Consider the following 922,746-nt stretch of genomic DNA (forward strand, 5'->3'; position numbering starts at 1 on the left):
GCGACCGCATCGGAGCGGGCGGAGCTCACCGAGACTCGGCTGTCCGCCGCCTGGCTGCTGGCAGGGCCGTACTGCGGCAAACTGGATCCCGACGATGTCCCGGGCTCGTTCGACCGGTGGACGGATCCGTTCCGGCTACGGATCACGAGGGTGCTCGCTGTCCGAACACTCGGCGAATCGGGCACCGACGAAATGGACGAGTCGATGTGGAACCCCGATCACGACCGTTCCATGCCCGAACCACAGGCGGCGCTCGAAGAGGCGCTGGCTCTTCTCGACTCGGCTCTGCGCGAGGCACCGCAGGCACTGCGGGGGCGGTGCCAGCTCAAGCGGTTACAGGTGCTGTCCCTGCTGGCACGAGTCGATTCCGAACGCGAGGACGCGTACTGGGAGGCCGCGTCCGAGGCGGTCGGCGAGGTCTGGCACACCGTCAACCGGGCAGGATTGCTGGACGAGTTCTTTCGAGCCGTAGGCTCAGTGGTCCGTCGGCTGGGCGTATCCGAGCCGTTTCGTTTGAAGGCTCTGCTCCCGGTCCCGTTGTCGCGATTGCGCAGGGAGGCCCACGGCACCCGTCTGCTCGGTCTGTTGGCGGACGTCGTCCTGTTCATCGAGGATCGTGGTGATCTCCGGGAGATATGGGCGACGGTTCACGCCGTTGTGGGAGAGAACCAGTATCTGGACGTCGCGCCATGGGTGTGCCGGAACCTCGCACACCATCTGCCCGGAAACCACCTGCGCTGCCCTCGCACCCCTGTCGGCATCGCCGAACTCACCGCCAGGGTCGAAGAGATGTGTCGGCACAAGGGCGCGTCCTCCGGCGATCGAGCCGCGACGCTGGTGCACGCCGCGTTGCACGCCCGTACCGAGGACGTGGGCGAGGTCGTGACACTGCTCGACATGATCTTCAAGGTCGACCGGAAGTTCCGCGACACGTACGCCTGGCTTCTGGACTGCCTCCTGGCGACCTACCGGCAACGCTACGTCGCCTGGCTGCGGGACCAAGGCCGGCATCTCCAGGCACTCGTCGAGTGCGCCCTCGCGGCCGAAGGCGCTCTCCGCCAAGCGGCGCGCCACCTCTCGCCCGGGTACGTCGCCGATGTCGCCAACCAGGCCCTGGCGTCGGCCGACCTGGCGGCACGGGACCATGACCGGCCGGACTTCGACTTGACCTTCGTCGTGATGCTGCTCCTGCGGGCAGTGGAACCGGTCGTCGGGGCCCTCGCGGGCCCCCAGGACGGGCGGAGTGACCTCGTACGTGACCTCGGGCAGGAGGTCGCGCGGCTCGTGACCCGCACCGAGTCGCCCTCGCTGATCGCCGCACAGCACCTGCTGTTCAAGGGCTACGGCTTCCGGCTGCTGGTACAGCAGCCGGGCCCCCGTCCGCTGACTCCGTCGGTTCAGCACCTGCACGAGATGATCGCCGCTCGCGAGGCTCTGGACGGCCCCTATGTGCCGGACCGGCTGGGCCTCTTCGACGACGGGGCGTGGGCGCCTGCGGAGACATCCGGCCTCTTCTACATCAACTCCCGTGACATCGCCCCGGGAACGGATGCCGAGGCTTCCTGCGGGAACCTCCGAAAGGTCGCCGATCGGTTCATCAGCATCCACATGCTGCACGGCCCCCACCGGCCGGCGTTCGAGGAAGCGACCCGACCGGACCTGTTCGAGATCGCCGAGCTCGGGGACAACGGCCTCGACGATGGGACGGTCCTGCTCTCCCTCTTCCTCGCCGACCACCTCGACCTCACCGCCTTCAGGCGTGCCAGAGGCGCTCCGCTCGTCTCCTGCCATGTCACCACAGGGGAGGTGACGGGCAACGTCGTCGAGCTTCCCGTGCATCCTGGTCTGACCAGGGCTCATGACCACGCGCTCAACGTCACCCACGCGTGGAGCTGGATGGTGCTCCCTGTCGCGGAAGTGCGTGAGGAGGTCAACGTCGACCCGGGGGGAAGCCCGGTGACGTTACGAGGTGCCGAAGTACTGGAACGGCACTTCAGACTCAGTGGCACAACCAAGGACGACCTCCGGCGATGGCGGGCGGAAGGCAGGAAGCACCTCTGTTTCTGGCCGCACGGTCCGTTGCACTACCTCCCGTTCCATCTGCTGCACGTGGACGGGCGCCCGCTGGCTGACGACTGGGTCGTCACCACCGTTGCCGCCACACCACACTGCTCGGCACGAGGCACGGATACGGCGGCATCCCGCACGCACCGTCTCCTGATCGCCGGCTCCGCCACGGGGGGCGTCATGTACGGACTGCCCGAGCAACCGCAGATCAGGAGGCACGTACACAACCTGTCCGCGCGAATCCCCGGCGCTCGAGCGCTGGAGGACGGCATGACGACACCGCGCGCCCTCATGGCAGCTCTCCAGGGCATCGACTACCTCCACATCGCGGCCCATGGCTCGCACGACGTGGAGGCTCCCTGGTACCAGTGCCTCTACCTCGATGCGGAGGACGGCGCCGATGGCCGTCTGTTCGCGTGCCAGATTCTCGGCCTGGATCTGCGGGGCGTCGCGCTGGTGACGCTGAGCGCCTGTGAATCGGCCCTGGGCAGGTACGACCTCAACGACAATCTGCGTGGGCTGCCTGCGGCCTTCCTGACGGCAGGCGCGTCAACGGTGATCGGCGTGCTCTGGCCGGTCACCGCGCCGGTCGCGACGCTCTTCTACGAAGAGCTCTACCGCTGTCTGCTGGCCGGCGACGCGAAGAGGGATGCTTTCCGACGTGCTCAACAGGCCACCCGCGCCGCCCACCCGGAATACCGGAACTGGGGTGCGTTCACGCTGATCGGCGACTGGCGGTGATCAGCGGCACGGTATGACGGCCAGATGGTGCGGAAGCTGTGCGTCGTATCCGATGATGCCGAACCGCTTCCGGCGGATGCTCACCGCCGCCGACAACCGGAAGCTGCCCGCCGCACCCACGGGCAGCTCCACAGTGGCGAGCAGTTCGTGGGAACCGTCCAGGTCTTGGTGGGGCGTCTGCCGGAACTCCCATTGGACGCTGGTCGTGTCGATCCCCCGGGCGAGGAGGAAGGGCTCCTCCTGTTCGTACTGGGAGCCCCGCTGGCCCTCCGGCTTCAGCACTCCGAGGCCCGCCTTGACGTTCAACGAGGTGTGGCGAGTGACCGCCTTGGTGAGCCGCAGTGGGGAGGCATCCCGGAACAGCAGCTCCGAGGTGTCACCGGCGTCATCGATCGCAGCGGTCACTGTCACATGGCGGATGGGCTCGCCGGGCTTGGGGCACAACGACAGATGCACCACGAGTCGACGGAACTCCACCCGGCCCTGCCTTTCCGCGGCGGAGAAGCGGATGTGTTCGGGTGCGTTCTGCAGATCGAGTGGATACGTGAGCGGGCGCCCGAAGTAGAACACGCCTCGCTCCGGCTGATCGTCCTGAGCACCGTGCAGCACCGGTCGGGGGACCAGGTCCACGGGGACGAGTTCACGCGAGTTTGCCGAGTCTTCCAAACCGACCCCCCAAGTGCGACGGCACGAAATCCCCCACGCAGTGTAACGAGCCAGGAGCGGAAAGGAGCTGAAAGCCGTCTCCCGGCCTTCGGGCCGGTTTGGCCGAAGTGCCACATGGCGAAGTGCTCTCCGATCTAGCATCGTGGCCGGGGAGGTTCAGTGGGTCACTGGTCGCCCCTGGTGCCTGGCGCGGCTGGGACAGCTGGGTGTGTCGGTGTGACGCGTGACCCGGAGGAGGCGCCGATGCCGGCGAAAGGACGGCGGTGGTGGCGGGCCGGAAGGGCGTCCACCGGGTACGACGCCCACGACCACGGCGAGGCAGTCCGCACGCCGCTTCCGGCGGGGACCACCCATGTCGTCGCGATTGTCAGCCCGAACGGCAACACAGGGAAGACCACGACGACCGCCGCCCTGGGCGCCATCCTCGCTTCCGAGCGGGACGACCCCATCATCGCGGTCGATGCCAATGACGGCATGCTCGGGCGCTATGCCCCCGCCAACGGCACAGGGGCGAGTCTGCGCGCCTTAGCGGCTCGGCTCCCCGAAAGCGGCCTCGACATCGGGCAGTTCACCTCCCGCTCGCCCTCCGGCCTGGACATCCTCGCCGATGGCGCTGCCGCCACCGCACCGAGTGAGCCGCTCGACGCGGTCTCGTACAGCGCCCTTCTGACTGCCCTCACCTCGTACGGAGTCGTCCTCAGCGACTGCGCCACCGGCGTGGAGGGTTTCGCTGCCTTCGTCGCACTGACGGGGGCTGACCAGCAGATATTCGTCAGTAGCCGGTCCGAGTCCAGTATCGCTGCCACCGTCGACGCCCTGGCTGCCTACCGCTACCTCGCCGATCGCAGCCACGTGGTCCTGACCGGCGTACGCGACAGCGCGACCATGCTCGATGCGCGTGACGCTGCCGCGCGGCTGGGTGGATCCTGCCGCAGCGTTGTCATCGTGCCGTTCGACGAGCAGCTCGCGGACGGTTCCGGCAGGGCCCTGGAGGGCATGCGGGACGCGACCTGGGAGGCGTACCGCGAACTGGCCGCGGTCGTCGCGGCGGGATTCCCCCGGACGAAGGGTCGAGGTGCCGGTCAACCGGTCGAGGACGACGATCGGGGCGACGGCCGACGCCCTGTTCCGGGCGGACCGCAGCAGGGGAACGTCACACGATCCGCGGGGGACGGCTTCGACCCGTCCGGGCGGACTGCCGCGGAACTCGGCAGTGACCACGACGACATCTTCCCGCAGCCGTCGCACGAAGAGCAGCAGTACCACGCACCGAACGACGCCGTGCCGCCGACCGGCTCCTTCTCGTCGACCGGCGGGTATCCGGACCCGTCTGCTCCGGAAGCGGCATCTCCGCAGGCCGCAAACCCGGACCACCACAGCCGCACAAGCTTCGATCGTCCGGGCCCGGGCTCTCCTCCCACCACCTACGAGGTCACCGACGCCGGGCTTCCCCGTCGGTCCCCCACCACCGCGAGCGACACGCAGAACGCGACCTGGGGAGTGCCGTCGGCCGCGTCGGAGGGCGCCGCCGACAGCGGCCGACGACCGACGAGGGACGAACGTCGGCAACCGCCGGCCTCACCGTCCCCGCATGCCTCTGCCGCTCAAGAGCAGGTACGCGGACGGCTCACCAACCTGCGACGCGGCATTCAGCAGGGACGCCGGGCCGGAACGGACGCGAATGACCCGAGTGGACCGCAGGGGGAGCCGGACGGGGCCGACCCCCCGGCCGGCAGCGCGGAATCGCGTTCGAGACGCCCCCTGGGACATGGCGGATGGTCCGGGAACAGCACGAGTTCCTCGCGGGGCGGCGAGGCCTCCGTCGGGCCGGCCATGACACCGCCCCCAGCGCGTCCGCAGCCCGGTGCCGGGATGCCGTCCGCTGCCTCCGCACATGGAGGCGATGAGCTGTCCGCACCGCACCACCTCATCGCCGAACTGGCCGAGCAAGCGGCGCCCAACCGCGAGGTCCCGCTCCACGTACGGATAGCCCGAGAGCCCGGCCACGGCGAAGGCAGTGTCCGTATGCGATCGTTCCCACTGCCCGAGGAAGGGGCGCGGCTGACGATCACCGTCACGGCGCAGGGCCTGCGGGCGCTGGGTGACCTCCAACAGGAGCTCACCGTGTACCCGGGCCGGGACTCCGATGTCCTGTATTTCGGTCTGCGTACGGTGGATTCGGGCCTGCACCAGGTGACGGTCCGTGCCTTCCACAAGGGCACGTATCTGGGGGCGGTGCGCTGCCAGATCTCGGTGACCGAGGGAGGAGTGACCAGGGACGGCCCACGCCGACACGCGCTGCTGCCCGGTATCGCCTTCGAACCCGGTGAAGCCACACTCCAGGTACACCGCAACGCCGAGGACGGCTCGTTCAGCTTTCAGCTGCTGAGCGAGACCTGCTATCCCCCGGAGCAGTTCCGCTTCCGCGGTGGTGACCCGCGTCAGGCGGCCGAGCAGATCTACGCCCAGCTGCGCGAGGCAGCCAGACGGGCCGGGCGCGGCACGCCCGCCGACGTGGCCGGGCTCAGAAGCCGGCTGCGGAATCAGGGCGTCCAGCTGTGGTCGGCGGCCGTACCGGAGGCCGTACAGCGCCAGTTCTGGGAGCAGGCCGACCGCATCACTTCCTTCACGGTCCTCGGCGAACACGACTTCGTGCCATGGGAGCTTCTGTACCCGTTGGACGCGCATCACGACAATGGCTTCCTCGCCGAGTGGCTGCCCGTCGTGCGCCGTGTCTTCCGCCAGGACCGCGTCCACCACATCGCCCTCCCCGGTGCCGCCTTCGTCATGCCGCCCGGTTCACCGCAAGAGGCGGGACAGGAGATAGCCGAACTGCGCACATCGCTGGGCCCAGGGGTGGCGGACGCGGGCCTGCTGACCAAATGCGCCGAGCTCACCACCTTGATCGAGCGCGGTCACGCCGGTCTCCTGCACTTCGCGTGCCACAACGCCTTCTCCGGCTCCGGATCCCGGGTGACCATGGCCGACGGCCACTTCGAGCCCATCGACCTCGCGACCGCCGCCCAAACCCACAGCCTGCGCGCCCACCATCCACTGGTGTTCTTCAACGCCTGCCGCAGTGCCGGCGAGATCGACTGGTTCAGCTCCGCTCTCGGCTGGGCCCCGCAATTCCTGCGGGCCGGCGCCGGTGCGTTCATCGGCACGCTGTGGCCGGTGCGTTCCGACTCGGCCAGGCAGTTCGCGAAGGCTTTCTACAGCCGGTTCCTCGACGCCGGCCAGCCCCTGGGCCGGGCTTCACTCGCTGCCCGCCAGGCCATCCGGGACCGGGACGGCGACCCGAGCTGGCTCGCGTACGCGGTGTACGGCAGCCCAGCCGCCACGGCGACGATGAGAGGTCCTTCCTGACCCACGAACGGTGACAGCGAGGCGACACGCGGTTTCACGCCGGGATGCCGTCGAACTGCCGTACCCAGTACGGTGCTTGGCCGACGACTCCGTTCCACTGGGACACGATCAGGGTCAGCGAGTTCGCGCTCGCGCTGCCCGGATGGATGTAGCCGCCGTAGAGGTTGGGCACCGTGAGGGCGGTGATCCGCGGGACGGGGACGCTCCACACGGCGTCGGGCCGCGGCGCGGTGCGGGTGCAGATCGCGCCCATGTCGACGTCGAAGTAGCTCATGCAGTAGGTGTCGCCGATCCGCTTGACGGAGAACTCACCGGTGTTGTGCCCGGTCAGGATCACCGACGGGGGCGCCGCGGTGGTCCACTGCCAGGAGCCGTCGAGGTACGCCCAGTTCTGCTGGGCACCGAAGTTGCCGTCACGGAAGTCGCCCGGCTGGATCCGGAACAGCTGGATGGCTCCTCCGTCGGCGGTGTTCCTGTGGGTGCCGTTCCAGCGCTTGGAGAAGATGTAGAGCCAGCCGTCGGGGTCGATACCGGCGAACGACCACATGCCGTACAGGGACTGGTTCGTGCCCTGGGTGTCGCCGGGCCAGTGGTAGTCGTAGTCGGTCCAGGTCACCCCGTGGTCGTCGGAGTAGGCGACGCCGGACATCAGCGAGCCGTCGTAGCCGGCGGGCGGCTCCCAGGTGGCCACGGAGGTGTACTGGATGTAGGTGCGGCCCCCGAACTCGATGCAGTCGTTGGGGATGCGGCTCACCTCGTAGCCGTGACCGTTGTCCGCTCGCGTCCGGTAGTCGAAGAGTTGGCCGGCATGGCCGCCGGTCGGCATCGCCCAGGTGAACGAGATCGGTGTCGCGCCGGACGCGTCGAAGCGGTCCTGGGCCAGCATCACCGGGGAGCCCATGTAGTCGCCGCCCTGCTGCATCCCCGTCCAGGAGTCGCCGAAGACGTAGCCCCAACTGCCGTCGTGCTCCCGGTAGTACGGGATGCCGAGGTCGCCGGAGCCGAGGCCTTGCCGGCTCGCCGAGTCGCCCGGCTGGTCGCACAGCGCGGTGCCGTTCTGCCCGGCGGCGGCCGCGGGCGTGGCGCCCAGCAGTCCGGCTCCGGCGAGCGTGACGCCCAGGCCCATGCCCGTCTTGAGCAGGGAACGGCGACTCGGGCCGGAGGGGGCGCGGGAGGCGAGAGGGGACGGACATGTGATCGATCCTCCGGATGTGGTCGGTGTTTCCGGATGTGGCCGCAGTTCTCGGATGCGGTCGGTGCGTCCGGGAGCGGTCGGTGTTCCGGTACCGGACGCTAGGAGCGGCCGATGAAATCGTCGTGAAACCCGGCTTCTTGTGTCAGTCGTCCGGCATGTCGGTCCTCGCGCGGCCTGCCAGGTGCTCGGCCAGCGCGTGGAAGACGAAGGGATTCGGGATCCCGGAGGCCAGGGATCCCCAGACCTCCCACCGCCCCCCGACGCGGACGGCGGCGGAACCGTTGCGGATCTCGATCCGCTCGATCTGCGGCCAGCGCAGGGACACCCGTCCGGAGCCGATCCCGTCCTTGGTGATCCAGACCGGGCCGAAGGTGAGCCGCGCGCCCCGGGCCAGCGCCGCCAGCGCGCGCGGTACCTGGGCCTCGGTGACAGCGCGACGGATCTCGGGCACCCACACCTGTGGGTGCCCGAAGGCGCCGCCGCGCAGCACGATCCACTCGCCGTCGATGTCCGTGAGCACGCAGGCACGGGTGATGCCCCGGGTGGACAGAACTCTGCGCCGACGCACCACGGTGGTGTCGTAGCGGATGACGTGGATCCGCCCGTCGAGGGCCACCGTCACCCCGTGCTCGTAGAAGTCCAGCCGTGCCCCCGCGCTCGTGCCCTTCCCGCCGCCGGAACGCCGCCGGCGGCGCACGCCCGGCACCGTGGCCGGGGCTCGGTAGGTGGCGCGTCGTCTGCCCAGCCGTGCCCGCCCCGCGGCTTCGGAGACTCTCGCCAGCAGCAGCTCCTCCTCGCGGTCCTGGGACATTCCCTGGGTCACGCCACATCCGCCCGGCCGAGACCGGGACCCGCGGCGCCGCGCCGCAGGATCTCCCACCGTGCCCGGCGCAGCCGTTCCCCCGGCGCCACCCCCAGGTCGTCGGCGAGCCGCCGGCGGGCCCGGTCGAAGACGGCCAGCGCCTCGGCCCGCCGGTCCCCGCGCTCCAGCGCGCGCATCAGCAGCGCGGCGACCGGTTCGTTCAGCGGCTGCTCCAGAGCCAGGGCGGACAGTTCCGCGATCGTCTCGGCGACGCGGCCGAGCCTCAACTGCCAGGTGGCCTTGCGCTGTACGAGGGTGACTCTGCGTTCGACGAGACGCAGCCGCTCCAACTCGGCCAACGGCCCCGGCAGTCCGGCGAGCGGCTCACCCCGGAAAAGATCCAGCGCCCGGGCACACAGCCGCACCGCCTCGGACAATTCCCCGGCTCGCTCGGCGGCCCCGGCCGCGGTGACGAGGTCCTCCACGCACGCGACGTCCACCTCGACCACACCGCGGACCAGCCGGTAGCCGTACCGGTCGTGCCGGATCACCGAGTCCGGGCAGTCTCCGAGACGCAGGTTCTTGCGCAGCCGGTACACATACACCGGTACGACGTTCCCGCCCGGCGACTCCATTCCCCAGACGCCGTCCAGCAGTTCCTGCCTGCTGACCGACCGGTCCGGGCTGAGCGCCATCGCCGCCAGCACGGCCTGCTGCCGGACCGGGCCGATGTCCACGGGCCGCCCGGCCCGCCAGGCCAGGACCGGTCCCAGCACGGAGATCCGCAGCCAGGGGTCGGGGGCCGGGCCGGTACGTTGCCGGGCGCCGAGCGGCGACGCCGCGCCCGCCGCCGTCCGGCGCGGGCCCTGGCCCGGCACGACCAGACCGCAGTCGAAGGCGTGCACGATGGCGGCGGCCCGGTCGCGCAGCCCCAACTTCGTCAGGACGTGCCCCAGATGTCCGGCCACCACGTGCTCGGGCAGTGTGAGGGCGTCGGCGATCTCGGCGTCCGCGAGGCCGCACCCCAGTGCGTAGAGCACCTCGCGTTCGCGAGCGGTGAGGGCGGCGACGCCCGGATGTCCCTGGTAGGGGGTCGTCGAAAGCATGCTGCGACGGTGGCCCGGGTGGAGGAAACGTGGACAGGCCATTGAACCGGTCATATGTGACCGGTGGCCGCGCTAGAGTCTCCCACCTGCGAAAACTCGATATTTCAGGGGGAAGGTCCGTGACTTGTGGCCAGTGAGTTCGGCGCCGTCCTGCGACGGCTGAGAGACCGGGCGGGGCTGACCCAGGAGGAGCTGGAACGGCGTTCCGGGGTGAGTGTGAGCACCATCCGCGGACTGGAGACCGGCAAGCGCTCCAATCCTCGTATGAGTACGGTGGAGCAGCTCGCCGACGGTCTGGCGCTGCGGCCCGAGCAGCGCGAGGAGTTGCTGATCGCCGCCGGGCTGCTCGATCCATTACGGCCCCGTCCGGCGGTGTCCGATCCGCCGGTATCCGATCCGCCGGTATCCGATCCACCCGCGGCCGATACGGCACGGCCCGTTCCGGAGCAGCCCGAGCCCGCTGACGATCCAGCCGCCGACCCCACGGCCGAGCAACTCGCCAAGCTGGTGGCCGCCCGCTGGCAGCGCGAGGAGGAACAACGACAGGTCCAGGACCCGTTCCCCTTGCCGGTCCGGTGGCAGACCGCCTCCGATGCCCTGACCGACCACTGGTCCAACATTCTCCGGCTCCCCCCGAAGGTCAAGGCCGACCCCCTCGACCTGGACGGCCGGCTGGACGAGATCACCGACGTGTACCGGCGCATCCCGTCCGGGCGTCTGGTGGTCCTGGGCAGATCCGGCTCGGGAAAGACGATCCTGGCCCTGCGCTTCGTCCTGGACCACCTGGCGACACGCAAACAAACGGAACCCGTTCCGGTGATCTTCAGCATCGGCGCGTGGAACCCCACCGCCATCACCCTGCGCGACTGGCTGGCCGCCCAGCTGACGCGTGACCACCCCGGCTACGCCGCACGCGGCCCCGACGGGGAGAGCCTGGCCTCCCAACTGGTCGAGTCCGGCCGCATCCTGCCCGTCCTGGACGGCTTCGACGAGATCGCCGCCGGCCTGCGCCGCCCCGCGCTGGAGGCCATCAACGCCACCACGCTCCCCCTCGTGCTCACCAGCCGCCCCGCCGAATACGCCGCCGCGGTCGCCGAAACCGACGTACTGACCTCGGCCGCCGCGATAGAGCTCACCGACCTCACCCTCGACGACCTCGACGACTATCTGCCTCGTACCACCCGCAAGTCCGGCCGCGCGAACCCCGCCGCGAACGCCTGGGAACCGGTACTCGCCGCACTGCGCGAGCAGTCGCCGCACCGGCAGGCGTCCCCGCTCGCCGCGGTCCTCGCGACCCCGCTGATGGTCGCGCTCGCCCGCACCATCTACAGCGACACCCCCGAGCACGACCCGGCCTCGCTCCTGGACGACGAACGTTTCGCCAGCCCCGAGGAGTTGGAGGACCACCTCCTCGACAACTTCATCCCCACCGTCTACCGCCGCCGGCTGCCGCAGTCCCAGGGTGCCGCGCCACACTCCGCCATCGCCCCCGAACGCGCCCGCCGCTGGCTCGGCCACCTCGCCCACCACCTCAGCCGTCTGGAGACCCCCGACCTGGCCTGGTGGCGGCTGGGCAGCAGCCTGCGCCGCTCCACCCGCACCCTGGTCACCGTACTTGTGACGGGACTGGTCATCGGTCTCGTCGACGGCGCCGTCGGCCTCGCCTTCAACGGCGTGCTCGCGGGCGCGATCCTGGACGCGACGGCCGTCGGACTCCTGTCCGGAGTCCTGTTCGGGCTCGCGCACTGGCTCACGTTCACGGTCAAGAACGTGCCCGTGACGCCGGCCATCGTGCGTCTGCGCATCCGCGGCAGGCCGGGGGCCCTCCAGTGGAGGGCCGGCCCCCGACTGGTGATCGGCACGTCGGGCGGGGCGCTCTTCGGCTTCGGCTACGGATTCGTGGTCGGCATCATCAGTTCGTACGCCTGGCACGCCGGACCGTCGACGGCACTGCACATCGCCCTCATCGACGGGATCTTCTTCGGCCTGGTCTTCGGCGGCGCCGCCGGGCTCACCTTCTGCCTCCTCGGCCTGCTCGAAACCCCGCTCGACATCAGCTCCGTGGTCAACCCGCGCAGCCTCCTGCACACCAACCGCCGAGCCGTCACCACCCAGCTGCTCGTCTGGGCACCCGCTTTCGGGACGATCGTCGGGGGCGGTGCCGGAGCGGCGGCCGGCCTTCTGCAGGGGCTGCTCGGTCCGCTCATCTGGGACAGCACGTCCGGACTCGTTCTCGGCATCATCAGCGGACTCGGCGGTGCTCTCGGCTACACCCTCACCCTGACCGCCTGGGGCCAGTGGGCCGTACTCACCCGGATCTGGCTGCCGTTGACCGGGCGCCTGCCCTGGGCCGTCATGGCCTTCCTGGAGGACGCCTACCAGCGCGGCGTGCTGCGCCAGGCCGGCGCGGTCTACCAGTTCCGCCACGCCCGCCTGCAGCATCACCTCGCCGGTATCCACCGAACCCGGGTGTCACGGCGATTTCATCGCTCCTCCCTAGCGTCCGGAACACGCGTCAGGCCGAAGGCGTGAGCGGATTCCGCCGACGCCCGACGCCGCCCAGTCCGTCACCACCGACCGAACAGGAACCCGGGGGAGCATCCATGCCGATCAGCAACAGGCTCACACGCTGCGCCAGGACCGTCGCCCTGGCAGCGGCGGTCACGGCCGCCACGGCCGTCGCGCCCGCCGTCGCCCACGCCGATCCCGCCCACCACTACTACATCGAGCTCGGCGGCACCGGCTCCAACGCGGACGCGCCCGCCTGCACCACCACGTACTACTACGCGAACCAGCACCTGGACGGCGGCATCGCCGTGCCGGTCTGCTACCCCGCCAGCGCCGGCCCCTGGCTCAACGGCCACAACGCGCCCGACCTGGGCGCGCCCAGCTACGACGGCAGCGTCGGACAGGGCTACCAGAACCTGCTTGCCGCCGCCGAGGACACGTACCACAAGGACCCGGGCGCACGCTTCACGATCGTCGGCTACTCCCAGGGCGCTCAGGCCGCAGACCAGTTGCTCGAAACCATCGCGACCGGCGGCACCGACATCCCGAAGGAACAGGTCGAGGGCAAGCTGTACGCCGACCCGAAGCAGCCCGACACCGGCCTGTGGGCCAAGGTTCCCAAGGGCCTGGGCATCCTCGGCTTCACCTCCGCCGGAGCCGGCCCCAAGGAGTTTTCCGGCATCCCCGTCGCGCGCTACTGCATCCACGGCGACATGGCCTGCGACGCCACGACCCCCGTGTCCGCCTACAAGTTCTTCCTCACCGACACACACCGGCGCTACGCGGAGGACGGAAACGTGATGACCCAGACCATCGCCCGCGACGGCGAGGACGGCGTCTTCTGGTACGACAACTGACCCCGGCCATCTGAGAAGGCCCAGGTCAGAATGGCTCTGACCTGGGCTTTGCCGCGCTAAGGACATGGTGTGCATTCGACAGGCCGCGCCACGCTCGGGCACCGCCGACCGCCCGGCATCGACACCCTGCACCACACGGGGAATCGCGGCCTCGACGCCATCAGCGATCCCCGCCACCGCGCCATGGTCGCGAGTGTGCTGTCCTCCGGTCTCGTCGACGGGATGATCGCCCTCGTCGACTCCTTCGACCCGCCCGTCGATCTCACGCAGGCCCGCGTCGACGCCGACGTGCCGGCGGCCGAGTTGGCGGCCTTCGGCGTCACCGTCCCCGCCGCCACAGTCGACAACATCACGCTGATGCGGGCCCTCATGGTACCCGTCGACGACGACGCGCTCGCCCTCGCCGTCGACCGCGTCTGGGTCTTCACGACCAACACCGACGACGTGTGCCGGCCGCCTACCACCGCATCCTGGACATCGCCACCGACGAGCAGCGCCCCCACCTCGACCGGTACATGACCGCCTTCGCGTACTGGCACTTCCGCCGCAGTCGCTACCGCTGGCACGACGTCTATCCCGGTCCGACGCCGATCGACACGGGCTTCACAGCACAGTCTTCCTGCGCCGGTAGTACACGACCGTCGTAGCCGCCAGCAGGGGCGCCCAGGCCAGCAGCGGGAGGTATCACACCCCCTGCGCGGCCACCGGGAGCCCGGCGACCTGGGCGATCCGCCACAGGCCGGACGGCACGGTGACAAGTGGCACCGTGTGGGCGGCGAGGACAGCCCAACGGGGAACATCGGGCAGCGCGTCGATCTTGAACATGCGTTCCATCGTGCTCACGCGGAGATGCCCGCACTTCGGCGCACAGAATGACGGCCTCCCCATACGGGGGACGAGCTCAGCCGGTGGCCCGCTTCCAGACGGTGAGCAGGCCCTGGTACCCCGGAGGGTCGAAGGAGGTCTCCCCCGAGGAGACGACGGCCGTGAGCCGGAGCATGGCCAGGTTCCCCTGGGAGGTGACCGTGCACAGCACGTCGCCCTTCTTGAGGGCCTTGCCCTGAGCCAGGTCGTTGTTGGGCAGTTCGCTGGGGAGCGGCGCGCTGTCGACGGCCTGTCGGCAGGCCTCCGGGGTGGTTCCGGTGCTCTTGGCGGTGGCGGTGCGGAAGGTCAGGTACTGGTAGATGTACTGGATCTCCGCCGCGTGGTCGCCGATCTCACCGTTCGGGTTCACCTTGGGTGTGTCCAGATCGGCGGTGATCACCTCACCGGTTCCCGGCGAGCCGATCGTCAACGGCCGGTTCTTGAAGAGGGGTTCGTACGTCTTGACCGCCGGGGGTTTCGTGGCGGGCGCCGACGGGGCTTTGCTCTTGGGTGTGCCCTGTGCACCGGCGCCGGTGGTCGGCGCCTTGTGGCCCCCGGCCTCGGATTCGGCGCCGTGGTCGGAGTCTCCGTAGAGCGACCATGCCGTGCCGGCCACGGCGGCCAGTGCCACGGCGGCGATCGCGAGGTACACGCGGCGCTTTGTGCCCGTACCGTCCGGCACCGGCACCGGCATCGCGGCCTCGGCCGGTGGCGGGGCGCCGGGCCGGAACGGGGCGGACCGGGTGGGGGCCTGGTGCAGTGGATTGTCGGCCCGCGTGGGTACGTATGTGGCGGCAGGGCGCTGCCGCGTGGCCGCCGCTTCCTGATCGAGGAGGCGGCGCACGGCCCGGCTCCGCTCGCCGACTTGTGCCGCCAGCGGGGCGGGGAGCCAGCCTGCCCAGTCGCGCGAGGAACGGCCGGAGGCCCGTTCGCACAGCTCGGCGAGTTCGGCGGGCGCCGGACGGGCGGCGGGGGTCGCGGCGAGGCAGCGCTCCAGCAGCGGACGCAGTACGTCCGGATAGCCGGAGAGGTCCGGAGGGCGCTGTGCCGTGTTGGCGATCTGGGTGGCGACGGCGAGTCCGCCGCCGGAGCCATAGGGATGCCGGCCGGTGGCGGCGACCGCGGCGATGAGTCCCAGCGAGAACACGTCGCTCGCCGGGGTCACTTCGCCGCCCGTGCCCTGCTCCGGGGACATGAACTGCGGGGTGCCGATGAAGCCGCCGCTGCGCGTCAGACGGGTGGACTCGGCAGCCCGGGCAATGCCGAAGTCGATGACCCACGGCCCGTCGGAGCCGAGGAGGATGTTGCCCGGCTTGAGGTCACGGTGCACGACTCCCGCCGTGTGCACGGCGTCCAGGGCCCGGGCGACGCAGGCGACGAGCTGGAGCGTGGTGGCCGTGGGCAGCGGACCGTGGACGTCGACGGCCTCGTCGAGGGGAATCCCGGGCACGTACTCCGAGGCCAGCCAGGGCTGTTCGCCCGCCGTGTCGTGGTCGACCACCGGCACGAGATGGTACCCACGGACCTGCTGAGCCGCCTGGACCTCCTGCTGGAACCGGCGCCGGAACTCACCGTCGCCCGCGTACTCTCGGCGGATCATCTTGAGTGCGACGGGCTGGTTTCCCCGAGTGCGGGACAGATAGACGGTCCCCATCCCGCCCTCCCCGATCCGGGCCAACAACCGGTAACCGGCCAGTTCCTGCGGTTCCTGAGCCGTCAGTGGGCGAAAGACGCCCTCGGTTCCCGTGATGGGACCCACCCCCGTCTGCATCGGTCGTCGTGCCGCGCTCCCGCGTTGATGCGGCCATGCTCAAGATCGTCATCGTAGCGGCGGGCACCGCCTTCCCCGGGCCCGCCCGACGGGGCATGCGGGCCCTCACGAGTCCTGACGCGCCCTGGCCGGGGGCGGCGGCCGCTCGGAGGCGGACTGTCACCATGTGCACCTGCTCACGTACAGTCCGTGTGCCAGCGCTTCCTTACGCTCAAGCCCATCGGTCGACCGGGAGAAGAACCATGGACACCGCAGCCGGCCCCGGCTCCCTTCATCAGGTTCCCGGAACGGGGCGGCCGCTCCCCGAAGCCGGGCTCGGGCTCGTGGAGCGGTGGCGTGCGACGGGAGGCGAACTGGTCGAGCTGCTGTCCCAGGTGCGCGAACGGTTCGGCGGGATCGCCGCGTTCCGCCTCGGGCCGGCTCCCACCGTTCTCGTCACCGACCCGCAGGCGGTCCAGCACGTCCTGGCCCGGCAGCCGGAGCTGTACGTCAAGCGCTCCCACCGCGCCCGCCTGCTGATCGGCGACGGCGTCCTGGCCGCCACCGGCACGGCGTGGAAGCGACAACGCCGCTTGCTGCAGTCCCAGTTCACCGGCACCGGGATGCGCCGCTACGAGCAGCGGATCACCGAGGCCGCCCGGACCACCGCCGGCCGCTGGGCCCGATACGCCCGGACCGGACAGACCCTCGACGTCGGACGGGAGATGCGCCGTTTCGCCCTGGACGCCATCTGGCGCTCTCTCACCGGGCACCCCCTCGATGACGGAACCGAGCGCGAACTGGCCGCAGTGGCGGCTGTGACAGCCGCCCTGCCGACTCTGCCCGCCGATGCCACCGAGGCCCAGGGTGCCGTCGCCACCGATCTCGCGCGGATCGATGCGGCCGCCCGGCGCGCCATCGACGCCGCCCGCAGCGGAGCGGCCGGCCCCCACGGCCCCGGCCTGCTGCACATCCTCACCGAGGCCGCCGCCGAGCGCCCCGAGTACACCGACCGGCTGATCCGCGACGAGTTGGTCACGCTGCTCGTGGCCGGGCACGAGACCACCGCCACCACCCTGACCTGGCTCTACCTGCTCCTCGACCGGCACCCCGCCGCCCGCGACGAAGCTCTCGCCGCCGGCGCGGAAGGCTCAGCGCAACGCCGCCAGGCCATCCAGGCCCTGGTCCACGAAACCCTCCGGCTCTACCCCTCCGCCTGGATCCTCCCCCGCCACGCGACCGAGGACGACACCCTCGCCGGGTACGCCATCGAGGCGGGCACCGACGTCCTGGTCTGCCCGTACCTCACACACCGTGACCCCGAACTGTGGCCGGACCCGGAGCACTTCGCCCCCCGGCGCTTCATCACCCCGGACGGCCGGCCCACCCACCCGGGCGCCTACTTCCCCTTCGGCATCGGCCCCCGCGCCTGCCTCGGACTGCAATTCGCGCTCCGCGAATCGACCGTCCTGCTCGAACACCTGCTGCCGGTCCACACCCTGGCCTTCTCCTCCACCCCGACGAAGACTGCGTACGGTTTGACCGTCCGACCCGACGGACCCACCACCGCAACGCTGCTTGCCGCGGGGCCGGATTCGCGTAGGGGCGGGGTCGGCTGAGCTCTCGCGGGTGTACGGCAGGCATCGACTCCGCAAGACGCGAGTGGGAGATCACCGCGCCGATGGCGCCCTCGGGGACTCCGCGTTCCTCGCGCCGACGTTCTCCGTCGCCCCGTCGATCCGCGTCCGCGACGCCGGCCGCTCCCAGACGGGCGCCGCCTTCCTCACCACCTCACCGGTGGCCGGATGGAGGCCCGGTCGCCCTCCGGGAGATTCGTCGTGCCGCCGACTGCGCCGAATGGGGATGAAAAATCCCCACCGACCTGCTGCGATTACTTTCTGTGCGCCTTCGATATGCAGGGTGTGCGGGCCTACGCAACCCTTGGAGGTATTCCTCCCAAGACACCCGTCTTGCCACAGGACCCAGGAAGGACCGTTCGCCATGCGACACATAGCCGCCCTCTTCATCGCCGCGCTCCTCGGAGCGATCGCCGCCCCTGCCGGTTCCGCCGCGGCCGCCCCGTCCCACACGAACGCCCAGGCGGTCGTGGCCCACAGCACCGTCCCCATGCCGTGCGACACCTACGTGACGAGCAAGCTCTGCTGGTGACCCCTTCTTGGCTCGGGACAGGCCGCTGGACCTTGAGGTCGCGGCCTGTTCTCGTGTGCGCGCGGATGCCGCCGGCCCATCCGCAGGCGGCGGCGCGGGCGAGGCCCCATCCGCAGGCGGTCGGCCCCAGCAGCACCGCCAGGCCGAGCATCAGGACCGTTGCGGCTCTTCCCCGGGAGGCTCCGGCCACCGGACTTCGACGCCGATGCCCACAACCAGCGGAACCGTAGCGGGGCAGGAGTATTGACTCGCAAGGCGGCACTGGCGATCCTCATGGCGCACCGATTGTAAAAGACATGACAAGTCGGTGCTGCGCGAGGGGCTGACGGGCCGGGACCTCCTCGTCGGTCCATCGCGTATCCCTTCGACCGAGGGACGTGGGCCGTGGCCATGACCAGACGCCCGTACCGCAGACGCAAAGACGTCACCGTGATGTCGCTGCTCCTCCTCGTACTGGCCATCGTGCTCGGCCCCACCCCGAGTTCGGCGGCCGGACATGACTGGTGGATCCCGAGCGCACGACCGACGCCGGACTCCCAGATCGACGTCACCGGCGAACCGTTCACGGGCACCGACGCCAAGGGCGACGTGCGCGGGTTCGTCGACGCCCACGACCACCTGTTCGCCAACGAGGCCTTCGGCGGGCGGCTCATCTGCGGCAAGGTGTTCTCCGAGGCCGGGATCGCCGACGCCCTGAAGGACTGTCCCGAGCACTACCCCGACGGATCGCTCGCCGTCTTCGACTTCATCACCAAGGGCGGTGACGGCAGGCACGACCCGGTCGGCTGGCCCACGTTCAAGGACTGGCCGGCGCACGACTCGCTGACCCACCAGCAGAACTACTACGCCTGGGTGGAGCGTGCATGGCGCGGCGGCCAGCGGGTGCTCGTCAACGACCTCGTCACCAACGGCGTGATCTGCTCGGTGTACTTCTTCAAGGACCGCAGCTGTGACGAGATGACATCCATCCGGCTGCAGGCGAAGCTGACGTACGATCTGCAGGCCTACATCGACAAGATGTACGGTGGCCCGGGCAAGGGCTGGTTCCGGATCGTCACCGACAGCGCGCAGGCCCGTGAGGTCGTCGAACAGGGCAAGCTGGCGGTCGTCCTCGGCGTGGAGACCTCCGAGCCGTTCGGCTGCAAGATGATCCTGGACGTCCCGCAGTGCGACCGGAAGGACATCGACGCCGGTCTGGACGAGCTGTACGCGCTGGGCGTGCGCAGCATGTTCCTGTGCCACAAATTCGACAACGCGTTGTGCGGCGTCCGCTTCGACTCGGGCAGCCTCGGAACGGCCATCAACGTCGGGCAGTTCCTGTCGACCGGCACCTTCTGGAAGACGGAGAAGTGCGCGGGTCCGCAGCACGACAACCCCATCGGCTCGGCCGCGGCGCCCGGCGCGGAGGCGAAACTCCCGGTCGGCGTGACGGTTCCCTCGTACGCCTCGGACGCGCAGTGCAACGTCCGCGGGCTCACCGACCTGGGCGAGTACGCCGTGCGCGGCATGATGAAGCGCAAGATGATGCTGGAGATCGACCACATGAGCGTCAAGGCGGTCGGCCGGGCGCTCGACATCCTCGAGGCCGAGTCCTATCCCGGTGTGATCTCCTCGCACAGCTGGATGGACCTGAACTGGACCGACCGGGTCTACGGCCTCGGCGGCTTCATCGCCCAGTACATGCACGGCTCGGAGGGATTCGTCGCCGAGGCCGACCGCACCAAGGCACTGCGGGACAAGTACGGCGTCGGATACGGCTACGGCACGGACATGAACGGGGTCGGCGGCTGGCCGGGCCCCAGGGGCGCGGACGCCCCCGACAAGGTCACGTACCCCTTCCGCAGCGTGGACGGCGGCTCCGTCATCGACCGGCAGACCACGGGTGAGCGCACCTGGGACCTGAACACCGACGGAGCCGCGCACTATGGCCTCGTCCCGGACTGGATCGAGGACATCCGGCTCGTCGGCGGCCAAGGCGTGGTGAACGATCTCTTCCGGGGTGCCGAGTCCTACCTCGACACCTGGGGAGCCACCGAGCGGCACCAGGCGGGAGTCAACCTCGCCAAGGGGGCCCCGGCCACGGCCAGTTCGACCGAGTGGAACCCGTTCACCGGCTATGCGCCCGACCGCGCCGTCGACGGCACCCGGGACACCCGCTGGGCCAGCGGCTGGAGCGACGACCAGTGGCTGCGGATCGACCTGGGTTCGACCCACCGGATCGGGCAGGTCACGCTCGACTGGGAGCGCGCGTACGGGAAGTCGTACAGCATCCAGCTCTCGGCGGACGGCACGAACTGGCAGACGGTCTGGTCGACCACCACGGGCGACGGCGGCCTCGACACCGGGCGGTTCACCGGCACACCGGCGCGTTACGTCCGCATCGCCGGCACGGAGCGCGGCACCAAGTGGGGATACTCGCTGTACGAGGTCGAGGTCCACAGCGGCTGACGAAGAGGCCCGGCGGTGCCGCCGTACACGCCGGCGGCACCGCCGGGCTGCGGTGTCTTTCAGACCTACTCGGTCACCTTCAGCAGCTTGTTGGGCGTTCCGCTGCTCGGGTTGGTGATCTTGTCGCTGGTTGCCCCGTCGGTCAGCGCGGAGGCGACCTGAGCGGGCGTGGCGTCCGGGTGTCCGGCCAGGTAGACGGCGGCGGCCCCGGTGACGTGGGGGGTCGCCATGGAGGTGCCGGAGATCGTCTTGGTCCCCTGGTCACTGTCGTTCCAGTCGGAGGTGATGTCCGAACCCGGCGCGTACAGGTCCACGATCTTGCCGAAGTTGGAGAAGTCCGACTGGGCGTCGTCCTTGGTGCTGGAGGCGACCGTGATGGCCTCGGGGACGCGGGCCGGTGAACTCTGCCCCGCGTCCGCCGACTCGTTGCCGGCGGCGACCGCGAACGTGACGCCCGAGGCGATGGCCTTCTTGACCGCCTCGTCGAGAGCCGGGTCGGCGCCGCCGCCGAGGCTCATGTTGGCCACCGAGGGACCCTTGTGGTTCTTGGTCACCCAGTCGATGCCGGCGACGACCTGCTCGGTGGTACCGGAGCCGTTGTTGTCGAGCACACGGACCGCGACGATCTTCGCCTTCTTGGCCACACCATGGGCGGCGCCGGCGATGGTGCCCGCCACGTGGGTGCCGTGGCCGTTGCCGTCGTCGGCGGAGTCGTCGTTGTCGACGGCGTCGAACCCGTAACTGGCGCGGCCCTCGAAGTCCTTGTGGCTGATGCGTACGCCGGTGTCGATGACGTACGCGGTCACCCCGTCTCCGGCCTTGTCCGGGTAGGTGTACTTCCCGTCGCCTGCCGTGTCCTTCTGGTCGATGCGGTCCAGGCCCCAGGACGGCGGATTGTCCTGGGTGGCGTCGATGTGGAACTTCTTGTTCTGGACCACCGTGGCGACCGAGGGGTCGGCGGCCAGGCGCTTGGCCTCCGTCTCGGAGAGGTCGCTGGCCGAGAAGCCGTTGACCGCCGAGCCGTAGCTCCGGCCGAGCTTGCCGCCGTACTCCGCGGCCAGGTCCTTCTTCTCGTCCTGGGAGGCCTTCTGGTCCAGGAGGACGATGTAGCTTCCGGCCACGGCCCCTTGGGCGTTCAGACCGTAGACCGTGCCCTCCGCGGGCTGGCCCGCCTGGGCGAGGGGGGACACGTACAGGGCGGTACCGACGACGGTTGCGACGGCCGCGACGGCGGTGACGGTCCTGGCCTTGCTTATGCGTTTGTGATGCGCCGTCAAGAGGGGTCTCCTCGTGAAGTGGGGGGATTTACGTTCGGGTGGCAGCGCTGCGCGTGCTCTGGAGGGTGCCGAGTTGTTGCGTGCAGATCAATCCCTTGACGTGCCCCTGACACTCCCCACCATGATCGATCTCCACAGGACTTACGCACATTCGAAGCAACCCGCGCGCAAACGTGCAGCCCTTCGCGCTGGTTGAATCACCAAGGAACAGTCAAGAATTATCCGTGCGGATTTCTTCACCACCCGCTCACGTGCGGCGGGGTGAGGCGTCACCTCGCGCTGTTCGCGCGGTGACGCGCGCACGGAACAGAGGGGCACGCGACGAGGCCGGGGCGATGGTGATCAGCCATCGCCCCGGCCTCGTCGAGGGCGCACGGTTTCGCCGTCAGGCGGACCCGCTCTCACTCCCTTCCCGCGGTCAGGCCTGCTCGGGCAGGGCGAAGATCGCGCACGTGGTGGTGGCGTGCGCGTAGAGCTTCCCGTCCGCGGTGCCGACGACCCTGGCCTCGGCGGTCGCGGTGGTGCGGCCCGCGTGGACCACGGTGCCCTCACAGCGCAGGGTCGGGGTGTCCATGAAGACGGGGCGCACCATGTGCACGCCGAGCTGGATCGTGGTGTAGGCACGCCCCACGGGCAGCGTCGACATCACGGCACTTCCGAGGGCCGAGTCGAGGAGCGTGGCGAGGAAGCCGCCGTGCACCGTACCCATGGGGTTGAGCAGGTGCTCGGCGGGCTCACCCTCGAACACGGCCCGGCCGCATTCCGCCGCCACCAGACGGAATCCGAGCGTCCCGCAGATCGGCGCCTGCGGGAAGCGGCCCTCGACACACAGCTGGAGCACCTCCAGACCCGAGAGGCCGGCGCCGTCGGCGTAGCTGGTGGGCGCTGCCCACGTGTGGGTGCGGGTGCGGACGGCGGAGCCCGTGCCGCGCGGGGCCGCAGGGGCCGTCGCCGGGACGGGGGTCATCGATGTCATGGTCGGCGGATCTCCACTGCTTCGGGTTCTCATGGGCGCGAGGTACGGCGTACCGGACGGCTCAGGGCAGCTTGACCGCGAGCACGTCGACCGGCCGGATGTCGGGCGCCGAGGCGAGCATGGTCTCGGCGGCCCCCATCAGCGCGGCGGCGATACGTCCGCGCAGGTGCTCGGTGCGGTCCTCGTCGTTCTCGAAGGTGTCGAAGACACCGAAGGTGGTGGCGTCCTGACGGAAGGCGAACCAGGTGACCGTCCGCTTCTCCTCCTCGGCGAGCTGCACGGCTTCGGTCAGCATCCGGGCGACGTCATCGGCGTGCTCGGGCTTGGCCTCGATGCGGGCCAGCAGACCGACGTTGTTCATGGCGGTGGGCTCCTTCGAATGGATTCGGCACCCCGTGGCCGGGGTGTCCCGGCGCGATCGCGCGGCACGGCGGACCGGCACGGCCGCCGACGCGATCACGCATCCCCTCACCTGGGGACACCATTCACGCTAGGCCGGTGAAGCATCCCGCCCCAGTGTCGGAAACGACACATCTGATACCGTTCCCGACATGGAAGTCTCGGTGATGGCATACGACGGAGTGTTCGACTCGGGGCTCTGTGCGGCGCTGGACGTCCTTGAGGCGGCCAACGCGATGCGCGGCGAACTGCCCCAGCCGCCCCCCGCCTGGAACGTCACCACGATCGGTTTCAGCCGACAGGTGCGCACCGGCGCCGGGCACATCGTCACGGCCGAGCCGGCGAGCGTCGCGGACACCGCGGACCTGCTGCTCGTACCCGCGCTCGCCGAGCGCCGGCCCGATGCCCTCCTGGAGCGGGTCGCGGGTCCCGACCTGGCCGAGGTGCGCACGCTGGTCGCCGAGCGCCGCGGCCTGGGCACACCCGTGGCCTCGGCCTGCACGGGCACCTTCCTGCTCGCCGAGTCGGGCATCCTCGACGGCCGTCGGGCGACCACCACCTGGTGGCTGGCCCCTGTCTTCCGGCGCCGCTACCCCACCGTCGCGCTCGACGAGACCAGCATGGTGATCACGTCACAGGGGGTGACCACGGCAGGGGCCGCCTTCGGGCACGTCGATCTCGCCCTGGCGGTCGTCAGGATGGCCAGCCCGGCCCTGGCCGACCTCGTCGCCCGCTACCTGGTCGTGGACGAACGTCCCTCGCAGTCCGCCTACACGATCCCGAGCGCTCTGGCCCAGAGCGACCCTCTGATCGCCGCGTTCGAGCGATGGGCGCGCCTGCACCTGGACACGCCGAACAGCCTGACCGAGGCGGCCCAGGCCCTGGGAGTCAGTGAGCGCACGCTCCAGCGCACCCTCCGCCGCGTTCTGAACACCACGCCGGTACGGTTCGTCCAGGACTTGCGCGTCGAACAGGCCACGCACCTGCTCCGCACCACGGATCTGTCCCTGGAGACCATCGCCCGCAAGGTCGGCTACGAGCACGCCGCGACGCTACGCACCCTGCTCCGCGATCGCACGGGCGCCACGACGGCGGGTCTGCGCACCCGCTGAGCGACATCCGGCCGCCCCGGATCCGCGTGCCCATCGGGTCTCGTCGAACCGGTGAGTCCGTGGGCGGCCGGCCCCCCGGTCCAAAGAGGCTCTGTGCCGTGCTCCTGCACCTGGGCGACACCCGTGACTCCGTCGTCAGGAAGCCACGGCCGCGGTCTCGTTGTGGATGACGGCGAGCCGGGCAGGCTTCCGCGCATACCGCCGGCTGAAGAGTTCCAGGCCCATGAACAGCGCCACGTACTGAAGCGTGGTCACCAGCACCACCGAATCGATGGGCAACGTGTACGCGAGCACCACCCGCACCACCGAGTCGAGCAGCAGACCCACACCCCAGACCGCCGTCAGCCGCCGCATGACCTGGCGGAAGGTCGGCGACGCCTGCCAGTTGCGCTCCAGCTCCGCACGCTTGTCACCCCTGGCCACCGACGACAGCACCCGGTACATGAACGGCTGACCGCGCAGCGTGGCCAGGAACACCAGTCCGATCACCCCCGTGATCCAGCCGTCCTTGGCGAACATCAACCGCGGACTGCCCGTCACCGCCGACATCGCCGCACCCAGAGCCACCATGCTCAGCACCAGGACACCCAGCATCCCGACACGCCGCTCCCGCACCACCGTCAGCAGCCCCTCCAGCAACGGCGGAACGGCACTCGCCAGCACCGCCCACCACAGACCGACCCCGGCCGCCCGCAGACCGTAGAACACCGCCAGCGGAGCAACGACATTCAGCCCCAGACTCTGCAACAACGGCCCGTTCGACGAACCCGCCCGCTTGTTCACCATGTGCGTCCCGGTCATGTGCCCAGCCCTCGTCCGTGTCCGTTCCCGACGCCATCGAAACTACGGATCCGCACGAACGCGATCCATGCACCCAGCCACCGAGAAGAGTGGGGCCACACCCACCCCCGTGCGGGGCCTGGACACACACCCCCGCCCCGACCGCACCACACGGGTGAACCGGCGCAGGCGACGCACATCGTGCACCACATGTTCGACCCGTCTCGCGACGACTTCGACGAGGTCAACCACCGCTGGTTGTGCCCCCGGGGCGCCGAGCGCCGGCCCAGCGGCCCCGTCGCCATCTACCTGTTGACGTGGCCCTCGACCGTGCTGAAGCCATATGAGCGGGTCAGGCTGGCGGTGGCGGTGGCGAGGTGTTTGAGTGGAGTCGCGGGTGCCGCTCTTGAGGAGAGGTGTATGGACTTCGGCAGACGGCGGTTCGTCGGGACACTGGGCGCGGTGGTGTCACAAGCCGCGGCGCCGGGCACTCGTCCTCGGAGCGCGTTCCCCCGGGACACCGACGGCGGCCACGAGCGTTTCATGCGGCTGGCCATGGAGCAGGCCCGGCAGAACCCCGCCTTCCCCTTCGGCGCGGTGATCGTCGGCACCCGTACCGGCGAGGTCCTGGCCGGCGGGGTCAACGCCACGAAGGACAATCCGGCTCTGCACGGCGAGGTGGTCGCCATGAACGACTACGTGCGTCGGCACGGCAACCACGGATGGGCCGACACCACCCTCTACACCACGGGTGAGCCCTGCTCGATGTGCGTGAGCGCGATGGTCTGGGCGAATCTGCGACGCGTCGTCTGGGGAAGCTCGATCGACGAGATCCGCCGGACGGGGATCCACCAGATCGCACTGTCCGCACGGGAAGTGGCCCGCTCGGCAGGGTCCTTCTACACTCCGGAACTGTTCCTGGGCGGCGTGCTGGCGGACAGCACGGACCGCCTCTTCCAGGAGGCCCGGCGGCTCCGCCGACGTGACGCCTGCGGGGAGCTCGCCTGAAGCGTCGGGCCGGAACCGATCGTTCGGGGCATGGCGATCTCACGAACGACGATGCCGCCTAGCCATCCTGGCCGGCCAGGTCGTCCAGGCCGGCGCGTCGCAGGGCCTCACTGATGTAAGCGGGGTCCGGAGGCGTCAGCACCTCGAAGCGGGCGCCTCCCAGCCGACGGTCGGACGCGCTCGCGATGCGGACCATCTGGCCCTTGCGGCACCCGGTACACGACAGAATGGCCGTTCCTCCCGTCTCCTCGACCACGGTCAGCAGGGCGGACGGGAGCCGCAGCCGCGTTCCGCAGTCGGTGCACCGGCCGATGTGCGGGTCCTCGTCGCGGGCGGAAGCGGAGGAGGTGGCCGGGACGAGGGGTGAATCCACCGCCTCGTCGGCCTGGCCGGGATCAACGAACTCAACGGGCACGTCGGGTTCAGCCGGTTCAACGGGTTCATCGGGCTCCCTGCGGCCGTCCTCGGCTTCGCCGCCCGTCTCGGACAGCGCGTGCTCATACGCCACCGGGTCGAAGGAGAGGATGAACAGGTACAGGTCCTCGGTGACTTCCTCCGGCTCCTCCGGCAGGAAGACGTCGACGTCGCAGCAGTACAGGTGGGTGCCGCCGGCGGACAGGGTCCAGGTGAGGCCGCCCCAGTTCTGCGTGCCCCAGTGCAGGATCCGGCGCCGGAAGGCGAGTTCGGGGCCCCAGTCGGGGTCCCGGTGGTCGATGAGCTGCTGCAGGAACCGCCTGTCGTCCAGGCGGAACCTGAGGAACAGCGATCCGTCCATGCCGCGCACCTGAGGATTGAGGTCGTCGGACCACTCGGCCTCGACGAGCCGCAGCGTGGCCTCGGCGTACGGGTACCTCTGGGAGGCGCCGAAGAGCTGGGAGCTGAACGGCGTGCTGTCCACCCGCAGTTCGAGGTGGTCGCCGACGTGGGCTCGTAGCGCCTCGGCCTTGCTCCGCGTGAGCGCCTCCGGGGCACCTGCCCGGGTGGGCGAGACGGAGTAGTAGAGGCGTGCGGCCGCATATCCTGGGATCTTCTCGGATCGCACGAACATAAGCGTACTTCTCCTGCGAAGTCCGGGTGTAGTGATCGGCACCGTGCCATACTGAGTCACCGGCCGCCGACCGAGCTGACATGGGGGAAAAGTGACCGTCAAGGCCGAACTCTCCTTCCGCGTTCCCGCGTCCCTGCCCTTCGAGGACGCTCTCGACCTGTTGTTCCGCGCCGATTCGGGACTCGTGCACAGCGGGGAAACACCGACCGTCGAAAGCGAATTGAACTTCGAATTCGACACGTTGGTGAGCATCGGTACGGTGGTGGTCAGTGCGGCCCAGGCGGCTCTGGCCCTGGCCCAGCTCGTCGATCGGGTCAGGCAACGACGCGAGCGCACCGAGTCCACAGACGCGCCGAGCACGAACGCGGCCCCCGTGAACGCGACACCCGTCGAGATCAACATCACGGTCGAGGGCACGCGTTACAACATCGCCGAGCTGACTCCCGAACAGATCAGGCGCTTGCTCGAACCATGACGCACACGGGCCGGATCGGCTCCCACGTCATCGGCGTCCCGGTCATCCTCATCCGCTCCGACGTGCTCGCCAGGCACCGTCCGGAGATCTGGACCGCACAGGACGGCCCGCCCGAGGATCCGGAAGGTGAACGCCTGCTGGCTGAGGCCACCATGCTCCACGAAATACGCCATTTCCACGACGCGTTGCTCTGCCCGCCGCTCTACGACCGTTTCATGGTGGAGGCCGAACGCAACTCGGTGGGCGCTGCCGTATTCGCGGACCTGTCGGAGAACGGCGAGCGGGACCCGGCAAAGAGGCTCGGCAAGGAGCAACGGGACCTCATCGACATGCACCGTGCGACGGCCGCCGACTTCAAGCACCGCAACGCCTGCGCGTACGAGCCCGTCGAGGTCCCGGGAATCGGGCCCGCGATCACCCTCGTCGATCTGCTGGAGGCGAACGCCCTCGTCACCGAACTGTTCTTCCTGCACCGGGCTGTCGAGCACCGGACTCCCGGCGACAGCGGATACGACCACTGGCTGTCCCTGCTTTCGACCCTGCCGGCCAAGTACACCAAAATCATCAGCCGTTTCGTCCGCAGCCGGGAATCCTTCGGTGAGGATCTCCAACGGGTGTCCGGTGTACTGATGCGGTGTCTCTACCGGCCCGAGCCGTCGGCCGCCGCCCTCAGGGAAGTGGTCGGGCTTCCCGAGCGGGAGATCGATGCCCTGTGTGGTCCCGAAGTCATCGGAAAACAGCTGGCGGAGACGACGAAGCGGCACAACTACGCCCTGTTCACGATCTTCGAGCCCCATCAGCACGCCAGGCGGGTCTTCACCAACGCCGGCGACATCACCGAACTCCACGCCCGGTGTGCGGCCCGTATGCGGGAATCGGAGTTTCAGGTCGACGCGTATCTCCGGAACATCCGTGACTTCCCCGTGCCCGCCACCGGGTTCTTCGCCGATGCGGCCATGCTCGGTGAGCGGCGGCTTCCCTTCGTCCGCAAGGCGGACATCCGAGCGGCCTACGGTGACGTGTTCTCGCTCTCCAGCACCAAGGACCGGCAGCGGCGCGCGACGCTCGCCTGCGGTTTCTTCCCGACGTTCGGGACAGTGCCCTGCCTGGAACTCAATCGTGTCGACCTCATGCTCGGCATGCGTTTCGGCACACAGGGGCTCTTCGGTGAGAAGGTCTCCTACAACCACGCGATGGACCAGGCGTACGTCATGACGTACCGCCAGTGGATGGAGTGACCCGTCGTACGGATTCCCGGGCCGTCGGCCGAGACCTGCCGGAGGTTCGTCGCGGACGGCGGTGATCACCGGCATCACGTCACGCTTCTTTGTCGCACCGGTGGTTGGGGGATCCAGGCCAGGGCCAGGGCGCTGCCGACCGCGGTCAGCCCGAACCCGACGAGGAGGCCGCCCAGGTTGGCGGCGACCAGACTGACCAGGGACAGCACCGCGGCCAAGGTGCCGGCGAAGTGACGCAGGTCCGGGTTGCGCCAGGTCGTCACCCCTGCCACCACGAGCAGTGCGCCCAGCGTCCACGAGGCCGCGCCCGCGGCGCCGGTGAACCGCAGGAGTCCCAGGCCGCTCCAGCACACACAGATCAATTCGAGACCGCCCAGCACCAGCAGGAGACCGGCCGAGAAGGGGCGGCTGTGGCGCCACCTTCGCCAGGCGGCCCGCCGAGCGGTCTGTGCCATGGCAGTCACCGGCGGTCCTCCCGCCCGCAGCCGCCCGTGCCCTGGTGCAGTTCGATCGTGACACCGCTGGCGCTGATCGTCCCGGCGGTGAAGGCCCGTGGCAGGGTCGTCACATCGCTCCCGCTGACCTTGTCCGCGCCGACGGTGAACGGGCCCGTCGCCTGGGACAGGGACATCCGCGCGGTGTCGAACTTCGCACCGGAGACGGAAACATGTCTGGCGGCGGCCGCTCCGGCCTTCACCGTGAGTCCGGTGGCCGAGGCCCGCTGGATACGGACCACGGCGGTCACCGCACCGGCGACCGGCAGATCGGCGGTGGACGTGACGCAGGCATCCTCCACGCTGGCCTTCTCCAGCCGTGTCGCGAGAGTCGGCGGCGACCCGCCGTGGCCCGCGGCCGGGGAGGCCGACAGACCGGACCCCGACACCCGCGCGGCATGCACGGTGACCGGGATCTGGCCGGCGAACGCCACGGAGACCGCGCCCGCGGCACTCCCGGCCAGCAGAACCGAGGCTCCCCCCAGCAGGGATGTCAGGGCCAGCACGAATCGCAGTTTGCTGGTTCGCCCTGTCGTTGCCGCCTGACCGACATCCTGGTAGTTGATCACGCTTCCCCAACGAAGGCCGAACACAGAGGTAGCGCCCGGCACTGCCTGTCGGACAGTCACACCAGCGCCTCGTCCGGCCAGGACCGCCTGACGGCCTCCGACCAGCGCAGCCGAACCGGAATCGGATCAGGTCGATACAGCCCCGGCAGGGCAGCCGCATCGGCTCGGCGTGATTCGCCGCGGCCAGGCCTCCGGGGATTCCAGCGACCGGGCCGAGAATCGACTGCCCGGCCGCGACAGAAAAGGGGCAGCGCTCAGTTTCCCGACGGCTCGTCGACAGTCTGACGGCGCCGCAGGCGCAGCACTGTCCCGCCGACCGCCAGTGTCGCCACGGCACCTGACACGATACCGACGGCCAATCCGCCGCCGAAGCCCAGCCCCTCGCTCGACGCCGAGGCCGCGTCCTGAGCCGAGACCCTCACTGTTGAGTGCAGGACGATCGCGGGGTAGTCACACACAAGGTCCCGGTCCTCTTCCGTCACACATCCGGCGTCCTTGTGGCGCAGCGTGAACGTCACCGGATATGTCCCGGGCTTCATGGACTTCTTGATCCGGCCCGCGCCCACCCATGCGCTCTTGGTGTCGCCGAGGGCCGTGTCGTCGGTCAGTGCGGGACTGGAGACCTCGACTGCCGTCGGATGCGGATTGCCAGGACGTTCCTTGACCGTGAGGTCCACCACCTCGCCAGGCCGTGCGGGGCCTCCGACGGAGTCGTACCCGCGTCCGGGGAAGGGAAGCTCATCGGCACGAGCCCCTCCGGCCTGCCCAAGCAGGATCAGAGGCACGGCAATTCCAACAAGCCCGCCACGCCTGGACGAGCGTGTGAAGTCGATCATATGCGGTTCCCCCCGCCGGAAGTGGTTTTACGATCTCATGGTTGATCATTACCATCTCATGACCGACCAGGACGCGGCCACGCCAGAAGGCGTGGCGCGCGTCTCATCTGATGTGGGGGAAACCGAACATGAAGCTACGCAGAGCACTGGGTTCCGCGGCGGGGGCCGCGGCACTCATTCTGCTGCCGGGCTTTCCGGCAATCGCTGACCAGGGCGATCCGACTCCCTCAGGGAGCACCACTCCGAGCGCCCCGGCGGAACAGCCGTCCGTTGCGCCGACCCCCGTCCCGGCGGGCGGGGACGACGACGCACGCGGGTTCACGCCCGCTGACGCCGACGACTACTGGACCCCGGAGCGCATGCGGTCCGCGAAGCCCGTCAAGGAGCAGGAGGCCAAGCAGTTTCCGGCTCCGACCAGGATGCCCCGCGCAGCCAGCCGGCCGTTCGAAGGATTGCCCATGGTCGGCACCTTCTTCTGGAACGACGGCACCGACACGGGCCGCTTCTGCGGTGGCACGGTCGTCCAAAGCCCCGGCAAGAACATCGTGATGAGCGCCGGCCACTGCTTCGACGATCAGGACGCGCGCAAGAACCTCGCGTTCGTCCCGCAGTACGACGACGGCAAGAAGCCGCACGGCTCCTTCACCGTCAAGCCCGGGCGCATCTACGTCGACAAGCGATACCTGGCCAAGGGCCCGGACGCCGCGGCCGACCTCGACTTCAACTTCCTGCAGCTCGAGCCGCGCGGCGGCAAGAACGTCGAGGACGTCGTCGGCGGCGCCGAGCTGATGATCAACGCCGGGTACAACCATGACCCCGCTCGCCTCATCGGCTACCCGGCCAACCAGAAGCGCCCGTTGGACTGCACGGACAAGACCGTCCGCTACGACAGCACCGACCCCAAGATCCCGGGCAGCTTCCTGCGCATCGCCTGTGACAAGTACTCCGGCGGTGCCTCCGGCGGCCCGTTCCTCATCAAGCGGGGCAACGGCTGGGGCATCATCGGCGTCATCGGCGGGTGGAAGACAGGCGGCGACAAGGACGACATCTCCTACAGCTCCTACCTCGACGGCGACGCCAAGGCGCTGTACGACGACGCGGTCAACAACCGTCAGCCTGCCGGTCGCGGAGTCCTGGGCAAGGCCGAGACCTGGCAGCATGCCGAGGTCATGGCGGGTGGCTACTTCACGGACGGCAATCCCGGAACGTGGGACTACTCCGACCTGATCGTGCGCTGGTCCGACGGCGAACTGACCCTGTACCGCGGCGCCGGGGAGGAGGCCGACAACTTCGACAAGGAGATACGTCTCACCGGGCCCAACGGCACCTGGAAGCACGCCGCGACCATGGCCGCGGGCGACTTCACCGGCGCCGACCGCGACGATCTCATCGTCCGCTGGACCGACGGCGAGCTGACGCTGTACCCCGACGTCGACGAGAAGGGCTTTCACGGCGAGGTCCAGCTGCAGAAGCCCAACGACCTCTGGAAGCACGCCACTTCCATCACCGGCGGCCGGTACACGACCAGCAACAAGTGGGCCGACGATCTCCTGGTCCGCTGGAGCGACGGTGAAGTCACCCTGTACACGGACGTCAACCGCGACGGCTTCCACGGGGAGAAGAAGCTCGCCTCGCCCAACGGCACCTGGAAGCACGCCTCGACGATCGCGTCGGGCGACTTCACGGGCAACGACCAGCACGATCTCATGGTGCGCTGGACGGACGGCGAACTGACCCTGTACAAGGACGTCGACCAGAACGGTTTCCATGGCGAGACCCAGGTCAAGAAGCCCAACCGGCTCTGGACGCACGCCACCATCCTGGGAGCCGGCGACTACACGGAGAACCGCCACCCGGACGACTTCCTCGTGCGGTGGTCCGACGGTGAGGTCTCCATGTACCCGGATGCCGACGAAACCGGCCTGAACCGCGAGATCACGCTGGTGTACCCGCCCGCGTAAGGCACACTGCCGGCTGGAGAAGGGCTTTCCCTCCGGGGAGAGCCCTTCTCCCACCGGATCGCTCTCCTCACATCCGGGACGGCTTCTCCTTGCCGAAGAGCCAGGTGTCGAAGAGCTCGGTCAGGTCCTTCCCGGACTTGCTCTCGCACAGGGCGACGAACTGCCGGGTGTCGGCGTTGCCGTGCCGGTGCTGTCGCGTCCAGGTACGGAGTATGTCGAAGAAGGTCTCGTCGCCGACGGCCTTGCGCACCCTGTGCACGACCATGGCGCCGCGTCCGTAGACGGGCGGATCGGACACGCGCTCTCCGCTGGGCGGATCGGCGGGCGGGAAGGCCCAGATGCCCTCGCTCTCGGCGTCCGTTCCGTCGTAGAAGTCCTCGAAGATCTCGTCGGTGTCCCTGTCGCCCTGCTTCTCCTCCCAGAGCCACTCCGCGTAGGTGGCGAGCCCCTCGCTGAGCCACATGTCCTGCCACTTGCGCGGGGTCACGGAGTTGCCGAACCACTGGTGAGCCAACTCGTGCACGAGCAGCGCCTCGTCCGGCACTTCGGCGAAGTAGGGCTTGGTCTGGGTCTCCAAGGCGTAGTCGAGCCCGGGCAGGTGGTCGACGATGGCGCCGGTCGAGGAGAAGGGGTAGGGGCCGAAGCGTCCGCCCGCCCAGTCGACGATCTCGGGCACCAGGTCCGCGACAGCGGTGGCGCCCTCGGACTCGTCGGGGTCGACGGCGACGTAGACGGGCAGGTGGTCGCGTGTCCAGCCCTTGTGGATCTCGAAGTAGCCGACGGAGACGTGGGCGAGGTAGCCGGCCATGGGCTCCTCTGTGCGCCAGTGCCGTGTCATCGTCTCACCCTTGTCCTCCTCCGTGATCAGCCTGCCGTTGCTCACCACGTCGTAGAAGTCGCCTTCCGCGTCCTTGGGCACGGTGACCGTGATGTCGTACGTGGCCTTGTCCGACGGGTGATGGTTGCCCGGGAACCAGGCCATGGAGCCGGTCGGCTGGCCCAGGGCGGTCGAGCCGTCATCGGTCTCGATCCAGCCTTCGAGACCTCCGTCGTCGCCCTCGATCGTGCGGGGGGTGCCGTCGTAGGTGACGACCGTCTCGAAGACCTCGTCGTTCCTCACCGTCTTCGCCGGCGTCACGAGCACCTCGTCGCCGGAACGGGCGACTTGGGCCTTCTCGCCTTGTACCGTGGCGCTGCGCACCCGCAGCCCGGACAGGTCGAGGTCGAAGCGGCTCAGGTCCTGGGTGGCCCGTGCCGTGATGACTGCCGTGCCCTTCAGGCGGTTGGTCTCCGGCACGTAGTCCAGCGTCAGTCCGTAATGCGCCACGTCGTAGCCACCGTTGCCGAGCGCCGGGAACAGCCGGTCACCCACGCCGGCCGCGCCGGGCCTCGCGACCGCGGCGGCACCGTCCCCCGCTGCGGAGCCGGAGCAGGCCGTCGTCATGACCAGGAGCAGTGCCGCAGCCGGAGCCCAGCCAGGCAGCGGGCCCGAGACCGCCGGCCGAGGCCGGCGACCCATGGCTGTACGAGGTTTCATCTCATGTCTCCCATCGATCGCAGCACCCGAGACGTCAGAAACCCCGCATCGTCTAATGGTTGCCTCAAGACTGGTAAAAATTTCCTTTGACAGAGCAATGCTCATGACCCATGATCGATGTGAGCACTGGCCGGACTGACCACCGGTCTTCGGCTCTGCACGGGGGGAAGAAATGAGCCAGTACATCGAGGGCAAGGACTCCGGGACCGGCAGGCAAAGGCCGACTCGCCGCCGCGCCGCTCAAACGGAGATCGCTCCGCACTGACGGGAATCGTTCCGTACTGACGGGGACGGTTCCGTACTGACAGGGATCACTCCGCTCTACCGGCGATCACTCCGCTCTGGCGGAGATCAACGCATGGCATCAGTGCCTCGCGGAGCCTGACTCCGGCGTGCCCATAGGTACTCGCGCGCGCCGCATCGGGCCGCTGCCGCCCCCTGCGCGAACACCATGAACCCATGACCAGGAGTTGCAATGCCACCTGGCACGACCACAGACCAGACACGTCCGTTCGCCGCCCAAAGCCGCGACGAGACGGCCGAGCTGCTGACGAAGGCCGTCAATCTGGGACTCGACTTCAAACTCCAGCCCGAGGTGTTCCTCGAACGAATCCCCTCGGTCGAGGCCCGGGACCGGCTGATCTCGTCCTTCCCCGTCAACCCGGGCACAGTCGAAGACGCCCTGGCCGAATTCGCCGAAACCATGCTGCCGCTCTGCAAGAACGAGGCGAGCCCGCAGTTCCTCGGCTTCGGCGACACCGGCGACGACGTGGGCGCGCTCACCGGCGGCGTACTGGCCCTTCTGACGCAGCAGAACCTGATCAACCAGAGCTTCGACTCGCCGAGCGCCACCTTCATCGAGGCCACGGCGCTGCGGTGGCTGCGGGAGCTGATCGGCTACACCAACCCGCAGGTCGAGGACCTCAAGACCGTGCTCGACTTCGGGGGAGTCATCACGCACGGCGGGACGATGAGCAATTCGCTCGCCATGATGCTCGCCCGGGAACACAAGGTGCCGGGCACCATGGAGACCGGGGTGCGGGATCCCGGCCGGTTCTCGATCGTCGTACCGCGCGACATCGGCCACTACAGCGTGAAGAGCGCACTGAAGTGGATCGGCCTCGGCTACCAGGTCATCGAAGTGGACACCGAGGGCTTCCGCTACGACCTCAAGGCCCTGGAGCGGGCGCTGCGGGAGCACGAGGGCCGCATCATGTCCGTGGTGGTATACGCCGGAGACAGCCGCACACAGACCGTGGACGATCTGCGGGGTGTGCGCGACGTCGTGCGCGCGGCCGACGAGCGTATCTGGCTGCACGCCGACGCCTGTTGGGGACTGATGTGCTCCTTCAGCGATCGGCTGTGCGGCAAGATAGCGGGCATCGAGGACTACGACAGCGTGACGGTCGACCCGCACAAGGTGATGGCCGTTCCGCACAGCCTCGGGGCGCTCCTGGTCCGCGACCCGGCAAGCCTCAAGGCCATCTCCAGCCACTCCGGCCTCATCATGGGCGACGACTTCGACTGCGGTCAGGTCACCCCGTTCATCGGGACCAAGGCGTGGCTGTCGCTCAAGCTGTGGATGATGATGCGTACGCACGGCCGGTCGGGACTCGCGAAACTGGCGGAGGACCGCGTCGACAAAGCCCTGCGCTTCGCCGACCTGGTCGATTCCCACGACCGGCTGATTCGCCTGCACACGGTGGACATGATGGCCGTCACGTTCATGTACATACCTGCGGACGTCGACGTCACAGCTCCGGACATCGAGCGGATCAACGAGGCCAACCTGCGTATCCATGAGCGCATGCTGGCCGACGGCACCTGGCACCTGCACCACTTCGGCCTGCCCGATGACGACGGCGTTCTCAAGTACGGCGTGACGCTCTACCCGTTGCGCTTCATGGCCGCCAACCCGCGCATCGAGGAACACCACATGACCGGAGTCCTGGACTACATCCTGGAGCTGGGAGCCACGTTCGACGAGGGCTCGCTGTAGGCCGAGTGCCGATCGAAGTCCCTCATACGGCTCACCGTCAGGAAGACACGATGACGTCCCAACGTGTACACGCAGTACGTACGTTTCCCACGCTGGCGCCCTTCCGGGCCAGTCCGGTCGCCCATGATCCCCACGACATGATGCGGCTCGCCCTGTCCGAGAACGCGGTGGGCGCCTCGCCGAAAGCCCTGGCCGCCGCACGCGCCGAGATCGAGCGCACCCACTGGTATCCGCACTCCGACGGCGAGCCGCTGCGCGGACTGCTCGCCACGCATTACGGGCTCCCCGAGCAGAACGTCATTGTCGGGAACGGCGTGGACGAGATCATCCTGCTCGTCGCACTCGCGATGTCCGGCAATGCCAGGCCCACCGTGGTGACCGCCAACACATTCGCCGGCTACACCGCCTCACTCGAGATCACCGGCCATGCCGTGACCACCGTGCCATTGGCCACGGCGGGCGGAATCGATCTGGACGGTGTGTGCGAAGCCGCGTCCGGGGCCGCCTGTGTGGTGGTGTGCAACCCGCACAACCCGACGGGCACCGCCCTGAACGCCGAGCAGGTGAAGACCTTGGTCGAGGTGTGCCGCGACGCGGGAGCCCTGCTCGTCCTCGACGAGGCATACGCGGAGTTCGCCGATGCGACTCGGTTCGGCAGTGGTCTGCCCCACCTCCACGGCGAGGGAGTCGTGGTGCTGCGGACCTTCTCCAAGGCATATGGCCTCGCAGGCCTGCGCTGCGGCTACGCACTCGGCGACGGGGATCTCATCGCCGCCATGGCCACGATCCGCACGGCCCTGCCGTACAACACCAACCGGGTGGCGTTGGCCGCCGCCGCGGCGGCGCTCGCCGACCAGGACCACCTGAGGACCGTCGTCGACGACTGCGCCGTAGCCCGCCAGGTGCTGAGTTCGGGGCTCGCGGCGATGGGAGTCCGAAGTCTGCCGTCGCAGACGAACTTCCTTCTCGCACACCTCGGCGACGACGCGCCGGGCATCATCGAGCGCCTCGCCGACCAGCACCGGATCCACATCCGGGACATGGCGGGGCTCGGCCTGTCCGGCTGGGCCCGGATCAGTGTTCCGCTCACCCGCGACGTACCGCTCCTCACCTCGGCTCTGAGTTCCGTGACCGCGGCAACGGGCGCCCATGTCTGAACCGGAGCCTGCGTCGCCCAACCCCTACCGGAGAATATTCGCCGCGCCCGGCACGGCGTCCTTCACCGCCGCCGGATTCCTCGGGCGTTTGACGCTCACCATGACGGGCGTCGGCATCATCACTCTGGTATCCCAGCTCACCGGCCGGTACGGCCTGGCCGGCGCCCTGTCGGCGACCTTCGCGCTGTCCGCCGCCGCGATCGGCCCGCAGACCTCGCGCATGGTGGACCGGCACGGTCAGGCGAGGGTCCTGCGCCCCACCGCCCTCGCCGCCGCCGTAGCCGCGGCGGCGTTCGTCGTCTGCTTCGACCAGCGAGCGCCGGAGTGGGTCCTGTTCCCCTGCGCTGCCGGAATCGGCTGCGCGCCCAACGTCGGCTCGATGGTCAAGGCGCGTTGGGCCGAGGTCCACCAGGGGTCGCCACGTGAACTGCACACCGCCTATTCCTGGGAAGCCGTGGTCGACGAGGTGTGCTACATCGTCGGGCCCGTCGCCTCCATCGGATTGTCCATCGCGTGGTTCCCGCAGGCGGGGGTACTGATGGCGGTCGGATTCCTCCTCGTCGGAGTCTTCTGGCTGACGGCCCAGCGCGCCACCGAGCCCCGCAGGCATGCTGCGGCCGGCCACCGGGGAGGGACGGCGATGGGCTCGCGCGGGTTGCGGGTTCTCGTCGCGACCTTTGCGGCCATCGGCGGGATATTCGGCTCCATCGACGTCGTGACGGTAGCCTTCGCCGAGGCGGAAGGCCACAAGGGCGCGGCAAGCCTGGCGCTCGCCGCGTACGCGCTCGGCTCCTGCGGCGCGGGCGTCGTCTTCGGACTGCTGCACCTCAAGGGCACGCCCTTCGGCAACTGGTGCATCGGGCTGTGCGCGATGGCGGTGACTGTGCTTCCGCTGCCGCTCGCCGGCAACCTCTATGCGCTGGCGGCCTTGCTCTTCATCGCCGGGCTGTGCGTCGCACCGACCATGGTGACCACGATGGCCCTGCTGGAACAACACGTTCCGCGCGACAAGTTCACCGAAGGCATGACGTGGACCGGAACCGGGCTCGCCATGGGCCTGGCGCTCGGCTCCACCGGAGCAGGCTGGGTCGTCGACACCTCGGGCGCACGGGCTGGGTACCTGGTGCCCGCCGCCGCGGGCCTACTGGCAGTCTCAGCCGCTCTTCTGGGCAGCCGACACCTCCGCAGGCCATCCGTGACGGAGGAAGGCACGACGGACGGCCGGTCACGGCTGTACGCGGACTGACAGCGGCACGCGGAAATCACTGGTTCAGCAGGCGTTCACACGGCCCATGGTGCATAGTTGACAAGCCGTCATACTACGTGGAGACGTGCCGAATCACCCTCGCCGAGCCCGCCGTCAAGGCCGCTTCAAGACTTCACCCCCAACCACTCTCGGCTGAATAAACGTTCAACCAAAGGGGCCCACGGTCAGGCAAAGGGGTCTACTCGCATAGATACTCCCGGTGCTGTCATGCTCACGATCGCCCGGAATCCTGCCGGGCACCGCACCGGGAGACCCCCACATGTCCCGAATATCGCGCCCCCTGGTGACCACCCTCTCCACCCTGGCTCTCGCCGCCGCGGGCCTCACCGTCACCACCGGCTCCGCCCACGCCGCGAGCTGCAGCCAGGGCTACCTCCCCCTGCCCGACCCGGCTTGTACGCCCGGCGCCCTCAACCCGGACGTCACCCAGGACACCATCGACTCGACCATCTGTGTCTCCGGTTGGACCGCGACCGTGCGGCCCCCCACCTCCTACACCAACGCGCTGAAGAAGAAGCAGATCGCCGAGTACGGCTACTCCGACACCAGCCTCTCGGACTACGAGGAGGACCACTTCGTCCCGCTCGAACTCGGCGGCGCCCCCAGGAGCGAGGAGAACCTCTGGCCCGAGCCGCACTCCGGCGACGGCACCTCCTCGCAGAAGGACTCCGTCGAGAACAAGCTGAAGAAGGCCGTCTGCGCCGGTGACGTCAGCCTCTCCGACGCGCAGAACGCCATCATCACCGACTGGACGACGGCGCTCTCCGACCTCGGCCTGAGCTGAGCCGTCGCCACCCTTAGGGGCCGGCTCCTCCCCCGTGAGGAACCGGCCCCCACCACTCCTGCCGCAGAAGCAGGTCGGATGCCTCCACAGGCACGATGTGCCGGAACGCCGCGCGGAAGACCCTCGTAGAGCACGGGTCACGAGGAGGACATCATGAACCGTCGGACTCGCGTTCACCTCAGCCGCCGGTCCACCTCTCCTCGCGACGACACGATCGACCACAGGACCCCCTCGGGGCGACTGCTGCCGTACCAGGGCGCCTACCGAGTCGTGCTCAACAGGTCGTCCGTTCGGTCAGGACCGGGCCGAGTCGGCAACGAGGGCCTGTGCCGGCTCGGTGGTTCTGTATCTGCGGTGGTGCCTTCGCACCGGCCGCGACTGGCGGGTGGCGGCCACCGACATGGGCTTGTTCATGGTATGGCTGAAGTACGTTCCGGCTGGCGCCGAGGACCAGCAGGTGGTCCGCGGACCGGGCACGCAGCCGGTGCGCGGCGAGCGGCGCATCAACAAGGTGCTCACCGCGGTACGCGGATTCCTGGCCTTCGCGATCGGCAGGGATGAAGCGCCGCCGTGGATCCTCGGGCAGATCTACGATCTGGCGGACTCGCGCGATTTGCCGCTCGAAGCCCAGGCAGAAGATGCCAGGTTGACTACCGGTTGCGGGCTCAGCACAGGCTGCACGAGCCTGAGACGGTGGTCGACCGGGCCACCGACGTCGAGACCGTGGCCATGTTCCGGGCCTGCCGGTCGGCCCGGGACCGCCTGATCGTTCTGCTCATGGCCCGGGTCGGCCCGCGCCGTGGCGAGCTCGCCGGTCTGCGACGCAGCGACGTGCATCTGCTGGTCGACAACGCCAGTCTGGGCTGCTCGGTCGAAGGGGCCCACGTGCATGTCCACCGCCGGGCCAACAGCAACAGCGCCTGGGCGAAGTCCCGTCGAAGCAGAGTAGTTCCGCTGGACTTCGTTTCCGTCCAAACACTCGACCAGTACGTCGCTGAACGCCACCAGACAGGACGCTGGGAACAGTGACTTCCTGCTGGTCAACCTGTTCCGGGCGCCGATCGGGGCACCGATGCGACCGGACGCCGTCAACGACCTGGTGGACGCACTGGTCCGGCGCGCGGGCATTCCGCGGCGGCTCGGCTCGAAGCGGTCACCGTGCCGGCACGGGCAGGTCTCTGCCAGAGCCTGAGAAAGCTGCCGATGCTCAAGTGAGGGCCGATTCCAGCCGCCCGGGTGGAGCCGCCGAACGACCTTGCGGCCAACCCGCAGGTGCGCCGGCGGCGCACGTACGACCGGGTACGGCGGGTACTCGCGGAGTTGGAGTAGGGGTGGCCGGCTAGGCGTGCCGCAGTTCAGCGTCGGACCGGCTTGGCCTCCGTGCGGGGTGTCGGTGTTCAGCGCGGGGCTGCCACGGCTGCCGCGGCCGCGGTAAGGATGCGGTGCAGGACGGGGACCGGGATCGCCGGGTTGGTGACCGCTGCGCATGCCGTGTCGCGGTCGTGCAGCAGTCCGGCCAGGACGCGGGCTGGCAGCCGCGGATTGCGCACCGCTGTGCCGCGGACGTGGGCCTCCGGGTCGTTCAGCAGCCGCACCGCGTCGGCCGGTGACAGCCGGGGGTCCTCAGCCGCGCGGCGGCGCACCTCGGCTTCGGGATCCCGGGCCAGGCGTGCGACGTCGACCGGTGTCGACTCCGGATCGTCCAGGGCTAGGCGGCGCATCCGCCCGCTGGGGTCGGCGGTGTAGCGCAGCAGGCCCGTACGGGGGAAGTTGGGGTGGCTGCGGGGCCGGTCGGGGTGGCTGAAGCTGCCGTCCCACCAGCGCCAGACCTCCAGCAGCATGTCGGCCGGCGCGTCCTCGCACGATTCGGCGAGGAACAGGCGGACCACCCGGTCCTCGTCCCGCGCCAGGCGCGCCACGACATCCGGCGGGAGGTGCCGGGCTCGGGCCACACTGCGGCGGACCAGCGGGTGGGACGACGCGGCGAGACGGCGCATCGCGTCGGCGTCACCGTGCAGGTCTTCGACCCAGGGCAGAGTGTGCGACATCGACGTCGGGTCGAAGTCGTGGCGTACCGCGGCACGTTGCTCCTCGGTGAGGTCGGGGCGCAGCGCCACTGCGGAGCGGATGTCGTCCTGCGAGTCCTCCGCCAGCACGGCGACGCCGTGTGCGCCCAGGCCCGGGTTGGCGGCCAGCGCCCGACGTACTTCCGCGTCCCCGTCCCGGACCAGCTCTGCCTCCAACTCGGGCGCGAGGCGGCACCGTTCGAGCGCCCGCCGCGGGTCGGGCAGGGCGGCGAAAACCTCGCGAGGCATGGGTACGCCGGTGTGGTGGGCGAGCAGCGCAGCCGTTCGCACCGCGTGGTCGGTGTCGGCCAGCAGCCGCTCCCGCAGCGGCGCAGCGAGGTCCTCCCACCGGGCACAGGCCGCCGCCCGCACCCGGGGATCGGCGTCGGCCGCGAGGCCAGGGAGGTGCTGTGCGGGGAGCCCCGGGAGTTCGGCGGCTCGCGCGCGGGACGGGCTGGCGAGGAGGTCGTCGTACAGGTCCTCGGGGAGTTCGGCGCCCCAGACGCAGGCATGCTCCGCCCAGAGCACGCGTCGATTCGGCGACGGCTCGGCGCGGACCAGGTGTACCCACTGATCGGACGTGAGCTTGGGCCGGAAGGTGTCGGCGAGCCTTGACCGCACCCGCGGATCGGGGTGCGCCACGGCGGCGTCGAGGACGGCGGGCCGGTCGCATCCGTGCAGGAAGCCCTCCTCCACATCCAGCAGCCGGATCAGCAGTTCGTCCGTCGCGGCCGGATTGGACCCTATCCCCTCCGCCCAGTGCAGAGGCCACGCACGTCGGCCGGGCACCGCCGCCCACACCTCGGCGCGCTCGACCTCCGTCTCGAGCCCGGCGGCCGCGGCGGCCTCCTCCAGCCGCTCCGGCAGTCGGTCGAGGGCCGTCACCCGAGGCCCGTCCGCGCCGGGCACCTCCGCCAGCAGCACCTGCCCGTCGAGGGAGAGCGCCACGAACCCGGGGTCGCCGGTCAACTCCGGCACGCCGCTCCCGGCGTGCCGGACCCGGGTCCACCAGGAGTCGTTGCCGCCGATCCGGTGCCTGAGGACGGCCACAAGGAACTCACCGTCGACACCGCAAAGACGGCGCCACCACGCGGCATCGAGTGCTTCGCGGGCCACTCCGTCCGGCGCCGCGATCCCCCGCGCGATCCGCCAGCCGGCCTCCGGCGGGAACAAGCTGCCCGGGCGCACGTCCTCGACGACCGTGAGTCCGGCGCATGCGAGTAGTTCGTGGAGTTCCTCTTGGCGCTGCACGCGGTCATGATCCCCGCCGACTCGCGGTGAGACAAGTCCCTCAGCCCACACCCAACCGGCCCTCACCCGCGCACAGGTCATTGACTGTGAGGTCGTTCGGCGGCCCCACCCGGGCGGCTGGAATCGGCCCTCACTTGAGCATCGGCAGCTTTCTCAGGCTCTGGCAGAGACCTGCCCATGCCGGCACGGTGACCGCTTCGAGCCGTCATGGAACCGTCCTCACGTTCTTCGAGCGCAATCTGTCCGGCGCACAGGGACCCGTGCACCACGGCGCCCGATGTGCTGAGCGCTTCACTCCGGCGATCGTCGCCGGAGTGAAGCGCTCAGTCACCCTCGATCACGACTCGATACGCGCCCCAGCACGGAATTGCGGACAGCGCGCTGAACTCGGCCCACGGAAGTCACGCGACATGACGGGTGACCGTTCACTATCGTCGCCGGAAGAAAGGACGTGGGCATGGCATTGGTGAAGAGGGGATCACGCCGCATAAGCGTCGACGACGTCCCCTATCGCTGGAGGCTGCGCGGAAGGCCGACCTATGACCAGGGGTTGGTCCGGTCGCCCCTCACCTATGCGGTCGAACACGCCGAATCTCCCGGCACCACACTGGTGGTCACCACCGACCAGCCACACCCGGGCAATTGGCTCGGTGCACCGGGCACTCCCGTCCTGCCGCGCGACGTCGCTGCCGGAATCCGCACCGCTCTCGCTCATGGATGGGCACCCCGGAGCCCGGGCTCTCCGTTCCGCCTCGACCAGTCGGAAGGCTTCGTCGCTTCCTGACCCACAACGCGCCGTTGGACTCACCGACCACCCGAATCGGTGAGTCCAAGGGTCGGCTGGACCAGCCGACCCTTGGAACCCGCATCGGCCGGCTGCCTCCGTGGATGAGCGTCATCGGCAGCCGACAGACCGGGACGGCCTGGTTCAGCAGTCGGCGGACGTCGGCCCGTCACCGCTCGCGAACCGCTTGAAGGCGGCCTGCTTGAGCCACTGCTGGACGTTCCCGGCTTCCGCGGTGCCGAGGCCCGCAGCGAGTCGCACGATTCCCAGCCCGGCTCCTCGACGAGCAGGCGCAGCACGGAGGGGCACCGAGTCCGGCGGCACCGCGGACATCACCGTCCAGGACCTGTACGGGGCATTCACCGTGCGGTCCCAGGCGAAGCTGCTGGAGGCGGCCGGGACGGGCCTGCCGCCGGTCGTACCGGTCGAGCGCGGGGACGCCTTGCCGCTCTCGTTCGGCCAGGAGCGGCTGTGGTTCCTGGACCGGCTGACGCCGGGCAGCACCGAGTTCACCGTTCCGCTGTTCATACGGCTCGGCGAACGGGCCGACCTCGATGCCGTCCACGCGGCCTTGCGGGCGCTCGCCGGGCGCCACGAGATCCTGCGCACCCGCTACCCCGTGATCGGCGACCAGCCGCGGCAGGTCGTGGGGGAAGCCGGCGTCGAGCTGCGTGAGGCAGCGACCACGGACCTGGCCGCCGAGGCCACGGCGGAACTCGGCCGGGGCTTCGATCTCGCCGACGGCCCGGTCTGGCGCGCGCTCCTGGTCCGCTCGGACGGCGCCGGCGACACCGTGTTGCTGACGCTGCATCACATCGCCTGCGACGGATGGTCGGCCGTCACCCTGGAACGGGACTTCCGGGCGCTGTACGCGGGCGCGGAATCTCCCGTCCCTGCGCTGCAGTACGCGGACCACGCCGTCTGGCAGCGCACCCATCTCGGCGACGACCTGCTGGCCCCGGGCCTGGCTGCCTGGCGTACCGCGCTGGAAGGTGTCGAGCCGCTGCATCTGCCCACCGACCGGCCGCGCCCGGCCCTGCGGGACGGCCGGGGCGCCGTGGTGACCTTCGCCGTGCCCGGCGACGTCGCGCGTCCTTGTTCATGTGAACGGCACGGGACACCACCGGGGCCGGGAACAGGGAGAGGTGCCCGGAGTGGTTGATCGGGGACCAGCGAGCATGCCTCACGGTCGGGCCCCCTGGGGCCCACGCAGGTTCGAATCCTGCCCTCTCCGCCGGTCGGGATCCGCTCCTGGGCGGGCGTCCGGCTGAGCCTGGCCGGTCGTACTTGGCCGCTCATTGGCGCAGCGGCTCGTCGTCCGAGCCAGGGCTTCGCTGCTCGATGCGCGACGAATCCGGAGTCCGGTGAGGGTGCCCCTGCCCGCCCGGGCCCGGCCCCATGATGGCAGGGGCACCATGTCACCTCAGCCGTCGGACCTGGGCGGTTCGGGCCAGGGACGCGCCTGCTGGCCTGCCGGGTCCGGTGCCGGCAGCGGCTGGGCAGCCGGCGGCTCCGACGGCGACTGCGAGGGCGCCGTCGTGGTCAGGGAGTTCCGGTTGGCCACGCTCAGCAGCACGCCGAGTTGCTGAAGGCTGTTGACCTGCTGTCCGTTGATCGTCACCGGATGCCGTACGGACTGACCGTTCTGCAGGTCGGCCAAGGCTGCGGACAGGTCGGCCCAGTTGTTCTCCATGTCCTGCACCGCCGCATTCGCGGGTGCACCCGTGTACCACCTCGTGTGCCCCCTGTCGCGTACCCCGCCGGTGAAGGACTGGGCAGCGCCGTTGAAACGAGCGGCTTCGCTGACCATCTGGACCAGTACGGTCATCGCCCGTGCGCGCTCGGGGACGGACGAGCCGTTGCTCGCGAGGGTCCGGATGGCATTCACCATGGCCTGCTGTCCGAGCGGGATGTCCTGACGTGCGTACTGATGCTCCTCCCCCTCCCTGCCCCGCGTGCGTGTGGCCTGCTGCAGGGCGCTGTAGCTGGCTCCGAAGCGAGCGTCCTCGTAGCTCTGGGGATCGGGTACGTGTTCACCGTCGAGCAGGTAGGTGTGGTCCTGGTTGCGCCAGCCGACGACATAAAGGTCGTTGGGGCGGACCAGCAAGTCGATGGCCGGATCCGTGGCCCCGCTCCCGGAACGGAGCCGAATGTCGATCGGGGTGTCGGAATCCCTGGTCTGGTGGAAACCGTAGGGGCCCTGTATTCCCGGCACAGGCTCGCTCACCGCGTCTCGGACTCGCTGCACGAAGTCCGTGTAACCTTCCGCGTCGTCGACCGTGTACTCGACGGCCGGGTTCTGCGCGAGGTCACGGCGGTTGCGCTCGTCACCGGTGTCATCAGCGGGGGTTGCGTGCTCCCGGGGCTCCTGGACAGCGGCGGGCGCGGACGCACTGTCCGACGGCTCCTCCACCTGCTGCCGGGTGTCCGCCCCAGAGGCTTGAGCGGTACTCTCCGGGTCACCGACCCCCTGCGTCACCTGCTGTGAGGCATCGGGTTCGACTGCCTGCGCGGCCGTGGCGCCGAGCCCGAGGCCCGTGGCCCCCATGGCAGCGGCGGCTATGCCCATGCTCACCCTCCGAGTGACATGCGAAGTTGAGGGCTTGCGGTGCTTTCCCATGGTGCTGTGGTTCTTTCTCGTCGACTGCGAGGAGCCATACGGCTGTTATGGCCTTTTCCAGCAAACGAGGGGATTCGCTTTCTCGGCAACAGTTTTCGCCTGTCACTGTGGTGTGCTCAGGGGCCGCCCGGCCACCCTCCTGCGGAGACCATTTCCCTTTCCTACGGATGCGAGGCCCGGCCTGATTGTGATCCGCTACGAAGCGTCCCGACATGCGGTCCACACCGTGGAGTCAGTAAATCCGGCTGCGTCGGCCGTCAGCATCGACGGTGTCCGGGGTGAGTTCCTTGACGAGGAAGACGCAGGGGTCTTCGACGTGGTGCTCGATGCCGTCCCGATCGATGTAGGACCGGCGGTCCACGTAGCGGACTGTCGGCCGGTATCCCAAGCGGGTGTAGAGCGCTGCGGCCCGAGGATTGCCGTGGTCGTCGACGCCCAGTCCGATGGTGCGCGTGCTCCGTTGTCCTGCGAGTCGTTCGGCACGGCGTATGAGAGCGGTGCCGATCCCGGTGCCGCGCAGCGGTTCGGCGACATGCAGGCCGTTGATCTCCGGGCAGTCCGGGAAGGCGGCCTGGACCTCCGGGGCGGAACAGCCGTTCCACCGGACCTCGCCATTGCCCACCGGACAGCCGTCGTTCCATGCGACCAGATACGTGCTGCTTCCTGCGGTATGGCGAACGAAGCGCCGGGCATGGAACGAGGTTGTGCCGCCCGACGGCAGGTGCTGGTCGAGCAGGACGACATCCTCGGCGCGGCACTCGGAAATGTGCATGCGCCTCACCATGACGCCGCCTTCACCTCCAGCACCAGCGCTTTTCTCGCAGGCGTGGTCAGTCGTCGAGGGCCGGCCCGGTGTCACGCTCCACGTCACGCAGGCACAGGCGGCCGCGTGAACGGCACCAGCGGAATCAGGTGCGGCCTGCTCGGCGGTTCGCGCCGGGCCGGTGGCGATCGGCGATCACCGGGACGACCGGCCTCATTGTCCGCTTCCCGCGCCTTGCCGTCGGTGCATACCGGGCGGCGACCGCGGTACTGGCCCACACTGGAAGGGGCAGCCGTGGACAGAACGGGGGCGCAGTCGATGCGCGCATGGGTGGTGGCCCAGCCGGGGCCCGTCGAGCAGAATCCGCTGCGGCTCGTGGAGCGACCCGTCCCGGTGCCGGGATCCGGCGAGCTGCTGGTGCGGGTGGGGGCGTGCGGTGTGTGCCGTACCGATCTGCACGTCGCCGAGGGGGACCTGCCGGTGCGCCGGGCGGAAGTGACACCCGGGCACGAGGTGGTCGGCGTGGTCGCCGCCATCGGCGCGTACGTGAGCGGGTGGGCCGTCGGCGAGCGCGTGGGAGTGGCGTGGCTGCGCCGCACGGACGGCACCTGCCGGTACTGCCTGCGCGGGGACGAGAACCTCTGCCCCGGCTCCGAGTACACCGGCTGGGACGCGGACGGCGGCTACGCCGAGTACACCACCGTTCCGGCCGCCTTCGCGTACAGGCTGCCGACAGACATGGACGATGTCGCACTGGCACCGTTGCTGTGCGCGGGCATCATCGGCTATCGGGCGCTGCTGCGGACGTCGCTGCCGCCGGGCGGGCGCCTCGGGCTGTACGGATTCGGCGGCAGCGCTCACCTGTGTGCGCAGGTCGCCTTGGCGCAGGGGTCCACCGTGCACGTCCTGACCCGCGACGAGGCCTCCCGACAGCTCGCTCTCGACCTCGGCTGTGCATCGGCCCGTGGAGCCTACGACCTGCCGCCGGAGCCGCTCGACGGGGCGATCCTGTTCGCCCCGGCCGGTGAACTCGTACCGGTGGCACTGCGGGCACTGGACCGGGGCGGCGTACTGGCGATCGCGGGCATCCATCTCAGCGACATCCCCGTCCTGCACTATGAGAGCGAGCTGTTCTACGAAAGAGAGGTGCGCAGCGTCACCTCCAACACCCGGGACAACGGCCGGGACTTCCTGGACCTCGCGGCCCGGCACGGCGTCCGGGCCACCACACATCCCTATCCCCTCTCCGAAGCCCAGCGGGCGCTGAGCGATCTGAAGGCGGGGCGCTTCGACGGGGCGGCCGTACTGCTGAACGACCTGTAGACGCGGCACCCACCTGTAGCTGGAGGTCCATCGCCGCTGGAGTGGATCCGGGGTTCCTTCTGCGTGAGCGCGATCAACCACCCTATGACGTCGGATGGTTGGAGCGGTCCCGCGCGCTCTCGGGTGAGGACCCTGCGAAAGACGGCCTCGGGGTTCTGGACAAACTGAACGAGGACGACGCCTTCCGCGGCCTCGAAGAGACCCTCGATCTCATCGACGAAATCCCTGACGAGGTACTCGCGCAGGGGCAGGAAGCCACCCGGCAGTGGCTGCAGGCACGCCTCGGCGACACGGCCGGTGAGGCGGCGTCCAGCCGAGGAAGTTCAACGCCGGTGGATGCGTCCGGGGCATCCTGCTGGCCGTGGGGTCGAACCTCCTGGCCATCGGGAAGATCTACAAGGTCAACAAGGCCATCGACAGACTCGGCGGCGTCAAGAAGGTCGTCAAGAAGATCCAGGACAAGAAGAAGCGCGGCAAGAAGAGCTTCAAGAAGGCGATCATGGAGGTGTTCGAGGAGTCCGGCACGGGCATCGGCGCCATCGCGGCCGAGATCCTCGGCGTCGACCAGGTCATCAAGAACTGCTGGTAAGGCCGGTCCGAGAACCGGCTTCGAGCAGGCCGTGATGATCGTCTACCCGCTCGCCCTGGTCTCGGCCTTCGCCGTGCGCCGGTTCACCGACAAGTACGGGCACGGAACCGCCGCTCGCACGTCCGGCCTGGTCCTTGCTCCGGCCGTGTTCGGCGCGCCGATGTCGGCTGCCGGATGACACCGATGGGCCGCTCAGGACTTGGCTGACCTCTTCCGCTTCGCACCGAAGCGCGGGTCGTCGGAGGCACATCATGTCGCCTCCGACGGCCCGTTCCGAGGACTCTCCGGGGTCGAGCCGGTTCCGCGTCGCCGCGAACAGCAGGCCGCCGCCGAGCACCGCACCCTCCCCGCCCGGGTCCGCCGGAGCAACGACGGCGGCCACACCGCATCGCATCGCATCGCATGTGACAGCGACGTACGGAACATGTCACAGGGTTCGTACCACCACATGCCGCCGCTTCCCCAGAGCCCCACCAGGTGGGATGTTTACCGGCCGGAGCGGCCCGCAACGGGCCGCGGGGAGGGATCGGGGTGGACACCTTGACACGCCAACAACACCGCACCAGCGACGGCAGAACCACCGGACGAGCTCGAAGAATCGGCAAGGCCGGCGGAGACGGCAGAATCCCGCGCCGCCTGGCCGCGGTAACCGCCACAGCGCTCGCCGTGGCCGTACCACTGACCCTCGGCGCCGCAGGAGACGCGGGGGCGGCGGTGGACCACTCGATCGTCTTCGCCCGCTACACCGCGGCAGCGCCCGTCGAAGATCTCTACACGATCTCCCCCGGTGGCGGCACGCCCGTCGCGCTCACCCACACCTCCACCGTCAGCGACGTGATGCCCACCTGGTCCCCGGACGGCAAGCGGGTGGCCTTCGTCCGTTATGGATCCGGTGGCGCCATCGACGGCATCTGGACGATGAAGACCACGGGCGGCGACCTGAAGGCCGTCCCCGGCACCAAGGGCGCCTCCGACCCGGCGTGGTCCCCGGACGGCAAGCGGATCGCCTACGCCAAGCCGGTCGGCACCCAGCGCGAGATCTATGTGGCCGACATCGACGGCACCCCGGCCACCCGGCTCACCCACACCACGGCGGACGACCTCCATCCGACGTGGTCCCCGGACGGCAAGTACCTCGCGTTCAACCGCGCGGACGCGGGCGGGCACAGCAGGGTGATGCGGATCCGGCTGTCCACCCTGGCCCAGACGGCCGTCACCGGATCCGGCTCCCACGACTGGACGCCCGACTGGTCGCACGGCGGCCGGATCGCCTTCAGCCGCGTGGACTCCTCGGGCTTCGCTCACCTCTACCTCGTCCGCCCCGACGGCACCGGACTGCACCGCATCACCGCCGCCCGCCTCAACGACAAGAACCCCTCGTGGTCGCCGGACGGCAACCGCCTGGTGTTCACCAGAGGCGGTGCCGACGACGGGGACCCCGAACACCTCTACCTGGTACGGGCCGACGGCACCGGACTGACCCAGCTCACCAAGACCGACTCCCATGACCTGGAGGCGGACTGGCGCCCGTAAGGCGCCCGGCAGAGAGAGTCGGCCTGCCCGGGTTCGGCGAACACGTCCTGCGGCCAGGGGTCTGAGCCACCGAGCCCTTCTACGCGCCGCTGCCCACCCGGTCCCCCGACCAGGTGGGCTCAGGCCGCGCCAAAGCGATCATCGGTGACGGAGCTGCTCAACCTCGCCGCCGAGGCAGAGATCCCGTCAGGGCCGCGCCGCCCTGCGGAGCTCGGCCAGCAGTTCAAGCCCCGTACGGCTCCTCCCCGTCCCGGCCTCCGCGCCCTCCGCCTCCCTGACCAGGGCCACCAGGCGGTTGTTCGCCGGCGCCTTCAGGCCGTGCCGTTCGGCCAGCACGACGATCTCGCCCTGCAGCGTGTCGATCTCCGTGGGCCTGCCGCGCTGCAGATCCTCCCACATCGAGGAGCGGGCGTGCGCGTCGATGCGCAGCGTCGAGGCCGCCACCCTGCGGAACAGGGTGTCCGGCAGGCGCAGTACGTACGGGGTGAGCCAGGCCGGCGCCGGGCCGAGCCGCGCGGGGCGGATGCCCGCGGCGCGGTAGGCCGCGAGGGCCTCCTGTTGGCACATCGCGAGGCACAGCCGGTACGAGCGCTGCGCAAGCTGTGCGCGCAGCGGGAGGCCGGAGAGAGCGTTGACGGCGTTGTTGAGATTCATCAGCAGCTTGGCATGCTGCACCTCGGCGATGTCGCCGCGCGCCTCGATGGCCAGGCCCGCCTCCGTACAGGCGCGAATCAACCGGGCCGCCTCCGGGTCGTCTTCCACCATCAGGGTGCCCGGCATCCCCTGATGCACCGTGCCCGGCTCGGACTGGACCACGTTGTAAGGCACCATTCCGGCCAGCACCCGGGCCGCCGGGAGGGCGGCGCGGAGGGTTGCCGGATTGTGGAGCCCGTTCTGGAAGCTCACCACGACCGCGCCGGGCTTGAGGTGAGCGGCCAGCTCCCGAGCGGCGGCCTCGGTGGCCGCGGTCTTCACGGTGACCAGCACGTAGTCCGCCTCGGCGGCGGCGTCGGGCGTGGTGGCGACTGCCAGCCGGTCGGGCGGCAGATATCGGGGCGGGCGGACCGAGTCACTGAGCGTCAGCCCCTTCTCCCGCAGAACGTCCATCGCCGCCGGCCGGCCGATCAGGGTGACGTCGGCGCCGGCTACGGCAAGGCTGCCGCCGAGATGGCAGCCGATGCTGCCCGCGCCGAGGACTGCGAACTTGGGACGTGGCTCGAACATGCGGCTCACTCTCGGAAAGCGTGGCGGAGGCGTCCAGCATGGCCGAGGCGGGCGGCGTTGACCATCGCCCCGACCGAGCGAACGGCCCTCGCCGAACAGCCGGCTCTGTTCACGAGAAGTGGCGGCTCTGGCCCGACTTCTGCGGTGCGTGCACGCCGAGTGGAACGGCGAGGTCCGGGAGCGCTGGGCCCCACGGACGTCAGTGGGTGTCGGTGCGCTTTTCGAGGCGGGTGCCGTGGCGAAGGGTGATCGACATCAGGTCGCTGGGGGCGTCCAGCTCCAGGCGGTGCCAGCGGCCGCGCGGGACGATCACGGCATGGCCTGCCTGCAACCGCACCATGTCCTGGATGCCGCCGGGCGAGGCGGGACGCAAGTAGAGGCGGACGCTGCCGGTCAGACAGCACACCGCCTCCTCGGCCTCCGGGTGCATCTCCCAGTGGTCGGCGTGGACGTCGGCGTCGGTCTCCACGTGGAACGTCGCGATCTGCCAGGCGCCGGAGTCGCCGCTCGTCATCCGCCGTTCGGCGACTCGGATGTTGCCGTTGGGGTGGATGTGCAGCGCCGAGGCGAACAGGTCGATGGATGAGAGAGGTGTCGTCGTCATGACGGCGTTCCTTCCAGTCGGTTGTCCAGGTGGGGGACGGGTCGCGGCTCGGATGTCGCGACCCGGCTGCGGGGCAGCGCACCGATCGCCACGGCCGCCGCGAGTACGAACAGCACGGCGGCAAAGGCCAGGCCCAGGGCGTAGCGGCCGACGCCGGTACGGCCACCGCCGCCAACCACACTCCGGAGTCCCCCTCGTAAGTTTTTATACACGTAAGAAAAATAGCGTCAGGAGATCGCCGCTGTCGACACCCGGGGGATGACGGAAGCACTCAATGGGCTTCCCGGTCGATGAGGGTGCGGACGCCGGGGAGCCGTCGGCCTTCAGCGCGGGGCAGGCGTAACCCCGGGTTCCAGCCGCTTGTGAATCGGTCATAGACGAAGAATTTCCTGTCACGGGCCTTGACTTCGCAGGTGGGCGGCATCGCGCACGCGGAAGCGGAGGGACTGATTCGCCTACGCAAGATCAACAGTCGTCCCACCTAGGGTGAATATGCCAGCTGCTGAATCCCCTTCTTCGGGAAGGCATGCACATGATCAGAAGTGCGATCTTGTTCGATCTGGATGGCACTCTTGTCGACTCCTACGCGGACGCAGAGGACTGCTGGGGCGAGTGGGCCCGATCGGTCGGCGTGGGCGAGGAGTTCGACCTGGCGCGGTTCTACGGGCAAAAGCGCAGCGACATCGTGCGGACGATGCTTCCGCACCTGTCCGAGCAGGAGATCCTGGACCACGCGGAGCGGGTCAGACTCGCAGAGCGGGCCCGCGTCGCGAAAGTGGTGGCGCTGCCCGGCGCGGCAGAGGTGCTCGCCGCACTCCCCCGGCACCGCTGGGGCATCGTCACATCGAACGACACGGAGGTGGCGGAGGCTCGGCTGCGCAGCGCCGGCCTTCCGGTACCCGATGTCCTCGTCAGCGCGGATGACGTCGGGCAACCCAAGCCCCATCCGGAGGGGTTCCTGCTCGCCGCGCAGAAGATCGGCGTCGATCCCGCCACTGCGGTGGGGATCGACGACTCCCCCATGGGCGTCGCCGCGGCCATGGCCGCCGGCATGACGACGATCGCTGTGCGCTTCCGGACGCACGACGACAACGCACTGCGCGAAGCGCATGCCGTGGCCGACGGCGTGGGCTCCCTCACCTTCCAGGTCCTCCCGGACGGCATTTCCCTCAAGATTCCCGGAGCCGAATTATGACCTTACGCATCTCGCCGAGCGTCCTCGCGGCCGACTTCACCCGGCTCGCCGACGAGGCGGACGCGGTGGCCGACGACGCCGACCTGCTGCATGTCGACGTGATGGACAACCACTTCGTTCCCAATCTCACGGTGGGGCTTCCGGTGGTCGAGTCCCTCGTGAAGAACGTGCGGCTGCCTCTCGACATCCACCTCGGTATCGCCGACCCGGACCGCTGGGCCCCGGACTACGCCGAGGCGGGGGCGGGCAGCGTGACGATCCACGCGGAAGCCACCCACGCGCCGGTCCGCACTTTGCGGGCGATCCGGGCGGCGGGCGCCCAGGCCGGACTCGCACTCAGCCCCGCCACTCCCCTCCTGCCCTACGAAGGGCTGCTCGAGGAAGTCGACACGCTCCTGGTGATGACCGTCGAACCCGGCTTCGGCAGCCAGAAGTTCCTGGAGTTCACGCTGGAGAAGGTCCGGCGGGCACGCGAGGCCATCGACTCCCTCCGGCGCGTGAGCGGCCGGGAGATACCTCTGTGGCTACAGGTCGACGGCGGCGTCAACGAGGCCACCATCGAGCGATGCGCGGCCGCGGGAGCGGACTCCTTCGTGGCCGGCTCTGCCGTCTACGCCTCCGACGACCCGGCCGCCGCCGTGCGCGCTCTGCGAGCGAAGGCCGAGAGCACACAGTTGGTCGTCACCGAAGCATCCTGAACATCCTCAACCCCCGCATCCGTTGCATGGAAGGAACGATCACATGGGACGCGTAGAGGGCAAGGTCGCCCTGATCACCGGCGCCGCTCGCGGACAGGGACGCTCGCACGCCGTCCGGCTGGCCCAGGAAGGCGCGCACATCATCGCCTCCGACATCTGCCAGGAGGTCGGCAGCACCCACTACACGCTGGCGACCAGCGACGATCTCAAGGAGACCCGGCGGCTCGTCGAGAACGAGGGCGGGAAGATCCTCACCGTCAGCGCCGATGTACGGGAGCCGGAGCAGTTACGGGCGGCGGTCGACGCCGGCCTGGCGGAGTTCGGCCACATCGACGTGGTGTGCGCCAATGCCGGGATCGGCTCGCTCGGACGGGCCTGGGAGCTCTCCGACAAGCAGTGGGGCGACATGCTCGACGTCAACCTCACCGGTGCGTGGAACACCGTGCGGGCCGTCATCCCGCACATGATCGAGGCAGGCCGCGGCGGTTCCATCATCTTCACCAACTCGGTCGCCGGGACCCTCGGGCGGCCCAACATGGCACACTACGCGGCCTCCAAGCACGGGCTCGTAGGCCTGATGCGCTCGCTCGCCAACGAGCTGGCGCCCTACTACATCAGGGTCAACAGCATCCACCCGGGCAATGTCGACACCGACATGGTGCAGAACATCACCGGGCGCAGGCTGCTGCTGCCCGATGTCGAGGACCCGTCCCGTGAGGAGTTCGCCGAGGCCGCCGCCGCGCTGAGTGTCATCCCCGTCCCCTGGGTGGAGTCCATCGACATCAGCAACGCCGTGCTGTGGCTGGCCTCCGAGGAGGCCCGCTATGTCACGGGCGCGACCCTGCCGGTGGACGCCGGCGCCGCGATCAAGGCCTGAGACCGCACCGGCGAGGAGGCATCATGTCTATGACCAAGCGATCGAGCGAACCATTACGGGACCCCTTGGGGCAGCTGGGCGAATACGGCGTCTCGATATGGCTGGACGACCTCAGCCGCGAGCGTCTGGTCTCCGGCAATCTCGCCGCCGTCGTACGGGACAAGGCGGTCGTCGGGGTCACCACCAACCCGTCCATCTTCCAGCGGGCCATCGCGGGCGACTCGGGATCGGCGTACGAGGCGCAACTGCGGGACCTGGCCCTGCGCGGGGTCACCGCGGAGGAAGCGGTCCGCGTGCTGACCACCGCGGACGTGCGTGCGGCGGCCGACATCCTGCGGCCGGTGTTCGACCGTACGTCAGGGCACGACGGGCGCGTCTCGTTGGAGGTCGATCCCCGGCTGGCCCACCGGACGGAGGCCACGGTCGCCGAGGCCCGGCAGCTGTGGTGGATGGTGGACCGGCCCAACGTGCTCATCAAGATCCCCGCCACCCGGGCGGGGCTCCCGGCGATCACCCAGGCCATCGCGGAGGGCATCAGCGTGAACGTGACGCTGATCTTTTCGATCGACCGGTACCGAGCGGTGGCGGACGCCTATCTCAGTGGTCTGGAAGCGGCGCTCGAAGCGGGCCACGACCTCTCCGGCATCGAGTCGGTGGCCTCCTTCTTCGTCTCCCGGCTCGACACCGAGACCGATCGGCGGCTGGAGGAGATCGGCGGCGAGAAGGCGTTGGCGCTGCGCGGCCGGACCGGATTGGCCAACTCCCGCCTGGCCCACGAGGTGTACGAGGAGATCGCCGACTCCCCGCGGTGGCGGGCGCTGCAGGCGGCCGGGGCCAATCCGCAGCGCCTGCTGTGGACCTCGACCAGCACCAAGAACCCCGACTACCCGGACACCTGCTACGTCACCGGCCTGGTGACCGCGGGCACGGTCAACACCTTGCCGGAGGCGACCCTGGACGCCGTGGCCGACCACGGCGAGATCCACGGCGACACGGTCCGCGGCCAGTACGCGCAGGCCGCGGGGGTCTTCGCGGGGCTGGCCGGAGCCGGCATCGACTACGACGACGTCGTGGAGGTGCTGGAGGCCGAGGGGGTCAAGGCGTTCGAGAAGGCGTGGCAGGACCTCCTCGACAGCGTGGCGAGCTCGCTCGTCCGACTGGGCGAGGAACCGGCCGCGCACCGAGGACGACCGACCGGCAGCGGGACGAGCACGGACGCACGATGACAACTGCCGTTTCGGCGACCGAGACCGGGCCACGGGTGTCACGCGCATTCGTGGTCCGGCTCGGCCTCGGCTACCTCGGCCTGTACAGCGCGGTCCTGTCCGTCGCGCTGGTCACCCTCGCCCTGCGCGTCGAGGATGTCGACCCCCGGCACAAGGAGACCAGCCTCGCGGTGGTGGCCAGCCTCGGGGCCCTGGTCGCCCTGCTGGCCAACCCCCTGGCCGGGCGGCTGTCGGATCGCACGTCCTCGCGCTTCGGGCGACGCAGGCCCTGGCTGATCGGCGGGGTGCTCGGCGGGACCGTGGGCCTGGCCGTCATGGCCATGGTCCCGTCCGTCGTCGCCGTCGCTGTCGGCTGGTGTCTGGCGCAGCTCTGCTTCAACGCGACCATCGCCGCGCTCGCCGCCACCGTGCCGGAGCATGTCCCCGTCTCGCAGCGCGGCATGGTCTCCGGCGTCGTAGGGTTCAGCCAGCGGCTGGCCGTACCGATCGGCATGGGAGCGGCCGCCCAGTTCTCGGCGGGTGCCGCCGGGTTCCTGGTGCCGGCGGCGGTGGCGGTCGTCGTCATCACCCTGTTCGCCGTGCCCTTGCGTGACGGGAGGGCCCCGTCGGGCCAAGTCCCTTTCTCCGCACGGGAGTTCTTCGGCAGCTTCTGGACCGATCCCCGCAGTCATCCGGACTTCGGCTGGGTGTGGCTGACGCGGTTTCTGGTGTTCTTCGCGGCCGTCGCACCCGTTCCCTACCTCGCCTACTACCTGACCTCCCGGCTGCACATCTCCGACGGTGACGTGGCCGGCACCGTCGCGTTGCTGACCACGCTCAACTACGGCCTCAGCGGCGTGACGGCGGTGCTGTGCGGCTGGCTGTCCGATCGGGCCGGCCGCCGCAGGCCCTTCGTGACCGCGGCCGCCGTCCTCCTGGCGGCCGGCCTGGGCCTCCTCGCCATGTCCACCGCACTGCCTTGGGTGTATCTCGCGCAGGCTCTGCTGGGCGTCGGATCCGGCTTCTACTTCGCCGTGGACATGGCCCTGGCGACAGAGGTGCTGCCCAACTCCGCCGACGTCGGCAAGGACCTCGGCGTCATCAACAGCGCCGACGTCCTGCCGCAGTCCATCGGACCCGCCCTCGCGCCGCTGCTGCTGGCGGTCGGCTCGGGGCACAACTACACCGCTCTCTACCTGTTCACGATGGTCGTGGGCCTGGTGGGAACCCTCACCGTCACCCGCATCAAGACCGTCCGCTGACCATCCACCTCACCGGAGGAACCCGTGATCTACGAATACGCCTACCTGTACATCACCCGCGGCCGGGAAGCCGAGTTCGAGCGGGCGCTCGTCGCGGCGAGCCCCATCCTGAGGTCCGCGGAGGGCTGCCGGTCCGTCGACCTCTACCGCGACGTGGAGGCCGAGGGCCCCTACCTGCTGCGCGTGGGCTGGGCGAGCCTTGAGGACCACGTGGAGAAGTTCCCCAAGAGCAAGCAGGCGCCCGAGTTCGCCGCGGCCATCGAGCACTTCTTCGACCGCGAGCCCACCCTGCGCCACTTCGACTCCCAGCCTGTGGGCGCCGGCATCGGCTGAGGCGTTCCGCCCGGATCCACCGGCGGGTCAGAGGAGGTCGCCTGCGATGTGGAGTGCGGCCGGGTACGTGGTCGCGGCCTTCGCGCAAGGGGTGACAACCCCGCGGCCGAAGGCGGGTGGCCCGCCGTCACGGCTGCCGCGACGCGGACGATGGCCCCTCTGATCAGCCGGGACGGGGGGTCGACCCTCGAATGCCGCGCTTGCGCAGGTGCTCGCGGAGCGCGCACGAGGAGTACACCTTGGGCAGAGACCCGGCGGTCGCCGGTCTCTGTCGACCGCGAGCTGAACCTTCGTGGTCAGCCCGCCGCGAGAGCGTTCGACGGCCTGATGTGGCGGCTCGCCGGCCGGGGCCCCTTTCCGTGGGGCCCCGCTGGTGTGCTGGTGGGCGCGAGCGTGGTGGACACCCACTGCCGTCGGCGTCGGACGGGCGTGGTGCCGGAGCCCCTGTGGTCACCGGTTTGTGGCTTGTGCACGGCTGCGGTAGCGGTCGAGCACGTCCTGCCGCAGCAGGTGGCCGAAGCCGGCCGTCTTCAGCCGGAGGCCGAACTGGGCCTCGTCGATACCGAGTTCGGCGGCCGTGTCGGCGAGATGCCAGTCGTGTGCGGCCAGGCGGTTGAGCAGATGGCCGCGGCGCACCTGGTTCTCCGAGAGGCGGAACGTCTTGAGGTAGACAGTGCGGCCGTGTTCGTCGGTGATCGCCTCGCCGATGTGGTTGTCCTGCTTGGGACGGAACGGGGGCAGGAACCGGGAGAGTGTGAAGCGGTCCATCCGGTACACCCGCTGCCAGGTGTTGGCCTGCCCCAGCAGTCCGGCCGCCATGGTCTCGTCGTGGAAGTCCGCCCACTGTGCGGTCTGCTGCCTTGCGGCGGCCCGGAGTTCGTCGAGAGACCGGATGCCGTGGTCGGTGATGCGGGCCCGGAAGTCCGGCACCGGCGGCATCAGGGTCGCGTAGTGGTGGACCAGGTCGCCGTAGAGGTCCTGCACCAAGGTGGGGTGCAGGACGCGGTAGTCCTCCGGGTGTGGCACGACGAAGGCCGCGGCGAGCGCGTCAGCGAGGTAGACGAGGACGCCGCACTGACCCGGATGGATCTCGAAGACGCGCAGTGCGTCGGCCAGCCCCGGCACGTCCGCGCCCAGGTAGGCCGCCTCGGCACGCGGGGAGAGTCCCTGGCTCAGGGCCTGTCGCGACCACTCCTCCCACGCGATGGCGGGCCCGCCGAAGTGCAGCGCGAGATAGCCCTCCAGCGCGAGGTGGAGCGGCAGGAAGCGCAGCCGGTGCCTGGCCTCCCGACGCGCCATCCGGCGATGGAACTGCAGCCGCAGCGTCGCCACCGGCTGCTGGGGCTGTCCGCTGCTGAGCTGTGTGCCGTAGGCGGCGGCCGGTGAGCCGTCCGTGGTCCACTCGGCGACGAAACCGTGCGGGATGTAGGAGAGGTAATGCCGTCTCCCGGGCAGGTCGACCACGCCCGGTCCGCCGTAGATCTGCGGATGCAGACGCAGGTCCTGAACGGGCTCGGCCCGCACCAGCGGCACCAACCGCACGGCGCCCCACACCTGGCCAGGGCGTGTCATGAGCCCATCGAGCAGGCCGGCCCGCGTCACTGACATGTCGGCGTCCAGGCCGTGCGACGTCATCGTGGGCTCCTTTCCGCCGGCCGCTGCGGTATCGGGGGAAGCTGGGCCGCCCGCGCGTCCAGGTAGGTTCTCAGTTCGGCCAGCCCGGTCCGGCCCTCGGCGAATTGCGCGATCTCGACGAGCGCGGGCAGGTCCTCCGCGTCGCGGATGCCCGCGGTCGGCACACTCGACGACAGCCGGCGGACGTCGAAGCCCGTGGCGTCGTAGACCGGGTTGAGGTGGACCACGCTGGTCCGGCGGTCCGGGTCGAGGCGGGTGCGCCAGACGCGGAGCACCTCGCCCGCCAGTCCTGGAGGGGCGTTGTCCCAGCCGTCGGAGACGATCACCAGTCGCTCGGGGGCGGTGCTCAGCGCGTCGAGGATCCGTTCGCCCAGCGGGGTGGGACCGACGGGGTGCGCCAGGAGCGCGTCGCCGCGTCCGGAGGTCCACAGGCCGGTGTAGCGGCCGGCGAGCGCTTCGAGGAGATAGTGGCAGGCCAGGGCCACCACGAGCGGCCGCTGTCGCTTCACTCCCGAACCGTAGGAGGAGAAGCTGTCGTCCAGGACGGCCGTCACCTGGCCCCAACGCCCGCGGTGTCGGCCCGCGACGCGTGCGGCGGCCGTCCGGAGCGCACCGGTCAGCTCCTCGCGGCGGGACACCCGCTCGGCGGCCGGGAGGGAGAGCACATACCCGGCGAGCCGGGTGAGCGGCATTCGGGACAGGTCTGTTCCGATGGCTTCCATGGCCGCGGGACCGTGCTGCCGCGCGGTCTGCTGAAGCCGCAGTCTCTCCACGCGGGTCAGTCGTGGCGCGATGCGCTCCAGGAAGACGCCGCGCGGGATTCCGTGCTTGGCCGCGAAGCCCTCGGCGACGGTGTAGGGGAGTTCGTAGACGGCGGTCTGCTCGTAGTGGGCGCGGCGCCAGGTCTCCAGGATCGGTGTGTCGTAGTGGGCGCTGCTCTGCGGCGCGAACAGGAACGTACCGACTTCCGCGTCGCCGGGTGCCAGATGCGTGTGTCGCAGTGCCTGCTTGAGTCCGCTTCGGTACTTGACGGCGTCGAGGGCCAGATCGGGCCGGGCGGACAGCCAGTCGCGCAGGAGGGCGCGGGTGCGGCGGTTGTTGACCCCGCTGCGGCGCAGGGATCGGAAGAGCCCGTAGACGCGCTGCGGTGGCAGCAGGGCCAGTCGGCCGGCGATCAGGCGGCCTTCACTGCGGCGCTGGTCCGCGATGGCCTCGGCGGCGGTCTCCAGCAGCCGTCGGATGATCAGTGCGGCGTTGTGGTCGTTGATGTCGAGCGCGAGCACGCCCGCGTACAGGTCGCGGTAGTTGCCCAGCATGTAGGCGTGCAGGAAGTCGAGGGACAGCTGCTGAGCACCCTCGTCCGAGTGGAACTCGCGCTGGCCGGTCGCCGTGATCGCGGCGTTGACGAAGAACAGCACATCGTCGGCCGCTATCAGATCCCCGAACGACTCCATGCGCGTGCCCGTTCACTTGTCGGCTCCCCCTGAGGCCGGCCGGGGAATGGAGGCACAAGCTGCGAATCATTGCTTTACAGGCAGGTTCCGGAAGTCGCACCGGAGTCCCGCGGCCGGCACCGGGACGGTAACACAGCGCAGGTCGCGGGCTTCAGCGCTTTTCCAGGCGCCTGTTGCGCAACACCGGCGGCCCGTTCCGGTCCCTGACCGCGCCTGCGCCGCCTCGCCCTCACTGCAGCCGGACACTTGACGGATCCGGCTCGTCAAGTGGACGGCGCCTCGGGCCCCGGCCTCCGCGCACCGGAATCACCGCGCCCGACGGCGCCAGATCGAGGGGCTGACGCCTCGGGTGCGCTTGAAGGCCACGCTGAAAGCGAAGGGATCCTCGTACCCCACCTCGTGGGCCACGGCGGCGACGGTCGCCTCGGTGTCACGGAGCAGGTCCGCTCCCAGGGCCATCCGCCAGCCGGTGAGGTAGGTGAGCGGGGGTTCACCGACGAGTGCGGTGAAGCGAGCGGCGAAAGCGGCGCGGGACATGCCGACCCGGGCGGCCAGCTCGGCGACGGTCCATCGATGGGCGGGATCCTCGTGCAGCAGGCCCAGCGCGTCGCCGATCGCGGGATCGGCCAGCGCCTGGTACCAGACGGGCGCTCGGTCCGGTCCGGCGCACCATGCGCGCAGGGCCAGCACGAGCAGGAGATCCAGCGCCCGGTCGAGGACGGCGTCCTGACCGGGTTCGTCGCGGGCGACCTCGGTGGCGAGGAGATCCAGCGCCGCCCGTGTCCCTGGCCCGGAGGGCACGACTGCCAGCGGTGGGAGCATGCCCAGCAGGCGCTCTCCCACATCGCCGCGGAGTTCGTAGGCGCCCCGCAGCATGATCGTGGCCCCGGGCAGACCGTCACCGTAGGTGCGGGGCGCCAGGCTCCGGCGCATGCCCGGCGCCGCGTCATCCCCTTGGATGACGTGCTTCGTTCGCCCGTGGATCACGACCTGGGGTGGGGTGGAGGGGGCGTCGGCGATCGTGTACCGGCCGGAGCCGGTGATGAGGGCGATGTCTTTCGCCGCGAGATGTACGGGTGCCGTGCCCGGGTCGTCGAACCGGACGCAGGCGTGCCCGGCGAGCGTGGTCACGACCGTGAGCGCCGGGGCCTCGGCGAAGGTCAGCGACCACGGAGGACGCTGGATCAGCTGTCTGACCAACGCGTTCCTGGCACGGGCCCGGTGCAGCAGGTCACTCAGGACATCCACACGCTCACGCTAGACGATCACAAAGGTGATGACGACGACTTCCCATGGATCGTCCACGGGTCCGTGGAGTTGTCTGGACGGCATGAAGAACATCCTTGTCCTCGGCGGCACCGGCAAGACCGGTCGCCGTATCGCCCGGCGCCTGAGGGCTGCCGGCCGGCCGGTCCGCACGGTGTCCCGCACCAGCGGGGACACCCCCCTGGACCTGGACGACCCGACGAGTTGGGGGCCCGCGCTCGACGGGGTCACCGCCGCCTACCTCGTGGAGCCCGACCTGCGGATGAGCACGGACCGTCAGGCACGCATCCCCCGGTTCGTGAACGAGGCGGTGACGATGGGCGTGCGGCGACTGGTGCTGCTGTCCGCCCCGCGCGCCGGTGAGGAGGATCATCCTTTGCACACCGCCGAACAGGCCGTACGTGGTTCCGGCGTCGAGTGGGCCGTCCTTCGCCCGAACTGGTTCTCGCAGAACTTCAGCGAAGGCCCCTGGCTGTCCGGGATCCTCGGCGGAACCCTCACCCTGCCCACCGGCGACGGGCGTACGCCATTCGTCGACGCCGAGGACATCGCAGCGGTCGCCGCATCGGCGCTGACCGAAGACCGTCACAGCGGCCAGACCTACGAGCTGACCGGCCCTCGGGCGATCAGCTTCGGCGAAGCGGCCGGTCTCATCGCCGACGCCACCGGCCGTACGATCCGACACGTCGACGTCGCCCCGGACGCATTCATCGAGCACCAGCTCGCGGCAGGCGCCTCACCCGACGTCGCGCGACTGCTCACCGAGGTCCTCGTGGCCATCGGCAGCGGCTCGCAGGCCACGCTCTCCGACGACGTGGAACGCGCTCTCGGCCGACCACCCAGGTCCTTCGAGGACTTCGTCACCGAGGCTGCCGCTTCCGGCTCCTGGCACTGAAGTTCCCCACCGAGTCATCAGGCCAAGGTCTTCGCACCACACACAACGGGCGCGGCGTCATGCCTGGCAGCGCGTGGCGCCTGCGCCCGGACGTGGTACTCATGGACATCAGGATGCAGGTGGCGCAGCTGGTCAGGAAACGGACCGGCGGCTGACCGGCACCGGCTCAGTGCCGGTCAGCCGGCGGAGTCGAGCCGCCCGGACAGACGGCGGCCTTCGCCGGCGGTCAGGTTCTGTGGCTGTGCGGCACGACCGGAGTCGGCAAGTCGACCGTGGGCTTCGAGATCTACCGACGGGCTGCCTGCGGCAGAGTTCACCATGTGCCGATTGCACGCCGGCCGCGAGCAGCTGGCGCGGGGGATCACGCAACGCGGACAAGGCGGCAGTTGGTCGCAGCCGGGCGACCCTTTGCTCGGGCAGTCCGCCACGCGCCTGCTCCAGATCACCGATGAGGCGGCGGCATCGGCCGCCGCCTCGGAAGATGTCGCGATCGGTCATCGGCATACGGACACCGACGGACACACCGTCGAAAGGTGGCTGACGCGGTCCTCGCCGAGACCGAGTGGCCGAGGCCGCGTCCTTCGTAGTCCTGCCGGGCACCTTCCCCGGCGCGACGACGCCGGAACAGGCCTGCACCGCCGACAAGTTCACACCGGTCCACGATGCCTGGTACGTCGGCCGCCGGGCCACTGCCGTCGACCGGCAATGAGTTCGCCGACTTCGCCGACCGGGCGGCGACGGGGCCGAACGGCCTACCGCGGCTTCCTGGCCGAGCCGCTGATGGTCGGGGGCGACGAACGTCGCCCCCGACCACGGTCGCCCGTCTCGCCGGCCGCGAGTGGATCAAGAAGGGGCAGCCGCCCGACTACGGCCGTGGCGATCTGCTCTGTACCGACGAACCGGCTCTGCACGGCCGTCGCCGACCGAGTTTCGCGCCGCCCCGGGGCCTCCGCGGGGCGGAACCGCACTCGAGGTCCGGCCGATCGGCCCGTCAGGCACGGCAGCGCAGCATCTCCAGCGGCGGGTGCGCGAGGAGGTCCGCCCAGAAGTCCTCGCCGAACTCACGGATGCCGGCTTCGGCCACCTGCAGCGGAACCCACTTCACCTCACTGAACCCGGCCCCTCGCAGACACTCCTCATAGACCTCGCGGCGCGGGACCGCGGAGACGATGCTGATCGGCTGCGGGTCGAGGAGAGCCGTGACCCGCACCCGCGGACCCGTCTCGATCTCCTCGCCGGTCGGCTCGCAGCGGAACCCGTACGTGTCCAGGGACGCACAGTCGAACCGGTAGTCGGGCTTCTGGGCGAATACGAAGAACTCTCCACCCGGCACCAGGCTCCGTTGGATGTTGCGGCACATCCGCTCCATCTCCGTGATGTCCTCGGCGTAGTTGAGGCACTGCACTCCCACCGCGATGTCGAAACGCCGGTCGAGAGGCCGCAGTTCGGACACGTCACCGACCTCGTAGCGCACACCCAGCGGGTCACGTCGCTCGATCTCCAGCGCGGCGGCGATCATCTCGACGGAGATGTCGACACCAAAGACGTCCGTGGCGCCGCGCCGCTTGAACTCCCTGCTGTAGAAACCGGTGCCGCACGCCAGGTCGAGAACCGACTTCCCGCGCACGTCCCCGACCATGCCCAGGAAGCTCGGCACCTCCCCGTATCGCATCAGCGGCAGGGACTTGAACCCCTCGAATGCCTCACCGATCTCGTCGTACTGCTGCACGCTCACGTGCCTCCCCCTCATCTGTTTCGTCCTGTACGTGGCCACGCCGGCCCTCCCGATCCAGAGGCTCGCCGGGTCGCGGTCGTGGCAGAGAGTCTCCACCGGCCTTCTCCGGCCGCCGTACTGGCAGATGACACAAAGAAGTGGACCGGGTGACCCTCCAATCACCCAACGCCGCCTCACCGGGCACCACCACACCCCACCAGCTCCGTCCGGACATAAAAGCGATCGCCCACCCGTCCGCTCCCTCTCGCCCCGAAGATCGTTACGAGTGATGAAGCCCTTATCAGCTCACATCACCAGGCAGGAGACCGACGCATGCCCGACCCCACCACCGAACCCCCCGCCTCCGCGCCACCCTCCACTCCCCTCGCGGCACTGAGCCAGATGGGCCTGCTCGCCCTGGGCCTCGCCGACCTGGCCTGCGACCAGTTGCGCCAGCTCACGGACCGTGGCCGGCAGACCGCGCACTCCTCGGACCTGCCCCACCTCCTCACGGACGGCATGAAGGAGCTGCACGCCCGCGGCGAACTGGCGGCGCGCCGAGTGACGCAGGACTGCGACAACTACCTGGAGCTGGTGGCCCGCAAGGTCGTCGCACAGCGGGGCACGGCCGACCGTGCGTGAGTCCGAGGAGTTCAAACGGCGCGTGGACACCTATCTCCTGCGCCTGGTGGAGGAAGAGTCGGCCCAGTTACTCAGGGTCTCGACCGATCTGGCCCCGCTGTGCGAACAGCTGCGCGGCTCCCTGGCACAGGGGAAGCGGCTGCGCGCCGCGTTCCTCTACTGGGGGTGGCGGGCCGCCGGGCAGCCGGACTGCGACGGCATCATCCGCGCGGCGGCGGCCATGGAGCTGGTGCACGCGGCGGCGTGCACGCACGACGACATCATCGACGACAGTCTCGTACGCCACGGCATGCCCACGGCCCACGCCGCCTTCGCCGACCGGGCCCTGGACCGCGGAGACGGACACGGGCGAGACAGGCCCGTGGCCCTGGCGATGATGCTGGGCGACCTCCTCATGGGCTACGCAGGCCAGGTCTTCGCCACGTGCGGACTGCCCGGAGCGTTCATCGCGCGCACGGTGCCCCTGTGGTCGGCTCTGCTGCGCGAAACCGTGGCGGGCCAGTTCCTGGAGGTGCTGCGCACGGGCGACGGGGTGCCGCAGGTCACGGAATCGCTGGAAGTGGCCCGGTACAAGACCGCCAAGTACACGGTCGAACGTCCGCTGCACCTGGGCGCGACACTGGGCGGCGGCTCGGAGCGGCTGCTTGATGCCTTCACCGCGTACGGACTCCCGCTGGGCGAGGCGTTCCAGCTGAGGGACGACCTGCTGGGCACCTTCGGCGACCCGGCCCTGACCGGCAAACCCAACCTCGACGACCTGCGGGACGGCAAACCCACCGCGCTCATGGCCCTCACCGTCTCCTTGGTCTCCGAGGACGATCGGCAGACTCTGACCAAGACGGTGGGCCGCCCGGATCTCGACGAGGGCGAAGCGGCGCACGTACGGCGGCTCATGGAGACCAGCGGCGCCTGCCGGGAGGTCGAAGACATGATCACCCAACGGCTGGCGCAGGCACACCGGGCACTGGAGACCGTCCCCCTGCCCCGTGCCACGTACACGGCGCTGCGAGAACTGGCGACGACATCGGCCAACCGCCCCCTCTGACCGAAAAGGCGAGCACCCACCATGACCACCCCCACCACCTCCCGCTACACCGAGGCGACGCTTGCCGCTCTGCGCCGGCAGGGCGACCCACTGGCGGACGAGACCGTGGCCGCTATGTTCGAACAAGGAGAAGTCAAGGACTTCAACACCCTCATGCGCTTCTTCAGCACTGCGGGAAGCCGCCTGCCCGAAGGGCTTCCGGCCTCCGCCGCCTCCTTCCTCCAGACCACCGGCATGCCTCCCTCCTGGGCGGACTGGGACGTGATGGAACGCGCCCGGCTGTTCTTCATGGACAACGCCGCGCACATCAACACCGGCCTGTCCTTCGCCGCGATGCCGGCCACGTACGCCATCCCCCGCGTGGCCCGGCTGCTGGCCTCGACGCACTCGATGGACTACCCCTCGCGCCGCATGGCGAACACCGGCCAGTTCGTCACGTACCTCATGCAGACCAATGCCTTCGAGGAGGGCAGCAAGTTCATCCCGGCCGCCCAGAAGGTCCGGCTGCTGCACGCCGCGATCCGCCACCACCTGACCCACTCCGACACCTGGGACGTGGCGCAGGACGGCGTGCCTCTGTGCCAGGAGGACATGATCGGCGGTCAGATCTGCTTCTCCATCCTCGTCCTGGACGCGATGCACCGTCTGGGCATCCACATGAGCGAGGAGGGCGCGGAGGCGTACTTCTACGCCTGGAGGGTCGTCGGCGCGATCCTGGGCTGCGACATGGAGGCGGCCCCCAGGAACCTCACGGAAGCACGCGAGTACGCCGACCTCTACCTGCTGCGCAACCTCGGCCCGTCGGATGACGGCGTACGCCTCAACCAGCAGTTGGTGAAGCTGTACGAGGACGTGGTCCCCGGCACCCTGTTCGACCCGATCGTCTCCGCCACCATCCGCTTCCTGGTCGGCGACACCATCGGCGACTGGCTCCAGTTGCCCCGCACCCCCTGGGACACGGTGGCCAAGGCGGTCCCGCACATTCTGAACGTCCTGGAGACCATCGAGGACAGCAGCCCGCTGGGCGAATGGGCACTCGACAAGGCGGGCAGCCTCCTGACCGCCTTCGAGCTGGCCTCCCTCACCCGCGGCCGGGTCATGCAGTACGCGATCCCGGAGGAGCTGAAGCCGGAGTACGGCGTCCGTTCCCAGCGGTCCCGTACCCACCGCTGGACGCCCCCGGCGTCGACGGTGGTCTGACGGCCGGAGGCGACGGGCGAGGCCGGCCACCGGCCTCGCCCAGAGCCGGCCATGGGCCTCATCCAGCGGTGAGTTTCGAGGCGGAGCGGAGTCGACCAGTACGAGGGAGACCGACGAGAGGAACGGCCATGGACGCCAAGACCCCCCAGAACACCGTCGTCACGCCCGCCGCGTCGTCGGGGGACACGGAACGCCGAACGGCTGGGGGAAAGGTCCTCTGGCACTTCACCATGTCGCTGGACGGGTTCGTGGCAGGGCCGAACCATGCGATGGACTGGATGACGGGCTTCTCGTTCCGGCCCGGCCTCATCGAGGAATACGTCCGGACGACCGGCGCCGTGCTGGGCGGTCGGGACGGCTGGGACGCCCACCCCGATGCCGGCACCATCTATGGCGGTGCGTGGCAGGGCCCGCTGTTCGTCCTCACACACCACCCTGAAGACGCGCGGCCCGCCAGCGGAGTGACGTTCTTGCACTGCGACGTGTCCGAGGCGGTGCGGATCGGGCTGGAGGCGGCCGACGGCAAGAATCTCGAGGTCTTCTCGCCCACGATCGGCCGGCAACTCCTGGAGCGCGGGCTGATCGACGAGATCGATCTGCACATCGTGCCGGTGCTGCTCGGTGAAGGAATCCGGCTGTTCGACAATCCCGGCGGCATCCCCGTCCGGCTTGAGTCACTCGACGACGATCGATCGGCGGCAGTCAACGTGCGGTATCGCCCGCTCACGACGAGCTGACAGAAGCCGAGACATGGGGGCTCCGTGAGCACGGCCGTGGCCAGGTTCGCGCTCAGGTGACACGGGAGCCGCGAAGCGAGGCGGGCCGAAGGCTAGGCTCCTGCCATGCTCAGTCAGCACCGGTCGGCGAGTTCCGCCGACGATCAGTTGTCTGTCATCGACAGCCTGAGTGCCCTGCCGTTTCCCGAGCAGGAATGCGGGCCGGGAGCGGACTGGAGGTGGGGTGGGCCTGGTCATCACCTTGCCGTGCTCCGCGAGAGCCAGGACTTCTGGGACGACCGGAGCGTGGATGTCGTCGAGGCGGCCCATCGGGAAGTGGAAGCCGATCTGGCCGTGCTGGCTGCCACGCTGACCAGTCGCTGGGGAAATGCCGAGACGGTCGACCTGTGGCCGTACCTCGGGTTCGACACCACCGGGACCGACTTCACCGCGTCCCCGCCGCTCGACTTCCTGTCCGGCGTCGCCGACAGCATGCGCATGTGGCGGCTGCCGAACTCCGAACGCTGGCTCGCGCTGGCGATCGGCCAGGCTGATCCGGAGTGGCCGATCCAGCTGCTCGTCGCCGTCGGCGAGGCTCCCTCACTTCGGTACTGACCGTCGGCCGCCTCGGTCACGGACGGGCCGAGACGGCCGTCGGCACCGACACGGCCGACGTCGACGCCGAACCGGCGTCCGCCGGCCGCACGGCGAGGAGCGGATGGCGGATCATCGGCCCCGGCTCCTCGACCTCGGGACGCACCAGTGCGCGCCGAGCTCCGAGGACCTCACACAGCCGTTTCCTGCGGCAGGGGACAGCGGGCGGTGCCCTGGGTACGTCACGGGAGTCAGCTCTGGGCGGTGGGCCGTACGACGATCTCGTTCACGTCGACGGTGGCGGGCTGCGCGATGGCGAACGCGATGGCTTGAGCGATGGCCTCGGGCGGGATCGCGATACGGTCCCTGGCCTCCGTAATCTGCGCTCTGACCTGCTGATTGGTTGATGCCTCGGCGAACTCGGTACCGATCATGCCGGGCGAGACGGTGGTCACCCGCAGGGAGTCCCCGGCTTCCTGGCGCAGTCCTTCGCAGATGGCCCGCACCGCGAACTTCGTACCGGCGTAGACCGCCATCGCCGGCATGATGCGGAACGCGGCGGTGGAGGCAGTGGTGATGAAGTGGCCGGTGCCCTGCGCCCGGAAGACCGGCAGTGCGGCGCCGATCCCGTGCAGTACCCCCTTGATGTTGACGTCGACCATGTGGTCCCACTCGTCGACGCGCAGATCGTCGAGGGGCGAGATCGTTCCCGCCCCGGCGTTGCTGATCAGCACGTCGAGACGACCGAATCGCTCGGCAGCCAGCGTGACCAGGGCGTGCAGGTCGTCCCGCCGGGTCACGTCGGTGCGGGTCTGCACGGCCGTGCCACCCGCCTTCTCGATGCGGGCCACCAGGTCCGCGAGACGCTCGGATCGGCGGGCGCCCAGCACGAGTCGCGCGCCCTGTCCGGCAAGCAGGAGCGCGGTCGCCTCGCCGATACCGCTGCTGGCGCCCGTGATCGCCACGACCTTGCCGTCGATTCCCGACACGATGTCTTCCTCTTCCCTCGCCGGTGCCGGGCTGAGCACCCGACCCGTCCGCACGGCGCCGCACTCGATGCCGGGACGACCATCCATCGGCCCTCGGTACGAGCTTCGGCCGCCGACTCGGACACCAGTGTGCGATCGGAAGAGCCTGGTATACAGAGCGTGTTTATTCTGGAATCAGAGGTGCCATCCACCATGCCGAGAGAGCCCGACCGACGCCATGAACTGGGCGTCTTCCTGCGCAGCCGCAGAGAGCGAATCACTCCTGAGGAGGTCGGTCTGCCACAGACGGGCCGGCGCCGCACGCCGGGCCTGCGCAGGGAGGAACTCGCCCTGCTCACCGGGATCAGCGCCACCTGGTACACGTACCTCGAGCAGGGCCGGGACATCCGCGCCTCGGATCAGGTGCTCGACGCCCTCGCCTCGGTGCTGAAGCTCGACCGGCACGAGCGCGGTCACCTCTTCCGGCTCGCCGGTCACGCGCCCCCGGCCGACGTCGAGGAACCCACACCGCTCTCTGCCGAGGCGGCGGCCGTCCCCCACCTGCTCACGTCACACCCCGCGTACATCATCAGCGGCCACTACGACGTGTTGAGCTGCAACCGGGCGGCCGAGGAGCTGTTCCCCGACCTCACCGCGGCGACGAACCGGCCGGCGAACTTCGCCCGCTGGGTGTTCCTCGAACCCTCGGCCCGGGAAGTACTGGTCGACTGGGAGCCGGAGGCGCGGGGCCTGCTCGCCCGCCTGCGGACACTGGCCGGCCGCCATCTCGGCGACCCGCGGTACACCCGGCTCATCGACGAGCTGAACGCGGGCAGCCCGGAAGTCCGAGCTTGGTGGCCGAGGTACGACATACAGGCCCGACACAGCGGACGCAAGCGGCTACGGCGCCCGGGACGCGGGGTGGTCGACTACGCGTACACCGCATTTCACCTGGCCGAACAGCCCGATCAAACACTGGTGATCTACATCGACGACCACAAGCCGGCAACTGCCTCGCCGCCGCCGACCTGACTCCGAGTTCCGACCGGCGAGTTACTGCGCTTGGCCGCTGCGAGCACCGAACAGCTCCATCGGACCCGGCCGCCGGGAACCAGCGACGCGGCGATCCTAGCCTTCGCACGTCGACGTTCTCCGGCATCCAGACGCATCCCACACCGCGGTGGCGAATACCGCGTCCAATGGGCCGGGGTGACGGCTCGGCGCCAGGGCCGGCAGAGCATCATCGCCCCGATCAACACCGCTGCGGTCGGCTCGACTGCCACGACGGTGTGCCCCGGCTGCCAACGCGGCGGCATCGCGCCCGGTACCCGCACCCACGTCCGGAATCCGTCCCGGCTCCACGGGGAACTGTCGCGGCCTGCCAAGGTGAACTGCCAGGTATGCCCAGGCGGCGGGTGCGTTGGCCGTTCACCTCCCTCCGGGGATCCGGAAGATCATGCAAGAGTGGGCCCATGACTGCACCGGAAACCATGGTCGTGGCGGTCGACGAAGTCGAGGAGCTCGCGCTGGAAGGGCTGCGATGGCTGACCGCGGCGGCGCGGGAAACCGTCGGCGGAGGCCTCGCCTGGACGACCAGGCCCTCGGACGACGAGCTCAACCCGAGGCTCTACAGCGGCACGGCCGGGATCGTCCCCGTGCTCCTGGAGGCATGGCGGCACTTCGGCGACGACGCCTACGCCGACACCGCGCTGCGCGCGGCCCGTGGACTCGCGGACTCGGTCGACAGCGTCGACGACGACTCCCTCTACTTCGGCCGCACCGGAATGGCCCTCGTCCTACGGGCCGTTCACGACGAACTCGGCGACACGGCCAGCGGGGCCGCCGCGGACCGCGCGCTGGAACTCGTGCGGTCCCGCTTCGACGGGACACGCTGGGGCGAGCTGTTCGAGCTGATGGGCGGCAATGCGGGGATCGGCCTCGGCGCGCTCGTGGTGGGCGACCCCGAACTGGCCGTCCTCGCCATGGAGCCGTATCTGCGGACGGCGGAGCAGACGCCGGCGGGCGTCCACTGGGCCCACCGCACGGGCATCGAATCCCGTCTCCACCACATCTCGCACGGCACGCTCGGCATCGTCCTGGCGCTGGCCCGGGTCGGCCGGGCCACCGGCCGGGCGGACCTGGTCGAGCTGGCACTGACCGGTGCCGCGGACATCGTGGCACGTGACGAAGGGGGGCCGGAGGGCTTTCTGGTGCTGCATTCCACCCTGCAGCACCGCCCCGATGTGGTCGAGCCCATCAGCTACGGCTGGTGCCACGGCCCGGCCGGCGATGCCCAGGTCTTCCGGCTGCTGCGGGACATCACGGCCGACCCGGTCTGGTCCGCTCTCGCCGACCGCTGCTGGCACACGGTCACCCGCTCCGGTCTGCCGGAGCGGGTGCGCCCCGGCTTCTGGGACAACAACGGCCGTTGCTGCGGCACCGCAGGCGTCCTCGCGCTGGCCTGCGACCGGATCGCCGAACAGCAGGACCCGTACGACTTCGCCCACGTACTCGTCACGGACCTCGTCGCCCGAGCTATCCGGGACACCGACGGCGCCCGCTGGTCCAACCTCGAGCACCGGTCCACCCCGGGCGACCTTGAACCGTGCACCGGCTGGGCGATGGGCAACGCGGGCATCGTCCGTGAACTCCTGCGCTTCGTCAGGCTGAGCCAGGGGGGCGATCCCCGGTATGCGTTCGCCTGGCCGGACCAGCCTCCGGTGCCCGCTCGGTCCGCGATCCGCCACGCCGGTACCGACACCGGCCCGACCGCACCTGATGCCGACGCTCCCTGACATGCCGCCGCGTACGCTGACGACTCCCGTGCCGGGCTGGGCACGGTTCCTCCACGATCACCTGGTGCTGTGGACCCGACAGTCGTAGCCGAAGTTCGCTTCCGCCTCGGCCGGCTTTCGCTGGTGCGCGATCAGCAGACGGGCGCTGCCCCGGAACCTGCCCGGGCCGCGCACGGTCCAGCGCAGGTGCACGGTGACCCGGCGGTCGCCGCGGCGGGCCATGTGGACCAGTTCGCCTGAGTCGTGGCCGTCGCTGCGCAGCCAGTGGTACGTCACCGGGCCTCCGCGGCCGTCGGTGGTCACCACGCCGACCAGATCGGCGGTCTGACCACAGTGCAGGCGGCCGGTGGGTGCCTGCACCGCGACGGCGGTGACCGTGGGAGCGGGAGCCGGACGCAGCAGCAGCCAGAGCAGGACGGCCACGGCGGTCAGGAAGACGGTCGTGGCGATCCAGGCCCGCCGTCCGCGGCGCCGGGGGCGGCTGTCCGGGGGCGCGGGAGTGCTGCGCCATGGGGCGCGGAGAGTGTCCTGGACGTCGGCGGGGATGCCGGGGCCGAAGCGCAGAAGGATCTCACCGTCGTCCGCGCCGGCCGGGGCTGGAGTCCCGGCCGCCGTGGGTACCGCTGTCGGTTCCGCTGTCGCGGGCCAGGTAGGGGTGCGGTTGCGTCTGCCCAACACGGTGGCCTGGTCGTCCGGGGCGGTGGCGGGGGCCACCGTCTCGTCGGCCTTCTCGTCCGCCCTCTCCTCCGCCGCCTCGCAAGTCCTCTCGTCCGCCGCCTCGTCGGCCCTCACCTCCGCCGTCGGTTCCGCGGTGAACTGCGGGGTCGTGACGGCCACCGCCGCGCGGAGTTCCCTGCGTTGCAGGAAGCCCGCGGGAAGAGCGGCGCGCCCGGCGACCAGTGCGGCTCGGGCCGACGCGAGGCCCTCGGAACCGGCGCCGGCCGAGCACTGTGCGAACAGGGCGGCGGCGGGGCTGCCGGGGGCCGCCCAGGCCTCGCCGAGGGTGCGCGACAGATCGGCCCAGGCCGCGACGTCGGCCTCACGGCGCGCGGGGCCCGGTGCGTCGCCGAGGACCGTGCCCAGCGAGGCCTCGGCGAGCAGGGCGACGCCGTCCGGGGCCAGGACGACGGTGTCCATGCCCAGGCCCCCGTGGGCGAGGCCGGCCTTGTGCAGGGCGAGCAGGGTCTGGGCGGTCTCGTTCAGGACGCTGGCCGCGCTGCCCGCGTCGAGGCCGGCACCGCCGTCCGCCAACAGGTCCGCGAGAGTGGGAGCGGGCGCGCGGGCGGTGATCAGCCACACCTCACCCGCCTCCGCGACGAGGTCGACGGTGCCGAGGACGCCGGGCAGCCGGAGTCCGGTCACGGCGAGCACCGCGGCTGCCAGGCGCTCGCGTGTGCCTTCCGGCGCCATCAGGGCCCGGTCGATGCGGAGCGCGCCGAGCGAGGGCTCGCCCGACCGGCCGGGGAGCAGCGCGTACCAGGTGCCGTGGCGGGCGTCCCGCGACCAGCCCGACAGGGGCCGCCCGGCGACCTTGGTGGCTGTCGTCATGTCGTTCCGTTCTCGTTCTGGCTCGGTACGGCGTTCTGTACGGCGCTCAGCACGGTGGTGCGTCCAGGGACGCCGTCTGCGGTCCGTCCGCGGCCGCCGGGGTGCTGGTGAGGGTGACCATCCAGGTGCCCCGGCACGGGTGGTTGGAGAAGTCGGCCTCGAAGGTCACGGGGTAGTGCGTGCTGCCGGACAGCTGCTTGGCCTGGTTGCCGTAGGGATCGGCGGGCGAGTCGACGTAGTAGTTCGCCGTCACGGTCACGGGCCCGGTTCCGGTGGTGTCGACGGTCACGTCGGCGATCAGCGTGCCGGGAGTCTGTCCCCGCTGCCAGGAGCCGATGGTGATCGTGACCGTGCCGGGTGTGGGCGCGGTCGTGCTCTCGGGCGTCGGCGTGGGCGACTCCGTCGGCGGGGCGGTGGTCACGGAGGGGGTGGGCGAGGCCGATGGGCTCTCCGAAGGGGTGCCGGAGGGCGTGGCGTCGGTAGTCGGGGGGACGGTGGTCGGGGCGGTGGAGGGAGAAGTGGCCGATGGGGTGGCTGATTTGACGGCCGACGGCACCGAACTGACCACCGTCGTCGCCGTGTCGTGCGGACGGGCGGTCACTGCCGTCGCCCCGCTCGCGACGACCGCGAGCGCGGCCGCTCCGGCGGCGGCCTTCCATCCGTTGCGCTTCACCCGGCCGAGCAGCGTCAGAGCGCGCGCGGGCGCGTCGAGGGTCGCCGTCGCGGAGAACGGGAACAACAGCGCGAGCAGTGAGGTGAGTTCGGCGAGTCTGCGGCGGCCGCGCTCCTCCCAGTCGGCGCCGTACCCTTCGGCGGCGGACCGTTCCAGGTCGGCGAGGAAGTCCTCGATGCCCGGCCGGTCCGCCGGGTCCTTGGCCAGTCCCCTGCACAGCAGTCCGCGTACCGGCGCGGGTACGTCGTCCAGGGGGACGGGGGCCCGTAGGTGCTGCAGGCGCAGGGCGGTCACGTCGTCGCCGGTGAACGGGCGACGCCCGGTCAGGCACTCGTGGAACACGGCGGCCGCGGCGTACACGTCGCCCGCCGGTCCGGCCGGTTCGCCCTGCCACTGCTCGGGCGCCATGTAGGCGGGTGTGCCGGCGGCCTCGGTCTCGCGTCCGGCGCGTACGGCGATGCCGAAGTCGGCGAGTGCGCTCGTGCCGTCGGCCCGGACCAGCACGTTCTCCGGCTTGTAGTCGCGGTGGACCACCCCCGCCGCGTGGGCCGCGCCGAGTCCCAGCAGCGACCCCTTGAGCAGGACCAGGGCGGCTTCGGGGCCCGTCGCCCCGTGCCGGCGCAGCAGTTGGCGGAGGCTGACGCCGTCCACCGCCTCCATGACGATGGCGGCGCCGGCGCGCGCCTCGACGTACTCGTACAGCCGCACCACGCACGGGTGGCGCAGTTCGCCCAGCAGCCGGGCCTCGGCGCGGAAGCGGGCCAGGAACTCCCGGTCGCCGCGCAGGCGCCGGCTCAGGTACTTGATCGCGACGGGCACGCCGGTCGCGGTGTGCCGGGCCAGTACGACCCGTCCGCCGGCTCCCTCGCCGAGGGCGCGTACGGGCTCGTAGCCGGAGACGGCCCACTCGTCGGATCTGCCGCTGTCCTCGGTCATGCCGTCCCCTCCATCGCCGCGCCCACCGCCGGGACGGGCGCCGTGCCCTTCGCGTCACGACGACGCCGGAAGCGCCGCGTCAGCCACCGCACCGGGGCGGACCACACGGGGAAGGCCACCAGGGCGACCACGAGGGCCTCGATCACCGTGGTCCACGGCGGGCTCACCCAGCCGTCCAGCAGGTCACCGATCCGGGAGCGCCAGGCCAGCAGGGCGAGGGCCAGGAAGCCGTACGTGCCGACGACGACCGCGAGCCCGTACGCGGCCATGCCCGCCTGCCGTGGGCCGGGCCGGCTGCCCGCGCGCAGGTCGCGCCAGAGGCCCCTGCGGAAGTACGCGCTCGCCTCCTCGCGCAGGCGCGGCACGCGCAGCGCGTCGGTCAGGGCCTGGTAGCCGTCCAGCGGCATCAGGGGGTTGAAGTTGTAGAGCGTGTTCAGGTAGAGCCCGAAAGCCAGCTGGAAGAGGACGGCCGAGGCGGGTCCCACGGGCAGGAAGGCCGCTCCGGCCGCGCACCAGCCGGCCAGCGCCGCCGTCGACAGCGGCCCGGACAGCGCCACCACGACCCGTGACCAGCGCGTGCCGAACCACATGTCGCTGGTGTCCACGAAGGCGAACGGCATGCCCATCATGAACAGGAACCCGCCGCGCCGGACCTTGCGGCCGTACGCCTTCACGGCCAGCGCGTGCGTCAGCTCGTGCACGACCAGGGCGGACACGTATCCGGCGGCGAGGAGCACCGGTCCCCAGACACCCGCTCCGCCGAAGTCCAGCAGGTGCTGATGTCCCTGCGCGGCGAAGAACGCGGCCAGGCCGCCGATCACCGACAGCCAGACCAGCGTCACCCCGGTCCGGGTGAAGAACCGCCAGCCGACGGCCTGGTAGAGGCGGGTGACGGTGCCGTCGAGGCCGGGCACTGATATCTCCAGTTTCAGCAGTGCCCGGTACACGGCGTGTGCGGCGCGCCGCCATCCCTTCCGCTCCGCCTCCTCGGGGCGGCCCGGCAGGTTGCGCAGGAGTCCCGCGTCGGCGAACGCGGCGAGCGCCGACTCGATGCGGGGCAGGGCGAGTTCGCCGAAGCGGTCTGCGTAGGCGAACAGCAGGTCCCGTACGGTGTTCTCGCCGTCGACGGTGTGCCAGAGGAAGACCTCCCGCTCGTCCAGCTCCAGGTAGACGCCGGTGCGGGTGTTGTTCAGTACCCAGCGGGGTTGGCCGCGGTCGGTGGGCACCTGCTTGAGCGCCCAGCCTGAGCGGCGGCGGGGACGCGCGGTGAGCGGGCCGTTCGCCTCCGGTGCCGCCTCCTGTGCGGCGGTGGGGAGCTGGGTGAGCTGGGTGCCGACGACCTGGGTGCGCTGGCCGATGTGCGCCTCGCGGGGCTGTTCGAACAGCAGGCGTACGTCGCCGACGGACAGTTCGGTGCCGTCGGCGAGGTGGGCCGCGCCGCCGTGCAGGTCGACGCCGGCCACGGCCGTGCCGTTGAACGAGTCCAGGTCCTCGATCCGGAACCCCGACTCCGTGCGCACGATCCGGGCATGGTTGCGCGACACGCTCGCGTCGGGCAGGACGACGTCGTTGTCCGCGCCCCGGCCCAGCGTCGTGACCGGGCCGGTGAGCGGGACGAGCAGGGTGGGGTCGTCGAGGCCGCGCAGGTGCGGCGCGGCGTACGACGTCGGTGCCGCGCCGCGGCGAAGGGTGCCGCAGTGCAGGCAGTACGGGAAGTCGCGCCGTACATGGACGCGGCAGGCGTGGCAGAGCATGCGTCGGCTCAGCCCGCGCCGGAGCCGCTGATGAACGTCCCGTCGGAGAAGCCGCCGTCCGTGTCGGCGCCGGGCGCGGAGGGCGAAAGGTGCGTGGCGATGTCACCGATGCCGGGGGCACCGGTGAAGTTCACGCCGCCGCGCACGGTCTCGGAGCCACCGCCGATGGTCGCACGGCCGCGGCCACCGTTCTCACCGCTACCGGGTTCGCCGCCGCCGGAGGGACGGTTGCCGTTCTCACCGCCGCCGGAGGGACGGTTGCCGTTCTCCTCGCTGCCTCCTCCGCCGCCGGAAGGGCGGTCGCCGTTCTCGCCGCTGCCTCCGCCGCCTTCGCCTCCGCCGTGACCGCCGGAGCCACCCTCGTGACCGTGGCCGCCGCCTTCCTCGCCGCCACCGCCTTCGCCGCCTCCGCCGCCGTGGCCGCCGCCCTCGCCACCGCCTTCACCCCCGCCGTGGCCACCGCCTTCACCACCGGAGGAACCACCGTGACCGGAGCCCTCCTCACCGCCACCGCCACCTTCGCCGCCGCCGCCGCCGTGGCCGCCACCCTCGCCACCGGAGGAACCACCGTGACCGGAGCCCTCCTCACCGCCACCGCCGCCTTCGCCACCACCGCCACCACCGCCACCTTCGCCGCCACCGGCTGTGCCACCGCCGCCGTCACCACTACCGTGGCCATCGCCCTCGTCACGGTCGAAAATGCCGCCGTGGCCGAAGTGACCGGCATCGCCGCCGCCCTCACCGCCGAAGCCGCCGCCGTGACCGCCGAGGTCGCCGAATCCGCCGGATCCTGCGAGGTCGCCTCCGGAGCCGAATCCACCGTCGCCGAAATCACCGGCACCGAACCCGCCGGAACCAAGGCCGCCGTCACCGAAGCCGCCCGGGCCCTCGGAGCCGCTTCCCCCGAAGTCGCCGAACCCACCGAAGCCGCCCTCGGCACCTCCGCCGGCATGTCCGCCGAACCCACCGAAAGTCTCACCGAACTCACCGAAGCCACCGGCCGCTTCCGCCGGCGACTCGTGGACGAACCCCCCGCCGAGCAGGCTCTCAGCACCGGTGGCGGACACGTCGAAGGCACCGGCGGCGGTGTCCTGGCCTCCGGCGGGAAGCGACGGGTCCGCCGTGTGGTCGAAGGAGGCGTGGTCGACGGAGGCATGGTCAGTGGAGACGTGGTCGACCGGAACGTCCGGAACGTCGTGGTGCGTCAGCGCATGTGCCGCACTGCCGAAGAACAGGGACGATTTGGACAGCCGCGGGTCGAGTGCGGCTGGTCCGCCATCGGTGCCGGACTCGACGCGGAGGGAGCGGAGTTCGGTGACCTGGTCGGGTGTCAGGCCGAGTCTTCGGGCCACCTCGTCCGTGTCGCCCTCGAGTTCGGCTCTGAAGGCCGGGTCGACGGCAAGGCGGGTCATGGCGTCGCGAAAGGCGTTGTCAGTCATGGTCTGGGTCTCCGTGGGTCCGCGTGTGCTGATGCCGAGCCCGGCGGAGCCGAGGATCCCCCCTGGTCGGCGGCTACTGCCATTTCCGGCCATCCCCACCGATGCCTGCAGGGACGGTTATAAGGGGCATGACATGACCCGCGCAAGGTTAGGAGCAGGTCACACCGGGTGCATACGCCATCGAAATCGCGCCACGGACAGCGAATCCTCAGCCGTACAGAAGAGGAAGCGGCGCCGGCACAGTCGTCAGCGGGACGAGGGCGGATCGCCACCTGATGCCCAGGCGTTTGTAGACGACGATCAGGACGATCACGGTGATCGTGACAATGAGACCGCACGGCCCCACGTCGTGGTGGAAGGCGCTGTACGCGGGAGAAGCGGCCAGCTGTCCCCGGCCGACGACCGTAATCGACTTCGGACGTGATGTGGCGGCGCGGCCGTCCGTTGCCACGCACTTGTGCGTGACGTGCGGTGCCTGCGCACAGAGCGGTCCAGTGCGCCGTGCGCCTCGGATCCCACTGTTTGCCCGTTCGACCATTACGAATTCAACCTTGAATCGCGCTGGCAGCTCCTGTCGGGTGAGCCACCCGGCACATTCAAGATGCAGTTGGGCACTCGGTCCCATAGCGTGGTTAACAAGAGTGCGTACAGGGTGTTCCTCTCCTTTGCCGTGGGGTTCGACGGACGGTCCCGTCATCGCGAGAATCACCACTCTCTCAGGAGACATCATGGCCACGGCCCCTGCCTCCAACCGCCCTGTCTCGGTCTACCTCCTCGCCGGAATCAGGCTCGTCAACGGTGCCGCCGGTCTGCTGGCACCGGACTTGCTCATCCGGCGGTTCGACCCCGACCGCGATCCGCCCAGCCCGGCAGCCATCTACGCGTTTCGCCTCTTCGGCATCCGTACGATCCTGCTCGGCCTCGATCTGCTGACGCACAGCGGGGAACGGCTGCGGGACGACCTGCGCGACGGCATCCTGATCCACGGCAGTGACACCGCGACAGCGGCCACGCTCGGCATGCACGGACATGTCCCGCCGCGCACCGCGGTGATGACCACCCTCATCTCCGCCGTCAATACCGCCCTGTCCGTCAGTGCCACCGCCTCGCTCGCCAACTCCTCCGAGGACGAACGGACGTGAACGCCGAGTCCGGGGCCACTCCCCCCACCGAGACGGGCTTCGACTACGTCGTCGTCGGCGCCGGCGCGGGTGGCGGACCGCTGGCGGCCAACCTCGCCGCCGCGGGCCTGCGCACCCTGCTTCTGGACGCCGGCGGCGCCGAGGACAACGACAGCTACCTGGTGCCCGCATTCCACGCCGACGCCTCCGAGGACCCCGCGCAGTGCTGGAACTACTTCGTACGGCACTACGCCGACGAGACGCAGCAGCAGCGCGACGGCAAGTTCGTACCGGGCAAGGGCATCCTCTATCCGCGCGCCGGCACGATCGGCGGGTGCACCGCACACCATGCGCTGATCACCGTCTATCCGTACAACCGCGACTGGGACGCCATCGCGGCGGAGACCGGCGACGCCACCTGGCACAGCTCCGCCATGCGTACGTACTTCGAGCGGCTGGAGCGCTGTACCTACCGGCCGAAGCCCAAGGAGCCACCCGGCAATCCGCTCCTGGCCACGCTGCTTCGTCACCTGCCCGTCGTGGCGGCCCGGTACCGCAACGACGCCCGGCACGGATTCGACGGCTGGCTGCCCACCTCGCTGGCCGACCCCCGACTCGCCGTGCAGGACGCGGAGTTGCTGAAGGTCATCCTCTCCGCCGCGCAGGACACGCTCGCCGGCTTCCTCGGCCGGCCGCTGTCGCCCCTCGAGGGGCTCGGCTCCTTCGTCGACCCCAACGACTGGCGGGTGCAGACCCAGGCACTGCAAGGGCTTTGGCAGATCCCCGTCTCCACGGACCGCGGCCGCCGCAGCGCCGTGCGAGAGCGCGTCCAGGCCGTGCGGCGCGCTCATCCGGATCATCTGGTGGTCCGTACCCACGCGCTGGCCGCCCGGATCGTACTGGACGAGGGAAACGGGGCGACCGGCGTCGACTACCTGGACGAGGCGCACGCCTACCGGGCCGACCCCGGCGCCCGGCCGGACTCCGGGCCGGCAGCGCTGCACCGGGTTCTCGCCTCCCGTGAGGTGATCCTGGCCGCCGGGGCTTTCAACACGCCCCAGCTGCTGATGCTTTCCGGCATCGGACCACCTGAGGAACTGGGACGGCACGGGATCCCCGTGCGCGTCGGTCTGCACGGGGTGGGCGCGCAGCTCCAGGACCGGTACGAGGTCGGTGTCGTCAGCCAGATGCGGCAGGAGTTCCCGGTCATCACGGAGTGCTCCTTCCATGCTCCGAGGCCCGGAACCGAACCGGACCGCTGTTACCGGGCATGGCAGAACGGCGAGGGCCTCTACACCACCAACGGCGCCGTCCTCGGTATCACCCGCAAGTCCCGCCCGGACCTGGACGCCCCGGACCTGTTCATCTTCGGCGGCCCCTTCGACTTCCGGGGATACCGCCCGGGCTACTCCCTCGACCTGACACACCACAAGGACCGCTTCACCTGGGCCATCCTCAAGAGCCGTACCCACAACACGGGAGGCCGGGTCCGGCTGCGCTCCACCGACCCGCGCGACACCCCACTGGTCGACTTCCACTACTTCACCGAGGGCACGGACAAGGAGGGCCTGGACCTCGAAGCGATGGTCGATGCCGTGGAGTTCGTACGCGGGATGAACCGCAAGGCCGACGCCGCGGTCCTCAAGGAGCTGTGGCCCGGCGAGGAGGTCGACGACCGCGACGCCGTCCGCCGTTTCGTCCAGGACGAGGCCTGGGGCCACCATGCGTCGTGCACCTGCCGGATGGGACGCGCCGATGATCCCTCGACCGTGGTCGACGGCGCGTTCCGGGTCCGCGGGGTGGACCGTCTGCGGATCGTCGACGCCTCGGTCTTCCCCCGCATTCCCGGCTTCTTCGTCGCCGCGCCCATCTACATGATCAGCGAGAAGGCGAGTGACGTGATCCTCGGCGACACCGCCCACATCTGACCCCACGACTCTGAAGGAAAAGACCAGGAGCCACCCAAGGAGTACCGCGATGAGCACGCACCGAACCGCCCCACGGCACCCCCCGGCCGGATACCGCACGTCACTCCCCTGGCGGATCATCACCAGTGCCGCCCAGTACGTCGACCGCCGCATCGGCTGGGACAGACTGCCCGTGCCGGCAGGCCTGCTGACGCTCTTCGGGCTCCGTGTCCGGCTCCGGCAGAAGAACCTGTACGACACCGGTCAGCTGCCCGCGATCGACCAGCCCGAGCCCGCGCCCCCGTCCGCGAGCCACCAGGTCAACCGGAGCGCCGACGGCAGCCACAACGACCTCGGCGACCCACGCATGGGCATGGCCGGCACCCGCTTCGGCCGGAACATTCCACTGGAGGCCATCGCGCCGGCCGCGCCCTCGGACGTACTGGCCACGCCCAGTCCGCGCGAGGTCAGCCGTACCCTGCTCACCCGCGACGGGCTCATCGCGGCCGAATCCGTGAACTCCCTGGTCGCCGCCTGGCTCCAGTTCATGATCCGCGACTGGTTCAGCCACGGCACGAGCCCCACGGACCGGCCCTGGGAGGTTTCCCTGGTGGACGACGACCCCTGGCCGGAACACCCCATGAAGATCATGCGGACCCCGGACGACCCCACGCGTGACCCCCAGGCGCCCCGCGGAACGCCCGACACCCGCGTCAATGTGTCCTCCCACTGGTGGGACGCGTCCCAGATCTACGGGAAGAACGCGGCCGAACAGCACCAGTTGCGCACCGGAGAGCGGGGCAGGCTGCACCTGTGGGACGACGAGCAGGCACCCGTCCCGGCCGACCCCTCCCAGGACCCCATATACGTCCCCGGCTTCTGGTTGGGCCTCGCCATGATGCAGGACCTGTTCACCCGGGAGCACAACGCGATCTGCGAGCATCTGCACGGCGCCTACCCGTCCTGGAGCGACGAGGAGCTGTTCCAGCGTGCCCGGCTCATCAACTCCGCTCTCCTCGCGAAGATCCACACCGTGGAGTGGACACCGGCCGTGATCAGTCACCCCACCACCGTCAAGGCGCTGCGCGCCAACTGGTGGGGCATCGCGGGCGAGCGCGTCCACGACCTGTTCGGGCGCATCAGCGACAGCGAGGTCATCAGCGGCATCCCCGGCGGCGAGACGGATCACTACGGCGTCCCGTACGCGCTCACCGAGGAGTTCGTGGCGGTGTACCGGATGCACCCGCTGGTCCGCGACGAATGGCATCTGCGTGCCGTCGCCGACGACACGACCCTGCGCCACTGCACCCTGCGCGACATCGCCGGGCCGGGAGCGCTGAAGTTCCTGGAGACCACGGAGATGGCCGACCTGCTCTACAGCTTCGGCACGCTGCATCCCGGACTGGTCACCCTGCACAACTTCCCCAAGTTTCTCCAGGAGTTCGAGCGCCCCGACGGGCATCTGCAGGACCTCGCCGCCACCGACATCCTGCGCTCCCGGGAACTGGGGGTGCCCCGCTACAACGAGTTCCGTCGGCTGCTGCGGCTCAAGCCCGCGGAGAGCTTCTCGGAGCTGGCGCACGATCCGGCGACAGCCAAGCAGTTCGAGCGGCTCTACGACGGCGACATCGAGAAGGTCGACCTGATGGTCGGGCTGTACGCGGAGAAGCTGCCGGCCGGTTTCGCCTTCAGCGACACGGCGTTCCGCATCTTCATCCTCATGGCCTCGCGCCGGCTGAACAGCGACCGGTTCTTCACCACCCACTACACCCCCGAGGTCTACTCCAAGGCCGGCATGGCCTGGATCGACGACAACAGCATGGTCACCGTTCTGCTGCGCCACCACCCGGAGTTGCGTACGGCCCTGTCCGGGCTGACCAACGCCTTCGTGCCGTGGCACAGCACCGCACCGCCGGAGACCTGAGATGCGAACGACGGAAAGGACAGGTCAGGAGCGCGCACGCCAGATCGCCGCGGCCGCCGACCGGTACCGCGCGACCAGCGACGAGCGCACGGCCGCCGAGCGGCAGATGGACGCCGGCGTGCCCTTCCCCGACTCCCGGCAGGCGCTCGCCGCGCGCGCCACGCGTCTGCTGGACCGGCATGCGGTACCCGCCGCGATGGCCGTGGAGGCCGTGCGCGCGGAACCGCTGACCGCGCCCGACGCCTACGAACGCATCCTCGGGGTGTCCAAGGAACTGCAGGCGTGGAGCTTCCTGCCGCGTGGTGCCCGGGCGGCGCGTACCGTCGCCCGGATATCGGTGCGGGAGAACGGCCGGGAACTCCCGCTGGGCACCGGGTTCCTGGTGTCGCCGAGCCTGCTGATGACCAACCATCATGTGCTCGCCGACGCGGACGCGGCACGGCAGTGCTTCGTCGAGTTCGACGCCCAGGTCACCGTCGACAACACCCCGCAGCCGGCAACGCGGCTGGAGCTGGCTCCGGACGCGTTCTTCGTGGCCGACGAGCACCTGGACTTCGCCCTGGTACTGGTCGCCCCGGACCCCGGCGGGCGGCCGCCGGGGGAGACGTTCGGCTGGAACCGGCTCAGTGCTCAGCCGGGCAAGCTGGTCATCGGCGAGCCGGTGAACGTCATCGGCCACCCGATGGGGCGTCTGAAGGAGATCGCCGTCCGCGACAACATGCTCCAGGTGCGGCTCGACGACTTCCTCCACTACAAGACGGACACCGAGCCCGGCAATTCGGGCTCCCCGGTCTTCAACGACCAGTGGGAGGTCGTCGCGCTCCACCACAGCGGAGTGCCGAGGACCGACGACCAGGGGCGTGTCCTTCGCGGGGACGGGCAGGTGTGGCAGCCGGGTGACGGCGACGACGCGATCGACTGGGTCTCCAACGAGGGTGTACGCGTCAGCTCCATCCTGCGGCACCTCGCGCAACTGCCGCCCGACGCGCGGTCGGGCCCACTGGCGGACATGGGCACCGAGTCGGGCCTGGGACCGGGACTGACGGAGTCCGCCGCACCCGCTCCGACGCCCGCCACCGCCGTACCACCACCGGCCGCCAGGACGGCGGTCACGCACACGGGCCTGCGCGCCCGGGACGGCGCGTTCGGCGGCGAGCGCCATCTGGTCTTCCTGCACGGGCGCTCCCAGGAGGGCAAGGACCCGGAGAATCTGCGCCGCGAATGGACGGGCGGCCTCAACCAGGGGCTCGTGCGCGCCGGGCTCCCGCCGGTCGACCCGGCCGACGCCTGGTTCCCGTACTACGGCGACCGGCTGGTCCAGGCGCTGCCCGCACACGAGGCCGTACCACGGGTCACCGAGGCCACGATCCTCTCCCCGGCGGAGGCGGTCGCCCCCTCGTCGCCCACGGCCCGGGCGGTGTACGAGGAGATGATCGGCGAGGCGGCCGACAGATGGAACGTGCCGCGGGAGAGGCTGCCGGACGCCGAACGGCTCACCCTGGGCGACATCGTCGGAGGCCTCCACCGGCAGCTGGGCTGGCTGGCCGCGAGAAGCGACCTCGACGCGCGGACCATCGCCCTGATCCTCCATGACGTGGCCGCATATCTCGACGACGGGCACGTCAGGGACGCGGTCCTGGACGCTGTGCTGGAGACGCTCCCGGAGGACGGGGAGGTGGTACTCGTCAGTCACAGCCTCGGCACGGTGGTCGGCATGGACCTCACCACACGGCTGTCGCCCGCGCTGCGCACGATCCACCTCACCACGGCGGGCAGCCCGCTGGGGCTGGACAGCGTGTACAAGAGGCTGCTCATCGGCGGGCCGAAGCGCCCCGACGTGGTGACGGACTGGCTCAACGCGTGGAACCCGTCCGACGCGGTGGCCATCGGCTGTCCGTTGGCCGACGAGTGGGCCGGCACAGTGACCGACGTCGCCGTCATCAACGCCCGCGACCGGGCCCACAACATCGCGGAGTACCTCTCCCACCCCGAAGTCGCCGGGGAGATCGGCACCCGCCTCGGCCTCGGTTGATCGCGTGCGTCGCAGATCCGGAGACGGGCGGCCCGACGAGGTGTCCCGGCAGCAGGCGGTCGAAGCGGAGGCGGCCGAGAACTGACGTGTCTTAGGTGTCGAGTACGGTTCTGGCGTGTCCATGCCTCCGGCGCCGCAGTCGCCGTACCAGACGCCTCTTTACCCCTGGGGCGCCCCACCACAGGCCCCGCCGGAGAAGAGCCGGATCGGCCTCATGGTCGCGATCATCGGCGGGGTCTTCCTCCTGATCGTCGCGCTCCTGGCGACACTGATACTGGTCGGGAAGAAGGTCGACAGCAGCTATCCCCGGGCCGAGTTCGTCCTGGCCGTGCCCGGGACACTGCTCGACGGCGGCTACGAGCTGGCCAAGGACGACTCCCCGGTCCAGGGCCGGAAGCTGGAGAGGAGCTGGCGGCTCGACTGGGACGCCAAGGCCGTCCACGGCGTCGTGGCGGTGTACCGCCCGCACAACGGCGACCGGGGCGATCTGATCGTGACCGGCATGTACGGCCGGTTCAGGAACACCGGGCAGGTGCGCGCCCGCGTGCTGGCGGACAACGGCAGCAGCACCAGCCGGGCGAAGGCGGTCGTGCCGCCGAAGGACGTCACCCCGTCCGGCTCACGCATCAAGGTCGACTGCGAGGTGGTGACCCGGACGTGGGCCGACGGGGCGAGCCTCACCTACCCGGTCTGCGCCTGGGCGGACGGCAACACCTGGGCACGGGTGGCGGACATGACCTTCCACACCGCCATGAACGTCGACCTGAAGTCCGCTGCCAGGACCGCACTCCGGATCCGCTCCGAGATGCTGAAGCCGATGAGGTGATCGTGCCGCCGACCGTGCGCCGAGAAGGACGTGCGGCGGGGAGCCGGGCAGTTCCTGGATGCCGAGGAAGCGGACGCCGACGATGTGGAGGACGTACGCGGTCAGGGACATCGACCCGACCGCGATGACCGGGCGGGGGAAGGGCACGGACCACAACCTGAAATGTTCCTTAAGCAATCCATAAGCCTGGTCACCCGACCATTTCTTACCAAGGGTTACAGCACGCGGCACGGGTAGCATGCCGATGGCTGGAACCCATGGGGATCGCGCCGATACCACTGCGATTGCCCTCCCCCGTCAAGGAGCACTGAACAAATGCGTGGCAACTCCTATTCGCCGAACGGTCGCTCAAAAACTCGCGGCGTAAATTCTCGCGAATCCGGACACTCATGGGAGCTCTAGCGCGAAGCGTCGTGATCCACAGGTCGGAAGAACCGGATCGCACGCCGGCCGCCGTAGTCGTCGCGGACGCCCTGGCCAGCCTGCCCCACGCATATCGCGAGGCCCTCGTCGAGTCCTACGCGGCCGGCCGCACCACCCGGCAGACCGCGAAAGCGCTCGGCCTCCCTCACGACACGGTGAAGTCGCGGGTATATCACGGGCTATGGCAACTCAGGCGAATACTGCAGGAGCAGGGATGGTCCGGCGAGACGCCAGGCCGGTGAACTCGACCCACATAGGGCGATGGGCGTCTGTCCTGGGCGGTACAGGAAAGCAATCTTTGAAATGAATCAATCCAGGCCTGTGTACGGTGTCAGTCCAGAGCCGTATACACGATTCGTGCGGCCAGTACTTCAGGACCAGGTGGCGGACGTACCGCAGGCTCAGCTCTTCGATGAGCGGAAAGCTGCGACCGAGGCCACGACCGGTTCGACACACCTGGAAAGGAAACGCGGGCGCAGGCGCCATCGTCGTCGCCGCGAGGCAGGCTGGAGCAGATCGGCCCTGCTGTACCCGGACGCCGTGGGTGCCGGTCTGCTGGCAGCGGCGGCGTTGACCGCGGCGCTCGGCAGTGACTGTACGGACCGTCCCCCGGTCACTCAGGGAAGGGCGCCGATCGTGGCCCCTGCCGAAAGGGCGGCGCCGTCGGCCTCGTCGGCCGCATCGGGCCCTTCATCCATGCCGAAGACCGGACCTACGGCGGTGTCGTCCCGGCCGAGCGGACGACCGGCGTCGGCATCCACGGCCGCCCGGGAGTCGCGTTCGGCCCACTGCCGTGACTCCCCTTCCCGTTGCACCCACTCACTCGGCCGAGGCGACGTCGGCTCTGATGTCAAACGCCTCCAGCGATTCCTGTTCGGACAGGGCTTCACGTACGTCCCGGTTTCCGGCGTCTTTGACGACGCGACCTTCCGCGGTGTCGCCCAGTACCAGCGCAACCGCGGCATCACCGGCGACCCGCCGGGAGTGTTCGGCCCGGCGACCCGCACATCCTGGGAGGCCGCCGAACGGTCGATGGCACCGGCCCCGGCAACTGGCCCGCCGGGTTCTCGTCGCGTAGCCGGGTGACTGGCACCAGCCCCTGCCGAAGATCACGGTCGTCCGATGACGGGGGCTCGGCCGCTCTCGCGAGTCAGGCCACTTGCGTGTCCCGTTCCACGGCGGTGAGGCGTTCTTGCGCCGGTGGCCGTAGCCGGGGAGCTGAACCCCGACCGGCCGGAGGCCGGGGCCCACGCGGCCCCGCCTCCGGTGCTGCGTACGGGTCGTCTACGGGGCCATCTCGTACGCGCCGGACAGCGCCTCGACCCGCTGCCAGACCCGCTCCGTGCGTGCCTCGTCGACGACCGGCCGCCGGACCGAATCCAGCGCCCACTCCTGCTGCTGCTCGGTCGCCGAATCCTTGCCGTGCAGTTCGACGGCGTGTCCGGAGAAGTCCCGCACGAGGACGGCGAAGAGTTCGTCGAGCACGTCCTCGTCGAGTCCGGTCAGGGCGGCCTGCTCCAGGACGAGCTGCCCGTGCACGACGAGGGCGAAGAGCTGTCCGACCGCGAGGAGGAGGTCGAGATCGCGGCTCTGCTCCGCGTCGGGGGCGACCGTGGCGACGAACGTGCAGAGGGCATCGGCCTGTTCGCGGAAGCGGGTCACGTTGGGCAGGTGCGCGTACGCTCCGAAGGCGGGTCGCCAGTCGTGGAAGCGGACCGAGCCGAGGCCGCGGGCGGGCCCCTGCCGGAACAGGAAGTCGTCGTCCGCCGCGTCGAGGCGGGTCGGCACGCCGGGGTAGTCGGCCGGGTCGAGGAGGTGGTTGCGCATGAACTTCAGGATCAGGGCCAGGTTGACGTGGACCGTGCCCTCCAGCTTCGGCAGGCCGCGGATCTCCACGGCCGCCTGGGCGAAGTAGTTGTCCTTCTCGAAACCCTTGGCGGCGATCACGTCCCACATCAGGTCGATGACCTTCTCGCCCTCCGTGGTCACCTTCATCTTCGTCATCGGGTTGAAGAGCAGGTAACGGCGGTCGTCCGGGCCGGCGGAGCGGAAGTAGTCGACAGCGCGGTCGCTGAACAGCTTCATCCCGACGAGCCTGACGTACGCGTCGGTCAGCTCGCGCCGCACGTGCGGGAAGGCGGTGACGGGGCGGCCGTAGAGGATGCGATTGTGGGCATGGGCGACGGCCTCGTACATCGCGTGCTCGCAGATGCCGATCGAGGCGGTGCACAGGTTGAACTTGCCGACGTTGACGGTGTTGAGGGCGGCATCGAAGGCGGCGCGGCCCGTGTGCAGGATGTCCTCGGCCGCTACGGGATAGTCCGCCAGGCGGAACTCGCTGACGAACTTGGACGAGTCGACGACGTTCTTGACCAGGTGGTAGGCCGGGTGACGGCTGTCGGCGGCGAAGAATACGTAGCCGTCGGGGCCCTCGACGTCGCTGCGGCGGCCGAAGACGGAGACGAGTCCGGCGGCGTTGCCGTTGCCGATGTAGTACTTGGAGCCGGTGGCGCGGAAGCCGCCGTCGCCGTCGGGCTGCAGCAGCATGTCGGTGGAGTAGATGTCGGCGCCGTGGGCCTTCTCGGACAGGCCGAACGCGAACACCTCTCCCTGGGCGAGGAGTTCCGCGGCGCGGGCGCGGGCGGCGGCGTTGTCGCTCTGCCAGACCGGGCCGAGGCCGAGGATCGTGACCTGCCAGGCGTACCAGTAGTCCAGGCCGTAGAAGCCGAGGATCTCGTTGAGCGCGGCGATCCGGGCGGTGTCCCACCGCTTGTCCGGCTCATCCTCCGCCACGGCGGACGACGGCGTCAGGAAGGTGGCGAACAGGTTCTCCTTCGCGGCGAAGGCGAGGAAGTCACCGAGCCATGCGCGGGTCCGGTAGTCCTCGATCAGCCGCCGCTTCCCGCGCTCCTCGAACCAGTCGATGGTGGCGCGCAGCAGGCGGCGCGTCTCGGGGTCGAAGTGCGCGGGGTCGTACGTGCGCGGGTTGAACAGCAGCTGGTCAGCCATGGTGAGGGCGCCTTTCGGCTGGTGGACGGGCGGGAATCGGGAGGTCTGACGGCTGGAGGAGCCGGATCGGGAGGGTCGTCGGCGGGTACGGAGGCGGTCAGCCGCCCGGACCGAACCGGGCCAGCGTGGCGAGCACGTCGTCCAGCCAGTCGATCATCATCCGCTCGTACGCGATGCCGCCGCGCAGGACGACGTGCTGGAGTTCTCGTTCCGCGTCGAGCGGCGCCTCCGGACCGGCCGCGCCTGCCTCTGGTCCCGTGAAGTCCCGTACCTCGCCCGCGAGATAGTGCGCCAGCCGGTCACGGTGTGCCTGCCGGTGCCGCTCCACCTCGCGGATCAGGGCGGCGGGGTCGTCGAAGGCGGCGCCCCGGATCTTCACGGCCAGGTCGTGGCGGACGCTCTCGGGCTCGATCGGATCGTGCAGCCAGGAGGAGAGCGCGGCCCGGCCGAGGTCGGCGACGGAGTACTCCTTCTTGTCCGGCCGGCCCTGCTGGGGGACGTCCCGGACGTCGATCCAACCGTCGTTCTCCATGCGCTTGAGTACGCGATAGATCTGTTGGTGCGTCGCGGTCCAGAAGTAGCCGATGGACCGCTCGAAACGCCGGGCCAGCTCATAGCCGGACCCCGGCTTCTCCAGGAGCGACACCAGGATCGCGTGTTCGAGCGCCATGACAACGATCCTTCTATGCAACTCGTTGCATAGCAACCCTCACCGGCTCCGATGCGACACGGCTCACCATTCCAGGGACGTCCGCGTCTCGGCCCGAGCGATTCCAGCGCCCCCCTGCCCGAGCCGGAGCCGAACGGGGGCGGGCGGAGCAGCCGAGTACAGCGGCGCAGAGGCCTCACCGCGTGGCGCGTGCCGCCTTCTCGATGACCTCCGCGACAAGGCGGGGATGCAGTGAACGGGGTCGAGGGCGGTGGGGAGGATGGAGCTCGGGTACTTGTTCGTCAGAGCCGTTCGCGGTGACGGCGAACGTACCGACCGCGGCACCCGCCATCACCGTCGCGAACCGCCGCCCGCGCACACCCCCGGAACTGCCGGTGGCCGCGCAGGCGCCGGCAGGGCCGTGAGATCCGGCTCGCCCCCTACAGCCCCAGGTCCAGGGCCAGGCACGAGTAGTGGCTCCAGGAGGTCTCAGGGTCGTACGAGGCTGTCACCCCACCGCTCCGGCCGGCTTCCACCTCTTCGGTCATGTCCTCGAAGCGGACGCGCTCGGGAAGCCGCCCGTACCGCCCGTGCCGCACCGCCGCGGCGGGGTCCGTCATCGATTCCTCGTCCATGGCCGAACTCCTCTTCATCGTCTTCTTCATCAGTCGTCGCTCTGGAGGATCGACGGCATGACGCTCCCTCCAGAGCCGCTCCTCCCATTGGTAACCACCCTGACAGGTGACGCACACCGCCACAAGCCTCATCACCATTCGAATCGGTTACTGAAAATACTTCGTAACCTCTTTGACTGGTGACGTACTCTGTGTCAGGGTCGGCCCTGCACGCGAACTCGCGGCACCTGTGCGGCACTTGCCCCGACACACGGGAGGCTTCACGTGATCAACAGGCGTACCTTCAACACGGCGATGGCTCTGGGCGCAGGAGCGGCCGCCGTCCCACCGGCCGGTCCGCAGGGTGCTTCGAGCGCTACCCCGGCCCGCTCGGCCACCGCGGGCACTCACACCCGCTTCACCTCACTGAAACAGGTCAAGGCCGGGGTGCTGAACGTCGGTTACACCGAGCAGGGCCCCGCTCACGGCCCGGTGGTCATCTGCCTGCACGGCTGGCCCTACGACATCCACAGCTACGCCGACGCCGCTCCCCTGCTCGCGGCCGCGGGCTACCGCGTGATCGTCCCCTATCTCCGCGGTCACGGCACGACGCGGTTCCTGTCCTCCCGCACCGTCCGTAACGGGCAGCAGTCGGCGATCGCCCTGGACATCATCGCGCTGATGGACGCTCTCCACATCCACAAGGCGGTGATCGCCGGCTTCGACTGGGGCTCGCGGACCGGCGGCATACTCGCCGCTCTGTGGCCCGAGCGCGTCAAGGCCCTGGTCTCTGTGAGCGGTTACCTCATCACCGACCGCAAGGCCCAGCTGGAGCCGCTCGCGGCGGCCGCGGAGCACACCTGGTGGTACCAGTTCTACTTCGCCACCGAACGCGGCAAGAAAGCCATGGAGGACCACGACCACCGCCTCCAGCTGACCCGGCTCGTCTGGGAACTCGTCTCCCCGACCTGGAACTTCGACGACGCCACCTTCGCGCGCACCGCGGCCGCTTTCGACAACCCCGACTACGCCGCGATCGTCATCCACAACTACCGCTGGCGGCTCAGCGTGGCCGACGGCGAACGCCGCTACGACCGCTACGAGGAGAAGCTGGCCACGGCACCGTCCATCGCGGTGCCGACCATCACCCTCGACCCCGAGAAGGACCCCTTCACACTGCCCGGTGACGGCTCCATGTACCGCGACAAGTTCACCGGCAAGTACGAGCACCGGACCCTGACCGGCATCGGCCACAACCTGCCGCAGGAGGCACCGACGGCATTCGCCCAGGCCGTCGTCGACGCGGACCGCCTCTGACGGAGCCCGGCCGGGACCCGAAACGGCCCGAGGCCGAGCGGTTCCCGCGAAGGCGACCGAGAGGGGCTCCGCCTGCTCGCGGAGGTCAGTTCGTCGCGCGCTCCGCGAGGGTGTACGACACCGAGCGCTCCCGCTTGTGGCGCCGGATCCGTCCCTTCGCGACGAGTGATTCAAGGGTGTTGCGCACGACCTGCGGGGTGGCCGTACGGTCCGGGTGCCGCTCGGTCAGCTCGTCGCGCAGGTCCTTCGCCGACCGTGGCTCGTCGTGGGTGCCGAGCAGCTCGACCAGGACATCTCCGAGCAGAGGCTGCCGGGACTTGCCCATCGCGGTGGCCTTCGCCCGGGCGGTGGCGGGTCGGTGCTGTGACTCCACGGGCACGGGAGAAGGGTGCGCTTCCTCGTACCGTTCGGCGAGCGTCAGGATGTCCATCAGGAGGGCTTCCTCCTGCTCCAACATCTTGATCTTCTCGGCCAGTTCGCGCTGTCGGCGGCGGTTCTCCGCCAGATCCGACACGGCTTGTTCGACGTACCGCGCCCGGAGCGAGGCGGCTGATCGGCTGGTCACAACCGTTCACTCCCCCGTGAGTGCCGGATGACGCCGCGCGTCGTACCTGCGCGACATCAGCTCTGCACGCCGTGTTGGCGTGCCCGGTAGGCGGCGGCCTTGACCCTGTTGCCGCACGTTCGCATGGCGCACCACTCCCGTCGGTGGCCTCGTGAGCGGTCGAGGTAGGCCTGGGTGCACTCGGGTCGGGCACACTCGCGCAACAGCGCCGCCTCGTCACCCCCGACGATCTCGACGGCCTCACGGGCGAGGGCGGCGAGTCCCTGGACAGCCGTGCCCGTACGGGTCGCGCCGTCGGGCCCGAGCCGCACGGTCACGGGGAGTCCCGCAGCCTGCAGGTTCACCTCGGCCACCGCCTCGGCAGGCAGCGGACGCCGCTCGATCCGGGCCGCGACCAGGGAGTAGATCGCCTCACGCAGGTCCAGGGCGATGGCCAGGTCGGCCTCGCTCGCGCCGGGCGGCAGATCGAGCATCCCGGACTCCATGAACCAGTCGTCGAGCAGTGCCGGAGAGGCGAGCTTCTCCATCGGCTCGGCGTTGCGTCGCGCCCGCAGCGTGCCGACGAAGTCCAGGGGAAGCGTGCCGCAGGGAAAAGCATGGTTCACGTAACCATACTGACGAGTGACTCACGCATGTGCAACATCCTGCCCGTGACACTCTTCCGCAGGTCACCTGTTAGACGAGTTACGACACTGCGCGGGTGGTGATCACGCTTGCCCCGCGCCGTGTCGCGCGCGGGTCGGCTCAGCCGAAGATGCCGATGTTCTCGTTCACCCATGTACGCAAGGTCAGCGGCGCCGTGCCGGTGATCTTCTCGACGGAGTCGGAGATCTTCCAGTCCCAAGCGGCGGATTGGCGCTTGAGCTCCAGCAGGGCCTTGAGGCGCGGGCCGCCCCAGCCGAGGCGGTCGAACTCTGCCTGGGTTTGGGCGGCGGTGCGCTCGACGACCTTGATCTCCTGGCCGAGAGCCTCGCCGACGATCTCGCCCTGCCGCTCGGGGCTGAGAGCTTCGCCGCCGGTCAGAGTGTAGGCCCGGCCGTCGTGGCCGGCAGTGGTGAGGACCTTGGCGGCCACGGAGGCGATGTCACGCGGGTGAATCATGGCGGAGACCGGGTCGCCTTCGGTGACGTACATGGTCCGCTGCTTGGCGATGGTGTCGGCGTAGCCGTGGAGGTAGATCATGAAGGTGCCGGGGCGCAGGATGGTCCACGCCAGGCCGGACTCCCGGACGATCTGCTCGCCGGCGCGGTGGCCCGAGGTGAGCGGGTCGGTGGCGCCGAAGCCGACGCCGCTGGTGGAGAGCTTGACCAGGTGTGTGACGCCGGCCTCGCGGGCGGCGGTGACGAGGGTGGTCTCCTGGACCGGGCCGTCGGCGCCGTAGCCCGGCGGGACGACGAAGACGCGCTCGACGCCTGCGAGGGCGGCGGGCAGGGTCTCCGGCTTGTCGAAGTCGCCGGCGACGACCTCGACGCCGGTGGGGAGGCTCGCCTTCTCCGGCGAACGGGTCATGGCCCGCACCGGTACGCCTTCGGCGGCGAGCCGGGTGACGAGTTCGCTGCCGACGTTGCCGGTGGCGCCGGTAACCAGAATCATGCGTGTGTCTCCTTCGGGAGGATGTGGTGCACAGTGGATGCCGTGCGGGGAAGCCGCTCGTCGAGTGGCGGGTCAGGAGTCGCCGCGGGTGACGGAGCCGGCCGGCTCCGCGGCGGAGGACGTCTCCGGCTCGGTCGGCGCGTGCCCGCCGGCGAGCTTGACGTCCTTGAGGAAGAGCGAGACCACAAGTCCGATGAGGACCATGGGGATGACCGCATAGAAGACGACGCGGAGCGAGTCCGCGTAGACGCCGGCGAGTTCCACCCGCAGCGGAGTGGACAGTTCGGCGACGACCTCGGGCGCGAGGGAGCCGTTCTTGTCGATGTGGACACCGGACGTGCCGAGGCGGTCATGGAGTCCGGCCCCGAGCCGACCGCTCATGACGGCGGCGAAGAAGGAGACTCCGAGCGCGGTGCCGAGCTGGCGCATGAGGGCCGCGGTGCCCTGGACGGCACCGATGTCCCGCATGCTCGCGGTGTTGCGGGCGGCGAGGCTGAGAGCCTGTGCGTTGAGGCCGCCGGCGATGCCGAACAGCAGCATGTAGACGACGGCGAGCAGGGTGCCGGTCGAGGGCCCGGCGGTGGAGAACAGCACCGCGGCGATGGCGAAGACGGCCATGCTGAGCGCCGGGAACCAGCGGTAGGAACCGGTGTGACCGATGACCTTGGTGCTGAGGTAGGAGGTCAGTACGACGGCGAGCATCATCGCGGTGAGGGCGAGGCCGGATTCCTCGGCATCGAGGCCGAGTACGGTCTGCAGCCACAGCACCAGGTAGTTGATGAGGCCGAGGCCGACGAATCCCGAGATGAAACCGAGGATGACAACGGTGGTGAAGGTCCGGTTGGTGAACAGTCGCAGCGGGATCACCGGGTCGACCGCGCGGCGCTGCGAGAGGACGAAGAGCACCATGGCGATGGCGGATCCGGCCGCGAGGCCGACGATCACCGGGGAGCTCCAGGCGTAGGTGACGCCGGCCCAGCCGGTGAGCAGGTTGAGGCCGACGACCGTCAGGACGAGGAGGACCACTCCCGCGTGGTCGATGTGCGCCTCGTGGCGGCGGGCGGGCAGGTGCAGCAGCGTGGAGAGGACCAGCAGGACCACCGCGCCGACGGGAAGGTTGACGAAGAACACCCAACGCCAGCCGACGAGTTCGGTCAGGAGACCGCCGAGGGTGGGACCGGCCAGGGAGGCGGCGCCGAAGGTGAGGGAGAACCAGCCGTAATACCGGGCACCTTCGCGCGGGGAGAACATCTCGCCGATGATCGCGAGCACGGAGATGAACAGGCCGCCACTGCCGATGCCCTGGACGACGCGGTAGGCGATGAGCTGGCCCATCGTCTGCGCGAGGCCGCACAAGGCGGATCCCAGGAGGAAGACGACGGTCGAGGCGATGAGGACGCGCTTGCGTCCGAGCAGGTCGCCGAGCTTGCCGTAGACGGGGACGGCGGCGCTGCCGCCGATGAGGTAACCGGTGGTGACCCAGGCGAACTGGTCGAGTCCGCCCAGGTCACTGACCACTCGGGGCAGCGCCGTGGCGACGATCTGGGTGTCCAGCAGGGAGAGGAAGACCGTCACCATCAGGGTGAGCACGACGGCGTGGGTCTTGGCCGGCGCGGCCGGTTGCGCCGCGGTGGCGACGGCAGGCTCGGGTGATCGGGAAACCATGGGGAGTCCTTGTAATCGAGGAACGATGCCGCAGTGCGGAGCATCGCCCGAAGTGGGAGTGCGCGTAACGAACTCGGTGAAGAACGCTGCTTGCTTCAGCAGCGGAGATGGGGTGGTCGGATCCTGTGCCCGACTCCGGCCTGTACCGGCCCTCTCAACCGTCGATCAGTCCTCAACGGACTTGTCGATCGCGGTCCTTCGCAGGTCGTGTAGCTTCTCGCCACTCCCTCTGTATCGATTACATGTGTCGAACACGCTAGCGGAGGGTTCGCGAGTCATGCAACCAAGCTGCCCGCCGGAGTGATCGGTCCGATCCACCCCGCGGCATCCTTCTCGTCCTCACCAGTCGTGCACCGTCCCGTCGTGCAGCCTGCTGATCGGCAAGTACGCCTGCTGATAGGGGAAGCGACGTGCGGCTTCGATGTCGAGGTCGACGCCCAGACCCGGTGTGTCGGACGGATGGAGCAGTCCGTCCTCGAAGCGGTAGGAGGTCCGGAACACCTCCAGGGTCCGCTCCGAGTGCCGCATGTACTCCTGGATGCCGAAGTTGTGCACGGCCAGGTCCAGATGGAGGGCGGCGGCCATGCCCACCGGTGAGATGTCGGTGGGGCCGTGCATCCCGGACCTGACGCCGTAGACGGCCGCGAGGTCGAGCAGCTTCTTCATCGCCGTGACGCCGCCGGTGTGGGTCACCGCGGAGCGCACGTAGTCGATCAGCCTCTCGCGCAGCAATGTGGTGTAGTCGTACACGGAGTTGAAGACCTCGCCGATCGCCAGCGGTGTTGTCGTGTGCTGCCGGATCAGGCGCAGGGCCTCCTGGTCCTCCGCGGGCGTGGCGTCCTCCAGCCAGAACAGGTCGTACGGTTCCAGTGCCTTGCCCAGCCGGGCGGCCTGGATCGGTGTCATCCGGTGGTGACCGTCGTGCAGCAACGGGAGTTCCGGGCCGAACTCCGACCGGACGGACTCGAAGACGCTGGGCAGGTGCCGTAGATACGCGCGGGTGTCCCAGGTCTCCACCGTGGGCCGGGTCCGGTCGCCGTCGGTGCGGCGGGCGGGCTCGTAGTCGTAGCGGTCTCCGCCGCCGGCGCTCGACGATGCGACGCCGTACACCGAGTCGAAGCCGGGGATGCCGGTCTGTACGCGGATGGCGCGGTAGCCCTGCTCCCGGTGCGCGCGTATGGAGTCGAGCAGTTCGGGCACATCGCGGCCGGAGGCGTGTCCGTAGGCGAGGGCGCCGGTGCGGGACGCGCCGCCGAGGAGCTGGTAGAGGGGCATCCCCGCGCACTTGGCCTTGATGTCCCACAGCGCCGTGTCCACGGCCGCGACGGCCGCCATGGTCACGGGGCCGCGCCGCCAGTACGCCCCTCGGTAGAGGTGCTGCCAGGTGTCCTCGATGCGGGAGGCGTCGCTCCCGATGAGCAGGGGCACGACGTGACTGTCCAGGTAGGAACGGACGGCCAGCTCACGGCCGTTGAGCGTGGCGTCGCCGAGGCCGACGACGCCGTCCTCGGTGGTGATGCGCAGTGTGACAAAGTTCCGTCCCGGGCTGGTGACGATCACCTCGGCGGACACGATCTGCATGGTGGATCCCCCTCTTTCGGGCGGTTCGGTCGGTTGGTCGGTGCGCTCTGTCCTCTCGGCGGGCACGGCCGCCCTGTCTGCGGCCGCGCCTGGATGAAACCGGGGTCAGCGGTCCCGGGTGCGCCGGGCCAGCTCGGTCTGGACCTCGGCGACGATGCGTTCGACCGGTAGGGTCGCGTCGATCGTCATCCCAACCTCGTCGTCCTCGAGTGGCTCCAGGTCTTCGAACTGCGAGGACACGAGGGAGGCGGGCATGAAGTGGGACTTCCTGCTCTCCACACGGGACGTCGCCCCGTCCCGGTCGATCGCCAGGTGCACGAAGAACGCATCGGGCCGGGCCACGCGCAGCAACTCGCGGTAGATGCGTTTGAGTGCGGAGCAGGTGATCACCAGCCCCTCTTCCGCGCCCGCCGCCCGCATACGGCCGGCGATGGCGGCCAGCCACGGACTACGGCTGCGGTCGTCGAGAGGGGTGTGGTTCTCCATCGACTGAACATTGCGCCTGGGGTGGAAGCAGTCTCCTTCCTCGAACGGCACCCTGAGCGACTCCGCCAGGTACCGGCCCACGCTGCTCTTGCCGCATCCGCTGACTCCCATGACGACGACGGGTGCCCGCCGGGAGTGGAACAGGCCGGCCATGGCGTCCTGGAAGCCGGCTCGATGAGCGGGTGGCAGGCCGTTGATGTTGAAATGGTCCAGGCCCGCCCGCAGTCGGTCGCGTACACCGGGATCGTGCAGTCGTCCGCTTCGGATCTCGGCGAGGAGAGCCTCCGCGAATGCCTCCGCGGCCGTGGCCACACCCTGGTCGATGGCGTAGGCCAGCCCCATGTGGAGCCACATGGCTACCGGTTCCGGCCGGGTGGGATACCTCTGGACGGTGTCGGTGCCGACGACGACCCGCGTCGGCGTGATCATCGCCTCCTGGAGAGCGCCGGCCCAGTTTCTGTCGATGCGGTGGTTCAGCGCCATGACGACCGGATAGGAGAGGCGCACGAACAGCTCGTTGCGCGAGCCGGCGAGGAGCGTCCGGTGGAAGGCCGCGTCCACGTCCCTGAAGCGCTGCCGGATCGCGGCGCCCTCCCGTGGCTGTGCGAAGTCCGGGTCCTCGCTCAGGGCGAGCAGGGTGCGGGCGTGGCTGGTGAGGTCGTGGCAGATCTCCGCGGACCGGCTCAGGGCGGCCAGTCTGGCCGCGCGGGGCTCGATCACCTCGCGCAACTCGGTCAGTGATCGCATCTGGCTGTCCGGGGCCACCTCCAGACGCCACGCGATCACGTCGGGATCCAGCAGGTCCCACTGTTCCAACGCCTGGACGGTGGCCCCGATCCGCGGCTGCAGATTCACCAGGCCCTTCTGGTGCAGCGTCTGCAGGGCCTCGCGGGCCATGGGCCGGGTGACCTCGAACTCATGCGTGACGGCGTCGACGGTGAGGTGGTGGTCGCGCGGCTTGCCGCCTTCCACGATCTGGCAACCCAGTCGCTCCACCACCCTCGCGGTGGAGCCCCGTAACGCGTCCTCGGATCCTTCGGGCAGGTCGGCTTCGGGACCAGTCATGGCGGAGATGCTAAATCAGAGCGGCGTACTGGTCAGCCATCCGAACGCCGTCAAAAGGAGCACGGAATGCCCTTGGGGCGCGCGCCGGGGCACTTTGGCCCGCACTACCGCCCTCGCATGACCCCGAGGCTGACTGATGAAGCATCAGAGGCCTTCTCTGACCTAGATCACATGAATACCGTGGTCACTCATCCGAATGGTTTCGGTAGTGCCGAGGACCGGCCAGGGCGAGTGGATGCGTGCCGTCACCTGGCCGGTATCGACGCGCGGCAGCTGACGCAGGGCTGCCTCGCCCCCCTTCCGACGCAGCCGCAGGAGAGAGCCGTATGCCCGAACCGACCTCGCCCACGCCTCCGCCGGAGCGGTTGTCACTGCGCTGGGCGCTCATCCTCTTGGCCGCGGTGGTGGCGGGACTGCTGGCCGGCCTGCTGACGTACGCCCAGTCCCGCAACTGGCCGGCCTCGCTCCTGGCGGCGCTCGGAGCGAGCGGAGCGGCCCTGGTGGGTCTTCCACTGCTGCTGTGACGCACCGGCGAAGGGTCCCCGAGACGAACGGCGCGCACCACACGCCACTCACTCGACACGGGCGGCACTGTCCGCTCCTTCTGCCGTGTCAGGCCGCCCCCTTGTGGACATCTGACGCAACCGGCCTTCCTCGACAGCCTTCGCTTGTCATCCCCCGCGTCATCGAGCCGGCACGGCGAGCAGCGCCTCTAAAGCTCCGGGGCGGCCGCCATCAGCGTGTCGATCACCGAGTCGAGATAGCGCCTGCCGTCCTCGCCGGCCGGCAGCGTCTCCGGCACCGCATGGGTCAGCTGCGTGTGCCCGAGGTAGCCGGTGTACGCCAGCAGCGCACGGCGGCCTGCCGCGTCCGGGGGAAAGCCCAATTCGACGAAGAGCTGCGCCAGGTAGCCGACTCGACGCTCCGTCACCCGGCGCAGTACGGCGGCGACCCGCGGATGTCCGGCCGAGGCCGGCAGGGAAACCTCCAGCGGGTCGTGGGCGGCGAGTTCGGACGCCTCGGAGAAGAGCCTGCGCAGCCGCGTCTCCGGATCCGGCTCGGACTCCAGCGCGGCGATGATCGCCTCGGTGGACTTGTGTTCCCAGCGGTCGAGCGCGGCCTCGATCAGTGACTCACGGTTGGCGAAATGCCAGTAGAAGCTGCCTTTGGTGGTGCCCAGACGAGCGGCGAGCGGCTCGACGGCGACCGCCGCGAGACCGCCTTCCCCCATGGCCGACAGGGCCACGTCCGCCCAGTCCTGCGCCGTCAACCGCTTCCGGCCACCCTCGCGAGCGACCCCCTCACCTCGTTGCACCATGACCATACGCTACCGTACGGTCGATAACATACGGCAGCGTATGGAGGCGTGCTATGCGCAGGTTCCGCACGATCCGCAATGTCCACGAACGCATCATCGAGGCCCCGGCCCAGGCCGTCGGGTCACTGCTCGACCGCCTGTCCTCGGCCGACGACCCGATCTGGCCCGCACCGGCCTGGCCCCCGATGCGTTTCGACCGGGCCCTGGGCGTCGGCGCGGACGGCGGCCACGGCTTCGTCCGCTACCGCGTCACCGCGTACAAGCCCGGCCGCCGCGCCCGCTTCGACTTCAACCCGCCCATGAGCGGCCACCATGAGTTCGTCATCGAACCGCTGGGGCAGGAGCGCTGCCGCCTGCGGCACACCCTGGAGCTGCAACGCCGCGGCCCGAGGGCGCTGGGCTGGACTCTGGCGGTGCGCTGGATGCACGACACAGTGGTCGAGGAGGTCTTCGACAACGTCGAACGGGCCACCACCGGGACGGCGACCAACCCCGTTCGCTGGTCGCCTTGGGTCCGGTTGCTCCACCGGCTCATGTGGGACAGGGCCACCGGCGGCGACCTCCCGGCGGGCGCCCGCCTGGCCCGTGCCGCCTTCGAGCGGACCCACTACAGCGACGCGTGGCGGATCCCGCTGCGTCCCGGGATGCCCCAGGACCCCGAGTCGTGGCGGGGAGTCCTGCGCGGAGCCTCCTTCCCGGTGGTGGGGCGCGAGGGCGGCGAGGTGCTGCTGGGCGAGGACGCCGGCCACCTCGACTTCCGCGCCTCGATCCACGTCGACGACCGTCAGGCCACGCTCAGCACGGTCGTGCGGATCCACAACTGGCGCGGCAGGCTGTACTGGGCCGTGGTCAAGCGCTTCCACCCCTTCATGGCCCGCACCATGCTCCGCCGCGTCCACCGGCGACTCGCCCTGGCGGCTCCCAGCGCCGCCGAGCGCGCACAGTCGGCCCCCGTTCCCGCCGCACCGCGAGGAAGGTGAGTCGGGATCGACACGGAACAGCCTGCCGCGCCGCACAGCTCTGCCGGCGTGGAAGCGGCGTGCGCGCGGCTACCGGCTCGCTGTCCTCGGCATCGGCGCCTCCGCGGTGCTGTCACGTACGGCACGCACAGACGGGCGGAACACCTCCGCGCAGCGTCGAACGCCTTCGGGAACCTCTCTCCGCGAGATCCCCTCTGACAGGGCGGCATGCCACCGCCGACGGGTGAGTCCCGCGTCGCTCGGCCCGGTTGAGCGCCTCGGGAGGGTCCGTCGTGGTGGCTCCTCGGAGATTGGAGACACCCCCCATGCGTCTTTCCACCGCCCGCAGAACCTCGACCCGGCAGATCGCCTCCGCCGCGATCGCCGCCGGCGCGGTGCTCGGACTCGTCGCCGCGTCCACCGGGACGGCCGGCGCGGCGACACCGACGCGCCCGGGCCGCCCGGACAGTCCCATCATCGGCGGCACCGAGAAGCCCGTCGGCTCGTATCCGTTCATGGCGGCGCTGCTGAGCAAGGGCCGGGGCAACCCGCACGACCGGCAGTTCTGCGGCGGCAGCCTGCTGGACCCGTCCATCGTCATGACGGCCGCGCACTGCGTCGTCGATGTGCGGCCCAAGCAGCTCGAAACGGTCGTCGGCCGCACCGTGCTGTCCAAGAAGAACCAGGGCCACCTGCGCAACGTCACCGACATCGTCGTCCACCCCCGCTACGCCAGGGGACAGGAGGCGTACGACATCGCGTTCCTGATGCTGGACAAGCCCGTCACCGGTATTGCGCCGGTCAACCTGCCGACCGTGGGCACGGACGCGCTCATCCGCCCGGGCGCCAAGGCCACGGTCATCGGCTGGGGCAACACCGACACGGAAGTGCCGAACTATCCGGACCGGCTGCGAGCGGTGGACGTCCCGATCGTGTCGCACATCGAGTGCAAGGCGTCCTACCCGGGCTACGACAAAAAGGTCAACGTCTGCGCGGGCGTCGAGGGCAAGGACTCGTGCCAGGGTGACAGCGGCGGACCGATGTTCCGGAAGCTGCAGGGCCGCCGCGGGGTCTACCAGACAGGCATCGTGTCGTACGGCGACGGCTGCGCGGCCCAGGGGGCTCCCGGCGTGTACACGTACACCGGTTCGGCCAAGCTGTGGGACACGCTGGACGAGTCCGCCAAGGGCAGGATGGTGAAGCAACTGCTCGGCCGCTGATCCCAAAGGGTGCCCTGTTCCGCCACGGGCAGCTGACGAGCGCGCACTGCCTGGCCTCGGGGTTCTTGTCCGCCCACGTCATCGCCGTGGGCGGACCGCCGGCCGCGCGCACCGACACAGAACTCAGCGCCGCTCTGCGCGCGGCCGACGCCGATGAAGCTCTCGCCAGGCGCCCTTCAGACTGTGCGGAAGGCGAGGACGGTGTTGTGGCCACCGAAGCCGACGGAAGTGCTGAGGGCCAGGGCCATGCGCTGGTGACGAGGTCGATGCCGTGGGTCCCGTCGTCGAAGGCTTCGAAGTCGTCGGTGGGCGGGACGGTCGCGTGGCTGAGGGAGAGCACCGTCAGGGCCGCCTCGACTGCTCCGGCAGTTGCCATGTCCCCGGCGCCGTCGCCCACCACGACCGCCACCCGTTCGCCCGCCCGGCTCTCGGGGCGCAGACCCGCGTCCGCGACGGCTTCGTACGCGGCGGTCAGCGCGAACCGGGTGAAGCGGCCCGGTCGACGCGCCCCCGATCTCCGCAGGTGCCGGCGCTGGGCGTAGCCAGGCACCCGGCAGGAGAAGTCCACCGGCAAGCCGCGCAGCTCCGGTCCACGGCGGCTGCCTTCCCCCGCCAACGTCGCGCCGAGCGTCTGCTGGAACGCGCGCCGACACTCACGCGGGCAGGATCCGGGCCCCTCCGACAACGGAGTACCCCGAGAATGAAGTGAAGGGACGGCACATGTGAGTCAGTCACCGGCCCTCGCCTCTGCCGACGCCGGCATCCGGGCCGCCCGCGCACGCACCACCGCGCAGCCCGCCACATCGGCACCGACACTCGACGGTGAGCTCCCGGCACCACTCCCTCGGGCACACCCGGCCGACGCCGGCCTGGAACCCCCAGCCGGCGCCTTCAGGCAGTGGGCCGCTGAGCACAGCACGTAGAAACGCCGCGAAATGAGGATCGTCCGTACTCCGCGCGACCCCTGACCGTACGACGCAGGCCGCGGCCCAGCCCACGCCATGGGCGACACCGGGCCCACCAGCTCGTCGGCGCCAACGCGGTCAACACCGAACAGCTCGCGCCGTGCCCGACGCAGGGGCGGCCGGAGGCCTTGGGCTACTCGATGCCGCGAGCACGCCCGTCGGCCGGCAGCGGCCGTTCGCCGACTACAGCTTGAAGCCGTAGTCGAGCAGCTTCGCGGCGTCGGGGCACCTGCGGCCGCACCGCGGACTGAGTGCACCACCTGCGGAAACCCCGCCCCCGTGGCGAGCGGTATTCCGCTCGCCGCGAGGGCGGTCGACGATTACTTCTAGCGCTCCGCGCGGTGGCGCTCGATCTCCAGCGCCAGGTCACCACGCTCCCTGCGGGCCGTGTCCGCCTCCTCGCGCACCTTGTCGAGACGGTCCTCCAGCTGGCAGACCCGCTCGCGGTAGCGTTCGAGCTCGGCACGCACGAACTCGACGTCGGCGATCTGCTGCGCGGCTTCCTTGCGGATCTCCTCCGTCTCCTCCTCGAACCTCTGCTTGGCCTCGTCCAGTTCGGCGATGGCCAACTCCGCGGCCTCCTCCGCCAGCGCGGTGCGCTGCTCGGCGGCCAGGGTCCGCTGAGCGGAGGCCCTGGTCACGGTCTCGATACGTTCCTCGGCGGCAGCCGAGTCCGTGATGATGGCCAGCTCTTCGAGATAGACCGGCAGATCCGTGGCCAGCTGAGACATGAGCGCTACGAGATCGTCGCGGCCCACGCCCGCATCCTGTGCGGCTTCCACCGCTCCCTCCATGTGGGGAACGCCCGTTTCAGGCGTCTGCGCTACGGGCTGCGGCGTCGCTACCTGAGCGGAGGCCTGAACATCTGCTGCCGCTTTGGCCGCTTTCTTGGTCTCGGCCGCCTGGCGCTTCTGCTCCTTGCGCTGCTGCCTCTTGGCACGGAACTTGCGGAAGGCCCCGAGCGCGTTGTGCTCGGGATGAGCGCAGTAACGAGGCGCCGGGTCGTCGGGCGTCGGCGCTGCGGGAGCGTTGGTGCAATCCGGGTAAGCGCAGACCGGCAGCGTTTCAACAGTCATCTTTCTGCCTTTCCATAGATGTTCGAGGTTTTCGAAGGCAAACCGGCAACCGGCGCGGCTTGCGCCGGCCGGTCACACACGAGGATTTACCGATCACGGTAGATGCGGTCGGGGCCTCACGGGCACCGCACCCGCTGGTCGTCAGCGATCGGTAAGATCGCGCGGCCGCCCCGGAACTGCGGCACGGCGCCGCACAAGGCGCACGGCCCTCAAGCCGCCCGCGCCTGGTGCGCCGAGGACGCGGTCCGCACTCCCCTGGCCTACGTCACACGGGTCCGCGCACGCCAGGGGCCCACCCACTTCAACGTGGGCGAGGGGATCACTCAGGCCGGTCCGCCGCCCGGAGGCAATGTGACGCGCAACCCCCCGAGCAGCGTGGCCAGGTAGCGTTCGGCGGTGGCGACTCGGTCGGCGCCAGGACCGCTGTGGACCTGCGCGGCGTAGGCGACGCCGCACACCAGCGGGACCAGGTCGGCGGAGACGAAGTCGGCCCGGACCACCCCGGCCTCGCGGGCACGGTCCAGCAGTGCGTCGCCCACCGAGCTCAGCGCCCGTTTCAGTTCCGTGGTGCGCGGCAGGCTGTCCGAGGGCGCGGCGGCCACGGTGGACAGGGACGCATCGCTGACCTGTGCTTCGACGGTGCGCATGAGGAAGCGCTCCAGCGCGCTCCAGGGGTCGGAATCGGCCAGCACCCGCTCGCCGTGGGTGACGAGGGCTTCCAGTGAGTCGGCGGCGACTGTCTCCAGGAGCGCTTCGGGCGTGGGGAAGTGCCGGTAGACGGTGCCGACCCCAAGTCCGACTCGGCGGGCGACGTCGTTGAGCTGCAACGGCGTCCCCTCGTCGACCAGGTCACGGGCGACGTCGACGATCCGCTGCCAGTTGCGGGCAGCATCCTTGCGCAGCGGCGTGGTCGTCATGGCGACAGTCTAAATACCTCGCACGTTCCCTTACGGGGCCCGCCTTTGATCATGCTCAGACATGCCGGGTGACGTGCGTACGGCCGTACGGCGTGGGCGCGCGGACCGCCGAGGCCCGCCGGGCCCTCAGTGCCGGTCCTGCTGTCGGCCGAGGAAGCCCGTGATGAGCCCCAGCCACTCCTTCGGCTGCTCCGCGAACGGCAGATGCCCGGTGGCAAGCTCGGCGGTCTCCGCACCGGGGATGGCCTCGGCCAGCTGGTACTGGAGGGCGGCCGGTATCAGGGAGTCTGCCGCGGTGACGATGACAAGAGTCGGGACGGTGATCGCGGCCAGGTCTTCGCGCACGTCGGCGCGACGGACCAGGTCGACCTGAGCGCCGGTGCCCGGCGGAAGGGCGGAAGCGGTCTGCTCGGCGGCGGCGCGCACCTGAGCGGGAGTGAGGGAGTTCAGCACCGGCGCGCTCAGGGCCAGCTGGGTCAGGTACTGGGCCAGCAGGACGTGCCGGCCGGATTCGTAGAGCTGCTGCCAGATGGCGGCGGCCAGCTCGGTGCGGGTGTCCACATGGGCGAAGGTGGCACTCAGCACGAGGGAGGTGACCCGTTCCGGATGACGGACGGCGGCTCGGATCGCGACCAGCCCGCCCAGCGAGTATCCGCAGACGGCGAACGTGTCGAGCCCTTCGGCGTCCGCCGCCGCGACGAGCTGGTCCGCCAGCATGTCGAGGTCCAAGGGCGTCTGCGTGGCAGGAGTCTCTCCTGAGCCCGGGTAGTCGACCCCGACAACGGTGTGCCGCCCGGCGAGCCCGTCCATGATCGATCCGTAATTGGCCGCTGTGCCGCCGCCGGCACCGTGGGCGAGGAGGAGGCCGGGGCCGGAGCCGTGGACGGTACGGGCGTAGGCGGCAGGGGCTGCCTTGGTCATGATTGGGTCCTTAGGTACGTGATCGTTTGCGTATGCACGGTTCGACCGCCACCGAGGCCGGATCCGAGGTCGAGGGGTCTGTCCAGTCACACGAAAAGGCCAAGCATCCGGATAATCAATCCGCTTTGCGTGCCGCGACCGTAACACACATCCGGATTGTCTATCCACTTAGCCACGATCGGTTGCCGTCAGCGGTCGCAGACCGGGTATGACCTCGGGCTCCGTAAGACTTCTGTCATCCGGATTCCGGACGCGGAGCCGCTGTCCTGCCGTTGAATCGATCACGAGCATCACTCGACGTGACCACGGAGGCGGACATGCGTGTACGACGAAAGCCCAGCAGGCCGGTGATCGTCAGCGCCCTGATTCTCGGCCTGGCCCTGGCCGCAGCGGGGCTGTACTGGTTCCAGCCATGGAAGCTGTGGACCGACGAGACCGTACGCGAGGCACTGCCCGTCGCGGGCGCCGGGACCGGCGAGCCGAAAACGCTCACCAAGGGACGGTTCATCAGCCATGAGCACTCCACCCGAGGCACGGTCCGCGTCCTCGAACTCCCTGACGGCTCACGCACGTTGCGCCTGGAGGGCCTGGACACGAGCAACGGGCCCGCACTGCATGTCTGGGTCACCGATGCCCCGGTGAAGGAGGGCACGGGCGGATGGCGGGTCTTCGACGACGGCCGGTACGTCGACCTCGGCGGCCTCAAGGGCAACAAGGGCGACCAGAACTACGCACTTCCCGCGTCGGTGGACCTCGATGAACTCACCAGCGTCTCCATCTGGTGCGAGCGCTTCGGCGTGTCTTTCGGAGCGGCACAACTGCACGCCGTCGGCTGACAGGGGCGAGGCGCGCGGCCGGACGAGGGCGATCATTCATCGCCGGCGCGGGCTTCGTGCACATCCCGCTGTTCCGCGAGGAGTTGGGGCGTGCGGTTGGCGAGGCGTCCGTGCCCGTGGAACTGGTGCTCACGCACAGAGCCGATGGTGTGCGGCCCGGCGTCACGGCGATGGAGCGGACTTCCGGCGCCGGGCGAGCCTCCGCCAGGCCACCCAGAGGTTGATCAAGAGGATCAGCGATCCTGCGATGGGCCACCCCATCGATCCGCCGTCGCGGTAGGTCTCGATTCCCGTCGCCAGCAGCATCGCGCCGACCACCGGGCCTGCCAGGTCGAAGAACAGGCTCGCCCGGTCCATGATCTTGGAGAGGTTGACCACGGCTTGATCATGACAGGGAACCGGCCGGCGGCCAAGGGGCATGTGCCCACCATGGCGCGCCCGGCCAGTCGCACGAACGACGGTACGAGCACGGCGCGGACGAGCGTCGCGTCCGGCACCACCGCCGGTGCCGGGCCGACACCGGGGAGTTTCAGCAGAGTCACCCCGGAGATGGCGAAGACGAACAGCACCGCGGCGACGAGGACCGCCGCGGGCGTGATGATGCGGCCGGTGTGCCGGAGCCCGAAAGCGACCGACTCCGTGTTGCGGGAATCCATCGGCGGTCGCCCTGCGTGAACGGATGGCGATCGCGCGTGCGGTTGTCGTCCGTCGTGGGGCACGCGATGCTGAGGGAGCACGAAGGGAAGCGGTGCCATGGATCGTTTTCCGAATGCCGCCAATGTCGATTTCCACAGTCCTCTGGACCTCTCCAAGGCCGCCGCCGCGGTACTGGACGCCGAAGGCCGTATTTCCGGGTGGGGATCCTCGGCCCAGCGCCTCCTGGGACATTCACCCGAGGATGTGCTCGGCCAGTCGGCCGCCCGGCTGCTGGCATCGGCCCCCGGGCAGCGGCTGTCCGGCCTCTGCCAGGCGCACAAGCCCCGCAGCACGGTCTTGGACCTCTCCTGTCGGGACGGACATACCCTGCGTGCGGCCGTGACGTTCAGCCCGCTCGCACACCGGGGCGTCGCAGCGACCGTCGTGGTCGCCGCCGGCCTGGAGGCGCTGCGCGGCTGGGAGGCGCAGCTGGCGCTGCTGCAGGGACTGGCGACCGAGTCGACCGTGGGCCTGACGATCTTCGACACCGACATGCGCGTCGTCTGGGGGAACGTCTCCACCGATCTGGAGCTCGCGGGCATCGCCGATTACATCGGCCGACCGGCCGCGGATCTCTTTCCCGAGGGCGAATTCATCTCCCGCCACCACCCCCCGGACGAAGACCAGATCATGGAGCATGTGATGACGACGGGGGAACCGATCATGGGCATGCACTATCGCGGGCGCGCCCCCGTCGACCCGGTGCGCGAGCACGTCTGGTCCTGCTCGTACCACCGGATGGTGGACGCGCGGGGCGAGTTGCTGGGGCTGTTCGAGGAGTCCCTGGACATCACCGACCGCTACCGCGCCCAGGAACGGCTGTCGCTCCTCGTGCGGGCGGGAAAGCGCATCGGCGCCTCGCTGGACGTGCGTCGTACAGCCGCGGAGCTCGCCGACGTGGCGGTGCCGCAGCTGGCCGACGAGGTGCTGGTGGACCTGCCTCCGGCGGTCATCGAGGGACGGCAGCCGCCGACGGGCTCGGCGCCGGGGCACAGTCTGCTGCGGATGCACGGCCGGACCCCGGAAGAGTTCCGGACCAGTCCCGTCTCCTACCCGCCGTCGTCACCGCAAGCTCTGAGTCTGGCCACCAGCCGCCCCATCGTCGACGCCGCCCCGCCCGAGGCGACCGGCGAGACGGGCTCGGCCGCGGCGCGTTCCTGCCTCTTCGTCCCGCTGCTCACCCGCGATGCGGTCCTGGGCCTTGCCACCTTCCGGCGCAGCAGCAACCCCGACCCGTTCGGGCCCGAGGAGCAGACGCTCGCCGTGGAACTGGCCGAGCGGGCCGCCGTCGGCATCGACAACGCCCGCCGTTACACCAGCCAGCACGCGGCGGCCCTGGTACTGCAGCGCAGCCTGCTGCCGCAGCACCTGCCCGAGCAGAGCGCGGTCGAGGTGGCGTACCGCTACCTGCCCGCCGACAGCCGCGTGGGCGTGGGCGGCGACTGGTTCGACCTGATCCCCCTGTCCGGTGCCAGAGTGGGCCTGACCGTCGGCGACGTGGTGGGTCACGGCATGCACGCGGCCGCGACCATGGGCCGGCTGCGCGCCACCGTACGGACCCTGGCCCTGCTGGACCTGGACCCGGCCGAGCTGCTCACCCGGCTGGACGGCCTGGTCGCGCAGGACTCGGAACCCCACGCGGACGACGGGCTGAGCGACAAGGCACTCGGCGTGACCTGCCTGTACGCGATCTACAACCCGGTCACCGGCCGGTTCTCCTGGGCGAGCGCGGGCCACCCCCCGCCGATCGTGGCCGATACGAGCGGCTCGGTGGCCTTGTCCGCGCTGGCACCGGGACCGCCCCTGGGGCTGGGCGGCCTGCCCTACGAGAACGTCGACCTGAACCTGTCCAGAGGCAGCGTGGTGGCGTTCTTCACCGACGGCGTCGTGGAGGACCGGCGCACCGACATCGACAGCGGAATCGACCGCCTCGCCCATGTGCTCACCTGGCAACGATGCCCGCTGGAGGAGCTGTGCGACCGGGCGCTGTCGGCCCTGCCGCCCGGACCGCAGGCGGACGACGCCACGCTGCTGCTCGTACGCACCCGGCGGCTCGACGACGACCGTGTGGCGGACCTGGAACTGCCGCCCGACCCGGCCATGGTCGCTCACGCCCGCACGGTCGCCGAGCGCCAGTTGGAGACCTGGGGCCTTTCCGAACTGTCCTTCACCGCCGAACTCGTGGTGAGCGAGCTGGTCACCAACAGCATCCGGTACGCCACCGGGCCCGTCATGCTGAGGCTGATCAGAGACCGCTCCCTGCTCTGCGAAGTGTCCGACAACGCGCACACCGCACCTCACCTGCGGCGAGCGCGTCGGGACGACGAGGGGGGCCGCGGCCTGTTCCTCGTCGCCCAGATGTCCCAGCGCTGGGGTACCCGGTACACCGCGTCCGGGAAGACCATCTGGGCCGAACTGGCCATCCCCTAGAAGCTCCTGCCCGCCCCGCCACAGGTCGCCGGACCTTCGAGATTGAAAACGGTATCCATTTCCATATAGCCTCTTCCCGGCCAGCGGAGGAGGAGAACCGATGCCGAATCACCGATTGCCCGTCACCGTCCTGTCCGGCTTCCTCGGTGCCGGGAAGACCACGCTGCTCAACCACGTGCTCGGCAACCGTGAGGGGCTTCGCGTCGCCGTCATCGTCAACGACATGAGTGAGATCAACATCGACGCGGCGCTGGTGCGTGGCGGCGAGGCGGCGCTGTCCCGGACCGAGGAGCGGCTGGTCGAGATGACCAACGGGTGCATCTGCTGCACCCTGCGCGACGACCTGCTGGTGGAGGTGGACCGGCTGGCGCGTGAAGGCCGGTTCGACTACCTCCTCATCGAGTCCAGCGGCATCTCCGAACCCATGCCGGTCGCGGCGACCTTCGCCTTCGCCCGCGACGACGGCGCGACGCTCGGCGACCTCGCCCGTCTGGACACCATGGTCACGGTCGTCGACGCCGCCAACTTCCTGCCCGAACTGCAGAGCGGCGACGAACTCGTCGAGCGCGGACTCGACCAGTACGAGGACGACGAACGCACGGTCAGCGACCTGTTGACGGACCAGATCGAGTTCGCCGACGTCATCGTGCTCAACAAGCTCGACCTGGTCGACGACACCGCCGCAGCACGACTTCGGGCCACGCTCACCCGCCTCAACCCGGTGGCCCGGATCGTGCCCGCCGTCCAGGGGCGGGTAGAGGTCGAGGCCGTCCTCGGCACCCGGCTGTTCGACCTGGAGCGAGCCCAGCAGGCCCCGGGCTGGGTCATGGAGCTCAACGGCGACCACGTCCCGGAGACCGAGGAGTACGGCATCTCCTCCCTCGTCTTCCGCTCCGAACTGCCCTTCCACCCAGGGCGCTTGTGGCGGTTCGTCACGGAGGAGATGGACAGCGGCGCCTACGGGCAGGTCCTGCGGTCCAAGGGCTTCTTCACCTTGGCCGGCCGCCGACACATGACGGGACTGTGGTCCCAGGCCGGCTCCGTCGCCCGCTTCGAGCCTTCCGCCTCCCACGCCACCGACAGCCCGCCCGCCCAGGAACTGGTCTTCATCGGCACGCACCTGCACGCCGAGGCGCTGCGCACCGCACTCACCGGCTGCCTGCTGGCGAACGGCGAAGGCCTGCCGCCGGAGGATCCGTTCCCCGCATGGGACACCTACGGTGCCGACGACACCTGCGAGCACGAACACCCCCGACTCGTGGCGCAGTCCTGAGACTCCGGGCCGGGCGGTGGACGCGGCCATGGCACTGCCCGGCCCGGTACCTCCCGAGTCACAGGAGAGCTGCGACGTTCACCTACCGCGGGCCGGGAATGCAGGCAACTCCCCTGCTACGGACATGCGTGCCGGCGTCGCCGCCGTGGCCGGCACCACCTGATCCCGGCGGCCCTTGCGGCGAGCCCGGCTCGTGCACCCGCTTCGAACGCGGCATGGCGCAGGACACGGGCGACGACCACCGGCGCACGCGCACATACACGAAGATCACGCCGGCCTGGTCGTCGCCTGCCGTCATGGACCCCCCTCCGTCTCGACGGCGAGACGGCCCAACCCCCTGTGAGCTACCTCACCCAGCACTCCCCCGTGCACACAAACCGCCTGGCCAGCAAGGCTCTTCCCCGTTCACCGACCACTTGTTGGCCGGATACGTCAATAAACTGTCATTGCAGCCAGTGCGAGAGCCGATACAGGCTGTGACCGTGTTGGAGCGACGAGTTGTTGTGGTGGTGTACGCGGGCGCGATGGCTCTGGACATCACCGGCCCGATCGAAGTGTTCGATACCGTCAACAGGCTGCTCGACCCCTCGGGTGTCCCCTACCGCGTCGAGATCGTCTCCGCCGACGCACCCTTGGTGCGCATGAGTTCAGGAGTGGTCGTGGAAGCCGCGCCCCTGGAGGCGGGGCAGGGGCCGATCGACACGCTCCTCGTACCGGGCGGCTGGAGTCTGCGCAATGCGCTTCGGGACAGGGGCCTGATCTCCTGGATCGGCGGTGCGGCGGCCCGTTCGCGCAGAGTGGCCTCCGTATGCGGCGGATCCTTCCTGCTGGCCGAGGCGGGCCTTCTCGACGGCAGACGCGCCACCACCCACTGGGCGTACAGCGAAGCGATGGCGTGCCGCTATCCGGATGTGACGGTGGACGCCGAGCCGATCTTCGTCTGGGACGGCCCCTTTGTGACCTCCGCGGGCGTGTCGACGGGCATCGACATGGCGCTGGCTCTGGTGGAGGCCGATCACGGTGCGACGCTCGCGCTGGAGACGGCACGGTTTCTGGTGCTGTTCCTCAAACGGCACGGAGGACAGTCCCAGTACAGCGCCGCCCTCGACGCCCAGTTGGCCGACCATCCGCCGATCCGGGCGGCGCAGGAGTGGATCCTGGGCAACCTGCACCATCCGCTGACCGTGGCCGAGATCGCCCGGCAGGCCAACATGAGTCAGCGCAACTTCGCCCGGGTCTTCCGGCGAGAGGTGGGCACGACCCCGGGCCAGTACGTCGAGCGGACGCGTATCGCCCGCGCACGCGAACTGCTGGAAACCACCGATCTGGCGATCGGTCAGGTGGCCGGCCGCTGCGGATTCACCGCCACCGAGACCTTCTTCCGCTCCTTCGGACGACTCCTGGGACTCACCCCCAAGGAATACCGGCACCGCTTTCAGGTCATCTCGCCGTCCGGTGTCATCGACCGGCACCACGAGAGGGACAGGAGCCCCGCATGACCAGCACGACCTCGACCTCGCGCGAGGCGACGACGATCCGCTTGGTCGACCATCTGGCCGCGGAGCTGGCCAAGGCCGGCGTCACTCACGTATTCGGCGTCGGCGGAGCGAACATCGAGGATCTCTATGACGCCGTGCATCGCTGCGGCGCCGTCCGCGGCGTCGTCGCCAAACACGAGTTCTCCGCCGTCACCATGGCCGACGGATACGCGCGCACCACCGGGCGCATCGGCGTCGTCGCGGCCACCTCGGGCGGTGGGGCGATGAATCTCGTACCGGGCCTGGCGGAAGCCCATGCCTCCCGGGTGCCCGTGCTGGCCCTGGTGGGCCAGCCGCCGACCTGCCAGGAAGGCCACGGGGCGTTCCAGGACTCCAGCGGCAGGGCGGGCTCCTTCGACGCTCGGGAGGTTTTCGCACCTGTCTCCCGGTTCTGCGCCCGGGTGGACGACGCGGACTCGCTCACGGAGTTGCTGCCCCGGGCAGTGGCGGCTGCCCAGACCGAGCCACGCGGGCCGGCCGTCCTGTTGCTGCCCAAGGACGTGCAGCAGGCACAGATCCGGGTGCCCGGCCAGGGCGCGGCCCCGACAGCGTGCGCGCCGACGGCACCGGCCGCGCGACTGGACACGGCCGCCCTCACCACCGTGTCGGACACCCTTCGCAGGGCCGGCCGCGTCCTCGTCATCGCCGGTGAAGGCCTCGCCGCCGCCGACGCGCGTACGGAGCTGGCGGAACTGGCCCGACGCCTCGGGGCATGGGTGGCGGTCACCCCGGACGCCAAGGACGTCTTCGACAACCGCGATCCCCGGTTCGCGGGCGTGGCCGGGGTGATGGGCCACGCCAACGTCGAAGAGTGTCTGTGGCGAGCCGACGTGTGCCTGCTGGCCGGTACCCGACTGCCGCTCCTGGCAAGCGGTGGCCTCGAACGGCCCCTGGCCACCACCGATGTCGTCTGCCTCGGCCCCGAACCGCCGTTCGTGGGAGGCATCACGCTGTCCGGGAACCTGCGGGACGCGCTGCGCGCGGTGAACGCCCGTCTGCCTCCCCGCCCGCGTCCCTGTCCGCCGCATGCGGGCCCGCTTCCCACCACCCTGCCGAGCCCGCCCTCTCGGGCCCGTGGGCGAACGGTCCCCTACGTCCAGGCGGTCGCCGCCGTGGAGGCGGCACTCCCCCAGGACGCACACGTCTTCGTGGACGCCGGCAACGCGGGAGCCAGCGCGGTCCACCTGCTCCCGGCACCGCGCCGCGGCCGCTTCGTGGTGGCGGTCGGCATGGGCGGCATGGGCTACACCTTCGGGGCCGGCATCGGCGCCGCGCTCGCCACCGGTCGACGCACCTACGTCCTCGCGGGAGACGGGGCCTTCTTCATGCACGGGATGGAAGTGCACACCGCCGTGCAGTACACCGCGCCCGTGACCTTCGTGATCTTCAACAACAACGCGCACGCCATGTGCGCGCTGCGCGAGGAGTTCTTCCAGGGCGGCGTCCGCGACGACGACCTGTTCGCCCCGGCCGATCTCGCCGCCGCGGCCGCCGCTGCCTTCCCGTCGCTCGAGGCCACACGTGCCGGCGACGCGGCGCAGCTGCGCACGGCGCTGCTGCACGGCAACGCGAGCGGCGGCCCGGCGTTCGTCGCGGTGGACTGCGACCCGCGGGAGATCCCGCCGTTCCTTCCCTTCCGGCGCTTCGCCGACATCACCGAGCAGACCAACGGCACCGAGAACAAGGAGAGTTCAGATGAGCGAGGAGCCTTCCACGTTGGCTGACATCCCCGGTCTCCTGCGGATCGAGAACGCCGGCAAGGAAGAACTGACCGCCCACTGCATGGAGCTCACCCACGCCGTCTACCCCCACCACCAGGTCTACGGGCGGTACTGCACCATCCACGAGTACGTCGACTGCCCTCCGGAGCAGGTCTACGACTACCTGCGCCAGGGGCACCACCTGGAGGAGTGGACCTGCAGCCTGCGGGACTTCGCGCCCTCCGGCACACCGGGACTGTGGGTCGGCCACGACCGGCTGGAGAACGACACCAGGATCTACTGCGAGGTGGTCGCCAACCCCGCGGCCATGACCGTGGACTACCACTGCGCGTGGGACCAGGGCGAGAAGCTGTGGATGATCTACCTGATGCGCGTCGTCCCGGCCCGACTCGTCCTCGGCGAACAGGGTTCGGTGATCACCTGGACCAACTGCCGGCACCCCCACTACGACGCCAACCCGTACCCCGAGAAGGCGCCGCGCCCGGACCGCCCCTGGGTCGGCGACTACTGGGACCTCTTCTACGCGGGACACACCCTGGAGATGAACAACCTCAAGGCGATCCTGGAACACCGCCACCGCAACGGCCTGCCGCTCGGCGTGGCTCCGGCGAGGCCGGTGACGCGGTGACCGCGGTGACCGCGGTCAGCCTCGTCGACGTCGCAAGTTACCTTCCCGGCGAGCCCGTCCCCGCGGAGTTCTACACCGAGTACCCGGCGGCCGAGGACAAGCTCCGCGACCACCCCATGTTCAAGGTCCCGCCGTCACGACACCACGTGGCCGCGGACGAAACCAACGCGGACATGGTCGAACGAGCCGTACAGCCGCTGATCGAACGGCACGGCAGGGAAGAGATCCGAGGCGTCGACGTGCTGTTGGTGCACAGCCAGCTGCCGGACCTGCCGTTCGTGGGCGCCGGCACCGAGGTGGCGCGCCGACTCGGCCTGAACCCGGAGTGGCTCGTCGACGTGGCCAATGCGGGCTGTGCCTCCTTCGTGTACATGCTGAAGCTGGCCCGGCAGATCCTCACCACCACCGACGCGAAGACCGCTCTGATCTGCAATGCCCAGAGCGCCGCGGGCCAGTGGTTCACCCAGTCCCAGGTGCGCAGACTCGCCCAGGCCGCGATCCCGGGCGACGGCTGTGGTGTGGGGTATGTGACGACGTCGTCCGACGCACCGATCCTCGACGTGGAGACCCGGCACATCGGCGAGTACGCCGGGGAGATGACCGTGGCCGCCGACGACGGCCGCAAGTACTGGGAACCGGGGCAGTCCCAGCTGCGGATCGGGTTCAGCGACGCAAGCGTCGCCAAGGTCCTGGCACGCGGGAACCGCCTCGTCCCCGAGGTGGTCACGGACCTGTGCCGACGGCTCGGCGTCGCGACCACCGACATCGACACCCTGATCACGAACCAACCCAACCGCACCTTTCTGCGGAACTGGCGAGAAGCGCTGCGGCTGCCGGGCGAGCGGCATCCGAACACCTTCGACGAGTACGGGAACCTGTTCGGCGCGGCAATCCCGATCACCCTGGACCGCGCGCTCAGCTCCCGGCGGATCGAGGACGGCAACCTGGTGGTACTCGCGGGATTCGCTCACGCGGGCGATTTCGCGGGCGCCGCCGCAGTCCGCTGGCGCGGCACACGGGGCTGAGCGACGGGCATCCCCGCTCCGGCCCGTCCCTTTCGCTTCGCGGTCGACCACCCGGAAACGATAGAAAGGGAATATGGGAGTTTCGGGTCAATCCGGGCATGATGCCTCTGATGCGTCCATGAGGACTCATCGGCCCGGTCGGCCCCGTCAGGGAGAAGAGGAGCGGCGGTCGGGCTCGCTGCTGAGCGTGCACAGTCTCGCCGGTCAGGTCTTCCTTCTGCAGCTGGCGGTCGTGCTGCTGCTCGTCGCCGCCACCCTGCTGGCGCTCGTGGTGCAGGCTCGGCGCGACATCATGGCGGACGCCCGGCACCGGACGCTCACCACGGCGCAGACGTTCGCGAACTCCCCGGGGATCGTGGCGGCGCTGGACAGCGCGAACCCGACCGCGATCCTGCAGCCGCACGCCGAGGCGGCCCGGAAGGCCGCGGGCGTCGACGCCATCATCGTGTACGGGCTGAACGGAGTCGCCCTCACCCACAGCGACCCCCACCAGATCGGAAAGCACACCATCGGGCCCTACGCGGCGGCGGCGAGCGGCAAGCCGTTCACGAGTACCTTCAAGGGGGCACTGGGGCTCTCGGTGATCTCGGCGGTCCCCGTCAGGGGTCCCGACGGCTCGGTCGTCGCCATCGTCTCCGTGCCCGTCACGGTCGAGACGGTGCAGCACAGGCTGGACCGGCAGCTGCCGGTCCTCTTCGGCGGCGCCGCCACGGCCCTTGTCGTCGCCGCGGGCGGGTCGGGCCTGGTGAGCCGGCGGCTGCGGCGGCAGACCCACGGCCTGGGGCCGACCGAGATGACCCGGATGTACGAGCACCACGACGCGGTCCTGCACTCGGTGCGGGAAGGGGTGCTGATCGTCGGCGGTGACGGCCGGCTGCTACTGGTCAACGACGAGGCACGGCGGCTGCTGGACCTGCCGGCGGACACGGAGCGGCGGCACATCACCGATCTGGGCCTGGACGACGACCTCGCCGGGCTGCTGGCCTCCGACCACCCCGCCACCGACGAGGTGCACCTGGCGGCCGACCGGCTGCTCGCGGTCAACAAGCGGCTCACCGCACCTCACGGACCCGCCGGCAGCGTGGTGACGCTCCGGGACACCACCGAGCTGCGGGCCCTCTCCGGCCGGGCGGAGGTGGCGCGCGAACGGTTGAAGCTGCTCTACGACGCCGGGCTGCGGATCGGCACCACGCTGGATGTGAAGAGCACGGCCGAGGAACTGGCCGGCGTGGCGGTGCCCCGGTTCGCCGACATCGTCACCGTCGAACTGCTGGATCCGGTCCTGCGCGGCGAGGAGCCCTCCGCCACGACCGCCGCGATCCCCGAGTTGCGCCGCAGCGCCGTCGTCGGCCTGGACACGGACGATCTGCTCCACCCCGTCGGCGAGCTGATCCGGTTCGTCCCGGCCCACCCCGTCTCCAAGGCGATGGCCGACGGCCGACCCGTCCTGGTCGAGGACCTGAGCGCCTCCGACGGCTGGCTGGCCCAGCACCCCGAACGTGCCCGGAGGATCCTCGAACACGGCATCCACTCCCTGCTCGTGGTTCCGTTGCGCGCCCGCGGCGTGGTGCTCGGAGTGGCGGACTTCTGGCGCACGGAGGACTCCCCGCCGTTCGAGGACGAGGACATGTCCTTCGCCGAGGAGCTGGCCACCCGGGCGGCGCTGTGCATCGACAACGCCCGCCGCTACACCCGCGAACACACCATGGCCGTCGCTCTGCAGCACAGCCTGCTGCCCCGCGGGCTGCCCGAGCAGTCCGCCCTCGATGTGGCCTACCGCTACCTGCCGGCCCAGGCCGGGGTGGGTGGGGACTGGTTCGACGTCATCCCGCTGTCCGGCACCCGGGTGGCACTGGTCGTGGGTGATGTCGTCGGCCACGGTCTGCACGCCGCGGCGACCATGGGCCGGCTGCGCACCGCCGTGCACAACTTCGCCAGCCTGGACATGCCCGTGGAGGAGCTGCTGGGCCGGCTGGACGAGCTGGTGAGCCAGATAGACGCCGAGGAGGCCGACACGGAGGACGGACAGGGGACGATCACCGGGGCGACCTGCCAGTACGCCGTCTACGACCCCACCTCCGGGCTGCTGACCCTCGCCACCGCCGGCCATCCTGGACCGGCGATGGTCCATCCGGACGGGGCCGTCGGCTTCCCCCGGCTGCCCGTCTCCCCGCCACTGGGACTCGGCGCCGGCCTGCCCGTCGAGACCGCCGAACTCACCGTGCCCGAGGGTTCCCGGCTGGTCCTCTACACCGACGGACTGATCGAGGACCGGACCCGGGACCTGGACGCCGGTCTGGAGGCCCTGCGCGATGCCCTGACAGGACCCGATCGCACGCCGGAGGCCACCTGTACGGCAGTGATGGCAGCGATGCTGTCCGACCGGCCCAGGGATGACATCGCGCTGCTGGTGGCCCGCACACGCCGGCTCGGTCCGGCGCAGGTCGCCGAGTGGGACGTACCCCGTGACCCGGCGGCGGTGGCCCCGGTGCGCACCGCCTGCGTCCGCCGGCTGACGGAGTGGGGTCTGGAGCAGGTCGCCTTCACCGCCGAACTCATCCTCAGCGAGCTGATCACCAACGCCGTCCGCTACGGCGCCGAACCCATCACCGTCCGGCTGCTCCGCACGGTGTCGGCCGGCGGCCCCGCCGCGGGCACCCTGATCTTCGAGGTCGCCGACGGCAGCAGCACCTCACCCCGGCTGCGCCGCGCGAAAGTCACCGACGAGGGCGGCCGCGGACTGTTCCTGGTGGCCCGTTTCGCCGAACGCTGGGGGACCCGCTACACGCCCACCGGCAAAGTCATCTGGGCCGAACGGCCACTCCACGACAGCGCCACGCCGGAGCCGGAGGAACTCGGCGAGATCCTGCTCGGCCAATGGGACGACACGGCACTCTGAGGAGGGCGTCTGCGTACCGCCGGGGAAAGACGCTGGTCGCAGGCTCCCCGGGCAGCATTCCGCCGCCGAGGCGGCCGGGTACCCTGGCCTCGATGACCACTTCGTCGGCGTGGTGGACCATCGGCCTGCGAAAGCTCCCGGAACTCCACGACCGGCCATGGCGGCACCGCGCATTCCTCAGGCGGTCCGACGCACCCTGTAACAAGCAGACCTTCCTCGGTGACAGCCGCATCCCCCACACCCCGGAGCAGTCGTGACCAGACCCCGCGCCCGAGCAGCGGCCGTCCTCGGCTGCTTCGCTCTCATGGCACTGGGCCTGAGCGCCTGCGAGAACAGACCGGCCGCCGGGCTCGCCAAGCCGCCGGTGGCCACCTCCGCCGAGAACGCGGGCGGCATGCGCGCGCTGATCGCCGCGGCGAAACGGGAGGGCACGCTCAGAACGATCGCGCTGCCGCGTGACTGGGCCGACTACGGCGGCCTGATCGACGGCTTCGGGAAGAAGTACGGGATCAAGGTCACGGTCGAGGATCCGCTGGGCCACAGCGAGGACGAGATCGACGCCCTGAAGAGGAGGGGAAACCGGCCGACGGCCCCCGACGTGATCGACGTGGGCGACGCGTTCGCGCGGAACGCGGCGGCGCAGAATCTGCTCGCACCGTACAAGGTCGCCGCTTACGACTCGATCCCCGACAATCAGAAGGACCCGAAGGCCCGCTGGTCCAACAACTACGGGGGCTACATCTCCATCGGCTGCGACGCCAACCGGGTCAAGCCCTGTCCGGAGACCTTCGCCGATCTGCTGAAGCCCGCCTACAAGGGCAAGGTCTCCCTCGAAGGCGAACCGCCCCGATCGGCTACCGCCTTCTCCAGCGTCTACGCGGCCGCACTGGCGAACAACGGGTCGTTCGACGACATCCAGCCCGGACTCGACTTCTTCGCCGAGCTCGAGAAGAACGGCAACCTCAACCCGCTCAGTTCCAACCTCCCAACGGTCCAGGACGGCCGGACCCCCATCAGCATCAACTGGGACTACATCAACCTCCACTACGCCGACCAGCTCCGCGACAAGGGCGTGAACTGGCAGGTCGCGATCCCCTTCGACGGCAGCTTCGCCCAGTACTTCGCCCTGGCGATCAACAAGAACGCCCCGCACCCGGCGGCTGCCCGCCTGTGGCAGGAGTACCTCTTCAGCCCGGAGGGCCAGAACCTCCGGCTGCGCGGCTACGCCCGCCCGGTGCTCATGGACGCCATGCAACAGGACGGCACCCTCGACAAGGCCGCCGCCGCACGACTGCCGACGGTCGAGGGAACGCCGCAGTTCCCGACGGACGCGCAACTGGAAAAGGCGAGGGAGACGGTCGCCCGGGGCTGGGCGAAGGCCGTATCCGGTTAGAGACGGTCCGCCCGGACATTCTTGAAAGAGCGCTGACCGGTCCTCACGAGCTCCACCCGCACAGCCGACCGAATGCGATCAGCTGAGGCCGCGTCTCGGACGTGTTCCTCCACCGTTCGAACGCGTTCCGCCACCCTCGGGCCATGAGGGGACAAGTCACTGCCGTCGCATCCTCCATGCGCTGGGATGTCCGCATCATCGGCGAACGAGGTGGCGGGTGGGCATGAACGCTTTCGTGGACGGGCCGACACGCTCCGCGGAGACTCCGGTTCTCGAACAGTGCCGCTGCGGCGCCCACCTGCCGCAAGGCGGGCCCTCGGTGGCCGAGGAACGGTTCCGCGGGCTGCTGGAGGCAGCGCCCGACGCCATGGTCATCGTCGACGACGGCGGCAACATCAGGCTGGTCAACGCCCAGACGGAGGCCTTGTTCGGCTACCGACGCGAAGAACTTCTGGGCCGCTCGGTCGAGTTGCTGGTGCCGCACCGCTTCAGGGCCCACCACACCCGTCACCGCGACGGCTACGCCGCCAACCGCCAGGTGCGCCCCATGGGCGCAGGACTGGAACTGCACGGACTGCGCAAGAACGGCAGCGAGTTCCCCGTCGAGATCAGCCTCAGCCCACTGGAGACGGCGGACGGACTGCTGGTGTCGGCCGCGGTGCGGGACGTCAGCGACCGCAAGGCGGCCGAGGCCCGTATCAACGAACTCGCCGCACTCGTCGAGTCCTCCCAGGACGCGATCCTCGCGAAGACCCTCGACGGATACATCACCTACTGGAACGCCGCCGCGGCACGGTTGTACGGCTACGCCGCCGAGGAGGCGATCGGCCGGCACGTGTCCCTGCTCGCACCGGCCGACCTGGAGGACGACATCCACGCCCTGCTGAAGCGACTGCGGCAGGGCGAGAAGGTCGAGCATTTCGAGACCCTCCGGGTCACCAGAAGCGGGGCGTTGCTGGACGTGGACGTCACGCTGTGGCCGACCCGGGACGCCCGGGGACAGATCGTCGGCGCCTGTGCCATCGTCCGGGACATCAGCGACCGCAAACGCGCGGAGGCCGAACTCACGGCCCTGCTGGAGCAGCAGCGGCACATCGCCCTGACCCTGCAACGCAGTCTCATGGGAACCCCGCCCGCCATCCCCGGCCTGGCCACTGCCAGCCGCTACCGGCCGGCCACGCAGGGCGCCGGCGTCGGCGGCGACTGGTTCGACCTCATACCGCTGGGCGCGGGACGGGTCGGCGTCCTCATCGGGGACGTGATGGGCCGCGGACTGGAGGCGGCGGCCGTGATGGGCCAGCTGCGCTCGGCAGCACACGCGCTCGCCAAGACGGGCATGCAGCCGCGCCAGCTGATGCAAGCCCTCGACACTGTCGTCACCGACCTGGACGTGCCGGACCAGTTGGTCACCTGCTGTTACCTGATCATCGCCCCGGACGCCGGTACCGTGACGGTCTGCTCCGCCGGGCATCTGCCGACCCTCGTCGTCGGCCCCTGGGACGGCGTCCGTATGCTCCCCACCCCGGTCAACGCCCCGCTCGGCGTCGGCGACGTCCTGTACGAGCAGTCCTGTACCGACATGGCTCCCGGCGCCACGCTCGTGCTGTACACGGACGGCCTGATCGAGACGCCCGACAGTGACATCGAGGCGCGGCTCGCCGAACTCACCACCGTGCTGGACACCTTCTTCCCACAGGCGGAAGGGCTGGAGGACGCCGCCGACCAGGTGCTTGCCACGTTGCTGCCGGACTGCGAAGGCCACAACGACGACGTGACGCTCCTGCTGGCCCAGCTCCCGGCCGCCCCCCTGGCCGCCGTCACCACCGAGCTGCCCGCCGCCGCGGCCTCCGTCCCCGAGGGCCGCGCCTTCCTCAGCCGGACCCTGGCTTCGTGGGAGTGCACGTCGTCGTCCGACGACGCCCTGTTGCTGCTGTCCGAGACCCTGACCAACGCCGTCCAGCACGCCGAGGGCCCACTGGGCCTACGTCTGTGCCGCACCCTCACCGATCTCACCGTGGAGGTCAGCGACCACAGCCCGCATCTTCCTCAGCCCCGCCTGGCTGCCCAGGACGAGGAGTCCGGCCGGGGCCTGTTCCTGGTCCGCACGCTCGCCGACAGCTGGGGGGTGCGGCCGACGGACGAGGGCAAGACGACCTGGTTCACACTGAAGCTGTGCCACGAGCCCCACAGCTCGCCGGATGCGGCGAGCTAGTGCCGGAAGGCTGTTCAGCCGTCCCAGGACCAGTCCGCCACCTCGGGCAGGTCCATTCCGTGCTCGCGGATCCAGACATGATGGCGCTGGCGGGTGTCCTCCATGCGCTGGCGTAGAGCCGCCGCGCGCACCGCCAGGCCGGGGACGCGGTCGATGACGTCCATGACCAGGCGGTAGCGGTCCAGATCGTTGCGGACCACCATGTCGAACGGCGTGGTCGTGGTGCCGATCTCCTTGTATCCGCGCACATGCAGGTGGCGATGACCGGTGCGCCGGTAGGCCAGGCGGTGGATCAGCCACGGATAGCCGTGGTACGCGAAGATCACCGGCTTGTCCGTGGTGAACAGTCCGTCGTAGTCGAAGTCGCTCATGCCGTGCGGGTGGTCCTCGCTCGGCAGCAACCGGGCGATGTCGACGACGTTGACCACCCGCACCGCGAGCTCGGGCAGGTGGCGGCGCAGCAACTGGGCCGCGGCCAGTACTTCCTGGGTGGGCACATCACCCGCGCAGGCCAGTACCACGTCGGGTTCACGCGTACCGTCCTCGGTGCCGGCCCACTCCCAGAGACCGGCGCCGCGGGCGCAGTGTGCCTTCGCCTCCTCCATCGACAGCCAGTCGAAGCAGGGCTGTTTGCCGGCGACGACGACGTTGACGTAGTCGCGGCTGCGCAGCACGTGATCGGCCACCGACAGCAGGGTGTTGGCGTCCGGCGGCAGGTAGACCCGTACCACTTCCGGACTCTTGTTCAGTACGTGGTCGACGAAGCCGGGGTCCTGATGGGAGAAGCCGTTGTGGTCCTGGCGCCACACGTGCGAGGTCAGCAGGTAGTTGAGGGAGGCGATGGGGGCGCGCCAGGGCAGACGGCGGGTGGTGCGCAGCCACTTGATGTGCTGGTTGACCATCGAGTCGACGATGTGGACGAAGGCCTCGTAGCAGGAGAACAGCCCGTGCCGACCGGTGAGGAGATAGCCCTCGAGCCAGCCCTGGCAGGTGTGTTCGGAGAGGATCTCCATCACTCGGCCGTGCGGATCGAGGTGTTCGTCGACCGGTAGGGTGCGAGCCTGCCAGGCCTTGCCGCTGGCCTCGTAGACCGCCTGGAGCCGGTTGGAGGCGGTCTCGTCGGGGCCCACGAGCCGGAAGTCGCGCCGGTCGGCGGTGGCCGCCATGACGTCCCGGAGCAGGTATCCGAGTACGCGGGTCGGCTCGTGCAGGGTCGCTCCGCGTTTGTCGACGGCCACGGCATGGCGGTCCAGCGGAGGCAGAGGCAGCTCGCGCAGCAGGAGCCCGCCGTTGGCGTGCGGGGTGGCACCGAGTCGGCGGGCGCCCTGCGGGACGCAGGCCAGCACGGCCGCGCGCGGGGCGCCGTCTTCGTCGAACAGTTCCTCGGGCCGGTAGGAGCGCATCCACCGCTCCAGCTGGCGCAGATGATCGGGGTTGTCCCGCACGGCGGCGAGCGGCACCTGGTGGGCGCGCCAGGTGCCCTCGACCGGCAGGCCGTCGACCTCGGCGGGGCCCGTCCAGCCTTTGGGAGTGCGCAGTACGATCACCGGCCAGCGGGGCCGGTCGGTGACCCCGTCCTGGCGAGCGGCGCACTGCAGGGCGGCGATGCGGGCGACGGCGGTGTCCATCGCCCCGGCCATCGCGCGATGGACGGCGGCCGGGTCGTCGCCGGAGACGTGGATCGGCTCGTGACCGTAGCCCTCGAGGAGTGCGTCCAGTTCGGCCTCGGGCAGACGGGACAGCACCGTCGGGTTGGCGATCTTGTAGCCGTTGAGGTGCAGGATCGGCAGGACGGCTCCGTCGTGGACCGGGTCGAGGAACTTGTCGGAGTGCCAGGAGGCAGCCAGCGGTCCGGTCTCCGCCTCGCCGTCGCCGATCACGCAGGCGACCAGCAGGTCCGGGTTGTCGAGGGCGGCGCCGTAGGCGTGGGACAGGGAGTATCCGAGTTCGCCGCCCTCATGGATCGAGCCGGGCGTCTCCGGGGCAACATGGCTCGGCACCCCGCCCGGGAAGGAGAACTGCTTGAAGAGCCGGGCCATGCCGGCCGCGTCCCGGGTGACGTCCGGATAGGTCTCGGTGTACGAGCCCTCCAACCAGGAGTTCGCGAGGACGGCCGGGCCACCGTGACCGGGCCCCCAGATACACACGGCGTCCAGGCCGCGGGCCTTGATGACCCGATTCAGATGGGTGTGGACCAGGTTGAGGCCCGGAGAGGTGCCCCAGTGGCCGAGCAGACGTGGCTTGACGTGCTCGGGCCGCAGCGGTTCGGTCAGCAAGGGATTGGCCATGAGATAGATCTGGCCCACGGCGAGATAGTTCGCGGCGCGCCAGTGGGCGTCCAGGGTGGTGAGCTCCTCGTCCGTGAGTGCGACGGGCGCCTGCTGCGTGTCGAGGGACATCTGTGGTCCTTCCCGGTTCGGGCGGGGTCGGGGTGTGACGCGTGCCGGGTGCACCGCACCCCACCTTCCGGCGAACCGGCCTGCGTCCGACAGGGCCCGTTCGGCCCGGTTCGCGGGGCCGAACCGCCCGTGACAGAACCGCTGTCACGGCGTGCGGTCCACCCCGTACAGCGTCCGGCCCCCGACCGGCTCACACCCGCTGACCAGTTCCGGATGGATGCGTACGACCACCTTCTCGGGGTACGGCGCCCAGGTGCGCGAGGACAGCTCGGGCTGGGCTCTTCCTCGCCCACGCCGAGGTTGCAAACTTGTAGGTACAGGTTCTAGCTTGTACCTACAAGTTAGAGGAGGTGTGATGACAGACCAGGGTGATGCCCTCTACCTGGATGTGGCTGTCCGGCTGCGCAAGGCGATCGCCGACGGGGTGTTCCCGCCGGGATCGCGGCTGCCCTCGGAGCATGTCCTTGCTCAGGAGTACGGCGTGTCCCGCAACACCGTGCGTCGCGCCATGGAGGTCCTGCGCGAGGACGGCTTGATGGCCTCGCAGCAGGGCGCGCGCCGCACGGTGCTCGCCCTGCCCAGGCTGCAGAGTTTCGGGGAACTACGGTCGTTCTCGCGCTGGGCCCGTTCGATCGGGGAGGTGCCGTCCGGACGTGTCGACGTACTCGAACGCCGGCCCGCCGATCTGGCGCAGGCGCACGCGCTCGGGCTGCGGCCCGGCGATCCGGTGGTCTACCTGGTGCGCGTCAGGCTGCTCACCGGCGTCCCGGTGATGATCGAGCGCACGGCGTATCCGGAGCGGGTCGGCGCGCTGTTGTCCCTCGTGGACCTGGAGCGTGAGTCGATCTGCGAACGGCTGGAGGAGCACGGGATCGCCTTCGCGCACGCGGAACACACCATCGACGCGGCCGGCGCCGACGCCGAGGACGCCCGGCTGCTGGAGATCCCGGCCGGCACCGCGCTGCTGCGCGAACGGCGACGGTCCACCGATCACCAGGGCCGGCCACTCGAATGGTCGCAGGACCGCTACGTCGGCGACGCCGTCGCCTTCACCATCCGCAACTCCGTCGCGGCCTCCCCCCTCGTCCGCGACCGGCCCCCCGTGACAGGAAAGTGACGACCACCGTGCAAACCGAACTGATCCGCCAGGACGGGACGCGTTTTCCTGCCCTGTGGCTACGTGACAACTGCCAGTGCGGCACGTGCCAGATTCCGGGCAGCGGCCAGAAGCTGTTCGACATCACCGACCTGGCGCGCGACGTCCTGATCGCGCAGGCGGACGAGGACGCCGACGGCGTGCAGGTCGTCTTCACTCCGGACGGGCACCGCTCGCGCTTCACCCACACCTGGCTGGAGACCTACCGGCCCGGCACGGCGCCTCCCTACGACGACCGGACCGAGGACGCCAAGGCCCTCTGGACCGCCGCGGACCTTGAGGACGTCGTGCCCACCGGTACCTGGCCGTCCTTCGCGGATGATCCCACCGAACGCGCGCGCTGTCTGGAGGCGCTGCTGACTCAGGGCTTCGTCATCCTCCACGGCGTGCCCGTCGCGGATCGTGCCGTGCTGGGCGTCGCGAGATCGTTCGGCTACGTGCGCGAAACCAATTACGGCGAACTGTTCGAGGTGCGCGTCGAGCAGAAACCGGCAAACCTGGCGTTCAGCTCTCGTCCGATCCTGCCTCACACCGACAATCCGTACCGGGACCCGCTCCCGACCATCCAACTCCTGCACTGCCTCACCAATGCGGCAGCCGGCGGTGACTCCGGCCTCGTGGACGGCTTCCACGCCGCGGCCACGCTGCGCCGCGAGCAGCCGGACGCCTTCGACCTGCTCACCCGCACCCCCGTGACCTTCCGCTACGCCGATGCCGGCGCGGACCTGAGCACGAGCGCCCCACTCATCGGACTCGATGCACTCGGGCGGATCAGGCAGATCCGATTCAACAACCGCTCGATGCGGCCGATCGCGCTGGAGCCGGACCGAATCGCCGCGTTCTACCAGGCCTACCGCGCCTTCGCCGAACTGCTCTACCACCCCGGCGCACAGCTGAGCTTCCGACTCGAACCCGGCGACTGCGTGATCTTCGACAACACCCGGATCCTGCACGCCCGCTCCGGATTCACCGCCGACGGCGCCCGGCACCTGCAAGGCTGCTACGCCGACCTCGACGCCGCCGCCAGCGAACTGGCCGTCCTGCGCCGCGCCCTCGACGTCGTCGCCCAACTCGAACAGCTCTTCAACGACCAGGGCAACAGCGAGTACCTCGGCGAGCCGGTCACCCAAGCCGCGCACATGCTGCAGACCGCCGCGCACGCCGAGGCCGCAGGCGCCCCCGACGCCCTCGTCGCGGCAGCTCTCCTGCACGACATCGGCCACTTCACGGGCCACATCAGCGGCGGCCGACTCATGACCGGCACCGACAACCGGCACAGCCACACCGGCGCCGACTGGCTCGCAGCCTGGTTCCCGCCGGACGTAACCGAACCCATCCGCCTGCACGTCGCGGCGAAACGCTACCTGTGCGCCGTCGAACCCGACTACCTCCAGCGCCTCTCACCAGCCTCCCTCTACACCCTCAACGTGCAAGGCGGCCCCATGTCGGCCGCCGAAGCCGACCAGTTCGCCGCCCTGCCCCACGCCCGACAGGCCACAGCCCTCAGGCGCTGGGACGAGGCGGCCAAGGACCCGAAGGCCGCCGTGCCCTCCTTCGCGCACTACCGCCCACTCCTGACCCGCCTGCTGCACACCTAGCCACAGCCGTACACGAGGCGGCAATTGCGCCAGGTCCCGGCTGATCTTCCGCCGGGGCCCGGGCGCCGGTCGACCAAGGAATGGCCGGAGGACGGGCCCGAGGGCTGATCGCGCCCCCGTGTCAGGCGTGGTCGATGGCCCGCGCACGCCTTGGCCCGGTGGACCAGCCTCTCGTGCACTCTGGAGCAACTACCGGTCCCAGCGCCGCCGTCAGGTCGATCCGGAAGCCGACCGGGACGCTGTTCTTCGGGCGCCGCGCGAACGAATGCACCTGGGTCGTCCCGGCGTAGTGCCACGCTCAGTCGAGCACATGGCGCAGATAGCTGTGCGGATCAGCGAGGTAGCGGCGCCAGTGGTCGACCAGCGCGAGTTCGCTCCAGGTCGTTCGGCGCAACCCGTGTTCGCCGACCTCGATGATGTTCGCACCGGGCAGCGCGGTCAGGAGCGGCGAGTGGGTGGCGCAGATGACCTGGCCGCCGCTCTTCACCAACTGACCGATGTGTCCGAGCAGTTCCAGGCAGGACGCGAAGGAGAGGGCCGCCTCGGGCTCGTCCATCACATACAGCCCGGCGTGGAGGAACTTCCCCCGGAAGGCGGCGAGGAAGCCTTCTCCGTGGCTCACTGAGTCAGGGGCGAACCCCTCGCGGTCCAGCGCGTCCAGAGCGGTCTCGGCACGCAGGAAGAACCCTTTGCGGGCAGCCCAGCTGCCCAACATCCGACGCCCGAGCGGCGCCGCGTCGAAGCGGATCCTCTCGCCCAGCGTCGACTTGGAACGATGACTGGCATAGCGCCAGTCGTGCGAGCCGCCCCAGGAATCCAGGCCGAAACCCTCCGCCAGAGCCTCGACCAGAGTCGACTTGCCCGAGCCGTTCTCGCCGACGAGAAACGTCACCGGCGCGGTGAAGCGCAGCCCGCCCGCGAGGAGATCGCGCACACACGGCACCGACCACGGCCACTCTCGATCGTCGTGGTCGTCCACATGCGCGTATGCACGTTCGACAATCATGCGCCGAGTCTCCCATGGGGGCATCCTGGCCCCGCCTGCCCAACGGTAGGGACGGTCCGTGCGCCGAGGACGCGCGGGCGCCGCTGGTGGCCCTCCCGGCTGAGCCTGATCACGATGGTCCTGTCAGGGGTCGCTGCCGCTGCCCGGTCTGCCGGTGACGGTGCCGCTGGGGCGACACGAGCCCGCCGTCGTAGCCACTGTCCACTTCGCGGTGAAGGCCCTCGTGGCCGGTTTCGCGCGTGGGATGCTGCCCGCGCGGCAGATGAACCCGGCCGACCACGCGCCACCGCGCCCCGCGGGCAAGTGTGTGCGAGACGTGCGCCGGACCGACAGCGGTTCGACCAGGGCCACGGCTTCGGCGTCCGGAACGAGCCCCTTCTTCTCGGCTCGCCGACAGCCCCGCGGAAGGGCGTACGGCGCCGTGACCAGGCGGATACGCACAGCCTGTGCTCGTCAGCTGTCCCCGGATGGTGCACTGTGGGAGCTGTGGACGTCCGGCGAAGCTTTGCCGGTGTGCGGCGGCCGTGGCAGTCGAGCCATGCGCTGCTGCTGATCCCCATCGTGCTCATCCTGGTGATCACGGTGACGGACCAGCTGGTGCCTGCCGACGTCCATCTCGGTCCGCTGCTGGTCATCGCTCCCGCGCTCACCGCCTCCTTCGCCGGCCCCGGGCTGACCGGGTTGATCGGATTCCTGGCCGTGGGGGCACAGATGTACATCGGCTGGCACTTCGGCGTGCTGTTCAGCCGCAACGTACTGGTGCAGATCCTGGCCCTGACCGTCCTGTCGGCGATGACCGTGTTCTACTGCGTGATGCGCGAGCGCCGCCTGCGCCAGCTGGCGCAGGTGCGCATGGTCGCCGAGGCCGCACAGCACGTCCTGCTGTGGCCGCTGCCGGAGCAGATCGGCTCGATGAAGATCGCCTGTCTGTACTTGGCCGCCGAGGCCGAGGCGCAGATCGGCGGTGACCTGTACGCCGCGACCCCCACCGACAGCGGAGTGCGGGTCATGATCGGCGACGTACGCGGCAAGGGCCTGTCCGCCATCGGCGAGGCAGCCCTCCTCATCGGAGCCTTCCGCGAATCCGCCCACCACCACACCACCCTGCCCGCCCTGGCCGCCGCCCTGGAACAGAGCGTCGCCCGCAACCTGCCCAACCTCGGGCCCGAGGAAGAGATGGGCGAGCGGTTCGCGACCGTGATGCTGTTGGAGATCCCTGACGACGGCCACATCAGCCGGATCCTGAGCTGCGGCCACCCCCCGCCCCTGCTGCTCGCTCCGGGGGGCGCTGTCACAGTTCCTGTGCACCCCGCGCCCCCGCTCGGGATCCAGGGGCCGACACCCGGGGCGTACACCGTCGACGTCTTCACCTTCGAGCCCACCGACACCCTCCTGCTCTACACCGACGGCGTCATCGAGGCCCGGGATGCCGACGGCGTCTTCTACCCGCTCATGGAACGTGCGGCCCAGTGGGCCGGGAGCAGCCCCGAAAAGCTTCTGCACCACGTCCGCCGTGATTTGCTCGACCACGTCGGAGGACGTCTCAACGACGACGCGGCACTCATCGCGCTGTGCCACGCGTCGAGCACCCCCCGAGTGCACCGCCACGGTCCGGACCTTCATCTCGGCGGATTCGGCCACGGCGGAAGATCGGTTCCTCACTGAGGCACACCATGCCGCCGGGACGGCGGAGCGACTGGATGTGCGTCTGGCGCCGATGACGGCCCGGGCGCACGGCACGTTGCCGTGGGCGACCACCAACATCACCGTGGTGGTGCATGGTTGACGGCCGTACGGCGGGAGCGGCGTGTGTGACGGACGCGAGGGGGCTCCGGCCGAGACGGCAGCGGTCCCACCCGCACCTCATCGCTTCGGCCCCGCATGCGGGCTGATCGCCCATGGCCCCTGGATCTCCTCCCTCGGACCCTCACCGTCATCGCGGCTTCGAGCGGCCCGCTCCGTTCGTCATCCGACGCTCCGCCGGGGACAATGGGACTCCCGGGCCGGGTGAGGTGGTGGTGATGCCCGCTTGGCATCTGCGCGACTATCACGAAGACGATCTTGACCAGGCCATTCAGATCTGGGACCAGAGCCGCCAGGCCGACGAGGACCGGGTGTTTCCGGTCTCGGAGGTGATGGCCGCGGCCAAGGCCGGTCAGACGGCGGTGGTCGCCGAGATCGGCGACGAGCTGGTGGGCATGGCCGTGGCGCAGGCGAGCGGCAGGCGGGGGTGGATCCTGCTGGTGGCACTGTCCTCCCGGTGGCGCGAGCGCGGGATCGGGAGCGCGCTCCTCGCCGAGCTCGAACGACGTCTGCGGACCTTGGGTGTGCGCCACATCAGTGCGCTGCTGCCCGCTCGTGCCGCCGGGGCGAAGGCTCTGGAGAACTCCGGCTACCAGCTCCGCGACGATCTGACCTACTACGAGAAGCTCGAACCGCCCAGCACCGCCAATGCCGATGTCCTCGCGGCGCTGGGCGGGCGCATGCTGCCCGAGGGGCTCTGGGACGCCATGGCCGGTATGGAGCGGGAGAAGCAGGTCGTCGAACGCCGTGTCGTGCTCCCGTTGACCGAGCCGGCGCTGGCGGACCGCTACGGCGTGGCCCCGCCCAAAGCGGTCATCCTGTTCGGGCCGCCCGGCACCGGAAAGACCAGTTTCGCCAAGGCGGTGGCCTCACGGCTCGGCTGGCCGTTCGTGGAGATCTTCCCGTCCCGGCTGGCGGCCGACACCAGTGAGGGGCTGGCCGTCGCGCTGCGGGGGGTCTTCGCCGATCTGGCGGAACTGGAGGCGGTGGTGCTCTTCATCGACGAGGTCGAGGAGATCGCCGGTGCGCGCTCCGGGAAAGCGGTCGACCCCGGTCATGGAGTGACCAACGAACTCCTCAAACTCATCCCCGTCTTCCGTGAGTACGACGCACGGATTCTGGCCTGTGCCACCAACTCGGTCCGCTCCCTGGACGCGGCGTTCCTGCGACCGGGCCGGTTCGACTACGTCATCCCCATCGGCCCGCCGGATCCGACGGCCCGCGCGGCGATCTGGGCCCGCTATCTCAGGCCCGCCTCCGACTCCGTGGATCTCGACCAACTGGTCAGGGCCAGTGAGCTGTTCACCCCGGCCGACATCGAGTTCGCCGCACGCAAGGGCGCGCAGGCAGCGTTCGAACACGAGGTCACCCACCGCCAGGGAAGGCCGGCCACCACCGAGGACTACATGAACGCCATCGCCGACACCCGGCCGACGCTCACCGCACAGGCGATCGAAGAGTTCACGGAAGACATCGAGACGTTCAGCCGGCTCTGAGACCCGTCCCGTTCCTGGCCAACCCCGACATCACCCGCCTACGCCTCGGCCACGATGCCGCCCAGGTCCTGCCGCAGGTCCCCGTCTGCCCCGCAGTGAGGTCGTTGTGCCGGGTGGCCTTGGGGTAACCGCCCATGACCAGCGGACGGACGTCGGTGACGGCCCCGAGCCCGGTCCGGAGCGCGCGTCGGCGTCCGGCGTGATCGGTCTCGGCCGGTTTGGAGCATGGCTCCTTGACATCAGGGGATGAGGGGGCCAACGTTCCGAAGAGTATGGCCTGTTGACCCGCTGTCGGCCCGCACCCCTGCCATGCGCCCCCGCACCACACCCGTTGACCGCTCGGTCGGAGCACGGACGTCGAGGCAACGTTGTCGACGCCTCGCGAAGCACCCCTCTCCAGGTCGATCAGCCTGCCTGTCGAAGGGACGAGGTCACCATGGCACGACTGACAAGACCGGCCGGACGACTCGCCTCCGGTTGTTCTTTCCGCACCAGGAATCGACCGACGTCGCGACTTCCGTCCGTGCTTGCCGTGGGTGCGCTGATGGTGGCCCTCGGAGCCGCTCCGACCCACGCCCGGTCCGCCGCGCCCGCGCCGGTCGCCGATCCCGCCTCCCTCGTCAACCCGTTCATCGGGACCGCGCACTCCGCCAACGACTTCCCGGGAGCGGACACCCCGTTCGGGATGGTCCAGTGGAGCCCCGACACCCCGCACCGTCCGGACGGCGGTGGCTACTCGTACGGCGACTCGTCCATCACCGGGTTCAGCCTGACCCACATCGCGGGCCCGGGCTGCCGCGCGGCCGGCGACATCCCGGTGCTGCCGACCGTCGGTACGCTCGACACGAACGCCACGGACAGCTTCTCGCACCCGAACGAGACCGCGTCCCCGGGCTCGTACACGGTGTCCCTGGACAACGGGGTCAGGACCGAGCTGACCGCGACCACGCGCAGCGGAATGGCACGGTTCACGTTTCCCGCCACCAGCCAGGCGAACCTGCTCTTCAAACTGACGGGCAGCCAGGGCGGCGACACGGCCACCCGGTTCGACGTGGTGAGCGACAAGGAGGTGAGCGGCCAGGTCACCAGCGGCAACTTCTGCGGGACCCACAACTCCTACGCGGTCTACTTCGACATGGTGTTCGACCGGCCGTTCGGCCACAGCGGCACGGTCACGGCCACCGCCACGCTCCCCTCGCCCACGAAGGAAGCCTCGCCCAACGCACCCGAGGCACCGAACAAGCCGGTGCCGCACGGGACCCTCCCCCGTGCGGGACACGCCTTCAGCCCCCGGGCGACCGGGAACGACGGCTACGTCACCTTCGACACCACCGCCCATCAGGCCGTCCAGGCCAAGGTCGGCCTGTCCTACGTGTCGGTCGCCGACGCGGTGGGCAACCGCGAGGCGGAGAACCGCGCGTGGGACTTCGCCGGTGTGCGGAGCTCGGCGCACAAGAGCTGGAACTCCCTGCTCGGCCGGGTGCGCATCACCGGCGGTACCCGCGGCGAGCAGACCGTCTTCTACACCGCGCTCTACCACGCGCTGCTGCACCCGAATGTGATCAGTGACAGCAACCGCGACTATCCCGGCTTCGACGGGAGGACCCACACCGTCGACCCGGGCCACGGCGCGGCCTACGCCAACTACTCGGGCTGGGACGTCTACCGCTCACAGGCCCAGCTCGAAGCCCTCATCGCCCCGCAGGCCGCCTCCGACACCGCCCAGTCGATGGTCGACGACTACCGCCAGACGGGGCTGTTCCCCAAGTGGTCCGAGAACAACGGCGAGACGTACATCATGGTGGGCGACCCGGCGGACGAGATCATCGCCGACTACTACGCTTTCGGGGCCAGGCACTTCGACACCGCCACCGCGCTGCGCGCCATGGTCGCCGAGGCCACCGGCGCCAACGGCAACCGGCCCGGACTGAACTACCTGGAGCAACTGGGCTGGCTGCCCAGGAACGGCAAGTACGGCTGCTGCAACTACTACGGCCCAGTCTCCACCACGCTGGAGTACGATTCCGCCGACTTCGCCGTCTCCGCCCTCGCCGGAGCCCTCGGTGACCGGGCCGACCAGCGCCGGTTCGTGAACAGGGCGCAGAACTGGCGGAACCTGTTCCACTTCGGGAGCGGATTCCTCCGGCCGCGCGACGCCTCGGGCACCTGGACGGCGGGGTTCTCGCCGACCTCGGGCAAGTACTTCGTCGAGGGCGACTCCTGGCAGTACACCCCGATGGTGCCGTTCAACCTGCGCGGGCTGGCCATCGCCATGGGCGGCCGCTCGGCCATGGCCAAGTTCCTCGACACGGACCTGTCCTCGCTGACCGGTGCCGGCGGCCACACCGATCTGGGCAACGAGCCCAGCCTCAACATCCCCTGGGAGTACGACTACATCGGCCTGCCGCACCGGACCCAGCAGGTCGTACGTCAGGTCCAGGACCAGATCTGGACCGACAGCCCCTCGGGACTCGCGGGCAATGACGACCTGGGCGAGATGAGCTCGTGGTTCGTGTGGTCCGCCCTCGGGATGTACCCGGAGACCCCGGGAACAGCCGACCTGGCGCTGGGCAGCCCGCTCTTCCCCCGTGCCGTGCTCACCCTGCCGTCCGGCCACACCCTCACGATCAACGGCACGGGCGCCGCGGACGTCGCCCCGTACGTGCAGTCGGCCACGTGGCGCGGCGCGGCCTGGAACAAGGCATATGCGCCCGCGGGCGCCGTCACGAGCGGAGGCACGCTCACCTTCAGGCTCGGCACCTCCCCCAACCCGTCCTGGGCGTCGGCCGCCTCCGCCGCCCCGTCCTCCTACCCGGGGGCACCGACGTTCACCGGCGTCGGCGTATCCGGCGACTCCTCGGCCTCCTCGGCAGACTTCGACGGCGCGGGCTACAGCTATTCCGCGGACGCGCTGGCCGCCGATGGCGTCGCCCCCGGCTCGCGGATGACCGTCGACGGCGTCTCGTTCACCTGGCCCGACGTGGCGGCCGGCGCACCGGACAACTACGAGGCGAACGGCCAGACCGTGCGGGTGTCCGGATCGGGCACGCTGTCGTTCCTGGGAGCGGCGAACAACGGCCCGTCCTCGGGCACGGCCGTGGTCACCTACACGGACGGCACGACTCAGCAGGTCACCGTCCACTTCTCCGACTGGACCCTGAACGCCGGCCGCTCCACACCGCTGCCCGACAACACCGTCGCCGCGACCACGCCCTACCGCAACCACTCCGCCGCCCCACGCGACGACACCCGGACGTATCTCTTCACCACGACCCCGGTCGCGCTCGCCCCGGGCAGAACGGTCGGCAGCGTGCGGCTGCCGTCCGACGTCGGCACAGGAGGCCTGCACGTCTTCGCGCTCGGCTTCGGCTCCGGGCATCACCCGACAGAGGGAGCACGATGACCGAATGAGGCGCGGGTGACGCCGGTGTCAGGGCCTCTCTTCCGGCAACGGGGCACGCCGTGCGGCCCTGGCTCTCGCCGCTCGGCCCGGTCCGGCACCTCGCCGATGTGGCCGCAGAGCAATGCCGCCACGCTGAAGCTCATCCACATGAGCGAGGGATACGCCCGCCACGACGGCCACGCCGCCCCGCTCCGCGAGCGCGTCGACCCGCTTTCCGGCCGCCCACGCCGGTGCGCTCGCCACGGTCCTGCACGGTCTCGGCGACGGTCTGGCGCACGCGGGCCGATACGAGGACGCGGCAGAGGTGACGGTCCGAGCCGCGGTCATTCGCGCGAGCCTCGCCGAGACCGACCTGCTGACGTTCGGACCGGGCCTTGCTACGTCGCTGCACGTTCTCGGCGACTACCGCAGGCGGCAGAACCGGTGGCCGGAAGCGTGCGCCTGCTACCAGAAAGCCGTGGACGTCCGGCGGCGACTCACCGAGATCAGTCCTTCCGACCACGAACACCTCCTCCCCTTCTCTCTCCACGTTCTCGGAGCGGCACTTGCCGTCGTCGGCAGCCACGAACAGGGCCGTACGGCCGTCGGAGAGGCCGTGTCGATCCGGCGGCGCCTCGCCCGGTCGGATCCGCGTCAGCACGCACGGGACCTGGCATTTTCGCTGGTCTGCCTCGGGGGCATCCTGGGGGCCCTGGACCGCGTTTTGGAGGCGTGGGCGGTCGCGGACGAAGCTCTGCTGATGCGCGACCGGTTTCCCGGAAGCAGCCCGGACCACTTCGAGCCGGACCTCGCCGGCCTGCTGTCCACGCTGGGTTTCAACCTGGCGCGCACGCACCCGGGGGAACGCGAGCTCGCGGTGAGGATCACCGAGAGGGCCGTGGACATGTACCGGCTCGTGGCAGGCCATGATCCCTCCGCCCATCGGGAGGGGCTTGCCCTGACGCTGCACGATCTCGGCAGACGGCTGTTCGAAGTCGGCCGTCCCCACGACGCCGCCGCCGCTGCCGAGGAGTCCGTCGGCCTGTGGCGCGACCTCGCCGCGGCCGACCTCACCCTACGGAGCCGGCTTGCGGCCGCGTCACATGACCTCATGGCATTCCGGCGCCAGACGGAGCGGCAACGGTGAGCGGGTCGGCGGTCCCACCGTGCGGGGGCCCGTGCTCGCCGCCCATCCGAGCGGGCTGTGGCTGAGTGGCCCGCAATGGCCGCTCGCCATTCGTGTCAGGCGGATGCGCCGATCGTGCGAGAGCGCTTGAGCACGCGACGCGACGCCGAGCGGGCGACGGGTCACGGCCGAGGGGCGACCGTCGGCGTCGTGGACGCCGTTGCGGGCTCGCGGGCGGGCAGCGGGCGGCGGCATGGATCTCCCGGCGGTGCGCGGCAGGCGCGGGGCATCGGGCGGACGCCGTGGACGGAACGCGGATGTCACTGAGTACCTGAAGGAGGTCGGTCAGCGCGCGGGCGCCTGAGCCCGGTCCGACGGACGACCCGTTGCCGCCCTGTTCCCTCTCCTGGCCGTGCGCCATGGCACGCACGCGTGCTTCGTGCAGTGGGGCGCGCGGATCGTGCAGGAATTCACGCGGATGTCATTCGCATACTCGGTGACTCAAGGGACCGACGCGACCGGATGACACGCGGAGGCAGAGTTCAATGCGGACGTTCGTCTACACATCTCACCCCTCACGGGTGGTCTTCGGGGCCGGCACGGTCGGCCGACTCGGCGAGGAGGTCGAGCGGCTCGGCTGCTCGCGGGTGCTGCTGCTGGCCGGCGGGCCCCTGGCGGGAGCCTCCGCACGGGTGCGCCAGGCGCTCGGCGGTCTCCTGGCGGCGGAGTTCGACGGCGCGGCCATGCACACTCCGGTGGAGGTGACCGAACAGGCCCTCGACCTGCTCAGGAAGTCGTCCGTGGACGGCATCGTCGCCGTCGGGGGCGGTTCGACGACGGGTCTGTCGAAGGCACTGGCCCTGCGCACGGGACTGCCGCAGGTGATCCTGCCGACCACGTACGCCGGCTCCGAGGTGACCCCTGTCCTCGGCGAGACCCGGGACGGACGCAAGGTCACCCGGTCCTCTCCGGAGATCCTGCCCGAGACTGTCGTCTACGACGTCGACTTCACCCTCACCCTGCCGCTGTCCCTGACGGTCACGAGCGGCGTCAACGCTCTCGCCCACGCCGTCGAGGCCCTGTACTCCGCCGACGCGAACCCGGTCACCGACCGACAGGCCCTCGACGCGATCTCCCGCATCGCCCGGGCGCTGCCCCGCCTCGCCGCCGACCCGGCCGACCTGGAGGCGCGCGCCGACCTGCTGCGCGCGGCCTGGCTCGCGGGGACCTGCCTCGCCACGGTGGGTATGGGCCTGCACCACAAGCTGTGCCACACCCTGGGCGGCAGCTTCGATCTGCCGCACGCCGAGACGCACACCGTCGTACTGCCGCACGCCATCGCCTACAACGCGCCCGCGGTGCCCGGTGTGATGCGCCGCATCGCCGACGCCCTGGGCGTGCCCGACGCCCCCGGCGGCGTCTACGACCTGATCGCCTCCCTGGGCGGCCCCACCTCGCTGCGCGACCTCGGCATGCCGCAGTCCGGCCTGGCCCGCGCGGCCGAGCTGGCCACGTCGACGCCGTACCCGAACCCGCGCGAGCTGACCACCGAGGGCATCGCGGAGCTGCTGGCCGACGCCTGGCACGGACGCCGCCCCGAGGGTCCGCCCACCACGGAGGCCAAGGCGGCCCGTCTCACCGAACAGGTCGTGGCCAGCTTCGCGCAGGCGCCCGACGCGCGCGTGGGCACCCTGCTCAGCGACCTGGTCCGGCATCTGCACACCTTCGTCGCGGCCAATGACGTCACCGACGCGGAATGGCAGTACGCCATCGACTTCCTCACCCGCACCGGCGAGAGCTGCAGCCAGACCCGCCAGGAGTTCGTGCTGCTGTCGGACACGCTCGGTGTCTCCAGTGCCGTGGATCTGCTCACCAACTCCCGTACGCCCCTCACCACTCCGTCCGCCGTGCTCGGCCCCTTCTACATGGAGGGCCCACCCGACACCCCGCACGGCGGCGACATCTCCGGAGGGCTGCCCGGCACCCCGCTCTGGGTGGACGTACGGGTTACGGACACCGACGGCGAGCCGGTCGAGGACGCGGTCGTGGACGTCTGGCAGTCCAACAGGGACGGCTTCTACGACGTCCAGCTCCCGGATCTGGACGGGCCGGTCCTGCGTGGCCGGCTGCGCACCGACGCCGAGGGGCGGATCACGTTCTGGTCCATCCTGCCCTCGGCGTACCCGATCCCCGAGGACGGGCCGGTCGGGCAGATGCTCGCGGCGGTCGGCCGCCATCCCTTCCGGGCGCCGCACCTTCATTTCATGTTCGACGCGCCCGGCCACCACCGGCTCGTCACCCAGCTGTTCGTGTCAGGCGGCGCCTACCTGGACAGCGACACGGTCTTCGGCGTCAAGGACGAGCTCGTCGTCGACTTCGCGCCGCAGACCGGCCCCACCCCCGACGGCCGCAGGGTCGACGGCGAGTGGCGCCGGCTCACCTACACCTTCCGCCTCGCCCCCCTGGCCGGATGACCGAGGAGCGCCCGCCCATGACCATCACCGATGCGCACGACACGTACGCCACCGACGTCCTCGTCGTCGGCAGCGGCCCCGCCGGGGGCTCGGCCGCGTTGCTGCTGGCCACCTACGGCATCCGGACCCTGCTGGTGACGAAGTACGGCTGGCTGGCCAACACGCCGCGGGCGCACATCACCAACCAGCGCACCATGGAGGTCCTGCGCGACCTCGGAGTGGAATCCGAGGCGTTGGCCGTCGGCAGCCCCTCCCGCCTCATGGGCGACACGGTGCTGTGCACCGCGCTGGCCGGGCAGGAGATAGGCCGTATCCGCAGCTGGGGCACGGGGCCGGCGGCGGCGAGCGAGTACGCGGCGAAGAGCCCGTGCGAGATGATCGACCTACCGCAGACCTACCTGGAACCGATCCTGGTGAACAACGCGGCGGCCCGCGGTGCCAAGGTGCGCTTCGACACCGAGTTCCTCAGCTTCACCCAGGACGAGAACGGCGTCACCGTGCTGCTGCGCGACCGGGTCCGCGGCGACGAGTTCACCGTACGGGCCCGCTACCTGATCGGCGCGGACGGCGGGCGCAGCGCGGTCGCCGAGCAGCTCGGCCTCCCCTTCGACGGCCGCATGGCCAAGGCCGGCAGCATGAACATCGTCTTCAAGGCCGACCTCACGCGGTACTGCGCCCACCGGCCGAGCGTCCTGTACTGGGTGCTGCAGCCCGGGGCGGAGACCGGCGGCATCGGCATGGGCCTGGTCCGCATGGTGCGTCCGTGGAACGAGTGGCTGCTGGTGTGGGGCTACGACATCGAGCAGCCGCCGCCGGAGGTGGACGAGGAGTCGGCGCGGCAGATCGTGCGTGACCTCGTCGGTGACCCCGGCCTGCCGGTGGAGATCACGTCCACCTCACTGTGGACGGTCAACCACAGCCATGCGTCGGCGTATTCGTCCGGGAGGGTCTTCTGCGCGGGGGACGCGGTGCACCGTCATCCGCCGTCCAACGGGCTCGGCTCGAACACCTCCGTACAGGACTCGTACAACCTGGCCTGGAAGCTCGCCATGGTGATCCGCGGCGAGGCCGGCCCCGAGCTGCTCGACAGCTACTCCGCCGAACGGGCCCCCGTAGGGCGGCAGATCGTCGAACGGGCCAACCTCAGCCGCGACCAGTTCGGACCGATCTTCGAGGTGCTCGGCATCGGTGGTGGCGGCGACCACGAGGCCATCGCCGAGGGACTCTCGGCGCTCGGCGCGCCGACGCCCGAGGGCGCCAAGAAGCGACGCCTGCTCGAGGAGGCGATCCAGCGGAAGAACTACGAGTTCAACGCGCACGGCGTCGAGATGAATCAGCGCTACGCCTCTTCCGCGGTACTTGCCGACGGCGGCCCCGACGAAGTCTGGGAGCAGAACCGGGAGTTGGTGCACCAGCCGACCACCCGACCCGGCGCGAAACTGCCGCACGCGTGGCTCGTCGACGAGCGGGGCGAGCGCCTGTCGACGCTGGACGTCGTCGGTGACGGCACCTTCACCGTGCTGACCGGTCTGTCGGGCGGCGTCTGGGACACGGCCGCGACCGCGTGCCGGGCAGACCTCGGCGTGCCGCTGCGCGTGGTGCGTATCGGGGCCGACAACTGCCGTGACGCGTACGGCGAATGGAGCCGGGTCAGCCAGATCGCCGAGGACGGCGTGCTGCTGGTGCGCCCGGACGGCCATGTCGCCTGGCGCCGCGCCACCGCTCCGGCAAGCGCGCGGTCGGCCCAGGACGAGTTGCTCGGCGCGCTGCGCCGGGTGCTGGCCCGGTAGGAGAGAACGAGATGGACAAGGTGATGGCCACGGCCGAGGAGGCCCTGGCGGACGTGACGGACGGACGGTCGTTCGCCGTCGGCGGCTTCGGGCTGAGCGGCGTCCCCGAGGTCCTCATCGGCGCCCTGTACGAGAGCGGGGCGAGCGGCCTCGCGGTCGTATCGAACAACTGCGGCGTCGACGGCCGCGGCCTCGGCATCCTGCTGGCCGCGGGCCGCATCGCCCGGGTGACGGGCTCGTACATCGGCGAGAACAAGGAGTTCGCCCGGCAGTACCTCGCGGGCGAGCTGGAGGTCGAACTGACGCCGCAGGGCACGCTCGCCGAGCGCCTGCGGGCGGGCGGCTCGGGGATCCCGGCCTTCTACACCCCGGCCGGCGTCGGCACACAGGTCGCCGAGGGCGGGCTGCCGTGGCGCTATGCCCCGGACGGTTCGGTCGCGGCGGCCTCGCCGCCCAAGGAGGTGCGGGCCTTCGACGGCGTGGACCACATCCTGGAGCACGCCATCACCACGGACTACGCGCTGGTCAGGGCGGCGCGGGGGGACCGCCACGGCAACCTCGTCTTCCGCCGCGCGGCGCGCAACTTCAACCCGCTGGCCGCCATGGCCGGGCGCATCACCGTCGCCGAGGTGGAGGAGCTGGTCGAGCCGGGCGTCCTCGGCCCCGACGACATCCATCTGCCCGGCGTGTTCGTGCAGCGTGTCGTGGCGCTGACCCCGGAGCAGGCGGCGGACAAGGGAATCGAGAAGAGGACGGTGCGCGAGCGATGAGCTGGAGCAGGGACGAGATGGCGGCGCGCGCCGCGAGCGAGCTGCGGGACGGCGACTACGTCAACCTGGGCATCGGGCTGCCGACCCGCGTGGCCGACTTCCTGCCGCCGGGCGTCGACGTCGTCCTGCACTCGGAGAACGGGCTGCTCGGTGTGGGGCCGTACCCGTCGCCCGACGAGGTCGACGCCGACCTCATCAACGCGGGCAAGGAGACCGTGACCGTACGGCCGGGGGCGTCCTTCTTCGACTCCTCGCTGTCCTTCGGCATGATCCGCGGCGGCCACATCGACACCGCGATTCTGGGCGCACTCCAGGTCTCGGTCCGCGGTGACCTCGCCAACTGGGCGGTCCCAGGAAAGATGATCAAGGGGATGGGCGGTGCGATGGACCTCGTCCACGGCGCCGGCCGGGTCGTCGTACTCATGGAGCACCTGACGAGGGACGGCGACTCGAAGATCGTTCAGGAGTGCACGCTGCCGCTGACGGGCCGCGGGTGCGTGGACCGGATCATCACCGACCTGTGCGTCCTCGACGTCACACCCGATGGACTCGAACTCGTCGAGACCGCACCAGGTGTGACGGCTGATCAGATCGCTGCCCGCACGCCCCTGACCCTCCGTCGTGAGAAGCCTGCCGGGAGCAGCCGATGATCGAGCGACCCCGTGACGTGTACGTCGTCGACGCCGTCCGCACCCCTTTCGGCCGCTACGGCGGCGCCCTGGCCGGCGTACGCCCGGACGACCTGGCCGCCGGCGTGCTGCGTGCCCTGGTCGACCGCAGCCCCGGCCTGGACCCCGCCCGCATCGACGATGTGCTGCTCGGCAACGCCAACGGCGCGGGCGAGGAGAACCGCGACGTGGCCCGTATGGCCGTCCTGCTCGCCGGGCTTCCGGTGTCCGTGCCGGGTGCCACGGTCAACCGACTGTGCGGTTCCGGTATGGAGGCGGTGATCCAGGCGGCCCGAGCCATCGCGCTCGGTGACGCCTCCATCGCCGTGGCGGGCGGTGTCGAGTCCATGAGCCGCGCGCCCTGGGTGCTGCCGAAGCCGGAGCGGGCCTTCCCGGCGAAGGACCAGCGGCTGTACTCGACGACGCTCGGCTGGCGGATGGTGAACCCGCGGATGCCCGCGGAGTGGACGATCCCGCTCGGCGAGAGCGCGGAACTCGTCGGCGCCAAGTACGCCGTCACCCGGGCGGCACAGGACGCGTTCGCCCTGGACAGCCACCGCAACGCCGCTCGCTCCTGGCGCGAGGGCCGGTACGCGGGAGAGGTCGTCCCGGTCGAGGGCGTGGACCTGAGCCGCGACGAGGGCATCCGGGACGACACCTCCCTGGAGGCCCTCGCTCGGCTGCGGCCGGCCTTCACCGCGGACGGCACGATCACGGCCGGCAACGCCTCACCGCTGAACGACGGGGCGGCCGCGCTGCTGCTCGCCGACGAGGACGGACTCGCCGCGATCGGGCGCGAGCCCCTGGCCCGGGTCCGGGCGGCGGCGGTGACCGGCATAGAGCCGCAGTACTTCGGCCTCGGCCCGGTCGACGCCATCCGCAAGGTGCTGGCCAAGGCCGCGGTCGCCCCCGGCGATCTGCACACGATCGAGCTGAACGAGGCCTACGCGGCCCAGGCGCTGGCCTGCCTGGCCGCGCTGCCGGAACTCGACCCCGAGGTGGTCAATCCGCGCGGCGGTGCCATCGCCATCGGTCACCCGCTGGGCGCGTCGGGCGCCCGCATCACCGGAGCGGTCGCGCACCAGCTGGCCGCCGCGGGCACCGGCACGGGCCTGGCGGCGCTGTGCATCGGGGTGGGCCAGGGCCTGGCCCTGGTGCTGGAGCGCTGAGGGGAAGCCGTAAGAGGCCGTGAAGGGCGTCTTCAGCCGGAGCGGCGCAGTGCGGCCGGGGTGGTGCCCAGCCGGGCGCGCATCACCCGGGTGAGGTGCTCCTGGTGGGAGAAGCCGCAGGCGGCGGCCACCTCCGCGATCGGGGTGGAGCCGGTGCGCAGCATCCGGCACGCGGCCTCCAGGCGGTGCCCGAGCAGGAACTGGTGGGGCGAGTGGCCTGTGCTCGCCCGGAACCTCCGCGTGAACTGGCTCGGGCTCAGCGAGGCCGAGGCGGCGAGGTCCGCGATCGGCAGCGGTTCGGCCAGGCGCTGCCGCATCAGCTCCCGGACGGCCGCGAGCTGCCGGTCGGACAGCCCGGCCGGGTCGGGCGGGGGCACGGCCGCACGGACACCGTGGCGGCGTGCCAGCTGGGCGGCGAGCATACCCGTCAGGTGATCGGTGTACGTGCGGGCCGACGGCTCCCAGGAGCGCACCGCGCCCTCCAGCGCGAGCATGAGCTGTTCGGCGAGTGGATCACTGACCCCGAGCTCCTCGGACAGCTCCACGGGCCGTCCGCCGTTCGCGTCGCGCAGGGCATCGTCCGTGAGGTAGGCGTGGATCGTCTGCAGCCGCCCTCCGAGCTCGACGGCGAGAGCTCGGCCGGCCGGCTGCAGAAAGAACCCACCGGCCGGGATCGTCCGTGCCCGCCCGTCCGCGCCCTGCCCCCGCCGTACGGGGACAGGACCACTGAGGTGCAGGATCAACAGGTGGGTGGGGGCCGGATCGAACGCCGCGCGGTAGGGCTGCTCCTCCTGCGCGGAGAGATACAGCCGGTCCCATCCGAGCCCTGAGCTGGTGTGTCGTGTCCGCACGCCGGGCTGTCGCAGCATGCCGACCGTGTCCGCCAGGCCGAGCTCCGTCATGATCAGACCTCCTCACGACACCCATATAGTTGAATAGTAAACCAAGCGTCCGGCCGGCGAGAGGGAACCGGATCGCGCGGATGCGGTCCACGACCACCGGGAGACCCCTGGCCGCCGCCGACGGGTGCCGACCCGACGGCCATGCGGCCGCGATCCGCGCCACTCGGTACGGGCTGCGACGTCAAGGCGGCGAGGCGGCCCACGGCCCGGCCGGACACATGATCACCCCGTGACATACGCCGGTCGCGGCCCAGGCCGACCAGTCACTCGCCCCCCTTCGACTCACCTTCCCGCATGGCCTCCGATCCCACATATCGCCGTGGCGACGGACGGTGACCATGTCTTCGCAGGGGCGACGCGCACCACACGAAGGACGAGCGCGACGGAGAGCATGACACCGGCCGCGAAGGGGCCTCCCTGCCGGACGGCCCCACTCTCCCGACGGGGACCGCACAGCCCGCGGCCTCGCCCCGCATCAGCTCGGCGTCACGGCGTGGACGGCGGGCCGGAGTTCACGGCCGGCGGTGTCGTCGCCGCCGACGTCCGGAAGGCACCCGATCCACCAGGACCGAGGGTCTGCCGGACCTCGACGGCGATCCCGACACGGCGTCAAGCGGGAGCGAGCGGGCGACGGATGAAGGGCAAGGCAACGCGCAGCGCATGAGATTTTCCATGCAAACATTTGATCTGACCGTGAGACCTTCATTAAGGTCTTGCCTCAACCCCCGCTCAGGCGATCACTCAGAAGGAGTGACGGTGGAGGGGCACCGCCCACCGACGTGCCGGCAGGCGGCCGAAGGAACAAGGAGCCCGCCCCTGTGGCGTCCCACCGTCGACTGAAGCAGCCGAGCCGCACGCGCGTGACCGTGCTGACCACCGCGGCAGCCGCCGCCGTCGCGCTCAGCGCGAACGCCGCCAATGCCGCGCCGAGCGAGAAGCTCAACAAGGACGAGGTCAAGGCGAAGGTCGACAAGCTCTACGAGCAGGCGGAGCAGGCCACCGAGAAGTACAACGGGGCCAAGGAGAAGCAGCAGAAGCTGCAGAAAGAGATCTCCACGATCCAGGACAGCGTCGCCCGCGGCCGGCAGGAGCTCAACAAGCTGCGCGACGGCCTCGGTTCGCTGGCGACGGCCCAGTACCGCTCCGGCGGCATGGATTCCTCGGTCCAGCTCTTCCTGTCCTCCGACCCGGACGACTTCCTCGACAAGGCCTCCACGCTCGACCAGTTGAGCAGCCAGCAGGTCGAGGCCCTGAAGAAGATTCAGGACAAACAGCGCGAACTAGCCCAGGAGCGCGCCGAAGCCACCGAGAAGCTCAAGGACCTCGCCGCCACCCGCACGGAACTGGGCAACAAGAAGAAGGAAGTCCAGGGCAAGCTCGCCGAGGCGCAGAAGCTGCTCAACACCCTGACCGCCAAGGAGAAGGCGGCCCTCGCGGCCGAGCAGCAGCGCGCCGATCGCTCCTCCGCGGACCGCGTGGACCTCGGCAACGACACCTCCGCCTCCGGCCGGGCCGGCGCCGCGTTCTCCGCCGCACAGAGCAAGCTCGGCACGCCCTACGTCTACGGCGCCACCGGCCCCTCCTCCTACGACTGCTCGGGCCTGACCTCCTGGGCCTACGCCCAGGCCGGCGTCTCGATACCGCGCACCTCCGAGGCCCAGGCGAACATCGGCACCCGCCTCACACGAAGTCAGCTTCAGGTCGGCGACCTGGTCTTCTTCTTCAACGACCTGCACCACGTGGGCCTGTACGCGGGCAACGGCCAGATCCTGCACGCTCCTCGCACTGGCACAGTCGTACGGTACGAGTCGATGGACACCATCGGCGGACCGTTCATGTTCGGTGTCCGAGTCTGACCCACGCCTCCGTCAGGAACACCGTCCCTCGCTCGCCGCAACCGCCGGCATGTACTGCTCGACGATGGCGCGGTCACGGGCGCGTGCCAGGCGGACTTCGCCGCTGCCGCCGGCCGGGGCCCGTCGAAGGTGAGCTGCCGCTGTCCTTCGCTCGCGCATCATGCACGCCTCCCTCGCGCCGGTCGGCGGGGCGTCGCGGTCCCGTCCGCCGCGGTCCCGTCCACCGCAGTCGCATACCAGGGAACTGCGCGGACCCGCGGGAATGTCAGTGGCTCCGGCTATCGTCGGCTGAATGGATCAAGGTGAACTGATCGCGGAGCTGGAGCGGGCTGGTCGCGACAAGGAGTTGACGGCGCGGGTCGTCCGTCGTCTGGCCGAGCCCGGGGCCGCGGCTGTGCCCGGGCTGATTTCCGCGCTGGGTACGGTGGACCGACAGGCTATGTGGGGACTGCGGGATGCACTGCGTCTGATAGGCCCTGCCGCCTTCGACGCCGCCGTGACGGCCCGCGCCAGGGCCGGGAAAGTACCCGACTGGTGGGAGCTGGGCCATGTGCTGCGCAGCTTCGACGAGCGGTGCATTCCGCAGTACGTGGCCGCACTGTCGCACCCCATGAAGGAGATACGGCAGCAAGCGCTGGGCGGTCTGCAGAAACTCGGTGAGGCCGCCGCGGCTGCGGTGGTTGATGTCATCCCGTTCCTGAACGACCCCGACCGCTATACCCGCTACCACGCAGAGAAGACGATCCGGGCCATCGGCGGGCAGGCAGGCCCCGTGCTGCGGGACATCCGCCGCGAAGGTCCCGCCCACCTGCGCAAACACGCCCTGAGCGCACTGGCCTTCATTGGCGGCGAGGCTGAACTCGACGAGCGGGATCTGCGCGCCCTGGAACGACTCGTCCGGATCAAATCGTCCGAGGACACTCCGGAGAGTCTGCCCGAGCACCGCTGGCTGGCCGTCCCCGGTGCGGCGTACGAAGGCCTCTTCGATGTCATGGGACTGCACGACCGAAGGCCCTGCACAGTCTCGATGGGGCTGTCCGCCATGGAGGACGACGTGGCTCATGTGGCAGACCCCGATGGTACGAAGCACACGGTGTACCGGGTGTTCGTCACGCCGGAGCTGGACGGCTGGCGGCTGGTCTATGCCGACACGCCGCTCTGGGAAATGCACTGGGACGTCGACGACCTCCTGTGCCGGATCAGCGCTGCCTGCGGACAGGCCCAGTTCTTCTTCCAGGACGACCACAGCGACTCGATGGTCTGGGCCGTGGCCATCGACGGCACGATGCGCCGCAGCTACTGGCGCTACGGAGAGCCGCAATGGAAGGGCGAGCCCATGGACTGGGAGGACGCTCTCAGCGAAGACCCGGACTACGACCCCGAAGACGATCACGAGCCGAACGCCACCCAGGAATCCAGCGTCGCCCGTGCGGCCTGCTCGCTCTCACTGGACCCGGCAGGCGTCGGCGAACACACACCCATGCGCGGCCACGGCTGGCTTGCGGTCACGAGGGAGGCAGTGGGCCACGGTCCGTTCACCGGAGCGCTGCGCATCTAGTGCTCCGACCGCATCAGGGTCGCCGGGTCGGTCGGCCCTGGTGGGATCCGCTCCGAGCGGGCGCTCCTGTCGCCACGGAGGAGGGCGTGTCTTCGGGTCTAACCTGGCTCCGTGACGCAGCGATTGAGCACGGTGGTGCTGATGTGCGGTCTTCCGGGAGCGGGCAAGACCACCTACGCGATGGGGCTGGTGCGACGCGGTTATGTTCGGCTCTCGATCGACGAGGTGGTCTGGCAACGACTCGGGCGGCGCGACGCCGGTCTGGTGCTGGAGGCGGAGGCGTTCGACCGGCTCAAGGAAGAGATCCGCCGCGAGCAGCGGCAGGAACTGGTCGAACTGATGCTGGCCGGGCGCGATGTGGTGGTGGACTACAGCTTCTGGAGTCGCGCCGCCCGCGATGATTACAAGGCGCTGATCGAGAGCCACGGTTGCCGCAGGGAACTGGTCCACCTCAAGGCCGATCGGACGACGCTGGAGCGTCGCCTCGAGGTACGGAATGGCGCGGAAGGCGCCAACTCCGTCACCGTGGATGAGACGCTGTTCCACCGCTACCTGGCCGGCTTCGAGGAACCGAACGGAGAGGGTGAGCAGGTCGTCATGCAGTCCTCGACTTGAGAGGCGGGCAGGGCGAGGGCTGTGCGGTGTGGACGCCTCTCCGCCGCTTTCGGCGCGACCCTTCAGAAGGCGGCTTCCCGCGATGCTCAGGCCGGGGGCGAACATCGCCTGCGGCGGTGCTCACGCGCGCTCCGCCGTCGTACGCGTCGCCGCGCGGGCGGTGGAGCCGGCGCGCGGCGGTCGACGGGCCGAGCCCATCGCCACGGGCACGACCGCCAGCGCGAGGATCCCGCCGACCAGTGCCAGCGCCGGGAAGCCGTCCAGCGCGACGATCAGGCCCGAGGACATGCCGCCGGTGGCACCGGCGATGGAGATGCCGATGTCCACCAGACCCTGCACGGGGGCACGACGGGCCGGTGGCAGGGGCGCGGTGACCAGAGTGGTGCCGCTGATCAGGCCGAAGTTCCAGCCGAGGCCCAGCAGTACGAGGGCGATCGCGAGCGCCGGAACGGAGTGCGGCGGTGCCAGGGCGGCCAGCACCCCGGCGGCCAGCAGCAGCGGGCCGGAGGCCGCGGCGATCCATCGCGGGCCGAACCGGTCGACCAGCAGCCCGGTGAGCGGGGACGGCAGGAACATCGCCGCCACATGCAGGGCGATGACCAGGCCGATCGCCTGGGTGTCCTGGCCATGAGCCTGCATGTGAACCGGCGTCATCGTCATGAGGGCGATCATCACGAGCTGGGTGAGCACCATCACGGTCGTGCCGCGGACGATCGCCCGGCGCTGCTCCCGGCCTAGCGGCCGGCGGGCTGCGCCGGGGGTGGTGACGTCGGCCTTGCCGGGCGCCTGGGTGCGTGCCAGCTTTTCGGCCAGCCGCAGCGGATCGGGCCGCAGCAGTGCGGCCAGTACGGCCGAGGCCGCGGCGAATGCCACGGCGGCCAGCAGGAACGGCCCGGCGAGCCGCGGAATGCCCCAGGAGTGGGCGAGTTCTCCGGTGATCGTCACCAGGTTGGGACCGGCCACCGCCCCGAGGGTCGTGGCGAAGAGGACGGTGCTCACCGCCCGCCCGCGGCGCGCGGGGGAGGCCAGATCGGCTCCCGCGTACCGCGCCATCAGGTTCGTGGCGGTGCCGGCCCCGTAGACGAACAGGCCGAAGAAGAGCAGGGGTGCGCTGCCGACGACGGTGGCCATGACCACGCCGAGACTGCCCAGCGCTCCGGCGGCGTATCCGAGCGCGAGTCCGGGGCGCCGGCCCCAGCGGCGGCAGAGTCGGCCGAGCGCGAAGGCGCCCAGCGCCGACCCGGCGGTGAACAGCGCACTGGGCAGGCCGGCCAGCCCGGTGGTGCCGAGCATCTCCTCGGCCAGCAGTGCGCCCACCGTGATTCCGTCGGCCAGCCCCGCGCCGCCCAGAATCTGGGAGAACACCAGCACTCCCAGGATGCGCCGCTGCTGCGGGATTGCGGATGTCCCGCGTGGTGTCGCCGCGCCGTTCCCAGCCGTCATGTTCCCCTTCCGATCAGGTCAGGCCGATGGGTGAGGTGTCACGCCTGCGCCTGGGGCTCCAGCGCCGCGATGTCCGCGAGCGACAGCCCCATCTGCCGGTGGAGGAAACGCACGATCGTCCAGTGCGGCAGTGCCCCCGCGTCGAACGGGCCGAACTCACGGCAGTACAACGGAATCCAGCGCAGGGCCTCTTCGAGAGCCCGCTCACGGCCCGGCTCCTGCTGGTAGTCCTCGTAGCCGATGCTGCGGTGTTCGATGAAGAACCGCCCCGGCAGCCGCTCTTCGCACAGCGCCCGGTACTCCCGGGTCTGCAGGATGAGGTAGTGCCAGATCTCGTCGATCTCCTGCTCGACCGGAAGGAACAGCCCGCCGAGCTGGTCCCGGTACAGGGAGACCAGGTAGAGATAGCGCAGGCACTCGGTCACCTGGCGCGTCGCGAATTCCCCTGACGCATCGGGGCTCTGATCGGCGAAATGGTTCACCACCTCGGTGTGGAGCGCGTCGCCGAGCAGGTCCCTGAGGTCGTCGTCGGATATGCGCGGGCCGGGGTGCATGGTTCTCCAGTGCGGGTGAGGGCGGGTGGGGGCGTCGAGCGGCGCGGTCGGCCGGGATTCCGGAGGTGCGGATCAGCGGATCAGGCGTCGTCGCGGGCGAGCCAGGCGTACTTTCCGGACTGCCCGATGGGGATGTGGGTACGGTGCTCCAACTCGCAGCGCCGCCCGGTTAGTTCACTGATGCGCTGTTGGAGCGCGGAGGCCTGGTCCGCGTCGGCCGGCTCACCGCTGAACGTCGTGTACGCCAACCGTGCCGTGGAGTTTCCGGTCAGCCGCAATTGGTACACGAAGACGTGCGGTGACTCCTCGCTGATACAGCGGTCGAGGTCACCCTGTGCGACGGGGCCGTGCGGGGTGCTCAGCAACTCCTTGTACCGGCCGCAGAACTGGGCGATCTTCTCGGGATCCGGTGTGCCGTCCGTCGTGCGGACGCAGTCTCCCGAGCGGTAGCGGATCAGCGGCATATAGGGATTGCGCACACTGGTGACGATGAGTTCGTAGATCGTGCTCCCGGGCGCGACCGGGTGGAGTTCCACGCTCATTCTGTCCAGGTGCGACCGGTATCTGCCGCGGCGGTCGCTGAAGTAGAGATAGCCGAGTTCGGTGCTGCCGAACAGGTCGATGACCGGGCAGGGGAAGTGCCGCCGCAGATAACGCCGGACGTTGACCGGTGTGTATTCGTAGGCGTGGATGATGCTGGCGGGTGACGGGAACCCGTCCCACAGCCCCTCTTCACCGGCCTTCCGCACCAAGTGCGCGAGGTGGTACCCGGAGCAGTCCAGGTGGTACCAGCCACGCGGATGCGCCTGCCCGGCGTCCTGGATCTCCGTGAGCATCCGTACCACCTCGTCCCGCTCCCACAGTGCCGGGTCGAGCCGAAGATTGAGGTAGCAGGTGCGGTCGTCGAGTCGACGGTCCTCGACGCCGGGCACCGGCGCCGGGGGGACTCCGCTGCGCGCGGCGTTGACCCGAGCCACATGCTCGGTCGCCAGCACGGTCGTCAGCGAAACGCGCCGGCAACCGGACTCCCAGGTCTCCGCGATGTCCGGGTGCTCGCGCCACAACTGGTAGTAGGAGTGCAGCAGGAAGTACGGAGGCCGGATGATCTGCATCCGGGTGTGGTGGGTGCCGGTGGAGAGCACGAACTCCGCCTCACCGGCCGCCAGCGCGGCGGACAGCCGTGGCGTCATCCAGTTCTCTGGGAAACCACGTGCGATCTCTGGCTTGTCGAGCACGGGGAAGTACCCGCGCGCCAGTGACTCGCGGTAGATGGGTATGTCGCGGATCTGCTCGATGACCTCGGCGGTCGGTTGGCCGTCCATGGACTCCTCAAAGCTGCTCGGAGAACAGGGGCCCGGGCGCGGCGCACGACCGCGGTCCCGGACCCTCCGCATCGGCGACGGTCAGGAGATACAGCCGGTCTTGGGCGTGGCGCTGATGCAGCCGGCCTTCGGTGCCGCGCTGATGCAGCCGTTCTTCGCCGCCAGCTGTGCCGAGTTGGCCGCGAGCCAGCTCTGCCAGACGTCGTCCTGAGCCATCTTCTTGATGAGCTGTTCCATGGGAACCTCCGGGCTGATGGGGGGGGAATACCCCGGCATAGGGCGCTGACCTGCGCCGATGCCGCACCACCGAAGGTAAAAGGATGACCAAGCCACTGTCAAGCAAAGGCAATGCGCCTACCGAGGTGAAGCATGACCGGTGCGCCAACTTTGGCGCGATCGCATCGAATTGATCACCGAGGGAACTGTGTGACACACCGTCAATTCCTGGTCCGCACCGGCAATGCGGCCATGCTCCCACCAAGGCGCCCCGTCGGCACTCACCGACCTACGCAAAGCCCGACCAGGCCGCCGAGGCGACTCTGATCGCCCTTAGCTTGGAGCCGCCCGTCAACCGACCACCCGTTGGGCGTCGCCAACGTGGGCATGTCCGCCTTCCGTTGAACGTGCCGGAGGGTCAGGGGCGGACACGTGGGCGACGAGCGTCCGCAGGATCCGCATAGCCTCGCCGCGGTCCGCGGCCGACAGCCCCATGGCGTCACCGATGGCCGCAGGGACGACACCGGCCCGACCACGCAGTTCGTGGCCCAAGTCGGTGAGGCCGACCAGGACCGTGCGCTCGTCGTCCGGACGACGCTCACGGCGGACCAGACCGGCGGTCTCCAAGCGCTTGATCAGCGGGGTGAGGGTGCCGTGGTCGAGCTGGAGGGCGGCGCCGATGCCCTTGATCGGGACGCTGCCGTGCTCCCAGAGTACGAGCAGGACCAGGTACTGGGGGTAGGTCAGACCGAGCTCCTCCAGAAGCGGACGGTAGCGCTGGGTCACCGCGCGGGAGGCCGCGTACAGCGCGAAGCACAGCTGGTCGTCCAGGAGCAGCGAGTACCCCCTTCCACTGTCCCCGCCTTCGACCCCGGCCATCGGCACTCCCTCCAGTGATCCCGCACGTTGACCTTAGGACTCCGCATGGGTGATTTCAACGCACACACTTAGCTTGTGCACAAGATAGTTGTGCACTAGCTTCTTCGTGGCGACTCCACCTGGGGAGCCGCAGATCTGTCATCCCGTCATGCCGTATTCGTCTGTGAGGAGTCAGCCATGTCTGACCACATCCCCGCCGGACCCGTCCTGGAGCAGGCCGCGGCCGAGTTCGCGGCGGCGACGGCCAACCCGCCGTTCCTGTTCGACCTCGGGCCGGCCGAGGGCCGCAAGGCGGTGGACGAGGTCCAGTCCGAAGAGATCGCCAAGCCCGCCGTCGAGGAGGAGTGGGTCAGGGTTCCCGGGGGCCCGACGGGATCGGTCGAGACCCGGATCATCCGTCCCGCCGGAGTGGCCGGCGCCCTCCCGGTGATCCTCTACATCCACGGCGCCGGCTGGGTGTTCGGCAACGCCCGCACCCATGACCGCCTGGTGCGCGAACTCGCCGTCGGCGCTCGGGCCGCGGTGGTGTTCCCCGAGTACGAGCTGTCACCGGAGGCCCGCTACCCTGTCGCCCTCGAGCAGATCTTCACCGTCGCCCGATGGATCGTCACCGAGGGGGCCGGCAAGGGCCTGGACGCTGCCCGGATCGCGGTCGCCGGTGACTCGGTGGGCGGCAACATGGCCATCGCACTGACTCTGCTGGCCAAGGAGCGCGGAGGCGTTCCGCTGGTTCAGCAGGTGCTGTTCTACCCGGTCACCGACGCGCGCTTCGACACCCCGTCGTACCACCAGTTCGCCGAGGGTTACTTCCTGCGTCGCGACGCCATGGAGTGGTTCTGGGACCAGTACACCACCGATCCCGCCGAGCGCGCCGAGATCACCGCCAGCCCGCTGCGCGCCACCGTCGACCAACTCCGGGGCCTGCCCCAGGCGCTGGTCGTCACCGCCGAAGCCGACGTGCTGCGCGACGAAGGCGAGGCCTACGCCGACAAGCTCCGCCAAGCCGGCGTCCCCGTCACCGCCGTCCGCTACCAGGGCATCATCCATGACTTCGTCATGCTCAACGCCCTGCGCGGCACCCGGGCGGCCGAGGCCGCCATCGCCCAGTCCACCGCGGAGCTGCGCAGCGCCTTCGGCCGCGACTGAGTCGACCCGTCGGGTCTTGGTCGTGCGCGCTCACGCACGACCAGGACCCGGTCCCACGCTCGGTCCGGGTGACCGTCTGGGAAGTTGTTCAGCTGCCGGTCGCCGAGAGTCATCAGAATGAATTCGAATCGGTTGTCCGGTCACATCTGCCGCTCCTCAAGGAGGCCGATGGCTGTCTGGATGTGAAGCTGCTCCGAGCCATTGGCAAGGAGGGCGCGCTCCTGTTGTGGGTCCTGTGGCAGTCATTGGAGCACCACACCGAGGTATTCATGAAAACCGAGGCTTTCACCGAGTTCTCCAGTGCCATGATGCCGTTCTTCACCGCGACTCCTGAGGTGCTTCACGCGAGTACGGCCATTGACGGCTTCTGATCCGACCCGTCCGACCTCGCACCGCTTTCCGCGAGCGAGTGGCTCCGGTGAGCCGACGTCTGCCGATGGGGTGAGCCGGCGGCTCCTGCCGGAGGAGGCGGTTCGGCAGGTGAGGGTCTCGGCCGCTCCCGTGGCAGTCTGGCCACCACCAAAGATGCACGTCGCCCACGGCGTCCACACCAAGCGGCCGATGTCTTGTAGCCGTCAGATCTTGACTGTACTGTCCAGTCTAAACTTGTGAGTGAACAACCGCCCTCCGTCCCCCAAGGGGAACAGATGCACCCTCCGCAGCTCGTGTCACTCAGAGCCTCACGGCGCCCCCGGCCAAGCCCCTGTCGCCCCGTAAGCCCGCGCAAGCGGAAGTCTTACAAGATCATGACCACCGGGTGTTACGCGCCGTCGCGGAGGCATTCCATGTAACTCTGTCTCTCGCCTCCACCAAACAGACATGTAGGGAGCGCAGCAGCCCTCGGGCAACTCTCCGAACGACGGAAAACAACCGCCCCCCACATTCTTCCGGTATGCCCCCGGCTCGATGACGCCAACAGCGGTGCTCGGAGCGGCGCTTCGCCGACAACCGACAAGCCCTCAGGCACAGACTCAATCCCAGCCATGCGCAAGGCGACACGACAGAGCAGGTCCAGAACACGTCCTGGACACACGGAGATTGATATGGCAGCAGATATTCGCTATCAGATACTCGGCCACACGCGAGCGTATCTCGGAGAATCTGAGCTCGCCGTCGGACCCCCGCAACAGCAAGCCGTGCTCGTCTGCCTGCTCCTGCGAGCGGGCCGTGCCGTCTCGGTCGACGGGATCGTCGATTCCGTCTGGGGCCCGCAGGCACCGGACACCGCGGTCTCCGCCGTGCGCACCTACGCCTGGCGGCTACGCAAGTCCTTGGGCGAACGAAAGGGGGAGAAAGGCGCCAAGGCCCCTACCGTCGTCTCGGTCGGCACCGGTTACCGGATGACCGTCGGACCCGACCAGCTGGACGCCCTTCGCGTAGAGCAACTGGCCGCCGAAGCGACCCGGGCACGCGATGCCCGGCGAGCCGAGACGGCTCGCACTCTGGTGGTGCAGTCCCTGAGCCTGTGGCAGGGCGAACCGCTGGCGAAGGTCCCCGGGCCGTTCGCGAAGCAGCAGCGCGCCCGGCTGGACGCCCTACGGCTCGCGCTCATGGAGGAACGCTTCGACCTCGATCTGCTCCTGGGCCGGCACGCCCTCGCGATTCCCGACCTCAACGCCTTCGTGACCGAGCACCCCCTGCGCGAGCGCGGGCACGGCCAGTTGATGCGAGCGCTGTACGCCGACGGACAGCAGGCTGCGGCGCTGGACGCCTTCGAGCGGCTTCGGCGGAGGTTGGGAGAGGAGCTGGGCGTCGACCCGAGCCACGAGCTACGCTCCTTGCACCAGCGAATACTGCGGAACGACCCGGCGCTGAACGCCGTACGGCGCACCGAGGCCGCGTCGTCCGCAGCCGCGGCTCCTCCCAGCGCCGCCGATCACGACTGCCGTCCCGCCACCGCCCCGATTCCGGCACAACTGCCGCCCCGCCCAGCGGACTTCACCGGACGCGCCGAGGCCGTCTCGGGGCTTCGGAACGCGATCGGCGGTGGATGCGAGGCAGCGATGCCCGTGGCCAGGATCTCGGGCATGGGCGGCGTCGGCAAGACCGCTCTGGCCCTGCACGTCGCCCACCTGCTCAAGCCACAGTTCACCGACGGTCAGTTGTACGCCGACCTGGGCGGCAGCGGACCCTCCCCGGCCCGCCCGGACGCAGTGCTGGTCAGCTTTCTGGCCTCGCTGGGCGTCCCCGAGGACAAGATCCCGGACAACATGGAGGACCGTGCCAGACTGTACCGGTCACTGTTGGACGGACGGCGCGTCCTGGTCCTGCTGGACGACGCCCGAGACGCCTCGCAGGTCCGGCCGCTCCTGCCCGGATCCCATGGCTGTGCGGTCCTGGTCACCGGCCGGCCGCGGATATTCAGCCTGCCCACGGTGGCACAAGTGGACCTGGATGTACTGATCCCGGACGAGGCTGTCGCCCTGTTGACGCGTGTGTGCGGCCCTGACCGGGTGGCGGCCGAGCCGGAGGCCGCCCGCTCGCTGGTCTCCCGCTGCGGCTTGCTGCCGTTGGCCGTCCGGATCGCCGCGACCAGACTCGCCTCCAGACCTGCCTGGACCCTTCGGGCGATGGCCGAGCGCCTCGCCGACCAGCAGGCTCGGCGAACAGCCATGCAGATCGGTGACCTCGACGTCCATGCGTGCTTCGATCTCAGTTACCGTCAACTGACACAGTGTCAGGTGCGAGCATTCCTCCTCGTCGCCGCCGTCGGCGAGCCGGATATCAGTGTCTCCGCGGCCGCGGCCGCACTGGCGGTGGAGGAGCACGTCGCCGAGGAACTGCTCGAGTCGCTGGTGGACGCGGCCATGCTGAGCGTGGTCGCGCCGAACCGCTACCGGCACCACAGCCTGCTGCGCGACTTCGCCCGAACGCGGATCAGGGCCGCAGGCTTCTCCGGGGCGCAGGAGGCACTCGACCGGCTGCTCGCTTTCCTCGTGTCGACCGCAGGGGCGGCCGCCACATGGGCGAGGCCCACAGATCCACTCGAACACGCATGGGCACTCGATACTGCCGGAGGGCTCAGGTTCACCGACGCGGACGCTGCCCGGGACTGGATCGCCGCCGAAGCCGAGAGTGCGACGGCTGCGGTCATGGCAGCCACGCGGTCCACCGGCCCGGGGCACCGGGCACGCCTGCGCAAGGCAGCCGACCTGCTCATCGCTCTGAACCGCTTCCGATGCCAAGTACGCCACGAGCAGGTCGCCCCGGCCGCCGAAGTGGTGGCCAGAGTCGCGGCTGCGGCGGGCGACTCCCGGTCAGTGGCCCGTGCCCGCTTCGTTCTCGCCTCGGAAACAGCGATGTGCGTGCCCATGCTCGAGGACGCCTGACGGCACAGACCATTCGGCCGGGACGGCCGCAAGGCCCGACCATCCTGATGGCCGAAGCCGTGCCGGTGCGGCCGTCCGCGCTCAACGACCACATCCGCCGGATACGGGATCGGGTCAAGAGCCGTCCGCATCCGCACGGGCTACGACGGCCGCTCCTTGCCGAGCCCCACGGCGCAACGGCGCTGATCACCGCGTAGGTCTGTCGTCCCTTCGGGCGACACGGTGGTCGAGGTGGCGGCCCGGGACGGGACGGGATGCCGACGCCGCAGCCGCCGCAGCCAGAGGCGGAACTCGACGCCCGGAGTGCGGTCCCGGTGCCTGTAGGTGGTCCCCCGGTCCGGCTGGGCCACGGCGGTGAGTACGGCGCCCTCCTCCAGCTCGATCGCCAACTCCGTGAGCAGGACGGCCGCCTGGTGCACCGAGCGGCTGTAGAGCTCTTCGTCGTCATCACCTGGGTGCAGTTCGGGTGCCACCTGGGCAAGCACCGGGCCGGCGTCCAGCGTGGGAGACACCATGTGCACAGTGGCACCGATGCGCGGCCAGTCCCTGTTGAGGTAGGCGAAATAGACGCCGTGGTTGCCCTTGTACTCAGGCAGCCAGCCCCCGTGGATGTTGACCATCAGGCCCGGGGTCCGCTCGATGAGGCGCTTGCCCAGGACTCCGGTGCCGCAGACGACCGTGAGGTCCGGGGCGAGCGTCGTCACCAGGTCCCTTGCGGCAACGCTGTTGATGGAATCCACCCGGTGGATCACCGAGGTGGCGGGTGGCAGTTCCGCGGAGAGCCGGGCGAAGTATGCGCTGCGCCACCGGGCACGCCCCGTGATCCGCTGCCGCCAGCCCTGGTAGATACGGAAGGCGAGGTCGTAGTAACGGCGCTTGGTCCACAGCCGGCGCTTCTGCGCGGCACCGGGTTCGACCACCGTGCCGACCAGGTCGAGTCTGGCGGCCAGCAGGCGGCGTATGTACGCGTGCTGGGGATCGTCGGAGGTCAGCAGCAGGACGCGCAGCCGTCTGTGTGTGGCATCGGGGAAGGTCCAGCGATTCTGGGTGTGCCGCATGGTCGCTCTGTCTCTGTCAGGCGGGCAGGGAGTCGGGCACCGCGCCGAGCGCGCGCCGCATCCGCGAAGGGTGGTAGAGGGTGTGCATCGGGTGGTGCCGGCCGCGCAGGGCGTGCAGCACCGCCTCGGCGATGACCGGCGACTGGGCGAAGCCTCCGGTGTTGTGACCACCTGTGACCACGAAGGCGCCGCTCACTGCTCTCGCGGTCTGGAAGATGCCGAGGTTCGAGGCGGTCCACGGCCGCACGCAGTACTTCTCCGTCCGACGCAGGCCCTCCCGGCCGCCGATGCTCTGGTAGATGTCGGGGAAGAGCAGTTCGACGGTGTCCGCCACGGCCGCGTGGATCGACTCCAGCTTCCGCTCGTCGATGTTGCGCGGATCCGCTCCGGTCCATCCGTAGCCGGAGCCGATCATGAGTGCGGGCCGCCCGCTCTCGTCCTCACCGACGGTCACGTTCGCGTCTGCCGCGATGTGCCCGCGCCGGGCCACCTTCAGGGAGTTCTGCAGCGGCTGCGTCGTATTCGGAATGGTGGTCCAGCAGCCGAGTACACCGTGCACCTGTCCGGCCAGCCCGGTGTCGCCGAGCAGGGTGCCGCCGTCGACTCCGGGTGAGAACACGTAGTGGTCCCGGTGGAACACCCCCGACTCCGTGAGTACGCCGGTGACGTCCGCGCTGTCGCGAAGGATCCGCTCGGCCCGCTGGCCGAAGCGCAGTTCGGCACCGCCGGCCTCCAGCAGGTCGACGAGTTCGGTCATGAAGCGGTGGACGTCCAGGGTGAAGCCGCGCACCATGATGGCGCCCGCGAACGCATCATGTCGGGCCCGCGCGAGAGCGGGGAAGCGTTCCCGTACCGCGTCGGGGCCGAACAGGGCCAGCGTCGCCCCGATCGCGTCCTGACGGTGCCGGGAGGCGGCGAGGTCCGCCTCGTCCTGGTAGAGCCGCAGGATGTCGTGGCGCACGTGCAGTCCGTCGAAGATGTGCGGTTGCTCCTTCATCCACTCCTTCCAGAGGTCTCCGCTGCGCCGGTTCAGGCCGAAGATGTCATGGTTGTAGGCATGGGTGAGCCAGCGCGGCGGGCTCTTGAAGTCCTGGACCCATGCCTGATCGCCCGCCACCGCTGCCGGGTCCCGCCGAATGTCCCAGCCCAGCTGCTCGGGAGAGCGGTCGAACACCAGGTTGGAGTCTGCGTCGTCGGTGTGCCTGGGGTGGTAGTCGTCCATCTCCGTGAGGGTGAACATGCGCGCGTTGCCGCCTCCGCGGGAGCAGCCGTAGTGGTTCCAGGGCCGGTTCTCCCGCGGATCGGGGCCGGCATCCATGAGGGTGACCCTGTAGCCGTTCGTCAGCAGTGTGTGCGCGGTCACCAGGTTCACCACCCCGGCACCGACCACGAGTACGCTCTCCCGCTCCCCGTCGCTCCGGGGCGCGACCGCCGTCGCTCGGTCGCGCTTCGCCCGGTGCTCCTGGACGAAGCGCTCGGCGATGGCGAGCGCCCGGAAGAGGACGGCCTCTTCAGGGTCCGCCGGGGCTCCGGCGCCGCTCGACGGCCCGGACACGCTGAACAGCGGAACATCGAAGGGCAGGCGCGCGTGCTGCGGTTCCGCCTCCATGGAGGGAAGCCCGCGTTTCTCCGGCTGCCGGGACGGACCGATCCGCACCACGGCGATGGGCTCGGCGCCCATGGCATCGCGCCAGGCCCGGAGTACGGCCGACGACGGCGTGGTGGCCGAGATGATCACGTGCGGACGGACCTCGCACAGGGACGCCGCCACGGTGGTGTCATCCGCTGTGTCCAACTCGGGCTGGAACAGGACTCGGTCACCGGGCATGCTCTGTTCCGGGGGGCGGACGGCCTGGCAGGTAACAAGAAAGCGCATGACATCTCCACTGTCAGCCAGAAGTGTGTGCTGCTGGAATGTCCCGGCGCCGACCGGCCGGGACGGTGGCGCCTGTTACCGGACCGGGTCGTCCAGCAATTCGGGGTGCTGCTCGGCGATCACGTCGGGAAAGGCCCGGAGCATGCCGCGCATGACGTTGTTGCCGTAGCTGTCGGACAGTGGGCTGTCCGGGTCCTGCACGACTCCGCCGGCTTCCCGGACCTCGCGCGTGGGCAGCGGCAGCATGGTCGCGTCCAGCCGGGGGTTGTAGAAGAACGGCGCCGAGTAACGGCGAACCCCGGGAGGCGGGCTGACCACACGATGGGTGGTGGCCCGGAGGTATCCGCGGGTCGCGACCTCCAGCAGCTCCCCCAGGTTCACCACGAATGCCCCGGGCACGGGCGGGACATCCAGGAATTCACCCTCGTCCACCGACACCTGCAGGCCGCCGAAGGCGTCCTGGAGCAGCAGGGTGAGCAGGCCGTAGTCCTTGTGCGTGCCGATGCCCTGGTCGTCCTGGGGCCGGCCGTCGGGACGGCCCGGGTAGTGCAGCAGCTTGAAGTGGACCTGGGGATCGGCCTTCACCACCGGGTCGAGGAAGTCCTCCGGCGCGTCGAGCGCGGCGAGGATCAGTCGCAGCAGCCGGTGGGAGACATCGGTGAGCTCGCTCATCCACCGGTTGATCGCCGGCTTCAGCTCCGGCATGCTCGCCGGCCACATGTTGGGGCCGGCCAGCCACAGGTACGGCGGGTCGTCCGGGCCGGGCACCGTGGCCTCGCGTTCGGGTCCGACGTCGAGCTGGCTGCGGCGGTCGGGTGCGCCCTTGGTGAGCTCGCGGCCCACCTCGGAGTAGCCGCGAAAGTGGGGGGACTTGAGAATGCTCAGCTCGTCGAGCTCACTGTCCGGAAGCGAGAAGAAGGACCGGGCCAGGTCCAGGATCTCGTCGGCGCCCTCGACCCCGTGGCCGACGAGCTGGAAGAAGCCGATGTCGTGGACGGCCGCGCGCAGTTCTTTGAGGAAGGCGGCGCGGGCGGCCGGCCCGCGGTCGGCGTCTCGGAGATCGAGCACGGGAAAGGTGATGGACATGCGGTTTCCCAACGGTTGTGACCTGTCGGTCCGAGTGGTGAGTTGATGTGGATCCGCGTGGATGACGCGGGTCTATCGAAGGGCCGCGGTGCCGGATGCGGACGCGCGGGGAAAGACCAGCGCCGCCGTCCCGGCCGCGGGTGCGGCGACGAGCAGGAAGAGCGAACTGTCGTGTCCGGCGGCCAGCGCGGCACTCGACGATGCCCCGACGGCGAACCCGACCTGGGTGATGCTGGTCATCCACCCCTGGGTCTCGTTCTCGCAGCCGGCCGGGGTGAGCGTGCCCACCGTGGTGAAGAGCGCGGTGAACGTGGAGCCGATCGTGGCGCCGGTCAGCGGGCAGACGATCAGCACGAGAGCCGGCGGCGCGTGCATGGCCAGCGCGAGCACGCATCCCCCGACGACGAAGCCGGCCAGCAGGACGGCGGGTTGTGCCCGGCGTCGGATCCCGGGAGTGACGGCCGCCAGGCCCAGGGCTCCCACCATGCTGCCGACCGAGAGTCCCGCCAGGTACAGACCGCTGAACCCGATGGCGTCGTGTTTCTGCGCGTAGACGGGGAGCACCACTTCGGTCGCGGCCAATGCGGCGCAGAACAGGACGTGAGCGGTGAAGACCCGCCGCAGCCTCACCGGGCGCAGCGGCCTCAGCCAGTCCTTCGTCCGGTCCGCGGCCGGGTGGAGGCCAGGGCGGCGCAGGCTGACCAACAGCAGCACCGCGACCGCCATCAGCGGGCCGCTGAGGACCAGCGGCAGCATCGGCGACAGGGTCGTACTGAGCCAGGCGGCGAGGACGGGGCCGGTGATGAGCGTGAGGTCCATCAGCGCGGACTCCAGTGCGTTGGCCGCCCCCTGCTGCCGCTCCTCGACCGCCCCTCGCCAGTACGTCCGCAGCATGATGCTGACCGGGGGGAAGCACATGCCCATGACGGCGGCGGACGCGGCGACCGTCGCAAACGGCAGCCTGGCCGACACGGAGGCCAGCAGCCCCGCCAGACCACCCAGATAGCACACCAAGCAGCTGAGCAGTACCGGCTTGGCCGGGTACCGGTCCGCGATCCTGCCCCGCAGCGGGCTGGTCAGCGCGTTCGCGATCAGCATCGTGCTGATCGTCAGTCCGGCGGCGCCGATGGAGTAGACGGGCGGCACCAGCAGCAGCACGCTGATGGAGAACATGTTGATCGGGAACTTCGACAGCAACGAGGCAGCCGCAAGCCGACGGGCCCCGGGCGCGGTCATGAGCGCCCGGTAGCCTCCCAGCAGACCGGTGGCGACGGGGGTCGGCGGCGGCGCGGCCTCCGTGACACCCCCCGCATCTGCGGGGCCTGCGGTGTCCTGCGGCATGTCAGGGCGTCTCATTCTCACGGGCCGACGTCACCGGCGGCTTCGCGGGAAGGTCAGGGACGATCTCCAGCGAGACGAGCGACCGGATCAGTCCCATGGTGCGGACGACTTCCTCTTCGTCCGCCCCGGACACGGTGGCGCCGAAGGGGATGTCGTCCTGCTGGCGGGTGACGCGGATGTGATCGCCGGGCTGGTAGCCCACCAGGATGTCGCCGATGCCCGGATGCCCCTTCAGGGCCTCGATGCCGTGGATCGCCACCAGCGTGCCGGGCGCCTTTTCGTTGCGGATCGCCATGGCACCGTACCGGGCCCGGAACTCCAGGGGTTCGTCCATGATCGTGGGGCGGTCGCCCAGATAGCAGGTGAGGGCGTCGCGGTAGGCGCGTACCTTGCTGTACTGGGCCCACATGTGCACGGCGGGGCCGCCGGGGAGTCGTGAGCCGATCTCCATCAGGTACACGCCCTCCGGCGTGCACTTCACCTCGGTGTGACTGGGGCCGTGGACGATACCGAAGGCGTCGAGCACCTGCCGGACGTACGACTCGACCCGCCGGTAGTCCGGATGACTGTCGTCGATCTGCACGTTGTCCCAGATCGGGAAGTCGTAGTCCCGTTCGTCCGGCTGCCGGTACTCCCACATGTCGATGATGCGGTGCTCACCGTGGCTGCTGAAGAAGTTGACCGAGAACTCCCGTCCGCGGACGTACTGTTCGACCAACCACTCGGTGATCGGCTGCTGGTACATGTCGTGCGTCTCCAGGACCGTCAGCGCGTCCAGCGCGGCGGCGTCCGAGAGCACGGTGACTCCTTGTGAACAGGATCCCATGGTCGGTTTGCTGATGACCGGAAAGCCGATGTCATGGGCGGCGGCTCTGATCTCCTCGAGCGTGTGCACGAGGCGGAACTCGGGTATGGACAGACCCGCCTCTCGGGCACGCGTCCGCATCGCCGCCTTGTTGCGCCTGGCCCAGGCGAGCGACGGGTCGTTGCCCGGCAGACCGAGCAGACGGGCGATCTGATCGGCCCGATGGATGCCCGCCTCCATCGCGGGGACGACAGCCCTGATGTCGAGCCCCAGTTGGACGACCTGGCGCACCACGTCGTACGGATCCGAGAGGTGGAGCGAGAAGTCGTCGTCCTCGTCGTGGCCCGGGATGTCGGTGCTGAAACCAAGGGTGTAGACGGAGGCGACGGCGAATCCCAGGTCGCGGGCGGCGGCTTTGTACCCGGCGCCGTTGCGCACCGGATCCACCAGCAGGACTGCGGGTAGGTCTTTCCTCATGGCGATGCCTCCTGGAACGGAACACTGTGAGCAGTAGGGGACGGCGGGCCCGGGGACACCGCCGAGGCCGGGGGTCAGGCGGCGCTGCCGTGCCGGCGGAAGAGGTCGTCGAGCAGCAGCTTGTCGTGGCGCTCGCCCTCCTGGAGATGCTTGATCACCAGCAGGCAGGGGGCGCCGAACTCGCCACCGGGAAACCGGCGGGTGTGGGTCGACCCCACACACACCGACCAGTCGGGGGCTCGCCCGCGGGACAGTTCCTGCCCGGTCTCGGCGTCGAAGACCCGGGTGCTGGCCGTCAGCAGCACGCCGGCGCCGAGCTTCGCCCCCTGCCCGACCCGGGCGCCCTCGACGATCACCGAGCGGGACCCGATGAACGCCTCGTCCTCCACCACGACGGGCACGGCACCGGCCGGTTCCAGTACGCCGCCGATGCCGACGCCGCCCGAGAGATGGACGTTGCTCCCGATCTGCGCGCAGGAGCCCACGGTCGCCCAGGTGTCGACCAGCGTTCCCGAGCCGACGTAGGCCCCCACATTGACGAAGCCGGGCATGAGCACGGAGCCCGGGGCGAGGTGGCTGCCGTACCGGGCTATCGCGCCCGGCACGATCCGGACCCCGGGGAAGTCCCGCTTCAGCGGCAGGCGGTCGACGTACCGGAACGGACCCGCCTGCGCCTCCTGCAGGGGCATTACCTGGAACGCGAGCAGTATCGCCCTCCGCGCCCGCTCGTCCACCACGACCTCTCCGGTGGCCTTGCGGACGGCGGCGACCCGGGCGATGCCCCGGTCCAGCTGCTCCATCGCCTCGGAAACGTGACGTCGGGCCTCGTCATCGGCGGGAGAGAGGCCTGCGCGGCGCTCCCAGAGTTCGTCGATCATCGCGGAGATCGGGCTTGGGGTGAGGTCCACGGCGTGCTGCGTCCAATCATCGTGGCTGTACGAGTCCCGTAGGGTTCGCACAGGGCTTGGCTGCTGGTCGGTCCGAGGCGGTCCGCGGACCGAGGAGAAGTCGGTCGAGCAAGGCGAGCCGCGGTGCGAGGACGGCACGGTCGTGAACGGCGGCGATCCTGACATGGCCTCGGCCGGCCGGACCGTACGTCACTCCGGGCGCCAGCACGATTCCGGTGCGGGCGGCGGCGGCACGGGCGAACGCCGTTCCATCGCCGCCTGGTGCGCTCGCCCAGACGAACAGTCCGCCTTCGGGCGCCGTACAGGAAACGCCGTTCGCGTTCAGCTCGTCGACCAGCTCGGTGACCCGCCCCGCGTTGCGTCGGCGCTGCGCGAGCGCGTGGTGATCGTCGGCGAAGAGCCGGGTTCCCGTCGCCTGCGAGACATCCGACGCCATCAGTCCGGCCGCCCGCCGACGAGGGACCAGCTGGGCCACCAGTCGGGGGTCACCGGCGTAGAAGCCCAGTCGCAGGCCAGGTCCGTTGGACCGCTTGGACACGCTGTGCACGGCCAGCACGCCGTCCAGGCCGTCGGACAGCGCCGTGCGCGGCTCGTCGCACCAGGTCGCTTCGGCATAGGCTTCGTCCGATACCACCGGCACGCCATGGGCCCGTCCCCAAGCGACGACAGGTGCCAGCGGCTCCACCACTCCGGTGGGATTGGCCGGAGTGTTGACCCACAGGAACAGCGCTCGGGCCACCACCTTCGGCGGCAGCAGATCCAATCGCATCCGGAACTCCGCGTCGACGGGGACGCGGTGGGGGCGCAGCCCGGCAAGGCGGACGCCCAGCTCGTAGGGCGGATAGCCGAGGGAAGGGATCAGCACCGTGTCCCGGCGAGAGCCCTCGCGGGTCGCATCCGACGCATCGCGCAGGAAGAGCGGCAGGGTCGAGATGAACTCCTTGGAGCCCGCGCAGGCCGCCACGGAGTCGACCGGCACTGTCACCCCGTACCTGCGCTGCAGATAGCCCGCCGCCGCGGCCCGCAGCTCCTCGGTGCCCCTGCTGGGGGGATAGGCCGCGGACGTGGCGGTGCCCGCCCCGGGCTCGGCGGCCGGTGCCGGATCGGCCGGCACACCGAGCGACAGGTCCAACGGCCGGTGGCCGCTCTCCGCCGCGAGGGCCAGCAGGTCCTCGCGGCTCCCTCCGCCCTGGAGCATCACGACGCGCCGGCCGAGATGTCCTCGGGCGCCATGCGCAGCGGAGGAAAGTCGAGCGTGGCGAAATAGTCCCGCTCCTCCTCCGCCCGTCGGATCCGCTCGACACTGCCGTTCGTACGCAGCAACAGCTCCTGCGGGCGCAGCCGCCCGTTGTAGTTGAAGCCCATCGACAGAGCGTGCGCGCCGGTGTCGTGGATCACCACCAGGTCGCCCTCGGCGACCGCGGGCAGCTCCCGTCGTCTGGCGAACTTGTCGTTGTTCTCGCACAACGAGCCGACGACATCCACGACCTCGGTGGGACGGTCGCCTCCCTCGGGCACCGTGATGTGGTGGTACGCGCCGTACATGGCCGGACGCATCAGGGCGCTCATGCCGGCGTCGACGCCGACGTACTCGCGTGCCTTGCTCATCCGGTTCACCACCCGGGTGACCAGGACACCGTGCGGACCGGTGACAAAGCGGCCGCTCTCGAACAGGACGCGGGGGCGTCGCACGCCGTGCTGCCGTTCCCAGCGCTCCAGCCGCTCGGTTATGGAGCTGCCCAGTCCGGCGAGGTCGAAGCGCCGCTGGTCCGGCTCGTAGGGGATGCCCAGCCCGCCGCCGAGGTTGATGAACTCGACGGTGATGCCGAGCTCGGCACGCAGCCGTTCCGCCTGCTCCAACAGCAGGTCCACCGTCCGCAGGAAGGGCTCCGTGGACAGGAAACCCGAGCCGAGCATCATGTGCAGGCCGAAGGAGGTCACGCCGCGGCGCTGCGCTCGGGCGCAGACGTCCACCAGCTGGGTCACCGGAATGCCGAACTTGGCCGACTCCACGTCGCCGAGATACGACTCGCCCGTGTCGACGGCCTTGCTCGGCTGCACCCTGAAGCACAGGGTGTCGGGCACCTGACCGAGGTCCTCCAGCTTGCCGAAGACCGCGACGTCGTCGATGTTGATCAGCGCCCCCAGCTTCAGCGCCGCCAGGAGCTCGTCGCTGCTGGTGTTGTTCGAGGTGAAGCAGATGTCGTGCCCCACGGCCCCCGCCTGAGCGGCGAGAGTGAGCTCGGGCACGGAGCTGCAGTCGAAGCCCAGCCCCCGGCCGGCGAGGATCTTCAGCATCCGTGGATTGGGCAGCCCCTTGACCGCGAAGTACTCCCGGTACGGAGTGCGGGCGAACGCCTCGTCGAAAGCCGTGCAGGTCTCGTGAATGCCCTGCTCGTCGTAGATGTGGAACGGGGTTCCGAAGCACCGCGCGGCCGCATGCAGTACTGGTTGAAGTCGCCGCTCGAAAGCCTGACTTGCCGGCATGGTCGCCTTTCTTCAGTCGGTGGTCAGAACGCGACGTTCGCTGTGATCACGGCGCGGCTGCGCTTGCCGGACAGCGGGCGTTCGTAGTCGAAGACCTGGACCTCGGCATCCGAAAAGCCCGCGGCCAGCGCCTGGTCACGCATGTACTCGCCGGAGAGCCAGGAGAAGCCGGGCACCCCGGGCGCGGCCTGAACCGCTTCGGCGTTCACCGGGCTGTCGTTGGAGACGAGGAAGGTGCCCCGGCCACCGTGATCGGCCAGCCAGGAGTGGATCCGCTCGAACACCGCCGACAGGCCCGCGCTTTCGGTGTAGAGGTGCCCCAGCAGCCCGTCCGCGTAGACGACCGGCCAAGTGCCTTCCGGCGACCATGTCATGACGTCCGCGCAGAGCCCTTCCATACCCTTCGCCACGGCGATGTCGACCGCTTCCTGCACGGCGTCGACGGCCAGGACGCGATACCCGGCCTGCACGATGCCCTGCTCGACCGCGGCGTTGCCGCTGCCGAGGCTCAGCAGACGGTCCGTCTCGGCGTCCTTCATCGCGCGCACCAGCTTGTCGTGCATCCATGCGCGGTACCTGGTCGAGTAGGTCGAAGGAGTGACGGAGTCCCCGCGGGCCTCGCCCCGTTCCCAGGTCTGGAAGAGGGTCTGCCCGCCGGTGCCGCGATCGAGGTAGAACTCGCGCAGCCCGTTTATCTCTGCGTTCACTGATGTCCCTTTCGTGGATATTTCCGCTGTGCCCGCCGCCGGTCGTGAAACCGACGGCCGGCGACACTGTCAGTGCGAGGCGGAGCCACCGGAGTTCTGGGCGAGCATCAGCAGCTGTGTGCGTTCGGGGCCGTCCTGTGCGAAAGCACCCCGGAACGCGGCCGAGGTCATCAGGGCCGGCGTACGAATACCGCGCATCGTCATGCACAGGTGCTCACCGCGTCCGATGACGGCCACGTCCTCGGAACCCGTGATCTGCGAGATCTCGTCGGCCACGTCCGACACCAGACGCTCCTGCACCTGGAGCCGATGCGCGTGCTTGTGCGCGATGCGCGCGAACTTGGACAGCCCGAGCAGGTTCTTGTCACTGCGGTAGGCAATCGTCAGGTTGCAGTTGAACGGGAGGAGATGGTGTTCACAGAGCGACCAGACCAGCATTCCGGAGACATAGACCAGCTGGTTGTCGCTGATGCTGTCGAAGAGGGTCTCCGTCTTTCCCGCCTCGTACCCGATGAACTCCCGCCACCACTTCGCGTAGCGACGCGGGGTGTCGGCCAGTCCTTCACGGTCCGGGTCCTCGCCGATCTCGATGAGCAGCTGACGGGCGAGGCCTTCGAGCGGATCGGGAGTTCCCTCTGGGCGGTCGAGCAGGCGGGGGGCCTGCTCGGGCTCCAACGTCACAGCCATTCTCATACTCCTCGCTGGTCGCCCCAGGCGAGTACGTGCAGCCGGGTGGTCAGATTCCACCCTCGCCGCACCACCTCGTCCGCAAGCGCCTGTAGGTTGTCGGTAACGTCCTGCTGGACTTTTCCTTCTGGCATGATCCAGACCGGCTCGAGGCCGAACCGCTCCTGAAGCCGGCCCACCTCGGTCAGATCGTCAGACGTCTTGCAGACGAACTTGAATGCCACGTCCGGAGTGTTCTGAAGCCTTTTCAGCGCGGTCGGGCTGATACGGCGGTGCTCCGGATCACCGGAGTGGGCCAGCTTGGGTGAAACGTTGAAGCGCACGCCCAGCCCGACCAGTTCGTCGGAAGGGGCGACGGTGCCGTTCGTCTCGATCTCGATCGACACACCCCGGTCCCGCAACCCGCGCACCACCGGAACAAGCCGGTTCTGCTGGTTCAGGGGTTCACCGCCGCTGATGACGATCAACGGCACCGTCATGGCGAGCAATTCATCGAGCACGTCTTCGGCCATGCGCAGCCGCAGTTCCGTACGGGGATCGAAGGCCCGGCCCGTATCGCTGACGCCCTGCCAGTCCCAGGTGTAGGGCGTGTCGCACCACCTGCACGACAAGTTGCAGCCGCCGAGGCGCAGGAAGGCGCACCGCCGTCCGGCCGACGGGCCCTCACCCTGCACGGTGGGCCCGAAGATCTCATTCACCACGAGCCGGGTCGAGGCGATGTCGTCCCGCAACTCGGCGATGTCCGCCGTGACCTTCACGGACGGTACTCCGCCCAGGTCTTCGGGGTCTCGGAAACCCGGACCGCGCTGATCTCACTGAAGCGCTCGGACCACAATTCGTAGATCCACATCGCCAGGTTCTCCGCCGACGGATTCCTGCCGCTGATCACGTCATTGAGATGACGGTGGTCGAGTTCCGAGTCCAACCACTTCTTGAAGTCCGCCAGATCACCGTAGTCGCGCACGAAGCCGGCTCGTGTCAGGTCGTCACGCGACTGCACGGAGAGTTCCAATTGAACGGTGTAGTTGTGACCGTGAAGGCGGGCGCACTGGTGGTCGTCGGGCAGGTGGTCAAGTCGGTGGCTGGCAGAGAACTGGAAGTCCTTGGTGATACGCAGCATTCATTCAGTCCCTTGCATATTCGGTGGGGTCCATCACTTCCGCTTTGGCGAAAGCGGTCCGGCGGTCGTAGCAGGTGGCGCAGGTGCCACACTGCTTATCGCCTCCTCGGAAGCAGCTCCACGTCTCCTGCCAGCGCACTCCGAGGGATTCCCCGAGACGGATGACGTCGGCCTTCTGCATATCGATCAGGGGAGCCACCACGGACAGGCCGGCCGGCGCGAGTTCCGCGGTGGCCACTCGTTCCATGGTGTTGAAGGCCAGGAGAAACTCCCTGGTGCAGTCGCCGGTCTGGGCGTCACCGGCTATGGAGCCGATGGCGACCTGATCCGCCTGCTCGGCGACCGCCACGGCGAAGGCGATGGACAGCAAAATGGCATTTCGGTTGGGAACCACGAACTCCCGTCCGCGGATGGCGGGGTCGTAGTCCGGCACGGCGACCTTGTCGTCGGTCAGCGAATTCCCGGGCAGCAGACCACCCACCTGCCGAATGTCGATCACGCGGAACGATGCCCCGAGTCCCTCCGCGATGATCCGGGCGAACTCGTGCTCGCGCCGGTGCCGCTGCCCGTAGTCGATGGCCAGCAGCCGGAGTTCGTGGCCCTCGCGACTCAATTGGTGGGCCACGACGGTCGACTCCACGCCGCCGGAAAACAGCACAACCGTCTTGGGCATCTCTTGTTCCTGAGGTCGCTTCGTCAACCGGGTGCTCGGCAGACCCGGTCCTTGCCTCCAAGAGACTTCCACCGCTCGATATATGGCGGATCTGTCGATCGAACTACGCCCGTAGATATGCCGTGACCAGCAGAAGGAGTGACGCAGGGGACGGACTCGACCGGACGTGAACGGAAAGGTTCCTACGCTCCGCCTCGGCTCGTGCAACGAGGACTGCGTTGTTCGCGGGCCCGTGGAGTCGGTATCCGAGGCCCCAGGCCTCTCCCGGTCTTTTGTCGTGGGCGGACTGGAAGTCAGCAGCCGCTCGCGGTGCGCACATGCCGCCAGGCCGCGGCGAACTCCGCCGGATGCCCTGTCCCCGGCATGGGGGACCGGACCGGGGGGTCCTTGGAAGTGTGCCGAACGTGGATCCGGGCAGCTTGCCCAAGGCCGCGGGCAGCAAGCTCATGGCCCCCCGCACGGCCTTCTCCCCCGATGCCAGCGGTCTGGGCCTGCGCAGCGGCCCGGCGCTGAAGCGGGCCGCGGCAGCGCCGGCGCATCCCTCCTGGCCCCTGCCGTCGATCACTCTGTCGGAGGCCCTCCTGAGCTCGGAGAGGCCGAAGCCGGTGACGCCGTCGATCACTCGCCCGACGGTCCCCCTGGCCGCACGGCCTCCGTAGTGATCGGGGATGGGGACCCGAGTTTTCTCCGAAGAGGTAGACCGCCGCCCTTCCGGTCGGCCTGAACCGCTGCGTTGACTGTCCGCTGTCCAGAAGACCGGGTGCGTGGTGGCAGGCGCAGAGCCCCGTACAGGCATCCGTTCCCGCAGCACAGGTCCCAGCGGACCGAGCACGCCCACCTTTCTGGCCCCCGTCAGCGGTTCCCCTTCCGGGAGCTCCGCAGGCGCAAAGCCTTACGGAAATGGACTCAGCATGATCAACGGACGTAGAGGACGCCGCGTTCTCGGCGCTCTCTTCTCGCTCGGCCTGGTGTCCGGCCTCGGCCTCACCGCCACGTCGTCGGCCGTCGCCGCAGGCGGCCACCCCGGCTCCGAGTACACCTCGTACAGCTTTCCCAAAGACACCGGCACCATGAAGGAAGTCACCTGGACGACAACCCCGCTGCGCGATCCGGGCTACACCGCCGACGTCTTCTGGGCCCACCAGTTCGGCTTGGACGACAAGACGGGCGGCTACATCGGCATGCAGAGCAACGGTGGTGCCGAGCGGCGACTCGTCTTCTCGCTCTGGAACGCCACCGGGTCCAGGCCGGGAGACCGGGGTGCCACGTGCAGCACCTTCCATGAGACGGGCCAGGGACGACACTGTGTGGCGCCGCTCGGCTGGCGGGCAGGCCATACGTATGTGTCCAAGGTCGCCGCGGTCGGGCACGGCTGGTTCAAGGCGACCGTCACCGATGCGACCGCAGGCACGTCCATCGATCTGGGCAGCCTCAAGACCAGGGCCTCCGGCATCTCCCCGAAGGGCATGTCGGACTGGACCGAGGCATTCGAGTGGAACAACCCCCGCTCCACTTGCTACGACCAGCCGAGCGCCGCCGTCTCTTTCGGCCTGCCCCAAGGCAACGGCGGCACCGTCAACGCCTCCGTCGCCTCGACCAAGATCAGCATGTACTGCAAGTCCCTGTCCAGGGTCGAGGTCACCCGGCAGGGCAGCGTGCAGCTCAACGCCATCGGCAACACCGTGCGCGGCCTCGTCCGGCACGGCGAGCAATGCCTCAGCGCCCCGGGCAGGCGCACCGACGGCATGTCCGCCAGGCTGTCCGACTGCAGGGCCACCATCGACCGGGGCTGGGTGCACGCCGCCGACCGAACCCTGCGTCTCGCGTACGGCGGCTGCCTGACCCAGGACGGTGACGCCGTCCACGTCCGCGACTGCAAGGGCTCCCGTGAGCTCGGGACGTTCGGCAGGGTTTCCGACGATGCCAAGCGCTGGACCTACGACAAGTCCTCGATGGCCCTCACGAACGTCCGGTCCGGACGCTGTCTCACCGCCGCGGCCGACGGCCGGCTGACCGTCGGGGCATGCGGTGGCGGACGGGCGCAGAAATGGACGGTCCCTTCGGCCTGCGGTGCAGGCACGCCGTCGAAGACGCCTGAGTCAGCGCCGACCCCGGCTTCCCGACCCGCCGAAGGAACCACGGGGAACTCCGCGAGCCCGCTGAGGTCGCAACCCCCCGCAGCCGGCGGTTCGGACACCCCCACGGTGGTCAGCCCCGACGCCACCCCCGAGGACAGCGCGCCGAAGAAGGACATTTCTCTCGCCGAGACAGGCGCGGACAACGCCACACTGCCGCTCAGCATCGCCACCGGCGTGCTGCTCGCCGTCGGAGCTCTGTTCGTCTGGGCCGCGAGGAGCCGCCGCTCTCGATCCGGAGAGGAGCGCGCAAACCGACGCGATCACGTCTAGGGCCTGACCGAGGGGCGTGACCCCGCCTCGCCGTACGCTCACCGACCACACCCCCGGGTGTGGCCGGGGCATGCGGCCGTCGATCGCCGGCTCGCCGCGGCCCTGGCCATCCCATGGACGTCCCCGTCGTGCAGCCGGACGAACTCGGCGAGCACTACTGGGCCATGTGCACCCGCCGCCACCGCGTGATCGCCGGTCGCAGCTCGCTTGAAAGGTACGACTCCGGACACCGGGCCCCGGGGATGCCTGCTCCCTGGGGCCCGTGGCATATCGGCCCTGGTCAGACGCTCCCCGGCCGCCATGGGCGATCAGGTGACGGCCGCCTACCGGAGTACAGCGGGCGGACGCCCCCCGGGGGACATCGAGCAGGTCCTTGTCGATGCTCTCCGGAGTGAAGGTTCACGCCCCGGGGAGCCGGTCGAGGAAGCCGAGGACGGAGGTGATCCGGCCGTCCTCGGCCAGGGTGACCACGTCCGAACCGGCGACCGGCGCGGAGCCGTCGGCGGTGGACACGAGCTCCCAGCCGAAGCGGGCGATGTGGTGGTTGCCGTCCACGTCACCGGCCAGCCTGAACTCGAAGCCGGGGAACTGCTCGTGCGCGGCCCGGATCACAGCGGCGATCTGCTCGTGGCCGCCCACGTCGGCCAGCGGGTCGGTGTAGGTGCCCTCTTCGGACCACGCCGCGGCGACCGCCTTGGCGAGCGTGTCGGCGTCGGCGGCGTTCCACGCCTCGAAGTAACGGGCGACAGCAGTGGTGTAGATCGACATGGCGGGACTCCCGTTCCGGTGAAGTAGCTTGACATTCACGTCAGTTGACCCAGGCCCCGTGCCGGAGTGCGCCGGCCCGGAACCCGATGACTTCACCTTGCCGCGCCCCGCCCGGCCGCGCGATTACCGCCCAGGTAATGAGGCCCCGACCCACTGAAGCCGCCGACAGCCGTCGGACTGGAACGAGCGGGGCGCGCCAACCGCAGGCTGTCTTGGACCAACCAGCGCGAATACGCCACTCGGCAGACTCGGCCCGTCCCGGTCACCCTCGGCCATTCCTCTGGAAGCGGCTGCCGTATCGTTGCGGCACATGTGGCCAGGAGAGCAGTCGTCGGGCGGCGGACAGAATCCGCAGCAGCCCCCGGTCGGGCACCAGTCGAACGGGTACCAGCAGCCCGGCCCCGGCCAGCCGAACCCGTACCAGCAGCCTGGTCCCGGCCCGTTTCAGCAGAACCCCTACCAGCAGCCCCAGCACTGGCAGATGCCCGCACAGCCGACCGCCGGCGCACCCGTGCCCCCGCCGGCCGGTGGTGGCCGAAACCGGACCGGACTCGTCGCCGCCATCGCTGCGGCGGCCGTCGTGCTCGCGTCGGGCGTCACCGCGTTCCTTGTGCTCGGCGACCACAAGCACGACGAGCCCGGCCCGAAGCCGACCAACACCGCATCGCCGTCGCGGAGTTCCGCCAACCCCCGGGGAGCCGACACCCAGACCGCCACGATCAAGGGCTGGAAGGTCGTGACGAATCCGACCCAGGGAATCGCGTTCGATGTCCCGCCCCAATGGGAGATCCAGTCTGCCGACTGGGTCTCCTATGTCTCCAAGGACGGGGACCCGGACGACAAACCACTCATCGCCATACGCAATGTCGCGATGCTGCAGAAGAAGTGGTGCTCCTCGGACGAGAACCGGGACGGCACACTCGAGAACGTACCTCTGGCCCAGGTGGGTACGAGGGGCAACCACGGTTACCGAAGCACTCAGGAGATCGCCGGTTCCGACCCGAAGACCTGGGTGTACGGGGGGTACACCCAGCCGGACAAGACGAAGGTGAAGACCAGCACCGTCGAGGCGTTCACCACGAGCTCCGGCCTCAAGGGCACTCTGGGCACGGCCTGGTCCGTGGGCGTGAAGAAAACGAAGAAGTGCACCACGGACGGCAAGGCATGGACCTTCGCCTTCAAGAACACCGCGGGGAACCTGGTCTCTTGGTCGTTCTTCGGCGCCAAGAACGTGTCCGACGAGGTGTCGGACACGACGATACGGAAAGTCGCCGCCACTGTACGGCTCTACAAGGCCCCGCCGGGCTCCTGAGCGCGACCAGTACGTCGCGGAGGAGCTCAAGGGGGCCAGGTTGTGGTCACTGGTCTCCGGCCAGGCGCCGTTGTTCGAGGTAGATGCCCGTGAACACCGCGACTTTGGCGCGCAGGACCCAGGGATCGAAGGGCTTGCCGATGTAGTCGACCGCGCCGGCGGCGTAACCGCGGGCAGAGTGTTCGGGGTCGGTACCCATGGCGGTGAGGAAGATGATGGGCACGTCGTGGGTGCGCGGGCGTCGTTTGATGTGGGCGGCGGTCTCATAGCCATCCATATCGGGCATCTGGACGTCCATGATGATCACTGCGAAGTCGTCGTGGTCGAGGAGGGCCTTGAGGGCTTCGCGGCCCGAGGAGACGGCGACCAGTTCTTGGTCGAGGGTGGACAGGACGGCGGTCATGGCCATCAGATTGTCCGGCTGATCGTCGACGATGAGGACCTTGGGCATGGCCCGTGAGACCGTCGGGGTCACGGCGGCGACGGGGGTCTGCACCTGTTCGACCGCTTCCAGCTGCCGTTCCAGCAGAGTGCAGCGCTGTTCCGCTTCGTCGCGCCGTTTTTGCGCTTCGTGGAGCTGGGCCGACAGACGGGTGACTTCGTCCTGCAGCTGGTCGCGTTCATGGAGCAGTTCGGTGACGTCTTGGCTGGCCGCGGCCAAGCGCTCGGCTCGTGCGCGTTCCGCGCTCCACTCGGCTTCCAGCTGGTTCAGACGCACTTCGAGGTCGGCGATGCGGTGTTTGCGGTCCAGCAGCGCGTCGCTCAGTGCGTCGCCGCGGGCGATGGAGCGGCGTGAGTCGCGGTCCGCTTCGGCGAGTTGCTGCTCCAGTACTTCGACCGCGTGGCGAGGTGAGGCGCTGGTTTCGACGGCTGCGCGGTGGAGGCGGCGGACCAGTTCGATGGCGTCCGGGGTGGCGGCCATGCCGCGGTGCTCCGCGACGTCGGTGAACAGGTCCATCACCACCTCCCACGGCGGGACGCGCGTGCCGCCGAGGTAGCGGGAGAAGGTGCCGGCGTCGCGCACGCGGCGGGCCGCGTAGCGACGGACCGAGACTTCCAGTCCTTCGAACAGTTCCCGCAGCGCCATGGCCAGCGCACGGGATTCCGGTGTCAGGTCCTGGGCGAGAGGACGCAGCTCACCCACGTGCGCCACCGCCCTTCGAGTCCGCCCCGCGGACAGCCGGCCCGCTGTAGGTGGTGTTCGATTCCGCCCCACGGACAGCCGTCCTGCAGTGGCTGGTGTCCGGGGCGATCGCCTGGTTGAACACCGGCACGGCTCCGCCCGCGGCGGTGAGCCCGGCCAGCACGCCGCCCGCGATCCCGTTTCCGGCCAGCACCGACAGCAGGCCGGCGCTCACACCGGCCAGCGCGGCGAGTAACAGCACCAGCGCCGCCCTCACCGACACAAGCGAGCGATCCATCAGACCTTCCCTTCTTCACCCCGCCGGACACCGGCCGGGACAGCGGCGCCCCGGATGGGCCCGCCTAGCGACGAGCCACACAATGGCGACAGATGAATCCGTTGCGCCGGGCAATCGACAAACCGGCAACACCCCGGACCCGTTGCCGCCCCGCCTGACAGCCCGCAACACTCTCGATCCGCAGGCCAGGACCGGTGCGCTGCCGGGTGTTGCGGCAACACCCGTATCCGTAGGCGCAGAGACTGAACCGCAACGGCCTGGCGCGCCCCGTGGACCAGGGTGTGTCGTCCGGTGGTCCGGAGGGACCATGGAAGTCGAAGCGCCTGCAGATGCAGACAGGCGCGGCTCCCAGGCCGGCGGACGGCTCCGTGTGGCGTCGGCCGGCGGAAGGGGTGCCTGCGATGAGCGAAGCCGGATGGTCCTTCGCGGACCACGGCTGGGCGGATACCCGCCGGCCAGGGGACGAGCCGTCACAGCCGAGCGGGCTGATGGACCTCCTCGGTGTCGCGGCGGTGCTGCTGGACGCCGAGGGGCGGATCGTTCTGTGGAGTCCGCAGGCCGAGGAGCTGTACGGCTACTCCTCCGAGGAGGCGCTCGGGCAGTACGCCGCACAGCTGCTCGTTCACGCAGAGCAATGGGACTGGGTGATCAGCAAATTCGCCGAGGTCATGGAGACCGGGCAGAGCTGGGCCGGCACGTTTCCCGTGCGGTGCAAGGACGGCGGCACGCGGCTGGTGGAGCTTCGCAACATGCGGCTGCTGGACGACCACGGCGAGTTCTACGCCCTGGGGCTCGGTACCGACTCGCTCCGACTACGTCAGATGGAGCGCGATGTCGCGTTCTCCACGCGGCTGATCTCCCAGTCGCCCATCGGGATCGCGATTTTCGACACCGCTCTGCGGTACCTGGCCGTCAACCCCGCCCTTGAGCGCATCCACGGCGTTCCCGCCCAAGAGCACCTCGGCCATCACTACCGCGAGGTCATGAAGGACGCGAGATTCGAGGTGCCCGAGGCCGCGATGCGTCATGTCCTGGAGACCGGGATCTCCCTGGTGGACCAGGCCACCGTGCTGAGCTCCACCGCGACTGATCCGGAGTACCCGCATGCCTGGTCGATCTCGGTGTACCGGTTGGAGGACGCCCGGGGGCATGTTCTGGGAGTGGCCGAACTGGTACTGGACGTCACCGACCGTTACCGGTCGGCGATGCAGGCCAGCCAGACGCGGCGGCGTCTGGCGCTGATCGCCGACGGCTCCGCCCGCATCGGCACCACTCTGGAGGTCGACCAGACGGCCCGGGAACTGGCGGAGGTAGCCGTTCCCGCGTTCGCCGACGTGGCCGCCGTCGATGTGCTCGACTCCGTCCTCGACGAACACCGCCCCGCCTCCGGCCGCGGCCCCGCCCTCTTCCGCACCCTCGCGGTGAAAGCCGCCTACCCCACCGAAGCGGTGAAGGCAGCCGAATCGCCCGGCCGGATCGCCGCCTACGACGCCGACCGTCTGGCCACCCGTTGCGTGCGCACCGGCCGGCCCATCCTGATCCCCCACGCCGACGGGAACGACCTGTCACGCATCGCCCGCGACGAGCACGCGGCCCTGTTCCTCGCCCGTGGCGGGGTGCACTCCTACATGGCCGTCCCCCTCACCGCCCGCGGCACCGTCCTCGGTTGCCTGGAGCTGGTCCGCGCCCGGGATCCGGGGCCCTTCGACGAGGACGACCTCGCCATCGCGGCCGAGCTGGCCTCCCGCGCCGCGGTATGCATCGACAACGCCCGCGCGCACCAGAGCGTGCGCAACGCGGCCGAGACCCTGCAACGCAGTCTGCTCCCGACCGCCCCGCCCGACCTGCCCGGTCTGCGCGTCGCGTGCCGGTACCGGCCTGCGCAGGCAGCCTACGAGATCGGCGGCGACTGGTACGACGTACTCCCGCTCGGTGGCGACAGGACGGCGCTCGTCGTGGGCGACGTGATGGGCAGCGGTATAGACGCCGCCGCCGCCATGGGGCGCCTGCGCACCGCCACGGCCGCCTTCGCCGACCTCAACCTCGACCCCGCACGCATCCTCGAACAGCTCGACTCGATCACCTCCGGGCTGGAGCGGTACATCGCCACCTGCGTGTACTCCGTCTACGATCCCCACCGCGGCGTGTGCCGCATTGCCAACGCCGGGCACCTGCCGCCCGTCCTCGTCCGCAGCCGCGAGCACCCTCGGCTCCTCGACCTGCCCAGCGGCGTCCCACTCGGAGTCGGCGGTGTCCCGTTCGAAACGACCACTCTGGTCTTCGGGCGCGGCGACCAGCTGGTTCTCTACACCGACGGACTGGTCGAGACCCGCCACCACTCCATCGAGGCACGCCTCGACACCCTCCTCCATCTCCTCGACACGCCCGACCGCGACCTGGAGGAAACCTGCGACCGGCTCCTCGACGGGCTCCGGCACCCTGACAACCACGACGACGTCGCCCTGCTCATCGCCCGCGCAGAACCCTTCGCACCTCAGCCGTGCACACCTTCACCAACCGTTTCCGAGTGAGGGGTGAGCAGTTCTCCGGCGCGGTCGGCGAGGACGGCCATTTCATAGCCGACCAGGCCGACGTCGCACCCCTCTGCGGCCAGGACGCCGAGGCAGCTGCCGTCGCGGATGCGACCCACCATGAGGAAGCCCCCGAGCATCTCGATCATGACGAGCTTCATGCCGTGGAAGCCGTGTGCCGTCGCCGCGTTCTGGGCGAGGCTGGTGATGCCGGAGACGACGGCGGCGAGATGGTCGGCGCGATCTCGGCCGAGGCTGTCCGAGGCGGCCATGAGCAGGCCGTCGGAGGAGACGGCGACGGCATCGGTGACGCCGTCGGCGGTGCGTACGAACTCCGAGACGAGCCAGCCGAAACTCTGCACTGCGGTGGTCACGATGACGCTCCTTGTGTGCTTCGGGCCTCGGCACGAGCGACACCAGCTCTGAATCCGTTGAGCAGGCAGGAGACAGCGGGCCGGGCGGGCGGGGGTGAGAGGGAGGGGCCCTCCAGGGGGGCGAGCAGGCGCCCGGGGAGGGCAAGGAGTGCGGACAGGCCGCCACCCGTGGTGTCGAAGAGGTGGACTTGGGCGCCTTCGCCGAGGCGGCGGGCGAGTCGGCCGACGACGAGATGGCCGAGGAACCGCGTGGGCGCGGCGAGGAAGGCTTCTTCGCCGGTGCCGGAGAAGCGGGCCTGGGCACGTTCCTTGTCGGCTTCGGACATGCCGATGCCGTGGTCGACGACGGCGAAACAGTACGTGTCGTCCTCGGTGTCGTACCAGCCGTGCACCTCGACCGGTTCGGTCGGCGGCGAGAACGTCAGCCCGTTCTCGATGAGTTCGGCAAGGAGGTGGGCGACGTCGGCGACGGCGTGTCCGCGCACCCGAACCGGTTCCACGGCCGCGATCAGCACCCTCCTGTACTGCTCCACCTCGGCGACGGCGGACTGGACGACTTCCAGGCCGTCGGCTGGTACCGCCAGGGGCTGCGGCGGATTCTGCCCGGCCAGGACCAGAAGGCTCTCGGCGTTGCGCCGCATACGGGTGGCGAGATGGTCGAGCTCGAAGAGTTCGGCGAGGGCGTCCGGGTCGAGTTCCTGTCGTTCCAGGCGGGTGATGAGGCTGAGCTGACGACGCACGAGGTTCTGGTTGCGGCGGCCGAGATTGGCGAGCGATTCGGTGGTGTTGCGGCGCAGGCCGGCCTGCTGGGCAGCCAGGTGGAGGGCGGTTCGTTCCACCTGGTGCAGGGACGCCGCGACCTCGGCGATCTCCGCCGCGCCGCCCAGGGGCCGTGACGTGGGGTCGTCCGGGACGTCCCCCGGCAGGAGGAGTTCCGCAGCGTCCTGCGGGGACTGCTGGATGCGGGCGACCGTTGCGGGCAGTCGGTGCCGCGCCACGTCGTGGGCGGCTTCGGCGAGCGCGCCGAGCGGGCGTGTGAGGGAACGGGAGGCAAAGGCGGCGAGGCCCGCGACGAGGGCGGCCATGAGCAATCCCGCGCCGAGAGAGGTGGCGAGGCCCGCCTCGGCGTCGTGGCTGAGCCGATCGGCCCGGTCCCGTACGTCGTCACCGACCGACTGCTGGACGGCGTACAGATCGTCGACGAGTACGGTCATCGCATCCCACCAGGCGCCGGCATCGGCGTGCAGCGCGGAGCCGTCGGCGGCGGATTCCGCCCGGTTCTCGTAGGCGATGGAGCGTTCGGCGTCCTCGGTGCCGAAGGCGTGCTTCAAGGTCGCGCGCCGGGGTGCGGTGGCGACATGCCGGAATCGGGCGAGGGCGGCGACCCGTGTGGCACGTACCTCGGTGAACGTGAGGTACTCACGGCCGTGAAAGCCGCCTTCGGCGAACACGCCGTTGAGGAGTCCGCGTTCGAGAGCGACCGCCTCCTTCGCCGCGGCCAGTTCCCGCAACGCCTCCAGCCCGTCGCGCAGTTGGCGGTCGGCGCCGGTCGTGGTCTCCGCCACCGGGTCGACGGCGTTGAGGGCATCGACGGCGGTGGTGTAGAACGCCAGGGTCGCGGCCCGGTCCGCGGTGTCCGTGTCCGCGGCGGCCCGGATGTCGCCGAGGTGCCGCAAGTGCCGATGGATGACATCCTCGACGGTGCTTTCGTGGCGCATTCCGCGCAGTGCCGTGTCGACGCGCTCGCGGGTAGCGGCGAGCGAGGGGCGGAAGTCCTTCTCGCCGCCCAACAGGCCGTTGGTCAGGCCGCGTTCGCGTTGCAGCTGGTGTACCAGGGCCTGGATTCGTAAGCTGAGGCCGACCTCGCTACGGGTCGTCCGGGCGTCTGCGAGGGCCTCGGCGCGGCCGTGCACGACGAGACCGGCCACTGCCAGCAGCAGGCAGATCGGGACCGTGATGACCACCGCGACCCGGCCCCTGATGCTGCGCCAGCCAGGCATCGCCCGGCGGCCTGGAGACGCTCGGTCACGGTGGCGGCGCCCCGGACCGCCCGGGCCTGAACCGCCCTTGCCGACTGTGCCGAGCCTGCCGAGCGCCGACTGTAGTGGCGTCCACACCCTCATGGTCAGGAAGCTAGTCCCACGACCGTAGCGTCCGGTTTCCGACCTGTTAGGCGTGTGGGAAGTTCGGTTGCGTCGCCCTCACACCGCGGGCCGGGAGACTGTGACGGCGGGTGGCGGGACGGGGGGTGCGAGACGATCCGCCCGCTCATCATGCGCATCACCACGACGATGGAGGACCTGCCCGGCCCCACCGGCAGGCTGCCAGTCCGAGTCCGCCCCGATGGCCCGCGAGGACAGTGGTGCGGGCGGGGCCCGCCTCCGTCAGGACGCCGGAGTCGCTGCCCGGCAGTCGGGGCACAGGCCCCAGAACGTCACGGCGGCTTCCTGGATGTCGTACTCCGCCGGCAGATGTGCCTCCAGGCAGGGAGCCGCACCCACCGTGCACTCGACGTCACGGATGGCGCCGCAGCGGCGGCACACGAAATGGTGGTGGTTGTCGTGGTGATCGGTCTCGTAGCGTGCCGGGTGACCCGGGATCTGGGTGCACCGCACCAGACCGGCGTCCGTGAGGGCACGGAGCACGTTGTAGGCGGCCTGCAGGGACAGGCTGCCCGTGACCCGCTGAGCTCGCTCGCGCAGGGCGTCGGCGTCGAGGTGGCCGGCCGACTCGGAGATCGCCATCAGCATGGCCATGCGCTGGGCGGTCACCCGCATGCCCGACGTGCGCAGTCGCGCCGCGGCCTGCGCCATCGGTTCCTCGCCGGTCGTCGTAGTGCTCATGCGGCCTCGCTCTTCCAGTCGCCCTTCGATGTACCCAGGCCGTCCGGGACGCCCCCGTCCCGCTCGGGCACGTTCTCCCTGTCCGGGCATTCCCTTGCGCCCGGTACCGGTGTGTCCGCCTCGGCGTGAAGCTCGAACCACACGGTCTTCCCCGCGGGCAGCCCGCGCTCACAGCCCCACCGCGCGGCGAGCATGTCCACGAGTGCCAGTCCGCGGCCACCCTCGTCCTCAGGGCCGGCGGCGGCGGGTCGCGGAGGTTTCGAAGAACCGTCGCTGACCGAACAGCGCAGGTCCGGCACCCGCTCAAGGGTGAGGCGCAGCGGGCTTGCGCCGTGCCGCAGCGCATTGCACACCAGCTCGCTCACCAGCAGTTCGGCGGCCGGGACCAGCTCACCGAGACTCCATCGGGGCAGTGCGTCGCGCACTGCTGTCCTCGCCAGGCGACACGCGGCCGGCGTCCACGGCAGAGCCCAGCGCCGCATCGTGAAAGAGCCGGAGGCAGCCGTGTCGACGGCCGTTCCACCGGAGCGGGGATCTCGGAGGATTGTGTGGTCCATGCGGACAACCCCCTTCGGGAGCGGGTTGCCATCTCTCCCTCGACCGTACGCCTTCTCTGGAGTCAGTCAAGTCTGTGGAGAGAACGCTTTTTCATGAGGGACCCAAGCTGCTGGAGGCCGTTCGAGCCGGTTCGGAACGGCAGCGGGGGTGGGCCCGGTCGTCCTCCGGACCCACCCCGGAAACGTCTCAGACGCCGACGGGTCTGCCCGGGCCGGGAACGCGGCGGAAGCGGAACGGCTCCGCTTCGCGGCCGGCCTGGATGAACCAGCACTCCCCTGTGCCGTCACCCGTGAGGATCCGCAGCACCGTGTCCGCGACGGCCTCGGCCGGGATGACCGGCAGACCCTGCTCGGAGAGCATGCCGCGCAGGTGGTCGATGATCCGCGACTCCGCGAACCCCGGGCAGATCGCGTTGAAGCGCACGTTCTCCGGTGCGAGAGCCGGCCCCAGGGAGCGTGTGAGTCCCACGACCGCGTGCTTGTTGGCCGCGTACAGCGGATCGAGCGGCACCGCAGCCAGCCCGGCCAGGGACGCGGTCGCGACGATCGCCCCTCCGCCACGGGCCCGCAGCGCGGGCAGCACGGCATGGGTGCCGAAGACCACACCGTCGAGGTTGGCTCCCATCGCCCGGCGGTAGCGTGCCGGGGCGAAATCCTCGCCGACGCCGCATCCGGTCGCCACCCCCGCGTTGAGCACCGCGATGTCGACACCGCCGTACGTCTCCTGGGTGAACTCCACCAGTGCGCGATTGGCGTCGAGATCGGAGACGTCACAGGCACGGAAATGGCCGCCGATCAGGTCGGCCACCTCCCGGCCACCCCTCGTGTCAAGATCCGCGACGACCACACGTGCCCCCGCCTTCGCCAGCGCCAGCGCCGTGGCCCGGCCCAACCCGCCGGCAGCGCCGGTGACGATCGCCGCCTTTCCCTGGAGCGAGGCGCCGTCTCCCCGCTCTTCCCGCACGGCGGCGGTCCCGCTCTCGGCGGTGGTCATGCCAGCTCCAGCACGAGCTTGCCGACGTTCTCGCCGCGGAAGAGCATCTGGAACGTCTCGGGGAAGTCGTCCACGGTGCCCCGCACCACATGTTCCTTGACCTTGATGCGGCCGGCGCCGATCCAGGCGGAGATCTCCTGCGCCGCCTGCGCGTAGCGCTTGGCGTAGTCGAAGACGACGAAGCCCTCCATCCGGGCGCGGCGCACCAGCAGCGAGAGGTAGTTCGAGGGGCCCTTGACCGGCGTGGCGTTGTTGTACTGACTGATCGCACCGCACACCACGACGCGCGCGTGCATCGCCAGCCGGGTCAGCGCGGCGTCGAGAATGTCCCCTCCGACGTTGTCGAAGTAGACGTCTATACCGTCGGGGGCGTGCTCGCGCAGCGCCTTCTTGACGTCGTCGGCCCGGTAGTCGATCGCCGCGTCGAATCCGAGTTCGTCGGTGAGCAGCGCGCACTTCTCCGGCCCTCCGGCGATGCCCACGACCCGGCAGCCCTTGGCCTTCGCGATCTGCCCCGCGATGGTGCCGACCGCTCCGGCGGCCCCGGACACCACGACGGTCTCGCCGTCTTTCAGCGCCCCCACGTCCAACAGGCCGAAGTAGGCGGTCATGCCGGGCATGCCCAGCGCTCCCAGATAGGTCGAGGGCGGGGCGAGCGAGGTGTCGATCTTCATCGCGCCCCGGCCGTCGGAGACCACGTACTCCTGGACACCGAACGTGCCGACCACGTGATCACCCGGTTGGAAGCCGGGATGGTCGGATGCGGTGACCTCGATGACCGATCCGGCGCGCATCACCTCCCCGATGCCCACCGGCGGCAGGTAGGAGGGGCGGTCGTCGAGCCAGCCCCGCATGGCCGGATCGAGGGAGATGGCGCGCGTCCGGCCCGCGAACAGGCCCGGGCCCGGTGCCTCGTGGGGTTCGCAACGGTGCTCCCAGTCTTCGGGTTTCACTTCGCCCACGGGGCGGGCTGCCAGACGGATCTGGCGGTTGGTCGCGGACATCGCGCCTCCTGTCGTTCGCGGCTCCCGCGACCATACCGACCAGTAGGTACGCGAGCGAGTGTGACATTCCCCACATGCCGCCCATGCCTTCAGGGGCCTACGGTCCGGGGGGCGTCGATCGTCGAGCGATCACTGTCGACCGGATGCCGCATCGAACTCGAAACGTGACACTCCGCAGGCTGACCGCCATTCCAACCAGTCGGTATCGTGCGCGGCCACATCCGAGCTTCACCGCCCACCTCCCACGCGTCCGAGCCGCACCGGAAGGCCCTGCGATGACACACCCCGACGACAACCGGTACCCGCACCCGCCACCAGCACCGCCGGGTTGGCCGCAGCCGCGGGCCGAGCCCTATGCCCATGCCCCTCGGGGCACGTCACACCAGCGGGATCCCTGGCAGGAGTCGTACGGACACTACGTCCCGCAGGACAGCTCGTACGGATACGACGCCTCTTCGTACGACCCGTACGGGCAGGCACTCCGGCACGAACCGTACGCGCCCGAGACCGATCGGCACGGTGGCGACCTCGCCGCCCTGCGCTCGGCCTACCGCCTGCTCCGCCGGATCTCCACGCTCGCCGCGCTCGGCTCCTTCGTGGTGTATGTCGTGCTGTCCTGCTATGCGCCCGGCCTGATGGGGGCCAAGGTCGCCGGAGAGCTGAGCCTGGGAATGGCCCTGGGGGTCCTCCAGCTCGTCGTCACCTTCGCGGCGGTCTTCTGGTACGGACGCAGCGCACAGCGCTCAGTGGATCCGCTGGCCCGCACCGTCAGAGAACGGGCGGTCGCCACCGGCCGGAACGCGGGGACGGCGCGATGAACGACTTCGGCTCCGGGACGCAGGCCACCGTCCTGATTCTGTTCACCACGCTGGTCACCGTCACCCTGCTGATGTGCGTGATGGCGGGACCGGACCGCGACGACCTGACGAACTTCTACACCGGCTACCGCTCGCTCACCCCGTTCAAGAACGGCCTGGCGATCGCGGGCGACTACATCTCCGCGGCCACGGTGCTGAGCACCACGGGCATCATCGCGCTCGCCGGGTACGACGGCTATGTTCTCGCGGTCAGCACGGCCCTGTCCCTGGTGCTGCTGATGTTCCTGCTGGCCGAACCCCTGCGCAACGCCGGCAGGTTCACCATGGGAGACGTCCTGGCCCGCAACATGCCCGGGCGGGCCGTGCGGGTCGCCGCCTGCGTGGTGACGCTTTCGGCGACCCTGCCCTTCCTGGTCGTCCAGCTCTCCGGGGCCGGGTCGCTGCTCACCTTCATCCTCGACATCCCGCACGTGGCGGGTGCCAGGACGGCGTGCATCGTCATCGTCGGCAGCCTAATGATCATTTACGCGGCACTCGGCGGTATGCGAGGCACCGCGCTCATCCAGATGATCAAGATCGTGCTGCTGCTCGGCACCAGCCTCGTCGTCGCCGCTCTGGTACTGAACCGCTTCGACTGGAGTCCCGGAGACGTCCTCAGGGCGGCCCAGCACGGCAGCGGCACGGGCCCCGCCTTCCTGCAGCAGGGCCTTCAGTTGGGTACCTCGGCCATGGACCGGCTGGACTTCGCCGGTCTCCAGGTCACCGTGGTCCTCGGCGTCGCCTGCCTGCCCCACATCACGATGCGTCTGTACTCCGCGCAGGACGTGCCGGCCGTGCGTCGCTCGATGTCGTGGGCGGTCGGCACGGTCACCACGTTCTGCCTGCTCGTGATCATCATGGGTACGGGCGCGGCCGCGCTGGTGGGATCGCGGTACATCACCGCGGCCGACCCGCACGGCAGGACCTCGGTGCTCATGCTGTCGCAGGTGCTCGGCGGAGCCTCCGACTCCGTGGGCTCGACGATTCTCTACTCGGCCGTGGCGGGCATGGTGTTCATCACCCTGTTGTCGTCGGTCGCGGGAATGACCCTGGCCGCGGCCTCGTCGCTCGCCCACGACCTGTTCGCCCACGCTGCGCGCCGGGGCCAGGCCCGGCCACGCACGGAGATGACGGTGGCGGCGTGGACGAGTGTGGCCGTGGGAACCGTTGCCATCGGGCTCTCCACCCTGGTCCAGAACTGGGACGTCGCCGTGCTCACCACTCTGGCCATCTGCATAGGGGCGTCGGCGGTGGCACCCGCGCTCACCTACTCCCTGTTCTGGCGTGGATTCACGCGCACAGGCCTGCTCGCCACCCTCTACGGCGGCGCGGCCTGCGCGCTCGTGCTCATGGCACTCTCCAAGGCCGTTTCGGGCACGCCGTCCGCGGTCTTCCCGAACGCCGACTTCGACCTGTTCCCCATGCAGTCCACCGGACTGGTCTCCGTCCCGTTCGGCTACCTGGTGGGGTGGCTGGGCAGCCGCTGGGACCACCGGCGCCGCCCCGCCGACAGCCGCGAGAACCGGCGACTGTACGAGGAGAGCGAGGCCCGGCTGCTGGCCGCGGCCGAATGACCACGTCCGCGGAGGCGGGCTACGCAAGCGGCCCCGTGTCGTAGCTGTAGTCCGCCCTGGGACCCGGCGCCTCGACGCGCGGCCCTCGGCATGTGTGCCGGTCAGTGGTTGTGGACGGAAGAACCGAGGACCTGCACCCCGACCGGTCAACCACTGCTGGTGAGGATCGTTTCCACAGCGGCCTCGCCCGGCCCGCGGCTCTTCCCCAAAGCCTGCGCCGGCCTCGGCACCGATCCCCGCGTCACCCTCACGGTCGGCGACAACCCGGTGAACCGACACGGGACGGACCAACCGCGTCGGTTCGCCCGGGTCGACGGGCCGTCTCCTTGGTACGACCGGAATCATCTGTGACGCGGCAGGCGCTTCAGACTTGCCGGACGCAGGTCCGGGTCCGCGGCCAAGGCGTCAGGGCCCGGGGCCGACCTGCCTCGGTCGAAGAGGGCGTCGCCCACCAGGAGGGTGCCGGTGGGTTCGTGGAAGACAGTGCGGCATCCAGTACGTCGAAGCCGGCGTGGTCCGGTGGCTGCTGCCGGTGCGGATCAGGAACTTGCTTCGTTTCGATACCGGTTGCGTTTGCGATGCATGAGGCGTTGCCGACAAGGAAGTCGTGCGTGCGCCGTCGAGAACTCACGAGTCCCACATGTTGCCGACGTGGTGGACCGGCGCTGTGCGCAGCGCCTCAATGGTGGTGTCCGGTCCGCCCGTTGACCGTGCTACCGGGTGAGAGTGGGAAGCCGCTTCCCCGTGCGGCCGGCACCCTACGTCGCCCCGGGCGCGACGGGCGGGACCGGCCGCTCGCCCTCGTCTTCGCTGGTGTTGCACAGCTACGGCGGCGGTGCGGACGGAGTGCTCCGCAGAGGGGTCCGCGACCCGGCCCGACTCCCGGGTGGTCCGGTCGAGCGGAGCGGGGCCTGGTCCTCGACGGCGGGGCCCGCGAGACGTCCGGCCAGGGTTGACCCCGAATCAGCCGAGAGTCCCAGATCCCCGACCGGCCGCGGCGGCGTGGTGGTGCCGAAAGCATCGGTTGCGAACTTCGCGCTCAGAAACTGCTGTTGCGCTCGTTGACATGTCCTGAGCCCACACGTTTCACTCGACACTCGTGCATGGCAACGTTGTCAGACCGTCCGAGGCGATCAGCAGCGTTGCCTGCCACTGACGTCCCCTTCCTTCGGCACGTCAGCACCTGTGCGAAGCACGAACCGCTGCGGAGGCAACCGATGGTCCGACCCCGACGTTCAGCTGAGCCACGTAACCGCAAGAGACTCCGCCAACGCCTGGCCGTGATCTCCGTCCTGGGCATCACGGCACTTCCGCTCCCGGCGATCGGGGACGCCCATGCCGCGAGCGCCGCAGCACCGGCGTTGGTGAAAGACCCCGCGTCCCTCGTGAACCCTCTCATCGGTACCTCCGGAGAGGTGGACACCTTCCCCGGCCCCGACATGCCGGCCGGCATGGTGCAGTGGGGTCCCGACACGACGCCCCACCGCCCCTCCGGCGGCGGCTACGAGTACAAGGACAACCAACTGTCGGGCTTCAGCCTCACCCATGTCTCGGGACCCGGCTGCGGCGTCGCGGGCGACCTGCCCGTCCTGCCGGTGACCGGCGCGCTGTCGGGGAACCTCGGCAACGCGTCCGTCGGCTTCAGCCACGACGACGAGCAGACCGGCGTCGGGTCCTACAAGGTCACCGACGCGGGCGGGGTCACGACCCAGCTGACCGACACCACGCGCGCCGGTCTGGGCACCTTCGCCTTCCCCGCGGGCCGGCAGGCGAACCTGCTGTTCAAGCTCAGCGGCGGCGCCACCCAAGTGGACGGCACCCGCGTCCAAGTGGTGAACAAGAAGGAGATCAGCGGCTCGATCGACAGCGGTCACTTCTGCGGCGCGAAGAACCGGTACACCCTGCACTTCGACATCAAGTTCGACCAGCCGTTCACCACCAGCGGCACCTGGGTGGGCAGCACCATCAACCGCGGCGCGACGTCGCTGAAAGCCGGCAAGGCCCGGCAGAACCTGCAGACGCACCCGTCGAAGCCGCTGAAGGAAAAGCACTTCACCGTTCCCGCGGCCCCGTCCCCGACCGTGCACGCGAGCGCCGACAGATCCTCCGGCACGCCGTCGCCGGCCCCTGGCGCCGGCACAGCGCCCCGGACGTCAACCGCGGGCAAGACCGCCGAGCCCCCCACGACGGGTGCCAACGGCATGTACCTGACGTTCGACACCTCGTCCAACCCGACGGTGAAAGCAAAGGTCGGCATCTCCTACACCAGTGACACCAACGCGGCGGACAACCTCGCCACCGAGATCAAGAACTGGAACTTCGGCGCCGTCGAGCAGGCGAACCACGACGCCTGGAACACGGTGCTGAACAAGATCCAGATCGGTGGCGGCTCTTCGGACCAGCAGGTGCAGTTCTACACCGCGCTCTATCACGCGTTGCTGCACCCGAACGTCTTCTCGGACGACAACGGCCAGTACATGGGCATGGACAACCAGATCCACGAGCTGGCCAAGGGCCAGCAGGCCCAGTACGCCAACTACTCGGGCTGGGACACCTACCGCTCCCAGACCCAGCTGATGGCGATGGCCGAGCCCAAGGTCACCAGCGACGTCGTCACCTCGATGCTCAACGGCTACGACCAGACGGGCCTGCTGCCCAAGTGGGCCTCGAACAACGGCGAGAGCTACGTCATGGTCGGTGACCCGGCCGCCGGCATCATCGCCGACGCGTACGCCTTCGGTGCCCGGAGCTTCGACACGGACAAGGCGCTCGCCGCCCTGCAGCACGAGGCCACCGCCGCGAACAACGACCGCCCCGGTGAGTCGGTGCGGGACACCAAGGGCTATCTCCCGGTGGACGAGAACGACTACAGCTGCTGCAACTTCTACGGCCCCGTCTCCACGCAGCTGGAGTACGACTCCGCCGACTACGCCCTCGCCGCCTTCGCGAAGTCGCTGGGCAGGACGGCCGTCTACGAGAAGTTCGCCACCCGTGCCCAGGACTGGATGAACGTCTTCAACCCGCAGACCGGCTACATGCAGGCGAAGAACAAGGACGGCCAGTTCGCGGGCGGTTTCACCCCGGGTACCTCCAACGGCTTCGTGGAGGGCACGTCGGCCCAGTACACACCGATGGTCCCGTTCAACCTGAAGCAGCTCATCCAAGCGCGTGGCGGTGCCGAGGCGTACTCGTCCTACCTGGACAGCCTGCTCGGCAACATCACGAACCCCGGCAACACCAACGCCGACCTGAGCAACGAGCCCAGCGTGGAGATCCCCTGGGAGTACGACTACACGGGCCGACCGTGGAAGACTCAGCAGGCCGTCCGCGAGGCCCAGCAGAAGCTGTACTTCAACGCTCCGGTCGGCTCGTTCGGCAACGACGACCTCGGCGCGATGAGTTCCTGGTACGTCTGGTCCGAGCTGGGCATGTACCCCGAGACCCCGGGTACGGACACCCTGGCGCTCGGCAGCCCGGCGTTCCCGGTGGCCGCGGTGACCTTCGCAGGCGGCAAGAGGGTGCAGATCAACGCGCCGCAGGCGGCACCTGATGCCCCGTACGTGCAGTCCCTGGACGTCAAGGGCAAGGAGTGGAAGACCTCCTGGCTGACGTACCAGCAGTTCAAGGGCGCGGGCACCATCGACTTCACCCTCGGCACCCGGCCGAACAAGTCCTGGGCCTCCGATCCGTCGGCGGTGCCGCCGTCGGACACCACGGGCGGCGACCGCGTCCTGGCCGCCACCGGCCCCTCGAGCGACGGCCTGGTGCTCCAGCCGGGCGCGTCCGGCGACGGCACGCTCGACCTCACCAACCTCGCCGGCAAGGACGTCACCGTGGACTGGAAGGCGACAGCGCCCCCCGGCGTCACGCTGGACCCCGCGTCCGGCTCGGTGAAGGTGCCCGCCTCGGGCAGCGCCGAGGCGAAGGTCCATGTGACAGCGGGCGCGAACGAAGGAACGTACCCGGTCGCCTTCGCGCTGACCGACCACGGCACCGGGGCAGCACTGAACGGGGCGGCCCTACGCGTGGCCGTGGCCAAGGCCGGCGAGCTGTGGCCGTACGACACCAACGAAGGCATCTACCCCGATGGCACGAAATTCTCGGGCGGCTTCGACGGCGGCGGCTGGGCATTCTCACAGAACGCGCTGTCGGCGGCCGGCGTCACGAGCGGTTCCACCGTCACGGTCGACGGCATCACCTACACCTGGCCCACGGTGACGTCCGGTCACTTGGACAACCTGGAGATGGCCGGCCAGACCCTCCCGATGCCGGCCGGTACGTCGGGTGCGTCGCTGGGCCTGCTGGGCACGGCGGCCAACGCACCGACCGACGGCAGCGGGGTCTCGGGCACGGTGACCGTCACCTACACCGACGGCACAACCTCCAAGGCCACGGTGGGCTTCTCGGACTGGACGCTCAACGCCGGTTCCAGCAAGCCGATCGCGGGTGACACCACGGCCGTCACCACGGGCTACCGAAACACCGGGAGCGGCGGCCGGGACGGCGTGAAGACCTACGTCTTCGCCACCAAGGTCCCGCTCGACGCGTCCAAGCAGGTGGCATCGATCACCCTGCCGGTGACGGGCTCGACAGGCACCGACCACCTGTTCGCCTACGCCTTCGGTCAGTGAGACCAGGCAGGCACTGACGACGGCGGGGCCGGTTCCCGATGGCGCAAGCCACGGGAGCCGGCCCCGCCGCGCGTGCGAGCCCGGCCACGCCGGCTGCCTGGAGCGCCTCGACAACACCGGCACGTCCCACCACGCTCGGCGCCAGTGGTCGCGCGGCCTCGCCGAGCCCGACCGGATCCTCGCGCATCGCGGGCGACGGAGTGCAACGCTGGATCTTGGGCTTACGGCACCCGAATCGCCCGTCCGCCACGACCAGCGCCTTGCCGCGATCATGATCGGTGCTCCAGCCGGGCGACCGGAGTTCGCCGAGTGGTCGACATCGCTGGGCGACGACAGCGTCGCGATCCCGTTCTTGCGCTAAGCCTTCGTCGACCTCCGGGACAGCGGTGGCGAGGACGAACAGTTCCGCCTTGGTGCCGAACCACCGTAGCCTGCGGTCCGATCGACTGCCGATCAGCGTCCGAACCGGCCGCCAAGCCGACGACGGCGACAACTTCCGCTAGTCCTGTGTCTCCGCCTGGTGCTCTTCCCCGGCGAGCGGGCCCACCGGACGGCGGCCCGGCGGCTGCTGCGTCTCGGGGCGCACGGGCACGGGGGGCATCGGCCGGTCGACCGGAGCGTCGGTGGTCACGGTCATCGGTTCCCCGTGATGCAGCACGACCAGCGGTTCACCTTCCACCAGTCGATAGCGCGCATGGGACGGGCCGATGTCCACCTTCAGCCTGCGTCCGCGTACCAGCACCGTGAACGCCACCCTGGACAGCGCTTCCGGCAGGCGCGGTGTGAACGCCGGCAGTTCGGACTTTCCGTCCTCGCTGATGTGCCGGCGCATGCCGCCGAATCCCGTGACCAGGGCGATCCACGTGCCGGCGAGGGAGGCGATGTGCAGCCCGTCACGGGTGTTGTGCTCCAGATCGTCGAGGTCCATCAGCGCGGCCTCGCCGAGGTAGGCGTAGGCCAGCCGTAGGTGTCCGGTCTCGGCGGCGAGCACCGCCTGGCAGCACGCCGACAGGGAGGAGTCGCGGACGGTGAGCGCGTCGTAGTAGGCGAAATTGCGCGCCTTCTGCTCGTCGGAGAAGAGGTGCGGGCACTCCATCATCGCCAGCACCAGATCGGCCTGCTTCACCACCTGCTTGCGATACAGGTCGAAGTAGGGGTAATGCAACAGCAGTGGGTAGTTCTCGGGCGGGGTCGCCTCGAAGTCCCAGCGCTGGAAACTCGTGAACCCTGCGGACTGTTCGTGCACGCCGAGAGACTCGTTGTACGGCACCGCCATGCGAGCCGCAGCGTCCCGCCACGCCGCGGTCTCCTCGTCGTCGACATCGAGTTCGGCGGCCCGGTCCGGATGGCGCGTGGCCACATCCGCCGCGGCCATCAGGTTCTCGCGGGCCAGCAGGTTGGTGTACAGGTTGTCGCGGGCCAGGGCACTGTACTCGTCGGGTCCGGTGACCCCGTCGATGTGGAAGACGCCGTCCGCGTCGTGGTGTCCGAGGGAGCGCCACAGCCGGGCGGTGTCCACGAGGAGGTCGAGCCCCTCACGGCGCTCGAAGTCCTCGTCCCCGGTCATCATGACGTACCGGTCGACGGCCATGGCGATGTCGGCGTTGATGTGGAAGGCGGCCGTGCCCGCCGGCCAGTAGCCGGAACTCTCGGCACCGTCGATCGTCCGCCAGGGGAACGCCGCTCCCGACAGGCCCAGCTGGCTCGCACGTTCCCGGGCCGCCGGCAGCATCCGGTGCCGCCATCTCAGTGCCGACGCGACGGCCTCCGGCGCGGTGAACGTCAGGACCCGCAGCACGTAAGACTCGGTGTCCCAGAAGGAGTGCCCGTCGTACCCGGTTCCGGTCAGGCCTTTCGCGGGAATGGCCCGGTTCTCGCCGCGGGCCGCGGCCTGGAGCACGTGGAAGAGGGCGAACCGCACCGCCTGCTGGATCTGCGCGTCGCCTTCGACCTCGACGTCCGCGCACGCCCAGAAGCGGTCCAGGTAGGCTCGTTGCGCGGCGACCAGCCCGTCCCAGCCCGTGCTGACCGCGGCGGCCACGGCTCCGTCCACCTGATCGTGCACGGCCGGTAGCGAACGCTCCCCCGACCAGCCGTAGGCCACGAACTTGAAGAGCCGCAGCGGCCGCCCGGGCACCAGGTCCGCGGTCACCGTGAGACGGCTGACGTCGGGCTCGCTCTGCGCCGTCCAGCGAGTGCTCTCGGGCCCCTCGACGAGATGGTCGGCCGCTGCTGCCACCCGCAGTGCGCTGCGGGTGGTGCAATGCACGAGCCGCAGGCGGGTGTCCTGTGCGAAGTGCTCCTCGGCACTCAGGGGGGACTCGATGGCCGCGGCAACGCGCGGGTCGCCCCCAAGGCCGGGCAGTTGTTCGTTGGCCACCAGCTCGGACTGCACGGCCACCGTGGTCGGTCCGTCGATCGCCTCGACCTCGTACACGATCGCGGCCACCGCGCGTTGGGCGAAGGACACGAGCCGCTGTGAGGTGATCCGGACCGTGCGGCCGCCGGGTGATGTCCAGCGCACCGTGCGGCTGAGCACACCGGACTGGAAGTCCAGAACCCGCTCGTGCGCCAGCAGCTGGCCGTAGCGCAGATCGCACGGGTGGTCGTCGACCAGCAGCCGGATGACCTTGCCGTCGGTGATATTGATCATCGTCTGGCCGGACTCGGGATATCCGTAGCCCGCTTCCGCATAGGGCAGCGGATGCCGCTCGTGGACGCCGTTGAGGTAGGCGCCGGGCAGTCCGTGGGGTTCGCCCTCGTCGAGGTTGCCGCGCCACCCGATGTGCCCGTTGGACAGCGCGAACACCGATTCGCTCTGGGCGAGCACGTCCAGGTTCAGCTCGGTCTCGCGCAGGCACCACGGCTCGACCGTGAAGCTGGGATGGGTGATCACCGCGACTCCAGAAGTTCGGCCAGGTCGCGGACCACGACGTCCGCCCCGTGCGCCCGCAGCTGGTCCGCCTGGCCCACTCTGTCGACGCCCACGACCACGCCGAACCGTCCCGCCCGCCCGGCCTCGACGCCGGCCAGGGCGTCTTCGAACACCGCGGCCTCGCCCGGATCCGTTCCGAGCCCGCGAGCCGCCTCCAGATAGGTGTCCGGGGCGGGCTTGCCGCGCAGACGGCGCTCGCGCACCACCACTCCGTCGATCCGCTCCTCGAACAGGTCCTCGATGCCGGCCGCTGCCAGGACGTCCCGGCAGTTCGCGCTCGACGACACCACCGCGCAGCGCAGGCCGGCCTCCCGCGCCGCGTGGACGAAGCGGACCGAGCCCTCGTAGGGTTCCACCCCCTCCTCGCGGATCCGCCGCAGCACCAGGTTGTTCTTGCGGTTGCCCAGTCCGTTCACCGTGTCCGCCTGCGGCGGGTCGTCCGGCGTTCCCTCGGGCAGGTGCACTCCACGTGCGGTGAGGAAGGTGCGCACGCCGTCCTCACGGGGCCGCCCGTCCACGTACTCGTCGTAGTCGTCCACCGCGTCGAAGGGCACGAACTCGGTCCCCTCACGTGTTGCGCGCTCGCTGAGATAGCCGTCGAACATCTCCTTCCAGGCGGCCGCGTGCACCTTCGCCGTCTGGGTGAGGACACCGTCGAGGTCGAACAGACAGGCACGGACATGAGCAGGAAGCCCCAGCATGCCGCCGAGGCTAGGAGGCGTCCGCGGCCGCTCGCGGCAGGCCACCGTCCGGCACGCCGGAAGGCACCCGCTCGGTCGAGGACCGCATGGCGGCCGGGCGAACGTCCCGCTCCCGTGTCCGGCGCACAAGGGACGGAAGGAGCCCCTGGCCGGCGGTGACGCCGACCGGGGGCCCTTGAGGTGATCAGCCTGCGTCAGCCGTCGGACTCCGACGACGGGATGTAGGCGCCCGGCACGTCGCCCGGCGCGTAGATCCTGCTCTCGCCGGGGTAGGGCCTGGCCCAGTTGTGCGTCTGGTACCACGTGAGGTGGTTCATCTGCGCGGGGTTCGCGTAGTCGGGCACGGCGTGCGGCCCGGTCAGCCGCTGCTTGGCCTTCCAGTCCTCCCACTTCGCCGCGAGCTGCCGCATGGCCGACGGCACCTTCGACGCCGGCACGGCCGCGGCCTTGGGGTCCTGCGCCGCGGGGGTGTCCACACCGCAGGAAGGCGGGGTCTTCAGACCGTCGGTCAGCGAGGTCCGGTTGGGCAGCGCCGTGAACGGCGTGTCGTCCGGCTTCCCGGTGAACGCCCCGGCCATCGGGCTGGCCGCGCTGTCCTTCTGGTTCATCGGGTGGATCCCGAGGATCTGCTCGATGGTGCGGATCATGGTGATCTGCGAGTAGTAGTGGCTGTCGACGGTGCCGTGCTGGGCCCAGGGGCTGATGATCTGGATCGGGGCGCGGTGTCCGTCGACGTGGTCGAGGCCTGCCTGGGAGTCGTCCTCGACGACGAAGATCGCCGAGTCCTTCCAGTACTTGCTGTGCGAGATCTCGTCGACCATCCTGCCGACCGCGAGGTCGTTGTCCGCGACCTGAGCCGCCGGACTCGCCGGACCACCGGTGTGGTCGTTGGAGAGCCAGAACATGTTCAGGTTCGCCGGACCGTTCTTCTCGAAGTCCTGCTTCCAGATCTCGTACTTGTAGATGTCCGGGACACTGGTGTCGAACATCGGGAAGCCCGGCGCCGACACGTCGTTGAGCGACGGGATCGCCGAGCCCGTCTGTATGGGGTAGGCGGTGTTCTGCCCGGTCGCGGACATGTTCTTGGCGTCGCAGTACAGGTTCTGCCAGGACGCGTCGGACGGCTTGCTCTCGATCGACTGGAACTCGCCGAAGTCCCGCACGGACTTGCCCGCCGCCTGCGCACCGGTCCAGAGGAAGCCGGACTTCTGGTGACCGAGGGCGTCGTCCTCGGTGTCGTAGCTGCGCGCGTACTCTCCGGCCGAGGACTCGGTGTACTCCGGGTCGTCGGCCTGCATCAGCCAGTTGTGGCCCTCGGCGGAGTTCGTGCCGATGTCGTAGGTGTTGTCGTAGAGCCCGAACTGGTCGGCCAGCGCGTGCTGGTTCGGCGTCACGTTCTCGCCGAACTGTGTCACCGAGGAGTCGCCGTTGCCCTTCGCCATGTCGCCGAAGACCTGGTCGTAGGTCCGGTTCTCCTTGACGATCAGGAAGACGTGCTTGATCGTCGAGGGGTCGCCGAGCCGGCGCGGGACCGGGACCGGCCTGGCGTAACTCCCGCCCTTGGCCAGCTTGACCGAGCCCGGGGTCCAGCCGTTCTGCCTGAAGACCTTGGCCGTCTGGGACCTGATGACGCTGTCGTCCGGCAGCGTGAACCGCTGCACGCTCGACGTGGTGTCGTGGGTTCCGTGCCCGGCGCTGCTGGTGGGACGGCGGGCGTCGATGCCGCGGGTGTTGGAGACCAGCACCTGCTTGCCGACGGTGGTGATCTCCGCGGGGAAGTAGTCCGTCGGGAGCAGGCCGACGTAACTGACCGGCTCCTGCGGGCTCTTGTACCGGTAGACGGCGACCGCGTTGGCCCGGCCGAGTGTCACCAGCAGGCGGCCGTCGTCGGTGAGCGTCACCGCGTCGGGCTCGTAGCCCACCGACGCCTCCGGCCACGGCCGGGTGTCGATGGTCTGTACGACCTTGTCCTTGCCGGTGTCGATGACCGACACGTCGTTGGTGGCGGTGTTGGTGACGAACAGCGCCTTGCCCTTGGCGTACAGGGAGGTCGCGTGCAGACCGACGTCGATGCTCGACGGGGCGGCCCCGGGGTTCGCCAGGTCGATGACGCTGACCGTGCCGGTGGTGGTGGCACCGGTCTTCGGGTTGGCCGGAACTTGAGTGCCGTACGAGTTCATGGTGGTGTCGCCGGGCTTCGCCGGACGCCCGCCCTCGTTGCTGACGTAGAGCTTGCCGCCGACCTGGACCATGTCACGCGGAGCGTTGCCCACGGCCCAGCTCTGCTTGACGGCGCCGGTCGCCGCGTCGATGGCGACCACCCGGTTCTGGCCGTTGACGGCGGAGTACACGGTGGAGCCGTCGGACGAGAAAACCGCCTGGCCGACCAGGGCGTGCTTGGTCCCGTCCGCCGTGATCTTGATCGACGTCGGGTCGGTGACGGTGCCGTCCGGGTTCACCGTGAACCTGGTGTAGCCGTCGGTCTGGCCCAGCCACAGCTGTGTGCCGTCGGGCGAGTACGTGGGGCCTTCCTGTCCCACGCTGTTGCTGCTGATGCGCGGGACCGAGGTCGCGGCGGTGCCGACGACCTGCTGCACCTTCCAGTTCTGCACGTCGACGATGGCCAGTGCGCTCCCGCCGTCGGTGACCGAGGCCGCGAGGTGGGTGCCGTCCGGGCTGACGGAGGACGACATGATCTTGCCGTTGTTGATGACGAGGCGGTCGCCGTACGGGGCGATGTACTGGTCGCTGGAGATGACCTGGCCCCGGTCGGTGGTCTGACCCACCTGATCGGTGCCGAACTGACGTGTCTGGGCGTAACCGATGCCGGCTGTGACGGCGAGGACGACCGCGGTGGCGGCTGCCGTGAGGGTGGTCCGGCGGCCGAATCGTCTACCGAGGAAGTCCGTCTCGAGGTTTCTGCGGTTGCGGGTTACCTGCATGGAGTCACTCCTTCGCCGTGCGGAGAAGTTCGACGTTGCCGTCGAACTGCCAAAGTGGGTTCGGTGCGTCGCCGGTCGGCGTCCGGACCAGGAAGTAGCCGTTCACTTCCTTCGGTCCGTCGCCGTCGGCCATGAACCGCCCGTCCGGGGTGACGTCGAGTTGGTAGATGGCCGTGCCCGCGGCCTCGACGCCGGGGAGATGCCAGGAGACGACGCAGCGCCAGTCGTTGCCCGGTCCTTCGGCGGCGACCCTGATGCTGCCCTTGTCGCACGTCGCCGTGGTCTTCAACTGCGCTTCGGTGACGTCGGGGCGGTTGAGCTGCTTCGTCTGCATGCGATAGAGGTGGGCGAACGCCGTGGCGAGCGAGCGCTGCACTTTGTCCTGCTCGATCCCGGAGCCCGTGGCCCCGGTCGTCGCGGCGACGACCGCGACGGTCACCGCGACCACCCCGGCCAGCGGCAGGACTCCGGCGGTGACCGCGCGGCGCCCCGAGCCGTCGTAGGTGGCGTTGGTGAAGTCGCGCCGCATGAAAAGCGCGTAGGCCAGCACCGTCGCGATCACCGCCCACACCAGACTGACCACGACGCCGATGACGAGCGGGCGGAGCTGTGCCGGGCCGGTGAACAGGCCGTTCCAGGCGATGAAGGCGTAGCTGGGCAGGCCGAGTCGTACGGCGGCGGGGAGCGGCAGCATCTGGGCGAGCTGCATTCCGAGGGCGACGACCGCGGGCAGCAGCAGTCCCATCGGGGAACGCCCCAGTGCGACGGAGCCGAGCAGTCCGATCGCGGCGAGGGCCAGGGTCGGGGCGAGGACGCAGACCCAGGCGAGCAGAACCTTGCCCGCCGCGTCCGCCGAGGTCAGCAGATGACCGTCGAGGCCGACCAGTGGCTGGTTTCCGACTGCCAGGAGACCGCCGACCACACTGGAACAGGCCAGCCCGACCACGAGCAGCAGGAGAGCGGTGAGGCTGGCCAGCGCCTTCGCCGCGAAGATCCGCCTGGGCGACCGGACCGCCACGAGCAAGTGGCGCCAGGTGCCGAGCCGGTCCTCGGAGGCGAAGATGTCTCCGGCGACCACCGAGGTCAGCAGCGGGAGTGCCCAGGTGCCCGCGAAACCGAGCATCACCAGCGGTCCGGCCCATCCCGTGGCATGCATCCAGCGCCCGAAGAGGGTGTCGACGGGCAGCGTGCTCTGCCGGCTCACAGCGGCGACGAAGAGGCCCGGCGCGATCCAGCAGGCGAGGACCAGCAGCCGGATCCGCCATTGCGAGACCAGCTTGACCAGCTCGAAGCGGTAGCCGCGCGGAACAGAGACGGGGCGGGCGGTGGCAACGTTGCCGTCCGCTGCGGTCGCGGTCATCGGCCGGCCTCCTTCGGCTCGGTGAGGGCGAGGAACGCGGCTTCGAGCGGCGACACCACGGGGGCGAGCTCACGCAACGCGATGCCCGCGTGGACGAGTTGCACCACGAGTTCGTCCAGGGCGGGCACCAGCGCGCGCACGACGAGCGCCTCGGCGTCGTGCCGTGTCCCGGCGTCGTCGACGATCCGGATGCCGGCCGCGTCGCCTGCCAGCCGCCGGGCGGCCTGCGGGTCGGAGGTGAGCAGCCGGTAGTCGAGTTCACGGTTCTCGGCGGCCAGCTTGCTCAGCGGCCCGGAGAAGACGACCCGTCCGGTGGCGACGATGGTGACTTCGGAGCACAGTGCCTGGAGGTCGTCCATGCGGTGGCTGGAGAGCACGACACCGGTGCCGTCCGCCGCGAGCCGGGTGAGGACGCCGTGTACGTGCTTCTTGCCTGCCGGGTCGAGGCCGTTGGACGGTTCGTCCAGCACGAGCAACCGGGGCTTGGTGAGCAGGGCCGCGGCGAGCCCGAGCCGCTGCCGCATGCCGAGAGAGAACCCGCGGGCCTGGTCGTCGGCGACATCGGTGAGCCCGACCTGCTCGAGCACGTCGTCGACCCCCGCTGTCCGCGCGTCGCGGCCGCGGAGAGCGGCCAGCGCGGCAAGGTTCTGCCTGGCGGTGAGCGAGGGGTAGAGACCGGGCCCGTCCACGAAGCCGGCGACTCCGTCGGGTGCGGCGAGCGCCCGCCGGACCGGCGTACCCAGGATCTCCAGGCGGCCGCTGTCGGCGACGGCCAGGCCCAGCAGGAGGCCGAGCAAGGTCGTCTTGCCGGCGCCGTTCGGTCCGACCAAGCCGTGGATCTGTCCCTGCGCCACATCCAGATCGACGCCGTCGAGCGCGACGACGTCGCCGAAACACTTGGTGATCCCGCGAGCCCGGACTGCGAGGCGTGTGTCCATGAGTCCCTTCTTTCCCAGCCTTCGGGGACCTTAGGGACGGCACACGACACAGGCACGGACGCCTGGTTGAACGGCCATGGAACGGATCGTCAAAGCGTCGGCAAGTCGGGGTGCACGAAACGGACGGCGGCGAGGCGGGCGGGACCAGGCCCCGGCCGCGCGTTCCTGGACGAAAGGCACGGCCGGTGGCCTGAAAGGGAGAGCCGAGGACTCAGACTCGGTCCGCCGCGATCAGCAGGTAGTGGAAGCTGCCCTCCTTGTACGCCGTCAGGAACGGCTCCTCGACGCCCGTGGCCAGCGAGGACTTGGCGCGCAGCTCCCAGTAGGGGATGGTCGCGTCCGTGAGGTCGACGACGTTCATGGGGACGAGGCCATGGGCGGCCATGGCCTTGAAGTAGGCGCTGCGCGGGTGGATGTTGCAGGTGTAGTGCTCGTCGATGCGGCTGACGGCCTTGGAGCGGCCGCCCGTCACGTCGTTGTAGCAGCCCGTGATGACGACGTAGCGGCCGCCGAAGGCCAGCTGGCGGGCGTGCTCGGCGAAGAGGTCGAACAGGTCCACGTACATGGTGGATTCGTTGTTCCAGATGCCCTGGAACGCGCCGGTCGGCAGGCCGGTGTCCAGCATGTTGCGGAAGTGGTAGCGGACCTTGTCGTCCACACTCCGCCTGCGGGCCTCGGCGTCCGCGAAGTCGACCTGGGCCTCGGAGATGGAGACGCCGTCGACCTGGCAGCCGAAGCGGGCGTTGGCCATGATGCTGGTGCCGCCACGGCCGCAGCCGGCGTCGAGCAGACGGTGGCCCGGGGCGACGGGGCCGAGGTGGTCGAGCAGGACGTCGGCCTGGGCCGACTCCAGTCGATGGAGTTCGGCGATGACGCGCTCGTCGCGGGTGTCCTCGGGTCCGTCCAGGACGGAGGGGTCGTAGTCGCCGATCCCGTAGTGGTGGTGGTAGAGGCCGTCGACGTCGCCCAGGCGCAGGTTGACCGGGTCCTTCTCGGCGTTCCAGTAGTCCGCCACGGACTTCTGGTACGCGGTGCGCAGGACGGGGGCGGGGGTGGTGGTCATGAGAGTGGGGCTCCTTGCGGTGTGCGGAAGTCAGGAAGCGGTGGAGGTGGAGGAGGTGTAGCGCCGGCTGCCGCTGTGCCACGCGCGGTTGCCGCCCAGCCAGGCCCACACCCCCGCGAGGAAGCGGCGCAACTGGGGTGAGCCGGTCAGGGCCAGGGCCGCCGCCTCCGTCTCGAAGGTGCGGACCAGCTCGTCGTGGATCGCCGCGCTCCGCTCGATCGCCTCGCGCGGCGTACAGCGCTCCTCTGCGGCGATCACGGTCGGCAGGTTGAACTCCACGCTGTCCGAGTGGTGTTCCTTCGCCATCGAGTACAGGTCGTTCACGAGTGTGGCGGCCGTGGACGCCATGGTCACGGCGCGGCGGACGCCCGGATCGGCGTACTCGGCGGCGGGCAGTACGTAGCCGCCCACCATGTCGGTCATCGCGACGCACGGGACGAAACTGTTGATCTGACGGTGTGCCAGGTACTCCCAGACGGCGGGCATCCGGCCCTGGGAGCGCCAGGACCCCTCCTGCCCGTAGCCCACGAACAGCACCGCGACCTCGTGGCGCAGCCGGGCCAGTTGGGACCGGTCCGCGTACCGGGCCATGTGCGCGAAGGCGGAGCGCAGGGCCGTCCGCACCGGGTCGTCCCGCATGGCCTGCTCGACGGCGGGGACGTAGCGGAGCGGAGGGTGGGCGGGGTCGATGGCGGCGTAGGCGATGCCGAGGTGCGCGCCGAGCAGCGCAGGCGCGGATCCCATCGTCTCGTCGTCGCAGTAGTAGTCGTCCGTGGCCCACTCGGCCAGGGCGCACTTGCCGGCCGCCAGCAGCCGGTCCGGGTCGTCGGTGTCGGGGTGCGCCAGCATCATCAGTCGCCCGAAGTCCGCGGCGCGGACGCGGTCGAGGCGGCCGGCATAGAGGCCGATCTCCTCGGCCCACGCCAGCAGGCGGACGTTGACCTCTTCGGCGAGCGCCGGGTCGTCGCGGAGCGCGGGCGGGCAGTACAGCTCGGGTACCCCGGTGCTCTCGACGTCCTTGCGCCTGGCGGTGATCCGGGCGGCGGACGTGCCCAGCCCCGTCGGCCCGGTCGGCAGGGCGAAACGCTTCGCCGGTCCCTCCGGGCGGACACCCGGGTGCTCGGCGAGCAGCGCGGCAACGATCCGCGCCACGTCGTGGCGGGCCGAGGGCGCGGTGATCCGGGACAGCAGTGACACGGATTCCCCCTTACGACGGAGTGCCGAAGACCTCGACGTTCTCCAGAACGCCGAGCGCGTCGGGCACGAGCACGGCCGCCGAGTAGTAGGTGCTGACCAGGTAGGAGATGATCGCCTGTTCGTTGATGCCCATGAACCGGACGTTCAGGCCCGGCTCGTACTCGTCCGGGATCCCGGTCTGCCGCAGGCCGACGACGCCCTGCTCGCCCTCGCCCAGCCGCATCGCGAGGATCGCGGAGGTGCCCTGCTCGGAGACCGGGATCTTGCCGCAGGGAAGGATGGGCACGCCGCGCCAGGCCGGCACCGGGTGTCCGCCGACCTCGGCGGTGTCGAACGCGAGCCCCCGCTTGTTGCACTCACGGCCGAAGGCGGAGATCGCCCGCGGGTGGGCGAAGAACACCTTCGTCCCGCGGCGCATGCTGAGCAGCTCGTCCATGTCGTCAGGGGTGGGCGGGCCGGAGTGGGTGGAGATGCGCTGGCTGTAGTCGGCGTTGTGCAGCAGCCCGAACTCGGGGTTGTTGACCAGCTCCGACTCCTGGCGCTCGCGCAGGGCCTCGATGGTCAGCCGCAGTTGCTGCTCGACCTGGTCCATCGGGTCGTTGTAGAGGTCCGCGACCCGGCTGTGCACCCGGAGGATCGTCTGCGCGACGCTCAGCTCGTACTCGCGGGGCCGGAGTTCGTAGTCGACGAACGTGCCCGGCAGCACCGGCTCGCCGGTGTGACCGGAGGCCAGGTCGATGGCCGCCTCACCCTTCTTGTTCCGCGGCCGTGCCTGTTCGGCCCGGCACCGCCGGACATGGGCCCGCAGCCCCTCGTTCCGGGCCGCCACCTCCTCGTACGCGACCCTGGGGAGCGCCAGCACCGTGCACGCCGTCAACGCGCGGGCCGTGAACTCCCACGTGCCCGGTTCCTCGGCGACCAGCTGCCCGCCGAAGAACCCGCCGTCGGCCAGCACGCCACGCCGGGTCTCCTCACCGTACTGGCCGGGCACGAGCTTCTCGACCTTGCCGTGCGCGATCAGGAAGACGTGGTCGACGGCCCGGCCCTGCCTGGCCATCACCTGGCCGGGTTCGTACTCCCGCTGCTCGCACCGCTCGGCCAGGGACCGCAGCACCGCCTCGTCGTCGAAGCCGCGCAGCAGCGGCAGTTCGCCCAGTTCGGCGGGGACGACCTTGACCGCGGCCCCCTCTGGACGAACGTCATCCGGCCGTCACCGACCTCGTACACCAGCCGCCGGTTGACCCGGTACGTGCCGCCCTTCGCCTCCACCCAGGGCAGCATCCGCACCAGCCACCGTGAGCTGATGCCCTGCATCTGCGGCACGGTCTTCGTGGTGGTCGCCAGGTTCCGCGCGGCGGCGATCCCGAGACTGAGCTGTGCCCGGGCCGCTGAGTGGTCGGGCTGCTCCGGCTGCGACATCCTGGTCCCTTCCTTAGGGGTGCCTGCATCAAGAAGGAGCCCGTGACGGGCCGACCGGCCCGCGAGGCTCCTGTGACGCAAGTGAATCAACGTCAGATGATGTTGGTCGAGGCAGCCGGACGTAGACCGACGTGTTTGCGCCACCGACGGACAGGGGTCGTATCCGGCTTCGGCGACCGGCCGGACGGCAGCCGAGTCGGCAGTCGTCAGCGCCGTGGCCGCGGGGCAAGCGCGATGACCGCCTCCGCTCCGGGGCCGTACCGGGTGAGCTGGAGGACGCCGAGGTGGAGGCAGCCACCGTCGAGGCGGTCGAAGCCGTGAGCAACCGGCTCCGCTGGTGTCCCCGCGGCGGGGAAGGGCATGGGGGTCCTATGAGTTGGGGGAACCGCTCGGGCTAGGCTTCGCTCGGCACGGACGCGGCGGGGGCGGAGCACATGACGGTCGGGACAACACAGAGGTGGGGGTCGTCCCTCGATTCGGTCGTGGTGTACGCGGAGGGCGCCATCTGCCGCCGCCTGACCCGGGGCAGCGTGCCGTCGGACGGCCGGGTGCGGGTGACGGGACTGCCCCGCTCGCTGGACCCGGGCTCACTGCGGGCCCGCGTCCTGCGCGCCCCCGGGGTACGCGTCACCGGGGCCCGGGTGGAGGTCGAGGCCGAGCCGCTCGGCACCGGCACGCCGGACGAGTTGCGGCGCGAGGTCGAGCGGCTGCGAGACGAGTGCGCGGCGGCGCAAGGGCGCCGGGACCGGCAGGTCAGCCTGATCGAGGAGGTCAGGGCTCTGCGCCCGGTCCCGCCGACCCGCAGGCGCGAGGACCCGCACCGCCGCACCCCGGTCGACGCGTGGCTGAAGCTCGCCGACTTCGTCGACGAGCGGCTGACCGGACTGCACACCCGCCTCGTCGAGCTGGAGGAGGCACTGCGCAACGTCGAGCACGAGTTCACCGTCGCCACGGACAGACTCGCCCGCGCTTCCACCGACGCACCCTCGGCGCATGTGCGGACCACGGTCTGCGCGGTCCTGACCTTCGACGGCACCGGTGACGTCGAGGTGGAGCTGGCGTACGGGGTGCCGGGCACCGTCTGGGTGCCGGCCTACCGCCTCATCCACCGTCAGGGCGACGGCAGTGGGCGTCTGTTGCTGCGCGCCTCGGTCGCCCAGCGCACCGGCGAGGACTGGACCGGCGTACGCATCGGCCTGGCCACCGCCGACCTGCGGCGCGGCACCGACCTGCCGAGACTCCGTTCGCTCCGGATCGGACGGAGTCAGCCCGCCCACACGCCCTCTGGCTGGCGCGAGCCACCGGCGGGGCTCGCCGACCTCTTCGCAGGGTACGACGTGGCAGGCCCTCGCCCTGTCACCACCGCCGCGCCCGTGGCTGTCGCAGGCGCAGGCCCCGTTCCGCCACCGCCACCGCCACCGGCACCGGCACCGCCACCGGCACCGCAGGGCTACGGTGGGCCGCCCGCCGCGTTCCCGGTGCCCGGCAGCGCGGACGGCGCCTCCCCGGAGGTCTTCGGCGGCGGGACGCCCGACTTCGCGCAGCCGGTCCAGGCGCGACCGGGCCGCGGACCGCATCCCGGGGCCAGGGCCTTCGCGGCCCCCGTCGCCATGGCACCTGCGGCTCCTGGCCGTGCTGCGCCGCCACCGGCATCGGCACCGGCGCCGGCGGCCGGTCCACCGAGGCCGAGCGGTGCCGAACTGGATTACGCCTCACTCGTCCTCTGCGGCCCCGACGAGCAGGGAGGTCGCAGAGGCCGGCTGTTTCCCGGCTCTCCCTTCGACCCGGTCGCGGCCGAGTACCGCCGCCGTGCCGAAGCCGTGGCCGCTCTGCCGCTGCCCGGACACGCCGTGCGACCCCGGGAGTCGGCGGGTTCCTTCGACCACCGCTTCGACGCCACCGCCCGCGCCGACATCCCGTCGGACGGCACCTGGCACACCGTCACCGTCGCCGAGATACCGGTCGGTCTGCGCACCGAGTACCTTTGCGTGCCGTCCGTGGAGCAGACCGTGTACGCGACGTTGGTGCTCTCCAACGCCACCGACCAAGCGCTGCTGGCCGGGCCGGTAGAGGTCACCGTCGACGACGACTTCCTCCTGACCGCCGCCCTGCCCACGCTCGCCCCCGGCGGTGTCCGCCGGGTGGGGCTCGGGCCGGCCGAGGGCATCCGGGTCACCCGCCGTACGAATCTGCACGAGTCGACCTCAGGCATGCGCAACAACACCACCGTGCTCGATCACCGCGTCCACGTGGAGCTGGCCAACCGGCTCGCCAGGCCCGTGACCGTCGAGGTCCACGAGCGGGTGCCCGTCACCTCCGATCCGGACGTCCGGATCGAGGAACGGGCCGACTGGACGGCACCCGGGGAGGGAGCGGGGCCGGAGCACCATGCCCCGGGCACCCGGGTCTGGCGGCTCGACCTGCCCGCCGGCGGCACCGCCGCCCTCGATGGTGGCTACGAGATCCGCATCCCGGCCGGCAAGGCCCTGACCGGCGGCAACCGCAGGAGCTGACTCACCCATGTCCAAGGCCCCTGAGCCGATCGCCCTCCCCGTCACCGCCGTCACCTGCCTGGAGGATCGCGCCCACATCGAGCGCGCCACCGTGCTCGACCTTGCCGCCGGGGTCCAGCGGCTGCGTCTCGGGCCGGTCAGCGCCCTGGCCGTCGACCGTACCCTCCATGCCGAGCTGATCGCCGATCACCCGGCGACCGTGCTCGACGTGCGGATCGTCCGCGACTGGACACCGCGCGGGCCGCTGCCGTCCGCGGACCACGACTCCGCCCTGCGCCACCGCGTGCACGCCCTCGAAGAGGAGCGGATCGCCTTGGGACAACGACGCGATCGGCTGCATGCCCGCCTTGACCTGCTCGGCCGCCTCACCACCGATCTGCTGCGGGAGATCGGCGAAGGCGCCGGCCACGGGGAGATCGAAGGGCCGCGCTGGGCCCGCGAACTGGACCGGATGGACCACGAGCGCGACTCGTACGGCGAGCAACTCCGCGCTGTGGAGGCCCGGCTGGCCGCCCTCGCCGTCGAACTCGGGGAAGCCCAGCGGGCCATGGACCTCTCCGAGGAGGAGTCCGCCGAACTGGTCGGTCATATCGAGCTGACCGTGGAGTCCGCAGTCGCCGCGCCGGTCGGGTTGCGTCTGAGCCACCTCACCCCGTGTGCTCTGTGGCGGCCCGCCTACCGGGCCGTGCTCGACGGGGACTCCCTGACGCTGGAGACCGACGCGATGGTCTGGCAGCGCACCGGCGAGGACTGGTCGGACGTACGGCTGACGCTGTCCACGGCGCGGTCGGCGCTGGCCACCGATCCACCGCGGCTGGTCGAGGACCGGCTGACGCTCGAGGACCGCTCCGCCGCGGAGCGCCGCACGGTCGACGTGGAGCTGCGCGAGGAGGAGATCGGGGACCTCGGCCCGTCCCCGGTGCTCGGCCTGCCGGGGGTGGACGACGGTGGCGAGGCGCGGGTGCTGCACTCCCACGCGCCGGTCTCCGTGCCCGCCGACGGTCGCGCCCACCGGGTGCCGCTCTCCGTCTTCACCACGGCCGCCGGCAGCGAGTACGCCTGCTCACCCGAGCTGTCTCCGCTGGTCACCCAGGTGGTGCGGTTCGACAACCTGTCCGGCCACGCGTTGCTCGCCGGGCCCGTGGACCTGGTCCGCGACAGCGGATTCAGCGGCCGCGGCACGCTGGCCTTCACCGCCCCCGGCGCACCCGTGGAGCTGGCCTTCGGCAGCTCGGACGACCACCGGGTGGTCAGGGAGACCGAGGAGTCCCACGGCACTGCCGGAATCACCCAGCGGACCGTGGTCACCCGCACGGTCCGGCTGCACCTGTCCCGGTTCTCTCCCCCCGGTGCGCAGGGCGAACGGGTGGTCGTCCTCCGGGAACGGATCCCGGTCTCGGAGGTCTCGGCGGTGCATGTCCGGCTGCGTGAAGAAGCCTGTTCCCCGGCGCCCGACGTGGTCGACGCCGAAGGCATCGCCCGCTGGGACGTCGCCCTCCCGCCCGGTGGCCGCCGCACGGTCACCCTGGTCTACGAGCTGTCGGCGAGCGCCAAAGTCACCGGGCTCTGAGCTCGGCGGTCCACCGCGCGCCTGCTGCCAGTGACTTGATCCAGCATCCTCGCCCCCTCGCGCGAACCTCTGGTTCCGCGACCGTACCGCCGCCTCGCCGTACGCGTAGCAGCTGGATGAAACCGGCCCGCACGGCTGCGTGACCGCCTGCGCCGACCGAGCCGAGGCCAGGCCGGCCGACTGGGCCCACGGGACCGACCTGGCCCAGAGCGAAGGACAGATCGGACGCCTGCGCAGGGCCGCGATCTCCCGCGTGGCTGCCCGCACCCTGCGGCGGGCTACGGACGCGACGCGGATGTGGTGCTCCTGACCAAATGGGCGGCCGGGCAGCTCTTCGCAGACGGCTCCCCGAAGCTCAGCCGGCGGCAGAACACATGGAGCACCAGGCGGCGGAACTTCTCGGCAGACGGGATGCGGCCCAGCCGGTCGGGATCGGCCCCTCTGCACTTCTCATGCCGTCATGGCACCAGGAGCCCTGACACCTCGTCATCTCGCATGCGTCAGGCCGCGTCGATGTTGACTTTACATACGGCCGACCGCATTCTTTGATAATGACTTCGACATCCTTCACCGAGGAGACCGACCCGTTCTGCCTGGCCACAGTCGATGCTGCGGCAATGCTGTTCGATGCCCCCTGGCAGCGCTACGCCGTGATCGGGGACAGCCTCTCCGCAGGGACGGGAGACAAGAGCGTCGGCTACGGGGACCAGGGCTGGTCCGATCGATTCGCGCACATCCTGCGGCAGGTGAGGCCTGATCTGGCCTACCTGAACACAGCGATCATCGGTGCCACGACGGTTGACACCCTCGACCACCAGATGGACAAGATGCGGGACTTCGCCCCGGACCTGCTGCACATCCCGTGCGGCGCCAACGACCTCCTGCACCGCTCACCGGATTTCGGGGAGATCGAGCAGAACATGCGCAAGATGTACGATCTGGCGGCTGAGACGGGTGCGCAGCTCACGACGTTCACCCTGGGGCGCTCCTACGTCGTGCCGGTCTTCTCCGACTGGACGGAGCGTGTGCTCACCCTGAACGACCTCACACGCGCCCTTGCCGACGAGTATGACGCCGTCGTCGTCGACATGTGGGATCACCCCGTCAACTCCCGGGAGAACCTGCTGAGTGCGGACCACATCCACTTCTCCACGCAGGGCCAGGCCGTCATGGCGAGCGAGATGGTCAAGGCACTGGCCGCCACCCTGGCTCGCCGCACGCTCTGAACGCCGGTGCGGCAGGACGAGGGGGAAGGTTGACGTGATGTGGTGAAGGACCGCACTGGTCGAGCCCCGAGCTCGGCTCCGGACAACTCCACCTCCGAGTCATCCACCTCGATGCGCAACGGTCCAAGCACTCTGATTCTCAGGGCCGACAAGAGGTACGATCGACCGTATGGACACTGGGGCGCGAATGTTGGTCACGCGGGCAGACACGGTGTCGATCACTGACAAGCGCCTGCTCAAAGGGGCACGAGCGCGTGAGACCGCACTGCGGCGCGCCGTCGACATCGCCTCCCTCGACGGGCTGGACGACGTGAGCTTCGGCCGTCTCGCGACCGATACGGGCATGAGCAAGGCGGGCATCCAGACCCTCTTCAGGTCCAAGGAAGTACTCCAGCTCGCGACCATCGATTATGCGCGCGAAATGTTCATCGACGCGGTCGTCCGCCCGGCGAGGGAAGCGGCTCCCGGAGTCGACCGGCTGCGCTCTCTGATCGAGCACTGGATCGAGTACGCCAAAACCCCGCTGTTCGAAGGCGGCTGCTTCCGCGTCGCGAACATCGCCCGTTTCGACAGCAAGCCGGGAACGATCCGCGACGCCCTCCTTCACAACCAGAAGGAATGGCTCGACACCATCGCGAAGGAATTGCGAAACGCTGTCGGATCCCATGAGATCGCGGAACTCGACATCGATCTCGCGGTCTTTCAGATCGATTCCGTGCTCTGCGCGGCCAACACGGCTCTGCGCCTGGGAGACGAAGACGTCGTCGCCAAGGTTCGCCGCACCGTGGAGAATCTCCTGAAAGCGGCCTGAACCTACCCTCCTGGCACTGGGCCGTGCGGCACAAGAGGTGCCGGCGCCTCCCGGGACTCGCTGCCCCAAGGCACCGGCACCTGTTGCACGTAGTCAGGCCTTCGTCTGCGGCGTCTTCGGCAGGAGGAACACCAGCAGGGCCGCGAGCGCCGCGATGGCGAAGGTCGTCAGGGACGTCAGCGCGAAGGCGTGTCCCGCCGCGTGCGCCTTGTCACCCGAGGCCGCGCCTGTCTGAAAGGAGTGGAAGAACACCGCTCCGACGACCGCCACGCCCAGCGCGGCGCCGACCTGCTGGGCGGTGGACAGCGAGCCCGAGGCCATGCCCGCGGACTGCGGATCGATCCGCGCCAGGACCGTATTGAGCAGCGGAGTGATCAGCAACCCGCCCCCCACGCTCTGCAGCATCAGGGTCGGGACGATGAGCAGGGGCGTCAGACGCGGTCCGGACAGCAGGACCACGGCGGTCGTCAGATAGCCGACCGCGAGGACGACCGCACCGACCTCCAGTACACGGCGGCCGTACTTCGGGACGATCCGTCCGGCGATCAGGCTGCAGACGAAGAAGGTCACCGCCGCCGGCGTGTAGACCAGTCCGGAATCAAGGGCCGACATGCCCAGCCCGTCCTGCATCGAGACGGACAGCGACAGGTAGTACGAGGTCAGAAGCGCGTACACGGCGAGGACGAGGACGATGCCGAGCGAGAACGAGCGCTGCGCGAAGAGTGACAGCTTGATCAGCGGCTCACCCCCGCGCCGGTCGACCGCTCGCTCCAGCGCGACGAAGAGCGCGAACGCCACCGCGCTGCCCGCGAAGCACGCCCACGTCCACCAGGGCCAGCCCGCGTCCCGCCCCTGGATGAGGGGATAGGTGAGCAGCAGCAGGGCCGCGCTGAGGGCCAGAACGCCGGGCACGTCGAGCTTGCGGGTCTGCTCGGCCCGCGACTCCGGTACGCACTTGAGGGCCAGCAGGATCGTGGCGATACCGATGGGGACGTTCACCCAGAACACCGAGCGCCAGTCGGAGCCGAAGAGATTCGCGCCGATCAGGAGGCCACCGACCAGCTGACCGCTGACCGATGCCATGCCGAGGACGACCCCGAGCACGCCGAAGACACGATGCCGGTTCCGCTCGGAGACCGTCAGCGTGATGACGGCGAAGACCTGCGGAACCATCAGAGCCGCGCCGAGACCCTGGACGATACGGGCACCGATGAGCACGCTCGGATCGCCTGCCATGGCGCAGGCGATGGACGAGAGCGTGAAGACCGCCGTTCCGATGATGAAGACGCGCTTGCGCCCGTACAGGTCCGCGAGCCGGCCGCCAGTGATCATGAAGACCGCGTAGCTCAACTGATACCCGGCGAGGACCCATTGGAGCTGGCTCGCGGTCGCCTTGAGATCGGTCTGGATGGCTGGGCCGGCCACGACGACGATGTACGAGTCCAGGATCGCCATGAACATACCGATCATGACGGTCGACAGCGCGGCCCAAGGCACCGCTTCTCCTGGACCTGGCTGCGCGCTGGGCGCCGCCTTCAGTGTGCGGCTGGCATTCGACATGTGAGGCATCCCTTTCGCGGCAAGGCGCACTGGCTCAGCGGTCCCGAGCCCCACCAAAGAGTACGGACGACCGTATGTTCACTTCAATCGATTAACCCCTGAGTCAGCAGGAACACCTCCGGACCGGACCGGCGGGTGGCCCGCCGGCAGGCGGTGCCGGCACCCGGACAGGACCGACGGTTGACGCCCTGGCGATCGAAGAACCAGCTGTGACAGCCCCCGAGTTCCACACGGACCGCGACAGCCTGGCGTGCAGCCGGCCGTCGAACCGCTGCCGCACCTCGGAGCGGGCCTCAAGGCGGGAGGGCATGACGCGACGGGCCCGCATGACCTACGGCACCACTCCCCCGCCCCCTCCTCAACAACTGTGTGCAGGGCGCGGGTTACCTCCAGTGGGATGTCGGCACCCGCCGATCGCACGGTGGGCCGGCGACCCGCCCCTCACCCGCCCAGGGCCCTGACCTGCCCCGTGGATTCAGTACGACAGCCCAGGACTGGCGTCCCGCCTCGTCGATGGGATCGGACACCCAAGGTGTGCCCACACCCAACTCGACCGTCCCGCCCGATGTGCCTTCAATTCCCGTAGGCATGGGGCGCTTTGATGTCTGAAGTCGTGGCGTTCCGTGACACTGCCGACCATTGGCTGGAGGCATTCCGCAAGCCCACCCAGCGCGCCATGGCCGCCGTCTTCCAGGGCTTCAGCGAGGACGAACTATTTGAGCAACGACCGGTCAGACCAGCCGGCTTCCCGAACCCACCGAAGGGAGCTTCACATGACGGCCGGCATGTCCGTTCGGGACGTCGTCAGGGCCCACTACGGCACCCGGTTCGGCGGTGACGTCCTCGCCGCCGCCGCACTGATCCCTGGCTGCTTTGTCTTCCGCAGTCCGTTCATCACTTCTCACAGCCCGGACGGCCATCTCGACGGCCTCGAAGGGCTCCTGGGCATCGTCACCGGCGTCGATTTGATCAGCGAACCGTACGGCGAGAACGACGCCGCGTCGGTCTACGACATCCACACCGTCGAAAGCGTCGGCATCACCCGACGCACGGCCGAGCACCTCCGACTCGACGCTGCCCCGGTGGGCCAGGGCAAGCGCGGCGAACGGGGATCGACAGCAGTTACCGAGGGGCGCCGTATCTCACGCGAGTGCGAGCTCCGTCCCGACGACAGGTGCGGCGCGCACCTGCCCAGTCCGCTGCTTCAGTCCTCGCTCGGCCAGTCCCAGCCGAGCTGGAGGAACATGCCGAGACGGTCGCTCACGGCACGGATCTCGGCAACCCGGCCCGCGCGTACCGTGAAGATCCAGATCTGTTCGACGTCACAGCGTCGGCCGGTCGGCTCGGGCATCCGGGGGTGATATCCGGTGTGGGCACCACGCACCCGAAGCCGTACTACGACATCGTCGCCCTCGGCGATGAGCTGCTCCACGTGAAAGCCATCGTCCGGGTGCTCGGTGCTGAACGCGGCGAGCTGTTGCCGGAAGCCCTCGATCACAGCGCCCGGCACTTCCTCCTCACCGAAAATGATCTTGTTGTGGTCGACCACGTCCGGCGCGAGGTATTGCACCCAGTCCTGGCTCGTCCGGTCGTTGAGGGCGGCGATGAAGCCGAGGACGACCTGCTTGTTGTCGAGGGTGGTGGCGGAGAGCATCTCAAGCTCCTCTGATGTCGGGGAGACGGACCCAAATTCTTACAACGTAAGTATCGCTTGCGTCGATTCTTGCCTTACCTTGTAAGAAAGTCAACGCTCGGGAAGGGAGAGGTGGGGCGGCGTATGACGGCCGAGAAGCCGGGCGCACGGCGAGGCCCTGGCGAGCGCGTGGGGCTGAGCCGGCAGCGAATCCTTGACGCGGCACTGGATCTGATCGACCGCAGGGGGCTCAAGGCCCTGACGATGCGTTCGCTCGGCGAGCAGCTGGGCGTCGAGGCGATGACGCTCTACCACTACGTCCCGAACAAGGACGCCTTGCTCGACGGACTGATCGAGCAGGTGTTCAGAGCTGCCGCACCGGCGATGGACGAGTCCGCCGACTGGCGCAAGGCACTGCGTGAGTACGCGAAGGCGCTGCGCGAGGGCCTGCTGCGGCACCCGGCCGTCCTCCCCCTCGCCGCCTCTCGCCCAGCGGTCACCCAGGCGACACTCGACGACATCGAGGCGTGCCTGCGCATGCTGACGGACAACGGCTTTCCCCTCGGCCGTGCGTTGCACGCCCTGAACGCGGTGACGGTGTTCACGATCGGGCACGCCGTCATGGAGGCACAGCTTGCTGTCGACGCGCACGAAGCGGGCGGCACGGACTGGCTGGCCCAGCTGGCGACCGAGCGATATCCGCTCATCACCAAGGCCGCACGCGACCGGGCAGGCGTGGACGACGAGGAGCGCTTCGCCTTGGCCGTCGACGCGATGCTGCTCGGGTTCGACGAGCTGCGCAAGGCGGCGCAACCGCCGGGGCCAGACCTCTGACGTACGGGGTGGACAGGCATGACGCGTGCCTGAGTCCACCGGTGACTTGCGGCACTGCCAGGCCGCCTGCCCGGCCTGCCGCGGGCCGTGCCATGGCGGTCGGCGGGTACCCGCCGACCGCCATGGGTCAGCTCCGCGCCGAGCGCTTGGCCGCGCGGGAGCTGCGGATCGCGCGGGTGAGGACGGGCGGCAGCAGGTCGGCCGCGATGCGGCGGGTGAGACTGCGGCCCGGGGTGGCGGGTGTGGAAGGCCGGACGGCCGTCTGTTCCGCGACGGGCTCGGGCTCTGCGGCGTGCCGGGAGAGCGGGACGGACGGCGCCCGCATGCCCTTGGACTTGAGCCGGATGATGCGGTGTCCGGCCGCCTTCTGGACGCTGAGGTGGCAGTCCTCGCGTCCGCGTGCCATCGCCAGCAGCTCCTCCTGCACCGGGCCGGGGTCGCCCCAGGTGCCGTACAGCTTCTGTGTGCTCAGACAGATCGGGCGCAGGCCTCTGTTGAGCACTGCCTCCCAGACGGCCACGGAGACGCCGGGCGTGTGCTCCGAACGGAAGTCGTCCAAGACGACGACTCCGCCATGCAGCAGCAGGTCGTGCGCCGCGCCTATGTCGGCGTACACGTGCTCGTACAGGTGCGAGGCGTCGATGTGGACGAACCGACAGGAGCGTGACTCGACCTCTTCCGGCACCAGGGAGCTGGGGCCCTGCAAGACACGGGGCAGCTCGCCGTGGAAGGAGAGGTAGTTCTCCTCGAACGCCCGTCGGCTGAGCGCGCTGTACGACTTCGTCGACTCCGCCCGGTTGGCGTCGTCCGGTGCGTCGCCCTCGAAGAGGTCGCACACCGTGTACCGCTCACCGTCCCGGAGGTGGCTGCCGAGGAAGATCGCGCTCTTCCCCATGTACACCCCGACTTCCAGCAGATCGCCCCGTATCCCTGCGGACTCCTGGCCGGCCAGGAGCCAATCGAAGAGCGTCTGGTCCAGTACGGGGAACCACCCGGGAACGTCGTCGAATCGGCGGGGTGGTTGGGGTGCGTTTTGTGCGGCTGTCATGCGAACAGGCACTCCCTTGCGCGGACGAGCTGGTGTGGAATCGCTGCGCGCCTGCCCCAGGACGCCTGTCCAAACGTGGGACAAGATGAACGGCGGGCCAATTTCCGTGTACCGCCTACGGTCGCGGATCGGCCCGCGAGGTCTGGCGCTCATGTAGTGAGTGGCTCCGACGAGCGGCTCAACCCGGCGAGTGTCCAACCGCGTGACATCGTCGACGGACAACGGCGGACGACCGGGAACACCTGCGGTCCGTCAGCACAGATGAGAAGCACGCCACCCGAAGGCGCAGCCGCCACCCAAGTTGCTTCGTGACGAAACGGTCCATGTGGTGGCCCGCAGGCTGCGAATTGGATCGTCTTGGGTTCCGACTCAGGCGGGCAGGATGAGTGCATGGCATCGGAGTGGATCCCCCCTGTGGTCACCGGCGTCTCAGGAGCCCTAGGAGTTGCCTTCACGTGGCTCGCAGGAGCGCAGGGGAGAGCACACGCAGAGCGCATGGTCGCCCAGTCACGAGAAGCCGAGCAGCACACTTACCTACGCAAGGAGCGGCGCGATGCCTACTTCGAAGCACTCCGCGTAGCCGTCCTCGATGTGCGCCGCCTGAGGTACGAACGGGCCGGCAAGACCGAGAAGCTCCGAGAAGTCGAGCAGTACTGGACGAAGACCAAACGCATCGAGATGAGCATGGAGGCCCTCAACGCCCTGCACGCGTTCGGCAGTAATGAGGCTCGCCAGTTCGCTGAGGCGTGGCGGGTGGCCACAGAAGCCGACGACCTGGACACGATGCAGCGGCTTGTCGAGCAGTTCAGGGAACTCATGCGGGCTGAGCTCCAAGCAGGCTAGACAGGGGCGCCTCATGCCAGAACGGGCCCTTCGAGGGCTGCCACCGGCCGGCGGACGCGCCACGGGACCGTCGAGCAAGGTCTCGGCGACCCGCTCGACAATGCGTGGCCTTCGCCACAATTTGCCCATTTCTGGACAGATGCATGCCTATAAGTGATTCCAGAGCTAGTTGCACTCCTCCGGCAATCAGCTCGTAAGCACGCAATGTCCAGTGACACGGGAGAAGCGTTTGATCACGCCACGTAAACGATATACCGGGCTGGTGGCTACGGCCGGCGTACTCGGCGGCGTACTCGCAGTCACGGCCCTCGGCGGTACCAGCAACGCTGTCACCAGCGAAAACGATGCGGGGAACCACCCGAAATCGCAGACGCAGGTAAATCAGGCGGGCGCCCAGGACGCTTCCGACGCCCAAATAAAGATCACGCCCGGGCAAGGTGCCTACAACGTCGCGACCAACGGCCCGGTCAATGTCACCGTCAGCAACGGCAAGCTCACCAAGGTGACCATGACCGCCGTCGCGACCGGTGCCGAGATCCCGGGCACCCTGTCCGCGGACGGCACCTCCTGGAAGCCGAACGGCTGGCTGGAACGGGCCACCAAGTATCAGATCGCCGCAGAGGCCACGGACGCCAAGGACCGCTCCGCCAGCGGGAACGCCACGATCACCACGGTCTCCCCGGCCAACGACTTCATCGGGCACCTCTCCCCCGAGGACGGCTCCACCGTCGGCGTGGGCATGCCGGTGACGGTCAACTTCGCCAAGGCGATCAGCGACAAGGCCGCCGTGGAGTCGCAGATCCGGGTCAGCTCCAGCAGCGGCCAGCAGGTCGTCGGTCACTGGTTCAACGACAACCGCCTGGACTTCCGCCCCGAGAACTACTGGAAGCCCGGCTCCACCGTCACCGTCGAGCTCACCCGTCACGGCATCCGGAAGACGGTCACGTTCAAGATCGGCCGGAGCCAGATCGACACCGTCGATGCCAGGACGAAGCAGATGACCGTCGTACGGGACGGCAAGACGATCAAGACCATCCCGATCTCGTCCGGCAGCCCCGAGCACCCGACGTACAACGGCCAGATGGTCATCTCCGAGAAGTTCAGGCAGATCCATATGAACGGTACGACCGTCGGCCTCTTGGAGAAGGACGGCAAGCCCGCCTACGACATCAAGGCCGTACCGCACGCCATGCGCCTGACCGACTCGGGCACGTTCATCCACGGCAACTACTGGGGTGCCGACTCGGTCTTCGGCAACGTCAACACCAGCCACGGCTGCGTGGGCCTGAAGGACGTCAAGGGCGGCGGCGACGGCACGCAGCCCGCCGCGTGGTTCTTCGACAACTCGATGATCGGGGACGTCGTGATCGTCAAGAACTCCGAGGACAAGACCATGCTGGCCCCGGACAACGGCCTCGGCGACTGGAACATGCCGTGGAGCGAGTGGGTCGCGGGCAGCGCGACCCACTGACACCACGCCACTCTCCACGCAGGCGAAACGGGAATCCCTTCCGCCAGGCGGCGGCCGACACCATGGAGGCCGCCGCCTGCGGCGTCAGGGCTCTCGAACAGTCCTCGGCCCGGGGGACCGAGGCGTACCGTCGGACATCAGCTGGCCCGTCCCCTGCGCCTGCACACAGCTCTGCCCAAGAGCGCGCTTCCGGATCGCATCGCCGAACTCCTCGCCCAGGTCGAACTCCCGGCCGACCACGCCCACCGCTACCCAGGCGAACTGTCCGGCGGACAGCGCCAGCGCGTCTCCATCGCCCGTGCCCTGGCCGCCGACCCCGACATCCTGCTCTGCGACGAAGTCACCTCGGCCCTCGACGCCGACACCGCGACCGGCATCATGGACCTGCTGACCGCCCTGCGCGAGCGGCACCGCACCACCCTCGTCGTGGTCTCCCATGAGCACGACCTCGTCACCCGCTACACCGACACCGTCCATCTCCTCGACTCCGGCCGCGTCACGGACAGTGGTCCGACCGCTCAAGTCCTGTCGAGGGCGTAGAACCAGGACCGCGCCCTCGCGCTCGGTCGCGAACGCACATCGCGTCGCTGGCGGCCCCGCCACTGCGCCGTCGCACCGGGTGGCCGGCGTGAGACGGCCAGGACATCTGGTGACGGGGAACGCGTGTCACCGGGGCATCCCGCGTCACACCGGGAAGTCTCCATCGGTACTCCCGGCATGGAGCCGGGCCAGGCCGTGGTCGTAGGCGAAGATCACGGCCTGGATGCGGTCGCGGGCGCCGATCTCGGCCGGGACCGGGCTGTCTCCCTCGGCGGCCGGCTCTCCCTGACCAGCCACGGCCCGGCCGCCTTCACCTTGCAGCTCCCCGGTCCGTCCAGGTGACCGGGAGAGGCCCGCGCATGCGACCGCGTGAGCGCGGCTCCCGCCACCGGTTACGGCCTGTGCTCCCTGCTCTCCTGACGCTCGTGACCGCCAGAACAGGAGCCGGGTGCGTACCGATGCTTCAACGGCGCGTCGGCAGTGCCCGCGTGCACCGCACACTGTGCCCACTTCGCGCTGTCCACCATGTGATCGCTGTCGGAAGCGGCGTTGGCCAAACTGGCACAGCACACCGCCAGCAGCAGGCCGCCCGCCACAAGGGGGAGGCTCCGGCGTGCGGGAGGCGGGGCCAGCAGAGCCCGCACCCGCTGCGGCACCGCCCCGCCGGTGACGGCCAGGGCGCGGGATCGTGACATCCCGGCCGATGCCAGAGCCGCGCGCCCAACGGCGTGAGCGACCACCTTGCGGTCGCCGACACGCTCGGCGGCCTCCTCGTCGGCCCAGCGTTCGAGGACGAAACCGCCGGCGACGGCCACGGGCCGCAGCAGCGGGTTCAAGGCCGCGGTAAGCCGCCACACGCTCTGGAACAGGTGGTGACGGCCACGCAGATGCGCCCGCTCGTGCGCGAGCAGGGCCTCGCGCTCGCCGTCGCCGAGACAGCGCAGCATTCCCCGGGAGACCACGATGCGTCCCGGCGTGCCGGGCAGGGCAAAGGCCAGCGGTGCCTCGTCGTCCACCACCGCCAGCTCCGTATCCCCGGGAAGGTGGGCACATTCCAGTCGCGCCCGCATGAGATGACGGACCTGCCGTACGGCGGCGACGACCAGCGAGAGGACGCCGACAGCCAACACCAGCGCACTCGCGGCCGCGACAACGCGGTACACGGGATCCTCGGCGCGCAGCGCGGCGACGGACCAGCGGCCCTCGGCGGCGACCTGCGGCACCTGGGCCAGGCCGGTGAAGGCCAGGAGAGCGAGTGCCCCCGCCCAGCCGATCGCCGTCACGAGCGCGGCACAGGCCAGGGCCCAAGCAGCAGGGCGCGGGGGCAGCAGGCGCGCGAGCCGCGGCCCGACGACAGCGAGCACTACCGTGACGGCGAGCGGGACGTAGACGCTGACCAGCATCCGGCTCACCTCTTCCTGCGAGAGCGCTCACCCTCGGCGGGTGTCTCGTTGTGCCCGGACAGCAGCTGGTGCAGCAGGTGCTCGTCCTGCGCCGACAGTTCCGACACGAAACGAGCCAGCACCGCCTCGCGATCGGAGCCGCCTTCGAGCAGGGAGTGCATGCGGTGGGCGGTGTGGGACGCCTCGTCGCGGGCCGGCTCGTAGGCATATCCGCGGCCTTCGCGGTGCCGCACGAGCATGCCCTTCTCATGCAGCCGGGTCAGGATGGTCAACACGGTCGTGTAGGCCAGGTCGCCCGGCACCTGCTTCCGGACCTCACGTGCGGTCAGAGGTCCGTCGGCGGCCCAGAGCGCCGCGAGCACATCGCTCTCCAGCTCGCCGCGCGCCCGCCTGCCGGCTGCCCCTCGGGTCTGCTCGTGTCCTCGGTCCTCCACCGTGCGCCCTTCTTCGTCCGCGTCCGTACAGGCTACCCGGCGACCAACTACTAGTTGTAGGAGGTATGCTCCGGACTTCGAATCTCGGACTACTACATCTCGTAGAATTCCGTCGCTCCCTTCACGTGCGGAGGGGAGGACTGGACCGCGCGCGCCACCCCGGCGTCCGCACACCGCACCGTCACCGCCGACCTGGACGGCGGTGGCACAATCCTCCTCCACGACTCCGACTGCACCTCCGCGCCCGGCGCATGGCGCTCGACCCTCGGCGCACTTCCTCGGATTCTCGAGACGTGCGAAGAGCGCGGCTACTCGGTCGGCCGGCTGCGCGACCACGGATGGCCCCAGCCGGAAGCGGGCCGGCGGGAACACCCCTCACTCATTCATCGTCTACAGTTCCGTAGACGGTCTACATCATTGTAGTCAATCACTCCCGTCCTCTCCCCGATGCCGCATCGTCCCCGCAGAAGGGCTTGGCTCGAATGACCCCACCGCTGCACTTCACGTCCCAGCTCGCCGTGAACGTGCTCGACGCCCAGTCGCTGCTGGCCGCCTTTGGAGTGCTGGGCGTCGGCGTGGTGCTGTTCGCCGAGACGGGACTGCTGATCGGATTCTTCCTGCCCGGCGATTCCCTGTTGTTCACCGCCGGCCTGCTGTGCACAGGAGCGGCAGACCAGCCCGTGAAGTTGTCTCTCGCGCCGCTGCTGGTCGTGGCGGCCATCGGCGCACTGGCCGGGGCGCAGTGCGGGTACATGATCGGCCGCAAGGCGGGCGGTGCTCTGATTTCCGGCAGCCGGTCTCCACGGTTGCACGGGGGGGTCAAACGGGCCGAGGAACTGCTGGAGCGGTACGGGTACGCCAAGGCGGTCGTACTGGCTCGGTTCATCCCGGTGGTGCGCACGGTGCTCAACCCGATCGCGGGCGCGCTGGAGGTCCCGGCGCGGACCTTCACCCTGTGGCAGGTGATCGGCGGCTTGGTCTGGTCCCTGGGAATCATCCTGGCCGGATACGCGCTGGGCTCATCGATCCCGAACGTCGACCAATATCTGCTGCCGCTGGTCGCGCTGATCGTCGTCGTGTCGCTGTCCCCTCTTCTCCTCGAGTTTCTGCGCAGCCGCCGGGCCGCCAAGCCGAAGGAAGGGCGTCGGTGATCCTGCCCTGCGTCGCGTCGGCCATCGCCGGCGCCGACGTGCAGACGGCGGTGTACGAGGACGAGACGACAAACGGGGTCACCAGCCTGGGCAAGCCCTCCGTCACCGCATGAGCCGCCACAACTTCTCTCGTCCCGCCGAAGCCACCGGCTTCGGCGGGTGGCTCCTGTTCGGTGCGCCGACCGTGCTGCTCGCCGACCGTACCGGCCCACTCGGGCCCGACGGCCGATCCCTTCCCTGGCCGATCGGGCACCGCCCCCAGGCGCCCCCGGCCGTGGCCCGCGGGGTGACGACCACCGGGACCGGTGTCGTCCCCTATATCCTGGCCGTGGTGGTCGGTCCGGTCGCGGGTCGCACGGCGCGGCAACGGCTGCGGGCCATGGCCACTCTGCGTCGCCTGCCTGGCCCGGGGACAGGCTCGGCGACACGGCGTCACGGACCTGATTCAGCGTGCACGTCAACCGCAGGTGGACTGGGCCACACACGCCACAGGCTTCGCCCTTCCCAGGGTCACAGCAGCACATCGGTCATGACGGCCGGGCTGGTGATCATCGCGGTGACCCTACGTACCCCGGGCGGGCCGCCCCGTACCGGCGGCCGGCAGTTTGCGGCCGGCCGGCACGGCGCCTCCGGTCGATGGCCCGACGGCTGCCCGAATCGTTCACCGTGGGCATGGCCCGCACGTCCGAGGAGTCGACGGATGACCATGCGCCCGAAGATCCTGGTCGTTGAGGACGATCACGCCCTGCGGGACGTGCTGCGCCGCGGCCTGTCCGAGGAGGGCTTCGACCCCGTCCTCGCCACCGACGGCGCGACGGCTCTACGGCTGACAACCGAGGACTTTGCGGCAGCCATCCTCGACATCGGGCTGCCGGACGCGGACGGACGAGACGTGTGCCAGGCCATGCGTGCCAATGGCTTCCACGCGCCGGTCATCTTCCTCACCGCCCGGCACCAGCTCTCGGACCGGCTGTCCGGATTCTCGGCCGGAGGCGACGACTACCTGCCCAAACCCTTCCATCTCGCCGAACTCGCCGCCCGCCTGAGAGCAGCGCTCCGCCGGACAGTCCCGCAGCCTGCGGCCACGGCCGGCGACCTCGTCCTGGACGCGGTCGAGCACAGCGTGACCGTGGGCGACCTCCACCTCTCTCTGTCCCCCACGGAGTTCCGGCTCCTGGCCGTACTGGCCGCCGCGAACGGAGCCCTCGTGCCCCGCCGCGCCCTCGTCCGGGCAGGTTGGCCCGAGGGGGCGCAGGTCAGCGACAACACCGTGGATCAGTACCTGACCCGGCTGCGCCGCAAGTTGCGCGAGGTGGGCAGCGATCTGACCATCAGCACGACACGCGGAATGGGACACCGGTTGTCATGAAGGACTTCTTCCGCCGCCTGGCGCCACGCACCCTGCGTGGTCGGCTCTCCTTGGTCGCGCTGACCACTGCCGCGCTGCTGATGACCGTGCTGACCGTGGTGTTCAACGTCATGGTGGACCGGCACCTGCGCAACCAGGCAGACGACGAACTTCGCAACCGCGCGGCCGCCGCCGCCTCGACCGTCGACACACGAGGTTCCCGGGTGCGCGTCCTGGAGACCGCCGGCGACCAGTTCCTCGACGCGAACGTGTGGATCTACAGCGGGGCCCGTGTGATCGAGAAGCCACCGTCCGCCACAGCGCAGAGCCCGCTTTCCCGGGCCGCCGGCCGACTCGCCGCCCAGAAGCGGCACGCCTGTATCACGGCCGCCGAAAGCCCCGGCTCCGTCCGCCTGTGCGCCCAGCCCCTGCACGACAAGCACGCCGTCACCGTCGTGACGGCCCTGGCTCTCGGCCCCTATCGCAGTTCAGCCGACGTCCTGCTGCTGGGCTCGCTGGCCCTGGACGCCGCGATGCTCGTGTGCACCTACGCGCTGACACGTCTCGCGGTCGGCCGGGCCCTGCACCCGGTGCGAACCATGACCGATCAGGCCATGCAGCGCAGCGCCGTGGCTTCCGCCGAACGCTTCGGCGCAGCGGAACACCCGGCCGAGCTCGCCCGCCTCGGTACCTCGCTGGACGCCCTACTGGACCGTATACGCACTGTGCTGCGTCATGAACAGCAGCTCACCGGAGAGCTGTCCCACGAGCTGCGCACCCCGCTGACACGGATCATCATCGAACTCGACTGGTGGCGCGCCCGGCCTCGCACGGACGCCGAGACACGGGCCACTCACGAGGTGATCGCCGAGGCCGCCCAGTCCATGCGCACCATCTGCGACACGTTGCTCCATGAGGCCCGTGAAAGCATGCCGAGCCCGTCAAAGGCCCCCGGCACGACCGACGTCGTGCTCGTACTCGGACGCCTGGTCGAACAGCTCGACCCGCGGGTATCGGTGAAGGCCGTAGTGGAGGCCGAAGACCCGGAGCTGGAGGCGGGGGTCACGCCTGCTGTCCTCGAACGCATCGTCAGCCCGCTGCTCTCCAACGCCCTGCGCCACGCGCGCTCCAGCGTGGCCATCCGCGTCCGACGGGCCGTGGGTGCCGTGCGGATCGACATCACCGACGACGGCCCCGGCGTACCCCAGACGTTTCTGAGCGGACTGTTCCAGCCCGGCCGCCGCGCCGACTGCGCCGACGGTCACGACGGGGCGGGCCTGGGGCTGCCGCTCGCGCGACGCCTGGCCCGCTCCGTCGGCGGCGAGGTGTCCTACGACCGCGGGCACACCCCCGGGGCTCGATTCACCGTCACCCTGCCCACCGGGTGACCGGCTCCTGATCCATGCGCCGGCGGACGGCCTTGCGCTCGTGTACCTGGGCGTAGGAGACCGAACAGGACAGCAAGCAGCACCGCCGGCGAACCGATCGTGCCGAGGTTCGAACCACCCTTGACGACCGGCTTGGTCAGAAAGTCACCCACGGTGGCACCCAGCGACCGGGTGAGGACGAAGGCGCTCCAGAACAGCGGTACGTTCGAGACGGCCGGGACCTTCATCAGCGCGACCAGCACAGCAGGCTCTCCGGTCACCGGGAGGGCTCCGCACCCACGCTCAGCGCGATCCATCAGGCCCTCCGCACCGCTCCCGCTGCCCTGTCGGCCGCCGAGGCGACCGGCGTCTCCCGTGCCACGGCCCAGCGGTAGCTGTCCTCCCCGGGAGCCCTCGCCCATGGCGAGCCGGCCCCGGACTAGCTTCGACGACCGACCGGTTGCCGGTTGCGTCGTGGCTGAGCAGTGGGAGCAATCCTGCGGTGGCTCATGGAAGGGTTCCGCGTACGTGCTGTCGTGACGGGTTGCAGCCGCACGACGGCGTCCAGGCCGCCGCCCGGTGCCGCGAGCAACGTGACGTCGCCACCGCCGGCGTCGGTGAGTCGCTGAACCATGGACAGTCCCAGGCCCGTGCCGTCGTGGTGCGTGTCTGCGCCACGCCAGAACCGGTCGAAGGCTCGTTTCCGGTCGGTCTCACTCATGCCCGGGCCTTGGTCAACGACGTGCAGTTCGACCAAGGCCGGCAATCGGTCCCCATCAGCTGGTGCGGCTGCGATCGCCAGAGTGATGATGGTCTCGGGAGGAGAAACATGAAGCGCGTTGGACAGCAGGTTGTCGATGATCTGCTCGAGTGCGCCAGAGACCGCCCACACCTGCCCGCCGCTGGTACCGGTCACGGTGATTCCGACGCTCTGTTCGGCGGCGAAGGCCGTCCACATGGCCGCCCGGTCGGCAACGACCGCATCGAGGTCGACGATCTCGGGGGTGATCGCCGAGTTCTCCAGCCGCGCAAGAGCGAGCAGTCCTTGGACCATGCGGCTGAGTCGCCCCACTTCACCGATCGCTTCGTTCAGGCTGGCCTGGGCGCAGGCAGCGAGGTGGGGCTCAAAGTTCTCCAGACGCAGGTGCAGCGACGTCAGCGGCGTCTTCAGCTGATGCGACGCCTCAGAGGCGAATGCTTCCTGGGCTTGGAGCAGGTGTTGGAGCCGAGTGGCCGTGCGGGTGAAGGTGGCGGCGAGCCGACGCAGCTCCGGCGGGCCGCGATCGGCGTCAGGAGGGTCGGTGAGACGGCCCTCGGCCAACTGCGTCGTGGCCTGTTCCAGAGCCCGCAGGGGACGGGTGGTCCAGCGGGCGAAGACGAATCCGACCAGGGCGACGGCGGTCAGCACGCCGACAGCAACGAGAACGAGTGCCATCCACGTGGCGTGGACCTTCTTGGCGAGGGGCGCCATCGAATAGACCGTCCGCACGACGCACGGGGTGGGGTCGCTGGAAGTGCCGGGCACGGTCGCGAACAGGACCTTGTCGCCTGGGGCGACATCTTCACTGATACCCGTGGCGGGTCGACCCCGTAGGGCCATGGCGATGTCCGGCTCAGAGGAGAGGTTTCTGCCCACCGCGGAGGAGGTGGCCGTATCGGTGAGGACTCTTCCCCAGCGGTCGATGACGATGACACTGCTGCCGGTCCGCTGAGCATAGCCGCGTGCAATCCCGGGAAGGTCCGCGGCCAGACCGTGTTCCAGTTTCTCCTCACACACGGCAGCGAACGTCACGGCGCCCAGTTCCGCCGTGTTGGAGAAGCGAGTCAGCTCGCTGCGTGCGTACACGAAGCCGAACGGCACTTCGAGGGCGACCAGGACCAGCAACATGAGGCTGAGGTAGCTCAACAGGAGGCGACGGCTCATCGGCGTCCCCGCCGCGGCTCTGGCCGTACCGGCGGAGAGACCAGGTGGTCCGCAGGCGGGACCAGGCGGAACCCGATGCCACGGATGTTCTCGATCCATGACGGGTCACCGAGTTTGCGGCGCAGCGCGGCGATGTGCACATCAAGTGTCTTCGTGGGCCCGAAGTAGTCCGGCTCCCAGACAGTGTCGAGGATCTGCTGGCGAGAGCAGACGGCTCCGGGATCCTCAGCGAGGCACACGAGCAGGTCGAACTCCTTGGGAGCCAGGGCGATCGGCACCGCTTGCAGGCACACCTGACGGGTGCGGCGATCGATGCTCAGCGGGCCGACCCACTGGGCGTCGTCGCACGTGCCTGTGATCTCCCAGCCACCGGACACGGCGGCGGGAACTCCGTCGAAGGGACTGGTGCGGGCCCGGCGAGTAACCGCCCGGATGCGTGCGACCAGCTCCCGGACTCCGAACGGCTTCGACACATAGTCGTCCGCGCCCAGTTCGAGGCCGAGCACCCTGTCCACCTCGGAGTCACGGGCGGTGATCATGATGATCGGCACTGAGGAGCGCGCTCGCAGCGCCCGGCAGACGTCGATGCCGTCCATGTCTGGCAGTCCCAGGTCCAGCAACACCATCGCCGGCTCTGCTGCCGCCAGGCCCTCGGCGCCGGTCCGGGCGTGTTCCACGGTGAACCCGAAACGGTGTAGACCCTCCGCCAAGGGCTCGGCCACCCGGTCGTCGTCCTCGATCAGCAAAACGTGCATACCGACAGGCTCACGCACTCAAGGCCCGGCGCGCGTCTCATCGCCGCGCCACTCCCCCGTCCCGGTGATTTCACACTCGGCGCGCAGCCGATACAAGGAGCCTTCTGAAGAGCTCCGTGGGTGAATCCGCCAGACAGTGGACGCATTCACCTAAAAAAGTTCCGGGACATCAAACGAATCGCCAGCACGGAGTTAGCAATTAGCTAAGGACCGGAGCGTCGGATCGCCTCAGACCCACGTCGACAACGCACGACAGTCCAGTAAGTGCTCTACATCTTCGAGAGCTTGGCCTCGGTACGACCCCGTCGACTGCGCACACCCCGCGCACCTCTCCTTTGACGCATCCCCGCCATGTCCCATGCTCGGGCGTCCACGTTTTCATGCATTCGCCGTCTTGTCGGCGTGGCACCCGCCGCATGTGCGCTGGATTCTCCTTTACAGGACGTCGCCTAGTGTCCGAAGTGCGGCACCGCGTACCAGGTACGCCGCGTGGAGAAATACGTTCTCGACTCCTAGGGATGCCCATGCCCAGTCAAGAATCCTGCCGTCTCATTGAATCCTCGTTCGATTGCGGGCAAAGGCGATGAAGATGCCCGAAACGACGATCGACGCGACGATCGGCGAACTGAGCAGGGCGCGCCCGGATCTCGTGCAGCCGTTCATGGTGGCGCTCGCGGGGGCAAGGGCTACTGTGCTTGCCCGTCTGTGGGGCGCCTTCGGACGAGAGCCCCTTCCCGGGCTGGCTGCGCGACGGCAGGACGCGGAGACACTGATCGTCGATCTGCGCAACGGGGGCCGCCTCACCGGACCCGAGTCCTGCGCCCGGCGGTTCGCTCAGGTGCCGGACGACTTCACCGTGGCAGGACCCGAAGGACCGATCCGTGAACCGGCCGCATTGCTCGCGCAGCTGGACCTGCGCACTCGCGCCGCCAGTCGCCTCGCGGAGGAACTCGACAACAGCGTGGTGAACCTCGCGCTGGCCCGCGCAGCGAATGGCCATGTGCCCTCTGCGCTCCACGATTCGGTCGATGCCGAGCAGGCAGTGGTGGACGGCCATCCGCAGCACCCTTGCTGTCGCACCCGTAGTGGCATGAGCGTCGCCGACGTGCTCGCCTACGCGCCCGAGCACCACCCGGTGATCGACCTCGCCCTGGTTCCGGTCCCGGCGGACCGCTGGCTGGGTGCCGGCAGCTGGCCGGACGAGCTGCGGGAAGATGGCACGTTCCTGCTGCCGGTCCACCCCTGGCAGCGGGACCACGTGCTGGTGCGCTACCCCGAACTCGTCCCGACACGACGAACGATCCGGGCCCGCCCCCTGTTGTCGCTGCGCACGCTGGCGCCCGGTACCGGCTTGGCCGGCTGCCACATCAAGACCTCGCTCGACGTACAGGTCACCAACTACCTTCGCACCATCTCACCCGTGGAGGTCGCCGACGGACCGCCCCTGTCGGACCTGGTGTCGGCGGTCCTCGACAAGTCCGGGTTCGGCGAAGATCTGAGGATCCTGCGCGAGCTGGGCGGCGGGGCCGTACGGGTGAACGGGCAGGCATCCGCAAGCCTCGCGGCCATGATCAGAGAGTCCACCGACTCGCACCTGGGGGTCGGAGAGGTCGCCGTACCCCTGACCTCGGTGCACGCGACCGGAGCCGCTGTCGTGGCGGGTGATCCGGTGCGATGGCTGACGGACTTCGCCGAACTCGTGCTGCCTCCCGTGCTCACCCTGCTGTCCATGGGAGTGGCGCTGGAGGCCCACGGTCAGAACACACTCGTCGTGCTGCGGGACGGCCGGCCGGTACGCGTGCTCTACCGGGACCTGGACGGGGTACGGGTCAGTCCGCACCGACTGTCCGACTACGGCTACGCGCTGCCGCCCCTGGCCGGGACCCGCGCCGGCAATGACGTCGACACGCTGCACAGCAAGCTGTTCGGTGCACTGATCAGCGGGGTGTTCAGCGAACTGGTCGACGTCCTGGCACGAACCAGGGCAGCCGATCCCGCGGAGCTGTGGGCAACGGTGGCAGAGGTCGGCCGCAGTGTGTACGCCGGGCTACCGGACAGCGATGATGCCGCAGCCTTCTTCGGCGCGACCGTACCGCTCAAAGCGACCATTGCCATGCGCCTGGCCGACGCTCCGGGCAAGGCACAGTGGACCGCTGCCCCCAATCCACTCGCTCTGCATCGCTGACCTTCGTGTGCCCACCCCGACCCGATGGTCGGCACATGACTCCTTCCCCCCCTGCCGGGAGCGACCGAAGCACCGTCTCCGACACCCTGGAGCCACCCATGACCACGTCCACTACCGTCCCGAACGGCGCCATGCCGACCGATCTGACAGCGGCGACGCCTGCCACGCCTGCTCAGACCGCCGACACCGTCACCACCCACACCCTCCTCAACTGCCTGATCCGCGAGGTGTCCGCACCCGAGCGCCAGGTGACCGTCGACCGCGACCACCTGCTGCTGCGCCTGCCCCGCCGCGACCTGCTGCTGCGAGCACGGCTGCGCCGGGTATCGCTGATCGGCGCACACCGGTTCCAGGGCCCGCTCCAGCGACTCACCGACACCGCATGGGTTCCCGTCGGCTGGCACGAACTGGCCGCCTATGTAATGGAGGAGTTGGAACTGCGCACCGGCCACGCCAACGGTGAGTTCCTGGACCAGGTGGCCGACAGCCGCGAGACCATCCGCGCGGCCCTCGAACACCGGACGCACACGATGCCGCAGCAAGACCCGTATGTGGCCTCGGAACAAGCCCTCGTCTTCGGCCATCGCTTCCACCCCACCCCGAAAGCCCGCACCGGTGGCACAGCGGACTGGCTGGCGTACGGACCGGAAACCGGCGCCCGCTTCCGGCTGCGTCACCTGGCCGTGCGCCGTCATCTGGTGCAGGAGGAAGGCGACGTGACCGAACTCGACGCGCTGTGCCCGGTGACCGACCCGGAGTTCGTGACGCTCCCGGTACACCCCTGGCAGTTCCGGCTGCTGAGCCGGCACAACCGTCTGCGTGCGGCGATGGCCGCGGGGGACGTACTCGACAAGGGCGTGAGCGGACCCGAGTTCGCGCCGACCGCGTCGGTCCGCACGCTGTATCAGCCGGACACCGACACGTTCCTCAAGTTCAGCCTGAACATCCGTCTCACCAACTGCGTCCGCAAGCACGCCAGTTACGAGTTGCCCGGCGCCGTCGCCCTGAACGGCCTGCTCCAGCCCGTCATGGACCGGTTGGCCGAACGCTTTCCCGGGTGCGCACTGCTCGAGGAACCCGGGTACCGCACCTTCGCCGCAGACGGCGACACCGCGCTGGTGGAGGGATTCGGTGTCATCGTCCGCTCTGGACTACTCCCCCACCTGCGCCCCGGGGTGACCCCGCTGCTCGCTGCCGCGATTGCGGACGAGTACGCCACCAGCGCCGCCCACGTCTCCCACCTGCTCGCACGGGGCAATCAGGATGTCTTGAGTTGGTGGGACACCTACCTCCGGCTGCTGCTGCCGCCGGTGTTGAGCGCCTACTTCGAGCATGGCGTCGTCATGGAACCACACCTGCAGAACGTCGTGGTCGGCGTGCACGCCGACGGAGCGCCGGCACAGATGCTCTTCCGCGACCTGGAGGGGACCAAGCTGCTGCCACACCACCACGCGCGTTTCCTCGCCACCCTTCCCGATGATGTGCGACAGCCCCTCACCTACGACGTCGAACAGGGCTGGAACCGGGTCGCGTACTGCCTCCTGGTGAATCACGTCTCGGAGGTGCTGGGCGCCCTCGCCGACCTCGAACCAACTCTGGAATCGGCACTGTGGGGCGTGGTCCGCGACCGACTCGACGCATACGCCCGTACCGCCGGCAGACCCCCACGTCTGCGCGCCCTGCTCTCAGGCGTCCCGCTGCCCGCCAAGGCCAATCTCCTCCTGCGCTGGGCCCGCAAAGCCGACCGGCACGCAACCTACGTGCCCCTGCCCAGCCCCCTGGGCGCCTGCTTCCCAAGGGAGTTGAACCAGTGAAAGAGTCGTTGCTCCACCACGTCCGCCACCTCCCGGCCGCTCAACTTCCTTCCTACGTCTACGATTTGCCGAGCCTGCGGCAGCACACCCGATCCATCCGCGCCACGCTGCCTCGTCGCGTGGAGCTGCTGTACGCGGTGAAGGCCAACCCTGACCCACACCTTCTGCAGGCCCTGGCCGAGCAGGTCGACGGATTCGAGGTTGCGTCCGGCGGCGAACTACGCCATACCCGTGCCCTCTTGCCCGATGCGGCGATCGTCTTCGGCGGCCCCGGCAAGACTTCGACCGATCTCGACGAGGCGCTGTCCGCCGGTGTGGAACGCCTGCACGTCGACAGCGAGCAAGAGCTGCGCATCCTGACGAGCGTCATGGGCCACCGCACCGCCGATGTCCTCCTGCGCGTCAACGCGCCCGTGATGATTCGTCGGACGGCACTGACCATGGGGGGCGGGCCCAGCCCCTTCGGGCTGGATCCCTCCCAGTTGGACCGATGCCTGCAGATCATCGCCGACGACGAGCGCATCCGACTGCAAGGGCTCCATGTCCACCTGGCGAGCGGCCTGGACGCCCGAGCCCATCTGGCCCTGGTCGACGAAGTGGTGAGCTGGGCAGACTGCTGGAGGCGGCAGCGGGGGACCGAGCTGACCGAGATCAATGTCGGCGGAGGCATGGGCGTCGACTACGACCGCCCGCACCAGACATTCGACTGGTCCGCCTTCGGCACCGGACTCCAGCAGATCCTCGCACGCCACCCCGGTCTGACGTTGAAAATCGAACCCGGCCGGTCGGTCACGGCCTACTGCGGCACATACGTCACCCGGGTTCTGGACGTCAAATTCAGCCGGGGCGAAGCGTTCGCCGTCCTCCGCGGAGGTACTCACCATTTGCGCACGCCCGCCGCGAAACAGCACGACCAGCCTTTCGAGATCATTCCCGACGACGCGTGGCACCTTCCCTGGATCCGCCCCGAGGTACGCGACGAGCCGGTGACCCTCGTCGGTCAACTCTGCACACCCAAGGACGTGCTGGCCCGTCGGGTCATGATCAACCGACTGCGAGTCGGCGACCGCATCGCCTTCGCCATGGCCGGTGCCTACGCCTGGAACATCTCCCACCAGGGCTTCCTCATGCACTCCCACCCCACCTTCCACCATCACGACGAGGGGGACCGGCCCGTGCCGTACAAGTGTGTCTGCCGGACCGCATGAGTGCGTACACCCGTACCCCCGCCCCTCAGCAGCCACAGGCGCAGGGCGCGGTGGTCTCCACCCTGGCCATCCCGGCCTTCCGCCGGTATCTGCTCGGCCAGCTGACCTCGAACGTCGGCACCTGGATGCAGCGTGCGGCCCAGGACCTGCTGGTCCTGCATCTCACCGGCAACAACGGCAGCGCTGTCGGCATGGTGACCGCACTTCAGTTTCTCCCCCAGACGCTGTTCAGTCTGACTGGAGGCGTCCTGGCCGATCGCTGTTCCAAACGCCGACTCCTGCTCGTCACCCACACCGGCATGGCAGTGCAGTCCCTGCTGCTCGGCCTCTTCACCGTCACCGGAGCGGTGAGTCTCCCCATGGTGTACATCCTGGCCTTCGCCCTTGGCACAGCCACCGCCGTCGACAGCCCGGCACGCAGCGCCTTCGTCTCCGAACTGGTCACACGCGATCGGGTGGCGACCGCGGTCAGTCTCAATTCCACCCAGTTCAACGTCGCCCGAATCCTCGGCCCCGCGGCAGCGGGGCTGACAGCGGCGGCCGTCGGGGTCGGCCCGGTGTTCCTCATCAACACCGTCTCGTACCTGGCAGTCCTGTACGGGCTGCTCACCCCCGTCGGCGGCCTCCAAGGCCCTGCCCCGTCCAAGCACGGCGGCACAAGGGTGCGCGACGCGTTCCGGCACATCGCGTCAACGCCCGAGCTTCGTCTGCCCATCACCCTCATCGCCTTCGTGAGCACCTTCGGCTTCAATTTCCAGGTCACCACCTCCCTGATGGCGATCACCGTCTTCCACTCGGACTCCGCGGCCTTCGGCTGTCTCTCGGCTGGATACGCGGTCGGCAGCCTCGTGGGCGCGATACTCGGCGCAAGGATCAAACGGCCGCCCACGGGACGGCGCCTGGTCACCGCCACGGTCGCCTTCGGCCTGCTGGAGGCGACGCTGGGACTGATGCCCGGCTACGACACGTTCCTGGCCCTGCTCATTCCGACCGGCTACGCCGCCGTGACCATCACCATGACCGCCAACTCTCTGATCCAGCTGCATGCGGAACCGCATCTGCGTGGCCGCGTCCTGTCCGCCTACTTCCTCGTACTCCTCGGCGGCACCCCCGTCGGCGCCCCACTGGTCGGCCTCGTCTCCGACGCCTACGGCGCACGCTGGACCCTGCTGCTCGGCGGCCTCGTCTCGACGTTGGCAGCGGTGACTTGCTCAACATTGACGTTCAGGCTCCAGCGGCAGGGTCCGCCAGGATGTACGGGCGCCCAGGCAGGCGAACGCCTCATCGACACGCCGGACTTTCGACCCAGGCGGTAGCCCCTTTCGGGGTGCGCGCTTGAGGTCGTCGGCAAGTTCGAGCGCTCACCGGGGCGGCGGTCGGCCACTCCTCTCAACCGTGTGGTGGACGCGCGGCGTCACTGGGATTGGGGGACCTGAACGCATGGCCCCCAACCTGTCGGCGCGGTCAGCGGTTGGCGGGCCCATGACAGCGGGCGCTGCCGGAGTCGGTGTAGCCGGTGCCGTTGGCAGCCTGGTAGGTCCACGAGTAGCCCGTCGGCTTCAGGTTGAAACGGCTGACACCGTAGGAGGCGTCGTTGCCGGTGACACGGTTCGGGGACTGGTCCGCGGGGGCCAGAGTGTCCAGCCCCTCGCCTCCGGTGCCGACGATGAACTCGGTGATGCCCTTGTGAGCCTCCGCATTGCCCTGCGGATTCTGCGGCGCGAACCGGGCGTAGAGGTGCTCGTGCCCATTGAGTACGACGTCGACGCCGGCCTTGTAGAGCAGCGGCCACCACTCTGTCTGCGACATCTTCCCCTCGTCGGAGGCTGAGGCGCTGGCACTGAACGCCGGCTGGTGCCAGTAGGCCAGTGTGCACGTGGCGCGGTCGGCGGCGAGATCGTCCCGTAGCCATGCCGCCTGCTGCTTCACCCAGGCACCGTCCGGGGAGCACCCGCCGGTCTGTACAGCGCATTCGGCGTTGAGGGAGATGATGTGCCAGGCGCCCAGGTCGTAGGAGTACCAGCCCCGGCCGGCGGTGCCCGCCTGGCCTTGCGCGCGGGGCACGGGCTGGCCCTCGGCGTCGGTGAGCGGGCTGCCGGTGGAGTCCAGGCTGCGGCCGTTGTAGTACGAGTAGTAGCCGGACCCGTCGACTCCCTTCTCTCCGTCCTTGTAGTCGTAGAACTCGTGGTTGCCGGGTGCCGGTCGCTGGAGGTACTTGAACGCGCCGTAGGTCCGGTCGAAGGAGCCCATGAAGTCGTTGTAGCGGCCGACTTGGTACTGCTCGTCGCCCAGCAGGGCCACCAGGTCGGGCTGCATGGTCTCGATCTGGTCGGCCGTGAGCGTCTGGGCGTTCTGGCGGGTGCCGTCGCACAGGTACTTGTGGTCGACCCCCTCGGCGTCCCCGTCGGGCTCGCACGCGATGTCCCCGACCGCCGCGAGGACCGCCGTGCGGTCCGACATGGGCTGGTACGGCCAGGGGTTGTGGACGCTCTCGGCCGTCGCGGCGGTGGCGGTGAGCAGCAGGGCGCCGGTTGCGGCCAGGGCGGCGAGGGTGCGACGTCTCATTCCAGCAGGCTCCTTCCCCGCCCCGTCCGATCGGAGCGGACGGGGGGTCATGGTTGTGCTCGTCGGCGCACGCCACCCGGCCAAAGGCCGAACTGCGGCCGGAGAGAGGATGACTGTTCGGCGCTGGCAAGCGCCCCTGGTCGCCACGTGGACGGTGCGGCCGAACGTCCCAATCGGCTGCCTCGGAGATCAACCGCCCCACTGCCTGCTGCAAGCCCCAAGTAGCAGGCGCCGATTCCTGTTGCCGGCCGCGCGGTCTGTCGACTTGCTCCGAACCGGGTGCCGGGCACGGGTGCGGTCTCGCCGGGGGATCATGTCGAATGTGGGCGGGCGCCGTCTCCCCTGGCTAGGCGTGCCGCTGGAGCACGGCCCGTGGGTCACCGCGCCGGCGGTGTCTGCCGTCACACCGTGTGGCGCGACGAAGATCTGGCATCAGCTGGTGGTCTATCCGCTGCTTGAATACCGGGATCGCCTCCAACCGCCTCGGTCCGGCCGCGCCTTGAGGTGCAGCCGACTCACGACGACGGCAAGTGTGCCGCTTGGAGATGAGCCCTCTTGCCGTAGCCGGATGACACGGTTCGAGAGCTCTTGGGCGTCGGCCGTTCCCTTTGCCTCATCGGGGTGGCGATGGGTCCCCGGTCGAGTGTGTCGGCCGTTGGGTGCGGCCATCGCGGGCATCCGTCGGGCAATGCTATGGGACGGCCCGAGTGGCGGCGCCGGGTTCGGCAGTCAGGAGCGGTCGCAGCGCGCCGCGGCTCAGGGCCGCGACCAGAGGGGTGGCCCAGCGACGGAGTGCCAGGCTGGTGAGGTAGGCGACGGGCAGCGCGAGGACCACGGAACCGAGTACGTCGTGCGGGTAGTGGGCACCGACGTAGACGCGGCTGAAGCCCTCCACCACGGCGAACACCGCGGCAATGACGCTCAGGCGGCGGTCCAGCAGGAACAGGGCGGCCACCGCAGCGGCTGCCACGGTGCTGTGCCCGCTGGGGAAGGCGTAGTCCGACGGTGCGGGGCAGGCATCCACGAGGTAGGCGTGAGGCATCGACCGGCAGGGACGGACCTCGCCCACGACCTTCTTGATCACCTCGGCAACGGAGAAAGCGGTCACGACGGCGACCGGCGCGGCCAGGGCGACGGCCATCGCCTGGGCGCCGCGGCGGCGCGCGGCCCACCAGCCCATGACCATGAGGACCGCGAAAACGCCCAGGCCGAGGTTGGTCCACACCTCCATCGGAGTGTTGAGCCATCTGGTGTCGCGGGCGAAATCCGTGACAGAGGTGAACAAGGAGCCGTCGATGCCGGATCCGTCGAAAGCCAGCTGCGCGGTGGCGGCCGCGGTCATAGCGAGACGTCCTTCCCTGAGAGCACGTCGTGTGAGACAGGCACGTGGCGACGCGGTGCGGGCACGCACCACCGGACGACCCCTCCGCGTGACATGCTGATGACCTCACAGTGACGTCGAGGTGGCCGCTCGGTAAATCTACTACATGTCGTAGAAGTAAAGACCCGGAGTGGTCCGCTGCCCTCGTGCCCTGTGGGACTGCCCCTGTCGGCGAAGGCGTCCACCCGGGGCCACCGGTCAGCGTGCGGGGGTAACAGCGGAAGGCCGCCATGTCCCTGGTGGTGCAGGACGTGGTTGCCCTGTGCGGCAAGAGCCGCCACGGTGACCAGGGCGTGACTGGGCCGCTCCGCAGACAGGTGGGACTGGCGCACCGAGTCGGTGCCTGGCGGTGAGTGAGGCCGATCGCCCCTTTCCCTCCGCCACGAACCACTGCCGGACTTTTCGCCATCGCTATCCGCAGGAGAACAAGTTCAGTGGCTGGACAGAGCCTCTCGCCGGCGCCGTTCTATGGCTGCCGACTCCGGGCGGTGGGGCTGGGCGACGGCGTGGCTGAGATGCCGCTGGTGGCGCCGCCGATCAGCCCGCCGTCGGATGCGTTGCCGGTCCCCACGCCGGATGAGCCGGCGGTAGTGCCGGAACTGTCGGTCGGAGTCGGAGTGGTGCAGTTTTCCTTCCAGTGCCGGCAGCCGTCGGTGGAGGGGCTCGGCGTGACCGGTGCGGTCGGGGCGGCCGAGGGGGTGCTTGCGGTGGCGGAGGGGGTGGCCGACTGGGCGCCGTTTTCGTCGGTGGCCTGACCCAGTTGCGGGGCGGGCGGGAACTGCTGGACGGGCTGTCCCTGGAGGGCGGGAGTCATGTAGCCGGTCCACACCTCGGTGGGCATGTCGGCGCCGAAGACCTTGGAGTAGCCGCCCACGCCCTGCATCGACTGCAGGCCGGCGTTCTTCGGGTCCTCCTTGAACATGGCGACAGAAGTGACCATCTGCGGGGTGTAGCCGATGAACCAGGCGGACTTGTAGTCGTCGGTGGTGCCGGTCTTGCCGGCCGCCGGCCGGCCCAGGGCCTGGGCGTTGGTGCCCGTACCGTTCTTGACGACGCCTTGCAGGACGTCGGTGACGGTGTCGGCGGTCGAGGAGGGCATGGCCGTGGTGCCCTTGGGCTTGTCGAAGCCGGGCAACTGCCCGCCGTCGGCGATGACCTTGGTCACCGAGTACGGCTCGTGCTGAACCCCGCCGTCGTCGAAGGTGGCGTAGGCGTCGGCCATGCGGATCGCCGAGGGTGTGGAGGTACCGATGTAGAAGCCGGGGGTGTCGTACTGCAGACTCTTGCGCAGCAGGCCCGCATTGAGGGCCTCGTTCTCCACGTTGTCGTAGCCGACGTACTCGCCGAGCTGGACGTACGGGGTGTTGACCGACTGCTCCATGGCCTTGCGCAGGGTGATGTAACCCCATTTCGTGGGGACGTCGTTGCGCTGGTGGAGGAGGCCTGTGGGGTCGCCGGAGTCCGGCAGTTCCTGGCCTTGCCGGCTCTTGATGGTGATCCCGTCGTCGCCGTTGAACTTGGAGTCGGGGGTGATCGGTGAGGGCTGCCCGCCCGGGGAGAGTACGGCGCCGTGGTCGAGGGCGGCTGCCAGGTCGATGGGCTTGAAGGTGGAACCGACCGGCACCCCGGTGGCATCGGCGTTGTTGCTCCAGTGGCCTTTGTTCCAGCCCGGCCCGCCGTACAGGGCCACGACCGCGCCGGTCGATGGATCGATCGATGCCGAGCCGACCTGGACGTCCTTGTCCGCCGAGCGGCGCTTGGGGTCGAGGTGCTTCTTCTCCATCGCCGCGACGGACGCCGACAGCGCGTTCACCTTCCTCCTGTCGAAGGTGGTGTAGATCTGATAACCGCCGTGACCGAGCTGCTGGTCGGTGATCGACGAGTGCGCTTCGACGTACTTCATCGCGGTGTCCACCAGGTAGCCGGTCTGCCCGGACATCCCCGCCGAGGGCGTGTAGGGCTTGGGCGCGGGGAACCCGGCGGCCAGGTACTGCTGTTCCTGTACCTGGTCGATCTTGTGGATGGCGGCCATACGGCCCAGCACGTACTTCCAGCGCGCCTCGGCCTGGGCCTTGGCCTGCGGGTCGGAGTCGGCGTGCATCAGCAAACTCGGCTCGTTGACGGTGGCGGCGATGAACGCGCCCTGGCTGACGGTCAGCTGGGAGGCGTTCTCACGGTAGTAGGCGCGGGCCGCAGCTTCGATGCCGTAGGCGTCCCGACCGTAGTAACAGGTGTTGAGATAGCCCTGCAGAATCTGCTGCTTGGACATCTGACCGCCGATTTTGAGGGAGATCATGATCTCCCTCAACTTGCGGGTGACCGACTGGTCCTGACTGAGGTAGGTGTTCTTCACGAACTGCTGGGTGATGGTGGACCCGGACTGCACCTCACCGCCTGTGGCCATGTGGTAGACAGCGCGAAACATACCCTGCGTGTCGACGCCAGGATCGGTGTAGAAGGTGGCGTTTTCCGCGGCGAGGAAGTCCCACTGCACCAGCATCGGGACCTGGGCGAGGTCGACGTTCTGCCGGTTGGTCGACCCCTGTGTGGCCATCACCGAACCGTCCGACCAGTAGTAGGTGTTGCTCTGCTTCTGGGTGCTGGGATTGGCGCTGGGGATGGTCGTGGTGGCGTAGGCGTATCCGAACAGGCCCAGGAGGCCACCGACGACCAGCAGGAACGTACCGAGCACCTGCTTCCACGACGGCAGCCACCGCCGAAGACCACGCTTGTCCGCCCGCGGGTAGTCGATGAGACCGCGTCGACCACCGCGCCCGGGGTTCGGACGCCGATCGTCCGCCCTCCGACGTCCCGCTCGCCCGTCACCGGCGTGGGCGGCTCGGACGCCGTACCGTGAGTCGTCCGGGCCGGACGGTCCTGTCCTCCCGGGCGACCTGCGCCGGTGTCCGCTCATCTTCGCCACTCCTCGACCAGACTCGAGCCCGCACGCCACTGCGAGGCCGGACTCGCCGCACCACTGTGGTCTGCGACGGGTGCCCTGGCCCGGGGCGGACTGAAGCTCCGACTTCCTACAAATTGTAAGACTAACCCGTGCCCGGGCCGCGACGGGAGCACCTCTGGTCAAAGCCCCACGGCGCGTAGGATCGATCGTGGCGCGCGTACGGAAGGCACAGGAGGGTTCGGGCATGGCTCACGACAGCGGTGGCGAGCACGCCGACCGCCGGGCGAGCGGGGCTTTGGAGGCCGAGATCATGGCCGTGCTCTGGAGTGCCGGTATGCCGATGACGGCCGGTGCCGTCCAGGCTGCCCTCACACCTGGGCTCGCCTACAAGACCGTGCTCACCGTGTTGGGACGATTGCACACCAAGGGGATGCTCGAACGCGAGCGCGTCGGCAGGGCCCACGCGTATCACCCGCGCCAGGAAGCAGCCGAGGCTTCCGCCGAGCAGATGAAAACCGCACTGGACCGCGGCCACGACCGCACTGCCGTGCTGCAGCGCTTCATCGAGACTCTCGATCCCGCGGACGAGGCCGCACTGCGCGCCCTGCTCGGCCCGGGCGAGTGACACAACCGGCGAAGGAACGCCATGGTGCACGGCACAGGTGCCCCGCGTTCCGCAGACCCGGCAGCCGCCGTGGTTGGTCCAGCGCGCTGCATGCCCACGGAGCCGTGGACTCTCCTGGACCAGTGCGCCCCACTCGGCTTCAGAACAGATGGAGAACGTGCAGGCAACGGGAGAAATCCGAAGTCACCTCGGCGAAGGCCAACCCGGTCAGGGCAGTGACCGCCAGCGCGGGCGAGACCGCACCCCAGTGGCTGGTCGGACGTTCGGCCCGCATGGCGCCGACGCGCGCGGTCACCTTGTGCCTCAGATAGGCCAAGACGCCTTGTGGCTCACGCATTCGAGTCGCGTCGGCAATCGCCAGTGCGGCACGGGCCAGAGAACGGGCGGCGAGCAGGCGGCTGCCGGTCGACTGCGCGGCTTCCTCATCCGCCCAGCGTTCAATCTGGAAGGCGATGAGGTCGCGTATCGGCCGCAGCAGCGGGTTGCAGGCGGCCGCTGTCTCGGCGACCCCTGCGTAGAGGTGGTGTCGGTGCAGCAGATGGGCCCGTTCATGGGCGAGCAGCACTGCCTGTTCGTCGGCGGGCAAGGCACGCAGCATGGCGGAGGTCACGACGACTCGGCGTGATCGGCCGGGCAGCGCGTAAGCGTCCGGCCGGTCCGACTTGACCACGACCAGGTCACCGGCCGCCGGCTGTTTCCTCAGCGGGGCAAGCGCGCGCACCGCAGACCATCGGCGCCACATCACCGCGAGTGCCCGGACCAACGACACCGTGAGCAGTCCGGCCGCCAGCGCCCCCAGGACGTCGGGAACCGGGTCGTCGACGGCCAGAGCGACCGGGCTGCTGTGAGCCTGGTCCTGGAAGACGTCGGTGCGCCCCAGTCCGCCCACCGCGAGGGCGATCAGACCCCACACCATGGCGGCCGTCGCGATGAGACTCAGCAGGGTCAGGGCGCGTACCGCGGCAGCGGGAGCCAGTCGGCGCCCCAGCTGCGGACCGAGCATGGCCAGGGCGACCGAGGCCAGGAGAAGCAGGTAGACCGTGATGTGCACAGCGGCTCCGGTCGGCTTCAGGTCCGGACGCCGAGCGAGGCACGGAGCGCCGCATCCTGGAGCGCCCTCCGGCGAACGGCTCTCTGGTCGGCGTGCATCGGGAAGCGCACGGTGATCACCTCGCTGCCATTCCGTCGAGCGGCCGTCACCTGGGCCTCCGGCGCGTCCGCCGGATATCGAAACACCCTGCAGCTCGTGCGCGTGATCGCAGGGCTGCACGTGCTTGCAGTGCTCAACGCCCACTCCTTACATGCGGCGCTCCAGTAGAGCACGGTCAGTCACTCGTTCGACGTGTGTCAGGTAAGACCCGAGTTAGTTCTTCGACCTCGAACACTCGACGCGCCGAGCAACGGGTTGCCGACCATCGGCAGGCCCACGGCTCCGGTCACGCTCAGCGCTACTCTCTTGTCTCACTTAATGTAGGAGTTCATTGAGGTCTGCCCGTGCCGGGCCCTCTGCAGCATGGCCGGCAGGGGTGCCCGTGATGGCCGCACGAACGGGAGCACAGTGTCCAGCGTGAACCATGGGGTTGTGACGGTGGTGGTCATCACCTACAACGACGCGGAGCGAGTCTCAGAGGCGGTCGCCTCGGCTCTCGCTCAGGGCGATGCAGTCGGCGAGGTCGTGGTCGTCGACGACGCGTCCACCGACGGCACACCTCACCTGTTGGGACAGCTCGCGGCCGCCGACCCTCGGGTACGCGTCGTACGCCGCGCGAGCAATAGCGGCGGTTGCGGAACCCCGCGTAACGACGGCATCGGTGCGGCCCGCTTCCCATGGCTCGTCTTCCTCGACAGCGACGACGTGCTCCCGCCGAAGGCCGTGGACGCGCTGCTCACCGTCGCACTCCGGCATGACGCCGACGTGGCGGCGGGCCTGTGCGTACGGCGCGAGCTGCCCGGTGGACGTGAGATCCCCTGGCAGGAACAACTATTCACCGTCGAGTCGGCGCACGACGGGGTGACCCGGCGCCCGCAGACACTGTGGGACACGCTGTCCGTGAACAAGATCTACCGCCGGGAGTTCCTGCTCTCCCGGCGGATCCGTTTCCCCGACGGCGCGGCGCACTACGAGGACTTCGTCTTCACCGCGCGTGTCTACGCTGCCCGTCCGCGCCTCGCCGTCACCCCCGAGACCGTCTACATCTGGCATGTGCGCTACGGCACCGGCCGGGCCTCGATATCGCTGCGCCGAGACCGGATCCAGAACTGGCGGGACCGGATCACCGCCCATCGGCAAGTGCTGGAGATCATGCGGGACAGCGGCGAGAGGGATCTGCTGATCGCCGCGCAGACCAAGTTCCTCGAGTTCGATCTCGCCGTCTACCTGAACGAACTGCCTCAGCGTGCGCCGGAGTACCAGGACATCTGGTGGCGGATCTCCCGCGAGCATGTACGCGCCTTCGAGGAGGAGGCCGTATGCCGGGCCACACCCGCGGCGCGCTGGCGCACCGCGGTGCTGCTCGGACGCGAGCGGCAGGCCGCGGACCTTCGACGGCTGGCCGAGTTGGCGGCCGACCCGCCGCGGCTGACGCCACCGTACGCCGGTGACGTGCGGCGACCACTGTGGGACGCGGTGCGTTCCGCCCCCGACGGTCCGGACGAGATCGTGCTCGACGGTCTCGCCGACGCCCCGATCGCGCAGCTGCCGTTGTACGTCTCCGCGGACGTGAACGCAGGCCGTCGGCTCCGGCTCGAACTACGGCTGGCCGAGTTCTACGGCAGGACCGCGCACGTCGGCCCGGAGCGAGCGAGCATCGAGCTTCGCCATCGGATGACGGACGCGGCACACCGGTGTGAGGGGGTGTGGGAGACCGGGCCGGACGGAGAGGGCTGGCGTGCCGTCGTCACCGTCGACGCGGCGGCGCTCTGTGAACACGGCACGATCACCACATGGGACGCCTGGGTGACCCTGTCCTTCCGGGACGGTGAGCCGGTCACGCGGCCGCTGCGTGCCGGTTCAGGTCTGAGACGACTGGTGCGGGTAGGCCGACGAGGGCGGGTGCTGCTGCTCCAGCCGTACGCCACCACCGGTGGATGTCTCGCCGTACGCGTCGCTGACGGCCTTGTCGGAATGCGCGCCGTGGTCGCCGGGCGGCTCGCCCGCCACAAGCGGCGCTGACCCGCGACGGGTTCACCTGGCGGCGGACGTCCGGCCGCTCGGGGCGGCCGACTCTCCGGGCGCCGGCTCGCCCAGGAAGACGCTGCGTACGACGCGCTCGGCCGCGCGCCCGTCGTCGTAGGGGCAGAAGCGATCCCGGAACCGGGCGAGCCGCTCGGCCGCACTCGGCCTCGTGTGCTCGCCGCTGCGGAACACCTCGACGAGCCTTTCGTGCGTGGTGGCGACCGGGCCGGGCCCCTCGGCGAGGAGGTCGAAGTAGACCCCCCGTGAGCGCCGGTACGTCTCCCAGTCGGGCGCGTAGATCACGATCGGCCTGTCCAGGACGGCGTAGTCGAACATCACCGACGAGTAGTCGGTGATCAGAACATCGGCGGCGATGCACAGGTCTTCGATCGACGGGTGGGACGAGACGTCCACGACGCTCCGGGACGAGGAGATCCGCTGGATGTCGAAGTAGTGTGAGCGCACCAGCAGGACATGGTCGTCGCCGAGCTGATCGCCGAATCGCCGCACGTCCAAGACGGGCGCCGTCTCGTTCTGGTGGTCACGGTGGGTGGGCGCGTAGAGGACGGCGATCTGCCCGGGGGCGATGCCGAGTTCGCCCCGCACACGGTTCGCTCGGTCGAGCGACGCGTTGACCAGCCGGTCGACGCGCGGATACCCCGTCTCGAGCACCTCGTAACCGCCGGGGTAGACCCTGGTGAACACCTCGGTGGTGTGCGGGTTCGGCGAGACGAGGACGTCCCACCGACCGCACTGCTCCACCAGTCGGTCGAAGTTCATGTCGCGTGCGGCAGCAGGGTGGTCCCGCAGGTCGGTCCCCATCTTCTTCAGAGGGGTGCCGTGCTGTGTCTGCACCAGCACCGCGCCACGACGTTTGGGCAGTTCGTACGGGAAGTTGACGTTGTTGACCAGGTACTTGGCCCGTGCCATGGTGCGCAGGCAGCGGGGGGTCCCATCAACCACGTACTCGACCCCTGGCGGGATGGAAGCCGTCCTGTCCTTGGCGACGACCCACACTCCGCGGATGCCGGGCGCGAGTTCGCGGGCCTTCTCGAAGATGGCCGCGGGATTGCAGGCGTAGCCGCGGTTCCAGTAGGCGGCGTAGACAGCCAGCGTGTCGTCGGCGGGAAGCCGCAGACAGGCGCGGTAGTAGGCACGCCGCAGCGCCGTTGCCACAAGCCGGGGTGTCCGCCGAGCGGCGCCGCGCGCGCGGCCGAGGGTGGCACGCAGTGCGAGACGAAGCCGGTTCACCGGCTCCAGCGCCGCGTACGCGGGATAGGCCCCTCGCTCCACCAACCGGTACTGCAGGCCACGCAGCCCGGACGGATAGGAGTAATCACGCGGCCGGAACTGCTGGAAGTGCTCCGACGCCCGCCGGAAGAAGTCGCGTCGTAGGTTCCCCGGCACCAGGCCCGGAGTGGCGAGCACGGTCGTCGCGTGGCGCACGGTGCGGTCGAAGACCGCTCTGCGGAACGGCTCGGCTGTCCCGGCCTCGCGGTCGATGAATGCGAAGATCCGCTCGTACTGGCCGAAGAGGTCGAAGTGCTTCGGGCTGGAGGTGCTCGTGATCGCACCCTCACGCCCGCGCTGGTAGTGGTAGCAGACCCGGTCGAGCATGCTGAGTCGACGCGCTGCGAGCAGCGAGGGGTAGGTGACCGAAATGTCCTCGTAGTACCCGCGCCCGAATTCCAGGTCCAGGCCGAGCAGGAAGTCCCGGCGCAGCACCCTGCTCCACGCGGTCATGATCAGGTCCAGGGTGCCGGGCCGTTCCCCGAGCGTGAATGTCTCGGGAGCGTCCTGGAAGAGATGCGCACGCGCGTTGCGCTCCACCCTTCCGTCCGGGTTGACCAGAGCATGGTCGACGAGAAGCACGTCGGGACTGGTCTGTCGCAGCCGCTCGGCGACCGCGGCCAGCGCCCCGCATGTCAGCCGGTCGTCGCTGTCGACGAACCAGACGTAGTCGCCCTTGGCCCGGGCCAGGCCCTCAGTGCGCGCTTGGCCGAGCCCGACGTTCTCCGGCAGGTGCACCACGCGCATCCGAGGATCCCTGACCGCGTACTCATCGAGCAGGGCACCGCTGCCGTCGGGGGAACAGTCGTCCACGGCCACGACCTCGATGCCCCCGAAGGATTGCGACGCTCCCAGCAGGGAGTCCAGGCATTCCGGCAGAAACTCCTGCACCTGGTACACGGGCAGGACGACACTGATGAGCACCTCCTCCTCGGACGGCTGGGCGGCCGGGTTGTCATTCGTTGCCACACGTCCTCCAGGCAGTGTCGGTGTATGCCTTGCACGGTCGGACCTGGGACCGACCGACGCCCGGGCGGTTTCCCCCGCAAGTCCCGGGGAGGCCGCGGGATGCGCGTGCCGGACGGAACGTCGCGCCGACCGCACCGGCCCGATGCGATCCAGCGGCTCGCGTCGCCGGGTGCACGCATGCGCCGGAAAACGCGGCGGTCTCGAGCACAGAGTAGTCCTACAATGTGTAGGACTACCAGTGAGACCGGAGACCGGTGTGGCCAGTAGCCCACTGGGAGATACCCAGGAACGTGGTCACCGCGTCTGGAACCCACTCAAGACACCACCCGAAAGGGTGGCCGACCATGGCCACGGAACACCGAAGGCGGTCTTGCGCGACTTGGAGGAGCACGCGCCGGAAACGGCTGCCGACGATTGAATCGACTTGAATCGACTTCGATGACGACGCCAGGAACGGCGACGCCGTGCCAGTAGCGCTTCGTCGGGTTCTGACCTTGGTTCTGCTGGCGGTGAGTGGGCGGCCGCAGGTAGTACAGGTGCCCCCTCCAGCACCTCGGCAGGCCCTGAAGAAGGTCGAGGATCGGGTGGAGGACGGTCACGAGCCAGCGCCGACGGGCGGCTTCCGGCCGGGCCGGTGCCTCGTCGGACGGTGCGTGCGGGGAGTTCGTCATGATCGGTGTGAGTGCCTCGACCGTGGTGTCTGCCGTGCCGTTCACAGCGACAGATGTGTCACCAAGGATCGCCAGTGCGGCGTGAGCGATGCTCTCCGCCTCCACGCCGATGGCGTCTCGCGCCTACTGCGCCGGCAAGGCCGGGCCAGGAGAGCATTCTTTGGCGAGAAGACCACCGACGGACGACAGCTCTGTGGCCGTCTCGGCGTCCGCGCCTGTTGTTCCAGTGCCTCGGCGGCATCGGCGGACAGCCCGAGCATGCTGCCGCCGGCCTCCGTGAGGATCAGGGCACGGCTCAGGCCCGGCACTGGCTGTCCGCTTGAGATGGGCCGCGGTCTGCCGACCGTGATGCTTTCGGACGTCGGTCCAACCGGGCCATGACCGCATGATTCCCCTGCTGGCCACCACCTACGCCCCCGGTCAGCGGCCAACGCGGGTGGGGCCTCTCGATGCGGTCCCTCAACCCGGTGCGCCTCTGCCGCACAGCTACACCCGCTTAGGTGACGGCCGTTCGGCATCCGCGCTCAACCCCTTGGCCGGTCGGACAGCCACGGCTGTTGGCGATCCACGAGCCGAGTGAAGTCCGGGATGTTGACTGCCCCGACGCAGGGGATGTGTCGGGGCAGTCCTCATCGCGATTGGTCAGCCGAGAGAGGTGAGGAGCGTGTTGAGTGCCTTGACCTCGGTGGCCTTGTCGGGGTTCGGGGCGCGTAGTGCCTTCAGGACCTGGTCGATCTCGCTGTCGAGGAAGTGCCACGACTGCTCGCTCTTGGGCTCGAGGGTGGGCTGGTCGTCGTCCCAAGCGGTCTCGAGGTCCGTCACGCGGGTGGTCGCGGCCCGCTGATTGCCCGCATTGAGCTTTGCCCGGGTGTCAGCTGCGATCGTGCGGAACTTCGCGATCTCAGCCGGAGGGAACGGTGACGTCGCCTGCTCCGGGGTGAGATGGGCGGTTACCGGCGCGGGGGCGTCATCCTCGCCGGCCGCGGCCGCGTGGGGCCGGTGATGTGCCCAGACGAGCAGCGCCGCAGTCGCGACCGCTACAACGGCGTAGTAACCGAGCATGATCCGCTCACGCGCCGGGTTCGGTGCTGGTGCGGTATCGGTCAGCTCGTGGGTCTCGATGACATCGCTGCGGCCGAGCGTGAGGTACACGACCGTGGCGAGGATGGCGGCCAGGAAGACCATGCTGGTCACCGCGGTGCCGAGACCCAGGCCCCCGTCGCCACTGGGCGAGCCGAGCCAGTCGCCGAGGTTGGCACCGAGCGGGCGAGTGAGGATGTAGGCCAGCCAGAAGGAGAGCACCGCGTTGGCGCCGAGACGCCATGCGAGGACGATCGCGACGATCAACCCGAGAGGCAGGAGCACGGAGACGCCCGGGGTCCAGCCGGTCAGGTCCAGGGTCCAGTCGCCGGTGGCGGTGCCGAGGGCAAAAGTGACCAGCACCGCGAGCCAGTAGAAGAGTTCACGGGGACGGGTGGTGATGCTGTGGACCGACAGGGTCCGCTCGCGGGCGTACCAGATGCCGAAGACAACGGCGAGGACGCCGGCGAACACGCTACTGCTCAGCGCGAGGGGAACGCCCTGACTGTCGGTGAGGATGTCGGTGTAGAGAGTACCCGTCACACTCACTACCACGACGGTGAGCCAGTACACGAACGGGATGTAGCGTTTGGCGCCGAGCAGCAAGCCCAAGACGCCCGCCAGAACAGCGGTGAAGATCAATGCGGTATTGATCAGGCCGACACCGAGGTTCATGTTGATCCAGTCGGCGAAGCTCTCACCGACCGTGGTGCACAAGATCTTGATGATCCAAAACCAGGTCGTGACCTCGGGAACCTTGTTCAGCATCTGCCTGACAGGCGTCCGAACGCTCTCGGGCGTCGCCGCAGTTGTCATGTGATCCTCACACGTAACAGGCAGCAGCACGGGGCATCCCGCGCGACTGCGCAACGGTAACTGTCTACAAATGCGTAGACAGCGCAGCCTCAGATCCACAGGACGGCGGGATGACTTCGATTCCTCGTCAAGCCCGTTCCGACTGCGCTGCCGGGGCATCCTCCGTGACGTAGTCAGCGTCCCGGGAGCGGCTTCCGCTTTTGTTTTCCCCTCGGCCTGCGCGAGGATTCTGCACGCCTTGTCATGACCCGCGGGCGGTTCACCTTGTTACGCGGGATCTTGAGATTTTCCCTGTGCGACACAGAACACGCCTTCGCCGCGTGCTCCGCCCGGTAGAGAGGCGTCCGGAACGCGCTGGTGCATGCAATGAGATCCGCCGAGTCAGAGAGACTCGGTGACACAGTCACCAGCAGGCGAGCATATTAGCCGCCTCGGAAACGGTCAGACTAAGGGATGCGCGTTGCTAATTTGAGCCCGGGCTAACGGAGCCGGCCGGGATTCTGAGAAACTTTGAGCCGGAATTCAACGTGCGGAGCCTGCGAATTACTGGGCCCGAACCACCGTGTGGCCTCCCCACAGGAGCTCTCGTGCCACCCCCTCATCCAGTGCCGGAGAGGCGCCAGACGTTACATAGGTCCACTCGCGCCGCGCCGGCTGGGCCGCGCCATCGTGATCTCTTACGCCGCCGCCGTGCTCCTGCCTCGCCCCGGCCTGTGGCTACGTCACACGCATCCTCTGCCACCGGGGCCAGTCCTCCGCCTGCCGCTGTCTACCGCCACGTGCCTGCTGTCGTCGGCCCTGTTCTCGGCCGGTCTCCAGGTCCCCGTCTGTGAGCTGGGCCGCTTCCTGAGGCGCCCGAACGCACGGCGCGTGGGGCTTGCGCTGCGCCTGGCGAACCCGCGGCCGGTCACGGCCGCGAACCGCGTTGTACGGGCCCTGACGCGGCCTCCCCCGTGCGCCTCAGCGGGCTGAACGGGGGCGCGGGCCTGCAGCCTTCACGTCGTACCGTCCACGGCCTCGTCGCCGCGGATCGGGACGAGCAGGGTGAAGGTGGTCGGAGCGCTGCCGGTCCGGGCCAGGCGACCGCCGAGTCCGGCCGCCAGATCGCTCGCGAGGGCGAGGCCGATGCCCGCTCCCTGGCCACCGCCGCTGTGGCCGCGGTCGAACAACCGCGCTGCCGAGCCGTGCACCTCGCCCTCGTCGGTGACATCGAAGGCGAGTGCGTCGTTGAGGTCGCGTACGACCAGACGGACCGTGCCCTTGCCGTGGATGCGGGCATTGTCCAGCAGGATGTCGAGGATCTCCGTGACCGGCCCGCCGGGTACGCAGAGGTCCTCCGGCACGTCCCGGGCGAGGTGCTCGAAGCGGCGTCCGGCCTGCGCCAGCTGACCGTGCCAGCGTTCCTCCGTGGCCCGCAGCACCTGGCCCAGGGGCCGGTCGGCAGCCCTGGGCCTGAGCATCGCCCGGGACGTGGACAGGCGCAGGACCTCCTCCACCGTGTCGTGCAGTCGGCGGGTGGTGGTGAGGGCCTCGGCGAGGACCGGGCGCAGCCGGGCGTCGTCGTCCTGCTCCAGGCCGGACTCCAGCGTGAGCTGAAGGCCGGCCAGGGGTGTGCGCAGCTGGTGGGAGGCGTTGGCCGCGAAGTCCCTTTCGTGTCGCAGGAGTTCGGACAGGCTGTGCAGCATCTCATTGTGGGTGCGTGCGACCTGGTCGATCTCGGCGATGCTGCTGGGGGCCGCCCGCGCGCCCAGGTCTCCTTCAGCAACGGCCAGGCAGTGCCGGGAGAGACCCTCCAGCGGCGCGGCAAGGGTCCGTGCCTGGCGGCGGGCGACAAGGACGGCGACGGCCAGCGCAACTGCGGCCACGCCCAGCAGTGCGGCCCACGTCAGGAAGACCCGGTCGCGTACGGCGGCGGCCGGGGAGGACGCCCGAACGACTCCGATCACGTGCTCGGCATGCGAGACGGGCACCGCGACGACCAGGTCGCCACCCGACCGGGTCCGGACGACCTCACCTGCGACGGCCCCATGAACAGGGGCATCGGCGGTTGCGGGGCCACTGCCCGCGTGCAACCGCCCTTGCGGGTCGTACAGGCCGAGGCGCCCGCCGGGCGGGGGTGCGGGCAGCTCCACGGGGTCGCCGCTCCGGTAGTCCGGACTGACACGGACGGCGCCGGCCAGGGCGGCCCGTTCCAGGGTGTCGCGCTGGTCGGCGTACAGGGCGGAACGGACGGCCAGGGCCAGGGGGACGGCGAGGAGGACGACGGCGACCAGGGCGGCGACGACGGCGACTCGCACCACGCGCTGTCTCATGCCTTCATCATGCGACCCCACGTGCGGCCCCGACCACGCACGCCACACGTTTTGCCGTCGTCTAACCCTCGGCGAGCAGAGCGCTAACCGGCCCGCTCCTAGCGTCGACGGTACGACCGTCCGGTCCGAGGGCACCCCCTGGAGGGCAGTGGACATGGCAGCACACGTACGGACGTCCGCATGCGTGGGCCTGGCACTCGTCGCGGCGGTGACGGCAGGCTGTTCGGGATCCGGCTCGCCGACTTCCAAGAGCCCTCCCGCCCCGGGGGCGTCGTCGTCCTCGCAGGCGGCCGGCGCGCAGAACAACGCGGCGCCCACCGAGTCCAACCCGCCCGGTGACATCCCCGACAACCAGGTGTACGTCCCCTTCCACGGAACCGGTTTCACCGTGAAGGTCCCCGAGGGGTGGGCCCGGACCCAGCGGGACGGCACGACGGCCTTCACGGACAAGCTGAACACCGTACGGATCCAGACGGCCTCCGAACCGGCCGCGCCCACGGTCGCCTCCGTGACGAACACCGTGGTCCCGCGTCTGCGCACCCAGGTGCCGAAATTCGCCGTACCCAAGGTGTCCGAGGCGACCCGGCACACCGGCCGCGTCGTCCTGCTGACCTACCAGGGCGACTCGCCGAAGGACCCGGTCACCGGCAAGGTCGTGCGGGACGCCTTCGAACGGTACGCCTTCCACCGGTCGGGCCACGAAGTGGACGTGACCCTGTCCGGGCCGGTCAATGCCGACAACGTCGACCCGTGGCGGATCATCAGCGACTCCTTCACCTGGCGGTGATGGTCATGCCGGACGAGAGGATCCTCACCGCCCGTGAGCTCTACCGCTTCTACCGGGCCGACGAGGAGGAGACGCTCGCCCTGCGCGGGGTGTCCCTTCAGGTGCAGCGCGGCGAGACGCTGGCGGTGGTCGGGCCGTCCGGATCGGGCAAGTCGACCCTGCTGGCCTGTCTGGCCGGGCTCGACGAACCCTCAGGCGGTGAGGTACGCGTGGGCGGCCTGCGCATCAGCCACCGGCCGGAGACCGAACGGGCTCGGCTGCGGGCCCGGCACATCGGGGTACTGCTGCAAACCCGCAACCTGCTGCCCCACGTGAGCATCCGCGACAACATCCGCCTGGCCCAGCGGGCCACCGCGGGCAGACCCGCCGTCTCCGCCCAGGAGCTGCTCGGCCAGGTGGAACTCGCCGAACGGACCCACGCCCTGCCCCGGCAGCTGTCCGGCGGCGAACTGGCGCGCGCCGGATTGGCCGTCGCACTGGCCAACTCCCCCGACATCCTGCTCGCCGACGAACCGACCGGTGAACTCGACGGCGAGACGGAGCAGGTTGTCCTCACACTCCTGCGCAACCGGGCCGCCCAGGGCTGCGCAGTGCTGATCGTCACCCACAGCGCGGAGGCCGTGCGCGTCGCAGACCGCGTCATCGGCCTGGAAGACGGAAGGACAGTCGGTGCCGCGGTGGTGCCGGAGCGGCAGGAGGCCCCCGATGTCATCGGATGAGACGCTCGTCGTCTGCCGGGACGCGGCGCTCACCTTCGGCCAGGGCCCACAGGCGGTTGTGGCCGTGCACGGCGCCGACCTGGAGATCGGAGCCGGCGACCGGCTGGCCGTCGTCGGCCCCTCCGGATCGGGCAAGAGTTCGCTGCTCCACCTGCTGGCGGGGCTGGAACAGCCCACCAGCGGCACCGTCACCCGGGCCACATCACTCGGGCCGTACGGCATCGGTCTGGTCTTCCAGGGCGACAGCCTGATACCCGCCCTGAGCGTGGCCGAGAACACCGCCCTGCCCCTGGTCCTCGCCGACCGGTCCGAAGCCCGGGCGCGAGACGCCGCCCTCGCCGCGCTCGCCCTGGTGGACGCTGCCGACCTCGCCGACCGCCTGCCCGAGGAGATCTCCGGCGGCCAGGCCCAGCGCGTGGCCGCCGCCAGGGTCCTGGCCCAGGAGCCGCGCCTGATCCTCGCCGACGAGCCGACCGGCCGCCTCGACCACGCCACCGGCGCCCGGGTACTGGACGCCCTGCTCACGGCAGCCGACCACACCGGCGCGGCCTTGGTCGTCACCACCCACGACCCCGTCATCGCCGCACGCCTCACGGTCCGGCGCACCATGCGCGACGGCCGGCTGTTCGCACCCGAGGAGGTTCCGTGATCACCGCCCGGGAGCCGGGGCCGACCCGCCACCGCACCGGACATCTGCCGGCACCGGAGGAGGATTCATGATCACCGCCTGGGCCCGCGGTCTGGCCCGCCATCGCACCGGTCGTCTTCTGGCCGCCCTGACCGGGATCGCGCTCGCGGTCGCGCTCGTCGCCGCGCTCGGTTCCTTCCTCACCTCGTCGAAGGCGACCATGACCCAGCGTGCGCTGCGCTCGGTCGCCATCGACTGGCAGGTCCAGGTGCAGCCCGGCGCCGACCCGAACACCGTGCTCTCCCTCGTGCGCAGGACGACCGGCACCAGAGCCGCCCTCCCGGTCGGCTACGCCCGCACCGCCGGCTTCACCGCCCACGTGCAGGGCAGCACCCAGACCACCGGCCCCGGCATGGCGCTCGGCCTGCCCGACGGCTACCGCGGCCTGTTCCCCGACGCGGTCCGCCCCCTCTCCGGCTCCTCCAGCGGTGTCCTGCTGGCCCAGCAGACCGCCTCCAACCTGCACGCCGCCCCCGGCGACACCATCAGCGTCCAACTGCCCGGCGCCGGAACCCGTCAGGTGAAGGTCGACGGCGTGATCGACCTGCCCCAGGCCGACTCCCTCTTCCAGACGGTCGGCGCCCCCAGCCAGTCCCAGCCGACCGCGCCCCCCGACAACGTCGTCCTGCTGCCCGCCGCGCAATTCGCCGCCCTCACCCACGCCGCCACCGGTACGACCACCCAGATCCACGTCGCCCGCGACACCACGCGCCTGCCCTCCGACCCGGCCGCGGCCTACACCGCCGTCACCGGCGGCGCCCACAACCTGGAGGCCCGCTCCGCCGGCACCGCACTCGTCGGCGACAACGTCGGCGCCGCCCTCGACTCCGCCCGCCAGGACGCCCTGTACGCCCAGATCCTCTTCCTCTTCCTCGGGGTTCCCGGCGCGGTCCTGGCCGCCGCGCTGACCGTCGCGGTCGCCTCCGCCGGGGGCGAGCGGCGCCGTCAGGAGCAGGGGCTGCTGCGGCTGCGCGGCCTGCGCCCCGGCCAGATCACCGCCCTCGCCGGCCTGGAAGCGGCGCTCATCGGCCTGCTCGGCGGCCTGGCCGGACTGGGCATTGCCGCGCTCACCGGGCGCCTCGCCTTCGGCACCGCGTCTTTCGGGACGGGCGCCGGCACCTGGGCGGTCTGGTACGGCATCGCCTTCGTGCTCGGCGCCGCCGTGGCCACCGGCGCCGTCCTCATTCCCGCCCTGCGCGACCTGCAGACGGTGACCGTAGCCGAGACCCGCAAGGAATCCGGCATACGCAGCACCCGCAACCCCTGGTGGGCGCGCTACGGCCTGGACTTCGCCCTGCTGATCGGCTCCTGGCTGGTCTTCCGTGCCTCCTCCGGAAACCAGTACGCCCTGGTCCTCGCCCCGGAGGGCGTGCCCAGCATCTCCGTGTCGTACTGGGCCTTCCTCGGCCCCGCGCTGCTGTGGATCGGAGCCGCCCTGCTCCTGTGGCGCCTGACGCTGCTGGCCCTCGCCCACGGCCGCCCCGCCCTCGCCCGGCTGGCCCGCCCGCTGACCGGGAAACTCGCGGGCACCACGGCCGCCACCCTCGCGCGGCGCCGACGCCCGCTCGCCCGCTCGGTGGTGCTGCTCGCGCTCGCTGTGTCCTTCGCGGTATCCACGGCCGTCTTCAACGCCACCTACAAACAGCAGGCCGAGGTGGACGCCCGGCTGACCAACGGCGCCGACGTCACCGTCACCGAACCACCCGGCGCCCACATCCCACCCGGCGCGGCAGACTCACTGATGGTCTCCGGCGTCCGGCACGTCGAACCGCTCCAGCACCGCTTCGCCTACGTCGGCTCGGACCTCCAGGACCTCTACGGCGTCAGCCCCGGCACCATCGCACGGGCAACTTCCCTCCAGGACGCCTACTTCTCCGGCGGCACCGCCCAGCAGCTCATGCGGCAGCTCACCGAGCGGCCCGACAACCTGCTGGTCAGCGCCGAGACCGTCAACGACTTCCAGCTCTCCCTCGGCGACACCCTCAATCTGCGCATCCAGGACGCCCGCACCAAGGCCCTGCGCACGGTCCCCTTCCACTACGCCGGCATCGTCAAGGAGTTCCCCACCGCCCCCAAGGACAGCTTCTTCGTCGCCAACGCCTCCTACATCGCCAAGGCGACCGGCAGTGACGCGGTGGGCGTGTTCCTCCTCGACACCGGCGGCAGCCACCAGCAGCACATCGCCGCCCAGCTGCGGGCGAAGCTCGGCACCAGCGCCACGGTCACCGACCTCACCCAGACCCGGGGCACCGTCGGCACCAGCCTGACCTCCGTCGATCTGGCCGGCCTCACCCGTATCGAGCTGGCCTTCGCCGTCCTGCTCGCGACCGGGGCCGGCGGACTCGTCCTCGCCCTCGGGCTCGCCGAACGCCGCCGCACCTTCGCCATCGCCACCGTCCTCGGCGCCCGGACCCGGCAGCTGCGCGGCATGGTCCTCACCGAGGCCCTGATCCTGGCCGTGGCAGGCCTCGCCGGAGGCGCGCTGATCGGCTGGGCCCTCTCCGAGATGCTGGTCAAGGTCCTCACCGGCGTCTTCGACCCGCCGCCGGCCGCCTTGGCCGTGCCCGGCGCCTACCTGGCCCTGACCGCGCTGGCCGCCCTGGCCGCCGTACTGGCCGCTGCCCTGAACGGAATCCGCCGCGCCCGGCGCCCCGCTGTCGAGGAACTGCGCGACCTGTGAGCCAGCGCGCGACAAGTTACGTGTCTACCCTGTCGGCCATGGGCACGCCCACCGCACCCGACAACAGCCGCTTCCGGGTCCTCGTGGTCGAGGACGACAACGTCATCGGCCACCACCTCCAGACCGGCCTGCAAGGCAACGGATACACCACCGCCTGGAGCCGCACCGGCGCCGCCGCCCTCACCGAAGCGACCCGCGCCCCCTACGACGCCCTGCTCCTCGACCTCGGCCTGCCCGACATGGACGGCCTCGACGTCGCCCGCACCCTGCGTGGCCGCTGCCGGGACCTGCTGATCATCATCCTCACCGCCCGCACCGACGACATCGACATCATCGCCGGCCTGGACGCCGGCGCCGACGACTACCTCGTCAAACCCTTCAGCCTCACCGTCCTGCTGGCCCGACTGCGCGCCCACCTGCGCCGCCAGAGCGTCACCTCCGCCGCCGAGCAGCCGATCCACCTCGGCGACCTCGTCATCGATCCCGTCGCACGCCGCTGCCACCTGCACGACACGGAACTCCCCCTGCGTCTGAAGGAGTTCGAGCTGCTCACCCTCCTCGCCCGGCACGCGGGCGAGGCCGTCTCCCGTGAGACCCTGATGGCCGAGGTCTGGGACGAGAACTGGTTCGGCTCCACCAAGACCCTCGACGTCACCATGGCCGCCCTGCGCCGCCGCCTCACCGAGACAAACCCCGGCCCCAGCCGCCTACCCCGCATCACCACGCTGAGAGGACACGGCTACCGTCTGGATCCGTGACTCGTGTCGTTCACACCGGCGTCCCCGTGGTTCCCACCGCCGCCCGGCGTTGGACTAGTGCTGGACCGTCCGCTCATGCACGGCTCACGCAAGAAAGGTCTGTGGGCTCGCTGCCGGGTCCCACGGCTTCGGTGGCGACGGCCATCGGGCCGAGCGCGCCGGTCAGGATGATGTCTCCGGCCCTCAGCGGCTCGCCCAGGGCGACGAGGGTTGAGGCGAGCCAGAGGGCGGCCGTGAGGGGACTGCCCAGGCAGTCGGCGCCGGTGCCCCGTGAGACGGTCTCGCCGTTCCTGGTCAGGGTCATCCGTGCGTCGCGCAGATCGATCCGGTCCAGCGGTACGGGGGTGCCGCCGAGGACGAACAGGCCGCAGGAGGCGTTGTCGGCGACCGTGTCGACGATGCTGATGTCCCAGTCGGCGATGCGGCTGTCGACGATCTCCAGCGCGGGCAGGGCGAACGCCGTGGCACGCAGCAGATGGGCGACGGTCGGGTCCCGGTGCGGCAGGTCCGCGCCGAGCACCAGGGCGACCTCCGCCTCGATCTTCGGCTGGAGCAGCCGGCCGGTGGCGATCGGCTGTCCCTCGGGCACCGCCATGTCGGCGAACAGGGCGCCGAAGTCAGGCCGGTCGACACCGAGCTGACGTTGCACGGCGGGCGAGGCCAGGCCGATCTTCCGGCCTGCCAGACGCCGGCCCGCGGCGATGCCTCGCTCGACGTTCAGGCGCTGCACCACGTAGGCGGCCTCGATGTCCGCCTCGGGCAGCAGATGACGCACCGGGGGGCACGGGACGCCGGCGCGGGCGGCTTCGTCCAGGACGGCCGCGACCTCGGCCTATTGGGCTCTGTCCCCCGTTGCCACGGCCATCGCTGAGGCCATGGAAGAGGGCCCGGCCGGCGCCGAGTAAGACCCAAGATCTTCATGCTTTCTGACTGGAGGCGGCGCGTGCCGCCGGGCTGCCGTACACGGCGTACGCCAGCCAGGTGGGGTCTCCGCCCTGCTGCCGTGTCGCCCGCCGTGCGTCCAGCGATGCCTGGCCCAGGGTCCTGCCCCGCGTGACGAGGTGATCGTAGAAGTGGTCGGCGAAGTGCAGCGCGGAGTCCGAGCGCACGGGCCACAGCGTGCCGACGAATGCGCCCGCCCCGGCCCGCAGGAACTGCGGAGCCCAGCCCAGCGCGGTGGAGAACCAGTTGATTTCGCCGGCGCTGCGGCACGCGTTGAAGAACACGAGCGGGTGGGTGGCGCGCAGGGCACCCGACTGGGTGGCGTAGGCGAGGTCGATCGGGTCGAACGGCCCGTCGGCCATGGCGACACGCGAGCCGGCACTCGTGAACGTGTTGTGGCAGGCGAAATGCAGGAGCCCGGCGAACCCGTCTTCGATCAGGTCGCTCACAGAGCCACGATGAGTCAGCGTTCCGCCGTCGGTCACCGCCGTGCCCAGTCTGGCGCGCAGAGCGGCGATCTCCCGGTTCGCCTCGGGTGGTGAACCCGGCGGTACGACGAACGCTGCCCGCCCCAGTGACAGTGCACGCACCCGGTCCTGCCCGAAGACCCTGCGGACCACGGGCATCCATTCGGCGAGAAACCCTTCGCCCTCCTGCTGTCCGTCCAGTGGATAAAGCAACTCCCATGGCACGATGTCGTGTTCGCCCAGCACGGTGAGCGCTGTGACACGTCCGGCCTCGTGCCAGAATTGCCGCCGTACGGCGTCGGGCACGGCGGTGGCCCACAGCTGTACCCCGAGATTGCGCAACCGTCTTCGCGCCTGCTCCTGGTCACCGCGCCCGTCCGGACCGGTACTTGCGGCGGTACGCCGGAGCTCGTCGTAGATGCGTTCCCGCGCTTCGTGGGTGTCTCCGGCCAGGAGCCGGAAGGACTCCGGGGCATAGGTGGTCTCGCTGAGCAGCTGGAAACTGTAGGCACCGTCCGCCCCCCTGAGCACCTGGAGGGTCACCTCCCCGGGATCGAAGGCCAAAGTGGTCAGCGGCGCACTGCGAGTGGGGCCGTCGCGGGCGGGTACGTCCTCCTGCACGGAGATCTGCGTACGGAGCTCACCGAGGAAGGTACCCGCGCGGAACGCCCGCACGGTGACCGTGTGCAGACCCGTCGTCATGGTCCGTAGGCCGAACCGCAGCACATCGGAATCCCGCCCGGGCAGGACGACGAGCTCCTGTTGCAGGTCGCCGAGCGCCAGAAGACCAGGCGCATGCACGGCAATGGTCAGGCGGGCGCCGTCCATCGGGATGTGGAATGCCCGCAGCGCCACACCGACGTCGCCGGAACCCTGGGTGACCTGCACCTGCAACGGCACCTCCCTGCCCGGCGGCGCCTGCTCGGCGAGTTCGACGGTCAGGCCACGAGGTTCGCAGGGCTCTGCCGGGGCGACGCCGTGCGGCTCATCGGGAGGAACCGAAGCGTTCCCGCCCCGGGGACCGAATACGTTCCGGACGCTGGTATCGGGGCCATGGGACGTGAAGTCCTGCTGGGACACGGACCACACGTTCTCAACGCCGGTCATGGGGTCATCGAACACGGAGTCCCTGTGGGACAGGGACCGCGTGGGATCGCCGGCGGCACCAGCATTCTTCGCCTTCCGCAGCGAGTACCTCCAGGCGAAGATCGGCGACGCGGTGATCAGCAGGGCGATCGTGGCCCAGGTGACGATCGCGGGCTGCGAGTGCCCGAGTGTGAAACCGGCGGCGATCGAGCCGCCGAAGACCAGGATGAAGAACAGGTGGATCCGGAAGGTCCCGAACAGCGTGTCCGGGCTGGCCGAGTCGCCCTTGGGCGTCACCACGAACGTGCTCTTGCGGCGCAGCACCGTGTCCATCAGGGAGCGCGCGTAAATGGGCGCCGACAGAGCGGACATCACCATGCCCGCCACACCGCCGGAACCCTCCGGCTCGTGCGGGGAGACGTTGTGCTGGCGGTTCCAGATGTACAGGCCGATCTGCAGCGTGGACGCGTTGCCATACAGCACCAGCCAGACCGTCGGGTCGATGTTCACACCCGAGGCGCCCAGGCTCAGGTACAGCGCACAACTCAGCGCCGCCAGAATCCAGTTGAGGGCCGACATCGGATAGAAGATGATCATCATGGTGTAGTTGAAGAGCTTGCCCGGGGGCAGCGAGAACCAGCCCTTCCAGTACTGCTTCAGGATCGTCTCGTACGTCCCCCGCGACCAGCGCATCTGCTGCGTGAAGAAGTCCGTCCAGGCCGACGGGCCCTCGCCCACCGCGAGCACGTCCGGCGTGTACACCGACTTCCACTTCCGGTTCGTGGCCGGGTTCCTGTGCCGGTGGATCTCGAAACCGGTCGCCATGTCCTCGGTGATCGAGTCGTACAGGCCGCCGATCTGCTTGAGCGCCTTGATGCGTACGGCGTTCGACGTACCCACGAACATCGGGGCGCCGTAGAAGTTTCCGGCCCGCTGGGTGAGCGCGTGGAACAGGAACTGCTGCGACTCCGCCGCCTTGGTGATGAGGTTGTCGTAGTTGCCGTAGACCTGCGGGCCGGTGACGAAGCCGACGTCCGGGTCGCGGAAGAAGCCGAGCATCCGCTCCAGGTAGTTGGGCAGCGGCACATGGTCGGTGTCGACCGAGGCGAAGAAGTCGTAGTCGTCGCCGTGCGCCTCGAGCCAGGCGTTGTAGTTGCCGTGCTTGGTCTTGGCGCGGAACGGACCCTTGGGCTGGTTCCACTTCTCGACGCCCTTACGGGAGAAGTGGTGGACGCCGAGCCGGGCGCAGACCGCCTTGACCTCGGCGTCGTCGCCCTCGTCGAGGAGCCAGATGTGCAGAAGGCCCTGGTGGCGCAGCCGCACGGCCGCCTCCAGGGTCTTCGTCACCATCTCCAGGGGTTCCTTGCCGGGCACGTACGTCGTGATGAACGCGACGCTCGTGCCGGTCTCGGGCACCACCGGCACCGGGTCGCGGGCGACCAGCGTGGCGTGCGCGTTGGACAGCACGTTCATGCAGCGGAAGAACTCGATCAGACCGATCGAGACAAGCATCACGACGTCCAGCACCGGCAGGAAGCCGAAGGCCGGGTAGTCGCGTTCGATCCAGTGCTCCGGCTGCAGCAGCCAGCCGAACAGGACCAGCGAGAGCAGCGGCGCCGCGCCCAGCATGAGCGCCGCCCGTATGCGGTGCGGCTCCTGCGAGAGCAGCGAGCGGTACCGCACCTTGTACGGCTTGTTCGGGTCGGGCTGGGTGAGGGGACCGGCCAGCCGGCTGTAGTGCTCGTAGTCGTATCTCGGCAGGGTCTTCTTGATGCGGCGGAATCTGCCCAACCGGTCTGACGGCGCCCGCGACCCGGCGGATCGTTTCGTGCCCGGCTCTATCGACATCTGTCTTCCATCAGGCAGCGCCGCCGTCTTCCCTGAGTGGTGGGTCAAGCCGGGTTCTCAGCGTAGCGTCCGATCCACCTGTCCAGAAGGACAGTAGCTCGGGGACTAATGCATCAAGCCGTGCTGCAGCCGCGTCAATTGCGTCGGGTGCAGGTCCCCTGAGGGGAATCTCGTGTCCAGGCGGTGAGGTCCTGTTCGTGCTGGCTGGGTGCAGGATAAAGACGCTGGGTGCTCGCAGCACAGGTGGGTAGCGCCGGTAGGTGCCGGAATCCCGTTGTGTTCAGGGCACGGAGTTTGAGGACGGCTTCAACTCGGCCCCGGGCGTCCACGCCCGGGAGCGTCACGCGCCCGCTACGCCGCGAAGTAGCTGAGGCGGAACAGGTCCTGGGCGCGCTCCAGGTCCCGCTCCGTACGCAACTAGACGAGGAGCTTGGTCATGAGCCACGACATGTAGTAGAGGCCCTGACTTATCGCACCGGCGTCGGTGCCGAGCGTTTGACAGCGAACCGAGTCGTTCAGCCTTCCTTGTCAGTGAACCTGGTCGCTCTTCGGCCCGATGCCTTTGATCCTGGTCGGAGTTCCGTTCGGAGCGAATGAGTGGTGGAAGGTGAAGGCGTGCGGCACGGAGCCGTGGTCGTGGAGGTGCTCCAGCCGGGAAACCCCGTCCCGCCAGGTGGGTATCGCGCCGTCGGAGACCCACCAGCACACGTAATTCGGGTGCCCTGTCCTCTCGAACCAGTCGTAACGCCTGTTCAGCGCCTCACGGTGCAGACCGGTGTAGACGGCGTCGAAGGCGGGGCGCAGGTCGGTCCAGAGTGAGAGTGTCGCGGCCAGGGCGGTGGTTTCCACCGTACGGCCCTTGCCGTACCAGGTCGGTACGGCGAACTCTCCCCATGCACCCCAGTCCGCCTCGAAGAGCATGCCCCGGTCGCCGTCCGCCGCTTCGGCACGCGCGAGGTATCCGGGGTGCTGACTGATCTTCCGGTAGACGGCCTCACCACTGTCGTAGAACTCGCGCGTGAGAGGTGCGGGATCGACGAGAGGTGACTTCAGGACGCCGAATGTGTACAGAGCAAGATGGGGCATGTGTCTCTTCCTGGTTGGGGGTGCCTGGTGCAGACCCGGGTCGGTGGCTTACGCATGGGGGGCGAGGGTTCGTGGGGCGTGACCGACTCATCCCGTCGCGGGTGGCGCAGCCTGAAGGAACTCCTGTGCGACCGCGGGCGACCACCGAAGTCCAGGTGAAGGTAGCTGCCTCTGCGAGTCCTGTCGAAGTTGCGATTTCCCTGTCCAAGTGGCCTCTTGTACAGGTCCTTGCGGGAACTGGGGCGGTGGCGCGCTGCCTGCCGCCGTGGAAGTCCGCATCGGCCCGGCAAATGCCGAGAAGCAGCATCGACAACCCCGCTCAAGCCGGTGTGCCGGGGCGACGCCGGCGGCGTTGTCGGCGTCGGCTGGTTGGATGACGGAGCGACTGGGTTCACTGTCAAAGGACAGTTGCTGTAACTCGCCTGGGAGGTCTCATGGGACGGCCCGTCCACCGGGACGGTGGACGGGCCGTGGAGTGGTTGGGCAGGAGGGATCAGGACGTCGGTGCCGGTTCGGCGATGCGGGCTTCGAGGTCGCGACGCACCGGTCCTGGAAGCGCAGGTTCGAGCGGGCGGCCTTGAGTCGCTCGTCGAGGGTGCGGTTGTCGATGGTGAGCTGGCGGACGCGCTGTTTGAGGGTGGTGTTCTCGGTGGTGATCCGCTGGATGGCGCCCTCGGTCCACTCAGCTCGCATATCGCGTATCTGGCAGAGGAGTTCGCCGCTCCGAGTGCGCTGGGCGAGGATCTCGGTGTGGGCGGCTTTGAGGGCGTCCTCGGCGTTCAGGGCGCGTTCGCGCCAGGTCCCTTCGCGTTCGTCGTCCTGCTGTACGCGGCCGACCGCGACGACGAGAAGTGAGGACAACGACCATGACCAGCACAGTCACGAAGATCGGCCGCTGTGCAACGTGCAGCGGTCCCAGCTACGACAACCCCCAGGACGGCTGCACCCCCTACACATGCATCACACCTTGCGTCCTGTGCGACCATCCCGGCGACGTACACCGTGACTGGTACCGGGAGCAGCATGGCGCTGGTTTCTGCCGCCGATGCCGCCCCGATGAACCCGGATACCGACACGACTACCGTCCCGCTGCCGACCGCGCCGCGAACCTCGCCGGTGATTCGCCTTCGCCGTCGACTACACCGTCCGCACCAGGACAGCGAGGCGCGGAGGCACTGCGATGCACTGCTGCCTCACATAGCTCGTGAGAGTGCGCAGCGCGCGACCGGGCGGGCGGTCTACAGCTGTTGTCGTTCGCCCACCCGATCAGCAAGATCACCCTGCTTACCACCCATCAGGTCGCCGACCACGGCGACAGGGTCACCTTTCTCCAGGTGGGCCGCGTCCCCATGGAATTTCTACCCGCTGGACGATCTCGTCTGCCAACTCGTACGACGCCGACCATGACCGGGACGGACGAAGCCTCCGGCAAGGACCGGGCCGGCGCCGGACCGTACTATCTGCTCTTGATTTGTACGCGCTTGATGTTCACCGGCAGCGTCGGAAAGCCGTCTCCCGGCCCGTTCTGGTCGTCCTCGCCGCCCACCGCGATCTTCTGGAGCACGTCGAGGCCCGCGGTCACTTTGCCGAACGGCGTGTAGGCGGGCGAGAGTTTGGTGTCCTTCCAGACGAAGAAGAACTGGCTTCCGTTGGTGTTGGGCCCAGCGTTGGCCATCGCCACCGTCCCGGCAGGATAGGTCGCCCCGGTCAAGTTCTCGTCGGGGAAGGAGTAACCGGGTCCGCCGCTCCCGGTGCCGGTCGGGTCGCCGCACTGGAGCACGTAGATGCGCGCGGTGGTGAGCCGGTGGCAGTGCGAGCGGTCGAAGTAGTCGTGCTGGGCGAGGAACTTGAAGGAGTACGTGGTGCAGGGAGCCTTGTCGGTCAGTGCCCTGAAGGTGATCGCGCCCTGGCCGGTACGCAGCGTCGCGCTGTACGGCTTGGCGGCCTTCACCGGGTCGAAGACCGGTATCCCCTTGAAGTTGTCTGCGGGAACGGCCGGCGTGTAGGTGCAGGCGGCCGAGGGCGCGGCAGGGGGTGAGGTGTCGGCCGTGGCCTGCGTCGCGGTGCCGAGAAGGAGCAGAGCGGAGGCGGCGAGCAGGGCGCTTGGCTTACGGAGCACGAGACGGTTCCCTTCGGGTCAGCACCGTATGGGCATGTCATGGCCGCCTCATCCTGCCCGCTCCGCCGTCCGGGTGAAACCCCTGCGCCATGCACCGTCAACTTCGGCGGGCGGGCGCCACGGCAACCGGGCGACAGGGCACGGACAGCACGACGGGCGGTCCTCCAACCGGCCCGCCGGCCGCGGCCGTGGCGGTGCCCCTGGCACACCCTGGGTGGCCACTTCCAGGACTCCCCGGCCTTCTGGGCGACTGTAGGCACAGGCGTGCCGGCAAGCTACCAGCAACGCGAGACCTGCCCGCACACGCCCGAGGAATGACCCCGGCCAGGACCGCGGGCTACCTCGTCGCAGCACGGGGGGACCGGAAGCTATCCGGCCCTGGTCCGCCGGAAACCGTACCGGTATCAGCATCCAACCCATGGAACAGCCGATGGCCCGCAACGTCCGCCTCAGCCGGCAGATCGCTCAGCAGATCCGGACCCTCGCCGCAAAGCTCGACACCGCCGACATGCCCTCCGACGCAGCCACCGCGCAAGAGCTACTGCTCGCACTCCACGACGCGCTTCGCGACCTGCGTGAGCCGCCGCAAGCCCTACTCGCCGTCGCCACGACTGGCAACGAAGAGATGGCCGACTTGCCCGCGAGCGCCGATCGGCGGCTAGTAACACGCCATTTCATTTGGTGTGATCTTGCGGGATGCTGGCTGGATGGCGAGTGAGCTTGTCGAGCGGTTGGTGCCGGACCGTTCGTGGGAGTTGTTCCAGCGGGTTGCGCCGTCGGCGCCGACCCGCCCGCAGGGCGGTGGCCGGCGTCGAAGCCATGGAGATCGCGAAGTCTTGGCCGCCATCGTGTTCGTGGCCACGTCAGGCTGCACGTGGAACCAGCTCTCTCCCGGGTTCGGTCCGTCTGGGGTGACCGCGTTCAGGCGATTCACCGAGTGGTCCGAGGCTCGTGTGTGGGCCAAGCTCCATCGCCTGGTGCTCAACGAACTCGGTGGTCAGGGCGAGTTGGACTGGTCGCGGTGCGCGATCGACTCCGTCAGCGTCCGCGCGGTCAAAGGGGGACACTGACGGGACCGAATCAGACCGAACGCGGTAAGAGCGGATCGAAAATCCACCTCATCGTCGACCGGAACGGGCTGCCCCTCTCGATCGGCATCTCCGGCGCCAACCTGCACGACAACCAGGCCCTCGAGCCCCTCGTCCGCGGGATACCGCCCATCCGCTCCCGGCGCCGACCCCGCAGACGACGCCCGACCAAACTCCACGGCGACAAGGGATACGACTACTCTCACCTGCGGCGATGGTTACGCACGCGGGGCATCATCCCTCGCAGCGACACTCACCTGCTACCGCAGACTGCCCAAATGAAATGGACGGCACGACGGTCAGGCCCCTGCCGACTCGCCCAACGTGAACGATCTCACCGACCACCCGGCATTCACTGGTTCGCGGCTCCTTCGTTGGCGTGATCAGTCATACCGTCCCCCACCTCCGAAGTCAGACGAGACCACGTCGGCCGGCGCGTCAGGACACTCGCACGCCAAGGGCCATGGGATCGGGCTCCTTCCAAGGGGTCGCGCGGATGGGCACGTTGGGGCCAATTGGCAGACGGGACAGATACAGGTGCGGTGATCAAGGAGTTCCACGCTCTGTGATCACGGGGAACCTGTGCCTGCGCTGCCGTCATGGCTGACCGGACCGCTGTGGGACCAACTCGCCATCCTGCTGCCGCAGCGGCCCGAGTTCCATCCCACCCACCCGTTGGACCTGAAATGTTGATCAGAGCCGCAGAACCTGGTCGGGTGGCCTGGGGGTGCGATTGCCCCGGGCTACCCGACCCTCCTATCCAGCGGGAGCGTTGCGTTGCGTTACCTGACGCCGTGGATTGCCTGGGGGTCTGTGACCGGCAGGGCGGGCTCGGCTTTCACGGTGGCGGGGGGCGGCGGCACATAGACCGGGGTGGGGTCGGGTTCCGGTGCGCACGTCTTGGCGATGACGCCTTTGCCTGCGGGGAGGCGGCCGTCTCGCAGGTAGTCGGTGAAGGCGTCGTCCAGGCAGGCGTTGCCGTGGAAGAGGATCTCGTGGAAGCTGCCGCCGTTCTGGACGACCAGTTTGGATCCGGGCAGTGCCTTGTGCATGGCGAGGGCACCCGGGTAGGGGGTGGCGGCGTCCTCGGTGGCCTGGAAGAGCAGGACGGGCGGCAGGCCCTTGCCGGTGATCTTCAGCCGGCCGGCCGGGTTGCCCTGGTAGGGCCAGAACATGCAGGCGGCGTTGTACCACATGTTGTTGTAGGTATAGAAGGGCGCGACGGCGTTGACCTTGGCCTGGTCCCTCTTCCAGAACTCCCAATCGCGCGGCCAGTTGTTCTCGGTGCACTGGACCGCGTTGTACGCCGGGAAGGTGCCGTCGTCGGCACCCGGGGCGGCATAGCGGTTATAGGCGCTCTGCAGCGGGCGGGTGTCGTTCTTGGTGAGGTAGGCCGACAGTACGGTTGCCATCTGCGGCCAGCGCAGGAAGTTGTAGCCGCCACCGTAGAAGGTGTCCTCGAACTCTGCGGGGCCGATCTTTCCGGGGGCCGGGGCGGCGGCTACCGGGCTGATCCGCAACGCGGCTTCGACCTGGTAGTACTTCTGCTCCACGGTGGCAGCGTCCGTGCCCAGGTGGTAGACCGGGTCGGCCTTGGCGGTCCATGCCGCGAAGGCGTCGAACCGGCGCTGGTGTTCCTTGTCCTGCAGGATGTTGTGGTCGTACCAGCTGATGGTGGGGCCAACGACGCTGTCGAGCACCATCCGGCGCACGTGCGAAGGGAAGAGCTGGCCGTACGTCGAGCCCAGCGAGGTGCCCCACGAGCCCCCGTAGAAATTGATCTTCTGGACGCCGAGTGCCCGCCGGATGCTGTCCATGTCGCGCGCGTTGTCGACGGTGGTCATGTGCGGTAGGAACCAGCTCCAGTTCGCGGCGCAGTCGGCCGCGTACGTGGCCGACTTCTCCAGCCATGCCTGCGAGGTGCCCTGGCTGACCTGGTAGTCCGGCCGCTCGGCGTCGAAGTAGTGTGCGTTGCAGGTGACGTGGGGTTCGCTGGCGTTGGTGCCGCGGGGGTCGAAGCCGATCCAGTCGTAGGTCGAGGCGACGTCCCGGGGAATCTTTCCGGAGACGTAGGCGGGCATCCACAGACCGGAGTCGCCGGGGCCGCCGGGATTCAGCAGGATGGGCCCCTGCCGTTTGCTCTTGGGCGCGGTGGCCGGGAGCCGGTTCACCTTGATTTTGATCTTGGCGCCGTTCGGCCGCGTGTAGTCCAGCGGCACTTCGAGCATGGCGCACTGCAGCGCAGGAGCTGTCGCATCGTTACAGGAACTCCAGATGAGTTTCCCCTGACCCGTGCCCCCTGGCGCAGTCAAGGAAGCCGAAGCAGGGGTGATACCCGCGCAGACTCCGCCGATGACGGCGACGACCGATAACAGGACTCTAGCTTTTGTCATGAAGGCATCATGTGGCATGTGCAATATCACATACCATCTTAGGAGTGGGCGTTACTCAACTGTGACTCGCTAGGCACGTACGACAGGCCGCGCAGACGGGCGACCGGTGATGGTCGGCGTCGTGGGCGTGTGTGGCAGCGGTGGGTGGTCCAGGCTGGGCGGATCAGGCTCGGACGGTGATGATCGCGTCGGTGAGGTCGAAAGCGGCTTCGATGACAGTGACCCGCCGTTCGTAGTAGCGCGCAAGCCGGTGTGAAGCGTTGTGCCACAACAGGCGTCTCGTCCCGGCTGGAAAGCGCATGGTGCTTCCAGGGATGGGCGATCCGGGACGGGGGACCCGGTCGGCCTCGAACTGGCAGCGGCGTGGCCGTTGACCAAGGCGCACAAGGCCAGTGCGCAGACTCGCCTCGCCGGCCGTTCGCGGCTGTGTGTGGAGGGAGTGAGGGCGGGCGACAGCTCACGTGGGAGGAGCTGGCGCCGTGCCGCGAGGGCGCGTCACGGCTCGAACGGTCGCGGCTCCGCAGATTCGGCAGATGCCCGCAGTGCACTGCGGGCTACGGTGCTGGTGGAGGCCACCTTTTGATCGGAGTACTGGACCACTCGCCCGCACCGCCCAGCCAGGACCCGCACGCCCATGCCGGCGGGCTGCCGACCGCGGGGCCTGTGTCGTGCTGCTTGGCGGGCGGCTACTGCCCGGCAAACCCCTTCAACGCTCCCGCGGCCAGCTCCAGGTTGACGACCCGCGTTGACGGGACCGACCTCACATCCCTTAGAGGTCCTAACAAAGGCGTCGGACGTGTCGGTGGGTGATGAGGCAGGTGGCGAGGCCGAGGAAGGCTTCGTGGATGTCGTCGCGTCGTTCCCAGCGGATCCGCAGGCGGCGGAATCCGTGCAGCCAGGCAATCGTGCGCTCGACCACCCAGCGGAAGACGCCGAGGCCAGAGCCGTGGGGCTCGCCTCGTTCGGCAATGACCGGGCGGATACCGCGCCGCCACACCAGTCGGCGGTACTTGTCGTGGTCGTAGCCGCGGTCCGCGAGGAGCGCATCCGGTCGGCGTCTGGGCCGGCCGACGGCGCCGACAACGGCGGGGACCTTGTCGAGCAGGGGCAGGAGCTGGGTGACGTCGTTGCGGTTTCCGCCGGTCAGCGACACCGCGAGCGGGATGCCCTGGGCGTCGGTGAGGACGTGGTGTTTGCTGCCTGGCCGTGCGCGATCGACCGGGCTGGGGCCGCTTTTGGGCCCCGCCGAGCGGCCCGCACGTGGGAGGAATCGATCACCGCCCGCGACCAGTCCAGCTTCTTCGCGGCCCGCAGCTTCTTCAGCAGCACCAAGTGGAGCGCGTCCCAGACACCGGCTTCGTTCCACGCGGCCAGGCGCCGCCAGCACGTCATCCCCGAGCCGAAGCCCAGTTCCTGGGGCAGGTACTCCCACTGAATGCCGGTATGCAGCACGAACAGGATCCCGCACAACGCCTGCCGGTCCGGGATCCGGGGCCGCCCCTCCACCAGCTTCGGACCCGGTTCAGGCAGCAATGGCTCGATCAGCGACCACAGTTCATCCGACACGATCCAAGGTCGCGACTGACGTTTCCCCACGAGTAGACCAACGACCGCTCAAGCCGAAAGTCACATGATCAACGGCTTCTGTTAGGACCTCTTAGCCAGTCACTCTCATCTGACCTGGGCAGATACGTGCGGGATCTAGATAAGGTACGGCGCCCAACCCGAACTGGATCATCCCCGACCACGTGGCCTTCATGTATCCAGAGTCATCCGGCAGCAGATGGTGCGCATCCGAGTCATGGGCAGCCCCTGCAGCGACCGGGTGCTTGGGGTCGCTGGCCCTGGTGTCCCGTCTCAGACGATCTGGCTTGCGGGCGGAGCCCCGACCTGCGGCGACCAGTTCGGTTGAGACGCCTGTCCGACGGGAACCCCAGTTGATCCGGTCCTGGCCGCATGGATGGTGGGTGCTGTCTCAGCTGGTCTGGTTCGGTTCTGCCGTTTCGCGCTGACAGGTCTCGTTAGGATCTTCTGATCATGGACGTGATTACGGGGAAAGAGATGGTCGCCATCCCGCCGGGGCAAGTGACGCTGTCGGACCGGCGAACGCAGCGCAGTTGGTCGGTCGAGCTTGCGCCCTGCCAACTGGCGGCATTCCCGGTCACCCAGGCGTTGTACGCACAGATCACAGACCAGTGGCCGAGTACCGCCCATGGCGACCAGTTGCCCGTCGAATGCGTCTCCTGGTGGGACGCAGCGCGGTTCTGCAACGCCCTGTCCCAGCGCGACGGGTTCATACTCGCGTACCACTTCCACGCCGACGGCGAAGGCATCGAGTGGGACGCATCCGCCGACGGGTACCGACTGCCGACCGAAGCCGAGTGGGAGCACGCCTGCCGTGCCGGCACGGCAGGGCCGCGCTACGGGGAACTCGGCGAGATCGCCTGGTACCGCGGCAACTCGCACGAACGCATCCACGACGTGGGCGGCAAACGCCCCAACCCGTGGGGGATTTACGACATGCTCGGCAACGTCTGGGACTGGTGCTGGGACGTCTACGACGCCGAGGTCTACGGGACCTACCGGGTGCTCCGTGGCGGTGGCTGGTTCGATGAGCACTGGAGTTGCCGGGCCTCCGCGCGACGCCGCAGCCACCCGACCTTCCAGGTCGACGACGTCGGATTCCGCATCGCACGTTCCCTCATGTGACGACCGTTTGCGTCCGTCCCCAGACGCAATGGCCGCCGACGAGCAACCCAGGGACCCGATCATCTGAGTAGCTGTTGTCGTTCCGATCTTGAGGGTTGTGCGTCGAACGGGAGTCTCGATCGGGTGGTTGCCGCAGGCTGCGGGCACGAAGGCAGGGCCTCTTGGTAGCTCGGGGTTGCGAAGCCAACCGAGATCCAGGAGACCCTGTTGCCGCAGTTGTACGTGCTCGCGCCGGTGGAACTCAACTCGGCCGCACCGACGTGTGATTGTGTCGCTCACCGGTTCGGGAATGCGGCCGATCACCCGGAACGTGTTCGGCGGTATCCCTCGGACATGACGGACACGGAGTGGGCTGTGGTCCGGCCGCTGCTGCCGGTGCCCGGCCGGCTGCGCGGCCGGGGCGGGCCGCCGGAGGCGTACTGCCACCGGGCGATGCTGGACGCGGTCCGCTACCTGGTCGACAACGGCATCAAGTGGCGGGCCATGCCTGCCGACTTCCCGCCGTGGGAGCGGGTATACGCGTTCTTCCGCCGCTGGCGCGACCACGTGCTGGTCAAGGAGTTCCACGATCGGCTGCGATCGAGGATCCGCGAGAGGGAGGGGCGGGACACGGAGCCGACAGCCGGCGTGATCGACTCGCAGTCAGTCAAGGCGGACGCAGTCGTCGGCTCCGACAGCCGTGGCTTCGACGGCGGCAAGCTGATCAATGGGCAGGGGTTCGTGGTGGTGCCCAAGCGGTGGATCGTCGAGCGCCTCTTCGCCCACCTGATGCGCACCCGCCGCCTGGTGCGCGACTTCGAGCGCCGCACCACCAGTGCCGAGGCGATGGTCTACTGGCCGATGATCCTGCTCATGACCCGCCGCCTGGCCCGGCCATGATGAGGCTCGTTGAATACGGCCACCCGTGACCGGGAGTTACCCCACATGCTCGATGGATCTCCCCAGCCATGCCTGACCTGACCGGGCGTCACAGGGGCGGCCGCCCGATGGACAGCCCGTTCCGGGGGCGGGCGGAGTGTCCATGGTGGCCGAGGGCCAGCGGGTGGTGCCGTCAGCGAGGGGTGAGGAGGCAGAACTCGTTGCCCTCCGGATCGGCCAGAACCGTCCAGGAGATGGCGGACTGGTCGATACCCGGGTCGGCGGCTCCCAGGGCGCGCAGTCGGGCTGCCTCTGCTGCCAGGTCGTCACCGAGGTAGGGGCAGACGTCGAGGTGGACGCGGTTCCACACGCTCTTGGTGTCGGGGCTGCGGAGGAACTCCAGGTAGGGGCCGACGCCTTTGGCGGAGCGCATGGTCGCGTGGTCGTCGGTGACCTCGTGCAGCGTCCAGTCCATCGCCTCGCCCCAGAACCGGGCCATCTCTCGTGGGTCGGTGCAGTCGACCACCACCGCGGCGATCGGCCCGGTGTCCCGGTAGATCGGGCGGGGCTCCAGGACGCAGAACTCGTTGCCCTCCGGGTCCGCCATGACCGTCCAGGGGACGTTGCCCTGACCCACGTCGGCGAGCGTCGCGCCGAGATCCGTCAGGCGTGCGACCAACTCCGCCTGATGGGCGGTCGAGGTGGTGGCCAGATCAAGGTGCACCCGGTTCTTGACCGTTTTGGGTTCCGGGCGGGCGACGATGTCGATGCAGACGGCCGCGGGGTCGGGGTAGGCGAATCCCACGGGTTCGAGGTTGGTCACACCGGGTCCCTCGCTGTCGACACCCCAGCCGAGTGCCTCCGCCCAGAACCGGCCGAGCACGGAGTCGTCCTGAGCCTTCATATTGATCTGCACAAGTCGTGTTGCCATGCCGCATATCCTAGAAGCGGCCGCTGGCCCACTGGCCGCCGCGATCAGACATGTGCTCGACCCGGTACCGACCGTGGTCGCCCTCGTCGAGACTGTGCAAGTCCTCGTTAACGAAGGCGAGGTTCGACCGCGCCGCCTGCATTCGACCGGCCAGTGGCACGGACCACTCCCGATGCCATCCGGCGTGCGCGAACATCAACCACACCGACAGCCGGATCACCGCCCTGCGGGCCGAGGTCACGCGGATCGACGCCGCCGCCGAAGCCGGCCTCGACCCCCACCCCATCGCGGCCCGAAAACAGCAGCGCCGAGCCCACCTCACCGAGATCATCCACCGCCACGACGCCCAACAGCCGTGTGGAGACGACCCCGAGGAACCACGGCCGCATCACGTCCACCGCTTCCTTGGCCACCGCGGACAGTTGTGCCGGGAACCAGGCCGAATGCGCCCCTTCCGGCGGGCTCGGCGCGGCCACGAAGACCGTGGAGGGCTTCGGCGGGTTCGCGAAGCAGTACGAGCAGATCGAGAAGGTCTCCGCCCCTCACGGCAACTTCTGAGAAGTGCTGCTGTACGGGCAGATCGGCCGGGACCCGGCGCTGATGTTCGACCTGGCGGAGAAGCTGGAGTTCACCGTCACCTCGGAGGACGGGCGGGTGCTGGACGCGCTCGCGCACGCGCAGCGCAACGAGGCCGCCCGCGGCGAGTACATCAGCGCGCTGGGCGAAGACGGGGAGCGGGTCGACATCTCGTTCGCCACGCAGAACTGGCAGAAGGCCGTGGTCGACAGGAGTAGGCCGGGGCAGTTCGTCCGCCGGCACTTCGAGGCGATGGTCTTCACCTACCTCGCCGAGGAACTGCGCACGGGCGATGTTGCGGTGGTCGGCTCGGAGGAGTTCGCCGACTGGAGCGACCAGCTGCTGCCGTGGGAGGTGGTGGAGGAGAAGCTGCCCGCCTACCTGGTGGAGGTCGGCCTGGCCGAGGACGAGGACCAGGCCGCCGCCTTCGACGCCGCCTCCTTCCGCCGACAGCTGGAGGACCGGCTGCGGGTCGCCGCCGCGGCCGCGGACGCCGGATACCCGGACAACGAGAGCCTGGTGATCGACCCGGACACCGGCATCCCGTCGCTCAAACCGCACCGGTCGGAGGGACAGCGGCCCTCAGCGAAGCGGCTGGAGCAGGAGATCAAGGCACGGATGCCGGAGCGCACGCTGATCGGGATCTGCGCGCGGACCGCGTACTGGGTGGAGTGGTGGCGCCGCTTCGGCCCGCCCTCGGGCAACGACCCCAAACTCCAGGACCCCTTCGGCCGGTACGTGATCTGCACCTTCGTGAAGGGCACCAACATGGGCCCGTACGAAGCCGCCCGCCACATCCCCGGCGTGAGCGGGCACGAGCTGGTCTACGTGGCGAACCGGCACTTCTCCCTCGTGCTGCTGAACGAGGCCATCGCCGATCTGGTCAACGCGCACGCCCGCCTGGACATCTCGCAGGCGTGGGGCGACGGCACCGCCGTGGCCGCCGACGGCACCCACATGGACACCTACCTCGACAACCTGCTCGCTGAGACGTCCGTCCGGTACGGGAAGCCGGGCGGCATTGCATACCACCACATCTCAGACACCTATATTGCGCTTTTTACCCATTTCATCCCGTGTGGGGTGCGGGAGGCCGTCTACATCATCGAGGGCCTGCTCAAGAATGCCTCCGAGGTCAGGCCCACCACCGTGCATGCGGATACGCAGGGCCAGTCGCTGCCTGTCTTTACCCTTGCGCACCTGCTGGGCTTCGACTTGATGCCCAGGATCCGGAATTGGAAGGGCCTGGCCTTCTACCGGCCTAGACGAGTAGTTCCGAATGCTGTCGGTCCGTCCGGAGGTCCAGGGAGGGTGTCCAAGATCGTTTTGTGACGAACGAACACTTGGACACCCTCATCACCGGACTGTATGTCAAGGTCGACGACGAGATCGCAGGAACGCGATGCCTGGGCAGGCCACCGCAGTTGAGCGACTCCGAATTGGTCTGCCTGGCCGTCGCGCAGGCTCTGCTGGGTTTCGCCTCGGAATCCCGTTGGCTGCGGTTCGCCCACGCCAACCTGGGCTCAATGTTCCCGTACCTACCGAAGAGGCCCGGGTACAACAAGAGGCTGCGGGCCGCGTTGCCCCTGGTCAAGGAGGCGATTCCGACCGCCCGGGACTTCTGGTCATCGCGGACAAGGGCTTCGCCTCCATGGAGTTCGAGAACGACCTCGCGATGCGCGGCGCCGAACTGCTCCGACCGTCCTTCAAACGCGAGACGCGCCGCAGGGGAGAGTCCTTACTGAAGTCGGTGCGACAGCTGATCGAGTCGGTCAACGACACACTGAAGGGGCAGTTGGACCTCGAACAGCACGGTGGACGCACCTTCGAGGGTGTCGCCGTCCGGGTCGCCCAGCGCATCCTCGCGATGGCCTCCGCTATCTGGCACAACCACAAGAGCGGCGCCCCCGTCCTGAGGTCACTGACCGCATTCGATCACTAACCGCCACACAAACGTGTCCCGTGCTCAACCGGAGGCCCTTCAGCATGACCCCCTCGGGCAGGGGCGTTCACGGGCGGTCGGTGGCGGGTCCGGGCGGACCGGCCACGCCGACGCACGCCTCGTTGCCCTCAGGGTCGGCCAGTACCCAGTTCGATGGCGCGTCGGCATCGTTCACCAGGCGGCCACCGGCCGCGAGCGCGGCGGCTATCCGCGCGTCGGCCTGGTCGTAGGGCACCCACACATCGACGTGGACCCGGTTGCGTTGCGGGCGTGGTGCATCCATCTGCTGGAAGTAGAACGGTGCCCCGCGGCGGCGCGGGTCGATCAGGTCCTCACCGCTGTCCGCACGGTCCTGGTAGCCGAGCAGGGCACGCCAGAACGCCACCACGTCGGGACCGGCGAGGGCATCGATGGTGACCTGGACCGTCTGCACGGCCGACGGATCAGCCGGTATGTCCAACGTGCGGGCCACCGCCGAGATCTGCCGAGCCAGCTCGACATGCCGCTCGGTCAGCCCGTAGTAGTCGCCCGTGACCGTGATCAGTCGGACGATCACGCACTCCTGCCGCACGTCGACGTCCGGTTGATCGTCCCCAACCTCCGGCATCTCACTTATCGCCTGCACGAACTGGGCGCCGACCGCGAACGAACCGGTGCGGAAGTACGCACACGCCCCCTCGCCCACGACACGCCAGTCCTCCACGCCGATGGTCTCGTGGAACTGCTGCGGCCTGATGCGCACGATCTTGCTCTCTACGTAGGTCATGCGATCAACGTAGCGTGCAGATCCGACAACCCCCTTCGACCATCCGGTACTTCGGAACTACTCGTCTAGCAGGCAGAGCGAGTACGTGCACATCGATGCCCTGTTTGGCGAGTCGGGGAAGAACGTCATCGACTGGGACCTGATCGAGTCCCAGTTTCGGCACCTGATGCGGGTGGCTGTCTCCGTCCGCGAGGGCGTCATCTCCTCGGCGACGCTGCTCAAGCGGCTTCGGTCGGGGTCACACAAGAACGCCACTTACACCGCGTTCCGCGAGGTCGGCCGCGTCATTCGCACCGCGCAGCTGCTGCGGTATCTGACGGACGCCCCGCTTCGCCGGCGGGTGACGGCGGCGACGAACAAGGTCGAGTCCTTCAACCGGTTTTCCCAGTGGGTCGGCTTCGGCAACCAGGGCGTCATCGCCGACAACGACCCCGTCGAGCAGGAGAAGGTGATGAAATTCAATGCTTTGTTGACGAATGCGGTGATCTTCCATAACGCCCTGGATATCCCCGAGATCGTCCGCCAGCTCCTGGAGGAGGGATGGGAGATCGACCCGGAGGACCTGGCCCAAATCTCCCTGTACCTGACCGAGCACATCAAGCGGTTCGGCGAGTACAGCACCCACGAACTCGGCATCCAGCCCGAGGCGTACGACCCCAAGCTCGACGTCGACTTCACCCAGCTCCGCGAACAGGAACCGGCCGCCTCCGGCTTCGGCACGGCCGCCTGAGCACCGAAGGACCACGGCGGGTCCTCGACGAACTCCGGGAACCGGGCCTCGAGCGCTGGATCGCGACTGCCTGACAGGAACGCGCGGCTCGCAGGTCCGGGACTTCGGGCGGGTTGACCCCAGGCGGCGGACCGGTAGCGGGGCGGGAAGAGCGGCGATCCCGCCCCGCTACCGGACTGACGGCAGGAACGCCCTAGCCGTCGACGAAAGTGACCGTCTCGGCGAGCGGGGCCCGGTCGATGCGGTCGTGACACGCGGCCGGGGCCTCGAACCCGATGGACACGCCGCAGAACAGGATCAGTCCCGGTGGGGGCAACACGGCGTCCGCGACGGTCCGGCAGTACACCGACCACGCCATCTGAGGGCAGGTGTGCAGCCCCTCGGCACGCAGCAGCAGCATGACGGTCTGCAGGTACATGCCGAGGTCAGCCCATTGGGCCTGTCCCATGTCGCGGTCGATGTAGCAGAACAAGGCCGCGGGCGCACCGAAGCAGTCCCAGTTCGCGGCAACGGCCGCCTCACGCGACCGCCGGTCCTCGCGTGAGATTCCGAGCGCGGCATAGCGCTGCTCTGCGGCGGCGGATCGGCGCTCGCGGTACGGCGACTTCAGTTCGGGCGGGTACATCTGGTACTCCCGCTCGTCCCCGGGGTCGCCTTCGGCCACCCGCTCGGCGGTGCGTTTCTTCAGCTCCGCCAGCGGCGCGCCAGTCAGCACGTAGACGTGCCAGGGCTGGAGGTTCGCCCCGGACGGTGATCGGGCTGCGGCGGACAACACACGTTCCAGCGTTTCCCGGGGGATCGGATCCCCGCTGAACCGGCGCACCGCCCGTCGGCTCGCAACCGCTTCGTAGACGTCCAAGACAAGCTCCCTGCATATCGGCTCTGGCCCCGCCAGCCACCTGGTGTCGGGACCCTCTACGGTGGTGACGGTCGGCGACGGGGAGAGGTGACCGGTGAGCGCGCACGACGGCCTCGCAGAGGGCTTCGAGACGCACCGCAGCCGACTGCGCGCGGTCGCTCAGCGCATGCTTGGCTCGCACAGCGAGGCGGAGGATGCCGTCCAGGAAGCCTGGCTGCGACTGGCCCGGACCGAAGCCGACGCCGTGCACAACCTGGGCGGCTGGCTCACGACGACGGTCTCCCGTATCTGCCTCGACATGCTGCGGGCCCGCGCATCGCGGAGGGAGGACCCAGCAGGCCACCCGGTGCCCTACGAGGGCCCAGATCCCGCTGCGGGTGGCCGCCCGGAACAGGAGGCAGTGCTGGTCGACTCGGTGGGCCGCGCCCTTCTGGTCGTGCTGGACAGACTGGGCCCCGCCGAGCGTGTCGCGTTCGTGCTGCACGACATGTTCGTCGTGCCGTTCGACGAGATCGCCCCCGTCGTGGACCGCTCCCTCGCCGCTGCGAAGCAGCTCGCGAGCCGGGCCCGGCGCAAGGTACGGGGCGCCCCCGCCGTCCCCGGTGCGGAGCTCGCCCGGCAGCGGCTCGTGATCGAGGCGTTCCTGGCGGCGTCGCGAGCGGGCGACATCGACGCGGTCCTCGCGGTACTGGCGCCCGACGTCGTACGGCGTGCGGACCGCGCGGCCCTTCCAGAGGGCAGGCCGGTCGAGGTGCGCGGTGCGCGGGCTGTGGCGGAGGAGATCGTCGTCTTCGGACGGAACGCGCACGTCGCGGAGCCGGTACTCATCGGCGGCGCCGTGGGAATCGCGGTCGCGCCGTACGGACGACTGCAGCTCGCCCTTACCGTCACGACCGCCTGCGAGAGGATCACCGGGTACGAGCTCATCGCCGACCCGAACCGACTTCAGCAACTTGATCTGGCCCTCCTCGACGAAGCCATCGCCCTCGGCGGCTAACCAGCCGCCGAGTGGCATAGCGATCAGGTGTCGGCAAACGAACGAATGAAGACAGGCTCGGCGGGCGTCCAATGAACCCGGACTATCCGGGGCCCGGCGGCGGCGCCGATCCAATGAGATCCGATGGCGGCTGATGACAGGGTTTGCTGACAGCCAGGGTCGAATGCGACCACCACAACGGGGAGCGGCATGGCCAACCTGGTCTACAAGCGGGTGTCGACCGACCAGCAGTCGACCGACCGTCAGAATCTCGTCCTGGACGAGGCCGGGATCGAGGACGCGGTCGTCTTCGAGGAGCAGGCCGGCACCTCCAGCCGCCTCCACCCGCTGGAGCGGCCGAAGTTCGGCGAGCTGCTCGCGTACGCGCGGCCGGGCGACACCGTGCACATCTCAGAGATGTTCCGCCTGGTGCGCGGCACCGGGCACATTCTCGACGTGCTCGACGTCCTGCACCGCGACCGCCTCGCCCTACGCATCCACGACGGCGCGTTCTCCGCGATGGACCTCATAGCCCGCCACCCGCGCACCGGCGAACTGCTGTCCACCGTGAAGTTCATGGTGCAGACCCTCGCCGCGGCCGGCGAACTCCAGCGCGACCTTCAGCGGGAGCTGACGTACGACGGGCTGCGGGCCGCCGAGGCGAAGGGCAACAAGGGCGGGCGCCGCCCCGCCGTCCCGGCCGACAAGACCGACGCCGTACGCACCGCGTACCTGGAAGGCCGGTCCATCGCCGCCCTCGCCCGCGACCACGGCGTCAGCCGCGGCGCCATCCGTACCGCCGTCGCCGACCTCCTGCCCGAGCACACCGCCGACGACCAGGGCGCCCCGGTCCCGGAGCTGCCTGTCACTCTCGACGTACCGGGCAAGGTCGCGGACTTCCTCCGCGCGGCCGAGCTGGAGCCCGTCGAGCGGACGGCGCTCGACCAGGGTGTGACCGTACGTCGCGGCCAGGGCTACACCCTGCGCGTCACCGCCGTCCCCGCGACCCACCGCCGACTCCTCGAGCTCTGCCAGGCCCTCGACGGCGGCCAGGGCACCCCGGCGGTCCCGGCCCAGCGCAAAGCACGCCGCGAGTACGCGAACCGCGTCAGCACCCTCGCGGGCGACACCCTGTAGGGAGCCGTCCGGGTCTCAAGATCAACAACTGGCGGCTTCTGGGCTCACCTCGGCGACACCCCGTCAAGAACGGGTGTAGGTGAGGAAGGCGGCGCCGCTGGGCAGCACCGTGTGCCCGGTCAGCGTGAATGCGCGCGGATTCGTCTCGGACTTCCCCGCGAACAGCGGGATGCCCGCGCCGATGGTGACCGGGTTGACCTTGAGGACGAGTTCGTCGATCTCCGGGTAGAGGGCCCCGGCCAGCTCGGCGCCGCCGACCAGCCAGATCCCCTTGCCGTCCTGGGCCTTGAGTTCGCGCACCTTCTCCAACGGGTCGGTGGAGACCACCTCGACGGCCGCGTCCGGGCTCTTGGTCAGGCTGCGGGAGAAGACGTAGTGCCGCAGGTGCGGGTAGGCGTCGGTGATACCGGCGTCCAGTCCGAGCTGGTACGAGCGGCGCCCCTCCACGACGGTGTCGAAGCGGGTGCCGGACGCGGTCACGCCCAGCGCCGCGCGGGCCGGGGCCGGCAATGTCTCCGGGTAGTGCGTGACGATGTGCTCCAGGTAGTCGGGGGTGACGGTGAAGAAGCCGTCGGGGCCGGTCGGGTCGCCGCCGTTCGGGCCGGCGATGAACCCGTCGAGCGTGGTGGCGGCGTAGTAGGTCAGGGTGCGCACGGCGATCATCCTTCGATGGCGTAGTAGTGGAGCTTCTCGTCGGAGAAGGTCCGGCGCAGACCGGCCTTCTCCAGGACGCGCTGGGAGGCGACGTTGTCGTGGGCAGTGTCGGCGAGAACCCGCCGCACCCTGGCATCGGCGAAGCCGTGGTGCAGCAGGGCACGCAACGCCTCGGTGGCATAGCCGTGGCCCTCTGCCTCCGGGGCGACGCCGTAGCCGAGGCCGACGGTGCCCGTCTCGTCCGGCGGGCCGAAGAACCCGATGCCGCCGATCACCACCTCGTGGACGGGCGTAACCGGGACCTACTGGAGTCGGCTCGAAGGGCGGTCCGGCAGTCCATCCCGCTCGGCGCCGGCTTGGGCCGGCAGTGGTAGCGACCAGGTGTAGACCTCCGGGTCGAAGGCGTGCAGGCGCTTGACGAGCCTGGCGGTCGACCAGGGCCAGCAGAAGGTGTTGATGCCCGGGAGGCCGAAGTAGTAACCGGTGCCGCCGGCGGCGTTGTAGACGGTGTTACGCAGCGCCTCATTCAGAGCCTGCTGGTGAGCTGCTTCGGCCTCGGGCTTGACATCCAGTGTGGTCGACCCGCTGGTGCGCAGGTGGTTGAGGGCGGTGGTGATGTAGCGGAGTTGGGCTTCGAGGACGGTGGGGACGGCGGTGGTGCCGGTGAGCAGATTCGGGCCGATGAGCAGGAAGAGGTTGGGGTATCCGCTGACGCTGGTACCCAGGTAGGCGCGGCGGTTGTCGGCCCAGGTCTGGGCCAGTGTGCCGGTGGTGCCGTGCAGATGGGGGGCCAGCGGGATGTCACCGATGTGGTATCCGGTCGCGAGGACGATGATGTCGGCGCGGGTGCGGGTGCCGTCGGCGCCGATGACGTCGGAGCCCTCCACGGCGGTCACGCGGGTGGGATGCAGCCACACGTTGGTCTGGGTCAGGGCGGCGTAGTAGGTGCCGGAGGTGATCAGGCGGCGGCTGCCCAAGGGGTAGTCAGGAGTGAGGGCCCGGCGCAGGGCGCGGTCCCGTACCGAGGTACGCAGATGGATGCGGGCCAGGGCCTCCAAGGGCCGCAACAGGTGGGGGTGACGCAGGGGTACGCCGATGGCTTCCTGGGTCCAGTGGTGCAGGCCGCGTAGTGCGCGGCGTGCTGCCGGGTGGTGTTCGAAGAAGCGGTGGAGCCCCGGAGGGAGGGCGTAGTCGGGTTTCGGAAGTACCCACTGCGGTGTGCTCTGGAAGACGTCGACATGAGCCGCCTTCGGCTGGATCTCGGGCAGGAACTGGACGGTGGACGCTCCGGTGCCCACCACTGCCACGCGCCGTCCGGTCAGGTCGACTTCGTGGTTCCAACGGGCGGAGTGGAAGACCGTGCCGGGGAAGGTGTCGAGGCCGGGGATGTCGGGATGGCGGGGCCGGTGCCAGGGGCCGGTGGCGACGATCAGGGCGCGGGCGGTGTACGTGCCCGACGTGGTCCGCAGGTTCCAGCGGTGCGCTTCCGGCTCCCAGCGGCTGCTCAGCACCTCGGTGTCGTAGCGGATCGCCTTGTCCACGCCGTGTGTTACCGCGGTGGTGTCGAGGTAGTCGAGAATCTCGGACCGGTCGGCGAAGCCCCGGCTCCACGCGTGGGGCGCGAAGGAGTATTCGTACAGCACCGACGGTACGTCGCAGCCGCATCCGGGATAGGTGTTGTCACGCCAAGTCCCGCCGAGGCGACCGGACTTCTCCAACACGACAACGTCGTCGAAACCGGCCCGGCGCAGCGCGATCACGGCGGCCACGCCGGAGAGGCCGGCCCCGATGACGATGACTTCCGCTTCACGACGAAGATTGTCGATGCTGCCGTCGGCCACCAGCGTCCGCCCCTGTCCGCCTCGTGAGCATCCCGGCGCTGATGCCGAACCGCCCCCAACCACCTACTCAGAGCGACCGATCGTAGTGTTACCCGAGATCACCTGTGGTGATATGACCGGCAGATACCTCATAAGGGTGATCTTGCTGCGTATAGTGAATGCAGTGCGTTTTCCCGTGTTTGGCTGCCGACCATGACGATGAGGGACGAACTGCCCAGGTCTCACAGTCCCCACGCCGCCGACGACGAGCCAGCGCGGCATCTGCCCTACCCCAGTGGCTGGTTCTGCCTGGCGCGTTCACGAGAACTGGCCCCCGGCAAGGTCCTGACCCGCCGATTCATGGACGAGGACATCGTCCTCTACCGCACCCGCGACGGCCGGCCCCGCGCAGTGCATCCCTACTGCCCACACCTGGGCGCTCATCTGGGAGCGGGCGGCACCGTGGAGGGCCAGAACCTGGTATGCCCCTTCCATCGCTTCGCCTTCGCTCCCGATGGCACCTGCGTCGGCACGCCCGACGGCCCGCCCCCGCGCGCCCGCCTGCAGCACCACACCATCAGCGAGCGCAACGGCTTCCTCTTCGCCTGGCACGAACCGGATGGCGCTCCACCTGCCTGGGAAGTCCCCGGAACCGCCCAGCCCGGAGTCGTTCCGACAGCCGCCTGGAGCACGGAAGTGCACACCCATGCCCAGGAGATCATCGAGAACACCCTCGACTACCGGCATCTCCCGGTCCTGCACCACGTCGCCGTGCAGGAACTCGACCCGCCGACGGCCCAAGGCCCCCTCCTGCGCATGCGTCTGCGCCTCGGGCCGGACCGGCCTCGCGCCCTCAAACAGAAGATCCAGGCCGACCATTCGTTCCTCATGGCGGGGCTGGGATATCTCCGCGTCGAGCTGCCGCTGCCCCCGCTCGGACTCGTCAGCTACCTGTGGGCCATGCACACACCTACCGGGCGCCGACGCACCCACATGCTGGTCGCGACGGCCTGTGCAGACATCCACAAGCAGGACGCCACTGGAGCGTCGCTCCCACGGCGCGGCCTGCACAGGGCCTTCGCCCACGCGATACTGCGCACCGCGGTCAGCAAGGTCCACCAGGACCTGAGGATCTGGAACACCAAACGCTACGAGCCACGACCCCGCCTCGCCGCGAGCGACGAGGCCATCGGCTTGTTCCGCCACTGGGCCCGCCAGTTCTACCCGGCGCAGTGAGGGAACCTGATGGTGCCGCGGACGGCTTGTCCCCGTGGCCACGGCAAGGTAGACACTCCACCCGGTGCAGCGAACGCCTTGGCACGCCCCGCAGGCCCATTCCCCCTCCGGCCACCGCCACGTCCGCTTTGCCGCGCTCGGCGGCCAGCCACCGATAAGCCGACTGTCACCAACCTCATGACCGAGCACATCTAGCGCCTGCCCTCTCCGCCCGCGCTGTCACCGCCTCGCCCCGCCCCGCGTCACGACTCTCGCCGGGGCAAGTCAAGCGCTTCTGACTCCGAGGCTTCGCGTGAACGGCAGCCCGAGAACTGCGCGCCCCGCAGGCCCAACCCCAAACTGCGACGCCCGATCTGCGGCCCATGTCGGACTTCTACGCTGCGTAGTCAGCACCAAGTCAGCACGGCGCCCCAAAACATGCCCGAACATTGCAACTCGGACAGCACCTTTCACGCCTTCGCTGAGGCCACCGCGGAGGCCCCCACACCACCTCCATGGTTGCCGCACGCACTCCCACGCCGGTAACTATGGTGCCCCACCACATACGCCTCTGACCTGCCCGTTCCTACGGTGTGGCGACACGTAAACGTCCCCGTCGAAGCCCAGGAAGTGGTGCCGATGTCGTCTTCCACGACCGCTCCCCCAGCTCCATCCAGCCTCCCCCGCATCGTCGCCGCCAGCCTCATCGGCACCACCATCGAGTGGTACGACAACTCATCCGATCAGAGCTACGACCTGCGGTTTTTCCGCCATTGACCCTCCGAAGTCAGCACCGAACCAGCACCGGAAAGTCTCGTGCTGGGTGCGGAACGAGGACGTGCCCGATCCGGCTGGCTGCGGATCTGACGACAGGCACCAAAGACCGTCACTCACCGTAACGCGACCTGCGCCACTAGCGCCGACCTCCCAGCCGGCCCGGACGCGATCAAGTCGAAGGCGTGGTGCCCTCAGCCAGACGTCTGGCTGAGGGCACCACGCGCTCACAGATTTACGTCAGGCCGCCTCGACCACTGCTTCGAACTCGAGGGGCAGATTGAGCTCCGTCTGAATGGTGAAGACGGCATCCATCAGATACCCCAAGCGCTCCGGAGCGTCGGGCATCACGTGCGCATAGGTCTGATGGGTGATCCTCGGGTCGCGATGCCCCAGCCACTCAGCCATGTCCGTCACCGGAACACCCTTCGACAGGCCGGCGGAGGCGAAGAAGTGCCGAAGCCAATGCGTGGTGATCCTGCGCGAGATGCCCGCCGCCTTCTTCGCGTTACGCCAAAGCCGGTCAACGAGGGAGTACATGAGGATGTTGGTGCGCCCGATGTTGGAGAAGAGGTGGCGGATGCAAGGGAAACGCCCCCTGCCCTTGGTGATGGGCTCGAGCGCAATAGTGCACGGCCCCTCAGACCAGCTCCGGCATCAGACTGTGTCGCGGGATCGCTCCCTCCCCCAAGTTTCTGCCGACGTCAACGGACAGCCGCCGACCCAATTTTCACGCCTGGCAAGGCGTCACGAGGAGGGATACGGCAACTGTGTCACAACCTCTTTCCGTAGGTCACCAGGGGGTGACATGGGAGTGATGTCTGAGGTCCCGTTCGGTTTGGCGTCGATGGACGGTGAAGCATGTGGCGAAGTCGGTGTGGGCCTGGGCGACGGCTTCGGGGTACGCCTCGCGTTTGGCGTGTTCGGCTAGCGCCCGGTAGATGCTCGCGACAGAGGGGTTCTGTCTCTTGCGCTTGCCGGTGGGGATGATCAGGTCGGGCTGGATCTGCTCGACGGACTCGCCGCCCGCCCGGCGCCGCAGGACGGTGTGCACCATGTCCTCGGTGATGACGGCCGGCCGCGGGCGGCGGCGAAGCCTTCCAGGGTCGACTCGCGGATGTTCTCCCGCTCGGTCTCCGCGACCGCCGCGAAGAATGCGAAGAGCAGCTTGCCGTGCCCGCTGGGGTCGTACATTCCCGCGAGGGGGCCGGCGAGCATCTCCAGCACCAGGCCGTGGGCGAACAGGTGGTCGGCGAGCGCGGTGAGTTCGGCGGCGTCGCGGCTGAGCCGCTTCATCTCGTACACCGTGAGGATGACCCGCCAGTCGGACTGTGGCCATCACTCCCTACGGGCGTACCCGGATGACTGTCTTCCCGCTGCGTCGCGTGGTCGAGTTAAGGGCACCGACGGCATCATCCAAGCTCGCGACGTCGCCGATGTTTGTCCGCAGCCGTCCATCCCGCACCCGCTGCACGATCTCACCCAGTTCGGCACGATCGGCCTCGACAACAAAGTCCACCGCCAGGCCGTCAGTGGGCCGCGCCTCGACCGGGCCGACGATGGACACCAGCGTTCCTCCGGCCTTGATCAGGGCAGCGGACCGCTTCTGAACGTCGCCACCGATGACATCGAAGACCAGATCGACGCCGCCGACGTCTTTCAGCGCGTCCTTCTCAAGGTCGACGAACTCATGCGCGCCGAAGTCGAGTGCCTTCTCACGGTCGGCGGCGCGTCCAGTTCCGATGACGTAAGCGCCGGCCTCACGTGCGAGCTGGGTCACCATCGTCCCGACTGCCCCGGCCGCGCCATGGGCAAGGACAGTCTGGCCGGCCTGAAGGCGGCCGTGCTGGAACAGCCCCTGCCACGCGGTCAGACCTGAGATTGGCAGGGACGCACCTACCGTGAAGTCGACGTCGCCGGGCAGCGGTGCGAGGTTGCGTGCTTCGATCGCCACGTACTCCGCCAGGGTGCCGTCGCGGTGCCAGTCGGCGAGGCCGAACACCCGCTGCCCGACCGACAGCCCCGTCGTGCCGTAGCCGAGGGTGGTGACCACTCCGGCCAGCTCGTGGCCGGGGATCGACGGTGTCTTGTCACGACCGGCGCGATCGGTCCAGGTCGATGGCCACTCCATCTCGGTCGGGACGAAGCCCGATGCGTGAATCTGAACGATGACGTCGTTGATAGCCGCGGGCGGCTCAGGCCGCTCCGTCAGCGTCATCCCGGCCGTTCCCGCGGCCTGGTCGGTCACCACAATGGCTTTCATTGAGATTGTCCCCTTCCTCGTATGTGTTGTGGGTTTTGGTTTCCGAGTGGGTGTTCAGATGAAGGTGAAGGCAGCGACGTCTTCAGGCGCGTCGCCGTAGCCGTCCTGGGAGTCTCCGTTGACGGGCAGCCCGGTGAGCTGACCGAACAGCCGCGCATGCTCGAGGTGCTCGCCACGGGTGACTTCGTGACGCCCGTCGGACCGGCCGAGCGTGGCAGCGAGCTCCGCTGACGATGTCGCGATCGCCTCGAAGCCGGCATCGGCCAGCATCAGCGCCGAGAGGCCGTCCCATGCGTTCGGCAGGACGAGGCCGCCGTCACGGGTGTGCAGTGCCATGAATCTCTCATAGAGTTCGGAGCCCGGCATACCGAACCTTTTCCGAGCGATCGTTGGAGACAGTGACAGATCGAGGGGCAAGGTACGCCGCCTCGACGAGGACGCCGACGCTCATCCCGGCGTACGGGTCCGGGTGGGCCGGATGACGGTGACACACGCCATTCCTCAAACTCGTGCCACGCTCACCCAGCTTGGTCCCTCGCCTGGGTCGACCAAGGAAGATCTCCGATGAGCCAGGGTGAGGAAACAGCGGTGTCCGCTCGTCCACTGGTCGGTGATGCTAAGGGCGAGGTCCTCGGCGACCCTTTGGAGCGCGCGTCGCCCCAGCCGCGCCCAGGGGAAAGGCGGACCGCTGTGGCCCTGGAGGTCCTCGAACCGCACCGTGCACAGCTCCTCGATGTCATCGGGGTCGACCTCGATGACGAGGCGTCCCGCCGGGGCCATGAGTCCACCACAGCGGTGCAGCAGGCTGCGAGGGTCGCCTCCGATGCCGATGTTGCCGTCGATGAGCAGAACCGTCTGCCAGCCACTCTCGGCCGGCAGACGGTCGAAGACCGACCGGCACAGTGCGAGCCCGCCCCGGACGCACCGCGGCGGGTCATCATCGGCTGAGCGGGGGCAGCTGCCACCAGGCCGTCGGGGTCGGGTGGTTCGGGAACGGTGTGGGCGAGGTCGGTGCGCAGCTCGGCACTCAGACTGCGCGAGCGCAGGGCCCGTGTCATCCAGCCGAGCTTGAGGCACACGTGGACGACGAAGGCGGCGATGAACACCCAGGCACCGTAGAAGTGCAGGCGATAGAAGGAGCCCGGGAAGACGTAGTAGAGCTGGATGTTGAGGATACCGGTGACGAATTCGAAGATGACGCCGCCGACCAGCATCAGCAGGGACAGCCGCTCGAGTCCGTGAGCGACGGAGCGCACGGGCAGCCATTCGAAGAGCTTCGGGATGACCGACCACAGCTTGGCCAGCAGGACCGGGACGAGGACCACGCCCAACGTCACATGGACGCCCTGGAGCAGCCGGTAGAACCAGTACGGGTGCGTCGGCCAGCTGAAGAGGTAGAAGCCCAGCACGCCCTTGTCGGGTGTCTCGTCATTGAGTGGACTCAGGCCGGGATTGTAGGAGGCGTAGGACAGCAGTCCGGTGACGAAGAGCAGAGGAATACAGATCAGGAGGACCAGTCCGAACACCGACGTCAGCCAGGGCCCGCGGATCGGACTGCGCCAAAATCCCGGCCGGAACGGCCCCGGGGGCGGGGGCATCTGGCTGACGCGCTGCGCCGCCGTACGGGTACGGGCTGCCGCCGACGCCACCGCAGCCGCCCCACCGGCCCGCACACGCCTCAGCCGCTCCCGTGCGCGCTTTTCGTCCGGCCCCCGGCGCGCCGGCCCACTGCGAGGGGCCGAACCCGACGGCCGACCGCCACTTGCCATCGGCATCCCGCTACCGGTGCTCGGGGTTTTCGTAGTCGCGGCGGCAGCCTGCGTCCCAGGCGGTGCGCTGGTTGCCGTAGGCGGGGATGCCGCCCAGGTCCTTCAGCGCCCGGGCCAGGTGCAGCAGGTTCCAGGTCATGAAGGTGGCGTTGCGGTTGGTGAAGTCGTTTTCCGGACCGCCCGAGCCGGGATCGAGGTAGGAGGGGCCGGGACCGGCCTCGCCGATCCATCCGGCGTCCGCCTGGGGCGGGATCGTGTAGCCCAGGTGCTGAAGACTGTAGAGGACGTTCATGGCGCAGTGTTTGACGCCGTCCTCGTTGCCGGTGATCAGACAGCCGCCGACGCGGCCGTAGTAGGCGTACTGTCCGGCTTCGTTGAGCAGGCTGGAGCAGGCGTACAGGCGTTCGATCACCTGCTTCATCACGGAGCTGTTGTCGCCCAGCCAGATGGGGCCGGCCAGCACGAGGATGTCGGCTGCCAAGACCTGCTGGTACAGGTCGGGCCAGGCGTCCCGCTGCCAGCCGTGCTCCCTCATGTCGGGCCACACGCCGGTGGCGATGTCGTGGTCCACCGCCCGTACGACGTCGACGTGCACTCCTTGTGCGTCCAGGATGGCGGTGCTGCGCTCGATCAGCCCCTCGGTGTTGCTCGTCTCCGGCGAGCGCTTCAAGGTGCAGTTGAACACCAGAGCACGTAGGTCGTCGTACCGGGCCGGCGGCGTGTCGGTAGCGGGCGACGAAGTAGTCACACGGTCCTCCCGGAGCCCTGCCGCCGCGCGGTGCGCGGCGACTCATCCACTGCGCCCAGCCTGCAGGTCGACCGCGGCAGGCGCCACCACAACGCCTCCGAATGGTTCCGGCGTTGCGCCCCCCCGGCCGGCTGCCGACGAGTGGCCGGGACCGGTGGCCACGCCTACGTTCGTCTCATGGGTACCGAAGGCGCGAGCGAGTCGCGGAACACGGCAGCAGTTGAGGACGTCGCGCACCTGCTGGTGCGCTGTCTGCGGGCCGAGGGCGTGGAGTACGTCTTCGGGATCCCCGGCGAGGAGAACATCCGCTTCGTCGACGCACTGAACGGCTCCGGGATCCGGTACGTCCTGGTGCGCCACGAGCAGGCCGCCTCGTTCATGGCGGAGATCTACGGCCGGCTGACCGGCCGGGCTGGGGTGTGCTCGGCGACGCTGGGGCCCGGCGCGATCAATCTGCTGCTCGGTACCGCGGACGCCATGACGAACAGCGCACCGATGGTGGCCCTGGCCGCCCAGGGCTCCCTGCGCCGCATCCACAAGGAGTCGCACCAGGTCATCGACCTGGTATCGATGTTCGCTCCCGTCACCCAGTGGTCGGCCCGTATCGAGTGTCCGGACGCGGTGCCGGAGATGACGCGCAAGGCGTTCAAGACAGCGCAGAGCGAGCGGCCGGGGGCCGTGTTCCTGGCAGTCCCGGAGGACATCGAAGCGGAGCGTCCCGCCGAGCGTCTGGCGCCCTTGCAGAGAGACGCGGTTCGGGCCGACGCGCCGTCACCCTCCCAGATCGCACGGGCCGCCGAGGTGCTTGCGGCCGCACGGCACCCGGTCGTGCTGGCGGGTCATGGCGCCGCGAGAGCCGGGGCCTCGGCCGCCCTGGTGCGGTTCGCCGAACGGCTGAACATCCCGGTCGCGACCACGTTCCACGGCAAGGGCGTCTTCCCCGACGACCATCCGAACGCCCTCGGCGCGGTCGGCTTCATGCGCCACGACTACGGCAACTTCGGCTTCGACGCGGCCGATGTGCTGCTCTGCGTGGGGTATGAGATCCAGGAGTTCGACCCCGTCAAGATCAACCCGAATGGCGACAAGCGAATCGTGCACATTCACCGCTTCCCCGCCGAGGTGGACGCCCACTACCCGGTCACCGTGGGCGTCGAAAGCGACCCCTCGCAGGCGCTGGACGCACTCGCGGCAGCGCTCCCCGAGGGACTCACCTACGACGCGGGAAGGAGCGAGAAGATCCGTACGCTGCTCGACGAAGAACTGCAGTACGGACGCGACAGCGACGCATTCCCCCTGGTACCGCAGCGCGTCGTGAGCGATGTGCGCACCGCGTTGGACCGCCACGACATCGTGCTCGCCGATACCGGCGCCGGAAAGATGTGGATGTCCCGTCTCTACCCGACCTTCGAGCCGGATACCTGTCTGGTTTCAAATGGCCTGTCCACGATGGGGTTCGCGCTGCCGGGTGCCATCGCCGCCAAGCTGGCCCGGCCGGACCGGCGCGTCCTGGCGATGATGGGCGACGGCTCGTTCCTGATGAACTCCCAGGAACTCGAGACGGCCGTCCGTGAACGCGTCCCGTTGGTCGTCCTGGTCCTGGTGGACGAGGAATACGGCCTGATCACCTGGAAGATGGAACTCGAACTGGGCCGCCACAGCCACACCCGGTTCACCAACCCGGACCTGGTCGCCTACGCCGAGAGCTTCGGCGCACGCGGCTACCGGATCGAGGCCGCCGACCAGCTTTTGCCAGTACTGCGCAGGGCCCTCGACGACGACGCGGTCTCCGTGATCGCTTGCCCCGTGGACTACTCCGAGAACCTTCGCCTGACCGACAGACTGGGCAGTCTCCACGGGCCGTTCTGAACCAAGAGGTCATCTCATTTGGTGAGTCTGCGGCAGCAAATGAGGGTGCAGGCGATGCTGGTGAAGGCCAGAAAGTGGACGGCCTTGCGTTCGTAGCGGCGGTGCAGGCGGCGGCATCCGGCGAGCCACGCCATGGTGTGTTCGATGGTCCAGCGGTGCCGTCCCAGCCGCTCGGAGGACTCGATGCCTTTGCGGGGTGATGCGGCTGCCGGATGCCGCGCTGGCGTAACCATCGGCGCAGGTGGTCGTAGTCGCAGCCCTTGTCGCCGTGGAGCTTGGCCGGCCGCCGTCGGCGCGGACCGCGACGGGAGCGGATGGGCGGGATGCCGCGCACGAGCGGTTCGAGGGCTTGACCGTCGTGCAGGTTGGCACCGGAGATGCCGATAGAGATGGGCAATCCGGTCCGCTCGGTGATCAAATGGATCTTCGAACCGTACTTGTCTCGATCCACCGGATTCGGACCTGTCAGGTCCCCCTTTCCAGGGCCCGCATGTTCACCGAGTCGATCGCGCAGCGAGACCAGTCCAATTCACCCCGGGAGCCGAGCTCGTCGAGGACCAGGCGATGGAGCTTCGCCCACACCCGGGCCTTCGACCACTCGGTGAAACGCGGGTGAGCCGTGGGTCCCGACGGTCCGAACGAGGCGGCCGGCAGCTGCTGCCACGTGCAGCCCGACGTGGCCACGAACACGATCGCAGCCAGCACTTCCCGGTCACCGTGCCGGCGCCGGCCGCCTCCCTGAGGGCGACTCGGCGCCTCCGGAACCACTCGCTGGAACAACTCCCACAGCTCATCCGGCACCAGCCGCTCAACGATCCCGACCCCTGGAGCCTATCGAACACCCCAAATGAGATGACCTCTTGAGCCGCTCGACGAGATGGCGAAGCCAGCCTCCATGCGAAGACCTGTGCCCGCACAGGCTGAGCTGCGAGGCCGGGCTCGGTCTCTCAGTCCGGTCACCTGCCACGCAACGACTCTGAGCCGATCAACCCCAGATGTCCGAGTTCAACGGAGCGCAGTCAGCACCAAATCAGCGCGGGAGGGGTGAACACCGGTGATGACGTGGCCTTTTAGTCAGCACCAAACCAGCACGGGAGTCAGCACCGCACCGTCAAATCACCCCGAACTGTGCGTCCCGGACAGCACTCACTTCGACCATCTTCGAGCCCCTGCACCGCCCTTCCGTGAGCCGGCATGTTGGCCGCACGCATAGCCAACCCTCGAACTATGGTGCCCCACCACATGTGCCCCTGACCTGCATCTTCCTACCGTGTGCCGACACCTACCCGTCCCCACCGCACACGAGGAAGTGGCGCACATGGCCTCCGCAGCATCCGCTCCCCCAACGCCCGCACCACCCGCCGACCTGAAGCGCGTGGTCGCCGCCAGCCTCATCGGCACGACCATCGAGTGGTACGACTTCTTTCTGTACGGTTCCGCCGCCGCGCTGGTCTTCAACAAGCTGTTCTTTCCGGACTCCGACCCTCTCGTCGGGACACTGCTGTCGTTCCTGACGTATGCCGTCGGGTTCGCGGCCCGCCCGCTGGGGGCGCTCGTGTTCGGGCACTACGGCGACCGGCTGGGGCGCAAGAAGCTGCTGGTGCTGAGTCTGGTGCTGATGGGCGGGGCGACCTTCGCCATCGGGCTGCTGCCGACGCACGCGACCGTCGGCTCCGCCGCACCCGTGCTGCTGACCACGTTGCGTCTGGTGCAGGGGTTCGCGCTGGGCGGTGAGTGGGGCGGCGCCGTGCTGCTGGTGTCCGAGCACGGGGACGCGCGGCGGCGTGGTTTCTGGGCCGCGTGGCCGCAGACGGGGGCGCCCGCCGGGCAGTTGCTGGCCACCGGTGTGCTGTCGCTGCTCACCGCCGTGCTCTCGGACGACGCCTTCGGCGCCTGGGGATGGCGGATCCCGTTCCTGCTCTCCGGAGTGCTGGTGATCGTCGGTTTGTGGATTCGTCTCTCCGTCGATGAATCGCCTGTCTTCAAGGAGGCGTTGGAGCGGGCCGAGTCCCGGCGAGCGGGTGCCCCGGAGAAGCTGCCGCTGGTCTCCGTGCTGCGGCAGCACTGGCGGGACATACTCGTCGCGATGGGCGCCCGTATGGCGGAGAACATCAGCTACTACGTCATCACCGCCTTCATCCTCGTCTACGCCACCACCTCGGCCGGTGTCTCGAAGCAGATCGCGCTCAACGCCGTCCTCGTCGGGTCCGCCGTGCACTTCGCCGTCATCCCCGCCTGGGGCGCGCTCTCCGACCGGGTCGGGCGGCGGCCCGTATATCTGCTCGGTGCGGCCGGTGTCGGCCTGTGGATGTTCCCGTTCTTCTCGCTCGTGGACACCGGCGTGTTCGGGTACCTGGTGCTGGCCGTGACCGTCGGACTGGTGCTGCACGGCGCCATGTACGCGCCGCAGGCAGCCTTCTTCGCCGAGATGTTCGCCACCCGGATGCGGTACTCCGGTGCCTCCATCGGCGCGCAGTTCGCCTCGGTGGCGGCCGGTGCGCCCGCCCCGCTCATCGCCACCGCGCTGCTCTCCGACTACGGCAGCTCCACCCCGATCGCCCTGTACGTGATCGCGGCCGCCGTGCTGACGCTGATCGCCGTGGGTGTGGCCAGGGAGACGCGGCACCGGGATCTCGCCGAGGTTCAGGGTGGGGACGACGAGCACGCGGCGGAGAGTTCGGCGGCAGGGACGCGGGCCGTCTGAAGGGGGCGCACCGGCTTCCGCCGAGGACCGGCCCCACGCGGGACCGGTCAGTCCGTCCCGATGCGGCTCAGCGCGATCCCATGCGACCCGGCGCGGTCCAGTGCGGATCAGTGCGGTCCAGGTGCCGCCAAACGGTGCAGGCGCAGGGCCAGTTGGATCTCCAGTGCGCGGGCCGGAGTCTGCCAGTCCTCGCCCAGGAGGCGGCCCACCCGCTCCAGCCGCTGGGCGACCGTGTTCACATGCACGTGGAGTGCGTCCTTGGTGCGGGCCGGGCTCATCCCACCGGCGAAGTACGCCTCCAGGGTGTGCAGCAGCTCCGTGCCGCGTCGTTCGTCGTAGGCCACGACCGGGCCGATGGTGCGCTCGACGAAGCCGCCGACGTCCCGTTCGCCCGCGAGGAGCAGGCCGAGGAAGCCGAAGTCCTCTGGCGCGGCGCCGTCTCCGGCACGGCCCAGGAGGCGCAGCGCGTCCAGGCAGCGGCGGGCCTCCGTGTAGGCGGCGGCCACGGTGTCCGGCTGGGTGGCGAGGTCGGTGACGGGGGCGGAGGCGCCGACGGTGACGGGCAGGTGGACGGCTGTGCCGAGGTGGCGGGCGGTGCGGCGGGCCACGTCCGTGGCGGTGTCGGCGGTGGTGAGCGGGAGCAGCAGGACCGTGCCGCCGTCGCGGGCCGCGGCCAGGCCCTGCCGGGTGGCGGCGAGGTGGGAGGCCGCGGACCACAGGCGACGGCGGGCCGCGGCTTCCTCCTCGGCGTCGGCCGCCGGCCCCTCCAGGCGGGCCGTGAGGACGACATGGGTGGCCGCCAGGTCGGCGTGCAGACGGGCGGCGCGTTCGCGCAGCAGGCGCGGGTCCCGGTCGCGGGCGTCCAGGAGGTCGTCCAGCAGCTCGCCGCGCACGCGCTGTTCTGCCTCGGCGGCGGAGCGGCGGGCCAGCAGGAGCAGCGAGGTGACCATCGCCGCGCGTTCCAGGGTGCGCTGGTCGACCGGGTCCAGGTCCGGGTGGCCGCGCAGCACGAGCGCGCCGAGGAGTTCGCCGCCCGCGGCCACCGCGGCGATCCAGTCGCTCTCGTGCCGTACGGCGTGTCCCTCGGCGCGGGACGCCTCCAGTGCCCCGGCGGATGCCGCACCCGTCTCGGTGAACTCGACCGTGCCGTCGAGGACTTGGGAGACGGCCGCCGCCACGTCGTGGACTCCACCGCCGCGCAGGACGAGTTCGGCGAGCCGGTCGTGCACGTCGGAGGCGCGTTCGATGACGGCGCTGCCGTCCCGGATGATCTCGTTGGCGCGCTCCAGTCCGGCCAGGGCCGTGCGGGTCTCGGTGAGTAGGTTGGCGGTGTCGATGGCGGCCGCGGCGAGCGCTGCGAAGGACCCGAGCAGAGCGATCTGCTCGCGTTCGAAGACGCGGGCGCGCCGGTCCGCTGCGAAGAGGACGCCGATGACGTGCGGTCCGAGCATCAGCGGTACGCCGAGGATGGCGACCAGTCCCTCGTCGCGGACGCCGGCGTCGATGGCGAGGGTGTGCTGGAAGCGGTCGTCCTTGAAGTAGTCGTCGGTGACGTACGGCCGCGCGGTCTGGGCGACCAGGCCGCCGAGTCCCTCGCCCATGCCGAGGCGCAGTTGCTGGAAGCGGGCGGCGACGGAGCCCTCCGTCACGCGCATGTAGGTGTCCCCGCGCGCCGGGTTGTTCAGGCTCAGGTAGGCGACGTCGGTGCCGAGCAGGGAGCGGGCGCGCTGCACGATCGCCTGGAGGACGGCGTCCAGGTCCCTGAGCCCTGCCAGGTCGTGGGCGGTCTCGAACAGCGCCGACAGTTCCGCCTCGCGTCGGCGGCGTCCTTCCAGTTCGGAACGGACGCGCAGGGCGAGGAGCTTGGCGCGCTCCAGCGCGGCGATCCGGTCGGCCGGCCGTCCGGCGGCGCGGGCGAGCAGTACGGGCTGCTCGTACGCCTCCACGGAGGCGTCGCGGGCCAGCAGGTCGAGGTACGGGGCCTCGGCAGCGCCGTCGGAGCCGCCGGAGACCTCGGCGACGTCACCGGGTGCGCCGCCGGTGACCGGGCGCCCGGCTGACCGGGCGTGATCGCGAGACATGGTCACAGGATTCCGCATCCGCCGCTCGGCCCGTCGGGCCTGTGGAAAACTCCCGGGTCCGGTGCCGCCGGCTCCCGCCGCACCACGGGGCTGCCCGGCGCCGCCGGGCCGCTCAGTGGGCCGTCCATCCGCCGTCGAGCACCAGCGAGGTGCCGGTGATGAAGGACGCCTGTGGCACGCACAGGTAGGCCACGGCCTCGGCGACCTCCTCCGGTTCGATGAGCCGCTGGACGGCGCTGTCCTTCAGCAGGACCTCGGCCAGGACTCGTTGTTCGGGGATCCCGTGCGCCCGGGCCTGGTCGGCGATCTGCTTCTCGACGAGTGGGGTGCGCACATAGGACGGGTTCACACAGTTGGAGGTCACACCGTGGGGGGCGCCCTCCAGGGCGGCCGTCTTGGAGAGCCCTTCGAGACCGTGTTTGGCGGCCACATAGGCGGACTTGAAGGCCGAGGCGCGCAGTCCATGGACGGAGGACATGTTGACGATCCGGCCCCAGCCCTGGGCGTACATGTGCGGGAGCGCGCCGCGGATGAGCCGGAACGGTGCCTCCAACATCACGGTCAGCACCGTGTGGAAGACGTCGGGCGGAAAGTCCTCCAGGGGACGCACCAGCTGCAGTCCCGCGTTGTTGACCAGGACGTCGGTGCCGGCGGCCAGGAGTTCGGCCGCGTCCAGATCGGTGAGGTCCAGGACGTGCGGTTCGACCGTGCCCGCCAGATGCCGGGCCCGCTCTGCCAACGCGTCCAGGCCCGCCGCGTCCCGGTCGACCGCTCTCACCTTGGCCCCGGCGGCGGCCAGCCGCAGCGCGCAGGCTCCGCCGATGCCGCCGGCGGCGCCGGTGACGAGGGCGGTACGGCCACCGAGGTCGAGCGAGGGGGCGTGGGGGCCGCAGAGGGCGCTGGACTGGGTCATGGGCCGACCCTAGACAGCGCTCCTTCCCGTCCACATATGGTCACGCCCCATACTTCATTCAAAACTCGTGGGCTCGAACCATGTGGGTTCATCGGACAGGGCCTGCTTGATCCGCGACAGCTGGTGTTCGTCCATCGCCGGCAGCGCGTCCACCTCGAACCAGCCGACGTCCAGCGACTCGTCGTCGTTGACCCGTGCCTCGCCGCCGACGGCGCGGCACCGGAAGGTGACGTCCAGGAACTGGCAGATGTCGCCGTTGCCGAACGTGACCCGGTCCCCGGACCTCACCATGACGATCCGCTCGGCGACGCACCGTACGGCCGTCTCCTCGTACACCTCGCGCACGGCCGCGGCGGCCGGCTGTTCGCCGGGGTCCGGTATGCCGGAGAGCACCGCCCACCTGTGGTTGTCCGCGCGCTGCCCCAGCAGGACTCTGCCCTGGTCGTCGAAGACGACGGCGCTGACACCGGGGAGCCACAGCAGCTGATGGCCTGCGGAGGCCCTTATCGTGCGGATGAAGTCAGGAGTAGCCATGGAACCGACCCTAATCGGGGCCGGTTCCCTCGGCCCGGTGGATTCCCCGGACGTACGGCGGGCGTACAGCGGGCGTACGGCTACGCGTCCCCGGCCCGCCGGGCCCGCATCCCGGACCCGATCGCCCAGCCCAGACCGCCCGCCGCGACCAGCACCAGCGCGATCTCGGGCAGGATGCCCAGCTGGGTCGCGGGCGTCTCGGAGGTGCGCAGCGGCACCTTCTGGACCAGGTAGGCGGGCACGAACATGCCGGTCTTCTGGGTGATCTTCCCGTCCGGCATGATGATCGCGCTGACGCCGCTGGTGACCGGGACGGTCACGGTCCGGCTGTGCTCGACGGCGCGGACGCGGGACATGGCGAGCTGCTGGTAGGTCATCTCGCTGCGGTCGAAAGTGGCGTTGTTGCTGGGCACGGAGATCATCTCCGCGCCGTGCGTCACGGTGTCCCGTACGGCCCAGTCGAAGGCGGCCTCGTAGCAGGTGGCGAGGCCGACCTTGGCGCCGTCGATGTCGAACACGCCCGGCTTGCCGCCCCGGCTGAAGTCCTGGCGGACCATGCTGGTCCAGTTCTTGTTGATCGCGCCGACGAGCCCGCGCAGCGGGAGGTACTCGCCGAAGGGCTGCACCTGCCGCTTGTCGTAGGTCTGGGTCGGTCCCTTGGCCGGGTCCCACAGGATCTGCTCGTTGAGCAGCCTGCCGTCCCTCTCGACGACCCCGCCGACCGAGATGGGCACCCCGACGGCCTTGGCGGCACCGTCGATGACCGCGGCCGCGTCGGGGTTGGTGAAGGGGTCGATGTCGGAGGAGTTCTCCGGCCACAGCACGTAGTCGGGCTTCGGGGCCTTGCCCGCCTTGATGGCGGCGGCCAGCTTGAGCGTCTCGCGTGCGTGGTAGTCGAGCACGGCCCGCCGCTGGGCGCTGAACTCCAGCCCGGAGCGCGGCACGTTGCCCTGGATGACCGCGACCGTCGCGGTGCCGTCCTCGGCCTTGTCGCTCACCAGTGACCGGGCCGCGACCGCACCCGCGACCGGAACGGCGACGCTCAGCAGCGCGGCGGCCGCGGCCCCGCGCCGCACGGCCCGGGTCTTGCGCCCCTCGGCGATCAGGCGCCCGGCCTCGTAGAGGCCGAACCCGCACAGGACGACGGCGAAGCTGAGCACCGGGGTGCCGCCCACCGCGGCGAGCGGCAGGAAGACACCGTCCGCCTGACCGAAGGCGATCTTGCCCCAGGGGAAGCCGCGGAAGGGCACGCGCGCGCGTACCGCCTCTCCGGCGATCCAGACGGCGGCGGCCCACACGGGCCAGGCCGGCAGCTTGGAGACCGCGGCGGTGCCCACGCCGACGAGGGCGACGAAGACCGCCTCGATCGCGGCCAGCGCGAGCCAGGGACCCGGGCCGACCTCCACTCCGGTCCACACCAGCAGCGGCAGCATGAAGCCGAGCCCGAAGAGGTAGCCGAGGCCGAGTGCCGCCTTCCAGCTACGGCCCCGCAGCACCCAGGCGAACCCGGCGAAGGCGGGCAGGGCCAGCCACCACAGGGGACGCGGCGGGAAGCTGACGTAGAGCAGCACTCCGCACAGCGCGGAGGCGACGGCCGGGACCAGCCGCCGAAGCCGGCGGACGCGCGCGGTCGGCGCGGTGGACGGCCGGAGCTGATCGGACTGGTCCACGGAAGTTGCGGTGACGGTCACCCGGGGAGTGTACGGCGGTTGACATAGCCGCCGACAGCGCGGCTTCGCGGGCCCGGGCCGGGCCCGCGAAGGCCCCGCCCGGGCCCGTGCCGTGCGGGAATCACGACGTTCCTGCGCAACTCGTCCACAAACCGGTCATCAGCCGTTACGGTGTGCCCCAGCCTCAGCGGTGCGGCCGGTCCCGGTGCGTGCGGCCGGGGCCTGCCAGAGGGTCGGGGCACCGGGGTACAAGGGGCGACGGGTGGGGTCGACAGGGACGAGGTCCACTGCCGGCGCGTACGGCGCGGATGCCTACAGCGCCAGGCGAAACGTTTCTGACGGGACGGGCATGATCCTTCTGGGGGCGTGCGCCGCCTGGTCGCTGATCACGGCCGCCGCGCACGACGGCCGGCCCGAGGGTGTCCTGCTCGCCGTGCTCGCCGTGGCCGCCGGCTATGCCGCGGGCCGGATCTCGGGAGCGCTGCTGCCCGTGGCCGCGCCCTGTGCCGGCGCGGCGGCCGGGCTCGTCCTGGCCGTGGCGGTGCCCGACCTCTCCCCCGGTCCCCGGTACGCCGTCCCGCTCGGACACGCCGGTGCCACCACCGCCCTGCTGGCGCTGGCCACCGGCGCGGCATGCTGTGCCGCCTGGGCCGCCCGTGGACCGTTGCCGCGGCTCGGTCTGCGGCTGCTGGCCGCCGGGACCGTACTCGCCGGGGCCGCTGTCGGGTCGGCCATCGGCTGCGCGGCCAGTGCGGCCGTACTGCTGTGCTCGCTCGCCGCGGGCTCGATGCACCACCGCGGCGCCGCCATCGTGGGTCTGGCCCTCGCGGCGGCCCTGGTGGCGGGGACGATCTGGGCACTCGCCGCGGGTGCCCTGCCCGCCGGTCTCGCCGAGGCGCTGGAGGGCCGGCTCACGGCGCACCGGGTCCAGCTGTGGCAGGACGCCCTGCGGCTGGCCCGCCGGGACACGGGCCTCGGCGTCGGTCCCGGCCGGTTCGGCGAGCTGAGCACGGCCGCGTCACAGGGAGCGCTGTCCGACGGCAGACCCCACTCCGCCCCGCTCCAGCAGGCGGCCGAGCAGGGGCTGGTCGGTGTGATCCTGCTGGCCGCCACGTTCGGCTGGGCCCTCCACGCCCTGTGGCGCACCCCGCGCTCCACTCCGGTCGCGCTGACCGCGGGCGCGGCCCTGACCGCGCTGGCCGTGATCGCGGCGGCGGGCAACGCGCTGAGCTTCGCCGCGGTCACGGCGGGCGCGGGGCTGCTGGCGGGATGGGCGACGGCCCGGCCCTGGACGGGCGAGGACGCGGAGCCCTGAGGCCGGATCCGCACGTACGCGAAGGGCACCGAGACGTGCCGGGGTCTTGACCGGACTCGGCGAGAACGACGGCAGGTCCCGGCCTCGGGCACAGCACGGGCCGTCATCCCTGGAGGGTCACACCTCCGCGGGCAGGGGCTTCCTGCGTCGTGTAGTCGCTCATCACCCGGTGCACCGCGGCCCGGACGGTCCCGGTGAGGTCGTCGGCGAGGCGGGATCCGGCCGTGAGGACGACCGGCAGGCTGCGTACGGGCTCGGGCAGCAGGTCCGGGGGCAGGACGGGCAGGTGCCAGCGGTGCCCGGCGGCGCTGAACAGCAGGCTGATGCCGAAGCCGGACCGGGTGACGGTGACGACGTCCTCGACGCCGACGCCCTCGTAGGCGACGTGCCAGGTGATCCGGCGTTCGGTCAGGGTGTCCTCGGCGAGCCGGCGCAGGGGCGCCTCGCGCTCGGCGAACACGGCGAGCGGTACCGGGTTGGTCTCGGTCAGCAGACCGGCGTGGCCGAACCAGGTGCACTCGACGGCGCCGATGACCTCGTCCGCGGGGCCCTCGGGGGCGCCGAGCCGCACCACCATGTCGACGGCGCCTTCGGCCAGCTGGTCGCTGAGGTGGCCTCCCGGGCCGGTCTGGACGGACATCCGGGGGAGGGGGACATGCTCCTGGAGGGCGGTGATGAGGTTCGGGATGACACCGACGAGGGTGTCGCACACGCCGAGGGTGAGGCGGTGGCCCCGCTTGGCGGCCGACAGGCGCAGGACGAGTTCGTCATTGGTGCGCACGAGCTGCCGGGCGAAGCGCAGCAGCTCCTCGCCGGTGGCGGACAGACGCAGGCTCTGGCCGGTCTCGCGGAAGACGGGTTCGCCGATGAGGGCGTTCAGCTTGCTGATGTGCTGGGAGACGGCGGGCTGGGAGATGTTGAGGACTTCGGAGGCACGGCGGAAGCCTCCGGTGTCCACGATGGTGACCAAGGTACGCAAAGGGCGTATGTCGAGATCGCGTCGCACGATGTGTGTCCCCCGTTGATTCGATTTCCTTATGGCCCCTGGGTGCCTCAGGGGCCGGTGGTGCGGGTGTTCAGGACATCCGCCGCCTCCTGTGGGAGCGGGGAGCGGCGCAGCATGGCGTTGATGAGCAGATCGAGGGCCTCGGTGACGTTCCGCTGCTCGCCCTCGCTGAGCTGGGAGAGCAGATCGGCCTCCTTGGCGAGCCGTTGCGGGAACACCTCGTCGGTGAGCCGTCTGCCCTGGTCGGTGAGGCAGACCAGGGCCGCGCGCCGGTCGGCGGGGTTCGGCTCGCGCACGACCAGGCCCCGCTTCTCCATCTTGGCCAGGATGTTGCTCATCGCCGCGCGTGAACAGCCGCGCAGCACCGCGATGTTGCGGGCGATCAGCGGGGTCTCGGCATGCCGGAGGGTGATGAGGACGTCCAGCTCGCTGGAGGTGAGCTGGGCACCGGCGAGGGTGGTCTGGGCCTCGAGTTCGGCCAGCACGTGCAGGCGCCTGAGGCGCCCGAAGATGCCCATCGAGTGGGTGTCGAGATCAGGCCGGGCCTGACGCCACCAGCCCGCTACGAGGTCGGTGGGAGTGGAAGGGATCACGGAACAGCCTCCATATTGTTAACCACTGAACCATAGTGTAACTATCTTGGGCGGGGTCACCGGCCGGGCACCCCTGCGACTCAACCCTCTTCGTACGGAAGGTCGTTCCATGGAAGCCCATCCGCTCCACGCCGCGCCGCCACGTCGAGGGGGCGCGGTCATCCTGCTCCTCGCCTTACTCACGGCGATCACCCCCTTGGCCACGGACATGCTGCTGCCCGGCTTCCCGGACATGGCCGATGACCTGCACGCCAGTGACTCCAGCGTGCAGCTGGCCCTGACCGCCTATCTGCTGGGCATGCTGATCGGGCAGCTCCTCCTCGGTCCCGTCAGCGACTCGACGGGCCGCCGCAGACTGCTGATCTGGGGCTCGGCGCTGTTCGCCGTGTTCTCCCTGCTGTGCGCGTTCGCCACGAACGCCGAGCTGCTCGACGCGGCCCGTGTCCTGCAGGGTGTGTCCGGCTCCGCCGGCATGGTTCTCGCGCGTGCCGTCGTCGGCGACTGGTATCGCGGCGCGGAGGCGGCCAAGCGCTTCTCCATCCTGTCGGTCATCTTCGCCGTCGCCCCGATCATCGCCCCCGTCCTCGGCGGCCTGATCATTCGCGCCTCCTCCTGGCGGGCCCTGTTCGTGGTCCTCGCCGTCCTCAGCGTGATCCTCATGGCTGCCGTGGCCACCGGGCTCCCGGAGTCCCTGCCGCCCGGGCAGCGGCACAAGGGCGGGGTCGGCCCGGCGTTCAAGGCCATGAAGGAGCTGCTCGGGCAGCGGCCGTTCCTCGGGTACGTGCTCACGTTCTCCTTCGCCAACATCGCCCTGTTCGCCTACATCTCCGGCTCCAGCTTCGTCTTCCAGGACATCTACGACCTGTCCGAGACCGAGTACAGCCTGTCCTTCGCGCTCACCGCGATCGGCGTCCTGATCGGCGGTGCCATGGTCGCGAACCTCGCCGCGAAGGCCGGCCTGAACCGGCTCCTCACCCTCGGTGTCGGCGTCGGCGTCATCGCCTCCGCCGCGCACGCCGTCGTCGCCGTGTCCGCGGGGAACACGCTCGCCACCTCGCTGATCTTCATGTTCCTGTGCATGTTCGCGATGGGCCTGACGATTCCGTCGGTCATGACGATCGGCCAGGAGATCGGCCGCCGGTCCGGGGGAGCCGCCTCCGCCCTCATCGGCGCGGGGCAGTGCCTCTTCGGCGGTATCGCCGCCCCTGTCGTCGGCGCGTTCGGCACCGACAGCGACAAGCCCATGGCCACCCTCATGATCATCGGTTTCGCCGCCGCCCTCCTCTGTCTCGTCGCCATCGCCCGGCCCTGGCAGCGCCAGGGCGAGCTCACGCCCGGCACGGACGAGACGGCCCCGGCCGCCGCTCCCGTGCACTGACCCGACCACCGGCAGCAAGGACTTCCACAGCTCATGACCACCGCCACCCGCACCGAGCCCGCCAGAGCGGTCCGCTGGGACGCTCCGCCCGCCTCCGCGGCCGACGTCCTCACCCGCGCCCGCCACGCCATCCCGCTCCTGCGCGACGCCGCCTCGCGCATCGAGGAGCGGCGGCGACTGCCCGACGACATCGTGGACGTCCTGCGCCAGGTCGGAGCGTGGCGGGCCGTCATGCCCACCGAGTGGGGCGGTCCCGAACTCACCTCGCCCGAACAGGCCCAGCTCCTCGAACTCCTCGCCCAGGGCGACGCCTCGGCCGCCTGGTGCGCGATGATCGGCATGGATTCCGGTATCTACGCCGGATACCTCGACGACGGCGTGGCCAGGGAGCTGTACCAGGACCTCGACACCATCACCGCCGGGGCGCTGTTCCCCACGGGGAAGGCGGAGAAGGTCACCGGTGGCTATGTGATCAGCGGGCAGTGGCGGTTCGCGTCCTGCGTCCACCACTGCCAGGTACTGATGGCCTCCTGCCTCGTCCACGAGGACGGCGTGCCGGTCCCGGACCCGCTCACCGGCCAACCCCGCCAGTGGCGGGTGTTCGCGGCCCGGCCCGGGCAGTTCGAGATCCACGACACCTGGTACACCACCGGCCTCGCCGGATCCGGCAGCAACGACTACTCCTGCCAGGACCTGTTCGTCCCCGCCGAGCACGCCTTCGCCCTGACCCGGCCCCGGCGGCCCGGCCCGCTGCTGCGCACCCCGGACGCGGTGCAGCGCAAGATGCCCGGCATCCCCCTCGGCCTCGCCCGCGCCGCCCTCGACCACGCCGTCGACCTCGCGGAGGGCCGCGCCGACCGCGAGACCGGAACGCCGTGGACGAGCGACTTCCGGGTGCACGAGGCGATCGGCCGCTCCCAGATGGAACTCAACGCCGCCCGCGCGAGCGTGTACGAGTCACTGTCCCTGCAGTGGGAGGTGCTGTGCGGCGACCGGGAGGACCTGCGCAAGGAACGCATCGACGCCGCGCTCGCGCGGACCTTCGCCTTCCAGACCGCCCGCCGCGTCGTGCAGCGCCTGTACGACCTGGTCGGCGGTGCCGCGGTCTACCGCAGGACCAGCCCGTTCGACCGGTGGCTGCGCGATGTGAACACGATGTGCCAGCACGCCGTGGCCCAGGACGCCGTGCTGCAGATGGCCGGCGTCGTCGCCCTCGGGGGCGAGCCGCCCAACCCGGTCAACCCGGCGCTGGCCGTCTCCCTTCCGGCCGTCCGGGAGCCGCAGTCGTGAGGATCGCCGTGATCGGGCACACCGGCATGACCGGCACCGCCCTCGTCGACACACTGCTCCGCCGTGGCCACGAGGTGACCGGCATCGCCCGCCGCGCCACGAGCGGCGACGCCCCGGACAACCTCGCACACGTCGTCTGCGACGTCTTCGACGTCCCCGCGCTCGGCGAGGTGCTGGCCGGCCACGACGTCGTGGTCTCCTGCTTCTCGGGCGGCCACGAGGTCGATCCGGAGGTCTACTACCGGCAGGCCGAGGGAACCCGCCGCATCATCCAGGCGTTCCGGCGCTCCGGCGCCGGCTACCTGATGTACGTCGGGGGCGCCGCCTCCCTGTACGTCGATCCGCACACGCAGATGTTCGACGACCCGCGCTTTCCCGCCTGGTACTTCGGCAGCATGCCCGCCGAGCACCTGAGCTGGCTGGGCGACATCACCGGTGAGGGCTTCTTCCACGAGGCCGCCCGGCGCAAGGAGAGCGGCCTCGTCCCGGCCGGGGCGAGCGACCCCGAACTGGAGAAGCGCGTCGAGTCCTGGACGCGCGTCCCCCTGCTGGAGGGCTGCCGCATCGCGCTCGATCTGTTCGAGCACCGCACCGACTTCCGGTGGAGCTTCCTGTCCCCGCCCTGGCTCTACCGGCCGGGCCCCGGGCAGGGCTGCTACCACCTGGGCGTCGACTACATGCTCTTCGACCGGGGTGTGCCCGCCGGCATCGACCTCCCGGACCTGGCCCTCGCCCTCGCCGACGAAGCCGAGCGGCAGGCCCTCGTCCACAAGCACTGGACCGTCGCCGGACGCTGCGACTGCCGGGCCTGATCCCGGCCCGCGGCGCCCACCGACCCGCCGGCCTCGCCCCCTGCCGGGCGGGGCCGGCACCCGTTACCCGACAGGATCCGGAAGACCAGCTTCAGGAGAACCCGTTGCACAGCCCCATACTCGGTCCGGCCCCGGCGCCCCCGCCCGCCGACGACCAGCGCGTCCTGGGCACCGTGGCCGTCGTCGGCACCGGTCTGATCGGCACCTCCATCGCCCTCGCCCTCACGGGCCAGGGCGTCACCGTCCACCTCGACGACCATGACCCCGCCCATGCCCGAACGGCCGCCTCCCTCGGCGCCGGCGTCACCGAGACCGCGGACGGCCCGGTGGACCTCGCCGTCATCGCCGTACCGCCCGCGCACGTCGGCCGGACCCTGCGCGCCTTGCAGCGGCGGGGCGTCGCACGGGCTTACACGGACGTCGCCAGTGTGAAGGTCCAGCCCTGGCGGGACGTCGTCGCCCTCGGCTGTGACGCCGGGACCTATGTCGGCGGCCACCCCATGGCCGGTCGCGAGCGTTCCGGTCCTCTCGCCGCCCAGGCTGGGCTCTTCGACGGCCGCGCCTGGGTGCTCTCCCCCTCCCGGCGCACCGGTCCCTACGCCCTGCGGGCGGCGACGGAACTCGTCCACCGCTGCGGCGCGGTACCGGTGATGATGACGCCGGGCCTGCACGACAGCGCCGTGGCCCTCGTCTCCCACGCGCCCCATGTCGTCTCCGCGCTGATGGCCGCGCGCCTCCAGTACGCCACCGACGGCGAACTCCGCCTGGCCGGGCAGGGCCTGCGCGACGTCACCCGTATCGCGGGCGGGGACCCGGACCTGTGGGTGGAGATCCTCACCGCCAATTCCGCCGCCGTGGCCGACGTCCTCGAGGACCTCGCCCAGGATCTGGAAGGCGTCGCGAACGCGCTGCGCCGCTCCTCCCAGGCCGGACAGGATGTGCGGCGCGAGGGCGCGGAGCTGGTCCGGCACACTCTCCGGCGCGGGCAGACGGGCCACGGCCGCCTGCCCGGCAAGCACGGCGGCGCGCGGATCCCGTGCGAGGCCGTCCTGGTCCGCATCGGGGACGAACCCGGGGAGCTCGCCCGGCTGCTCGACGACACCCGCACGCTCGGGGTGAACATCGAGGACGTCACGATCCAGCACGACGCGGGCCGTTCGGGCACGGTCGAGCTGCTCGTCGCGGCCGGGGCGGCCGAGAAGCTCGCCTGCGAGCTGGGGCGGCAGGGCTGGCCGTGCGAGGTCGGCGAGGGCGCGTAGGAGGGGTGCGCCGGAGCGCCCGTGCCGATGCCGCACGGGCGCTCCGGGATCGTGAAGTCGCCGGCCGAGCTGTGCGGTCGGCCGGTCAGGACACCCGCCTCACGCGCTGTCGTCCCGCAGGGCCCGTCTGATGACCTTGCCGCTGCCGGTACGGGGGAGGTCCCCTCTGATCCGGACGCGGCGCGGGATCTTGAACGCGGCGACGCGGTCGCGCAGTTGGGACAGTACCTGCTCCTCGGTGACGGCGCCCGGGTGCTCCGGGACGACGTGCGCGACGCCGACCTCGCCCCACCGCTCGTCGGGTACGCCGACGACCGCGGACTCCTTCACCCCGTCCAGCGCGTCGATGGCGGCCTCGACCTCGGCCGGATGGATGTTCTCCCCACCGGAGATGATGACGTCCTTGGTCCGCCCCACGACCTCGACCCAGCCTTCCTCGCCGACCCGCACGATGTCCCCGGAGCGCAGCCAGCCGTCGGTGAACACCGCCGCGGTGTCGGCCGGGCGTCTCCAGTAGCCGGTGAAGACGTTCGGCCCGCGCACGAGCAGTTCCCCCGGGCCTTCGGGTACCGGACCGTCGAGGCGGATGTCGCTGAAGAAGTGCACGGGCCCGGCCGACAACGGGCGCTCGGCGGCACCGCGGGCGGTGGCGAGAGTGACCCCGGGCGCGGCTTCGGTCATGCCGTAGCCATGCAGCAGGGTCACCCCGCGCCGCTGCCAGGCGCGGGCCACGCGCGCGGAGGCGGGCGAGCCGCCGTAGATGACGTAGCGCAGGCCGGACAGGTCGGTGTGCGCGAAGTCCGGGTGCTCGCAGAGCATCTGGAGCATGGTCGGCACGGCGGAGAAGCAGGTGACGCGCCGCACGGCGATCGTCCTCAGGGTGGCGTCCGGGCGGAAGCGGTCCACGATCACGGTGCCGCCCTTGAACAGCGTGGGCAGACTCGCCTGACCGAGGCCGGTGGCGTGGAAGAGCGGGGCGACGCACAGGGCGACGTCGGTGGAGAGGACGTCGACGTGGGCGATCTGGTTGAGGGTGTTGAAGAGCAGGTTGCCGTGGGTGAGGACGGCCCCCTTGGGGAGGCCGGTGGTACCGGAGGTGTAGAGGACGACGGCCGGGTCGTCGAGGCCGACCGTGCGCCGCGGCGGCCGGGCCACTTCGCCGGTCATGGCCTCCTGCTCCGCGGGACCCGCGACCAGGCCTGCGCCGCCACAGGTCTCTTCGGCCACCTGCGCGTGCTCGGGGCCGTGGAAGACGGCGGCCGGGGCGCAGTCCTTCATGAGGTGGGTGATCTCGGCCGGTGCGAGACGGGGACTGAGGGGGACGAAGAGCGCGCCGAGGCGGCCCGCGGCGAAGAAGAGCTCGAAGGCGCCCAGGCTGTTCCAGCCGAGGTGGGCGATCCGGTCGCCGCTGCGGACGCCGCGCGCGGCCAGGGCCCCGGCGAGCCCGTCGACGCGCTCGGCGAGCCGCGCGTACGACAGCGTCCGCTCGCCCTGGCGCAGGGCGGTGCCGGCGGGATCGATGCGGGCCCGTCGGTGCGGCCAGCTGCCGATGCCCTGGTCGCTCACAGGTGCGACTCCTCCGGCAGCTGGACGACGCTGATGTGCCCCAGGTCGAAGAACTCCCACTGATTGGGCGGCATCATCGCGCTCACGTGGACGAGCCGCTCCGCCAGGTCGACGAGGAGGGTCACGTGGATACCGGGCTTGACGATCCAGGTGACCAGGTACAGCTCGCAGCGGATGAGCCGGGCACGGTAGGGCAGGGTGACGGTGTGCGGGGGCGCCGATCCTTCGAGAAGGTGGAAGGTGAGGGTCTGCGGGTCGAATTCCATCCGGTAGCGGTTTCCGGTGGAGTACGTGTATTCGATGACGGTGCCCGCGAGTTCGGTGGTGGAGGGCCCGCCAATCTTGTCGTTCTGCGGTGGCGGGGCGAATCCGTTGCCGGTCATTTCGGCGCCTTTCAGAGAGATGAAACGGGTGCGAGGGGCCGGGATTCAGGCCCGTACGGGATGACGTTCCCCGGGTGCGGACGCGGTGTGTGCACTGCGCATGCGGGCGAATTCCACGACCTGTCGGGCCATCGTGCGCAGCTGGTCGTGGATGCGCGGGTCCTGGCAGGCGCCGACCGCGTCGAAGACGTCGCGGGGGGTGTCGATGCTCACGCCCGGCGGGCTGGGCCGGCCGCGCGGCGCATGGACGGTGACCCGCAGTGAGGCGAGGGCGGACGCGGCTCCCTGGGCTCCGCGGGCGGTGGTGAGGCAGCCGACCGGGCGCTCGCCGAAGTACGGCCGCGGCCGCGAGCGGAGGTCTTCGGCGTGGTCGAGGACGTTCTTCCTCAAGCCGGAGAGAGTGCCGTGGCAGGCGTGTGCGGCGATGACGAGGCCGTCGGCCGATCCCATCAGCTCGACCAGACGCCGGCGCAGCGGGTCGCCCGTGTGCTCGGGGGCGTAGTGCGGCAGGGCGAGGCCGGGGCCGGTCAGGCACACCGTGCGCGCGCCGAGTTGTCCGGCCCCGCGCAGCGCCGCACGCAGGGCTCGCTCGGTGGAGGAGCCCTGCCGGGTGGATCCGCCGACGCCGACGATCGTCAAAGGAACGCGCGTCACCCGTTTCTCCTTGCCTGTAAAAGGGAATTCGACTCTCCGGACCGGACGGGGTGCAGCAGAACCCTATTCGCGAGGCCCGCCCCGAAGTGATCAGGAGCCCTTATCGGGCCTATAAGGGCTCGCTGTTGGCCGCCGTCACCCATCGGAATCTAGGGTCGGTCGCATTCCCGTTCCGCACCCGCAGCCCTGGCGTGCCCGCTATCGGAAAGGCCCAGCAGTGACGGATGTCATCATCGACGGCAAGTCCCTGACCCTGCAGGACGTGGAGGCCGTCGCCCGCCCCGGACGCGACCGGGCTCTCGTCCACACCGATGTCGCCCAGAAGGCCTCGGTGCGCTCCCGGAATCTGAAGCTCGACCTCATCGCCACCGGCCGGCCCATCTACGGCGTCACCACCGGCTTCGGCGACAGCGTGACCAACCAGATCGCCCCTCAGAAGGCGGCCGAGCTCCAGCGCCACCTGGTCACCTACCACCTCAACGGCACCGGTCCGCAGGCCCCCGCCGAGGTGGTGCGCGCCACCCTGCTGATCCGCGCCAACTGCCTGGCCCGCGGTAACTCGGGGGTCCAGACCGAGATCATCGACCTGCTGCTGGACTTCCTCCGGCACGACATCCTTCCCCAGGTCCCCGAGCGGGGCTCCGTCGGTGCCTCGGGCGACCTGGTCCCGCTGTGCTACGTCGCCAACGCCCTGTTCGGCGAGGGGGAGGTCGCCTTCCGCGGCGAGATCCGCGACACCGCCGACGTCCTGCGGGAAGTGGGCCTCCAGCCGGTCACCCCGGAGGCCAAGGACGGTCTCGGCCTCATCAACGGCACCTCGTTCTCGGCCGCGTTCGCCGTCCTGGCCACCCAGGACGCCGCCCGCCTCGCCGCCGTCACCGACCTCGCCACGGCACTCGCCTCCGAGGCCCTGCTCGGCAACCGCGGACACTTCGACGCCTTCATCCACGAGCAGCGGCCCCACCGCGGCCAGCTCGCCTCGGCGGCCCACCTCACCGAACTCCTCGACGGCTCCGCGCTGTCCCTCCCCCACGACCAGGTCGTGGACGCGAACGACCCCCTCGACGGCAGGGGCCACGGCAAGCTCAGGCGCAGCATCCAGGACCGCTACAGTCTGCGCTGCGCGCCGCATGTCACCGGCGTCCTGCGGGACACCGTGGAGTGGGTGGACCGCTGGCTGGAGACCGAGATCAACGCCTCCACCGACAACCCGCTCTTCGACGCCGAGTCCGGACGCGTCCACTCCGGCGGCAACTTCTACGCCGGCCACGTCGTCCAGGCCATGGACTCGCTCAAGGTGGCCGTCGCCTCCGTCGCCGACCTCCTCGACCGGCAGCTCCAGCTGCTCGTGGACGTCAAGTTCAACAACGGGCTGACCGAGAACCTCATACCGCCCACCGCCGGCGACGCCTGGGAGAAGGGCCTGCACCACGGCTTCAAGGGCATGCAGCTCGCCTGCTCCGCCCTCACCGCCGAAGCCCTCAAGCACGCGGGCCCCGCCACCGTGCACTCCCGCTCCACCGAGGCCCACAACCAGGACAAGGTGTCGATGGCCCCGATCGCCGCCCGCGACGCCCGCCGCATCCTGGAACTCACCCAGGAAGTTGCCGCGATCCAGCTCCTCGCGGCCTGCCAGGCCCTCGATCTGCGGGGCACCGACGCCATGGCCCCGCGTACCCGGGCGGTGCACGACCTGATCCGGTCCGAGGTGCCGTTCGTGGACGCCGACCGGCGTATGGACGGCGACATCCGCAAGGTCGTCGCCCTCATCACCTCGGGTGCCCTCCTGGCCGCCGCCGCAACCCGCGACACCCTCGCCGCCTGACCGGCACCCCGTACCGAAAGGACAGCCTTGACCACCGCGGCCCAGACCGATCCGGTCCTGCTCGCCATCGCAGCCGAGCTGCCCGAGCCCGCCTTCTCCACCGGGGACCTGCTCGACGCGAGCAAGGGCATGTTCTCCGGGCGGCTCACCGCCATGCTCGCCACGCTGGGCATCGACAAGCGCCACTCCGTGCTCGCGAACTACCCCGACGTCGTCTTCCACGGCGCCGACCCCCGGCCCGACACCCTCACCGCCGACCTCGCCGTCCGGTCCGCGCGCACCGCGCTCGCCAAGTCCGGCGTCGACCCGGCGGGGATCGGTCTCGTCCTCGGCGTCACCTCCAGCCCCGGCCGGCTTCTGCCGTCCCTGGTGTGCGACGTCATCGCCCGGATGCCCGAACTTCCCCGCGACTGCGCCAACCTGGCCATCGAGTACATGGGCTGCTCCGCCATGGCCAAGGTCGTGGACACCGCCCGCTGGTACCTCACCGCCCACCCCGGCAAGAAGGTGCTCGCCGTCTTCACCGAGGCCATCACCCCGCTCTCGCCGCCACTGGACCGGACGGGATACGGGCACTTCACCGAAGTCCTGCCCGAGGAGCGCCAGCGCACCGTCGACGCGCTGCACTCCTTCCTGTTCGCCGACGCCTCCGTGGCCATGGTCTTCGGCGGCGAGGGCCCGGGGCCGGTGTTCGGACCGGTCGCGAACCTCACCAACGACCTGCCGGAAGACACCGAACTCGGCACCGTCCCCGACGGCGGCTCCGACCTCCCCGTCGTACTCGCCGAGCACGGCCGCCGTCTCTACACCCTCTCCCCCGAGGTGACACCGCGCGGCGGCCACTACGCCCGACAGACCGCCCGCGCGGCGCTGGCCGCGCCCGGCTGCGCGCTCGCCGCGCCCGCCGACGCGGTGGCCCTGCTCCTGCACACCGGGTCCACGCGCATCCTCGACTCGCTGTGCGCCGAGTTCGGTGTCGCGAGCGACAGCCCGCAGGCGGCCTCGTCGTACACCGTGCTGCGCGAGTACGCGAACACCCTGGGCTGCTCCGTGCCGCTGATGCTGGCCGAGGACACCGAGCGCCCGGCCGGGACCGGCCTCGCCATCGCCTTCGGACTGTCCTTCTCGGCCGGCGCCTTCACGGTCACCTTCCCCGACGGCGGCTGGCGTCCCTGATCCCCGCCGTCCGCCCCACCCGATCCGAGAGGAACCCGAACGTGACCAGCACCGACGCCGACGCCGTCCTCGCGAAGTTCCGGGACTACGTCACCGGCCCCACCCGCTACGCCAACCTGCTCACGGTCTTCGAGCTCGGCATCGTCGCCCAGCTGAAGGCGACCGGCCCCGACGGTATGACCGCCACGCAGCTCGCCGCCGTCACCGGCGTCAGCGCCCACCATGTCGAACAGCTTCTGGAGCTGCCCGTCAAGGACGGGTTCATCGCCCGCGCCCCGCGGACCGGCGCCTACACCCTCGACGGCATCGCGCGGCTCACGGACGAGGAACTCGCCCGGGTCATGCCGTGGCTGCACATGGTCAAGGAGGTGTGCCTGCGGCAGCTGTACCACCTCACCGAGAGCGTCAGGGAGGGCCGCATCGTCGGCCTCGAACAGCTCTACGGTTTCACCGGCAACTTCTACCAGGCCAGCAAGGCGCACCCGGAACTGCACGCCGCCTGGGAGCCCGTGATGCACGCGGTGACCGGGTACATCGACCCCTGGTTCTACAGCCGCCTCGACCTCCCCGCCGGCGCCCGCGTCATCGACATCGCCGGAAACACCGCGCAGGGCGCCGTCCTCGCCCAGAAGTACCACGGCGAGAAGGGCATCCACGTCACCTGTTTCGACCTGCCCGAGAAGGAGGACGAGGCCCTGGACAACATCGCCGGGGCCGGGGTCGGGGACAGCTGCCGCTTCATCGGCGGAGACGCCCTCGCCGAGATCCCCAAGGGCTTCGACGTCGCCATGATCAAGCACTTCCTCGACATGTGGGACCACGACAACGCCCTCAGGATCCTGCGCAACACCTACGAGGCGCTGCCCGCCGGGGGCCGGCTCATCGCCATGCACCTGACCTACCCGGAGGACGGGAACGCCGCCACCGCGGACTTCTTCCCCGCCTACTTCTTCGGCTGCACCATGGCCCAGGGCGGCCCGCAGAAGCTGTCCACCTGGGCCGCCTGGATCGAGGAGGCCGGCTTCAAGATCACCGGGACCGTCGAACAGGACATGACCACCGCGCCCGCCGACACGATCCCGGCGCACAGCATCGTCTACGCCACGAAGGTGTGAGCACCATCACGCACGGCCCGGGCGGGCGGTCTCAGGCGGCGGTGCCCGGTGTGATCGTCCGCAGCCGGGACCTGATCGCCCGGACCGCCGACTCGGCGTTGTCCACGGTGATCGTGAAGGTGTGGCCGTCCCACAGCCGCAGCACGATGCCCTCGCCCCGCCGTACGACGACCGCCGTGCCCTTCTCGGGGCGCCAGCGGTAGCCCCAGCCACCCCAGTGACACGGAGTGACATGCGGGGCGAAGTCGGCGCCGGCGACCTCGGAGAGAGGGATTCGGCGGCGCGGCACACCGATGTGGCCGCAGCGCACCTCGAGGCACTCCTCGTCGAGCCTGAGGTCGACGTGGACGAACGCGAGCGTGCCGAAGAGGACGAGCAGGCCGGCCGCGATGCAGCCCACGACGGACATCGCCAGCGGGGCGATCCCGGAGGTCCAGGCCGACTCCACGGCAAGCTCGATGCCGAGCGCCATACAGCCCGCGCCGACCAGCGCCAGCAGCCACTGGACCCGGTTGGTGGCGCGTCCGGTCCAGACGTCGGGGTGCGAGGCGTCCTCGGCGTGGCGGTGCTCCCTCATGTTTATGAGGTTACTCAGGTTTCGCTGCGCGGGTAGTCGCTCGCGGAGGGTGACCGGCTGGTGTGCCCCGAGCGCGCCCGGGACCGTCGGGTCAGCGGACCGGGCTGACCACCTGGAGGAAGCGTCCCTCGTCGTAGGCCAGGGCGGTGGCCGGAAGCGCCGACTCGCGTCCGCTGAGCAGCACGGTGAGGGTGGTGTCGGCGACGGCGTGCGGTGCCGGTTCCGCGCCGAGCCGGCGCAGCGCCTGGGCGGCCACCGCTCCGGCGGAGCCGTGCAGCATGAGCGGCGGACGGCCCGGCCGCTGGACGGCCGCCCGGATGCGCTCGGCGACCAGTTCGTAGTTGGTGCAGCCGAGGACGAGAGTGGTCACGTCGTCGGGGGTGCGAGCGGCGGCCGCCGTGATCGCCGCGTCGACTGCCGCGTCGTCCGCGTGGTGCACCGCGTCGGCGAGCCCGGGGCACGGCACTTCGGTGACGGCCACGCCGTCGGCGAACCGGTCGATCAGGTCGCGCTGGTACGCGCTGCCCGTGGTGGCGGGGGTCGCCCAGATCGCCACATGGCCGCCGCCCGCCGCCGCCGGCTTGATCGCCGGTACGGTGCCGATGATCGGCAGGTCCGGTTCGAAACGGGCGCGCATCACCGGCAGGGAGTGCACGGAGGCGGTGTTGCAGGCGACGATCAGGACGTCGGGGCCGTGGGCGGCGGCGGCCTCGGCGACCGCCAGGGCCCGCTCGGTGATGTCCTCGGGAGTGCGGGGCCCCCAGGGCATCCCGTCCGGGTCCCACGAGAGCACGAGATCCGCGTCGGGCCGCAGCCGGCGTACCGCGGCGGCTGCGGGGAGGAGGCCGATTCCGGAGTCCATGAGCGCGATCTTCACCCGGCCACGATAGACGATGGCCCCTTGCGAGCCGGTGGGGTGGGGCAGACTGCGCCCGTGAGCGCGATCGTGTGGACCGCCGTCGTATCCCTCGCCGCCTGGTGCTGGCTGCTGCTGTGCCAGGGCTTCTTCTGGCGCACGGACGTCCGCCTGCCGTCGCGCCGGGATCCCGGGACGTGGCCGTCGGTCTGCGTCGTGGTCCCGGCCCGGGACGAGGCCGCCGTGCTGCCCGTGAGCCTGCCGTCGCTGCTCGCGCAGGACTATCCGGGACGTGCGGAGGTCTTCCTGGTGGACGACGGGAGCACGGACGGCACCGGGGAGCTGGCCCGTGAGCTGTCCCGGCGGCACGGCGGGCTGCCGCTCACGGTGGACTCCCCGGGCGAGCCGCCCGCGGGCTGGACGGGCAAGTTGTGGGCGGTGCGGCACGGCATCGGCCTCGCACGCGCGCGTGGCCCCGCGTACCTGCTCCTGACGGACGCGGACATCGCGCACGCGCCGGACAGCCTGCGGGGACTGGTGGCGGCGGCCCGCGGCGGGGGCTTCGACGTGGTGTCGCAGATGGCCCGGCTGCGGGTGGAGAGCCTGTGGGAGCGGCTGGTGGTCCCGGCGTTCGTCTACTTCTTCGCGCAGCTGTATCCCTTCCGGTGGATCGGCAGGCAGGGCTCGCGTACGGCGGCCGCGGCGGGCGGCTGTGTGCTGCTGAGCGCGAGCATGGCGGAGAAGGCGCGGATCCCGGACGCCATCCGGCATGCCGTCATCGACGACGTCGCCCTCGCGCGCGCGGTGAAGGGCGCCGGCGGTCACATCTGGCTGGGGCTGGCGGAGCGGGTGGACAGCGTGCGCCCTTATCCGCGGCTGCGCGATCTGTGGCGGATGGTCTCGCGCAGCGCCTACGCCCAGCTGCGCCACAACCCGCTGCTGCTGCTCGGCACGGTCGCCGGGATCGCTCTGGTCTATCTGGTGCCGCCCGCGGCCGTGGTGACGGGCGCGGGCACCGGCACTGCGGCGGTGGCGGTCGTCGGCGCTGCCGCGTGGGCGGTGATGGCGGGGACGTACGCGCCGATGCTCCGTTACTACGGGCAGCCGCTGTGGCTCGCGCCGCTGCTGCCGTTCACCGCGTTCCTCTACCTCCTCATGACGGTCGACTCCGCGGTGCAGCACTACCGGGGGCGTGGGGCCGCCTGGAAGGGCCGCACCTACGCGCGTCCGGATGCCGTCCCCGACGAGGGCTGACCGCGGTCATTTGCGGCCGGGAGTCCAGTTCATGCCCCACCCGTAGGCGCGGTCTACGGTCCGCTGCGGGCTCACCCCGCGCTCGGGTACCAGGTACCGCGCCTCCCGCCGGACGACGAGGTCGCCGTCCGTGCGGGTGATCAGGGCGAGTGCGCACACCGTGGAGGGGACCGTGCACTCGTCCAGCGAGAAGTCGATCGGGGCGCCGTGCTGGGGCTGCAGGGTGACCGTGGCGTGCAGGTCGGCGAAGGAGGCGGCGCCCTCGTAGATGGTGACGAAGACGAGGACGCGCCGGAAATCCTGGGTGTGGTCCAGGTTGATGGTGAGGTTCTCGCCGCTCGCGACGGCGCCCGTGCGGTCGTCGCCGTCGAGGTGGATGTACGGCGGACGGTTCAGGGATCCGAAGGCGTTGCCGAGGGCCTGTACGACGCCCTTGCGGCCGTCGGCGAGTTCGTACAGGGCGCACAGGTCGAGGTCGAGGTCGCCCTGCCCGGCGCCCCATCGGCCGCCCCATCCCGGGAACTGCTTGCGCATCTGCCAGTTGAGGTTGACCCGCATGGCGCCGGAGGTGCCGCCCTGCTTGGCCAGGGAGACGGAGGGGGCGGCCTTGGTGAGGGTGACCTTGGAGAGGCGAACCGGTGCGGCCGGAGCGACCCCCGGGGGCGGCGGCAGGGGGACCGGAGCGGTGGTCGGCGGCGGCATGGTCACCGGGGGCGGGACCGGTGGCGCGGCGGCGGGCGTGGCGGCCGCGGCGGCGGGCGTGGCGGCTGAGGCAGCGGGCGGGCGAGGCGGTGCGGCGTGCTGCGGCTCGTCGACGGTGATGCCGAAGTCCGTTGCCAGGCCTTCGAGTCCGCTGCTGTAGCCCTGGCCGACGGCGCGGAACTTCCAGATGCCCTGACGGCGGTAGAGCTCTCCGAGCACGAAGGCCGTCTCCACGCTCGCGCCGGGGCTGTCGAAGCGGGCCACCGCTGCGCCGCCGCTCGCGTCGGTCACCTCGATGTAGAGGTCCGGGACCTGTCCGAACGTCCCGCCGTCCGCGGAGGCCGCGAGGACGATCCGCTCGATGCCGCTCTCCACGCGCGCGAGGTCCACGAGCAGAGTGTCGGTGACCCGCTGACCGACGCTCCGCTTGCCCTCGTGCCGGACCGCTCCGGAGGCGTGCGCGGGCTGGTTGTAGAAGACGAAGTCCCCGTCGGAGCGGACCTTCCCACCCGCGAGCAGCAGCGCCGAGGCGTCCGCGTCGGGCACGCCGGGTCCGGAGCGCCAGCCCAATTCGATACGCAGGGCCGTGGCCGGCACCGGCGTATTCGACCCTTTCGACATTGACATGTACGCCCCCATCACGTGTCGGCACCCCGGACGCCCCCGGGCTCCCGGCTCATCCCTACCCGCCCAACCTATTCCGGGGGACGGCGAACTCGCACGAGCGGCACTGGAAGACCGCCGGTCAACCCCCGGTAACCCGCCAGAAGCGAGCCATTTACACGATCCAAACGTCGCCCGGCGTCCAATTTTGCCAAGTTCGCTCGGATTGGGGATCCCGCGTCACTGCGAGCACAGAAAACAACCCTCTTATCGGTCTCCCCAACCAGCACATCGTGGGCTTAACTTATGTGCCATGACCTCCCCCCGCTCCACCTATGGTGGCGGCTACTACTCCGCCTCCTTCCCGGACACCCCGATCTACGACTCACTCGTGGCCGAACGGGGCACCCCGCAGATTGCCCCGATCCGGGTCCCCGCCGCCTACGACACGGGCAGTAGCCTGCCCGCGCTGCCGTCGGCACTGCCCGCCCTCCCGGCGGCCCCGTCCCCGCAGGCCCCCGGCTACGGCTACGGCTACCCCCAGCCGGCCCCGCTGCAACAGGCGCCCACGGCGTACATCCCGCAGCAGGCGAGCGCCCCGCGCGGCTACCCCGGCCCGCAGGCCCCGCAGCAGCCGCGCCCGATGGCGGCCGGTACGGGGTACGAGGCCATGCGCCCCGCCGCGCCGCGGCCCGCGCCCGCTCCCTACCAGGACCCCTACAACAACCAGCAGTTCCGCGGCTACTGACCGGCGCACCCCCGCTGTCGGTGCCGACTGGCACCATGGCGTCATGGGGAACGCAGAACTGCAGTCGATCCACATCCACCCGGTCAAGGGCTTCCGGGGCATCGCGCCCCGGGAGGCCGCGGTGGAGCCCTGGGGCCTGGCCGGAGACCGGCGCTGGGCGCTGATCGACGAGGGGGGAAAGGTTGTCACGCAGCGCGAGCAGCCCCGCCTCGCGCTGGCCGCTGCCGAGCCGATGACCGGCGGCGCTGTCCGGCTGTCCGCGCCCGGACGCGAGCCCCTGACGGTGGCCGTCCCGGAGCCCGCGGTGACGGTGCCGACAAACGTGTTCGGCACGAAGGTCGAGGCGGTCCCCGCGTCCGACGCCGCTCACGACTGGTGCACGTCGTACGTGGGCGCCGAGGTCCGCCTGGTCCACATGGACGATCCGGCCGCCCGCCGCTCGGTCGACCCCGAGTACGCACTGCCGGGCGAGACCGTGAACTTCGCCGACGGCTATCCCCTGCTGGTCACCACGGTCGCCTCCCTCGACGCCCTGAACTCCCTCATAGCCCGGGGCGATCACGCCGCCGAGGGCCCGCTGCCCATGAACCGCTTCCGGCCGAACATGGTCGTCGCGGGCACCGAGCCCTGGGCCGAGGACCACTGGTCGCGGATCTCCGTCGGCGAGGTGGACTTCCGGATCGCCAAGCCCTCCGGACGGTGCATCGTGACGACGACCGACCAGGACACCGCCGTACGCGGCCGCGAACCCCTGCGCACGCTGGCGCGGCACCGCAGGGTCGGCGGGAGGCTGCTCTTCGGCCAGAACCTCGTGCCGCTCACGTCCGGCACCGTCCGGGTCGGGGACCCGGTGCGGGTGCACACGTGACACTCCGGGCCGGCACGGTCCTCGGGACACTACCGTCTCCGGGCCGCCGCGGCGTGCCGGGGTGAGAGCACGGGTCCTCGTCCGGAACGGAACGGCCTGTGGGGAACCCGGAGACGAACCCCGGTCGTTGGACCATCATGAGAATCACGTGAGAGCCCTGAGGCGGAGTGATCTCGCTCTCTCTCGGCGGGGGCCGGGGGTGAGCGACTCCGCCGGGGGCTGTCACGGAGCGGAAGGGGGTGGGGGACGTGCGAGCAATCCGCGGCCTGTGGCACTGGCGGCACAATCCGCTGCGCCGCGCGACCGATCTAGCCGAGGCCTGGGTGGCCCTCGTGACACTGGTGCTGATCACCGTGGCCGCACCCGTGATCGGCTCCCTGGTCGGCTCGGCCGCCCAGGATTCCCTGCAGCGGTCCGTCCGCGAGCAGCAGCACTCCCGCCGCCTCGTCATGGCCACCGTGGTCCGCAGGCTGCGCGGCGCGATGCCGGAGCCCGACCCCGACACCGGCGCCGCGCACGACATCCGGAGCCGTGTCGTCGCGGACTGGACGGCGCCCGACGGCACCCGGCAGCACGGGCCGGTCCTGGCCGGCCTCAAGTCCCCGCACCAGGGCGATCGTTTCAGGCTCTGGACGGATGGACACGGCCGAATAACGACCCGTCCGCTGGACGCTCCCACGGCCACGACCCACGCGGTGCTGGCCGGGTTCGGCGCGGCCCTGCTGACCGCGGGCCTGGTCGACAGCGGCCGACGCCTGATCGTCTGGCGCATGGTCCGCCGCCGGTACGCGCGTTGGGACCAGGCCTGGGACCGCGCAGGACCGGACTGGGGCAAGGCGGGCACCGGCAGCTGACGGCCTTGCGGCTCTGGTCAACCCACCACCCGCGCGCACGCTACGGTGGACCGGCCGACTAGCTCTCGGCATCAAACCCGCGTACTACGAGGTGGGGGCACAGCAACGCCATGGCACAGGGCACGGTCCAGGTGACGCACACCGGTACATCGCGGTGGCGGCGCCGCACAGGTGAGTACGCCTCGCTCGCCGCCGCCCTGGAGGCCGCCACCGACGGTGACGTCCTCACCATCGCCCCCGGCACCTACCGGGAGAACCTCGTCGTCCAGCGGTCGGTGACGCTGCGTGGGCCCGACGGCTCGCCGGGTTCGGTGCGGATCGCTCCCGTGGACGGGGTGCCGCTGACCGTTCGGGCCTCGGCCGTGGTGCAGGACCTGCATGTGGAGGGCCAGGACTCGGCCGCCCCCGCGCTGCTGGTCGAGGAGGGCACGCCCGAGCTGACGGACGTGCGGATCGTGACGCGGTCCGCCGCAGGCATCGAGGTACGGGGCGGGGCACGCCCGACCGTGCGGCGCTGCACCGTCGACAACCCGGGTGGTATCGGCATCGCCGTCCTCGACGGCGGTGGCGGGGTGTTCGAGGAGTGCGAGATCGTCGCGGCCGGGCAGGCGGGTGTGGCGGTCCGCGGCGGCGGCCGTCCCCGTCTGGAGCGGTGCCGGGTGCACCACGCCTCCGGCACCGGGCTCACCGCGACCGGGGAGAACTCCGCGCTGGAGGCCGTCGGTTGCGAGGTGTACGAGGTCCGGGGCTCCGGGGTGCAGGTCAGCCAGCGGGCCACCGCGCATCTGACCGACTGCGATGTGCACCGCACCACGGCCGACGGCGTCACGCTCGACACGGACGCGGTGCTCACGCTCGCCGACTGCCGCATCCACGACATCCCGGAGAACGCGGTCGACCTGCGCTCGCGCTCGGTGCTCACCCTGACGCGGACGACCGTGCGTCAGTTCGGGCGCAACGGCCTGTCGGTGTGGGACCCGGGCACCCGGGTGGACGCGAACCAGTGCGAGATCTTCGACAGCACCGGCGACTACCCGGCGGTGTGGGTGAGCGACGGTGCCACCGCGGTCCTCGATTCGTGCCGGGTGCACGACGTGCCGGACGCGCTGTTCGTGCTGGACCGCGGCTCGCGCGCGGACGTGGTGGACAGCGATCTGTCCCAGGTGCGCAACACGGCCGTGTCGGTGAGCGACGGGGCGACCGCCCAGCTCGACGACTGCCGGATCCGGGAGGCGGCCACCGGTGCCTGGTTCCGCGACCACGGCAGTGGCGGCACGCTCAGCAACTGCACCCTGGACGGCACCCAGACCGGCGTCATCGTCACCAAGGGCGCCGACCCGACCATCGAGCGGTGCACGGTCGACTCCCCCGCCGAGGCGGGCTTCTATGTGTCCGCGGGCGGCCGGGGCAGCTTCCTGAACTGCCGGGTGACCGGCAGCGGTGGCTACGGCTTCCATGTGATCGACGGCTGCCGCGCGACGCTGCGGAAGTGCCGTACGGAGCGGTGCGCGCGCGGAGGCTACGAATTCGCCGAAGCGGGGCCGGACGCGGGGTCCGGGACGGGACCGGTCGTGGAGGACTGCACCAGCGACGAGAGCGGCAGCCTCCGGCCGCCGGCGGTCCGCGAGACGGCCACGCAGACGGCGTCCCCCTCGCCCGGCCTGCTCGGTGCGATCCCCGGGCAGCGCAGCACGGAGCAGGAGCCGCTCGTCGCCGCGTCCGGGCCGGAGAAGCCTTCCCGGACGTCGAAGGCCGTCCTCGGCGAACTGGACGCGCTGGTGGGCCTGGAGAGCGTCAAGCGCGAGGTGCGGGCGCTGACCGACATGATCGAGGTGGGGCGGCGCCGGCAGCAGGCGGGCCTGAAGGCGGCCTCGGTCAAGCGGCACCTGGTCTTCACCGGCTCCCCCGGCACGGGCAAGACGACGGTCGCCCGGCTGTACGGCGAGATCCTCGCCTCCCTCGGGGTGCTGGAGAAGGGCCACCTGGTCGAGGTGTCCCGGGTCGATCTGGTCGGCGAGCACATCGGCTCCACCGCGATCCGCACCCAGGAGGCCTTCGAACGGGCGCGCGGCGGTGTGCTGTTCATCGACGAGGCGTACGCGCTGTCCCCCGAGGACGCCGGGCGGGACTTCGGCAAGGAGGCCATCGACACGCTGGTGAAGCTGATGGAGGACCACCGGGACGCGGTGGTGGTGATCGTCGCCGGTTACACGGCCGAGATGGAACGCTTCCTTTCGGTCAACCCGGGCGTGGCCTCCCGCTTCTCACGGACGATCACCTTCAGCGACTACGGCCCCGAGGAACTGCTCAGCATCGTCGAGCAGCAGGCCGACGAGCACGAGTACCGGCTGGCGCCGGGCACTTCGGAAGCGCTGCTGAAGTACTTCACGGCGATCCCGAAAGGCCCCGCGTTCGGCAACGGCCGTACGGCGCGCCAGACCTTCGAGGCGATGGTGGAGCGGCATGCGAGCCGTGTCGCCCAGCTGGAGGACCCCAGCACCGACGACCTGACCCTGCTGTACGCGCAGGACCTGCCGGAGCTGCCCTGAAGGAACCACCCCGGCGCACCCGCCTGATCCGGACGGACTCGCAGTGATCGTCGAGGAACACGGCGGGGAGGTCATCGACGGCCCGGACCAGGTGCCCACGGGACGCAACGCCACTGTGCGGCATCCCGGCGGGGTCGTCCTGGAATACGTCGAGCACACGGCGTAGGCCGCCTCACATCGCTTGGCCCGCTTCCGGGCGCTGCCCCGGCACGTCCGCGTGCAGCCGGTCCAGCAGGCGGGCCCGTTCCCGCGCGAAGGCCGGGTCCGCCTGGTAGTCGGAGTGGGCGAGGATCGGGGCCGGGAGGGGGTGTTCGGGGGTGCGGCCGTAGACCAGTGGGTCCCGCAGGGGCTCGGGGTCCACGTCCGGGCCGCGGTCGCCGGGGAGCCGGATCGGGCCGCCGATGGGGTCGGTGAGGCGGTAGAGGTTGCGCCAGCAGGCGATGTCGTGGTGCAGGGCGACCAGGGCGTGCGGGCCGAAGTGGGCGGGGAACCAGCGTCCGTACAGCCGCTCCAGAGGAGAGCCGTACGTGAGCAGGGCGACCCGTCTGCGGACGGACGGGGTCAGCTGCCAGGCCGCGGCCGCCGCCAGGACGCTGCCCTGGGAGTGGCCGGAAAGGACCAGGCGGCCGCCGGTGCGCCGGGTCCAGGTTGCCGTCCGCCAGGTCAGGTCCGGCACCGCGCGCTCGGCGTAGCAGGGCGGGGCGAAGGGGTGGGCGGCGCGCGGCCAGAAGGTGCCGACGTCCCACAGGATGCCGATGGTGCGCCGGGCGGAGGCGTCCTTGTAGGCGCGCCGGCCCCAGGTGACGATCAGCAGGAAGCCGAACCCGACCAGCCAGGAGCCGAACGTCTGCGAGATCTCGGCCGCCCACCGGACCACGTCGTCCGTGCGCCGGGCCGCTCCCTCGGGGGACGTTCCGCTCACCAGGGCACAGGTCAGCGCGGCGGCGCCGAGCAGCAGGGTGGCCGCGGAGAGCACGGCGACGGCCAGCGGCACGCGGTCGGTCAGGGCGGCCATGGCCCGCGCGTGGGCGATGCCGCGGGTGCGCGACGGGTCCTCGGGCTCGCCCGGATGCTCCCGGCGTACGCGGTCGCGCTCGGCGCGGGCGAGCAGCGCGGTGCGCCGGGCCAGCAGCGCGGCCAGGGCGAGCAGCGCCGCGAGGACGGGCGGGATGGTGGAGGCCTGCCAGGTCAGCAGCACCGGTGGCCCGTCGAGCAGGGCCCGGGTGCCGTCCAGCCAGTCGGCGACCCGCTGCGCGAGTCCGCCGGACATCACTCCGCCCAGCGCGCAGGCGAGCAGCGCGACCGCCGGACCGCCGAGACCGCGCATGGCGGCACGCGGGTCGGGGTGCCGGCGGTGCAGGTCGTGGGCGACGGCGGCGAGGAGGACGACGAGCAGGCCCTGGGCGAGCATGAGGCTGCCGAAGGCCGCGTCGCCCGGCAGCCGCCCGGCGGACCGCCACCCGGGCCGTGACCAGCCCGCGTAGACCACGGTGAGCAGCAGCAGCGCGAGGGCACCGAGCGGCAGGCGGCGCACGAGGTGCCGGTCGAGCGTCTGGTCGAGACGGTTCTCGCTGCGGCCCCGGCGGCAGACCACGCCCACCGCCGCGGCCGCGCAGCCGAGCAGGGCCACGGCCAGTAGCCGGCTGAGGACGTCCAGGGTGGCGGGGCCGCCGGAGCGGTGGTCGAAGCGGGCCGCGGGCGCGGCGACGGCGGCGGCGACGGTGAGCAGGCCCGCCGCGGTGTGTGCGGCCCGCAGCCGGGCCACCAGGCGCCGCCCGTACCAGAAGCCGGGCTGGGCCAGGGCGCTGTCGTCGGTCTCCGGCTCGGGGTCGCGGGACATCGGCTGGTGCGACTCGTACGCACTCCAGGTGCGGTGCGAGAGGTACCAGAGCAGAAGGGTGAGCGCGGTCGGGACCAGGGCCGCGAGGGCCAGCCGGCGGCCGGGCAGGCTCCACCACGCGTCGCCGGACTCGGCCGGCGAAAGGAAGGCGAGCCAGGAGTGGCGGCGGGCGCAGTCGGCGACGCCCGCGCACTGCCAGGCCACCAGGTCCAGGGCGACCTCACTGGCGGCGGCGACCAGCAGCACCGTCAGGGTGAGGGCGGTCAGCCGCACGAGGAGGCCGTAGAGCCGGACGGCGCGCGGGCCGCCGCGGGCGGCGGGGCGCATCCAGTGGGCGAGGTTGACCACCATGAAGGGCAGTAACAGGAGCCATAAGGCGCGGGTGCCGTCGCCGGAGGTGAGGTTGCACCAGACGTACGCCTCCTGCACCGGCTCGTGCCCGGCCGGGGCGTCCTCGGCATGATCGGCGCGCCGGAAGACCGCGGCCGTGTCGTCGCCGGTGATCCGGACCGTTCGCGGGTCGCCGAGCATCTTTTCCGGTGTGGTGCCGCCGACACCGTGCACCAGCAGTTCCAGCTCGGTCTCCACCTTCGTGTGCCGCGCGGCGGGGCCGTCCTGCTCCCGCCCGGCGATGTTCTCCCGTGCACGTTCCACTGTTCTCGCACTTCCCCCGTGACGCGGTCCAAGGCCTGTGTCCGTGCGCGCACCAGGATCTCCGTTTCCGGGGCGGCATGGGCCCCTCGTCACGGAATCTCCCCGATCCGAGTGACGATGGAGGGGAGGCTTGCTGCCCGGAGGTGCTGGGATGGCATGTGCGCGTCGTGACAGACGGGTGGCGCAACCGGGCCCGAGCCGTGAAAAGATGGGACGCCCGGCACACCCCGACGGTGGATGGAACGTCCAGGTCGGAGCCGGTGCGGCGGGCATGTCGGACGGATTGCGGCGAAAGGACCGGAGCATACGTGAGTGAGAATCAGAACCTCCTCGCGGAGCAGCGCCGCGCCCTGATCGTGGACGAGGTCCGGCGCAGGGGCGGTGTCCGGGTCAACGAACTGACCCGCAAGCTCGGCGTGTCGGACATGACCGTGCGCCGCGACCTGGACGCGCTCGCCCGCCAGGGGGTGCTGGAGAAGGTGCACGGCGGTGCCGTCCCGGTGGTCGAGGCGAGCACGCACGAGCCGGGCTTCGAGGCCAAGTCGGGGCTGGAGCTGAGCGCCAAGGAAGACATCGCGCGGGCCGCCGCCCAGCTGGTCACTCCAGGGACGGCGATCGCCCTGTCCGGCGGTACGACGACCTACGCGCTCGCGCACCACCTGCTGGAGGTGCCCGATCTGACCGTGGTGACGAACTCGGTGCGGGTCGCCGACGTCTTCCACTCCGCGCAGCGCACGTCGGGACAGCGGCAGGGCGCGGCCACGGTGGTACTGACCGGCGGCGTGCGCACCCCGTCGGACTCGCTGGTGGGTCCGGTCGCGGACCAGGCGATCGCCGCCCTCCACTTCGATCTGCTCTTCCTCGGTGTGCACGGCATATCGATCGAGGCCGGTCTGTCCACGCCGAACCTCGCGGAGGCCGAGACCAACCGGCGCCTGGTGCAGTCGGCGCGCCGGGTCGTGGTGGTCGCCGACCACACCAAGTGGGGCACGGTGGGCCTCAGTTCGTTCGCCGCGCTGGAGCAGGTGGACACGCTGGTCACCGACGCGGGCCTGCCCGCCGAGGCGCGCTCGGAGATCGCCGAGCATCTGAGCCGCCTTGTGGTGGCGGGCGAACCGGACGAGGACGAGGACATCTGACGGGACGTCAGTTAGGGTTGCGGTTCAACACCCCGTATTCCCGAGGGACTTCACGAGGGGGTCTCGTCGCCATGGCTCAGCGTCTGCGACCGGTGGAGATCGACTTCACCGAGACCGCTCCCGTACGGCTGGTGTTCGGCGGGCACCTCGCCGCCGCTCCCGACGCGGTCTTCCGCGCACTCGCCGAGGACTTGTCCGACTGGCCGCGGTGGTTCTCGTCGGTGTCGTCGATCCGGCCGACCGAGGGCGGGCGCGAGGTACGGCTCCGGGGCGGCATCCGCTTCATGGAGACGGTGCTGGTGACGAAGGCGCCCGAGGTGTACGCCTACCGCGTCGACGTGACCAACGCCCCCGGCGCCCGCGCCTGGATCGAGGAGTGGCGGCTGGCCCCGGCCGGCGGCGGGACCCGGATCCGGATGACCTTCGCCCTCGACGGTACGGCGGCGTTCCGGCTCGGGTGCCGCCTGGCCCGCCCCGGCGTGGGGCGTGCCGTCCGGCAGGCGATCACCGCGCTGGACCGGCGCCTCGCCGGGTAGCCCGGATCCGGGCCGTGCGGCTCAGTCCGGCCAGACGCCCGTGGCCAGCAGGGACTCGATGGCCGCCGTGTACGGAGCGATGTCCAGGCCCTGTTCCGCCAGCCAGGTGTCCGAGTAGTACTTGTCGAGGTAGCGGTCCCCCGGGTCGCACAGCAGGGTGACCACGCTGCCCGTGCGGCCCTCGGCCACCATCTCGGAGACGATCTTCAGCGCGCTCCACAGACCGGTGCCCGTCGAGCCGCCCGCCTTACGGCCGATGGCCCGCTCCAGGGCGCGTACGGCGGCCACGCTGGCCGCGTCCGGGACCTTCATCATCCGGTCGATGGCGCCGGGCACGAAGCTGGGCTCCATGCGCGGCCGGCCGATGCCCTCGATGCGGGAGCCGCAGTCGCAGGTGACGTCCGGATCGCCGGTGGTCCAGCCCTCGAAGAAGCAGGAGTTGTCCGGATCGGCGACACAGATACGGGTGTCGTACTGCATGTAGTGGACGTAGCGCGCGAGGGTCGCCGAGGTGCCGCCGGTCCCGGCCGTCGCGACGATCCAGGCGGGCTCCGGGAACCGCTCCAACTCCAGCTGACGGAAGATGGATTCGGCGATGTTGTTGTTGCCGCGCCAGTCGGTGGCCCGCTCGGCGTAGGTGAACTGGTCCATGTAGTGGCCGCCGGTCTCCACCGCGAGACGGGCGGACTCCTCGTACATCTTCCGGGAGTCGTCCACGAAGTGGCACTGTCCGCCGTGGAACTCGATCAGGCGGCACTTCTCGGCGCTCGTCGTGCGCGGCATGACCGCGATGAAGGGCACGCCGATCAGCTTGGCGAAGTAGGCCTCGGAGACGGCGGTCGAGCCGCTGGACGCCTCGATCACCGGACGGCCCGGCCGGATCCAGCCATTGCACAGTCCGTAGAGGAACAGGGACCGGGCGAGCCGGTGCTTGAGGCTGCCGGTCGGATGCGTCGACTCGTCCTTCAGGTACAGGTCGATGCGCCACTGCTCGGGCAGCGGGAAGCGCAGCAGATGGGTGTCCGCCGAGCGGTTCGCGTCGGCCTGGACCTTGCGGACGGCCTCTTTCAGCCAGTCGCGATAGGCGGCGTCGCTGCGATCGACGTCGAGGGTGGCGCCGGTCCGGGTCTGTGGGGTGGTGCTCACGGCGGGGCTCCTTACAGTGGGCGCCGACGGCGGCCCGCGCGGCCGGCACCCCGATCATAAGCACCTTCCGCACCGCTTCCCACCTGCATAAACGCATCTTTGGGCCAACCAAAGCCGGGCTGGGGCACACCCGTGCGGGGCGCACGGGGGCGCATTGGCGCGAGTACTCCGGGCGCCCGGCGCACACAGCCCGTGCGTACTGGTGCTCCCGGCCGCATCGGGGCAGACTGCACCGGACGGGACGATCGCCCCGAACAGGGGCGCACCCCGGATCACCAGAGCCGGTACGGCCCGATGCGGTACGACCGGACAGGACGGGGTCCTGACCCAGGCGGGCCGGGATCCGGCGAGCGACGCGCAAGGGGGCGGCGAAGGATGGCGGAGCCGGAGTTCACGGCCACGGGCGTGCGGATAGGCAAGCGGCTGCGCTCGCTCACCCGGGCCGGGCAGGTCCGGATCAGCGACGGCAGGCTGGAACTGCTCACCAGTTACGGCAGTGAGATCGACAGCGCGCCGGTGCAGGCGGTGCGCGCCTCCAAGCCCTGGTTCGTCCCGGACGACCGGGCACTGGCCGACCTCAACGGCCACCGGTACCTGCTGCGGCTGGGCGAGCACGACCCCGCTCCGGGCGAGCCGGGGCCGCCCGCCGCACGGCGGTTCGTCGAGGCGGTGCGCCGGGCGGCCGGACGCGGCGGCTGAGGCAGGCCCGGTCGCGGCGAGTTGCGGGAGCGCATCCGCTGCGTCACGCTGTTCTCACGTCACTCTGGGTTTACCGGCGATAACGCTGCGAACCAGCCCGCCGGCCATGACAGCAGGCGGACGTTTGGACGCAAGCACCCTGCTGGATCCGTTGTTCTCCGTGTTCTTCCGGTTCCTCCGGACCTCACATCGGGGAGTCGCAGCCGTGATCAGTCACCCAAGCAGGCACTGCACGGTGGAGCTCCAAGCCCTGCCGTCGCGGATCGGACAGGTCCGCAGAATCGTATCTGCACAGTTGCGTTACTGGCATATGGACCCGTTGATCGACCGGGCCGCGCTCGGTGTCACCGAGCTGTTGAGCAATGTCCACCGGCACGCCCGGCCGGACAAGTCGTGCACCGTGGAGCTGGAACTGCTGGTCGACCGGCTCACGGTCTCCGTGCGCGACCACGATCCGCGCCTTCCGGTGGTGCCCGATGCCGTGGACGCGCCGGACATCGCCCCGCTGGCCACCTGCGGGCGGGGCCTTGCGATGGTGGCCGCGATGAGCGAGAGCTGGGGCGCCCGTCCGGACGGCGACAACGGCAAGGTCGTGTGGTTCACGCTGCCCGCGCCGTCCGTGGCACTCCGGCAGCCCGCCCACGCACGCCGCCGGACGGCCGAGCAGCCCGCACCCCGGATCACCGAAGTGCGGCCGGCCCCGTCCCCCGTCGCCGCGGCTCCGAGGCCCGTGGCGGCCCGTGCCGCCGCGGCGGCGCCCGCTCCCGCCCGGTCGGCCGTTCCCGGCTGACCGGGCGGTGCCAGGCCGTCCCTGTCGTACGGCGGTGACGCCTCACTCCGCGGCGATGGCCCGCAGGACGTCCAGGCGGGCCGCGCGGCGGGCCGGACGCAGTCCCGCGAGGGCACCGGCCATGAGCCCGACCAGGGCCACCACGGCGAGCCGGGCGGGCGCGAGGGCGAAGGCGAACGCGGTGTCGCTCGCGCCGTCCGAGGCCCGCACCAGCACCCAGCCGAGGAAGGCACCGAGGCCCAGCCCGCCGGCCGTGCCGAAGGCGGCGACCAGCACCGACTCCCAGCGGACCATGGCCCGTAGCTGGGCCCGGGTCTGGCCGACGGCCCGCAGCAGGCCGAGTTCCCGGGTGCGTTCGTGCAGGGCCAGGGTCAGTGTGTTGGCGATGCCGAGCAGGGCGATGACGACCGCGAGGGCGAGCAGTGCGTAGACGAGCGTCAGCATCATGTCGATGCCGCCCGCCGAGGACTGCGCGTACTCGTCGCGGGTCTGCACCTCCGGGTTGCCGTAGCGGGCGGCCGTCGCCTTCACCGCCGCCTTGCCCGCGTCCGCGCTCACCCCGTGCCCGAACGTGACGGCGATCAGCCGGTCGGAGTCCTGGGTGCGGTGCGGGGCCCAGGCCGCGCGGGTGATGACGTAGTCGCCGGCGAGTTCGGACCGGCCGTAGACGGCGCGGACGGTGAAGTTCCGCGTCCGGCCGTCGGTGAAGGTGAGGCGTGCGGTGTCGCCGGGGTGCAGCCCCTGTCGGCCGGCCTCCGCCCGGGTCAGTGCGAGGCCGTCGGTGCCGAGGTCGCGCAGGGAGCCGGTCACCGTGCCGAGGTCGAAGGTGCGGGCGAGCGCGGCCGGATCGGTCACGGTGAGAGCCCGTCCCTTGCCGTCGACCTCGGCGACCCCGCGGCCGAGACCCACCGCGGCGTCCACCTCGGGCAGCCGCGCAAGGGCCGGGGCGAGCCGGGGACTGAGCCCGCTGCCGCCCGCGCCGAAGGACGGGGCGCTGACCGCGACGTCGCCCGCGAAGGACCGCGACACCGTCTGGTCCATGGTGGCCTTCAGGGACGCGCCGAACACGGTGAACAGCGACACGACGGCCACACCGATCATCAGCGCGCTCGCGGTGGCGGCCGTCCGCTTCGGGCCGCGCAGGGCGTTGCGCCGGGCGAGGGCGCCGGTGACCCCGCGCAGCCGGTCCACGGGTACGCCGAGGAGTCGTACGGCCGTGGTGGCGGCGACCGGGCCGAGAACCACGAAGGACGCGAGGGCGAGCAGCGCCCCGAGGCCCGCGAGCCACACCGAAGGGGTCACCAGGACGCCGGTGAGGGTGGCGGCCAGCGCGACGGCGCCGAGGAGCGTACCGGCGACCGCGCGGACGCGGGAGGCACCGGAGTGGTCGACGGCCGTCTCGCGCAGCGCGGCCAGCGGGGCGGTGCGGCCGGCGCGCAGGGCGGGCAGCAGCGCGGAGCCCAGGCAGACCACGACACCCACGGCGAGCGGCAGGACCATCGACAGCGTCTTGATCACCAACTCGCCGTCGGGGAAGGGGAATCCGATCGCCGGGAACAGCGCCTGGAGGCCGGCGGCGATTCCGATCCCGCCCGCGAGCCCCGCGCCGGAGGCCGCGACGGCGACCACGCAGGCCTCCGCGAGGGCTGCGGCGGTCACCTGGCGGCGGGCCGCGCCGAGGGCACGCAGCAGGGCGTTCTCCCGGGTGCGCTGGGCCACGACGATCGCGAAGGTGTTGTGGATGGAGAAGGTCGCGACGAGCAGGGCGACACCCGAGAAGACGAGTAAGGAAGGTGGTGAAGAGGGTCAGGAACCGGCTGGAGATCATGTCGTCGTTCTCCTGCGCGGACCGCTGACCGGTGATGGCCTCGACGCCCTTGGGCAGCACGGGAGTCAGCCGCCGGACCAGCTCGTGCTGGCTCACCCCGGGGCCCGCCCGCACCTGGATGCTCGCCGCCTGGCCGGGCCGCGCGGTCAGGTACTTCTCGGCGTCGGCCTGGGTCATGCCCGTGAAGGTCACCTGGGCCATGCCGTCCTGGCCGCCGAAGGTGGCGAGGCCGACGATGGTCACCTCGACCGGGTCGGGGGTGCGCAGGGTGGTGGTGTCACCGATCTTCAGGCCGCCCTTCTTCGCGGCGCCCCGGTTGACCACGACCTCGCCGGACTTCGCGGGCAGGCGCCCCTCGGCGAGCCGGTACGGGTTGAGCTTCGGGTCGGTGATCCAGTTGCCGGCGAGGGTCGGCGGGCCCTGGCCGCCGACGGGCTTGCCGTCGGCGCCGACGAGCTGACCGGCGCCCTGGATGTCCGGGGCGGCTGCCGCCACACCGGGGACGCGTTCGACGGTCCCGACGAGCGAGGTGTCGACGGGCCGCCGTACGCCCTGGGCCTCGCCGGGGGTGGTGATGGCGTCGGCGCCGCGCACGACGGCGTCCGTGCCGCTGGTGGCCTCGCCGAACATGCTGGCGAAGCTCGCGCGCAGCGTGTCGCCCATGACCAGGGTGCCGGCCAGGAAGGCGACACCGAGGAACACGGCGAGGAACGTGCCCGCGAAGCGCCGACGGTGCGCGCGCAGCGAGGTGAGGCTGAGCCGGAGGGATGCGTTCATGACCGCACCTCGAAGGCCTTCATGCGGTCCAGGACCTTGTCGGCGGTCGGGGACTCCATCCGGTCGACCAGCCGCCCGTCGGCGAGGAAGACGACCTCGTCGGCGTGGGCGGCGGCCACCGGGTCGTGGGTGACCATGACGACCGTGCGGTCCATCTGGCGGACGGCGCGGCCGAGCAGGCCGAGGACCTCGCCGCCGGACCCGGAGTCCAGGTTGCCGGTCGGTTCGTCGGCGAAGACGACGTCCGGGCGGCCCGCGAACGCCCGCGCCACCGCGACGCGTTGCTGCTGGCCTCCGGAGAGTTCGGAGGGCCGGTGGTGCAGCCGGTCGCGCAGCCCGACGACGTCGACGAGCGCGTCGATCCACTCCCGGTCGCCCCGCCGTCCGGCGAGGTCCAGGGGAAGGGTGATGTTCTCCGCGACGGTCAGCGTCGGCACCAGGTTGAACGCCTGGAAGACGAAACCGACCCGGTCGCGCCGCAGCAGGGTCAGCCGGCGGTCGTCCAGCGCGCCCAGTTCGGTGTCGCCGATGTAGGCGGCGCCCGAGGTGAGCGTGTCGAGACCGGCCGCGCAGTGCATCAAGGTGGACTTGCCGGATCCCGAGGGACCCATGATCGCGGTGAAGCGGCCGGCGGGGAAGTCGGCGTCCACGCCGTCCAGGGCGCGTACGGCGGTGTCGCCGTTTCCGTACACCTTCACCGCGCCCACCACGCGGGCCGCCGTACGCGGGGCGGTCGTCGTCATGCCGCACCGCCCTTGCCGATGCGGCCGAACTGCTCCTCCAGGACGGAGAGGCGGCGCCAGTACTCGTCCTCGTCGATCTCGCCCGAGGCGAAGCGGCGGCCGAGCACCGCGAGCGGCGAGTCGCCCGCCGGGCGCGCGCCGTCCCCGACCCGCCAGGGGCCGCCGCGGCCGCGCCGGAGCGTGCGGCGCAGGAAGGTGACGACGCCGATCACGACGACCGCCCAGATCAGCGGGAAGAACAGGATCCATGGGCCGGGTCCGCCGTCCCAGTTCGCCAGGGTCTGCATCTCGGTTCAACTCCGTTGCGGTCAGGGTCTCGGGGTGATGTCACGAGACTCCCTCCGGCAGGGGGTCCGGGTCGTCGTGCGGCCGGCGGCCGTGCGCCTACCTCCGCGGGAGTACGACGGGGTGGCGCGGCTGCTCCCTGGGGACTGGCGGACTGTAACTACTAGTATGTACAGTGTTCTCATGAGCACCCCGGAACGACTGATCGAGTCCACCCGCGAGCTGCTGTGGGAGCGCGGCTACGTGGGCACGAGCCCGAAGGCGATCCTGGAGCGCGCCGAGGCCGGCCAGGGCAGCATGTACCACCACTTCAAGGGCAAGCCGGACCTGGCGCTCGCGGCGATCCGGCGGACCGCCGAGGAGCTGCGGGCCACCGCCGAGGGCGTACTCGGCGGCCCGGGCACCCCGTACGAGCGCATCGAGGCGTATCTGCTGCGCGAGCGCGACGTGCTGCGCGGGTGTCCGATCGGCCGGCTGACCATGGATCCGGAGGTGATCGCGAGCGACGAGCTGCGCGCACCGGTGGACGAGACGATCGCGTGGATCCGTGAGCGGATCGCCCGGCTCGTCGAAGAGGGCAAGCGACAGGGGCAGTTCGCGCCCGGACTGGACGGCGAGGAGATCGGCGCGGCCGTCCTCGCGACCGTGCAGGGCGGCTACGTCCTCGCGCGTGCCTCCGGCTCCCCCGCCGCCTTCGACGCCGGCGTCCGCGGTCTGCTCTCCCTGCTCGCACCCCGAACCCCCTGATCGGAGACCCGATTTCCGTGCACATCACCAGACGGCGTCCCGAGAGCCTGCGCGGTCCGGCGGAGCAGTTCACCGGCTCCGTCTGGCTGGACGAGATCGCCGTTCCCGCCGCCCCGTCCCGGCTGCGCGTGTTCACCGTCCACTTCGCGCCGGGCGCGCACACCGCCTGGCACCGGCATCCGCACGGCCAGGTGCTGCACGTCCTTCAGGGCGAGGGCCTGGTGCGGCGCGAGGGCGGCGCCGTGGAGGAGATCCGTGCGGGCGACACGGTGTGGATCGAGCCGGGCGAACGGCACTGGCACGGTGCCGCGCCGGGCACCTTCATGACCCATCTCGCGGTCGTGGAGGCAGCGGAGGACGGCACGAGCACCGAGTGGGACGCACGCGTGAACGACTACCCGGCCTGAGAAGGGACGCGCGACATGCACGCCATGCAATACGAGTTCACCCTGCCCGCCGACTACGACATGGGCATCGTCCGCTCCCGAGTCGCCCGCGTCGCACACCTGCTGGACGGCTGGGCGGGCCTCGGCGTCAAGACGTACATCATGCGCGAGCGCGGAGTTCACGGCTCGCCGGTGAACCAGTACGGGCCGTTCTACCTCTGGAACACCATGGAAGGCATGAACGGCTTTCTCTGGGGAGGCGCCTTCCAGCGGCCGGTCGACGACTTCGGTCGGCCGGAGATACGGCAGTGGTCGGGGCTGGCCTACGAGGAGGGCACCGACGCCGGCTCGCCCGCCGCGTTCGCCGTGCGGCGGCGGCAACCGGTGCCGGACGGTGTGGAGCTGGCCTCGTTCATGGCGGACGCGGCCGACGGCACCGGGCGGCTGGCCGCACAGGACGGTGCCGTGCTGGCGGTGACCGCCGTCGACACGCGCGCGTGGGAGCTGGTCCACTTCTCACTCTGGGCGCAGGATGCGCCCAGAGCCGAGGGCGACGTGTTCGAGGTGCTGCACCTGTCGGCGCCGGGGCGGGGTGGACTGCCGCGCGGGCGGCAGTGGTGAGCGCGGTCCGTACGGTCCTCGGTGACATCCGGCCCGAGGACATGGGCGTGAGCGACGCGCACGACCATCTCTTCCTGAGCAGCCCGCGGTTGCCGGGGCGAGAACTGTGCGACATCTCCGCCGCACGGGCCGAGCTGGAGGCGTTCCGGGCGGCGGGCGGAGCGGCCGTCGTGCAGTGGACGCCGTACGGCATGGGCCGGCGGGCGGCGGACCTGCCGGGACTGTCCCGGGCCACGGGCGTGCGGCTGGTCTGCGCGACGGGACTGCATCAAGCGGCGCACTACGACCCGGAGGCGCTCAAGGGGCTGCGCGGCAGGCTCGCCGAGGTGTTCGTCTCCGAGCTGACCGAGGGCATCGGCACCTCGGGGGTGCGAGCCGGTCTGATCAAGGTGGCGGGGGCCTTCCACGCCCTGGACGCCCACGCCCGCTGGACGATGACAGCGGCGGCCGAGGCCCACCATGCCACCGGTGCGCCGATCGCCGTGCACCTGGAACTGGGGACCGGCGCACTGGACGTACTCGACCTGCTGTGCGGGGCGTTGGGCGTGCCCGGGCACCGGGTGATCCTCGGTCACCTCAACCGCTCCCCCGACCCGGTGGTGCAGCGGCAGGCCGCCGAGTCGGGCTGCTGGCTGGCCTTCGACGGGCCCTCACGCGCACATCACGCCACCGACTGGCGGATGCCCGAGGCGGTGCGGGACCTGGCCGAGGCCGGGTACGCGGACCGGCTGCTGCTCGGCGGGGACACCGTGGTCGCCGGGGCACGCTCGGTGGACGGCGGGCCCGGGATGCCGTACCTGCTGCGCCGGCTGCGGCCACGGCTGGCGGAGGTGGTGGGCGTGGACGTGGTCGAGCGCATCCTCAGCGCCAACCCCGCGCAGGCGTTCGCCGTGGACTGGGGCTGAACTCCAGGCACGGAAGGCGGGGCGGCCGGCCTGCGCACCCGGCCGGCCCGGTCCCGGATCGTGTGTCACGGCACCGGACGGCGGGCCGCAAGCCGGCGTCCGAGGGCGGTCAGACCATGTCGTTCACCCGCTCGTGGGCGTTGGACCCGAGCGGATCGGCCTGGTGTGCGAACCTGCAGACCCGATGCCCGACCGGCACCGGGGTACGCGGGACGGAACGCCTGGTGGGATCCGGGCAGCCGATGTGCCGATGGCCTGGTCGTCATCGCGGTACGGGAGAAAACGCACGCCGCCGAGCGCGGGGCCCGGCAACGTCGAACGGATGGCGATGACGCACCGCCTCCTCCGCAGACGGTCCACCGCCGAGCGGTGCCGCGCGGACACCTCGGGGGTGGGCATCTCGACGAGCCGGATGCGGCGCGCGTGCCGGAGTTCCACGGCGGACGGTGTCACTGAAGCGCCCCCAGCGGATCGTCCAGTACCGGCTGCCATGCCAGCTCGGCCGCGCCGACCAGGCTGTTGTGGTCCAGCGTGCAGGGCAGGATGGGGACGCCGCCGCTCTGGCCCCACAGGCTGCGGTCGGCGACGACCGCGCGCAGCCGCTCGGGGTCGGCGTCGAGGAGGGTGCGGTGCAGGCCGCCGAGGATGATGCGGTCGGGGTTGAGGATGTTGACCAGACCGGCGAGGCCCAGGCCCAGGCGGTCGATGAGGGCCTCGGCGGCGGTGCGCACGGCCGGGTCGGCGTACTGGGTGCGCAGCAGGTCGTTGGCCTGCTGGAGCAGGGAGACCTCGGGGCCGGGTTCCCGGCCGGCCTCGATGAGCAGGGCGAGTGGGTCCGCCTCGACGTCCAGACAGCCCCGGCCGCCGCAGTGGCAGGGGCGGCCCTCCGGGTTGACGGTGAGGTGGCCGACCTCCAGGGCGAGGCCCGAACTGCCCGTGTGGAGGCGGCCGTCGAGGACCAGGGCACCGCCGACGCCCCGGTGCCCGGTGGCCACGCACAGCAGGTCCCGGGCGCCCCGGCCGGCGCCGTGCCGGTGTTCGGCGAGCGCGGCGAGGTTGACGTCGTTGCCCGCGAAGGCGGGGCCGGCGATACCCGCGGCGCGCACGCACTCGGCGAAGATCCGGCGCACCGGTGCGCCCACCGGCCAGGCCAGATGCAGGGGGTTGAGGGCCAGGCCGTCGGGTTCGGCGACGGCGGACGGGACGCCGAGCCCCGCGCCCACGCAGCGGCGGCCGGTCGTACGGAGGAGTTCCGCGCCGGCCTCCACCACGGAGCCCAGCACCTTCGCCGGGTCGGCGTCGACGGTCTCGCAGCCGGGCGCGGTCGCCACGATCCGCCCGCCGAGGCCGACCAGCGCCGCCCGGAAGCCGTCGGCGTGGACCTGTGCGGCGAGCGCCACCGGACCGTCCTCGGCGACCTCCAGGCGGTGCGAGGGCCGCCCCTGGGAACCGTCCGCCGCACCGGGCCGGGCATCGACCCGGATCAGCCCGAGCGCCTCCAGTTCGGCGGCGACCGCCCCGGCCGTCGCCCGGGTGACCCCGAGTTCGGCGGTGAGCACGGCCCGGGTCGGCGCCCGCCCGGTGTGCACGAGCTCCAGCGCGGGTCCGAGCGCACCGCGCCCTCGGTCCAGCCGCGCTCTCGGGGTGGTCCCTTCCCCCGCCGTCCGGGGGTCCGCCTTGCCGCTCATGAAGGCGAGTCTCCCATGATCCGCTGTCGTCGTGGCCGCCCCGGCGATCTACAGCCCGCTCACCCGCAGGGTGATGTTCAGCCGCCCGTTCAGCCCGAGCTCGGGCGGTGCCGTACCGGGGTGTACGCGGGGCACTCCGTGGTGGGCGAGCCGGGAGGGTCCGCCGAAGACGAACAGGTCCCCGCTGCGCAGCTCCACGTCCGTGTAGGGCTTCGTGCGGGTCCGCGGGTTGCCGAAGCGGAAGACGCAGGAGTCGCCGAGGCTCAACGACACCACCGGTGCGTCGGACTTCTCGTCGCTGTCGCGGTGCATGCCCATGCGGGCCTCGCCGTCGTAGAAGTTGATCAGCGCGATGTCGTACGGCTCCGCCGGCGCCGCCCGCGGCCCGAGCGCGTCGGCCACCGCGTCGTGGGCCAGTTCTGCCAGCCAGGCCGGGAAAGGCTTGACGGGGGCGCCGTCGCCGTCGAGGGCCGTGCGGACGTAGGCGTACGGGTACCAGTGCGGGCCGGGGCAGTCGGGATTGTCCCGGACGGCTCGCCCGCAGGCGGGGCACGTGTGTACGACGCCCCAGTGCCAGCCGAGACAGACCTGCCGTGCGGTCATCGTGCCGCCGCCGGGAGTGCGGACCGTGCGCAGCCCGGCCGGCGGCCGCGCCCACCGACGGCAGGCGCCGAGGAGCGCGCGCTGCCGCTCGGCGTCCAGCCACTGCGGGACGTGCACGGCGCCCGGCGCGACTTCGGCACGCTCCCTCGGAAACAGCTCCACGTCCATGCGCCCATCCTGCCCCAGGGCCTGCCCGACCGGCCCTGAGCTGCGGCTCGGCTAGCCTGGAGCACGATGAACGACCGTATGACGACGCCGTGGGGCGAGTTCGAGCTGTCCCGTTTCCCCGAGGATCCCCGCGACCGGCTGCGTGCCTGGGACGCCTCCGACGCGTACCTGCTGCGGCACCTGGCCGAGGAGGGGGTGCCGCTCACGGGCACGGTCGTGGTGTCCGGCGACCGCTGGGGCGCGCTGGTGACGGCGCTCGCGGCACACCGGCCGACGCAGATCACCGACTCCTTCCTGAGCCAGGAGGCGACCCGGGCGAACCTGGCGCGGGCCGGGGTCGAACCGGGCGCGGTGAGCCTGCTCACCACCCAGGACCCGCCGCCGGAGCGAGTGGACGTGCTGCTCGTGCGGGTGCCGAAGAGTCTGGCGCTGCTGGAGGACCAGCTGCTGCGGCTCGCCCCTGCCGTGCACGCGGGCACGGTGATCGTGGGCGCCGGCATGGTGAAGGAGATCCACACCTCCACGCTGCGGTTGTTCGAGCGGATCCTCGGGCCGACCCGGACCTCGCCGGCACATCAGAAGGCCCGGCTGATCTTCTGCGCCCCGGACCCGTCGCTGGAGCGTCCGGCGAACCCGTGGCCGTACAGCTACGCCCTCCCTGACGGCATCGGCGCGATCTCCGGGCGTACGGTCGTCAACCACGCGGGTGTCTTCTGTGCCGACCGCCTCGACATCGGCACCCGGTTCCTCCTGAAGCACCTGCCGGCCGGGACGGGCACCGGGCGGGTGGTGGACCTCGGCTGCGGCAACGGCGTGGTCGGTACCGCGGTGGCGCTGGCCGACCCGACGGCCGAAGTGCTGTTCGTGGACGAGTCGTTCCAGGCCGTCGCCTCGGCCGAGGCGACGTACAAGGCGAACGGGGTGCCCGGGCACGCCGAGTTCCGGGTCGGGGACGGGCTGGCCGGGGTGGCTCCCGGCAGTGTGGATCTCGTCCTGAACAACCCGCCGTTCCACTCCCACCAGGCGACGACCGACGCCACGGCGTGGCGCATGTTCACCGGGGCGAAGCGCGCGCTGCGCCCCGGTGGCGAGCTGTGGGTGATCGGCAACCGGCACCTCGGCTACCACATCACCCTCAAGCGGCTGTTCGGCAACAGCACGCTGGTGGCGAGCGATCCGAAGTTCGTGGTGCTCAAGGCGGTCAGGAAGAGCTAGCGCGCTGCCTGTGGCCGAGGACGCCGATGATTCGGGACACCTCGCGGGCCATCGCCTCGCGGCCCACGCTGAGGTACTTGCGTGAGTCGACGGCCTCCGGGTGGGCGGCGAGGAAGTCCCGGATCGCGCCGGTCATGGCCGCGTTCAGGGCGGTGCCGACATTGACCTTGGCGATGCCGCCGGCGACCGCCGCGACAAGGCCGTCGTCCGGTACCCCCGAGGACCCGTGGAGGACCAGCGGGACGGTCAGCGCGGCGGACAGCCGCCCGAGGAGGCCGTGGTCGAGGGCGGCGGTGCGCGTGGTCATGGCGTGCACACTGCCGACGGCCACGGCCAGGGCGTCGACCTCGGTGCCGGCGACGAAGTCCCGGGCCTGATCGGGGTCGGTGCGGGCGCCGGGCGCGTGGGCGTCCAGCGGCGGGCGGCCGTCCTTCCCGCCTACTTGCCCCAACTCGGCCTCGATCCACAGGCCCTGGCCATGCGCCCAGTCGGCGGCGGCCCGGGTCGTGGCGAGGTTCTCGGCGTAGGACAGGCGGGCGGCGTCGTACATCACCGAGCTGAAACCGGCGTCGCAGGCCTGGCGCAGCAGGTCGTCGCTCTGCACATGGTCGAGGTGCAGGGCCACGGGTACGTCCGCGCGTTCGGCGGCGGCCACGGCGGCGCGGGCGAGCGGCAGGAGCCGCCCGTAGCGGAACTTGACGGCGTTCTCGCTGACCTGGAGGACGACGGGCGCGCCGGTGGCCTCGGCTCCGGCGATGACGGCCTCGACGTGTTCCAGGGTGATGATGTTGAAGGCGGCGACGGCGGAGCGGGTTTCCGCTGCGCGGGTGACCAGCTCACCGGTGGTCGCGAGGGGCACGGCTTGGTTCCCTTCCGGACAACGGGTCAAGGAGCGAGGATCACCGAGCGGGTGAGGTGGCGCGGCCGGTCGGGGTCGAGGCCGCGGCGGGCGGCGACGGCGACCGCGAGGCGCTGGACGCGGACGAGTTCGGCGAGCGGGTCGAGCGTGCCCTCGATCCACCGGCCGCCGGTGGCGCGCACCTGCTCGGCCAGGCCGGTGGGCGCCGCACCGAGCATCCAGGTCGCGGTGCCCTCGGTGGTGATGCTGATCGGCCCGTGCCGGTACTCCATCGCGGGGTAGGCCTCGGTCCAGGACAGGGAGGCCTCCCGCATCTTCAGGCCGGCCTCGTTGGCGAGCCCGGTGGTCCAGCCGCGTCCCAGGAAGGTGAACTGGGTTGATTCCACGAGCCCTTCGGGCAAGTCGTCGGTGAGGGCCGCGCGGGCGTCGGCGACGACGGCGTCGGTGTGGAGGCCGAGGTGGGCGCGCAGAAGGGTGAGTGCGGTGGTCGCGAACCGGGTCTGGACGACGGAGCGCTCGTCGGCGAAGTCCAGCACGACGAGGTCGTCGGCGGCCGTCATCACGGGGGTGGCCGGGTCCGCGGTGAGCGCTGTCGTCCGTGTGGTGCCCCTCAAGTGCCCGAGCAGATCGAGCACTTCGGTGGTGGTACCGGAACGGGTGAGGGCGACCGTCCGGTCGTACGACCGCCCGCGCGGGAACTCGGAGGCGGCGAACGCGTCCGTCTCGCCCTGCCCGGCCCCCTCGCGCAGTGCGGCGACCGCCTGCGCCATGAAGTACGACGTCCCGCACCCGACGATCGCGACCCGCTCCCCCGGCGCCGGCAGCGCGTCCCCGTACCGCCCCGCCTCCTCGGCCGCCCGTATCCAGCACTCGGGCTGGCTGTTCAGCTCGTCCCCGACATGGCTCATGCCACACCCTCCCCTTGCTGATTGTTCTTGCAAGATATAGCGAGCTTTCGAGCACAATCAAGCATTCTGTCGAGAGTGCGGTGCGCTAGGGTCGCCGGGAAGACGGAGAACGGAGGCTGCGGATGTCCCGGGACGCCCGCTGGAAGGCGCTGCTCGAACTGCTCGTCGAGCGCGGCCGGCTGGAGGTCGAGGAGGCGGCGGCCGAACTGGAGGTGTCGGCGGCGACGATCCGCCGGGACTTCGACCAGCTCGCCGAGCAGCAGATGCTGGTGCGCACCCGCGGCGGAGCGGTCGTGCACGGGGTGTCGTACGAACTGCCGCTGCGCTACAAGACCGCCCGCCGCGCCTCCGAGAAGCAGCGGATCGCCAAGGCGGTGGCGGATCTCGTGGCGCCGGGCGAGGCGGTGGGCCTGACCGGCGGCACGACCACCACGGAGGTGGCCCGCGCCCTGGCCGTCCGCGGCGACCTGGGCACCGGATCACCGGCGCTGACCATCGTCACGAACGCGCTCAACATCGCCAACGAGCTGGCGGTACGGCCCCAGTTCAAGATCGTGGTGACCGGTGGGGTCGCGCGACCGCAGTCGTACGAGCTCATCGGTCCGCTCGCCGACGGAGTGCTCGGCCAGATCACCCTCGACGTCGCCGTCCTCGGCGTGGTCGCCTTCGACGTCACGCACGGCGCGGCGGCGCACGACGAGGCGGAGGCCGCGATCAACCGGCTGCTGTGCGAGCGCGCCGAGCGGGTCGTCGTGGCCGCCGACTCCAGCAAGCTGGGCCAGCGGGCGTTCGCCCGCATCTGCGCCGCGGAGCTGGTGGACACGCTCGTCACGGACACGGCGGTGGACGCGGACACCGTGCGCCGCTTCGAGGAGGCGGGCATCCGGGTCCTCGCGGTCTGAGGTCAGAATCCGCTGCGGTCGGCCCTCACGAACCCCGCCCCACGCTGGTCGTTGCAGCCGGTCTCCACCCGCCCGACCGGATCGGGCCAGGCCTGCTGGGCCTGGAGTGCGACGCTCACCAGGGTCAGCAGCAGGTCGACGTCGCTCGCGGCGTCGAGCCGCAGGGTGACCCACGGCGAGCCCGGCACGATCCGGATGACGCCCGAGCCTCTCAGGTCCTTGGCGAACCGGCGGATGGCCCGGTCGGTCAGCCGCAGATCGACATCCCGGTCCGAGTGGAAGTGGGCGATCTCGCCCTGGGCCGAACGCACGGCTTGCCCCAGACCACAGCTCGGGACCGCCTGTCTCAGGTCCGGCCAGGTCGCCAGTTGCGCCAGCGCGCGCAGGGCCAACATGAGGCCATCATGGCTTGCTCACCCGCTCGCAACCAGCGCGTGAGCAAGCATTAACCAACCTGTTTCCCAAACCGGTTCGGACGCCTCCCCGCCGCCCTGGCATCCCGAACAGGCTTGGAACGGCACGTCGTTGGCCCTCACAGGCCCGCTGGACACAGGAGATCACCGCTGGTCGAGGGCGGGTCGCGGGCAGTCTCGGCCGATCGGACTCCCCACGACGAACAGCCTCACGTGTGACGGATCCGCGCGTCTGTTCCCATATGTCTCGAAGGTCCTACTCGGTCTGGTCCTGGGTGGCACGGCGGGTGATGGCCAGCCACTCCGGCGCCGTCTCGGCGTCGCCGTACGCGTCGTGCCAGTTCCACCACGCGTACGGCGCGGTCTGCGGATAGCCCTCCGGTGAGTCCTCCCAGGTCTCCTGCCGCCCGAGCGCGGTCATGTCGAGATAGGTCCAGGTGTTTCCCATCGCCTCGTCACCACGGCTGTTGATGAAGTAGGTGCGGAACACGCTGTCGCCCTCGCGGATGAACGCGTTCGTGCCGTGCCACTCGTCCACCCCGAAGTCGGTGTCGAAATCGTCGGTGATCGTGTACCAGGGAATCGTCCAGCCCATCCGCGCCTTCACCCGCTCGATGTCCGGCTGCGGCGCGCGCGAGGCGAAGACGAGAGTGGTGTCGCGGGCATGCAGATGCGCGAGATTGCCGACGTGGTCGGCCACCATGGAACAGCCGCGGCACGCGTGGTCGGGCCAGCCGAAGACGCCGGGTTCGAAGAAGGCTCGGTAGACGATCAGCTGCCGGCGGCCCTGGAACAGGTCGAGCAGACTCGCCCTGCCCTCGGGCCCGTCGAACTCGTAGCGCTTCTCCACCGCCAGCCAGGGCATCCGCCGGCGCTTGGCGGCCAGTGCGTCACGGGCGCGGGTCAATCGCTTCTCTTCCACGAGCAGCTGCCGGCGCGCGGCCTCCCACTCTTGCGGCGAGACGACGGGGGGTGTCTTCATGATGACGTTCACCTTCCGGTTCGATCAGAGGTCACGGAGCGTTCGGGGCAGCCCGAACAACGGGAAGAGGCCGTTGTCGCCGAAGCGGGTGACGGAGGAGATCCGGTCGCCCTCCAGCGTGAGCACCACCAGTCCGTAGGCGTGCGCGATCGGGCTGTGGGGATCGAGGAGGTAGGAGCCGAACGCGGGCTGGCCGTTGGCCCGCGTGGGCAGCAGGCGGAGCGCCTGACCGCCCCACCAGGGCAGGGCCTGGTAGAACCCGGCGATCGCCGTGGGTCCCTGGTATGCGAGGGGCTCGGGCGGCATCGTCAGCCAGGCGTCCTCGGTCAGCAGGGCGACCAGCCGGTCGACGTCGGAGTTCTCCAGCGCGTCCACGAACCGCCCGACGAGCTCGCGTTCACGGGGTGAGCGGGGCAGCGGCGCCCGCTCCCGGTCGCGCGCGGGCCTTTCGCCGCCGAGGGCCGTACGCGCCCGCTGCAGGGCACTGTTGACCGAGACACCGCTGCTGTCGAGCAGGTCGGCCACCTCGGCCGCAGGGAATCCGAGCACGTCGCGCAGCACGAGTACCGCGCGCTGGCGCGGCGGCAGGTGCTGGAGTCCGGCCACGAACGACAGCGCCAGCGCCTCCCTCGTCTCGTAGCGGGCCTCCGGCCCCGGGGCGGTGTCCGGCAGGTCCTCCAGCAGGGCGTCCGGGTAGGGCTCGAACCAGGCCGGCTCGGAGCGGCGCGTGGGCTCGGGCACGTCCAGGGGGCGTCGGGCCGGCTGCGCGGGCCGCGGTCGGCGGCCCGTGTCGCGCAGCGCGTTCAGGCAGCGGTTGGTGGCGATGCGGTACAGCCAGGCGCGTACGGAGGCCCGCTCCCGGAATCCCCCGAGCCCGCGCCAGGCGGCCAGCAGGGTCTCCTGGACGGTGTCCTCCGCGTCCTGCACAGAGCCGAGGATCCGGTAGCAGTGCACCTGGAGCTCGCGCCGATAGGGCTCGGTGAGCTCGCGGAACGCTTCCCCGTCGCCCGCCCGGGCACGGTCCAGGGTCGATTCGATCACCACGGATTCCTCGCCTCGCCTCTTCCGGTCCTCCTCGGATACAGACACCGCGCGGGCCGGAAAGTCATCGGTGACTTCCTCGGACCGGCCGTGTCTCAACCAGTGACCGCATTCGCGGCCGCGTTTCCCCCGAGGAACGGAGATCGCCGCCATGAGGAACATTACGGGCAGCGCAATTCTGATCACCGGAGGTGATCACGGCACCGGCCGGGAGCCGGCGGAAGAGGCCCTGAAGAGACGCACGGAACGGGTGTACGCCGGTAAGGGCGTGCCCGCCGCCGTCCACGCGGTCCGCCGGCCGCACGGATCCTTCGCCGCCGGCGCGCTGGTGATCGCCGCGGGCGGCTACGAGTCGACGCCCGTCGAACGGCACTGCCGCGAAGGCCCGCGCTCCGGACCCGCGTTCGGGCCCTGCCGCGTCGGCTCGCGCATGGGACCGATGCCGCTGCCGGTGGCGCCGGGTCTCCTGAACGTGGTCTGGACGTTCGCGGTCGCCGCCCTCGTCCTCGCCCGGAGGCAGCTGCCCGCGCGAGCCGCCCTCGATGTGCCCACGGCACCGGCGGTCGTGGGACCCGGCCCGCTGACCGTCGTGGCACCCTCGGCCGTTCCCGGCCCGACTCCATCGAAGTGAGACACCAGCGCGGGACGCGTACGACAACCAGGGCCCCGCGCACCGGACATACGCGGCTCCGGCCGTGCAGGAGAAACGTCATGAGCATCCGAAACGCCCTCGTCATCGGCGCCGGCGGCGGTGTGGGCCGCGCCACCGCCGACGCCCTCACCTCGGCCGGAACCCATGTCCTGGCCACCGGCCACGAGCGGGACGCCACGGATCCCGCGCAGGTCTCCGCGCTCCTCACGGAGGCCGACCCGGACCTCGTCGTGGTCTGCGCGGGTGCGCGCCCGCGGATGGCGCCGATCGAGGAGCAGAGCTGGGAGTCGTTCTCGGCGCCCTGGCACGTCGACGTCAGGATCGCCTTCGAGGTCGGCCGCGCCGCGCTGGCCCGTCCGCTGTGTCCGGGCTCGACCGTGGTCATCGTGTCGAGCGGGGCGGCGCTGGGCGGCTCACCGCTGTCGGGGGGCTACGCCGGCGCCAAGCGGACGCAGATGTTCCTGGTGGACTACCTGCAGTCCGCCGCCGACGCCCGCGACCTCGGCATCCGGTTCGTCGCCCTGGTCCCCCGGCAGTTGCTGGTCGGCACCCGGATCGGTGAGGCCGCGGCCGAGGCGTACGCCGCCGGGACCGGCCAGTCGGCCGATGCCTACCTGAAGGAGCACTTCCCGGTGCCGCTCGGCCCCGCCGGGGTCGCCCGCGCCGTCCTCGCCGTCGCCACCGGCGAAGAACACCGCCGAAAGACCCGGCTGGCCGTGACGGGCCAGGGACTCGAGGACATCTGATCCCCGCCCGGACCGCGGCACCGGTCACTTCGACGAGGCCAGATCCTGAACCGCCCTGCCTCCGGCCGCCGGGCAACGGCGCGCATGACGCGGAACGCCACCAGGTCATGCGCGCCCCCGCACGCCCTTGCCCCGATCCGGCAACCCACCTACGCTGACTTTGTGCCGCTACTAAACAAAACCCAAACGCACAGTGTCGTGCCGGGTGCCGGACTCACTCGGCTCCGGGTCGCCATCACCGTCTTCTTCGCCCTGGACGGGTTCATCTTCGCGGGATGGGTCGTGCGCATCCCCGACATCAAGCAGCAGACCCACGCCTCCGCGAGCGCGCTCGGCCTCGCCCTGCTCGGAGTCTCCGCCGGAGCCGTCGTCACCATGACCCTGACCGGACGCCTGTGCGGGCGGTACGGCAGCCATCCGGTCACCGTGGTCTGCGCGGCCCTGCTCTCCCTCAGCGTCATCCTGCCGCCGCTCACCCACTCCGCCGCCGCCCTCGGCGCCGTACTCCTCCTCTTCGGCGCCGCGTACGGCGGGCTCAACGTGGCCTTCAACAGCGCGGCCGTCGACCTGGTGGCCGCGTTGCGCAGGCCGGTCATGCCGAGTTTCCACGCTGCCTTCAGCCTGGGCGGAATGGCCGGCGCCGGCCTCGGCGGGCTGGTGGCCGGTGTCCTCTCCCCCACACGGCACCTGCTCGGCATCACACTGGTCGGGCTCGTGGTCACCGCCGTCGCCGGACCCGCCCTTCTGCGGTACGAGGCTCCGGTGACGCCGGAACGGCGGGAGGCCGGGCCGGAGGGCGGTGCCCGGCGGGCGGGCGGCCGCACCCGCGGGCTGGTCGTCGTCTTCGGACTGGTCGCCCTGTGCACCGCCTACGGAGAGGGGGCCATGGCCGACTGGGGCGCCCTGCATCTCCAGCAGAACCTGGCGGCGTCCTCGGGCACCGCGGCCGCCGGGTACGCGTGTTTCGCGCTCGCCATGACCATCGGCCGCCTGAGCGGTACGGCGCTGCTGGAACGCTTCGGGCGGGCGCGGACCGTGATCGCCGGCGGCACCACCGCGGCGGCCGGGATGCTGCTCGGCTCGCTCGCCCCCTCCGTGTGGGCGGCGCTGATCGGGTTCGCCGTGACCGGACTCGGGCTGGCCAACCTCTTCCCGGTCGCCGTGGAGCGGGCCGGCGCGCTGGCCGGTCCCTCCGGTGTCGCCGTCGCCTCCACACTGGGCTACGGCGGCATGCTGCTCGGGCCGCCCGCGATCGGTTTCATGGCCGACTGGTTCTCCCTGCCCACCGCGCTCACCAGCGTCGCCGCGCTCGCCGCCGTGGCCGCCCTCATAGGGGTGACGACGCGGAGCGTGATGAGGGGATGACCTCGCACTGCCCGGTGCGCGCCCATCGGTGGATCACGAGCGGGTGGCGGAGGGAAGGCGCGCCGCGCGGTGGACGACCACGGCGTCGTCCGGGAACTCGTCGAGAAGGGCGTTGACGACGGGGTCCCGGTGGACCGGCTCCTCGGTCCGGCCGGGCTCGTCGCGCGGAATGGGGCCGAAGACTTCCGTGAGGTCGTCATCGAGTTGCCGCGGCGGCTGACCACCGACGGACTGATCGCCGTCGGTGGTCCCGGCGAGAACGGATTCGAGGCCTGGCCGGAGACCTGCGACGAACTCCCGGCCAGGGCGGTCGGAGTGCTCGACGGCGTCGGCCGGAACCCGCGGCTCGGCGCGTACCGGCCGGCCGACACGCCGAAGGGCGACGCTGCCGCCTCGGGTGGGTCGAAGGCCCGGGCATGACCCACCAAAAGGGCGCGGCGGACGGGAGCAGCCGGTGCCCGGCGGAAAATGAGGCCCTTCGAGCACACTTCATCCGGCACACTCGGCCCCATGGAGACTGCTGACTTCCTTCAGATCCTGGACCGGGAGGGCCGGTTGCTGGCGGCCGCCGCCGCGGAGGCGGGGACCGGCGCCAAGGTGCCGACCTGTCCGCAGTGGCAGGTCGGGGACCTGGTGCGGCACACGGGCGCCGTGCACCGGTGGGCCGCCGCCCTGGTCGCCGAAGGGCTCACCGCTCCGCCCCCGCTCGGTGACGCCCCGGACCTGGACGGAGCCGAGCTGGTGGACTGGTACCGGGACAGCCACCGCCTGCTGGTCGACACACTGGCCGCCGCACCCGCCGATGTGGAGTGCTGGACCTTCCTCCCGGCGCTCTGCCCGTCGCCGCTGGCGTTCTGGACCCGGCGGCAGGCCCATGAGACGACCGTCCACCGCTACGACGCCGAGGCGGCGCGGGGCGGCACGCCGTCCCCGATCGCCACGGACTTCGCGGCCGACGGCATCGACGAGCTGCTGCGCGGCTTCCACGCCCGCTCCAGGAGCAAGGTCCGCACGGAGCGGCCGCGCGCGCTGCGGGTGCGGGCGGTGGACGGAGGCGCGGACGCGGTGTGGACCGTACGCCTGTCGGCCGAGCCGCCCGTCACCTCGCGGGACGGATCCGGAGAGGCCGAGGCCGAACTGACCGGTACGGCGGACCAGTTGTACCTGGCGCTGTGGAACCGGACGCCGGTGCCGAGCGTGACGGGTGATCGCTCCCTCGCGGCGCTGTGGCGGGAGAAGTCCGGGATCTGACGTTCCGTCAGCCGATGCCGGTCGGTGTCAGTCGGAGGCGGTCAGCATCCGCGCCAGCACCGCGCGCTGCACGGGCCGTACTTCACCGTGCAGCGTGCGCCCCTTCGCGGTGAGCGCCACCCGCACACCCCGTCGGTCCTCCGCACACATGGCCCGCTCGACGAGGCCGTCCTTCTCCAGACGGCCGATGAGCCGGGACAGCGCGCTCTGGCTGAGATGGACCCGCTCCGAGATCTCCTGGACGCGGTAGGCACAGCCGCCGCCCGCCGTCACACCCTCGGCGAGCAGGTCGAGCACCTCGAAGTCACTGGCACACAGGCCGTGTCCGTGCAGGGCCCGGTCCAGCTCGCACTGGGTGCGGGCATGCAGGGCCAGAATGTCCCGCCACTGCTCCACGAGCGCCTGCTCGGCCTTGTTCGCCGCCATGAGCGCACCGTAGCAGAGAAACGGGATTGTTGCATCGTAATTAAATGCATTTGCATCCGATGCGCACGCATGTAGTGTCGGCGCCATGACCTCTCCGCTCACCACCCCCACGACCCCGTCGGCGGCGGTTCGCTGGACTCCCCGGCTGTGGGGCACCCTGCTGGTGCTGTGCGCCGCGATGTTCCTGGACGCGCTCGATGTGTCGATGGTCGGCGTCGCGCTGCCGTCCATCGGTTCCGATCTCCATCTCTCCACGTCGACGCTGCAATGGATCGTCAGCGGCTACATCCTGGGATACGGCGGACTGCTCCTCCTCGGCGGACGGACCGCCGATCTGCTCGGACGGCGCCAGGTGTTCCTGGTGGCCCTCGGCGTCTTCGCGCTCGCCTCGCTGCTCGGCGGGCTGGTGGACTCGGGCCCGCTGCTGATCGCCAGCCGCTTCATCAAGGGCCTGAGCGCGGCCTTCACCGCCCCCGCGGGCCTGTCCATCATCACCACCACGTTCCCGGAGGGCCCGCTGCGCAACAGGGCCCTCTCCATCTACACCACCTGCGCCGCCACCGGCTTCTCGATGGGCCTGGTCCTCTCCGGCCTGCTGACCGAGGCGAGTTGGCGCTTCACCATGCTGCTGCCCGCGCCGATCGCGCTGATCGCGCTCGCCGCCGGCCTCAAGCTGCTGCCGCGCAGCGCCCGCGAGGAGAGCCACGACGGCTACGACATCCCCGGCGCCGTCCTCGGGACAGCTTCGATGCTGCTGCTGGTCTTCACCGTCGTACAGGCTCCCGAGGCCGGCTGGGACTCGGCCCGCACCCTGCTGTCCTTCCTGGCCGTCGCCGTCCTGCTGACCGCGTTCGTGCTGGTCGAACGGCGCTCGCCGAGCCCGCTCATCCGGCTCGGGGTGCTGCGCTCGGGCAGCCAGGTCCGCGCCCAGCTCGGCGCGGTGGCCTTCTTCGGTTCGTACGTCGGCTTCCAGTTCCTGACGACCCTGTACATGCAGACCCTGCTCGGCTGGTCGGCGCTGCACACGGCGCTCGCCTTCCTGCCGGCGGGTGCGCTGGTGGCGGTGTCGTCCACGAAGGTCGGCGCGGTCGTGGACCGGTTCGGTACGCCGCGGCTGATCGCGGCCGGCTTCACGCTGATGGTCGTCGGATACGCACTGTTCCTGCGCGTCGACCTCAACCCGGTGTACGCGGCCGTCATCCTGCCGTCGATGCTGCTGATCGGCGCGGCCTGCGCCCTGGTCTTCCCCTCGCTCAACATCCAGGCCACCAACGGAGTCGAGGACCATGAGCAGGGCATGGTCTCCGGGCTGCTGAACACCTCGGTGCAGGTGGGCGGGGCGATCTTCCTGGCCGTCGTGACGGCCGTGGTGACGGCGGCCGCGCCCTCGCGCGCCACCCCGCAGGCCGTCCTCGACAGCTACCGGCCGGGCTTCATGGTGGTCACGGGCATCGCGCTGGCAGGCCTGCTGATCACCCTCACCGGACTGAGCGGCCGGCGTACCCGGCCGTCGATCGTGGTCGCCAGGTCCACCGTGGAGGAGGCGGAAGCGGAGCGCGTGGCGGTCCGCGACTGAGCGCTCCGCGGGAAGCGCCGACGGGCCGTCGATCACGCGCGGGCCCGTCGTGGCCGGCCGCGCGGTTCCCCGCCCCTTCGGGGCCTGCGCGCCCGGCGGGGCCGATTGCCCCGCCGGGCGGCCGTCTGTGAGGCTGGGGGGATGCACGGATACGGGGGACGCCGCACCAGAGCCCAACAGGACGCGGCGACAGTCGAGATCGGCTACGCGCTGGTCAGCGCCGCCTTCGCGGCGGCCGTCCTGTTCGGGGCCGTCGCCGGGCCCGCCCTGCTCTTCCCGCTGCCGCAGCTGCTGTCGACGGTGCTGCTGCGGCTCGGTCTGGCCCTGGCGCCGGTGGTCTTCTTCGCCCGGGTGGTGAGCGTGCTGGTCCGCTTCCGGCGGGAGTCTCAGCCGAGCCAGCCGGGCCGCACCAATCCCGACTCGTAGGCGAGGACGACGAGTTGGGCGCGGTCCCGGGCGCCCAGCTTCACCATCGTGCGGCTCACATGGGTCTTCGCCGTGAGCGGGCTGACCACCAGGCGGCGGGCGATCTCCTCGTTGGACAGGCCGATGCCGACCAGCGCCATCACCTCCCGCTCCCGCTCGGTGAGCCGGCCGAGGGCCCCGGCGGCCGCCGGCTCCTTGGAGCGGGCCGCGAACTCGGCGATCAGCCGGCGGGTGACGCCCGGGGACAGCAGGGCGTCGCCCTCGACCACCGCCCGGACCGCGCGCACGAGTTCCTCCGGTTCGGTGTCCTTCACCAGGAACCCTGAGGCGCCCGACCGGATCGCCTCGAAGACGTACTCGTCGAGCTCGAAGGTGGTCAGCATGACCACCTTGACCTCCTTCAGCTCCACGTCCCCGGTGATGCGCCGGGTCGCGGCCAGCCCGTCCAGCAGGGGCATGCGGATGTCCATCAGGACGACGTCGGGCCGCAGTTCGCGCACCCGGCCCAGGGCCTCCTCGCCGTCCGCGGCCTCCCCGGCCACCTCGATGTCCGGCTGGGCGTCGAGCAGCGCCTTGAAACCGGCCCGCACGAGCGACTGGTCGTCGGCGAGCAGTACCCGGATCACTGGACCTCCCTGGTGTGCGCGGGCAGTACGGCGAGCACCCGGAAGCCGCCGCCGGGGCGCGGGCCCGCCTCGATCGTGCCACCGAGCGCGGCCGCCCGCTCCCGCATCCCGGCCAGTCCGTTCCCGCTGCCGCCGGCATCGGCTCCGGTCGCGGGCCCGTCGTCGTCGATCCACAGCCTCAATGCGGTGCCGTCGTGGTCGAACCGCACGCGCGCGTGCCGCGAGCCGGAGTGCCGTACGACATTGGTCAGGGCCTCCTGCACGATGCGGAAGGCCGCGAGGTCGGCGCCGGGCGGCAGCTGCGGCGGCTCGCCCTGGACGTCGACGGTCAGGCCGGCGGCGGCCGCCTGTTCGACCAGTTCCGGCAGCCGGTCCAGACCGGGCGCCGGGGCGCGCGGCGCGGCACCGGGCGCGCGCATGGTGTCGAGGACCTGGCGCACCTCGCCGAGGGCCTCCTTGCTGGCCGCCTTGATGGTGGTGAGCGCCGCACGTGCCTGCTCGGGGTCGCTGTCCAGCAGGGCGAGGCCCATGCCCGCCTGCACGTTGATGACGGAGATGCTGTGCGCGAGCACGTCGTGCAGTTCGCGGGCGATCCGCAGCCGTTCCTCGTCCGCGCGCCGCCGGGCGGCCTGGGCCCGGTCCGCGCGCTCCCGCGCCCACTGCTCACGCCGCACCCGGACCACTTCGCAGAGCGCGACGATGACCAGCATCCAGGTGGCGACGACGATCTCCTGCCCCACGGTCGCCGCCCTGTCGCCCCGGGGCGGAAGCCAGCGGTAGAGCCACAGCGCGACCAGGGCGTGCCCCGCCCACAGCAGGCCGAGGGCCGACCATGCGGCCCGCCGGTGCCCGGTGACGACGGCGCCGAGGCAGCCGACCGCGACGGCCAGGAAGACCGGACCGTAGGGGTATCCCGCGCTCAGGTACACCAGGGTGGCCGCCGCCGTACCGAAGGCGACTGCCACCGGGTGGCGGTGCCGCCACAGCAACAGGACCGAGGCCACGAGCAGCAGCACGCGCGCGTACCCGTCGAGTTGTTCCCGGTGGGGCTGCGCGTGCGCGGCGAAGTTCGAGCCGCCGAGCACGAACACGGTCAGCAGCACGGTGGAGCGCCAGGGCAGGCGGTCGAGGTGCGGCTCCGGGTCCGCGGAGCGGTTCCACCACGGAGGCCCCTGCGGCCACCAGTGCGCGGGACCGCGCTCGCGCTGCTCTTCCATGCCCGCAACGCTAGACGCCGTCGGGACGGCAGGACGTCAGCCGGGCGAGGTGATCACGGATACTCCCCGGGGAGTACGGCCGCGCGTGCGCTCAGCCCCGGCCGGCCAGCCCCTCCACCTCGGCGGCGAAGAGCAGCTCCGGGTCGAACCCCATGCCGGTGAAGTGGCCGGCGAGTTCCAGGGAGAGGACTCCGTGCAGGCGGGTCCAGAAGGCCAGGGCACGACGCAGGACGGGCGCTGCGGCGGGGTGGTCGCCCGCCCAGCGACGGTGGTCCGCGAGATGGGAGGCGAGCGTGTCGGGCGTCGCGGGCCCGGGCTCCTCGGCCGCGCAGACGTCGAGCAGGGCGGCCATGATCTCCTGCGCGATCGCCGTGATGTCGTCCGGCGCCCGATAGCCGGGAACCGGTGTGCCGTAGACGAGGAAGTAACGCTGGGGATCCTCCAGCGCCCAACGCCGCAGCGCTCCGGCCAGGCCGGACAGGTCCGAGCCCGCGTCGGCCGCGGTGCGGAAGGTGTCCGCGAGGCTGCGGTAGCCGTCCCGCACGAGCTCGGTGATCAGATCGTCCCGGCCGCCGAAGTACCGGTAGAGCGCCGGGCCGCTCATGCCCATCTCCTTGGCGATGGCGTTGAGGGACAACCCTGAGGCTCCCGCGGTGGCGATCTGCTCCCGGGCCTTCGCCTTGATCTCTGCCCGGACCTGACTGCGGTACCGCTCCCGGGGACTCGCCGCGCCTGCCGCCATCGCCCTCACGCTCCTCACCATCGAGGGTTTCAACCTATCACTGTCGAGAGAGGGCGTAACAGACATTGCCGTGAAGGCTTGACACCGAAGGGAGGAACGGTCACTTTAGTTATAGCTTCTAACGCAAGCGAAGAGATCTAGCAGCCTTACCCCTCTCTCCGACCCGGAGGTCGTCATGGAACGCAAGGAACTCGTCGAGGTCGTCCTGCCGGGCACGGTCGAGCCGGAGGAGCTGCAGCTGCGGCACCGGGACATCCCGACGCCGGGCGCCGGGCAGATCGTGGTGCGGATGGAGGCCACCGGCGTGTCCTTCGCGGAGCAGCAGATGCGCCGGGGCCGCTACTACGACCAGCCGCCGTTCCCGTTCGTGCCGGGTTACGACCTGGTCGGCACGGTCCTGACGGCCGGCACCGGCGTCGCGCCCGGCCTCGTCGGCAAGCGGGTGGCCGCACTGGTCAAGGTCGGCGGCTGGGCCAGCCATGTGGTTCTGGACGCGGCCGACGCCGTGGAGGTGCCGGCCGGGATCGGCGCGGCGGAGGCGGAGACGCTGGTGGTCAACGGGATCACCGCATGGCAGATGCTGCACCGCAGGGCCCGGGTGCGCGGCGGCGGGACGATCCTGGTCCACGGCGCCAACGGCGGCGTAGGCACCGTCCTGGTCCAGCTGGCGCGCGCCGCGGGCCTGAAGGTGATCGGCACGGCGTCCGCGCGCCATCACGAGGCCCTGCGCGACCTGGGGGTCACCCCGGTCGACTACCGCACCGAGAACGTCCCGGCCCGGGTCCGGGAACTCGCCCCCGGCGGGGTCGACGCCGTCTTCGACCACCTCGGCGGGCGCAGCGTCATCGATTCCTGGCGGCTGCTCGCCCCCGGCGGGACCCTGGTCTCCTACGGCAGCGCCACCACCCGGGACGACACGGGCTCCAAGCAGTGGCCCGTCCTGAAGATCCTCGGCCGGGTGTGGTGGTGGAACGCGCTGCCGAACGGCCGCCACGCGTACTTCTTCAACGTCTGGGCGGGTCGCGCCCTGCACAAGGACCGTTTCCGGGCCCGGCTGCGTTCCGACCTCACCCAGGTGTTCCACGCGCTGGAGCGCGGCGAGGTCACGGCGCGGATCGCCGCCCGGCTGCCGCTCACCGAGGTCGCGGAGGCGATGCGGCTGGCCGAGTCCGGAGCGGTGGCCGGGAAGGTCGTCCTCGTCCCCGAGGCATAGGTGAGCGCGGGAGCCGGGCCCGGCCCGCGGGTGTCAGGCGCGGACCAGTCCGACGCCCTGGGCGAGCCGGGCGGCCGAGAGCCGGAAGAACGCCTCCCGGTCCTCCACGACCCGGTGGAACTGCCCGAACAGCTCGAACCCGACCAGCCCGAACAGTTCGGCCCAGGCCGCCACCAGTGCCACCGCCACCCCGGGGGGCAGACCGGGCGCGAAGTCCGCCACCATGCGCTCGGCCTCGGGGCGCAGCTCGGCCGGGAGGGGCAGGTCGTCCGCCGGACCGGGGCCCTGATGGGCGTCGCGGACGATGCCGATCAGGAGCAGACCCACACGGGAGGCGGCCGGGACGGTGGACTCGGGTGCGGAGTAACCGGGCACCGGCGAGCCGTAGATCAGCGCGTACTCGTGCGGATGGGCGAGCGCCCAGCCGCGCACCGACTCGCACACGGTCGTCCAGCGCCGCACGGGGTCCGCGCCGGCCACCTTCGCGTGCGCCCCCTCCGCCGCCTCGCCGAGGGAGTCGTAGGCATCGATGATCAGCGCGGTCAGCAGGTCGTCGCGGCTCGGGAAGTAGCGGTAGAGCGCGGAGGAGACCATGCCCAGCTCACGGGCGACGGCACGCAGGGAGAGCTTGGCGGCACCCTCCGCGGCGAGCTGTCTGCGGGCCTCGTCCTTGATGGCGGCGGTGACTTCGGTCCTGGCCCGCGCGCGGGCGCCCTGTGCGGTGCTCATGGCAGCAGTGTGCCACGCGGTCAGAGCGGTGCACACAAACGAGAGCGCTGAACAAATCAGAGAGCACTGCTCTTGATTTGGAGCACCTGCCTCCCCCACACTGAAGGCAAGCGAGAGCACCGCTCTCCCGAACAGTGGGGGTCACCATGTCGTCGTCTTCGCCGTACTACGTCGAGAGCAGCCCGATGACCGTGCGCGTGAACGGGATCGTCGGCTGGCTCGCCCGGCACGGGCTCAGCCTCGCGGGGAACGCCGAGCTGTCCGTGCGCGGCCGCAAGAGCGGCAAGATGCAGCGCGTCCCGGTCAACCCGCACACCAGCGAAGGCGAGCAGTACCTCGTCTCGGCGCGCGGTCACTCCCAGTGGGCGCGCAACATGAGAGCCGCGGGCGGCGGAGAGCTGCGGGTGGGCCGGAAGGTGCGCGCGTTCACCGCGGTGGAGCTTCCCGACGAGGAGAAGCTCCCGGTCCTGCGGACCTACCTGGAGAAGTGGGGCTGGCAGGTCAAGGAGTACTTCGCGGGTGTCACGGCCGGTTCCTCCGACGAGGAGATTCTCGCGATCGCCCCCGACCACCCGGTCTTCCGGCTCACCGTCACGAAGTGACGGCATCCTCCGCCGGGGCGGCCGGCTCCCGGTCCAGCGCGGTCAGGGCGCGCTGGGCGATGGGGCGGGAGCGGACCAGCTCGCCCAGGGACGTCGAGCCCTGTGTGATGTCCTTGAACGCCTTCCAGGCGGGACGGAAGCCCGTGAGGACCGCGTGGAAGATGCCGGGACGGCGCTCGAACGCGGCCAGCATGCGCTTGCCGACGCTCATCTCGACGCCGAGCCCCGCCTTGATCGCGAACGCGTAGTTGAGGGCCTGGCGACGGGTGTCGACGGCGTCGTGCGCCTCGGCGATCCGGACCGCCCACTCCCCCGCCAGCCGGCCCGAGCGCAGCGCGAAGGAGATGCCCTCACGGGTCCACGGCTCCAGCAGCCCCGCCGCGTCACCGCAGACCAGCACCCGGCCGCGGGAGAGCGGCGAGTCGTCGGCACGGCAGCGGGTCAGATGCCCGGAGGAGATGCTCGGTTCAAAACCGGCCAGGCCCAGCCGGGCGATGAAGTCCTCCAAGTAGCGCTTGGTGGCGGCGCCTTCGCCACGGGCCGAGATCACGCCGACCGTCAGCGTGTCGCCCTTCGGGAAGACCCAGCCGTAACTGCCCGGCATGGGGCCCCAGTCGATCAGGATCCGGCCCTTCCAGTCCTCGGCGACCGTCTCCGGGACCGGGATCTCCGCCTCCAGGCCGAGGTCGACCTGGTCCAGCTTGACTCCGACGTGCGCCCCTATCCGGCCGGCGCTCCCGTCGGCGCCGACGACCGCGCGGGCCAGCACGGTCTCCCCGCCCTGCAGGACCACCGCGACCGTGCGCCGGTCCGGCACCGCGGAGCCGTGCTGCTCGACCCGCTGCACCGCGACGCCCGTGCGCAGCTCGGCGCCCGCCTTCTGCGCGTGCTCGACCAGCTGCTGATCGAACTCGGGCCGGTTGATCAGCCCGAACAGCATGTGCTTGGAGCGGCGGGTGCGGGTGAAGCGCCCGTTGTTCGAGAACGTGACCGCGTGCACACGGTCCCGGAAGGGCAGTTCGAAGCCGGGCGGCAGCGCGTCGCGCGAGGGGCCGATGATGCCGCCGCCGCAGGTCTTGTAGCGGGGCAGCTCGGCTCTCTCCAGCAACAGCACACGCCGTCCCGCGACCGCCGCCGCGTAGGCCGCCGAAGCCCCCGCGGGTCCCGCGCCCACCACGACGACGTCCCACACCCGCTGCACGTCGTCCGCCGAAGAGTTCTCGCCGCTCACGATGGTCTACTGCTCCGATCAAGCCGCTGCCGCACCTGTCCCCCCGCATCCTACGGCGGCCGTCGTCGCAGGCAGCTGTGGGAGGATCGGTCTATCTCAGCAGTTCAACGTCGCACCCACGAGGAGCGTGCCCATGTCGTCGAATCCGGTCGCCGAGACCGTCGCCTCGCTGCTGCCCCGGGCGAAGGCGGAGCTGGCCGAACTGGTCGCCTTCAAGTCGGTGGCGGACTTCGCACAGTTCCCGAGGAGCGAGAGCGAGGGCGCCGCGAACTGGATCGCCGACGCGCTGCGCGCCGAGGGCTTCCAGGACGTGGCCCTGCTCGACACCCCGGACGGCACGCAGTCCGTGTACGGCCTGCTGCCGGGCCCGGAGGGCGCAAAAACGGTTCTCCTGTATGCGCACTACGACGTGCAGCCGCCCCTGGACGAGGCCGGCTGGGCCACCCCGCCGTTCGAGCTGACCGAGCGGGACGGCCGCTGGTACGGACGCGGCAGCGCCGACTGCAAGGGCGGCCTGATCATGCACCTGCTCGCGCTGCGGGCCCTGAAGGCGAACGGCGGCGTGCCCGTACACGTCAAGGTGATCGTCGAGGGCTCCGAGGAGCAGGGCACCGGCGGCCTGGAGCGGTACGCCGAGCAGCATCCGGAGTTGCTGGACGCCGAGGCGATCGTCATCGGCGACGCGGGCAACTTCCGGGTCGGCCTGCCGACGGTGACCACCACGCTGCGCGGTATGACACTGGTCCGGATCCAGATGGACACCCTCGTCGGCAACCTGCACTCGGGCCAGTTCGGCGGCGCCGCCCCGGACGCGCTGGCCGCACTGATCCGCACCCTGGACTCGCTGCGCGCCGAGGACGGCTCGACCACGGTCGACGGGCTCGACTCCACCGCCGGGTGGGACGGCCTGGAGTACACCGAGGAGCAGTTCCGCAAGGACGCCAAGGTGCTGGACGGGGTCGGGCTGATCGGTGACGGCTCGGTGGCCGACCGCATCTGGACCCGCCCGGCGGTGACGGTCCTCGGCATCGACTGCCCGCCGGTGATCGGCGCGACCCCGTCGGTGCAGGCGAGCGCCGGCGCCCTGGTCAGCCTGCGGGTACCGCCGGGCGTGAACGCGGCCGAGGCGGCCAAGCTGCTCCAGGCCCACATCGAGGCGCACACCCCGTGGGGCACCCGGGTGCGCACCGAGCAGATCGGCCAGGGCCAGGCGTTCCGCGCCGACGCCTCCAGCCCGGCCTACCAGGCCATGGCCGACGCGATGGCGGTCGCCTACCCGGGCGAGTCCATGCAGTACGCCGGCCAGGGCGGCTCCATCCCGCTGTGCAACACCCTCGCCGGTCTCTATCCGCGGGCGGAGATCCTGCTGATCGGCCTGAACGAGCCGGAGGCGCAGATCCACGCGGTCAACGAGAGCGTGTCCCCCGAGGAGCTGGAGCGGCTCTCGGTCGCCGAGGCGCTGTTCCTGCGCAACTACGCGGCGGGCTGAACCCTTCTGCCCACGGCAGAGGGCCCTCGCCCGCGGGCGGGGGCCCTGCCTACGGTCGGCGCATGGACGTCATCGAACTGCTCCCCCGCCTCCACCTGCTGCGCTTCCCCGTCGGACAGGCCTATCTCTGGCGTGACGACGAGGAGTTGACGCTGATCGACGCGGGCGCGGTCGGCTCGGGCCGGACGATCGCCGACGCGATCACGGCGCTGGGCCGCGCCCCCGGGGACGTACGGCGGATCGTGCTGACCCATTTCCACGAGGACCACGCGGGCGGGGCGGGCGAGTTCGCCGCGCTGAGCGGTGCCGAGGTGCTGGCGCACCGTCTGGACGCGCCGTTCGTACGCGGTGAACGGCCCGGCCCGCCCCCGCGGTTCGAGGAGTGGGAACTGCCGGTCCACGCGGAGGTGTCGCGGTGGCTGCCCGAGGGCGAGCCGGTGGTCCCGCCGAGCGTGACCCCCGTGTCCGACGGCGAGGTGCTCGGCTTCGGCGGCGGTGCGCGGGTGGTCCACGTCCCCGGGCACACGGACGGCAGCATCGCCGTGCTCGTCCCCGACGAGGGCGTCCTGTTCACGGGCGACACGGTGGCCGCCTCCCCGGTGGACGCAACGGTGATGCCGGGCGTGTTCAACCTCGACCGCCGGCAACTCCTGGACTCCCTGGACCGGTTGGCCTCCCTCGACGCGGAGGTGGCGTGCTTCGGGCACGGCGACCCGGTGCTGGTCAGGGCTTCGGCGGCACTGCGCAGAGCGACGGACAACCCTACGGCCACCGGCTGACCGGGGTGTCCTTCGGCGGACCGCGACGCCGAGAACACCCTTCGCCTACAATTTCAGTGACCATGTCCACCATTGCCCACATATGCGAGATTATGTGATGGATGGTATTGCCGATATGGGGGGAACACGCGGATGGGGTCCCGTTCATCCGCCGAGACCCGATGAACCCGTCTTCGAGGAACCCTGGCAGGGCAAGGCTTTCGCGCTTGCGATCCTCTCCAGCCGCGTAGCCTGCGGCGGCATCAACACGGACGCCTTCCGGCACGCGCTGGAGCGCCTGGACCGGGCCGCCTACCTGGACGACGGCTACTACGGGCGCTGGATCAACGCCGGGGAGCTGTTGCTCACGGACAGCACCGTCCTGGCGCCGGGCGCGGTCGACGCGCGCGCCCGCAGTCTGCGCGGCGAACACGTCCGGGAACCGGCGGTCCCGGAGCCCACCCGGCCGGACTATCGCCCTGCCGCCGAGGGCTCGCTGCGCACCGTGGACACCGCTCCGGCCTTCGCCGTCGGCCGGCGCGTGCGCGCCAGGGACATGTCGCCGGCCGGGCACACCCGGCTCCCCGGCTACCTGCGGGGCCGCACCGGCGTCGTCGAACTCGTCCAGCCCGCCGCGGTGCTGCCGGACACCAACGCGCACTTCCTGGGCGAGAACCCGCAGCACGTCTACTCGGTGCGGTTCGACTCGTACGAGCTGTGGGGCGCCGACGCCGAACCCTTCGCGCTCACCGCGGAGCTGTACGAGTGCTACCTGGAGACGACCTCATGACCACCACCCGCGGACAGGGCGAGAGGCTTCCCGCGGCCCTGCGCACCGAGGCGCTCGAGCAGCTGCTCACCGAGCGGGGCCTGATCGACCCGAAGGTGATGAACGGCATCATCACCACCTACGAGACCAGCGTGGGACCGCTCAACGGGGCCAAGGTCGTCGCCAAGGCCTGGACGGACCCGGAGTATCGCAGGCGGCTGCTCGCGGACGGCACCGCCGCCATCAAGGAGCTGGGATTCTCCGGACAGCAGGGCGAGCACATCGTCGTCGTGGAGAACACCGCGACCACCCACAACGTAGTGGTCTGCACGCTGTGCTCGTGCTATCCGTGGCCGGTGCTCGGCCTGCCGCCGAGCTGGTACAAGGACCCCGCCTACCGTGCGCGGATCGTCAGGGAGCCGCGGACGGTGCTGGCCGAGATGGGACTCGTGCTCTCCGACGACGTGCGGATCGTCGTCCGCGACTCCACCAGCGAGGTGCGTTGGCTGGTGCTGCCCGAACGGCCGGCCGGAACCGAGCACCTCTCCGAGGAAGAGCTCGTGCCGTTGGTAACGAGGGACGCGATGGTGGGCGTGGCGAAGGCGGGGACCCCATGAGCGCACCGCTGGACATCGAGGGCCCGGCCGCACCGCCCCGCTCCAACGGCGAGCTGGTGTTCGCCGAGCCGTGGGAGAGCCGCGCCTTCGGTATGGCCGTCGGTCTCCACGAGGCGGGCGCGTTCACCTGGGCGCAGTTCCAGGCCGCGTTGATCGCCCGGATCTCCGCGTGGGAGAAGGCGTCGGCGCGAACGGAGCCCTACGACTACTACCCGCTCTGGCTGGGTGCCCTGGAGGACGTGCTCGCCGGCCTGGGCATCGTGTCCACGGACGAGGTCACCGCACGCGCGAAGGCCCTGGCGCGGCGCCCCGAGGGCCATGACCACCGTCACCGTCACCGTCACGGACATCCGTACGCACACTGACCCGGCGGCGTCCTCGCGGGGGCCCTCCCGCCCCACGGAACAGCGAAATCCCCGCCGACATCATGGATGCGGCGGGGAACCGAAGGGCTGTCAGGCGGCCTGGCCGGCGACCGGGACACCGGCCTCCAGATAGATCGCGGCCCCGCGCTCACGTGCCCGCAACGCCCAGCGCAGCCGCTCGTAGCGCACCGGCGGCAGCATCCCGGCCGCCTCCTGCTCGGTGGCGAAGCGCCACCCGCGCAGCTCCGGTCCCGGCAGCAGCACCCCGGACGCCTCGGCGGGGTCCAGCCGGCCGCCGTCGAAGAGCAGGCGCAGTCCGCCGTAGCCGGGGGGTGCGGGCCGCTCCCAGTCCACGACGAGCAGCCGCGGCACCTCGCGCAGCCGTATCCCGGTCTCCTCGGCGACCTCCCGCATGCCGGCCCGCGCGGGAGCCTCGCCCCGCTCGACCACACCGCCCGGGAACTCCCAGCCGGGCTTGTAGGTGGGGTCGACCAGCAGGACCCGGTCGTGCTCGTCGAAGAGCAGCACCCCGGCGGCGAGGGTCTCGGCGGTGGGCTCGGGGGTCTGCACGATCTCGCAGGGGGCCACGGCGCCGCTGCCGACGGCGTCGGCGATCCGGACAGCGGTCTCGTACGGGCCGAGGGCGCTGGTGTCGACCAGGTGGGCGTCGGCGGTGAGCCAGGCCGCGAGGGCGGCCCGGTAGGGCTCGATGTGGTCGTACGACCACTGCCGGACGCGCATCTCGCCGTCGGGCAGGTCCGGTGGGATCTCCCGACCGGCTATGCGCTCGCGCAGTATCGTTTCGGCCGGGGCGAGCAGCAGATGCCGTACGGGTATCCGGCGGGCGGCGAGGCCGCCGAAGATCTCGTCACGGTACTCCTGGCGCAGCAGGGTCATGGGGACCACGAGGGTCCCGCCCAGCTCGGCCAGCATCGCGGCCGCCGTGTCGATCACGAGCCGGCGCCAGATCGACAGGTCCTGGAAGTCGCCGACCTCGGCGAGGCACTTGGGCGGCAGCAGGTGCGTGAGCGCTGCGCCGATGACCTCGGGGTCGAAGAGCGTGCTGTTCGGGATCAGCTCGATCAGTTCCCGTGCGGTGGTGGTCTTCCCCGCACCGAAAGCGCCGTTGATCCAGACGACGGTCACGGTTCCCCCTCTTCTGTTGGCCCCCTGGGGCTTGCCCGCTCCACCCTGCCACGGAAACCACATCCCGTTGAGGGCGCGCACAGGAGAGCGCCGGTGCCCCCTGTGGCGGGGGCACCGGCGCATTCGCGCCACGGGCTACTCGTGCCCCGGCGTGTGGTTCTCGGCGGCCGGTCCGTCCGGGCCGGCCGGGTGGTCGGCGCTGTCGAGAGTCCCGGAGACACCGGGGTCGGCGACAGGTGTGTGGTCCGCGCCGTGCGACGGGGTGACGGCGGCCACGACGAATCCGGTGGCGAGGGTGGCGAGTGCGAGCATGCTGCGCTTCTTCATACCGTGGTGAACTGCGCAACCCGCCAGGGGTCACGCGGATCGCCGCGATCGGGCTCTGCGGACCGGCCGTCCGCGCGCACGGCCCGCCCGGGTGAAACCTCTGGGGCGGCGTGGAGTCCGTCAGCCGCATCGGGGGCGTGCACGAGTTCCGCCGCCGCGACGGGAGGCCGGGCGAACCAACACAATCGAACGCCTGGCCCTTCACCGTCCCGCTAAATCCGCCACCGTCAAGGGGACTGACGGAATATCGAACAACTCTGACCCACCTCTTCCAACACAGTCAGACACGTCCTACCGTAAACGCGCACCGGTGACACGTACATGCCGTCATCCATCTTTCGCGAGTCGGAGGAACGTCGACGATGCGTCACCCTCACACCCGCACCATCCGCCGAAGAGCGGCCGGAGCGCTCGCCGCGGGCCTGCTGTGCGCGGCGGGCCTCGCCGCCCCCGCGGTCGCGGCGCCCGTCCGGCCCCCCGCCGCCGCGCCCTCCCTGGCCGACGGCCTCGCCCTCACCCCGCCCATGGGCTTCAACAACTGGAACTCCACGCACTGCGGCGCGGACTTCGACGAGGCCATGGTCAAGGGGATCGCGGACCTCTTCGTCGACAAGGGCCTCAAGGACGCCGGCTACCGGTACGTGAACCTCGACGACTGCTGGGCGCTGCCGGACCGCGACGCGAACGGCAAGCTGGTGCCGGACCCGGCCCGCTTCCCGAACGGCATCAAGGCGGTCGCCGACTATGTGCACTCCAAGGGCCTCAAGCTCGGCATCTACACCAGTGCCGGGATCAAGACCTGCAACAGCGCGGGCTTCCCGGGCGCGCTCGGCCACGAGTACAGCGACGCGCGGCAGTTCGCCGACTGGGGCGTGGACTACCTCAAGTACGACAACTGCAACAACCTCGGCGTCGACGCGAAGCTGCGCTACCGGACCATGCGGGACGCGCTCAAGGCTGCCTCCCAGGCGACAGGCCGGCCCATCGTCTACAGCATCTGCGAATGGGGCGAGAACAAGCCGTGGGAGTGGGCCTCGGACGTCGGCCACCTGTGGCGGACCACCGGTGACATCAGCGACAGCTGGGGTTCGATGGTGTCGATCCTCAAGCAGAACCTGCCGCTCGCGCCGTACGCCGGACCCGGTCACTGGAACGACCCCGACATGCTGGAGGTCGGCAACGGCGGCATGACCGACACCGAGTACCGCTCGCACTTCTCCCTCTGGTCGGTCATGGCCGCGCCGCTGCTCATCGGCACCGATCTGCGCAAGGCCTCCCCGGCGACCTTCGACATCCTGGACAACAAGGAGGTCATCGCCGTCGACCAGGACCCGCTGGGCAGACAGGGCACGGTCGTGTCCTCGGGAGCCGGGCGGTGGGTCGTCGCCAAGGAGATGAAGGACGGCAGCCGCGCCGTCGCCCTGTTCAACGAGTCCGGCTCCGCCCAGCGGATCGCCACCACGGCCACGGCCGTCGGCCTCCCGGACGCCCCCGGCTACACCCTGCGCGACCTGTGGCAGCACCGCGGCTACAACACCGCGGGCACCATCGCCGCGACCGTTCCGGCCCACGGTACGGTCCTGCTGCGCGTCTCGGCCGACCCCGACTGGGCCACCCACCCGCCCGCCGTGGAACTCGGCCTGGACACGAGCCCGTTGCTGGAGGCCGGCACCCCGGCCGCGCTGACCAGCGCCGTCACCGACCTGGGCCGCACGGCCGCACGCCGGGTGTCCGTGTCGCTGACCGGCCCTGCCGGATGGAGCGTCCGGCCCACCTCGGCGACCACGGCCGCCGCCCTGCCCACGGGCGGGTCCCTGCGCACCGGCTGGAAGGTCACCGCTCCGACGGGGACGCCGGCGGGGTCGTACGGCCTCTCGCTCAAGGCGAGTTACCGCTCGCCCGCCGGCGAGAGCGTCGTCAGCACCCTCCCGCTGACCGCGACCGTCGTGCTGGCGCCGCCCACCGGGACGTCGTACCTCAGCGATCTGCCGTGGCTGTCGGCGACCAGCGGCTGGGGACCGGTCGAGCGCGACACCAGCAACGGGGAGAGCGACGCGGGCGACGGCCACCCGATCAGCCTGGGCGGCGTGGTGTACCCCAAGGGGCTGGGCGTACACGCCGAGAGCGAGGTCTCCTTCTACACCGGCAAGGCCTGCGAGAAGGTCACGGCCGATGTCGGCGTGGACGACGAGAAGGGCGCGAAGGGCACCGTCGCCTTCGAGATCTGGGCGGACGGCACCAAGGCCGCCTCGACCGGTGTGCTGACCAACGCACAGCCGGCCCAGCCGCTCACCGCCGATGTCACCGGCGCCCAGGTGGTCCGCCTCGTCGTCACCGACGGCGGCGACGGCATCGACTCGGACCACGCGGACTGGGCGGACGCCCGGCTCAGCTGCTGAGACGATTCCGAGGGGATTCGGGCGCCCGCCGGTGCCTCGCTCAGACCCCCGCCGCGGTCGCGTCCGGCCTGCGGGCCAGCGCGGCCGCGGCGGCGCCGACCAGGCCGGCGTCCGTGCCCATCTGCGCGGGCGCGACCGTCAGCCGCCGCACGAAGGACAGCGTCGCGTAGTCGGCGAGCGCCTTGCGCAGCGGCGTGAAGAGGATGTCGCCCGCGTTGCCGACGCCCCCGCCGATCACCGCGATGTCGATCTCCACCAGCGTCGCGGTGGCCGCGATCCCGGCGGCCAGGGCCTGCGCGGCCCGCTCGAAGGAGGCCACGGCGACCGGGTCGCCCCGCCGGGCCGCGGCGGCCACCGCGGCGGCGGAGGTGTCGCCGTCGGGGCCGGGCCGCCAGCCCTGCTCCAGGGCCCGGCGGGCGATGTTGGGGCCGCTCGCGATGCGCTCGACACAGCCGCGCGAGCCGCACGGGCACGGATCCCCGTCGAGATCGACGCTGATGTGCCCGATGTGCCCGGCGTTCCCGGTCGGGCCGGGATGCAGCTGCCCGCCCAGGACCAGGCCGCCGCCGACGCCGGTCGAGACCACCATGCACAGCGCGTTGTCGTGGCCGCGGGCGGCGCCCTGCCAGTGCTCGGCCGCCGTGATCGCCACGCCGTCGCCGATCAGCTCGACCGGCAGGCCGCCGGTGGCCGCGTGCACCCGGGCGACCAGCGGGAAGTCGCGCCAGCCCGGCACGTTCACCGGGCTCACGGTGCCCGCCGAGGCGTCCACCGGGCCCGCGCTGCCGATGCCGATCGAGGCGGCGCGTCCCCACAGGGGCGACCCGGCGAGATCGCCGAGCACCTCCTCGACGGCCCGCATGACCGTTTCGCCGTCCTGCTGTGCGGGCGTCGCACGCTGTGCGCGCGCCTGAATCCGTCCGTGACCGTCCACCAGCGCGCCGGCGATCTTGGTGCCGCCGATGTCCAGGGCCGCCACGAGGTCGGTGTACATCAGTGTCAGATCTCCCCGTCGAACATTGAGAACCAGAAAGAGGCCGCCGGTCAAGCGGTGGGGGCGCGGGCCGGAGACAGCGCTGGACAGTCTCTCGCGCATCTGACAACGTTGTCCAGGCTCTATGCTCGACGCCACATCCTCATACAAATCCAAGGGTCGTCGCACCACCTACGTGGAAATGACAGACGACAGGACAGGACAGCGCATCGTGCCCGAGACCACCCGCCGCGCAGACCGCCACACGGACAGCCTCTCCGGGACCCGCTACGGCAACCGTCCCACGATGAAGGACGTGGCCGCGCGCGCCGGAGTCGGCCTGAAGACGGTGTCCCGCGTGGTCAACGGCGAGCCCGGAGTCACGCCCGACACCGAGCGCCGCGTCCAGGAGGCGATCGACGCGCTCGGCTTCCGCCGCAACGACAGCGCACGCGTGCTGCGCAAAGGCCGTACGGCCAGCATCGGCCTGGTCCTGGAGGACCTCGCCGACCCCTTCTACGGCCCGCTGAGCCGCGCGGTCGAGGAGGTGGCCCGGGCCCACGGCGCCCTGCTGATCAACGGCTCCAGCGCCGAGGACCCGGAGCGGGAGCAGGAGCTGGCGCTGGCGCTGTGCGCACGGCGGGTGGACGGTCTCGTGGTGATCCCGGCCGGGGACGACCACCGGTACCTGGAGCCGGAGATCAAGGCCGGGGTGGCGACCGTGTTCGTGGACCGCCCCGCCGGGAAGATCGACGCCGACGTCGTGCTGTCCGACAACTACGGCGGTGCCCGCGACGGTGTCGCCCACCTGATCGCGCACGGCCACCGCCGGATCGGGTTCATCGGCGACATGCCCCGCATCCACACCGCGGCCGAGCGGCTGCGCGGCTACCGGGCCGCGATGGAGGACGCGGGGATACCGGTCGAGGAGCGGTGGATGTCCCTCGGCCAGACGGATCCCGTGCGAGTGCGCCGGGCGGCCGAGGAGATGCTCTCGGGTCCCTCCCCCGTCACCGCGATCTTCACGGGCAACAACCGGGTGACGGTCACCGTGATCCGTGTCCTCGCCGAGCGGTCCCGCCAGGTCGCCCTGGTCGGCTTCGACGACATCGAGCTGGCCGATCTGCTCCAGCCGGGCGTCACGGTCGTCGCCCAGGACGCGGCCGCTCTCGGCCGGACCGCCGCCGAGCGCCTCTTCCGCCAGCTGGAGGGCACACTCGTCGCACCGGAGCGCATCGAGCTGCCGACCCGCCTGATCACCCGCGGCTCCGGCGAGCTGCCGCCCGCCGAGTGAGCCGCCCGTGACCGGCCGCACCCTGGAGGAACTGGGCCTCGCCGAGGCCCCCCGCGACCACCCGCTGCTCTACCCGGGCGCCTGGCCCGCCGACTCCGGGCTGCTGCACGGCGACCGGATGCTGCCGCTGGAGCGCCTGGTGTACGAGGACCGGGTACCGGTCCTCACGGTCGGCTCGAACGCCTGCCCCGGACAACTGCGCCACAAGCTGGCGGAGTGCGGGATCACCTCCCCGCTGCCGATGGTGCGGGCTCGGGTGCACGGGGTCGACGTGGGTGTCTCGGCGCACGTCAGCCGGCTGGGCTACGTCTCCGCCTCGCCCGTCAAGTCACCTCGCGCGTTACGCGAGTTGTTCGTCATCTGGCTGGACCGGCCGCAGCTGGACGTGATCGACGCCAGCGAGGGCGTACCGCTGCCCGAGGGCAACTTCCAGCGGGCCTGGCTGCCCGCACCGGACGTACGCGCCGAGTTGGCGGACGGCCGGGTCCTGCGCGGGGTGTACTCGTACGTCAACCGGCACGGGGTGCTGCGCGACGGCGGCGGTGCGCCGCGCCGGCATCCCGGACAGCAGGCCCTCATCAGCGAACTCCTCGGCAGATCCGCCCCGTTGAGGGAACTGTTCGGCGACACGCCGGAGGAGTTCTGCGCCCGCGCCCGTGCCGACGTCGCCCTGTGCGCGCGGGGCACACGGCTGTTCGCGGAGCACGCGTGGGTGACGCGGTCCGGGCTGGAGCCGTACACCGAGGCTCAGCAGACCGGGAGTCCCGGGACCGGGGCGTCGTTCGCGCCACCCTGGATGTAGACGTCGCTGACGTAGACGCCCTTGTGGCCGCTGTCGTCGTCGGTCTTCGCCCACCAGACGTTGGTCCACCGGCCGTAGGTCTCCCTGCGGCCCAGATTCGCCTGGCAGTAGAAATAGTCGGTGCCCGCGTCGAGGACGCCGGCCTCGGCCCCGGAGGCGGAGTAGGACTTGGCAGTGCGCCAGACCTGGCAGTCGTACGTGCCGCCGCCGGCGGTCCGGCAGGCAGCGGCAGGGCTCGGTGTGCCGTGTGTGGGGCCGCTGGAGGCCTTGGCCGGGGTGGAGGCGGACGCGGACGCGGGGCGGGACGGCTTGCCGTCGCCGCCGCCGCTCGCCTTGCCGGTGGGCGCGGCGCTCTTCCCCGTGCCGTGGCCCGTGGGCCCCGGCTGGGCGGACCACTCGGTGTCGGCACGGCCGCCGGGGCCGGCCGCGCCGCGGGAGCCGGTGGGTGCCGCGGTCTGCCGGGGCTCGTCCTCGTGGTTCAGCAGGGCGACGGTGACGCCGGCCGCGGCCAGTACGACCGTGACGGCGACGACGGCGAGCAGGGCGCGGCCCTTGCGGCGGGGCGCGGCGGAGGCGGTGGTCATGGGTCCGGTGGGGGCCGCGGCGTACGGGGTGGGGGCGCCGGCGGGGCCGAAGCCGCCGGGGCCCCCTCCGGCGGGACCGGCCTGCCCCATGGCCCGTGTCGGCGGCACGCCGGCGCCCGTGGCCGCCGGGCCGAAGCCCGGCGGCACCTGCGGCACGCCGTGTTCCGTGACCCGGGAGGCGCGTGGCGCGGTGTCGCGCAGGGTGGCGGTGGGGGTGTCCGGCGGCCTCGTCCCCGCGGCCTCGCCGAGCAGCTCACGGGCCTCTTCCGCGTCGGGGCGCGCGTCCGGGCGCTTGTCCATCAGACGCCGCAGAACCGGAGCCAGCGGACCCGCGCGTCGGGGCTCGGGAAGCGGTTCGGAGACGATCGCGGTGAGCGTGGAGTAGGTGGACGTACGGCGGAACGGCGAGACGCCCTCTACGGCCGCGTACAGGGTGGCGCCCAGGGCCCAGACGTCGGAGGCCGGGCCGGGGTCGGCGCCCTGGGCACGCTCGGGCGCCAAGTAGTCGAGGGAGCCGACGAGTTCGCCGCTGCGGGTGAGACGGGTGGCCGAGCCGTCGCCGGGATCCTCCATGGTGGCGATGCCGAAGTCGGTCAGGACGATCCGACCGGAGCGGTCCAGCAGGATGTTGCCGGGCTTGACGTCGCGGTGCAGGACTCCGGCGCGGTGGGCGGCGGCCAGGGCATCCGTCACCGCCGCGCCGATCCGGGCCGCCTCGTGGGGTTCGAGGGTGCCGCGCTCGCGCAGGACGTCGTCCAGGGAGGGCCCGTCGATCAGTTCCATGACGATCAGCGGGCGGCCGTCGCCCTCGGCGATGTCGTGCACGGCGACCACGCCGGGGTGGCGGACCCGGGCGGCGGCGCGGGCCTCGCGCTGCATGCGCAGCCGCAGATCGGAGAGTTCGGGGCCGGCGGCGTCCGTGAAGGTGCGCAGTTCCTTGACGGCGACCTCGCGGCCGAGGACCTCGTCGACCGCCCGCCACACGACACCCATGCCACCGCGCCCGAGCCGGTCGGTGACCCGGTAGCGCCCGGCGAGCAGCCGGCCGGCCCCGTCCGCGTGCCCGTACTCGGCGGACCCGTGGCCGGCCGGTGGCCGGTGCTGCGCGGCTTCGCGCTCGGCCGCTCCGGCCCCGCCCGGCCGGTACTCCCCGGGTCCGCGCTCCCGCGCACCCGGCTCCGCCGGTCCGTGCCCGCCCCGCGCGTACTCCTCCGGCCCGTACTCCCCCGCAGACACCGCCGCCTCGCTCCCTCAGTTCCGTCTGTCCTGCCGCCGAGCGGCGTCCAGACTACGGGGCGGGGGTGATGGCGCGGGGCGGTTGCCGTCGCTGTGACAGGGCCGCTACTTGCCCGAGGCCGTCAGGTCGCCGCGCCGCGGGGCGGCGAAGGCCTCCAGGTCGGCCCGGGTCAGACCGGAGAGCCGGGCGACCTCGGCGATGTCGAGGGCGCCGCAGTCCAGGCCGCGCAGCAGGTAGCCGCTGAGGGCCTTGGCGGTGGCGGGCTCGTCCATGACGTCACCGCCCGCCCGGTTGGCGTACCGGGCGAGCCGGCCCGCCGCCTGCTCGAAGCCCTCGCGGTAGAAGGCGAAGACGGCCGCGTAGCGGGTCGGGATGTGGCCGGGGTGCATGTCCCAGCCCTGGTAGTACGCGCGGGCCAGGGCGCGGCGGGTGAGGCCGTAGTGCAGGCGCCAGGCGTCGTGGACCTTCGCGGTCGGACCGACGGGCAGCACGTTGGTCGAGCCGTCCGAGACGCGCACGCCGGTGCCCGCGGCGGCGACCTGCATGACGGCCTTGGCGTGGTCGGCGGCCGGGTGGTCGCTGGCCTGGTAGGCGGCGGAGACGCCGAGGCAGGCGCTGTAGTCGAAGGTGCCGTAGTGCAGCCCGGTGGCGCGGCCCTCGGCGGCCTGGATCATACGGGCGACGGTCGCGGTGCCGTCGGTGGCGAGGATGGACTGGCTGGTCTCGATCTGGATCTCGAAGCCGAGGCGCCCGGCCTCCAGGCCGTGCACCTTCTCGAAGGCCTCCAGAAGGCGTACGAACGCGGTGACCTGCTCGGGGTACGTCACCTTCGGCAGCGTCAGCACCAGCCCCTCGGGCAGGCCGCCCGCCTCGACGAGGCCGGTGAGGAAGACGTCCAGGGTGCGGATGCCCCGGTCGCGTACGGCGGCCTCCATGCACTTCATGCGGATGCCCATGTACGGGGCCGCCGTGCTGTTCTCGTACGCCTCGGAGATCAGGCGGGCCGCGCGGGCCGCCGTCGCGTCCTCCTCGGCGTCGGGGCGGGGTCCGTAGCCGTCCTCGAAGTCGACCCGCAGGTCTTCGATGGGCTCGCGCTCCAGCTTGGCGCGGACACGGGAGTAGACGGGCTCGGCGAGTTCGTCGGACAGGCCGAGGACGGCCGCGAAGGAGGCCGCGTCCGGGGCGTGCTCGTCGAGGGCGGCCAGGGCCTGGTCGCCCCAGGAGCGGATGGTGTCTGCGGCGAAGGCGTCACCGGGGACGTAGACGGTGTGGACGGGCTGCCGGGTGCCGGGGTCGCCGGGGTAGCGGCGCTCCAGCTCCGCGTCGACCGGCGCGAGGGAGGCGCTGATCTCCTCGCTGACGGCGCCCGCGAGGCTCGTCGCCACCTTCTCTTGCTGACCCATCCGACACCCTCCATATTTCCGCTCTACGGAATCAACAATCCGTAGAATGAAGTTATCCGGGGACCTTCGGGATGGTCAACACCATGTCCATGGAGTGCCACTCGACCATCTCGTCATGTTCACGCTCATCTCGTGGCGCGGCGTCACACTCCGGCTCGCACGACTCGCCGGCCGTTCCACCGAAGGAGCCTCAGTGCCGCCACAGCCGAGTCACGCGCCGTCTGGGTGTCAAGGCCGCGTCGGCCGCAGCGGTCACCGTGCCGCTCTCCAGTACAGCACTGTCCGCCCCGTCCGCCTCGGCACGGGAACACCAGGTCCGCCCCCTGGGCATCGCGTCCTTCAACCTGCGCTTCGCCGGCACCGCCGAGCCGAACAGCTGGACGGTCCGCAGGCCGGTGATGCGGGCACTGCTGCGCCGCGAGCACCCGCATGTCATCGGCACCCAGGAAGGCCTCTATCAGCAGCTACACCTTCTGGCTCTCCCACACCCCGGAGACGATCGGCTCGAACACCTGGGGCGCCACCTTCCCCCGCGTCGTCACCTGGGTCCGTTTCCACGACCTGCTCGACGACGGACGGGAGTTCTACGTCCTGAACACCCACTTCGACCACGCGAGCCGGCACGCGCGGGAACGCAGCGCCGCGCTGCCGGCACAGCGGATCCACGGCCTCGACCGCTCACTGCCGCCCCTGGTGACCGGCGACTTCAACGTCGCCGCACGCAAGAACCCGGTCTACGACGCGATGCCCGGCGCCGGACTCGTCGACACCTGGGAGACCGCCGCCGGGCGCGGCGCGCTGTACGGCACGTTCCACGGCTACGGACCCCTCACCCCGAACAGCGACCGCATCGACCGGATCCTGTCCACGCCGGGGGTCACGACCCGGCGGGCGTCCGTCAGCACCTTCTCCAGGAACGGCCAGTTCCCGAGCGACCACCTGCCCGTGCAGGCATGGGTCACCCTGGGATGAGCCGAGGCCCCCGTGACCGGCGCGCGGTCACGGGGGCCTCGTACAGCCTGGCGGGGATCAGCCCTTGCGGGTCTTGATCTCCTCGGTGAGCTGCGGGACGACGTCGAAGAGGTCGCCGACCACGCCGTAGTCGACCAGGTCGAAGATCGGGGCCTCGGCGTCCTTGTTGACCGCCACGATCGTCTTCGAGGTCTGCATACCGGCGCGGTGCTGGATGGCGCCGGAGATGCCGTTGGCGATGTACAGCTGCGGGGAGACCGACTTACCGGTCTGGCCGACCTGGTTGGTGTGCGGGTACCAGCCCGCGTCCACCGCGGCACGCGAGGCACCGACGGCCGCGCCGAGGGAGTCGGCGAGCGCCTCGATGATCGAGAAGTTCTCGGCGCCGTTGACGCCACGGCCGCCGGAGACCACGATCGCGGCCTCGGTCAGCTCCGGACGGCCGGTCGACTGACGCGGCGTGCGGCCGGTGATCTTCGTGCCGGTCGCCTTCTCGGAGAAGGAGACGGACAGGGCCTCGACGCCGCCTGCGGCCGGGGCGGCCTCGACGGCGGCCGAGTTCGGCTTGACCGTGATGACCGGGGTGCCCTTGATGACGCGGGACTTGGTGGTGAAGGACGCGGCGAACACCGACTGGGTGGCCACCGGGCCCTCGTCGCCGGCCTCCAGGTCGATGGCGTCGGTGATGATGCCGGAGCCGATGCGCAGCGCCAGACGGGCGGCGATCTCCTTGCCCTCGGCGGAGGACGGGACAAGGACGGCAGCCGGAGAAACCTGCTCGACGGCGGCCTGCAGGGCGTCCACCTTCGGGACGACCAGGTAGTCGGCGTACTCGGCGGCCTCGTGGGTGAGGACCTTCACCGCGCCGTGCTCGGCGAGCGCGGCGGCGGTGTCGGCGGCGCCGTTGCCCAGCGCGACGGCGACGGGCTCGCCGATGCGGCGGGCCAGGGTCAGCAGCTCAAGGGTGGGCTTGCGGACGGCACCGTCCACGTGGTCGACGTAGACGAGGACTTCAGCCATGGGATTGCTCTCCTGCGTAACGAAGTTGAGGGGCGGTCAGCGGGGGCGAGCCCTTAGATGAACTTCTGGCTCGCGAGGAACTCAGCGAGCTGCTTGCCGCCCTCGCCCTCGTCCTTGACGATGGTGCCGGCCGTGCGGGCCGGACGCTCGGCCACGGCCTCGACCTTGGTGAACGCGCCGTCGAGACCGACCTCCTCGGCCTCGATGTCCAGGTCGGACAGGTCCCAGGACTCCACCGGCTTCTTCTTGGCCGCCATGATGCCCTTGAAGGACGGGTAGCGCGCCTCGCCCGACTGGTCGGTGACGGAGACGACGGCCGGGAGGGAGGCCTCCAGCTGCTCGCTGGCGGCGTCGCCGTCACGGCGGCCCTTGACCGTGCCGTCCTCGACGGAGACCTCGGAGAGCAGGGTGACCTGCGGGACGCCCAGACGCTCGGCGACCAGCGCCGGGACGACGCCCATGGTGCCGTCGGTGGAGGCCATGCCGGAGATGACCAGGTCGAAACCGGCCTTCTCGATCGCCTTGGCGAGCACCAGGGAGGTGCCGATGGCGTCGGTGCCGTGCAGGTCGTCGTCCTCGACGTGGATGGCCTTGTCGGCACCCATCGAGAGGGCCTTGCGGAGCGCGTCCTTGGCGTCCTCGGGGCCGATGGTCAGGACAGTGACCTCGGCGTCGTCCGCGTCGTCCGAGATCTGCAGCGCCTGCTCGACCGCGTACTCGTCCAGTTCGGAGAGCAGACCGTCCACATCGTCGCGGTCGACGGTCAGGTCATCGGCGAAGTGCCGGTCGCCAGTGGCGTCGGGCACGTACTTCACAGTGACAACGATCCTCAAGCTCACGCCGGCTCTCCTACTGCATCGTCATTTCCGGGCTGCCTCTTGCAGGCAGCATAGGCGCCTCAAGCGGCCGATCCCGGTCGGGGCGTCCGCGCGCTCCGACCGAAATATTACTCGTCAGTACACCCAGTTCATGCCCGCTAAGCAAGCGCTTTGAACTGTGACCTTCGCAACGCAGCGTAACCGGAACTCAACGGCTTCGCAGGACGAGCGCGCGTGATCAATCCCGCAGGCCGTTGAAGCGGCCCTGGTGGTACAGCAGGGGTCGTCCGGCCCCCGTGGAGTCGCCGAGGACCACCTCGGCGAGCACGATCCGGTGATCACCGGCCGGGACACGCCCGACGATCCGGCACACCAGCCAGGCCGGCACGTCGTCCAGGACGGGTACGCCTTCCGGGCCCTCCCGCCAAGAGGTGGGCGCGCCGAAGCGGTCGGCCCCGCTGCGGGCGAAGGTGGCGGCCAGGTCGCTCTGGTGCTCGCCGAGTATGTGGATGCCGACGTGCTCGGTCTCGGCGACGGCCGGCCAGCTGGAGGCTCCCGTCCCGATGCCGAAGGAGACGAGCGGGGGGTCGGCGGAGACCGAGGTGAGGGAGGTGGCGGTGAAGCCGACCGGGCCGTGGGAGCCACGCGCGGTGATCACCGCGACACCGGCGGCGTGCCGGCGGAAGGTGGAGCGCAGCAGGTCGGGAGAGGCGAGCTGGAAGGTGCCGAGGTCGGGCGTGGCCGTCATGCCGTTGTCCTTCTGCGAGGCGGGGGATGGGGGTCCCCCGCTCCAGCGGAGCCGAGAGTGGGGGAGGTTCCGTGGCTGCTCAGCAGCTCGGACAGCGCGCGCTCGCGGTGCGGGCCAGGTCCACGTGGACCCGCTCGAAGAGAAGGAGTTCCGTCGGCATACGGTCAGGCTGACGATAGGTGGCGCACACAGTCAAGTTCGTTCCGGGATCTGGGAGATGCCTCACCGTGCGCCCCGGCCCCTCAGACCGCCTCGCCCAGCGCCGCGATCACATCGGCCTTGCGGGGCTGGCCGGTGGCCCGCCGCACCACCCGGCCGTCCGCGTCGAGGACCAGCACGGTGGGCGTCTTGAGGATCTCCAGCTCGCGCACCAGGTCCAGGTGGGCCTCGGCGTCGATCTCGACGTGGGTCACGCCGGGGACCATCAGGGCCACCTCGCCGAGCACCCGCCGGGTGGCTCTGCAGGGTGCGCAGAACGCGCTGGAGAACTGCACGAGCGTGGCCCGCTCGCCCAGTTCGCCGCCCAGCTCGGCCGCTCGGAGCCGCTTGCCGTCGTCCCGCCCGCGCACCCGCATCCTCCCGCTCCGCCGCTTGTGCAGCACTCCGTAGGCGCTCGCCACGGCGAGCACCGCCACGCACACCACCAGTCCGGTCATCATCTGCACAAGCATTCACGAAACTGCAAAGATTCCCGCCTCCCTCAGGGGCGTGGGCTGCGGAATGCTTCGTTCATGGACATCGATGCGAGGGGGCCGCGCTTCGGCGCGGTCCTGACGACGGTCGTGCTGGCGGTGGCGCTGATCACGCGGAGCGCCTGGGTACTTGCCTGGCAGACCCTGGCCTTCGCACTGGGCGCGGCAGGCGGGGTGAGCCGCTCGCCCTACGGGTGGCTGTTCCGGACCCTCGTGCGGCCGCGCCTCGGGCCGCCGACGGAGTTCGAGGCCCCCGAACCGCCGCGGTTCGCGCAGGCGGTGGGGCTGACGTTCGCCGGGCTCGGGCTCGTCGGGTTCACCGTGGGCCCGGCCTGGCTGGGACTCGCGGCGACCGGGGCGGCGCTCGCGGCAGCCTTCCTCAACGCCGCGTTCGGGTACTGCCTGGGGTGCGAGATGTTCCTGCTCCTGAAGAGGGTCACGGTACGCGCGGAATGAAGTGGCTGGGCTTCGAAGAACCGAGGTGGGGCACTAGGCCGACGTGACGAGGATCTCGCCGCCGCGAGGCACCAGGACTGGCTACCTGTCCGTTCTTCGGGCACGATCTGCGAGACGCCGTATACCTACGGCTGCGTAACTTTCCCGCCGGGAACCCCTTTCCCGAGCAGAGCAGAAAGGGTCCACCCCGCCCATGGCAGAGTTGGTCTACCGTCCCGTCATCGGTCTCGCCAAGACGCTGTTCAAGGCCTGGGACCTGAAGATCGACTGCCAGGGGTCGGAGAACATCCCGCACTCGGGCGGCGCCGTGCTGGTGAGCAATCACATCAGCTACCTGGACTTCGTCTTCAACGGCCTGGCGGCCCTGCCGCAGAAGCGCCTGGTGCGCTTCATGGCGAAGGAGTCGGTCTTCCGGCACAAGGTGTCCGGACCGCTGATGCGCGGGATGAAGCACATCCCGGTGGACCGCAAGCAGGGCGACGCGGCCTACGCGCACGCACTGGACTCGCTGCGCTCCGGCGAGGTCGTCGGGGTGTTCCCCGAGGCCACCATCTCGCAGTCCTTCACTCTGAAGAGCTTCAAGTCGGGCGCGGCCCGTCTCGCCCAGGAAGCGGGCGTCCCGCTCGTCCCGATGGCGGTGTGGGGCACGCAGCGACTGTGGACCAAGGGCCATCCGCGCAACTTCAAGCGCAGCCACACCCCGATCGCCATCCGGGTCGGCGAGCCGTTCGAGGCCCCGCGCGACCAGTACGCGGGGGCCATCAGCCGCCGCCTGCGCGAGCGCGTCCAGGAACTCCTCGACGCCGCGCAGCGCTCCTACCCCACGCGCCCCAAGGGCACGGAGGACTCCTGGTGGCTGCCGGCGCACCTCGGCGGCACGGCGCCGACGGTCGAGCAGCTGAAGGCCGCCGAGGCGCGCTGACACCCGGCGGCGGCCCGGCGCACGGCGGTCGATAGGGTTCGCGGTCGTAACGCAAGAGCCTCGCGGGCTCTTGTCGGACGACTGCGCTACGGGGGCGTATCGATGCGGCGCTGGATGAGGGCGGCGATGGCGGTGGCGGCCGTCCTGGCCCTGGGCGGGTGGTTCGCCATGCCGTACGTCAAGGACTGGTGGCTGGTACGCACGGCCTGCGACGGGGCTCTGCCCGCCGGTGCGGTACGTCAACTGGCCGCGCCCGGCGGCCATCTCACCAAGGCGGACGCGGCGTCCCACGAGCGCCTGGGCGACTACATGTGCAGCCTGCGCTTCCAGGGGGACGGGGGCTACAGGCTCGTGGTCCGGATGAACGCCTACACCCGGCGCGACGACCAGGACGGTGTGTTCCTGGACGCCTTTCCGCAAGAGGGGTTCTCCGCCCAGCGGCCGCTGGCCGACGGACTGCCCGGGTTCATGGACGACTTCGGCGACCTCCAGTTCTTGCTGCGGTGCCCGGCCCTGGGCAAGGACGCCGAGGGCAGGCAGCGAAAGCTGCTGGCGAGCGTCACCCTGGGCCGCGCCTCGGCACACACCACCCATGCCGCGTACGAGACCGCCGTCGCCCTCGTCAACTCCGCCTCGCACCGGCTCGGTTGCGGTGCCGGAGCGCTCGCGGTGCCGAAGGGTGACATCGCACCGCCGGATTCGGAGCAGCCACCGGCGGCGATCCCGGTCTCCCGGGCCGGCGACACCGCCTGCGGCTGGGCGACGCGCGCGCGGGTGCCCCATGCCGATCGATGGCGTGTCGCGGTGCTGATGAACAACAAGGCTCCGGCGGGGCGTTGCGACCTGACGACCGGCACCGACGCGGCCTCGCAGGAGATGCGGTTCGCGGCCTGGTACGGCGACTGGAGCAACCGTGTGGTCTCCATCGACGGTGCGCTCCGCTCGATGACGGCGACGGCCCGCTGTGACGGCGAGGCCGCCAACTTCGCCGTCGACGCCTCGGACGGGGTCCCCGGCGTCGGGAAGGCGGAGCGGCGCAGGCTGCTGAGGAGCTTCGCCGAGGACCAGGTCGAGCGGCGCGGCTGCTCGGGGCTGCGGCTGACGGGCTGACCGGCCCGTGGCTCACAAGGTCCCGTAGCGCATCCCCTGCACGTACGCGTCGTCGAGGATCTGCCGGATCACCCGGGCCCTCGCGGCCGGTACCTTCCGGGCCCCGGCCCAGGCGTCCAGCACGGTGAACAGTTGCCCGCGCCCGTCCGCGGGATCGCCGCGCAGCGCCGCGCTGACCGGCCGGGCGGCGATGTCGCCCATCGGCGGGCGGCTGGTCAGCCGCCGGGCCGCCGCCAGGTAGGCGCCGCGGGTGTGCCGGTGCGCGGCCGCGTCGTAGGCGGCCAGGTCGGAGATGGTGCCGTCACGGGCGCCGCTCGCCCTGATGTGCATCAGGGCTCCGATGTGGCGGCCGATTTCCTCGAGGTCGAGATCGGGCCCGAGAACGGCGTCCGAGGGGTCGTCTCCCCGCTCCTTCTCCGGACGGACGTCCGGGTCGGTGCCCTGGCGGGTGAGCCGCTCCAGGTAGTACGCGAAGTAGGCGCGCTCCGCGTCGTACAGGATCGCGAAGGCCTCGGGGTCCTCGGCCAGCCGCTGGAACAGCCGGCCGGGGTCGGTGCTGAGCGCGCCCGAGTAGCTGAATCCGAAGGCCGGGTGCGCCTCGTGCGAGTCGCGGAAGCGGCCGTGGGCGGACTCGCCGGAGACCGCCGGGGTGTTCACATCGTCGTCCATGCCGCTGAACGGGTTGGCGTCGGCGACGTACCCGGCGAACATCCGGGCCAGGCCCGGCTCCATGCCCGGCGGTACGTCGCGGTCGTCGTATGCCACGGCGACGACATAGACGGCGCGGGCCTGGGCCGTGGTGTGCGGCCTGCCGGGGGCCGTGGCCCGGGTGGCGGCGTCCACGACCTGGCCCAGCACGCGTCCGCCGTCACCGCACAGCGTGCCGGACGGCAGAAGTGCGCGCGCCGTCTCCAGGTGGGACATGTCGTCCCCGGGGTCCAGGGCGCGGGTCGCGGCCGCCGGGTTCTTCGCCAACGCCCGTGCGGCGGAGGGAAGTTCCTTGCAGGAGTCATCGCCGCCGAAGAGCGCGAGCGGCACCGCGACGGCGCCCGCGACCAGGGCGAGCGCCACGGCCGAGGCGAGCACCGGATGCTTCCGCAGCCGGGCGAACCTGTCGTCAGCGACCGCGCCGCCGTGGCCGTCCTCCTCGGGAACGGCACCTTCCGGGCGGGACTCGGCGCCTTCCTGCCCGGCATCCGCACGCCCGCCCTCCTCGCCCGCCCGGGGCTGCCCGGCCGTCCCCTCGTTCCCCGCTCCCCCGTCACTCATGACGGGGAGATTAGCGAGTGCGACGGGACGTGGGTCAGGCGGGGGTCCCGGCCGGGTGCGGAGGGTGGACGCGGATGCGGGCTCCGGGGCTGAACTTCTCCAGCAGCTCGGCGAGTTCCCCGGCCGCCGACTCCGCTTCCGCGACGGGCATCGGGGCGAGGGTCTCCAGCAGGAAGACGCCGGAGACGGTCTCCTCGGTGAGCCGGGTGCGCGGGCCCTGGCGCCAGTTCCAGCGGCGGCAGGTCACACCGGCGTCGTCGCGCCACACCACCTCTCCCGCGTCGGGGTGTTCGACCGATTCCTCGCCGCCGGCGACCGTCACGAAGCCCTCCTCGCCGGTGGCCCGCACCAGCCGCATGCCGCCCTGGATGCGGTCGATGTCCTCGCCGCCGACGGGGACCAGGTGGGCCACGCTGATCGCGTTGTAGAGGTCCACGAGGAGGTTGATCCGGGGCAGACCGGCGTCGGACAGGGCCCGCTTGGCCAGCGCCTCGGCCGAGTTGCGGGTGCGCGACGGCTTGGCGCCGAAGGCGGTGTACACCTCGCGCCAGGCGGCCATGTGCGGGTCCTCGTGCGGCGCCCTCCCGGCCAGGCGTACGGCCAGACGCCGGGCCGCCTCGTCCAGCAGCGCCGAGCTCTCCTCGGTACTGGGCCCGTTGACGAGGTCGTACGCCTCGATCGCCACAGGGGTGAAGCCCGGCGCCAGGGCGCGGACCTCGTCGGACACGGTGAGCGTGAACGTCATCTGCCTGGCCTCAGAGTTCGCTGGGGAGCGTCTGCCACAGGTACGGCCGGTCCGGGGCGGCCTGCAGTGCGCCGAGGACGGCCGGGTGCGGTTCAGCATACAGGACCGGATAGTCCACCTCATTGGACTTCGGGTCGGGCACCCAGGCCAGCCGCTCACCGCCCAGGGAGAACTGCGCGTCCACGCCCGGCTTGTTGCCGCGGGGATCCTGCCGGTGCCAGGCCCCGTGAAAACGTACGGCGACGAGGCCGTGCACGGCGTGACCACTGCCGTCGTCATGCGCCAGCCGCTGATAACAGAGGGCCGTGGGGATGTCCTCGGCCCGCAGCAGGGCGGCCAGCGCGTGGGCCTTGGCGTGACAGATGCCGGTGCGCCGCTCCAGGACGTCAGAGGCGCGCCAGGTGACGCGCATGTCGCCCGCGTCGGCGGAGTGCGGGATGGCGTCGCGCACGAATTCATAGGCGGCCCGCGCATAGGCATACGAATCAGCGACCCCGTCGGCCAGGCGGGCGGCCGTTTCCCGCACCACGGGGTGATGGTGGTCGATGACCTCATCTGCAGCCAAGTAAGCGGACAGTTCAGCGGTGTTCTGGATCAGCTCCATGCCCGCAGAGCATAGGAATGCGATCACCCGACAGTCAATGACTTTTCAGGTGACCGCATACCTATGCACCAGTGGAGGCTAGCGGGCCATCTCTTCCTTGAGCGCCGCCACGAACGTGTCGACGTCCTCCTCGGTCGTGTCGAAGGAGCACATCCACCGCACGACACCCGCGGCCTCGTCCCAGAAGTAGAACCGGAACCGCTTCTGCAGGCGCTCGCTCACGTCGTGCGGGAGCTTCGCGAAGACGCCGTTGGCCTGCACCGGGTAGAGGATCTCCACGCCGTGCACCGCGCGCACACCCTCGGACAGCCGCCGGGCCATCTCGTTGGCGTGGCGGGCGTTGCGCAGCCACAGGTCCTTGGCGAGCAGGGCCTCCAGCTGCACCGAGACGAAGCGCATCTTGGAGGCGAGCTGCATCGACATCTTCCGCAGGTGCTTCATCTGCCGCACCGCGTCCTGGTTGATGACGACGACCGCCTCGCCGAACAGCGCGCCGTTCTTCGTCCCGCCGAGCGAGAGGATGTCGACGCCGACCGCGTTGGTGAACGTCCGCATCGGGACGTTCAGGGACGCGGCGGCGTTGGCTATCCGGGAGCCGTCCAGGTGCACCTTCATGCCGTGCGCGTGGGCGTGCTCGCAGATGGCCCGGATCTCCTCGGGCGTGTAGAGCGTGCCCAGCTCGGTGCTCTGGGTGATCGAGACGACCTGCGGCATCGCTCGGTGCTCGTCCTCGAAGCCCCAGGCCTGCCGGTCGATCAGCTCGGGCGTGAGCTTGCCGTCGGGTGTGGGCACGGTGAGCAGCTTGAGGCCGCCCATGCGCTCGGGGGCGCCGCCCTCGTCCACGTTGATGTGCGCGCTCTCGGCGCAGATCACCGCGCCCCAGCGGTCGGTGACCGCCTGGAGCGCGACCACGTTCGCGCCGGTGCCGTTGAAGACCGGGAAGGCCTCCGCGGTGGCCCCGAAGTGGCCGCGGATGATCTTCTGGAGGTTCTCGGTGTAGTCGTCCTCGCCGTACGCCACCTGGTGGCCGCCGTTGGCCAGCGCCAGGGCGGCCATCACCTCCGGATGCGCCCCGGCGTAGTTGTCACTGGCGAAACCGCGGACCTGTGGGTCGTGATGGCGACGGGCGTCGGTCCTGGGAGGATTCACGGCTTCTCGGTCAGCCACAGACGGTTTCCGTTCACTTCGGCGGCGGACTTGCTCCAGACGCCTTCGATGGCCTCGGCCAGGTCCTCGACGTCCGTGAAGCCCGCGAACTTCGCGTTGGGGCGTTCGGCGCGCATCGCGTCGTGCACCAGCGCCTTGACCACCAAGATCGTAGCCGCGGAGGTGGGCCCCTCGGCACCCTCGGAGATCCCCGCCTTGCGGAAGTAGTCGGCCATGGCCAGCGTCCACGCCTCGGCCGCGGCCTTGGCCGCGGAGTACGCGGCGTTGCCCGCCGTCGGCCGGCTCGCACCGGCGGCGCTGATCAGGACGTAACGACCGCGCTCGCTGCGCTGGAGCGCCTCGTGGAAGGCGAGCGAGGTGTGCTGCACGGTCTTGACGAGCAGCAGCTCCAGGAAGTCCCAGTCGTCGAGGCTGGTCTTCGTGAAGGTCTCACTGCCGCGCCAGCCGCCGACCAGGTGCACGAGGCCGTCGACGCGCCCGAAGTCCTTCTCGATGTGGGCGGCCCATTCCCGGGTGGACTGCAGGTCGAGCAGATCCACCGTGTCGCCGGTGACGGTGGCGCCGCCGGAGGCGTACCGGGCCGCGTCGACAGCCTCCGACAGGCGCTGCGGGTCGTTGTCCGCCCCGATGACGGTTGCCCCTGCCTCGGCAAGGCGCAGCAGTGCCGCCCGTCCGGCGGGGCCGCCCGCACCGGCCACCGCGATCACCGAACCACTGAGAGACCCGTTGTTCCCCACGTTCTTCCCCTCTTGAACAGTGTTCTGGACGCGGTCGCTCACGCGGCGATCCGCTCGGCGCTGTCCGCCGTGATGCCCTTGGTGGAGGCGATCACATTCTTCAGCTTCTTGGACAGGGCCTCATAGAACATGCTCAGCGGAAACTCGTCCGGAAGCACGTCGTCCACGAGCTTGCGCGGCGGCTGGCTCAGGTCCAGGGCGTCCGGACCCTTGGCCCACTTCGAGCCCGGGTGCGGGGCGAGGTAGGTGGAGACCAGCTCGTAGCCGGCGAACCAGTGCACGAGCTTGGGGCGGTCGATGCCGTCCTTGTACAGCTTCTCGATCTCGGCACACAGCTGGTTGGTGACCTGCGGGGCGCGCTCCCAGTCGATGGAGAGCTTGTTGTCGGTCCAGCGGATGACGTCGTGCTTGTGCAGGTAGGCGAAGAGCAGCTGGCCGCCGACGCCGTCGTAGTTGCGCACGCGGTCACCGGTGACCGGGAAGCGGAACATACGGTCGAAGAGCACCGCGTACTGCACGTCACGGGCCTGCGGGACGCCGTCCGCCTGGAGCTTCACGGCCTCCTTGAAGGCGGTGAGGTCGCAGCGCAGCTCCTCCAGGCCGTACATCCAGAACGGCTGGCGCTGCTTGATCATGAACGGGTCGAACGGCAGGTCACCGTGGCTGTGGGTGCGGTCGTGGACCATGTCCCACAGCACGAAGGCCTCTTCGCAGCGCTTCTGGTCGTGGACCATCGCGGCGATGTCCTCGGGCAGCTGGAGACCCAGGATGTCGACGGCGGCGTCGGTCACCCGGCGGAAGCGGGCAGCCTCGCGGTCGCAGAAGATGCCACCCCAGGAGAAACGTTCCGGCGCTTCGCGTACGGCGATCGTCTCCGGGAACAGGACCGCGGAGTTGGTGTCGTAGCCGGACGTGAAGTCCTCGAACGTGATCCCGCAGAACAGCGGGTTGTCGTAGCGGGTGCGCTCCAGCTCGGCCAGCCAGTCCGGCCACACCATCCGCAGCACGACCGCCTCGAGGTTGCGGTCCGGGTTGCCGTTCTGCGTGTACATCGGGAAGACGACCAGGTGCTGCAGGCCGTCCGCGCGGTTCGCGGCGGGCTGGAAGGCGAGCAGCGAGTCCAGGAAGTCCGGCACCTGGAAGCCGTCCTCGGCCCAGCGGCGCAGGTCCTTCACCAGGGCCTGGTGGTAGGCGGCGTCATGCGGGAGCAGCGCGGAGAGCTGCTCGACCGCCTCGACGACACGGTCCACGGCCGCCTCGGCGTCGGCCCGGCCCGGCGCGCCCTCGGCCTCGAAGTCGATCGATCCGTCCTTGGACTGCCATGGCCGGATCTGCTCCACGGCATCCTTGAGCACGGGCCAGGCCGCATGCTCAACGACCCTGGTCAGCGGAGAAACCTGCTTCTCCGAACCCGCCTGCACAAGAATTTCCGTCATGTCCCATCCTCCACGGGAGAACCTCGCGTATGGACACCGTATGCATACCGCGTTTCTCCCAGCAAGAGGCTAGCTCAGGAAATTATGCTGCCGAGCCGCTTGGTCACCGCTGTTTTTCCTGCGATTCACCGTGATGACGGTCACTTTCACCGTGAACGGGTAGGAGGCCTCGCGGAGTTGGCGAAACGGATCGGATCCGGCCGGTCAATGCCGCGAGGACTCGCCCACGCCCGGGTGACGCCAGGGGCGGATACGAGCCAGGCACCGCCCGCCCCGCGCCCCGTTCCCCCGCGCAGGTTCGGGTTCATCGCGGGACCAGGCCACTAGGCTGCGAGCCTGCCGCGTGGACAGCGACGTCCGCCGTCCGGTCCGCGCGTCGCCGAGCCGCCGTCGACGGAAGCGAGTCGAACCTTGAACTTCCTTACCATCGGTCACCGCGGGGTCATGGGTGTCGAGCCCGAGAACACCCTCCGTTCGTTCGTCGCCGCCCAGCAGGCCGGCCTCGACCTGATCGAACTCGATCTGCACCTGAGCAAGGACGGCGCCCTCGTCGTCATGCACGACGCGGAGGTGGACCGCACGACCGACGGCACCGGCCCGATCGCCGAGAAGACCCTCGCGGAACTGCGCGCCCTGGACGCGGGCCGCGGCGAGCGGGTGCCGGTCTTCGAGGAGGTCCTGGACGCGGTGAAGACGCCGCTGCAGGCCGAGATCAAGGACGTGGCGGCCGCCCGGGCGCTGGCCGAGGTCATGCACCGGCGGGACCTGGTCTCCCGGGTTGAGGTGTCCTCGTTCCACGACGAGGCGGTCGCCGAGATCGCCCGGCTGGTGCCGGGGGTGCGCACAGCGCTCATCGCGAGCCGCTACGGCACCGACGTGGTGGAGCGCGCCACGGACGTGGGGGCCGAGACGGTCTGTCTCAACGTCCGCAGGCTGACCCTGGAGATCGTCGAGCGTGCCCGCGCGGCCGGCCTGAGGATCATCGGGTGGGTGGTCAACACGCAGGACCACCTGCGGCTCGTCCGCGCGCTCCAGCTGGACGGGGCGACGACCGACTACCCGGAGATCAAGCGCACCGGCCGCTTCACCGCGTGATCCGGCGCGCCGTCTCCCGAATGAACGTCACACCAACGGCTTGACCAGCAGCTCGAACTGGAGGTCGTCGCGCTGCGGAATGCCGAAGCGCTCGTCGCCGTACGGGAACGGCGTCATCTCTCCCGTACGGCGGTAGCCCCGGCGCTCGTACCAGGCGATCAGGTCATCGCGCACCGAGATCACGGTCATGTGCATCTCGGTGACGCCCCAGGCCGCACGGGCCTGGCGCTCCGCCTCCGCTATGACGGTCTTGCCGAGGCCCGCGCCCTGGAGAGCGGGACTGACCGCGAACATCCCGAAGTAGGCATGGCTGCCACGGTGTTCGAGCTGGCAGCAGGCGACGATCAGGCCGTCCTGCTCGACGGTCAGCAGCCGGCTGTCGGGCGACTTGATGACGTCCAGGACGCCCTGCGGGTCGGTCCGCTGGCCCTCCAGGATGTCCGCCTCGGTGGTCCATCCGGCCCGGCTGGCGTCGCCCCGGTACGCCGACTCGATCAGGGCGACCAGCGCGCCGACGTCGGCGTCGGTGGCGGGCCTGAACGTCGGTCCGGTGGCGGTGGTCTCCATGGGTCGGTCTCCGATCTCGGGCGCGGCTGAACCAGGTCGAGCCTAACCCTGCCACTAGGCTCCGCCTGCATGGTGCACGTACTCAGCAGCCGGACACTTCTGCGGCCCGTGGACCCCGAGCGCTCCCGGATCTTCTACGGGCAGCAGCTGGGCCTCGCCGTCTACCGCGAGTTCGGCACGGGCCCGGAGCGCGGGACCGTCTACTTCCTCGGCGGCGGCTTCCTGGAGCTCTCCGGCCGTGCGCGGACCCCTTCCTCGCCCGCGGTGCAGCTGTGGCTCCAGGTCGAGGACGTGTCCGGCGCGCACGAGGAACTGCTGGCCAAGGGGGTCGAGATCGTACGGCCTCCGGTGAAGGAGCCGTGGGGACTGATCGAGCTGTGGATCGCCGACCCGGACGGCACCCGGATCGTGCTGGTGGAGATCCCGTCGGACCATCCGCTGCGGTACCGGCCCGGCATCTAGGGATCCCCGGGGGGACAGGAACCCCTCTGACGACCGCTACCGGGGCCTGGCGCCCGCCGTGAGCAGATGGCCGCCGACGCCGAGCAGTGACGGCACCGACTCGGTCCGCCGCAGTGCGCGCAGGACCAGCTCACGACGTGACGGGTCGTCGAGCCAGTCGCGGACGCCGCCCATCAGCCAGGCCGCGCCCTCCACGCCGTACTGGCCGTGGGGTGTCAGCCCGGCCGCGGAGAACTCGGCCGGGACCTCGTCGGGCTCATGGAAGTAGGCGGTCGTGAACAGGGACTTCGGCCCACCGGTCGGGCGCATCCGCCCGTCGCCGACCGCCGCCTCGATCTGCGGTCGGCGCTCGGCTTCGAAGTACAGCCCCGTGCTCAGATTGTCGTACAGGGGCACGTACCGGTTGATCGTGGCGGCCACCACGAGTCCTCCGGGCCGCAGCACCCGGCGGGCCTCGGTGAGCGCCCGGACCCGGTCCTCCCGCTCGGGCAGGTGGTAGAGGGGGCCGAGCAGCAGCACCACGTCCATGGACGCGTCCGGCGCCTCGAGGGCACGGGCGTCGCCGTGGCGCGCGGTGACGCCCGGCAGCCGGGCCGCCCGCTCGACGTGCAGCGGCACGGGGTCGACGAGCTCCACCGCGTAGCCGTCGGCGGCCAGCCACTGCGCGTGGACGCCGCTGCCGCCGCCCACGTCGAGGACGCGCGCCGGAGCGGGCGGCAGGAGGCGGCGCAGGACGTCCTGGGTACGCCACAGCTCCAGGCGGCCGGCGCCCGAGCGCAGCCGGCCGTCCTCCCCGTCCCGCCCGTAGTACTCCGCGATCTCCTCGGCGAGAGCGGGGCCCTCGGCCCCGGCCGAACGATCCGTCTCCATGCCGGCAGCGTGGCCCGCCGCACGGGGTTCGGACAAGCGATTTCCGGCGCGGGACACGGGCGGTCGCGGGCCGCTGTCGTGGCACCCGGGACGCCCGGATGGAGGTCGGCTCGTCGTCATGGGACACGGGGGACACGGGGACACCGAGAGACCGGCACACCGGGACACGGCCGAGCAGTCCCGGTTGTCCAGCCCGTCGTCACCGGAACACGACCACACCCTCCAGGTTGGCCGATCTGTCGCCACCGCGACACGGCCGAACAGTCCCGGTCGGCCGGCCCGTCATCACCGGAACACGGCACAGCGGTCCCGGACGGCCGGCCCGTGGTCAGGGCCGTGGTCCCGGACGGCACGGCCGACGTCACGGGCGGCGGTCCCGGATGGCCGGGCCGTGCGGCCGGGGCTAGCGTGCGAGGTGAGGACCCCCGCCCGCGCACGGATGTCCCCGCTCCGGGCGGCCGAGCCCGGAAGGAACCTGCCATGGAGTTCGACAAGCCGGTGATCGGCGGCCCCTGCTGGACCGAGCTCGGGACCAGTGACCTGGAGGGGGCGAAGCGGTTCTACACGGAGCTGTTCGGCTGGCGGCCGGAGACGGATCCGCGGCAGGAGGCGGGCGGGTACACGGTGGCGCACCTCGGGGACGCGGCGATCGCCGCGCTCACCCCGCTCTACCAGGAGTCCCAGCCGGTCGCCTGGAACGTGTCGTTCGCGGTGGCGGACACGGACGAAGCGGCACGGCGGGTGGAGGAGGCGGGCGGGACGGTGGTCCTCGGCCCGATGGACATCTTCGACGTGGGCCGTTTCGCCGTGGCCCTCGACCCGACGGGCGCGGCGTTCCAGCTGTGGCAGGCACGGGCCTTCCCCGGCGCCGGGCTGTTCAACGCGCCCGGCACGCTCGGCTGGGTGGAGCTGGCGACCCGCTCCCCCGACCGTGCCCGGGACTTCTACACCACGCTCTTCGGCTGGAGCGTCAACGCCTCGCAGTGGTACACGGAGTGGGGCATCGACGGGAAGGAGTTCGGCGGGATGGCCGACATGGGCGACCGGTTCCCGCCCGAGGTGCCTGCGCACTGGCTGCCGTACTTCGCCGTGACCGACGTGGACGCGACGGCCCAGGTCGCGGAGCAGGCGGACGGCGCGGTCTTCGTGGCCCCCACGGACGTGCCTGACGGCCCGCGCATCGCTGTGCTGCGCGACCCGCAGGGCGCGGCGTTCGGCGTGTTCAAGGCACGCGAGGAGGACTGACCGGCCGGCACTTGCCTTCGAGTGGGCTCCAGCTCCTAGCGTCGTGGACACGGCCCCGGGACCTGATCCACACCTGCTCGGAAGGGAAACACACGTGCGTTACACGCTCTTCGGACGGACCGGTCTGCGCGTCAGCGAGCTGGCCCTCGGCGCGATGACCATCGGCGACGACTGGGGGTGGGGCGCGGACAAGGAGACCAGCGCCCGGCTCGTCGACGCCTATGCCGACGCGGGCGGCAATTTCATCGACACCGCGAACAACTACACGGAGGGCAGCTCGGAGCGCATCCTCGGCGAGCTGCTCACCGGTCGGCGCGACTCCTTCGTGCTGGCCAGCAAGTACACCTGCGGCACCCACGACGGGGACGTCAACGCGGCGGGCAGTCACCGCAAGAACCTGGTGCGGTCGGTCGAGGCGAGCCTGCAGCGGCTGCGCACGGACCGGCTCGACGTTCTGTGGGTGCACGCCCGCGACAACTTCACCCCCGTCGAGGAGGTGATGCGGGCCCTGGACGACCTGGTGCGCCTGGGGAAGGTGCTGTACGTCGGGGTCTCGGACTGGCCGGCGTGGGAGATCGCGCAGGCCAACACCCTCGCGGAGCTGCGCGGTTGGACCTGCTTCGCGGGCTCGCAGCTGCGCTACAACCTGCTGGAGCGCACTCCGGAGCGCGAACTCCTGCCGCAGGCACGGGCGTTCGACCTGGCCGTGTTCGCCTGGGCGCCGCTGGCGGCAGGCAAGCTCACCGCCAAGTACCGGCGCGGGGAGACCGGACGTGTCGCGGCCCTCGGGGTCGAGACGCAGGCGTGGGAGGAGGACGTCATCGCCGCCGTGGTGGAGATCGCCGAGCAGGGCGGCTGGAGCCCGGCGCAGGTGGCCCTCGCCTGGCTGCGCGGCCGCCCGGGGAACGTCGTACCGATCGTCGCGGCGACCAAGGAGGCGCAGCTGGCCGACAACCTGGCGAGCACGGGCGTCCGTCTCGACACCGACGCGGTGGCGCGCCTGGACGAGATGAGCGCCGTCCCGCTGGGCTTCCCGCACGACTTCCTGCGCGAGCCGCCCGTCACCCGCAACGTCTACGGCGACCGCTGGCACCGGATCGAGGACCGCCGCTCCACCCACCGCCGCACGGTGCACGAGGTGCTCTAGCGCTCAGGCGTGCAGGACGCCCGCCCGGCCCTCCAGGCGGCTGAGCAGATCACCGAGCAGTGCGGCCAGTTCACCCTGGCCGTCCGGGGCGAGGACGGACAACACGGATGTCTCGTACGCGAGTTGCTCGGGGAGGATGCCGTCGACCAGGTCGCGGCCGGCGTCGGTGAGACGGACATGGGCCACGCGCCGGTCCCGGGTGTCGCCGCGCCGCTCCACCAGTCCGCGTTCGGTCAGCTGCTTGAGCCGCTTGGTGACGGCCGCCCCGGAGGAGTAGGTCTCCCGGACCAGATCCCCCGGGGTCAGCTCGTGGCCGGTGCGGCGCAGTGCGCCGAGCAGGTCGAACTCCGGGCGGCTGAGGCCGGCCCGGCGCAGCGGCGCGTCCTCGGCCTGCTGCAGGAGGGCGGCGCAGCGGTTGATCCGGCCGATGACCTCCATGGGTCCGGTGTCCAGCTCGGGGTGCACGGCCCGCCACTGCCGGACGACGGCGGAGACGGTGTCCGCGTGCTCCGCGTCGTTCCCGTTCCCCGGCTGCTGTCCCCCCGGCGCCTCACTCCCGTTCCCCGGCCGCCCGTTCGTCGCCGTCATGGCCGTATGTCCTCCGTCGTCCTGCCCGAGTCCTGTTCCAGAGGGACGAGCCCCTGGCGTCGTACCGTCGCGGCGAGCGTACGGTGTCCGGCCTGTTCGGCGAGCACGACCCGCTCCTCGGGCAGGGCGCGCTGCCACCATTCGCCCAAGGCGGCGTCCGCCGTGGCGCGCAGGTCGACCAGTGCGGCGGCGAGGGTGCGGCGGGCGGTCTCTAGGGCGCGGGGTGCGGGGTGCGGCTCGGCGAGCAGGCGGGCGGCCAGTTCGCGGGCGCGTTCGACGGCGGTCAGCGCGTGCTCGACGCGGTCGCCCGCGCGCCGGTTGGTGACGGCCACGGCCGCCACGAAGCCGACCAGCGCGCCGACGAGGGTGTCCGCGACCCGCTCGGTGATCAGCCGGCCGGGGTCCTGGCTGCGGGCGAACTCGGTGACGAGCAGGGCCATCGGCGTGACGCACACGCTGCCGAGCCAGTAGTTGCGGCCGATCAGTGCCTCGGCGCCGAAGTTGAAGGCGAGGCAGCACAGCACCAGGGCGGCCGGGTGGAGGTGGGCGAGCGGGGCGATGGCGGCGAAGACCAGGACGCCGACCAGGTTGCCGACGACGCGCTGGACGCCCCGGCTCCAGGTGAGGGTGACGTTCGCCTGGTAGAGGGAGGCCGCGGTGACCAGGGCCCAGTAGGGGCGGCCGACACCGAGCGCGAGGGAGGCGTAGCCGGCGAGGGCGCAGCCGATCGCGGTACGGGCGGCGAGGGGGGCGAGCGGGGCGAGCCGGTGCCGCAACGGGGCGCGCGGGCAGGCCGGTTCACTGTCCGCGCCGAGGAGTTCACCGGCCGCGTCGCCGAGGGGCTCGGCCCGCGGGATCCGGCCGGTGCCGCGCAGCTCGCGGGCCCAGGCCCGCAGCCGCTCGGGGTCGGCGTCGGCGGGGGCCGCGAGGGCGACCTCGGCGCGCACGAGGAGCTGTGCGAGGGCGCGGCGGGTGTGGTCGGGGCGGGCGCCCGCGGTCGGCAGGTACTGCCGGGCGGCGTGGACGGCGGCGGCGCTCGCGGCGCGGGCCCGGGCGTGGCCGTCGCCGGTGCCGCCCGTTTCCGCGTACGCGGCGGCGGTGTTCAGGGCCTGGGCGGTCGCGCGGCGCTCGGGGCCGTGCGGGCGCAGCAGCCCGGGTGCCATGCAGATCAGCCAGGCCCAGGCGCCCGCCGCCAGGGCGAGTCCGACGTGGCCGGGAACCTGGCCGAGGCGTTGCGGCGCGAACAGGGAGGCGGAGCTGATGAAGGTGAGCACCACGTTCGCCGGCGGGCCGATGCGGGTGGCGTCGCACACCGCCTTCTGCGCGGCCGCCATGAGCGCGCCGACGGTGACCAGCACGACGGCGTTGTCGGTGAGCGACGCCGCGACCAGGGCGACGGCGAGGCCGCCCACCATGCCGAGGACGGTCCAGACGAGGGCGCGGGCCCGGGCCGCGTAGGGCCTGTTGTGGCCGTAGAGCGCGCACAGGGATCCGGCCATCGTGTACACGGCGAGGTCGAGGCGGCCCAGTGCCAGCAGGGTCAGGTTGGGCGGGGCGACCGCGGCGACCGCGCTCAGCGCGGGCTTGAACCAGATGTCGGAGGGCCGCCCGAGGCGGAGCGCTCCGACGAGGGGAAGACGGTGGCGGGTCCAGGGGGTCGCACTGCTCATGCCCATTAATTTAGCATGTGTTTTACTAGTAAATGATTTGCCGGGGCCCCGCCCTCACCTGCTGTGCTCCGGCGAACGCTCCCCGTGTACTCCCTTGCGCTCGCGTGCGCCCCGCATGCCGTGGGCATCGCATCCCTGGACCGACCGTCGAACTGGGGAGGTGCGCGTGCACGAACCGACGTCGGCGGCCTGGCTGCTGGTCGCGGTGTGCGCGGCGACCGGGGGCTACTGTCTGCTGCGGATGCGCAGCACGGTCGAGGAGCAGCGCCGGTCCGCGGGCGGCGAGGCTCTGATGGGGTTCGGCATGGCCGCGATGGCCGTGCCCGCCACGGTGTTCACCCCGCCGGGATGGGCATGGCCGCTGTACGCGGCCGTGTTCGGCGCGGCGGCGCTGCGCGGCCTGTGGGCCGCGCGCGGCGGCCCGCACCATCTGCACCATCTGGTGGGGACGGCGGCGATGATCTACATGTCCCTCGTCATGGCGGCCTCCCCCGCCTCCCACCACCACTCGCACACCGCCGCCGGAGTCCCGCTGGTGACGGGCGCGCTCCTGCTCTACTTCACCGGCTATGTCCTGGTGTCCGGAGCCCGTCTCGTGCCCGCTGCCGCCCCCCCTGGCGGGACGGTGGCACCACGCTGGGGAGACCGTCCCGAGCTGGCGCGGGCGTGCCGGCTGTCGATGGGGATAGGCATGGTCGCGATGCTGCTCACGATGTGAACCGCCGGGCCCTGCGCGCGGGAGGCACAGGCGTTGCTTGCGTCACTTCGGCACCATGGACCGTACCCCTGAACGGCCCGGCGCTCATAGGGTGCTGCCCATGATGGTCCCCGTGGCACTGCTGCTGCTCGGCGCCCTGACCGCCGTCATGGCCCCACGGCTGCTCGCCCGGGCCGACTGGCAGGACCGTGAGCCGGTGGTCGCCCTGTGGGTGTGGCAGTGCGTGGTGGCGGCCGTCTTGGTGTGCTGCGCGCTGTCGATGACGCTCAGCGCCGCGGCGGCCTGGCAGGCGGTGCGCGGGCATGTGTTCGGTACGGCTCCGCGAGCGGTCGTGGACGCATACGCCCTCGGCGCGGCCGATCCATGGGCGGCGACCATCGCGGTGGCCCTCGCCTGCGGCGGACTGTGGAGTCTGGCGATGCTGGTGCGCGAGGTCGTACGGGCTCGGGCGCGGCGACGCCTGCGGCGCTCCGAACTCCTCGTGCGCGCACCGCTGTTGCCGGGCGAGGAGCCGGCGGGCGGACGGCTGGTGGTGCTGGAGGGCGAGCGCCCCGACGCCTGGTGGCTGCCCGGAACGGCTCCCCGGCTCGTCATCACCACGGCCGCCCTGCGCCGCCTGAAGGGGCGTCAACTCGATGCCCTGCTCGCCCATGAGCAGGAACACGACCGGGCCCGGCACGACTGGCTGCTGCACTGTTCGGGCGCGCTGGCCGGCGGGTTCCCGCAGGTGCCGGTGTTCGCGGCGTTCCGCGACGAGATGCACCGCCTGGTCGAGCTGGCCGCCGACGACACGGCCTCCCGACGTTTCGGCCGCCTGACCACCGCGCTGGCTCTGGTCGAACTCAACGAGGACCGAGGCGTGTTCGGCCCCTCTCCCACCCCGCACGCACATGTCCCGCAGCGCGTGCACCGGCTGCTGACTCCCCCGGACCGCCTCCCGGCGCTGCGCCGGCTGCGCCTGACGGCCACGGCCGCGCTCGTCCCGGTCCTCCCGGTACTGGTGGCACTGGTACCGGGCCTGCGGGCACTGGGCTAGCGCACCGCAGACCCGGCGCCACCACACATCACGGGGCTCCACGGCCCAGGCGTCGTCGGCGCTCATGGCACGCTCCTCGCCCCGCCCGGCCCGGCCTGCTGCCCGATCCGACGCACCCGGCTCGGCAAGCGAACCGAAGACCCGTGCCGCCGCACGTCGCGGAGCCCCACAGCCCAGACGCGTCAAAGCTCACGGCACACTCCCCGCCCCGCCCGGCCCGCTGCCCGATCCGACGCACCCGACTAGGCGCACCTGGCTCGGCGAGCGAACCGAAAACCCACACCACCACACATCACGGGGCTCCACGGCCCAGGCACGTCAAGCTCACGGCTCTCTCCTCGCCCTGCCCGGTCCGGCGCACCCGACTCGGCGACGGGACCGCAGGCCCCGCTCCGGCGACCGACGCTGCTCCCGGGCGCACTTCCGGCCCCGATCGGCGACTCCGGCGTCGGGACGATGGCCGCGGCGCCGCCCGGTCGGCGAAGATCGCGGCATGCGCCGTCAGCCCACGAAGGCCCCGCCGCGCCCGCCGGCCCACCGCACGGCGGCGCTCGCGGCGGCCGTGCTCGCCCTCGCTTCCGCGCTGCTCCTGACGCTCGTCGCGATCCGGTGGCATCCGCTGGTCGCCCTGGACGGCACCGTCGCCCGCCGCACCCACCGCTGGGCCGTGCGCGAACCCGGTCTCACCCACACCTTCCGCATCCTGACGGACTGGGTCTGGGATCCGCTGACCATGCGCCTGGTGTGCGCGGCCGCCGCGGTGTGGCTGGTGTGGCGCCGGGCGGCCTGGTGGACGGCGCTGTGGCTGGCGGTCACCGTCGCCGTGTCCACGCTCGTGCAGCAGTCCGTGAAGGCGGGCGTCGACCGGCCCCGCCCTACCTGGCCCGATCCCGTCGACAGCGCGCACTACGCGGCCTTTCCTTCCGGACACGCCATGACGGCCACCGTCGTCTGCGGACTCCTGCTGCGGCTGCTGAACCGCTTCGGCGCGGACCGCTTTCTGTGGCGTGCGGCCGTGACCGTGGCCGTCGTCTCGGTGGCCGGTGTGGGCCTGACCCGGGTGTGGCTGGGCGTCCACTGGCCCTCGGACGTCGTGGGCGGCTGGCTGTTCGGGGCGCTGGTGGTGGCGGTGGCCGTGGCGGTGTACGAGTGGCCGCGGGGCGGCCGGGCGCGGCCGCCGCGCCGGTAGAGTCCGGCGTATGACTGCCGTGCTCTTCGATTTCTCGGGAACCCTGTTCCGCGTCGAGTCCACCGGGTCCTGGCTGCGGGCCGTGCTGGAGGAGGCCGGTCTGACGCTGTCCGAGCCCGAACTCGCCGACACCGCGAAGGCCTTGGAGGCGGCAGGTGCGCTGCCGGGCGGGGCGGACCCCGTCGAGGTGCCGGCGGACCTCGCCGGTCTGTGGGCGGTGCGGGACGAGAGCGCACGGCTGCACCGGGCCGCCTACACCGGACTGTCCCGGCGCGTCACGCTCCCCGACCCCGGCCTGCACGACGCGCTGTACGAGCGGCACATGTCCCCCATCGCCTGGTCCCCGTACCCGGACGCCGCCGAGGTGCTGCGCACGCTGCGCGAGCGCGGCATCGGTGTCGGCGTGGTCAGCAACATCGGCTGGGACCTGCGCCCGGTCTTCCGCGAGCACGGTCTCGACGCGTATGTGGACGCCTATGTGCTGTCGTACGAACACGGCGCGCAGAAGCCTGACCCGCGGCTCTTCTCGGCCGCCTGCGCGGAACTGGGCGCCGATCCGCGGCAGGTGCTGATGGTCGGGGACAACAGAGTGGCGGACGGCGGTGCGGCCGCGCTGGGCTGCCGTGTGCACTTCGTGGACCATCTGCCGGTGGCACAGCGCCCCGACGCGCTGCTGCCGGTCCTGGACCTGATGGGTTGACACCGCGCCCCTGTCCGGTCCGCCGCGGGAACGGGGCGGCCGGTGCGCCGCGGCGGCAGGGCGGGCGCCCCCCGCGCCGTCCGTCTGAGACGATCCCCCGCGTCGCCCCAGACGGACGGCAGCTCTGAGCGGGGCCCGCCCACGGCGGTGCCCTCCGCGTTGAGTATAGTTGGCTGGTAGCCAGTCAACGCAGGAGTCAAGCATGTCCCCGCGCAGCGCCTCGGTCAATGAAGAGTTGCGGCGACGTTCCCGGGAGCGGCTGCTACAGGCCGCGGTCGAGCTGGTCGACGAGCACGGGTTCGAGGCCACCACGCTGGCCGACATCGCGGACCGGGCGGGTTCGGCGCGCGGGCTGGTGTCGTACTACTTCCCAGGAAAGCGCCAGTTGGTGCAGTCAGCCGTGCACCGGTTGATGCACCGCACGCTGGAGGAGGCACTCGAGCGGGAGCCGCACACCGAGGACGGGCGGGAGCGGCTGGCCCGGGCCATCGACGCGGTCCTCGGACTCGCCCGCGACCGGCCGGTGCTCATGCGCCAGCACATGGCGGGGCTGCTCCAGGCCGAGGGCTTCGTGCAGTGCCCGGAACAGCGGCGGCTGTCGGAGCTGCTGATCGACACGGTCGCCCGGTACGGCTCCGAGGACGTGGCGGCCGACTATCCCCTGCTGCGTGCCCTGCTGATGGGAGCGGTGTACGCGGCGCTGGTGCCGGGGGTGCCGATGCCCGTCCCGGCCCTGCGCGCCGAGCTCTTCGAGCGGTACGGGCTCGAGTGGGAACTGGGCACGCCCCCGGGGAGCGACAGGGATGCGGAGGCCGGGCGGGAGCAGGATCTGTCGCGGTTCTTCGCGACGGAGGAACGGGCCGATTAGCGGGTAGCGGTCCGGCCGTCTCCCAGCTCCGCCCCCCGTCACCGCCTGGCGCGCCGAGGCGCCAGGAAACCGGCGTCCCGCGCCTGGGCGATCAGCCCGAGGGAGCGCCGGCGGCTGTGCCCGGTCGCGCACATCACCGCGAGGACCGGATCGGCGCCCTCCTCCTGGGCCGCGCGGTACTTCTGGGCGGCGAGCCGGCACCCTTCGATACCCCGCGGCCAGGGCGGTCGGGCGCGCCGCCCTCCCGCGGGCCCGGCAGGCTCGTCGGCGAAGCCGTCGTACGACCCCTCGGCCACGACCCCGCACGCCTCGAACAGAGGCTCCTCGATCCAGTCGGCGAGCACGGTCAGGTCGGCGAGGGACAGGGCCGGCTGCGCCTTGATGTCCTCGATGGACACGCAGCGCGCGGTCACCACGGCCACGGCGTCCACGCGCGCCCCGTCGGGGAAGGCCAGCCCGACATGGAACCAGGACGTGGCGCCCCCGTGCTCCCGCACCTTCCACGCGGGCCGCACCGACACCGTGCCGTCCTCGGCACGCCGGTCGGAAAGATTAAGAAAGGATGCTTCTAGCACACACGCAACGTAACCTCATGATCACACTCCATACGGGGGGACACGCGTCCGCGTCACCCCGCCGGACCCTGCCGTCGCGCGTCCGGCGGTGCCATGCTGGAGCCGTCCGCACACTCTCCTCCTGCGATTCCTTCGAGCAAGGAGTACCACCGTGCTGCGTGTCGCCGTCGTCGGCTCCGGGCCGAGCGGATGCTACACCGCCCAGACCCTGGTCCAGCAGGATCCCGAAGTGCGGGTGGACGTGCTGGACCGGCTGCCGTGCCCCTACGGCCTGGTGCGCTACGGCGTCGCCCCGGACCACGAGAAGATCAAGTCCCTGCAGGGCAGCCTGCGCACGGTGCTGGAGCACGACCGGGTGCGCTTCCTCGGCGGGGTCCGGGTCGGCGGACCCGGCGGACTGCCCGTCCCCCGGCTGCGGGAGCTGTACCACGCGGTCGTGTACTGCGTGGGTGCCGCCACCGACCGCCACCTCGGGATCCCCGGTGAGGAGCTGCCGGGCAGCTGGTCGGCGACCGAGTTCGTGTCCTGGTACAGCGCGCACCCGGACGCCGCCGACGCGGGGTATGTGCGCGGCGTCCGGTCGGCGGTCGTCATCGGCGTGGGCAACGTGGCCGTGGACGTGACCCGGATGCTGGTGCGGGGCGCCGGTGAACTGCGTCCGACGGACATGCCGCAGGCGGCGCTGGACACGCTGGCGGCGAGCGGGGTCGCCGAGGTCCACATGGTCGGCCGGCGCGGCCCCTCGCAGGCCCGTTTCACCACCAAGGAGCTGCGCGAGCTCGGCGGTCTGCCGGACACCGAAGTGACCGTGGATCCGGGCGAGTTGGCGCTCGATCCGGGATACACCGACTCCTCCGCGCTGCCCGCAGTGCAGCGCCGCAACGTGGAGGCGCTGCGCCGCTGGGCGGCCGAACCGCCCCGGCGGGCGGCCCGCAGGATAAGACTCCGGTTCTTCCTGCGGCCCGTGGAACTGCTCGCGGACGGCGGCCGGGTGGCTGCCGTGCGCTTCGAGCGGACGGTTCCGGACGGGCGCGGCGGGGTGACCGGCACCGGCCGGTACGAGGACGTGCCGGCCCAGCTGGTGCTGCGCTCGGTGGGCTATCGCGGAGTGCCGCTGGAGGGGCTGCCGTTCGACACGGCGAGCGGCACCGTGCCGCACCGGGAGGGCCGCGTCCTGCGCGAGGGGGTCGCCTCCCCGGGCGAGTACGTCGCCGGATGGATCAAGCGCGGTCCGACGGGCGTCATCGGCACCAACCGGCCGTGCGCCAAGGAGACCGCGACCTCGCTGCTGGCCGACGCGCCCGGGCTGGTACGCCGTCAGGTCCCGGAGGATCCGCTCGCGGCGCTGCGGGCGGCGGGCGTCGAGCCGGTGCCGTGGTCGGGCTGGCTGGCGATCGAGCACGCCGAGGCCGAGCTGGGGGCGCGGCTGGGGCGGAGCGTGGTCAAGCTGGCCGACTGGGACGCGCTGCTCGGGGCGGCGCGGTCCGCCTAGCGGAGTCGACGGCCGCCTGGCGGGCATGACACACATCGGCAACCATTCGGAAATCAACAAACTGTTCAAGGGCCTTACGGTCTCGTGCTGTTCGGATGCCACGCCCCGCCCGCCGCTCTGGAGTCCCCATGGCCACGACCGCAGACGTCCACCCCGTCGACGAGATACCACCGGCACGGCAGCTGGCGGCCTTCGGCCTGCAGCATGTGCTCGCGATGTACGCGGGCGCCGTCGCGGTGCCGCTGATCGTGGGCGGTGCGATGAAGCTGTCGCCCGCCGACCTGGCGTATCTGATCACCGCCGACCTGCTGGTGTGCGGCATCGCCACGCTGATCCAGTGCGTCGGGTTCTGGCGGTTCGGCGTACGGCTGCCGATCATGCAGGGCTGTACGTTCGCGGCCGTGTCTCCGATGGTGCTGATCGGGACGACGGGCGGCGGACTGCCCGCGATCTACGGCTCGGTGATCGTCGCGGGGCTCGCGATCGTGCTGCTCGCACCGGTCTTCGGCCGGCTGCTGCGCTTCTTCCCGCCGTTGGTCACCGGCACGGTGATCCTGATCATCGGCGCTTCGCTGCTTCCGGTCGCGGGCGACTGGGCCGCCGGCGGCGCAGGTGCGAAGGACTTCGGGGAGCCGAGGAATCTGGCACTGGCGGGCTTCGTGCTGGCGGTCGTGCTCGGCGTGCAGCGGTTCGCGCCGGTGTTCCTCGGCCGGATCGCGGTCCTGATCGGCATCGCCGCGGGCCTGGCGGCGGCCGTACCCTTCGGGTTCACCGACTTCAGCGGGGTCGGGGACGCGGACTGGGTGGGGATCAGCACGCCGTTCCACTTCGGGGCTCCGGCGTTCAAGGCGTCGGCGATCGTGTCCATGCTGGTGGTGGCCCTGGTGTCGATGACCGAGACGACCGGTGACCTGATCGCGGTCGGCGAGCTGACCGGGCGGAAGGTCGAGCCGCGCACGCTGGCCGACGGGCTGCGCGCGGACGGCCTGTCGACCGTGCTCGGCGGCGTGTTCAACACCTTCCCGTACACGGCGTACGCGCAGAACGTGGGCCTGGTCGGGATGACCCGGGTACGCAGCCGCTGGGTGGTCGCGGCGGCCGGCGCCATCCTCGTCCTGCTCGGTCTGCTGCCCAAGCTGGGCGCGGTGGTCGCGGCGATTCCCGCGCCGGTGCTCGGCGGGGCGGGCCTGGTGATGTTCGGGACCGTCGCGGCGAGCGGGCTGCGGACGCTGGCCCGCGTCGACTTCAAGGGCAACGACAACCTGACGGTGGTGGCCGTCTCGGTGGCCGTCGGCATGCTTCCGGTGGGGGTGCCCACGGTCTACGCGAAGTTCCCCGACTGGTTCCAGACCGTGATGAACAGCGGCATCAGCGCGGGCTGCCTGACCGCGATCGCCCTGAACCTGCTGTTCAACCACCTTCCCGCGAGGGCTGGTTCAGGGTCGGTCACCGAGTCGCAGGTGCTGCCGTCCGGCGGCGGCGAGGAGGCTGTCGAGCAGTCCCGGGAAGAGGTCGTCTAGGTCGTCCCGGCGCAGGCCGTTCATCTTGGCCGTGCCCCGGTAGACCTGCCGGACGACCCCGCTCTCGCGCAGCACCCGGAAGTGGTGCGTGGTGGTGGACTTGGTCACCGGCAGGTCGAAATGGGAACAGGACAACTCCGCACCCTCGGCGGCCAGTTCGCACACGATCCGCAGCCGCATCGGATCGGAGAGCGCGTGCAGCACGGCCTCCAGCCTGATCTCCTCCCGGTCCGGATGGGGAAGATCACGCCCGGCGGCAGGACTGGTCACGGCGGCCCCCTTTCGTCATGGAACGTTCGGCACTCGACATTGTACGAGAACCATCATAGTTTGACACTCACCGAACTACGAAGGTTATCGTACAAGCCGACCATCGATCCCGTGATGAACGGAGTCTGCCGTGAGCGCGCTCTTCGAGCCCATCACCCTGCGCGACGTGACCGTCCCGAACAGGGTGTGGATGTCCCCGATGTGCCAGTACTCGGCCGAACCGGAGGGCCCGTCGGCCGGCGCTCCGCACGACTGGCACTTCGCGCACTACGCGGCCCGGGCGACCGGCGGCACCGGCCTGATCCTCGTCGAGGCCACCGCGGTCTCCCCCGAGGGCCGGATCTCCCCCTACGACCTCGGCCTGTGGAACGACGCCCAGGTGGAGGCCTTCCGGCGGATCACACGCTTCCTCGCCGCCCAGGGCACGGTTCCGGCCGTCCAGCTGGCGCACGGCGGCCGGAAGGCCTCCACCGACCAGCCCTGGAAGGGCGGCGCGCCGGTCGGCCCGGACGCGTACGGCTGGCAGCCGCTCGCCCCGAGCCCCGTGCCCTTCGACGAGCGCCACCCCGTGCCCGACGAACTGACCACCGAGCAGATCCACACGGTGGTCGGCCAGTTCGCCCGGGCGGCGCGCCGCGCCCTGGCCGCCGGTTTCGAGATCGCGGAGATCCACGGCGCCCACGGCTATCTGATCAACGAGTTCCTCTCGCCGCACTCCAACCACCGCACCGACGCCTACGGCGGCTCGTACGAGAACCGCACCCGCTTCGCCCTCGACGTGGTCGACGCCGTACGGCAGGTGTGGCCCGACGACAAGCCGGTCTTCTTCCGCATCTCGGCGACCGACTGGCTGCAGGAGGGCGGCTGGACGCCGGACGACACGGTCCGTTTCGCCTGTGATCTGCACGCCCACGGCGTCGACCTGCTCGACGTCTCCACCGGCGGCAACGTCTCCGATGCCGCCATCCCGACCGGACCCGGCTACCAAGTCCCCTTCGCCGCCCGGGTGAAGGCCGAGACGGCGCTGCGGGTCGGCACCGTGGGCCTGATCACCGAGGCCGAGCACGCGCACAAGCTCGTGGCGAACGGCGAGGCCGACGCGGTCCTGCTGGGCCGTGAGCTGCTGCGCAACCCCTCCTGGGCCCGGCACGCGGCACGGGAGCTGGGTGCCGAGGTCCGCGTACCGGATCAGTACCACCGGTACGTCTGAGCCGCCCCGCGGGGCCTCGGCGCCTTCCCGGGGACGGCCCCGCGTCGGTCCACGGACGACGGACGGCCTACGGGCACCAGGACGCGTCGTAATCGGGATGGCCGGCGAACGGCAGGGCCAGCAGGCGCAGGGTGGTGCATGGTGAGCGGTGTCCGGTCGCCCGCTCGCGCCCGGTGCACGTGCGGCACCGCCCGTGCCGCACCCCGTGCTCGTCCAAGAGCGCCTGCCCGGCGTCGAGATCGCGCAGCACCCGGGCAGGATCGTGCCGCGCCACGTGCGTGAGGAGCTTCACCGGATCGTCGGCGCCGAACTGCGCCAGAGGGGTGTGCGTGGTGCGGCCGTCCTGGGAGGTGAGCACCTGCTCGATGTCGTCCGCGAGCACACCCCAGACCGCGCCCGGGGCGCCTTCGACGGCATCCCGGGCCACCCGCGCGTCCTCCTGGAAACGGGCCCGCAGGAACCGCGCCAGCTCCTCCTGAGCGCTCACGGCCGTCATTCCGGGTGTCCCACGGAGGCGGCCAGTTCCCCCCGGTATCCGGCGTAGGCGGTGCGCAGGCTCTCCCCCGGCCAGTCGGCGGGCAGCAGGTCGGGGGGTAGCACGGGGTCGGTGAGCAGGTGGCGTACGGCCGCCGCGAAGGCGGTGAGGCGGTCGGCCGGGCGGCGGGCATCGGCCGCCTGGGCGAGGAGGTTCCGCGCGGTGGCCGCCCAGCTGTCCAGCGGCCACAGGCGGCCGACCAGGTCCAGCGGGGAGCCGTCGGGGCGCGCGGTGTACGACAGCGCCACGCGCGCGAGGTCGCCGGGCAGCTCGCGGTCGAGGTTGGCCGGGCGCAGCCACACGCCCTCGCGGAGTTCGGCCAGGCGCAGGCCGGCCAACCGGGCGCGCAGCTCGGCGCGTTCGGCGGGGCCGCGGCCCGTCGCCGTGATCACCACCATCTCCCAGTCGCCGCGCCACGCGCGCGTGCGGGGGTGCAGGGCGTCGTCCTGGCGGCGCTGGCGGGCCAGCAGCCGGCCGCTGAGCCGGTAGACGGCGTCGGTACGCCCGAGGTCCCCCGCGGCCACCATCCGGCTCAGCGCGGCCCGCAGCGTGGAGCCGCCGACGCCGAACGGCTCCACCAGCCGGACCAGGTCCTTCACCGGCAGCTCGGGCGGGTGCACGCCCAGCAGCAGGCTCAGCACGACCGACCGCGCGGACAGGGGCCGCAGCACCGCTCCACCCGGCTCGGCCGACACGTTCATGCGCATGGGCACGTACTGTACGTGCGGATTGTTGTTGCAACATTGCTACGGCCGCAGGAAGAGTGCAACATGGCCGTATGGTCTCGATTCCCGCGCAGTCGCCGCCGCAGTCCGCCACCCACGACGTCACCAACCAGGCCCCGCCCCTGGCCCCGTACGACGCCTCCGAGGACCACGCCCTGCTGGAGGGGCTGCGCCGGGAAGGCGCCGGCTGGGCCGAGGAGGGCATCCGGGCGCTGGGGGTGCGCGCGGGCGGCGAGGAGGCCCAGGAGTGGGGCGAGCAGGCGAACCGGCACGAGCCGGAGCTGCGCACCCACGACCGCTACGGCCACCGGATCGACGAGGTCGACTTCCACCCCAGCTGGCACCATCTGATGCGGACGGCGGTCGCCGAGGGACTGGCCGGCGCCCCCTGGGCGGACGACCGGTCCGGCGCCCATGTCGCCCGGACCGCGGGCGGACTGGTGTGGGGGCACACCGAGGCCGGCCACGGCTGCCCGACGTCGATGACGTACGCCGCGGTACCCGCGCTGCGCGCGGAGCCGGATCTCGCCAAGATCTACGAGCCGCTGCTCACCAGCCGCGTCTACGAGCCCGGACTGCGGGTGCCCACCGAGAAGCCCGGCCTGCTCGCGGGGATGGGCATGACCGAGAAGCAGGGCGGCTCCGACGTCCGGACGAACACCACCACGGCCACGCCCACCGGCGAGCCGGGCGTGTACACGCTGCGCGGGCACAAGTGGTTCACGTCGGCGCCCATGTGCGACGTGTTTCTCGTTCTGGCACAGGCTCCGGGGGGCCTGACCTGCTTCCTGGTGCCGCGGATCCTGCCGGACGGCAGCCGCAACACCTTCCGTGTCCAGCGGCTGAAGGACAAGCTCGGCAACCGGTCCAACGCCTCCTCCGAGCCGGAGTTCGACCGGACGGTGGCATGGCGGGTCGGGCCCGAGGGCCTCGGGGTCAAGACGATCATCGAGATGGTCAACTGCACCCGCCTGGACTGCGTGATGTCCTCGGCGACCCTGATGCGCAAGACGCTCGTCGAGGCGGGCCACCACGCGTGCCACCGCAGCGCGTTCGGCGCCCGGCTGATCGACCAGCCGCTGATGCGCAACGTCCTGGCCGATCTGGCGCTGGAGTCGGAGGCGGCGACGACGCTCACCCTTCGGCTGGCCGGGGCGGCGGACCGCGCGGTGCGCGGGGACGCCGGGGAGCGGGCCTTCCGGCGGATCGCCACGGCCGTCGGCAAGTACTGGGTCACCAAGCGGGGCCCGGCGTTCACCGCGGAGGCCCTGGAGTGCCTGGGCGGCAACGGGTACGTCGAGGACTCCGGCATGCCCCGCCACTACCGCGAGGCCCCCCTGCTGTCCATCTGGGAGGGCTCGGGGAACGTCAACGCGCTCGACGTGCTGCGCGCCCTCGGCCGGGAGCCGGACACCGCCGAGGCCCTGTTCGCCGAACTCGCCCTCGCGCGCGGGGCGGACGCCCGCCTGGACGCGGCCGTGGTCTCGCTCAGGCAGCAGCTGGCCGAAACCGACCAGGTGGGTGCCCGTCGGCTGGTCGAGCGCATGGCCCTCGCCCTGCAGGCATCCCTGCTGGTCCGGCATGCTCCGCACCCGGTCGCGGACGCCTTCTGCGCGACCCGGCTGGGCGGCGACTGGGGCCACGCGTTCGGCACCCTGCCCGCCGGAGTCGGCCTCGACGCGATCCTGGAGCGTGCCCTGCCCGGCCGAAACTGATCCCTCCTCGGGCGACCGGGCAGGGGCTCGCCCCCGTGGCCGGTGACAGCCGACGGATCGCACACAGTCAGCGCGCGGTTCCGCATCGTTGTCGGTGCCGTGGTGCACACTCGCGATCAGGTGGCACTGGTCTCGGGGAGGACAACGTGTTCACGGGGATCGACGAGGTCGACTGGGCCTCGCTGCGGCATGCGTACGGCAGCGCGGAGGACGTGCCCGGATGGTTGCGGTCACTGGCCTCCGCGGACGCCGCAGAGCGGCAGACCGCGCTCGACGGCCTGTACGGCGCGGTGCACCACGAGGGGAACGTGTACGACTCGACGCTCGCCTGCGTTCCCTTCCTCGGCTCGCTCGCGGTCCGCGAGGCGGTTCCGGACCGGGTCTGCGTCGTGGAACTGCTCGTCAGCATCGGGGCGGAGAGCGACGACCCACGCGCGCGCGAGGCGGTGCACGCGCATGCCGAGGTGTTCGTGTCCCTGCTCGCGGATCCGGACGCGCGGGTGCGCCGGGCGGCCGCCGGGGCGGTCGTGCGCTTCCTCGACAGTCCGGGGCGCGTCCTGGACCTGCTGCGGCAGCGGATTCCGGCCGAGCGGGACGACCGGGTCCTGCTCGCGCTCACCCAGGCTCTCGGCCTGTGCGCACGTCTCCACCCGGCGCACACCGCCGCTCTGGACGTCCTGGCCGGCCAGAGCGCCCCGCCGCACGGCCCCGGGCTGCGGCTGGCCGCGCTCGGCCAGCTCGCGCTCGCCGCCCCCGACCGGCTCCCCTCGGACCTGGTACCGACGGCCGTCCGGCTGCTGCGCGACAGGTCCGCGCACCGTGGCCGCCACCCTGAGCGCACCGGGAGCGACACCCTCGTGCGGCGCATCCGGCGGCTGCGCCCCTCGGACGAGGAGGGCGCCCAGCTGCTGCGCACCCTGCACACCGCGCTCGGCGACCGGGCCGACGACCGGACCGCGCTGCTCACCGGTCAGTTGACCAGTCCGGACCCGCTGGACCGGTGCAACGCGGTGTGGATGGCGGCGGCGCTGTTTCGCGGGTGGCGCACCGACTGCGCCGGGCCGGTGTCCTTACTGGGCGCCCAACTGGGCACCGATCACGAGCGGTTGCGGGACGCCGCGGTCTCGGTCCTGGCCGAGCTGTTCGACCTGGCCGCGCCCGCCGCGGACGACCTGCACGCCCTGGTGAGCGCGCGGCCCGATCTGTGGACCCATCGCTGGGAGCGCGGCGCACCCACCCTGGGCGGTCCGCTCAAGGCCCTGGCCAGGGCCGGCGATCCTCGGGCCGTCCCGGTGCTGGCCCAGGTCCTGGCGGGCGCGGTCGCACCCGTCACCCTGGGGTACGAGATCGCCCACCTGGGCCCGGCCGCGGCTCCCCTCGCCCCCGCGCTGCGGCACCGGCTGGGCCGGATCCCACTGGACTCCCCCGCCGCCGACACGCCGGCCGCCCCGCTCCTGTCCGCGCTCGAGGCCATCGGCGACAGAGAAGCGGCCCCGGAGATCCTGCGCCTGCTGTCGGGTGCCCCGGACGGTCTCGGGACGCGGTGTGCGGTCGCCGGACGGGCCATCGGGACACTGGACGCGCTCGGCGCCGCCGCGCAGGCGGCGCCGGTGCTCCGGGACCTGCTGCACACCCGGCACGCGGCCGCCGCGGCGGGCGCGCTGTGGTCGGCGGACGGTGACGCCTCGGCCGTCCTGCCCTCCTTGCTGCGGGAGCTGACGCAGGGCGAGCCGGACAGCCGCCGCCTGGCCGTCCGGCAGCTGGGCAGGCTGGGCCCGTCCGCCCGGGCAGCCTTGCCGGAGCTGCGCCGCAGGGCCGGTTCAGGACATGCGGGGCAGCGGACGTCGGCCGCGTGCGCGCTGTGGCACATCGGCCGGGACCCGGAACCGGTGCTGCCGGTGTTCCGGGCCGCCTGGTCCGACAGCCCCCGCACGCGCGGCCCGATCGCCCGGTGTCTCGCCGCCATGGGTCCGGCGGCGGCACCCCTGCGCGACCTGGTCACGGCGGAACTGGCCGCGCCCCGGCGCCACATGGCCCGCGAGGGCGGGTACGGCAGCCATGACATCGCCCGGGACGAGGCGCTGCTCAGATCCTGCGCGGAGGTGCTGGCGGGGCTGTAGGAGCCCGCCGGGCTGGGCTCAGCCGGTCATGCGCCCCCACTGCGGCCCTAGTCGGGCCCACTCGGCGTCCCAGCGGTCCATGCGGCGGCGCTCCAGTCGGCCGCGGAGGACGGTGCCGCCGACGAAGGGGACGGCCGCCGCGCCCACTCCCACCATGCTGCCGATCAAGGTCGCGCGGAAGGCGGCCTCGGAGGCGGTGGTGGGGCGGGTGACGAGATGCCCCCGCGGATCGGTCCAGACGGCGACCGCCGCACCGGCCGTGCTGCCCGGAGCCACCCGGGCCTGGCCGGTGTGCGCCGAGCCGTCGGCCACGGTCCAGCGCACCTCGGCCCAGACCCGCTCGCCTCCGGCGCCCGAGGCGGCGGGCTTTCCCGGGGCCTGAGCGACGACACGGGCGACGGCGGGGTGCCAGTCGGCGCGTTCCCTGGCCAGTCCGTGCTCCACCGACCCTGACGCGGCAAGACCGGCCAGCACCCCGGCCAGGACGGTCAGCAGCCAGGCGGCCAGCACCACCCAGGCCTCCACCACGTCGGCGCGGCGCCTGAGCGGATTGCGCCGCCAGCGCCACAGCCACACCTTGGGACCACGGAACGCCTTCAAAGGCATCCTCCTCACGAGCGCACCGACAGGCCGGACCGACCTCCCATACGGGCAGGGCCGCCCCGTTGCTCACGACGAGCCGTCCGCACGACGGTCGCACGAGACGCCCCTCTCGCGCAGGCGCATGCCGCAACGGACCCGGCCCATCTCCGCGACAGGCCGACAGCACCGCTGTGACCTGCGGTGACACAGTTCACTGGGGTGGCTGTCAGTGGCGGGGTGCAGACTGACCGGTATCTGACTACTACCTGGACAAAGACGTCCCGGAGGTGATCGGCATGACCGAGGTCCTGCTCGCCGTGGGCACCCGCAAGGGCCTGTTCATCGGGCACCGGCGCGGTGGCGCCTGGGAGTTCGACGACAGCCCGTATTTCAACGCGCAGGCCGTCTACTCCGTCGCGATCGACACCAGAAGCGGTACTCCGCGGCTTCTGGCGGGCGGCGACAGCGCGCACTGGGGCCCGTCGGTGTTCCACTCCGACGACCTGGGCCGCACCTGGACCGAGCCGCCCCGGCCCGCCGTCAAGTTCCCCAAGGACACCGGCGCTTCGCTGGAGCGGGTCTGGCAGCTGCACCCGGCGGCCGCCGAGCCGGACGTGGTCTACGCGGGCACGGAACCGGCCGCGCTGTACCGCTCGGAGGACCGCGGCGAGAGCTTCGATCTGGTGCGCCCCCTGTGGGAGCACCCGACCCGCTCCCGGTGGGTGCCGGGAGGCGGCGGTGAGGGCCTGCACACCGTGCTCACCGACGCGCGCGATCCACGGGCGGTGACCGTGGCCGTCTCCACCGCCGGGGTGTTCCGCACCACCGACGGCGGGGCGAGCTGGGCCCCGTCCAACTCCGGTGTGTCGGCGGTGTTCCTGCCTGATCCGAACCCGGAGTTCGGCCAGTGCGTGCACAAGGTCGCCAGGGACGCGCACGACCCGGACCGGCTCTATCTGCAGAACCACTGGGGCGTGTACCGCAGCGACGACGCGGGCGTCCACTGGACCGACATCGGCGCGGGCCTGCCGTCGACGTTCGGTTTCGCGGTCGCCGCCCATCCGCGCCGCGGCGACACGGCGTATGTCTTCCCGATCAACGCCGACGCCGACCGGGTACCCGCCGGCCACCGTTGCCGGGTCTTCCGCACGGCCGACGCGGGCAAGAGCTGGGAGCCGTTGTCGAGAGGACTGCCGGCGGAGGACCACTACGGCACCGTGCTGCGCGACGCGCTCCGCACGGACGACGCGAACCCGGCCGGGGTCTACTTCGGCAACCGCAACGGCGAGGTGTTCGCCTCGGCCGACGACGGCGACAGCTGGCAGCAGCTGGCCTCTCATCTGCCGGACGTGCTGTGCGTGCGGGCCGCGGTGATCGGCTGACGCGGCCGGGCCACGGGAACGGACGCGGCAGGGCCGCGGTGAGGGACGTGGCGAGGGACGTGGCGAGACCACGGGAAGGAGGACGCGGGTCGCGGGAAAGGGTGCGCGGACGGCGGCGGTCGTCCCCGGCGACGGTCCGGTCAACCCCGGTCGGACTCCGGTCGCGGCTTGATCGCCGACCGGTGTACGGCAGTAGGGTGACGCCCGTGGCACCACGACCCTTGCATGAAATCGTCGAACCGGGCTGGGCGAAGGCCCTGGAGCCCGTCGCCGGACAGATCGCCGCGATGGGCGACTTCCTGCGCACGGAGATCGCCGCGGGACGCACCTACCTCCCGGCCGGGCCGAACGTCCTGCGCGCCTTCCAGCAGCCCTTCGACGAGGTGCGCGTCCTGATCGTCGGTCAGGACCCGTATCCGACTCCGGGGCACGCGGTCGGCCTGTCGTTCTCGGTCGCGCCCGAAGTGCGCCCGCTGCCGCCGAGCCTGATCAACATCTTCCGCGAGCTGAACACCGACCTGGCGCTGCCCCAGCCGTCCACCGGCGACCTCACGCCATGGACGCAGCAGGGCGTCCTGCTGCTCAACAGGGCGCTGACCACGGCACCGCGCAGCCCCGCCGCCCACCGCGGCAAGGGCTGGGAGGAGGTCACCGAGCAGGCGATCCGGGCGCTGGCCGCGCGCGGCAAGCCGCTGGTGTCCATCCTGTGGGGCCGGGACGCCCGCAACCTGCGCCCGCTGCTGGGCAACCTGCCGGCGGTGGAGTCCGCGCATCCCTCGCCCATGTCGGCCGACCGCGGCTTCTTCGGCTCGCGTCCGTTCAGCCGGGCCAACGACCTGCTGATCCAGCAGGGCGGACAGCCGGTGGACTGGCGCCTGCCGTGACCCTTCCCGGTTACCTGGCCGTGGATTCCGGGGGCTCCGGCCTCCGGGTCGCCGTCGGTGTTCCGGGACGGGCACCGTCGGCCAGGGGGGAGACCGGGGAGCCGGTGCGTACCGGTGAGCGGGGGATCGACCCCGGCCATCTGATGGCGCAACTGGTGCCCCTGGCCCGTGCGTTGACAGCCGAGGCCGGGGTGGGCGAGCTGGGCACGGCCGTCGTCGGGGCCGCCGGGTTCGCCAGCCTGGGCGACGCCCTGCGCGCCGAACTGCCGGGCGCGCTCGCCCGGGAGCTGGGCGTGCGGAGCGTCGCGCTCGCCGCCGACGCCGTCACCGCCTATGCCGGCGCCCTCGGTCCGCGTCCGGGCGCGGTGGTCGCCGCGGGCACCGGCCTGATCGCGATCGGCACCGACCTGACCGGATGGCGGCGGGCGGACGGCTGGGGCCATCTGCTGGGCGACTGCGGCGGCGGCGCCTGGATCGGGCGGGCCGGGCTGGAGGCGGCGCTACGCGCCCACGACGGCCGCGACGGCGGCTCCGGCCCGCTGCTCGCCCGCGCCGAGGAGCGGTTCGGCCCGGTGCGGGGCCTGCCCGGTCTGCTCTACCCCCGCAGCGACCGCCCCGCGATGCTGGCCTCCTTCGCACCGCAGGTGGCCGCCTGCGCTCCGCACGACCCGGTCGCCGCCGGGATCCTGCGCGCGGCGGCCCAGTGCATGGCCGAGTCCGCCGCGGCCGTGTGCCCGGCGACCGGGGAGCCCCAAGTGGCGTTCACCGGCGGCCTCTTCAAGATGGGCGACCCGCTCCTCGTACCTCTGCGTGAGGAGTTGGCACGACGGCTGCCGCACGCCCGGCAGGTTCCGGCCGAGGGGGATCCGCTGCACGGCTGTGTGCGGATCGCGACCGAGCTGACAGCCGGGAGGCTCACCCTTCCGGGTGAATCGGACATGCTCTACACGGTCATCACATAAGGGGATTGCCCCTTTCACGGACGATGTGTCCGGCAAGTGTCAGAAACACATGCCAAAGGTATGTAACTCATCAGACAAAAGCGGACGGAAACCGCTCACCTGCACCCTCCCCGAACAGAGGAGCCCAGGAAACAAGTAACATGCGGCGCCATGAGCTCCCCCACTGGGCCCGAGTCCGGCCTGCCAGTACGAATGCCGCGACCCCGCCAGCCCGGACGGCACCGCCGACCGGAACCGCTGGTGGCTCCCGAGGGCGCGCCCGCGCTCGTCCTCGCGGTGCCCGGCACGCCCAGCGCCGTCTCGCGCAGCCTCGCCGAGGAGGTCGTGAGCATCGCCCGCTCCGAGCTGCCCGGCCTGGATGCCCGGATCGGATACGTCGAAGGGGACGACGCCGAGTTCCCGAGCCTGCGTCTCGTGCTGTCGCGCGCCGCCGAGCAGCGCACCGCCCGCTACGAGCAGGCCGTCGCCGCCGGGCTCGAGGTCACCCAGCCCGACGGCCCGGTCGCCGTCGTCGTCCCGCTGCTGGCCGGCCCGGACAGCGCCCTGCTGCGCCAGGTCCGCCAGTCCGTGATGGAGAGCCGGATCGCCGCCGAGCTGACCGACGTCCTCGGCCCGCACCCGCTGCTCGCCGAGGCGCTGCACGTGCGCCTGTCCGAGGCGGGCCTGGCCCGCGCCGACCGCGCCCGCCTGTTCACCGTGGCCACCGCCGCGGACGGCATCATCCTGGCCTCCGTGGGCGGCGAGGAGGCCGTGCAGGCGGCCGGGATCACGGGCATGCTGCTCGCCGCGCGCCTGGCCGTGCCGGTGATGGCCGCGGCCCTGGACCAGGAGGGCTCGATCTCCTCGGTCGCCGAGCAGCTGCGCTCCTCGGGCTCGCAGCAGCTGGCCCTGGCGCCGTACCTGATCGGCCCGGAGATCGACCCGGGGCTGCTGGCCGCGGCCGCCGAGGAGGCGGGCTGCGCCACGGCCGAGGCGCTCGGCGCCTACCCGGCGATCGGCAAGCTCGCACTCGCCAAGTACACGACCGCGCTGGGCATCGCCCCGCAGCAGGCGCAGGGCACGCCGGTCCGCTGACGCGGCACAGCACCGCCCCCGGACGCGAAAGGGCCCGCTCCAGTGGCTGGAGCGGGCCCTTTCGCGTCCGGGCGGACCGGCTCAGCCGAAGACGACGCAGGAGGCCGCCGCGACCTCGACGCCGTCGTCGTAGCGGGGCAGCCCCGTCCTCTCGTCGACGGCGAACCAGGTCACGTCACCGGAGCGCTCGTTGGCCGAGTAGAGAAAGCCGGCGTGCCAGGCCAGCGCGCGCGGCCAGTGCCCGCCGCACGGGACCGTGCCCGTCAGCCGCAGCCCGTCCCCCTGGGCGGCGAAGACGGACAGGACGTCCTCGCCGCGGGTCGCGGTCCAGACGAAGCGTCCGTCGGGCGAGACGACGATGCCCGACGGGTAGGCGTCACCGGCCGGGGCGCCCGGCAGGACCGGAACCTCGGTCAGAGGCTTCAGGGAGCCGACGCCCGGGTCCCAGCGGCACACGGTGACGGTCGGAGTGAGTTCATTGACCACGTAGGCGTGCTCGCCGTCGGGGTGGAACACCAGATGGCGCGGGCCCGAGCCGGGGCGCAGCGCGATCTCGCGGTGCACGGTGGGGACGCCGCCGTCCAGGGTGCACACCCGGACCGAGTCCGTGCCCAGGTCGACGCTGAGCGCCCACCGGCCGCCGGGGTCGGGCTGTACCTGGTGGGCGTGCGGGCCGCGCTGGCGCCGGTCGTGCGGGCCGGAACCGGTGTGCTGGAGCAGCCCCGAGGGAGCGGCGGCCAGGGTGCCGTCCGGGCGCAGCGGCACGGCGGTCACGCTGCCGGATCCGTAGTTGGCGGTCAGAACGTGACCGGCGTACAGGGCGAGGTGGGTGGGGCCGCCGCCCTCCACGCGCACGGGCGGCCCGGCGGGTTCCGGCTTGTCGCCGCCGACCCGGAACGCGGCGACGGCGCCGTCGGCCGTCTCACTGACCGCGTAGAGCATGCCCCCGTCCGGTGACAGGGCCAGGTAGGAGGGGTCGGGTACGGTGCCGAGGCCGCCGGTGAGGATCAGCGCGCCGCTGCCCGGGCGGACCTCCGCGGTGACCAGTCCGGGGCCTCCCGCCGCCGTGAACGACCCGATGAACGCCCTGTGCCGCCGGCCGTCTGCCGCCACCGCTGTCCCCTCTCCGTCGGAGCCAGTGCCGACGGTAGCAGCCGATCACCCAAGGTCTAGACCAAACGGGTGACGGGGTGTGGTGCGCCGGGCTCCGGTCAGGCGCCCTCCAGCGGCGATCCCGACGGGGCGCGCAGGGGTTCGGCCAGGTCGGCGAGGGCGCGTTCCAGGCCGTGCAGGTGGGCCAGGGCAGGCTCGGCCGGGCGTTCGGCGGACAGCGGGGCCTGGTCCGAGCCACCCGCGGTGAGCGCCTCGACGGCGGCCTCCACGCGCCAGCAGGCGGTGGCCAGGCGGGCGTCGTGGGAGGCCTCGGGGTCCGCGGCGACGGCGACCAGACCGCGGACCTCGCGGGCGCAGTCGTCGAGGAGGGCGAGGACGCGGCGGGCGCGCCGCTTGCGGCCGAGCATCGGGTTCAGCGGGTGCACCAGCGGGGCGACCGAGAGCCGCACGCGGCCGAGCAGCTGCTCCAGCTCGGCCACGCGCGGACCCGGGTCGGCGGTGGCCGAGCCGGCGAGGCGCGCGGCGGCCTCCTCGGTGCAGGCGTGCACACAGCGCAGGGAGCGCTGGATCCAGGCGTCGGTGGTGGCGTGGGTGGTGACGGGCAGCACGAACAGCACGGCCAGCACGGCGCCGAGGGCCCCCACGCCGGTCTCGGCGAGGCGCAGCGCGAGCAGGCCGGGGCTGAGGACGCCGAGCAGGCCGTAGAGCAGTTCGGCGAGCAGGGTCACCCAGAGCATCATCCAGGTGTTCGCCAGAGTTTCCACAGGCCAGGGCTACGCAACACGTCCAAGGTCAGCAAAAAGTCAGCATCGGCACGGCATCCTCGCCCCGGAACTCCCCTTGCAGGTGTGCTCTCACTGGCAATGGATCGTATTTCGGCCGTGGCGCCTTGGGGCACACACTCCACATACCGCGTCGCCCGCGGACCGGCTCACTGAGTAGCTGTTGTCGTTCCGATCTTGAGCGGTGTCTGTCAAACGGGAGTCTCGATCGGGTGGTCGCGGGGTGCTCGGCGCATACGAGCAGGGCCTCCTGAACAGCTCGTTGGTGTCGAATCACCGAGCAACATCAGGAGGCCCTGGTGCCGCAGTGTTCCGTGTCGATGGGCGGGCAGTCCAGTTCCGTCACGCTGGGGTGTGACTGTCTGACTCACCGGTTCGGAAACGCCGCCGACAACGGGACACGGCTCGCGTGCTATCCGACGGACATGTACGGACACGGAGTGGGCGGCGATAAGGCCGTTGCTGCCGGTGCCTGGCTGGATACGCGGCCGAAGAGGCCGGCGGGAGGTGCACTGCCACCGGGCGATACTCGACACGATCCGCTACCTGGTCGACAACGGCGTCAAGTGGCGGGCTATGCCCGCCGACTTCCCGCCGTGGGACCGGGTCTACGCGTTCTTCCGCCGCTGGCGTGACCACGGCCTGGCCAAGGAGTTCCACGACGGCTGCGGGCGAGGGTCCGCGAGAGGGAGGGGCGGGATGCGGAGCCGAGCGCGGGCGTGATCGACTCGCAGTCGGTCAAGGCGGACGCCGTCGTCGGCTCCGACAGCCGCGGCTTCGACGGCGGCAAGCTGGTCAACGGGCGCAAGCGGCACGTCGTGGTCGACACGCTCGGCCTGCTGCTCGGCGTGATGGTCACCGCGGCGGACACCGGCGACCGCGCCGCCGCACAGGTCCCGCTCGGGCAGGTGGCCGACGCGCACCACCGCCTCGCCCTCGTCTGGGCCGACGGCGGCTACACCGGCAGCCTCGTCGAGCACTGCCTGGCCGCGTTCGCGCTGATCCTGGCGATCGTCAAACGCAGCGACGACATGCGCGGCTTCGTAGTGCTGCCCAAACGGTGGATCGTCGAGCGCCTCTTCGCCCACCTGATGCGCAGCCGCCGCCTGGCCCGCGACTACGAGCGCCGCACCACCAGCGCCGAAGCGATGATCTACTGGTCGATGACCCTGCTCATGACCCGCCGCCTGGCCCGGCCACACCCCGGGCGAGGATGAACCGGCCCGGCGCGGGCTCGGCCAGCCAGCCACGCGACCAGGCGCTTGGCCCTCGACCGCAGCGCCTCCACCCGCGCCGGCACCACGTCCATGCCGAACACCGCGGCCATCTCCTGGCAGGTCAGCGGCCCTTGGTGGAGCCGGGCCCGGTCCGCGAGCGTCTGCAGGACGCGCTGGTAGTCCACCGACAGTACCGACCAGGCCAGCCCCTCACGCCACACCGGCACCTGCGACTTCGGCTTCACCGCAGCCGGAGGCGCCGGCTGCGCGTCCGCACCCCGCGGATCCGAGGTCACCTCCGTGCCGGTGGTGTCGCCGCAGGCCGGAGCCAGCACCGCATCGACCCGCCTGCGGGCGATTGCCCACTCCTGCCATTCCAGCTCGGCCGCAGCCAACTCGGCCTGAATGCGGTCGGCCTCCTCCCGCAACCCGTCGACCCGACGGCGAGCAGCGAGCTCGTGCTCTTCCAGCAGCCCAACGACCGACGGCATCCGCCACCTCCCGGCAAGAAACGACCCGACAAGCCACGACTCCCACCGATCACCGCCCCTATGCCCGACCAGCAGAAACAAGGCGATCACGTCCGGAACAACAACAGCTTCTCACCAATTCAAACGCCTGCGGATCCGCTACGAGATACGCGCCGACCTCCACCAAGGACTACTCGAACTCGCCTGCTCCATCATCTGCTTGAGACGACCACGCATCGCATTCTGAAACGATCAGTAAGCCCAACGCCGCCGATGGGCACTTGATGTCGCAGAGGCATCCCGCTTTGAACTGAGCCCTCACCAGACCGGCGGGGCTTCGCCGTGCTGTCAGGTGTCACGCGCGAATAACAGGGGGTCGGTAGACACCGTCCCGACCAGGTTGAAGACCTCGCGGGCGGCATATCGTTCGAGGCATCGGATGATCTCACGCCGAGTCTTGCCCTCCTGAGTGCGGCGTTCGAAGTACGCCTGGGTGCGCGGGTCGACGCGCAGCCGGGTGAACACGATCCGGTGCAGAGCGGCGTTTGCCTGGCGGTCGCCGCCACGGTTGAGCCGACGCGAGGTCCGAGGGCCCGAGGAGTACTTGATGGGACTGACTCCGCACAAGGCGGCGAAGGATGCCTCGGTGTTCAGCCGCTCGGGGTTGTCTCCCACGGTGATCAGGAGCGTGACGGCGCTGTCCGGGCCGATGCCCACCGGGATGAGCAGCTGCGGGGTGTGGCGTTCGACGAGCCGGGTGAGGCGCTGATTCGGCTCATTTGAGAGCGTGCAGCTGGACATCCCCGAGGCGCTGCCCATGGTCGCCGCCGACCCCGGACTGCTGGAACGCCCCGTCGCCAACATCGTCGAGAACGCGGTCAAATACAGCCCGGACGACCTATCCGTGCTCGTGTCCGCGAGCGCCATCGCCGGCTGGGTCGAGGTCCGGGTCGTCGACCGCGGCCCCGGGGTGCCCGACGAGGCCAAGGGCCGCATCTTCGCCCCGTTCCAGCGCTACGGCGACGCACCACGCGGCGCCGGCGTCGGCCTCGGCCTCGCCGTAGCGCGTGGCTTCGCCGAGGTCGTGGGCGGCACCCTCACCGCGGAGGACGCGTCCGGCGTCGGCCTCACCATGGTGCTTTCCGTCCCCGCGGCACAAGGGAGCCCGCCGGTTTCACTCGGCCTGTCCGTAACCACGACGGCATAGCGGCCGAGCGACGCCGGCATGACGAGCGGCCCGGTACATGCGTCACGGTCCGCTCGCCCCGCTACACCTGTTCGCCCTCACGCAGTCCCGACGCCTGCAGGATCGCCAACGCCGTCCGCGCCTCCACGCGACAGGCCAGCTCCCGCTCCACCGAGTGCCCGCCGTACAGCGCCCCCCGCCCCGCGACACCCGCACCCTGGCGTCTACCAGAACCCACAGAGCGGGATTGGCGGCGAGACATCCGGGTCCACCTCGACCCGGCCGCCGTCCGTGTCCCGCAGGACCACCCGCTGTGCCCCGCCCCGCGTCCAGCACACGGAAACAAGCGGGTCGGTCCGCACCGTACGCTCACGGACCAGCCAGCGGGACTTGATCCATCCAGGCCCGGCCACCACACGCGGCGGGACGAGAACGAGGATCAGCGGCAGCCCCATGGTGCACCAGAGGACAGCCCGGGCCGGTTCAAGGGTTCCCGCCATAGCGTCGATGGCGAACAGCATTCCCAGGCTCATCGCCATACACCAAGACGTCGACCACATGTCACCGGCCCCCGCTCGTCGGTCACCGTCCCGTCCGCGACCGCCGTAGCGCCGGAGCGGGCCGACCACATGGCTGGGATGTGTCCTCGCATGCCCAGACGTTGGGTAAATGGCTGGCAAACAGGCCCCGGAAGCAAGAGCTCCCTGATGATCTTGACGCATCCTTGACGTCTCGCTGATGGCACGGTGACGACTTCCTGACGTAAATTTGTCGGCGGTGCGCCGGGAAGTCTGGTCGGCAGAGTCTCTTCCAACCTCACGAGAGGTCTTCGCGTGCCTGCCACCAGCAAGGCCGCCGTCACACCGGCAGCCCCTGTTGCGCTTCGCGGACGTTCCCCGCGCCGCTCCGTTCTCTTCTTCGCGTTCGCCTTCGCGGTGATCGCCGACCCCGTCTCCTCCGTCGCCTACGCGATCGAGGCGGCGCTGCGTGCACTGCACGGGGACCTGGCACTTCTGCTGCCCACGATGAGCCTGGTGATCGGGCTCGTCGTCGTGGTCACCGCCAACTACTGGCAGCTCGTGCGCCGCTTCCCCAAGGGCGGCGGTGCAGCCGCGGCCGCAGGCCGGGCGTTCGGGCCACGCTGGACGTTCCTGCCCATCGGCGCGCTGGTCGTCGACTTCGTACTCACCATCGGCATCTCTATCGCGGCCGCCGCCAGCGCGGTGATAGCCCTGTTCCCGGGACTCGCCCCCGTCCGCATCCCGCTCGCCCTGGTGCTGCTGCTCGTGGTGGCCGGGCTGACCTGGTTCGGGCACGGCGGGCGCCTGCTGTTCGCATTCATGACCGTGGCGTTCGTCGTGATCTCCGTGGCCGTGCTGATCCTCGGCTTCGCCGCACCCCACACCACCGGCCACGCGACCTCGACCGCCAACCCCGGCCACCCGGCGATGCTCGCGGTGGTCCTCGCCTTCCCGGTCGCAATGGCCCTGGCCACCGGCATCGAGGCCCCGTCGACCGCCATCGCCCAGCTCGGCCAGCTCGACGACACCCACCGCCGCCGCTTCGGCCGCGGCACCCTCGCCCTGCTGGTGGTGATCGTCGGCGGCCTCACCCTGGCCCTGACCGCACTCGCCGTGCAGTTGCACATCGGCATCCCGGGAACCGACTCCACCCAGATCGCCGACATCGCCCACGCAGCTGCCGGACCGGGCTGGCTGTACGAAGCCTTCCAGCTGACCAGCTCACTGCTGCTGCTCGCCGCCGCCAGCTCCTCCTTCCAGGCCGGCCCCGGCCTGTTGAAGGCCCTGTCCGGTACGCCCGAGCAGCCGGGCGTGCTGCCGACGGTGCTCGGCCGGAGCAACCGCCACCACACGCCGTACTGGTCCGTGGTGGTCTACCTGGCCGCAGCCGCACTCATCATCGTCGCGGCGGCCGGCCAGGAGCAGGAACTCGTCCTCTTCTACGCCGTCGCCGTCTTCGTGAGCTTCCTGGTCGGCCTGCTCGCCATGACCCGCTTCGCTCGCACCGAGCGCAAGCCCGCCCTGGCCTGGCTCAACGGGATCGCCGCAGCGGCCGTGGCGTTCACCCTGGTGGTGAACCTGCTGCGCGGCTGGCCCGTGCTGTCCCTGGTGGCCACTGTGCTCATCGCCGCGGGCCTGTACGTCCGCTGGAACCGGGCCGGGCAGCCCACTGGCATCGAGGACGTCGAGGCCCAGGCGGAGACTGCCTGAACCGAGGAGCTGGAAACCCGTGGGGTGGCGGATCAGACGATCCTGCCACCCCGTCGGGTGCCGACGCTCTCCCACACCAGCGCCCACTGCCTCATAAGGCGCCGGTCCAGCAAGGCACGTGCGGCCTGTGCGGAACCCCAGACCGCGCCTCCGGTGACGGTGGCCGCGTCCATGCCGGCGAAGGAGGACCTCAGGAACCGCCTCGGACTCGGTAGGGGGCCGGGGTACCAGGCCCCCCGGGAATTCGTCCACACCGGCAGGCGCGTCCCGGCGGAAGCGTCGACGGGCACGGCGGCCCGGCCGGTGTGTGTCCGGCCGTCGGGCATCGTCCACCGGCCCGTCGCACTGGTGGTGCTCACGTCTGCATGTGTGGGCGCCACATCCCGCGCCTTTTCCAGGAGGACCGCCACGACCTCCCGGCGGCCGGAACGGTCCTCCTCCAAGCCCCGGTCCGCGACCATCACGGACAGCGCGCCCGCGGTCGCGCCCCCCAGCACTTCTTCCACGATCCACGCGATGAGCAGCAGCCACGCCTCGACGAAATCGCTCGTCCGCCGAAGCGGACTGCGCCTGAACCGCCACAACCGCGCACGGACCGGTCGCTGCCGCCGTGTCTTCTTCGCCACGAGCCAACACCCCGTCACGAGCACCAGCACCTGTTTCCGGTGTCCTGCGGAACGGTGGGGAAAGAGCCGGTGATCGAGAAGCCGCGGAGCGCGGTCAGTGCTGCGGGCTGCCCATCTCCATGGTGAAGAGCACCGGGTCAGTGTCGAAGCCTCGGATCATCTCCCGCATCTCCCACACTCCGGAGGAGTCCCGGGTGAACTCGGCGACCGTCGCGGCCGTGAAGTCGGCGACCTGGGCGAAGTCCTCCGTCGCAAGCTGCCGGTATCCCTGTACGACGACCACCCCAGCGTTGGAGATGTCCCCGAACGTCCGGGGTCCACCGTCCTGGTGGATGGCCACACCGACCACCACACGCCCGTACGCGGGCGACAGCCGGTCGAACTCCAGGACCATCACCTCGACGAACCCGAAGCCCATGCCGGTCTGGCTGTTCCGGGTCATGTTGATGGTGCCGTCCGGTGACCGGCTGTCGTAGTGCACGACGTACGCCGGCCGCCCGTAGGGGTCGTCCGCCGAGTAGGTCGCGGCGACGATGTCGAGATGCCGCGGTGCCTCACCCAGCGGGCTCGGGTCCCACTTGAGCCGTACCTCGACCTTGCCCAGCCCCCCGCCCCCACCACTCACCTTCGACACGCTCCCTCAGGACCACAGCGAGGCTTTCCCGCACGAACAAGTATGCGTTCCTGATGGCTCATTGACGCTTCCTAGGCGCTCTGCTCCACCCCCCGCCCCGAATCGGGCCGACATCCCCAAGGACCTCTCTCGAGCTCGCGCCGAACACAGGGACGCGCCAGTCACGGCTGCCGCCGACCGGCCAGTCTTCCCCGCAAGGCTGTCGTCCCGGCCGTCAGGAGCGCATGATCCGCCCGGACCGCACGCTTCAACGGGATCGAACGGCTTTGCCTGCAGCGATCCATCAGCGACTGGTCGAGGCCAGTCACCACAGGACTGGTCATCGCCTGGCCCACCAGCATCCCGCACAGTGCCGTGACCAGCTCCGCGTAGGGTCTGTGTGATGTCGTGATCAATCGGCTGCTTCGTATGAGGTCTTCGAACCAGATCATCGAGGCGCGAAGTTCGAGGCCGCCGAGGTAGCGGGCTCCCGGAGGCGTAGACACCGGTTCCTCGCGTACTCCTCTCCGTCTCGCTTGCCGGACCCGCACCATCTGGCAGTACTGGCACGTCCCGGCTTTGTCGGGGCCGCTTCCCGCCGTCCCCGGCACCTCCCGGTTCAGGCTGCCCCCAGCTTCAACCGCCCTGCTGCGACAGGACGGCGATGGCGTCCTTTCACCGCCACTCGAACAGCAAGCGCCTCACGGCGCACACTCCGGCAAGCACAAACACCATGGCCTGCTCGTGATCGCGCTCACCGACGACAAGGGCCGACTGCTCTGGGCCTCGGCGGCCCGGCCCGGACGAACCTCGGAGATCACCGCCTGCCGACACGACCAGCTCACCGCCAGGCTGCGGGCGGTCGGCCTCGGAGCCATCGCCGACCTGGGATTCGTCGGACTCGACGACGGCGGGCCCGACGCCGACCCGGCGGTGATCACCGGCTACAAGGCCGCCCGGAACCGGCCCCTGACGCGAGGGCAAAAGCTGTCCAACAAGGCATTGGCAGCCGTCCGGGCCCCGGTCGAGCACGGCTTCGCCCACCTGAAGAACTGGCGGACCCTCACCAAGCTGCGCACCGACCCCGCCCGCGCCACACAGCTCCTACGCGCTCTGCTCGTCCTGACGAACCTCGAAGTCAGCCGCTGACAGATGATCTTCTCTGCGGACTTCCGCCCACGACCAGCGCGAGCACCCCGAGAACCGATCACACCAGCCCTTTGACCTGCGACTTCAAGTTGGCGGATGCTCCGTGAAGCGCACCACGGTCACCAGGGCGAAGCTCGGCGCAAGTACCAGGGTCTCCGCTGCTGGTGAGGCGATGGGTCGGTAGTGGCGGAAGAGCAGGACAGCGCCTGAGGTGACCAGGTACGCCAGGACGAACAGGCCACCCGCGGCCAGATGCACCTGGAGGACCCCGCCCCGGGACTCGCGAAAGGTCAGCCGGCGGTTGGCCTTCGTGTTGAGGACGGTGACGACAAGCAGGGAGGTGAAATTGGCCAGGATGGGCGACGACCACTGGCGCAGAACCCAGTACAGGATTGCCTGGGCCACCGTGGAGGCGACGCCGACCACGACGAACCAGAACCCTTCCCTGGTCAGCGCGGTACGGCCGAGCCAGGTGGCGGCGCTGCGCCGTGCGCTGAGGCGTCGCACCCCGCCATCATCAGGCCGCCGTGCGACCCGTCGAACCGTGCGCAGCGCCGATTCAACCGTTCGGCTGACGACAGACACCCGCCCGCACGACAGGCACGGAGAGCCGACCCGATCTGCGCCAGTTTGTGGCTGACGATTTGACAGGCACTGACGGAGCGGTGGGGTTCGATCCCCACGTTGAGAGACGGTCTGGGGATAGGGGAGGCAGTCGTTGGACAGCGGCGAACGGCCACCGGCTGCGGGCTCCGGCGGGCCTCAGCGGCAGGGATCGGAGGAGGGTCACGCGCAGGGGCGCCTCGAGCGCGTGCGCTGTCGCGGCGGCGCGGGCCACCAAGGGGGCCGCTCATACCAGGGCCCTCGTGCGCCGGGTCGAGCAGACTCCTCCGCCCCCCAGGCCCCTTCCGTCCTGGATTCTGGCGCAGTCCGATCCGCAGGCCGTGGCTGACGTCGGTGTTCGGACTGGTTCTCCTGATCGGTATTCCGATCCTGTTCATCACCGGACTGCTCTCCTACGCCTCCTACAACCCCGACCTGAGCCCCCTCAACGACGAGACCCCCGACAAGGGCGTCCTCGGCTTCTACCTCTTCAGCTGGCCCACGCATCCGTACTGGTTGTACCGGCTGCTCCAGGGCATGCACGTGACGCTGGGGGTCGTGCTGGTGCCGGTGCTGCTGGCCAAGCTGTGGTCGGTGATCCCGAAGCTGTTCGAATGGCAGCCCGTACGCTCCATCGCCCACGGCCTGGAGAGACTGTCCCTGCTGATGCTGGTCGGCGGCGTCATCTTCGAATTCGTCACCGGCATCCTCAACATCCAGCTCTACTACGTCTTCCCGGGCTCGTTCTACCGCCTGCACTTCTACGGCGCCTGGGTGTTCATCGCCGCCTTCGTCGTCCACGTGTGCCTCAGACTCGGCCGGATGACCCGGGCCCTGCGCTCACGCGACCTGGGCGCCGAACTGCGCACCGACCTCGCCCACACCATGCCCGAACCCCCCGATCCCGACGACCTGGTGGCAGCCGCTCCCGCCCCGCCCACGATGACCCGCCGCGGCGCGGTGGGCATGGTGGGAGCCGGATCGCTGCTCCTGCTCGTCGTGACCGCCGGACAGAGCATCGGAGGGTGGCTGCGCGCCACAGCCCTGCTCGCGCCGCACAACCGCGATCCGGACAGCGGGCCGAACAGCTTCCAGATCAACAAGACGGCGGCGAAAGTGGGCGTCACCCCCGCGCTCGTCGGACCCACCTGGCGGCTGGAGGTGCACGGACGCGGAGCGCCACGGGTCTTCACCCGCGATCAGCTCCTGGCGATGCCCCAGCACGCCGCCGCACTGCCGATCGCCTGCGTGGAGGGATGGTCCACCGAAGACCAGCACTGGAGCGGCCTACGGCTGGCCGACCTCGCCGCGCTGGCCGGACTGCCCGACGCCAGAAGCGTTCTGGTCCAGTCCATCCAGCCCCCCGGCCCCTTCACCCGGGTGGTGCTGCGCGGCAACCAGATCCACGACCCCCGAGCGCTGCTCGCACTCCGCGTCAACGGCGCGGCCCTCTCACTCGACCACGGCTACCCGGCCCGCATCATCGTCCCGGCCAACCCCGGCGTGAACAACACCAAGTGGGTCCACCGGCTCACCTTCAGGGCGTGACCATGGCACGATTCGCACGCTGGTACGGCTCCGGCCCCCTGCACCTGCTCGTCCTGATCGCCTCCTTCGCCCTGACCGGCTACGCCCTGGTGCGCCTGTTCGCCGTCCAGCCCTGGGAGGTGGCGATCTGGTTCGTCGGCGCGGCGATCCTCCACGACCTCATCCTCCTGCCCCTGTACTCGCTGGCCGACCTGTCGGCCCTCTCCGTACTACGGCACCGAGCCGCCGACGGACCGACGGTGCCGTGGATCAACCATCTCCGCGTCCCGGCCTTCCTCTCGGGTCTGCTCCTGCTGGTCTGGTTCCCCTTCGTCCTCCGTCTGGCGGCCCCCTACCCCGGCGACACCGGGCTGTCCGACAGCATGTACCTCGGCCGCTGGCTGGCGATCACCGGCGTGCTCTTCGCCGCCTCCGCCGTGGCCTTCGCGATGAGACTGCGCCGCGTGCGCCGGCTCGGCCGCAGCGACAAGAACCGACCCGCCGCAGAGCATGGTGCAGCACCGTGACGACGGACGAGGAGGAGCTGTACGACGCCGACGAGGATCCCTACGCGCTCGCCCTGCGACCCGGCCGTGAACCGGTGTTCCTACGGCTGGCCGACGGGCGCCGGATCCGGATGCCGGTGCACCGATGGCACGAGCAGCCCACGGCGGCCGACAGGACCGTGCTGGAGCGCTGCATCGGCCCCGTCCTCGATGTCGGCTGCGGACCGGGCCGCATGTGCAGAGAACTCCTGAGCCGGGGAGTCTTCGCCCTCGGGGTCGACATCACACCTCGCGCGGTCGCCCTGACCACCGCTCTGGGCGGGATCGCACTGTGCCGATCGGTCTTCGACCGGCTGCCGGCTGAGAGAGGCTGGCAGACGGTGCTGCTCATCGACGGCAACATCGGCATCGGTGGCGATCCTCGTGGCCTGCTGCGCCGCTGCGGCGGCCTCGTCGCCTCCACCGGACGCCTCGTCGTCGAGGTCGACCCCGACGATGTCGAGCAGCAGTGCACCGCCCGGTTCGAGGACCTCCACGGCCGGAGCGGTCCGTTCTTTCCTTGGGCACGGCTCGGGCGACGAGCGCTCCGCAGGCTCGCCGCCGGCCTTGCTCTCAGCGTCACCGATCAGTGGACGAGCGGGCACCGCTGCTTTGCCACCCTCTCTCACCAGGGATCGTCCTGTGACCGCCCTGACACGGGCCCCGCAGTGACGGACGCCGGCCGCACCAAGTCGGACGACCGGGCCGCTCCACGATGACCCCGCGATGCTGCTGCACTGCCACCACAGTCATGCGGGAGGAAAGTCTGTTCGCATCGAATGAGAAGGCGGTGGCCGCGGCAAGGTAGAAAGGACACATGCCGGAGCGCGAGCCCCCTGCGGGAACCATGGACGACGTTGATGCGGTCACCCGGGCGGTCCTGACCGCGTCCCGGCTGCTGGTGGCGGTCTCCGCCCGTTCCCTCGCCGAGGTCGAGGAGCGCGTGACCCTCCCGCAGTTCCGGATGCTGGTCGTCCTGGCCACCCGAGGGGAGACCAAACTGGTCGCGCTCGCCGAGCTGCTCCAGGTTGCGCCCTCCACCGCCATGCGCATGGTCGACCGGCTCATCGCCGCCGGACTCGCCGACCGCAAGGCCAATCCCGCCAACCGCCGCGAGACTCTGCTGCGGCTGACCGAGGAAGGCCGGCGCACCGTCGAGGAAGTCACCGCCCGGCGTCGCGCCGAGATCGCCGACATTGTCGAACGACTCCGCCCGACCGAGCGCCTCGCGCTCGTCGAGGCCCTCAACGCCTTCAACGAAGCGGGAGGCGAGCCCTTGGCCCCGGCGGCGGACGACCCCGAGCCGCACCCCCTCGGCTGGATCGTGGACGGAGCGATGGCGCACGACGCCTGACCCGGCACGGCAGCCGGTCATGGCATGGCCGGGGTCCGGGGCGTCTACCCCGATGCGTCGTGAGCCAGCTTCGCGGCGATCACACCAAGCAGGCACACGGCGCCGCCCGCACCCGTGTTGCTCCACAAGATCCCGGGCGACACGCCGTGGGATGCCGTCACGACCGCTGGGGAGAGGATCAGCCAGAGGCTGAGCGGCACCAGGGTCCATGCGAATCGGTGCATCCGCTGTGGCGCGAGGGGGGTTTCGATAGCGAGCAGGGCGACGCCAAGCCCCATGATCAGGTTGTTCGCCGTGAGATACGGGTTCGTCCTGGCGAAGTGGATCACCCAGGGTGAGATCGCCGTGTAGATGCCGACCAGCAGCATGAACCCGTCAACGACGGCTGCCGGGCTGTTTGTGGTCGCGGCCTCGCGGCCAGCCCTTATCTCGGTCGATTCAGGCGCACGAAATACGGCCGAGTGGCGTGGATGCGACATGGCAGTCGCCCCCTCTCGCATGGCGATGTTTCCAGTATGCAAAGAAAGTCCGGATTGGGGTGTTCGTGGCTGTCGCATCCCCCTTTTCAGCGGGATCGGATCAGCCAGCCGTTGACCGCCGGGCCGTGAAGAGCCCCGGTGGGTGCTCAGGCGGTCGCGTGCACCGCACGCAACGCGCTCTGGTGGCTGAGCCAGCCCACCGGCTTGCCCTGCTCGGCGTCGAGCACGGGCACCCCGGTCCCGGCGGCCGACAGCAGGGTGCGCAGCGCCTGCGCGAGGGGCTGGTCGGCGGTGACCGGTGCGGGCGGCGCGGCGAGCTGTCCGACCAGCGCCGGGGCTCCTTCCTGCTGCTCCGCGAGAGCCTCGGCCACCGCCTGCGCCGTGACGACGCCGACATACTGGCCGGTGTCGTCCATGACTGGGAGGGCACCGTGGCCCGAGAGGCTGAGCAGATCGGCCGCATCGCTCAGGGACGTGGTCGCGGGCAGGGCGGAGGGGAGCGGTTCCATGACGGTGCCGACGTGCTGGCCGCCTATCGCCGTCCCGGGGGCGGGGCCTTCGAGGTCGATGCCGCGGCGGCGCAGCTTGAGGGTGTAGATGGTGTCGTGGGAGAGCAGGCGGCTGGTGGCGGTGGCCAGGACGATGGCCAGCATCAGGGGCAGGATGATCGAGTACTCGCCGGTCAGCTCGAACAGGATGACCACGGCAGTGATCGGCGCTCGGGCCGCGCCGGCGAACACCGCACCCATGCCGATCAGGGCGTACGCGCCCACCGCGCCGGCCGTGCCGGGCATCAGGTCATGGACGCCGATGCCGTACGCCGAGCCGAGCATCGCGCCGATGAACAGACTGGGCGCGAAGACACCGCCGGAGCCGCCGATGCCGATGGTCAGGCTGGTCGCCAGCATCTTGCCGACCAGGAGCAGGAGCAGGAAGCCGACCGCGTAGCCGCCCTCTGTGGCCTTCTCCAGTACGGGGTAGCCGACGCCGTACATCTGCGGCAGGGCCAACAGCACCAGGCCGAGCGCCAGTCCGCCGGCCGCGGGGCGCAGCCACTCCGGGCCGCGCCAGAGCCAGTCGCAGGCGTCCTCGACCAGGTACAGGAATCGCGCGAAGCCCATCCCGACCACAGCGGCCACCGCGCCGAGGAAGGCGAACAGGCCGTACTGGGCAAGGCGGTCGACGTGGAACGCGGGCAGGTTCAGGAAGGCGACGTCGCCGAAGGACGCGCGTCCGATGATGCTCGCGGTCACGCTGGCCAGCACGGTCGCACCGAAGGCTTCCGCACTGAAAGTGCCGAGGATCAGTTCCATGGCGAAGAAGACACCGGCCAGGGGAGCGTTGAAGGTGGCCGCGATGCCGCCCGCCGCACCGCAGGCGACCAGGAGCTTCGTGCGGCCCTCCGTCGCCCTCGTCACACGACCGAGGGTGGAGCCGAGCGCCGAGCCGATCTGCACGATCGGCCCCTCGCGGCCCACCGAGCCGCCGGAACCGATGGTCAGCGCGGATGCCAGCGTCTTGACGACGGCGACCTTCGGGCTGATCCGCCCGCCGCGTTGAGCCACAGCCAGCATCACCTCGGGCACACCGTGCCCACGGGCCTCCTTGGCGAACCGGTTCACGAGCGGGCCGTAGAGCAGGCCGCCAATCACCGGGGTGAGCAGCACGAAGTACGGGCCCAGCCACGGCACGTGCGGATTGCTCGCGCCAGGGGAAGCGGAGTAGTCGGAGTGACCGGACAGCAGACCGGTGAAGGTCTTGATGCACCAGCGGAAGACGACCGAACCGACGCCCGCTCCGGCGCCGACCACCACGGCCAGCGCCATCACACCCCAAGGGGCGTTCCGCAGGCTCGCGATCGCCGGCGCCGGTGTAAGGCTCTTTGCCGTCGTGCCGACTCCTTGCCCTCTGTCCGTTGCTGCCCGTATGCCGCTCATCGATTCCCCTTCCTTACTTTTGCATTATGCAAAAGATGTCAAGGGTGTGCACCGTCTGTCCGCCCCTTGGGCCTGAACGACCTTCGATTACCGCTCCCGTTCGCGCCAGCGGTGCTTCCGCCTGCGTTTCCTCGGTTCGGTCAGCCATCACTGCGTGCAGCATGCCGCTTGCCCGGCCCTCGTATCCGTGGCGACGGCGGCTGACCTTCACCTGGTCGTCGGTCCACTCCGGTGCGTGTTCGTTGCCCGTGGGCCTTCTTGACGCACGAGCTTTGCACGGTGCAAAAATTAGGTGATGGAGAGAGGCGGTGCACACCGATGAGGGTCGTCATCTGTGGGGCCGGGATCGCGGGACTCGCGCTGGCCGGCCGGCTGCACAACGTGCTCGGCTGGGACGTCGTCGTCCTGGAGAAGGAGCCGGCGCCTCGCACCGACGGTTACATGATCGACTTCTTCGGGACCGGATACGACGCAGCCGAGGCCATGGACATGCTGCCCTCCCTGGAGGAGCTGAGCTATCAGGTTTCCGAGGCGGCCCTCGTGGACGAGCACGGCGAGTGCCGGGTCGGGCTCCGCTATGACCGCTTCGCCCGCTTCCTGGACGGGCGCCTGCTGAGCATCATGCGGCCCGACCTCGAACTCGCCCTGCGGGAGCGGCTGTCCCTCGCGGTGCGTCTGCGCTTCGGCGTGGGGCCGGCCCGCGTCGATCTCCGGCCGGACGGAGTGCGCGTCACCCTCACCGACGGCGACAGCATCGACGCCGACCTGCTTGTCGGAGCCGACGGCATCCACTCCACCGTGCGCGCCTTGGTCTTCGGCGAGGAGGAGCGGTACGTGCACCATCTCGGCTACCACACCGCCGCGTTCACCTTCGACGATCCCGAGACGCACGCGGAAGTGGGCGACCGGTTCTGCCTCACCGACACCATCGGCCGGCAGATGGGGCTGTACGCGCTGCGCGACGGCACGGTCGCCGTGTTCGCTGTGCACCGCGCCACCGACGCCTCTCGCCCCAGGGACGTGCAGGCGGCGCTGCGCCACGAGTACGGCACGCTCGGTTGGCTCGTGCCTCGTGTCCTGGCGAACTGCCCGCCGTCGTCCCGGATTTACTACGACCATGTCGCACAGACGACCCTCCCGGCCTGGAGTCGCGGCCGGGTCGTCCTGGTCGGAGACGCCTGCCAGGCGGTCTCCCTCCTCGCCGCGCAAGGCGCCTCCCTGGCGATCGGCGCCGCATACGTCCTGGCTGACCAACTCGCCCGTACCTCCCACATCGAGGACGCACTGCACGGCTACGAACGGCTCTGGCGGCCCGTCATCACGGACAAGCAGCGCGCCGCCCGGCGAGTGGCCCGCTGGTTCGTACCCGAATCACCACGACACCTGCGGGTCCGCCACGCCGCCCTACGGCTCTCCAACCTGCCCGGTGCGCAACGCCTCGCCGGCATCTCCCTCACGGGGAGGCAGGGGCCGCCCCTGCGTCGACTCGCCTCGATTCCGTCGTGCGTGACCGAGAACCGTGGATCCGCCGCCGCCCGGGAGGGAGCAAGACCACGCAGACCGTGAACACGTTCGGGGTATCGCCGGCCACGCGACCCGAAAAGGTCCCGATGTCCACCAGCCCGAGCACCATGACCGCCCGCCTACGCAGAGCCGTCGAAGCCACTGGCCGGGCCGTGTCCGCCGGGCCAAGACCCCTGCCGCACTCAACTTTCCTACCTTGTAGTGACGTTCAGGGGCTCATCGGGCAGGTGTGGGACGAGGCGGGAACCGCCATGGGAGCTGGTGGGGCCTGGACCCGGAGTGTGCCGCTGCGGGTGGTGGCGATGGAGCGGGCATGCCGGGGCCGTTCGGTGGCGTCGGGGTGGCGGTTGCCGCGGGCGTCCCACACGCTGGAGCCGGATGTGGACGTGCGCCGCCGAGCATCGTGCTGCGCAGAGGGCTCTGGAGGACCGTGCGACTGCTTCGTCGCCCGCCACCGATGCACCGCCGGACCGGTACGACGACCTGCGTGCCCTGGTGATCAACTGCACCCTCAAGCGCTCGCCGGAGACCAGCAACACTCAGGGGCTGATCGACCGGAGCACAGCGATCCTGGACGCGCAGGGCGTGCATGTTGATGTCGTCCGGGCCGTGGACCACGACATCGCCACCGGGGTGTGGTCCGACATGACGGAACACGGCTGGGAGACGGACGCCTGGCCGGACCTGTACCAGCAGGTCATGGAGGCTGACATCCTCGTCCTGGCCGGCCCGATCTGGCTGGCCGACAACAGCTCCGTCATGAAGCGGGTGATCGAACGCCTCTATGCCTGCTCCAGCCTTCTCAACGAGCACGGCCAGTACTCCTATTACGGCCGCGTCGGCGGCTGCCTGATCACCGGCAACGAGGACGGCGTCAAGCACTGCGCCATGAACGTCCTCTACAGCCTCCAGCACCTGGGCTACACCATCCCTCCCCAGGCCGATGCCGGATGGATCGGCGAGGCCGGCCCCGGCCCCTCCTACCTCGACCCCGACTCGGGCGGCCCGGAGAACGGCTTCACCAACCGCAACACCACCTTCATGACCTGGAACCTGCTCCACCTCGCCCGGGCGCTGAAGGATCTCGGTGGCATCCCCGCCTACGGCAACCAGCGCACTGCCTGGGACGCCGGGTGCCGCCGCGACTACGAGAACCCCGAACACCGGTAGGCACGGGAGTGGCAGGGGTAGCGGCGTCGGTTGGAAGCAGGGGTCTGTCCCTGCGCCGGTCGCGGCCCTGGCGCCGTCGCCGCTCATGCGGTCCGGAGGGAGGAGGGGATGCAGTGGATGGGCTACGCGGCGTGTATGAGCTTGATCCCTTTTCCGCGCCGGCTACTGGTTGGTGACGCGAGAGCTGGCCAGGATGGACGGGATGATGTCTCACACCACGTCCGCCGGCGGAGAGCCGGACCCCGTATCCGAGTCGGTCGCCGTCTACAGTGACCACGCCGGCGAGTATGCGGCTGTGCACGCTTCGAAGATGGCGGATCGAGTCGGGCGGTTCGCGGGCTCTTTGCCGGCGCCTTCGTTGATCCTCGACGCCGGATGCGGTCCGGGCCGTGACCTGGCGAGGTTCCGGGGGTACGGGCATGTGGCGCGCGGCGTCGACCTGAACCCGGTGTTCGTGGCGATGGCCAACACGCATGCGCCCACGTCGCAGTGCGATCTGCGTGAGGTCGGGAAGCGGTTCCCGGCCGGAACGTTCGACGGTGTCTGGGCGTCCGCCTCTCTCGTCCACCTCGATGCGGCGGAGACGGTGGACGTGCTTGGGCAGTTCGGGGCGCTGCTGCGGCCTGGTGGCAAGCTGTACGTGTGTCTCAAAGTCACCGGGCACACGGGCTGGCTCGACGAACCGGACGGAAGACGGTGGTACACCGTCTGGGATCCGGACGAGTTCGCCACCGCCGTGACGGGTGCGGGCTTCGAGGTCGACCGTGTGGATCCGGGCCCGTACGTCGAGGTGTGGGCCACCCGCAACGGCTGAAGTCGGCAGTGCCCGGTGAACCGGGGCACACGCGCTCGCGGATGCGATGGCCTGCGAAGGACCTGGGCAAAGTGACTGGCCAGCCACGAGTCCCGCACACTGGACGAGCTATGCCGAACGCATTGAGGGGTCTTGGCCGGTCTCCGGTGCAGGGGTGCCGGTCGGCTGCTGCGCGGCCAGCAGATCGCCTGTAGCGGTACGGCGGTAGACCACGCGTCGGCCGACGCGCGCTCCGGTGATCAGGTCTGCGTCGCGCAGGACGGCGAGGTGACCGCCGATGGTGCCGAGCGACTGACCCAGCTGAGCAGCGAGTTCGGTGCTGGTGGCGGGCTGGTCGAGTTCCTGCAGGATCGCTGCCCGGCCCGTACCGATCAGCCGTGCCAGTGCACCCGTGGGTTTCGTGGGTCGGGACGTGGCGGCGGTTCCGCGGGCGGGGTAGACCAAGGCGTAGTGGTTCGGTGGTGCTGCGCACAGCCAGCTGCCGGTGGAGCAGCTGACGGGCACGAAGAGCATGCCCTCGTCGCTGACGATGAGGTCGGGGCCGTTGTGGTGAGTGAAGCGGATGGCGTCGGTGCCCACCCATGCGCTGCGTCGGGTCATGTGCTGCAGGGCGCGCGGCCAGCCGTAGGCGGCCAGCAGTCCCGCCCGGTACATGACGTCCCGTTCCAGCAGTGCCCGGCGGCGTGGCCAGTCCGGGGCCACATGCGCCGTCCACACCGACTTGAGCAGGCCGGCTACGCGCGCCGCCAGTCTGTGTCCGGACAGCCAGCTCAGGTCGTGCGGTTTCCAGCTGTGCGCGAGTGACTTCTCCAGCCCGGCGCGCACCTCGTCATCGGTGGCACGGCTCAGGACGGTCAGTTCGTCGGCGATACGTGTGCGCATGCCGCCCGGGGGCGGGCCGGCGATGAACTCGGGGATCCACTTGGTCGAGCCGAGGAGGGCGACCAGGCCACTGGCGAAGGGGTCGGACTCCAGAGCGGCGGCCAGGCTGCCGTGGTGCCGGGTGTGCCAGGCGGTCAGCCAGGGGTCGGTGCAGGGCTTGCTGAGCACGAGCATCGAGCCGAAGGTTTCGGCCAGCGGCGAGAGGGCGAACCGGGACCGGGACAGAGCCAGCGGGCTCAAGCGCAGCAGTGTCACCTTTCGCCTCCTGCCGAAACGATACCGTCAGCCGGTCGGTGTCCCCACACTCTCGCCGGTGCGTTCCTCTCCTCTGAAACGGGCCGGATTCCGGTGGTTCCTCACCGGACAAACGATCTCTCTGCTCGGCAGTTCGATGGCCCCCATGGCGCTGACCTTCGCGGTCCTCGCCGCCGAGGCCGACGCCGGCGACCTCGGTGTCGTGCTGGCCGCACGCATGGTGCCGCTGCTCGGCCTCCTGCTGGTGGGCGGCGCCACGGCCGACCGGTTCCCGCGCCGGACGGTGTTGCTGGCCGCCAACCTCGGCTCGGCACTCACCCAGGGCGCTGTCGCCGCCGTCCTGCTCACCGGCCGCTACGCCCTGCTTCCCGTGGCCTCGCTGGAATTCCTCAATGGCATGCTCGCCGCCTTCACCACCCCGGCGCTGCGCGGCGTGGTGCCTCAGCTGGTCGACCGGGACCAGCTGAGGCAGGCGAACGCCATGCTGGGCTCGGTCCGCAACGCGACGAAGATCCTCGGGCCGAGCCTCGCAGGCGTCATCGTCGTCACCGCGGGCAGCGGCACAGCCCTCGCCTTCGACGCCCTGACCTATCTCCTCGCGGCGGTATGCCTGGCCCGCCTCCCCCTCACCGGCACACCGCCCAAGCCGCGCTCGGTCACTCTGTGGTCCGACATCCGCGACGGCTGGAGCGAGTTCCGGCGCATTCGATGGGTGTGGATCGGCACCGCGTCCTTCTGCGTGATCAACCTCGTCCAGACCGGAACCTGGCAGATCCTGGGCCCCACCCTCACCAAACAGCTCAGCGGCGAGACGACCTGGGGATTCATGCTCAGCGCCCGCGGCATCGGACTGCTGGCGGCCAGCGCGCTGCTGTACCGCCTCACGATCACCCACCTGCTGCGGCTCGGGCAGCTGGCCAGCGCGCTCACCGCCCTGCCCCTGCTCGCCCTCGGCACCCGGATGGACACCCCCTGGCTGATCACAGCCGCCCTGATCTCCGGCCTCGGCATGTCCATCACCGGCATCGCCTGGGAGACGTCACTCCACGAACACGTCCCCCAACACGTGCTGTCCCGCGTCGCGTCCTACAACGACCTGCTCTCCTACCTCACCATCCCCATAGGCCAACTCAGCGTCGCACCCCTCACCCACGCCGTGGGCGGCTACCGCCTCGCCGCCATCGCCGGCGCCGTCTCCGCCACCGCAGCCGTGACCCCGCTGGCCTCCACCACCGTGCGCCGACTACGCGCGCACGGACATACGCAGACCAACACGACGTCCCAGTCTGCTCGGGATCTTCGAATCAGAAAGCGGAGTGCGGGGCCTCCGTAGGCCCGGCCCTGGCAACCACCTCACGCGCGCCACACGCATGGCTCCCGAGAACGGCTAAGGGAAGGGGCACGGACCTCCCCCCGGCCCGCCCGGACATGGCTCAGCCGAGTGCGTCCGGCACGGCGATTACGTCGGCGGGCGCGGCGCGCAGGGCGTCCGGCTGGAGACCGGATCGCAAAGGCACCCTTGCTGCGCCTCAGCTCAGTGCGTCGAGGGCGGCGATGATGTCCGACGGTTCGGCGCGTTTGGTGTAGTCGCTGTTGACGAAGGCCCAGCGGATCACGCTCTCACGGTCGATGACGTAGGTGGCGGGCAGGGGCAGTGTGCGCGGATGGCCGTCGTTGACGCGCTGGAGGTCGAAGCCCAGCTTGTCGTAGACCGCGGCGAGGTCGTCAGGGAGGTCGAAGGCGAGGCCGTACTGCTTGGCGGTGTCGGAGCCGATGTCGCTGAGGACGTCGAAGGTCAGGCTGTGCTTCTCGGCGAGGCTGAGGGATTCGTCGGGGATCTGCGGGGATACGGCGACCAGGCGGGCGCCGCGTGCGGTGATGTCGGTGTGGTGCTGCTGGAGGGCGCGCAGGGCGATGTTGCAGTACGGGCACCAGGTGCCGCGGTAGAAGGTCAGCACTACCGAGCCTTCGGCGATCAGGTCGTCCAGCGCGACCGTCTGGCCGGTGGCTGAAGGCAGCCGGAAGCGGGGCGCTCGATCGCCGACGGTCAGGGCGCGGTCGACCTGTCCGGAGTCGGCGAGTTCCTGACCGGCCCGCTGCATGACCTGCCGCACTTCGGCGGGGATCTGCTGCTGGCGGGCCTCGTAGAAGACGCGCAGCTCGACGTTGAGTGTGGTCACGGTGTCCGTTCCTCCCGGTCGACGTTCCGACTAACTTGGAATGACCGTTTCAAGATAGCGTCGACTTGATCCGGCACCAAGGGATCCGGCAAGACTGGCCGGAGGGTCGGCGGGGGATATCTTGAAATCGTCGTTTCAAGATGGCGGGGTGGAACATGCCGGACATCAAGCACTTCGACCCGGACGCGGTCCTGGAGACCGTGGTGCGGCTGTTCTGGCGCCAGGGCGTGGCCACGACCGGGATCCAGGAGGTCGTGACCGCGACCGGCCTCAACCGCTCCAGCCTGTACGCGACCTTCGGTGGCAAGCAGGAGCTGTACTGCGCCGCGCTGCGCCGCTACATCGACCAGCGGGCCCGGCCCGCGTTCCGCTCCCTCGCCCAGGACCAGCGAGGGCTGCGGGCCGTCGCCGAGTTCTTCGACGGGCTCATCGAGGCGCGGTGCGCCGGCGAACACGCCCGCTGGGGGTGCCTGGTCGTCAACGCGCACGTCGGCGCAGAGAACGGCTACCCCGAGGTCCGCGCCCTCCTCGACCAGCACCACCGGGAACTGCGGGACGCCATGCACACGGCACTCGTCACGGCCGAGGCACAAGGGCAACTAGCCCCGGGAACCGGTCCGGCTGAGGCTGCCGAACTGCTGGCACTGCTCGCCTACGGCGTGAATCTGCGCTCCCGCGCGGGCGCCGACGCGGGAGCGTTGCACGTGTCCGTGGCCGCTGCGTTGCAGTCACTCGGCAGCCGGACAGTGATGTGAAACGGTGACCCGGCGCCCGATGGTTCTGCGGGCTCTGGCGCCGGCAGAGGGTTTCGCGTGGCGGCGGTGTTCTTACTTGGGTGGCAGACTCGCAGCGAAGGCGTGGCCCTCGTCGATCCACTCGGCCAGCACCTCGTCCTCTGCGACGGCGGAGCCCGCGACCACGATCCAGCCGCGCATCGGGCGACCGGTCATGTCGAAGATCCTCGCGCCTGGCCGGGCCAGAGCCTGCATGGTGGCGTCGGGACCGACCCGGACCATGAGGTCGTCGCCGGTCACGCCGACGGCCATGTTGCCGCGGTGGAGGAACGCGATGCCACCGAACATCCGCTTCTCGGTGATGCCGGGGTCCGCGCCAAGCCGTTCCCGGACTCGCTCGGCCAGCCCTTCGTCATACGCCATTACGCGCCTCCTTCGCGGTCGGAGAGTCGGCGTTCGAGATCGCGCAGGTCCTTGGTGAGGTTGGTTCGGACCAGGCGGGCGAGCAGGGGCGCCGCGACGCGGTAGGGGCCGCCAGGTCCTCCTCGGACACGGATCCCGGCCAGCGTGCCGCGCGGGTGACGCTCGAAGACGTAAGTGACATGCATCGGCATCGGTCCGCCGACAGAGATCATGTCCAGCAGCCGCGGCGGCTCATAGGCGGCCACGCGCAGGACGTAGTCGATGCGCCGGGTGAGGAAGTACGCCGTGCGGGTGACCTCGGCGCCCACGCCGAACCCGCCGCCCTCCGCCGGCCGGGTCAGCTCAGCCGTACGGATCCCTTGCGTCCACTCCGCGTCGTGGCGCCAGTCCATGGCGTAAGCGGCCACTCGCTCGGGCGGCAGCGGGATCACGCGCCGCACCGTCACGTCGATTGCCACGAGGGCAGGATCCCAGCTGATGCCGGCGGGCGCGCGGCCGGCGATCGAAGGAGCCGGCCGTGACCTCCCGCCAAGCCCTGCCGCTTCGACGCACTCCCTGCGCTGTTCATCAGTTGCGAGCCCTCTGTCGTCGAGCGTGCCGAGGGCATCCCCGCCCATGGCACGCTCGACCGCACGGCCGCGGAAGAACGCATACTCCTGATGAGAGTGACGCGACCACGAGGCACGGGGGTCTGGAGATCACTGACGCGGTGGTTCCGCCGTTCGGCTGGAGACGGGCATCCGCTTGCGCCACAGGCCCGCACAGCCCACCTGACCTGTGCCAACTTGTAGGTGTCCTGTATCTCGGCATGGGTCGTGGCATCGGGGCCGTCTTTTCGTGCTGATGCTCCCAGTAGCGGCGCAACGCCAAGTCGAAGGCGGGCAGCGGTCGCCCGATGGCGGCCAGTGCGAGACGGACGGAGAGCACGACCTTCTCGAAATCGGGACTCGCGGAGCGCGCGAGCGCGAGATCGACCCGTACGGGCAGGATCCGCGCCCGCCCCCATGCCGGGGCGCCCCACTGGGCGGGCCGCTGCCCCGGGTCACCGAGGGATGCCTCGAACTTGCGCGGCAGCGTGGACTCACCGATACCGCCGATCCCGTGGAAGACCACCACGTTGTCCCGGGGAGCCTCCAAGTCCGCAGGATCAAAGGCAGGGTTGTTGACATACCGCAGGTGCTCGGCGAGCGCGGCCACCGCGAAATCCCACTGCCCCTGGCGGTTCGTGAACGCCTCCGCAGTGCCAAGCGTGCGGTCGTTCGTACGGAACAGCGCTCGCAGATCCCGCCCTGCCACACCAGCCCCGCAACAGAGATCGTCCGGCCGTCAACTTAGCTCGGCCTCAACCCTGTTGAAGAAGCATCCCCGAAGACGGCTGCACCCGCACCAGTGCGTAGCGCACCCAAGAGTGATCCACAGCCCCAGCGCCGTATCGCATGGATGCGGTTAAGGGGTGCTTTAGAGGTGTTGATTCTGTCCGTTAACTGCCGCGTGATTAGGTGGCGTTGGCGCCCCCACGAGGGGCCATTCCCGAATGTCGCACGAGGTGAGGGGATCATCGATGTCCAATGTGCTGGTGATAGGCGGCGGGCCGGGAGGGTCACTGACGGCGATACTGCTGGCCCGGGCCGGGATCGATGTCACCTTGCTGGAGCGGGAAACCTTTCCCCGGTATCACGTCGGCGAGTCGCTCACCTCGTCCTGCCGCGTCATGATGGATATCGCGGGTGTCCTGGAGAAGGTGGACGCCGCCGGATTCACCAGTCGGCGCGGGGCCCTTCTGAGGTGGGGTGCCGAGGACTGGACCATCGACTGGGGGGAGCTCTTCGGGCCGGATGTGCGCGGTTGGCAGGTGGAGCGCGCCGAGTTCGACGAGATCCTACTGCGGCACGCGCAGGAGCAGGGCGTCGAGGTCGTCGAGGGCGCCCACGTGAAGAAGGTCGTCTTCGATGGAGACCGCCCCGTGTCCGCGGAATGGGTGGACACGAAGCACGACAATGCCCAGCGGGTCACCGAGTTCGACTTCCTCGTCGATGCCTCCGGCCGCGCGGGCGTGCTCGCCTCACAGCACTTTCGCAATCGCCGGGCCCACGAGATCTTCCGTAACGTCGCGATCTGGGGTTACTGGGACGGCGGCGAGTTGTTGGAGGGAACACCGTCGGGCGGCCTCAACGTCGTATCCACACCTGATGGCTGGTTCTGGGTCATCCCCTTGAAGGACGGACAGTTCAGCATCGGTTTCGTGACGCACAAGACGCGATTCGTCGAGCGCCGGAAGGAATTCGCATCCGACGACGAAATGCTCCTGACACTGGTCCAGGAATCCGAGACGGTGCGCAAGCAATTGGCTGGCGCTGAGTTCATCGGTCCCACGCGCGTCGAGCAGGACTACTCCTACGTGGCCGACAGTTTCTGCGGCCCCGGCTATTTCCTGGTCGGGGACGCGGCCTGTTTCCTCGACCCCTTGTTGTCCACAGGCGTGCATCTGGCGATGTACAGCGCGGTGCTCGCCGCCGCGTCCGTGATCGGCACCGACGGCGGACAGATCAACGAGCGTGAGGCGCAGGGGTTCTATGAGTCCCTGTTCCGCAACGCCTACGCCCGTCTCATCGTGTTGGTGTCCGGGGTGTACGAGCAGTACAAGGGCACCGCGAGCTACTTCTGGCTGGCCCAGCGCCTGGTCCGCGAGAAGGAACGGTACGACCGCCCGAACGGGGCCTTCGCCGAGATCTCCGCAGGACTCAGCGACCTCAGGGACGCGGCCGACGCACGGGGCACGAGCGCCATGCCAGAGCTGATCGAGGAAGCCGATCAGGCGCGGCAGCGTGCCGACGAGAATGCCCCCGAGGGACAGACCGCCAATCTCAGCGCGCTGCGCATCGAGCCCAGCGACCTCTACGACGATGCTTCGGGCCTGTATCTGGTCACGCACCCGGCTCTCGGCATCAAACGCGCACGCCCGGCTGCCGAACCCGTGGGGGACCGCGCTGAGGCCGGTCGCTGACCCTACAGCTCCCCGCAGATTCGCCCTACTTCACCCCATCCAGAAAGGTAAGGAACGAGCATGTCTGTGCTGCCACCCGAGGTACTGACGTGGGTCTACGAGCAGAACCCGGACGTCGAGGACATCGATCCCGACCTCGACCTGTTCGAGACGCGATTGGTCAACTCCCTCTCGTTGATCGAATTCGTCGTCGTCATCGAAAAGGTCAGCGGGCAGGTCATCGACCGACGGCAGATCCAGACCGACGACTTCAGGACGCTGCGCACCATTCAGGAGAAGTACTTCGCCGAGTCCGCCGCATCGGCCGCGGCCGCGGCGACGGAGACCGGGTGAACCGTGCCCATCGCCACAGTCAACGGAGTCCGGATCTCCTACCGCGTACACGGTGAGGGCGCTCCTCTGCTCCTGATCGGCCCGGCCGCCTCACCGGCGGCGGTCTGGGACAGGTACCAGGTTCCGGATCTCGTACGCGCCGGATTCCAGGTCATCACCTTCGACCTGCGCGGGACCTCTCCTTCGGATGTCCCGCCGGGTCCCTACACACTCGAGGAACTCGTCAGTGATGCAGCTGGGCTGATCGGTCACCTGGGCGTCTCCCCCTGCTTGGTGGCGGGGATCTCCATCGGCGCGATGATCGCCCAGGAGCTGGCCAGGGACCATCCCGACCTGGTCGGTGCGGTCGCGCTGATGGCGACCCGGGGACGGTCTGATGTCTTCCACGACGCGCTGGCTCAGGGCATCGCGAGTGCCATGAGAGCCGGCGACGCGGTGCCCGTGGCGTACTCGGCGGTGGCCACGATGGGCCAGCTGTTCGCCCTCGAGTCGCTGACCGACGACAAGTTCGCCCAGGACTGGCTGACGACCCTCTCCCTCTTCCCTCAGCGGGGAGAGGGGTTCGCGGCCCAGTACGAGGCCACCGTCACACACGACCGGCTGCCGGGACTGAGCGACGTCCGCTGTCCGTCGCTCGTCGTCGCCTTCGCCCACGACATCGTCATGCCGCCCGCCATGGGGCGGGCAGTGGCCGAGGTCATCCCGGACTGCCGCTTCGAACTGCTCGAAGGATGTGGGCATTTCGGATTCCTGGAGCGACCCGAGGAAGTCAATCGCGTCCTCGTCGACTTCTTCCGCACGACCGCGTGACGCCGTTTCCCGGGAGGGTTCATGGAGCACCTGCATTCGACCGCGACCGACGCCGGCCCGGCCGCCCGCGTGGAACTGCGGCAACGGGGCCCCGGCGATCTCGACTTCGAGCTGGTCGCCGCCGAGTCGGAGCCGCCTCGTCTCGGCGAGGTGACCATTCAGGTGTTCGCCGCCGGGCTCAATTTCCCTGACGTGCTGACGGCGATGGGCCTGTCCGCGGCGTACTTCGAGGACGCGCCGCGGCCGGGTCTGGAATGCGCCGGCGTCGTCACCGCGGTGGGGCCGGACGTGACCGCGTTCCGGGTCGGCGACCGGGTCGCAGCCGTGACCGAGGGGGCATTCGCGTCCCAGGTCAACGTACCGGCGGAAGCGGTCATGTCCCTGCCCGACCATATGGACTTCGCTCAGGCTGCCACCGTGCCCGTCGCGTTCCTCACCGCCTGGTACGGCCTGATACGTATGGCCGACCTCCGGCGCGGGGAGCGACTCCTCATCCATTCCGCGGCCGGTGGGGTGGGCACGGCAGCACTGGCCATAGCGGAACTCCGAGGAGCCGAAGTATTCGCGACGGTGGGGACCCCGGACAAGCGAACGTACCTGCATGAGCGCGGAGTCCAGCACGTCATGGACTCCCACAGCGTCGAGTTCGGTGACGAGACCCTCGCCGCCACCGGCGGCGAGGGTGTCGACGTCGTCCTCAACTCCCTCACGGGCGAGCTACTGCGCAGAAGTCTGGAACTGCTGCGGGTCCGCGGCAGATTCATCGAGATCGGCAAGCGCGACATCATGGCCGACGCCGCGCTCGGACTCGGCCCCTTTCGCAACAGCCTCAGCATGCACAGTGTCGACCTCAGACTGCTGGTCAACCGCTGCCCGGAGCTCATCGGTGCACTCCTGGCGGAACTGGCACCGCTGTTCGCCTCGGGCGCCCTGGCACCGCTGCCGTACACACCGTTCCCGGTGTCGATGGCCGATCGCGCGTTCCGCAGGATGATGAGCGGACGGCACATCGGGAAGATCGTGCTGACCTTCGCATGACGGCAAGGGCGCAGGCCGTGGCGACTGCTACGGCCTGCGCTGAAGCATGTTCATGATAGTCATCGTCAGGACCGTCTCGCCGTGCTGGTTGAGGACTTCCACGTCGGTGTGGACCAGGCCGCGGTCCGGCTTGGAGCGGGAAACGCGGGCCTCGGTCACTGTGGCACGAACCGACAAGGTGTCGTCCGGACGCACGGGACGCTTCCAGCGCACTTCGTCGACCCCCGGGGACGCGAGCGAGGCGACCTTGCTGAGGTAGTGGTCCGCGTACAGACGCATCATCACGGCCGTGGTGTGCCAGCCACTCGCGATCAGCCCCTGGAAGGGCCCGGCCTGCGCCGCCTCGGGGTCCATGTGAAAGCTCTGGGTGTCGAATTGCCGGGCGAACTCCAGGATCTCCGGCTCGGTGAGGGTGATGCTGCCGAAGACGTGCACCGTGCCCGGTACGTAGTCCTCGAAGTACCGCTCTTCGATGGGCGAGGTGAAATTGTCCGTGGCGGTCGGCGTGGTCGTCGTCATAGGTGCCCTCTCACGCGGTCCGAAGGCCCGACTCGGCGAGCCGCTGTGCACAATCACGCGTACGGTAGCGGATCGCTGCTTCCTCGAAGGCGGCGAGGGCGTCGGGATTGGCCAAAGCACCCTGGGCCACCACGAGTTCGGGGTCTGTACCGGCGAGAATGCGCTTCACCGGTACCTCCAGCTTCTTGCCCGACAGCGTGCGCGGAATGGCAGGAACCTGGACGATGTGGTCCGGCACATGGTGCTCGGAGAGCTCGGTGCGCAGGGCATGGCTGATTCGCTCGCGCAGCCGGATGTCGAGGCCGTTGCCGCCACGCAGCTCGACGAAGAGCATCAGTTTGTCCGCCCCCGTCTGCGTGCTTTCCACGTGCACGACCAGGGAGTCGGCGATGTCGTCGAGTTCCTCCACCACGGTGTAGAACTCGGCGGTGCCCAGGCGCACTCCACCGCGCTTCAGGGTCGCGTCGGAGCGCCCGCTGATCACGCAGGTCCCTCGGTCGGTTACGTTGATCCAGTCGCCGTGGTGCCATACCCCGGGGAATCGTGCGAAGTAGGAGGCGTGGCGCCGCGATCCGTCGGTGTCGCCCCACAGGGCCACGGGCATGCTCGGCATCGGCCGGGTCACCACGAGTTCCCCGGTCTGGCCGATGACGGGTTCTCCGGTCGGCCCGTACGCCTGGATGCTCGCCCCCAGACAGCGGCAGCTGATCTCCCCCTCGATGACGGGGAGCAGCGGAACGCCCCCGACGAAGCCCGTGCACACGTCGGTGCCGCCCGACAACGACGTGAGCAGCGGGGCAGGTGCCCCGCTGTCGGCCGATGCCTCGTACACCCAGCGGAAGCCCTCGGCGGGCAACGGAGCTCCTGTCGACCCGATGCCGCGCAGCCGGGAGAGGTCCAGGTCCTGCCACGGGGTGATCCCGGCCTTGCGGCAGGCCATCAGATAGGGCGCTGACGTGCCGAAATACGTCGTCGCAGTCTCCTCGACCAGGCGCCACAACGCACCGAAGTCGGGATGCGTCGGGTTGCCGTCGAAGAGCACCACGGCACTTCCCACGGCGAGCCCGGAGACCAGGTAGTTCCACATCATCCAGCCCGTGGTGCTGAACCACAGGAAGCGGTCGCCCGGTCCCAGGTCGTGATGGAGCGCCAGCATCTTCAGATGTTCCAGGAGGATGCCGCCGTGACCGTGCACGATGGGCTTGGGCAGACCTGTCGTTCCCGACGAGTACAGCACGTACAGGGGATGGCCGAACTCGACTTGCTCAAAGATGAGTTCGCCCGTGTCGGCGAGCAGCTCGTCCCAGGTCATGTCGGAGTCCACGTCGGAACCCGCGTACGGGACGGTCACGATGTGCCGCAGGCTCGGCAGAGCGGCGCGGATCGCCTCGACCTCGTGCGCGCGGTCGACGAGCCGGTCACCGGAGCGATAGCCCGTGACGGTCACCAGGACCTTCGGCTCGATCTGGCTCCAGCGGTCCTGCACCGAACGGGCGCCGAACTCCGGGGCGCACGAGGAGAAGACGGCGCCCATGCCCGCGCAGGCGAGCAGGAGGACCAGGGCCTCGGGGATGTTCGGCAGATAGGCGGCCACCCGGTCGCCGTGCCCGACCCCGAGGCCGCGGAGTCCGTGTTGGGCGCGCGCGACCTGGTCGCGGAGTTCGTCTGCGGTGAGTTCGACGGGTTCTCGCGTCTGCGAGCGCCCGATCACCATGGGAGTGGAGCCGTCAACACCAGGCATGCTCAGGACGCGCTGGGCGTAGTTGAGCCGCGCCCCGGGAAACCACTGGACGTCCGCCATTCCGTGAGCGTCGACGCACACGGGGGCCGGGGCCTGCGGCGTGATCTGGAAGTACTCCCACACCGACGACCAGAAGCCGTCCACGTCGGACACCGACCAGCGCCACAAGTCCGCGTACCCGTCGAACCGGAGTCCACGGTGGCTCTCCAGCCAACGCAAGTAGTCGCCGATGCGTGAGCGGTCGAGAACGTCGTGCGGCGGGGACCAGAGTGGGGTGCTGGACGTCATGTTGGTTCACCTCGAACGGAGTGAAGTTCCGGGCGGTCAGGGATGGTTGAGCAGCACCACGCAGCCGACATGGCCGGGCGCCGGCTCCAGGGCGATGTCGATCCAGGCCGAGCCGCGGCCGGGATGGTCGTCGCCGATGTCGCGCAACCCATGGCCGGTGGCCTTCACGTATGCCTCGCGGCGGGTCCAGATGCGGTACCACAGGGCGGTTCTGTCCGCGGTGTCCGCCGTGGACCACTGCTCGTACTCGGCCGGGGAGAAGAAGCCAGCCGCCACTCCCTCGAAGTCCCGCTCCACGTCGGTCTGTTCGATGTCGATGCCCACTCGGCTCCCCCGAGTCACAGCGAGCAATGTCAACCGCCCGGCGTGTGAGAGGTTGAAGTCGAGCCCAGGACATGGAGGTTCGGCCAGAGAGGGCCGCCCTGTCTCGCTGACCGCGAAGCGGATCTGTGACGTCGGCGTCCGCAGCTCGCGCGCGAGGACTTGCCGGGCCAGCGCGCGTCCGGTCACGAATTGAGCGCGTGCGGCGCCGGTGACGATGTGTGCGAGCTGTGCGCGTTCGTCCTCGGCCAGTTCCGACGCGTGGGCCGTGAAGCGCTCATGGCGTGGGAGCGGAGCGTGCGCAGCCCAAATCTGTACTGGATGGCCGAAAGGGTGGTCCTCGCCGAGCAGTTGTGGGTCGCGGCTGATGGTGTCCACGGGCGATCGCCTCGTTCGGCTGGTGCGTCCCGGTACGCGGAGAACGGCGCAGGGGTGAGTTGGTGTGATGTCGTTGGACCTTAACGACGCCTGCTAAAACAGCCCTTACCTCTCCTTAAACAGCATCCGCCCACCTGGCACGGGCCATGACCGCGACGACGACGCAGGCCGGAGCGGTCACCGCCGAGAAGGTGCCGACGGCGGTGAGCAGATCGGTGGCTGCGGCCAGGAAGCCGACGCCGATGACAGGGAGTCCGACCCCGAGATACGTGATCATGTAGAAGGCGGAGAGAACCTCGGCACGGGACTCCGGTGGTGCCACTTCGTTGACTCTGGCCAGCGCCGCCTTGAACGTGATGCCTTGGCCCGCCCCGCCACACGCGGCGGCCGCGAGAAGGAGCCACAGGGAGTCCGTGGCTCCGGCGCCCGCCAGCATCGCCAGGCCGACGGTGAGCAGAAGCAGCCCTCCAGCCGGCCGAGTCGCGATGCCCGCGCGCGCCACCGCGTACTGCGTTCCCGCGGCGAACAACAGGAACATGCCCGCGGCCGTGCCGGCCAGCAGAAGGTCGTGGCGGTGCAGGATGGCGATGGCGTACGACGGCACCATGGCGAGGAAGAGCGCGACGACGGCCCACCCGAGAACGCTCACGGCGGACGCCAGGGCGAAGGGTCGTCGCAGAGAGGCCGGGATGCGGGGCCGGCGGAACCGCCAGACGCCGCGGCTTGCCATCCTGGGCAGCCTGGTGGCGGCTGCCGCCGCCAGGGCGAGCAGGGCGAGTTCGACGAGGTAGGTCAGGCGTAGGGGCAGCGGCGCGTGCTCGCCGAGGAAGCCGGAGAGGACGGGGCCGATACCGCCACCGCCCGTGATCATGGCGGAGGCGAGCATGGAAGCTCGCGCACGGTCTCCCGAGGGCTCCGTCTCCACCAGGGCTGCGGTCAGGGCCCCGGAGGCCGCGCCGACCGAGACGCCTTGCAGTGCCCGCGCCGCGAACAGCCAGGCGACACCGTTCGCGCAGCTGAACAGGACGGCCGCGACCGCCGCAAGAGCGACGGCCGGGGCGGCCACGCGGCGGTACCCGATGCTGTCGGTCAGCGCCCCGGCAAACATGGCCGTGGGGATCAGGGTGCCCGCGTACATGGCAAAGACGAGGGTGACCACGAGCGGGGAGAACCCGAACTCGGTCTCATAGCGGGCGTACAGAGGGGTCGGCATGTTGGTGCCGACCGTCAGCACGAAGAGGATGTAGGCGGCAGCCGCGAAGGACAGGCGGTTGCCACGCCAGGGCCGATCGTGCCGCCCAGTGGTCTGTGGCCTGCCCGGGTCTCGCTGCCAGGTGATGTTCACGAGGCGTACGCCGCGGACAGCAGTCGGCTGTGGTCATCCAGCCACGGCTCGCGGGCGAGAATCGCGCGATGCAGATTCCGCAGCCGGTTGCAGGGTTCCATACCCAGCTCGTCATGGAGTGTCTGGCGTATGTGCTGATACGCCGCCAGACACTCGGGTATTCGACCGCTGCGATAGAGGGCGATCATCAGGCAGGCATGGATGGTCTCCCACATGGGGTGTTCCTGCGTGAGGCCATAGAGCTCGCCGATGAGGTCCGTGTGGCGACCGAGCCGGAGTTCCAGGGTGAGGCGTTGTTCGTGCAGTGCGTTGCGCCGCTCGTCCAGCTGCTGGGCGTAACCATCCAGGGCAGGAGTGGTACGTACGTCGGCGAGCGCGGTGCCCCGCCACAGCGTCAGGGATTCGGAGAGAAGCCGGGCAGCGTCCTGGGTCCGGTCTGCATCGATGGCCTGCTGGATCTTGACCACGTTGGATTCGAAAAGGGTGAGGTCGAGGGTGTGCTCGTCGAGCCGCATCAGATAGCCCGACGAGGTGGTGGTGATGAGGTCGGGGCTCGCACCCGCCTGAGTGAACTGCCCGCGCAGCTTGGACACATAGACCTGAAGCGCCGTGGACGCGGTCCGCGGGGGCGTTCCACCCCACAGGGCGCTGATGAGCCGTGCCGGAGAGACCACGTGGCCCGCGTGCATACAGAACACGGCCAGGAGCGACCGAATTTTGAGTGCCTGCGGGGTGACTTTTTCACCGAGGTCATTCTCCACATCTACAGGACCCAGAATTCCGAACCTCACATGCCCTCCATTCGAAATACCGAAGGGTATTTCCGCGGGTGGAACATCAGTGCGACAGGCGAAATGAATCATGGAGGCAGGTATCGGGCGACGTCAACCCCTTTAAAGGGCGACGAGATCGCCCAATCGATTACGGATCGAGGGTTTCGATGTATAGTGAAGACCTTGGTTGAACCTTAAGTCCACATATGTGACGACATTCACTCATGTGCCGAGAGATAACTCCTCCCAGTCGCCACGCATAACTGCGGACAGGTTCGGAAATCGGACACCGCTACTCGATGGTAGATCAAAATTTCGCAAAGCAGGACAGGGTGCGCCGTCGAGCGACACGCCGGGAGCCCTCACTGCAGTTAAGTCGCGCTTTGGGACGGCTTTAGCGTGAGCACCTGCACGTCGGCTCCGGGAGTACGACCTCACAGCGGAGCGGTTTGCGGCACGAGAGGCACTGCTTAGGGAAGGTTTAGGTGATCCTTCAGCGTCGGCTGACAAGCTCGCAGGGCGTATCCGACGAGCCAGCTGAGGGGTGCCGTGCGACATCTCGCCTTCTATTCTCCGAGCGACCCGAACCTTGAGCTCACCCTAAAAGTAATAGCCGCGATACTCGCCATTCTCGCCGCCTCTGCGACATGCGGGAAACTGGCTCTCATGGTCAGGCAGCCACGAGTTCTCGGCGAAATGGTGGCGGGCGTCCTGCTCGGCCCCACATTTCTGGGACTCCTCTTCCCCGGAGTACAGAAATCACTCTTCCCTTCGGACGTAAAACCGATCCTCTATGTGCTGAGCACCATAGGGCTCACTCTGTACATGTTCCTGGTGGGCGCCGGACTCGATCACGGGAAGAATGGCGCGGCCGGTGCAGGCGTAGAAGGCGGACGGAGTCAGGGCCGACAGGCGACGCTGCTGGCCGTTTCGGGCATAGTCCCCTCACTCGTACTCGGCACCGCAGCGGGACTCCTGTGGTACTCGCGGTTCTCCAGGAACGACGTCTCCCGTATGGAGTTCGCCTTCTTCATCGGCGGCGCGCTGTCCCTCACCGCCTTCCCGATGCTCGCCCGCATCCTTTACGAACGGGGCCTGGAGAACTCGCCGTTGGGCAGGCTGACGCTGGTTGCTGCTTCCATGGACGACGTGGCCGCTTGGTGCTTCCTCGCGGTGCTGTCCGCCGTCCATGCCGGTTCGGGTCCCATGAGCGCGCTCCAAAGCATCCTGCTGGCCGGCGTCTTCGCCGCCGTGATGCTCTTTGGCGTCGCGCGATTGCTGCGCCCCATCGGCGCACGGGTGGCTCAGACGAAGAGCCTCACGCTCAGCCAGATGTACATCGTGGCGTTCGTCGTGCTGGGCGCTGGCTGGTTCACGGACCGCATCGGAATCTACTCGGTCTTCGGCGGGTTCATCGCCGGGCTCGCGATGCCGCGGGACGCGGCCTTCCGGGAGGCTCTGCACGGCAGGATGATGGACTTCGTCAGTGTCTTCCTGCTCCCGATCTTCTTCGCGTTCTCGGGGCTCAACACCAAGCTCGGCGGCATAGCCGGAGCCACCATGCTGCTCGCCTTCGCGACCTTGCTGATCGCCGGCTTCGTCGGGAAGTACGTCGGGTGCGGGCTCGCGATGCGGGCGACGGGCTTTTCCTGGGGCGAGTCCTGGGCGGTGGGCGGACTCATGAACGCGCGAGGCTTGATGATCCTGATCTTCATCAACATCGGCCTGAGCCAGCAGATCATCTCCCAGGACGTCTTCTCGATACTCGTCCTCGTCGCCGTGGTGACCACGGCAGGAGCCGTGCCGCTCTATCGGTTGGCTCTGCCGCCGAAGGCAGAAGGACGCCTCATGCCCCGCGCATCCGACACCTCCGCCTCGGACCACGACGACCCGACCGGCCCGCGTGAGATGGCGACCGACGGAGCCTCCTGATCACGGCAGGACACAGCTGAAGAGCCACCACCCGAGGCTTAAGTGGGCCTTTATGAACTGCTGCTTTGCTGAGATGCCACAGTGAAGCCACCTGGGGAGAGACCTTGTCCAACGACATCGCCGGGCCCGAATCGCACGCCGCACACGGCACGAAGGGCGACCAGGAAAGTCCGCGCCGCGTCCTCGTCACGGGGGCGGCGCGCGGGATCGGCCGGAGCATCGCCCTGAAGCTCGCCGCGGAGGGATATGACGTCATCGGCTGCTACCGGTCCGAGAGCAAAGAAGCGCGGGCGACCCAAGAGGAGGTCGAAAACCTGGGCGTCCACGCGCTGTTCACCGAGTGCGACGTACGCGACCGCGACGCTGTCGAGGAGATGGTGGCTCACGCCGAGAACGAGCTGGGTCCCATCACAGCCCTGGTGAACAACGCGGGAATCACCAGGAACGGCCCCATGCCCCTGCTGGCCGGTCAGTCGTGGGATGACGTCATCGACACCAACCTCACCGGCATGTGGAACGTGTGCCAGACAGTCCTGTACCGCTTTCTGCGACGCAAGTCCGGCACCTGCGTGAACATCTCCTCCATCGTGGCGCTGAGCGGCTTCGTGACGATGAGCAACTACGCCGCCAGCAAGGCGGGCATCATCGGCATGAGCAAGTCGCTCGCACGGGAGGTCGCGGGCCACGGCGTCCGGGTCAACGTGGTGGCTCCGGGGATCACGGAGACACAGATGATGGAAGATATCCCGGTACCGATGCGGGAAAAGATGCTGGAACGCATCCCGCTCAAGCGGTTCGGACGCCCCGAGGACGTGGCGGAACTGGTCTCCTACCTCGTCTCGGACCGGGCGGCGTACATCACCGGCCAGGTAATCCGGGTAGACGGCGGCGCCGCCCTGTGACGTACGCGTGGACGCCGTTCCGTGGCAAACACGGCGGCCCCCTCTAGACGTTCACGCGGCCACGGTGCAGGCACGGCGCAGGTAGGCGGGCACCCCGCTGATGTCCTGGAGGAAGACGGCCTCGGCAGGTTGCAAGGCCCCGGCCATGCGCTGCCGCTCGGCCGTCATGTGCTGCTGCAGGCGCCGGGCGGCTTGGCGGATGGCACTGGCCGGTTCATCGAGGCCGACGCGCTCCTCTGCGTAAGCGCGAACGAGCTCGGACATGTGGAACCTTCCCGGAGCCGATGCCTCCACCAAGTGCTGGCACAAGGCGCTGGAGATCTGACGGACAAGGATGCGCACCAGCGTTTCCCGAAGCTCCGGCCGTGTAGCCCGTTCCGCCGCCTCGCCTGCCCGTTGTGCCCGACGTAGAGCGGCAAGAGCCCGCTCGTGAGCGCGTACAGATCGAGGTTCAACGAGCTGTGCAGTCGCTTCCATTCCTGCACCGTAGGGATCGTGCCGGAGCACAGGGCAGGGGCCGCATGGCCCTTGTCGTGGCGCGGAGCACAACGACGCATCTGGGAGCCATTGGGAGCCGAATCGCTCCCCAAGCCTCCGCCAGCCCCCGCCGCATCAACCCAGACCAACAGCCTGACCTGTCCCGCCACTCCAACGGGGGTGAATAGGACAGCGTCCGCGCTCTCAACAGTAAGTTGCGACTCGGATGTCACGGGGCATGCAACCGGCAAACACCGTGCACCTGTGTACGAGGCATGAAGCGGAATCCCATTGCCCCCACAGGTACCCCCAACCCCAACATGAACGAGCGCATCGCCGAGTGGAGCTGGCGAAGGGATCAGCGGCGCTCGTCAGCTGCTTGCGTACCGCGCTGGTCGCCATGCTTGCCGCGATCGGGGCCGGCGTTGCCCTGGTATACACCGCCCGCACGTACCGCCTCACGCGGCGCGGTCAGATCACCGATCGATTCAACAAGGCGCTGGAACGTCTCGGCTCCGAACGCGAGTACGTACGCATCGGTGGCGTCCTCAACCTGGAACAGATCGTTCAGGATGCCCCGGAGCAAGCGGCCCCGGACGCCGCCCGGGTCCTCGTGCATTTCATCCGCAACCGCGCGCCGAAGGCACAACACTCTCGCCGTAAGTGGATGGCTCGCATGCGTGGCGGGGACAACACCTCACTGCCACTCGAACCTGCAGCCGACGTACAGGCTGCGCTGACAGCGCTCACCAGCGATGTTATGCGACTTCACGCCGATCCGCGTGTGGTCGTCCTCGACCTCCACGGACTGCACCTGGCGAGATCGCGCGCATCGATGATCGGACTACACTTCCGGCGTACCTGCGGCCCCAGAAAGGATTCGCTTCCACTTCTAAGAAGTCATCTCATTTGGTGAGTCTGCGGTAGCAGATGAGGGTGCAGGCGATGCTGGTGAAGGCCAGGAAGTGTTCGGCTTTGCGTTCGTAGCGGCGGTGGAGGCGGCGGCATCCGGCGAGCCAGGCCATGGTGCGTTCGATCGTCCAGCGGTGGCGGCCCAGCCGTGTGGAGGGCTCGATGCCTTTGCGGGCGATGCGATGTCGGATGCCGCGGCTGCGTAACCATCGGCGCAGGTGGTTGTAGTCGTAGCCTTTGTCGCCGTGGAGTTTGGCGGGCCGTCGTCGGCGCGGTCCGCGCCGGGAGCGAATGGGTGGGATGCCTCGCACGAGCGGTTCGAGGGCCTGGCTGTCGTGCAGGTTGGCACCGGATATCCCGACGGACAGGGGCAGCCCGGTACGCTCGGTGATCAAGTGGATCTTTGAACCGTACTTGCCGCGATCCACCGGATTCGGACCTGTCAGGTCCCCTTTTTCAGGGCTCGCATGTTCACCGAGTCGATCGCGCAGCGAGACCAGTCCAGTTCACCGCGAGAGCCGAGTTCGTCGAGGACCAGGCGATGGAGCTTCGCCCACACCCGGGCCTTCGACCACTCGGCGAAGCGCCGGTGAGCCGTGGGCCCTGAAAGCCCGAACGAGGCGGACGGCAGTTGCTGCCACGTGCAGCCCGACGTGGCCACGAACACGATCGCAGCCAACACCTCCCGGTCGCCGTGCCGGCGCCGGCCACCACCCTGAGGCCGACTCGGCGCCTCCGGAACCACTCGCTGGAACAACTCCCACAGCTCATCCGGCACAAGCCGCTCAACGATCCCCACATCTGGAGCCTATCGAACACCCCAAATGAGATGACCTCTAAAGCGGATGCTACAGGCGAAAATCTCCGCTGAGGCGCTTGCGGAAGGTCAGCGCAGGAGGCTTCGGCACCTCCGCCGGGTCAGGTCAGCCGCTCCGGCTCCCGAGCCCGGCCCAAAAGCGAGCGCCCCAGGGCACATCCAGGGCACATGAGCCTGGGAAACGGCGTTGACCAGTGAGAACTACGGAGAGGAGTTTTCCCAGGTCAGCGCGCATTCCACCGTGAAATCCCAGGTCAGCGCCCTCCCGCCCTCAATCGCTGCACAAGTGACACGACTTCAACCTTCACCGTCTGGTGATAGCCGTGCTGCCCCAGCCCCACGAACGCGCCGCCGACGCTGACCTGACTGGAAGCCCGATCCGCCAGAGAAGGTCAGCCTTCTGGCCCGTTTCCCGGCAGCTACGCGCGTTGGGCAATACAAGGCTCCCGCCTGTCCACGCCCTGCCGAACGAAGTGGCCCCCATGACCCGCACTTCAGACCATCTGACGTCCCATCAAAGCGAGCGTTCGGGTTTGGTCGTTTCTGGGGCGGAGAGGAGTGGGGGAGACTTGGTGAACTGCCATTGATTCGAGGGATCAGGACACTGCCGGCAGGAATGCCGAGCCAGAACAGCGAATTGCAGCACGAGGCATTCAGCCCCGAGCGCATCCGTGCCACCTGAAGCGGTACCGCGAGCGTCCGGGACGTCGCCTAGGTGTTCGGCATGTCGAGAGCAAAGGGCTACGGCCTTGTGCGTCGCAGGGAATTCCCCTGCAGTGTGCTGTCGATCGGCCGCACGGCTCGTATCGTCGCCTCCTCACTCCTCCGCGTCATCGAGAGCGGCGAGCCGACAGCCCCGCCGGACCAGACCGGCGGGGCTTCGTCGTGCTGTCAGGTGTCACGCGCGGCACAGGATCCCGAAACTAGACATATATGTCCGCATAGGACTGGATGGACGGCGCTGGACGGCTTCTACGACATGTGCCAGGTGGTACCGAGGTCAGCTCTGACCGCCAGTCAGCTCCGCACTCGCTACAGCCGGACCCTAAGCGGATCAAGCCCATTCAGTACACGCACACCCCTGGAAGACACCGCATGTTCCAGACCTCTGGCCGACTACCCACTCGGCGAATCGCCATCGCGTAGTGGGCGCCGTCACGGAGCCCGAGCCTCGTAACCCTCCTGGGGCGGCGGCCGTCAGGCCGCGACGGAGCCTTGCAACGGGACTGCGAGTGCTTTCAGTGCCTGTTCCAGCCCATGCAGATGGGCCAAGGCCAGTTCGCCACCGGAAGGATGCGGTGCCGCAACCGCCGCATGACCCTCGCTTGGCGTGGCACCGGGCGTGATGAGTGCCTCCACTGCTGCCTCCACCCGCCAGCACGCTGCCGCAAGCCTCGCGTCGTGGGAAGCATCCGGATCCGCCGCGACCGATGCCAGTCCACGCACCTCCCGGGCACACCGGTCCAGCAGCTCGATCACCTGACGGGCCCGCGCTTTACGCGCCCGCAGCGGAGTGAACGGGTGCACCAGCGGCGCCAGCGACAGCCTCACCCTGCCCAACAGCAGCTCCAGTTCAGCGACATACCGGGCCGGATCCGCAGCCGGAGAGCCGGCCAGGCGGGCCGCAGCCTCAGAAGTGCACGCATGGACACAGTGCAGCGCTCGCTGGATCCACGCGTCAGTGGTGGCGTGCGTAGTCACCGGCAGTACCAACGACACCGCGAGCCCCGCGCCGAGCGCCCCCACCCCCGTCTCCATCACACGCAGAGCAAGCAGCCCCGGATTCAGCACCCCCAACAGGCCATACAACAGCCCGGCCATCACCGTCACCGCCAGCATCATCCACGTATACGACACCGCCGCCGTATAGAAAATGCCGAACACGCAGACCGCGACAAGCGCCGCGGTGGGAGCACCAGCCCCATCCAGCGGCACGGCGATCACCAGGCCAATGGCGATACCGATCACCGTGCCCAAAACCCTGCGAAAGCCCCGCACCAGGGTCTCGCCCCGCGAGGTGGTGTTCACGAAAATCCACCACACCGCACCCACAGCCCAATACCAGCGCTCGTGCGACACCAGCTGCCCCACCAACAGAGCGAAAGCGCCGCCCGCCATTCCCTGCACCGCGTGGCGCGTGGTCACCCGGGCAAAACCCGTACCACCCGGCGCCACCACCACAACAGCAGGCGGCGACAGCCGCCGCTCGTAACACCACAGGCCAAAGCGGACCACTGAGGACGCCAGCAGGGCAAGGGCCACCGCCGCATAAAGCTCCGGCAACTGGCCCGGCACCGCATGCAGGAACTGCGCCGCGAAAAACATCATGAACGCGAAAGTCCCCAGAGCGTGGCCCCGCGGCCCCCACCGGCGGGCATACATCCCCGCGCCGAGGACGGCAACAAAGGCCACGTCCCGTATCCACGCGTATTCGTGCAACACCGCCGCGAGAGCCAGCACCGGAAAACCCGCCGCCGGCAAGAGCACCGTCGTGACCGCCTGCCCCCGCACCGACCCATCGGCCACCGTGAACAAGGCGAGCAGCGCGGCAAGCCCACCAGCGATCGCCGCCGGCAGCGACTGCATCGCCAGATCCGACACCGTCACCGCCAGACCGACACCCAGGACACCCCGCGCAGCACTGCGCAACCGCAGCCGCCCCGGATCCGGCGCGACGAACACCCGCTTCAACACGACATCTCCCTGACACCCGAAACGATCAACCCACGGAACTGACGCACAGTCAGGAAACTCAGCAAAGGGTCAGCATCAGTCCACCCACAGACTGCCGAAGATGCCCACACCCGCACATCAAGCGACGCCAAGTAGGCCGTGCTTGATCTGCGAAAACACGCCCCAGGCCCGCTACCCCCGCGACCCGCCCGGTTGACACTACGCAGAACATCATCCAGGTGTAGGAGACGGCGGCCGTGTAGAAGATGCCGAAGACGGCGACGGCGACCAGGACGGCGGTCGGGACCGGAGCGCCGTCCACGGGCACGGCGACGAGGAAGCCCAGTGCGATGCCGATCACCGTACCGAGGACGCGCCGGAAGCCGCGCACCAGTGTCTCGCCGCGCGAGGCGGTGTTGACGAACACCCACCAGGTGGCGCCCACGGCCCAGTACCAGCGCTGCCCGGACACCAGCTGGCCCACGACCAGCGCGAATCCGGTGCCCGCGACCGCCTGGACCGCCTGCCGGGTGGTCACGCGGGCGAGCCCGGCGCCGGCGGGCGGCGCGGGTACGGCGACCGGGGGCAGCCGGCGCTCGTAGCACCACAGGCCGAAGCGCACCGCGGCGGCGCTGAGCACGGACAGCAGGACGGCCGTGTACAGCTCGGGCAGCTGTCCGGGGGTGGCGTGCAGGAACTGGGCGACGAAGAAGGTCATGAAGGCGAACACGCCGAGGCTGTGTCCGCGCGGGCCCCAGCGGCGGGCGTACACGCCGGCGCCGACCACGGCGAGGAAGGCCAGGTCCCGGGCCACCGGGTGGTCGTGCAACTCGGCGGCCACGGCGAGCACGGGCACGCCGACGGCGGGCAGCAGCGCGGTGGTCACCGCCTGCCCGCGCACGGTGGCGTCGGCGACGGTGAACAGGGCGAGCAGCGCGGCCAGACCGCCGGTGACCGCCCCGGGCAGGGAGTGGCCCGCGAGTCCGCACACCACGGCCGCCAGCCCGATGCCGAGGACGGCCCGTGCGGCGAAGCGCAACCGCGCCCGCCCCGGGTCCGGCGCCGCGAGCACCCTCTTCAGCACTGCTTCCCCTCCCGTGAGAACACCTGAGAACACCTGGAAGACCCACATACAAAAGGCGCCGCGGGGATCCGCAGCGCCATCGACGTGTCCATGAGAGCATCACGAAGGGCGATGGCTCAAGTGTCCGCTGAATCACTGAGCCATTGGCCCATGGATGCTCTCGCTGCCCGGTCCGCCTGACAGCCAACGGCCCAGGTCGGATGGCATGCCCCGGCGCCGCTCGGCTGAGCCATTGGTACAGTCGTAGGTGATGACCGTGGACGAGCTCGACACCCGCATCCTGCGGCTGCTCCTGGAGCAGCCGCGCACCAGCGTGCGCGAGTACGCCCGCATCCTGGGCGTCGCCCGGGGCACGCTGCAGGCCCGTCTGGACCGCATGGAACGCGACGGCGTGATCACCGGCACAGGCCCCTCCCTGTCCCCCGCGGCGCTCGGCCACCCGGTCCTCGCTTTCGTGCACATCGAGGTCACCCAGGGCCACCTGGACGACGTCGGGGACGCGCTGGCGGCTGTGCCGGAGATCGTGGAGGCGTTCTCGATCACCGGCGGCGGGGATCTGCTGGCCCGGGTGGTGGGGCGGGACAACGCCCATCTGGAGGACGTGATCCAGAAGCTGATCAGCCTGCCGGGCGTGGTGCGCACCCGCACCGAGGTGGCCCTGCGTGAGCGCGTGCCGCACCGGCTGCTGCCCCTGGTCGAATCACTCGGACGGGCGGCTCGCCTCTGACCCCTGCATCCTGGACGTCATGAGCACGTTCGGCAGCCTTGCGGTCATCTTCGATCTCGACGGAACGCTGGTGGACAGCGAGCCGAACTACTACGAAGCGAGCCGGCAGACCCTCGCCGAGCACGGCGTCCCGGACTTCGGCTGGGCGGAGCACGAGAGCTACGTCGGGGTCAGCACCCCGGAGTCGGTCGCGCTCTGGCGCGAGCGCTACGGCCTGCGCGCCCCGCTGAAGGAGCTTCTGGACGCCACGAACAGGCGCTATCTGGAGCTGGCCCGCGCGCACACGCCCGCCTACCCCGAGATGCGGAAGTTCGTGGAGCTGCTGGCCGCCGAGGGCGTTCCGCTCGCGGTGGCCTCCGGCTCCTGCCCCGAGGCCATCGAGGCCATCCTCGCCGGGACCGGTCTGGACGCCTTCCTGCGCACCATGGTCTCGGCCGACGACGTGACCCACGGCAAGCCGGCCCCCGACGTGTTCCTGGAGGCGGCCCGGCGGCTCGGCGCGCACCGGGCCGACTGTGTGGTCCTGGAGGACGCGGCACCGGGCGCGGCCGCCGCCCACGCGGCCGGGATGCGCTGCATCGCCGTCCCGTACGTGGCCGCCCAGGCGGACTCGCCGGAGTTCGCCACGGCCGACCTGCTCGTGCGGGGCGGCCAGGCGGAGTTCACGGCGCAGTCGGCGTACGCGTGGCTGCGGGATTCGGCCACCTCCGCCTGAGCAACTTCCTTACCCGTCAGCACCGGACAGGAGGAGGGCCGGACGGCGGTGCGTACCGCGCAGCAGGCGTCGTACCAGGACTGACGGCTACGACGCGCGCGGAAGCGCTCCTTCCGCGCGTTGGGGCGGGTGACTGCTTAGCGTGACCCCATGACCACAGTCCAGGCCCGGCCCGCCCCCGACGTGCGGCGGTGGAAGGCGCTCGGGGTCTGTCTGACAGCGGGCTTCATCTCGCTGCTCGACACCTCGATCGTGAACGTGGCACTGCCCTCGATGGAGCACGGACTCGGCGCCTCCGAGGCCGCCCAGTCCTGGGTGGTGTCCGGGTACGCCCTCACCTTCGGTCTCGCGCTCGTGCCGGCGGGACGCCTGGGCGACATGCGCGGGCGGCGCCAGGCCTTCCTGCTCGGGCTCGCCGTGTTCACGGTGGCCTCGGCGGCGTGCGGGCTCGCGCCCACCGCCTCCTGGCTGGTGCTGTTCCGGCTGATCCAGGGCACGGCGGCGGGCATGGTCGCACCGCAGACCTCAGGGCTGATCCAGCAGATGTTCCAGGGCGCGGAGCGGGCCAAGGCCTTCGGCCTGCTCGGCAGCGTCATCGGGGTCTCGACGGCGGTGGGCCCGCTGGCGGGCGGCCTGCTGATCGACTCCGTCGGCACCGACGACGGCTGGCGCTGGGTGTTCTTCGTCAACCTGCCCATCGGGGTGGCCGCCCTCGTCGCGGGGCTGCGGCTGCTGCCCCGTTTCCCGGCCGCCCGGGGAAGGCGGGAGGAGTTCGACCTGTTCGGGGTGCTGCTCCTCGGCTCGGCCGTGCTCGCGCTCATGCTGCCCCTGGTGCAGGAACAGCAGTGGACCGGACGGCTGAAGTGGTCGCTGATGCCGGTGGCCGTGCTGCTGCTGGCCGCCTTCTGGGCGTGGGAGCGGCGTCAGGGGCGGCGCGGGCGGGCGCCGCTGGTCGACCTGGATCTGTTCTCCCTGCGGTCCTTCACGCTCGGCGCCCTGATCAGCCTGACCTACTTCGCGGGCTTCACCACGGTCTTCTTCGTCTACACGCTGTTCCTGCAGAACACGGTCGGCTACAGCGCGCTGGCGGCCGGTGTCTCGGTGCTGCCCTTCGCGGCCGCCTCCGCGGTGGGCGCCGCCATCGGGGGCCGGCTGGTGGTGCGCCACGGCCGCAAGCTCGTCGCCATCGGTCTGAGCGGGGTCGCGGTGGGGCTGCTCGGGGTCGTCGTCGCGGTGGAGCTGGTGCCCGGGCAAGGGGTGGGGTGGGCCACGGCGCTGCCGATGATCGTCGGGGGGATCGGCTCCGGCATCACCGTCTCGCCCAACACGACCCTCACCCTGACCCGCGTCCCGGTGCACCGTGCGGGGGCGGCCGGCGGGGTGCTGCAGACGGGCCAGCGCGTCGGCTCGGCGGCCGGGATCGCCGTGGTCGGCGCGGTGTACTTCGCGCATCAGGCCAACCACGGCCACTCCGTCACGGCGATTCAGCTGGGGCTGCTCACGGCCGTGGGGATCATCATGATCGCGCTGGTGCTGGCGATCGCCGACCTGCGGGAGCGCCAGGTGCGTCCGGAAGCGGAGGCTGCCGGCGGCCCGGTCCTGCGCGGTTCCGAGGAGGGCGGGACGGAGGAGCCGGTCCGGCGGGGCTGACGGGGTCACGTTCGCCGACGCCGTTCCGGAGGGGTCACGACCTGCGGCGCGGCTTCCCCCGCTTGGCCGGCTTGGCGCCTCCCGAGCCCGTGCGGCCCGCGGGCTTTCCGCCCGTCGACTTGGCGGCCGCGGGCTTCTGGCGCGTGCCGCCCCGCTTCTCCGGACGCCGCTTCTCCGCCTCGGCCTCCGGCGCCGTACGGCCCCGCGTGCTGTTGACCGTGCGGCCGCGGACGATGCCGATGAAGTCCTCCACCAGGTCGGTGGTGGCCTCCTCCGGCCAGGACAGGGCGATGCTCGACTGGGGGGCGTCGACGACCGGGCGGTAGGTGAGGTCCCTGCGGTGGTAGAGGCGGGCCAGGGACTGGGGGACGATCAGGAGGCCGACGCCCGCCGCCACGAGCTCGATGGCGTCCGGTGTCGTCGCGGGGCGCTCGAAGGCGGACTCGCCGGGCGGGCTGTCCCAGTCGAAGACGTCGTCCAGGGGATGGAAGAGCACCTCGTCGGCGAGGTCGGCCAGGGTCACCTCGTCCGCCGCCGTGATCAGGTGGTCCTTCGGGACGACGACCACCGTGGTCTCGGTGTAGAGGGGGATCGCGCTGAAGAACGTACGGTCGACGGGCAGCCGTACGAGCCCCGCGTCGGCCTCGCCCGCGCGCAGCATCTCCGGCGCGTCTTCGGCGGGGACCTGGAGGAGGGCGAGCGGGGTGTCGGGCAGACGCTCGTTCCAGATCCGCGCCCACTTGGCGGGCGTCGCTCCGGGGACGTACGCGAGCCGGAACGACGGTGTTTCCTGCGAGCCTGTCACCAGGCCAGGTTACCGGCCGTGGTCGGCCGTCCGGCACATGGCCGATACCCTTGACCTCATGAGTTCGCAGCAGAGCACCCAGACGATGAAGCCCGCGACCGCGGCGAAGAAGCTGGGTGTGTACCTCCCCGCCACCCCCGCCGAGTTCCAGGAGGGTGTGGTCTCGCGCGCCGAGCTGAACGAGCTGCAGGCCGATCCGCCCGAGTGGCTGCGCGAGCTGCGAGAGAACGGCCCGCACCCGCGCCCGGTGGTGGCCGCGAAGCTCGGTGTGTCCATCGCCGGCCTCGCGCGCGGCGGGATCACCGAGCCGCTGACCACCGAGCAGATCGAGGCGCTCAAGCAGGAGCGGCCCGAGTGGCTGGAGAAGGAGCGCGCCACCCAGGCGGAGGTCCGCAAGGAATCCGTGCGGATCAAGAAGCTGCACAAGGAGCGGGAGGAGAAGGGCGCCGAGCGGCACTGACGCCCTTTCGCCCGTTCAGCCGTCCGAGGGCACCTTCAGCTTGTCCCAGCTGGTCCTGCCGGGGATGCCGTCCGCGTCCTTGCCCTTGAAGCCGAGCTTGTGCTGCCAGGCGGCGTAGGACCTGCGGTCGGCCTCGCTCCACTCGGGGCTCGGGCCCTCCTCGTAGTGCCCGCAGCCCTCGGCCACCAGTCGGCGGCCCATGGCGGTGACGACGGGCGACGTCTGCCCGATGTGGAAGAAGCCGCTGCCCGGGAACGGCGCGTACTTCGGCTTGGGCGCGGGCCTCGGGTCCCCCGGGTCCGTGCCGCCGCCCTTCCCCGCCAGCCGGTCGGCTATGCGCTTGCGCATCGCGTCCATGGTGAAGCCGCGCGGGTCCTGCTTGCCGGGCTGCCACTCCTTGTGCCCGATCACGGAGCGCTCCGACCAGCCGTGGTGGCGGCAGATCGCGGCGGAGACCTTCTCGATGGCCTCCTTCTGCGCCTCGGGCCAGGGGTCCTTGCCGTCGCCGAGGTTGATGCACTCGAAGCCGTAGAAGTGCCGGTTGCCGTCGACGTCGGCCTGGTTGTCGTGCGGCAGCTTCGTCTCGTTGATCACCGCGCGCAGCACGTCGCTGTCGCCGAGGCCGGCGTGGTTGGCGCGGCCGTTGCCGACGAGGTGGACGTGGCCCTGCTTGTCGATCACGCCGTGGCACAGGGGGCCGGGCAGGCCGGAGTAGCCGTTGTAGCAGATGTTCACGGAGTTCTCGGTGCCCGAGGTGACGGTGTGGTGGATCATCACGCCGTTCACCGGGCCCCAGGGGCCCTTGGTGTTGCGGTTGTGGTGGCGCCAGTCGCGCACCTCGTGGACGGTGAGGCCTTCGGCGCGCAGGACCTCCAGCAGCTTCTGCCCGCTCATCGGCTGAGCCATCAGTCGTCTCCTTCCACGGCGGCCTCGGCCGCCGCTGTGGTCTGCGAACGGCCGCCGGAGGGATCGGCCTCGGCCGCCTGCTCCTCACGCGCGGCCAGGGCCTCCGCGTCGAGGGCCTGCTGGTCGGCGGGCGGGATGTCCTTGCCCAACGGGCCGAAGGCGTACCGCAGGTCTACGGCGCTGCCCTCGCCCCTGACCAGGGCCAGCGGCGCGAAGTGCCGGTCGATTCCGGCGGGGGCCTCAAGCAGCGGACGACGCGCGGCGTCTGCGGGCCACTCGACGCTGCCGGTGGCGGTGCGGGCGGGGATCAGCCAGTGGTCGCCGGTGCGGTAGGAGCCGCCCTTGGCGAAGTACACCTCGACGCCGTCCTCCAGCCGCAGCCACTCCCCCTCGGTGACGGGGACCGCGCCGCCCTTCAGAGCCGTGGTGCGGCCCTTCTGCCTCGGCCCCTCGTGATGGTCCCAGCGGCGCAGGAAGGGGTGCAGGTGCGGCAGCCGCCCGACGTGCGGGTCCGGGTCGGCGGACAGGCGCACCCGGCGACCGGGCAGGTCGAGTTCCTCGACCCGCAGGAGGGGCAGCGCCTCCAGCCGGGAGGCGTAGGCCGTGTCGGTGAACTCGACGTGGTCGCCGACCTCCAGGTCGAGCTTGGCGTCCAGGCCGAGGGTCACCAACCGCACCCAGGTGCCGTCCGGTTCGTCCACCGGGAAGACCACTGAGCCGTTCTCCCGGGACCACTTGAAGGTGGCGTCCTTCGCCTCGCCGCCCGCGTGGATCTCCACCCGGTACAGCTGGTTCTCGGGGCCCCGGTAGCGGGCGTCGGGCCGGACCAGGCAGGGGTCCTCGTCGGCGTGCTCGGGCCGCTCGCTGCGGGCGGCGAGCCGGGCGGAGGGCGCCGCCTGGGCCTTCGCCCACTTCTCGAAGGCGTCACGCACGGCCTGCGCGGACGGTTCGCTCCCCTCGATGTCCAGTGCGGACAGGGACAGCGGCAGCACCTGCCACACGACCTTGGCGCGCACGGAGGTGTCGGGCAGCGCGGCACCGAGGGCGACCTCGCGCAGCGCCGGGTCCTCGGCCGCCGAGACCGCCCGCTCCCACACCTTCAGGTAGACGACGAAGGGCGACCGGGCGGGCGAGGGCAGCCGGTCGGCGGGGTTCTCCGGGTCGCGGAAGCCGTCGGGCTGGTTCCAGTAGTCCCAGAAGGCGCCGGTCTCGGGAGCCGGCTGCTCCTCGGCGCCCTCGTCGGGTACGGGAATGCCGGGCACCGGACGGTCCGCGTCGCACAGGATGCCGTCGACGTAGTAGCGGCCGCCGTGGATGTACAGGGTGTCGATGTCGAGCTTGCCGCCCACGTACTCGATACGGAAGCCGGGTCCGTCGGGTCCGGCGCCGGGTCCCCCGTGCCGTCCGATCAGGTCGGCGGCGAGCGTGCGGGTCTGATGGAGCTGGATGGCGGCCTGCTCGTTGAGGTCCGCGTCCAGCTGGACGCGGCCCTGCTGGGCGAGGACCGCGGAGTAGTGCCGCTCCGGGCGGAAGGTGGAGCGCGAGAGATCAGCGTGCATGAAGGGGGTCCCCCTGGTTCGGAAGTCTGCGGGTGGTCCGTCGGTCGGCACTGCTCACGTCACGAAGAAGATCCCGGCGTCCGCGCCCGCAGGGGCGTACTCGGCGAGCCGCGCCCGGAGGCCGTCCTCGCGCTGTGGCCGGTACAGGTCGTGGAAGGCGCCGAGTTCGGCCCCGTCGTCCGCGCCGCGCCGGATCTCCTCGGCGCACCGGTCCGCCAACTGGCCGTACCACGGCGTCCCGTAGCGCTCGGAGGCGAACAGCGGCCGTACGCGCCCGGCCTGCTCGGGGCCGACCAGATCCGGCTGGCAGCGGTGGCGGCGCGGGGTGCGCGAGCCGGGCGGGACGTAGCAGTACCGCAGGCAGCCGATGCCGCGCCGGGCCACGTGGAGCCTGCCGGTGAGGATCGAGTTCTCGGCGATCTCCACGGCGTGCGTGTGCACTTCGCCGATGACGGTCGTGCGGTGCAGGTGCAGGACGGCGTGGGCGTGGCGGCAGTCGGGGGCGGAGAGGGCCTCGCGGTCGTCCCCGGTGGCGTCGAGGACGCTGTCGCGCAGATGGATGTCGAGGGGGTCCTCGCTCACTTCGTCGCCGATGACCTCGATGGTGCCGAGGATGCTGTGCTCGATCTGGACACAGGCGGTGGTGCGTTCCAGGACGATGCTGGGCTCCTCGGGCGAGTGCGGCTCGCACCCGGGCTCCAGCGACCAGCCGGGTACGAGCGTCGAGTGCCGGACGACGACGGCTCCCATCGGGCCGGTGACGTTGATGCCGCGTCCGGTGACGAGCAGTCCGTCGAGGACGATCCTCGGCCGCTCGTGCGGGGCGCAGTCGCCGTGCACCGCGCGGATGTTGAGGGCGTCGGGGCGGTTGCTGTACCAGTCCAGCAGCCGGATCACCGGCCGGGTGCCCTCGGCGGCCCGCAGTTCGAGGCGGTCGCCGGGGTCGAGGTCGAAGTCCAGCTGCTCCTGGTGGGCGCCGCTGTGGGTGATCTCGATGATGCCGGTGCTCTCCGGGCTGCCCTCGTCCTGCCAGGCCCGGTAGGCGTCCATGATCCGCTGGTACGGCTGTCCGGGGCCGACCCGGTAGAACTCGGCGTCGGGGCGGGGCTCGCGGTCGGGGCGCTCGTACTCGCCGCCGCCCGTGTCGGCGCCGGACGCGTAGTGGTAGTCGGCCCACACGCCCTGCCGGGGCGCGGAGCGGGAGCCGAACGCGATCCGGCCCAGCTCCGGGTCGACGGCGACCTGCCCGCGCCTGGGCCGGTAGCGCCAGTCGGACAGGTCGGCGACGACGATGTCGGCGGGCGGTACGGGCTGGTCCTCGCCGTCGCGCCGGATGACGAGGCTCTTGCCGGGGCCGTAGTAGTCGGCGAGCCGGTCGTGCAGCAGGCGGCGGGTGATGAACGCGGGGACGTTGTCGACGGCGGCGATGTGTGCGGACGAGGGCTCCGGGGCCGGCTTGGTGACCAGGGGGGTGTCGTTGCCGAGGATCGAGAAGGTGTAGAGGTTGCGGGCTCGGTCGATGCAGTAGGCCGGGGAGGAGGTCAGGGAGTACGGCTTCAGCCGCCAGACGAAGAGGCCCACCCCGGCCGGAGTCCGACCGCCTTGTCTCCTACGGGAGTTGGCGCGTCGCACGTCGACCGTTCGGGCCGTCTCCTCGAAGGGGCCGCCCGCCAGGGCGAGCGCGCCGCCGTCCCGCAGGTCGAGGAGGCGGCCGCGGTCCCCGCGCCGACCGGTGCCGTACAGCTTGACCGGCTGGGTGTGGGCGACGTGCCGGGACAGCTCGACGGCGCGCGCGGGCCAGTCGGCCACCTGCTCGGCCAGCTCCTCCAGGAGGTGGAGGGTGCCCTTGCGGCGCCGGTTGGCGACCGTGGCCGCCACGTCCCGGCGCGGGGCGATCGCCTCGGCGAGCGCGTTCCGGCCGCCGCCGCGCAGACCGGTGGTGAGGACCCTCTCGTAGCCCGGCAGGGTGCGGTAACCGACCAGATCTCCGAGGTACGGCAGCACCCAGGGCGCCGCGGTCTCCACGAACAGGTCCTCGTAGCCCTGCTGGACGCCGTCGCGGACCCGGTCGAGCTGTTCGGCGATCACCGCGAGCAGGGCCCGCAGCGGTTCGCCCTCCTCCGCGTCGCGCAGCAGGTGCCAGCGGGGCAGCAGCTCGGCGAGCCCGTCGGGTTCCCTCGGGGCCACCGCGGCCGGTGTCTCCCACGCGGCATCCGTCGACTCCACGGTCATCACTTGACCTCCGTCAGAATCAGGGTGTCCGCGGCCCGTGCCGACAGCATGGTGAGCTGGGCGGGGCGGATACCGCGGAAGACGAACACCGTCCGGCCGTGGTCCAGGCGCCGGGTGTCGGTGATGTCGGGGTTGAGACGCAGGAGTTCGGCGAGCGGCAGGCCGTAGCGGGCGCAGACGGACGTCAGGGTCTCGCCGTTCGGATCGCGGACCGTGTGGGTCCGCTCCTCGTACGCCGCCGGGTGCGCGGGGACCGACGCCCTCGGCGTGCCGGGGCTCGCGAGCAGGGCGGTCAGCTGCTCCGGGGTGGCGGAGGCGGGTACGCCGGTGAAGACGTCCACGTCCACGTGGTCGACGCCGGGCACGGTGTGCGCGGTGGCGAGGACCTCGGAGAGGCGGGCGGGCTCGGCCGGCTCCCGGCCCTCGTACCCGAGTCGGAGCAGCAGCGCCTGCCGGAGCCTGGGTTCGACGATCTCCCAGGCGTGGTCCGGGGCGAGCTTCACCTTGGCGGAGATCAGCAGCAGAACGAGTTCGCGCGCGTCCACCCGGACCGGCAGGTTCGGGTCGCCGTACTCGGTCAGCGCGGCGCGCAGGGGCCGCAGGTTGTCCTCGGCGAGCGGCACGTCGTCGGTGCCGGCGACCGTCACGTGCAGCACGCGCCGCCGTCCGTCGAAGAGTTCACGGGCCGCCGCGCGGCCGATACCGGCGCGGGAGCGGGCGAAGTCCTCGTAGTCGGCCTCGGAGACCAGCCGGTCCAGGGCGGAGACGGCGAGCGGGATCGTACGCCGGGTGAGTCCGGGCCCGTCCGCGTCCGCGCCGCCCGTCGCCGGGCGGGGGTTGGTGACCGCGGTGACGCCGAGCGGGCGGGTGAGGGGCTGGGTGATCCGGTCGGCCGGGATGTTGGCCGCCTTGCCGGTGCCGAAGCGGTAGCGGGCCCGGACGTTCTCGTGGCCGCTGGGCAGCCGGGCGCCGTGCATGCCGTCGCCGAAGGTCACGGTCGTCCGGCCGTCGGAGGCGGTGCCGGTGATGTACACGCGCTCGGTGGCACCGCGCCCGGCGAGGCTGTCGACCTCGTGCCAGAGCACGCCGTCCACGCGGATCTCCAGGACCGGTGTGGCGCCGAGGGGGTTGTCGGCGGCGAGCCAGGTCAGCGGGGACTGCCAGAGGGCGAAGGTCTGGTTGACGCGGTCGGAGTCGCCGCTGCCGATGGCCTCCTCGCGGCTCTCGCCGTGGGTGGCCTCGACGACGTTGCCGAGGATGCGGACGCTCGCCCGGTGGTAGCGGTGGACCAGGTCGGTGGTGAGCGTGAGCCGGGTGTGGACGTGGTCGCCGGGGAGCTGCGGGTCGACGGCCGGGTCGGCGGCCGCGATGGTGACCACCTCGGTGGTGGTGACACCGACCGTGCCCGGGACGTCGGTGCGCTCGCCGCTGACGATGAGGGTGCGGCCGGGCCGCAACCCGTCGTAGAGCTCGGCGAGTTCGATCTCGTTGCCGTGCACGTCCTCGCCGAGCGGCTCGTCGGCCGGGCGCAGCGGCTCGCCCGCCGCGTGCACGGTGGTGTCGCGGATGTGCGAGAGCAGGACGTCGAACTCGTCCAGCCAGGGGTCCGCCAGGGTGAGTTCGGTGCCCCGGCCGGTGATGCCGTAGTTGGAGTACGCCGCCGTGCGCGCCGCCACGACCTGGGTGGTGACGAGGGCGAGCTTGGCGTCGCCGGGTACGGCCGCGCCCTTGGCGGGTCGCTGGATCGCCACCCAGCTGCCGACGGTGACGCCGTCGTGCACGCTGTCCAGTTGCAGGACACGGCGGTTGAGGGGCGCCGGCTTGCCGGCGATGACGATCTCGACGTCGGGCTCGGTGCTTCCCACCGCGTACCTGACGCTCACCTGGTACTCGCCGTGGGTGAACTGCTTGGTCTCGCCGGGCCGCAGGGAGACTTCCCGGGCCGTGCCGTTGTGGACGGCGACATGCACCGTGCCGTCGTCCTCCGGGCGGGACACGAACAGGCTGCGCTCGGGCAGACCGGAGTGGAGGCGGGCGGTGACGCCGGGTTCCTCGGCGGTTGCCGGACGGCGGGTCAGCCAGCTCAGTTCGCGGTCGTGGGCGGCCCGGGTCGACAGGTCGACCCGGCCCGGTCCCAGGACGAAGGTGACCGGCTGGGCGACGGGCAGGTTCTCGGCGCGCTGGTCGCTGCTGCTGCCCTCGACGTACTGGAACTCCGCCCGGACCGGGACCTTGCCCGCCGGGTCGTGGACCACGCGCATGCTCGCCAGCACCGCGCCGGTCAGCGGCCAGTCGGCGGTGCGGATGACCCGGCCGCGCTCGTCCTGGACCGGCTTGAGCGGGGCGGTGGCGCCGAAGGGGGCCGCGGTGACCCGCATCGCGAGCAGCTCGCGCAGGAGTTGCGGGGTGCCGGGGGCCGCGGCCGTGCGCCAGGCCGGGTACAGGCTGCCGAGACCTGGATCGAGTGCGGAGAGCAGGCGCGCGGTGTCGGTGCCCGGGCGCTGGGCCCGGGTGCCCGGCCGGGGGGCGGGAGCGGCCGAGCGCAGGGCGGGGAGGACCGTGGACAGGGCCTGAAGGGCCGCCTGGCGCGCATCGGGCAGGACGGCGGCCTTCCGGGCGGGGCCGATGTCCACGGGCGGGGCCGGTGCCAGCTCCCGCGCCCGCTCGGCCAGTTCCGCCAGCACCGCCTCCAGCCGCTCGAACCAGGCCGCCACGTCCTCGTACGGCTCGGCCAGCACCTCGGCCTCGCGCAGCCGGGCGACGGGCTCGCCGAGGCGGGCGGCAAGGCTCCCGGGGGTCTTGATGCCGTCCAGGTCGGCGCGCAGCGGGGCGAGCACCTGGTCGTCGAAGTCCTCGATCAGCCGGCTGACCGGGCGCGGGTCGGGGACCTCGGGCGTGGGCGGCTCGTCGCCGGGTTCGCCCGGCGCGGCCGGCGCCGCGGTCCAGCGCCGCACCTCGTCCACCAGCTCCTTGAGCGTGGGCGGGGCCGACTTGGGCAGGGTGAGGGCGGTGACCTCCTCCTCGCGGTCGATCCGGACGCCCGCGACGGGCAGCAGCCTGCGCTCCCCGCCCGCCTGTTCACCGAAGACGAAGAGCAGCTGGTCGCCGGTCCGGAGGGAGTTCGCGGTGCCCTCCACGAACAGTTCGGAGCGGCGGTCGAGGTCCTCGGGGGTGAGCAGGGAAGGACGGCGGCGCCGTACCTTCAGCTCGTTCCAGTCCCAGCGGGCGGTGAGGTCCCGGGCGGTCTCGAACGTCAGCGACGGCTCGTCGGCGGAGGCGGGCACGCTGTGGCTGCGCGCTCCGCGCGGGATCGGCACGGGCAGGGTCTCGGCGCGCGGGTCGCGTTCGAGGGTGTACGCCAGGTGGGTGCCGGCCGCCACTCCGGGGCGCGGCCGGTGTCCGACGAGCCGGCCCAGCAGCACCAGGGAGCGGTGCTCGTCGGCCGTGCGGAGGTAGGCCTCGTCGGCGATCCGCTCGGAGTGGAAGGTGAGCAGGTCGCCGAGGACGGCGGTGGCGTCGAGCAGGCCGATCGCCGGATCGTCGGGGGTGCGTACGGCCAGTCGGGCGAGGGCGGGGTACGCGGGCGAGGCGAGCCGGTCGAGGAGGGCGGCGAGGAAGGAGCCGTACTCGCCGACGCGGTGGTCGAGGGCGGTGCGGCCGAGCGAAGCGAGATGGGGGTACCCCCGGCCGAAGGCTGGGGGAGGGTTGTGGATCGGCGCGGGGGCGAGGCGCTCGTCGTGGCCGCCGCACGCGCCGCCGCAGGTGCAGGCCCGGCTCATCGGGCGCCTCCCAGGGATATCTCCAGCCGGCCCTGTTCGGGCCGGTCCGGGTCGTTGTCGCAGGTGGCGATCTCCAGCGGGCCGAGCGGCAGCACGCCGTCCTCCCTTTCTCCTCGGTCCTGTTCGAACAGCCGCCGCAGCCGGGTGACCTCGACGCTCTCCACGCCCGGAACGGCCGCGGCGACGGCGACCAGCCGGCTGAGCCGGACCGGCTCGCCGAAGGTCAGCGCGTCCGGGTGGAAGAAGCCGAGACGCCCGTCCGGCAGCCGGCCGTTGCCCAGGACGCGGTACAGCTCGGCGAGGATCTGCCCGTGCTGGTGGCCGGGCCGGGCGCAGACGCGCAGCGCGATGTCGAGCGGTACGAGACGGGCGGCGCCCACCACCAGGTCGTGGCCGATGCGCCGGTACGTCTCCAGGGCCTGGGCCACCGAGCCGAGCAGCGCCGCGTCGGGATCCGCGCCGCCGTACGCGTCGATCGCGACGTGTGCCTCCTGGCCGCTGCCGGTCCAGCGGATCTCGGCGGCGGCCCGTTGCACGCCCTGCAGGGCGGAGGCGAGGGCCGCGTAGTCCTCGGCGGTGACCGCGCGCAGCCGGGTGCGGCGCAGGTCGAGCGGGGCCAGCTGGCGTACCTGGTCGACGGGTTCGGGCTCGGTTCCGCCGGTGGCGGGCAGCGGGTTGCGCACGGCGGCGGCCGGTGCCGCGCAGCCCGCCTCGACGACCAGGTGGTTGATGGCCTCCGCGCCGACGTTGCCCGCGGCGCCGCCACCCAGCCGGTAGCGCACCGTCAGACGTGTCCCGGGCGTCGGCCGGGCGCCGTACCGTCCGTCACCGAAGCGCAGGGCGAGACGCCCGTCGTCCTCGGGTTCGCCGACGAAGTGCCGGTCGCGCGAGGTGCTGTCGAGCAGGTCGCGGCGCGGCTCCCAGACCAGGTCGGCCTCGTGCGGGAGTACGGCGGGCAGGGCGCGGCGCGGGTCCTGGGCGAGGGCGGCGGCCGCCGGGCCGCGCAGGGCCGGCTCGTCGGGGTGGAGGCCCGTCGCGTAGGCCGGACCCCAGCTGTGCGCGACCTCCCAGGCGATGTGACCGTCGAGGACGGTGCCCGCGCGGGCCCTGGCGGTGAGGATCTCGATGCGGCGCAGCTTGGCGTCGAGCAACTGGTCGCTCCGGTGCAGGAGTTCACGCAGGGCGCGGACCGGGTGGCGGCGCAGTTGCAGCCGTTCCAGCGCCTTCAGGCCGTAGATCACGGCGAGTTCGGCGATCTCCTCCTCGCCGAGGCCGTCGCGGTCGCGGGCGCTGCGCCACAGTTCGACGAGCCGCTGCCGGGCCCGTCCGGGGATGGCGGCGAGGCGCTCGGCCTGCCCGGCGGCGACCGTGCCCGGGTCGGGGAACGGCACGGCCCGGGTGACCGGCGCCCGGCCGAGTACAGGACGGAAGCGGGGCAGGATGCCCGGGTAGACGGACTGCGCGAGCAGGGTGCGCAGGGCGGCGGCCTGGGCGTACGCGGTGCCGGGCACCACGTTCCCCCAGCCTCCGGCCGGGGGGACCCCCACGTGCCGCTGACCGGCGATTTCCAGCCCGAGCCCGGCGCGTACGGTGGCCCGCTCCCCCACCACGTCGAAGAGCTCGCGGACGTCGTCGGGGGTGAGCGCCTCGCCGCTCTCCGCGCGGTCCGTCAGGGAGTTGATGAGCCGGGCGGGCGCGTTGCCCTCCGTACGGTCGTAGCAGCCGGGGTCCGGCGGGTCGCAGGGTGCGACGACAGCCGGTACCGGCGGCACGGTCACCGTCTCCGCCGAGCCGGAGCGCCCGTGGTCCACCAGGACGGCGTTGCCGCGGGCGAGGGTGACGTCCTCCACGGGCAGGCAGTAGCGGCCGCCCCGCGTGGTGAGGCGGAACGGGACGCGCAGGGCGTCCTCGGCGGCCCACGTGACCTCCAGGACCGGCTGGTCCTCGATGCGGTCCAGGCCCGGGGTGACGGAGGTCAGCCGGACGGCCTGGCGATGGGCGGGGTCGGCGTCGCCCGGGGTGCCGGTGCGCGGACCCTTGATCTCCTCCAGGACCAGGACGTCGCCCGGCCTCAGGTCCAGACGGCGCTCCCCGCAGGTCTCGGGGTCCGCCCACTCGTCGCGCAGGGTGGCCGCGGTGGCTCCCCGGGGCAGGGCGCACACCTCGCCGTCCCAGGTCCACAGCCGGATCGCGTTGTGCGCGACCCGCAGCCGGAGCGGCTCGGCGGCGACGACGGGTTCGAAGACTTCGACGGAGCCGCGTTCGTCCAGGTCACCGAGGTCGTTCTCGTCGATGACGGTGCCGGGTCCGGGGCGGTCGTGCGGGTCGAGTGTGCGTACGTCGACGCAGGCGAAGCGGTAGGTGCCGGGCGCGAGGGTGTGGTCGGCGGCGGTCTCGACCGTCACGTACGCGCGGGCGTTGCAGCCGTCGTGCATCGCGTAGTCGATGAGCCGTACGTGCCGGCGTACCGAGACCCGCCGGCGGGCGGTGTCGAGGTAGGCCTCGGTGGCGACCGCGTCCTGCTGGTAGCTGATCTGGTCGCCGGTGTACGCGAGCAGTTCCACGAGGGTCGTGCCGAGGTCGGCGGGGTTGCGCTCCACCCAGTCGGGGGTGGTCAGCGCCAGCCGGTCGAGGAGCAGCTTGCGGAGGGTGTCGTAGTCGCGGGCCGTGTAGTCCAGGACGGGCGTGGGCGGCGGGACCGGGGGCTCCCCGGCCTCGTCCGTGCAGTCGAACGGGGTCGGGCAGTCGGGCCGGAACGTGAACTCCGCGCTGTGGTAGCGCTGGTCGAAGCCGCGGAACGGGTCGGTGCCGGGGCGGCCGTACGGGTCGGCCTCCACCAGCGAGAGCCGGTAGCGGGAGGTGTCGCCGGCCCGGTCGAGGGTGACGTAGAGCCGGTCGTCCAGCTCCGGGTCCTCCTCGCGTTCGACGCCGACGTCGACTGCGGTGATGCCGGTGATGCGCCGGCCGCCGTCGACGCGGACGTTCTCGGGGCCCAGGCCGTGCGGGGCCTTGCCGAGGAAGGTGACGGTGAGCAGCAGCCCGTCGTCGCTCACCTCGACGGAGTCGACCCCATTGAGCCGGGCGGCGCGTACCTTGGCCCGCCGGGTGGTGCCCGCGCTCATGCGGCCCTCCCCTCGAAGACGTCCTCGCGGACGGCGCCGGTGGCACGCACGACGTACGACAGATGGACGCGTACGGCGTCGTCGCCGCTCTCGATGTCGAGGGACACGACCTCGACCAGGTCACCGAGCCAGCGCTGCAGCGCCGCCTGGACGGACAGTTCGAGGGTGCTGACCAGCTCGGGCGTGTTCGGCGCGAAGACCAGGTCGAGCAGTCCGCAGCCGAAGTCGGGGCGCATCACGCGCTCGCCGGGGCTGGTGAACAGCAGCTGCTCGATCAGGTCGTGGACGTGCTCGGCGGGGCGGGCGTGCGCGGTGCGGCCGCGGCGGTCGGCGCGGAAGGGGAACGCGATGTCGGTGCGGGCGCGTTGACTCGTTGGCCTCATCGGACGGTGACCTTTCGCTGCGCGGCCTGGACGACGGGAGGTCCCTGCGGGACGAGGGCCGCGCTGAAGCACTGGGCTGCCGAGGTGTCGAGCAGCACGGGCGACCCGTCGGCCGTGACGCCGGTGGTGTCGGCACTCCAGCGGACCGACAGGCACGGCGAGGGCACGCCGTCGACGGTGTGCGGGCAGCCGGCGACGACGTACGTGTGGGCGGTCGTGGTCACAGCGGCGCCGGCGATCCTGAGGCCGCCGGAGGGCGTGGTGGCGGGCGTGACGCGGCCGCCGTGCGGGCAGCCGATGACGGCGCCCGCGTCTAGCAGACTCCCGGACAACTTCTCTCCCCCGTTGTCTATCGCTTGGAGTGGACGGTCAACTGACCCTGGTTGACGGTGACTTCGCTGCCGCGCAGGACGACCTCGGCGCCCGCGCCGGTGGCGATGACCACGGCTTCCTGGGTGATGCGGATGTAGGCGCCGCCCTGGGCCTGGAGGAGGATCCCCTGCTCGGCGCCGGCCGTGTCGTTGAGCACGATCTTGTGCGCCTGCGGGGTCTGCAGGACGACGGGTTTGTCCCGTGCGCCCGCCCGCAGCTCACGACGGGCGTCGGGCGGCAGCTCCTCCGCCGCGCCGTACCAGCAGCCGGTCCACACGGGGAAGCTGGGATCCCCCTGCTCGAACTCGACCCACACGCCCGCACCGGGCGGCGGCACCACGAACTGGCCCGCCTGCGGCCCGGTGAACGGCAGGCAGGGCAGCGCCCAGGTGGACGGCGTGTCGCCGAGCACGTCGGGGACCTCGACGGTGATCCGCCCGATGCGCAACGGGTCGTCGTTGCTGACCACCCGGCCGCGGAACTTGCCGAGGTAGCGATTGCTGGGTGCCGCCATGGTGGGGGTGCTCCTGTTGGTGGGTCGAGGGACTTACGGCCGGACGCGGTCGCTGCGTGCCTCCAGCCCCTCCCGGGAGAGGGTGAAGTTCTGCCGGAAGGAGCCCGGGCGCAGATCGTGGGTGACGGACTTGACGAAGTAGTCGCCGTCGTAGGCCCGGCCCGCACCGCGCACGCCGACGAGCCGGCGCGGCTGGAGGAGGTAGCCGTGCCGGTTGACGTCGAGCGAGCCGGAGCCCGAGATGACGTCCGCGGAGACCGCTGCCCTGGCGAGGAGTTCGGCCTCGGCCTGCTCACGCTGCTGCTTGGCGGTGCCGGAGAGGGTCCTGCGCTTGAGGGCGGGGGTGGGCCGCCTGCCCAGCGGCGGCCGCAGGGGGCTGATCGGCGGCTGCGGCAGCAGCGTGGACTGCCGGGTGCCAGGGTCCTGCCACCGCGCCTGTGGCTCCTCGCGTGCGGTGCCGTCGTAGGCGAAGGTCAGCTGGTCCACGGTGGACTGGGCGTCCATGTTGACGTTGAGGGCGTGCTGGCGCAGGCCGAGCCGGACCTCCGGACCCCAGCGGGCCGAGGACTGGCCCGGATGGGGACCGGGCTCCAGATAGAAGGTGTACCCGTTGGCCTTCGCGAGGTCGGTGACGTACTGAAGATCCGTCCCCGTCTGGTAGTGCACGCGCAGGTCCTGGTGCGGGGGCTGGGCCACCTTCTCGGTGTAGACGTCCGGGCGGATGCCGTAGTCCGAGTAGCGCCGCAGGATGGCGAGGACGCGCTGGGACGGAGGCAGGTTGGGGTAAGGGGCGGTCCGCTCCTCCAGATCCATGAGCAGCGTCAGGTCCTCGCCCGTGACGGTGAGGGTGGAGTGGCCGGGGATGTTGCTGGCACCGACCTCCTGCCGCACGATCAGCCCGTCGAACAGCACCTCGGGGGTGCCCCGGACGCTGACCGTGAGGATGACGCGCGTCTTGGGGTCGAAGAACCCCTCCGGCAGCAGCCGTTGGTTGACGAGCCCGTTCTTGGTCAGATCGAAGGCGAACTGGAAACCGCTGCGCTCTCCCGCGGTGGCGGTGATCTGGGCGGACAGCAGCGCCTCAGCGACCTCGACCGGGACCGGGCGGGCCAGCGTGGGCCCCATCAGGAGCTGGATGTGGACGGGGCCCTGCCCCACGGGCTGTTCAGACACGCCGCTCTCCGCGCGGGAACCCGCCGGTGAGCGGGATACCGATGACGCGCCCCGCCTCGTCCGTCAATTCCCTGGGATCCAGCACGGGGTTGGCGTCGGCGATCCGCCACCACTGTCCGGGGTCGCCGAGGAAGCGCTGCCCGAGCAGATCGGGCCGCTCTCCGGCGCCGACGGTGTGCGGCTCGGTCTCCTCGTCGAGCGGAGGCAGCAACCGCCGCTTGGTGTAGCGCACTTCGGTCCCGTCGGCGCGCCGGTGCACGCCGATCTCGGCGTCGTGGTAGCGGCTGGTGCGCGGGTAGGGGTGTGCTCCGGGTATGGAGTCGAGTGCGCTCTCGTAAGGCTCGGTTCCGGCCATGGCTCTTTCCTCATCCCCTTCCGGTCATGAGTCCGACGCCGCCGAGGCCGAGGGCGCCCAGGCCGCCGCCGCGCGCCGCGGCCGCGAGCCGCTCCTTCTGTGCCAGGTGCGCCATGTACAGGTCGGCGCCGCGGTGCCCGGCGGGCAGGTCGCTCACCGTCAGGATCTTCATCCCGATGCTCAGCGAGGCCCGGATCGGATTGAGATTGACGTCGAAAGCCGACTCGTTGACGGACAGCTCGGTGAGCCGGACGGGCATGACCCGCTTGCTTCCCCAGGTGAACAGCGTCAACGGCATCTCGATCGGGCTGATCTCGATGGTCCCCTTCTGCGACAGCTTGCTCGCGGCCCGCAGCTGCGCGGTGGTCGGCTGCACCAGCATTTCGAGGGTGGCGAGCTGCGGATGGATCCCGTCGGGCGCGGCGATCTCCAGCTGGTCGGTGGCGTCGATCTCGGCGGTGAACTTCCAGGTCTCCTGGGCGGGGCCCTTGAGCCGGAGAGCTTCGTTGCGGTCTCCGCTGCCGGTACCGCCGCCTCCGGCGTGACCACCGTCACCGGCACTCTGCGGCGCGATGCTGCGCTCCAGGGTGTCCGGGTTGAACTGGAGCACGATGATGCGTCGGGGGGCGCCGGTGTCGGGGTCCACTACGACCAGGCCGGAGCGGATGGGTTTGGGGATGTCCGCGTAGCGGGTCATGTGCGCGCCTCCAGGCGGGCTCTGAGGCCGGAGTAGTCATGGTCGGGAAAGATCTCCGGAAACACCCGCAGCATGTTCCGGATGTTCTCCGCCGCTCCCTGGAAGTCGATGTCGTCGAACCGGACATCGGTGAAGAGGTATTGCCAGCCGTAGGTCCCCTTGGTGACCAGCAGTGTTTCCAGGTATTGGGGATATCCGATGTCCATGCGGAAGGTCCCGCGTGTGGCGTGGTGATACCAGACCTCGGGGATCGTCGAGCCGTGCGGGACGCGTAGGGCCGCCAGGGTCCCGCCGCCCCCTCGCGGATGCTCGTCGAAGGGGAACAGCTCAGCACACAGCCGCTCTTCCTCCTCCGACGGCTCGTCCACGGCCGGCTCCACACCCGGCACCATCATCGCCGCGGCGACGTGCCGGAGGGAGAACTCTCCGGTCAGGTACAGATCCGGGCGTTCCACGGCCCAGTGACTGGACAGCGCCTCGAAACGCAGATAGACGCGGTGCAGCGAGGCGTCCAGGCTGATTCCCAACTCGTCGGCGAGCAGCTGGAAGGCCTCGTCGGCATCGCCGACGTACTCGTCGACAGGGCCCCTCTCCTCGTGGAGGACATCGACGCCGGGGGCCGCACTCAGTTCGTCCACAAGACCGAGAAAACACCGCTCGGCATCGGTCAGTTCGGGCACCTGGTTCTCCGGGGTCGGTTGTCACGCGATCGTTCTGACATGTCGTGAGCTCTTGCAGGCCGGCCCGGCAACTGGTCGCCTGTCCGGCGGGCGGGATCCGTCACAGGCGCGCCTCCAGGCGACTGACCAGTGGGGCGTAGTCGTACCGCGGGAACGCGCTCGAAAAGAAGGAGAGGGACTCCGACAGATTTTCGGCGACTTCCCGGAATTCGGGCCGTCCCAGTTCGATATCGGCGAACAGGTACTGCCACCCGAACGCGCCCTTGGTGATCAGCACAGTGTCCAGGTACGTCCCGTAGGTCAGGTCCAGACGCTCGAGCCTGGACCTCGTCGCGTCGTGGTACCAGAGTTCGGGCTCCGGGCTCCGCAAGGACACACGCAGCCCGGTCGCCCGTCCGGTGCCCGCGTAGGGCTCCTGGTCCGTGACCTTCAGACCTGCCAGGACCGCTCGCCGCTCCGAGGTGAGCGCGGCGTCCTCCAGCGGCGGCTGCCAGCGGGTCAGGCAGGTGACGATGTTCGTGATGCAGAACTCGCCGCCGGTGGAAGGCCCCTCGACCGAGTTCCAGGAGAGGTGCACTTCCTCGGCGGGGAAGTAGTACTCCGACAACCGATCGGCCACGAGCGGTTCGACATGCTCCAGAAGCACCGCACGCGCCTCGGCCGGCCCCGTGGGCAGGAGGACCGACTCGTCGAGGGGGCGGGTCTCCGTCTCGATCGAGTCAAGCGCGCTCAGTTCCCGCACCGCGTGGGCACTGCGCCCGGCGAAATCACTCTCGTATGCCATTCTCTTCACCCCTCCCTCATCTGAAAGAAGTCCAGTCGATCTTTCCGGCGTCGTCCAGCTTCTTGAGATTCACGATCGACCGCCACAGGTCTCGCCTTGTGTCGGGACGCATCCGCGGCCGGGCCGCGAGCACCGTCTTACCGATGTCCGGGATTCCGCTGTAGACGGGGCGAGGTCCGGTCGACTTTCCGTCCGCATCCTTGCCCGCAATGTACCTGGCTGCCGTGATCGATATTTCACCCGTCGCGACATAAATGCTGTCTTCGCCCGCCTGGTTGATGAACAGCTTGTTGTGCTCGTCCTTGCCGGGCAGCGGAATGTTGCTCCATCGGACCGTCCGCTTCGCCGACAGCGGAAGCCAGGAACTGCGCTTCTCGCGAGCCTCTCCCTCGATGCGCCGATAACCGCCGTAACTCGACTCCATCGCCCGGGGGAAACCCTCCGGATATCCGTCCGGAGAAGGGGTGGCCCCAGCAGGGTGGAACTGGACCCTGGACGAGAACCAGACCATCTCCTCAGGTGACGGAACCGCGTCGAAGGCAGGTCGTTCGACCTGGTTCTTGAAGTCGCCGTTCATGACGTTTCTGGCGGGCACGAGATTGTTGTCGGTGGCCATGCCGCCCAGCGCCTCCGGAAGCAAGTGCATGCGTACCCATGCCGTGTTGTTCGAGAGTCGCTTGTCTCTCACGTACTGCCACCCGTTCGGATGGTTGCCCCGCTCTGCCTGGCTCGCGATCTGTCCGGTGTTCTTGACATGACGGCTCAGGAACTTGGCCATGATCTGACTGGCCTGCGCCTGGTGGAACACCGGGAGCTCGGGTTTCGGCAGACCGTCCTCGTCGACCTTGTCGAGCTGGATCCTGTGGTTCACCCGCTCTCCGACGATCACCGTGGCCGACGGATTCAGCCGGGCCGTCGTCGTGACGTCCGGGTTCCCTGCCGCGTCGAGCGCCGTCAGGCGGTACCAGAGGCGTTGCACCTCCAGCAGTTCCCGGAAGTTCACCTCCCACATTCCGTCGCCCTTGAGTTTGTCCTTCAGCACGCGGCGGATCCTGGCGACGATCTTCTGGAGACGTTCCTCCTTCGATTCCTTGGAGTTCTCCTCCTGCTTGCGTCTGTCCTTCTCCCGCCTCGGCTTCGGCCTGCCCGGTCCGCTCTTCTCGTGGTGGGGCCTGGACCTGCCCGGGGCCTTCTCACCCGGCTTGGACCGGGGCCGCTCCGGGCCTTCCTTGTCCGGCTCCCGCTTCGGCCTGTCCGGACCGCCCTTGTCCGGCTTCCGCTTCGACCTGTCCGGACCTTCCTTGCCGGGCTTCTCCTTGGGCTTCCCGGGAGCGTCCTTGTCATCCTTGGGCCTGGGCTTTGCCGGGGCGTCCTTGTCGTCCGTCCGCCTCGGCGGGGTCTCCTTCCCGTCGCCCTTGGGCTTGCCAGGGGCCTCCTCCCTGGGCTTGCCCCGCCCCGCATCCTCGGGCCGGCCCGGGGTGCTGCCCTCCGAGCCCTTCGGCTTTGTCGTGCTCGGTGTCTCCTTGGGGTCCTTCGGCTTCTCCGGTGTGGCGTCCTTCGGCCTGTCCGGTGCCTTGTCATCGGTGTGCTTCGGCCTCGTGTCCGGCTCGGGCTTGGGCCGGGGCGCCGGCTCCGGCTTGGGCCGGGGGGACGGTGTGGGCCGGGTGTCCGGCTTGCCGGTCGGCCGTGTGGTGCCGGGCTCGTTCGTCTTCGGCCGGGCCGGGACGCCCGCGTGCTCGGATGCGGGCCCCGCTTCCTTCGGCCTGCCCGGACCCGCGCCCGTGTCGTCCGCGCCTCTGCCCGGGGCCCTGCCCTCGCCCCTTCCTTCCCTGCCGCCCCGGCCGAGCTTCGCCGCCACGCCCTTCAGGCGCTTGCCCACCTTCGCGACGTACTTGCCGATGCCGTCCAGCAGTGCCTGGTAGGCCAGCTCCAGGAGGGCGACGATGCCCGCCGCGACCGCTTTGGCGAACAGGACGCCCGCGCCACCCTGACGGACCGCCCGGAGCCAGGCGAGGACCGCACCCATGGCGCGCAGGATCTCGCCGAGGGCGCCGATCGCCGTGCGGATCGCGTCGATGACGGCCGTCACCCAGCCGGCGCCGGGGATCAGCTTCGCGACGACCTTGGTGATCACGATCTCGCCGATGATGAAGGGGAGCTGGGGCACCACGGCGTCCCAGGTCTCCTTCACGATCCGTTCAAGCGAGAATCCCCCCTTGATCAGCTTGTCGATGATGGCCTTGGGTACGCCGATGATCTCCTCGATCTTCGACTGGAACCACTGTTTGACGGCGGACTGGACCTCACGGAACAGATGGTTCTTCGCGCCGTCCACCGCGGAGTTCTTCGCGCCGCTCAGCCAGCCGCCGGGGTCGTCCAGGAAGTCGATCGCGATCATCATGAACTCGCCGAACGCACCCAGGAGTTTGGAGGCGTAGTCGAGGACGGTCCTGATCGCGTCGATCACGGACTTGATGACGTCCATGAGCATCTTCTTGAGGATGTTCAGGATGTCGCTGAGCATCTTGGCGAGGGCGTTGAGCAGGTCCGTGACGATCCGCTTCAGCTGTGCCGCCAGCCTGGTGACGAACGCGATCGCCGCGGCGATCAGGTCGGTGATGAACTTCCTGATGCGGGCCGCCAGTTCGACGACGGCTCTGACCATCGCCTTGGCGAACTCGATCAGGTCGTCGATCAGGTTCTTGACGGTGTCGACGATGAACTTCCGAGCCTCGTCGATCCAGCGTTCGACGGTCTCCTTGAAGTTCTTGATGAAGCCGACGACCGCGTCCCGCGCGTCCCGGATGACCCGGACGATCGCGTTCTTGATCTCTATGACCTTCTCTTTGATCCAGTCGAAGGCCTTCGTGAGCCAGTTGCCCGAGTCCTTGGCCGCGCCGTCCGCCTTGTTCTTGGCGTCCGTCTCGGCCTGGTCGCCCTTGTCCTTGATCTGCTTGTCGCTGTCGGTCTTCTGCTTCGAGACGTCGTCGTCGGTCTTCTTCTCGCGGTCCTCGACGTCGTTGCGGAGCTTCTTGGACCGTTCGGTCTTCTTGCCGCCGAGCTTCTGGAGCTCCTGGTCCTGTTCCTTGCGCCAGTCGGTGCGCTGTGCCGTGACCTCGTCGAGGGCCTTCGTCCGCCGACCCGTCTGTTCCCGGGTGTTCTTGCCGATCTCGCCGTCGACCTGCTGCTTGTGCTTGCGCTGCGAGTCGCGGAAGTCCTTGTCCTTGGTCTGGCGACCGTCGGACATGCCCTTCTGGCCCTGGCTGAACGCCGCCTGGAACTCGGGCCCCCGGTCGTGCTCCGCCACCGTGGACGCCGCGTCCGGGGGTACGGCGCCCGTGGACGCCTTGCCGGGCGCGGCAGCCTTGGCGCCGTCGGCGCCGGGCACCTTGCCCTTCAGCTGCTCCTGGGGGGCGTCGGGGTAGACCTGGTCCTCGCCCATCGCGCGGCCGGAGTCGTCGCGTGCCGTGTCGACGGTCTCCTGGCCCTTCGTGTCTACGGCGGAACCCTGTTCACCGGCCGTCTGCTCCGCGGCAGCCTGCATCTGCACACCGGGCGCGTTGCCCGCCTGGGCCTGCTTGAGTGCTTCGTCCTTGGTGGGAAGCCCGGCGAACTTGGCGGCCAGCTCCTGCTTGTCGACCTTGAACCCCAGCTTCTCGGCGAGCCAGCCGATGCCGAAGCCGAGCGCCATCTTGAAGGTCTGCCAGCCGCTCGGCTCCTCGGCCTTCTCCGCCTCGATCTGGCCTTCGGGCTGCTTCGCCCCCGTGACCTCGGCGTTCTCCTGCTCGGGTGCCTCCGACTTCTGCGCCGGGTCCTGCGCGTACCGGGCGGGTGAGTCGGTCTTCGGCTTGCCCTCCAGGGTCTGTGGCGCGCCTGCGGGGCGCTGCATCGAGGGCGGCGCGGCAGCAAGCTGTTTGTGCTCGTCGCCGACGCTGCGGTCGACCGAGCCGCTCACCCCTCCCATCGCCTCCAGCGCCTGGTGGGGCTTCAACCGGGCGGCCGTGCTCAGGCCGGCCTCGGGCGAGACCTGGGAGAGGTTCGGGGCCGGCCCCGAGTCCTTCTTCCCCTTGCCCTGGCCGGCCGGCTTGCCGGCGACGCCGCCGCCCGTGGCACCGGAGGCGGGTGCGGCCTTCGGTACGGCGGTCCTGGGTGCCCGTTCCGCCTTCGGCGCGGGCTCGGCGGCGGCTGCCTCGGGCGCGGACGCGGACGCGGCCGGCTCGGGCTCCCGGGCGGGAGGAGCGGCCGCCCGTGCCGGAGCGGGCTGCGGGGCCGCGCTCTGCTCACTCGCGGAGTGGTCGGCCGCGGGCGACGCCCCGCTCTGAGAACCGCTGGTGGAGCTGCCGGGGCGGTCCGCGTTGGATCCGCCGGTGATGTGGGAGTCGCGAGCCGCCGAGGGCGACCTGGCGTCGTCCGTGCGCTCGGTTCCGGCGGCCGCGGCCGAGGGGGCCTGTGACTGTCCGCTCTTCGGCGCGGGCGCCGCGGCCGTACCGCCCGCCGCTTGCGGGGAGTTCTTCTCCTGACCCGCCGCCCTGTCCCCGGCGGCCGCAGTGCCCTTTTCCTCCTTGGCCGCGTTCTCCTTCGCGGTGCCGCTCTCCTCCGACCGCCCGCCGTCCTGCGCGCCGGGCGTCTGTTGCACGGTGGTCTGTGCCGTGACGGGACCGGCCTTCGGATCGTCACCGTGCTTGGGGTCCTTGGAGGCGGTGCCGGTGTCCGCCGGACTCGCGACCGTCCGGTCCGCTTCGAGATCGGCGAGCAGGGTGTCACCCGGTCCGCCCACTGTCTCGCGAGACGTCGAGGGCTCGGCAGCGGCGTCCTCGACCGTGTCGTCCTCGGACTCCGCCTCCGCTTCGGCCGACGTGTCCTCTGCGTCCTCGGCGTCGCGCTCGGCCTGCACCCGGTCGGCCTTGGTCAGCGGGGGTGCGGGGAAGTCGGGGAGCGACTCGCCGGCGGGCGTGGCGTCCTGGCGCGCGTCCGCCGTCGGTACCGCGGACAGGTCGGGGTCCTGTTCCGGCAGGAAGTCCTCCGGCTGGAGCTTGGTGTCCCAGGCGCTCGCCTCGCCCCCTCCGACCTCCACTTGCGAGGTGCTGTCGGACTCGGCCGCAGTGTCGTCCGCCGGCTCCTCGGGGCCCTCGAGATCCTGGTTGCGCGCTCCGTCCAGCCTGCTCGACGGAGCGGGCAGCTCGGTGTCCCGGCCCACCGTGGGCGAAGCGGTCGGCTGCTCCGGGCCGCGCTTGTCCTCCTTGCTCACCTGCTTGCCGGTGACGAACTGCTCGGCGGCGCCGGGGCGGTTCCGGGCGGCGGACTCCTCCGCGCCGGCTGTGGGGACGCCCTGCTGGTCGCCCGTCTCCTTGGCGCCCTCCTCCTCCTTCTTCTGCCCCTGGTCGGCTCCCTGAGCCTGCGTCTTCTCGTCGCTCTGCGCGCCCTGACCGCTCTGAACGGTGGACGCCCCTGCCGGGGCCGGGGCCGCCGCCTCGCGCTGCCCGGTTCGGGAGGACGACCGGGCCGCGCCGCCAGCCTCGGAGTCCGACTGCCGGTGCTGTTCCTCGCGGGTGCCGCCGTTCGGCGGAGTGCTTCCGGGCGCGCCCTCGTGGTCGGCCCGCTCCTTCTCCGGTCCGGGAGCGCTCGCCGGCTCGTCCTGCCGGGCCCGCTCCTCCGCCTCGCCGCGCTGTGCGCTCTCCCGCTCGGACCGCACCTCCTCGGCCGCGTCGGGCTCGATCTCGGGCGCGTCATGTGCGTCGCGCTCCACTCGGTCGTCGGCGAAGTCGTCGTACGCGTCGATCTCGTCGACGAGTTCCAGCACCCGGTCCTGCTCGGAGCCGAGCAGCCGGTTCTCCAGCCGGTCGAGGACCTGGTCGAGCAGTTCCTCGGGCAGCCCGGCCAGTTGCCTGCGGGTGCGCTTGGAGAGGTCTTCCGGGTCGCCGCGCAGCGAGCGGACGACCGAGTTCGCGAGGCGGTCGACGAGGGTCGCCGGGTCCATCGCCTCCGCGCGGTTGCGGTCGGCGTCCACGGTGGCGTACCGCAGCCAGCCGGGAGTGGCCCGGCCCTCCTCCACCTCGGGCGCGGGCCGCTCTTCCCGGTCCGGCCGTACGAGATTCCGGGCCGCCGACTCGGCCTCCCGCTCGATCGCCTGCTGCGGCAGGCTCACCGCCCCCGTCTCCCGCCCCGCCCGCAGCGTGCCCAGGCCGTGCGGGTTCTGGACGGTGTGCAGCAGTTCGTGGGCGAGCAGGCGGCGGCCCTCGTCCGTGCCGGGCTTGAAGGCACCCTCGCGGAAGAGGACGTCCTGCCCCACGGCCACGGCGTCCGCGCCGAGCAGCCGGGTGAGCTGCCCGGCGTCACGGCCGGTGTGCAGGCGTACCCGGCTCAGGTCGTGGCCGAGTTGCTCCTCCAGCTCTCGTCGTACACCCGGGTCGAGGGGCTGTCCTGCGCCGCTGACGATGTTCTTCGGCTCCGGGGCGCGGGACCTCGCGGCCCGCTCCTTGCGCTTGCGGCGCCGTTGTTCGGCGCTCTGCTCGGAATTGGTCTGCTGTGCCTGGGAGTTCACACCGTCACCTCCCCGTGGCCGCTGAGCCCTTCGTGCACCGCGCGCGCCAGCTCCTGGCCGAGCCGTCTCGCGGACAGTCCGGCGGGCAGCGCCGCGAGACCGCTGAGCGCGTCCACGGTCACGGCGCCGTTCGCCGCCAGGGGCACTCCGTGCAGCCGGACCAGCCGGGCCAGCTCGCTCTCGAAGGCGGCCGAGACCCGGGCGGGGTCCGCCCGGAAGCCGTCGAGCACCAGCTCGCCGATCTCCACACGTATCGCCGAAGGCCGTTCGCTCACACCCATCCGCGGACCTCCGTCGGGGTCAGTGAGCGCTCCAGCTTGAGGTACTCGGTGCGGGCGGCCGCGAGCATGTGCCGCATCTGGAGCCGGTCCCCCTCCTCCGCGGCGAGGAACGCCCCGGACAGGGCGATGTTGCGGATCGAGCCGCCGGCCACGGTGAGCTGGGCGAGCAGACCGGGGTCGATGTCCTTGACCGGGGCCTGCGGCGGCAGGACCCGGCGCCAGATCTCGGCCCGCTCGTGCTCGGCCGGGAAGGGGAAGTCGACGACGAAGCGGATGCGCCGCAGGAAGGCCGTGTCGAGGGCCTGCTTCATGTTGGTGGTGAGGATGGCGAGGCCCCGGTAGGCCTCCATGCGCATGAGCAGGTAGCTGACTTCGAGGTTCGCGTACCGGTCGTGGCTGTCCTTGACCTCGCTGCGCTTGCCGAAGAGGGCGTCCGCCTCGTCGAACAACAGGAGCGCGCCGCCGCGTTCGGCGGCGTCGAAGACCCGGCGGAGGTTCTTCTCGGTCTCGCCGATGTACTTGCTGACCACCTGGGAGAGGTCGACGACGAACAGGTCGAGGCCCAGTTCCCGGGCCATGACCTCGGCGGCGAGGGTCTTCCCGGTGCCGGAGCCGCCCGCGAACAGGGCGGTGACGCCGAGGCCGCGGCGCAGGGTCGCGGCGAAGCCCCACTCCTGGTGGACGACGGCGCGCTGCCGCACGTGCGCGACGATCTCCCGCAGCACGCTCGTCTGCCGCTCGTGCAGGACGAGGTCGTCCCATCCGGCCTGCGGCTCGATCCGGCGGCCGAGTTCGTCCATGCCGATACGGGCCTCGTCGAGCCCGGCCCGCCAGGCGAGTCGCGCGGCGTCGAGGTCCTCGTGGGGCAGCCGGCGGCGCACGGTGGCCGCGGCGGACCGCACGACGTGCGGCGGCAGCTGGAACTGCGCGATCAGGGACCGCAGTTCCGTGTCGTCCAGATCGGCGACGGGCTCGAACGCGTCGGCCCACAGGGCGAGCTGCTCGTCGTCGTCGAGGCGGGGCACGGCCACGCGGACGCCGTGCGGGCGCTCGCTGCACAGCGGGTCCTCGCTCGACACGACCACGGGTACGGCGGCCCCGGCCCAGAACGCCTCGGCCGCCGCCCGCTGGTCACGGTCCAGCTCGCCCGCCTCCACGAGCAGCGCGGAGGGCAGCAGGATCGCCTCCCGCTGCCACAGCCGGGCGAACCGGTCGCGCTCGACGGGGTCGTGCGGAACGTCCCCGGCGCTCATCGCGTACAGCCCGAGCCCCGACCGTGCCGCCGCGGCCGCGGCGATGTCGGCCCGGCTGCGCAGATCACCGCCGGTCACCTCGGCCAGGAGCGGTGCGTCGGGATCGCGGCCGCCCTCCGTCCAGCCGTCGGCGAGCCGGCTCGCGGCCAGGTCGTACGACGACGGCAGCGCATCCGGCACCGGCGTGCGCCGCAACTGGCCGTGCAGCCGGGTGTCCAGGTAGGGCGAGCCCAGCAGGAAGTGCAGGATGCGTTCGTCCAGGCGGAGCCTGGAGGTGGTCAGCCGTGTCTCGTCCTCCAGCTCCACGATCCGCCAGCGCCTGAGCGGCGCCACGGGGGTCAGCGCGCTCCAGTGCGGGCCGTCCAGCGCGGCCAGCGCGAGCGAGAAGGTGGGGTACGCCCGCTGCGGGTCGCCGGCGGCCGCCGCGCACCGGGCTGCCGCCGTCGGCACGAGTTCGTCGGCGGCGGTGAGCAGGACGAGGTCGCGTTCGAAGGGGGTGAGTCCGAAGCAGCTGACGAGGGCGTCGAGGGGCGTGACCGGGGCGGCGGACACGACGGCCGTCTCGGCATCGCTGTTCCCCGGATCGGCCGCGCCTGCCGCGTCGTCGCGCCGCGCCTCGTCGGCGCGGGCCGCGTGCGCGTCGACGCGGTCAAGGACGCGCCGGATCCCGGCGGTCAGCATCGTGCCGCCGTCGACCGCCCTCGACGCGCCCGGCTCGTCCGTCCCCATGTCCTCACCTGCCCCGGTAGGCTCCACGTCGGCTCAGTTCTCCGCGCCCTCGTCGCCGCCCGCCCGTGTTCCGGAGCCGGAGTCCGCCTCCTCGGCGGGCCGTGCGCTCCTCGGCGCCCTCTTCGCGGTCCTCGCCGGCTGCGAGGCTTTCCGCGTACGGGCGGGTGCCTTGGCCGTGGTCTTGGCAACGGCCTTGGCAGGCACCGTCTTCGCGGCGTTTCCGGAAGTGGGCTCGTCGGCCGTCACCGTCTTGGCGCCGTCCCGTCCGGCCGTGTCGCCCGACGGCTCATCGGCACGCGGCCGGGCTCGCGGAGGGACCGGCGCCCCCGGCGCCCCGAACGGCAGCACCCGTACCTCGGGCCGCTCGACCGGCTTCGCCGGAAGCGGCGTCTCGCGGCCGTCGATGAAGACGAGGGACGCCTGGTAGACCACCGACAGCGCGTACGGGGTCTGGTAGAGCATCCCCCACAGCTTCGACGTCTCGTCGACGTCCATCACGGTCGGTGTGAACCGCACCCGCTGGGCCGCCTCGGCGAGGTTGCTGCCCGCCAGGTAGGGCCGCTCACCGGCGAGTTCGATGACGTCCTTGGGCAGGATCGGTATCTCGTGCAGGGTGCGCACCACCGAGCCGATGAGCCGCTGCCCGACCAGCTCGGTCTCGTCGCCGTACGCGCTGATGACGTAGTGCAGGTCGAGTGCGGCGGCGGCCCGGCGCACCAGCGTGCCGTCGGGTGCGCGCGTCGGCAGGTCGTTGTTGCGCTGCGAGACATCGGGGGTGACCTGGTAGAGGAAGACGCAGATGGTGGGGTCCGTCGGCGGTTCGGCGGGCGGCTTGCGCGGCTCCACCTTGACCGCCATGTCGATCTCCGGCCGCAGGTGGGACTCGATCAGCAGGGCGAGGGCCTGGCTGACATGGGCGATGGCGAGTGCGTTGCTCATGGCGTCAGTTCCTCGGTTCCTCTCGTGGTGCCGGTCCTGTCGCGCTCACTGCCGGTGCGGCTCACTCGCGCCCCCGTGCCAGGTAGTCGGCCAGGCTCACGGCCGCACCCGGCCGCTCGGACGGCCGTGCGGGCTGCCGTGCGCCGTTCTTCGGCGGCGCCTGGCCGGCCGTCACCTCCAGCCGGCCGATCTGCACCCGCACCACCTGCTCGGGCGCCCGCGCCGGCCGTCGGGCCGCGGCCTGCCGTACCGCCGCGCGGGCCGCCGTCGCGTCCGCGGCACCGGGGCGTGCCGCCGTGGGCACGAGGGCGGGAGGAGCGGCGCCCGCGCCCGGGGGGTTGGGCACGGACGCCGCGGTCCGGTCCGCGACGGATTCCGGGCCTCCCCGCCCGGAGGTGCGCGATCCGGTCCGGGGCACCGGGCGGGGTCCCGGCGCGAGGGGCGCGGCGGGACGCAGCAGCGGTGCGTCGGGCAGGGCGGCCGGAACGGGCCGCCCCGGCGGCTCGGCGGGGTCCCGCCGGGTGCGTACGACCGTCCGCTCCCGTTCCGTGTGCCACCGGACCTCGGTGGTGGCGGGGCGGGACGCGTCCCGCTCCGGTACGGGTGCGGGCGCGGCGTAGGGCCACGGCACGGCGCCGGTGGCGTCCGGGTCCGCGGCGGGGGCCCGGACCGCCTCGACACGTTCGAACGGGCCGGGCAGCCGCGGCCGTACCCGGACGGTGTCCGGCCGCGGGCCCGCGGTGTGCCGGTCGATCAGCCGGTCGAGGAAGTCGGGCTCCGCCTCGGGCGCCCGGGAGGAGGAGTCAGACATCCGCACACAGCTCCAGGTAGTAGCGGCGCCGCAGCGGGCTGAGCGCCAGGATCTCCGGCTCGCTCCAGCCGTAGGCGGTGGCGAGCAGGTGGACGTCGAGGAGCAGGTCCCTGGCCCAGGCGTCCAGTTCGGTCCACAGGTAGGAGGCGATGTCGAGTTCGGCGCGGGTGGCCGTGCCGCACTCGGGGCAGCCGATGCCGAGCAGCACGTCGGCGGCCGGGTCGGCGGCCTCGACGGCCTCGGCGATCCGCCGCTGCACCGGCGCCGGAAGGGCGTCGGCGGGCTTGGGCATGCCGTCGTGCGCCGCCGAGACCAGGCAGCGGGCGAGCAGCGTGCCACGCGGGTCCGCGGCCCGGGCCGCGGCCGTCAGATCGGCGGCGGAGGGCAGCCGGAAGGTGATGTCCCAGCCGTCCCGCGTCAGCCGTACGGACGTCTCCCGCGGGCCGCGGAGGGAGCGGGCGAACTCCCCCGCGTCCAGCTCGAACTCCATGTCCGCGCCGCATGCCCGGCACTCCAGCCGCACCTGCATCCGCTCCCCGAACAGGGCGCGGCGCAGGGCGAACAGGTCGGACTCGCGCTCACCCACCGGCACCGCGGGCAGCGCCGCGGTGTCCAGGTCCGGGCGTGCCGTGCCGTGCAGCAGCAGGGCGCGCCCGGCGGGCGCCTCGGCGAGCCCCGCCTCCCAGGTGGCCAGCAGCCCGGCCGCCCCGGTGATCGCCATGTGGTCCCCCGGCTTTCTCACCTCACGTCGGATCAGGCCGGGTTGAGGAAGGAGGGCTCCTCGGGCTCGGGCACCTCGTAGTCCCGCTCCCAGCCCTCGCACTCCAGCTTCAGCGACTGGATGGCCACCGCGTTGGCGTTGGCGTCCATCTCGCCGAGCACCTGGTACTCGCTGGGCCAGGTCCGGTAGAGCTTGTGCGAGACGGCGACCTGGCCGGCCTCGTTGAGGACCTGGATGACGATGTCCTTGCGGAAGTCGGCGAGGGACACCTCGGAGCCGAGCCCGGCGCCCACCTGCCAGACCTTGTTGGCCCAGCGGTCGAACTCGGGGTCATGGGTGACCCCGCGCTCCAGCGTGATGCCCTCGAACTCGGAGCGGCCGGGCGACTTGCGCGGGGAGGAGGGGTCGCCGCCGTTGCGGTGCTTGACGACCTCGGTGGTGCGCTTCAGCGGGCTGATCTTGCTGATGCCGGCGACCGTACGACCGTCCCACAGGACCAGGAACTTGAAGTTCTTGTAGGGGTCGAAACGATGGGCGTTGACGGTGAACTCTGCCATCGGATTCCTTCAGCTCTCCACGATTCCCGCGGGCCTACAGCTCGAACTGCCCGGACGTCTGCTGGATTTTGACGATCACGAACTCCGCCGGACGCACCGGTGCGATGCCGACGAGGACGTTCACGACGCCGTTCGCGATGTCCTCGGCGGTCGTGGTGTCGCTGTCGCACTTGACGAAGTAGGCCTCGCGCGGGGTGCCGCCCTTGAAGGCGCCCTGCCGGAAGAGCGTGTGCAGGTACGAGGAGGCGGCGAGCCGGATCTGCTGCCACAGGTTCTCGTCGTTGGGCTCGAACACCACCCACTGCAGGCCGCGCTGGAGGCTCTCCTCGACATGCAGGGCGAGCCGCCGTACGGGCACGTACTTCCACTCGCTGCCGAGGGCGTCGGTGCCCTCCAGGGTGCGCGCGCCCCAGACGGTCGGACCGGTCAGCGGGAAGCTGCGCAGGCAGTTGACGCCGAGCGGGTTGAGCAGTCCGGTCTCGCGGTCGGTCAGGCTGACCGTGAGCGAGTGGACACCGGCGAGCCGGGCCTCGGTGCCGGCCGGTGCCTTCCACACGCCGCGCTCGGAGTCGGTGCGCGCGATGACGCCCGCGATCGCGCCGGAGGGCGGGAAGGAGCGCAGCCGTCCGGTGAGCGGGTCGGTGAGCTGGAGGTGCGGGAAGTACAGGCCGGCGTGGTTGCCGCGGACGGCGTCGAAGGCGGCGATCCCGGCGCGGGCCGTGTCCACGCTGACCCAGGTGCCGGGCGCGTCGACGAGCAGGAAGATCCGCCGTTCCCGGCACAGGCGCTGGGCCGCCGAGACGACGGTGATCGCGTCCTCGGTCTTCTCGTACGCCGCCAGCTCGGGCAGGCAGAGGAGGTTGACGTCGGCGACCTGGCGCAGGGCCTGGATGCCGGTCTTGCCGGCCTCGGAGCCGATGAGGTCGCGCGGTCCGGGCGCCTCGCCGTCCTCGCCGCCCTCCAGCGGGAAGACGGGCGGGTTGACGGAGGCCTCCAGACCGAGGTCGTTGGCGCACTCGCCGAGGAAACGGACCACGTCGGCGGGGTCGGTGGAGCCCGCGACCACCTGCAGGCGGCGGCCGAAGGCGGTGACCTCCGCGCCGGCGAAGGCGTGCCTGCCCGGGGCGTCGGGCAGGGCGCGCAGCTTGCCTTCGAGCAGCAGCGCCAGCTCGGTCACGGACGAGGGGGCTTCGCCGTCGCACTCGGGATCGTAGAGCGTGAACTCGCGCTCCACCTCGCCGATCTTGACGGTGAGGTCGACGGCCAGGTCCGGCAGGTCGTGGCCGAACGGCTTGGAGACGGTACCGGACGGGTCCGGGCGGCCCTCGCCGACGGCCTCCACGCGGATCAACCGGGAGCCCGCGTTGATCACGGTCTGTACGAAGCGGTCGTCGGACGGGTCCATGGACAGGCCGGTGAAGCTCTCGCGGGCCTCGCCCCGGGCGTCGTACACCCGCAGATCGAAGGTTTCATCGGGGCAGGGCGTGTCCTGGTCGACGGCCACCCGCAGGCCGTTGCCCCACACGCCGGGCTCCTTGGCGTGCACGTCCAGGACCGGGCTGTCGCTGTGGCCCTCGGTGGACTTGAGGGTCACACAGGCGGCCTTGCCGCTGCCTGCCCTGGTGACGCGCACGACGACGGCGACGGTGCCGCCGTTGCCGAAGAACTGGTGGACCGCGTAGCCGACGGCGCTGCGTGCGCTCAGGCCTCCGAAGCGGCGCTCGAACTCCGCGAAGCTGGTGACGCGTACCGGCTCGTTCAGCGGACCGCGCCGGGTGTGGCCCACGAAAGCCGTCACCGACGTGGTCAGGGTCGAGATGGTGCGGGTGCTGCTGGGAAGCTCTTCGACGTAGACGCCGGGATACGTCGGCTTGGCGGCGCTCACCGCGCTCATCGGCTTTCCCCCTCCTATCCCTGTCTCGGGCACCGGACGAAGACACCAAGAGACAGACAGCGGAGGGATATGTTCCGGTTCGGTGCGGCACCCGGCCCCCTGCGATGGACGACAGCGGCCGGGCGCACCGCATCAGCTCCCCCGTCGGCGCCCGGACGGTCGACCGCCCGGGTCAAGCAGTGCGCTTGCGACTCCTGATGCTCAAGTGCTCAACCCACCTTGTTGTGTGCGGAGTTGACGCAGCAAGGCGCGTTCCGGCCATGCAAAGGGAAGGTTTTGTGAAGGTCAACTCCCCTCATTCGCCCATCACGCCCGCGTGCCCCCGACGAGTGGCGCACAGCTTCCGCACAGGGGGCATCCGGGCAGTGAACGGGCCGTGCCGGGGCCGCAGCGGCAACCTGGGGGACCTCGCGGTCCGCGACCGCGCGCGGGGCTCCGGGGTCCGCGAGTCCTCCCCGACTCGCACACAATCCGCTGTGGCCGGTTCCGGCGGGGTGCCCTGTCCCCGGGCGCCGGACGGCGTTGTCAGTGGCCTCCCCTAAAGTTCCCGTCACTTGATCACTGCGGTGCGGGGAGGCACGCATGGGGTGGGTATCGGCCGGCGACTACGAGGTCGCCCTCGACGGCGGAAAGGTGGTGTGCCGCAACGCGGCCGGGCGACGGCTGAAGTCCGTGCCGGCCAAGCTCACCGACGATCCGGCGGTCGTGGGCCTCAGGCAGCTCGCCGAGTGGCTGGAGCGGCACGAGCGCACATGTCTTGCCGATGTGGAGCGGTGGATGGTCCGCTCGCTGCCGGTGCCGCTCGCCGTCGTCACCCGCGTGTGGCCGGACCCCGCCTGGCAGGCCGCCCTGCGCGACCTGGTCGTCACCGGGGCCGACGGGCAGGTGGCCGGCTTCCTGCGGGACGCCGACCCCGAGCGCGGCCTCGGCCTCGTCGACCTCGACGGCGACACCGTCCGTGTCTCCCCCGACCTCGTCCGCATCCCGCACCCGGTCCTCCTGGACGACCTGGAGGAGCTGCGGGAGTTCGCCGTCGAGCTGGGCGTCGGGCAGCGCGCCCAGCAGCTCTTCCGCGAGGTCTGGCACCGCCCGGCCGCCGTCGACGCCGAGGGCACCCAGGTGGAGGAGTACGCGGGCGGCTCGTACAAGGAACTGCGCTTCCTGCACGGCCGGGCCACCCAGCTCGGCTACCGCGTGCGCGGCGGGCACGCGGTGTGCTCCGTCCTGGAGGACGGCCAGGGCATCGAGGCGCGCGTCTGGGTCGGCGACTACGACGGCTGGGAGGAGACCGAGACCGGCTCTCTGGTGTGGTCCGACCCGGCGGGGCGCGTGCTGAAGCTCGGTCAGGTGGGGCCGGTCGCCTGGTCGGAGGGCATGCGCATGGCGGCCGCGCTGTACGCCGGGCGGGACATCCAGGACGAGGAGCAGGCGGCATGAGCACGTACGACGAGACCACCGCGGCCGCGCTGCTGGACGCCGGCGCCGTCCTGCCGCCGGGCAGCACCGCGCGCGAGGACGCCGACAGCCTCACCGTGCGCACCTACACCCACCCCGCCCTGGACGACCGTCAGGTGGTCCGCCTGGTGCCGGGCACCCTCGGCGAGGCCGAGGACCTGGCGCTGGAGTTCCTCGGTCTTGCCCGCGAGCCGGAGGCGCCCGAGGTCGGGCAGGTGCGCAAGGAGACCCTGGGCTTCCCGGCCTGGGCGCTGGTGAACGACCCGGCCAACGGGCACCACGCGCTCGCCCTGGTCAAGGACGTCGAGCGGCTCGCCCGCCAGGCCAAGTCCCGTCCGGGCCACGCCAAGGAAGGCTTCGAGACGCTCGGCGAGCGGCTCGGCCGGGCCGTGCCGCACTTCCTGCCGACCTTCTACGAGCAGGCCGCGCGGGTCTTCCTGCAGCAGGAGAACACCACGTACGCCGCCGCCTTCTTCGGCAAGGCCCGGGAGGCCGAGCGGGTGCACGCGCTCGCCGTGGACGAGGAGCGGCAGCGCGCGGTGTTCCTGGAGTTCGCCTTCGCCGGGGCACTGACCGTCAAGGCCCTCAAGGAGCATGTGAAGGACCTCGCCGGGCGGCTCGACCCGGCCGCCGCGTGGGCACAGTTCCGGCAGCTGACGGTGGAGCGCTGCGCGGCCGGGATGCCGCCGTACGCCTCGCTGCCGCAGGACGCCCGCGGGCTGATCAAGGCGGCGGGCCTGGACCGGAGCACCGAGGAGTGCGCCCTGGTCGCGGACCTGCTCGCCTCCCCCGCCGCCGTCCGCGCGCCCGCCTCCTTCTGGAACTCCTACCGCACGGTCCTCCCCGTCCTCGCCGAGCGCCGGCCGGCCGTGCGCGCTCGCCTGCTGGAGATCATGCCGGCCGGTCTCGGCCGGGACGTCGAGGACGACGAGTTCTGGCTGGCGCTGCTCGCGCAGTGCGGGGCCGAGCGGCTGCTGACCGACACGGACGCGGCCGAGGAGTACGGCGTCGACCCCGCGGACTGGCTGAGCCGCTGGGCCGCCTTCCGCAAGCACGGCGGGTCCTGGTCGCACCGGTCCCCGGCCACCCTGGCACTCGTGGAGCGGATGGCTCCGGGGCTGCGCGCCGCCGGGCGGGCCGTGGACCTGTTCACCGCCCGCTGGCACGCCGGAGCCGACCTGGACCTGCTGGACCTGTGCGCGGCCGAGGGCCTTGCGCTCACGGTCCCCGGCCCCGGCGTGAACGTGTTCCTGCCGCTCACCAGCTGGCTGAAGGACACCCGGACCGGCCGCCGGGATCTGGTGGCCGTCGCGGCCGATCCACGCTTGCGACGCCTCCTGCACGGAGCCGTCGACACGGTCGGCAAGGACTCGGACGGTCCCACCCTGCTGAAGACCGTCGCCGCTCACCCCGTGCTCTCGGTCGTCCTGCGCGAGTGGCTGGACGAGGCCGCCGCGGACTTCACGCGCGCGACGGGCCTGCCCGGTGCCCGTACCGCCCTGGACCGGCTGCGTCCGTTCCGGTCGATCGCCTCCGAGGCCGACGCGGACGCCGTCGCCCGGGTCGCCGGACACGCGGTGGCACCGCTGCTCGGCCGCACGCTGCGCGCCGGAATCCTGGACGAGCTGGGCTGGCCCGCCCTCGACGAGGCGCTCGAACTGCTCGACTCCGCCACCAGGAAGGGCGAGGACAACTCCCTGACGGTCCAGGAGGCCTGGCCCGCGCTGATCCTGGCGCGCGGGCACAAGGCGGTCGTGGTCGGGCCGGAGAAGGTGCTCCTCGACCACGACCTGCGCCTGCCCCAGGACCTGGACCGCTGGCAGCGGCCCCGGTTCCGCTACGCGGACGGCGAGCTGCTGGTGATGTGGCGCAAGGGCGCCAAGCAGCACGGCTATTGGTCGGCCCGCCCCGCCGAGGTGTTCGAACTCGGCGGCGAGCAGCTGCCGTCCTACTGGTCCGGCAACGAGGACCACACTCCCTCGATCCCGCTGTCCGGCGGCGGCCGCGCCACCGGCGGCCGCACCCTGCACGCCGGGGACACGGTCCTGCCGCCGAGCCGTGCCCTGATCGGCGACGGCACCACGCTGTGGCGCCAGGGCAGGCAGGGCCGGGAGACGGTGTGGCTCGAGTACGACCCGGCCACCGGCACGCACGACCGCGCCTCCCTGCCCGCGCTGCTGCGGTCCGGCATCCGCGAGGACGCCTCCCTGCACCCCGGCCGGTGCGAGGTGCTGCCCCTGCAACCGGGGCTGGAGCACAGCCCGTTCGGGACGGACGGCACGGTGCTGGGCCGCTGGGTGCGCATGGAGGGCCAGGGGGACCAGGCCCGCAGGACCGCCGGGACACCGGACGGGCGCACGGTCTCCGTGGCCGCGTCCGACGGCCGGGCGCTCATGGTGCCGCTTGGTGCGCTGCGGCTGCCCGGAGGCGCCGAGCCGGTCGCCGTACAGACGCACCGCCAGGTGGTCCTGTTCGCCGCAGAGGACACGTCCCCCGGCGGGGAGCTGGGCTCGGTGACGCCGGGGGGCGACCGGGGCAGCGACTTCGCCGCCGGAACACGGCTCGTGCCCCCCCTCGCGTTCTGGCACGCGCTGCGCCCGCGCGACGAACGGGGCTCGGCCGTGCTGCGCGCCCTGACCGACGAGCGGGCCGCCGAGGTGCTGCGGGTCACGGCGCTGGCGCTGGAGGGACGGCGGCAGGCGCTGGCCGACGCCGGGTCGGACGAGGCCGCCAAGGCAGCCGTCCCGTCCGCGGACCACGTCTCCCTCGGCGCCGTCGCCCTCGCCCTGCCCGGCTGCACCGACGGCGGACTGCTCACCGGTATCGCCTCGCTGGTCCGCATGGCGCTGCGCGTCACCGAGTCGGCCACGGCCTTCGCGACCCCGCCCCAGGAACGGCCGCGCGTACCCCGCCGGAACGAGGAGATGTTCGCCGACTACCGGCCCCAGCACGGCGACGACCGCACCCTGCACGACGCGCTGGCCGGGATCGTCGGCCTGAACGGCTGGTGGTACAGGGAGCGGTGGAGCGTGCTGCGCCAGATCCGCGCGGTGAACCACGTGCTGGCGGGCCTGCCCGCCGAGGGCAAGCCGCTGCCCGACCGGAAGTCCGGCGCTGTCGGCGACGGCTGGGTCGGCGACGAGCGGACCATCCCCGGGATCGGCATGGTGTGGCCGCCTCTCCTGGGTGTCCTGCGGGCCCTCGCCCTCCGGGCCGCCTCGCCCGCCCTGTCCGACGCCGGGCGGCAGCCGCTGCTCCTGCTGCTGGAGGCGGTCGCCGAAGGACCGCTCCCCGATACCGACGGCATCCTGCGCGAGATTGTGCTGGTCGAGCCGTACGACAAGCAGGAGCGGGCCGGTCAGGTCCTGCGCCGCGACGGCCGTACGGTGGTGATCCTCGGCTGCCAGAGCATCGACACCGAGCGGGACCGTGTGCGCTGGCTGGCGTTGGACCACGATCCGTCCGGTGCGTTCGGCGCGATCGCGCACTTCGTGCTGGAGAGCGAGGTCCGGTACGCCCCGGCGATCACCGCCGAGGATCTCGCCACCGTCCTCCGGCAGATCCGGGACAAGGGCGCCGCCCCCTGGCGGGCCGAGGCGGTCGAGGCGCTGGTGGCCGCGACCGGCGGCGGACTGGGTCCGCTCCAGGCCACCGCGCTGGCGGCCGGCCTGCCCCGCGAGCCCGAAGCCGAGGGGCTGGCCGTCATCGGACTCAAGCCCCGGCAGAACGAGTTCGCGATCGGCCGGGTGAACGCCCTCGAACCGGGCGAGCGCAACGCCCTCCTGGCCGCCCTGCTGCCCCCGGACCCCGCCGATCTGTGGTCCTCGGGGCCCGACACGAAGGCCGTGGGCCGGATGTGGGCCGAGCGCCTCGGCTCGCTCGTCCGCGTCCCGGAGGACCTCGCCGCCGACCTGGCCGGGACGGGCGGATACGCCGAGGAGGTGCTCAACCCGTCCCGCACCCCGTGGCTAGCCCGCACCACGGTCCTGCGGCCCGGCCAGGACGGCAACCTGGCCTGGGCCGACCCCGAGGCGGTGCCCGGCCGGCACGATCTGACGGCCGCCGTACAGGCCCTGGCCGCGCTGGCCTACGTCCTTCCGTACGGCCACCCGCTGCGGGCGTCCCTGCCCGACGGGCTCGCCGCGCTGCGCCGCCGCATGACGGATCCGGAGCTGCTGCTCGATCTGGACGTCGAATGGACCGAGAAGGGCGGCTCGACCGCCGTCGAACTGCGCAAGGCCTACGGCCTGCCCGCGACCGGGGGCGCCGACGCGCACGGTCTCACGCGGCTCGGCGAGGCGATCGTGCTGCGTCCCTGGTACCGGGACACGGAGACCGTCCTGATCCGCCCCGCCGCGCTCACCGGCCCGGACGACGCCGTGTTCGGACTGCTGGACGGCCTGGTCGGCGGCGCGCGCGGACACGGCCTGCGCATGCTGCGCACCCTGCTCGGCGAGCAGCCGGCCCGGGCCGTCGAGGCCGGCGTGGGCACCGAGGGCCCCTCGGGATACGCGCAGGATCCGACCGTCACCGCTCCCGGCCTCGTGGCCGAGGTCGCCGCCGCGCACGGCCTGGGCGAGGACGCGGCGGCCCTCTACCTCCAGCTGCTGGCGCTGCCCGATCCGACGGACCGCAACAGCGTGCGCTGGACCGGCTGGAAGCCCGCCCGCACGAAGAAGGCCCGTGCCGAGCTGGCCGCGACGGACCTGGTCGTCGAGGCCAAGCGGCCGCGCGCCGGGCGGAGTCTGTTCCTGCCCTGCGGCTGGCGTGACCTGAAGTCGCCCGCGCTGCCGGTGGAGACCTGGAAGGAGGGCCTGTACCCGGTCCTCGACCAGCGGCGCGCCCTGCCCCTGCTGCCGGTGCCGGAGCTGTTCGCCCGCGCCTGGGACCGCGTCCGCGCCGGGGACGCCCCGGCGTACGAGGAGCTGACCACGCGGGCGACACGCAGGGGGCGGCGCCGATGACCCTCCGCACGGCAACCACCACTCGCACCACCCGGAAGGGCACCAGCCGATGACCACCGTCCTCGTTCCCGACACGACCCGTCAGATCGTCCCGCCCGAGGACCGTTACGCCACCGAGCTGGCCTTCCTCGCCGCGTACGACGGCGGTCCGCGTCCGCCCGCCTGGCGGCTCACGCCCCGGGCCGTCGTCACGTTCGTCATGGGCAGCGGCGGGCAGGCACTGCGGCTGCCCGAGGACGCCGAGGTGCCCGGCACGGTGCCGCGGCGCCTGGTGGTGGAGGGCAAGTTCGTCGGCGACCGGGCGCTGGTCGAGCGGTGCGTGGTCACGCTCGCCGGTGAGCGGGGCCTGCTGCTCGTCGGCGAGCCGGGCACCGCCAAGTCGATGCTGTCCGAGCTGCTGTCGGCCGCCGTGTGCGGGACCAGCGGTCTGGTCGTGCAGGGCACGGCCGGTACGACCGAGGACCAGCTCAAGTACGGCTGGAACTATGCCCTGTTGCTCGCGCAGGGGCCCAGCCGGAAGGCGCTGGTGCCGTCGCCGGTGCTGACCGCGATGTCCCGGGGCGCGATCGCCCGGATCGAGGAGGTCACCCGCTGTCTGCCGGAAGTGCAGGACGCCCTGGTGTCGCTGCTGTCGGAGCGGCGCATCGCCGTACCCGAACTGGCGGGCGGCGAGGACGCGCTGGCGCACGCGGTGCCCGGGTTCAATCTCATCGCCACCGCCAACCTGCGGGACAAGGGCGTCTCGGAGATGTCCGCGGCGCTCAAGCGCCGCTTCAACTTCGAGACCGTGGGCCCCATTCCGGACCTCGACGCCGAGACCGCGCTGGTGCGCGGCCAGGCCAGGGCGTCGGTGGAGCGGGCCGGGGCGCCCTTCCAGGTCGACGACGCCGTCCTGGAGGCCCTGGTCACCGCGTTCCGGGACCTGCGGGAGGGGCGCTCGGCGGAGGGCTGGGAGGTGGAGCGGCCGTCCACGGTGATGAGCACCGCGGAGGCCGTGTCCGTCGCCGGCGCGCTGGGGCTGGCCGCGGCTTACTTCCCCGGTGACCGCGACGTCCTCGACCTGCTCCCGGGCCATCTCCTCGGTGTCGTGCGCAAGGACGACCCGGCCGACGCGGCCCGGCTGCGCGGCTACTGGGACGGTCCCGTCCGGCGCCGCGCCGAGCAGGGCTCCGCCACCTGGCGGACCCTGTGGGACCTGCGCACGGTCCTGGAGGGCTGACGGCCGTGCCCCACGCTTCTCCCGAGGCGGCCGTCGCGGCCCTCACCGACCCGGCGGCGCCCTTCCTGATCGGTGTACGGCACCACGCGCCCTCCCTGGCCGCAGCCGTGCCGGCGCTGCTGGCCGCGGCGAAGCCCGACGTCCTGCTCGTCGAACTCCCCGCAGAACTGCAGGACTGGCTGCCCTGGCTCGCCCACGAGGAGACCCGCGCACCGGTCGCCCTCGCCGCCGCACCCGGTGACGGGGGCGGCGGGCCGGCGTTCTATCCCTTCGCGGACTTCTCCCCGGAACTGGCGGCGGTGCGGTGGGCGGCACGGCACGGCGTACCGGTCATCGCCTGCGATCTGCCGCTCGCGGACCGGGCGTGGAGCGGCGCGCACCCCGCCGGCGCGTCCGACACCGATGGGGAAGGCGGCCCGGAGCCGGTCGGACAGACGCCTGCCGGCCCGCAGGGCACTGGTCCGGGAGGCGGCTGCGCACCGGGCGGACAGACATCGCCCGACGCACCCGGCACCTGCTCAGAACACAACAGCGCACCAGACGAACAGACACCGCCCAACGCACCCGGCACCAGCCCGGCACGCGGCAGCGCGCCAGGCGGACAGGCATCGGCCGGCGGCGCACCCGGCACCGGCCCAGGACGCGGTGGCGCGTCTGGCGGACGAGGGCCGACCGGTGCGCCCGGCACCGGCCCGGGACGCGACCGTGCGCGGGAGGAGGGCGGCGGCGCGGGGGCGGCGCCGGACGGTACCGCCGTCGCCGGTCTCGCCGGCGCGCTCCGTTCACGCCTCACCGGCCGGCCCGGTGACGACCTCTGGGACCGGCTGGTCGAGGCCACCGCCCCGGGCTCGTCGCCGGAGGCCCTTCGGCGGGCCGCGCTGCTCACGGGGTGGGCGCTGCGCGAGGACGCGGCGGGCTCGCGCGGGGTGCCGGAGCCGGACCTGCGCCGGGAGGGATGGATGCGCTCGTGTCTGGCCGCGGCCACGGCGAACGGCGAGCGTGCCGCCGTGGTGGTGGGCGCCTTCCACGCTCCGGCGCTGCTGGCCCCGGCCGACGGCGACCACGACCGGCCCGTCCCGGCGGCCTCGACGTGGACCACCTCCCTGATCCCCTACACCTACGCGCTCCTCGACGAGCGCTCCGGATACCCCGCCGGTATCCGGGACCCCGAGTGGCAGCACAGGGTGCTGGAGGCCGCCGGTGACCCGGCCGCGCTGGAGGACGCGCTGACCGGGACGGCCGTGCGGGTGTGCGCCGAGCTGCGCGCGCTGGGCCACCCCTCAGGGCCCGCCGACGCGCGGGAGATCGTGCGGGTCGCCGGTGATCTGGCCCGGCTGCGGGGCCTGCCCGCGGCGGGCCGGGGCGAACTGGCCGAGGCCGTGCAGACGGTGCTCGCGCAGGGCGAGCCGTACGGGCGGGGGCGGGCCGTGGCGCGGGCGATGGAGAAGGTGCTCGTCGGCAGCCGCGCCGGGCGTCCGGCGCCCCAGGCTCCGCGCAGCGGGCTCGCTCCGGCGGTCGAGGCCGAACTCGCCGCGCTCGGCCTTCCGGGACCGGCGGACTCCGGGCCCGGCACGGCCCGCGACCTGCGCCTCGACCCGCTCCGCTCCGACCTGGACCGCCGCCGCGAACTCCTGCTGCGCCGTCTGACGGTCTGCGCGGTGCCGTACGCGGAGCCCAAGCAGGTCACCGGCGCGGGCGGCGCCGAGGCGCTGACGTCCCGCTGGGAGGTGCGCTGGACGCCCGCCACGGCGGCCATGCTGACCGCGGCCGGTGTCCGCGGGGTCACCCCCGCCCAGGCCGCCGAGGGCCTGCTGCGCGAGCGGCGGCGCACCGAGCTGGACGCGGGCGGGACCACCGGGGCGCAGGCCCTGCTCGGGCTGGAGCAGGCGGCGGAGTGCGGGCTCCCGGGTCTCACGGACGAGCGGCTCGCGGAGGTCGCCGAGGTGCTGCCGGACTCCGGCACGCTCCCCGAACTCCTCGCCGGGCTCGCCCTGTCGGACCGCCTGCGCGCCGGTCACATCGCCGGGCTGTCGGCCGAGGACGACCGTACGGCACGGGCCGCCGCCGTGGCCGAGCTGCTCACCGCGGCCGCCGTGCGCCAGGTCGACGGCCTCACCGGTTCCGAGGACCCGGCCGACGCCCGCGCCCTGCTGGAACTGGCCCACCGGGCCGACCTGTTGGGGGGAATCCGGCTCACCGACGCGCTCGCCCGGCTGGCCGCCGACGGTTCCCCGTTGATGCGCGGCGCCGCCGGAGCGGTCCGTGTGCTGCTCGGGCACGAGGATCCGCGGGGCTTCGGTGACCGGGTGGCGTCCTGGGTCGACGGGGCCTGCGACCCCGAGTCCCGCTCGGCGCTCGTCGCGCGGCTCACCGGACTGCTCACCGCCGCCGGGCAGTTGCTGGAGTCGGCGGCGCCCGCGCTGGAGCCGCTGCTGGGCCGGGTCTCGCAGCTGTCCGACCGGGACTTCCTGGACCGGCTGCCCGCACTGCGGGGCGGCTTCGACACACTCAGCCCGGCCGCGCGCGACCGGCTCCTGTCCACCGTCGAGGAGCGCCTGGACGAGCGTCGTCCGGCCGCCACCGCCGCCGTCGACCCGCTCGCCCTGGCCATGTGGACCCGGGCCGACCTCGCCGCCCGCGAGGCCCTGGACACCTGGGGACTGCTTCCACCACCCAGGCGGCCGGGGTCGCCCACCGCGACCGCCGACGGCCCGGGCGACCCCGTCTCCGGCGAGGACCACCGCCTCGCACCGGCCGACCGCTGGCGTCTCGTACTGGGCCGCCGAAGCGACCGGCTTCCCACGTCCGCCCGCCCCTTGGCGACGGCGCTGGACGAGCTGTACGGAAGCGGACGCGGCGAGGGGTGCCGGGGCGACCTCAGCGGACCGGGGAGCCGCGCCGGACGGGAGGCGCCGTATCCCGGGGTGCGGGAGTGGTCCGAGGAACTGGTGGCGCTGTTCGGGCCGGGCATCCGGGAGGAGGTGCTGGCGGCGGCCGCGGCGGCGGGCCGTACGGACGTGTTCGCGGAGCTCGACCCGGACACCGTACGGCCCTCCGTCGATCTGCTCCGTTCGGTGCTGCGGCACTCGGGCGGACTGCCGGAGGCCCGGCTGGCCATGCTGCGGCCACTGGTCCGGCGCCTGGTCGACGCGCTGACCAGGCAGCTGGCCACGCGGTTGCGTCCGGCCCTGCACGGCACCGCGCTGCCGCGCCCCGGCCGGCGCCCGGGCGGCGGCCTCGATCTGCCGCGCACACTGCGGGCCAACCTGGCGACCACGCGCCGCGCCCCGGACGGCACGGTCCAGGTCATCCCCGAGCACCCCGTCTTCCGCACCCGGGCCCGAAAGGCCGCCGACTGGCGGCTGATCCTGGTCACCGACGTCTCGGGGTCCATGGAGGCGTCCACCGTCTGGGCGGCGATCACGGCCTCCGTGCTGGCCGGGGTGCCCACCCTGTCCACGCACTTCCTGGCCTTCTCCACCGAGGTCATCGACCTGACCGACCATGTCGAGGACCCGCTGTCGCTGCTGCTGGAGGTCAGCGTGGGCGGCGGCACCCACATCGCGGCCGGGCTGCGGCACGCGCGGGAACTGGTCACCGTGCCCTCGCGCACACTCGTCGTGGTCGTCAGCGACTTCGAGGAAAGCTGTCCGCTCGGCGGACTGCTCGCCGAGGTCCGCGCTCTGGTCGGCTCCGGCTGCCAGGTCCTCGGGTGCGCGAGCCTGGACGACTCCGGACGGCCCAGGTACTCCACCGGGGTCGCGAGCCAGTTGGTCGCCGCGGGGATGCCGGTCGCCGCCCTCAGTCCGCTCGAACTCGCCCGCTGGGTAGGAGAGAAGATCGCATGAGCGAGGACCTGGAGAGCGAGAAGCGGGTGAGCACGGCGCTGCCCCCGGTCGCGCCGTCCGTGACCGCCGAACTCGTCGCGGCCCTCTCGCCCCGGCTGCGCAAGCGGCTCGACGCGGGCGTCGCCAAGCTGGCCGACCGCCCGGCCGTCCGCGACGGCGACACCGTGCGGATCGCCGTCGACGACAGCACCCACGTCGAACTGCACGCCCCCGGCGGCTCGGTGACCAGCGCGGACGCCGTCCGCTGCGGCTGTCTGCTGGCCCCGGACTGTCTGCACCGCGCCGCGGCGGCCTCGGCGGCACCGATCGCGGAACCGGCTGCGGAACCGGCCACGGCGACCCGGTCCGAGGACGCGGTCGCAGGTGAAGCGCCGCAGCCGGACCCGGAGCGGCCCGAGCGGGCCACCCCCGAGCAGTGCGCCGCCGCCCGTGCCCTGCACACCGCCGCGGCCGCCGTGCTCGAAGCCGGTACGGACGGTTCCGGGGCGGTGCTGCAGGCGGAGCTGCTGCGCGCCGCGCACACCGCGCGGCTCGCGGGGCTCCCCCGGGCCGCCGCCACGTCCGTCTCCGTGGTCACCGCGGTGCGCGCGGCCCGCTCGGCCGACCCGGCGTACCGCCTCACCGACCTCGTCGGCACGCTCCGCGACGCCCTGTCGGCGGCCCACCGGATCCCGCACGCCGAAGGCCCGGAACTGACCGAGTTGCGCGGCACGGTACGGCAGCCGTACCGCCCCGACGGCTCGCTGCGGCTGTACGGCCTCTTCTCCGAGCCGGTGCTCACGGCGAGCGGGTACGCGGGCGCCGTCACCTGGACCGCCGATACCGAGGGCCGCCTGTACCAGGTGTCGGACGTGGCTCCGGGCGGCGCCGGGCGGGCCGTGGGCGCGGCCGACCGGGCCGTGCGGGTCGGGGACACGGCGCTGACCCACCGCGAGCTGTCCCGGGCCGGGCTCGCCGTGTCGGGTGCCACGGTGTCCCCGACGGGGCGGCTGGGCGCGGGCGCGGGAGTACGGGCGGTCCGCGCGTCCGGCGCCGACTGGCGCGCGGAGCCCCTGGACCGGCTCTGGACGGTACCGGCGGCCGAACAGGTGGCCCGCGCCCTGAGCGGCGGTGCAGACCTGCTCTTCCTGGAGGTCGCCCTCGTCGGCACGGTCCGTGAGGCGGCGGGGGACTGCCTCCTGGCCGACTGTGCGCGCCTCACCCTGCGGCTGACCGCCGCCCACGACCACCCGGCGCTCCCCCACCGGGACAACCTGCGCCTGCTGGCCGCCGCCCGGGGCAGCCGGCTCCGGATCGTCGCGCGGCTCACCCCGGCCCCGCACCCCCGGGCCGTGCTCCTGGCGTGCGAGCACCCCACCCTCCCCGGCACCCGCGTCGACACCGGCCTGGACCGGCTGCTCCGCGCCGACCTGCCCACCGCGCCCGCCTCCCCCGCGCCCCGGGCCGATGTGCCCACGCCCGAGGAGGCTCCCGTGCACCTGCTGAGTCGCCGGGTGCGGCAGGCGGCCTCGGGCGGCCGGCTCGCGCTGTCCTTCCCCGGGAGCACCGCTGCCGATGTCCGGCGGCTGGGCCGCCACGGTCTCGCGACGGCGGGTGACCTGCTGGACGAACTGCACGCGGCCGCGGCGGAGCGCTCACGCGATGTCTTCGGCCGTCTGCTCCCGGCGGACCCGGACCGGTTCGCCCGGGCCTGGCTGGCCGCGGCCCGCTACGCCGACCAGGTGGACCGCGCGCTGTGCGCCGCGGCCTGGGGCGCCTGAGGCGTCCAGGGACGCGGAACCGCAATCCAAAAGGGCTCCACCGGCGTACCCAAGAGGAGAGCCGCAGCCCCCGGGGGTACGCCCCGGACGGCTGTCCCGCCGCCCGCGACCGCGACGCCGCTCCCTCGCGGCTGCGGCTGTCCCTCGCGTGCCGCTGTGAGGTGCGCGAGGGACAGGAAAGGAAGGGTGCATCCATCATGCGAGCACAACGCGCGACGCGTCTCGCCGCGGTGTCCGCGGTCGGCATTCTGATGGCCGGCGGCGCCGCGATCGGCACAGCGGGCCCGGCCGCGGCAGCGGCCCCCGCCGTGCACACACATGTCACCACCGACCGGTGCGGTGACTGGGGCCGGGGCTGCTTCGACCATGGGTTCCGCTTCGACCACGGGTTCCGCTTCAACCACGGGTTCGACCACGGGTTCCGCTTCAACCACGGGTTCGACCACGGGTTCGACCACCACGGCTTCTTCTTCAACCACGGAGGTGCCGTGATCATCGTGCTCTAGTAATGCCTCGGACATCGCACGGCCCCGTGCGGGGGGGCGGCGCCGTCACTTTCCCCAGATCCTCCGGTATGCCTCCCGGTAGCCCGACGGGTCCCAGGTCGTGGCGCCGTCGCTGTTGTCGATCGTGGTGATGTGGACAGGAGCCACATAACGGCTGGCGGGGCGGCCGGAGAAGGCGCGGTTGAACTCGTCGACGATCTGCCAGCCCTGCAGGGACAGCGGCTCGGGCACGGTGGCCGCCTGGTACTGCTTGTCGTTGATGCGCTGGAAGGCGGACGGGTCGCCGTCTCCCGCGCCGATGTTGAAGGGCGGCCCGGCGCCCTTCTTGCCCGCGGCGCGGAAGGCCGGGGCGGCATCGGCGAAGTACAGATCGTTGATGGCGACGGAATACGTCCACCGGCCGGGAAAGCGGGACAGGAGCGAGGAGATCTCCTGGGGTGTGCGGCTGCTCGCGTCCGGGATCGGGATGTTCTCGTACGCCAGCAGCCGCACGCCCGAGCAGGTGGCGAGCTGCTTCCTGATCAGTTCGGACTTGTTCTTGGCGAAGGGGATCGAGGCGTCGGTGAAGAGCACGACCCCGGCTCGGCCCTCGGATGTCGCGATGACCCATTGCGCGCTGACCGCGGCCACGTCCTCGACCTTGGTGGTGATGTTGGTGAAGAGCTCGGGCCGTCGGCTGGGGCCCGGGGAGGCGACCGCGTGCCAGCCGATGAGCGGGATGCGTGCCGCGTGGGCACGGGCGACCTGCTGCGAGGTCGCGTCGGGGTCGAACCCTCCGATGACGATGCCGGAGGGCTTGAGGGCCACGGCCTGGCTCATCGCCGCCTGGATGCCGGCGGGGGTTCCGCCGCCGTCGATCACCCGGACGTTCCAGCCGATGACCCGCGCGGCTTCCCGTACGCCGTCGGCGGCGCCCGCGGCTCCCGGATTGGTCATGGTCTGGGCGACGTAGACGATGGTCTTTCCGGCCACCGCCCTGGGGCCGCTGGTGGGCCCGTCCCACGGGACGTCGGTCCGCTCCGCCCGGCCGACGGCGGCCCCGGCCCTGGCCTGGGCTCCGGGGCAGCCGCTCGGCCCAGAGGGGGAGGCTCCCGGGCCGCTCGACGAGCCGCGTTCGCAGCCTGCCAGGACGGCTGCGGCGACCAGCAGGGCGGTGGCGGCGGACCGTGGGCCGTGGACGCCGGGGGTGGCCTTGCGGTTGCGGTGCACGGAAGCTCCTCGCTGAGGGGGAGGCGGGAGGATGCGCCCTGGGCGCGGCGGTGAGGCTCGCGGCGTGGGTCAGGGAGTGCTGCCGGCCGGGCCGTCGTCCTCGGCGGGCGGCGGCTGAGGTGGCGCGGCGGGTGCGTCGCGGGCCGTGACGGCGCCGGTGCTCAGTCGCCGGCGAGCGGAGTAGCCGGCCAGGCCGACGGCGAGGAGCAGGGTGCCGCCGTAGAACAGCGGGACCGTCCAGAAGTCCGCGCCCATCTGGGTGATGCCGGTCAGGCCGACGGCGAGGACGGCGACGGCGACGAGGGTGCCCATGGCGTTGGGGCGGCCGGGCTTGATCGCGGTGGAGCCGAGGAGGGCGCCGGCGAAGGCGGGCAGCAGGTAGTCGAGGCCGACGCTCGGATTGCCGATCTGTTGCTGGGCCGCGAGCAGTACTCCGGCGAAGCCGACGATCAGCCCCGATGCGGCGAAGGCGTAGACGGTGTATCTGCGGGTGGGGATGCCCACGAGGTCGGCGGCGCGCGGGTTCGCCCCGATGACGTACAGGTACCGGCCGATCGGCAGTCGCTCCAGCACCAGCCAGAGGGCGAGCGCGAGCGCGAGTACGTAGCAGGCGGGGAGGGGAACGCCGAGGAACGTGGAGTCGTAGAGGTCGGTGAAGGCGGCGGGCAGGCCGTGCGGGCCAGGGACGATCCGGCCGCCGCCGGTGATCCAGCCGCTCACGGCGTACAGCATGCTGCCGGTCCCGAGCGTGGCGATGAAGGAGTCGATCCGGCCGAACTCGACGATCACACCGTTGAGCACACCCACGACGACCCCACCGGCGATCACGACGAGACAGGCGAGCGGCCAGGGCCAGCCGCCGCCCACCAGGAGCCGCATCACCATGACGTGCGCGAGGCCGAGGCCGTAGCCGAGGGAGAGGTCGAACGCGCCGGTCACGATGGGCACCATGGCCGCCAGTGCGAGGACGGCCGGGATCGACTGGGTGAACAGGATCGAGTCGACGGTGTCCAGGGTGGGGAAGGTGCGCGGCAGGGTGACGGAGAAGACGAGGAAGAGCAGGGCGGTGAGAGCCGGCAGGCCGTAGGCGCCGATGAGGCGTCCGCCCGGGCCCCGTGGCCGGACCGTCCGTCGTCCGGGCCCGCTCAGCGGGCCCGGACGCTGCGGGCGTGGCCGGGGCGGGGGCGAGGCGGTCACGGGTTCGTCGCGGTTCCGGAGGCAGGCAGGGCCGAGGCCGCCCGGGTGAGCCCCGCGGCCGTGAGGGCCGGACCGGTCAGCTCGGCGGTCACGGTTCCGCGGACGAGGACCAGGGCCCGTCGGCACAGGTCCGCGACCTCCCCGAAGTCGGTGGAGATGAGGAGCACCGCGAGCCCGGCGGCGAGCGCCTCGTCGAGCAGCCGGTGGATCGCGGCCTTGGCACCGACGTCCACGCTCGCCGTCGGTTCCTCGAGGATCAGCAGGCGCAGGCCCACGCTCAGCCATCGGCCGATCATGACCTTCTGCTGGTTTCCGCCCGACAAGGTGGCGATACGGGCCTCGGTGTCGCGGGGACGTACCGAGAACCGCTCGATCAGGGCGGCGGCCTCGGCGCGTTCGCGTCGGGGACCGGTCCAGCGCAGTGCGGAGAGGCCTCCCGCGCGGGGGTTGGCCAGGAGGTTCTCCCGTACGGTCAGCTCGGACAGGCAGCCTTCCCGTTGTCTGTCGCCGGGCACGAGGGCGACCCCGAGCGCGACGGCGTCCGCGACCGTGCGGGGGCGGTAGGGGCGGCCGCCGAGCAGGGCCCGTCCGCCGAGCAGGGGCCGGGAACCCGCGAGGGCCCGGCCCAGGTCCATGTGTCCGGCGCCCGAGAGGCCGACCAGGCCCAGGACTTCCCCGGCCGCGAGCTCCAGGCTGACCGGTCCCGCGCCGGCGGTCCGTACCCCGTCGAGGGTCAGGACGGCCGGGCCGCCGGCCGGGGCCGTGGCGGGGCGGTGGCGGGCCGGCTCCTCGCCGGTGATGTCGTGCACCAGGCGGGCCGGGCTGTGGCCCGCCACCGCGCCGTGGCTGACCAGGCGGCCGTCGCGCAGGACGGCGAAGGTGTCGGCGACCTCGTACACCTCGTCCAGGCGGTGGCTCACGTAGAGGATGCCGTGCCCCTGGTCGCGCAGGGTGTGCAGGACCCGGAAGAGCCGGGCGCAGTCGGCGGCGGGCAGGCGGGCGGTCGGCTCGTCGAGGACGATGAGCCGCGCCCGCGACGCGAGGGCCCGGGCGATGGCGACCAGGGACCGCTCGGCCGGTGCGAGGTCGGCGATCGGCGTGTCGGGGTCGAGATGTGCGGCGACGCTCCGCAGCGCCTCGGTGCAGCGCTTTCGCGTCCGCCGCCAGGAGATCAGTCCGGCCCGGCGCTCGTATCCGGTGTTCAGCGCGATGTTCTCGGCGACGGTCATCCACTCCACGAGCCCGAGGTCCTGGTGGATGAAGGACATGCTGTGGGAGGCGGCATGGGTGCCGAGCGGGTGACCGTCCACCGTGATCCGTCCGGAGTCGGCGTGGTGGACGCCGGCGAGCACCTTGATGAGGGTGGACTTCCCGGCTCCGTTGGGGCCGAGGAGGGCGAGGACGCTGCCGGCGTGGACATCGAGGTCGACGCCGTCCAGCGCGAGCGTCCCGCCGAACCGCTTGCCGAGCCCACGGATACGGACCAGAGGTTCCGCCGCGGAGGGCGGGACCGTGGCAGAGATGTCGTGAGCGTCGTGCACGGACAGCTCCGGGGGTCGGACCGGCGAGTTCTTCCCGACTGGCACCAGCGATACTAGCGGCCCATATCACGACATCTGCGACATCTTGCCACCGGCCGTGCCTCCAACGGATCAGCTCGTCGTGACGTGAGCGGATCAGCGGACCGCCTCAGACGCCGGCGAGCCCGCATTCGGCCCAGATGACCTTGCCCTGCGGCTTGTACCGGGTGCCCCAGCTCTGTGCCAGCTGGGCGACGAGGAACAGTCCGCGTCCTCCCTCGTCGGTGCTGGCCGCCCGGCGCAGGTGCGGGGCGGTGTTGCTGGTGTCGGAGACCTCGCAGATCAGACCGCGGTCATGGAGGAGCCGCACCCGGATGGGCCCGGCACCGTGACGGATGGCGTTGGTGACGAGCTCGCTGAGCATCAGCTCCGCCGCGAACGCGGCCTCGTCGAGTCCCCAGTCGGCCAGCTGGCGCAGGGCGGCGGCGCGCACGTCACTGACCCGGGCCGGGTCGGCGGGCAGGTCCCAGGTGGCGATCCGCCGGGGGTCGAGGGCGCGGGTGCGGGCGACGAGCAGGGCGATGTCGTCACAGGGGTGGGCGGGCGCCACGGTGTCCAGCACCGCCTGGCAGGTCTCCTCGGGCGCGCGCTCCGGGTGGGCCAGGGCGCCGCGCAGCTGGTCGAGGACCACGTCGACGTCGCGGTTGCGGTCCTCGATGAGTCCGTCGGTGTAGAGGACCAGCTGGCTGCCCTGGGGGAGCTCGATCTCGGCGGCCTCGAACGGCAGTCCCCCGAGGCCGAGCGGAGGTCCGGCGGGCAGGTCGGGGAACGAGACGGTGCCGTCGGGGTGGACCAGCGCGGGCGGCGGGTGGCCGGCACGGGCCATGGTGCACTGCTGCGTGGTCGGGTCGTAGATGGCGTACAGACAGGTCGCGCCGACGATGCCGACGCCGTCGGCCGCGGGTTCCTCCCGGTCCAGGCGTCCCACGAGGTTGTCGAGCTGGATGAGGACTTCGTCCGGAGGGAAGTCGAGTTCGGCGAAGCTGCGCGCGGCGGTCCGCAGCCGGCCCATGGTGGCGGCGGAGAGAATGCCGTGGCCGACGACATCGCCGACGAAGAGGCCGACGCGGGCGCCGGACAGGGGGATGACGTCGTACCAGTCCCCTCCGACGTCGGACTCGGCGGGCAGGTAGCGGTGGGCGACCTCCACGGCGTCCTGGTCGGGCAGACCGTGCGGGAGCAGGCTGCGCTGCAGGGCCAGGACCATGGTGCGTTCACGGGTGTAGCGCCGGGCGTTGTCGATGGACAGTGCGGCGCGGGTGGCGAGCTCCTGGGCCAGCGAGCGGTCGTCGTCCCCGAAGGGAGCGGGGTTCTGCTCCTGTGCGCGGTAGAAGGCGACGACGCCCAGGACGACACCCCGGGCGACGAGGGGCACCGCGATGAGGGAGTGGACATGGCCGAGCAGCCGCTCGGTGTGCTCGGGGTCGTGCGCGAGCCAGCCGGCGGCGACGTTCAGGTCGGGTTCCAGCACCGCCTGGCCGGTGGTCAGACATCGCAGGTGGGGCGTGGCCGGGCCGTAGTCGGCTCGCTTGCCGACCGGTATGAAGGGAGCGTCGTCGCGGATGCCGTGGACCACCGCGCGGCACAGGTCACCGCGGGGATCGGTGGACTCCTCGCCGTGCAGTACGGCCTCGGGCAGGTCGATGGTGACGAAGTCGGCCAGTCGCGGCACCGCCGTCTCGGCGAGTTCCTGGGCGGTGCGGCGCACGTCCAGGGTGGTGCCTATGCGGGCGCTGGCCTCGGTCAGCAGCTCCAGACGGCGGCGCGCGGCCACGGCGTACGTCCCCACGCCCGGCTCCCCCACCATCACGAGCCCTCGCGCGGGAGGCGGGGAGTCGAGGTGATCGCCCGTCGCGCCGTCGCCACCGTCGGCGCCGTCGGTCGTCGCACCCTCGCCGCTCGGAGCGATCCGGCCGAATGTCACGTCGGGAAGGTACCCCGGCATCGTGGGGCGGCGCGGACGTCCGGACGCCGCGACGCCGGAATCGGCCACGGGCCCCGCGGACAGGGGGACTGCGGCGGGCTCGGCGGGGAAGCCCCGCGGCTGGTCCATGCGGTGCGGGAAGGCGAAGGGCTCGTGCGGGGCGCGGCCGTGCAGCACGGCCTCGATGGCGATGCCCTCCACTCCGGAGGCGCTCGTCATCGGACGGCTCACGAGCGTGACCTGCCGGCCGGCGGGCAGGGACACCTCGACCGCGGCCCGCTGCGCGCGCGAGATCAGTTCGGCGGCCCGGTCCATGAGGATCGCCCGGTCATGGGGATGCAGTTCGAGAGCCAGCTCGTCGACCCCGATGCCGCGGGGCGGGGCGGCGACGGTCCGGGCGGCCAGGTACGCCCGCAGCAGAGCGCGCTCACGCGCGGAACTCTGCCCCAGAAGCCGGCGCTCGATGGCCCCGGCCGCCTTGCGTATCACGGCGGCCAGCGCCGCGTCGTCGGCACTGCGCGGATAGCCGAAGCACAGGACGCCCTCGATGCGGCCGCTGAGCGGGTCGCGTACGGGCAGCGCGCGGCAGGCGCTGCCCTGGGAGCGCTCGGCGAAGTGTTCGGCACCGTAGACCCGGATGAGCTGCCGCTCCGCGAGGGCGAGGCCGATGCCGTTGGTGCCGGCGACCTGCTCGGCGAACACGAACCCGGGGACGCTCTGGATCGCCGGAAGGCTCCTGGCCAGCGATGGCTCGCCGAAACGGCGCAACAGGACCGTTCCGCTCGCGTCGGCGACGCAGATGTTCATCGCACTGCCGGCGAACCTGGCCTGCAGCCGGTCGAGCACCGGCACGGCCGCGCGGATGATCCGGCTGTCCGGGTCGATGTCCTCCCGGAAGGGGAGGTCGGACTGGTCCGGCGACAGCCCCAGCGACCTGCAGCGCTGCCAGGAGCTCAGGATCGGCTTTCGCACACCCGTCCCGACCGGCTCCCCTTGGAGAAACCGCTCACGGAAACGAGTGGGGCCCCTGCCGTCTGCCACACGCCCAGCCGGTATCGGTTCACCGCCGGACCGAATCACGCTCCGCCTCACTTCCGCTTTAGCTGGTCCACATATGGAAAATATCTGGCATTGACGAGGATACGGACATTAGGCACGTGAGTCACGATTCACCAGGTCCGCACCGGCCATGTCCGGTGCGCAGGACTCGTCAGAGGACCGCGACCGGGCTGACGGGCGAGCCCGTCCCGCCCGGGACGTTCAACGGCGCCACGACGAACAGGAACTCGTACCACCCCGCCTCGGCGGTCGCGGCGGAGAGGGCCTCCAGGTCGAGGTTGTCCAGCAACGGCACTCCCAGCGCGGCCAGGGCCAGGGCATGGACCGGAGAGTGCACGCCGTCCACGGGCGAGGGCCGTACGTCGTTGTCGCCGTCCGCACCGAGCAGCGCGATGCCGCGCTCGGCCAGCACGGGCACGGCGTCCACATGGAAGCCCGCGCTGACCGCCCCGCTGTCCCAGGCGCCGAGTTCCTGACTGCGGCGGACCCGTCCGGTGCGCAGCAGCACCGCGTCGCCCTCGCCCACGGTCACCCCGAGCGCCTTCTCCGCGGCGAGGACGGCCCCGGCGTGCACCGCCTGCCCCGGCTCCAGCCAGCCGACGCCGAGAACGGCGGGGAGATCGAGCAGCACACCCCTGGTGACGAGGGGCCCGAGCGCCGAGACCGCGCCGAAGCGGGCGCCCGCGGCATCGACGGCCTCGTGTGCCGTCCGCCCGTCGTAGAGCTGCCCCTGGTAGGCGATGTGGCACAGCGCGTCGAGATGGGTGATCGCCTTGCCGTGGTAGTCGGCGGCGATGAAGTCCTTGTACGCGGAGGGTTCAGGGTTCTCCACGTCCCCGAGGTCGGTCATGTGGTGCAGGGCGGGCTTGTGGTTGTCCGGGCCGGGACGGGTGTTCCAGGGCAGCGCCATCGGGACGACGGTCCCGGACCGCACCATGGCCACGGCCCGCCTCACACGGTCCGCGGTCACCCGGTTCCAGGCCCCGCGGTCGGCCGGCACCCAGCGACCCCACGTGCGAACCGACTCGAAGAGGGCGTCGAACTCCCGGCGGGAGACAGCGGGCCCGTTACTGGCACCGGCCGGACCGGGACCCGGGACGTCGGTGGAGCTGGAGCTCATCTGCGCTCACCGTTCCCTGACGCGGAGGAGCGTCGTCCTCGTGATCTGAAGTCCAGCTTCGCACCGACGAAACCGAGCCGCACCCGCCGGACGATGCCACCTGGACCCGGCAGCCGAGGCCCGCGCCGAGCAGGCTTTCGCCGCCCGGGTCGGCACACCGATCGCCACCGCCCGACGAAGGCACCGTTGCGGCCCGAGTCCGCGTCAGTGGCGCGACCCGGAGCCGACCGGCATGCCCGAAGCGGGACTGGACCACGCGGCCGACGAACTGGCGGTTGATCCGGCTGAGTTGCATCAGCGTGAAGGGCCGCGTCGGAACAGGCGTGGACGGCGACGCGCTCCCGGAGCAGACGCCCATGACAAACCGACCACGGCAGACTGGTTCCTGACCGACTCACGCCCTCGCCGCCCCCCCCAACGGCCAGGTTCCGAACACCCACCGACGCGGCCGGGGCCACCGGCAGCCGGTCGGGACTCCACCGCATCTCGATGATCCACCACAGGCCGCCGAGCCATGCTAGGATTTCCGCGTTGCAGTTGTGGTACCCATGAACCTATGTGCGCCTGACAGGAATGCTTTCCCCCTCAGGCGCATTATTTGTTTTCCGGCATCTCCGGATGGGGCCTCTGCCTACTGAAGGAGAATGTCATGGCACAGGGAACCGTGAAGTGGTTCAACTCTGAAAAGGGTTTCGGCTTCATCGCGCAGGACGGCGGCGGCCCCGACGTCTTCGCCCACTACTCGAACATCGCGACCCAGGGCTTCCGTGAGCTGCAGGAGGGCCAGCGGGTCTCCTTCGACGTCACGCAGGGCCAGAAGGGCCCGCAGGCGGAGAACATCCTCCCCGCCTGATCGCCGGACGCGTACCCGCTCACCGGGGTCCGCACCGTCATGGTGCGGACCCCGGTTTGTGCTTTCCAGGAAGGCAACCAACCGCATGTCCCGCAGGCCCCAGAAGTCGAACCGGCGCGCCTCGTCACCCTCACCGTCCGTATCATCGCCGCGGGAATTCCGGCTACCGGAAAGCAAGACACCCGCGCTTCCCGCCGTCGAGGACTTCGCCGGTCTGGACATGCCCGCAGGGCTGCTGAAGACCCTCATCGCGCAAGGCGTGACCACCCCCTTCCCCATCCAGGCCGCCACGCTGCCCAACTCGCTCGCCGGCCGCGACCTCCTGGGACGGGGACGCACCGGCTCCGGCAAGACCCTCGCGTTCGGGCTGGCGCTCCTGGCCCGCACGGCCGGACTCCGCGCCGAGCCCAAGGCGCCCCTCGCCCTCGTGCTGGTACCCACCCGTGAACTCGCCCATCAGGTGGCCGACGCGCTGACCCCCTACGCGACGGCGGTGAACCTCCGGCTGGCCACCGTGGTCGGCGGGCTGTCCATCACCAAGCAGGCCGGTGCGCTCCGGCGCGGCGCCGAGGTACTCGTGGCGACTCCGGGCAGGCTCAACGACCTCGTGGAACGCGGGGACTGCGTGCTCGACAGCGTACGCATCACGGTGCTGGACGAAGCCGACCAGATGACCGACATGGGCTTCCTGCCGCAGATCACCAAGCTGATCCAGCAAGTACGGCCCGACGGACAGCGCATGCTCTTCTCGGCCACCCTGGACCGCAACATCGACCGCCTGGTGCAGCGGTTCCTGACCGATCCCGTGGTGCACTCCGTGGACCCGTCGGCCGGGGCGGTGACCACCATGGAGCACCACGTGCTCCACGTCCTGGACGAGACCGACAAGAAGGCCGTCACCACGCGCATCGCGGCCCGCGACGGCCGGGTCATCCTCTTCCTCGACACCAAGAGATCCGCCGACCGGCTCACCAAGCGGCTCCTGGCCGTCGGCGTCCGCGCGGCGGCGCTGCACGGAGGCCGCTCCCAGCCACAGCGGAACCGCACCCTGGAACAGTTCAAGAACGGCCAGGTCACCGCGCTGGTGGCGACGAACGTCGCGGCCCGGGGCATACACATCGACAACCTCGACCTCGTCGTGAACGTCGATCCCCCCACCGACCACAAGGACTACCTCCACCGCGGCGGCCGCACGGCCCGCGCCGGCGGCTCCGGCAGTGTGGTCACCTTGGTCCTGCCCGACCAGAAGCGCGACGTCACCCGGCTCATGTCGGACGCGGGAATCCGCCCCCGGACGGCTCGCATCACATCGAGCGACGCGGAACTGACCACCATCACCGGCGCCCGCGAGCCCTCCGGCGTGCCCGTCACCATCGAGGTCCCCCAGCCGACGGCACCGACAGCGTCCCGCCGCGCCCCGAAGAACGGCACCGAGCCCGGCAGACGGTCCAGCCGCCGCCGAAAGGGCGGCAGCGGAGCGGCGACAGACGCTGCCTCCGGAACGGGGGGCCGGGCAGCGGCCCGAGTGGCAGTGGCCGACGGCCCTTCCCTCACCGGCGGACGCGGTTCTGCCCGCAGGACGGCAGGCGGGAGGGCCACGGGCGGTGCCGCTGCTGCGGGCAGCCGCGGTTCCGACCGCCGGGCCGCGTCCGGCGCGGCGAACGGCACCGACTCCGGCAAGGCCGCCCGCGGATCCGGCCGACGGGCGGCGTCCCGTGGAGTCACGGGCGGCACCGGCGGCCGCCGCAACTCCGGGTCCTAGCCCGGTATCGGCCGACGCTTGTCCATGTCGAGCCGGAACGCCAAAGGGGTCGATGTGCACCAGCGGACTGGAGCAGGCGCAGCGCGAGCGTGGACGGCTCGGCATGCTCCTTCTCCAGTCCCGTCATGGCGTCGGCCTTGCCGTAATGGATCACGACGTCCGCGCTGTCCCCATGCTGAACGACCCGCAGGACGCTGAGGATTACGAGGCGCAGGTCGAGGCCCGGCCGGTGGTCGCAGGCGAAGATCTTGCGCTCCGTCGCATGTATCAGCCAAGGAAGCTCGGCCGCACCCGACGGTTGGGATTCTCCTTGTTCGTTTCCGCCGAACTCCGTCAAGGCGACCCACAGCACGCGCACGTGCCCGGCGAGAGGGCCTCTGACCGACCGGGCGGGCGAGACACGCCCCACGGCTTCTTCATTCGGGACGCAACCGGTTCCGTTGCGAGGACACGTCTGCCTCGAGACGTGCGACGATCTCGTCCATCGGCCGACGGTCTGTGGCCGCTGTATCCGGCGGTGACGCGTCTCTTCAGGCTCCACTTCGTTCAGTGCCGGGAAGCGAGCAGCAGGAGCAGGAACACAACCCCCAAGGCGACCAGGCAACCGGAGCAGCCCCCGGAGGACCCCTTGCGGACCTCTACCACGCCTCCGGCAGGGGTGTGGGGATGGCTTCGGGCGTAGTGGGTCTCGATCGTCTGCTCGCCCTGGGATTCACTCCCCCAGGCGGTGCGATACCCGCACTCGCCGCACCGGTAGCGGTACTTGTCGGCCATGGCTGTCTCCTTCTGTACTCGGTCGGTTGCGTGTGGCTGCTGACACGTCCTGTCGGATGCTGGGGCAGCCCGTGAAATCACCTTGGAGCAACGGCAGTTGGTTCCTGAGCGGTGAGGCCCGAGACGCTCGGACGGTCCTGGGGTGCGGTCGTCGAAGGCATGCGGTTCCCCGTTCTCCGGACCGGTCGATGCACTCGGCCCGGTCGATCCCGTCGATCCCGTCGATGCCGTCGAAGGTCGCGGAGGTGTAGGAAACGTGGACAGGCCATTGAACCGGTCATATGTGACCGGTGGCCGCGTTACAGTCCCCCACCTGCGGAAATCGTTTTCTGAGGGGGAAGGGCCGTGAACGGTGGCCAGTGAGTTCGGCGATGAGCTGCGGCGGCTGCGGCGCGAGGCGACGCAGGAGGAGCTGGCGGAGCGCTCCCGGGTGAGTGTGAGCACCATCCGGGGTCTGGAGACCGGCAAACGCTCCAACCCCCGGTTGAGCACGGTGGAACAGCTGGCCGACGCTCTGGCACTGGGGCCCGAGGAACGCGAGAGGTTACTGATCGCCGCCGGTCTCCTCGATGCGGGGCAGCCCGCACCACCCAAGCCGGAGCCGGCAGCGCCCGCCCCACCCGCAGACCCGGCCGAGCAACTCGCGAGACTGGTGGCCGCCCGCTGGCGGCGCGAAGAAGAACAGCGGCAGGTCCAGGACCCCTTCCCCCTGCCGGTCCGCTGGCGGACGGCCCCCGAGACCCTGACCGACCACTGGGACGTCATCCTCCGGCTCCGCGCCAGGGACACGGCCCCGGCCACCCCCCTCGACCTGGACGGCCGGCTGGACCAGATCGCCGAGACATTCCGGCGCATCCCCTCCGGACGACTGGTGGTGCTCGGCAGATCGGGCTCGGGAAAGACGATCCTGGCCCTGCGTTTCGTCCTCGACCACCTCGCCGCACGCAGCCACACCGACCCCGTTCCGGTGATCTTCGGCATCGGAACCTGGAACCCCACCAAGATCACCCTGCGCGACTGGCTGGCCGCCCGGCTGACGCGGGATCACCCCGGTTACGCCGCACCGGGCCCCGGCGGGGAGAGTCTGGCCTCCGAACTGGTCGAGTCCGGCCGCATCCTCCCCGTCCTGGACGGCTTCGACGAGATGGCCGAGGGCCTGCGCCGCCCCGCCCTGGAAGCCCTCAACGCCACCACCCTCCCCCTTCTCCTCACCAGCCGCCCCGGCGAATACGCCGCCGCGGTCGCCCAAACCGACGTACTGACCGCCGCCGCCGCGATCGAGCTGACCGACCTCACCCTCGACGACCTGGACGACTACCTGCCCCGCACCACCCGCAAGACCGGCCGCACGGACTCCACGACGAACATCTGGAAACCCGTCCTGACCGACCTGCGCAATCAGCCACAGGACCGGCCCGCGTCCCCCCTCGCCACGGTCCTGACCACCCCGCTGATGGTCACGCTCGCCCGCACCGTCTACAGCGACACCCCCGACCACGATCCGGCCGCGCTCCTCGACACCGACCGATTCGCCACCCCGGAGCAGTTGGAAGACCACCTTCTCGACAACTTCCTCCCCACCGTCTATCGCCGCCGGCTCCACCAGAGCCGGACCGGCGGGAACCAGCGCACATTCGACCCGGAACGAGCCCGGCACTGGCTCGGCTGCCTCGCCCACCACCTGAGCCTGCTCGAAACTCCCGACCTCGCCTGGTGGCGGCTCGGCAGCGCACTGCGCCGCTCCACCCGCACCCTGGTCACCGCCCTGGTGACAGGGCTGGCCATCGGTCTCGTCGTCGCCGCCGCCGTCATCGCCGTCACCGGCTCGTTCACGTACTCCGTCGTGGACGGGACAGCCGCCGGCCTCCTTTCCGGGCTCAACTTCGGGCTCACGCACTGGCTCGTGTTCGCGGTCAAGAACAATCCGGTGACGCCGTCCACCGTCCGCCTGCGCATCCGCGGCAGATCAGGGGCCGTCCAGTACACGACAGGCCACCGACTGGCGATCGGGGCACTGAGCGGGCTGGTCTTCGGCTTCGGCTACGGGTTTCTGGTCGGCATGAACAACCCGCACACCTGGAAGTCCGGACCACCGACCGCGCTGCACACCGCGCTCGTCGACGGGCTCGTCCACGGCCTGCCCTTCAGCGCCGCTGCCGCACTCACCGCCTACCTCCTCGGCCTCCTCGAAACCCCCCTCGACATCAACTCCGCCGGCGACCCGCGCAGCCTCCTCAACACCAACCGCGGCACAGTCACCATCCAACTGCTCGTATCGGCGCCCGTCTTCGGGGCGGTGGTGGCCGTAGGCGGAGGCGCAGTCGGGTTCTCCCTCCTCCAGGGGACGCCCGGCCCCCTCTTCTGGCCCCCCAGGCCCGCACTCGTGCTCGGCACCATCAGCGGCCTCGGCGGAGCCATCGGAGCCGCACTCACCCTGACCGCCTGGGGCCAGTGGCTCGTCCTCACCCGCATCTGGCTGCCGTTGACCGGACGCCTGCCCTGGGCCGTGATCACGTTCCTGGAGGACGCCTACCAGCGCGGCGTACTGCGCCAGGCCGGCGCGGTCTACCAGTTCCGCCACTCCCGCCTGCAACGCCACCTGGCCCAGGCCCACCAGGCACTCCCCTCACGCGATCGAACGCCCCGTCGGAGATAGCGCCTCCCTCGGTCGGGTTTCACGGCGATGTCATCGCCTCACCCAGTGCCGCTTGATCCTGATTGCGTCATTTCGGGGCGAGATGGCCGGCCGACCTCGCACACCTCACCCGCGCAACCAAGCGAAAGCCGAAGAAGGTCCGGACCGGCTCCCACCTGATCGACGGCTGCCTCCCGCCCACCGGCCTGGCCATGGACCGCGACGTCGTCAAAGCACCGGACATCGCGATTTCAACCTGAGTATCACCGTGTCACGGAAATGTCATGGGGTCTTTCTACGGTCCTATCAGACGTGTTCGCGACGCATAAGCGAGACGCGCGCTGCCCTCAGGAGCGGAACTCCATGGATCCGCATGCCCGATTACCGGCGCCAGGCTCACCGCGATCACGTCCGATCCAGCCGAAACCGAAAGGGAGATCATGACGTTCGAAAAGACGCGTAACACGGTCATCGGGGGCCTGGTGGCGGTGGCCCTGGTGGTGCCGTCCCTCTTACTGGCCGCGGGCACTGCGTCGGCCACAACCGACGACATCGTCACGATCGCGAACGCGAATCTCGGCAATCACGCCTGCGACACGAACAGCACGGGCGGGCAGGGATACAACTCCAGCTGCACGGGCGCGGGTGGCTCGCCGGAAAACTGGTGCGCCGACTTCGCGGGGTGGGTCTGGGCCCAATCGGGCTACAACGCCGACGGATTGACCCCGGCGGCCGGCAGCTTCGGACAGTACGGTGCGGGACTGCACTCCGATCCCCAAGTCGGTGACGCGGTCGTCTTCAACTACGACGGCAACAGCTATGCCGATCACGTCGCCATCGTCACCGCGGTCAATCCCGACGGGACCATCGAGAGCATCGGCGGCAACGAGGTCACGAACGACCCGTCGACCGCCTCCGTCAGCCAGGACGGCCCCTACAGCGGTGCGGTGGGCTACAGCTCGTACTGGAACATGACGATCAGCGGCTACGTCTCGCCCACGAACTAGCCCGACGTCTCGGAGCGGTTCGCCGTCGTCCGGCGAGCCGCTCCGGCTTGTGACACCGGCGCCGGAGACACATACGCTCTGCGTGGGCTCCGGGGAGGCCGGAATTCGAGGAACGGGAACGGAGGGCGGCTTCTATGGTGACGGCGCGCCGGTTTCCGCTCGGCTCCGCGACCACGCTCACGGAGCTGGAGGACGACCCCCACCCCCGGCTGGCCCTGCTGCGCGCTCACGAACCGGTTTCGTGGGTCCCCGTGCTGGGCGGCTGGCTGGTGACCCGACGTGATCTCGCGCTGCGCGTGATGCGCGACGCGGCGACCTTCACGGTGGACGACCCCCGCTTCTCCACCGCCCGGGTGGTCGGTCCGAGCATGCTCTCCCTGGAGGGTGCCGAGCACAAGCGGCACCGCGCCCCGTTCACCGACCCGTTCCGCACGCAAGACGTGCACGACCGGTTCACCGGGTTCGTGGAACAGGAGGCCGCCCGGCTCGTGGAAGGCATCAGGCCGCGTGGCAGCGCCGAACTACGCCGGGAGGTGGCCGGGCCATTGGCCGTCGCCGTCGTCGCCGAGTCGCTGGGCTTGGTCGACGCGGACGCCGAGGCGGTGCTGTCCTGGTACGACGCCATCGTGAGCGCGGTCTCCGACATCACCGCCGGGCTGTCGGCGAACCCCGCCGGGGCGGTGGCGTTCGACCGGCTGCGCGCAAGCGTCGAGGCGACGGTCGCGGCAGGCAGCGATGGGTCGCTGCTGGTCGCGGCCTCCGAGAGCATGCGCCTGACGCTGCCGGAGGTGGTCGCCAACGCCGCCGTGCTGATGTTCGGCGGTATCGAGACCACCGAGGGCATGATCGCCAACGCCGTACTGCACTTGTTGGCACACCCTGGTCAACTCGCCCTCGTGCATGCCGATCCAGACCTGGTCGATGCGGCGATCGAGGAATCGCTTCGCCTGGAACCCGCCGCGGCGGTCGTGGACCGCTACGCCACCGCCGACGTGACGATCGGCGGGGCCGACGTGCGGCGCGGGGATCTGGTGGTCGTCTCGCTCGCCGGCGCGAATCGCGACCCCGAGGTCTTCCAGTCCCCCGACAGTTTCGACCTGCGACGGGGCAACTCGCGCCTGCAGCTGGCCTTCGCGCACGGCCCGCACTTCTGTCCGGGCGCCCACCTTGCCCGTCTGGAAACCCGCGCCTGCCTCCTCGCACTCCTCGACCGTCTCCCCGGCCTGCGGCTCGACCCTGCCTCGTCCTCCGCCCCCAGAGGCCTGGTCTTCCGGAAGCCCCCGGCTCTGCGCGTCCGCTGGGACGTGCCCGCGCGGCGCTGACTCGACGGTGGGTCACTCCCGCGTGGCGCCGCACCGGCACCGCCGAAGAAGGCCAGGTGGCGAACGGTTCGGGCGAGTGGGCGCGGATGCGCTCGATGCCGCCGAAGACAGCCCTCGGGTGGCTGTGCGTGAAGGAGCGGGCGAAGGGCCCGCCGTCGTGGTCCGGCTCCGTCTTCGCCGGCCACCGCGTTGTCGCCCTCCTCGTTCCCTCCCTCGGATGGCTTGACCCCCACCCCGCCGTGTGCGACAACACCGAACGGTGATTGGCTGTCCCGGTTCCCTCAGCCAGTCCATCCACGGGAAGGCCCCAGCCATGAGCAACCCCTACGCCCTCGAATACAAGGTCGTCACCTTCCGCGAGTCACTGATCGGAGACGCGCTGGACAGCGACAAGCTGGAGAAGGTTCTGAACAAGCATGCAGAGGACGGCTGGGTCCTCAAGGCGATCACCTCCGCCGACGTCAAGGGCCGCATAGGGCCTGGCGCGGTCGAGGGCCTGCTTCTGACTCTGGAACGTCCGCGCCGCTGACGGCCGCGGGTCCTGGGCGGCACGGTGAACGGCGGGCTCCGCCGCACTCGGCGGTCTCGCGCGTACGGGACCTGTGCCGCCGGAACGTCCAGAGGTCCAGCGAGGGACGGAGATCGCTCAGCGCACGGGCGCCGGCGGCTGGGCCGCCGGCTTCGTGGTGACGTCCGCCGACATGGCGATCAGGGCTCGCGGTGGTACGAGGGCACCGTTGCCGCCCTATGCGCCACGACGGACCCGGGCGGCCTTGCGGGCCTCGGCTATCTGGCGGGCCTCAGCGGACCGGCGAGACTCGCCACCGCCGCCGGCCCGCCCCGGGCGGGTGCCCATGCCGCGGAAGGGGGCACCGCCGCGCTTCGGGCGCTCCGTCACCGGCCCACTGCCGCCGACGGGCACACCGGAGGGAGCCTGGGCGCCGGTGATGCGGCTCAGCTCGGCCTCGCCGGAGCGGACCTGCGTGATCTGCGGCCTGATGCCGGCGTCGGACATGAGACGGACCAAGTCCCGGCGCTGGCCCGGGAGGACCAGCGTGACGACGCTGCCGGACTCGCCGGCGCGGGCGGTACGGCCACCGCGGTGCAGGTAGTCCTTGTGGTCGCTGGGCGGATCGACGTTGACGACGAGGTCGAGGTCGTCGACGTGAATGCCCCGGGCCGCGACGTTGGTGGCCACCAGCGTCGTGACGTCACCGGCCTTGAACTGTGCCAGGGTGCGGGTGCGCTGGGGCTGTGACTTGTCGCCGTGCAGCGCCGCGGCCTTCACGCCGCTGCTCAGCAGGTGCTTGGTGAACTGGTCGACAGCGTGCTTGGTGTCCAGGAACATGATCACACGCCCGTCGCGGGCAGCGATTTCGGTGGCGGTGGCGTACTTGTCGGCGCCGTGCACCTGGAGCACGTGATGCTCCATCGTGGTGACCGCGTCCGCAGACGGGTCGACCGAATGGACCACCGGGTCATGGAGGTAACGACGCACCAGGAGGTCGATGTTGCGGTCCAGCGTGGCCGAGAACAGCATGCGCTGGCCGTCGGGACGTACCTGGTCCAGCAGTTCGGTGACCTGCGGCATGAAGCCCATGTCCGCCATCTGGTCGGCCTCGTCCAGGACGGTGATGTTCACTCGGTCCAGGCGGCAGTCCTTGCGCTCGATGAGATCCGCGAGGCGGCCAGGAGTCGCGACGACCACCTCGGCCCCGGCACGCAGTGCGCCGGCCTGCCTGCCGATCGACATGCCGCCGACCACGGTGGCCAGCCGCAGCTTCAGCAACCGGGCGTACGGGGCCAGCGCATCGGTGACCTGCTGGGCCAGCTCTCGCGTGGGTACGAGGATGAGGGCCAGCGGCTTTCGCGACTCGGCACGCTGCCCGGCTGTTCGCACGAGGAGCGCCAGGCCGAAGGCGAGCGTCTTGCCCGATCCGGTGCGCCCGCGGCCCAGGACGTCGCGCCCCGCGAGGGAGTTCGGCAACGTGGCGGCCTGGATCGGGAACGGCTCGTTCAGGCCGCGACTGGTGAGCATCTCCAGCACCTCGACGGGCATGTCCAGTTCACCGAAGGTCGCGGCGGCGGGGAGGGCCGGGGTGACGGTGACCGGCAGCGCGAACTCCCCCTGAGGTGCGGAGGAACGGCGGCCGGTGTCGCCTGGACCGACGCCGGGGCGGCCCTGACCCCGTGGACGGAAACGGTCGTTCGTGCGGGCTGAACGGCTCATGGAGAACTTCCTCAACAGGGCGCGCATCGAGGAATTTCCGACAGGAACGAGCCGGATAAATTGCAAGAACGAGCCGAATGAAAATCTAAGAGAATTCCAGCGGAATACAGAAAGCAGTGGGCTGGGGCCCCACCGCAAGGCGGGGCCCCAGCCATCTCGTGCGCTTCGGCGTCAGGCGGGAGTGATGTTCTCCGCCTGCGGACCCTTCTGGCCCTGCGTGATGTCGAAGTTCACCCTCTGACCTTCCTGGAGTTCACGGAAGCCCTGGGCGGCGATGTTCGAGTAGTGGGCGAAGACGTCCGGGCCGCCGCCGTCCTGCTCGATGAAGCCGAAACCCTTTTCCGCGTTGAACCACTTGACGGTGCCAGTAGCCATGTCACATCTCCTTGGGGGCAGTGCCCGGGGACTCACACCGTGCGAATCCCTGCGTTGCCACAATGAGCCCCGTCCGGATAAGCACCGGAGATACAAAAATGCCCGACGACATGCAGTCGCCAAGGCACTTGAAGTTTCGGGAACCACAACTGCAACTACGATCAAGTTTAGCACGGCACACGCATCCGCACCGCTTTCACCCGTGCCGTAAGAGCTCGACACCGCGGGAACACCGGATCAATACACCAGTCGGCACTGACTCGACTATATACGGAAGGCGAATTTTAAGATTGCACGAAGTGCGGCCAAGGAGAGCGTGCCCTCTTTAGTGACGATTACCCGGCTTCCACGATCCTCGCGTTGCCCGGAAAGAGCTTTCTGCCGAGATGCCCGGTCCTGAGGGCGGCTTCCGACTCCACGGCCTCGATGTCGGCGACCCGCACTCCGCACGGGTGCTTCCGTGGCTCCGCAGTGCGGGGACGCAGCGTCGGTGTCGGTCGTCCCGGAGGGGCGGAGGGTGTCCTGGGCATGGAGGAACTCACCCCTGCGCACGTAGCTCGGCCGGTGCCGGCAGGGCTGCCAGCTTGGTGACAGGGGACGCGAAGAGTCCGATCGCCACGGCGGCGGAGCCGATCGCCGCGACGGTCAGGGCGCCCCTGCCGCCGAGCGCGCCGGTCAGGAGCCCGGCGGACAGGCCACCGAGTGCGCCGCCGCCGAACAGCAGCGTCCGGAAGGCCGCGGTCATCCGCCCCATCATGGTCCCGGGAGTGCTCGTCTGCCGGAGGCTGACGATGATGACATTGGCGACGCCGAGTCCCAGGTACGTGACGAAGAAGGACGCCACGCACATCGCGATCACCAGCCGGGTCGGTCCGGCGGCGGTGGCGAGGAGGCTGGGACCGAGCAGCAGGGCCGACTGGGCCAGCAAGTAGACGCGTCCGAGGCGGAACCGCCTGATCACCCGTCCGGAGACCAACGCGCCGATGAGGCCGCCCACCGAGGCCGTGGCGAAGATGCCGCCGAGAACCGACGGGGCGAGATGCAGGTCGCGTGTGCCGTGGAGCAGGAACATCGTCCATACGGTGATCATGGAGAAGTTGCAGCAGAACCCGACGAGCGCAAGGGCGCGCAGGATCCTGTCCGTCATGACCCAGCGGAGGCCGTCCCGCAGCTCCGACCGGATGCGGCGGCGGGTGCCCCGCTCCGGACGCGGCTCGGGCGTGCGGATGAGCAGCAGGGAGATCACGGAGACCAGGTACGAGAAGACGTCCACGATCAGTGCCACCGGCGCGGTCAGCGCCGACACCAGGACGCCTGCCAGACCGGGCCCCGCCACGTCCGCCGTGGAGGAGCTGACGCCCATCTTCGCGCTCGCCTCGACATACTGATCGGGGTCGCGGACCAGGGTGGGGACGTACGACATCCAGCTGACGTCGAACAGCACCGACGCGACACCGACGGCGCACGCGATGACCGTCAGGGTGACCATGCTGAGGGCGTCCGCCCAGTGCAGGACGGGGACCAGCGCCAGCAGGACCATCCGGACCAGGTTCGCCGCGAGCATGACTCTGCGCCTGCGGACCCGGTCCACCCAGACCCCGAAGATCAGGGCGAGGCCGAGGTAGGGGGCGAGCTGCAGGAACCGCAGCAGTCCCACCTGCTCGTCGCTCGCCCCGAACGCGCGGATGGCGGTGAGGGGCAGCGCGAGGGTCGTCACCTGGGTGCCGAGCAGCGACACGGTCTCGCCCAGCCAGAACTTGAGGAAGTCGCCGTTGCGCCAGAGGGTCCTGGGTGGCTTTCCGGCCGCCGTCTCCGGGCCGGCCGCCGCCACGTTCGCCGACGCCATCAGCGGTTCCTCTGCCCCTGCTCAGCGAGTTCGGCGACGGCTGCGGCGACCGTGTCGACCTCGTCCTCGGTGTTGTAGTAGTGCGGTGACAGGCGCAGGCACCAGTCGACATCCTTGTCGCCGAAGTCGTGCTGCGCGAACTCCCGGAAACTCAAAGCCGAGTTGATGCCCTGCTCGTCCAGGGCCGTCTTGAACGGCTGCGGCTGCCAGCCCTCGATCTCGAAGGTGACGAGCGCCGCCGGGGCCGGCCCGCGGTCGAGGAGCCGTATGCCGGGGATGTCTGCCAGGCGGTCGCGCAGCCGGGCGGCCAGCGCGGGCGTCCGGCGGGAGATCGGCTCCAGGCCGACCCGAAGGGCGTAGCGCACCGCCGCCGCGCAGCCGAGCAGGGTGGCGTACGGGAACTCCCACTCCTCGAACCGTGCGGCGCTGTCCACCGGCCGGTACGTCTCGGGCTCGACCCAGCGGGCGCCGTACATGTCGATGAACAGGGGCTCGTAGCCCTCCCGCAGGACGCGGTCGGAGACGTAGAGGAAACCCGAACCGCGCGGGCCGCGAAGGAACTTGCGGCAGGTCGCGGTGAGCAGGTCGCAGCCGATCTCGTCCACGTCGATCGCGTACTGCCCCACCGACTGGCAGGCGTCCACGAGGTAGAGCAGGCCCAGTTCCCGGCAGTGGCGGCCGATCTCGGCCACCGGCTGGACGAGGCCGGAGTTGGTGGGCACATGCGTCGCGGCGACGAGGCGGGGGCGGCGGGAACGCATGAGCGCCGCCATGGCGTCGACGTCGACGCCGCTGCCGTCGGGGTGGTCGGGGGCGTGGACGATCTCGACACCGAAGCGTTTGCGCAGGGCGAGGAACGCGATCTGGTTGGAGATGAAGTCGTTGCGCGTGGTGAGGATGACGTCGCCGGCCCGGAAGTCGATCGCCGACAGGGCCTTGGTGTACGCATAGGTCGCGCTGCCGGCGAAGGCGATGTTGCCGGGTCCGGTGCCCAGGATGTCGGCGACCGACGCGTAGAAGTCACGGACCTGGGCTTCCCGTGCGGCGGAGGCCTCGTAACCGCCGATGGCCGCCTCCAGTCGGAGGTGTTCGGTCATCGCCGCGAGGACGGGGTGGGCCACCAGGCCGCAGCCCGCGTTGTTGAAGTGGATGACCGACTCGCAGCCCGGGGTGTCGGCGCGCAGCGCCGCGATCCCGGCCGCCGTCTCGAGAAGCGATTCTTCAGCGGGGAGAGAAGCGTTACTCTGTTGTCTCATGTCCGACAGTAGCAGTACTGAGGCGCTGGTGGGGATACTCCGCGGGGAGATCGCCCGTCTCACACCCGGTGACCGGATGCCCAGCAGCCGGGAGTTGACGGCACGTCACGGCGTCAGCCCGGTGACGGTGTCGAGGGCGTTCGCCCAACTGTCCGCCGAGGGCGAGGTGGTCACCCGCCCGGGCAGTGGCACTTACGTCGCCCCGCGCCGCACTCGTTCGGCCGCCGATGCGCCGGACACCTCCTGGCAGGCGGTGGCACTCGCCGGACGTGACTTCGATCCGGGCGCCGCGGACAGTCTTTCGGATGCGCCGCCCGCAGGCGGGATCGCCATGGCAGGCGGCTATCTGCACCCATCACTGCGCCCGGAACGGGCGTTGAGCGCGGCCCTGGCCCGGGCGGCCCGCCGTCCCGGCGCCTGGGACCGGGCGCCCGCCGCGGGCCTGGCGCCGCTGCGCGCGGCCTTCGCCCAAGCGGCCGGAAGCGCGGTCGGCCCTGAGGACGTACTGATCACCGGCGGCGGCCAGGGCGCACTGTCGATGCTGTTCCGAGCGCTGGCCGCGCCGGGCAGCCCGGTGCTGGTGGAGTCGCCGACGTACCCGGGCGCACTGGCCGCCGCCCGCGCGGCGGGGCTGCGCCCGGTGGCCGTACCGATGGACGGCGAAGGTGTCCGTCCCGACCTGCTGGCCGACGCCTTCGCCGTGACCGGGGCCCGGCTGCTGTACTGCCAGCCCACCTTCCACAATCCGACCGGCGCCGTGCTCGCGCCGGCGCGACGCCGCCAGGTCGTGGACGTGGCCCGCGCCGCAGGGGCATTCCTCGTCGAGGACGACTTCGCCCGCCACCTCGGCCACGGCGGCCCGGTGCCTCTCCCCCTGGTCTCGGACGATCGCGACGGCACCGTGGTCCAGCTGACCTCGCTGACCAAGCCGGCCTCGCCGAGCCTGCGCATCGGGGCGGTGATCGCCCGTGGACCGGTGATGCGAAGACTGCAGGGGATGCGGCGGGTGGACGACTTCTTCGTCGCCAGGCCGCTGCAGGAGGCGGCCTTGGAACTGGTGAGCACTCCCGCGTGGGACCGGCATCTGCGTGCCCTTTCCACGCGCCTGAGGGAGCGTTGTGCGGTGCTGACCGGCACCATGGCGCGCGAACTGCCCGACTGGACGCCGACCCGGATCCCGGACGGTGGCCTGCACCTGTGGGTCCAGCTACCGCCCGGCCTTGAGGACTCCGCCGTCGCGGACGCGGCACGGGCCCACGGTGTGGCGGTCAACGCGGGGGCCCGCTACTTCCCGGCCGAGCAGCCAGGCGCCTGCCTGAGGCTCGGCTTCGCGGCTTCGGAGGACCTCGCCGACCTCGCCGAGGGCGTCCGCCGCCTCGGTGCGGCGGCACGAGCGTGCGCCACGGCATGAGGCACGAACACACTCTGTGTCCACCGAGCGGTGCCGCGACGCCCTCGCACGCGGCTCCCACACCGTTCCGGACTTGCGGCCGCACTGGGCGCCTTCGCCCTGTTCGCCGCGGCGCTTCTCGCCTGCATGGCCTGGCGTGACAGGTCAGGCGCGGGAGCGGCGGGAGAATTCGCACCACTGGTTGTCGTCGGGGTCGCCGAGTACGGTGCGGAGGGCGATCGAGTCCGCCTTGCGGACGTAGTCCAGGTCGTAGAACTCCTCGCCGATCTTCAGGTCGAATGTCTGCGGGGTGCTCCCCTTGACCGCTGCGAAGAGGTACCAGGTCCCGTGGCCGGACGGCAGGCGCTTCACGGTTCCGGAGCCCGGCGCGAAGTCCACTGGGAAGTCCTGGACGGTGAAGGTGCGGTCCGCTTCGACCGTGAGCGTCGATCCGCAGTCGCTTGTCCAGTGGCCCACGACCTCCGCCGCCGTCACGTGCGGCAGCGCCTTCGGGGCACCACCACAGGCGCCGGCCAGCAGGGCGACCGCCGCGGCACACAGGGCGCTCGCCGTTTGGCTTCTCACCACATCCCACTTCCTGCACCGGCCCTGGCTGTCCAGAGCACGACAGCACAGCAATCAGACGTAGATCACCTGGCGTCCATGATATTCCTGGTCGGAATCGAGTCTCTGGTCGGATCTGGCATCTTGTACGAGCGGGTCGGGGCAGCGCTCAGGCTCTTCCGTCTCCGGTGCCCGCGGGTCCCGGTCCGGGCAGGAGGGCCTGGACGAGGTCCGTGTGCGAGGCAGCAGGGCCGGGCGGGGTCGCGAGTGCGGCGATGCTTGCGGCGAGGAAGGTGCGGCGGTGCATGTCGTCAGCTTCGGGATCCACGCGGATGTCCTGCGTGCCGCGACCGCTCACCAGGCGGCTCACCTTGGACTGGTGATAGCCGAGCGCTGCGGCCATGTCCTGCTGTGAGCGCCGCCGTAACGCCCGTGCCTGGCGGATCTGTTCGCCGATCCGTCTGGCCGTCCAGCTGGCCGAGGAAGAGTGAGCACCCACTGTTCGCGGGAAATCCGCTCAGGCACGGGCGAGTCGCGGGCGGGGATGCCGGTCATGCGGTCTGCTCCTTCTCCGTCGCAGTGCGTGGTGTCGGGACAGCGCGGTCGTTCTGGAGGAGCCACAGCTCGCGGAACAGGCCTGGAGCAGCGGTAAGTTCTTCGAAGGTTCCGGTCTGGATGATGCGGCCGTGGTCCAGGACCACGATGCGGTCGGCGACGGCCACATTGGCGAGCCGGTGTGTCACCAGGACGACGGCACGGTCCTGGGCGACGGTGCGGAGGCCGGTGAAGATGCGGTGTTCGGCTCGGGCATCGAGGGCGCTGGTGGGTTCGTCCATGACGAGGAGACCGGCGCAGCGGTGGAAGGCACGGGCGATGGCGATGCGCTGCCACTGACCGCCGGAGAGTTCGACGCCACCGAACCATTCGCGGGCCAGGAGAGTATCGAGGCCGCTGCGCAGGTCGGCTACAACTTCGTGGGCGCCGGAGTGTTCTGCGGCCTGGTGGACGGTGTGGTCACCGCCATGGGGCTGGCCGAGGGTGATGTTCTCCCGGGCTGAGAGGGGCCAGTGGGCGAAGTCCTGGGGGACGACGGCGGTCTGCTTCCACAGGGCGTCGGGGTCGAACTCTGCGGTGTTCCGGCCGTCCCAGGTGACGCGGCCTTCGGTGGGCAGGTAGAGACCAGTGAGGAGTTTGGACAGGGTGGTCTTCCCGGATCCGTTTTCGCCGACCAGGGCGAGGACTTCACCTCGCTGTACTTCCAGGGTGACGCCGTCCAGCGCGGGTTTGTCGGCGCCCGGGTAGGTGTAGGTGAGGTTTTCCGTCTTGACGACGTGTGGGGCCTGGGCGGTTTCGGTTCCGCGCTGCATGCGGTGTCCGCCGGCTTCTTCGATGAAGTCGGCCCAGTCGTCGAAGTAGAGGCCGGTACGGAACAGCTGGGTTCCGTAGCCGACGAGGCCGCGCAGGGAGGAGCCGACGGTGCGCAGGGCGAACACGGCGGTTCCGGTGGAGGCGACGGACATGTGGCCGGTCGCGAGGAGGAGGCCGAGAGCGCCCCACAGGGCGGCGGAGGCGATGCCACCCGCGAAGGCTCCGAGAAGAGCGTAGCGGGCGCCCTGATGGATGGCGCGGTCGGTGGAGGCGTCGACGCGGGCGCCGATCTTCCGGTACAGGTGGAGGAGGAAGTCGGCCATGGTGCCGGATCGGACTTGGTCGGCGACGTCCTTGTCCACGATGTACCAGCGCAGCAGTCCGAGAGTGCGGCGTTCGGCGGCCATGGCCCGGCTGCTCTCGTACTGGACGCGGGCCCCTTTCATGCTGGCGATGCCCTGCGGGAGGACCGCGAGGACGATCAGCGGGAGCAGCAGGGGGTGCAGGAGGGTGAGGACGGACGCGGCGGCGATGATGGAGGCGAGGCAGGCCATGAGCTGCTGCGACTCGGTGATGAGGTCTTTCGCGACGTCGGCGCCCCGGTCTGCGTTCTCCCAGCTGTCGTTGAATCCGGGCTGGTCGTAGGCGGTCAGCTCGGCTGCCACCGCGGCGTTCATCATCTCCAGTTCGGCCTCCCGGGACAGGCGCGGGGAGAGACGGCTGGAGATGTTGACGATCGCGATGGCGAGGAGAGCGCGTGCGCCGGCCGCGATGGCGAGGACGCTGATGGCGGGCAGGGCGCTGGTGAGGCGGTCCTGGATGTGGCCGGAGGCGATCAGTGCGGTGATGGTGCTGGTGGTGGCGACCAGCCCGAAGGCCTCCAGCGCGGCCGAGAGGGCCTGGCAGGCGAGGAGGACGACCACGCTGGTGCGGTCGATGCGCCAGGCGAGGGTGAGGGCGCGGCGTACGAGCTCGGGCAGGCGCCGAGCCATGGACCAGGTGGTGACCTTGTTCCGTGCGAACACGGTTGCGGTCGTGGACCGGAACCGAAGCTCCTCGTCAGGTTTGTCGGTATCACTTCCAGTGGTCAACGGCACCTCCGGGGAATGTGAGAGATCAAGACTGCCGGGGGCTCGGGCGTGGCGGGGCCTGGTTCGGAGTCCTTCACTCGAACGTGTGGACGCTCTTCGTACCGCATAACTCGCTCTTTTTACTGGCGAGTTGGACAGTTCCCCGAGGAAGCGCTGTCCCGGCTTCAGGTAGTACGGTGACCCGCCGCTCTTCGCAGATCTTGGTTGGTCGACGTCGGTCGCCGTCAGGGCGGTCAGGTCGACGGTACGTCCGAGGATGGTGGCGCTCTCGCGTCGCTGGGCTGCCCGACAGAGAAGAGGGAGAACGTCGTAGGCGGCCCTTCCGTTGCCTTCGCGGGTGAGGAGCCCTGACGAGCGGCATGAGGGACATCACAGCGATGGCCTGGGGCAGTTCGGAAGCGATGAGAGCGGCGTAGTCGCAGGCTCCGCAGGCGCGGCCCACCAGATCGCGTCGGGCCGGGCGGTACGACGGTCGCATGGTCCGTGACTGGCGCTCGGGGCGTGTCCGATGGGCAAACGAGGCCACACGCACAGCACTTGAGGATGTGACAGGGCTACCCATCACCGCATCAAGGTTCGCGCCTGGGGGCCGGACTCCGTCCGTCCCAGCCCCACCGCAGCGGGAGGACCCCGACGACATGCACCGCCGCACCCTCTTCACCGGCGCAGCAGCCACGGCATCCAGAACGCGGGCACAGCTGGCCAGCGCGTACGCGGCGACCTCTACGCCTCCGCAGCGGCGTTCCGCTGCCCCCGCGCCGGAACCCTGTACCGGCACATGGGACGTCCGGCCGATGCACTCGCCGCGAACGACGTTGCCGGGTACCTGGGCATCACGCGCAGCGACCCCCTGTTCGCTTCCCTCGGGCCGGCCCGGCAGATGGCCATTCACGGCGTATCCCAGGACCGCAGCAGCCTCCGCCGCGCCTTCGACCAGGCGCAGGACGCCATGGAACGCGCCGAGCCCGGCGCCTACGGGCCCGTACGGCTGACAGCCTTCTACGACGAGGCCGAGCTGCATTCGCTCGCACTCTCGGCCTACCTGGCGCTCGGGGACCACTCCACAGCCGAATACCACGCCCACCAGGGCCCAGCCACACTGCGCCCGTACATGCTCCGGTCCCGGGCCATCGCCACCAGTCGCCTCACGCACACCCAGCTCGCCCGGGGAGAAGCCGACACCGCGACGGCGACCGCGATGAAGGTCCCGACGGACGCCGCGCCCCATCATGCCCGGGTCTCCTCCTCGCCGAGATCGGCATGGACATGAGCCGCTTCCCCAGCGCGGCTCACCAGGCCTCGCGGGCCGGGATGTGCCCGGGCAAGGACACCTCCGGCAAGTCCCGTCCCGGTGATCCGTGGCTGAAAGGAGTACTCGGGCTCGCAACTTCATCCGACGAACCGGCCGGGCTCGGCAGACACGGCGTCCGGTCAGCCGGCTCAACATGCTCGGTTATCAAGTGTCCCTCCGATCAACAGAAGCGGTCTGACCTGCGCGGGCGGTTGATTTTCGAATCAGACTCCGCCGACCTGGGGGTCCGAACCAGGTCTGCCCCAGGTTCAGGTGCGCGGTGCAAGCAGCAGCGATCGCAATCCCTACGATGCCGAACACCCCTTCGATGAGCCCTGACGCGCGCTCCGCGCCTGCTCAGCCTGACTCGCCTCGGAAGCCCCAAAGCGCAACGAAGTACGCGGTACGGCAACGAAGTACAGCAGCCCCGGCAACCGGCAGTGCCCCGCACCGGCCCTGATGAGCTTCCCGGCAGCCTGTATGACCTTCAATGACCGATCCCTGTAGAACTACGGATCAGAAGATCGCTGACATCGACGACGGGCTCGGATCGAAATCCCGAAGCGGTGTCACCAGGTTCGAATCCTGCCGGCGCCACCGAAGAAAAGGGCCGACTCGGGAGGGGTTTCCTCCAGGCCGGCCCTTCGCTGTTTCAGGGGTCGCCGCACACGTCTGCTCGATGCGTGTGTCAGTCGGGCTTGACGACGGCCGTTGCCTTGAATCCGCAGCACTGGATTTCGCGGACGGGCGCGACGGACGTCCTGCGGATCCGGTCGTGGCGGAGGATGCCGGTGGTGTCGACCGCGTCGGCGATGACGCCGATGCCCACCTGGCCGCCGCTGATGACGTTGTGGGCGGTTGTGCCGTCACCGTCCTGGATGGCGATCCCGAAGAACCGGTTGTCGATCAGCCGGTTGTGTCTGATCTGGCAGCAGTTCGGGCTGAAGACCTGGTAGATGCCGATGTCGGCGTCGGAGACCTGGTTGTGGGAGATCTGGGTGCCTGACGCGGTGCCGATGGCGCCGATACCGGAGGACTGGAACTCGTTGATCGGATCCCCACCACACCCGGGGAAGGTGCACACGGCATGCGAGACCAGGTTGCCGGTCACCGTGGCCACCGCGCCCCCGACGACGATGCCGGCCTGGACGGCCGGGATCTGAGCACCGCCGGTGACGACATTGTTCTTCGCGATCACCCGTGAGGGCGTACCCTCGCTGGGTCCATTGAAATTGAAACCGTCGGTCTGGTAGCGGGTGACCACGACACGGGTGATCCGCCCGGACGCAGTACTGCCGGCCGCGCCGTCCACCTGGATGAAGTCCGGCAGCCCGATGGTCACTCCCCGGCCGAATGCCTGATCGGCCGGACAGGACGGGGCGGGCAGCATGTCGATGACGCGGGATTGTGACAGGTCGAGGCTCGAGGACTGAAGGGCCGTAATGCCGCTGGCAAGCTGCCCGCACGGCACCGGCCCGGTCACGGTGAAGCCGGACATGCGGACGTGGGCGCCGTGGGCGATCCGCACGACGGAGGTCACCGGCACGCCATGGCGCACGTCCTGAGCGAAGGGGGTCAGCTGCGCCGGCGACTTGATGACCGGTGAGCCGTTGCCGACACCCTTGAGCTTGAGGTCCTTGCCGCTGACGACGACCTGTTCGGTGTAAGTTCCGCCCTGGACGAGGATGGTGTCACCCGAGGCAGCCGCGTCCACCGCCGCCTGAATCGTGCGGTAGTCACGCGGCACGACCAGCGTCGAAGCCGCATGGGCGGCAGGGGCGATGCCAACCATGGCACCCAGCGTCGCCAGGACCGACAGAACGACAAGGACGCCTCTCGTACCCAGTTTCTCTGACGTCTGCAAAGCACCCTTCATGGAACTCCTTGTTCATTACATGGGCGAACTGAACAAAACTACCAATCTCTACCCAAAGGGATTTCGAGCGGCGCGCCATGTGATCCGAGCAAGGCGTTGTCCTTGTGTGGAATGTGCCGGACAGGAGGGGCACAGGAGCCTGCTTGCAGGACAGCGGCGATACGGCAGCCCCAACAACCGACCATGCCATACCGACCCGCGTGCGCTTGGAGCTCTCGTCCCGCAGGCTGTGCGCCCTACCCGCTGCCTGCATGGCAGCGCACGTTGGGGTGCCGACCCCTGAAACGAATTACCGGGGGGGACGGCGGGTGAGTGGAAACAAGGGAAGTGCGGTTGGCCGACGTCGACGGGGGACGTTGCCAGAACAGAACGATGAAGGGAGGGGCCGGAATTCGCCGCCACAGTCCCGTCACATGCATCAGCCGTGGAAGCTCAGCCGCACCTGACGGTTGGGGTTGTCCCTGTTCGTGTCCTCCAACCTCCGTTAAGACAACCCTCACCATAGACGCGGGCTTGCCCGGCGAAAGAGCCACTGCTACCACGCCCCCGCCCAGTGCCTCCAGCTCGCCCCCGGCGCGCATGCCGCCGACGGCCACGGCGTAGTGGTCCGCGGTGGAGCCGGGGAGCCGCACCACCCGGTGGTTGGGGATGTTGGCGGACGCCACCACGTAGTCCAGCTCGCGGCCGTTGTCCTGGGTGGGCAGACCGGAGTTGTAGAGGTGGGCGCCGGGAGGAAGGGCGAAGCGTCGCGGCTCGTTGTTGAAGTCGGCCCCCACGGTCCACGACCGGCCGGGCACCTGGTTCACGAAGGCCGCGATCCGGGCGAGCATCACGTCCGACTCGTTGGTCGGGTTCTGACGACCGGTGGGCCGGGCATGGAAGGAACTGGCGTGCACGGCGTTCCGGCACGCGGTCGACGCGCTGTTCGTCGCAGAGGTCGACGTCGTCGCCACGGTCCACACGCACCTCACCGACGCCCTCGAGCGGCGCACCGACATCGAGGTCGTCCAGCTCACTCCGGCAAACCGGGACGCCCTGCCGGGGGAACTCGCGGCCCGGCTGCAGCAGCCCCGGACGCACGAGCAAGGCGCAGTTGAGCAAAGTCGAGCGAGACATCGAGGCACCCAGCCGTGAATGCCTCCGACCTGGTCCGTCACCGCCGGACTCACCCTGTCCTACAGCTCCGGCGTGGTCGAGGGCCACGTCTCAAGAGTAAAGCTCCTCAAAGGGGGCATGTACGGCCACGCATCCTTCGCACTCCTTCGAGCTCGGATTCTCACCCCACCGTGATGCCGGCCCCCTGCCAAAACTCAGCTTTGGGTATGAGGAGATTCGTTGCGCAGCCTCCAGATCTCCTTCCATTGCCGGGCGTGGTCGGCTGCCAACAGCGGGTCGGGCGCGTCGGCCCGCTGCACCGCGAGGCTGACCCCGCATTCCCTGCACAGCTGATGGGTCCGGTAGACGCCGTCGTGCCAGACGCTGGTGTTGTCCCGGTTTCCGCATACTCGGCACGTCAGCGCAGGAGCTTCATCGGGCGGGACCGTCGAACGGAGCACCCGCTCGACGACCACTGGCAGCGGCTCGTCGGGATGGAGTGTCGGCTCGGGACAGTAGGCGATGTTCCCCCATCCGCGCTGCCAGCCTCGCCAGGACTCGTCTGCTTTCACCTGCCGGAAGCCACGTGCTTTGTCCGCTCGGCGACTGTTGGCATAGGCACGTTCGTCAGCGAGCCAGAGCTGTCGGGCATGGTGCAACTCCTCGACGGCGCGTATGAGCGAGCTCGGATCCCTCTCCAGATTCTTGGGAATCGCCGCGCTGAGGCAGAGGTGGTGATACGTGGCTCGGAAGCCGTAGGGCGCGAAGTGAACGAGGCAAGACCGCAGATTCGTATGCCGAACGCGCGTGGGCAGGCCCTCGTCGTAGACCCGTCTACGGTGCGTGTTGAAGCTGCTCATCCCAGGACGCTACGGCCTGCCGAGCAAGGATCGCACTTCACCCCTGCGTTCCCCGGCGCGTTGCGGTTCGACGGGCTGCCGCCGCTTTGCCCGACCCCGCCCGGCTGCCGTGGTGGAAGCAGCCGGGTTCACCTGTGCTGCGCACCCAGTTGCCGCGAACCGGCTTGCCGCTGGCCGACTTCCGTTTCTCCCAGGATGAGAACGAGGGCACGGTTCAGGAGGTGGCCGACGGCTCCAGCAGTACGTCGGACTGGGTGCCGACCCTGGTCGGCTACCTGTACGTCTCCGTGACCGACTCCACCGCGTTCAGTCCCACCGATACGATGCCGCTTTCCAGCCGCGCGAAGCTGATGATGAGAGTGGAGAGCATCTCGGCCCTGCTGGCTTCTCTCCTGGTCATTGCGCGCGCGGTGAGCATCCTCCACTAGGGGCGCGCGAGTCCTCTGCGGAGCAGTGCCGACGCGGGTAGAGGCCGGGGCCGACGAAGGTGCCCGAAAGAGATTCTCCGGGTTTCTGTCACATCTGCGTGTGCTGGTCCGTCAGTGCAGTGAAGTCGCTGATCAGACGGATGTGAAGGAGTGCAGTCATGACGGACACCTCGATCTCCCGGATGCCGAACCCGGCCGAGTTCGTGCCCGAGCTGAACGACATCAGCGCGGCTCTGTTCCGTGCCACGGGCAACCGGTCGGTGCCGCGTACCACGATGAGCCTGGTCCACCTGCGTGCCGGGCAGATCGTCGGCAACACCTACCTGACGGTCCTGAACACCGGTTTCCTGCGCAAGGCCGGGGTCTCGGAGGAGCGCATCACCGCCGTCTCCTCGTGGCAGGACGCCCCGTACTTCAGCGATGCCGAGCGTGCCGCGCTGGCTCTGGTGGAGGCCACACTCCAGCCCGCCCCGCACGGCAGGGAGCGTGTCTCCGACGAGCTGTATGCCGAGGTGGCCAGGCACTACGACGAGAAGGCGTTGGCAACCCTGACCATCGCGATCGGCCAGATCAGCTTCTTCATCGCCCTCGCCGTCATCGGCAAGCCGCAGCCGGTCAGCTCTTTGGCGGACGAGCAGTGGGACTGACCTGATCCGTCCGCCAGGCCGCCGCCTGTGGCGACTGGCCGTGCGGAGCCGACTGCGCTCACCGCGGCCCCGAGACTCTCTCCACCGCATCGGGTGGCTGCTTTGAGTGGCGCGCGCTCGGAGGTCTGCCCCGCTCGGGTGACATCGAGCTGGGCTGACCCCGCGGGTCCGCGGTGTGAGGGTCCGTCGGCCGGGTCGTCGGACCCTCACGGCGGTCGTCTCCGTGGTCAACCGAGGGCGTTCCAGAATGCGCAGTGGTGGCGGGGCTGTGTTGTGCGGGTGGGGACGATGTGGTCCGGCGCCAGGGACAGGACCGTCTGGCGGGGCCAGTGCGGCGACAGCGGGCCGTTCGGGTCGGCGGTGCGGGCGAAGCGGGTCCAGTAGTCGATCATGGTGTCGGCCAGCCGGTGCTGTGCCGTGGTCAGGTCGCGGGGGCGGCCGCCCAGGTCGAACAGGTAGGGCAGTTCGCTCGCGTGCGGTGCGCCGAGCGGGAACGGCGGCATGCTTGAGGTGAGCGGCGGGGCGTGCTCGTCGGCGAACTCGTAGCGCCAGACGGGCACATGGGCGGCGAGCAGGCTGTCGGTGCGCGCGGTCGGGCAGGCGAAGTCGGCGTCGCCGATGACCGTGCCGAACACCGGGCCGCCGTCGGTGCGGTGCACCGGGTACTCACGGGCGATCGCCTTCGCCTGGCCCGGGGAGGGGAAGAAGGTGGCCACGACGTCGGGCCAGGTGTCGGGCGTGACGGGATGGCCTGCCTGGACGATCCCGGCGGCCCAGCCGTTGCCCTCGTCGTGGTTGTTGCCGATCAGCACGGGGATGTGGTGGAAACGGCCGGCGGCGATCGCCGCTGCGGGATCACTGGGCAGCAACGGGGTGGCGTGGGCGGGCTGTTGATCGGTGTCCTGGGCCGCGATCAGACGGGAGACGTCCACGCGCCGCAGGCAGGCCGGGACGTCGCGGGCGAAGCCGCAGCCGACCTTTGCCGCGAGGTCCGCGCCCGCGGCACGCGCCGTGGACAGGGGAACGGAGGATGGGGCGAACGGCCGGTCGGGGCGGCCTGTGCACGGGCCGCTCTGGATGATCGCCCGGTCGAAGAGCCCCGCGGCGCCGGGTGAGGCGAGCTGGGCACAGACGCTGTAGCCGCCCGCCGACTCGCCGGCCAGCGTCACGTTGTGGGGGTCGCCGCCGAAGGCGCCGATCTCGGCGCGGACCCAGCGCAGTGCCGCCTGCTGGTCGGCCAGGCCGAAGGTGCCGGAGCCGGGCAGCGTGCGGTGCGCGAGGAAGCCGAGGGCTCCGAGGCGGTAGTTGACGGTGACGACCACGACGTCGCCGCGGGTGGCCATGCGGTGGGCGTCGTACGAGCTGCCCGCTCCGGTGGTGAAGCCGCCGCCGTGCAGCCACACGATCACCGGCCTGGGACGTGCCGGTCCCGCGCCGTCGGGTGTCGTGACATTCAGGTAGAGACAGTCCTCTTCGGTGCTGCCGCCGGGCACCTCGCCGGCCGGCTGCGGGCAGGCGCTCGCGGGTCGGGTCGCGTCCCGTACCCGGGACCAGGGGGTGGGGCGGTGGGGCGGCGCCCAGCGCAGCCTGCCGACCGGGGGCGCCGCGTAGGGGATGCCCTCGAAGGTGCGGTGGCCGTCGTGGGCGGCGCCCCGCACCGGGCCGTCGTGGGTGCGTACCGTCGTGGCGGTGGCGGTGGCGGGCCGGGCGGGCTGGGTCGGTGGGACTGCGGACCAGGCCGTCGCGAGCAGGGCGGTCAGGGCGCAGCCCAGGGTGGTCAGGACGCGCTGCATGCTCATCATCTCCCTATCCGGTCAGCTGCCGCCCATGCCACCCTGCGCGGCGATCATGGTCGTCGACAGGGCGCGTACGGCGTTCTCCAGGCCGGGTGCGAGGGCGGCGAGACGCTCGGTGCAGGCGTCGATCCGGGCCCGGAAGGTCTTCTGGCCCTGCCGGGAGACGACCGAGCGGATGCCGCCCGCCGCGGCAAGCGCCAGCAGCGCAGCGTCGCAGGCGGGGATCTCCTGCACGGGGGTGTCCCCGTACAGCGCCGTGGACACGCGGGCGCGGAGTGCGGCGGGCAGGGCGTGGTCCGTCATGGTCAGCCGCCGTGTGCCGAAGCGGGTGCGAGGTGCCTTTACGGTGAGGAGTCCCGCCGCGGCGAGCCGGTCTTCCACCTGGGTCAGGGTCTGCTTGCGGTGACGGCGCACGAGGTGCTTCCAGCCGTGCCCGGCGGCGGCGTCGCGCAGAACGCCGTCCAGGACGGGGTCGCCGGTCGGTTGTGTGCCGGACACGGTGACCGTGCCGCCGCCTTCCCCCAGCCGGCCGCGCAACGCGAGGTCGATCAGGGCGGCGGCACGGACCAGCAGCTGGGTCCGGGAACGGTCGTAGGGGCCTTCGGCCGCGTCGTCGTGGGCGAGCAGATACATGAGGCAGGCCAGGTCGTCGTTCACACGTCGACGCTATGGCCGCACACCCCGGCCACGGATCGGCCACGGGAATGGACTGGCACTGGGAACGCAGGAGGACCGCGGCTCGGTCTCATCCTTGAGGAGGAGGCCGGGCAGGCAGGGGTGCGCGGTCCGCCGTCAGGGGCGGCGCGGCTGCACGAGGCGGTGGTCGTAGGCGGCGACGACGGCCTGGACGCGGTCGCGCAGGCCCAGTTTGCGCAGCACCGCGGTGACATGGTTCTTGACGGTGGCTTCCGACAGGTTCAGCCGCTCGGCGATCTCCGCGTTCGACAGCGCCTGCCCGATCAGGGTGAGCACCTCCCGCTCGCGGCCGGAGAGGTCCTGCAGGGAGGGTGGCGGCGCCGGGTCGGGCACGGTGCGCAGGAACCGGTCCAGGACGCGGCTCAGCACGGCCGGCGCCAGCAGCGCGTCGCCGCGCGCGGTGAGGCGGATCGCGTCGACGAGTTCGGCGGGTCGGATGTCCTTCAGCAGGAAGCCGCTCGCCCCGGCCCGCAGTGCGGCGACCACGTGCGCGTCCACGTCCCAGGTGGTCAGCACGAGCACCCGGGACCGGCTGCCGCACTCCGCGATCTGCCGGGTCGCCTCGATGCCGTCCACGATGGGCATGCGCACGTCCATCAGCACCACGTCGGGCGCCAGGTCCCGCGTCAGCCGCACCGCCTCCTGGCCGTCGGACGCCTCACCGACCACCTCGAGGTCGTCCCGCGCGTCGATGATCATGCGGAATCCGGTACGGACCAGGGCCTGGTCGTCAGCCACCACCACGCGCAGCGTCATGAGGCGCGCTCCACCGGCAGCCGCGCCGCCACCTCGAACCCGCCTTGGGGCAGCGGACCGGCGCGCAGACTGCCGCCCACGAGCCGTGCGCGCTCCTTCATCCCGACCAGACCGCGTCCCGCTCCCGCTGCGGCCGAACGACCCTGCGGCGTCCGCCCGTTGTCCGTCACCGTGACCTTCACGCACTCCCCTTCGGCCGTCACCTGCACGCTCACCTCGTCGGCGCCGGCCGCGTGGCGCAGCGTGTTGGTGAGGGCCTCCTGAACGATCCGGTACGCCGCCAGGTCCACCGCGGCCGGCAGCCCGTCGGTGGCGCCCTCACGGTGCACGTGCACGGTCATCCCGGTCGCGCGCACGGTGTCGGCCAGCTCGTCCAGGCGCACGAGCGAGGGCCCCGGCTCCCGCTGCTCACCGGCCCCGTCCTCCCCCGCATCGGGCCGGAACGCACGAAGCAGCAGGCGCAGCTCGCCGAGCGCCGAGCGCGCGCCCGTCTCGATGGCCCGCAGCGCCTGACGGGCCTGTTCGGGCCTTTCGTTGAACACATCGTCGGCGGCGCCCGCCTGAACAACCATGACCGACAAGGTGTGCGCCACGACATCGTGCACCTCCCGCGCAATCCGCGCGCGCTCCTCCGCCACAGCCTGGCACATCTCCGCCCTCGTCCTCGCCTGCTGCGCCCCGCGCCACTGCCCCGCGGTCCACGCCAGGACAGCCGCCAGCAGATAGACCGTCAGACCCACGCCGCCGCCCGCCACGAATGCCAGCGGCGCTAGGAGACACATCGCCGCGAGCGCCCGCACCGACACCTGCCGCGGCCTGGTGGCCGACAACACGCACAGCGCGACCTGCGCCGCGAGCAGCGCCCCCGTGAAGGTCACCGCGGGCAGCAGCGCCCACACCGCGAGCCCCGTCGCCGCGTTCACAGCCAGAACCGCGACCGGGCTGCGAGCCTGCCACCTCAGGGCGCAGGCCTGCGCGAGGACCAGGGCCACGGCCACGGGCAGTCGTCCACCGCGCTCCGCGCCGGCGACGAGCACCGAGGTGCCGAGGACGACGAGCACCAGACCGGCCGACCCCCACCACAGCGCCCGGGTCGCCCGGGGCGACAGTTCGCCCCACGCTTCCTCGCCGAACGTATCGTCCGGCTTTCTGCTGCATCGGTCCACGCCCCGAGCCTATCCAGCGGCGCGACAGAACCGCGGCCATCTTCTGGGCGGGCGGCGTCAGTGCTGCAGAACGGGTGGGCCGGCGGGCGCACGTCGTGTGGCGCTGCGATAGGTGGAGATGCCCAGGGCGAGCATCCAGTAGCTGAGGATCGCGCCCATCAGGGCGGTGGTGCCCCAGCCGTTCGCCGCGTAGAAGTGTGCGGGCGTGTTGCCGAAGAACAGGGACGGTACGAAGACCAGGTTGACCCCTGCCAGGACGAAGGCAGAGCGGCCGGTCCAGCGCGGTAGCAGGTTCGTACGCGAGATTCCGTAACCCACGGCGGTCAGGAAGAGTGCGAGCATGAGTCGGCCGATCGCCCCGTAGAGAATGTAGGTGCCGCTGACTGTGATGGTCGGGTCGATCGGGTGCTCGGCGGCGATGACCGCGCCGGCTTCCAGCCCGCTGGAGACCAGGGTGATCGTCGCGTAGACCAGTCCGGTGGCGAAGGCCATCGTGCCGACCCATTCGTAAGCGGGGTCCGCCGCCTTGACCAGTTCACGGAAGGCCGTCACGAACACGATCAGGAACGCCAGCGCGAGGATTCCGACCAACAGCCTGGCCAGGACGTTCGTGTCGGGGGGCGAGCCGGAGTAGATGAAGTACAAGGGTACTTCGACCATGAAGGCCGCCGCAGTGGCGATGCCTGCAAGGCCTGTCAGGCGCCTGGCAATGGTTTCCTTCATGGGTGTCCCCCTGCGGTCCGTGTGGTGGTTTCCTCGCCGGTTCGTTGCCGACGATGTGAATCCTCCCGCTCTCGGAGCTTCTCGTCGCTGGGCCTGGACACCGGATGAGGGGTGGTCCCACCGACACCCCTGCCGGGAAAAAGATGTCTGCCGGTTCTGGAGGCGATCCGGGTGCCCCGGCCGGGTCGCGCTCGGCACCGCACCAGACCGGAGCGGCAACTTGTTCCATCTGGGCCTGAGTGCGGGCGACGGAGAGGACGACGGCGGCGTGGGAGGCGAGGTGCCGGCCGGCCGTTTCGCAGGCGGCCGTCGGTGGGCTGGACGGCGGCCGCCGCGCAGGAGATGCCGATCTGAGGGGCAGCCCGACCCAGCGGCCCTACACCTCAGATGCCGAACGGCAGGCAGCGTTCCCCGGCGGGCTCGGCCTTGGCGGCTTGCAAGGGACTGAAGGCGGGCGGGCGACCGGTACGCTTGCGGTCGACCAGGCCTGGCAGGCCCTGCTGGGCGAACCGGTCCCGCCAGGTCCGAGACACTCGGGCGGGCAGTGGGCCTGTCATTCACCATCCATCCCCCAGGATGGGGCCGCCCTCTGTCATGACTATGTGCGCCGCTGTGCTCGTGAAGCTGAGCGCCGCCGGGGTCTGAGCGGGCTGCACGTCATTGCCCGCGGTGTCGCGGCACTGTGCACGCGGTCTCGGTGAAGTGGGACAGCAGGCCGCCTGCCTGCGGCATGTTCAGGGAGGCAGGCAGACGGCCCCGGGCTCGCGTTCGTCGATACCGGGGCAGTTGGGCACGCTGTCGTTGACCAGCCGGATCGCTTCGGGCAGTTGCAGTCGGCTCGCCCCGGTGGTGGGGAAGTGGCCGCCTGTCGCGGTGACCGTGGCCGTGGCGCCCAACTCGGTGACGAACCGCATGATGTGCTCGCCGGTTGCCGCTCCGGTGACCGGGTCGTCCGCGGCGTGCAGGATCCGGAACGTCCTGGCGGCGCGGCGGATCCGCGGCCACTCGAAGTCCGGCTCGAAGAACCCCGCGAGTGCGTCGTAGCCGACCTCGCCGGCCATCGAAGCCACCAGGACCACACCCGCATAGGGGCCTTCGGCGTCCACGTCGTGCTTTTCCAGTAGCCGCAGCACATTGACCCCGCCGAGGCTGTGGCCCACCAGTACGGTGTCGGCGGCCGGGGACACAGCCGTCTCGGCGGTCAGCGCCTTGAGCCAGGCGTCCGCCTGAGGCGCCTGAGGCTCCGGCAGCTGTGGGACGCGCACCCGATGGCCGGCAGCGCCCAACTCGTCCCGCAGGTAGGGGTACCAGTGGTCCTGATTGGTCATGCCAAAGCCGTGCGACACGATGGTCGTGCTCATGTTCCGCCCCCGACACGCGAACGTCGCCAAAAGCACCGTGTACCGGTGGTGGAAGTCCAAAGGCGCCCTGGTCATGGACGCTTGCACGCACACGGTCGTCACACGCGTACCAGAACCAGACACCAGGACAGTCGCCGGCGACCCGACCTCGTTCATCTCCGACCTCTACCGCATCAGCGCATACCCGCTGCGAGGCAAGGCATTGCGCGGGCTGATGGCCGAAGCCCAATTGGACCCGGCCTTCGCCGAACACTTCCGCCAGTGGGTACAAAGCCGCCGCGCCGTGGTAACCAGAATGCTCTCATCGCCGCAATCGACCGCGACGAACTACCAGCCGACCTAGACCTCGAACACGCCACCGACCTGGTCTTCGGCCCCTTCTGGTACCGCCTCCTGGTCGGCCACGCCCCCCCCTCGACCCCGACCAAGCCAGCAGTCATGTCGCGCAGCTGCTGAACGGCCTGCGAGGCAGCTGCCCCCGCGGCAGCCGGCTCCGAGGCGTTGTGCCCAGAGCCGTCCGCATCAGCCAAGACCGATCAGGCAGGCTCTATGGGCTCCGGCCAGCACACCGGCCTGTTCGCCGAGATCCCGGAGAGTCGCTCCCATCCCTCGAACGCCTGACGATTCCGACTGCTGACCAACGCCTGCACAGGCTCTACCCGGCGTCGCCCCCCCGAACGACTTACGGAGTCGACCACTTCGCCTGAGGGAAGGCGGAGACATCGGTGAAGCCGGATCTCGACAGCTTGGCCACCGCACTGTACGCAAGATCCGGCGACCTGCTGAGGGAATCACCTCAGCCGGCACCGCGGCACCCGTCGGTGGGCATCACACCGAAGCTCAGCGACGCGAAGCTGATCACGTCGGCGGTGCTGCAGGCACTGCTGGGCTTCGCCCCTGGGCCGCGGTGGATCCACCGTGCACGGCCCGCCGATCGCGTTCGCCCTGCCCCGGGGCCAAGGCCGACGAGCGCGAAACGCTGTTGGGCATGTTCGAAGTCGAACCCGGTCTGTTCGTCGGCTGCTGCGGACAGACGCTGATCGGTGACAAGAATTACTTCGGCCGCGACTTCGAGCAACAACTGGCCGAGTGGAACCTCCGACTGCTCCGGCCGGGCCGTAAAAGCGAGGCGGAGCGGCCCCGGCACACCGATACTCAAACCATTGCGGCAGGTCATCGAGTCGATCAGCGAGACCTTCAAAGGCCGGCTCGATCTGGAGCGCCACCGCGGACGCACCCCTGGTGGCATGATCGCTCGCAGCCTGCAGTGCGTCCACCGCCTCGGTGTCGACGGCACGGACCCTCCAGCGGCCGGCGGGCAGCGGGACCGGTGCCTGATCGGGCATCCCACCGCCGGGATGCGCGACGCTCAATTCAGTGCCCGCCTCGCCGGAGTCCATGAGTACGGCCGGGCCGTCCGTCGTCCAAGTGCAGTACTCCTCCCACTCGGTGGCAGGGTCCGCAAGGACGGCCTCCGCCGTGGTCTTCAGCTCGGCCGCGGAGTCCACGGCGAGCCGGTGCAGGAAAGTCCGGTGCTCGGGCAAGTAGCAGCTGGTGGCCGGCTCGTCCGCCAGGACCAGGGCCTGTGTACCGCTGTCACCGACGGCAATCACGCCGACCGGATCGTCCACCGCACAGGCCCGATCGTAGTCGTCCGGAGCAGTCGCGTCTCCCGCGATCACCCCGGTCTCCGTGCACCCGCGCCATGCAGCCAGCGCGGAGACGGGGACGACGATCAAAGGGCCGCCCATCGACTCCACCCAGACAAGAGAGGCAGCGGACGCAGCGACTGAGGTGGACGAGGAAGCGTTCACGCCGTCAGTGTGCCCCAGCCCACTGCCCCCTGGACGCCCGGCAACCCGCCGTTTCGAGCACGCAAGGTACAGAGGTTCGGCGGCCACGCCCAGGACCATCTTGCTCAGCCCAGGAAGCTCAGTCGAACCTGACGGTTGGCATTGTCCTTGTTGGTGTCCGCCAACCTCCGCAAAGACAACTCAAGGTTAACCGGGTTCCGGACACACAACCAGCGCCGACGCCGCGGACGTCCCATCGCCGGCCGACCGCAGCGGCTGGAGCACCTGCAAGGTGCACAACAAGTCGAGCTGCTGTTGCCCGTCGCACTGGCAGCCCGGGTTCCTTGCCAGACACCCGATCAGAAGTCGGTGCGCTTCGTTACCACGATCGTTGTCTCCGCAAGCGCCGTTCCCACCGGCGACCTCCACGGGTCACCTATTGCCCGAGTAGGAGTGCGCGCCGGTCCCGGCCCAGGGCGCCGCCGTCGACGATGAGTACGCGTCGCGGATCTCTCAACCTGAGTCGCCCCCTGCCCGGCGAGAGCTCGGCGCCACAGGCAGGAGTGCGCCAGATCGTCTGCCCCTTGCAGGCGAAGCCGGTGCCCTGCGAACCGGCACACCGCGTCACTCCGAAGGAATGCGAAACTCGAATTCAGGACGGTCCCACGGCACGGCGGGCGGGTTCGCGAGCGCGGTCCCGGTCCGCACCGCACCGACGCGGTGGTAGAAGTCCTCGGCGGGAAGGTGCGACACGACCTTGACACGGTCGATGCCGGCGGCACGGGCCTCGGACTGCATGTGCGCGACGAGCAGCCGTCCAATACCACGTCCTTGCGCTTCGTCGGCGACGAACAGCAGGTCGAGCTCCGGTGGAACGAGGACGAGCGAGTAGAACCCGAGGACCCGGCCTCCGTGCTCGTCGGCGCCGACGGCCACGAAGGCGCGGTGGGCCTCGATGTAATCAGGACCGACCCGGTAGCCCGCCACTGCGGCTGCGTACTTACCCTCGTAGGCGCCTGAGCCACGCACGAGCCGCGTGAGCCGTTTGGCATCCCGCGCGACTGCCCTCCGTATCGTGATCGGCTGGCTGATCGGGGAAGTGCGTGAACTCATCGGGAGAGTATTTCGCACCGGGCAGTGCCTTCCCGCGGCGGGTTGGCTGCTCGGGCAGGCGTTCCTGCACCGCTCCCGGGAACCGCTTGCCCAGGCCCCGATCGGCCACGTCACTGCCGCCGAATCGGCCGCCGGGAGCACTGCCGAGCTCACGTGACCAGTCGGCCAGGGCCTGGGCCAGGCGATTCCGGACGGCAGTCAGGCAGACGCGCCGTGCAGCAGGATCGCGTTGATGAAGTCCGGGGCCTGACGGGCGCCCATGTGGCCTTCGAGTGTCAGCTCCCATGCGGTCTCGGCCAGGCCGCAGAACGTCGAGGCCAGCCAGGTGGCCGGCATGTCGCCCCGCAGCAGCCCCGATTTCTGGCCGCGTTCCATGAGCTTGACGGTCCGGATGAAGATCGCCTTGGCCCGCGTGCTGGCCTCGGGCAGACCCGAGACGTCGGGGTCGACGTAGACCAGGTTCCACAGTTGGGCAAAAGGCGTGTACGCGGCAACCAGCGCGGCCAGCACCTGCTCCATGGGCGCGGCGTCGCCCTCGGCCTGGGCCAGGACCCGGTCGCAGTCGTCCAGGATCTTCTCGGCCATCGCCTGCACCAGGAGCTTACGGGTGGGGAAATGGCGGACCAGGGTCGCCCGGCTGATGCCCGCGCGTGCAGCGATGACCTGCATGGACGCCGCCCGGTCCTTGGCGAGGACCGGGATTGCCGAGTCCAGCACCTCTGCCGCGTCGGTACGCATCGTCGAACCAATCCCCAATGCCTCTATTGACACACTGATGTTTCAATTGCATGCTCTGCAGTATCAGCCTCATTGTACTGAGGCGGTCCCCGGCCGGATCGGGGACCTCACTGGAGCCTGCGCGGCTTCTTCGCCAACGGGCAGACCGCCGAACGCAACGGAGCGTTCATCGGCATTCCTGCAAGAGCCCGTGTCAGATCGCAGATCGGTTGTCATTCATGACGATGCACCGCCGGCGTTTCCTGCAGGGTGCAAGCCTGGGCCTGCCCGGCCTCGCCGCTCTCACCTCCCTGACCGCCTGCAAAGCCAGCGCGACCGGTACAACCAGCAGTGAAGGGGTGATCGTCATCGGTGCCGGGATCAGCGGTCTTGCCGCAGCCCGCCACCTGGCCGGCCAGGGGGAGGACGTGGTGGTCCTCGAAGCGCGCGACCGAATCGGCGGCCGCATCTGGACCAGCGAGAAGTGGGCCGGTGTGCCGCTCGACCTCGGGGCCTCATGGATCCACGGCATCAACGACAATCCCATCGCCGCACTGGCCGAGAAGGCCAAAGCGCGGACGGTCGTGACCAACCCCGACAGCTCCACCGACTACCTCGCCGACGGTGCCCGGGCGAAGGCGATCGCGGGCTGGCAGAGCAAAATGGGGGACGCTCTGGCCTCGTACCAGGACGACGCGGACAAGGACGCGTCGGTGCGCGGCGTGGTGGAGCGTGCGCTGGGCTGGTCCTCACTGTCGGAGGACGACAAGGCCCTGATCTCGTTCGGGCTGAACGACTACGAGCACGAGTACTCGGGCAGCGTGGACCAGATGTCGGCCCTGTACTTCGACAGCGGCGCGGACATCAAGGGCAAGGACGTGCTGTTCCCGCGCGGCTACCACCAGATCACCGATCTGCTCGCCTCCGGGCTGTCCATCCGGACCGGGCAGGTCGTCAAGCACATCGACTGGAACTCCAGCGACGTGACAGTCGGCACCGACACGGACACGTTCCACGCCGGGCATGTGGTGGTGACGCTGCCGCTGGGCGTACTGCAGAGCGGCGCGGTCACGTTCGGCCCCGGCCTGCCCGCGTCCAAGCGCACCGCGATCGACAAGCTCGGCATGGGCGTGCTCAACAAGTGCTACCTGCGCTTTCCCGAGGTGTTCTGGCCGGACACCGACTGGATGACTTACGTGCCGAATGTGGACGAGTACGGCCAGTGGGAACAGTGGATCAACATCACCCGTCCCACCGGCCAGCCCGTGCTGCTCGGCTTCAACGCCGCCGACTTCGGCCGCACGATCGAAGGCTGGAGCGACACCCGGATCGTCGACAGCGCCATGGGGACGCTGAAAGCCATCTTCGGCAGTGGCATCCCCGCGCCTCTGGGCTACCAGATCACCCGCTGGGCGTCCGACCCGTACGCGCGAGGCTCGTACTCGTACAACAAGATCGGCTCCACACCTGCCATGCGTGACCATCTCGCGGCCAGCGTGGACGACCGTGTGCACTTCGCCGGCGAGGCGACGCACCGCGCCTCCTACCAAACCGTCCACGGCGCCTACCTGTCGGGAATCCGCGCCGCGAAGGAAATCGCTGATTGAAACAGCGGACTGAAACAGCTGGCAGTTACGTGAAATCACTCGCGAGGCGGGCGGTTTCATACGGGACCCATGGGCTTTAGGGATCAGCGGCACCAGATGATCGAGACAAGGATGAAGTGACCGATACTCCGTCGGCACGATCAGGCGGTGGCATGGCTGCAGGCGTGAGAGGACTCGGGGCGGGCGCCGACGACGATTGACGCCTACGCCCGGGGGCTGGCCGAGTACCTGGGGTTCGGTGGCGGCGGGCAGCAGCGTGGGCTGGTGCGGAAACTGATGAAGCTTCTCTGGATCCCCAGCGACGAGCAGTGGCGGCGCGTCCCGACTGCTGTCCACTTTCGCCCATAGCGGGTCAGGGTTTCACCTCGTGTGCCGTGTCAAGTCCGACAACTCTGGAGATGCGCGGTCGGCGGACACAGGGTCTGCCGGCCCGGCAGAATGGATGTGTGTCATGAACAACAAGGATCTGGTTCTCAAGGCCGTAGGTGAGCTGTTCGGCGACAAGGACCCCTCCGCGGTGGACCGCTGGGTCTCGCCGACGTACAAGCAGCACAGCACGCTGGCCGCCGACGGCCCCGAGGCTCTGCGCGAACTGATCTCCTCGCTGCCCGCGGACTTCCGCTACGAGGGCGCCCGGGTCATCGCCGACGGAGACGTGGTTGCGCTGCACGGGGTCTACCACGGCTTCGGCCCCGAGCCACTGGTCGCCTTCGACATCTACCGCGTGGAGAACGGCAAGCTCGCCGAGCACTGGGACGCCCTGGTGCCGGTGGTCAGGGACACCGTCAGCGGCCGCTCCCAGACCGACGGCCCTACCCGGGTCGGCGACCTGGGCAGCACCGAGGCGAACCGCAAGCTGGTCGCGGAGTACGCGGAGAAGATCCTCAAGGGCGCCGAATACTCGCTGGTGACCGACTACACCTCCACCGAGACCTACCTCCAGCACAACCCGGAGGCCGGTGACGGTCTGGACGGCTTCGGAGTGGCCGCCGCCAAGTGGGCCGAGCAGGGCAAGAACGTCGTCTACAAGACGATCCACAAGGTCATCGCAGAGGGTGACTTCGCTCTGGTGCAGGCCGAGGGTGAGTTCGGCGTGCCGGTCGTCTACTACGACCTGTTCCGCCTCGCCGACGGGAAGATCGTCGAGCACTGGGATGCCATCCAGGAGGTCCCCGCTGAACTGCCCCACAGCAACGGCCTGTTCTAAGAGAATTAGCTTCGGAGCCGGCGGAGGCAGGTCACGCGGCAGGCCAGTTCCAGCAGGCCGTGGACGTCCGCTCACGGACGCGGAGTCGGCGGAATCGGCCATGCAGACGGGGGCTCCATGACCCAGCGGTTGCCGCCAAGCCGGGATCCGTAGGCGACACCCCGGTGTGCGTTCTTCGAGTGTTGCACCGCTCGTAGGGAGAGAGGCGTCGGCACTTGTCGCAGTCACCGCCGCTGCCTTGGGACGCGCCCGGTCGACCGGGGACGGACCGAGACGGTCAACCCTTTGAGGACCCTGCTGTGCGAGCCGTCCATCGCGGGATGAGTGAGGAACGCGATCGGCGCGGCTCGGCCGGCGGAACCAAACGGTGGGCATTGCTTGTTGGGCTGCCTACGAGCTGATCGGGTGCTGGGTGGCGCGACAATGTGTGCGCGCACCGGGTGCCGTGCTCGATGAAATCCACGGTGCAACCAGCGGCCTGAACCACGAGTCGTCGGGTCAGGCGCATCGCCACAGCCTCAGCCGGTCCTCCGGATCAGCGAACAGTCACCTGCCGGGCAGGCAGAACGTGAGGCGAAGCCGGCAGGCCCGGGCAGGTGACAAAGCCTTCCGACACCCACACGCCATACCACAACCGACCCCTCTCGTGAGGAAACCCAGGACTCATGGCCGCACCCATGACCGATGCCGAATGGCGCTCCTTCGTCAGCGAAGGCACCCGGACCGCGAAAATCGCCACCACCCGGGCCGACGGGCGCCCACACGTGGCCCCCGTCTGGTTCCTGTTGGACGGCGACGACCTCGTGTTCAACACCGGCAAGAACACTGTCAAGGGCCGCACCCTGATCCGCGACGGGCGCCTCGCCCTGTGTGTTGACGATGATCAGCCGCCGTTCTCCTTCGTCGTCATCGACGGCCGGGCGCAGGTGAGCGAGGATTTGCCGCAGGTGCGCGCTTGGGCGACCCGGATCGCTGCCCGCTACGTGGGGGAGGACCGTGCAGCAGAGTACGCCGTCCGCAACAGCGTGCCCGGGATTCTCCTGGTGCGGGTGTCGATCGACAAGGTCCTGGCCGTCAGCGGCGTAGCCGACTGACGCGAGAGGGCGCGCTTTGGTCCACGGCTCCGGGTACGAACGGACCACGGGGCCCGGCTGCTCCGGCCGCACCACTCGACGCCGCGTCGATCAGCGAGGCGAAGGCCATAGCCGAGCGGTCCAAGCCTTGGTCCGGGAGGCATACGACCGCATGACCGGTCCAGGGCCCACGGAGATTTCGTTGGACGGCTGCCAAAGCGCCGTGCGCGCGGGCAGGACGCTCGCCGGTCGACCTCGGCGACCAGGGCCTAGCGCTGCTTGCCTCACAAACGGCCGGCACACGCCGCTGGGCATGGTCTCGGTCGGCCAAGCAGCACGACTCCCGGTTGCTCGGTCCTGCCTTCCACGTCGTGCAGGCATCAGCCAGGTGCCCTGCCCGAGCAGGTGAACGCCAACCTCGATCGCGGCCACGACAGCGACGTGGCCCGTCTCTTGCCGACGGAGGCGGGCTTCACTGGTGAGACCGTCCGACAGGGCGTGCCCGCCCGCAGGGTGTCGGAATCGGTGGGTGAGGAGCGCACCCAGCCTCCTGGATGAACGGCTTCGGCAAGCTACGTCGCTGCATCGAGAAGGGCGCTGTGCCCTCGGCTTCTCTCTCCATCTCACCGCCGCCCTCGTCACGCTCCGCATGCCGATATGAGCACCTTCCGCTCAGGCAAGTACTTCCACTCGCCCCCACGACTACCGAGAGATGGCCCGTGCCCCTTGAACCCGACGCCGAGCAGGCGGCCCGCGCCCTGGAGGAAGTCCAGCGTCGCCGCGACCAGGCGATAGACGCGCAACGTCAACCCCGATGGTTCTCGATGGCCTGGGGCTTCTACCTATTCCTGGTCCTCTCCTCACCCGACCTTCTGCCCTTGCTCCACCTGGAACGGTGGTGGATGTGGTGGGACGGGATTCTCGGCATCTTGACGGTTGTGTTCCTCGCGGGCCAATTCACGCGGCAGGGGCGCGGCCTGCTCGGTCTTCCCCCCGAGCTGCTGCCGCAGGGGATCATCCCGACGGGGTCGACGGAGCGGCGCTCTCCCTGGACCGGACTCCTCGTCGTGGTGAGCGTGGTGGGTGCGGTCTCCGTGGGAAGTGTCGCGATCTTGTCCTACGTCCCCGGCTGGCACTTGCTGCTGGGAATCGCCGTGGGACTGGCGGCGATGTTCCCGTCCAAGGGGCGGTTCGAGCGACTCAAGCAGCTCAGCCAGGACGGCGGACGCCGGTGACCTCTCCTGAACTCGACCAGTTGTTGCTGGATCCCACACGCCTGTCGATCACGGCGTTGCTGGCGGCATGCGGAAGCGGATCAGGGCGGGGGCTTGCGCATGCCCACTACCGCCCTTGCAGAGGGTCGCTGCGCTGCGGGCCGGTAGTCGCACAGAGCAGATTCCGCTCATCGGTCAGGTGCACGAGATCCGGCCGCGGGGTCACTCGCGTCGGAGTCAACCATCGCGGGACGGTCCGCGTGCGCTGACCGGTCTGCCCGTAAGTCCAGGTCACGGTCTTCGTCTCGACCGGGGCAGATATGACCTCCCGGCCCTCCGGCAGGGTGCGGGGATGAGTCAGAACGCGTCGAGAGCATCTACTCGTCGGACGCCGGGGCGGAGAGCATCCCTGGTGCTCTTCCTCGGGCGACCTCGCGGAAGCTCAGTGGTGTCCCCCCGTCGCGTTTCCGGAAGAACTTCGTGAAGTCGCTGGGGTCGGGGAAGCCCAGCCGGCGGGATATCTCCGCGGAGGTGGCGTCGGTGTGGACCAGGAGCCGTCTGGCTTCCAGGAGGATGCGGGCGTCGAGGTACTGCTTGGCGGTCGAACCGGTCGCAGCCTGTGCGGCGCGGGACAGGGTGCGGACGCTGTAGCCGAGTGCGGCGGCGAAGTCATTGACGTGGTGGGAGCTTGCGAAGTCGCGTTCCACGGCGACACGGAAGCTGCGGAAGACCTCGCTGTCCGACCCGAGCGATGCGGGGGCCGGGCAGGCGTGGGCGAGACGCAGCAGGAGGACGCTGAGGAGGTGGCGCAGCGTGTCGATGTGGGCGTCGAGGGGAATCGAGGCCAGGTCACCGTACTCGTGGACGAGGTGGCGCAGTGCGAGGCCGGCGGATCGGGCGTGCCGTCCGGTGAGGAGCATGGGCGAGTCGTTGTGGAGGGGCTCGGCGGCGACGAAGCCGGGTTGCCAGATGACGATGGTGCCCCGCGCCGCGGCGTGATCACGGGGGACGTACTGGTGGACCTGGCCGGCTCGGACCCAGAGCCAGGAGCCCGAGTCCAGTGTGTAGTCCCGAAAGTCCACGGTGTGGCGCACCGGGCCCTGCCTGACGTGGATCAGATGGTGAAAGGCCGGCCGGAGCGGCGCCGACAGGTCCAGTCCCCTCCGGTTCACGCGTTTGGACAGTTCGGCGAAGTCGAGGACGTCCATCCCGATGGGCGCGCTCAGCGAGGGCCGGTATGACACGTCGGCGACGGAGAGCTGTCGGTTTTTTCCCATGACTGGTCTCCAGGCTACCCGCCCGCGCCGTCGAACGGCCCATAGCGTCGAAAGCGAGGGAGCGCGGAAGCAAGGAGTTGATCGACGTGCGACTCATCGTGGGGATGACCGGAGCCACTGGTGCCGTACTCGGGCTTCGGCTGTTGCAGCAGCTGGCCGAGTATCCCGAGGTGGAGACCCATCTGGTGCTCAGCCGTTGGGCGCGGACCACCATCGAGCTGGAGACCGGCCGCAGCGTCCGCGAGGTCGCGGATCTCGCCGATGTCGTACACAACCCCGAGGACCAAGGCGCCACCATCGCGTCGGGCTCGTTCCGGACCGACGGCATGGTGATCGTGCCGTGCTCCATGAAGACGCTGGCCGGCATCCGCGCGGGCTACGCCGACGGTCTCGTCGGCCGCGCCGCGGACGTGGTGCTGAAAGAGCGGCGCCCATTGGTGCTCGTACCGCGCGAGACGCCGCTCAGTGAGATTCATCTGGAGAACATGCTCGACCTGGCCCGCAAGGGGGTGCGGATCGTGCCGCCCATGCCCGCTTTTTACAACCATCCCGCCTCGGTCGACGACATCGTCGAGCACATCACCACCCGCATCCTCGACCAGTTCGCGCTGCCCACCCCCACCGCCAGGCGCTGGGAGGGCATGCGTGCCGCACGGACCGCCCCCGTCCACCCCGTCGCTTGAGAAAGAGCCGCACATGGCATACGACGACCTGCGCAGCTTCCTGGAAACGCTGGAGAAGGAGGGCCAGTTGCTGAAGATCAGCGAGGAGATCCCGGCCGAACCCGACCTTGCCGCCGCGGCCAATGCGGCCGGCCGGATCGGCGAGGGAGCCCCCGCCCTGTACTTCGACAACGTGACCGGGTTTCACGACGCCCGGATCGTCATGAACGTCCACGGGTCCTGGCGCAACCACGCCCTCGCACTCGGACTGCCTCCAGGCACCCCGGTCAAGGGCCAGGTCGAAGAGTTCGCGCGCCGCTGGGACGCCTTCCCCATCGCGCCCGAGCGTCGCGAGGACGCGCCCTGGCGTGAGAACACCGTGGCGGGCGCGGACGTCGACCTGTTCCAGATCCTCCCGCTGTTCCGTCTGAACGACGGTGACGGCGGCTTCTACCTGGACAAGTCCGCCGTCGTCTCCCGCGACCCGCAGGACCCGGATCACTTCGGCAAGCAGAACGTCGGCATCTACCGGATCGAGGTCATCGGCCGCAACCGGCTCGCCATCCAGCCGGTTCCGATGCACGACGTGGCCCTGCATCTGCGCAAGGCCGAGGGCCTTGGCGAGGACCTGCCCATCGCGATCACCCTGGGAAACGACCCGGTGATGACCATGGTGGCCGGCATGCCGATGGGCTACGACCAGTCCGAATACGAGATGGCCGGTGCCCTGCGGGGCGCTCCCGCACCCATCGCCACGGCACCGCTGACCGGATTCGACGTCCCGTGGGGCTCCGAGGTGGTCATCGAAGGGGTGATCGAGAGCCGCAAGCGCCAGATCGAGGGCCCCTTCGGCGAGTTCACCGGCCATTACTCCGGCGGCCGACGGATGCCGGTGATCCGCATCGACCGCGTCTCCTACCGCACGGATCCGATCTTCGAATCGCTCTACCTGGGCATGCCGTGGACGGAGGTGGACTACCTGGTCGGAGCGAACACCTGCGTCCCGTTGCTGAAGCAGTTGCGCGCCGAATTCCCCGAAGTGCAGGCGGTCAACGCGATGTACACGCACGGCCTGTCCGTGATCATCTCCACGAAGAAGCGCTACGGCGGCTTCGCCAAGGCGGTCGGCATGCGCGCGATGACCACCCCTCACGGCCTCGGCTATGTGAGCCAGGTGATCCTCGTCGACGAGGACGTCGACCCCTTCAACCTGCCGCAGGTGATGTGGGCGATGTCGTGCAAGGTCAATCCCGCGGACGATGTGGTCGTCATCCCGAACCTGTCCGTCATGGAACTGGCACCGGCCGCCTCCCCGGTCGGCATCACCAGCAAGATGATCATCGATGCCACGACGCCCGTCTCGCCGGACGACCGCGGCAACTTCAGTACGCCGGTACGCGATCTGCCGGAGACCAAGGAGTGGACCGAGCGCCTCCGGTCTCTGATCGCCGCCCGCTGAGAACAGCCGAGGAACCCACTGATGGAATCCCCCCTGATCTGCCCCCGTTGTGCACACGACATCATCGAGACCATCACCACCTCCCCGGTCCCCGGTGCGTGGGACGTGCTCCAGTGCGGCCGCTGTCTCTACATGTGGCGCACCACCGAACCCGCCCGCCGAACCCGGCGCGACGCCTACCCCGTTGAGTTCCGGTTGACCCCGGCGGACATCGACAACTCCCCGGAGGTGCCCGCCATCCCGCCTCTGCAAGCCCACTGAGCCGGCCGCTCACGCCAACGACCACGCCCCGCGGCCCACGCCACCAGGCACGCGGAAGACGTTCGTCACGACGCCACACCGACCGGACCCGAGGCCGCGGCGACGCCCCCCCCATTACCGTCTTCGTGGCCCCGCAACGGGGTTACCGGCCTTCGGAGTTGGCATGACTGCCTCCCCTTGTCGAGTGCATGGCCTGGGGGGTGGTGTCACCAGCTCCGGAGGCACTGACAGACCGCTGATTAGGGGCATGACCACCGGCCTTTCCCCAGGTCGGGAGGCTCTTCGTAATGTGGATGTGGCGATCAGTGCCGTGGCAGGGCCGGACGAGTACGACCGGAGGACACTGCACGTGATCGACACCCGCGACATCGACGTCTACCTCGGCCTGGACGTGGGCAAGGGCGAACACCACGCCACCGCCGTCACCCCGGCCGGCAAGAAAGCCTTCGACAAGCGGCTGCCCAACAGCGAGCCCAAACTCCGTGAGGTCTTCGCGAAACTGCAGGCCAAGCACGGCACCGTCCTCGTGGTCGTCGACCAGCCGGCCACGATCGGGGCCCTGCCGCTGGCCGTCGCCCGCGACATGGGCTGCCAGGTCGCCTATCTGCCCGGCCTCACGATGCGGCGGATAGCCGACCTCTACCCCGGCGAGGCCAAGACCGACGCCCGCGACGCATTCATCATCGCGGACGCAGCCCGCGCCATGCCGCACACCTTGCGCTCGCTCGACCTGGACGACGCCACCGTCGCCGAGCTGGAGATGATCGTCGGCTTCGACGACGACCTCGCCGCCGAAGCCACCCGACTGTCCAACCGGCTCCGCGGCCTGTTCACCCAGGTCCACCCTCACCTCGAACGCGTCCTGGGCCCGCGCATGCAGCACCCCGCCGTGCTGAAACTGCTCAGCCAGTTCGGCTCCCCAGCCCAGATCCGCAAGGCCGGACGCCGAAGGCTGATCACCCTGATCCGCCCCAAGGCTCCCAGGATGACGGAACGGCTGATCGACGAGGTCTTCACCGCACTCGACGAACAGACGGTCATCGTCCCGGGCACGGACGCAGCCGCGCTGATCGTCCCCAGCCTGGCCGACTCGCTCCAAGCAGTCCTCGACCAGCGCAAACTCCTCGCTCACCGGATCGAGGAACTCCTGGAGGCCCACCCTCTTTCCCAGGTCCTGATGTCCATGCCCGGCATCGGCATCAGGACCGGAGCCCGCATCCTCATCGACGTCGGCGACGGCACCAACTTCCCGTCCGCCGCCCACTTGGCCGCCTACGCCGGCCTCGCCCCGGCAACGAGAAGCTCGGGCTCCTCGATCCGCGGCGAACAGCCCTCCCGCCGGGGAAACAAGCAGCTCAAGCGGGCTTTCTTCCTCTCCGCCTTCGCTGCCCTGGCCGACCCGACCTCCCGCACCTACTACGACAAGAAGATCGCCCAGGGAAAGCACCACACCCAAGCCCTCCTCTGCCTCGCCAGACGTCGGGCCGACGTGCTCTTCGCCATGCTCCGCGACGGCACCTTCTACCAACCCCCAACCCCGATCACCCCTTGACCAAAGTCATAGGGGCACCCCCCCCGGGGGGCCGACAGCCGACCTGCCCGCAACAGAACAGGAACCAACGTTGAACTCCACCATCCTTGATGACGCGCCATGGCAGGGCCGACTCTTCACCGGTTCATGGTGTGACGCCCACGGCGGAGTGAACACGGTCCTCGAACCCGCGACCGGAGCCCCCCTCGCCACCGTGGGCGCCGCCGGCATCGAGGACCTGACCCACTCGGTCGAGCAGGCGCGCGATGCCCAACGCTCATGGGCAGCGGCCCCGTACAGCGTACGCGCCGCGGTACTGCGCCGCGCGGGCGAACTGTGGCAGCAACACAGCCAGGAGACCGCACGCTGGCTGATCCGCGAAGCCGGCGCCACTCGCGCCAAAGCAGCGTACGAGGTCCAGGGCGCAGCAGCCGAGTGCTTCGAGGCGTCCAGCCTGCCCTCACTTCCGCTCGGTGAAGTGATCCCCAGCGAACGTGCCTGGATGAGCATGACCCGCAGGGTCCCGGTAGGCGTGGTCGCCGTGATCGCTCCGTTCAACGCTCCCCTGAAGCTCGCCATCCGCTCGGTGGCACCGGCCCTTGCCCTCGGCAACGCCGTCGTCCTCAAACCGGATCCGCGCACCGCCGTATCGGGCGGTGTGACGATCGCCCGCATCTTCGAGGAAGCGGGGCTGCCAGCAGGAGTCCTGCACGTGCTGCCCGGCGGAGGGGACATCGGCTCGGCGCTGGTGGACCACCCGGCTGTGCGCGCCGTTTCCTTCACCGGATCCACCGCCGCGGGCCGCGCGGTCGGGCAGATCGCCGCGCGTCGCTTCATCCATACCCACCTCGAACTGGGCGGCAACAACGCGCTGATCGTCTTGGAGGATGCCGATCTCGACCGAGCTGTCGGTGCGGCGATGCAGGGCACGTTCTTCCATCAAGGGCAGGTCTGCATGGCCAGCGGTCGGCACCTGGTGCACGAGTCGATCTACGAGGAGTTCGTACAGCTGCTCGCCGAACGCACCGCGCAACTGACCGTTGGTGACCCAACCGTTGAAGACGTCGCGCTGGGGCCGATCATCGACGAGCGGCAGCGCGACAAGATCCACGCACTCGTCACCAGCAGCGTCAACGCCGGCGCCACGCTCAAGACCGGCGGCAGCTTCGAGGGCCTCTTCTACCGGCCGGCCGTGCTGGCGGACAGCGGCCCGGGAATCCCCGCATACGACAGCGAAGTCTTCGGCCCAGTGGCCGCAGTCGCCCGCTTCAGCACTCTCGATGAGGCCGCCCACCTGGCCGCAGCCAGCGAGTACGGACTCTCCCTGGGCATCCTCACCTCCGACGTCGCCGCCGGACTGGCGCTGGCCGAACGCATCCCGACGGGAACGGCTCACATCAACGACCAGACGATCAACGACGAGGCCAACGCACCGTTCGGCGGCATGTTCGATTCGGGAACCGCGACGCGCTTCGGCGGCGCCCAGGCCAACATCGAGGCTTACACCGAAACTCGATGGATGACCGTCCGTCAGGAAATTCCTGGCTATGCGATGTAGCAACCAGGAGGAGCCGAGAGCCTCAACCCTGGGCCAGCCGGACAATGCTCCTGGGCAACGGCCTGTCTGCCGCATCCATCGCGGGTCGACTGGCACACCTGACTCCTGGAACCACGCGGCACGCCCACCCGCCCTCTGCGTAAGCACACCGCGCGCCAGGTCGATTGACCAAGATCCGCACCAATCCCGGACCATTATGCAACCCGACGGTCCAAGACGGTCGTTTCCGCAGGCCAATGCAGCGGCCTGCTCGTACCACCAGCAGACGAAGAACCTGGCGTTCCGCCAATGCTGCCAAGCATGGCCGCTTGGCACCACGAGATTGTCGGCCACTCTGCCTCATCGGCTCAGTCATCAAACCGCCTGACAAGGTTGCTGCTCGCACGGCGGTCACCCCAGGAAGCTCAACCGCACCCGACGGTCTGTGTTATTCGTGTTCGTGTCCACGAGACACACCGATTGCCAGGTGCCCAGCTCCAGTCGTCCGCCGATGACCGGAAGGGTCGCGTGCGGTGGGACGATCGCCGGGAGGACGTGGTCGCGGCCGTGACCCGGGCTGCCGTGCCGGTGCTGCCAGCGGTCGTCGGCCGGGAGCAGGCCGTGCAGGGTGGCCAGGAGGTCGTCGTCGCTGCCGGAGCCCGTCTCGATGACGGCGACACCGGCGGTCGCGTGGGGCACGAAGACGTTCAGCAGTCCGTCGCGGCCGGCCGCCGCCTCGCGCAGGAAGTCCTCGCAGTCGGAGGTCAGGTCGACGACCCGCTCCCGGGAACCGGTGGCGACGTTCAGCATCCGAGTGGTGAAGGCATCTGGCATGGCCCCCATCCTGGCTCATGCGCCGGGATTCATCTGTCGTGACGCGACCGTTTCACGAGACGAGGGGTCCACAGGGCGAGACACCGTTGACCTCGGCGCGCCCACCTGGCTACTTTCTGCCGCATGTTGCGTTCAGCCCTGCTCACCACGCGCGGTCACATCGACCTGCTGCGGGTGGCCTCCGCCGCGTGTCACCGCGGCCGCTGACGCCTCCTTCGCATCCTCTCTTCAGCACGGTCTGCCGCCGTACCCGCACGTCATCTGTGATCCGCCCCTGAGGCGGGCGTGACGCGGCGGCATCGAGCCGTACCCCTTCACCCCCGCTCTCCTTCCTTCGCCGTGGAGCATCCATGAGCATCAGCCATGCCCCACCCAACTCCCTCGAACCCGATATGTGCGGTATATCGAAGTCCGCCGACGCCGGATCGGACGATGCCGGGCACGCGGCACCGGACCTCCAGCGCCTCGTCCCCGCCTCCTCCCGCCGCACCCGCGTCCCGCGCTGGCTGCGGCGCACCGCCGGCCCGCTCCTGCTGCTCGTCCTCTGGCAACTGCTCAATACCACAGGAGCGTTGGCCTCGGACGTGCTCGCCCCGCCGGGCCGGATCGCCCAGGTCGGCTGGGATCTGGTCGCCGACGGTTCGCTCCCCTCGGCCATGGGCACCTCGCTCCGGCGTGTGGCAGCCGGGCTGCTGTTCGGCACCGCGACCGGCACCGGACTCGCCCTGGTCTCCGGTCTGTTCCGGGTCGGCGAGGATCTGGTGGACGCGCCGGTGCAGATGCTGCGGACGGTGCCGTTCGTCGGTCTCATCCCTCTGTTCATCATCTGGTTCGGCATCGGCGAGGCCCCGAAGATCGCGATCATCACGCTCGGCGTGACGTTCCCTCTGTATCTCAACGTGTACGCCGGCATCCGCAGCGTCGATTCCCAACTCATGGAGACCGGTGAGTCGTTGGGGCTGTCCCGGTGGGGGCTGGTGCGCCACGTGGTGCTCCCGGGCGCGCTGCCCGGAGCACTCACCGGGCTGCGCTACTCGCTCGGCATCGCCTGGCTCGCGCTGGTCTTCGCCGAGCAGGTCAACGCCGACGCCGGCATCGGCTTCCTGATGGTGCAGGCGCGTGACTTCCTGCGGACCGATGTGATCGTGGTCTGCCTGATCGTCTACGCCTTCCTCGGCCTGCTCGCCGACTTCATCGTCCGCTCCCTCGAAAGGCTGCTGCTCCAATGGCGACCGACGTTCACCGGCCGGTGAGCCCCGCGGCCACCCGTGCCGCCAAGGCCGTGCATGTCGAGGGGCTGACCCGGTCCTTCGACGGCCGTGCCGTCATCGACGACCTCCGACTCGGCATCGAGCCCGGCGAGTTCGTCGCCCTGCTCGGGGCCAGCGGCTGCGGCAAGTCGACACTGCTGCGCGTCCTCGCCGGTCTGGACCGGGACATCGAGGGCACGGTCCTCGTCCCCCGGCGCCGGGCCGTCGCCTTCCAGGCGCCCCGGCTGATGCCGTGGAAGAAGGTGTGGCGCAATGTGCTGCTCGGCCTGCCCGGACGTCCCGAACGCGCCGTCGCCGAGCGGGCGTTGGACGAGGTCGGACTCGGCCACCGTGGCAACACCTGGCCGAGGACGCTCTCCGGCGGCGAGGCGCAGCGGGCCTCCCTGGCCCGTGCGCTGGTGCGCGAGCCCGATCTGCTGCTGCTCGACGAGCCGTTCGGCGCGCTCGACGCGCTCACCCGGATCAAGGCGCAGCGTCTGGTCGGCGAGTTGTGGCAGCGCCGTGGCTGTGCCGTGCTGCTGGTCACGCACGACGTCGAGGAGGCGGTGCTGCTCGCCGACCGCGTCCTGGTGATGGACGGCGGCCGCATCGCCCACGAGCAGCGCATCGATCTGGACCGGCCGCGCGAGATCACCGACCCCGGGTTCGCCGGCCTGCGCGCCGCGCTGCTGGAACGACTCGGTGTCCGCACGGGCCCCGAAGCCTCCTGAACACCACGCTCTCCCCCGGGCTCTCCCGAACGAATTCCCCCAGCCGAACTCCCCCAACCGATTTCCCCCGGACCACGAACGGAACCACCATGCGACGACGCCTCGTCCCCGCCGCGCTCATCCCCTTCACGCTCCTGCTCACCGCCTGCGGCGGGAACGCGTCCGCCGGCACCGGCACCGACGGCTCGGGGTCCGTGACGCTCGACGTGGGTGACCAGAAGGGCGGTTCGGAGGCCATCCTGCGCGCCGCCGGTGAGCTGAAGAACCTTCACTACAAGATCAAGTGGTCGACGTTCACCTCCGGCCCGCCGCTGCTGGAGGCCGTCAACGCGAAGGCCGTCGACATCGGCGGCGTCGGCAACACCCCGCCCGTCTTCGCGGCCGGCGCCGGCTCGAAGATCTCGGTGGTGGCCGCCTGGCACGGCACGTCCGAGGGCGATGCCATCCTCGTACCGAACGGCTCGAAGCTGACCGGGCCGGAGCAGCTCAAGGGCAGGTCGATCGCCGTGGCTCAGGGCTCCTCCGCGCACTACCAGCTGATCGCCTCCCTCAAGGCGGTCGGCCTCGGCGTGAGCGACGTCCGGATCAAGTACCTGCAGCCGGCCGACGGGCTCGCCGCGTTCACCTCCGGCAAGGTCGACGCCTGGGCGGTGTGGGACCCGTACACCTCCCAGATCCTCAGGACGAAGCAGGGCAGCGTGCTCACCACCGGCGAAGGCGTCACCAACGGGCTCTCCTTCCAGGTGGCCGCGCCCTCCGCCCTAGAGGACCCGAGAAAGGCGGCCGCGATCAAGGACTATCTGGCGCGGCTGCGGCGGGCGCAGTCCTGGGTGTACGGCCATCAGGAGGAGTGGGCCAAGGTGTGGGCGAAGAACACCGGGCTGCCCTACGAGGTGTCGCTCGACTCGGTGAAGCGCACCAACTCCACCCGTGTGCCGGTCGCCGTCGACAAGCCGCTCGTCGCCTCCGAGCAGCGGATCGCCGACACCTTCACCGAGCTGAAGCTCATCCCGAGGAAGGTCGACTTCGGCGCTCTCGTGGACACGCGCTTCAACGGCGGCCTGCCGCCGTCGACGACTCCCGCCAAGAGCTGACAGCGGGCGCCGAACAGCCGGGAAGACCGGTGGCCGTCCCGCTGTTGGCAGGGGCGTGAACGAGACACACGAGATCGAGGCAGTCGTCATAGGCGCTGGACAGGCCGGACTGTCCAGCGCCTATCACCTGCGGCGCACCGGGTTCGCGCCGGACCGCGACTTCGTGGTCCTCGACCACTCCCCCGAGCCGGGCGGCGCCTGGCAGTTCCGCTGGCCGTCGCTGACCTACGGCAAGGTGCACGGGATGCACTCCCTGCCCGGCATGGAGTTGAGGGACGCCGATCCGGCACGGCCTTCGGCGGAGGTCGTCCGCGCGTACTTCGACCGGTACGAGCGCGCCTTCGACCTGCGAGTACGGCGCCCCGTCGATGTGCGGTCGGTGCGCGAGGGCGCGGGCGGGCGGCTCCTCGTGGAGACCTCGGACGGCGCCTGGTCGACCCGGACGCTGATCAACGCCACCGGCACCTGGGACCGGCCGTTCTGGCCCCGTTACCCCGGCCAGGAGACCTTCCGGGGAAGACAGCTGCACACCGCGCGGTACGCCGGACCCGAGGAGTTCACCGGGAAGCGGGTCGTGGTGGTGGGAGGCGGTGCGTCCGGCACCCAGCACCTGCTGGAGATCGCCCCCTACGCGGCCGCCACCACCTGGGTGACCCGGCGGCCCCCGGTCTTCCGTGAGGGGCCGTTCGACCAGGAGGCCGGCCGTGCCAGCGTGGCGCTGGTGGAGGAACGGGTACGCCAGGGGCTGCCGCCGAGGAGTGTGGTCTCCGTCACCGGGCTGCCGCTCAACGACGCGATCCGGCAGGGCCTGGCCGACGGTGTACTGGACCGGCAGCCGATGTTCGACCGCATCACGCCGGACGGGGTGGAGTGGAACGACAGCCCACGCCCTCGGCGGGTCTCCGCCGACGTCATCCTCTGGGCCACCGGCTTCAGGCCGGCCCTGGATCACCTCACGCCGCTGCGGCTGCGCGAGGCGGGCGGCGGGATCCGCATGGAGGGAACCCGCGCGGTCGCCGATCCGCGCATCCATCTCGTCGGCTACGGCCCCTCGGCCAGCACCGTCGGCGCCAACCGCGCCGGACGCGCGGCCGTACGGGACATCGGACGGCTGCTGGCCGAGGAACCGGCCGCCGCGTGAGGTCCGGCCGGCTCAGCGCGGCGGTTGCGTGACCGGAGGCCGCTGCGTGACCGGAGGCTGCTGGGTGGCCAGAGGCTGTTGGGTGGCCGACGGCTGCTGGGTGAGCGCAGGCTGCTGCGTGCTGCGGCCCGGGACCTGGCTCTGCCCCGTCGTCTGCTGACCGGCGTTGAACTGAGCCACATTGCGCAGATGCTCGGAGTAATCGGCGGTGAAGCGGGTGTCGCCGGGCTTGACCGTGACGAAGTACAGCCAGTTGCCGGGCGTCGGGTTGATCGCGGCGCGCATCGCCTCCGCTCCGGGGTTGTCGATCGGGGTGGGTGGCAGGCCCATGCGCTGGTAGGAGTTGTACGGGCTCTGCATATGGGTGTCGTCGACGCTGGTGTGCACGGTGTTGCGGTTCAGTACGTAATTGAGGGTGGAGTCCATCTGCAGCGGCATGCCCCGTCGCAGCCGGTTGAAGACGACCCGTGCGACCTTGCCCATGTCGGCCTTGGTGGAGGCCTCGGCCTGGACGATGCTGGCGACGGTGACGGTCTGGTAGACGTTCATGGCGTTGCGCTGCGCCCCGGCCGCGACCGGCGCGTTGCCGAACTTCCCTTTGGCCGTGTCGACCATGAACCTCAGCAGCGACGCGGGGGTGGCACCCCGCTCCACGGGGTACGTCGCCGGGAAGAGGTAGCCCTCGGGGTTGCCCCCGGCCTCGTGCGGCAGCTTGAGCCCGGCCTTGCCGAGGGACTTCCGGGTGCTGCCCGGAGGCAGCTTGAGGGCCGTGTCCACGGCGTCGTAGACCTGGCTCGCGCGCCAGCCCTCCGGGATGACGAGCTTCTGGGGCTTCGCCTCCTCGTGATGGCTCCCCAGGAGCAGCAGCGGCACCGCCACGGCGGTGCCGGCCAGGACGGCGCCGGTCACAAGGAGGACGAGCCTGCCCCGGCGCGTCAGTCGCGTCGCGTTCCGTGACGGAGATTTCATCTGCATGAGGGCACGGTAATACGCCTATAACCACAAACCCGACATATCGCCAGTCTTGTCGGCCTGGGTTGCGGCCTCAGCTCACCGGTTCCAGCTGCGCGTCCCGGCGGACCAGGGCCGCGTATCGCCCGTCCAGCTCCAGCAGTTCCTCGTGCGTGCCCCGCTCGGCGACCCGGCCGGAGTCCAGGACCACGATCTGGTCGGCACCTCGGACGGTGGACAGCCGATGGGCGATGGTCAGGGTCGTCCGGTCGGCCGACAGGGCGTCGATGGCATCCTGCACCGCGGCTTCGGTGCGGTTGTCCAGGGCGCTGGTCGCCTCGTCGAGGATGAGGACCGGCGGATCACGCAAGATGGTGCGGGCTATCGCCAGGCGCTGCTTCTCGCCGCCGGAGAAGCGGTGTCCGCGCTCGCCGACCACGGTGTCGTAGCCGTCGGGCAGCGCGGCTATGTGATCGTGGATCTGGGCGGCACGGGCCGCCGTGTGCAGTTCCTCGTCGGTGGCGTCCGGCTTGGCGAAGCGGAGATTGTCGGCGACCGAGGCGTGGAAGAGGTACGTCTCCTGGGAGACGACGCCGACCGCCCGGGCGAGGGTGTCGAAGTCGAGGTCGCGCACGTCGACGCCGTCGATGGTGACGCGGCCGCCGGTGACGTCGTAGAGCCGGGGCACCAGATAGCCGAGCGTGGACTTGCCGGCGCCGGTGGGGCCCACGACCGCGAGGCTGCCGCCGGCCGGGACGGTGACGTCGACACCGTCGAGGACCGGGCCGCCCTTGCCGTCGTAGCGGAACTCGACGTCCTCGAAGCGGACTTCGCCCTTGATCCGGTCGAGACGGACCGGCCGCTCGCGCTCGGTGATGTCGATGGGCAGGTCCAGATACTCGAAGATGCGCTGGAAGAGCGCGAGCGAGGTCTGGATCTGGACGCCGGTCGCCAGCAGGCTCACGGCCGGGCGGAACAGGCCCTGCTGGAGCGAGACGAAGGCGACGATGGTGCCGAGCGAGGCCCGCGGTCCGCCGAACTGGAGGGCGAGACCGGCGGTCCAGTAGATGACGGCGGGCATCGCGGCCATGACGATCGTGATCACGGCCATGCGCCAGCGGCCGGCCATGTTCGACCTCACCTCGAGGTCGACCAGCTGCTCGGACTCCTCGGCGAAGGACGCCGTGAGCGAGTCGGAACGGCCCATGGTGCGGCCGAGCAGGATGCCGCTGACGGACAGCGACTCGGTGACCGTTGCGGCCATTGCGGCCATCTGCTTCTGGCGCTGCGTGGTGATCTTCTTGCGTTCGTTGCCGACGCGGCGGCTGATCCACACGAACACCGGCAGCAGGAGCAGCGAGACGACCGTCAGGCGCCAGTCGAGGGCGATCATCGCGACGATCGTGGCGACCACGCTGGTGACGTTGGAGACGAGGGAGGTGGCCGTGGAGGTGACGGTGGCCTGCATGCCGCCGATGTCGTTGGCGATACGGGACTGCACCTCGCCGGTGCGGGTGCGGGTGAAGAAGGCGAGCGACATGCGCTGCAGGCGGCCGTAGACGGCGGTGCGCAGATCGTGCATGACGCGCTGCCCGACAGTGGTCGAGATCAGCGTCTGGAGCACGCCGAAGACGCTGGAGAGGACGGCGCTCAGGATCATGCCGAGTGCGAGCAGGCTCAGCAGGCCGGTGCGGCCGTCGGGGATCGCGACGTCGAGGGTCTCCTTGAGGAGGAACGGTGTGGCCACCGAGACCAGCGACGAGGCGCCGACCAGGAGGCCGACGATCGCGAGCCGCCCGCGATAGGGGCGGAAGAGCTTCAGGATACGGCGCACCTGCCGGGGCTGTTCCTTGGCGTCGGCAGGCGGGGTCCAGGAGGGTTCACGGTCGGGGTGCATGGGCTCCTACGGAGACGAACGGGCGCCGGCGCGGAAGGCGGCCGACGATGACTGACGGATCATAGCTCATTGTTACCTATACTCACAATGAACGGCATCCTGATATTGTTCCCGCATGAGCACCCCCGATCCCGACAGCCTGCTCGCCGAGCAGTTGCTGCGGCTCACCCGCCGGGTGCACCGCATCCAGAAGCGTCACCTGGAGCTGCGCGACCTGGGCGTCACCCCGGCCCAGTCCCGGCTGCTGCGCACCCTCGCGCACTACGGTTCGCCCCCGCGCATGGCCGACCTCGCCGAACGCCTTGAGGTGGTGCCGCGCGCGGTGACGACGCTGGTCGACGGGCTGGAGACGAACGGCAAGGTGCGCAGGGTGCCCGATCCGGCGAACCGCAGGGTGACCCGCATCGAGCTGACGGAGGAGGGCCGGGCGACCCTGCGCGAGCTGCGCGGCGCACGCCGGTCGGCGGCCGAGGAGATCCTCGCCCCGCTGACCGAGAAGGAGCGCGAGGTGCTCGGGGTGCTGCTGGACACACTGATCGACGGAGAGACGGCCAAGCGCTGCTGAACGGGCGCGGCCCGGGGTCTGCCGGTCGAGGGCCGAGGCGTCGAGCTCGGCCGGATCGACGTGTGTGCCGGAACCGGGTGCGATCACGTCGGCGGCGAGATCACCGCCTTGATCAGGCGCACGAAACCGGTCGCCGAACGGCCGGAGAGCCGTGGCCGAGTCCGGCCACGGCTCTCCGACGAGACGATGCCGAGCACGAGCGCGCAGGCGAAGTGTGCGAACAGAGAGGTTCGCAGCATGCGTGCGACACGTCGCGGCGAAGACGGTACGGACTGCGGCACGGGCACTCCCAGGGGGAACGCCGACTCGCAGAAACCGCACGGGACTTCTCCGATACGGCAGGCGGCCTCCGTGTCGATCATTCTGGAGGGGCTGCTGATCGCGCCGGGGACACCCGTGTGACAGCCGTGTACATCACGCCGCGCGCGGCACACTCCGCATCGCGGGTCTCAGCAGCGGCTGCGATCCTCGGTCAGCGTCCCCTGAGCCGTGGCAAGCGAACGGTCGTAACAGCCGTCGGGGCCGTACAGGCGATAGCGCTCGCTGGACGTGCCGACAGCGTGCCGCTGCTCGCGCGGGACGTTGGCCGTGTACGCGGCGTCTCCGCTGTAGGTGTCGTCGAGCCGCGACCACGAAAGGCGCCGGCCACCCTGCTGCCGCACGGCCGTGGCCCGGTCGCCGATGGTCAGCACGGTGCGCAGCCGGTTGTCCGTGCCGAGGGTCGTGGTGCCGTTCATGGTGTACGTGCGGAGCGTGTGCGTCGTGCGCGCCGGGCCCCGTCCGTCCGTCTTGACCGTCTCGTCGTCGGTCCATGTCGCGTCGAGTCCGTCGGTGTTCTCGCCGTCGGTCCAGCGGTGCGTCGAGTCGTTCGCGAGCGTGCGGGTGACGGTGGTGCTCACCCGGCCGTGCGAGGTGTCGAGGTATCCGGAGACGGTGAGCCGGTGTCCGGCCCCGGTGTCGACACGATTCTCCGTGCCGGGCGTGTAGACCGAGGAGTTGGCGACGTCGGTCGCCTTGTCAGCGGTGACCGCGCCGGTGACCTGGGCACGGTGCGCGTCCTGCCAGACCAGTACGTTCACGGGGGTGCTCCAGCCGGACTGACCTGCGGGCAAGCCGACGACGGAGACCTCGACGCGGTGCGGGCGGCCATCGTCCAGGAGCCCGGCGAACGGCGTGAGGTCGTACTCGAGGGGCCGGACGTCGAAGGCGTGCGGGCCCGGGACGACGTACCAGAGGAAGGGGTTGGACCAGCCGCCGGTCCACACGTTCGGGAACGGCGCGGCGATCCCGGCCAGTCGCCCGTCGACCTTGATCTGCACCTCGCGGTACGGCCCGTGGTCGGCCTTGCAGGAGTACGACGCCGGGTCGGCCACGGTCAGGTACCAGAACTCCTCGCAGCCGCCGCCGGATCCGGTGGCGTACACCTCGGCGACGATGCGCTCACTGTTGCGCGGGGTGGTGAGGGTCGTACCGTCGGGCGTGTCGGCGAGGGTGAGGACGCGGTCGGGCGCGGGGGCCCCGGGGCGGCCCGCGTAGAAGGTGAGCGTCACCTTGACGTCGATGACGCCGGTGTAGGTGTCGTCCACGACGTTCCCGATGAGCATCTCGACGTTCTGCGGGCCCCGGAAGGTGTCGCTGTAACGGGTGACGTCCTTCTCCACATGCCACTCGATGCCGTCCGGTGACGGCTCGGGCGTCGAGGTGCGCAGGATCTCGACGCCGCCGACGTGCAGATAGCCGAGGCGGTCGTACTGGCGGCCCTTCACCTTGCCGTCGAGGCGCAGGACGACCTTGCTCCAGCGGTCGCCGCAGCCCTTCGGCGGGGTGTACGCGCCCCGGTAGGGCGTGAAGTCACGGAACTGGGCCTCGGCCAGAGTGACCTGGCAGGACTTGGTGTGCGGCCGGTCGACGGGCGGGGCGGCGGTCACCGGATCGTGCCAGTCGGTGCCGAACTCGGCCGGAACGCCGCCGGCCGGGGCCGTGGCCTGAGCGGCGGCGGCCCCGGTTCCGAAGAACGTGCTCGCCAGGAGGGCCGCCCCGGCGAGCATGGACATGACTATCCGTCTTCTCATGGGCGGTGTTCTACGGGGAGGCGGGTCCACCCCGCAATGAGGCCTGGGGCGGTTCGGCCAATCCGTCAGGCGCCCAGTTCCTCCCGGTCGCCCATGACCATCACCGGATGCCGGGCGGGGTCGAGCGTACGCAGCAGGTACTCCATGACCGCCTTGGAAACGCTGACGCAGGCCGAGGTGCCGCTGCCGTGGTCGAGGTGCAGCCAGATGCCACCGCCCTTGGCCACGCCCTCGGGGCGGGTGCCGTCGCGCGGCGGGGTGCCCTTGACCCGGTTGTAGTCGATGGCGAGGACGTAGTCGAAGTCGTGCTGGTGCGCCTCGTCCCAGTCCTTCGGCGGCGCGTAGGCGCCCGCGTCATGGTCGTACGGCAGTCTGGTCCCCGGGTTCGGGAGCACACCGCCCGCGTCGGAGAGGGTGAACACGCCCAGCGGGCTGCGGTCGTCGCCCATCCGGTGGTCCGTCGTCCAGCCGTGGCGGCCGTTGTGAGCGGGCCAACTGCCCGCCGGACGCCAGTCGGCGCCGTGCCGTGTGTACAGCACGACCGTGGAGTAGGCCGAGTCCCTGCCCTCGCCGTACACGGCCACGACCTGGGTCGAGTCGGCGGGAATCCGCCGGTACAGGCGGTTGCCGACACCCGGGATCCGGGTCGGGTCGACCGCACGGGCGGCCGGCCCTGCGGGGGTGTGCGTGGCCCGGCCCGTGGGGCCCCGCGCGCCGGCGGAGCGCGGCACATCGGCGCCGGCACACGCGGAGAGGGTCGCAAGGAGGGTTCCGAAGGCCGCCACCACGACCGTCGCACGCCGCACGCCGTCTATCTGCACGCGCCCATGGTGGCATCACGTTCCAGGCCGGGGCGCGGTCTTCCGGACACCCGCCGCACGAGGCGGCCCCGCAGCCGGACGATCGGCCCGCCGGGCGACGGGACCTGGCCGGAACCCGGCGGATTGCGCGGGCCGTCAGGGAAAACCGGTTGAAATTCGGCACTGCGCGACGCGAACCTTTCACGGCTTGTTACGACCTCCGCGCGCCGCCCTCCCCCGAGCCACTCTCGCTTCGTTTCTGTCACTTCCTCCCTGTTCCTCCCCTTTCTTTCCTTTCCTCTCCCTGACACGAGCCACTGGGACGTCATGCAGATCCAAGACCTTCCGTATCCCGACCCGGGCGCACCTGACGCGCGTTCGGGTCCTCGCTTCCTGTGGTGGCTCTGGCGCAACCAGACGGGCGGCCAGCTCAAGTCGCTGGCCTGGGGCATGTTGCACTTCGTCTCCGTCTCCGCGCTGCCCTTCTGCGTCGGTCTCGCCGTCCAGGCGGTCCTCGACCGTTCCGGCACCCGGCTCGCCCTGACGGGTGGTCTGATGGCGCTGTGCGGTACGGGGATCGCCGTCGGCGACACCTTCCTGCACCGGTCGGCCGTCACCAACTGGATCACCGCCGCCGCCCGTGTCCAGCAGTTGCTGGCGCGCCAGGCGGCCCAGCTGGGCTCCGCGCTGACCCGGCGGGTCGCGGCCGGCGAGGTGGTGGCGGTCTCCACCGGTGACGTGGAGAAGATCGGCTGGTTCGTCGAGGCCGTCTCCCGCTTCACCGCCGCGGCGTTGACGGTCGCCGTGGTCTGCGTCGGCCTGCTCGTCTACCAGCCCGCTCTGGGCGTCGTCGTCGCCGTGGGCGTCCCGGTCGTGGCGCTCGCGGTGCTGCCACTGCTGCCCCGGGCCACGCGTCGCGCCGACATCCAGCGCGAGAAGGCGGGCCGGGCCACCGAGCTGGCCTCGGACACCGTCGCCGGACTTCGCGTGCTGCGCGGCATCGGCGGCGAGGAGCTGTTCCTCGACCGCTACCGCAGCGCCTCGCAGGAGGTGCGGCGGGCGGCCGTGCGCAGCGCCCGGATGTGGTCGCTGATCTCCGCGATCCAGGTGCTGCTGCCCGGGCTGCTGATGATCGCGGTCGTCTGGCACGGTGTCCACCTGGCCCGCGAGGGCCGGATCACGGTCGGCGAACTCGTCACCGTCTACAGCGCGGTCATGGTTCTCAACTACCCGCTGCGGCACTTCGAGGAGATCGCCATGGCGTACTCCTTCTCGCGCCCGTCGGCCAGACGCGCGGCGCGTGTGCTGTCGCTGCGGCGGGCCACGGACATCGAGGGGGCGCGCGAGGCCCAGGTGCCCGGCGGCGATCTGTACGACCCGGCCACCGGTCTGCTCGCGCCCGCCGGCCGGCTCACCGCCGTGGTGTGCGGCGACCCGGACGCCGCCGGACGCCTCGCGGAACGGCTGGGCGGCCACCCCGCCGAGCCGGGCGCCTCGGTGCTGCTCGGCGGGGTACCGCTCGACGACCTCCCCCTCGACAGTGCCCGCACCGCCGTACTCGTCCAGGACAAGGACCCGGTGCTGCTGTCCGGCTCGCTGCGCGAACTGCTGGACGTGCCCTCCTCCGGTGCCGTACGCGCCGAGGACGCGCTGGCGGCCGCGCAGTGCGGGGACGTCCTGGAAGCGCTGGTGCAGGGGTCGCTTGACGCCTCCGATCCGCTGGACGCCCGCATCACCGAGCGCGGCCGCTCGCTCTCGGGCGGCCAGCGCCAGCGGCTCGCGCTGGCCCGGTCCCTGATCACCGACCCGGAGGTGCTGGTCCTGGACGAGCCGACCTCCGCGGTCGACTCGCACACCGAGGCCCGGATCGCGGACGGGCTGCGCCGGATGCGCTCGGACCGGACGACGGTGGTGTTCACCTCGTCGCCGCTGCTGCTGGACCGCGCGGACCGGGTCGCCCTGGTCCACGAGGGCGCGGTCGCGGCGGTCGGCGTACACCGGGATCTGCTCGATTCCGAGCCGCGGTACCGGGCCGTGGTGACCCGGGAGTCCGACGACGAGCCCGCCCCGACCAGCCCCGGGGACGAGAACGTGGCCGACGGGAACGCCCTTCTGGGCGCTCTCGAACAGCTGGAAGAGATCGAGGAGAGCGCATGATCGGCGTTGCGCCGCCGGCGTACGACCCCGCGGCCCCGACGACCGCCACCACCCTGCCCGTGGGCGCGGCCGCGACCGTGCGCGCCTACGTGGCCGAACTGTTCCGCCGGCATCGCCGGGCCTTTGGGCTCCTCATCGTCGTCAACACGGTGGCCGTGATCGCCTCGATGGTGGGCCCGTACCTGCTCGGCGGCCTGGTCGAGCGCGTGTCGGACCGGGCGGCCGAGCTGCACCTGGGACTGACCGCCGGGCTGTTCGTGCTCGCGCTGCTCGTGCAGGCCGTGTTCGTCCGGCAGGTGCGGCTGCGGGGCGCGATGCTCGGCGAGCGGATGCTGGCCGACCTGCGCGAGGACTTCCTGGTCCGCTCGGTGGGGCTGCCTCCGGGCGTGCTGGAGCGGGCCGGCACGGGCGACCTGCTCTCCCGCATCACGACCGACATCGACCGCCTCGCCAACGCCATGCGGGAAGCCGTACCGCAGCTGGCGATCGGTGCCGTGTGGGCGCTGCTGCTGCTCGGCGGGCTCGTCGTGACGGCACCGCCGCTGGCGGCCGCCGTCCTGCTCGCGGTACCCGTGCTGGTGGTGGGGTGCCGCTGGTACTTCAGACGGGCGCCCTCCGGCTACCGGTCCGAGTCCGCCGGGTACGCCGCCGTCGCCGCCGCGCTCGCCGAGACCGTGGACGCGGGCCACACCATCGAGGCGCACCGTCTGGGCGACCGGCGCATCGCCCTGTCGGAGCGGCGGATCAAGGAGTGGACCGCCTGGGAGCGGTACACCCTCTGGCTGCGATCCGTGCTCTTCCCGGTCATCAACGCGGTACATCTCATGGTGCTCGGCTCGGTCCTCATGGTCGGCGGCACCTTCGTGCTGCGCGGCTGGATCGGCGTGGGGCAGCTGACCACGGGTGCGCTCATCGCGCAGATGCTCGTCGACCCGGTGAACCTGATCCTGCGCTGGTACGACGAGGTGCAGGTCGCCCAGGTGTCGCTGGCCCGGCTGGTCGGCGTCCGGGACATCGCGCCGGACGCCGGGGACGCCTCGCTGGCCCCCGGCGGGCGGGACGTGCACGCCGACCGGGTGCACTTCGGCTACCGCGAGGGCGTCGACGTCCTGCGCAAGGTCTCCCTGCAGGTCGCCCCGGGCACCCGGCTGGCCCTGGTCGGCCCCTCCGGCGCGGGCAAGTCCACGCTGGGCAGGCTGCTCGCCGGGATCTACGCGCCCCGGGACGGCCGCGTCACCCTGGGCGGCGCGGAACTGTCCCGGATGCCCGCGGAACGCGTCCGCTCGCACGTCGCCCTGGTCAACCAGGAACACCACGTCTTCGTCGGCTCCCTGCGCGACAACCTCATGCTGGCCCTCCCCCACTCCCGGCTCCGCTCGAGCGGGGGGACCTCCATCGACAGCCACGACGCCGAACTGTGGGCGGCGCTCGGCGCGGTCGACGCGGACGGCTGGGCGCGAGCCCTGGACGACGGTCTGGACACCGAGGTCGGCTCCGGCGGGCTGGCGCTGACCCCGGCGCAGGCCCAGCAGATCGCGCTGGCCCGGCTGGTCCTGGCCGACCCGCACACCCTGGTCCTGGACGAGGCGACCTCGCTGCTCGACCCGCGCGCGGCCCGCCACCTGGAACGCTCCCTGGCCCGTGTCCTCGACGGCCGCACGGTGGTCGCCATCGCCCACCGCCTGCACACCGCCCACGACGCCGATGTGATCGCCGTCGTGGAGAACGGCCGCATCAGCGAGCTGGGCAGCCATGGGGAGCTGGTCGCGGCGGACGGTGCGTATGCGGCGCTGTGGCGGTCGTGGCACGGGTGAGGGGCGGGGTGAGGGCGGGGTCCCTGGTGAGCGGCGTCGCGCGTGCACGGGTACGCACAGGTGCAGCGCCGGGTCGGGGCGCGCCGACACTCTCGGCCGGGGTGCCGACGCAGCCCTGTGGCACCTGAGCTGCGGGGCCGCTCCGGCGGACGCGGACGGTGTCTGCGGGCCGGCCGGGCGTTGGGGCCGCCCCCGGGCCGCCCCTGCGGCGAGCGCGGGCGAAATCGGGCGCGCGTCCGCGGGCCCCACCCGGTCGGACGATGCCGTGCGGCCCCGTCGCGGGGGCCCGAGCGGGCCCGAGCGGGGGTGTGCGGCCAGAAGCCGGGCCCCGTGCCGTTGCGCGGTGCCGAACAGGGGTGGAAGGCTGGATAGCGGCACCGGTTCGGGGAGCGCCCGGGAACCCGTCGGCTCCCGCCGCGTGAGACCCGTGCCGAGCGTGCCGACGGCGCGCTGCCCCTCGCGGGGGTAGGAAGCCGTCCTCACCACCTGGAGGTACCCGTGGACAGCGCCGATGGATGGGGGGATGACGTCTACCAGCCCGATGCCTCGGAGATCCGGGAGGACTCGGGCGTGCTCGACGTCGAGGACACCCTGGACTTCGACGGCGTCGACGACCCTCTCGACCGGGGCTGGTCCCCTCCCGAGCGGCCGTGGGCGGTGGAGCACACCGGCGTGACGGCGAGCGAACGCCTGACCGGGGAGACGCTGGACCAGCGGCTCGCCGAAGAGCTGCCCGATGCCCCGGCGCCCGACGGCGACGGCATCGGCGACTGCGAGGGCACCGACGGGGAAGTCCTGGACAACGAGGTCGGCCATCTCCGCTCCGGCCGCCTGGTCGCGCCGGACGAGGGCGCGCACGAAGACGAGGAGAGCGCGCTCGTCGCCACGGACGTCGGCATCGACGGCGCCGCCGCCTCCGCCGAGGAGGCCGCGATGCACATCGTCGACGAGGACACCCTCTCCGGCTGACCACCCGGACGCCCCCTGCCCGACCGCCCCGTGTGAGGAGCCGTGATGCAGCAGGACCAGCACCCCGACTACCACCCGGTGGTCTTCCGTGACCGCGCCGCCGGCTACGCCTTCCTCACCCGGTCCACCGCGAGCAGCGAGCAGACCATCGAATGGGACGACGGCCAGACCTACCCGGTGATCGACGTGGAGATCTCCTCCGAGAGCCACCCCTTCTACACGGGCAAGGCCCGCACGGTGGACACCGAGGGTCGCATCGCCCGGTTCGAGCGCCGGTACGGCGAAGCGGAGTCGGGCGAGGCCACCTGAGCGGGAGCGGTACGTCAGATCACATTGAGGGCGGCCGCGCAGCCCACTCCCCCGAGCAGCATGAACACGGGCATCAGCACCTTCAGCTCGACCCAGCTGCCCGCCCGGAACCGCAGCGCCTTCGGCGGGCCCAGGGGGTACCAGCGCTTGCGGCCCACCGGGATGGGCCACAGGATCGGGCAGCCGGACACCGTCAGCGCGTCCCCGATGTCGTGCACCAGCGCGCCCAGCACGACCGGCAGACCCAGCCAGAGATACTCCTGCCCGGGCGCGGTGAACAGCCAGTTCGAGCCGTTGCCCGGCTTGTCCAGGATGCCCGCGAGGATCCACGCGCTGGTCCCTGCCAGCAGCCAGACCAGGACGTCGGCGCTGGAGCCGCGCGTCGCCCGCCACAGCAGGCCCTCGATGGCCAGCACCACGTGCGCGAACAGGATCGCCAGCACCGCCCAGCGGCCCCCGGTGATCGCCGCCGCCGAGCAGCCGCCACCGATCAGGACTGCCCACAACCAGGTGTGCGTCAGCGTGCGGTGCCCCCCGGAACGGCGCGGGTCCCCCGGCTTCCTCGTCGACTTGTAGACGGCGTAGGACAGCTTGTCGACGATCTCGCAGAGCCAGTGCGACAACGGCCCGAAGGCGCGCGAGATGGTCGCCGCCTTGTGGTCGAGGTCGGGGGCGAGCGCCGCGCCGGCGCAGATCAGGGCTCCGACCAGGACGACCGGCCAGGGCATGGGATGCCCGGCAGCGGCGGCGGCCGCTCCGACACCGAGCCAGGCGGCGGCTCCCGACAGTGAGTGTGCTGGTCCCATCATGGCCGTTCCCCGCCCTATTCCTCGTGTGCCGCTGTCCAGTTGACCGGGTGCGTTGACGCTCCGTCGGCGCCACAGCGTAGCTGCAGTGATCATCGCATCCGCAGCCGATTCCCCCATCGGCCGGTGGGCCAGGCAAGATGGGGACGTGACCCTCATCGATCAGCTGCCGCCGACCGCCGACCCCGACGCCCTCTACGAAGCCTTCGAGTCGTGGGCGCAGGAGCGCGGCCTCACCCTCTATCCCCACCAGGAGGAGGCGCTGATCGAGGTGGTCTCCGGGGCGAACGTGATCGTCTCGACGCCCACCGGCTCCGGCAAGAGCATGATCGCCGCGGGTGCGCACTTCGCCGCGCTGGCCCGGGACGAGGTCACGTTCTACACGGCACCGATCAAGGCGCTGGTGTCGGAGAAGTTCTTCGAACTGTGCAAGCTCTTCGGCACCGAGAACGTCGGCATGCTCACCGGCGACGCGTCCGTGAACGCCGACGCGCCCGTGATCTGCTGTACGGCCGAGGTGCTGGCCTCGATCGCGCTGCGCGACGGCAAGAACGCGGATGTCGGCCAGGTCGTCATGGACGAGTTCCATTTCTACGCGGAGGGCGACCGCGGCTGGGCCTGGCAGATCCCGCTGCTGGAACTCCCACAGGCGCAGTTCATCCTGATGTCGGCCACTTTGGGTGATGTCTCCTTCTTCGAGAAGGACCTCACCCGCCGGACCGGCCGTCCCACCTCGGTCGTCCGCTCCGCGACCCGACCGGTGCCCCTCTCCTACGAGTACCAGCTGACCCCGCTCACCGAGACGCTCACCGAGCTGCTGGCGAACCGGCAGGCCCCCGTGTACATCGTGCACTTCACCCAGGCACAGGCCGTGGAGCGGGCTCAGGCCCTCATGAGCATCAACATGTGCTCGCGCGAGGAGAAGGACCAGATCGCCGAGCTGATCGGCAACTTCCGCTTCACCACCAAGTTCGGCCGCAACCTCTCCCGCTACGTCCGTCACGGCATCGGCGTGCACCACGCCGGCATGCTGCCCAAGTACCGGCGCCTGGTGGAGAAGCTCGCCCAGGCCGGACTGCTGAAGGTCATCTGTGGCACGGACACGCTCGGCGTGGGCGTCAACGTGCCCATCCGGACGGTGCTGTTCACCGCCCTGACCAAGTACGACGGCAGCCGGGTGCGCACGCTGCGGGCCCGGGAGTTCCACCAGATCGCGGGCCGGGCGGGCCGGGCGGGCTTCGACACGGCGGGGCTGGTCGTCGCGCAGGCGCCCGAGCACGTCATCGAGAACGAGAAGGCTCTCGCGAAGGCGGGCGACGATCCGAAGAAGCGCCGCAAAGTGGTGCGCAAGAAGGCACCGGAAGGCTTCGTCGGCTGGACGGAGAACACCTTCGAGAAGCTGATCGCCTCCGAACCCGAGCCGCTGACCTCCCGGTTCCGGGTGACGCACACGATGCTGCTGTCGGTGATCGCCCGCCCCGGCAACGCCTTCGAGGCGATGCGCCACCTCCTGGAGGACAACCACGAGCCGCGCAGGCAGCAGCTCAGGCACATCCGGCGCGCGATCGCGATCTACCGCTCGCTGCTGGACGGCGGCATCGTGGAGAAGCTCGATCAGCCGGACGCCGAGGGCCGCATCGTCCGCCTGACGGTCGACCTCCAGCAGGACTTCGCGCTCAACCAGCCGCTGTCCACGTTCGCGCTCGCCTCGTTCGAGCTCCTCGACCCGGAGTCGCCGTCCTACGCCCTCGACATGGTGTCCGTGGTCGAGTCCACGCTGGACGACCCGCGGCAGATCCTCGTGGCGCAGCAGAACAAGGCGCGCGGCGAGGCCGTGGCCGCGATGAAGGCCGACGGGGTCGAGTACGAGGAGCGCATGGAGCGCCTCCAGGACGTCACGTACCCGAAGCCGCTGGAGGAGCTGCTCTTCCACGCGTACAACACCTACCGCAAGAGCCACCCCTGGGTCGGCGACCACCCGCTGTCGCCGAAGTCGGTCATCCGGGACATGTACGAACGGGCGCTGTCCTTCACGGAGCTGGTGTCCTTCTACGAGCTGGCCCGCACCGAGGGCATCGTGCTGCGCTACCTCGCCGGCGCCTACAAAACCCTGGACCACACCATCCCGGACGACCTGAAGTCCGAGGACCTGCAGGATCTGATCGAGTGGCTCGGCGAGATGGTCCGCCAGGTCGACTCCAGCCTGCTGGACGAATGGGAGCAGCTGGCCAACCCGGAGGAGATGACCGCCGAGGAGGCCCAGGAGAAGGCCGACGAGGTCAAGCCCGTCACCGCCAACGCCCGCGCCTTCCGGGTGCTGGTCCGCAACGCCCTCTTCCGCCGCGTCGAACTGGCCGCCCTCGACCAGGTCGAGGAACTGGGCGAGATGGACGCCGAAGCCGGCTGGGACGCCGAGGCGTGGGGCGACGCGATGGACAAGTACTGGGACGAGTACGACGACCTCGGCACCGGCCCCGACGCCCGCGGCCCCAAGCTGCTGGTGATCAAGGAGGAGCCGGAGAACGGCCTCTGGCGTGTCCGCCAGATCTTCGACGATCCGAGCGATGACCACGACTGGGGCATCAGCGCGGAGATCGACCTTGCGGCCTCCGACGCCGAGGGCCGTGCGGTCGTCCGCGTCACCGATGTCGGCCAGCTGTGACCACAGGAGAATCCCGCCCATGACGAACCCGGCCGAGAGACTGGTCGACCTCCTCGACCTGGAGCAGATCGAGGTCAACATATTCCGTGGCCGAAGCCCGCAGGAGTCCCTGCAGCGGGTCTTCGGCGGCCAGGTGGCGGGCCAGGCCCTGGTCGCCGCCGGACGCACCACGGAAGGCGACCGCCCCGTGCACTCGCTGCACGCGTACTTCCTGCGTCCGGGCCGGCCGGGTGTGCCCATCGTGTACCAGGTCGAGCGGGTCCGCGACGGGCGGTCGTTCACGACGCGCCGGGTCACGGCCGTGCAGCAGGGCCGCACGATCTTCAATCTGACCGCCTCCTTTCACAAGCCCGAGGAAGGATCTTTCGAGCACCAGCTGCCGCCGGCCCGCGAGGTGCCGCACCCGGAGTCCCTGCCGACGGTGGCCGAGGAGATCCGCGAGCATCTGGGCGCGCTGCCGGAGCAGTTGGAGCGGATGGCGCGCCGCCAGCCCTTCGACATCCGTTACGTCGACCGGCTGCGCTGGCACGCCGAGGAGATCGACGGCGCCGAGCCGCGCAGCGCCGTGTGGATGCGCGCGGTCGGCCCGCTCGGGGACGACCCGCTGGTGCACACCTGCGCACTGACCTACGCCAGTGACATGACCCTCCTGGACGCGGTCCGCATCCCGGTCGAACCCCTGTGGGGTCCTCGGAACTTCGACCTGGCCTCGCTGGACCACGCCATGTGGTTCCACCGGCCGTTCCGCGCGGACGAGTGGTTCCTGTACGACCAGGAGTCACCGATCGCGGTGGGCGGCCGGGGCCTTGCCCGGGGCCGCATCTACAACCTCGAAGGGCAACTGATCGTGTCCGTGGTACAGGAGGGGCTGTTCCGCAAGCTGGGCTGAACTGCGGTTTCACCGATCGTCGACGTTCTTGCCGAGAACGAAGCAGGGGTCGTGGTCCGAGGCGCACCCCACCGCGTCTCGTCGCGTTTCGTTGCACCCCACTACGTGTCCATCAGGATCGCCACGCTGTGGCCCGCCGTCTCAGCCACCTCCGCGGCGGGTACACCAGAGTTCAGCCACAGGGAGACCGCGGCATGACGCAGGTCGTACGGCCTCCTCGCAAGGAGCCGGGTCGGCAACGATCTTGCGAAGAACCTCGCCTCGCGCCTCCTTTACCTGAACGGAAATCATTTACACTCACTTCTCGATAAATTTCGATCGCCCCGGCCAGCGGCCCGGAAAATTGCCGGGTGCCAGCCACCTGAAGGCGTCGAAATTTGACCAGTCGATCAGTTGAACGGTTTGGCCAAATCCCTCGGAAGCCCCGGGTAAATGGTCACGAGATTACCCGCATCCCATCCCTGCCCTGTTCACACGGCACCTGTCCCACTGGCCGACGGAACTGCGCGCCAAGATCAGTGACCCCACGCGGGCCGCGCACGTCTTCTCCGCGCTCCTCCAGGCGGAGATCGTGGACACCGCCCTGCTCGGCGGACCGGCCCCCGACCCGGACGCCATCCGCATCCGCTCCCAGGAAGCCGCGAACGACCTGCTTGCACTCGCCGAGGCCGGACGGCTGTAATCGACGTTCGCCCTCGGCCGTCGGCCCTACTTGCCGCAAGACGGGTCCGCAGCGCTCAATGGCTGCTCGCCTCGGTCGTCCAGGAAGGTCTGTTCAGGGCCCTGTAGCGGGGGTCAGACCTCTGCGGGCCGGGGCCTTCTGCGGTGCAGCCACGCACGCAGTCCGCGGGCCGGCCGCGTCGCCCCCGGCTCGCCCTTGTGATCCCGAGGCGGAGGCGGCGAGGCCGGCCGAGCAGCCGCAACGGCGTGCCGTGCGGCCGTCGGCGGCACGGGGTGCGCGTGGTGCGCTGCGGGTCGCCGGGCGGGCGCCGTGTGCCGGGCCGCCGGGCGTGGGGCCGGCGAGTGGTCGCGTGCCTCCTGTACCGCGTGCGCCAGTTCGCTGCGCAGCCAGTCGGCCTCGTCGGAGTCATGTGCCGTCATGAGGTGCTCGGCGAGGTGCGCGGAGGGCGAGCCCGGGGCGCCGTGGTCGGACGGAGCGGACCGGAAGCGGTTCAGCTGCGCACGCTCGTAGGGATCCTTGACGACGTCCGCGATCTCCACGGGTGCGAGCAGGACGGCCACGGCCCCGGCCCTCGCCCAAGGACCCTCGGCCTCGCGCAGCAGGAATCCCAGGTGCCGTCCACGCCAGTTGCGGGCCCGCAGGTCCACCCCGGCCGCCAGCTGCCCCCTCAGGGTCTCGGGCGTACGCCCCTTCAGCAGATGCGCGTTCTCGGCGCAGGCCGCGAACTGCCGTAGTTCCTCTGCCAGATAGAGCCAGACCACGGCGCGGTAGCGGTTCAGGTAGAGGCGCACCGGCACCAGCAGTCCGAGACGGGCGAGCCGGGTGAACCTGCCCGCGGGGATCCCCATCAGCGCGGCGCCCTCCGCCGTACCGACGACCCGCACGCGTTCGCGGAGCGTCTCGGGAAAACCGTCCTGCGCGCGCAGCCGGTCGATCTCCGCCCGCTCGACCCTGCGGCCCCCGCCTCCGCCCTCGTCGGGCACGGTGCGGATGCGGCCGAGACGGACGGCGAGGGTGAACTCGTTTCGCCTGAGCCCCAGTTCACGGGCCGCGCGGCTCGGCGCGCAGGTGGCGGGGCGGGGTGGGACGAAGGTGCTTCCCGACATGGTCGTACTCCCCCGTGGAGTCGGTGGCGCACGCCGTGTGCGTTCGCCGTGCACACACCGTAGCCGGTTCGGCACGCGTCGTGGCGAGCCTGTGGATAACCCCGCGGAGCGCGACGAACACGCAGGTCAGAGGTCCTTCAGGGGTGCACGTTCGGGTTGCCGGGCGTCCACGCCGAGATGTTCTCCGACCCGGTTGACGAGCAGGGTCATCTCGTAGGCGATCTGCCCGATGTCGGCCTCCGCCCCGCTGAGCACGCACAGGCAGCTACCGGTACCGGCGGCGGTCACGAACAGTACGGCGTCGTCGTACTCGATCATGGTCTGACGCACCCTGCCCGCGCCGAAGTGGCGTCCCGAACCCTTCGCCAGGCTGTGCAACCCGGAAGCGACGGCGGCCAGATGCTCGGCGTCCTCGCGGCGAAGGCCTGTGCTTGCTCCGGTGACCAGCCCGTCGTTGGACAGGACCAGCGCGTGCCGTACGTGGTCCACCCGCTCGGTCAGATCGTCCAGGAGCCACCCGAGTCCCTGGTTGTGCCCCATGTTCCGTCTCCCCGTGTGACGTCTCCCCCTGGCTGGAGGATCTGCCCGCCAGCCTTCCCCACGACCGCCGTCCGGGCAAGCAGGATGGGCGTATGGCACAGAAGATGACCGATGAGGAATGGCGGGCGTTCGTCTCTTACGGCACCCGGACCGGCAAATTGTCCACCGTCAACGCCGATGGGAGCCCGCATGTCGCCCCGATCTGGTTCCTGTTGGACGGGGACGACGTGGTGTTCAACACCGGCAAGGAGACCGTGAAGGGGCGCAATCTCGCCCGTGACGGACGGATCGCCCTGTGTGTGGACGACGACCGGCCGCCGTTCCACTTCGCGGTGCTGAACGGGCACGCCCGGCTGTCGGAGGAGCTGGACGAGGTGCGTCTTTGGGCCACCCGCATCGCCGCCCGGTACATGGGCGAGGAGCGCGCCGAGGAGTTCGGCGCCCGCAACGGCGTCCCGGGCGAGCTGCTGGTGAGGGCCACCGTGGACAAGGTGGTGGCGCTGAAGGACCTGACCGGCTGAGACTCAGCTCACCGAGTCGAGAAGCCGGGCGGTGTGCATCCGCCCGGCGTACTCGACGAGGCGGATCAGCACCTCCTTGCCGGAGTCCCGGTCGCGAGCGTCGCACAGCACCACAGGTGTCCCCCGGTCCAGGTCGAGGGCCCGGGAGACGTCGTGGGCGCCGTAGGCGCGTGCCCCGGTGAAGCAGTTGACGGCCACCACGAAGGGGATGCGACGGTGCTCGAAGTAGTCGACCGCCGGGAAGCAGTCCTCCAGCCGGCGCGTGTCGGCGAGAACGACGGCACCGAGGGCTCCCTGCGAGAGTTCGTCCCACAGGAACCAGAAGCGGTCCTGTCCCGGTGTGCCGAACAGGTACAGGGAGAGGCCGGAGCGGATGGTGATGCGCCCGAAGTCCATGGCGACGGTGGTGGTGACCTTCTGGTCCACACCATCGGTGTCGTCCACCAACTGCCCGGCCTCGCTGAGCAGTTCCTCGGTACGCAGCGGCCGGATCTCGCTGACGGCCCCGACCAGGGTCGTCTTGCCGACACCGAAGCCGCCGGCGACCAGTATCTTCAGCGCCAGGGCCGACATGTCGCCGGAGGCGTCGCTGTGCTCGGAAGCCATGATCACTTCTTTCGGGAAGGCCGGCTGCGGTCGGGGCCAAGGTGGTCGGGACAGGAAGTCAGCATCATGACAACTTCGGCACCCGTTCGGGGGATCGGACCGGAATGCATCTGATGTGACCGTGTCGCGCCCGGTTGGTTGCAAAAGGCGCGCCAAACGGAATGCCGTGAGTCGTCCGATGGGTTGTGAACGTTCATCTACAGCGCCCGCAGCCCTTCGATGACCTCGTGCAGGATCCGCTCGTCCGGCAGCTGGGCCGGGGGAATCGGGCGGCTGATGGTGACGCAGCCCAGTTCCAGGAGGTCGCCGAGGAGCACTCGCACCACGCCCACCGGCAGGTCGGCGCCGGCCGCGAGTTCGGCGACGGACTGCGTCTCCGTACGGCACAGGTGGACCAGGGCCCGGTGCTCGGGACCGAGCGCGGTGTCGTCCACGGCCGGTGCGGCGGGGGCGAGGGTGACGAGGGCGATCAGGTCGAAGCGCACTCCGATGGGACCCGGCTGGGTGCGTCCGCCGGTCATGGCGTAGGGGCGGACCAGGGGCCCGGCCTCGCCGTCGTACCACTGGCTGCCCTGTTCTCGCGGGCCGCCGGTCGGGTGCTCGGTCATGGGTGCCGCGCCTTCCGGCTCATCCGAAGGCGGGCGGCTGGACCGCGATGCGCGGCGCTGTGCGAAGGTGCTCGCCCACGCGCTTGACCAGGCGTGCCATCTCGTAGGCGACCAGGCCGATGTCGGCGGTGACCGCGGTGAGCACGGCGAGGCAGGAGCCCTCGCCGGCGGCGGCCACGAAGAGGAAGGCCTCGTCCATCTCCACCATGGTCTGGCGTACGCCGCCGGCCCCGAAGTGCCGTCCCGCGCCCTTGGCAAGACTGTTGAAGCCGGACGCCACGGCGGCGAGGTGCTCCGCGTCCTCGCGGGCGAGGCCGGTGGAAGCGCCGACGGCCAGGCCGTCGTTGGACAGCACGACGGCGTGCCGCACCTCGCTCACCCGTGTCACCAAGTCGTCCAGCAGCCAGTCGAGTTCGCCGGACCGCTGGGGGTCCCTCATGTTCGGGTCCTGGATCATGCCGGATCTCCTTCGGTGCTGTCGCTGCCCGTTTCGGGATCCGGGGCGGCGGCGCGGCCGGGACGCGTGCCGCCACCACGCACCCAGCCGTCGCGGTAAGCCGTCATGCGGTCCCGTACGAGTTCGGGGGTGCGCCGGTCGTCGGCGCGCGGGGTGGATTGCTGAACCGGTTCTTCGGGGCGCTGACGACGGAGTTGAGGTGCGAGGCTCGCCTGGCGTACACGGCGCGGGAGGTCGTCGGTGGGCTCGGAGTCGTTCGGTGAGCGGTGCAGCCTCAAAGCGGTGACTCCGGGGGGCGGGGGTTCCTGCGCGGGCGTCGAGGAGGCCGGGGTGGTGGCCGCGAGGGCGGGCCGGCCGGACTGCCTGTCGACCGCGGACGGTGGCCGGGGCGCGTCGGGCACGCGCGCGTATTCGGGTTGCCGCTCCGGGCGTTCCTGCGTCTCCTCGTGTGCGGGGCGTTGCGCGGATCCGGTGTGCAGCAGGGCGGTCGGCAGGAGGACGACCGCGGTGGTGCCTCCGTAGGGGGAGGTGCGCAGGTGCACCTTGATGCCGTGCCGGGAGGCCAGCCTGCTGACCACGAACAGTCCGAGGCGGTCGCTGTCGAACAGATCGAGGGCCTCGGACTGCTCGATCCGCCGGTTGGCCTCCGCGAGCGTCTCGGCGCCCATACCGAGGCCCCGGTCCTCGACTTCGAGGGCGTAACCGTTGCCCACGGGTTCGCCGGTGACCCGTACGCGTGTGTGGGGCGGCGAGAACTGGGCGGCGTTCTCGACGAGTTCGGCCAGCAGATGAGTGAGGTCGGCCACGGCCGTGCCGATGACGGACGCCTCCGGGAGCTGGCGCACCTCCACGCGCGCGTAGTCCTCGATTTCGGACACGGCGGCGCGTACGACGTTCGTGAGGGACACGGGCATGCGCCAGGCCCGGCCGGGTGCCGCTCCGGAGAGGATGATCAGGCTCTCGGCGTGGCGCCTCATCCGGGTGGTGAGGTGGTCGAGGCGGAAGAGGTCGCTCAGCTCGTCGGGGTCGTCGGAGCGACGCTCCATGCTGTCCAGGAGACTGAGCTGGCGGTGGACCAGCACCTGGCTGCGCCGGGCCAGGTTGACGAAGACACCGGAGATGCCGCTGGCGAGTTCGGCGCGCTCCACCGCGGCGTGCAGGGCGGCGCGGTGGACGGTGGTCAGGGCCTCCGACACCTGCCCGGTCTCGTCCTCCGCCGGTGGCCCGGCCGGTGCCTCGGCCTGGATGTCGATCTCTTCGCCCGTGCGCAGCTTCCGCATCGCCGCGGGGAGTTTGCGGCGGGCGATCTCCAGGGCGTCGTTGCGCAGGCTCACCAGCTCGACCACGAGGGCCCGTCCGATGCGGACGGAGATGACGAGCGAGGCGGCGACGGCGGCGAGGCCGAAGAACACGGCGGCGCCCGCCGGGCTGAGCAGGCCGCGCGCGACCGGGTCGGCGCGGCCCGCGACGGCACGCCCGCTGTCCGCCGCGATGCCCCCCATCACGTCCCGCACGCGCGCGTGAGCCGCGCTCCAGGCCGTCGTCGGTGCCGCGTCGATCGCCTTGGTGCCGGGGCCGGCGGCGAGGATCTTGTCCTCGGTGGTGGTGAGCGAGGTGTACGCGGCGCTGCCGGCGAGGTCGCGCCAGTCGGTGCGCTGGTTGCCGGGCAGGTCGGCGACGGCGGCCTCGGTGAGGGTGCGGCGTGTGGCGACAGCTGCCGCGAAGAACCGCAGCCGATCGCTCTGCAGGGCACCGGCCGGGCGCGTGCTGCCGAGGACGGCGTCCTCCTGGGCCAGCGCCTCGGCGGCGCGGGAGAATTCGAGCAGTACGCGCGCGTCGGAGCCGATGTCGGCCTGCTGGATGCCGGTCAGGGCCCCGTCCACCAGGAAGGCCGTATCGATCGTCTCGGTGTACCGGGTGAACGCTTCGCGCCAGCCGGCCCTGCGGTCGAGTACGGAGGTCCGCAGGGCGCGCAGGTCCTCGGCTCCTGTGACGAACGTCCGGAGGCGCTCGGCGACTCCGGCGGGGAGTTCCTGGCTGTCGGCGACGGTGCTGTCGGCGCCGAGCCGCAGCCCGGCCACCGCGCGGTCGGTTCGGGCGGCGAGTCCGCGGAGGTCGCCGCCTCCCGCGTCCGGGGCGGCGGCGTAGCGCACGGCAGCGGCCCGCTCGGTCTGCAGGGCGGTCACGGCCACGGCCACCGGGGCGCGCAGTTCGGCATCGACTCGCTGGGACTGGCGCAGCCGGGCGATGTCCTGGGCGGTGCTGACGGTGGCGTACGCCCACAGGGCGAGCAGGGAGACGACGGGCACCATCAGCAGGCAGACCACCTTCGCCCGTACCGTGCGGGGCCGCAGGCGCCAATGGCGCGTGCGCGGCGGCGCGTTGTCCGGTGGCGTGCCGAGGAGGCGTTCCGTGTCCTCCTCGGCCGGTGGTCCGGCGTGGGCACGGCGGCCGCGCGGTGGGAGCGACTCCGGGGTGCCGGCGTTCGGGGTGCTACGGGGTGGGCGCATGGCCTCCTCGCTCGGGACGTGGGTCGGGGCTCCGGGGCCGGACTCCCGCTAGCGGGCGGCGCTCTGGACGGGCCGCTGGGCCGAGGCGGACGCCTGGCGTTCGTCGGCCGTGGGCGAGAGGGCGACGAAAGCCGAGGTGAGGAACAGGTAGGACCCGAGGCCGACGGCGAGGGGGAAGATGAACTGCATCGCCGTGGCCCCGGGCAGCTCCTGGCCCGAGGGGGTGACACGCACGCTCACCGCGAACATCCCGGTGTAGTGCATGCTGCTGACGGCCGCCCCCATGACGAGCGAGGCGACGGTGACCGCGACGGGCGACTTGATGTTGAGCCCCGCCCACAGGGCCGCGGTCGCCGCCACGACGGCGATCAGGACCGAGAGTCCGACGAGGACGGGGTCGTAGTGCACATGACCATGCAGCCGTACCGCCGCCATGCCCAGGTAGTGCATGCTGGCGACGCCCAGCCCGGTGGTGAGCCCGCCGAGCAGGAGTGCCCGGTTGCGGTCCCGGCTGTAGCCGACGGCGAAGACGCCGGCGCAGACGACGACCACGGCGACGACGAGGCTGAGGATGGTCAGCGGTACGTCGTAGCGGATGTCGGTGCCGCTGACACGGAAGCCGAGCATGGCCACGAAGTGCATGGTCCAGATGCCCGTCCCGATCGCGGAGGCGGCGGTGAAGAGCCAGTTGCGGCGCGACCGGCCGGTGGTGCCGAGCGCGCGCACGGTGCAGCGCAGTCCCAGTGCGGCACCTATACAGGCCATGACGTACGACAGCACGGGGGTCAGCCAGCCGAAGGCGGCGTGGTCCAGGTGTCCCATGGCCCCGGGACGCTAGCCGGGGCAGGGGCGCACGAAGGGGGCGCATTTCGAAAGGTGTTGGAATATGACACAGAAAGGCGATGGAACGATCGCGTCCCGCTCGAACATGCGCGCAGCAGGGTCCCCCGTGCCAGTGAGGGATCATGCGGAGCATGAGCGACGACCACACACACGTACAGGAGTTCTTCACCGCGCGCGCGGCCGACTGGGACAGCAGGTTCCCCGACGACGGCCCGGCTTACGCGGCCGCCGTTGCCGACCTGGGGCTCCGTCAGGGCGACCGCGTGCTCGACGCGGGCTGCGGCACGGGCCGCGCCCTGCCGCCGTTGCGTGCCGCCGTAGGGTTCTCCGGGACGGTGACCGGGGTGGATCTGACCCCGGCCATGCTCCAGGCCGCCGTACGGGCGGGCAGGGACCGTGACGGACGGCTGCTGCTCGCGGATGTCGCCGCGCTGCCGCTGAGGTCCGGATCCCTGGACGCCGTGTTCGCGGCGGGCCTGATCGCGCATCTGCCGCGCCCCTCCGAGAACCTGTGCGAGCTGGCCCGCGTGGTGCGGCCAGGTGGCACGCTCGCGCTGTTCCACCCCATCGGCCGGGCCGCCCTGGCGGCTCGTCAGGGACGGCAGATCACCCCCGACGACCTCCGGGCCGAGGCCCGGCTCGGCCCGCTCCTCGCCCGCTCGGCGTGGCGCATGACGTCGTACGTCGACGAGCACGACCGGTTCCTCGCGCTGGCCGTTCGCGAGGCCTGACGACCGGGATGGGTCAGCCCCGTCCCACGACGGCTGCCGCGAAGGCGTCGGGGTTGTCGAACATGACGTTGTGCCCGGCGCCCGGCACCGTCACCACACGGACTCCGGCGGCTTCCAGGTCCTCCCTGCCCTGGAGTTCCCCGCTGTGCTCGCCCTGAAGGTAGACGCGGTCGATCGTGAGGCCTTCCAGCATCGTGCGCATCACGGGGTCCGAGCCGCGACGGAGGCCGACGGCACTGCGGTGCAGAGCGCGCGGATCGGCCAGCCTCATGGTGGCCGCCCACAGCGGGCCGACCGCGTCCAGCACGCGCGCGTAGCGCTCTTCGACGAACTCGTCCTCTTCGTAGGCGGCGATTCCGCTGCTGGCGGCCGTCGACGGTGGGAAGGCGTCGAGGTTGGCCTCCGTGAGGACCAGCCGGGAGACGAGATCGGGCCGCCGGTGGGCGAGCACGACGGCGACGGCGCCGCCCATGCTGTGCGCGACCAGCTCGGCACCGGCGACGGCGGCCTGGTCCAGTGCGACCGCGACAGCGTGGGCGTGCTCGTCCAGCGTGTAGCCGAAGTGCTCGGGCCGGTCGCTGGTGCCGTGCCCGGGCAGGTCCACGAACAGGCTGCGCCGGCCCGCGAGTTCGGGGCGGGCCGCGATGTGCGCGCCGGCCCCTGCGCGCCGAGGAGCTGGACGACCCGTTCCGGCGCGGCATCCTCACCATCGCGCGCGCCACGAGCCGGGCCGAACTCGCCTGGCTGCGCGACACGCTCAGGTCACTCGAGGACGTCGTCCGCTGAGGCGTCCGGGTGCCGGACCGGACAGCCGCCCGCCCCTGGGACCTGGCATGTACCCGGCCCGGCCCGCCGGTGGCCGTTCGGGTAGCCCCTGACCTCCCAGTTCTGCCGTGCGAAGTGCGGCGAGCGGCGCGGCGGCGGCAGTCGGACCAGCCGGCCGAGCACCCGCACGGCGCGGCGCACGAGCGCGCGGGCGGCCGGACCCGGCGGCTCGTAGCGGAAGGCGCGCAGCAGCGGCGTCGAGCAGGGCGCGTGTCGCCGCGCGCAGCAGAGGTGCCATCGGGCGCGGGTACCAGGACGCCATCAGGTCGAGCCTGGCGTCGGAGACCCGCCGAGCCTGCTCGTCCCACGCCAAGTGGGCCTCCTCGTAGGCGTCGACGAGGGTTTCGAACTCCTCGTAGACCCCGGGGATGACGGGATACCCATGCGCCGGCCGAGCATGCGGTAGTACTCGGTGGCGGCGACGATCTCGTGCCGGGACAGACGACGCCGACCGTAGGTGTCGATCCAGCGCCTCGGCATCACGACGAACAAGGACAGCACGTAGCGCATGTCGTCGTCGCTGATGTCATAGTTTCGGTGCATCTGGTTGATGCGGCGGATCGCGGTCCTGCCCTCCGGGGTGCCGGAGCCGTGCTCCACGACGGCGTCGAGGAGCAGCACGGTGTCGTCTTAGCGCTTCTGTGTACGTTCGGTCAGCTCCGCCGTCCGCGCGAGCAGCCGTCCGATGCCGGGGACGGCGTAGGTGCGGTACAGCGCCAGCTCAAGGGCCCGTGCGTAATCCCACGGAAATTCGAACGCCACACCGAGCCGGTAGACGTACAGGCCATCCGCCACCGGGTCCATCCGGCGGATCTGCTCGAGCCGAGCGAAGCGCTTCACGGCGCCGCCAGCCTTCTGCCACAGAAGCTCCAACTCTACGGAGAACAGCGCGCGTTGAGCGATGGGGGACGGCCCTTTCAGGGGCAACATGGTGCACGTGTTCGACTTGACGCGCATATGCACCACCCGTTCCCGCACCTCCCCGCACGCGAAGGCATCCGGGGCGGGCACGCACACAACATGTTCGAAGCCGCAGCCGCCTGGGAGGCGGCCGGCACGGATGACGATCAGGGGCGGGGTCGGGAAGGCGGCGACCCGGGTGCCGCCGCAGGCTCGGTCACTCGGGGTGTGCGAGACGGCGCACCGGGCCGTCCTCGCTCTCGCCCGGGAACACGACGAGTCGCTTCGGGCGGCGGTTCGCGATCTCCACAGGCTCTCCACGGGTTGCCCACGGCCCGAGGGGGGACACCGCACCGAGTGGTGGTCATTTCGCCCCCGTCCAGGTGGAAACCTGCAGCTCCGCGTGGTGTGAGGAGTCGTGACAAGCGCCTTCCGCTCGCACTAGGGTGCGCGCCGTTGGACGAACCACTGGGGAGGCACGGATGGCCGGGACGGACGATGAGGCCGTCGCAGCCGCGGACGAGGCGCTGTATGTGCTCACGGCGGTACTGCTGACGCCGGCGCAGTTTCCGAGCGTGCTGGGCGACGACTATCCGGAGGCATGCGCAGCGCTGGATCTGGCACCGCGCGCCGACGGGTACGGCCTGGTGCTCGGGCAGGACGGTGACGGCGCCCGCTGGACGGTCGTCATCGACGACGTCTCGCTGGTCGCCGTGGCGATCGCCTCCTGGGACTGCGGGATGGAGTACGAGCTGTCCCCGGACGAGCGCACGGTTGTGGCCGCCTTGCCGGGCTGGCCGCTGGCGGTCGCCGTCGCCGCACCCGGTGTACCCGCGCCGCACGACCCCGGCCCGGAGATCGCGGACGGACCCGCGCTGACCCCGCCGGACACCAGCTCCTGGGGACCCGCCCAGCGGCGCCTGGGCGCCGACGAGATAGCGCTGCAGTGGGCGGTGTGGAGGGAGCAGATCGGCGACGACTACTTCCCCTCACCCGAGGAGGGGCCGGCCGGCACGGAGGCCGGTGCGGAGGCCGGTGCGGAGGACTCGGCGGCCGACGAGGAGAGCGCGCCGAAGGGCGGCCACCGGGGCGTTCGCCGGGTGCTGGCGGAGATGCACGCCTACGTCGACTCGCCGCCGCCGCTGGGCCGGGTGCGCTCGTCGTTCGCCCCGGGCGACGCCCGTACGCTGCGCGCCGACGGACCCGGATGGTCGATGGTGGCCCGCACCGACGACATCGCGTTCGTCCTGCTGGACGAGGAGCCCGGCGAGGTGCTGCCCGTGGGCCGGGGCCCGGAACTGCCAGGGCTGCTGGAGGCGCTCGACAAGATGGCCGTGCGGCCCAGTTGAACCCGCGGGGGCCGCGCCCTGCGTATCGGCGCGGCCCCCGCGGGCTCCGAGCGAGCCTGCGGCCGTCCCGGCGATCGGTCCCGGGCCGATCGCCGGTCGCTCAGCGGCCGAGTTCCTTGCGCGTGACCCGGCGGAGCCTGCGCCGCTGCGAAGGGTCCAGCGTCAGGTACGCGGCGGCCGGAACCCCCACCACGATCAGGAACGAGATCCACCAGGGCAGCCAGATCAGCAGGATGAGACCGACCGCCACACCCCCTGCGGCGATCTTCGCGGTCTTGGACATGAGCGTCGCCTCCTTCGCGGCCACTGCCGCTCTCTGCTGTGGAAACGGCCCCGCGCTCCCAGCGGTTCCGGACCCCGACCCTGAGACATCCCTGAGACACACCCCTTAGTGCCCCAGATCACAGCCTAAGCCTTCGGGGTGCACCTCTGACGTGCTGTACCCTCGGCGACTCCGAGGCGAGTAGTCAACTTTGAGGAGTGCGGCAGAGCTGTGCAGAGGATTCCCACGGAACCACTCTCCGAGCTGTCCGAACTGACCCGCTGCTGCGCGGTATTCCTGCCATCCGACCCCGCGCGCAGCGGTCAGATGGCCTTCTGGCGACCGGACGCCGAGACGCCCCCAGCCGTCGCCGGTGGCTCCCTCTCGGATCTTGATCTGGTGTTACCGGCCCACGACAGGGCCAGGGCCGTCCAGCGGGTACGGCTGCCCGCCCTGCTGCTGCCGGTACGCACCGCCCTGCCGGTGCTCACACACGCGTGTACGGAGCCCGGCGGCCACCGGGCCACGGCCTTCTGGGGCACGGCCGGCCTGTTGGCCCTGCACCTCCTGGCGCGCGGTCTGCTGCTGCCCGGCCTCTCCCCGGGGGATCACGACGCGTGGCGTGCCGGGCCCCTGTCCCCGCACGATGCGGAGCTGGTGTGCGAACTGGCCGCGGCCATGCCTCCGGAGTCACACGCCGTGCCCCTCGCCGCCGCCGGGCGGCCTCGGCTGCCCGACCCGGAGCGGCTGCTGCGCTCCTTCCTGGACGCGGTCGCCGACACGCTCCCCCGCACTCCCGCCGCACCGCTCGTGACGGGCGGCACCGCCTACGCGGCGCCCGAGCCGCAGCAGCCGCCCGGTCTGCGGGCGTGGGCCGACGACATCGCCGCCGGACACGACGCCGGGGTGCGCCTGTCGCTGCGGGTCGAAGCGCCCGGCCTCCACGACGCAGGCCGTGAGGACGACGCTCCGGTACGGTTCCGTGCGGTGCTCCAGGTACACGGCGTGAGCGGGTCGGCGGACGTCGCGGACGCCGCCGAGCTGTGGGCCTCCCCCGGAGCCGGGCGCGAGGGATTCGGCGCACGCGCGCGTGCCGACGCGCTGCTGGCGCTGCGCCGGGCCGCCAGGGCGTGGGCGCCGCTGACGCCTCTGCTCACCGCCGCCGCTCCCGACGTCGTGGAACTGGACGACGACGAGATCGTCGAACTCCTGGGCGAGGGCGCCCGGGCGCTGGCCGCTGCAGGTGTCGACGTGCACTGGCCGAAAGAACTGACGCGCGAGCTGACCACACATGCCGCCGTCGGACCGCCGGACGGCGGGACTGCCGTGGGCGGCAAGACCTCGGCGCTGCCGTCGTTCCTGTCGGCGGACGCCCTCGTCACTTTCCGCTGGTGGTTCGCGCTGGGCGGACGGGAGCTGTCGCGCGAGGAACTGGACCGGCTCGCGGAGGCCAAGCGTCCCCTCGTTCGGTTGCGTGACCGATGGGTCCTGGTCGACCCGCACGAGGCCGATCGCGCCCGCGCCCGGCAGGACCGCTCCATCACCCCGGTCGAGGCGCTGGCCGCCGCTCTGACGGGCTCGGCCGAGGTCGACGGGCGCCGGGTCGAGGTACGGCCCACGGGATGGCTGGAGGGGCTGCGAGAGCGGCTCGCCGATCCGGAGGCGGCACAGCCCGTCGGTCAGCCTCCGGGGCTCGCCGCCACCCTGCGCGACTACCAGCTGCGGGGCCTCGGGTGGCTGGTCCGGACGACCGCCCTCGGGCTGGGCTGCTGCCTGGCCGACGACATGGGCCTCGGAAAGACGGTCACGCTGATCGCGCTGCATCTGCACCGGCAGGCGGACGCCTCGGCGGCCGGGCCCACGCTGGTGGTCTGCCCGGCGTCGCTGCTCGGCAACTGGCAGCGTGAGATCGAGCGGTTCGCTCCCGGGGTGCCGGTGCGCAGGTTCCACGGGCCGGGACGCATTCTCGGCTCCTTGGCGGACGGGGAGTTCGTGCTCACGACCTACGGCACGATGCGCCTGGACGCCGAGCGGCTCGCCGAGGTGCCCTGGGGCATGGTCGTCACCGACGAGGCACAGCACGTGAAGAATCCGTACGCGGCGACCGCGCGTGCCCTGCGGTCCATCGGGGCGCGCGCACGCGTGGCCCTCACCGGCACACCGGTGGAGAACAATCTCACGGAGCTGTGGGCGATTCTCGACTGGGCGACACCGGGGCTGCTGGGCCGTCTCGGCACCTTCCGCGCGCGCTATGCGCAGCCGGTCGAGGGCGGCCGCGATCCCGCCGCCGCGGAGCATCTCGCGCGGCTCGTGCGGCCGTTCCTGCTGCGTCGCAGGAAGTCGGACCCCGGCATCGCGCCCGAACTGCCGCCGAAGACCGAGACCGACCACCCGGTGGCACTCACACACGAACAGACGGGTCTGTACGAGGCATTGGCGCGCGAGACACTCGAGCGGATCGCGACAGCCGACGACATGGCCCGCCGGGGCCTGATCGTGAAGCTGCTGACCGGGCTGAAGCAGATCTGCAATCATCCGGCGCAGTTCCTCAAGGAGGACGAACCGCGGCTCCCGGAGCGCTCGGGGAAGCTGGAACTGCTGGACGAACTGCTCGACACCATCCTCGCGGAGGGATCGGCTGTCCTGGTCTTCACCCAGTACGTGCGGATGGCCCGCCTGCTCGAACGGCACCTGACGGACCGTGGGGTCGCGTCGCAGCTGTTGCACGGCGGTACTCCGGTCGCCGAGCGCGAGAAACTCGTACACCGCTTCCAGGAGGGCGAGGTGCCGGTGTTCCTGCTGTCGTTGAAGGCAGCGGGGACGGGCCTGAACCTCACGCGCGCGGAGCATGTCGTGCACTACGACCGCTGGTGGAACCCGGCCGTCGAGGCGCAGGCCACCGACCGCGCGTACCGGATCGGGCAGACCCGCCCGGTGCAGGTGCACCGGTTGATCGCCGAGGGGACCGTCGAAGATCGCATCGCGGAGATGCTCGGGCGCAAGCGGGAACTGGCCGACGCCGTGCTCGGCGCCGGCGAGGCGGCGCTGACCGAGCTGACGGACACGGAACTGGCCGCACTGGTGGAACTGCGCGGGGAGGCGCGATGAGCCGCAACGACCATGAGTACGAGCACGACCTGGAACGCACGTTCGCCGCGCCGCCGCCCGCGCACGGGCGCGGATTCACGCAGACCTGGTGGGGCCGTGCCTGGCTCGGGGCACTGGAGGACGCCGCGCTGGACGGGGCGGCGGTGAAGGCGGGACGCCGCCTCGCGCGCGCGGGCGCGGTGGGCGCGGTGACCGTTCGACCGGGCCGGGTCACCGCTGTCGTCCGCGATCCGAAGGGTGTGGCGCACCGGGCGGACGTCCTGGTCCCCGAGCTCTCCGAAGAAGAGTGGGTCCGTTTTCTGGACCTGGCCGTGGAGCAGGCGGGACACCTGGCCGCGCTCCTCGACGGGGAACTGCCCTCACACCTGATCGAGGACGCGGCAGTCAGGGGAATCGATCTGTTGCCGGGGCTGGGCGATCTGGAGCCCGAGTGCGACTGCGGCACATGGGACCACTGCGGGCACACCGCCGCCCTGTGTCACCAGGTGGCGCGGCTGCTGGACGAGGATCCCTTCGTGCTGCTGCTGATGCACGGCCGGGCGAAGGGCGCGTTCCTGGAGGAGCTGTACCTGCGGAGCACCGCGCCCTCGGACGAGCCCGCCGAGACCGAGGGCGAGGGTGTGGACGCGGCGGAGGCCTGGGCAGCCGCGGACATCCTTCCCCCGCTGCCCGCCCTGCCCGGTGTCCCGAAGACACCCGGCGAACCGCCGTCCTTCGACACCGAAGTACCACCCGCACCCGGGATCGACCCCGCAGCGCTCGAACATCTGGCGAGCCGGACAGCCGCGGAAGCCCACCGGCTGCTGGGACACACACTCGGCGCCGGCGGACCCGGAGACGGCGTCTTCATCGAGCTGACGGCCGCTCAGGACGCCGTACGACTGGCCGACGGGGCGGCACCGGACGCTGTGACCGACCGGCTCGCCGAGGGGTCACAACGGGGTCGCGAGGGATTGGCGACGGCTGTCGGCGCCTGGCGACTCGGAGGCGCGGCGGCCTTGGCCGTGCTCGACGGGGAGTGGCAGGTGACGGGCGCGGCCCTCGCACGCGCGCGTGCGGCCCTGGAAGCGGCCTGGGAGACGGCGGAGCGGCCGTCGTTCCAGCCGGTCGGCAACCGGTGGACCGTCCCGGAGGAGCGCGTCCAGCTGCGCCTCGGCCGGGACGGCCGATGGTGGCCGTACCGCGAGGAGAACGGCCGCTGGGTCCCGACGGGCGGTCCCGACCCGGATCCGGCAACCGCACTGGCGGCGGCGCGACTCGGGCCGGACAGCGATCCGGACACCGGCATCTGACAGTCCGTCATCGCGCCATGGGGGCGACTCGACCGGAGTCGGTTGCCACTTGTTCACCCATCGGTCGTACGGCATTCCTCCCAGGGCCCAAATGTGGCCGCAACCAACGGAGTTGCTCCCAGGAGGCCCGATGTCCCCGCACGCCGACGGCCGGCGCCGTGCCCACCGTTCCGTCGCCTCGGCCCTGCCCATGGCCCTGGCCGCCGCCCTGGTGGCCGCGGGAACGGCCGCGGCGACGCCGCCGGGGGACGGTGCCCGTGTCGTCCGCACGGCCGCCCTCGGGGAGATCCCGCTCGGCGCGTTCAGCAACACGCTGCTGCCCGGCAGCGTGGACGACGACCACGGAGTACACCTCGGCGGCATCGGCAGTGACATCTACCCGGCCGGCCGCAAGGGCGAGTTCTGGACGGTGACCGATCGCGGTCCCAACGGGCAGATCAAGGTGGACGGCAAGAAGCGCCGGACGTTCCCGGTGCCGGGCTTCGACCCCGCGATCGTGAAGATCCGGGTCTCCGGGGACGCGGTCGAAGTGATCGACGCGATTCCGCTCACCACGTCCTCGGGGAAGGCCGTCACCGGGCTGCCCGACCAGAAGGGCCGCGACGAGGCGCCGTACACCTTCGACGCATCGACGCCGCTGTCGTACGACCCGGACGGCCTGGACACCGAGGGCATCGTGCGGGCCGGGGACGGGACCTTCTGGCTCGTGGACGAGTACGGCCCCTCGCTGATCCACGTCTCCGCGCGCGGGGAGGTGCTCACCCGGTACGTGCCCGAGGGGCTGAACCTCACCGGCGCCGACTACCCGGTGGTGGAGTCCCTGCCGTCCATCCTGCTGCACCGGAAGACCAACCGCGGCTTCGAGGGGCTGGCGCAGCTTCCGGGCGGCGACCTCGTGATGGCTCTGCAGAGCCCGCTCTCGCTGCCCGACGGGGCTGCCGGGGACGCCTCGCGCACGACCCGTCTCCTGCGCTTCTCGCCGAGGAAGAAGGCCGTCACCGCCGAGTACGCCTACCGGTTCGACCCGGTGGACGTCGTCGACCCCGGCGAGGACGACACCTCCGAGCTGAAGATCTCCTCGGTGGTGGCCGTGGGCGGTGACCGGCTGCTGGTGGAGGAGCGCACCGACAAGGCCGCCAGGCTGCAACTGGTCAGGCTGGGGCGCAAGGCGGACATCCTCGGCGGCCCCTGGGACGACGACACGACGTCTCCGACGCTGGAGCAACTGGACGATCCGGCCGCCGCGGGCGTCCCCGTACTGGCCAAGCGGCTCGTGGTCGACCTGGGCAAGGTCGGCGGCGTGCCCGGGAAGATCGAGGGCATCGCGCGCGTGGACCACGACACGCTCGCCCTCATCAACGACAACGACTTCGGGATGACCGACGGTCCGGGCGCCTTCGACGCCCAGGGCCGACTGGTCGACAGCGGCATCAAGACGACCGTGACGTACGTCCGACTGCCGGGACACCACTAGAGGCCTTCAGGGCAGGTTGTCCGGCAGAGAGGGCAGGAGCGTCCGCAGGTCGCTCGGGAGCGTACTCGGGAAGCCGGACGGCAGTGCGGTCGGCAGCCGCGACGGCAGCCTGCTGGGCAGTTCGGTGGGGAGGCGGAAGGAGGGCCGGGCAGAGCGGCTCGTGGGCGTACCGCTGCTGTCCGGCCCCTTCTTGTCGGCCGAGCCGTCGTGCCCGGAGACCATCAGCACCACGGCCAGGACGGCCGCGGCGACCACCAGGACGGCCAGGGCGGAGAACAACGGACCACGGCTGCGCCGTGGAGGTTCCGGGTAGTGTGCCCGGCCCGGCTCGACCGACGGGGGCAGGCGTTCGCCCCACGGGGGCGGGCCATAGCCTCCGTGCGGCGGTCCGAAACCACCACCCGCGGGCGCGGGTTCGTCCGGAGGTCCGGGCGGCAGGGGCGGTTCCGGCGGCAGAGACATACCCTCCAGAGTCGCCGCCGCCCGGTCACGAGGCGACCGGCGCACAGAAGCTGATACCGGCTCATGACGGGGCCGTATTGTTCCGCCGCACCCCCCGCGGAGGGCGGTCGGCGGACGGCCGGCGTGCCGAACTCTCAAGGCCCGGCAGGCGCGCGCGTGCGGACGCCCCAGAAGGCGGAAGGGCCCTCACGCGAGCGTGCGCGCTCAGCCGCGTACGCCGAGCAGGTGGTCCATCGCCAGTTGGTCGAGCCGTTCGAAAGCCATCCCGCGCGCGCCGGCCGCCTCCACGTCGTAGTCCTCGAAGGCCGTGCGGTCGGCGAGGAGTGCCTGCAGGCCGTCCGCCGCGGTCGGCTGGGCCAGCTGGTCCAGCCGTGAGGCACGCAGCGCCTCCTGGACCTCGGGGTCGGCGCGGAAGGCTGCCGAGCGCTCCTTCAGGATGAGGTAATTGCGCATGCAGCCGGCCGCGGACGCCCACACGCCGTCGAGGTCCTCGGTCCGCGGGGGCTTGAAGTCGAAGTGGCGGGGGCCTTCGTAACCGGCGCTCTCCAGGAGGTCGACGAGCCAGAAGGCGGCCCGCAGATCACCGGCGCCGAAGCGCAGGTCCTGGTCGTACTTGATGCCGGACTGGCCGTTGAGGTCGATGTGGAAGAGCTTGCCCGCCCACAGGGCCTGCGCGATGCCGTGCGGGAAGTTGAGCCCCGCCATCTGCTCGTGGCCCACCTCGGGGTTGACGCCGTACAGCTCGGGGCGCTCCAGGCGCTCGATGAAGGCCAGCGCGTGACCGACGGTGGGCAGCAGGATGTCGCCGCGCGGCTCGTTCGGCTTGGGCTCGATGGCGAAGCGGATGTCGTAGCCCTGGGACGTGACGTACTCGCCGAGGAGGTCGAAGGCCTCCTTCATCCGGTCGAGGGCCGCGCGCACGTCCTTGGCCGCGCCGGACTCGGCGCCCTCGCGGCCACCCCAGGCGACATAGGTCTGCGCGCCCAGTTCGACAGCGAGGTCGAGGTTCCGGATGGTCTTGCGCAGCGCGTAGCGGCGGACGTCGCGGTCGTTGGCGGTGAACGCGCCGTCCCTGAAGACGGGATGCGTGAAGAGGTTCGTGGTGGCCATCGGAACGGTCATGCCGGTGGCGTCCAGGGCCTGGCGGAAACGTTTGATGTGCGACTCGCGCTCGGTGTCCGAGGATCCGAAGGGGATCAGGTCGTCGTCGTGGAAGGTCACTCCGTAGGCGCCGAGCCCGGCCAGGCGCCGCACCGTCTCGACCGGGTCGAGGGCGCGGCGGGTGGCGTCGCCGAACGGGTCCCTTCCCTGCCAGCCGACGGTCCACAGGCCGAACGTGAACCTGTCCTCGGGGGTGGGCTGGTAGTTCATGCCGGCTCCTAGCTGCGTACGACTATTTCGTCATGGCCGTTTACAAATTAGTATGCGGACGCACCTCTGGGAAGAGACAAGATGTCTTTGACGACAAGGTGTCTTCGACTGATGTCTGCCACGGGTGTCGTTGACAGACGTCTTGCCAGCTCACAGCACATCCCGCGGAGCCGCGGAAGAGGGAGAGCCCGATGTCAGCAGCCGAGGGTCCGCTCGTCGTCGGCGTGGACACATCCACCCAGTCCACGAAGGCGCTGGTCGTCGACGCGGCCACCGGCGAGGTCGTGGCGAGCGGACAGGCACCGCACACCGTGTCTTCCGGCACGGGCCGGGAGAGTGATCCGCGCCAGTGGTGGGACGCCCTGTGCGAGGCGTTGCGCCAGTGCGGTGAACCCGCGCACGAGGCGGCCGCGGTGTCGATCGGCGGCCAGCAGCACGGCCTGGTCACCCTGGACGAGCGGGGCGAACCGGTACGCCCCGCCCTGTTGTGGAACGACGTCCGCTCGGCGCCGCAGGCCCGTCGGCTCGTCGAGGAGCTGGGCGGCCCGAAGGGCTGGGCGGAGCGCACGGGCAGTGTGCCCGGGGCGTCGTTCACAGTGACGAAGTGGGCGTGGCTGGCCGAGCACGAGCCCCAGGCGGTCCGTGCCACCAGGGCGGTGCGCCTCCCCCACGACTACCTCACCGAGCGCCTGACCGGGCAGGGCACCACGGACCGCGGCGACGCCTCCGGCACGGGCTGGTGGGCGTCCGGGACGGAGGCGTACGACGAGGAGACGCTGGCGCACGTGGGGCTCGACCCGGCCCTGCTGCCCCGGGTGGTGCGGCCGGGCGAGGTGGCGGGCACCGTGCGCGACAGCCACGACCTGCCGTTCTCCAAGGGCACCTTGGTGGCGCCCGGCACCGGTGACAACGCGGCGGCCGCGCTGGGCCTCGGCCTGCACCCGGGCACGCCGGTGCTGAGCCTCGGCACGTCCGGCACCGTGTACGCCGTCTCCAGGCATCGTCCCGCCGACCCGACCGGCACGGTGGCGGGCTTCGCCGACGCGCACGGCGACTGGCTTCCGCTGGCCTGCACGCTGAACTGCACGCTCGCCGTGGACCGTGTCGCGGCCCTGCTGGGCCTGGACCGCGAGGCCGTCGAGCCCGGCACCTCCGTCACCCTGCTGCCGTACCTGGACGGCGAACGCACCCCGAACCTGCCGAACGCCTCCGGCCTGCTGCACGGACTGCGCCACGACACGACCGCGGGCCAGCTGCTGCAGGCCGCCTACGACGGCGCGGTCCACTCGCTGCTCGGCGCGCTCGACCTGGTCCTCGACGAGGACGCCGACCGCAGCACCCCGCTGCTGTTGATCGGCGGCGGAGCCCGGGGCACCGCCTGGCAGCAGACGGTGCGGCGGCTGTCGGGGCGGCCGGTCCAGGTCCCGGAGGCCAGGGAACTGGTCGCCCTCGGGGCCGCGGCGCAGGCCGCGGGCCTGCTGACCGGTGAGGATCCGGCAGCGGTGGCCCGCCGCTGGAAGACGGCCGCGGGGCCGGTGCTGGAGGCCGTGGAGCGGGACGAGGCGGCACTGGCCCGGATCAGCGGGGTACTCTCCGACGCGGCCCCGCTGCTGGAGCGGGGGACGGAATCCCGCTGAGCCCGGCCACGGCCCCGGAGCCGAGCCCGGCCGCAGAGACCGAGGATTGACGGAGGCATGACCGCACCGCTGCACGAAGGCCGCGCGCCCGGGACCGGACGCTCCCTGCCGGACACCCAGCAGGGCATGCGCCGGCGCAACCTGGCCCGGGTGATGCACGCCGTCAGCGCGGAGGGTCCGCTGTCGCGGGCCACGGTCGCCTCGCGCATCGGTCTGACGCGGGCAGCGGTGTCGACCCTGGTGGACGAGCTGATCCGCTGGAATCTGCTCGAGGAACTGGGCCCCGAGCGGCCCGGGCGGGTGGGGCGCCCCGGCTCGGCGCTCGCGGTGAGCGGGCGCGGTCCCGCGGGCATCGGGGCGGAGGTCGGCGTCGATCACCTCGCGGTCTGCGCGGTCGACCTGCGCGGCGAGATACGCGCGCGTGCCGTGCGGCACGGTGCGAACCGGGGCCGCGCCCCGGGGCCGGTGATCGAGGAACTCACGGCGCTGGTCCGCCGGGTCGTGGGCGAGGCGGAGCGGGAGGGGCTGTGGCCCGCCGGTCTCGCGGTCGCCGTGCCGGGACTGGTGGCCCGGGACGGCCGCACGGTCGTACGCGCTCCGAACCTCGACTGGCACGACGTGGACCTCGGTGCGCTGCTGCCCGACGACATGCCGCTGATCGTCGACAACGAGGCCAACTTCGGTGCCCTGGCCGAGCTGTGGCTCGGTGCCGGCACCCCGCTCGACTTCCTGCACGTGTCGGCCGAGATCGGCATCGGCGCCGCAGTCGTCGTGGACGGACGGCTGCTGCGCGGTACGCGGGGCTTCGCGGGTGAGCTGGGCCATGTGCCCGTCCGCCCGGACGGTCCTGCCTGCCCGTGCGGCGGCCGCGGATGCCTGGAGCAGTACGCCGGCGAGGAGGCGGTGCTGCGCGCGGCCGGCCTGATACCGCGCGAGGACCTCGTCGGTCTGCTCGCGGCGCGCGCCGAGGAGGGCGACGAGGCCGTACGGCAGTCCCTGCGGGATGCCGGTACGGCACTCGGTATCGCCCTGACCGGGGCGGTCAATCTGCTCGACCCCGAGTCGGTCGTCCTGGGCGGAGCCCTCGCCGGCCTCTCCGCCTGGCTGCTGCCTTCGCTGGAGGCCGAGTTGGCGAGCCGTACGGCGGGTCCGGCCTGTCCGGTGTCGGTGTCCCGGCTGGGTCCCGAGGGCCCGCTCCTGGGCGCCGCCCACTCGGTCGTCCGGGCCGTTCTCGACGATCCGGCGGCGGTGGCGGAGCGGTCCTGAGCGTGCGGGGCGGGTCCGGGGACTTCACGGAGGTGTGGGCGTGACGGACTGGGTGCCGCGTGAGGAGTGGATCCGGACCCAGCCGCAGACTCAGCTCGCGTCCTGCGTGCTGATGCTGGACCGGCGAGCTGCGCTACGGGCCGGGCGGGCCGAATGCCGGGATGTGGTGGCTGCCCGGCGGGATGCTCGACCACGGGGAGGACCCGTGGACGGCGGCACGCCGGGAGGTGCGTGAGGAGACCGGTATCGCGATCGGTCCGGCGCCCGTCCTCGTCGGCGTCGATCACCGGGCGGACGTGCTCGGTACCGGGCCGGTGCTCGACTGCTTCTTCCACGGCGGCACCCTGGCCGCTGACGTCCGCGTGCGGCTGAGCGCCGAGCACGACCGGCACGGTCTGTTCCCACCCGACGAGTTGGCCGGGCTGCGGCTCGCCGCGAGACTCTCCACCCTGACCGCGCTGCACGCGGCGGTCCGCAACGGGACCGTGGCGTATCTGCCGGAGGGTCTGCCCCTGTGAAGCGGTGGGTCCGAACGGCCACGCGACCACACCGCGCTCACCCGTTCGAGTGGCCCAGTTGTCCACAGTTCGCGGATTGTCCACGGAACCGCGGCTCGCCCTTCTACCCAACTCGGCCGCGCCGTACCGTGATTCACGCGAGCCGGCCGCCGGTCCATCGCGGCGGGGCGCCCGCCCGGCGAACGGATCCGCAGGCGCCGGGGGACGGCGCGCTGACACGTATCGGGGGGACACATGCGTGAGAAGACGACCCGAGCACCGCTGTGTGATGCCATCGGTGTGCTCGATGAGCTGTCACGGAAACCGGTCCGCCGTCCGGCGTCCGGGCGGCGGCCGGCGCCGATGTCCTGCTGCTGATACGGCGTCATCCCGCATGGACGGCCGAGACCGCGCGGGTGATCGCCGAGGAGCGCCGCGCGGTCCTCGGCGACGGGTTCCACCACCGATGACCAGCCTTGGATGAAAGGACCGACGCCCTATGACCGACCCCAGGATCCTGACCGTCCGGCCGGAACCGGACGAGTACGCCTGGACGTTCGGCGGCGCTCCGCCGGTGGCCCGGATCTCGCCCGGTACGGTGCTCGACCTGTACACCGAGGACTGTTTCGCCGGCCGGGTGCGGTCGGAGAAGGACCTCGTGTCCCAGGTCTGCGAGTTCCCGTTCCTGAATCCGCAGACCGGCCCCTTCCACATCGAGGGCGCCGAGCCCGGCGACACCGTGGCCGTGCACTTCGTGTCCGTCGAACCGGCCCGGGACTGGGCCGCGTCGACGACGGTCCCCCTCTTCGGCGCGCTCACCTCGACACACACCACGGCCTCGCTGCAGCCGCCGCTCCCGGAGCGGGTGTGGATCTGGCAGCTCGACCGCACCCGGCGCACCGCCCTGTTCCGGGCGCAGGACAGTGACATCCGGCTGGAGCTGCCCCTCGACCCGATGCACGGCACGGTGGGCGTGGCTCCCGCCAACCTGGAGGTGCGCTCGGCCCTCGTCCCGGACGCGCACGGCGGGAACATGGACACGCCCGAGATGCGGGCCGGCGTGACCTGTTACCTGGGGGTGAACGTCGAGGGCGCGCTGCTCAGCCTCGGCGACGGGCACGCCCGGCAGGGCGAGGGCGAGACCTGCGGGGTCGCCGTCGAGTGCGCGATGAACACCGTGGTGATCGTCGACCTCCTCAAGGGCGTCACCACCGCCTGGCCCCGGCTGGAGTCGGACACCCATCTCATCTCGACCGGCTCGGCGCGCCCGTTGGAGGACGCCTTCCGCACGGCGCAGCTCGATCTGGTGCGGTGGCTGGTGCGCGACTTCGGATTCAGTGAGCTGGACGCGTATCAGTTCGCAACCCAGGCGGCCGAATCACCGTTGGCCAACGTGTGCGACACCAACTACACCTGCGTGGCCAAGCTCCGCAAGGAGTGGCTGCCCGCGCGGGAGACCCACCGCGGCCTGCACGCGCGGCTGCGGGAGACGGCTCGGGCGCTTCGCCTCTGACGTCGTGCCAGTCGCCCAGTACATCCCCCACAACCGCCTCTGAAAGGCAGCCGACGATGGACACGAACCGGCCCCGACCACAGCTGAGCAGGCGACGCGTCCTCAAGGGCGCGGCCCTCGCCGCGGTTCCCTATGCCCTGCTTCCCGATGCCCACGCGGGTGCGCAGGGAGCCGCCGACTACCCCTCGGCCGAGTGGCAGCCGGCGAGCACCGCCAACTACACCTCGTCCAGCCGCCCCGCGGCCTATGCCATCGACCGGGTGATCATCCACGTCACGCAGGAGACGTACCCGAACACGCTGGCCGTCTTCCAGAACCCGCAGAAGAGCGTGTCGGCGCACTACGTGGTCCGCTCGGCGGACGGGCACGTGGCCCAGTGCGTGCGCGAGGCCGACATCGCCTGGCACGCCGGCAACTGGGACTACAACACCCGCAGCATCGGTATCGAACACGAGGGATGGGTGGACCAGCCGGCCTACTTCACGAACGCCCTCTACGAGCAGTCCGCGGAGCTGACCGCGGCGGTCTGCGCCAAATACGGCATCCCCAAGGACAGGGAACACATCATCGGCCACTACCAGGTGCCGGGCACCGACCACACCGATCCGGGACCGGGCTGGGACTGGGTGCGCTACATCAGACTGGTCAATTTCGCCTAGTCGGGCGTCGAACCGGTTGTCCACGCGAACACGGCGCGTGACGATGGTCCCAGCCGTTTCACCGTCCGGGGAGGGCGACTTGACCGATCCGTGGGTGGCCCTGGAGCCGGGGGCCGACCCCGCCGAGCGGGTCCGGGTGCTGCGCCGGGCGCACGAGACGTTCACCACGGCGGGCACGGTGCCGCGCCCGGTACGGTCCGTGGTGGCCGAGTCGTGGCAGCGCAGCGCGCGAGCCGGTGTGGGACCGGACGGCACCGCGCGCGTGGAACTGACCGACGGCGATCTCGGCACCTATCGGGCCGAGCACCCACTGGCGCGGGTGATGCCGCTGTTCAGGGAGCTGCTGGGCACCTTCGCCGCCGACGGCGAGCACCTGCTCGCGGTGTGCGACGCGCACGGCCGGCTGCTGTGGGTCGAGGGGCATCCGGCAACCCGGCGTCTGGCGGACCGGATGAACTTCGTGCCGGGCGCACGCTGGTCGGAGACGGCGGTCGGGACCAACGCGCCGGGCACCGCTGTCGCTCTGGACCGATCCGTGCAGGTGTTCGCGGCCGAGCACTTCATACGGAGGGTGCAGCCGTGGACCTGCGCGGCCGCGCCCGTGCACGATCCGCACACCGGCCGCGTCCTCGGCGCCGTCGACATCACCGGCGGCGACCGGCTGGCGCACCCGCACAGTCTGGGCTTCGTCCGGGCGGTGGCGCGGGCCGCCGAGTCGCAGCTGGCACTCCTCGTCCCGCCCAGCCGCGCCGAGGACACCACCGTGCTGAGCGCGCTCGGCCGCGACGAGGCCGAACTCCGCATGGACGGGCAGCGGATCAGACTCAGCCGCCGGCACAGCGAGATCCTCGTTCTCCTCGCCCGCCATCCCGAGGGGCTGACCGGCGACGAGCTGTTGTGCGCGCTGTACGCGGACGAGTCGGTGACCCCGGTGACACTGCGGGCCGAACTGGCCCGACTGCGACGGCTGCTGGGCCCCGGGCTGCTCGCCTCACGGCCGTACCGGCTGACGGCCGCGGTGGAGTCCGACGCCGCCGTGGTGGAACGACGGTTGGAGACGGGGGCACTCATGGCCGCGGCGCAGGCGTACACCGGCCCGCTGCTGCCCGCTTCGCAGGCTCCGGCGGTGACAAGGCTGCGCCGCCGCCTCGCCGACGGCCTGCGGACGGCCCTGATCGCCCACCGTGATCCCGATCTCCTCGCCGACTGGGCGCACGCGCCGTGGGGTGAGGACGACCTGGAGGCATGGCGGGCTCTGGCCGCCGTGCGGCCTACTTCTGCGGTGCGGGCACGGCTCGCGGCGCTGGAGGCCGAGCTGGCCGTACCGGCCGGGCCACTCCCTCTGCCGGCCGGCCGCGCAACGTACTTGCAACGTCCTCCCGTCTAGCCTCGCGCCGGGAGCTGCCCAACGGCGGGCAGCGCTTCACCGGGAGGCAGACCAGCATGACCCGTTACGCGGCACCCGGCACCGAGGGCGCGATCGTCTCCTACCAGGCGCGCTACGACCACTTCATCGGCGGCGCCTATGTGCCGCCGGTACGCGGTCAGTACTTCGAGAACCCGTCACCGGTGAACGGGCAGCCGTTCACGGAGATCGCGCGCGGCACCGCGGAGGACGTCGAGCGGGCGCTGGACGCGGCGCACGAGGCCGCACCCGGGTGGGGCCGCACCGCGGTGACGGAGCGTTCCGACATCCTGCTGAAGATCGCCGATCGCATGGCGGCCAACCTCGAGGCCCTCGCGGTGGCCGAGAGCTGGGAGAACGGCAAGCCGGTGCGCGAGACACTGGCGGCCGACATCCCGCTCGCCATCGACCACTTCCGCTACTTCGCGGGCGCCATCCGCGCGCAGGAGGGTTCGCTGGGCGAGATCGACGACGACACGGTCGCGTACCACTTCCACGAGCCGCTCGGCGTGGTCGCGCAGATCATTCCGTGGAACTTCCCTATCCTGATGGCCGCCTGGAAGCTCGCTCCGGCGCTCGCCGCGGGCAACGCGGTCGTCCTCAAGCCGGCCGAGCAGACCCCGGCGTCCATCCACTACTGGATCAGCCTGATCGCCGACCTGCTGCCGCCGGGCGTGCTGAACATCGTCAACGGCTTCGGCGTGGAGGCGGGCAAGCCGCTGGCGTCCAGCCCGCGGGTGGCGAAGGTCGCGTTCACCGGGGAGACCACGACCGGGCGGCTGATCATGCAGTACGCCTCGGAGAACATCAAGCCGGTCACGCTGGAACTGGGCGGCAAGTCCCCGAACATCTTCTTCGACGACGTCTGGGCGCACGACGACGAGTTCCGGGACAAGGCGCTCGAAGGCTTCACCATGTTCGCGCTCAATCAGGGCGAGGTCTGCACCTGCCCCTCCCGGGCACTCGTCCAGCGCGGTCACTACGCGGACTTCCTCGAGGCGGCCGTGGCCCGCACCCGGCAGATCAAGCCGGGGCACCCGCTCGACACCGACACGATGATCGGCGCCCAGGCCTCCAACGACCAGCTGGAGAAGATCCTCTCCTACCTGGACATCGGCCGCCAGGAGGGCGCCAAGGTCCTCACCGGAGGCGAACGCGTCGAGTACGACGGCGAGCTGAAGGGCGGCTACTACGTCCAGCCGACCATCTTCGAGGGCGACAACCGCATGCGGATCTTCCAGGAGGAGATCTTCGGCCCGGTCGTCTCGGTGGCTTCGTTCGACGACTTCGACGACGCCATCAAGATCGCGAACGACACGCTGTACGGCCTCGGCGCAGGCGTGTGGACTCGGGACATCAACACCGCCTACCGCGCCGGCCGCGCGATCCAGGCGGGCCGCGTATGGACGAACTGCTACCACGCCTACCCGGCACACGCGGCGTTCGGCGGCTACAAGCAGTCCGGAATCGGCCGGGAGACACACAAGATGATGCTGGAGCACTACCAGCAGACGAAGAACATTCTTTGTTCATACAGCCCGAAGAAGCTTGGGTTCTTCTAGAGTCCGAAGTCGGTTGCCTGGAGGCTTCATCGCGCTCCAGGCAACCCGGCACGGGAGCTCCCCTCCGTGATCAGCACGGTGCCCCACGCCACCGTCCGAGCTCCGAGTGAATCCGTCCCGGACCAGTCGCGGACCGAACGGTGGCGTTGTGGAACCACTGCCGACGGATGTGTCTGGCGCGGCCGTAGGTCTACCGAACGGGGACCGCGGGAACGCGGCGGACCATGTGCGGACAGAAGCGGAAGGAAACGGGTCACCGTGCGCATGTGTTCGGCAAGATGGGCAACCCTGACCACCACGACCGCGGGCGCGTGATCCATCAGGCGCTGGACGCAGGCATCAACTTCGTCGACTCCGCCGACGTGCACGGCTACAGCGAGACCGAGGACATCGTCGGCAAGGCCCTCCCCCGCCACCGCATGGGCGTCCTGGTGTGGAGCCCCCTGGCCATGGGGCTGCTCACCGGCCGCTGCCGCAAGGGCACCGCGCACCGGAACAACGCCCGCATGCACCGGGTTCCCAAGCACCTCGCCGACGAGCGCAAGCTCGACGCCGTCGAACAGCTCCAGCCCATCGCCGAACAGGCCGGCATACCCCTCACCCACCTGGCCCTGGCCTTCGCCACCACCCACCCGGACATCACCTCCGCCAACATCGGCCCACGCACCGCGAACCAACCGGAGGACCTCCTCGCAGGTGCCGGCACCACACTCGACGACGACGTGCTCGACCGGATCGACGCGATCGTCCCGCCCGGCACCGACATCAGCCCCTGGACGTCTCCTGCATACCCCTCTCCCTCACCCACCCCGCCCTGCCTCGGCGTCCTGCCGACGAGCGCGACGCGGCCTGTGGCACACCACGGCCGGCGTCCGCAACCTGCCTCTGGCCACCTGGCCCGGACGCGACATCGACCCACTCTCCGCTGACGAGACCGACCCGACCGGGCAACAACCACTACGGCGCTACCTCGCCGCCTACGGGCCCGCCGCCACCGCCGACATCCGCTCCTGGTACGGCCTCGCCGGACTGCCCGCCGCGGTCAAAGCCATCCGCGAAGAACTCGTCACCTTCCACGACGGACGCGGCCGCGAGCTTCTCGAGCTGCCCGCCGCACCGCGCCCACATGCGGACACCCCCGCGCCCGTCCGGTTCCTGCCGGCATTCGACAACGCGATCCTCGGCTACCACGACCGCAGCCGCATCATCGACGACGCCCACCTCGGCCTGTCCACGACCTCACCAGCGACGGGGCCGAGGCCGCCCTGAGCCGCCCACGATGTCGCCGCGTTCCGCCGACACTGGTCGGCGCCGCTCGAACTGCTCGGCGTGCTCGGCGATCCACTGCTGACAGTCGAGCGTGCGCGCGACTCACCCCCGCGCGACCGCGCGCACCGCGGCTTCGGTCAGCGTCGCCGCTGTGCGTACCGCGCTGGCGACGGCGGCGTCGGGGGCGAGCCCGCACAGGTCGGTGAGGGTGAACAGGGCTTCGGCGCTGACGACCACGGCCAGGTCCCGCTTGAGCTGGGAGAAGGCTTCGGGGTCCGTCGCCCCCAGCGTTGCCTCCAGAGGGGCGAGCGCGTGGTCGATCAGCCCGAAACGGACACCGGGTCTCGCGGTCGCCGTCTCGGGGCGGGTGATGGTGGCCGCGATCACGGCGCGCACCGCGCCCTGGCGGAGGAGCACGCCGCGCAGCAGGAACTCACAGGCGAAGGCGATCCGTTCGGCGGGGTCGGTGGAGTCCGCGACCGGCGCGAGTGCCTCGGCGGGGGGCGGCCAGGCACCGGCCAGAGCCTCGCTGATCAGTGAGGGGAGGTCGGGGAAGTACCGGTAGGCGGTGGCCTCGGAGACCAGGGCGGCGCGCGCGATCGCGGGCATGGCCACCTCGCCGCCCGAGGCTATGAGCTCGCGAGCAGCTTCGACGAGGGCCGTACGCGTGCGCCTCTTCTGGTTGCTGCGGCCGGTGTCGGTCGGCGTCGTCGCCATCGGTCCATCCCTTTCGTACCCGTGCGTCCCGCAACACCCTATCACTGTCCACCATCATAATGAGAGTCCACTTGCATAAAGAGAGTTTGCTCTCTAATCTCCTTCATGAGAGCCGACTCTCACGAAGGAGATGGCGATGAACGAGGCTTCCCTGGTCGGCCCGGACGACGGCGAGACGATCCGCCTGGGACCGGCGCGGATCCGCATCCTTGAGGACGGCAGCACCACCGGGCACCGCCTCGGGATCGGCGAGATCACCCTCGCCCCGCACACCGAAGGGCCGCCGCAACACCGCCACGCCCAGCACGACGAGGGCTTCTACGTCGTCTCCGGCACCGTGCACTTCACCATCGGCGAGACGACTCACGTCGCACCCGCCGGCACGCTCGCGATGATCCCGCCCGGCGCCCCGCACACCTTCGCCAACCCCGGCGCCGAGCCCGCGGTGATGCTCAACACCTTCACACCCGACCTGTATGTGCAGTACTTCCGCGACCTGCGGGACATGATCGCCGACGGCCGGGAGCTGACCCCACAGGCGACGGTCGAGGTGATGAGCCGGTACGCCACCGTTCCGGCCACCGACTACGCGTAACGGCCCACGTCACCAACCCCGCACACCAGTAACCGATTCGGAGACCTCTATGACCAGCACCGCCCGCACCATCACCCTCGCCCTCGACTCCGGCGACATCGACCTGGCGTTCAGCGTCGACGAGCGGGGCAAGGGCCGCCCCTTCCTGCTCCTGCACGGCGGGGGCGGCCCGCAGACCGTCGCCGGGTTCGCCGGGTTCCTCGCCGACCAGCGGCCGGCCCGCGTCATCACCCCCGTCCACCCCGGCTTCGGCGGCACCACCAGGCCCGACTGGCTGACCGACGTTCCCACCCTCGCCCAGGTCTATGTACGGCTGCTGGACGAACTCGGCCTGAGCGACGTCACCGTCGTCGGCAACTCCATAGGCGGCTGGATCGCCGCCGAGATGGCCCTGCTCGGCAGCGACCGGATCAGCAGTGTCGTCCTCGTCAACGCCGCCGGCATACACGTCCCCGGCCACCCGGTCGCCGACCCCTTCACCCTGACGCCCGCCGAGCTGTCCGCTCTCTCCTTCCACGACGTCGAGAAGTTCCGCATCGACCCCAGCACGTTCTCCGACGAGCAGCGCGCGGCGGCGGTCGCCAACCGGGTCGCGCTGCAGGTCTATTCGGGCCCGCACGCCATGGCCGACCCCACCCTGCGCGAGCGCCTGGCCAAGGTCCCGCACCCGGTCCTCGTCGCATGGGGCGAGAGCGACCAGGTCACCGACACCACGTACGGACTCGCATACGCCGACGCCATCCCCGGCGCCCGGTTCGAACTCCTCCTCCGCACCGGCCACATGCCCCAGATCGAGACCCCCGAGCAACTCCTCACGGCGGTATGGGACTTCGCTGACGTCCAAGCCGCCAACCGGCCCAACGACTGAGCGGGGGAACCCATATGCCCGTCGCCGGACAAGGACGGCGCGCCCCGGTCCTGGCCGTCTGCTGCCTGAGCGTCCTCCTGGTCAGCCTCGATGTCACCATTCTCAATGTCGCCCTGCCCTCGATGCAGCGGGACCTGGACTCGTCCGTCTCCGGCCTGCAGTGGACCCTCGACGCGTACACCATCGTGCTGGCCTCGCTGCTGACCCTCGCCGGTGCCACCGCCGACCGCGTCGGACGCCGGCGGATCTTCCGGCTCGGCCTGGTGCTGTTCACCGTCGGGTCCGGCTTGTGCAGCCTGGCGCCCACCACGGGGTGGCTGGTGGTCTTCCGTACGGTGCAGGCGGTGGGCGGCAGCATGCTCACCCCCGTCGCCATGGCCATCCTGGCCAACACCTTCACCGAACCCCGGGACCGGGCACGGGCCATCGGCGTGTGGGGCGGGGTCGTCGGCCTCAGCATGGCGGCCGGCCCGGTCCTCGGTGGCGTGCTGGTGGAGTCGGCCGGGTGGAGGTCCGTCTTCTGGCTGAACGTGCCGATCGGGCTGACCACGATGGCACTCACCGCGCTCTACGTCCCGGAGTCCCGAGCGGAGCGGGTCCGACGGGCCGACCCGGTCGGCCAGTTGCTGGTGACCGTCCTGCTCGGCACGCTGACCTACGCGATCATCGAGGCACCCGGCGAGGGCTGGACCTCGCCGCCGATCGTGGCCTGCCTGGCCGCCGCGGCGGGCGCGCTGGCCGCCTTCGTACCGTACGAGAACCGGCGCGCCGAACCGCTGATCGAACCTCGGCTCTTCCGCAGTGCACCCTTCAGCGGAGCCACCGCGACAGCGGTGTTCGCGTTCGCCGCGCTCGGCGGCTTCCTCTTCGCCAACACCCTCTATCTGCAACGGGTGGTGGGGCTGAGCGCCCTGGGCGCCGGCCTGCACCTGCTGCCGATGGCAGTGCTGTCCCTGGTGTGCCCGCCGCTGTCCGGGCGGATCGTGGGCAGCCGCGGTCCACGGATTCCACTGCTGCTCGCGGGGACGGGCATCACCACCAGCGGCGTACTGGCCACAGCCGCCACGCGCTCCGCCCACCCGTCCGACACCCTGTTGTACGTCACCTACGCCCTGTTCGGTCTCGGCTTCGGCTTCGTCAACGCGCCCATCACCTACACGGCGGTGTCCGGTATGCCGCGCGCCCAGGCCGGGGTGGCCGCCGCGGTCGCCGCCACCAGCCGGCAGGTCGGCTCCTCCCTCGGCATCGCGGTGATCGGCGCCACGGTCGCCTCCGGGGCCCGCCCGGCGGCCTGGTGGATCATCGCCGGCTGCGGAGGGGGCATCGCGATCCTCGGCATCGTAACCTCCGGCCCCTGGGCCGCCACCACCGCCGAACGCGTCGCCTCCCGCCTCGCACCCGGCCCACCAAGCGCCACGGCGGACGCCCCCGGATGACCCGAAGGCACCGGCCATGGCAACCCCAAGACCGGCTGGGACCCGCGCGGCGTGACCTGGGACCGGCCGCGCACCACCCCACTGGGGTGGCCGGTCATTGTTCTGGGGCGGATGGTCACCGTATTTCATCGAGTCCGAACTGGCCGGGTGGCCCAAGGCCGTGAGCAGCGGTCTCACCGCGGGCGGTCACCTGGATACGGCGGCCGAGCAGATCGGCGCCGCCCAGAGCAACGACTTCGTCTACGGCCCGCTCCACGAGGCCCTGCAAGGGCACCTGTTCGAAGGGTTGCGCGCCCGCGCGAACGGGCTCGACCGCTCCGGCAGGCAACCGGGGCACACCGATGACCGCGGCTCTGCCGAAGAAACGACTGCTACGCGAACTCGACGCCCCGATCGCGGTGCAGTCCGCCTCCCCGTGCCGCGGCTTCTTCCCGTTCAACAAGTTCGACGCCAAGCAACTGCTCATCCGCGCGGCCCGGTCGGCCCAAACCGAGGCGGTCGCCTTCCGGAACATCCGCATCAAGGCGGTTGGTGTTCCCCGACGCCGTCCAGGAACTTGGCACAGTGACGAAGGAGGAGCTCGATGCTCTGGTGATCGGCAGCTTCGGGGCCGCTGCGGACGGCTTCCGGATTTCACTTCGTGGGGTGCCCGCGGACCGTGTCGCGGAAGGCGATCGGGGTCTGTCCGGTGCGCTGGTGGAAGTACTTGCTGAAGTGGGTCGCGCTGGAGAAGCCGAGGCGGTGGGCGATGCGGGCGGCGGTCCGGTCGCTGTGGGCCAGGAGGCGCTTGGCTTCGAGGACGACGCGACGGTCGATGAACTCCTTGGCGCCGAGGCCGGCGGCGGCGAGGGTGGCGCGGGAGAGGGTGCGGGCCGAGTAGCCGAGCACCTCGGCGTAGTCCTCGACCCGGCGGGTGCGGGTGAAGTCCTTCTCCACGGCGTCACGGAAGCGTAGATAGGTGGCGTCGGGCTCGGGTGCGGGACTGCCGGCGGGCGCGGTGAGGTGGGCCAGGCGCAGCACGAGGACGGCCAGCAGGTGGCGCAGGGCCGCGGTGTGGACCTCCAGGGGCAGGCGTCCGAGTGCCTGGAACTCGGCGGTGAGGTGGTCGGCGGCCAGCCTCAGGGCCGCGACGTCGTCGGGAAGGGGACGGCGCAGGATCGGGGCGTGCGGGTCCTCCAGGCGGGCGCCGTCGGTGGTGGCCGGGTCGAGGAAGTCCTGGCGGAACAGGATCAGGGTGCCTTCGGCGTGGGTGAGGTCGCCCCACTGCTGGACCTGGCCGGGGCGTACCCAGAGCCAGGAGCCGGGGTCGAGGGCGTAGGCGGTGAAGTCGACCGTGTGCCACAAGGTTCCGCCGGTGAGGGTGAGCAGGTGGTGGAAGTCCGGGCGCTGGGGAGCCGTGAGCCGCTCGGCGGGCACGCGGTGGCGCAGGTCGGCGAGGGGCAGCACTTCGACGCCCGCGGGGGTTCCGGCGGGCGCGGCGAAGGAGATCTCCGGGATGCCGCGAGCGGCATCGTGTCGCTTTTTGACCATCGTGAGTCGTCAGCGTATCTGATTCATCCTGCTCACCGCCCCTAACTTGGAGGTGTCAGCTCATCCGGCAACGAGACGATGTCGGAAAGCAGCAAGGGAGAAGAGAGGAGGAGTGTGATGCCTTCGGCGGAGCGAGCCTCGCTGACGTACGCCTTCGACGCGTACTGCCCCTGGTGCTACGGCTTCGGCCCGGCCCTGCGGGCCTTCGCCGAGGACAACGCACACCGCATCCGGCTCGGTGTCCTGTCGGCCGGCCTCTACACCGGTGCCCGGGTACGGCCGGTGGCGGCCTACCCGCACCTGCCGGCCGAGCGGGACCGCATCGCGCGGTTGACCGGTGTCGTCTTCGGCGCGGGCCATGAGCGCGCGCTGTCGCAGGGGACGACCGTGCTGGACTCGGTCGCCGCGGCGGCGGGACTGTCCGCGCTGCGCGACCAGCCGGGCATCAGCGAACTGGATGTGGCCGAGGCCGTGCAACGAGCGTGGTTCGTCGACGGCCGCGGCCTGTCCGACGCCGCGGTCTACCGGGACGTAGCCGACGAACTCGGCGGGGACGCGGACGCCGTGGCCGCGGCATACGCGTCCCCGGCCGGCAGGGTGAAGGCCCGCGCCGACTTCCGTGCCCTGCGCCGTCTGCGCGTCACCTCCTACCCGACGCTGCTGCTGCACACCCCGCACGGCGCCGGCCAGATGGGCGGCGCGGCTTCCACGGCCGCTTCCCTGACCGCCGCACTCGAACAGCGCCTGACGACGACCATCCCCAAGCCCTCCACCCATGACCTGACCTCGCAAGGAGACGATCCGTCATGAGCAATGCCAAGAACACCGTCCTGTCCGCCGCCGGCGAGTTGTTCGGCCAGAAGGACCCGAGCGCGGTGGACCGCTGGGTCGCCGCCGACTACCGCCAGCACAGCGCCCTGGCCGCCGACGGCCCCGAGGCCCTGCGTCAGCTGGTCGCCGGGCTGCCGGAGGGCTTCCGTTACGAGGGAGCCCGGGTGTTCGCCGACGGCGACCTGGTGGCCCTGCACGGCACGTACCACGGCTTCGGCCCCGACCCGCTGGTCGCCTTCGACATCTTCCGCGTCGACGCCGACGGCAAGCTCGCCGAGCACTGGGACGCCCTGACCCCGGTGGTGGAGGGCACCGCCTCCGGCCGGTCGCAGACCGACGGTCCCGCCGAGGTCACCGCGCCGGAGACGACCGAGGCCAACCGCGCCCTGGTCGCCGAGTTCGCGCAGAAGGTCCTGGTCGGTGCCGACTACTCGGTGCTCACCGACTACATCTCGACCCGGACCTATCACCAGCACAACCCGGAGGCCGCCGACGGCCTGGACGGTTTCGGGGCCGCCGCCGCGAAGTGGGCCGAGCAGGGCAAGAACCTCGTCTACAAAACCGTCCACAAGGTCATCGCCGAGGGCGAGTTCGTCCTGCTCCAGTCCGAGGGCGAGTTCGGTGTCCCCGTGGCGTACTACGACCTCTTCCGTGTGGCCGACGGCAAGATCGTCGAGCACTGGGACGTCATCGCCCCGATCGCGGCCGAACTCCCCCACGTCAACGGCCTGTTCTGACGCCTGCGGCCGGGGGCGGGTGCTCCGCCGCACTCCGCACCGCAACCGCCGAACCCGTCCGAACGCACGGACGCGCCGCCGCGCCGGCCCGGCAACGCCGGTGGGCCGCGGCGCGTCCCGCACCGCCCGGAGACTCCCGTGCACACCACCGCACTTCCGCTCGACGCCTACGGCACGGCCATCGCCCAAGCAGGTACCCCGTGCCCCCCAGTGCGGAGGTCACGGGGCACGCTCGGATCAGCTCTCGGACCAAGATCCGGACCATATGCGGGCCGGCAACCCCAGATCACCTCCGTGGACGTAATTTCGGCTGGTCAAAGCCCTGCAAGACCTGTATCACCAGCAGACGAAGAACCTCCTGGTCTCGTACTCACCGAAGAAGCCCGGCTTCTTCTGGACGCACGAGAAAAGGCGCCTGACCTGGGTGTTTGCCCGTCAGGCGCCTTCGGCTGGGCTCCCTCAGAGGTGGGCCCGGTCCGCGCCGCCCGCGCCACCGGCCTGCGCAACCTGTTCCGCTGCCCCCGATGCGACGGAAAGGACCGCAGAAGAATCGGACTCGAACCGCACCGGCCACATCGCGGACAGCGGCTCCTCACACCGGACACCATCCGGCCGGGCCGGCTCCTCCCGCCCACGCCTGATCAAATCGAAGGCCGCCCTCGGGGCCCTTTCCGGCGGCAATGGGGTACCCCGAGGAACGTTCCCCGCTCAACGGCCCTGCCCGACTGGGGGACTGGCGTGCTGTAACCGCCACGCCACCGAGCAGGGCCACCCTCGATCGGGCCATACCGGCCAAGAGCTTTCTCAGGCCCCCGGAAGGCGGGCGGATGAGCGCAGTCCGGCGAAGAGGTCGTTCTCGGGCACGGCCGCGCCGGTGGTGTCCTGGACGCGTACGAAGGTCTCGACGCCCATCAACTCGGTGAACCTTTTCTGGCCCATCTTGAGGAAGAAGATGTTCTCGCCCTGGCTGGCGTGCGCGGCCAGCGCATCGAACTTCTGGCCGCCGAACGCGGTGGTGTCCACCCAGGTGGTGATCTCCTCGTCGGGGAGTCCGATCTCGGCCATCGCGGCGGCCTCGGCGGGATCCGGCTCCTGCCAGTCCGCACCGAACTCACGCATGGTCTCCCCGAACCGCTGCATCATCGAGCGGGGCGCCGTCGTCCAGTACACCTTCGGTGTCGGCGCGGTCATCGCCAGCGCCGCCATCGTGATGCGGTTGGCCTGGATGTGGTCGGGGTGGCCGTAGAAGCCGTTCTCGTCGTAGGTCACGACCACATCGGGCTGGTAGCGGCGCAGGAGTTCCGCGAGTCGGGCGGCGCCCTCCTCCACGGGTGTCTGCCAGAAGGAGCCGGGGGCGTCATTGGCCGGCCAGCCCATCATCCCGGAGTCGGCGTAGTCCAGCATCTCCAGATGACTGACCTTCAGGATGTCGCAGCTCGCCTCGAGTTCTTGACGCCGCATCAAGGCGACGGCTGCCGGATCGTGCCCGGGATCGCCCGGCTTGACACCCCCCGGCCCGTCACCACAACTGCCGTCCGTACACGTGACGAGGATTGTACGGATGCCCTCCGCCGCGTACCGCGCGAGGACACCTCCCGTTCCAGTGGCCTCGTCGTCGGGGTGCGCGTGCACCGCCATGAGCGTCAAGGGCCGGTCATTCATGAAACATTCCTCCTGTGTGAAAAAGTCTTGGTCCGAGTCCGCAGCAGGCGTATGAGCGGTCGCCCCGGTATCGGGTGACCGGGCGTACCGCGGACCCGGGGCTCCGGAACGCGTCGGCCAGACGACCTTCTGATCTCCCTGTTCCCCCGCCCACGCGCCGCCGGTCCCCCACCGGTACAACAATGCTGGCCGGACCGGCTGTTCCCGCCCCGCACAGGGGCACTCCTGGGCCTTGACGCCCACTCCCCCGCACTTCGCTTCCGGACTTGCCCGTGAGCCTTCACGAGTTCGCCGACGTGAGGCGGCCGCGCTCGCCCTTGGACATGCCGCCGAACACCGACACGATCAGGTCGTGCGCCTCGTTGTCCGGGTCGATCACCCCGCCCGCCTCGGGCACCCACAGCGGCACGCCGTAGTGCAAGGCACCCGTAGACGGGCACCGATCGACAGACCCATCCTCACAGCTTGAGCACAAATTACATACATCCCCCTCTTCATACTGGCCCCGATGGTCTAGATTGACCGTGCTTCAGCTGTTCGGACACGAGGCGACCAATAATGATCTATAGGTCCGGTGCTACGGAAAGCCAGCGGTCGCGCCCCCGGCGCCAGACGTGGGAGTGATCAGTTCTTGGAGCCCGAGAGGGGGCCTTGGGTACGGGAAGCACCCGAGGTTTCGACGGGTTCCGCGCGCCTCGAGAGTCTGGCAGGGCATGCGAGCCTGCTGCCGCCAGGGTGAGTCGTTCAAGTAGCCCTGGAATAGCGGGATGTCATGCGCAGGACATGACTCCCGCGGGGAGGAACAGCGCGGCGCGGGGGGCGGGGGCCTCCCGCGGGGAGGAACAGCGCGGCGCGGGAGGCGGGGGCCTCCCGAGGGGAGGGACAGCGCGGGGGGCGGGGGCCTCCCGGGGGGGGAGGAACAGTGTTGGGCGAACACGTCGAACCACAGGGGACCTGGGGGGTTCTGTGCGGCAAGGGGGATTAGTCAGCCCGTTTCCGTCGGAGCATGAGCGTCTGGCGAACGGGGCAATCAGACAGACCGCGATCGACTGGGAGCAGCGGTACCGCCGTACCGTGATCACCAGCGACACCGTGGCCACCGCCTTCGTGGTGGCGGCGATCGGCAACTTCTTCGGGGCCCGGGACGCGGCCAACTGGCACGAGAAGTGGGGAATTCTCGCATTCGGCACCGAGCTGCTGGTGCTGGGGGCGCTTGCGGTGAGCCGGTCGTGGGCTCCGGCCGTGCTCGGCCAGGGCGCCGAGGAATTCCGCCGGCTCGGACGCTCACTGTTCACGGCGACCGTCGTACTGGCGCTCGGCGGGATCGCCCTCACCTCGCGCAACATCAAGCTCTGGATCTTCGTCGCGATCCCCGCGATCGCGCTCATCACCATGACCGCGCGGTATCTGCTGCGCCTCTGGCTCCACAAACAGCGGAAGGAAGGACGGTGCCTGCGACCGGTGCTCGCTGCCGGGAGCACGGCCACCGTGCGCGACCTGATCATCCGAACCCGCAAGTTCCCGCACCTCGGCTGGCGGGTGGACGCGGTGTGCACGACGGACGGTCTCGGGCTCGACGGTGACCGACTGGACGGAGTGCCGGTCGTCGGCCGACTGGCGGACGTCGCGGGCCACGTCCGCCGCGACGGCTACCGTGTCGTCGCGGTCACACCGGACCCGCACTGGTCGCCGGACCGGCTGCAGCGGCTGGCTTGGAACCTCGAAGGCAGCGACGCCGAGATGGTCGTGGCCCCCGTGCTGATGGAGGTGGCCGGCCCGCGGCTGCACGTCGACGCGGTGCTCGGGATCCCACTGCTGCGGGTCAGCATGCCGACCTTCACCGGGGGCCGCCGGGCGGTCAAAGGGGTCGTCGACCGGATGGGCGCAGTGATCCTCCTGATGCTGTTCGCGCCGCTGATGGTGTTCGTCGGGCTGCTCGTGCTGCTGGACAGTCGGGGTGGGGCGTTCTACCGCCAGCGCAGGGTCGGCAAGGACGGCCGCGAGTTCACCATTCTCAAGTTCCGCACCATGGTCGCCGGGGCTGACCGGGCACGTGCCGAGCTGGCCGACCGCAACGAGGGCGCCGGCCTGCTGTTCAAGCTCCGCCGGGATCCGCGGGTGACCCGGGTGGGATCAGTGCTGCGCCGGTACTCGATCGACGAGCTCCCGCAGCTCTTCAACGTGCTCACCGGATCGATGTCGCTCGTCGGTCCGCGGCCTCCGCTACCGGAGGAGTCCGCTGCGTACGGCCCGGACATCCGGCGGCGGCTGCTGGTCAAGCCCGGACTCACCGGCCTGTGGCAGATCAGCGGACGCAGCGATCTGTCGTGGGAGGAGGCGGTCCGGCTGGACCTGCGGTACGTGGAGGACTGGTCGCTCGCCCTGGACACAGTGATCTTGTGGAAGACGCTGCGTGCGGTGCTCTACGGGCAGGGGGCCTACTGATGCGCGGGGATCGTCGTCCGGCCGGCGCGCGGACCGCAGGCCACAAGGGCCTGCCTGGGGGGAGGAACGGGTCATGAGAGTCAGCGTTTTCGGGCTCGGCTACGTGGGCTGCGTGTCGGCCGCGTGCCTGGCCAGCATGGGTCACGACGTCATCGGGGTGGACGTGAACCAGGTGAAGGTCGACCTGGTCAACGACGGCAAGGCCCCGGTGGTCGAGGAGCGGATCGGCGAGCTCATAGCCGAGGTCGTGCGAACCGGAGCGTTACGCGCCACCGGCGACGTCCGCGAGGCGATCATGAGCAGCGAGGTGTCACTGATCTGCGTGGGCACGCCGTCGGAACCCAACGGCAGCCTGTGTACCACGTACTTGGAGCGGGTCACCGAGCAGATCGGCGCCGCGCTGGCCGAGGGAGCCAAGCAGGGGGGCCGGCACACCGTCGTGTTCCGCAGCACCATGCTCCCGGGCACCTGCCTGAACCTGCTGGTACCGATCCTGGAGAAGTACGTCGGCGGCACGGCCGGGGTGGACATCGGGGTCGCCGTCAACCCGGAGTTCCTGCGCGAGGGCACGAGCGTGCGCGACTTCTTCGACCCGCCCAAGACCGTCATCGGCGAGCTCGACCCGGCAAGCGGCGATGCGGTGATGGCGCTGTACGACGGCTTGCCCGGCGAGGTGTTCCGGGTGCCGGTCCCGACGGCCGAGGCGATCAAATACGCGGACAACGCGTTCCACGGCCTCAAGATCGGCTTCGCGAACGAGCTGGGCGCGGTGTGCCAGGCGCTCGGGGTGGACTCGCACCAGGTGATGGACGTGTTCCTGGCCGACCGCAAGCTGAACATCAGCCCCGCCTACCTGCGGCCCGGCTTCGCCTTCGGTGGCTCCTGCCTGCCCAAGGACCTGCGCAGCCTGGTCCACGCGGCGCGGCGGGCCGACGTCTCGGTGCCCATCCTCGCCCATGTGCTGCCCTCCAACTCCGACCATCTGCAGCGCGCGGTGGAGCTGGTCGAGCGCACCGGCAAGCGCCGGGCGGGCCTGTTCGGGCTGTCCTTCAAACCCGGCACCGACGACCTCCGCGAGAGCCCGCTGGTCGAGCTGGCGGAGCGGCTCTTCGGCAAGGGTTACGACCTCAAGATCTATGACGCCAACGTGAGCCTTTCCCGGCTGCTCGGCGCGAACCGCGAGTACATCGAGACCCGGCTGCCGCACCTCGCGCAGCTGCTCGCGGATTCCGTCGACGAGGTGCTCGAGCACGCCGAGGTGTGCCTGGTCGGGACCAGGGATCCGGCCGTGCTGTCGGCGCTGCCCCATGGCGGCGGCCCGGTGATCGTCGACCTCATCCGCCTTCCCGACGCCGAGGCGCGCCGGGCCGAACCGGGGTACATGGGCCTTGCTTGGTGATGCGATCAGCGGTGACGGGTCGGGCCGGCGAGCGCTCATCCTGGTGGAGAACCTGTCGGTGCCGTTCGACCGGCGGGTGTGGCAGGAGTGCACGACGCTGCGCGACGCGGGCTGGACGGTGCACGTCATCTGTCCCCGGGGGGAGAAACGGGACACGGAGCCGGAGGCGGAGATCGACGGGGTGCGGATCCACCGCTACCCGTTGCGCGCGGCCACCGGAGGACCGGTCGGCTACCTGCGGGAGTACGGTTCGGCGTTGTGGCATACGGTCCGGCTGGCCCGGAAGGTCGGCCCGGTCGACGTGGTCCATGCCTGCAACCCGCCCGACCTGCTGTTCCTGCCGGCACTGTGGCTGAAGCGGCGCGGCGCGCGGTTCGTCTTCGACCAGCACGACCTGGTACCCGAGCTGTACCTCTCCCGGTTCGGCCGCGGCGAGGATCTGCTCTACCGCGCCGTGTGCGCGCTGGAACGGCTGACCTACCGGGCCGCGGACGTCGTGCTCGCCACGAACGAGAGCTACCGGGATGTCGCGATGCGCCGTGGCGGTCGGCGGCCCGAGGACATTTTCGTGGTGCGCAGCGCCCCTGCGATCGAGCGGTTCCAACCGGTGCCGCCCGAGCCGGAGTTGAAGCACGGCAAGCCTCATCTGCTGTGCTACCTCGGCGTCATGGGTCCGCAGGACGGCGTCGACTACGCCTTGCGCGCCCTCGCGAAGCTGCGCGACGAGTTGGGGCGGACCGACTGGCACGCGGTGTTCGTCGGCTCCGGCGACGCCTTCGACGCGATGGTGGAACTGTCCCGGCAGCTCGGGCTCTGTGAGCAGGTGCAGTTCACCGGGCGCATCCCCGACGCCGACCTGGTGCGCCACCTGTCCACCGCGGACGTGTGCCTCTCGCCCGACCCGCGCAATCCGCTCAACGACGTGTCGACCATGAACAAGGTCCTGGAGTACATGGCGATGGGCCGGCCGATCGTCTCGTTCGACCTCCGGGAGGCGCGCGTCTCCGCCGGTGACGCCGCCCTCTACGCGCCCGCCAACGACGAGGCCGCATTCGCCGGGCTCATCGCGCTGCTGCTCGACGATCCGGAGAAGCGGTCCCGGATGGGCAAGATCGGTCAGGAGCGGATCAGCGGGCAGCTTTCCTGGCGGCACTCACAAGCGTCGCTGCTCGCCGCCTACGCCGCCGCGTGCCGTGACCACACTCCGGTGCCGGCGAGCGGCCCCGTCCGCACAGGGAAGAGGCCGGGGCGTTGAGCGATGACACGATCCGCCTGGTCACGATCGGACGGATTCTCCGTCGGCGGTGGCGGCTTCTCGCCATCGTCGCCGTGCTCGGCGCGCTCGTCGGTTACGGCGCCTCGGTGCTGTTTCCGCCGCGGTACACGGCGTCGGCATCGGTCCTGCTGCCGGGGCAGTGGGAGGAGCGCGAGCTGCTGACTCAGGTCGACATCGCGACCAGTTCGGCGGTGGTCGACGGCGCGGCCGCCATGCTCGGCTGGAAGGGCGTCAGCGGCGGCGAGCTACGGGATCAAGTGAGCGCCCAGGCCGCCGACGGGAACATCATCAAGATCTCGGGTACAGCCGACACCCCAGCGCGCGCGCAGCAGCTCTCCGACCGGGTGGCCCAGCAGTTCGTCAGTTTCGCCACGCGGATCGCAGGCGGCAGCACCGACCCCGAAGCGGCTACGGGTTCCGAGGCGCTGCGGCAGAAGGTGGCGGAGACCAACCGCCGTATCACCGACCTGGCCAACGCGGCCGATCCGGGGCAGACCGTGGAGGGCGTGCAGGCCCGCACCGAGCTCGAGAAGCTGCGCACGTCGTTGCAGGAGGCCATGAAGAAACTGGACGAGGCCGACCCGGCGACCAACAAGGCCGGCATGGTCGTCATGGGGCCGGCAGCGCGGCCGATCGGCGCGGCGCCGCCGACGAGGACGCAGCTCGTCGTCGCCGGGGCACTGCTGTTCTTCCTGCTCGCGGTCATCGGCCATCTCGTCGCCGCACGGATGAATCGCCGACTGCGCACCGAACCGGAGATCGCCGCGGCGCTGGGCTCGGCGCTCCTCGGCACCGTCGACGTGCCTGGTGAAGGGCGCGCGCACCGGCCGGAAGGCAGTGGCCCACGGGCCTGGATCCGCCGACTCCTCGGCGTCGACACCCGGTGGGACATACCGACCCCGCAGAGGTCCGGCGACGAGGCGGGCATACGGATCCGCTACCGGCGGGTGTGCGCTCGCCTCAGGGACCAGCTGCCGGCCCCCCGGCGGCTGCTGGTTGTCGTACCGGACGGCGACGAGATCGCCCGCCGGGCCGCCGGGCAGCTCGTCACCGAGGCCAAGGGCGATCCGCTGCTGCGGGTGGTGGAGGTTTCGGTGGACCGGCCGATGGTGCCGGACCGCGACACCGAGTCCGGTGCTCTGGTCGTCATCAGCGCGGGCAGCTGGACCGCGGAGGAGCTCGCCGGCATCGCCGAGGCGTGTGCGGACGGCAGGCATGAGGTCGTCGGCATCGTCGTCGCCGGCCCGGTCCGGGCCCGTCCGAAGCGAACTGCCGACCGTCCTCCGGACGAGGCCACTCTGGCTCTCGCGGTGCGCGGCCCCGCGGCGGGAGGTTCGGTGTGACGACGGGCAAGACTGCGGAGTCGTCGGCCGCCGCTCCGCTCCTTGACCTGCAGGCGCTGGTGGTGGCGGTGCGCAGGCGCCGCCGCCTCTGGTGCGCCATGGCGCTGCTGGGGCTGCTGGTCGGCCCGGCGGTGGCGGTCCTGATGCCGCCGCCGCCGACCGCGGTGACCAAGGTGCTGGTCACGCATCAGGAGGACCAGCCGAACGACACCGGAACGCTGATCCGCACCGACGTCCAGCTGCTGGGGACCACCCGGATCGCCGAAAAGGCCCTGCGATCCCTCAAGTCCCCGGAAAAACCGGAAGACTTCATGGGGGACTACCGGGGTACCGGCTTGACCAACAACCTGCTGCAGATCACTGCGACAGGTGACAGCGACGCGGAAGCGGTGGCCCGGGCCGAGGCGCTGGCCGACGCGTTCGTCGCGGACCATGTGAAGCGGATGCGGGACACCGCGACGGCCGAGGCCAAGGCCCTGCTCGACCAGCGTGACCGCATGCGGGACGAACTCGCCCAGGTCAACAAGACGATCGGAGACCGGCCGCCGGGGGGCGACCCGAAAACGTCGGCGAGCATCGAGTCGCTCTTCGCCCGCCGGGCCGAGCTCATCTCGCGGATCGCCGATTTCGACCAACGGGCCGCGGAGGCGCGCACCGGCACGCCCAAGGTCGTCGCCGGCACGCAGATCGTGGACGCCCCGCGCGCGGTGCGGCACTCCCTGCCCAAGGCCGCGGTCACCAACGCCGCGATCGGGCTCGTCCTCGGGCTCTTCCTCGGGCTCGCGCTGGCCGCGGTCGGCACGGTGGTGGCGGACCGCCCCGTGTTGCGCCGGGACATCGCGGCGAACCTGGGCGCCTCGGTCGTCGCGGAGCTGCCCCGACGGTCGGGCAGGCTGTGGCAGCGCCGACGGACCCGGGCGGCACGCGAACGGCTCACCGTGTCCCTGGCCCGCACCGTGCGCGACTCCGCGGAACCGGTGTCGCTGCTGGAACTGGGCTGTGCGCGCAGCACGAGCGAGATCGCCCTGAACGTCGCCAGGGCGCTGGCGGCGGAGGGGCCGGTGGTCGTCATCGATGGTCTGCCCGACCAGCAGCTCGCGGGCCGCCGCCCGAAGCCGGGAGACCCGACCGTGGTCAGCGGCGAGCGTGCCGCGGCCGTGCCGGATCAGGGGCACCGGCTCGGCGTCGGCTCGGTCGCGCCCGGCACGGCGTGGACCGACCTCCAGTACCTCGGCACCCAGACCGTGCTCGTCGTGCGTGCCGGGCACGGCAGCGCCGCATGGCTGCACACCGTGGCGCGGCAGCTCGCGGACCAGCGCATTCCGGTGATCGGTGTGGTGCTGATCGACCCCGATCCGCGTGACCGGACCGACGGCACGCTGTGGGACGGGCTGCATATCGCGCTGCGGGGCCGTAGCGAGCGGTCGGCCCGGCAGAAGGGGACGGGCCGGCGGCGGTCGGAGCGGCTGCCCATGTGGGCCGCACGGGTCCCGGACAACGACCAGGAGGCGCGGTAGGACATGTGTGGCATCGCAGGCACGTACCGGTGGCCGGACGGGAAGGTCATGACGGACCGGCTCACCGATACCCTCGCCCACCGCGGCCCGGACGGAGCGGGCCGGTACAGTCACCCCGCCGGTGACGGCGAAGTGCACCTCGGTCACCGCCGGCTGGCCATCATCGACCTGTCCGGGACCGGCGCCCAGCCCATGGTCTCGGGCGGCCTCGCCCTGACGTACAACGGCGAGCTGTACAACGCGCCCGAGCTGCGTGCCGAGCTGGCAGCCGCCGGGGTGCGCTTCCGCGGCACCTCCGACACCGAGGTGCTGCTCGAGGCCTGGCGGCGCTGGGGCACGGACTGCCTGCCCCGGCTGCGCGGCATGTTCGCGTTCGGCATCTTCGACGAGCGAACCGGTGACCTGGTGCTCGCCCGCGACCAACTCGGCGTCAAGCCGCTGTTCCTGCTCCGGCGCGGTGCGGGCCTGGTGTTCGCCTCCGAGCTCAAGGCGCTCGCCGCCGCGACCGGCGGGTCGCTGCAGGTGGACCATGCGGCGCTGGTGGCCTCGCTGCTGTACTACTGGGTGCCCGACTCACGGTGCGCGTTCCGCGAAGCGGAGAAGCTGCCGCCGGGGAGCTGGCTGCGGTTCCGGCCCGACGGCCGGGTGGAGCGCGGCCGGTTCTGGCACCTGAAGGACGTCGCCGCCGAGGGCCGGGAGCGAGCCCGAAGCGGCGAACAGCCGGACGTGGCCGCCGTCGTCGAGGAGTCGACTCGGCGCCACATGCTCTCCGACGTACCCGTGGCGACGTTCCTTTCCGGCGGCCTTGACTCCAGCTATCTGACCGCGCTGGCGGCCCGCCACCAACCTGGGATCTCCGCCTACACGATCGGGTTCCGCGCCGAGGACGCCAAGTTCGAGGCGATGCCGGACGACCTGCGCCATGCCCGGCGGGTGGCCGAGCGGTTCGGTGTCGACCTGCACGAGATCGAGATCGCTCCGGACGTCCTCGACCTGCTGCCGCGGATGACGTACCACCTGGACGAGCCGATCGGCGACCCCGCCGCGATCAACACCTTCCTGATCTGCTCGGCCGCCCGGGAGGCCGGGGTCAAGGTGATGCTCTCGGGGATGGGCGCCGACGAGCTGTTCGCCGGCTACCGCAAGCACCTGGCCAACCTGCTCGCGCTGCGCTACCAGCGCGTCCCGCGACCTCTGCGGCACGGCCTGTCCAGAGCCGTGGACCGGCTGCCGGTCGCCACGTCCCGCCGGGGGTACCGGTCGGTGCGCTTCGCGAAGCGGTTCCTCTCCTTCGCCGATCTGCCGGAGGAGACCGCGTTCCGGCGCAGCTACACCATGTACGACCAGGACGAGCTGCTCGCCCTGGTCGATCCGGACCTGGCCGGGACCGTCGAGGACGTGCTGACCGAACACGCGGACATCTACCAGGACAACGACCTCGACGACTTCGTCAACCGCATGTGCCTGGGCGACGCCCGGATGTTCCTGCCGGGCCTGAACCTCGCCTACACGGACCGGTCGAGCATGGCCGCGTCGACCGAGGTGCGGGTGCCGTACGTGGACGTCGAGGTGGTCAGGGCGGCGTTCGCCGTGCCGGGCGATCGCAAGATCGTCGGACGGCAGGGCAAGGCCGTCCTCAAGGAGGCGGCCACCTCGATCCTGCCCCGGGAGATCGTGTACCGGCCCAAGGGCCTGTTCAGCGCCCCGCTGCGCGCCTGGATGAGCCGGGATCTGGCACCGCTGGTGCGCGAGGTGGTGCACGACGGGGTGCTCGTCCGCTCCGGGTTCCTGCGCCGCGACGCGCTGGCACGGCTCGTCGCCGAGGACGCCGCCGGGCGGCGGGACTTCTCCAAGCATCTGTGGCATGTGCTGACCCTCGAGTACTGGTATCGCGACGCGACCTCTGGGTCCGGCCAGAGCACTCGGTTAACGGCTTAGGAATCAGAGGAGTTCGGGTGAAGCAGGTCGTACAGAACTACAAGAGCGGCGAGCTGGCGGTGCTCGACGTGCCGGTGCCGGGGTGCAAGCCGGGCGGTGTGCTGGTCCGCAGCGCCTACTCGCTGATCTCCACGGGGACCGAGCTCATGAAGGTGTCCGAGGCCGGCATGTCGATGCTGGGCAAGGCCCGCTCCCGGCCGGACCAGGTGGCCAAGGTCATGCAGAGCGTGGCCACCAACGGGGTGCCCGCCACCTACCGCAAGGTGATGGGCAAGCTGGACTCCTACACGCCCCTGGGCTACTCGCTGTGCGGGGTGGTCGAGCAGGTCGGCGCCGGGATCGACGATGTGGCGGTCGGTGATCTCGTGGCCTGCGCCGGCAACGAGCACGCGTTGCACGCCGAGCTGAACTGGGTGCCGAAGAACCTCTACGCCCGGGTGCCGGACGGCCTCGCGCCGCGGCACGCCGCCTTCGGCACAGTCGGGTCGATCGCGTTGCAGGGCGTCCGCCGCGGCGAGCCACAGCTCGGCGACGTGGCGCTGGTCATCGGTCTCGGGCTGATCGGGCAGCTCGTGGTGCAGCTCCTTGCCGCTTCGGGCGTCCGCGTCGTCGGGGTCGACCCCGACCCGGTGCGCTGCGAGCTCGCCGAGCGCCTGGGTGCCGCGGCCTGCGGCGATCCCGCGTCCGCGGCCGTGGAGGCTTCCGTCGCCGAGCTCACCGGCGGTCACGGCGTGGACCAGGTGTACCTGGCCGCCGGAGGCGGCAGCAACCAGCCCGTCGAGCTGGCCGCCCGGCTCTGCCGCGACCGCGGCCGGGTCGTCGACATCGGCAAGTGCCGCCTGGACCTCCCGTGGAACGCGTACTACGAGAAGGAGCTCGACGTCCGGTTCTCCCGCAGTTACGGCCCCGGGCGCTACGACCCGGAGTACGAGCTCGAGGGGCGCGACTACCCGATCGGCTACGTGCGCTGGACCGAGCGCCGCAACCTGGCGTGCTTCCTCGATCTCCTCGCCCGCGGCAGCGTCGACGTGGAGCCTTTGGTCTCCCACACAGCCGAGTTCGATGACGCCGTCGAGACGTACCGGCGTCTGAAGGACGGCGACCTGAAGGCCGTGGCCGTGCTGTTCCGGTATCCCGGCCACCCCGACCAAGCTGTGGAAGCGGGGGCCCCGGCGGTGGCCGTGCCCGCGGTGAAGAGACACGGCGGAGGAACGTCCACGCCGGCCCGGGCCGCCAAGGCGCCCGTGCGGCTGGCGTTCGTCGGCGCGGGCAACTACGCGACGTCGATGCTGCTGCCCCACCTGGCACAGCGCGACGGCGTCGAATTGTCGACCGTCGTCACCACGACGGCGCTGTCCGCGGCCAACGCGAAGCGGAAGTTCGGCTTCGCCGAGGCGACCACCGATCTCGACGCCGTGCTCGGCGACAAGTCCGTCGACGCGGTGTTCGTGGTCACCCGGCACAGCTCGCACGCCGAACTGACCCGAAAGGCACTGCTGGCCGGCAAGACCGTGTTCGTGGAGAAGCCCCTGGCGCTCACCGAGGACGAACTCGCCGGTGTGCTCGCGGCGGTGGAGGAGTCCGGCAACGACCGGCTCCAGGTGGGCTTCAACCGGCGGTTCGCGCCGCTGCTGCGCGAGGCCAGGAAGCGGTTCGGCGCCCGGACCGGTCCGGCGCACCTGCGCTACCTGGTCAACGCGGGCCGGCTGCAGCACGGCAGCTGGTACCTCCAACAGGGCACCGAGGGCTCGCGGTTCGCCGGTGAGGGCGGGCACTTCATCGACACGGCGAGCTGGCTGCTCGCGGCCGACCCGGTCTCGGTGTACGCGGTCGCCACGTCCGGCAACGAGGACCTCCAGGTCGTGCTGCGCTACCCGGACGGGTCCACCGCCACGATCAGCTACGTCACCACCGGCCCGGCGGGCTTCCCCAAGGAGACGCTGGACCTGGTCGCGGACGGCCGTGCGCTGCGGCTCGACGACTTCGTCCGTGCCTCGGTCTACGGCCGCAAGCGGTGGGTCAGTTCGCGGCTGCCCAAGGCCCGGGACAAGGGCCAGAACGCCGAGCTGGCCGCGTTCATCAAGGCCGTGCGGACCGGCGGGCCGATGCCGGTGCCACTGGAGTCCCTCGTCGCCACCACGGCGGCCACCCTCGCTGTGCAGGCCGGCCTGGCCGGCGGCGCGCCGGTGACGTTGGCGAGGGCGCGATGACCGTGATCTCGGGGAGTGCGGGCTGGTACCTGCGGCGCCTGTCCCGGATGGGACCGCGGGAGGTCGGCGGCCGGGTGGGCGACGCGGTCCGCAGACGGCGGTGGCGGTCGGCGCGGCCGGACTGCCCGAGGGTGACCGACGCCCGGTTCACCGCGGTACTGCCCGCCGGGACGATCGCCGCAATACCTCCGGACGCCGCGAAACGTCTCATCGCCGAGGCGGACCGGCTGATGGCCGGGCACGCCGAGTATTTCGGAGTGGACCGCGACGACCTGGCCGACCCGGACTGGTGGTACGACCCGAAGACCGGGCGCCGGGCGCCCTGGGGCTACGCCTTCGACGTGCCGTACCGGAACGAGGACGCGGTCGGGGACATCAAGCAGATCTGGGAGCTGTCCCGGCATCAGTACCTCACCGTGCTCGCCGCCGCCTACGCGTTCACCGGGGACGAGCGGTACGCCGAGCGAGTGGCCGAGCACCTGCGGTCGTGGTGGGCGGGCAACGCGCCGCTGCGCGGAGTGCACTGGACCAGCGGGATCGAGCTGGGGATCCGGCTGCTGTCCTGGGTGTGGATCCGCCGGCTGCTCGACGGCTGGCCGGGCGTGGCCGGGCTGTTCGAGGGCAACCCGGTGGCGCTGAACCAGATCTGGCACCACCAGCGCTGGCTGGCCGCCTTCCCCAGCCGGGGGTCTTCGGCGAACAACCACGTCGTCGCCGAGGCCGCCGGGCAGTTCGCCGCGGCCTGCGCGTTCGGGTGGTTCCCCGCCTCGGCGCGTTGGCGAGCCGGCGCGCTGCGGTCGCTGGAGCGGCAGCTGCGCAACAACACCTTCGACTCCGGTCTCAACCGCGAGCTGGCCACCGAGTATCACGGGCTGGTGCTGGAGCTCGGCCTGGCCGCGGTGGCCGAGGCGGATGCCGCCGGCGTGCCGGTCCCCGCGTCGATCCGGCTGGTGCTGCTGCGGATGACCGACGCGCTCGCGGCCGTCGTGGACAACCGGTTACGTCCGCCGCGCCAGGGGGACGCGGACGACGGGCACGGTCTGGTCGTGGACGGCGCGGGCACCGACCGCTGGGCCTCGCTGCTGGCCACCGGGGACGCCGTGTTCGGCCGGCTCACCTGGTGGCCGGCGGTGACCGGCACCGATGTGCGCACCCCGCTGCTGGCCGCGCTCATCCGGCCGTACGCGGAACAGGGAACCGCACCGGCCGTGATCCGCCCGGCAAGCCGACCAGGGCACTTCGCCGACGCGGGCATGACCGTCCTGCGCGGTCCGGAGGAGATCTGGTGCCGCTGCGACGGTGGTCCGCACGGATTCCTGTCCATCGCCGCGCATGCCCACGCGGACGCGCTGTCCGTGGAGGTCCGGCACGACGGGGTCGACGTGCTCGCCGACCCGGGGACGTTCTGCTACCACGGGCAACCCGAGTGGCGGCAGTACTTCCGGTCGACCCTCGGCCACAACACCCTGCGGCTGGACGGCGGTGACCAGTCCGTCTCCGGCGGCCCGTTCCTCTGGACCCGGCATGCCCGCAGCCGCGTCCTGGCCGCGGACACAGCCGACGCCTCCGACGAGGGGACGGTCCGCTGGTGTGCCGAGCACGACGGTTACCAGCGCTCCGTGCACCGCCGCCGGGTGGAGCTGACGGCAGCGAGCCAGGAACTGAGGGTGGTCGACGAGGTGCGCGGCCCGCGCCGGGCCGTGCAGCTGGCGTTCCACCTCGGCCCGGCGATCGCCGCGGACCTGGCGGGGAACCGGGCGGTGCTCACCTGGATCCGGGACGGCGAGGGGCGCTCCGCGGTGCTCGACCTGCCCGGGGAGCTGTCATGGCGGGCGCATCGCGGCGAGACGGACCCGCCGCTGGGCTGGTACTCCGCCGGCTTCGGGCGCAAGGAACCCACCACCACGCTGGTCGGCACCGGCTTCGCCGACGGCGCGGCGGGGTTCACCACCGTACTCAGGTTCCGCGGCTAGGGGGGCGCGTGGGGATCAAGAGGCGGCACCGGGCGTTGGCGGCGGCACCGCTGGCGCTGGCCCTGCTGGCGGCGTCCGGCTGTGAGAGCGAACCGGGCGCCGGGGCGGGGCCGACCGCCGCGCCATCCATGTCCGGGGCGTCCTCCACGTCCGTGGCCCGGGTGTGCGCCAAGCCCGCGGCCGGGCCGGCGAACGCGCCGGCGGGTGCGGTGACGGTCGACCCCGCGGTCGTCGGTGACCTGGCAGCGAAGACGAAGAGCAGCCCTGCGAACACCACGTTCTGGCTTCGACCGGGCAAGCACAGGCTCGGGCGGGACCGCTACTCCCAGGTCGTCCCCAAGAAGGGGGACCGCTACCTCGGCGCGCCGGGCGCGGTGCTCGACGGCCAGAAGATCAACCAGTACGCGTTCGGCGGTACCGCCGGCAATGTCACCATCCGCTACCTGACCGTGCAGGGTTTCGTCGCGCCGCAGAACGAGGGCGTGGTCAACCATGACTCGGCCGACGGGTGGGTGATCGAGCACGCGACGATCCAGAACAACTCCGGCGCCGGGCTGATGGCCGGTGCCCGCCAGCGGGTCCGCGCCAGCTGCCTGCGCGGCAACGGACAGTACGGCATGAACGCGTACAAGGCCGAAGGCCGTATCAGCGACCTGGTGGTCGAGGGCAACGAGATCGTGGGCAACAACACCGGCGACTGGGAACGGCGGCGGAAGGGCTGCGGCTGCACCGGAGGCGTGAAGTTCTGGGCCGTCAACGGCGCCGACGTACGCGGCAACTGGGTGCACGACAACCGCGGAACAGGGTTGTGGGCGGACACCAACGACAACGACTTCCGCATCGAGAACAACGTGATCGAAGGCAACGACGGTGCCGCGCTGATCTACGAGACCAGCTACAACGCGGTCATCCGGAACAACACGATCCGGCGGAACAACTGGGTCGAGGGCCGCAGGGCGGCCGACCGCGGCGACACCTTCCCGTTCGCGACCGTCTACCTGTCCGAGTCCGGCGGCGAACCACGGATCCGAGCCCGCACCGACAAGATCGAGGTCTACCGGAACGTGCTGGAGAACAACTGGTCCGGGATCACCCTGTGGGAGAACGCCGACCGGTACTGCAACAGCCCGGCCAACACCTCCTCCGGTGACTGCACCTTGCTGGTCCGGGACACCGACCGCTGTGCGAGGCCGGCGATCGCCAAGCCACCGCTCTACGCCGACTGCCGGTGGAAGACCCAGCGGGTGGACATCCACGACAACCGCTTCGTGCTGGACGAGTCCGTCGTCAAGTGCACGGAGATGTGCGACCGCATGGCGGTGCTGGCCAACTACGGCACCTACCCGGACTGGTCGCCGTACCAGGGTGAAGGGGTGGCCGAGGCGATCACCCGCACGCAGCACAACCGCTGGCACGACAACGTCTACCTCGGACCATGGAAATTCGTCGCCCACGACCCGAGCCGGATACTCGACTTCGCTCAGTGGCAGAGCACGCCGTACCAGCAGGACGCGGGCAGCACCCTCGACCTCGACCCACGGGCCGGTGGTTGAGGTGGGCGGAGACCTGACGCGCGGTGGGATTTCGGGCGGACCGGCTACGGCGAGCACGCGGCCCGGCGCCGAACCGCGCCCTGCCGGCACACCGAGGATCGTCGGGATCGTCTGGGGGCTGCTGGTCCTCAACACGCTCGGCTCCGCCGGGGCGAAGACCATCGTCCCGCTGCCCCGCTCCCTCATCCAGATGGTCACCATGGGCGCGCTGGTCGCCGCGTTCGCGCTGGCGCTCGCGGTCAATCTCCGGCTGCGCATCCGAGCCAGTGCGTACGTGTTCCTGCTCACCCTGCTGCAGGTGACGAGCGTGATCTCCAGCGCGAACCTGGAGTCCGGGTTCGGCGCGCTGTTCCGCTGCGCCCGGCTGGCTCTCTTCGTCGGCACGCTGTGGCTGCTCAGCCGCTGGTGGGACGGCGGCCTGACGTTCGTCAGGCATCACATCCGGATGTACTTCGCGGTGCTCGGGTCGGTGGCTGCCGGCCTGGTCGCCTCACCGGGCGCGGCCCTGCCCGATCTCTACGGCGGTCGCCTTGTCGGCGCGTTGTGGCCGCTCACCCCGCCGCAGATCGGCCAGTACGCGGCGGTGATCATCGGGCTCACCGTGCTGCTCGTACTGGACCGCAGGACCGACAGGACCGGCGCCGCGGTGATCATCGTGCCGTCACTCGTCCTGCTCGCGCTGACCCATACCCGGACGGCCACGCTCGGCCTGTTCATCGGGTTGGCGTTGGCGATCGGCTCGCTCATCCTGACCAGCGCCGCGGCCCGCCGGTTCTTCACCTGGACAGTGCTGTGCGCCGCGGTGGCCGCGGTGGGGTTCGCCTCCGCGCTGCAGGCGTGGTTCCTGCGCGGACAGAGCAAGGAGAACTTCTCCAACCTGACCGGTCGGGCCAAGGTCTGGGACGCCCTGCTGGCTGCGCCCCGGTCGACCTCGGAGAAGTTGTTCGGCGTCGGCCTGGGCGACAAGTCTTTCGGCGGGCTGCCGATCGACAACAGCTGGCTGGCCGTTTACAACGAGCAGGGTCTGATCGGCGTCACCCTGGTCGCAGTGATCATCATCGTGCTGGGCGGCGTCGCGTTGCTGCGGCCACCGTCGCTGCAGAGGGCCTGCGCGATCTTCCTGATCAGCTACTGCGCGATCGCCTCGTACACCGAGGCCGGGCTGGGCGACGCCTCGCCGTACTTGCTGCATCTGGCCGTGGCCGCCTCGCTGCTGGCGGCACCTGCCGCGGCCACTCCCCTCTCGACGCCCGAAGTCCCTCGACAACGCGTCCCGCGATGGGCCCGGAGATCGGAGGTGACCTGAGCATGCACGTCCTCGTGGTGCACAACCGCTACGCCTCGGCGCAGCCGAGCGGGGAGAACAAGGTCGTCGACCAGGAGGTGGAGCTGCTGCGCGCTGCCGGCCACCGGGTCGAGGTGTTCGAGCGGCGCAGCGACGACATCGCCGCCCGTTCCCTGCTGGGCAAGGCCGCGCTACCGCTCCTCGTGCCGTGGAACCCGGCGGTCCGCGCGGAGCTCACCGCCCGGCTTCGCACCGAGCGGCCGGACGTGGTGCACGTCCACAACGTCTTCCCGCTCCTGTCGCCCGCGGTGCTGGCCGCCTGTGCCGACGCCGGCGTGCCCGCCGTCGCGACGCTGCACAACTACACCCAGGTCTGCCCGCCCGGCACGCTGCAGCGGGACGGCCGGCCGTGCACCGAGTGCGTCGGGGCGGCGCCGCTGCCCGCCGTGCGGCACGGCTGCTACCGGAACTCCCGGCTGGCGACGGTGCCGCTCGCGGTCAGCCTGTCGGTCAACCGGCGGCGGTGGTGGTCCGGCGTGGAGCGGTTCTTCTGCATCTCCGCGGCGCAGCGCGACGTCCTGGTGCGGGCCGGCATGCCACCCGAGCGGCTTGTGGTGAAGCACAACTTCGTGCCCGACCCGGGCGCCTGCCGAGCGGGCGCCGGCGAGCATCTGCTCTATCTCGGCCGGCTCGCGGAGGCCAAGGGCGTGCGGCTGCTCATGGCCGCGTGGGACGAGGTCGCGGCGAGCGGCGGTGTGGGCGTGCCGCTCGTGGTCGCCGGCGCGGGGCCGCTGGAACGAGAGGTGACCGCCTGGGCGGCGGGCCGGGACGACGTGCGGTACGTCGGCCTGTACGACCCGGCCCAGTGCCGGCAGGCCGTCGCGCGGTCGGTCGCCGTGGTGGCTCCCTCGACGTGGCTGGAGGCGTTCGGCCTGGTGGTCGTGGAGGCGATGGCGGCGGGGGTCCCGGCCGTCGCCGCCGGTCACGGCGCCTTCGTCGAACTGGTCGAGGACGGGGTGACCGGCCTGCTGCACCGGCCGGGCGAGCCCGCCTCGCTCGCGTCCTGCATACGCCGGATCACGGCCGAGCCGGCCCTGGGCCGGGAGATGGGCCAGGCGGCCCGGCGCCGTTACGAGCAGGCCTTCAGCCCGGCCGTCGGGCTGGAGCGCCTGGTGGAGGGGTACCGCACCGCGATCGCGGGTCGGTCAGTACTGGCTCGCGGCGGGGACACCCGCGCGAGCAGGGGGGATGGGGACAGTAGATGACACGATGCCGACTCTGCGGCTCGGAAGCGATGGCGAGCGTCGTCGATCTGGGGGCGACGCCACCATGTGAGAGCTTTCTGGCCGCGGACCAACTGGATCAACCGGAGCCCGCGTACCCGCTGCACCTGCGGGTCTGCACCGACTGCTGGCTGGCGCAGATACCTCCGCTGATCACGCCGGAGGAGACGTTCAGCGAGTACGCGTACTTCTCCTCCTACTCGACCTCCTGGGTGGAGCACGCGCGCACGTTCGTCGCGGACGCCGTGGAGCGGGTGGGTCTCGGCCCGGACGCCTTCGTGGTCGAGGTCGCGAGCAACGACGGGTACCTGCTGAAGCACGTGGTGGACCGCGGGATCCGCTGCCTCGGCATCGAGCCCTCGGTGAACGTCGGCGCCGCGGCGCGGGACGCGGGTGTACCCACGCTCACGGAGTTCCTGGACCCGGCCACCGGCGCCGCCGTCCGCGCCGAGCACGGCCCGGCGGACCTGGTCGTGGCCAACAACGTGTACGCGCACATCCCCGACGTGGTCGGGTTCACCCAGGGGCTGCGCGCCCTGGTCGCCGACGACGGCTGGGTCTCCATCGAGGTGCAGCACCTGCTGACCCTGATCGAGGAGAACCAGTACGACACGATCTACCACGAGCACTTCCAGTACTACACGGTCGCCTCCGCGACCCGGGCGCTGGCGAGCGGCGGACTCGCGCTCGTGGACGTCGAGCTGCTGCCCACGCACGGCGGCTCCATCCGGCTGTGGGCCCGGCCGGCCGAGGTGGCCGGCGGGCCGACGCAGCAGGTGGCCGACGTGCTGGACCGGGAGAAGGCCGCCGGGCTGCAGGAGCTGTCCGGGTACACCGAGTTCTCCGCCCGGGTGGCCAAGGTGCGCCGGGACCTCCTGCGGTTCCTCATCGACGCGGCCGAGCGCGGCGAGACGGTCGTCGGCTACGGCGCCCCGGGCAAGGGCAACACCCTGCTCAACCACTGCGGCATCCGGCCCGACCTGCTCCCGTACACGGTCGACCGCAACCCCTACAAGCACGGCAGGTTCACCCCGGGCACCCGCATCCCGATCCTGTCGCCCGAGCAGATAGCCGCCGACAGACCGGACTACGTCCTCGTCCTCCCGTGGAACCTGCGGGCCGAGCTGGTCGAGCAGTTGTCCTTCGTGCACGACTGGGGCGGCCGACTGGTCTTTCCCATCCCGGAACTGAGCATTGCCGAGGTCACGTCATGAAGGTCGTTCTGTTCTGCGGCGGTTACGGGATGCGGATGCGCAACGGAGCCGCCGACGACGTGCCCAAGCCGATGGCGATGGTCGGCCCGCGGCCGCTGATCTGGCACGTCATGCGCTACTACGCGCACTTCGGGCACACGGAGTTCATCCTGTGCCTCGGGTACGGGGCGCACCACATCAAGGACTTCTTCCTCAACTACGAGGAGACGACGTCCAACGACTTCGTGCTGCGGGGCGGCCGGACCGAGCTGCTGTCCACCGACATCTCGGACTGGACGATCACGTTCGCGCAGACCGGCATCGAGTCACCGATCGGGGAGCGGTTGCGCCGGGTGCGGCACCACCTGGACGGCGACGAGATGTTCCTCGCCAACTACGCCGACGTGCTCACCGACGCCCCGCTGCCGGAGATGATCGACCGGTTCGCCCGGCGCGACGCCGGTGCGTCGATGATGGTGGTGCCGCCGCAGTCGTCGTTCCACTGCGTGGAGTTGGGCGAGGACGGCCTGGTGGGCGGCATCACCGCGGTGAGCGAGCTGCCGCTGTGGGAGAACGGCGGCTACTTCGTGCTCCGCCAGGAGGTCTTCGACCACATCCCGGAGAACGGGGACCTGGTCGCCGACGGATGCGCCCAACTGGCCAAGCGCGGCCGGTTGGTGGCGCACCAGCACCGCGGCTTCTGGAAGCCGACCGACACCGTGAAGGAGCGGGCCGCGCTCGACGCCGCCTACGCCCGGGGCGACCGCCCGTGGGCCGTGTGGGAACGGGACGGTGCGGGAGCGGGCGCCGGAGCGAGAGCGTGATCCGGCTCGGGGCCGGGCGCCTGGACCGGCTCGTCGCGGTGGGCGCGCACTGCGACGACATCGCCATCGGCGCCGGCGGGACGCTGCTGACGCTGTGCCTCGCGCGGCCGGGTATCCGCGTCGACGCGCTGGTGCTCTCCGGCGGCGGCACCGAGCGGGAGCAGGAGGAACAAGCCGCGCTCGCCGCCTTCTGCCCGGGCGCCGACCTGCGGCTGACGGTGCACAAGCTGCCGGACGGCCGGCTGCCCGCGCACTGGGAAGAGGCCAAGGCCGCGGTCGAGGAACTGCGCGCGGGGGCAGAGCCGGATCTCGTACTGGCCCCGCGCACCGATGACGCGCACCAGGATCACCGCGGCCTGGCGAAACTGATACCCACCGCGTTCCGCGACCACCTCGTGCTCGGCTACGAGATCGTCAAGTGGGACGGCGACCTCGGCCGTCCGGCGGCGTACCAGCCGCTCCCGCCGGAGATCGCGGAACAGAAGGTGCGGCTGCTGCAGGAGCACTACCCCTCGCAGCGGCACCGGCCCTGGTACGACCGGGAGGCCTTCCTCGGGCTGGCCCGGATCCGTGGCATCGAATGCCACGAGCGTTACGCCGAGGCGTTCGCCGTCACCAAACTCACTCTCGACCTGGGGGAATGAACCTTGCGCATACTGCTGACCGGACACCAGGGCTACCTGGGCACGGTGATGGCCCCGGTCCTCGCGGCTGCCGGGCACGAGGTCGTCGGTCTTGACGCCGGCCTGTTCGCCGACTGCGTTCTGGGCCCGTCGCCCGCGGACCCGTCCGGGCATCGGGTGGACCTGCGCGACGTCACGGCCGAACACGTGGCCGGGGTGGACGCCGTGATCCACCTGGCCGCGCTGTCCAACGACCCGCTGGGATCGCTGGCGCCGGAGCTCACCTACGACATCAACCACCACGCGTCCGTGCGGCTTGCCCGGCTGGCCCGCGACGCCGGAGTGCGGCGCTTCCTGTACGCGTCGACCTGCTCGGTCTACGGCGCCGCCGGCGGCGACGACTCGGCGAACCTGGTGACCGAGGACGCCCCGCTGCGTCCGGTGACGCCGTACGCGGAGTCCAAGGTGCGGGTGGAGGACGACCTGCACACGCTGTCCGACGCCGACTTCAGCCCGGTGTTCATGCGTAACGCCACCGCCTTCGGCCACTCACCCCGGCTGCGCGCCGACATCGTGCTGAACAACCTGGTGGGCCACGCACTCCTGTCCGGCGAGGTCCTTGTGCTCTCCGACGGCACCCCCTGGCGCCCGCTGGTGCACGCCGCCGACATCGCACGGGCCTTCGCGGCCGCGCTGGTCGCGCCGCGGGAAGCGGTGCACGACCGGGCGTTCAACATCGGCAGCGAGGTCAACAACGTCACGGTCGCCGAGATCGCCGAGCAGGTCGCCGAGGCGGTGTCCGGAGCGAAGGTGGTGATCACCGGCGAGACCGGTGCCGATCCGCGGTCGTACCGGGTGGACTTCTCCCGGTTCCGCACGGCGATACCCGGCTTCGACTGCGAGTGGACGGTGAAGCAGGGCGCGCTCGAACTCGCCGACGCCTACCGGAAACACGGGCTGACCCGGGAGGACTTCGAGCAGCGCTTCACCCGCCTTGCCGTGCTGCGCGCGGCGTCCGAGGCCGGCGCCGTCGACGACACCCTGCGGTGGCGCCGGTGACCGAGGCCGGCGAAGAGATGTACGCGCTGGTGGAGCGGCTGTACCCGCTGTGCCGGAGCATCACCGGCGACGGTGTGCGCGCGACCCTGGAGATCGTCGGCGAGTACGTCCCGCTGCAGGTGCACGAGGTGCCGACCGGGACGCGGGTGCTCGACTGGACGGTGCCGCAGGAGTGGAACATCCGGGACGCGTACATCGCCGACAGCGCCGGCAACCGGGTCGTCGACTTCGCCGCGTCCAGCCTGCACGTGCTCGGCTACAGCGTGCCGGTGTCGGCGACCATGCCACTGGCCGAGCTGCGTGGACACCTGCACACCCTGCCGGACCACCCGGCCTGGGTGCCGTACCGCACCAGCTACTACAAGCCGGAATGGGGGTTCTGCCTGGCCCAGGAGACCTTGGACGCGCTGCCGGACGGCGAGTACGAGGTGTGCGTCGACTCCGCACTCACCGATGGCCACCTCACCTACGCCGAGCACGTGGTCCCCGGGCAGGTCTCCGACGAGGTGATCGTCTCCTGCCACGTCTGCCACCCGTCGCTGGCCAACGACAACCTGGCCGGCGTCGCGGTGGCGACGTTCCTGGCGCGGGCGCTGGCGGAGCAGTCGCCGTACTACACCTACCGGTTCCTGTTCGCGCCCGGCACCATCGGGGCGATCACCTGGCTGGCCCGCAACGCGGAGCGGGTGGAGCGGGTCAAGCACGGGCTGGTGCTGGCCTGCGCCGGCGACTCGGGCCGGCTGACCTACAAGCGGAGCAGGCGCGGCGACGCGGAGATCGACCGGGTGATGCGGCACGTGCTTCTCGCATCCGACCGCCCGCACCAGGTCGTCGAGTTCACTCCGTACGGCTACGACGAGCGGCAGTTCTGCTCGCCCGGGTTCGATCTCGGCGTGGGCTCGCTCAGCCGGACCCCGTACGCCGGCTACCCCGAATACCACACCTCGGCGGACAACCTGGACTTCGTCTCTCCACAGGCGATGGCGGACACGCTCGCCGTCTGTCGCGAGGCGTTCGCCGTCCTCGACCGCAACCGGCGGTACGTCAACCTCAGCCCCTACGGCGAGCCACAGCTGGGCCGGCGCGGGCTGTACGACTCGCTCGGCGGCCGCAGCGACGCGAAGCAGGCCCAGATGGCCATGCTCTGGGTGCTCAGCCTCTCCGACGGCGAGCACAGTCTGCTCGACGTCGCCGAGCGGTCCGGGCTGCCGTTCGACACCGTCGCCGCCGCGGCCGGCGCCCTGCACGGCGCGGGGCTGATCAAGGCATGACGCCGATGACCACCGAGGGAGAGAATCCGCAGACAACGGCGCCACCGGCCGGATCCGCCCGCCGGGCCCTCGTCGGCCGGCTGTCATGGGGACTGGCCGACCAGGCGGCCTCCAGCATCAGCAACTTCGCGGTGGGGATCTACGTGGCACGCTCGCTGGGGGTGACCGCGTTCGGCGTGTTCAGCCTCGCCTGGGTGACTTACGGCGTGGTGCTCAACGTCTCCCGCGGGCTGGCCACCGATCCGCTCGTGGTGCGCTTCAGCGGCGTGCCGGACGCGTCCTGGCGCGGGGCGGTGGCCCGGTCGTCGGGCACCGCGCTCGTCGTCGGTACCGCCAGCGGTGCGGCGTGTCTGGTGGCCGGCCTCTCTCTCGGCGGCCGCGTGGGGCCCGCGTTCGCCTGCCTCGGCGTCCTGCTGCCGGGGCTGCTGCTGCAGGACGCCTGGCGGTACTCGTTCTTCGCCGCGGGCACCGGGCAGAAGGCGTTCGTCAACGACCTCGTGTGGGGCGTCGCGCTCGTCCCGGCCATGGTCGTGGCGGCCCGCGTGGGCAGCGTGGCCGCTTTCGTGCTCGCCTGGGGCGCGTCCGCCGCGGTGGCCGCTGCGTACGGCTGCCTCCAGTCCGGCATCCGGCCCCGGACGACCCGGGCACGCGGGTGGCTTCGCGAACAGCGCGACCTCGGCTACCGGTACCTGGTCGAGAACGTCAGCCTCAGCGGCGCGAGCCAGCTGCGGGCGTACGGGCTCGGCGCGATCGTCGGGGTCGGCGCGGTGGGTGCGGTCCGGGGCGCCGAGCTCCTGCTCGGCCCGTTCCTCGCCGTGCTCATGGGTCTTTCGCTGGTCACCGTCGCGGAGGCGGCACGGGTGCTGCGGCAGGCCCCGCAGCGGCTCGGGAAGTTCTGCCTCCTCCTCGGCGGCGGGCAGGCCGCCGCCGCGCTGCTCTGGGGCGGGGCGCTGCTGCTGATGCCGGACCGGCTCGGCGAGCTCGTGCTCGGCGACGTCTGGCACTCCGCCTCACAGCTCATCGTGCCGGTCACCCTCGGCGTCGCGGGCGCCGGCCTCGGCACCGGCGCGGCGGCCGGGCTGCGCGCGCTCGCCGCGGCCAGGCGCAGCCTGCGCTGCCAGCTGTTCGCCTCCGCCTGCTATGTCAGCGGCGGGCTCGGCGGGGCGACCGTGGCCGGCACGGTCGGCTCGGCCTGGGGCGTCGCCGTCGCGACCGGCTGCAGCTCGGCTGTGTGGTGGCTGCAGCTGCGGTCCGCCCTGGGCGAGCGCCACCACCACCCCATCCCCGAAGTGAGGACCGCATGACCGCCCAACCCAGGCTGAGCATCGGCCTGCCCGTGTACAACGGCGAGGAGTACCTCGCCGAGTCGCTCGACGCCCTGCTCGGCCAGACCTACGAGGACTTCGAGCTGGTCGTCTCCGACAACGCCTCGACCGACGGGACCCAGGACATCTGCCGCGAGTACGCCGCGCGGGACGCGCGCATCCGGTACCTCCGGCTGCCCCGGAACATCGGCGCCACGCCGAACCACAACCGTGTGTTCGCCGAGTGCCGCGGCGAGCTGTTCAAGTGGGCCTCGCACGACGACCTCTACGCCCGCGACCTGCTACGGCGCTGCGTCCAGGCGCTGGACGAGCGGCCGGACGTGATCCTCGCACACGCCGACCAGGCGGTCATCGACGGCGACGGCCAGGTGAAGGTCCCGTACGAGTACACGCTCGCCACCGACTCACCGCACCCGCCGGAGCGCTTCCGCAGCATGCTGTTCGAGCCAGGCGGTGACGACTTCTACGGGGTGGTCCGGGCCGACGCGCTGCGCCGGGTGAAGCCGATGGACAGCTACCACCACGCGGACCGCACGTTCGTCGCCGAGATCGCCCTGCACGGGCGCTTCCACCAGGTGCCGGAACTCCTGTACTTCCGCCGCGATCACCCCGCCCGCGCCGAGCGGGCGAACCCGAGCAAGCGCTCCCGGTGCGTCAACCTGGACCCGCGCCGGGCGGGCCCGCTGCACCCGACGCCCCGGCTGCTCGCCGAGTACGTCTGGGGCTTCGCCTCGGCGATCCGGCGGGCCCCGTTGTCCGCGGCCGACCGGCGCGCGTGCTACCGCCACCTGGCCGCATGGATGACCAGCCGGGTCCGGCCGGGCGCCGGTGAGCGGGTCGAGGACCGCGCCCCGGTCGACCCGGCCAAGCAGACCGTCTCCGTCGACGCCCTCGTCGCCGGGCGTGAGGGGAGGCGGCCATGACGTCAGCGGACGAAACTCCGGTGCGCGTCGGGGTGTTCGGCCTGCTCGGCTCCGGCAACCTCGGCAACGACGGGTCGCTCGAGGCCGTCCTCGGGTACCTCCGCGCCGAGCACCCGGAGGCGGCCGTGGACGCGCTGTGCGGCGGACCCGAAGCCGTGACGACCCGGTTCGGGATCCCCGCCACGCGGCTGCACTGGAACCGCGCGGAGTACCGGACCGCGTCACGTGCGGGCGCGATCGCGGCGAAGGGTCTGGGCAAACTCGTCGACGTCTTCCGCACCGCCGCCTGGGTGCGCCGGCACGACGTGGTGATCGTGCCGGGCATGGGCGTCCTGGAGGCCACGCTGCCGCTGCGGCCGTGGGGCTTCCCGTACTCGCTGTTCCTGCTCTGCGCGAGTGGCCGGCTGCTTCGCACGCGGGTCGCGCTGGTCAGCGTCGGTGCCGCCGAGATCGGCAACCGGCCGACCCGGGCCCTGGTGCGCTGGTCGGCGCGGCTGGCCGCGTACCGCTCGTACCGGGACGCCCAGTCCCGCGACGCGATGCGGGCGATGGGCGTGGACACCGCGCGCGACGAGGTCTACCCCGACCTCGCGTTCGCCCTGCCGACGCCGCCGGCGAGCGCGCCCTCGGGCTCGCCGGGCCCGGTCTGCGTCGGCGTCATGGACTTCCACGGCGGCAACGACGACCGCGCCCGGGCCGAGGAGATATACCGGCGCTACCTCGACGGGACGACCCGGTTCGTCCGCGCGCTGGTCGAGGAGGGCAGGCCGGTCCGGCTGCTCACCGGCGACACGTGCGATGCGTCGGTGGTCGCCGCCATCCTCGACGCGGTCGACTCGCCGCTGGTCACCGCTGCCGAACCGTCCGCGCTGGCCGACCTGATGAAGGAGATGGCGGCTGCCGACACCGTGGTGGCGATCCGCTACCACAACCTGATCTGCGCGCTGAAGACCGGCACACCGGTGCTCGCCCTCAGCTATGCGGCGAAGAGCGACGCGCTCATGGCGCAGATGGGGCTCGGCGCGTACTGCCACCCGGCGCGCGAGGTCGACGCCGACCGGCTGCTCGAGCAGTTCCGGGCGCTGGAGAAGCGATCGGCCGAGCTGCGGCAGACCCTCACCGAGCGGAACCTGGCCGCCGCCCGGCGTCTGGAGCACCAGTTCAACGCCTTGACCGCGACCCTGTTCCCGGGGACCGATCACGCCCAGGCCCGCGCCCGGCAGGAGGCTCCATGAAAGCGACCGAAGTCCCGGAGATCGCCGGTGCGTACCTGTTCGAGCCGACGCCGTACGCCGACGAGCGCGGCTTCTTCTGCCGCACCTTCGACGCCGACGTGGTCCGCTCGGTGGGCCTCGACCCGGACGCCTTCGTCCAGGACAGCGTGTCCCGCTCGGTCCGGGGCGTGCTGCGTGGCCTGCACCTGCGCTCGGGCGCCGGCGAGGCCAAGCTGGTGCGGTGCTCGTACGGGAGGATCTTCGACGCCGTCGTGGACCTGCGGACGGACTCGCCGACCTACCGCAACCGGGCCTTCTTCGAGCTGTCCGGCGAGACGCAGGCGACCCTGTACATCCCGGCGGGGTGCGCGCACGGCTTCCAGGCACTGACCGAAACCGCTGACACCTCGTACCGGATCGACCGTCCGCACGATCCGGCCGAGGACGTGACGATCGCCTTCGACGACCCGGAGCTCGCCATTCCCTGGCCGCTGCCGGCCACATCGATGTCCCAGCGGGACCGGGAGGCGCCGAGCCTCGCCGAGGTCCTGAAGCAAAAGGAGAGGTGAAGTCGGCGTGGACACCGAAGAGTTCCTGCTGCCCCGGTCGCGGCTGGCGAACGAGCGGCTGCACGCCCTGATCCCCGGGGGCGCGCACACCTACGCCAAGGGCGACGACCAGTACCCCGAGAACCTGGCCCCGGTCATCAGCCACGGCCGCGGTGCCCACGTGTGGGACATCGACGGCAACCGCTACGTCGAGTACGGCTCCGGCCTGCGGTCGGTCAGCCTCGGCCACGCCCACCCACGCGTGATCGAGGCGGTGCGGCGCGAACTCGACCGCGGCAGCAACTTCGTCCGGCCGTCCGTCGTGGAGGTCGAGGCCGCGGAACGCTTCCTGGCCACGGTGCCGACCGCCGAGATGGTGAAGTTCGCGAAGAACGGCTCCGACGCCACCACCGCCGCGGTGCGCCTCGCCCGCGCCGCCACCGGGCGCCAGCGGGTGGCCATCTGCGCCGACCATCCGTTCTTCTCCGTCGACGACTGGTTCATCGGCAGCACACCGATGTCCGCCGGTGTTCCGGCGGCGACCAACGAGCTCACCGTGGCGTTCCCATACGGGGATCTGGCCGCCACGGAAGAGCTGCTCACCCGGCACCAGGACGAGGTCGCCTGCCTGATTCTCGAACCCGCCACCCACACCGAGCCGCCGCCCGGGTACCTCGCCGGCGTGCGCGAGCTGGCCGACCGGCACGGCTGCGTACTGATCTTCGATGAGATGATCACCGGTTTCCGCTGGTCCGAGGCGGGCGCCCAGGGCCTGTACGGCGTCGTCCCCGACCTCTCCACGTTCGGCAAGGCGCTGGGCAACGGATTCGCCGTCTCCGCGCTGGCCGGGCGCCGCGACCTGATGGAGCGGGGCGGGCTGCGTCACTCCGGCGACCGGGTGTTCCTGCTGTCCACCACGCACGGTGCGGAAACGCACTCGCTGGCCGCCGCGATGGCCGTGCAGACCATCTACGCCGAAGAGGGCGTCACCGCGCGGCTGCACACCCTCGGCGAGCGGTTGGCCGCCGGTGTCCGCGACGTCGCGGCCGACATGGGCGTCGGCGACCACATCGTCGTCCGGGGCCGGGCCAGCAACCTGGTCTTCGCCACCCTCGACGAGAACGGGCAGCCGTCGCAGCAGTACCGCACCCTGTTCCTGCGCCGACTCCTCGCGGGCGGGGTGCTGGCCCCGTCGTTCGTGGTGAGCAGCGCGCTCGGCGACGCCGACATCGATCACACCGTCGACGTGGTGGCCCAGGCATGTGCGGTGTACCGGAAGGCACTGGACGCCGCCGACCCCACCCCCTGGCTGGCCGGACGACCGGTGAAGCCCGTATTCCGACGCTTGGCGTGACGTGACGTGACGTCAGCGACGCTCCCGCCGACCGGTGTCGGCCATCCGATCGACCAGCCGGTCAGCCATCCGGTCGACCAGCCACGCGGTCGCCGGTATCACCGCCAGCGCGGTGCACCAGCCGCCGAGGACGTCGGTCGGGTAGTGCGCGCCCAGGGCGACCTGTGCCCAGCCCATGGCGGCGCCGGCAACCAGTGCCGCGGCGAGCACGAGTGATGTTCCGGCCGTCCTGCCGAGGCCGAGCCGGCCGGTCGCCGGCAGCGCCACCACGAGGGCGAGCGCGGTGAAGAAGGCGGTGTGCCCGCTCGGATAGGACAGGTTGCCGTCGCCGTGGATGGTGCGTCCCACCAGATGCTTGAGCAGCGTCGCCGTCCCCACGGCCATGGCGGCGCCGGCAACGACGAGCACCGCCGCGCGAGGACGCCGAAGCAACAGGCAGCCCGTCACGGCAGCCACGACCAGCATCGCCGCTCCGGCGGGCTCCCCCAGGAAGTCCATGGCCAGAGCGACGTGCCGCCACGGCGGCCGCACACCGTCCACCGCCGGCTGGATCCACGCGTCCACCATGCCGGGCCGGCTGCGGCCGGCGTACAGGATCCCGAGCACGACGACCATCAGCGTGGCGAGGGCCGCGATCAGCCCGAGCCACGCGCGCAGCGATGAGGGCAGCACCGCGGGCGCCCGCCGGCCGGTCACACGCCCACCGCGCCCGGTCGTCCTGCGGCAGTCTGCCCTGATCGGTAGATGGTGTTCCGAATCTTGACTCCTTGAGACAGGGTGAGGGTGCGGCCCTTCATCCGACCGGTGGTCAGCCGTGAATCCCAACAACGCGGTCGCGGCAAACCGCCGTCGGACAGTCCGCGTGTCGACACTCTGGCACAGTGGCCGCTGTCCTGGCTTCAGGGTGCCGGTGCGTCGTCCTTCTCCCTGAGGGAGGCCGACAGCGCGCGGGCCTCGTGTTCGGTCATCCGGAGGTGTCGTACGGCACGGCGTTGACCCAACGCTGAGTCAGCCGGGCGATCCGCTCGTCCACTGCATGCCCATCTGCGCGGCGAACACCGCCAGTTGCTCCAGGACCACCAGCTTGTCGCCGCTCTGCGAGGCGGACATGGTGAACCCTCCGGCCGGCTTGTCCTTCCACGCCTGTGTCGTGAACGGCGTGAACGCCGCCTCCATGAACGCCTTGAACACCGCCGACACGCTGCCCATCAGCGTCGGGCAGCCGAGGACGATAGCATCCAAGCGCCCGGCACCAGCCGCGCCCCGTCGGCGAGGTGCTCGGCCAGGACCCGGGTGTGCCCGTGCACCGAGTGGTAGACGACCGTCACCGTGGCCATCGGCGCATCGTGCTCACGGTCAACATCATTGACCGTCATGGGCTCTTCACTGCTTCCGGTCGTGGGGAAATCCCTGCCTGCCCAGCCATCACAACCTGCTTGCGGCACCGGGGGCAGCCCACCGTCAACGACGAGGGCGCTGTCCACCGAGAGGTTCATGGCGCTCGTACCCGCGGCCCACCCCCTCGCCGGGCACGCCGAGCTGAGCGCGTCCGAACTGTCCACCACCGGCCTGCTCACCTGGCCCCACCAGATCAACAGCGGTCTCTGCGACCGTCTCCTGTCCGCCTTCCACATCGGCGGAGCCGACCTGCGCATCATCCCCCTCACCGGCCCTTCGACCACCGCCGACCAGGTCGTCCTCACCCCCACCGAGCCGTCGGACATCGCCGCGGCACTGCGCGACCTGCTGCTGCACGCCTCGGCGGAGTCGCCCTCCACCGATCACAGTCGCCGACCGCAAAGACTTCGATGATCCGCGATGAGGCCCTGAAGCAGCTCAGCCACATCGCGCGCGAGTAGGTACGTCGGGTCGGACCGGCTCATCCAGGCAGGGCAGGGCTGGTCACGCTGATCGCCGGGTTCGAGAGGCGACGCACTGTGCGGCGGATTCGGGGTGGAAGCGGCCGTCGATGCCTATCGGCGGCGGTGATGCGACCGCGGTGAGCGGGGTGCTCTCTTGGGTGGTGCGGGAGCGTGTGGTGATCACGGCCGAGAGGCCGACGGCGGCCACTGCGGAGATCGCGCCGCCGAGGATGAGACTGAAACGGGCGCCGAGGGAGTCGGAGACCAGGCCGACCAAGGGGGCGCCGACCGGGGTGCCGCCGAGCAGGACGAGGAGGTAGACGGAGAGGATGCGGCCGCGCATGCTCGGGTCGGCGTTCAGCTGGGTCATGGCGTTGGCGGTGGTCATCACGGTCACGGAGGCGAGCCCGGTGGGCAGGAGTATGAGCAGAAAGGTGCCGTAGCCGGGCATGAGGCCGGCCAGGGCCTCCAGGGTTCCGAAGACAACGGTGGCGGTGACCAGGCGACGGGCGGTGGGAGGCCTTCGTCTTCCGGCTCCCCTGAGCGCGCCGATGAGGCTGCCGACGGCGTACGCGGCGGACAGGTAACCGTAGGCGGCGGAGCCTGAGTTGAAGACGGTTATGGCGATCAGGGAGATGGTGACCTGGAAGTTGAAACCGAAGGTGCCGACGAAAGCGATGACTGTGATCGGCAGCAGCAGCTCGGGGGTGCCACGGATGACTCGGAACGCGTCCGACAAGCGGATGTTTCCGCGGTTCTTCTCCTTGGGCGCGTGGAGTTCGTCCTCACGGATCACGATCAGTCCGTAGAGGACGGCGAGGTACGACGCCGCGTTGATCAGGAAGACCGGTCCGGTATCCGCGGCGGCGACCGCCAGGCCGGCCGCGGCCGGACCGATCGCGCGGGCGACATTGAACTGGGCGGAGTTCAAGCTGACGGCGTTGGCCAGGCGCTGGCTGCCGACGAGTTCGGACACGAAGGCATTGCGGGCCGGGTTGTCCAGCGCCGTGGCCGTGCCCAGCAGGAAGGCCAGCACGTACACGGCCCACAGGCTCACCGCGCCGGTCACCGTCAGGACGCCGAGAACCAGCGACTGCACTCCCATGGCGGACTGCGTGACGATCAGCAGGCGGCGTTTGGTGAAGCGGTCGGCGAAGACGCCTCCGGAGAGACCGAAGAGTGTCTGCGGCAGGAACTGCAGGGCGGTGAGGACGCCGACGGCGCTGCCGCTGTTGCCGGTGAGGTGGAGGACCAGCAGGTCCTGGGCGGCGCGTTGCATCCAGGTGCCGGTGTTGGAGACGAGCTGCCCGATCAGATAACGGCGGAAGTCGCGGGCCCTGAGCGTGGCGAGCGCTTCGCTCGGGGCCCGTCGCTTTCCGCCCCTGCGAACCCTGCGGTGCCGGCCGCCCACGTCGAGGGCGGCGAGTCGGGCGCGGAGGGTCTTCGTGCTCTCGCTGCTGCGGACACGGCGGTGCATGCTCATGACCTTCTACGACTGGGGTCCGGCGGGGACGGGGGCGTGGTCGAGGTGGTGGAACCGCGGTGCGGGGTGCATCAGGAACGCGTGGTGGGAGATGTTCCAGGCGTAGGCCCCGGCCAGGCCGAAGGCGATCTTGTCGCCGACGCGCAGCCGTTCTGCCTGCACGCCACGCGCGAGGACGTCCTTGGGCGTGCACAACTGGCCGACCAGAGTGACGGGTTCGTCCTGCGCTCGGGGGCGCTTCCAGGGCCGGTCCCAGGTGTCGACGGGGATGATGGCGAACGGCTGATCGTGCTGTTTGGCGGCCGGCGTGCGCAGGTGATGCGTACCGCCGCGCAGGACGGCGAAGGCGCGGCCGGCGCTGCGCTTGATGTCGAGGACCTCGGTGACGTACCAGCCGCAGTACACGGTCACCGAGCGGCCCGGTTCGATGCGCAGCGTCAGCTGCGGGTGTCCCTCCAGCAGGCGGTGCAGGCCGGCGCCGAAGGCCGCCCAGTCGAAGCGCCGGTCGGGGCATCCGTAGTCGACCCCCATGCCACCGCCCAGATTCACCTCGCTCAGCTCCACGCCCTTCTGGTCCGCCCATTCACTCGCCCAGGTCAGGACCCGTCCGGCGAGGTCGAGTTGAGCGGTGGCATCGAGGCCGCTGGCAAGGTGGACGTGGATGCCGCGCAGGCGGATGCGGGGGTCGTCGGCGATGAGGGCGAGGCAGCGGTCGAGGTGGGCGGGGTCCAGGCCGAAGGGGCTGGGCCGGCCGCCCATGGCGAGAGCCACCGGGCCGAGGGCGATCGGGAGGTTGACCCGGAGCAGGACGGCCACGGTGCGCTCGCCGGGCATGCCGGTGAGCAGGTGGAGTTCTTGTTCGCTCTCGATGTGCAGGCGGTCCACTCCGGCCTGGAGGGCCTGTTCGAGTTCGGCGGGTGTCTTGCCGGGACCGCCGAAGGCGATCGGCGCGCCGGGGCAGGTGGCCTGGATGTGGTGCAGTTCGCCGCCGGAGGCGACCTCGAAGCCGTCGACGTGGTCGCGCAGGACCTCCAGGAGCCGGGGGTCGGAGTTGGCCTTGGCGGCGTAGAAGAGCTGGACGCCCTCGGGGAGGGCGGCGTGGATGGCTGCTGCGTGCTCACGCAGGTCGTGGAGGTCGTAGACGTAGGCGGGGAGGTCTTCCGCGTCCAGTTCGGTGACGTGCTGGAGGAGTTGCTGCCTCACCGGGTCACCTCGCGGGGGAAGCCCTCGCCCAGCGGGCTGGGCAGGGGAACGTAGTCGGCGTGCCGGTCGGCCTGCCGGGACCAGCGCAGCAGCAGGTTGGCCTTGGCGGGCAGCGGGACGCCCGAGAGCAGGGCGCGCACTCGGGGCGGCTCGCCCGCGCCGCGGGAGTAGGCGTCGAGGTGGTCGCGGACCAGGCCCCACAGGGCGGGTTCCAGGGCGGGGTCGGTGTCGGCGAGGGCGGCGAGGACTTCGGCAGCGTGGTTGACCAGGAGGCAGTAGGCCACCCGGTTCCAGCCGCGTTCGGCGTCGTACGTCATCGGGGTGCGCACGTCTTCGGGCAGGGCGGCGAGGAACGGGCGGTGGTGTTCGGGGACGAGCTTGGTGCCCTCCAGGTCGCGGAAGATCATCTGGGCGGGTGTGCCGTCGGCGCGGACCCCGACGACCACGTTCTGAAGATGGGGTTCGAGGACGATGCCGTGCTCGAAGTAGGCGGTCAGGACGGGCGGCAGCAGCAGGCCGAGGTAGGCGTCCCACCAGGCGAGCGCATCGCCGTCACCGCGCGCCAGCAGACGGGAGACCTGGGCCGGGCTGGTGGGGTGCTCGTCGGCGATCGCGGCGGCGAGCAGCGGGGCCACGCCCGGACGCAGGTGTTCGCGCAGGCCGGTACGGACGATGACGCCGAAGCCCTCCAGAAGGGAGAGGTCGTCGTCGAGGGCGAGGGTGCGGTATCCGGGCTCGGCGAGCAACGAGCTTCCGGGATGCGCCTGTCCGATGTCGGCGAAGACGGGGCGGAGGAGCTGGTTGAGGGTGACGGCGCCGGAAAGCTCGTAGGCGGCGTTCTTGCGGACGCAGTTGGTCAGGCGGACGTTGAGGCTGAACTTCAGGAATGTGTCGGCTTCCGTCTGGTAGAGGGTCCGCACGGAGGCCGTGGGGGCGAAGTCCGGGCCCCTGACGCCCGTGTCGACGATCGAGCCCGCGGCCATGGCCCCGCGCAGGGCGGGATGGTCGCCGAGCAGCCGGTACTGCCACGGGTGCACCGGCAGGGTCACGAAATCCTTTCGCCCCTGCGGATGGAGGGCGTCGAGCCTGCTCAGGTCACCTTCCTCGCGCACCAGATGCCGGTGGACGGCGAGATGGCGCAGAGGGAACCGGGTACCTGTCTCCGGGCCGTAGTCCACCCAGTCCCGCGGGTCGCCGGTGCGCGACTTGGGTGAGGGGTGGAAGCGGTGACCGAAGACCAGGGACTGCTCGGACTCCAGATACGGGTCCTCCGGCAGGACCGCCGTGGCGCGCTGCTCCAGCACGGTACGGATGGTGTTCCGGCTGTCGGTGACCTGGGCCAGGAACTCGTCGTTGGCCACGCCGGTACGCAGCTCCAGCTCGTCCTGGATGTATCCGGCGAGTTCTCGCCAGCCGATCGGAGACCAGTTCCCGCCGTCGTACCGCTTGATCGGGCCGTCGAAGCGATGGGCGCCGATCAGGGAGATACGGCGCAGGGGGACGCGGAGCAGTACGTCGCGGCGAGGCAGCCACAGCAGCAGCTGGTCATGGTCGACGGTGACCTGGCGCTCCGGCGCGGAGACCTCGCGGATCAGGCAGTTGAGCAGGGTGTGTGCGGTGACGGCGTCGGCGACCTCGCCGGGACGGTCGGTGGTGGCGAGGACGGCGCCGGTGGTGCTGGGGACGGTCATACGGAAGGACTCCAGTCGGTGCGAGGAGATGTGCCGGCAGGCCGGGCCCGGCAGCCGGAAGAGGACGGTCAGCGGTGGCGGGCCAGAGGGTTGGGGACCGGAGCCCACTGGGCGACGCCGGACTCTTCGGCCAGGCGCATCGCGATGGTCGCCTTCAGCGGCAGCGTGTCGGCGAAGAACACCTCGCGGTCACCCGCCGCGTCGGGAAGGTCGGCGTAGACGCGGCGGCCGACGGCGGCCACCGCCGCCCAGAGCTCCTCGGGGTCGGCACCGTGTGTGCGCGACAGCACGGCGACCAGTTCGCTGAAGACGCCACTGAGCAGGCCGCCGAACAGCTTGGTGTGCAGCGCCGTCTCGTCGTTCCCGGCACGGGTGCCGGCCAGCGGTGGCAGCGAGAAGCCGTGGAGGGCGAGCCGGTCCGGGTGGATGCGCACGCCGTCCAGGTCGCGGTAGAGCACCCGCACCGGACGTCCGTCGCGCAGCGCGACGAGCGTGTTCTGGCCGTGGGCCTCCAGAGCCACACCCATGGACAACAGCGTCAGCGCGGGCGGCAGCACGAGTCCGGCGAATTCCGCCAGCCAGGTGACCGGGTCGCCGCTCACCGTGCGGGACCTCGTGGCGTGGACGGCGGTGAGCGGTACGGCGATCTCTCCGGAGCCGAGGTGTCGTTCGCTCGACTCACGGATCATCGCCGCCAGGCTCGCCGAGGGCGTGCCGTTCACGCGGATGGCACCGCCGGCGATTTCACGCAGGATGCGCAGGCTCTCGCCGTGGCCGGCCTTGTCGACGGCGGCGGTGACCAGCTCGGACAGTGGGGCTCCGTCAGCCACCTCGGCCGGGGAGATGGTGCGCCGGTAGTTGGTGACCTGTACGTCCAGCGCCGTCTTGATGTGGCACCCGGGCAGGGCGTCGAGGGGGGACACGGTGCGCATCGACAGCAGCGGGCGGGCCGCGATCGTACGGTCTGCCACCGCCAGGTCGGGGTGGTGCGCGAGGACGTGGTCGCGCTGCCAGGGGTGGACCGGCATCAGGACGGTGTCGCCGTCGCACAGCTCTTGCGGCCAGTCACCGGTGGCCTGCCAGCGATCGGCCGGAACGGCGACGAGCCCCAGCTCGACGACGGAGTGGTGCTCGGGCGCGTAAGCGAGCACCTCGGCGACGGACAGTCCGGTGCGGGTACGGCAGCAGGGGTGCTGCGGGTGACCGTCGACCACGGCCTGTTCGGCGTCGGCCGAGTCCCGCACCTCCTGCGGCACGGGGTTCGCCGCGCGGGCCAGGGCCAGGTTGGCGACGCTGTTGTCGAGCTCGGCGGCCAGACGTGATGCGGTCTCCGTGTCGGCTCCGAGGACGGCAAGGAGCCGGGTCGGCTCGGCGATCGGGCCGGCGGGGCCCTGCACGGTGAAGTCGGCGGGGATCGGGGCGAATCGTTCGGCCACGGAGGCAGAGCCCGCAAGCCGCCCACCGCCCGTGAGGCGGACGACGAGGGTGCCGGCGTCGTGGTCGCGGTCGGCGATACCCGGAAGGGGTTCGCGGGCGCATGCGCCCCAGAGCCGACCGAGCACCGTGGCACGCGCACCGGGGAGCGCGGCCATGAAGGGCTCGACCAGATCGGGTCGTACGTGGCGCAGTTCGTCGATCGTGCTGCTGTACGGCATGTGTCACCGTCCCGTGGCATAGGCAAGCGGGGGGGGGAAGGCTGCGAAGGCGAAGAGAAAGCGCTAATGCGAGCGCCGTCCGCGATCAGCCGCCGTCGACGTTACGGGATCGTTAGTTAACCGATCGCCAGAGAAAAGGAAGGCCGGCATCAGAATCGATCCAGCATTCTGTCCGCTCCGCCGCTCCGAAAAATGGAACTGTCGTCGGACAATTGACTGCATGTCCCGTGCGAACGGGCTCGGCAAGTGCAGCGACCGGGCCGGCTGCCGCTGGTACGGCAAGCGAATGCTGGATGACGAGAGCCTGCGCAGCACCTTCTTGACGGACTGCTTGCCTGACGCTGTCATTTCGCTGACGTTGCGCTGTCTCGGCCCCCGTAGGGTCAGTGGCAGGCGGGCGGCAGTAAAGGAAGACGATTGTTCACTTTCGTCGAAGGTAATCCGCGCGACATTCAGCCGTTTTCCCGGCGCAGGGCACCACCGGTTTGTGAGTCTGTCGACATGCGTGTCTTACTGATCGAGGACGACAACCGGGTCGCCGGCCCGCTGATGGAGGGCTTGAGCCGTTTCGGGTTCACCGTCGAGCACGCCCGTACGGGTGCTGCCGGACTCGCCGCGGGGGAAGCGGAGATGGTGCTGTTGGATCTGGGGTTGCCCGACATGGACGGCATCGATGTCTGCCGGACGCTCCGACTGCGCTCCCAGGTGCCCATCATCATGATCAGCGCGAGAAACGACGAGGTAGACCGCGTTCTCGGGTTGGAGCTGGGGGCCGACGACTACCTGTCCAAACCGTTCGGAGTCCGGGAACTGGTCGCACGGATCCGGGCCGTCTTCCGTCGTGCCGGACCCGCTGCGGCCGAGCCGGCCTCGGCCATGCCCGTTCCGGGAGTCGACCGGCCCGGCCCGGTGGCCCACCCGCAGCAGATCGGCCCGCTGGTCATCGACCGGCGGGGCCGCCAGGTCCACCTGCACCAGACCCCCGTCGGCCTCGCCCCCAAGGAGTTCGACCTGCTCGCCTACCTCGCCGACGACCCCGGCGCCGTCCGCACACGACAGCAGATCCTGGACGCCGTGTGGGAACCGAACTACTTCGGCCCCACCAAGACCCTGGACGTCCATGTCGCCGCCCTGCGTCGCAAACTCGGTGATCCCGCCTGGATCGACAACATCCGCAGCGTGGGATTCCGGCTCACGCCACCCGCCGACGCCGCACCCACCAGGCACGGGGAAGAGAGCACCGAAGGCGGTGACCGGTGACCCGCCGCCTGCTGCTCAGCTATCTCAGCCTCACCCTGCTGGTGCTGCTGTGCCTGGAAGTGCCGTTCGGTTACGTCTATGCCCGCGGGGAGATGTCCCGGTTCACCGGCAACGGGCAGCAGGCCGCGGGCATGCTCGCGGAGGTGCTGGAGGAGAAGGTCGAACGGCGGGTCGCCGCCGACGTCCCCGAAGTGGTGGCGAGCTTTGCCCGGCGCACCGGCAGCCATGTCATCGTCGTGGACGACAAAGGAAGACTGCTCACCGACTCACGCAACGACATGGCCACCGGTACGGACCTGTCCGCGCAACCGGACATCGCAACCGCTCTGGCCAACGGGTCCAGGTCCAGAACCCGTCAGGACCCGGCCCTGGGTGAAGACGTCTTCCTCGCCACCGTGCCGGGCGCCTCGGGCAGCACGGTCCGCTGCGTCGTACGGGCGTCCTTTCCCCTCACCGCGGTGACGTCCAAGGTTCATGACGCCTGGTTGGCATTGGCAGCCGTGGGACTCGGGGTGCTGGCGGCCGTCGCGCTGATAGCTCTCGCGCTGGCTCGCTGGATCACCGGCCCGGTGCGGGCGCTGGAACACGCCACGACGCAGCTCGCCGACGGCACCCTGAAGGACCTGCCCGCCACCGACCTCGGGCCCCCCGAGTTGCGGCGCCTGGCCTCCAGCTTCGTCCGCACCGCGACTCGGCTGCAGCACCTGCTGAAAGCCCAGCACGCCTTCGCGTCGGAAGCGTCCCACCAGCTGAAGACCCCGCTGACCGCACTGCGACTGCGGCTGGAGAACTTCGAGCCCTACCTCGATCCACGGGCACAGCCCAGCCTCGACGAGGCGGTCGGCGAGGTGGAGCGGCTCAGCCGCATGGTGCACGGTCTGCTCGCCCTGGCCCGGCTGGAGAACGCGGCGACCACCGCGGAGGCCACCGACCTCGACTCCTTCGTCGCCGACCGCGCCGCCGTGTGGACCGCCTTCGCCGGCGAACACTACGTGGACATCGTCGTCGCAGGGCCGAGGATCGGCCGGGTGTGGACCATCCCCGGCGCCCTGGACCAGATCATCGACAACCTGCTCTCCAACGCGCTGCGGGTCTCACCGCCCGACACCACGATCACCTTGGCCACAGCCTGGGCGAGCGGCGTGCCCGGAACCGTGGAACTGCACGTGATCGACCAGGGCCCGGGCATGACGGAGGACCAGCGGCGACGCGCCTTCGACCGCTTCTGGCGGGCGAACGACGCCGACCACGAAGGCACCGGCCTCGGCCTGCCCATCGTGCGGCAGCTGGCCCGTGCCTCGGGCGGCGAGGTGACCTTGCGAGCCGCACCCGGCGGGGGACTCGATGCCGTGGTCCGCCTCAGGACCGCCGACACGCACCGCGCCGCCCATCCCCGACGTCCCCGGCCGACGATGCGAGCAAGGCAGGGCGCGGTGCCGCCCGTCCCGACCGAGCGCCCGTATGCCGTGTCCGACTGGCAGCAGTGAGACAGCATCCCGACGGCGATCGCGAGTGTCCGGGCAACACGGTGCTGCGAGACGTTGGCTGATTCTTGGCCGCCCGCTACCCGTTCACTGACATTGCGCTGCAGTACCTCCTCCTACAGTCCTTGGCGTTCCCGGCCCTTCCCCACCCATGTCGAAGTATTGGCCACCCGCTCATACGGCATCGGAGGGCTTCTGGCCCCGAGCTGCCCTTCTCACCCGTAGGGTCGTCCCCACAGTGCAACACTCAGTCGCCCGAGCAGCACCGTTCCCACCCACGCACGCCGCGACGCCGGCGGCGGACACAACCCCGACGATCACGGACACAGCGATGCCGACGAATAGCGATCCCTCGTACACCGCAGGGGCCGAACGGGTCGTCCCGGCCGAGCCACCCGCGGAAACCATGCGGCTCCTGCTCGTCGAAGACGACGACCGGATCGCCGGCCCCGTCATGGAAGGGCTGAACCGCTACGGCTTCGCCGTCGACCACGTCAAATCCGGGACCTCCGCTCTGTCGGCCTCCACCGCCGACCTCATCCTTCTGGACCTCGGACTGCCCGACATGGACGGCATCGATGTCTGCCGGGCCCTGCGCGCCCGCTCCGCCGTCCCCATCATCATGATCACCGCACGAAGTGAGGAGACCGACCGCGTCGTCGGCCTGGAGGTCGGAGCGGACGACTACCTCTCCAAGCCTTTCGGGGTACGCGAGTTGGTCGCCAGGATCCGAGCCGTCACCCGTCGCACCCACCCCGAGAGACACGTCCCGCTGCGCACCGCCGCGGCAGCCGGACTTCCCTTGCAGCGCACGCAACTTCCGGAGGAGCGCGGCGTCCAGAGCCTCGGCCCGCTGACCATCAACCGGCGCACCAGGGGCGTCACCATCGACGGCCGCCCGCTCACCCTCACTCCGAAGGAATTCGATCTCCTCGCCCAACTGGCCAGCGATCCCGGCGCCGTGCACTCCCGCCAGCAGATCCTCGACACGGTGTGGGACCCCAACTACTTCGGCCCCACCCGCACACTCGACGTGCACGTGTCGGCACTGCGCCGCAAGCTGGGCGACCCGGCCTGGATCGCCACCGTCCGCGGCATCGGCTTCCGGCTCGCCGTCCCCGACGACAGCCCGCGCACCTGAGAGGCGGTGACGTCACCCGGGCCAGGGGATCAGCCGTCCTCGGCGCGGTCACCGTCCTCGCGTTCGCGATCCCCCTGGTGCGGCGGCTCGCCCGGGAATACGGCTCCGTTTCCGGGCCGTTGAATGCGCCGGCCCGGTCTGTGTGCGTCCGACCGGGTCGTGGCGGTCCAGGGCTTGTCCGAGCGAGGAAGTGTGGTGGTACCGCGATGAAGGCGGTGCGGTTCGACGCGTACGGCGGGATCGATGTGCTGCGGGTCGAGGAGGTGGAGCGGCCGGTGCCCGGTCCCGGGCAGGTGTTGGTCGAGGTCCGCGCGGCCGGGATCCAGCCGGGCGAGGCGCATATCCGGACGGGTGCGCTGCACGAACGCTGGCCGGCGACGTTCCCCTCCGGGCAGGGCTCCGACCTGGCCGGCGTCGTGGTGGAGGTGGGCCCGCGGGTGCGCGGCTTCGCGGTGGGCGACGAGGTCATCGGCTTCACCCACCGCAGAGCGAGCCATGCGGAGTTCGTCGTGGTCGACGACGTGAATGTGGTATCCCGTCCGGAAGGGCTGTCCTGGGACGTGGCCGGGTCGTTGTACGTGGCCGGCACGACCGCATACGCCACCGTGTTCGCGGTGGATCCCGGACCGGCCGACACGGTCGTGGTGTCCGGTGCGGCGGGTGGCGTCGGGTCGCTCGCCGTACAACTCGCGCGGCGGCGTGGCGCCACGGTGATCGGGCTGGCGAGCGAGCGCAACCACGCCTGGCTGAAGGAGCGGGGTGTCGTCCCGGTCGAGTACGGGGAGGGCGTGGCCGAGCGGATCCGGCAGGCTTCCGGCGGGAACGTCGACGCGTTCATCGACACGTTCGGCGACGGCTACGTGGAGCTGGCGGTGGAGTTGGGCGTGCGGCCCGAGCGGATCAACACGATCAGCGATTGGCAGGCCGCGGCCAAGGTCGGTGCGCGGACCTACGGAGAAGGCGCGGCGGCGTGCGCGGTCGTGCTCGGCGAGCTCGCCCGGCTCGCCGCGCGCGGGGAGCTGGAGGTGCCGATCGCCCGCGCCTACCCGCTGGAGCAGGTGCGGGAGGCGTTCCGCGAGCTGGAACGGCGGCACACCCACGGCAAGATCGTGCTCCGGCCGTAGTTCCGGCGGCCCGAGGCGACCGTCGAGCCCCCCCGCACCATCAACGCGGTGTCCCCATTGTCAGCCAGATGACTACAGCCGCGACGCGGGCCGCCGCACTGCGCCATCTGCACCGGGCGTTCGTGTGCTGCACACGCGCAGTCAAGGACATCCCGCACACGAACGCGCCGAGCGGAATCGTCGCGTACCGGCACGATGGCCTCGCACGCGTCGCACAGGTGTCTGTCGCAGTTGGCCTGGATCCGGCCGTGGTCGTCTTCGAGCGATCGTCAGGCGGGGAGCGACCCCGTGGGCAAGCCGATCATGGCGATCAGGGTGAGGCGGGCGGTGTTCGCAGGTCTTCAGCGGTCTGGGGCTGAGTGTTTCGGTGGCGTGGGCTCGGCCGGTGGGGCGGGCGGTGGACATGCCGGCCGGCCAGGGTCCGGTGCCGTGGTCGGGGAGCGCCCGTGGCGGTGGCAGGACACAGTCGGCATTCCAGGGTCCGTTGCTGGTGTGCCGGTTCGCTCGCGTGATGGTGCGGGGCGGGGTGGTCCGTCGACAGACCGGCGGTGAAGCGGGGCCAGGCGAGCAGGACGATGGGGTAGATGGCGTAGCCGACGCGGGTGGCCGGGGAGAGCGCTATCGCCAGGGTCAGGCCCAGGGCCAGTCGGTCGGCGGCGGCAATGGTGCTGTGTGGCGGGCGGACCAGCAGCGATACCGCTACGCCCAGGGCGCTCAGCGCGATGAGCGCCAGCGTGACGGCCTTGCCGTCGGGAACCAGCGAAACGATCAGGTGCCCGAGCAAGGGGCTCTGAGCGGAGGACGCCGTGGGACCGAGACCCAGCGGATAGAGAACGACGTTCCGGTAGAACGCACCGGTGTCCACCAGGGCCACGGGCAGGATGGTGAGCAGGGCGGCTCCCATGGACGCTGCCGCGCACTTGACCGCGGCACGCCTTCCGCCGCACACCACGAGCACGGCGACGATCACCGGGATGGCCGGCCAGGCGGTCCACTTCAGGGCGGCCGCCGCCCCCACAGCCAGGCCCGCGCGTCCGGCATGCCCCCGGTGCGTGAACGCCAGGGCCAGACAGATCAATCCGATGACCGGCGGGTCCACGCCACCGATGGTGAGCGGCAGCGCGACGACGGGGCAGGCGATCAGCCACAGGGCGCCCGTCCGCCCGGTGGCGCCGTGCGCGGTGCCGTCCGGACCGGTACCGATGTCCAGGCCCCTGGTCAAGACCCGCACGGCGCCGGCTACGGCTGCGAGGAAGCCGACAAGGAACCACAAGCGCGCGCTGGTGAACGGGGTGTCGCCGAACACCATGTGCGGTATCCCGAAGAGCGCCATACCGGGAAGGTAGGGATTGAAGTCCCGTACGGCATGCGGAGTGGGGTTGTACGGGCTTCCGGAGGAGAACAGCAGCCCGGCCGCCCGTTCCACGACGCCGACCTCCATCTGCGCCCTGCCGATCACCGTCAGATACAGCAGCGGCAGGGCAGCCGCGCCGATGACCGCGATCACGGCGGGGGTACGGGCCCACGGCGTGGACGACCTCGCTGCGACCAGGGCGGCGCAGGCGTACCCCGCTGCGGCGAACAGGCCCCACGCATGCTGCGATGTGCCGGCCGAAGAGAGCAGCCCCACCACGAGCGCCGACATCGCGCACACCACCAGTACGGGCCAGTCCCAACGTCGCCTGCCGCGAGAGGACTTGCCTGCGGAACAAGCCTCCGGCTCCTGTTTTCGAACAGCTTGTGACATCAGATATCAACCCCTCGAAGAGGACATGAGGATCGTTAACGGGACTGCGGCGAGGCAGGGCCGCCCGGCGTCGGGGACGTCCCGGGGCGCCGGCCTTCGGCGGCCCGGCCGGTGACGGCGATGCGCGGTCCGGTGCGGTGCGGGCCTCCGACCGCACGCACGGCTCCTGCTGTGGTGCTTCGGGATCGTCGTCGTTCAAGTCCGCGAACCCGTCGCCGCGTTCGAGGCCGACGAACCCGAGTACGTGTCGGCGCGCCGGGTGCTCCGTGAGGCGGCGACGATGAGGTCGCCGCTGGTGTCCGCCGGGATCGAGCCGTCGTCCCCGCGGCGTCGGCCGCAGGGCCGCGCATGCCGTGCGGGATCCCGAAGTGCTCCGTGCCGCTGCACACGAGCCGCGGGGATGTGTGATCGCGGGGTCGGGTGGCGGGAGACGGGCCGTTCGCCGCCGGTCGGAGACCTCGTGCCGGCCGCCGGTTCGCCGGGGCGGCTACCGACGGCGAGGACCGGCGGTCATGTGGACGTCTTCACGCGGGGCGGGCTCCCGCCGGTACGGCGCTTCAGAATGCGGAACGCGGCGAGGGCCAGCAGGGCGACGATGACGAGGGCGAGGCCGGTCCCGGTGAGCTGGAGTGGCCAGTAGTGGGAGAGGGGGTGGTAGTCCTGGTAGTAGCTGACGGCGTCGAGCTTGTCGTACGCGGCGCGGCACGGCGCCCAGGTGCTGCTGCCGCAGTGGGGGTTGGGCAGCCGGGCGCCTGTGGAGGTGAGGACGCCCTCGTCGACCGTCACCCCTCGGCCCGCCGGGACGGAGAGCGTCAGGCTGCTGACACTGGTCACGCTGGGCCACAGGTGGGGCAGTGCCAGGTGGATGATGCCGAACACGCCCGCTGTGGCGACGACGGAGGTGATGAGGGCGGGCAGGGAGCGGCACCAGACGAGGCCGGCCAGGGCGCCGACGGCGAGGCCTGCCAGGGCCAGGGCGACGGTGACGGGTGCGCCCGCGTAGAAGGTCGGGGGGTCGTACCAGACCTTGGCGGTGTCGATGCGGCCCTGCCCGGCGGACAGGGCGAGGTGATGCAGCCCGACCAGCAGACCGGTGCCGGTGGCGACGAGGGCGGCCGGGGCGGCGAGCCTGGCGGCGAGCCAGCGGGCCGGGGACACCGACTGGGTCCAGGTCAGTTGGGCGGTGCCCGTCTCCAACTCCCTGCTGGTCAGGGTGGCGCCGGCCCACGCGGCGACGAGGAAGGGGACGGCGAGGACAGCGATCGTGGCGTACTGATAGACGTCCTTGTAGCGCAGGATCGCGGGCTGGTCGTAGTCGCACTTCGCCGCCATGCCGCAGGCGTCGTAGTGCTGCCATGCCGCCGCGGCGGCGTCGGTGAGCGGGCCCCACAACCACAGCAGCGCGGCCGAGAGCACGATGACCAGCCCTGCCCAGACGCACAGCGCCGGGCGGTGCAGCCGCAGCAGCCACCGGGTCTGGCGGGGCGCGGCGAAAGGACGCCGAGTGGCCGCGGGGACGGTGGAGGCAGGGGCGGTCATGCGGTCGTCTCCTGGGACATGGCGGGGGCGGGTATGGGGTCGAGGGTCAGTGGCGGCGCTGCCGGGCTGCGCAGATGGGCGAGAACCAGTTCCTCCAGGGACGGCTCTCTGGTCTGCCAGTCGCCGGGCAGGGGGCCCGCGGGGCGGATGAGGGCGGTGAGCTGGCGGCCGGTCGTACGGGACTCCACCACGGTGTTCGGGTCCAGGTCGCGGAGGGCGCCGGTGGTGGTCTCACGTGCGGGGCGGGTGATCCGGGTGTGGGCGGCCAGCAGGCCGTCGATGTCACCCGCCAGGCGGACACGGCCGTCGCCGATCAGCAGCAGGTGGTCGCAGGAGTCCTCCAGCTCCGCGATCACGTGCGAGGACATCACGATCGTGGTGCCGTACTGGGCGGCTGTGGCCATGAGGGTGCCCATCAGCTCGTGCCGGGCCAGCGGGTCGAGGGCGGCCATCGGCTCGTCCAGCAGCAGCAGTTCGGGCCGCTTGGCCAGGGCGAGGGCGAGCGCCACGCGGGTGCGCTGGCCGCCGGAGAGCGAGCGGATCCGGGCTCCGTGGTCCAGGTCTCCGCCGGCCACGACCCGCTCCGCGGTGGCCGCGTCCCAGCGGCCGGGATTGAGGTCCGCGCCCATGCGGAGCGTCTCGGCGACGGTGAGCTGCGGATACAGCGGCTTGTCCTGAGCAACGTAACCGATGCTCGGCCGGGCGTGGGCCGGGTGCCCGCCGAGCACCGTGATCGAGCCCTCGCTGGGGGCGATCAGCCCCGCCGCCAGGGCGAGCAGCGTCGACTTGCCCGCACCGTTGGGACCCACGAGCGCGCAGACGCGTCCGGCGGGCAGCCGGAACGCGCAGTCACGCAGCGCCCAACCACCGCGCCGCCGGAACAACTTGCCCAGCCCGGCCGCCTCGATGGCAGTCCTCGTCATCCCTGTTCCCTTCCAGTGGGCTCGAAGTGCTCGTCCAGCACGAGAGCGAAGAGCGCCGCCACGTCGTCCCGCTCCAGGCCGGCCGCCCGGGCTCGCATCGCCCACTCGGCGAGTTCGGCTCTCAGCGGAGAGTCGCCGGGTGCGGCGCCGAGGGACTTGCGCACGAATGTGCCGAGCCCCCGGCGCGCCTCCACCAACCCCTCCCGCTCCAGCTCCCGGTACGCCTTGAGCACCGTGTTCGGGTTGACCGCCGTGGCCTCCACGACCTCTCGGGCCGCGGGAAGCTTGTCACCCGGCTCCAACAGCCCCAGGCGCAGAGCCTGCTTGGTCTGCTGGACGATCTGTACGTAGGTGGCAACCCCGCTGCGCCGGTCGATTCGATACTCGATCATCCCGGCCAACGCCCTTTCACTAATTAAGTAGTGAAAGGGTGGACCGAAGCAGGTGCAGCTGTCAAGGAGGAGCGCTGACCGCGGGGCTCCTGATGGCATGTCCGCCGACGGCCGTCAGCGTGCCCGCAGGGGTGCTGCGCGCCCGACTTGCTGGTGTCGTCCTGCCAGGAGTGCCGCCCCGGCGGCATGCGACTTCGCCGCGCGGGCCCTCCCTCGACGGATCCCTCACATGGCCATGTACGGCGCGCCCGTCGGCGGCAGTTGGGGCGGACTCTTCTCGGACCTGGTCCGCGTACCGTACGCGGACGCCATGCTCGTGCCTCTGCCGGCCGGTCTGGACCCCGTCGCGATGGCCTCGGCCGGCGACAACTGGTCCCTGTCCTGGCGTCTGGTGGCCCCGCATCTCAAGGCCAGGCCGGGGGCCCGCGTCCTCGTCGTCGCCCGCGGCAGCATCGGCCTGTACGGCTGTGCGTCACCGGGCAGTTGACCGGGCGACGACGACGTGCCCGCGCGGCGATCCCGGCCGTGGACCACCCTTCGGTGGCCCGGGTCACCGCGGACGGGTTCTTCGTCGCACCCGAACCCGACCGGGCCCGCGCCCTGTTCCCCGGCGCACAGGCCGGACATCGGCCGGCCTGCCCCCCTGGGCATCCCGTCGGTCACTCCGCAGAAGGGGGTCCGGCTCTCCGTAGGCATGGGCCGTGCCGTGCGCAGTGTTCGCCACAGCAATGACCGTGGACCGTTGCCGCCGGAACGGCGGGCGCCATTGACTGCGCTCAGGCGATCGCGGGAGGACATTCACGCCCGCGCATTCTGCGCCTGCAACCGACAGGACCGGAAGGTAAGTTCACAGTGGGAAAACACTGCAAGCCGTCGAACACGCAGATACCTCGACGGGTGGGCATGGGCGTCGTCACGGCGGCCCTCGGAGTCACCGGCCTGGGCTTTGCCGGCACCACCGCGTATGCGGACAGCAAGCCCTTCAACCCCGACAAGTTCAGGGAGCTGGTGAACGAGCCTCTGGACACATTCGCAGCGCAGCAGAACCAGCACGACGCCAACGACTCCGCGCCGGACGCGGACGGCATGCGGTGGGACCGCGACGGCTGCTCCGTCCCTGACTCGGTCGCTTCGGCCGCCGCCGCTGCCGGCCAGTCCCTGAAGGGCACGGCCGCGGACGCCGCCTGCAACCGGCACGATGCCGCCTACCGCACCCTTCAGAGCGCAGGCAAGTGGAATCCGAACAGCCATGCCGATGCCGACAGGCGTTTCGCCGCTGATCTCCACGACCTCCAGCAGGCCGGCAGGATCTCGGAATTGCAGGAGACGTCCCTGGCGCTCGGCGCCGGTCTCGGCTCAAAGCTTCCGAGCGGGGCGAACGGGCTCCCCGCATACGACGAGAGCACGGACAGCCCTTACGCACAGACCGGTCAGAGCAGCAGCCGCACCAAGCGGAGCCTGGACGACGTCACCTCTCCCGAGGAGACGGACGACGGTTCTCTCCAGGGAGCGGGAGGACCGGACCCGGACTCCCAAGAGGCCCAGGAGGCCCAGGAGGCCCAGGATTCCGCGACCGGCCAGGAGCAGGACCTGTCGGGTGACGACTCCTTCGCGCAATCGAACGACGTGACCTTCCCGGCGGGGGACGACGGGGCATCGCAGCTCTGGGGCGGAATCGAAGAGCGCTGACTCTGCACCACCCCTACGGGAACGGCGGTCCGGAGGCCCTACGGCCTCCGGACCGCCGTTCCTCGGTTTCAGTCCCGGCCTGGTCGCCCAGTGGTCACGCCTCCGCGCCGGGCAAGGACGGACGGCTGCGCAGCGAGGGCGGGGCGGGGAGGCTGAGCTGTGTGACGTGGCTGGTGGTCAGTGCCGTACTCAGTTCGGCTCTGCCCTCGATGGCGAGCTTGCGGTAGGCGTGGGTGAGGTGGAACTCGACGGTCCGTCGGCTGACGAACAAGGCGGAGGCGATCGCCTGGTTGTCCATGCCGGTGGCGGCGAGGGAGGCGATGCGGTGTTCGCGTTCGGTGAGCGCGCTCACTCCGGACTGACGTCTGCGGCGAGGGCGGGCACCCGTCACCAGCAGGGCGCGGTAGGCGCGTTCGGACAAGGGGGTGGCGCCCGATGCGTCGGCGAGGTCGAGTGCCTCGCGCAGGGCCTGCCGTGCCTCCCCGGGCCGGCCGGTCGTGTGGAGTGCCTCGCCGAGGTCGGTGAGCGTGTGGGCGAGGGCCCGCCGGGCGGGTGTGCCCTGGAGGAGGGAGGCGGCCTCCGACAGGGAGGTGACGGCGTCGACGCCGGTCCGCAGACGCCCGAGGATCCGCAGACTGGTGGCGATCGTGTGGGGGGCGCCCCAGCGACGTGCCCGTACGAGTTCCTCGTCGGCCAGGTCCATGGCGGTGCCGTGGTTGCCGAGGTCCTGGTGGACGAGGGCGGCGTGGGAGCGCCAGGGGACGATGGCGGGGTTGTCGTATCCGCGGTCCTGCATCAGCCGTGCACAGGCTTCGAGTTCGTCCAGGGCGGCGTGATGGTTGCCCTGGGCGTGGTGGTTGCGGGCGCGTGCGGCGTGCAGGGTCGCCCAGCTCCAGTGGCAGCCGGCAGGGCTCTGGTAGGAGATGCGACAGGCGTGCTCCGCTTCCTCGCCGGCGCCGAGGTCGAGCAGGGCATGGATGACCTGGGCGGTGGCGTAGGGCTGGTAGCGCTGCCCCGGGGGCGCCAGGGCGAGGGCCTGGCGGCCGAGTGACAGGGCGGACGCTATGTCTCCCATACGGTGGGAGATCTTGGCCCGCATGGCCATGAAGAGCGACCGCAGCGGGACGGGCTGGCGGTGCAGGCCGTCGCCGACCAGTTGGTCGCAGCAGCGGGCGGCGTCGGTGAGGCGGCCCGCGTGCAGCAGCGTGGCCGTTGCGAACGCGGTCGTGAGAGCGGGTTCCTCGGTCGGCCCGGAGCGGGCGAGAGCCCGGTACGCGAGATCGGCGGCGGTGTGGGCGCACTGTCCGGTCAGCGTGGCCTTCAGGGCGAGTGCGGCCAGCAGCAGACGCTGCCCGGGGCTCGCTCCGGCCGGATCGCCTGCGATGTTGCCGCGGGCGATCCAGGCGTCGGCCACGTGCGGAGTCTCCTCCATGAGGACCAGGATGCCCTGGGCCCACAGCCGGTACAGCGTCTCGCGGTCGTCCTCGCCGATCTGGCCGGCGAGCTCGTCCAGCAGGGCCACGGCCGCTTCGGCACGGCCGGTGCGGACCAGCGCCCCGGCCAGGTGCGGCACAAGGGTCGCCCGGATGCGGACGTCCTCCTCACCTTCCAGGACGGTACGCAGATGGGACGCGGCCGAGTGTGGGTCGAGGTGCACCTCGGCGATGCCGAGCCGGGCCAGCAGCGCGGGACGGTCGGTGTCCTCGGGCGGCTCCGCCAGGGCCCGGCGCAGATACGCGCCGACGGCGGGCAGATCGGAGCGCTCGTCGGCGACGCGGGCCGCCTCGCACAGTACCGTCACCCGCCACGCCTGCCCCTCGGGCGCGGTGAGCAGCAGCATGTCCGCGATCTCGGGGGTGGCGGCACCGAGGTCCCGCAGCGTCTCGGCCGCCCGGGAACGCACCGCGTCGAGCGTGTGCTCACCGGCCAGCGCGGTGAGAACCTGCGCGAGGGCGGCCGAGCGCGGTCGCCAGGGCGGGCCCGCGCAGACGAGTCCGGCATCCTCCAGGGCGGTGACGGCCTGTTCCGCGGCCGGCATGGCGATCCCGGCCGTCCGTGCCAGCAGCGGCAGGCCGGTCACCCGGCCGAGGGCGGTGACGGCCGTGGCCGTGGCGGTCACCGCGGGTCCGTGGCGGTTCAGCAGCAGGGGCAGGGCGCGCAGCAGGGCGCGGGAGCAGATGTCGGCCGCTTGTTCCCGCGTGATCTGTGGCGGCGGGGTGCCGGTGCGGGCGACGGCATCGACCACGGCGTCGAGCAGCCCCGGGTTGCCACCGGTGGCGGCATGGCACACCGCCGCGCTGTCCGCCTCCAGGGCCTCGCCCAGCCTGCCGGCCAGGTGGTGGGCGGTGCCCTGCTCGGAGAGGGGCCGGGGGCGCAGGCGGGGGAATTCCGGGCAGGCCGCCAGCGCGGTTTCGAGTGCCGCGCACGCGGCTCCGGAGGCGGTACGGGTGGCCACGGCCAGTCCGATCGGGACACCGTCCAGACGACGAGCCAGGTAGGCCAGCCACTGCTGGGAGAGGTCGTCGGCGTGGTGGGCGTCGTCGACCAGCAGGACGACGGGTGCTTGCCGGGACAATCGCAGGAGCAGCAGATACAGATCGTGGAACCGCTCGACGGGCAGGACCTGGTCATCGTGTCCCTCGGGGAGCGGGGCCTGGCCGGGGACCGGCAGACCGAGGTCCTTGTCGCTCAGCCGGGCATCGAGCAGCTGCCGGACGGTTCCCCACGGCGCGCACGCCTCTTGCGGACAGCACCGCGCCCTCAGCACCTGGGCCTTCCCCGGTCGGGCACGCGTGGCGGCTTCGGCCAGCAGGGCACTCTTTCCGGCGCCCGCCGGTGCGTCGATCAGCGCAGCCGTACCGTTTCCCGCAAGGACCTGGCCGAGGAGGACATCCAGCGACTGCAGCTCGGTGGCGCGCTCCACGAGAGGCGTCATGGGCCCTCCGTACGTCGTCGGGGCGGAACTTGTCCACCAGGAGCCGGCGTTCTCGACCGCTCGCGGTGCGTCCTGGCTTCGGCCGCCCCGAAGTCATACGACGGTGGCGCCGCGGTGGTGATCATCTGGGCCGGCTCGCGCGTCATCGCAGCAGGTGATCGGCCACGGCCGTGTTGGTGACGATGCCGTTGAACAGGCCGGTCTTCAGCGCCGCCGAGGTGGCGGCGGCCCGCTCGGCGCCGTCGGCGAGCAGGATCACGTCGGGCACGCGACGCAGTTCCTCGAAGTCGATGGCGATGATCCGCTCGGTGAGTTCCGGGGCGACCGTATTCCCGTCGGCGTCCAACAGCTGGCCCACGACTTCGGCGCATGCTCCTTTGCGCCGGTACCTCTCGCGCTCGGTCCGGCTGAGTGCGTCGTAGACCGTGGACAGTCCCGGCCCCCAGGCGCCGACGGTGACGATGGCTTTGGTGACGTGCTGGAACTGGCTGACCGCTTCGGCGATGCCCGGCTGCCGGCGCAGCATCTGGGCCGTCGCGCCGTCGGGAAGCAGCAGCGGCGCGTAGACCGGATATGCGGGTCCTCGCGCGATGGAGGCGGCTCGGCGTACGGCTTCCACGACGTTGGCGTCCGCGGGCCGCAGGGGGGTCACCCCGCACAGTTGCACCACCGTGCACCGGGCCAGTGCGGTCAGTTCGGGACCGAGCGCCTCGATCTCGGGGCCCCAGACGAGTCCGAGGACGTCGTTGTCCGTGACGATCTCGGTGAGCAGTCCCGCGGCGACCGCGCCGAGACGGCGGGTGACCAGCGCCGCGCTGCTCGTGTCCTGCTCCGCCGAGGTGAAGACGACGCTGTGGCGGAGGTTGTACCGGGTGCGCAGGGCGTCGGAACGTTCGGCGTCCAGGTCGGCGGGCAGCCTGACCTCGAGTCGGATCAGGCCGTTGTGCAGGGCGGCCTCCAGCATTCGGGCCACTTTGAAGCGGCTGACGCCGAACTCCTCCGCGATCTCGACCTTCGACCTGCCCTCGAGGTAGAACTGCCGGGCCATGGCGGCGGTTTGGACCAACTCCTCCGGGCCCGTGTGGTGCGGCGGCCTGCCGACCCGCGACCTGTTCTGCGCGCTCATACCCTCCACCACCTGCTGTCCGAAACCGTTCACCGAACCCGTCATTCGCCACCGTTCATCGACAGATCAGCCGGGGACCGGGACGGCTGACCGCGGCAGACATGCCCGGACCCACTTGCCGCCTCCGGGTGCCCACCCTGCTGTCCAGGACCCGGCGAGCGCGGCGACGATCGCAAGCCCGCGCCCGCAGTCGTCGTCATGCCCTGCCGAGCGCCGGACGGGCAGATCCGGCGACTGGTCATGCACTTCGGCGTGGAGTACGCCGGGCCGGAGTCCCAGCTTGAGGGTGATCGGCGACTCCGCTCCGCACTCGTCCGGATGCGTGGCGTGTCGGCGCGGGGCGCGTGGCGACTGGGCGGCACCGTGGCAGACGGCGTTCGTGACCAGTTCGCAGACGACCAGGACGGCCGCTTCGATGAGTTCCTCTGCCGCACCCCAGCGGTGCAGAGACTTCCTGGTGAAGGCTCGCGCCTGCCCGGGAGCGGTCAGAACAGCCTGCAATTCGATGGAGGCGGAGGCGACTTCGGCGTCGGCGCTCGGAACGTCGCGTTCGGCTACAGCGTTCATGGCGTCTTCCGATCCTTCAGAAGATTCTGGATGGCCCCTGTGGGCTGCCGTGACCTCACCGCGGGGTCTGGCTGGTGCTGCAGCGCGAAGGCCGAGAGCCATAGACGCCGGCCGTGGACCTGGATAGGTCGGCTCTGCAGGTTTCTGCTCGATTGAGCTAATAGACCTCATACGTTTCAGGTATCTCCATTAAAGGCCGCTACAGGCCGAAGTCAATGGGACGGCCGGGATATTCTTCAAAGAGGAGCGAATAGTGCTCATACGAGCACAATCCCTGGGTCCGGGCGGCGATCCCCTCCCCAGAAGCGGCGCTGCGGACTGAGGCGCGAGCGCGCCGGAGCGCCTGTTCCGCAGGTTTTCTCGACCGGCTCCGCAGGACTTTCCAAGGCGCGGCGTGACGTCACCGCAGGGAAATGGTGAACCCGTTTCCGGCGGTGCAGGCTTGTTCCTTCACTTCTCTCCTGGCCGGTTCGCCCTCACCGCTGCTCCCGCCGACGATGGGGACTGCGGCGTTCTCGAGGGCTGCAGCCCGAAGCCGCCGACCGCCTGCGAAGGGTTGTCGGCACCGGCGGTGACCGACGCGTGGTCCGTAGGCATTGGCGCCGCCCTCCGTACCTGTTTCCACGAGGGGTTCCAGAGACGGCCGCAGCAGTAACGGCAAGACATTGCGGGCCCGGCGGAGAACGTCATTGACTTCGATCGGCGCCGATCCGGCGGGTTTCCCCACGCGGAGGCCCTGAACCCGGCGATCAACCACCGGTGATCCATCGGGCGGCGTTTCCGGACCGCCCGACCGACAGAACGGATATCCCCCATGCGGCCCCCTGTTGCCCGATTCCGTGATTCACGCACGTGCACACCACGACCAGTTGAGAGCCCGAACGCGTCCATGGCGGAACCCGGCCTGCCGTGTCTGCCGAGCCCACACGCCCGCACAGACCTCCCCATGCACGGCCCGCGCCCCTCGGCACACGTCCACCACTCCCGGCGTCGCGCATGCCAGGGACAGCGGACGGGCAGGTGACGAGAGATGCCCCGGCGTCACCAGGCCGACGTGCCCGAGCCGAAGGGCACCGAGTCAGCCCATTCTTGGGCCGATCTGCCCGATGCGGCACTCATCGCGAGACTGCGCACCCCCGCCACGTCACCACCGGATGACCAGGGGCCAGGCAACCCCGGGGCCCGTAGGAAGCGGATCGCGGCAGCCGCGGCCGAACTGCGCAGACGCCGCCTTCCCGCCCTGCTCGACTACGCCGCCCTCTTCGCGGTCGAAGCATCCGTACGGGCTCTGGCGCTGGAGGCGCTCCAGCGCGCGGTGCTCGACATACGCACCGCGCCGGACACCGAGCCGCCGCCGCCCCACCACCCGCTCCTCCTCGTCGAGGACACCGCCAGGCTGTGGGCCGACAGCACACGCCGAGGGGAACTCTCCGCCGAATTCCTCGCGTGGGTGGACCGCACGACGCACGCCTTCCCCGGCCTGCCGTCCGACCAGCCGTCCTCCGTGGACGCCGGTCTCGTCTCCTGGGCCTACCAGCAACTGCCCCACCAGACCCAGGCCACCGTGTGGCACACCGTCGTGCAGCGGGACGACGCCCTCACGGCCGGCCTGTCCCTCGGCGTGCACCCCGACAGGGTGCCCCACCTCCGACGCAGCGCCCTCGAAGATCTCCGCCAGGCCTATGTGCGCCTTCACGCCGAACGGTCCGACAACGGGCACTGCCACTACTTCAGCTCCCTCCTGGAAGCCGCGACCCGCCGCATCGGCGCATACCCGAATGATGACCTCGACCGGCACATGGCCGTCTGCCACGGCTGTTCCCGCGCGCATTCCGACCTGACCGGCGTGAACGCGCGGCCGGGCGCGGTACTGGCGGCGGCTCTCCTGCCCTGGGGTGGTGCCGCCTTCGCGGCCGCCAGACGGCGACGCGCCGGCAAGGCTCGATCGGTCGCCGATTCCGAACGGATGCGGGGCACCGCCGGCCACGCCCTGCCGCGTGCGGAAAAGGCGCCGGACCTGTCATGGCTGCGGCACGCCGCCCGTAAGAGCCCCGCGGTGAGTGTCACAGCGGCCGCGGGCATCCTCGTGGCGGCCGCCGCCGCCCTCCAACTGCACGTCAGCGGCCACAACACGGGTGCTGCCGGTCCTGTGCCCGGCAGCCCCGCCCGCACCGCTCCCCACCCGACCGCCACCCCGCCTCCCTCCCCCGGCGCGGCACCCGGCACGGCGGAGGGGACCAAGCCCGGCTCTCGGTCTTCGGCCGGCGAAGAGCATGCCGCGGCAAAGCGCCGAGTACGCGGTCATACCCCGGTCCGTAGTCACGCCCCTGTGGTGGAAACCTTCGGCGTCCCGCCCTCCTGCAACAGCGAGCAGAAATAGCTCCATTCGGCCGGGACCACGTCATCGCGCCGCCCAGTCGTCATTCAGGGCCACGTCTGCTGTCACTCATGGAGGAACCGCAACACCATGTCGAAGCACCGCAAGCCGGTGGCTGAGCGCCATGCCGGCCGGCAACTCGGTGTCCGGGAACTCCGTACACGGCCGCCGGCTCACGGGCGGTGGCGGCAGCCGGGCACTCGGGGAGCTCATCAGCGGGACTGGGAAGCTCCTCGCGCAGGGGGCAGTCGAGTTCGCGCGGCGGGTCGGCCTTGCGCCCAGCCCGGTCCGGACCTCGAAGGGCCCGGCGACTGCGGCGGGGCGGGCGCCGACCCGATGGATCGGAGCACCTGACGTGCGACGTCGAGAACATGCGGGGAACGGATCCGCCGCCTCCGCTCCTCACGCCGGTCACTCGCGGCACCACCGGGCGCCACGCGACGGCGGCGGTTCCGTACGGCCCGGACGCGGGCGGGTCCTCCCCTTCTACCTCGTCCTGTTCACCGCCGACGCGTTGCTCGGCCGGCTGGCGTGGATCGTCACCCGGCCGATCACGCAGGGGTCCGAGTATCCGTTGTGGAGCCTGCGCGGTGCGGTGGCGTCGGCACTGGGCGACGCGTTCCTGTTCGGCGGGCTGCTGGCGCTGGTGACATGGCGGGTGGTCCATGTCGAGCACCGGCGATTCGCCGATCTCGGCCTGGCTTCGCCGGGATGGGGGCGTGAGCTCGCCCGGGGCTACGCACTGGGGCTGGCCTGGGCCGTCGCAGCGCTGTTCATCGCGGTCGCCGCGGGATGGGCCGCCGTCAGCGGGGGCGTCCGGCAGTCCGCGCTCGTCGCCTTCACCCCCTTGTGGATGGTCGTGAGCGTGTTCCAGGCGGGTGTGGAGGAAGTGATTTTCCGGGGCTGGATGCTCTCGCTGCTGGTCCGACGCCGGGGACCGTGCAAAGCGGTGTTGATCCAGGCTCTGCTGTTCGGCTGTCTGCATCTGCTGGTGGACGCGAATACCGCTCTGGCGGTACTGCACGGCCTGGTCTTCGGAGTCTTTGCCGGACTCCATGCGCAGTACCGCCGTGGAATCTGGGGGGTCATCGGCATCCATGGTGCCTATAACTTCGCGGCCATTCCCATCATCGCGGTGAGCGGCGGCGGCCGGTACGGCCCGGCAGGCTGGCATTACGCCGCCGTCGCACTGACCGGAGTCGGTGCGTCGGTGGCGTACATCCTGTTCAAAAGGTCCGCCGGCCATGTGCGGTTTCCCCGTTGACGGCCACGGCCCCGTGCACGGAGACTCACCCGCCCTGGCAACCGGCTCGGCTCCGCCGCGTCCGCACCGCCCGCCCCGAATGCTTCACCATCTGCCCCACCCAGGCGTGAGCCCTACTGACGCCGCGGGCCAAGGACACAGAACTCGTTACCTTCGGGGTCCGCCAATACGACCCACGATTGATCACCCTGGCCGATGTCGACACGCTGTGCGCCGTGAGCCACCAGACGAGCCACCTCGGCGTCCTGGTCATCAGGCCTGAAGTCGAGATGCAGTCGGCTCTTGGCCTTCTTGCTCTCATCAAGCCGGATGAAGTCCAACCCCGGCAGGCGATCCGGCTCCGGGCGGATCTCGAACTCCTCGTCGGAGGAGTGGACCACAACCCAGCCAAGAGCCTCGGCCCACCACTGCCCCAAGGCCACCGGATCTGCCGAGTGAACGATTACCTGTTCCCATTCCAAGGTCATCCGCCGAGCCTAGACCGGCCAGGGCTGCGAAGAACAGGCACTCAGGCCTCCCTCATCGGGCTGAACCCGAGCGCCATTCCGGTCTCAGCCTGTCACGAGGGTCAGGCCCCACTTGCCCAGCGCCTCGTTCACCGGCTGGAACATGGTGTACGGGGAGCCTGTCTGACCGCAGTGGACCACACCGCCGCCCGAGTGCAGACCGACGGCCTTCCACTTCGAGCCCGTCCACGTCACGTAGGCGCCGCCCGAGTCGCCTCCGTCGGAACAGGCATTGGTGTAGGACAGGCCGTCGACGACGACGTTGCCGTAGTTGACGCTCTGGTCGACGCTGGTGATCGTGCCGCAGCGCCAGCCGGTGGTCTGCCCGGACCGGCAGACGGTCTGGCCGGCCATTCCCTCGGCGGAACCGGTGACGGTGGCCGCTCCGTACTGGTAGGCGGAGACCTGTGAAGTGAGAGACCAGGCGCTCGACTCCACCGTCACGAGGCCGAAGTCTCCTTCGCTGGAGTCCACGCTCCGGCTGCCGCCTTTGTTGGAGGTGCCGACCCAGCTGCCGTCCGAGCCGTACGCACCCTGGTCCACGTCGTTGGTGCAGTGTCCGGCCGTGAGAAAGCCCTTCTCGCCCGACGGGCCCGTGACCGCGAACCCGATCGAGCAGGGGCTCTCGTTGTACGGCGACCACGTCTCGCCGCCTCTGATGGCACCCCCTTGCTGCTGAGGGACGTCATCCGTGCGTTCGATCCGCACGATGCCCTTGGGCAGGCCCTTCAGCGAGGGTGCGCTCGCGGTACGGGCCAGCTCGACGACCACCCTGTTGTGCTGTGCGTCCACGCCCCACCTGTGCACCCCGGACCTGCCGGTACCGATACGGCTGCTCACGGTCCGGTAGGCGGCCGCCAGTTCGGCGGCGCCGTGTTTCACCCGTCGGGTCCGGGCACCGAGCCGGCGCGCCCGCTTCTCGGTCGCGGAGTCGGTGACGGCCACGACCAGGTGGCCGGTGCCGGTGTCGATCCAGGAGCCGGCGATTCTGCCGCCGAGCTCGGCACGCACGGCTTTCGAGGTCCGGACGGCCGTGGCCTCGTCCGAGAACCGGGTGCGCGCGGCTTCGGCGCTGATGCCGAGGTCCCGCTGCATGGCACGGAGCATCGGATTCGGAGGCGTCGGCGGCGGTGCGGCCTGGGCGGGTGCGGACAGGACGCATGATGCGGCCACAAGCAGCGACGTCATCGCCGCATATCGCGCGCTGTGCGAGAGGCTGGTTTTCATGACTCGACCCTTCCGGTGAGAGTGAACGGGCGGCTGTCTCTGTCTCGCTCGGTACGTGCTGCCGCCAAGGGGACCGGAGACGTTCGGCCGGAGGCCGACGGCCTCTCGGGAACGCTGGTGGAGAGGCCGGTGCCGCCTGCCGGGACGATCGCCCGCCACCCGGTGCGGTCCGGTCTCCGCCGTTTCCGACGGACGGGGGATGGCCGTGACCGCACCGGGTGGGTGTGTCCCGCCCAGGCCACGGAACACACACGCGCCGCGCCCCAGGTGTCAGGGCCGCGCTCCATGGGGTGCCGCGCGGTCCCGGATACGACAGCACGTCCGGCGTTGTCATGAACTTAGGCTCGACGCACGGCGTTACCTATCCGTGGCGGCCAACCACGGGTACGTAGATAACTGCGAAGACTACGGATGGAGCAGTCCGCGGGGCATCGGTGTGTCACCCGGGACGGGCGCGGTCCGTCGCCCTCGCTCGTGATCGGACGGGCTGGTGGCGCCGGGCCCTGCGGAACGCGCCACATGTTTCCGTACCCCGGCGGTTTCTTACGTGTAGGTGATCCGGGGACCGCATATTGCCCGCAGGCACGCCGTCGGCCAGAGTGATCGCGCCCTGAGGCATCGCTCCACCCGGCCGCGTCGGGAGCTCACAGCCGCGGCTCGCCGCCTGCTTGCTGCCGACAGGCCGGATCGTTCCGTGCCCATCCCACGGTGTGGCGCTGCCGGTACCTCTCAGCGACGCGCTCTGCCGCACCCCGCCCCTCGCACCGATGGAGATCACCATGATTGGCACCCCCGTCGACATCGGCAGGCTCACCGGCGTCTGGCGGATCGACCCCGCCCATTCCGAGGTCAGCTTCACCGTGCGCCACCTCATGGTCCGGGTGCGAGGTGGCTTCACACGGTTCTCCGGGACCATCACGGTGGAGGACGAACCCGACCGCTCGGGCGTCCGGGCACAGGTCGACACCGCATCGGTCGACACCCGCAACGCCCGACGGGACGAACAGGTGCGTGGAGCCGACTTCCTCGACAGCGAAAGCCACCCGACGGCGTCCTTCGAGTCCGCCCGGGTCAGCAGGAAGGACGGCCGGTACGTCGTCGAGGGGCAGCTGACGATCCGGGGGGAGATGCGTACGGTCGCCTTCGACCTGTTCCTGCTCGGCGTGGACACGGACGCGTCGGGTGGCACGCGCGCGGGATTCAGGGCCTACTCCCGGATCAGCCGCTCCCAGTTCGGGGTGACGGGCAATGTGCCTCTGCCAGGAGGACGTGTGCTGATCGGCGACACCGTCACGCTGGAAGTGGAGATCGAGGCGCTCAAGGAGCGCTGACACCGCGACGATGAGGCCGGCTCGGAGTGCGGCGGCCCGCCAAGTGGCGGACTCGCTTCGTCCTGCCGGGTGAGTGCGTCGTGCGGGCCCGTCGGCTCGCGGCGCTCCTGGCCGTTGATGCGGGGCGCGCGGGATCGAGGAGTGCCGGTGGGCCTCGCGGCGTAGTCGGTTGATCCCGCCGAGCTTTGCGCTCGTCAGGTGTTTGCCGGATGTGTGGTCCGCCGGCCCGGGAGTTCCGGTGGGGGCAGGACGTGCTGCGCCGGCGGGCCGTCCTGGTCCCTGGGCGGCGCGGACGCGGGTCCCGTGGGCGGTTGCGCCCCGTCGTGTCCCTCGCATCCGGTCAGCCGGAGCATGCCCACGCCCACACCGGCCGGAAAGCCACCGAGCGCGGCGGCGGCTCCGGAGCGGCGCGGCACGAGCGCGGGCTTCTTCCTGCCGTGCCGCCCCGGGTTCCTGGTCCACCTTGTTCCTCGGTGATGCCGTGGGACTTCGGCCGCCGCTGCCGGGGGTGCATCCGAAGGCGCGGCTGGAACATGGGCCTGAACGAGTTCCAGCAGCCTTGCCATGAAAGGCGGTTCGCCCAGCGGCACGGGGATCGCGGCCTTCGCCCGCAGGTACTGCTCGCCGGTCCACCATCCCAACAGCCGTAGACGCGGACGCGGTCGGCGATGTGTGCGTCCGACGCTGCCTCGGGCGGCGGGAAACGCTCGAAGGCCATGGTCAGCTGCCCGTCATCGCCCCAGGGCCACCGCGATCCCGCCGCGACCCGGTCCCGGAAGTCCGGCGTCGGGGTCTCGGGTTCCCGCTGCCGGCTCGCGACGGCGGTCGGTCGGACGATAGAGCTGCCGAAAGCCTGAGAGCAGTCGCATCACGGAGCCTTCGAGAGCTGCCCGCCACGCCTTCATTCCGATGGCGAGTACGTCGTGATATTCCGTGCCGCGGAATGCCGCACGACAGTCGACGCACTCGCGCCGGTGGCGGCGTTGCGCAGCAGGCTGTGGCCCGGCTTCGGCTCGAACGACAGGGTTTCCGACAACTGGGTCTCGCCCCCGGCGCACGTCTGGTCGACGACGGTCGCGCCTGCCCGTTCGAGACACTGTGTTCGGAGTCCGGCGTTGCGTCGGACGAGGGAACCCCGCCCTGCCCGTTCGACCGCACCGGCAGGCCGAGGAGACTCGGTGAGGTCGGCGTCGGTGGCCGATGTGTCCGGGCACGGGTCACTGGTGGGCTCCGTGCTCCCGGACGGAGATACGGGCCACGGCCTTGGTACCCGCGGCGGACGCGTGGAGTGTGAACCTGCTGGTGCAGGCTCTGACCAGGTCCAGTCCGCGTCCGGACTCGGCGCCCGCGTCCTCCGTCACGCTGCGGTCGGCGTCACGTACCAGCCATCGGCCGGAGTCGGCGATCTCGACGGTCACGGCGACGCCGTCGAACAGGATCAGTCCTGTGACGTCCGAACCTCCGCTGTGCAGCACGGCGTTGGTCACCAGTTCGCTGACGACGAGAGCCACAGTGGCACTCGCGTCCTCCGGAACGGCCCAGTGCTGTGCCGTACGGCCCGCGAAGCGACGCTGTTCCGGTACGGCCGCGGCCACCGCGCCGGTGACGCACATCGCCCGGAACCGCGGCGGTCCCGGCGGCGCTGCCGGGTGTGGCCGCCGGCGGTCGGCTGTGAGGGCGGGAAAGCCGTCCGTGATGGCCATGCCGATTTCTCCTGGGGTCGCTGACGGGCTGTGCGAGGCATCGCTTTCGACCGTGCCGCCGTCGTAGTGCCGCGACAAGCAGGGCAACCGACTTACGGATACGCAATAACGCTGAGTACGCACAATGTCACCCCGTCCTCTGGTTCGATGAGACGCGGACGGTGCGCGATTGCGTCGGCGATATGAACCGGACGCAGTCGGGGCACTGTTCTGGAAGGTGTGCACGAACGCGGGGGACGGGACGGGACCGTGATGCGTGAACGCGAGTGGGAAACGGCGATACGCGAGCCACTGGCGTCGGCCGCGACGGACACGACGGTGCTGGTGCTCGTCGACGGAGCGGCGGGGACGGGTAAGACCCGCTTTGTGAGGTGGCTTCTCGCACTCCCGGAACTCGCCGGGCCGCCTCGCCTGAAAGTGACGTTCAGGCCTTCGGGTGCCGTTGTCCGTAAGGAGTTCACGCGCCCGCGAGGAACTTCGTCGGCGGCAGAGAGGAGCGGGGCTCCGCGTCGCCCCTCGGGCATCCGGACCACCGTCCTCGCGGAGTCGGGGACGGCTCAGTCCCCCGTCTCCTCGCTGAGCGAGCTGACCGCCTCGTTCGGCAGGGACGTTCCGATGCTGCTGGTGGCCGAGGACGTGCAGCGTGCGGGCGAGCAGGACGCGCGCGCTCTGCGGACCTTCCTGGAGCGCCCTCCGGCGGGATTGCGTGCCGTGCTGACCTACCGTCCCGAGGAGTTGGCGAGCCCCGGGCTGGTGCTGGGTGCCCCCGTGGCTTACCCCGCCGAGATGAACCTCCTGCGACTGCGGCTCGGGCCGCTCGACGAGGCCACGGTCCACGAGATGGCGGTGAAGGCACTGGGCGAGGACCGCTGTTCGGCCCGGTTCCTCACCCGGCTCTACGAGCGTTCGGGCGGCATCGCCCAGGCGGTGGCCGACCTCCTGACCGAATTGAAGACCGCCGGACCCCTTCCAGGCGCCAGACCCACGATGGTCGGCCGGGACCGGCTCACCGCCCGGCATGTGGACGAGGCCGCGGTACCGGTCCGGCTCACCGAGCTGGTCGTCGGCCGGATGGCGGCGCTGGACGAGGAGACACGACGCCTGGCGTGGGCGGCGGCCGTACTGGACGAGGCCGCCACGGAGGACGAGTTGTCATCGGTGGCGGACCTGTCGGTGGACAGCGGCCGCTCCGCGCTGACGGCCGCGCTGTGCGAGGCGGTGCTGCACGAACTGGGTCTCGGTCAGTACGGGTTCCGGATGCCGATGGAGGCCGCGGCCGTGTACCAGCTGCTGGCCGGCCCGGTACGACGGGAGCTGCACGGTCGCGCGGCCGCGGTCCTGGAGGCCCGGCGCCCCACGCCGTGGGCGCGGCTGGCCCGCCACCAGCTCGCCTCCGGCCGGACGAACGACTGGCTGGGGAGCGTGGAGAAAGCCGCGTGTGAGGCTGTGGAGGCCGGGGATCACGAGTCGGCGATCGCGTTGCTGGAGGACACGCTCGCCAACCCGTTGGTCGCTCATCCGAACCGGGCTCGGCTTGCTCTGATGCTCGCCCGCAGCGCGTACAGCGCACTGCGCTCCGACCAGACGGTTCAGGTGCTGCGCAGACTCGTCGAGGACCCCGAGCTGCCCGCTGCCGTGCGCGGCGAGATCCGCCTCGACCTCGGGCTGCTCCTCGGCAACCACCTGGGGCAGGCGGCCGAAGGACGCGCCGACCTCATGAAATCCGTCGAGGAGTTACGCGGCCACGCGAGGCTGGCGGCCCGGGCCATGGCGGCCTTGGCGCTGCCCTATTGGCCCGATGGTCCCCTCGCCGACAATCTCTCCTGGCTGACGCGGGCCGAGACGACCGCGGTGGAGAGCGGGGACGCGGTGGTCCGGGCCGCCGTCGCGGCGAACCAGGTGACCGTACTGCTCAGCGTGGGCGACGCGGAGGGGTGGCGGCAGTTGGAGCGGCTCCCCCGGGAACACGTCGACCCGGAGGTTCTCCAGCATGTGGCGCGCGGTGTGTGCAACGCCGTCGACGCGGCCACCTGGCTGGGCGAGTACACACGAGCGCGCGCGTTGCTCGTCGAGGGCCCGAGGCTGGCTCTGCGCAGTGGCTCCGTGTACCAGGAGCAGATGGTGCGGGGTACCGAACTGCACCTGGACATGGTGACCGGCCGCTGGGCGGGCCTCGCCTCCCGGGCCCGCGCCTATGTGGCAGAGGTCGGCGACACGCCCTTCGCCGCGGGCGACGCCATGCTGGTACTGGGCGTCCTCGCCATGGCGAAGGGGGACTGGGCCCAGGCCGGCACCTGGCTCTCGGCCGCCGTCGGCTCGTCCGAGGCGAGCGGCCCCGTACCGTTGACGGCGGCGGCCGCGGGCGGCCGGATCAGGCTCGCCCTCGCCCGCGAGGACCTGGGGGCCGCGGCCCGGGAGGCGTCCGACGGATGGGCCGCGCTGCGCGCCAAAGGCGTCTGGGTATGGGCGGCCGAACTGGCGCCATGGGCTGTCGAAGCGACGATCCGGGCCGGAGAGCCTGCCACCGCGCGAGAGCTGGTGGTCGAGTTCGCGGCCGGTATCGAGGAGCGACAGGCGCCCACGGCCACCGCGGCACTCGTGCGGTGCCACGCACTGCTGGCCGAGGCGGATGGTGCATTCCCGGAAGCAGCTGAGCACTTCCGGCATGCCCGTACCCGCTACCAGTCGCTTCCCCGGCCCTACGACGCGGCTCTCATGGCCGAGGCCGCCGGACGATGCGCTCTCGCAGGCAGCCCCGAGACCGCTGCGGGCGTGTCGGAACTGGCCGATGCGGCCCAGGAGTTGGAAGCGCTCGCCGCCACCTGGGACCTGGCCAGGGTACGTGCGCAACTGCGGGCTCACCCCGGCGCCGAACGACCTGCCAGGGGCCGTCCCCGATACGACGAGCGGCTGTCACCGCGCGAGCAGGAGGTCGCGGAGCTCGCAGGTGCCGGCCTGAGCAACCGCGAGATCGCGGCCACACTGCACCTGTCCCCGCGGACGGTGGAACAGCATGTCGCCCGCGCTCTGCGGAAGTTGGGCGTGCCCTCGCGCAATGACCTGACGCTGAAGGACCGCGACACATCCGGGCGATGAAAACACGGTGGTCCCCGCAGTTGAGTACGTACCCGTGATCCGACGTCACGGATAGGTAACCCCCGTGCGCCAGGCCTAAGTTCGAAGCACGGCCGAGCGTGCTGTTGTCCCGGGGCCGTGCGGCGCCAGAAGGGGAAACAGGCGCCGTACGGCCGCGGCACGCGGGCGCGGCTCGTGTGCTCACCCTCTCGCGGCGCAGGGCGGGAACACACCCACCCGGTGCGGTCACGGCCATCCCCCATGTCCGCCGGCAACGGCGCGGGCCCGACCGCTCCGGGCGGCCAGGAGTCGTCCCAGGCCGGACCTCACCGTCACCCGCCCCGGCTTCGGCATGCCCGATTCCGGTCCGCTCGAAAGGCAGACGGTGAACACACACCGCAAAACCCGACGCGGGCAGGCCTCCGGCGTGATCGTCGGATACAAGTCGAGGGCGCAGGAGGCACGTTCGGCGAAAGCGGCACACCAGAGCATCAGCGGCGCGGCCGCGAAGTCCGGCGAGAAACTGTCGTACGAACGCCGTCTGAGCAATGGCGCGGCTCTGGTGAGCCTGGGCGGAGTACAGCCCGCCACGGAGATCGACGGAGGCTCCGACAACGCGGCTGCCTCGGCGCTCAGGTGCTCAGGTACTCAGGTGCGGTCGACGGACCCGGAGCGCACCACTGATCAGTTGTCGGGTTCGACGAGGGAGGGGCGGGCGGGAGCCGTCTCCTCGGCTGTGGCCGGAGCCTTCGTGGTGCCGCCGCCGGGCAGGAACGCGCCGACCGCGGCGGCGCCCAGCAGCGTCACACCGGCCGCCACCAACGAGGTGACGCGTACCGCGGAGACGAAGGCGTCGATCGCGTGGGAGGCCAGGGGCAGACCACGGGGGCCGAGGCCCGCGGCGACGGTGAGGGCGCCGGTGATGGACTGCTCGGCGGCCGGGCGGAGGGCAGGGGGCAACGCGGCCAGGTGAGGGTGGACGCCGTCGCGGTAGCGGGCGGACAGCACCGAGCCGAGGACCGCGACGCCCAGGGCGCCTCCCACCTGGCGCAACGCGTTGATCAAGGCTGCTCCGGTGCCCGCGGTCCGCTCGGGCATGGCGGACATCGCGACGGCGGTCCCGGCGGGCATCACATAGCCCATGGCGCTGCCCATGAGGAAGAAGAGGAGTTCGATCTGCCACAGCGGCGATCGCTGGTCCAGCACGCTGACGCCGAGGAAGGTGACGGCGGTGAGCCCAAGGCCGGCGGTGCACACCGCCCGCGCACCGAAGCGGCGGGCCAGCACGGTGCTGTGCGGTGAGCAGGCGAGTTGGGCGACGGCGAGCGGGAGCAGGCAGCAACCGGCCTGGAGAGGCGAGTACCCGCGAACGCTCTGCAGATAGAAGACGAGGTAGAAGGATGAGCCGAGCAGACCGAAGAAGATCACGGCGATCGCGCCGACCGCCCCGGTGAACCGGGCGTCGCGGAAGCAGCCCAGGTCCATGGCGGGGTGCGGGGTGCGCCGTTCCCACCGGACGAAGCCCGCCATCAGGACCAGGCCGGCCAGGACGTTCCCCCAGACCGGCGCGGCACTCCAACGGGCGAGTTCGCCGCCCTTGATGATGCCGAACACGAGCAGGCCGAGGCCAGCGACGCAGAGGAGCACGCCGAGCGGGTCGAGACGGCCGGGCGCCGGGTCGGCGGACTCCGGTACGACTCCGGCGATGGCCACCGTGCCGAGCAGCACGATGGGGAGGTTGATCAGGAAGATCGAGCCCCACCAGAAGTGCTCCAGCAGCAGTCCGCCGGTGACCGGACCGATCGCCACCGCGAGTCCCGCCGAGGCGGCCCACAGGCCGATCGCCTTCGGGCGTTCTTCGGGCCGGAACACCTGGGTGATGATCGCCAGGGTGGCCGGGACCACCAGCGCCGCCCCGATGCCCATGCCGGCGCGCCCGGCGATCAGTTCGGCGGTGCTGTGCGCGTAGGCGGAGGCCGCGGAGAAGAGGCCGAAGACGAACAGACCGGCCAGCAGCGTCCGCTTCCGGCCGAACCTGTCCGCGACGAGACCGGCCGTGATCAACATGGTGGCGAAGACCAGCGTGTAGGAGTCGACCGCCCATTGGAGAGAGCTGGGTGAGGCACCGAGTCCGTCGGGCGCCGGCAGAGCGAGCACCCGCAGCGCCACGCTGATGATGGAGGTGTCGAGGACGACCAGGACCAGGCTGACGACCAGCGAGGCGAGGATCCACCAGCGGCGCGGATCGGAGCCGGTCTCGCGCGCTTGCGGCGGCAGGGATTCTCGCTCGTCTTCCGGCACGGGGGCTCCGCATCTCGATTGAAGGACTTTCGCTTTCGCCGGACGCGTCGCCCCGGGCATGGCCCGAACGTGCGCCGCGATCAGGCTACTTTCACCGAGGAGTTCCGCAGAGCGCCAGTTCCACTATCGAGTGATCGGGAAAGCGCCACACTATACGGTCGGTCGATACTGACAATCCATTCGTCGTATTAGCCGATCATGGCATGGCTAATTTTGTTCATTTGACATTGCATTGTCGACGTTGGAAGCATTCGCGTGCCGTCGCCACCACACCGTTGCGCCCGGCACCCGCGCCGATCGGAGGCCGACCCTGAATCACCCGCCCATTGCAGAGAATTCGCAGGCAGGGCCGTCACTGGAGGACATCCGCAGGGCCGTCGACGACATGGTGCCGTTCCAGAGACTCGTCGGCACCGAACTCGTGGAACTCACCGCCGAACGCGCCGTGGCCCGCCTGCCGGAAACACCCGAGACCCTCAACCATGTCGGAACTCAGCACGCTGCCGCGCTTTTCCTGGTCGCCGAGTCCGCTGCCGGAGCCGCTCTCGCCGGCGCTCTGCGCGAACGCGTGCTCGAAACGGTCTTCGTGCTCCGCGATTCCCGGATCGAATACCATCGCAAAGCCCTCGGCCGGATCCAGGCAGTGGCCGTGATCCCGGACGGCGAAGTGCCCGTCGGATTCGCCGAGTTTCCGAACGGCGAGCGATTCGAGGCGCTGGTGAGATCCGAGCTGTACGACGGCGAAGGGCAGCGCGTGGCCGAGGCCGCGTTCCGCTACCACTGCCGTATCCGCGCCACCCACTGAGCAAGCGCCCCGAAGCGAAAGGAACAGCCCCTCCCGTGACTGCCCTGGAGAGGTACGACCTCCCGGTCTCGGCGATCCCGAAGCGCTGGTACAACGTGCTCCCCGATCTGCCGCGCGGCCTCGACGACTACCTGCACCCGGTGACCCGGGAACCGGTCGGCCAGGAGTTCATGGAACGGCTGCTGCCCAAGGCACTGGTCGCTCAGGAGACCTCGACGGACCGGTGGATCGCCATCCCCGAGGAGGTCCGCGCCGCCTACCGGCTCTGGCGTCCGACGCCGTTGTACCGGGCCACCGCGCTGGAACGGCACCTGGACACCCCGGCGGAGATCTACTTCAAGTACGAGGGGTCGAGCCCCTCCGGCTCGCACAAGCTCAACTCCGCGCTGGCGCAGGCGTACTACGCCGGTCTGGAAGGCGTCGACCGGCTGGTCACGGACACCGGGGCCGGCCAATGGGGCAGCGCGCTCTCCATGGCCTGCAGCCTGTTCGGGATCAAGGCGCTGGTCTACATGGTCCGGGCGAGTTTCCAGAGCAAGCCCTACCGGCGGCATCTGATGGAGACCTTCGGCCAGCAGGTGCTGCCGAGTCCCGGGCCGCACACCGACTTCGGTCGCGCGCTGCTGGCCGACACGCCCGATCACCCCGGCTCCGAGGCCACCGCCGTGAGCGAGGCGCTGGAGACCGTGCGCCTCAACGCGGGCGACCGGTTCTCGATGGGCGCCTTCGCCAATCACGTGCTGCTGCATCAGACGGTGATCGGACTGGAGACCCGCGAGCAGCTTGAGGAGATCGGCAAGCAGCCCGACTTCCTGGTCGCGTCGGTGGGCTGCGGCAGCAACCTGGGCGGCTTCGTGTTCCCGTTCGTCGGCGACAAGCTCGCGGGGGCGCAGATCGGCATCCTGGCCGCCGAGCCGGCCGCCTGCCCGACGCTGACCGCGGGCGAGTACCGCTACGACTTCGCGGACGCCGGCGGCCTGGGCCCGATGACACGGACGTACACGCTGGGGCACGAGTTCGTGCCGCCGCCGATCCACTCAGGCGGCCTGCGCTACCACGGCGCCGCGCCGCTCGTCGGGCTCGCGCGCCACGAGGGTCTGCTGGATGCCCGCGCGTACGCCCAGAAGGAGGTCTTCGAGGCGGGCACGCTCTTCGCCCGGCTGCACGGGCTGCTGCCCGCCCCGGAGACCGCGCACACCGTCCGGGCCACGATCGAGCTGGCCGAGGAGTGCCGCCGGCAGCGGCGCCGGGCCGTGATCGTCTTCTGCTACAGCGGGCACGGGCTGCTCGATCTGGGCGCCTACGGCTCGTTCAACGCGGGCGAGATGGCGGACACGGAGCCGTACGAGTGCACGCTCGCGGCGGGCGATCCGGCGCTCGCAGGGCTGACCGGCCGGTGAGCGCCATGTACTCCTGCCGGCAGTACATCGGCGGCCAGGACCGCTCCGGCACAGGCTGGACCTACTGTCTGGACGCCCGCGCCTTCCTGGCCGACCCGCGCGCCTCGTTCACCCTCAAGCGCAGGCTGGAGCTGACGGGCGGTGACAGCCCCGAGGGCGACACCACCGGGATCGTCGGCCGGGTCGCGCTCAGCAGCCCGCAGGACGTGACCGACGCACTGCAGGCGGCACGCGCGGCCCGCCGCGAGTGGGCCCGCACCGACCTGGACACCCGGATGGAGCTCGGCCCGCGCCTGCACGCGGCCCTGACCGCCCGGTACGACGACCTGCTCGGCATCCTGATCTCCGAAGGCCACCCGCGCCGACTGGCCGAGTGGGAGATCGCCGGCATGCTGATGGGCAGCAGCGCCGAGACGGTGGCGTTCTACCGCAGCCAGCTGGAGCAGCGGTTCGACGGTCCCGGCCACTCCTTGGCGCTGCTGCGCAAGCCCGACGGGGTGGTCTGCCTCAACCCGCCGCAGAACGCGGCGGCCGCCAACTCCTTCCTGGGCACCGCCGCGCTCGGTGCCGGCAACACGCTGGTGGTCAAGGCACCGCGGACCGCACCGCTGGGCGTCGCCTTCATCTACCGGGAGCTGGTCGCACCGGTCCTGGACGAGCTGGGCGCACCGCCGGGAACCGTCAACCTGGTCTCCGGCGCGACCCGGCCGATGCTTCGCCAGTGGCTGACCAGCCCGTACGTCGACGACATCATGTTCTTCGGCGACAGCGACGTCGGCCTGGAGTTCGGCGAGAAGTGCGTCGCCCACGGCAAGAAGCCGGTGCTCGAACTGTCCGGCAACGACTGCCTGGTGGTGTGGAACGACGCCGATCCGGACGGCGCCGTGGAGGCCCTGCTGGAGTGCTTCTACGGCTCCGGGCAGATCTGCATGGTGCCCAAGTGCGCGATCGTCCACCCGGACATCGCCGATCGGCTGCTCGCCGGGCTGACCGCCCGGTGCCGCGCGCTGCGGCCCGGATACCCCGACGACCCGGAGGTGCTGCTGAGCCCGGTGCTGAAGATCGACCGGTTCCACGAGGTGCTGGCCGACGCGGAGCGGCACGGCTGCCAGGTCCTCTGCGGCGGCGAGCGACTGGACGTCGACGGACGCCCCTCCCTGACCGGGACGTTCCTCGAACCCACGGTGGTACGGGTGGACGGGCTGCGTGATGCGCGCCGGGTCCGGGCCGTGCGCGAGGAGACCTTCTTCCCGCTGCTCGCCGTGGTGGTCCCCGACGAGCGGGACGAGGGCGAACTGCTGGACTCTGTCGTCGAGTTTGTCAACGAGAACGAGTACGGGCTGCGCAATTCCCTCTGGTCCGCCGACGACAAGGTGATCGACACGTTCAGCCGCGAGGTCGTCAACGCCGGACTGCTGAAGGTCAACGACTCGCACATCGGGTTCGTCCCCTACCTCGGCACGCACGGCGGCACCGGCCGCACCGGCGGCCCGTTCGGGGAACTCAACTACCCGATCCTGCGCACCTCCCGTCTGCAGGGCGTGGCCGTGGCCAAGCGCACGCCGGACACGGCCCAGGGAGCGCCGTGCGGGGGCTGAGCACACGGGTCCGCGGCCGCCGGGTCCTGGTCACCGGCGCGTCCGGCGCGATCGGCCGCCAGGTGGCGATCCTGCTCGGCGCGGCCGGTGCCGAACTGTCCCTGCTCGGACGCGACCGCCGGGCGCTGGACGAGACCGCGCGGCTCGTACCGAGCGGCGCTCCGGTCCGCGTCTTCCCGGTGGACCTCACCGCGGCCGACGAACTCACCTTCCTCACCGAGGAGTTGGCCAAGCAGGGCGGAGTCGACATCCTGGTCAACAACGCGGGCCGGTCGATCCGGCGCGGCGCCGCCCTGGCGGTCGACCGGCCGCACGACTACCGCCGGACCATGGCCGTCAACTACTTCGGCGCGGTCGATCTGACGCTACGACTGCTCCCCGGGATGCGCGAGCGCGGGGGCGGCCACATCGTCAACGTCGCCACGATCGGGCTGCAGCTCGGCATGGCACGGTTCACCGCCTACAACCCGTCGAAGGCGGCGATCGAGGCGTTCGGGCAGTCGCTGGCTCCCGAACTCAGGCGCGAGAGGATCGCGGTGAGCACGGTCCACCTGCCGCTGGTCCGTACCCGGATGAGCGCCCCCACCACGGCGTTCGCCAAGCTGCCCGCGCTCACCCCGGAGCAGGCGGCCCGGATGGTCTGCACGGCTCTGGTGACCCGCAGGCCCCGCGTCTCCACACCGCTCGGCACGCTGGGCGAGCTGCTCGGTGTGGCGGCGCCCCGGCTGCGGCTGGCGTTCGCCGCCCTGGAGTACCGCTGTCTGCCCGAGTCCCCCGGCGCCCTGGGAGCGGACCGATGACGGCGCCCACGGCCGCCGGTGTCCCTGCCGGGCACCTCGCGCGGGCGCTGGACGCCCCGACCGTGGTCGACGCGTTCGAGCTGACGGCCGACGTCTGCGCCGAGCTGCCGGCCCTGCGCACGACGGGCGGCGAGGTCCACACCTGGGCGCAGTACCGGGCCGCCGCCCGCGGCTGCGCCGCCGGCCTTGCCCGCCTCGGTCTGCGGGCCGGCGACACGATCGGCCTGCTGCTCGGCAACCGGCCGGAGTTCCACGTCCTGGACGCGGCCGCCATGACCCTCGGGGTGACCACCTGCTCGTTCCACCTCACCTCCTGCGACGAGGAGTTGCGCCGTCTCGTGGCCGACTCCCGGGCCGCTGTACTGGTCTGCGCGGAGACCGAGCGCGGCCGCGCCGAACGGCTGCTCGGTGAGTGCCCGGGGCTGCGGGAGCTGGTCCTGGTGGGCGAGACCGACGGGCTCGCCGCGCTGCTCGACCCGGGAGCGGCGATGCCACGGCGGCACCGGCCACGTCCGCAGGATCCGCTGACCGTGGTCTACACCTCGGGAACCAGCGGTCCGCCCAAGGGAGTCGAGCTCAGCCACGCGGCGGTCCGGGCGGCCGGTCATGCCTTTCTGGCGCGGGTGCCCCTGCCGGCCGGCGCGCGGCTGGTCTCGTATCTGCCGATGGCGCACATCGCCGAGCGCTGCGCCTCGCACTACCTGCCGATGGTCCTGGGCGCCGACGTCACCTGCTGCGAGGCACCCGATCGGCTCTTCGAGGTGATGCCCCGGGTCCGGCCTCACTGGCTGTTCTCCGTACCCCGGATCTGGGAGAAGCTGCACGTCCGGCTGCTCACCGAACTCGACCGGGCACCGGCGGAGTTCCGGTACGGCGCGCTGCGGGCGCTGGAGCTCGGTGAGGCACTGAGCGCGGGCAAGCACGGTGTGACGGACGAGTACCGGCGCCTGGAGCAGTCCCATCTCGCGCCGGTGCGGGCACTGCTCGGGCTGGACGCGGCCCGCTTCGTCCACGTCGGCGCGGCCCCCGTGCGCGAGGAGACGATGCGCTTCCTGTGTGCGCTCGGCCTGCCGATGGGCGAGATCTGGGGCATGACCGAACTGTGCGCTGCGGCCTGCGTGACCGTACCGGGCGCGCACCGCCCCGGCTGGATCGGCCCGCCGCTGCCGGAGGTGGAGGTGCGCACCGCGTCCGACGGTGAGGTGCTGGTCCGCGGCCGTACCGTGATGGCCGGCTACCGGGGGCGACCGCGGGAGACCGCGGCCGCGTTCGGCCCGCAGGGCTGGCTGCGCACCGGTGACCTCGGCGAGCTGGACGCCGACGGATCACTGCGGATCACCGGCCGCAAGAAGGACCTGATCGTCACCGGCTACGGCAAGAATCTCGCACCGGCCCGGATCGAGGCACGGGTCGCGGCGGAGGAACCGCTGATCGACCAGATCTGCGTCATCGGCGACGGGCGCCCGTACCTCGTCGCACTGGTCACGCTGAGCACCATGGGCGAGGGGAATGCGGCAGACCGCGTCGAGCGGGTCCGCACGGGCCTGGCACGCGCGAACCGCCGACTGTCGCGGCCGGAACGGGTCCTGCGGTTCGCCGTGGTGGACGAGGACTGGACGCCGCCCTCCGGACTGGTGACCCCGACGCTGAAGCCACGGCGCCGGCAGATTCTGGCCCGGTACCGCGACCTGGTCGACGACCTGTACGCGGGCGGCGGCCTGACTCCGCGGGAGGACGGCGACGGGGGCTCCGATGAGGACTGACCGATGACACCGTCGACGAGCCGGGCGCCGCTGGTCCGGACAACCGCCCGTCTCGCCGCGCAGCTGTCCGGCGGCGGACCGGAACTCCGCCCGCGGGCGCCGTTCACACTGGACGTGATCGCCCGTCTGCCGGGCGCCACGGCCGAGGACGTGGCCCGCGCCTTCGAACGGGCCCGCGCGGCCCAGCCCGACTGGGCCGCCAGGCCGGCCCCCCACCGCGCCCGGATCGCCGGCCGGCTGCACGGACTGCTGCTCGGCCGGCGGCACGAGGCCCTCGACCTGCTCCAGTGGGAGACCGGCAAGGCGCGGGTGCACGCCTTCGACGAGGTGATCGACGCCGCCGGTGTGTGCCGCTACTACGCCCGCCGGGCCCCCGGGCTGCTGGCCCCGCGCCGCCGGGCCGGGGTGCTGCCACCGCTGACGTCGGTCCGCGAGCTGCGCCATCCCAAGGGCGTGGTCGCCGTGATCACTCCGTGGAACTACCCGCTCAGCCTGACCGTGACCGACGTCGTCCCGGCGCTGCTGGCGGGCAACGCCGTCGTCCAGAAGGCCGATACCCAGACCGCCTGCACCACGCTGTGGGCGCGCGAGCAGTGTGTGCGGGCGGGGCTGCCCGCCGAGCTGTGGCAGATCGTGGTCGGCGAACCCGCCGAACTGGGCCCCGCGCTGCTGGCCGGGGCCGACCATCTGGCCTTCACCGGTTCCACCGCGGCGGGCCGGGAGCTGGGCGGTCTGGCGGGCGAGCGGCTGATCGGCTGCATGCTGGAGCTGGGCGGCAAGAACCCGCTGCTGGTGCTGGCGGACGCCGACCTCGACCGGGCGGCGGCCGGTGCCGTGCGGGCGTGCTTCTCCAGTGCCGGGCAGCTGTGCATGTCGGCGGAGCGGATCCTGGTGGACCAGCGGGTGCACGACCGCTTCGTGGCACGCTTCCTCCGCCGGGTCGCCGCCCTGCGGCTGTCCGCCGGTTTCGACTTCGGTGGCGACCTCGGCTCGCTCACCTCGCACCGCCAGCTCGACCGGGTGCGCACTCATGTCACGGACGCGCTGGCCAAGGGTGCCCGGCTGCTGTGCGGCGGGCGCGAACGCCCGGACATCGGCCCGCTGTTCTACGCACCGACCGTGCTGGCCGGGGTGACCCCGGAGATGACCCTGTACCGGGAGGAGACCTTCGGCCCGGTGGTCCGCGTAGGCGCCTTCCGGGACGAGGAGGAAGCCGTGGCGCTCGCCAACGACAGCCCGTACGGCCTGAACGCCTCGGTGTGGAGCCGCAGCCCGGCCCGGGCGCGAGCACTCGGCACGCGACTGCGGGTCGGCGCCGTCAACATCAACGAGGGTTTCCGGGCGGCCTATGTCTCGTACGACGCGCCCAGCGGCGGCCGGCAGGAGTCCGGCATCGGTCATCGGCACGGGGCCACGGGCCTGCTGCAGTACACCGACTGTCAGGTGCTGGCCCGGACGCGGGCGAACTTCTTCGACCCGCGGCCGGGGACCGGCGCCGAGCGCCACACCGAACTGCTGACCACACTGGCCAGGACGATGACGAGGCTGGGCCTGGGATGACCGACGTCAGGAACGCGCCCCTGCCGCCCCCGACGCGCTTCGGCTGCGTGCTGGTCGGCGAGAGTGCCATGGTGACCGCCTGCGCAGAGGTGCTCCTGGAGCGCGGCCACCGGGTGCGCGGCGTGGTGTCGCCCGATCCCGAGATCCGGACCTGGGCGGAGCGGGCCGGGCTGGCCGCCACCGGATTCGGCCCGGATCTGGTGGCGTGGCTGGCGGCGGAGCCGTTCGACCACCTGTTCAGCGTCGTCAACCTGCGGCTGCTGCCTCCCGAGGTGCTCGAACTGCCGCGGGGACTGGCGGTCAACTTCCACGACGGTCCGCTCCCCCGCCACGCGGGCCGGTACGCCACCGCCTGGGCGATCCTGGCGGGCGAGCGCATGCACGGCGTCAGCTGGCACCTGATGACGGACCAGCCCGACCGGGGAGATGTGCTGGTCGGCCGCGAGGTGCCCGTCGAAGCGGCCGAAACGAGCGGCACGCTCAACCTGAAGTGCCTGGCGGCGGGGATCGACGCGTTCGGGGAACTGGTCCACGCGCTGGAGCGGGGCACCGTCCGCCGCCGCGCGCAGGATCCGGCCGGGCGCGGCTACCACGGCCGGTTCGACCGGCCGCCCGGCGCGGGATTCCTACGCTGGGACAGGCCGGCCGAGCAGCTGGCCGCGGCGGTGCGCGCGGCCGACTTCGGGCCGCACGCCAATGCCTTCGGCACCGCGAAGGCGCTGCTGGGCGGCGAGCCGGTGGTGGTGCGGGAGTTGACGCCGCTGCCGGAGCCGGCGCGGGGCGTGTGCGGCACGGTCCTGGCGGTCGGCTCGGACGCCGGTTCCGAGGAACGAAGGGACATGGAGCCCGAAGGAACGGTCACGGTCGTCGCGGACGGGCGGCCGGTGCGGCTGTCCGGTCTGCGCACGGTGCGTGGCGAGCCGCTGACCGCGGCCGAGTTGACGGCCCGCGGAGTGCGGCCCGGCAGCCGCCTCGCGTCCCCCGGCGCAGTGCTGCTGGCGGCCGCCGGGCGTGCCGAGGCGGCCGGCCTGCGCGCCGAGCCGTTCTGGCTCCGTCGGCTCGCGGGCCTGACCCCGGCCGACCTGCCGTTTCGCGCGCCGGGCCGCCCTGTGACCGCCACCGTGGTGCCGGTACCGGCCCGGCTGCCCGGTGCCGAGGGCGAGGAGGAGCGACGCACGTGGCTGCTGACCGCGTTGCTCGCGTTCCTGGTCCGGCTCGGTGCGGCACCCGGCACCGACGTGCGGTTGCGCCTGCCGGGTCCGGGCACCGGCCACCCCGCGGTCGACGCGCTGTACGCCGACTGGATCCCGCTGCGGCTGCCGGAGCTCGGCACCCGGAGCCAGACCGAGCTGCACGCCGAGACGGCCGGCCTTCTCCGGGCGGCACGGGAGCGCGGCCCCTTTCCGCACGACCTGTGGACCCGCTGCCCGAAACTGCGTGATCGGCCCTGCCGACTGCCGATCGCTCTGGAGCTCGCCGACGACGGACCGATGGAGCTCCCGCTCGGCAGCGCCCTGCTCATCAGGGTGGGGAAGGACCGTTGCGAGTGGCTGGGTGCCGAGGGGCCGCTCGCCGGATACGCGGCCGCGTTCCTGAACGAGCTCACCGTGGTACCGCGGCCCGCGGAACTCCCGCTGGGCACCGAGGAGGTCCGGCGGACGGTGGCCCGCTGGAACGAGACGGCGACCGGCATCCCGCAGGACGCCGGTGTACACCGCCTGATCGCCCGGCAGGCCCGGCTGCGGGCCGATGCCCCGGCCGTGGTCTGTGGCCGACAGGTGCTCACCTACGGTGACTTGGACCGGCGGTCGAGCGAGCTGGCCGGTCGGCTGCGCTCGCGCGGCGCGGGTCCGGGGCGGCGGGTCGGGGTGTATCTCGGGCGTACGCCCGAACTCGTCGTGGCGCTGCTCGCGGTGCTGAAGTCCGGCGCCGCGTACGTGCCGCTGGACCCGTTGTATCCGCCTGCCCGCATCGCCGGGATGATCGAGGACGCGGCGCCGGCCCTGCTCGTCACCGGCCCCGGTCCGGCACCCGGCCTGCCGCTGACGGGAGTCGAGCTGGTGACGCCGCAGCCGCTCCCGCCCGCCTACGACGAGGACGGCATCGGTGTGCCGGGCGACAGCGACGCCTACGTCATCTACACCTCCGGTTCCACCGGTCGGCCCAAGGGCGTACGGATCACTCACCGCTCGCTCACCAACCTGGTCCGCGCGATGGCCGCGAACCCCGGCTTCACCTCGCGGGACCGGCTGCTGGCGGTCACCACGGTCTGCTTCGACATCGCGGCCCTGGAGCTGTTCGTTCCGCTGGCCACCGGCGGACAGGTCGAACTGGCCCCGGCCGAGGTCGCGGCGGACGGCTTCCAGCTGCGCGAGCTGCTCGAACGCAGCCGCCCGACCGTCCTGCAGGCCACCCCGGCCACCTGGCGGATGCTGCTGGAGGCGGGCTGGTCCGGGCAGCCGCTGCGGATGCTCTGCGGCGGCGAGGCGCTGCCCGCCGACCTCGCCGAGGAGCTGCTCCGCCGAGGTGACGGACTCTGGAACCTGTACGGACCCACCGAGACCACGATCTGGTCCTCCGTCACACGGGTGCGACCCGGTGAACGGCCGCTGCTCGGGCCGCCGATCGCCAACACCAGGTTCCATGTGCTGGACGCCGCACAGCGGCCGTTGCCCCCGGGCGTGCCGGGCGAGCTGTACATCGGCGGTGCCGGCGTCGCGGCCGGCTACCACGACCGGCCGGAGCTGACGGCGGAGCGTTTCGTTCAGGTGCCGCACGTGCCGTACCGGCTCTACCGCACCGGCGACCTGGTGCGGCAGCTGACGGACGGCCGCCTCGAATACCTCGGCCGCGCCGACGAACAGCTCAAGCTGCACGGCTACCGCATCGAGCCGGCCGAGATCGAGGCAGCGCTGCGCGATCACCCCGCCGTGTGCGAGGCGGTGGCCGTGCTGCGCGAGGAACGGCTGGTGGCCTACCTGGTGCCGCGTGGTACTCCGGCCCCGGCCGCAGTGTTGCGGGCCCACCTGGCAGCCGCCGGGCTGCCCGACTACCTGATCCCGTCGGCCTTCGTACCACTGGACCGGATTCCGCGTACCGCCAACGGAAAGACCGACCGTGCGGCGCTGCCGGCACCGCCCGCGCCGGAGATCGCCGCGCCCCTCGACGCCGACCGCACCGAGCGGGTGATCGCCGAGATCTGGCAGCAGGTGCTGGGGCTCGACCGGGTCGGGCTCGACGACAACTTCTTCGAAGTGGGCGGCACCTCGTTGCTGCTCATGCGCGTCATGGCCCGCCTGCGGACTCGGGCGCTGCTCCCGCTGAGCCGCGTGGAGATGTTCTCCCACCCGACGGTCCGTTCGCTGGCCAGACGTCTGGCCCTCCCCGCGGCACCACGGCCCACACCCGATGTGCCACGTCCGGCCCCCGGCGTACCACGGCAGTCGGCCGACGCGGCACGTCCGGTGGCCACGCGCGCCGGGCTCGGCGAGCTGCGTCGGCGCCGCGGTCGCTGACCGGCTCCAGACAGACCGGCCGCTCGTGGTGCCACGGCTCCGCGAGCGGCCCATGAAAGGACTTCCCCCATGGCCCTGTGCACCATCTGCGCGTTGAAGGACAGCCACCCCGGCGTGACGCTCGGGGACGACGGCGTGTGCAGTCTGTGCCGGCTCGATGCCGCCGGTGATCTCCTGGCCAACTTCGCCTACACGAACCGGGTGTTCGAGGAGTTCGCCCGCAGCGGTCCGAATCCGCACGGCGACTACGACTGCCTGTTCATGTACAGCGGCGGCAAGGACAGCACCTTTCTGCTGGACAAGTTCGTCAACGAGGACGGCAGACGCGTGCTCTCCTACACCTTCGACGTGCCGTTCGAGAGCACGCACGCCGCGGAGAACATCCGGCTGGCCCGGGAGCGGATTCCGGCGACGTTCGTCATCGACTCGGACGACGACGGCATCAAGACGGTGCTCCGGGAGGTCCTCAACCGGCCGGCCGCGAAGCCCGGCACGTACCTGGACGAGAAGCTGCCGTGCGTCTCCTGCCGCAGCTTCTTCGTGATCCGGGCGATCCGCCACGCCTTCCGGCACCGGATCCCGTACATCGTGCTGTGCGCGGATCCGCAGCAGATCCTGACCATGGAGTCCGATGTGCGCGAGGTGGTGCGCGGCTTCTACCGGGCCTTCGGTGAACGGCTGCTCTCCGACGAGTTCCGCGCCGACCTGGAGACGCTGCTCTTCGCCGAGGACGACGAACTGCCGCGGATCGTCTTCCCGTTCGTGGCGAACCGCTACGCGTACGACCCGGAGCGGATGGTCGCCGAACTCACGGCGAAGGGGCTGTACGCCTCATCGCCGCTGGAGACGCACTGCACGCTCTTCCCGCTGCTCAACTACTACTCGTACCTGAACTGGGACTGCATGTTCTACAAGCTCAACGCGGCCAGCCACCGGCGTTCGGTGCGGCGCAACGAGAACCACGAGCGCTCGACGTTCAGCATCGCCTTCCCTCGGGCCGCGGACCTGCCGGGGATCGAGGAGCGGCTGAAACGCGTGGTCCTGGACCTCGCCGCCGGGCGCGGCGACGAGGCCGAGCAAAAGCGTGAACTCAAGGGAATCTTCGGCGAGTTGGGGGCGAGCGCCGAGGCCGCCCGGTTTCTCGCGGGGGGCTTCCTCGGTATGCGCGCGACAGCGGCCGAACTCGGTGTCGAGCTGCGGACCGCCGAGGCGGCGGCATGAGCGACCACGACCTGACCGGGCACGCCCCTGCGGACTGCGACGTCGCCGTCATCGGCATGGCCTGCCGGTTCCCCGGCGCCGACAGTGTGACGGCCTTCTGGCGGCTGCTGCGGGACGGGCGGGAGGCCACGGTCCGCCTCACCGATGAGCAGCTCGTCGCCGCCGGCGCCGAGCCGGACCGCCCGGGGTTCGTGCGGACCGCTCAACTGCTGCCGGGCGTGGACCTGTTCGACGCCGAGCACTTCCGCATTCCTCCCGAAGAGGCCGAGCTCATCGATCCGCAGCAGCGGCACTTCCTGGAGTGCGCGCTGGCCGCGCTGGAGGACTCCGGCTACGACCCGTTCGGGTACCCCGGTGAGATCGGTGTCTTCGGCGGAGCCGGGATGAACACCTATCTGCTCGCCAACCTGGCGGACCGCTACCGCGGCGGCACGGCACTGGGCCGGTACCGGCTGATGCTCACGGGCGACAAGGACTTCCTGACCACCCGGGTCTCGTACAAGCTGGACCTGCGCGGGCCCAGCGTCTCGGTCGGCACGGCCTGTTCGACCTCTCTGGTCGCCGTGCATCAGGCGTGCCTGAGCCTGCTCGCCGGTGAGTGCGCGATGGCCCTGGCCGGCGCGGTCCACGTCCGGCTGCCGCAGGACGAGGGGTATGTGCACCAGGACGGGATGATCTTCTCGCCCGACGGCCGCTGCCGGGCCTTCGACGCCGATGCGCGGGGCACCGTACTCGGCAGTGGTGTCGGCATCGTGGTGCTGAAGCCGCTGACCGCAGCCCTGGCGGAGGGCGACACGGTGCACGCCGTGATCAAGGGCACGGCCGTCAACAACGACGGCGCGGCCAAGACGGGGTTCACCGCCCCGAGCGTCGAGCGCCAGGCCGCGGTGATCCGGGAGGCACAGCGGGCCGCCGGCTGTCCGCCCGAGACCATCGGATACGTCGAGGCACACGGCACCGGCACGCCGCTGGGCGACCCGATCGAGGTGGCGGCACTCAACCGGGCCTTCGGGCCGACGGGCGCGGGCCGTACGGTGCTCGGCTCGGTGAAGACCAACGTGGGCCATCTGGACGCGGCTGCCGGCATGGCCGGGCTGATCAAGACGGTGCTGATGCTGCGTCACCGCACGCTGGTGCCCAGCCTGCACTTCCGCACCCCCAACCCGGACATCGACTTCGCGGCCGGACCGTTCCGGGTCGGCACCGAGCCGGCCGAGTGGTCGAACGCCGGCGGACCGCGGCGGGCCGGGGTGAGCTCCTTCGGGGTCGGCGGCACCAACGCCCACGTGGTCCTGGAGGAGCCGCCCGCCGCGCCGGCGGCCGCCGCACCGCGCGAGGCCGAGCTGCTGGTGGTCTCTGCCCGGGCCCCCGAGGCACTGGAGCGCGCCACCGGCGCACTGGCCCGGCGGCTGCGTCAGGCGCCCGGCGCGGACCTGGCCGCCGTCGCGCACACGCTGGCCGTGGGCCGCCGGCCGCACCGGCACCGGCGGGCCGTGGTCTGCGCGGACGCCGGCGACGCGGCGCTGGCCCTCGCGCTGCTGGATCCCGGGCGGGTCCGCACGGGACGGAGCGAGGAGCGGCCGGCGGCGTTCGCCTTCGTACTTCCCGACGGCTCGGGGCTGCCGGGGGCCGAACGTCTGTACCGGGAGTCGGGCGCGTTCCGCGAGGTGGTCGACGAGTGCGCCGCGCTGCTCGGCGAACCGGCGGCGGCTCTCCTCGGGGACGGCCCGGTGGCGGCGTTCGCCGTACCGTACGCGCTGGCCCGGGTGTGTCTGTCCGCCGGGGTCCGGCCGAGTGCGCTGGTCGGCCTGGGCCGCGGCGGGCTGGTCGCGGGATGTCTGGCCGGAGTGTTCGCACCGGAGCGGGCGCTCGCCCTGGCGGCCGGGCGCGGCGGCACGCTCCGCTGCGCCGAGCCGCGGCTGCCGGTCGGTCTCGGCGCGGGCTGGCTACGCAGCGACCAGGCGGTGGATCCGGACCGCTGGCTGCGGCCGGGCCCGGCAACCGGCGACCGGCAGGCGGTGGCCACGATGCTCAAGGAAGCCGACCTGGTCCCGCTCGGATTCGAGCCGTCCCCCGCCGCCGGGTCGGCCGGACAGGTGCTGCTGGACGTGATCGGGCTGGCCTGGACGCACGGTGCCGAGATCGACTGGTCGCACTGCTACGGGCCGGAGCGGCGCCGTCGGGTACCCCTGCCGACCTACCCGTACCAACGCCGCCGGCACTGGGTGGACCCGCCGTCCGGCCGCACCGGGCCGCAGGGCGCGACCGAGCCGAGCCTGCGGCGGCGGGTCGAGGAGGCCGACGCGGGTGAACGGAGCGACATCCTCCGGGAGTTCCTGTGCCGGCATCTTGCCGGTCTGCTCGAGTCCGACGCGCTGCCCGGGCCGGACCAGAACCTCTTCGACCTCGGCGCGGACTCGCTGATGCTCCTCGACGCCGTCGCCACTGTGGGCATCGCGCTGGACCGCGCCGTCCCGTCCTCGCTGGAGAACCCTCCGACGATCCGCGCGCTGGCCGACCGGGTCGCCGCCACCTGGGAGAACGGATGAGCGCGGGTGCCCGGGGACGACGGGCGTCATGGCGATGCGGCCGGGCCACGACGCTCCGGCCCCCGACCGACCGCCGCCTACGGCAACCACGCGAAGGAGAACGATGACGCAGGTCCTGATCACCGGCGCGGGCGCCGTCTGCTGCCTCGGCACCGGTGTGCCCGCCATCTGGCAGGCCCTGCGTGCCGCACCGGCCGGCCGCCCACAGCGGGCCCCCGACCCCGGCGCCCGGATGCACCTGCCCCTGATCCACCTGGCCCCGATCGAGCCCGGCCCCGAGGGGCGTGCCACCCGGTTCGCCCTCGCCGCGGTGCGCGAGGCCGTCGCCGACGCCGGGCTGACGGCCGAGCAGTTGGCGAGTGCCTCGGTCGTCGTCGGCACCGGTGGCGGCGACGCCGACCGCTGGGAGCGCCCGCTGAATCCCCGTCGGCCGTACGCGCCCGCCTTCACCGTGGCCTCGACCGTCGCACACGCGATCGGCGCGCACGGTGCCGCGACCAGCGTCAGCAACGCCTGTGCGGCCGGGGGCTTCAGCCTCGGCATGGCGGCGGACCTGATTCGTGCGGGCGAGGCCGAGCTGGTGATCGCCGGCGGCGCCGAGGCGTACAGCAGGGTGGCGCTCGGCTGCTTCAACCGCCTGGGCGCCGTCGACCCGGACGCCTGCAGGCCTTTCCACCGTGACCGGGCCGGTACGGTCTTCGGCGAGGGCGCGGCCGTACTGGTCCTGGAGTCGGCCGACCACGCCCGGCGGCGCGGCGCCGGGCGCCGCTACGCCACGCTGGCCGGCTCCGGCTGGAGCTGCGACGCGCATCACCTCACCGCACCCGCACCCGACGGCACGCAGATCCAGCGGGCGATGACCGAGGCGCTCGACGAGGCCGGTGTGCCGGCCTCGTCGGTGGGCTGTGTCGTGCCGCACGGCACCGGCACGCCGCAGGGCGACCTGGTGGAGAGCCAGGCGCTCGGCGCGGTCTTCGGCGACCGGCTGGCCCGGCTGCCCGTCTACAGCCTCAAGGCGCTGATCGGCCATACGGCCGGCGCCGCGGGTGCTCTCGGCGCACTCGCCGCCGCCCTCATCCTCGACCACCGCACCGTGCCGCCCAACCCGGCGCTCGGCGTGGATCAGGACCCGGCCTGCGCGGTCCACCTGGCGCAGGGCGCCGACGTGCCGCTGACCGGCCGTCATGTGATGGTCAACGCCTTCGCGTTCGGTGGCAACAACGTGTCGCTGGTGCTGGCGGGCCGCGAAACGGAAGGACGAGTCGTATGAGCGTGGTCGATCTCGTGGTGACCGGTATCGGCGTGGTCTCGCCCTGGGGCTGCGAGCCGGCCAAGTTGCGTCTGGACGGCGAGCCGGCGACCGGAGCGGAGGAGTCCTGGTTCGACCTGACCGCGGAACTCGGCGCCCGCGGCTACAAGTACGTGCCCCCGGCGGCCCGTTACCTGCTCGCCGCCGCACGTCGGGCCCTCGCGGACGCCGGTCCGGTGCTCGCCGGGGTTCCGGAGGTCCGGCGTGGCCTGGCGCTCGGCACCAACAGCGGGATCGCGAGCGTGATCGACGCCATGGACGAGACGGTCAACGGCCCGGGCGCGGACCTGCTGAGCCCCGCGCGGGCCCCGTACTTCTCCATCAACACACTCGCAGGGCGGGTCGCGATGGAGCACGGCGTCAAGGGCTGGAACCTCACCCTCACCTCCCCGCGCACCGCGGGCCTGGAGGCACTCCTCGCCGGAACCCGGGCGGTCCGCGCCGGTCGGTCCGATCTGCTGCTCGCGGGCTCGGCCGAGGCCCCGCTGCCGGTGCACGCGCCGGGCCACGAACGCTCCGAGGCGGGCGCTGCCGTGCTCGTCCTCGAACCGCGCGCCACCGCCGTCGCCCGGGGAGCAGCCGGATACGGAGCCTGCCGAACGGTCGCGTTCTTCCTGCCGCCGCACGAGGCGGCGTCAACCGCCGCCGCACGGACGGTCACGGCGGCCGTCGCCCGGCTCCTCGGTGAGCCGGCCGTCCTGCCTGCGGTCATCCATCTGGTGACCGATCCCAGCCCGGTCGGAACCGCACTCGCCGCCCGGCTTCAGCAGCTGGGGGCGCGCCTCGACGTCGTTCCGGCCGGAGCCGGCACCCTGCAGCCCGTCCTGCATCTCGTCCACGGCCTCGCTCGCCCGGGCACCGTGCGGCTGGTGGTCACCGCCAGTCCGGACGGCGCCTGTGCCATGACGCTCCTGCAGCCCGACCAACCAGCCGACCAGAAAAGGGACTTCGCATGACCGAAACCAGCAAGAGCACCGCCGTCGACCTGGAGCGGCTGCGGGCCACGATCGCGGAGGTCCTCGAACTGGACCTGGACGAACTGACCGATGACGCCCGCTTCGTGGAAGACCTCGGTGTCGACTCCCTGATCGGTCTGGAGCTGCAGATCACGCTGGAGGTGCGGTACGGCGTCTCCCTCACCGAGGACGACCTGCGCCGCGCCACCTCTCTGCGCACCGCTCACGCACTGCTGACGGCCATGCTCGCCGAGAGGAGCTACCCGGCCGCGAAACGCACGCCCTGACCGCACGGCCGGTTCGAGGAGTGGATCCCATGACGGCACGTCCGCCGGTCCACTCCTCACCGGCCTGCGCCCGCGCTCCGGTGAGCATGCCGTTTCCGGACAGCGAGCGTGAACGGCAGCCGAAGACCGGGCCACGGGCCGGGCGTGGTGGTCGGTCCGGAAGTCGATGACGTGGAGCGGGAACCGGTGTCGGAGACGGCACCCGGCGCAGGACACGGGCCGCCGTAGGCCGTCGCTCCGCGCTGAGTCACCCGGTTCCCGGCGGACCCGCCGAAAACAGCGGTGGACACTTTTTCCGCGGCCGCCGCGGGCCTATGGTGAGCCGTCACTTGTCCTCTGCGGTAAGGGGAACCGATGGTGCTCAGAGCCAGGATCCTCCGGTACACCGCTGTCTGCGCCGCGGCCCTCCTGCCCTGTGCCGGACTCGCCGCCAACGCCTCCGCCGACAGCGCTCCGGCCGGCCCGAACCCGGTCGCCGGCCGGCTCGACGCCTACTGGACCCCGGGCCGCATGGCGGCCGCCCTCCCCACGGACGCCCTCAAGGGGTCCGAGGCCGGTACGACGGCGGCCACCGGTTCTCCCACGGTGGACGGGCCCCGGCCGGGCGAGTACATCCCGCCGAGCCGGAGCTTCGACGGCATCCCGCAGGCGGGCACCTTCTTCTGGACGGATGCCACCGGCACCGGCCGTACCTGCAGCGGCTCCGTCGTCCGCAGCCCCGGCCATGACCTGGTCCTCAGCGCCGGGCACTGTCTGAAGGGCTACGCCGGTACGTCCCCGCGCCGCCACCTCGGATTCGTCCCGCAGTACCACGACGCCCTCAAGCCCTTCGGGATCTTCCCGGTGCGGACCGACGGCGTCTACGTCTCGCAGCAGTACTACGACCTCGGCGAGCACGCGGGAGCCGCGTACGACTTCGCCTTCGCGGTCACCGAGCCCAACCAGGACGGAACTCGGCTGCAGGACGCGGTCGGTGGTGTGCGGCTGCTCACCGGTACGGGCTACTATCACGCGCCCGTGCGGATGATCGGCTATCCGGCCGGCGCGGAGAAGCCGCTGGAGTGCTGGAGCTGGACCACCGAGTGGGTCAGCGACGACCCGGCCGACCCGGGGACGTTCCCGCGCATCGCGTGCGACGCGTTCGTGGGCGGAACCAGCGGCGGCCCCATGCTCGTGCCGTGGCCGGGCGGCTGGGCCGTGATCGGGGTGATCGGCGGCTACCACACCGGCGGCAACACGCCGCAGATCTCCTACAGCGCCTACTTCGGCACCGCCACCCAGGCTCTCTATCAGGCGGCGATCACCGGCGAACCACCCGCGGAGCCGACCGCCGCCACGGGCCCGTAGGCGACGTTCCTGGCTTGCCTGGCTTGCCTTGCCGGCCTTGCTTCCGGTGTGGTGCTCACGATGCGTCGGCTCCTTCGTGCGGTGGGTTCTCGGCAGGGCCCATGACGGCCCTACCGGGGAACGGTGGTCACCGGCGCCCGGGCCCGGGCGGGACGACGCCTGCCGTTCCGAGGCCGCCGGTGACCGACGCCGACTGTCACACGCGCGATCCCGGCGGTGTCTTCATGTCGAACAGGCAGATCTCGACAGGGAGAACATCATGGCGCTACGCATTCAGAAGGCGGAGATCGGCACCGAGATGAGGGACAACATGATCAAGCAGCTCGGTGCCGTGCCCGAGCCCGTGGAGGTGGCCTGGCAGAGCCCCGAAGTCGCCATGGCCAACCTGGAGTTCGGCAGCAGGCTGAGCGAGTGGGACGCGGCCGACGAGAGCCTCAAGTCGTTCGCGCACATGGCGGTCGCGGCACAGGTCGGCTGCGGCTGGTGCCTCGACGTCGGCTACTTCCAGGCACTGAACCAGAACCTGGACCTGGGCAAGGCGAGCCAGGTGCCGCACTGGCGACAGTCGGACGTGTTCACGTCACTGGAGCGGGACGTGCTGGAGTACGCCGAAGCCATGACCAACACGCCGCCCACCGTCACCGACGAGCTGTACGCGAGCCTGCTCGACCGGCTCGGCCCGGCGGCGATGGTCGAACTCACCGCGTTCATCGCCTTCGTCAACATGGCCACCAGGAACAACACCGCGCACGGGATCGAGTCGCAGGGCTTCTCCGCCGCCTGCGAGATTCCCCTGGCCGCGCGTCCCGGGCAGCCCGCCGCGGCGTCCACGGCATGACGCAGGACCCGTTCGTCGCCCATCGCAGTGTCCTGTTCACGGTCGCCTACGAGATGCTCGGGTCGGCGGCCGACGCGGAGGACGTGCTGCAGGAGTCCTGGCTGCGATGGGCCGACGTCGACCACGCGCAGGTGCGTGAACCGCGGGCGTACCTCATCCGGATCGTCACCCGGCAAGCCCTCAACCGCCTGCGGACGCTGTCCCGCCGCCGTGAGGACTACGTCGGCGAGTGGCTGCCGGAGCCCCTGCTGACCAGCCCCGATGTCGCCGAGGACGTCGAACTCGCGGAGAGCGTCTCGTTCGCGATGCTGACCGTGCTGGAGACGCTCGGCCCGGTGGAGCGGGCGGTGTTCGTGCTCCGCGAGGTCTTCGACCTGCCGTACGGCGAGATCGCCGAGGCCACCGGCAAGTCCGCGGCCGCGGTGCGGCAGACCGCGCGGCGGGCGCGCGAGCACGTGGCCGCCCGGCGGCCGCGGGTGCGGGTGAGCCGGTCGGAGCAGCGGGCCGTGCTGGACCGGTTCCTGGTCGCGCTGCGCACGGGGCGGTTGCAGGAGCTGTTGGACGTCATGGCGCCGGACGTGGTCATGATCGCCGACGGTGGCGGGCTGGTGGCCGCCTCCCTGACCCCGATCCACGGGGCCGACGTGGTGGGGAAGGTGCTCGCCCGCGCGAACCAGGTGGTGGCCGCGCTCGACACGACGGCCGTATGGCTCAACGGCGCGCCCGCGGGCCGCGTCCAGTTCGACGGCGAGCCGGCCGCGGTGAGCCTCGTGGTGGAGAACGGTCGGATCACGCGGATCTACGTGGTGAGAAACCCCCGGAAGCTGACGCGCCTCGACGACCTGACCGAACTCGCCAGGTGAGCCCGCCGAGGCTTGGGCGTCGCGCGTGTTTCTGCCCCCCAACCCGTGGTCCTGGCTCTCCACGGCGGCGGGATCCGTCCGTGAGAACAAGGTGAGTTCGCCGACGAGGTCGGCGATCCAGCGGTCCTCGGGAGGGGAGGCTTCGAGACGGAGGACGGCGACGGTCGCGGCGGCCATGCGCTCCCGGTCGGCGACACGCCAGCGGGCTTCGGAGGCGAGGAGGTGGGAGCGGGCGGGTTCCGGCGGTGTGCGGGCAGGGCCCGGGCGGACGCGTTGCGGGCCGGCCGGTACGGACCGGGCCGGCAGGACGGTGAGGTGCACGCGCTGCGACGCCACGAGCCACAGGCTGCGGGCGAGGGCTTCGAGGACCTCCGGTGGGGATCCTCGGGCGGCCCTGTTCGAGCCGGGCGGAGTACTCGGTGCTCACGCCCGCCGACCGGGCGACCTCGTCCCGGCGCGGGCCCGGCACCCGGCGGGCAGCCCGCCCGGTCCGGAGTGATGGCGCACGGCGGGTACGCAGGGGGTCGGCGAGCTCGCGGCCGCCGTCGTCCATCCCCCGCGTGACCGCCGGGGGCGTCGCACCCCTCGGGTCCGGGTGGCCCTGCCCGTACCTGCCCGGCGGATACCTGCCTGCTCAGGGCATCTTCCCGCGTCGCGTGGCGGGCCCGCGGGTGATGTTCTGGTGTGGGGGCCGACGGCGACATGCCACGGTCCCCGCCCTCTCAGGCCGTCCGCTTCGAAAGGTGTTCCCCATGTCCACGCACGCCTCTGCCCGTCCCCTCGCCGGCCGCGTGGCCGTCGTCACCGGCGCCTCCAGTGGAATCGGCGAGGCGACGGCCGAGCATCTGGCCGGGTTGGGCGCCCGGGTCGCCGTACTGGCCCGGCGCGCCGAGCGGCTGGACGACCTGGTCGCCCGGATCGGGAAGAGCGGCGGCGAAGCCCTGGCCGTGGCGGTCGACGTGACCGACGGGGCGGCCGTGCGGGCCGCGGCCGGCCGGGTCGCGGCCGAGTTCGGCGCGACCGACCTGCTCTTCAACAACGCGGGCGTCATGCTGCCCGGGCCGATCGAGGAACTGGCCACCGACGACTGGCAGCGTCAGATCGATCTCAACATCACCGGCCTGATGCACGTCATCGGCGCGTTCACCCCGCAGCTGATCGAGGCGGCCGGTGAGCGCGGCGTGGCCGATCTGGTCAACACCTCGTCGATCGCCGCGCAGAACATCTTCCCGCACTTCGCCGTCTACTCCGCGACCAAGGCGTACGTCACCCACCTCTCCCGGCATCTGCGGGTCGAGCTGGGCCCGAAGCACGTACGGGTCTCGGCGCTCGAGCCGGGCATCGTGGGCACCGAGCTGCAGAACCATGTGACCGACGAGGGCGCCCTGGCCTGGCTGGAGAGCGCCAAGGAGACGATGGAGTTGCTCACCCCGGAGGATGTCGCGCGGACGGTCGGCTTCATCGCGAGCCTGCCGGCCCGGGCCAACCTCCAGCAGGTCACCATCATGCCCACCGCGCAGCCCAGCTGACTCTTCCGCAGCGGCGGGTTCAGCTCACGGGGTTCGAGTCGGTCGGGGCACGGCGGGCTCTTCGTCGCCGGTCAGCCAACGGAGAGTCCGGGTGACCTCGTCCGCCACTTGTGTCTCGTGTTCCGTCAAGTAGAAGTGGCCGCCCGGAAAGACATGGGATCTGAAGGCACCGAGCGTCGCGTCCCGCCATGCGTCCACCTGGTCCAGTGGCACGTCGGGATCGGTCGTTCCGTTCAGCGCGACGATGGGTGCCGAAATCCTGCGCGGCGGCCGGGGCGGATAGTCCCTCACCAGCTGGAAGTCGGACCGGATCGCGGGCATGACCAGTTCTCTGAGGTCCGGATGTTCTATCGACTCCATGTCGATCCCGTCGAGTCTGCGCAGCTCGGCGAACAGTTCCTCATCCGTGTCGCCCGGCCATTCCCGCAGCGGCGGCAGATGGGGGGCCGTCTGCCCCGAGACGAGGAGTCCGAGAGGCCGGTACGCGAGGGACGTCTCCAGGCGCAGCGCGACCTCGAACGCCACCCAGGCGCCCATGCTGTGACCGAAGAGAACGAGCGGAGCCGGCGCGTCCAGCCAGGGCCGCAGAGCCGCTACGACTTCCGGGGCCAGATCGTCCATCCGGGACAGGCACGGCTCGCCGATGCGGTCCTGGCGTCCGGGGTACTGGACCGTCAGCAGCTCGACCCCGTCGGGCAGCCATCGAGCCCAGGAGTGGTAGAAGTTCGCGGCGCCGCCGGCGTGCGGCAGACACACCAGCCGAAGGCGTGCGTCATCGCATCGTCTGGGGGCCCGGATCCACCGGGAAGCGGAGGTGACGCGGTCAGCGCACACGTCCACCGCCGCGCCGTGCGCGTACACAGCCACGAACCACGCCAATCACCCCCGTGATGGTCCAGCATGTGTGATGTTCAGCTGTGCGAACTCCGCAAGATCCTACGAGAGTTGGGCAACGAAGACAACGGTCGCCCGATATCAGGGTAAAAATCGCATGAATGATCACTTACTGTCATAGTGCGGTCATGGACATCACCTCGGAGCGGGGCCGGGTCCACCGGCGCGTCCGTGCCCGCCGCGCGGCCCTCGCCCTGACCGGTGCCGTCGGTATCGCGGGCACCGCCGTCCTCGTCGCCGTCCCCAGCACGGAGCACCGCGCGCCCCCGCGCCCCGGACATCCCGCCCCCGGCGCCTTTGCCGAGGCCCCCTCCCCCGGCGCCCGGGGCCTCGGCGATCCGCTCCTGCCGCTCGACGGCAATGGCGGCTACACGGTCGCCCACTACACCCTCGCCTTCGACTGGCGCGCACCCGGCACGCCCTTCCCGGCCAGCGCCGCCCTCAGGGCCACCGCCACCCAGGCCCTGTCCCGCTTCGACCTCGACTTCGCGGGCAACACACTGCACACGGTCACCGTCGACGGCACCCCGGCCAAGGCCGTGCGCGACGGCGACGAGCTCGTCGTCACCCCGGCGCGGCCGATCCCGCGCGGCCGCGGGTTCACCGTCCGGGTCGCCTACACCGCCGACCCGACGCAGCGGCGGCACCGCGACGACGCGATCCAGGACTACGGCTGGGTGCCCACGTCCGACGGCACCCTGCTGTCGCCCCAGCCCGACGGCGCCAAGATGATCTTCCCGGCCGACGACCATCCGAGCGTGCGCGCGCCGTTCACCTTCCGCATCACCACCCCACCGGGCCTGACCGCGGTGGCCAACGGACGGCTCGTCGAACGGGCCGGGCAACCCGGCGGGCGGATCCGGTGGACGTACGACTCCGAGCATCCGGTCGCGGCCCAGCTGGTCCAGCTGGCCATCGGGAAGTTCACCTTCGTGGACGGCAGGGGCCCGCGCGGACTGCCCGTCCGGGACGTGGTGCCGGACGGCCTGGTCGGCGACACCGAGGCATACCGTTCGCTCACCCCCGAGCACCTGGCCTGGCTGGAACAGCGGCTGGGTCCCTACCCCTTCCGCCGTTACGGCGTCCTGGTCGGCGACAGCGATCTGCCGGTGGCGCTGGAGACCCAGTCGCTGTCCGTCGTGCCGAGCGCCGACCTGCTGGGCGACCGGATCGACGCCGAGCGCAATCTCGTCCACGAACTCACCCACCACTGGACCGGCGACAGTGTGGCGATCCGGCGCTGGTCCGACCTGTGGCTGAGCGAGGGTCACGCCCGTTTCTACGAGCTGCTCTACGGCGACACGCGCGGCGGACCCGGCCTGGAGGACATGATGCGGTCGGCCTACGCACAGCACGACCAGTGGCGGCACGACGACGGCGCGCCCGCCGAACCCGTCGAGCCCGGCCTGTTCCGGCAGATGCGCTACGACGGCTCGGCGCTGGTCCTCTACGCGCTCAGGGAGAAGGTGGGCGAGGACACCTTCGAGCGGATCGAGCGGTCCTGGGTGAGCACGTACCGGGGACGGGTGGCCGGCACCCGGGACTTCGTCCGGCTCGCCTCCCACGTCGCGGGCGAGGATCTGACTCCCTTTCTGACCCCGTGGCTGTACGGGGCGCACACCCCGCCCATGCCGGGGCACCCCGACTGGCAGGTGGACCCGGTCGACGAGGACTGAACCCGCCGGGGACCGGCTGCCGCCGACCGGGTGGCCTGTGCCCTCGGCTGGTCCACGCCGGTGACGCTCGGCGCGACGCGGCGCCCAAGGCACGGAAACGTACGAGGGGTGACGTGACGGGCGGCTCTCTCCGCCCTGAAGGGCAATCACCTGTGCCCCGGTCGCATGAGTCCTGGCCGCGCCGAACCTCGTTGGAGGCACCTCCATGAACAAACGCGTCGCCCCCCGCGTCTCCAGTGCCGTACGCGCGCACCGGCGGATCATCTGCGTGACCGCCTCGGCGGCGCTCCTGGTGCCGTTGCTGATCGACCGGTCGGGCGAGGCGGGCGCACCGGCCGACCAGCACCTGCAGGACGACTTCAGGACCGCCGCGGACGAGTACCACGTGCCCCGGAGCGTCCTCATGGGCGTGTCCTACCTGCAGTCGAGGTGGGACTCCCATCCGGGTGTCCCGAGCGTCGTCGGCGGCTACGGACCGATGCACCTGGTGGACGCCCGCGGGCTCCAGACCCAGCAGCCGGACCGGCCGGCCGCCCGGCCGCGCACGGCGACGGCGCCGCCGCCCGCCGCGCGCCGGGACGGCTCCCCGGCCGGCAGCGCCGGGCCGCCGGCGGACCTGCGCAGGGCCGCGGGCCTGATCGGGCTGCCGACCGCGCAGCTGCGGACCGACGAGGCGGCCAACATCCGCGGCGGCGCGGCCCTCCTCGCGGCGACCCAGCGACAGCTCGGCAAGCCGCTCAGCGCCAACCCGGCGGACTGGTGGGAGGCCGTGGCGCGCTTCTCGGGCACGAGCGACCGCGCGTCGGCGACGGTGTACGCGGACGACGTCTTCGATGTGATCCGCCGGGGCGCGCACCGCACCACCGACGCGGGACAGCGCGTCGGGCTCGCCGCGAGCCCCCGCGTGCGCCGGCATCCTCCGCTCCCCCAGGGACCGCAGCGGCCGAAGGAGGTCGAGTGCCCGGCGGAGCTGTCCTGCTCCTGGCTCAGCGCGCCGTACGCCGAGATCGACGACGACTCGTACGGCAACCACCAGCCGGCCGACCGGCCCAAGGACCAGCGGATCGAGTACATCGTCATCCACGACACCGAGGCGCCGCTGACGTCGATGCTGCAGACCATCCAGGATCCGGAGGAGGCGTCCTGGCACTACTCCATCCGCTCCAGCGACGGGCACATCACCCAGCACGTGAAGATCAAGGACGCGGCCTGGCACTCCGGCAGTCAGTTCGTGAACGCCCGCTCGATCGGCATCGAGCACGAGGGATTCCTGAGGCAGCCCGACGCCTGGTACACGGAGCAGATGTACCGCTCATCGGCCCGCCTGGTGAAGTACCTGGCGAAGAAGTACGGGGTGCCGCTCGACCGGCAGCACGTCTTCGGCCATGACAACGTGCCGGCGCCGACCGAGGACTCCATCCCGGACATGCACGACGACCCCGGCCCTTTCTGGGACTGGCGGCACTACTTCGACCTGCTCGGCGCGCCGCTGCGGGCCACGGCCGGGCCGGACAGCGACATCGTGATGATCCTGCCGGACTACGCCCAGCACAAGCCGCTGTACACGGGGTGCGCCAAGACCGGTGTGCCGTGCGCACCGCACGGCTCCAGCGCCGTGCGCCTGCACACCGAGCCCAACGACAACGCTCCGCTGATCCAGGACCCGGGCCGGCACCCCGACGGCGAGGACTCCACGGTGGACGTCAACGACCTGGGGTCGCGGGTCTCCGCGGGCCAGACCTTCGCGGTCGCCGAACGCGGCGGCGACTGGACGGCGATCTGGTACCAGGGCCGCAAGGCATGGTTCAAGAACCCGAAGGAGCGTCCGACGGCCGTCGGTGCACGCGGCAGCATGGTGACCCCGAAGGAGGGCATGAGGGAGGTCGAGGTGTTCGGCCGCGCTCTTCCGGAGGAGGATGCCTTCCCGGAGGAGATGGACGAGATGCCCGAGCCGTCGCCGCTGCCGTACACCCTTCGCGCGGGTCAGCGGTATGTGACGCGGTCCCGCGTGCTCGGTTCCTACCTGGAGAAACCATCCTCCGATGGCTCCCCGTCCCCGGTGGTGCAGGGCGAGGAGGCGTACTACGAGATCCAGCTCGGTCACCGGCTCGCCTATGTCCGGGCCGCGGACGTGGACGTGGTGTCCACGCCGGCCGCGGCGGGCCCGCCCGGACACGCGGCGCGCACTCCCCTGCGCTGACCGGGCCCCGGCGTCAGACCTCGCCCAGGAAACCCGGATCGGCCCGGCCCGTCCGCAGGGCGAAGTCCGCCGCCACGCCGAGGACTTCGCGCATCGCCACGGCTCTGCGGCTCGTGGCCGCGAGGTCCTCGTGCGCCTCCTCGGTCCACAGGAACGGATAGACCGTGATGCCCTGCGAGAGGTCCAGGGCGGCGGTCTCCTCGCGCCAGCCCGGCCAGCGCAGCCCGTCGTAGAAGGTGTCCAGGCGGCCGGACAGCAGCCATCGGACCCAGGCGGAGTGCCCCATGTCCATCGCCTCCCACTCCAGGGTGTCGGGGGCGAAGTACGTCATCTGTCCGGGGACACCGGGGCGGCCCGCCGCGGCGGGGTCGTGGCCGCCCAGCGCGAACACCCCGCCCAGCACGTCGTACCCGACCACCAGTCCGCAGGCCGGGTGCCAGGCGGGGTCGAGCCGGTCCGGGAAGCGGTTGACCCGGCCGAGGCCCGGAAGGCCGCCGACCGCCGCCGAGCCGCCTCCGAAGACCCGCACCCACCCGTCGTCCAGCACGAGTCCGCCGCAGTTCAGCGCCAGCGCGCCGAGCGTCGACCGCGCGGTGACCTGCATCTGCAGCAGACAACAGCGGCCTTCTTCGCCGTCGCCGGGCAGGACACGGACCGGTACGGCGCTGTCCGCGAGCATCGCCTGAAGCTCCGGCCAGGCCGGATCGTCCACCTGGGCCAACTCGTCGATCTCGCGCATCCGAGGATGATGGCACGCCGGCCGTGCCGGGCCCGTTGCCGCCCTCCCCTCAGCCCTGCGCGCGCCTCTTGCGGCGCTTCCGCTTCGGCGGTGGCGGCCCGTGGACGGTGTCCAACTCGCCTACGGCGGCGCGGACATGAGGCCCGTCCTTCGGCTTGCCCGAACCGGCGCACCACCACGACGGGCGCCCGGACACCTCGCGCACATGCATCCCCAGGTCGTGCACGGTGCAGACCGGCCACGCCCGCCAGCAGGCACAGCGGCCGCTGATCGGGCAAAGTCACCGCCAGGTCCCTGTTCACCGCTGCCGGCGCCTCGCCCCACAGCGGGTATTCGCCTGCCATGACGAGTCGCGGTTCGGGGCGGTCGAAGAGCGAGTGGTGCATGAGGGCATCCCCTCCCGCGCGCCCGGCCTCCCGTCATCTCGTTTCCCGGCGGGCCCGGGCCGGGAACAGGCGCCGTGGCCGGGCTCCGGCCGGGGCCGATGTTGACAGCCGTACCCCGCCGGCACCACGCTCGCCTCAGCGGAGAAGCGAGAGGTGCGTGCGTGAAGGACAGCGGGGACGTGAAGGACACCCTCGATCTGGAGGGGGCCCGTGAGGCCCTGGCGGCGCAGCCGTTCAGCGTGCTGCTCGGGACACGGCTGGTGGCGTTCGGCGACGGCGCGGCCACGCTCGAACTCGACATCCGCGAGGAGCTGCTCCAGCAGCACGGGTTCGTGCACGGCGGGGTGCTCGGTTATGCGGCGGACAACGCCCTGACGTTCGCCGCCGGTGCCGTGCTCGGCCCGCGTGTCGTCACCGCCGGCTTCACCGTCGACTATCTGCGGCCGGCCACCGGCACCCTCCTGCGCGCCGAGGCCCGGGTCGTCCGGGCCGGCCGCACCCGCGCCGTCTGCCGCTGCGACGTGTCCGCCGTCGGCACCGACGGCACGCCCCGGCTGTGTGCGGTGGCCCAGGGCACCGTGTCCGTGGCCGGACACGCGCAGAGCTAGCCGGGCCGCCCGCCGCGGACGGTACCGGGGCCTGGTCCGAGGACGCCTGCTGGACGCCGTCCTGACGAGCCGTGAGACTGGGTCGCGCCCGACGCCCCGGCTGTCCAGGACGGTGACCATGGAAGAGGAAACCCCCCGCGTCGAACTCACCCCGCAGGCGGCCGAGCTGGTGCGCCGGCTGCGTGCCGAGCACGGCCCGCTGATGTTCCACCAGTCCGGCGGATGCTGCGACGGCAGCGCGCCCATGTGCTACCCGGACGGCGAGTTCCGCACCGGCGGCTCGGACGTGCTCCTCGCGGAACTGGCGGTGGAGGGCGTCGAGGAACCCGTGACCTTCTGGATGTCGAGGAGCCAGTACGAGGTGTGGAGCCACACCCGGCTGATCGTGGACGTGGTACCCGGACGGGGTAGCGGATTCTCCCTGGAGGCACCCGAGGGAGTGCGTTTTCTCACCCGTTCTCGCGTCGTTGGCGCCTAGCCACCCCGTACGCCATCGCCGTCTGGTGCACTTCCCCTGAGTCCTGGGAGAGTTGACAAGACATCAGGGGGCGCAGTGGCGCGCGATCGGCGGCAGACGGCAGCAGGCAGATCGGTTCTCACGGTTCTCACGGTGCTCGGTGTACTGGCCGGTGCGGCCCTGACGGGGGCGGCACCGGCCGGTGCCGTACCCCTGGGCAAACGGGTCGCGCCGGGGGTCACCTACCGGCAGTTCGACATCGCGGCGGCGGCAGGGGAGACACACGCCCACCTGCTCACCGTCGCCCTGAACAATCCGCACGTCCGCCTGGACCTGTTGTACCCGGGGTCCGTGGCGGCCCGCGCGACCGTGTCGAAGCTGGCGGACTCGGCCGGCGCGGTCGCGGGCGTCAACGGCGACTTCTTCGACATCACCGAGACCCAGCACCCGGGCGTCGAGGCTACGGGCGCGACGGTGGGTCCGGCGGTCGCGGGCGGGGAAGTGCTGAAGGCGGCGGTACCCAAGGGCCAGCGGTTCGGGCCCTCGCTGCCGCCGGGCACCACCACGACGGACGTCTTCGGCGTGGGCAGCGACCACCGTGCCCGGCTGGACCGCCTCACGCTCACCGGCTCCGTCGGCACGCCGCAGGGACAGTTCCCGCTGGGGGGCCTCAACCAGTACGCGCTGCCGGAGAACTCGGTCGGCGCCTTCACCTCGCGGTGGGGCGGCGCCTCCCGGGTGCGCGCGACCTGCGGCACGGACGCCGACCGGGCGGCGGCGTGCAGCACGGACACCTACGAGGTGAAGGTGCAGGGCACTCACGTGGTCTCCGCGTCCGACACCCCGGGCAACGGCCCGATCGCCGCGGACACCACGGTCCTGGTGGGCCGCGAGCAGGGCGCACAGCTGCTTCGCAAGCTGTCGGTGGGCGATCAGGTCACCGTCACGCACGACCTGGTGGCGGCCACGGCCAAGGTCCCGTACGCGTTCGCGATCGGCGGCTACCCGGTCCTGCGCGACGGCAAGCCGCTGTCCGGTCTCGACGCCTCCGCCTCGGCCGTGCGCACCGCCGTGGGCTTCGCGGACGACGGGCACCAGATGCTGCTGCTCGCGCTGGACGGGGCCGCCGCCTACCGGACCGGCATGACCATCGCGGAAGAGGCGGGCGTCATGCGGACGCTGGGCGCGAGCGACGCGTTCAACCTCGACGGCGGCGGCTCGTCCGAGATGGTCACCCGCGACGAGGGCGCGAGCACCGTGACGGTCCGCAACCACCCGAGCGGCGGGGCCGAACGCCCCGTGCCCGACGGCATCGGGGTCTTCTCGTCCTGACCCCTCGGCTCACGGCCGCAGACTGCTCACCAGGTCGGCGGTCGCGGTGAGCCCGCTGTGGATGGTGGGCGCCATGCTGGTGCAGGCCAGATAGAAGCCGAGCAGCATGCAGACCAGGGCGTGCGAGACCTTCAGCGCGCCGTTGCGCATGAAGATCACGGCGATGATCAGGAGCAGCAGCACCACAGAGATGGAAACGGTCATCGGGAACCTCCTCCGCCACGCCCCCTTGAGCGGCGTTCGGCCGCAAGTGTGGCGTAGCGGAGGGTTCGTCCGGGCGGCTGACGTGTCCTCCGATCGTGTGGTGTTATGCGGACATATGTCCGTCCAGGAACATCTCAAGTCCCGTGAGGTCGTCGGTGTTGAGGTAGTCGACACCGCCCGCGAGCAGTTCCGTCCACAGGGCGTCCCGGGCCGGTCCGGCCGCGTCCGGAGTGGCCCAGAACCGGATCACCTGCCCGCGCGCGTGGGCGGCGCCGGTGATGCCGCGCAGCTTTTGCCGCTCGGCCTCCGGGAAGGGGCCCTCGCCCAGCCAGGTGAAGCTCTGCGTCCAGTTGTCGCTGATCAGCGGGATGAAGGAGGCGGGGGCCGGGCTGCCGAGGTCGGTGAGCCGGCCGTCGTAGAAGGCGCGGCGTTCGGTCTGGGCCTCCATGGGGATCCGGGCGGCGCGGTCACCGGAGATGACGGCGGTGACCGGTCCGCGGCGGACGCGGCCGTGCGCGTAGCGGGTGAACAGGTGCGGGTAGCGCCTGAGGTGGCGGTCGAGTTCGAGGTACGTCGAGGAGCCCTCGGTCTTGATGTCGATGAGCAGCTGCAGCGGCCGTCGCCAGCCCCGGTACACGCGGCCGCGGCCCGCCTCGACGAGGGCGGAGAGCGGGTCGAGGTAGAGGGATTCGAGGGTGCGGGTCGGGTCCAGCTCGGAGGCGTCGTGGCCGATGAGGAGCTGGTCGCCGACGAGGAAGATGTCGGCCTCGACGCTGCCGAAGCGGTGGTCGAGGGCGTCGAACAGGGGCCGCGGGTGCTCGTAGTCGTTGTGGGCGTGAGCGTTCCACAGCGGGCGCGGGCCATGGTGGCCGCTGCCCGCCCAGGCCTGGGGGCCGGGCAGCGCGACGGTGCCCGCGAGGGCGGCGCCGAAGGTGGTGAGGGCTCTGCGACGGGTGGTGAGGGCCATGCTCTGCCTCCCTTGTAGGGCCGTAGGGGACCGAAGGGAGTATGCGTTCGAACAGGCCCCAAATAGCCCTGTCCTGCGGGGAGTTGGCCGGACTGCCGCCCTCTGTTCACTTCATCGGAGCAGGGCACACGAAGAAGCCCGCCCCTTACGGGACGGGCCGCTTCGCCGGCCCAGGGGTGCGGGGCTCTGCCGATGTGCGGCTACGCCGCGTGGGCGCGGCCGGCCGCCGCGCCCCGCACCCGAAGACCCTCGATCAGGGCGCCTGAAGATCGACCAGCCCGGCCAGCGCCTCCCGGTGTGCCCCCGCCGTACCGAAGGCGATCGAGTCGGCCTTGGCCCGCTTCAGGTGGAGGTGGATCGGGTGCTCCCAGGTCATACCGATCCCGGCATGCAACTGCAGTGCCTCTTCGGCCGCGTGGACGGCGACGGGCGCCGCGTACGCCTGTGCGACGGCCACCCGCACATCGGCATCCTCGCCGGAGGCGAGCGCGTCGGCCGCGTCCCGGGCGGCGGCACGGAGGTTCACGACCTCCAGCCACAGCTGGGCGAGCCGGTGCTTGAGCGCCTGGAAACCGCCGACCGGCCGGTTGAACTGCTTGCGTTCCTTCAGATACCGGACCGTCTCGGTCAACACCCACTCGGCGACGCCCAGTTGCTCGGAGGCGAGCAGTCCGACCGCGGCTCGCAGGGCTCGTCGTACGGCGGGCTCGGCGTCACCGATCCGGCGGCCCGTGGCGCCGTCGAGCGTGACGGTGGCGAGGGGCCGGGTCAGGTCCAGGGAGACCTGCTCGGTGATGGTCACCGCGCCCGCGGCCACGGCGTACAGTCCGCCGTCGTCGGCCGGGACGAGCAGCACATCGGCGGCGGCCGCGTCCGCGATGCCGGTCAACTCCCCGTGCAGGGCGCCGTCTTCCAGCCGTACGGGCTTGAGCGCGGCACCCGGAGCCGTGTGCAGCCCGACGGCGAGGACACCGATGGTCCGCCCGGAGGCCAGGCGGGTCAGCAGCTCCTCGTCCGCGCAGGCGAGCAGGGCCTCGGTGGCCACGACCGCGCTGGTGAGGTACGGCACGGGCGCGACCGCCCGCCCCAGCTCCTCCAGGACGACGGCGACTTCGCGGTGGGTGGCGCCCTGGCCGCCTTGCGCCTCGGGCACCAGCAGCCCGGCGAGGCCCATGCCCTCGGCGAGGGACTTCCACAGGGCGAGGTCGTGCGGGGCGTCCGACTCGGTGCGCACGATCACGTCGGCCGGTGCGCAGTGGTCCGTGAGCAGGTCGCGGACGGCGGCGCGCAGCGCCTCTTCCTCCTCGGAGTAGAGGAGATCCGGCTGTGTGCTCATCGGGCCAGGTCCTTCCAGGCGACGTCCTTGTCCGTGCGCGGCTCGGCGGGCAGGCCGAGGACGCGCTCGGCGACGATGTTCAGCAGAATCTCGCTGGTCCCGCCCTCGATGCTGTTGCCTTTGGAGCGCAGGTAGCGGTAACCGGCGTCACGGCCGGTGAAGTCGACCAGCTCCGGTCGGCGCATGGTCCAGTCGTCGTACAACAGGCCCTCTTCGCCGCGGAGTTCGACCTCCAGGCCGCTGATCTCCTGGTTGAGGCGGGCGAAGGCCAGCTTCATGCCGGCGCCCTCGGGGCCGGGCTGCCCGGCGACGAGCTGCTGGCGCAGGCGCTCGGCGGTGAGGCGGGAGACCTCGGCCTCGACCCACAGCTTGAGCAGCCGCTGGTGCAGGTCGTGGGTGCGCAGTTCGGGGCGTTCGCGCCAGGTCTTCGCGACCGGGCCGATCATGCCGCCCTCGCGGGGCAGCCGCATGCCGCCGATGGCGACGCGTTCGTTGTTGAGCGTGGTCTGGGCGACCCGCCAGCCGTCGCCGACCTCGCCGAGGCGGCGGGAGTCGGGGATGCGTACGCCGGTGAGGAAGACCTCGTTGAACTCGGCCTCGCCGGTGATCTGGCGCAGCGGCCGCACCTCGACACCGGGGTCGGTCATGTCGCAGATGAAGTAGGTGATGCCCTGGTGCTTGGGCACGTCCGGGTCGGTGCGGGCGATGAGGATGGCCCAGCGGGCCAGATGGGCGCTGGACGTCCACACCTTCTGCCCGTTGACCACCCAGTCCTCGCCCTCGCGGACGGCCCGGGTGCCGAGCGCGGCCAGGTCGGAGCCGGCGCCGGGCTCGCTGAACAGCTGGCACCAGACCTCCTCCCCCGTCCACAGCGGCCGCAGATAGCGCCGCTTCTGCTCCTCGGTGCCGTAGCGCAGGACGGTCGGGGCGGCCATGCCGAGGCCGATGCCGATGCGCCGGGGGTCGTTGTCCGGAGCGTCCGCGGCCTCCAGCTCGGCGTCCACCACGGCCTGCAGGGCGCGCGGGGCGCCGAGGCCGCCGAGGCCCTGCGGGTAGTGCACCCAGGCCAGCCCGGCGTCGAAGCGGGCCCGCAGAAAGTCCAGGCGGTCGGTCGTGGCGGGCGGGTGCGCGGCCAGCAGCTCCCGTGTGCGGCTGCGCAGTTCTTCGGCGTCGGTCATGCCGCGGCTCCCTGCTCCATCAGTACGGCGACCCGGCCGGTGGTCACACCGTCGGCGACCCGCTGCACGGCCGCCGCGGCGCCGGACAGCGGCACCCGCTCGCTGACCAGCGGCTTGATCGCGCCCCGCGCGGCCAGCTCGGTGAGCTGCTCGTGGCAGTGCAGGACCAGCTTCGGGTTCTTGGTGTTGTACAGGCCCCAGTGGAGGCCGAGGATCGAGTAGTTCTTCACCAGGGCGTGGTTGAGGGCCGGGCTCGGGATGCTGCCGCTGGCGAAGCCGACGACGACGATCCGGCCCTCGAAGGCGACCACCTTGGCGGACTGGGCGTAGGCCTCACCGCCGACGGGGTCGTAGACGACATCGACGCCCCGGCCGCCGGTGGCCTCCTTCACGGCCGCGACCACGTCCTCGCCGCGGCGGTCCACCACCACGTCACAGCCCAGCTCGCGGGCGACGGCCGCCTTGTCGGCGCCGCCCACGACACCGATCACCGTGGCCCCGGCCGCCTTGCCGAGCTGTACGGCCGCGCTGCCGACGCCGCCGGCGGCGGCGTGCACGAGCAGAGTCTCCCCCGCTTCCAGGCGAGCCCGGCGGTGCAGGCCGAACCAGCCGGTCTGGTAGCCGATGTGCAGCGCGGCGGCCTCGGCGTCGTCCAGCGACTCGGGCGCGGGCAGCAGGGCGCGGGCGTCGGCGACGGCGTACTCGGCGAGACCGCCGTACGGCAGGGCGGGGTTGGCGATCACGCGGCGGCCGTCCTCGGTCTCGGCGCAGATCTCCACGCCGGGGGTGAAGGGCAGCGGCGGCCGTACCTGGTACTGCCCCCGGCACAGCAGCGCGTCCGGGAAGTTGATGTTGGCGGCGCGCACGCGCAGCAGCACCTGGCCGTCACCGGGCGTGGGCAGGTCCACCTCCGTCAGGCGCATCACCTCGCTCGGCTCGCCGTTCTCGTGCACTTGCCATGCCTGCATGCGGGGCCTCCACGGGACTGCTTCGTCTGACCGGGTCCAACGGCATACTAAGCGGTCGCTTGCCGATCAGGGAACAACCCGTCGGGGAGTGGCGGAACGCGTCACTTGCGAGCCGGCCGCGCGCGTACGTGCATCCGTTCCCCCTGCGGTCCGAACAGACTGAGGAACTCCACCGGACCGTCCCCCGTCGACCCGAACCAGTGCGGCACCCGGGTGTCGAACTCCGCCGCCTCCCCCGCCGACAGCACCACGTCGTGCTCGCCGAGCACCAGCCGGAGCCTGCCCGAGAGCACGTACAGCCACTCGTACCCCTCGTGGGTGCGCGGCTCCGGTTCCTGCCTGCGCTGCGGTTCGAGGACCTTGAAGGCCTGGAGGCCGCCGGGCTGGCGGGTCAGCGGCCAGAAGGTGCGGCCATGCTGCTCCAGGGGCTGCGCTCGCACCCGGGGGTCGCCGACCGGCGGGGCGCCGACCAGCTCGTCCAGCGGAACCTGATGTGCCTGCGCGATGGGCAGCAGCAGCTCCAGGCTGGGCTTGCGCAGACCGGACTCCAGCCGGGACAGGGTGCTCACGGAGATGCCGGTCGCCGCGGACAGCGCCGCCAGGGTCACCTCCCGCTCCCTGCGCATCCGCCGCAGCCGCGGGCCCACGCCGGCCAGCACGTCGTCGGTACTCTCGGTGCTCATGCCCGTATTGCAGATTCGGCAAAGGGGTTTGTCAATGCGGCAGGGCCTGGGCCGCGCACACTGGTGGTCGACGCGGGCCGACCGCGCAACGCGCCGTCCGCGGACCTGCGGGGCCACCTGCCCCGGGACGGCAAGACGACGACGGCGGCTTCACCGTGACCCTGGCCGGCGGCCGGACCGTACGCGCTCGCCACGAGCCCGCCGGGCGCGCACCAGGCGCTGATGGTCACCCAGTGGTCCGACGACGCGCGGCTCTTCCCGCACCTCACGCGGGAGGCGGAGCCGACGGACGAGGACCTGGCTGCCGGGCCGCGGCGGCGATCAACGGGGAGCCGCTGCTCGCGGATCTCGACGCGTCCGTCCGGGTGTAGACCCGGCACCCGCGGTGCACCATGACTGCATGCTGCTGACCCGGCTCGCGGAGGTGTCCCGTCAGGTCGCCGCGACGGCGGCCCGGTCCCGCAAGACCGCGCTGCTCGCGGAGCTGTTCCGGGACGCGGAGGCGGACGACGTGCCGATCGTCATCCCCTACCTGGCCGGACGGCTCCCGCAGGGGCGGCTCGGCGTCGGCTGGAAGGTGCTGAGCCGCCCGGTCCCGCCGGCCGCCGAGCCCTCCCTGACCGTGCGGGAGGTCGACGCCCGGCTCGGCGAGCTGGGCAAGGTGTCCGGGCCCGGGGCCCAGGCGGAACGGGCCCGGATCGTGGGCGAGCTGATGGGCGCGGCCACCGAGGAGGAGCAGCGCTTCCTGCTCGGCCTGCTCACCGGCGAGGTCCGGCAGGGCGCGCTGGACGCGGTCGCCGTGGAGGGCCTCGCCCGGGCGAGGGGCGCGGACCCGGCGGACGTACGGCGGGCGGTGATGCTCGCCGGGTCGCTGCAGACGGTGGCCCAGGCCCTGCTCGCCGAGGGGCCGGAGGCGCTGGAGCGGTTCCGGCTGACCGTCGGCCGGCCGGTGCTGCCGATGCTGGCGCGGAGCGCCTCCTCGGTCGCCGAGGCGGTCGGCAAGCTGGGCTCGTGCGCAGTGGAGGAGAAGCTGGACGGCATCCGGGTCCAGGTCCACCGGGACGGCGACGCGGTACGCATCCACACCCGCACCCTGGACGACATCACCGACCGGCTTCCCGAAGTGACCACCGCCGCACTGGAGTTGGCGGGTGAGCGGTTCATCCTGGACGGCGAGGTGATCTCCTTCGACCCGGCGGGCCGCCCCCGCTCCTTCCAGGAGACGGCAGGCCGGGTCGGCTCCCGCACGGACGTGGCGAAGGCCGCCGAGGAGGTCCCGGTCTCCCCCGTCTTCTTCGACGCCCTGTCGGTCGACGGCCGCGACCTGCTCGACCTGCCCTTCGACGAGCGGCACGCGGAGCTGGCCCGTCTGGTGCCGGAGCCGATGCGGGTGCGCCGGACGGTGGTGACCGGCCCCCGGGAGGTCACCGAGGCGGAACGGTTCCTCGCCGACACCCTGGCCCGCGGCCACGAGGGCGTGGTCGTCAAGGCGCTGGACGCCCCCTACAGCGCGGGCCGGCGCGGCGCCTCGTGGCTGAAGGTCAAGCCCGTGCACACCCTGGACCTCGTGGTGCTGGCCGCGGAGTGGGGCCACGGCCGTCGCACCGGCAGGCTCTCCAACCTCCACCTGGGCGCCCGCGATCCCGACGGGACGTTCGCGATGCTCGGCAAGACCTTCAAGGGCATGACCGACGCGATGCTCGCCTGGCAGACCGGGAAGCTTCGGGAACTGGCCGTCGAGGACAACGGCCGGGTGGTCACCGTACGCCCCGAACTCGTCGTGGAGATCGCCTACGACGGTCTGCAGCGCTCCTCCCGCTACCCGGCCGGCGTCACCCTGCGCTTCGCGCGCGTCGTCCGCTACCGCGAGGACAAGCGGCCCGAGGAGGCCGATACGGTGGAGTCCCTGCTGGCGGCCCATCCGGAGGTCATGCCGTGACGGTACGGACGACGAAGCGCAGCGCCGGACTGCTGCTGTTCCGGCACACCGACGACGGGCCCCAGGTGCTGCTCGGGCACATGGGCGGACCGTTCTTCGCGAAGAAGGACGCGGGGGCGTGGACCGTGCCCAAGGGCGAGTACGAGCCGGACGAGCCCGCCTGGGAGGCGGCCCGCCGTGAGTTCCGGGAGGAGCTGGGGCTCGCGCCGCCCGACGGGCAGGCCCTGGCGCTGGGCGAGGTCGCGCAGGCCAATGGCAAGATCGTCACGGCGTGGGCGATCGAGGCCGACCTGGACCCGGAGTCGATCGTCCCCGGCACCTTCACCATGGAGTGGCCGCCGAGGTCCGGCCGGACCCGGGAGTTCCCGGAGCTGGACCGGGTGGCGTGGTTCGGTCTCGACGGGGCCCGTGCGGTGATCGTCCCCGCGCAGGCGGCGTTTCTCGACCGGCTGGCGGAGCACTCGGGCTGAACCGGGGGCTACGCGTTGCGTCCGGCCGCGCCGCGCGCGAAGGTCGAAGCAAGCCCGCTCCCAGGGAGGTCAGCCATGCCCATCGCGACGGTGAACCCGGCGAACGGCGAGACGCTCAAGACGTACGAGCCGATGGACGAGGAGGAGCTGGAACGCCGGCTCCAGCTCGCCGAGGCCACGTTCCGCACCTACCGGACGACCACGTTCGCCGAACGCTCCCGGCTGCTGCACAAGGCCGCCGACCTCCTGGACGAGGACCAGCCGGAGATCGGCCGGGTCATGACCACCGAGATGGGCAAGCCGATCAAGCAGGCCCGCGCGGAGGCCGCGAAGTGCGCCAAGGCGATGCGCTGGTACGCCGACCGCGCCGAGGCACTGCTGGCCGACGAGGAGCCCCCCGAGCCGGATGTGCGGGACTCCGGCGCGTCCCGGGTCCGGGTCCGCTACCGGCCGCTCGGGCCCGTCCTCGCGGTGATGCCCTGGAACTTCCCCCTCTGGCAGGTGGTCCGCTTCGCCGCGCCCGCGCTGATGGCGGGCAACGTGGGCCTGCTCAAGCACGCCTCGAACGTCCCCCAGACCGCCCTGTACCTGGAGGACCTGTTCCACCGGGCGGGCTTCAAGGAGGGCTGCTTCCAGACACTGCTGATCGGCTCGGGAGCGGTCGACGGCATCCTGCGCGACGAGCGGGTGAAGGCCGCGACGCTCACCGGGAGCGAGCCGGCCGGGCGGGCGGTCGCCGCCACCTGCGGCGAGATGATCAAGAAGACCGTGCTGGAGCTGGGCGGCAGCGACCCCTACGTCGTGATGCCCTCGGCCGACCTCGGCCGGGCGGCGCGGGTCGCCGTGACCGCGCGGGTGCAGAACAACGGGCAGTCGTGCATCGCCGCCAAGCGGTTCATCGTGCACACCGACGTGTACGACGCCTTCGCCGCCGAGTTCGTCGCGGGCATGGAGGCGCTGAAGATCGGCGACCCGCTGGACGAGGGCACCGAGGTCGGACCGCTCTCCAGCAAGCGGGGGCGGGCCGACCTGGAGGAGCTGGTCGACGACGCGAAGCGCAGCGGGGCCGAGGTGCTGTGCGGCGGGCAGCGCCCGGAAGGGCCGGGCTGGTACTACCCGCCGACGGTGCTGGCGGGCATCACCCGCGAGATGCGCATCCACCGGGAGGAGGCGTTCGGGCCGGTCGCCACGCTGTACCGGGCCGACGACCTGGACGAGGCGGTGCTGATCGCGAACGACTCGCCGTTCGGGCTGAGTTCGAACGTGTGGACGCGGGACGACGACGAGGTGGAGCGGTTCGCGCGGGACCTGGAGGCGGGTGCCGTGTATGTCAACGGGATGACCGCCTCCCATCCGGCGTTTCCGTTCGGTGGTGTGAAGAGGTCCGGGTACGGGCGTGAGCTGTCCGAGCACGGAATCCGGGAGTTCTGCAACATCACCACGGTTTGGCAGGGTGCGTGAGCACCGCGCGGCTACCATCCCGTTTGTGAACCGCGAAGTGACCCTGCCTCTGATCGTCGACGACCGCGGTACCTTGCAGGTGGCCGCGGCCGACGTGAGTAAGTTGTTGCGGACCGTGGGCGGACGGTGGCTGCATCTTGTCGAGGACGGGGAGCAGGGGCTGGATGAGGATACGGTCGCCGCGTTGACCATCGAGTTGGCGAAGCTCGCGGATCGCATCGACGTGGCGTGCATCGCGCACAGCAGTGGGGCGCCGTAAGTCTTTCGGCCGCGTTTCGGGTGCGGGTGCGTGGGGGCTTGTCGCGCAGTTCCCGGCGCCCCTAGGGAATCGCCCTCAGGGAGTTCCAGAACATCGCCTCGTAGCACTGCAGCAAACGGCCGTAGCGGTGTGCGGCAGTCTCGTCCAGGCGGCCTTCGTCCAGCGCCGCCGACACCGCCGCCGTCGCCCGGGAGTCCAGGTCCGGGGCCGGTTGCGCGAAGAGGTCGAAGAAGGCGCGGGCCTCGTCGGGGAAGGCGTAATGGGTGCGCAGGGCCTCGGCGATGCGGGCGCAATAGCCGCCCCACGCCGAGAAGTTGGCGGTGAGGGCCAGGATCGCGTCCGCCGGGGAGGCGTTGAGGGCCAGCCAGGAGACGTAGGCGGGGTAGGCCTGGCAACCGGGCAGGGGGTCGTAGGTGCGAGTCCGCTCGGCGGTGACTCCGCACGCCTCGGCGAACGCGGTCATCCGCTCGGCCGCCAGGCTCTCGCCCTCGGCGAGCGAGGTGAAGAAGGCGGCCGCGATGGGGGTGGCGGCGGCGCGCTCCGCCAGATGCAGGAAGGAACGCCGGTCCGCGGCGATCACCCAGCGCTGTTCCAGCGCCAGGACGGCGAGGGTCTCGCGGCTCGCCTCGCCCCGGGAGATCAGCGGGACCAGGCGGTTGGCCTGCGGGTCCGGAGCGAGTCGGGCGGTGGTCGAGGCCAGTAGTTCAGCGGCCGAGGGCGTCATCGGGTCCTCCGTCGTGTGGTGCGGGTTCCAGGTGCGATCCCTACCCGTTGTCCCCGATTCGGAGTAATCCGACGAGAGATCGTCGCTCCCTCGGGTGAACCTGGGTGGACCACCTTCTGACCGGCGGGCGCAGGTCTGCCGGACGGCGAAAGCAGGGACGGCTCATGGCGACTTTGTGCAGACCCTCGGTGTCCGTACCAGAACACGTGATCACCATGGAGGAGACCCTGGAGCTGGCGCGCGAACACCACGCGGACCACCCCCAGCTCCCGCTGGCCCTCCGGCTGATCGAGAACACGGGCGTCCGCACCCGGCACATCGTGCAGCCCATCGAGGAGACCCTGAAGCACCCCGGGTTCGAGGAACGCAACAAGCTCTACGAGGCCGAGGCCAAGGCCCGCGTCCCGGCGGTGATCCAGCGGGCACTCGACGACGCGGAACTCCTGACCTCCGACATCGATGTCATCATCTACGTGTCGTGCACGGGCTTCATGATGCCGTCCCTGACCGCGTGGCTGATCAACGAGATGGACTTCCCGTCCAACACCCGCCAGCTCCCCATAGCCCAGCTGGGCTGTGCGGCCGGCGGTGCGGCCATCAACCGGGCCCACGACTTCTGCTCGGCCTATCCGGAGGGCAACGCGCTGATCGTGGCCTGCGAGTTCTGTTCGCTGTGCTACCAGCCCACCGACCTCGGCGTCGGCTCGCTGCTGTCCAACGGCCTGTTCGGCGACGGCATCGCCGCGGCCGTGGTGCGCGGCCGCGGCGGCTCGGGCGTCCAGCTGGAGCGCAACGGCTCGTACCTGATCCCCAAGACCGAGGACTGGATCGCGTACGACGTCCGGGCGACCGGCTTCCACTTCCTGCTGGACAAGCGGGTGCCGACCACCATGGAGCCGCTCGCCCCGGCGCTCCAGGACCTCGCGGGCAATCACGGCTGGGACGCCTCCGACCTGGACTTCTACATCATCCACGCGGGCGGGCCCCGAATACTCGACGACCTCAGCAAGTTCCTGCAGGTCGACCCGCACGCCTTCCGGTTCAGCCGGGCCACGCTCACCGAGTACGGCAACATCGCCAGCGCCGTCGTCCTGGACGCGCTGCGCCGGCTGTTCGAGGAGGGCGGTGCCGAGCACCGGGCGCGCGGGCTGCTGGCCGGGTTCGGGCCCGGCATCACCGCCGAGATGACCGTGGGCCGCTGGGTCCAGAACGACGAGATGAGACGATGAGCGAAGAGACCCTCACCGTGAGCGGGCAGCCCCACGCCGAGACCCTCTCCGAGACCCTGCCCCCGGTCCGGCACTGGCCGGCCCTCGACCTCGCCGGGGCGGACTTCGACCCGGTGCTGGCCGAGCTGATGCGCGAGGGCCCGGTCACCCGCATCCAGCTGGCCAACGGCGAGGGCTGGGCGTGGCTGGTCACCCGCTACGACGACGTGCGCATGGTGGCCAACGACCCCCGCTTCAGCCGTGAGGCGGTCATGGGCAGGCAGGTCACCCGGCTCGCACCGCACTTCATCCCGGACCGGGACGCGGTCGGGTTCCTGGATCCGCCCGACCACACCCGGCTGCGCCGCTCGGTGGCCGCCGCGTTCACCGCGAAGGGCGTGGAGCGGGTCCGCCACAAGGCGCGCGGGATGCTGGACGAGCTGGTCGACGAACTCCTCCAGGACGGCCCGCCCGCCGACCTCACGGCGACGGTCCTCAGCCCCTTCCCGATCGCGGTGATCTGCGAGCTGATGGGCGTGCCGGCCGCCGACCGGCACGGCGTGCACACCTGGACCCAGCTGATCCTGTCCTCCTCGTACGGCAAGGAGATCAGCGAGAGGGCCAAGCGCGAGATGAGCGCGTACTTCTCCGACCTCATCGGGCTGCGCGAGGGCAGCACGGCCGAGGACGTCACCTCGCTGCTCGGCGCCGCGGTGGGCCGGGGCGAGGTCACGCTGGAGGAGGCAGTCGGCCTCGCCGTGCTGCTCCAGATCGGCGGCGAGGCGGTCACCAACAACAGCGGGCAGATGTTCTATCTGCTGCTGACCCGCCCGGACCTGGTGGAACGGCTGCGCCGGGCCCCCGGGATCCGTCCGAGGGCCATCGACGAGCTGCTGCGCCACATCCCGCACCGCAACGCCGTGGGCCTGTCCCGGATCGCGCTGGAGGACGTGGAGATCAGGGGCGTGCGCATCCGTGCGGGCGACCCGGTCTACGTCTCCTACCTGGCCGCCAACCGCGACCCGGACGTCTTCCCCGACCCGGAGACCATCGACTTCTCCCGCAGTCCCAACCCGCATGTGGCGTTCGGGGCCGGCCCGCACTACTGCCCCGGCGGCATGCTGGCCCGGCTGGAGTCGGAGCTCCTGGTGGACGCCCTGCTGGACCGGGTGCCGGGCCTGAGACTCGCCGTACCGCCGAACCAGGTGCCCTTCAGGAAGGGCGCGCTGATCCGCGGTCCCGAGGCCCTGCCGGTGACCTGGTGAGTGGCTCATGACAGAGACCGAGGGACTGCTCGTACCGCCGGGCCACGGCCGCGTCGTCGCGACGCCGGCCCAGCGGGTCACGTTCAAGGTCACCGGATCCCACTCGCGGACGGCCTCCACCTTCGAGGTGGAGGTTCCGCCGGGCTTCGACGTGGGCGCCCATCTGCACACCCGCAGCGAGGAGTTGTTCTTCATCCTCGAGGGCGAACTGGACGTGCTCGCCTTCGAGCCGCGCATCCGCACCCCCGACAACTGGCACAAGTGGGAGTCGAGTTCGGGCAGCAGAGTGGTACGGGCGACTCCGGGCACGGTCATCGTCGTACCGCCGGGATGCCCCCACGCGTTCGCGAACCCGACGGACACACCGGCGAAGATCTTCTTCCAGGCGAGTCCGCCGCCCGATCACGAGCGCTATTTCGAGGAGTTGCTGGAGATCCTCGGCAACGGGGGTCCTCCGGACCAGGAGGCGATCGAGGCACTGAGGGCGAAGTACGACATCGAGCAACTCACGCCTCTCAGGCACCGGTGAGCACTCCCACCGAAAGGGGTGCCGGACTGTGTCGACATGCGGCTCCGCCGCATGGGCGCGACAAGCCACGACGGACCGGCACCCCCCACGGCACTACCGGATCGGCATCCCCGCCAGCGTCCGCGCGATGACGAGCCGCTGAATCTCGCTCGTCCCCTCGAAGATCGTGTAGATCGCGGAGTCCCGGTGCATCCGCTCGACCGGGTACTCCCGCGTGTACCCGTTCCCGCCGAGGATCTGGATCGCCTGCGCGGTCACCTTCTTCGCGGTCTCGCTGGCGAACAGCTTGGACATCGACCCCTCGGCCGCGGTGAACGGCTTGCCGTTGACCGCCATCCACGAGGCCCGCCACACCAGCAGCCGTGCCGCGTCGATCTGCGTCCGCATGTCGGCGAGCTGGAAGGCGACCCCCTGGTTGTCGATGATCGGCCGCCCGAACTGTTCACGCGTCGTGGCGTAGTCGAGGGCGACCTCGTAGGCGGCCCGGGCCGTGCCCACCGCCATCGCGCCGACGGCCGGCCGCGAAGCCTCGAACGTGGCCATCGCCGCGTTCTTCACCCTCTCGCCACCGGCGGCCTTCGCCTTCTCCCGGGCCCGGGCGAGCCGCTCGTCCAGCTTCTCCTTGCCGCCGAGCAGGCAGGAGCCGGGCACCCGGACGTTGTCGAGGACGACCTCGGCGGTGTGCGAGGCGCGGATGCCGTGCTTCTTGAACTTCTGGCCCTGGGCGAGGCCCTCCGTGCCCGGCGGGACGATGAAGGAGGCATGACCCTTGGAGCCGAGCTCCGGGTCGACCACGGCGACGACGACGTGGACGTTGGCGATGCCGCCGTTGGTCGCCCAGGTCTTCGTGCCGTTGATCACCCACTCGTCCTTGACCTCGTCGTACACCGCGCGGGTGCGCATGGAGGCCACGTCGGATCCGGCGTCGGGCTCGGAGGAGCAGAAGGCGGCGACCTTGACGTCGTTCTGGTCCCCGTACATCTGCGGGATCCAGGTGCCGATCTGTTCCTCGGTCCCGTTGGCGAGAACGCCCACGGCGGCGAGGCCGGTGCCCACGATGGACAGGGCGATGCCCGCGTCGCCCCAGAACAGCTCCTCCATGGCCATCGGGATACCGAGGCCGGTGGGGTCGAAGTACTGCTGCGCGTAGAAGTCGAGGGAGTAGATGCCGACCTTCGCGGCCTCCTGGATGACCGGCCAGGGGGTCTCCTCGCGCTCGTCCCACTCGGCGGCCGCGGGGCGGATCACATCCGCGGCGAAGCCATGGAGCCACTCCCGGACTTCCCTCTGTTCGTCGTTCAGCTCCATGGTGAACTCGGCCATGTCCCCTCCAGCGGCGGCAGTACGATGTTACTAGCGGTAACCCGAGTCTGTTACCGACGAGTAGGAAAAGTCAACTCCCGATGACACCTCGGCATCCCGTTCGATGTCAGGGGCACAGTCAGTGTTAGTTTGCGCAGGCGTCACCGAACCAGCACGGGTGGGGAGAACACATGGACACCACGCAGCGGACCGATCAGCAGAGGTCCGCCGATCGCCGACGGCGCGAGCTGCTGGAGGCTGCCGACCGGGTGGTGCTCCGCGACGGCCCGCAGGCCTCGATGAACGCCATCGCCGCGGAGGCCGGTATCACGAAGCCCATCCTGTACCGCCACTTCGGAGACAAGGGCGGACTTTACGCCGCGCTTGCCAAGCGGCACACGGACGCACTCCTCGATTCGCTGCGGGCCGCGCTGGACGCTCCGGCCGATCGGCGCGAGCGCGTGGAGTCCACGCTGGACACCTATCTTGCGGCGATCGAGGCACGGCCTCAGGTGTACCGGTTCCTCATGCATCCGGCGGAGGGCAGCACCGGCGGCGACCAAGGGTTCGACGTCGGCAAGCATTCGGCTCCGCTGCTTCGGCGGATGGGCGAGGAGCTGGCTCAGGTCATCGAGGAGCGGCTGGATCTCGGGCCCGGGAGCCAGCAGCTCGCCCGGGTGTGGGGGCACGGGATCGTCGGGATGATGCATGCGGCGGGTGACTGGTGGCTGGGCGAGCGGCCTTGTTCCCGGGCCGAATTGGTGCGGTCCCTTGCCGATCTCCTGTGGGGGCGGCTTGCGGCGGCCGGGGACAAGATGGGCGGTCCGGGGTTCTGACCGCCGCCCCTCACTTGCGGGTGCGTGGGAGCTTGTCGCGCCCACGCGGCGGAGCCGCATATCGATACATTCCCGCGCCCCTGACATACAGAGCTCACCGGCGCCATGAAGCCCGCTCGATCTGTCGCATGAGCCTGCGGTGGCGCCAGCCGCTCAGATGGTCGGCGTACACCGTGCCCTCCAGGTGGTCGCACTCGTGCTGCAGGCACCTGGCGAAGAAACCCGTGCCGTGCACGGTGACCGGCTCTCCGGTCACCGTGAAACCCTCGACGACCGCGTGGTCGTAGCGCTCCGTGCCCGCCTCCAGGCCCGGCAGGGACAGACAGCCCTCCGGCCCCCGGATCACCACACCGTCCGCCTCCATCAACCGCGGATTCACCACATGTCCGAGATGTCGCACATCTTCGTCGTCCGGGCAGTCGTACACGAACACGCGCAGCGGCACCCCGATCTGGTTCGCCGCCAGACCCACCCCCTGGGTCGCGTACATGGTCGCGAACAAGTCCTCCACGAGTGCGGCGAGTTCGGAGCCGAAGTCCGTGACGTCCCGGCAGGGCTCGCGCAGGACGGGGTCGTGGAGCAGGGAAAGAGGGCGGACGCGCCCGCGGGCGCCCGGGATCGAACCATGTCGCATGGCGGCAAGGGTACGGTTCGTTCAGCTCATGCCCGCCGCTCCGGCATGGGCCGGGATTCGGGTGTGCGAATGGTTCTCGATAGGCTGAGGTCCACACCACGTTGCCGGATGGCCCAGGGCGCGGCGCGTACGCAAGGAGGATCGAGAACTGATGGCAGGCAACTCGGACCCGCTCACGCCGCGGGCCAAGCTGGCCGTGACCGCGGGCAAGGCGGTCGCTGCGGCATCGCGTGCCGCGGGACGAGGCAGCGGGTCGGTGATCGGTGGCCGGGTAGCTCTGAAGCTCGACCCCGATCTGCTCGCCCGGCTCGCGCAGAACCTGGACGTCGTCCTGGTCTCGGCGACCAACGGCAAGACCACGACGACGCGGCTGATCGCGGAGGCCCTGCGGGCCGCGGGCGAGGTCGTCTCGAACGCGCTCGGCGCGAACATGCCGGCCGGCATCACCTCGGCACTGGCCGGGGGCTCGGAAGCCAAGTTCGGCGTCATCGAGGTCGACGAGAAGTACCTGGCCGGAGTCGCCCGGGACACCGACCCGAAGTGCATCGCACTGCTCAACCTCTCGCGCGACCAGCTGGACCGCGCGGCCGAGACCCGGATGCTCGCCGAGAACTGGCGCGAGGGCCTCGCCGGAACCAAGGCCGTCGTCGTCGCCAACTGCGACGACCCGCTGGTGGTCTGGGCCGCCTCCTCGTCCCCGAATGTGATCTGGGTCGCAGCCGGGCAGATGTGGAAGGACGACGCCTGGTCCTGCCCGTCCTGCGGTGGCGTGATGCAGCGCCCCGGTGACGACTGGTTCTGCGGCGAGTGCGGCTTCCGCCGGCCGACGCCGACCTGGGCGCTGTCCGGGGACCATGTGCTGGACCCGCACGGGTCGGCCTGGCCGATCCATCTGCAGCTGCCGGGCCGCGCGAACAAGGCGAACGCGGCCAGCTCCGCGGCCGTGGCAGCCGTCTTCGGAGTGCCGCCGCAGGTCGCCCTGGAGCGGATGTACCAGGTGCAGGCGGTCGCCGGACGCTACGACGTCGTCCAGTTCGAGGGCCGTGACCTGCGGCTGCTGCTGGCGAAGAACCCGGCCGGCTGGCTGGAGACGTTCTCGCTGATCGACCCGCCGCCGGCCCCGGTGATCCTGTCCGTGAACGCGCGCGGGGCCGACGGAACCGACACCTCCTGGCTGTGGGACGTCGACTACACGCGACTGACCGGCCACCCGATCTTCGTCATCGGGGACCGGAAGCTGGACCTCGCCGTCCGTCTGGAAGTGGCGAACCAGCACTTCCAGGTGTGCGAGAACCTCGACCAGGCCGTGCAGCTGTGCCCGCCCGGACGGATCGAGGTCATCGCGAACTACACCGCGTTCCAGGACCTGCGCCGCCGCGTCGGCAACTGATCAGGAAGGGCGATCACCTCATGAGCGACAACCAACTGCGGCTGGTGTGGATCTACCCGGACCTGCTGAGCACCTACGGCGACCAGGGCAACGCGCTCGTCGTGGAGCGCCGGGCGCGGCAGCGGGGCCTGGACGTGGCCCGCCTGGACGTGCGCAGCGACCAGCCGATCCCGACCTCCGGCGACATCTACCTCATCGGCGGCGGCGAGGACCGGCCCCAGCGGCTGGCGGCCGAGCGGCTGCGGCGCGACGGGCATCTGCAGCGGGCGGTGGAGAACGGCGCGATCGTCTTCTCCGTCTGCGCCGGCTACCAGATCCTCGGCCACGAGTTCATCAACGACCTCGGCCAGCGCGAGCCCGGCCTCGGCCTGCTCGACGTGGTGTCGGTGCGCGGCGAGGGCGAGCGGTGCGTCGGTGACGTCCTCGGGGACATCGACCCGCAGCTCGGCCTGCCCGAGCTGACCGGCTTCGAGAACCACCAGGGCGTCACCCACCTCGGCCCCACGGCCCGCCCCTTCGCCCGGGTGAAGATCGGCAGGGGCAACGGCACCGGGGACGGTACGGAGGGCGCGTACAACGGGACGGTCTTCGGTACGTACATGCACGGGCCGGTCCTCGCCCGCAACCCGCAGATCGCCGACCTGCTGCTGAAGCTGGCGCTCGACGTCAACGCGCTGCCGCCGATCGACGACCGCTGGTACGAGGCGCTCCGCGAGGAACGCATCACTGCTGCGCAGCAGCCCGCGTAAGCGGCGTCTCAGCGCTGTCTCAGCGCTTTCCGGCAGGCTCGTGGTGGGCCCGCCTGACGGTCCGTCCGCTCACATGTGCGGGCGCGTCCAGCAGGCGGACGCCCGCTACGGAGCCACCCCCTCACGCCGGTAGGGTGGCCGGGAATCCGCCGGACGACGTGGTCCGGTTTTCCGGCCCACGTTGAGAAGGTATTTCGGGCTATGCGCATTGGTGTCCTCACGTCCGGCGGCGACTGCCCCGGCCTGAACGCCGTCATCCGGTCCGTCGTGCACCGCGCCGTCGCCGACCACGGCGACGAGGTCATCGGCTTCCGGGACGGCTGGAAGGGCCTCCTGGAATGCGACTACATGAAGCTCGACCTCGACGCCGTGGGCGGCATCCTGGCCCGCGGCGGCACCATCCTCGGCTCCTCCCGGGTCCAGCCCTCGCACCTGCGGGACGGCGTCGAGCGGGCCAAGGGCCATGTCGAGGAGCTCGGCCTGGACGCGATCATCCCGATCGGCGGCGAGGGCACGCTGAAGGCGGCCCGGCTGATGTCGGACAACGGTCTGCCCATCGTCGGTGTCCCCAAGACCATCGACAACGACATCGCTGTCACGGACGTGACGTTCGGCTTCGACACGGCCGTGGGTGTCGCGACCGAGGCCCTCGACCGGCTGAAGACCACCGCCGAGTCGCACCAGCGCGTGCTGGTCGTGGAGGTCATGGGCCGGCACACCGGCTGGATCGCGCTGCACTCCGGCATGGCGGCCGGCGCGCACGCCATCGTCGTACCGGAACGGCCCTTCGACATCGAGGAGTTGACGAAGAAGGTCGGCGAGCGGTTCGAGGCGGGCAAGCGGTTCGCCATCGTGGTCGCCGCGGAGGGGGCCAAGCCGCGGCCCGGCTCCATGGAGTTCGACGAGGGCGGCAAGGACGTCTACGGCCACGAGCGCTTCGCGGGGATCGCGCGGCAGCTGTCGGTCGAGCTGGAGCAGCGGCTCGGCAAGGAGGCGCGGCCGGTGATCCTGGGGCATGTGCAGCGCGGTGGGACGCCGACCGCCTATGACCGGGTGCTGGCCACCCGGTTCGGATGGCACGCGGTGGAGGCGGTGCATCGTGGGGAGTTCGGGCAGATGACGGCGTTGCGGGGGACCGACATCGTGATGGTGCCGCTGGCGGAGGCCGTGGAGACCCTGAAGACGGTTCCCGCTGAGCGGTACGAAGAGGCCGAGTGCGTGCTGTAGGGGGCTTGCCGTAGGGGTTTCGGTTTCGTCGCCGGGTGCGGGTGCGGCGTGGCTTGTCGCGCGGTTCCCCGCGCCCCTTCGGGGCACGTTGCGGCCCACCCCGGTCACAGGAGTGTCCGGGGGCGCCCGTACCCTGAGTGCGGACAGAAAGCGCACAACCCCCACGAATCAGGAGCCGCCGGATGGATCACAGCGGGCACGGCATGATGATGGATCTGCCGCCGTTCACGCTGGGGCGGGGGCTTCAGTGGTCGGCGGATCCCTTCTTCCTCATCGCCTGCGTGGCCGGGCTGGCTCTGTACGGGTGGGGTGTCGTGCGGCTGCGCCGGCGCGGGGACGCCTGGCCCGTGGCCCGTACGGTGTCGTACGTCGTCGGCGTGCTGACCATCATGCTGGTCATGTGCACCAAGCTGAACGACTACGGCATGGTCATGTTCAGCGTGCACATGGTGCAGCACATGGTGATCAGCATGCTCTCGCCGATCCTGATCCTGCTGGGCGCCCCGGTCACGCTCGCGCTGCGCGCGCTGCCGGTGGCCGGCAAGGGCCGCAAGGGGCCGCGTGAGCTGCTCCTCGCACTGCTGCACAGCCGGTACATGCGGGTCATCACCCACCCGGTGTTCACCATCCCGCTGTTCATCGCGAGCCTGTACGCGCTGTACTTCACGCCGATGTTCGACTTCCTGATGGGGTCGAGGGCCGGGCACATCGCGATGATGGTGCACTTCCTCGCCGTGGGTGTCGTGTTCTTCTGGCCGATCATCGGGGTGGACCCGGGTCCGCACCGGCCGGGTCACCTGATGCGGATGCTGGAGCTGTTCGCGGGCATGCCGTTCCACGCGTTCTTCGGCATCGCGTTGATGATGGCCTCGGAGCCGATGATCGACACGTTCAAGCACCCGGCCGCCTCGCTCGGCATCGACGCGCTCTCCGACCAGAACGCGGCCGGCGGGATCGCCTGGGCGTTCAGCGAGATCCCGTCCGTGCTGGTGCTGATCGCGCTGCTGTTCCAGTGGTACGGCTCCGAGCAGCGGCAGGCCAAGCGCAAGGACCGGGCCGCCGACCGGGACGGCGACAAGGAGCTGGAGGCGTACAACGCCTACCTGGCTTCGCTCAACGCGCGCGAGGGCTGAGTACGCCGTATCCCCTCCCGGGGGAAATCGGGGCACCATGGTCGAGGACGGACCATGAGGAGGGTGCCGCGATGCCCGGTTCCACGAACGGTTCCACCAAGGCGATGGGGGCGATGACCGTCGGCGGGCTCGTCGTCGTGACGGCCTACACGGTCGCCCTCGGCAGCAACGGCTGGCTGTGGTTCGGCTGGGTGGTGCTGGGGCTGCTCACGCTCGCCATGGTCGTCACCCAGTCCTAGGTTCCCGCGCCGCGGGCGTGGCTGATTACAGTGCCCGCATGAACAGCAGGACCGCGTCCTTCGACGACCTCGACCGGAAGATCATCACCGCGCTGATGGCGAACGCCAGGACCAGCTTCGCCGAGATCGGCGGGGCGATCGGGCTGTCGTCCACCGCGGTCAAACGGCGCGTGGACCGGCTGCGGGAGACCGGTGTGATCACCGGGTTCACGGCGACCGTGCAGCCCTCCGCGCTCGGCTGGCGCACGGAGGCGTACGTCGAGGTGTACTGCGAGGGCGCGGCCCCGCCACGGCGCCTGGCGGAGGTCGTGCGCAACCATCCGGAGATCACGGCGGCCATGACGGTGACCGGCGGCGCGGACGCGTTGCTGCATGTCCGGGCGCGGGACGTGGAGCACTTCGAGGAGGTGCTGGAGCGGATTCGCGCCGAGCCGTTCATCCGGAAGACGATCAGCGTGATGGTGCTGTCCCACCTGCTCCCGGAAAGCCCGGAAGCGGGCGCCACCCACGCGGCGCCCCAATGATCGAGGAGTAAACCTCCACGCGCGCAGTTCTCGTGCGTTCTGCCCGGTGAGAACGCAGCGATGCTGCGCATGCGCGCAGCTTTCGTTTCTTGTCGTGCCTCTCCGTCACTTCCTACCGTTGTGTCACCCCTCAGTGACACACAGGAAAGCGGAGGAAACCCTCTGTGGCCGAAAGCCGTGTGCCGCGCCCTCGGCGCTTCCTCGTCTGCGAACCCAGACACTTCGCCGTGCAGTACGCGATCAATCCCTGGATGCATCCCGACACACCGGTCGACGTGGATCTGGCCCAGGAGCAGTGGCAGGCGCTGATCCGCGCCTACCGCGCCCACGGCCACAGCGTCGAGACGGTCGATCCGGTCCCGGGCCTGCCCGACATGGTCTTCGCCGCGAACGCGGCGTTCGTGGTCGCCGGCCGGGTCTTCGGCTCCCTGTTCCACGCTGCGGAGCGGCGCCCCGAGTCGGTGCACTACGACACCTGGTTCAAGGCGGCCGGCTACGACGTGTACCGCCCCGAGGCGGTCACCGAGGGCGAGGGCGACCTGGTGTGGACGGGCCGGTACGTGCTGGCCGGCACCGGGTTCCGCACCACTCGTGAGGCCCACCGTGAGGCGCAGGAGTTCCTCGGGCACCCGGTGATCGGCCTGACCCTGGTGGACCCGTACTTCTACCACCTGGACACGGCGCTGTTCGTCCTGGACGACGACAACATCGTCTATTACCCGGAGGCCTTCTCGCCGGGCAGCCGGGAGGTGCTGGGGCGCCTGTACCCGGACGCGGTGCTCGCCACCCGCGACGACGCGATGGCCTTCGGCCTGAACTCCGTGTCCGACGGCCGGCACGTCTTCATCTCCCCCAAGGCCGAGGCGCTGGCCGAGCGCCTCGACAACCACGGTTACGTCCCCGTCCCCGTCGACCTGTCGGAGTTCCACAAGGCCGGCGGTGGCATCAAGTGCTGCACCCAGGAGATCCGCTGATGACCGCACCCGCGCACGAGCGCACGTCCGACGACCTGATCAAGGCGGAGGAGCCGGTCCTCGCGCACAACTACCACCCTCTGCCCGTGGTCGTCGCCCGGGCCGAGGGCACCTGGGTGGAGGACGTCGAGGGCCGCCGCTACCTCGACATGCTGGCCGGCTACTCGGCGCTCAACTTCGGCCACCGGCACCCGGCGCTGACCGAGGCCGCGCACCGCCAGCTGGACCGCCTCACCCTCACCTCGCGCGCCTTCCACAACGACCGGCTGGCCGAGTTCGCCGAGCGGCTCGCGGCGCTGACCGGTCTGGACATGGTGCTGCCGATGAACACCGGCGCGGAGGCGGTGGAGAGCGGCATCAAGGTGGCCCGCAAGTGGGCCTACGACGTGAAGGGCGTCCCCGCCGACCGGGCGACGATCGTGGTGGCGGCGGAGAACTTCCACGGCCGTACGACGACGATCGTGAGCTTCTCCACGGACGAGACCGCCCGGACGGGCTTCGGCCCCTTCGCACCCGGCTTCCGGATCGTGCCGTACAACGACCTGGCGGCACTGGAGGAGGCGGTCGACGAGACGACGGCCGCGGTGCTGATCGAGCCCATCCAGGGCGAGGCCGGGGTCGTCATCCCGGACGAGGGCTATCTGGCCGGCGTCCGTGAGCTGACCCGCCGCAAGGGCTGTCTGTTCATCGCGGACGAGATCCAGTCGGGTCTCGGCCGCACCGGCACCACCCTCGCCGTGGAGCACGAGGGCGTCGTCCCGGACGTGCTGCTGCTCGGCAAGGCGCTGGGCGGCGGCATCGTGCCGGTGTCGGCGGTGGTAGCCCGGCGCGAGGTGCTGGGCGTGCTGAACCCGGGCGAGCACGGCTCCACGTTCGGCGGCAACCCGCTCGCGGCGGCGGTCGGCACGGCCGTGGTCGAGCTGCTGGAGACCGGTGAGTACCAGCGGCGGGCCGCCGAGCTGGGCGTGATCCTGCGGGACGGGCTGGCCGAGCTCGTCGGCAAGGGTGTGGTCGGCTTCCGGGCGCGCGGGCTGTGGGCGGGCGTCGACATCGACCCGGTGATCGGCACCGGCCGCGAGGTCAGCGAGCGTCTGATGCGCGAGGGGATCCTGGTGAAGGACACCCACGGTTCCACGATCCGGCTGGCGCCCCCGCTGACCATCACGGCGCAGGAACTGCGTTCCGCGCTGGCGGCGCTGGAGAAGGTCCTGGTCTGAGGCGCCGTGGGGGCCGGTGCCGGCGGCACCGGCCCCCACGGGCCGTTCGTCAGCTCTTGCCGAGGAGCTCGTTCATCTCCTCGATCTCGGCGTTCTGCGCGGTGACGACGGCGTCCGCCATGGTCTTGGCGGGCCCGTAGGCGCCCTTCTCCTTCTCCGTGCCGGCCATCTGGACGGCGCCCCGGTGGTGCTCGACCATCATGGACAGGAACTTCGTGTCGAAGTCCTTGCCCTCGGCCTTCCGCAGCTCGGCCATGTCGCCGTCGCTCATCGTCCCGGTCATGCCGGAGTGACCCGAGTGGTCCATGCCGGCCATGGGCACCTGCTCGCCCCAGGCCTTGAGCCAGCCGGTCATGGTGCGGATCTCGGGGCCCTGCGCGTTCTCGATGCGGGTGGCGAGATCCTTCACCCGGGCCGAGGAGGCCCGGCCGGCGGCGAGCCGTGCCATCTCCAGGGCCTGTCGGTGGTGCGGGATCATGCCCTGCGCGAAGGAGATGTCCTGGGCGTTGTGGGCGGTGGTGGCCGACGCGCCCGGGGAGGCGGACGTGCCGTGCCCGGCGTGGCCGCCCGCGCCGCCGCCACCGCAGGCGACGAGAAGGAGGGCGGCGGTCGCCGCGACCGTGGTCAGGGCTGCACGGCGGATCAGGGTGGGCGTGGTCATGCTGGAACTCCTGTGGTTCTCGAGGGATGTCGGGCACGCGTGAGCACGACCGCGCACGCTCCGCCGAGAGGGCGGGCGCGGTGCGGCCGGCGGGGCCCGCTAGATCCGCAGGAGTTGGAGTTCGGCCAGGGAGGGCGGGGCGCGGGCGCCTTCCGGATCCGTGGCCGTACGGGAGCGCGGACACGGGTCCGGCGCGGGAACGGCCACGGGGTCGGGGACCGGGGCGGGCAGCTGCGGGCCGCCGTTCAGCGCACCCGACGCGCAGGCGGGGTCGGCGTGGTGCAGCCGGCCGCCACCGCAGTGACCGTCGGCGTCCGGGCAGTCGTCCCGTGCGGCAGAGGCGACGGTGGCGGTGGCGGTGTGGTGCGCCGGACGACCGGGCTCCGGACCACCGTGCTCCGCATGCCCCGGGCCCCCGCCGGGCCCGAGCGCGTGCATGCCCAACAGCCCCACCAGCACGGCCAGCACGAGCAGCACGCGCTGCCGCCGACGGGGCGGGCGCGGTGCGCGTGGTCCGGTGCTGAGCATCGGAGCCATCGTACGGGGGAGGCCTCGAGCGCCCACCGGGGGTTCGGGGCACGGCGCTCCGCCCGAAGGGGCCGCGCGCGGGTCAGGGCCGCAGACCGGCCAGACGGCGCAGTTCGGTGCGGGCCGACTCGGCCCGCGGTACGTCCGGCGCGCTGAAGTGGACCTCCACGTTCGCCGTGCCGCCGTCCTCGGGACCGCGTGCCTCCAGGACGCCGGGGACGGCGGCGGCCCGCTCGCGCAGTCCGGGCACGGGGGGCAGCTGGGTGCGGCCGACGATGCCGGGGCGCGGTTCGTGCGACAGGGGGCCGAGGGGCTCGCCGAGCGCGGCCCGGACGAACTCGTCCCACAGGTCGTAGCCGTGCGCGTGGTGCACCATCCGCGGGATGCCGAGTCCGCCGGGGCGGATCGCCACCTCACCGACGACGGGGCCCCGCGCGGTCCCGAAGACTTCCAGGTGGGTGACGCCGTCGCGCAGTTCGATCGCGGCGGCCACCCGGCGGTGCAACTCGAGCACCTGCTGGGCGAAGGGGTCGGACTGGTCCATGACGTAGCCGCTGTCGACCTCGGGGGGCGTGTCCAGCGGAACGGTGAAGTAGCGGGACACCGCGGCCCGGCGCACCACGCCGTCCCGGACGACGCCGTCGCAGTGGTACTCGGCGGAGAACTCCACGAGCCGCTCCACGAGTACGGGCACGCCCCGCGCGCCGAGGTCGTCGAAGGCTCCCTCGTCGAGCCGGCGCCGGAACTCCTGCGGGGAGCCGACGCGGTAGGTCCTGGTCGCCATGGCGCCGAAGACGGGTTTGATCACCACCGGCCAGCCGGTGTGCTCGGCGGCGCGCGGCACGTCCCGCAGGGAGCCGGCCTGCGCGCAGTCCGTCACCGGCACGCCGGCGGCGCGCAGCCGGTCCTTCATGGCCCGCTTGTGCGCGGCCCACAGGGACTGGTCGAAGGACTGACCGGGCACGCCGAGCAGGGAGCGGACGAGGCCGGCGGCCACGACGCTCTTCTCGGTGGCCGCGACGACGCGCTCGGGGGCTCCGTCACGGGACAGCTCGTACGCGGCCCGCTCGACCTGGCCCAGATCCTCGAAGCTGTCGACGAAGGCGGTGTCGCAGCCCTCGTAGAGGTCCGCGTACGCCTTGCGGGTGATCACCTGCAGACGCAGGTCCTGACGTGCCCTCAGGGCCTGGAGGACCTCGGTCTTGTCGGAACTGAGCAGCAGCACACGGCGGCTCACGCGCTCTCCTCGTGGCGTCGCGACCCGGACGGATCGCAGAGGTGGTAGGTGACGGTGGCGGCGTCCTCGTCGACGACGACCCAGGCGGGGGACGGCCCGCGTTCGGGCGCGGCCGTGGCCACCGAGCCCACGTTGACGACGTAACGGGCACCGGATGCCAGGTGGACCGGCTCGTCGAAGCGCACGGGCAGCCGCCGGGCGGCGGCGTGGCCGGTGCCGGGCAGCGGCACCTGGTGCAGGGCACTGCGGTGGTGGTGGCCGTGGACGAGGACGCGGCCGGGGAAATCGGCGTCCACCGGCGACCACACCCCCGGCTCCGTCTCCCGCCAGGGCAGCGGATGTCCGTGGCAGTACACGGCGAAGCCGGTGCGGTGTTCCAACGGGGCCCGCAGCAGGGGCGGTGTCCACGGGGGCAGGTGTGCGGGCGGCACCAGGGAGGCGATGCGTTCCTCCTGGTTGCCGCGCAGCAGCAGCACCCCGTCCAGCAGCTCGGCGGTGCGCGGGTCCGCCTCGAAGACGTCCTCGACGGTGCGGAACACGTGTGCAGCGGCCCGGCTCTTGCTCACCCGGCACTCGAAGACGTCGCCCAGGCAGATCACGTGGTCGACGTGCTGCCGCCGGATCCTCGCGAGAACCTCGCCCAGTGCCGCGATGTCCCCGTGGACGTCGGTGAGTACGGCGTAGCGCACGGTTCAGTCACCCGTCTCGATCAGCACGCGGTCGCGCAGTGCCGCGCCGCGCCGGGCGGCGTCGGCCGCGTCCGTCCCGGTCACGAGGACATGACCGGCCCGGTCGTCGGAGCCGCGCACGGGCCCGACCCGGTCGCCGACGGCGACGTCCAGGGACACGATGTCGTCGGCCCGCTCCGGCTCGGGTACGCGGATGCGGCGGACGGTCCCCGGTGCCGGCGCGAGGAACCGGATGGCCGCACCGGCCGACGCCACGGGTTCGGCGGGCGGCGGCGCGAGCAGCCCGAGGGGGCAGCCGACCGTGAGGGCGGGCAGGTCCAGCCCGTAGGCGCGGCGGACGAGTTCGCGGATCTTGTCCCCGCCGATCCGGTTGTGCGACTCGATGATCCGCGGACCGCCGGAGGTGATCTTCACCTCCGTGTGTGCGGGTCCCTCCCGCAGCCCCACGGCGTCGAGGAAGGCGGCCACCAGCGCGGCGGTCTCCTCACGGACACCGGCGGGCAGCCGGCTGGGTACCGTGTGACCGGCCTCGACGAACGAGGGCCACACGTCCTTGTCGGTCATGGTGATGACGGTGTGCGTCCCGTCGTACGTGAACGTCTCGACGCTGATCTCCGGTCCGTCCAGGAACTCCTCGGCCACCGGACCGGTTCCGCCGGCCGCGGCGAACCGCGCCCAGACGTCCTGCGCGTCGGCGGGTGTCTCCACCCGGAACACGGCCTCGCTGCCGCTGCCGGCCGCCGGTTTGAGGATCACCGGGCCGCCCGTCGCAGCGCTGAACGCGGCCAGTTCGGCGGCGTCGCGCGGTGCGGCGGTACGCACGGGGCTGAGTCCGCGCGCGTTCAGCAGGGTGCGCATCTCCCGTTTGTCCTGGAGCAGCCGCACGGTGCGCAGCGCGTTGCCGGGCAGGCCGAGGCGTTCGGCGACCGCCGCGGCGGGCAGCAGTCCGGACTCCGTGAGGGACAGCACCCGCTGGAGGGGATGTCCGGCGTGCAGCCGGGCCAGTGCCGTGTGCAGCGCGCCGGTGTCGGCCAGATCGACGGCGAGCACCTCGTCGGCGTCGTCCGCGCACCCCGGGACGGGCCCGCCCGCATCGTGCACCAGGACGGTGCGCACGCCCAACGCCCGTGCGCCGCAGACGAGTTGCGGGGTTCCCGCGATCACCGCGATGCGCGGTGCCGCGCGCCGGACATCCCCTTCGTTCATGCCTGGCTCTCCGCCGCGGGCCCGGGCTCGGCCCGGACGGCGTCCGGATCGCCGAACCGCTCCTTGAGGTACGCGATGATGTCCGCGTTCTCCCGCAGCTTGCCGGGGATGACCGTGGCGCCGTCCACCAGGGCCGGGATGTACTTGCTGCCGGTGACCCTGATCAGTTCGTGCCGCTCCTCGCGGGGCTTGGGCACGTTGACGTTCATGTACGACACCTGCAGCCGGGTGAGCAGTTCACGGACCGGCTTGCAGTCGGGGCAGGTCTCCCGCTGGAACAGGACCAGCATCAGTTCTCTCCCTCGTGGACGGTGCGGACGATCTCCCCGGTGCCGGTGCCGGGCGTGAAGCGGTGGCCGCAGTCGAGCAGGGCCATCTCCAGCGCGCCGAAGACCGCGCACAGATCGAGGGCGTCGGCGGCGCCGACGTGGCCGATCCGCAGGAGCTTGCCCTTGAGGTGGGCCTGTCCGCCGGTGACGGTGACGCCGTACTTGACGGAGAGGGTCTTCAGCAGCGTGCCGGTGTCGATGCCCTCGGGGGCGAGGGCGGCGGTGATCACGTTGCTGCGCCGGTGGGGCGGCTGGATGAAGGTGCTGAACCCGAGGGCGACCAGGGCGCGTTCGGCGGCGCGGCCGAGGCCGGCGTGGCGCTCGCGGAAGGCGTCGAGCCCCTCCTCACCGAGCATCTTCAGCGACTCGTGCAGGCCGAGCAGCAGCGAGACGGCCGGGGACGAGGAGGACATCGGGTAGAACTGCCGCAGGCGCTGGAACGACCAGTAGTAGTTCGGCCCGGCGGACCGTTCCACGGCGGTCCACGCCTTGTCCGAGAGCGCGATGAACGCCAGGCCCGGCGGGAGCATGAAGCCCTTGTGCGAGGCACCGAGCACCACGTCCAGGCCCCAGGCGTCCATCTCCACCGGGTGCACCAGCAGACCGCTGATCGCGTCGACGACGACGATCGCGTCGGTGTCCCGGAAGATCTCGCCGATGGCCCGGACGTCGTTGAGAGCGCCGGTGGAGGTCTCGCTGTAGACGACGAGGACGCCGCGGATCCCGGGATGGCGTGCGTGGGCATCGGCCACCTCCCGCGGCGAGATGCTGGTGCCCCAGGGGCTCTCGACCACGTGCGCAGTCAGGCCGTAGGCGCGGGAGATCGCCTGGAAGCGCTCGCCGAAGTAGCCGTTGGAGACGATCAGGACCTCTTCGCCCGGGGAGAAACAGTTGGCGACCGCGGCCTCCATGGCACCGGTGCCCGAGGAGGCGATGGTGTAGACCGGGGATCCGGTGCCGAACAGGGGCGGCAGGCCGGCGTTGATCTCGTCGATCAGCGCCTCCATCTCCGCGGAGCGGTGGTGCACGATCTCGCGGGCGCCCGCCAGCAGCAGCCGCTGGGGGACCTCGGTGGGGCCGGGTGTGGCCAGCCGCAGTTTCACTCGTTGCTCTCCTTGCCGGTGGGAAGCCCGTTCCCGGACGAGGCAGGGCGGGGCGGGTCGATGAGGACACGGCGCGTGGCCGGTTTGAGGTCGAAGTCGAACAGGACGACGCGGTGTGTGGCCGACATGCCGAGCGCGCCGTCGGCGTAGGGCACGAGCAGGCTCGTGCCGAGCAGGGACGACTTCAGGTGGGAGAACCCGTTGGGGTCGCCGGTGGTCAGTTCGTGCAGGTAGCGGGCGCCCTCGGCGGGGGTCGCGGGCGCCATCCGGTCCAGCGCGGCGAGCAGGTCCTGCACGGCTCCCGGTTCGTAGCGCATCACCGTCAGACCCACGGTGCTGCCGTGGGCGAAGACGCCGGCCAGTCCGTCGCCCGCGTGGTGCTCGGCGAGCAGCCGGACGACGTCGTCGGTGATGTCGTAGTGGGAGTTCAGGCCCGTGCTGGGCACCTTCAGTTCGATCACCGGGCGCCGCCTGCGGCCTCGCGCACGGCCCGCGGGAGGTTGTGCGCGTCCAGGTCGCCGGGGCCGGACACGGTCCACGCCGGTACGGAGGCGAGCGCGCGGGCGATGCGGGCGCGGTGTCCGGCGGTCCCCTCGCGCCGGTCGTCGAGGAAGTGGTGCCAGCCGGCGTTGGCGCCGTCGAACGCCGACTCCAGGTTGGCGTTCAGCATCGCGGCCACGGCCGCCGGGTCGTCCGTCACGGGCTCGACCAGGGTCCGCTCCCCCGGGCCGATCGCGGGGTGCAGGATCGCCGCCACGGGGACGTGCACGTCGAGCGGGGCGCTCGGGAAGCGCTCGCGGAACCGGACGGGGTCCACCGCGAACTTGCCGAGCGGCGAGAACGCGTGGGTCGCGGGCGGCTCGTAGTCGTCGGTGATGCCGGCGATCTCCTTGAGCCCCTCGTACTTGGCGATGGTGCCGTAACCGAGGTGGGGGTAGTCGGGCCAGCCTGCCGCCAGCACCGAACCGTCGGGCCGCTCGTGCAGCACGGTCTTGTCGCCGCTGAGGACGCGGTAGCCGAAGTGCTCGACCAGCTCCAGCAGCAGGGTGCTCTTGCCCGCGCCCTTGGATCCGGTGACGAGCACGGCGGTGCCGTCGCGGTAGGCGGCGGTGGCGTGCAGGACCGCGGCTCCGGAGTTCTCCTGCTCCTTCAGCACCAGGTCGCGGACGAGCTCGACGAGGTCCATGGCGCCCTCTGGCCCGAGCGCGACGTCGATGGTGCGCGCCGCGCGGTCGAAGACGAACCGGGTACCCGTCTTGGTGCACTCCAGGTACTCGCGGCCGTCGGCCGCGGTGCGCCGGGCGGGGACGGTGAAGAACGCGCTCGCGCTCTTGCGGACGTAGATGTCCTCCCAGTCCGCGGCGCCGGCCGGAGTGTGCCGGGTGTCGGGGGCGGCGGCGACGCGCAGGGTCGCCAGCGGCTCGCGCGGACCGGCGGCCGGTTCGGCCGGCCGTGCCGCCAGGTGGGTGCCGAGGAAGGCGAGGGCGCCGTCGACGTCTGCGCCTGCCTCGACCTCCAGGTCGAGCAGGGTGCCGTGGAAGTCCAGGTGCAGCAGGGTGGGTCCGGACAGGGTCGTGGTCATCGCGCGGCCTCCGCCAGCTCCCGGCCGAGGGCCTCGTAGCGGGACTGCTGGTCCAGCATCTGCGGCATGCGCTGCAGGTCGAAGAGCTCCTTCAGCGGGGCGAGTTCGTCCTCCACGTGGTGGGTGGTGCCGTCCTGCATGATCCGGGTGAGCGTGTGCCGCATGGCACGCACCGAGCTGCGCAGCGCCTGGTTGGCGTAGATCGCCATGGCGAAGCCACGGCTCTGGAGTTCGTCGGCGGTCACGCTGTTGTACGTGGTCGGTACGACGATGACGGGCAGGTCGCCGTCGTAGGCCTCGCGGAAGGCGAACACCTCGTCCGGGTCGTCGCGCTTGGAGTGGATGAGCAGGGCGTCGGCGCCGGCGCGCTCGTACACCTCGGCGCGGCGCAGCGCCTCGTCCATGCCGAGCCCGGAGATCAGGGCCTCCAGCCGGGCGACGACGACGAGTTCGCGGCGGACGTCCACGGCCGCCCGGATCTTTCCGGCGAAGTCGTCGAGCGGGGCCAGGTCCTGGTTGCCCTCGACGAAGCTGTTGAGCTTGGGGAACTGCTTGTCCTCGATGCACACGCCGGCCACGCCGCGCGCCTCGTAGGAGCGGACCATGTGGATGACGTTGTTGACGTTGCCGAATCCCGAGTCGCAGTCGGCGAGGACGGGGACATCCACGGCGGCGGTCAGCGACGCGGCGGTGTCGAGGCACTCCGGCATCGCCAGGATGTTGGCGTCCGGCACTCCGGCGGCGGCGGAGATCTCCAGTCCGCTGGACCAGATGACGTCGAAGCCCGTCTCTTCGGCGAGGCGTGCGCTGAGCGGGTTGTGGGCGCCCATGGCACGGGCGAGCCGGGGTGCGCGCAGGGCGGCCAGGAGCCGGCCGGCGGCGGAGTCGGTGGTGTGGGTCATGACGAGGTCTCTTCCGTGAGTGCGCGGCACACCTGCTCGACCTCGTCGTCGAGCACCTTGTGCGGCTGCTTCGCGCCCAGACGGCGCCCGACCTCCCAGGGGTCGAGTCCGAACTGCGCGCTGATCTTGTCGATGCGGTCCTGGAAGTAGAAGTGGTGGTCGTTGATGCCGGCGGCGATCTCCGCGCGGCGCACCGTCATGGGGCGCGGCAGCACACGTTCGGCGACGTACTCCGAGGCCTCGCACACGGTCGGCAGATGCGCGTGGGTCTCGTAGCGGGGCCAGGCGGTCAGGAACGCCGCCGCCTGCTCGGTGGCGAGGTTCCCGGCGCCGCGCGCCATGGCGCACAGCGACGCGTCCAGCCAGCCGGCGCCGGCGTCCAGGGCCGCGAGCGCGTTCGCGGCGGCGAGGCCCAGGTTGTTGTGAGCGTGGACGCCGACGGGGATCGGCAGGCGCTCGGTGAGCAGGCTCATCCGCTGCCGGACGTCGTCGGGGGTGAGGCCGCCGAAGGAGTCGGCGATGTAGAAGACGTCGGGCAGCTCGCCGCGCACCAGGTCGGCGATCTCCGCCAGTTGCCCGGGGGTCGTGTAGCTGACGGCCATCAGGTTCACGCCGACCTTGAGGCCGAGGCGCCGTACGGCGCGCACGTACTCCGGCACGCCGGCCATGTTCCACGGGTAGGCGGCGATGCGGACCATGGAGACCGGGCTGTCGGGCAGGTCCTCCAGGGCGTCGACGGGGCACACGGTCGGGACGGCCATCACGGCGAGTTCGGCGTGGTGCACGTCGGGCAGGGCCGCGAGGTACTCGGGTGTGCAGTGGGCCGAGGGGCCCGCGGTCGCGCTGGACCGGCTGCCCGAACCGCCGCGGTAGCCGACCTCGATGACGTCGATCCGCGCCGCGTCCAGGGTGCTGACGATGGTGCGGACGTCTTCGGGGGTGAACTGCCAGTCGTTCTGGTTGCCGCCGTCGCGCAAGGTGCAGTCCAGCAGTACGGGCTTCACCGGTTCACCGCCGCCTGCGGCGCGAGGGCCAGCTCGTCCCGGAAGCGTGCCACGAGCTGCTGCGGCGTCGGCTCGACGCGGCGGCCCGCCGGGTGTGTGCGCGGGGCGCACCTGATGTGCAGCAGCGTGGGCGAGCCGTCGAACTCCACGGCGGCGAGGGCGTCCAGGCTGTCGGCCGTGTACGCGGCGGGGTAGCCGACGGCGCGGGCCAGGGCGGCCGGGTCGCCGAGGACCGCGGTGCGCTGTCCTCCCGTGCTCTCGTGCGCCCCGTTGTCCAGGACGACGTGCACGAGATCGGGCCGGTGTTCGGCGATCATCGCGAGGCAGCCGGGGTTCATGGCGAACGAGCCGTCGCCGTCGAGGACGAGCACCCGGCGCCCGGGGTGGGCGAGGGCGATGCCGAGGCCGATGGGCGCCGCCATGCCCATGGAGCCGACGAGGTAGAAGTTCTGCGGCCGGTCGGCCAGGTTGTACAGGTCGCGGGTGATGTAGCCGCAGGTGCTGACGGTGAGCGCGGCGGGTTCGCGCTCCAGCAGTGCGCCGATGGCCGTTCGGATGTCCAGCACGTCAGATCCCCTCCCGGACGACGAGTACGGAGGTCTTTCGTCCGGCGTCGTGCCGGGCCAGGAACTCCTCGGTGGACTCGGCGGGGCGCGCCGGGTCCAGCACGCTCCAGCTCAGGCCGAACAGATCGAGCAGACGCGGCAGTTCGCGGCCGATGACATCGTGTTCGACGGCGTCGTTGCCGTCGTGTCCGCGCCAGCTGACGATCAGCGGCAGATGGACGTCGTAGATGAGGTTGAACGAGGTCAGCACGTTCAGCGAGTAGCCGAGCCCCGAGTTCTGCATGAGGACCACGGGACGCGCACCGGCGACGGCGAGTCCGGATGCCACGCCGAGGGCGCTGTCCTCGCGCGGTGCCGGCAGGTACGTCGTCGGGCAGTCCGGCGACTCCAGCAGCCTGAACAGGCCTTTGAGCAGGGAGCAGGGGACGCCGGTGAAGTGCGTGATCCCCCGTGTGAGAAGGGTGTCCAGCACCGCCTGGGCGGTGCTCTGCCGAGAATCGGCAGCAGGGACGGATGTCGTGGGAAGCATGAACTCGTCTCCGGAAACAGGCGGTCGAACCTGTTGGAATGAGGAAGAAGGTCCGCGAGACGCCTCAAGGGGATTGCGTCTACAAGCGGTTGAAGTTGATCTTGCACTGAAGGCGCGGCTATCACAAGAGGGTGTCCACATGGTGGATACGAGGTGTCGCCGAGATGTCGTTCCGGTGCGTCGGCCGTTCAACTCGACGCGGGCTCGGACTCCGTGACGTCGGCCTGCGCGGGTACGGCGGCTGCCCGCGAGGCCGCGAGCCGGCCCGCGACGGGCCGTACGAGCGCGGCGGCGAGGCAGAAGAGGGCACCCAGGGCGAGCCAGCCCCAGCCGCCGAGGGCGATCACCACGCCGGTGAAGAGCACCGGTCCGGCGATTTCCTGCACGCTGAAGCCGAGGTTGAAGACCGACAGGTACTCGGCGCGCCGCTCGCCCGGCGCATGACGGTACGACAGCTCCCACGCGCCCGCGGACTGCAGCATCTCGCCGAACGTCATGCCGGCCATCGCCACCACCAGAAGGGCCACCGCCGGCCAGCGCCCCACGGTCCCCGCTGCGGCCAGCGCGGCACAGCACACCGCGAGGGCGACGCCGGCTCCGACGAGACAGCGCCGGGCACCGGCCTCGTCCTCGGCCCGGCGCGACAGCGGGACCTGAAGGGTGACGGCCATGAGGGTGTTCACGGTGGTGAGGACGGCGACCACGCCCACCGGGGCGTCGGTTCCGGACACCACCCACAGCGGGATGCCGACGGACAGCAGGGTCATGTGCAGGATGAGCACGCTGTTGAGCCCCGCCAGCCCGAGATAGGGCAGATCGCGCACCCCGGCCAGCGCCTTGAGGACACCGCCCTCGCTCGGCGGGGCGGGCACATGGGCGGCGAGCCGCAGCCGCGCGAGGACCACGGCGGCGATCACGAAGGAGGCGGCGTCGCCGAGGACGACCGAGCGGAAGGCCCAGACGGTGCCCGCGGCGAGCAGCGGGGCGGCCCCGAGGGCGCCGATGGAGAACCCGGCGTTGCGCAGCGTTCTCAGGATGGCCATCGTGCGCACCCGGTGCGCCTCACCGACCGCGCCGGCGACCACCACCTGGGTCAGCGGGGACACCGCGGCCTCGGCGAGCGCCAGACAGCAGGCGATGACGGTGAACGAGTAGACGTCACCGGCGAATCCGAGCGCCGAGAACCAGACCGCGCGCCACAACTGCAGTGCCACCAGCAGCCGGCGCGGTCCCACCCGGTCCCCGAGGCGCCCGAGCGGGATCCCCGCGACGAGCCCGACCGCGCCGGCGGCGGCCATCGCCCAGCCGAACTGGGAGTCGGACAGGCCCACGTGGAGCACGGCGAACACGGCGGAGCCGGCCAGGTAGAGCCCGGTGCCCGCCGAGTCGATGAAGGAGATCACCGCCAGCCGCCGGCCGGCCGGGCCGGGCGGCACATAGCCGCGCAGTCCGCGACCGGTCACGAGGCGGCCTCGGTGGTGACGCGGATCAGGTCGCGGGCGTGCTCCGCGCGCGCCGTGGCCTCTTCGGGTGTCGCGCCCGTCGCGATCACATGGCCCAGGCGGTCCCACGAACTGGTCACCGAACCCACCGTGGCTCCGAGCTCCGCGTAGACCTCGCTCTCCACGACGCCGGGGGCCCGGCCGGACTCGTCCACGCCCTCGACGGCGGTGACCACGCCGGGCTCGGCCGTCACGAAGCGGATGGCCGCCGCGCGGCCGGGCCCGCCCGCGACCCGCGGTGCCGTTCCTTCGAGCACCCGCAGATAGTCCTGGGTCAGATCGCAGGAGTGGCTGAGGTTGACGAGCAGATCGATGCAGTCGCCCGGGAGCCGTCCGGCACACTCGACGAGATGCGGGCGCCCCTCGTGCAGAATCCATTCCGCATGGACCACGCCCGTACCGAAGCCGGTCGCCGCGAGCAGCTGCCGGGTGGCCTCCACCATCCGCTCCGCGACATCGGGCGGCAGCGGCGCGGGCGCGACATGGCCGAGCTCCACCGGGCTGTCACCGTGCTGGACGCTCTTCGCGGTGATGTTGGCGAACACCGCGCGGCCGTCCCTGACCAGTGCCTCCACGCTGAATTCCGGGCCGTTAAGCCGCTGTTCGACGAGGTACTTCGGCGGCAGGGCGTGCCGGGCGCGCTGCCGCGCCTCGTCGGCCGACGTGGTCTGCGCCCAGACGGCGCGGGCGTCCGAGCCGGAGTCGAGCAGCCGTACGCCGAGGCTGGCCTGCCGGTTGGCGGGCTTGACCACGCAGCGCCCGCCGAAGCGGCCGCGGAACGCGTCGATGGCGTCGGCGCTCTCGACGACCTCCCACTCCGGCTGGTCGATGCCGTGCTTGCCGGCGACGGCACGCAGCAGGGACTTGTCCCGCAGCGTGCGGGCGGCCTCCACGCCCGCCCCGGGCACGCCCCAGGCGTCGGCGAGCGCGGCGGCCGCGACGACGCCGTACTCGAGCGCCGGAATCACCGCTCGCAGCCGCTGGGGACGGGGCAGCAGGGCGGCCAGCCGTTCGGCGCCCGCCTCGTCCTGCGTGGGCGCTTCGACCAGGCCCGCGACGCACGCGAAGCCCGAGACCCGCTCCCGCCCACGGCGGGCCCGGATGGTGTCGGGCTCGTCCAGCACCAGCACGCTGCGCTCGGGCAGCATCCGCTCCAGATCCGTCAGCAGCGCCACGCTCAGCCCCACGGCCACATGTGTGACCCGACTGGCGTCCACGGAAATTTCGGTCATCTTTCCTCCGGCCCGCTGCTGCGGGCTAGTCGGTCCCCTGCAAAGTATTCCGAGAGGGTGTCGGGCAGGGCACAGCCATCCCGAGCGGGACATTTTCGGCCCATCTACGGAGTCGCGAATTCAGGAAAACAGACATCCCCGTAGCTTCCTGCAACTCGCCCTGCGGCATCCCTCCGGCGCCTTGGGCGCCCCGTGGGGAAACCTGTGAGTCAGCTGTGCGCCTCGGCCCCCCGACACCGCACACCTATCGACACCTGCCCCTATAACAGCAGGTCAGAACGTCGACACGAACGTGATCTTGACCACACGAAGGAGATCTTGCCGCGATCTGGTGGCCTCAGGCAAGATCGTTTCGCCAGATGCCGAATAGCACCGAACTCTTCCTCGGGGTCACGGGGGCGACCGCTCCGCAAAGCATCCGTGCCCCAGTCGGAAATCTTCTGCCGTTCGGCCCGGTGGCGTTTCGCCCGTTTTCCCAAGGAATACGGCGCACACCGGGGACGCACCAGGCACGCCTTATAACGGGGAATTCACATGACCACGAACACTATTCATGCGGCCGCACGGCCACATCCGGAATGGGAGAACCTCACCGGAACAGCACCCTTCTACCTCGGCGCCGCATGGCTGCGGTTCATCGACTCCGCGGGAGGCGCCGAACCCCGCTACCGCGTCCTGGTCCGCGACAGACACCCCGTGGCCGCACTCGCCGCACACTGGAATCCCGACGAGTCCCATCCCGACTACCGGGCACAGGAGGTGCTGGCCGAGGCAGGCCCGCCCCGCCTCACCCTGGGCGGCCGCCGGGGCTATCGCTCGGGCCTGCTGCACGCACCCGGCGCCGGTCCGGACAGCGTCACGGCGGACCTCGCCGAGCTGCTGGCCGATGCCGTCGAGGACGAACCCCGCGCCGAGGGCCGCTGGTGGTGGCCCTTCCTGACCACGGACGAGTCGGACCTCGTGCTCGCCGCGGCCCGCCGCGCCCGCCCCTCGGCCTCCCTCCAGCTCCGGCTGGTCGGCGCCGACTGCGTCATGGACGTCGTCGGGGACGGCGTGGACGACTTCGTCGCCGCTCTGCCGGCCAAGCAGCGCCGCACCAACTTCCGCCGCGAACAACGCCGCTACGCCGACAGCGGGCTGCGCTCACGACGGCTCCGGCTCTCCCAGGTCTGGGAGGAAGCGGCCGAATTGCACGCCCAGGTGCAGCGCAAGTACGGTCACGACACCTCCGTGGAGCACCTGCGGGGCTTTCTGCGCCGGCTGGCCGACCAACTGGACGACCTCTCGGTGGTCTTCGCGGCCTACGACGGGGACCGGATGATCGGCTTCACCCTGTGCTTCGCCATCGGCGGGGAACTGACGGTGCGCCTGAACGGCCTGGACTACGCACACCTGGCCGACGCGGACGAGTACGCCCAGCTCACGGTGCACGAACCGCTGCGCTACTGCTACGAGAACGGGCTGCGCCGGCTGCACCTGGGGATGGACTCGTACGACGCCAAGTGCCGCCGGGGCGCCCGTGTCCGGCCGCTGTGGGCCGTCGTGGGCGAGGACCCCGCTGCGGACACCACCTCACGCAGACGTCTCGACGAGCTGGCCGCCGCCATGCCCGAGCGCGAGGCGGAGCTCCTCGTGGCCGAGGTCACCGCCCGGCTCACCGCGCCCGACGCGGTCTGACACCGGGCCGCCCGGCCGCGACGGCGATCCGCCGTGCCGCGTCCCGGCCGCCCTTCCCTTTCACACCGGTGCGCTTCCCCTCCGGAACACCTGTGTCTTTCCCCTCCGAAGCCCGATCGAAGTCCGAGCAGAGAGAGCCCTCATGACCCGGCATGCCCTGGTCCTATGTTCCCGTCGCCGCGCCATGCCCGCACGGCTGTTCGAAAGCCCTGGAGCGGAGCGGGTCTCGGTCGTCACCGAGACCGGTCACACCCATCGCTTCCCGCTCGGCGTCGACATCGTGGAGGTGTCCGACATCCGCGACTGCGGCGAGGTGCTGCGCGCGGCGGTCTCCGTCGCGCGCCGTGAGCCGGTCGAACACATCGTCACCCCGGTGGAGTTCAGCCAGGCCACGGGCGGATACGTGCGCTCCACCCTGGGTCTGCCAGGGCTCGGCTACGAGTCCGCGCTCGGGTTCTCGAACAAGTACGTGATGAAGCGCCGGCTGCGTGAGGCGGGGCTGCCCGTCACCGAGTTCGCCCAGGTCCTCGCGCTGGAGGAGGTGCCCCGTGCCGCCGAGCGAACGGGCTGGCCCTGCGTGGTCAAGCCGGTGTTCGGCGGGGGCTGCCTCGACGTCGTGGTCTTCGAGTCACGGGCCCACTTCGACGCGTTCGCGGCCTCGCCGGAGGCGGACTCGCTGCGTGAGTCCCGCGATCCCCTGATCGTCGAACGCTTCGTCCCGATGGACGCCGAGTACCACTGCGACGGCGTGGTGCACGACGGAGAGGTGCAGTTCGCGGCGGCATCCCGCTACTTCACTCCCCTCCTAGGCCAGATCGACAACTTCAGCGGCTCGTACTTCCTGCCCGACGGCCACCCCGATCTCGCCCCCGCGCTCGACCTGCACGCCCGCGCCGTACGTGCCCTGGGCATGCGGTCGGGGGTGACCCATCTGGAGCTGTTCAAGACCCGCGACGGCTTCCTGGTGGGCGAGATCGCCTGCCGCCCGGCCGGCGGCGGCATCACCGAGGCACTCGATCTGCAGTACGGCGTCGACCTGTGGCAGGCGTTCTGGGACACCTCCATCGGCCGCGCACCACGCTGCGAGCCTCGGCGCAGGGACGGCATCGTCGTCAACGCGGACTTCCCGACCCGGCCCGGGCGCATCACCCGGCTGGCCGCCGAGGCGGAACTGGCCGCACTGCCCGGTGTGATCAGAGCCCGGATGACGATGGCGGTCGGCGATGTCATCCCGGTCGACCTGACGTCCTCGACCAGTCCGGGGCTCGTGTTCTACGAGGCGCGCGACGAACAGCAGGTCGCCTCCCGTCTCGACCACATCCGCGACGCCTACTTCCTGGAGACCACCGCCCCGTGAACAGGCCGACCGCCGAACCCGGACGGCATCCGGGCCACCGCGCGCAGCGGACGGCACCCGACTGCGCGGCACCCTCCGCCCCCTTGTCCCCGACGGCGCCCGACACCGTCGTCGCCCGCTTCGAGCGGATCGCGGCACGCCACCCGGGCCACCCCGCCGTCGAGCAGCACGGCGATGTCACCGACTACGCCCGGCTGCACCGCCGTATGCGCGAGATCTCGGCCGGGCTCACCGGCCTGGGTGTCGGGCCCGGCGACCGGGTCGCCCTGCGCGGCCGGGCATCGGCCGAACTCGTGGCCGCCGTGCTCGGTGTCCTGCACTGCGGCGCGGTGCTGCTGCTCCTCGACGAGTCCCTGCCGGCGGCCCGTGCCGAGGCGTTCACCGAGCAGGTCAGGCCGCGCGTCCGGCTGGCCGCGGACCCCGTGGCACCCGCGCCGGGCGAGCTCCCGGTGGCGCGGTTCACCCGGGCCGGGGACCACACGCCGGTGCCCGGCGACGAGGCGTACGTCTTCTTCACCTCCGGCTCCACCGGTGCCCCGAAGGGCATCCTCGGCAGCCATCGGGGACTCGCCCACTTCATCGACTGGGAGATCGGAGCCCTGCGCGTCGGCCCCGGCGACCGGGTGGCCCAGCTGACCAGCCTGTCCTTCGACGTCGTCCTGCGGGACCTCTTCCTGCCGCTGTGCTCCGGAGCGACCCTCGTCCTCTCGGACACGCCCGGGAACCTGCACGGGCGCTCCGTGCTGCCCTGGCTCGCCCGCACCCGGGTGACCGTCCTGCACACGGTGCCCTCCCTGGTGCGCGGCTGGCTGCGCTCCGGCTGCGACACCGGACCCACCGCCCTGCGCGCGACGTGCTTCGCCGGTGAACCGCTGGACGCCCGGCTCGCCGGACAGTGGCGGGCCGCGGCCCTGCCGGCCGGTGAGATCTGGAACTTCTACGGCCCGACCGAGACCACGCTGGCCAAGCTGGCCCACCGGGTCACCGGCACCGAGAGCCCCGGCATCCTGCCCGTGGGGCGCCCCCTGCCGTCGTGCGAGGTGCTCCTCGTCGGTCCGGACGGCCGTCCGGCCGCCCCCGGCACGACGGGCGAGGTCGTCCTTCGCACCCCGTTCCGCAGCCGTGGCTACCTCGACGGTGAGGGCAGGCGGCCCACCGGGGGGTTCCGGCACGACCCCGACGGCGGAGCGGACGACTGGCTCTATCACACGGGCGACCTGGCCTCCCGCACGCCGGACGGCCACTACGTCGTCCACGGCCGGCGCGACGACCAGGTCAAGATCCGCGGACTGCGGGTGGAGCCCGCCGAGGTCGCCGCGCAGGTGCGCGGCGCGGCCGCCGCCCACGGCGGCGGGGACGCCTTCGTGACGGCCGTCGAGCGGCCGGATCCGGGCGACAAGCAGCTGGTCGCGCTGGTGGACGGCGGTCTCACCGAGGCCGCGCTCGCCGACGTCGCAGGCACCCTGCGCGAACGGCTGCCGCTGGCCATGGTGCCGTCCGTGTTCCGGTCGCTGCCCGTCTTCCCGCTCACCGCCAACGGAAAGGTCGACCGCGCCGCCCTGCGCACGCTGGCCCGGCAGGCCGCGGCCGAGGACGCGGCCCCACAGGCCGAGGGCTCCGCGCCGTCCGGAGCGAACGGCGACGACCCGGTGCTCGCCGCCGTGTGCGCGGCCATGGCGACGGCGCTCGGGCTGGCCTCCGTCCCGCCGGACGCCGACTTCTTCGCCCTGGGCGGCGACTCCCTGGCCGTCGCGGAGCTGCTCGCGATCCTCGCCGACGAGCACGGCATGGCGGACCTCGGCCACACCGACGTCCTGCGGGCGCCCGGCCCCGCCGCACTGGCGGCACGGATCGGCCGGCGGGACGTCACCACGGGCGCCGGCCGGTTCGACCCCGACGGCATCCCGCACACGCCCACGATCGGAGAGCCGTATCCGCTCTCGCCGCAGCAGCGCCGGTTCGCCGCCTTCTATCTCACCGAGCCGCCGCGCAACTGGTCCACCGTGCAGCTGCGCGTCCCGCTGCCCGAGCACCTCGACGTCCGCGAGCTGCGCGCCGCCCTGCGGGTGCTCGTGGCCCGGCACCCGAGCCTGCGCACCCGGTTCGCCACCGTGGCGGGAGTCCCGCACCAGGAGGTGCGCCCGCCGTCGGAGGTGCCGCTGGACCTGCCGGAGCACGCCGGTCCACCGGGCGTGGTCGCGGCCGCTCTGATCACCGAGCCCGTCCCCGTCGACGCGGGCTTCCCCTGGTCCGCGGCGGTGGCGCGGGACGCCGACGGCGCCGAGCTGATCCTGACGCTCAACCACATGGTCACGGACGGCACGTCCCAGACGATCCTGAGGGCGGACCTCGATGCCGTACTCGCCCATCTGCGGCACGGCAGCGCTCTCCCGCCGCCACCGACGGCCCCGGCCTACGTCGAGTACGCACGCCGGCAGAACGCGGCCGAGCAGGCGGACACCGAACGGCTGCTGGCCTTCTGGCGCCGCGAGTTCGCGGGTCTCGCACCGACCGCCCTGCCCCGGCCCGCGGGGCACCGCGAGGACGCGCGGGGAGCGTACGCCGCTCTCGGCCTCGACCTGGCGGGGGCCGCTTCGCCGGGCGCGGCGGCACGCGAACTGGGCTGTACGCCCTTCGCGTTGATGCTGGGCGCGTTCACGGACACGCTCGCCGAGCACCTCGGCCGCGACGACCTCGCGGTGCAGATCCCGTCGACGGGGCGGCCGCACCCCGCCACGCTCCCGGTCGTCGGCAACTTCCACAACATCGTCCCGGTACGGCTGTCCCGCCTCGCCTCGCCGGCCGGCACCGCCCGTGAGGCGCAGGCCGCGCTCGCCCGCTCCCTGGACCATCAGTGGCTCCAGCTCGACACCATCGTCCGCGCACTGGGCATGGACCCGGCGGCCGAGCCGTATCCGCTCAGCAGCGTGCTGTTCAACGCCATCCCCGGGTCCAGTCCCCTGCTGCCCCAGGGGACGGGCTTCACCGCGGGCGGCCTGCCGTACGACGTCCGTTACGACCTGATGGGTGTCGTGCGCGGCCAGGGCGACGCCTGGGTCCTCGAACTCCATTACAGATCAACCCTGTTGGACCCGCAGACCGCCGAGCGGCTGCTGCGCTCCATGGCCGGCCGTCTCACCGGCGCCGGCACACCGCCCGAAGCACACCACACCACTCACTGAACCCGAGGCATCTGACTTGTCGAAACATGACGCTGACCTGATCGGGATCGGATTCGGGCCGGGGAACCTGGCCCTCGCGGTGGCCCTCAAGGAGCGCCACCCGCACCTCCGCGCCGTCTTCCTGGAGGCACGCCCGGGCCCCGCCTGGCAGCCGGGCATGCTGCTCGACGGCTCCGACATCCAGAACAACCCCGTGCGGGACCTGATCTCACCGGCCGACCCGCGCAGCCGGTTCACCTTCATCAACTATCTCCACGAGACCGGCCGCTTCTTCTCCTACCTCAACCTCGGCATCGACTACCCGCTGCGCAAGGAGTACGCCGGGTACGTGCGCTGGGTGGCCGAGAACGTCGGCGCCGACGTCCGCTACGGCGCCGAGGTCACCGCCGTCGTCCAGGACGGGGACGACCCGGCCACGGCGGTCGTCCGGCTGAGTGACGGGTCCGAGCTGCGCGCCCCCGCCGTGGTGGTGGCCCCCGGCCGCACCCCGTACGTGCCCGAGCCCTTCGATGCCCGGCGCGACCCCCGGGTGCGCCACTTCACCGAGTACCTGGACGCGCTGTCCCTCATCGAGGGGCGGGCCGAGCCGCGGGTGGTGGTCGTCGGCGGCAGTCAGAGCGCGGTGGAGCTGCTGCTCGACCTGCGGTCCCGGCTGCCGCGCGGCCGGGTCACGGGCATCGTGCGGAGCTTCGGCTACCGGCAGAAGGACACGAGCCCGTTCATGGACGAGGTCTACCTGCCGGAGTTCGTCGACTACTACTACGCGGCCTCCGAGGACGCCAAGCGGGCCCTCAACCGGGACCTGCGCTTCACCAACTACTCGGCCGCCGACATCGACGTGGTGCACGAGCTGTATCTGAAGTTGCACGAGGACCGGCTCGACGGTGCCGAACGCGTCGAGGTCCGCCGCTGCACCGCCGTCGAGGCGTGCGCCTCCGATGACGACCGGGTGACCCTCTCCGTGCGCGAGCGGTACACGGACACCGTGGACGAGATCGACGCCGACCTGGTGATCCTGGCCACGGGCTTCAAGGACCTCGGGTCCCCGAAGGAGGGCGGGGAGTTCCTGCCCGCCCTGCTGGACGGCGTCGCCGCCGAAGTGCGCAGCACCCCGTCCGGCCGTGCCGACGTCGGCCGTGACTACCGGCTGGCCGCGGCCGACCCCGAGGCCCCGTTCCCGCTGCTGTATCTCAACGGTCTGTGCGAGACCTCGCACGGCATGGGAGACGCGGGCTCGTTCAGCCTGCTCGCCCTGCGGGCCAAGGAGATCGCCTCCTCGCTGGAGCACCACCTCGACGGGCGGGAGACCCCTGCCCCCACCGACCGCGCCACCGCCTGAGCCGACGAAGGAAACACAGTCCATGCACGGCAACACGGAGCTGCTCCAGTTCCAGGAACACCACGAGTCCAGCGCCCGCACCTATCCCCGCAATCTCCCGCTGGCCATCCAGCGCGCCTTCGGCAGCCATGTCCTCGACATGGAGGGCACGTCGTACATCGACTTCCTCAGCGGCGCCGGTGTGCTCGCCCTCGGTCACGGCCATCCCCGTGTCCTGGACGCGATCCGGGAACAGCTCGACCTGCTCACCCACGGACTGGACATCCCCACCCCGGTGAAGGCCGAGTTCACCCGCCGCCACCTGCAGATGCTTCCGCCGGGCATGCGTGACCGGATGCGCGTGCACTTCTGCGGGCCCACGGGCGCCGACGCCGTGGAGGCCGCGGTCAAGCTGTGCAAGACCGCCACCGGACGCTCCGACGTCGTCGCCTACCAGGGCGGCTATCACGGCTGCACCGCGGGTGCCATGGCGCTGACCAGTCTGGTCGCGCCGAAGCGGCAGGTCGCGAACCTCATGCCCGGCGTGCACTTCATGCCGTACTCCTACTGCGCCCAGTGCCCGCTGCGGCTGTCCCCCGACAGCTGCGACGTCAACTGCGTGGCGCTGCTGGAGTCCGCGCTGTCGGACAGCCACGCGGGCTTCACCACCCCGGCGGCGGTGATCCTGGAGCTGGTCCAGGGCGAGGGCGGCTCGATCCCCGCCCATCCGGAGTTCGTGCGCAGGGTGCGCGAGGCGACCCGGGCCGCCGGTGTCCCGCTCGTCGTGGACGAGATCCAGACCGGTGCCGGCCGTACCGGCACCTGGTTCGCGTTCGAGCAGTACGGCATCGAACCGGACGTGATCCTGCTGTCCAAGGCGATCGGCGGCGGCCTCCCCGTCTCCCTGATGCTCTACGACCAGGCCCTGGACGTCTGGGAGCCCGGTTCCCACATCGGCACCTTCCGCGGCAACCAGCTCGCGTTCGCCGCCGGCCTCGCCGTGCTCGACGTCTTCGAGAAGGAGGACGTGCTCGCCAACGTCCGGGCGCGTTCGGCCCAGGCCTTCGCCGCCCTGACCCCGCTGGAGACGGAGCTCCCGACGGTGCTCCAGGTGCGCGGCAAGGGGCTGATGATCGGGGTGGAGCTGGCCGGGACGCCCGCCGTGGACGCCGGCGAGCTGGCCCGTGAGGTCCAGCGGGTCTGCTTCGAGGGGGGCCTGCTCATCGAGCGCGGCGGCCGGGACGACCGGGTGCTGCGCCTGCTCCCCCCGCTGAACATCTCCGAGGAGACGTTCGCCCGGGGACTCGACATCCTCGCCACGGCCGTCCGCGAGACGACCCGCCGCCATCTGCCCGCCGCGTCCCTGATCTGAGGAAGCACCATGCCCACACTTTCCGAGCGCTCCCGCGTCTTCAGGCCCCAGCCGATGTTCGAGATCCTCGCCGCCGCGCAGGAACTGGAGCAGCGCGGTCTGCCCGTCATCCACCTGGAGATCGGGGACACCAAGGGGTTCGTCAACCCGCACGTGGTGCGCGAACTGCGCACGGTCACCGAGAATCCCCAGCTCGGCTATGTCGCCTCCGGCGGTACTCCGGCGCTGCGGCAGGCCTTCGCCCGCCAGTACGCGGCGGAGAAGGGCGTCGCGTTCACCGAGCGCAATGTCGTCGTCGCCCCGGCCAACGCGCTGATCAGCCAGTATCTCGGCGTCACCTGTGATCCCGGGGACGCCGTGCTGATTCCCGACCCGGGCTTTCCGACGTACTTCCTGGGCGCGGAGTTCAACGGCCTGCGGGTGATCACCTACCCGCTGGACCCGGCCGACGGCTGGAACCCCGACCCGGACGCCGTCGAGGAACTCGTCCGTCAGAACCCCGATGTCCGCTGCCTGCTGGTGAACTCGCCGTCCAATCCGCTGGGCACCGTGATGGAGCCCGGCCGGCTCCAGGCGCTGCTGGACCTGGCGGACCGGCACGGCCTGCACTGTCTGTTCGACGAGACCTACAAGAACCTGGTCTTCGACGGCGACACGCCCGCTCCCCTGCACCGGCCCGGCGTCACCTACCTGTACTCGCTTTCCAAGGACGCGGCCGCGCCGGGCCTGCGGGTGGGGTGCGCCGTGAGCGAGAACACCGAGCTGATCGGCAAGCTGGTCGACTACAGCTCGCTGTTCTTCTCCTGCGGGCCGGGACTGATGCAGGAGGCCGCGCTCGCCTACGTGACCCGGGACGACAGCGCGGAGTTCGCGCGGGGCATCCGGGAGGAGATCACGGCGCGGGTCGAGAAGGCCGACAAGATCCTCGCGGAGTGCGAGGAGTTGTCGTACGTCCGGCCGTCCGCGGCGTTCTATCTCTTCCTCGACATCTCCTCGACCGGGCTCGGCGCCCGGGAGTTCGCCTACCGGCTGCTGCGCGAGCAGCAGGTGTGCGTGTGCCCGGGCGACTCCTTCGGTCAGCAGGGAGCCGGCTGTGTGCGGGTGACCCTCGCGGGCGACCCCGTGGAGCTGGAGGACGGCCTGCGCCGGCTGGCGGCCTTCGTCCGGTCGGCCCGAACGGAGGCCGAAGCGCACCGCTGAGGCGTGTCGCACGAACCCCGGGCCCGTGGTCCGGGGTTCTCTTGTCGGCAACGGCCGCACGGGCCAGCATGAGCATGGCCGGGTGCGGTGACAGATGACGACAGGCGCACGCGGGGTGGCCTGGACGAGGTGAGGGGCGAGCCGTGTTCTACTACCTGCTCAAGTACGTGCTGCTGGGCCCCCTGCTGAGACTGGTCTTCCGGCCCCGGATCGAGGGCCTGGAGAACGTACCGGCGACGGGTCCCGCGATCGTCGCCGGGAACCATCTGTCCTTCTCCGACCACTTCCTGATGCCGGCGATGCTCAAGCGCCGGATCACCTTCCTCGCCAAGGCGGAGTACTTCACCGGGCCCGGTGTCAAGGGCAGGCTCACCGCGTTCTTCTTCCGCAGCGCCGGGCAGATCCCGGTGGACCGTTCGGGCAAGGACGCGGGGCAGGCGGCGATCCGCGAGGGGCTCGGTGTGCTGGGCAAGAGCGAACTGCTGGGCATCTACCCGGAGGGCACCCGTTCGCACGACGGCCGGCTGTACAAGGGCAAGGTGGGGGTCGCGGTCATGGCGCTGCGGGCCGGTGTGCCGGTCGTGCCGTGCGCGATGATCGGCACTTTCGAGGCGCAGCCGCCCGGCAAGGTGATCCCGAACCTCCATCCCGTCGTCATCCGCTTCGGCAAGCCGCTCGACTTCTCCCGCTACGCCGGCCTGGAGCACGAGAAGGCCATCCTGCGGGCCGTCACCGACGAGATCATGTACGCGATCCTCTCGCTGTCCGAGCAGGAGTACGTCGACCGGTACGCGGCCGTCGTCAAGGCGGAGCAGACGGCGCAGAAGAAGGAGCACAAGTTCCCCCGGGCGCCGCTCGGTTGACGGCGAAGGGGCGGCCGGAGAGTCCGGCCGCCCCTCATCGCCGTACCGTCGCGGTCACGGCTTGGGCGTGGCGTGCGGCGCGCAGCTCACGTCGGAGGTGTCCAGCTCACCGCTGAGCAGGTAGGAGTCGACCCGCTCGTTGACGCACGGGTTGACCAGGCCGGTCACACCGTGGGAGCCCGCGCCCTGCTCGGTGATCAGGCGGGAGCCCTTGAAGCGCCGGTGCAGATCGACGGCGCCCGGGTACGGGGTGGCCGCGTCCCGCGTGGACTGGACGATCAGCACCGGCGGCAGGCCGCGGTGCGTCCTGACGTCCACCGGGGTCAGCTGCCGGGTCGGCCAGGTGGCGCAGGGCAGGTTCAACCAGGCGTTGGCCCAGGTCATGAACGGGTAGTCCTGGTTGAGCCGGGTGTTGTCCCGGTCCCACCGCTGCCAGCTGGTGGGCCACTTGGCGTCGGCGCACTCGACGGCGGTGTAGACGGCGTTGCCGTTCTCCGCGCTGATGTTGCCGGCCGTGTTCGACAGGTCGGGGGCGGCGGCGTCGACGAGTGCCTTGGTGTCTCCGGCGACGTACTTGCCGAAGGCGCTCGCGACCGGAACCCACGAGGAGTCGTAGTACGGGGCGTTCTGGAAGAAGGAGATCAGCTCGGCCGGGCCGACGAGCCCGCCGATCGGGCTCTTCTTGGCGGTGGCGCGCAGCTGAAGCCACTCGGCCTGGACGGCGGCGCGGGTGGTGCCGAGGTGGAAGGCGGCGTCGTTGGCGGCGACCCAGTCCTCCCAGTCCTTCCAGCGGCCCTCGAAGGCGATGTCCTGGTCGAGGTTGGCCTGGTACCAGATGTTCTCGCGCGACGGGTCGACCACGCTGTCGACGATCATCCGGCGCAGGTGGCCCGGGAAGAGGGTGCCGTAGACGGCGCCGAGGTAGGTGCCGTAGGAGACGCCGAGGTAGTTGAGCTTCTTCTCACCGAGCGCGGCGCGGATGACATCCAGGTCGCGGGCGGTGTTCGGCGTGGTCATGTGCGGCAGCATGGCGCCGCTGCGCTCGGCGCAGCCCTGGGCGTAGTCGCGGGCGAGCCCCCGCTGGGCCTTCTTGTCGGCCTCGGTGTCCGGCACCGGGTCGGCCTTGGGCGCCTTGACGAACTCTTGTGGATCCACGCAGGAGATGGGCGCGGAGTGGCCGACGCCGCGCGGGTCGAAGCCCACGAAGTCGTAGGCCTTGGCGACGTTCGCCCAGATGGCGTTCTTGGTGGTGACCCGGCGCGGGAAGCGCAGCCCGGAGCCTCCCGGACCGCCCGGGTTGTAGACCAGGGAGCCCTGGCGCTCCTGCGGGGTCCCCGTGTTGCCGATGCGGTCGACGGCGAGCTTGATCTGCTTGCCGTACGGCTCCGCGTAGTCCAGCGGCACGCTGACCCAGCCGCACTGGATGGGCTTGTCCAGTCCCCAGTCCGCGGGGCAGTCCTGCCAGTCGATGCCGGCCTCGGCGGCGCGGGCGGCGGCGATCTCGGCGCCGCGCGCCTCGCGGTCCTGTCCGTGGCGGCTGTCGGCGCCGGCCGCGGGCGCCGACACCACGCCGGCTATCAGGGTCGCGGTGACGAGTGCTCCGGCGGAACCGAGCGCCATCAGACGGCCCTTCGGTCTGTTCTCCCTCAAGTTGGGCCCCTCCCCTGCGTCTTCAAGTGGTCAGGCGGGGATCCTCCCGGCTGTGAGCCGTCTGAGAACAGGGGTCGCGAAGGCTTCTTTGCCAATCCGATAAACGGACGGCCGCGTCTCGCTGAGCGGGCGCAAGCGCCTACCCCAGCAGGGCCAGCGCCTCGTCCAGCACGCGCCGCAGCCTGAGCGCGTCGGGCGCCACGGCGCTGACGAGTACGGCGGGCCCGGCGAGCGGTATCACCGCGGCGTTCTCCCCCAACATGCGCGCGGCGGGCGGCCGCTCGGCGAACTCGGGCCGTGCGACGACCAGTTGGCCGACCGACCGGTGCCCGGCGAGCACGGCGGGCCCGTCCCAGCCGCCCGGTGCCCCGGGTCCGCAGGCCAGCTCCTGGTCCAGCACGGTGCGGCCCGCGACCCGCACCGTGAGCCGGCTGCCGAGCCGCCCCGGCTCCTCCCCGAACCGCCCGAGCACCTGCTCCTCGCGCAGCACCAGCCGTGCCCCGACGCCGATTTCGGCTCGCGTGGTGACGTACAGATCGCTGCCACCGGCCGCGATCAGCTGCTCGGGCAGCCAGCGCAGTTCCCCGCCGTCGGCCACGTCGAGCCGAACGTCGTAGCGCGCCGCGCCCCCGGTCTGGCCGGGCAGCGCGATGGTGGCGGCCGCCGACCCCACGTGCAGCCGGGCGCCCTCCTCCACCCGCGCGTCCAGCGCGAAGCGGTCGCCGCCGAGCGGTCCGCTCATCGCGCCGACGACCATGACCCGCGCCTCGCCACCGCTCCCCCGGGTGCGGCGCAGCGCGAGCGGGCCGTCCGAGTCCAGCACGGGCAGCGCCGTACCGCCGCGCCCGTCGGCGCGGGCCGCGATCCGTGCGTGTGCCCGGACTCCGGTCGCCGTCATGCCGTCCACGCGCCGAGCCGCTCCCGCACCCAGGCGGCCACGTCGGCGACACCGGACTCGCCGCGCAACGACTGGAGGACCACGGGGAGTTCGGCCCGTTGCGCCTTGGCGTCGGCGGCCATCCGGGCGAGGTCGGAGCCGACGTACGGCGCGAGGTCGGTCTTGTTGACCACGAGCAGGTCGGCGGTGGTGACGCCGGGCCCGCCCTTGCGCGGGATGTCGTCACCGCCGGCCACGTCGATCACGAAGATCTGGGCGTCCACGAGCCCCTTGGAGAAGGTCGCGGTGAGGTTGTCGCCGCCGGACTCCACGAGGATCAGGTCCAGCGGCCCGACCGCCTCCTCCAGGTCCTCCACGGCTTCGAGGTTGGCGGAGATGTCGTCGCGGATCGCGGTGTGCGGGCAGGCGCCGGTCTCCACGGCCGTGATCCGCTCGGGCGGCAGCACGGCCTCCCGGAGCAGGAACTCGGCGTCCTCGCGGGTGTAGATGTCGTTGGTGACGACGGCCAGCGACAGCTCGTCGCGCAGCGCCCGGCACAGCGCGGCGACGGTCGCGGTCTTCCCGGACCCGACCGGACCGCCGAGCCCGATGCGCAGGGCACGGCGGGTTCCGTCGGGCCGGTGGGCGTCGGCGCTGACGGCGCGGGCGCCGTCGTGGGTGTGGTCGAGGTGCATGTGCGGCTCCAATTCAGCCAAGTCCGGCATTGATCGGCCCGTCCGGGGGTGCCCCCTCTGGGGGGGGAGTTCGGGGACGAGGCCGTTCAGGCCGATGGGGGGTCTGCGGGCGCAGCGCCCAGGTCAGGAAGCGAAGAGTCGTACCGGCCAGGCCGCATGCCACTGCGCACCGACCTCCAACAGCGGCCCCGACGCGGCGGGCAAGGCGTCGACACCCTCGCCGAGCACCCTCCGCGCGGCTTCCACCGCCGTATTCGCGACGCGGTCCAGCTCCGGTGCCAGCCGGGCCAGAACTCCCGTCGCGTCGAACGGATCGAGGCTCAGCAGACGCACCGTGGCGGTCGCCGGCCCGCTCACGCTCTCGTACACCGCGCAGTACGCCGCGTCCTCGGGCTCCAGACCGGCTGCTCGGGCGGCGACGCCGAGAACGACCGGCTGGTGCGCTCCCTTGGGGAACTGGCGTGCCAGCGCGTCCAGTTCGGCCGAGGGCCAGCTCGCCCGCGCGGCACGCATCAGCTGCCGGCCGAGCCTGCGTGCGGCGACCCGCAGCGCGGGTGAGGGGGTACGGGCGTCCGCCGCCGCGTCCAGCTCCCGGGGTTCGACGCCCAGCGCGGCGGCGGCGGCCAGCGCCCCCGCGACCAGCCCGGCGGTGTGCAGCCGACCCCGGCAGAAGCCTTCCAGGCTCGCGGCACAGGTGATCCGGCCCGCCTTGACGGCGGCCTCCGCCCCGCCGGAGTGCGCGTGTCCTCCGGCGGGGAAGCGGCCGTCGGCCAGGACGAGAAGTGCTGCCCTGGACATCAGAAGAGGAAGTAACGCTGGGCCATGGGCAGTTCGGTGGCCGGTGTCGCCTCGACCAGCTCGCCGTCGATGTGCACGGCGAAGCTGTCGGGGTCGATCCGCACCTGGGGACGCGCGTCGTTCTCCCGCATCTCCGCCTTGGTCACCAGGCGCGTGGAGTCGATCGCGACGAAGCGCTTGCCCAGCTGGAGCCGCTCCGGCAGTCCGTCCTCGATGGCCAGCGGGGCCACGAAGTTGAACGAGTTCGCCGCCGGTGCCCGTCCGATCGCCCCGTACATCGGCCGGGGCAGGATGGGCTGCGGCGTCGGGATGGAGGCGTTGGCATCACCCATCTGCGCGTACGCGATCTGGCCGCCCTTGATGACCAGGTGCGGCTTGACCCCGAAGAACGCGGGCTCCCACAGCACCAGGTCGGCGAGTTTGCCGGTCTCGACGGAGCCGATCTCGCGGGCGAGGCCCTGGGCGAGCGCCGGGTTGATCGTGTATTTGGCGACGTAGCGCCGTACCCGGTGGTTGTCGGCCTGCCCGTCACCGGGCAGGGCACCGCGCCGCCGCTTCATGACATGGGCCGTCTGCCAGGTGCGCAGGATCACCTCGCCGACGCGGCCCATGGCCTGGGAGTCGGAGGAGATGATCGAGATCGCGCCGAGGTCGTGGAGGATGTCCTCCGCGCCGATGGTGGACGGCCGGATCCGGGATTCGGCGAACGCCAGGTCCTCCGGCACCGCCGGGTTCAGGTGGTGGCACACCATCAGCATGTCGAGGTGTTCCTCGGCGGTGTTGACGGTGAACGGCCGGGTCGGATTGGTGGAACTGGGCAGCACGTTCGGCTGCGAGACCACGGTCATGATGTCCGGGGCGTGGCCGCCCCCGGCGCCTTCGGTGTGGTACGAGTGGATGCCCCGGCCCGCGATCGCCGCGAGGGTGTCGCCGACGAAACCGGCCTCGTTCAACGTGTCCGTGTGGATGGCGACCTGGATGCCGGTGCGGTCGGCGACGGTGAGCGCCGCGTCGATGACGGCCGGGGTCGAGCCCCAGTCCTCGTGCAGCTTCAGGCCGGCCGCGCCGCCCCGGATCTGGGAGAGCATCGCCTCGTGGGAGACCGTGTTGCCCTTGCCGAGGAAGCCGACGTTGACCGGGTAGGCCTCCATCGCGTCGAACATCCGCGCGAGATGCCAGGGGCCGGGCGTCACGGTCGTCGCCTTGGAGCCCTCGGCCGGTCCGGTGCCGCCGCCGACCAGCGTGGTGATGCCGGCGCAGAGCGCCTCGTCGGCGATCTGCGGGCAGATGAAGTGGACGTGCGCGTCGATGGCACCGGCGGTCAGGATGCGCCCGTTGCCGGCGATCACCTCGGTCTCCGGACCGATGACCAGATCCGGGTGCACCCCGTCCATCGTGTCCGGGTTGCCCGCCTTGCCGATGCCGGTGATCCGCCCGTCACGGATGCCGACGTCGGCCTTGACGATCCCCCAGTGGTCGATGATGACGACCCCGGTGACGACGGTGTCGGGGGTGCCCTCCGCGCGCGTGACACGCGACTGGCCCATGGACTCGCGGATGACCTTGCCGCCGCCGAAGACCGCTTCGTCACCGGCGCGCCCGGGGCCGCCGGAGCGGTCCTCCTCGATCTCGATCAGCAGGTCGGTGTCGGCGAGCCGGATGCGGTCGCCGGTGGTGGGGCCGAACAGATCGGCGTAGGCGTCGCGGGAGATCTCAGGCATCGAGGGCACCTCCTGTCTCGCCGCGCAGTCCGGGCACGATCCGGGCGCCGGCCAGGGGCACGAGCTGGACGTCGACCGGGATGCCGGGCTCGAAGCGGACGGCGGTCCCGGCGGCGACGTTCAGCCGCTTGCCGCGTGCGGCGTCCCGGTCGAACTCCAGGCCGGGGTTGGCCTCGGCGAAGTGGTAGTGGGAGCCGACCTGGACGGGCCGGTCGGCGGCGTTGAGGACGGTCAGCCGGGTGACCTCACGGCCCTCGTTGCAGACGACGGGGCCGTCCGCGAAGAACACCTCTCCGGGAATCATCGCGCCCCCCTCAGATGATCGGCTCGTGGACGGTCACGAGCTTGGTGCCGTCCGGGAAGGTGGCCTCGACCTGTACGTCGTGGATCATCTCAGGGACCCCGTCCATGACCTCGTCCCTGGTGAGGAGCTTGCGGCCGGAGGACATCAGCTCGGCGACCGTACGGCCGTCGCGCGCGCCCTCGAGGAGGTGCGACGTGATGAGGGCGACCGCTTCCGGGTGGTTGAGCCTGAGCCCACGGGCCCTGCGCTTCTCGGCCACATCGGCCGCCACATGGATCAGCAGCCTCTCTTGCTCGTGCGGGGTCAGTTGCACGTCCCACCTCACAGTCCTTGCTCCGGACCGTGCGGGGTCCGGTTGCCGCTGCCACCGCGACGGGATAGGTGTAACACGCAGACAAAATTGCCCCGATGATGACCAATCCGGGCAGAAAAACCCGTGGTGGCGTGGATCGGCAGGCTAGTTCGCCGGAGTTTCAGCGACGTTAACCAGACCTTGATCGGCGCATGACTGCGTAATGGACTCGCTCACACCCGGTCGGCGGAGGTGCCGCACCGACCCGGCTCACCCGAGGCGCACGGTCAGGAGACGGCGGGCCCCCGGTGCTCCGCCGCGATCCCGAAGCGCTGCCGTTCGCGCGCGGCGGAATTCGTCTCGCGCACCCCGGACACCGAACTGATCACCTGCTCCTCGGCCGACTCGTCGAGCGCGTCGAGCCGCTCCAGGTCGGCGGCCGAGACCAGCGCGACGAGCGGCTTGCCGTGCCGTGTCACGACGACCCGCTCACCGCCGTACACCACCCGGTTGATCAGGTCGGCGAGCTCAGCCCTGGCTTGCGTCACCGGAATCTCGTAGGCCATGCACCCATCATAACGTCACGTACGTCCTGTACATTTTTTACAGAAGCGGAGCCGCCAGTGCTCCGCCTGGAGGAGGGGTACGCCCATGACCCGACCGTCCGCCCGTCATGTCCTGCCCGAGTTCACCGAGCGCACGGGCACGGGCCACCGCACGCTGGATCCCTACTCGAAGCTCTTCGAGAGCCGGGTCGTCTTCCTCGGGACACCCCTCGACGACACGGCCGCGACGGACGTGATCACTCAGTTCATGCAGCTCGAACACGCGGCACCGGACCGGGACATCACGCTGTACCTGAACTGCCCGGGCGGCTCCTTCACCGCCATGACCGCGGTCTACGACACGATGCGGTACGTCAGTTGCGACGTGGAGACCTATTGCCTGGGCCAGGCCGCCTCCGCCGCCGCGGTGCTGCTCACGGCCGGGACACCGGGCAAGCGCTTCATGCTGCCGAACGCCCGCGTGGTGCTGGAACAGCCCGCCCTGACCGAGCCGGCCAAGGGGCAGCCGAGCGACCTCGCCATCCAGGCCGAGGAGCTGGTACGGATGCGCGCCCTCATGGAGGAGATGCTGGTCCGTCACACCGGGCGCACCGCGGAGCGGATCCACCAGGACCTGGAGCGGGAGCTGGTGCTCGACGCGCCGGGCGCACTGGCGTACGGCCTGGTGGACGGCGTCGTCCCGAGCCGCAGGGCGCAGCCCGGCGCCGGACACGCGGGGTGAGCGGGCGGTGCTTCCGCCGGAACTTCCGCCGCTGCCCGCGCTGACGCGCGCCGAGGGCGAGTTGATCGACCGTTACCTGGAGGCGGCCGACCTGCTGGGCCGCATCAACCCGGCGCAGACCGGGGACACTTATCGTGGGCTGCGCGCGGCGCAGGCCCTGGTGCGCAAGGCGGCCGAGCTGCGCGACGCGCTGACCCTGATGCACCAGCGGGGCGAGACGGAGCTGCACGGGGACACGCTGGCACGGGCTTTGCGGGTGCTGGACGGCGAGCGCCGTACCGCGCGCGTCACGCTCCCGCCCGACTGCGTCGGCTGACCCGGACGTGCGTCCGGCCCGACGGGTCCCTCGTGTCGACGGACCGCCCGGGCCGGGCCTCGGACGACCCGAACGGCCTACCGCCGACCGGGGTATCTCACGACCCTTTTGCGGGCCTCCCGACTTGCGCGCAACTCGTGTTTGAGACTCATGCTCACCTGCTCCGCCCCAGGTCCGGGGCTACGCGCGGGACCTGACGGTGACTCGAACATCCCGTTGTCCACCCGAACGGGCGAGTGGTGAGTAACGCCACAAACCCCCGATTCCATTGGGATTTTCCGACTGCTGTGAGTCAAGATCCCTGACTGACGACAAGCCCCCGCCACAGCGGCGGGGCGGTCCGGGCGGACGCCGAGTCCTGCCGCCGCCCGGATGACCGGTCGACAGGAGTGGATCGGCAGGAGTGGAGGACCCGAGCAAGACGGGTCGCCGGGACGGACGTTCGTCACAGACGGGCGGTCGTGCCGAGCAGCCCTTGGGGTGAAGCCGCGGCAACGCGGCCGGGCAACTTCGCCAGCCCGAATCCGACAGGTCATCCTTCACAGGCGGCTGACGAAGGGTTGCGCATGACTGCGCTCAATCGTGTCCCGTCGCTGATGGCCCGGGCCGGCACGGCCTCGGCTCTCACCCTCGCCGCCGTGGGCGGCTCGATCACGGTCCCGGGCCTCGCCACCGACGCCTCGGCCGCCACGATAGCGACGAAAGCACTCCAGATCGCGGCCTCCAAGAAGGGTTCCCCCTACCAGTACGGGGCCACCGGGCCACGCCGGTTCGACTGCTCGGGGCTGACGCTCTACTCGTTCAAGAAGGCCGGCAAGCGCCTGCCGCGTACGGCCGCCCAGCAGTACAACAAGACGCACCACATCTCGGCCGGGAACCGCAAGGCCGGCGATCTGGTGTTCTTCCACTACGGATCCAGCGTCTACCACGTCGGCATCTACGCCGGGAAGAACAAGATCTGGCACGCCCCGAGGACCGGGTCCGTGGTGCGGCTGGAGAAGATCTGGACCAACGCGGTCTGGTACGGCCGGGTCAGCTGACCCGGACTCAGCCGAGGAGCGGCTCCAGCAGCAGGGCCGCTCCGAGCGCCGTCAGCGCCGCCCCGGTGCCCGCCTGGAGTACGCGGGCGGCCCGGGGTCGGCGCAGCCACCTGCCGAGCCGGTCCACCAGGAGGGCCACGACCTGGAACCAGGCCAGCGCGATCGCACAGACGATCAGCGCGAGCAGCAGCGTCTTCGGCAGGGCCGAGCCACCCGAGGGCACGAACTGGGGCAGCAGGCTGAGGAAGGTCAGCGAGGCCTTCGGGTTGAGGACGTTGGTGACGAAGCCCTGCCGCAGCGGGTGCGTCGCGGCCGGGGGCACGGACTCGGCGGGACCGGTGACGGGCCTGTGCAGCGACCACAGGGTCCGCAGACCGAGCTGCAGCACATAGGCGCCGCCCAGCAGCTGCAGCGCGCGGAACAGCGCGGGTACGGCGACCAGGACCGCCGCGACCCCGGCCACGGCGAGTGTGGTGTGCACCAGGAGACCGCCGGCGATACCGAGCCCGCAGACCGCGCCGGCCCGGCGGGAGACCAGGGCGTTGCGGACGACCACGGTGAAGTCGGCGCCCGGCATGGCGACGAGACCCGCGGCGATCCCGGTGAAGGCGATGAGCTGTCCGTCCATGGGGCCAGCCTGCACGCCTGCGGCCTTCAGCAGGTATTTCCAATCATCTGAGCCAGCCTTAAGCGATGCTTTAGGCTGGCTCCATGTACGACCCCACCCGGCTTGCCGCGCTGGTCGCCGTCGCGGAGGCGGGCTCCATCACGCGGGCCGCGGACCGGCTCGGATACACGCCGCCCGCCCTCTCGCAGCAGCTGGCCAAGCTGGAGCGGGAGGCGGGCACGGCGCTGCTGGTACGCCACCACCGCGGGGCCCGGCTGACCGAGGCGGGCGAGGTACTGGTGGCGCGGGCCCGGGTGGTGCTGGACGAGCTGGAGCGGGCCCGGCACGAGCTGGCCCGGCTGGCCGGCCTGACGGGCGGGGTGCTGCGCCTCGGCACCTTCCCGACGGCGGGTGTCCATCTGCTGCCGCCCGCTCTGAGCGCGTTCCGCCGGGCCCACCCGGACGTCCGGCTGTCGGTCGCCGACTACGACCCGCCGTCCGGGGTCACCGCGGTGGCGGCCGGAGAGGTGGACCTGGCGCTCACCCACGCCTATCACCCGGCCGAGCCCGCCCCCGTGCCCGCCTCCGTCGCCCTGGAACCGGTCCTGGAGGAGGAGCTGGTGCTGGTGACGGCCCCCGGCCACGCCCTCAGCAGTGCCTCGTCCCGGCTGCCGCTGGAGCAGCTGGCCGGGCAGCCGGTGATCAGCATGGCGCCGCATCATCCGGCCCGGCGTGAGGTGGAGGCGCTGCTCGCCGGGGTGGGCGCCACTCCCGCGCTGCTGGTGCCGACGCCCGGGTACGCCGTCGTGTGCGCGCTGGTCAGTGCCGGGCTCGGAGTGGCCCTCGTACCGGAGATGGTGGCGCGGACCGCGGTCACTCCGGTCGGAGTACGTCCGTTGGAGGGGGGTCGGCTGCGCCGCACGATCTCGGTCGCCTACCGGGCCGAGGAAGTCGCTCCCGCCACGCAGGCGTTCCGGGCCCTTCTGCACGGGGCGTTCGGCCGGGCCCAGCACGCTCCGGCGCGTCAGCGTCCCTCCTTGTGAACTGTCCCCCGGCCGGGTGGGGTTTGCGAAACGATCCGCCGGACGGGCCCTACGGCTCCGGCTGTCCCGCCGTGACCGGCTCGGCCGGGATGGACCAGGGAAGTTCGATGCAGACCGTCTTGCCGCCCTCGCGGGTGGGGCGGATCCGGAGTTTGCCGCCGCACTCCGCGGTGAGCCAGCGGATGATGACCATGCCGCGCCCGTTGTCCTGCTGGACCGCGGCGGGCAGTCTCTTCGGAAAGCGCGGATGACTGTCCGTCACACCGATGCGCAGCTGTTCGTCGCGGTGCAGGGCGATGTCTACGGTGAAGGTGGGTGACTGACCGAGGGTGTGCTGTACGGCGTTGGTGGCGAGTTCGGAGACGATCAGCCGCACGGTGTCGGCCGCGTCGGTGTCCGGTGGCAGACCCCACTCCGCGAGGGTGCCCACCACATAGGAGCGGGCCGCGGAGACCGAGGCGGGATCGCTCGGCAGAGTGACGGATGCTTCCAGATGGTCTGCCATGGAGACGTCGTCCCTTTCCCACGGGCCGCAAGTCCGACGAGGAGCGGATGGTTCGAGTACGGTCCCGCACTGGTGCTTCGTCGCCAGACTGCCACCACCGGGCCGGTCAGGGGAACGATCCACCAAGATATGCATATATCTGTCGCTCAAAGCGGTGAACTCTGCGACGGGAGACCGTATTTGGGCGGCCCGGAAGGAGTAAGGAGTACCCCATGCAGAACGGTCCCGCGGTACGGCGCCGCAAACTCGGCGCCGAGCTGCGCACGCTGCGCACGGGTACGGGACTCACCAGCGGCGAGGCGGCCCGGTTGGTGGGCTGGCACCAGTCGAAGGTGAGCCGCATCGAGACCGGCGCGAGCGGCGTGAAACCGGCCGATGTGCGGTTACTCCTGGATGCCTACGGGGTGCGGGAGGGGCAACTGCGCGAGATGCTGCTGATGTTGGCGGGGTCCGAGGGTGCGGGCGGACGCAGCCGGTGGTGGCACGCCTACCGGGGAATCCTGCCGCCCACCTACCGCGATTTCATCAGCCTGGAGTCGCAGGCGAGCGGGATGCGCACGCTGGAGACCACCGTGGTCCCGGGTCTGCTGCAGACGCCCGAGTACGCCCGCGCGGTGACCCGGGCGGCCGTGGGGGGAGTGGACGAGGAGCGGCTGGACGCGCTGGTGGAGGTGCGGCTGGCCAGGCAGGACGTGCTGCGTTCGGATCCGCCGCTGGCGCTGAGCGCGGTGCTGGACGAGGCAGTGCTCAGGCGTGAGGTCGGCGGGCCGGAGGTGATGGCGCGGCAGCTGGCACGGCTGGTCGAGGCCGCTTGTCTGCCCCAGGTGAAGCTGCAGGTGCTGCCGTTCGGCGCGGGAGCGCATGTCGGCCTCACCGGGCCTTTCGTTATCTTCTCATTTCCGAGCACTTCTGATCTGGATGTGGTTGTTCTGGACCAGTTGACGAGTAGCCTCTATCTGGAACGGAAAGAAGACCTCATGGCCTACTCGGAGGCCTTCAACACCCTTCGGATCTACGCCCTTTCACCCGAGGACTCGTTGGATTACATCGCCGGGATAGGTGACGGCGCGTAAGGAGGCACCATGCCAGCACTGCCTCGGAACGTCCCTGCCAGTACCGATCTGCACGATGTGCGATGGCTGCGCAGCAGCTACAGCACCGGAGCGAACAACTGCGTGGAGACGGCACGGCCGCACTCCGGCCCGTGGGCCGGACTGCTCGCCGTGCGCGACTCCAAGGATCCGGCCAAGCCCGCGCTGCTCTTCTCCCCCGAGAGCTGGGCGGGCTTCGTGACCGCGCTCCGGTGATCCCCTTCCCACCCCACCCGACCGATTCCTACTGATCAGATCCGATCACTGTCGGATCGTTCTCGTGCGACGCACGGCCGTGTCACGCCGACTCATGGTCGCGTCTCGCCGATCACCCGTACAGCGCGTTCGATCTCGGCCCCGGACAGGTCGGCCCGGGCGGTCAGCCTCAGCCGCGAGATGCCGTCGGGCACGGAAGGAGGACGGAAGCAGCCCACGGCCAGGCCTGCCGTACGGCAGTCCGCCGCCCAGCGCACGGCCTGCTCCGGGGAGGGAGCCCGCACCGAGACCACCGCGGCGTCCGGACGTACCGCCTCCAGACCCGCGGCGGTCAGGCGCGCGTGCAGCTCGGCGGCGACCGCGCGGGCCCGTGCGGCCCGCGCCGGTTCGCGGCGCAGCAGCCGCAGCGCCGCCAGCGCCGCGCCCGCGGCCGCGGGCGCGAGGCCGGTGTCGAAGATGAAGGTCCGGGCCGCGTTGACCAGATGGTCGACGACCCGCGCCGGACCGAGCACCACTCCGCCCTGGCTGCCCAGCGACTTGGAGAGCGTGGCCGTGACGACCACGTCGTCGGCGCCCGCGAGTCCGGCCGCCTGCGCGGCGCCCCGGCCTCCGTCGCCCAGCACACCGAGCCCGTGCGCGTCGTCCACGACCAGGCCCGCGCCGTGCTCCCGGCACGCCTCGGCCAGCGCGGCCAGCGGGGCGGCGTCGCCGTCGACGGAGAAGACCGTGTCGGAGACGACGATCGCCGCTCCCTCGTGCGTGGCGAGCGCCTTGTCCACCGCCTCCGGATCGGCGTGTCCGACCACCTGCCTGGTGCCCCGCGCGAGCCGGCAGCCGTCGATGAGCGAGGCGTGGTTGCCCGCGTCGGAGACGATCAGGGAGCCGTGCGGGCCCAGCGCGGTGACCGCGGCCAGGTTCGCGGCATAACCGGACGAGAAGACCAGGGCCGCCTCGAAACCGCAGAAGTCCGCCAGCTCCCGCTCCAGCTCGGTGTGCAGCTCGGTGGTGCCGGTGACCAGCCGGGAGCCGGTGGAACCGCCGCCCCAGAGCCGGGCGGCACCGGCCGCCCCCTCGGCGATCTCGGGGTGACGGGCCAGGCCCAGGTAGTCGTTGCTCGCCAGGTCCAGCAGCGGCGAGTCGGCGGGCCGCGGGCGCAGGGTCCGTACGAGACCGGCGCGGCTGCGCGCCTCGGCCTGCTCGTCGATCCAGCCGAACGCCATGGGTCCTCCGGGGCTTTTGTAGGTAGCGGACAGACCCTAGCGGCACGACCAGCCGCCCAGGGTGTGGCGATACCCACACGATGATCCGTCTCCGTTGTGCAAACTCTCCTTGGCCCGAAGCGGTTCCGTAGGACAGGATCGGACCTCATGGACCTGCTGAACACGCTGGTGGACAAGGGGCTGCGGCGCGAGGTGCCGACCCGCGAGGAAGCACTCGCCGTGCTCGCCACCTCCGACGACGACCTGCTCGATGTGGTGGCCGCGGCCGGCAAGGTGCGCCGGCACTGGTTCGGCCGACGCGTGAAACTCAACTACCTGGTCAACCTCAAGTCCGGCCTGTGCCCCGAGGACTGCTCCTACTGCTCCCAGCGCCTCGGCTCCAAGGCCGACATCCTCAAGTACACCTGGATCAAGCCCGACGAGGCCTCCCGGGCGGCCGCGGCGGGCCTGGCCGGAGGGGCCAAGCGGGTCTGTCTGGTGGCCAGCGGACGCGGCCCGACGGACCGGGACGTGGACCGGGTCTCCCAGACCATCAAGGCCATCAAGGACCAGAACGAGGGCGTCGAGGTGTGCGCCTGTCTCGGTCTGCTCTCCGACGGCCAGGCCGAGCGGCTGCGCGAGGCGGGCGCGGACGCCTACAACCACAACCTGAACACCTCCGAGGCCACCTACGGGGACATCACCACCACCCACACGTACGCCGACCGGGTGGACACGGTGAACAAGGCGCACGCGGCCGGGCTGTCCGCCTGCTCGGGTCTGATCGCCGGTATGGGCGAGAGCGACGAGGACCTGGTGGACGTGGTCTTCTCGCTGCGCGAACTGGACCCGGACTCCGTTCCGGTGAACTTCCTGATCCCGATGGAGGGCACCCCGCTCTCCGCGGAGTGGAACCTCACCCCGCAGCGCTGCCTGCGCATCCTCGCGATGGTCCGGTTCGTCTGCCCGGACGTGGAGGTGCGCATCGCGGGCGGCCGCGAGGTCCATCTGCGCACGATGCAACCGCTCGCCCTGAACCTGGCCAACTCGATCTTCCTCGGCGACTACCTGACCAGCGAGGGCCAGGCGGGCAGGACCGACCTGGAGATGATCGCGGACGCCGGGTTCGAGGTGGAGGGCACCGACGAGGTGACGCTGCCGGAGCACCGGGTGGACGCCGCCCGGGGCGGGTGCGGGTCGCACGAGAGCGCCGGGTGCGGATCCGTCTGCGGCTCGCACGAGGGAGCGGACGTGTGCGGTACGGCCACGGTGCCCGCGGTGAACGAGCCGCGCACCGACCTCGTCGCCGTGCGCCGCCGGGGCGCCGGAACGGACCTCGCACCCAATGCCTGACCTGCCCGGCCCGAACGTGCCCGAGCTGCTGGAGCTGGACCGGCGGCATGTGTGGCATCCCTACGGCCCGATGCCGGGGCGTGCCGAACCGCTCGTCGTGGAGTCGGCGAGCGGGGTGCGGCTGCGCCTCGCCGACGGCTCGGGCGAACTCGTCGACGGCATGTCCTCGTGGTGGTCGGCGATCCACGGCTACAACCACCCGGTCCTGAACGAGGCGGTGCACGCGCAGCTGGGGCGGATGAGCCATGTGATGTTCGGCGGGCTCACGCACGAGCCCGCCGTACGACTCGCGAAGCTCCTTGTCGACATGTCACCAAGCGGCCTGGAGCATGTGTTCCTGGCCGACTCCGGGTCGGTGTCGGTCGAGGTCGCGGTGAAGATGTGCCTGCAGTACTGGCGCTCGCTCGGCCGGCCCGGCAAGCAGCGGCTGCTGACCTGGCGGGGCGGCTATCACGGCGACACCTGGCAGCCGATGTCGGTGTGCGATCCCGAGGGCGGGATGCATGAGCTGTGGACCGGTGTGCTCCAGCGCCAGGTGTTCGTGGGCCCGCCTCCGGCCGAGTACGAGGAGTCGTACGCGGAGGAGCTGCGCTCGACGATCGAGCGGCACGCCGATGAGCTGGCCGCGGTGATCGTGGAGCCGGTGGTGCAGGGCGCGGGCGGGATGCGGTTCCACTCCCCCGGGTATCTGCGGGTGCTGCGCGAGGCGTGCGACGCGCACGACGTGCTGCTGGTGTTCGACGAGATCGCCACCGGTTTCGGCCGCACCGGAGCGATGTTCGCGGCGGAGCACGCCGCCGTGACGCCGGACGTGATGTGCGTCGGCAAGGCACTGACCGGCGGCTATCTGACGATGGCGGCCACGCTGTGCACCGCGCGGGTGGCGGACGGCATCTCGCGGGGCGAGGTGCCGGTGCTCGCCCACGGGCCGACGTTCATGGGCAATCCGCTGGCGGCGGCCGTCGCCTGCGCCTCCATCGAGCTGCTGCTCGGACAGGACTGGCTCGCCGAGGTCAAGCGGATCGAGGCGGGGCTGCGCGAGGGGCTCGCTCCGGCCGCGCGGCTGCCCGGTGTGAAGGACGTCCGCGTCCTCGGCGCCATCGGGGTCGTCCAGCTCGACCACGAGGTGGACATGGCCGCGGCCACCCGGGCCGCCGTGCGGGAGGGCGTGTGGCTGCGCCCGTTCCGCGACCTGATCTACACGATGCCGCCGTACGTCACCGGGGACGCGGACGTGGCACGGATCGCACACGCGGTGTGCGCCGCGGCGCGGGAGGGCTGACATGCGGGTACTGATGATCACGGGGACGGGCACGGAGGTCGGCAAGACGGTCACCACCGCCGCCGTCGCCGCCGCGGCGCTCGCCACCGGGCGTTCGGTGGCCGTGCTGAAGGCCGCGCAGACGGGGGTCGGGCCGGACGAGCGCGGGGACGCGGACGAGGTCGCGCGGCTCGCGGGTGCGGTGACAACCTCCGAACTGGCCCGCTTCCCCGAGCCGCTCGCGCCGGGCACGGCGGCCCGGCGGGCGGGCATGGCTCCGGTGCATCCGCACGAGGTGGCCGAGGCCGCGGCCAAGCTGGCCACCGAGCACGATCTGGTGCTGGTCGAGGGCGCGGGCGGGCTGCTCGTGCGCTTCGACGCGGCGGGCGGGACGCTGGCGGACGCGGCGCGGCTGCTGGACGCACCCGTGCTGCTCGTCGCCTCGGCCGGCCTCGGCACGCTCAACATCACGGAGCTGACGGCTCGTGAACTGGGCTCGCGCGGGCTGCGGTTGGCCGGTGTGGTGATCGGCAGCTGGCCCGGCGCCCCGGACCTCGCCTGCCGTTGCAACGTCGCCGATCTGCCGGAGGCCGCCGGCGCTCCGCTGCTCGGCGCGCTGCCCGCCGGGGCGAGCGCGCTCGCGCCCGCCGACTTCCGCACGGCGGCCCCGACGTGGCTGGCGCCACGCCTGGAGGGCACGTGGGACGCGGAGGCGTTCCGGGTCCGGGAGGCGCCCTGAAGCCCGGAGAGAACGTGAGTTCGCATGCCGAATGTGTGACCTTTACGGCTGTGGCTTGTTGGGCGGGGTGACGGATCGTCGGCATGGGGCTGGGGCGTCCGGCGTCCCGGCGGGGGTGCGACGGGGTTTCCCGGGGGACAATCAGCGTAGGGCCCGACCTTTCCGGGAGGTTGCCATGCGGTTGTCGTCGACCGGTTCCGCCACGATGGCGCGGGGCCCTGTCCACCACCCGCTGTTCGCGCGCTACTACGCCCGGCTCAGCGTGGCCGCCGAGACCCGGTTCGGGATGGCCGGGACGCGCGAGCGGCTCCTCGCCGGGCTGTCGGGGCGGGTGATCGAGATCGGTGCCGGCAACGGGCTGAACTTCGGGCACTATCCGGGGACCGTCGCGGAGGTCGTCGCGATCGAACCGGAGCCGCTGCTGCGGAAGTTGGCCCTGCAGTCGGCCCTGCGCGTCCAGGTGCCGGTCGATGTGGTGCCGGGGGCGGCGGAGGCGCTGCCGGTGAAGAGCGAGGCCTTCGATGCCGCCGTGCTGTCGCTGGTGCTGTGCAGCGTGCGGGACGTGCCGCGGGCGCTGGGCGAGGTACGGCGGGTGCTCAGACCGGGCGGCGAGGTGCGGTTCTTCGAGCACGGCCGGGGCGGCGGCCGGGTGATGGGGCTGACCCAGCGCGTCCTGGACCGGACGCTGTGGCCCGCGCTGAACGGCGGCTGCCATCTCGCCCGGGACCCGGTCGCCGAACTGCGCGGGGCCGGGTTCGAACTCGGCCCGTACCGGCGGGTGTCGCTGCCGGAGAAGGGGCCGAAACTGCCCACCTCTTACTGTGCGCTGGGGACGGCCTGGCGGCCGGGCGAGCCGGTCGCGCGGTGATCCGGCGGTCCGGCCCGCCGCCGGTCACAGGCTCCAGCGGCGCAGCTCCCGGGCGATGTCGTCGATGCCCGCCTCGCCGCTCTTGACCAGCCGGGCGAGGTCGCGGACCTGCTCGGGCGAGGTGACCACCTTCAGACCGCTGGCGACCAGATAGGCGTAGGCGACGGCCGAGGCGAACAGGGCGTTGGAGCGCTCCAGCGCCGGCACGTGGACGAGCAGCTGGAGCAGCGCGGCGGCGCGGGCGTGCGGGGTGTCGTAGACGGGCACGTCGAATATCTCCGCCCGGTGGCGGGCGACGGCGGCGACCAGGGCGCCCCAGTCGGTGACCTGCGGGTCCCCCGGCGTCTTCTGTTCGGCGAGCATGAGCAGCCAGGCGAGATCGATGCTGAGTTCGTTCAAGGGATCAGCTGCGGTCTTCGCCGGAGTCGGTGCCGCGCGCCTCGCCGAACTCCTCGGCGAACACGGACTCGTACTGCTTCATGAAGTCGGCTGCGGCGTCCACGAAGGTGCGGCCGGCCTCCCCGGTGTCCTGTCTGACCAGCTCTTCTATGTAGCGGTTCACGCTCATGCCGCGGGCCAGGGCGCGCTCGCGGGCCGCGCGGGCGGTGCCCTCGTCCACGCGCACGTTCAGCTGGGTCTTCGCCATGCTTCGACGCTAGCGCCGATGTGCTAGCAGCGGCAAGGGCGCACGGGCCCCCGTGCGGCCGTCCCCCGGCTTGGTGAGCCTGGGGGGATTCCGGCTGTGCGACGGGTCACACTAGTCTCGGCCGGTACGAGGGAGTCGACGACCGGGAGGCGGTCTTGTCCACACCTGCTGCCGAACACGCGCCGGGCCGGGCGCGCGACGGCTCTATCGCGGCCCGCGCCAGCGGGCTGACCAAGGCTTACGGCTCCGGCGAGACGACCGTGCTCGCCCTGGACTCGGTGGACGTGGACATCGCGCGCGGTCGCTTCACCGCCGTGATGGGACCCTCGGGCTCGGGGAAGTCCACCCTGATGCACTGCCTGGCGGGCCTGGACAGCGTCTCGGCCGGGCAGATCTGGCTCGGCGACACGGAGATCACGGGCCTGAGGGACCGGGAGCTGACCCGGCTGCGGCGGGACCGGATCGGCTTCATGTTCCAGTCGTTCAACCTCATCCCGACGCTCACCGCGGCCGAGAACATCACGCTGCCCATGGACATCGCCGGCCGCAGGCCCGACGAGACGTGGCTGGAGCAGGTCATCGACACGCTCGGGCTGCGAGGGCGCCTGACGCACCGCCCGGCGCAGCTCTCGGGCGGTCAGCAGCAGCGGGTCGCCTGTGCCCGGGCGCTGGCCTCCCGGCCCGAGCTGATCTTCGCCGACGAGCCGACGGGCAACCTGGACTCGCGGGCCGGGCTCGAAGTGCTGGGCTTTCTGCGCCGCGCCGTGGACGACCTCGGGCAGACCGTCGTCATGGTCACCCACGACCCGGGCGCGGCCGCCCACTCCGACCTGGTGCTCTTCCTCGGCGACGGGCGGATCGTGGACCAGATGGAGCAACCGACGGCGGACGCCGTACTGGAGCGCATGAAGGCGTTCGACGTGGTGCGCGGACGGCTCGGCGACGGCAGCACCGTCCAGGAGGGCTGACCCCGTGCTCAAGGCGACCTTGCGGAGTTTCCTCGCCCACAAGGGCCGGCTGGCGCTGTCCGCGCTGGCCGTCGTGCTGTCCGTGGCCTTCGTCGCGGGCAGCCTGATCTTCTCCGACACCGTCACCCGCACCTTCGACCGGCTGTTCGCCTCGACCTCCGCCGACGTGACGCTCGAACCGAAGCAGGACCTGAAGTCCTCCAGGGCCGCGGGCGCGGTCGAGACCGTGCCCGCGGCCCTGAAGGACCGGGTGGCGAAGGTCGAGGGGGTCGCGGCGGCGCACGCGGACGTGTCGGTGGAGAACGTGGTGGTGGTCGACGGCCACAACAAGTCCGTCGGCCCGACCACCGGCGCCCCGACCATCGCCACCTCCTGGTACGTCACCCACCGCAGCCCGGTGAAGCTGACCTCCGGTCATGCGCCGCGCGGCGCGGGCGAGGCACTGCTCGACGCGGACACCGCGGACAAGAGGCACGTGCGCATCGGCGACACCCTGACCGTGCAGGCACAGCCGGGCACGTTCCGGGTTCGGGTCGTCGGCATCGCCACGTTCACCACCACCAACCCGGGCGCGGCCCTGGTCTTCCTGGACCCCGCGGTGGCCGCCCGTGAGCTGCTCGGCTCCGCCGGGCGAGCCACCAGCATCTCGGTGGACGCGGCCCAAGGAGTGACCGACGCGGAACTCAAGCGCCGCGTCGGCGAGACGATCGGCACCGGCACCTACGACCTGAAGACCGCCGGCGAACAGGCCAAGTCGGCCGCGGCCCAGCTCGGCGGGTTCCTGGATGTCATCAAGTACGTGATGCTGGGGTTCGCCGGCATCGCCGTGCTCGTCGGCGTCTTCCTGATCGTCAACACCTTCTCGATGCTCATCGCCCAGCGCACCCGCGAACTGGGCCTGCTGCGGGCCCTGGGCGCCGACCGGCGCCAGGTGCGGCGGTCGGTGCTCACGGAGGCGGTCCTGCTCGGCGTGACCGGTTCGACGCTGGGCCTCGCGGCCGGGATAGGGCTGGCGTTCGGGCTGATCCGGCTGATGAGCGCGTTCGGGATGAATCTGAAGGCCACGGAGATGGTCATCGGCTGGCCGACACCCGTGGCGGCGTACGCCGTCGGGGTCGGTGTCACCTTCGTCGCCGCGTACCTGCCCGCGCGGCGCGCGGCGGCCGTCTCGCCGATGGCGGCGCTGGCGGACGCCGAAGTCGCCGGTGTGGGCAAGCCGTTGAAGGTACGGGCGATCGTCGGCGGGGTGGTCGGGGCGGCCGGTGCGGCCGCCCTGGCCGGGTCCGCGGCGGCCACGAAGACCGCGCCCGCGGCCGCACAGCTGGGCCTGGGCGTGGTCCTGACGCTGATCGCGACCGTGATCGCCGGTCCGCTGCTGGTGCGGCCGGTGATCCGTGTCCTCGGTGGCGCCTTCCCCGCGGTGTTCGGGTCGGTGGGCCGGATGAGCCAGCGCAACGCCCTGCGCAATCCGCGCCGCACCGGCGCCACCGCGGCCGCGCTGATGGTGGGCCTGGCGCTGGTCGGCGGGATGTCGGTGGCCAGCGCCTCGATGTCCGCCTCGTTCGACCAGCGGATCGACAAGACGCTGGGCGCCGACTTCGTCGTCCAGAACGACAACTTCATGCCGTTCACCAAGGAGATCACGGACAAGGTGCGCGGCACCGAGGGCGTGCGGCTCGTCGTACGGCAGCGGTACGCGCCGGTGGCCGTCCGGCTCCCCGACGGCAACCGCGTGACGACGACCGCCGCCGGCTACGACCCCCGGATCGAGGAGGTCGCCCATGTGACGTACACGGCCGGGAGCGGCGCGGCGGCGCTCGCGGACGGCGGGCTCGGCATGGACGCCGACTTCGCCAGGGACCACGACGTACGCCTGGGCAGCACTCTGCCCGTCGAGTTCCCCGGCGGGCACCGGGCCGAGATGCGGGTGGGCGCGCTCACGAAGCAGGGCGGCGGCGACGGGTTCGGCATGCAGGGCGGGCTGTTCTTCGGCATCGGCACGGTCGAGAAGTACGTACCCGGCGGCCAGGACGGCACCCTCTACGTCAAACGGGCCTCCGGCACCGGTGCCGACCTGCTGCGCTCCCGTCTGGAACGGACCCTTGAGCCGTATCCGCAGGTACGGGTCCGCGACCAGGCCGACTACAAGAAGCTCGTGCACGACCAGATCGCCGTGCTGCTGTACCTGGTCTACGCGCTGCTCGGACTCGCGATCGTCATCGCGGTGCTCGGTGTGGTCAACACCCTCGCCCTGTCGGTGGTCGAGCGCACCCGGGAGATCGGGCTGCTGCGCGCGATCGGGCTCAGCCGGCGGCAGTTGCGCCGGATGATCCGGCTGGAGTCAGTGGTGATCGCGGTGTTCGGCGCCGTCCTCGGCCTGGGGCTGGGGCTCGTGTGGGGCGTGTGCGTCCAGCGGGTACTGGCCCTGCGGGGCATGACCGCGCTCGCGTTCCCCTGGGGCACGATCGTCGCGGTGGTGATCGGCTCGGCGGTGGTGGGGATCGTGGCCGCCCTGCTGCCGGCGCTCAGGGCGTCGCGGATGAACGTGCTGGCGGCGATCGCGCACGAGTGACGCTCCCGCGCGGGCGTGATGGAATCGGGGATCCGGACGCAAGTCACGTGCAGCCGAGGAGAGTTCATGCCGCGCCCGTTCCGCTTCGGAGTCAACCTGCTCACGCCGTCGCCCGCCGCCGAGTGGCGGGCCAAGTGCCGCCGCGCCGAGGAACTGGGGTACGACGTGATCCTGGTCCCGGACCACCTCGGCATGGTCGCGCCGTTCCCGGCGCTGGCGGCGGCCGCCGAGGCGACCGAGCGGCCCCGGCTCGGCACGTTCGTGCTCAACGCCGGCTTCTGGAATCCGGCGCTGCTGGCCCGTGAGGTCGCCACCACGGACGCGCTGACCGGCGGCCGTCTCGAACTCGGGCTGGGGACCGGCTACGTCCCGGCAGAGCACGAGACGGCCGGGCTGCCGTTCGGCTCGCCGCGCGAGCGGGTGAACCACCTGCGGCACACGGTGCGGGAGCTGGACCGGCTGCTCGGCTCCGAGGAGCACCGGCCCCGCCCCGCGCAGTCCCGGGTGCCCCTGCTGATCGGCGCCAACGGCGACCGGATGCTGCGCCTGACGGCCGAGCACGCGGACATCGCGGCCTTCACCGGGGCACGGCCGGGAGCCACCCCGGGTTCGCTCGCGCCGCTCACCGCCGAGGAGCTGGACGAGCGGGTGGCGCGCTACCGGAAGCTGGCGGCGGACCGGGCGGAGCCCGCCGAGCTGAACCTGCTCCTCCAGCTCGTGGCCGTCACCGACGACCCGGAGCCGGCCCTGAAGCCGCTGCTGGAGCGGCAGCCCTCGCTGAGCCTGGACCAGGCGCTGGCGCTGCCGATCGTGCTGGCCGGGCCTCTGGAGGACGTCGTGGAGCGGGTGCGGGCGCAGCGGGACCGGTTCGGGTTCTCGTACCTGACCGTCCTGGAGCCGTGCATGGAGGCGTTCGCGCCGGTGATGGAGCGGCTGCGGTCCGCATGACGGAATGCGCGGGCCGCCGCGGCTTCATGTGATGGGGTGATCGCATGACCGAGCTGCGCATACGTTCCGCCCTGCCCGCCGACCTCGACGCCGTGCTGGCCTTCTGGAGGACGGCCGCCGAGGGCACCAGCATCAGCGACGACCGCGCCGGGGTGGAGCGGCTGGTCGACCGTGATCCCGAGGCGCTGATCCTCGCCATGGGGAGGGACGGTGAACTGATCGGCACGGTGATCGCGGGCTTCGACGGCTGGCGCTGCCATCTGTACCGGCTCGCGGTGCATCCGGACCGGCGGCGCCAGGGCATCGGCTCGGCGCTGCTGGCCGCCGCGGAGGAGCGGTTCGTGCGGCTCGGCGGGCGGCGCGGGGACGCGATGGTGCTGGTCCGCAACGAACGGGCACACCACGCCTGGCGTGCGGCCGGGTACGCGCCCGAGGAGCGGTGGCGGCGCTGGGTGAAGCCCCTCACGGACTGACCCCCGAGGACACTTTGCCCATCCTTTACCATTGAGGGAGCACTCGGCCCTCCGTGAAAGGTTGTGAGCGTCCGCCGATGGACGAACCTCCCGGTGCGCACCACCGCGCGCCCCTCCCCGGCCTGTCCGATCATGGGACGGGGGTGACCCGATGACCGAAGTGCTGCTCCTCGTGGTGGCGATCCTGCTCTCGCTCGCCTGCGGCGCCTTCGTGGCGGCCGAGTTCTCCCTGACCACGGTCGAGCGCGGCGAGCTGGAGCGGGCCGTCGCACGCGGCGAGCGCGGCGCCTCCGGCGCCCTGAAGGCCGTGCGGAACCTGACCTTCCAGCTCTCCGGCGCCCAGCTCGGCATCACCGTCACCAATCTGGTGGTCGGCATGCTCGCCGAGCCGTCGATCGCCAAACTGCTCGCCGGCCCGTTCGAGGCGCTCGGCCTCTCGGCCACGACGGCGAGCTCGGTCGCGCTGATCCTGGGCACGGGCCTGTCCACGGTGTTCCTGATGGTCGTCGGCGAACTGGTGCCCAAGAACTGGGCGATCTCCTCGCCGCTGGCCGTGGCCAAACGGGTGGGCAATCCGCAGCGCTGGTTCAGCGCCGCCTTCCGCCCCTTCATCACGCACCTCAACAACACGGCCAACCACATGGTGCGCCGCTTCGGCCTGGAGCCCGCCGAGGAGCTCGCCTCCGCGCGCGGGCCGCAGGAGCTGGCCGCCCTCGCCCGGCACTCCGCCAAGGCGGGCGCGCTGGAGGCGGACACCGCCGAGCTGTTCCTGCGGACGCTGAACCTGGCCGACCTGAGCGCGCAGAACGTGATGACCCCGCGCGTCCAGGTCGTCGCCCTGGACACCCAGGCGACCTGCGAGGACGTGACGAACGCGACCCGGGCCACGGGCCTGTCCCGGTTCCCGGTCTACCGCGGCAGCCTCGACTCGGTCGTCGGCATCGCCCACATCAAGGACGTCCTGGCGCTGCCCGCCAAGGACCGGCCCCGCCGCTCGGTCGCCCAGGTGATGCGCGAGCCGCTGCTGGTGCCGGAGTCCCTCACCGTCGACCGGCTGCTGGACCGGCTCTCCGGCAAGCGCACCATGGCCGTCGTCATCGACGAGTACGGCGGTACGGCGGGCGTGGCGACGCTGGAGGACATCGTCGAGGAGGTCGTCGGCGAGGTGCGGGACGAGCACGACCCGCACGAGACGCCGGACCTCGCTCCGGCCGGCGCCGACGAAGCGGGCCGGGCCCTGTACTCCGCGGACGGCGCCGCCCGCACCGACCAGCTCGCGCGCGTGGGCCTGCGCGCGCCCGAGGGGCCGTACGAGACGCTGGCCGGCCTCGTCGCGACCGAGCTGGGCCGCATACCCGGGGTCGGGGACCGGGTGGAGGTCGCCGGCTGGCGGCTGGACGTGGTGGACGCCGCCGGGCACCGGGCGGCCCGCGTGCTGCTGCACGCGCCGCTGGACGACGAGAAGAGCGACGAGAAGACGGACAAGAAGACGGAGCGGACCCGATGACCGCCGTTCAGCTGCTGATCGGTCTGGCGACGCTGGTCGTCAACGCCTTCTTCGTGGGCGCCGAGTTCGCGCTGATCTCCGTGCGCCGCTCGCAGATCGAGCCGCTCGCCCAGGAGGGCGACCGGCGCGCCAAGAGCGTGCTGTGGGGCCTGGAGCACGTCTCCGCGCTGCTGGCCGCCGCGCAGCTGGGCATCACGCTGTGCACCCTGGTCCTCGGTGTGGTCGCCGAGCCGGCGATCGCGCATCTGCTGGAGCCGGTGTTCCACGCGGTCGGCGTGTCCAAGAGCGTGGGCCACGGGGTGTCCTTCGTGATCGCGCTGTCCCTGGCCACCTATCTGCACATGCTGCTGGGCGAGATGGTGCCCAAGAACGTGGCGCTCGCCGAGCCGGTGCGCAGCGCGCTGCTGCTCGGCCCTCCCCTTGTCGCGCTGTCCCGGGCGCTGCGCCCGGTGATCTTCGCGATCAACGCCTTCGCGAACGGGCTCCTGAAGCTGCTCAGGGTGGAGGCCAAGGGCGAGGTCGCGGCGACCTTCACGGACACCGAACTGGCCGAGATCGTCAGGGACGCCAGCCAGGCGGGCCTGATCGACGACCGTGCGCAGGAACGGCTGCACGACGCCCTGGAGCTGGGCCGCAGGCCGGTGCGGGACGTGGTCGTACCGCTGGAACGGGTGGTGTACGCGCGCGTGGGCGTCACGGCGGAGCAGCTGGAGCGGCTGTCGGCCGAGTCGGGCTTCTCCCGGTTCCCGGTGGTCGACGAGGGCCGCCGGATCGTGGGCTACCTGCACGTCAAGGACGCCCTGGACGCCTCACCCCGGAACGTGCCGTTCCGGCTGCGCGACATGCGGCCCATCGCGCGCGTCCGCGAGAACACCCCGCTGGACGACGTGCTCACCGCCATGCGAGGCAGCGGTACGCACCTCGCGGGCGTGCTGGGCGACGACGGGCGGCTGGGCGGCCTGGTGACCATGGAGGACGTCCTGCGGGAGCTGTTCGGTCAGCCCGCGTGAGCCGCCCCGGGGTTCCGAGGGCGACCGACCGGCGGGTATGGAGCCGGGATACCATCGCTGTCGCCATGCAGACGAATCCCGCATCTCCGTCGTACTCCAGCCTGGTCGCGGTAGGCGACTCCTTCACCGAGGGCATGTCCGACCTGCTGCCCGACGGCTCCTACCGCGGCTGGGCCGATGTCCTCGCCGCCCGGATGGCCGCCCGCGCCTCCGGGTTCCGGTACGCCAACCTCGCCGTGCGCGGGAAGCTGATCGGGCAGATCGTCGACGAGCAAGTGGGCGTGGCGGCGGCGATGAACGCCGACGTGATCACGCTGGTCGGCGGCCTCAACGACGCGCTGCGCCCCAAGTGCGACATGGGCCGGGTGCGGGACCTGCTCACCGAGGCGGTCGAGCGGCTGGCACCGAGCTGCGGGCAGCTCGTGCTGATGCGCAGCCCCGGCCGGCGCGGTCCGGTGCTGGAACGGTTCCGGCCACGGATGGAGGAGTTGTTCGCCTGCGTGGACGACCTGGCCGCGAAGCACGGCGCCCTGGTGGTCGACCTCTACGGGGCGCCGTCGCTGGCCGACCCGCGGATGTGGGACGTGGACCGGCTGCATCTGACGGCCGAGGGGCATCGCCGGGTCGCGGAGGCGGTGTGGCAGACGCTCGGCCACGAGCCCGAGGACACCGAGTGGCGCACGCCGATGCCGCCCACCGCGCGGCCGGACTGGGTGTCGCGTCGCGTCGCGGACGCCCGGTTCGCCAAGCAGCACCTGCTGCCGTGGATAGGCCGGCGCCTGACCGGCCGGTCCTCCGGGGACGGCCGGACAGGCGCCCAATTCAGCGCTGAGCTAGACAAAGCCTTCTGGGTCAGCCCTGCGGACCACACGAACCCCGGCCCTGTGACGGACTGGCGACAGGTCGGACACTAACCCGGAGCCCCGCCCGGCTGCTATGCACCGATTAGGCGCGGGGCCTCCCCCGCACGACACCTACAGCCGACGGACCGACGTCACGCCACGAGTCGTACGGCATCCTGAGCAAGGACCTGCGCCCAGCCGACCTCAACGACCGGCCGCCTGTAGCTCACGGCGAGCCCGGAGCGTGTGATGAACTCCACCAGTTCGCATCGCAGCACACCCAAGGCCGGAACAGCCTCCACGTCCAGGGCAGCAGCCAACGCGGGGAGCTCGGCAGCAAGTTCCCACAAGATGGAAAGTCTCACCAGGCTCACGCATCATCATCCGAAGCGAAACGGCCCCCCTGCCATCCAGCAAGACAGGAACGCGATCGCAGCGAGTCAGGACCTCAAGGACATGTTCGTCGCCGGTGTCCAACAGCTGCGGCACACCTCCATAGCACCCACCCAGAGCGTCAGCGATCGCATGGTCCTCCGTCGTGATGCGCCACGCCGACACCGCAATGGGCCTTCCACCTCGCTGTCGCACCACATGGAAGCGGCCCACGGGATCGGCTGCGGATACTCGCGGCAGATCCGCCCCATCGTCGTCGAGCTTCTGATCCCCGCTGGGGCTATGGTGCGGGTGGGGAGCCATGATCTTCCTCCGGCGGCGCGATGTTCAGAGGCTCCGAGGATCCAAAGTACTCACCGCTTGGCCTAACGGCGCCCCAACCGCGCACCTACGCATTACGAGGGCCCGCAAGATCGTGACGGCGGATCCCAGCACCTGACCAGACATCCTGTTTTGCCAGGTCAGAGACGTGCGGCCTGGATCCCCACGGCACCCAGTCCACCGTGTGCCGGGACGTCCGCTCACGCATCGCTCACACAAGAGAGGCGCTTGGAGAGCATTTCCCGAGCGTGGTGGCCAAACGAGCCACGGCGATGTCGGGGTGCCAGTTTCAGGCGGGAGCTGCGGAGGATCATCGTGTGGCTGGTACGGCCGGTGCCATCTTCGGTGATGACGAGGTCATCCTGGGTGGTGCGGTAGAAGTCCCTCTGTCCGGACGCGTCATGCCCTGCTGCACACGCTGGCGCGCTCCGGCCTGCGGGGCTCGCTCAGCGAGGGCGAACTGGCTGTTCGGCTCTCCGAGTTCCCCCCGAAGGCCGCGCTCGTCGTCAATGCGCTGCTGACCCAGGCTGGGAGGCCGGTGCAGAACAGTCCCAGGATGCGAAGTCCTGGCGAACCCCGTCGGTGTATCGGGGGCAGGCCGGTGTCGCTGGAAGGGAAGTTGTACAGGCGTGCTCTACCAGTAGTGGCGTCGGCCGCCGACCGCGTGGCCGAGGGAGCCGAGGAGGAACAGGACGACTCCGATGAGGAGCAGGATGATCCCGATTGTCCACAGGATGCCGATGTTCAGGACGAATCCGACGACGAGCAGGATGATACCCAGTGCGATCACGGCGTTCTTCTTTCTCTCCGGCCGGTGTGCCGGCCGCTGTGAGGCGGGATGCCGTTCATTTCCTTGACCCGTTGCGCCTCGCCTCACGGGTGTGTTTGTCAGGTGGTGAGCAGGCGGTTGAAGAACGAGCGATAGTGGCGCAGGGCCCTGCGCAGAGCTTCGGTGTCGACCTGCTCGCCTCGGCTCCACTGCTCTTCGAGGTTCTTCTTGTGCTCGTCGAACGTCGCGGCGAGCGTCTGCATGACCTTGGCGACCAGGTTGTCCGCGGCCTGTACCGCCTGGCGAGGATCGTCAACGAAGGCGCCCTGGATGTTCTCCCACTCCTTACGGAAGCCTTCCTCGTCCTGCGATGTCAGCAGTTGCGGCATCTCGTCGGCGTCTGTGGTCCGTGCGCCCGCCGCCTCGTCCGCCGTGGGGGTGGCCCCGTCGCGGGACGCGAGGTCGTCGGCCGCATCCGTTCTGTCGTCGCCCTCGCTCGGGTAGACCGGGGGCGGTGGAGTGGTGTTCGACGCGGCGTCGGCCTTGCGGGGCTGGGCGAGGTCCTCCGTGGACAGCCCGCTGTCACGAGTGTGCGGTGTGTCGTCGCGTTGCATGTCTCCTCCGTGTCCGTTCGGTCCCGGCTGCCCGCAGGTCAGGCCGGGGCGTGGCGGGTCTGGCCGCCGTCGGAGAGAAGTTCGTCGAACAGCGCCCGGTAGTGCACCATGGCGCCGCGCAGTTGCTCGGTGGTGGCCTTGTGACTCGCGCTGAGTGTGTCGATCTCGTGGGCGGCTCGGTAGTGCTCGAGGGTGCGGCCGTGCTCGACGGAGAGATCCTTGAGCTGCTGGTCGTAGCTTTCGGTGGGGTAGCCGCGGTCCTGCATCAGGGAGGTCACCAGATGGTCCGCGTCGTGTACGGCGTCCTCGGGCCGGTCCACGAACTCGTGCTGCACGTGGTCCCAGTCCCGTGAGTAGCGCTCGCGGAGACGGTCGGGCAGAGGCTTGATGTCGAGTTTGTCGTGCCGTTTCTCGCGTGCGCTGAGCTCCCGTTCGGCGGCGAGCCTGCTGTCGGCGCCGTCGACGGTCCGTTCGTACTCGGGGCCGAAGCGCCGGCGCAGAGCCCGGTGCCGCAGGAAAAGAGCCAGGGCTGCGGCAATCAGCACGACGACCACTGCGACGGGAATGACGATCGCCAAAAGCATGCCGGTAGACATCTGACCGACCTCCTCATGGATGGGCGATATCCGCTGTGTTCCCAATTTGTGTTAATTGGTGTTTCACAGTCGGACTTTGGGCCTCCTCCCTGCGGCAGGCGCCGACGCATGAGATCCGGAACGCAAGCCCGGCTTCAGCATCGGGCTCTCAAGACCGATCCCAGCAGCTCAGATCCCGCCGGCCCAAACCTCCCTGACAGCGAATGCCGGTCCGCCGCCGGTGTTGCGTGTTCTGGCGACGGCTGCGGTGAGCTGCTGCTGGACCCGGTCGGGCAGGGGCGCGCCTTGGACGGTGGTGACGACGTCCTCGGCGAGGCGGTGCAGTTTCGTGTTGGTGTTCTGGGACGCTGTGACCAGTACCTGCCACGCCTCGTCGGGGTTCAGACCGAAAGAGGCCATGAGGATGCCGCGTGCCAGGTCGATGTCCGGGTGGGTGCGCAGCGCGCGCCTCAGCTGGACGACTTCGGTCCGCAGGAGGTCGTCGTCGGTTTCTTCGCGCGGCGGCCCGGACTTTCGGGCGGGCGGGTCAGCATGCTCGTGGGCGGGGGAGAAGAGGCTGTGGGTGTCGGTATAGGTCAGCAGTCGTTCGACGGCGGGGCTGGCCGTGGTGACCGTGACCGTCTTCCCCGCCGCGACTGCGTCGCGGCGAGCGGCCAGCAGCACGTTGAGTGCAGAGCAGTCCGCGAAGTGAAGTTCGCTGAGGTCCAGGTCCACACCCTCGGCCGACCGCATGATTGCATCGCGCAGGGCGCGCCGGAGGCTCTGGCAGTTGTCGAGGCAGAACTCTCCGCTCACGGTGACGGTCACGCGGATCCCGGCCGGCCCTGCCCGCACCGGCAGCGCGCCGGTGGACGGTGGTGTGCGGTCGGCTTCGTCGCTGGCGAGCGGTGTGTCCGGGGACGGTGGCGTCGTCATGCTCGCCTCCTCCGGTGCTCCGGGTTGTTCTTCTCCAGGCTCAGCCGCCTCTGCGTGACACGTCAACCCCTACACGAATTTATCTTCGTGTTTTTGAGTGCGTGAACGTGTGGTCGTAACATGGAGTCGTGACGGAGGTCCATGGAGTGCCCGAGCCGCACACGGGGTGGACGTTTCTGACCAATCACGCGCGCGTGCTGGCCAGCATCGCCGACGACCACCACGCGCGGGTCCGTGACATCGCGGCGCGATGCCGGCTCACGGAACGGGCCGTCCAGAAGATCATCGCGGACCTGGAGCAGGACGGATACCTCTCCCACACCCGCCACGGCCGCTCCAATCGGTACAGCATCGACCCGGACAAGGTGCTGCGCCACCCGGCCGAGGAGGGCGTGACCGTGGCCTGCCTGCTGTCGATGCTGGCCAGGGACGAGGACGAACGCCACGGCGCCAGCGACCATCCCCGGCCCGGTTCGTGAGGGGATGCGGTCTGCCGCGACCTACAAGTTCTGCCCGCCGGTCAGGGAATGAGCCGCCGGTTGGTTGTCCGACGACGAGGAGACCGTGATGGAACCTTAGGCGACGGCGCGAGAGCCCACCCATCGGACACCCCCTGGGCCACCCCTAGGCCCCTCTAAGCGGTTCACCAAAGCCGCTTAGTATCCCGAGTCGGAGATTCTCAGGTAGTTCTCGACCGGGCACAGGATGTTCCAGCCGTCGCCTACGCGGGCCGCAGGCTGCGCCACTACGCGCTCGACCGCCAGCCGGGACCCGGGAGAACTACCGAAGAACTTCTGACTCGGGACACTAGCGCCGCTTGCGCTTCTTCTTGCTCCGGTTGTCGGCGCTCGGCTTGGCACCGCTCGGCCGGCCGGGCGCCGTCGGGTTCGCCGCGGCCTCACGCAGGCCGATCCGGCGAGTCTGCCAGACAGTCAGCTCCCACAACCCGATCGCGACGCCGACTCCCACGACACCGACGGGGAGGGAGCTGAAGTCGGCATCGGCGGGCTGCGGGGCCAGCCAGCCGCTCGGGTCCACCAGCAGGTCCTCGGTGGTGCCCGCGTCCTCCTTGCCGTTGCAGCCCATGCCGACGATGTCGGCGTGGTCCATCGGCCTGCCGTCGGTCCGCTTCAGCCTGCAGTGGTAGATCGGGCCGGTCTTGCCCTCGGTGGTGTACACCGAGGTGATCCGCACCTCGGTGCGCCGCCCCTGGCTCTGCATCAGCGCGGCCTGAAAGACCAGCCCGGAGCCGAGCGCGACGGCTAGTCCAGTGATCAGCCCGGCGAAGAACACCCACCCTTTGGTCGCGGTCGCCATCAGCACCGCGATCGCAAGGGCCACGGTCAGCACACCGAGGATCAGCGCCGCCGGAAACCAGTCGGGGCTGGTGCCGAGCACGCCGATGCCCACCATCAGCAGGGGGACGAGCGCGGCTATGCGAGCGAGCCGCCGCACCACGTGCGGGGGCCAGGCCACGTTCTTCCGGGACCCGGGCGCCATCAGCGGCCCTCGAACCGGCGCAGCCCGACCCGCCGGGACAGCCAGACCAGCAGCTCGAAGAGCACCAGTACCACCAGCAGGGCCCACGCGGCGATGTCGATCCCGCTGTAGTCCGTCTCGGCCAGCTCCGGCGCCGTCCAGCCGTGCGGGTCGACGAGCACGTCCTCGGTCTGCCCGACTTCCATCGGCCCGTCGCAGGAGTCGTTGCCCAGCTCGGCGTGCTTGAGCGGCTTGCCGTCCACCCGCCCCAGAAGGCAGGTGTACTCCGGCCCGTGCTTGCCCTGGTACGTCTTCACCGAGGTGACCCGCACCTCCACCCGCTGCCCTTGGTGCGCCATCACCTCCGCCTGCAGCACCGGCCCCGGCCCGGACAGCGCGGCGATCCCCACGATCACCCCGCCGACGATCAACCACCCGTTCGGCGCTGCGATGACCATCAGCGAGAGAGTCGCGATCAGCGCGAAGGTCCCGAGCACCAGTCCGAGCCCGCTCCAGTCCGGATTGGCAGCCAGCAACGACAGCCCGACGATCACCGGCGGACCGAAAAACGCCATCGTGGTGAGGCGGCGGACCTGCCGGGACGAGGTGGCGGTGGCTGTTCGAGGCACGGCGTCAGTGTGACGAACGGGGTCGTCAGGCTGAGGAGCGGGGTCCGTTACTACAGTCGCGCTCTCGATGAGCACCTGTGATCCGAGCGATGTGGCATGCCTGGCGCACCGGGCACCGGCCCTGGCATGAGGAGATGTTCTGGCCCGGCGAGCGTGCGATGGCCTACTTCTGTTCCTGCGGTGAGCAATTCTGGCCCCTCACGAAGGAGGCGTCGTACCCCGACTGGCGCGACAACCCGGTCCGCAGGGAGCGAGCCGAATGACCTGAACCGATGGAGCGCACGTATGGGTGAGCAGGGCGACCTGCTCGTCCTGGTCGACGAAGTTCGCCGGTTCGCTGTCGCGGCATCCGGCGACGGGCTCCCGCCGAAGCGGCCGGAGCTGCTGCCGTAGGAGGCTCAGGCGTAGCGTCCCTGCCATGACCACCCGAGTGATCAGCGTCAGGGGCCGGATCCACGAGTTCGGCTCCCGGCTGGAACACGCTCCCGCGGACGTCGTCTACGTCGGCCGCCGCTGGACCATGGGAGGCTGGGACCTGCCCCGGCACCCGCTGTACAACCCGTTCGCCTACGACACCCCGAAGAAGAAGCGGGACGGCACCCGGGCCGAGGTGATGGCGATGTACCGGGCCCGTCTGCTGGAGCGCCCGGAGCTGCTGGACCAGGTCCCGGACCTGCGCGGGAAGACGCTGGCCTGCTGGTGTGCGCCGGAGCCGTGCCACGCCGATGTGCTGGCGGAGCTGGCCGAGGCCTCCGGCGGCACCGGCGTGGCGCGGCTCTCGTAGCTTCCACCGAACAACCCCATGGCGCTGGCCTGCACGAACCGCCAGTAGAATCTGGACACGTGACTTCTGCGCCCGCCAAACCCCGCATCCCGAACGTCCTCGCCGGACGCTACGCCTCCACCGAGCTCGCCACGCTCTGGTCGCCCGAGCAGAAGGTGAAGCTGGAGCGGCAGCTCTGGCTCGCCGTGCTGCGGGCCCAGAAGAACCTCGGCATCGAGGTGCCGGACGAGGCGATCGCCGACTACGAGCGCGTCCTCGACACCGTCGACCTGGCCTCGATCGCCGAGCGCGAGAAGGTCACCCGGCACGATGTGAAGGCGCGGATCGAGGAGTTCAACGACCTCGCCGGACACGAGCACGTGCACAAGGGCATGACCTCGCGTGACCTCACCGAGAACGTCGAGCAGCTGCAGATCCGGCTGTCGCTGGAGCTGATGCGCGACCGCACGGTGGCCGTCCTCGCGCGCCTCGGCAAGCTGGCGGGCGAGTACGCCGAGCTGGTCATGGCCGGCCGCTCGCACAACGTGGCCGCGCAGGCCACGACCCTCGGCAAGCGCTTCGCGACCGCCGCCGACGAGCTGCTCGTCGCCTACGGGCGGGCCGAGGAGCTGCTGGCCCGCTACCCGCTGCGCGGTATCAAGGGCCCGGTCGGCACCGCACAGGACATGCTGGACCTGCTGGGCGGGGACGCGGCGAAGCTGGCCGAGCTGGAGGACCGGATCGCCGGGCACCTGGGCTTCTCGCAGGCGTTCACCTCGGTCGGCCAGGTCTACCCGCGCTCGCTGGACTACGAGGTCGTGACCGCGCTGGTGCAGCTGGCGGCGGCACCGTCCTCGCTGGCCAAGACGATCCGGCTGATGGCCGGGCACGAGCTGGTCACCGAGGGCTTCAAGCCGGGCCAGGTCGGCTCCTCGGCGATGCCGCACAAGATGAACACCCGCTCCTGCGAGCGCGTCAACGGCCTGATGGTCATCCTGCGCGGCTACGCCTCGATGACCGGTGAGCTGGCGGGCGACCAGTGGAACGAGGGCGACGTCTCCTGCTCGGTGGTGCGCCGGGTGGCCCTTCCCGACGCGTTCTTCGCCCTCGACGGCCTGCTGGAGACCTTCCTGACCGTCCTCGACGAGTTCGGCGCGTTCCCCGCGGTCGTCGCCCGCGAGCTGGACCGCTACCTGCCGTTCCTCGCCACCACCAAGGTGCTCATGGGCGCCGTGCGGGCCGGGGTCGGCCGCGAGGTCGGGCACGAGGCGATCAAGGAGAACGCCGTCGCCACCGCGCTCGCCATGCGCGAGCAGGGCGCCGAGCGCAACGACCTGCTCGACAAGCTCGCCGCCGACGAGCGCCTCCCGCTGGACCGCGAGCAGCTGGCCGCGCTGATGGCCGACAAGCTGTCCTTCACCGGTGCGGCGGCCGACCAGGTCGGCGTGGTCGTCGGCCGGATCGAGGAGATCGTGAAGCAGCGTCCGGAGGCCGCCGGCTACACCCCGGGAGCGATCCTCTGACCCGCTTCACCCAGGCGGAACTGGAGGCCGCCCGCGACCGCCTCGTCCCCGACGTGGTCGCGGACGGTCTCCATGTGCTGTTCTGCGGCATCAACCCGGGTCTGATGACGGCCGCCACGGGCCATCACTTCGCCCGCCCCGGCAACCGCTTCTGGCCGGTGCTGCACCTGTCCGGCTTCACCCCGCGGCTCATGAAGCCGGTGGAGCAGCGCGAACTGCTGTCGTACGGGCTGGGCATCACCAATGTGGTGGCCCGGGCGACCGCGCGGGCCGACGAACTCACCACGGAGGAGTACGTCGAGGGCGGGCGACTGCTGACGGCCAAGGTGACGCGACGGCGGCCGAGATGGCTGGCCGTGGTGGGGGTGACCGCGTACCGGGCCGCCTTCGGGGACCGCAAGGCTCAAGTGGGGCCGCAGGAGCGGACCGTCGGCGAGACGCGAGTGTGGGTACTGCCCAATCCCAGTGGGCTGAACGCGCACTGGACGGCGGCGACGATGGCAGAGGAGTTCGCGCGGCTGCGCGAGGCCGCGCAGGCCTGACGGGTCAGTACGGGTCGGTCTCGGTCACGACACCGAGGAGCTGGAAGGGCAGCTCCTTGTGCCCGTGGGACACGCCGAGGGCGACCCATCTGCCCGAGGCGGGCGCCTGCCAGAGATGGACGTCCGGCACATGCTCGCTCAGACTTGCCCACGGCTCTTCGATGTCCTCGCCCTCCAGCGCGCGGTCGAGGACACCGCGCAGGCTGATGTGCTGCGACTGCCCCCAGCGCGCGGTGAGCCGCTGCACGAGACCGTCCCGGTCGGCCTCGTACTGTGCCGCCGTCTCCTCCCATTCCGTGCCGTCGTCCTCCCAGAACGCGGCACTCGTCCGTAAGGCGGCTATGTGATAGCCGGGACCGCTCTCGCCGTGCTCCCACCCGCCGGGTGCCGCGGGGAACTCCCGGGCACACAGCAGGTCCATGAGGGTCAGGCATTCCGCGATGTCCATGTGATCCAGTAAAGCGGGCCCCACTGACAATTGGCGGGCCGTCAAGCATCCCTGCGGCGGACGCTCCAGGCTCCCGCGCCCAGCGCCGCCGCCGTCCACAGCGCGGTCACCGCGAGCCCGGTCCACGGGCCGAGCGCGCCGTCCCAGGTACTGTGCAGGGCCACCTGGCCGGCCCGGTCGGGCAGGAAGTCGGCGACTCCCCCGGACAGATCACCGACGACGAAGGACACGATCAGCAGGAACGGGATCAGGACGGAGAGGGTCGCCACTCCGCTGCGCAGTACGGCCGCGAGGCCGGCGGCGAACAGCGCCATCAGCGTGAGGTGGAGGCCGCAGGCGACGGCGCCGCGCAGTCCCTCGGCCCAGGACGGGCCGGACGCGCCGAGGACGGCCTTGCCCACCAGCAGGGTCACCGCCCCCGTGAGCAGGCCGACGGCGAGCGCGGGCAGGGCGACGGCCGTGGCCTTCGCGGCGAACCATCGCAGCCGGTCGGGCACGGCGGCCAGCGTCAGCCGCAGCGCGCCGCCGCGGAACTCCGACGACACGGCGGTCGTACCGAACGCGACCGCGGCGATCTGCCCGAGGCCGACGCCGAAGAACGCCGAGTACAGCGGGTCCTTGCCGTCGGCGCCGGCGGCGGCCAGCGCGGAGAACGCGGCGGTGGTGACGAGGATCGCGGCCAGGGCGCCGACGAGCGAGCGCAGTGTCCGGATCTTGATCCACTCGGCGTGCAGGGCGGGTACGAACAACATGCTCAGGCCTCCTGGGGCTGGGCGGTGAACTCGGCCTCGGCCGCGGTCAGATCGAGGTAGGCCTGTTCCAAGGTGGCTTCCTGGGCGGCCAGTTCCAGTACGGGCACGCCCGCCTCCGACATGAGGCGGCCGAGGTCGTCCACGCGTGCGTGCCGTACGGTCCACGTCCCGTCCTCGTCCCGGGAGGCGTCGTGGCCGTGGCGGGCGAGCAGGTCGCCGAGTGCGGCGGCGTCGGTGGTGCGGATCCTGACAAAGGGCCGCACGCGCGCGTGGATGAAGTCCCGCACGGGGGTGTCGGCGAGCAGGCGGCCGCGGCCGAGGATCACGAGGTGGTCCGCGAAGACGGCGGTCTCGTTCATCAGATGGCTGGAGACCAGGACCGTACGGCCCTCGGCCGCGAGCCGGCGCAGCAGCGTGCGGATCCAGACGATGCCTTCGGGGTCCAGGCCGTTGGCGGGTTCGTCCAGCAGGATCGCCTCGGGGTCGCCGAGGAGCGCGGCGGCGATGCCGAGCCGCTGGCGCATGCCGAGGGAGTACGTCTTCACCCGGCGCCCGGCCACGGCGGCCAGCCCGGTCTCCTCCAGGATGGCGTCGACCCGACGGAGCGGGATGCGGTTGCTCGCCGCCAGGGCCCGCAGATGATCGCGCGCGGTGCGCGAGCCGTGCGCGGCCCGCGCGTCCAGCAGGGCGCCCACCCTGCGCAGTGGCTCAGGGAGTTCGCCGTACGGGCGGCCGCCGAGGGTGGCGGTGCCGGAGGTCGGCCGGTCCAGGCCGAGGACGAGCCGCATGGTGGTGGACTTTCCGGCGCCGTTGGGGCCGAGGAAGCCGGTGACACGGCCGGGGCGGACGCTGAAGGTGAGGTGGTCCACGGCCCGCCGGGTGCCGTACTCCTTGGTGAGGTCTCGTACGTCGATGCTGGTCATGGCATCAGCCTGGCCGGGCGAGCGGCGCGGTTCCTCCCCCGCCGGTGGAGATCGTCTCCCCCGTGCGAGGGAGGTCCGTTGTCGGTGCCGCCTGCGAGGATGACCCCATGGCCCGCTTCCTGCGCCCGCTGCTGCGCGGGACGACGTACACACGCCTGCTGCACCTGTGGGTGCCCATGCTGATCGTCAGCGTGTGGCTCTACATCGACCCGTGGGATCCCTGGGTGCCCGCGCTCGTGCTCGTCCCGGTCGGACTCGTGCCCGCCGTCCGGATGGGCGAGGGCGTTCAGGCGCGGCTGCTGCTGACGCCCGGCGAGGAGGAGCCGGGCATCTCCGTGACGCCGTCGGCGACTTGGCGGGACCGGCTGCGCACCGTTCTGTGGCTGGAGCTGCGGATGCTCCTCGGTGCGGCGGCCGTGTTCGCCACGGTGTGGCTGCCGGTCCTCACCTACGAACTGGCGAGGTGCGGGTGGGGGCACACACCGTCCGGTGTTCCACTGCTGGACCAGCTGCCGGCGCACCGGGCGTACGCCCTGCTGGTGCCGCTTCCGCCGCTCGCCCTGTACGGGGCCGTCGTCGGGCTCGGCGCGCTGGTCACCGCCGGCGCGCGCCGGCTCCTCGGGCCGTCCGCCGCGGAACGGCTGGCCGCCCTGGAGGAGCGCACCGAGCAACTGCTCGAACGCACCCGCATCGCACGGGAGTTGCACGACTCCATCGGGCATGCCCTGACGGTGGCGGTGGTGCAGGCGGGCGCGGCGCGGGCGGCGGGGGATCCCGCGTTCACCGACCGGGCGCTGGAGGCCATCGAGGACACCGGCCGGGCCGCCCTCGCGGACCTGGAGCGCGTTCTCGGAGTGCTGCGCGAGTCGGAGCGGCCGGTGAGCGCCCGGCCCACGCTGGCCGACGCCGACCGCCTCCTGGACTCCGCGCGCGCGTCCGGCGCCGAGGTGGATGCCGAGGTGGCAGGGTCCGTCGAGGCGGTGCCGGGGCCCGTCTCGCGGGAGGGGTACCGCATCCTCCAGGAGGCACTGACCAATGTGCTGCGGCACGCGGGGCCCGTACGCGTGCGTGTCCGGGTGTCCGTGGCCGGCGGCAGGCTCGCCCTGGACGTCCGCAATCCGCTTCCGGCGGCGCTGCCCGGGCCGGGCAGGGGGAGCGGGCTGCGGGGCATACGGGAGCGGGCGGCGCTGCTCGGGGGTAGTGCCCGCACCGGTCCGCACGAGGGCGACTGGCAGGTGCGGGCGGAGCTGCCGCTCGGTTGATCTACGCTGGCCGGATGCCGGTCACCGTTCTCCTCGTCGACGACGAACCCCTGGTCCGTGCGGGCCTCCGGGCCGTGCTGGAGGCGCAGCCCGACATCGAGGTGGTGGGTGAGGCGGCCGACGGCGCGGCGGTCATCCCGCTGGTGCGCCGGCTGCGGCCGGACGTGGTCGCGATGGATGTGCGCATGCCGCTGATGGACGGGATCGAGGCCACGCGCGCGGTGCTGCGCACCGTCGACGCGCCACCCAGGATCCTCGTGGTGACCACGTTCGAGGACGACGAGTTCGTGTACGAGGCGCTGCGCGCGGGTGCCGACGGGTTCCTGCTGAAGCGGGCCCGGCCGGCCGAGATCGTCCACGCGGTGCGGCTGGTGGCCGAGGGAGAGTCTCTGCTGTTCCCCGCGTCCGTACGCCGGCTCGCCGCCCGGTACGGCGACGGCGACCGCGCGGCCCGTGCCCCGCTGTCCGGGGCCGGGCTGACGGAGCGGGAGGCGGAGGTGCTGCGGCTCATGGCGCGGGGGCTGTCGAACGCGGAGATCGCCGCACGGCTGGTCGTCGGGACGGAGACGGTGAAGTCGCACGTGAGTGCCGTGCTGGCCAAACTGGGGGCGCGCGACCGCACCCAGGCGGTGATCGCCGCCTACGAGTCGGGATTCGTCGCGCCGGGCTGACCGACGAGGACCGCCGACCCGGTGGAGCCCGGCACTCGCAGGGGTGGGCCGGGCCGAGTACGATCCGGCCAACACGCCCGCGAGCTGGGAGGACGGACGGTGGGGCAGCTGACCGGCGGCGATCCCTCGCTGCTGCGAAGGATCAACTCCGCAGTGGTGCTGCACGCGCTGCGTACCGCGGACTGCGCGACGCTCACCGAGGTCACCCAGGTCACCGGACTGTCCCGGCCGACCGTCGAGGGGGTCGTGGAAGGGCTCATCGAGGCGGGACTTGTCGTCGAGCAGGCGGCCGAGGAGGGCCTCACGCGCCGCCAGGGGCGGCCCGCCCGCCGGTTCCGGTTCCGGGCCGAGGCCGGGCATCTGCTGGGCCTGGAGATCGGCGCCCACCGGGTCGCCGCGCTCCTGTCCGACCTGGACGGGCGGGTGCTGGGCACACAGGCCAAAGAGGTGGACGAGACGGCTCCCGCGGACGAGCGTCTCGACCGGCTGCGCGGCACGGTCGCCGAGCTGCTGCGCCGGGCCGGGGTCGCGCGCAGCTCGCTGCGCGCGGTGGGCGTGGGCACACCGGGCATCGTGGAGGGCGACGGCACGGTACGGCTGGGCACCGCCCTGCCGCAGTGGACGGGCCTCAGGCTCGGCGAGCGGCTCGGCCGCTCCTTCAAGTGCCCGGTGCTGGTGGAGAACGACGCCAACGCGGCGGCCGTCGCCGAGCACTGGAAAGGCGCCGCGACGGAGACGGACGACGTGGTGTTCGTGCTGGCCGGGCTGAGTCCGGGAGCGGGTTCGCTGATCGGCGGACGGCTGCACCGGGGGTACGGCGGGGCGGCCGGGGAGATCGGCGCGCTGCATCTGCTGGGCCGGGAGGCGACCCCCGAGACACTGCTGTCCACCACCGACGAGCCGCTGCACCCGCTGGACGAGCAGGCGGTCGCCGAGGTGTTCGCGCTCGCCCGGGAGGGTGACCAGCGGGCGCGGGCCGCCGTGGAGCGGTTCATCCAGCGGCTCGTGCACGACGTGGCCGCGCTGGTACTGGCCCTCGACCCGGAGCTGGTCGTGATCGGCGGCTGGGCGGCCGGCCTGGACGGCGTGCTGGAGCCGCTGCGCGGCGAACTCGCGCGCTACTGCCTGCGCCCGCCCCGGGTGACGCTGTCCCTGCTGGGCGAGGCGGCCGTGACCACGGGCGCGCTACGGCTGGCCCTCGACCATGTCGAGGAGCAGCTCTTCGCGGTGGACGGCACGGTGACGGCACGCCGCTGAGCCGTCGCTCGCGGACTCGGGCGGAGCGGTACCGCCGACGCGGACGCCGCGCGCCCGGCCGACGACAGCCGGGCACTGCCGGAACGGCGGACCGGTGCCGACGCTGGGGACACTCGACTTGCCGTGGCTCGACCCGGACCCCGGCCCGACGACGCGCCCGATACCACCGACCCCGCCGCCACCGAACCTCGTGCCGTCGCACCGGCCCACGGCGCACCCGACACTGCCGGAACAGCCGACCGCAAACCGAAAGCCGCTCGCCCCCTCCCCCGACCCGCACACCGCCGGCCCCACCGACACCGAGCCCGGTGCCGCCGCCCCGCCGCCACCGCCCCGGAAGCCACCCGGCCGCCCCTCGCCCCCGGACACCCCTGAACTGGCCGACGCCGTCCCGGACGCCGCTGGGACGGCCGATGCCGACCCGTACCCCACCCGAGAGGACGCCGGCGTCCGCATCTCCGTGAAACGCCGCGCGCCCCGGTGGAGTTCCGGGGCGCGGTGGGAGGTGGGGAGGTTCAGGAGGCGCGCTGCTCGGGGTCGTGGTGTATCTCCACGTCGGGCGAGTCGCCGAAGGTGAGCCGGCAGGTGTCGGCACGGTAGGTCGCCACGGAGAGCGCCGCGGTGCGGCCCTCGGCGAAGAAACGGGTGGTGACGACCAGGACGGGGGCGCCGGGCAGCCGGTCGAGGTCCTTGGCGTCGTCCGCGCGGGCCGAGCCCAGCTCGACGGCGCGGTCCTGGCCCTCCAGGTCCAGCCGCTGCAGCTCGCGCAGCACCGCACGCGCGCGTGCCGGGCCGGACGGCGCGTCGATCGCGGTGAGGTCGGGCACCGAGGCGGACGGGATGTAGAGAAGTTCGGTGGCGACGAGCTGGCCGTGGGACATCCGGGAGCGGCGCACGATGTGCATGGGCTCGTCGGGGCCGCTCTCCAGCGCCGCGGCGACAGCGGCGGGCGGCGCGGACCGGGCGCTGTCGGTGGGCTGCCAGGCATCGTCGGCGGCCCCGGGCCAGGCGTGCTGCCGGGTGCCGACGGCCACGCCCACGCGCGGGGGCGCGACGGTGGTACCGACGCCGCGGCGGCGCTGCAGCCGGCCCTCGAGCTCCAGCTGTTCGAGGGCCTGGCGGAGCGTGGCGCGGGCCACGCCGAAGCGGGCGGCGAGGTCGCGCTCGTTGGGCAGGATCTCACCGACCGAGAACTCGGAGTCCAGTGCCTCGCTGAGCACGGTCCTGAGATGCCAGTACTTCGGTTCCGGCACCGATTCCAGCTGCGTGGTCCCCACCCTGTCCTCCGCAAGAGCCGTGGTCCGGCGGTTTTTAGCGCCCTTGTTTATTAAAGGTTGTTGCACTTATCTGCGACCATAGGGCGACCGTCACCCTTGGTCAAGACCAATCCTCGTCCCCCGGGGCCCTGTGCAGGGCCGCGCCGCGGAGCGTTCACGAGGCGTTCGTACGCGATCACGTGTGTGACATCGCGGCAAAGCCCCCGTCGCGCGACGGGGGCTTCCGGTCGACCCGGCTCAGTGTCCGTCCAGGAACCGCAGCTTGTCGGGGTTGCGGATGAGATACACGGTGGTGACGCGGCCGTCGGCGAAGTCCACCTGGACCACACTGTCGGGTCTGCCCCCGGACAGGGTCAGCACCGCGAGAGCGCCGTTGATCTCGATGAGGCGGGCGGACAGATCGGGCGTGCTCCTGGCGGTGACGCCGACGATGAAGCGGCCCACCTTGTCCGCGGAGCGCAGGACGCGCACCGGCGCCTTCGCCTTGCCACCGCTGTCCGCGACCAGCCGGGCGTCGGGCGCGAGCAGGGACATCAGCCCCTCCAGATCCCCCTCGGCCGCGGCCGCGAGGAAGCGTTCGGTCAGATCGCGACGCTGGACGGGGTCGACCTCGTAGCGCGGCCGCCGCTCCTCCACGTGCCGGCGGGCCCGCCCGGCGAGCTGCCGTACCGCCGCCTCGCCGCGGTCGAGCAGCGTGGCGATCTCGGCGTACGGGTAGCCGAAGGCCTCCCTGAGGACGAAGACGGCCCGTTCCAGCGGTGACAGCGACTCCAGGACGACCAGCACGGCGAGGGAGACGGAGTCGGCGAGCAGGGCGCGGTCCGCGGTGTCGGGGACGGTGTCACCGAAGTCGGTGACGTACGGCTCGGGGAGCCAGGGGCCGACGTACGCCTCGGCCCGCGTCCGCACCTGTCGCAGCCGGTCGACGGCCAGCCGGGTGGTGATGCGCACGAGGTAGGCCCGCGGTTCGCGGACCTGCTCGCGGTCGGCGTGGGACCAGCGCAGCCAGGCGTCCTGGACCACGTCCTCGGCGTCGGCGACCCGGCCGAGCATCCGGTAGGCGACTCCCATGAGCAGGGGCCGGTGGTCTTCGAAGACATCGGTCGCGGTGTCTGCGCTCACCGCCCCATCCCATCCGACACGCCCGCCGGTGTCCAGGCGGAATCGGCCCGTCCCGGAGCGGTCCGGATCACAATGTCCGCGGACCGCCGGTGGCCGGCGGCCGGGTCCGGGAGGTGACCGATGCGGTACGCGGTGCTGGGCACGGGCGAGGTGGGCCGGACCCTGGGCGGCAGGCTGGTGGAGCTGGGGTACGAGGTGACCCTGGGATCGCGTACCAAGGACAACCCGGTCGCGCTGGAGTGGGCCATGGCCGCGGGCGGCCGGGCGCACGCGGGAGCGTTCTCGGAGGCGGCAGCGGCGGCCGACGTGGTCCTGAACGCGGTGGGCGGCCGGGTGGCGCTCGACGCCCTTCGGGCCACGGGGGCGGAGCACCTCGCCGGCAAGGTCGTGGTGGACGTGTGCAATCCCCTCTCGTTCGAGGACGGGCAGTTGCGGCTGGACCCGGTGGAGTCGGACAGCGTCGCCGAACAGATCCAGCGGGCCTTCCCCGACGCGCGCGTGGTGAAGGCGATGAACACGGTCAACTGCCGGGTGATGGTGGATCCGGGGCGGGTTCCGGGCGAGCACGACCTGTTCGTGTGCGGTGACGACGCCGGCGCCAAGCGGCAGGTGACGGAGTTGCTCGGGGAGTTCGGCTGGCCGGCCGAGCGGGTGCTGGACCTGGGCGGGATCCGGTCGGCGCGGGCCATGGAGATGCTGCTGCCCCTGTGGTTCGGCCTCTTCCAGAAGTTCGGGCACGCGGACTTCAACCTCGAGGTGCGTCGTGCCCGCTGAGGCCGCACACGGACGACACACCCCGGCACCAGGGGCTACCCGTCGGTAGCAACTGCTGACAAACTGTCTACGGCGTCCCGCAGCCCAGACGAGGAGCACCTCATGTCCGCCACCGTCTCCTTCCCGGTCCCCACCCCGCACGGCCCGAAGGACGTGGCCGTCTCCTACGCGCGCGTGGGCCGCGGTGAACCGCTGGTCCTGCTGCACGGCATCGGCCACCACCGGCAGGCCTGGGACCCGGTCGTGGACATCCTCGCGACGGAGCGCGACGTGATCGCCGTGGACCTGCCGGGCTTCGGCGCGTCCCCGAGCCTGCCGAGCGGTCTCGCCTACGACCTGCCCACGACCAACTCCGTGCTGAGTGCCCTGTTCGAGACACTGGAGCTGGACCGCCCGCACGTGGCCGGCAACTCGCTGGGCGGCCTGCTGGCCCTGGAACTGGGCCGCGAGAAGCTCGTGCGCTCCGTCACGGCGCTTTCCCCGGCCGGTTTCTGGACGGAGGCCGAGCGCCGCTACGCCTTCGCCGTGCTGCTCACGATGCGGGGCATCGCCCGGCGGCTCCCGCTGCCCCTGGTGGAGCGGCTGTCGCGCACGGCGGCCGGCCGTACCGCGCTGACGAGCACCATCTACGCCCGTCCCGCGCGCCGTTCACCTCAGGCCGTGGTCGCCGAGACGCTCGCGCTCGTGGAGGCCACCGGGTTCGACGCGACCCTGCGGGCGGGCAGCACCGTCCGGTTCACCGACGATCTGCCGGGCGTGCCGGTGACCGTGGCCTGGGGCACCCGGGACAGGCTCCTCGTGCGCCGCCAGGGCGTCCGGGCCAAGACGATCATTCCGCGCGCCCGGCTGGTGCGGCTGCCCGGCTGCGGGCACTGCCCGATGAACGACGACCCGGCGCTGGTCGCTCGCGTCATCCTCGACGGCAGCCGCTGACCGGCTCGGACGCAGCGCACCGGAGCCCAGGGCGACCCCGGTCCCCACCAGGGCACTTCCCGCGGCCTGCGCGGGCCCGTAGGAGCCGGTGCCGACGAGCGGGGCGGTACCGGCGGCGGCCACCGGGATGAGTCCGGAGAACAGCGTGGCCCGCTCCGTGCCGAGCCGCTGCATGCCCATGTACCAGCACACGAAACCGACGACGGTGACGACCGCCGCCTGCCACAGCAGCGCGGCGGCCTCGGTGGCGTCGGGTCGACGCAGCCACGCGCGACCGTCCAGGACCGCACCGGCGAGCGCGGCCTCGACGGCGGCCACGGCGCACACGGTCGCGGACAGCAGCCGCGGCCCGAGCGGCCGCAGCACCGGCGAGGCGAGGATCGCGAACCCCGCCTCGCCGCCGAGCGCGCACAGGGAGAAGGCGATCCCGGACCCGTCCGTGCGACCCCAGCCCTGCACGGTGAACGCTCCGACAGCGACGAGCGACGCGCCCAGGAGCACCGCGCGCCGCGGACGGCGCCCGTCGAGGAGCGGGACGAGGACGGCCACCACGACCGGTGCGCAGCCGACGAAGACCCCGGGGACCGCGGGTTCGGCGCCGCGTTCGGCGGCGATGACGACCAGGTTGAAGCCGACCATGCCGATGCCCGCCAGCAGGGCGAGGCGGACCCACTGGCGAGGATCGAGCGCGCGCAGCCGCGGCACCGCGTCCCGCCCCGCGAACGGGACGAGCAGCAGACAGGCCAGGGCGTAGCGCAGGAACTGGCCGCCTGCCCAGGGGTAGCGGCCCAGGACGCTGTTGGCGGTGAAGGAGCCGCCGACGAGCACACAGGCGAGAGCGGCGAGGAGGGCACCGCGGGCCGTGCCGGCCCGCGTTCCGTCGGTCGTGGTCGTCGCGCGGGCGGTAGTGACTTGCATGACGGTGACGCTAGAGAGCGCGGCGGTCCGGATTAAGGTCCACTTCCATGACGTCATCGGGGACCAATGCGGGCGGCCTCGCGGGCTCGGCGGCCTGGGAGCTGCTGCTGCCCGCCGCCTCGGCACCGGCACGCGCGCGTGGCCGAGCGCTCCAGGCTGCGCTGCGCGAGGCGATCCGCTCCGGCCGGCTCGCGCCGGGGACGCGCCTGCCGTCCAGCCGGGACCTGGCCGCCGACCTCGGCGTGTCGCGAGGCCTGGTCACGGAGGCGTACGAGCAGCTGACGGCCGAGGGGTATCTGCGCAGCGGCCGGGGCGCGGGCACCTGGGTGAGCGACGCGGTACGAGCCGCCCGCCCCCGCGCGCGTGACCTCGCTCCCCGCTCCCCCGGCGCCGATGTCGATTTCGTCCCGGGCACTCCGGATCTGTCACTATTCCCGCGGGCCGCCTGGGCCGCCGTACAGCGCGCCGTGCTGGCCGAACTGCCGCACCACGAGCTCGGCTACCCGGACCCGCGCGGACTGCCCCGGCTGCGCACCGCGCTCGCCACGCTGCTCGCCCGTCGCCGGGGCGTGGTCGCCGACCCGGAGCGGATCGTGGTGGTCTCCGGTGTCGCCCAGGCGAGCGCCCTGGTCGGATCCGTGCTCCACGCGCGCGGGATGCGCACGATCGGGGTCGAGGACCCGGGCAGTCCCCAGCACGACGGCCTGTACGCGGCGGCCGGTCTGGGCACCGTGGCGCTGCCGCTGGACGAGGACGGCCTGGCCCTCGGCCCGCTGCGCGCATCCGGTGTACGGGCCGTGGTGACGACGCCCGCCCATCAGTACCCGACCGGGATCGCGTACTCCGCGCGCCGCCGCGCCGAACTGCTCGACTGGGCGCGGTCGGTGGACGGCCTGGTGCTGGAGGACGACTACGACGGGGACTTCCGCTACGACCGCGCTCCCGTGGGCGCCCTCCAGGGCCTCGATCCGGAACGCGTCGCCTACATGGGCTCGGTCAGCAAGTCCCTCGCGCCCGGGCTGAGGCTGGGCTGGCTGCTCGTACCCGCGGCTCTGGCGGAAGAGGTGGTGGAGCGCAAGCGGACCTCGGACCTCGGCCATCCCTCTCTCGACCAGGCACTGTTCGCACGCTTCCTGGAGCGCGGCGACTACGACCGGCAGTTGCGCCGCTGCCAGCGCGCCTACCGCGAGCGGCGCGACGACCTGGTCGCCGCCCTGGCCGAGCACTTCCCCGACGCGAGGGTGTCGGGGATCGCGGCGGGCCTGCACGCCATCGCCGAACTCCCCGAACGGTACGGCCCGGAGGACGACTTCCTGAAACGCGTCGCCGACGCGGGGATCGCCGTACGCCCGCTCAGTGCCTGTACGCACGCGCGTGCCGGGGAGGACGGTGTGCGGCTGGTGCTCGGGTACGCCCATCTGCCACCGGCCCGGATCCGGGCGGGCGTACGGCTGATGGCACGGGCGCTGGCGGGCTGACCGGATCCCAGCGGCGGCCCGGCGGCCCGTTGTTCACTTGTGGTTCGCGTGCGCGCCGCAGCGCACCAGTAGGTGTGGCTCTGCACACTGGCCGGATCCCTTTCCTGGAGGCGCAGCCATGTCCCACCGTCCGTTTCCCGGCCGCCGCAGCGTGCTGCGCGGCTCGCTCGCCGCGTCGGCGGCCCTGACCCTGCCGGCCGGCCTCGGCGCGGCGCCGGCGTTCGCGCTCTCCGGGCGCCCCGAGGCCGGCTGGGGCGTGCAGACGGGCGACGTGACCGCCGACTCGGGCCTGGTGTGGGTGCGTTCGGACCGGCCGGCCCGGATGATCGTGGAGACCTCGGCGACCGAGTCGTTCCGCAACCCGCGCCGATGGCACGGTCCGCTGCTGGGCGCCGACACGGACTTCACCGGCACCACCCGGCTGCACGGCCTGCCCTGCGGCGAGCAGATCCACTACCGGGTGCTGCTCGCGGACCCGGACGACCCGCGCCGCACCGGCGAGCCCGTCACCGGCACCTTCCGCACCGTCTCCCGGCACCGTCGCGACGGCGTGCGGTTCCTGTGGTCGGGCGACCTCGCCGGCCAGGGCTGGGGCATCAACCCCGACCGCGGCGGCTACCGGATCTACGACGCGATGGCGAAGCTGGACCCTGACTTCTTCCTGTGCAGCGGCGACAACATCTACGCCGACGGCCCGATCTCCGCCACCCAGGCCCTGCCCGACGGCAGCACCTGGCGGAACGTCACCACCGAGGAGAAGGCGAAGGTCGCCGAGACTCTCGCGGAGTACCGGGGCAACTTCCGTTACAACCTGCTTGACGAGAACCTCAGGCGCTTCAACGCCCAGGTGCCGTCCATCATCCAGTGGGACGACCACGAGGTCCGCAACAACTGGTACCCGGGCGAGGTCATCGCCTCCACCGACACCCGGTACACCGAGAAGAGCATCGACGTCCTCGCGGCGCGGGCCCGGCGGGCGTTCAGCGAGTACTTCCCCGTCTCCACGCTGCCTCCGGGTGCCAAGGAGGGCCGCGTCCACCGCGTCCTGCGCCAGGGTCCGCTGCTGGACGTGTTCGTGCTGGACATGCGGACCTACCGCAACGCCAATTCGACCGACGACCAGACGGTGGACCCGCAGGGCATCCTCGGCCGTGAGCAGCTGGAGTGGCTCAAGCGGGAGCTGTCCCGGTCGCGGGCCGTGTGGAAGGTGATCGCCGCGGACATGCCGCTCGGCCTGGTCGTGCCCGACCCGATGGAGAACAAGCCGAACTTCGAGGCGGTGGCGCAGGGCGACCCGGGCGCCCCGCTGGGCCGTGAGCTGCAGATCGCCGAGCTGCTGCGGTTCATCAAGCACCGCCGGATCACCGGCACGCTGTGGCTGACGGCGGACGTCCACCACACCTCGGCCCAGCACTACCAGCCCTCTCGGGCCGCCTTCACCGATTTCGAGCCGTTCTGGGAGTTCGTCTCCGGTCCGCTGAACGCCGGTGCGTTCCCGGCCAGCGCGCTGGACGACACGTTCGGTCCGGAGCGGGTGTTCGTGAAGGCGCCGACGGCGTCGAACGTGTCGCCCGCGGGCGGCTACCAGTTCTTCGGCGAGGTCGACATCGACGGCGGCAGCGGCGAACTGACGGTACGTCTGCGCGAGCAGGACGGCACGGTGCTGTTCACGCAGACCCTGCAGCCGGGCCGGGTCGGCCAGTAGGACGACGCGGGGCCGCTGGGCCCCGCACCTCCAAGCCGTGCCGCGCACCGGCGTCGCCGTCCTGGGCGCGGCACGGTTCCCAGCCCTGCGGGCTTCCCCCGACGGGCGATCGTTTTCGCAGGTCAGGCCGATTGTCAGTGGTCGCCTCTACGGTTTTTCCATGACGCGATCACTGGGCTGTCGCCCTGCTGGGCATGGCGCCGGCGGACGCGGCACCCGAGGTGTACGAGGAGGTGCTTCCGCCCGTCCCCGAGCCCACCCGGCTCGCGCCCACGCCGCGGACGGCGCAGGAGCTGGCCGAAGAGATGGGGGCGCTGCCGGCCTCGGGCGGAGACGCGGCCGCGTTCGAGCGGGCGCTGGACGGTCTGATGCGGCACACGTATCAGGGGCACGGGCCTGCTGGAGCCGGCGGAGCTGGTGGCCCGTCTCGCCGAGTACCGACGTCTGGACGCCCGGGTCGGCGCCTGCGACTTCGCCCAGGCCCTGCTGCGGATACGCAGAGACGATCCCGCGGCGGCGGAGGAGGCGGCATCGCGGGCGAAGGCGCTCGGCACCCGGGAGGGCGCACGGCTCGCCCGCCGGCCGACCGCCGATGGCGCGGCCCCGGGCGGACGGCTAGCCCGTCGGCTGCGCACCGGCGCCGCCGCTCCGGAGCAGGCAAGGCGCCGGACCAAGGGCATGCGGATCCTCGTGGAGCCGGAAGAACGACGTGGCTCTCGGTTTCCGGCCGGAAGGGCCACACGCATCAAACAGTAGAAAATCCAACAAAAAGGGCGGAAGCATGCTTTACCCATCGGTCACAAACCGTTCGTGATCACGCAACACCGTTCCTTCACAGTGAGTGCATGACTCCAGACATGTCTCAAGTGACCCGGGCGAAGCACGGACGGCCCGTCCACCACTGGCGACGGGACGTCGTCGAACTCGCCGCCCTGTTCACGGCCGTGGCGGTGGCGGACGCGGTGGCGAACCTGATCGGGCACGGGCCCGACGGTCCGGCACTGCTGATCGTCTCGGCGCTCGTGCTGGCCTCGACCGCGGGGTTCCACATCTGGTGGGCACGACACCACGGGCACGCACCGCCCGCCGAGGATACCGGTGCCCGGCCGGCCGCCGAGCCGCGGCCGGCCGGGCACGCGCAGGACCCGGACGCGACCGCGCGGGACGCGGCAGGGGCGAGCGCGCTGTGGCGGATGCGGACGACGGTGAAGGACGAGCCCGGTTCGCTCGCCGCGCTGTGCACGGCGCTGGCCGGGCGGCGGGTCGACATCCTGAGCCTGCAGACGCACCCGCTGGCCGACGGCACGGTGGACGAGTTCCTGCTGCGAGCGCCGCAGGAACTCACGGCGGCCGAGATCACCCGGGCGGTCTCGTTGGCCGACGGCGCGTCCACCTGGATCGAGCGGGCCGACGCCCACGACCTGGTGGACGCCCCCACACGGGTCCTCGGTCTCGCGACGCGCACCGCGCTCGACGCGGCCGAACTCCCCCTGACGCTGCGGCAGTTGCTGGGACGATGCACAATCCGCTCGGTGCCCGCCGCGCCGGTCGGCGGTGGCCGGGGACCGGAGCCCGTGCCGGTCGAGGGAGTCCTGGAGGACACCGTCATGCGACTGCGGGCGCCGGAGGGCGGTGTGCTCACGGTGGAGCGGCCGTATCTGCCGTTCACGCCGACCGAGTTCGCCAGGGCCAGGGCCCTGGTGGAGCTGGACTGCCGGCTCGGTCCGCGGATCCCGCGCGGCAAGGACGTGCTGACGCTGCCCGAGGGCAACGACATCACCGTGCGCCGGGTGGACACCGGCGACCTGGCGGCTGCCCGGGCGATGCACGAGCGGTGCTCGCAGCGCACCCTCGGCATGCGCTACCACGGGCCGGTCGGCAACGCGGAGCGCTATCTGAACCATCTGCTCAGCCCCCGCTTCGGCCGTACGCTGGCCGCGCAGACCGCCTCCGACCGCATCGTCGGCCTCGGGCATCTGCTGTGGGACGGCGACGAGACCGAGGTCGCGCTGCTGATCGAGGACGAGTGGCAGCGCCGGGGCGTCGGCGCCGAGCTGCTCGGCCGCCTGGTGGCGATGGCGGTGGAGGCGCGCTGCGAGAGCGTGTACGCCGTGACCCAGGCTTCCAACACCGGGATGGTCGCGGCGATGCGCGGACTCGGGCTGCCCCTGGACTACCAGATCGAGGAGGGCACCCTGGTCATCACGGCCCGGCTGGACACCGCCCCCTCCGTCCCGCTTCCGCCGCACGACGGCGCGGGCGAGCGCCTGGGCGGCGGGGCGCGCCGCGACTGACACGCCCACGCACCGCGGACCGGCACATCCTCGCGGGGCCCCTGCGCGGGGGCGGCTCTTCGAGTGAGGTCACCCGAGGTCGCCGCTCCCCGTACAGCTACGCCGGACCAGGGATCCGCCGCGACGGCGCCCGGCCACCACGGCGGTGTCAGGCGGTGTCAGGCGGTGCCGGACACCGCGCCCGCCGCCCGGCGCTCCCCCGGGGCGCTCCGCTCCCCCAGGGCGTGGTCCAGGTCCATCCACAGATCGTCGACGTCCTCCAGGCCCACCGACAGCCGCAGCAGCCGGTCGCTGACCCCGGCACCGCGCCGGTCGTCGGCGTCCACGATCCGGTGGCTGATGGAGGCGGGGTGCTGGATGAGGGTGTCCACGCTGCCCAGGCTGACCGCCGGGGTGATCAGCCGGACCCGGGAGATCACCTCGTGCGGGTCGCCGTGCACCTCGAAGGCGAGCATCGCCCCGCCCAGGCGCGGATAGCTGACACGGGCGACGCGCGGGTCGGCGGCGAGCCTGCGGGCCAGCACGGCGGCGCCGGCGGAGGCGGCCCGGACCCGCACCGGCAGCGTGGACAGGCCTCGGAGCAGCAGGTAGCCGGCCAGCGGATGCAGCACACCACCGGTGGCGAAACGTATCTGCCGAAGTCGTCCGGCGAACTCCTCGTCACAGGCCACCACCCCGGCCAGCACATCGCCGTGACCGCCGAGGTACTTGGTGGCGCTGTGCAGCACCAGCCGTGCCCCCTGTTCGGCGGGGCGCTGCAGGACGGGCGTGGCGAAGGTGTTGTCGGCGAGCAGCGGGACCGTGCCGCAGGCGTGGGCGACGGCCCGCAGGTCGAGTTCGGCGAGGGTGGGGTTGGCCGGGGACTCGACCATCACCAGACCGGTGTCGGGCCGCAGGGCGTCGGTGATGCCGGCCGGGTCGGTCCAGGTCACCTCGGTGCCCAGCAGCCCGGCGGTGAGCAGATGGTCGCTGCACCCGTACAGGGGCCGGACCGCGACCACGTGGCGCAGGCCTTGCGCGGACCGGGCGAGCAGGACCGCACTGAGCGCCGCCATGCCGCTCGCGAAGGCGACGGCGGACTCCGTGCCCTCCAGCCGGGCGAGCGCGGTCTCGAAGCGGGCGACGGTCGGATTGCCGAGGCGGCCGTAGACGGGCGGGCCGGCCGGGTCGGCGCCGTCGGTGGCGAAGGCGTCGATGCGGGCGGCCTCGGCGCGGCTGTCGTAGGAGGGATAGGTGGTGGACAGGTCGATGGGCGGGGCGTGCAGGCCCTGCCGGGCGAGGTCGTCCCGGCCGGCGTGCACGGCCTCGGTGGCCAGTGCCCTGGATGCGGTGCGTACGGCGTCGTAGGCACCCGTGCTCGCTGTGTCCATGGCGGAAGGTTGAACACCGGACGGGTCACAGGATTCGAACACCGTGCTACGTTCGGCCAATGGCTGAATCCGTCGTACTGGATCCGGTGGATCTCCATTTGCTGCGGCTGTTGCAGAACGACGCCCGGGCCACCTACCGGGATCTCGCCGCTCAGGTGGGGGTCGCGCCATCGACCTGCCTGGACCGGGTGACCCGGCTGCGCCGCTCCGGCGTGATCCTCGGCCACCAGCTGCGGCTGGATCCGGCCAAACTCGGACGCGGTCTGCAGGCCTTGTTGTCCGTGCAGGTCAGACCGCACCGCAGGGAGCTGGTGGGACCGTTCGTGGAGCGGATCCGGGCGCTGCCGGAGTCACTGAGCGTGTTCCATCTGACCGGTCCTGACGACTACCTGGTGCATGTGGCCGTGGCCGACATGGCCGATCTGCAACGACTGGTGCTGGACGAGTTCACGTCACAGCGGGAAGTGGCCCGGGTGGAGACCCGGTTGATCTTCCAGCAGTGGGACTGCGGGCCCGTGCTGCCTCCGGCCACGCCCTGAGCTGAATCGGTAATAGATGGGTGACGCAGAGATACTCCCCGTATGAGGATGGGCGGCATGTCTGAGACCAAGAGCTTGCTGCCCCGACAGGTCGCCGACGCCTTCGTCGACGATCTCATCGCCCTCGACCCGGTCACCGGCACCTACCTCGGTGTACAGGAGAGCTCCAGCAGGCTGCCCGACTATTCGCCCGCGGGCCGGGATGCCCTCGCGGAGCTGGCGCGAGCGACCCTCGCGAGGCTCGACGAGGCCGAACGCCTGCCCGGTGCGGACAGTGACGCCGAGCGCCGCTGCGGCCGGCTGCTGCGCGAGCGGCTGACCGCCGAGCTGGCCATGTACGAGGCCGACGAGCACCTGCGCGAGGTCGGCAACATGAACACGCCCGGCCACTCGGTGCGGGACATCTTCACGGTGACGCCGACGCAGACGGAGGAGGACTGGGCGGCGATCGCCGAGCGGCTGCGCGCGGTACCGGCCGCGCTCGCGGGCTACCGGGAGTCCCTGGCGCTCGGTCTGGAGCGCAAGCTGTACGCGGCGCCGCGGCCGACCGCGACCTTCATCGACCAGCTGACCGAGTGGTCGGACACCGACGGCAAGGGCCGCGGCTGGTACGAGGACTTCGCGGCCGCCGGTCCGGACGCGCTGCGCGCGGAGCTGGACGAGGCGGCACGTGCCGCGACCGCGGCCGTGTCGGAGCTGCGGGACTGGCTGCGGGAGACGTACGCGCCGACCGTCGAGGGCGCCGCGAACACGGTGGGCCGCGAGCGGTACGCGCGCTGGGCCCGCTACTTCAACGGCACCGACCTGGACCTGGACGAGGCCTACGCGTACGGCTGGTCGGAGTTCCACCGCCTCCTCGGCGAGATGAAGCGGGAGGCGGAGAAGATCCTGCCCGGCGCCGAGACGCCCTGGGTGGCGCTCGCGCACCTGGACGAGCACGGCCGGCACATCGAAGGTGTCGACGAGGTCCGGGAGTGGCTGCAGGGCCTGATGGACCGGGCCATCGCGGACCTGGACGGCACGCACTTCGAACTCGCCGAGCGGGTGCGGAAGGTGGAGTCGTGCATCGCCCCGCCCGGCGGTGCCGCGGCCCCCTACTACACGCCCCCGTCGGAGGACTTCTCGCGTCCCGGCCGTACCTGGCTGCCGACCATGGGACAGACCCGGTTCCCGGTGTACGACCTGGTGTCGACCTGGTACCACGAGGGCGTGCCCGGGCATCACCTCCAGCTCGCGCAGTGGGCGCACGTCGCCGAGAACCTCTCCCGCTACCAGGCCACGGTCGGCGGGGTGAGCGCCAACGCGGAGGGCTGGGCGCTGTACGCGGAGCGTCTGATGGACGAGCTGGGCTATCTCACCGATCCCGAGGAGCGCCTCGGCTACCTGGACGCGCAGATGATGCGGGCGGCCCGGGTGATCGTCGACATCGGCATGCACCTGGAGCTGGAGATCCCGGCGGACTCGCCGTTCCACCCGGGTGAGCGTTGGACGCCGGAGCTGGCCGAGGAGTTCTTCGGTGCGCACAGCAGCCGGCCGGCGGACTTCGTGGAGAGCGAGCTGACCCGGTACCTGACGATTCCGGGCCAGGCGATCGGCTACAAGCTCGGTGAGCGGGCCTGGCTGCTCGGCCGGCAGAACGCCCGCGAGCGGCACGGTGACGCCTTCGACCTGAAGGCCTGGCACATGGCGGCCCTGTCGCAGGGTTCGCTGGGCCTGGACGACCTCGTCGACGAGCTGTCCCGGCTCTGACCGCGTCGGTGTCCCGACGCCGGGAGCCGTCCTGACCGGTGACCCGGCACACCCCTGCGTCCGGCGGGGACCGGGCGGCCACGGCCGCTCGGTCCCCGCCGGTGGCACAACCGGTGACCAGGCATCGCCGCCCCGGTCTCCTCCAGGTGCCGGGCCACACGCACAAGTCCGGCACCGTCCCGCACCGCCCCGGCGCACACCCCTCTCGGCCGTACGGCCGCCTCCCGGTGGCGTCGGCGGTGGGCGGGCGGCTTGCTGGTGTGCGGGGGCGATGCGAAGGAGGCGGGCCGGGCATGCAGTCGAAGGGGCCGGGGCAGGAGCCGTTGCAGACGCCGCGGGCCGCCGGGCTGGCCGGAGTCGTCTTCGCGCTGCTGCTGGCGGCGGCGATCGTACTGATCCGGCTGGGTATTCCCGAGGGGAGCGCGGTCACGGCTCAGGGCTTCACGGACTCCGGGCGGCGACGCGCCGTACAGGCCGCCCTCGCGCTCGTACCGTTCGCCGGCATCTTCTTCCTGTGGTTCATCGGCGCCGTACGGGCCCACGTCGGGGCGGCCGAGGACAAGTTCCTCGCCACCGTCCTGCTCGGCAGCGGCCTGGTCTTCACGGCCACGATGTTCGGGGCGGCGGCGGCGGCCGACGCCGTACTCGCGGTCGCGCACCCCTCCGGCTCCGCTCCCGAGCTGTCCGCCTGGGACTTCGGCCGCCACTTCGCGTACACGATGATGACGGGGTACGCCATGCGGATGGCGGCCGTCTTCGTATCCTCCATGTCGGCGATCGGACACCGCCTCGGCGTACTGCCGCGCTGGCTGACCGTCCTCGGCTTCCTCATCGCCCTGACGCTGCTCTTCGTCTCCCCGAAGATCCCCTGGTCGGAACTGGTCTTCCCCGCCTGGTCGCTGGTGCTCGGTGTCCACATCCTGGCGGCCGGCCTGCGCGCCGGGTCACGCACCGCGGCGTCCGTGTGACGGGGCCGCGGCGCGAGCGGACGGTGCGGCCGTTCACCCGAACGGCGTGCCCCCGCGCGCGAGGCCCCATTCGCCTCTCCCATGCTGGCGAGCGGGACATGACCGCCGTCCGGGGGTGCCCGCACGTGACCTGGCGGTGCGCACCGGACCTGGCCACCTGAAGGACGGAGCGCCGATGAGGCTCGTCGTCGATCTCAACAAGTGTCAGGGGTACGCGCAGTGCGCGTTCCTGGCGCCCGACGTCTTCGCCATGCACGGCGAGGAGTCACTGGTCTACAACCCGCGGGCGGAGGCGGAACAGCGAGAGCGGCTGGCGCGTGCCGTCGCCGCCTGCCCGGTGCAGGCGATCACGGCCGACGGGCTGGACGGCGCGGATGAGCGTGCCGCGTCCGGCCGTGAGGCGTCCGATGGTGACTGACTATCTGGACTGGCTCAGGCGCGAGGGCCGGATCGTGATCGTCGGTGCCTCGCTGGCCGGGCTGCGGGCCGCCGAGACGCTGCGCGCCGAGGGCTTCGCCGGTTCGCTCACCATGATCGGTGACGAGCCGAACGAGCCGTACGACCGGCCGCCGCTGTCCAAGGCGGTCCTGCTGGGCAAGGCGGACGCGCTCCACACGGAGCTGCCCCGGCGCCGCGAGGTCGACGCGAAGTGGCGCCTCGGCGTCCCGGCGACCGGTCTCGACATGACCGAGAAACGGGTGCGGCTGGCCGACGGGGACCAGGTGGAGTACGACCGTCTGCTGATCGCCACCGGGGTGCGCGCCCGGCCCTGGCCGAAGGAGTCGGAAGCGCAGCTGGACGGCGTCATCCTGCTGCGCACCGGAGGTGACGCGGCCGCCCTGTACCGGCGGCTGAAGGCCGGGCCGCGCCGGGTCCTCGTCATCGGCGCCGGGTTCGCCGGGTCGGAGGTCGCCTCGGCGTGCCGGGAGATGGGTCTCGCGGTCACCGTGGCCGAACGCGCGGGGGCGCCCCTGGTGGGTGCCCTCGGCGGGGTGATCGGCTCGGTGTCCGCGGAGCTGTACCGCGAGAACGGTGTCGACCTGCGCACCGGTGTCATGGTCACCGGTCTGGAGGGCGACTCGGTGGGCCGGGTGAAGGCCGCCCACCTGTCCGACGGAAGCGCCGTCGAGACGGATCTCGTGGTGGTCTCGCTGGGCTCGGTGCGCAACACCGAGTGGCTGAGCGGGTCGGGGCTCGGCGCGGGTCCCCGGGGCATCGCCTGTGACGCGGGCTGCCGCGCCTTCGACTTCCGGGGCATCGTCACCGACGACATCTTCGTCGCGGGCGATGTCGCCCGTTCCCCGCACGCGCTGTTCGGCTACCAGTTCCTCTCCCTCGAACACTGGGGCAACGCCGTCGCGCAGGCCGAGATCGCCGCGCACAACATGATCAGCTCCAGCAGCGACCGCCGCCCGCATCTGTGGGTGCCCGCCTTCTGGTCGTCGCAGTTCCGCGTGAACATCAAGTCCGTCGGTGTCCCGCCCATGGGCGAGCAGATCATGATCACGCAGGGCTCGCTGGCCGAGCGCCGCTTCGTCGGGGTGTACGGCTACCAGGGCCGCGTCATCGCCGCCGTGAGCTTCGACAACACCCGGTGGCTGGAGTTCTACCAGCGGCAGATCGAGGTGGGCGCGCCGTTCCCCGTGGAGTACCCGACGGTCGACCGCCGCCCCGAGGGCCGCCGTCCTGTCCCCGCCGACTTCCCCGATCCGTCCCTGCCGACCCACGGCCCGACCGTGACCCTCAGCGGCTACTCGCCGACCGACCGGCAGCTGGTCTTCGTCCCGGCGCACTGACCCGGCACCCGGCCCCGCCCCTTCGCCCCACGGACCTTCACGCCTCAAGGACTCCGCATGACGCACGCCTCGCTCCTGCGCCAGATCACCGACTACGCGAACCGCGCCAACCCGTATCCGCTGTACGAGGAGCTCCGCAAGACCCCGGTGCTGCACGAGGAGGAGGACGGTCCCTACGTCATCAGCTCGTACTGGGACATCGAGAGCCTGCTCCACGACCCGCGGATCAGCTCCGACCAGAGCAACGTCACCGCCGCGGGCGAGGACGAGCTGTCCGGGCCGGAGGCCACGGGGCTGCCGCCGAGCTTCATCCGGCTCGACCCGCCGGAGCACGACCGGCTGCGGCGGATGGCCAACAGCTCCTTCGGGCCGCCGCACCGGCCCCGCCGTATCGACTCGATGCGCGGCGAGCTCGCCGAGATCGTCACCGGTCTGATCGACGATTTCGCGGACGCGCGGCAGATCGACGTGGTCGACCGGTTCGCGTACCCCTTCCCGGTGACCGTGATCTGCCGGCTGCTCGGCGTGCCGCGCGAGGACGAGCCCCGCTTCCGTGCCCTGGTGGACCCGATCGTCGCCGGCCTGGACCCCGGCAGCCGCACGAGTGCCGAGTCCATGAAGACCGCGCAGGAGGCACGGCTGCAGCTCGGCATGTACCTGAACGGGCTGGTGGAGCAGCGCGCCAAGGACCCGCGCGAGGACATGCTGTCCGACCTCGTGAACAGCAACGGCCCGGACGGCGCCATGACCACGATGGAGGTGCTCAGCACGGCGGTGCTGCTGCTCATCGCCGGCCATGAGACGACGGTCAACCTGATCACCAACGGCATGCTCACGCTGCTGCGCCACCCGCGGTACCTCCAGCGGTTGCGCGACGACCCGGGTCTGTCCGTGAAGATCGTCGAGGAACTCCTGCGCTACGAACCGCCGGTGCAGCTCCTGCCGCAGCGCACCTGCATCACCGACATCGAGGTGCGCGGTGTCACCATCCCCAAGGGCTCGCGGATCTGGCTGGTCCTCGCCGCGGGCAACCGCGACCCGGAGCGCTTCCACGACCCCGACCGGTTCGACCCGGACCGCGAGGACATCCAGCACCTCGGCTTCGGCAGCGGCATCCACAGCTGTTTCGGCGCTCCGCTGGCCCGGCTGGAGGCCCAGCTCGCGCTCGCCGAACTCGTCCGCCGCCTCGACAACCCCCGGCTGGTCGAGGACCCGCCGCCCTACCGCCCGAACGCGGTGCTCCGTGGCCCGCGGCACCTGAACATCACCTTCGACGGCCTTCGCTGATCCGGCCGCCGCCGGGTCAGCGGGCGAGCCGTCTGAGCTGGACCAGTCCGACCCAGGTCTCCGGTCCGGGCCGGGCGTAGGCGGCGCGCACCACGTAGGGTCCCGGTTCCAGCGGGACACGCAGGTGTTCCTCGCCCTCGGCCGCACCGCCCGGCCAGGCCGAGTCGAACAGCACCACCGGGCCGGGCACGTCCCAGCGGATCTCGTGTTCCCACACGGCCGCATCGAGTGCGGCGGGGATCCGGGCCAGCAGCTCGTCCTCGGAGTTCGCGGCGGACCAGCGCACGAAGGTGCCGCGGTCGGGCAGGTAGGAGGTGGCCGCGGGTTCGTCGCCGAAGACGAGGGCCGCGCTGTCGCCGACCGGGAGCAGGCCGACGTGGCCGTCGACCTCGCATGCGCGGTCGTAGTCGGTGGCGAGTTCCTCACTGTCGGCGCCCGTCCAGAACGGCAGCACCGTCTCCGGTACCGCTATCAGCGGGCCGCCGCCCGACTCCACCCACTCCAGCACGCCGGGATCCGCGTATCGAGCCATGGGCAGAACCTACACGGGCGGGCGTCAGCAGCCGCACGCGCCGTCCACCGGCGCGGTCAGCGGATCGGCGTCCCGGCGCTCCGGCCCCCGCCATGTCTCGTACGGGAAGCCTTCCCGAGCCCAGTACTCGAAGCCGCCGAGCATCTCCTTGACCCGGTAGCCGAGTTCGGCCAGGGCGAGGGCGGCGCGGGTGGCGCCGTTGCAGCCGGGGCCCCAGCAGTACGTCACCACCGGCACGGACTTGTCGAGGAGCCGTTCGGCCTGCTCGGGGACGAGCGCGGTCGGCAGGTGGATCGCGCCGGGGATGTGCCCCTGGTCCCAGGACTCGGTGGAGCGGGAGTCGACCACGACGAAGCCGGGGTCGCCATCGGCCGCGAGCGCGGCGGCCACGTCGGAGACGTCGGCGTGGAAGGCGAGGCTCGCCCGGAAGTGGGCGACGGCCTCGGCGGGGAGTGCGGGGGCGACGCGCAGGACGGGGTTCACGGTGTCGGTGATCATGGCTGAAAATCTAGAAGTTCCGGCCGGTTCCCTGAAGGGACGATCCCCGGGCTTCCCCTTGATCGGCCGGGTATTTCCCTGCTATCCATCCAGGATGACCGCGTATTCCCCGGACGCCACGGACTGGCGCATCCTCGATGTCCTCCAGCGGGACGGCCGGGCCAGCTACGCCGAGCTGGCGCGCGCCGTCTCCATGTCGCCGAGCGCGGTGACCGAGCGGGTGCGCCGCCTGGAGGAGGCGGGCGTCATCCAGGGGTACGCGGCCGTCGTGGACCCCGAACGCCTCGGTCTGCCGATCCTGGCGTTCGTGCGCCTGCGGTACCCGAACGGCCACTACAAGCCGTTCCACGACCTGGTGGCCGCGACCCCGGAGATCCTGGAGGCCCACCACGTGACCGGCGACGACTGCTTCGTCATCAAGGTCACCGCGCGGTCCATGTCCCATCTGGAAGAGATCTCGGGGAAGATCGGCGCGCTGGGCTCGGTGACGACCAGCGTGGTGTACTCCTCGCCCCTGCCCCGGCGGCCGCTCGGCCAGTGATGGACCCGCTGAGCGTTCGGGACGTCAGAGAGTGGACGCGGGCGAGACGGGGCCAGGGTGCCTGACCGCGTCAGACACCCCGCTGCCGCAGCGTCGACCCCGTTCTGCCCTTCACGACCTCCAGTTGCGCGTGGATGCGGCGCCGCAGGTCAGGGACATGGCTGACGATGCCCACGCTCCGATCCCGCTCCCGGAGTGAGTCGAGGACGTCGAGGACCTCGTCGAGGGTCTGGTCGTCGAGGCTGCCGAAGCCCTCGTCGATGAAGAGGGTGTTGCAAGATCGAATGCTGCGGGTGCACTAGCTCTGACCAGGCAAAACAGGGTACGAAAAGCCCCTCGGAGTGATCTCCGAGGGGCTCTCTTGGTGCCGGGGGGACAAACGGGGGACGGCGCGATCAGGCGGCGCCCAGCGCCTCGTCGCGAGGGGCGGGCGGTACGACGCGCAGATGCCGGTCGCTTGTTTCTTCGTCGACCGAGGCGGTAGTCGCCGCTCGCTCTATTTCTTCTTCGTCGTGGACTGGGGTGGGGAGTTGCATGGGGTGCGGCTGGGCTGCGTGGGCTTGCTCATCGGTGGGTTTCTCGACGCCGTTTCGGCGTGGTACCAGGTCAAGGGGTGCGTTGGCGGCGGCTTGTTCGAACTGTGGCAGCAGGCTGGTGTAGGTGTCGGCAGTGAGTTGGTAGCTGCTGTGGCCGAGCAGGGCCTGGATGGCTTTCATCGACAGGCCGGCGGCCAGGCTGAGTGATGCGGCGCAGTGACGCAGGTCGTGCAGGCGGACCGGTGGGAGGCCGATGCGCTGGATGAATCTCCCGAAGGCCTGGGAGACATTTTGGGGGTTGTGGGGGCGGCCGTCGGGCCGGGTGAAGACGTAGCCGGAGTCGACGTACGGACCGTACTTCGCGGAGTCTTGGCGGTGTTTCTCCTCCCATTCGGCGCGTTGGGCCTTCTGTACGTCGCGCCAGGCGGTGAGCAGAGCCAGTGTGGCGTAGTCGAGGGCGATGGCACGACGGCCGCTGCGGCTCTTGGGGGTGTCCTGCCACATGTTGTAGTTCGAGTCGGTGACGAGTTGCCCGGCGACGTGTGCCACGCCTTGGGTCAGGTCGAGTTCGGTCCAGGACAGGCCTGTTGCCTCGCCGCGGCGCGGTGCCCGGTAGACCATGAGGTGCCACATGATGTACATGGGGTGGTTGACGGCTGCGTCCAGGAACTGGCCGGTCTGTTCGGGGGTCCAGACCATGACGGGTCCGGGCTTCTCGCCGGTTTCGCGCCAGCGGGCTACGCGCTCGTCGGTCCATACGAGCGGTTGGGGGCGTTCGTATTTGGGGAGGACGACGAGCTTGGCCCAGTTCTGGGTGATCAGTCTTTCGGTCACCGCGTCACCGAATGCGGCGGAGAGGCAGTCGAGGTACCTCTTCTGCGAGCCAGGGCCTGTGTTCTGGCGGGGCTTGGCCCGGGCTTCCTTGAGGGCTGCGCGGGCCTGGTCCCATGCCTGGCGAAGTTCTGGTGGCCGTGGGGTGGGGGCCTGCCTCCAGGCAAGGTGGGCGGCGTCGCATTCGATTTTGGCCAGCTCGGCTGCTTCTTGGTTGGCCTTCTTGATCTCGTTGAAGGCCCATATCTGCTGGAACATCTCCTGGATGTGGCGGTCGCGGAGATCGCGGAGTGCGAGGTGGCCGAGGGCGGGTTTGAAGATGCGGTCGATGAAGTCGCGGTAGCCGAAGCGGGTTTTGCGTTTGAGGTCGACACGCTTGGCGTGCCAACGGTCGAGGTACTCGGCGACGGTTTCCTTGGTGTCGACGTCGATGCCGCCCTGGGCCTGGTCCCACAGCTTCTGTGCTGCTTCCTTGGCTTTGTTCTGAGTGAGGAAGCCGCCCTTGCGGGGGCGTCGGCGCTTGCCGCCGGGGCCGTCGGGGAGCTTGACGTAGTAGTACCAGGTGCCGTGATCGCGTTTCTTGAGCAGGGGGCAGGTGGAGCCGAGCTCGCGCATCTTGGGCTTGCCGTTCGCGTCGAGGACAGGCTGTCCTTCGTCGTCGAGCTTGGGTTCGGTGCACTTGCATCGCTTGTAGGTGCTGCCGTCGAACACGTGAGATCCCCCTGAATGTGCCGGGTTATGCCTTACGTGCCCTGATCATGCTGTAGCGAAGGAGACGCTTCCTTGGACGCCGTATGCTTCCCGCCAGGTGGCGCGGGAAAGAGGGATGTGACCACCTTTGTCCTCATCTGCGCTTACAGCTACGGAGCGTGACGGTTCCGGCTCGCGTGGCGGCATGTCGGTGGAGGAAGTGCTGGCGTTGCCCGCCGCTGTGAGCGTGGTGACGGCCGCCAAAGCGTTCGGCATCGGGCCGGACAAGGCATATGAGTTGATCAAGAGGGATGAATTCCCGGCGCGGACGATCTCGCTGGGGTCGACGCGGAAGGTGTCGACGGCGAGCCTGTGGGAGGCGTTGGGCCTGCGTCGTTGAGATGGGCACTCACCTATACGGCTCGATCAGTCGTCCCTTCGGAGGGCTGGTCGGGCCCTCTCGTGCGGTGGTGCACCGCCTATGGGCGACGCTGAGGGTGGTCGCCGAGCTGTTCTCGAGCATGGGATATGCCACACCTCCACACCCGTGAAGGGATGCCACCTGCAGAGATTCCGTAGTTACTGGTCAGTCACCCTCTCGCCTGTGCAAGCAGGGTGATCGCGTAGATATACATTGACCTATGGAAGACCTACGCGATTGCTAAGTGAGCGGTCGCCAGGCCAGTGGATGGAGTCAGCGGCGTGGGACGGTTGTCGGGCTATGTGCGGGACGGGGTGACGCATCCCGCGGAGACCCCGAAGCTGCGCGAAGCCGTTGCGCTCTTCCTGGAGACGCGCAGTGACGCTGATGCGGCCGCGTTCCTGAACAAGCAGGGCGTGACCACACCGCGCGGTAACGAGTGGCGGCGTGAGGTCTTCCATCGGTGGTCCGTAAATCCGAAGATCGCCGGCCTGGACAAGGCCGGCGAGCCGATCGAAGGCTGGGGCCAGCGGGTGCTGGAGCCAGAGGTCTTCCGGCGTGTGCAGGAGACGCATGCCGAGCGGGATGAGCAGCGCGCCAAGCCCCGTGACGCTTACGAGTACCTGCTGACTGGTGGCTGCGCGGTGTGCGGCGAGTGTTCGACGGCGATGATCGGCAGCCGCGCCCATGCGGATGCTCCGCCATCCTACAAGTGCGATGGCTGCGGCAAGACGAGGATTAACGCGGACCGTCTTGAGGACACCGTGGCCGAGTACGTTCTCGCTGAGCTTCTCAAGCCTGGTGCCCGTGAGCGGCTGGAGGCGCTGCTGCGGGACATCGAGGCGGAGGTCGGCCGCCTGAGGGAGCACATCGCGGGCGGCGACGAGCGGTTCGCCGGTCTGAAGGACCTGTACAAGCGTGGCCTGATGGTGGAGACGGCGTTCGTCGAGGCGAAGAAGGCCACGGAGAAGGACCTCCGCGACACCCGGGTGCGTCTGAAGCACCTGGAGTTGATGACGGATCTTCCGGTCGGCGATGTGCATGACCTGGTGGCCTGGTGGCGCACCGCCTCGCGGGACGCAAAGCGCGGCCTGGTCTTGCTGGAGATCGTCCACGTGCGCGTCTCACGGCGTGGTGAGGGCGGCAACGATCCCCATGCGCGCGTCACGATCGATTGGCGCGAGCCCGCCGCTACTTGATGTGAGCCTGTGACCGAACGACACAAGGAAATACCTCTCGTGCCAACTCCCGGCCTTCGTCCTCTGTCCGCGTCGAGTTGGGCGTGGCTGCACGACCGCACGGACTGGGGCTACAGCAACAGCGGCTTCGTCGTGTCGGAGGGCCAGGCGCTGCTCGTCGACACGCAGTTCACCTTGCAGGCAACGGAGGAGCTGCTCACGGCGGTGGAGTCGGTGTGCCTGCGGGAGGAGATCGGTCTCCTGGTGTGCACGCACCAGAATGGAGATCACACGTGGGGGAACCAGCTTCTGGCCGGTGCGGAGATCATCACGTCGGCGTCAGGCGCCGCCGGCTTGTGTCACGAGATGGGGCCCGAGCAGTTGACGACGCTGGCCCGCTCGGGCGGGCCGGGTGCCGCTGGCGCGTACGTTGCCCGGCACTTCGCGCACTTCGACTTCACCGGCATCACCGTGACGGGACCGACGCGTACCTTCCAGGGACGTGAGGACGTCAAGGTCGGCACCGTGCTGGTGGAGTTGATCGACCTCGGAGCGGGACATAGTGCGGGTGACGTCGCCGTGCACGTGCCTGACGAGGGTGTGGTGTTCGCGGGGGACGCTCTGTTTTCCGGAGCCCACATGGTCGTGTGGTCGGGCTCGCTGAGCGGCTGCATCGGCGCCTGCCAGATGCTGTTGGACACGGGCGCGGAGTTGTTCGTGCCAGGTCACGGGCCGCTGCTGGACCGCAGAGGGGTGTCAGAGATCCGCGACCGCCTGGCGCGCGTTGCTGAGCAGGCTGCGCAGTACGCGCGACGCGGTGTGCCACTGGCCGAAGCGGCCCGCCGGATCATGGCGGGCCACGCTGGCACGTGGGCGCATCCGGAGCGGCTGTTCACGCAGACTGCGGCCGCCTATGCGGAGGCCGGGGTTTCGGGGGTGCCGTCAAGCACGCTCGCGATGGTGGAGGGCATGGCTTCCTTGGCGTGCTGAGCGATGTCGGCGGGCATGACGACCATAAGGCGGATGTTGTTGCCCAATCGGCTGAAGGCGACGAATTCGACCTCGACTTCCTCGTCCTGGTGCGGGAGGTAGAGGCGGCGCCGGTCGCCGTCGGGGTGGGTGACGGTGGTGACGTCGTGTTCGAGGATGCGGCCGGCCACGGGGTCAGCATCCTTGATGTGCTGGACGACCTCGGCGAGCCGAGGGTCGTGGGGGTTGGTGCGCCAAGCAATGCGGAGTTGGGAGGCCATGGGTTTCGCCCAGGTTTCTTCCCAGTCGATGAGCTGGAACCGGGCTTCGGGGTAGGTGAGGGCCCAGATCATCACGTTGACGCCATGGAGCATCCACGGGAAGTCGCGGGCGGCTGCCTTGTTGAAGACGCGTATGTCCCAGCGTGGGTCGTAGGTGTAGGCGGGCCACGGCAGGCTGTGGACGATGTGAGAGACGACCGGGTCGATGGTGTTGGCGTCGGGACGGCAGCGGGGAGCCGGTTCACGTCCGGTGACCTCGAGGAAGAGATGCGTGCGCTGGGCGTCGTCGAGGCCGAGGATGCGAACGAGGCTGTCGAGGAACTCGTCGCTGTAGCCATCGGGGACTCCGCGTTCGAGCCTGCTGTACCAGCCTTCAGTCACGCCGGCGAGGTAGGCGACCTCGGCCTGGGTGAGACCTTTCCTGCGCCGGGTGCCGTACCGGGCTGTCAAGCCGGGCACGGCCTTGGGGTCGCGTGCCTTTCGCCAAGCACGAAGCATCCGCGTGATCGGTGGCAGGTCGCCCATGAGGTACCGCTCCCAATGGCAAAGAAACGTTAAAACACAGGAGACTCTAACGCACGTAGCACCCTTGTCCGACTTCAAGCCTCCTGTCGTACACAGCCGTACATAGATGAGTAATTTCGGGCATCTGGGGTTGCTTCAGCCCCTGAAACCCGCACTGATGGTCCTGGTTCCGCTGCTTTCAGCACTCGCAGGTTCGACCTAAGCGGTCGGAAAACGGGCAACGTGACCTCCGCCTGCGAGGAAGCAACGGCTGCCTCGCCCGGCCCCGCCCTCACGCCGGACCCGACCTGGGCCTGCCGCTGGGGCGGTGTGTAACACGAGTGTCGAGTGAGGGGTTTCCCAGCATGAGCCGCAGCGTCTTCATCACCGGTGGCAACCGGGGTATCGGCCTGGCGATCGCCAAGGTCATGGCCCGGGACGGGGACCGGGTCGCCGTCACGTACCGCTCCGGCGAGCCTCCGGCCGGCCTGCTAGGTGTGCGATGCGACGTCACCGACTCCGCGCAGGTCGATGCCGCGTTCAAGAAGGTCGAGGCCGAGCATGGACCTGTCGAGGTACTCGTGGCGAACGCAGGCATCACCAGGGACAGCTTGCTGATGCGCATGGTGGAGGAGGACTTCACCAGCGTCATCGACACAAACCTGACCTCGGCGTACCGAGTAGCCAAGCGCGCCAGTCGCGGCATGCTGCGTGCCCGCCACGGACGTATGATCTTCATCTCCTCTGCCGTGGCCCTACGGGGCGACAAGGGGCAAGCCAACTACGCCGCCGCCAAAGCAGGACTGATCGGCTTCACCCGCTCACTCGCCCGTGAATTCGGCTCCCGTGGAGTCACCTTCAACGTCGTCGCACCGGGTCTCACCGCGACCGACATGACCGCGGCCCTGCCCGAGGCGCGCATAGCGGAGTTGTGTGAGGAGGTCCCGCTGGGGCGGGTGGCCCAGCCGGAGGAGATCGCCGCTGCCGTACGGTTCCTCGCCAGCCGGGAGGCGTCCTACATCACCGGCGCCGTACTTCCGGTGGACGGCGGCGCAGGAATGGGGCACTGACAGCGGTGACCTGTAAAAACGGCAGCCCTGACCAGGCTGCGGGGGAACATCACCGGCTACCTGCACCGCGCGAACGCCTCAGGTGCGGCACACAGCGGCCGGACCGCGCCGCGGGCCGAGGGGGCGGGAGTGATCGACCCTGACCGCATCCTCGCCTTGGCAAAGGAACCGCCGCACGCCGGCGTAAGCAGGGGACGCGACGCCGACCGGGCCAGAATGCTGGGCGGTCTGGGAGCTGCCACCAGTCCCTTGGCATCACCGGTCGCCTGGTCAGCAGCTCGGTGCATGGCGGAGCATCGCCGAGCAGACCAGGACTCGGCGGAGTGCCGCAGGGATGAGGCGCGGGTGTGCGGGGGCTGCCCGATCCGCCGCGACTGCTTCACGGCCCACCTGGCAGGCGCGCCTCCTGCTGTGCGCGTGTGGCGAGCACGTATAGACGGAGGCCTCACGGGCGGACGAGGTAGGTGAGTGAGCGGGTGGGCGACGGAGCGATTCGGCGCCCACCCTCATGCCGTCTGTAATGACAGGTCGTTTGGCCTCCGCGCGACGACTGCCTACCGCTCGACAGGTGCTGCTGTGAATCTCTGGCCGCATCCATGGCCTGCGGCGCGTGCGAGGGCCATGAACACCGGGGGACTTCACGGGTTCGACGTGTTGTCCCGAGGTTGATCTCGATCGGATCGAAGCAGTTCAGCTCGAACAGCCCGTAGAGACCGGATCGCTTTCACGGCCTTTGCGGAGAGAATGGGCACTTGATCGAGAAGGCGCCCCATGGCGAAGACGACGCTCGTGATCGCGCCGACTACGGCAACCGCCCAACCTGCAACTTCCACCGCCGCACCGAGCCTTCCGCAAGGACAACAGGACCCCCGAGACTTGGCAAGCGGACCTGGCGCCGCGAAGCGGCACTCGTGACCGGCATGGCCCGTCTCTCCCCCGAGGCCCTGCGTCGGGCTCAAGCGCAACTGGAGCTGAGATACTCCAGCAACTCGTCGACGCCGGGCGGGCAGTTGCACCTTCTGCTTGTCGCTCGCTGCCCGCATGGGGTCTGCCCAACGCGACTGATTTCAAACCGCGTTGGTGATGAATACCGCAGCAGATGCCGCCCATGAACCAGCTGCGGGAAAGGGTGATGGCTTGCCGCGCACGTATACCCAAGGACGCACCTCCACCTCGTCTGCTCTTCGGGCCACTGCCGTGCATTTCGGCAGGCAGTGAGCCTGTTTCGTTCGTGGTCGAGGTCACGTGGGCGGGGGCTGCCGGGAGTGGACCCCACCCCGATTGATAGTAGAATAATTTTAAGAAGTGAGGGAGAAAGAACACCTCACACCACCTCTTGGAGCCCGAAAGTGCAGCGCGTCCTCAAGATGCCCCAGGTCCACCCCAACCCGCGCCAGCCGCGCGAGTACTTCGACCAGGACGCGCTCAACGAACTGGCCAAGTCGATCAAGAAGTACGGCCTCATGCAGGCCATCGAGGTCCGCCCCGACAACGAACTCGGCGGCTACGAGATCGTCTCCGGCGAACGCCGCTGGCGCGCCCACCAGATCCTCGGCAAGACCAAGATCCGCGCCAACATCATCTCCGAGAAGAGCGAGATCCAGCGGTTCAAGCGATCCATGTCCGAGAACGTCAACCGCGCGGACATGACCCCTTTCGAGGAGGCACGCGGGTTCCAGCGCATCCTCGACGAAGAGGAAGGCGCCACCATCGAGTCCGTCGCGGACGACTTCGGCAAGACGGTCACCTACATCAAGCTGCGCCTGGCCCTGCTGGACCTGCGCGAGGAGGTCGCCAAGCACGTCGAGGCCGGCGAGATCGGCACCCAGGCAGCCGTTCAGATCGCTGCCCTGTCGCACGCCAACCAGGGCGCGCTGCTGGCCAAGTTCGCACGTGGAGAGTTCGCTTCGGACAACGAGATCGTGCACTTCGCCTTCGCGATGAGGCAGCAGCAGGACCAGGCCGTCCTCATGATCGTCGAGGAGATGACGGACGAGGAGCGCCGCGAGCGCGCCTCCGCACAGAAGAAGACCCGCAGCACGCTCGACAAGATCGAGCAGGTCCGCGGACTCCTCGACGAGATCGCACGCACCGAACCGATCAAGCTCGCCGAAACGCTCGACGGCCAGGTAGGAGCGCGACTGGAGCAGCTCGACCGGGTCGCAGAGTCCCTGACCAGGGCCCGATTCCAGCTCAAGCAGGCCAAGGCGCACGCCGAAGCCCGGCAGTTGGTGACGGTCAACCCCGACGCCGTCCACGACAGTCGGCAGGACACGGCACCCGAGCCTGCCGCCGCCTGACCACCATTTCCAGCCGGGTGCGCGGCCCCGTCATCCGCGCGCCCGCAGCACCGACCTTCCACACCCCAGGGAGACAGCACCACTATGCGCTATAGCACACCCCTCACTCGTGTCCAGGCCGTACAGCTCGGCAAGGACGTCGGGGTGATCCTCGGCACCGCCGCGAATGCCCTGCACCACATGCACGGCATCAACATCGACAGCCTGATGCGGGCCTTCACCTCTTCTCCCTCGGTGGAGGTCACCGCCGCCCGCTACCTGCGGGCCCTCGAAGAGGACCTGTCCCCCGGTGAGGCGGCAGCTCGTGCGGCCACCGCGCTCGTTCACGACTGGGCGGACGCCGTGCTTGAAACCCAGCGCCGCCTGACGTCGGCCGCAAGCGAGGAGCTCACCAAGTGAACTGCACCTCAGCAGGCCGGGACTGGGCGGCCATGCAGCGAGCCGAGTTCGACCGCGACGCTCCCCTCGAACTGCACGTCCCCACGGAAGGGACTCGTATCCCAGCCGCGCCGGACACAGTCGGTACCGAGGCGCTCTTCGGCGATCCGGTGCCCGCACCGCAGCAGGCCGCCCCAGCCTGGCGACTTTGGCGGGCAGGACGAGCTGTTCTAAACGCCGATGCCAGCCAGTACAACGATGGTCGACGCCATCGACGTCCTCGGTGTTGCCGCGTCTGAGTGCGACGAGTGTGAGGGAGCCGGCACGGTCACCTTCTGCCACGGACCGTACGAGCGCACCCGCGAATGCCATGCCTGCTACGGGGCGGGGCGCCGCACGCCATGCCCCGGCTGCACCGACGGGACGAGCCCGAACACCGGCGAGACCTGCTGGACCTGTGAGGGTTTTGCCGTCCTCAGCTGACCAATAATAGGCCGCTACTCAACTGGAGATTGCGATGACTTTCGGAGACAACCTCACAGCGGAAGCCCTGCGCACCGGACAACGGGTCACCCGCGCCAGCGCGCCGCCCGGGATCGTCAGGCTGGCCATCACCCTGCCCGACGGCGCCACTCAGCACTTCGAGCGCCCCACCACCGGAGGCTGCGCGGACTGGCGGGCCACAGAACTCGAAGGCCCCGGCTCAGGGTTCATCTTCGATGAGCCCATCACCGCCGAGTGGGGCCGCGGGCTGGACAGCATCGCCGCCACAGCATCGTGAACACCAAGGAATCGTGATGGACCACTTCGAAGAGCACACCGACGTCACTCTCGCCAAGCCCGTCCCGAAAGGCATGCTCCGCCCCTTCGGACAGGTGACCGGACACGCGACCGACCCTTTCACCGGCAAGCGGCAGGTCATGGTGCTGTGGCCCGGCGCGGCCAAGCCCCTCCCCTACGACCCCGACGAACTGGCCCTCGCCGACTGACCCAAAATAGGTCAGTACACAACTTCGTGTTAGGTTCTTGATCGAGGTCAAGCCCTGGCACGGCCCGACCACCCACCCGACCTCCGGACGGGCAGCGACCCCCCGCGCCCCGCCCGCCCGGAACGGCTCGTCCGATACGAGCCACCCCTCCGGCCGGGACCCGCACACCCCCGCGGGTCCCGGCCACCCCATGGAGAGACGCCCCAATGCCTGCCACAAGCACTCGAAACGAAAACGCTCTGTACGAGGCCCTCATCCTGGAGCGGTACGGCCGCACCCTCGATGAACTCCTCCAGGAACAGACCCGGCGCCCCCTGCCTGAACTCCTCAAGGAACAGCACCGGCGCCCCCGGGTACCGCCTGTCCCCGTCCGGCAGCAGCCCAAGCCAGACCCAGACGCCGCCGAGCACTACGCCGCTCTCCTCGAAGCCACCACCCCGCGCCGGCGCCGGAGCACCGTGTGACCGAGGAGCAGTTCCGCCGCCACGTCCGCAAGATCGCCGCACTTCGCGGCTGGACCCTCGCCTACCACACGTACAACTCACAGCGCAGTGACGCAGGCTGGCCCGACGAGGTGTACGGACACCCGAAGACTAAGCGGACGATCTTCGCCGAGTTCAAGTCCAACACCGGTCGGCTACGCCCCGAGCAACGCGACTGGCTCCGTCACTTGTCCGCTTGCGGCTTCGAAACCGCCCTGTGGCGCCCCAAGGACCTCGACCTCGTCATCACCGTTCTCGCTCCCAACGGGCCCAGAGCCCAACTCCCCGACCACTTCTGACAAGGAGACCCCGCTCACCGTGCTTAACCCCGCCCTCCGCCCCTCCGAGGTGCCGCCCGCACCCGGATCCATCTGGTGCAACTCCTGCGACAGTTGGTTCAACGTCATCACCAACACCTGCCGCTGCAACAACCGCTGAACCCGAGAACACCACCGTGACCACTCCTGCTCGCGCAGCCGACCCGGCGGCGCCCACCACTCCCGTCGCCCCGTCCCACGAGCCGGTCACCTGCTCCGAGGCCCGCCCGGACGTGAACACCGGGAAGGCACTCGAGCAGATCGCCTACCTCGCCAACGAACTGTGCGAGCACCTCACCGACGACCAATGGCGCCTGGCCGCCCAGATCAGAGACCTCGCCGAATCCGCCCGCCCAACTGCCGGAGCCTCCTGACATGCACGCCCGCTTCCAGCCCCTGCCCAGCCAGAAACGCAGCCAGGAGGCGCACGACACCGCCCAGGCACTGCGCGATCGGCCCGGCGAGTGGGCGCACATCGAAACGCTCGCCAACCTGAACCGGGCCACGAACCTGGGCTACCGCATACGCACCGGCATGCACGCAGCGTTCCGGCCCGCCGGCGCCTTCGACGCCACAGCGCGCAGCGTCGGCGACGGCACCGCTGAGCTCTACGCCTGCTACATCGGCGCCACCGAGACACCAACTGATGGCGACGCGCAGGCAGAAGCCTCCCATCCCTGACTGATCTCCGCCGCGCATTGCCCATGGCGACCATCGTCGGGGAGCTCGGCTCACCGTCCTGATCCCCTCGAACTCAAAGACCTCGCACTGTGACGACTGCTTCCATAGACAACGCCGCCCTGACCGCCTCCGACACGTACAGCAACTTCGCTGACCTTGCCGCCCATGAGGAAGAGGGAGTGCACTGGTCGCGCGAATGCCGTCGCGTACCAGGATCCGATCTCGCCCACATCGCGATCCACGGCGGCAACATTGAGGCTGGCACTACAGAAGCTGCGCTCGCTTGCGCGGGCAGTACGGACAACTACTACTCGTTCAAGGGCAACAAGGCAGGTGCTAACCGAACGTTGCACGTCACTTCGACGCACTTCGATGAACCTCAGTGCGTCGACCTGCAAGGCGGCATGGTGCGCACGGTTTCCTGGCACGGGTTCAGCAGCGGCGCCAAGATCACCGAAGTCGGCGGCCTCGACCACGACTTCTCCTATTGGATCACTGTGTCTCTGCAGCACGCCGGGTTCCCGGTCGCCGACGCTGCGCCGGAGAGAGTCGGTAGCAGCCCCAGGAACATCTGCAACCGCAACCTGGCCGGACGAGGCGTCCAACTGGAACTCTCCAGGGCGCAGCGCGCCGCGTTCTTCACGAACAACGACATGAGCGGCGGCAACCGGAACAACGTCACCGAGGAGTTCCACCGTTACGTCGATGCCATCCAGGCCGCCTACCGACGGCTTCGGTCCTGACGCTGGAAGCAGACCGGCATCACGGAGTACGAGACGAAATGGTGAGCGTGAGCGCCTTCACCTACGAGCGCCATCTGCACGGGTACGCCGCCTACACAGACCATCACGAATGGGTCGGTGACGTCTTCCCCTGCCTGCCGACGCCCGACTGCCACGGATGCGGCCGCTGGCACGGCTACACACGCGGCGGCCAAAGCTCCATGGATCCGCAGATGAGCGTCCACGGCTTCAGCAGCCGGAACGACGTCTCTCGCGCTCTCCAGGCCGTACGGCAAGCCTGGAGTCAGACCGCCTGACCGGCCGGCCAGTACCCTCTGCCTTGTCACCCTGGCCTGGCACGGGGACGAAGCCCCGGCGCACTCGATGAACGACAACAACGGCAGACTGAGCCTATGGACGCAGGACTTGCCGCGCTGCTCGGCGCCGCTGTCGGCTCTGCCACCACTCTTGGTGCCGCGATCGTGAGCGGCCGGGTACAGGCACGGGCACAACATGATCAGTGGCGCCGTCAACACCGCCGCGACGCATACGCCGGCTACCTCGGCGCGCTCCACGACCGCGACATTGCCATGGACGCCATCTTCGACGCCCTGCGTTCCGACGCCCCCGACCTGTCCGACGTCGACGAGAAGATACGCCGCTTCATCACCCTGGCCAGGGAGGTGCACCGCGCTGCCGAAGTCGTAATCCTCGAAGGACCGTCCGCCCTCGTGGAAGTCGCCGAGCGAGTCACCCACGCTTCCAGCGATCTCTCCCAAATCATGCGGCGGATGGCCGAGAACGCGCACGCGGGAGACGCCACCCGCAAAGCCGAGGACACTGCTCTTGCTGATGAACGAGAACGAATCCTCTACCAAGCGGTCAAGGACTTCCGCCTCGCAGCCCGCAGCGTCATCGGCAACGAGAGCTGAATGAGCAAACCCTGACCGGCACGACCATCCAACAACTACGGCTGTTGGCCGGAGCCGGCCGCCGTAGTGGGTGGGCTGCACTACCGTGTCCATCACAGCCGGTACGGCCGCAACCTGGTGGAAACGATGCCGAGGGGCAGGGGCGGATGGGACGCACGAAGGACCATCATTACGTACTCCTGGAGGCGCTCCGCACAGCGCATCGAGCCTCGCCTCACGGGTGGGTGACCGAGACACTAGGGCTGAGCCACCACAGCGTCGAGCAGCTGGTGGCTACCGGGCTGGCGGAGTGGGCCGACCTCAGTGAGCGGGCCGAGTTGTCCGCATACGCAGGCAGGCCCGTCGTCTGGGCAGCCCGGCCAAGCAGCGAAGGCCTGGACATCCTGCTGTATACCGAGGCACGGACGCATTCATCGCCACAACAGCCACCCTCGCCAGAACCCGAGCCCGGTCACAAGGAAGTGGCCCTGCTGCCTTCGGAGATGACGATGTTGCATCTCTTCCTTTCGCTCGGCGGCAGCCTTCGGCATCCCCCAGCCACAGGGCTCGACGAGGCTGTCCGTAGGGCCGAGTTCCGGAAGGAGTCCAATCGCTGGCTCCTACACGTAACCGATGCGCAGATTGCCTCCATCGCGTACGCCTTCTACCTGGAGGGGCACAGAGGCCACGTCACTGCGGCCAACCGCTTCAGCCGCAACTACGGCATCACCTACCGCCCAGGCACGGACGCACCCACCCCCACCGAACCCGCAATAGCGCAGTCGGCAGTGCAGACTCGCTGAGGAGCGGCCGGCGGTTCCGGACCAGGGCCGCAGAACGGAGGCTCCCGCGGCCCTGACCACCTACATTGCCGCTACCAGGGCACGTGCCCCCAGCCCATCAGCCCGAGGCCCGCCGACAACACTGCCGTCACGATCGCCGGCGAGGCGTACACAGCGAAGACGGTGCGGCCTCCGATCTGGAGACGGACGTCTCCGCGACGCAGAGACGAGGGCAGCGACGGCGGCGCCTCCGTCGGCCAGACATCACCTGTCGCAGCGTCTGCGGGTGACTGCTGCCTGGAACCTGTGTCATGGTGTGTACTCATGAGTTGTCCAACCTCTCAAGGCATGGGCACGGCCGCCGTCTCCCCTGGCCGGCAAACCTGAAGAAGACGGTGACCGCGACTCTCTCGTCCTCCCGAAGCCGAGAGGACACAAAAGGGCCCCACCAGCACCTAGGCGTGGTGGGGCCCTCATTGATGTAGCCGACCGTATCGGAGGCACAGGGAGCCCGGCAAGTCGGTACCTGTCGTCTCGTCATATCGCCGCCCCAGCCGCCGCGTTCCCACTGTCGGGCACTCTGTTCGCCGAGCCGGTGGCCTCGGACCGTGCGAACGCCTCCGCGGGCGCGAGGCCACGATGTGCAGCCCGATCCGAAGTCGCCTTCGGCGGGCAGCGCCTCGCGGTTGATCGCTTAGGCTCGACGGTGGGCGTGGGGCTGGAGTCTCGTGTCCACTGCCGCAACCCGCATCCCGGCCTCGCTCGCGAATCTGGCCGTCCCGGTCGGCGAGCTCAACCTGTACCACCGCAACCCGCGGACGGGTGATCTTGACGCCATCTGTGAATCCTTGTCCATCAATGGGCAGTACCGGCCGATCGTCGTCAATCGCGGCACCCATACCGGTCGCCCGAACGAGGTCCTCGCTGGCAACCACACGTTCAAGGCCGCCCAGCGGCTCGGCTGGACTGACATCGCCGTCACTTGGCTGGACGTCGACGACGACGCGGCGGCCAAGATCGTCATCGTTGACAACCGCACGAGCGACCTGGCTGGTTACGACAGCGTGCTCCTCGCGGACATCCTCACCGAACTGCCGGATCTTCAGGGCACCGGCTACGACCAAGACCAGCTCGACCAGCTCCTTGACGAGACGGCACTGCCGGCGCCCATCGAGTTGCCCACTGATGGCGCTGACACGGGTGCTGCGGCGACGGTGGACTACCTCCAGTGGGGCTACTTGCAGTGGTCCTCCACCCGCGTGCGGGTCACACAGGCTGAGGTCGAGCTGCTCGACGCGTTGTACAAGGAGTTCGTCGGCGAGCATGACTCCGACATGGGCTTCGGCTGGCACGTCCTCAACGAAGAGCACCGTGCCGAAGAAGGGGCTGCGGCATGAGCCTCGACGTCCGCTTCGACCCCGCGTACCCCCTTAGCAAGCTCAGGCCTGCGGACTACAACCCGCGACGACTGTCAGAAGAGTCCTTCACCCGGCTCCAGGCGTCGCTGCGCCGCCACGGCGTGGTCAAGCCGGTCATCCTGAACGCCGACGGCACACTGGTCGCAGGTCACCAGCGGACCAAGGGCCTGAAAGCCATCGGGCAGACCACGACCCCGGCAATGATCCTTCCGCAGAAGGTCCGCCTCCAGGACGAGATCAAGTTCAACCTCCTCCACAACCGGGTCGAGACCGAAGCGAGCGTCGTGTACGCGGAGCCCGGGCCCATCGGCCAGTGGTGCTGGATCCCGTGGCAGACCATCCAGGTCGAGGAGTCCAAAAACGTTCCCTTCCAGCAGGCGATCGGCTTCATGACCGCCGCGCACGGCCCTTGGGGTTCCGTGGTGATCGACGACCAGGGCCGCATTGTGCTGAACGCCGAGTACGCGGCTGTCGCCAAGTCCCAACGTTTCGACGTCCTCGCCTGGACCGTCGCCTCCTTCGACGCCGGCCAACTTGTGGAGGACCTCACCGGCGAGTACGGCGTGTACGACTGGTCCGGCCTCGAAGAACAGGCACCGGTGTGGAACCAGCACATCGTCCAGCCCAACCGTCTGCGCGAGCACTCCTCGAAGGCCAAAGCGGACAAGGTCCGGTACAAGTCCGAGGTCTGGGAGCGCCTCGTGCTGCCCTCGCTGACCACGTCCCACCGAGTCGTGGACTTCGGCGCCGGCCACGGAGACTACGCCCGGCACCTGCGCTCCAAGGGCTACAAGATCCACGATTACGAGCCGTACCGCACCCTGAAGGGGAAGTACGCCGTGGACATCCGCACGGTCGTCGGCCAACTCCGCGCCATCGAGCGGGAACTGCGGCAGTACGGTCTGTACGAGGTCGTAGTCCTCGACTCCGTCATCAACGCCACGACCAGCCTCGATTACCAGCACTGGGTGTTGGTCACCGTGAACGCGCTGTGCGCAGCGGACGGGCGTGTGTGCATCGGCACCCGGAATCTGGAGCGCGAGTTGGCGTACGAGAACTCCGAGCACTCCATCAGCCGTGACTCCACGCGCCTGTCGTTCCTCGACAGCGAAAACGTGGACATGCGGTTCGTGCGCGGCAAGTGGCAGCGGATCCGCTACCACACGCCCGAGTCCCTCCGCGGGCTGCTGTCACGCTACTTCGAGGAGGTAGAGATCAGCGACACCTCACGGGCCACGGTCAAGGCCGTGTGCGGGCGCCCCTTGGCGCTGCCCACCGAACAATACGAAAGGGCTTTCTCGGAAGAATTCAACATGCCCTACCCTAACGATTTCCGACACAACAAACACAAGGGGATTTCCGAAATCCTGATAGAATTGATCAAGGAGAGGAATTCACACCCAGAGGAGTAATGGAATGATTCCGGTGGCGGACTCAGAGGAGGTCCGTGTAGACATAGAGGCTCGCGACAGATATCGCATCATGTGGCTGGCCGGCATCCGTGAAGTCGACATGACCCAGCACTGCTTGAAGACCTTCGCCGAGTGCGACCGGCACCGTGTCGACACCAAACTGCGCCGTCAGACGCTTCGCCTATCGGTGGCCAATCCACCCGCCGCCTGGTACCTGTGCGCGCTGCCGATCCCGTGGGATTGGCAGCGGAACGCCCACCTCGCGTTCGAGTATGCCCCCGGCGAGACCTGGGCAGGTGATGCCCTCGTCCGGGGCCTTGGCGTACACCTCGCTAACGCTCGGCCCATCATGGGCTGGGGCGAGCACTCTATCCCCCGCGACGCGCAGATGCGGGCCTCACGGCTGTACCGCACATGCCGGAATTGGCAGTTCGCTTGGTGGCTGCGCTCCCACCGCGACGTCCCCGACGCACCACCGTTCACAGAAAAGGACATCGACGAAGAGGGGCCGGAGCAGTTGGAGTTTTCCTGAGGCCCAGGCGAGCGGTGGGGCAGGGAAAGAGTGTCCGTGCCCCACCGCTCGTGTGCGGCAAGCAATGGACCAGGCATCAGTGGCCGAGTGGACCCACACGCCATGGGTCGCTCGGACGACCGTCGGCTTCAAGTCCGTAGCGACGAGCCTGTTGCCAACCGAGGTCGTCGGGACGATGGTGTTCAATGAACATGCCGATGCCAAAATCGCCACGGTATCCGGCGTCAATTCCTATGCGTATGAGCCGATCGGCACCGGCCGCATCTCCACTCTCATCTCGACTGTACAGCAACTCACTTAGGCCCTGCCCATCGGGGTCGAATGCAGCGACAAGTTCCGCTTCTTCCGTCTGCCCATTCCTTTCGAGAAGGTCTGACAGTCCCCAATGGGCGTCAGGCTCTCCGCCGTCCGCGGCCCGTCGCATCAGTTGGATCGCTTGCTCCAGGTCTCCTGCAACATCACTCATGCATGCGAGCACGAACAGAGCCCCAGCATTTCCGGCCTCTGCGGCCTGACGATACAGCCTGCGCCGTGTTTCCTCATCTGGCGTGATCTCTGCCAAGCGGAGAAGAGCTTCGCGACTTCCAGCGTCAATAGCGCGACGGTAGAGAGCGGCAGCTTCTTGCCGCCCATCCGCCCTCTCAGTTATTTCAGCCAGCACGAGGAGAGCGTCAACATCACCAGCATCAGCGCCTTCCGTAAGGATTGCGCGCGCCGTGGCTTGCAGGTGAGGAGCTGAGTCACCGTCAAAGAGGTAACGCAAATATCGGTACCGCACCTGGGGATCAATGACGGCGGAGTCCACTTCGAGAAGGAGACGTTCGGCACCCTCCTTGTCACGGCCACATATGCGTTTGGCCACTTGAATCAGCGCCCAATAGTCGCCCGCGTCAGCTGCGCGACGATAGAGGCGCTCGGCGCCCTTGCGATCGCCAGCGCGCTCCTTGAGTTGGGCCAGCAGTACAAGGGCGGGCGTCTCTCCCTTCTCTGCGGCTCGCTCATATAGTTGTTCTGCTTCTTCTCGGCGACCATGGCGCTCGTGCCATGAAGCCAGCGTGCCAAGACCTTGAGCGTCCGCGACCTCAACGGCTCGCTGATAGATGCTCGACTCCGGGTCATAGCCGTCAAAGCGAGCTTGGAGCAGAGCGAGGTCTACAAAGGCGCTTGAGTCTCCGGCTTGGGTCGCCGCGCGGACAAGTTTCACAGCATGGCGGTATCGCCAACGATCATTAGCTGCCTGAGCTAGCGCCATGAGGGCCGCCGGATCACGAACGCTATCGGCAGCGGCGTCCCAGAATGCCTTGGGAGGCACTGCGTAGATGCGCTCGGATCGTCCGTGCTGGTCCAGGTAATCAGCCAGCCGATAGTGCGGCTCATGGAGTTGAGGTTCTCCCGGGCGAGCGCGGACCCGAGTGAGGGGTCCGCGGGCCCCGTGCACCGGTCTCGTCGCGTACTCCAGAGCTTGCAGCAACCAGTCGTCCGTCGCTTGCGCCCACTGCAGGTCCGTCAGGTACGCGGGGGCAGCGGCTTCCAGCAGCGACAAAGGCACGGTCGGGCCAATGCCCAAACGTCCGGCGTCCATGGCCGTCTCTACCACGGCCTTTGCTGAGGCGGGCGCATTTCGGTAACGCTCAACAAGCGCCGGCGCACCAGCCAAGTACTGTGCAATATGCCCCTGCTCCGCGTGTTCAACGGCGTAGGCAAGCCGGGGATCGACAGCGGCGGCCCTGTTCAGACTCTCTGCCTCGCTCTCGGCGAATATCTCCGGCACGTGCAGATCGCATCCCGTCAACAGTGCCCGAGCTTGCGAGTGAGCGTCTTTATCCCCGGCTGGGGGAGCGGTCGTGAGTCTCGCCCAGTATTCGGGCCAGAGGGTTCCCAGCACCAGCACAGGGCCACGGTCTGGATCGCGAAGGAGTGCACGCAATCCGGCGGCAAGACTCTCGCCGAGCGGACTGTTCGGTGTGAGGAGATAGTGCTGGGTCTCGTTCAGCCACAAGACGGTGTGGGGCTCAACCGCGTCAAGGCCGGCAAGAGCGGCTTCAGGTCGGCCGGGCTCAATGGGATGCCACAGGCGCCAGGTGGGCGGCAGGCGCTGGATGGCTTCCCAGCAGGCTCGGGTCTTCCCCGTGGAAGACCCACCCACCAACACGGCCAGCCTGCTTGCCCCCTTGCCCACCTTCTCTACAGCGTCGAGGAGCCGATGGTCATGCTCACGTTCGACGTAGACCGGCAGGACTGGCAGGGACTCCGGGGACCCGGCCGATTCAACGGTGATGGCCTGATGCACTTCCCATGCGTAGGGATCGACGATCTCGCTGATGAGCCGTCCGGGCGGCTGCTCAGGAAGCACGCGCTGCTGTTGGGCACGGGCTTCGTTGATGATGATGTCGCCACCCGCCTGGTAGATCCGGGCATCGTCTCGTGCTGTGGCATCTTGCCGAATCACTGGTCGGCGATCACCGCTACTCACGACTCGTTGATGGTCTGGTTGCCAGCAGCTTGATAGATCCGGGCTCTTCCAGATGCGCGAGCCTTCATCTCAACGGAACCGATGCGGGGGGCCTCTGTGCTCGGCAGCAGCGGGGTCAACTCCTCGTCCAGGACTCGACGTAGTTCGTCTGCCAAAGAGGGATCGTCGCGCAGCAGCCTGCGCAGTCGACGCTGCCAATCGGCAGCAAGCCCTGCTTCGACCTCCGAGTCACCGGCTTCTCGGGCGGCCAGCACCTCAGCACGCACATCGGCAAGCTCTTCTTCAATCGCCGGAACACGTTGCGGATGCACACGGCGCCACAGAGCCACCGCAGACGAACGCGCCTGCTGCCAAGCGTCCGTTGCCATCGCGCCCACGAGTGCCGTGCCCGCTGCCATGACGAGCGGATCCATATAACCCCCAACCTCAGTAGCAAGGTCACCACCGTATTCGAAAAGTCCGCCTGTCATGGTTGGCTGGCGGCGCCCGAAGTCACGCCAGGATCGGGGGCGCTCCCCCGGGCCTCCATCACCGCGCTGCTCGTCGACGCCGAACCCCATCCGCTCATCCTTGACCAAGACGTCCGGCCCACGGGTGCGTGCGACAACCCTGTACTCACGGCAGGACTCAAGTTCGGCTGATGCGGGCAGAGAGGCACCTCGACACACAGGCTCCTGACGGCTCTTCCTCCAACGGGCACCCGGTGGCTTCGATCAGGGATCATGGATTTCAGGCGCGGGGCTCAGGGAGACGTTCATGGGCCGCCCCAATCGCGCGACAAGGGCTGCCATCACGCAGCGCCGCGCCGACGCCATCGACTTGAAGCTCGCCGGCGTGGACTGGCTGACCATCGGTCGAAAACTCGCCGCTGACCCCGCGATCAACTCGGACGGTATCGCTTACCCGCAGGGGTATGGCATCGACAAGTGCCGGCGCGGTCTTGAGCCCCCGAGTAACAAGCGGCTGATCGAACTAGCCTGCAAGGACGTCTCCAAGGCCCTCATCGAGCGCGCCACCGCCCTGGACGCCAACACCGACGAACTCCGCCAACTGATGGTGGAGCGCCTGGAGCGGCTCTTCTTCACCGTCTACCGTGCTGCAATCCGCAACGGCGACTACCACGCCGTGGACCGTGCGGTACGGATCATCGAACGCAGCAGTCGCCTCCTGGGGCTGGACCGGCCCGTACGCACCGAGTTGTCCGGCCCGGATGGCGCGGCCGTCCAGGTAGAGACGGCGGGCCTTGAAGAGCTGGAGCGGCTGATCAACCTCGCCGGGGGCGGCGCAGGCGAGGGTGACGAGGGCTGACGAGGCAGCGGTCCTCCAGCTCTACCGGACGCTTCCCGCGCAGCGCCGTCGTGAGATCGCCGCAGCCTCCACCCCTGAGCTCCGCGCGCAACTCGCCCGTGTCGAGCGCGGGCTGGCGATGGACCGCTCCCCCGGTGCGATGGCGGCGGTCCTCACCGGCGGGCGGGAGATGCAGGCCCCGCACCTGGGCCTGATCGACACCGCGTTTGAGCAGGTCGCCGCCGGCAAGCCGACCAGGCTGCTGCTCACGATGCCGCCCCGCCACGGCAAGAGCCGCCGCGCCGCCCGGTGGGCGCCGCTCTGGTACCTGCGTCGCCGCCCGGAGCACCGGGTGATGATCGCCTCCTACTCCTCCGATCTCGCCGACGATCACGGCCGGTGGATCAGGGACGCGATCCTCACCTACGGCCCGCAACTCGACATCAGCCTGCGGCCCGGCTCCTCCGCCGCGAACAGGTTCGACCTCGCCGGCACGGAGGGCGGCGCGGTCATGGCCGGCGTCGGCGGCGGCCTCACCGGCAAGGGCGCCCACCTGGCCGTCGTCGACGACCCGATCAAGGACGCGGCGGAAGCCGCCTCGCCCACGATGCGGAAGCGACTGTGGGAGTGGTGGCAGGCCGTCCTGCTGACCCGTATCGAGCCTGGCGGCTCGGTGATCCTCATCCAGACCCGCTGGGACGAGGACGACCTCGCCGGACGTGTCCTCGCCGAGGAAGGCGACCGGTGGACGGTCATCGACCTGCCCGCCCTCGCGCTCTCCGAGGACGACGCCCTCGACCGGCCCATAGGTGCCCCGCTGTGGCCCGAGCGGTACGACGCCCACGCGCTCGCCGAGATCCGCCGCTCGGTCGGCGAACGTGTCTGGTGGAGCCTGTACATGCAGCAGCCGCGCCCGCAGGACGGCGGCGTGTGGCAGTGGCCGTGGATCACAAACAACCGCATCAGCGCCGCCCAGTTCCGGGGCATCGATCTGGCGCGCGTCGTGGTGGCGGTCGACCCGGCCGGCGGCGAGTCTGCGGTCGGCGACGAGACCGGCATCGTGGCCGCGGCCTCTGATCGTGACGGGCACCTGTATGTCCTCGACGACCGCTCGGGCAATCGCGGCGCCGGTGACTGGGGGCGGGAGACTTGCCTGCTGGCGATCGAACTGCGCGCGGACGCGATCGTGGTGGAGAGCAACTACGGCGGCGACATGTCCCGCCAGATCCTCCATCAGGCCTGGCAGGAACTCCAGGCCGAGAAGCGAACCGAGAACATGCTGATGCCCGCCGTCCTACCGGTCACAGCCAAGCACGGCAAGAGGTTGAGGGCGGAGCCGATCGCGCAGCTCTACGAGCAGGGCCGTGTTCACCATGTCGGTGAATGGCCGGTGCTGGAGCAGCAGATGGTCACGTGGGTCGCCGGCATGGACAGCCCGGACCGTATGGACGCCGCAGTGCACGCATTGACGCAGCTGGCGGACCCGCAGCAAACGGGTGGCGTGTCCTCTTCCTACCGGGACGACCGGCTGGTACGCCGTCGCTGATCACTGCGATGGCTTGTATGTGTCGGCGATCCTCTGGGCGTACTTGGCGAGCGGTTCCAGCCCGATCACGGCCCGGCGCTCGTCGACACCATCAGGGTCTTGCAGCGGAAACGGCTCCCAGCCCCCGTCCCCGCCGGCTCGGAATTGAGTTCCGAACCACTGCGGTTGCTGTCGGGCGACCGCCAGGCGGTCTTCCAGGTAGGCGAGGTGACTCGGCTCGGCATCGCCGTGCAGCACCGCAGCAGCAAGAAGGTCGGCGCAACGCGCCTGCACTTGCGGATGCCGATCGGCATGCTGTGCAAGGAGCCATGCCGCGGCGGCTCCGTCCCTGCCGACCGTGGACCATCCCGGCCAGCCGCGCTCGCGGAGGACACCATGGAGCCAGGCGGTGTTGTCGTCTTCCACTGACAACAGCTTGGCTCTGTCCGCCTCGTTCATGTGGGTCACTGGTATCGCCCGGGCCTCCTGATCAGCTTTCTGGCGGCGCAGTAGTTCCTGGCGCAGCGCCTCATCCCGGCGCAGTCCGCGGGTGCCTTCGAGGAGTGTCGGAAGCTCCTGGAATAGGTGGGTGGCCAGGATGCGCATGTCGTCCGGGGTTTGCAGGGTCGAGAGCTCCTCGGGAGTGATCCAGCGAAAGGGGTGCTCGCCCTCGGCTGCCGGGCCGAAGGGGCGCTCGACGACGGCGACGAAGATGTGCTCGACGTGGGTGTGCCGCTCGGGATGCTGGGTGTCTGCTGAAGCAGGGATGCGTACGGTCCACCAGGGTTCCAGCTCGGCCTGCGGGTGCTGTGCAGCGAGGGGGTGAGGGTAGCTCTCGGGGAGTGTCCGGCGGGAGGGCGCGGAGAGCAGCCGACCCTGATGGCCTGTTTCGTCGCGTAGTCCTCGTAGCGCGGCGTCGGCCGGGTGTTCGTCCGTGTAGCAGTGCCCGCCCGGGGCCATCCCGTCACCCAGCCGGGGATGCGTGATTACCCCCAAGCGCAGATCGTTGCCGATGCGGGCGAAGACGAACGTGCTGGCGGTGGGGTGCGCGACAGGCATCCTCGCCTCTCCTCGTACGTCCGGCGGACCCGCTCATTGTCGAGCCCGGAGAGCGCAACTGCGGGGAGAACAGGCGAATCGTCCGCTCGCCTACGCTGAGGAGGGGAGCGGGATGGACGTTACGGACCTGTCTCTGTGGGCCTGCGCACCTTCATCACCGACGCGTGGTCGTGGCTGAACTACAAGCCGATCATGGCCGGCACGAACGGCAGTCGACCCCATCGCGTACTCGCACCCGAACTGCAGGCAACATGGCTCCCGGATGATGCAGTGCGGCGTCTGGCTGCCTACAAGATGCTGGCGGCGTACGACTCCAATCAGGCGGGCGAACTCGCCGCGCTGGCAGGCAATGAGCAGGCAGCCGAGCGCCGGGAGTTCGGCGATCCGTCCACGTTCGTGGACACGACGCTCGCGCATCTGCTGGGGACATCGCAGCAGATCATCGTGCCAGGGGCCGAGCACGCGCGCGACGACGATGCAACTCCGGAAGCCGTAGCAGCAGCGAAGGCGCAGCAGCGGCTGCGGGACTGGGCGGAAGCAGAGTTGCTGCCGCTGCGCATACAGGCCACGGAACGCAAGGCCATCCTGCTCGGGGATGGGCTGTACCTCCTCGCCTGGGACCCCGCCATGGGCCGAGTACGTCTCAAGAGCCACGACCCCGGGTTCTACTTCCCGATCTTCGAAGATGACGCCGACCCGGGTGACTTCCCAAACCGTGTCCACCTGGCCTGGGAGATTCCCGAGGACCCCAACCGCAACGTGAGGGCAAGGGTCCGCCGCATCACGTACGAACTCGGCCCGATCTCCCCTATCACTCGGAGCCACACCGACCACGACGGTCGTGGCACCCGACAGCTCGTCCTCGACGACGCCGGAAACCAGGTGCTTGCGATCGGTGATCGATTCATCCCCGAGACCGGGCAGGTAGAACGCGTCTACCCGTGGGCCCCGGATACGCCGTCCCGCATCACCTGCTACCTCACCGATGCCGAATGGTTCCTCGATGATCTGCGGCATGGTCAGAGCCTCGACGACCTACCCCTCGACAAAGCCCACTTCCGTACCCGCTCCGACGGGGAGGTGCTGCACCGCCTGGATCTCCGGATCGACTTCCTCCCTCTGATCCATATTGGGAACACGGTGTCCGACGGTGAGCACTTCGGCCAGTCCAGTCTCGCGAAGGTAATGCAGGCCCTGGACGAGTTGGCAGAGACGGACACTGACTCCGCTCGCGCATCCGCGACCACGGGCGCCCCGATCATCGGTCTCGCCGGGGCTCGCGCGGAGGTCGACCGCGTCACCGGCCGGCCGCGACCGCTCGCCGTCGAGCCGGGAACGGTCTTCCAGCTCGCCGACGGCGGCCGCATGGACGTACTCGACACCTCAAGGCAGCTCGCTGAACTCCGGGCTCGAGTGGAGGAGATCCGCGACCGGGCCGCGGTCAACGCTCGGCTCCCCGCCGTGAGTCTTGGCACGGTCGACCCGTCCGACGTGCCCAGCGGCTACGCACTTCAGCTTTCCCTCGGACCGCTGGACTCCCTCGTGGGTTCCATGCGGCTCGCCCGCGCTCACAAGTACGCGCTGCTGTTCAAGATGGTGCAGCGCATGCACCAGGCCGGCCACGCGCCCGGATGGCCGACCGGTCCTCACTTCCCAGCACGACTAGTCTTCGGCCCCCACACTCCTGCTGACCGCACCGGAGTCCTCGATGACGTCGTCCGGGGCGTCTCGGCGGGCGTGCTGTCGCTGGAGACCGGGATCCGGATGCTTCAGGAAGCCGGGTATCCCATTCCCGAGGTGAAGGAAGAGGTGCACCGCATCCTGGCTCGCGTGAGCGATGGAAGGACGGGCGACTCAGGCCGTCGCGTGCTTACGACGTCGGAGTAGCGCCAGGACAGCGATAGCGGCGAGGGTCATCCACGCCTTGCCGAGGATCTGGCCAGGAAGGTACTGGAAGGATCCGAAGGCCATCTTGAGGAAGAGGAGGCTGTCCGCGAGTAGACCAACCGCGTTCGAGACGAGCATCGCAACGAGCAGGCCGCGCTTACGGAGAGGCTCATAGACGACGAAGTCCATGGTCTCGGCGACCGCGAAGGCAGCAGCCGAAGCGACAGCGAGCGCGGGGGTGGAAAGGAAGTACGACACCAGGGTTCCGACGGCTATGGCCGCGAGGACAGCTCCTCGGCCGGCGGATTCACGAGCGAGGTCTCGAAGGACCAGGGCGAGGCCGACCATGTAGACGCCTGCGGGGGCGGCGTAGCCGAAGCCGACGGGGACTGCTCCGAAGTGGGTGACGGCGAGGTTGGCCGCCGGGATGGTAGCGATGTAGGCGACGAGGGTCGCGATACCGGCAGGGGCAGGGACGTTCACGGTGTTCTTTCTGTCTCGGTGATGAGGTTGTTGCGCCGATACCACGCCGTGGACGGACAGCGAGGCGAACGCCCAGACAGTACAGCCCAAGCCACTGACATCGGCACCGCCCCCTGATCTTGGAGAGTCTGTCTGGGATTGAGTGCACTGCCGGAGGCATATGCCCATCCGGTCGGCACGAGTCGGCTGCGTACGGGCACGCCTGGCACCGCGCCTCGAGCATGCACTCGCAGGTCAGGCGGAGGTCGTTCCCCAGCGGCCGCGCGAGCATCGTTGCTGTGCCCGGCTCGCTGCGACTGCGGTGTCACCTCTGAGCAAGACGTAGTTTCAGCCGTATTTTGTGGCGCGACGTATTTAGCGAGCCAACCCGATAGGTCCTTTTAGTCCCGAATAGGTCGGTGTGCGGCGACCACGGAGGGATGCCGAAGGGCACCTACTATCCAGTATCGAAAATACATACGGATTCGCGATCTACTCCGTCGACTGCGTTGTCAGTGGATGCGTTTAAGCTCGTGCCAGTTGTTAAATCAGCAGGTGGGGGGCGAGCAGAAGGATGTCTTCGGGCTTCGCGGTTGGACAACTCGTCGAGTTCACGGGGGCCCCGGGCATCGGCCGGGTTGGCGCCATGGACGGCGAGATGCTGCGCGTCGACTTCTTCGAGTCAGTCGCCGAGGAGGTCGTCCACTCTGAGCGTGTGCCGGCGAGGAGTTGCTGGCGTGCCAAACTCGAAGCTGAAACGCGGGTCTACTGGCGCGAACCGAGCACCGGAGATTGGCTCGCTGGCCGGGTCACGGGGGAGCACCTCCCGGAATACTTCATCCAGGTCCCAAACAAGAAGTGGAACGAGCGCGCGAACGAGTGCGATCTCCGAGTGCGCTGGGACCGCCCCGTTCACGATCCCCTCCAAGTCCTCACGAGTGGTGGTGGCGAGTCGGGGTTCTTCCGCGACGCTCGGCTTCCCTTCCTGCGTGACCTCGTTGCCCAACGGGCTGCTTGCGCGAACATGGCTGCGCTGCTGTCCTCGGCTGCCGAGGTCTTCCCACACCAGATCCGCGCGGCCATGACGGTGCTCACTGACCCAGTGCAGCGATACCTCATCGCAGACGAAGTAGGCCTCGGGAAGACCATCGAGGCTGGGTTCGTCATCCGGCAGACACTCCTGGACGATCCGCAGGCACGAATAGCGGTCGTTGCCCCCGAGTCACTGCGGCGCCAGTGGGACAAGGAGCTCCGCAACAAGTTCTTCGTCGACGACTTTCCGGCAGCCCAGATTGTGATCACGTCCCACGAGACGCCGGAGAAGTGGTCCGCGTACCACAACAGTGCACTTGTCGTCGTGGACGAAGCCCATGCCCTGGTGCACAACGCCGACGAGGGCCTCTCGCCCTACCGGGAACTAGCCGCCCTGGCTCACTCCGCACCGAAGCTCCTGCTCCTGTCCGCGACCCCCGTGACTTCGCACTACACTACTCACCTCGGCCTGCTGCACCTGCTCGACCGCGACCTCTACAGCTGGGACGACCGCGAAGCTTTCGAGCACCGCTATGCCCTACGAGCCGAGTTGGCCGACAGCGTCTACGCCCTGGACGCCACCTTCACCTTCCTGCTGAGGTCCACGCTCGACGACATCCGGCGGATCCTCCCCAGTGACCCTCGATTTGAGCACCTTGCAGATCGGATCGTCGAATGCCTCACCGAGGACGATGACCTCCGCGATGAAGTAGAACCCGATGAACTCTCCCTGCGCGTAGAGGAGCTGCGGGGGCACATCAGTGAGACGTACCGCCTCCACCGCCGGGTGATCCGACACCGGCGCGACCAGGTGGAGAGGCCAGAAGACGATTCCGAGGAAGGCGAACCCTACGCTGTCCGCGGGCGGAAACTCTCGGACGTCATCACTCTGCCATCCACCTTCGACGCGGTCGAAACCGCCCTTACGGAGTGGCGCATTGGCGTCTCGAGTTCCTTGCTCGATGCCGGGCTTGAAGATCAGACCACCGCGTACGCCCGCATCCTCGGCGTCCTCATGTCCAGGACGGGCGGGCCCTTCGACGACTTCGTCGACGCCCTGCGCTGGCGAGTCCGCGGCGATGGCGAGGCGGCGCAACGAGCCGGTCTCAGTGCCCAGGAGCAGGCCATGCTCGCCGCGCCCCCTCTCATCCCTGCAGAGGTGGAAGCACTCGACGAGCTAGAGAGGCACCTCGACGAAGCAGAGGGCAACCAGCCGCTCAAGGCGACGGTCAACGCCCTCGTCCCCACTCTGAATCGCGGTGGACGCATCGTTGTCTTCTGCGGTGCGGGCGTGCTGGCACACCAACTCGCGGCGAACCTACGACGGTTGTCTCGTACAGCCTGTGTTGTGGATCACACCGCACAAGCCGGAGCGGCAGCTTCCGAGGATGCGGTCACGAAGTGGCGTACGGCGCCGGGGACGTCCGTCCTTGTCGCCGACCACACCGCCGAGGACGGGCTGAACCTTCAGGCCGCGAGTGCCGTCGTTCATATGCGCCTGCCGTGGAATCCCAACCAGCTCGAACAACGGATCGGACGGGTTGACCGTTATCCCAGCGGCGAGTCCGTCAGCCAACTCGATAAAGCCAGCCAGTACGTGCTCAGCGCAAGCGCCGAGGATGAAGCCCTTGGCACGGCATGGCTGAACCTGTTGCGTGACGGCTACGAGGTCTTCTCGAGGTCAGTGTCGACACTGCAGGACGCCATCGCAGAAGGCCGCGACGCTGTCTGGAGCGACGCCCTACGAGATGGCCCGTCCGGGCTCGCGTCCGCCCAGCAACGAGTTCAAGATCAGCTCCGCGAAGCGCGCCAACAAATCGAGAAGATGGACATGCTCGAAGCCATCTACCTCGATGTCGATGGCCGGGACAGCATGGTCAAGAACCTCAGGGGGCTAGAACTGGAGTGGAAGGAGATTCAGCGCGGTGTCTTCCGGTACACGAGCGCAGGATCTGGTGGTATCAACATCCGCCACTACGAGCGCACAGCCGGCAAGACCGTCTTCGACCTCGTAGGGTCACGGCCGCAGGTGCCGCCGCGGCTCTACGTGGCGCAGACCGCGGCGCTGGATCCTGCCATGGCTCAGGGCACGTTCAACCGGTCCAGGGCTCTGCGTGATCCTGGCACAAGGTTGTTCCGCCTAGGCAACCCCTTCATCGACGCGCTCGCCGCGTTGAGCGACATCGACGAACGTGGCCAGGCCACTGCCTACCAGCGCGTGGACCCCAGCCACATGGGTGACCCGGAGCCCTACTTCGGCTTCGACTTCCTGGTTGAGGCCGACGCCTCCGTGGCGGCAGAGGCGATGGCCAACCGGAAAGAGGTGAAAAGGGCGTTGCAGCGCCAGGCCGATCTCCTCCTTCCGCCGTTCACGCGCAGAGTGTGGGTGCGGGCTGGAAGCACCGAGGCGCTGACATTGGCCTCGGCGCTCGAATGGCTGAACGAGTCCTACGACAACCGAGGATGCCAAAACCTGAGTGGCCAGCGGATTCGTGTTCTCATCGACGTCTTCGGTGGCTGGTCGGAGTTCCGTCATGCTGCTGAGACCGCCGAGAAGGTCGCACGCGACGAACTCTTCCGCATCACTGACCTGAAGGCACTCTGCGCCGAGGCCCAGGAACGCGGTCGCCGGCGACTCGCCGTGACTCGGGCGCAGGCAGAGGCCCGCAGGGCTGCCGGTCGCCTCCTGCGTGAGGACGAAAGCCAACTGGCAGACGTGAAAACCGCCGGCCTGCTCATCGACGGCCTCATGCAGCCCAGCGTACGGCTCATGGCTGCAACCTGCGTTCTCCGCGCTGGGCGAAAGGGGGCCCAGGCAAGTGCGTGACAGTTGGATTGGGGCACAGCAACTCTTTGACGCCTGGCCGTTCGTTGTCCCGACGCCGTCGGAGTCGGAATACGGCGGCACATTGCGACGGCTCAAGGATGCCCTCGACGGCCTGACTGAACAGAGGGCCTCGTGGCGTGACGTGGCAGCACTGACACGGCAGATCCTTCTCGAAGCTCAGGCCAGCGGAAACACCTTTGGCCTTTCAGTTCCAACTGGAGCACCGCTGCCCACGCGACAACAGTGGGAACAGGTGCACTGCCATGCGCTCCCGGACGGCCGTCGTGTCTTGGTCACAGCCCGACTGTGGCACCCTGGCGGGGAAGATCAGAAAGCTGACGAAGCAGCCACGTACGACTTGGAGAAGGTCCACCTCGGGGAGAGCCTCCAAACACACCTTGAGTTGGAGCCGTGTCCGGCTGACCCTTTTTGGATCCGCGCTCTCGGCAGCGATTACGCCCAGTACAAGTCAATCGGGCAGCGGCAAGCTGCGCGCGCTGTGGCACTCGCAGAGCCTGGCAGCACTGTCATCGCTTGTTTGCCGACCGGCCACGGCAAGACCGCCCTCGTACAGGCTCCGGCTCTACTCGCAAGTAACCGTACCGGTGTCACGTTGGTCGTGGTGCCGACTGTCGTGCTCGCGTTGGACATGGAACGTCGCGCCCAGGAGTTGCTGACCAGCCGCGGACGACGAAGTCCCTCCGGTCGCTACGCTTACATCGGCGGCCTTGACGAGAACCTCAAGCAACAAATACGAGAAGATATCCGGGCAGGTAAACAGCGGATAGTCTTTACAAACCCTGAATCTCTCGTTTCCGGACTTAAATCTGCACTGGAAGATGCTGCCGAGGCAGGTCACCTTCATTACTTCGTCATTGACGAGGCCCACCTCGTCGAGCAATGGGGCGAAGGGTTCCGACCTGAGTTCCAAACCATGTCTGTCCACCGTCGAACCTGGCTGAGCGCAGCACCACCCGGACGTGCACCCGTGACGGTCTGCATGAGCGCCACACTCACCGAGCAGCAAGTAGCCACGCTCGAGAAACTCTTCGCAGACCCCGAGCCGGCCGAGATCGTTTGGGGCGCCCAGGTGCGCCATGAACCGAGCTACTACATTGATGCCTTCACCGACGAGGAGCAGCGCACCGAGGCAATCCTTCGTGCCATCGACCGTCTACCGAAACCACTAGCTCTGTACGTGACAGAGCGGAAAGACGCCAAGGCGTGGCTCGACCGCCTGCGCACAGCCGGCTTCGCACGAGTAGCTGATGTCGCTGGCTATTCCAGCCCCGACGAACGCCGAAGCGCAGTGGAAGGCTGGAGCGGCCGGTCCGCTTCGGGCCCTATGCCTACCCGATACGACATCGTCGTAGGAACTTCAGCCTTCGGCCTGGGCGTAGACCTACCCGACGTCCGCAGTGTGGTGCACGCCTGCCTGCCCGAAACCGTCGACCGCTACTACCAGGAGGTAGGGCGCACAGGCCGGGACGGACGTCCGTCGGTGGCCTACCTGGCCTCCGCCCCCAGGGACGAGCCCGTCGCCGAGGGCATCAATCGGCAAGCAATCATCGGTGCAGACAAAGCGTGGTCGAGGTGGCGGTGGATGTGGACGCTCAGGGACAAGACATACCCACGTCAGCGTCACTACCTCGTCAACCTCGACTCCATCCCGGACAACGTCCACGACACCTCGGAGGCAAACCGCGACTGGAACATCCGCACCTTGAACCTCATGTTGCGCGCCGGGCTCATCGGTCTCCACGTTCCTGAGCCGCCCCAGCGATACGACGACGAACCACGCGCAGCCTTCCAGGAACGCCTCGACCGGTTCTACGAGGTGGCATCCACGCATGTGGACGTAACACTCGAAGACGCTCAGACCAACGACGAGGAGCACTTCCGGAGTCGGTTCGAAGCGGAGCGCCGGCGCTCAATCACCGCGCAGCGACAGGCCCTAGCCGATCTCCGCACCCTGCTACGCGGCGATCGATGCACGGGCGAGGTTCTCAGCACCTACTACCGGGTCCAGCAAGGCGGTGCCCCGCTGCTGACGGGGGTGAATTGCCGAGGCTGCCCCAGTTGCAGAACGACAGGCCTTCCGCAGGAGAACGGCTTCTACAAGCTGGCCGGAGACCCTCATCCACTGGTTCCAGCTCCTAGTCGGACCAGCCACGATCCACTCCGAAGCATGCGTGGCACCGCGTCCTGCCTCAGTTTGTGGTGGGGGACCGAGACGGACCGCCAGGTCAAGGTGCCTCGGCTGCTGGAGATGCTGGCCCTTCGTGGCATGAATGTGATTGGTGGGCCAGGGATCACCCCATCTCTAGCCGAAGCTCTTCAGGAGGATGTGGCACCGCGGCCGATCATCTGCGACACCGACGCGGATCTGCTCCGCTTCTACGAAGGCCCCATTGTGTGGGTTCTGGACGATGATCCGTCACCGATGGACCGGGTGCTCAGGTCGCGGCTTGACTCACCAGATGTGACCTACTTGATCCACCCGCGAAGTACGCCGGATCCAAGTCGCCCAGGCCTGGCCTTCGGTGCTCTTCATGCTCAAAGTTACTCCGTTCAGACCGCGTTGGAGTCGTTCTGATGGCCCTGATCAACGTGGACGCCTCGCGCCCCGACCCCATGTGGGCAGTCGTCCGTCTACTGGCCCATTCGAAGAAGCCGGTACCACTCAACGGCGCCCGCGCTCTGCTGAGCCCACCGACCCTCTCATCCGGTGACAAAGACGCGTCGGAGATGTTCAACAAGGCCGTCAAGACGCTGCGGGAGCTCGGGCTGCTCCACGTCGCCGAATCCACCGGTGAGCTGACGCTCATGGGACCCGCTGAACATCTCGACGGCCAAGACTGGGACGCATTCGCGGCTGCGCTGCGCAGCGCCGTCTTCGCACCTGAGCGCAACAGTGGTCTGGGGGACAACGATGAACAGAGGGAATCCCGAGACCTCACGCGTGCCCTGGCATGGTTCCTCACGCTAGATCCCATGGGCCCTGCTGTGGACTGGGACCAGGCGCAGGACCTTATGAAGGAAACCCCGCTCAAGTCCGAGGCGGGACCGGCTGTCGTAAACGCCGAACGATGGCGACCGTTCTGCGACTGGGCCTCGGCGCTGGGGCTTGCAGCACGGCCACTCCTTTCCGGCGGACCCGGAACTCGATTGGTACCCGACTGCACCGCCGCAGTCAGATACGTCATGCAGTCCCTGTGGGAGCCGGGCCGACAGGTGAATGCGGTGACAGCCGTCCGAAGCGTCCGCGAGCACTTGCCGGTGCTTGCTGGCGGCCAATACTCCCTGACGCTCCACCTGCCCAACCCTGGTGACCGCGTGGCGGGCTCTGCTCTCTCCTTTGCACTGCTCCGCGGCAACGACGAGGGCTGGCTGCGCATGGAACTCGATTCCGATGCCGCATTGGTGTTGCAGGTGACCGATCCAGAGCAGCCTTCGAGTCCGCGCTACGTAAGCGACATCACGATCCAGGAGGCCCCGAATGCCTGACTTTCGCGGAAAGGTCTGCTGGGATCCCGCAACAGCCGCCAACACCATCAGCGTGGAGGCGATCTCCCCTTCTCCTGCCGTTTTTCGGGCCACTCATGCACCGTTGCGCATCCAACGTGCACGGCTCGACGGCCGGCAACTGGTGCTTGAGGGACAGCCGGTCGACGAGCGGACGGTTCTTCATGACTTCCTGAATCATGAGTCCAACAGCGGCGCACTCCTTATGCCTATCGTGGGCGAGTCCGGGTCGGGAAAGTCTCACCTCGTCCGATGGGTCCGCGAGCACCTTGAACTGGTCGACGACGGGCGCCGTGATCGCGAGATCATCTACCTTGAGAAGCACAGAACAAGTCTCAAGGCAGTGGTGCAAAGCCTGATCGCCAAGGCAGACAGTGACGAACTGAAGCAACTCAAAGCGGAGATCGACAAATTTACCGCTGACATCGACGCATCAGTGCTGGCTCGGCGGCTGATCCACTCCCTCAACGAGACTCTCGTAGCCGAGACCGGCCGCGGTGTCTCGGGGCCGGCGCGGCAACTCTTCGGCCCTCATGGTCTCGGAGCACTCCTTGACGATCCGCACGTCAGCGAATTCATGCTCCAGCCCGCGAAGTTTGTTCCACAACTGGCCACGTACCTCCTACGAGACCGCACCAAGGGTGACAAAGATCGCCCGCCGAAGTTCACAGTTGATGATCTGCCGCTAGACATCACAGATGTCAGTAAGGCTTCCGCACTGGCCAAGAAGTGGGTACAGGTTCTCAGCGCCAAGGCCGAACTCCAGGAGATCGCGATTGACCTCCTGAACGAGCACTTGGAGACTGCGATCAATCGCAGCTTCAACCTCGGCATGGGCCGCTTGCTGGAAGCGATGACCCTTGTCCGCGAGGAGTACCACCGACAGGGCAAAGAGATCATTCTCCTCATCGAAGACTTTGCTCTCATTCAGGGCGTACAGAAAGACCTGCTGGATGCTCTTGTCGAAGCCGCTCACCGTGAGGGGGCGACACGGCTAGCCCCCATCCGCACCCTTATGGCGGTAACGACTGGCTACTTCCGTGACCTGCCAGAGACCGCCCTCACCCGTGTACAAGCAAACCTGGGCTACGCGTATGACCTCGATGTGCCCTTCAGCGAAGAAGACACCGGCGAAGAAGCCATCGCTTCATTCGTTGGCCGCTACCTCAACGCCGCGCGCATCGGCAAGGATCGATTGGAGCAGGTAGGCGGTGCCGAGCCGCCGAACGCGTGTGATGCCTGCCCCCTGCAGCCGCGTTGCCACGACGCGTTTGGAGCATCAGCGGATGGATTCGGGCTCTACCCCTTCAACCGCTCAGCCCTGACTCGCATGGTCCACTCCACCGCTTCGAAGGATGAACCGTGGGGGTTCGTCCCCCGAACGGTGCTCGGAAGTGTGGTGCGACCCATTCTCATTGAGCACGCTGGATCGCTGCGGCGTGGGGAGTTTCCCGATGAGGCCTTCTCCGAAAGCTTCCCTACCGCTGACATTGACACGACGCTTGACACAACCGTGCGATCGTTCATTGATACCAACGATCAGGTGGCCGGTACACGCCGGAAGCTGATCCTTGAGTTCTGGGGCGATGCGGCTGCTCAGGGCATCGAGATCGATCCCACGGTGATGGAGGCCTTTGCTCTCAGCCCGATGGCTGCCGGAGCCCAAACCCCTCTGAGGCAGCCACGGCGCGAAGCTGAGCCTTCCCCCCAACCCAGCGCCTCGCCGGGCACTGCCAAGACGGAAGAGAAGACTTATCCGCCGTCCGTTCAGCGGAGCCTTCAGAACATCGAGGAGTGGGTGACCCGCGGCGACGACCTTAAGCAGGATCACGCCCGAGCCATCCGCACTGTCATCGCCACGGCGGTAGCCGAGCGGTACCGCTGGAACGCGCCGCTCATGCAGGCGCAGAGCAACGTGAAGGAGAAGGGCTGGCCCAACAACGCCACCGTCGTCAGCATCGAAGGCTCTGCTGTCGCAGGCATTACAGGTGCCGATAGCGCGCCGATCCAGTTCAAGCGGAGTGCGACGAACAGCAGGTTCTTCCAGAGCTTGATCCGTGCGCAGTACGGGTTGGACCAAGTACGCGGTGAGGACATCCGCAGGCTCGCGACCCTGGCCGAGCGGCACGCGGGTTCGCTGGCGTCCCGAGTTCAACGCAACTTGGAGGTCACTGACGACGGCCTTGTCCTCGGCCTACGGGCATCCGTACTAGGAGCGGTTCTTGCTGGCCGGTGCTGGCCTGGCATGAGTATCGAAGAACTCCTCGCGGCAGCGGTGGACGACGGCGACGCTTGGGAAGGTACCGGCGTAATGTCGAGGCCGGACCGGTGGACCGCCGCCCTCAACCAGCACCTGGCGGCCCGAAGCGCCCTGGTGAAGCGTATCCGTGCTGGTATCGGCATCTCGCAGGGAAGCAGAGGAGCCGTGGGCATGATCGATGCAGCCCGGGCAGTCCCTCTGCTGGAAGAGGCAACAGCCACCTGGGCGTGGGAAACGCCGGCGGGCAGCATCCCCGAGTGGGTGAAGCCCGCAGTCAAACCATTCGCGTCATGGTCCGCGCTGATCGACGGGCAAGTCACGATGCTCAAGGGCTGGCTGAGCGACATCCGAATGCGGCAACCCCGCAGCACCCCGGGGAATCACACCCTGGCCAGCATCAGAACTGCCGTCGACAGGGCAAGAGAGGTCAGTCTGTCGCTGTCCGCCCAACGAGCAGGTGAACTCGATGCTCTCCTCGAGCAGGCAGGTGCTGTGGAGTGGACCACGATCTCCACTCTGGAGGATGACCTGAGTCGGTGCTTCGACGACGATCGCCCCGAGGCGGCGCGTCTGACTGCGCGCATCCGCACGGCCGCCCAGGACCGCGGAGCCTCCATCGAAGTTATCCGGAATCTGCTTTGTGTCGCTGACGAATGGCTTGATGAGGCGCTGAAGGGTGCCGAGCTGCGGGCGAGTTCGTCGGCTGCAAAGAGTGCAGCCGTGGGCGTGCAAGAACTCATTGCCGAATGGCGTTCCCTGGCAGTTGAAGGGGCTGATCAGTCGTGACTCAGATGTCTGTGTACGAGAAGGCAAAGCTGCTTGAGGATCACGCTTCCCGCATCGCAGATGGCGAGGACTCTCAGCGACAAGCCACTCGTGTATCAAGCCGGCTGCTGGAACTCCGTTCTCAGCTCAACCAGCTTCGCTCGCAGCTGGCCGTCACGCAGGCCCTACAGTCCCGTGGCGCGGGACTCGACATTGACTTGTCCGGCATCGATGACGGCAGAGCTGGATTCGAACGCAGTCTGGGGCCCAGCGGACTCCCTTCCAACCAGGTGTTCAACACGGCGAAGAAGAAGACACAGGCAGTAACCGATCGTCTCGCGGAAGAAAATCAAGCCGCTTGGTCAGCCTGGACTGAGCAACTTCTCGCGGAACTGCCCCTTGCGCGAATCTCGATGCTCGTCGAACTCGAAGCGGAGAAGCAGGCTTCCAAGCGACAACTCGAACTGGAGCGAATCGCCAGGGGTAAGGCTTCTAAAGAAGCCATCACCACATTCGCGACCACGTACGCCGGCCTAGCGGAACTCCTTCAAGACGCTCAAGATCCGCCGGAAGCACTCCTCGACCTGCTAAATCGGCTACGCGAGCAACCTGGCCTGACGCTAAGCGACGTCACAGACGAAGAGATAGCACTCCTTCGCGAATGCCGGATGGACGCCCACATCACCCTGAAGAGGAAGGGTTCGTGAACCAGAGCACAGTAGGCCGAAAGTTCGCCAACGAACTCCTGAACGAACTTGAAAACCTTGAGTTGCCCCTCCTCATGTGGGGCATGACGGAAGGCGCGCTCTCAGAGGATGACGTCCTCAACTGCATCGAGCAGTTCCTCGACGAATGCGACAATCCGCCAGCACTATCAGCCGTCGAGATCCTTCGCGAGATGCAGGGCCGCGCGCTGCTCTTCAAGGTGCCCTGGCCTAGCGACGGATCAATCCGCTACCGCACTCGTTTTGCCGAAGCTCTGCGCTTGACCGCCGGACTGCGCCAACTCTTCCGCCCTCGCGGAGACTGGGCAGACGACACCCCCAACGGATGGTGGCGGCAAGGGAAGCGACTCGTTGCTGACTACCGCCTCCACGTTCGCTATCGCCGTTACCCTGATCGAGATATTCCGGGCTCCCAAGCACTCAAGGAACTGCGCGCCCTTCCCGGTTGGGGCGATCTCCAAGACCGCGTCGCCCAGGACCAACTGGGCGGCAAGAACCTCGCCCGTTTTCAGTTGGAGGCAACGCAAGCTGTCTTCTCCTCACTCCAGGGCCAAAACCGTTCCAAGGGCATCATTGTCAGCGCCGGCACCGGTAGTGGAAAGACGTTGTCCTTCTACCTGCCCGCCTTCGCAGCCATAGCGGAGCACGCGACCAACAGGGTCCAGAACAGGATCCACACTCTGGCTCTGTATCCGCGAACTGAGTTGCTGCGGGATCAGTTGCGCGATGCGATCGTCAATGCTCGCAGCGTTCAGAGCGCGCTCGTCAGCCAGGGGAAGAGGCCTCTCCGTCTCGGCGCACTCTACGGAGGCACCCCGAATCACGCCGACGACTGGCGACTTCAGCCCGGACGAGGTTCCGGCCGTTGGGCACGTGTAGGGGACGGCGCCGTGTGTCCCTTCCTTCCCTGTCCCAGCCCTGAGTGTGAAGACGGCGAGTTGATTTGGTCCGACAGGGACCGCGCTGAACGCGTTGAACGCCTCATATGCCGACGCTGCGGGGACGAAATCCCGCACGGCCAACTCGCCCTGACTCGCGAGTCCCTGAAGAAGAACCCGCCGCACCTGTTGTTCACCACTACGGAGATGCTGAACAACTGCAGCGCCGACGGCTACCTCGATAGCCTCCTGGGCTGGCGCGGGGGAAGCGTGCCGTCCCTGATGCTCCTCGATGAGGTGCACACCTACTCGGGAGTGCACGGGGCGCAGGTCGCCTACCTCCTACGCAGATGGAGGGACGCAGTAGGTAAACCCGTAACTTTCGTGGGCCTCAGCGCCACACTGCGCGACGCGAACCAGTTCTTCGCACAGTTGGTCGGCCTGCGCGAGAGTGACGTGGACCCCATCGCACCCGACGATGCCACCATGGTGCGGGAAGGCCGCGAGTACGCGCTCGCGCTGCGAGGCGACCCAGTCTCGGGAGCCAGTCTCCTGTCCACGTCGATCCAGACTGCGATGCTCTGGGGCCGCGTACTCGACAACGGTGACGACGCCTTCCTCTACGGCTCGACCGGGTTCCTATTCACGGATGCCCTGGACGTCACCAACCGCTTCTACAAGTACCTCCGCGACGCCGAGGGCGACCAGAACCACCAGGGGCGCACGAATCGCCGGGGTGACGTGCTGGCCGGGTTGCGGTCACGTGCGCGCCCTGAGCCCGGGCCTCGCTACCTCGAGGGACAGAACTGGGAACTCGTCGAGCGGATCGGTCATGAACTCGACCCCGATCTCCGGATGCATCCCTTGATCATCGGGCGGACCTCATCCCAGGACGCGGGGGTGAACCGCAATGCGAACCTCACCATCGCTACGGCATCGTTGGAAGTGGGCTTCAACGATCCCCGCGTTGGTCTCGTCCTTCAGCACAAGGCACCGCGGAATGCTGCTTCGTTCATCCAGCGCCGCGGCCGCGCTGGCCGAGAGCGCGGGACTCGGCCACTGACCATCGTGACCTTGTCGGACTACGGCCGCGATCGCCTGGCCTACCAGGGCTACGAAACGCTCTTTGCTCCGGAGGTCGCTGCCACGACCTTGCCGCTCAAGAACCGGTACGTCCTCAAGATCCAGGGAGCCCAGGCTCTTCTTGACTGGGCCGGGCGCAGGATGCGTGCCCAGGTCGGGCGGGGCGACGTGCGGAAGCTCCTGACAACCCCTGATGACCCGCGGATCTTGTCCGAGTACGAGAACGAGCGCCTCGGACTGATCAAGATCTTGCATCAACTGCTGACCGAGGAGCGTGTCCAGGACGAGTTTGCACGACACCTCGTCAAGGCGTTGAAGATCAGCGTCGACGACGCACAGGCCGTGTTGTGGGAACAGCCTCGCTCCCTCCTCATGGCCGTCGTGCCCACGGCTCTTCGCCGGCTCCGCTCCCGTTGGGAACCTCTTGTAAACGACCCCGGCATGGGCAAGAAGGCCATGCTGCCCGAGTTCATCACCCGCACCCTGTTCGAGCCGCTGAACCTTCCTGAGGTCGATCTGGAGCTCCCCTTCGACAATGGGGATGGATCCATCGAGCACATGCCCATCGGTAAGGCGCTGACTGAAGCCGTGCCGGGACGGGTCAGCCGACGTTTCGGGTACCTGGACGACACTCACCGCACGTGGCTCCCCATCCCCGACGAGGACGGCCACGTGCTCAACCTGAGGGAAATCGTCACCGAGGGCAGGCTGGAGGGAACCTGGCAGCCTCATGGACACGATGGCGCCAACTTCGAAGTCGTCCGCCCCTTGAGTCTCGCGCTTTCCCAACCCGATCCCGACATCGTGGACCAGTCCCACGGACAGCCGCAGTGGGGCACCCAGATCGTAGTGGAGGACGACGCACCCCTCAGTGAGGGGATCGTGCCGAAGCCGTCCCCCTGGCAACGTCGCATTGACACGGTCAGCTTTGCGACTCACGCGGCCGGCAACCCTGTACAAGTGCGCCGCATGACGTTCGGCGCTGAGTGCAACGTCCGCCGGGAACGCCAGAACAGCCAAGCCCGCACTGTTCGGTACGAACTCCGGGGCCGACCTGCCGCTCTCGGATTCGCCTTGGGCGTCGATGCTATCCGCTTCGTGCTCAAGCCGCTCAACCTCGACGATCCGGCTGTCACGGAGTACCTCACTACGCCTCAGTGGCGCTCGCTGGCCTTCTTGCACACGGTTCAGGACGATCCGGCCTTGTCCGAGATCTCCGACAGCTTCCAGCGGGAGCGCCTGGCCCAGATCTATCTGACCGCGTTCACTCTGGCCGGACTCGACGGGAGCCGCACGAACGCTGAAGTCCGTGCGCTGCTGAAGAACGGTTCCTGGACTCACGATCTCTCCAAGATCTTCCAAGTGCTCTACCGTGACTCCGACGTGACGGAGCAGCAGGTCGACGGTGATCGACTCGTGTCAGAGTTGATCAAGCTCGTCGCCAACAGCACGGTCATCACAGCCCTGGACAGGGCAGCAGAGCTGCTGGTAGCAGAGGACATTTCAGCCGAGACCAGCCCGCTCGCCCGGCGCACATACCGCGACACGATGGCGGCTGCGATTCTCGCTGCTGCTCAACGCGCGTGCCCGAACGCACAGGACGGCGATCTCATCGTTGACACCCTTCCCGGGGAGGGAGAGGACTCGCTCACCGAGGTGTGGCTCAGCGAGACATCCGTGGGTGGGTTGGGGATCGTCGAGCAGTTGGTCGACTTTTACTCGAAGGATCCCCGGCAATTCTGGGGGCTTGTGACGAGTAGCCTCGCGCCAAGCGAATATGAGTACGTCGACGCCACGCTGACCCGGTTCCTCCGGCACGTCATCGACGAACCCAGCGGAACAGCTGCCCAGGCAATGGCGACACTCCGGGCCGGCAGTTCCGCCAAAGAAGCCGAGGACGCTCTGGGCGTCCTTCGCGAGGCCTGGGCACGGCTCGACGGCCCGCCTCGGCATGCAGCCGTTGCTGCCCTGTCCACGCGGCTTCTGCGCCCGGGGTCCGGGCCCGATACTGACGTCACCGCTCTCGTCCTTGTCGACGTATGGACGGAGTTGGAGCAACGTCTCCGGGTCGAGGTCGACGCTCGCGTGATCGCATACGCAGTGGGATCCGGCAAGCTCCAGTTGGAAGGGGCCCGGTCCCTGACCGCAGACCAGGTCTTCAGTCTTCTGTGGCCTCGTGGCCATCAGGCCCGCACTCAAGATTTGAAGCACTACCAGCCATACGCTGACGACCCCGTCCTCGAGCGTCTGCTGGTCCAAGCGGCACACGATGACCGTGTACCGGTGATCGACGTGACCAAGCCCACCTGGGATAACGCCTACCGGCAGCAATTGACCGCAACCTCGGCTGTCGAGCTGGTCTGTCCAGCGGGAGACGCCGCTCTGCTGGCCCAGGCCTTGAAGCAGGTTCCGGTCACGCCCATCGACCGGGATGTGCTGCGCGTCTACGGAGAAATCTGCGGCGTGGTCCGCCACCAGAACGAGATTCGAGTCAGGGTCGAATTGAGGGAGGCAGCCCAGTGAAGTCCCAGGAACGAACCCTCCGCACTGGGCAGCACACCGCGATTCGCGTTGACACCATGCTGTCCGCGGCGCTGATCGCGGAGTTCGTAGCACCCAGCGACCACCTGTGGTTGGTGTCCGCATGGATCACCGACGTCCAGGTCCTCGACAACAGCCACGGCGCCTACGACGCACTCTTTGGAGACACCCCTCCGGCGGGGTGCCGACTCTCGGACGCCGTGGCCCGCATCGCCCATGGTGGCGCACAGGTACACGTCGTGACCCGCGATGATCCCCACAACGAGGACTTCCTGCGCCGCCTGACGAAGGCGGCATCAGGAAGGAAGCTTCACATCGTCCGCGACCCGGATATCCATGAGAAGACGCTGTGCGGGAATGACTGGATGCTGAGCGGATCGATGAACTTCACGATCCGAGGCATGGCCCGAAACGACGAGAAGATCACTTACCGGGCAGGCAGCGACGCTGCCGCCCAAGCACGCATTGACCTGGCCGAGCGGTGGGGGAACGGAGAATGAACCAGACCACGTCCTGGACCACTGATCGTATCCAGGCGTTCCTGCACAGGTTCTTCGGCGAGGGTAACGACGCGTGGCCCAAGATGGACCCCAAGCACTCGTGGACGGCGCGCACCGAGCCCTTCGTCAAGATCGCGTTGGGCGATAACGACGCGCCCATCGTTCTCCCTCGTTGGGTCGCTGAAAACCAGTCGTACTCGATGTACGCCATCGTGCGTGACCCAGCAGATGTCGGCAAGACAGCTGAACTCATTGAGGCATTTGCCGGGCCTACGTACATTTACTGCAACATGGAGCGCGGTGGCCTTCGTCCTACTCTCCTCAACCGGGACGATCCCGTGGAACGCGCCGTCATCGACCTGGCCGGCGAACGTTCCACTTTCCGGCTGACAACCGGGGAGAGCGACAAGTACCGGCAGGGCCTGACTGATGCTCTGCTACTGATGCAGCAGACCTACGTGAGGCGTCCGCCAAGGCTATGGCGCGTAGTAAAGCCGGTCGGGCGTCTCATCGCCGAGTTCGACGCGGCTCTGGCGGCCGGCGGCGAAGCGGCGTCGCTTGACCTCCTTGAGCAACTCGCTGCCGCGGGCGGGCTTACTGCGACGAATCTCGCGCATCTCAAGCTCAAGAGGCTTGACCGTCTCGGAGCGAGTACCAAGGTGCTGGAGTTCCCGGCACTCCAGGACGTGGCTCGGCAAGATCCTCCTGCGCCGGTGAAGGCAGCAATCCTGAACGCCGTGTACACCGTTGCTCTGGAGGAGCCACTTGCGGCTCGGAATCTGGAGGCGGCCAAGTCCAACCTCATCACCCACGGCAGGGCCGTCCCCGAGCTGCTAGCAGGCGACCCGCGGTCGTATGGACCGCAGGCCATGACGGTGCTCCTCCTGGCTTGCGTGATCCTCAAGAACGCAGAGGCCGCGCGCCGGTTCGTGACGGCTGCTGAGGACCTTGACCAAACTCCCGAGATCCCCACGCTTGTGTTGAACGAGGGCAATGCGCTTATTGCGCAGGCTTCGGACGACCTCGATGCCTCCACAGTCGCGCAACCCGCGGAGTCGGCAGACACGGCCACTCCGATCAACGATTGGCCAGCCCTGTTTTTCGCGCTCGCCGAGGGCGACAGCGCGGCGAAGGACGCACTGGATGAGGAGCAGTGGGCCCTGTGGCCCACTCCTGCAGAGCACGATGGGAACCTCGCTGAGTTCCTGGACGGGTTGAGCGACGGTGCTGCGCGAGAACTATGGCGGGCAGTGGGCTCGTTCATCGATGCCGTGGGCTACGACGACCCCGCACCCGAATGCGCCCACGCATTCATCCGCAACGCAGTGCTATTCAGCCGCTACAGCCCTGGCGACTTGGCAGCCTTGCAGGCGCTGATGGAGATCGCCCTTCGTGCTGCTCCCTCTGCCGAGCGGTACAGGGAGATCCTCAAGGACATCGGTTCAGAAACGGAACGGTGGGTCGCCCCTGAACGGGCCTCGGTCGTCCTGGACTTCGTTGACCGCTTGTTCCTCGCAGCCTGTCCTGAGCCGGAGGCTCGTACAAGCCTGTGCTCCCAACTGCTCGGGCCCCTGTCAGCGCACAGTCGCCGTCTCAATGAGGCGGACCTGGCCTTCGCACGCCGGCTCTCCGACGACCTGGGCATCGACTTCTCTTGGGCTGCTGCTGACGAGGAAGGCGGAGCGGGCCAAGGAGTCGAATTCCCGTCGGCGACGCTGCTGCTCTACTCGCTAGATGAGGCAGTGCTCACTCGTTGCACGGAGGAACTGAAGCGTCTCGCTCCGGCCGTGAAGGTCTTGACTGCCTACGACCACGTGGGCACGCCGCAGCTGCGGCAGAAGACCCGCAGCGCGGATGTGATCGTTGTGGCAACGCGCTGCGCGAAGCACGCGGCCACAGGCTTCATTGACCAGAACAAGACCACCAAGCATGTTGGATACGCGAACGGAAGTGGCTCCGCATCGCTCCTGCGTGCCGCCATCGACACGCTCCGCCTCGCGACAGCAGAGGCATAGTAGAGCGGCGGCCGCCCCACAAAGGTGGGGCGGCCGCCATCGAGGAGTGCCGTCGGGCACTACTTCGTGACCAGAGCCTGAAGGTGGCTGCTGAGCAGACGTACGTGGCTCATGGTGTTCTGGAGGCTGTTCCAGCCGTACTCCTGACCATCCGAGAACTTCCAGGTGCCGGAGGTCCAGGCCACCTGGTCCTCCAGGGCTCGGAGGGTGCGCCGAACGTTATCCCATTTGACCTTTTCAACCGGGGTGCCCGTAGTCAGCCGGTCCATGACGAAGCCCATGGCCTGGATGCCGACACCGTGGGTCAGCCGCGACTCCTTGGGCGGCTTCCCCCACGCGTCCTCGAAGATGTCTGCCACTGGCGTCCAGAAGGCCGTCAGGTGAGCCAGCATCCGCTCTTCGTCGCCCGTACCGTCGGTGGCGTTGCGGTACTGGTACAAGGCGCCTTCGTAGATGCTGTACTCCAGCATCTTGAGGACACTGTTGTCCTTGATGTTGCCGTTGGGCGACGTGGGGCTGCTGATCCTGCCGCCAAAGGGTCCATCGCTCATGTTCAGGAGGACCATGAGCCGGGCGGCGAGTTGGCGTCGCGCGTACGAACGCGGCAACTGGCCGGTGGTCTCGGGCAGTAGTTCGTACACAAGCCCCTTGGGGAGCGGCTTCGTCGAGTTGACCAGGATGAACTGCGACCGCTGCTCCTCCTGTGACGCGATGAAGCCGACGGCTGCGACTGGGAACTCTGCGAGGTCGGCGTCCCTGATGGCAGCACTGCGCTGCTGCCCGTCCACCAGCCAGGCCGGCTTCTGGTCGTCAGCAAGTGACTCATCGACTGGGATGATCAGCTCGCCGGGGATGGAGTACTTCACGTCACTGCCGCGGACGGCCGGTTCGAACGTCACCCGCTCGTCGAAGGCCAGCACAACAGCGTTGGGAAGCATCGCTCCCTCTGACTCGAGGTAGCGGCGGATCGAGCGGATGTGGCTGAGGACCTCGGGCCGCTGGTATCCCTGCAACTGCTTCTGGCCGTCACGGCGGATACGCGAGACGGAGGCGAAGTCGTGCAGTTTCTTGCCGTCGACAGCGAAGCAGTAGATCTCCTTGCTGCCTTGGAGCACCTTGAGCGCGGGAACCTTCAACACGTAGCGGTCGGCCACATCATCTCCTGTTTGAGTTGCTTTGAGTACTATGCGCGGTCTGGGTGATTATGTGAGCGGCAGCTTGCGCATCTTGGCTTCGAGTACCGTCATGTTATGGAATCCGCGGCGCTTGTTTCGCTCCGTTCCACGGAAAATAACCATCTCGATCTTGTGCTTCCTGCACAGATCGCACGGGCAGTGCTTCCAGGGGCGGTCAGTGAGGGTGGCCTCGTACTTTTCGACCTTCTTCAGCTTCTTCTCGTCGCCGAGAAGGGACTGGTACGCGCGCAGAGCATCCATGACTTCCTGCACTTCGACGCCGGCGTCTGTGTCGTACTGGCGAAGCAACTTGAGGCATTCTCGTTCAGCCTTGATGGCCTCGGATTGTGAAACCACCCCGGCCAGGATCAGTCGCTTGAGGGCGAGATTTCCATCGACCTGGGGAACCCTGATCGCCATGTATGAGCGGTCAGCCGTGTGATAGTTGTTCCGCTCGTCCATGAAGGCTTGACGGAACGCCGATGTGCTGTCGAAGCTGGTGACATGGAATTTGACGAACCGTTCCATGCTATCGACGCGAGTGATGCCTAGCAGATGAAATTCAACGCCGTCCTTGCGAACGCCGGCGATTCGCTCGAGGCATGCAATGATTTCCGGTGTCTTCAGCGGGACCATGCCACCTAGCGCGATCCTCTTGTATCCCATCTCCTGAAGCCTGGAGACACTGTCCGCGTAACTGTCCGGACTCCAGCCCTGAGCCGCACCCACGGGCTCAAGCCTCTTCTTCCCCTCCGGCATCAGCTTGTTGCGGCTCTTGACAGCCTCGATGAACTTTTCCGCCAAATCAAGAGAAATCTCGCGACGCTTCACCCATGCCGGATCGGCGTCCTCCTCGGAAAGGTCGGGCTTGTAACCAAAGATCACGTGGTCAATACTGATTCCCGAGTCGAAACCGCATTTATAGTAGAAGTCGAGGACTTCATCAATACTGTACGGCGGGTACTCTTGATCAATGTAGTTGAATGCCCCGCAGTCCCCGAGGCTTCTCATCGTGTCGGGCAGCCCAAAGAAGTGGCTCACTCCGTCTCGATAGAGTCGGTCCCGCTGTCCAGTAGTGTACTTTCCGGCGTATTTTCCGGCGCCGTTTACCGTTCCGTCTACGATGGCCTTGCTGACCAGTATCCCGTCGTACGGCGCCGGACTCACCGCTTGGTGGGCGTACAGATCGTCCCTCTGTCGGACTCGATGATACGGGTATTCGTCGTTGATGAAATCGTACCCGGGGCTGATTTGATCCTGACTGTCTGGGAAATAGAACTTCACGACGCGCTCATCCTCGACTGAAGGTAGATCCGGATCAAGACGTTTGACAGAGTGCTGATATGGCGGGGTGTGTTTTGCAAGTCGTTCCATGGGATGTTGAGTTCTGGCCAGCGCCCCTTGGTCCAGTGGCAGTGAGGCTTGACCAGTTCCAGTTCTGCCATGGCCTTGTCGTAGGCGTCTTTCGACCCGACTTCTGCACTCAACAGCACACGGTCCATTATCCGGTCCATGAGGCGCCCCATTGACCTAATTCCGACACCATGCATGAGGCGACTCTTTGCCGGCGAGAGGCCCCACGCCTCCGGGAAAGTATCCCTGACAGCCGTCCAGTAGACGACGAGGATGTCTCTCATCGCTGCGGTGTCTGTGGTTCCGTTAGAGAGGTTTTTGTACGGGAAGAGGACTCCGGAGGGAGAAAGTGACTCCTCGATCGCGGAGATGAGGCTGTTGTCTTTGACGACGGCCTCAGATTTTCTGTCCCCAGTCGTCGAGGCCTGCTTGATCAGCCCCTTGAACGGTGAGTCGCTATCCTGGTTTAGAGCATTGACAAGTGCGGAGGGAAGTTTCCGAGCCGACAGCCTAGTGGGGAGCTTGGTGTTGACCTCTGGCAGAAGTTCTGACACCAGATTGCTGGGAAGCGGCGACACTGTGTTGACTCGAAGGAACTGGTCGCGTTGCACTTCGAGGTCCTCAGCGACGAATCCTGCAACGGTGATAGGAAGCTTCGACCGCTTCGTGCGTGCGAGGGCGAGGCTTCGTTGTTGCCCGTCCACGATCAGGGCAGGGCGGGGTGCGTCATCGGAATCCGGTAGCGGAATCTCGATGGTTCCGATGGTTGCCAAGCCATCGGTGGTGTTGGGCCCTCGGCTGCCCTTGAAGCGGACCGAGGAGGGGAGGGCGAGGATGAGACCGTTCGGGAAGAGGACGTCTTCGCCGTCCAGGTAATCAAGAATCTGCTTGACGTGGTGCTTCTTCTCAGGGCGCTGGTAACCGAGCAGCTTCCCGGCCTCGTCACGGGAGATTCGGGCGACGTCAGCCACACGATCTACCTCTCCGGCTTCAAGGGCAAAGAGGTAGAGGGGGATGCTGGGGTTCTGCTCGATGCGCAGGGCTCTGCGTCGGATCAGGTTCTCTGTCACGGCTCACCCCATGGTTTTGACGTACAGGTTGGCGAAGCGACTCTGTTCACAGGCCTGGCCGCTGTCTCGAAGTAGACGAAGGAGTCGCGTCCGCGAGATGCCGGGATGGGACAAGGTCTCCTTTCGGATGAAGGAGATCACCTGCTCATCGGTCATCGGCCGGCGGTTGTGTTGCTCGGGTCTCGACTCACTGGCGGCCCATTTGTTCCAGGAGTCGCTGGTGGCCGTTGAGGTGAGTTGACCGTCCTGGCAGTGCTGGAACCACGTGGCGGCCATGCGCACATTCAGGCTCGTCAGTGTTCCGCCCAAGGTGCGCCTCAGCCCTGCGTCGGCGGGGACTCTTTGGATGCCGGCGATTTGTTCCCCTCCGCCGAAGAGGAGTGCCTCGCTGGCGACGTCGGCCAGGGCGCGAAGTTCCGCTTCCATCGCCTTTGCGTAGATTTCGGAGAGGACCAAGAGGACAGGGCTCGCCTTGCCAAGCTCCTGCAGCGTTGCCCGACCGGTCCTCTCTTGGAGTTGGCTCCACCACAGGGCGCCGTCTTCTGCAGTGGTGGCTACTGAGTCGGCATGTCGGGTGCTGAAGGTTGCCGCGTAAGAGGGGGCGGAGGCAGATACCGGCTGAAGGCCGAGGCCGGCGGAAGCCACCCAGACGTCAGCCTTGAATCCGGCCTGAGCAGCCGCTTCACGGAGCCGGCGTGCCTGGGTCCAATGGTCGCCGCGGTAGAGCTCGGCGAGCGAGTGCGTGTGAGCGGCACTGTTGATGCGCTCGCTCCAGAGCGCGGCACGCTCCGTCACGGGTCCTGCGGGAAGCTGCCTCGCCTGCAGTTCGGTCTCTGGCACAGCAGCCTTGCGGTCCGTGCATGTGACGACCAGCGTTAGTTGCCTCACGCAGCCCCTACTCCCCGACGACTCTAACTGGAAGATTGTTGCCGTTACTCTACCTGTCAGTTTTCACGCTAGGGTTCACCCGTACACATGAGACCTACATAGGGAGCAGGCATGGCGGAGCGTCCCGCGATCGTTCTTCTGAGTGGCGGGCTGGACTCGACGACTGTTCTGGCGATCGCCAAGGACCAGGGCTACACGCCGTACGCGTTGAGCTTCCGCTACGGCCAGCGGCACAGTGTGGAGCTTGAGGCTGCGAAGCGCGTGGCCTCGGCGCAGGGGGTTGCGCGTCATGTGATCGCGGACATCGATCTGCGAGTTTTTGGTGGCTCCGCGCTCACGTCGGACATCGAGGTTCCGAAGCACGAGTCCCTGGATACCGCTGACGACAAGGGCATCGACAGCAGCGTGCCCATCACCTACGTTCCGGCGCGCAACACGATCTTCCTGTCCTTCGCGCTGGCCTTCGCGGAGACGGTCGGTGCGAGTGACATCTTCACGGGCGTGACGGCGGTCGACTTCAGCGGCTACCCGGATTGCCGGCCTGAGTACATGGAGGCGTACGAGCAGATGGCGAACCTGGCCACTCGCGCCGGAGTCGAGGGCACGCAGAAGCTCAAGCTGCACTCCCCGCTCATCGCCATGTCGAAGGCCGACATCGTCCGTGAAGGCCTGCGCCTCGGCGTGGACTACTCCCTGACGTCCTCGTGCTACGACCCGGACGAGCAGGGACGAGCCTGCGGGCACTGCGAGACCTGCCTGCTCCGTCTCAAGGGCTTCGCCGAGGCTGGCGTCACCGACCCCGTGCAGTACCAGGGCGCGTGAGAATGACCTACCTGGTCAAGGAGATCTTCTACACCCTGCAAGGCGAAGGGAGCCACGCAGGCCGTCCGGCCGTCTTCTGCCGCTTCTCCCGGTGCAACCTGTGGACGGGCCTGGAGAAGGATCGCCACCGTGCGATCTGCCAGTTCTGCGACACAGATTTCGTCGGAACTGACGGAGAAGGTGGCGGCAAGTTTCAGACCCCGGACGACCTCGCTCAGGCAGTCGAAAACGCGTGGCCATCGTCCTCCAGAGAGCACCGTTTCGTGGTGTGCACGGGCGGCGAGCCGCTCCTGCAACTCGACGAAGCAGCGATCGACGCGCTACATGCCCGCGGCTTCGAGGTAGCCGTCGAGACGAACGGCACCCGTGTGTCACCCAAGGGCATCGACTGGCTCTGCGTCAGCCCCAAGATCGGCTCTGAGCTGGTCGTGACCAGCGGAGACGAGCTGAAGTTGGTCTACCCCCAACTAGGTGGTGATCCCCGTCAGTTCGAGCAGTTGGACTTCCGGTACTTCCGGCTCCAGCCCATGGACAACCCTGACGTTGAAGCCAACACCAGGGCGACGGTCGAGTACTGCATGAAGAACCCGCGCTGGATCCTCTCTCTCCAGACGCACAAGTATCTGGGAATTCAGTAATGGAAATCTTCCGCGAGTTCACGTTCGAAGCCGCGCACCGCCTGCCCAAGGTTCCCGAGGGGCACAAGTGCGCGCGCCTGCACGGCCACTCCTACAAGGTGATCGTCCACGTAGAGGCGCCCGTGGATCCTGAGGCGGGTTGGGTCATGGACTTCGGGGACGTCAAGAAGGCCTTCAAGCCCCTTGAAGCGCAGCTCGATCACTACTACCTCAATGACATCGAGGGCCTGGAGAACCCGACCAGCGAGGTCCTCGCCCGCTGGATCTGGGATCGGCTGAAGCCGGCCCTGCCTGACCTCTCTGCCCTCACGGTCCGCGAGACGTGCACCTCCGGCTGCACCTATCGGGGCGAGTGAGCATGCACGACATCCAGAACGAGACCGATGCCCGAGGTATCGAGATCGACGACGTAGGCATCAGCGGCCTGCGGTACCCGCTGTACTTCGAGGACGGCCACCTCCGCCAGGAGGGCATCGCCGAGATCGAAGTAACCGTGCGGCTCCAGCACGACCGGCGCGGAACCCACATGAGCCGCATGGTGGCCTTCGCTCACGAGCACCTGCGCCGGTTCGATCCCCGCAAGCTGCCGTACCTACTGAAGGTCGGGGCAGACCTCCTGGATGCACCAGCATTCGCGGTGGCGATCGACGTTCCCTTGAGCACGACCGTGGTGGCACCTGCGAGCGGTCGAGAGTCGCTGCAGGTCCACGATGCCCGCTTCGAAGGCCGCTGGGACGACGGTGCCACGACAGTGGTCACGTCCGTCACCACCGAGGTGACCAGCCTGTGCCCGTGCTCGAAAGCTATCTCGGACTACGGTGCCCACAATCAGCGCAGCCAGGTCACCCTCTCTGTGACGGGACATGGGGATACGCCTTACCCCTACGGCGTACAGGAGGCCGTCAGGCTCCTGCAGCGGTGCGCGTCAGCGCCGGTCGTTCCCTTGGTCAAACGCTCCGATGAACGAGTACTGACGATGCAGGCGTACGACCATCCCGTGTTCGTCGAGGACATGGCGCGCGACGTCAGCTGGGCCTGCCGCGAACAAGGCTTGGTCCATTCCGTACGCGTACGGAACCTTGAGAGCATCCACAGCCATGATGCCATCGCCCGCATCTCTGGGTGAGTGTTGCCTGCGGGTCAGTACGACGACCTTGCTGGAGCACGGACGTGTTGGAGGCCGCCGCTTCGATGGAAGCGGCGGCCTCGTCGTACGTGGGGCCAAATCGCCGCGTTATTTGGTGCTATGGCTTGCGAGCCACGCCGCCGAAGTTGTCGACTTCAGCTGGTTCTTCGGGGCCGTTCGACTCGGGGCGCCATCGAGACGTCGAGAGCAAGCCGGGCTCCAGCAGCTCCAGGCCGTCGAAGAACCGAGCGAGTTCTTCCGGGCTGCGGTTGACGCGGGGGTTGTCGCTCGCCTCGTTCCACTGCTCGACCATGGCGCGCTGCTGCTCGGGGTGGATGACGTCGGTGCTGTCGCAGAACACGAGGTAGCTGCCGGACGGCAGGGCGTCGACCAGGCGGTCCACGATGTCGTAGGCGGAGTCGTCGGTGACGTGGGCGGCAATGCCCAGCAGGACCAACGCCACTGGCTGGGTGAAGTCCAGTGTCTTGGCAGCCTGTTCGAGGATCTGCTCCGGGTTCCGCAGATCGGCGTCGATGTAGTCCGTCGCGCCCTCGGGCGTGCTGGTGAGTAGCGCCTGGGCGTGCACCAGGACGACTGGGTCGTGATCGACGTAGACGATCCGCGCCTCGGGCAGCAGGCGCTGGGCGACCTCGTGGGTGTTGTCGGCGGTGGGCAGGCCCGTGCCCACGTCCAGGAACTGGCGGATGCCGGCGTCGCGGACGAGGTACTCCACCGCCCGGACGAGGAACGCCCGCTGCGCCCGGGCGGTTTCGAGAATCCCCGGGTTGGCCGCGGCAATCTGGTCGCCAACCTGCCGGTCGATCTCGTAGCAGTCCTTGCCGCCCAGCCAGTAGTTCCAGATGCGGGCGGAGTGCGGCACGCTGCTGTTGATGGGCGGGCGTTCAATGGACATAGGGGCTCCCCGAGTTAGCCAGTGGTCACCCCACAACTTAGAGGCATGAGGCGTCCGCTGCGTGCAGAAAGTGGATCTTCACGCCCTGCCGCGCTCATGCCCGTTGTCGGCACTGCTCAGACGTCCTCGTTGGACAACGGTGTCCTGTTCCTCATCGCCTCGCGCTGCTGAGCAATCGAGGTGCGCAACTGGTCCTCGTCGATGGTCACGATGTTCCCACCGCCGATTTGGACCTTGTAGGTGTCCTCGCCGCCCGGGAGTTGCTGTACCTGCGTCGCGTGGAAGCACCAACCAACTGTGTCCCCATCCGATGAAGGCAGAACCTCACCCTCGCTAGGCTCGACACCAGAGGCCAACTCCCTCTTGCCCGAGGCGTCGTAGATGACCACTGCTTGGCCTGCGAGCTTGGGCGTACAGACCTCGCTGGCATCCGCCCGCTCGGCCAAGGGTGAAACTCCCCCCATTGTGGCCGTGAACGGGCTTCGATCATTCCCCGGCTCCCACGTCCACAGCCCAAGCCCTCCCGCCACAAGAAGCGCACCAACGCCCGCCCACATCGTGACACCAGCGCAGGCGGTCCGTCCGAGGCCCTTCACTGCGGCCATACGAGAAGAGATCCTATTAGATGCTGATGTTCTAGACATAAGTTGATCTTCGCAGAGAGATCAACCTGCGCTCCGACCAGAGTCGGCGGAACCGTTCCAGCCGCACCTGCCATCCGCCGCCACAAAGAGCCGGGCCTTGGCGTGCGTAGACTCGGCCATGGCGCGGGGCCGTCGTGGGAGCAACACCACTTGATGACCCGCACCCTGCCTGATCCTCGAGTTCCTGTCGGCCACCGAGGGGACGGTCGCCCGATCTATCCCGTCCTCGGTGCCTCCTCCGAGGACGCGTCGAACAACGAGGTCCAGGTCACCCTCAGCCAGAAGCAGCTGAACACGCTCATGGCTCGGGAGAAGGACCAGGGTGGCCGGGCGGCTGTCCGTGGCCTGATGGAGCGGCTGGGCTTCTCTAACGCGGCTGCTCTGGAGGAGTACGTCAGCGTCCAGCGCCAGGCGGAGGAGCAGCGTCTCACCGATGCGGAGCGCCGTGAACAGGAGGTCGCCGAGCGCGAGAAGGCAGCCGCTGCCCGTGAAGCTGCTGCCGTTGCTCGTGAGCGGGAGGCCACCTGCCGGGCGGTCCTTGCCGGTTTCGGCGCAACCGGCGCCGACCTGGATGACGCCATCGCGCTCCTGCGTGCCCCGGACGACGCTGATGCTGCCGTACTGCGGGAGGCGGCAGAAGAACTGAAGTCCCGCCGCCCGGAACTGTTCGGCGCTCGCCCAGCAGACGGCCGAGTTCCGGCTGCTCCGGGCGGTGCGCCCGCGTCCGTGCCTCCGCCGCGCCCCAGTGGTAGGGAACGCGACCTGGGATCTGCCGGCCTCCAGATGGCCCGCCGTCGAGGGCACATCCCGCCTACCGCCTAGTCCAACGGCACCGCACGGTCAGCCGTGTTGGGGACCACGCCCCGACTTCTCCTCGTGGACCGCGCCACCGCCGGTGAGTGCGCGACCGCACCCTTGCACCACCAGGAGAAGCGGCTTGATTCAGCCGTACACCACCTCCGTCACCATGACTGCGAACCGGGACTGGCTCGCCTCCCGGCACGGCACCGACTCCACGGAGACCATCACTCTCGACCTGCAGAAGCTGACCAGGGACACCCACTACGTCGAGGCGGCCGCGGGCCAGCCGCACGGCTACGTACGCTCCGGTGTTCCGGTTGGCCGCATCACCGCCTCGGGCCTGTTCGGCGCATACGATCCTGCCGCGAAGGACGGCCGGGAAGTCTTCGCCGGCCTCGTCTACGCCGAGGCCCCGTTCACGCCCGGCACGACCAAGGTTCCCGCGGCGCTGTTCTGGCACGGCACGGTGAAGGCAGCGAAGATCCCCGGCGGCATCGACCCGTCGAAGATCGCTCCTAGCCCGGCGGGGGCGCAGATCCGGTTTCTTGAGGCGGTGAGCGCGTGAGCGTCGCCGACCTCCTCAAGAACGTCTCCGTCGCGGACCTGACCGTCTACGCCCGGTCGATCCCGACCCCCGCGGACTTCCTGCTCACCCAGAGCGTCTTCGCCGAAACCAAGGTCCAGGACGTGAAGTGGCGGGTGCGACAGTCCAAGCGTCGCGTCAACGCCGCGTCCTACCGCGCGTACGACGCCAGCGTGCCGTTCGCGAAGCGCCAGGCCGAGTCCACGCAGACCGAGGGCACCCTGCCGGCGCTGGGCCAGAAGCTCCTCGTCGGCGAGATGGAACAGCTTCTCCTCGATGCCACACGCGGCGCGGACGAGGACCGGCTGATCGAACTGCTCTACGACGACACCGAAAGGCACGTCGAAGCCATCCGCTCCCGTCTGGAACTGGCGGCAGGTGACGTCCTGGTCGACGGCAAGTTCACCCTGGCCGGAGAGAACGGCCTGACCGTCGAAGTCGACTACGGCGTGCCCGCGGCGAACATGCCGACCGCTCCGAAGCCGTGGAGCGCCCCGGACGCGGACCCGATCGCGGACGAGTTGCGATGGATCGACCATCTCGACTCCATCGGCGCTCCGGCGCCGGAGATGGTGGTGACCTCGCGGAAGGCGTGGTCTCACCTGGCGTCGAATGGCGCCTACCGGGCGGCCTACTACGGCACCCCTGCAGGCGGCCAGACACCGACGGCGACCCTGAACCCGGAGCAGATCAATTCGGTGCGCGGCACGTATGGGCTGCCGCCGGTGACTCTCTACAAGGCGCAGGTGTGGCAGGACGATGTGTCGAAGCGGGTCCTGCCGGAGGACCGGTGGATCATGCTTCCGCCGGACCGGGCGAAGTGGGGCCAGACGCAGTACGGCACCACGACCGAGTCGCTCGCCCTGTCCCGGGGCACGAACCCGCAGATCGAGCGCGAGGACGCCCCGGGCATTGTGATCACTCGTGACGCCGAGGACGACCCGGTGCAGATCTGGACCAAGGGCGCTGCAGCCGCAATGCCGGTCCTGTACGCGCCGGACTGCCACATCACGGCGACCGTCCTGTGAGCACCAACAGCTCCACCAGGGGCATCCTCGCCGCGACCGTGCACGTACTCGATCCTGCCGAGCGAGTTCCGCTCGTACTGGAAGCCGGCATCGAGGTTACTGACCCGGCGATCGTCGAGCAGATCACCAATCCGCGGTGCTGGCAGGCCGAAACTCTCGGCTCAGGCCGAACGAGCACCCATAAGTCGAAAGCCGCTCAGTAACCCCACTCAGCGGTGGGGAGCAGCACTCACGCTGCTCCCCACCCTCGACTTTCCAGGAATGACTGTGCACAGCGACGTACTGCGCTGGCTCCAAGCCCAACTCGGACCCGATGTAGACACAACGGACCTCACCAGGAGATATCAGCGTCTCGGTTCCGCCCGAGCGGTCGCTCTCGAAGTACTGCAAGAGCGCATCGCTGTGCTCGTTGCCGAGCCGTTGAAGGTCACCGTCAACGGCGTGGTGACGATCGATAACTCGGCCAACGTCGCCGCGTTGGAGAGGCGCGCCGCCCACATCACTGAAGCGGACGCCCCCGATGACGCATCCCCACCCAGCCACAGCTTGCTTACGACCGTGCAGTTGTTTTCTCGGCCCCGTCGATAGACGCGTCGGCCACTGTGTCCGAGAAGCTGGCTTTGTAGGGCTCACTCCAAGGTCAGGCTGCCGCCTGCCAGGCGTCGACGAGTGACCGGACGGATGGGAACCGGCGCTCTGGGTCGGCGACAGTCGCTGTCCTGACGACCTCCAACTGCTCAGGTGTCCCGCGCCATTCCTTCTCCTCGTCGCCAGCGTCCAAAAGGAGGCGGAGTGCCCGCCCCAGAGCGAACACGGTTGTCCGGATGTCGATCAGCGATCCGCGCACGAACTCCTCTGGTGCCATATAACGCCTCGACCCGGGCAGCCGGTCCGCCTCCAGAACGAAGGGGCCTGCCCGGTATTCGTCCAAGTCGCAGAGCACCATGCGGTGCTCGTTGAAGTCGTACAACATGCATCCGTCATAGAAGTCGACTGCAACATATCCGGCTTCCTCCACGGCCAGATGGGCAGAGAGGATGGATTCCAGCGCGCCATGAATGGAGGGAAGGGGCTGTGCCCTGAACCGTGCCATCGGGCTGTCCGGGGCCGCCCGACCTCCATGACGTAAGACGGTTGGGTGGTAGAGAACCTTGCCACTCATCCATGGGTAGACCAGCACAAAGCCGTCTTCTGTGGCGAAGGAATTCATCAGGGGCACGATCGCCCGGTGTGAGACGCTTTGGTGAAACGACACCGCCCGCCGCAGGGAGGAGATCCCCTGTGGCGTCGAAGCGCCTTTCACGAACCAACGTTGCCCTGATGCCAGCAGTCCGTATGAGATGCAACCAGAGTCCTGCGCTTCGAACCTCTGGAAGACGGTGCCCAACCGGTCGAGAGCGATTCCGAGCGTCGCAACGTGCGTGACGCTATGAAACGGGTTCGTCGTCATTTCGTACATGATGTCACTCGCTCGCCGCCCCGTGCACATCGCGCACCGCATGCCGCACCTGACCAGCGAGACTCCCCGCAGTCGCCCCAGCCCTACGATCCCGCGGCGAGCACCGCCGCCATCCGGTACTACACCGTCGCCCTGCAAGACCTACTCACCGAACACGGCGTGCAAGCCATCTAGACAACAGCCCCCGCTGACCCTCCTCGATGCCGTAGATCACCAAGCCCTCGACGCCAGTACTCACGGCACACAAGGAACCAATTAGACACGCCTTAGATATGCGTTAGCAACACCTCCCATATTCCTCTCGGACTGCATTCTGATTTTTACCTGCTTCCCGACGTCATGTAATGTCCGTCGCGGAACGGAAGGAAAGACATGGCAAGGCACGTAGAGACCTATTTCGTGGATGACTTGACTCAGGAGCGGGGCGATGACGTACAGACGCACTCATTTGAACTCGACGGCGTCTCCTACGAAATAGACCTCAGCGCGGCTTCATATGAGAACCTCGAATCCACGCTCTCCCCCTTCGTGAAGGCTGCTCGCCGGACGTCTTCTGGCAGGAGGGCGAGGTCTCGCAAGACGCCGGCGCCCACCCGGAAGTGGGTTCCCGCTGCCACGTTCAGCGATGCCGAGCCGGATCCCGCGGAGATCCGGAAGTGGGCAAAGGATCGCAAGATCGCTGTGCCTGCACGTGGGCGGATCCCACGCTCTGTTCGAGAGCAGTTCCTGGCGGCTCAGGGCAAGGTTGATTGATCGGGCCGCGCTGGTCCAGGGGACCGAGACTCGGCCCCCTGGCTTCGCCCTTGTCCAGACGTCCACCTCAGAGGCAACGGGGCTGTGCGTGCGCCATCCGGGTGATCTCCCTGAGACAGCGGGCACGCCGTGAGTGCGGGTGGCCCTTCGCTGGAGGATGCTGCGTGCGGGCCGGCGGCGCTTCGTCAACGGTCACAGGAAGCAACAGGCAAGGACGCTCCCCCCGGGGAGCGCCCGGTGTCGAGGTAGAGCCGTGTATCCATAGCCTGTGGATACACGGCTCTCGTTGATATTCGGTACCGATGTCGAGGCTCACGTCCTAGCCTCTCCATCAACGCGATGACGGAGACGAGTAGCCCTGGATCACGCGAGCCGAGAAAGCTGCTGGCAGCTGGGAAGGCAGCCTCGCGCCCTAGGGTGAATCCACTCCCGAGTGCGGGGAGGAACGGCCTCATGGACGGCCCAATGCCCCGCCGGTTGACCCCCGTGACCAGGTCGTGAATGAGGCCACCACCTGGTGGTGGCGAAGGCGCGGTGGCACCGCGAGTTGCCCCTTCTCGCCCGCGCTCCCAAAGGATCACGTCACGACGGCTGATCGAATGGAGCACCGGCAGAATGATCGATGTCACCCTGATTCGCCAGAACCCGGAGTACGTCCAGCAGGCCCTGGCCAAGCGGGCGGTCCACGTCGACCTCGACGCGTTCCTGCGCCTGGACGAAGACTACCGGCAGGTGCGCACCGAGGTAGAACGCCTCCGCGGGGACCGCAAGAGGATCTCGGGCGAGATCGGGAAGCGGCAACGGGCTGGTGAGGGTGTGGCGGACCTGCACCCGGAGGCGACAGCCGTCAGCGAGCAACTGACCGCCGCCGAGACGCGGCTCGCCGAACTGGAGCAGGCCCGGCAGGGCTTCCTAGATCCGCTTCCGAACATGCCCGACGCGGACGTGCCGGCCGGGGGCAAGGAGAACAACGAGGTCGTCCGCGAAGTCGGGCGACGCCCGGAGTTCGGGTTCACGCCCAAGGATCACGTGGAGCTCGCCCAGCAACTCGGTCTGGTCGACTACGAGCGGGGTACGAAGCTCGGCGGCAGCGGTTTCTGGCTCTACCGGGGTAGCGGTGCGCTCCTCGAGTGGGCGCTGCTGAACTACTTCGTCGAGGCCCATGTGCGCGATGGCTACGAGTTCGTGCTGCCGCCGCACGTGCTGACCTTTGCGGCCGGGTACGCGGCGGGCCAGTTCCCGAAATTCGCCGACGAGGTCTTTGCCCTGGAGGAGGGCGAGCAAGGCCCGGAGCGGTTCTTGCTGCCGACCGCGGAGACCGCGCTGGTTAACCTGCACCGGGACGAGACACTGCCCGAGGCCGAACTGCCGAAGCGGTACGTCGCCTATACGCCGTGCTACCGCAAGGAGGCCGGCGGCTACCGCACCGCCGAGCGGGGGACCCTGCGAGGGCACCAGTTCAACAAGGTCGAGCTGTTCCAGTTCAACCACCCGGACGCCTCCGACGCGGCGCACGAGGACCTCCTCCATAAGGCCGAGGAATTGGTAAACGAGTTGGGCCTGCACTACCGGATCACACGGCTTGCGGCCGGGGACACAAGCGCGGCGATGGCCAAGACCTACGACGTCGAGGTGTGGCTGCCGAGTATCGGCTCGTACGTCGAGGTCAGCTCGGTTTCGAACGCCCGCGACTACCAGGCGAGGCGCGGCAACATTCGCTTCCGGCCCCGGCAGGGCAGGTCGGCGTACGTGCACACGCTGAACGCCTCGGGACTGGCCACCAGCCGCCTGGTGCCCACGCTCCTGGAACAGCACCAGCAGACCGACGGCACCGTGGCGGTCCCGGACGTCCTGCGGAAGTGGGTCCCGAGCGGCGTCCTGGCAGCACCGGTGTCGGCCTGACGCCGAGCAGGTCGACCGTCGTGCACTGAATGTGTGTCCCTCAGCTCAGAATGTCCAGCCACGCCGGTCGGCCAGCCATCGCAGTGTGACCTCTCCACACCACGTCTGGTGCTGGCGAATGTGCGGTGACCAGTCTGCTGGGGGCTGTCCACCGGAGGTGAGGAAGAACCCTGAGAGCGCGGCCAGTGCCGCATCGAGTTGCTCGTCGGCGACTCCGCGGGCGGTGGGGTGCTGGGTGAACAGGGCGGTGGCATCGTGGCCGTCTGCGTGGGCGGTCGCCAGGAGCAGGACGAGGTCGAACCAGCTTGCCCCCAGGCAGGGCCAGTTCCAGTCGCAGATCCACGCCGTGCCGGATGCGTCGATCAGCACATTGTCTTGGCGCAGGTCGTGGTGGAGTACGGCATTTCCCGCGACGGCCTCCCGCCATCCGCCTTCCAGGTCGGCCAGCATGTCCAGTAGGTCGAGTGGCACCCAGGAAGGCAGGATGTTCATGGGCGTGGCCCCGCGTGCAAGGTTGCGCCAGTCGGCGAAGTCACCACCTTCACCCACTGGCTTGAGGCCGACATGCTGGAGTCCTGCGGGTGGGGTGGAGAGGGCCTCCGCCGTGATCGAGTAGGCGTCGAGGGTGGCTGTCAGCTGATCAGGATCCCATGGCGTGGTGGGCAAGCGACCACCGTCGACAGCAGCGATGCCGAGGATGACCCATCCGTCATGTTCCTCGATCCACTGGAGGCGTGGCGCCGGAATCGCCGCGGGGAGCGCCTGGTTGATCAACGCTTCCCGGCGGTAGCAATCGGCGACCACAGTGTTGTCCAGGCTGTTGACCGCCTTCACGAAGTGAGGTCCGGAGGCCCCGCGGAGTACTGCGGCGAAGCCGCTGGTGAATCCGCTCCCTGTGCTGGGCCCGGCCTGTACCTCGCCTTCAAGACGTCGGCTGATTAGTTGGCGAACCCCCTGGGGGAGATCCCTCCAGTGTGGGCGTACCGCTGTCGAGTTGTACCGGAGGCGTGGGGTGATGATGTTGGGCATACCATCAGGATGAGGGAACTGCATTTCCGTGCGCCATGGAATTGTCGCGTGGACCAGTGTCCGTCCATTCGCCGGCTGAGCCTCATAGGCCTACATCGCCGAGCGTCATCCGTGCAGCCACTGTCTGACCCGCTGTTCTCACTCGGTGATCACCGGTGGCGCCATCTTCCGGGGTGCGGCAGGACCGCTGGTCCAGGACCCGCGCCTTCGGATGCTCCCGTCAGGCGAACGTCACCCGAGCTCCCTCTCTTCCGTATGCCCGAGCAGACCTTCGTGACAGATACTGCGATGATGCCCTGCCCTTCCGCTACGGGGGAAGCCGAAGGACAGGGCGGCTCTCATCGGCAGCCTCAGCGCATGGCCGTCGCGCGTAGATCGCGAGGTGTCGCCGATGGGTTTCTGCCGCACTTCTGATTGCTCAACTCTGCACTGATGAAGTGCGCTTCGCGTATCACAGGTGTGATATTGCGGTCGAGAGCTTCTGACTGCCTTCTCCGTCAGACGCCTCATCGCCCCACAATCATCTCTGTCGACTGGCGCGTTGAACGGGTTGACGAGGTTCTCGACGCGTTGAGCGCGCACTCGGCATATGTGGATCGGGAGATGGTGGTCCGGAAGCGCCGGGCGGTCGGTGCGTGCGCGTACCGAGCGCAAGACGTGGGCGTGGTTCGAACGGCGTCCTCTCGACTGGATGCTCTCGCTGCCCAGCGGACGACAGGTGTTGCGACACAGGACACCGTCGCAATCGCTCAGGCTGGGGTCACCGAGCGGAAGTCCTCTCTCTCCTCGCCCCGGAGCGCCGCCGATCTGCCTGGGTCTTGATGAGAATTGAGAATCTGCAGATCGGGCACGGTGCGGTTCGAGTGTCAGGGAACGGTCCCTCTCGGCTTTGGGAACGCGCTTGAACCGAGCCACCAGGCTGGTGACGGGTGGTGCTCATTGAGGAGTCTCGCAAGGCGGTATGCCTCGTGCAGGAAGTGGAAAATCCTTTCGTGGGCGCCGTCGGGCTTGTCGGGGTGCCATTTCCTGGCCGCGGCGCGGTACAACCGGAAATCCTGGTGACGGGTCCTGCGGTGCAGTGTCGGCGCGGCCGTTCAGCCGGCCGCGGCCTCTCCCTGGTGGTCGGCCGCTTCTCGTCCCGCGTCGGACTCCGTGTGCTCCGTGTGCTCGGCCGCCACGTGCTCCAGCGCCTCGTAAAGCGCGCGGGCCCGCTGGCTGCGCGGGCTACCGAAGGCCTCCCGGGGGGCGGTGAGCAGCAGGAGCCACTGAGCGCCGGTCATCCGCATCCGGCCGGCCGCCCGTACGGCGCTCAGCAGGCGCCGATTCTCGGGCTTCTTCAGCGGCCCCTGCACAGGCGTCACCAGCTGGTACGCAGCCCCCCGCAACTGCTGGCGCAGATGCAGCGGCACCTTCTCCCACGACGGGGCGTCCGCGCCAGGCAGGAGCCGGCCCCGGGCGGCCCCGGACTCGGCCGGCACCGGCGCCGCGCTGCTGGCCGCCGCTCGCCCGGAGCGGGTCCGGCCGGCTGGCCCCGCGGGCTCTGGCACCGCCGACTGGGAATCGGGGCGGGCGGGGGGCTGCTGCTCGTCAGCCGGGGCGTCGGCCGTGCAGGAGCCGGCGCGGGTGTGGGCGGCCAGATTGGCAGGCGTGCCAGCGTACGAACACCCCGCACAGCGCACCCAGCCCGCCTCCTCGACGGCCGCCTGAACCACCGAGCGCCCCGGACCGAAACCCGCCGTCACCAGCCGTTGAGGCAGCTTCATTCCCTGCAGGGCGCGCAGTGCCGCGGCCGCGGTGATGTCGTGCCCCAGCACGAACCACCGGCCGATCTCCGCCTCCTCACCGCACCCGCAAAAGCAGTCCCCCGTCGGCACCAGCCGAATCTTCCTCGTGTCCGTCACGCCCCCGGACCCTACGCAGCCCCAAGACCCCAGGCCGGTACGAACACGCACCCCGACCACAACCGACCGGAAGTGAGCAGCGCACAACCAGGCACGATCAACCCGTACCCACAGCGAGCCCTGCCGCCACTGCAGAAGCACGCGACCGAACAGCGTGCTGTCACAACGTGCTCATATAGCTTGCCCAGCTCACTTACTGACTCACCGCGGGCGAGCTGTGTGCCTGGCTCGCCGCCCAGGACGACGTCGCCGACGCCGTGATCCACCCGCCGCCTGTGCGGCCCCGCAGGTCAGTGACCTACGTGGGATCTGGAACTAAGCCGCACGCAAGGGTTTCATCCACGTTTTACTCAAGGCCCATCTGCCTCAGCGTCAGGTGCTGCGAAGTTCTACCAGGCCCTACTCGACTCGGTAGCCCCACTCCTCCCACACGATGCGCTTCCACTGGCGCTCTTCCTGCTCACGTCGCGCGGTACGGCGGCGCTGGACTTCGACGACGACAGCCAGGCCGATGGAAATGCCCACGACAGCGACAAAGGAAATCCAGACTCCGCATAGAGAGGCCAGCAGGAGAACTCCGCCCCCGAAGATCAGTAGTCCTACAGCAATGGCTGTTGGATCATTCGCCAGTCGCCGCATTACCGAGATCCCGGCTCTCGGCACGAATGTCTCGCCCCTGGAAGGTAGGTGCCATATATCGGGACTGGCATGCTTCCTATGCCTCCGCTCAGAGTCCATTGAGCTTGTTGATGCTCATGTCACTGCTCCCTCAACCGGAGCCATGTGTACGGAACTGCGAGCGGCGCGTCAACATGGCCGTGGGGGCCTCTGGCCCTTCGCGCCAGGCCGACGTGCAGCGCCCTATGTGGCCACCGCAGATCGCCCAGACGCTCGTGGCGCGACCGTTACAGTCCCGGCCGCCTGCTAGGTGTAGGGAGGTCGAGGATCTGTGCCCGAAGCTGCCCGCATGCGGCGGCCGTCTCCCGGCCGTGAGACAGGTGATGGGAGACCGTCCAGCCGTCCAGGTCACGGGTGAGTGCGGCGATGAATTCCTCCTCTCGGACACTTGGCCGGAGCGGGCTCCCCTGAACGGGGTTGAAGCTGGAGAGCCTCAGTATGGGGAAGCGGCCGGCGTACGGAGCGAGCAGTTCGGTCAGCGCCGCTTCGTCCTCCGGTCGCGTGTTGTGTTCGCAGAGAACGTAGTTCAATACCACCGGGCGCATCTCAGCAACGGCTGCCCACAGTGGTAAGACTGTTGAGGGGTCGTCCGCGCGGGGAATGATCATCCTGCGCTGAGCGAGGTTGGCTCCATGGAGGGAGAACATGAGTCGGTCCGGAAGCCAGGAGTTGGGCTTCAAGAGACTCCGCACCCATGCATGTGGGGCGATGCTGGTTACCTTCACCTGCTGAGCCAGTTCCCGGCCGACGATCGTTCTGGCGGCGGTCGTGACATGGGCCCAGTTGGCGGAGGCTTCTCCGACTCCGGCGAAGTCGACCCAGACAAGCGGGCCCTGCTGGCTCCGCACCCCCTCCTGCAGGTGCTCTACCGCAGAGGTGAGCTCTTCTGCGCTCAGGTTCCGCACGAAGGGCGTGGCTGCGAAGGTGGTGGCGCAATGTGTGCAGCCCTGCCTGCACCCCGCCTGTGCCGACATGCACACGGAATAGGCTCCGTGCTCTCCCTCCCAGAGTTGCACGGCTTCGAAGGTAGCTCTGTCCGACGTTTTCAAGACGTACTTGATGCTGCGATCGGGCGCTTTCGATGGCACGGTTGAGATAACTTCAACGGAATTCTCAGGCACGGATATTCCTTCCATCGAGAGGATTCCTTTCCCTATGTCACCCACGCGGGACTGGTGCGGGAAATCAGGACGACGCCTCGCGCCTGGCGGGCACGTTTGCCGGCCTCCCATGCGCCTGCGGCCCGTTATCACGAAGGTAGGCCGTCGAGGGTTTACATTTGTATGCCTGGCGATTCATATCGACCCCCATCGCATGCGAGATCCTCACGGCCTTTTGAGGCTGGGTGCATTCATGCGAGGGCTCCGTCCAGCGCATCGTAGAGCTTGATCACCCCTGCCTAAAATCACTGGCGTGATATCTCCCAAGAAATACCAGGAGGAGGTGCGCGGTTCTGTCTGGACGCTGGGCACTGCTGTGATGTACGCCCTGCCAACTGGTTGGTCTGGCTCTGTCCTGGTGACACGACATCCTGGTCATGGCGAGCCCAGTCCCCCACTGAGCAGCTCATCGAGGGCGCCCGGGAGTCGATAAGCGACGACGCCCGGGATGACGCACTCCTGAAGAGCCCTCGTCAGCGGTCGGCCCCTGCACGGCTGTATGCCACCGGCAAGCCCGGCGCGGCACAGAGTGGAACAGCGCGCCAGGCCGCAAGAGACGACCGAGAGGGGACCGGCTGACTCATTGGCGTGATCTTGCTGTCGTATCCCTGTCGGCCCCGCTATCCTCATCAGCAACGCGTTGACGGAGACAAGTAGCCGTGGGATCACGCAAGCAGAGAGAGCCGCTGGTAGCTGGGAAGGCGGCCTTGCGCCCCGAGGTGAAGACCCTCCTGAGTGCGGGGAGGAACGGCCTCTTCGAAGGCCCAATGCTCTGCCGGTTGGCCCCCGTCATCGGGCACGAATGAGGCCGTGGCTCTCCGAGCTGCGGTAAAGGCGCGGTGGCACCGCGAGTACCCTTCTCGTCCGCGCCCCCAAGGGATCATGACGACGCCCCTGGGAGGGCTGCGATGATCCACACGACAAGCCGTGTACTGGTGTCTGGCCTGCGAGAACACGTCGGGCAGACCGTTTCCGTGTCGGGCTGGGTGAACACGCTCCGCCTGCAGCGCAAGATGCAGTTCGTCGTCGTACGTGACCACACCGGCATGATGCAAGTCACCCACAAGCGTGGCGGCGAAGGCGACGAGGTTGAGACTGCGCTGGAGGGGCTGACGCCGGAGTCCGCGGTCCGTATCACCGGCCGCGTGGTCGACAACCCCATCGTCAAGCTCGGCGGCCTGGAGATCATCCCGGAATCGGTCGAGGTTCTGAACCGGGCAGAGACTCCACTCCCCATCGACGAGCAGACCGGCCTCGAACACCGCATGGACTGGCGGTTCCTCGACGTACGGCGCCGGCCGCAGGCTCAGTTGCTGTTCGCCGTGCAGACCACGTTCGAGCAAGGGATGCGCGAGTACGCCTATCGGCAGGGGTGTACCGAGATGCACACCCCGAAGCTGATGGGTACCGCCTCGGAGTCCGGCGCCGAGGTATTCAAGCTCGGCTACTTCGACCGCTCCGCCTACCTGGCTCAGTCGCCTCAGTTCTTCAAGCAGATGGCGATCTCGGCGGGTATCGACAAGGTCTTCGAGATCGGGCCTGTCTTCCGCGCTGAGCCGTCCTTCACCTCGCGGCACGCCACGGAGTTCACCGGTGTGGACGTGGAGTTGGCGTGGATCGACGGGGTCGAGGACGTTATGGCGTTCGAAGAACAGATGCTCGCCCATGCCATCGCCAAGGTCGCCGACGCACACGGTGAGGCGATCCAGGAGACGTTCGGTATCGAGGTCACCGTGCCGACGACGCCGTTCCCGCGGATCACGATGGCCGAGACGCAGGAGATCCTGCGAGCCAAGGGCTGGGACCCGGCCGGCGTGAAGGAGGACCTGGACCCGGAGGGCGAGCGCGGGATCGCAGCGCACATCAAAGAGCAGACGGGACACGAGTGGGTGTTCGTCACTCATTACCCGACGAGCATCCGGCCCTTCTATCACATGCGGCCGGCGGACAACCCCGGTGTGACGCTCAGCTTCGACCTCCTGTGGAAGGGGTTGGAGGTCACAACGGGTGCGCAGCGCGAGCACCGATACAACGTGCTCATGAAGCAGGCTGCGGAGAAGGGTATGAGCACCGAGCCGATGCAGGACTACCTGAACGCCTTCCGGTACGGGTGCCCGCCGCACGGCGGTCTGGGCATGGGGCTCGGGCGGGTCCTGATGGTGATGCTCGGCCTCGACTCGATCCGGGAGGCCACGTTCTTGTTCCGTGGTCCGAACCGGCTCACGCCCTAGTCATGCCGAGGGCCGGGGCTGCTGCTCCCTTGAAGGATGCAGCAGCCCCGGCCCCAGCCCTCGTCAGTACCGAACGTTGCGCAGATCGAGTTTCCACGCCTCGTCGGGATGCTGGTCCCAGTAGGCGCGGAGGGCCAATTCGCGGTCCGCGAAGCGCCCCTGGTGGCACAAGCCGCCGTGGGAGAGGGTGACGCTCATCGCGAGCGGGGACTCGGTGGTCACCCAGTGCGGGGTCAGGGCGTGGCTCCACAACCGGTCACCGGGGCCCATCCGCACGGATTGGCGGTCGGCCGGGTCGTGTTCGGGGGGCTCCTCCGCGGTGGTCTCGCCCACGACGGCGGCTTCGGCCGTGAGGTGCTGGTCGGGGTTCTTGTAGCTGTGGAAGGTCTTGGCTCCCTCGATCTGCCACACGAGTCCGTGTGAGTTGTCGTTGTGGTATGTCGATGAGGCGCCGCTTGTGGAGATGAACAGCAACGGGGCGCACCGTTGCCAGGTGAATCCCCAGCTCGACATCTGGGTTCGCCAGGGGATCATGACCTGCTCTTGGAATCCGCTGAGGACGCTGTCGTAGAAGCGGGTGAGGTTGAAGTGGACGAGGCGGAATGGCCAGGTGGCCACTTCTTCGATCGGGGCTGTGCGGAATGCCGCCGTTCGGTCCATGCGTACGGACCAGTCCTCGTCTCCGAGGATGGTGAAGCGCACCTCATCGTCTTGCCGGACGGCGTCGAGGACGTCAAGGGCGGGTGGAAACGTGAAGCTGGTGGCGGTGAGGGCGTTGCTGACGCGCAGGTTGGGAGGGGTGCGCCACCGTTCGATGAACTCGTCCGGTGTGGTGACTGGGGTCGTCATCGTCTACTCGAAGGTGTTGTCGGCGCGGCAAATGGCCGCGCACTCTGGGGTAGTCCGGTCCCGTGGTTCAGCGTGGAGGAAGCGGCTGATCTCTGCGCGGGGCGCGTGGACGCTCACCCCCGTCTTGCCGTAGGGGCAGCGGCGGATCTCGCCGCTCGCGGACACGTACAAGGCAGCGGATGCGCAGGAGGGCCGTCGCTCGGTGTACAGCTGCATGGTTCGCAGCGTGGTGAGGTGTTCTTGGAAGCGCGGGGTGAGCTGGAAGTAGCGGCCGAGAAGATCGGTGTCTTTCCGTTGCTGGGCGAGGTAGTCGTAGAAGTTGTAGCCGGCGCGCTGTAGAGCCGCATCGTCGAGGGCCACGGGGCTGAGCTGTATCTGGACTCCCGAGTCGTCGACGCGCTCGTAGATGTCCTGGCACTCGTCGGCCGTGAGGTTCCAGTACGTGAGGTGGAGAAGCCTCTCCGCTGCGGGGACCTGGTCCAGCGTGGTGATCGCCGATACCACGGAACGGGAGGTGCGCCCGAGTTGCATGGCACCGGCCGAGTCGGCGGACACGGTGACGTTCGTGAGGAGGCGCGCGAGGTCGGCCAACCGGTTGACGTCGTCGGGGTCTCGGGCCGAGGTGACGATCGACACGGAAGTCCCGAACTGGTGGGCGAGCCGTACGAGCTGGCGCAGGTTGGGGTGGTGCGCGGGTTCGCCGCCGGTCAGGCAGACGGCTTCGACGCCGGTCTCCTTCAGCCGGGACAGCGCCCGGGTGTAGGTGGGTATGTCGAGGAAGCCGTGGGCCCGGTCGGCTCGGAAGCAGAATCCGCAGGCGATCTTGCAGTGGCCGGCGGTGCTGATGAGGGCAGAGCGGAACCGCTGCAGGACTGGTGCGGGCGGGCTCTCGGGATGGGTGACAGTGTTCACTGCACCCCCGTGCTGTCCCAGACGGCGATCTCCACGGTGCTCGTGTAGAAGTCGCACATCTGCGGGTCCGGTCGGTCTCCGCTGATGAGGAGTTGTTCGTTACGGGATGGCCCCCCGCAGATCGCTAGGGCCGGGCACTGGCCGCATTCCGCGATGGGAGCCACGTTCTTGGCGATGCCGCCGAGCAGGTTCGGATCCGCTCGCAGCTCGTCAAGGGTGTGCAGGAAGGACGGTGCGGTGAAGTTGATGTCGCAGAGACTGACTCGGCTGCCGGGGAGCAGAGCCACATTGAGCGTTCGGTCGCTCTGCATGTGGTCGAAGAGCATGGGGCGGCGCCGGTCCAGGGCCTGGAATGCCCGGTCGAGGACGGAGAACATCATGCCGCCACGCCCGAGGGCGACAAGACGTGCCTGGTACAGCTCCGTGGCCAGCTCCCTGCCCTTGACCGTCCAGCGTCCGCTGGTAGGTATGGGGGTGTTGGCGTAGATGAACTTCAACCCGAGGTCGTCGATGATCCAGGCGACGGTCTCGGCCAGGCGGCCGATGTTCGCGGGTGTCGGGGTGAGGTTGCAGCCCACGTGGATGCCGCCTGCGTCGAGGAGCCTTCGGACGTTGCGCCGGATACGGTCGTCGGCCGGTTGCCCGCCCAGGAGCCGGCGGTGCTCGGCATTGATGGCAGGTGGCCCGTCAATGGAGATTCCGACGCCGTACGCATAGCGGGTGAAGTGTTCGATCATGGCGTCGGTGATGCGGGCCCCGTTTGTGACGACTGTCCGGCGGACCCGTTTGACGTCGTACCGCTTGGCGAGGGCGTCCGCGAGGGTGTCCCCGTGCTGCATCAGGTCGAACCGCGTCGTCGGTTCGCCACCGAACCACTGGATGGCTACCTCGTCGCGGCCGGCGTTCGTCTCGAAGAGGTACGTCAGGCCTTCGGCGATTTCCTGCTCGGTCATGTCCGGTTTGCCGGTGTTGGTCTCAACGAAGCAGTAGCCGCACTTCATGTTGCAGGCATCGGTCAGGACGACGCGCATGCCGCTGATCCGTACGGGGACGGGGTCCAGGCCCAGCTGGTGGAGTCGGTTACGGAGTGCTTCACGCTGGTCTGCGTCGGGGCCGTCGGGCGTGAAGCCGAGCTCTGCGAGAGCTTTGTGGGTCGCGGTCGGGGGAACCGCGGAGAGGTCGGTGACCTCCCCGCGGTCGAGGTACACACTGTCCAGCGTGACCGGGTCGAGGAGGGCGCCCTCGCCATCCCGGATGTACTGGATGTACTTCCCCCACAGGAGCTGTGAGGAAGTCACGTGTTACGCGGCTTCCTCTTCGACGATGCCGCGCTCGGCCATGACCTGGCGGACGAGCTCCTCACCGGTGGCCTGCAGCTGTGCCGAGGCCTCCGGCGAGCCGCCGTCGGCGAGGACGATCATGCCCGGGAGGGTGGGGTTCGGGGCGATGATCGTGATACCGGCGGGCTCCGTGCTGACCACCATGATCGCGTTCTCGACCGGGACCCAGTCCGCCTTGTCCTTCACCGCTTCGAGGATCTCGGCCTGCTTGGCCTGGAAGGCATCGCGCTCGCCCATCCAGACACCGGCCTTCTGCTTGGAGTCGACGACGTCGGCGTACAGGAGGTGGTCGTTCTTGGTCCGACGAGGAGTCGGCATGTTCTCTCCTTTCGAATGCTGCGTTGTTATAGATGATCGGTATTGCTGGCTGCACAGTCCTTGGGGGCTGTGCGGCGAGTAGCTTTCCTCACGATGGAGCTTGAGAACATTCCGCGAGTGATATCACTACTGAAATACGGATTTCAACATTGCCTTCTCGGGGCTGCGCCGCGTGCGCGGCCAGAGATTCTTAGGCCTCTGCAGCGGCGAATCAGAGTCCAGGGACAACTTGCCCTACGGCTCTCTGCGCAGTTCTAGTCGCCAAACATAACTGCTGTTATGTCCCGCAGGAGCCACTATGGCGTACACCAGATTTCCGGGTGCTCGGCGGACCCTGGTGATTAGGTTCCGGGCGAAGTAGCGCGGCTTGGAGGGCGAAGCATCGGCCGCGTGAGCACCGTGGGCACATCCATGCCGCCCAGGAGGGTGACGATCTTGTCGATATTGGTGAGCCTGCGCTGGCCCGATTCCAGCATCGACAGGTAGGGCTGGCTGAGACCAGTGAGCAGCGCCAGGTCGCCTTGTCGTATCGACGTCAGTCCGCGGATGCGCAGGCACAAGGTCCCGAAGTCGCGGGAGATCAGAGCCTGCTGCACTTCACCGTCGTCCCACATGTCCCGTGGGATCGCCGGCACGGATGCCTCTGGCATAACGGCGCGTGGCGGCCCGGCCGACCCGTTCTGAGGTCCGGGTCGAGGCGGAACGCCTCTCGAAGGGGCTCACGCTCATCCACAACTGCGGGCATGCTGGGAGTGGTGTCACTCTGTCGTGGGGCTGTGCAGGCGAGGTCGTCGAGTTGGCGTCAGCGACAGCTGCGCCGTGACTGGCATTCACGCGCCTGCGGACGGATGGGTCAGGCTGCACTCCATCGGGCTTGGTCGTCGCCGCTTCTGAGCGTCTTGATGCGATGCGACAGTTGCTCCGCAGCAGCGGCGTCTCCGCTGTCTGCGCGTCGGATGTAGGAGCCGAGGGTGTGGAGGTCCCGGATTGCACAGAGGATCTCGAGTCCTGGCCACTGCCTGATGTCGTATCCGTACTGGTGGCTGAATGCATCGAGTTCTTCAGTGGTACGCCCGAAGCGTACGCCTTGGAAGGTGTTGGCTAGATCGATCTCGCGAGGAGCAATAGCTGCTTCGTCCCAGTCCCCAAGCCGGACGTCCTTATGGTCCCAGAGGGCGTTACCTGGATATGCATCGCCATGAACATGCCCATAGCCCAGTGGGAAGTCAAGGCGTCCGTACGCGTCCAGTAGTTCCTCTCTCCGCTTTGTCAGCCATCCTCGCAGGTCTGAATCCAGGTAGGTGCTGGACTCCACGGTGTTCTTGAGTGAGGCAAGCGGCTGGTACTGCGGGAGCGACACCGGTGGCTGCGGCAGGGCGTGAAGGGCACGGAGGAGTGCACCCAGTTGTCCTGCGGGGGGTGTGCTGTGCTCCGGCTGCGGGTAGTGCCGCCAGAACGTCACGACGTAGGGGTGGTAGGTGACGGGTTGCGGAACGCTCACGGGTTCCGTTGCAGCGAAATCATTCGCGACGAGCCAGCGGGTCAGAGACACAGCGGTCTCGAGGTGCTGCATCTTGGAGACGGGGCTGACGCGTACGATCACGCCTTCTTCGGCGAGCAGGAACACGGTGGTGGCGTGTTGGTGGAGTTGTGCGAGGGGACGATCTGCCAGGCCTGACTTCCGGCAGGCCATGCGGGCGGCGGACTCGGGTGAGACCGTCATGGTCATGGGGTGAGGGCTTTCATTCGTGTGCCGATCGACTGATATCCGCGGGTGGCGTCCGCAAGGTCACGGGCGACCGGGCTGCGAGCAAGCTGCGGCTCTTGAAGGAGCCTAGCGACTGCGTGCATGGCGTCGCCGAGTTGCCGGATTCTCCGGTCCGCAGGCAGTTCCAGGATGGGCTGGAGTTGTTCGCCGGCTCCTTCGAGCTCTCCTGCGCCGATGCGGGCGGTCGCGATGTCCAGGCGGGCCAAGGCCTCGTCGCCGTAGGAGCGGTGCTCCTTGGGGCCGTTCTCGTACAGCTCGATGGCCGCCATGGCGTGCTTCTCGGCCAGGTGATGTTCCCCGAGGAGGGCGAAGGTTCCCCCGATGTAGTACTCCTGTTTCGCTTCGGGAAATGTAAGCAAGCCTCCGAACCTGGTGAGTGCATCAGGGGCTGGTTTCTGTTCTCGGGCGCGTTGGAGGTCCTCGAGCGCGGCCATGGCCGTGGTGCGGTCTCCGATGCGGGCCGCCGCTCTGGCCTCGATCGCGGCGATACGGATGCGCGTCTCCCCGCCAGGTGAAAGTTGGCTCGCCTGTCTGGTGTAGTCGAGCGCGGTCTGCCGACGTGTGGACCATTCTGCGATGAGGGCGGCTGTGCCTTTGGCCCAGGCCCGTAGATCGTTGTGGTCCGCCTGTTCCGCGAATGTCCAGGCTGTTTGAAGTTGTGCTATCGCAGCGTCTTCGTCGCCGAGGTTCTGTGACGCGTGGGCGAGCAGGAGGCAGCTCGTTCCGGTAAGCAGGAACAGTTCGCGGGTCTGGGCCAGCGGCTGGCGGCCGTTGAGCAGCGAGAAGAGGTGATCTCGTGTTTTGACGAGATTGGTGAAGACAGTGTGGAGCGGAGCGTGGACGTAGTCGGTGGCGATCTGGGTGAGGGTGGACTCGAGGACGGCTAGTTCGACATCGCTCACGTTGGTCTTTGTTATCTCGTCGGCGAAGTGCAGCGACTGTGCGGCTGCCTGTGCCGCTAGTTCGTTGAGATCTGTGGCACCGTGCGTTGCTGGCAAGGTGTCGTGAGGGCCAGGCCCGGACCCGGCGTGCGTGGTGCCAATGGCTGCTGCGGCAACTGCCGTGCTCTGGCGGAACGGTGGAGCCAGGAGGGCTTCCGGCGTTCCGATGCCCTGTAGGAACCGTGCGGCCTTGTCCAGGTTCGTTAAGCGTCGGCTCCCGGCTTCAAGCATCGACAGGAAGCTCTGGCTGAGCCCGGTCATGAACGCCATGTCGTCCTGACGGAGTCCCGCCCGTTCACGGATGAGACGGCTGGCGAGGCCGAAGTCCCAGTTCTCAATGGCAGTTTGGATGTCAGGGGCAAGCCAGACCGCGTCCGGGATGCTGGGGCCCGTGTGGACGTCCAGCCGCATCTCTCGGGAGCACGCGGCACACACGTTTTCCAGGTTGTATTGGCTCAGTCGGCATCCGCAGCCGGCGCATGCGCGAGCGTCTTTCCGCATCGCACCCCCGATCTTCGTCAGCGGACGTCAGCGTACGAGTGTCCGTTGTCGAGCCGGTATCACTCATGTGATGCGTGGAGATGACAGGGCTACGGGGTACGTTCAGGCTTGTTCGCGGGTCACCGCTGTGATCGCATCCAGGAGCTGTGGGACGTCGTCGAGACTTTCGAGTACGACGTCGGCTCCAGCCGATTGCAACTCGTCGGCGGAGGTCTTGCCGGAAGCGACTGCGATGACGGGAGCACCGCCTTCGAGGCCTGTCCGGACGTCTTCGAGGGAGTCGCCGATGATCACCGTGTTTGATCGGGTGAAGACCGTTCCGTACTTGGCCTGGGCTCGCTGTTGAGCAACGCCGACGAGGGCTGGACGATGATCGTTGTCCGAGGAGTACCCGCCAATCTCTGTGTCCAGGAACCCGGCAAGGTCGAACGCTTCGAGCTTCAGCAGCGCGTTCGGTTTGAGGTTTCCAGTGACGACGGTCGGCACGTATCCCGGCTGTGTCTGCACCGCCTTGAGAGCGGCCACGGCACCGGGCAGCAGGACGCCCTGCTCGCGCAGGTCCGCGGTGTGGGCGGCGAGACGCTGCGGCAGGAGTTCCACCATCCGGGGCAGCAGGCTGGGGACCTCCGCCTCGGGTACGCCGTTGTCCAGGAGCAGGGATCGGATCGCGAGGGGCATGGTGACCCCCGTCCCCCGGGCCGGAAGCTGCTCCGCGGGGCGACCGACGATCTCGGCGAATGTCTCTCGGTAGACCTGCCGGTCGATGTCGCCGACGTACAGCAGTGTGCGGTCGATGTCCCACAGCACGAGGATCTCTGCCGTCTCGCTCACATTCAACTCCCCGCCGTCATTGCGATGCGTCGCTCCAGTACGTCTTGAGCGTACGGGCTGTGGGCGACCGGCTGCAGTTGGTTGATCATGCTCGTGACGTGATTGTCGAATCGGGCCGACTGAAGCTTGGCAGCGAGGTCGAGCACCTCGTGTGCTGTAGCGCAGCCAGCTTCGAGATCGCCTTGCTCGACATGTGCGGTCGCGGCACGGGAGAGGAACAGGCCCCTGGTTCGATGGTCCGCGGGGTTGAGCGCATCCCGAGCCTTCGCGAAGGCGGCGACAGCCCTGCCCGGATCGCCGAGGTCAAGGTAGCAACTGCCGGCCTGCCCATGGATCTCGCCTTCATTGATCCAGTACAGCCAGTGCGGATCATGTTCAGAGCGTCCCTGAGCACAGAGCTCGGCGGCTCTTCCGAGTGCGGCAAGCGCCGCCTGGCGTTCGCCGAGCTTGGCGTGCCCGCGAGCCTGCCGGGTTAGGAGCATCGCTTCGAGCGCGGGCGTGCCGAGCCTCTTGATCTTCTCCTGAGCTCGCTGCGCAGCTGTGACGGCATGGTGTGGGGCTCCGGTGGAGTAGCCGTGGATGGCTATGTAAGACAGGGCGCCGGCGCCGAGCCGTACGTCTTGGGAGGCTTTCGCTGCGCGGAGGGCGGCGTAGAGGTAGCTGAGCGGGCGGTCGCGGTCGCCGGAGTCGAAGACGAACCAACCGGTCTGGGTGGCGGTGTCGGCGATGATCGCCGCGAGCCGCCGTCCTGTCGCCTCGTCGTACGACGTTTCCTCCAGGAGGTGCTTGAGGAACTGGAGATGGCGGTTTCCGAGACTCGCGAGGGTGCCGCTTCCGTCGCTTGCGTCCATCGTCCGCAAGCTGTCGGTGGCGCCCTGAAGGCCATCGAGCAGCTCGTGGGTGAGGCGACTTCCCCCCGCTGCCCGTCGAAGGGGTTCGGCTTCGGTGGTGTCCCACGCGTTCACGAAGGCAGTGAGCGCGACGCCGCTTGCGGTGAGGAACCGTCGACGGTCCATCGCGCTACCTCCTACCGCAGTATCCAGTGCTGCCACCATACGGGCACCTGTCCAGGGCAGGGTGGGATCGGTGTCTCCTGCGAACTGGGCCGGCGGCTCCTCTACGGCCGGAACTGGGGTAGGCGCGATCGGAAGTGAAACCAGGTCGGCGGGTACACCGAGGCCTGTCAGGAACTCGATGATCTTGTCGATGTTGGTGAGTCGGCGGCGACCTGATTCCATCATTGACAGGAACGCCTGGCTCAGGCCCGTAAGTTGAGCCATGTCTTCTTGGCGGAGGCCTCCGCGCAGTCGGATCAGACGGCTGGCTCGGCCGAAGTCCCAAACGGCGAGCGCGCTCCGCACATCTGGGTCGAACCAGACAGTTCCCGGAACTGTAGGAGTGTGCCTCACCCAGGTTCGCGAGCGAGCGCAGGCGGCGCACAGTGTGTCCGTGTTGTACTGGCTCAGAGAGCAGCCGCATCGATCGCAGCGTCGCTGCGCCTGCTGAAGCACCCTTGCCTCCCCCTGAGCGGCACGTGCGGCCCACCGGCCCATCTCGAACGGGAATCACCTCAGTGATATCACCCGCGGAATGTGCGTAATCGCCCTCCAGTAAACAGGCTTAGGGATCAGCCAACACCCCTGCGACAGCAGTTACTTGGTGAAGTGGCTCAATCAGTGCGTTCGGACGTACAGGAGATCCCGGTGATTGCCTCGCCAGGCCGAGTTGGAGCCGCCCCTGATCCGCTCGCCGCTCAGCGGTCGGGCACGGCCGTCGTGCCATTGCACGGCTCGCAGCGGCCGCAAAGCTCCCCTCTCTTACAGGATCGGGCAATGCCATCCATGCAGACCGAACTCTCGTGGAGAGTTCAGCTCACGGCATATCCTCCGCTGCGACACATGGCAGTGGATGTCGTGCAGGCCGGGCTTCTCGTGGGACTACGAGCGATCGAAGGTGTCCGAAAATGGGGGCTCCCTGTGGGGCCGGTTCTCTGCTGCCACACGCATTCCCTCATTCACATTCCGGTTGAATCGGACACGGCCTACCGGTGGCACGCTCCGCAGACCGTGTGTCGCGCGGGCATCTGGGATTGTGCCGTCGACAAGCAGGTCGCAGCGCACTCTCGGTGCTCGGCGATCTGGCTGCTTCCCCCCGGCCGACAGCACGTCTGCACCGACAGCGCCGCCCTCCTTCACTGGCTTGCCCTGACGCGGTCCACCGGTGTGCGCAACTGGGGAGCAGGGCATGGCAGTTAGCATCTCGGCCGTCGTCCTTCTGGCGATCCTTACGTACCTGCTCATCAAGAAGGGCGGGCTGAAGGCCGCACACGCGATCGTCTGCACCCTCTTCGGCTTCTACCTCGCCAGCTCCTCGATCGCGCCGACGGTCTCGCAGGCCGTAGCGAGCGTCGCCCAGATCGTCAGCAAGATCAAGTTCTAGTCCGTGCCCCCTGGCCGGTGAGCGCCCATGCTTGCCCGTCGTTCCCCCCTCTGCTGTCGCCGCTTCTTCCATCCAGTGAGAGAACTGATGAGACACGAGATCGCTGTCGCAGTGTCCTTGGGCTGGGCCGCTGTGTTCGTCGCCGTCGCGGGCCTGGCCGTGTATTTCCGAGTGCGAGCCGCCCACTGGCAAGAGGAGGCCGCGGCACGGGATCAGGCTCTGCGCAGTCTCGTCGCCCACGGTTTGAAACCTGTCGCGTCCTCCCTGCAGGTTGAGCAGCCGGCAGCGGCGGAGTTCGAAGTTCCTCACTGCCTGGCCGACTCCGGCTTCGTGGAAGACCTGCGTGTGCTGGGCGAACAGTATGTGGCCGGTCTTCACCGCGTTCAGACGGAGACCGCGCTCGCAATGAGACGCCAGGTTGAAGACGAGGCTCGTGACGCGGCTCGGGCAGCCGTCAAATCTTTCGCCACGGCCATGGTGAGCGTGGGCATCGACGTGAGCAGCGAAATCGCGCAGGCCCTTCGGCGTCATCACGGCGGTGCCGTATTCGCGACGCTGATCAGGATCGATCACGGTGTACAGCAGATGCTCCACCAGGCGCAGTCGTATGTCGTGCTGGCCGGGGGGCTGCTCGGGCAGCGGTGGCCGGCCAGCACATTGACCGAGGTCGTGGGCGCGGCTCAAGGCGCAATCCGGGACTACGCACGCGTGCAGCCGTATACCTCTGACCGGGCCGTCATCAGCCGCATGGTCGGACCGGTCAGGCTCGTCCTGAGCCACTTGCTGGACAACGCCGCCCGCTATTCGCCGCCGCAGACGTACGTCGAGGTGAGCGCACAGCCCGGCCATCACGGGGTGACGCTCCTCATCGATGACGCTGGCAAGCGCATGAGCGATGAACAGTTGGAGCGCGCGCGACAGATCCTGGAGGGCCGCCGCCAGGTCGACATCTTGGCCATGGATGCCTATCCGAAGGTCGGCTTCCCCGTGATCGCCCTCCTTGCCCGCCGGTACGGCATCGAGGTCGCCCTGTCGGGCCCGAACCGCTACGGCGGCATGCGCGCCTCGGTGTTCATTCCCGAGGCCTTGCTCACCAGCATGCCGGCCGATCCGGCAACGGCCCACCCCGCCGCTGTTGAAGCGAGCGCCGAGCCCGCGCTGACAGAAAACGGGCTGCAGATCCGGCGCCGCCGTACCTCGGGAGGTCAGCAGCCGCCCAAGGCAGTGGGGCGTGCGAGCACGGCGCCAGCTCGGGCAGACGTCTTCGGTGCCTGGCAGCAGAGCAGCAGAAGCAGTCGGACATCGGCTGCACCGACACAGGAAGCGAGGTCTTCGGACTCATGACAACGCAGGCGAACGGGGCCGACAACAGGCTCGGCTGGATGCTCAAGGATCTGGCGGACATGCCGGAGGTCCGCTTCGCCGTCCTGTTGGCGGCGGACGGCATGTCCCTGGCCCACTCGGAATCGGTGCACCGGGACACGGCGGACAAGGTGGCCGCCTCGGCCAGCGGCTTCCACTCCATCGGCGTGGCCCTGGCCCCGTTCTGCGGTGGGAAGGACAACGGTCTACGCCAGGTGGTGGGCGAGTTCGACGACGGGTTCCTCTTCGTCAAGACGGCCGGCGTCAACACCCTGCTTGCGGTCTCTGCTACCTATCTCGTGGACGCTGCGGTCGTCACGCACCGGATGAACGGGCTGGCCGAGCGCGTCGGTGAGGAACTGGCTAGTCCGGCGCGGCAGCAGGATGGCGAAGGCGACACCCGGCCATGAGCGGCCCGCGGCGCGATCCGGACATGATCCGGGCCTATGTCAGAACCAGAGGGCGCTCGGCCCCGTCCCGCGACGACCTGGAACTGACGTCCCTGGTGCGCGCCGCGGACCGACCGTTGCAGGGCCTCGACTCCGAAGCCGCCCGTGTGATGCGCCTCTGCAGTGGCCCCCTCGCGGTCGCCGAGATCGCTTCGCTTCTCGACCTGCCTCCGACCGTGGCGCTCATCGTCGTCTCCAGCCTCCTCGACACCGGTCACCTTGACACTCCCGCACCGGCCGATGCCGACGCCGCCCCGAGCACCGACATTCTGAAGGAAGTACTCGATGGACTCCGTGCTTTCGTCTGAGCACGTCTACCTGCCCCGCACAGTGACCCGGTCGGCAAAGATCCTCGTCGCCGGTCACTTCGGGGCAGGGAAGACGACACTGATCGGCAGCGTCTCGGAGATCACGCCGCTGCGTACCGAGGAGCCGATCACCGAGGCCAGCGTAGGCATAGACGACCTCAAGGGGCTGCCCGGCAAGACGGAAACGACGGTCGCGTTCGACTTCGGCCGGCGCACCCTCAGCCCGCATCTGGCTCTGTACGTCTTCGGCACCCCCGGACAGAACCGGTTCGCTCCCTTCTGGGAGCACCTCTTTCGTGGGGCACTGGGCGCCTTGATCCTGGTCGACACCCGTCGGTTGGAAGACTCCGACGAAGTTCTGGGCCTGTTCGAGGAGCGTGGCCTGCCCTTCGCTGTGGCTGTCAACGAGTTCGACGGTGCCCCTCGTTACCCCCTGGACGAAATCCGGCAGGCGCTTGCCCTCGAGGACGAGGTGGTGCTCACGGCCTGCGACGCGCGTAGCGAGGCCTCCTCGATCCACGCGCTGATAGCTCTCGTCGACTACCTCTACCGATTCCGCCGCCTGGAGCACCTCACGTGAACACGTTTCCCTCGTCGCCCCTTTCTGGGGCACCAGCTCACACCCAGCAGTACCGCTTCCCGATGTACGCCCCCGAGTTCGCGGCCGATCCGTACGCCGCCTACGCACAGATGCGTGAACGGTACGGATCGCTGGCACCGGTGTACCTCGACCCGGACGTTCCCGCGACCCTCGTGATCGGTTATCACACCGCGGTCCGTATCCTCCACGACCCCGAGCGTTTCCCGGCTGACCCCCGGATCTGGCAGCAGAACGTTCCCACCCACTGCCCAGTCCTACCAATGCTGGAATGGCGACCGAACGCGCTGCGCAATGCGGGACCCGCGCACGAGCGATACAGGGCAGCAAACACGGCCGCTCTGGGCGAGGCCCGTCAGCACTCACTGCACTCCACAGTCCAGCAGATCGCGGTCCCCTTGATCAACGACATCTGCGAAGTCGGCCACGCGGACCTGCTGGCGCAGTACGCGCACCCGCTGACGTTCCGGGCCCTCAACGCGGTCCTCGGGTGCCCGCCGGAGGTCGGTCAACGCGTCGCGACCGGGATGTCCGCCGTCTTCGAAGGCGTAAACGCCGAGGCCGGCAATGCCATGCTCGCTGAAGCCCTCGCCGAACTCGTAGACCTCAAGCGCAGCCACCCCGGAATGGACATCACCACCGGCCTGCTGATGCACCCGGCGCGACTGAACGAGTTCGAGATGATGCACCAGTTGGTGACCCTCTACGGCGCAGGAATCGAGCCCCAGCAGAACCTCATCGCGAACACTCTACGGCTCATCCTCAGCGACGACCGCTACTCCGGCGACGTGATGCGGGGGAGCCTCAGTGTGCGCGACGCCCTCGACGAACTGCTCTTCACCGACCCCCCGTTGGCCAACTACTGCGTGTCGTATCCGCCGAGTCCCGTGGAGATCGACAACGTCGTCCTGCCTGCTCATCAACCGGTCGTCATCAGCATGGCCGCCTGCAACAACGACCCCGCCGCCGTCTCCCAACAGCGGGCTGGCAACCGCTCTCACCTGACCTGGAGCGCCGGGCCCCACGCCTGCCCCGCCCAGCCCCTGGCCTACCTCATCGCCCAGGTCGGCATCGAGCAGATCTTGGACGCCCTTCCGGAAATGGAGCTGGCGGTACCTGCCGACCAGCTCACTTACCGTCCTGGTCCGTTCCACCGCGCCCTGACCGGCCTGCCGGTCCGCTTCCCCCCGTTGCCGCACCTCACCCTCCCCTAGGAGACCTGAACATGGACCGCGTTCCGCTCCTCATCCTCGACCCCACTGGCCGCGCCCGCCCGGCCGAAGAAGCCGCCCTCCACGCCGCCGGTCCCGCGATACTCGTGGACATCCTCGGCGTGACCGCCTGGTCGGTAAGCGACCCCGCTATCCTCAAGAGCCTTCTCAACGACCCTCGGGTGTCCAAGGACGCAAGCAAACACTGGCCGGCGTTCATCAGCGGCGAGATCACCGAAAAGTGGCCGCTTGCCCTGTGGGTCGGCGTGGACAACATGTTCACCGCCTACGGAGACAGCCACCGGCGGCTCAGGCGTCTCGTCAGCCAGGCGTTCACCGCGCGACGAACCGCCGAGATGGTGCCGCGCATCGAGCAGATCACGGGCCGTCTCATCGACCAGATGGCAAGCAAGCCCGGGGAGGTCGTCGAACTGCGCGAGGCCCTTGCTTTCCCTCTGCCGATTCAGGTCATCGGCGAACTCATGGGGCTGCCCGAGGGCGTGTGGCCTCGATTCCGCACCGCGGTCGACGGCGTTTTCGACACCACGCTGAACAGTGACGAGGCCCGCGCCAACACCATGTCCCTGTACGGCATCCTCACGGAGCTGGTCGCGGCGAAGCGGAACGCGCCCGGCGAGGACATCACGTCGGCGCTCATCAACGCACGCGACTACGAGGGCGACGGTTCCGTTCTCACGGAGCAGGAGCTCCTGGACACACTGCTCCTGGTCATCAGCGCAGGCTACGAGACGACCGTCAACCTGCTCGACCAGGCTGTCACCGCGCTTCTCACGCACCCCGACCAGCTGGCTCACGTCCGCGCGGGGCGAGCCTCATGGGACGCCGTGATCGACGAAACCCTCCGCTACGCCGCTCCCATCAGCCACCTGCCCCTGAGGTACGCCGTCGAAGACATCCCTCTTCCAGAGGGGATGGTCATCCGCCAAGGCGAGGCGATCCTCGCCTCGTACGGGGCCGCCGGCCGCCATCCCAACCTGCACGGGACCACAGCAGGGACGTTCGACGTGACGAGGGAGGACAAGCAGCATCTGTCTTTCGGGTACGGATCGCACTTCTGCCTCGGCGCGCTCCTCGCCCGCGCCGAAGCGCGCGCCGCTCTACCCGCCCTCTTCGATCGCTTCCCGGACATAGCCCTCGCCGTACTCGCTGAGGAGCTCGAACCGCTGGCGAGCCTCCTCGTCAACGGGCACCGCACTCTGCCCGTCCGTCTGTAGCACACCGTCGGTGCCCGCCGTCGAGCCTTCGAGACCGCCCTGGACGACGCTCTTGCTCCCTTCACAGCCGACGTGCTGCTCAGGGAGGACAACGCGTGCACCGTGCACACCGCGCGCCGCCCCTCGCCCTCAAAGGACCAGCCATGGACATGAACGACGCCGCCCGAGGCGCTGCTCTGATGGCAGATGCGCTCTGGGACCGGTACGGCCTCGCTGCCGCAGTGATTGAGCCGGTACATATGGGCACCGACACGATCAACCGGTGGGTGATGACCGAGGACGGGCTGCGACTGTTCGTTAAGGAGTATCGCTCCACGGCAGATTTGGATGCGGCACGGAGCGCCTGGGACATGGCGGAGTACTGCCGCGCCGCCAGGGTCCCCGTCCCACGCGTGTGGCCGGACGTAGACGGTGATCTCGTCACAATTGCGGAGGGCTGTGCCTGGGCGGTGACCGATGAAGCGCCCGGGCGGGTGAACAGTTCGGCGATGACGGTTGCCTTGGCTGAACACATCGGAGTCGTGATGGGGCGCATGCACCGGGCGCTCGCCGCGTACCCGATGCCACAGAAGGTGCAGCAGTCCCGCTGGCGGACGGGCAGCGTGGAAGGCGCCGCGGCGAGGTGCGGCAGCGTGCTGGCCACGGCTCTCGGCCAGAGACACGATCACTTTGACCAACTTCGGCTGGACCTCGACCAACGTCGAGAGGATCTGCACCAGCATGTGCACCGGTTGCGGGAGCAGCTGCCGGACGAGTTGGTGGAACAGGCCCTGCACGCGGACCTCTCCCGAACCAACATGATCGTCCTCGCCGATGCCGTCACCGGCGTCATCGACTTCCGCGGCGCACGCGCCCTGCCGGCCTGGGAATTGGGCAGGGCCGCTTTCGACCCACGCACCGTCGCCAACAGTCCGGAGTGGATCGCATGCGCGCTGGCGATGGTCAGCGCGTATCACGCCGAGAACCCGAGCCTCCCCGTCGGGGAGGCGCAGGCGTGTGCACGAATCGCGCTGCTGTACATGCTGTTTAGCTTCTACGGTGCCACGACCGCCGAATACGGACTACCACCGGCCGCCGAGGCTGATCTGAAGCGGCACTGGCGGGAGCGGCAAACCACGATCCGCCTGCTGCTGAACCACCTCGACGAACTCGAAGACGCTCTTGCCGACCTCTCAGCAGGCGGAGGCGGCTCATGACGAACTCCCTTATTCCAGCCGCGTCAGCATGCCTGTCGAAAACTGCCTCACCCCTACCTCGCTCCCAGGGAGACGCCTTGGATCACGCAGTGATCGGTCCACGCTTATTGCTCGCAGCAATCGGCGTGCCCGTCATGCTCATGCCCCGGAGCCCCGCGGTTCAGGAGGCACGGCGCTGATGACACAGTCGAAGAAGGGCGTGCCGTCTGCGACGCAGCCGGATGAGCAGTTGAAGTTCTTCGCTCAAGGGGACCGTCGCCTCGAGGTCGCCAACGCGATCACGACACGTGCCATGGCACGCCGCATGCCACAACTGATGCGGCGGGCCTTGGGACTCGGCTGGCAGGTGGATCGCAACTCCGTGATCGCCTTGCTTCTCTGTGAGGTGGCATCCGGGGTCCTGGAAGCCTTCGGACTGCTCGCCACTACTGGCGTGATCAAGCCTGTGATCACGTCCGGGCACCTGTCTGAGGACCAGCTTCTGGCTGCGGCTCCCTCCCTCGCAGTGGTGGTCGGAGCCATCGGACTGCGTGCTCTGCTTGGCATCGCGAGCACGGCGTTCTCGGCACGGCTCGCCCCCAGGATCTCCCGCGAAGCCGAGCTGAAATTGCTGGACGCCGCAACGCATGCGGAACTGTCCGCGTACGACAACCCGGGATACAACGATCGCTGGGACGCCGCTGACCGTGGCGTAGAGGTCTCACGCGATCTGCTCACGCAGTGCCAGTACATCCTCGGAGCGGCCGCCTCGCTGATCGCGGCCTTCTGCGCCCTGACGGCTGTACATCCGATCTTGCTGCCGTTGCTCATCCTCGCGGCGCTCCCCAAGGGCTTGGCGAGTGTGCGGGCGGCACGCGTCACGTACATCGCCTCGCGTACCACCGCGAAGGACCGCCGACTGCTGGGCATGCTGCGCTGGTATCTCGTCGACAAGCAGACCGCGGACCAGATCCGGTCCGGAACGATGGCCGATTTCCTGATCAGCAGATACCGCACCACCGGACAAGAGATCGACAAGACCACCGACGAGGCCGCCCTGCGCAGCGCCAAGATCTCGTTGCTTGGCGGCGCCGCGGGCGGCTTCGCCAGCGCGGTGGTCTGGGCGGCCCTGGGCCTGCTCGTGGTCACTGGCCATATCTCCGTGGCCGCCCTGGGCACCGCATTCCTCGCCCTGGGCCGCGTCAGCGCCAGCCTCGACGGGATCATCGGCTACGGCGCGCAACTCTTCCGCACCGGCATGTACCTGGACGATTGGGCGGACTTCGTCGACGAAGCCGGCGGCCACCGCATCACCCGTGGCACCGAGACCCCCACCGGGCCCACGGTCGTACGTGCTGAGAACATCACCTTCCGGTACCCGAACACCGACCGGCCCGCCCTCGACGGAGTGTCCCTGGAAGTCCGGCGCGGCGAGATCCTGGCGCTGGTGGGCGAGAACGGATCAGGCAAGACCACCCTCAGCAAACTCCTGTCCGCGCTCTACCTTCCCGATCAGGGAATGATCGCCTGGGACGGAGCCGATACCCGGACCATTGACGCACACGCCGCCTGGTCACGGGTTGCCGTAGTGCCGCAGAACTTCGCATGCTGGCCCCTCTCAGCACGAGAGAACATCACCCTGGGCCAGCCCACGATCGACGGAGACGACGCCGTCCTTGATGCCGCTCGGGCGGCAGGCGCCGACGAAGTGATTGATGATCTCCGCAGCGGCCTGAACACACTGCTCGCGAGAGAATGGTGGGGCGGGCAGGAACTATCCGGCGGGCAATGGCAACGCATCGCAATCGCCCGAGCCTTCCATCGCCCCGCTGGCCTACTCGTCCTGGATGAGCCGACCGCTGCACTGGACCCGAGAGCCGAGCACCGCATCTTCTCTGGCCTACGCCGTCACGCTGCCGACCGCGCTGTCGTCCTCGTCACCCATCGCCTGACCAACGTGGCTATCGCTGACCGCATCGTGGTCCTCAGCATGGGCCGAGTTGTCCAGCACGGCACGTTCGCTGAACTCCTGGCGAACCGCAGCGGACTATTCCGGGAGTTGTGGGACCTGCAGAACGAGCGGTCGGGACAGATCCCTGCCCCTACGTCCCCGGAACACGACGTGGCACCCAACCAGCATGCCCTGTTTTGACCTTCTGGAAGAGTGAGATGACACCGACCGCCATACCGGCCGAGGCCGCTGACTGGGCCCGAGGCCACGTAGGAAGGCAGGCCGCTTGGGCGCTGCCGGCCGATCTCAGTTGCGCTCGGGCGTGGCGCATGTCCTCACCCCAAGGACTCATCGACCTCCGTATCACGCGCAGCGATGACGACTTCCGCCGCGAGATCTACGCCCACCGCAACGCCATCCGTCATCTCAGCCCCAACCACGGCCCGCGCTTGCTTGCCAGCGAGCCGAGACTCCGGAGCCTGCTGACGGTCCAACCCAGGGGATGGCGCGTCGACAACGCAAATCTCCAGCTGCTGCTCCGAGTTCACGAGGAAGCCGGTCGCCTGCTACGAGTGCTGCACGACAGTGCTGGTCGCAATGACGAATCGCGGACACAAGCGCCTCGGGCCACCGCTCTGTACGTGCAACGCATCCGGGCCCTCGTCCGCCAGGTCGGCGCACTAATGCCCATGACGCAGCAGGACGCCGTTGAGCGATCCGCTGCCATCGTGCTGGAGCACATACGAGATTTACCGGCCGCCTTCTGCCATGGCACGTTCGGCCCCTCAACTTGGGAATGGCAGAGCCAGTCTCAGACCCTGTCCCTCACGGGGTTCGGCCGGTCCCAAATCATGGCTGCCGTCATTGACCTCGCGCGGCCAGCTCTGTTGTGGGCCAAGCAGCCGAGCCTGCGTGATTGGTTCTTCAAGGGCTTCGGCCGCGCACTCTCGGAATCCGAACTGCTCGTTCTGAAGCACATGTCGGTGCTGGCCACTGCCGAAGACTTGCTCCACGCGATCCATCTGCGCGACCGCGAGTCGATCTCAGCAGCAGCGGCTGCCCTCCGTGGGGCGATCGACAAGCCCGGGACCACGCTCGAAAGCGGCTCGACGACCTCGGTTGCCGCGAAGCAGACGAGATCGTGATGGGGGCCGCTCTAGCCATCGAACCAGCGACCGGGTGTGTCACCGCTGCTCTGCGTTCAACTGGCGAAGCGGGATGCACTCACTAGTCCAGAAGCCCCCAAATGCCTGCCCTCTGCCTGCTCTCGCACCATTGCGACGAACTATTGGAAGAAGGAATCTCTCATGCGTAGCAACCATGTGGCCGCTGCCGCGCTGCTCGCCCTCGCCGGGACCGGCATCGTCCATGTCGTTCTCAGTGAGCGCCGGCACCGTGATCGGGCTCTTCTGGAGACGGCACGCATGCATCAGCAGCTACTCGCGGCTCAGGTGGAGCGTCCCAGTCTCCGCGCAATATGGGGAAGCCTGGCGCCGCTCGACTCGGCGGAACGGCGCCTGCACCTGCACCGCAGCGCCTGGGTCGCTGCGTGGGAGGCGATGTACCGCGTCGGAGCCCTAAACCCTGCTGGGGTGGACGGTGCCGCCCGTGCTCTCTTCGCCACACCCGAAGGCATGCAGTGGTGGACCCGTGTCCGTGAAGGGCGGGCCCGGGCTGCCGTCGACGAACGCACCCGCCAGTTCCACTCCCTCATGGACACCGCCTTTCAGGACGAGACCGGAAAAGTCCTGCCGTCCATTCCCACGGCCACCGATCCCGGCGGCCTGGAGCACCCGCAGACTTCGTGTTCGCGCTGATGACGCAGTGTCGCCTCAGATCGACGACAGCGCGGCGCCGTCCTTGGGACGGACAACGCTCCCCAAGCTAACCATCCGACAGGCAAGGAGCATATTCGCGTGATATTGACAGCAATGAGCCAGAACATCCAGATCGGCGCCCACCAGGATGGGCGATGGGAGGAGCTGGTCGGCGCCATCCGTGACGTGGACCCGGACCTGCTTCTGCTGCAGGAGGTCGAATGGCTCGCCGGCCCCGAACAGGCTAAGGCCGCTCGTGAGGGGCTCGGCATGAACCTTGTCGTCGCGCCATCCCGCCAGATGAACCCCGCGGTGGCCTGGAAACCCGGGGTTCTGGAATGGCTGGACACCGACACCAGGTACAGCGCCACGGACATGCACCACGGTTACTGCTCCCTCCAGCTTCGGCCACTGGGCCTCGCGAAGGAGTGGCCGGTCCCGCTGGTAGCGATCAGTACTCATCTGACCCCCTACTCCGTGGAAGCCGCCGGCCAGGAGGCCCAGCTGCTCATCGCCCGCGCCTACCGATTCGGCGGCATCGGCCTCGTCGGCGGCGACATCAACCACATGCCGTTGGGGGACGAGGAGCCGGACTGGTCACTCATCCCTCCCTACAACCGGTCCTCCCGGTGCCATCGACGCAAGAGCTCTACCGACCCATGGTGCGGCAACCGCCTCGTGGGCGAGGTCTTCCGCGACGGCGACATGACCGACGTCGCCGCCCACGTCGCCGACTCCCGCCCCGATCCCTCGCTACGCGCGCTGACCGGCAAGGGCGGACAGTTGCGCGTGGACCAGTTCCACGTCACCCCGGCACTCGCGCCCGCGATCAGGGACTACCGCCGAGTCGACACCAAGGCCGATCACTACGGCATCGTCGCCACCTTCGACCTGGACCAGGTCGACCTCGCTGCTATCAGCACCTACACCTGAACTCGCCTCACTGCAGGTCCCTCCATAGCCGCCGAGACAGCCGGTACCGCTCTCCGTGTCCCAGGTCCCCATTAGCTCCACGCGGCCCGCCCGAGCAGAGCAGCACACGCCCATCTCATCACTGATCATGAAAGGGCCCCTAGAAATGACGACACGGTCCTTCAACAACGCCCTGCAGAAAGCCGAATCTGCATTCCAGCAAGGCGACTTCACCGAAGCCGTGAGCCTGTGCCAAGAGATCCTGCCGCACCTTGACGCAGAGTTCGGCCTCGACCACGACGTCCCGTTGCGGGCCCGCCTCAAGCTCGGCCTGTCTCTCTACGGCCTGGGCCGCTTCTCCGAGGCGGAGCTGTATCACCGTCGTGCCGTTGAGGGCCGGTCTCGCATCCTCGGCCCGGACCATCCAGACACGCTCCAAGCTCGCGCCGGGCTGGCCGATGCAGTCGGAGAACAGGGCCGGATGGAAGAGGCCGAGGCGATCGCACAGGAAACGATCAAGCTCGGTGAGGTCAAGGGACTCCAGTCGCACGACGGAGTGCTGATGGCTCGCCTGACCGTAGCGTGGATCAGATTCCACCAGGAACGATGGGAAGAAGCTACACAACTGGCTACCGCGGTCTGTGCCGACCTCGAGCGTTGCCTCGGCACTGAGCACCGGCTCACGTTCTCCGCGGGGAACCTACTGGCCAAGTGCCTGCAAAGCGCCGGGGATCTAGAGCGCGCCACATCGCAGGCGAGGCAGGTGTACCAGGGGCGCATGGCGGTGCTGGGACCGGAACATCCGCTCACGATCGCCATCGTCCAGGACCTGGCCGACATTCTGGTTTCAGCAGGCATGGTGCAAGAGGCGGCTTCACTGGCCGAGCAGGCCCTACCTGCAGCGCACAAGGTGCTGGGTGACGCACACCACCGGACGGCGGGGCTTCGTGAGATTGCCGGGACGACTCTCTTCGGACTGGAGGGGGCATGACTCACACCGCTTTGCCACTGCCGGCAGCCGATGGCCGCAACCGAGAGACGCATCTGCCGATCAACGAGGTCTTCTGGGATGTGGTGCAGGGTGAAGGGCCCTACATGGGGCGCTCCTGCGGCTTCATTCGCCTGGGGTGGTGCAATCTGCACTGTCCTCCCTGCGACACGGCCCAGACCTGGGACACCTCGCGCTACGACTTGGCCGTCACCTGCCCGGAGACGGCGGTTGCGGCTGCGGTGGGCCAGCTGCCCGCACGGGTTCGTATGGTGGTGCTCTCGGGCGGTGAACCTCTGCTGTGGCAGAGCGCACCGGCGTTCATCACCATGCTGGACCTGTTGGGACGCCGGGGCATTGAGGTGCATGTGGAGACGAATGGCACTATCGCGCCGATCCCATCTATCAACCCCTTTATTGGGCACTACACCGTGTCGCCGAAGCTGACGGTCATGGGCGGTGGTGACCCGCTCAAGCGCCGGATCAAACCCGATGTGATCGCGGCGTTCGCTCGGCTCGCGGCCGCAGAGCGAGCGGTGTTCAAGTTCGTCGTGGCCGACCAGGTCCAGATCGGGGAAGTAGCTGACTTTGCGGCGGAGCACGAGCTGGAGCCGTCGTGGATCTGGGTGATGCCGGAAGCGTCTGACACGGCCACGCTGCTGGAACGCCAACCGGTCATCATGGCCGGCGCGGCCGCGTACGGATACAACGTCAGCACCCGCCTGCACATGATCGCGCAATGCCGCTGATCACGAGCCCGCTATAGCGGCCCGTGAGACCCTCCAGGCCATGCGACCAGATGTCGTTGGCCAACATCTGAATGCAAAGCCCTGCCTCGAACAAGCCCCGTTTACGTGCAAGGGAAAGGAGATCGGCTGTGCGGGACTTCTTTTCCACGGTTATCCACCGCTGGCCGGAAGGCCGCCGGGACTACCACTGGCATCTGCTCGCCTCGCCCGAGTGGGCGGAGGAGACGCTGTTCGAGCCCTACCGGGAGCTGACTCACCGACCGGGCCTCGCCCCTGTGCGACCGGAGAACTTCCACGTCACCGTCTTGCACGGGCCTCCCGTGGAGGAGATGTCCGAGCGGGAGATCACTGACATGGTCGACGAGGTGCGGGCGGGTTGCGCCTGGATCGCGCCGTTGGAGCTCACTTTGAGTCGGGCCACTGTAGGCAGTGTCGCCATCGAGTGTGCGGGGCAGCCAGGGGCGGCATCGCGCCCGTTGTGGGAGCTGACCGTCGCTGCCACCACGAAAGCGACTGGTGGCCGCTACGAGGCCCTGCCCGCAGCCCACTACCCTCACGCCAGCCTGGCCTACGGCGTGGGGGATGTCGAGCGGCTTCCGATGACGGTATGGCTAAGCGACCACGGACCCGGCCCCGTCACGGTGCGCGTCGACCAGATCAGCTTGGTCTCCCAGTGGCACGACCGGCGCGAGATCATGTTCGAGCGGATCCTCGACGTGCCGCTTGGCGGATCCCGCTGACCGCGCCTGCAGACTGCCCAGCACTGGTCGGGGGCGCTGCAAACCCGCAAGCCGTGAAGGAGTTCACCTCATGAACCAGGTCATCGGCGTCAAGAGCAGCCTGCCCGCAGCTCCTACTTGAACCATTGGTGGTCCTCACCAGACCGCTGGCTGACCTATTCGTCGAGAACAGCCGCTGTGGCGGCCGAAAGAGAGCGAACCATGAAGTCCGTACAGATCATCCCCGGCTTGGCGGTGGACGAGGAGATGTTCAACGCCGCCGTCACAGGTCTGGCCGCCCATCTTCCGGACGAGCACCTGACCTGGGACAGGTTTACGTCCGAAAGCAACTGGACGCTGATCCCTGACCTGGACGGGGTCGGATACAAGGCCGAGCTTCTTCTGCGGCGTGAGGCAGAATGCACCGCCAAGATCAATCTTTGGCTCGGTCCGGACCTTCGCGACGGTGCGGCGCCGAAGCCGCACAACCATCCGTGGGAGTTCACCGCGTTCATCCTGCTCGGCGGATATACAGAGCAGCGGTATGAAGTGGTGGACGGCAAGGTCACCAGCACGACCCAGGTTCACCAAGCAGGCGGGCAGAACCACTTGCCGCTCACGACCTTCCATGAGGTCACCGCGATCGCTGAGCCGGGGCGGACGTTGACCCTGATGGTCTGCGGTGCTGGCCGGAAGGGCGAATGGGGCTATATCGACCTGGAGAGCGGCGAGTTCGAGGCCAATCAGCCTGATCCAGGGTTTCGAGCTCGTCTCGTGGCGATCAACCCTCGCCTTCGGTGAGCTAGCCCGAGTGCGGCGGGATAGGCCAGTCGGCCACGGCGGGAACGAGATTCGGCTCGTCCCACGGCCAGGCGCATACGTCGATCACTCGACAGATGAATGATGGCCTCAGATCCCAGGTCAAGGCGCGCTGCCGACTGGGCATGCGCTCTGACCGACGAGTTCGGGGCTGAGCTGCGCGGTGGCACCCAGTGCGTTTCGGCCAAGATTCGTGCGTTGGTCGCACTGGTGGCAGGAATGTTGAGGGCCGTGGTGGCCGCCGCGTCTACTATCACCCGGAAGGAGCTGGGTGAGTCTGCTCTGGCAGGGGGCGCGCGTGGATGTTGTCGAGACGGCTGGTGCCACGTTGGTGGCGTTGATGGCCACGGATGCTTGGCAGCAGGCGCGTGAGGGTGTCGTGATGCTGTGGCGCCGCTTCCGGCCTGTCCAAGCCGAGGAGATCACCCTGGCTCTGGACGAGACCCGCGAAGAGGTTCTTGCGGCCCGCCAGGACCAGGATGAGCAGGGCGAGGCGGATCTGGTACGTGACTGGGACCGTCGGCTGCGCCGGATCCTGGAGCAGGATCCGGCGGTGGCCCAGCATCTGCAGCAGCTGCTCGACGAAGTACGCGGCTCGTTGCCCCGCGATCAGCAACCCACCGTGCCGGCTCCCGTCTTCCACACGCACGTGTCCGGCAACGGGCGCGTTTACAACGCGGGCCGCGACCAGCACATCCACGAGCGATGAGCCACCCTGGGCGCGGCGACGCGGGGGCTGTGGCACCTCGCGTGTCGGTTGCCGATCATGGTCGGCTGTTCAACGCCGATCGTGATCAGGTCAACATCGAGATCGGAAGCTACACCGCCCATTACTCGCCGGGCGGAGCGGCGGCTCGGCGAGAGCATGTGGGCCCGGACTCGGTGCGGGTACCGCTGGCTGCGGCATCCCTGACACCGATCCATGACCGGCACGATCTGCGTCGCCTTTTGCTGCGCGCCGCGTGTCACCCTGACGCCTCGGACAGTCCCATCGTGGTGCACGGCATGGGGGGCTGTGGGAAGACGGCCATCGCACGGGTGGTCTTCGACGAGGCGGTGGGTCAGCAGGGAGTCATCGGGTTGTGGGTGAACGCGTCGACTGCCCCGGCCTTCCGGGAGGGCATGCTCGCCGTTGCCCAGGATCGGGGTGCCTCGCAGGATGAGGTCGATGCTGCGCGTGACCGTCGCCGGGCCGCGGCCGATCTGGCTTGGTACCGGTTGGAACACTCGGCCCAGCCTTGGCTGCTCGTACTCGACAACGCGGATGATCCCTCGGTGCTGGGCGACGAGGTGTGGTTGCGCCCGACACGCCGTGGCACCATCCTCGTCACCACCCGCTTCGGCATGGCGGCAGCATGGCGGCGCGCGGAACGCCATCATCTGGACGTTCTCGGCCTGGACGACGCCGTGGATGTTCTGATGGATTTCGAAGTCCCCTCCGACACGGCCGAGCTGGAGGAGCTGGCCCGCGCCTTGGGGTGTCATCCTCTGGCGTTGGTCCTCGCCGGTTCCTACCTGGGCCGCCGATTCCTGGATCCGGTGACTGTGGACGAATTCCTCGAGCGTCTCCGCAATGATCCGAACGCCACGCTGGACGAGGCCGCCGATCCTGATGAGCGTGATCTTCGCCGGCTGATCAGCAGTACGTGGCAGATCTCCCTCGACGCCCTCGCCGATCGTGGTCTTCCCGAGGCGATCACCCTGATCAGGCTGTTGTCCTGCTTCGCGTCCGATCCACTGCCGACCGGTGTACTCCACCCCGATAGGCTGCGGCACACCGGCCTCGACCTGGCCGAACCACGGCTACCCGGCCAACGCGCAGAGGCCGCCCTGCGGGGCCTGATGTCGCAGTCGATGGTGTCCGTCGACAACGTGCCCGGAGACATAGGCCGCCCGGGCGTGCCCTGCGTGCAGACCCATGCCCTGCTGCTGGACACCGTCGCCGCCCGCATCCCCCTGGACCAGCGCGAGATCATTCTTGCCGCGGCAGCCACGCTGTTGGAGGGCCTGCTCACCAGGGAAGCCGGCGAAGGGCTGCTGATCGATGCCCAGAGCCTGCGATTGTTCACCCCCCATGTGGTGGCCCTTCTGGAACGTGTTGTCCGAGCCCGCTCGGCCAGCGCCCACCGTGCGCTGGCCCTTGCACGCTACCTGCGTGCCCAGAGTTACGACCGCGGTGACTTCGCTACCGCTCATGCCGTGGCGAAGTCCGTCGTGGACGCCGACGGCGCCCTCGACGCTCCGGACAAGGTAGAAAGCCTGGCAGATCGCTACGAACTCGGTCGCATACTAAGCGCCTTGGGCCGCTATGAGCAGGCCAAGGACCTTCTTGAGGAGGTCTTGGCCGCCCACGAGGCGGAGATGGGCCCGGACCACTTGGCCACGCTTGCTTGTGCCCACGAACTCGCCCTTGTCTTCTACGGGCTGGGCGCCTGGAGCCAGGACGAGCGCCACATGCGGCGAGCCGTCGACGGCCGCAGCAGTGCCCTTGGCCTCGAAGCTCCGGACACCATTGTCAGCACGGCCTGCCTCGCTGAGGCCGTCGGAGAGCAGCAACGCTGGCAAGAGGCGGTGGGCATCGCCCGGCCCAACGCCGAACGTGCCGGGCGAGCTCTGGGTGACGAGGACCCCATCACCTTGACCGCCTGCCACACCCTGGCTTGGGTGCTGTTCAAGAGCGGCCAGATAGACGAAGCCCGGGCGTTGGTCGAACGCATCCTTGCCGTGCGGGGTCGCCTCTTGGGTGCGGAGCATCCGCGGACCCTCACGACCAGGGCACTGCTTGCCAACATCCTGCGCTCTCAACAGCAATGGGAACTCGCAGCGCAGGAAGCTCTCTTGGTCCTGGAGGTACGTGAACGCATCCTCGGCGCCGAGCACCCGCACACTCTGGGCCTGCGGAACGTCCTGATCCGCATCCGCCTCGGCGCCGGCGACCTCGACGCCGCCGTGGCCCTGGCCGCGTCGAACCTGGAAGCTTGCCACCGCGTGCTCGGCGATGAGCACCCCGACACCGCCTCCTGCCGACAGGCGCTCCAAGAGGCCTACACCGCGAAGGAATCTCAGCGTTGACCGACCTCGTGATACGGACGTGGTGCAAGAGCAGCTACAGCGGCCAGGAGAACACCTGCCTCGAATTGCTCACCCCCCCCCGCCAGGACAGGCCCCCGTTCGTGACTCGAAGCGCCCTGGCAGCACGGTGATCACATTCCGTGCCAGTGCCTGGACGTCGTTCGTACGTGCCATAGCGGAGGACGATGTTCCGTCCCCATCGTGCTGATGCACGAACGCGGGGCGGTTACGCCGTTGTGCGATTTCCAAGCAGCCACAGTTGCATTCCGTCGAGCAGTCCCGGTTCGGGCGGCCAGGGTGCCTCCGGCTTCCGGCCGACCAGGACGCCTGCCTCCGCCACGGGTGCTTCTGGGGCACAGACTGCTGTCAAGGGACGGATGAAGCGGGACAGCAGGTCCGCGTGCTCGGCGTAGAGGGTCTCGTCATTCGGGGCCGGGTCCTCGCCGATGGCGATGGCCGCCTGGTCGTAGTACTGCTACGTGGCTCGGACCGCGTCGGTCAGGGTCTCTCTCTCCTGAGTAGCAGCGTGAGCTTGGTGAGCTCGCGGACGGAGCGGCTGGGTACGCACTCGTCGGAGACGAGCACCAGCTCTGGGCACCTTTCCTTGTTCTCGTGGTGGTCCACGAAAGCGAGTATGAGCCGGGTGCTGTCGGGTTCTTGGATGATCAGCCCCATGCCCGATGTTGGCATGCGCTCGGGTAGATCCCTCGGCACCGGGCTCTGGGCTCCCGAGGTGGTCTGGTTGTCGGCGGGAAGAAGAGCATGCCGGATCGCGCTCGTCCGCTGGCCGGAGAGCTCGCCTCGTAGCGGGCGCCATCACTCACCCGTGGTTGTCTAGGGTGGCCGCCATCAGTAGCGATGGAGCGCCTGCGCACCGCGTTCATCCTGACGACCCGCGGGCGATACCGCCGTCCTGGCGGCTGACCATGGATCATGCCCGGATCTTCTACCAGTGGCACCAGGACTGGCGCCTTGGCCGGCACACACTCTCGCTGGAAGAGCAGTGTCGCATTGAGGAAGCAGAGGGCTACCGGCCCGATTACGAGGTAACCATCTTGGGTGTCGCCTTGTGGAGCGCGGCCCGGGACGGTGCGTGCCCTCTCGGCGACGTCACATTGCGCGAGGCAGCCGACGTCTGTCGCCGAATTGCAAAGGCAGGCCGACTGCCCGCGAGCCTGCCGGATATTCGCCCTGGGCACGGCCTGCTACCGCCGCCTAACGAACTCCCCTCCGTGGCACGGGCGGTTGAGGCTACGCTCACGACACACGCAGAGACACCCACACTGGCTGGTGGGCCGGTTGCCCCCGATCGCCTCAGGTACCGGATACTCGAACTCCGCGCATTCCCGGAGCATTTCGGGGTTGGGCACGGGGGATGGGTGAGCAACGGCCAATGGGCCGAGGAGCAGCGATCAAGGAAACAACACGAATTGCAGACGGGCGTATGGACGGTCAGTGAGGCAGACCGAGTAGCTGCTCGCGCCACCGGGCTATGCAACTCCCCCACCGCTGCCTCCGACTACCCAGCCTCACCCAAGCCGGCGGAGTCGGGACCATCCTGGCTCCAGCGTGCCCGCCGACTCATCCATCTCGGGACTGCCCTCGGAACGGCTGCCGATTACGCGCCTCGCCGACCGGACGGGATGCACGGCAACATGCACGCGCTGGCGATTACCCACGGGGGTCTGTGTGCGGACCTCGAACCCGCAGTGACCGACCTTGAGCCGCTGTGGGCGGAGGAAAACGCATTGGACGTGGCTCAGTGGGAGCAGCGGCACGTTCCCCCGCTCCTCGCACAGCAGACCGCAGCTGCCGAACACGCCGTTGAGGAACTTGCCAAGCTCCTCGACCAGGTGGTGCACGACACCCGAGAATGAGACGGCTCAATGGCGCACTTCGTGCGACCGGTGATGGACGGCCAGGGTCCTGGCGGGCTGCCTCGCCACCACGGCCGGTGACAGACTGCCCACGGTGACTCGTTCGAAGGGGGCTCGACATGACGGATGCGACTGCGGCTGATGCGGTTGTGGCAGTAAGTTGCGTGGAGACCGAGGTAGAGAAGGTAGAGGGAGACTCCGAAGGCAGCGTTCGAGTCCACGTGACCTGCCACGATCGGTGGCAAGAAGAAGATGATGGACGGGCACTGCATCTAGTGGCGCCGACGAGCATGCACCCCGCAAGGGAGAACGCCTCCGTCGTTGTCACCGATGCCCGGTCAGCCCCGATCCCCCACGTGGTTCTCGAAAGGGCGGTGCACGCGTATCCCGGGGCAACAGTCGTGGGCGCAGTCACGAGCGATCGTGAAGCACTGGTCTGGGTCTGCGTCCAGCCGCCGGCAGTCTTGGGGCGGGTCGGCTACACGGTCCGGGTTCGCAGCGAGGAGCCGGGGCAGCCCGAACTGTATCCATCTGCGGTTTATGGGTGGGCCCGCTGGTGGTGCGAACAGCACACCGACATTCCATGCGGCTATCCCCGCCGTGCTCTGCTCCCCCTTCCGCCCGAGCGGATCGACGCCACGACGTCCACGGGCACGTACCGTCTCCGCACCACCCGAGCCGACCACTGGACCACTCAGAACTGAGAGGATCTGGCTGAGGCGGCTGACGCGTGCCCTGAAACGGCACGCCTTGTGTCTTCCTTCCAGGGAGGAACGTGCACCGTTAGGTGCTCGGGCGTACAAGCTCCGCGGGGATCAAGACCGACTGGTGCTCATACGAGACCTTGTAGGAAGCAGGCGTGGTCACGGCGCGGGCGTCATCGTCGCGGCCCCAGACAGGCCCGTGCACCCGGCCGCAGGCCCCGTCGTATGCCCCGCCTGTGATCGCCACGGTGGACATCGGAGCGATTCCTCCGCACTCTGCGAGGAGAGGCTCGTCGACGGTGCTGCTCAGGACGTCGACGGACCGGTGGTAGAAGCTCTCCACGTGTGCGTCGGCGTACTCGATGGGTCGGTGGCTCTCAGGAATCCAGCGGGGGTAAGTCTCCGGTCCTTGCGCATTGGCCATCGCCCAGGCTCTCCGCTGCTGCACCGGTACTGACGCTGTGTGATCCTGGGGCCACTTCGGCGCGGTGAAGTACCAGTCCGTATCCGATGGATCGGGCTGCGGCGGGCAGTGATCGTTGAGAATCTCGTGCAGGACAGCGGGATCGTCGAGTTCGTATCGGATCGTCGCCAGTGAAACCTCACTGACCGCGACGCTGTCCCGCTCGGCGATCACCGTCAGGATGAGAGCGAGCAATCCGCCAGGCGGCGTATACGCGGGGAAGTACTCCTCTGCTCGGGAGATCGCCGCCGGCCAAGTCTCCGTCGTCTTTGTCATGTCGGCCACGCTTCTACGGTAGAGGTCGGACTGTGGCCACGGAAGCCGATCATCAACAGTCCGCTCAGGGGGCCTGGCGGCCCCGTCCGTGTGAGGGGCTTGTTCCTGACCGGCGCGTGCAGTGAGGTGGAGGTACCCGGCGGCACATCCTGTCTAGGCTGGCGCTTATGACGAAGGCCACCGACGAGCAGCAAGTCGACAAGATCGCGCGATCGCTCAACCGCTACGAATGGGACCCCACGCAGGAGGAGATCAGCGTCGGAGACGCCTTCCTCAGGGAGTTGCAGAAAGACGACGAGGCAAGCCGGCCGTTCCCCCGTGGACCACAGGAGTGGGACAGGCTGCGTACAGAGGGGATGGTGGGTCTCGTCGCGAAGGTCGCCAGGATCGACAAGATACTGCTGCCGCTGTGGCGTGAGCGACTGCCCAGCGATTCGCCCATGATCGCTCTTCTTGAGATCTACGTCCGCGGTGCGCAGCCCATCCTGCATCATGCGGAGGACGTTCTCGCGGCCTGGCGAGGAGCCGTATGGCGGGGGCCCACCCAGGAGGAGATCGCGTACGAGGCGCGTCGACTGCAGGCGTCGCCCGAGGAGGCAAGGACCATCTGGCGCTTCGAGGAGGCCCGCGACTGGGAGTCTCAACCGTCGCGGAGTGCCCTGTGGGAGGAACTGCTGCCGAAGTGGTCGTACCTGACGTCAGTGGCCTCGGTCGTGGCAGCCGCAGTAACCGGAGACGTCGAGTATTGATGCGCCCGCTGTAGCTATCCGAGCTGAGACGGACGTGTCCGCCGCCCACACGCGGGAATGCCCGTCACCAGTGTTCGTGCTCTGCCAGCGCCGTGCAGAGCAACCAGTGTCGGTTAGGGCTCGAAGTAGGGCATGTCGCCGAAGTACAGGTCGCCGCGGTCTCTTTGAGGCGCGTCCGGCCATGAGGTGAGTTCGAAGTCTTCCAAACGCACGATGAAGCGTCGGCCGTCTTCGACCAGGTCCAGCCGCTCCGGCGGCAACGGCACGTTCCAGTTCGGGGCCGGCTGGCGTTGCTTCATTTCCTTGGCCCGTTCCAACCACTGGGCGAGTTGGACGGCAAAATCGTCCGCGTTGGCTGTGCGCTCGGGCGGCGAAGGCATCTCCGGGCGATCACTGAGAGCCTCGACTTGTTTGCGCCACCACCACATCCAGCAGTGAAGGAGGGCCGGAAACAGCTCGACTGGGGCGGCCGTCTCGCTTCTCATGGTGAGCAGCACGCCGTGCTCGTTGTCCAATCGCTCGAACGTCGATCGGAGCCCTACGCGGCAGGTGCGATCGTCAATAAGAGCTCCTGCCGCATCCACCACAACAAGTTGCGACATGAGCCTATCCACGACCAGTTCTGGGACCTCATCCCTCCGCACCCAAGCGGCAACGGCCGGGGACGTCTTCGAAGCACGGCTGAACGCCGCTACGCTGGCGACGTCTCCGTGCGGCCCTGCGTCAACTGCGGTGAGGAACGAACTCAGCAGTTGAGCATCGGGATTGGCGCCTGCCGCAGGATCGTGCCGGCTCAGGTGGATGGTCAGCACAGAGCCTGGTGTGGTGCCGCCGACAGCACGAGCGTCGATGCGGGCAACGCCCGCCCATGGTCGGTCACTTTGACGCGTTGGCTGCATCCGGCGCCCTCCTCTGTCCTCCTGGTAGCTCACCACCGTACGCGTACCCGTCGGGGGTTCTTGCCATGTGCCGGGCTGTGGTTGGTCCTGTTCCGTTCCCTAGCCGTTCTGCTCTCCAGAGGCTTCGGCAGATCAACGGGCAGAGAAGGCAACTCACAACTCAGGGAAGGTGCCGTCCGTATTCCTCGTGCAGGCAGAGTCATGCCGACCCAGCTGGCCAAGGGGTGGGCAGCACGAAGAGCGGTCGCGTCGGTGCTCCGCCCCTCGCAGGTGCGGGGGCGGAGCGATATCGAGCAATGCAGCCAGCTGCTCGGATAGGACTCGCCTCACGGTACGGCAGTGAAGGTCAGCCGTACGCGCGGGAGTGCCCGTGAGCCAGTGGCACAGTGTCCTGGGTGGCTCTGACGTTGTTCAGCGGCTCCAGCATGTTGGCTTCCAGCGGCCCCAGTTGGTGGGTCGCACGGGCGCATTGATGGGTGGTGACGGGGCGAAGTGGCCCCACCTCGGCTCTTGCGGTGAGACGGTTCCTGTGGTTTCCGGCAGGGGCGGTGCTGCGGATGTCTTTGTCCAAGCAAGAGCTGTTCGACCGGATCCGGCGGGACAGCTGGCAGCGGCAGCTGTCGATCCGCGCTCTGTCGAAGAAGTACGGCGTTCACCGCCGCCTCGTACGGGAGGCGCTTTCCTCGCCGGTGCCCACCCCGCGCCGCCGGGCGGTGAGGACGTCACCTCGGATGGAGCCGTACAAGAAGACGGTCGACGCCTGGCTGCGGGCTGATCTGGAGGCTCCGCGCAAGCAGCGGCACACCGTGCGGCGGATCGTGGCACGGATCGAGGAGGAGTTCGGCGAGGCGATCCCGTATCCGACGGTCCGGGACTTCGTCGCGGCCCGGCGCAAGGAGATCGCAGCCCAGGCGGGGGCGCCTGTTGAGGCGTTCGTGACCCGGCACAACGCACTCGGTGCAGACGCCGAGGTGGACTTCGGGGACGTCTATGTGGACGTTGCCGGCCAGCGCACCCGCTGCTATCTGTTCGCCTTCCGGCTGGCCTATTCCGGCAAGGCCGTGCACCGCATCTCACGCTCCTGCGGTCAGCAGGCGTTCTTCGAAGGACACGTCCACGCGCTGACCACGCTGGGCGGAGTGCCGGCCGGTCAGGTCCGCTACGACAACCTCACCCCGGCCGTGAAGAAGGTGATCTTCCGCAGCCGCTCGCGGGAGGAGAACCCGCGCTGGACCAACTTCCACGAGTACTACGGATTCACCCCGTTCTACTGCGAGCCGGGCCTGCGCGGCGCCCACGAGAAGGGCGGCGTCGAAGGCCAGGTCGGCTACTTCCGCCGCAACTACCTCACCCCGGTGCCGCAGGTGGACAGCCTGGACGAACTCAACGCCCGGTTAGCCGAGTTCGAGGCGAAGGAGGACGAGCGGCGGATCGGGGCGAGGATACGGACGATCGCGCAGGACTTCGCCCGCGAGGCAGGCCATCTGCTGCCGCTGCCGGACGATCCGTTCGCCACCGGCATCACGCTCACGCCCCGCGTCGACCGCTACGGCATGATCACCGTGAAGATGTGCCGGTACTCGGTCCCGGTCCGCTTCATTGACCGCAAGGTCACCGTCACGCTCACCTGTGACGAACTGACCGTCTATGACGGCCGACGGGAGATCGCCCGCCACCGGCGGCTGACCGTTCGCGGTGCCGAACACCTCGTGCTGGACCACTACTTGGAAGCCCTGCTGACCAAGCCGGGCGCCCTGGAACGCTCCGAGGCCCTCCACCAGGCCCGCACCGAGGGCACCTTCACGGCCGTCCACGAAGCGTTCTGGGCCGCGGCCAAGAAGGCCCTCGGAGACACCGAGGGAACGAAGGCCCTGGTCAAGGTGCTGTTGTTGCACCGCCACCAGCAGCACGCCGACGTGGTGACCGGACTTCGCGCGGCCCTCGCGGCGGGCACCTTCAACGAGGACGTCATCGCTCTGGAGGCACGCAAGGCGGCCCAGGCGGCCGGGCCGGCGCCGACCGTCACCGCCAGCGACCCGGCCCCGGAGCCGTTGGATCTCGACCCGGGCCAGGTCACGCCCCTGACTTCGCGCCGTCTCGCCCGTGCTTTGCCCGCCGACCAGCGTCCCCTGCCCCGCCTGGAGCAGTGGGACGAGTTGTTGCAGCTTCGCCGGAAGGACTCATCATGACCACCGCCCAGCACGCGCTGACCGCACAGGCATCCGATGCGGCGATCGACACCGCCTGCCGCCTGCTGCGGCTGCCCACCATGCGAGCCCAGGCCGCCGACACGATTGCCCGGGCCGAACGCGAGGGCCTGTCCTATGCCGGGTTCCTCGCCGAGCTGTTGATGGCCGAGTGCGACGACCGGGACCGGCGCCGGGCCGAGCGCCGCATCCGGGCAGCTCGCTTCCCCCGCGAGAAGTCGCTGCGGGAGTTCGACTACAGCATCAATTCCAACGTCGATCCAGCGGTCATCCACAATCTCGCCACCTGCGAATGGATCGCCAAAGGTTACCCACTGTGTCTGATCGGGGACTCGGGCACAGGCAAGTCCCACCTGTTGATCGCGCTGGGCACCGCCGCCGCCATGGCCGGCTACCGCGTTCGCTACACCACCGCCGCCGCCCTCGTGAACGAGCTGGTCGAAGCGGCCGACGACAAGCAGCTGGGCAAGACCATCGCCCGCTACGGACGCGTCGACCTGCTCGAAATCGACGAACTCGGCTACCTTGAACTGGACCGCCGCGGCGCGGAAATGCTCTTCCAGGTTCTCACGGAGCGTGAGGAGAAGAACAGCATCGCGATCGCCTCCAACGAAGCGTTCACCGGCTGGAGCCGGACCTTCACCGACCCGCGGCTCTGCGCGGCGATCGTGGACCGCCTCACCTTCAACGCCACCCTCATCGAGACCGGCACCGAGTCCTACCGCTTGGCCAAGACCAAGGCCCGAGGCCGGGCCGACACATAGGACACCACCGGCCGAGCCCGTGACCCCAGACTCGAAAAGGATCTGCGGCGGACGGATAAAGACGCTGGTCCCGGCCCGTTGTCAGTGGCCGCCCTTACGCTTCCGCGCGATCACTGACGAGCGACGGAGAGGCTGCCGTGACCACCGAGGACAAGACCATGAAGCGCATCGAGGAAGCCATGTTGCTGCAGCACACAGGCGACCTCGACGGTGCTCGGCAACGGTTCACCGAGATCTGGGAGGATATCGCCTCGGACGGCGATCCCTTCCACCGCTGCGTTCTCGCCCACTACATGGCCGATCTCCAGCAGGACCCGCAGGACGAACTGGCCTGGGATCTACGCGCCCTGGACGCCGCAGCGTCGGTGACCGACGACCGGGCCAAGCAGCATGACTCGTCCTTGGCCATCCGCGGGTTCTACCCGTCCCTGCACCTCAACCTCGCAGCGGACTTCCACAAGCTCGGAGACACCACGCAGGCCCGCACGCACCTGGCCCAGGCCCAAGAGCACCTCGACGCGCTCAACGACGACGGCTACGGCCAGGGCATCCGGTCGGCAATACAACGGCTCGCCGGCCAGCTCGCCGAGGAAGATCCCACGACGCTGAAGAGCGCCGACACGAAGTAATTCATCACACCACAGTGCCTCAAGTGGTCCCATCGCAAGCCAATCCCCGGGGCCACTTGAGGACGTCCAGGCGGCCCAGGATCTTCACCAACTGGGGCCGCTGGAAGCCAACATGCTGGAGCCGCTGAACAACGTCAGAGCCAGTCCTGGGTGCGTTTCGGCTTTGCAGCCGGCCTGCTTTTCAGCTGCTGCCGGATCCGCTGGGGGAGGTCGTACGGTTCACGACGTCGTGGGGGTCCCGTACCTCTCTGGACGTTGTCCTCGTCAAGCCGGAACTGGTCGGTGAGATCGACGTGGACCGCGCCCAGGACCGGGGCGCCTGGCGTCACGCGGTGCGGTTCGTTCGGCTCCGGGAGGATATGGCGCCCGGAGACGTCGCGGCGTTCGGGGAGGGCGCGGGGCCGGCCGCCGGATGACTCGCGCCGGTAAGCCGGAGGGACGCTCGGCGGCCTCGGCCGCCCGACAGGCCTCGCATATGACTCGAGCGTGGT

Annotated in this window: 808 protein-coding genes and 33 pseudogenes (1 of these 841 only partly in view); 459 read left to right on the top strand and 382 right to left on the bottom strand. The window is 70.3% G+C overall.

All coding sequences use genetic code 11. The annotated features are described in order from the left end of the window. Positions 1 to 2,808, top strand: the 3' portion of a protein-coding gene (locus AVL59_RS28440; RefSeq protein ID WP_159400104.1) for a CHAT domain-containing protein. 285 nt of this gene lie to the left of the window's left edge; 2,808 of the gene's 3,093 nt are visible here — the last part of the coding sequence; its start codon lies beyond the left edge, outside the window; its stop codon occupies positions 2,806 to 2,808. Here AVL59_RS28440 and AVL59_RS28445 read toward each other — a convergent pair whose 3' ends face one another. Then, positions 2,809 to 3,438 carry a hypothetical protein gene (locus tag AVL59_RS28445; RefSeq protein WP_067309941.1) on the bottom strand — a complete coding sequence of 210 codons (630 nt, stop codon included), beginning with the start codon at positions 3,436 to 3,438 and terminating at the stop codon, positions 2,809 to 2,811. Between the two features lie 279 nt (positions 3,439 to 3,717). Between AVL59_RS28445 and AVL59_RS28450 the strand changes: the two genes are divergently transcribed. After that, positions 3,718 to 6,840, top strand: a complete 3,123-nt coding sequence (locus tag AVL59_RS28450; protein WP_067309944.1) for a CHAT domain-containing protein — start codon at positions 3,718 to 3,720, stop codon at positions 6,838 to 6,840. A 34-nt stretch (positions 6,841 to 6,874) separates the two neighbouring features. Here the strand turns inward: AVL59_RS28450 and AVL59_RS28455 are convergent, their stop codons facing one another. The 3 genes from AVL59_RS28455 to AVL59_RS28465 form a co-directional block, all read right to left on the bottom strand. After that, positions 6,875 to 7,966 (bottom strand): DUF4185 domain-containing protein, encoded by a 1,092-nt coding sequence (locus AVL59_RS28455; protein WP_079147033.1) that lies wholly within the window; start codon positions 7,964 to 7,966, stop codon positions 6,875 to 6,877. A 211-nt stretch (positions 7,967 to 8,177) separates the two neighbouring features. Next, positions 8,178 to 8,858 (bottom strand): DUF6585 family protein, encoded by a 681-nt coding sequence (locus AVL59_RS28460; protein ID WP_237281698.1) that lies wholly within the window; start codon positions 8,856 to 8,858, stop codon positions 8,178 to 8,180. After that, the gene (locus AVL59_RS28465; RefSeq protein ID WP_237281699.1) at positions 8,855 to 9,943 is read right to left on the bottom strand and encodes an AfsR/SARP family transcriptional regulator; all 1,089 of its coding nucleotides are present in this window, start codon (positions 9,941 to 9,943) and stop codon (positions 8,855 to 8,857) included. The genes AVL59_RS28460 and AVL59_RS28465 overlap by 4 nt, the downstream gene beginning before the upstream one ends. 126 nt (positions 9,944 to 10,069) lie before the next feature. On the opposite strand from AVL59_RS28465, the gene AVL59_RS28470 reads away from it, so the two are divergent. The 3 genes from AVL59_RS28470 (at position 10,070) to AVL59_RS28480 (ending at position 13,827) form a co-directional block, all read left to right on the top strand. Further along, a complete protein-coding gene (locus tag AVL59_RS28470; RefSeq protein WP_067309949.1) occupies positions 10,070 to 12,475 on the top strand; it encodes a helix-turn-helix domain-containing protein in 2,406 nt (801 codons plus the stop codon). Between the two features lie 71 nt (positions 12,476 to 12,546). Further along, entirely contained in the window at positions 12,547 to 13,308 is a 762-nt protein-coding gene (locus AVL59_RS28475) for a PE-PPE domain-containing protein (protein WP_067309952.1), read from the top strand. A 69-nt stretch (positions 13,309 to 13,377) separates the two neighbouring features. Beyond that, a complete protein-coding gene (locus AVL59_RS28480; RefSeq protein WP_067309955.1) occupies positions 13,378 to 13,827 on the top strand; it encodes a hypothetical protein in 450 nt (149 codons plus the stop codon). A 165-nt stretch (positions 13,828 to 13,992) separates the two neighbouring features. Here AVL59_RS28480 and AVL59_RS55055 read toward each other — a convergent pair whose 3' ends face one another. After that, entirely contained in the window at positions 13,993 to 14,133 is a 141-nt protein-coding gene (locus AVL59_RS55055) for a hypothetical protein (RefSeq protein WP_237281700.1), read from the bottom strand. Positions 14,134 to 14,209: 76 nt separating this feature from the next. Beyond that, the gene (locus AVL59_RS28485; protein WP_067317886.1) at positions 14,210 to 15,826 is read right to left on the bottom strand and encodes a serine/threonine-protein kinase; all 1,617 of its coding nucleotides are present in this window, start codon (positions 15,824 to 15,826) and stop codon (positions 14,210 to 14,212) included. Between the two features lie 359 nt (positions 15,827 to 16,185). On the opposite strand from AVL59_RS28485, the gene AVL59_RS28490 reads away from it, so the two are divergent. From AVL59_RS28490 to AVL59_RS28495, 3 genes are all read left to right on the top strand, one after another. Then, on the top strand, positions 16,186 to 17,541 hold the full coding sequence (locus AVL59_RS28490; RefSeq protein ID WP_067309958.1) for a cytochrome P450: 1,356 nt from the start codon (positions 16,186 to 16,188) through the stop codon (positions 17,539 to 17,541). Positions 17,542 to 17,923: 382 nt separating this feature from the next. Then, positions 17,924 to 18,091, top strand: coding sequence for a hypothetical protein (locus AVL59_RS52620; RefSeq protein ID WP_159400105.1), 168 nt, complete (start codon positions 17,924 to 17,926; stop codon positions 18,089 to 18,091). 390 nt (positions 18,092 to 18,481) lie between these two features. Next, positions 18,482 to 20,539, top strand: a complete 2,058-nt coding sequence (locus AVL59_RS28495) for a galactose-binding domain-containing protein (RefSeq protein WP_067317887.1) — start codon at positions 18,482 to 18,484, stop codon at positions 20,537 to 20,539. A gap of 65 nt (positions 20,540 to 20,604) precedes the next feature. Here the strand turns inward: AVL59_RS28495 and AVL59_RS28500 are convergent, their stop codons facing one another. The 3 genes from AVL59_RS28500 to AVL59_RS28510 form a co-directional block, all read right to left on the bottom strand. Continuing rightward, positions 20,605 to 21,816 carry a S8 family peptidase gene (locus AVL59_RS28500; protein ID WP_067309961.1) on the bottom strand — a complete coding sequence of 404 codons (1,212 nt, stop codon included), beginning with the start codon at positions 21,814 to 21,816 and terminating at the stop codon, positions 20,605 to 20,607. Between the two features lie 418 nt (positions 21,817 to 22,234). Continuing rightward, positions 22,235 to 22,783 (bottom strand): PaaI family thioesterase, encoded by a 549-nt coding sequence (locus AVL59_RS28505; RefSeq protein ID WP_099053141.1) that lies wholly within the window; start codon positions 22,781 to 22,783, stop codon positions 22,235 to 22,237. Between the two features lie 70 nt (positions 22,784 to 22,853). After that, a complete protein-coding gene (locus AVL59_RS28510) occupies positions 22,854 to 23,153 on the bottom strand; it encodes a putative quinol monooxygenase (protein ID WP_067309966.1) in 300 nt (99 codons plus the stop codon). A gap of 190 nt (positions 23,154 to 23,343) precedes the next feature. Between AVL59_RS28510 and AVL59_RS28515 the strand changes: the two genes are divergently transcribed. Further along, entirely contained in the window at positions 23,344 to 24,303 is a 960-nt protein-coding gene (locus AVL59_RS28515; protein WP_067309968.1) for a GlxA family transcriptional regulator, read from the top strand. 135 nt (positions 24,304 to 24,438) lie between these two features. Here AVL59_RS28515 and AVL59_RS28520 read toward each other — a convergent pair whose 3' ends face one another. Beyond that, the gene (locus tag AVL59_RS28520) at positions 24,439 to 25,104 is read right to left on the bottom strand and encodes a VC0807 family protein (RefSeq protein WP_067309970.1); all 666 of its coding nucleotides are present in this window, start codon (positions 25,102 to 25,104) and stop codon (positions 24,439 to 24,441) included. Positions 25,105 to 25,293: 189 nt separating this feature from the next. On the opposite strand from AVL59_RS28520, the gene AVL59_RS55060 reads away from it, so the two are divergent. After that, positions 25,294 to 26,091 carry a nucleoside deaminase gene (locus tag AVL59_RS55060; protein ID WP_237281701.1) on the top strand — a complete coding sequence of 266 codons (798 nt, stop codon included), beginning with the start codon at positions 25,294 to 25,296 and terminating at the stop codon, positions 26,089 to 26,091. A gap of 58 nt (positions 26,092 to 26,149) precedes the next feature. Here AVL59_RS55060 and AVL59_RS28530 read toward each other — a convergent pair whose 3' ends face one another. Further along, positions 26,150 to 27,133 (bottom strand): hypothetical protein, encoded by a 984-nt coding sequence (locus AVL59_RS28530; RefSeq protein ID WP_159400106.1) that lies wholly within the window; start codon positions 27,131 to 27,133, stop codon positions 26,150 to 26,152. A 97-nt stretch (positions 27,134 to 27,230) separates the two neighbouring features. On the opposite strand from AVL59_RS28530, the gene AVL59_RS28535 reads away from it, so the two are divergent. Beyond that, complete coding sequence (locus tag AVL59_RS28535) at positions 27,231 to 27,614, top strand: hypothetical protein (RefSeq protein ID WP_067309974.1); 384 nt, start codon at positions 27,231 to 27,233, stop codon at positions 27,612 to 27,614. Then, positions 27,611 to 28,852 (top strand): hypothetical protein, encoded by a 1,242-nt coding sequence (locus tag AVL59_RS28540; RefSeq protein ID WP_067309976.1) that lies wholly within the window; start codon positions 27,611 to 27,613, stop codon positions 28,850 to 28,852. The genes AVL59_RS28535 and AVL59_RS28540 overlap by 4 nt, the downstream gene beginning before the upstream one ends. 74 nt (positions 28,853 to 28,926) lie before the next feature. On the opposite strand, the gene AVL59_RS28545 is transcribed toward AVL59_RS28540, so the two are convergent. The 3 genes from AVL59_RS28545 to AVL59_RS28555 form a co-directional block, all read right to left on the bottom strand. Continuing rightward, a complete protein-coding gene (locus AVL59_RS28545) occupies positions 28,927 to 29,307 on the bottom strand; it encodes a DUF6114 domain-containing protein (RefSeq protein WP_067309978.1) in 381 nt (126 codons plus the stop codon). A gap of 5 nt (positions 29,308 to 29,312) precedes the next feature. Then, the gene (locus tag AVL59_RS28550) at positions 29,313 to 29,852 is read right to left on the bottom strand and encodes a DUF6230 family protein (RefSeq protein ID WP_159400107.1); all 540 of its coding nucleotides are present in this window, start codon (positions 29,850 to 29,852) and stop codon (positions 29,313 to 29,315) included. A gap of 317 nt (positions 29,853 to 30,169) precedes the next feature. Beyond that, the gene (locus AVL59_RS28555) at positions 30,170 to 30,595 is read right to left on the bottom strand and encodes a hypothetical protein (RefSeq protein WP_067309984.1); all 426 of its coding nucleotides are present in this window, start codon (positions 30,593 to 30,595) and stop codon (positions 30,170 to 30,172) included. 614 nt (positions 30,596 to 31,209) lie between these two features. Here AVL59_RS28555 and AVL59_RS28560 point away from each other — a divergent pair. Next, positions 31,210 to 32,712 carry a trypsin-like serine peptidase gene (locus tag AVL59_RS28560; protein ID WP_067309987.1) on the top strand — a complete coding sequence of 501 codons (1,503 nt, stop codon included), beginning with the start codon at positions 31,210 to 31,212 and terminating at the stop codon, positions 32,710 to 32,712. Positions 32,713 to 32,779: 67 nt separating this feature from the next. Here the strand turns inward: AVL59_RS28560 and AVL59_RS28565 are convergent, their stop codons facing one another. Then, on the bottom strand, positions 32,780 to 34,231 hold the full coding sequence (locus tag AVL59_RS28565; protein ID WP_067309989.1) for a M1 family metallopeptidase: 1,452 nt from the start codon (positions 34,229 to 34,231) through the stop codon (positions 32,780 to 32,782). Between the two features lie 493 nt (positions 34,232 to 34,724). On the opposite strand from AVL59_RS28565, the gene AVL59_RS28570 reads away from it, so the two are divergent. The 6 genes from AVL59_RS28570 to AVL59_RS52630 all read left to right on the top strand — a co-directional run bounded on the left by AVL59_RS28570 (position 34,725) and on the right by AVL59_RS52630 (position 40,485). Next, a complete protein-coding gene (locus AVL59_RS28570) occupies positions 34,725 to 36,248 on the top strand; it encodes a pyridoxal phosphate-dependent decarboxylase family protein (protein WP_079147035.1) in 1,524 nt (507 codons plus the stop codon). Positions 36,249 to 36,298: 50 nt separating this feature from the next. After that, positions 36,299 to 37,405: a pyridoxal phosphate-dependent aminotransferase gene (locus AVL59_RS28575; RefSeq protein WP_079147036.1), complete on the top strand. Its 1,107-nt coding sequence runs from the start codon at positions 36,299 to 36,301 to the stop codon at positions 37,403 to 37,405. Next, entirely contained in the window at positions 37,398 to 38,651 is a 1,254-nt protein-coding gene (locus AVL59_RS28580) for an MFS transporter (RefSeq protein WP_067309994.1), read from the top strand. The genes AVL59_RS28575 and AVL59_RS28580 overlap by 8 nt, the downstream gene beginning before the upstream one ends. A 280-nt stretch (positions 38,652 to 38,931) precedes the next feature. Beyond that, positions 38,932 to 39,456, top strand: a complete 525-nt coding sequence (locus AVL59_RS28585) for a hypothetical protein (protein WP_067309997.1) — start codon at positions 38,932 to 38,934, stop codon at positions 39,454 to 39,456. Positions 39,457 to 39,793: 337 nt separating this feature from the next. Further along, positions 39,794 to 40,222, top strand: coding sequence for a hypothetical protein (locus AVL59_RS52625; RefSeq protein ID WP_159400108.1), 429 nt, complete (start codon positions 39,794 to 39,796; stop codon positions 40,220 to 40,222). An 11-nt stretch (positions 40,223 to 40,233) separates the two neighbouring features. After that, the gene (locus AVL59_RS52630; RefSeq protein ID WP_159400109.1) at positions 40,234 to 40,485 is read left to right on the top strand and encodes a hypothetical protein; all 252 of its coding nucleotides are present in this window, start codon (positions 40,234 to 40,236) and stop codon (positions 40,483 to 40,485) included. Positions 40,486 to 40,853: 368 nt separating this feature from the next. Here AVL59_RS52630 and AVL59_RS28595 read toward each other — a convergent pair whose 3' ends face one another. Then, on the bottom strand, positions 40,854 to 42,773 hold the full coding sequence (locus AVL59_RS28595) for a hypothetical protein (RefSeq protein ID WP_067310003.1): 1,920 nt from the start codon (positions 42,771 to 42,773) through the stop codon (positions 40,854 to 40,856). 928 nt (positions 42,774 to 43,701) lie between these two features. Further along, entirely contained in the window at positions 43,702 to 44,085 is a 384-nt protein-coding gene (locus tag AVL59_RS55070) for a hypothetical protein (protein WP_237281703.1), read from the bottom strand. On the opposite strand from AVL59_RS55070, the gene AVL59_RS56685 reads away from it, so the two are divergent. Next, positions 44,000 to 44,719 carry a condensation domain-containing protein gene (locus AVL59_RS56685; RefSeq protein ID WP_372450314.1) on the top strand — a complete coding sequence of 240 codons (720 nt, stop codon included), beginning with the start codon at positions 44,000 to 44,002 and terminating at the stop codon, positions 44,717 to 44,719. The two genes, AVL59_RS55070 and AVL59_RS56685, sit on opposite strands and share 86 nt — an antisense overlap. After that, positions 44,697 to 44,791, top strand: a pseudogene (locus AVL59_RS52635). The gene AVL59_RS56685 and the pseudogene AVL59_RS52635 overlap by 23 nt, the downstream one beginning before the upstream one ends. A gap of 189 nt (positions 44,792 to 44,980) precedes the next feature. On the opposite strand, the gene AVL59_RS28605 reads toward AVL59_RS52635, so the two are convergent. Together AVL59_RS28605 and AVL59_RS28610 are read right to left on the bottom strand one after the other, a co-directional pair. After that, positions 44,981 to 46,126 carry a ribosome-inactivating family protein gene (locus tag AVL59_RS28605; RefSeq protein WP_159400110.1) on the bottom strand — a complete coding sequence of 382 codons (1,146 nt, stop codon included), beginning with the start codon at positions 46,124 to 46,126 and terminating at the stop codon, positions 44,981 to 44,983. Positions 46,127 to 46,409: 283 nt separating this feature from the next. Further along, positions 46,410 to 46,949, bottom strand: a complete 540-nt coding sequence (locus AVL59_RS28610) for a GNAT family N-acetyltransferase (RefSeq protein WP_067317893.1) — start codon at positions 46,947 to 46,949, stop codon at positions 46,410 to 46,412. 309 nt (positions 46,950 to 47,258) lie between these two features. Here AVL59_RS28610 and AVL59_RS28615 point away from each other — a divergent pair, with 309 nt between their 5' ends. The 4 genes from AVL59_RS28615 (at position 47,259) to AVL59_RS28625 (ending at position 50,385) form a co-directional block, all read left to right on the top strand. Further along, positions 47,259 to 48,263, top strand: coding sequence for a zinc-binding alcohol dehydrogenase family protein (locus AVL59_RS28615; RefSeq protein ID WP_067310010.1), 1,005 nt, complete (start codon positions 47,259 to 47,261; stop codon positions 48,261 to 48,263). A 361-nt stretch (positions 48,264 to 48,624) separates the two neighbouring features. Then, complete coding sequence (locus AVL59_RS53715; RefSeq protein ID WP_067310013.1) at positions 48,625 to 48,852, top strand: hypothetical protein; 228 nt, start codon at positions 48,625 to 48,627, stop codon at positions 48,850 to 48,852. A gap of 34 nt (positions 48,853 to 48,886) precedes the next feature. Continuing rightward, positions 48,887 to 49,030 (top strand): hypothetical protein, encoded by a 144-nt coding sequence (locus AVL59_RS52640; protein ID WP_159400111.1) that lies wholly within the window; start codon positions 48,887 to 48,889, stop codon positions 49,028 to 49,030. A gap of 488 nt (positions 49,031 to 49,518) precedes the next feature. Beyond that, complete coding sequence (locus tag AVL59_RS28625; RefSeq protein ID WP_159400112.1) at positions 49,519 to 50,385, top strand: PD40 domain-containing protein; 867 nt, start codon at positions 49,519 to 49,521, stop codon at positions 50,383 to 50,385. A 186-nt stretch (positions 50,386 to 50,571) separates the two neighbouring features. Here the strand turns inward: AVL59_RS28625 and AVL59_RS28630 are convergent, their stop codons facing one another. From AVL59_RS28630 to AVL59_RS28640, 3 genes are all read right to left on the bottom strand, one after another. Further along, on the bottom strand, positions 50,572 to 51,609 hold the full coding sequence (locus AVL59_RS28630; protein ID WP_067310018.1) for a 2-dehydropantoate 2-reductase: 1,038 nt from the start codon (positions 51,607 to 51,609) through the stop codon (positions 50,572 to 50,574). A gap of 199 nt (positions 51,610 to 51,808) precedes the next feature. Further along, positions 51,809 to 52,213, bottom strand: coding sequence for a cupin domain-containing protein (locus tag AVL59_RS28635; RefSeq protein ID WP_067310021.1), 405 nt, complete (start codon positions 52,211 to 52,213; stop codon positions 51,809 to 51,811). Next, positions 52,210 to 52,392, bottom strand: a complete 183-nt coding sequence (locus tag AVL59_RS28640) for a hypothetical protein (RefSeq protein WP_067310024.1) — start codon at positions 52,390 to 52,392, stop codon at positions 52,210 to 52,212. The genes AVL59_RS28635 and AVL59_RS28640 overlap by 4 nt, the downstream gene beginning before the upstream one ends. Positions 52,393 to 52,739: 347 nt before the next feature. Here AVL59_RS28640 and AVL59_RS28645 point away from each other — a divergent pair, with 347 nt between their 5' ends. The 6 genes from AVL59_RS28645 to AVL59_RS28670 are packed head-to-tail and all read left to right on the top strand — an operon-like array spanning position 52,740 to position 57,783. Beyond that, positions 52,740 to 53,408 carry an HAD-IA family hydrolase gene (locus tag AVL59_RS28645; RefSeq protein WP_079147041.1) on the top strand — a complete coding sequence of 223 codons (669 nt, stop codon included), beginning with the start codon at positions 52,740 to 52,742 and terminating at the stop codon, positions 53,406 to 53,408. Further along, positions 53,405 to 54,106 (top strand): ribulose-phosphate 3-epimerase, encoded by a 702-nt coding sequence (rpe, locus tag AVL59_RS28650; RefSeq protein WP_067310027.1) that lies wholly within the window; start codon positions 53,405 to 53,407, stop codon positions 54,104 to 54,106. The genes AVL59_RS28645 and rpe overlap by 4 nt, the downstream gene beginning before the upstream one ends. A gap of 43 nt (positions 54,107 to 54,149) precedes the next feature. Beyond that, positions 54,150 to 54,983, top strand: a complete 834-nt coding sequence (locus AVL59_RS28655) for a mycofactocin-coupled SDR family oxidoreductase (protein WP_067310030.1) — start codon at positions 54,150 to 54,152, stop codon at positions 54,981 to 54,983. A gap of 29 nt (positions 54,984 to 55,012) precedes the next feature. Next, positions 55,013 to 56,209 (top strand): transaldolase, encoded by a 1,197-nt coding sequence (gene tal / locus AVL59_RS28660; RefSeq protein WP_067310032.1) that lies wholly within the window; start codon positions 55,013 to 55,015, stop codon positions 56,207 to 56,209. Beyond that, positions 56,206 to 57,450 (top strand): MFS transporter, encoded by a 1,245-nt coding sequence (locus AVL59_RS28665; RefSeq protein WP_067310035.1) that lies wholly within the window; start codon positions 56,206 to 56,208, stop codon positions 57,448 to 57,450. The genes tal and AVL59_RS28665 overlap by 4 nt, the downstream gene beginning before the upstream one ends. Before the next feature lie 24 nt (positions 57,451 to 57,474). Next, positions 57,475 to 57,783, top strand: a complete 309-nt coding sequence (locus AVL59_RS28670; RefSeq protein WP_067310038.1) for an antibiotic biosynthesis monooxygenase family protein — start codon at positions 57,475 to 57,477, stop codon at positions 57,781 to 57,783. Positions 57,784 to 58,053: 270 nt separating this feature from the next. Here AVL59_RS28670 and AVL59_RS56690 read toward each other — a convergent pair. From AVL59_RS56690 to AVL59_RS28685, 4 genes and pseudogenes are all read right to left on the bottom strand, one after another. Beyond that, positions 58,054 to 58,173 (bottom strand): annotated as a pseudogene (locus AVL59_RS56690) (IS5/IS1182 family transposase); the annotation flags it as partial. 60 nt (positions 58,174 to 58,233) lie between these two features. Then, the gene (locus AVL59_RS28675; RefSeq protein ID WP_237281704.1) at positions 58,234 to 59,418 is read right to left on the bottom strand and encodes an ARPP-2 domain-containing protein; all 1,185 of its coding nucleotides are present in this window, start codon (positions 59,416 to 59,418) and stop codon (positions 58,234 to 58,236) included. Further along, positions 59,415 to 60,872, bottom strand: coding sequence for a hypothetical protein (locus tag AVL59_RS28680; RefSeq protein ID WP_067310041.1), 1,458 nt, complete (start codon positions 60,870 to 60,872; stop codon positions 59,415 to 59,417). Before AVL59_RS28680 ends, AVL59_RS28675 begins: the two co-directional genes overlap by 4 nt. Before the next feature lie 306 nt (positions 60,873 to 61,178). Continuing rightward, entirely contained in the window at positions 61,179 to 62,120 is a 942-nt protein-coding gene (locus AVL59_RS28685; protein WP_067310044.1) for an AraC family transcriptional regulator, read from the bottom strand. A gap of 82 nt (positions 62,121 to 62,202) precedes the next feature. Between AVL59_RS28685 and AVL59_RS28690 the strand changes: the two genes are divergently transcribed. Both AVL59_RS28690 and AVL59_RS52645 read left to right on the top strand, forming a co-directional pair. Continuing rightward, entirely contained in the window at positions 62,203 to 63,033 is an 831-nt protein-coding gene (locus AVL59_RS28690; RefSeq protein ID WP_067310047.1) for an NAD(P)H-binding protein, read from the top strand. 562 nt (positions 63,034 to 63,595) lie between these two features. After that, entirely contained in the window at positions 63,596 to 63,742 is a 147-nt protein-coding gene (locus AVL59_RS52645) for a hypothetical protein (protein ID WP_159400113.1), read from the top strand. A 282-nt stretch (positions 63,743 to 64,024) separates the two neighbouring features. On the opposite strand, the gene AVL59_RS28695 is transcribed toward AVL59_RS52645, so the two are convergent. Continuing rightward, positions 64,025 to 64,768: a class I SAM-dependent methyltransferase gene (locus AVL59_RS28695; RefSeq protein WP_067310050.1), complete on the bottom strand. Its 744-nt coding sequence runs from the start codon at positions 64,766 to 64,768 to the stop codon at positions 64,025 to 64,027. A gap of 312 nt (positions 64,769 to 65,080) precedes the next feature. On the opposite strand from AVL59_RS28695, the gene AVL59_RS28700 reads away from it, so the two are divergent. The 5 genes from AVL59_RS28700 to AVL59_RS28720 all read left to right on the top strand — a co-directional run bounded on the left by AVL59_RS28700 (position 65,081) and on the right by AVL59_RS28720 (position 68,965). Beyond that, positions 65,081 to 65,389: a hypothetical protein gene (locus tag AVL59_RS28700; RefSeq protein WP_079147042.1), complete on the top strand. Its 309-nt coding sequence runs from the start codon at positions 65,081 to 65,083 to the stop codon at positions 65,387 to 65,389. A 22-nt stretch (positions 65,390 to 65,411) separates the two neighbouring features. Continuing rightward, positions 65,412 to 66,434 (top strand): polyprenyl synthetase family protein, encoded by a 1,023-nt coding sequence (locus tag AVL59_RS28705; RefSeq protein WP_237281705.1) that lies wholly within the window; start codon positions 65,412 to 65,414, stop codon positions 66,432 to 66,434. A gap of 21 nt (positions 66,435 to 66,455) precedes the next feature. After that, positions 66,456 to 67,634, top strand: coding sequence for an oxygenase MpaB family protein (locus AVL59_RS28710; protein WP_067310056.1), 1,179 nt, complete (start codon positions 66,456 to 66,458; stop codon positions 67,632 to 67,634). Positions 67,635 to 67,762: 128 nt separating this feature from the next. Beyond that, a complete protein-coding gene (locus AVL59_RS28715) occupies positions 67,763 to 68,371 on the top strand; it encodes a dihydrofolate reductase family protein (RefSeq protein ID WP_067310058.1) in 609 nt (202 codons plus the stop codon). Between the two features lie 105 nt (positions 68,372 to 68,476). Continuing rightward, entirely contained in the window at positions 68,477 to 68,965 is a 489-nt protein-coding gene (locus AVL59_RS28720; protein WP_067310061.1) for a hypothetical protein, read from the top strand. Between the two features lie 230 nt (positions 68,966 to 69,195). Here the strand turns inward: AVL59_RS28720 and AVL59_RS28725 are convergent, their stop codons facing one another. Further along, positions 69,196 to 69,933, bottom strand: a complete 738-nt coding sequence (locus AVL59_RS28725) for an SDR family oxidoreductase (RefSeq protein ID WP_067310064.1) — start codon at positions 69,931 to 69,933, stop codon at positions 69,196 to 69,198. Between the two features lie 192 nt (positions 69,934 to 70,125). On the opposite strand from AVL59_RS28725, the gene AVL59_RS28730 reads away from it, so the two are divergent. Next, positions 70,126 to 70,944 carry a helix-turn-helix transcriptional regulator gene (locus tag AVL59_RS28730; RefSeq protein ID WP_067310066.1) on the top strand — a complete coding sequence of 273 codons (819 nt, stop codon included), beginning with the start codon at positions 70,126 to 70,128 and terminating at the stop codon, positions 70,942 to 70,944. A 440-nt stretch (positions 70,945 to 71,384) separates the two neighbouring features. After that, positions 71,385 to 72,707: a lanthionine synthetase LanC family protein gene (locus AVL59_RS28735; RefSeq protein ID WP_067310068.1), complete on the top strand. Its 1,323-nt coding sequence runs from the start codon at positions 71,385 to 71,387 to the stop codon at positions 72,705 to 72,707. A gap of 57 nt (positions 72,708 to 72,764) precedes the next feature. On the opposite strand, the gene AVL59_RS28740 is transcribed toward AVL59_RS28735, so the two are convergent. Genes AVL59_RS28740 through AVL59_RS55730 form a run of 4 tightly spaced genes read right to left on the bottom strand, consistent with a single transcriptional unit; the run spans position 72,765 to position 77,752 of the window. Then, on the bottom strand, positions 72,765 to 74,255 hold the full coding sequence (locus AVL59_RS28740) for a protein kinase family protein (protein WP_067310070.1): 1,491 nt from the start codon (positions 74,253 to 74,255) through the stop codon (positions 72,765 to 72,767). 46 nt (positions 74,256 to 74,301) lie between these two features. Beyond that, complete coding sequence (locus AVL59_RS28745) at positions 74,302 to 75,864, bottom strand: serine/threonine-protein kinase (protein ID WP_067310071.1); 1,563 nt, start codon at positions 75,862 to 75,864, stop codon at positions 74,302 to 74,304. Next, positions 75,861 to 77,618, bottom strand: a complete 1,758-nt coding sequence (locus AVL59_RS28750) for an FHA domain-containing protein (protein WP_067310073.1) — start codon at positions 77,616 to 77,618, stop codon at positions 75,861 to 75,863. Before AVL59_RS28750 ends, AVL59_RS28745 begins: the two co-directional genes overlap by 4 nt. A gap of 8 nt (positions 77,619 to 77,626) precedes the next feature. After that, on the bottom strand, positions 77,627 to 77,752 hold the full coding sequence (locus AVL59_RS55730) for a hypothetical protein (RefSeq protein WP_257785109.1): 126 nt from the start codon (positions 77,750 to 77,752) through the stop codon (positions 77,627 to 77,629). A 207-nt stretch (positions 77,753 to 77,959) separates the two neighbouring features. On the opposite strand from AVL59_RS55730, the gene AVL59_RS55880 reads away from it, so the two are divergent. Further along, positions 77,960 to 79,180, top strand: coding sequence for a hypothetical protein (locus AVL59_RS55880; protein WP_208870668.1), 1,221 nt, complete (start codon positions 77,960 to 77,962; stop codon positions 79,178 to 79,180). An 85-nt stretch (positions 79,181 to 79,265) separates the two neighbouring features. Here the strand turns inward: AVL59_RS55880 and AVL59_RS52650 are convergent, their stop codons facing one another. Next, complete coding sequence (locus tag AVL59_RS52650) at positions 79,266 to 79,508, bottom strand: hypothetical protein (RefSeq protein ID WP_159400114.1); 243 nt, start codon at positions 79,506 to 79,508, stop codon at positions 79,266 to 79,268. 277 nt (positions 79,509 to 79,785) lie between these two features. Here AVL59_RS52650 and AVL59_RS28760 point away from each other — a divergent pair, with 277 nt between their 5' ends. The 6 genes from AVL59_RS28760 to AVL59_RS56695 all read left to right on the top strand — a co-directional run bounded on the left by AVL59_RS28760 (position 79,786) and on the right by AVL59_RS56695 (position 87,532). Continuing rightward, the gene (locus AVL59_RS28760) at positions 79,786 to 80,199 is read left to right on the top strand and encodes a hypothetical protein (RefSeq protein WP_067310076.1); all 414 of its coding nucleotides are present in this window, start codon (positions 79,786 to 79,788) and stop codon (positions 80,197 to 80,199) included. Then, the gene (locus tag AVL59_RS28765; RefSeq protein ID WP_067310078.1) at positions 80,196 to 82,106 is read left to right on the top strand and encodes a GMC family oxidoreductase; all 1,911 of its coding nucleotides are present in this window, start codon (positions 80,196 to 80,198) and stop codon (positions 82,104 to 82,106) included. The genes AVL59_RS28760 and AVL59_RS28765 overlap by 4 nt, the downstream gene beginning before the upstream one ends. 49 nt (positions 82,107 to 82,155) lie before the next feature. Beyond that, positions 82,156 to 84,009 carry a peroxidase family protein gene (locus tag AVL59_RS28770; RefSeq protein WP_067310081.1) on the top strand — a complete coding sequence of 618 codons (1,854 nt, stop codon included), beginning with the start codon at positions 82,156 to 82,158 and terminating at the stop codon, positions 84,007 to 84,009. A 1-nt stretch (position 84,010) separates the two neighbouring features. Next, positions 84,011 to 86,041: a trypsin-like serine peptidase gene (locus tag AVL59_RS28775; RefSeq protein WP_067310083.1), complete on the top strand. Its 2,031-nt coding sequence runs from the start codon at positions 84,011 to 84,013 to the stop codon at positions 86,039 to 86,041. A 115-nt stretch (positions 86,042 to 86,156) separates the two neighbouring features. Further along, a complete protein-coding gene (locus AVL59_RS52655; RefSeq protein WP_159400115.1) occupies positions 86,157 to 86,867 on the top strand; it encodes a hypothetical protein in 711 nt (236 codons plus the stop codon). A 389-nt stretch (positions 86,868 to 87,256) separates the two neighbouring features. Beyond that, positions 87,257 to 87,532, top strand: coding sequence for a sigma factor-like helix-turn-helix DNA-binding protein (locus AVL59_RS56695; RefSeq protein ID WP_079147045.1), 276 nt, complete (start codon positions 87,257 to 87,259; stop codon positions 87,530 to 87,532). A gap of 375 nt (positions 87,533 to 87,907) precedes the next feature. Here AVL59_RS56695 and AVL59_RS55075 read toward each other — a convergent pair whose 3' ends face one another. Beyond that, the gene (locus AVL59_RS55075; RefSeq protein WP_067310087.1) at positions 87,908 to 88,105 is read right to left on the bottom strand and encodes a hypothetical protein; all 198 of its coding nucleotides are present in this window, start codon (positions 88,103 to 88,105) and stop codon (positions 87,908 to 87,910) included. Between AVL59_RS55075 and AVL59_RS56700 the strand changes: the two genes are divergently transcribed. After that, entirely contained in the window at positions 88,011 to 88,376 is a 366-nt protein-coding gene (locus AVL59_RS56700) for a peptidoglycan-binding domain-containing protein (RefSeq protein ID WP_372450315.1), read from the top strand. The genes AVL59_RS55075 and AVL59_RS56700 overlap by 95 nt on opposite strands. 198 nt (positions 88,377 to 88,574) lie before the next feature. Here the strand turns inward: AVL59_RS56700 and AVL59_RS28795 are convergent, their stop codons facing one another. The 3 genes from AVL59_RS28795 to AVL59_RS28805 all read right to left on the bottom strand — a co-directional run bounded on the left by AVL59_RS28795 (position 88,575) and on the right by AVL59_RS28805 (position 91,583). Next, positions 88,575 to 90,299: an acyl-CoA dehydrogenase family protein gene (locus tag AVL59_RS28795; RefSeq protein ID WP_067310090.1), complete on the bottom strand. Its 1,725-nt coding sequence runs from the start codon at positions 90,297 to 90,299 to the stop codon at positions 88,575 to 88,577. Between the two features lie 97 nt (positions 90,300 to 90,396). Beyond that, a complete protein-coding gene (locus tag AVL59_RS28800; RefSeq protein ID WP_067310093.1) occupies positions 90,397 to 90,969 on the bottom strand; it encodes a PadR family transcriptional regulator in 573 nt (190 codons plus the stop codon). Between the two features lie 419 nt (positions 90,970 to 91,388). Then, positions 91,389 to 91,583, bottom strand: coding sequence for a hypothetical protein (locus AVL59_RS28805; RefSeq protein WP_067317901.1), 195 nt, complete (start codon positions 91,581 to 91,583; stop codon positions 91,389 to 91,391). A 264-nt stretch (positions 91,584 to 91,847) separates the two neighbouring features. On the opposite strand from AVL59_RS28805, the gene AVL59_RS28810 reads away from it, so the two are divergent. Next, the gene (locus tag AVL59_RS28810) at positions 91,848 to 92,879 is read left to right on the top strand and encodes an alpha/beta fold hydrolase (RefSeq protein ID WP_067310096.1); all 1,032 of its coding nucleotides are present in this window, start codon (positions 91,848 to 91,850) and stop codon (positions 92,877 to 92,879) included. Positions 92,880 to 92,964: 85 nt separating this feature from the next. Here AVL59_RS28810 and AVL59_RS28815 read toward each other — a convergent pair whose 3' ends face one another. From AVL59_RS28815 to AVL59_RS49515, 6 genes are all read right to left on the bottom strand, one after another. Next, entirely contained in the window at positions 92,965 to 93,444 is a 480-nt protein-coding gene (locus tag AVL59_RS28815; RefSeq protein WP_067310098.1) for a hypothetical protein, read from the bottom strand. A gap of 56 nt (positions 93,445 to 93,500) precedes the next feature. Further along, entirely contained in the window at positions 93,501 to 94,049 is a 549-nt protein-coding gene (locus AVL59_RS28820; protein ID WP_067310100.1) for a CGNR zinc finger domain-containing protein, read from the bottom strand. A gap of 139 nt (positions 94,050 to 94,188) precedes the next feature. Beyond that, the gene (locus AVL59_RS28825) at positions 94,189 to 95,037 is read right to left on the bottom strand and encodes an SDR family oxidoreductase (RefSeq protein ID WP_067310101.1); all 849 of its coding nucleotides are present in this window, start codon (positions 95,035 to 95,037) and stop codon (positions 94,189 to 94,191) included. A 72-nt stretch (positions 95,038 to 95,109) separates the two neighbouring features. Then, entirely contained in the window at positions 95,110 to 96,702 is a 1,593-nt protein-coding gene (locus AVL59_RS28830) for an MDR family MFS transporter (RefSeq protein WP_079147047.1), read from the bottom strand. Between the two features lie 339 nt (positions 96,703 to 97,041). After that, a complete protein-coding gene (manD, locus tag AVL59_RS28835; RefSeq protein WP_067310102.1) occupies positions 97,042 to 98,283 on the bottom strand; it encodes a D-mannonate dehydratase ManD in 1,242 nt (413 codons plus the stop codon). A 105-nt stretch (positions 98,284 to 98,388) separates the two neighbouring features. Next, positions 98,389 to 99,834: a gluconokinase, GntK/IdnK-type gene (locus AVL59_RS49515; protein ID WP_079147048.1), complete on the bottom strand. Its 1,446-nt coding sequence runs from the start codon at positions 99,832 to 99,834 to the stop codon at positions 98,389 to 98,391. Positions 99,835 to 100,160: 326 nt separating this feature from the next. On the opposite strand from AVL59_RS49515, the gene AVL59_RS28845 reads away from it, so the two are divergent. Further along, entirely contained in the window at positions 100,161 to 100,358 is a 198-nt protein-coding gene (locus AVL59_RS28845) for a hypothetical protein (protein ID WP_067310105.1), read from the top strand. 188 nt (positions 100,359 to 100,546) lie between these two features. On the opposite strand, the gene AVL59_RS28850 is transcribed toward AVL59_RS28845, so the two are convergent. Continuing rightward, the gene (locus tag AVL59_RS28850; RefSeq protein WP_079147049.1) at positions 100,547 to 101,158 is read right to left on the bottom strand and encodes a TetR/AcrR family transcriptional regulator; all 612 of its coding nucleotides are present in this window, start codon (positions 101,156 to 101,158) and stop codon (positions 100,547 to 100,549) included. 47 nt (positions 101,159 to 101,205) lie between these two features. Between AVL59_RS28850 and AVL59_RS28855 the strand changes: the two genes are divergently transcribed. Both AVL59_RS28855 and AVL59_RS28860 read left to right on the top strand, forming a co-directional pair. Continuing rightward, positions 101,206 to 102,132, top strand: a complete 927-nt coding sequence (locus AVL59_RS28855) for a DUF2867 domain-containing protein (RefSeq protein ID WP_067310107.1) — start codon at positions 101,206 to 101,208, stop codon at positions 102,130 to 102,132. Between the two features lie 305 nt (positions 102,133 to 102,437). Beyond that, the gene (locus tag AVL59_RS28860) at positions 102,438 to 103,331 is read left to right on the top strand and encodes a S1 family peptidase (protein WP_067310110.1); all 894 of its coding nucleotides are present in this window, start codon (positions 102,438 to 102,440) and stop codon (positions 103,329 to 103,331) included. A gap of 430 nt (positions 103,332 to 103,761) precedes the next feature. Here AVL59_RS28860 and AVL59_RS55080 read toward each other — a convergent pair. The 4 genes and pseudogenes from AVL59_RS55080 to AVL59_RS28875 form a co-directional block, all read right to left on the bottom strand. After that, a pseudogene (locus tag AVL59_RS55080) lies at positions 103,762 to 103,899 on the bottom strand (3-oxoacyl-ACP synthase); the annotation flags it as partial. 723 nt (positions 103,900 to 104,622) lie between these two features. Beyond that, entirely contained in the window at positions 104,623 to 105,372 is a 750-nt protein-coding gene (locus AVL59_RS52665; protein WP_159400117.1) for a hypothetical protein, read from the bottom strand. Positions 105,373 to 105,695: 323 nt separating this feature from the next. Beyond that, a complete protein-coding gene (locus AVL59_RS28870) occupies positions 105,696 to 106,289 on the bottom strand; it encodes a TetR/AcrR family transcriptional regulator (RefSeq protein ID WP_067310115.1) in 594 nt (197 codons plus the stop codon). 126 nt (positions 106,290 to 106,415) lie between these two features. After that, positions 106,416 to 107,210 (bottom strand): alpha/beta fold hydrolase, encoded by a 795-nt coding sequence (locus tag AVL59_RS28875; RefSeq protein WP_067310117.1) that lies wholly within the window; start codon positions 107,208 to 107,210, stop codon positions 106,416 to 106,418. Between the two features lie 317 nt (positions 107,211 to 107,527). On the opposite strand from AVL59_RS28875, the gene AVL59_RS28880 reads away from it, so the two are divergent. Further along, positions 107,528 to 108,046 (top strand): DM13 domain-containing protein, encoded by a 519-nt coding sequence (locus AVL59_RS28880; RefSeq protein WP_208870461.1) that lies wholly within the window; start codon positions 107,528 to 107,530, stop codon positions 108,044 to 108,046. A 162-nt stretch (positions 108,047 to 108,208) separates the two neighbouring features. Here AVL59_RS28880 and AVL59_RS28885 read toward each other — a convergent pair whose 3' ends face one another. Continuing rightward, positions 108,209 to 108,424: a hypothetical protein gene (locus AVL59_RS28885; protein WP_067310121.1), complete on the bottom strand. Its 216-nt coding sequence runs from the start codon at positions 108,422 to 108,424 to the stop codon at positions 108,209 to 108,211. A gap of 375 nt (positions 108,425 to 108,799) precedes the next feature. On the opposite strand from AVL59_RS28885, the gene AVL59_RS28895 reads away from it, so the two are divergent. The 10 genes from AVL59_RS28895 to AVL59_RS49520 all read left to right on the top strand — a co-directional run bounded on the left by AVL59_RS28895 (position 108,800) and on the right by AVL59_RS49520 (position 123,861). Beyond that, entirely contained in the window at positions 108,800 to 111,172 is a 2,373-nt protein-coding gene (locus AVL59_RS28895; RefSeq protein WP_067310126.1) for a SpoIIE family protein phosphatase, read from the top strand. A gap of 100 nt (positions 111,173 to 111,272) precedes the next feature. After that, positions 111,273 to 112,445, top strand: coding sequence for a GTP-binding protein (locus AVL59_RS28900; RefSeq protein WP_067310130.1), 1,173 nt, complete (start codon positions 111,273 to 111,275; stop codon positions 112,443 to 112,445). A 482-nt stretch (positions 112,446 to 112,927) separates the two neighbouring features. Then, complete coding sequence (locus AVL59_RS28905) at positions 112,928 to 113,944, top strand: GlxA family transcriptional regulator (RefSeq protein ID WP_237281706.1); 1,017 nt, start codon at positions 112,928 to 112,930, stop codon at positions 113,942 to 113,944. Further along, a complete protein-coding gene (locus AVL59_RS28910; RefSeq protein ID WP_067310135.1) occupies positions 113,941 to 115,707 on the top strand; it encodes a thiamine pyrophosphate-binding protein in 1,767 nt (588 codons plus the stop codon). Before AVL59_RS28905 ends, AVL59_RS28910 begins: the two co-directional genes overlap by 4 nt. Beyond that, positions 115,679 to 116,332: an SRPBCC family protein gene (locus tag AVL59_RS28915; RefSeq protein WP_067310138.1), complete on the top strand. Its 654-nt coding sequence runs from the start codon at positions 115,679 to 115,681 to the stop codon at positions 116,330 to 116,332. The genes AVL59_RS28910 and AVL59_RS28915 overlap by 29 nt, the downstream gene beginning before the upstream one ends. 5 nt (positions 116,333 to 116,337) lie before the next feature. Next, on the top strand, positions 116,338 to 117,357 hold the full coding sequence (locus AVL59_RS28920) for a 3-oxoacyl-ACP synthase III family protein (protein WP_067317906.1): 1,020 nt from the start codon (positions 116,338 to 116,340) through the stop codon (positions 117,355 to 117,357). A 118-nt stretch (positions 117,358 to 117,475) separates the two neighbouring features. Beyond that, complete coding sequence (locus tag AVL59_RS28925; RefSeq protein WP_079147050.1) at positions 117,476 to 120,256, top strand: SpoIIE family protein phosphatase; 2,781 nt, start codon at positions 117,476 to 117,478, stop codon at positions 120,254 to 120,256. Positions 120,257 to 120,348: 92 nt separating this feature from the next. Further along, positions 120,349 to 120,513, top strand: a complete 165-nt coding sequence (locus tag AVL59_RS52670) for a hypothetical protein (protein ID WP_159400118.1) — start codon at positions 120,349 to 120,351, stop codon at positions 120,511 to 120,513. Next, positions 120,510 to 121,649: an ABC transporter substrate-binding protein gene (locus AVL59_RS28930; protein WP_372450308.1), complete on the top strand. Its 1,140-nt coding sequence runs from the start codon at positions 120,510 to 120,512 to the stop codon at positions 121,647 to 121,649. Before AVL59_RS52670 ends, AVL59_RS28930 begins: the two co-directional genes overlap by 4 nt. A gap of 223 nt (positions 121,650 to 121,872) precedes the next feature. Next, positions 121,873 to 123,861 (top strand): PAS domain S-box protein, encoded by a 1,989-nt coding sequence (locus tag AVL59_RS49520; RefSeq protein ID WP_079147456.1) that lies wholly within the window; start codon positions 121,873 to 121,875, stop codon positions 123,859 to 123,861. 14 nt (positions 123,862 to 123,875) lie between these two features. Here the strand turns inward: AVL59_RS49520 and AVL59_RS28940 are convergent, their stop codons facing one another. Continuing rightward, a complete protein-coding gene (locus tag AVL59_RS28940; protein WP_067310143.1) occupies positions 123,876 to 126,260 on the bottom strand; it encodes a phosphoketolase family protein in 2,385 nt (794 codons plus the stop codon). A 355-nt stretch (positions 126,261 to 126,615) separates the two neighbouring features. Between AVL59_RS28940 and AVL59_RS28945 the strand changes: the two genes are divergently transcribed. Together AVL59_RS28945 and tmpA are read left to right on the top strand one after the other, a co-directional pair. After that, a complete protein-coding gene (locus tag AVL59_RS28945) occupies positions 126,616 to 127,377 on the top strand; it encodes a GntR family transcriptional regulator (RefSeq protein WP_067310146.1) in 762 nt (253 codons plus the stop codon). 8 nt (positions 127,378 to 127,385) lie between these two features. Beyond that, complete coding sequence (gene tmpA / locus AVL59_RS28950) at positions 127,386 to 129,014, top strand: 2-trimethylaminoethylphosphonate dioxygenase (protein WP_237281707.1); 1,629 nt, start codon at positions 127,386 to 127,388, stop codon at positions 129,012 to 129,014. A 298-nt stretch (positions 129,015 to 129,312) separates the two neighbouring features. On the opposite strand, the gene AVL59_RS28955 is transcribed toward tmpA, so the two are convergent. Next, on the bottom strand, positions 129,313 to 130,020 hold the full coding sequence (locus AVL59_RS28955) for an AAA family ATPase (protein WP_067310149.1): 708 nt from the start codon (positions 130,018 to 130,020) through the stop codon (positions 129,313 to 129,315). 486 nt (positions 130,021 to 130,506) lie between these two features. On the opposite strand from AVL59_RS28955, the gene AVL59_RS28960 reads away from it, so the two are divergent. From AVL59_RS28960 to AVL59_RS29000, 9 genes are all read left to right on the top strand, one after another. Further along, positions 130,507 to 131,685, top strand: coding sequence for a PP2C family protein-serine/threonine phosphatase (locus AVL59_RS28960; RefSeq protein ID WP_237281708.1), 1,179 nt, complete (start codon positions 130,507 to 130,509; stop codon positions 131,683 to 131,685). Positions 131,686 to 132,041: 356 nt separating this feature from the next. Further along, the gene (locus AVL59_RS28965; protein ID WP_067310152.1) at positions 132,042 to 133,319 is read left to right on the top strand and encodes an ATP-binding protein; all 1,278 of its coding nucleotides are present in this window, start codon (positions 132,042 to 132,044) and stop codon (positions 133,317 to 133,319) included. Positions 133,320 to 133,842: 523 nt separating this feature from the next. Further along, on the top strand, positions 133,843 to 136,722 hold the full coding sequence (locus AVL59_RS28970; RefSeq protein WP_237281709.1) for a lectin: 2,880 nt from the start codon (positions 133,843 to 133,845) through the stop codon (positions 136,720 to 136,722). Between the two features lie 304 nt (positions 136,723 to 137,026). Then, positions 137,027 to 137,848 carry a tetratricopeptide repeat protein gene (locus AVL59_RS28975; protein ID WP_067310155.1) on the top strand — a complete coding sequence of 274 codons (822 nt, stop codon included), beginning with the start codon at positions 137,027 to 137,029 and terminating at the stop codon, positions 137,846 to 137,848. A 524-nt stretch (positions 137,849 to 138,372) separates the two neighbouring features. After that, on the top strand, positions 138,373 to 140,301 hold the full coding sequence (locus AVL59_RS28980; protein WP_067310158.1) for a maleylacetate reductase and hydroxyquinol 1,2-dioxygenase domain-containing protein: 1,929 nt from the start codon (positions 138,373 to 138,375) through the stop codon (positions 140,299 to 140,301). A 17-nt stretch (positions 140,302 to 140,318) separates the two neighbouring features. Beyond that, positions 140,319 to 142,091: an FAD-dependent oxidoreductase gene (locus AVL59_RS28985; RefSeq protein WP_067310161.1), complete on the top strand. Its 1,773-nt coding sequence runs from the start codon at positions 140,319 to 140,321 to the stop codon at positions 142,089 to 142,091. A gap of 11 nt (positions 142,092 to 142,102) precedes the next feature. Continuing rightward, positions 142,103 to 142,861, top strand: coding sequence for a CoA transferase subunit A (locus AVL59_RS28990; protein ID WP_067310162.1), 759 nt, complete (start codon positions 142,103 to 142,105; stop codon positions 142,859 to 142,861). Beyond that, positions 142,858 to 143,511, top strand: a complete 654-nt coding sequence (locus AVL59_RS28995; RefSeq protein ID WP_067310165.1) for a CoA transferase subunit B — start codon at positions 142,858 to 142,860, stop codon at positions 143,509 to 143,511. Before AVL59_RS28990 ends, AVL59_RS28995 begins: the two co-directional genes overlap by 4 nt. Then, positions 143,508 to 144,698 carry a thiolase family protein gene (locus tag AVL59_RS29000; protein ID WP_067310167.1) on the top strand — a complete coding sequence of 397 codons (1,191 nt, stop codon included), beginning with the start codon at positions 143,508 to 143,510 and terminating at the stop codon, positions 144,696 to 144,698. The genes AVL59_RS28995 and AVL59_RS29000 overlap by 4 nt, the downstream gene beginning before the upstream one ends. Before the next feature lie 32 nt (positions 144,699 to 144,730). Here AVL59_RS29000 and AVL59_RS29005 read toward each other — a convergent pair whose 3' ends face one another. Beyond that, positions 144,731 to 145,600, bottom strand: a complete 870-nt coding sequence (locus AVL59_RS29005; RefSeq protein WP_067310169.1) for a helix-turn-helix domain-containing protein — start codon at positions 145,598 to 145,600, stop codon at positions 144,731 to 144,733. A gap of 818 nt (positions 145,601 to 146,418) precedes the next feature. Here AVL59_RS29005 and AVL59_RS29010 point away from each other — a divergent pair. From AVL59_RS29010 to AVL59_RS29020, 3 genes are all read left to right on the top strand, one after another. Further along, a complete protein-coding gene (locus AVL59_RS29010) occupies positions 146,419 to 147,456 on the top strand; it encodes a C40 family peptidase (protein WP_067310171.1) in 1,038 nt (345 codons plus the stop codon). Between the two features lie 292 nt (positions 147,457 to 147,748). Further along, positions 147,749 to 149,014, top strand: a complete 1,266-nt coding sequence (locus AVL59_RS29015; RefSeq protein ID WP_067310172.1) for a HEAT repeat domain-containing protein — start codon at positions 147,749 to 147,751, stop codon at positions 149,012 to 149,014. A gap of 111 nt (positions 149,015 to 149,125) precedes the next feature. Continuing rightward, on the top strand, positions 149,126 to 149,629 hold the full coding sequence (locus AVL59_RS29020; RefSeq protein ID WP_067310174.1) for a P-loop nucleotide/nucleoside kinase family protein: 504 nt from the start codon (positions 149,126 to 149,128) through the stop codon (positions 149,627 to 149,629). A gap of 120 nt (positions 149,630 to 149,749) precedes the next feature. Here the strand turns inward: AVL59_RS29020 and AVL59_RS29025 are convergent, their stop codons facing one another. From AVL59_RS29025 to AVL59_RS29040, 5 genes are all read right to left on the bottom strand, one after another. Continuing rightward, the gene (locus AVL59_RS29025; RefSeq protein WP_079147054.1) at positions 149,750 to 151,072 is read right to left on the bottom strand and encodes an MFS transporter; all 1,323 of its coding nucleotides are present in this window, start codon (positions 151,070 to 151,072) and stop codon (positions 149,750 to 149,752) included. Positions 151,073 to 151,110: 38 nt separating this feature from the next. Then, complete coding sequence (locus AVL59_RS29030; protein ID WP_067310178.1) at positions 151,111 to 151,626, bottom strand: glycine-rich domain-containing protein; 516 nt, start codon at positions 151,624 to 151,626, stop codon at positions 151,111 to 151,113. Positions 151,627 to 151,706: 80 nt separating this feature from the next. After that, positions 151,707 to 152,948, bottom strand: coding sequence for a phenylacetate--CoA ligase family protein (locus tag AVL59_RS29035; RefSeq protein ID WP_067310185.1), 1,242 nt, complete (start codon positions 152,946 to 152,948; stop codon positions 151,707 to 151,709). A gap of 81 nt (positions 152,949 to 153,029) precedes the next feature. Next, positions 153,030 to 153,185, bottom strand: coding sequence for a hypothetical protein (locus tag AVL59_RS53310; RefSeq protein ID WP_167549305.1), 156 nt, complete (start codon positions 153,183 to 153,185; stop codon positions 153,030 to 153,032). A 330-nt stretch (positions 153,186 to 153,515) separates the two neighbouring features. Beyond that, complete coding sequence (locus tag AVL59_RS29040) at positions 153,516 to 154,043, bottom strand: MarR family winged helix-turn-helix transcriptional regulator (protein ID WP_079147055.1); 528 nt, start codon at positions 154,041 to 154,043, stop codon at positions 153,516 to 153,518. A gap of 177 nt (positions 154,044 to 154,220) precedes the next feature. Between AVL59_RS29040 and AVL59_RS29045 the strand changes: the two genes are divergently transcribed. The 3 genes from AVL59_RS29045 to AVL59_RS29055 all read left to right on the top strand — a co-directional run bounded on the left by AVL59_RS29045 (position 154,221) and on the right by AVL59_RS29055 (position 158,518). Continuing rightward, positions 154,221 to 155,189 (top strand): alpha/beta hydrolase, encoded by a 969-nt coding sequence (locus tag AVL59_RS29045; protein WP_067310188.1) that lies wholly within the window; start codon positions 154,221 to 154,223, stop codon positions 155,187 to 155,189. A gap of 68 nt (positions 155,190 to 155,257) precedes the next feature. Then, entirely contained in the window at positions 155,258 to 155,560 is a 303-nt protein-coding gene (locus tag AVL59_RS29050) for an antibiotic biosynthesis monooxygenase family protein (protein WP_067310189.1), read from the top strand. Positions 155,561 to 156,232: 672 nt separating this feature from the next. Beyond that, entirely contained in the window at positions 156,233 to 158,518 is a 2,286-nt protein-coding gene (locus AVL59_RS29055; protein ID WP_159400119.1) for an AfsR/SARP family transcriptional regulator, read from the top strand. 140 nt (positions 158,519 to 158,658) lie between these two features. Here AVL59_RS29055 and AVL59_RS29060 read toward each other — a convergent pair whose 3' ends face one another. The 13 genes from AVL59_RS29060 to queC (AVL59_RS29120) all read right to left on the bottom strand — a co-directional run bounded on the left by AVL59_RS29060 (position 158,659) and on the right by queC (AVL59_RS29120) (position 171,743). Then, positions 158,659 to 159,576 (bottom strand): formyl transferase, encoded by a 918-nt coding sequence (locus tag AVL59_RS29060; protein WP_067310193.1) that lies wholly within the window; start codon positions 159,574 to 159,576, stop codon positions 158,659 to 158,661. A 16-nt stretch (positions 159,577 to 159,592) separates the two neighbouring features. Then, positions 159,593 to 161,404: an NAD(P)/FAD-dependent oxidoreductase gene (locus AVL59_RS29065; protein ID WP_237281710.1), complete on the bottom strand. Its 1,812-nt coding sequence runs from the start codon at positions 161,402 to 161,404 to the stop codon at positions 159,593 to 159,595. A 123-nt stretch (positions 161,405 to 161,527) separates the two neighbouring features. Beyond that, positions 161,528 to 162,538: an isopenicillin N synthase family dioxygenase gene (locus AVL59_RS29070; protein ID WP_067310200.1), complete on the bottom strand. Its 1,011-nt coding sequence runs from the start codon at positions 162,536 to 162,538 to the stop codon at positions 161,528 to 161,530. Positions 162,539 to 162,610: 72 nt separating this feature from the next. Next, positions 162,611 to 163,879 (bottom strand): MFS transporter, encoded by a 1,269-nt coding sequence (locus tag AVL59_RS29075; protein WP_067310202.1) that lies wholly within the window; start codon positions 163,877 to 163,879, stop codon positions 162,611 to 162,613. 1 nt (position 163,880) lies between these two features. Continuing rightward, entirely contained in the window at positions 163,881 to 165,161 is a 1,281-nt protein-coding gene (locus tag AVL59_RS29080) for an ATP-grasp domain-containing protein (RefSeq protein WP_067310205.1), read from the bottom strand. A 74-nt stretch (positions 165,162 to 165,235) separates the two neighbouring features. Then, positions 165,236 to 166,069 (bottom strand): 2,3,4,5-tetrahydropyridine-2,6-dicarboxylate N-succinyltransferase, encoded by an 834-nt coding sequence (locus AVL59_RS29085; protein WP_208870462.1) that lies wholly within the window; start codon positions 166,067 to 166,069, stop codon positions 165,236 to 165,238. A 16-nt stretch (positions 166,070 to 166,085) separates the two neighbouring features. Beyond that, positions 166,086 to 167,267: a pyridoxal phosphate-dependent aminotransferase gene (locus tag AVL59_RS29090; protein ID WP_067310208.1), complete on the bottom strand. Its 1,182-nt coding sequence runs from the start codon at positions 167,265 to 167,267 to the stop codon at positions 166,086 to 166,088. Further along, on the bottom strand, positions 167,267 to 168,556 hold the full coding sequence (gene lysA, locus AVL59_RS29095; RefSeq protein WP_067310210.1) for a diaminopimelate decarboxylase: 1,290 nt from the start codon (positions 168,554 to 168,556) through the stop codon (positions 167,267 to 167,269). The genes AVL59_RS29090 and lysA overlap by 1 nt, the downstream gene beginning before the upstream one ends. A gap of 23 nt (positions 168,557 to 168,579) precedes the next feature. Further along, on the bottom strand, positions 168,580 to 169,263 hold the full coding sequence (locus AVL59_RS29100) for a class I SAM-dependent methyltransferase (protein ID WP_067310212.1): 684 nt from the start codon (positions 169,261 to 169,263) through the stop codon (positions 168,580 to 168,582). A gap of 69 nt (positions 169,264 to 169,332) precedes the next feature. Continuing rightward, positions 169,333 to 169,950, bottom strand: coding sequence for a GTP cyclohydrolase I (folE, locus tag AVL59_RS29105; RefSeq protein ID WP_067310214.1), 618 nt, complete (start codon positions 169,948 to 169,950; stop codon positions 169,333 to 169,335). A gap of 2 nt (positions 169,951 to 169,952) precedes the next feature. Then, the gene (locus tag AVL59_RS29110) at positions 169,953 to 170,708 is read right to left on the bottom strand and encodes a 7-carboxy-7-deazaguanine synthase QueE (protein WP_237281711.1); all 756 of its coding nucleotides are present in this window, start codon (positions 170,706 to 170,708) and stop codon (positions 169,953 to 169,955) included. Continuing rightward, complete coding sequence (locus tag AVL59_RS29115; protein WP_067310216.1) at positions 170,705 to 171,070, bottom strand: 6-pyruvoyl trahydropterin synthase family protein; 366 nt, start codon at positions 171,068 to 171,070, stop codon at positions 170,705 to 170,707. The genes AVL59_RS29110 and AVL59_RS29115 overlap by 4 nt, the downstream gene beginning before the upstream one ends. A 4-nt stretch (positions 171,071 to 171,074) precedes the next feature. Beyond that, positions 171,075 to 171,743, bottom strand: a complete 669-nt coding sequence (gene queC, locus AVL59_RS29120; RefSeq protein WP_067310220.1) for a 7-cyano-7-deazaguanine synthase QueC — start codon at positions 171,741 to 171,743, stop codon at positions 171,075 to 171,077. Between the two features lie 404 nt (positions 171,744 to 172,147). On the opposite strand from queC (AVL59_RS29120), the gene AVL59_RS53725 reads away from it, so the two are divergent. Further along, the gene (locus AVL59_RS53725; protein WP_208870463.1) at positions 172,148 to 172,402 is read left to right on the top strand and encodes a hypothetical protein; all 255 of its coding nucleotides are present in this window, start codon (positions 172,148 to 172,150) and stop codon (positions 172,400 to 172,402) included. 252 nt (positions 172,403 to 172,654) lie between these two features. Next, complete coding sequence (locus AVL59_RS29130) at positions 172,655 to 174,151, top strand: RICIN domain-containing protein (RefSeq protein WP_067310226.1); 1,497 nt, start codon at positions 172,655 to 172,657, stop codon at positions 174,149 to 174,151. A gap of 399 nt (positions 174,152 to 174,550) precedes the next feature. Here AVL59_RS29130 and AVL59_RS29135 read toward each other — a convergent pair whose 3' ends face one another. Then, positions 174,551 to 174,919, bottom strand: a complete 369-nt coding sequence (locus AVL59_RS29135) for a nuclear transport factor 2 family protein (RefSeq protein ID WP_067310229.1) — start codon at positions 174,917 to 174,919, stop codon at positions 174,551 to 174,553. Positions 174,920 to 175,229: 310 nt separating this feature from the next. On the opposite strand from AVL59_RS29135, the gene AVL59_RS29140 reads away from it, so the two are divergent. Then, complete coding sequence (locus AVL59_RS29140; RefSeq protein ID WP_067310232.1) at positions 175,230 to 176,231, top strand: DUF8017 domain-containing protein; 1,002 nt, start codon at positions 175,230 to 175,232, stop codon at positions 176,229 to 176,231. A 46-nt stretch (positions 176,232 to 176,277) separates the two neighbouring features. Here AVL59_RS29140 and AVL59_RS29145 read toward each other — a convergent pair whose 3' ends face one another. Both AVL59_RS29145 and AVL59_RS29150 read right to left on the bottom strand, forming a co-directional pair. Continuing rightward, positions 176,278 to 177,375: a response regulator gene (locus AVL59_RS29145; RefSeq protein ID WP_067317914.1), complete on the bottom strand. Its 1,098-nt coding sequence runs from the start codon at positions 177,373 to 177,375 to the stop codon at positions 176,278 to 176,280. Beyond that, positions 177,368 to 177,652: a hypothetical protein gene (locus AVL59_RS29150; protein ID WP_079147058.1), complete on the bottom strand. Its 285-nt coding sequence runs from the start codon at positions 177,650 to 177,652 to the stop codon at positions 177,368 to 177,370. The genes AVL59_RS29145 and AVL59_RS29150 overlap by 8 nt, the downstream gene beginning before the upstream one ends. A gap of 401 nt (positions 177,653 to 178,053) precedes the next feature. Here AVL59_RS29150 and AVL59_RS29155 point away from each other — a divergent pair, with 401 nt between their 5' ends. Next, positions 178,054 to 180,183 carry a SpoIIE family protein phosphatase gene (locus tag AVL59_RS29155; RefSeq protein ID WP_067310247.1) on the top strand — a complete coding sequence of 710 codons (2,130 nt, stop codon included), beginning with the start codon at positions 178,054 to 178,056 and terminating at the stop codon, positions 180,181 to 180,183. Here AVL59_RS29155 and AVL59_RS29160 read toward each other — a convergent pair. The 6 genes from AVL59_RS29160 to AVL59_RS29185 all read right to left on the bottom strand — a co-directional run bounded on the left by AVL59_RS29160 (position 180,147) and on the right by AVL59_RS29185 (position 185,955). Continuing rightward, positions 180,147 to 180,557 (bottom strand): roadblock/LC7 domain-containing protein, encoded by a 411-nt coding sequence (locus tag AVL59_RS29160; RefSeq protein WP_067310251.1) that lies wholly within the window; start codon positions 180,555 to 180,557, stop codon positions 180,147 to 180,149. The two genes, AVL59_RS29155 and AVL59_RS29160, sit on opposite strands and share 37 nt — an antisense overlap. Next, positions 180,554 to 182,557: a sensor histidine kinase gene (locus AVL59_RS29165; RefSeq protein WP_237281712.1), complete on the bottom strand. Its 2,004-nt coding sequence runs from the start codon at positions 182,555 to 182,557 to the stop codon at positions 180,554 to 180,556. The genes AVL59_RS29160 and AVL59_RS29165 overlap by 4 nt, the downstream gene beginning before the upstream one ends. A gap of 384 nt (positions 182,558 to 182,941) precedes the next feature. Beyond that, positions 182,942 to 183,400: a Fur family transcriptional regulator gene (locus AVL59_RS29170; protein ID WP_067310255.1), complete on the bottom strand. Its 459-nt coding sequence runs from the start codon at positions 183,398 to 183,400 to the stop codon at positions 182,942 to 182,944. Next, on the bottom strand, positions 183,397 to 183,957 hold the full coding sequence (locus AVL59_RS29175) for an ATP-binding protein (protein WP_335743757.1): 561 nt from the start codon (positions 183,955 to 183,957) through the stop codon (positions 183,397 to 183,399). The genes AVL59_RS29170 and AVL59_RS29175 overlap by 4 nt, the downstream gene beginning before the upstream one ends. Before the next feature lie 187 nt (positions 183,958 to 184,144). Continuing rightward, complete coding sequence (locus AVL59_RS29180; RefSeq protein ID WP_079147059.1) at positions 184,145 to 184,951, bottom strand: SDR family oxidoreductase; 807 nt, start codon at positions 184,949 to 184,951, stop codon at positions 184,145 to 184,147. Continuing rightward, positions 184,948 to 185,955: an NADP-dependent oxidoreductase gene (locus AVL59_RS29185; RefSeq protein WP_208870464.1), complete on the bottom strand. Its 1,008-nt coding sequence runs from the start codon at positions 185,953 to 185,955 to the stop codon at positions 184,948 to 184,950. The genes AVL59_RS29180 and AVL59_RS29185 overlap by 4 nt, the downstream gene beginning before the upstream one ends. A gap of 275 nt (positions 185,956 to 186,230) precedes the next feature. Here AVL59_RS29185 and AVL59_RS29190 point away from each other — a divergent pair, with 275 nt between their 5' ends. The 3 genes from AVL59_RS29190 (at position 186,231) to AVL59_RS29200 (ending at position 193,017) form a co-directional block, all read left to right on the top strand. Next, positions 186,231 to 186,773: a DUF485 domain-containing protein gene (locus tag AVL59_RS29190; protein WP_067310259.1), complete on the top strand. Its 543-nt coding sequence runs from the start codon at positions 186,231 to 186,233 to the stop codon at positions 186,771 to 186,773. Continuing rightward, positions 186,770 to 188,386: a sodium/solute symporter gene (locus tag AVL59_RS29195; protein ID WP_067310261.1), complete on the top strand. Its 1,617-nt coding sequence runs from the start codon at positions 186,770 to 186,772 to the stop codon at positions 188,384 to 188,386. The genes AVL59_RS29190 and AVL59_RS29195 overlap by 4 nt, the downstream gene beginning before the upstream one ends. A gap of 1,280 nt (positions 188,387 to 189,666) precedes the next feature. Beyond that, positions 189,667 to 193,017: a GH92 family glycosyl hydrolase gene (locus tag AVL59_RS29200; protein ID WP_237281713.1), complete on the top strand. Its 3,351-nt coding sequence runs from the start codon at positions 189,667 to 189,669 to the stop codon at positions 193,015 to 193,017. 499 nt (positions 193,018 to 193,516) lie between these two features. Here the strand turns inward: AVL59_RS29200 and AVL59_RS29205 are convergent, their stop codons facing one another. From AVL59_RS29205 to AVL59_RS29240, 8 genes and pseudogenes are all read right to left on the bottom strand, one after another. Next, positions 193,517 to 195,913 (bottom strand): glycoside hydrolase family 65 protein, encoded by a 2,397-nt coding sequence (locus tag AVL59_RS29205; RefSeq protein ID WP_067310267.1) that lies wholly within the window; start codon positions 195,911 to 195,913, stop codon positions 193,517 to 193,519. Beyond that, a complete protein-coding gene (locus AVL59_RS29210; RefSeq protein ID WP_067310270.1) occupies positions 195,910 to 196,653 on the bottom strand; it encodes an HAD family hydrolase in 744 nt (247 codons plus the stop codon). Before AVL59_RS29210 ends, AVL59_RS29205 begins: the two co-directional genes overlap by 4 nt. Positions 196,654 to 196,847: 194 nt before the next feature. Next, a complete protein-coding gene (locus AVL59_RS29215) occupies positions 196,848 to 199,595 on the bottom strand; it encodes a bifunctional YncE family protein/alkaline phosphatase family protein (RefSeq protein WP_067310272.1) in 2,748 nt (915 codons plus the stop codon). A 4-nt stretch (positions 199,596 to 199,599) separates the two neighbouring features. Then, entirely contained in the window at positions 199,600 to 200,955 is a 1,356-nt protein-coding gene (locus tag AVL59_RS29220) for an ABC transporter permease (RefSeq protein ID WP_067310277.1), read from the bottom strand. After that, positions 200,952 to 201,893 (bottom strand): ABC transporter ATP-binding protein, encoded by a 942-nt coding sequence (locus tag AVL59_RS29225; RefSeq protein ID WP_067310280.1) that lies wholly within the window; start codon positions 201,891 to 201,893, stop codon positions 200,952 to 200,954. Before AVL59_RS29225 ends, AVL59_RS29220 begins: the two co-directional genes overlap by 4 nt. A gap of 211 nt (positions 201,894 to 202,104) precedes the next feature. Next, the gene (locus AVL59_RS29230) at positions 202,105 to 202,956 is read right to left on the bottom strand and encodes a geranyl diphosphate 2-C-methyltransferase (RefSeq protein ID WP_067310283.1); all 852 of its coding nucleotides are present in this window, start codon (positions 202,954 to 202,956) and stop codon (positions 202,105 to 202,107) included. A 30-nt stretch (positions 202,957 to 202,986) separates the two neighbouring features. Continuing rightward, positions 202,987 to 204,153 (bottom strand): family 2 encapsulin nanocompartment cargo protein terpene cyclase, encoded by a 1,167-nt coding sequence (locus AVL59_RS29235; protein ID WP_067310286.1) that lies wholly within the window; start codon positions 204,151 to 204,153, stop codon positions 202,987 to 202,989. A 10-nt stretch (positions 204,154 to 204,163) separates the two neighbouring features. Continuing rightward, positions 204,164 to 205,572 (bottom strand): annotated as a pseudogene (locus AVL59_RS29240) (family 2B encapsulin nanocompartment shell protein). A gap of 434 nt (positions 205,573 to 206,006) precedes the next feature. Between AVL59_RS29240 and AVL59_RS29245 the strand changes: the two are divergent. The 4 genes from AVL59_RS29245 to AVL59_RS29260 all read left to right on the top strand — a co-directional run bounded on the left by AVL59_RS29245 (position 206,007) and on the right by AVL59_RS29260 (position 211,692). Continuing rightward, complete coding sequence (locus AVL59_RS29245) at positions 206,007 to 208,085, top strand: DUF4139 domain-containing protein (protein WP_067310289.1); 2,079 nt, start codon at positions 206,007 to 206,009, stop codon at positions 208,083 to 208,085. Between the two features lie 7 nt (positions 208,086 to 208,092). Next, positions 208,093 to 209,655 carry a DUF4139 domain-containing protein gene (locus tag AVL59_RS29250; RefSeq protein ID WP_067310292.1) on the top strand — a complete coding sequence of 521 codons (1,563 nt, stop codon included), beginning with the start codon at positions 208,093 to 208,095 and terminating at the stop codon, positions 209,653 to 209,655. Between the two features lie 551 nt (positions 209,656 to 210,206). Next, the gene (locus AVL59_RS29255) at positions 210,207 to 210,881 is read left to right on the top strand and encodes an SGNH/GDSL hydrolase family protein (RefSeq protein WP_067310295.1); all 675 of its coding nucleotides are present in this window, start codon (positions 210,207 to 210,209) and stop codon (positions 210,879 to 210,881) included. A 169-nt stretch (positions 210,882 to 211,050) separates the two neighbouring features. Then, entirely contained in the window at positions 211,051 to 211,692 is a 642-nt protein-coding gene (locus tag AVL59_RS29260) for a TetR/AcrR family transcriptional regulator (RefSeq protein ID WP_067310298.1), read from the top strand. 93 nt (positions 211,693 to 211,785) lie between these two features. Here the strand turns inward: AVL59_RS29260 and AVL59_RS29265 are convergent, their stop codons facing one another. From AVL59_RS29265 to AVL59_RS29275, 3 genes are all read right to left on the bottom strand, one after another. Further along, entirely contained in the window at positions 211,786 to 213,189 is a 1,404-nt protein-coding gene (locus AVL59_RS29265; protein ID WP_237281714.1) for an MFS transporter, read from the bottom strand. Between the two features lie 794 nt (positions 213,190 to 213,983). Further along, positions 213,984 to 214,313, bottom strand: a complete 330-nt coding sequence (locus tag AVL59_RS29270) for a hypothetical protein (RefSeq protein WP_067310304.1) — start codon at positions 214,311 to 214,313, stop codon at positions 213,984 to 213,986. Between the two features lie 143 nt (positions 214,314 to 214,456). Then, a complete protein-coding gene (locus AVL59_RS29275; RefSeq protein ID WP_067310306.1) occupies positions 214,457 to 214,906 on the bottom strand; it encodes an ester cyclase in 450 nt (149 codons plus the stop codon). A gap of 123 nt (positions 214,907 to 215,029) precedes the next feature. Between AVL59_RS29275 and AVL59_RS29280 the strand changes: the two genes are divergently transcribed. Then, a complete protein-coding gene (locus tag AVL59_RS29280; protein ID WP_067310309.1) occupies positions 215,030 to 215,719 on the top strand; it encodes a TetR/AcrR family transcriptional regulator C-terminal domain-containing protein in 690 nt (229 codons plus the stop codon). A 127-nt stretch (positions 215,720 to 215,846) separates the two neighbouring features. Here the strand turns inward: AVL59_RS29280 and AVL59_RS29285 are convergent, their stop codons facing one another. Beyond that, positions 215,847 to 216,767 (bottom strand): class I SAM-dependent methyltransferase, encoded by a 921-nt coding sequence (locus tag AVL59_RS29285; protein ID WP_067310312.1) that lies wholly within the window; start codon positions 216,765 to 216,767, stop codon positions 215,847 to 215,849. Between the two features lie 390 nt (positions 216,768 to 217,157). Here AVL59_RS29285 and AVL59_RS29290 point away from each other — a divergent pair, with 390 nt between their 5' ends. From AVL59_RS29290 to AVL59_RS55100, 4 genes and pseudogenes are all read left to right on the top strand, one after another. Next, a complete protein-coding gene (locus AVL59_RS29290) occupies positions 217,158 to 217,610 on the top strand; it encodes a hypothetical protein (RefSeq protein ID WP_159400120.1) in 453 nt (150 codons plus the stop codon). Between the two features lie 259 nt (positions 217,611 to 217,869). After that, on the top strand, positions 217,870 to 219,081 hold the full coding sequence (locus tag AVL59_RS29295) for a L,D-transpeptidase (RefSeq protein WP_237281934.1): 1,212 nt from the start codon (positions 217,870 to 217,872) through the stop codon (positions 219,079 to 219,081). 198 nt (positions 219,082 to 219,279) lie between these two features. After that, positions 219,280 to 219,417, top strand: a pseudogene (locus AVL59_RS55740) (ATP-binding cassette domain-containing protein); the annotation flags it as partial. A 42-nt stretch (positions 219,418 to 219,459) separates the two neighbouring features. Then, positions 219,460 to 219,621, top strand: a complete 162-nt coding sequence (locus AVL59_RS55100) for a hypothetical protein (protein ID WP_237281715.1) — start codon at positions 219,460 to 219,462, stop codon at positions 219,619 to 219,621. 144 nt (positions 219,622 to 219,765) lie between these two features. Here AVL59_RS55100 and AVL59_RS52675 read toward each other — a convergent pair whose 3' ends face one another. The 3 genes from AVL59_RS52675 to AVL59_RS29310 form a co-directional block, all read right to left on the bottom strand. Further along, positions 219,766 to 219,918 carry a hypothetical protein gene (locus tag AVL59_RS52675; protein ID WP_159400121.1) on the bottom strand — a complete coding sequence of 51 codons (153 nt, stop codon included), beginning with the start codon at positions 219,916 to 219,918 and terminating at the stop codon, positions 219,766 to 219,768. Positions 219,919 to 220,013: 95 nt separating this feature from the next. Next, positions 220,014 to 221,024 carry a M56 family metallopeptidase gene (locus tag AVL59_RS29305; RefSeq protein ID WP_067310324.1) on the bottom strand — a complete coding sequence of 337 codons (1,011 nt, stop codon included), beginning with the start codon at positions 221,022 to 221,024 and terminating at the stop codon, positions 220,014 to 220,016. A 5-nt stretch (positions 221,025 to 221,029) separates the two neighbouring features. Continuing rightward, positions 221,030 to 221,458, bottom strand: a complete 429-nt coding sequence (locus tag AVL59_RS29310) for a BlaI/MecI/CopY family transcriptional regulator (protein WP_067310327.1) — start codon at positions 221,456 to 221,458, stop codon at positions 221,030 to 221,032. 120 nt (positions 221,459 to 221,578) lie between these two features. Between AVL59_RS29310 and AVL59_RS55105 the strand changes: the two are divergent. From AVL59_RS55105 to AVL59_RS29325, 4 genes and pseudogenes are all read left to right on the top strand, one after another. Further along, a pseudogene (locus AVL59_RS55105) lies at positions 221,579 to 221,881 on the top strand (polysaccharide deacetylase family protein); the annotation flags it as partial. A gap of 59 nt (positions 221,882 to 221,940) precedes the next feature. After that, complete coding sequence (locus AVL59_RS29315) at positions 221,941 to 222,609, top strand: DedA family protein (protein WP_067310330.1); 669 nt, start codon at positions 221,941 to 221,943, stop codon at positions 222,607 to 222,609. A 706-nt stretch (positions 222,610 to 223,315) separates the two neighbouring features. Further along, on the top strand, positions 223,316 to 223,978 hold the full coding sequence (locus AVL59_RS29320; protein ID WP_067317917.1) for a response regulator transcription factor: 663 nt from the start codon (positions 223,316 to 223,318) through the stop codon (positions 223,976 to 223,978). Further along, positions 223,975 to 225,345 (top strand): sensor histidine kinase, encoded by a 1,371-nt coding sequence (locus AVL59_RS29325; protein WP_067310332.1) that lies wholly within the window; start codon positions 223,975 to 223,977, stop codon positions 225,343 to 225,345. Before AVL59_RS29320 ends, AVL59_RS29325 begins: the two co-directional genes overlap by 4 nt. Here the strand turns inward: AVL59_RS29325 and AVL59_RS56170 are convergent. From AVL59_RS56170 to AVL59_RS29335, 3 genes are read right to left on the bottom strand one after another with little or no spacing between them, the layout of a single operon-like run. Then, positions 225,288 to 225,746: a COG4705 family protein gene (locus AVL59_RS56170; RefSeq protein WP_107407391.1), complete on the bottom strand. Its 459-nt coding sequence runs from the start codon at positions 225,744 to 225,746 to the stop codon at positions 225,288 to 225,290. The genes AVL59_RS29325 and AVL59_RS56170 overlap by 58 nt on opposite strands. Positions 225,747 to 225,763: 17 nt before the next feature. Then, positions 225,764 to 227,212 carry a sensor histidine kinase gene (locus AVL59_RS29330; protein ID WP_067310335.1) on the bottom strand — a complete coding sequence of 483 codons (1,449 nt, stop codon included), beginning with the start codon at positions 227,210 to 227,212 and terminating at the stop codon, positions 225,764 to 225,766. A 32-nt stretch (positions 227,213 to 227,244) separates the two neighbouring features. Beyond that, complete coding sequence (locus AVL59_RS29335) at positions 227,245 to 228,003, bottom strand: response regulator transcription factor (RefSeq protein WP_067310338.1); 759 nt, start codon at positions 228,001 to 228,003, stop codon at positions 227,245 to 227,247. 589 nt (positions 228,004 to 228,592) lie between these two features. On the opposite strand from AVL59_RS29335, the gene AVL59_RS29340 reads away from it, so the two are divergent. From AVL59_RS29340 to AVL59_RS29355, 4 genes are all read left to right on the top strand, one after another. After that, a complete protein-coding gene (locus tag AVL59_RS29340) occupies positions 228,593 to 230,188 on the top strand; it encodes an IucA/IucC family protein (RefSeq protein ID WP_067317918.1) in 1,596 nt (531 codons plus the stop codon). 98 nt (positions 230,189 to 230,286) lie between these two features. Continuing rightward, positions 230,287 to 232,002 (top strand): IucA/IucC family protein, encoded by a 1,716-nt coding sequence (locus AVL59_RS29345; protein WP_099053142.1) that lies wholly within the window; start codon positions 230,287 to 230,289, stop codon positions 232,000 to 232,002. Next, complete coding sequence (locus AVL59_RS29350; protein WP_067310341.1) at positions 231,999 to 233,210, top strand: type III PLP-dependent enzyme; 1,212 nt, start codon at positions 231,999 to 232,001, stop codon at positions 233,208 to 233,210. The genes AVL59_RS29345 and AVL59_RS29350 overlap by 4 nt, the downstream gene beginning before the upstream one ends. Continuing rightward, the gene (locus AVL59_RS29355; protein WP_099053327.1) at positions 233,207 to 234,526 is read left to right on the top strand and encodes an MFS transporter; all 1,320 of its coding nucleotides are present in this window, start codon (positions 233,207 to 233,209) and stop codon (positions 234,524 to 234,526) included. The genes AVL59_RS29350 and AVL59_RS29355 overlap by 4 nt, the downstream gene beginning before the upstream one ends. Positions 234,527 to 234,674: 148 nt before the next feature. Here AVL59_RS29355 and AVL59_RS29360 read toward each other — a convergent pair whose 3' ends face one another. The 3 genes from AVL59_RS29360 to AVL59_RS29370 all read right to left on the bottom strand — a co-directional run bounded on the left by AVL59_RS29360 (position 234,675) and on the right by AVL59_RS29370 (position 239,848). Then, on the bottom strand, positions 234,675 to 235,775 hold the full coding sequence (locus AVL59_RS29360) for a metallophosphoesterase (protein WP_067310355.1): 1,101 nt from the start codon (positions 235,773 to 235,775) through the stop codon (positions 234,675 to 234,677). A gap of 691 nt (positions 235,776 to 236,466) precedes the next feature. Next, positions 236,467 to 237,117, bottom strand: a complete 651-nt coding sequence (locus tag AVL59_RS29365) for a phosphatase PAP2 family protein (protein WP_067310357.1) — start codon at positions 237,115 to 237,117, stop codon at positions 236,467 to 236,469. A 505-nt stretch (positions 237,118 to 237,622) separates the two neighbouring features. Beyond that, positions 237,623 to 239,848, bottom strand: a complete 2,226-nt coding sequence (locus AVL59_RS29370; protein WP_237281716.1) for a transglycosylase domain-containing protein — start codon at positions 239,846 to 239,848, stop codon at positions 237,623 to 237,625. A gap of 454 nt (positions 239,849 to 240,302) precedes the next feature. Between AVL59_RS29370 and AVL59_RS29375 the strand changes: the two genes are divergently transcribed. Continuing rightward, on the top strand, positions 240,303 to 240,683 hold the full coding sequence (locus AVL59_RS29375; protein ID WP_067310359.1) for a BlaI/MecI/CopY family transcriptional regulator: 381 nt from the start codon (positions 240,303 to 240,305) through the stop codon (positions 240,681 to 240,683). Between the two features lie 139 nt (positions 240,684 to 240,822). Here the strand turns inward: AVL59_RS29375 and AVL59_RS29380 are convergent, their stop codons facing one another. Next, entirely contained in the window at positions 240,823 to 241,734 is a 912-nt protein-coding gene (locus AVL59_RS29380; RefSeq protein WP_067310362.1) for a M56 family metallopeptidase, read from the bottom strand. A gap of 516 nt (positions 241,735 to 242,250) precedes the next feature. On the opposite strand from AVL59_RS29380, the gene AVL59_RS29390 reads away from it, so the two are divergent. Then, a complete protein-coding gene (locus AVL59_RS29390) occupies positions 242,251 to 243,855 on the top strand; it encodes a glycosyltransferase family 2 protein (protein WP_237281717.1) in 1,605 nt (534 codons plus the stop codon). 12 nt (positions 243,856 to 243,867) lie between these two features. Here the strand turns inward: AVL59_RS29390 and AVL59_RS29395 are convergent, their stop codons facing one another. The 3 genes from AVL59_RS29395 to AVL59_RS29405 form a co-directional block, all read right to left on the bottom strand. Beyond that, positions 243,868 to 246,117 (bottom strand): bifunctional glycosyltransferase/CDP-glycerol:glycerophosphate glycerophosphotransferase, encoded by a 2,250-nt coding sequence (locus AVL59_RS29395; protein WP_208870465.1) that lies wholly within the window; start codon positions 246,115 to 246,117, stop codon positions 243,868 to 243,870. A gap of 1,313 nt (positions 246,118 to 247,430) precedes the next feature. After that, on the bottom strand, positions 247,431 to 248,636 hold the full coding sequence (locus tag AVL59_RS29400; RefSeq protein WP_237281718.1) for a COG4705 family protein: 1,206 nt from the start codon (positions 248,634 to 248,636) through the stop codon (positions 247,431 to 247,433). Positions 248,637 to 249,679: 1,043 nt separating this feature from the next. Beyond that, on the bottom strand, positions 249,680 to 250,996 hold the full coding sequence (locus AVL59_RS29405) for a HAMP domain-containing sensor histidine kinase (RefSeq protein WP_067310374.1): 1,317 nt from the start codon (positions 250,994 to 250,996) through the stop codon (positions 249,680 to 249,682). A gap of 154 nt (positions 250,997 to 251,150) precedes the next feature. Here AVL59_RS29405 and AVL59_RS29410 point away from each other — a divergent pair, with 154 nt between their 5' ends. The 5 genes from AVL59_RS29410 (at position 251,151) to AVL59_RS29430 (ending at position 256,628) form a co-directional block, all read left to right on the top strand. Continuing rightward, positions 251,151 to 251,783, top strand: coding sequence for a hypothetical protein (locus AVL59_RS29410; protein WP_067317922.1), 633 nt, complete (start codon positions 251,151 to 251,153; stop codon positions 251,781 to 251,783). After that, positions 251,783 to 252,502 (top strand): ABC transporter ATP-binding protein, encoded by a 720-nt coding sequence (locus AVL59_RS29415; protein ID WP_067310376.1) that lies wholly within the window; start codon positions 251,783 to 251,785, stop codon positions 252,500 to 252,502. Before AVL59_RS29410 ends, AVL59_RS29415 begins: the two co-directional genes overlap by 1 nt. Further along, complete coding sequence (locus AVL59_RS29420) at positions 252,489 to 253,151, top strand: ABC transporter ATP-binding protein (RefSeq protein WP_067310379.1); 663 nt, start codon at positions 252,489 to 252,491, stop codon at positions 253,149 to 253,151. Before AVL59_RS29415 ends, AVL59_RS29420 begins: the two co-directional genes overlap by 14 nt. A 67-nt stretch (positions 253,152 to 253,218) precedes the next feature. Beyond that, positions 253,219 to 255,870, top strand: a complete 2,652-nt coding sequence (locus AVL59_RS29425) for an ABC transporter permease (RefSeq protein ID WP_067310383.1) — start codon at positions 253,219 to 253,221, stop codon at positions 255,868 to 255,870. A gap of 38 nt (positions 255,871 to 255,908) precedes the next feature. Then, entirely contained in the window at positions 255,909 to 256,628 is a 720-nt protein-coding gene (locus AVL59_RS29430; RefSeq protein ID WP_067310387.1) for a response regulator transcription factor, read from the top strand. 73 nt (positions 256,629 to 256,701) lie between these two features. Here AVL59_RS29430 and AVL59_RS29435 read toward each other — a convergent pair whose 3' ends face one another. The 6 genes and pseudogenes from AVL59_RS29435 to AVL59_RS29455 all read right to left on the bottom strand — a co-directional run bounded on the left by AVL59_RS29435 (position 256,702) and on the right by AVL59_RS29455 (position 264,176). Then, a complete protein-coding gene (locus tag AVL59_RS29435) occupies positions 256,702 to 257,403 on the bottom strand; it encodes a fumarylacetoacetate hydrolase family protein (protein WP_237281719.1) in 702 nt (233 codons plus the stop codon). 142 nt (positions 257,404 to 257,545) lie between these two features. Beyond that, positions 257,546 to 259,144 (bottom strand): CHAT domain-containing protein, encoded by a 1,599-nt coding sequence (locus AVL59_RS56175; protein WP_308281793.1) that lies wholly within the window; start codon positions 259,142 to 259,144, stop codon positions 257,546 to 257,548. Positions 259,145 to 259,192: 48 nt separating this feature from the next. After that, positions 259,193 to 260,971: pseudogene (locus AVL59_RS55120) on the bottom strand (glycosyltransferase family 2 protein); the annotation flags it as partial. Positions 260,972 to 261,499: 528 nt separating this feature from the next. After that, positions 261,500 to 262,057 (bottom strand): DUF3291 domain-containing protein, encoded by a 558-nt coding sequence (locus AVL59_RS29445; protein WP_067310393.1) that lies wholly within the window; start codon positions 262,055 to 262,057, stop codon positions 261,500 to 261,502. A 432-nt stretch (positions 262,058 to 262,489) separates the two neighbouring features. Beyond that, positions 262,490 to 262,918 (bottom strand): hypothetical protein, encoded by a 429-nt coding sequence (locus AVL59_RS55125; RefSeq protein WP_237281720.1) that lies wholly within the window; start codon positions 262,916 to 262,918, stop codon positions 262,490 to 262,492. A gap of 595 nt (positions 262,919 to 263,513) precedes the next feature. Next, positions 263,514 to 264,176, bottom strand: coding sequence for a peptidylprolyl isomerase (locus AVL59_RS29455; RefSeq protein WP_067310396.1), 663 nt, complete (start codon positions 264,174 to 264,176; stop codon positions 263,514 to 263,516). A 418-nt stretch (positions 264,177 to 264,594) separates the two neighbouring features. Here AVL59_RS29455 and AVL59_RS29460 point away from each other — a divergent pair, with 418 nt between their 5' ends. The 3 genes and pseudogenes from AVL59_RS29460 to AVL59_RS51755 all read left to right on the top strand — a co-directional run. Beyond that, on the top strand, positions 264,595 to 264,894 hold the full coding sequence (locus AVL59_RS29460) for a hypothetical protein (protein ID WP_159400122.1): 300 nt from the start codon (positions 264,595 to 264,597) through the stop codon (positions 264,892 to 264,894). After that, a protein-coding gene (locus AVL59_RS50910; protein ID WP_237281721.1) for an IS5 family transposase occupies positions 264,884 to 265,647 on the top strand; the annotation gives its coding sequence in 2 pieces (ribosomal slippage) (positions 264,884 to 265,234 and positions 265,237 to 265,647; 762 coding nt in all). The genes AVL59_RS29460 and AVL59_RS50910 overlap by 11 nt, the downstream gene beginning before the upstream one ends. A 199-nt stretch (positions 265,648 to 265,846) precedes the next feature. Continuing rightward, positions 265,847 to 265,942, top strand: a pseudogene (locus AVL59_RS51755) (IS5/IS1182 family transposase); the annotation flags it as partial. Positions 265,943 to 266,046: 104 nt separating this feature from the next. On the opposite strand, the gene AVL59_RS29470 reads toward AVL59_RS51755, so the two are convergent. The 3 genes and pseudogenes from AVL59_RS29470 to AVL59_RS49555 all read right to left on the bottom strand — a co-directional run bounded on the left by AVL59_RS29470 (position 266,047) and on the right by AVL59_RS49555 (position 269,253). Next, on the bottom strand, positions 266,047 to 267,492 hold the full coding sequence (locus AVL59_RS29470; RefSeq protein ID WP_067310405.1) for an alpha/beta hydrolase: 1,446 nt from the start codon (positions 267,490 to 267,492) through the stop codon (positions 266,047 to 266,049). A gap of 275 nt (positions 267,493 to 267,767) precedes the next feature. Then, positions 267,768 to 267,925: pseudogene (locus tag AVL59_RS53070) on the bottom strand (IS5/IS1182 family transposase); the annotation flags it as partial. A gap of 510 nt (positions 267,926 to 268,435) precedes the next feature. Further along, positions 268,436 to 269,253: pseudogene (locus tag AVL59_RS49555) on the bottom strand (IS5 family transposase). Between the two features lie 441 nt (positions 269,254 to 269,694). On the opposite strand from AVL59_RS49555, the gene AVL59_RS29485 reads away from it, so the two are divergent. Together AVL59_RS29485 and AVL59_RS29490 are read left to right on the top strand one after the other, a co-directional pair. Beyond that, entirely contained in the window at positions 269,695 to 270,366 is a 672-nt protein-coding gene (locus AVL59_RS29485; RefSeq protein WP_067310408.1) for a formylglycine-generating enzyme family protein, read from the top strand. Positions 270,367 to 270,573: 207 nt separating this feature from the next. Beyond that, the gene (locus AVL59_RS29490; protein ID WP_443732253.1) at positions 270,574 to 271,245 is read left to right on the top strand and encodes a transposase; all 672 of its coding nucleotides are present in this window, start codon (positions 270,574 to 270,576) and stop codon (positions 271,243 to 271,245) included. 172 nt (positions 271,246 to 271,417) lie between these two features. Here AVL59_RS29490 and AVL59_RS29495 read toward each other — a convergent pair whose 3' ends face one another. Both AVL59_RS29495 and AVL59_RS52680 read right to left on the bottom strand, forming a co-directional pair. Next, entirely contained in the window at positions 271,418 to 272,155 is a 738-nt protein-coding gene (locus tag AVL59_RS29495) for a VOC family protein (protein WP_067310411.1), read from the bottom strand. 107 nt (positions 272,156 to 272,262) lie between these two features. Beyond that, complete coding sequence (locus tag AVL59_RS52680; protein ID WP_159400123.1) at positions 272,263 to 272,568, bottom strand: hypothetical protein; 306 nt, start codon at positions 272,566 to 272,568, stop codon at positions 272,263 to 272,265. Here AVL59_RS52680 and AVL59_RS29505 point away from each other — a divergent pair. The 3 genes and pseudogenes from AVL59_RS29505 to AVL59_RS29515 all read left to right on the top strand — a co-directional run bounded on the left by AVL59_RS29505 (position 272,561) and on the right by AVL59_RS29515 (position 274,673). Further along, entirely contained in the window at positions 272,561 to 272,713 is a 153-nt protein-coding gene (locus tag AVL59_RS29505) for a hypothetical protein (RefSeq protein ID WP_159400124.1), read from the top strand. The genes AVL59_RS52680 and AVL59_RS29505 overlap by 8 nt on opposite strands. A 3-nt stretch (positions 272,714 to 272,716) precedes the next feature. Then, a complete protein-coding gene (locus AVL59_RS29510; protein WP_067310419.1) occupies positions 272,717 to 274,063 on the top strand; it encodes a Tn3 family transposase in 1,347 nt (448 codons plus the stop codon). Next, positions 274,060 to 274,673: pseudogene (locus AVL59_RS29515) on the top strand (transposase). Before AVL59_RS29510 ends, AVL59_RS29515 begins: the two are co-directional and overlap by 4 nt. A 67-nt stretch (positions 274,674 to 274,740) precedes the next feature. On the opposite strand, the gene AVL59_RS29520 reads toward AVL59_RS29515, so the two are convergent. After that, positions 274,741 to 275,439 (bottom strand): VOC family protein, encoded by a 699-nt coding sequence (locus AVL59_RS29520; RefSeq protein WP_067310421.1) that lies wholly within the window; start codon positions 275,437 to 275,439, stop codon positions 274,741 to 274,743. Between the two features lie 70 nt (positions 275,440 to 275,509). On the opposite strand from AVL59_RS29520, the pseudogene AVL59_RS29525 reads away from it, so the two are divergent. Next, positions 275,510 to 276,169: pseudogene (locus AVL59_RS29525) on the top strand (Tn3 family transposase); the annotation flags it as partial. 193 nt (positions 276,170 to 276,362) lie between these two features. On the opposite strand, the gene AVL59_RS29530 reads toward AVL59_RS29525, so the two are convergent. Further along, entirely contained in the window at positions 276,363 to 277,028 is a 666-nt protein-coding gene (locus AVL59_RS29530) for a nitroreductase (protein ID WP_067310425.1), read from the bottom strand. A gap of 94 nt (positions 277,029 to 277,122) precedes the next feature. On the opposite strand from AVL59_RS29530, the gene AVL59_RS29535 reads away from it, so the two are divergent. Beyond that, positions 277,123 to 278,025 carry a sigma-70 family RNA polymerase sigma factor gene (locus AVL59_RS29535; protein WP_067310426.1) on the top strand — a complete coding sequence of 301 codons (903 nt, stop codon included), beginning with the start codon at positions 277,123 to 277,125 and terminating at the stop codon, positions 278,023 to 278,025. Between the two features lie 189 nt (positions 278,026 to 278,214). After that, positions 278,215 to 279,141 carry a recombinase family protein gene (locus tag AVL59_RS29540; RefSeq protein ID WP_067310428.1) on the top strand — a complete coding sequence of 309 codons (927 nt, stop codon included), beginning with the start codon at positions 278,215 to 278,217 and terminating at the stop codon, positions 279,139 to 279,141. A 63-nt stretch (positions 279,142 to 279,204) separates the two neighbouring features. Here AVL59_RS29540 and AVL59_RS29545 read toward each other — a convergent pair whose 3' ends face one another. From AVL59_RS29545 to AVL59_RS29555, 3 genes are read right to left on the bottom strand one after another with little or no spacing between them, the layout of a single operon-like run. Then, the gene (locus AVL59_RS29545; RefSeq protein WP_067317924.1) at positions 279,205 to 279,795 is read right to left on the bottom strand and encodes a dihydrofolate reductase family protein; all 591 of its coding nucleotides are present in this window, start codon (positions 279,793 to 279,795) and stop codon (positions 279,205 to 279,207) included. 5 nt (positions 279,796 to 279,800) lie between these two features. Next, a complete protein-coding gene (locus AVL59_RS29550) occupies positions 279,801 to 280,070 on the bottom strand; it encodes a GNAT family N-acetyltransferase (protein WP_159400125.1) in 270 nt (89 codons plus the stop codon). A 27-nt stretch (positions 280,071 to 280,097) separates the two neighbouring features. Then, positions 280,098 to 281,636 carry a flavin-containing monooxygenase gene (locus tag AVL59_RS29555; protein WP_099053145.1) on the bottom strand — a complete coding sequence of 513 codons (1,539 nt, stop codon included), beginning with the start codon at positions 281,634 to 281,636 and terminating at the stop codon, positions 280,098 to 280,100. A 192-nt stretch (positions 281,637 to 281,828) separates the two neighbouring features. Between AVL59_RS29555 and AVL59_RS29560 the strand changes: the two genes are divergently transcribed. After that, entirely contained in the window at positions 281,829 to 282,851 is a 1,023-nt protein-coding gene (locus AVL59_RS29560; RefSeq protein WP_067310433.1) for a Rieske 2Fe-2S domain-containing protein, read from the top strand. Positions 282,852 to 283,844: 993 nt separating this feature from the next. On the opposite strand, the gene AVL59_RS29565 is transcribed toward AVL59_RS29560, so the two are convergent. The 7 genes from AVL59_RS29565 to AVL59_RS29590 form a co-directional block, all read right to left on the bottom strand. After that, positions 283,845 to 284,231, bottom strand: a complete 387-nt coding sequence (locus AVL59_RS29565; RefSeq protein ID WP_308281864.1) for a tyrosine-type recombinase/integrase — start codon at positions 284,229 to 284,231, stop codon at positions 283,845 to 283,847. 166 nt (positions 284,232 to 284,397) lie between these two features. Next, the gene (locus tag AVL59_RS55130) at positions 284,398 to 284,661 is read right to left on the bottom strand and encodes a hypothetical protein (protein WP_237281976.1); all 264 of its coding nucleotides are present in this window, start codon (positions 284,659 to 284,661) and stop codon (positions 284,398 to 284,400) included. Further along, positions 284,595 to 284,900, bottom strand: a complete 306-nt coding sequence (locus tag AVL59_RS55135; protein WP_237281722.1) for a recombinase family protein — start codon at positions 284,898 to 284,900, stop codon at positions 284,595 to 284,597. Before AVL59_RS55135 ends, AVL59_RS55130 begins: the two co-directional genes overlap by 67 nt. Positions 284,901 to 284,949: 49 nt before the next feature. Next, positions 284,950 to 285,867 (bottom strand): NADP-dependent oxidoreductase, encoded by a 918-nt coding sequence (locus tag AVL59_RS29575; protein WP_067310437.1) that lies wholly within the window; start codon positions 285,865 to 285,867, stop codon positions 284,950 to 284,952. Between the two features lie 54 nt (positions 285,868 to 285,921). Further along, complete coding sequence (locus AVL59_RS29580; protein WP_237281723.1) at positions 285,922 to 286,203, bottom strand: isocitrate lyase/phosphoenolpyruvate mutase family protein; 282 nt, start codon at positions 286,201 to 286,203, stop codon at positions 285,922 to 285,924. Between the two features lie 182 nt (positions 286,204 to 286,385). Next, a complete protein-coding gene (locus AVL59_RS55140) occupies positions 286,386 to 287,465 on the bottom strand; it encodes a hypothetical protein (protein WP_237281937.1) in 1,080 nt (359 codons plus the stop codon). Positions 287,466 to 287,646: 181 nt separating this feature from the next. Further along, positions 287,647 to 288,384: a flavodoxin family protein gene (locus AVL59_RS29590; protein WP_067310439.1), complete on the bottom strand. Its 738-nt coding sequence runs from the start codon at positions 288,382 to 288,384 to the stop codon at positions 287,647 to 287,649. Positions 288,385 to 288,561: 177 nt separating this feature from the next. On the opposite strand from AVL59_RS29590, the gene AVL59_RS29595 reads away from it, so the two are divergent. Continuing rightward, entirely contained in the window at positions 288,562 to 290,253 is a 1,692-nt protein-coding gene (locus AVL59_RS29595) for an acetolactate synthase large subunit (protein ID WP_067310442.1), read from the top strand. A 14-nt stretch (positions 290,254 to 290,267) separates the two neighbouring features. On the opposite strand, the pseudogene AVL59_RS50925 reads toward AVL59_RS29595, so the two are convergent. Further along, positions 290,268 to 291,069 (bottom strand): annotated as a pseudogene (locus AVL59_RS50925) (IS5 family transposase). Between the two features lie 502 nt (positions 291,070 to 291,571). On the opposite strand from AVL59_RS50925, the gene AVL59_RS29610 reads away from it, so the two are divergent. After that, the gene (locus tag AVL59_RS29610; protein WP_067310448.1) at positions 291,572 to 292,957 is read left to right on the top strand and encodes an MFS transporter; all 1,386 of its coding nucleotides are present in this window, start codon (positions 291,572 to 291,574) and stop codon (positions 292,955 to 292,957) included. Between the two features lie 107 nt (positions 292,958 to 293,064). Here AVL59_RS29610 and AVL59_RS29615 read toward each other — a convergent pair whose 3' ends face one another. The 4 genes from AVL59_RS29615 to lnt all read right to left on the bottom strand — a co-directional run bounded on the left by AVL59_RS29615 (position 293,065) and on the right by lnt (position 298,176). After that, entirely contained in the window at positions 293,065 to 295,038 is a 1,974-nt protein-coding gene (locus AVL59_RS29615) for a helix-turn-helix domain-containing protein (protein WP_208870466.1), read from the bottom strand. A 112-nt stretch (positions 295,039 to 295,150) separates the two neighbouring features. Next, a complete protein-coding gene (locus AVL59_RS29620; RefSeq protein ID WP_067310451.1) occupies positions 295,151 to 295,951 on the bottom strand; it encodes a 3-hydroxybutyrate dehydrogenase in 801 nt (266 codons plus the stop codon). Between the two features lie 54 nt (positions 295,952 to 296,005). After that, positions 296,006 to 296,485: an NUDIX hydrolase gene (locus tag AVL59_RS29625; protein ID WP_067310454.1), complete on the bottom strand. Its 480-nt coding sequence runs from the start codon at positions 296,483 to 296,485 to the stop codon at positions 296,006 to 296,008. A gap of 80 nt (positions 296,486 to 296,565) precedes the next feature. Beyond that, positions 296,566 to 298,176: an apolipoprotein N-acyltransferase gene (lnt, locus tag AVL59_RS29630; protein WP_067310457.1), complete on the bottom strand. Its 1,611-nt coding sequence runs from the start codon at positions 298,174 to 298,176 to the stop codon at positions 296,566 to 296,568. Between the two features lie 328 nt (positions 298,177 to 298,504). On the opposite strand from lnt, the gene AVL59_RS29635 reads away from it, so the two are divergent. After that, positions 298,505 to 299,470 (top strand): O-antigen ligase family protein, encoded by a 966-nt coding sequence (locus tag AVL59_RS29635; RefSeq protein WP_067310459.1) that lies wholly within the window; start codon positions 298,505 to 298,507, stop codon positions 299,468 to 299,470. A 103-nt stretch (positions 299,471 to 299,573) separates the two neighbouring features. Here AVL59_RS29635 and AVL59_RS29640 read toward each other — a convergent pair whose 3' ends face one another. After that, on the bottom strand, positions 299,574 to 300,476 hold the full coding sequence (locus tag AVL59_RS29640) for a LysR family transcriptional regulator (protein WP_067310461.1): 903 nt from the start codon (positions 300,474 to 300,476) through the stop codon (positions 299,574 to 299,576). A gap of 47 nt (positions 300,477 to 300,523) precedes the next feature. Next, on the bottom strand, positions 300,524 to 301,069 hold the full coding sequence (locus AVL59_RS29645; RefSeq protein WP_079147067.1) for a MarR family winged helix-turn-helix transcriptional regulator: 546 nt from the start codon (positions 301,067 to 301,069) through the stop codon (positions 300,524 to 300,526). 109 nt (positions 301,070 to 301,178) lie between these two features. On the opposite strand from AVL59_RS29645, the gene AVL59_RS29650 reads away from it, so the two are divergent. From AVL59_RS29650 to AVL59_RS29665, 4 genes are all read left to right on the top strand, one after another. Next, complete coding sequence (locus AVL59_RS29650; RefSeq protein WP_067310464.1) at positions 301,179 to 302,447, top strand: multidrug effflux MFS transporter; 1,269 nt, start codon at positions 301,179 to 301,181, stop codon at positions 302,445 to 302,447. A gap of 33 nt (positions 302,448 to 302,480) precedes the next feature. Further along, entirely contained in the window at positions 302,481 to 303,737 is a 1,257-nt protein-coding gene (locus AVL59_RS29655; protein WP_067310467.1) for an acyl-CoA dehydrogenase family protein, read from the top strand. After that, positions 303,734 to 304,549: an NAD(P)-dependent oxidoreductase gene (locus tag AVL59_RS29660; RefSeq protein ID WP_067310470.1), complete on the top strand. Its 816-nt coding sequence runs from the start codon at positions 303,734 to 303,736 to the stop codon at positions 304,547 to 304,549. The genes AVL59_RS29655 and AVL59_RS29660 overlap by 4 nt, the downstream gene beginning before the upstream one ends. Positions 304,550 to 304,653: 104 nt before the next feature. Then, positions 304,654 to 305,808 carry a prephenate dehydrogenase gene (locus AVL59_RS29665; RefSeq protein WP_237281724.1) on the top strand — a complete coding sequence of 385 codons (1,155 nt, stop codon included), beginning with the start codon at positions 304,654 to 304,656 and terminating at the stop codon, positions 305,806 to 305,808. 99 nt (positions 305,809 to 305,907) lie between these two features. Here AVL59_RS29665 and AVL59_RS29670 read toward each other — a convergent pair whose 3' ends face one another. The 3 genes from AVL59_RS29670 to AVL59_RS29680 are packed head-to-tail and all read right to left on the bottom strand — an operon-like array spanning position 305,908 to position 308,411. Further along, positions 305,908 to 307,374, bottom strand: a complete 1,467-nt coding sequence (locus AVL59_RS29670; protein WP_067310473.1) for an acyl-CoA synthetase — start codon at positions 307,372 to 307,374, stop codon at positions 305,908 to 305,910. Next, positions 307,371 to 307,757, bottom strand: coding sequence for a MoaF-related domain-containing protein (locus AVL59_RS29675; protein WP_067310476.1), 387 nt, complete (start codon positions 307,755 to 307,757; stop codon positions 307,371 to 307,373). Before AVL59_RS29675 ends, AVL59_RS29670 begins: the two co-directional genes overlap by 4 nt. A 45-nt stretch (positions 307,758 to 307,802) precedes the next feature. Continuing rightward, positions 307,803 to 308,411, bottom strand: coding sequence for an NADPH-dependent FMN reductase (locus AVL59_RS29680; protein ID WP_067310479.1), 609 nt, complete (start codon positions 308,409 to 308,411; stop codon positions 307,803 to 307,805). A gap of 217 nt (positions 308,412 to 308,628) precedes the next feature. On the opposite strand from AVL59_RS29680, the gene AVL59_RS29685 reads away from it, so the two are divergent. Genes AVL59_RS29685 through AVL59_RS29695 form a run of 3 tightly spaced genes read left to right on the top strand, consistent with a single transcriptional unit; the run spans position 308,629 to position 312,527 of the window. Then, complete coding sequence (locus AVL59_RS29685) at positions 308,629 to 310,236, top strand: HAL/PAL/TAL family ammonia-lyase (protein ID WP_067310482.1); 1,608 nt, start codon at positions 308,629 to 308,631, stop codon at positions 310,234 to 310,236. Between the two features lie 27 nt (positions 310,237 to 310,263). Next, the gene (locus tag AVL59_RS29690; protein WP_067310484.1) at positions 310,264 to 311,412 is read left to right on the top strand and encodes a beta-ketoacyl-[acyl-carrier-protein] synthase family protein; all 1,149 of its coding nucleotides are present in this window, start codon (positions 310,264 to 310,266) and stop codon (positions 311,410 to 311,412) included. A gap of 41 nt (positions 311,413 to 311,453) precedes the next feature. After that, positions 311,454 to 312,527: a methyltransferase gene (locus AVL59_RS29695; protein WP_067310487.1), complete on the top strand. Its 1,074-nt coding sequence runs from the start codon at positions 311,454 to 311,456 to the stop codon at positions 312,525 to 312,527. A gap of 31 nt (positions 312,528 to 312,558) precedes the next feature. Here the strand turns inward: AVL59_RS29695 and AVL59_RS29700 are convergent, their stop codons facing one another. Together AVL59_RS29700 and AVL59_RS29705 are read right to left on the bottom strand one after the other, a co-directional pair. After that, the gene (locus AVL59_RS29700) at positions 312,559 to 313,104 is read right to left on the bottom strand and encodes a hypothetical protein (protein ID WP_067310490.1); all 546 of its coding nucleotides are present in this window, start codon (positions 313,102 to 313,104) and stop codon (positions 312,559 to 312,561) included. Positions 313,105 to 313,195: 91 nt separating this feature from the next. Continuing rightward, positions 313,196 to 313,981, bottom strand: a complete 786-nt coding sequence (locus AVL59_RS29705; RefSeq protein WP_067310493.1) for a glutamate racemase — start codon at positions 313,979 to 313,981, stop codon at positions 313,196 to 313,198. 57 nt (positions 313,982 to 314,038) lie between these two features. On the opposite strand from AVL59_RS29705, the gene AVL59_RS29710 reads away from it, so the two are divergent. Next, the gene (locus AVL59_RS29710; RefSeq protein WP_067310496.1) at positions 314,039 to 315,214 is read left to right on the top strand and encodes a glycosyltransferase; all 1,176 of its coding nucleotides are present in this window, start codon (positions 314,039 to 314,041) and stop codon (positions 315,212 to 315,214) included. 6 nt (positions 315,215 to 315,220) lie between these two features. On the opposite strand, the gene AVL59_RS29715 is transcribed toward AVL59_RS29710, so the two are convergent. Beyond that, a complete protein-coding gene (locus tag AVL59_RS29715) occupies positions 315,221 to 316,537 on the bottom strand; it encodes a TerD family protein (RefSeq protein ID WP_067310499.1) in 1,317 nt (438 codons plus the stop codon). Positions 316,538 to 316,832: 295 nt separating this feature from the next. Between AVL59_RS29715 and AVL59_RS29720 the strand changes: the two genes are divergently transcribed. From AVL59_RS29720 to AVL59_RS55745, 5 genes are all read left to right on the top strand, one after another. Then, positions 316,833 to 317,267, top strand: coding sequence for a DUF6643 family protein (locus AVL59_RS29720; RefSeq protein WP_067310502.1), 435 nt, complete (start codon positions 316,833 to 316,835; stop codon positions 317,265 to 317,267). A gap of 43 nt (positions 317,268 to 317,310) precedes the next feature. Further along, the gene (locus AVL59_RS29725) at positions 317,311 to 318,135 is read left to right on the top strand and encodes an MOSC domain-containing protein (RefSeq protein ID WP_067310505.1); all 825 of its coding nucleotides are present in this window, start codon (positions 317,311 to 317,313) and stop codon (positions 318,133 to 318,135) included. Between the two features lie 248 nt (positions 318,136 to 318,383). Continuing rightward, positions 318,384 to 318,989: an Rv1733c family protein gene (locus tag AVL59_RS29730; RefSeq protein WP_067317930.1), complete on the top strand. Its 606-nt coding sequence runs from the start codon at positions 318,384 to 318,386 to the stop codon at positions 318,987 to 318,989. Between the two features lie 110 nt (positions 318,990 to 319,099). Beyond that, positions 319,100 to 321,538 (top strand): right-handed parallel beta-helix repeat-containing protein, encoded by a 2,439-nt coding sequence (locus AVL59_RS29735; RefSeq protein ID WP_067310508.1) that lies wholly within the window; start codon positions 319,100 to 319,102, stop codon positions 321,536 to 321,538. Positions 321,539 to 321,581: 43 nt separating this feature from the next. Beyond that, entirely contained in the window at positions 321,582 to 321,704 is a 123-nt protein-coding gene (locus tag AVL59_RS55745) for a VOC family protein (protein ID WP_257785110.1), read from the top strand. A 6-nt stretch (positions 321,705 to 321,710) separates the two neighbouring features. Here AVL59_RS55745 and AVL59_RS29740 read toward each other — a convergent pair whose 3' ends face one another. Beyond that, on the bottom strand, positions 321,711 to 324,032 hold the full coding sequence (locus AVL59_RS29740) for a hypothetical protein (RefSeq protein WP_067310511.1): 2,322 nt from the start codon (positions 324,030 to 324,032) through the stop codon (positions 321,711 to 321,713). 308 nt (positions 324,033 to 324,340) lie between these two features. On the opposite strand from AVL59_RS29740, the gene AVL59_RS29745 reads away from it, so the two are divergent. Together AVL59_RS29745 and AVL59_RS29750 are read left to right on the top strand one after the other, a co-directional pair. Further along, entirely contained in the window at positions 324,341 to 325,171 is an 831-nt protein-coding gene (locus tag AVL59_RS29745; RefSeq protein WP_067310514.1) for a DeoR/GlpR family DNA-binding transcription regulator, read from the top strand. A 71-nt stretch (positions 325,172 to 325,242) separates the two neighbouring features. Next, a complete protein-coding gene (locus AVL59_RS29750) occupies positions 325,243 to 325,707 on the top strand; it encodes an SRPBCC family protein (protein ID WP_067310517.1) in 465 nt (154 codons plus the stop codon). A gap of 21 nt (positions 325,708 to 325,728) precedes the next feature. Here the strand turns inward: AVL59_RS29750 and cds1 are convergent, their stop codons facing one another. After that, positions 325,729 to 326,853, bottom strand: a complete 1,125-nt coding sequence (gene cds1, locus AVL59_RS29755; protein WP_067310519.1) for an L-cysteine desulfhydrase Cds1 — start codon at positions 326,851 to 326,853, stop codon at positions 325,729 to 325,731. 375 nt (positions 326,854 to 327,228) lie between these two features. On the opposite strand from cds1, the gene AVL59_RS29760 reads away from it, so the two are divergent. Beyond that, positions 327,229 to 327,552: a hypothetical protein gene (locus AVL59_RS29760; RefSeq protein WP_067310522.1), complete on the top strand. Its 324-nt coding sequence runs from the start codon at positions 327,229 to 327,231 to the stop codon at positions 327,550 to 327,552. A 205-nt stretch (positions 327,553 to 327,757) separates the two neighbouring features. Then, positions 327,758 to 328,342, top strand: a complete 585-nt coding sequence (locus AVL59_RS29765; RefSeq protein ID WP_079147462.1) for an ATP-binding protein — start codon at positions 327,758 to 327,760, stop codon at positions 328,340 to 328,342. A 42-nt stretch (positions 328,343 to 328,384) separates the two neighbouring features. Here AVL59_RS29765 and AVL59_RS29770 read toward each other — a convergent pair. The 3 genes and pseudogenes from AVL59_RS29770 to AVL59_RS29780 all read right to left on the bottom strand — a co-directional run bounded on the left by AVL59_RS29770 (position 328,385) and on the right by AVL59_RS29780 (position 331,977). Further along, positions 328,385 to 330,947, bottom strand: a pseudogene (locus AVL59_RS29770) (ABC transporter permease). Beyond that, entirely contained in the window at positions 330,944 to 331,690 is a 747-nt protein-coding gene (locus AVL59_RS29775; RefSeq protein WP_067310526.1) for an ABC transporter ATP-binding protein, read from the bottom strand. Before AVL59_RS29775 ends, AVL59_RS29770 begins: the two are co-directional and overlap by 4 nt. Continuing rightward, entirely contained in the window at positions 331,687 to 331,977 is a 291-nt protein-coding gene (locus AVL59_RS29780; RefSeq protein ID WP_067310528.1) for an SHOCT domain-containing protein, read from the bottom strand. The genes AVL59_RS29775 and AVL59_RS29780 overlap by 4 nt, the downstream gene beginning before the upstream one ends. A gap of 166 nt (positions 331,978 to 332,143) precedes the next feature. Between AVL59_RS29780 and AVL59_RS29785 the strand changes: the two genes are divergently transcribed. From AVL59_RS29785 to AVL59_RS29800, 4 genes are read left to right on the top strand one after another with little or no spacing between them, the layout of a single operon-like run. Next, complete coding sequence (locus AVL59_RS29785) at positions 332,144 to 332,722, top strand: TetR/AcrR family transcriptional regulator (RefSeq protein WP_067310531.1); 579 nt, start codon at positions 332,144 to 332,146, stop codon at positions 332,720 to 332,722. A 17-nt stretch (positions 332,723 to 332,739) separates the two neighbouring features. After that, entirely contained in the window at positions 332,740 to 333,129 is a 390-nt protein-coding gene (locus tag AVL59_RS29790; protein ID WP_067310534.1) for a (R)-mandelonitrile lyase, read from the top strand. Between the two features lie 15 nt (positions 333,130 to 333,144). Continuing rightward, a complete protein-coding gene (locus AVL59_RS29795; protein ID WP_067310537.1) occupies positions 333,145 to 333,729 on the top strand; it encodes a DUF4865 family protein in 585 nt (194 codons plus the stop codon). Beyond that, a complete protein-coding gene (locus AVL59_RS29800) occupies positions 333,726 to 334,634 on the top strand; it encodes a phosphotriesterase family protein (protein WP_067317932.1) in 909 nt (302 codons plus the stop codon). The genes AVL59_RS29795 and AVL59_RS29800 overlap by 4 nt, the downstream gene beginning before the upstream one ends. Before the next feature lie 449 nt (positions 334,635 to 335,083). Here the strand turns inward: AVL59_RS29800 and AVL59_RS29805 are convergent, their stop codons facing one another. Next, positions 335,084 to 336,322, bottom strand: a complete 1,239-nt coding sequence (locus tag AVL59_RS29805; protein WP_067310540.1) for an ROK family protein — start codon at positions 336,320 to 336,322, stop codon at positions 335,084 to 335,086. A gap of 48 nt (positions 336,323 to 336,370) precedes the next feature. After that, positions 336,371 to 337,093, bottom strand: coding sequence for an alpha-ketoglutarate-dependent dioxygenase AlkB family protein (locus tag AVL59_RS29810; protein WP_067310543.1), 723 nt, complete (start codon positions 337,091 to 337,093; stop codon positions 336,371 to 336,373). Positions 337,094 to 337,171: 78 nt separating this feature from the next. Here AVL59_RS29810 and AVL59_RS29815 point away from each other — a divergent pair, with 78 nt between their 5' ends. Next, complete coding sequence (locus AVL59_RS29815) at positions 337,172 to 338,308, top strand: methyltransferase (RefSeq protein ID WP_067310546.1); 1,137 nt, start codon at positions 337,172 to 337,174, stop codon at positions 338,306 to 338,308. On the opposite strand, the gene AVL59_RS29820 is transcribed toward AVL59_RS29815, so the two are convergent. Continuing rightward, positions 338,295 to 339,167, bottom strand: coding sequence for a class II fructose-bisphosphate aldolase (locus AVL59_RS29820; RefSeq protein ID WP_067310549.1), 873 nt, complete (start codon positions 339,165 to 339,167; stop codon positions 338,295 to 338,297). The two genes, AVL59_RS29815 and AVL59_RS29820, sit on opposite strands and share 14 nt — an antisense overlap. A gap of 26 nt (positions 339,168 to 339,193) precedes the next feature. Next, positions 339,194 to 340,075, bottom strand: a complete 882-nt coding sequence (locus AVL59_RS29825; protein ID WP_067310551.1) for an SIS domain-containing protein — start codon at positions 340,073 to 340,075, stop codon at positions 339,194 to 339,196. Positions 340,076 to 340,197: 122 nt separating this feature from the next. Here AVL59_RS29825 and AVL59_RS29830 point away from each other — a divergent pair, with 122 nt between their 5' ends. Beyond that, the gene (locus AVL59_RS29830; RefSeq protein WP_067310554.1) at positions 340,198 to 340,977 is read left to right on the top strand and encodes a DeoR/GlpR family DNA-binding transcription regulator; all 780 of its coding nucleotides are present in this window, start codon (positions 340,198 to 340,200) and stop codon (positions 340,975 to 340,977) included. Between the two features lie 2 nt (positions 340,978 to 340,979). Here the strand turns inward: AVL59_RS29830 and AVL59_RS29835 are convergent, their stop codons facing one another. The 3 genes from AVL59_RS29835 to AVL59_RS29845 form a co-directional block, all read right to left on the bottom strand. Further along, positions 340,980 to 341,372 carry a luciferase domain-containing protein gene (locus tag AVL59_RS29835; protein WP_159400126.1) on the bottom strand — a complete coding sequence of 131 codons (393 nt, stop codon included), beginning with the start codon at positions 341,370 to 341,372 and terminating at the stop codon, positions 340,980 to 340,982. A 274-nt stretch (positions 341,373 to 341,646) separates the two neighbouring features. Next, entirely contained in the window at positions 341,647 to 342,372 is a 726-nt protein-coding gene (locus AVL59_RS29840; RefSeq protein WP_067317936.1) for a DUF899 domain-containing protein, read from the bottom strand. A gap of 24 nt (positions 342,373 to 342,396) precedes the next feature. Beyond that, entirely contained in the window at positions 342,397 to 343,413 is a 1,017-nt protein-coding gene (locus AVL59_RS29845; RefSeq protein WP_237281725.1) for a sigma-70 family RNA polymerase sigma factor, read from the bottom strand. 151 nt (positions 343,414 to 343,564) lie between these two features. Here AVL59_RS29845 and AVL59_RS29850 point away from each other — a divergent pair, with 151 nt between their 5' ends. From AVL59_RS29850 to AVL59_RS29870, 5 genes are all read left to right on the top strand, one after another. Then, complete coding sequence (locus AVL59_RS29850; protein WP_067310560.1) at positions 343,565 to 344,044, top strand: Rossmann-fold NAD(P)-binding domain-containing protein; 480 nt, start codon at positions 343,565 to 343,567, stop codon at positions 344,042 to 344,044. Positions 344,045 to 344,124: 80 nt separating this feature from the next. Beyond that, on the top strand, positions 344,125 to 344,811 hold the full coding sequence (locus tag AVL59_RS29855) for an SDR family oxidoreductase (protein ID WP_067310563.1): 687 nt from the start codon (positions 344,125 to 344,127) through the stop codon (positions 344,809 to 344,811). A gap of 198 nt (positions 344,812 to 345,009) precedes the next feature. Next, entirely contained in the window at positions 345,010 to 346,176 is a 1,167-nt protein-coding gene (locus AVL59_RS29860; protein ID WP_067310566.1) for an MFS transporter, read from the top strand. Between the two features lie 69 nt (positions 346,177 to 346,245). Further along, positions 346,246 to 346,596 (top strand): hypothetical protein, encoded by a 351-nt coding sequence (locus tag AVL59_RS29865; protein WP_067310569.1) that lies wholly within the window; start codon positions 346,246 to 346,248, stop codon positions 346,594 to 346,596. A 90-nt stretch (positions 346,597 to 346,686) separates the two neighbouring features. Then, positions 346,687 to 347,427 (top strand): maleylpyruvate isomerase family mycothiol-dependent enzyme, encoded by a 741-nt coding sequence (locus AVL59_RS29870; protein WP_067317938.1) that lies wholly within the window; start codon positions 346,687 to 346,689, stop codon positions 347,425 to 347,427. A 27-nt stretch (positions 347,428 to 347,454) separates the two neighbouring features. On the opposite strand, the gene AVL59_RS29875 is transcribed toward AVL59_RS29870, so the two are convergent. Beyond that, complete coding sequence (locus AVL59_RS29875) at positions 347,455 to 347,853, bottom strand: MarR family winged helix-turn-helix transcriptional regulator (RefSeq protein WP_067310571.1); 399 nt, start codon at positions 347,851 to 347,853, stop codon at positions 347,455 to 347,457. An 85-nt stretch (positions 347,854 to 347,938) separates the two neighbouring features. On the opposite strand from AVL59_RS29875, the gene AVL59_RS29880 reads away from it, so the two are divergent. Both AVL59_RS29880 and AVL59_RS29885 read left to right on the top strand, forming a co-directional pair. Further along, a complete protein-coding gene (locus AVL59_RS29880) occupies positions 347,939 to 349,429 on the top strand; it encodes an MFS transporter (protein ID WP_067310574.1) in 1,491 nt (496 codons plus the stop codon). Between the two features lie 141 nt (positions 349,430 to 349,570). Next, the gene (locus AVL59_RS29885) at positions 349,571 to 349,855 is read left to right on the top strand and encodes a DUF6332 family protein (RefSeq protein WP_067310577.1); all 285 of its coding nucleotides are present in this window, start codon (positions 349,571 to 349,573) and stop codon (positions 349,853 to 349,855) included. Here the strand turns inward: AVL59_RS29885 and AVL59_RS29890 are convergent. From AVL59_RS29890 to AVL59_RS29900, 3 genes are all read right to left on the bottom strand, one after another. Continuing rightward, complete coding sequence (locus AVL59_RS29890; RefSeq protein ID WP_067310580.1) at positions 349,816 to 350,481, bottom strand: response regulator transcription factor; 666 nt, start codon at positions 350,479 to 350,481, stop codon at positions 349,816 to 349,818. The genes AVL59_RS29885 and AVL59_RS29890 overlap by 40 nt on opposite strands. Beyond that, entirely contained in the window at positions 350,478 to 351,698 is a 1,221-nt protein-coding gene (locus AVL59_RS29895) for a sensor histidine kinase (protein ID WP_067310583.1), read from the bottom strand. The genes AVL59_RS29890 and AVL59_RS29895 overlap by 4 nt, the downstream gene beginning before the upstream one ends. A 91-nt stretch (positions 351,699 to 351,789) precedes the next feature. Continuing rightward, the gene (locus tag AVL59_RS29900) at positions 351,790 to 352,440 is read right to left on the bottom strand and encodes a TetR/AcrR family transcriptional regulator (RefSeq protein ID WP_067310586.1); all 651 of its coding nucleotides are present in this window, start codon (positions 352,438 to 352,440) and stop codon (positions 351,790 to 351,792) included. A gap of 175 nt (positions 352,441 to 352,615) precedes the next feature. On the opposite strand from AVL59_RS29900, the gene AVL59_RS29905 reads away from it, so the two are divergent. Then, on the top strand, positions 352,616 to 353,653 hold the full coding sequence (locus AVL59_RS29905; protein ID WP_067310589.1) for a medium chain dehydrogenase/reductase family protein: 1,038 nt from the start codon (positions 352,616 to 352,618) through the stop codon (positions 353,651 to 353,653). A gap of 33 nt (positions 353,654 to 353,686) precedes the next feature. Here the strand turns inward: AVL59_RS29905 and AVL59_RS29910 are convergent, their stop codons facing one another. Further along, positions 353,687 to 354,382 (bottom strand): TetR/AcrR family transcriptional regulator, encoded by a 696-nt coding sequence (locus AVL59_RS29910; RefSeq protein ID WP_067310592.1) that lies wholly within the window; start codon positions 354,380 to 354,382, stop codon positions 353,687 to 353,689. Positions 354,383 to 354,528: 146 nt separating this feature from the next. Between AVL59_RS29910 and AVL59_RS29915 the strand changes: the two genes are divergently transcribed. Further along, positions 354,529 to 354,984 (top strand): nitroreductase family deazaflavin-dependent oxidoreductase, encoded by a 456-nt coding sequence (locus tag AVL59_RS29915; RefSeq protein ID WP_067317939.1) that lies wholly within the window; start codon positions 354,529 to 354,531, stop codon positions 354,982 to 354,984. Here the strand turns inward: AVL59_RS29915 and AVL59_RS29920 are convergent. Then, entirely contained in the window at positions 354,974 to 356,215 is a 1,242-nt protein-coding gene (locus AVL59_RS29920) for a geranylgeranyl reductase family protein (RefSeq protein WP_067310595.1), read from the bottom strand. The two genes, AVL59_RS29915 and AVL59_RS29920, sit on opposite strands and share 11 nt — an antisense overlap. 133 nt (positions 356,216 to 356,348) lie before the next feature. On the opposite strand from AVL59_RS29920, the gene AVL59_RS29925 reads away from it, so the two are divergent. From AVL59_RS29925 to AVL59_RS29945, 5 genes are all read left to right on the top strand, one after another. Further along, complete coding sequence (locus AVL59_RS29925) at positions 356,349 to 357,704, top strand: dipeptidase (protein ID WP_067310598.1); 1,356 nt, start codon at positions 356,349 to 356,351, stop codon at positions 357,702 to 357,704. Positions 357,705 to 357,766: 62 nt separating this feature from the next. Then, positions 357,767 to 358,483, top strand: a complete 717-nt coding sequence (locus AVL59_RS29930) for an MBL fold metallo-hydrolase (RefSeq protein ID WP_067310601.1) — start codon at positions 357,767 to 357,769, stop codon at positions 358,481 to 358,483. A 97-nt stretch (positions 358,484 to 358,580) separates the two neighbouring features. Beyond that, positions 358,581 to 359,252 carry a nitrile hydratase subunit beta gene (nthB, locus tag AVL59_RS29935; protein ID WP_067310604.1) on the top strand — a complete coding sequence of 224 codons (672 nt, stop codon included), beginning with the start codon at positions 358,581 to 358,583 and terminating at the stop codon, positions 359,250 to 359,252. After that, the gene (gene nthA / locus AVL59_RS29940; protein WP_067310607.1) at positions 359,249 to 359,848 is read left to right on the top strand and encodes a nitrile hydratase subunit alpha; all 600 of its coding nucleotides are present in this window, start codon (positions 359,249 to 359,251) and stop codon (positions 359,846 to 359,848) included. The genes nthB and nthA overlap by 4 nt, the downstream gene beginning before the upstream one ends. Continuing rightward, entirely contained in the window at positions 359,845 to 360,213 is a 369-nt protein-coding gene (locus AVL59_RS29945) for a nitrile hydratase accessory protein (protein ID WP_067310610.1), read from the top strand. Before nthA ends, AVL59_RS29945 begins: the two co-directional genes overlap by 4 nt. A gap of 90 nt (positions 360,214 to 360,303) precedes the next feature. Here the strand turns inward: AVL59_RS29945 and AVL59_RS29950 are convergent, their stop codons facing one another. Together AVL59_RS29950 and AVL59_RS53325 are read right to left on the bottom strand one after the other, a co-directional pair. Next, positions 360,304 to 361,359: an NUDIX hydrolase gene (locus tag AVL59_RS29950; RefSeq protein WP_067310613.1), complete on the bottom strand. Its 1,056-nt coding sequence runs from the start codon at positions 361,357 to 361,359 to the stop codon at positions 360,304 to 360,306. Between the two features lie 135 nt (positions 361,360 to 361,494). After that, complete coding sequence (locus AVL59_RS53325) at positions 361,495 to 361,686, bottom strand: hypothetical protein (RefSeq protein ID WP_067310616.1); 192 nt, start codon at positions 361,684 to 361,686, stop codon at positions 361,495 to 361,497. Between the two features lie 362 nt (positions 361,687 to 362,048). Between AVL59_RS53325 and AVL59_RS29960 the strand changes: the two genes are divergently transcribed. Continuing rightward, entirely contained in the window at positions 362,049 to 364,085 is a 2,037-nt protein-coding gene (locus AVL59_RS29960; RefSeq protein ID WP_067310619.1) for an NPCBM/NEW2 domain-containing protein, read from the top strand. A 40-nt stretch (positions 364,086 to 364,125) separates the two neighbouring features. Here AVL59_RS29960 and AVL59_RS29965 read toward each other — a convergent pair whose 3' ends face one another. After that, positions 364,126 to 365,079, bottom strand: coding sequence for an ROK family protein (locus tag AVL59_RS29965; protein WP_067310622.1), 954 nt, complete (start codon positions 365,077 to 365,079; stop codon positions 364,126 to 364,128). A 211-nt stretch (positions 365,080 to 365,290) separates the two neighbouring features. Between AVL59_RS29965 and AVL59_RS29970 the strand changes: the two genes are divergently transcribed. Then, positions 365,291 to 366,352, top strand: a complete 1,062-nt coding sequence (locus AVL59_RS29970) for a LacI family DNA-binding transcriptional regulator (protein WP_067310624.1) — start codon at positions 365,291 to 365,293, stop codon at positions 366,350 to 366,352. A 7-nt stretch (positions 366,353 to 366,359) separates the two neighbouring features. Further along, complete coding sequence (locus tag AVL59_RS29975) at positions 366,360 to 367,154, top strand: hypothetical protein (RefSeq protein WP_067310626.1); 795 nt, start codon at positions 366,360 to 366,362, stop codon at positions 367,152 to 367,154. Here AVL59_RS29975 and AVL59_RS29980 read toward each other — a convergent pair. Continuing rightward, positions 367,100 to 368,779: a serine/threonine-protein kinase gene (locus tag AVL59_RS29980; RefSeq protein ID WP_067317941.1), complete on the bottom strand. Its 1,680-nt coding sequence runs from the start codon at positions 368,777 to 368,779 to the stop codon at positions 367,100 to 367,102. The genes AVL59_RS29975 and AVL59_RS29980 overlap by 55 nt on opposite strands. Before the next feature lie 300 nt (positions 368,780 to 369,079). Next, positions 369,080 to 370,378, bottom strand: a complete 1,299-nt coding sequence (locus AVL59_RS29985) for a DUF6986 family protein (RefSeq protein ID WP_067310628.1) — start codon at positions 370,376 to 370,378, stop codon at positions 369,080 to 369,082. A gap of 221 nt (positions 370,379 to 370,599) precedes the next feature. Here AVL59_RS29985 and AVL59_RS29990 point away from each other — a divergent pair. After that, a pseudogene (locus AVL59_RS29990) lies at positions 370,600 to 371,350 on the top strand (endonuclease/exonuclease/phosphatase family protein). A 57-nt stretch (positions 371,351 to 371,407) separates the two neighbouring features. On the opposite strand, the gene AVL59_RS29995 reads toward AVL59_RS29990, so the two are convergent. From AVL59_RS29995 to AVL59_RS30010, 4 genes are all read right to left on the bottom strand, one after another. Next, on the bottom strand, positions 371,408 to 372,370 hold the full coding sequence (locus AVL59_RS29995; RefSeq protein ID WP_067310631.1) for an electron transfer flavoprotein subunit alpha/FixB family protein: 963 nt from the start codon (positions 372,368 to 372,370) through the stop codon (positions 371,408 to 371,410). A 53-nt stretch (positions 372,371 to 372,423) separates the two neighbouring features. Next, the gene (locus AVL59_RS30000; protein WP_067310634.1) at positions 372,424 to 373,209 is read right to left on the bottom strand and encodes an electron transfer flavoprotein subunit beta/FixA family protein; all 786 of its coding nucleotides are present in this window, start codon (positions 373,207 to 373,209) and stop codon (positions 372,424 to 372,426) included. Positions 373,210 to 373,426: 217 nt separating this feature from the next. Next, a complete protein-coding gene (locus AVL59_RS30005; protein WP_067310637.1) occupies positions 373,427 to 373,936 on the bottom strand; it encodes a flavin reductase family protein in 510 nt (169 codons plus the stop codon). Between the two features lie 242 nt (positions 373,937 to 374,178). After that, the gene (locus AVL59_RS30010; protein ID WP_067317943.1) at positions 374,179 to 374,592 is read right to left on the bottom strand and encodes a TlpA family protein disulfide reductase; all 414 of its coding nucleotides are present in this window, start codon (positions 374,590 to 374,592) and stop codon (positions 374,179 to 374,181) included. Positions 374,593 to 374,667: 75 nt separating this feature from the next. Here AVL59_RS30010 and AVL59_RS30015 point away from each other — a divergent pair, with 75 nt between their 5' ends. The 3 genes from AVL59_RS30015 (at position 374,668) to AVL59_RS30025 (ending at position 377,116) form a co-directional block, all read left to right on the top strand. Further along, positions 374,668 to 375,084: a DUF4395 domain-containing protein gene (locus AVL59_RS30015; protein ID WP_067310639.1), complete on the top strand. Its 417-nt coding sequence runs from the start codon at positions 374,668 to 374,670 to the stop codon at positions 375,082 to 375,084. A gap of 193 nt (positions 375,085 to 375,277) precedes the next feature. Then, on the top strand, positions 375,278 to 376,006 hold the full coding sequence (locus AVL59_RS30020) for a lysophospholipid acyltransferase family protein (RefSeq protein ID WP_067310641.1): 729 nt from the start codon (positions 375,278 to 375,280) through the stop codon (positions 376,004 to 376,006). 102 nt (positions 376,007 to 376,108) lie between these two features. After that, a complete protein-coding gene (locus AVL59_RS30025) occupies positions 376,109 to 377,116 on the top strand; it encodes a hypothetical protein (RefSeq protein ID WP_159400127.1) in 1,008 nt (335 codons plus the stop codon). Positions 377,117 to 377,128: 12 nt separating this feature from the next. Here the strand turns inward: AVL59_RS30025 and AVL59_RS30030 are convergent, their stop codons facing one another. The 6 genes from AVL59_RS30030 to AVL59_RS30055 all read right to left on the bottom strand — a co-directional run bounded on the left by AVL59_RS30030 (position 377,129) and on the right by AVL59_RS30055 (position 383,074). Then, on the bottom strand, positions 377,129 to 378,385 hold the full coding sequence (locus AVL59_RS30030; RefSeq protein ID WP_067310646.1) for a hypothetical protein: 1,257 nt from the start codon (positions 378,383 to 378,385) through the stop codon (positions 377,129 to 377,131). A 34-nt stretch (positions 378,386 to 378,419) separates the two neighbouring features. Further along, on the bottom strand, positions 378,420 to 379,130 hold the full coding sequence (locus AVL59_RS30035) for a B3/B4 domain-containing protein (protein ID WP_067310649.1): 711 nt from the start codon (positions 379,128 to 379,130) through the stop codon (positions 378,420 to 378,422). A gap of 10 nt (positions 379,131 to 379,140) precedes the next feature. Continuing rightward, positions 379,141 to 379,734: a transglutaminase domain-containing protein gene (locus AVL59_RS30040; RefSeq protein WP_067310652.1), complete on the bottom strand. Its 594-nt coding sequence runs from the start codon at positions 379,732 to 379,734 to the stop codon at positions 379,141 to 379,143. Positions 379,735 to 379,812: 78 nt separating this feature from the next. Further along, positions 379,813 to 380,883, bottom strand: coding sequence for a threonine aldolase family protein (locus tag AVL59_RS30045; protein WP_067310655.1), 1,071 nt, complete (start codon positions 380,881 to 380,883; stop codon positions 379,813 to 379,815). Beyond that, a complete protein-coding gene (locus tag AVL59_RS30050; RefSeq protein ID WP_067310658.1) occupies positions 380,880 to 381,680 on the bottom strand; it encodes an SDR family oxidoreductase in 801 nt (266 codons plus the stop codon). Before AVL59_RS30050 ends, AVL59_RS30045 begins: the two co-directional genes overlap by 4 nt. After that, on the bottom strand, positions 381,677 to 383,074 hold the full coding sequence (locus AVL59_RS30055) for a DUF6421 family protein (protein WP_067310661.1): 1,398 nt from the start codon (positions 383,072 to 383,074) through the stop codon (positions 381,677 to 381,679). The genes AVL59_RS30050 and AVL59_RS30055 overlap by 4 nt, the downstream gene beginning before the upstream one ends. 411 nt (positions 383,075 to 383,485) lie before the next feature. Here AVL59_RS30055 and AVL59_RS30060 point away from each other — a divergent pair, with 411 nt between their 5' ends. Next, a complete protein-coding gene (locus AVL59_RS30060) occupies positions 383,486 to 384,169 on the top strand; it encodes a glycerophosphodiester phosphodiesterase (protein WP_079147071.1) in 684 nt (227 codons plus the stop codon). Positions 384,170 to 384,196: 27 nt separating this feature from the next. Here the strand turns inward: AVL59_RS30060 and AVL59_RS30065 are convergent, their stop codons facing one another. Further along, positions 384,197 to 384,736, bottom strand: coding sequence for a GNAT family N-acetyltransferase (locus tag AVL59_RS30065; protein ID WP_067310667.1), 540 nt, complete (start codon positions 384,734 to 384,736; stop codon positions 384,197 to 384,199). Positions 384,737 to 384,805: 69 nt separating this feature from the next. Here AVL59_RS30065 and AVL59_RS30070 point away from each other — a divergent pair, with 69 nt between their 5' ends. Further along, the gene (locus AVL59_RS30070) at positions 384,806 to 385,198 is read left to right on the top strand and encodes a VOC family protein (protein WP_067310670.1); all 393 of its coding nucleotides are present in this window, start codon (positions 384,806 to 384,808) and stop codon (positions 385,196 to 385,198) included. Between the two features lie 36 nt (positions 385,199 to 385,234). Here the strand turns inward: AVL59_RS30070 and AVL59_RS30075 are convergent, their stop codons facing one another. Further along, positions 385,235 to 386,068, bottom strand: a complete 834-nt coding sequence (locus AVL59_RS30075; protein ID WP_067317945.1) for a class I SAM-dependent methyltransferase — start codon at positions 386,066 to 386,068, stop codon at positions 385,235 to 385,237. Between the two features lie 480 nt (positions 386,069 to 386,548). On the opposite strand from AVL59_RS30075, the gene AVL59_RS30080 reads away from it, so the two are divergent. Together AVL59_RS30080 and AVL59_RS30085 are read left to right on the top strand one after the other, a co-directional pair. Then, positions 386,549 to 387,313, top strand: a complete 765-nt coding sequence (locus AVL59_RS30080) for a VOC family protein (RefSeq protein ID WP_067310673.1) — start codon at positions 386,549 to 386,551, stop codon at positions 387,311 to 387,313. 94 nt (positions 387,314 to 387,407) lie between these two features. Beyond that, on the top strand, positions 387,408 to 388,460 hold the full coding sequence (locus tag AVL59_RS30085) for an aldo/keto reductase (RefSeq protein WP_067310676.1): 1,053 nt from the start codon (positions 387,408 to 387,410) through the stop codon (positions 388,458 to 388,460). A gap of 3 nt (positions 388,461 to 388,463) precedes the next feature. Here AVL59_RS30085 and AVL59_RS30090 read toward each other — a convergent pair whose 3' ends face one another. Together AVL59_RS30090 and AVL59_RS30095 are read right to left on the bottom strand one after the other, a co-directional pair. Next, the gene (locus tag AVL59_RS30090) at positions 388,464 to 389,048 is read right to left on the bottom strand and encodes a MarR family winged helix-turn-helix transcriptional regulator (protein ID WP_067310679.1); all 585 of its coding nucleotides are present in this window, start codon (positions 389,046 to 389,048) and stop codon (positions 388,464 to 388,466) included. After that, positions 389,045 to 390,718: an FUSC family protein gene (locus AVL59_RS30095; protein WP_067317947.1), complete on the bottom strand. Its 1,674-nt coding sequence runs from the start codon at positions 390,716 to 390,718 to the stop codon at positions 389,045 to 389,047. Before AVL59_RS30095 ends, AVL59_RS30090 begins: the two co-directional genes overlap by 4 nt. Before the next feature lie 166 nt (positions 390,719 to 390,884). On the opposite strand from AVL59_RS30095, the gene AVL59_RS30100 reads away from it, so the two are divergent. The 5 genes from AVL59_RS30100 (at position 390,885) to AVL59_RS30120 (ending at position 395,229) form a co-directional block, all read left to right on the top strand. Continuing rightward, a complete protein-coding gene (locus AVL59_RS30100; protein WP_067310682.1) occupies positions 390,885 to 391,436 on the top strand; it encodes a DUF5134 domain-containing protein in 552 nt (183 codons plus the stop codon). Positions 391,437 to 391,536: 100 nt separating this feature from the next. Further along, positions 391,537 to 392,472 carry a M56 family metallopeptidase gene (locus AVL59_RS30105; RefSeq protein ID WP_067310685.1) on the top strand — a complete coding sequence of 312 codons (936 nt, stop codon included), beginning with the start codon at positions 391,537 to 391,539 and terminating at the stop codon, positions 392,470 to 392,472. Positions 392,473 to 392,965: 493 nt separating this feature from the next. Next, a complete protein-coding gene (locus AVL59_RS30110) occupies positions 392,966 to 393,661 on the top strand; it encodes a phosphatase PAP2 family protein (RefSeq protein ID WP_079147072.1) in 696 nt (231 codons plus the stop codon). 10 nt (positions 393,662 to 393,671) lie between these two features. Beyond that, positions 393,672 to 394,361 (top strand): HAD family hydrolase, encoded by a 690-nt coding sequence (locus AVL59_RS30115; protein ID WP_067310687.1) that lies wholly within the window; start codon positions 393,672 to 393,674, stop codon positions 394,359 to 394,361. A gap of 202 nt (positions 394,362 to 394,563) precedes the next feature. Then, complete coding sequence (locus tag AVL59_RS30120; RefSeq protein WP_067310689.1) at positions 394,564 to 395,229, top strand: TetR/AcrR family transcriptional regulator; 666 nt, start codon at positions 394,564 to 394,566, stop codon at positions 395,227 to 395,229. 38 nt (positions 395,230 to 395,267) lie between these two features. Here AVL59_RS30120 and AVL59_RS30125 read toward each other — a convergent pair whose 3' ends face one another. Next, complete coding sequence (locus tag AVL59_RS30125; RefSeq protein WP_208870631.1) at positions 395,268 to 395,750, bottom strand: DUF6214 family protein; 483 nt, start codon at positions 395,748 to 395,750, stop codon at positions 395,268 to 395,270. A gap of 205 nt (positions 395,751 to 395,955) precedes the next feature. Here AVL59_RS30125 and AVL59_RS30130 point away from each other — a divergent pair, with 205 nt between their 5' ends. Then, the gene (locus AVL59_RS30130; RefSeq protein ID WP_067310692.1) at positions 395,956 to 397,296 is read left to right on the top strand and encodes an FAD-dependent oxidoreductase; all 1,341 of its coding nucleotides are present in this window, start codon (positions 395,956 to 395,958) and stop codon (positions 397,294 to 397,296) included. A 128-nt stretch (positions 397,297 to 397,424) separates the two neighbouring features. Beyond that, on the top strand, positions 397,425 to 398,816 hold the full coding sequence (locus tag AVL59_RS30135; RefSeq protein ID WP_067310695.1) for a nucleobase:cation symporter-2 family protein: 1,392 nt from the start codon (positions 397,425 to 397,427) through the stop codon (positions 398,814 to 398,816). Here AVL59_RS30135 and AVL59_RS30140 read toward each other — a convergent pair. Further along, positions 398,733 to 399,086: an ArsR/SmtB family transcription factor gene (locus AVL59_RS30140; protein WP_067310698.1), complete on the bottom strand. Its 354-nt coding sequence runs from the start codon at positions 399,084 to 399,086 to the stop codon at positions 398,733 to 398,735. The two genes, AVL59_RS30135 and AVL59_RS30140, sit on opposite strands and share 84 nt — an antisense overlap. 130 nt (positions 399,087 to 399,216) lie before the next feature. Between AVL59_RS30140 and AVL59_RS30145 the strand changes: the two genes are divergently transcribed. Further along, positions 399,217 to 400,296: an NADH:flavin oxidoreductase/NADH oxidase gene (locus tag AVL59_RS30145; RefSeq protein WP_067310701.1), complete on the top strand. Its 1,080-nt coding sequence runs from the start codon at positions 399,217 to 399,219 to the stop codon at positions 400,294 to 400,296. Between the two features lie 67 nt (positions 400,297 to 400,363). On the opposite strand, the gene AVL59_RS30150 is transcribed toward AVL59_RS30145, so the two are convergent. Then, positions 400,364 to 400,783 (bottom strand): DUF6221 family protein, encoded by a 420-nt coding sequence (locus tag AVL59_RS30150; protein WP_159400128.1) that lies wholly within the window; start codon positions 400,781 to 400,783, stop codon positions 400,364 to 400,366. A gap of 5 nt (positions 400,784 to 400,788) precedes the next feature. Next, positions 400,789 to 401,538 carry a PaaX family transcriptional regulator C-terminal domain-containing protein gene (locus AVL59_RS30155; protein WP_067310705.1) on the bottom strand — a complete coding sequence of 250 codons (750 nt, stop codon included), beginning with the start codon at positions 401,536 to 401,538 and terminating at the stop codon, positions 400,789 to 400,791. 71 nt (positions 401,539 to 401,609) lie between these two features. On the opposite strand from AVL59_RS30155, the gene AVL59_RS30160 reads away from it, so the two are divergent. Further along, positions 401,610 to 403,271: an acyl-CoA dehydrogenase family protein gene (locus tag AVL59_RS30160; RefSeq protein WP_067310707.1), complete on the top strand. Its 1,662-nt coding sequence runs from the start codon at positions 401,610 to 401,612 to the stop codon at positions 403,269 to 403,271. Positions 403,272 to 403,417: 146 nt separating this feature from the next. After that, positions 403,418 to 405,391 (top strand): PBS lyase, encoded by a 1,974-nt coding sequence (locus AVL59_RS30165; RefSeq protein ID WP_067310709.1) that lies wholly within the window; start codon positions 403,418 to 403,420, stop codon positions 405,389 to 405,391. Positions 405,392 to 405,409: 18 nt separating this feature from the next. On the opposite strand, the gene AVL59_RS30170 is transcribed toward AVL59_RS30165, so the two are convergent. Continuing rightward, complete coding sequence (locus AVL59_RS30170) at positions 405,410 to 405,991, bottom strand: Rv1733c family protein (protein ID WP_079147073.1); 582 nt, start codon at positions 405,989 to 405,991, stop codon at positions 405,410 to 405,412. A 278-nt stretch (positions 405,992 to 406,269) separates the two neighbouring features. Here AVL59_RS30170 and AVL59_RS30175 point away from each other — a divergent pair, with 278 nt between their 5' ends. The 4 genes from AVL59_RS30175 to AVL59_RS30190 all read left to right on the top strand — a co-directional run bounded on the left by AVL59_RS30175 (position 406,270) and on the right by AVL59_RS30190 (position 410,275). Further along, positions 406,270 to 407,355, top strand: a complete 1,086-nt coding sequence (locus tag AVL59_RS30175) for a WD40/YVTN/BNR-like repeat-containing protein (protein WP_067317952.1) — start codon at positions 406,270 to 406,272, stop codon at positions 407,353 to 407,355. A gap of 206 nt (positions 407,356 to 407,561) precedes the next feature. Continuing rightward, the gene (locus AVL59_RS30180; RefSeq protein WP_067310715.1) at positions 407,562 to 408,239 is read left to right on the top strand and encodes a uracil-DNA glycosylase; all 678 of its coding nucleotides are present in this window, start codon (positions 407,562 to 407,564) and stop codon (positions 408,237 to 408,239) included. Further along, positions 408,236 to 409,201 carry an N-acetylglucosamine kinase gene (locus AVL59_RS30185; protein ID WP_067310718.1) on the top strand — a complete coding sequence of 322 codons (966 nt, stop codon included), beginning with the start codon at positions 408,236 to 408,238 and terminating at the stop codon, positions 409,199 to 409,201. Before AVL59_RS30180 ends, AVL59_RS30185 begins: the two co-directional genes overlap by 4 nt. Positions 409,202 to 409,351: 150 nt before the next feature. After that, positions 409,352 to 410,275, top strand: a complete 924-nt coding sequence (locus AVL59_RS30190; protein WP_099053148.1) for a sirohydrochlorin chelatase — start codon at positions 409,352 to 409,354, stop codon at positions 410,273 to 410,275. Between the two features lie 81 nt (positions 410,276 to 410,356). Here AVL59_RS30190 and AVL59_RS30195 read toward each other — a convergent pair whose 3' ends face one another. Next, positions 410,357 to 411,388, bottom strand: coding sequence for a lactonase family protein (locus AVL59_RS30195; RefSeq protein ID WP_067310724.1), 1,032 nt, complete (start codon positions 411,386 to 411,388; stop codon positions 410,357 to 410,359). Between the two features lie 98 nt (positions 411,389 to 411,486). Further along, positions 411,487 to 412,134 (bottom strand): annotated as a pseudogene (locus AVL59_RS30200) (FUSC family protein); the annotation flags it as partial. 504 nt (positions 412,135 to 412,638) lie between these two features. On the opposite strand from AVL59_RS30200, the gene AVL59_RS55150 reads away from it, so the two are divergent. Both AVL59_RS55150 and AVL59_RS55155 read left to right on the top strand, forming a co-directional pair. After that, positions 412,639 to 412,893, top strand: coding sequence for a transposase (locus tag AVL59_RS55150; protein WP_237281727.1), 255 nt, complete (start codon positions 412,639 to 412,641; stop codon positions 412,891 to 412,893). Beyond that, the gene (locus tag AVL59_RS55155) at positions 412,890 to 413,387 is read left to right on the top strand and encodes a transposase (protein ID WP_237281728.1); all 498 of its coding nucleotides are present in this window, start codon (positions 412,890 to 412,892) and stop codon (positions 413,385 to 413,387) included. The genes AVL59_RS55150 and AVL59_RS55155 overlap by 4 nt, the downstream gene beginning before the upstream one ends. Here the strand turns inward: AVL59_RS55155 and AVL59_RS30210 are convergent. Both AVL59_RS30210 and AVL59_RS30215 read right to left on the bottom strand, forming a co-directional pair. Continuing rightward, positions 413,344 to 413,878: pseudogene (locus AVL59_RS30210) on the bottom strand (hypothetical protein). The gene AVL59_RS55155 and the pseudogene AVL59_RS30210 sit on opposite strands and share 44 nt — an antisense overlap. Positions 413,879 to 414,205: 327 nt before the next feature. Beyond that, positions 414,206 to 414,622, bottom strand: a pseudogene (locus tag AVL59_RS30215) (transposase); the annotation flags it as partial. Positions 414,623 to 414,638: 16 nt separating this feature from the next. Here AVL59_RS30215 and AVL59_RS30220 point away from each other — a divergent pair. After that, positions 414,639 to 415,064 (top strand): annotated as a pseudogene (locus AVL59_RS30220) (sensor histidine kinase); the annotation flags it as partial. 61 nt (positions 415,065 to 415,125) lie between these two features. Here the strand turns inward: AVL59_RS30220 and AVL59_RS52685 are convergent. Next, positions 415,126 to 415,281, bottom strand: a complete 156-nt coding sequence (locus AVL59_RS52685; protein ID WP_159400129.1) for a hypothetical protein — start codon at positions 415,279 to 415,281, stop codon at positions 415,126 to 415,128. Then, positions 415,268 to 415,576, bottom strand: a complete 309-nt coding sequence (locus AVL59_RS30225; protein WP_159400130.1) for a hypothetical protein — start codon at positions 415,574 to 415,576, stop codon at positions 415,268 to 415,270. Before AVL59_RS30225 ends, AVL59_RS52685 begins: the two co-directional genes overlap by 14 nt. Before the next feature lie 300 nt (positions 415,577 to 415,876). Between AVL59_RS30225 and AVL59_RS30230 the strand changes: the two genes are divergently transcribed. Then, the gene (locus AVL59_RS30230; protein WP_079147075.1) at positions 415,877 to 417,274 is read left to right on the top strand and encodes an APC family permease; all 1,398 of its coding nucleotides are present in this window, start codon (positions 415,877 to 415,879) and stop codon (positions 417,272 to 417,274) included. 32 nt (positions 417,275 to 417,306) lie between these two features. Here the strand turns inward: AVL59_RS30230 and AVL59_RS30235 are convergent, their stop codons facing one another. Both AVL59_RS30235 and AVL59_RS30240 read right to left on the bottom strand, forming a co-directional pair. After that, complete coding sequence (locus tag AVL59_RS30235; protein WP_067317956.1) at positions 417,307 to 417,900, bottom strand: Rv1733c family protein; 594 nt, start codon at positions 417,898 to 417,900, stop codon at positions 417,307 to 417,309. A 94-nt stretch (positions 417,901 to 417,994) separates the two neighbouring features. After that, positions 417,995 to 418,525: a TerD family protein gene (locus AVL59_RS30240; protein WP_067317958.1), complete on the bottom strand. Its 531-nt coding sequence runs from the start codon at positions 418,523 to 418,525 to the stop codon at positions 417,995 to 417,997. A 732-nt stretch (positions 418,526 to 419,257) separates the two neighbouring features. On the opposite strand from AVL59_RS30240, the gene AVL59_RS30250 reads away from it, so the two are divergent. Then, the gene (locus tag AVL59_RS30250) at positions 419,258 to 419,662 is read left to right on the top strand and encodes a transposase family protein (protein ID WP_237281730.1); all 405 of its coding nucleotides are present in this window, start codon (positions 419,258 to 419,260) and stop codon (positions 419,660 to 419,662) included. Between the two features lie 84 nt (positions 419,663 to 419,746). On the opposite strand, the gene AVL59_RS30255 is transcribed toward AVL59_RS30250, so the two are convergent. Then, complete coding sequence (locus tag AVL59_RS30255) at positions 419,747 to 420,169, bottom strand: GtrA family protein (protein ID WP_067310736.1); 423 nt, start codon at positions 420,167 to 420,169, stop codon at positions 419,747 to 419,749. Positions 420,170 to 420,514: 345 nt separating this feature from the next. Between AVL59_RS30255 and AVL59_RS30260 the strand changes: the two genes are divergently transcribed. From AVL59_RS30260 to AVL59_RS30275, 4 genes are all read left to right on the top strand, one after another. After that, complete coding sequence (locus AVL59_RS30260) at positions 420,515 to 421,813, top strand: molybdopterin-dependent oxidoreductase (RefSeq protein ID WP_099053332.1); 1,299 nt, start codon at positions 420,515 to 420,517, stop codon at positions 421,811 to 421,813. Between the two features lie 2 nt (positions 421,814 to 421,815). Next, on the top strand, positions 421,816 to 422,319 hold the full coding sequence (locus tag AVL59_RS30265; RefSeq protein ID WP_067310738.1) for a hypothetical protein: 504 nt from the start codon (positions 421,816 to 421,818) through the stop codon (positions 422,317 to 422,319). Further along, positions 422,316 to 423,056 (top strand): class I SAM-dependent methyltransferase, encoded by a 741-nt coding sequence (locus AVL59_RS30270; protein WP_237281731.1) that lies wholly within the window; start codon positions 422,316 to 422,318, stop codon positions 423,054 to 423,056. Before AVL59_RS30265 ends, AVL59_RS30270 begins: the two co-directional genes overlap by 4 nt. Before the next feature lie 98 nt (positions 423,057 to 423,154). Next, positions 423,155 to 423,691 (top strand): MarR family winged helix-turn-helix transcriptional regulator, encoded by a 537-nt coding sequence (locus tag AVL59_RS30275; RefSeq protein WP_067310741.1) that lies wholly within the window; start codon positions 423,155 to 423,157, stop codon positions 423,689 to 423,691. 44 nt (positions 423,692 to 423,735) lie between these two features. Here the strand turns inward: AVL59_RS30275 and AVL59_RS30280 are convergent, their stop codons facing one another. Next, positions 423,736 to 424,170 carry an SPW repeat protein gene (locus AVL59_RS30280; RefSeq protein WP_067127555.1) on the bottom strand — a complete coding sequence of 145 codons (435 nt, stop codon included), beginning with the start codon at positions 424,168 to 424,170 and terminating at the stop codon, positions 423,736 to 423,738. Positions 424,171 to 424,316: 146 nt separating this feature from the next. After that, entirely contained in the window at positions 424,317 to 425,996 is a 1,680-nt protein-coding gene (locus tag AVL59_RS30285; RefSeq protein ID WP_208870468.1) for a chloride channel protein, read from the bottom strand. Between the two features lie 429 nt (positions 425,997 to 426,425). Between AVL59_RS30285 and AVL59_RS30290 the strand changes: the two genes are divergently transcribed. The 3 genes from AVL59_RS30290 (at position 426,426) to AVL59_RS30300 (ending at position 429,615) form a co-directional block, all read left to right on the top strand. Continuing rightward, a complete protein-coding gene (locus AVL59_RS30290; RefSeq protein ID WP_067310747.1) occupies positions 426,426 to 427,673 on the top strand; it encodes an FAD-dependent monooxygenase in 1,248 nt (415 codons plus the stop codon). A gap of 336 nt (positions 427,674 to 428,009) precedes the next feature. Continuing rightward, positions 428,010 to 428,801 (top strand): flavodoxin family protein, encoded by a 792-nt coding sequence (locus tag AVL59_RS30295; protein WP_237281732.1) that lies wholly within the window; start codon positions 428,010 to 428,012, stop codon positions 428,799 to 428,801. Positions 428,802 to 429,111: 310 nt separating this feature from the next. Continuing rightward, positions 429,112 to 429,615 carry a class I SAM-dependent methyltransferase gene (locus AVL59_RS30300; protein ID WP_159400131.1) on the top strand — a complete coding sequence of 168 codons (504 nt, stop codon included), beginning with the start codon at positions 429,112 to 429,114 and terminating at the stop codon, positions 429,613 to 429,615. 108 nt (positions 429,616 to 429,723) lie between these two features. On the opposite strand, the gene AVL59_RS30305 is transcribed toward AVL59_RS30300, so the two are convergent. After that, positions 429,724 to 430,752, bottom strand: a complete 1,029-nt coding sequence (locus AVL59_RS30305; protein WP_067310751.1) for a winged helix-turn-helix domain-containing protein — start codon at positions 430,750 to 430,752, stop codon at positions 429,724 to 429,726. Positions 430,753 to 430,810: 58 nt separating this feature from the next. On the opposite strand from AVL59_RS30305, the gene AVL59_RS30310 reads away from it, so the two are divergent. Beyond that, complete coding sequence (locus tag AVL59_RS30310; protein ID WP_079147079.1) at positions 430,811 to 432,085, top strand: MFS transporter; 1,275 nt, start codon at positions 430,811 to 430,813, stop codon at positions 432,083 to 432,085. A gap of 196 nt (positions 432,086 to 432,281) precedes the next feature. On the opposite strand, the gene AVL59_RS30315 is transcribed toward AVL59_RS30310, so the two are convergent. After that, the gene (locus AVL59_RS30315; protein ID WP_067310756.1) at positions 432,282 to 432,932 is read right to left on the bottom strand and encodes a peroxiredoxin-like family protein; all 651 of its coding nucleotides are present in this window, start codon (positions 432,930 to 432,932) and stop codon (positions 432,282 to 432,284) included. 155 nt (positions 432,933 to 433,087) lie between these two features. Between AVL59_RS30315 and AVL59_RS30320 the strand changes: the two genes are divergently transcribed. Next, positions 433,088 to 433,687, top strand: coding sequence for a TetR/AcrR family transcriptional regulator (locus tag AVL59_RS30320; protein WP_067310759.1), 600 nt, complete (start codon positions 433,088 to 433,090; stop codon positions 433,685 to 433,687). A gap of 72 nt (positions 433,688 to 433,759) precedes the next feature. Here the strand turns inward: AVL59_RS30320 and AVL59_RS30325 are convergent, their stop codons facing one another. After that, positions 433,760 to 434,089, bottom strand: a complete 330-nt coding sequence (locus AVL59_RS30325) for a TfoX/Sxy family protein (protein ID WP_067310761.1) — start codon at positions 434,087 to 434,089, stop codon at positions 433,760 to 433,762. Further along, positions 434,089 to 434,547: an SRPBCC family protein gene (locus AVL59_RS30330; protein WP_067310763.1), complete on the bottom strand. Its 459-nt coding sequence runs from the start codon at positions 434,545 to 434,547 to the stop codon at positions 434,089 to 434,091. The genes AVL59_RS30325 and AVL59_RS30330 overlap by 1 nt, the downstream gene beginning before the upstream one ends. Positions 434,548 to 435,650: 1,103 nt before the next feature. On the opposite strand from AVL59_RS30330, the gene AVL59_RS30335 reads away from it, so the two are divergent. The 4 genes from AVL59_RS30335 to AVL59_RS30350 are packed head-to-tail and all read left to right on the top strand — an operon-like array spanning position 435,651 to position 439,274. Continuing rightward, entirely contained in the window at positions 435,651 to 437,093 is a 1,443-nt protein-coding gene (locus AVL59_RS30335) for an NAD(P)/FAD-dependent oxidoreductase (protein WP_099053149.1), read from the top strand. A gap of 60 nt (positions 437,094 to 437,153) precedes the next feature. Beyond that, positions 437,154 to 437,426, top strand: a complete 273-nt coding sequence (locus AVL59_RS30340) for an acyl carrier protein (RefSeq protein ID WP_067310768.1) — start codon at positions 437,154 to 437,156, stop codon at positions 437,424 to 437,426. 3 nt (positions 437,427 to 437,429) lie between these two features. Further along, entirely contained in the window at positions 437,430 to 438,236 is an 807-nt protein-coding gene (locus AVL59_RS30345) for an alpha/beta fold hydrolase (protein ID WP_067310771.1), read from the top strand. A gap of 21 nt (positions 438,237 to 438,257) precedes the next feature. Then, the gene (locus tag AVL59_RS30350) at positions 438,258 to 439,274 is read left to right on the top strand and encodes a zinc-binding dehydrogenase (RefSeq protein ID WP_067310773.1); all 1,017 of its coding nucleotides are present in this window, start codon (positions 438,258 to 438,260) and stop codon (positions 439,272 to 439,274) included. A gap of 27 nt (positions 439,275 to 439,301) precedes the next feature. Here the strand turns inward: AVL59_RS30350 and AVL59_RS30355 are convergent, their stop codons facing one another. The 6 genes and pseudogenes from AVL59_RS30355 to AVL59_RS30375 form a co-directional block, all read right to left on the bottom strand. Then, the gene (locus AVL59_RS30355; protein WP_067310775.1) at positions 439,302 to 439,793 is read right to left on the bottom strand and encodes a MaoC family dehydratase; all 492 of its coding nucleotides are present in this window, start codon (positions 439,791 to 439,793) and stop codon (positions 439,302 to 439,304) included. A gap of 10 nt (positions 439,794 to 439,803) precedes the next feature. Next, positions 439,804 to 441,822, bottom strand: coding sequence for an acetoacetate--CoA ligase (locus AVL59_RS30360; RefSeq protein WP_067310778.1), 2,019 nt, complete (start codon positions 441,820 to 441,822; stop codon positions 439,804 to 439,806). A gap of 36 nt (positions 441,823 to 441,858) precedes the next feature. Beyond that, positions 441,859 to 442,146, bottom strand: a complete 288-nt coding sequence (locus tag AVL59_RS52690; RefSeq protein WP_067310781.1) for a 4'-phosphopantetheinyl transferase family protein — start codon at positions 442,144 to 442,146, stop codon at positions 441,859 to 441,861. A 27-nt stretch (positions 442,147 to 442,173) separates the two neighbouring features. Next, positions 442,174 to 442,521: pseudogene (locus AVL59_RS56705) on the bottom strand (4'-phosphopantetheinyl transferase family protein); the annotation flags it as partial. Between the two features lie 115 nt (positions 442,522 to 442,636). Then, positions 442,637 to 443,866, bottom strand: a complete 1,230-nt coding sequence (locus AVL59_RS30370; protein WP_079147081.1) for an MFS transporter — start codon at positions 443,864 to 443,866, stop codon at positions 442,637 to 442,639. Further along, positions 443,863 to 444,729, bottom strand: coding sequence for an AfsR/SARP family transcriptional regulator (locus tag AVL59_RS30375; protein ID WP_079147082.1), 867 nt, complete (start codon positions 444,727 to 444,729; stop codon positions 443,863 to 443,865). Before AVL59_RS30375 ends, AVL59_RS30370 begins: the two co-directional genes overlap by 4 nt. A gap of 459 nt (positions 444,730 to 445,188) precedes the next feature. Here AVL59_RS30375 and AVL59_RS30380 point away from each other — a divergent pair, with 459 nt between their 5' ends. Further along, complete coding sequence (locus AVL59_RS30380) at positions 445,189 to 446,571, top strand: cation:proton antiporter (protein WP_159400132.1); 1,383 nt, start codon at positions 445,189 to 445,191, stop codon at positions 446,569 to 446,571. A gap of 104 nt (positions 446,572 to 446,675) precedes the next feature. Continuing rightward, positions 446,676 to 447,473 (top strand): 3-oxoacyl-ACP reductase FabG, encoded by a 798-nt coding sequence (gene fabG / locus AVL59_RS30385; protein ID WP_237281733.1) that lies wholly within the window; start codon positions 446,676 to 446,678, stop codon positions 447,471 to 447,473. A gap of 51 nt (positions 447,474 to 447,524) precedes the next feature. On the opposite strand, the gene AVL59_RS30390 is transcribed toward fabG (AVL59_RS30385), so the two are convergent. Further along, the gene (locus AVL59_RS30390; RefSeq protein ID WP_159400133.1) at positions 447,525 to 447,737 is read right to left on the bottom strand and encodes a hypothetical protein; all 213 of its coding nucleotides are present in this window, start codon (positions 447,735 to 447,737) and stop codon (positions 447,525 to 447,527) included. A gap of 553 nt (positions 447,738 to 448,290) precedes the next feature. On the opposite strand from AVL59_RS30390, the gene AVL59_RS52695 reads away from it, so the two are divergent. After that, complete coding sequence (locus tag AVL59_RS52695; protein WP_159400134.1) at positions 448,291 to 448,866, top strand: hypothetical protein; 576 nt, start codon at positions 448,291 to 448,293, stop codon at positions 448,864 to 448,866. On the opposite strand, the gene AVL59_RS49570 is transcribed toward AVL59_RS52695, so the two are convergent. From AVL59_RS49570 to AVL59_RS30415, 3 genes and pseudogenes are all read right to left on the bottom strand, one after another. Then, positions 448,856 to 449,655 (bottom strand): IS5 family transposase gene (locus AVL59_RS49570; protein ID WP_237281881.1). Its coding sequence is split into 2 segments (ribosomal slippage): positions 448,856 to 449,317 and positions 449,320 to 449,655, totalling 798 coding nucleotides; the frame shifts between segments, so codons are not numbered across the junction. The genes AVL59_RS52695 and AVL59_RS49570 overlap by 11 nt on opposite strands. A 1,221-nt stretch (positions 449,656 to 450,876) precedes the next feature. After that, a complete protein-coding gene (locus AVL59_RS30410) occupies positions 450,877 to 452,373 on the bottom strand; it encodes an FUSC family protein (protein ID WP_067310796.1) in 1,497 nt (498 codons plus the stop codon). Positions 452,374 to 452,572: 199 nt separating this feature from the next. Further along, positions 452,573 to 453,436, bottom strand: a pseudogene (locus AVL59_RS30415) (FUSC family protein); the annotation flags it as partial. A 250-nt stretch (positions 453,437 to 453,686) separates the two neighbouring features. Here AVL59_RS30415 and AVL59_RS30420 point away from each other — a divergent pair. The 3 genes from AVL59_RS30420 to AVL59_RS30430 all read left to right on the top strand — a co-directional run bounded on the left by AVL59_RS30420 (position 453,687) and on the right by AVL59_RS30430 (position 456,528). Continuing rightward, entirely contained in the window at positions 453,687 to 454,163 is a 477-nt protein-coding gene (locus AVL59_RS30420; protein WP_067310799.1) for an Lrp/AsnC family transcriptional regulator, read from the top strand. Positions 454,164 to 454,182: 19 nt separating this feature from the next. Continuing rightward, positions 454,183 to 454,878, top strand: coding sequence for an HAD family hydrolase (locus AVL59_RS30425; protein WP_067310801.1), 696 nt, complete (start codon positions 454,183 to 454,185; stop codon positions 454,876 to 454,878). A gap of 150 nt (positions 454,879 to 455,028) precedes the next feature. Next, positions 455,029 to 456,528 (top strand): MFS transporter, encoded by a 1,500-nt coding sequence (locus tag AVL59_RS30430; protein ID WP_067310803.1) that lies wholly within the window; start codon positions 455,029 to 455,031, stop codon positions 456,526 to 456,528. Positions 456,529 to 456,562: 34 nt separating this feature from the next. Here AVL59_RS30430 and AVL59_RS30435 read toward each other — a convergent pair whose 3' ends face one another. Beyond that, positions 456,563 to 457,333, bottom strand: coding sequence for a LysR family substrate-binding domain-containing protein (locus AVL59_RS30435; protein WP_067310806.1), 771 nt, complete (start codon positions 457,331 to 457,333; stop codon positions 456,563 to 456,565). Between the two features lie 58 nt (positions 457,334 to 457,391). Between AVL59_RS30435 and AVL59_RS30440 the strand changes: the two genes are divergently transcribed. Then, positions 457,392 to 457,793, top strand: a complete 402-nt coding sequence (locus AVL59_RS30440; RefSeq protein WP_067310809.1) for a DUF5997 family protein — start codon at positions 457,392 to 457,394, stop codon at positions 457,791 to 457,793. Between the two features lie 15 nt (positions 457,794 to 457,808). Here AVL59_RS30440 and AVL59_RS30445 read toward each other — a convergent pair whose 3' ends face one another. The 21 genes from AVL59_RS30445 to AVL59_RS30545 form a co-directional block, all read right to left on the bottom strand. After that, positions 457,809 to 458,699, bottom strand: coding sequence for a peptidoglycan-binding protein (locus AVL59_RS30445; protein ID WP_067310812.1), 891 nt, complete (start codon positions 458,697 to 458,699; stop codon positions 457,809 to 457,811). After that, complete coding sequence (locus AVL59_RS30450) at positions 458,699 to 460,258, bottom strand: DUF6519 domain-containing protein (protein ID WP_067310815.1); 1,560 nt, start codon at positions 460,256 to 460,258, stop codon at positions 458,699 to 458,701. The genes AVL59_RS30445 and AVL59_RS30450 overlap by 1 nt, the downstream gene beginning before the upstream one ends. A 54-nt stretch (positions 460,259 to 460,312) precedes the next feature. Continuing rightward, entirely contained in the window at positions 460,313 to 462,490 is a 2,178-nt protein-coding gene (locus tag AVL59_RS30455) for a hypothetical protein (RefSeq protein ID WP_067310817.1), read from the bottom strand. Beyond that, entirely contained in the window at positions 462,490 to 466,269 is a 3,780-nt protein-coding gene (locus AVL59_RS30460; protein WP_067310820.1) for a putative baseplate assembly protein, read from the bottom strand. The genes AVL59_RS30455 and AVL59_RS30460 overlap by 1 nt, the downstream gene beginning before the upstream one ends. Beyond that, positions 466,266 to 469,391 (bottom strand): putative baseplate assembly protein, encoded by a 3,126-nt coding sequence (locus AVL59_RS30465; RefSeq protein ID WP_067310823.1) that lies wholly within the window; start codon positions 469,389 to 469,391, stop codon positions 466,266 to 466,268. The genes AVL59_RS30460 and AVL59_RS30465 overlap by 4 nt, the downstream gene beginning before the upstream one ends. Continuing rightward, positions 469,388 to 469,774, bottom strand: coding sequence for a GPW/gp25 family protein (locus AVL59_RS30470; RefSeq protein ID WP_067310826.1), 387 nt, complete (start codon positions 469,772 to 469,774; stop codon positions 469,388 to 469,390). The genes AVL59_RS30465 and AVL59_RS30470 overlap by 4 nt, the downstream gene beginning before the upstream one ends. Beyond that, complete coding sequence (locus tag AVL59_RS30475; RefSeq protein ID WP_067310829.1) at positions 469,771 to 470,106, bottom strand: hypothetical protein; 336 nt, start codon at positions 470,104 to 470,106, stop codon at positions 469,771 to 469,773. The genes AVL59_RS30470 and AVL59_RS30475 overlap by 4 nt, the downstream gene beginning before the upstream one ends. A gap of 17 nt (positions 470,107 to 470,123) precedes the next feature. Next, on the bottom strand, positions 470,124 to 470,660 hold the full coding sequence (locus AVL59_RS30480; RefSeq protein WP_067310832.1) for a phage baseplate assembly protein V: 537 nt from the start codon (positions 470,658 to 470,660) through the stop codon (positions 470,124 to 470,126). 33 nt (positions 470,661 to 470,693) lie between these two features. Further along, positions 470,694 to 471,833 carry a hypothetical protein gene (locus AVL59_RS30485; RefSeq protein WP_067310835.1) on the bottom strand — a complete coding sequence of 380 codons (1,140 nt, stop codon included), beginning with the start codon at positions 471,831 to 471,833 and terminating at the stop codon, positions 470,694 to 470,696. Continuing rightward, a complete protein-coding gene (locus AVL59_RS30490) occupies positions 471,826 to 472,188 on the bottom strand; it encodes a LysM peptidoglycan-binding domain-containing protein (RefSeq protein WP_067310837.1) in 363 nt (120 codons plus the stop codon). The genes AVL59_RS30485 and AVL59_RS30490 overlap by 8 nt, the downstream gene beginning before the upstream one ends. 10 nt (positions 472,189 to 472,198) lie before the next feature. Further along, positions 472,199 to 472,885, bottom strand: a complete 687-nt coding sequence (locus tag AVL59_RS30495) for a hypothetical protein (RefSeq protein ID WP_067310840.1) — start codon at positions 472,883 to 472,885, stop codon at positions 472,199 to 472,201. Beyond that, complete coding sequence (locus AVL59_RS30500; RefSeq protein WP_067310843.1) at positions 472,882 to 473,565, bottom strand: hypothetical protein; 684 nt, start codon at positions 473,563 to 473,565, stop codon at positions 472,882 to 472,884. Before AVL59_RS30500 ends, AVL59_RS30495 begins: the two co-directional genes overlap by 4 nt. A gap of 100 nt (positions 473,566 to 473,665) precedes the next feature. Next, a complete protein-coding gene (locus AVL59_RS30505) occupies positions 473,666 to 474,349 on the bottom strand; it encodes a hypothetical protein (protein WP_067310845.1) in 684 nt (227 codons plus the stop codon). 16 nt (positions 474,350 to 474,365) lie between these two features. Further along, positions 474,366 to 480,890, bottom strand: coding sequence for an eCIS core domain-containing protein (locus AVL59_RS30510; RefSeq protein ID WP_067310848.1), 6,525 nt, complete (start codon positions 480,888 to 480,890; stop codon positions 474,366 to 474,368). Then, positions 480,887 to 481,171: a hypothetical protein gene (locus AVL59_RS30515; RefSeq protein WP_067310850.1), complete on the bottom strand. Its 285-nt coding sequence runs from the start codon at positions 481,169 to 481,171 to the stop codon at positions 480,887 to 480,889. The genes AVL59_RS30510 and AVL59_RS30515 overlap by 4 nt, the downstream gene beginning before the upstream one ends. Continuing rightward, a complete protein-coding gene (locus AVL59_RS30520; protein WP_067310852.1) occupies positions 481,162 to 483,153 on the bottom strand; it encodes an ATP-binding protein in 1,992 nt (663 codons plus the stop codon). The genes AVL59_RS30515 and AVL59_RS30520 overlap by 10 nt, the downstream gene beginning before the upstream one ends. A gap of 33 nt (positions 483,154 to 483,186) precedes the next feature. Beyond that, positions 483,187 to 484,092, bottom strand: a complete 906-nt coding sequence (locus AVL59_RS30525; protein WP_067310855.1) for a Pvc16 family protein — start codon at positions 484,090 to 484,092, stop codon at positions 483,187 to 483,189. A 61-nt stretch (positions 484,093 to 484,153) separates the two neighbouring features. Then, positions 484,154 to 484,903: a hypothetical protein gene (locus AVL59_RS30530; protein ID WP_067310858.1), complete on the bottom strand. Its 750-nt coding sequence runs from the start codon at positions 484,901 to 484,903 to the stop codon at positions 484,154 to 484,156. Then, positions 484,896 to 485,624 carry a T4 family baseplate hub assembly chaperone gene (locus AVL59_RS30535; protein ID WP_067310860.1) on the bottom strand — a complete coding sequence of 243 codons (729 nt, stop codon included), beginning with the start codon at positions 485,622 to 485,624 and terminating at the stop codon, positions 484,896 to 484,898. Before AVL59_RS30535 ends, AVL59_RS30530 begins: the two co-directional genes overlap by 8 nt. Positions 485,625 to 485,656: 32 nt before the next feature. Next, positions 485,657 to 486,181, bottom strand: a complete 525-nt coding sequence (locus AVL59_RS30540; protein ID WP_067310862.1) for a phage tail protein — start codon at positions 486,179 to 486,181, stop codon at positions 485,657 to 485,659. 34 nt (positions 486,182 to 486,215) lie between these two features. After that, a complete protein-coding gene (locus AVL59_RS30545; RefSeq protein WP_067310864.1) occupies positions 486,216 to 488,075 on the bottom strand; it encodes a phage tail sheath family protein in 1,860 nt (619 codons plus the stop codon). A gap of 582 nt (positions 488,076 to 488,657) precedes the next feature. Here AVL59_RS30545 and AVL59_RS30550 point away from each other — a divergent pair. The 6 genes from AVL59_RS30550 (at position 488,658) to AVL59_RS50930 (ending at position 501,827) form a co-directional block, all read left to right on the top strand. Continuing rightward, entirely contained in the window at positions 488,658 to 489,512 is an 855-nt protein-coding gene (locus tag AVL59_RS30550; protein WP_067310867.1) for a DUF4132 domain-containing protein, read from the top strand. After that, a complete protein-coding gene (locus AVL59_RS30555) occupies positions 489,509 to 494,494 on the top strand; it encodes a hypothetical protein (protein ID WP_067310869.1) in 4,986 nt (1,661 codons plus the stop codon). The genes AVL59_RS30550 and AVL59_RS30555 overlap by 4 nt, the downstream gene beginning before the upstream one ends. A gap of 49 nt (positions 494,495 to 494,543) precedes the next feature. Continuing rightward, positions 494,544 to 495,713 carry an ATP-binding protein gene (locus tag AVL59_RS30560; RefSeq protein WP_067310871.1) on the top strand — a complete coding sequence of 390 codons (1,170 nt, stop codon included), beginning with the start codon at positions 494,544 to 494,546 and terminating at the stop codon, positions 495,711 to 495,713. Beyond that, positions 495,683 to 499,561 (top strand): DUF5682 family protein, encoded by a 3,879-nt coding sequence (locus AVL59_RS30565; protein ID WP_418361209.1) that lies wholly within the window; start codon positions 495,683 to 495,685, stop codon positions 499,559 to 499,561. The genes AVL59_RS30560 and AVL59_RS30565 overlap by 31 nt, the downstream gene beginning before the upstream one ends. Continuing rightward, positions 499,558 to 501,321 (top strand): hypothetical protein, encoded by a 1,764-nt coding sequence (locus tag AVL59_RS30570; RefSeq protein ID WP_067310873.1) that lies wholly within the window; start codon positions 499,558 to 499,560, stop codon positions 501,319 to 501,321. The genes AVL59_RS30565 and AVL59_RS30570 overlap by 4 nt, the downstream gene beginning before the upstream one ends. Before the next feature lie 197 nt (positions 501,322 to 501,518). Further along, positions 501,519 to 501,827: a hypothetical protein gene (locus tag AVL59_RS50930; protein WP_067310875.1), complete on the top strand. Its 309-nt coding sequence runs from the start codon at positions 501,519 to 501,521 to the stop codon at positions 501,825 to 501,827. A 45-nt stretch (positions 501,828 to 501,872) separates the two neighbouring features. On the opposite strand, the gene AVL59_RS30580 is transcribed toward AVL59_RS50930, so the two are convergent. The 5 genes from AVL59_RS30580 to AVL59_RS30600 all read right to left on the bottom strand — a co-directional run bounded on the left by AVL59_RS30580 (position 501,873) and on the right by AVL59_RS30600 (position 509,916). Further along, on the bottom strand, positions 501,873 to 503,036 hold the full coding sequence (locus tag AVL59_RS30580) for a substrate-binding domain-containing protein (protein WP_067310877.1): 1,164 nt from the start codon (positions 503,034 to 503,036) through the stop codon (positions 501,873 to 501,875). Positions 503,037 to 503,105: 69 nt separating this feature from the next. Continuing rightward, on the bottom strand, positions 503,106 to 504,233 hold the full coding sequence (locus AVL59_RS30585) for an ABC transporter permease (RefSeq protein WP_067310880.1): 1,128 nt from the start codon (positions 504,231 to 504,233) through the stop codon (positions 503,106 to 503,108). Next, a complete protein-coding gene (locus tag AVL59_RS30590; protein ID WP_067310883.1) occupies positions 504,230 to 505,774 on the bottom strand; it encodes a sugar ABC transporter ATP-binding protein in 1,545 nt (514 codons plus the stop codon). Before AVL59_RS30590 ends, AVL59_RS30585 begins: the two co-directional genes overlap by 4 nt. Before the next feature lie 148 nt (positions 505,775 to 505,922). Continuing rightward, entirely contained in the window at positions 505,923 to 508,817 is a 2,895-nt protein-coding gene (locus AVL59_RS30595) for a SpoIIE family protein phosphatase (protein WP_067310886.1), read from the bottom strand. Positions 508,818 to 508,947: 130 nt separating this feature from the next. After that, positions 508,948 to 509,916 carry a cyclase family protein gene (locus AVL59_RS30600; RefSeq protein WP_067310889.1) on the bottom strand — a complete coding sequence of 323 codons (969 nt, stop codon included), beginning with the start codon at positions 509,914 to 509,916 and terminating at the stop codon, positions 508,948 to 508,950. A gap of 649 nt (positions 509,917 to 510,565) precedes the next feature. Here AVL59_RS30600 and AVL59_RS30605 point away from each other — a divergent pair. After that, a complete protein-coding gene (locus tag AVL59_RS30605; protein WP_055710303.1) occupies positions 510,566 to 510,769 on the top strand; it encodes a cold-shock protein in 204 nt (67 codons plus the stop codon). 85 nt (positions 510,770 to 510,854) lie between these two features. Further along, positions 510,855 to 512,531 carry a DEAD/DEAH box helicase gene (locus tag AVL59_RS30610; protein WP_067310892.1) on the top strand — a complete coding sequence of 559 codons (1,677 nt, stop codon included), beginning with the start codon at positions 510,855 to 510,857 and terminating at the stop codon, positions 512,529 to 512,531. A gap of 546 nt (positions 512,532 to 513,077) precedes the next feature. On the opposite strand, the gene AVL59_RS30620 is transcribed toward AVL59_RS30610, so the two are convergent. Beyond that, positions 513,078 to 513,305, bottom strand: a complete 228-nt coding sequence (locus AVL59_RS30620; RefSeq protein WP_067310898.1) for a hypothetical protein — start codon at positions 513,303 to 513,305, stop codon at positions 513,078 to 513,080. A 352-nt stretch (positions 513,306 to 513,657) separates the two neighbouring features. Between AVL59_RS30620 and AVL59_RS30625 the strand changes: the two genes are divergently transcribed. The 5 genes from AVL59_RS30625 (at position 513,658) to AVL59_RS30645 (ending at position 518,798) form a co-directional block, all read left to right on the top strand. Then, the gene (locus tag AVL59_RS30625; protein ID WP_067310901.1) at positions 513,658 to 515,961 is read left to right on the top strand and encodes a helix-turn-helix domain-containing protein; all 2,304 of its coding nucleotides are present in this window, start codon (positions 513,658 to 513,660) and stop codon (positions 515,959 to 515,961) included. A 419-nt stretch (positions 515,962 to 516,380) separates the two neighbouring features. After that, the gene (locus AVL59_RS30630) at positions 516,381 to 516,947 is read left to right on the top strand and encodes a CHAP domain-containing protein (protein WP_067310903.1); all 567 of its coding nucleotides are present in this window, start codon (positions 516,381 to 516,383) and stop codon (positions 516,945 to 516,947) included. 134 nt (positions 516,948 to 517,081) lie between these two features. Next, on the top strand, positions 517,082 to 518,269 hold the full coding sequence (locus tag AVL59_RS30635; RefSeq protein WP_067310906.1) for a cytochrome P450: 1,188 nt from the start codon (positions 517,082 to 517,084) through the stop codon (positions 518,267 to 518,269). 56 nt (positions 518,270 to 518,325) lie between these two features. Beyond that, positions 518,326 to 518,532, top strand: a complete 207-nt coding sequence (locus AVL59_RS30640) for a hypothetical protein (RefSeq protein WP_067310908.1) — start codon at positions 518,326 to 518,328, stop codon at positions 518,530 to 518,532. Positions 518,533 to 518,582: 50 nt separating this feature from the next. Continuing rightward, positions 518,583 to 518,798 (top strand): DUF4177 domain-containing protein, encoded by a 216-nt coding sequence (locus AVL59_RS30645; protein ID WP_067310910.1) that lies wholly within the window; start codon positions 518,583 to 518,585, stop codon positions 518,796 to 518,798. A gap of 216 nt (positions 518,799 to 519,014) precedes the next feature. Here the strand turns inward: AVL59_RS30645 and AVL59_RS30650 are convergent, their stop codons facing one another. The 4 genes from AVL59_RS30650 to AVL59_RS30665 form a co-directional block, all read right to left on the bottom strand. Next, a complete protein-coding gene (locus AVL59_RS30650; RefSeq protein ID WP_067310912.1) occupies positions 519,015 to 520,499 on the bottom strand; it encodes a DEAD/DEAH box helicase in 1,485 nt (494 codons plus the stop codon). 171 nt (positions 520,500 to 520,670) lie between these two features. Then, positions 520,671 to 520,874 carry a cold-shock protein gene (locus AVL59_RS30655; protein WP_067310915.1) on the bottom strand — a complete coding sequence of 68 codons (204 nt, stop codon included), beginning with the start codon at positions 520,872 to 520,874 and terminating at the stop codon, positions 520,671 to 520,673. Between the two features lie 538 nt (positions 520,875 to 521,412). Then, entirely contained in the window at positions 521,413 to 522,720 is a 1,308-nt protein-coding gene (locus AVL59_RS30660) for an MFS transporter (protein ID WP_067310918.1), read from the bottom strand. Next, positions 522,720 to 523,976, bottom strand: coding sequence for an aminotransferase class V-fold PLP-dependent enzyme (locus AVL59_RS30665; protein ID WP_067310921.1), 1,257 nt, complete (start codon positions 523,974 to 523,976; stop codon positions 522,720 to 522,722). The genes AVL59_RS30660 and AVL59_RS30665 overlap by 1 nt, the downstream gene beginning before the upstream one ends. Between AVL59_RS30665 and AVL59_RS30670 the strand changes: the two genes are divergently transcribed. Further along, positions 523,975 to 525,387 carry an aminotransferase-like domain-containing protein gene (locus AVL59_RS30670; protein WP_067310923.1) on the top strand — a complete coding sequence of 471 codons (1,413 nt, stop codon included), beginning with the start codon at positions 523,975 to 523,977 and terminating at the stop codon, positions 525,385 to 525,387. The genes AVL59_RS30665 and AVL59_RS30670 overlap by 2 nt on opposite strands. A gap of 144 nt (positions 525,388 to 525,531) precedes the next feature. Here the strand turns inward: AVL59_RS30670 and AVL59_RS30675 are convergent, their stop codons facing one another. The 3 genes and pseudogenes from AVL59_RS30675 to AVL59_RS30685 form a co-directional block, all read right to left on the bottom strand. Then, positions 525,532 to 525,954 (bottom strand): hypothetical protein, encoded by a 423-nt coding sequence (locus AVL59_RS30675; RefSeq protein ID WP_067310926.1) that lies wholly within the window; start codon positions 525,952 to 525,954, stop codon positions 525,532 to 525,534. A gap of 160 nt (positions 525,955 to 526,114) precedes the next feature. Then, a pseudogene (locus AVL59_RS30680) lies at positions 526,115 to 526,429 on the bottom strand (helix-turn-helix domain-containing protein); the annotation flags it as partial. Positions 526,430 to 526,481: 52 nt separating this feature from the next. Beyond that, positions 526,482 to 528,323, bottom strand: coding sequence for an ABC transporter ATP-binding protein (locus AVL59_RS30685; protein WP_237281735.1), 1,842 nt, complete (start codon positions 528,321 to 528,323; stop codon positions 526,482 to 526,484). Positions 528,324 to 528,865: 542 nt separating this feature from the next. Between AVL59_RS30685 and AVL59_RS56710 the strand changes: the two are divergent. Then, positions 528,866 to 529,632 (top strand): annotated as a pseudogene (locus AVL59_RS56710) (XRE family transcriptional regulator); the annotation flags it as partial. Then, positions 529,629 to 529,879 (top strand): annotated as a pseudogene (locus AVL59_RS56910) (transposase); the annotation flags it as partial. The pseudogenes AVL59_RS56710 and AVL59_RS56910, both read left to right, overlap by 4 nt. A gap of 489 nt (positions 529,880 to 530,368) precedes the next feature. Here the strand turns inward: AVL59_RS56910 and AVL59_RS30695 are convergent. Together AVL59_RS30695 and AVL59_RS52700 are read right to left on the bottom strand one after the other, a co-directional pair. Continuing rightward, on the bottom strand, positions 530,369 to 531,472 hold the full coding sequence (locus AVL59_RS30695; RefSeq protein ID WP_159400136.1) for a right-handed parallel beta-helix repeat-containing protein: 1,104 nt from the start codon (positions 531,470 to 531,472) through the stop codon (positions 530,369 to 530,371). A 320-nt stretch (positions 531,473 to 531,792) separates the two neighbouring features. Further along, entirely contained in the window at positions 531,793 to 532,389 is a 597-nt protein-coding gene (locus tag AVL59_RS52700; protein ID WP_159400137.1) for an exonuclease/endonuclease/phosphatase family protein, read from the bottom strand. Between the two features lie 31 nt (positions 532,390 to 532,420). Between AVL59_RS52700 and AVL59_RS30700 the strand changes: the two genes are divergently transcribed. Then, the gene (locus tag AVL59_RS30700; RefSeq protein ID WP_237281737.1) at positions 532,421 to 532,690 is read left to right on the top strand and encodes a nucleoside-triphosphatase; all 270 of its coding nucleotides are present in this window, start codon (positions 532,421 to 532,423) and stop codon (positions 532,688 to 532,690) included. 176 nt (positions 532,691 to 532,866) lie between these two features. Here AVL59_RS30700 and AVL59_RS49580 read toward each other — a convergent pair whose 3' ends face one another. Further along, positions 532,867 to 533,511, bottom strand: a complete 645-nt coding sequence (locus AVL59_RS49580; protein WP_079147087.1) for a hypothetical protein — start codon at positions 533,509 to 533,511, stop codon at positions 532,867 to 532,869. Between the two features lie 134 nt (positions 533,512 to 533,645). Between AVL59_RS49580 and AVL59_RS30705 the strand changes: the two genes are divergently transcribed. After that, a complete protein-coding gene (locus tag AVL59_RS30705) occupies positions 533,646 to 533,939 on the top strand; it encodes a hypothetical protein (RefSeq protein WP_208870469.1) in 294 nt (97 codons plus the stop codon). 158 nt (positions 533,940 to 534,097) lie between these two features. Further along, positions 534,098 to 534,586, top strand: coding sequence for a carboxymuconolactone decarboxylase family protein (locus AVL59_RS30710; RefSeq protein WP_067004382.1), 489 nt, complete (start codon positions 534,098 to 534,100; stop codon positions 534,584 to 534,586). Between the two features lie 227 nt (positions 534,587 to 534,813). On the opposite strand, the gene AVL59_RS30715 is transcribed toward AVL59_RS30710, so the two are convergent. The 7 genes from AVL59_RS30715 to AVL59_RS30740 form a co-directional block, all read right to left on the bottom strand. Continuing rightward, a complete protein-coding gene (locus AVL59_RS30715; RefSeq protein ID WP_067317971.1) occupies positions 534,814 to 536,385 on the bottom strand; it encodes a carboxylesterase/lipase family protein in 1,572 nt (523 codons plus the stop codon). Positions 536,386 to 536,400: 15 nt separating this feature from the next. Further along, a complete protein-coding gene (locus AVL59_RS30720) occupies positions 536,401 to 537,039 on the bottom strand; it encodes a GOLPH3/VPS74 family protein (RefSeq protein WP_067310940.1) in 639 nt (212 codons plus the stop codon). A gap of 135 nt (positions 537,040 to 537,174) precedes the next feature. Beyond that, positions 537,175 to 537,834 (bottom strand): response regulator, encoded by a 660-nt coding sequence (locus tag AVL59_RS30725; protein ID WP_067004388.1) that lies wholly within the window; start codon positions 537,832 to 537,834, stop codon positions 537,175 to 537,177. After that, positions 537,831 to 539,000 carry a sensor histidine kinase gene (locus AVL59_RS30730; RefSeq protein WP_208870470.1) on the bottom strand — a complete coding sequence of 390 codons (1,170 nt, stop codon included), beginning with the start codon at positions 538,998 to 539,000 and terminating at the stop codon, positions 537,831 to 537,833. The genes AVL59_RS30725 and AVL59_RS30730 overlap by 4 nt, the downstream gene beginning before the upstream one ends. 57 nt (positions 539,001 to 539,057) lie before the next feature. Beyond that, positions 539,058 to 539,723: a hypothetical protein gene (locus tag AVL59_RS30735; RefSeq protein WP_067310943.1), complete on the bottom strand. Its 666-nt coding sequence runs from the start codon at positions 539,721 to 539,723 to the stop codon at positions 539,058 to 539,060. A gap of 383 nt (positions 539,724 to 540,106) precedes the next feature. Further along, entirely contained in the window at positions 540,107 to 540,280 is a 174-nt protein-coding gene (locus AVL59_RS52705; RefSeq protein ID WP_159400138.1) for a helix-turn-helix domain-containing protein, read from the bottom strand. Between the two features lie 177 nt (positions 540,281 to 540,457). Continuing rightward, positions 540,458 to 541,084 carry an RBBP9/YdeN family alpha/beta hydrolase gene (locus tag AVL59_RS30740; RefSeq protein WP_159400139.1) on the bottom strand — a complete coding sequence of 209 codons (627 nt, stop codon included), beginning with the start codon at positions 541,082 to 541,084 and terminating at the stop codon, positions 540,458 to 540,460. Here AVL59_RS30740 and AVL59_RS52710 point away from each other — a divergent pair. The 3 genes and pseudogenes from AVL59_RS52710 to AVL59_RS56720 all read left to right on the top strand — a co-directional run. Then, a complete protein-coding gene (locus tag AVL59_RS52710) occupies positions 541,083 to 541,427 on the top strand; it encodes a TetR-like C-terminal domain-containing protein (protein ID WP_159400140.1) in 345 nt (114 codons plus the stop codon). The two genes, AVL59_RS30740 and AVL59_RS52710, sit on opposite strands and share 2 nt — an antisense overlap. After that, the gene (locus tag AVL59_RS56715) at positions 541,346 to 541,540 is read left to right on the top strand and encodes a TetR-like C-terminal domain-containing protein (protein WP_079147089.1); all 195 of its coding nucleotides are present in this window, start codon (positions 541,346 to 541,348) and stop codon (positions 541,538 to 541,540) included. The genes AVL59_RS52710 and AVL59_RS56715 overlap by 82 nt, the downstream gene beginning before the upstream one ends. Positions 541,541 to 541,809: 269 nt before the next feature. Continuing rightward, positions 541,810 to 542,352, top strand: a pseudogene (locus tag AVL59_RS56720) (hypothetical protein); the annotation flags it as partial. A gap of 69 nt (positions 542,353 to 542,421) precedes the next feature. Here AVL59_RS56720 and AVL59_RS55175 read toward each other — a convergent pair. Next, a pseudogene (locus AVL59_RS55175) lies at positions 542,422 to 542,997 on the bottom strand (Imm21 family immunity protein); the annotation flags it as partial. A 504-nt stretch (positions 542,998 to 543,501) separates the two neighbouring features. Then, entirely contained in the window at positions 543,502 to 543,990 is a 489-nt protein-coding gene (locus tag AVL59_RS30755) for a GNAT family N-acetyltransferase (protein ID WP_079147091.1), read from the bottom strand. Between AVL59_RS30755 and AVL59_RS52720 the strand changes: the two genes are divergently transcribed. Further along, positions 543,953 to 544,147, top strand: coding sequence for a hypothetical protein (locus AVL59_RS52720; RefSeq protein ID WP_162494766.1), 195 nt, complete (start codon positions 543,953 to 543,955; stop codon positions 544,145 to 544,147). The genes AVL59_RS30755 and AVL59_RS52720 overlap by 38 nt on opposite strands. Positions 544,148 to 544,188: 41 nt before the next feature. On the opposite strand, the gene AVL59_RS30765 is transcribed toward AVL59_RS52720, so the two are convergent. Beyond that, positions 544,189 to 544,728, bottom strand: a complete 540-nt coding sequence (locus AVL59_RS30765; protein ID WP_067310958.1) for a TetR/AcrR family transcriptional regulator — start codon at positions 544,726 to 544,728, stop codon at positions 544,189 to 544,191. 218 nt (positions 544,729 to 544,946) lie between these two features. On the opposite strand from AVL59_RS30765, the gene AVL59_RS30770 reads away from it, so the two are divergent. From AVL59_RS30770 to AVL59_RS30785, 4 genes are all read left to right on the top strand, one after another. Further along, entirely contained in the window at positions 544,947 to 546,314 is a 1,368-nt protein-coding gene (locus AVL59_RS30770; protein WP_208870471.1) for a flavin monoamine oxidase family protein, read from the top strand. A 451-nt stretch (positions 546,315 to 546,765) separates the two neighbouring features. Beyond that, on the top strand, positions 546,766 to 547,521 hold the full coding sequence (locus AVL59_RS30775; protein ID WP_067310960.1) for a nuclear transport factor 2 family protein: 756 nt from the start codon (positions 546,766 to 546,768) through the stop codon (positions 547,519 to 547,521). Between the two features lie 665 nt (positions 547,522 to 548,186). Continuing rightward, complete coding sequence (locus tag AVL59_RS30780; RefSeq protein WP_067310962.1) at positions 548,187 to 548,615, top strand: PPOX class F420-dependent oxidoreductase; 429 nt, start codon at positions 548,187 to 548,189, stop codon at positions 548,613 to 548,615. Positions 548,616 to 549,313: 698 nt separating this feature from the next. Continuing rightward, positions 549,314 to 549,829, top strand: a complete 516-nt coding sequence (locus AVL59_RS30785; protein WP_067310965.1) for a hypothetical protein — start codon at positions 549,314 to 549,316, stop codon at positions 549,827 to 549,829. A 356-nt stretch (positions 549,830 to 550,185) separates the two neighbouring features. Here AVL59_RS30785 and AVL59_RS30790 read toward each other — a convergent pair whose 3' ends face one another. Continuing rightward, a complete protein-coding gene (locus tag AVL59_RS30790; RefSeq protein WP_067310967.1) occupies positions 550,186 to 551,085 on the bottom strand; it encodes a helix-turn-helix transcriptional regulator in 900 nt (299 codons plus the stop codon). Positions 551,086 to 551,171: 86 nt separating this feature from the next. Between AVL59_RS30790 and AVL59_RS30795 the strand changes: the two genes are divergently transcribed. The 5 genes from AVL59_RS30795 to AVL59_RS30815 all read left to right on the top strand — a co-directional run bounded on the left by AVL59_RS30795 (position 551,172) and on the right by AVL59_RS30815 (position 556,556). After that, positions 551,172 to 551,768 carry a non-oxidative hydroxyarylic acid decarboxylases subunit B gene (locus tag AVL59_RS30795; RefSeq protein WP_067317976.1) on the top strand — a complete coding sequence of 199 codons (597 nt, stop codon included), beginning with the start codon at positions 551,172 to 551,174 and terminating at the stop codon, positions 551,766 to 551,768. A gap of 13 nt (positions 551,769 to 551,781) precedes the next feature. Continuing rightward, on the top strand, positions 551,782 to 553,206 hold the full coding sequence (locus AVL59_RS30800; protein WP_067310969.1) for a non-oxidative hydroxyarylic acid decarboxylases subunit C: 1,425 nt from the start codon (positions 551,782 to 551,784) through the stop codon (positions 553,204 to 553,206). Positions 553,207 to 553,227: 21 nt separating this feature from the next. Further along, positions 553,228 to 553,467, top strand: coding sequence for a non-oxidative hydroxyarylic acid decarboxylases subunit D (locus AVL59_RS30805; protein WP_067310971.1), 240 nt, complete (start codon positions 553,228 to 553,230; stop codon positions 553,465 to 553,467). Between the two features lie 349 nt (positions 553,468 to 553,816). Beyond that, positions 553,817 to 555,019 carry an IS110 family RNA-guided transposase gene (locus AVL59_RS30810; protein ID WP_443732255.1) on the top strand — a complete coding sequence of 401 codons (1,203 nt, stop codon included), beginning with the start codon at positions 553,817 to 553,819 and terminating at the stop codon, positions 555,017 to 555,019. A 70-nt stretch (positions 555,020 to 555,089) separates the two neighbouring features. Further along, positions 555,090 to 556,556, top strand: a complete 1,467-nt coding sequence (locus tag AVL59_RS30815) for a benzaldehyde dehydrogenase (protein ID WP_067310973.1) — start codon at positions 555,090 to 555,092, stop codon at positions 556,554 to 556,556. A 390-nt stretch (positions 556,557 to 556,946) separates the two neighbouring features. Here the strand turns inward: AVL59_RS30815 and AVL59_RS30820 are convergent, their stop codons facing one another. Continuing rightward, entirely contained in the window at positions 556,947 to 557,369 is a 423-nt protein-coding gene (locus tag AVL59_RS30820; protein ID WP_067310975.1) for a secondary thiamine-phosphate synthase enzyme YjbQ, read from the bottom strand. Between the two features lie 123 nt (positions 557,370 to 557,492). On the opposite strand from AVL59_RS30820, the gene AVL59_RS56725 reads away from it, so the two are divergent. The 5 genes from AVL59_RS56725 (at position 557,493) to AVL59_RS30840 (ending at position 561,585) form a co-directional block, all read left to right on the top strand. After that, positions 557,493 to 557,576, top strand: coding sequence for a putative leader peptide (locus tag AVL59_RS56725; RefSeq protein ID WP_365178906.1), 84 nt, complete (start codon positions 557,493 to 557,495; stop codon positions 557,574 to 557,576). Between the two features lie 143 nt (positions 557,577 to 557,719). After that, complete coding sequence (locus tag AVL59_RS30825; protein WP_067310977.1) at positions 557,720 to 558,622, top strand: ABC transporter permease; 903 nt, start codon at positions 557,720 to 557,722, stop codon at positions 558,620 to 558,622. After that, positions 558,595 to 559,350: an ABC transporter ATP-binding protein gene (locus tag AVL59_RS30830; protein WP_067310980.1), complete on the top strand. Its 756-nt coding sequence runs from the start codon at positions 558,595 to 558,597 to the stop codon at positions 559,348 to 559,350. The genes AVL59_RS30825 and AVL59_RS30830 overlap by 28 nt, the downstream gene beginning before the upstream one ends. Positions 559,351 to 559,439: 89 nt before the next feature. Further along, a complete protein-coding gene (locus AVL59_RS30835) occupies positions 559,440 to 560,444 on the top strand; it encodes an ABC transporter substrate-binding protein (RefSeq protein WP_067310981.1) in 1,005 nt (334 codons plus the stop codon). A 55-nt stretch (positions 560,445 to 560,499) separates the two neighbouring features. Continuing rightward, positions 560,500 to 561,585, top strand: a complete 1,086-nt coding sequence (locus tag AVL59_RS30840; protein ID WP_067310984.1) for an NAD(P)-binding domain-containing protein — start codon at positions 560,500 to 560,502, stop codon at positions 561,583 to 561,585. A 12-nt stretch (positions 561,586 to 561,597) separates the two neighbouring features. On the opposite strand, the gene mltG is transcribed toward AVL59_RS30840, so the two are convergent. After that, positions 561,598 to 562,560, bottom strand: a complete 963-nt coding sequence (mltG, locus tag AVL59_RS30845; protein WP_208870472.1) for an endolytic transglycosylase MltG — start codon at positions 562,558 to 562,560, stop codon at positions 561,598 to 561,600. Positions 562,561 to 562,630: 70 nt separating this feature from the next. After that, positions 562,631 to 564,433, bottom strand: coding sequence for an ABC transporter ATP-binding protein (locus tag AVL59_RS30850; RefSeq protein WP_067310987.1), 1,803 nt, complete (start codon positions 564,431 to 564,433; stop codon positions 562,631 to 562,633). 115 nt (positions 564,434 to 564,548) lie between these two features. Here AVL59_RS30850 and AVL59_RS30855 point away from each other — a divergent pair, with 115 nt between their 5' ends. After that, positions 564,549 to 564,998, top strand: coding sequence for a MarR family winged helix-turn-helix transcriptional regulator (locus tag AVL59_RS30855; RefSeq protein WP_067310989.1), 450 nt, complete (start codon positions 564,549 to 564,551; stop codon positions 564,996 to 564,998). Positions 564,999 to 565,081: 83 nt separating this feature from the next. Here AVL59_RS30855 and AVL59_RS56180 read toward each other — a convergent pair whose 3' ends face one another. From AVL59_RS56180 to AVL59_RS30870, 3 genes are all read right to left on the bottom strand, one after another. Continuing rightward, complete coding sequence (locus tag AVL59_RS56180) at positions 565,082 to 565,237, bottom strand: hypothetical protein (RefSeq protein ID WP_159400142.1); 156 nt, start codon at positions 565,235 to 565,237, stop codon at positions 565,082 to 565,084. Positions 565,238 to 565,447: 210 nt separating this feature from the next. Then, a complete protein-coding gene (locus tag AVL59_RS30865; protein ID WP_237281739.1) occupies positions 565,448 to 567,070 on the bottom strand; it encodes a peptide-N4-asparagine amidase in 1,623 nt (540 codons plus the stop codon). A 65-nt stretch (positions 567,071 to 567,135) separates the two neighbouring features. Continuing rightward, a complete protein-coding gene (locus AVL59_RS30870) occupies positions 567,136 to 567,891 on the bottom strand; it encodes a L,D-transpeptidase family protein (RefSeq protein WP_067310998.1) in 756 nt (251 codons plus the stop codon). Between the two features lie 306 nt (positions 567,892 to 568,197). On the opposite strand from AVL59_RS30870, the gene AVL59_RS30875 reads away from it, so the two are divergent. The 4 genes from AVL59_RS30875 (at position 568,198) to AVL59_RS30890 (ending at position 573,119) form a co-directional block, all read left to right on the top strand. Next, a complete protein-coding gene (locus tag AVL59_RS30875) occupies positions 568,198 to 570,027 on the top strand; it encodes an ABC transporter transmembrane domain-containing protein (protein WP_067311000.1) in 1,830 nt (609 codons plus the stop codon). Beyond that, positions 570,024 to 571,841 (top strand): ABC transporter ATP-binding protein, encoded by a 1,818-nt coding sequence (locus AVL59_RS30880; RefSeq protein ID WP_067311003.1) that lies wholly within the window; start codon positions 570,024 to 570,026, stop codon positions 571,839 to 571,841. The genes AVL59_RS30875 and AVL59_RS30880 overlap by 4 nt, the downstream gene beginning before the upstream one ends. Before the next feature lie 498 nt (positions 571,842 to 572,339). Next, positions 572,340 to 572,810 (top strand): DUF5709 domain-containing protein, encoded by a 471-nt coding sequence (locus tag AVL59_RS30885; protein ID WP_067311006.1) that lies wholly within the window; start codon positions 572,340 to 572,342, stop codon positions 572,808 to 572,810. Positions 572,811 to 572,855: 45 nt separating this feature from the next. Then, positions 572,856 to 573,119 carry a type B 50S ribosomal protein L31 gene (locus tag AVL59_RS30890; protein ID WP_067311008.1) on the top strand — a complete coding sequence of 88 codons (264 nt, stop codon included), beginning with the start codon at positions 572,856 to 572,858 and terminating at the stop codon, positions 573,117 to 573,119. Positions 573,120 to 573,133: 14 nt separating this feature from the next. On the opposite strand, the gene AVL59_RS30895 is transcribed toward AVL59_RS30890, so the two are convergent. Further along, on the bottom strand, positions 573,134 to 573,928 hold the full coding sequence (locus AVL59_RS30895; protein WP_067311011.1) for a metal-dependent hydrolase: 795 nt from the start codon (positions 573,926 to 573,928) through the stop codon (positions 573,134 to 573,136). 145 nt (positions 573,929 to 574,073) lie between these two features. Between AVL59_RS30895 and AVL59_RS30900 the strand changes: the two genes are divergently transcribed. The 3 genes from AVL59_RS30900 to AVL59_RS49595 all read left to right on the top strand — a co-directional run bounded on the left by AVL59_RS30900 (position 574,074) and on the right by AVL59_RS49595 (position 578,158). Continuing rightward, entirely contained in the window at positions 574,074 to 576,587 is a 2,514-nt protein-coding gene (locus AVL59_RS30900; protein ID WP_067311014.1) for a DEAD/DEAH box helicase, read from the top strand. Between the two features lie 19 nt (positions 576,588 to 576,606). Further along, positions 576,607 to 577,476, top strand: coding sequence for an acyl-CoA thioesterase (locus AVL59_RS30905; RefSeq protein WP_067311017.1), 870 nt, complete (start codon positions 576,607 to 576,609; stop codon positions 577,474 to 577,476). 481 nt (positions 577,477 to 577,957) lie between these two features. Continuing rightward, on the top strand, positions 577,958 to 578,158 hold the full coding sequence (locus AVL59_RS49595; RefSeq protein ID WP_335743780.1) for a TetR/AcrR family transcriptional regulator C-terminal domain-containing protein: 201 nt from the start codon (positions 577,958 to 577,960) through the stop codon (positions 578,156 to 578,158). A 113-nt stretch (positions 578,159 to 578,271) separates the two neighbouring features. Here AVL59_RS49595 and AVL59_RS30910 read toward each other — a convergent pair whose 3' ends face one another. Next, on the bottom strand, positions 578,272 to 579,264 hold the full coding sequence (locus AVL59_RS30910; protein WP_067311018.1) for a DUF6397 family protein: 993 nt from the start codon (positions 579,262 to 579,264) through the stop codon (positions 578,272 to 578,274). Positions 579,265 to 579,390: 126 nt separating this feature from the next. Beyond that, positions 579,391 to 579,804: a roadblock/LC7 domain-containing protein gene (locus tag AVL59_RS30915; protein ID WP_067311021.1), complete on the bottom strand. Its 414-nt coding sequence runs from the start codon at positions 579,802 to 579,804 to the stop codon at positions 579,391 to 579,393. A gap of 92 nt (positions 579,805 to 579,896) precedes the next feature. Here AVL59_RS30915 and AVL59_RS30920 point away from each other — a divergent pair, with 92 nt between their 5' ends. Beyond that, positions 579,897 to 580,325, top strand: coding sequence for a PPOX class F420-dependent oxidoreductase (locus tag AVL59_RS30920; protein WP_067311024.1), 429 nt, complete (start codon positions 579,897 to 579,899; stop codon positions 580,323 to 580,325). Positions 580,326 to 580,328: 3 nt separating this feature from the next. Here the strand turns inward: AVL59_RS30920 and AVL59_RS30925 are convergent, their stop codons facing one another. The 5 genes from AVL59_RS30925 to AVL59_RS30945 form a co-directional block, all read right to left on the bottom strand. Beyond that, positions 580,329 to 580,931, bottom strand: coding sequence for a GTP-binding protein (locus AVL59_RS30925; RefSeq protein WP_067311027.1), 603 nt, complete (start codon positions 580,929 to 580,931; stop codon positions 580,329 to 580,331). 197 nt (positions 580,932 to 581,128) lie between these two features. Beyond that, the gene (locus AVL59_RS30930) at positions 581,129 to 581,539 is read right to left on the bottom strand and encodes a DUF742 domain-containing protein (RefSeq protein WP_067311030.1); all 411 of its coding nucleotides are present in this window, start codon (positions 581,537 to 581,539) and stop codon (positions 581,129 to 581,131) included. A 19-nt stretch (positions 581,540 to 581,558) separates the two neighbouring features. Continuing rightward, positions 581,559 to 581,996 (bottom strand): roadblock/LC7 domain-containing protein, encoded by a 438-nt coding sequence (locus AVL59_RS30935; RefSeq protein WP_067311033.1) that lies wholly within the window; start codon positions 581,994 to 581,996, stop codon positions 581,559 to 581,561. Continuing rightward, positions 581,993 to 584,506 (bottom strand): sensor histidine kinase, encoded by a 2,514-nt coding sequence (locus AVL59_RS30940; RefSeq protein ID WP_208870473.1) that lies wholly within the window; start codon positions 584,504 to 584,506, stop codon positions 581,993 to 581,995. The genes AVL59_RS30935 and AVL59_RS30940 overlap by 4 nt, the downstream gene beginning before the upstream one ends. 48 nt (positions 584,507 to 584,554) lie before the next feature. Continuing rightward, a complete protein-coding gene (locus AVL59_RS30945) occupies positions 584,555 to 585,328 on the bottom strand; it encodes an MHYT domain-containing protein (protein ID WP_067311035.1) in 774 nt (257 codons plus the stop codon). 152 nt (positions 585,329 to 585,480) lie between these two features. Here AVL59_RS30945 and AVL59_RS30950 point away from each other — a divergent pair, with 152 nt between their 5' ends. After that, entirely contained in the window at positions 585,481 to 586,080 is a 600-nt protein-coding gene (locus tag AVL59_RS30950; protein WP_067311038.1) for a class I SAM-dependent methyltransferase, read from the top strand. Between the two features lie 13 nt (positions 586,081 to 586,093). Here the strand turns inward: AVL59_RS30950 and AVL59_RS30955 are convergent, their stop codons facing one another. After that, complete coding sequence (locus tag AVL59_RS30955; protein ID WP_067311040.1) at positions 586,094 to 586,726, bottom strand: alpha/beta fold hydrolase; 633 nt, start codon at positions 586,724 to 586,726, stop codon at positions 586,094 to 586,096. An 8-nt stretch (positions 586,727 to 586,734) separates the two neighbouring features. On the opposite strand from AVL59_RS30955, the pseudogene AVL59_RS55190 reads away from it, so the two are divergent. Beyond that, positions 586,735 to 586,866, top strand: a pseudogene (locus AVL59_RS55190) (PadR family transcriptional regulator); the annotation flags it as partial. Here AVL59_RS55190 and AVL59_RS30960 read toward each other — a convergent pair. Next, positions 586,843 to 587,745, bottom strand: a pseudogene (locus AVL59_RS30960) (oxygenase MpaB family protein). The pseudogenes AVL59_RS55190 and AVL59_RS30960 overlap by 24 nt on opposite strands. A gap of 542 nt (positions 587,746 to 588,287) precedes the next feature. Between AVL59_RS30960 and AVL59_RS30965 the strand changes: the two are divergent. Next, positions 588,288 to 589,154, top strand: a complete 867-nt coding sequence (locus AVL59_RS30965; protein ID WP_067311042.1) for a hypothetical protein — start codon at positions 588,288 to 588,290, stop codon at positions 589,152 to 589,154. A gap of 100 nt (positions 589,155 to 589,254) precedes the next feature. Here AVL59_RS30965 and AVL59_RS30970 read toward each other — a convergent pair whose 3' ends face one another. Continuing rightward, entirely contained in the window at positions 589,255 to 589,437 is a 183-nt protein-coding gene (locus tag AVL59_RS30970; protein WP_067311047.1) for a hypothetical protein, read from the bottom strand. A gap of 210 nt (positions 589,438 to 589,647) precedes the next feature. On the opposite strand from AVL59_RS30970, the gene AVL59_RS30975 reads away from it, so the two are divergent. The 3 genes from AVL59_RS30975 to AVL59_RS30985 all read left to right on the top strand — a co-directional run bounded on the left by AVL59_RS30975 (position 589,648) and on the right by AVL59_RS30985 (position 595,290). Beyond that, entirely contained in the window at positions 589,648 to 592,524 is a 2,877-nt protein-coding gene (locus AVL59_RS30975) for a DEAD/DEAH box helicase (protein ID WP_067311050.1), read from the top strand. After that, complete coding sequence (locus AVL59_RS30980; RefSeq protein ID WP_067311053.1) at positions 592,521 to 593,816, top strand: SWIM zinc finger family protein; 1,296 nt, start codon at positions 592,521 to 592,523, stop codon at positions 593,814 to 593,816. The genes AVL59_RS30975 and AVL59_RS30980 overlap by 4 nt, the downstream gene beginning before the upstream one ends. Positions 593,817 to 593,946: 130 nt before the next feature. After that, positions 593,947 to 595,290, top strand: coding sequence for an esterase-like activity of phytase family protein (locus tag AVL59_RS30985; RefSeq protein WP_067311055.1), 1,344 nt, complete (start codon positions 593,947 to 593,949; stop codon positions 595,288 to 595,290). Between the two features lie 6 nt (positions 595,291 to 595,296). Here the strand turns inward: AVL59_RS30985 and AVL59_RS49610 are convergent, their stop codons facing one another. Both AVL59_RS49610 and xylA read right to left on the bottom strand, forming a co-directional pair. Continuing rightward, positions 595,297 to 595,569 carry a hypothetical protein gene (locus tag AVL59_RS49610; RefSeq protein WP_237281740.1) on the bottom strand — a complete coding sequence of 91 codons (273 nt, stop codon included), beginning with the start codon at positions 595,567 to 595,569 and terminating at the stop codon, positions 595,297 to 595,299. Positions 595,570 to 595,956: 387 nt separating this feature from the next. Next, positions 595,957 to 597,123: a xylose isomerase gene (gene xylA / locus AVL59_RS30995; protein WP_067311057.1), complete on the bottom strand. Its 1,167-nt coding sequence runs from the start codon at positions 597,121 to 597,123 to the stop codon at positions 595,957 to 595,959. A 191-nt stretch (positions 597,124 to 597,314) separates the two neighbouring features. Between xylA and xylB the strand changes: the two genes are divergently transcribed. From xylB to AVL59_RS49615, 9 genes and pseudogenes are all read left to right on the top strand, one after another. Then, positions 597,315 to 598,760, top strand: coding sequence for a xylulokinase (xylB, locus tag AVL59_RS31000; RefSeq protein WP_067311060.1), 1,446 nt, complete (start codon positions 597,315 to 597,317; stop codon positions 598,758 to 598,760). A 57-nt stretch (positions 598,761 to 598,817) separates the two neighbouring features. Further along, positions 598,818 to 600,026 (top strand): ROK family transcriptional regulator, encoded by a 1,209-nt coding sequence (locus AVL59_RS31005; protein ID WP_067311063.1) that lies wholly within the window; start codon positions 598,818 to 598,820, stop codon positions 600,024 to 600,026. Positions 600,027 to 600,187: 161 nt separating this feature from the next. Continuing rightward, positions 600,188 to 600,544, top strand: a complete 357-nt coding sequence (locus tag AVL59_RS31010; protein ID WP_237281741.1) for an NUDIX hydrolase — start codon at positions 600,188 to 600,190, stop codon at positions 600,542 to 600,544. A 478-nt stretch (positions 600,545 to 601,022) separates the two neighbouring features. Continuing rightward, a complete protein-coding gene (locus tag AVL59_RS31015; protein WP_067311066.1) occupies positions 601,023 to 602,036 on the top strand; it encodes an acetamidase/formamidase family protein in 1,014 nt (337 codons plus the stop codon). 56 nt (positions 602,037 to 602,092) lie between these two features. Then, complete coding sequence (locus AVL59_RS31020) at positions 602,093 to 602,695, top strand: N-acetylmuramoyl-L-alanine amidase (protein ID WP_067311068.1); 603 nt, start codon at positions 602,093 to 602,095, stop codon at positions 602,693 to 602,695. A gap of 79 nt (positions 602,696 to 602,774) precedes the next feature. After that, complete coding sequence (locus AVL59_RS31025) at positions 602,775 to 604,082, top strand: helix-turn-helix domain-containing protein (RefSeq protein WP_067311070.1); 1,308 nt, start codon at positions 602,775 to 602,777, stop codon at positions 604,080 to 604,082. Between the two features lie 56 nt (positions 604,083 to 604,138). Beyond that, entirely contained in the window at positions 604,139 to 605,662 is a 1,524-nt protein-coding gene (gene exaC, locus AVL59_RS31030) for an acetaldehyde dehydrogenase ExaC (RefSeq protein WP_067311072.1), read from the top strand. Positions 605,663 to 606,111: 449 nt separating this feature from the next. Continuing rightward, on the top strand, positions 606,112 to 606,591 hold the full coding sequence (locus AVL59_RS56730; RefSeq protein WP_372450415.1) for an aldo/keto reductase: 480 nt from the start codon (positions 606,112 to 606,114) through the stop codon (positions 606,589 to 606,591). Further along, positions 606,506 to 606,895, top strand: a pseudogene (locus AVL59_RS49615) (DNA glycosylase AlkZ-like family protein); the annotation flags it as partial. The gene AVL59_RS56730 and the pseudogene AVL59_RS49615, both read left to right, overlap by 86 nt. Positions 606,896 to 607,033: 138 nt before the next feature. Here the strand turns inward: AVL59_RS49615 and AVL59_RS31045 are convergent. After that, complete coding sequence (locus tag AVL59_RS31045) at positions 607,034 to 607,648, bottom strand: TetR/AcrR family transcriptional regulator (protein ID WP_067311080.1); 615 nt, start codon at positions 607,646 to 607,648, stop codon at positions 607,034 to 607,036. Between the two features lie 136 nt (positions 607,649 to 607,784). Here AVL59_RS31045 and AVL59_RS31050 point away from each other — a divergent pair, with 136 nt between their 5' ends. Genes AVL59_RS31050 through AVL59_RS31060 form a run of 3 tightly spaced genes read left to right on the top strand, consistent with a single transcriptional unit; the run spans position 607,785 to position 610,547 of the window. Then, positions 607,785 to 608,243, top strand: a complete 459-nt coding sequence (locus tag AVL59_RS31050) for a cupin domain-containing protein (protein ID WP_067311082.1) — start codon at positions 607,785 to 607,787, stop codon at positions 608,241 to 608,243. A 49-nt stretch (positions 608,244 to 608,292) separates the two neighbouring features. Next, on the top strand, positions 608,293 to 609,111 hold the full coding sequence (locus AVL59_RS31055; RefSeq protein WP_067311084.1) for an alpha/beta fold hydrolase: 819 nt from the start codon (positions 608,293 to 608,295) through the stop codon (positions 609,109 to 609,111). Positions 609,112 to 609,125: 14 nt separating this feature from the next. Continuing rightward, on the top strand, positions 609,126 to 610,547 hold the full coding sequence (locus tag AVL59_RS31060) for an MFS transporter (RefSeq protein ID WP_067311086.1): 1,422 nt from the start codon (positions 609,126 to 609,128) through the stop codon (positions 610,545 to 610,547). Between the two features lie 115 nt (positions 610,548 to 610,662). On the opposite strand, the gene AVL59_RS31065 is transcribed toward AVL59_RS31060, so the two are convergent. Then, the gene (locus AVL59_RS31065) at positions 610,663 to 611,001 is read right to left on the bottom strand and encodes a hypothetical protein (RefSeq protein WP_159400143.1); all 339 of its coding nucleotides are present in this window, start codon (positions 610,999 to 611,001) and stop codon (positions 610,663 to 610,665) included. 179 nt (positions 611,002 to 611,180) lie between these two features. Further along, the gene (locus AVL59_RS31070) at positions 611,181 to 612,077 is read right to left on the bottom strand and encodes a helix-turn-helix transcriptional regulator (RefSeq protein ID WP_067311091.1); all 897 of its coding nucleotides are present in this window, start codon (positions 612,075 to 612,077) and stop codon (positions 611,181 to 611,183) included. Between the two features lie 117 nt (positions 612,078 to 612,194). Between AVL59_RS31070 and AVL59_RS31075 the strand changes: the two genes are divergently transcribed. Continuing rightward, positions 612,195 to 612,887 (top strand): DsbA family protein, encoded by a 693-nt coding sequence (locus AVL59_RS31075; protein ID WP_067311094.1) that lies wholly within the window; start codon positions 612,195 to 612,197, stop codon positions 612,885 to 612,887. Beyond that, entirely contained in the window at positions 612,884 to 613,645 is a 762-nt protein-coding gene (locus AVL59_RS31080) for a nuclear transport factor 2 family protein (RefSeq protein ID WP_067311097.1), read from the top strand. The genes AVL59_RS31075 and AVL59_RS31080 overlap by 4 nt, the downstream gene beginning before the upstream one ends. An 804-nt stretch (positions 613,646 to 614,449) precedes the next feature. On the opposite strand, the gene AVL59_RS31085 is transcribed toward AVL59_RS31080, so the two are convergent. Continuing rightward, a complete protein-coding gene (locus AVL59_RS31085) occupies positions 614,450 to 615,307 on the bottom strand; it encodes a PIG-L family deacetylase (RefSeq protein ID WP_067311099.1) in 858 nt (285 codons plus the stop codon). Between the two features lie 280 nt (positions 615,308 to 615,587). Beyond that, complete coding sequence (locus AVL59_RS50940; RefSeq protein WP_208870474.1) at positions 615,588 to 615,728, bottom strand: hypothetical protein; 141 nt, start codon at positions 615,726 to 615,728, stop codon at positions 615,588 to 615,590. A gap of 545 nt (positions 615,729 to 616,273) precedes the next feature. Here AVL59_RS50940 and AVL59_RS31090 point away from each other — a divergent pair. From AVL59_RS31090 to AVL59_RS31190, 21 genes are all read left to right on the top strand, one after another. After that, positions 616,274 to 617,752, top strand: a complete 1,479-nt coding sequence (locus tag AVL59_RS31090; RefSeq protein ID WP_067311101.1) for a sugar transferase — start codon at positions 616,274 to 616,276, stop codon at positions 617,750 to 617,752. 73 nt (positions 617,753 to 617,825) lie between these two features. Next, on the top strand, positions 617,826 to 619,151 hold the full coding sequence (locus AVL59_RS31095) for a nucleotide sugar dehydrogenase (protein ID WP_067311104.1): 1,326 nt from the start codon (positions 617,826 to 617,828) through the stop codon (positions 619,149 to 619,151). After that, positions 619,141 to 620,406, top strand: coding sequence for a glycosyltransferase family 4 protein (locus tag AVL59_RS31100; protein ID WP_067311107.1), 1,266 nt, complete (start codon positions 619,141 to 619,143; stop codon positions 620,404 to 620,406). The genes AVL59_RS31095 and AVL59_RS31100 overlap by 11 nt, the downstream gene beginning before the upstream one ends. Then, on the top strand, positions 620,403 to 621,770 hold the full coding sequence (locus tag AVL59_RS31105) for a Wzz/FepE/Etk N-terminal domain-containing protein (protein WP_067311109.1): 1,368 nt from the start codon (positions 620,403 to 620,405) through the stop codon (positions 621,768 to 621,770). The genes AVL59_RS31100 and AVL59_RS31105 overlap by 4 nt, the downstream gene beginning before the upstream one ends. Then, positions 621,767 to 623,287: a Wzz/FepE/Etk N-terminal domain-containing protein gene (locus AVL59_RS31110; protein ID WP_067311112.1), complete on the top strand. Its 1,521-nt coding sequence runs from the start codon at positions 621,767 to 621,769 to the stop codon at positions 623,285 to 623,287. Before AVL59_RS31105 ends, AVL59_RS31110 begins: the two co-directional genes overlap by 4 nt. Positions 623,288 to 623,290: 3 nt before the next feature. Further along, on the top strand, positions 623,291 to 625,225 hold the full coding sequence (gene asnB / locus AVL59_RS31115; protein ID WP_067311114.1) for an asparagine synthase (glutamine-hydrolyzing): 1,935 nt from the start codon (positions 623,291 to 623,293) through the stop codon (positions 625,223 to 625,225). 17 nt (positions 625,226 to 625,242) lie between these two features. Then, positions 625,243 to 627,435 (top strand): bi-domain-containing oxidoreductase, encoded by a 2,193-nt coding sequence (locus AVL59_RS31120; RefSeq protein ID WP_067311117.1) that lies wholly within the window; start codon positions 625,243 to 625,245, stop codon positions 627,433 to 627,435. Beyond that, complete coding sequence (locus AVL59_RS31125; protein ID WP_067311120.1) at positions 627,432 to 629,408, top strand: alginate lyase family protein; 1,977 nt, start codon at positions 627,432 to 627,434, stop codon at positions 629,406 to 629,408. Before AVL59_RS31120 ends, AVL59_RS31125 begins: the two co-directional genes overlap by 4 nt. A gap of 8 nt (positions 629,409 to 629,416) precedes the next feature. Beyond that, positions 629,417 to 630,961 (top strand): right-handed parallel beta-helix repeat-containing protein, encoded by a 1,545-nt coding sequence (locus AVL59_RS31130; protein ID WP_067311123.1) that lies wholly within the window; start codon positions 629,417 to 629,419, stop codon positions 630,959 to 630,961. 1 nt (position 630,962) lies between these two features. After that, entirely contained in the window at positions 630,963 to 632,267 is a 1,305-nt protein-coding gene (locus AVL59_RS31135) for an O-antigen ligase family protein (protein WP_079147095.1), read from the top strand. A gap of 2 nt (positions 632,268 to 632,269) precedes the next feature. Beyond that, positions 632,270 to 633,511: a glycosyltransferase gene (locus AVL59_RS31140; RefSeq protein ID WP_067317982.1), complete on the top strand. Its 1,242-nt coding sequence runs from the start codon at positions 632,270 to 632,272 to the stop codon at positions 633,509 to 633,511. Beyond that, positions 633,508 to 634,743: a class I SAM-dependent methyltransferase gene (locus tag AVL59_RS31145; RefSeq protein WP_067311126.1), complete on the top strand. Its 1,236-nt coding sequence runs from the start codon at positions 633,508 to 633,510 to the stop codon at positions 634,741 to 634,743. The genes AVL59_RS31140 and AVL59_RS31145 overlap by 4 nt, the downstream gene beginning before the upstream one ends. Next, positions 634,740 to 635,546, top strand: coding sequence for a glycosyltransferase family protein (locus tag AVL59_RS31150; protein ID WP_067311128.1), 807 nt, complete (start codon positions 634,740 to 634,742; stop codon positions 635,544 to 635,546). The genes AVL59_RS31145 and AVL59_RS31150 overlap by 4 nt, the downstream gene beginning before the upstream one ends. Then, a complete protein-coding gene (locus AVL59_RS31155; RefSeq protein WP_067311131.1) occupies positions 635,543 to 636,190 on the top strand; it encodes a PIG-L deacetylase family protein in 648 nt (215 codons plus the stop codon). The genes AVL59_RS31150 and AVL59_RS31155 overlap by 4 nt, the downstream gene beginning before the upstream one ends. A 3-nt stretch (positions 636,191 to 636,193) precedes the next feature. Next, positions 636,194 to 637,228: an NAD-dependent epimerase/dehydratase family protein gene (locus tag AVL59_RS31160; protein ID WP_067311134.1), complete on the top strand. Its 1,035-nt coding sequence runs from the start codon at positions 636,194 to 636,196 to the stop codon at positions 637,226 to 637,228. Then, positions 637,216 to 638,499 carry a DUF4910 domain-containing protein gene (locus AVL59_RS31165; RefSeq protein WP_067311136.1) on the top strand — a complete coding sequence of 428 codons (1,284 nt, stop codon included), beginning with the start codon at positions 637,216 to 637,218 and terminating at the stop codon, positions 638,497 to 638,499. Before AVL59_RS31160 ends, AVL59_RS31165 begins: the two co-directional genes overlap by 13 nt. A gap of 5 nt (positions 638,500 to 638,504) precedes the next feature. Continuing rightward, a complete protein-coding gene (locus tag AVL59_RS31170) occupies positions 638,505 to 639,803 on the top strand; it encodes an MATE family efflux transporter (protein WP_067311139.1) in 1,299 nt (432 codons plus the stop codon). After that, positions 639,800 to 640,747: a glycosyltransferase family 2 protein gene (locus AVL59_RS31175; RefSeq protein ID WP_067311142.1), complete on the top strand. Its 948-nt coding sequence runs from the start codon at positions 639,800 to 639,802 to the stop codon at positions 640,745 to 640,747. Before AVL59_RS31170 ends, AVL59_RS31175 begins: the two co-directional genes overlap by 4 nt. Continuing rightward, positions 640,744 to 641,982: a polysaccharide pyruvyl transferase family protein gene (locus tag AVL59_RS31180; protein WP_067311145.1), complete on the top strand. Its 1,239-nt coding sequence runs from the start codon at positions 640,744 to 640,746 to the stop codon at positions 641,980 to 641,982. The genes AVL59_RS31175 and AVL59_RS31180 overlap by 4 nt, the downstream gene beginning before the upstream one ends. Continuing rightward, positions 641,979 to 642,530 (top strand): dTDP-4-dehydrorhamnose 3,5-epimerase family protein, encoded by a 552-nt coding sequence (locus AVL59_RS31185; RefSeq protein WP_067311147.1) that lies wholly within the window; start codon positions 641,979 to 641,981, stop codon positions 642,528 to 642,530. The genes AVL59_RS31180 and AVL59_RS31185 overlap by 4 nt, the downstream gene beginning before the upstream one ends. Positions 642,531 to 642,537: 7 nt before the next feature. Next, positions 642,538 to 643,863, top strand: a complete 1,326-nt coding sequence (locus tag AVL59_RS31190; RefSeq protein WP_067311150.1) for a glutamate-1-semialdehyde 2,1-aminomutase — start codon at positions 642,538 to 642,540, stop codon at positions 643,861 to 643,863. 12 nt (positions 643,864 to 643,875) lie between these two features. On the opposite strand, the gene AVL59_RS31195 is transcribed toward AVL59_RS31190, so the two are convergent. Further along, positions 643,876 to 644,559 carry a phosphatase PAP2 family protein gene (locus AVL59_RS31195; RefSeq protein WP_067311153.1) on the bottom strand — a complete coding sequence of 228 codons (684 nt, stop codon included), beginning with the start codon at positions 644,557 to 644,559 and terminating at the stop codon, positions 643,876 to 643,878. 312 nt (positions 644,560 to 644,871) lie between these two features. Further along, positions 644,872 to 645,105: a flavodoxin family protein gene (locus tag AVL59_RS49625; protein WP_208870475.1), complete on the bottom strand. Its 234-nt coding sequence runs from the start codon at positions 645,103 to 645,105 to the stop codon at positions 644,872 to 644,874. A 252-nt stretch (positions 645,106 to 645,357) separates the two neighbouring features. On the opposite strand from AVL59_RS49625, the gene AVL59_RS31205 reads away from it, so the two are divergent. After that, positions 645,358 to 645,675, top strand: a complete 318-nt coding sequence (locus AVL59_RS31205; protein WP_067311158.1) for a type 2 periplasmic-binding domain-containing protein — start codon at positions 645,358 to 645,360, stop codon at positions 645,673 to 645,675. 90 nt (positions 645,676 to 645,765) lie between these two features. Here AVL59_RS31205 and AVL59_RS31210 read toward each other — a convergent pair whose 3' ends face one another. The 4 genes from AVL59_RS31210 to AVL59_RS31225 form a co-directional block, all read right to left on the bottom strand. After that, positions 645,766 to 647,202, bottom strand: coding sequence for an MFS transporter (locus AVL59_RS31210; protein ID WP_237281742.1), 1,437 nt, complete (start codon positions 647,200 to 647,202; stop codon positions 645,766 to 645,768). A gap of 12 nt (positions 647,203 to 647,214) precedes the next feature. Continuing rightward, positions 647,215 to 648,411 carry a type III PLP-dependent enzyme gene (locus AVL59_RS31215; RefSeq protein ID WP_067311164.1) on the bottom strand — a complete coding sequence of 399 codons (1,197 nt, stop codon included), beginning with the start codon at positions 648,409 to 648,411 and terminating at the stop codon, positions 647,215 to 647,217. Then, a complete protein-coding gene (locus AVL59_RS31220; protein ID WP_067317987.1) occupies positions 648,408 to 650,102 on the bottom strand; it encodes an IucA/IucC family protein in 1,695 nt (564 codons plus the stop codon). Before AVL59_RS31220 ends, AVL59_RS31215 begins: the two co-directional genes overlap by 4 nt. A 68-nt stretch (positions 650,103 to 650,170) precedes the next feature. After that, entirely contained in the window at positions 650,171 to 651,757 is a 1,587-nt protein-coding gene (locus tag AVL59_RS31225) for an IucA/IucC family protein (RefSeq protein ID WP_067311167.1), read from the bottom strand. Between the two features lie 501 nt (positions 651,758 to 652,258). On the opposite strand from AVL59_RS31225, the gene AVL59_RS31230 reads away from it, so the two are divergent. From AVL59_RS31230 to AVL59_RS31245, 4 genes are all read left to right on the top strand, one after another. Then, positions 652,259 to 653,017, top strand: coding sequence for a response regulator transcription factor (locus AVL59_RS31230; protein WP_067311170.1), 759 nt, complete (start codon positions 652,259 to 652,261; stop codon positions 653,015 to 653,017). After that, the gene (locus AVL59_RS31235; protein ID WP_067311172.1) at positions 653,014 to 654,504 is read left to right on the top strand and encodes a sensor histidine kinase; all 1,491 of its coding nucleotides are present in this window, start codon (positions 653,014 to 653,016) and stop codon (positions 654,502 to 654,504) included. Before AVL59_RS31230 ends, AVL59_RS31235 begins: the two co-directional genes overlap by 4 nt. A gap of 403 nt (positions 654,505 to 654,907) precedes the next feature. Then, positions 654,908 to 655,642: a response regulator transcription factor gene (locus AVL59_RS31240; protein WP_067311175.1), complete on the top strand. Its 735-nt coding sequence runs from the start codon at positions 654,908 to 654,910 to the stop codon at positions 655,640 to 655,642. 206 nt (positions 655,643 to 655,848) lie between these two features. Then, on the top strand, positions 655,849 to 656,766 hold the full coding sequence (locus AVL59_RS31245) for an NADP-dependent oxidoreductase (protein WP_067311177.1): 918 nt from the start codon (positions 655,849 to 655,851) through the stop codon (positions 656,764 to 656,766). 310 nt (positions 656,767 to 657,076) lie between these two features. Here AVL59_RS31245 and AVL59_RS31250 read toward each other — a convergent pair whose 3' ends face one another. The 4 genes from AVL59_RS31250 to AVL59_RS31265 all read right to left on the bottom strand — a co-directional run bounded on the left by AVL59_RS31250 (position 657,077) and on the right by AVL59_RS31265 (position 661,367). After that, positions 657,077 to 658,411 carry a glycosyltransferase 87 family protein gene (locus AVL59_RS31250; RefSeq protein ID WP_099053153.1) on the bottom strand — a complete coding sequence of 445 codons (1,335 nt, stop codon included), beginning with the start codon at positions 658,409 to 658,411 and terminating at the stop codon, positions 657,077 to 657,079. 612 nt (positions 658,412 to 659,023) lie between these two features. Continuing rightward, positions 659,024 to 660,052 (bottom strand): ABC transporter, encoded by a 1,029-nt coding sequence (locus AVL59_RS31255; RefSeq protein ID WP_067311180.1) that lies wholly within the window; start codon positions 660,050 to 660,052, stop codon positions 659,024 to 659,026. After that, positions 660,049 to 660,975, bottom strand: a complete 927-nt coding sequence (locus AVL59_RS31260; RefSeq protein ID WP_067311183.1) for an ABC transporter ATP-binding protein — start codon at positions 660,973 to 660,975, stop codon at positions 660,049 to 660,051. Before AVL59_RS31260 ends, AVL59_RS31255 begins: the two co-directional genes overlap by 4 nt. Next, complete coding sequence (locus tag AVL59_RS31265) at positions 660,972 to 661,367, bottom strand: GntR family transcriptional regulator (RefSeq protein ID WP_067311186.1); 396 nt, start codon at positions 661,365 to 661,367, stop codon at positions 660,972 to 660,974. The genes AVL59_RS31260 and AVL59_RS31265 overlap by 4 nt, the downstream gene beginning before the upstream one ends. A 220-nt stretch (positions 661,368 to 661,587) precedes the next feature. Between AVL59_RS31265 and AVL59_RS31270 the strand changes: the two are divergent. Continuing rightward, a pseudogene (locus AVL59_RS31270) lies at positions 661,588 to 661,836 on the top strand (zinc-dependent alcohol dehydrogenase); the annotation flags it as partial. 434 nt (positions 661,837 to 662,270) lie between these two features. Continuing rightward, on the top strand, positions 662,271 to 663,056 hold the full coding sequence (locus AVL59_RS51785; RefSeq protein WP_067311191.1) for a phospholipase A2: 786 nt from the start codon (positions 662,271 to 662,273) through the stop codon (positions 663,054 to 663,056). Between the two features lie 94 nt (positions 663,057 to 663,150). Here the strand turns inward: AVL59_RS51785 and AVL59_RS31280 are convergent, their stop codons facing one another. From AVL59_RS31280 to AVL59_RS31290, 3 genes are all read right to left on the bottom strand, one after another. Further along, on the bottom strand, positions 663,151 to 665,991 hold the full coding sequence (locus tag AVL59_RS31280; protein ID WP_067311193.1) for a helix-turn-helix transcriptional regulator: 2,841 nt from the start codon (positions 665,989 to 665,991) through the stop codon (positions 663,151 to 663,153). A 142-nt stretch (positions 665,992 to 666,133) separates the two neighbouring features. After that, entirely contained in the window at positions 666,134 to 667,117 is a 984-nt protein-coding gene (locus tag AVL59_RS31285) for a sugar-binding transcriptional regulator (protein WP_067317988.1), read from the bottom strand. 66 nt (positions 667,118 to 667,183) lie between these two features. After that, on the bottom strand, positions 667,184 to 667,684 hold the full coding sequence (locus AVL59_RS31290; protein ID WP_067311195.1) for an ATP-binding protein: 501 nt from the start codon (positions 667,682 to 667,684) through the stop codon (positions 667,184 to 667,186). Between the two features lie 1,030 nt (positions 667,685 to 668,714). On the opposite strand from AVL59_RS31290, the gene AVL59_RS31295 reads away from it, so the two are divergent. Beyond that, a complete protein-coding gene (locus tag AVL59_RS31295) occupies positions 668,715 to 670,064 on the top strand; it encodes a hypothetical protein (RefSeq protein WP_067311198.1) in 1,350 nt (449 codons plus the stop codon). Positions 670,065 to 670,575: 511 nt separating this feature from the next. After that, complete coding sequence (locus AVL59_RS52730; RefSeq protein ID WP_159400144.1) at positions 670,576 to 671,325, top strand: CPBP family intramembrane glutamic endopeptidase; 750 nt, start codon at positions 670,576 to 670,578, stop codon at positions 671,323 to 671,325. 113 nt (positions 671,326 to 671,438) lie between these two features. On the opposite strand, the gene AVL59_RS31305 is transcribed toward AVL59_RS52730, so the two are convergent. Together AVL59_RS31305 and AVL59_RS31310 are read right to left on the bottom strand one after the other, a co-directional pair. Further along, positions 671,439 to 671,792, bottom strand: a complete 354-nt coding sequence (locus tag AVL59_RS31305) for a VOC family protein (RefSeq protein WP_067311204.1) — start codon at positions 671,790 to 671,792, stop codon at positions 671,439 to 671,441. 84 nt (positions 671,793 to 671,876) lie between these two features. Beyond that, positions 671,877 to 672,926, bottom strand: a complete 1,050-nt coding sequence (locus AVL59_RS31310; RefSeq protein ID WP_237281743.1) for a S1 family peptidase — start codon at positions 672,924 to 672,926, stop codon at positions 671,877 to 671,879. Positions 672,927 to 673,837: 911 nt separating this feature from the next. On the opposite strand from AVL59_RS31310, the gene AVL59_RS31315 reads away from it, so the two are divergent. Beyond that, on the top strand, positions 673,838 to 674,389 hold the full coding sequence (locus AVL59_RS31315; protein ID WP_067317990.1) for a YceI family protein: 552 nt from the start codon (positions 673,838 to 673,840) through the stop codon (positions 674,387 to 674,389). A gap of 1,217 nt (positions 674,390 to 675,606) precedes the next feature. On the opposite strand, the gene AVL59_RS50945 is transcribed toward AVL59_RS31315, so the two are convergent. After that, positions 675,607 to 676,092: an ATP-binding protein gene (locus AVL59_RS50945; RefSeq protein WP_067311209.1), complete on the bottom strand. Its 486-nt coding sequence runs from the start codon at positions 676,090 to 676,092 to the stop codon at positions 675,607 to 675,609. 252 nt (positions 676,093 to 676,344) lie between these two features. Between AVL59_RS50945 and AVL59_RS31325 the strand changes: the two genes are divergently transcribed. Beyond that, positions 676,345 to 679,188, top strand: coding sequence for a LuxR family transcriptional regulator (locus AVL59_RS31325; protein WP_159400145.1), 2,844 nt, complete (start codon positions 676,345 to 676,347; stop codon positions 679,186 to 679,188). A gap of 663 nt (positions 679,189 to 679,851) precedes the next feature. Here AVL59_RS31325 and AVL59_RS31330 read toward each other — a convergent pair. Beyond that, on the bottom strand, positions 679,852 to 681,468 hold the full coding sequence (locus AVL59_RS31330; protein WP_237281744.1) for an MFS transporter: 1,617 nt from the start codon (positions 681,466 to 681,468) through the stop codon (positions 679,852 to 679,854). Between the two features lie 241 nt (positions 681,469 to 681,709). On the opposite strand from AVL59_RS31330, the gene AVL59_RS31335 reads away from it, so the two are divergent. The 16 genes from AVL59_RS31335 to AVL59_RS31410 all read left to right on the top strand — a co-directional run bounded on the left by AVL59_RS31335 (position 681,710) and on the right by AVL59_RS31410 (position 703,808). After that, a complete protein-coding gene (locus AVL59_RS31335) occupies positions 681,710 to 682,273 on the top strand; it encodes a DUF4442 domain-containing protein (RefSeq protein WP_159400146.1) in 564 nt (187 codons plus the stop codon). Positions 682,274 to 682,308: 35 nt separating this feature from the next. Then, the gene (locus tag AVL59_RS31340) at positions 682,309 to 683,673 is read left to right on the top strand and encodes a TrpB-like pyridoxal phosphate-dependent enzyme (protein WP_067311218.1); all 1,365 of its coding nucleotides are present in this window, start codon (positions 682,309 to 682,311) and stop codon (positions 683,671 to 683,673) included. Between the two features lie 5 nt (positions 683,674 to 683,678). Further along, positions 683,679 to 685,271 (top strand): aldehyde dehydrogenase family protein, encoded by a 1,593-nt coding sequence (locus AVL59_RS31345; RefSeq protein ID WP_067311220.1) that lies wholly within the window; start codon positions 683,679 to 683,681, stop codon positions 685,269 to 685,271. Beyond that, positions 685,259 to 686,071, top strand: a complete 813-nt coding sequence (locus tag AVL59_RS31350) for an SDR family NAD(P)-dependent oxidoreductase (protein WP_067311223.1) — start codon at positions 685,259 to 685,261, stop codon at positions 686,069 to 686,071. The genes AVL59_RS31345 and AVL59_RS31350 overlap by 13 nt, the downstream gene beginning before the upstream one ends. Continuing rightward, the gene (locus tag AVL59_RS31355; RefSeq protein WP_067311226.1) at positions 686,068 to 687,834 is read left to right on the top strand and encodes an AMP-dependent synthetase/ligase; all 1,767 of its coding nucleotides are present in this window, start codon (positions 686,068 to 686,070) and stop codon (positions 687,832 to 687,834) included. The genes AVL59_RS31350 and AVL59_RS31355 overlap by 4 nt, the downstream gene beginning before the upstream one ends. Before the next feature lie 3 nt (positions 687,835 to 687,837). After that, on the top strand, positions 687,838 to 689,394 hold the full coding sequence (locus tag AVL59_RS31360; protein ID WP_079147103.1) for a succinic semialdehyde dehydrogenase: 1,557 nt from the start codon (positions 687,838 to 687,840) through the stop codon (positions 689,392 to 689,394). After that, the gene (locus AVL59_RS31365; protein WP_067311229.1) at positions 689,391 to 692,909 is read left to right on the top strand and encodes an amino acid adenylation domain-containing protein; all 3,519 of its coding nucleotides are present in this window, start codon (positions 689,391 to 689,393) and stop codon (positions 692,907 to 692,909) included. The genes AVL59_RS31360 and AVL59_RS31365 overlap by 4 nt, the downstream gene beginning before the upstream one ends. 69 nt (positions 692,910 to 692,978) lie before the next feature. Then, entirely contained in the window at positions 692,979 to 694,130 is a 1,152-nt protein-coding gene (locus AVL59_RS31370; RefSeq protein WP_067311232.1) for an adenine nucleotide alpha hydrolase family protein, read from the top strand. Next, positions 694,127 to 696,679: a type I polyketide synthase gene (locus AVL59_RS31375; RefSeq protein ID WP_067311235.1), complete on the top strand. Its 2,553-nt coding sequence runs from the start codon at positions 694,127 to 694,129 to the stop codon at positions 696,677 to 696,679. The genes AVL59_RS31370 and AVL59_RS31375 overlap by 4 nt, the downstream gene beginning before the upstream one ends. A gap of 103 nt (positions 696,680 to 696,782) precedes the next feature. Further along, positions 696,783 to 697,949 carry a beta-ketoacyl-[acyl-carrier-protein] synthase family protein gene (locus tag AVL59_RS31380; protein WP_067311238.1) on the top strand — a complete coding sequence of 389 codons (1,167 nt, stop codon included), beginning with the start codon at positions 696,783 to 696,785 and terminating at the stop codon, positions 697,947 to 697,949. Next, positions 697,946 to 698,944 carry a beta-ketoacyl synthase N-terminal-like domain-containing protein gene (locus AVL59_RS31385; protein WP_079147104.1) on the top strand — a complete coding sequence of 333 codons (999 nt, stop codon included), beginning with the start codon at positions 697,946 to 697,948 and terminating at the stop codon, positions 698,942 to 698,944. Before AVL59_RS31380 ends, AVL59_RS31385 begins: the two co-directional genes overlap by 4 nt. Further along, entirely contained in the window at positions 698,941 to 699,231 is a 291-nt protein-coding gene (locus tag AVL59_RS31390; RefSeq protein WP_067311241.1) for an acyl carrier protein, read from the top strand. The genes AVL59_RS31385 and AVL59_RS31390 overlap by 4 nt, the downstream gene beginning before the upstream one ends. A gap of 354 nt (positions 699,232 to 699,585) precedes the next feature. Then, positions 699,586 to 700,578 (top strand): trypsin-like serine peptidase, encoded by a 993-nt coding sequence (locus AVL59_RS31395; protein ID WP_099053154.1) that lies wholly within the window; start codon positions 699,586 to 699,588, stop codon positions 700,576 to 700,578. 259 nt (positions 700,579 to 700,837) lie between these two features. After that, complete coding sequence (locus tag AVL59_RS31400; protein WP_067311244.1) at positions 700,838 to 701,416, top strand: carboxymuconolactone decarboxylase family protein; 579 nt, start codon at positions 700,838 to 700,840, stop codon at positions 701,414 to 701,416. Next, positions 701,413 to 702,279 carry an RNA polymerase sigma-70 factor gene (locus tag AVL59_RS31405; protein ID WP_067311247.1) on the top strand — a complete coding sequence of 289 codons (867 nt, stop codon included), beginning with the start codon at positions 701,413 to 701,415 and terminating at the stop codon, positions 702,277 to 702,279. The genes AVL59_RS31400 and AVL59_RS31405 overlap by 4 nt, the downstream gene beginning before the upstream one ends. 752 nt (positions 702,280 to 703,031) lie before the next feature. Next, entirely contained in the window at positions 703,032 to 703,808 is a 777-nt protein-coding gene (locus tag AVL59_RS31410) for an SDR family oxidoreductase (protein WP_067311249.1), read from the top strand. 24 nt (positions 703,809 to 703,832) lie between these two features. On the opposite strand, the gene AVL59_RS31415 is transcribed toward AVL59_RS31410, so the two are convergent. Then, positions 703,833 to 704,564: a thioesterase II family protein gene (locus AVL59_RS31415; protein ID WP_067311252.1), complete on the bottom strand. Its 732-nt coding sequence runs from the start codon at positions 704,562 to 704,564 to the stop codon at positions 703,833 to 703,835. A 266-nt stretch (positions 704,565 to 704,830) separates the two neighbouring features. Between AVL59_RS31415 and AVL59_RS31420 the strand changes: the two genes are divergently transcribed. After that, positions 704,831 to 706,378: a M1 family metallopeptidase gene (locus AVL59_RS31420; protein ID WP_237281745.1), complete on the top strand. Its 1,548-nt coding sequence runs from the start codon at positions 704,831 to 704,833 to the stop codon at positions 706,376 to 706,378. A 205-nt stretch (positions 706,379 to 706,583) separates the two neighbouring features. Then, a complete protein-coding gene (locus AVL59_RS31425) occupies positions 706,584 to 708,578 on the top strand; it encodes an N-acetylmuramoyl-L-alanine amidase (protein WP_099053156.1) in 1,995 nt (664 codons plus the stop codon). A gap of 13 nt (positions 708,579 to 708,591) precedes the next feature. Here AVL59_RS31425 and AVL59_RS31430 read toward each other — a convergent pair whose 3' ends face one another. Next, the gene (locus AVL59_RS31430) at positions 708,592 to 709,317 is read right to left on the bottom strand and encodes a DUF2625 domain-containing protein (RefSeq protein WP_067311255.1); all 726 of its coding nucleotides are present in this window, start codon (positions 709,315 to 709,317) and stop codon (positions 708,592 to 708,594) included. Positions 709,318 to 709,882: 565 nt separating this feature from the next. Here AVL59_RS31430 and AVL59_RS31435 point away from each other — a divergent pair. The 3 genes from AVL59_RS31435 (at position 709,883) to AVL59_RS31445 (ending at position 712,100) form a co-directional block, all read left to right on the top strand. Then, complete coding sequence (locus AVL59_RS31435) at positions 709,883 to 710,311, top strand: PaaI family thioesterase (RefSeq protein ID WP_067311257.1); 429 nt, start codon at positions 709,883 to 709,885, stop codon at positions 710,309 to 710,311. A 118-nt stretch (positions 710,312 to 710,429) separates the two neighbouring features. Then, complete coding sequence (locus AVL59_RS31440; protein WP_067311260.1) at positions 710,430 to 710,789, top strand: DUF779 domain-containing protein; 360 nt, start codon at positions 710,430 to 710,432, stop codon at positions 710,787 to 710,789. Positions 710,790 to 710,921: 132 nt separating this feature from the next. Further along, entirely contained in the window at positions 710,922 to 712,100 is a 1,179-nt protein-coding gene (locus AVL59_RS31445) for a phosphodiester glycosidase family protein (RefSeq protein ID WP_067311263.1), read from the top strand. A 9-nt stretch (positions 712,101 to 712,109) separates the two neighbouring features. Here AVL59_RS31445 and AVL59_RS31450 read toward each other — a convergent pair whose 3' ends face one another. The 6 genes from AVL59_RS31450 to AVL59_RS31475 form a co-directional block, all read right to left on the bottom strand. Further along, the gene (locus tag AVL59_RS31450; RefSeq protein WP_067311266.1) at positions 712,110 to 712,304 is read right to left on the bottom strand and encodes a hypothetical protein; all 195 of its coding nucleotides are present in this window, start codon (positions 712,302 to 712,304) and stop codon (positions 712,110 to 712,112) included. A 103-nt stretch (positions 712,305 to 712,407) separates the two neighbouring features. Beyond that, positions 712,408 to 713,271: a phosphatidylinositol-specific phospholipase C/glycerophosphodiester phosphodiesterase family protein gene (locus tag AVL59_RS31455; protein ID WP_067311268.1), complete on the bottom strand. Its 864-nt coding sequence runs from the start codon at positions 713,269 to 713,271 to the stop codon at positions 712,408 to 712,410. A gap of 253 nt (positions 713,272 to 713,524) precedes the next feature. Continuing rightward, a complete protein-coding gene (locus AVL59_RS31460) occupies positions 713,525 to 714,607 on the bottom strand; it encodes an acyl-CoA dehydrogenase family protein (protein ID WP_067311269.1) in 1,083 nt (360 codons plus the stop codon). After that, positions 714,604 to 715,785, bottom strand: coding sequence for an acyl-CoA dehydrogenase family protein (locus AVL59_RS31465; RefSeq protein WP_067311272.1), 1,182 nt, complete (start codon positions 715,783 to 715,785; stop codon positions 714,604 to 714,606). Before AVL59_RS31465 ends, AVL59_RS31460 begins: the two co-directional genes overlap by 4 nt. Beyond that, entirely contained in the window at positions 715,782 to 716,753 is a 972-nt protein-coding gene (locus AVL59_RS31470) for an NADPH:quinone oxidoreductase family protein (RefSeq protein ID WP_067311274.1), read from the bottom strand. Before AVL59_RS31470 ends, AVL59_RS31465 begins: the two co-directional genes overlap by 4 nt. Positions 716,754 to 716,854: 101 nt before the next feature. Then, complete coding sequence (locus AVL59_RS31475; protein WP_067311277.1) at positions 716,855 to 717,436, bottom strand: helix-turn-helix domain-containing protein; 582 nt, start codon at positions 717,434 to 717,436, stop codon at positions 716,855 to 716,857. Positions 717,437 to 717,442: 6 nt separating this feature from the next. Here AVL59_RS31475 and AVL59_RS55200 point away from each other — a divergent pair. From AVL59_RS55200 to AVL59_RS31495, 5 genes and pseudogenes are all read left to right on the top strand, one after another. Further along, positions 717,443 to 717,736, top strand: a pseudogene (locus AVL59_RS55200) (hypothetical protein); the annotation flags it as partial. 100 nt (positions 717,737 to 717,836) lie between these two features. Then, positions 717,837 to 719,375 carry an ATP-dependent DNA ligase gene (locus AVL59_RS31480; RefSeq protein ID WP_067311280.1) on the top strand — a complete coding sequence of 513 codons (1,539 nt, stop codon included), beginning with the start codon at positions 717,837 to 717,839 and terminating at the stop codon, positions 719,373 to 719,375. Further along, positions 719,372 to 719,845, top strand: a complete 474-nt coding sequence (locus tag AVL59_RS31485) for an NUDIX hydrolase (RefSeq protein ID WP_067311282.1) — start codon at positions 719,372 to 719,374, stop codon at positions 719,843 to 719,845. Before AVL59_RS31480 ends, AVL59_RS31485 begins: the two co-directional genes overlap by 4 nt. Positions 719,846 to 719,920: 75 nt before the next feature. After that, on the top strand, positions 719,921 to 721,306 hold the full coding sequence (locus tag AVL59_RS31490; protein WP_067311285.1) for an NADP-dependent succinic semialdehyde dehydrogenase: 1,386 nt from the start codon (positions 719,921 to 719,923) through the stop codon (positions 721,304 to 721,306). Between the two features lie 25 nt (positions 721,307 to 721,331). Beyond that, complete coding sequence (locus tag AVL59_RS31495; RefSeq protein ID WP_067009138.1) at positions 721,332 to 721,565, top strand: DUF6213 family protein; 234 nt, start codon at positions 721,332 to 721,334, stop codon at positions 721,563 to 721,565. Positions 721,566 to 721,626: 61 nt separating this feature from the next. Here the strand turns inward: AVL59_RS31495 and AVL59_RS31500 are convergent, their stop codons facing one another. Beyond that, positions 721,627 to 722,289, bottom strand: coding sequence for a thiaminase II/PqqC family protein (locus AVL59_RS31500; RefSeq protein WP_067311288.1), 663 nt, complete (start codon positions 722,287 to 722,289; stop codon positions 721,627 to 721,629). Between the two features lie 164 nt (positions 722,290 to 722,453). Between AVL59_RS31500 and AVL59_RS31505 the strand changes: the two genes are divergently transcribed. Genes AVL59_RS31505 through AVL59_RS31515 form a run of 3 tightly spaced genes read left to right on the top strand, consistent with a single transcriptional unit; the run spans position 722,454 to position 725,291 of the window. Further along, positions 722,454 to 723,518 (top strand): type III polyketide synthase, encoded by a 1,065-nt coding sequence (locus tag AVL59_RS31505; RefSeq protein ID WP_067311290.1) that lies wholly within the window; start codon positions 722,454 to 722,456, stop codon positions 723,516 to 723,518. Next, positions 723,515 to 724,762: a cytochrome P450 gene (locus AVL59_RS31510; protein ID WP_067311292.1), complete on the top strand. Its 1,248-nt coding sequence runs from the start codon at positions 723,515 to 723,517 to the stop codon at positions 724,760 to 724,762. Before AVL59_RS31505 ends, AVL59_RS31510 begins: the two co-directional genes overlap by 4 nt. A gap of 7 nt (positions 724,763 to 724,769) precedes the next feature. Further along, complete coding sequence (locus AVL59_RS31515; protein WP_067311294.1) at positions 724,770 to 725,291, top strand: cupin domain-containing protein; 522 nt, start codon at positions 724,770 to 724,772, stop codon at positions 725,289 to 725,291. Between the two features lie 93 nt (positions 725,292 to 725,384). Here the strand turns inward: AVL59_RS31515 and AVL59_RS31520 are convergent, their stop codons facing one another. Then, positions 725,385 to 726,614, bottom strand: coding sequence for an acyl-CoA dehydrogenase family protein (locus tag AVL59_RS31520; RefSeq protein ID WP_067311296.1), 1,230 nt, complete (start codon positions 726,612 to 726,614; stop codon positions 725,385 to 725,387). Between the two features lie 170 nt (positions 726,615 to 726,784). Here AVL59_RS31520 and AVL59_RS31525 point away from each other — a divergent pair, with 170 nt between their 5' ends. Continuing rightward, positions 726,785 to 727,429 carry a TetR/AcrR family transcriptional regulator gene (locus tag AVL59_RS31525; RefSeq protein ID WP_067311299.1) on the top strand — a complete coding sequence of 215 codons (645 nt, stop codon included), beginning with the start codon at positions 726,785 to 726,787 and terminating at the stop codon, positions 727,427 to 727,429. Between the two features lie 94 nt (positions 727,430 to 727,523). Here the strand turns inward: AVL59_RS31525 and def are convergent, their stop codons facing one another. Next, positions 727,524 to 728,063 (bottom strand): peptide deformylase, encoded by a 540-nt coding sequence (gene def / locus AVL59_RS31530; RefSeq protein ID WP_067311302.1) that lies wholly within the window; start codon positions 728,061 to 728,063, stop codon positions 727,524 to 727,526. A 151-nt stretch (positions 728,064 to 728,214) separates the two neighbouring features. On the opposite strand from def, the gene AVL59_RS31535 reads away from it, so the two are divergent. The 8 genes from AVL59_RS31535 (at position 728,215) to rocD (ending at position 735,516) form a co-directional block, all read left to right on the top strand. Further along, the gene (locus AVL59_RS31535) at positions 728,215 to 729,453 is read left to right on the top strand and encodes a Mur ligase family protein (protein WP_067311304.1); all 1,239 of its coding nucleotides are present in this window, start codon (positions 728,215 to 728,217) and stop codon (positions 729,451 to 729,453) included. Positions 729,454 to 729,473: 20 nt separating this feature from the next. Further along, on the top strand, positions 729,474 to 730,202 hold the full coding sequence (locus AVL59_RS31540) for a type 1 glutamine amidotransferase (RefSeq protein ID WP_067311306.1): 729 nt from the start codon (positions 729,474 to 729,476) through the stop codon (positions 730,200 to 730,202). Positions 730,203 to 730,403: 201 nt separating this feature from the next. Beyond that, positions 730,404 to 731,429, top strand: coding sequence for a 6-phosphofructokinase (locus AVL59_RS31545; RefSeq protein WP_067311309.1), 1,026 nt, complete (start codon positions 730,404 to 730,406; stop codon positions 731,427 to 731,429). Positions 731,430 to 731,611: 182 nt separating this feature from the next. Then, on the top strand, positions 731,612 to 732,562 hold the full coding sequence (locus tag AVL59_RS31550; protein ID WP_067311312.1) for a cytochrome c oxidase assembly protein: 951 nt from the start codon (positions 731,612 to 731,614) through the stop codon (positions 732,560 to 732,562). 71 nt (positions 732,563 to 732,633) lie between these two features. After that, positions 732,634 to 732,801, top strand: a complete 168-nt coding sequence (locus AVL59_RS53330; RefSeq protein ID WP_101372805.1) for a hypothetical protein — start codon at positions 732,634 to 732,636, stop codon at positions 732,799 to 732,801. Positions 732,802 to 732,839: 38 nt separating this feature from the next. Beyond that, positions 732,840 to 733,325 carry an Lrp/AsnC family transcriptional regulator gene (locus AVL59_RS31555; protein WP_067311314.1) on the top strand — a complete coding sequence of 162 codons (486 nt, stop codon included), beginning with the start codon at positions 732,840 to 732,842 and terminating at the stop codon, positions 733,323 to 733,325. Positions 733,326 to 733,489: 164 nt separating this feature from the next. Next, positions 733,490 to 734,299, top strand: a complete 810-nt coding sequence (gene ddaH / locus AVL59_RS31560) for a dimethylargininase (RefSeq protein WP_067311315.1) — start codon at positions 733,490 to 733,492, stop codon at positions 734,297 to 734,299. Beyond that, positions 734,299 to 735,516 carry an ornithine--oxo-acid transaminase gene (gene rocD / locus AVL59_RS31565; protein WP_067311318.1) on the top strand — a complete coding sequence of 406 codons (1,218 nt, stop codon included), beginning with the start codon at positions 734,299 to 734,301 and terminating at the stop codon, positions 735,514 to 735,516. The genes ddaH and rocD overlap by 1 nt, the downstream gene beginning before the upstream one ends. 49 nt (positions 735,517 to 735,565) lie before the next feature. Here the strand turns inward: rocD and AVL59_RS31570 are convergent, their stop codons facing one another. The 15 genes from AVL59_RS31570 to AVL59_RS31640 form a co-directional block, all read right to left on the bottom strand. Further along, complete coding sequence (locus AVL59_RS31570; RefSeq protein ID WP_067311320.1) at positions 735,566 to 736,177, bottom strand: DUF305 domain-containing protein; 612 nt, start codon at positions 736,175 to 736,177, stop codon at positions 735,566 to 735,568. A 99-nt stretch (positions 736,178 to 736,276) separates the two neighbouring features. Beyond that, positions 736,277 to 736,705, bottom strand: coding sequence for a DUF6153 family protein (locus AVL59_RS31575; protein ID WP_208870476.1), 429 nt, complete (start codon positions 736,703 to 736,705; stop codon positions 736,277 to 736,279). An 82-nt stretch (positions 736,706 to 736,787) separates the two neighbouring features. Then, positions 736,788 to 737,942: an ATP-grasp domain-containing protein gene (locus tag AVL59_RS31580; protein WP_067311323.1), complete on the bottom strand. Its 1,155-nt coding sequence runs from the start codon at positions 737,940 to 737,942 to the stop codon at positions 736,788 to 736,790. Beyond that, positions 737,939 to 738,631, bottom strand: coding sequence for a metallophosphoesterase family protein (locus AVL59_RS31585; RefSeq protein ID WP_067311325.1), 693 nt, complete (start codon positions 738,629 to 738,631; stop codon positions 737,939 to 737,941). The genes AVL59_RS31580 and AVL59_RS31585 overlap by 4 nt, the downstream gene beginning before the upstream one ends. Before the next feature lie 3 nt (positions 738,632 to 738,634). Next, the gene (locus AVL59_RS31590) at positions 738,635 to 739,837 is read right to left on the bottom strand and encodes an ATP-grasp domain-containing protein (RefSeq protein ID WP_067311327.1); all 1,203 of its coding nucleotides are present in this window, start codon (positions 739,835 to 739,837) and stop codon (positions 738,635 to 738,637) included. Continuing rightward, entirely contained in the window at positions 739,834 to 740,127 is a 294-nt protein-coding gene (locus AVL59_RS31595) for a glutaredoxin domain-containing protein (RefSeq protein WP_067311329.1), read from the bottom strand. Before AVL59_RS31595 ends, AVL59_RS31590 begins: the two co-directional genes overlap by 4 nt. Beyond that, positions 740,127 to 741,269: a pyridoxal-phosphate-dependent aminotransferase family protein gene (locus tag AVL59_RS31600; protein WP_067311331.1), complete on the bottom strand. Its 1,143-nt coding sequence runs from the start codon at positions 741,267 to 741,269 to the stop codon at positions 740,127 to 740,129. Before AVL59_RS31600 ends, AVL59_RS31595 begins: the two co-directional genes overlap by 1 nt. Continuing rightward, on the bottom strand, positions 741,266 to 741,730 hold the full coding sequence (locus tag AVL59_RS31605) for a YjbQ family protein (protein WP_067311334.1): 465 nt from the start codon (positions 741,728 to 741,730) through the stop codon (positions 741,266 to 741,268). The genes AVL59_RS31600 and AVL59_RS31605 overlap by 4 nt, the downstream gene beginning before the upstream one ends. Beyond that, positions 741,727 to 742,851 (bottom strand): hypothetical protein, encoded by a 1,125-nt coding sequence (locus tag AVL59_RS31610; protein WP_067311337.1) that lies wholly within the window; start codon positions 742,849 to 742,851, stop codon positions 741,727 to 741,729. The genes AVL59_RS31605 and AVL59_RS31610 overlap by 4 nt, the downstream gene beginning before the upstream one ends. Further along, entirely contained in the window at positions 742,848 to 743,753 is a 906-nt protein-coding gene (locus AVL59_RS31615) for an isocitrate lyase/phosphoenolpyruvate mutase family protein (protein WP_067311340.1), read from the bottom strand. Before AVL59_RS31615 ends, AVL59_RS31610 begins: the two co-directional genes overlap by 4 nt. Continuing rightward, positions 743,750 to 744,757: a beta/alpha barrel domain-containing protein gene (locus AVL59_RS31620; protein ID WP_067311343.1), complete on the bottom strand. Its 1,008-nt coding sequence runs from the start codon at positions 744,755 to 744,757 to the stop codon at positions 743,750 to 743,752. Before AVL59_RS31620 ends, AVL59_RS31615 begins: the two co-directional genes overlap by 4 nt. After that, entirely contained in the window at positions 744,754 to 745,323 is a 570-nt protein-coding gene (locus AVL59_RS31625) for a thiamine pyrophosphate-dependent enzyme (RefSeq protein WP_079147108.1), read from the bottom strand. Before AVL59_RS31625 ends, AVL59_RS31620 begins: the two co-directional genes overlap by 4 nt. Before the next feature lies 1 nt (position 745,324). Beyond that, positions 745,325 to 745,852 (bottom strand): thiamine pyrophosphate-binding protein, encoded by a 528-nt coding sequence (locus AVL59_RS31630; protein WP_067311346.1) that lies wholly within the window; start codon positions 745,850 to 745,852, stop codon positions 745,325 to 745,327. A 188-nt stretch (positions 745,853 to 746,040) separates the two neighbouring features. Next, on the bottom strand, positions 746,041 to 747,315 hold the full coding sequence (locus AVL59_RS31635) for an MFS transporter (protein WP_067311352.1): 1,275 nt from the start codon (positions 747,313 to 747,315) through the stop codon (positions 746,041 to 746,043). Next, positions 747,312 to 748,586, bottom strand: a complete 1,275-nt coding sequence (locus tag AVL59_RS31640; RefSeq protein WP_067311355.1) for an ATP-grasp domain-containing protein — start codon at positions 748,584 to 748,586, stop codon at positions 747,312 to 747,314. Before AVL59_RS31640 ends, AVL59_RS31635 begins: the two co-directional genes overlap by 4 nt. Positions 748,587 to 749,120: 534 nt before the next feature. Between AVL59_RS31640 and AVL59_RS31645 the strand changes: the two genes are divergently transcribed. The 7 genes from AVL59_RS31645 to AVL59_RS31675 all read left to right on the top strand — a co-directional run bounded on the left by AVL59_RS31645 (position 749,121) and on the right by AVL59_RS31675 (position 759,555). Further along, on the top strand, positions 749,121 to 750,263 hold the full coding sequence (locus AVL59_RS31645) for a GNAT family N-acetyltransferase (protein ID WP_067311357.1): 1,143 nt from the start codon (positions 749,121 to 749,123) through the stop codon (positions 750,261 to 750,263). A gap of 184 nt (positions 750,264 to 750,447) precedes the next feature. Next, on the top strand, positions 750,448 to 751,620 hold the full coding sequence (locus tag AVL59_RS31650; RefSeq protein WP_067311358.1) for an ATP-grasp domain-containing protein: 1,173 nt from the start codon (positions 750,448 to 750,450) through the stop codon (positions 751,618 to 751,620). Next, positions 751,617 to 754,802, top strand: coding sequence for a non-ribosomal peptide synthetase (locus tag AVL59_RS31655; RefSeq protein ID WP_067311361.1), 3,186 nt, complete (start codon positions 751,617 to 751,619; stop codon positions 754,800 to 754,802). The genes AVL59_RS31650 and AVL59_RS31655 overlap by 4 nt, the downstream gene beginning before the upstream one ends. Before the next feature lie 16 nt (positions 754,803 to 754,818). Beyond that, positions 754,819 to 756,141, top strand: coding sequence for a lysine N(6)-hydroxylase/L-ornithine N(5)-oxygenase family protein (locus tag AVL59_RS31660; RefSeq protein WP_067311364.1), 1,323 nt, complete (start codon positions 754,819 to 754,821; stop codon positions 756,139 to 756,141). Between the two features lie 22 nt (positions 756,142 to 756,163). Beyond that, a complete protein-coding gene (locus AVL59_RS31665) occupies positions 756,164 to 757,492 on the top strand; it encodes an aspartate aminotransferase family protein (RefSeq protein WP_067311366.1) in 1,329 nt (442 codons plus the stop codon). A 9-nt stretch (positions 757,493 to 757,501) separates the two neighbouring features. Further along, complete coding sequence (locus tag AVL59_RS31670; protein WP_067311368.1) at positions 757,502 to 758,692, top strand: pyridoxal phosphate-dependent aminotransferase; 1,191 nt, start codon at positions 757,502 to 757,504, stop codon at positions 758,690 to 758,692. Positions 758,693 to 758,835: 143 nt separating this feature from the next. Beyond that, on the top strand, positions 758,836 to 759,555 hold the full coding sequence (locus AVL59_RS31675) for a lysophospholipid acyltransferase family protein (protein WP_067311371.1): 720 nt from the start codon (positions 758,836 to 758,838) through the stop codon (positions 759,553 to 759,555). A 54-nt stretch (positions 759,556 to 759,609) separates the two neighbouring features. Here AVL59_RS31675 and AVL59_RS31680 read toward each other — a convergent pair whose 3' ends face one another. The 8 genes from AVL59_RS31680 to AVL59_RS31715 form a co-directional block, all read right to left on the bottom strand. Beyond that, entirely contained in the window at positions 759,610 to 761,175 is a 1,566-nt protein-coding gene (locus AVL59_RS31680) for an alpha/beta hydrolase (RefSeq protein ID WP_067311373.1), read from the bottom strand. Positions 761,176 to 761,344: 169 nt separating this feature from the next. After that, entirely contained in the window at positions 761,345 to 762,103 is a 759-nt protein-coding gene (locus tag AVL59_RS31685) for an urease accessory protein UreD (protein WP_067318007.1), read from the bottom strand. Next, a complete protein-coding gene (ureG, locus tag AVL59_RS31690) occupies positions 762,100 to 762,777 on the bottom strand; it encodes an urease accessory protein UreG (RefSeq protein WP_067311376.1) in 678 nt (225 codons plus the stop codon). The genes AVL59_RS31685 and ureG overlap by 4 nt, the downstream gene beginning before the upstream one ends. Positions 762,778 to 762,900: 123 nt before the next feature. Then, a complete protein-coding gene (locus tag AVL59_RS31695; protein WP_067311379.1) occupies positions 762,901 to 763,575 on the bottom strand; it encodes an urease accessory protein UreF in 675 nt (224 codons plus the stop codon). Next, positions 763,575 to 765,296, bottom strand: coding sequence for an urease subunit alpha (locus AVL59_RS31700; RefSeq protein WP_067311382.1), 1,722 nt, complete (start codon positions 765,294 to 765,296; stop codon positions 763,575 to 763,577). The genes AVL59_RS31695 and AVL59_RS31700 overlap by 1 nt, the downstream gene beginning before the upstream one ends. Then, positions 765,289 to 765,600: an urease subunit beta gene (locus tag AVL59_RS31705; protein ID WP_067311385.1), complete on the bottom strand. Its 312-nt coding sequence runs from the start codon at positions 765,598 to 765,600 to the stop codon at positions 765,289 to 765,291. Before AVL59_RS31705 ends, AVL59_RS31700 begins: the two co-directional genes overlap by 8 nt. A 10-nt stretch (positions 765,601 to 765,610) precedes the next feature. Further along, positions 765,611 to 765,913: an urease subunit gamma gene (locus tag AVL59_RS31710; protein WP_067311388.1), complete on the bottom strand. Its 303-nt coding sequence runs from the start codon at positions 765,911 to 765,913 to the stop codon at positions 765,611 to 765,613. A 266-nt stretch (positions 765,914 to 766,179) separates the two neighbouring features. Further along, the gene (locus AVL59_RS31715) at positions 766,180 to 766,458 is read right to left on the bottom strand and encodes a type II toxin-antitoxin system Phd/YefM family antitoxin (protein ID WP_067311390.1); all 279 of its coding nucleotides are present in this window, start codon (positions 766,456 to 766,458) and stop codon (positions 766,180 to 766,182) included. Positions 766,459 to 766,543: 85 nt separating this feature from the next. On the opposite strand from AVL59_RS31715, the gene AVL59_RS31720 reads away from it, so the two are divergent. The 3 genes from AVL59_RS31720 (at position 766,544) to AVL59_RS31730 (ending at position 768,535) form a co-directional block, all read left to right on the top strand. After that, positions 766,544 to 767,179, top strand: a complete 636-nt coding sequence (locus AVL59_RS31720; protein ID WP_067311392.1) for an ATP-dependent Clp protease proteolytic subunit — start codon at positions 766,544 to 766,546, stop codon at positions 767,177 to 767,179. Positions 767,180 to 767,186: 7 nt separating this feature from the next. Next, positions 767,187 to 767,495, top strand: a complete 309-nt coding sequence (locus AVL59_RS31725) for a hypothetical protein (protein ID WP_067311395.1) — start codon at positions 767,187 to 767,189, stop codon at positions 767,493 to 767,495. Between the two features lie 566 nt (positions 767,496 to 768,061). Next, on the top strand, positions 768,062 to 768,535 hold the full coding sequence (locus AVL59_RS31730) for a C40 family peptidase (RefSeq protein WP_067311397.1): 474 nt from the start codon (positions 768,062 to 768,064) through the stop codon (positions 768,533 to 768,535). Between the two features lie 7 nt (positions 768,536 to 768,542). Here the strand turns inward: AVL59_RS31730 and AVL59_RS31735 are convergent, their stop codons facing one another. Continuing rightward, positions 768,543 to 769,163: a LysE family translocator gene (locus AVL59_RS31735; protein ID WP_067311400.1), complete on the bottom strand. Its 621-nt coding sequence runs from the start codon at positions 769,161 to 769,163 to the stop codon at positions 768,543 to 768,545. An 83-nt stretch (positions 769,164 to 769,246) separates the two neighbouring features. On the opposite strand from AVL59_RS31735, the gene AVL59_RS31740 reads away from it, so the two are divergent. Next, the gene (locus tag AVL59_RS31740) at positions 769,247 to 770,185 is read left to right on the top strand and encodes a LysR family transcriptional regulator (protein ID WP_067311403.1); all 939 of its coding nucleotides are present in this window, start codon (positions 769,247 to 769,249) and stop codon (positions 770,183 to 770,185) included. A gap of 49 nt (positions 770,186 to 770,234) precedes the next feature. Here AVL59_RS31740 and AVL59_RS31745 read toward each other — a convergent pair whose 3' ends face one another. After that, positions 770,235 to 770,690 (bottom strand): ATP-binding protein, encoded by a 456-nt coding sequence (locus AVL59_RS31745; RefSeq protein WP_067311404.1) that lies wholly within the window; start codon positions 770,688 to 770,690, stop codon positions 770,235 to 770,237. 212 nt (positions 770,691 to 770,902) lie between these two features. Here AVL59_RS31745 and AVL59_RS31750 point away from each other — a divergent pair, with 212 nt between their 5' ends. Then, entirely contained in the window at positions 770,903 to 771,763 is an 861-nt protein-coding gene (locus AVL59_RS31750) for a helix-turn-helix domain-containing protein (RefSeq protein ID WP_067311407.1), read from the top strand. A 9-nt stretch (positions 771,764 to 771,772) separates the two neighbouring features. Further along, on the top strand, positions 771,773 to 771,997 hold the full coding sequence (locus tag AVL59_RS31755; RefSeq protein WP_067311409.1) for a DUF397 domain-containing protein: 225 nt from the start codon (positions 771,773 to 771,775) through the stop codon (positions 771,995 to 771,997). A gap of 92 nt (positions 771,998 to 772,089) precedes the next feature. On the opposite strand, the gene AVL59_RS31760 is transcribed toward AVL59_RS31755, so the two are convergent. Further along, positions 772,090 to 773,217, bottom strand: a complete 1,128-nt coding sequence (locus AVL59_RS31760; RefSeq protein ID WP_067311412.1) for an 8-amino-7-oxononanoate synthase — start codon at positions 773,215 to 773,217, stop codon at positions 772,090 to 772,092. A gap of 147 nt (positions 773,218 to 773,364) precedes the next feature. On the opposite strand from AVL59_RS31760, the gene bioB reads away from it, so the two are divergent. The 4 genes from bioB (at position 773,365) to AVL59_RS31780 (ending at position 777,417) form a co-directional block, all read left to right on the top strand. Next, positions 773,365 to 774,549: a biotin synthase BioB gene (bioB, locus tag AVL59_RS31765; protein WP_067311415.1), complete on the top strand. Its 1,185-nt coding sequence runs from the start codon at positions 773,365 to 773,367 to the stop codon at positions 774,547 to 774,549. Beyond that, complete coding sequence (locus AVL59_RS31770; protein WP_067311417.1) at positions 774,542 to 775,831, top strand: adenosylmethionine--8-amino-7-oxononanoate transaminase; 1,290 nt, start codon at positions 774,542 to 774,544, stop codon at positions 775,829 to 775,831. Before bioB ends, AVL59_RS31770 begins: the two co-directional genes overlap by 8 nt. A gap of 1 nt (position 775,832) precedes the next feature. Next, entirely contained in the window at positions 775,833 to 776,549 is a 717-nt protein-coding gene (gene bioD / locus AVL59_RS31775; RefSeq protein WP_067311420.1) for a dethiobiotin synthase, read from the top strand. Positions 776,550 to 776,724: 175 nt separating this feature from the next. Further along, the gene (locus AVL59_RS31780; protein ID WP_067311423.1) at positions 776,725 to 777,417 is read left to right on the top strand and encodes a class I SAM-dependent methyltransferase; all 693 of its coding nucleotides are present in this window, start codon (positions 776,725 to 776,727) and stop codon (positions 777,415 to 777,417) included. Positions 777,418 to 777,441: 24 nt separating this feature from the next. On the opposite strand, the gene AVL59_RS31785 is transcribed toward AVL59_RS31780, so the two are convergent. Further along, positions 777,442 to 777,816, bottom strand: coding sequence for a fic family toxin-antitoxin system, toxin component (locus AVL59_RS31785; protein ID WP_067311426.1), 375 nt, complete (start codon positions 777,814 to 777,816; stop codon positions 777,442 to 777,444). Between the two features lie 4 nt (positions 777,817 to 777,820). Continuing rightward, positions 777,821 to 778,063 carry a toxin-antitoxin system, antitoxin component gene (locus AVL59_RS31790; protein WP_067311429.1) on the bottom strand — a complete coding sequence of 81 codons (243 nt, stop codon included), beginning with the start codon at positions 778,061 to 778,063 and terminating at the stop codon, positions 777,821 to 777,823. Positions 778,064 to 778,218: 155 nt separating this feature from the next. Between AVL59_RS31790 and AVL59_RS31795 the strand changes: the two genes are divergently transcribed. The 7 genes from AVL59_RS31795 to AVL59_RS31825 all read left to right on the top strand — a co-directional run bounded on the left by AVL59_RS31795 (position 778,219) and on the right by AVL59_RS31825 (position 786,455). Next, positions 778,219 to 779,031, top strand: a complete 813-nt coding sequence (locus AVL59_RS31795) for an ABC transporter ATP-binding protein (protein ID WP_067311432.1) — start codon at positions 778,219 to 778,221, stop codon at positions 779,029 to 779,031. Between the two features lie 4 nt (positions 779,032 to 779,035). Then, complete coding sequence (locus tag AVL59_RS31800; RefSeq protein WP_067311435.1) at positions 779,036 to 781,603, top strand: ABC transporter permease; 2,568 nt, start codon at positions 779,036 to 779,038, stop codon at positions 781,601 to 781,603. 66 nt (positions 781,604 to 781,669) lie between these two features. Further along, positions 781,670 to 782,551 carry an LLM class F420-dependent oxidoreductase gene (locus AVL59_RS31805; protein WP_067311438.1) on the top strand — a complete coding sequence of 294 codons (882 nt, stop codon included), beginning with the start codon at positions 781,670 to 781,672 and terminating at the stop codon, positions 782,549 to 782,551. A gap of 44 nt (positions 782,552 to 782,595) precedes the next feature. Beyond that, the gene (locus AVL59_RS31810; RefSeq protein WP_067311441.1) at positions 782,596 to 783,024 is read left to right on the top strand and encodes a GNAT family N-acetyltransferase; all 429 of its coding nucleotides are present in this window, start codon (positions 782,596 to 782,598) and stop codon (positions 783,022 to 783,024) included. A gap of 151 nt (positions 783,025 to 783,175) precedes the next feature. Continuing rightward, positions 783,176 to 784,531: a hemolysin family protein gene (locus AVL59_RS31815; RefSeq protein ID WP_067311444.1), complete on the top strand. Its 1,356-nt coding sequence runs from the start codon at positions 783,176 to 783,178 to the stop codon at positions 784,529 to 784,531. Continuing rightward, positions 784,528 to 785,541, top strand: a complete 1,014-nt coding sequence (locus tag AVL59_RS31820; RefSeq protein WP_067311447.1) for a hemolysin family protein — start codon at positions 784,528 to 784,530, stop codon at positions 785,539 to 785,541. The genes AVL59_RS31815 and AVL59_RS31820 overlap by 4 nt, the downstream gene beginning before the upstream one ends. A 65-nt stretch (positions 785,542 to 785,606) precedes the next feature. Continuing rightward, on the top strand, positions 785,607 to 786,455 hold the full coding sequence (locus AVL59_RS31825) for an SGNH/GDSL hydrolase family protein (RefSeq protein WP_067311450.1): 849 nt from the start codon (positions 785,607 to 785,609) through the stop codon (positions 786,453 to 786,455). An 80-nt stretch (positions 786,456 to 786,535) separates the two neighbouring features. Here the strand turns inward: AVL59_RS31825 and AVL59_RS31830 are convergent, their stop codons facing one another. The 5 genes from AVL59_RS31830 to AVL59_RS31845 all read right to left on the bottom strand — a co-directional run bounded on the left by AVL59_RS31830 (position 786,536) and on the right by AVL59_RS31845 (position 789,991). After that, a complete protein-coding gene (locus tag AVL59_RS31830) occupies positions 786,536 to 786,733 on the bottom strand; it encodes a hypothetical protein (RefSeq protein WP_159400147.1) in 198 nt (65 codons plus the stop codon). A gap of 998 nt (positions 786,734 to 787,731) precedes the next feature. Beyond that, positions 787,732 to 787,887 carry a DUF6131 family protein gene (locus AVL59_RS53335; RefSeq protein WP_099053157.1) on the bottom strand — a complete coding sequence of 52 codons (156 nt, stop codon included), beginning with the start codon at positions 787,885 to 787,887 and terminating at the stop codon, positions 787,732 to 787,734. Between the two features lie 98 nt (positions 787,888 to 787,985). Beyond that, on the bottom strand, positions 787,986 to 788,480 hold the full coding sequence (locus AVL59_RS31835) for a hypothetical protein (RefSeq protein ID WP_067311455.1): 495 nt from the start codon (positions 788,478 to 788,480) through the stop codon (positions 787,986 to 787,988). Between the two features lie 38 nt (positions 788,481 to 788,518). Continuing rightward, the gene (locus AVL59_RS31840; protein WP_067311458.1) at positions 788,519 to 789,076 is read right to left on the bottom strand and encodes a hypothetical protein; all 558 of its coding nucleotides are present in this window, start codon (positions 789,074 to 789,076) and stop codon (positions 788,519 to 788,521) included. 168 nt (positions 789,077 to 789,244) lie between these two features. After that, positions 789,245 to 789,991, bottom strand: a complete 747-nt coding sequence (locus AVL59_RS31845) for an ANTAR domain-containing protein (RefSeq protein ID WP_067311461.1) — start codon at positions 789,989 to 789,991, stop codon at positions 789,245 to 789,247. Positions 789,992 to 790,119: 128 nt separating this feature from the next. Here AVL59_RS31845 and AVL59_RS31850 point away from each other — a divergent pair, with 128 nt between their 5' ends. Further along, entirely contained in the window at positions 790,120 to 790,470 is a 351-nt protein-coding gene (locus AVL59_RS31850) for a helix-turn-helix transcriptional regulator (RefSeq protein ID WP_079147112.1), read from the top strand. Between the two features lie 328 nt (positions 790,471 to 790,798). On the opposite strand, the gene AVL59_RS31855 is transcribed toward AVL59_RS31850, so the two are convergent. Continuing rightward, positions 790,799 to 791,491 (bottom strand): hypothetical protein, encoded by a 693-nt coding sequence (locus AVL59_RS31855; RefSeq protein ID WP_067311465.1) that lies wholly within the window; start codon positions 791,489 to 791,491, stop codon positions 790,799 to 790,801. Then, on the bottom strand, positions 791,491 to 792,099 hold the full coding sequence (locus AVL59_RS31860) for a hypothetical protein (protein ID WP_159400148.1): 609 nt from the start codon (positions 792,097 to 792,099) through the stop codon (positions 791,491 to 791,493). Before AVL59_RS31860 ends, AVL59_RS31855 begins: the two co-directional genes overlap by 1 nt. Before the next feature lie 77 nt (positions 792,100 to 792,176). Here AVL59_RS31860 and AVL59_RS52735 point away from each other — a divergent pair, with 77 nt between their 5' ends. From AVL59_RS52735 to mug, 4 genes are all read left to right on the top strand, one after another. After that, positions 792,177 to 792,362 (top strand): hypothetical protein, encoded by a 186-nt coding sequence (locus tag AVL59_RS52735; RefSeq protein WP_159400149.1) that lies wholly within the window; start codon positions 792,177 to 792,179, stop codon positions 792,360 to 792,362. A gap of 155 nt (positions 792,363 to 792,517) precedes the next feature. Then, positions 792,518 to 792,883 carry a DUF4326 domain-containing protein gene (locus tag AVL59_RS31865; protein ID WP_067311469.1) on the top strand — a complete coding sequence of 122 codons (366 nt, stop codon included), beginning with the start codon at positions 792,518 to 792,520 and terminating at the stop codon, positions 792,881 to 792,883. Between the two features lie 59 nt (positions 792,884 to 792,942). Then, positions 792,943 to 794,385 (top strand): adenylosuccinate lyase, encoded by a 1,443-nt coding sequence (gene purB, locus AVL59_RS31870; RefSeq protein WP_067311470.1) that lies wholly within the window; start codon positions 792,943 to 792,945, stop codon positions 794,383 to 794,385. Next, positions 794,382 to 794,927 carry a G/U mismatch-specific DNA glycosylase gene (gene mug / locus AVL59_RS31875; protein WP_079147471.1) on the top strand — a complete coding sequence of 182 codons (546 nt, stop codon included), beginning with the start codon at positions 794,382 to 794,384 and terminating at the stop codon, positions 794,925 to 794,927. The genes purB and mug overlap by 4 nt, the downstream gene beginning before the upstream one ends. A 4-nt stretch (positions 794,928 to 794,931) precedes the next feature. On the opposite strand, the gene AVL59_RS31880 is transcribed toward mug, so the two are convergent. From AVL59_RS31880 to AVL59_RS31890, 3 genes are read right to left on the bottom strand one after another with little or no spacing between them, the layout of a single operon-like run. After that, the gene (locus AVL59_RS31880; RefSeq protein ID WP_067311471.1) at positions 794,932 to 795,375 is read right to left on the bottom strand and encodes a hypothetical protein; all 444 of its coding nucleotides are present in this window, start codon (positions 795,373 to 795,375) and stop codon (positions 794,932 to 794,934) included. Positions 795,376 to 795,416: 41 nt separating this feature from the next. Beyond that, the gene (locus AVL59_RS31885) at positions 795,417 to 796,127 is read right to left on the bottom strand and encodes an ABC transporter permease (RefSeq protein WP_067311473.1); all 711 of its coding nucleotides are present in this window, start codon (positions 796,125 to 796,127) and stop codon (positions 795,417 to 795,419) included. A 2-nt stretch (positions 796,128 to 796,129) separates the two neighbouring features. Further along, positions 796,130 to 797,050, bottom strand: a complete 921-nt coding sequence (locus tag AVL59_RS31890; protein WP_067311475.1) for an ATP-binding cassette domain-containing protein — start codon at positions 797,048 to 797,050, stop codon at positions 796,130 to 796,132. Positions 797,051 to 797,157: 107 nt separating this feature from the next. Here AVL59_RS31890 and AVL59_RS31895 point away from each other — a divergent pair, with 107 nt between their 5' ends. The 3 genes from AVL59_RS31895 (at position 797,158) to AVL59_RS31905 (ending at position 800,240) form a co-directional block, all read left to right on the top strand. Then, positions 797,158 to 798,312, top strand: a complete 1,155-nt coding sequence (locus AVL59_RS31895) for a sensor histidine kinase (RefSeq protein WP_067311477.1) — start codon at positions 797,158 to 797,160, stop codon at positions 798,310 to 798,312. A 14-nt stretch (positions 798,313 to 798,326) separates the two neighbouring features. Beyond that, positions 798,327 to 798,983 carry a response regulator gene (locus AVL59_RS31900; protein ID WP_067311482.1) on the top strand — a complete coding sequence of 219 codons (657 nt, stop codon included), beginning with the start codon at positions 798,327 to 798,329 and terminating at the stop codon, positions 798,981 to 798,983. 99 nt (positions 798,984 to 799,082) lie between these two features. Further along, positions 799,083 to 800,240, top strand: a complete 1,158-nt coding sequence (locus AVL59_RS31905) for an ROK family transcriptional regulator (protein ID WP_067311484.1) — start codon at positions 799,083 to 799,085, stop codon at positions 800,238 to 800,240. A 515-nt stretch (positions 800,241 to 800,755) separates the two neighbouring features. Here the strand turns inward: AVL59_RS31905 and AVL59_RS31910 are convergent. Together AVL59_RS31910 and AVL59_RS31915 are read right to left on the bottom strand one after the other, a co-directional pair. Continuing rightward, on the bottom strand, positions 800,756 to 801,517 hold the full coding sequence (locus tag AVL59_RS31910) for a GntR family transcriptional regulator (RefSeq protein ID WP_067311487.1): 762 nt from the start codon (positions 801,515 to 801,517) through the stop codon (positions 800,756 to 800,758). Positions 801,518 to 801,754: 237 nt separating this feature from the next. Continuing rightward, positions 801,755 to 802,639, bottom strand: coding sequence for an RNA polymerase sigma-70 factor (locus AVL59_RS31915; RefSeq protein ID WP_067311488.1), 885 nt, complete (start codon positions 802,637 to 802,639; stop codon positions 801,755 to 801,757). Positions 802,640 to 802,759: 120 nt separating this feature from the next. On the opposite strand from AVL59_RS31915, the gene AVL59_RS31920 reads away from it, so the two are divergent. Continuing rightward, positions 802,760 to 803,413, top strand: a complete 654-nt coding sequence (locus AVL59_RS31920) for an NADPH-dependent F420 reductase (protein WP_067311490.1) — start codon at positions 802,760 to 802,762, stop codon at positions 803,411 to 803,413. Positions 803,414 to 803,515: 102 nt separating this feature from the next. Next, complete coding sequence (locus AVL59_RS31925; RefSeq protein WP_067311492.1) at positions 803,516 to 804,346, top strand: alpha/beta fold hydrolase; 831 nt, start codon at positions 803,516 to 803,518, stop codon at positions 804,344 to 804,346. 519 nt (positions 804,347 to 804,865) lie between these two features. Here the strand turns inward: AVL59_RS31925 and AVL59_RS56915 are convergent. After that, positions 804,866 to 805,321 (bottom strand): annotated as a pseudogene (locus tag AVL59_RS56915) (EamA family transporter); the annotation flags it as partial. On the opposite strand from AVL59_RS56915, the gene pdxR reads away from it, so the two are divergent. The 4 genes from pdxR (at position 805,312) to AVL59_RS31950 (ending at position 810,741) form a co-directional block, all read left to right on the top strand. Continuing rightward, positions 805,312 to 806,742 (top strand): MocR-like pyridoxine biosynthesis transcription factor PdxR, encoded by a 1,431-nt coding sequence (pdxR, locus tag AVL59_RS31935; RefSeq protein ID WP_067311494.1) that lies wholly within the window; start codon positions 805,312 to 805,314, stop codon positions 806,740 to 806,742. The pseudogene AVL59_RS56915 and the gene pdxR sit on opposite strands and share 10 nt — an antisense overlap. Positions 806,743 to 806,860: 118 nt before the next feature. After that, positions 806,861 to 808,447 (top strand): alkaline phosphatase D family protein, encoded by a 1,587-nt coding sequence (locus AVL59_RS31940; RefSeq protein WP_067311495.1) that lies wholly within the window; start codon positions 806,861 to 806,863, stop codon positions 808,445 to 808,447. A 417-nt stretch (positions 808,448 to 808,864) separates the two neighbouring features. Next, positions 808,865 to 809,203, top strand: coding sequence for a hypothetical protein (locus tag AVL59_RS56735; RefSeq protein WP_067311499.1), 339 nt, complete (start codon positions 808,865 to 808,867; stop codon positions 809,201 to 809,203). Positions 809,204 to 809,292: 89 nt separating this feature from the next. Next, positions 809,293 to 810,741, top strand: coding sequence for a GNAT family N-acetyltransferase (locus tag AVL59_RS31950; protein ID WP_167549307.1), 1,449 nt, complete (start codon positions 809,293 to 809,295; stop codon positions 810,739 to 810,741). Between the two features lie 158 nt (positions 810,742 to 810,899). On the opposite strand, the gene AVL59_RS31955 is transcribed toward AVL59_RS31950, so the two are convergent. Further along, positions 810,900 to 812,111, bottom strand: coding sequence for a trans-sulfuration enzyme family protein (locus AVL59_RS31955; RefSeq protein WP_067311504.1), 1,212 nt, complete (start codon positions 812,109 to 812,111; stop codon positions 810,900 to 810,902). 59 nt (positions 812,112 to 812,170) lie between these two features. Here AVL59_RS31955 and AVL59_RS31960 point away from each other — a divergent pair, with 59 nt between their 5' ends. From AVL59_RS31960 to AVL59_RS31985, 6 genes are all read left to right on the top strand, one after another. Continuing rightward, entirely contained in the window at positions 812,171 to 812,650 is a 480-nt protein-coding gene (locus tag AVL59_RS31960) for an Lrp/AsnC family transcriptional regulator (RefSeq protein ID WP_067311508.1), read from the top strand. A 57-nt stretch (positions 812,651 to 812,707) separates the two neighbouring features. Next, positions 812,708 to 814,399 carry a DUF885 domain-containing protein gene (locus tag AVL59_RS31965; protein WP_067311511.1) on the top strand — a complete coding sequence of 564 codons (1,692 nt, stop codon included), beginning with the start codon at positions 812,708 to 812,710 and terminating at the stop codon, positions 814,397 to 814,399. 293 nt (positions 814,400 to 814,692) lie between these two features. Continuing rightward, the gene (locus AVL59_RS31970; protein ID WP_067311514.1) at positions 814,693 to 815,367 is read left to right on the top strand and encodes a hypothetical protein; all 675 of its coding nucleotides are present in this window, start codon (positions 814,693 to 814,695) and stop codon (positions 815,365 to 815,367) included. A gap of 175 nt (positions 815,368 to 815,542) precedes the next feature. Then, complete coding sequence (locus tag AVL59_RS31975) at positions 815,543 to 815,785, top strand: ferredoxin (RefSeq protein WP_067318011.1); 243 nt, start codon at positions 815,543 to 815,545, stop codon at positions 815,783 to 815,785. Then, a complete protein-coding gene (locus AVL59_RS31980; protein ID WP_067311516.1) occupies positions 815,775 to 817,163 on the top strand; it encodes an NAD(P)/FAD-dependent oxidoreductase in 1,389 nt (462 codons plus the stop codon). Before AVL59_RS31975 ends, AVL59_RS31980 begins: the two co-directional genes overlap by 11 nt. Before the next feature lie 57 nt (positions 817,164 to 817,220). Continuing rightward, complete coding sequence (locus tag AVL59_RS31985) at positions 817,221 to 818,450, top strand: cytochrome P450 (RefSeq protein ID WP_067311518.1); 1,230 nt, start codon at positions 817,221 to 817,223, stop codon at positions 818,448 to 818,450. Between the two features lie 16 nt (positions 818,451 to 818,466). On the opposite strand, the gene AVL59_RS31990 is transcribed toward AVL59_RS31985, so the two are convergent. After that, positions 818,467 to 818,982: an immunity 21 family protein gene (locus tag AVL59_RS31990; protein WP_067311520.1), complete on the bottom strand. Its 516-nt coding sequence runs from the start codon at positions 818,980 to 818,982 to the stop codon at positions 818,467 to 818,469. Positions 818,983 to 819,006: 24 nt separating this feature from the next. Beyond that, on the bottom strand, positions 819,007 to 819,480 hold the full coding sequence (locus AVL59_RS31995; RefSeq protein WP_067311523.1) for a rhodanese-like domain-containing protein: 474 nt from the start codon (positions 819,478 to 819,480) through the stop codon (positions 819,007 to 819,009). 94 nt (positions 819,481 to 819,574) lie between these two features. Here AVL59_RS31995 and AVL59_RS32000 point away from each other — a divergent pair, with 94 nt between their 5' ends. Next, a complete protein-coding gene (locus AVL59_RS32000) occupies positions 819,575 to 820,021 on the top strand; it encodes an Lrp/AsnC family transcriptional regulator (protein WP_067311526.1) in 447 nt (148 codons plus the stop codon). A 70-nt stretch (positions 820,022 to 820,091) separates the two neighbouring features. Here the strand turns inward: AVL59_RS32000 and AVL59_RS56740 are convergent. Then, positions 820,092 to 820,295: pseudogene (locus tag AVL59_RS56740) on the bottom strand (hypothetical protein); the annotation flags it as partial. A gap of 121 nt (positions 820,296 to 820,416) precedes the next feature. Beyond that, complete coding sequence (locus tag AVL59_RS32005) at positions 820,417 to 822,099, bottom strand: tyrosine-type recombinase/integrase (protein ID WP_067311533.1); 1,683 nt, start codon at positions 822,097 to 822,099, stop codon at positions 820,417 to 820,419. 184 nt (positions 822,100 to 822,283) lie between these two features. On the opposite strand from AVL59_RS32005, the gene AVL59_RS32010 reads away from it, so the two are divergent. The 3 genes from AVL59_RS32010 to AVL59_RS32020 all read left to right on the top strand — a co-directional run bounded on the left by AVL59_RS32010 (position 822,284) and on the right by AVL59_RS32020 (position 824,667). Then, entirely contained in the window at positions 822,284 to 822,478 is a 195-nt protein-coding gene (locus AVL59_RS32010; protein WP_067311534.1) for an integrase, read from the top strand. A gap of 311 nt (positions 822,479 to 822,789) precedes the next feature. Continuing rightward, a complete protein-coding gene (locus tag AVL59_RS32015) occupies positions 822,790 to 823,698 on the top strand; it encodes a recombinase family protein (protein WP_159400150.1) in 909 nt (302 codons plus the stop codon). A gap of 9 nt (positions 823,699 to 823,707) precedes the next feature. Further along, positions 823,708 to 824,667 (top strand): MBL fold metallo-hydrolase, encoded by a 960-nt coding sequence (locus AVL59_RS32020; RefSeq protein WP_079147113.1) that lies wholly within the window; start codon positions 823,708 to 823,710, stop codon positions 824,665 to 824,667. Here AVL59_RS32020 and AVL59_RS32025 read toward each other — a convergent pair. After that, positions 824,589 to 825,386 carry an MmyB family transcriptional regulator gene (locus AVL59_RS32025; RefSeq protein ID WP_237281746.1) on the bottom strand — a complete coding sequence of 266 codons (798 nt, stop codon included), beginning with the start codon at positions 825,384 to 825,386 and terminating at the stop codon, positions 824,589 to 824,591. The genes AVL59_RS32020 and AVL59_RS32025 overlap by 79 nt on opposite strands. A gap of 410 nt (positions 825,387 to 825,796) precedes the next feature. On the opposite strand from AVL59_RS32025, the gene fabG (AVL59_RS32030) reads away from it, so the two are divergent. The 16 genes from fabG (AVL59_RS32030) (at position 825,797) to AVL59_RS32105 (ending at position 837,425) form a co-directional block, all read left to right on the top strand. Further along, positions 825,797 to 826,501, top strand: coding sequence for a beta-ketoacyl-ACP reductase (gene fabG, locus AVL59_RS32030; RefSeq protein ID WP_067311548.1), 705 nt, complete (start codon positions 825,797 to 825,799; stop codon positions 826,499 to 826,501). 1,349 nt (positions 826,502 to 827,850) lie between these two features. After that, a complete protein-coding gene (locus AVL59_RS32035) occupies positions 827,851 to 828,801 on the top strand; it encodes a ParB/RepB/Spo0J family partition protein (protein WP_067311551.1) in 951 nt (316 codons plus the stop codon). An 84-nt stretch (positions 828,802 to 828,885) separates the two neighbouring features. Then, on the top strand, positions 828,886 to 829,200 hold the full coding sequence (locus AVL59_RS32040) for a hypothetical protein (protein ID WP_067311553.1): 315 nt from the start codon (positions 828,886 to 828,888) through the stop codon (positions 829,198 to 829,200). A 496-nt stretch (positions 829,201 to 829,696) separates the two neighbouring features. Next, positions 829,697 to 829,960, top strand: a complete 264-nt coding sequence (locus AVL59_RS32045) for a hypothetical protein (RefSeq protein WP_067311555.1) — start codon at positions 829,697 to 829,699, stop codon at positions 829,958 to 829,960. Positions 829,961 to 829,976: 16 nt separating this feature from the next. Beyond that, the gene (locus tag AVL59_RS32050) at positions 829,977 to 830,168 is read left to right on the top strand and encodes a hypothetical protein (protein ID WP_067311558.1); all 192 of its coding nucleotides are present in this window, start codon (positions 829,977 to 829,979) and stop codon (positions 830,166 to 830,168) included. A 206-nt stretch (positions 830,169 to 830,374) separates the two neighbouring features. Next, positions 830,375 to 830,632 (top strand): hypothetical protein, encoded by a 258-nt coding sequence (locus AVL59_RS32055; protein ID WP_067311559.1) that lies wholly within the window; start codon positions 830,375 to 830,377, stop codon positions 830,630 to 830,632. Next, positions 830,629 to 830,949 carry a VRR-NUC domain-containing protein gene (locus tag AVL59_RS32060; protein ID WP_067311561.1) on the top strand — a complete coding sequence of 107 codons (321 nt, stop codon included), beginning with the start codon at positions 830,629 to 830,631 and terminating at the stop codon, positions 830,947 to 830,949. Before AVL59_RS32055 ends, AVL59_RS32060 begins: the two co-directional genes overlap by 4 nt. 155 nt (positions 830,950 to 831,104) lie before the next feature. Further along, positions 831,105 to 831,341: a hypothetical protein gene (locus AVL59_RS32065; protein WP_067311564.1), complete on the top strand. Its 237-nt coding sequence runs from the start codon at positions 831,105 to 831,107 to the stop codon at positions 831,339 to 831,341. A 1-nt stretch (position 831,342) separates the two neighbouring features. After that, on the top strand, positions 831,343 to 831,648 hold the full coding sequence (locus tag AVL59_RS32070) for a hypothetical protein (protein WP_067311566.1): 306 nt from the start codon (positions 831,343 to 831,345) through the stop codon (positions 831,646 to 831,648). A gap of 89 nt (positions 831,649 to 831,737) precedes the next feature. Next, entirely contained in the window at positions 831,738 to 832,391 is a 654-nt protein-coding gene (locus tag AVL59_RS32075) for a poly-gamma-glutamate hydrolase family protein (RefSeq protein ID WP_079147114.1), read from the top strand. Positions 832,392 to 832,429: 38 nt separating this feature from the next. Next, positions 832,430 to 832,687, top strand: coding sequence for a hypothetical protein (locus tag AVL59_RS32080; protein WP_067311568.1), 258 nt, complete (start codon positions 832,430 to 832,432; stop codon positions 832,685 to 832,687). 96 nt (positions 832,688 to 832,783) lie between these two features. Beyond that, positions 832,784 to 833,302, top strand: a complete 519-nt coding sequence (locus AVL59_RS32085) for a proline dehydrogenase (protein ID WP_067311570.1) — start codon at positions 832,784 to 832,786, stop codon at positions 833,300 to 833,302. A 224-nt stretch (positions 833,303 to 833,526) separates the two neighbouring features. Continuing rightward, complete coding sequence (locus tag AVL59_RS52740) at positions 833,527 to 834,084, top strand: DUF6417 family protein (RefSeq protein ID WP_159400151.1); 558 nt, start codon at positions 833,527 to 833,529, stop codon at positions 834,082 to 834,084. A 707-nt stretch (positions 834,085 to 834,791) separates the two neighbouring features. Next, the gene (locus tag AVL59_RS32095) at positions 834,792 to 835,460 is read left to right on the top strand and encodes a ParB/RepB/Spo0J family partition protein (protein WP_067311572.1); all 669 of its coding nucleotides are present in this window, start codon (positions 834,792 to 834,794) and stop codon (positions 835,458 to 835,460) included. After that, the gene (locus AVL59_RS32100; protein ID WP_067311573.1) at positions 835,457 to 836,893 is read left to right on the top strand and encodes a ParB N-terminal domain-containing protein; all 1,437 of its coding nucleotides are present in this window, start codon (positions 835,457 to 835,459) and stop codon (positions 836,891 to 836,893) included. Before AVL59_RS32095 ends, AVL59_RS32100 begins: the two co-directional genes overlap by 4 nt. Before the next feature lie 4 nt (positions 836,894 to 836,897). Beyond that, positions 836,898 to 837,425 (top strand): hypothetical protein, encoded by a 528-nt coding sequence (locus tag AVL59_RS32105; protein WP_067311576.1) that lies wholly within the window; start codon positions 836,898 to 836,900, stop codon positions 837,423 to 837,425. Between the two features lie 76 nt (positions 837,426 to 837,501). Here the strand turns inward: AVL59_RS32105 and AVL59_RS51805 are convergent, their stop codons facing one another. Together AVL59_RS51805 and AVL59_RS49670 are read right to left on the bottom strand one after the other, a co-directional pair. After that, on the bottom strand, positions 837,502 to 839,898 hold the full coding sequence (locus AVL59_RS51805) for a tetratricopeptide repeat protein (protein ID WP_159400152.1): 2,397 nt from the start codon (positions 839,896 to 839,898) through the stop codon (positions 837,502 to 837,504). Further along, the gene (locus tag AVL59_RS49670; protein ID WP_079147116.1) at positions 839,895 to 840,311 is read right to left on the bottom strand and encodes a hypothetical protein; all 417 of its coding nucleotides are present in this window, start codon (positions 840,309 to 840,311) and stop codon (positions 839,895 to 839,897) included. Before AVL59_RS49670 ends, AVL59_RS51805 begins: the two co-directional genes overlap by 4 nt. Before the next feature lie 343 nt (positions 840,312 to 840,654). Here AVL59_RS49670 and AVL59_RS32125 point away from each other — a divergent pair, with 343 nt between their 5' ends. Beyond that, positions 840,655 to 841,206: a hypothetical protein gene (locus tag AVL59_RS32125; protein ID WP_067311588.1), complete on the top strand. Its 552-nt coding sequence runs from the start codon at positions 840,655 to 840,657 to the stop codon at positions 841,204 to 841,206. Further along, positions 841,193 to 842,731: a terminase large subunit domain-containing protein gene (locus AVL59_RS32130; protein WP_067311590.1), complete on the top strand. Its 1,539-nt coding sequence runs from the start codon at positions 841,193 to 841,195 to the stop codon at positions 842,729 to 842,731. Before AVL59_RS32125 ends, AVL59_RS32130 begins: the two co-directional genes overlap by 14 nt. On the opposite strand, the gene AVL59_RS49675 is transcribed toward AVL59_RS32130, so the two are convergent. Beyond that, positions 842,732 to 843,769, bottom strand: a complete 1,038-nt coding sequence (locus AVL59_RS49675; protein WP_079147117.1) for a DUF6624 domain-containing protein — start codon at positions 843,767 to 843,769, stop codon at positions 842,732 to 842,734. It lies immediately after the preceding gene. Positions 843,770 to 843,904: 135 nt separating this feature from the next. Here AVL59_RS49675 and AVL59_RS32140 point away from each other — a divergent pair, with 135 nt between their 5' ends. Next, positions 843,905 to 845,656, top strand: a complete 1,752-nt coding sequence (locus tag AVL59_RS32140; RefSeq protein ID WP_159400153.1) for a hypothetical protein — start codon at positions 843,905 to 843,907, stop codon at positions 845,654 to 845,656. Here the strand turns inward: AVL59_RS32140 and AVL59_RS32145 are convergent. Then, on the bottom strand, positions 845,624 to 846,139 hold the full coding sequence (locus tag AVL59_RS32145) for a VUT family protein (protein ID WP_067311595.1): 516 nt from the start codon (positions 846,137 to 846,139) through the stop codon (positions 845,624 to 845,626). The genes AVL59_RS32140 and AVL59_RS32145 overlap by 33 nt on opposite strands. Before the next feature lie 553 nt (positions 846,140 to 846,692). On the opposite strand from AVL59_RS32145, the gene dpdE reads away from it, so the two are divergent. The 8 genes from dpdE to dpdD are packed head-to-tail and all read left to right on the top strand — an operon-like array spanning position 846,693 to position 864,269. After that, positions 846,693 to 849,977 (top strand): protein DpdE, encoded by a 3,285-nt coding sequence (gene dpdE, locus AVL59_RS32150; protein WP_208870477.1) that lies wholly within the window; start codon positions 846,693 to 846,695, stop codon positions 849,975 to 849,977. Further along, positions 849,970 to 852,573, top strand: a complete 2,604-nt coding sequence (dpdF, locus tag AVL59_RS32155; protein WP_067311596.1) for a protein DpdF — start codon at positions 849,970 to 849,972, stop codon at positions 852,571 to 852,573. The genes dpdE and dpdF overlap by 8 nt, the downstream gene beginning before the upstream one ends. Beyond that, entirely contained in the window at positions 852,573 to 853,484 is a 912-nt protein-coding gene (dpdG, locus tag AVL59_RS32160; RefSeq protein WP_067311599.1) for a protein DpdG, read from the top strand. The genes dpdF and dpdG overlap by 1 nt, the downstream gene beginning before the upstream one ends. Next, the gene (gene dpdH, locus AVL59_RS32165; protein WP_067311602.1) at positions 853,477 to 856,548 is read left to right on the top strand and encodes a protein DpdH; all 3,072 of its coding nucleotides are present in this window, start codon (positions 853,477 to 853,479) and stop codon (positions 856,546 to 856,548) included. The genes dpdG and dpdH overlap by 8 nt, the downstream gene beginning before the upstream one ends. Then, on the top strand, positions 856,545 to 857,234 hold the full coding sequence (locus AVL59_RS52745; protein WP_159400154.1) for a hypothetical protein: 690 nt from the start codon (positions 856,545 to 856,547) through the stop codon (positions 857,232 to 857,234). Before dpdH ends, AVL59_RS52745 begins: the two co-directional genes overlap by 4 nt. Further along, positions 857,231 to 861,736, top strand: coding sequence for a protein DpdJ (dpdJ, locus tag AVL59_RS32175; RefSeq protein WP_067311611.1), 4,506 nt, complete (start codon positions 857,231 to 857,233; stop codon positions 861,734 to 861,736). Before AVL59_RS52745 ends, dpdJ begins: the two co-directional genes overlap by 4 nt. Then, positions 861,733 to 862,254 carry a phospholipase D-like domain-containing protein DpdK gene (gene dpdK, locus AVL59_RS32180; protein WP_237281748.1) on the top strand — a complete coding sequence of 174 codons (522 nt, stop codon included), beginning with the start codon at positions 861,733 to 861,735 and terminating at the stop codon, positions 862,252 to 862,254. The genes dpdJ and dpdK overlap by 4 nt, the downstream gene beginning before the upstream one ends. Next, on the top strand, positions 862,251 to 864,269 hold the full coding sequence (gene dpdD / locus AVL59_RS32185) for a protein DpdD (RefSeq protein WP_067311613.1): 2,019 nt from the start codon (positions 862,251 to 862,253) through the stop codon (positions 864,267 to 864,269). Before dpdK ends, dpdD begins: the two co-directional genes overlap by 4 nt. A 59-nt stretch (positions 864,270 to 864,328) precedes the next feature. Here the strand turns inward: dpdD and dbpB (AVL59_RS32190) are convergent, their stop codons facing one another. Genes dbpB (AVL59_RS32190) through AVL59_RS32205 form a run of 4 tightly spaced genes read right to left on the bottom strand, consistent with a single transcriptional unit; the run spans position 864,329 to position 868,662 of the window. Next, positions 864,329 to 865,423 (bottom strand): DGQHR domain-containing protein DpdB, encoded by a 1,095-nt coding sequence (gene dbpB / locus AVL59_RS32190; protein WP_067311616.1) that lies wholly within the window; start codon positions 865,421 to 865,423, stop codon positions 864,329 to 864,331. Between the two features lie 48 nt (positions 865,424 to 865,471). Beyond that, positions 865,472 to 866,728 carry a tRNA-guanine transglycosylase DpdA gene (dpdA, locus tag AVL59_RS32195; protein ID WP_067311618.1) on the bottom strand — a complete coding sequence of 419 codons (1,257 nt, stop codon included), beginning with the start codon at positions 866,726 to 866,728 and terminating at the stop codon, positions 865,472 to 865,474. After that, the gene (gene dbpB, locus AVL59_RS32200; RefSeq protein ID WP_067311620.1) at positions 866,725 to 867,867 is read right to left on the bottom strand and encodes a DGQHR domain-containing protein DpdB; all 1,143 of its coding nucleotides are present in this window, start codon (positions 867,865 to 867,867) and stop codon (positions 866,725 to 866,727) included. Before dbpB (AVL59_RS32200) ends, dpdA begins: the two co-directional genes overlap by 4 nt. Positions 867,868 to 867,870: 3 nt before the next feature. Beyond that, entirely contained in the window at positions 867,871 to 868,662 is a 792-nt protein-coding gene (locus AVL59_RS32205) for a hypothetical protein (RefSeq protein WP_237281749.1), read from the bottom strand. A 204-nt stretch (positions 868,663 to 868,866) separates the two neighbouring features. On the opposite strand from AVL59_RS32205, the gene queC (AVL59_RS32210) reads away from it, so the two are divergent. From queC (AVL59_RS32210) to AVL59_RS32225, 4 genes are read left to right on the top strand one after another with little or no spacing between them, the layout of a single operon-like run. Then, on the top strand, positions 868,867 to 869,577 hold the full coding sequence (gene queC / locus AVL59_RS32210; RefSeq protein WP_067311626.1) for a 7-cyano-7-deazaguanine synthase QueC: 711 nt from the start codon (positions 868,867 to 868,869) through the stop codon (positions 869,575 to 869,577). A gap of 2 nt (positions 869,578 to 869,579) precedes the next feature. Then, positions 869,580 to 870,215, top strand: coding sequence for a 7-carboxy-7-deazaguanine synthase (gene queE / locus AVL59_RS32215; RefSeq protein ID WP_067311628.1), 636 nt, complete (start codon positions 869,580 to 869,582; stop codon positions 870,213 to 870,215). Next, positions 870,215 to 870,571, top strand: a complete 357-nt coding sequence (queD, locus tag AVL59_RS32220) for a 6-carboxytetrahydropterin synthase QueD (RefSeq protein WP_067311639.1) — start codon at positions 870,215 to 870,217, stop codon at positions 870,569 to 870,571. The genes queE and queD overlap by 1 nt, the downstream gene beginning before the upstream one ends. Positions 870,572 to 870,573: 2 nt before the next feature. Beyond that, a complete protein-coding gene (locus AVL59_RS32225) occupies positions 870,574 to 871,341 on the top strand; it encodes a GTP cyclohydrolase I FolE2 (RefSeq protein ID WP_067311642.1) in 768 nt (255 codons plus the stop codon). Positions 871,342 to 871,459: 118 nt separating this feature from the next. On the opposite strand, the gene AVL59_RS32230 is transcribed toward AVL59_RS32225, so the two are convergent. Together AVL59_RS32230 and AVL59_RS32235 are read right to left on the bottom strand one after the other, a co-directional pair. Then, the gene (locus AVL59_RS32230) at positions 871,460 to 872,254 is read right to left on the bottom strand and encodes an SAM-dependent methyltransferase (RefSeq protein WP_067311645.1); all 795 of its coding nucleotides are present in this window, start codon (positions 872,252 to 872,254) and stop codon (positions 871,460 to 871,462) included. Positions 872,255 to 872,370: 116 nt separating this feature from the next. Beyond that, positions 872,371 to 872,859, bottom strand: coding sequence for a hypothetical protein (locus tag AVL59_RS32235; protein ID WP_159400155.1), 489 nt, complete (start codon positions 872,857 to 872,859; stop codon positions 872,371 to 872,373). A 192-nt stretch (positions 872,860 to 873,051) separates the two neighbouring features. Here AVL59_RS32235 and AVL59_RS52750 point away from each other — a divergent pair, with 192 nt between their 5' ends. The 4 genes from AVL59_RS52750 (at position 873,052) to AVL59_RS52755 (ending at position 875,513) form a co-directional block, all read left to right on the top strand. Further along, positions 873,052 to 873,720, top strand: a complete 669-nt coding sequence (locus AVL59_RS52750) for a hypothetical protein (RefSeq protein ID WP_159400156.1) — start codon at positions 873,052 to 873,054, stop codon at positions 873,718 to 873,720. A gap of 115 nt (positions 873,721 to 873,835) precedes the next feature. Continuing rightward, entirely contained in the window at positions 873,836 to 874,264 is a 429-nt protein-coding gene (locus tag AVL59_RS32245; protein ID WP_237281750.1) for a head decoration protein, read from the top strand. Further along, entirely contained in the window at positions 874,261 to 875,310 is a 1,050-nt protein-coding gene (locus AVL59_RS32250) for a major capsid protein (protein ID WP_067311653.1), read from the top strand. The genes AVL59_RS32245 and AVL59_RS32250 overlap by 4 nt, the downstream gene beginning before the upstream one ends. Beyond that, complete coding sequence (locus AVL59_RS52755) at positions 875,307 to 875,513, top strand: hypothetical protein (protein ID WP_159400157.1); 207 nt, start codon at positions 875,307 to 875,309, stop codon at positions 875,511 to 875,513. Before AVL59_RS32250 ends, AVL59_RS52755 begins: the two co-directional genes overlap by 4 nt. A gap of 437 nt (positions 875,514 to 875,950) precedes the next feature. Here AVL59_RS52755 and AVL59_RS32260 read toward each other — a convergent pair whose 3' ends face one another. After that, positions 875,951 to 876,760 (bottom strand): protein kinase family protein, encoded by an 810-nt coding sequence (locus tag AVL59_RS32260; protein ID WP_067318024.1) that lies wholly within the window; start codon positions 876,758 to 876,760, stop codon positions 875,951 to 875,953. A 381-nt stretch (positions 876,761 to 877,141) separates the two neighbouring features. Here AVL59_RS32260 and AVL59_RS32265 point away from each other — a divergent pair, with 381 nt between their 5' ends. Beyond that, positions 877,142 to 877,522: a histone-like nucleoid-structuring protein Lsr2 gene (locus tag AVL59_RS32265; protein ID WP_067311659.1), complete on the top strand. Its 381-nt coding sequence runs from the start codon at positions 877,142 to 877,144 to the stop codon at positions 877,520 to 877,522. Between the two features lie 615 nt (positions 877,523 to 878,137). Next, entirely contained in the window at positions 878,138 to 879,424 is a 1,287-nt protein-coding gene (gene serS / locus AVL59_RS32270; protein WP_067311661.1) for a serine--tRNA ligase, read from the top strand. A 45-nt stretch (positions 879,425 to 879,469) separates the two neighbouring features. On the opposite strand, the gene AVL59_RS32275 is transcribed toward serS, so the two are convergent. From AVL59_RS32275 to AVL59_RS32285, 4 genes are all read right to left on the bottom strand, one after another. Continuing rightward, on the bottom strand, positions 879,470 to 880,258 hold the full coding sequence (locus tag AVL59_RS32275) for a hypothetical protein (protein ID WP_079147120.1): 789 nt from the start codon (positions 880,256 to 880,258) through the stop codon (positions 879,470 to 879,472). A 1,289-nt stretch (positions 880,259 to 881,547) separates the two neighbouring features. Then, positions 881,548 to 882,354: a hypothetical protein gene (locus AVL59_RS32280; protein ID WP_159400158.1), complete on the bottom strand. Its 807-nt coding sequence runs from the start codon at positions 882,352 to 882,354 to the stop codon at positions 881,548 to 881,550. Between the two features lie 399 nt (positions 882,355 to 882,753). Continuing rightward, entirely contained in the window at positions 882,754 to 882,879 is a 126-nt protein-coding gene (locus AVL59_RS55750; RefSeq protein ID WP_257785111.1) for a hypothetical protein, read from the bottom strand. A 380-nt stretch (positions 882,880 to 883,259) separates the two neighbouring features. Continuing rightward, the gene (locus AVL59_RS32285; RefSeq protein WP_159400159.1) at positions 883,260 to 884,153 is read right to left on the bottom strand and encodes a hypothetical protein; all 894 of its coding nucleotides are present in this window, start codon (positions 884,151 to 884,153) and stop codon (positions 883,260 to 883,262) included. Positions 884,154 to 885,100: 947 nt separating this feature from the next. Between AVL59_RS32285 and aspS the strand changes: the two genes are divergently transcribed. Beyond that, positions 885,101 to 886,423 carry an aspartate--tRNA(Asn) ligase gene (gene aspS, locus AVL59_RS32290; protein ID WP_067311672.1) on the top strand — a complete coding sequence of 441 codons (1,323 nt, stop codon included), beginning with the start codon at positions 885,101 to 885,103 and terminating at the stop codon, positions 886,421 to 886,423. A 63-nt stretch (positions 886,424 to 886,486) separates the two neighbouring features. Here the strand turns inward: aspS and AVL59_RS32295 are convergent, their stop codons facing one another. The 9 genes from AVL59_RS32295 to AVL59_RS32330 form a co-directional block, all read right to left on the bottom strand. Further along, entirely contained in the window at positions 886,487 to 887,272 is a 786-nt protein-coding gene (locus AVL59_RS32295; protein WP_067311675.1) for a hypothetical protein, read from the bottom strand. Between the two features lie 3 nt (positions 887,273 to 887,275). Beyond that, positions 887,276 to 888,184 (bottom strand): radical SAM protein, encoded by a 909-nt coding sequence (locus AVL59_RS32300; RefSeq protein ID WP_237281751.1) that lies wholly within the window; start codon positions 888,182 to 888,184, stop codon positions 887,276 to 887,278. After that, positions 888,181 to 889,482, bottom strand: coding sequence for a radical SAM protein (locus tag AVL59_RS32305; protein ID WP_237281752.1), 1,302 nt, complete (start codon positions 889,480 to 889,482; stop codon positions 888,181 to 888,183). The genes AVL59_RS32300 and AVL59_RS32305 overlap by 4 nt, the downstream gene beginning before the upstream one ends. A 3-nt stretch (positions 889,483 to 889,485) precedes the next feature. Next, positions 889,486 to 889,842 carry a hypothetical protein gene (locus AVL59_RS32310; RefSeq protein WP_067311677.1) on the bottom strand — a complete coding sequence of 119 codons (357 nt, stop codon included), beginning with the start codon at positions 889,840 to 889,842 and terminating at the stop codon, positions 889,486 to 889,488. 341 nt (positions 889,843 to 890,183) lie between these two features. Beyond that, positions 890,184 to 890,456 carry a helix-turn-helix domain-containing protein gene (locus AVL59_RS32315; protein WP_107407395.1) on the bottom strand — a complete coding sequence of 91 codons (273 nt, stop codon included), beginning with the start codon at positions 890,454 to 890,456 and terminating at the stop codon, positions 890,184 to 890,186. A 239-nt stretch (positions 890,457 to 890,695) separates the two neighbouring features. Next, positions 890,696 to 891,571, bottom strand: a complete 876-nt coding sequence (locus tag AVL59_RS49680) for a phosphotransferase (RefSeq protein WP_079147121.1) — start codon at positions 891,569 to 891,571, stop codon at positions 890,696 to 890,698. Continuing rightward, entirely contained in the window at positions 891,568 to 892,962 is a 1,395-nt protein-coding gene (locus AVL59_RS32320) for a helix-turn-helix domain-containing protein (RefSeq protein ID WP_237281753.1), read from the bottom strand. Before AVL59_RS32320 ends, AVL59_RS49680 begins: the two co-directional genes overlap by 4 nt. Positions 892,963 to 893,154: 192 nt before the next feature. Beyond that, on the bottom strand, positions 893,155 to 893,883 hold the full coding sequence (locus AVL59_RS32325; protein ID WP_079147122.1) for an HAD family hydrolase: 729 nt from the start codon (positions 893,881 to 893,883) through the stop codon (positions 893,155 to 893,157). 2 nt (positions 893,884 to 893,885) lie between these two features. Continuing rightward, positions 893,886 to 895,436 (bottom strand): helix-turn-helix domain-containing protein, encoded by a 1,551-nt coding sequence (locus tag AVL59_RS32330; protein ID WP_067311681.1) that lies wholly within the window; start codon positions 895,434 to 895,436, stop codon positions 893,886 to 893,888. 691 nt (positions 895,437 to 896,127) lie between these two features. On the opposite strand from AVL59_RS32330, the gene AVL59_RS32335 reads away from it, so the two are divergent. The 19 genes from AVL59_RS32335 (at position 896,128) to AVL59_RS56185 (ending at position 913,895) form a co-directional block, all read left to right on the top strand. Beyond that, positions 896,128 to 896,322, top strand: a complete 195-nt coding sequence (locus AVL59_RS32335) for a DUF2304 family protein (RefSeq protein WP_067311683.1) — start codon at positions 896,128 to 896,130, stop codon at positions 896,320 to 896,322. An 87-nt stretch (positions 896,323 to 896,409) separates the two neighbouring features. Next, on the top strand, positions 896,410 to 897,666 hold the full coding sequence (locus AVL59_RS32340; protein WP_067311686.1) for an ATP-binding protein: 1,257 nt from the start codon (positions 896,410 to 896,412) through the stop codon (positions 897,664 to 897,666). Continuing rightward, complete coding sequence (locus AVL59_RS32345) at positions 897,663 to 898,094, top strand: roadblock/LC7 domain-containing protein (RefSeq protein ID WP_067311689.1); 432 nt, start codon at positions 897,663 to 897,665, stop codon at positions 898,092 to 898,094. The genes AVL59_RS32340 and AVL59_RS32345 overlap by 4 nt, the downstream gene beginning before the upstream one ends. After that, on the top strand, positions 898,091 to 898,441 hold the full coding sequence (locus AVL59_RS32350) for a DUF742 domain-containing protein (RefSeq protein ID WP_067311692.1): 351 nt from the start codon (positions 898,091 to 898,093) through the stop codon (positions 898,439 to 898,441). Before AVL59_RS32345 ends, AVL59_RS32350 begins: the two co-directional genes overlap by 4 nt. Then, positions 898,419 to 899,021, top strand: coding sequence for a GTP-binding protein (locus tag AVL59_RS32355; protein ID WP_067311695.1), 603 nt, complete (start codon positions 898,419 to 898,421; stop codon positions 899,019 to 899,021). The genes AVL59_RS32350 and AVL59_RS32355 overlap by 23 nt, the downstream gene beginning before the upstream one ends. Positions 899,022 to 899,083: 62 nt before the next feature. Beyond that, on the top strand, positions 899,084 to 900,253 hold the full coding sequence (locus AVL59_RS32360) for a cytochrome P450 family protein (RefSeq protein ID WP_099053158.1): 1,170 nt from the start codon (positions 899,084 to 899,086) through the stop codon (positions 900,251 to 900,253). Between the two features lie 11 nt (positions 900,254 to 900,264). Continuing rightward, positions 900,265 to 901,485 carry a cytochrome P450 family protein gene (locus tag AVL59_RS32365; protein ID WP_067311701.1) on the top strand — a complete coding sequence of 407 codons (1,221 nt, stop codon included), beginning with the start codon at positions 900,265 to 900,267 and terminating at the stop codon, positions 901,483 to 901,485. A 143-nt stretch (positions 901,486 to 901,628) separates the two neighbouring features. Then, positions 901,629 to 902,681 (top strand): phosphotransferase enzyme family protein, encoded by a 1,053-nt coding sequence (locus AVL59_RS32370; protein ID WP_067311704.1) that lies wholly within the window; start codon positions 901,629 to 901,631, stop codon positions 902,679 to 902,681. A 178-nt stretch (positions 902,682 to 902,859) separates the two neighbouring features. Further along, the gene (locus AVL59_RS32375) at positions 902,860 to 904,812 is read left to right on the top strand and encodes an ABC transporter ATP-binding protein (RefSeq protein WP_067311707.1); all 1,953 of its coding nucleotides are present in this window, start codon (positions 902,860 to 902,862) and stop codon (positions 904,810 to 904,812) included. Between the two features lie 128 nt (positions 904,813 to 904,940). After that, positions 904,941 to 905,756: a hypothetical protein gene (locus tag AVL59_RS32385; RefSeq protein ID WP_159400160.1), complete on the top strand. Its 816-nt coding sequence runs from the start codon at positions 904,941 to 904,943 to the stop codon at positions 905,754 to 905,756. A gap of 162 nt (positions 905,757 to 905,918) precedes the next feature. After that, positions 905,919 to 906,428, top strand: coding sequence for a DUF6082 family protein (locus tag AVL59_RS32390; RefSeq protein ID WP_067311716.1), 510 nt, complete (start codon positions 905,919 to 905,921; stop codon positions 906,426 to 906,428). Between the two features lie 99 nt (positions 906,429 to 906,527). Next, positions 906,528 to 907,361, top strand: a complete 834-nt coding sequence (locus tag AVL59_RS32395) for an endonuclease/exonuclease/phosphatase family protein (protein ID WP_159400161.1) — start codon at positions 906,528 to 906,530, stop codon at positions 907,359 to 907,361. A gap of 145 nt (positions 907,362 to 907,506) precedes the next feature. Then, on the top strand, positions 907,507 to 908,331 hold the full coding sequence (locus tag AVL59_RS32400) for a tetratricopeptide repeat protein (RefSeq protein ID WP_067311722.1): 825 nt from the start codon (positions 907,507 to 907,509) through the stop codon (positions 908,329 to 908,331). After that, a complete protein-coding gene (locus AVL59_RS32405) occupies positions 908,328 to 909,077 on the top strand; it encodes a 7-carboxy-7-deazaguanine synthase QueE (RefSeq protein WP_067311724.1) in 750 nt (249 codons plus the stop codon). Before AVL59_RS32400 ends, AVL59_RS32405 begins: the two co-directional genes overlap by 4 nt. Before the next feature lie 128 nt (positions 909,078 to 909,205). After that, on the top strand, positions 909,206 to 909,817 hold the full coding sequence (locus tag AVL59_RS32410; RefSeq protein WP_079147124.1) for a 2'-5' RNA ligase family protein: 612 nt from the start codon (positions 909,206 to 909,208) through the stop codon (positions 909,815 to 909,817). A 201-nt stretch (positions 909,818 to 910,018) separates the two neighbouring features. After that, on the top strand, positions 910,019 to 910,597 hold the full coding sequence (locus AVL59_RS32415) for a hypothetical protein (protein ID WP_067311731.1): 579 nt from the start codon (positions 910,019 to 910,021) through the stop codon (positions 910,595 to 910,597). A gap of 289 nt (positions 910,598 to 910,886) precedes the next feature. Next, positions 910,887 to 911,324 carry a hypothetical protein gene (locus AVL59_RS32420; RefSeq protein ID WP_079147125.1) on the top strand — a complete coding sequence of 146 codons (438 nt, stop codon included), beginning with the start codon at positions 910,887 to 910,889 and terminating at the stop codon, positions 911,322 to 911,324. Positions 911,325 to 911,365: 41 nt separating this feature from the next. After that, positions 911,366 to 913,687, top strand: a complete 2,322-nt coding sequence (locus tag AVL59_RS32425; protein ID WP_159400162.1) for a tetratricopeptide repeat protein — start codon at positions 911,366 to 911,368, stop codon at positions 913,685 to 913,687. After that, positions 913,614 to 913,895: a DUF397 domain-containing protein gene (locus tag AVL59_RS56185; protein WP_079147126.1), complete on the top strand. Its 282-nt coding sequence runs from the start codon at positions 913,614 to 913,616 to the stop codon at positions 913,893 to 913,895. The genes AVL59_RS32425 and AVL59_RS56185 overlap by 74 nt, the downstream gene beginning before the upstream one ends. 290 nt (positions 913,896 to 914,185) lie before the next feature. Here the strand turns inward: AVL59_RS56185 and AVL59_RS52760 are convergent, their stop codons facing one another. Next, positions 914,186 to 914,362, bottom strand: a complete 177-nt coding sequence (locus AVL59_RS52760; RefSeq protein ID WP_159400163.1) for a hypothetical protein — start codon at positions 914,360 to 914,362, stop codon at positions 914,186 to 914,188. Positions 914,363 to 915,342: 980 nt separating this feature from the next. On the opposite strand from AVL59_RS52760, the gene AVL59_RS32430 reads away from it, so the two are divergent. Next, positions 915,343 to 915,564 carry a hypothetical protein gene (locus AVL59_RS32430; protein ID WP_208870478.1) on the top strand — a complete coding sequence of 74 codons (222 nt, stop codon included), beginning with the start codon at positions 915,343 to 915,345 and terminating at the stop codon, positions 915,562 to 915,564. Between the two features lie 783 nt (positions 915,565 to 916,347). On the opposite strand, the gene AVL59_RS32435 is transcribed toward AVL59_RS32430, so the two are convergent. Continuing rightward, complete coding sequence (locus tag AVL59_RS32435; protein WP_067311739.1) at positions 916,348 to 917,016, bottom strand: hypothetical protein; 669 nt, start codon at positions 917,014 to 917,016, stop codon at positions 916,348 to 916,350. A gap of 158 nt (positions 917,017 to 917,174) precedes the next feature. Here AVL59_RS32435 and AVL59_RS32440 point away from each other — a divergent pair, with 158 nt between their 5' ends. Continuing rightward, complete coding sequence (locus AVL59_RS32440) at positions 917,175 to 917,756, top strand: hypothetical protein (RefSeq protein ID WP_067311741.1); 582 nt, start codon at positions 917,175 to 917,177, stop codon at positions 917,754 to 917,756. A gap of 113 nt (positions 917,757 to 917,869) precedes the next feature. Here AVL59_RS32440 and AVL59_RS32445 read toward each other — a convergent pair whose 3' ends face one another. Continuing rightward, the gene (locus AVL59_RS32445; protein ID WP_159400164.1) at positions 917,870 to 918,568 is read right to left on the bottom strand and encodes a hypothetical protein; all 699 of its coding nucleotides are present in this window, start codon (positions 918,566 to 918,568) and stop codon (positions 917,870 to 917,872) included. A 644-nt stretch (positions 918,569 to 919,212) separates the two neighbouring features. Between AVL59_RS32445 and istA the strand changes: the two genes are divergently transcribed. The 3 genes from istA to AVL59_RS32460 all read left to right on the top strand — a co-directional run bounded on the left by istA (position 919,213) and on the right by AVL59_RS32460 (position 922,255). Beyond that, complete coding sequence (gene istA / locus AVL59_RS32450) at positions 919,213 to 920,844, top strand: IS21 family transposase (protein WP_067318035.1); 1,632 nt, start codon at positions 919,213 to 919,215, stop codon at positions 920,842 to 920,844. Then, complete coding sequence (istB, locus tag AVL59_RS32455) at positions 920,841 to 921,626, top strand: IS21-like element helper ATPase IstB (protein WP_067311747.1); 786 nt, start codon at positions 920,841 to 920,843, stop codon at positions 921,624 to 921,626. Before istA ends, istB begins: the two co-directional genes overlap by 4 nt. A gap of 137 nt (positions 921,627 to 921,763) precedes the next feature. Next, the gene (locus AVL59_RS32460; RefSeq protein ID WP_067311749.1) at positions 921,764 to 922,255 is read left to right on the top strand and encodes a hypothetical protein; all 492 of its coding nucleotides are present in this window, start codon (positions 921,764 to 921,766) and stop codon (positions 922,253 to 922,255) included. Positions 922,256 to 922,746 lie beyond the last annotated feature (491 nt).

The organism is Streptomyces griseochromogenes (genome assembly GCF_001542625.1).
GTDB lineage: Bacteria > Actinomycetota > Actinomycetes > Streptomycetales > Streptomycetaceae > Streptomyces > Streptomyces griseochromogenes.

Coding starts and splice junctions, on each gene's coding strand:
- AVL59_RS28450 (WP_067309944.1), top strand. CDS start 3,718: ATGCCGGCGAAAGGACGGCGGTGGTGGCGGGCCGGAAGGGCGTCCACC.
- AVL59_RS28455 (WP_079147033.1), bottom strand. CDS start 7,966: ATGGGCCTGGGCGTCACGCTCGCCGGAGCCGGACTGCTGGGCGCCACG.
- AVL59_RS28465 (WP_237281699.1), bottom strand. CDS start 9,943: ATGCTTTCGACGACCCCCTACCAGGGACATCCGGGCGTCGCCGCCCTC.
- AVL59_RS28475 (WP_067309952.1), top strand. CDS start 12,547: ATGCCGATCAGCAACAGGCTCACACGCTGCGCCAGGACCGTCGCCCTG.
- AVL59_RS55055 (WP_237281700.1), bottom strand. CDS start 14,133: ATGTTCAAGATCGACGCGCTGCCCGATGTTCCCCGTTGGGCTGTCCTC.
- AVL59_RS28485 (WP_067317886.1), bottom strand. CDS start 15,826: ATGGGGACCGTCTATCTGTCCCGCACTCGGGGAAACCAGCCCGTCGCA.
- AVL59_RS28490 (WP_067309958.1), top strand. CDS start 16,186: ATGGACACCGCAGCCGGCCCCGGCTCCCTTCATCAGGTTCCCGGAACG.
- AVL59_RS52620 (WP_159400105.1), top strand. CDS start 17,924: ATGCGACACATAGCCGCCCTCTTCATCGCCGCGCTCCTCGGAGCGATC.
- AVL59_RS28495 (WP_067317887.1), top strand. CDS start 18,482: ATGACCAGACGCCCGTACCGCAGACGCAAAGACGTCACCGTGATGTCG.
- AVL59_RS28505 (WP_099053141.1), bottom strand. CDS start 22,783: ATGACCCCCGTCCCGGCGACGGCCCCTGCGGCCCCGCGCGGCACGGGC.
- AVL59_RS28510 (WP_067309966.1), bottom strand. CDS start 23,153: ATGAACAACGTCGGTCTGCTGGCCCGCATCGAGGCCAAGCCCGAGCAC.
- AVL59_RS28515 (WP_067309968.1), top strand. CDS start 23,344: ATGGAAGTCTCGGTGATGGCATACGACGGAGTGTTCGACTCGGGGCTC.
- AVL59_RS28520 (WP_067309970.1), bottom strand. CDS start 25,104: ATGACCGGGACGCACATGGTGAACAAGCGGGCGGGTTCGTCGAACGGG.
- AVL59_RS55060 (WP_237281701.1), top strand. CDS start 25,294: ATGTTCGACCCGTCTCGCGACGACTTCGACGAGGTCAACCACCGCTGG.
- AVL59_RS28540 (WP_067309976.1), top strand. CDS start 27,611: ATGACGCACACGGGCCGGATCGGCTCCCACGTCATCGGCGTCCCGGTC.
- AVL59_RS28545 (WP_067309978.1), bottom strand. CDS start 29,307: ATGGCACAGACCGCTCGGCGGGCCGCCTGGCGAAGGTGGCGCCACAGC.
- AVL59_RS28560 (WP_067309987.1), top strand. CDS start 31,210: ATGGTCGGCACCTTCTTCTGGAACGACGGCACCGACACGGGCCGCTTC.
- AVL59_RS28565 (WP_067309989.1), bottom strand. CDS start 34,231: ATGGGTCGCCGGCCTCGGCCGGCGGTCTCGGGCCCGCTGCCTGGCTGG.
- AVL59_RS28570 (WP_079147035.1), top strand. CDS start 34,725: ATGCCACCTGGCACGACCACAGACCAGACACGTCCGTTCGCCGCCCAA.
- AVL59_RS28575 (WP_079147036.1), top strand. CDS start 36,299: ATGACGTCCCAACGTGTACACGCAGTACGTACGTTTCCCACGCTGGCG.
- AVL59_RS28580 (WP_067309994.1), top strand. CDS start 37,398: ATGTCTGAACCGGAGCCTGCGTCGCCCAACCCCTACCGGAGAATATTC.
- AVL59_RS28585 (WP_067309997.1), top strand. CDS start 38,932: ATGTCCCGAATATCGCGCCCCCTGGTGACCACCCTCTCCACCCTGGCT.
- AVL59_RS52630 (WP_159400109.1), top strand. CDS start 40,234: ATGGCCCGGGTCGGCCCGCGCCGTGGCGAGCTCGCCGGTCTGCGACGC.
- AVL59_RS55070 (WP_237281703.1), bottom strand. CDS start 44,085: ATGAACAGCGGAACGGTGAACTCGGTGCTGCCCGGCGTCAGCCGGTCC.
- AVL59_RS28605 (WP_159400110.1), bottom strand. CDS start 46,126: ATGGGCATAGCCGCCGCTGCCATGGGGGCCACGGGCCTCGGGCTCGGC.
- AVL59_RS28610 (WP_067317893.1), bottom strand. CDS start 46,949: ATGCACATTTCCGAGTGCCGCGCCGAGGATGTCGTCCTGCTCGACCAG.
- AVL59_RS28615 (WP_067310010.1), top strand. CDS start 47,259: ATGCGCGCATGGGTGGTGGCCCAGCCGGGGCCCGTCGAGCAGAATCCG.
- AVL59_RS52640 (WP_159400111.1), top strand. CDS start 48,887: ATGATCGTCTACCCGCTCGCCCTGGTCTCGGCCTTCGCCGTGCGCCGG.
- AVL59_RS28630 (WP_067310018.1), bottom strand. CDS start 51,609: ATGTTCGAGCCACGTCCCAAGTTCGCAGTCCTCGGCGCGGGCAGCATC.
- AVL59_RS28635 (WP_067310021.1), bottom strand. CDS start 52,213: ATGACGACGACACCTCTCTCATCCATCGACCTGTTCGCCTCGGCGCTG.
- AVL59_RS28645 (WP_079147041.1), top strand. CDS start 52,740: ATGCACATGATCAGAAGTGCGATCTTGTTCGATCTGGATGGCACTCTT.
- rpe (WP_067310027.1), top strand. CDS start 53,405: ATGACCTTACGCATCTCGCCGAGCGTCCTCGCGGCCGACTTCACCCGG.
- AVL59_RS28655 (WP_067310030.1), top strand. CDS start 54,150: ATGGGACGCGTAGAGGGCAAGGTCGCCCTGATCACCGGCGCCGCTCGC.
- tal (WP_067310032.1), top strand. CDS start 55,013: ATGACCAAGCGATCGAGCGAACCATTACGGGACCCCTTGGGGCAGCTG.
- AVL59_RS28665 (WP_067310035.1), top strand. CDS start 56,206: ATGACAACTGCCGTTTCGGCGACCGAGACCGGGCCACGGGTGTCACGC.
- AVL59_RS28675 (WP_237281704.1), bottom strand. CDS start 59,418: ATGACGTCGCACGGCCTGGACGCCGACATGTCAGTGACGCGGGCCGGC.
- AVL59_RS28680 (WP_067310041.1), bottom strand. CDS start 60,872: ATGGAGTCGTTCGGGGATCTGATAGCGGCCGACGATGTGCTGTTCTTC.
- AVL59_RS28690 (WP_067310047.1), top strand. CDS start 62,203: ATGAAGAACATCCTTGTCCTCGGCGGCACCGGCAAGACCGGTCGCCGT.
- AVL59_RS28700 (WP_079147042.1), top strand. CDS start 65,081: ATGCCCGACCCCACCACCGAACCCCCCGCCTCCGCGCCACCCTCCACT.
- AVL59_RS28710 (WP_067310056.1), top strand. CDS start 66,456: ATGACCACCCCCACCACCTCCCGCTACACCGAGGCGACGCTTGCCGCT.
- AVL59_RS28715 (WP_067310058.1), top strand. CDS start 67,763: ATGGACGCCAAGACCCCCCAGAACACCGTCGTCACGCCCGCCGCGTCG.
- AVL59_RS28720 (WP_067310061.1), top strand. CDS start 68,477: ATGCTCAGTCAGCACCGGTCGGCGAGTTCCGCCGACGATCAGTTGTCT.
- AVL59_RS28730 (WP_067310066.1), top strand. CDS start 70,126: ATGCCGAGAGAGCCCGACCGACGCCATGAACTGGGCGTCTTCCTGCGC.
- AVL59_RS28735 (WP_067310068.1), top strand. CDS start 71,385: ATGACTGCACCGGAAACCATGGTCGTGGCGGTCGACGAAGTCGAGGAG.
- AVL59_RS28740 (WP_067310070.1), bottom strand. CDS start 74,255: ATGACGACAGCCACCAAGGTCGCCGGGCGGCCCCTGTCGGGCTGGTCG.
- AVL59_RS28745 (WP_067310071.1), bottom strand. CDS start 75,864: ATGACCGAGGACAGCGGCAGATCCGACGAGTGGGCCGTCTCCGGCTAC.
- AVL59_RS28750 (WP_067310073.1), bottom strand. CDS start 77,618: ATGCTCTGCCACGCCTGCCGCGTCCATGTACGGCGCGACTTCCCGTAC.
- AVL59_RS28760 (WP_067310076.1), top strand. CDS start 79,786: ATGGCCACGGCCCCTGCCTCCAACCGCCCTGTCTCGGTCTACCTCCTC.
- AVL59_RS28770 (WP_067310081.1), top strand. CDS start 82,156: ATGAGCACGCACCGAACCGCCCCACGGCACCCCCCGGCCGGATACCGC.
- AVL59_RS28775 (WP_067310083.1), top strand. CDS start 84,011: ATGCGAACGACGGAAAGGACAGGTCAGGAGCGCGCACGCCAGATCGCC.
- AVL59_RS56695 (WP_079147045.1), top strand. CDS start 87,257: ATGGGAGCTCTAGCGCGAAGCGTCGTGATCCACAGGTCGGAAGAACCG.
- AVL59_RS28795 (WP_067310090.1), bottom strand. CDS start 90,299: ATGGCTGACCAGCTGCTGTTCAACCCGCGCACGTACGACCCCGCGCAC.
- AVL59_RS28800 (WP_067310093.1), bottom strand. CDS start 90,969: ATGGCGCTCGAACACGCGATCCTGGTGTCGCTCCTGGAGAAGCCGGGG.
- AVL59_RS28805 (WP_067317901.1), bottom strand. CDS start 91,583: ATGGACGAGGAATCGATGACGGACCCCGCCGCGGCGGTGCGGCACGGG.
- AVL59_RS28825 (WP_067310101.1), bottom strand. CDS start 95,037: ATGATTCTGGTTACCGGCGCCACCGGCAACGTCGGCAGCGAACTCGTC.
- AVL59_RS28830 (WP_079147047.1), bottom strand. CDS start 96,702: ATGGTTTCCCGATCACCCGAGCCTGCCGTCGCCACCGCGGCGCAACCG.
- manD (WP_067310102.1), bottom strand. CDS start 98,283: ATGCAGATCGTGTCCGCCGAGGTGATCGTCACCAGCCCGGGACGGAAC.
- AVL59_RS49515 (WP_079147048.1), bottom strand. CDS start 99,834: ATGACTGGTCCCGAAGCCGACCTGCCCGAAGGATCCGAGGACGCGTTA.
- AVL59_RS28845 (WP_067310105.1), top strand. CDS start 100,161: ATGCCCGAACCGACCTCGCCCACGCCTCCGCCGGAGCGGTTGTCACTG.
- AVL59_RS28850 (WP_079147049.1), bottom strand. CDS start 101,158: ATGGTCATGGTGCAACGAGGTGAGGGGGTCGCTCGCGAGGGTGGCCGG.
- AVL59_RS28855 (WP_067310107.1), top strand. CDS start 101,206: ATGCGCAGGTTCCGCACGATCCGCAATGTCCACGAACGCATCATCGAG.
- AVL59_RS28860 (WP_067310110.1), top strand. CDS start 102,438: ATGCGTCTTTCCACCGCCCGCAGAACCTCGACCCGGCAGATCGCCTCC.
- AVL59_RS52665 (WP_159400117.1), bottom strand. CDS start 105,372: ATGACTGTTGAAACGCTGCCGGTCTGCGCTTACCCGGATTGCACCAAC.
- AVL59_RS28870 (WP_067310115.1), bottom strand. CDS start 106,289: ATGACGACCACGCCGCTGCGCAAGGATGCTGCCCGCAACTGGCAGCGG.
- AVL59_RS28875 (WP_067310117.1), bottom strand. CDS start 107,210: ATGACCAAGGCAGCCCCTGCCGCCTACGCCCGTACCGTCCACGGCTCC.
- AVL59_RS28880 (WP_208870461.1), top strand. CDS start 107,528: ATGCGTGTACGACGAAAGCCCAGCAGGCCGGTGATCGTCAGCGCCCTG.
- AVL59_RS28895 (WP_067310126.1), top strand. CDS start 108,800: ATGGATCGTTTTCCGAATGCCGCCAATGTCGATTTCCACAGTCCTCTG.
- AVL59_RS28900 (WP_067310130.1), top strand. CDS start 111,273: ATGCCGAATCACCGATTGCCCGTCACCGTCCTGTCCGGCTTCCTCGGT.
- AVL59_RS28910 (WP_067310135.1), top strand. CDS start 113,941: ATGACCAGCACGACCTCGACCTCGCGCGAGGCGACGACGATCCGCTTG.
- AVL59_RS28915 (WP_067310138.1), top strand. CDS start 115,679: ATGAGCGAGGAGCCTTCCACGTTGGCTGACATCCCCGGTCTCCTGCGG.
- AVL59_RS28925 (WP_079147050.1), top strand. CDS start 117,476: ATGAGGACTCATCGGCCCGGTCGGCCCCGTCAGGGAGAAGAGGAGCGG.
- AVL59_RS52670 (WP_159400118.1), top strand. CDS start 120,349: ATGACCACTTCGTCGGCGTGGTGGACCATCGGCCTGCGAAAGCTCCCG.
- AVL59_RS49520 (WP_079147456.1), top strand. CDS start 121,873: ATGAACGCTTTCGTGGACGGGCCGACACGCTCCGCGGAGACTCCGGTT.
- AVL59_RS28940 (WP_067310143.1), bottom strand. CDS start 126,260: ATGTCCCTCGACACGCAGCAGGCGCCCGTCGCACTCACGGACGAGGAG.
- AVL59_RS28945 (WP_067310146.1), top strand. CDS start 126,616: ATGACAGACCAGGGTGATGCCCTCTACCTGGATGTGGCTGTCCGGCTG.
- AVL59_RS28955 (WP_067310149.1), bottom strand. CDS start 130,020: ATGATTGTCGAACGTGCATACGCGCATGTGGACGACCACGACGATCGA.
- AVL59_RS28965 (WP_067310152.1), top strand. CDS start 132,042: ATGCCCGCTTGGCATCTGCGCGACTATCACGAAGACGATCTTGACCAG.
- AVL59_RS28980 (WP_067310158.1), top strand. CDS start 138,373: ATGCGGACGTTCGTCTACACATCTCACCCCTCACGGGTGGTCTTCGGG.
- AVL59_RS28985 (WP_067310161.1), top strand. CDS start 140,319: ATGACCATCACCGATGCGCACGACACGTACGCCACCGACGTCCTCGTC.
- AVL59_RS28990 (WP_067310162.1), top strand. CDS start 142,103: ATGGACAAGGTGATGGCCACGGCCGAGGAGGCCCTGGCGGACGTGACG.
- AVL59_RS28995 (WP_067310165.1), top strand. CDS start 142,858: ATGAGCTGGAGCAGGGACGAGATGGCGGCGCGCGCCGCGAGCGAGCTG.
- AVL59_RS29000 (WP_067310167.1), top strand. CDS start 143,508: ATGATCGAGCGACCCCGTGACGTGTACGTCGTCGACGCCGTCCGCACC.
- AVL59_RS29005 (WP_067310169.1), bottom strand. CDS start 145,600: ATGACGGAGCTCGGCCTGGCGGACACGGTCGGCATGCTGCGACAGCCC.
- AVL59_RS29015 (WP_067310172.1), top strand. CDS start 147,749: ATGGATCAAGGTGAACTGATCGCGGAGCTGGAGCGGGCTGGTCGCGAC.
- AVL59_RS29025 (WP_079147054.1), bottom strand. CDS start 151,072: ATGACGGCTGGGAACGGCGCGGCGACACCACGCGGGACATCCGCAATC.
- AVL59_RS29030 (WP_067310178.1), bottom strand. CDS start 151,626: ATGCACCCCGGCCCGCGCATATCCGACGACGACCTCAGGGACCTGCTC.
- AVL59_RS29035 (WP_067310185.1), bottom strand. CDS start 152,948: ATGGACGGCCAACCGACCGCCGAGGTCATCGAGCAGATCCGCGACATA.
- AVL59_RS53310 (WP_167549305.1), bottom strand. CDS start 153,185: ATGGAACAGCTCATCAAGAAGATGGCTCAGGACGACGTCTGGCAGAGC.
- AVL59_RS29040 (WP_079147055.1), bottom strand. CDS start 154,043: ATGGCCGGGGTCGAAGGCGGGGACAGTGGAAGGGGGTACTCGCTGCTC.
- AVL59_RS29045 (WP_067310188.1), top strand. CDS start 154,221: ATGTCTGACCACATCCCCGCCGGACCCGTCCTGGAGCAGGCCGCGGCC.
- AVL59_RS29055 (WP_159400119.1), top strand. CDS start 156,233: ATGGCAGCAGATATTCGCTATCAGATACTCGGCCACACGCGAGCGTAT.
- AVL59_RS29060 (WP_067310193.1), bottom strand. CDS start 159,576: ATGCGGCACACCCAGAATCGCTGGACCTTCCCCGATGCCACACACAGA.
- AVL59_RS29065 (WP_237281710.1), bottom strand. CDS start 161,404: ATGCCCGGTGACCGAGTCCTGTTCCAGCCCGAGTTGGACACAGCGGAT.
- AVL59_RS29070 (WP_067310200.1), bottom strand. CDS start 162,538: ATGTCCATCACCTTTCCCGTGCTCGATCTCCGAGACGCCGACCGCGGG.
- AVL59_RS29075 (WP_067310202.1), bottom strand. CDS start 163,879: ATGCCGCAGGACACCGCAGGCCCCGCAGATGCGGGGGGTGTCACGGAG.
- AVL59_RS29080 (WP_067310205.1), bottom strand. CDS start 165,161: ATGAGGAAAGACCTACCCGCAGTCCTGCTGGTGGATCCGGTGCGCAAC.
- AVL59_RS29090 (WP_067310208.1), bottom strand. CDS start 167,267: ATGCTCCAGGGCGGAGGGAGCCGCGAGGACCTGCTGGCCCTCGCGGCG.
- lysA (WP_067310210.1), bottom strand. CDS start 168,556: ATGCCGGCAAGTCAGGCTTTCGAGCGGCGACTTCAACCAGTACTGCAT.
- folE (WP_067310214.1), bottom strand. CDS start 169,950: ATGGCTGTGACGTTGGAGCCCGAGCAGGCCCCCCGCCTGCTCGACCGC.
- AVL59_RS29115 (WP_067310216.1), bottom strand. CDS start 171,070: ATGCTGCGTATCACCAAGGACTTCCAGTTCTCTGCCAGCCACCGACTT.
- queC (WP_067310220.1), bottom strand. CDS start 171,743: ATGCCCAAGACGGTTGTGCTGTTTTCCGGCGGCGTGGAGTCGACCGTC.
- AVL59_RS29130 (WP_067310226.1), top strand. CDS start 172,655: ATGATCAACGGACGTAGAGGACGCCGCGTTCTCGGCGCTCTCTTCTCG.
- AVL59_RS29135 (WP_067310229.1), bottom strand. CDS start 174,919: ATGTCGATCTACACCACTGCTGTCGCCCGTTACTTCGAGGCGTGGAAC.
- AVL59_RS29140 (WP_067310232.1), top strand. CDS start 175,230: ATGTGGCCAGGAGAGCAGTCGTCGGGCGGCGGACAGAATCCGCAGCAG.
- AVL59_RS29150 (WP_079147058.1), bottom strand. CDS start 177,652: ATGGATCGCTCGCTTGTGTCGGTGAGGGCGGCGCTGGTGCTGTTACTC.
- AVL59_RS29155 (WP_067310247.1), top strand. CDS start 178,054: ATGAGCGAAGCCGGATGGTCCTTCGCGGACCACGGCTGGGCGGATACC.
- AVL59_RS29165 (WP_237281712.1), bottom strand. CDS start 182,557: ATGCCTGGCTGGCGCAGCATCAGGGGCCGGGTCGCGGTGGTCATCACG.
- AVL59_RS29170 (WP_067310255.1), bottom strand. CDS start 183,400: ATGAGCACTACGACGACCGGCGAGGAACCGATGGCGCAGGCCGCGGCG.
- AVL59_RS29175 (WP_335743757.1), bottom strand. CDS start 183,957: ATGGACCACACAATCCTCCGAGATCCCCGCTCCGGTGGAACGGCCGTC.
- AVL59_RS29180 (WP_079147059.1), bottom strand. CDS start 184,951: ATGACCACCGCCGAGAGCGGGACCGCCGCCGTGCGGGAAGAGCGGGGA.
- AVL59_RS29185 (WP_208870464.1), bottom strand. CDS start 185,955: ATGTCCGCGACCAACCGCCAGATCCGTCTGGCAGCCCGCCCCGTGGGC.
- AVL59_RS29190 (WP_067310259.1), top strand. CDS start 186,231: ATGACACACCCCGACGACAACCGGTACCCGCACCCGCCACCAGCACCG.
- AVL59_RS29195 (WP_067310261.1), top strand. CDS start 186,770: ATGAACGACTTCGGCTCCGGGACGCAGGCCACCGTCCTGATTCTGTTC.
- AVL59_RS29210 (WP_067310270.1), bottom strand. CDS start 196,653: ATGCTGGGGCTTCCTGCTCATGTCCGTGCCTGTCTGTTCGACCTCGAC.
- AVL59_RS29215 (WP_067310272.1), bottom strand. CDS start 199,595: ATGCAGGTAACCCGCAACCGCAGAAACCTCGAGACGGACTTCCTCGGT.
- AVL59_RS29220 (WP_067310277.1), bottom strand. CDS start 200,955: ATGACCGCGACCGCAGCGGACGGCAACGTTGCCACCGCCCGCCCCGTC.
- AVL59_RS29225 (WP_067310280.1), bottom strand. CDS start 201,893: ATGGACACACGCCTCGCAGTCCGGGCTCGCGGGATCACCAAGTGTTTC.
- AVL59_RS29230 (WP_067310283.1), bottom strand. CDS start 202,956: ATGACCACCACCCCCGCCCCCGTCCTGCGCACCGCGTACCAGAAGTCC.
- AVL59_RS29245 (WP_067310289.1), top strand. CDS start 206,007: ATGACGGTCGGGACAACACAGAGGTGGGGGTCGTCCCTCGATTCGGTC.
- AVL59_RS29250 (WP_067310292.1), top strand. CDS start 208,093: ATGTCCAAGGCCCCTGAGCCGATCGCCCTCCCCGTCACCGCCGTCACC.
- AVL59_RS29255 (WP_067310295.1), top strand. CDS start 210,207: ATGACTTCGACATCCTTCACCGAGGAGACCGACCCGTTCTGCCTGGCC.
- AVL59_RS29260 (WP_067310298.1), top strand. CDS start 211,051: ATGGACACTGGGGCGCGAATGTTGGTCACGCGGGCAGACACGGTGTCG.
- AVL59_RS29275 (WP_067310306.1), bottom strand. CDS start 214,906: ATGCTCTCCGCCACCACCCTCGACAACAAGCAGGTCGTCCTCGGCTTC.
- AVL59_RS29280 (WP_067310309.1), top strand. CDS start 215,030: ATGACGGCCGAGAAGCCGGGCGCACGGCGAGGCCCTGGCGAGCGCGTG.
- AVL59_RS29285 (WP_067310312.1), bottom strand. CDS start 216,767: ATGACAGCCGCACAAAACGCACCCCAACCACCCCGCCGATTCGACGAC.
- AVL59_RS29290 (WP_159400120.1), top strand. CDS start 217,158: ATGGCATCGGAGTGGATCCCCCCTGTGGTCACCGGCGTCTCAGGAGCC.
- AVL59_RS55100 (WP_237281715.1), top strand. CDS start 219,460: ATGGACCTGCTGACCGCCCTGCGCGAGCGGCACCGCACCACCCTCGTC.
- AVL59_RS29305 (WP_067310324.1), bottom strand. CDS start 221,024: ATGCTGGTCAGCGTCTACGTCCCGCTCGCCGTCACGGTAGTGCTCGCT.
- AVL59_RS29315 (WP_067310330.1), top strand. CDS start 221,941: ATGACCCCACCGCTGCACTTCACGTCCCAGCTCGCCGTGAACGTGCTC.
- AVL59_RS29320 (WP_067317917.1), top strand. CDS start 223,316: ATGCGCCCGAAGATCCTGGTCGTTGAGGACGATCACGCCCTGCGGGAC.
- AVL59_RS29325 (WP_067310332.1), top strand. CDS start 223,975: ATGAAGGACTTCTTCCGCCGCCTGGCGCCACGCACCCTGCGTGGTCGG.
- AVL59_RS56170 (WP_107407391.1), bottom strand. CDS start 225,746: ATGGGCGAGGGCTCCCGGGGAGGACAGCTACCGCTGGGCCGTGGCACG.
- AVL59_RS29330 (WP_067310335.1), bottom strand. CDS start 227,212: ATGTTGCTGGTCCTGGTCGCCCTCGAAGTGCCGTTCGGCTTCGTGTAC.
- AVL59_RS29335 (WP_067310338.1), bottom strand. CDS start 228,003: ATGCACGTTTTGCTGATCGAGGACGACGACCGGGTGGCCGAGCCCTTG.
- AVL59_RS29340 (WP_067317918.1), top strand. CDS start 228,593: ATGCCCGAAACGACGATCGACGCGACGATCGGCGAACTGAGCAGGGCG.
- AVL59_RS29345 (WP_099053142.1), top strand. CDS start 230,287: ATGACCACGTCCACTACCGTCCCGAACGGCGCCATGCCGACCGATCTG.
- AVL59_RS29355 (WP_099053327.1), top strand. CDS start 233,207: ATGAGTGCGTACACCCGTACCCCCGCCCCTCAGCAGCCACAGGCGCAG.
- AVL59_RS29360 (WP_067310355.1), bottom strand. CDS start 235,775: ATGAGACGTCGCACCCTCGCCGCCCTGGCCGCAACCGGCGCCCTGCTG.
- AVL59_RS29365 (WP_067310357.1), bottom strand. CDS start 237,117: ATGACCGCGGCCGCCACCGCGCAGCTGGCTTTCGACGGATCCGGCATC.
- AVL59_RS29375 (WP_067310359.1), top strand. CDS start 240,303: ATGGCTCACGACAGCGGTGGCGAGCACGCCGACCGCCGGGCGAGCGGG.
- AVL59_RS29400 (WP_237281718.1), bottom strand. CDS start 248,636: ATGCTGAACAAGGTTCCCGAGGTCACGACCTGGTTTTGGATCATCAAG.
- AVL59_RS29405 (WP_067310374.1), bottom strand. CDS start 250,996: ATGAGACAGCGCGTGGTGCGAGTCGCCGTCGTCGCCGCCCTGGTCGCC.
- AVL59_RS29410 (WP_067317922.1), top strand. CDS start 251,151: ATGGCAGCACACGTACGGACGTCCGCATGCGTGGGCCTGGCACTCGTC.
- AVL59_RS29415 (WP_067310376.1), top strand. CDS start 251,783: ATGGTCATGCCGGACGAGAGGATCCTCACCGCCCGTGAGCTCTACCGC.
- AVL59_RS29420 (WP_067310379.1), top strand. CDS start 252,489: ATGTCATCGGATGAGACGCTCGTCGTCTGCCGGGACGCGGCGCTCACC.
- AVL59_RS29425 (WP_067310383.1), top strand. CDS start 253,219: ATGATCACCGCCTGGGCCCGCGGTCTGGCCCGCCATCGCACCGGTCGT.
- AVL59_RS29430 (WP_067310387.1), top strand. CDS start 255,909: ATGGGCACGCCCACCGCACCCGACAACAGCCGCTTCCGGGTCCTCGTG.
- AVL59_RS56175 (WP_308281793.1), bottom strand. CDS start 259,144: ATGACCGGCGTTGAGAACGTGTGGTCCGTGTCCCAGCAGGACTTCACG.
- AVL59_RS29445 (WP_067310393.1), bottom strand. CDS start 262,057: ATGCCCCATCTTGCTCTGTACACATTCGGCGTCCTGAAGTCACCTCTC.
- AVL59_RS29460 (WP_159400122.1), top strand. CDS start 264,595: ATGGAACAGCCGATGGCCCGCAACGTCCGCCTCAGCCGGCAGATCGCT.
- AVL59_RS29470 (WP_067310405.1), bottom strand. CDS start 267,492: ATGCTCGAAGTGCCGCTGGACTACACGCGGCCGAACGGCGCCAAGATC.
- AVL59_RS29485 (WP_067310408.1), top strand. CDS start 269,695: ATGGACGTGATTACGGGGAAAGAGATGGTCGCCATCCCGCCGGGGCAA.
- AVL59_RS29495 (WP_067310411.1), bottom strand. CDS start 272,155: ATGGCAACACGACTTGTGCAGATCAATATGAAGGCTCAGGACGACTCC.
- AVL59_RS29520 (WP_067310421.1), bottom strand. CDS start 275,439: ATGACCTACGTAGAGAGCAAGATCGTGCGCATCAGGCCGCAGCAGTTC.
- AVL59_RS29540 (WP_067310428.1), top strand. CDS start 278,215: ATGGCCAACCTGGTCTACAAGCGGGTGTCGACCGACCAGCAGTCGACC.
- AVL59_RS29560 (WP_067310433.1), top strand. CDS start 281,829: ATGACGATGAGGGACGAACTGCCCAGGTCTCACAGTCCCCACGCCGCC.
- AVL59_RS55130 (WP_237281976.1), bottom strand. CDS start 284,661: ATGGTGCACACCGTCCTGCGGCGCCGGGCGGGCGGCGAGTCCGTCGAG.
- AVL59_RS55135 (WP_237281722.1), bottom strand. CDS start 284,900: ATGAAGCGGCTCAGCCGCGACGCCGCCGAACTCACCGCGCTCGCCGAC.
- AVL59_RS29575 (WP_067310437.1), bottom strand. CDS start 285,867: ATGAAAGCCATTGTGGTGACCGACCAGGCCGCGGGAACGGCCGGGATG.
- AVL59_RS29580 (WP_237281723.1), bottom strand. CDS start 286,203: ATGGCACTGCACACCCGTGACGGCGGCCTCGTCCTGCCGAACGCATGG.
- AVL59_RS55140 (WP_237281937.1), bottom strand. CDS start 287,465: ATGCCCCCGCCCCCGGGGCCGTTCCGGCCGGGATTTTGGCGCAGTCCG.
- AVL59_RS29595 (WP_067310442.1), top strand. CDS start 288,562: ATGGGTACCGAAGGCGCGAGCGAGTCGCGGAACACGGCAGCAGTTGAG.
- AVL59_RS29610 (WP_067310448.1), top strand. CDS start 291,572: ATGGCCTCCGCAGCATCCGCTCCCCCAACGCCCGCACCACCCGCCGAC.
- AVL59_RS29615 (WP_208870466.1), bottom strand. CDS start 295,038: ATGTCTCGCGATCACGCCCGGTCAGCCGGGCGCCCGGTCACCGGCGGC.
- AVL59_RS29620 (WP_067310451.1), bottom strand. CDS start 295,951: ATGACCCAGTCCAGCGCCCTCTGCGGCCCCCACGCCCCCTCGCTCGAC.
- AVL59_RS29625 (WP_067310454.1), bottom strand. CDS start 296,485: ATGGCTACTCCTGACTTCATCCGCACGATAAGGGCCTCCGCAGGCCAT.
- AVL59_RS29635 (WP_067310459.1), top strand. CDS start 298,505: ATGATCCTTCTGGGGGCGTGCGCCGCCTGGTCGCTGATCACGGCCGCC.
- AVL59_RS29650 (WP_067310464.1), top strand. CDS start 301,179: ATGGAAGCCCATCCGCTCCACGCCGCGCCGCCACGTCGAGGGGGCGCG.
- AVL59_RS29655 (WP_067310467.1), top strand. CDS start 302,481: ATGACCACCGCCACCCGCACCGAGCCCGCCAGAGCGGTCCGCTGGGAC.
- AVL59_RS29675 (WP_067310476.1), bottom strand. CDS start 307,757: ATGACCGGCAACGGATTCGCCCCGCCACCGCAGAACGACAAGATTGGC.
- AVL59_RS29700 (WP_067310490.1), bottom strand. CDS start 313,104: ATGAGGGAGCACCGCCACGCCGAGGACGCCTCGCACCCCGACGTCTGG.
- AVL59_RS29715 (WP_067310499.1), bottom strand. CDS start 316,537: ATGTCGAAAGGGTCGAATACGCCGGTGCCGGCCACGGCCCTGCGTATC.
- AVL59_RS29720 (WP_067310502.1), top strand. CDS start 316,833: ATGACCTCCCCCCGCTCCACCTATGGTGGCGGCTACTACTCCGCCTCC.
- AVL59_RS29725 (WP_067310505.1), top strand. CDS start 317,311: ATGGGGAACGCAGAACTGCAGTCGATCCACATCCACCCGGTCAAGGGC.
- AVL59_RS29735 (WP_067310508.1), top strand. CDS start 319,100: ATGGCACAGGGCACGGTCCAGGTGACGCACACCGGTACATCGCGGTGG.
- AVL59_RS29750 (WP_067310517.1), top strand. CDS start 325,243: ATGGCTCAGCGTCTGCGACCGGTGGAGATCGACTTCACCGAGACCGCT.
- AVL59_RS29760 (WP_067310522.1), top strand. CDS start 327,229: ATGGCGGAGCCGGAGTTCACGGCCACGGGCGTGCGGATAGGCAAGCGG.
- AVL59_RS29775 (WP_067310526.1), bottom strand. CDS start 331,690: ATGACGACGACCGCCCCGCGTACGGCGGCCCGCGTGGTGGGCGCGGTG.
- AVL59_RS29780 (WP_067310528.1), bottom strand. CDS start 331,977: ATGCAGACCCTGGCGAACTGGGACGGCGGACCCGGCCCATGGATCCTG.
- AVL59_RS29785 (WP_067310531.1), top strand. CDS start 332,144: ATGTACAGTGTTCTCATGAGCACCCCGGAACGACTGATCGAGTCCACC.
- AVL59_RS29795 (WP_067310537.1), top strand. CDS start 333,145: ATGCACGCCATGCAATACGAGTTCACCCTGCCCGCCGACTACGACATG.
- AVL59_RS29805 (WP_067310540.1), bottom strand. CDS start 336,322: ATGAGCGGCAAGGCGGACCCCCGGACGGCGGGGGAAGGGACCACCCCG.
- AVL59_RS29810 (WP_067310543.1), bottom strand. CDS start 337,093: ATGGACGTGGAGCTGTTTCCGAGGGAGCGTGCCGAAGTCGCGCCGGGC.
- AVL59_RS29815 (WP_067310546.1), top strand. CDS start 337,172: ATGACGACGCCGTGGGGCGAGTTCGAGCTGTCCCGTTTCCCCGAGGAT.
- AVL59_RS29825 (WP_067310551.1), bottom strand. CDS start 340,075: ATGAGCCATGTCGGGGACGAGCTGAACAGCCAGCCCGAGTGCTGGATA.
- AVL59_RS29830 (WP_067310554.1), top strand. CDS start 340,198: ATGTCCCGGGACGCCCGCTGGAAGGCGCTGCTCGAACTGCTCGTCGAG.
- AVL59_RS29835 (WP_159400126.1), bottom strand. CDS start 341,372: ATGTTGGCCCTGCGCGCGCTGGCGCAACTGGCGACCTGGCCGGACCTG.
- AVL59_RS29840 (WP_067317936.1), bottom strand. CDS start 342,372: ATGAAGACACCCCCCGTCGTCTCGCCGCAAGAGTGGGAGGCCGCGCGC.
- AVL59_RS29850 (WP_067310560.1), top strand. CDS start 343,565: ATGAGGAACATTACGGGCAGCGCAATTCTGATCACCGGAGGTGATCAC.
- AVL59_RS29855 (WP_067310563.1), top strand. CDS start 344,125: ATGAGCATCCGAAACGCCCTCGTCATCGGCGCCGGCGGCGGTGTGGGC.
- AVL59_RS29870 (WP_067317938.1), top strand. CDS start 346,687: ATGGAGACTGCTGACTTCCTTCAGATCCTGGACCGGGAGGGCCGGTTG.
- AVL59_RS29875 (WP_067310571.1), bottom strand. CDS start 347,853: ATGGCGGCGAACAAGGCCGAGCAGGCGCTCGTGGAGCAGTGGCGGGAC.
- AVL59_RS29880 (WP_067310574.1), top strand. CDS start 347,939: ATGACCTCTCCGCTCACCACCCCCACGACCCCGTCGGCGGCGGTTCGC.
- AVL59_RS29885 (WP_067310577.1), top strand. CDS start 349,571: ATGCACGGATACGGGGGACGCCGCACCAGAGCCCAACAGGACGCGGCG.
- AVL59_RS29895 (WP_067310583.1), bottom strand. CDS start 351,698: ATGGAAGAGCAGCGCGAGCGCGGTCCCGCGCACTGGTGGCCGCAGGGG.
- AVL59_RS29900 (WP_067310586.1), bottom strand. CDS start 352,440: ATGGCGGCAGGCGCGGCGAGTCCCCGGGAGCGGTACCGCAGTCAGGTC.
- AVL59_RS29905 (WP_067310589.1), top strand. CDS start 352,616: ATGGAACGCAAGGAACTCGTCGAGGTCGTCCTGCCGGGCACGGTCGAG.
- AVL59_RS29910 (WP_067310592.1), bottom strand. CDS start 354,382: ATGAGCACCGCACAGGGCGCCCGCGCGCGGGCCAGGACCGAAGTCACC.
- AVL59_RS29915 (WP_067317939.1), top strand. CDS start 354,529: ATGTCGTCGTCTTCGCCGTACTACGTCGAGAGCAGCCCGATGACCGTG.
- AVL59_RS29925 (WP_067310598.1), top strand. CDS start 356,349: ATGTCGTCGAATCCGGTCGCCGAGACCGTCGCCTCGCTGCTGCCCCGG.
- AVL59_RS29930 (WP_067310601.1), top strand. CDS start 357,767: ATGGACGTCATCGAACTGCTCCCCCGCCTCCACCTGCTGCGCTTCCCC.
- nthB (WP_067310604.1), top strand. CDS start 358,581: ATGGATGGTATTGCCGATATGGGGGGAACACGCGGATGGGGTCCCGTT.
- nthA (WP_067310607.1), top strand. CDS start 359,249: ATGACCACCACCCGCGGACAGGGCGAGAGGCTTCCCGCGGCCCTGCGC.
- AVL59_RS29945 (WP_067310610.1), top strand. CDS start 359,845: ATGAGCGCACCGCTGGACATCGAGGGCCCGGCCGCACCGCCCCGCTCC.
- AVL59_RS53325 (WP_067310616.1), bottom strand. CDS start 361,686: ATGAAGAAGCGCAGCATGCTCGCACTCGCCACCCTCGCCACCGGATTC.
- AVL59_RS29960 (WP_067310619.1), top strand. CDS start 362,049: ATGCGTCACCCTCACACCCGCACCATCCGCCGAAGAGCGGCCGGAGCG.
- AVL59_RS29965 (WP_067310622.1), bottom strand. CDS start 365,079: ATGTACACCGACCTCGTGGCGGCCCTGGACATCGGCGGCACCAAGATC.
- AVL59_RS29985 (WP_067310628.1), bottom strand. CDS start 370,378: ATGGGTCAGCAAGAGAAGGTGGCGACGAGCCTCGCGGGCGCCGTCAGC.
- AVL59_RS29995 (WP_067310631.1), bottom strand. CDS start 372,370: ATGGCTGAAGTCCTCGTCTACGTCGACCACGTGGACGGTGCCGTCCGC.
- AVL59_RS30005 (WP_067310637.1), bottom strand. CDS start 373,936: ATGACGGCCACGCCCGACCTCGGCACCTTCCAGCTCGCCTCTCCCGAC.
- AVL59_RS30010 (WP_067317943.1), bottom strand. CDS start 374,592: ATGACCGGACTGGTGGTGTGCGTGGCGGTGCTCGCCGTGGCGAGCGCC.
- AVL59_RS30015 (WP_067310639.1), top strand. CDS start 374,668: ATGGACATCGATGCGAGGGGGCCGCGCTTCGGCGCGGTCCTGACGACG.
- AVL59_RS30020 (WP_067310641.1), top strand. CDS start 375,278: ATGGCAGAGTTGGTCTACCGTCCCGTCATCGGTCTCGCCAAGACGCTG.
- AVL59_RS30025 (WP_159400127.1), top strand. CDS start 376,109: ATGCGGCGCTGGATGAGGGCGGCGATGGCGGTGGCGGCCGTCCTGGCC.
- AVL59_RS30030 (WP_067310646.1), bottom strand. CDS start 378,385: ATGAGTGACGGGGGAGCGGGGAACGAGGGGACGGCCGGGCAGCCCCGG.
- AVL59_RS30035 (WP_067310649.1), bottom strand. CDS start 379,130: ATGACGTTCACGCTCACCGTGTCCGACGAGGTCCGCGCCCTGGCGCCG.
- AVL59_RS30040 (WP_067310652.1), bottom strand. CDS start 379,734: ATGGAGCTGATCCAGAACACCGCTGAACTGTCCGCTTACTTGGCTGCA.
- AVL59_RS30055 (WP_067310661.1), bottom strand. CDS start 383,074: ATGACGGAAATTCTTGTGCAGGCGGGTTCGGAGAAGCAGGTTTCTCCG.
- AVL59_RS30065 (WP_067310667.1), bottom strand. CDS start 384,736: ATGGAGACCACCGCCACCGGACCGACGTTCAGGCCCGCCACCGACGCC.
- AVL59_RS30070 (WP_067310670.1), top strand. CDS start 384,806: ATGGTGCACGTACTCAGCAGCCGGACACTTCTGCGGCCCGTGGACCCC.
- AVL59_RS30075 (WP_067317945.1), bottom strand. CDS start 386,068: ATGGAGACGGATCGTTCGGCCGGGGCCGAGGGCCCCGCTCTCGCCGAG.
- AVL59_RS30080 (WP_067310673.1), top strand. CDS start 386,549: ATGGAGTTCGACAAGCCGGTGATCGGCGGCCCCTGCTGGACCGAGCTC.
- AVL59_RS30090 (WP_067310679.1), bottom strand. CDS start 389,048: ATGACGGCGACGAACGGGCGGCCGGGGAACGGGAGTGAGGCGCCGGGG.
- AVL59_RS30095 (WP_067317947.1), bottom strand. CDS start 390,718: ATGAGCAGTGCGACCCCCTGGACCCGCCACCGTCTTCCCCTCGTCGGA.
- AVL59_RS30105 (WP_067310685.1), top strand. CDS start 391,537: ATGATGGTCCCCGTGGCACTGCTGCTGCTCGGCGCCCTGACCGCCGTC.
- AVL59_RS30110 (WP_079147072.1), top strand. CDS start 392,966: ATGCGCCGTCAGCCCACGAAGGCCCCGCCGCGCCCGCCGGCCCACCGC.
- AVL59_RS30115 (WP_067310687.1), top strand. CDS start 393,672: ATGACTGCCGTGCTCTTCGATTTCTCGGGAACCCTGTTCCGCGTCGAG.
- AVL59_RS30120 (WP_067310689.1), top strand. CDS start 394,564: ATGTCCCCGCGCAGCGCCTCGGTCAATGAAGAGTTGCGGCGACGTTCC.
- AVL59_RS30135 (WP_067310695.1), top strand. CDS start 397,425: ATGGCCACGACCGCAGACGTCCACCCCGTCGACGAGATACCACCGGCA.
- AVL59_RS30155 (WP_067310705.1), bottom strand. CDS start 401,538: ATGCGCATGAACGTGTCGGCCGAGCCGGGTGGAGCGGTGCTGCGGCCC.
- AVL59_RS30160 (WP_067310707.1), top strand. CDS start 401,610: ATGGTCTCGATTCCCGCGCAGTCGCCGCCGCAGTCCGCCACCCACGAC.
- AVL59_RS30175 (WP_067317952.1), top strand. CDS start 406,270: ATGACCGAGGTCCTGCTCGCCGTGGGCACCCGCAAGGGCCTGTTCATC.
- AVL59_RS30190 (WP_099053148.1), top strand. CDS start 409,352: ATGAGCTCCCCCACTGGGCCCGAGTCCGGCCTGCCAGTACGAATGCCG.
- AVL59_RS30225 (WP_159400130.1), bottom strand. CDS start 415,576: ATGAGCCTGGGAATGCTGTTCGCCATCGACGCTATGGCGGGAACCCTT.
- AVL59_RS30265 (WP_067310738.1), top strand. CDS start 421,816: ATGGCACGATTCGCACGCTGGTACGGCTCCGGCCCCCTGCACCTGCTC.
- AVL59_RS30275 (WP_067310741.1), top strand. CDS start 423,155: ATGCCGGAGCGCGAGCCCCCTGCGGGAACCATGGACGACGTTGATGCG.
- AVL59_RS30280 (WP_067127555.1), bottom strand. CDS start 424,170: ATGTCGCATCCACGCCACTCGGCCGTATTTCGTGCGCCTGAATCGACC.
- AVL59_RS30285 (WP_208870468.1), bottom strand. CDS start 425,996: ATGGCGCTGGCCGTGGTGGTCGGCGCCGGAGCGGGCGTCGGTTCGGTC.
- AVL59_RS30290 (WP_067310747.1), top strand. CDS start 426,426: ATGAGGGTCGTCATCTGTGGGGCCGGGATCGCGGGACTCGCGCTGGCC.
- AVL59_RS30295 (WP_237281732.1), top strand. CDS start 428,010: ATGTGGACGTGCGCCGCCGAGCATCGTGCTGCGCAGAGGGCTCTGGAG.
- AVL59_RS30300 (WP_159400131.1), top strand. CDS start 429,112: ATGGCGGATCGAGTCGGGCGGTTCGCGGGCTCTTTGCCGGCGCCTTCG.
- AVL59_RS30320 (WP_067310759.1), top strand. CDS start 433,088: ATGCCGGACATCAAGCACTTCGACCCGGACGCGGTCCTGGAGACCGTG.
- AVL59_RS30325 (WP_067310761.1), bottom strand. CDS start 434,089: ATGGCGTATGACGAAGGGCTGGCCGAGCGAGTCCGGGAACGGCTTGGC.
- AVL59_RS30335 (WP_099053149.1), top strand. CDS start 435,651: ATGTCCAATGTGCTGGTGATAGGCGGCGGGCCGGGAGGGTCACTGACG.
- AVL59_RS30340 (WP_067310768.1), top strand. CDS start 437,154: ATGTCTGTGCTGCCACCCGAGGTACTGACGTGGGTCTACGAGCAGAAC.
- AVL59_RS30350 (WP_067310773.1), top strand. CDS start 438,258: ATGGAGCACCTGCATTCGACCGCGACCGACGCCGGCCCGGCCGCCCGC.
- AVL59_RS30355 (WP_067310775.1), bottom strand. CDS start 439,793: ATGACGACGACCACGCCGACCGCCACGGACAATTTCACCTCGCCCATC.
- AVL59_RS30360 (WP_067310778.1), bottom strand. CDS start 441,822: ATGACGTCCAGCACCCCACTCTGGTCCCCGCCGCACGACGTTCTCGAC.
- AVL59_RS30375 (WP_079147082.1), bottom strand. CDS start 444,729: ATGATTCATTTCGCCTGTCGCACTGATGTTCCACCCGCGGAAATACCC.
- AVL59_RS30390 (WP_159400133.1), bottom strand. CDS start 447,737: ATGTCCGAGCTCGTTCGCGCTTACGCAGAGGAGCGCGTCGGCCTCGAT.
- AVL59_RS30420 (WP_067310799.1), top strand. CDS start 453,687: ATGACCGTGGACGAGCTCGACACCCGCATCCTGCGGCTGCTCCTGGAG.
- AVL59_RS30425 (WP_067310801.1), top strand. CDS start 454,183: ATGAGCACGTTCGGCAGCCTTGCGGTCATCTTCGATCTCGACGGAACG.
- AVL59_RS30430 (WP_067310803.1), top strand. CDS start 455,029: ATGACCACAGTCCAGGCCCGGCCCGCCCCCGACGTGCGGCGGTGGAAG.
- AVL59_RS30440 (WP_067310809.1), top strand. CDS start 457,392: ATGAGTTCGCAGCAGAGCACCCAGACGATGAAGCCCGCGACCGCGGCG.
- AVL59_RS30445 (WP_067310812.1), bottom strand. CDS start 458,699: ATGGCTCAGCCGATGAGCGGGCAGAAGCTGCTGGAGGTCCTGCGCGCC.
- AVL59_RS30450 (WP_067310815.1), bottom strand. CDS start 460,258: ATGCACGCTGATCTCTCGCGCTCCACCTTCCGCCCGGAGCGGCACTAC.
- AVL59_RS30455 (WP_067310817.1), bottom strand. CDS start 462,490: ATGACCGTGGAGTCGACGGATGCCGCGTGGGAGACACCGGCCGCGGTG.
- AVL59_RS30460 (WP_067310820.1), bottom strand. CDS start 466,269: ATGAGCCGGGCCTGCACCTGCGGCGGCGCGTGCGGCGGCCACGACGAG.
- AVL59_RS30465 (WP_067310823.1), bottom strand. CDS start 469,391: ATGAGCGCGGGCACCACCCGGCGGGCCAAGGTACGCGCCGCCCGGCTC.
- AVL59_RS30470 (WP_067310826.1), bottom strand. CDS start 469,774: ATGAGGCCAACGAGTCAACGCGCCCGCACCGACATCGCGTTCCCCTTC.
- AVL59_RS30480 (WP_067310832.1), bottom strand. CDS start 470,660: ATGGCGGCACCCAGCAATCGCTACCTCGGCAAGTTCCGCGGCCGGGTG.
- AVL59_RS30490 (WP_067310837.1), bottom strand. CDS start 472,188: ATGGCCGGAACCGAGCCTTACGAGAGCGCACTCGACTCCATACCCGGA.
- AVL59_RS30495 (WP_067310840.1), bottom strand. CDS start 472,885: ATGACCCGCTACGCGGACATCCCCAAACCCATCCGCTCCGGCCTGGTC.
- AVL59_RS30505 (WP_067310845.1), bottom strand. CDS start 474,349: ATGGCATACGAGAGTGATTTCGCCGGGCGCAGTGCCCACGCGGTGCGG.
- AVL59_RS30515 (WP_067310850.1), bottom strand. CDS start 481,171: ATGGGTGTGAGCGAACGGCCTTCGGCGATACGTGTGGAGATCGGCGAG.
- AVL59_RS30520 (WP_067310852.1), bottom strand. CDS start 483,153: ATGGGGACGGACGAGCCGGGCGCGTCGAGGGCGGTCGACGGCGGCACG.
- AVL59_RS30525 (WP_067310855.1), bottom strand. CDS start 484,092: ATGAGCAACGCACTCGCCATCGCCCATGTCAGCCAGGCCCTCGCCCTG.
- AVL59_RS30530 (WP_067310858.1), bottom strand. CDS start 484,903: ATGTCTGACTCCTCCTCCCGGGCGCCCGAGGCGGAGCCCGACTTCCTC.
- AVL59_RS30535 (WP_067310860.1), bottom strand. CDS start 485,624: ATGGCGATCACCGGGGCGGCCGGGCTGCTGGCCACCTGGGAGGCGGGG.
- AVL59_RS30540 (WP_067310862.1), bottom strand. CDS start 486,181: ATGGCAGAGTTCACCGTCAACGCCCATCGTTTCGACCCCTACAAGAAC.
- AVL59_RS30545 (WP_067310864.1), bottom strand. CDS start 488,075: ATGAGCGCGGTGAGCGCCGCCAAGCCGACGTATCCCGGCGTCTACGTC.
- AVL59_RS30550 (WP_067310867.1), top strand. CDS start 488,658: ATGGGGTGGGTATCGGCCGGCGACTACGAGGTCGCCCTCGACGGCGGA.
- AVL59_RS30555 (WP_067310869.1), top strand. CDS start 489,509: ATGAGCACGTACGACGAGACCACCGCGGCCGCGCTGCTGGACGCCGGC.
- AVL59_RS30560 (WP_067310871.1), top strand. CDS start 494,544: ATGACCACCGTCCTCGTTCCCGACACGACCCGTCAGATCGTCCCGCCC.
- AVL59_RS30570 (WP_067310873.1), top strand. CDS start 499,558: ATGAGCGAGGACCTGGAGAGCGAGAAGCGGGTGAGCACGGCGCTGCCC.
- AVL59_RS50930 (WP_067310875.1), top strand. CDS start 501,519: ATGCGAGCACAACGCGCGACGCGTCTCGCCGCGGTGTCCGCGGTCGGC.
- AVL59_RS30600 (WP_067310889.1), bottom strand. CDS start 509,916: ATGAGCTCCAGCTCCACCGACGTCCCGGGTCCCGGTCCGGCCGGTGCC.
- AVL59_RS30605 (WP_055710303.1), top strand. CDS start 510,566: ATGGCACAGGGAACCGTGAAGTGGTTCAACTCTGAAAAGGGTTTCGGC.
- AVL59_RS30610 (WP_067310892.1), top strand. CDS start 510,855: ATGTCCCGCAGGCCCCAGAAGTCGAACCGGCGCGCCTCGTCACCCTCA.
- AVL59_RS30620 (WP_067310898.1), bottom strand. CDS start 513,305: ATGGCCGACAAGTACCGCTACCGGTGCGGCGAGTGCGGGTATCGCACC.
- AVL59_RS30630 (WP_067310903.1), top strand. CDS start 516,381: ATGACGTTCGAAAAGACGCGTAACACGGTCATCGGGGGCCTGGTGGCG.
- AVL59_RS30635 (WP_067310906.1), top strand. CDS start 517,082: ATGGTGACGGCGCGCCGGTTTCCGCTCGGCTCCGCGACCACGCTCACG.
- AVL59_RS30645 (WP_067310910.1), top strand. CDS start 518,583: ATGAGCAACCCCTACGCCCTCGAATACAAGGTCGTCACCTTCCGCGAG.
- AVL59_RS30650 (WP_067310912.1), bottom strand. CDS start 520,499: ATGAGCCGTTCAGCCCGCACGAACGACCGTTTCCGTCCACGGGGTCAG.
- AVL59_RS30655 (WP_067310915.1), bottom strand. CDS start 520,874: ATGGCTACTGGCACCGTCAAGTGGTTCAACGCGGAAAAGGGTTTCGGC.
- AVL59_RS30660 (WP_067310918.1), bottom strand. CDS start 522,720: ATGGCGTCGGCGAACGTGGCGGCGGCCGGCCCGGAGACGGCGGCCGGA.
- AVL59_RS30670 (WP_067310923.1), top strand. CDS start 523,975: ATGTCCGACAGTAGCAGTACTGAGGCGCTGGTGGGGATACTCCGCGGG.
- AVL59_RS30665 (WP_067310921.1), bottom strand. CDS start 523,976: ATGAGACAACAGAGTAACGCTTCTCTCCCCGCTGAAGAATCGCTTCTC.
- AVL59_RS30695 (WP_159400136.1), bottom strand. CDS start 531,472: ATGGTTGGCATCGCCCCTGCCGCCCATGCGGCTTCGACGCTGGTCGTG.
- AVL59_RS49580 (WP_079147087.1), bottom strand. CDS start 533,511: ATGAGCAGCTTCAACACGCACCGTAGACGGGTCTACGACGAGGGCCTG.
- AVL59_RS30710 (WP_067004382.1), top strand. CDS start 534,098: ATGACGGACACCTCGATCTCCCGGATGCCGAACCCGGCCGAGTTCGTG.
- AVL59_RS30715 (WP_067317971.1), bottom strand. CDS start 536,385: ATGAGCATGCAGCGCGTCCTGACCACCCTGGGCTGCGCCCTGACCGCC.
- AVL59_RS30725 (WP_067004388.1), bottom strand. CDS start 537,834: ATGACGCTGCGCGTGGTGGTGGCTGACGACCAGGCCCTGGTCCGTACC.
- AVL59_RS30735 (WP_067310943.1), bottom strand. CDS start 539,723: ATGAAGGAAACCATTGCCAGGCGCCTGACAGGCCTTGCAGGCATCGCC.
- AVL59_RS52705 (WP_159400138.1), bottom strand. CDS start 540,280: ATGACAGGCCCACTGCCCGCCCGAGTGTCTCGGACCTGGCGGGACCGG.
- AVL59_RS52710 (WP_159400140.1), top strand. CDS start 541,083: ATGTTCCGCCCCCGACACGCGAACGTCGCCAAAAGCACCGTGTACCGG.
- AVL59_RS30740 (WP_159400139.1), bottom strand. CDS start 541,084: ATGAGCACGACCATCGTGTCGCACGGCTTTGGCATGACCAATCAGGAC.
- AVL59_RS30755 (WP_079147091.1), bottom strand. CDS start 543,990: ATGAGTTCACGCACTTCCCCGATCAGCCAGCCGATCACGATACGGAGG.
- AVL59_RS30765 (WP_067310958.1), bottom strand. CDS start 544,728: ATGCGTACCGACGCGGCAGAGGTGCTGGACTCGGCAATCCCGGTCCTC.
- AVL59_RS30770 (WP_208870471.1), top strand. CDS start 544,947: ATGACGATGCACCGCCGGCGTTTCCTGCAGGGTGCAAGCCTGGGCCTG.
- AVL59_RS30775 (WP_067310960.1), top strand. CDS start 546,766: ATGAACAACAAGGATCTGGTTCTCAAGGCCGTAGGTGAGCTGTTCGGC.
- AVL59_RS30780 (WP_067310962.1), top strand. CDS start 548,187: ATGGCCGCACCCATGACCGATGCCGAATGGCGCTCCTTCGTCAGCGAA.
- AVL59_RS30790 (WP_067310967.1), bottom strand. CDS start 551,085: ATGGGAAAAAACCGACAGCTCTCCGTCGCCGACGTGTCATACCGGCCC.
- AVL59_RS30800 (WP_067310969.1), top strand. CDS start 551,782: ATGGCATACGACGACCTGCGCAGCTTCCTGGAAACGCTGGAGAAGGAG.
- AVL59_RS30805 (WP_067310971.1), top strand. CDS start 553,228: ATGGAATCCCCCCTGATCTGCCCCCGTTGTGCACACGACATCATCGAG.
- AVL59_RS30820 (WP_067310975.1), bottom strand. CDS start 557,369: ATGCCAGATGCCTTCACCACTCGGATGCTGAACGTCGCCACCGGTTCC.
- AVL59_RS56725 (WP_365178906.1), top strand. CDS start 557,493: ATGTTGCGTTCAGCCCTGCTCACCACGCGCGGTCACATCGACCTGCTG.
- AVL59_RS30825 (WP_067310977.1), top strand. CDS start 557,720: ATGAGCATCAGCCATGCCCCACCCAACTCCCTCGAACCCGATATGTGC.
- AVL59_RS30830 (WP_067310980.1), top strand. CDS start 558,595: ATGGCGACCGACGTTCACCGGCCGGTGAGCCCCGCGGCCACCCGTGCC.
- AVL59_RS30835 (WP_067310981.1), top strand. CDS start 559,440: ATGCGACGACGCCTCGTCCCCGCCGCGCTCATCCCCTTCACGCTCCTG.
- mltG (WP_208870472.1), bottom strand. CDS start 562,560: ATGCAGATGAAATCTCCGTCACGGAACGCGACGCGACTGACGCGCCGG.
- AVL59_RS30850 (WP_067310987.1), bottom strand. CDS start 564,433: ATGCACCCCGACCGTGAACCCTCCTGGACCCCGCCTGCCGACGCCAAG.
- AVL59_RS30855 (WP_067310989.1), top strand. CDS start 564,549: ATGAGCACCCCCGATCCCGACAGCCTGCTCGCCGAGCAGTTGCTGCGG.
- AVL59_RS56180 (WP_159400142.1), bottom strand. CDS start 565,237: ATGCTGCGAACCTCTCTGTTCGCACACTTCGCCTGCGCGCTCGTGCTC.
- AVL59_RS30865 (WP_237281739.1), bottom strand. CDS start 567,070: ATGAGAAGACGGATAGTCATGTCCATGCTCGCCGGGGCGGCCCTCCTG.
- AVL59_RS30875 (WP_067311000.1), top strand. CDS start 568,198: ATGCAGATCCAAGACCTTCCGTATCCCGACCCGGGCGCACCTGACGCG.
- AVL59_RS30880 (WP_067311003.1), top strand. CDS start 570,024: ATGATCGGCGTTGCGCCGCCGGCGTACGACCCCGCGGCCCCGACGACC.
- AVL59_RS30890 (WP_067311008.1), top strand. CDS start 572,856: ATGCAGCAGGACCAGCACCCCGACTACCACCCGGTGGTCTTCCGTGAC.
- AVL59_RS30895 (WP_067311011.1), bottom strand. CDS start 573,928: ATGATGGGACCAGCACACTCACTGTCGGGAGCCGCCGCCTGGCTCGGT.
- AVL59_RS30905 (WP_067311017.1), top strand. CDS start 576,607: ATGACGAACCCGGCCGAGAGACTGGTCGACCTCCTCGACCTGGAGCAG.
- AVL59_RS30910 (WP_067311018.1), bottom strand. CDS start 579,264: ATGTCGGGAAGCACCTTCGTCCCACCCCGCCCCGCCACCTGCGCGCCG.
- AVL59_RS30915 (WP_067311021.1), bottom strand. CDS start 579,804: ATGGGGCACAACCAGGGACTCGGGTGGCTCCTGGACGATCTGACCGAG.
- AVL59_RS30920 (WP_067311024.1), top strand. CDS start 579,897: ATGGCACAGAAGATGACCGATGAGGAATGGCGGGCGTTCGTCTCTTAC.
- AVL59_RS30925 (WP_067311027.1), bottom strand. CDS start 580,931: ATGGCTTCCGAGCACAGCGACGCCTCCGGCGACATGTCGGCCCTGGCG.
- AVL59_RS30930 (WP_067311030.1), bottom strand. CDS start 581,539: ATGACCGAGCACCCGACCGGCGGCCCGCGAGAACAGGGCAGCCAGTGG.
- AVL59_RS30935 (WP_067311033.1), bottom strand. CDS start 581,996: ATGATCCAGGACCCGAACATGAGGGACCCCCAGCGGTCCGGCGAACTC.
- AVL59_RS30940 (WP_208870473.1), bottom strand. CDS start 584,506: ATGCGCCCACCCCGTAGCACCCCGAACGCCGGCACCCCGGAGTCGCTC.
- AVL59_RS30945 (WP_067311035.1), bottom strand. CDS start 585,328: ATGGGACACCTGGACCACGCCGCCTTCGGCTGGCTGACCCCCGTGCTG.
- AVL59_RS30950 (WP_067311038.1), top strand. CDS start 585,481: ATGAGCGACGACCACACACACGTACAGGAGTTCTTCACCGCGCGCGCG.
- AVL59_RS30965 (WP_067311042.1), top strand. CDS start 588,288: ATGGCCGGGACGGACGATGAGGCCGTCGCAGCCGCGGACGAGGCGCTG.
- AVL59_RS30970 (WP_067311047.1), bottom strand. CDS start 589,437: ATGTCCAAGACCGCGAAGATCGCCGCAGGGGGTGTGGCGGTCGGTCTC.
- AVL59_RS30980 (WP_067311053.1), top strand. CDS start 592,521: ATGAGCCGCAACGACCATGAGTACGAGCACGACCTGGAACGCACGTTC.
- AVL59_RS30985 (WP_067311055.1), top strand. CDS start 593,947: ATGTCCCCGCACGCCGACGGCCGGCGCCGTGCCCACCGTTCCGTCGCC.
- xylA (WP_067311057.1), bottom strand. CDS start 597,123: ATGAACTACCAGCCCACCCCCGAGGACAGGTTCACGTTCGGCCTGTGG.
- xylB (WP_067311060.1), top strand. CDS start 597,315: ATGTCAGCAGCCGAGGGTCCGCTCGTCGTCGGCGTGGACACATCCACC.
- AVL59_RS31005 (WP_067311063.1), top strand. CDS start 598,818: ATGACCGCACCGCTGCACGAAGGCCGCGCGCCCGGGACCGGACGCTCC.
- AVL59_RS31010 (WP_237281741.1), top strand. CDS start 600,188: ATGTGGTGGCTGCCCGGCGGGATGCTCGACCACGGGGAGGACCCGTGG.
- AVL59_RS31015 (WP_067311066.1), top strand. CDS start 601,023: ATGACCGACCCCAGGATCCTGACCGTCCGGCCGGAACCGGACGAGTAC.
- AVL59_RS31020 (WP_067311068.1), top strand. CDS start 602,093: ATGGACACGAACCGGCCCCGACCACAGCTGAGCAGGCGACGCGTCCTC.
- exaC (WP_067311072.1), top strand. CDS start 604,139: ATGACCCGTTACGCGGCACCCGGCACCGAGGGCGCGATCGTCTCCTAC.
- AVL59_RS56730 (WP_372450415.1), top strand. CDS start 606,112: ATGGGGCTGCTCACCGGCCGCTGCCGCAAGGGCACCGCGCACCGGAAC.
- AVL59_RS31045 (WP_067311080.1), bottom strand. CDS start 607,648: ATGGCGACGACGCCGACCGACACCGGCCGCAGCAACCAGAAGAGGCGC.
- AVL59_RS31050 (WP_067311082.1), top strand. CDS start 607,785: ATGAACGAGGCTTCCCTGGTCGGCCCGGACGACGGCGAGACGATCCGC.
- AVL59_RS31055 (WP_067311084.1), top strand. CDS start 608,293: ATGACCAGCACCGCCCGCACCATCACCCTCGCCCTCGACTCCGGCGAC.
- AVL59_RS31060 (WP_067311086.1), top strand. CDS start 609,126: ATGCCCGTCGCCGGACAAGGACGGCGCGCCCCGGTCCTGGCCGTCTGC.
- AVL59_RS31070 (WP_067311091.1), bottom strand. CDS start 612,077: ATGGTCAAAAAGCGACACGATGCCGCTCGCGGCATCCCGGAGATCTCC.
- AVL59_RS31075 (WP_067311094.1), top strand. CDS start 612,195: ATGCCTTCGGCGGAGCGAGCCTCGCTGACGTACGCCTTCGACGCGTAC.
- AVL59_RS31080 (WP_067311097.1), top strand. CDS start 612,884: ATGAGCAATGCCAAGAACACCGTCCTGTCCGCCGCCGGCGAGTTGTTC.
- AVL59_RS31085 (WP_067311099.1), bottom strand. CDS start 615,307: ATGAATGACCGGCCCTTGACGCTCATGGCGGTGCACGCGCACCCCGAC.
- AVL59_RS31095 (WP_067311104.1), top strand. CDS start 617,826: ATGAGAGTCAGCGTTTTCGGGCTCGGCTACGTGGGCTGCGTGTCGGCC.
- asnB (WP_067311114.1), top strand. CDS start 623,291: ATGTGTGGCATCGCAGGCACGTACCGGTGGCCGGACGGGAAGGTCATG.
- AVL59_RS31125 (WP_067311120.1), top strand. CDS start 627,432: ATGACCGTGATCTCGGGGAGTGCGGGCTGGTACCTGCGGCGCCTGTCC.
- AVL59_RS31140 (WP_067317982.1), top strand. CDS start 632,270: ATGCACGTCCTCGTGGTGCACAACCGCTACGCCTCGGCGCAGCCGAGC.
- AVL59_RS31145 (WP_067311126.1), top strand. CDS start 633,508: ATGACACGATGCCGACTCTGCGGCTCGGAAGCGATGGCGAGCGTCGTC.
- AVL59_RS31150 (WP_067311128.1), top strand. CDS start 634,740: ATGAAGGTCGTTCTGTTCTGCGGCGGTTACGGGATGCGGATGCGCAAC.
- AVL59_RS31170 (WP_067311139.1), top strand. CDS start 638,505: ATGACCACCGAGGGAGAGAATCCGCAGACAACGGCGCCACCGGCCGGA.
- AVL59_RS31175 (WP_067311142.1), top strand. CDS start 639,800: ATGACCGCCCAACCCAGGCTGAGCATCGGCCTGCCCGTGTACAACGGC.
- AVL59_RS31180 (WP_067311145.1), top strand. CDS start 640,744: ATGACGTCAGCGGACGAAACTCCGGTGCGCGTCGGGGTGTTCGGCCTG.
- AVL59_RS31185 (WP_067311147.1), top strand. CDS start 641,979: ATGAAAGCGACCGAAGTCCCGGAGATCGCCGGTGCGTACCTGTTCGAG.
- AVL59_RS31205 (WP_067311158.1), top strand. CDS start 645,358: ATGGCGCTCGTACCCGCGGCCCACCCCCTCGCCGGGCACGCCGAGCTG.
- AVL59_RS31210 (WP_237281742.1), bottom strand. CDS start 647,202: ATGCACCGCCGTGTCCGCAGCAGCGAGAGCACGAAGACCCTCCGCGCC.
- AVL59_RS31220 (WP_067317987.1), bottom strand. CDS start 650,102: ATGACCGTCCCCAGCACCACCGGCGCCGTCCTCGCCACCACCGACCGT.
- AVL59_RS31225 (WP_067311167.1), bottom strand. CDS start 651,757: ATGCCGTACAGCAGCACGATCGACGAACTGCGCCACGTACGACCCGAT.
- AVL59_RS31230 (WP_067311170.1), top strand. CDS start 652,259: ATGCGTGTCTTACTGATCGAGGACGACAACCGGGTCGCCGGCCCGCTG.
- AVL59_RS31240 (WP_067311175.1), top strand. CDS start 654,908: ATGCGGCTCCTGCTCGTCGAAGACGACGACCGGATCGCCGGCCCCGTC.
- AVL59_RS31245 (WP_067311177.1), top strand. CDS start 655,849: ATGAAGGCGGTGCGGTTCGACGCGTACGGCGGGATCGATGTGCTGCGG.
- AVL59_RS31250 (WP_099053153.1), bottom strand. CDS start 658,411: ATGTCGGCGCTCGTGGTGGGGCTGCTCTCTTCGGCCGGCACATCGCAG.
- AVL59_RS31255 (WP_067311180.1), bottom strand. CDS start 660,052: ATGACCGCCCCTGCCTCCACCGTCCCCGCGGCCACTCGGCGTCCTTTC.
- AVL59_RS31260 (WP_067311183.1), bottom strand. CDS start 660,975: ATGACGAGGACTGCCATCGAGGCGGCCGGGCTGGGCAAGTTGTTCCGG.
- AVL59_RS31265 (WP_067311186.1), bottom strand. CDS start 661,367: ATGATCGAGTATCGAATCGACCGGCGCAGCGGGGTTGCCACCTACGTA.
- AVL59_RS51785 (WP_067311191.1), top strand. CDS start 662,271: ATGGGCGTCGTCACGGCGGCCCTCGGAGTCACCGGCCTGGGCTTTGCC.
- AVL59_RS31280 (WP_067311193.1), bottom strand. CDS start 665,991: ATGACGCCTCTCGTGGAGCGCGCCACCGAGCTGCAGTCGCTGGATGTC.
- AVL59_RS31285 (WP_067317988.1), bottom strand. CDS start 667,117: ATGAGCGCGCAGAACAGGTCGCGGGTCGGCAGGCCGCCGCACCACACG.
- AVL59_RS31290 (WP_067311195.1), bottom strand. CDS start 667,684: ATGAACGCTGTAGCCGAACGCGACGTTCCGAGCGCCGACGCCGAAGTC.
- AVL59_RS31295 (WP_067311198.1), top strand. CDS start 668,715: ATGCCCCGGCGTCACCAGGCCGACGTGCCCGAGCCGAAGGGCACCGAG.
- AVL59_RS31305 (WP_067311204.1), bottom strand. CDS start 671,792: ATGACCTTGGAATGGGAACAGGTAATCGTTCACTCGGCAGATCCGGTG.
- AVL59_RS31310 (WP_237281743.1), bottom strand. CDS start 672,926: ATGCAGCGGGACCTCGGCATCAGCGCCGAAGCCGCGCGCACCCGGTTC.
- AVL59_RS31315 (WP_067317990.1), top strand. CDS start 673,838: ATGATTGGCACCCCCGTCGACATCGGCAGGCTCACCGGCGTCTGGCGG.
- AVL59_RS50945 (WP_067311209.1), bottom strand. CDS start 676,092: ATGGCCATCACGGACGGCTTTCCCGCCCTCACAGCCGACCGCCGGCGG.
- AVL59_RS31325 (WP_159400145.1), top strand. CDS start 676,345: ATGCGTGAACGCGAGTGGGAAACGGCGATACGCGAGCCACTGGCGTCG.
- AVL59_RS31345 (WP_067311220.1), top strand. CDS start 683,679: ATGTACTCCTGCCGGCAGTACATCGGCGGCCAGGACCGCTCCGGCACA.
- AVL59_RS31355 (WP_067311226.1), top strand. CDS start 686,068: ATGACGGCGCCCACGGCCGCCGGTGTCCCTGCCGGGCACCTCGCGCGG.
- AVL59_RS31360 (WP_079147103.1), top strand. CDS start 687,838: ATGACACCGTCGACGAGCCGGGCGCCGCTGGTCCGGACAACCGCCCGT.
- AVL59_RS31365 (WP_067311229.1), top strand. CDS start 689,391: ATGACCGACGTCAGGAACGCGCCCCTGCCGCCCCCGACGCGCTTCGGC.
- AVL59_RS31370 (WP_067311232.1), top strand. CDS start 692,979: ATGGCCCTGTGCACCATCTGCGCGTTGAAGGACAGCCACCCCGGCGTG.
- AVL59_RS31375 (WP_067311235.1), top strand. CDS start 694,127: ATGAGCGACCACGACCTGACCGGGCACGCCCCTGCGGACTGCGACGTC.
- AVL59_RS31380 (WP_067311238.1), top strand. CDS start 696,783: ATGACGCAGGTCCTGATCACCGGCGCGGGCGCCGTCTGCTGCCTCGGC.
- AVL59_RS31385 (WP_079147104.1), top strand. CDS start 697,946: ATGAGCGTGGTCGATCTCGTGGTGACCGGTATCGGCGTGGTCTCGCCC.
- AVL59_RS31390 (WP_067311241.1), top strand. CDS start 698,941: ATGACCGAAACCAGCAAGAGCACCGCCGTCGACCTGGAGCGGCTGCGG.
- AVL59_RS31395 (WP_099053154.1), top strand. CDS start 699,586: ATGGTGCTCAGAGCCAGGATCCTCCGGTACACCGCTGTCTGCGCCGCG.
- AVL59_RS31400 (WP_067311244.1), top strand. CDS start 700,838: ATGGCGCTACGCATTCAGAAGGCGGAGATCGGCACCGAGATGAGGGAC.
- AVL59_RS31405 (WP_067311247.1), top strand. CDS start 701,413: ATGACGCAGGACCCGTTCGTCGCCCATCGCAGTGTCCTGTTCACGGTC.
- AVL59_RS31410 (WP_067311249.1), top strand. CDS start 703,032: ATGTCCACGCACGCCTCTGCCCGTCCCCTCGCCGGCCGCGTGGCCGTC.
- AVL59_RS31420 (WP_237281745.1), top strand. CDS start 704,831: ATGGACATCACCTCGGAGCGGGGCCGGGTCCACCGGCGCGTCCGTGCC.
- AVL59_RS31425 (WP_099053156.1), top strand. CDS start 706,584: ATGAACAAACGCGTCGCCCCCCGCGTCTCCAGTGCCGTACGCGCGCAC.
- AVL59_RS31430 (WP_067311255.1), bottom strand. CDS start 709,317: ATGCGCGAGATCGACGAGTTGGCCCAGGTGGACGATCCGGCCTGGCCG.
- AVL59_RS31440 (WP_067311260.1), top strand. CDS start 710,430: ATGGAAGAGGAAACCCCCCGCGTCGAACTCACCCCGCAGGCGGCCGAG.
- AVL59_RS31450 (WP_067311266.1), bottom strand. CDS start 712,304: ATGACCGTTTCCATCTCTGTGGTGCTGCTGCTCCTGATCATCGCCGTG.
- AVL59_RS31455 (WP_067311268.1), bottom strand. CDS start 713,271: ATGGCCCTCACCACCCGTCGCAGAGCCCTCACCACCTTCGGCGCCGCC.
- AVL59_RS31460 (WP_067311269.1), bottom strand. CDS start 714,607: ATGAGCACACAGCCGGATCTCCTCTACTCCGAGGAGGAAGAGGCGCTG.
- AVL59_RS31465 (WP_067311272.1), bottom strand. CDS start 715,785: ATGACCGACGCCGAAGAACTGCGCAGCCGCACACGGGAGCTGCTGGCC.
- AVL59_RS31470 (WP_067311274.1), bottom strand. CDS start 716,753: ATGCAGGCATGGCAAGTGCACGAGAACGGCGAGCCGAGCGAGGTGATG.
- AVL59_RS31475 (WP_067311277.1), bottom strand. CDS start 717,436: ATGAGCACCGAGAGTACCGACGACGTGCTGGCCGGCGTGGGCCCGCGG.
- AVL59_RS31480 (WP_067311280.1), top strand. CDS start 717,837: ATGCTGCTGACCCGGCTCGCGGAGGTGTCCCGTCAGGTCGCCGCGACG.
- AVL59_RS31490 (WP_067311285.1), top strand. CDS start 719,921: ATGCCCATCGCGACGGTGAACCCGGCGAACGGCGAGACGCTCAAGACG.
- AVL59_RS31500 (WP_067311288.1), bottom strand. CDS start 722,289: ATGACGCCCTCGGCCGCTGAACTACTGGCCTCGACCACCGCCCGACTC.
- AVL59_RS31505 (WP_067311290.1), top strand. CDS start 722,454: ATGGCGACTTTGTGCAGACCCTCGGTGTCCGTACCAGAACACGTGATC.
- AVL59_RS31510 (WP_067311292.1), top strand. CDS start 723,515: ATGAGCGAAGAGACCCTCACCGTGAGCGGGCAGCCCCACGCCGAGACC.
- AVL59_RS31515 (WP_067311294.1), top strand. CDS start 724,770: ATGACAGAGACCGAGGGACTGCTCGTACCGCCGGGCCACGGCCGCGTC.
- AVL59_RS31520 (WP_067311296.1), bottom strand. CDS start 726,614: ATGGCCGAGTTCACCATGGAGCTGAACGACGAACAGAGGGAAGTCCGG.
- AVL59_RS31525 (WP_067311299.1), top strand. CDS start 726,785: ATGGACACCACGCAGCGGACCGATCAGCAGAGGTCCGCCGATCGCCGA.
- def (WP_067311302.1), bottom strand. CDS start 728,063: ATGCGACATGGTTCGATCCCGGGCGCCCGCGGGCGCGTCCGCCCTCTT.
- AVL59_RS31535 (WP_067311304.1), top strand. CDS start 728,215: ATGGCAGGCAACTCGGACCCGCTCACGCCGCGGGCCAAGCTGGCCGTG.
- AVL59_RS31540 (WP_067311306.1), top strand. CDS start 729,474: ATGAGCGACAACCAACTGCGGCTGGTGTGGATCTACCCGGACCTGCTG.
- AVL59_RS31545 (WP_067311309.1), top strand. CDS start 730,404: ATGCGCATTGGTGTCCTCACGTCCGGCGGCGACTGCCCCGGCCTGAAC.
- AVL59_RS31550 (WP_067311312.1), top strand. CDS start 731,612: ATGGATCACAGCGGGCACGGCATGATGATGGATCTGCCGCCGTTCACG.
- AVL59_RS53330 (WP_101372805.1), top strand. CDS start 732,634: ATGCCCGGTTCCACGAACGGTTCCACCAAGGCGATGGGGGCGATGACC.
- AVL59_RS31555 (WP_067311314.1), top strand. CDS start 732,840: ATGAACAGCAGGACCGCGTCCTTCGACGACCTCGACCGGAAGATCATC.
- rocD (WP_067311318.1), top strand. CDS start 734,299: ATGACCGCACCCGCGCACGAGCGCACGTCCGACGACCTGATCAAGGCG.
- AVL59_RS31570 (WP_067311320.1), bottom strand. CDS start 736,177: ATGACCACGCCCACCCTGATCCGCCGTGCAGCCCTGACCACGGTCGCG.
- AVL59_RS31575 (WP_208870476.1), bottom strand. CDS start 736,705: ATGCTCAGCACCGGACCACGCGCACCGCGCCCGCCCCGTCGGCGGCAG.
- AVL59_RS31590 (WP_067311327.1), bottom strand. CDS start 739,837: ATGAACGAAGGGGATGTCCGGCGCGCGGCACCGCGCATCGCGGTGATC.
- AVL59_RS31595 (WP_067311329.1), bottom strand. CDS start 740,127: ATGCTGGTCCTGTTCCAGCGGGAGACCTGCCCCGACTGCAAGCCGGTC.
- AVL59_RS31610 (WP_067311337.1), bottom strand. CDS start 742,851: ATGACCACGACCCTGTCCGGACCCACCCTGCTGCACCTGGACTTCCAC.
- AVL59_RS31615 (WP_067311340.1), bottom strand. CDS start 743,753: ATGACCCACACCACCGACTCCGCCGCCGGCCGGCTCCTGGCCGCCCTG.
- AVL59_RS31630 (WP_067311346.1), bottom strand. CDS start 745,852: ATGCTTCCCACGACATCCGTCCCTGCTGCCGATTCTCGGCAGAGCACC.
- AVL59_RS31640 (WP_067311355.1), bottom strand. CDS start 748,586: ATGACCGAAATTTCCGTGGACGCCAGTCGGGTCACACATGTGGCCGTG.
- AVL59_RS31645 (WP_067311357.1), top strand. CDS start 749,121: ATGACCACGAACACTATTCATGCGGCCGCACGGCCACATCCGGAATGG.
- AVL59_RS31650 (WP_067311358.1), top strand. CDS start 750,448: ATGCCCGCACGGCTGTTCGAAAGCCCTGGAGCGGAGCGGGTCTCGGTC.
- AVL59_RS31665 (WP_067311366.1), top strand. CDS start 756,164: ATGCACGGCAACACGGAGCTGCTCCAGTTCCAGGAACACCACGAGTCC.
- AVL59_RS31670 (WP_067311368.1), top strand. CDS start 757,502: ATGCCCACACTTTCCGAGCGCTCCCGCGTCTTCAGGCCCCAGCCGATG.
- AVL59_RS31680 (WP_067311373.1), bottom strand. CDS start 761,175: ATGGCGCTCGGTTCCGCCGGAGCACTCGTCACCGCGACCCTGATAGCC.
- AVL59_RS31685 (WP_067318007.1), bottom strand. CDS start 762,103: ATGACGGCGACCGGAGTCCGGGCACACGCACGGATCGCGGCCCGCGCC.
- ureG (WP_067311376.1), bottom strand. CDS start 762,777: ATGCACCTCGACCACACCCACGACGGCGCCCGCGCCGTCAGCGCCGAC.
- AVL59_RS31695 (WP_067311379.1), bottom strand. CDS start 763,575: ATGTCCAGGGCAGCACTTCTCGTCCTGGCCGACGGCCGCTTCCCCGCC.
- AVL59_RS31700 (WP_067311382.1), bottom strand. CDS start 765,296: ATGCCTGAGATCTCCCGCGACGCCTACGCCGATCTGTTCGGCCCCACC.
- AVL59_RS31705 (WP_067311385.1), bottom strand. CDS start 765,600: ATGATTCCCGGAGAGGTGTTCTTCGCGGACGGCCCCGTCGTCTGCAAC.
- AVL59_RS31715 (WP_067311390.1), bottom strand. CDS start 766,458: ATGGCCTACGAGATTCCGGTGACGCAAGCCAGGGCTGAGCTCGCCGAC.
- AVL59_RS31720 (WP_067311392.1), top strand. CDS start 766,544: ATGACCCGACCGTCCGCCCGTCATGTCCTGCCCGAGTTCACCGAGCGC.
- AVL59_RS31730 (WP_067311397.1), top strand. CDS start 768,062: ATGACTGCGCTCAATCGTGTCCCGTCGCTGATGGCCCGGGCCGGCACG.
- AVL59_RS31735 (WP_067311400.1), bottom strand. CDS start 769,163: ATGGACGGACAGCTCATCGCCTTCACCGGGATCGCCGCGGGTCTCGTC.
- AVL59_RS31740 (WP_067311403.1), top strand. CDS start 769,247: ATGTACGACCCCACCCGGCTTGCCGCGCTGGTCGCCGTCGCGGAGGCG.
- AVL59_RS31745 (WP_067311404.1), bottom strand. CDS start 770,690: ATGGCAGACCATCTGGAAGCATCCGTCACTCTGCCGAGCGATCCCGCC.
- AVL59_RS31750 (WP_067311407.1), top strand. CDS start 770,903: ATGCAGAACGGTCCCGCGGTACGGCGCCGCAAACTCGGCGCCGAGCTG.
- AVL59_RS31755 (WP_067311409.1), top strand. CDS start 771,773: ATGCCAGCACTGCCTCGGAACGTCCCTGCCAGTACCGATCTGCACGAT.
- AVL59_RS31760 (WP_067311412.1), bottom strand. CDS start 773,217: ATGGCGTTCGGCTGGATCGACGAGCAGGCCGAGGCGCGCAGCCGCGCC.
- bioB (WP_067311415.1), top strand. CDS start 773,365: ATGGACCTGCTGAACACGCTGGTGGACAAGGGGCTGCGGCGCGAGGTG.
- AVL59_RS31770 (WP_067311417.1), top strand. CDS start 774,542: ATGCCTGACCTGCCCGGCCCGAACGTGCCCGAGCTGCTGGAGCTGGAC.
- bioD (WP_067311420.1), top strand. CDS start 775,833: ATGCGGGTACTGATGATCACGGGGACGGGCACGGAGGTCGGCAAGACG.
- AVL59_RS31780 (WP_067311423.1), top strand. CDS start 776,725: ATGCGGTTGTCGTCGACCGGTTCCGCCACGATGGCGCGGGGCCCTGTC.
- AVL59_RS31790 (WP_067311429.1), bottom strand. CDS start 778,063: ATGGCGAAGACCCAGCTGAACGTGCGCGTGGACGAGGGCACCGCCCGC.
- AVL59_RS31805 (WP_067311438.1), top strand. CDS start 781,670: ATGCCGCGCCCGTTCCGCTTCGGAGTCAACCTGCTCACGCCGTCGCCC.
- AVL59_RS31810 (WP_067311441.1), top strand. CDS start 782,596: ATGACCGAGCTGCGCATACGTTCCGCCCTGCCCGCCGACCTCGACGCC.
- AVL59_RS31815 (WP_067311444.1), top strand. CDS start 783,176: ATGACCGAAGTGCTGCTCCTCGTGGTGGCGATCCTGCTCTCGCTCGCC.
- AVL59_RS31820 (WP_067311447.1), top strand. CDS start 784,528: ATGACCGCCGTTCAGCTGCTGATCGGTCTGGCGACGCTGGTCGTCAAC.
- AVL59_RS31825 (WP_067311450.1), top strand. CDS start 785,607: ATGCAGACGAATCCCGCATCTCCGTCGTACTCCAGCCTGGTCGCGGTA.
- AVL59_RS31835 (WP_067311455.1), bottom strand. CDS start 788,480: ATGCAACGCGACGACACACCGCACACTCGTGACAGCGGGCTGTCCACG.
- AVL59_RS31840 (WP_067311458.1), bottom strand. CDS start 789,076: ATGTCTACCGGCATGCTTTTGGCGATCGTCATTCCCGTCGCAGTGGTC.
- AVL59_RS31845 (WP_067311461.1), bottom strand. CDS start 789,991: ATGACGACGCCACCGTCCCCGGACACACCGCTCGCCAGCGACGAAGCC.
- AVL59_RS31855 (WP_067311465.1), bottom strand. CDS start 791,491: ATGGCGCCCGGGTCCCGGAAGAACGTGGCCTGGCCCCCGCACGTGGTG.
- AVL59_RS31865 (WP_067311469.1), top strand. CDS start 792,518: ATGACCACCCGAGTGATCAGCGTCAGGGGCCGGATCCACGAGTTCGGC.
- AVL59_RS31880 (WP_067311471.1), bottom strand. CDS start 795,375: ATGGACATCGCGGAATGCCTGACCCTCATGGACCTGCTGTGTGCCCGG.
- AVL59_RS31885 (WP_067311473.1), bottom strand. CDS start 796,127: ATGTTGTTCGTACCCGCCCTGCACGCCGAGTGGATCAAGATCCGGACA.
- AVL59_RS31890 (WP_067311475.1), bottom strand. CDS start 797,050: ATGACCAGCATCGACGTACGAGACCTCACCAAGGAGTACGGCACCCGG.
- AVL59_RS31895 (WP_067311477.1), top strand. CDS start 797,158: ATGGCCCGCTTCCTGCGCCCGCTGCTGCGCGGGACGACGTACACACGC.
- AVL59_RS31900 (WP_067311482.1), top strand. CDS start 798,327: ATGCCGGTCACCGTTCTCCTCGTCGACGACGAACCCCTGGTCCGTGCG.
- AVL59_RS31920 (WP_067311490.1), top strand. CDS start 802,760: ATGCGGTACGCGGTGCTGGGCACGGGCGAGGTGGGCCGGACCCTGGGC.
- AVL59_RS31925 (WP_067311492.1), top strand. CDS start 803,516: ATGTCCGCCACCGTCTCCTTCCCGGTCCCCACCCCGCACGGCCCGAAG.
- pdxR (WP_067311494.1), top strand. CDS start 805,312: ATGACGTCATCGGGGACCAATGCGGGCGGCCTCGCGGGCTCGGCGGCC.
- AVL59_RS31940 (WP_067311495.1), top strand. CDS start 806,861: ATGTCCCACCGTCCGTTTCCCGGCCGCCGCAGCGTGCTGCGCGGCTCG.
- AVL59_RS31950 (WP_167549307.1), top strand. CDS start 809,293: ATGACTCCAGACATGTCTCAAGTGACCCGGGCGAAGCACGGACGGCCC.
- AVL59_RS31955 (WP_067311504.1), bottom strand. CDS start 812,111: ATGGACACAGCGAGCACGGGTGCCTACGACGCCGTACGCACCGCATCC.
- AVL59_RS31960 (WP_067311508.1), top strand. CDS start 812,171: ATGGCTGAATCCGTCGTACTGGATCCGGTGGATCTCCATTTGCTGCGG.
- AVL59_RS31965 (WP_067311511.1), top strand. CDS start 812,708: ATGTCTGAGACCAAGAGCTTGCTGCCCCGACAGGTCGCCGACGCCTTC.
- AVL59_RS31970 (WP_067311514.1), top strand. CDS start 814,693: ATGCAGTCGAAGGGGCCGGGGCAGGAGCCGTTGCAGACGCCGCGGGCC.
- AVL59_RS31975 (WP_067318011.1), top strand. CDS start 815,543: ATGAGGCTCGTCGTCGATCTCAACAAGTGTCAGGGGTACGCGCAGTGC.
- AVL59_RS31980 (WP_067311516.1), top strand. CDS start 815,775: ATGGTGACTGACTATCTGGACTGGCTCAGGCGCGAGGGCCGGATCGTG.
- AVL59_RS31985 (WP_067311518.1), top strand. CDS start 817,221: ATGACGCACGCCTCGCTCCTGCGCCAGATCACCGACTACGCGAACCGC.
- AVL59_RS31990 (WP_067311520.1), bottom strand. CDS start 818,982: ATGGCTCGATACGCGGATCCCGGCGTGCTGGAGTGGGTGGAGTCGGGC.
- AVL59_RS31995 (WP_067311523.1), bottom strand. CDS start 819,480: ATGATCACCGACACCGTGAACCCCGTCCTGCGCGTCGCCCCCGCACTC.
- AVL59_RS32000 (WP_067311526.1), top strand. CDS start 819,575: ATGACCGCGTATTCCCCGGACGCCACGGACTGGCGCATCCTCGATGTC.
- AVL59_RS32010 (WP_067311534.1), top strand. CDS start 822,284: ATGTCGGTGGAGGAAGTGCTGGCGTTGCCCGCCGCTGTGAGCGTGGTG.
- fabG (WP_067311548.1), top strand. CDS start 825,797: ATGAGCCGCAGCGTCTTCATCACCGGTGGCAACCGGGGTATCGGCCTG.
- AVL59_RS32040 (WP_067311553.1), top strand. CDS start 828,886: ATGCGCTATAGCACACCCCTCACTCGTGTCCAGGCCGTACAGCTCGGC.
- AVL59_RS32045 (WP_067311555.1), top strand. CDS start 829,697: ATGACTTTCGGAGACAACCTCACAGCGGAAGCCCTGCGCACCGGACAA.
- AVL59_RS32050 (WP_067311558.1), top strand. CDS start 829,977: ATGGACCACTTCGAAGAGCACACCGACGTCACTCTCGCCAAGCCCGTC.
- AVL59_RS32055 (WP_067311559.1), top strand. CDS start 830,375: ATGCCTGCCACAAGCACTCGAAACGAAAACGCTCTGTACGAGGCCCTC.
- AVL59_RS32070 (WP_067311566.1), top strand. CDS start 831,343: ATGCACGCCCGCTTCCAGCCCCTGCCCAGCCAGAAACGCAGCCAGGAG.
- AVL59_RS32080 (WP_067311568.1), top strand. CDS start 832,430: ATGGTGAGCGTGAGCGCCTTCACCTACGAGCGCCATCTGCACGGGTAC.
- AVL59_RS32085 (WP_067311570.1), top strand. CDS start 832,784: ATGGACGCAGGACTTGCCGCGCTGCTCGGCGCCGCTGTCGGCTCTGCC.
- AVL59_RS32100 (WP_067311573.1), top strand. CDS start 835,457: ATGAGCCTCGACGTCCGCTTCGACCCCGCGTACCCCCTTAGCAAGCTC.
- AVL59_RS32105 (WP_067311576.1), top strand. CDS start 836,898: ATGATTCCGGTGGCGGACTCAGAGGAGGTCCGTGTAGACATAGAGGCT.
- AVL59_RS49670 (WP_079147116.1), bottom strand. CDS start 840,311: ATGGATCCGCTCGTCATGGCAGCGGGCACGGCACTCGTGGGCGCGATG.
- AVL59_RS32125 (WP_067311588.1), top strand. CDS start 840,655: ATGGGCCGCCCCAATCGCGCGACAAGGGCTGCCATCACGCAGCGCCGC.
- AVL59_RS49675 (WP_079147117.1), bottom strand. CDS start 843,769: ATGCCTGTCGCGCACCCCACCGCCAGCACGTTCGTCTTCGCCCGCATC.
- dpdE (WP_208870477.1), top strand. CDS start 846,693: ATGTCTTCGGGCTTCGCGGTTGGACAACTCGTCGAGTTCACGGGGGCC.
- dpdG (WP_067311599.1), top strand. CDS start 852,573: ATGGCCCTGATCAACGTGGACGCCTCGCGCCCCGACCCCATGTGGGCA.
- dpdH (WP_067311602.1), top strand. CDS start 853,477: ATGCCTGACTTTCGCGGAAAGGTCTGCTGGGATCCCGCAACAGCCGCC.
- dpdD (WP_067311613.1), top strand. CDS start 862,251: ATGAACCAGACCACGTCCTGGACCACTGATCGTATCCAGGCGTTCCTG.
- queC (WP_067311626.1), top strand. CDS start 868,867: ATGGCGGAGCGTCCCGCGATCGTTCTTCTGAGTGGCGGGCTGGACTCG.
- queE (WP_067311628.1), top strand. CDS start 869,580: ATGACCTACCTGGTCAAGGAGATCTTCTACACCCTGCAAGGCGAAGGG.
- queD (WP_067311639.1), top strand. CDS start 870,215: ATGGAAATCTTCCGCGAGTTCACGTTCGAAGCCGCGCACCGCCTGCCC.
- AVL59_RS32225 (WP_067311642.1), top strand. CDS start 870,574: ATGCACGACATCCAGAACGAGACCGATGCCCGAGGTATCGAGATCGAC.
- AVL59_RS32230 (WP_067311645.1), bottom strand. CDS start 872,254: ATGTCCATTGAACGCCCGCCCATCAACAGCAGCGTGCCGCACTCCGCC.
- AVL59_RS32235 (WP_159400155.1), bottom strand. CDS start 872,859: ATGGCCGCAGTGAAGGGCCTCGGACGGACCGCCTGCGCTGGTGTCACG.
- AVL59_RS52750 (WP_159400156.1), top strand. CDS start 873,052: ATGACCCGCACCCTGCCTGATCCTCGAGTTCCTGTCGGCCACCGAGGG.
- AVL59_RS32260 (WP_067318024.1), bottom strand. CDS start 876,760: ATGACGACGAACCCGTTTCATAGCGTCACGCACGTTGCGACGCTCGGA.
- AVL59_RS32265 (WP_067311659.1), top strand. CDS start 877,142: ATGGCAAGGCACGTAGAGACCTATTTCGTGGATGACTTGACTCAGGAG.
- serS (WP_067311661.1), top strand. CDS start 878,138: ATGATCGATGTCACCCTGATTCGCCAGAACCCGGAGTACGTCCAGCAG.
- aspS (WP_067311672.1), top strand. CDS start 885,101: ATGATCCACACGACAAGCCGTGTACTGGTGTCTGGCCTGCGAGAACAC.
- AVL59_RS32295 (WP_067311675.1), bottom strand. CDS start 887,272: ATGACGACCCCAGTCACCACACCGGACGAGTTCATCGAACGGTGGCGC.
- AVL59_RS32310 (WP_067311677.1), bottom strand. CDS start 889,842: ATGCCGACTCCTCGTCGGACCAAGAACGACCACCTCCTGTACGCCGAC.
- AVL59_RS32315 (WP_107407395.1), bottom strand. CDS start 890,456: ATGTGGGACGACGGTGAAGTGCAGCAGGCTCTGATCTCCCGCGACTTC.
- AVL59_RS49680 (WP_079147121.1), bottom strand. CDS start 891,571: ATGACCATGACGGTCTCACCCGAGTCCGCCGCCCGCATGGCCTGCCGG.
- AVL59_RS32320 (WP_237281753.1), bottom strand. CDS start 892,962: ATGCGGCTGGACGTCCACACGGGCCCCAGCATCCCGGACGCGGTCTGG.
- AVL59_RS32330 (WP_067311681.1), bottom strand. CDS start 895,436: ATGGGCCGGTGGGCCGCACGTGCCGCTCAGGGGGAGGCAAGGGTGCTT.
- AVL59_RS32335 (WP_067311683.1), top strand. CDS start 896,128: ATGGCAGTTAGCATCTCGGCCGTCGTCCTTCTGGCGATCCTTACGTAC.
- AVL59_RS32340 (WP_067311686.1), top strand. CDS start 896,410: ATGAGACACGAGATCGCTGTCGCAGTGTCCTTGGGCTGGGCCGCTGTG.
- AVL59_RS32345 (WP_067311689.1), top strand. CDS start 897,663: ATGACAACGCAGGCGAACGGGGCCGACAACAGGCTCGGCTGGATGCTC.
- AVL59_RS32350 (WP_067311692.1), top strand. CDS start 898,091: ATGAGCGGCCCGCGGCGCGATCCGGACATGATCCGGGCCTATGTCAGA.
- AVL59_RS32355 (WP_067311695.1), top strand. CDS start 898,419: ATGGACTCCGTGCTTTCGTCTGAGCACGTCTACCTGCCCCGCACAGTG.
- AVL59_RS32360 (WP_099053158.1), top strand. CDS start 899,084: ATGTACGCCCCCGAGTTCGCGGCCGATCCGTACGCCGCCTACGCACAG.
- AVL59_RS32365 (WP_067311701.1), top strand. CDS start 900,265: ATGGACCGCGTTCCGCTCCTCATCCTCGACCCCACTGGCCGCGCCCGC.
- AVL59_RS32370 (WP_067311704.1), top strand. CDS start 901,629: ATGGACATGAACGACGCCGCCCGAGGCGCTGCTCTGATGGCAGATGCG.
- AVL59_RS32375 (WP_067311707.1), top strand. CDS start 902,860: ATGACACAGTCGAAGAAGGGCGTGCCGTCTGCGACGCAGCCGGATGAG.
- AVL59_RS32385 (WP_159400160.1), top strand. CDS start 904,941: ATGTCCTCACCCCAAGGACTCATCGACCTCCGTATCACGCGCAGCGAT.
- AVL59_RS32390 (WP_067311716.1), top strand. CDS start 905,919: ATGCGTAGCAACCATGTGGCCGCTGCCGCGCTGCTCGCCCTCGCCGGG.
- AVL59_RS32400 (WP_067311722.1), top strand. CDS start 907,507: ATGACGACACGGTCCTTCAACAACGCCCTGCAGAAAGCCGAATCTGCA.
- AVL59_RS32405 (WP_067311724.1), top strand. CDS start 908,328: ATGACTCACACCGCTTTGCCACTGCCGGCAGCCGATGGCCGCAACCGA.
- AVL59_RS32415 (WP_067311731.1), top strand. CDS start 910,019: ATGAAGTCCGTACAGATCATCCCCGGCTTGGCGGTGGACGAGGAGATG.
- AVL59_RS56185 (WP_079147126.1), top strand. CDS start 913,614: ATGAGCACCCCGACACCGCCTCCTGCCGACAGGCGCTCCAAGAGGCCT.
- AVL59_RS52760 (WP_159400163.1), bottom strand. CDS start 914,362: ATGGGGCTGATCATCCAAGAACCCGACAGCACCCGGCTCATACTCGCT.
- AVL59_RS32430 (WP_208870478.1), top strand. CDS start 915,343: ATGCACGCGCTGGCGATTACCCACGGGGGTCTGTGTGCGGACCTCGAA.
- AVL59_RS32440 (WP_067311741.1), top strand. CDS start 917,175: ATGACGAAGGCCACCGACGAGCAGCAAGTCGACAAGATCGCGCGATCG.
- istA (WP_067318035.1), top strand. CDS start 919,213: ATGTCTTTGTCCAAGCAAGAGCTGTTCGACCGGATCCGGCGGGACAGC.
- istB (WP_067311747.1), top strand. CDS start 920,841: ATGACCACCGCCCAGCACGCGCTGACCGCACAGGCATCCGATGCGGCG.